Below are 917787 nucleotides of genomic sequence, written 5' to 3'. Positions count from 1 at the left end.
GCGGGCCGGATTGGACCTGCCGGAAAGCGCGCGGACTATAGCGACGGGCGACTCGAAAGCAACGGCGGGTGATGCATCCGCAGGGCAATCGCTTCGAAGCCGCTCGGGCGGCTTCGCGGCGCGAGGAGCGCCGCGCGGAGCGGGCTTTTCGGGGCGTGAGCCCCGGACAGCATCGAGCGGAGCGACAGCCTGGGGCCGCGGAGGCGGCCGTCGGCGCTTGAGGCCGTAGTAAAACCAGGGCGAAGCCCTGGGATGCATCCGGGCCGCCGCCACCGCGGTTCCCCTTTCTTTCGACCTTCGCCTACAAGGCGCCACCTCAACGAGGGCGGCCGCCCTCCTCTGCAACCGGACCCGAGATCATGGCTTCAGAGCCGACGCCTGCCGACCCCATTCCGAATCTCCTGCCGCTTCTGGAGCGGATCGCCGCAGCCCTGGAGCGCGCCGCCCCGCCCACCGTCCCGAAGGTGGATACGAGCGCCGCCGACGCCTTCCTGTGGGGGCCCGAGCGGCGGCTGATCCCGGTGCCGCGGGTCAACCGCGTCGAGATCGGCCTCCTCACCGGCATCGACCGAGCCCGCGACACTCTGGTGGAGAACACCGAGCGCTTCGCCCGCGGCTTGCCGGCCAATAACGCCCTGCTCTGGGGTGCGCGCGGCATGGGCAAGTCCTCGCTGGTCAAGGCGGCCCATGCCGAGATCAACGCCCGCCGGCCGGAGGGCGCGCTGCCGATGAAGCTCGTGGAGATCCACCGCGAGGACATCGAGGCTTTGCCCGAGCTGATGAGCCTGCTCCGGAACGACCCGCACCCCTGGCTGGTGTTCTGCGACGATCTCTCGTTCGATGCCGATGACACCTCGTACAAGTCGCTCAAGACCGCGCTCGACGGCGGCATCGAGGGACGGCCGGGCAACGTGCTGTTCTACGCCACCTCGAACCGGCGCCACCTGCTCGCCCGCGAGATGGTCGAGAACGAGCGCTCCACCGCGATCAATCCCGGCGAGGCGGTGGAGGAGAAGGTCTCCCTCTCCGACCGCTTCGGCCTCTGGCTCGGCTTCCACAAATGCAGCCAGGACGAATATCTGGCGATGATCCGCGCCTATGTGGAGCGCTACGCGCTCGATGTAGAGCCGGACCGGGTGCGGGCCGAGGCGCTCGAATGGGCCACCACCCGCGGCTCACGCTCCGGGCGCACCGCGTTCCAGTTCATCCAGGATCTGGCCGGACGGTTGGGTCAGCGGCTCGACGGGTAGTCATTCCGCATATCCCCTCTCCCCGCACGCGGGGAGAGGGGCATGCCGGCCGCGCTGACGAGACCCAAAACGAAAAGGGCGGCTCCGTGAGGAGCCGCCCTTTGTCTGCGGGGATCGGAAACAATCAGCCGCCGAGATGGGGCATCGGATCGACCGGGGTCGCGCCCTTGCGCAGCTCGAAGTGGAGCTGGGGCGAGGTGACGTTGCCGGTGGCGCCCGACTTGGCGATGGTCTGGCCGCGCTTCACCTTCTCGCCGGGGCGCACGTCCAACTCGCCGTTATGGGCGTAGGCCGAGACGTAGCCGTTGTTGTGCCGCACCAGCACCAGCTTGCCGTAGCCCTTCACGTCGGAGCCGGCATAGGCCACGGTGCCGTCCTCGGCGGCCTTGACCGGCGTGCCCTCGGGCACGGCGATGTTGATGCCCTCGTTGCCGGACGAGCCGTAGGCATTGATGATGCGGCCCTTGGCCGGCCAGCGGAACGACTCGGCCGCGGCCTGCGGAGCGGCAGCCGGGATCGGGGCGGAGGCGTCGGCGCTGGCGACCTTCACGGGGGCAGCCGGTGCCGCTTCCTTCGCGGACGCCTTGGCGGCCTCCTTGCTCTCCTTGGCAGCGGCCTTCGCGGCCGTTTCCGCAGCGCGGGCCTCGGCGAGCTTCTTGGCGGCGTCCGCCTTGGCCAGCTTGGCGTCGGCTTCGGCCTTGCGGGCGGCTTCCGCCTTCGCGGCTTCCTTGGCCGCATCCTTCGGATCGACCTTCGGCTCGGCCTTGGCGACCTTCTCGGCGCCCTTCTGGCCCGGACGCGGATGCTTGGCCGCCTCCGCCGCCTTCTTCGCCTCAGCCGCCTTGGCGTCGGCGAGCTTCTTCGACTGCGCCGCCTTTTCCGCGGCCTTGGCTTCGGCCGCCTTGGCCTCGGCGACCTTGGCGGCGGCAACCTGCCGCTCGGCGTCGCGGCGGGCCTCGGCCGCCTTCGCGGCAGCGGCTTCGGCGGCGCGCTTCTCCGCGGCCTTCTCAGCCGCTTTTTCTGCCGCCTTGTCGACGGGCTTGCCGAACTGGAGCTTGGGCTGCGGCGCCGGGGCGGAGGCACGCGGCGTCATCGCGCGGCCCGCATCCGGGTTCAGGCCGGCCACGTTGCTCGCCATGCCGCCGGAGAACGGCTCGGCCGTCGCGACGCGGGTTACGGTCCGGGGCGCGGCCGGGGCGGCGCTGACCGCGCCGGGGCGCGGCGACAGGGCCGGGCCGGGAGCAGGCAGCGCCTGGGACTGGATGCGCGGCGTGCGGATCGCAGGCGCCGGCGCCATCTCGCCCTCGACGCCGTCGTTCGGCAGGCTGCCGGTGGCCGAGGGCTCACCCGTCAGCGACGCGAACGGGTTGGTGAAGGGATCGCCGAGACGCGAGGCGTCCGACGAACAAGCAGCGGTGCCACCGCCGATCATACCGATGAGGGCGAAGCGCGACAGCGTCCTCAAGCCCAGTATTTTCCCCCGAACCCGCATCGACGCACCCGCTTAAACACTGACGCAACGTGATGAGCTATTCAAACGGGATTCAGGTTAAGCAACCGTTCCCGAGATCGTCGCGGGGATCGGATTCACGCGGGTTCCGTAAAGGTTGAGGGAGTCTGGCAACGGGGCCGGCCGCGTGTTCGAGCGGGCGAGACTGCCCCTCGACGCGGATGCGCCGAACCGTTGTCGAGCCGCTACGGCGCCAGCGCACGCCCCGGCGTCAGGGGGCCGAGGCGCAGCGCCGCCCCTTCCGTCCGTGCGTAGGCGGCCGCGCTGTCGCGGGTCAGCGTCACGAGCCGGCTCCCCCGCCCGGTCCAATGACCGACCACCAGCCGGCCGCCGGATTTGAGCGCGGCGGGGAGGTGCGGCGGCAGCGCGGCGAGACTGCCGTTGACGAGGATGCGGTCGTAGCTTCCGCCCCGCACGACTTCGGGGGCGAGCCCGTCATTGGTCTCGACGGTGACGTCGGAAAGGTCGCGCCCCAGATGCGCCCGTGCCGCGCGGGCGAGCCCCTCGTAGCGCTCCAGGCTGCGCACATGGGCGGCCCCGAGCCGGACCAGCAGGGCGGTGACGTAGCCCGTGCCGGTGCCGACCTCCAGCACGCGCTGGCCGGGGGCGAGGTCGAGGGCGCCGAGCATCTGCGCGACGATGCTCGGCGCGGTCATGGTCTGACCGCAGGCGAGCGGCAGGGCGATGTCGCGCCGCGCATGGGGGCGCAGGGCCGGCGGCGCGAAGCGCTCGCGCGGGACCTGTTCCATCGCCCGCAGCACGGCGGTGTCGCGCACGCCCCGCTCGCGCAGGGCCAGCACGAAGGCGGCGTTGCCGGTCGCCTCCGCCAGCCCCGCGGACAGCCGTTCGGCCCGTTCGTCGGGCTCTCCGGCCTCAGGCGGCATGAGGGCCCGGACGGCCGCCCCCGCTCACGCCCGGAACGCCGCGGCGAAGCGGGTCAGTTCCGGCTCGTCGGTGAGGTCGAGCCGCAGCGGCGTCACCGAGATGCGGTTCTCAGCGATCGCCTTGAGATCGGTGCCGTTGCCGGGCTCGAACCGCGCCTTGGCGAAGGCGAGCCAGAAATAGGGGTTGCCGCGCCCGTCGTGGCGGGCATCGATTTGCAGGAGCGCTTGATTGCGCTGGCCCTGCGCCGAGACCGCCACGCCCTGCACGTCTTCCGGCTCGCAATCGGGGAAGTTGACGTTGACGAGGATGCCGGGCTCGATGCCGATCTCCAGGATCTTCTCGATCACCCGCGGCCCGTGCGTGGCGGCGCAGGCCCATTTCAGGTTGGCCCGCCCGCCCAAACCGTAGGCCTGGCTCAGCGCGATCGAGCGGATGCCGAGGATCGTGCCCTCCATCGCCCCGGCGATGGTGCCGGAATAGGTCACGTCCTCGGCCACGTTCTGGCCGCGGTTGACCCCCGAGAGCACGAGGTCGGGTTTGTGGTCCTTGAGGATGTGGGCCACCCCCATGATGATGCAGTCCGAGGGCGTGCCCTTCACCGCGAAGCGCTTTTCCCCGATCTGGCGCAGGCGCAGCGGATCGTTGAGCGAGAGCGAGTGCGAGACGCCCGATTGATCGGTCTCGGGCGCGACCACCCAGACATCGTCGCTGAGCGCGCGGGCGATGCCTTCCAGCGTCTCCAGGCCCGGCGCGTGGATGCCGTCGTCGTTGGTGACCAGGATGCGCATCAGTTCTTCGGTCCCTCGATCCGGGTGAGGCCGCCCATGTAGGGCTGGAGCGCCGACGGGATCGTGACGCTGCCGTCGGGGTTCTGGTAGTTCTCCATCACGGCGATCAGCGCGCGGCCGACCGCGACGCCCGAGCCGTTCAGGGTGTGGACGAAGCCGACCCCCCTGCCCTCCTTGGCCCGGTAGCGCGCATTCATCCGCCGCGCCTGGAACTCGCCGCAGACCGAGCAGGACGAAATCTCGCGGTATGTCTGCTGGCCCGGCACCCAGACCTCGATGTCGTAGGTTTTCTGGGAGGCAAAGCCCATGTCACCGGTACACAGCGTCATGACGCGATAGGTGAGATCGAGCTTCTGCAGCACGGCTTCCGCACAGGCGAGCATCCGCTCGTGCTCCTCGGCCGATTTTTCTGGAGCGGTGATCGAGACCAGCTCGACCTTGTTGAACTGGTGCTGGCGCAGCATGCCGCGGGTGTCGCGCCCCGCCGCCCCGGCCTCCGCGCGGAAGCAGGGGGTGAGCGCGGTAAAGCGCAAGGGCAGTTCGTCCTCCGCGAGGATGCTTTCGCGCACGAGGTTGGTGAGCGGGACTTCCGCCGTGGGGATCAGCCAGAAATTCTCGCCCGCCGCGAACTGATCATCGCGGAACTTCGGCAATTGCGCCGTGCCGAACATCGCTTCCTCACGCACGAGGACCGGCGGCACCACCTCGGTGTAGCCGTGCTCGCCGGTGTGCAGGTCGAGCATGAACTGGCCGAGCGCCCGCTCCAGCCGGGCGAGCTGGCCCTTCAGCACGACGAAGCGGGAGCCGGAGAGTTTCGCGGCCGCCTCGAAATCCATCAGCCCGGTGGCCTCGCCGAGCTCGAAATGCTGGCGCCCTTGCGTCAGGCGCTCACGAGAGGAATCGAAGCGGCGGTACTCGACATTGCCGTGCTCGTCGGCGCCGGGAGGCACGTCGTCCTTCGGACGGTTCGGGATCGCGGCGAGACGCTCGTCGAGAGCCTTGGCGGCCTCCCCCTGCGCGGCTTCGAGGCCCGGTGCCTCTTCCTTCAGCCGGGCGACCTCGGCCATCAGCTCGGTCGCACGGGCCTCGTCCTTGGCCTTCTTGGCGGCGCCGATCTCCTTGGACAGCGCGTTGCGCCGCTCCTGGGCCGCCTGCGCGGCCGAGACCGCACCCTTGCGCGCGTCGTCGAGGGCGATCAGCTCGGCGCTGAGGGGCGCGAGGCCACGCCGCTCCAGATCGCGGTCGAAGGCCTCCGGGTTCTCGCGGATGGCGCGGATGTCGTGCATTTCGGGGCTCTTGAGGTCTTGTGCGCGCGAGGGCCCCGCTTTGCCGCATCGCCCCCGGCATCACAAGTGCGGGTGCGTCGGCAGGCGCTCGGGCCGAAGGCTGGCCCTTCGCGCGGCGACCCCTGCCCGGAGCGTCGGACTTCCGATAAATTTGATCGGGAGAAACCGGCAAAAGCGCGTGCGCACCGTTCCGCTGGCTGCGCTTGTGGATCGCGGCGATCGGCACCATATCCCTGAAAGACCAGCACTTTTCCGCGCATTCGGCAGAAAGATGCCGCTCTTTGGCGTCAGCTTGGGCGTTTCTGAGAGCAATCTATGAGAAATATAAGTGTAGGGTCCGCTTGAATTGCGCCCAACGGATTGTCTATATCAAGGGCGTCGAACACGAGGGACCCGGTGAACGAGCGGCCCACCTCAGTTCGAGGTCGAGCCGGTCGAAAGACCGATCTTCGTATTCAAAACTTTACCAGGAGACACGCCATGAAGTGGTCTGCCCCCATCGTTGCCGAGATCTGCGTCGGCATGGAAGTCACCTCCTACGAGTCCGCCGAGATCGACACCTTCAACTAAGAAGGCGTCACCAGCCCCAGGCTGGTTCGGTTTCACCAATTTTGTCTATCAGGAGAAACGTCATGAAGTGGTCCGCTCCCGTCGTTGCCGAGATCTGTGTCGGCATGGAAGTCACCTCCTACGAGTCCGCTGAGATCGACACCTTCAACTAAGAAGGCGTCGCCGGACTCGATCCGGTGAGAACGGGGGCGCGGCCTGAGAGGGCGGCGCCCTTTTCGTTTGCTTCTGGCGCGGCGAAAAGCAGGAAGGCCGGAGGGTTCGCGATAGAACCCTCCGGCCTTCCTGCTTTCGATGTCCCGGCGCCTCGCTCAGAGACGGTAGCGGATCTGGTCGGTCCAGAAGCGCTCCAGGCGGGACAGCGCCTGGTTGAGGCGGCCGAAATCGTCCTCGGAGATGCCGCCGATCGGCTGGATCGTGCGGGCGTGCTTGTCGTAGAGGCCCTGGATCAGGTCGTGGATCTCGCGGCCCTTCGGCGTCAGGCTGATGCGCACCGAGCGCCGGTCGGTCTTGGAGCGGGCGTGGTGCAGGAAGCCGGCCTCGACGAGCTTCTTGACGTTGTAGGACACGTTCGAGCCGAGATAGTAGCCCTTCGAGCGCAGCTCGCTCGCGGTCAGTTCCTTGTCGCCGATGTTGTAGAGCAGCAGCGCCTGGACGCTGTTGACGTCCTCGCGGCCGCGCCGGTCGAACTCGTCCTTGATGACGTCGAGGAGGCGGCGGTGCAGCCGCTCCACGAGGTGCAGCGCCTCGAGGTAGGAGCCGGCGGCACCCTGAAGCTCCGGGGCGGCGTCGGTGGTCTTGAGGGCGGTGTTGGCGGCCTTCGTGCTCATCGTGGTGCCTTCCTGTCGGTTCGGTCCGGCTCTTGCTGGCCGGCATCGCTTATGAGGTGAACCTAAGCCGCACCGATGAAAGCCGATTTAAGCGACAGGATGAACTCGCGATTTACTTCTGTCGGTAAATGCAAAATGAAACGATGATGTTGACCTCTTGTTCAGCCTACATCGCGCGCCGCCAGCCAGGATAACACGAAGTAAACAGCGACAATGCTTGCCTGCACTGCGATCACCGGCACCGGCATCGGCAGGAGCTGCGGCGTCAGCAGCGCCAGCGTCAGGGCCGAGGTCGCGGCGAGCAGCCAGACCACGCCGCCCCAGGCGCTCGTCAGCCACAGGCCGACCGCGGCCACGAAGTCGATCACCGCGAAGTAGACGATCGCCGATTGCCGTCCCATCGGCAGTTCGGCGAACGGCGTCCGGCCGGGAATCAGGTCGAGGATCTCGCCCCAGGTCGCGAGTCCCTTGACCAGCCAGACCAGCGCGGTGATGCGCATGAACCAGACCAGCACCACGTCCCAGCGGGTCTGCGCCCGCGGCGCGGTGCCCTCGATGCGGTCGCCGGCTCCGGCGCTCGGGCGTCCGCGCCCGTCGAGGGTCGAGCCGACCTTGGCGAGCGCCCTCACGGTCGGGCCTCCGCGGCGTGCGCCGCTTCAGGCGGGCCCTGGCTGCCGTCGAAGAGCGGCTCGGGGCCGTCGAGCGGGCCGAAGGCGGCCTCGATCGCCCCGGCATCGACCGCATCCAGGGTCGCGGGCTGCCAGGCCGGCCGGTTGTCCTTGTCGATGATCACCGCCCGCACACCCTCGTAGAAATCGTGCCCGCGCATCACCCGCTCGCACAGCCGGTACTCGGCGAGCATCGCTTCGGCAAAGCTCAAGTCGGCCCCGCGGCGCATCTGCGCCAGGGCGATGGTCAGGCTGGTGGGCGAGCGGGTGCGGATCGTCGCCGCGGTCGCGCCGGCAAAAGCGGAGCCGTCCCGCGCTGCCGCGTCGAGCCGGGCGAGCACCTCCGTGACGGTGTCGGCGGAGAAGCAGGTGTCGATCAGCGTTCCCTCGGCGACGAGGGGGCCGGTCTCCGTCCCCGGCGCCTCGAGGCCGTCGAAGGCGCGGGCGATCGCCCCTCCCCCCGCCAGCCGCTCGATGATGGTCTCGAAATCGTCCGCCCGCGCCGCGTGGGTCGCAAGGCCGACGGCGAGCGCGTCGCCCGCACCGATCCGTGCGCCCGTCAGCGCGAGGTAGCGCCCGGTGTAGCCGGGCAGGCGCGGCAGGGCGTAGGTCGCGCCGACATCGGGGAAGAAGCCGATGCCGGTCTCGGGCATGGCGAAGCTGTAGTTCTCGGCCGCGACCCGCACGTCGCCGTGCAGCGAGATGCCGACGCCTCCGCCCATCACGATCCCTTCGATCAGGGCGATATAGGGCTTCGGGTAGGACTTCACGGCGGCGTCGAGCCAGTATTCCCCGCGCCAGAACGCCATCACGTCGGCATGGCGCCCGGCCTTGCCGAGGGCCTGGATCTGGCGGATGTCGCCACCCGCGCAGAAGGCGCGCCCGCCCGAGCCGCGCACCACGACCCGGCTGACCCGCGCATCCCCCGCCCAGGCCCGGAGCTGCCGGTGCATCGTCTCCACCATCGGCAGGGTGAGGGCATTGAGCGCCTTCGGCCGTGTCAGGGTGATCAGCCCGGCCTCGCCGCGGGTCTCGAACACGATCTCGGGCTCGGCCGACGGCTCTCGCACGTCCCGTTGCGCGACCCCTTGCTGCAAGGCCTGTTGCCCACCCGACATTCCGCGCTCCACCGCCGCGCTCTCCTTCGCCGCATCGTCACCCGAGCGGATGCCCGCCGTTTCGAAGCCGGGCTCTATGCCCGGAGGCTTTGCGCCCGGGGGCATTGCGCGGCCCTCTTAGACGAACTCCCGGGTGGGGCGTCAACGCGGAGCGTGCGACGGCGCCGGACCGCAGCGACCGCCTCACGAGGCTCCTCGGGAAACGCGCCCTTCGCCAGGATCTGCACGCGCGGGAGCTTCTCTCGCGGCACCGTTCGGGCGCGCTCCGTCGTCCGGCAGGTGGCCTCGGGACGGAGCCGGTCGCATTCGGCGGCCTGCGGCAACGGCACCTTTCGAGCCCGAATTCGGATGTGCTAGGGCACGGCCCGAAACGGTGGAAACCGGCCTGTCCGAGTGGACGATGCAACGGCAAGAGGCTTGGGCATCGTCGGTGGCCGCGCGTTCAGGGGCGCTTTCCTCACCCCTTCGTCTTGGGGCAACCTCCGGCCGCGGGAGGGTTGCCGGGGGATGCGAATCCGGAATGCCCGCCCCGAGCCATCGCCGCCAGGCTTGCGGTCGGGCCTGGCTTTGACGTCTTTGTCGTGATGCGCTCCGCCGCACCGAACCGGTCTCCCCTTCGGTTCGAGAGCGTCTTGGAGCAACCGGAGTCCTGAGGCTCATGTCTGACGCCACCCCGCGCCCGCTCGCCATCGAGACCGCGCGCGAAGCCGCCCCCGGTGCAGGGCCGCTGAGCCTGACCCAGCGCCCGCGCCGCAACCGCAAGGCGGATTGGTCGCGCCGCCTCGTGCGCGAGCATACCCTTACCGTCGATGACCTGATCTGGCCGCTCTTCGTGATCGAGGGCGAGAAGCGCCGCGAGCCGATCGCCTCCATGCCCGGCGTCGAGCGCCTGAGCGTGGACGAGATCGTGCGCGAGGCCGAGCGCGCCGCGCGGCTCGGCATCCCGGCGATCTCGTTCTTCCCCTACACCGAGCCGTCCCTGCGCGATCCGACTGGGTCCGAGGCGCTGAACCGCGAAAACCTCGTCTGCCGGGCGGTGCGGGCGGTGAAGCGGGCGGTCCCCGAGATCGGCGTGATGACCGATGTCGCGCTCGACCCCTATACCAGCCACGGCCATGACGGCTTGATCGAGGCCGGCGCCATCCTCAACGACGAGACCGTCGCGGTGCTGGTCGAGCAGAGCCTGATCCAGGCCGAGGCCGGCACCGACATCATCGCCCCCTCCGACATGATGGACGGGCGCGTCGGCGCGATCCGTACCGGTCTCGACCGGGCCGGCTTTCGCGATGTTCAGATCATGGCCTACGCCGCGAAATACGCCAGCGCGTTCTACGGGCCGTTCCGCGACGCCATCGGCACCAGCGCGGCGCTGGTCGGCGACAAGCGCACCTACCAGATGGATCCCGGCAACGCGGCCGAGGCCCTGCGCGAGGTGGCTCTCGACCTCGCCGAGGGCGCCGACTCGGTGATGGTCAAGCCCGGCCTGCCCTATCTCGACATCATCACCCGCGTGAAGACGGAGTTCGGCGTGCCGACCTTCGCCTATCAGGTGTCGGGCGAGTACGCGATGATCGAGGCCGCCGCCCGCAACGGCTGGCTCGACGGCGACCGCGCCATGACGGAGAGCCTGCTCGCCTTCAAGCGCGCGGGCGCCGACGGGGTGCTGACCTACTACGCCCCCCGCGTCGCCGAGCGCCTGCGCGCGGGCGCCTGACGGGCCGACCCCAGGCGCGACGATTTCGGGCGCGACGACCTTGGTCCGCATCGAGCGGGCGGCGCTGGCGGGCGCCGTCATCCTCTGGCTCGCGGCCGGATTCGGCTGCGACACGGCGCTCGACGCGCGCCGGGCGACGCTCTGCCGCCGGGCGGTGCCGGCGCTCGCCCCGCCCGGCGCCGAAATCGACCTGTTGCGGGTGGGATCGGGCGCGAGCCGCGGCAGCGTGCGGGTCGATTATCGCCTCGTGGGCGGCACCAGCGCGATCCCGAGGGCCGAGTCGACCCGGCCCCGCTTCCTCGTCTGCCATTTCGATGCCGGCGACGACCTCAGCGCGGTGACGACCGAGCAGGGGCCGGTGAACGGCGCCTCGCTCTACCTGCTCAGGCGCTACTACCTGACGACGCCCGAGGCCGAGGCCGCCGATCCGGGGGCCCGGTGAGGGCGAGGCCGGACATCGAGGCGTCGCTGGGCCTCGCAGCTCGGCTCTTGGCAGCGCCCCGCCGTCTCCCCACTTGTTCGAACGTGCACGCAACGGTCGAGGAAGCGGCGGCCATGACGGATTTTCAGCCCGGTTATCACCCCGGCTACACCAACCCGACGGGCATGCCGGGCCAGGGTGGGTTCCCCGTGCCGTATGTGCGGGCGAGCCTCGGCGGGCGCACGGTCGCCTACCTGCTCGATCTCGCCTTCATCTTCGTGTTCACGGCCGTGCTCGCCACGGCGATCGCGATCCTCGGCGTGCTGACCTTCGGCTTCGCCTGGATGCTGTTCCCGATCCTCGGCGTCAGCGGCATCCTCTACAGCGCGATCACGGTGGGCGGTCCCAAGCAGAGCACGCTCGGGATGCGCATGCTCGGCCTGCGCGTGGTAGCGCCCGAGAGCGGGCGTCCGGTGGATTTCCTGACCGCGGGCATCCACGCGCTGCTGTTCTACGTGGCGATCTCGACCTTCCTGCTCTGGTGCATCGACGTGGTGTTCGGCCTCGTCCGCTCCGACCGGCGTCTCGGCCACGACCTCCTGCTCGGTCTGGCCGTCGTGCGCGACTGATCCCCCGTTCGAGTGAGGGGATGGCGGCGGAAAGCCGCCCTCATGACCCATCAATCCGGTTGAGCCCCGCGGCGATCCCGTTACATTGGCTGCGGGGCCAGCGTTCGATGCCGTGGCCCCGAGGGCGAGCCTACCCAGCGTGACGAGCCATCCGCGCGACACACCGCAGTTCTACCTGACGGCGCCCTCCCCGTGCCCCTACTTGCCGGGCCAGGAGGAGCGGAAGGTGTTCACCCATCTCGTCGGGCGGCGGGCCCGGGACCTCAACGAGATCCTGACCCAGGGCGGCTTCCGCCGTTCGCAGACCATCGCCTACCGCCCGGCCTGCGAGACCTGCCGCGCCTGCGTCTCGGTGCGGGTGGTGGTGGAGGATTTCGCCATCACCGGGAGCCAGCGGCGCATCCTCCAGCGCAATGCCGAACTCATCGGCACGCCGGAGCCCAACCGTCCGGCCTCCGAGCAATACGCCCTGTTCCGCCGCTATCTCGATGCCCGACACGGCGATGGCGGCATGGTCGACATGACGGTGCTCGACTACGCGATGATGATCGAGGACAGCCACGTCGACACACATCTCGTGGTCTACCGCGAGCGCGGCCCCGACAGCGCGATCCACGGCCGCGGCGTCGGCGCACCTGTCGCCGTGTGCCTCACCGACGTTCTCTCCGACGGCCTGTCGATGGTCTACTCGTTCTACGATCCCGACGAGGCGAGCCGCAGCCTCGGCACCTACATGATCCTCGACCATATCCGCCGGGCTCGGGCCCTCGGCCTGCCGTATCTGTATCTCGGCTACTGGGTCGATGGCTCCCGCAAGATGGACTACAAGGCCAAGTTCAAGCCGCAGGAGCGGCTGATGCCTCAGGGCTGGGTGCGGGTGGAGTAGCGCTCCGACACTCCAGGATTGGCATGCGCACGGCGTTTCCGGGCCCTGAATTGTCTTGAATGGTAACTTTTAAGGTACTATTCTGTATGGAGATTCAGGAGTTTCTGGACGGGAGCGGCCGCAGTCCCTTCGCCTCTTGGTTCGACGACCTTGATCCCCAGGCGGCGGCCAAGGTGACCGTTGCGCTGGCGCGCATGGAAGCGGGCAACCTGTCGAATGTGAAGTCGGTCGGCGATGGTGTGCAGGAGTATCGGATTGCCTGGGGGCCCGGTTACCGACTGTATTTCGGGCGCGATGGGGATCTGCTGATCATCCTGCTCTGCGGCGGCACCAAGCGCCGGCAACAGGACGACATCGCCGAGGCACGGGCCCATTGGGCGGACTACAGGCGCCGGAAAAAGGAGACGGGCTGATGGCCCTGACGCGCAGCTTCAAGGACACCGTGAAGGCGAGGGCCGAGCGCGACCCGGCATTCCGTGACGCCCTGCTCACCGAGGCGGTGGACCAACTCCTCGCGGGCGACATCGAGACCGGCAAGGCCGTTCTGCGCGATTACATCAACGCGACGATCGGATTCGAGCGTCTGTCGCAAGAGACCGGCACGTCGTCGAAGAGCCTCATGCGGATGCTCGGTCCGACCGGCAATCCAACAGCGACCAACTTGTTCGGTGTCCTTCGGACGGTGCAAAAGGCCTCGGGCGTGCAGCTCACCGTCGCTATCGGCCGCTGAGCAAGGCCAGCTGGCCGCCAGCCGGCTGCCTGGCTCACTCCTTCGTCCACTTCACGACCTTTGCCGGATTTCCCGCCACGACGGCGTAGGGCGCCACGTCGCGGGTCACCACCGCACCCGCGCCGATCACCGCCCCGTCGCCGACGGTGATGCCGGGCAACACGATCGCGCCGCCGCCGATCCACACGTCGTCGCCGATGGTGATGGGCCGGGCCGATTCCCAGAACGCGGCCCGCGCGGCGCGGTCGAGGGGGTGCTCGGCGGTGTAGAGCTGCACCATCGGGGCGATCTGCGCGCGGTGGCCGATGGTGATCGGGGCGCAGTCGAGGAAGACGCAGTTGAAGTTGCAGAAGAAGTCGTCGCCGACCGTGATGTTGCCGCCGTAATCGCAGGCGAAGCCGGGGCAGATCGTCGGGTTGCGTCCCGCCGATCCGAGAAGCTCGCGGATCACCGCCTCGCGGCCGGCCGCATCCTCGGGCTCCATGGCGTTGAGCCGCAGGAGCCGCCGCTTGGCGGCGTTGCGAAGCGCGATCAGTTCCGGATCGTCGCCGCGATAGGGCTTTCCGGCGAGCATCAGCTCGCGCGCGGTCTCGGCCATATCCGCCTTCCCAAATTCCAAAAAATCAGCCGCGGCTGGCGCGGAAGGTGTCGCAGGACTTGGTCTGGCCGCTCTTGTAGCCGGTCATGAACCAGCGCATCCGCTGCTCGGAGGAGCCGTGGGTGAAGGAATCCGGCACGGCGTAGCCTTGCGACTTTTCCTGCAGCTTGTCGTCGCCGATGGCGCTGGCGGCGTTGAGCGCCTCCTTGATGTCGTTCTGGTCGAGGGCGTTCCAGCGGTCGTTCGAGTTCTTGGCCCAGACGCCGGCGAGACAGTCGGCCATCAGCTCGACGCGCACGGAGAGCTGGTTCGCTTCCGTCTTGCTGCTCGCGTTCTGCTGGCGGCTCTGCACCTTGCCGAGGATGCCGAGCACGTCCTGCACGTGGTGGCCGACCTCGTGGGCGATGACGTAGGCGTAGGCGAAATCGCCCTTCACGCCGAACTTGGTCTGCATCTCCTTGAAGAAGCCGAGGTCGATATAGACCTTCTTGTCGAGCGGGCAGTAGAATGGCCCCATCGCGGCCTGAGCCATGCCGCAGCCCGAACGGGTGCCGCCCTGGTAGAGCACCATCGTCGTCGGCTTGTATGGCCGCCCGGTCTGGTTCGGCAGGATCTCGTTCCACACATCCTCGGTGTTGCCGAGGATCTTCGAGGCGAACTGGCCGGCGCGATCGGTCGGCGCCTCGCCGCGCCGGGCCTGCGTCTCGGGATCGACCCGCTGCTCGCGCTGCTGCCCGCCGCCGGTCATCTGCTGCGCACCGCCGAGCAGGATCGCCGGGTTGATGCCGGTGACCCAGGAGATCAGCAGCACGACGACGATCGTGCCGATGCCGAGGCCGCCCATGCCGCCGCCGGGGAAGCCGCCCCCGCCGCCGCCCTCGCCGCGCCGGTCTTCGACGTTCTCAGAGGCGCGAAAATCGTCCCAGCGCATAAAGTCTCCCGCCGCCCCGCGTCTCGCCCGGCCTCATCGGGATTCCGGACCTGATTTCTAGAATGGCGAGGCGGAGGATACGGTTCCGCTTGAGCCGCCCCCCGCCTACTTGCCCGCGGCGCTCCCGTCGAGGGCGCTCTTCAGCATCCGGAAGTCGCGCCAGGCGAGGCGCTTCTGCACCGGCTGGCGCAGCAGGTAGGCCGGATGGAGGGTGGCGAGCGCCCGGATCTCGCGGCCGTCGCCAAGGCGATACGGGTAGAAGCGTCCGCGCGCCTTGAGGATGCCGTCCTTGGTGCCGGTCAGCGTCTGCGTCGCGGGCGCGCCGAGGCAGACGAGGATGTCGGGGTTGGCGAGTTCGATCTGGCGCTCGACGAAGGGGCGGCAGATCGAGATCTCCTGCGGGGTCGGGTTGCGGTTGCCCGGCGGGCGCCAGGGCACGACGTTGGAGATGTAGGCGCTGGTCCGGTCGAGGCCGATCGCCGCCATCATCCGGTCGAGAAGCTGGCCGGAGCGTCCCATGAACGGCTTGCCGATCCGGTCCTCGTCGGCCCCCGGCGCCTCGCCGACGAACATCACCAGCGCTTGTGGATTGCCGTCGGCGAAGACGAGGTTCTTGGCGGTGAAGCGCAGCCCGCAGCCCTCGAAGCCGCGCAGCAGCTCTTCCAGTTCGTCGAGGGTCTTCATCTGCGCGGCCCGTGCCCGCGCATCGTCCGCCGCCTCGCCGGGCTTGGCGCCGGCCGCGTTGCCATAGGTGCGGGGGGGCTCGCGCGCGGGCGCGTCGCGGCTCGGCAGCTCACGCCGGAACGCCAGGGGCGGCTCTTCCGCGGAGGGAGCGTCACGCTGCGCCGGCTCGCTGCGCGGTTCGAGGGCCTCACGGCGTGGTGGGAGGGGCTCACGGCGTGGTTCAAGGGGCTCGCGGCGTGGCTCAAGGGGCTCGCGGCGCGTGGCCGGCTCGGCCTGCGAGGCGGCGTCAGCTCGAACGGACTCGGCCTCCGCGAAGCGGTCGTGGGGCTGCTCGTCGAGGGCCGCGTCGACGCCTGCCGCGACATGGAAGTCGAGGAAGGAGATCAGGTCGCCTCTGGCGTCGGTATCCGTGTGGTTTGCCGTCATCGTTTCCATGTGGCGTGGGAGCGCCCTGTGGACAACGCCCGGATGCGTCCTGCGGATCGTCGCACACGCGCCCTCCGCATGCCCCTGGCATCCCCCTGCGCCTGCCTGCCGCTACCCGAACGGCCTTGCCTTCTTACCTTGGAATCGCTTGAGAGACATCTTGACAATGAATCGAGCCGGAGCGGCGCCCGATGCCCGAACGGCCGCAGGAGGAATGAGGATGGCGCTGCCCGAACGCGAAGGCATGGATTTCGACGTGGTGATCGTCGGCGCGGGACCCGCCGGCCTCGCCGCCGCGATCCGCCTCAAGCAGCTCTCCGCGGAGAAGGGTGAGGAACTCTCGGTCGTCGTCGTCGAGAAGGGCGGCGAGGTCGGCGCGCACATCCTCTCCGGCGCCGTGGTCGATCCGCTCGGCCTCGACACCCTGCTGCCCGAATGGCGCGACGATCCCGACCGGCCGCTCAAGACGGCGGTGGAGCGCGACGAGTTCCTGTTCCTCACGAAGAACAGCGGCGTCACCATGCCGAACGTGTTCTTCCCCAAGCTGCTGTCGAACCACGGCAATTTCGTCGGTTCGCTCTCGAACACCGTGAAGTGGCTCGGCGCCAAGGCGGAAGGTCTCGGCGTCGAGATCTATCCCGGCTTCCCGGCTTCCGAAGTGCTTTACGACGAGCGCGGCATCGTCACCGGCATCGCCACGGGGGATCTCGGCATCTCCCGCACCGGTGAAGCGCGCGACGACTTCACCCGCGGTATGGAGCTGCGGGCCAAGTACACGGTGTTCGGCGAGGGCGCGCGCGGCTCGCTCACCAAGACGCTGATCGAGCGGTTCGGGCTCAACCGCAACAGCGACCACCAGAAATACGGTCTGGGCGTCAAGGAGCTGTGGCAGCTCGCGCCGAACAAGTTCGAGCCGGGATTGGTGCAGCACACGATGGGCTGGCCGCTGCCGAACAAGGCGGGCGGCGGCTCGTGGCTCTACCATTTCGACGATCATCTGCTCTCGGTCGGCTTCGTGACGCACCTGAACTACGAGAACCCGACCCTGTCGCCGTTCGAGGAGTTCCAGCGCTTCAAGACCCACCCGATGATCGCCGAGACCTTCGAGGGGGCCAAGCGCATCGGCTACGGCGCCCGCGCGATCATGGAGGGCGGCTGGCAATCGGTGCCGAAGCTCGTCTTCCCCGGCGGCTGCCTCGTCGGCGATTCCGCCGGCTTCGTGAACGTGCCGCGCATCAAGGGCTCGCACAACGCGATCCTGTCCGGCATCCAGGCGGCGGACGCGATCTTCGACGCGCTCGTCGCCGGCCGCCAGGGCGATGAGCTGACCGCCTACGAGGAGGGCTGGCGCGACAGCCCGATCGGACGAGACCTCAAGCCGGTGCGCAACGTCAAGCCGCTCTGGTCGAAGTACGGCACGCTCGTCGGCGTGGGGCTCGGCGGGCTCGACATGTGGATGAACACGATCGCCAACGCCTCGCTGTTCGGGACGCTAGGCCACGGCAAGCCGGATCACGCCTGCCTCAAGCCCCTCTCCGAGGTGACGCCGATCACCTACCCGAAGCCGGACGGCAAGCTCACCTTCGACCGGCTCTCCTCGGTGTATCTCTCGAACACCAACCACGAGGAGGATCAGCCGCTCCACCTCAAGGTCAAGGATATGGAGCTGCAGAAGCGGTCCGAGCACGACGTCTACGGCGGCCCGTCGAGCCGCTACTGCCCGGCCGGCGTCTACGAGTGGGTGGAGGACAAGGCCGCCAGCGATGGCGTGCGCTTCCAGATCAACGCGCAGAACTGCGTCCACTGCAAGACGTGCGATATCAAGGACCCGAACCAGAACATCAACTGGGTCACCCCGGAGGGTCCGGGCGGGCCGAACTACACGAACCTGTAATCCGGGGGGCCAGGGCAGAGCCCCGGTGAAGGGAAGGCGGAGCCCTGCCCCGCCGCCCCGCCAAAGGGATAATCCCTTTGGGATCCCGAACCGCTAAAGCTCCCGCCAGGCCGGCAGGTCCAGGCATGGCAGCCGGGTGGCCGCGTGGACGCCGATGGCGATTGCCCGCGCCAGCGTCTCGGCGGCCGCCGCGCCGAGGCGGGCGAGGTCGGCCACCTCATCGCCGAGCGGCACCGCGCCGGTGGCGACCGCGAACACCACGTCGCCGTCGAGCGGCGTGTGCGCCGGGTGGATCGCCCGGGCGAGCCCGTCCTGTGCGGCGATGGCGAGCCGCTTGGCCTGCGCCTTGGTGAGCGCCGCGTCGGTGGCGACGACCGCCAGCGTGGTGTTGGCGCCGGGCATCGGCTCGCGCGGCCACGAGAGGGCGTCGTCGGGCACAAGCGGTGGCAGGCCGAGGCCGCCGAACTCGCCGTCGCGCTCGAACGGTGCGGCCCAGAAATGCGGCCCCTGCCCCATCGTCACCCGGCCGAAGGCGTTGACCGCCACCAGCGCGCCGACCTGCGCGGACAGGCCCGGCACCGCGCTCGAAGCCGAGCCGAGGCCGCCCTTGAGGTTGGCGGTGCGGGCCCCGAGCCCCGCTCCGACCGAGCCGAGGGCGAAGGCGCTGTCCTGCGCGGCGAGCGCCGCCGCGTAGCCGAGCTCGCGATAGGGCGAGAAGCGGCCCCACGCCTTGCCGCCGCCGTTGAGGAGGTCGAACAGGATGGCGCCCGGCACGATCGGCACGCGCACGTCGCCGACCGCGAAGCCGCGCCCCGCCTCCCTGAGATGGGCGACCACGCCGGCGGCGGCGTCGAGCCCGAAGGCCGAGCCGCCCGCCAGCACGAGGGCGTCGACCGCCTGCACCGTAGCGGCGGGATCGAGCAGGTCGGTCTCGCGGGTGCCGGGGCCGCCGCCGCGCACGTCCACCGCGCAGACGAAGGGTTGCTCGAAGACGAGCGCGGTGACGCCGCTCGCGATTCTTTCGTCTTCCGCGTGGCCGACGCGGATTCCCGAGATGTCGGTGATGCGGTTGAGCCGGATCATCGCCCCTCTCCTGCCGGTCCCGTCGTCAACGCGGCGCGGCGCCTGCGTTCATGGCGGATCGCATCGTAGGCGTAGAGCATCAGCGCCAGCCAGATCAGCCCGAACAGCACGAGGCGGTCCGGCGTCAGGGTCTCGCCGTAGACCAGCGTGCTGAGCCCCATCAGGCAGGAGGGCGCGATGTACTGCATCAGCCCGAGGGTCGCCAGCGTCAGCCGGGTCGCCGCGGCGGCGAACCAGATCAGCGGCAGGGCCGTGGTCACGCCCGTGAGCGCCAGCAGCGCCCAGGTGCGGGCGTCGTCGGGCACCGGGGGCGCGACGAAGGCGAGATAGGCCAGAGCCGCGGGCAGGAGCAAAAAAGTCTCGGCGCAGAAGCCGACGGTGCCATCGACGGCGACGAGTTTGCGCACCAGCCCGTAGAGCGCGAAGGTGACCGCGAGCCCGAGCGACAGCAGCGGCAGGCGCCCCGCCATCGCCACCGCGATCACCACGCCGAGCACGACGATGGCCACCGCTGCCACCTGGACCGGGCGCAGGCGCTCGCCGAGGACGAGGGCGCCGAGTGCCACCGAAACCAGCGGGTTGATGAAGTAGCCCAGGCTCGCATCGAGCATGTGCCCGCTCGACACCGCCACGAGGTAGAGCATCCAGTTGATCGCGATCAGACCCGCCGAGACGACGAGCAGGCCATGGCGCGCCCGCAGCGGGAACGGGTTGGCGAGCCGCTTGCGCAGCAGCGCGATCAGGCCGACCACCAGCAGCGCCGACCATGCGATGCGCTGCGCCAGGATCGTGCCCGGCGGGATACCGTCGAGGAGCCGGAAATGCACCGGGACGACGAGGCCCCAGCTCAGATAGGCGGCGAGCGCGTAGATCAGGCCCAAGATTGCACGAGCGGCGGCGTGGCGGGGCGCCGCTTGTAGCCCGGACTGGGCGCGCGGTCAGCGCTTGCGGGCGGGGGCTGCGGGCGTCTCGCCGCGCATCAGGGCGTTGAGGCGCTCCGTGTCGAAGCCGGTGAGCATGCGCTCCTTCTTCGTCTCGGCCGCCGGCCCCTGCGTCACCGTGCCGGTCGTGACGGGATCGGGCAGGATCGGGGCGGCCCGCGCGATCGTCGGGGCCGGCACGGCGGCGACCGCCTGATGCATGAGCCGGTCCGCACTCACGAGAACGACCGAGAGCGTGCCGAGCCCGGTGATGGTGCCGAAGGTGATGACGCGCAGGATGCTCACGATGGGGAACTCGATACGCAGGGTACGCGGGACCGTGAACGGCGGCCCCGGAAACAGGATGCGCGCGGTGTCGTTAATGAACCGGACGGCCGGGCCCGCTGCGGACCGGCCCTATTCAGGACATCCGGAACAGGATCTGGCCATGAACGAGCAGGCGACGGCGAGCGACAGCCCCTTCATCCAGGGGCGCAACGCGCGGCTCTACGGCAAGAGCATCGATGAATGCCCCTATGCGGAGGGCTCCGAGGATCGCGCGGCCTGGATCCAGGCCTACGAGGAAGCGGCGGCCGACGATCCGGCAGCGTGAGGACCACCCGAGGCGAACCGAGACCGCCTTGACGCGTCCGGTCCCGGGAGGCTGAAAGGGCTTCAACGCGAAGCCCCTCTCATCCTCCCGAGGCCGATGTCCAACTCTCCCCCCCGCGACCGTGGTCGCTTCGGTTCTGACACCCGTCTCGTGCTCGCCGGGCGCGACCCGGCGGCCCAGCACGGCTTCGTCAACACGCCGATCTACCGCGGTTCGACTGTCCTCTATCCGACCTACGACGACATCAAGCATCGGCGCGGGCGCTACAATTATGGCACCTCCGGCACGCCGACGATGGACGCCCTGTGCGAGGCGTGGAGCGAGATCGCCGGGGCAGCGGGCACGGTGCTGGCGCCGTCCGGCCTCTCGGCCCTGACGCTGGCGCTGATGACCTGCGTCAGCGCGGGCGACCACCTCCTCGTTACCGATTCCGCCTACCGCCCGACCCGCATCTTCTGCGACGGCGTGCTGAAGCGCTACGGCGTCGAGGTCGAGTACTACGATCCGCTGATCGGCGCCGGCATTGCCGGGCTGATGCGCGACAACACGCGGGCGGTGCTGGTGGAGGCACCAGGCTCGCAGACCTTCGAGATGCAGGACGTGCCGGCCATCGCCGAGGCGATGCATGCCCGCGGCGGCGCGGTGGTGATGGACAACACCTGGGCGACGCCGCTGCTGTTCCCGCCGCACGAGCGCGGCGTCGATCTCGCGGTGGAGGCCGGTACCAAGTATCTCAGCGGTGGCTCCGACCTGCTGCTCGGCCTCGTCTCGGCCAACGCCGCGTACTACCCGGCGCTCAAGCGCACCTACGAGCACTTCGCCAATTGCCCCGGCCCCGAGGACATCTTTTTGGGACTGCGCGGCCTGCGCACCATGGGTCTGCGCCTGCGCGAGCACGGCGCCCGCGGCCTGGCCATGGCCGAGTGGTTCCAGGCCCGCCCGGAGGTGCTGCGGGTGCTGCATCCGGGCCTGCCGGACGATCCCGGCCACGCGATCTGGAAGCGCGACTTCTCCGGCGCCTCGGGCCTGTTCGGGGTGATCCTCAAGCCGGTCTCGGAGGAGGCGCTGGCCGCCTTCCTCGACGGGCTCGAACTGTTCGGGATGGGCTTTTCCTGGGGCGGCTTCGAGAGCCTCGTCATCCCCTTCGACCCGACCGTCTACCGCACCGCCACCCGCTGGCCGCCGGACGGCTCGGCGCTCCGCTTCCATATCGGTCTGGAGGACCCGGAAGATCTGAAGGCGGATCTGGAGGCCGGGTTCGCGCGGATGGCGGCTGTGGGCTGAGGGCGAAACTTGATTGGCTTGGCTGCCTGAAGGACTGGTGACGGTGGGGAGCGGACGCTGGCATCGTGTCTGAAAGCGGCCTTTCCGCTTCCGGTCCATGTTAGCTTTGCCGACAGTGCCCGAGCTGTCCGAAAGCGGCCATTTGTTAGCCCTCGGCCACTTCGGCTCGGGCGGGAAGCGGTTCGCTGTCCGTGCGATGAACGTCTGAAAGGCGGGCAGGCCAGGCGATCCAAGTGTTCGACCGGCAGCTCATAATTCAAAAGCTCTGAACAGAACTGTATGAACAATAATCAATCCCAGGAACAGATCCGGATTGGTGCATGGCCGGCGAAGCGATGCCGTGATAGTCAGTGCTGCCGCCCACACGGCGAGACGTTCGAGCAGAAGGGGCGAAGCCATGACGCTTGTTACCCGGCGCAACCTCGTTACTGGCGCTGCCCTCGCGGTGCCACTGATCGCCAATTCGTCGCTGGTGTCGGCGCAAGTCTCCGAGGCACTGCTAGGAAGCGCATCCGATGCAGAGCGGATCGCCATGGACGCCTATATTTACGGCTACTCGCTGATCACCACGGAGGTGACTCGGGTGCAGATGTCGAACGTGCCTGCGCTCAGCGGCCTGCACGGACCTATGGGGCAGTTCATCAACGTCAAACGCTATCCGCCGGCCGACTACCGCGGCGTATCGGCGCCCAATGCGGACACCCTCTATTCGGCTGCCTGGCTCGATCTCGGCGCTGAGCCGACGGTGTTCTCCCATCCCGATATGGGTGACCGCTATTTCCTATTCCCGATGTACAGCCTTTGGATGCCAGTGGTGGAATGCCCGGGCGCGCGCACGACAGGGGGCCGGGCAGCTAGCTTTCTGATCACTGGCCCTGGTTGGTCGGGCCAGGTGCCGTCGGGTATGAGGGAAATCAAGTCACCGACGCGCTACCTGCTCATCCTCGGTCGTACCTATGCCAACGGTACCGACGCTGACTTTGCAGCGGTCAATGCCCTGCAGGAACAGTACAAACTCGTCCCGCTCTCCTCCTTCGGAAAACCCTTCACCTTCCACGCACCGCCGGTCGACCCGAACCCCGGCTTCAGCATGACCGACAAGCCGCAATCGGTGATCCTCAGCATGTCGGCTGAGGACTACTTCAACCGGCTGGCGCGTCTGATGGGGACGGTGGCCCCGCCCGCGCCAGAGGATGGGCCAATGCTTGCCCGCATGGCACGCATTGGCATCGCTCCCGGTCAGCCCTTCGATGCTGCAAAGCTCAACCCTGCCGTGCGCGAGGCCCTGCGCGACCTTCCGCAGCGGGCGCTGGCCGTGATCGGAGCGGGACGTTCCAGCCTTGGCAACGAGGTGAATGGCTGGACCGTGACGAAGGGCCTCGGCCGCTACGGCACCGATTACATGAAGCGCGGCGTAGTCGCCGCCTTCGGCTGGCCCGCCAATCTTGAGGAGGACGCAGTTTACCCTAATACGACAGTAGACAGTGAGGGCCGCGTGCTGAACGGCGCGAACAAGTACACGCTCACTTTCGCCGCCGGGCAGACGCCACCCGTCAACGGCTTCTGGTCCATCACCATGTACGAGGTCGACCAAGGCTGGTGGTTTGTACCCAATCGCCTCAACAAGTTCACAGTCAGCCTGCGCGATGACCTGAAGCGCAACACCGACGGCTCAATCACGCTCCATTTTCAGAATGAGTCGCCCGGCCCAGAACGGGAGAGCAACTGGCTACCGGCACCGAAGGGAGATTTTATACCCATGCTAAGAATGTACTGGCCAAAGGCCGGAAACCCGTCGCTGCTGGACGGCAGCTGGGCGCCGCCTTGGGTGCAGCGCGTCATTTGAGGAGAGGGAGCGGGCGGGAAGGCAACGTCCGCTTCGAGGACTTGCTGCTTGAAAGCGCACCGGCGCAGAACCACCCAACTCAGTCGTAGAGTTCTGTCCCATCGATAGCCTGGAAGCAGACGTTTCCAGGGTCAGCAACGGGCCGAAAGCGGCCCCCGCGGGAGCAATCTGACGGGGTTGGGACCCTAAGGTGCCACCCACGTCCCCATCCAGCCCTCGCCCTCCCGGCAAAAAACCGCCCGCCGGTGCCCGCGCCGGTCGAGGTAGAGCAGGTCCAGGCGCTCGGCCGTGAACACCACCGCGCAAAAATTCTCGCGGCCGATGCGCGCGTCCGGGTCCTCGTCGGGCATGGTGTAGGCGTCGCCCGCGGCGAGTGCGGTGCCGGGGGCGGGTTCGACCCCGTAGCAGACCCGGCTCATCGTCAGCGCGGCGGCCCAGGCGGCGTCGGCGAGCGCGTCGTCAAGGTGCAGGCGTACCCGCCCCTCGACGCGGAGCTGGAGCTTGGCTCGGCCGTCGTAGACGTGGAGGGCGGCCAGCCCGTTCTCGGCGATCTCCCGCGCCTTGTCCGAGCGCCGGTCGCAGTGGAAGCGTAAGGCGCCCGCCCCGGCTTCTGCCGCGCGCAGGACCACGGTGCGCAGCCGCGGACGGCCGGCGGCATCGACCGTCGCGAGAGACGGCGTGTGGAACGGGCTGTGCCGGTGTCCCACGCCGTCGGCGAGGCGGCGCCAGCCCTCGGCGCGGAAGCCATCGAGGTCGTCGTAGAAGGAGGGCAGCGCGTCCACGAAAGGCTTTCCTTAGGCGTCATGCCAGGTTGCAGGAAGCCTGATCGGGCGGCTCTTGCCTGCCCCGGATGCTGACGCGGCCGGTGCGCCCGCGCAAGGTGCTTGCAACCGCGCATGCGTCCTCAAAGCCGTCGGAGCGAACCGAAACGAGCAACGGGTCGATCGAACTTCTCGGCCGGCTGCCTTGGCATCGCCACCGGTTCGCGCCATGGCATGGGTCCGGGAGGTTCTCGTTTCAGCTTCCTGCACCCAGCGATGGCACGGCTGGCTGGTTCCCGCGTTGAACGCTGTCGAACATACGGTCCCGCTTTTCCCTTGCCCTATTCCTTGCCCCTGCCCGCCCGCTCGAGACCTCTCCCTTTGTCCGTCCTCCGATCCCTTCCGCGTTCCGGCGGACGGCATCCGTCGTGCCGGGGGCGCACCGCGTGAGCGACAGGCCCTTCTTCCTCGACGGCGGCGGCGAGGCCGGCGCGCTGATCCGCGGGATCGATTGGGCGGTGACGCCGCTCGGGAGCCCGGAGGCGTGGCCGGCGGCGCTCAAGACTCTGGTCGGCGTGATGCTCGGCTCGCAACAGCCCATGCTGATCGTCTGGGGCGAGGCGCATGTCACCCTCTACAACGACGGCTACGCACCGATGTGCGGCGCCCGCCACCCGCGCGCGCTGGGACAGTCGTTCGACGAGGTCTGGCACGACATCTGGGACCAGGTGGGGCCGATCCTGTCGCGGGCCTATGCGGGCGAGGGCACGCATATGGATGACATCGCCCTCACGATGCATCGCAACGGCTACCCGGAGGAGACCCACTTCGCCTTCGGTTATACGCCGGTGCGGATCGAGGACGGCACGGTGGCGGGCATGTTCTGCGCCTGCTCGGAGACCACCGCCTCGGTGCGGGCCGGCCGGCAGATGCATGCCGAGCGCGAGCGCTTCGCGCGGCTGTTCGAGCAATCGCCGAGCTTCGTCGCGGTGCTCGACGGGCCCGACCACGCCTTCGCCTTCGCCAACGCCGCCTATCGCCAACTCATCGCCCACCGCGACGTTCTCGGTCGGCCCGTGCGGGAAGCTCTGCCGGAGGTCGAGGGCCAGGGCTTCTTCGAGCTGCTCGACGAGGTGTTCTCCACCGGCCGCACCCATACGGCGCACGGCGCACCGGTGACGATCCTGCGCGTGCCCGGCGGCATGCCGGAGCGGCGCTTCCTCGATTTCGTCTACCAGCCCATGCGGGACGCGGCCGGGACGATCACCGGCGTGTTCGTCGACGGTTCGGACGTGACCGAGCGGATCACCGGCAACGCGGCTTTGGCCGAGAGCGAAGCGCGCTTCCGCACCATGGCGGACGACGCGCCGGTGATGATGTGGGTGACCGGCCCGGACGGCGCCTGCCAGTATCTCAACCGGCGCTGGTACGACTTCACCGGCCAGAACGAGGCGCAGGCCCTCGGCCTCGGTTGGCTCGAGGCGGTGCATCCGGACGATCGCGGCTGGTCGGGCGAGACCTTCCTGCGGGCGAATGCCCGGCACGAGGGCTTCAGCCTCGAATACCGCCTGCGCCGCCGCGACGGCGTCTACCGGTGGGCGATCGACACCGCGAGCCCGCGCTTTGCCGCCGACGGGAGCTTCCTCGGCTATATCGGCTCGGTGGTCGATATCGAGGAGCGCCGCGCCGCCGAGCTCGCGCTCGCCGAGAGTGAGGAGCGCCTGCGGCTCGCCGTCGAGAGCGGCGAGATCGGCCTGTGGGATTTCGATCCGCGGGCCGGCACCCTGTTCTGGCCGCCGCGGATTAAGGCGATGTTCGGGCTGGCGCCCGACGCGGACGTGACCCTCGACGACTTCGCCGACGGCCTCCACCCGGACGACCGGGCGCGGGTCACCGCCGCCTTCGCCGCCGCGCTCGATCCCGTGGCCCGGGCCTTCTACGACGAGGAGTTCCGCGCGATCGGCCGCGCCGACGGCATGGTCCGTTGGGTCGCGGCCAAGGGGCGCGGCGTGTTCGATGCGGAGGGCCGCTGCCTGCGCGGCGTCGGCAGCGCCATCGACATCACCGCGCGGAAGGCGACCGAGGAGCGTCTCGTCGAGGCCACCCGCCGCCTCGACGCGGTGCTCGACAACGCGACGCAGGCGATCTTCATGATGGATGAGCGCCAGCACTGCGCCTACATGAACCGCGCTGCCGAGCGGCTGACCGGCTACAGCCTCGACGAGACGCACGGCAAGGCGCTGCACGACGTCGTCCACCATACCCGGCCGGACGGCAGCCCCTACCCGCTCCACGAATGCCCGATCGATCAGGCCTTCCCCGAGAACAACCAGGAGCAGGGCCAGGAGATCTTCGTCCACCGCGACGGCTCGTTCTACCCCGTCGCCTTCACCGCGAGCCCGATCCGCGACGAGGCCGGCATGCCGATCGGCACGGTGATCGAGGCGCGCAACATCGAGGGCGAGCTGCGTGCCAAGGCGCAGTTGGAGGCGTTCAACGCGAGCCTGGAGCAGCAGGTCTTGGCCCGCACCGCCGAGCTGATGCGAACCGAGGAGGCCCTGCGCCAGAGCCAGAAGATGGAGGCGGTGGGCCAGCTCACCGGCGGCCTCGCCCATGACTTCAACAACCTGCTCACCGGCATCACCGGCTCGCTCGAACTGCTCCAGACCCGCCTCGCGCAGGGGCGGATCACCGAGATCGACCGCTACGTCAACGCCGCGCAGGGCGCCGCCAAGCGCGCGGCGGCGCTGACCCACCGCCTGCTCGCCTTCTCGCGGCGCCAGACCCTGGACCCGAAGCCCACCGACGTGAACCGGCTGGTGATGGGCATGGAGGATCTGCTCCGCCGCACCATCGGCCCGTCGATCACCCTCGAAGTGGTGGCCGCGGGCGGGCTGTGGTCGGTGCTGGTCGATCCGAGCCAGCTCGAGAACGCGCTGCTGAACCTCTGCATCAACGCCCGCGACGCGATGCCGGATGGCGGGCGCATCACCATTGAGACCGCCAACAAGTGGCTCGACGACCGCGGCGCCAAGGAGCGCGACCTCGATCCCGGCCAGTACCTCTCGCTCTGCGTGACCGATTCCGGCACCGGCATGAGCCCAGACGTCATCGCCAAGGCGTTCGACCCGTTCTTCACGACGAAGCCGATCGGCCAGGGCACGGGCCTCGGCCTGTCGATGATCTACGGCTTCGTGCGCCAGTCGGGCGGGCAGGTGCGGATCTACTCGGAGGTCGGCCAGGGCACGACGATGTGCCTTTACCTGCCGCGCCATTACGGGGCGGCGGAAGAGCCGGAGGCGGCCCCGGATCTGGCCGCCGCGCCCCGCGCCGAGCAGGGCGAAACGGTCCTGATCGTCGATGACGAGCCGACGGTGCGGATGCTGGTCACGGAGGTGCTGGAGGATCTCGGCTACACCGCGATCGAGGCCGCCGACGGCCCGGCCGGCCTCAAGGTGCTGCAATCGGACGTGCGCCTCGACCTACTGGTCACCGATGTCGGGCTTCCCGGCGGCATGAACGGGCGCCAGGTCGCCGATGCGGGCCGCGTCCTGCGGCCGGACCTGAAGGTGCTGTTCATCACCGGCTATGCCGAGAACGCGGCGGTGGGCAACGGCCACCTCGAGCCCGGCATGCAGGTCATCACCAAGCCCTTCGTGATGGAAGTGCTGGCCGCGCGCATCAAGGAGATGATCAACTCGCGGTGAGGGGGGAGCCCGTCCCCCCAATCGGTCGCGACGTCAGAACCGCGCCGGATCGAGCTCGAAGGTCGGCGGCAGCGCCTCGAACCACTCGCTGTAATAGGGGTCGCGCGGGATTGCCTCCGCCCAGCGCGCGCGGAAGCGGGCCTGCTCGTCCGCCGCGACGGTGCGGGCCCGGTTGCGGCTCTCGTAATGGTAGAGCTCGACCTCCGCGCAGTAGACGCTGCGCAGGCCCCGCTCCCACAGCCGCAGGCAGAGATCGACGTCGTTGTAGTTGACAGCGAATCCCTCGTCGAACCCCTGGATCGCCTCGAACTCGGCCCGCCGCACCATCACGCAGGCCCCCGTCACCGCGAGGTAGTTGCGGTTGCCCGCGGTCGAGAAGAAGTGGCCGGGGTCTTCCCGCGGGTAGGAGCGGCGGGGATGGTCGGGCGTCGCGTCGATCACCGTGACGCCGACATGCTGCAACTCGCCGGTGTCGAACAGGAGCTTGGGGCCGACCGCCCCGACGCCAGGGATCTGCAGAAGCGCCAGCATTGCCTCGATCCAGTCGGGGCTGATGATCTCGATGTCGTCGTTGAGGAAGACCAGCACTTCGCCCGTGGCGGCACGGGCCCCCAGATTCATCTTGGCGGCGACATTGAAGACCGGCTGGTCCCAGGTGACGGAGCGGGCATCGTAGCGCTCCAGCGCGTCTTTCGTCGTCGGCCGCAGGTCGCCGTTATCGACCGCCACGATCTCGATCGCCTCGTAGGTGGTCCGCTCGCGGATGCTGGCGAGGCAGGCGGCCAGGAGATCGACGGTGCGGCCGCGGACCTCGCTGTCGCGCCCGGCGGTGGGGATCACGATCGAGACCAGGGGCCGCTCCTTGAGCGGTCGGCGCAGGTGGAAGCTGCCGGCAAAGGCGGTGGGGCGCACGCTCGCGAGCCCGCCGGTGCGCCGCGCCCGGTCTTCGAGCGCCCGGACCGCGGCGGCGACCACGTAGCCCTTGTTGTCCATGGCCAGGGCGGTCGAGCCGGGGATCGCCCGCCAGTGGTAGAGCACCTCGGGCACGTGGTGCACGCAGGCTGCGTGCTCAGTGTAGCGCAGGACGAAATCGTAATCCTGCGCGCCCTCGCATTCCGCCCGGAAGGCGCCGATGCGGGCGACGATATCCATCCGGTAGAGCGCCAGATGGGCCGTGTACATGCAGGCCTCCAGCGTCTCGGGCGACCAATCCGGCTTGAAGAACGGCTCGTAGCGCTCGCCGCCCACCGTGATCTTGTCCTCGTCCGAGTAGAGGAAATCGATCTGCGGATCCGCGTTCAGCGCGGCGATGAAGGCATAGAACGCGTGCGGCGGGATCGCGTCGTCGTGGTCGATCAGGGTGAGCCAGTCGCCGGTGGCCAAGGCGAGCGCGTCGTTGCTCGCCGCGACGATGCCGCCGTTCTTCGATCGCCGATGCAGCCGCACCCGCGGCTCCTCCGCCACCAGCGCGTCCAGCATCGGCGCGATATGGGGCGCGCTCGACGCGTCGTCGCAGAGGCACAGCTCCCAATCGGGATAGGCCTGCGCCCGGATGCTCGCGATCGCCGCCTCCAGATAGGGTTTGGGCGTGTTGTAGACCGGCATGACGATGGAGATGCGCGGCCGCACCCGGAAGCCCGCGATCGCCGCCCGCATCGCCTCCGGGCTCGGCAGGGCCGTGCGCTCGATCGTCTCGATCCAGGCGGCGTAGGAGGCCGCCGCCGGGCGCGGCCGGGCGCTGTCCCAGAATGCCTGCCACAGGGCGGCGGGCGGGCGGCTGACGGCGAGGCGCGCGAGGCGCCCGAGCAGGGCCCCGCCCCCCCTCTCCTCTTCCGGCAGCCGCGCCAGCAACCGGCGGGCGACGGCGAGCGTCGCGGCGGGGCCGTGCAGCGGTTCGAGGGTCGCCCGCGAGAGCCGGAACCGCCCGCTTGCGGCGAGCGGATCGAGCCGCAGGCCCCGCACCCGGCGCGGCAGGAGGACGAGGTCGTCGATGCCCCCGTCCTCCCGTAATTCGAGCCGGACCGCCTCGTCCTCGCGAAAGCCCGAGCCGTCATCGACGTAGAGGAGCGGCACCGGCTTCGTGTGGCCCAGCCCTTCGAGGTCGGCGCGGATGCGCACCCAGCCCCCCGCGAGCCGGAACGGAAACAGCCGTCCGCCGCGGGGATGGGTCAGCCGGAATTGCGGATCGGAGCCGGTGGAGCGCCAGACGCCCTCCCCCTCCGGCTCGATCTGTCCCTTCGGTTCGATGCGGCACGCGATCATGGGGCAACGCGTTAGAGTGCATTCCGACGCAGTGGCAACCGGCTCGCCGCAAGAATACGCGTCGAAACAAAGATCGAGAGCCACCGGCCCGATGCAGTCAGGGTGGTGGCTTCAGCGCGGCGCGCAGTGAACCGCGAGCCAGATCGTCGGATTCTGCGTGCGTTCGACGCGATGCCGGCGATGCGCCGGGATCAGCAGGTGATCGCCCGCCGACAACAGACGCGGCGCGGGCTCGTCGGCGAAGCGGAGTTCGGCGCTGCCCTGAAGCACCGCGACCCACTCGTCCTCGTCCTGATCGTACCAGAAGCCCGGCGGGCTCGCTTGGCCCGTCGAGACGATGCGCTCGACCCGCAGGCCGGGACGCGTGAGCAGGGTCTCGAAGCGTTCTTCATCCGCATGCGCCGGCAAGCCGGCGAACAGGTTGGGACAGGGGATCATGTCGATGTCGCTCTCCCGGCCGACGAGGCGCCGCCGGACCCGGTCGGACACCGCGCGGCGTTCTTGCGCGTTGAAGCAGGGAAGGCCGCGCGTCCCGCGCCGCCGCAGCTTGCGACGGATCGATGCCCGAGACCAAACCCGCCCCGCTCCCCCCGGCCACCGAGGATGCCGGCCTGCCGACACCGCCGAGCCCCGGCCGCCTGCCGCCGCCGAACCTGCCGCCCTCGCCCTCCACGGATGACGGCGCGTCCGATGCCGGGACGGACGGCGCCGACACGGAGTGAGACGGTGCCGGATCGCGCCGAGGCTCGAACCCGGATGGTCGAGACGCAACTGGTCGCCCGCGGCATCCATGACGCGGCCGTCCTCGATGCGATGCGGGCCGTGCCGCGGGAGGCCTTCGTGCCGGACGCTCTGGCGGGGGAGGCCTACGACGACGGGCCGCTGCCGATCGGGGCGGGGCAGACGATCTCCCAGCCCTACATCGTCGCCCTGATGATCGAGGCGCTGTCCCTGCGGCCCGGCGACCGGGTGCTGGAGGTCGGCGCCGGCTGCGGCTACGCGGCGGCGGTGCTGGCGCGGATGGGCGCGCAGGTCTTCGCAATCGAGCGCCACGCGGCGTTGGGCGAGCCCGCCCGCGCGCGCCTCGCCGCACTCGGGCTCACGGTGTCGTTGCGCATCGGCGACGGCCATGCGGGCTGGCCGGAGGCCGCGCCCTTCGACGCGGTCCTCGTCTCTGCGGCGAGCTCCACGATCCCCGAGGCGTTGAAGGCCCAGCTCAAGCCTCGTGGCCGCCTCGTCATCCCGGTCGGCCCGCCCGGCGGGCAGACGCTGCTGCGGCTGACCCGGCGCGGGCGGGACCGGTTCGAGAGCTGCGATTTCGGCCCGGTCTCCTTCGTACCGCTGCTGCGGGGCGTGGGAACGGCGGACCCCGTGTGACGCGCGGCCTCTCCCGCCATGTTTGCACTGCGCGGAGGCGAGCGGGGTTTCCCTTCGAACCCGCGCATCGCGCGCCGATCGAAAACTGCGAAAAAATTCGAAGAAAGGGGAACCGGGGTCAGTTGGCCGCGTTACGCGCGTGCGAGGCCCAAATTGGGCTCGCTTATGGGGCGCCGGATGCAGGTGTCCGGCGGCCCTCGTCATCACGTTGCTCCAAGGAGGATGTGGTCATGAGGACCTTCGACTTTTCTCCCCTCTACCGGTCCACCGTCGGCTTCGACCGGTTGTTCTCCCTGCTCGACCAAGCCGAGACCTCGGCCGCGTGGCCGCCCTACGATATCGAGAAGGTGTCCGAGGATGCCTACCGCATCACCATGGCGGTCGCGGGCTTCGCGCAGGACGAGATCGAACTCACCCAGCACGACACCACGCTCCTCGTCACGGGCCAGAAGAAGGCCCAGGAGGGCGAGCGCCAGTATCTGCACCGGGGCATCGCCGGCCGCACGTTCCGCCAGAGCTTCAACCTGGCTCAGCATGTGCGGGTCACGGGGGCCAGCCTGGATAACGGCCTGCTCACGGTGGAACTGAAGCGTGAGGTGCCGGAGGCGTTCAAGCCGCGCCGGATCGCCATCTGCGGCACAGGGGCCGCGATCGGGCAGGACAACGGGTCGGCGGAGAAGACGCCGGCCCAGAAGGCGCCGGCTCAGGTCGAGGACCTGTCCAAGGCCGCCTGACCCTCGGCGCACACCACACACGAGCCAGCATCCCCGGAGGCTGCGCGCCTTCGGGGACCGCTTCCTTTTCGCACGAAAACCCCGTGCTTTCAGGGAGATGACCCGTGACGACGATGGACACGCATTCCGCCCATTCCGGCCCGATGAACCCGGCCGGCACCCCGGCCGCCTCGTTCGAGGCATGGCAGGCGCTCGTCGCCCCCGGCGACGTGTTCCGCCATCCGCGCGAGGTGCTGGCCCACCCGCTCCTGTCGCGTGCGGACAAGCGCGCGATCCTGGCTGCCTGGGCGTCCGATGCCTGCGCCCTCGAGAATGCGCCCGCTTTGCGCTGCCTTGCCGGCTGCAGGGCCGAGCCGGTGCCGGTCGATACCGTCCTCGCTGCGCTCGGCACGCTCGACCGGGGGCCTCCTTCGGCGAGCACGGCCTCTTCCGGTAGTCCGGCCTGGCCCTGGCGCCCGCGGCGCGCATCGAACCGGCACCGGTTTTTTCGCCCCGGTCGCCGGGACGATGACGACGATCCGCCGCCCTGCCCGGCGGCGGTGATGCCGCGCCCGCGCACACCCCCGAGCGCGGCGGCCCTGGCGGTCGCCATCCCGGCCTGACCGCGGGGCGACGTCCTGCCGGCTTCAAGCCCGAGCCCGGCGTCTTCCTGAGGAGGACGCCGTCACCGCCGCCCGAACAGCCGCTCGATATCGGCGAGTCCGAGGCTCACGAAGGTCGGGCGGCCGTGGTTGCACGAGCCGGAGAGCGGCGTCGCCTCCATCTCGCGCAGCAGGGCGTTCATCTCCTCGGGCTTGAGGCGGCGGCCGGCGCGGATCGAGCCGTGGCAGCTCATCCGCGAGAGGATCGCGTCGAGGCGCCGGCTCACCGGATCGGGATCGCCCGCGCCGGCCGGGCCACCCTCCTCGACGCCGCTGGCCGCCAGCGCGTCGAGCACGTCGAGCACGAGGCCCTTCACCGAGCCGCCCGCCAGCGCCGACGGCACCGAGCGCACCAGCACGGCGCCGGGGCCGAACGCCTCCAGGGTGAGGCCCAGCCGCTCCAGCTCGGGCGCGGCCTCGACGAGGCGGTCGGCCTCCTCGGGCGCCATCTCGACCACGTCGGGGATCAGGAGCCCCTGGGCGAGCACGCCGCCGCCGGCCCGCTCGCGCTTCAGCCGCTCGTAGACGAGCCGTTCGTGGGCGGCGTGCTGATCGACCAGCACGATGCCGTCGCGGGTCTGGGCGACGATGTAGGTCTCGTGGATCTGCGCGCGGGCGGCACCCAGCGGGTGGGTCTCGGGATGGGTCTCGGCCTCCGAGCCCGCCTCCGGATCGGGCCGCAGGTCGGCGCCGGGCGGGGCGAGGTCGGCGGAGAACAAAGCCTGCGGCGTCTCGGCAAAGCCTGGATGGTCCTCGGTGAAGGCCGGGCGCGGCGCCGGGCGGTAGCCTGCGGGCGCGGCCACCGAGGGGCCGGAGAACAGGCGGCTCGCCGGGCGGGGGTTCAGGGCGCTGGCAGTGGAGGCACCCGAATGCACGGCGAACCGGCCCACCCCCGCCGCCATCGGCGGGGCGCCCCCCACGCCGGCGCCGGCCCGCAGCGCGTCGAGGGCGGCCTGGGTGCCGGTGCTGGAAGACCGGGCGCCAGCCCGGCGCAAAGCCTCGTGGATCGCGCTGACGATCAGCGCCCGCACCAGACCCGGCTCGCGGAAACGCAGCTCGGTCTTGGCCGGATGCACGTTCACATCGACGAGGGCGGGATCGCAGGTGAGATGGAGCGCGAGCACCGGGTGGCGGTCGGAGCTCATGGTGTCGGCATAAGCCCCGCGCACGGCCCCGAGCAGGAGCCGGTCGCGCACCGGGCGCCCGTTGACGACGAAGTGGATGTGGCTCGCCGCCCCGCGGTGGAAGGTCGGCAGGCCGACATGGCCGGCAAGCGCGAAGCCCTCGCGCGCCATGTCGACGGGCACGGCATTGCCGGGGAAGTCGGGGCCGAGCACGGCCCCGAGCCGGCGCAGCAGGGCCGCCGGGCCCGGCTCGTTCTCGGCGGGAAACACGGTCGGGCTGCCGCTCTCGGTCCGCAGGGTGAAGCGGATCTGCGGTTGCGCCACCGCGAGCCGGCGCAGGATTTCGGAGACGGCGGCCGTCTCGGCCCGGTCGGTCTTCAGGAATTTCAGCCGGGCCGGGGTCGCGGCGAACAGCTCGGTGACCTCGATGCGGGTGCCGCGCGAGGCGGGCGCCGGGCGCACCGGCCCCTTGACGCCGGAGTCGAGGGTGAGGCTCACCCCCTCGCCGTCCGCGGTGCGCGAGGTGATCGTGAGCCGCGAGACCGCGCCGATCGAGGGCAGCGCCTCGCCGCGAAAGCCGAGCGAGCCGATCCGGGTCAGGTCGCCATCGGGCAGCTTCGAGGTCGCGTGGCGCTCGACCGCGAGCGCGAGGTCGTCGGGCCCCATGCCGATGCCGTCGTCGATGACGCGGATCAGGCGGCGCCCGCCGCCCTCGATCGCCACCTCGATGCTGCGCGCGCCGGCATCGATCGCGTTCTCGACCAGTTCCTTGACCGCCGAGGCCGGCCGCTCGACCACCTCGCCCGCGGCGATGCGATCGACCAGGATCGGGTCGAGGCGGCGCACATGCGCGGGCGGCGGGTCGCGAAGGTCGGGGGCGGCGGACATGGCCCGCGAAATATAGGCGGCCTGCCGCTCGCCCGATAGGCGCGCGGGCCCGGTATCCTCACCCCCTGTTCACCCCCGCGGCAGCATTCGGTCGCTGATGATACGGCGCTGGATCTCGCTGGTGCCCTCGAAGATCGTGGTGAGGCGCGCATCGCGCCAATAGCGCTCGACCCGCCGCTCGGTGGTGTAGCCGTTGCCGCCGTGGAGCTGCATCGCTTGGTTCGTCACCCGCACCGCCATCTCGGTGGCCAGCAGCTTTACCTGAGCCGATTCGCTCTCGGCGGGCAGGCCCTCGTCGAGGAGGTGGGCGACCTGTTGCCAGTAGGCGCGGGCCTGGGCCACCTCGGCGGCCATGTCGGCCAGCGCGAAGCGCAGGGCCTGGAACTGGCCGATCGGCTGGCCGAACTGCTCGCGCTCCTGAAGGTAGGCGGTGCAATCCTCCACCGCGGCGCGGGCCACGCCGACCGCACGGGCGGCGGTGTGGACGCGAGCGATGTTGAGGCCGCGCTGCACCGAGGCGAAGCCGCCGGAATCGGCATCCGCCCCCTCGTCGCCGTAGAGGCCGGTGAGCCGGTCGCGCTCGGGCACCCGCACGCCGTCGAGCTTGAGTTCGAAGGTGAGGAAGCCGTGATAGCCGATCTTGTCGATGACGGTGCCGGTCATGCCCTTCGGGAAGGTGCCGGGCTCCTTGACCACGAGGAAGGGCTCGAGGCCGGCCGAGCGCGGCTCGCCGGGCTCGGGGTCGCGCACGCGGGCCAGCACCTCGATGAAGTCGGCGCCTTGAGCGAAGCCGGCCCAGCGCTTGGTGCCGGTGAGCACCCATTCGTCGCCCTCGCGCACCGCGCGGGTCTGCACGCCGGCCAGATCCGAGCCGGCGGTGGGTTCGGAGAGTGCAATCGAGCCGATCCACTGCCCCTTGGCGGATTTGGCCAGCAGCGCCCGGCGGCTTTCGTCGTCGAGCGTCTGGGTGCCGAGGCCCTGGCCGCGGGCCAGGATCGAGCCGGTGGAGAGCCACGCCCGGGCGAGTTCTTCCGAGATCAGGCAGTACTCGAACACGCCGAGCCCCATCCCGCCATACTCGGCGGGGATGGTGATGCCGAACCAGCCTTTCTGCGCCATCGCGTCGATGAGCGAGCGGGGCATCTCGCCCTTCAGCGGGTCGAGTTCGTCGGCGAGCGGCAGGATCACGTCGCGGGCAAACGCCCGGGCCTCCTCCTGGAGCGCGGCGCGCCGGTCGGTGCGCCAGGGCGAGAGCAGCTCCGGCGGGCGCGGGGCCTTGAAGTCTGGCTTGGCCATGGTTCCTCCGCGTCTTTTTTGCCGTTGTTCGTCCGAGCCGAACGCTCAAGCTGGCAAAACGTTCGCGCGGGCCCCGCGGAAGGCCTGTGCGGGGCCGCCGCTCTTGCGCTGAAGCTCGCCCACCCCCAGAACGCCGCTCATGCTGCGCGTCAACGATCTCACCTACCGCATCGGCGAGCGGGTCATCCTCGATTCGGCGACCTTCGCGATTCCCGACCGGGCGCGGGTCGGGCTCGTGGGCCGCAACGGGGCGGGCAAGACCACCCTGTTCCGGGCGATCCTCGGCGAGTTGCCGACCGATGCCGGCGCGGTCTCGCTGCCCAAGGGCATGCGCATCGGCGCAGTGGCGCAGGAAGCGCCCGCCGGCCCCGAGACCCTGCACGAGGTCGTGCTCGCCGCCGACACCGAGCGCTCTCGGCTGATGCAGGAGGCGGAGCACGCCGACGGGTTGCGCCGGGCCGAGATCGAGACGCGGCTCGTGGATATCGGCGCCCATTCGGCCCCGGCCCGCGCCGCGGCGATCCTGCACGGCCTCGGTTTTGATGCGGCGGCGCAGGGCCGTCCCTGCTCGGACTTCTCCGGCGGTTGGCGGATGCGGGTGGCGCTCGCTGGCGGTGCTGTTCTCCGAGCCCGACCTGCTGCTTCTCGACGAGCCGACCAACTACCTCGATATCGAGGGCACGCTCTGGCTCTACGACTATCTCGAGAAATACCCCCGCACGGCCATCATCATCAGCCACGACCGGGAATTGCTCGACACATCCGTCGATCACATCCTGCATCTCGATCGGGGCAAGCTTACGATCTACCGCGGCGGCTATACCAGCTTTGCCCGCCAGCTCTCCGAGAAGCGGGTGCTTCAGGCGAAGGCGAAGGCCAAGCAGGAGGTCGAGCGGGCGCATCTGCAGAGCTTCATCGACCGCTTCAAGGCCAAGGCGACCAAGGCGCGCCAGGCCCAGTCGCGGATGAAGCGGCTCGCCAAGATGGAGCCCATCGCCGCACTCTTGGAAGACGACGTGCCGGTGATCCACCTGCCGAGCCCGGAAAAGCCGCTCTCGCCGCCGATCGTGGCGATGGAGCGCGTCCAGGCCGGCTACGGCGAGCGCATCGTGCTCTCGGGGCTCAACCTGTCACTGGCCCCCGACGACCGGGTGGCGCTCTTGGGCGCCAACGGCAACGGCAAGTCCACCTTCTGCAAGCTGATCGGCGGGCGGCTGCCCCCGCTCGCGGGCGAGATGCGGCGCTCCTCGAAGATGGAGGTCGCCTATTTCGCGCAGCACCAGCTCGACGAGCTGCGCCCGTCCGAGAGCGCGGTGGCGCATGTGCGCGACCGAATGCCCGACGCGCCCGAGGCCAAGGTGCGCTCGGCCGCCGCGCGGCTGGGCTTCCCGGCCTCGAAAGCCGACACGCCGGTGGAAAAACTCTCCGGCGGCGAGAAGGCACGGCTGCTGATGGGGCTCGCCGCCTTTGACGGGCCGCACCTGCTGATCCTCGACGAGCCGACCAACCACCTCGATATCGAGAGCCGGCAGGCTCTGGTGGAGGCGATCAACGACTACGAGGGGGCGGTGATCCTCGTCTCCCACGACCGCTTCCTGATCGAGGCCTGCGCCGACCGGCTCTGGATCGTCGGCGACGGCTCGGTGAAGTCCTTCGACGGCGACATGGACGATTACCGCCGTCTCGTTCTCGCCGGCCCGGAGCGGGTGGACACGTCCGGCGAGGGCACCGGGGGGCAGAAGGCCGAGGCGCGCCGCTCAGCGGTGGAGCGCCGCGCGGCTCTGGCGCCTCTGCGTAAGCGCCTCGACGGCATCGAGGCGCGCATGGCCAAGCTCTCGGCGGCGATCGAGAAGATCGACGCGGCTTTGGCCGACGGCACCGCCTTCCTCAAGGACGCGGCCAAGGCCGGCGACATCGCCCGCATGCGCGCGGAAGCCGCCGAGGCCCTGGCCAAGGCCGAGGAGGAGTGGCTGGAGGTGAGCGGCGAGATCGAGGCGGCGGCCTGAGGCCAGGCCGCGAACCTGTCCCAAGCCCGCCAGTTCGAGCGCGGCTTATGGGCAGGGCCATCGCTCCTCATGCTGAGATGCCGAGCGATCGCTCGGCCTCGAAGCCCCCCGGAACGGTCGATCCCCAGCGCGGCTCGATCGGGGAAGCGTCGCGGTGTACTTCGAGGCTGCTCGCGCAGCATGAGGAGCATCCAGAATGCCGGAACAAGCGGGGCAAACTGTCTCCCAGACGGGCTCGCGCGGCGCCTTGCGAACCGGCATCCGGTCCCTTCGCTCGGCTGCAAGCTTAACGGGAGGCCGCCGCGGCGTGAGCCGGGGGGGCCGGTGATCGGGGCAACGCCGGCCCCCGCCCCGCGTTGTCCGACGCGAGAGCGGAACGGAGAAATCATGCGCGGCACGAGCCATCCCGTGACACGAAAGAGCGGAAAGGCCCTCGCGCTGCTGCCGCTGGCGGCGGCCGGCGCCTGGATCGCCTGGAGCCATCTCGGGCTGAACCGGGCCGGCCCCCTGCCTCCGGCCCTGCCGGGGCGGCGCAGCACCCTGCGCACGCGGGCGGGCCGGGTGAACCTCTACGCCGCGGATGCGCAGGGCGGGCGGCCGCTGCTCCTGATCCACTCGGTCAACGCGGCGGCCAACGCCTACGAGGTCAAGCCGCTCTACGAGCATTACCGGGGCCACCGCCCGGTCTACGCGCTGGAACTGCCGGGCTTCGGCCACTCCGAGCGGGCCGACCGGATCTACACGCCCCGGCTGATGACCGACGCGATCCTCGATGCCGCTTCCGAGATCGCCGGCCGCCACGGCGGCGTGGCGCTCGACGCGACCGCGCTCTCGCTGCCGTGCGCCTATCTCGCCCGCGCCGCTTTGGAGCGGCCGGACCTGTTTTCGACGCTCGGCCTCATCAGCCCGACCGGCTTCGATGCCCGCCTTTCCGGGTACGGACCGGCGGACACCAACCGCGGCAAGCCGCTGGCCCGAGGGCTCGCCGCCTTCCCGCTCTGGGGCCGCCCGCTCTTCGACGCGCTGGTGAGCCGGCCCAGCATGCGCTTCTTCCTGGAAAAGACCTGGGGCAGCCGCGACATCGACGAGGGCCTGCTCGCCTACGACCAGCTCTCGGCCCACCAGCCGGGCGCCGAGCACGCGCCGTTCTCGTTCCTCTCCGGCTACCTGTTCCCCGACGACACCACGCGGGTCTACGAGGCTTTGCGCCTGCCGGTCTTCATGGTGCACGGGGCGCGGGGCGACTTCGTCGATTACCGCTATGTCGGCGAGGTGGCGGGCCGCCCGAACTGGACGATCCTGCGGCTGCCGACCGGTGCCTTCCCGCATTTCGAGAACCGGGCGGCGGTGACGAACGCCTACGACGCGTTCCTCGCCGCCCACCCTCAGCAGGGTCATACCAAATCCGGTTGATCCCTTCGGGATGGCGGATTTGGACGCCGCTCAGGCGCCGCGCGGGCTTGCTGATACGGTCTTCGCTTTGATCAAGCGAAACCGTATCAGCCCACGGCTTCGATCCGGTAGCGCAGCCAGACGGTGCCGTCGTCGAACGGCGCGCAGGCGGTGCGGGTGAGGCGGCGGCGCGAGCCCATGGAATCACCCTCCCCACCCTCGAAGTCGAACAGGGCCGGCGTGCCGAGCACGCCGTCGACGGCGGGCGCGAGCAGCAGGCTGAGTTCGTCCACGAGCCCGGCCTTCAGCATCGAGCCGTTGATGCGCCCGCCGCCCTCGACCAGCAGGCGCTCGATGCCGAACAGGCGCTTGAGCTTGGCGAGCGCCAGGGCGAAATCGACCTCGCGCTCGCCGGCGATGATGTAGGATTGGCCGCCGGCCTTCAGGCGGCGCAGGCGGTCGTCCGAGGCCTGTCCCGTCGTCAGCACGATGACGTGATCGCCCTCGATGTCGTTGCGTGCGCCCCAATCCATCGCGCCGCGGGCATCGAGCGCCACCGCGTAGCCGGACGCATCGGTGCGAGCGACGTGATCCTCGCGGGAGACAGGCTCCTCGGGCGGAACGGAGGCGAGCGGCTTGGCGCTGTCGGCATAGCCCTGCATCGTGATGCGCCCGCACATCCAGGCGTCTCCCTGCAGCTGCTTGTGGACCTCCTCGTAGTGCGAATCCGCGTCGATGGTGGTCCAGCGCCGGACCTTGATGCGCCCATCGACCGAGGTGGTCATGTGGCACAGGACGTAGGGGCGCTCCGCTAGATCGGCCATGGCGTCAGGGTTCCTGCTCTCGATTGTGGAGGCGGAACTAGACCGGCCGCCTGACTGGGCCAGGGTGCGCTGCCGCGGCGACGCGCCGCCGCCTTGGCCGCGGGCGCCCGCGCCGGATAGGCTGGTGCCGACGGATCGGGAGGCGAGGATGGCGACCTACACCGCGGATGTCCGCTGGGCGCTGGCGGCGGGCGAGGACTTTTCCGCCGGGCGCTACAGCCGCGGCCACACCGTGCGCTTCGACGGTGGCGTCGAACTCGCGGGCTCGGCCTCGCCGCACGTCGTTGGCAAGTGGGCGGTGGCGGCGGCGGTCGATCCCGAGGAGATGCTGGTGGCGGCCCTCTCGACCTGCCACATGCTGAGCTTCCTCCACGTCGCGAGGCTCGCCGGATTCGTCGCGCAGGCCTACCGTGATCACGCTGAGGGCAGCATGGAGGAAATCGCGCCCGGCCGGCAGGCGGTGACGCGGGTGGTGCTGCATCCGCGCATCGAGTGGGCCGGCGAAGCCCCGGATGCGGAGCGGCTCGCCGCGCTCCACCATGAGGCGCACGAGACCTGCTTCATCGCCAATTCCGTGCGGACCGAGGTGACGGTCGCCTGAAGGCGCGCTTGGCGAAACCGGCCCCGCCGGTGCATGTCCTCGACAACGCGATCCTTCGAGGACATCCGGATGACCGACCTGACGCTCGCCGCCGCCCAGACCCTTGTGGCGACCGCCCTGAAGACCGCCCGCGAACGGAATCTCAAGCCGCTGGCGGTGGTCGTCTACGACGCCCGCGGCGCCCTCAAATGTCTTGCGGCCGAGGACGGCACCTCGCTGCGCCGCGCGGAAGTGGCCCGCGGCAAGGCCAACGGCGCGCTGGCGCTCGGCCTGGGCTCCCGGGCGATCGCCAAGCGGGCCGAGGAGCAGCCGCATTTCGTGGCCGCGGTGAGCCACCTCGTCGGCCCGGACGCTCTGGTGCCGGTGCCCGGCGGCGTGCTGATCCGCGATGCCGACGGCCGCCTGCTCGGCGCGGTCGGCGTCTCCGGCGACACCTCCGACAATGACGAGATCTGCGCGCTCGCCGGCATCGAGGCGGCGGGGCTGAAGGGGGAAACGGGGGCTTGAGCGCCTGACGGCCGTGGTTGAAGGCGCGCACCGCTTGTCCCCTCTCCCCGACCGAAGTCGGGCTTGCCCGACTTCGGCGACCGCTGATCGGATCCCGGGCAAGCCCGGGATCAGGCGGGGAGAGGCCCGCAGGCACCTTGACGTGCCTGCGGGAAGCGTAGGCGCAGCCGGAGCGAAGGTGAGGGGGTGTTTCCGGATTAGGCTCCTTCGGCACCGTCCCCTCACCCTCAGCTGCCGCCTCGTCGCGCCGACGACCCAAGTCGGGCCTGCCCGACTTGGGCAACGTGAATCAGAACTCGGGAACACCCGAGTTCTGTGGTCGTCGCGACCCTCTCCCCGCAAGCGGGGCGAGGGGATGGGGCGGAAGCCCTTTCGCTTGTCTGGAGGCCTTCGGCGCCGCGCTCATCGCCGGAGCGTCGGGTGAGCCTATGAGCCTCCCCCGCCGCACCCTCCTCCAGACCGGCGCGGCGCTTGCTGCCGGGCTCGCCCTCCCCGCTCCCGCGCGGGCGGCCTCCCCCGTCTATCGCCGCGGCAACGACGCCGACCCGGAGACGCTCGATCCGCACAAAACCTCGACGGTGGCCGAGGCGCATCTCCTGCGCGACCTGTTCGAGGGACTGCTGACCTACGACAACCGCGGCACGATCATCCCTGGCATGGCCGAGCGTTGGACCGTCTCCGACGACCGCCTGACCTACCGCTTCATCCTGCGGCCCGACGGGCGCTGGTCGAACGGTGATGCCGTGACGGCGGACGATTTCCTGTTCTCCCTGCGCCGCATCCTCGATCCGAAGACGGCGGCGAAATACGCCGAGGTGCTGTTCCCGATCCGGGGAGCGGCCGCCGTCAATGCGGGCGAGCAGCCGCCGGAGACGCTGGGGGTGACGGCCCCCGATCCCCGCACCCTGGAGATCGGGCTCGCCGAGCCGGTGCCCTACCTGCTCGAACTCCTGACCCACCAGACCTCGCTGCCGGTCCACCGCCCCTCGCTGGAGCGCTGGGGCGACGCCTTCGCGCGGCCCGGCAACCTCGTCTCGAACGGCCCCTACGCCCTAGTCGATTGGGTGCCGAACGACCGCATCACCCTGACGAAAAACCCGCATTACCGCGACGCCGCCGCGATCCCGATCGAGCGGGTCGACGTCATCCCGACCCCCGACCTCGCCGCGGCGGTGCGGCGCTATGCGGCCGGCGAGATCGACTCCCTCTCCGACCTGCCCGCCGATCAGATCGCCTCGCTGAAACAGCGCTTCGGCCCCCAGGTGCAGCTCGGGCCGGGGCTCGGCCTGCTCGCCATCGCCTTCAACCTGCGAAAGAAACCCTTCGACGACGCGCGGGTGCGCCGCGCCTTGTCGCTGGCCATCGACCGGGAATTTCTGGCCGAGATCGTGTGGGGGCAGACCATGGCCCCGGCCTATTCGTTCTGCCCGCCGGGCCTCGACAACGCCCTGCCGCCCCCGCTCCTGCCGGGGCGCGAGGATGGGCCGATCGATCGCGAGGAGGAGGCGTTGCGGCTGCTGGCGCAAGCCGGCTACGGGCCGGGCAACCCGCTCACGGTCGAGTATCGCTTCAACGTCACCGACAACAACCGCAACACCGCGATCGCGCTCGCGGATGCGTGGCGCGGCATCGGCGTCGTGACCCGCTTCGTCTCCACCGACGCCAAGACCCACTTCGCCTATCTCCGCGACGGCGGCCCCTTCGACCTCGCCCGGATGTCCTGGGTCGCCGACTATTCCGACCCGCAGAACTTCCTGTTTCTGCTCCGCACCGGCAATGACGGCTTCAATGCCGGGCGCTGGTCGAACGCGCGCTTTGACGAACTGCTGACGCGGGCGGCGCAGGAGCGCGACGTGCCGGCCCGCGCCCGCATGCTGTTCGACGCCGAAACCATCGTGCTCGACGAACTGCCCTGGGTGCCGCTGCTGCATTACCGCTCGAAGGCGCTCGTCTCGCCGCGGCTGCACGGGATGCACCCGAACATCCGCAACGTCGCCCCCACCCGCTATCTCCGGCTCGATCCATGATCCCGCTGATCCTGCGCCGGATCGCCCAGAGCCTGCCGACCCTGTTCCTGGTGGTGGCGGGCAGCTTCTTCCTGATCCGGTTGGCGCCGGGCGGCCCGTTCGATCTGGAGCGGCCGCTGCCGCCGGCGGCGATGGAGAACCTGCGCCGGGTCTACGGCCTCGACCAGCCGCTGATCGTGCAGTTCGGGCGCTATCTCCTGAGCCTCCTGCGAGGCGATCTCGGCCCCTCCTTCACCTTTCGCGATCTCACCGTCACCGACCTGTTCGCCCGCGGCCTGCCCGTCTCCGTGACGCTCGGTGGCCTCGCGCTTGTCCTGGCGCTGGGCCTCGGCCTCGCGCTTGGGAGCCTCGCCGCCTTCAACCGCAATGGGGCCGCCGACCGGCTGGTCGGGCTCGCCGCCTCGCTCGGGCTTGCGGTGCCGAATTTCGTCACGGCCCCCCTGCTCCAGATCGTGTTCGGCCTCGGCCTCGCTTGGCTCCCCGTCGGCGGATGGGCGGACGGCGCGCCGCAAAACCTGGTCCTGCCGGTGCTCACCCTCGCCTTGCCCCACGCGGCCGGCATCGCCCGGCTCACCCGCGCCTCGCTCGGCGAGGTGCTGATCCAGCCGCATATCCGCACGCAGCGCGCCATGGGGCTGTCGCGCGCCCGCATCGCCCGGCACGCGCTGCGCGGAGCGCTGCTTCCGGTCGTGGCCACACTGGGGCCGCTGGCGGCGGGGCTGATGACCGGCTCTGTGGTGGTCGAGACCATCTTCGGCCTGCCCGGCATCGGCCGCTACTTCGTCGAGGGGGCGCTCAACCGCGACTACACCCTGGTGATGGGCACGGTGATTCTGGTGGCGGTGATGGTGATCGTCTTCAACCTGATCGCCGACCTTATCGCCGCCGCCCTCGACCCGCGCGTGAGGCTGTCGGCATGAGCCTGGCGCTCGCTCGCCGCCTCGCCCGCGACCGCCCGGCGCTTGTGGCCCTTGCGAGCCTCGTGCTGATCGCCCTGGCCTGCTTCGTCGGCCCGCAACTCACCGGGCACCCGCCCGAGCGGATCTATCCGGATTTCGTCCGGGTCGCGCCGAGCCTTGCCGCCCACCCGCTTCCCGACGCGGTGCGGCCGGCCCTCACGCGCCTCGCCTTCCGGATGCGGCTGACGCTGGAAGACGTAGCGCAGGACGGCGACGGGGTTCGCATGACGCTGACGGCGCCAAAACCCATCGACGCGCGCTCCCTCCGCCTGCTGCCCCGCTCCGGCCTGTTCGGCGAGGCTCGGGTGCTGGAGCGGTCCGCGGATGGACGCCGGCTCGTGGTCGAGGCGCCGCTCCGACGGCTGACTTTCCTCCTCGGCACCGATGCGCTCGGGCGCGATCTCCTCAGCCGCTGCCTCGCGGCAGGGCAGGTCTCCCTGCTGATCGGGCTGACCGCGGCGCTCGCCGCGCTCCTCATCGGCGTCGCCTACGGCGCGGTCTCCGGCATGGCCGGGGGTACGGTCGATGCGCTGATGATGCGCCTCCTCGACATCCTCTACGCCCTGCCCTTCGTCTTCTTCGTCATCATGCTGCTGGTGTTCTTCCGTGCCGGCCTGTGGCTGGTGCTGGTGGCGGTGGCCGCGGTCGAGTGGCTCGACATGGCCCGCATCGTCCGCACCCAGACCCTGAGCCTGAAGGACCGCGACTTCGTCCGCGCGGCCTCGGCGCTCGGGGCGGGCACGGGTAGGATTCTCGTCCGCCACATCGTGCCGAATACGCTCGGATCGATCATCGCGGCGGCGACCCTGCTGGTGCCGCGGGTGATCCTCCTGGAAAGCTTCCTGTCGTTCCTCGGTCTCGGCGTGCAGGAGCCCGACACCTCCTGGGGCGTGCTGATCGCAGAAGGCGCCCGCGCGCTCGAATCCGCGCCGTGGATGCTGGCCGCGCCCGCTTGCTTCCTCGTGGTCACCCTGGTGGCCCTGAACCGGCTCGGCGACGGCCTCGGCGAAGCGCTCGACCCGCGGCTGTCCGCCGCCGAGGCTCGCTGAACCCGCCTCAGCGAGCCTCGGCCGGCAGATAGCCCTGGTAGACGATGCGCACCGTGCGCCGCTCGCCGGGCATCTCCGAGACGGGAATAGCCTTCGATCCGCGCAAGGTAGGGGCGGGCTCGATCGGGCCGGGCTCTGCCGCAGCCGGAGCGGGCGGCGCCTTGGGGCGCAGCGCCCAGCGCTCGGCTCCGCCGGCGCTCGCCAGCGTGGAGACCGCGAGGACGGCCCCCATGGAGGCCAGCCCGGCGGCCAGCGGCGGAAGCAAGGATTTGACGGAAAGCTGCGCGAAAAAATTCATAGCGGGTGGCCCGGCGAACGGGGACATTCCGCAACCTGAAGCGTTTCCGAACGCCAATATGCCCTGCCCTCGGTCCGCCGCCGGGTAGGACTTGCGAACAATTTTGCCGAGTCAGGGTAAACGGAGGGTCCATGACGAGCCGAGCGGAAGGTCAGGCCGGGGCCGCGGCGCCTGAGCGCGTCGCCACCGGCACGATCGTCGACACCGACATCGCCGCCCGGCTCGACCGCCTGCCCTTCGGCCGCTTCCACACCCTCGTCATCGTCGCGCTCGGCATCACCTGGGTGCTCGACGGGCTCGAAGTGACCTTGGCCGGTGCCCTCGTCGGCGCGCTGCGCAAGGCGCCGATGTCCTTCACCGAGTTCGATGTCGGCTTGGCGGCCAGCTCCTACCTCGTCGGCGCGGTCGTCGGCGCCGTCGGCTTCGGCTGGCTGACCGACCGGATCGGGCGCAAGAAGCTGTTCTTCATCACGCTGTTTCTCTACCTCATCGCCACCGCGGCCACGGGCCTGTCGTGGAATATCTGGAGCTTCTGCCTGTTCCGCTTCCTCACGGGAGCCGGGATCGGCGGCGAGTACACCGCGATCAACTCGACCATCCAAGAGCTGATCCCGGCCCGGGTGCGCGGCTGGACCGACCTCGTCATCAACGGCTCGTTCTGGATCGGCGCCGCGCTCGGCTCGTTCCTGTCGATCGCGCTCCTGCGCCCCGAATGGATCGATCCGTCCTATGGCTGGCGCATCGCCTTCTTCGTCGGCGGCGGCATCGGCCTCGTCATCCTGCTCCTGCGCACCTGGATCCCCGAGAGCCCGCGCTGGCTCGTCACCCATGGCTACGCCGCGGAGGCGGACCGGGTGGTGACGGGTATCGAGAAGCGCTTCACGGATGACGGCATCACCCTGCCCCCGCCCGACCCGTCGCGCCGCCTCAAGCTCAAGGTCCGCAGCCACACCCCGCTCGCGGAGGTCGCCAATGCCCTGTTCGTGACGAACCGGCGCCAGACCATGGTCGGCCTCGCGCTGATGATTGCCCAGGCCTTCTTCTACAACGCGCTGTTCTTCACCTACGCGCTGGTGCTGGAGCGCTTCTACAACGTGCCCGGCGGCGATGTCGGCTGGTATCTCCTGCCCTTCGCGCTCGGCTCCTTCCTCGGCCCGCTGCTGCTCGGCCGGCTGTTCGACACCGTGGGCCGGCGCCCGATGATCGCCTTCACCTACGGCATCTCGGCGGTGCTGCTCGTCGTGGTCGGCCTCGTCTTCCGCGCCGACATGCTCGGCCCCTGGGGTCAGACCGCAGCCTGGATGGCCGTGTTCTTCTTCGCCTCCGCCGCGGCGAGCTCCGCCTACCTCACGGTGGCCGAGACCTTCCCGCTGGAGATTCGCGCGCTCGCGATCGCCGCCTTCTACGCCCTCGGCACCGGAATCGGCGGCGTCTCGGGGCCGCTCCTGTTCGGTGCGCTGGTGGAGACGGGCTCGCGCGACCTCGTGCTGGTCGGCTACTTCATCGGTGCGGCCCTGATGGCGGTGGCCGCCATCGTCGGCTGGATCTGGGGCACGGCGGCCGAGGGCAAGTCGCTGGAGGACGTGTCGAAGCCGCTGGCCGCGGCGTAAGGGATGTTACTGGTCAATCCCGCTCACTGCGCATCCCCTCGCCCCGCTCGCGGGGAGAGGGCTTTACCGACCTCGTCGTCGGTCAAGCGAGGCGGCAGCCGAAGGTGAGGGGGCGGTGCCGGAAGGTGCTCCTTCTGAGCCGCCCCCTCACCGTCGCTCCGGCTTCGCCTCCGCTTCCTGTCCGCACGACAAGGTGCAGACAGGCCTCTCCCCGCGTGCGGGGAGAGGGGGGAGCGCGGCGGGCTACGAGCCGATCGACCCCTTGAGGCTCAGGTCGGCCCGGAGCGTGGTGTCAAACCCTTCCGACGCAGCCAGATCGCCGAGGCCACCGCCAGGGCGTCGAGCGGGAGGGTCACCGCGCCCTGGCGCTTGCCCCACAGTTCCAGCCCGCCGAAGCCGACGCGGCGGATCTCCAGCCACGCACCGAACGGGAACACCGTCTGGTTGCCCTCGCCGGGGCCGAAGCACTCCTCGAAGGCCAGCGGATCGACCATGATCGCGTCGTACTTGGCGAGGTGGCTGGCGATCGCGACCTTCGAGCGGAATGGGCCGCGGTCGCGGCGGAACGAGGCGAAGCAGGGCTCGAACTCGGTGAGCGTCACCCAGAGCTTGCCGCCGATGCGCAGGTAGGGTGGGTTCGGACCCTCAACGCCAAAGTTCTCCGGGCCCCAGCCCGCTTCGCTCATCAGGGATTCGGCGAGCGTCACCGGCTCGGCCGTTGGGGCCGCGGGTGGCCGCTCGTCCAGGACCCCCGAGGGGTCGGCGGGCAGGCCGGTTTCAGTCAGTCCGGCTTCGACCAAGCCGCCAGGGTTCGAGCTGCTCGGGTGAGAGCCGCTCTCGGTCACGCCACCGTGGATCATGCCACGTCCTCGCGCCTGCCGCCGCTCCGTAGGAGCGACCGGCACGCATTATCCCGCATCTGGTGCGGGCGAGCGAGAAATTTTTTTCACAAACAGCACTGCGCGCGTGACGCAGGCGCCCGACCGACGAGCGAATCGATCACGCCTCGTCGTCGTCCTCGTCGATGCGGCTCATGCCCTTGAGCTTGGCGAAGACCGCATCGGCGTTGAGATCTTCTTCCTCTTCCTCGCGCTCCGCGGCGGCCGGGGCGGTCGAGACCTCGGTCGGCAGGAGCTTGGCGCCGCCATCGGTCGGCAGCACGGCGGGACGGTCCTTGGCGGCGCGCTGCACCTCGAAATCGAGGTCGATCTGCGAGCACAGGCCGAGCGTCACCGGGTCCATCGGCTGGAGCGAGGCCGAGTTCCAGTGGGTCCGCTCGCGGATCTGCTGGATCGTCGCCTTGGTGGTGCCCACCAGCCGGATGACCTGCGCGTCCTTCAGCTCCGGGTGGTTGCGGATCAGCCAGAGGATCGCATTCGGCCGGTCCTGACGGCGCGACAGCGGGGTGTAGCGCGGGCCCTTGGTGGTGCGCTTGACCTCGGGCAGCTTCACCTTCGAGACCGCGACCTTGAGCCGGTAATGGGGCGCCTTCTGCGCCTTCTCGATCTCGTCGCGGGTGAGCTGGCCGGTGGTGATCGGGTCGAGGCCCTTGATGCCGGCGGCGACTTCACCGTCGGCGATGCCCTTCACCTCGAGCGGGTGCAGCTTGCAGAAATCGGCGATCTGCTCGAAGGCGAGCGAGGTGTTCTCGACGAGCCACACGGCGGTCGCCTTGGGCATCAGCGGACCTTGGGACATCGGACAAAGCTCCAGACGGTCAGAGTGCGCGGCAGGGAAACGGGCGGGATGCCGGAATGGCTTCCCCGCGGCCTCCGGCCCTGTCAGGCCCGAAGGATCCCATGTCGCGATGAATGAGGGGATCGCCTCTTATACAGGCGGGACCGGTCGTTGCGCAATTGCGTTGAGCGCCCTCGCGCGACGGCGCGTCAGGTCTCTGCGATGCGAACGGCGCCGCGCCGGGCGAGCGTTTCAGGACGGCGTTCCTGGCACAGCCTCGAGCTGGGCGCTCACCCTGCTGCTTGGATCGTCCCCTTGGCGCCCTTCCAGGACCGGGCGCAACGGCGCGACCTCGGCGGCGACATGGTCCATGAAGGCGCGCACCCGCGCCGCGTGGCGCAGGTCCGGGTGGGTCAGGAGCCAGAGCGAACCGGCCAGCTCCGGCTCCGGCCCTGAAAGGCGTCTCAGCGATGCGAGCCGGTCGCCGCGGTAGCAGGGCAGCGGCCCGATGCCGACGCCCTCCACGATCGCCTCGCACAGCCCCTGCACGCTGTTGAGGCGCAGCGCGATCCGCCCCGGCCCGGCGCGGGCGGCGACGAAGCGCGCGAAGAGGCCGCCGGCCACCGCCTCGCTCGGGCTGACCCAGTCGGCGTCGCCGCCATCTGTCTCGCCGTCCGCATCCTCGCGCGCAGGCCCGTAGACCGCCCAGGCGATGGTGCCGAGCCGGCGCCCGACGAGGTTCGGCGGTGGGTCGTGGGTGGCCCGCAACGCCACGTCCGCATCGCGGCGGGACAGGTTCAGCGCCTCTTCGGAGGTGACGAGTTCGATCTGGACTTGTCGGTAGCGCGCCCGGAATCGGCCGAGGATCGGCATCAGGAAATCGGTGACCAGTGTCGCCGCGGCGGTGACGCGCAGAAGCCCCGAGGGCGTCTGCGCCCGGTCGGCGACCTCCCGGTCGAAGCGGGCGACCTCCTCCTCCATCCGCGCGGCCGCCGCGGCCATCGCCTCACCCGCCGGCGTCGGCACGTAGCCCGAGCGGTGACGCTCGAACAGGCGCGCCCCGAGTTCCGCCTCGACTGCTGCGAGGCGGCGGAAGGCGGTGGAAGGGTTGATGCCGAGATGCGCCGCGGCCGGAGCCAACGCGCCCCGGTCGGCGATGGCCTGCACGAGGCGGAATTCGTCCCAGGCCATCGGCACCGCGCCCTCCCCCGTCTCTCGCTTGCAGATCTGCAAGAATGATCTTGCACGTCAGGGCATTTCTGCAAACAGCGCGAACCTTCATAGGAGTCGCGCATTCGACGCTCGGGCCGATACGAGCGCGTCGCCTCCGCCCGAGGGCGGAAAGCCCATTCCGGGGCGATGCGCCGGGCCCGCGAACAGGAGAGACGACGATGGCGAAGGTTCTGGTGCTCTACTACTCGTCGTGGGGCCATGTGGAGCAGATGGCCAAGGCCGTGGCCGAGGGCGCCCGCGAGACCGGGGCCGAGGTCGCGCTCAAGCGCGTGCCGGAACTGGTGCCGGACGAGGTCGCCAAGCAGTTCCACTACAAGCTCGACCAGGAGGCGCCGATCGCCACCGTCGAGGAACTGGCCGATTACGACGCGATCATCTTCGGCACGCCGACCCGCTACGGCAACATGGCGTCGCAGATGAAGCAGTTCATCGACCAGACCGGCGGCCTGTGGGCCAAGGGCGCCCTGGTCGGCAAGGTCGGCTCGGCCTTCACCTCGACCGCCTCGCAGCACGGCGGCCAGGAGACCACGCTGACGAGCTTCCACACGGTGCTGTTCCACCACGGCATGGTGGTGGTGGGCCTGCCCTACAGCTTCGCGGGGCAGAACGGCGTCGAGCAAGTGAAGGGCAATTCCCCCTACGGCGCCACCACGATCGCCGACGGCGACGGCTCGCGCCAGCCCTCCGAGGTCGAACTCGACGGTGCCCGCTTCCAGGGCCGCCACGTGGCCGGGATCGCGGCCAAGCTCGCGGGCTGAGGCGCGGATTTCTCCTCTCCCCGCTTGCGGGGAGAGGGGATGAACGGGACTGCTCGTGAGCCCTACTGCGCCGCCGCGACGTCCTTCTGCCCGATGGCCGCGAGTACGATCCCCTCGGTGAGGATCTGCGGCAGCACCTGCGCCTCGCCCTGGCCGCGATAGACGAGGTAGAGCGGCACGCCGCTGCGGCCGTGGCGCTCCAACAGGCGGGTGATCTCCGGGTTCTGGTTGGTCCAGTCGCCCTTCAGGTACACCACTTGGCCCCCCCGGAACGCTGCCTGCACGCCCTCGCGGGCCAGCACCGTGCGCTCGTTGACCTGGCAGGTGATGCACCACGCCGCCGTCATGTCCACGAACACCGTGCGACCCTCCGCCCTCAGCGCGTCGAGACGGGCCTGCGTGAAGGCCTCCTCGCCCTGTGCCAAAGCGGTGCGCGCCGTGGCTCGGTCGCCATCGAGGACGGCGACGAGGCCGAGCGCCGCCGCGAGCGCCGCGACGGCCGCCACCCGGCCAAAGCCGGTGCCGAGCCGGCCCGCCCCGCGCGCCCGTTCCCAGGCCCAGGCGGCGAGCGCCACGAGGACGAGGCCGGTGAGCCCCGCGAGCAGCCCGTTGGGTCCGACCTGCTGCGCCAGCACCCAGACGAGCCACGCCACCGTGGCGTAGACGGGAAAGGCGAGCGCCCCCTTCAACACGTCCATCCAGGCGCCGGGCCGCGGCAGCAGGCGCAGCGCCTGCGGGACCAGCGTCAGGCCAAGGAACGGCAGGGCGAGCCCGAGGCCGAGGCTCGCGAACACGGTGAGCGCGGCGAGCGGCGACTGCGTCAGCGCGAAGCCCACCGCCGCGCCCATGAACGGCGCGGTGCAGGGCGTCGCGACCAGCGTCGCCAGCACGCCGGTGAAGAACGAGCCCTGGTAGCCCGCCCGCCGGGTCAGCCCGTCGCCGAGCCCGACGATGCCGCCGCCGAGATGCACCGCGCCCGACAGGCTCAGGCCCATGGCGAACAGCCCGTAGGCCAGCAGCGCCACCACCACTGGCGACTGGAGTTGGAAGCCCCAGCCGATCCCGGCGCCGCCCGCCTTCAGCGCGATCAGCAGCCCGGCCAACCCGAGGAAGCTCGCGAGCACGCCCGCCGTGTAGGCGAGCCCGTGCAGCCGCACGCGGGTGGCGGATTCGCCCGCCTGCCGCACGAGGCTCAGCACCTTGATCGAAAGGACCGGGAAGACGCAGGGCATCAGGTTGAGCAGGAGGCCGCCGACGAGCGCCAGGCCCGCGGCGCTCCACAGGGTCAGGCTCTCCTCTTCCGCCGGGGCGGGCGGCGTCTCGGGCGCGGCGGGAACGGTCGCGGCCGCCGTCGGCGCGGGGGCGGGTTCCGGGCCCAGCGCGTAGGCCTTGCGCGTGCCGTCCTCGGTGAGGGCGAGCACGCCGGCGAGCGCTTCGGGCGGCTGCCCCGCATCGCCCGGCGTCAGGGTGAGGCGCAGGCCGGCGGCATCGACGGCGAGATCCTGCGGCGCGGCGTTGTCGAGCGCGCCCTCGGCATAGGGGAAGAAGGCGGCTCCGGTCACACCCGCGAGGCCCGGCCGGTCGAGATGCAGCACGAGCCGGTCGCCCACGCGGGTCGTGCGGACGGAGCCGGGCGCGGCTTCGGCAAGGGCTTCAGGAAGGGCGGCACGGGCGCGGGCGAACAGGGCCGCCTGCCCCGAATCCGGCTCCGCGGAGGCCGCCACGGGCAAGTCGAGGCTCAGCTCCGCCGAGCCCGGAATGCAGATCTCCTGGCAGACGAGGTAGGAGAGCGTGCCGGAGAGCCGCACCGTCTCGCCGGCTCGGGCGCTCTCGGGCACGGCGAGCGGCACGAGCAGGGTGACGGCGCCCTCGTAGCCGAAATTCATCAGGGTCTGGACCGGAATGCGCTCCGGGACCGGCCATTGCACCGGGCCGACCGTGAAGCCCTCGGGCAGACGCCACGCCATCTCCGGCGGCAGCCCGGAATCGCCAGGATTGCGCCAGTAGACGTGCCAGCCCGGCTTCATCGCCATGTGCAGGCCGAGCGTCACCGAGCGGCCGGGCACCAGCGCCTCGCTCTCGGCGACAAGGCGCGCGCGCACGAGATCCTTGGCCTTCACCGCCGTCATCGCCCCCTGCGCGCCGGCAAGGCCCGGAGCGGCAAGCGTCAGGAGGAGGGCGAGGAGGAGACGAAGCATCGATCTGTTTTCCGAGCGGCCCGGTGCCCCTCCCCGCAAGGACGTCCGGCCCCGGGCAAGCCCGCGACCGCGAAGGGGAGAGGCCGGTTGGGCCGGAGCGGGCCGGCTGGCATCAGCGCGGCTTTATAGCAGATCGTCTCCGCCCCGTGAGCCGCGCGAGCCCGCGGCCTCGAACCGCGCCCGCGTCCCCCTTACCCCGCAGCCCGCTCCTTCTTCAGCCGGTAGAGCGCGTCGAGCGCCTCGCGCGGCGTCAGCGCATCGGGATCGATGCGGTCGATCAACTGGCCGAGCCGGTCGTCCGGCTCGGGTTTCACCGGCTCCGGCGGCGGGGGCGGTGCGGCGGCGAGGCTGGCGAAGAGCGGCAGGTCGTCGATCTTGCGGCGGGCGGGGCGCTCGCGCTCGGAGCTTTCCAGACCTTTCAGGATCGCCCCGGCCCGCGCCACCACGCTCGGCGGCAGACCGGCGAGGCGGGCGACCTGGAGGCCGTAGGAGCGCTCGGCCACGCCCGGCACCACCTCGTGCAGGAACACCACGTCGCCGCGGTCCTCGGCCACCTTCAGCGTCGCGTTGTCGAGGCGCGGCAGGCGTTGGCTCAGCGCCGTCAGCTCGTGGAAATGGGTCGCGAACAAAGCCCGGCAGCCGTTCTTCTCGTGCAGGTGCTCCAGGCAGGCCCAGGCGATAGAGAGGCCGTCGAAGGTCGCGGTGCCGCGGCCGATCTCGTCGAGCACCACGAGCGACCGGCGCGTCGCCTGATTGAGGATCGCGGCGGTCTCGACCATCTCGACCATGAAGGTCGAGTGGCCGCGCGCGAGGTCGTCGGCCGCACCGACGCGGGAGAACAGGCGATCGACCACGCCGAGCCGGGCGGCGGCCGCCGGCACGAAGGCGCCCATCTGCGCCAGCACGGCGATCAGCGCGTTTTGGCGCAGGAAGGTCGATTTGCCGCCCATGTTCGGGCCGGTGACAAGGCGGATGCGCCCGGCCTCGTCGCCCGACAGGTCGCAGGCATTGGCGATGAACGCCTCGCCAGCCTTGGTCAGCGCTGCCTCCACCACGGGATGGCGCCCGCCCTCAATCGCGAAGGCGAGGCTGTCGTCGATGAGCGGCCGGGTCCAGGCGAGTTCGACCGCGAGTTCGGCGTGGCTCGCTGCCACGTCGAGGCCCGACAGCGCCTCGGCGATGTCGGCGATCGCCTCCGCCCCCTCGCTCACCCGCGCGCTCAAGGCATCGAACACCGCGGATTCCAGCGCCAGCACCCGGTCGGAGGCGCCCGCGATCTTCGATTCCAGCTCGCCGAGTTCGACGCTGGTGAAGCGCATCGCATCGACCATCGTCTGGCGATGCACGAAATCCTGCATCAGGCCCTTGAGGCAGGCCTCGCCCACCGCCTGCGGCACCTCGATGTAGTAGCCGAGCACGTTGTTGTGCTTAATCCGGAGCGTCCGGCAGCCGCTGGCCTCGGCATAGCGCGCCTGGAGCGCGGCGATGACCTTTCGCGAGTCCTGGCCGAGCAGCCGGGCCTCGTCGATCTCGGCGTGGTAGCCCGCGCGCACGAAATTGCCGTCGCGGCGGTTGAGCGGCAGGTCGTCGGCGAGCGCCCGAGCCAGTTCCTCGGCCAGCGCCCGGTCGGCTTTTTCGAGGCGGCGGGCGAGGCGGGTCAGCCCGTCCGGCAAATTTTCTTCCGCGCGAAGCTGCTCAGCGATCGTCGCAGCGGCGTTGAGCCCGTCGCGCAGGGCGGCGAGGTCGCGCGGGCCGGCCCGATTCAGGCCGATGCGGGACAGTGCGCGGGCGATGTCGGGGGCGGCGTGCAGCGCGTCGCGCAGATGCGCCCGCAGCGCGCCGTCATCGGCCAGGAACGCGACGGCGTCGTGCCGCCGTCCGATCTTGGTCAGGTCCGTCAGGGGCCCGGCCAGGTGCTCGGCGAGCAGCCGGGCGCCGCCGGCCGAGACCGTGCGGTCGATGGCGTCGAGCAGGCTGCCCTTGCGCTCGCCCGAGAGGGTGCGGGTGAGTTCGAGGTTGGCGCGGGTGGCCGCGTCGATGGCAAGCGTCGCTCCCGTCGCCTCCCGGCTCGGCGCCGAGAGCGGCACGCGGGTGCCGAGTTGGGTGCGCTCAAGATAGAGCAAAGCCGCCCCGGCCGCGGCGATCTCCGCCCGGCTGAAATTCCCGAACCCGTCGAGGGTCTTGACGCCGAACTGCTCGCGGATGCGCCGCTCGGCCGAAGCGGGTTCCAACTCGCCCTGGGCGAGCGGCACCACCGCCGCCTTGGTCTCGCGCCACAGCTTGACCAGGGCCGGATCGGCGTGGATGACCTCCGAGAGCACGATCTCCCGCGGCTCGTGCCGGGCGATCGCGGCGGCAAGTTCCGAGCTCTCCACCTCGCTCAGCGAGAATCGGCCGGTCGAGATGTCGAGGGCGGCAAGCCCGTAGGCCTCGCTCGTGTCGGAGACCTTGCGCCGGCCGATGGCGAGCAGCAGGTTGGCCCGCGTCGGGTCGAGCAGGCGGTCCTCGGTCAGCGTGCCCGGCGTGACGAGGCGGATCACCTCGCGCCGCACCACCGATTTGGGGCCCCGCTTCTTGGCTTCCGCGGCGTCCTCGGTCTGCTGGCAGACGGCGACGCGGTGGCCCAGCGCGATCAGCCGGTGCAGATAGTCGTCCGCCCGCTCCAGGGGCACGCCGCACATCGGGATGTCGGCGCCGCCGTGCTTGCCGCGCTTGGTCAGGACGATCCCGAGCGCGCGCGAGGCGATCTCCGCATCCTCGAAGAACAGCTCGTAGAAGTCCCCCATCCGGTAGAACAGCAGGCAGTCCGGATTGGCGGCCTTGATCTCGATGTACTGCGCCATCATCGGCGTGGCGCCGGGGATGTCGAGGGGCGAGGAAATCACCGTATCCGCCGCCTGGGCACGCCGTTCGAGGGGTTGAGAACGCTGGGGTCTGGACATGAAGCCGAGGCTAGCAGCCCCGCTTGCGCCGGGCACCGCCGGGCCACCGTGAAGTCCGTGGACAAGTGGGCGCTCTCCCCAGCCGTCGCAAGCGACGGTGGTGCGGGAGTCGGCGGGCGAATGAAAAGGGCCCGTCCGGCATCGCGCCGGACGGGCCCCTTCCCAAGTCGCGTCAAGGCAAGTCGCGTCGAGGCCGAAGCGCTCAGTAGCGCGGGCCGCCCGTGGTGGTGCCGAGCTGCTGCTGGTAGCCGGGCCGCTCCGGGTTGCGGGCGTTCGGGTCGCCGTGATGGTGGGTGTTCAGGCGGCGGCGATGGCGCTCGGCCTTGGTCGAGTGGTGGTGGCCGAGCACGCTGTGGTGGGGGCGGTGCCAGTGGTCATGGTGCTGGTCGCGCACGGTCTCGGCCGGCTGGCCGGCGATCAGGCCGGGGGCCGGCAAGGCAGGGGCGGCGGAGGCCGACACCACTCCCAGACCGAGGCTGCCGAGCAGCGCGCCGGCTGCGAGTGTCAGGGCTATGCGCATCGTCGTCTCTCCGTTGCGTGCATGGACCGCACGCTGAGCCCACAAGTCGCATCTTGGCCGCTCGTTCCGAAGGAATCCCAAGATATGTTAACAAATTTTCGTGGGCGCCGCGGAAGGCGATGAGCGGTGCGGGGTGGCAGCGATGGTTGCGCCCCGGCCCGAACCGCGGCACCTCGCGGACCATGTCCTCCCCTGTCGCCGCACTCCCGATCGAGGCCGCCCTTCCCGCCCTGCGCGCGGCCCTGTCCGGGCGATCCTCCGCCGTGCTCGTGGCCCCGCCCGGCGCCGGCAAGACCACGCGGGTGCCGCTGGCCCTGCTCGACGAAACTTGGCTCGGCGCCCAAAAAATCATCCTGCTGGAGCCCCGGCGGCTCGCCGCGCGCGGTGCGGCCGAGCGCATGGCCGCCACCCTCGGCGAGCGGGTCGGCGACACGGTGGGTCTGCGCGTGCGGCTCGGCTCCAAGATCTCGGCCCGCACCCGGATCGAGGTCGTCACCGAGGGCGTGTTCACCCGGATGATCCTCGACGATCCGGAACTGACCGGCATCGGCGCGGTGCTGTTCGACGAGTTCCACGAGCGCTCCCTCGATGCCGATCTCGGGCTGGCCTTCGCCCTCGATGCGCAGGGCGCGCTGCGGGAGGATCTGCGCATCCTCGTCATGTCGGCCACCCTCGACGGCGCCCGCGTGGCGGGGCTTCTCGGCGACGCGCCCGTGGTGGAATCGGAAGGACGCGCCTACCCGGTCGAGACGCGCCATCTCGACCGCGACCCGAACCAGCGCATCGAGGACGCGATGGCCGCCGCGATCCTGCGGGCGCTGCGGGCCGATCCCGGCTCGGTGCTCGCCTTCCTGCCGGGGCAGGCAGAGATCCGGCGCACCGCCGAGCGGCTGGAGGGGCGGCTGCCGGACGACACCGACCTCGCGCCCCTCTATGGCGCCCTCACCCAGGGCGAGCAGGATCGGGCGGTGGCCCCTGCACCCCCGGGGCGGCGCAAGGTGGTGCTGGCGACCTCGATTGCCGAGACCTCGCTGACGATCCAGGGCGTGCGCATCGTCGTCGATTCGGGGCTCGCCCGCGTGCCGCTCTACGAGCCCGGCAACGGCATGACCCGGCTCGTCACCGCGCGGGCCTCGCGCGCCTCGGTCGATCAGCGCCGGGGCCGCGCCGGCCGCACCGAGCCGGGTGTCTGCTGGCGGCTCTGGCCCGAGGCGGCGACCGCGGCGCTCGAACCCTTCGCCCGACCCGAGATCCTCTCGGCGGATCTGGCCGGGCTGACCCTCGACTGCGCCGCCTGGGGCGTCACCGACCCCACCGCCCTGTCCTTCCTCGATCCGCCGCCCGCGCCGGCCCTGGCCGAGGCGCGGGCGATGCTGGCCGATCTCGGCGCCCTCGATTCCGACGGACGGCTCACGGAGACCGGCAACACCCTGCGCAGCCTGCCGCTGCCGCCCCGGCTCGCCCGAATGGTCGCCCGCGCCGCCGAATCCGGTCAGGCCCGCATGGCGGCCGATCTCGCCGCCGTGCTGGTCGAGCGCGGCCTCGGCGGCGACGCCGTGGATCTCGCCGAGCGCCTCGACCGCTTCCGCCGCGACCGCGGCGGCCGGGCCGCCGACATGCGCCGCCTCGCCGAAGGCTGGGCGCGGCAGGCGGCCAAAGCGGCGGATGCCGTCGAGCCCGATCCCCTGATGGCCGAGCCCGGCGCCCTGCTGGCGCTGGCCTATCCCGACCGGGTGGCGCGGGCGCGGGGCCGGGAGGGCGCCTTCCTGATGGCGAACGGCCGCGCCGGCCTCGTCGATCCGGTGAGCCCGCTCGCCCGTGAGCCCTTCATCGTCGTGGCCGACCTCACGGGCGCGGCGGCCTCCGCGCGGATCCTGTCCGCCGTGGCCATCGCGTCCGAGGCCATCGACGCCTTGTTCGCTGACCGGATCGGCACGGTGCGCAGCGTCAGCTTCGATAAGGAGGCGCGGGCCCTGCGCGCCCGCGAGGGCCGCCGCCTCGGTGCCGTGACGCTCGACGAGCGCACCCTCCCCGTCCCGGCTGACCTGGAAGCGGCGCGGGTGCTGGCCCGCGGCATCGCCGGGCTCGGCCTCGACCGCCTGCCCTGGACGCCCGCCCTGGCGCAGTGGCGCACCCGTGTCCGTTTCCTTCACGGAGCCCAGGGAGGGGCGGAGGGCGGCGAATGGCCCGACCTCTCCGACGAGGCTCTGGCGGCGAGTGTGGAGGAATGGCTGGCCCCGGCCATCGTCGGGCGGACCTCGCTCGCAGCGATCACCGCCGACGATCTCGGCCAGGCCCTGCAGGTTCTGCTGCCCTGGACGCTGCGCGCCCGCCTCGAGACCGAGGCGCCGAGCCATGTCGAGGTACCGACGGGCTCGCGCATCCCGGTCGATTACGAATCGGGCCCCGAACCGGTGCTCGCGGTGCGGGTGCAGGAGCTGTTCGGCCTCGACCGGCATCCCGCGCTCGGCGGGGGGCGGGTGCCGCTGGTGCTCCACCTGCTCTCGCCGGCCCACCGCCCGATCCAGATCACCCGCGACCTGCCGGGCTTCTGGCGCGGCTCCTGGAGCGCGGTCCGCTCCGAGATGCGGGGCCGCTATCCTCGCCACCCCTGGCCGCAAGACCCGCTCAGCGAGGTCCCGACCCGGCGGGTGAAGCCGAAGGGGACGTGAGGGCGGACGCAACGGGCGATGTGACGGGCAGCGTGACGGGTGCTTGGGGCATCAGCCAGATCAGGAGCCGGTGGGTCGGCCAGGAGATCAGGAGCGGGATGGCGATGACGAGACCCGTGAACCATGCCCAGGCCGGCAGGAATGTCTGCGCGACGGTGTCGCTCATGCCCCAGACATAGTTGATGTTGACCGGCGTCATCCCCGGATCGGGCCGCGGCGGCGGCATCAGGAAGAAGCAGACGAACAGGAGGATGACCGCCAGCGCCGACCACGCGCCCCAGGCACGCCGGTCGTAGCCGAGCCGCCAGACGAGGAACACCAGCAGGAACGGCAGCCAGCCGTGGAACAGCGACAGGCCGCGCAGGAACGGCGAGGTCTCCGCGTTGAACATGTAGGCGGTCATGCCGGTGAGCGGAGTGCCCGCGGCCTGCGCCAGGAAATCGACGGCCCAGAGCAGTTGCGGCGCGAGGATGCCGGCGGCGCAGATCGAGACGAGAAGCGCGCTCTCCGCCCAGATGCCGACGAGGGTCAGGATTAGGGCGATGTCGCAGAAGTACAGGAAGTTCGTCGGCCCGTAATGGGTGAGATAGACCGGGAGCAGCACCGCCATGAAGGCCGAATAGGCGAGCTTGAGGCTCAAGGGGATGCGCGACGGGGCAGGGCCGCGGCCTCGCCCGATCATGCTGGTGTCCGTCGCCGCCGCGCTGCCGGCAGGACCTCCGGAAAGACCCATTGTCGCCCCCTGTCGTTTCCGGCTTGACCGTGGACGAGATTCGCTCCCGAGAGCGTGAGGGAACGCACGCGACCTGTCGCGTTCGGCGCGATCGCCGGATCGGGCGGTATGCGGTGCTATTCTGAAGAGCCGTGAGGGAGAACGATTCGATGCGATCAGGGGCCGCTTCCGTCTTCTTCCCCCTGTTCGGGCTCGTGCTCACGCTCGGCGCGGCCCCTGCGCAGACGCTGCCGGAGGCCGGCGGAGCCCGGCCGTTGGTGATCCCCCAGGTCGAGGGCGAGCGCGAGGGGAAGGTTCTGGGCCGGGCGCTCGCCTGCGGCGCGGAGCGCGAGCGGGTCGATCGTGTGTTGAGAGCCGGCCGCGAGCGCATGATGGCGGCGGTCGGCCGGGCGCTCACGGAGGAGCGCTACGCCCTGGCGCTCGACGACGCGATGCGCCTGGAGACGAGCCTGCCGGCACCCTCTCCGAGTGCGTGCGAGAAGGTGCTGGCCGGGCTCGAGCGCCTGGAGAAGGCGCCGTAAACTCCCCAAAGATCAGGCGAAGCGGCCGCCCTTCTGGATCACCTCGATCTTGTAGCCGTCCGGGTCGGTGGCGAAGAAGAAGGTCGCGAGCGCGGTGTCGCCGTGCTTGAGGGTTTTGACCGGTGTGGCCGGAAGCCCCTCGCGCTCGAAGCGGGCGTGCTCGGCCTCGGCATCCTCCACCACGAAGGCGAGGTGACCGTAGCCGTCGCCGAGATTGTACGGCTCGGCGCGGTCCTTGTTGACCGTCAGTTCAAGTTCGAACGGCGAGGACGGGTCGCGCAGGTAGAGCAGCGTGAAGTCCGGAAAGTCGAACCGGTCGGCCGGCTCCAAGCCGAAGGCGCGGGCATAGTAGTCGCGCGAGCGCGCCTCGTCGCGGACGCGGATCATGGTGTGGACAGGCTTGGCCATCGGCCCTCTCTCCCCGGTACGGATGTTGTGTGGATGAGCGCCCATCTGGCGCAGTCCGGCCGGGCGGAAAGGGTTTTTGCCGTTTACCCTTCGTCAACCTTACCGGGTGCTTGCTGCCGGCAATGATGCGCACCGCGTCCCTCACCGCCGTCGATCCCGAAGCCCCGCTGCCGCCGGGCGACGCCACCCTGCGCGCGGCGATGCGGGGCTGGCGCGAGGCGCTGGCGCGGGAGCGGCGCATGGCCGCCAACACGGTCGAGGCCTACGAGCGCGACCTGCGCCAGTTTCTGATTCATCGCGCCGCTCGCTCCGGCACACCCACCATCGCCGGGCTGATCGCCCTGAAACCCCGCGACCTGCGCGCCTTCATGGCCGCGCGCCGGGCCGAGGGGATCGGCGGGCGCTCCCTGATGCGGATGCTGGCGGGTTTGCGCTCCTTCGCCCGCTTCCTCGAACGGGAGGGGCACGGCAGCGTCGCGGCGCTCGGCGCGGTCCGTTCGCCCAAGGTCGAGCGCCGCCTGCCGCGCCCGCTTCCCATCTCCGCCGCGCTGGCGATGACCGCGCCCGAGACCCGCCCCGACGACGACCGCGCCCCGTGGGTGCTCGCCCGCGACGCGGCGGTGATCGCCCTCCTCTACGGCTCGGGCCTGCGCATCTCGGAGGCGCTGGGGCTCACTGCCCGCGACGCGCCGATGCCGGGCATCGACGAGGTGCGGGTGACGGGCAAGGGCGGCAAGGTTCGCGCCGTGCCGGTGCTGCCGGCGGTCGCCGAGGCGGTGGCCGCCTACCTGTCGCTGTGCCCGCACCCCCTCGATCCGGAGGGGCCGCTCTTCGTCGGCGTGAAGGGCGGGCCGCTCTCGCCGCGGGTGGTCCAGTACGCGGTTTCCGCGCTCCGCGGCGCGCTCGGCCTGCCCGAGAGCGCGACCCCGCACGCCCTGCGACACTCCTTCGCAACCCATCTGCTCGCCCGCCGGGGCGAACTGCGGGCGATCCAGGAATTGCTCGGCCACGCCTCGCTCTCGACCACGCAGATCTACACCAAGGTCGATGCCGCCCGCCTGATGAGCGCCTTCGAGGACGCCCATCCCCGCGCCCGGCGGCTGCCGCCCTCGGAACCGCCGTCACCGCGTTCCGAAACCGTTGATGCAGAGCAAGGCACGAGCGCCCGATCCGGCTATGCTGTCCGGCAGGACAGGCCGGTGGAGCGTAGAAATGCGTGAGTTTGCTCCGTTCACCTTGGTCTTGCCGCGATTGAGTGGCGGATTGTCATCAACCAAGCGGTCGCAAGCCGCCGTTTCAGCAGCCCCAAGGAGTGTCCGATGCGCGTGAGCGGAATCTGTCTCGCGATCCTGCCGGTCCTCGCCGTCCTGGCCGTCACGGCCACGGTGAAGACGCTCCTCCTCCCCGTCACCGCCGTGCGCCTGCTCGCCCGCGGCCGCGCCGCACGGGCCTGACCGGGCTCGGACGACCCCTTCAGGGGAAGCGCTCGACCGGCCCGCACGGCCCCTCGAGCGCTGTCCCCCGAAAGTAATCCCTCAAGCCCAGCGCCAGCCGCCGGGTTCGATGACGAGAATGCTGCCCTGGCGGATGCCAAGCCGCGGGGCGGCGTAGATGTCGAGATGGCCGGCGACGACCAGCAGCGCCCGGGCGACGCCGCCATGGGCGACCATCACGGTCGGGCGCCGTAGCTCGGCCACCACTTCCTCCACCCGCGCCTCGACCATCGCGTAGCTCTCCGCCCCCTCCCCGCGCGGCTGGTAGCCCCAGCGGTCGCGGTCGCGCGCGGCGGCGCCTGCGGGATCGCGCCGCCGGATCTCGGCCCAGGTCCGGCCCTCCCAGGCGCCGAAGCCGATCTCCCGCAGCCGCATATCGGCCCGGTAGCCCCCCGCGGGCAGGCCGATGCCGGTGCGCAGGATCTCCATCGTCCGACGGGTGCGGGTGAGCGGGCTCGCGACGTAGTCGGCGGTGGGCAGTTCCGCTCCGGCGATCCGGCGCAGGCGCGCCGCCGCCTCCGCCGCGTGGGCGAGCCCGTTGGCGTTGAGATCGGTATCGCGGTGGCCCTGAAGGCGCCCCTCCGCATTCCAGTCGGTCTGGCCGTGGCGCACGAACCAGATCGTCGGCACTCCGCTCATGCGGCGGCTCCGACGCGACCGGCGCATCCCCTTAAAGACCTTGGCCCTTGAAGACCCCGACGCGCCGGATCGGGAACGGCGAAGGCGGCGCATCTGTTGGGGCTCCAAGCTTATCCCTTCCTTGCGGGTCCGCGATGGCGGCCTCGCAATCGGTTCGTGAGCAGGTAATCTTCGGCATGGCGCGCAAGAACGGCAAGGACGGCAAGAGCGCCGGGAGTGAAAAAAGCCTCGAGAGCGACAAAACGACGGAAGCACAACCGCAGGCCGCGTGGCCCGACCATCCGCCTTCCTTCGCCGGCTGGGCCCGCGCGGCGATCGCGGGCACGGGCACCGCGCCGAGTCTGTCCCCGCACCTCCACCCGGTCCTGCCGCCGGCCGCGCCCGGCATCGTCACGGTCGAACCCGGCCAGAGCGTCAACCTCGCCGCGATCGATCCCGACGCCACCGGCGGTCTCGAGAAGGCGGCAGCCAAGGCCGAACTCGACGCGCAGCGCGTGCGCATCCGGGCGCTGCAGGAGAAGCTCTACGCCGAGCATCGCCGCTCCCTGCTCGTAGTGTTCCAGGCGATCGATACCGGCGGCAAGGACGGGACCATCCGCAACGTGCTGGAGGGGGTGAACCCGCAGGGCTGCCGGGTCTGGTCGTTCAAGGTGCCGAGCACGGAGGAACTCGATCAGGATTTCCTCTGGCGCTACCACGTGCGCACGCCCGGCCGCGGCCTGATCGGCGTGTTCAATCGCAGCCATTACGAGGACGTGCTCGTGGTGCGGGTGAAGGGCCTTGTGCCGGAGGAGACCTGGCGCGAGCGCTACGGGATCATCAACGATTTCGAGCGGCTGCTGACGCTCTCGGGCACGGTGATCCTCAAGTTCTTCCTGCACATCTCCAAGGACGAGCAGAAGGAGCGCCTGGAGGCCCGCCTCGCCGATCCGGAGAAGCACTGGAAGTTCGACCCGGCCGACCTCGTGGAGCGCAAGAGCTGGGACGCCTACCAGACCGCCTTCAACGACGCGCTCGCCCGCTGCTCGACGCCCTACGCCCCCTGGCACGTGGTGCCGGCCAACCGCAAATGGGCCCGCAACGTCATGGTCGCGCGCACCATCGCCGACACGCTGGAAGCGATGGACCCGCGCTTCCCCGAGCCGCGCAAGGGGCTGGACGGGATCAAGGTGCCGGATTGATTTTTGTGTCCGGGCCGAGACCGTGAGCCAACAGGTCGGGGAGGGAAAAAGCTATCCCGCACGTCGCGGCAAGCCAGCGAAGCTGCCGCACCATTTCAGCCGGGTCGGGGGCGGCACGGGGCATCCGATCGATGCGGCAGGCCATCCGTTCGAGGGAGAACAACCCAGCCCGGACTCCGGACAGGATCCAGCTCTGGTCCTTCTCCCTCCACGCGACGACTTTGGCCAACGCTACGTCCTCGACGTCAGGGACGATCGCGGTCACGCCGGGGCATCCGCTGCCTTGGTAGTGCTGGGCGCGGTCCGCCCAATCGGTCGGCATCACCGATGTGCCGGGCGAGACCCCGTCGGCATAATATCCGTATTGGTTATGGAAAGCGGAGCCCTGGCCGATGTTTGCATCGATCATATCCGACAGCGCTTCGATGTCGCTTGCGTCGGGCACGTAAACGTCCGCCTCCCGCGTCATCAGCATGTCGCCGGGAATGTTCCTGCATCGCACGACGATCACCGAGGAACCGACCAGAACGAAGGTGTTGTGGCCTGTCACCCCCGACGCCGCGCGCAGGATGTGATCGAGCCTATCCCTCCGCATCATGCGCGGCGGTCCGGACTCGCCGCAGACCGGATATGAAGTCCGGTCATCTCGACCATGTCGACCCGGTCCTGCGGGGCAATGACCGTAAAGACGGGCTGCGTATCCCGGAGCAGGTCACCTCTCGGTGAGTCCTCCAGCATCTGGCTCACGATCTGTCTGATGTCCTGGTCCAGAATGGCGGTCCAGAGGGTGTAGGCGTGCGCCTGCGCCGGATCAGGCCGGACCAGACGCTCCAGATAGGATCGGCCGTTGGCCACGAGCCCGGGATCGTCGATCAGGCGCGCCGCGATCCGTCGCGTCAGCTCGTAGGACCGGCGCTTGTTACGATCGTGGAAATCCGCCTTGCGCGGAAGCGATCCGACGAAGCGCTCTCCTTCCGTCATACGGCATCTCCGACAATCGGCAGCGGTTCGCCCCGAATGCTAACCTCTTCCTGCCAGTTGAAAAAGGCGGGTAAAGGGGAGCAACGGCCGGAAGCTGTGTTTCCCTCCCCGAATCGCTCTCCGAACGGTCTAGATTGGCTTCGCTTCAGCGCGGGAGGGCACCGATGCCGGCGGTTCGCGAGATCGAGGCGGCCGGGTACCGGTCGCTGAAGACCATTCGCTTTCCGGTCGGGCCTCTCTCGGTCTTCGTTGGCGGCAACGGCACCGGCAAGACCAACCTCTACCGCGCCCTCGGCCTGCTTCAGACGGCCGCCTCAGGGCGGCTGACGCGGGCGCTCGCCGCCGAGGGCGGGATGGAATCCGTGCTCTGGGCCGGCTCCCGCCCGCAAGGGCGAGCCGGCGCGGGTGCGATTGTCCGCCGAATTGGCCGACGAGACCACCGACCACGCCTACACCTACGCGGTCGAGGTCGGTATCCCGCCGCCGATCAGTAGCGCGGCCTTCGCCCTGGAGCCGCAGGTGAAGCGCGAGCGGCTCACCGTGCAGGCCGGCGCGCGGCCGGTGACGGTGCTCGACCGCGACGGGCCGGCGGGCTTCGTGCGGGATGAAGAGGGGCGCAAGCGCGCCTTCGGCACCAACCTGCTGCCGACCGAGACGGCGCTCGCCGCGCTTCAGGACGCGGTGCGCTTTCCCGAATTGCAGATCGTTCGGCAAGCCATGGAAGCATGGCGCTTCTACCACGACGTGCGCACCGATGCGGGCTCGCCCCTGTGCCGCCCCTGCCTCGCGGTGACGACGCCGACTTTGGCCTCCGACGGCGCCGACCTCGCCGCCGTCTTCGCGACTTTGGCCCATATCCGCGGCGACACCGTCGACCTCGACACAGCGTTCGCCGACGCCTTTCCCGGCGCTCGCCTCGTGGTGCCGCAGCCGGATCGGGAGGCGCGGTTCGGCGTGATCTTCGCCGAGTACCCGAAACGGATCTTCGAGCCGTCCGAACTCTCCGACGGCACGCTGCGCTACCTCGCGCTCGCGGGCGCGCTGCTCGCCTACCGGCTGCCGCCGTTCCTCGCGCTCAACGAGCCCGAAACCAGCCTGCACCCGGATCTGATGGATCCGCTGGCGCGGATGATCGTGCAGGCCTCGAAGCGCACGCAGGTCTGGCTGGTGACGCATTCCGAGCGCCTCGCGGCGGCGGTCACCGAGGCCTGCGGCGTGCGTCCGCGCCTCGTGCTCAAGCGCGACGGGGCGACCTGGATCGACGGTTTGCGGCTCGCCGGCAATTTTTCGCAGGACGAGGAGGACGCGTGAGATGCGGGTCGTACTTCAGGCCGTGCTGACCGGGCGCGTTGCGCCGCTGGGGGAGAAGGGCGCGGTGAGCGCCATCGCCAAGACCCCCGTACAGGGGCCGGTCGCGGTGGGGACGCTCGGTCTCGCGGGCGACGAGCAGGCCGACCGGCGCGTCCGTGGCGGCCCGGAAAAGGCCGTGCACCACTATGCCCTCGACCATGCCGCCGCGTGGCGCGGCGATCTGCCCGGCCTGCCCGATCTGTTGGAGCGGCCCGGTGCCTTCGGCGAGAATTTCTCGACCTACGGCCTTACCGAGCACGACGTCTGCGTCGGCGACCTGTGGCGGGTCGGGAGCGCCCTGCTTCAGGTCTCGCAGGCGCGCCAGCCCTGCTTCAAGCTGAACCTGCGCTTTGGCGTGCCGGACATGGCCCGGCGGGTGCAGGCGAGCGGGCGCACCGGCTGGTACTATCGGGTGATCGAGACAGGCGTCGTCGCGGCCGGCGACGGGCTCGAACGCGTCAAGCGCCCGCATCCGGACTGGCCGCTGTCGCGGCTCCTGCACCACTTTTACGTGGATCGCCTCGACGCGGCGGCCTTGCGGGCGATTGCCGGCCTCGCGCCCCTCACCGAATCCTGGCGGGCGCTCGCCGCCCGCCGGCTCGCGAGCGGCGCCGTGGAGGATTGGCGCCGACGGCTCGGGGAAGAGGGATGAACCCTATTCCCGCTCGCGGGTGATGTCCGGTGCGTCGGGGTTCTTCATGCCGACGACGTGGTAGCCGGCATCGACGTGGAGGATCTCGCCGGTCATGCCGCGGGACATGTCGGAGAACAGGTAGGCCGCCGTCTCGCCGACCTCCTCGATGGTCACGGTCCGGCGCATCGGCGCGTTGTATTCGTTCCACTTGAGGATGTAGCGGAAGTCGCCGATGCCGGAGGCCGCCAGCGTCTTGATCGGCCCGGCCGAGATCGCGTTGACGCGGATCTGCTTCGGCCCGAGATCGGCGGCGAGGTAGCGCACGGAGGCTTCCAGCGCGGCCTTGGCGACACCCATCACGTTGTAGTGGGGCATCCACTTCTCGGCGCCGTAATAGGTCAGGGTCAGCATCGACCCGCCGTTACGCATGATCTTTTCCGCGCGCTGCGCTACCGCCGTGAACGAGTAGCACGAGATCAGCAGCGATTTGGTGAAGTTCGCCTCCGAGGTCTCGAGATAGCGCCCCGTCAGCTCGTCCTTGTCGGAGAAGGCGATGCAGTGGACGACGAAATCGATCCCGTCCGGGAACACCTCGGCGGTCGCGGCGAAGGCGGAATCGATCGAGGCGGGATCGGTGACGTCGCAATGGCCGACGACATGCGCGTTCAACTCGCGCGCCAACGGCTCGACGCGCTTCTTCAGCGCCTCGCCCTGGTAGGTGAACGCCAATTCCGCCCCGTGCGCGGCAGCGCTACGGGCGATACCCCAGGCGATCGAGCGGTTGTTGGCCACTCCCAACACCAGCCCGCGCTTGCCCGCGAGCAGCCCGCCCGGCTTCTGTTCCGACATGCGTCACCTTCGCTTCGGCCGCGCGGGCGCCTCTCGAGGGACGGCCCTGCGCCGGGGGCTTCCTTAGCCGAGGGTTGCCGGAGGGGGAAGCCTCAAGGCGCGCGGGATCACCTCAGGGCGATCCCGGTATCCTCGTTCGGGTTCTCGGGGACCCTCCGCCAACAGTGCGAACCCTTAGGATTCGCTCCGCTCGACGCCTCGGCAGAAGCCGAGGCCTGCCCTCCGGCACAGCGTCCTTTACGCCGTCCCGGCCTTGGCCTCGCGGCGGCGGCGGGCATACTCGGTCAGGGCCACGTCGTCGCTGGCCGGCAGGACGATGGCGGTGGTCGCGAACAGGTCACCGCGGCTGCCGTCCTTCTTCGGCAGGCCCTTTCCGCGCAGGCGGAAAGTGCGGCCGGAACTCGTCATCGTCGGCACCTTCATCTCGACCGCGCCGGTCAGGGTCGGCACGCGCAAGGCACCGCCGAGCACCGCGTCCTCCAGCGGCAGATCGACGGTGGCGCGCAGGTCCGCGCCGTCCACCTTGAACACCGGGTGGGGCTGGATGCGGATCGTCAGCAGCGCGTCGCCGGGCTCGCCGCGGGGACCGCCCGCGCCGCCGAGGCCCCGCAGGCGGATGGTCTGGCCATCGACGACGCCCTTGGGGATCATCACGTCGACATCGCGCCCGCCGGGCAGGCCGATGCGCATCTTGTCCTCGCCCGCGACCTGTTCGAGGGTCACGCTGAGTTCGGCCGCGACATCTTCGCCGCGGATCGGGCCCCCGCGCCCACCCGGCCCGGCGCCGCCCGCGCGGAACGCCTCACCGAAGATGTGGCTGATGAAGTCCTCTCCGACGCCGCCCGGCCCGGCCCCGCCAGCTCCGCCGCGTCGCTGCGTGAAGCCTTCGAAGTCGAAGCCGCCGCCACCGCCGCCGCGTCCGCCGCCGAACCCGGAAAAGCCCTCGAAGCCGGTCGCGCGCGGCTTGCCTTCGGCGTCGATCTCGCCGCGGTCGAACTGCGCGCGCTTCTCCTTGTCGCCGAGGATCTCGTAGGCGGTGTTCGCCTCCGAGAAGCGCTCGGCGGCCTTCGGCTCTTTGTTGCTGTCGGGGTGGTACGCCTTGGCGAGCTTGCGGAAGGCCTTCTTAATTTCGGCCTCGCTCGCGCCCTTGGGGACACCCAGAACGTCGTAGGGGTTTCGCATCGGCATTCTTTTGAGGGGGTCGCAACCGAATAGGGATACGGCCTCTGCCGCACGGGTTCAACGTGGGAAGGGCGTTGCGGCTCTGCAACAGCCGATGAGGCCCCGTTCACCGATCCGCGATCACTTTATCGTCCGGTCGTCCGCGAAAGCCTCAGGAACGGGCCTGGGGGTTGGAGGCGCGCAGCCGCTTCAGCTCCCATTCGCCGCCGGACGGCTTGCAGCCGGTGCCGCGCACGAAGCGGTTGTTGGCGCCGCCCACCACCGTCGCGAGAAAGTCGCGGCAGATCTCGTCGCCAGCGACATAGGGCAGGCCGGTCGGGTTGATGGTGCCGCGCATCGCGGTTTCCGGGTTGTCCCACTTCACCGGGCGCCCATTGCCCTGCGGATCGAGGGCGACGGAGAGCGCGGCGTGGGCTCGGCGCCAATCCTCGCCGTCGAGGTCGCGCCCAAAGCTCGCGGGCCGCTTCGGAATGCTGCCGGTGACGAGCGGCTCGGGCGCGGCCGGCGCCTCCTCCGCCTTGAAGGACAGGATCGGCCCGCTGCACCCGCCGCAGGAGAGGGCGGCGAGGCCGAGGGTCAGCAGACCCGCGATCCGGGCTGCGAGGCCGCGTCGTGGCGCGTGTCCACGCGTCGAACCGGCCCTCCCTTCGGCGGAGAGCACGCTGACGAGGCCTTTACACGGACGCAGACGCATTACACCTGAACTCGAGACAGACGGGGGTCCGACGGCGTTGCTGCCCAACGTCGGTGCCCCCGACCCGGCTGCCACAGGGAAGAAAATGGCCATCGATCGGTTAAGAGAGGGTGATGCGGACGCGCCTTCGGTCCATCCGGAGGACTTCACCTTGTCGTGCGACCCCTGGGCGCTGTTCGCCGCGTGGATGGCGGAGGCGGAGGCCTCCGAGCCCGTCGACGCCAACGCGATGGCGCTCGCCACCGCCGATCCGGACGGCCTGCCCGACGTGCGGGTGGTGCTGCTGAAGGGGTTCGATCCGCGCGGGCTCGTCTTCTACACCAACGCCGAGTCGGCCAAGGGCGGGCAGCTTCTCGCCAACCCGCAGGCGGCGACAGTGCTGTACTGGAAGTCTCTCGGCCGGCAGATCCGCAGCCGCGGGCCCGTCTCCCCCGTGACGCGCGAGGAGGCCGACGCCTATTTCGCGAGCCGCCACCGCGACAGCCGCATCGGCGCCATCGCCAGCCAGCAATCGCGTCCGCTCACCGACCGCCCGACCCTGATGGCCGAGGTCGCCGCCCTGTCGGAGAAATACGAGAACGGCCCGGTGCCGCGTCCCGAGCACTGGCTCGGCTTCCGCATCGCTCCGGTGCAGTTGGAGTTTTGGCAGAACGGCGCCTACCGCCTGCACGACCGGGTGCGCTTCACCCGCGACGGCGACGGCTGGACCCGCGCGCGGCTCTATCCCTGATTCTGATGCCCTGATCTCGATGCCCGGATTGCGGAGGATCGGGGTCGCTCAGGGCATCACCGAGCGGATCGCCGCGACCAGGCACTCCTCCGTGTAGGGCTTGCGGATGAACAGGCCGTCGGTCGGTATGTCGCCGGGCGAGGGCCGCACCTTGCCGGAGGTGATGACGATGCCGATGCGCGGCCAGCGCCGGTCGATGCAGGCGGCGAGCTTGATGCCGTCGATGCCCAGCGGCATGTCGATGTCGGTCACGACGACGCACACCGTCCCGCCCGCCTCCTGCTCTTGGTCGAGCATACGGATCGCCTCGTTGCCGTTGGTGGCCTCGCGCACGGTGAAACCGGCTTCGACGATCAACTCGACCGCGGCACACCGGATCACGGCATCGTCCTCCACGACAAGGACGGTCGGCCTCGCGTCCGCCCCGCTCACGGCTGTCGCATCCCTCGTCCGATCATGCGTCTGATCCCCCGGCACGATCCCTCGAATCCGCGACCCCTCCCCGGGGTTGCATGAAGGCCGGCGCGGAACAAGCGCGCGAGACGAGCGGGGCCGTATGGCACCGGCCCTTCCGGAGGCGCGGGACCGCGTCTCCGGCACCTTTCGCAATGCAGCGCGGCCCTGGATTTCCGGCGGGGCGCGGCTTATCCCTTGGCGAAGACCCAGCTTGGCCCGCTCACCCGCGGTGCGCGGGGCGGGCAGCGAGGAACCGGCTTTGGCCTCATCCAACGATCGTCGACGGGTGCTGCTGCTCACCGGCGCCAGCCGGGGCATCGGGCACGCCACCGTCAAACGCTTCTCCGCCGCGGGCTGGCGGGTCATCACCTGTTCGCGCCACCCCTTCCCCGAGAACTGTCCCTGGGAGATGGGTCCCGAGGACCACCTTCAGGTCGATCTCTCCAACGCGGCGGACACGGTGCGCGGGGTGCGCGAGGTCGCCGAGCGGCTCGCCGCCGAGGGCGGCCTGCTGCACGCGCTCGTCAACAATGCCGGCATCTCGCCGAAGGGCCCGGAGGGCGAGCGGCTCGGCGCGCTCACCACGGAATACGAGGACTGGGCCCGCGTCTTCCAGGTCAATTTCTTCGCGCCGATCCTGCTGGCGCGAGGGCTGTGCGACGAACTGACCCGTGCGCGCGGGTCGATCGTCAACGTCACCTCGATCGCCGGCTCGCGGGTTCACCCCTTCGCGGGCGCCGCCTATGGCACCTCGAAGGCGGCGCTCGCCGGCCTCACCCGCGAGATGGCCGCGGATTTCGGGCCACTCGGCGTGCGCGTCAACGCGATCTCGCCGGGCGAGATCGACACCTCGATCCTCTCGCCCGGCACCGATAAGCTGGTGGAGCAGATTCCGCAGCGCCGGCTCGGCACCCCGGACGAGGTCGCCAAGGCGATCTACTTCCTCTGCATCGAGGCGTCGTCCTACGTGAACGGTGCCGAGCTTCACATCAACGGCGGCCAGCATGTCTGACCGCCGGGCGGTTCTCGCCGCCCTGCTGTCGCTGACCGCCCTCCCGGCCCTCGCGGCGGAGGATGGGAGCCGGGTCGAACCGGTCGCGCTGCCGTTTGCCGTCAAGGCGATGCGCGGCCCCGGCAGCGACGTGGCCCTCTCCGTGGCGACCTCCGGATTGCTGCCGGTCGCCCGCGCGCCCGCGGGCGCCAGCGCCGACCCGAAGGCCACGGGCAACACCGCTCCGCCATCCGTGGTCGTGGTTTGGGGCGAGGGCGGCGGCGCCGTTCTCAGCCTCGACGGCGACCGCTTGCGCACCACGCTGATCGGCGCCGAGGCGATCGAAGGGTTTGCCGCCGCCGAGACGCCGCGCGGGGCCGTGCCGGGCTCGCGCCGTGCCCTCGACGGGCCGCTCAGCGCCTATTTCACCGGCCCGACCCGCGCGCTCGGCGGCGCGCCGGGCCAGGGGACCGTGCTGACCGTGCGTGAGCGCCAGCCGGTCGGCGTTACCGCCGAGCCGAAGGCCGTGCCGGTGACGACTCAGACCCTGGCCCCGGGGGACGGCCGGGTCTTTGCCGGCCGCACGCCCCACATCACCCGTCTCGATGGCCGCCCGGTGGTGGCCGCCGTGACCGCGCAGGGGCCGGCCGTCTCCGGCCTTGCCGTCGCGGCGAAGGGCACGGACGGCGTCTGGACGCTCCGGGCGCAGACGCCGCCGCAGGCCGGCAAGGGTCCGGAAGGCGCGCCGCTGGCGCTCGCCGCTGTTGCCGACTTCACCGGCACCGGCACTGGCCAGCCGCAGATCGCCGCGATCCGCGCGCCCGACGGCGAGGGCGTGCTCCAGCTCTGGCGCATCGCCGACGGGACCTTGAACCTCGTGGGTGAAGCGCCGGGCTATGCCGGCCCGGCGGCGGGCGAGGCGGCGGATCTCGCCGCCCCCGTTCCCCGCGGCGGTGGCGCCCCGCCCGATCTCGCCCTGCCGGTGGCGGGCCGCGGCGCCGTCGCGGTGGTGTCGCTGAAGGGCGGCAGCCCCGTCGAGCGGGCACGCCTGCCCCTGCCCGCCCCGGCCGCCCACGGCGTCGCCGTACTCGACGCCGGCGGAACCGCCAAAACGATCCTCGTCGGCCTCGCCGACGGGCGCCTCGTCGCGGTCTCCGCGCCGTGAGCGATCCGGGACAGGAGGACGGACGGCTGTTTCCGGCGCGCCCGCTGATCGGCGTTTCGGTCGCGGTGATCCGGGACGGCCGCGTGCTGCTCGCCGCCCGCGCCAACGAGCCGATGCGCGGTGTCTGGACCCTGCCCGGCGGCCTCGTGGAGGCCGGCGAATCCCTCGCCGCGGGGGCGTTGCGCGAATTGCAGGAGGAGGTCGGGTCGCTCGCCGAAGTGGTCGGCCCGAGCCTGACGCCGACTGAGATCATCCTGCGGGACGAGGCCGGCCGCATCCGCCACCATTACGTGATCCATCCCCACGCCGCCCTGTGGCGCGCCATCGAGCCGGCACCCGGACCGGAAGCGCTCGCCGTGCGCTGGGCCAGCCTCGACGAGGTCGCGGGCCTGACCACCACGCCGGGGCTGATCGAGACCCTGCGCGAAGCATTCTCCCGCATCCGGTCGGCGGCAGACGGTTCGGCCAAAGGGTCGGCAGAAGGCTTGGCGGAAGGCTTGGCATGAGAACGGGACTTGCCCGCCTGATCCTGGCCACCCTGCTCGCCCTGACTCCGGCGGCGGAGGCGTTCGCGCAGCAGCGCTCCGGCACGGCCCGATCCGCGCCGAAGCCGCCGGAGAAGGAGAAGGAGCCGCCTCCCCCGGCGGAGCCGCCGCCCGCGCCCTACGACCGCGATCTGATGCGGCTCTCCGAGATCGTCGGGGCGCTCGCCTTCCTGCGCACGCTTTGCGCCGCGCCGGATGCCGCCGAATGGCCGGCGCGGATGAAGGCGATCCTCGACAGCGAGGGGATCACGCAGAGCCGCCGTGACCGCCTCGCCGGCGCCTATAATCGCGGTTTCCGCGGCTACAGCCTGACCTATCGGGTCTGCACCCCCGCTGCGAATGAGGCCGCCCGCCGTTTCGTCGCCGAGGGTGAGCGGCTTTCGCACGCCATCGCCGGGCGGTTCGGCGGTTAAGAAAGTATCCGGCCCGATCGCATCGGGCCGGCGTCTCCGGTGCCTCGTCAATCGTCCGAAAGCCGGTGGCCGCTTTTTGGGGCGATGCTCTAGCGCCCTGTTTTGACAGGCATTCTTCTGCCGGGCCGATTTCCGCTTCATCAGAATCCGCTCTGAATTCGGCCGTGCGATCGCGTTTGTGGCGGCTTCGCCACACTCCGGAGGCCTTGCGAAATTCCTTCGCAATTGCGCCTCCGCGTTAACCTCTTCGCAATTCCCTGCTTCCCGGCCCGTGAAGGCTGCCGTATCGTGACGATGTCTTGCCGGCACTGTTCCGGCCGAGAAACGAAGCCGCCCGCCATGATCCACGATGCCGACACCGCAACCTTCGATGCCGACGCGGAGAGCAAGCGCCTTGCGCTCGGCCTCGTGACGGAAGCATTCGCGGAGGGCTGCCTCGACGGGATCGACGGCGACTGCATGGCCCAGGCGGCCCTGTTCGCGGCGTTCCAGGAACTGGTCGCCACCTATGGCGAGGACGCCACCGCCCGCTATGCCGAGACCCTGCCCGAGCGTATCCGCGGCGGCGGGTTCACCACGACGCTTCAGCACTGATCGCTGGCCTGAGGCGGAGGCGTCAGCCGAATTCATTGAACCGCAACGGGAGCGGTCCCTGCGGATCGTGCCGGCGCTCCGGATCGCTTCGGCTTCGCCTCGCGGTGACGACGAGGCGGGCCTCGTACCGGCAAAGCTCCGTTCGATGTGTAGCGTCCCGAAGGCCTGAAACCGGCCTTCGGGACGTTTTCTTGTCGTCTACTTCAATTGATCCCGGCAGGGCTTGAGAGCCTCCAGAGCCTTGTCCGGCGCGGTGATGTCGAACGTGACGGCGTCCTCGCCGTCTCTCTCGACGCTGAGTTTCGACGTCGTTTTGACGAGCTTCAGGATATCCTCCGGATCGTCGGATCGGAGCAGGAGAGATCTGGGATCGAGAACGATCCAGTTCAGGCCGGAATACAGGTAAAATTCCCCCGTCCGGAGCGTGGCCTTGACCTCTTGCTCCTTGGTCCAGTTCCAGCCGGAAAATTTGAGTTCCAGGGTTGTGAGCTTCAGGTTCCTGTCGGGTATCGAGACGAAGGCGACGATCGTCGCGAATCTCTTGCCGTCGGCGCGCGGGGGCTTGTTCTCGTAGTGGATGGCGCAGGAGACGCCGTCCGGTGGGGCAAGCTGGACCGTCCACCCGTCCACGACGGTGGTTTGAGCCGAAGCGGGGGGCGCCGCCGGAGCCGGGTTCGGGGCGGCCGGGCCTGCGCCCGTGGCCTTGTCGGTGGCGGCCGGGGCAATCGTGAACGGCTGCGGCACGTCGAGCGTGCGCCCGCTCAGCTTATCGCGCAGGGTATAGACCAGCACGTAATTGCCCGGCGGGAAGCCGTCGAGGTCGAGGCTGAGGTTGAGGAAGAAGTTCGGCTCGCCCTCCGCGCGTTTCACGGTCACGTCACGGTCGATCATGTTCTTCTGGGTCGCGAGGGCCTTGCCCTCCGGCGTGCGGACCTCGAAATCGACGATCACGCCGAAGCCGATCTGATCGCTTCCGATCGACTGCGTGGCCTCGCCCACCGGCTCGATATAGGTCAGGAGCGGCTCGCCGGGCTTGAAGACGTTCGAGGGCCGGGCCTCGACATCGCCGAAATCGGCGGCCTTGCGGGCGACGTACAGCGCACGCCGGGTGGCGTAGGGCCTCAAGGGCGCGGGCTGGGCGGCCGCCACCGAGGGCGACAAGCCGGCCGCCGCGGGCTCGGACTTCGTCTCGACTTTCGGTTCCGGCTTCGTCTCGGGTTTGGCGGCCGTCTTGCCGCCTGACCAGAAGTTGCTGCTCCCGCCGGTCTCGGCCGGAACCCGGACGCTCTTCATGATGGTGTCCAGCGCCGCTTCGTTGGCTTGGCGCTGATCCTCGGATCCCCAGATCGTCATGAGAAGCGCGCGGTCCCGGCTCGCATCGAGGGTCACGAGATCGACGATCGTCTTCCCGTACTTGTCGGTGGTGCGGTAGCGCTGAACCCGGGCCGGCGTGCCGCCGAAGTCCATCGCCTGCTCGACCGGCTTGATCGAGAGATTGACCTTCTGCTTGCGCAGGAAGCTCACCTTGTCCTTGACGAGGCTGTCGCGGTCCGCCCGCGTTTCGAAGCCTACCTCGAACGAGACGTCGCCATCGGGTGAGGTCGAGACGACCTCGGTGTCGCGCACCTCGGTCTTCCAGTCGTCGGGGATCGTCAGGGTGACGGCCGGATTCTTCTCCGGCAGCACGATCTCCTTCGCCCAGGCCGTGCCCGCGCCCGTCAAGGCGAGGAGGCTCCCCAGCGCGACGCCCCGCATCGCCCATTCCGCATGGCTGTGCCATGACCGCATGGCAACGGTCGACACTTCACCTTTTCCGGACATCCGTCCCCGCAACCCTTGAAAGAAACGCAAGGCATCTTCGCGGCAGCCAGTCACGGATGACTTCGAAGTGATCTTCGTCTGCTCGGCGCGCCTCTTTCAACTATGGTGTCGGCGCGATCACCGGCACAATGACTGAGCGTCCCAAACGGTGCAGAGCAACCGTCCGTAGTGAACGGCTTACAGGCAGGAGGCTCGCGAAAAGCCTGCCGCCGGATAGGATATCCCGGCCCGGCGCTACCCCGTCGGCAACGCTTCCTCGAACACCACCGCCTCGCCGCGTGCGGGGTTGGCCAACTCGCCCTGCCACATCACCGGCGTGCCCCGCACCACCGTGCCCACCGGCCAGCCGGTGACGGTGAGCCCATCATAGGGCGTCCAGCCGCATTTCGAGGCGATCCATTCGTTGCGGATCGTCTCGCGGCGCTTGAGATCCACCACGGTCACGTCGGCATCGTAGCCCACGGCGAGCCGCCCCTTGCGGGCGATGCCGAACAGGCGCTTCGGGCCGGCGCTGGTCAGATCGACGAACCGGGCGAGCGAGAGCCGGCCGGCATTCACATGGTCGAGCATGATCGGCACCAGCGTCTGCACGCCGGTCATGCCGGAGGGCGAGTCCGGATAGGGCTTGGCCTTCTCTTCCAGCGTGTGCGGCGCGTGGTCGGAGCCGAGCACATCGACCACGCCCTGGCTCAGCCCGCGCCAGATGCCATCGCGATGGGCGGCGTCGCGCACCGGCGGGTTCATCTGCACCAGCGTCCCGAGCCGGGCATAGGATTCCGTCCCGTCGATCGTCAGATGGTGCGGCGTCACCTCGACGCTGGCGACATCCTTGGCCTCGGCCAGAATCGGCATCTCGTCCGCGGTCGAGATGTGCAGGATGTGGATGCGCGCACCCGTCTCCCGCGCGAGCGCGATCAGCCGCTGCGTGGCCTTCACCGCCACTTCCGGTGAGCGCCAGACCGGGTGCGAGGCGGCATCGCCCGGCACGCGAAGGCCCTTGCGCTCGCGCAGCATCGGCTCGTCTTCCGAGTGGAAGGCGGCGCGGCGACGGATCTGCTTCAGGATCTCGCGCACGCCGGCATCGTCCTCGACCAGCAGCGAGCCGGTGGAGGAGCCGATGAACACCTTAATCCCGGCAGCAGCAGGCAGCCGCTCCAACGCGGCGACCTCGCCGGCATTCTCATGGGTGCCGCCGACCCAGAAGGCGAAGTCGCAATGCATCCGGTGGTGGGCGCGGGCCACCTTGTCGGCGAGTGCTGCGGCGCTCGTGGTCTGCGGGTTGGTGTTGGGCATCTCGAACACCGCCGTGACGCCGCCCATCACCGCCGCGCGCGAGCCCGTTTCCAGGTCTTCCTTATGGTCGAGGCCGGGCTCGCGGAAATGCACCTGGCTGTCGATCACGCCGGGCAGGAGGTGCAGGCCGCGGCAATCGCGCCGCTCCTGCGTTGCCGCGGCCGAGAGGTCGCCGATGGCCGCCACCCGTCCGCCGCGGATGCCGAGATCGGCACGATGCTCGCCGTCGTGGTTCACCAGCGTGCCGCCGGACAGGACGAGGTCGAAAGGCGCTTCCATCGGGCTCTCCCGGTTCGCATGGTGCGATTGAGACGAGGATAGCGGCGGCTTATGTCAGGCGTCCCACACGTGCAACGCCGCCGTCCTTTCAAGGAGATGCCATGCCGATCGCCCTGCTGCCGGACCGCACCGTCGTTGCCGTCTCGGGTCCGGACGCGCTCCCCTTCCTGCAAGGCATCCTCACCTGCAACGTCGAGACGCTGCCCGAGGGCGAGGCGCGGCTCGGCGCGCTGCTGACGCCCCAGGGCAAGATCCAGTTCGATTTCCTGGTGTCCCGCTCGGACGATGGCTTCCGTCTCGACGTCGCCGCCGAGCGCGTCGCCGACCTCGTCAAGCGGCTCGGGCTCTACCGCCTGCGCGCCAAGGTAACGGTGGCCGCCGACCCGACGCTCGGCGTCGCCGCGGCCTGGGATGGGGCCGAGACCGCGGCCGAGACGGTGCGGGTGCGCGACGGACGTCTCCCCGCCCTCGGCGAGCGGCTGTATTTTGCCGAGGGCGCGTTCTCGGCCGATGCCACGGAAGACGCGTATCACGCCCACCGCATCGGCCTCGGCGTGCCGGAGGGCGGCCGCGATTTCGCCTTCGGCGACGCCTTCCCGCACGAGGCGCTGATGGACCAGCTCGGCGGCGTGGATTTCAAGAAGGGCTGCTATGTCGGGCAGGAAGTCGTCTCGCGGATGCAGCACCGTGGCACCGCCCGCACCCGCATCCTGCCCATCGTCTACCGCGACGGCCCGGCGCCGGCGCCCGGCACGGAGGTGATTGCGGGCGCGCGCAGCCTCGGCTTCACCGGCAGCGCGGCCGGTGACCGGGGGCTCGCCACGATCCGCCTCGACCGCCTCGGCGACGCGCTCGCCATCGGTGAGCCGGTGCGGGCGGGCGGCACGATCGCGGCTGTGGCCAAGCCCGATTTCGCCCGCTTCGCCTTCCCCACCGACACGGCCGTGGCCGGATGAGCGCGGATTCGAGCGGGCTGATCACCACCCATCCCGACGGCTGTCCGCGCTGCTGGTGGCCGGGGACCGATCCGATTTACGTCGCCTATCACGACACCGAGTGGGGCGTGCCGGAAACCAATTCCCGCGCGCTCTACGAAAAGCTGATCCTCGACGGGTTCCAGGCGGGCCTGTCGTGGATCACCATCCTGCGCCGCCGCGACGGCTTCCGCCGCGCTTTCGAGGGCTTCGAGCCGGAGCGGGTCGCCCGCTTCACGGACGACGATGTCGAGCGGCTGATGGGCGACACCGGCATCATTCGCAACCGCGCCAAGATCCGCGGCGCGATCAGCGGCGCGCGGGCGTGGCTCGCGATCGAGGAGGCCGGGCCGGGCTTCTCGCCCTTCCTCTGGGACTTTTGCGACGGCCGGCCGATCCAGACCAACGCGGCCACCCGCGCCGCGATCGCCACCGAAACCGATGTGTCACGAAAGATGGGCAAGGCCCTGAAAGCGAAGGGCTTCACCTTCTGCGGCCCCACCATCGTCCACGCCTTCATGCAGGCGGTCGGCATGGTCAACGACCATCTCACCGGCTGCCATCGTCACGCGCCCTGTGCCGCCCTCGGCGAGGGCCGCCGACCGTGAGCGTGGCCGCGAGCACTTCCAAAAAACCGGTGCGGGCGTGGCAGCGGATGCTGTCGGGTCGGCGGCTCGACCTGCTCGACCCCTCGCCGCTCGATGTCGAGATCACCGACATCGCCCACGGCCTCGCCCGCGTCGCCCGCTGGAACGGGCAGACGGCGGGCCCGCACGTCTTCTCCGTGGCGCAGCACTCGCTGCTGGTGGAGGCGATCGGCGGCGGCCTCGATCCGCGGATCGGCGGCCCGGAGCGGCTCGAATTGCTGCTCCACGACGCGCCGGAATACGTGATCGGCGACATCATCTCGCCGCTCAAGAACGCGATCGGCGATGCCTATCGCAGCGTCGAGCGGCGCCTGCTCGCGGCGATCCGCCAGCGCTTCGGGCTCGCCGCGCCCTCCCCGGCGCTCGCCCGTCTCGTCAAGCGCGCCGACCGCATCGCCGCCGCGATCGAGGCGACCCGGCTCGCCGGATTCTCAAGCGCGGAGGCCGACGGGATCTTCGGGCGCCCCCCGGTTCTGCCCGATCCTGTGAGCGCTGAAATCGAGCTGCTGGTCGCCGGATGGCCGACGGCAGAGGCAGAGGCGTGCTATCTCGCCCGCTTCGCGGCGCTTCAGCGCGGGGCGTGAGACCGAAAAAGAGAATGCCCGTCATCCACGTCTGCCCCCTCTCGCGCCTGCCGGAGACCGTTGCGGCAAGCGGCGCGAGCCATCTCGTCACGCTGGCGACGCTCGGCAGTGCGGTGGAACGTCCGGCCGCGATCCGTGCCGAGCACCATCTGCACGTCGGCTTCAGCGACATCGTCGCGCCGCTGGAGGGGCACCTGCCGCCGGGCGAGGCGCATGTGCGCGCCGTCCTCGATTTCGTGGCGGCGTGGCCCCGCGAAAAGCCGATGGTGATCCACTGCTATGCCGGTATCAGCCGGTCCACCGCAGCGGCCTATGTCGCGGCCTGCGCCCTGCAGCCGGATCGGGATGAGGCGGAACTCGCGCAAGAAGTGCGGCGGCTCGCGCCGAGCGCCACGCCAAATCGCCTGTTCGTCGAGATCGCCGACCGCCTGCTCGGACGCGAGGGGCGGATGAGCGCCGCCGTCAGCGGAATCGGCCGCGGCGCCGAGGCCTTCGAGGGCACGCCGTTCCACCTCACCTTGGCGTGACGGGCACGCCGCGCAGGGCGGAGATCGGTCGCACGCAATCGACCCGGGCTTGTGCGACCGCACGTCGCCCGTCATAACCCGCCCCAAAAGGAATCCGGGATGAACGATCTTACACCCGACGCATCTGCGGCGGCGGCGCCGGACGATCTTCCGTTCGAGCGGGCGCTGGAGCAGCTCGAGGAGATCGTGCGTCGGCTGGAGCGCGGTGACGTGCCCCTCGACGAATCGGTGGCGATCTACGAGCGCGGCGAGGCGCTCAAGCGTCACTGCGAGACCCTGCTGAAGCGGGCCGAGGCACGCATCCAGAAGATCGCCATCGGACCGGACGGTCGGGCTGCCGGCACCGCGCCGCTCGACGTCGAGTAGGTGACGCCGGTGCGATTTCAATCACGACAAAATTCATCGCGCGCAAAGGTTTGCGCGCTGTTCCTTACTTCGGGTATGAGGCTGGTCCGGTGGCACTAGCGGACACGACGATCCTTGAGGGTCTTGAGACGCCGGATCGTCTCCGGCTTCTGCCGGAGAGCGAGCTGCGGCGAGTCGCCGACGCCGTGCGCGCCGAGATGATCGACGCCGTGTCGATCACCGGCGGCCATCTCGGCTCGGGCCTGGGCGTGGTCGAACTGACGGTGGCGCTCCACCACGTCTTCGACACCCCCGACGACCGCATCGTCTGGGACGTCGGACACCAGTGCTACCCGCACAAGATCCTGACAGGCCGCCGCGACCGCATCCGCACGCTGCGCCAGGGCGGTGGTCTGTCCGGCTTCACCAAGCGTTCGGAGAGCGAGTACGACCCCTTCGGCGCGGCCCACTCCTCCACCTCGATCTCCGCCGCGCTCGGCATGGCCGTGGCGCGCGACCTCGAAGAGGCGGACGCCAAGGCCAAGGGCGGCCCGGCGCCGAAGCGCCGCAACATGATCGCGGTGATCGGCGACGGCTCGATGTCGGCGGGCATGGCCTACGAGGCCATGAACAATGCCGGCGCCCTGCACTCGCGCCTGATCGTCATCCTCAACGACAACGACATGTCGATCGCGCCCCCCGTCGGCGCGATGTCGGCCTACCTCGCGCGGCTCGCTTCCGGCGGCACCTATCGCTCACTGCGCGAGACCGCCAAGCAACTGGGCAAGCTGCTGCCGAAGGCGCTCTACCAGCGCGCGGCCGCTGCCGAAGAGTATGCCCGCTCGCTGATCGTCGGCGGCGGCACGATGTTCGAGGAGATGGGCTTCCACTATGTCGGCCCGGTCGATGGGCACAATCTCGACCACCTGCTGCCCGTTCTGAAGAACGTGCGCGACTCGGATCAGGGCCCGATCCTGCTCCACGTCGTCACGCAGAAGGGCAAGGGCTACGCACCGGCGGAAGCCAGCGCCGATCGCTACCACGGCGTGGTCAAGTTCGATGTGGTCTCGGGCGTGCAGGCCAAGGCCAAGGCGAACGCCCCGGCCTATACCCGCGTGTTCGGCGAGAGCCTGATCAAGGCGGCCGATGCCGACCCGAAGGTGGTGGCGATCACCGCGGCGATGCCCGGCGGCACCGGGATCGACCTGTTCGGCAAGGCGCATCCCGACCGGACCTTCGACGTCGGCATCGCCGAGCAGCACGCGGTGACCTTCGCCGGCGGTCTGGCCACCGAGGGCTACAAGCCGTTCGTGGCGATCTACTCGACCTTCCTGCAGCGGGCCTACGATCAGGTTGTGCACGATGTCGCGCTGCAGAACTTAGCCGTGCGGTTCTGCCTCGACCGGGCGGGTCTCGTCGGAGCGGACGGCGCCACGCATGCGGGCGCGTTCGATCTGGCCTATCTCTGCTGCCTGCCGAACATGACGGTGATGGCGGCGGCCGACGAGGCCGAGCTGGTGCACATGGTGGCGACCTGCCACGCGCACGATTCGGGTCCGATCGCGCTGCGCTACCCGCGCGGCGAGGGGGTCGGCATCGAGCTGCCGGAGACGGGCGTGCCGCTGGCGATCGGCCGCGGCCGCGTGGTGCGGCGTCCGGAAGGGGCGCGGGTGGCGCTGCTCTCGCTCGGCACGCGTCTGTCGGAGGCGCTGAAGGCGGCCGACGCGCTGGAGGCCGAGGGTGTTGCAGCTACCGTCGCCGATGCGCGCTTTGCCAAGCCGCTGGACGCCGAGCTGATCGTCGATCTGGCGATGAGCCACGAGGTTCTGGTGACGGTCGAGGAGGGCTCGGTCGGCGGCTTTGGGGCGATGGTGCTGCACCTGCTGGCCGAGCGCGGCGTGCTCGACACCGGCCGGGTCCGGGTCCGCACGCTGACGCTGCCGGACAGCTACCAGGACCACGACAAGCCGGAGAAGATGTACGCCGAGGCCGGGCTCGATGCCGAGGGCATCCTCAAGGTCGTCCGCGCCGCCCTGCCGGAGAAGGCGGCGCAGCGTGAAGGCAGCGTGGTGAGCCTGAAGCGGTAGCCTCCGCCAACGCCCTCCCCCGTAGGGGGAGGGCAAAAGGCGTGTTACTTGATGACCGCGCAGCCGATGCGCGCGCCCGCGCCGCCGATGGGCTGGCTGGTGTGGTCGTCCTCGTTGGCATGGATGATCAGCGCCGAGCCGTCGCCGTCGCGCAGGCCGCCCTCGCCGGTCAGCGGGGTCTCGCTCGACACTTCCGCGTTCACCGAGCCGTCGGCGTTGGCGTAGACGTTGGGCAGGTCGCCCTCGTCCGGGCCGTCGGGGTTGAGCAGGCCGTGCTTGCTCTGGTCGTGGTTCACGTGGGCCTTCGACTTCTCGAACTTCTCCGTGTCCGAGCAGTCGCCGACGGCGTGGAAATGGATGCCGTGCCAGCCCGGAGGCAGGCCGCCGGCCTGAATCGACAGCCGCATGACGAGGGAATTCGCCCCGTCGCGGATCATAATCTTGCCGATGCTGTCACCCTTGCCGTTGGTGATCGCGCTCTCGTAGGTCTGCGGCGCGCCGGCACTCTCCGTCTTGGCGGGGGCCGGCTCCTTCGGAGCCTCCTTGGCATCTTGCGCGAAGGCGGACCCGGCAAGGCCCGCGAGCAGGGCCGCGGCCAAAGGTATGGCGACCGGTATACGGCGGATGGCAGGCGTCGTGGCCCCTCGCATGATGGCACCTCTCATGAACTGACTCACTCCGTTGCTGCGGCCCGGCGGTTCCGCCCGGGATTCCGCCACCGCTTGAGGCGGTGCGCAATCCGGGCTACCCGGCAAAAGCGGATTTCGCATCGCCCTTTTCGGACGAGCCGGCACGCGCCGTCTCAGGCGATGCTGTAGGTAACGCGAAGCGGCGCGTTCCGACAGGGGACGGGCCGATCCGTCTCGATCACGTGAGCATCGTCCCGAAAGGCGGCCACCGGCTTTTGGAAAAGAACGATGCGACATCAAAATCCGAGATCCTCGTCCCGGATCGGATATGCGGGACGAGGTTCTCGGGCGCGGCGGAGCAATTTTCGGAAGGGAGACCGATGACGGGCGAGCGGCTCCGGGCCGATCGGTTCCTGGTCGAGCGCGGGCATTTCCGCAGCCGGGCGCAGGCGCGGGCGGCGATCGAGGCCGGCCTCGTCAGCGCCGACGGCCGCCTCGTCACGCGCCCCGCGGATCTGGTCGAGTCCAGCGCCCGGATCGAGGCCTCGGCCCCCCACCCCTACGTCTCCCGCGGCGGCCTCAAGCTCGCTGCGGCGCTCGATGCCTTCGGCCTCGACCCCGCGGGCCTCCCTTGCCTCGATGTCGGCGCCTCGACCGGCGGCTTCACCGACGTGCTGTTGCGGCGCGGCGCCGCCCATATCCACGCGGTCGATGTCGGCCGCGACCAGCTCGACGCCGCCCTGCGCGCCAACCCACGGGTGACCAGCCTGGAGGGCACCGATATCCGCGCCCTCTCTCCGGGGGCGATTCAGCCCGCGCCGCAGCTGGCCACCATCGATGTGAGCTTCATCGGCCTGCGGCTGGTTCTGCCGGCTGTGGCGGCGCAGCTCGCCGACGAGGCCGCCATCGCCGCGCTGATCAAGCCGCAATTCGAGGCCGGCCGCGAGCGGGTCGGGCGCGGCGGCATCGTGCGCGACGCCGAGGTTCATGCCGAGGTCTGCGAGGGCGTACGCGCCGTGCTCGTCGGCCTCGGATTCACTGTGTCGGGGCCGATCCCCTCCCCCATCGAGGGTGGTGACGGCAACCGCGAGTTCCTGGTCGCCGCGAGGCGTTCCTCTGATGATTGCCTCTGATGATTGATCCCATGTCCGACGTGATCGAAGAGACTCTGACCATCGCCCGGCTCGGCGCCCGCGGCGACGGCCTCACCGAGGGCGGGCTGGCGGTGCCCGGCGCCCTGCCCGGCGAGCGCGTGCGGGTGCAGCGCGGCGACCGCATCGGCACGCTGATCGCCGTAGAGGAGGCGTCGCCGGATCGGATCGCGCCGTTCTGCCCGTATTTCTCGGCCTGCGGCGGCTGCGCCGTGCAGCACCTCGCCCCCGCCCCTTACGCGGAGTGGAAGCGCGGCATCGTTGCCGGGGCGCTGGGGCAGGCGCGCATCGAGACCACGCTGATGCCCCTCCTCGACGCGCAGGGCGAGGGCCGGCGGCGGATCACCCTGCATGTGCGCGAGATCGAGGGCCGGGCGCGGGCCGGGCTGATGGCCGCGCGCAGCCACGCGCTGGTGCCGATCGACCATTGCCCGATCACCCGTGCCGAGCCTGCACCGGGCGCCGGCCGTCGCGGAGACGCTCGCCGCCCCGCTCGGGCACGGCCGCAAGCCGCTCGACATCGCCGCCACCGCCACCGTAACCGGCCTCGACATCGACATCCGCGGCCACGGGCAGGTGAGCGACGGCGTCCGCGGCGTCCTGACTCGGCTCGCCGGCGAACTCGACCTCGCCCGTTTGTCGATCCACGGCGACGTCGTGGTCGAGCGCCGCCCGCCCGCGGTCGGCGAGGGCCCGGCCCGGCGCGTGCCCTCGCCCGGCAGCTTCCTCCAGGCGACGCAGGCCGGCGAGGCGACCCTGACCGCGCTGGTGCTGGAGGCTATGGACGAGGGCAAGGCCAAGGTGCGGCGCGTCGGCGACCTGTTCTGCGGCAGCGGTCCCTTTGCCTTGACGCTCGCTGCGGGGGCCCGCGAGGTCCACGCCGCCGACGGCGAGGCCGCGGCGATCACCGCGCTGACCCGCGCCTACCGGGCCGGAGCCGGCTACGCCCGGATCACGGCGGAGGCACGCGACCTGTTCCGCCGCCCGCTGCTCGGGCCGGAACTCGACGCGCTCGATGCGGTGGTGTTCGACCCGCCGCGCGCCGGGGCCGAGGCGCAGGTGCGCCGGATCGCGGAATCGAAGGTGCCGCTCGTCGTCGGCGTCGCCTGCGATCCCGGCACCTTCGCCCGCGACGCGGCGACCCTGATTGCCGGCGGCTACCGGCTGGAGCGGGTTACGCCGGTCGATCAATTCGCATGGTCGGCCCATGTCGAGCTGGTCGGCGTGTTCCGCAAGCAGGTGAAGGTCACCGGCCGAACGCTGCGTCGCCCGCGCTGAAACCTAGTGGGGAAATCGGGGCGCTGCCCCGAGACCCCGCCAAAGGGGTGACCCCTTTGGGATCCCAGGATCTCAACGCAGACCGGCAGCCGCGAGGGCCTCGCGCAGGGGCTCGGGGTCGATCGTGAAATCCCGAAGATATTCGGGCGCGTCCGACGCAATCCGGGGGCCGAACACCGCCGCATAATCCTGGCCGCAGGCGGTGGCGATCTCGCCGTAGAACCGGTCCTCCCAGCCCTCCGGCACGAGGTGGATGACCGGCGTGCCGGGCCGGCAGAAGACCGTGTTGGTCATCCCCGCCCCGGCGATGCCGACCACGATCTCGGCGGCCGCGAACCGCACCACCTGCTGCCGCACGCTGGTGAGTTCGGGATCGAACGCCTCGAAGCCGAGGCCGCGCAGCAGGCCCAGCACGGCGTCGCGGTTGGCGAGCCCCCGGCCCCGCCCCGGATGCCGGTCCACGAACAGGCGCCGGCCTCGCCCTGTGAACATCCGTAGCGCGAACAGCCCGCGCGGCAGGCGCGTCCGCGCCCGCATCTGCCCGGTGAGATAGCGCAGCGCGTGCGGCGACTTGCCCGTGCTCGGCAGGCTGCACGGCGTGGCGTGATGCAGGCGCGCGAAGCGGTAGGTCTTGTCCCGGTCGAGGAAGCGGATCGAGACCCGATCGCGCAGCAGGAGCTGGATCGAGCGGCGCCGCGCCGCGTCGATATGCGGGAAGTAGGACACCAGCGCGACGGTGATCGGTACCCGCTGATGACGTTTACGCAGCAGCGCGAGCGCGTGCAGCCGGGGCAGGTCGTCGATCAGCCAATGGCCGTAATTGAACGAGCCCGCCGAGTTGAGGAGAAAGATGAGCCCCGCCTCGGCGATGGTCTCGTCCACGTGCAGGAAGCCGGGGCCGGGGCCGGGCACCACGTGCCGCTCCTGCGGCCGGTAGGTCTCGAACAGCACCTGCGGCCGGCCGTCCGCGACATGGAACAGGGCGTTGCCCGCAAGCCGGACGTCGCGGGTCTCGCAGAGCAGCGTCGGCGGCCCCGGCGGGCGCGGCGCCGCGAGCGCGGCCCCCTGCTTCTCGCGAAAGGCGGCGCTGCCGCCGAACAGGCGCGGCGGCTCGGGGTCATGCGCGGGGAAGCCGGGGAACACCGTGCCGACCACCTCGGTGAGCGGGCTTACCCGCTCGCGCAGCCGCTCGAGCAGGGCGGCATCGCCCGCGAACCCGCCGTCGCGGTAAAGGCGCCCGGCCTCGCAGGTGAGGACGAGGTTGTCCTCGATCAGCCGGGCATGCGCCGCGGCCTCATCCGCTTGCGTGTCGTTCAAGCCTGCTCCTCGCGGGTCCCGCCGTGAAGCTCGTCCATTCAAGGAATTCGCAACACCGCTCGGGCATCGTCATCGTCCCGGAAGCCGGAGGCCACGTTTCGGGACGATGCCCTAGATCCTTGTCTTCGCATCATCTTTTTCCGAAACCCGGAGGCCAGCTTTCGGGATGATGCTCTAGCATATCGCTACGGGCGAAGTCCGACCCATGTCTTCCGCTCCCGGCCGCATTTGCCTCGGAGCGGCCCGCGCCTGTAGAGCCACGGCCCGCCCGCGCGTTCGGCATCGGCGAAGACGGTTGAGGAAGGGCGGGACTTCGTGTCGGACACGGCCACCGATCACATTCATGTCGGCAAGGACGGCTGGCTGTTCGTCGTCGCCGGCAGCAACAACGTCATCGCGCAGTTCAACGAGTCGGGCTTCATGGCCCACCAGACCGAGCTGTGGCGCCAACGCATCGCCGGCCGTGCGGCGCGGGCGCGTGAACTCGGCATCGCCTACCACCACGTCGTCGTCCCGGAAAAGCTCAGCGTCTACGACGGCTTCCTCGACGGGATCGCGGTCGATCACCGTCTCTCCCCCGCCCGCCGGCTGATCCGCGGCCTGCCGCGGCGGCGGTGGTTCTCCCGGTTGAGGGGGCATCTCCGGGAATGGCCGGTCACGCGCATCCTGCGGCGGACCTGCATCGACCTCGTCGCGCCGATGCGGGCGGCCCGCGCGGGTGAAGACCTGTTCTACCGCACCGACAGCCACTGGACCTTCGCCGGCTGCCACCTCGCCTATCGCGAGATCTGCCGCGCGCTAGGGGCCACGCCCTGCCCGGACCTCGCCGAACGCGGATTCCGCGAGACCGAGATTTCCGGCGATCTCGGAGGCCGGTTCGATCCCCCGCGCACCGAACGGACGCGCATCCACGACCTGCAGCGCGATGCCGTGCGCCGCTACGCCAGCCCGATCGTCGAGGCGCGGGAGGCAGCCGGCCGCGCCGATACGCTCCATGTCGGCTCGCACGTGATCTACGCCAACGCCGCCGCCCGCGACCCGCGCCACCTCGTCCTGTTCGGTGATTCCTACTCGCACTTCGCGCCGCTGATGCTGACGATCATGCTCGCCGAGACCTTCGCCGAGGTGCACTTCGTCTGGAGCACGTCGGTCGATTGGTCCTACGTCGAGCAGGTCCGGCCCGACATCCTGCTCACCGAGATCGCCGAGCGGTTCATGTTCCGCGTACCCGACGACGCATTCAACCTTGACGACTATGCCGCCGAACGGTTCGGGGAAGAGGTCGGCGGGGAAAGCGGCGCGGCAGCCTGAGCGGAGAATGCGTCAGAATAGTTCGCCCTGCACGATCGCGGCCTTCGCCGGAGCCCTGCGGCTTGCGGGCGGGGCCATCGGTTCGGGTAGCCCGGCATCGTCGTTCCGCGCGTTGTTGACCCGCTCGCTCACCGGATCGAGCCGCAGCCATTCGTCCGGGCAGGGCCGGCAGAGGCGGGCCGCCTCGGGCGCGTCCACCGCCGCATCGAGCCACGCGCCGATCGATTCCGGAGCCAGGATCGCCGGCATCCGCTCGTGGATCGCGCTCAGGGTGCCGTTGGCCGAGCAGGTGATGATCGCCGCCGTATCGACTTCCGAGCCGTCCGCGCCCATCCACGGCTCCCACAGGCCGGCGAGCGCCATCGGCGCCCCGTCGGTGCGGCGCACCGCGAACGGCGTCTTCGTCGCGGCCTTGCCGGTCCCCTCGCGGCGCCATTCGTAGAAGCCGTCGGCCAGGAACACGCAGCGGCGGTGGCGCAGCGCCCCGCGGAAGGCCGGCTTCTCGGCCGCCGTCTCGATGCGGGCGTTGAACAGGGTCGGAAAGTCCGACGGATCCTTGAGCCAGGTCGGCCAGAGGCCCCAGCGCATCAGCCGGAAATGCCGCTCGCCGCTCTCGCTGATCACGACGGGCACCGGCTGGGTCGGCGCCACGTTGAAGCGGCCGGGGAAATTCGGCTGCTCGGAATAGCCGTAGAAGGCGCGGTAGACCTCCGGCAGCTGGCCGATGAAGAAGCGTCCGCACATGGGCGCGATATGGGCTCTCGGCGGGCGCCGGATCAAGCGCAGCGATTGCCCGAGTCACAGCGATGACGCAGATCCGAGCCTCTGCCGCATCCTGAGGTGCCCGCGCCAGCGGGCCTCGAAGGGGGCTCCAGGGATAACGGGGCTGGCTGGACGATCCTTCGAGGCTCTGCTGCGCTTCGCACCTCAGGATGAGGCCGAGGCGTGGACCGGCCCCGTTTTGTCGCGCCACGCATTCGCCGAACCGGTATCCACATCCGGGCCCAGGCGCTCTAACTTGGGGCCATGACCACCCCCGCGACGGCGAACGCTCCCGAGCCCGTCCTGCAGGTGCGCGCCGTGCCGGGCATGGCCCGGTTCGACGCCGCCGAATGGGACGCCTGCGCCACCTCCCCCGAGACCCTCGGGGCGGGCGACGAGACCTTCAACCCGTTCACCTGCCACGCCTTTCTCTCGGCGCTGGAGGAGGCGGGCTGCGTCTCCCGCCGCACCGGCTGGCTGCCGCTGCATGTCCGCGTCGAGCGCGAGGGCCGGCTGGTCGGTGCCGCACCCTGCTATCTGAAGTCCCACAGCCAGGGCGAATACGTGTTCGACCACGGCTGGGCCGACGCCTACGAGCGGGCCGGCGGCAGCTATTATCCCAAGCTCCAGGTCAGCGTGCCGTTCACGCCGGTCACGGGGCCGCGCTTCCTCATCGCGCCGGGGGAGGATCCCGACACCGCCGCCGCCGCCCTCGTCGCGGGCTTGCGCGCCCTGCGGGCCGAGACCGAGGCCTCCTCGATCCATGTCACCTTCGCCCGTGCGCGCGAGGCCGAGCAGGCGCAAGCCCTCGGGATGCTGCCCCGCATCGATCAGCAGTTCCACTGGGAGAACGAGGGTTATACCGGCTTCGACGATTTTCTCGGGGCGCTCGCCTCGCGCAAGCGCAAGGCGATCAAGCGCGAGCGGCGGGAGGCTCTGAGCCAGGGCATCACGGTCGAGCACAAGACCGGCGCCGACATCACGGAAGCCGATTGGGACGCCTTCTACGAGTTCTATCAGGACACCAGCGCCCGCAAATGGGGCCGGCCCTACCTCAACCGCACCTTCTTCTCGCTGATCGGCGCGCGGATGCCCGAGCGTATCCTGCTGGTGATCGCCAAGAACGCGGGCCGGCCGATCGCCGGCGCCATCAACTTCATCGGCGACACGGCGCTCTACGGCCGCAACTGGGGCTGCATCGAGGATCACCCCTTCCTGCATTTCGAGGTCTGCTACTATCAAGCCATCGACTTCGCGATTGCCCGCGGGCTGAAGCGGGTCGAGGCTGGTGCGCAGGGCGAGCACAAGCTCGCCCGCGGCTACCGCCCGGTGCCGATGCATTCGGCCCACGACATCGCCGACCCGGCGCTGGCCCGCGCCGTCGCCGACTATCTGAAGCGGGAGCGCAGCCACGTGAACGCGGCGATCGCCGAATACGCGGCGATGTCGCCCTTCCGCCGAACCTGCGAGGACGCCAGCGAATGAACACGATCGACCGCATCCGCAGCTACGCCGACGAGCTGACCGCCCTGCGGCGGGATCTCCACGCCCATCCCGAGATCGGCTTCGAGGAGGTCCGCACCTCCGGCATCGTCGCCGAGCATCTCGAAAAGTTCGGCATCGAGGTCCACCGGGGGCTGGGCAAGACCGGCGTGGTCGGCGTGCTGCAGGGCCGGCCGGGTGCGCGCCGGATCGGCCTGCGCGCCGACATGGATGCGCTGCCGATCACCGAGGAGACGAACCTCCCCTACCGCTCCACCGTGCCCGGAAAGATGCATGCCTGCGGGCATGACGGGCACACCACCATGCTGCTCGGCGCCGCCCGCTACCTCGCCGAGACCCGCGATTTCGACGGAACGGCCGTGTTCGTGTTCCAGCCGGCGGAGGAAGGTTTGGGCGGGGCCCGCGCGATGATCGCCGACGGCCTGTTCGAGAAATTCCCAGTCGACGAGATCTACGCGATCCACAACGCGCCGCACGGTCCCCACGGCGTGCTTCAGGTCCGACCCGGCCCAATCATGGCGGCGGCCGATTTCTTCGACATCCGCATCACCGGCCGCGGCGCGCACGCGGCGATGCCGCATCAGGGCATCGACCCGATCGTGATCGCGACGGGGCTGGTGCAGGCGATGCAGTCGATCGTCAGCCGCAACAGCAACCCGCTGAAATCCGCCGTGGTCTCGGTTACGCAGATCCATGCGGGCGCGGCCTACAACGTCATCCCCGAGGGCGCGCATCTCACCGGCACCGTGCGCACTTTCGATGCCGATCTGCGCAAGCTGATCGCCACTCGCATCCGCGAACTCGCGGCGGGCTTCGCCGCGGCCTACGGCGCCACCATCGAGGTGGATCTGCGCGACGTGTTCTCGGTGCTCGACAATCACCCCGAGCAGGCGGCGGCCGCCGCCGAGATCGCCGCCGAGCTGTTCGGCTCCGACAAGGTCGAGGCCAATACCGTGCCGCGCATGGGCAGCGAGGACTTCGCCGACATGGTCGCGGCGGTGCCCGGCGCCTATGCCTGGCTCGGCGCTACGCCGGGCCCGGGCCTGCACAATGCGAGCTTCGATTTCGACGACAGCCTGATCCCGCTCGGCGCGGCCTACCTGGCACGGATGGTGGAGCGGCGCACGGCGGCATAAGCCATCGGCATTCTTCCGACCCTCCCCCTCATCCTGAGGTGCTGGAGCGAAGCGGAAGCCTCGAAGGATCGTCCAGGTCCCGCGCGTTTCCTGGAGCATCCTTCGAGGCCGCTGCGCGGCACCTCAGGATGAGTGTGCGGGCCGGAGATCGGCAGCGAGCGAGCTCGAATAACGATTTGACCGCAAGGGACGGGATGCGCGCCCCATGCGGATCCGTCAGGATCAACGCATCCCTTCTCCCGGAGGAGCCGATGCTCGCCGAGCCCGAAATCGTCACGCCCGACGAGGCGCCCCTCACCGAGGCCGAGATGCGCGCCGCCGTCGCCGCGCGCGATGGCGGCTTCGACGGGCGCTTCGTCTATGCGGTGCGCTCCACAGGGGTCTATTGCCGGCCGAGCTGTCCCTCGCGGGCGGCGCGCCCCGAAAACCTCTCCTTCCATGCTGGATCGGCGGAGGCAGAGGCCGCGGGCTTCCGGCCCTGCCGCCGCTGCCGGCCCGACGAACCCGCTCTGTCCAAGCAGCAAGCCGAAAAAATCACCCGCGCCTGCCGGCTGATCGAGGCGGCAGAGACGCCGCCCTCCCTCGACACGCTCGCCCGCGCTGCGTCGTTGAGCCCGTTCCACTTCCACCGGATCTTCAAGGCGGTCACCGGCGTGACGCCGCGGGCCTACGCCCAAGCCCACCGCGCGGCCCGTGCCGCCGACAGCCTCGCCGAGGGCCGAACCGTGACCGAGAGCGTCTACGCCGCGGGTTACGGCGCGCCGAGCCGGTTCTATGCGGGCGGCGCGGAGCGGCTCGGCATGAGCCCGTCGGCCTACCGCAAGGGCGGCGCGGGCGAGCGGATCTGTTTCGCGACCGACGCCTGTGCGCTCGGGCTCGTGCTGGTGGCAGCGACCGTTCGAGGGGTCTGCGCGATCCTGCTCGGCGACGATGCCGATGCGCTCCGGCACGACCTGACGGCGCGTTTCCCCAAGGCGGCGATCGTGGCCGGCGACGCGGATTTCGCGGCAACGGTGGCCGAAGTCGTGCGCCTCGTCGCGGCGCCGGGGGGCACCTTCGACCTGCCCCTCGACATCGGCGGCACCGCCTTCCAGCAGCGGGTGTGGCAGGCGCTGCGCCGCATCCCGGTCGGCACCACCGCGACCTATGCCGAGATCGCCCGCGCCATCGGCGAGCCGGCGGCGGTGCGGGCGGTGGCCATGGCCTGCGGCGCCAACGCGCTGGCCGTCGCGATCCCCTGCCACCGGGTGGTGCGCTCCGACGGGGCGCTGTCGGGCTACCGCTGGGGCACGGAACGCAAGACGGCCCTGCTCGCCCACGAGGGGGTGAAGCGGTAAGCCCTCAGGCCGGAACGGCCGAGCCGGGCGGAGCCGCGTCGTGACCCGTGGGCGCGGGGCTGGGCGCATCGGTCGGTGCATGCCCGGCGGCATGCGCATTCCGCGACTGGATCTCGATGAAGACGCGGGTGACGTTGCGGCTCTTCGCCTTGATGCGCTGCTCCAGCCGCGCCACCGTCCGCTCGACCTCGCCCGCGGGCACCTCGTCGGCGAAGTCGAGGCTGAGATTCACGAGGATGTCCGAGGGGCCGAGATGCTGGGTCAGCACCGCGTTGACGTGCTGGACCGCGCTCTCCTCGCGCACCGCCGCCTGGATCGTGCGCACCACCGCCGGGTCGGCGGCCTCGCCGATCAGCAGGCCGTGGGTCTCGATCATCAGGAAGATCGACATGCCGATCAGAACGAGGCCGATGCCGATCGAGGCCCAGCCGTCGAGCGCCGGCTTGTCGAGGACATGCGCGAGCACCACGCCGCCGATGGCGATGACGAGGCCGATCAGCGCGGCGACGTCCTCCACGAGGATCGTGTAGAGCGCCGGGTCCTTGCTGCGCTGGATCGCGGTGATGGCGCTGCGCTCGCCCTTCTCCGCCCAGAACGCCTTCACGGCCACGAAGCAGGAATAGCCCTCCGCCAGGATCGCGAAGCCGAGGATCGAGACGTTCACCCAGAAGCCGGAAAGTTGAACGCCGAACAGGGTCGCGTCGGCGGAGGGTTCGGGGTGCTCGATCTTGTGGGCGCCCTCGTAGATCGCGAAGATGCCGCCGCCGAGGAAGATGAACAGGGCAACGATGAAGGCGTAGAAATACACCTCGCGCCCGTAGCCGAAGGGATGCTTGGCGTCCGCCGGCTTCTTCGCCCGCTTCAGACCGACCAGCAGCAGGAGCTGGTTGGCGGTGTCCACCAGCGAGTGCGCGCCTTCGGCCAGCATCGCGGTCGAGCCGGTGAGGAAGGCGCCGACGAACTTCGCCGCCGCGATGGCGAGGTTGGCGCCCGCCGCCGTGTAGATCGCACCCGTGCTTTCGGCCATGTCCCGCTCCTGAGCGGCGCGCGCCGCCGTCACGGGCTCGTCAACGCCGCCGGAGTGGTCAAGGTTGCTGCGATGGGGCAGCCCGTGCAACGTGCCGCCCGTTTCTGCGAGGAACCGTGCGATGACGCCCTACGATCCGGACAACATCTTCGGAAAGATCCTGCGCGGGGAGATCCCCGCGCATAAGGTCTACGAGGACGAGCACAGCCTCGCCTTCATGGATGTGATGCCCCAGGGCGAGGGCCATACCCTCGTCATCCCGAAGGCGCCCTCGCGCGGGCTGCTCGATGCCGAGCCGCAGACGCTCGCGGCCGTGATCGGCACGGTGCAGCGGGTCGGCCGTGCGGTGAAGGCGGCCTTCAAGGCCGACGGGCTGACGCTGTTCCAGTACAACGAGCCGGCCGGCGGGCAGACGGTGTTCCACCTGCACTTCCACCTCGTGCCGCGCCACGACGGTGTGCCGCTGAAGCGCCATGAGGGCGGCATGGCCGACCCTGCGGTGCTCGCCGAGCATGCCGCGCGCATCCGGGCGGCTTTGGACGAGGGCTGAGCCGGCTCCGCGACATCCGTTCGCTCCCCGCTCGGGGGCGCGGATGTCGCCTCCGCTCAGGCGTGCCGTGCTCCGTTCGTCGATCCCGCGCCCATGCCCGCTCCCGTGCCGGCACCCAGGCTGCTTCCCATGGACGCGATCACCGCGCGCAGGCCGGCATTCTCGGCCTCCAACTCGGCGATCCGGCGCAGCAGGACGGCCAGCGACGGATCCGTCGACGGTGCCGGGGACGGCTCGGGGGCAGCCTTCTGCACCTCCGCGAAGGCGACGCCGACCGCGTCGCCGCGGCGCCAGCGCAGATTCGACCGGAGGGTGAGCTCTTTCTGAGGGATGTAGAGGTCGAACGTTTCCGGCAGGGTGTTGGTCTCGCTCAACTCCAGCCGTGCGCCCATCTCCGAGAAATCGCGGACGAGGCAGTCCATGCTGGACGCACCCTTGTTGAAGTGGATCCGTCCCTTGAGAAAGGTTCGCTTGCGAGGCTCCTGGCGCTTCTCGCTGATCATGATCGGTCTCCGGCCCGCCTGACTGCACGCCTGTCTGGCATGCCGGCCGTTAAGGAATGCTCGACATGATGGCGCACCCGCTTACGGTCCGTCGGCCGCCCGCTCCGTCCCACCCTCGTCGAGGCACTGGAACAGGTAGAAGCCGTTGAAGCGCACGGCGGTCACCGCGGCGCGGTCGTCGAAGCCGGGGGGTGGGCTCGCGCTTTCATCGATTCGCCCGCCGAAGGTCCAGCGTCGGCCGCCGACGAAGCGCGGCACGGCACAGCTCTCCGGAACTGCGCAGAAAAGCGCTTCCCTGCCCCGGCGGCGGAACAGGTTGTAGCTTCGCATCGGATCTCCTCCGCATCGCCGCACCCTCGGAATCAAGGTAGCCCGACAATCGGTCCGGTTTGTGTCGGTCAGGGCCATCGCATGAAGGCGATCGCTCTGGTTTCCGGCTGGCCTCAATCGCCGGCGCCCGCCTCCGCGGGCTGCATCGGTTCCTCGGACGTCCGCTCCGCTCGATGCTGTCCGGGGCTCACGTCCCAAAAAGCACGCGCCGCGAAGCCGCTCACGCGGCTTCGCGCGATCGCCGGGTTTTGTTGGTATAGGCCGATCAGGCCGGGACGGCGTCGGCCTCTGCCCGGCAATCCGGCTCCTCGGTCGGCGTCTCGCGGTCGGCCGCGGCGAGGCGGACGGCGTGGTTGATCACCGCCATATGGGTGAAGCCCTGCGGTACGTTTCCGCGCTGCTCGCCCGTTTCCGCATCGATCTCCTCGGCGAACAGGCCGAGATCGTTGCCTCGCGCCAGCAGCCGCTCGAACAGGGCGGTGGCCTCATCGTTGCGGCCGGCCAGCGCCAGACAGCCGACCCGCCAGAAGGAGCAGGCGGTGAAGGTCGCCTCGTCGCCCTCCAACCCGTCGTCCATCCGGTAGCGGTAGATGAGGTCGCCCGCGCCGAGTTCCTCGCCGACCCGCTCCAGGGTTTTCGCGACGCGCGGATCGTGCGGATCAAATGCGCCGAACAGCACGGTGCGCAGCACCGCTGCGTCGAGATCGTCCGATTCGTAGGCCATGGTGTAGGCGCCGCGCGCCGCCTTCCAGCCCCGCGCATGATACTCCGCTCGGATCTCGGCCGCGGCCCGCTCCCACCCGGCGATCGTGTCCGGACTGGCGAGACGGTGTCTCGGGTCGGCGCGGGCGATCTGCACGGCGCGGTCGAGACCGACCCAGAGCATCGCCTTGGTGTGCACGCTTTGGCGCTTCTCCGTCCGCATCTCCCACAGGCCGTGGTCGGCCGCGTGGCGAGCCCGCAGGATGTGGTCGGTGAGATGGCCAAGCGCCTCGGGCAGGTGGTCGTTGACCTTCACCGGCGGGTCGTATTCCACCGCTTCGAGGTAGCCGTGGAGGGCCACCAGGAACTCGCCGTAGATGTCGTACTGCTCCTGATCCGCCGCCGCGTTGCCGATCCCCACCGGGCCGATACCGCGCCAGCCGCGCAGGTGGTCGAGGAATTCTTCCTCCGGCACCGCACCGTCGAGGGCGTACATCAGGTGGAGGTCGCGCCCTCGGCTCGTATCGGCCTCGCGCAGGAAGCGCAGGAACTCGGCGGCTTCGCGCTGGTAGCCGAGATTGACGAAGGCGGTGACGGTGAAGCTCGCATCCCGCATCCAGACGTAGCGGTAATCGTAGTTGCGGTTGCCCGGCACCGCCTCGGGCAGCCCCGCCGTCGCGGCGGCGACGATGCCGCCGGAAGGGCCGTGCGTCAGAAGCTTCAGGGTCAGCGCGCTGCGCAGGACCGTCTCGCGGTAGGGCCCCTCGTAGGTGCAGCGGCCCGACCATTCCTCCCAATAGGCCCGTGTATCGGCAAGCGAATCATCCACCGCGCCGGGTAGCCCTTCTCCGTCCACGCCGTGCTTTTCGCCGTGGGCGATCACGAGGTCGGCGCGTTCGCCCGCCCCAAGCGCGAAGGCGCCCTCGGCCTCCTCGTCACGGAGGGCGAGCGGCACGGCGCAGACGGCCCGGATGGTGTCCCCGCCGCCGCGGAAGCGGATACAGGTCTCGCCCTCCGTCGTCGCCTCGGTCGGGGCGCGGGCGTAGTCGAAGCTCGGGCGCAGCCGCCAGCGGCCGGAGACGCGGCCGGACCGGCAGGCGAGGCGTCGGATTACCTGAGCTTGCGCTTGGCCGTCCGGTCCCTCCTCCGGCACCGATTCGTGCCGGTGAAGCGGCATGAAGTCGGTGAGCACTGCCCGGCCGGTGGCGGTGACGAAGGTGGTCTCGAGGATGTTGGTGTCGGGCAGATACCGGCGGGTGATCTCGGTCAGGCCGTCGAGGACGAGGCGGCAGGCACCGCCCCGCTCGCTGTCGAGCAAGGCCAGAAACACGGCCGGCCCGTCATGCCGGGGCCAGCATAGCCAATCGAGGGAACCGTCTCGGGCGATCAGGGCCGTGGTGCAGGTATCGCCGATCACGGCGTAGTCGGCGATAGCTTTGTCGGTCACGGCCGTTCCCGGTTAAGTTGCGCCGCGCCAACGTCTCCCGGCTCACAAGGTTCGACCCTGCGACATCAGGCAACGCGAAGCGGCGCACCGCTCAGAACCGGGGCGCGCGGCTCCGCATGGACCGCCGCGAATGGCTCCTGGTCGGGCGGTAGGCCCGCCGCGTGCTGTAGCCCCGCCGCGTGCCGTAGCCGCCGGGTCGGCGGTAGTTGCCGTTGTTGACGCCGGCGCTGCGGTCGTTGCCGGTGGCGCTCGCCGACGGCGAGAGCCCGCTGCCCGCATTGCCGCTGCTGCCCTGCGCGGCCACGGGGCCGGCGGCGAGGGTGAGCGTTGCGGCTAGGATGAAGAGGCCGCGCCGAAGCGGAAGTTTCATGGTTCTCGACCCTTTTGGAAAATGCGGCCCCGGACGGGCTCCGTGAGGGAGCGAACCGTGACTTAGACGGCTTGTTCCCCGCCGATCCACGTGCCGAGCACCGCCCTGTCGGCGGAGAGCGCGACGAGATCGGCGGCAAAGCCGGGGGCGATCCGGCCGAGCCTGGCGTCGAGCCCGAGGAAGCGGGCCGGGGTCAGCGAGGCCATCGCCAGGGCCTCCGCGAGGGAGGCGCCGCCGCGCGTGCTCATGTGGCGGACGGCCTCCGCCATGGTGATCGCCGCGCCCGCCAGGGTGCCGTCCTCGCCGGTGAGCCGGTCGCCGGTCCGGACGATCCGGCGTCCGAACAGGGTGAAGGACGCGTCCGCGCGCGGGTGTCGCCGACCGGTGGCATGGCATCGCTCACCAGCATCAGCCGCTCGCTTCCCTTGAGGCGCAGGGCCAGCCGAAGCTGGTCGTCGCCGACATGGTATCCGTCGGCGATGATCCCGGCAAAAGTCCTGGCCTCCGAGAGGGCGACGCCGACCGCGCCGGTCTCGCGCGGGCCGATCTGCGACATGGCGTTGAACAGGTGGGTGAAGCCGGTAAGCCCTTCCGCCATCGCCGCCCGGATCGCGTCCCCGGTATCCGCCGTATGCCCGGCGCAGACGCGGGCGCCGCGGGCGACGAGGTCGGCCACCGCGCCGGCCGGCACCTGCTCGGGGGCCAGCGTCACCAGGGTGAGGCCGTGCTCGCCCAGGCTGGTCAGGAGTTCGGCGTCGCCGGGGCCGAATTCGGCGAGTCGGGATGGGTCGTGAATGCCGATCCGCTGCGGGCTCAGGAACGGCCCTTCGAGGTGGATGCCGAGGATGCCGGGGACGCCCGCCCGGATCGCCGCCGCGACGCCCGCGATGGCCGCCCGGATCGCGGGCCGCGTGTCGGTGATGAGGGTCGGCAGCAGGGCGGTGGTGCCGCCGCGCCGGTGCGCCGCCGCGATCCGGGCGATGCCGGCCACGCTGGAATCGTCGTTGAGGAGCACCCCTCCGCCGCCATTGACCTGACAATCGATGAAGCCCGGCGCCAGCACAGCGCCTGCCGGCAGCCGGACGAGGGGAACATCCTTTGGCGGCTCGGCGGTGACGTCGACGATGTGCCCGCCGCGCAGCACGACGGCGCGGTCGCCGAGCATCCGCTCGCCATCGAAGACGCGGTCCGCGCAGATCGCCTGATCAGAGTGGGTTCCCAAAGGGATCATCCCTTTAGCGGGGTCTCGGGGCAGCGCCCCGATATCGTCCCAGGGCTCTGCCACTGATCCGCGAAAGGGCTCGCCCTTTCGAAACCCGGACTCGTCATCACAGCGTCTCCGTCACCTTGGTGAGGCCGGCCGGCTTGTCCGGGTCGAGGCCGCGGCGGCGGGCCTCGGCCTCGATGGCGCGGTAGGCCGGCACCAGCATGGCGATGGGGTCGCAGGCCGGATGGCCGTCGCCGAGCCATGGCAGGGTGCCGAGGGGACCGCCGCAGGCATGGACCCGCATTCCTTCGCGGGTGAGGTCGCGCACGAGCGCATCCACGCCCTCGGCCAGCGGATCGGCCTGGCGCAGGGCCAGGACCGGCGTTGCGACTGAGACGGAGGCGCGGGGGCCGTGGCGCAACTCCGCCGCCGAGTAGCCGAGCGCGGGTAGGCGCAGGGTCTCCGCGAGCTTGAGGGCGATCTCGCGCAGGGGCCCGAGCCCGTGTCCGCGCCCGGTGACGAAGGCCGCCGGGGCGCCCGCGAGATCGGCACTCCAGGCCGACCAGTCGAGGGCGAGCGCCTGTCTCAGCCGCTCCGGAAGGGCGGCAAGGCCCCGTTCCAGCTCGCTGTCGCCGGCCCAGGCCGAAACCAGCGCCGCGCCCGCGATGGCTGAATTCGTCACCGTCTTGGTGGCGGCGACCGCATGCTCCGGCCCGGCGAGGATCGGCAGGACGAGGTCGCTTGCCCGCGCGGCCGGGGAGTCGGGATCGTTGACGAGGGCGAGCGTCAGGGCGCCGCCGGCCCGCGCCGCTTCCGTCGCCGCGACGAGATCGGGCGAGCGGCCCGATTGTGAGACCACGATGAAGAGCGCGCCCGCCACGTTCGGCGGACGGTCATAGCCCGTCACCACCGAGGGCGCGGCGGCCGAAACCGGCAGGCTGAGCCGCGTCTCGATCAGGTAGCGCAGATGCACGCCGGCATGGCCCGAACTGCCCCGTCCGCACACAACCACGAAGGGGAAGCTCCTGGCCCGCAGCGTCGCGCCGATCCGGGCTGCTTCGCCGGCTACCAGCAGAGAGGCGGCGTCGGGGATCTCGGCGATCTCCCGCGCCATGAAGGTCGTTGCGCTCATGATCGGCCCACCTCACGAAGCGCTCGGCGCAGGTTGCCGTCGTGGCGCAGGAGCAGGTCGTCGGCCCGCATGGCGCTCATTCCCCCCGCGAGCAGCACCGCACGCTTGATGTCGCCCTCGGCTCGCGTCAGGGCGTCGGCGGCAACGTCTGCCGGGCAGCCGGCGAGCTCGGAGACCATGGCGACGCCGCGGGCGCGCAGCTTCCGGTTGGTCGCGCGCATCGCCACCATCCGCCCGCGATAGACCCGGCCGAGCCGGATCATCACCAGGGTCGAGAACAGGTTGAGGATCACCTTCTGGGCCGTGCCCGCCTTCATGCGGGTGGAGCCCGCCAGCACCTCGGCCCCCGTGGCGGCGAGGATGCCATGGGCGGCCTCGCGCAGGATCGGCGCGTCGGGGTTGTTGCTGACGCCGACGGTGACGGCGCCACGGCTGCGGGCGGCCTTCAGCGCCTCGACGGTGAACGGCGTCGAGCCGCTGGCGGCCAGCCCCACCACCACGTCGCGCGGGCCAATCTCGGCGCTTGCGATCCAGGCCGCGCCGTCCGCGGCGGAATCCTCCGCATCCTCCACGGCGCGCAACAAGGCCCCCTCCCCGCCAGCGATGGCGAAACCGAGCTGCGACTCCGGCCAGTCGAAGGTCGGCGGCAGCTCCGCCCCGTCCTGCACGCCGATCCGCGCGGAGGTGCCGGCCCCGACATAGACTAGCCGTCCGCCCTCGCGCAGGCCCGGCTCGGCGGCCCGCGCCGCCGCATCGATCGCTGGCAGGGCCGGCCCCACCGCCGCCACTGCCGCGAGCTGGCCCTCCCAGAGCGCTTGGAGAATGTCGAGCCCGCCCCAGGCGTCGAGATCGACGTAGCGGGCGCTGGCGTCCTCGGTCCTCATACCTTGCGTGCCCTGCTCGTCCGCATCGCGTTTACCTGATTCCGTCTTCGGCACTGCATCACGCGCCTCGCCTGTTCGAAAGAGGTCATCTCCGGTGCGGTTCCGCCGGACGCGGAAAACGGCCGTCGGCGCGGATTGGCTGCATGCGATCCGACGCGATCAGGGATCGGTTGGCCCGTCCCGGCGTTCGGTTGGCGCGCGCCGCTCCGGCTTTTGGCAGGCGGCGCGCTGCAATCCGGCCGGGGGAGAGGGCGTGCAACAGGAGCAGATCGAGGCGCATGCCGAGGAACGATCGGAACTCGCGTCGGATGAGTCGGCATCGGCGGCGTCGCGGCGCTTGCGCCTGCTCACCTACAACGTCCGCCATTGCCGCGGCACCGACGGGCGGGTCGCGCCGGAGCGGGTTGCGCGGGTGATCGCCGCCCTGGCGCCCGACATCGTCGCGCTCCAAGAGGTCGATGTCGGGCGCCCGCGCACCGACGGTTTGGATCAGGCGGAGGAGATCGCCCGGCTGGTCGGAATGTTCTCGCATTTCCACCCGGCCCTGCACATCGAGGAGGAGCGCTACGGCGATGCCGTGCTCACCCACCTGCCGTCGCGGCTCAAGCGCGCCGGCCCCCTGCCCGGCCTGCTGCGGCGCCCCGGCCTGGAGCCAAGGGGGGCACTGTGGGTCGAGGTGACGGCGGGCGCCAGCAAGCTTCAGGTGATCACCACCCATTTCGGATTGCTCGGGGCGGAGCGCGTCGCCCAGGCCAAGGCGTTGCTCGGGCCCGACTGGCTCGGCGATCCAACCTGCCACGCGCCGACGGTGCTGCTCGGCGACTTCAACGCCACCGGCTGGTCGCGCGCCTACCGCCGGCTGAGCGGACGCCTCACCGATGCGCGGCGGCTCACGGGGGACCGGCGCTGGCGGCGCGGCGGCGCGACCTTCCCGAGCCGCTTCCCCCTGCTGCGCGTCGACCATGTCTTCGTCAGCGAACGGGTCGCCGTCGAGCGCATCGCGGTCGTGGACACGCCACTGGCGCGGAAGGCGTCCGACCATCTGCCAGTTCTGGCGGAGATCCGGATCGAGCCGGGTTGAGGGTCTTTCCGCGCGCGAGCATGGTCGTTCCGCGGGCCGGCCCGACGACCGGCCGTGGACGGGAGAGGATGCGCGCACGATGACGAAGATGACCGGACCCCTGACCGCTCTCGGTCTCGCCGCCCTGACCGCATTGTCCGCCGGGCCGGCGCGGGCCGAGCCGCCGCGGATCGCCGTGGTCGCGACCGGTGGCACCATCGCGATGAAGCTCGATCCCACGACCCACGCGCCGGTCCCGGCGCTCTCGGGCGAGGATCTCGTCGCGGCGGTGCCGAAGCTGAAGGACATCGCCACCATCGAGGTGACCGAGTTCAGCAACGTGCCGAGCGACTATATGGGCCCGGACCGCTGGCCGGCGTTGACCGCTAAGCTCGACGCGCTGCTCGCCGATCCCGGCATTCGCGGGGCGATCGTGCTGCACGGGACCGACACCCTCGATCAGACCGCCTACTTCCTCGACCTGACCCTCAAGAGCGACAAGCCGGTGGTGCTGGTGGGCGCCCAGCGCAACGCCTCCGACGCGGATGCCGACGGCCCGCGCAACCTCCTCAACGCCGCCCGCCAGATCCTGGCCGAGGGCGCGGTGGGCCAGGGCGTGACGGTGACGCTCAACCACCGCATCAACGCGGCGCGCGAGGTCCGCAAGACCCACACCAGCAACGTCGAGACCTTCAATTCGGGGGAGGCCGGCATCCTCGGATACGTGGACGAGGACCGTGTCGTGTTCAGCCGCCGCTCCCTGCGCCGCCAGACCCTGCCGCTGCCGGAGCGGATGCCGCGGGTCGATCTCGTGGCGATGTATGCCGGCGCCGACGGTTCGCAGGTCCGGCACGCGGCCGAGAGCGGGGCCGAGGCGATCGTGGTCGAGGCCTATGGCTGGGGCAACGTCAACGCCGAGATGCACGACGCGATCGCCGAAGTCATCGCCAAGGGTGTGCCGGTGATCGTGGCGACCAAGGTCCATGACGGCCGCGCCCTACCAGTCTACGGCTTCAAGGGCGGCGGCAACACCCTGCGCAAGGCCGGCGCGGTGTTTGCGGGCGACCTCACGCCGGACAAGGCCCGCATCCTCACCCTGATCGCCCTGCCCGCGGGCAAGGAGGCGCGGAAGGATCAGGCCGCTTTGCAGGCGGTGTTCGACAAGTAGCCGCGCGCCTTCTGCTCTATGGGACCGCCTCGACTTCGCGCGCATCCCCTCTCCCCGCGTACGGGGAGAGGGGGAGCCGGTTAAAATCCAACCGTCCAACCGTCACGGTAGGGGTCATGAGGCGCCCAGTGCCGCCTTCTCCGGTTGTGAGGCGGTGTCCTCCTCCAAGAAACCTGAGCCGCCAACCCGGCGCAGCGCCTTGCGGCGGCGCCAGGGACGCCACGCGTCGGCGGGGCTCACCGGGTCGCCGAGATGGAAAGCCTCGACGAGGCGGGCCACCGGGCCGCGGCGGGAGGGGACGAGGGGGCAGACCCGCGAGCACGGCATCAAGCGTGGATCGTCGAGCACCGCGCGCAGGGAGCCGCGCGCCGCGAAGGCTTGCCCGAACACGTCGGGCGGGCAGCCGCCGTGATGGGAGAGCAGCCGGACGAGCAGCCGCCGCAAAGCCGCGCGGGCCTCGGCGTCGTCGGCCGGCACCTCCACGGCGAGGTCGCACTCGGTGTCGTAACCGAGGGAGCGGTTGTTGAGGTTGGTCGAGCCGATCCGCAGCAGGCGCTCGTCGACGATCGCGACCTTGGCATGCACCAGGATCGGCCGGCCTTTCTCCGTGTGCGGCGCCACGATCCGCAGCCGGTCGAACCGGTCCGCGCGGCGCAAAGCCCGGATCAGGCCGCGGCGGGCGCTGTCCATGGTCAGGCGGTCGAAGCCGCTCGGGCTGCGCTCGGACAGCACGATCACGATCTCCGGCCCGTCGGGTTCGGCGAGGCGCTCGGCCAGCGCCTCCGCGACGACCGGCGAGGTGAGATACTGGTTCTCCAGATAGATGAAGCGCTCCGCCGCGCGGATCGAGGCGCGATAGAGCGCGGCGCTCTCCGTCACCGCCGGGCGCCCAGCCAGCGGCGGATCGGTGCGGGCGAGCCCCACCGTCACGTCGGTCAGGTGCGGCGCGAGGGTTTCGGGCCAAGGATCCAAGTCCGGGTCCCCGTCCGGATCGCCGTCGACAGACGGAAGGCTCTCGCCGGTGGCGCGGCGCCAGCGCTCGCGGGCCAGATCCGCCAGCGCCCGCGCGGCGTCACGATCGACCAGCATCATCACGTCGTGGCGCGGCGGGTAGTCCTCGCCGGAGGGCAGGCGGCGGCGGGGGTCGCGGTCGCGGTGGGCGGGGGTGTCCCAGCGGTTCACCTCGAAGTCGCTGCCGCCGCTGAACGCGATCGCATCGTCGATCACGAGGATCTTCTGGTGCTGGCAGGCGCCGAGGGGCAGCGTGCCGTCGATGCGGAAGTCGATGTCAGGGCCGAGGCTCTCCCGCACGCTGTCGGGGGTGTGGTCGTTGCCCGCCGAGATCGGCCAGGGCATGTCCCAGATCAGGATGCGGATGGCGAGTTCCGGCCGTGCGGCCTTCAGGCGGCGCAGCAGCTCCGCCAGGGTCTCGCCCGCATCGGGGGAATCCCCCGGCAGCAGGCGCGCGCGCGGATCGAAGCTCCAGCCGATCAGGGTGATGGAGGTGCGCGCCTTCAGCAGCGCCGCATGGGCGGCGGCGAAATAGGCCGCGCCGTCATGCAGCACCGCGATGCGCCCCGCCCGCTCCTGCCGCCAGCAGGTGAGCCCGGGCCGCAGCCAGCTCTCGGACGATCCTTGACCCACCCCGCGTTCCATCCTCATGCGCGCACCGAGCTGCTACGCCGCGACGGCGCGCTCATCCCCTGTTCGAGCGGAACGCTCATCGTGCCCCGGCCTTTCCCAGCTTGAGTTTGCCGGCTTCGAGTTTGGCCCGCACCCGGCGCCGGGTGAGTTCCACCGCCGCGACGGTGGCGAGGAGGCCGAGGCCGAGGGTGATCCAGTGGGTCGGCTCGTCACTGCCGGCATGGCGGCCGATGACACCGAGATAGACGCACACCACCGTGCCCGGCATCATGCCGATCACGGTGGAGACCAGATAGGCGGAGGTGCGGACATCCGTGACCCCGAAGACGTAGTTCTGGGCGTTGAACGGCACGAAGGGGCTGAGCCGCATCAGGGTCATGAGCCGCCAGCCACCGTCGCCGACCGCCTCCACGGTGGCGTTCAGCGCCGGCCGGCGCTCGATCAGTCCCCGCACCCGCTCGCGGAACAGGTGGCGGGCGGCCACGAAGGCGAGCCAGGAGCCGAGCGTCGCCGATAACAGCACCACCGGCATCACCGCCCAGCCGAAGGCGACGGCCCCGGCGATGGTGAGTGGGGTGCCCGGTACGACGAGAAGGGTCGCCAGGAAGAACAGCACGCCGAAGGCGAGGAGGCCGTAGGGACCGAGGCCGTTCGCCCAGTCCGAAAAGGCGCGCAGCCAGTCCTCGACGGGCAGGAGGTACCATGCTCCGACCGCCAGCGCGGCGGCGCCGGCCGTGGCTGCCCAGGTCTGGGCCGAGCGGCTGGGTTTATCCATTCGGTGGCTCGAAAGGGGGAACGGTGCGCCTGTCGCACGCGTCCCCAAACCGTTGGCCGGCGTAACTGTTCCGCCAAGCTCGGCCGTTATCGCGCGGTTCGATGGGCGCCTACGCGGCGCGGCGTCGGTCCCAACCGCTTTGCCGTCACCAGTCGCGGTCGAGCCGCACCGCGATCCGGCTCGGGCGCGCGCCCGCGAGCGTCCGTTCGAGGGAGGTGAGCGCTTGGCGGGCCTTGTTCAGGCGGGGGCTCCGCCAGCGGCGCTCGTAGCCTCGCGGCGCGATCACCGCCTCGCCGAGGCGGTCGCCCGCGAAGACGAGACGGTCCACCGCCCGCCGGATCGTCGGCGTCTCCTGGGTCAACACGCAGAGGTCGGAGAGATAGTTGCGCAGGGCGTGCAACTCGTTGCGGCCCCCGCCCTCCCCTGCCAGCGCGACGAGCGTCCGCTCCATGGCAACGATGAGATCCGCCAGCGGCTCGGGTACGCCACGGGAGACTCCGTCGCCATCCCGGCGATCACGTCCGTCCCGTTCAGGCCCGTGCAGGGCGACTCCCATCCTGGCTCCCAGCTTCATCCGGCGCGGCAGGGGCTGCCGCGAATCGCGATGGTGATTGGTGTACGAAGGGTTAACAACCTCAACTGTTAAATCGATACAGGTCCAGGAAAAAAATGTGAAAAATAGTTTCAACGGTTCCGGGCGCGTCGCCCCACCCGGCGTCATGGCCGGATGCCCCGCGTCATCGCCCCGTCAGACCGACAAAGGGCGGTCCGTCAGCGACGCGGCATCCTGCGAGACCCTCTAAGAGCGTAGATGAGGGCCGCGGCGGTCATCAGCGCGAGGGCGTACCAGGTCAGCGCGTAGACGAGATGGTTGTTGTGGAAAGCCACCACCGTGAGGCCGCCGACCGGTAGGCCGCCGGGATTGGGCGCGGCGTCGGCATCCACGAAATAGGGCGCGACCTCATTCGGCGTGCCGTCGATCCCGCGGGCGGCGGCGATGGCCGCGACGTCGCGGGAGTACCAGCGGTCGGCCGCCGGATCGTTGTGACGCAGGAAGGCGCCGCCGGGCTCGGTCAGGCGCAGCAGGCCCGTGACCGTCACCTCCCCGTCCGGCTCACCCGCAGCACGGGCCGTGCGCTCGCGGGCCTCCGTCGGCACGAAGCCGCGGTTGACGAGGACGGTGAAACCGCGGTCGGTCACGAGCGGCACCAGCACCCAGAAACCGGAGCCGCGGGCGGTCACCGCCTGGACCAGCGTGGCACGATCGTAGGCGAAGCGGCCGGTGAGTTGGACCCGCCGGTACTCGGCGGAGGCGGCCGTGAGACCGGCCCAGTCCTCCGGGCCCGGTGCGGGCGCGGGCTCGGCGCGGATGCGGGCCTCGACCCGGTCGATCAGGTCGAGCTTCCAGACCCGGCGCTCGACTTGCCACGTGCCGAGGCCGAGGAAGACGCCCGTCACCACAAGGCCCGCCAGGATCACCGCGAGCCGGACGAGCAATGGGCGCCGCCGACCCGTTGCCGGGGCGGCGGGCGCCGGAGCGTCGGGTTTGCGGGATGCGTCAGGGAGCGTGACGCATCTCCTCGGGCGAGATCGGCATCATGTTGGTGTTGAGGTGGTGCATGACCCAGATCGACCCGCACAGGGTGATGACCACGAGGGTGATCGTGAAGATCAGCGCCATGAAGGTCCAGCCGCCCTCCGACTTCGTGTTCATGTGCAGGAAGTAGATCATGTGGACCACGATCTGCACCGCGCCCAGACCGAGGATGACGACGCCGGTGATGAGCTTGTCGCCCAGCACGTCGCCCATCACCAGCCAGAACGGGATCGCCGTCAGGATGACGGAGAGCACGAAGCCCGTGACGTAGTCTTTGAAGGAGCCGTGGCCGTGGGCATCCTGCCCATGGCCGTGATCGTCGGCGTGCGCTGCCCCGCTCATTGCAGGACTCCCATCAGGTACACGAAGGTGAAGACGCCGATCCAGATGACGTCGAGGAAGTGCCAGAACATCGACAGGCACATCAGCCGGCGCTTGTTCTCCACAACGAGGCCCTTGAGCCGCGTCTGGATCATCAGCGTGACGAGCCAGATCAGGCCGAAGGTGACGTGCAGGCCGTGGGTTCCGACCAGGGTGAAGAACGCGGACAGGAAGCCGCTGCGCTGGGGCGTGGCGCCTTCGTGGATCAGGTGAGCGAACTCGTAGAGTTCGAGCCCGACGAAGGCCGCGCCGAACAGGCCGGTGATCGCAAGCCAGAGCTGGGTTTTGGCGAGGTCGTCCTTCTCCATCGCCAGCATGGCGAAGCCGTAGGTGATGGAGGAGAACAGCAGCATCGACGTGTTCACCGCCACGATCGGCAGGTCGAACAGGTCCTTGGGCGAGGGCCCGGCCGCGTAGCTGCGGCCGAGCACGGCGTAGGTGGCGAACAGGACTGCGAAGATGAGGCAGTCGCTCATCAGGTAGATCCAGAAGCCGAGCATCGTGCCCCCTTCCGGGTGATGCTCGCCCTCGAGATCGAGGAAGTCCGGCACGTCGGCGCCGGACATCCGGTCGCCGACGAGGGTGTGGGTCGCGTGCGTTGCCATGATGCTGCTCAGACCCGCGCCGCGAGCGCTTCGGTCCGCTGCTGCTCGGTCCGGCGGACCGTCTCAGCGGGGATGTAGAAGTCGCGGTTGTAGTTGAAGGTATGGGCGATCGTGATCGCCAGCATCGCCACAAAGGTGAGCGCTGCCAGCCACCAGATGTACCAGATCATCGCGAACGAGAAGACGATGCTGACCACGCCCAGGATCACGCCGGTGGCGGTGTTCTTGGGCATGTGGATCGGCTTGTAGCCCGAGAGCGGACGCTGGAAGCCGCGGGCCTTCATGTCCCACCACGCGTCGAGGCTGTGCACCACGGGCGTGAAGGCGAAGTTGTAGTCCGGCGGCGGCGAGGAGGTCGCCCATTCGAGGGTCCGGCCTTCCCACGGATCGCCGGTCACGTCGCGCAGCGCCTCGCGGTTTTTGATCGAGACCGCGAACTGGACGATCATGGCACCGATGCCCAGCGCGATCAGACCCGCGCCGATGGCGGCGATCACGAACCAGATCTGCAGCGACGGGTCGTCGAAGTGCTGGGCACGGCGGGTCACGCCCATGAGCCCCAGCACGTAGAGCGGCATGAAGGCGACGTAGAAGCCGATGGTCCAGAACCAGAAGCTGACCTTGCCCCAGAACTCGTCGAGCCGGAAGCCGAAGGCCTTCGGGAACCAGTAGTTCACGCCGGCGAACATGCCGAACAGCACGCCGCCGATGATCACGTTGTGGAAGTGCGCGATCAGGAACAGCGAGTTGTGCAGCACGAAGTCGGCCGGGGGCACGGCGAGCAGCACGCCGGTCATGCCACCGATGGTGAAGGTGACCATGAAGCTGACGGTCCACAGCATCGGCACATCGAAGCGGATGCGGCCGCGGTACATCGTGAACAGCCAGTTGAAGATCTTCGCGCCCGTCGGGATCGAGATGATCATCGTCGTCAGGCCGAAGAACGAGTTCACGCTCGCGCCCGAACCCATCGTGAAGAAGTGGTGCAGCCACACGAGGTAGGACAGGATCGTGATGACGACGGTCGCGTAGACCATCGAGGTATAGCCGAACAGGCGCTTGCCGCTGAAGGCCGAGGTGACCTCCGAGAACACGCCGAAGGCCGGCAGGATGAGGATGTAGACCTCCGGATGGCCCCAGATCCAGATGAGGTTGAAGTACATCATCGGGTTGCCGCCGAGGTCGTTCGTGAAGAAGTGCGTGCCGACGTAGCGGTCGAGGCTCAGCAGCGCGAGAACGGCGGCGAGGATCGGGAAGGCGGCCACGATGAGCACGTTCGTGCACAGCGAGGTCCAGGTGAAGATCGGCAGCTTCATCATCGACATGCCGGGCGCGCGCATCTTCACGATGGTCGCGACCAGGTTGATGCCGGACAGCGTCGTGCCGATGCCCGCGATCTGCAGGCCCCAGATGTAGTAGTCGACGCCGACCCCCGGGCTCATGTCCGCGCCCGAGAGCGGCGGGTAGGCGAGCCAGCCGGTGCGGGCGAACTCACCAACGAACAGCGAGATCATGATCGTGGCCGCGCCGGACACCGTCATCCAGAACGAGAAGTTGTTCAGGAACGGGAAGGCGACGTCGCGCGCGCCGATCTGCAGCGGCACGACGTAGTTCATCAGGCCGGTGACGAACGGCATCGCCACGAAGAAGATCATGATCACGCCGTGGGCGGTGAAGATCTGGTCGTAGTGGTGCGGCGGCAGGAAGCCCTCGTTGGAGCCGAACGCGATCGCCTGCTGCGAGCGCATCAGCAACGCGTCGGCAAAGCCGCGCAGCAGCATCACGAGCGCCAGGACGACGTACATGATGCCGATCTTCTTGTGGTCGACCGAGGTCAACCAGTCGCGCCAGAGCGGACCCCAGAAGCGGAAATAGGTAATGGCGGCGATCACCGCGATCCCGGCCACGGCGACGCCTGCGAAGGTCACTTGCAGGATCGGTTCGTGGAACGGGATGTCCTCCAGGGAGAGGCGCCCGAACAGCAGGTGCTGCAGGTCCGTGTTTGCGAACATGGGTTGAAACTCGTCCGTAAATCCTGAGGCGGCGACGGATCAGTTGTTGGTCTGGTCGGGAGCGGAGTGGCCTTGGCCGCTCCCCTCGTGGGTCTTATCGCCGTCGGGCGACTCGCTCTTGGGCGCGCGGTGCGAGGCCGGGGTCGTCGCCCCCGGGGCTTCGTCGCCGCGCTGCACATGGCGGTTGTCGTACTGGAGCCGCTCGGCGTTCTCTTGGCTTTCCTTGCCGGCGCCGCCCTTGGCGTCGATGGTCATCATCTCGTGCATGCACATCTTGCCGGGCACGGCGCACATGCCGAGGATCTTGCCGAAGAGGCCGTCGGCAAACGAGGCGTAGTAGGTGACGGGAACGCGCTCGCTCGGGCGCTCGAGTTCGAGATAGGCATCACGGCTCAATTCCGAACCCTGCTGCTTCACTTTGGCAATCCACTGGTCGAAGCCGTCGCCGTCGAGCCCGTGGAACTTGAACGTCATGCGCGAGAAGCCGGTGCCGCTGTAGTGCGACGACAGCCCGTCATAGGCGCCCGGCTTGTTGATCACGGCGTGGAGCTGCGTCTGCATGCCGGGCATCGCGTAGATCATGCCGGCGAGCGCGGGGATGTAGAAGGCGTTCATCACCGAGGAGGCGGTGATCTTGAAGGTGATCGGACGGTTCACCGGCGCGGCCAGCTCGTTGACCGTCGCGACGTTGTATTCGGGGTAGAAGAACAGCCACTTCCAATCGAGGGCGACGACCTCCACCTCCAGCGGCTTCACCTCCGCCGCGACCGGCTTTCCCGGCTCGATGCGCGAGAGCGGCCGGAACGGGTCGAGGGTATGGGTGCTGATCCAGGTCAGCGCGCCGAGCGCGATGATGATCATCAGCGGCGCGGTCCAGATCACCACTTCGAGCCCGGTCGAATGGTCCCAATCGGGGTCGTGGCGGGCCGCCGTGTTCGATGCGCGGTAGCGCCACGCGAACAGCAGGGTCAGCACGATCACCGGGATGATGATGAGCAGCATCAGCCCCGTCGAGGCGAGGACGAGGTTGCGCTGCTGCATGGCGATGTCGCCGGAGGGCTGCATCACCACGAGGTTGCAGCCGGCGAGCAGGCCGAACAGCGGCAGGAGGACGAGACCCCGCAGGATCCGGCCCGCGGAGCCGGCCCCGGCACGGGCTCTCATTGAACGGTCGGCGGTCATGGCCACGAATCTTCGTTCCATCGCAAGGGCCGCGCGGGTGACTTCCCGCGTGGCGGCGGTTCGTTTCTCTCCGGAGAGGCCGAGCCGACGGTGTCGGCTCGGCCTCTCCGGGACCTTGTTGTGACGCACTTTCTGGCGCCGAACCGGCATCCAGGGTTCGGCGGAAAGCGCTCCCGGTCCCGCGGCGAGATGAGTCTCCGCCCGCGGGGCCAAACTTACATCTGGCGCATCTCGGACCGGTCGAGGGAGAGCGCGAGCAGCGTCGCCAGCGCGCCCGACAGCAGGTACACGCCGACCATCGCGAGCCCGTACTCGGTGGAGAGGTACAGCACCACGAGGGGAGCGAAGCCCGCGCCGAACAGCCAGGCGAGGTCGGAGGTGAGCGCCGCGCCGGTGTAGCGGTAGCGCCCGCCCAGCCGCGAGGTCACGGCACCGGCGGTCTGACCGTAGGACAGGCCGAGCAGCATGAAGCCGATATTGACGTAGATCGTCTGGCCGATGGCGTTCTCGCCGAAGATCAGCGGCGCCAGGATGCTGCCGCAGGCGAACACGGCGATCAGCCCGGCGCTGATGAGCAGCACGTTGCGCCGCCCGATCTGGTCGGCGATCAGGCCCGAGGCGGCGATCGCGCCGGCGCAAACCATGGCGCCGGAGAACTGTACCATCAGGAAGTCGCCGGCGGAGCGCTCGCTCGACAGGGCGAGCCACGCGATCGGGAAGATCGTGACGAGGTGGAACAAGGCAAAGCTCGCCAGCGGCACGAAGGCGCCGATCCACACGTCGAGGGCGTGGTGGCGGGCGAGATCGACGACGCTGACGGGCTCGAGCCGACCCTTGTCGAGAAGCCGGGTGAATTCGGGGGTGGCCACGAGCCGGAGCCGCGCGAACAGGGCCACGACGTTGATGGTGAAGGCGCAGAAGAACGGGAAGCGCCAGCCCCAGTCGGTGAAATCCTCAGGGGTCAGGTTGACGGAGAAGAACGCGAACAGCGCGCTCGCCACCATGAAGCCGAACGGCGCGCCGAGCTGCGGGATCATCGCGTACCAGCCACGGCGCTCCCGCGGCGCGTTGAGGGCGAGCAGCGAGGCCATGCCGTCCCAGGCGCCGCCGAGCGCGAAGCCCTGCGCGACCCGCAGCACCGCGAGCAGCTCGATGGCGACGACGCCGATCGAGTTGTAGCTCGGCAGGAAGCTGATCGCCGCGGTCGAGCCGCCGAGCAGGAACAGGGCGAGGGTGAGCTTCACCCCGCGTCCGTGCCGCTTGTGGACCCACATGAAGAAGACCGACCCGAGCGGGCGGGCGATGAAGGCCAGCGCGAAGATGGCGAACGAGTAGAGCGTGCCCGTGAGGGGGGCGGCGAAGGGGAAGAACACCTTCGGGAACACCAGCACCGAGGCGATGCCGAACACGAAGAAGTCGAAATATTCCGACGCCCGCCCGATCACCACGCCGAGCGCGATGTCGTTGGGGCTGACGTCGTGGTGGCTCATGGCCACTTGCGCGTCGCGCTCGAGCGGGTGGGAATTGGCCGTGGCGTGGTCGGTGGTCATCGCGGGCAGCCGGCTCGCCTGAAGGTGATCGGAGCCGCCGCCTTGGCGCGGCGTTCGGGACGTGCCTAGCGGATGGCTTGACATCCGCAAAGGGGTTTTGGCGACGCGTGTTGCCGCACAGGACGGCTATGCAGCGAAAGCAGAGGTCATGCGCTCAAGCGCAAAAATCTCAGCTCGAAACGCGTGAGATGCATAATACAACTGGTTTCATCTGTGCGTGATCGTCTCGAATCCGCCGGCTGCCGCGGGATGCCACTGGCACCGGCGCGAGGATCGCCCGCGCCGGCCCAGCCTCAACGGCCGGGCGCTGCCGCGTCGCGCGAGGGCGGCCTGATCCTGTACCAGCCGACATAGAGGGCGGGCAGGAACAGCAGCGTCAGGGCGGTCGCGGCCAGGATGCCGCCGATCATCGCGTAGGCCATCGGGCCCCAGAACACCTCGCGGGCGATCGGGACCAGGCCGAGGCTCGCCGCCGCCGCCGTGAGCAGGATCGGCCGCATGCGGTGGCGGGTGGCCTCGACCACCGCGTCCCAGGGCGCCATCCCCTCGGCCTCGCATTCCTCGATCTGGCTGACCAGGATGACGGCGTTGCGCACGATGATACCGATCAACGCCAGAATGCCGAGGATGGCGACGAAGCCCATCGGCTTGTCGAACAGCAACAGCGCCGGGACCACACCGATCAAGCCGAGCGGCGCGACGGAAAAGACCAGGAAGAGCTTCTGGAAGCTCTGGAGCTGGATCATCAGGAACACCGCCATGGCCAGCAGCATCACCGGCACGACGGCGGCGATCGGGCCCTGGCCCTTGGCCGCCTCCTCGACCGCGCCGCCGACCGCCAGCGTGTAGCCCTCCGGCAGCGCCTTCATGTAGGCGTCGATGGCCGGCTGGAGCGCGGCGACGACGGTGGGGGGCTGGGTCGCGTCGTTGATGGTGGCGCGCACGGTGAGCGTCGGCACCCGGTCGCGGCGCCAGACGATCGGCTGCTCCAGGTCGTAATCGATCTTGGCGAAGGCCAGGATCGGCACGACCGAGCCGTTGGAGAGCGCGACCTGAAGGCTCTGGAGCGTGTCGAGCGAGGTGCGCTCCACGGTGCGCGCCCGGCCGACCACGTTCACGAGGTAGATCGAATCGCGCACCTGCGTGATCGCTTGGCCGCCGACGACGGCGTTGAGGATGCCGGCGATGTCCTGGCTGGTCACGCCGAGTTGGCGCGCCTTGTCCTGCAGGATCTCGACGCGCAGCACCTTGCCGGGCTCGTTCCAGTCGAAGGTCGGCACGGCGAGCCGCTTGTCGGTCGCGACCACGTCGGCGAGCTTCAGCCCGAGCCGGCGCACCTCCTGCACGTCGGGGCCGGAGAGCCGGTACTGGATCGGGCGCCCCACCGGCGGGCCGAGGCTGAGCGGCTGCACCAGGACGTCGGTGCCGACGAAATCGTGCCGGCCGAATTTCTGCAGCCGCTCCATGACTGCGTCGCGCACCTCCAGCGACTTCGTGACGATCACGATCTGCCCGAAGAAGGCGTTGGCGAGCTGCTGGTCCAGCGGCAGGTAGAAGCGCACCGCGCCCTGGCCGACATAGGAGCTCCAGCGCTCGATGTCGGGATCGGCCTTCAGCCGGGCCTCGAAGCGGTCCATCTGCGCCCGCGTCTCGGCGATGGTGGCGTTCTGCGGCAGGGTCAGGTCGACGAGAAGCTCGGAGCGGTCGGAGGACGGGAAGAACTGCTGCTGCACGTGGCCCATCCCGACCACCGCCAGCCCCATCAGGGCGACGCAGGCGATCACGGTGATCCAGCGCAGCCGCATCGCGACCCGAAGGACCGCCATGAAGATGCGGGTGAACAGCCCCTGCCGCTCGGCATGGTGCTTCATGGTCTTGGGCAGGATGGTCACGCCGAGCAGCGGCGCGAACAGCACCGCGACCACCCAGGAGACCAGCAGCGAGGCGGCGATCACCACGAACAGCGAGTAGGTGTACTCGCCCGCCGAGGAGCCGTTGAAGCCGATCGGCAGGAAGCCCGCCACCGTCACCAGCGTGCCGGTGAGCATCGGAAAGGCGGTGGAGGTGTAGGCGAAGGTCGCCGCCTTCTTCAGGTTGTCGCCGAGTTCGAGACGGGCCACCATCATCTCGACGGTGATCATCGCGTCGTCCACGAGCAGGCCGAGCGCGATGATGAGGGCGCCCAGCGAGATGCGCTGGAGCGTGACGCCCATGATCTGCATGACGACGAAGACGATGGCGAGCACGAGCGGGATCGAGATCGCGACCACGAGCCCGGCGCGCAGGCCCAGGCTGACGAAGCTCACGACCAGCACGATGACGACCGCCTCGACCAGCGCCTTGGTGAAGCCGCCGACCGCCTCCTCGACGATCTTGGGCTGGTCGGAGACGAGGTGGATGCCGACGCCGATGGGCAGCTTGCCCTCGACGTGGTGCATGCGCTCCTTCAGATCCTCGCCGAACTTGAGCAGGTTGGCGTTGGGGCGCATGGCGATGGCCAGCCCGATCGCCGGCTTGCCGTCGACGCGGAACAGGGCGGCCGGCGGGTCCTCGTAGCCGCGGGAGATCTCGGCCACGTCCGCGAGGCGGAAGAAGCGGTCGTTGAAGCGCAGGTTGACGTTGCGCAGCGATGCCTCGGAGGAGAACTGGCCGCTCACCCGCAGGCTCACCCGCTCCGGCCCCGCCTGGACCACGCCGGAGGCGGCCACCGCGTTCTGCGATTGCAGCGCCTTGATCAAGGCCTGGAGATCAATGCCGTAGCCCGCGAGCTTGCGGGTCGAGAAGTCGAGATAGATCGTCTCGCCCTGCACGCCCATGAGCAGGGTCTTGCCGATATTGGGCACCTTGAGGATCTCGGTGCGCACGCCCTCGACGTAGTCGCGCAGCTGCCGGTGGGTCAGGCCGTCGGCGGTGAAGGCGTAGACGTTGCCGTAGACGTCGCCGAACTCGTCGTTGAACGACGGGCCCTGCACGCCCTGCGGGAAGGTGTGCTGGATGTCGCCCAAGCGCTTGCGCACCTGATAGAAGGCGGGCTGGATCTCCTCCTTCCTCGTCGTGTCGCGGAACTGCACGAACACCGTCGCCTGCCCCGGCGTGGTGTAGCTGCGCACGTAATCCAGCGCGTTGATCTGCTGGAGCTCCTTCTCGATCCGGTCGGTGACCTGATCGAGCGTGTCCTTGATCGTGGCGCCGGGCCAGCTCGCCTGGACCACCATGGTCTTGATGGCGAAGGGCGGGTCCTCCTCCCGGCCGAGGCGCGAATAGGCCATCACGCCCGCCACGAGGCAGACGAGCATCAGGAACCAGACCAGCGAACGGTGGCCGAGCGCCCAATCGGAAAGGTTGAAGTCCTTCACGCGCGGAAACCTTTGCAGAATGTCTTGCCGGGCCGAATCCGTTGCCGGGTTCCGGCTCAGTTCCGGTCGTCGGCCAGTCGGACGGTCTGGCCGTCGCGCAGGGAATGGGCGCCCGCGACCACGACCCGCTCGCCGGGTTTCAGCCCCGTGCGCACGGCGATGCGCCCGTTTCCGTCCGGCCCGTCCCCGTCGAGGGTCACGTCGCGCCGCTCGACGTGCCGGTCGCCCGGCTCATCGCCCTGCACGGCCTCTTGCACGCCCCCTTGCCCGTCCGCCTTATCGTCTTCGCGCTTGTCGGCCGCCGGCACGATCCAGACCGAGCGGCGGCCATCGGCGTCGAGGAGCGCGGTGGCCGGCAGGACGAAGCGGCGCTCGATGCGGCGCTCCAGCGCGACGGTGATGGTGGCGCCGAGCCGGAAGGCGGGGCCGGGCTCTTCCAGGGTCAGGCGGACCCGGCGGGTGCGGGTGCCGGCTTCGGCGAAGGGAGCGACCTCGCGCACCCGGCCGCGGGCGGTGATCTCCGGCGCGCTCTGGAGCACCACGGTGAACAGCCCGTCCTTGGGCATGGCGCCGGCCGGCGTCTCGGGGATGTCGACCACGGCCTCGCGAGTCTCGGGCCGGGCCAGCGTCACGATCCCCTGCCCCGGGCTCACGACCTGCCCGATCTCGGCGAGCCGCTGGGTGACGACGCCGTCGAAATCGGCGCGCAGCTCGGTGTAGCCGATCTGGTCGCGGGCCTTTTGCAGGCTGGCACCGGCCTGGGCGAGGCGGGCCTGGGCGGTGTCGCGCCGGGCCACCGCTGCGTCGAGCTGGGCCTGGGTGACGTTGCCGCCCTCCATCAGGCGCCGCGTGCGCGCCTCGGTGGCCGTCGCGTTCTCGGCCTGGGCCCTGGCGTCGGACAGCTCCGCCTCGGCGCGGCTGAGGTCGAACCGCGAGACGATCGGGTCGAGGGCCGCGAGGCGCTGGCCCTTCTTCACGACGTCGCCGACGGTGACGTCGCGGGCCACCACCCGTCCGCCGATCTGGAAGCCGAGCTGCGACTGGTAGCGCGGCTCGACCGTGCCGGCGAAGGGGCCGAAGATCACGCTGTCGGTGGGCTGTGCCAGGGTGGTCAGAACCGGCCGCACGGGCGGCGGAGCGGGCGCCTCCTGCGACGGCTGACAGGCGGTGAGCGGAGCGGCCCCGGCAACCACGGCGCAGACAAGGAGCGCGTGCCTCATCGTCCGCCCTCCCCCGCCGCGGATTTCGTCGGTTCCGGCGCGGCGTTCTGTGCCGCCAGCGCGACGTGCTGGCCGGGGCGGAGGAACTGGATGCCGGCGACCACGACCGTTTCTCCGGACCTGACGCCGCCCTTCAGGACGATGTTGTCGAAGCCGTAGCGGTCGATCTCGACGCCGCGGATCGAGACCGTGCCCGCGGCGGAATCGTAGATCCACACCGCCGGCCGGTTGTCGAAGCGGTAGAGCGCCGACCAGGGCAGCACCACGGCCTCGCGCGAGGCGAAGCGGCCCCGGCCGATCACCACGGCGCCGAGCGACATCGCGGGCGGGGTCGCTTCCAGCCCGACCTTGACGCGGACCGTGCCACTCGCCGCGTCCACGGTCGGCGAGATTTCGCGCACGTGACCCGTCGCCGCCGCCGCGGGATCGGACTGGAGCGTGACGTGGATCGTCTTGTCGCCGGGCGGGTGGGCCGTCAGCGCCTCGTAGACGTTGAACACCGCGTCGCGCGGGCCGTCCTGGGCCAGCACCATCACGGCTTGGCCCGCCTGCACCACCTGCCCGACCTCGAAGGTGCGACTCAGGACGATGCCGGATACGCCCGCGCGCAGCTCGGTATAGGAGAGCTGTTCCTCGGCGGTGCCGAGCGCTGCCTTGGCCGAATCGACCGCGGCTTGGGAGGTGCGCAGCTGCTGCTCGGCGTTGTCGTAGGACGGGCGCGTGGTGTAGCCGCCGTTGATGAGCTGCTTCTGGCGCTCGAAAGTCACCTTGGCCTGGGTCAGCTGCGCCTCCGCCGAGACCAGGGCGGCGCGGGCGTTGTCGAGATTCGCCCGCTGCGTCAGCGGCTCCAGCACCGCGAGCACCTGATCGGCGGTGACGTGATCGCCGACCTCGACACGGCGTTCGGCGACCTTGCCGTTGGTACGGAAGGCGACGTTGGTCTGGGCCTGGGCCTGGATGTCGCCGGTGAGCACCACATCCGAGGTGACGGGGCCCTCCGTCGCCGTCACGACCCGCACCAGCGCGACGGACGGGTCTTCCGCCTCCGGGAGGGCGGAGGTCGCGGGCGCATCCGCCGGGAAGGCCGCCGTCACGAGGAGGGCCGACAGGGCCGCCGTGAAGGCGGTAGCGGTGAGGACGGGACGGAGCCGTGGGGACATCGGCCGAGTTTCCGGACGGCGGGGACGGGGCATACGGCCGATTCGTGAGAGGACGGCTTTCGCGGCGCAGGCTTATCGCCTATCTTACCGACCGTCCAGACGGTTTTTAAGCGAACTGGCTTGGGGGACGCCCCTGGTTTCTCCCGAAACATCAGCGACAACAGTGATTTAGTGTGGCACGCTGGATGGCGCGTGCAGGGGCGGGGATCGGGGGCGATCATGTCGCAGAAGACGCGCAGCCGGCGCGACGACCGTGCCGAAGTGATTCTCGACGCGGCGGGCGCGGTCCTGCGCCGGGGCGGCGCGCGCGCGCTGACCATCGACGCCGTGGCGACGGAGGCAGGCCTGAGCAAGGGCGGCGTGCTGCACCATTACGCCTCGAAGGATGCTCTGATCCTCGCCCTCGTCGGCCGCAAGCTGGAGGAGCTGCGCACCGGCATCGCCGCCTGCGAGGCTGAGCGGGGTCCGGGCGCGACGGGGCTCGCGCTCGGCATGATCGAGCATCTGCGCCGCAGCTATTGCGACGAGGACGAGTTCAGCCGCGCCCTTCTGCTCGCCTCTGCCGAGAATCCGGATGCCCTCGCCGGCTACCGGGTGTTCGTGGCCGAGCGGCTCGCCCGGTTCGAGGCTGCGGAGGGGCCGGCCGGTGTCGGGGCCGCCCTGTTCTTCTCGCTGCTCGGCGTCGTGATGGGCCGCACCCTCGGCTTCCACGATCTGAGCGCCGCGCAGATCGAACCGCTTCTGGGCGCGCTGGAACGCGCGGCGCAGGAACTGGGCTGAGCAGGCTCGGTGAGAAGGGGCCGGGCTTGTCGCGGGCCGTTCGGCTGCCGAGGCGGTGCAGCGCTTGCGATGAAACGGGCAGCTTTGGCCGGTCGGCCCTGCTACGAGAAGAAGCTCTGACAATATGCAAGAGAGCGCCCGCCCCGGTCATGCGGAGCGGTAGAATCTCGACGATCAATGATCCGTCGGGTGCCTTCCGTCGATGGCCGGATGTCGGTTGTCCGCGTCGTGCCGCATGAAACGCACGAGGTGATCGGGTGCGCCGCTCATGGGATGGTTTCAACTCCTACGCAAACGAAACGCCGGTTCTCGATCAGACTCACATCAGTGATGGTGGCCGCTCCGACGACAAGCGCCTGTTCTCGGTCTCGAGCCAGCCTTGCCCGAGTGCGAAGCGGACGATGCTGGCGCGGGACCGAAGGCCGAGCTTCTTGCAGCCGCGGATCTTGTAGGTATCGACCGAGGCCGCCGAGATCGACATGGCGAGACTGACCTCTTTCATCGTCATGCCCAGCGCGATGAGCCGGAGCACCTCGCGCTCCCGTGCGGTGAGGCCGCCCTCCTGGCCGGGATGCGGAGCGGGCGGGCCGGCTTCCGTACGGTCGGGCGGCGCTGGCGGCGCGCGCATTTCGGCATCGACGTACTGGCCGCCCAAGACGACCGCTTCGATGGCCTCCAGCAGGCTGGTGCCGGCGGAACGCTTCAGGACATAGCCCTGGGCCCCCGCGGTCAGCGCCTCGTCGACGAAGGCGAGGTCTTCGTTGACCGTCAGGAAGACGATGTGCACCGCGGAGCCCACTTCCCGGAGCGCACGCGCCACCGCAAGGCCGCTCATGCCGGTCATGGTGATATCCATGATGACGACGTCGGGCTTGGTCCTGAGGACCAGATCCAGGGCGTGCCGGCCGTCGCTTGCCTCTCCGACGACCTCGATGCCGGCTGTCTCGCCGAGCAGGCCGCGGACCCCGCTTCTGAAGATTGGGTGATCGTCGATCAGGGCGACCCTGACCCGTTCTTTCGCCATTCGCATCTCATCCCCCTGTCAGCGGCAATCGCGCCAGAATCGTCGTCCCGCCGCCGGGAGGCGATTCGATCATGAGCGTTCCTCCGAGCAGGGTCAGCCGCTCGCGCATGCCCGCGAGTCCGAAGCCGCCGCCCGCCCGCCGCGCCTCGGGCGCCTGCTCGCAGGCAAGCCCGGGCCCGTCGTCCTCGATCGCCAGGGTGACGCCCGTGCTGGCGTATTGCAGGGTCACGGAGACGTGGCGCGCCCCCGGCGCGTGCTTGACGACGTTGGTGAGGGCTTCCTGCACCAGCCGAAAGATCGTCACCTCGATCTCCGGCGTGAGGCGGACCGTGGTTCCCGAAAGCTGGAAGTCGATGGGGATCGCGCTTTGGTCGGACCATTCGCGCACGAGGCCGCCCAGGGCGAGGATGAGACCGAGTTCGGTCAGGGTGACCGGGCGCAGCTCGCGAACGACCTGCCGCAGGCTGGCCGAGATCGCATCGACCTGCTTCAGCATCGCCTCGACTTGCGTCGGCGAGGGCGCGCGCCGCAGGCGGTCGAGCTGAAGCTTCAGCCATGCGAGCTGCTGGCCGGCCTCGTCGTGGAGTTCCCGGGCCAGACGCTCCCGCTCGGCTTGATGCGCCCGGTAGAGTGTGGGCGAGGACCGCGTCCCGGTCGCGTTCGGCGCGCAGACGGGCCTGCGCGCTGCTGCGCAAATCGGCCAGCAGGAGGTCACGCTCGCGCAGCAGCGCCTGCTGGCTGCGCTGATGGCGCTCGCGCGCGGCGAGTTCGCGCCGCAGCATCGCCGCCTCGGTCGCCTGAAGATTGAACCGCATCTCCGGCGTCGGCAGGAGCCGCAGGAGAACCAGGGGGTCGATCCCCTCCCGGTTCAGGCGGAAGCCGTGGCAGCGGTAACGGCGTATCCCGCTTCCCCGCTTGATCGCGATCACGCCGGGAAGCGGCGTCCGCGTCGCCCTGGCCCGGGCCAGAAACACCGTCGAGATTTTGCCTGTGAGCGCGTGCTTGTCGGCCGGCGAGGTCTCGCTGTTGCGGGAGGTATGACCGCTCAGATGGGTCCGGGAGGGATCCTCCCGTGTCAGCAGCAGGCGGGCGGGATCGTTGGCGTAGGCGATGCTGCCCGAGCGGGCGACGACTAAGGACAGGGGCATCGACCGCATCGAGGACGCGCGCCGCGTCCGCGGTCAGCGGGCCTGAGCCGGCCGCCGTCGCCACGCTCTGATCCATCGACGAGGCCCCCCCGGACACGTCACCGCCTCCGTGCGGCCACGCGTGTTGTTCCGTGGAGCCGGCGAGGGCGCGATAAGCGTGTCGAGAACGTTCGGCATCGACGCTCGTACATCAGCCGCGTGATCGAGCCGCCATCACCCGCCACGATTACTGACATCGACGGAGTCCCCCCACTACCCACCGTTGCCATGGTGGCATGATCCATCCGGGTTATGATCGAAACACCGGATTAGTTCTACCCAGGCGACCGTAAGGTTGTACGATATGACTCTGCTGCGGCGCGGTATATAACAAAAGTGTTTTGCCGATACCTCATTGTTGATAGCCCGAAAGGCGTATTCAGTTCATAATTGATAGCGCGTCGCGGATTTTCTGGAATGAGCTCCTGATCGAATCGACGATTCTAAATAATATTTGCCAATATCGGGTAGTCTCTTGAGAGAAACTTGCCGATTGCGGTTCGCATGTTAAGCATTGGGCCGGGCAGAGCTCTTCTGCGAGGCAGGAAAGTCTGTCAATTTGTCTATAATTCGGGATTTCGTTTTAATTTGACGTTGTCCTGAGTGCGGTTCGATCGAAAGCTGTGATTTTCAGAGAATAAAAACAGATCGGCGCGCTCGAAGTGAATTTATAGCCGATATATTCATTTTACTCGCGATGATCGGCAATCTAAGGAGTTAACGCTCAGTTATGTTGCGGATCATCATCGCAGATGACCAAAGAAATTTCCGCATCGTCTTGCGGCGAACTCTGGAATTGAATCTGAGTGGAATCATCGTCGTCGATGTTTCGAATTCATCAGAATTGATTAACAGCCTTCGGTCACCGCTGAAGACGGACCTCGTGATCGTCGGATCGCGCCTCCTTCCGGCCGGGGATCCGACCTATCTCGGAGCCCTGAAGCGCGCGGCCGGCACCGCACGCCTCCTGCTCGTCGTCCCCCATGCCTCGGCCGACCTGTTCCAGGATGCCCTGAGCCTCGGCTTTCACGGATTGATCGTTCGGCGCCAGCGCCACGAGGAAATGCTCGAGGCGGTCCGAACCACGCTCGACGGCCGGCTCTACGCACCCACCACCATCCTGGCCGTGAAGCCGCCGGATGCCGGGGCGGGGCTGCGGCAACCGGAGCGCAGCGTGCGAACGTTCGGGTTGACCCTGCGCCAACGTGAAGTTCTGGCGCTGATCGGCAAGGGGTTATCCAATCGAGAGATCGCGATCGCACTGAGTATCGCCGAGGCGACCGTGAAAATTCACGTTTCAGCCGTGATCCGAATGCTCGGCGTCAGAAATCGAACCGAGGCTGCGCTGCTCGCGCCGACCATTCTCAAGGGAAAAGCCTAGTACGAACTGGATACGCCTTGTTGAGATGTCCAAGTTTTTTCTGACATGACAGGACACCTCCCATTCGGTCTAGTTAATTTGTGCCTAACCATTCTGCGACGCACAATATGTGCGTTTGAACGGCCTGAACAGAATCTGGCGGTCAGAGTGATCCGGCGCGGGAGGTTTTCAGGAGATCAGGGGAGTAGCTCCGATGGAACACATCGATACGCTCATCGTCAGTGACAACCGCATGGTCCGGGAAAGCCTGATCGCGCTTCTTTCCGGCACCCGCTTCATGGTGCGGCAGGTCGCGGCCAGCCCGGCGCTTCACCTGTCCGACCTCAAGGCGGCGCATTTGGCGCTCGTCGTCATCGATGAGGAGGCCGCGGGGATCGTCGGGCAGGTCGCCGAGGCGCTGCCCGAGGTCAAGATCGTAGCGCTCGCGCTGCGCGATACCGAAGGGCTGATGCTGCGCAGCCTTCAACTCGGCGCTTCGGCCTATCTGACCGAGGACGTCTCTCCGGCCGACCTGCTCAAGACCCTCGAGGTGGTGATCGCCGATTGCGCGGTGCTGCCGGTGAGCTTCCTCGGGCGTTTGTGCCTGGCCTTCGATCCGGTGCGCGCACCCGGCCCGGTCGCCGCCCTGACCGGGCTGCAGCGGGCGGACGGCACCTCGCTCTCCAGCCTGTCGAGCCGCGAGGTCAACATCCTCGAAGGGCTGGCCTTGGGGGAGTCCAACAAGGTCATCGCCCGCAACCTCGATATCGCGGAGGCGACCGTCAAGGTTCACGTCAAGGCGATCCTGCGCAAGGTCCGGGTGAAGAATCGGACGCAGGCGGCGGTCTGGGCGATGAACAAGGGCATCGTCACCAACGGCTGCGCCCCCGCCGAGCGGTTCGGCGGCCTCGTAGCGCCCCTCCCCCTCGTCGCCGGCCGTGACAGCTTCTCCAGCGCGCTCGCGGCTGTGGCCTGACGATCGTGCGGCGCCGTGAGGGCCCGGCGCCGCCCCTGCCCGAATGCGCGTGGTCCCGCACGCGATCGCAAGCCGAAAGACGAGGAAGCCGGCCATGAAGGTGTCCGTGGTCACCCCGACGCTGAATGGCGTCGAATACTTACGCGAATGCATCGAATCCTCGCGGGCCAGCGCCCGCAACGGCATCGAGGTCGAGCATGTGATCGTCGATGCGGGCAGCACCGACGGTACCGTCGAACTGGCGCAAAGCCTCGGCGCCACCGTGCTCCAGGGCAAGGATCGTGGCATCTTCGACGCGATCAACAAGGGCTCCTTCGCCGCATCGGGCGAATTGCTCGGCTTCCTCGGCGCCGACGACGTGCTGCTCGAAGGCGGCCTGGAGGCCGTGGTCGAGGCCTACAAGGGCAGCCATCGGCGCTGGGTCGTCGGTGGCATCCGCTGGATCGACGGGCGCGGCCGGGGCCTAGGCGGGTTGGCCGCCCCGCCCAACTGGATGACGCCGCGCATGCTCGTGTGCCTCGGCTGGAACCCGGTCATGCACATGGCGACCTACATCGCGCGGGACTTTTACGCCGAGCTCGGCGGGTTCAACTACGCGTTCAGGGATTGCGGCGACTACGAGATGTTCTGCCGTGCCCTGGCGCAGGAGCCCTATGCCCGCGTCGCTAGACCGGTCGCCTGCTTCCGCCGCACCGGGCAGAACAACAGCGCCAACCTCGCCCACAAGGCCCGGGCGCTGGGCGAAGTCGCCCAGGTGAAGGGGGTGCACGGGCCGTCCTCCCGCGCGGAAGAGCTGTTCTGGCGTTACGCGCTGAAGGGGTACTTCAACGCCCGCAATCCGGACTGGCTCGTCAGCAAGCAACTCGATCTCGGCCGCAGCCGGCTGAAGCTTCAGCCCCACGCCCACTTCTGATGTCCGAGGCGAAGCCCTCGCGATCCCGTCGCTATGACGGAGGGCGCCGGCTCGGACATCGCGCCGGCGTCATGAGGCGGAAGCCGCTCCGTTCGAGCGGATCCGGTGGCACGGTCCCGGCGCGGGGCGGGCGCCGCTATGCCGACCCCGAAACCGCCAGGGAGTCGCCATGGAGACGCTGATCGACCGCGCCCGCCACGTGGCGTCGGATGGCCTCCCGGGCCCTCCGCGGATTCTCGAATTCGGGCTGATGCCGCTCGTGACGGCCGCCTTCCCCGAGCGCACGACCTTCCTCGACACGCGGCTGCGCTGGGCCGACGTGCGGACCCGCGCGCCGCGTTCCGGCAGCTTGCCGCTGCGGCTGCTGAAGCTGGCGCGGCGGGTGGCCGGGATCGGCCGGGCCTGCCTCGCCCAGGACTACGACATCGTCGTCGCCCGGTGTGTCGGTCCGGTCAACAGCGCCGGGCACGCCTACCCCGTCCATGCGGCCCTGAGCCTGATCGGGCTCGCCTTCCGCGGCCTCGTCCTGTTCGCCGCCCGCGGCCCCCGCGTCCGGCTCGCGGTCCTCGACGTGACCGACCATCTCACGATCCACCCGCGCGACCGCGCCTTCCTCCGGCGGTGCGACCTGTTCTTCAAGCGCGAGTTGGCCGCCAATCCGTGGAACACCCTCGAAACGGTGCTGCCCCGCGGCGCCTGCGCCGGCCACGCCCGCCAGGATCCCGCCTGCCTGGCGCTCCGAGCCAAGCTGCGCCCCTTCGCCCTCGGGATCGAGGCGACGGCGCTGAAAACCCCGATCCCGGCCTCCGCGCGCAGCTACGATCTCTTCTACGCCGGCTCGGCGCAGGGCATCGCCTTCCGCGAGACCGTCAGCGGCGTCCTGCCGCGATTGGCGGCCCGCGGCTGGCGCATCCACGCGCCGACGCATCGCCTGAGCCCGGAAGCCTTCGCCGAGGCAATCACCCGGAGCCGGTTCTGCCTGTCGCCGGGCGGCGTCGGCTGGGATTGCTACCGGCACTACGAGGTCGCGTCGCTGGGCAGCGTGCCGATTTTCGATACCCGCCCGCTGACCGGCATCGAACCCTTCCTGCACGGCCGCGAGGGGTTCTATCTTGACCCGCAGGAGGATCTGGAACGCGCCCTCGACCAGCTGCTGCGTACGGACGACGCGGGCGTCGACCGGATGACGTCGGCCGCTCAGGCTCTGGTCGAACGGGTCTACACCTTCGACGCGCTAGCCCGCTACGTGATCGCCGAGACGCTGGCGCTGGGCCCGTCCCCTCGAACGGCGTCGCCGCCGAGCGAGGCGCTCGTCGCGGCGAAGGCCGGTCACCGGCAGCCCTCCCTGAACTGAACGGGTGGCTTCCAAGCGCGCGGACACCGCCACCCACCCCGCCCGAGACCCGGCAGCCTCCAGCACCGTGGCCGCTGAGCCTCACCCTCACGATCACGCGTGCATCCATGTTGACGCGACGCCCGTCACAGCCTATCTGACGCCAGCACCGAGCGCGGGATGGCGACCAACGCGATCCTACCTGCTTCCGGCCTCTCTCGACGGGGCCGGTGACGGCTCCGGTGGGGGATAGTTTAACGGTAGAACCGCGGACTCTGACTCCGCTAGTCCTGGTTCGAATCCAGGTCCCCCAGCCATCTAGCGACCTAAGTCACTGCAGGCGCTGACGATTTTGCTGAACCGCCCTGCGGTCTGAGCATTTTGCTACACACCGCTGCTACACAGACCGTCCGCGGGGACGGCGGGAGCGCGGTTTGGGTTTCGTCGCCAACGTCGTCCAGCGCGGACGCACCTTCCACTTCCGACGCCGCATCCCGGCCGACCTTCGGCAGCGTCTCGGCCGCCACGAACTCGTGCGCAGCCTCGGAATGGGCGATATCCGCGCTGCCAAGCTCAGGGCCTGTCGGCTATACGTGGCGGCGGAAGAGCTGTTCTCGACCCTGCGCGCTACGCCGATGCTGACCGACGACCAGATCGCCCGCCTCGTCCGCGACTTCTACGATACGATGCTGACCGACGAGAACGCCGGCCGGCTTACCCGTGGGCCGTTGTCCGAGGGCGTACGGGAGGCCCGAGTCACACAGTACGCGACGATGGCCGCCAAGGGCCGCGAGGCGCTGGCCGGCAACCGCCTCGACGAGGCGGCCTTCGTCGCCGAGATGATGCTGAAGCGTCAGGGGATCGCCATCCGGGACCTTGCGCCTACGGAGGCGGCTAAAGCCAAGCAGGCGATGCTGCGCGCCGGCATCGACCTCTCTGAAGCGCTGAAGGCCCGCTACGAGGGCGACTTTAACTACGAGCCGCGCGACAAGCTTCTGAAGGCTACGCTTGCCGAGCCACAGCCGAAGCAGTGGCCGACGCCGGCAGAGGCCCCGACAGCAGAGACGGCACCATCAGCCACCCCGGCGCCGCCGACTGCCGAGAGGGACGAAGCCGTCCCCGGTGCGGAGCCCACGTTCGTCGAGCGTGGGACCGCCTTCCGCGCCCAGCAAGTCGAAACGAAGCGCTGGGACAATCAGACCGCGGCGCAGGCCAGCGCCACCCACCGCCTGTTCGCCGACGTGTGCGGCGACAAACCCCTCGGCGTCTATACGCGCAAGGATGCCGGGCGCTTCCGCGAGCGCGTCGAACGCCTGCCCGGCGACTATGGCAAGCACCCGCGCCACCGCGGCCTGGGCGTCGAGGCAATTTGATCGGCCCCCACGCGGTGGTCCAAGTTCTAAGTTAGTGCAGGGTCGGCCTTTGCTCCACGGGTCGCTTGGCCGGCGGAGCCGACCGAGTGAGCGCAGCCGGCCAAGCGGTGAAGGCCGGCACGAACACCTCCGGGGCCGGTGGTCGGTAGCCGAGCGAGGCGTGCGGGCGCACGCTGTTGTAGTGTAGACGCCAACTCTCGATCACGATCTGCGCCTCCTTGAGCGTGTAGAAGATCTCACCGTTCAAAAGCTCGTCCCGTAGTCGTGCGTTGAAGCTCTCGACGTAACCGTTCTCCCATGGCGAGCCGGGTGCGATGTAGGCTGTTCTGGCGCCGACACCGGTGATCCAGGCCTGCACGGACTTGGCGATGAACTCCGGACCGTTGTCCGAGCGGATATGGCTGGGCACGCCGCGCAGGATGAACAGGTCGGACAGCACGTCGATCACGTCCGCCGCCTTCAGCTTGCGTGCGACGCGGATCGCCAGGCACTCCCGCGTGAACTCATCGACCACGTTCAGCATCCGGAACTTGCGGCCCTCGTGCGTGCGGGCTTCGACAAAGTCGTAGGACCAGACGTGATCGCGACGCTCCGCCCGCAATCGCAGGCAGGAACCATCCCCGTCCCAGATGCGGCCGCGCTTGGGCTGCCGAGACGGGACCTTCAGCCCCTCGCGCCGCCAGATCCGTTCGACCCGCTTGTCGTTGACGAACCAGCCCGCCGCCTTCAGCAATGCACCGATCTTCCGGTAGCCGTAGCGCCCGTACTGGCGAGCCAGTTCCACGAGGTCGGCTGTCAGCGCGGCCTCATCCTCTCTTCCCCGCGGCACCTTGCGCTGCGTCGAGCGATGCTGCCCGAGCGCCCGACAGGCGCGGCGCTCGGAGACGTCTAGGACGTTCATGACATGCGCGATGCAGGCGCGTCGGCGCGCGGGGCTGGTCAGTTTCCCCGAGCGGCCTCCTGCAGGATCAGCTTGTCGAGGGTGAGATCCGCAATCGCCTTGCGCAGCCGCTGGTTCTCAACCTCCAGGTCCTTCATCCGTCGAACCTGATCGCTCTTCAGGCCGCCGTACTCCTTGCGCCAGCGGTAGTAGGTCACTTCCGTCACGCCGATGGCCCGGATCGCCTCCGCCACGCTCTGGCCCTGCGAGACCAGAACATCCACCTGCCGCAGCTTGGCGACCACGTCTTCCGGCTTGTGCCGCTTCGTTCCCATCTGTCCGTCCTCATCTGGCTCAAAAGCCATACCTCAGGGCGGACCACTTCAGTGGGGGCGGATCAGGTCCGAGCTATCGCGCGCTCCTTGACGAGTTCGAGCGCGTCCTCTCCGTCGTCGGAGTCGGCCCGCTGACGGTGGCTGCTGTACGCGGCGCCAGTCCGCCGCAGGACTTCGACTTCTGCGTGGTCTGTCTCAATCATCTCCTGGACGGCGACGTCCCGGCTGCCGTGGCCTGCCGCAGAGACTGGCCGGCTGAGCCGGCCGCTCAGGCGGAGGCGATGCAGGCCTTCCTGCTCGAGCTCAGTTTCACTGAGGTGCGCGGCGGCCTTGAGGACAGCGCGTTGGCAATCCTGCCGCCGGAAGATCGCCGGGCTCTCGTTGCGCGGCTGGCCGCGTGGCACGCGCGCAGCGGCACGGGCGTGCCGCTATCGACCTTCGTCGAGGACTGCGCACGCCTCCTGGGAGAGTTATGATGACCACGGGAACGGACTTCGAACTCCGCCTCGCAGCCTTCGCTGACCTCGTACAGGGGATGCGGCCGCCGGGTATGAGTGTGGACGAACTTGCTCCACCCGTTGGCGCTTCAGTTCGGCCGCGTCTTCGACTCCAAGTGCAGGCCGCGTCGCTTCCGATCGCCATCCACGCTGCGCCCAACACTACGTCGCAGACAGTACCAAGTCAGTACCTTAACCAATCACAAGCGCGGGCGATCTGCACATCGGCGAGTTTCGTCGGGCAAGCTTACGGACAATGCTTTAACCTGTTCCTCATCTTCCGTCACCTCGGAGACGATCACGTCGCTGGGGCAGATGCGGTCAACGACTTCCATCGCCGGGCTCGTCAGCGCCTGTCCTACCGCGGGCAGGTAGTCTTCCCCTTCATCTACGTCCATGAAGTTGAGCGCGACGGCCGGCTCTCGACGCGCCTTGCCTGTCAGGTCGAGTTCGAGCGGGACGAGAAGTTTCTACCATGGATCGGGACGGGCTTCGCAACGTCGCGCGCCGGTCGGCGGGCGACTGTTGGGGAAGTTAGATACCACGAAGGCCACGCGCGCGCCGGACGCGTCGCGTTCCATCACCGCTGCGTCCGCGAGCTGCTGCGCGGTGTCGATCCGACCCTCGTCACTCGGGACGAAAAGGGCCGCCACGCGCGCCTGATCGACTGCCTCGGCGTGCGGCTCGACGAGCGACGGCCCTTGGGCTCGCTCACCTGCGCGCAGCGATTCGGAACCGCGGACGCGCTAGGTCGAAAGAGCCAGGCAGCGGCCGATGACGCCCTCCCGCTCCTGAACGCCTTCGACGACGGCGCGTGGCCCTGGTTCGGCCGTGGGTGGGAGCTCGCCGAGTACGATGCCCGCCTCGCCGAGATGAATGCGCTGGCCGAGGAGCGCCGCCTTGTCGACGTGCGCTGGCCGGTGAGCACGAACACGCTCGTCAAAGCTGAGCGCGCCACCGCTCTCGCCGCTTTCGAGGCGCGTCGCACGCGCTCGCCTGAATACCGGAAACGGTCCTGGGATTGCTGGCGGCAAGCTGGCAGCTGATCCTGAAGGATCTTCTCTGCGTACACCCGTCGCCCGTCGGTATGGCCGACTTCACGTTAGGAGCATCGAAGCTTCATGCCCCACAGCGTTTTCACGCCCGCCTCCCCGACTCGTCCGATCGAGCCTGAAGCGGCTCGCCCACCGCCCCATGACGCCGATACCTGCGCTGTGAAAGGGGACGAGCCGATAACTATGGCGGAAATTCCGACCCCAATGCCGAATGTGGCAGCGCCCGAGACCACCGCTGCTACGGCTGAGACGACGCCCAATGGATCGCCCCCTGCACCCCCCGGGGGCTCTGGGACCGAACTGCCCTCCATTCCGGAGGCCGAAGGGGGCTTCCGCTTCGTGATCAATCGGGCGCGGTTCAAGTACTTCGACCGCCGGCTGTCGGCACGTGGCGCCAAGTACGCCGACGAACCCGTACGCCTGTCGATCACGCCGGAGGCGTTGCTCTGCGACCTGAGCTCGGCGACGATCCCCGACACCACGTCAGTGCCCTACGCCGAGAGTGGTGCTCCGACCGCGGCGGTATCCTGCGAGGCTCCGGCCAACCTCCTGCGTCACGTCGCAAAGCCCAACAAGAAGGAATCTGGACCGAAGGGCAAATGGTACTTCGAAGGTAGCCTCGTGTTCATCGTTAACATTGAGGAGAAAGTCATCTGCCTGCTTGACGAGCAAAGCATCCTTCGCTTCTCGATAGTTGGCCGGACGCCGGTCCGAGCGGCATTCCCAGAACGGACCGGAACGCCGACGCAGTGCGAGTCAATGGCCCTCCGTAGAGCCCTTCTCGCTGTCAAGCCGGCCGCGTCGCGCGACGACGTGCGCGAGCTCAGCCTGTGTCAGATCAAAATCGAGAACGCGCAGGCGATAGCCGCCAAGCAGCAGCTGTTCGCGCAGTACTGCCATCCGGCCCTTGCCGGCCTGCAGTTCCAAATCGCGGAGAGGGACATTAACGCAGTCGCGAACCTGCTGACTTTGACTGACGCTACCGTGACCGTGTGGGCCGACGACGATGGCGTGCTCGTCGAAGACCAGCGTACACGCTTCGGTTTCCGTCCGCTTCCCGAGCCGATGCCGCACATCCAACGGATCGCGGCGGTGCAACCGACGTACCCCTTCGAGTGTGACCGGGATGAGTTCTACAAGGCGCTCACGCTTGCGAGCCTCGTCGTCTCCGGGGCGGGAACACGCGTCCTGCAGATCGGCTTCCCGTTCGTCGTGCAGGATCGTCACGTGTGCCTGCAGGCGATCACCGAATGGCGACCCAACACATACAAGTGCACCTGCATTCCCATCCGTATGGCTACGGATCGAGAGGTGACACTGCTGCAAGAGATTACCCCCTTCCGGATGACGGGCGAACAGGTCGGAGACTGGGGGGCGGGTTCATTGACTCGGGCGGACACATCGATCCTGCCTAGCGGACCGGCTGAGGACGAAGGTGCCGAGCCTTCGGTAGGAGAGGAGTTGCCGTTGCTCGAGCTCGGTCATTACCTCCACGCCGATGTTCTCAATATCGTGAAGGCTATGTCAGCACCCGTCCTGTCATGTGGTTTCATCCCGGGGCGTGCACTTTTCATCACCGGTAAGACCGACGAGGTCGACGCGATGTACGCGTTCGCGCCCGAGGCCCAGAACCAAGCTCACGGTCTCACACCCCGCAGACGCCGGTAGCCGGGAAAGCCAGCACACACGCATGGGGCGGGATAGCAGGTCCCCGCCCCATGCGTGTGCGCTGAAGCGTGCATTAAAGACAGGCTTGGGATTAATCTGCACGCCGATCCTTCCCCTTATGCACGCAGGATGTCGGCACTCTCAAGTCCGATGCTCGCTATCTAACTGGAATGACAGAGGTTTTTTCCCAAGCTTCCCGGAAATGCCAAAAGCAAGCTAGTTTTCCTCACTTTGTGCCGCCGGGGCTCGGACACAGCTTCTGATGCGAGGACAGAACTCACAGTGTTCTCCGGCGCCCTCCGCGTAACGGAGCAGGTGGAGCCTCGTCCTCAGCTGGCGCGACGAATAGTTCGCCAAGCGGTACGGCCAGCGCCTCGGCGACCTTGTCGAGCAGATCGACCGTCGGATTCTCCGCCTGCCGCTCCAGCCCACCGAGATACGCCCGATCCACGCCCGCGTCTGCCGCCAGCCGCTCTTGGCTCAAGCCCTGCGCCACACGCACCCGGCGCAGGTTCCACGCTACCAATGCCCGACCCTTCATGGGCGAGGATCAGCGTTCAACAGGGGCTATCTAACCACTGGCTATAGCCACACGGTAAGGCTAAGCTCAGCCCGCGGCAGGAAGACCGCACGGGGCACAGGGTCACGATGCGGGTGCGCATCCACCGCGGCACGCGCGAGATCGGCGGCACCTGCGTCGAGCTGGAGCACGATGGGGCCCGGCTGCTGCTCGACCTCGGCCTGCCGCTGGACGGGTCCCCCGACGATACGAGCCGCCACCCGGCGATCGACGGATTGACCGGCGGCGGCGATCTCCTCGCGCTCGTTCTCAGCCACGGCCACCGCGACCACGTAGGACTGAGCCACCTCGCCGGGCCGGACCTACCCGTGGCGATGGGCGCCGCGACCCTGCGTAGCCTCCGGGCCGCCGCCGCCTTCGTCCCGGACAGCTATGTCCCGACAAACACCGTCACCTTCACCGACGGGCAGGCGCTCCGCTTCGGCCCGTTCACCGTCATGCCGATCCTCGTCGACCACTCGGCCTACGACGCCTACGCCCTGCTGGTGGAGGCTGGTCGGCAACGACTGCTGTATTCAGGGGATCTCCGCGCGCACGGCCGCAAGGGTGCACTGTTCGAGCACCTCGTGCGCGACCCGCCGCGCGGGATCGACACCCTGCTGCTGGAGGGATCGAGTCTCGGCCGCCTCGACGACGACCACACCTTTCCGACCGAGACGGACATCGAGAACCGCTTCGTCAGCCTGTTCGCCGACACCGAAGGCACGGCGCTGGTGGCGGCATCGGTTCAGAACATCGACCGCGTCGTCTCCCTCTACCGCGCATGCAAGCGCACAGGCCGCACACTGGTGCTCGACCTCTACGCCGCCGAGGTGCTGGCCGCGACGGGCAAGCCGCGCATACCGCAATCCGACTGGCCGGGCATCAGTGTCTTTGTCCCCCAGCACCAGCGCGTGCGGATCAAGCGCACCGGCCGCTTCGACCTGATCGAGCGGCACGGAGCCAACCGCATCTACGCCGAACAACTCGCGGCGATCGCGCCCCGCGCCGCCCTGCTGTTCCGCCACTCGCTGCTGCCCGACCTCGACCGAGCCGACTATCTGGCCGGCGCACGGTCCATCTGGTCGCAGCGGACAGGCTACCTCGGCCAGCCCCGAGGCCAGGCGCTCGTCACCGATCTGGCTACCCGCGCCGTTCCGCTCAGCCACGCCCACACCTCGGGCCACGCCAGCATCCCGGACCTGAAGCGCCTGGCGGAGGCGATCGCGCCGAGGCAGCTCGTTCCGGTCCACACCTTCGAACCTGAGCGCTTCCCGGCGCTGTTCGGCGCATGCGTCACGATCAGAGAGGACGGACAATGGTGGGAGACGGCGGCATGAGTAGCGTGGAGAACGCCCCTGGAAGCGGTACGGCTGCCGTTCCGTATCGAAGCCTGGGCGAGCCCTTCCTCGCCGCCCTCGAGGCTCTGGCGGACGCGCCGAACGGAGCGTGGTGGGCCGATGTGCTCGCCGACCCAGACCTGCTGCTGGCGGTCCGGAACCGGTCGCTCAACGTCTACTACCGCGGCGCCTCACTCTTCCGGATCACCCCAGCGAGCGAGGGCGTCGGGGCTGAGACGCACGTGAAGTACCTTGTGCGCCAGCGCCAGGCCATGACCCGCCTCGCCGCGGATGGCGGCTTCGGTCTCGATCCAGCTGCAGCGGTCTGGACCCGTTATGAAGGACCGGCGACGCTGGCAGAAATGAAGCGGGCCGCAACGCCGCTCGCCGGTCTGGAGAAGACGGGTGTGCACGCACTGGTGCAGGCCAGTCCGAACGTCGTCGACGTTGAGGTCTCACTCACCGGGGCACCCCTCGACACCGCGGCCGAGCCTGATGGAGCGCAGGCTGAGGTGGATGCTGCGTTCCAGTCCCCTGACGTGAACACGGTACCTTCCTCGACGAAGCAGGATCGGCTCGACGTGGCGAGCTTGGAGGAGCAGGACGTGACCGATGAGGCATGGCTCGTCTTCCATGAGGCCAAGCTCGCGACAAACCCCTGCGCTGCGCTCAAGATCTACCCCAGCCATCGTCGGACAGGTCGAACGCTACCGTGCCACGCTGAAGCACGAGGCCGACCGCCTCGCTACGAGTTACCCCGCCCTGTGCCGCGACCTCGTCCGCCTCGACACCCTGCGCCGCACGGTGCGGCTGGCCCGCGGTCTCGACGCAGCTGCACTGCTGCAGCGCGATCCGCTCGTGGCTGAGGTGGCCTCCGGCGCACGCCAGCTGCGAGTCGACCCCGAACCGCGCCTTGTCTTGTTCGGCTTCGACGCGGACCAGAGGGACGGCGCGGTCGGGACGATCACCGAGAGCCTGAGAAGCCAGCACAACCTGCGGGTCTACGCGGTCGGCCGGCCGGGCAAAGGTACAGCTGCCTTCCGCCGCCCGAAGGATCTGACATCCAGCCCGGTCTGATCAGGGTGCGACCGCCGGCCGCAGCGGGAATCTGCAGCCGGCGGTAAATTCGCGGGGTGGGGAACGGGAATACCTATCCTCGGCTCCGCCGGAGCTTCCGCGAGACCATTCGTCATGTTCCTCTCGGCCCGTCCGCTCAGCTCGACCCGCTGCCCGCCGCACCTTCATTCGTAGCTTCACGCCGACTGCTACCGCGCAGCAACTCGGCCTGTCGTTCTCGTTCGCATCCACCAGCGGCCGCGACGCTTCTCGATCGCCGTTGGGTCCGCCATGCGGGCCCACGCCCCTTCGATCCGCTCCGCCTGTCGATGCCGGTGGACGACTCGGGAAACGTGACCATGCACATTTTATCCGCCGGCATTGCCACCACCTTCTTCGTGTCGGCACTTAGCTGCCTATCGACGTTGGCCGCCGCCAAACCCGCCAAACCCGCCAAACCCGCCAAACCCGCCAAACCGACCTTGCCGCTCGCACCCTACGACGGCTTCTGGGCGCCAAACCTGGAGCAGTGTCGCGGACTCGATCCGCGCCTTCACCAGCGCATTCGTTTCGACGCGGAGGAGAACTCCGTCTACGACGGGCGCGCGCTCGACATCGGCTGCATAGTGGAGAAGGCAAAGGTCTATCCGACCGGTGTGAACCTCGACCTGATCTGCGAGATCGGCCAGGAGTCGCCCTTCAACTTCCGCACGGACATTTCGATACTCAGGACCGGTCCACGTAAGATCACGATCACGAACAGCTTCGTCGACCGTAAGCCAGAGACGCTGGACCTCGTCCGTTGCGGCGAGAGCGACCTACCGAAGCCTGATGCCGCTAGTCCCGTCGCACCCGTGCCCAGCCCGCACTACGTGTTGCCGCCGCTGCGTGAGGGTGAGTTCTACGCCGGCCAAGCCTACCCCGCGGACTACGCCGAGCGCCGCACGGAGCTGCTGGGCGCGAAGGCCACGCCGCTGCCGCGCACCCCGGCGGACACGTGCACCCAGCCGTTCTGCAAGCGCTACCCGGAAATCCGTGCCTGCTACGCCGACTACTGCGTCGGCCGCTGGGAGCGCGCGGACGGTGCGACGGTCGACTACGTCGTCAGGCCGGACGACCTCACCGTGCTGCAGACGGTCTGCCGCGACACCTGCGGCGCGGACGAGATCCGCCCACAAGCCCGCTGACGATACACCCTCTAGAGGGGCGACGCCATGCAACCCGAAACCGAGTACGGATCGGCGCATCGTGACGGCCAGACAGTGACCGAGCCATACGTCGGCATCTTCTGGGGCGTGCCCGACGGCGGGCGCACGGTACTGGTCACGGACCGCACGACCTTGGCGCAGGCGGAACCTTACGGCGACTGCCTTACCCACCCGCGCGGGCACCACGAGGTCTGGGAGGTATGGCGCCACCTCGGGGCGACGGCTCTGCGCCGCCGCGGCCTGCCGCCAGCCATCGCGAGTCACGAATACGAGGCGTTCCCACGCGGGCGGGTGGTCTACATGCGCGGGCCGGCGCTGTTCACCCTCTACGCCGACCGGCGCCTGCAGCGGCCGGAGACGGTCGCCGAACTCGTCAGGCTGTTCGGCCTGACCGGGCAGACACACACGGTGCGCTCGGACGCGCACTACCGCACGCTCGCCTGACCCGGAGGACACGCAGCATGGGCGGCAGCTCGGCCGACATCGAGGCGCTGCTGGTCGACGTCACCGACCCGGACAACCCAACGCCGGGGATGCTGCCGGCGATCTTTCGTGACATCGTCGGACGGCTCGACGCGGCCGGACTCCCCTACGCCGTGGTCGGCCGCATCGCCCTGACCCTGCACGAGCAAGCCCGCTTCGTCGGCGACATCGAGATCGTCGCCGACCTCGACCCAGACAGGTGCGAGCACGCCGCGAAGCTTGTGCAGGCGACGCGGGCTCGGTTCGTGACGCACATGGACCCGCAGCTGTGCCTACGGCCTGTCACCCTGACGCTGCGCCCCTGCATCGGCGCAACCGAGGCGGGGCTGCTGGCCGAGGCGATCACCCGTCCGTGGTTCGGCGTTCCGGCGCGGCTGGCGAGCGCGGAGCACCTGCTCTGGCTGTGGTGCCACACCGAGGCGATCGACCACTCCGCGAACGCCAGCGCGCTGATCACAGGCGGCACGGTTGACCTCCACCGGGTGCAATGGCTGCTGCGCGAGACTGATGATGCCGGGGAGAGTGACCAGCGACGGCTGCGTCTGACGATCGGTGACGCGGTCCTGTCGACGACGTCCTCGCTCAGCCGGTTCATGGCGGAGCGGCGCGCCCGGCTCGACCCGAACCACGTACCGGTCTGGCGCTTGCAACCGAAGGCGACTGGGGACAGCGACGCCCCCTGAGGAGAGGGCCGTCCGACATGCCACAGCCCCGCATCCCTGCGAAGGGCGACTCGGTCAACGCCTGCGTCTCGGCTATCATGACCACTACATTACGCTGAAAATCACCCAAGCCGGTGGCAGACGAGGTAGCCCTGCAGGACCGCTCCCACCGCCTGCGACGCCCCCGCCAGTGGGCGCCGGCGCACTCTCGGCAGGGTAGATAAGGACCGCTTGGCTCCGGCACCCATACCACTGTGCCCATACGGCCCGACGCGCCTGAGCTCGACCGAAGACTGACCCCGACACCAACCACCCGACCCGGACCATCGCCGGTTTTCCGCCGATCTCGACCCCGCTAAGTATTTGGAACTTGGCACTTCGCGACGGCCCAGTTCTGCCGACACGCGGCATCGATAGTAGCCAACGACCTCCAGCTCGGCCCGACGGGTCGATGCCCCAGAGACCCGCTTAACCCCACATCCGCCCCACCTCCGTAGCCGAGCCAACGAGCGCAGCTCATCCGATCGCCGCTTCCTTCCGCCATGGTGCCGGGCCGCGCACGCCACGCCCGGATCGTCACCATCCTGGTGTCCATCAGTCCAGAGGAGAACGAGAGCGAGACGGAAGGGTGGTATCGCGAGGTCGGGTTTGGCCCGTGCGAGGCTGGAGGTCTGCTGTTTGCCTCGCTGTCGGCGGCCGAGATCTGGGTTCGGGAGCGTGTGCTCGAACATGCAACTTTGTCTCCCAACTCATCTGATCCAGCTGGGCCGACAGATCTCCAAGAACTGTCGTCTTGCGAGGCGGAGCCAGGCTCATCCCGTTCCTTCCGGCTTTTGATTGTGGAGGAGGATGGGGTTCTGGCCCTGGAGCTTCAGAGCTGTCTGCAAAGCCTTGGGCATGTGGTGGTGGGCATGGCGGCCACGGCACCGGCTGCAGTCGAAGCTGCGGAGACGCATCGACCCGATCTCGTTTTGGTGGATGTACGGCTGGCCAACGGCACCAATGGGATCGACGCAGCCTCAGAGATCCAGAAGCGCCTCGGCATCCTATCAATTTTCATGACCGCATCTGCCGATGTACAGACGCGGGCGCAGGTCGCGCAGATCCGATCACTCGAGCTTCTATCAAAGCCGGTCACGCTTAATGCCATCGCAGCCGCGCTCAATCGAGCCGCCAAGGGCATACCGGTGGGTGTTCAGCCATCTATGTGCAGGCCTTGTCCGTTGCTGACAAGACTCTCTGACAGTCTGGTCACCCACTTGAATGTTGCCACCGGGCCGTCACCATGCAAAGGCCGAAAATCAATATTGACTGGCAGACGGCATTCAGTGAAATGATTCACATTGGGTTTTGATCCGGAGTGATCATGCCACTAGGCAAACCCCTGCTCGATGCTCTCGACGGCATGGGCTATGGCGGGCTTCTGCTCGATGCGGCTGGTTGTGTGATTCGGATTAACACGACGGCATCAAGGCTGCTGGCGGATACGACATCGTCGAGCCTGCACGGTGACGATCGAGCCTGGAGCTCCGAGGCCGCCGACGCCCTGCTTCGCTCGGGAGCCGCTGCGGGACTCAAGGGGGATCAGGATGGCTGGGTGGCCATCCAGTGGAATGGAACGGGACCAGGCCGCCCGCTGATCCTGCGCACCATGCAGATTGGCAAGGGCGGGACGGCTGGCGTCGACAAGGCGGTGATCCTGATCGACCTTGGTGTGATGCCGCGCCCATCAGCAGACGTTCTACGGAAACTTTTCAGCCTCACGCCATCCGAGGCTCGACTGGCGATCGAGATGGCCTGCGGTAAGAGCGCGGAGGAGATCGCAGCCGCCGCGCAGGTGACCGTGAGCACCGTGCGCAAGCAGCTTGCCACTGTGTTCTCAAAGACCAACACGCATCGACAAGCCGAGCTCGTCGCTCTGCTTACCCGTCTGGCGATCCTCCCCTGACGTGAGCGAAGTTCACTGGTGGAAGGCGTCGCTCGGGCGGGCGACGCTGTCTCGGTGGAGCCCTTCCGCCCGGCCTCGGACCCAAAATCTGACAACCAAGTTAGCTGCCGTCCCTTGGAATATGACTGCAACCGTGTGGTTCCGCAGGGTGCCAACCTCGGGCATCAGTCCTACGGCCTGTGAGCTCTTGAGCCAGTCGAGAGCGGCGGCGAGGGCAAGAACGCCTATAAAACTTGATGCGGTTTTCTCATAGCGTGTTGCGATAGCACGCCATTCTTTCAAACGAGCCCAGAGCCGTTCGACCTGGTTGCGGTTGTTGTAGATCCAGGCGGGGCAGGCGACCGGGGCCTCGTTGCGCTTTGGAGGAATCGCGGGCCGTGCGCCCCGGTTCCAGATCTGCCCGCGGAAGGCGTGGCTGGCATAGCCCTGATCAGCCACCACCCACTTTGGCACGCCGGTGACGCATTCTATCAGCGGGATGGCATGGGGCAGTTGATGCGCCTGGCTGGGAGCCAGGATGAAGGCGACCGCTCGTCCGAGCCCGTCGGCGATCACGCAGGCCTTTGTGCCGAAGCCATCACGCGAGCGGCCCAGCGCCTCACGCTTGTCCCGCTCAGCTTGTGTGCCCCCTTTCGGCGGGCTCCCGCAGCTTTCTGATGCGCGCGGATGTTAGTGCCGTCGACGAAGGTCATCCTGAGTTGCACGCCATCCCGCTGCGCAAGCTGCAACAGTTGCTCCCAGACACCCAGACGCGCCCAGCGGATGAAGGTCTGAGCCACCCGCGGCCACGGACCGAGGTCAGAGGGGATAGCGCGCCACTTGGCTTGTTCTGATGCCGCCAGAGGATGGCCGAGATCGTGCGTCGCAGATCCTGCGGCGGGGTCTTACCCCTCGGCCGACACGCATCGATCAGTGGCTCCAGCTTTCTCCATTCCACGTCGTCCAGCATCACTCCTCCCAGTCAGGAGGAGCAAAACGCCCGCAAACGGAACACGTTCAAGCCCGAACAGGCCCTGGTCGGGATTAGGCAACTACGCCGTCAGTGTCGGTGGTGAGGGTAGGCTCATCCAGTACATCGGCGTTCGCAGCAGGTCGCCGCTGGGCTGCTGCCAGGTATGGGACTCGCCGTAGTAGAGGCCGACCTGAAGCAGGTCCCAGTCCGTATGGAAGACGAGCACGGCTGTGCCGTCCCGGGGAGCCGTCTCGATCGGCTGCCATTCGCAGCGTGGAGGCATGGCTTGATCCACAGCCTAAATGCGTGGCCTGCACGCAGCAGGCTTGAGCCTAAGCTCGCACCACGTCGCTGGATTAGGCAACCCTCAAACGATGTACGTGCGGTTCATAAGATCAGGGCGCCGGCATCCTAGCTCGGCCCAAGTTACCGGCGACCCGCAGCTGGGCGCGAGAGAGCATCGACGGCAGCCTCTGGCACATGCTCCCTAGCTTGTGCGCACGGGTGGCGCAGAAACTTACGAAAACGTTAAAAATATCAGGCCGCATACATCATTTGAGGAATAGCGGCGAATCTACGGGCGATGCTAGGGATATGAGCCTCAGACCATGCCTGCCTCTGCAGCAACTCAGCAGAGACTCGATCTGAGTATTTAGCAAGTTACGACTGTATTATCTAAAGACGGTGCCACTTTACACAAGTGGGCGACCCTTGGCGACTTTTTGTTCAACATAATGCTCAAGGCATGGCTTTGAGCGCGCGGCTCACTATGGCCTGCATCGCCGGAAAGAGGCAACAGACATGCGCTCATCGGTTGCCCAAACCCCGTCCAACTCTGGCTTCGTGGCTGCCGTAAGCGGCTGCCGGGGTGCGTTCTTGGGCCTGCTGCTGTTCAGCGCTCTCATCAATCTGCTCTACCTCACCGGCTCGTTCTACATGCTCCAGGTCTACGACCGGGTCATCCCGAGCCGGAGCGTGCCCACCCTCGTCGCCCTCTCCCTCTTGGCGGCTGTGCTGTTTGCTGGCCAAGCCGCGCTCGACTTCTTTCGCAGCCGCATCCTGACGCGCATGGCGCGGTCGCTGGATGAACGCCTAAGCCCGCGCGTCTTCGCCCTTGTGGCGCAGCTGCCCTTGAATCCGAAAGGCAAGTCACTGGGCCTGCAGCCTCTGCGCGATCTCGACCAGGTCAGAAACTTTCTAGCTGGCAGCGGGCCCTTCGGCTTCTTCGACCTGCCCTGGATGCCGTTCTACCTGGCGATCTGCTTCCTGTTTCATCCACTGATCGGCATCGCCGCCCTGGTCGGGGCTCTGGTCCTCGTGATCCTTACGATTTGCACCGAGGTGTTCACGCGCCGACCCATCCAGGCGGCCTCCCAGCACGGGGCGGTCCGCAACAACCTTGCTGAGGCCAGCCGCCGCAATGCGGAAGTCATTGCTGCGATGGGAATGACCGGACGCCTGGGCACAAGCTGGGGTGAGATCAACCAGAAGCACCTTGATGCGCACGAGCGCACCAGCGACGTCGCGGGCGGGCTTGGCGGCCTGTCCAAGGTCGCGCGCATGGCCGTCCAATCGGGCGTGCTTGGGATCGGCGCCTACTTGGTCATACAGGGCGAGGCCAGTGCCGGCGTCATCATCGCGGGCTCGATCCTCTCCGCCCGCGCCTTGGCTCCCGTCGAGCAGGTGATTGCGCACTGGAAGGGGTTTGCCGGCGCCCGTCAAAGCTGGGCCCGGTTGCGAGCGCTGTTTGTAGCCCTCCCGGAGCAAGCGCAGACTCTGCCCCTTCGCAAGCCAGCCGCGACCTTCTCGGTCGAGGAAGTCAGCTTGGTACCCCCGGGTGCTCAGAGCTTCGTCGTCAACGGGGTGTCGTTTTCTCTCAAGACAGGCAGTGCGCTCGGCATCGTCGGTCCGAGTGCGTCCGGCAAGTCCTCGCTGGCGCGGGCGCTCGTCGGTGTGTGGCAACCGGCGCGGGGCAGCGTGCGGCTCGACGGGGCGACGCTCGACCAGTGGTCGCCGGACACACTCGGCCTGCACATCGGCTACCTGCCCCAGGACATCGAGCTGTTCGAGGGCACGATCAGGCAGAACATCGCGCGCTTCGAGGTCGAGCCCGACCCCGAGGCGATCATTGGAGCTGCCGAGCAGGCTGGCGTGCACGACCTGATCGTGCGGCTGCCGCAAGGGTATGACACACGCATCGGTGAGGGCGGCATAGCTCTCTCAGGCGGCCAACGGCAGCGCATCGCCCTGGCCCGCGCCCTCTACGGCAATCCCTTCCTGGTGGTGCTCGACGAGCCCAATTCGAACCTCGATGGCGAGGGCGAGCAGGCCCTGACCCAGGCCATCGCCAACGTGCGGGCCCGGGGCGGCATTGCCATCGTGATCGCGCATCGGCCGAGCGCGCTCGCCGCCGTGGATCTCGTCCTTGTGATGGCAAACGGCGAAGCCAAGGCCTTCGGGCCGAGGGACGAGATCATGCGGATTAAACCGGCGCCGCGGCCTGTCGCGGTCAGCCAGCCCACCTTTGCCAAAGCGGGGACTGCGTGATGCCAACCTCTCTGCATCGAAGGACCCGCCGCTCGATGCGTCAGGCGCTGATCGGCGGCACCGCAGTCACAGGCCTGCTGACCTTCGGGATCGGCGGCTGGGCTGCCACGACCGAACTGGCCGGTGCGGTCATCGCGCCCGGTTCTCTAGTCGTCGAGACGAACGTGAAGAAGGTGCAGCACCCGACCGGCGGCGTCGTCAGCGAGTTGCGCGTGCGCGACGGCACCGAGGTCCGAGCCGGCGACATCCTGGTGCGTCTCGACGAGACGATCACCCGCGCCAACCTGGTGGTGATCACCAAGAGCCAAGACGAACTCACGGCACGGCAAGCGCGGCTCAAGGCGGAGCAGGACGGGCAGGATGAGGTCAGGTTTCCCGAGGCGCTGACCGGACGCGGGACGGATCCGGCCGTCGTCGGTCTCGTGGGCGATGAGACACGGCTTTTCACGATCCGGCACACGGCTCGTCAGGGCCAGAAGGCGCAGCTGAAGGAGCGTGTGGGCCAGCTTCGGGAGCAGATCCAGGGCATGACCGACCAAGTTACGGCCAAGCAGCGCGAGATCAGCCTCATAGGTGACGAGCTCAAAGGCGTGCGCGAGCTCTGGCATAAGAACCTGATCCCGCTCGCCCGAGTGACAGCGCTGGAGCGGGATGGAGCCCGGCTCGAGGGCGAGCGTGGGTCGTTGGTCTCGTCCATCGCGCAGGCCAAGGGCAAGATGACCGAAACCGATCTACAGATCCTGCAGATCGATCAGGACCTGCGCTCGGAGGTCGGCAAGGAGTTGGCCGAGATCCGCGGTAAGCTCGCGGAGTTGGTCGAGAAGCGGGTGGCCGCCGAGGACGGGCTCAAGCGCGTCGACATCCGTGCACCCCAGGACGGCATGGTGCATCAGCTCGCCGTTCATACGGTAGGCGGCGTCGTCACGCCGGGTGAGCCGATCATGATGATCGTACCGCGGGCCGATGCGCTGATGGTCGAGGCTCGGATCGGGCCTCAGGATATCGATCAGGTCCGGATCAGCCACAAGGCGGTGCTGCGCTTCTCAGCCTTCAACCAGCGCACCACCCCGGAGCTCTCGGGCGAGGTCAGCCGGGTCTCAGCGGACATCACCCAGGACCCTAAGACAGGCGTGAGCTTCTACACGATACGGATCAAGCCGGCAGTCAGTGAGCTGGAGCGCCTCAAAGATCTGAAGCTAGTGGCCGGTATGCCCGTCGAGAGCTTCATTCAGACGGGTGAGCGCAGGGTCATTTCGTACCTGACCAAGCCGCTCGCTGATCAGATCACGAAGGCGTGGCGGGAGAGATAGCACTCAAGTGCCATCACGACCTGCCGCTACCTAGATAAACAAGCAACAGCCGCGGCGGCGGCAATCCGCTCAAAATTACAGGAGGAAGCTATGGCTACGATCAATGGCGACGGCAAGAAAACCAATCTAAATGGCACGAAGTCTGACGACGTTATTAAAGGCTCGGCTATAGGCGAGGATATCCGTGGAGCTGGAGGTAATGACCTAATCACTGGAGCGGGAGGCAATGACACCATCGATGGCGGAGACGGTGTCGATACCGCAGTCTACAGCAATTCGGTCGATCAATATTCCATTACTGTCGGTACTTTTAACGCTGCACCCGCCTTTCAGATTGCCGGCGGCTCTGACGGTTCGGATTACGTCGGCAACGTCGAGTACCTTAAATTTGGCACAACCACCTACAGCGCCAATGGCCCGGTAGCTCGCTCCGATAGCGGTGCTGGTACGGAGAACCAGACAATAACGATCAACGCGCTCGCCAACGATCAATCGTTGCGGTCGGGTATGAACCTCAGCATCCAGAAGTTGACTGGTGGCAACGCTGCGCTTGGCGACGTAGTTGCGCAGATTGCTGTGCCGGAAAGTTCGGCAACCGTCAGAGTTGTTATGGGAGCGAACGGCACCGTGGTAGTTGACCCGGGCACTGCATATGATTTCCTTGCAGCCGGGCAGACCTACACATCACAGTTCAGATACACCGTTGGGAACGGCACGGGAAATTTAGCTACTGCAAACGTGACGCTTACGATCACCGGCATCAACGACGCTCCTGTCGTCACTGGTCCTCTGACGGGCACGGCGACCGAAGACGGCGCGGCCGTATCGCTAAATGCGCTTGCCAACGCCTCGGATGTCGACATTGGCACGACGCTGTCGGTAGTGAACGTTCCGGCGTCCCTGCCGACCGGCGTCACCTACAACCCGGCCACGCGCAACTTCACGCTGGACCCGGCTAACACCGCCTACCAGAGCCTTGCGGCAGGTGCCACACAGACAGTCAGCGTCAACTACGGTGTCTCAGACGGCACCATGACCACCGCCGCATCGGCGTCGTGGATCGTGCAAGGTGCCAACGATGCGCCTATTCTGTCCAACCCGCTGCCCAACTTTTTCGAAGCTATCGAAGGAACCGGAACCAAGACGTTTGACCTAAAACCATTTTTTCTTGATCCTGATGGCGATTCACTGACTTTCGCACCAGCAGAATTTGGCGGCCTCGGATTTTTCCAGTTGAGCGCAGACGGAATACTCTCTGTCAAAACTGATGATCAATTTTTCGACACTCTTAATCCATCGGATAGTGGTGGAGGGAGTGTAAATGGTCTTTCCATGATTGTGACCGACTCGCACGGCGCTCAATCAACGCAGAGCTTGGCTGTCGTTGTGCGCGGTGCAAATGACAGTCCTGTCGTTTCTGGTCCTGTGACGGGCACGGCGACCGAAGATGGCGCGGCGGTGACGCTCAATGCGCTCTCCAAGGCCTCGGACGTGGATACCGGCACGACCCTGTCAGTCGTGAACCTCCCGAACGCCCTACCAGCGGGCGTGACGTACGACGCGGCAAGTCACAGCTTCACACTGGACCCATCCAACGCCGCCTACCAGAGCCTGGCGGCTGGCGTCACGCAGACGGTGAGCGTGAGCTACGGCGTGTCGGATGGTGTCGCTACCACCGACGCATCTGCGTCGTGGGAAATCATCGGCGCGAATGAAGCGCCGCCGACTTTAGGCGTGAGTCCCTCGGGGGGGTGGACGGAAGGACAGGTTCTTCCGTTTGACATCGTTCTATCTTCTGCGTCGTCTGCTCCAGTAACATTTGGTTATCGGACAGTCCCAGGTAGCGCCGAGGCCGATGTCGACTATCACAGCATGAGTGGTAGCTTTACTATTCAGCCTGGTGAGGGCGGAACCCAGATACTCGTACAAACTATTGATGATAATATCGTCGAGGGATGGGAAGAGCTTCATCTAGAGATCTTTGATCCGACAGATGGTGTCACACTTTCAGTTGCCTCAGCGAGGGGTGTGATTCAGGATAACGACACGTACGAGCCTATGTTTTATAGCGCTGATGTCCAAGGAAATATTAGGGATACCGATAGAGACGGGTCTGCTGATTTTCTTTATTCAGATGAATCTGTCAACCCATATGAAGGAACAGGTTTATCGTTTGATTATGAGATACAGGGTGGATTAGAATTTGGTATTGCAACACATCCAGCCAACGTAACCAAAGCGGTACTACATTTTGATCCATATGACGGCTATCTAAATCTCGCAAAAAATGTGAATTACTCTATTTATGCTGGAAATGGAGAAGTAGGCCTGTCAGACTGGAACGCAGGAATCCTCGCGGGCTCCCAAGTGATGACCTTTGAGAATAGCTTGTTGTCTGATTATACTGTCGAGCTGGACGCCAATTTGATAAATGAAGTCCTATCAAGCAGCGAATGGCTTGGTATTAATATCAGCATTGATCCGACTACTCCCGGCGGGGGCATAGCATTTACGCCGCAGTCAGCTAAGCTTGAGTTGTTATATGCATGATTACCTAGGAACTCATTAATAATGTTTATATATCGTAGATAATACCTGATTGCAGCGAAGGCCGGCAGGATGCCGGCCTTCGCATTGGGACCTATTTCACAGTATCAGATGTTTGACTCCAGGGTTGCGGTTGCGTGCGAGCGATACCAGCAGGCGCTGAGGACGGTGCCGCCGCTGCGTCACCGGCCGCTGGCCGAAGGTGAATGATGCCGCGATCCCAAAGCAGGCGCTGCACGCCGCGGATGGAGTAGCCGTGCACGGCACGTGCAGCAGCACCCTGATTACGATCATCAGCTCGACGTCCTTGGGCCGGTAGCGGCGTTGCCCACGCATCGTCCGCAGCGACCGCACCTCGGCAATACGGGCTTCCCAGAAGCTAAGAACGTGCTGAGGAACGTCGAGCACCGCCGCAAACTCGCCTATCGTGCGGAATGCCTTCTCGCCCCTTCGTCATGCTCGCGCTTTGGATTCAAGGAAGCGCAATGCCGCCTTGGCGGCGGCAACGTTGAAGGGTCGACCGTCGCCAGTCGCGGAGCGTAAAATCTCAACCCTGATGTTGACGCTGGCCATCGCCCGGCCGGCCTCGATATCGGCAGTATGGAATTCGGTGAGCATCGCAGATGGAATTCCAAGCGCTGCTGCGATTTCCTGGTCCCGAGCGCCGCATGCCGCCAGTCCCCGACGATCCGGGTCTCACTTTTGACGCACGGCAGCGAGTGCACCCCGGCTGTCGGACCCGCTATCTTAGCGAAAACATCAGTCAGACCAGGGACGAGGCGCACGTAGCCGGCAGGGTGGCGGCGGTGCACTACCTGCGCCTACCACCCCTACGCCAACACCGCCGGCATGCCTGCCGTACCGCCGCCGATGTGGATGACGACGGCTGCGACCGACCCCTGGCGGACCGGCGACCACGCCGAAGCATCCACCCGTCCACACCCATGCGCACCGGTGGCCTGGTAGGAAGCCACATCGCGTCAACCCCTTCGTCGTTCATCACGCTGGTCCCTCCGGGAATCCCGGTCCAGTCGCACCCCCGCGGCCGTGACCCAGGACTAGCCCGATGGACACCACCGCCCCTCTGCCGCCCGCCGCCGACGACCCCACCCTCTTCGCGGACGCCGCCCGCGCCATCCTCGACCCCTCCGGCCTCGGCCCGATCGACCGCGTACCCCTCATCTCCGAAGCTGCCCGCCGCCGACATCGCGTCTTCGTCCCCGCCGATCACCGCTTCAAGGCCGCCGCCCGCTTCATGCAGGCGCTCTGGCGCGAGGACCGCGGCCTGGCGATCGGCACGCACATCGATCGCCGCGAACCGCACCGCCCCCGCCGCCTCGGTTCGCGCATCTCGACCGCCGCCGGCGCCCTCGGCAGCAACTTCCTTCATACGGACATCGTCCCGGTGGTCACCCGCGCCTTGGCTTACCGGGAGCCCGGCGCGGCCTACGACGTCGACCGCCTCAGGACCAACCTGCTGTCCTCGCAGCCACTGGCCTTCAACCTGTTCGGCCCGCTCGCCCGCGACCTCGCACTCGCCACCCGCTTCGTCGCCGAGCTGATGCCTGGGACACTGACCTTAGTCACCGACATCCTGTTTGAGCACTCACCGGGCCGCTGCGACCCGCGCTACACCGCCGACCGCACCGCCTACGATGTCGTGCTACGCGGTCGGGACGCGACCGGTGCCCGTGCCATCCTCTGCATCGAGATCAAGTATAGTGAGGCCGGTCACGAACCCGCACCGCCGCCCCACCCGCGATACACGGAGATCGCCCGCACCACCCCCGGACTGTTCGTGTCCCCGGACGACCCAACGCTCACAGGCCCCGCCTGCCAACAGCTTTACCGCCAGCACTGCCTTGCGAGCGCCATGCTCACGGCCGGTCTCGCGGACAAGGCTACGCTGGCCTTCATCGCACCGCCTTCCGACCCGGTCGCAGCGCGAGCGCACGAGCCGATACACCGAGCGACCCATCACGCACACCGTCTGAGCACGCCTCGACGGTTCGACCGAGGCTGGCAAACGACCGGATGCCAGCTTCGGGACGGCGTACCCTCCGGCAAGCCTACCCGAAAGGGAAGCGTGGCCATCGAATGCTTCGTCACCCCGAACCTGTAGCGTCCGCGCCCGAGCTCCGGGACGACGGATGTGTGCTTCCACCTAAACAGCACAACAACTTAGAACGCTGCGAGGGGCGGCCGCAAAATCACCCGACCCCGTGTGCTCACGCGAACAGCCCCTGAATATATCCGGCGAGCAGGCAGAGAACAGACGGCGAGAACGTACAAGAATTTCGTCGGAGATCTGCCCTACGTCAACCGAAGCGCCGGAACCCAGGGGTAAAGCTGTGACAGACACACCACCACCATTGCCGCCGTACGAAGAAGACGGGTACCAGACCGCGCAGCCCGCCATCACCTTCACGATCGAGCGGATCGTGGTCGCCCGCAGGAACGAGATCTACCGAGCCTGGACCGACCCGGAGCTGTTCAAGCGCTGGATCGTGCCCCCCGACCAAGAACTGGTCTCCTTTTCCACCGAGACCGAGCGGGAATATCTCTGGGAAACGAAGGCCCACGCGGACGTTGAGCCCGTCGAGTTCGTCTTCGAGGGCCAGACGTACTTCCCGTACCGTCTCCTCGAGGCTTGGTGTTTCGTCTCCACGGTGCCGGGCATGCTGAACGAGCACCCGCTCCACATACTCCTGACCCTGGAGAAGCACGAGTTCGAGGGTGGAACGACCTCCACCGGCTACAAGCTCGAACTGCGTTACCACCACGCGACGCTGTGGCGGTACACGAGCCGGGTCGACCTGCACACCTTCTGGCTCGAGGCCACGGAGCGCCTCACACGACTTGTCGAGCAGAGTAGCATCCTGCGCGAGACAGCGGCCTGACAGCAGCGGCTCTACAATAGAGCATTCAGGCGCCCCGGGGATGGTGATCGTCTCCGGGGTGCTCGGTGCACGCAGTAGTCGATCCCGCGCAGATCGGCAATGTTCGCAGCTTCAATATTCGGTCCTGAGCGAATAACTCAACGATTAGGGATGACTCCCGTCGACGAACGGCGGCGTACCAAGACCCTGCGTTAGATGCGACTTACCAGCTCGCATTTTTCCCACTGCTCAGGACGCGCACTTCGACGCTTTCGACCCTTGAACGCGGCAGGGCCCACCCGCATGGGCGCATCGCCGAAATTGCCCGCTTCAGCCTCCTGTCAAGTGTTTGAAACTTGGCACGTCTGACCGCGAGAGTCCTGCCGACATACCGCCTCACATGAATCCCGCGAGCTACAGCTCGCCTCCGCCAGTTCGGCATCTTTAGCGGAGCGGCCTCGTCGCTTAGCCCAGGCTGTTTGGGCGACGGCGGGGGGCGCCGGCCAGCCTGCTGTGATGTCGCTAGCGAGTGCAGTGCCAACGGCGGGTGGTGCACGTCGCGGTCGAGGCGGTCGAGGAGCTCACACCGTAGCTGTGGCGAGTCCGCAAGCTCGATCTCGGGCGGCTGCCGACGGGCTGGGCGAGAAGGTGCGGCGCTGGAGCGGCCCCGACCTGAGCGAGCGATCATTCGACCGCACCGGAGCGGTTCGGGCTTCGTGTCCGCCGGGACCAAAGCCCCAAAATATCTTCATCCCCGACCCGAAAAATCGACACGGCCGTGCCCTCGGGTGCGGACGGTGCCACCCCCGCCGTCCGGGTGCGGACGCGCGAGCTTTGCTAAGCTCTCGCTGACGCAGCATCGATGGCCCATTCCGTTCGCCGACCCATGTCCAAACGGCCATAGACAAGCTAGGCCGAAATATCGTTCAAGTTCCCCAACGGAGGAAAAAATGGCGGGAACGGCATCGGCTGTGCAGGACGATAGCTCCGGGTCAGTCTTTCAGTCGGATCTGCCTGTAGACGCCAAGGTCGAGCGCGCGCGCGCCGAACTCCTCGACCTCTCTGCGCGCAACCGCCTGCTCAATATTCCGCGCTCCGCCAAGAGCGTGAAATCCCTCGAGATTGTCGACGAGAAGGCGTCCGAGGTGTTCAGGATGCTCTTGCGCGAGGGCAAGACCTTCACCTTTCTGCCCGGCCGCGTCAGCCGAGCGAAAGCTGGGCACGAAGTTCCCGAAACCGTAGAGCCCGAAGCCGCAGATGCAGAAGCCGAGCCGGAGGAGATCAATGCGCTCCCCCAGCCTGAGGCCGACTCGCTCAACGATCGTGGAGTTTACAGCCGCCACGCCGACACCAAACTCCAGACCCGCCTTACCTCAGAAGGGCTGCAGAAGCGCCTGCTCGACCTCTACGTCGATGCGCGTACGCTCGAGGAGGAGCAGGGCGTTAATGTCCTATACCTCGCGCTCGGCACGCTGAAGTGGATCGACCCCAACAACGCAGCCAACGTCCGGTACGCGCCGCTGACCCTGCTGCCGGTCAGGCTCGAGCGCGGGTCGGCCGCCGAGCGCTTCCGCTTGCGCTGGCGCGGCGAAGAGCAAGCCCCGAACCTCTCGCTCGAAGCCTATCTCGAGCGCGTTCATACGATCCGCCTGCCCGGGATGGAGCTTGGCGAGGAGTTCGACCCAACGGCCTACGCCGCCGACGTGGCGCAGGCCGTCGCTTTGAAGCCTGGCTGGGAAGTCCTGCCCGACGACATCGTGCTCGGGTTCTTCTCCTTCGCGAAGTTCCTGATGTACCGCGACCTCGACCCGGCTAACTGGCCGGCGGGTGCCCGCTTCACGGACCGAGCGACGATCCGCGCGCTGCTGTCCGACGGTTTCCCGCCGGCCGACGACCTCATCGGTGAAGACGCCGCGATCGACCCGCATATCGGGCCGGCCGAGCAACTCCACATCGTCGATTGCGACAGTTCGCAGTCGGTGGCGGTGCACGAGGTGCGGCGCGGTCGCGACCTCGTCATCCAGGGGCCGCCCGGCACCGGCAAGTCTCAGACGATCGCCAACATCATCGCGGCCGCGATCGCCGACGGGCGCAGCGTGCTGTTCGTGGCCGAGAAGATGGCCGCGCTTGAGGTGGTCAAGCGGCGCCTCGACCGTGCGGGGGTGGGCGATGCCTGCCTTGAGCTGCACTCCAACAAGGCTAACAAACGCGCGCTGCTCGACGAGCTGCGCCGCACCTGGGAGCTCGGCGCGCCCCGATCCGGCACCGAGGCGAGTCTCATCGCCCGGCTAACCGAGGCGCGCGACGCGCTGAACGCCCATCCAGCGCGGCTCCATCAGCAGCACGCCCCCTCAGGCCTCACGCCGTACCAAGTTATCGGACACCTCACGCGGCTGCGCCAGGATGGCGAGCGCCCGACGGACCTCGAGCTGCCCGCAGCGCCATCCTGGAACGCGGACGGGGTGCGGCAGCGCGACGATCTGCTGACCGAGCTTGCCCAGCGCGTCGCCGACATCGGCCGGCCAGACGATCACCCCTGGCGCGGTGTGGGGCTTGAGACGATCCTGCCGACCGATGTCGAGCGGCTGAAGCTCCGCCTTGCCGACCTGCAGGTGGCCCTGGGGGCGGTGCAGGCCGAGGCCGAAGCCGTTGGGGATTCACTTGGCCGACCGGGGCTCGCGTCCCTCGGCGACCTCGAACTCGCCGCCGTGCTGGCCGAGCGCTTCGCCGGAGCGCCGACGATTCTTGGCGACGCAGCCCTCGGCTGCGAGGCGTGGGCCTCGCACCGGCCTGAGATCGCCGCGCTGCTCGAGCGTGGCAGCGCCTACGCCGCGCTCGTCGCCGAACTGTCCGGAGCAGTGCGGGCGGAGGCCTATGCGATCGACGTCGCGGGCCTGCGCACCGGGCTCGAGACACTACCGAGAACCTTCCCGGCCGAGGGATTCGCTCGCGCGGCCGCGCTCGAGACGCAGGTCCCGCGTGTGCTGGCCGCTGCACGCGATCTGAGGGGGCGTCTTGGGTCGGCGGCTTCGGTCGAAACCCTGAGTGACGTCGAGCGCCTCGTGACCACCGCGCGGCGTGTCGCGGACGCCCCAGACGCGAGCCCCGAGGCCTTCGCCGCAACTGTGTGGGAGCGCGGGGTCGATCAGGCGGGAGACCTCGCTGAAGCGGCGGCCCGGCTGGCCCAGGCCAGAGCAGCGACCGCGGGCGTCCTGACGGAGGCTGCCTGGACGACGGAGCTCGCGTCGGCGCGTCAAGTCCTGGCAGCGAAGGGCACGAGTTTCACCCGGTTCTTGTCAGGTGAGTGGCGCGCGGCCAACCGCCTCGTAAGGACGGTGCTCGCGGCGCCTGCCACCCCGCTGCCCGCAGTACTCGCCGTCCTCGACGCACTTCAGGCTGGCAAAGCGGCGATCGCTTTCCTGCAAGCCGAGGATGCCTTCGGGCGGGCGGCCTTCGGCACCGACTGGCGGGCTGAGCGCTCCCGGGCTGAGCCACTCCAGGCCCTCGTTGCCTGGATGCGTAGCCTGCGCGGCCTGGGCGCTGAACCGCGCCTGATCGCGAGCCGTCTACCCGATCGCGCCGATCTCGAGGCGCGGGCCTCTGCCCTCGCGCGGCTGTGCGAGGTGCTCGGTCCGATCGCGTCCGTCCACTGGGCGGATCTCGGCGACGCGAATGAAGCAGCTTTCCCCAGCGTAGTGAACGTCAATCAAGTGCCGCTCGCGCGCCTGGCCGATCGTGCGGGGGCCATCGCCTCCCTCGACGCGGGCTGTCGCGCCGTGATGATCGAGACGGACACGCCCGTACCCCAGCGCCTCGCCGTGCTGGTGCGCCTGACCGCCGCACAGGAGGCCGGCGACGCGCTCGAAGCAGCCGACGCACTCGGCCGCACCGCATTCGGTCTGGCTTGGCGCGGCTCTGCCTCCGACTGGCCAGCCCTCATATCCGCTGCAGAATGGATCACGGACAACGCCGATATTCGCGTGCAGTCCGCACGCGTCTCAGACCGGGTGGCGCTGGCCAAGCGAGCGGAGGCAGCCGCGGCTGAGGCCAGACGCTTGACCACTGACCTCGACGCGCTCTTCGCGGATCTGAGGCTCGAGGTCGTTGCTCGGTTCACCCACCCGGGTGCAGTTACGATCCCAACAGAGACCTTACGCTCCGCTGTTGCGCGCTGGGGCACGGAGATCGAGGGGCTCTCGAAGTGGGTAGCCTACCGCGAACGTGCCAACTGGGCCCGGGATCTTGGACTCGGAGAGTTGGTCGACCGGCTGGCGGATGGGCGTCTCGCACCGAACACCGCCCGGCCCGCTTTTGAGATGGCGTACTTCGAGGCGCTGTTTCGTGCACTCACCAAAGCCGACCCCGCGCTCGCCCGCTTCGACGGTGAACTGCATGGACGGCTGGCCACGCAGTTTGCCGACCTCGACCGGCAGCGCATCGCCCTGGCGAGCGTCGAGGTCGCCCGCGCTCACCACCGGCGTATCCCGAAGGTCGCGGGCGGCCTCGGGCCGCTCGGCGTGCTTAGGGCCGAGATGGCGCGCAAGCGCGGCCACATGCCGATCCGCCAACTCATGCAGCGCGCCGCCCCGGCGATCCAGGCACTCAAGCCCGTCCTGATGATGAGCCCACTCTCGGTGGCGCAGTTCCTGCCGCCAGGGGTGATCGAGTTCGACCTCCTCGTGATGGACGAGGCGAGTCAGATCCAGCCGGTCGACGCGCTGGGCGCCATCGCGCGCGCGCGCCAGGTCGTGGTGGTCGGTGACGAGAAGCAGCTGCCGCCCACCCGCTTCTTCGCCAAAATGACCGGCGGGACAAACGACGAGGACGACGATGGCACCGCGCAGGTTGCCGACGTCGAGAGCGTGCTCGGCCTGTTCACCGCGCGCGGCCTGCCGCAGCGTATGCTGCGCTGGCACTATCGCAGTCGGCACCAGTCCTTGATCGCCGTCTCGAATAGCCAGTTCTACGAGAACAAGCTGTTCATCGTGCCGAGCCCCTACACGGGCGAGGCCGGGATGGGCCTGCGCTTCCACGCGGTGGCCGGCGGGGTGTTCGACAGCGGCAACACCGGCACCAACCCGGTCGAGGCGAAAGCTGTGGCCGAGGCCGTGCTTCGGCACGCGCTGACCCACCCGAACCTCAGTCTGGGCGTCGTGGCGTTCTCGGTTAAGCAGCGCCGCGCCATCCAAGACGAGGTCGAGCGTCTGCGCCGGCTCAACCCCGAGACGGAGCCCTTTTTCCAGGACCATCCGAGCGAGCCGTTCTTCGTCAAAAACCTCGAGAACGTGCAGGGCGATGAGCGCGACGTCGTGATGATTTCGGTAGGCTACGGGCGCAACGCGCAAGGATACATGGCGATGCGCTTTGGGCCCTTGAGCGCGGAGGGGGGCGAGCGGCGCCTCAACGTTCTGATCAGCCGGGCCAAGCGCCGCTGCGAGGTCTACGCCTCGATCACCGACGAGGACATCGACCTCGAGCGCGCCAAGGGCAAGGGTGTGCTGGCCTTCAAGCTGTTCCTGCACTTCGCCCGCACAGGGCGGCTCGGCATCGCGCAGACTACAGGGCGCGACCACGACAGCGTGTTTGAGGCACAGGTCGCGCGCGCACTGCAGGCCCGCGGCTATCACGTCCACCCGCAGGTCGGTCTGGCGGGCTTCTTCGTCGACCTTGCCATCGCCGATCCCGAGCGGGCCGGCCGCTACCTGATCGGCATCGAGTGCGATGGGGCGGCCTACCACGCCTCCCGATCGGCGCGCGACCGCGACCGGCTGCGCCAGGCCGTGCTCGAAGACCACGGCTGGATCATCCACCGGATCTGGAGCACCGACTGGTTCCAGCGCCCCGAAGAACAGCTCGAGCGGACAGTCGCGGCGATCGAGGCAGCCAAGGTCGAACTCGACGCGCGGTTAGAGTTCGGCGGGGCCCGTGCGCGAGCCGTTCCGGTCGAGGTCGTGACGATCGAGCGGGCTGACGTCGTCGAGGTCGGCCTGAGCGAGCGCTCGGACGACCAGCCGAGCCGCCTCTACGTCGAGCTGGTGCCCAACGCCCCGCGCGGCCAGCCCGAACTGCACGAGACGCCCACAGGACTGCTCGCCGGCCTCGTCGAGCAGGTCGTGGCAGTCGAGGGACCGGTGCACATCGATGAGGTGACCGCTCGCGTGCGTCAGGCCTGGGGCCTGCAGCGCAGCGGTCCGCGCATCCAGGCAGCGGTCGAGCGCGGTGCCGAGGCGGCTCGCGCGCGTGGGGGGATCGAGCGGGACGGTTCGTTCCTCACACTGCCGGGTCAGACCGTGACCGTGCGCGACCGAAGCCTGGCCGGTTCGGGTACGCTGCGGCGGCCGGAGATGCTACCGCCGACCGAGCTGCGTGCAGCGATCCAGGAAGTCGTGACAGGGAGTTTCGGGGCGAGCGCCGAGGAAATCGTCCCGGCGGTCGCACGGATGCTGGGGTTCAAAGCGACGAGCGCTCAGCTGCGCGACGTCATCGGAGCGCAGATCGAAGGGCTGACGCAGGACTGCACGCTGACTGCGCAAAGATCGCTGCTGACAATGGCGAGCTTGTCGCCAGCGCCACAGGCGGTGTGAGCGCCGATGGCGGTCGGTAATAGGGAAGAGCTTGGAGTGGCGCGCGCCGCTGCACCCCCCTGGCTCCGGCAAGCTCCCCGCCGCCCGTAGCCGGCGTGGCGGCAGCCGACACGCTCGCTGACATAGCAATTCGCGCCGTCGAGCTACTACTTCGCCGTGCGGTCGCTGGCGTGATCACGCAGACGACCTCGCGGCTGGACGGGCTGGCATGTCGACGTCCACGACGCCAAGGGGCGCCGGGCGCTGCTGCGGGCGCTCACTGACGTGCGGGCGTGAGGGAGCTAGCAACGTGGCCATGAGGACGCGCTTCGTGGATCTACTTTCGCCGCCGTGAAGCAACGGCCGCTCGCCCAACAGATGGCTTAGGTCCTGCGGGCTGTGCAGTACCCCCGACCTGCCATAGGCAAGCCACGACCAGCTAGGAGCAGAGCTCCAACACGGGGCTCTCACAACACTCTAGCTTACTGCACCAAAGGGAAGGCGCCGGTGGCGTCTGAAATGCGCCACGAGCCGACATTGGGTTGGCAGGTGCTGAACCGCCGCTCTCGACCCTTCTCGGACTTTCCAAAGGTCTGCATACCGGCAGTCAAATTATCTATGAATGACCGAGCTTAGCCGTTAATCGGAGGGGTAATTTATTACCAAAGCCAAGCCTTCAGGGGTCGAATGCCAGTTCAAAGATATTTTAACCAGCCATTTGCGATCGCTTAGTCGAACGTACAACATCTGACAATTTCGTTCGCTGGTCTGTTCTGCGGCCCTTCCGGCCACTCTCTTCCAAATTCTTGCCATCGGCCATCGCGCCGGGACGTCTAAGGCCGATGGACTTGGCGAGCTCAGAGCGCCGGGCGGCGTAAGCGGCGGCCACCATCGGGTAGTCGTTGGGCAAACCGTAGCGCTGGCAGTAGCTGTAGGGGTCAAGCCCGTGGGCCGAGAGGTGGCGCTTGAGCGTCTTGTAGGGCTTGCCGTCGATGAATGAGATCAGCGCGTCCGGCGTGATCGACTTGCGTACCTGCCCCACCACCGCGGTCGAGACCGCCGTGCCGACGAGCGCAAGGGTCGCCACCGGCCAAGCCCGCTCTCGCAGGGCGTGAAGGTTGAGGTTGAGCGCGCCGGCGAACAGCAGGAAGGCCAGCATGCCGTTCCCGAGGCGACGTCCGCCAGCACCTGCTTCTCCAGGGACAGGTCAGCCACAAGCCGCCGCAGCCGCGCGTTCTCGCGCTCAAGATCCTTCATCTTCCTGGCTTGATCGACCTGCAGGCCGCCGTACTCCTTGCGCCAGCGGTGATAACTCTGCTCGGAGATCTCCGCCTCCTTGCATGCGGGCGCCAAACTCTTGCCCTGGGCGGTCTGCACCTCGATCTGGCGCAGCTTCAGCACGACCTGCTCCGCGCTCGTTTTCTGATCTCGCCGCATGTCCGGCTTCTTTGGTCCTGGCTGATCCTCTCAATCAGCCCGGTCCAAAACCAGCCGGTCAGGTCAGGCGCCAACCATTGCGTCGGTCTGCTGATCGAAATCAGAGTCGCTCTTCCACTCGGAGCCGCGATGCCATGCTAGGAAGAGAGCCGCACAAAATCCGGAAACGCTGCCAACGAGCGGTCCAGCCATAAGAGCCAGAAGCAGGCTGGTAGAGGCCGTGAAGGACATCGCTAGAAGGCCAGCCGGCATCGCCGCAAAAATGATCAGGAACATCGACGACCTCGAGGCCGCTGCGCCTCGGCTGTGCGGCTTGCGTAAGAGTGACGGCAAGAGGAGTTAAGCGTTGGTTATCGCGGAGCTGATAATGCTTAGCGCGCAGCTTGCTTTGCCCTAGATCCCCACCCTTTGGCATGTCTGAGCCTAACTCGGGCCAGTTCCCCACGCTCCGGACCACTCTGACGGGCGAGACGATCGACGCCATGCTGCTGTCCGGTCATCCCTGACGCAGGATCTGGAAAGGGAGGTTCTGCATGGCGCGCTTCATCGTGTTCGAAAGAGCCACAGGTCGCGTCTATGGTGACACGGCTCGGTTCGGCGCGGCAGGTGATGTGGTTCCACCTGCGGACGCATTTTATTTGATCGATCGACATGCTGGCCGTCCCACACGCAGCTTTGGCTACGTCGATGCCGGCAGAGATCAATTCATAAGTGCATGCTTCAATGGATCACTATGATGCTGGAGCACAGGTGGACATGGGCTGAGATCCAGAGTTCGCGCCCACACGAGCACGCGGCGCCGTTCGAGGCGAGCAACTGTTGTTCGATGAAGCATCCGACTAGTCGAGGCAGGAAATTTCCCTGCCAAATCTGTGGTCAGGTTATGGCTGAACTGCCATATTGCACCGCACCATAGTGCCGTCACATTCCAAGGTATTTTGCTGCTCGACCAGTAATCACGAGAGAGCGGAAATGATCTTGGGTGTTCGCCTTGCTGTCCTTGGCCTCGCTGCTGTGAGCTACTTCACGAGCTCTAGTGCCGAAGCCGCGCCGAAGGCGGCGGGGCAGTCCGGTGCCGCCTCTTGGTACGGTCCGGGCTTTCACGGGCGGCTCACCGCCAACGGCGAGCGCTTCAACACACATGCGCTGACGGCTGCCCACCGGACGCTCCCCTTCGGAGCACAGGTTCGGGTGACCAATAAAACCAACGGGCGCTCTGTGGTGGTGCGGATCAACGACCGCGGCCCGTTTGTGGGCGGACGAGTGATTGATTTGTCCAAAGCCTCAGCGCGCGCCATTGGCGTTTCGGGAGTTGCAAAGGTCAGCCTCACGCGAGTGTGAGTGTCTTACTGCTAGCCGCAGCCAATCCCCTTTGTCCCGGCATGAAGAGCGCTTGTTAGGAACCCCTGCTGGCAGGCTGTTGTTTGGCGCCTTGTAGTTCGCCTCATCTCGGGCCGCTCAGGAGGTGTCATGGTGCTGATCGGCCCCCACGCGGTGGTCCAAGTTCTAAGTTAGTGCAGGGTCGGCCTTTGCTCCACGGGTCGCTTGGCCGGCGGAGCCGACCGAGTGAGCGCAGCCGGCCAAGCGGTGAAGGCCGGCACGAACACCTCCGGGGCCGGTGGTCGGTAGCCGAGCGAGGCGTGCGGGCGCACGCTGTTGTAGTGTAGACGCCAACTCTCGATCACGATCTGCGCCTCCTTGAGCGTGTAGAAGATCTCACCGTTCAAAAGCTCGTCCCGTAGTCGTGCGTTGAAGCTCTCGACGTAACCGTTCTCCCATGGCGAGCCGGGTGCGATGTAGGCTGTTCTGGCGCCGACACCGGTGATCCAGGCCTGCACGGACTTGGCGATGAACTCCGGACCGTTGTCCGAGCGGATATGGCTGGGCACGCCGCGCAGGATGAACAGGTCGGACAGCACGTCGATCACGTCCGCCGCCTTCAGCTTGCGTGCGACGCGGATCGCCAGGCACTCCCGCGTGAACTCATCGACCACGTTCAGCATCCGGAACTTGCGGCCCTCGTGCGTGCGGGCTTCGACAAAGTCGTAGGACCAGACGTGATCGCGACGCTCCGCCCGCAATCGCAGGCAGGAACCATCCCCGTCCCAGATGCGGCCGCGCTTGGGCTGCCGAGACGGGACCTTCAGCCCCTCGCGCCGCCAGATCCGTTCGACCCGCTTGTCGTTGACGAACCAGCCCGCCGCCTTCAGCAATGCACCGATCTTCCGGTAGCCGTAGCGCCCGTACTGGCGAGCCAGTTCCACGAGGTCGGCTGTCAGCGCGGCCTCATCCTCTCTTCCCCGCGGCACCTTGCGCTGCGTCGAGCGATGCTGCCCGAGCGCCCGACAGGCGCGGCGCTCGGAGACGTCTAGGACGTTCATGACATGCGCGATGCAGGCGCGTCGGCGCGCGGGGCTGGTCAGTTTCCCCGAGCGGCCTCCTGCAGGATCAGCTTGTCGAGGGTGAGATCCGCAATCGCCTTGCGCAGCCGCTGGTTCTCAACCTCCAGGTCCTTCATCCGTCGAACCTGATCGCTCTTCAGGCCGCCGTACTCCTTGCGCCAGCGGTAGTAGGTCACTTCCGTCACGCCGATGGCCCGGATCGCCTCCGCCACGCTCTGGCCCTGCGAGACCAGAACATCCACCTGCCGCAGCTTGGCGACCACGTCTTCCGGCTTGTGCCGCTTCGTTCCCATCTGTCCGTCCTCATCTGGCTCAAAAGCCATACCTCAGGGCGGACCACTTCAGTGGGGGCGGATCAGTGCCCCACGTACGCACTGCCCGACCCGTAGTGGTTGCAATGATCGCAGGTAGTATTGTGGTCAGTTCCGCCGCACACGTGCGGGCTGCGGAGGAAGGCGGCCTCGGCGGTCTGTTCCAGCAGCTCTTTTCACCTCAGCCTACACCAACTCCGCAGCCGATTACTCCCTCGGCTGACCAGTCGACCTCATCTGAGCAGGCGAACAGTGCCACCGGCTTTGGTAGGCGCACCTACGATCGGCGCGACGGCCGCCAATCAGCGCGCCGCCAGCAGCTAAAGGAGGCGCATGCGCAGGTGAAGCCAAAGGTACGCTACGCATCCTTACCCAAGCTCGCGAAAGTGGCCGCGCCTTCGGACAAAGAGCAGCGCCCCACTGCTGCCCTGGACCTACGGAAGTATGCGGGCAATCCCGATGCCGCGTTCATGCATGATAGCACGCTACGCAAGGGCGACATCGTCATCACTACTTCTGGCCCTAAGGTGTTCAAGGGCAAGACAGGCGAGCGGCACGCAGCAGCCGAGTTCGAGCCGGCGAGCCGCTCGTCCGCTGTTGATCGAAAGACGCGTAAGCTCCTGGCTGCGATGGTAGCCCCATACGGTGCGCTTCCCGCCTATGCGGCGGATAAGCTTCTGGCAAAGCAGCGGCGCCTGTCAGATCCTTCTTCAGCCTCTGTCGGGCAGCAGGTTCAAACCGCTAACTTGCGGGTCGTGTACCCGTCAGGTCTGCAGGGGGCAGCAGTGAGGGTCAGCTTGCAGGGGGACTGATCCAAGCGGGTTTCTCGCAGACCACTGCATAGGAGACCGCCTGCACGATCAGACTAGCCCGCGGCCAAGAGGATCAAGGCGACCGCGGCCAAGCCGATGCTCGATGTTCCGATTGCCCACCCCCGCAGCCTCCGGCGGTGGCCCTTCCCAGCCGACACGTCAGAAGACTGAAGCTTGCGGCTGTTGTCATTCGCGCCTTGGGATCGTGCGGGAGGAAGCAGGCATGCGAAGGCGGGATGGGAGTGGCCGGCCCGGCCGCGATCCGTCCCGAATGTGCGAGCTGTACACATGCGCCTGCTCCCCCATACGCAACCAGGATAGCGTGCTGTCGGCGCGGTCACGATGGAGAGTGTGGACGGCCGGATGACACAGCGTTCGCGGTGTTCCAAGAAGCGGTCATCGCCCCAGGCAGACGGAACGGTCGCCTACCGGCCTCATGCATTTCGCTGCGCGTGAAGATCCCTGGGCCGACGAGGCGAGAGGCAGTGGGGGTAGAACCCTCCCGCCCCGCCGGTATTCCCCGGCGCTTAGGCCGAGGCCGACGCGGTATCTGGAGCGCCGCCACGAACGGTGAAGCTTGCCTTCTAAGATACCTGCACGACGTGTTAGCCTGCAGCTCGACCAATCGCCTGCTGTCCAGTCTCAATCCGGCGTCAAGATTGAACCAGAAGTTATTGATGACGGCGTGCCAAATGGCACGTCGTTCCAGAAAGTTCAGGCTTAACTCAGCGCTACGCAACAAGTCACGGCCAGCCGCCATTCGACGGAGACCGCGCAAGCCTTATAGGGTTGTGCCATGAACACTCGTATTAATTCTGCCGTCGCTGCTTTTGTTTTGGGCATTAGCGCGATCTATTCGACTGCCTTTGCTCAGAGCATTTCGACGGTTCGAGGTGAGAAGCCGTCGAGCTTCTTCACCGATCGCCCGGCTCCGAACGCTTATGACGACCTTACAACCGGCTCAATCAGCACGGGTTGGAACCGCAGCGTCGATCGCTCAGCCAAAGAGGGCAACGCGGAACTCAACGACCGCTATGTGCCCAACTACGGCATGACCTCTGGTGGTCCGAGGCGATAACAGGGGCACGACACGCCCCGCCAGCCCGTGAGCAGATCGGGCGGCGGGGCCTCTTGAAAGCATCGATGCGACTTCTGAAAGTTGCATCCTAGCGTTCATGTAGCGGCTCAAGAGGTCTTTTCGGACTCGCCTGGCCGTATCTGACTCATCCCATTGAGTAGAGCAGCGAGCACCGCCTGCCGTGACGTCCCAGTCTTAGCGAAGACCGCCTTCAGCTGGCTACGAACGGTACCTTCGGTCACGCCGGCCTGAACCGCTGCCTCGGGGACGCCCAGTCCTCGGGCGATGTCGCGGGCGACCCGTGCCTCGGCTGGAGTCAGGTCGAACAGTCCCTGGACGAGCCGAGAGCTCGGCAAGCGCTCTGTGTCGGCCGTTGTGATGACGACGAGGCAGGCCGTACGCGCGAAGATGTCCCGTGCGGAACCGCTGACCGGCACGAGATGGAGGATCGCTGGCCCACGCCCTGGCTCGGCAGAGATTGGGATTGAGGCACCTGAAGCTGTGTCCGGCGCCGAGCGGGTGCGTGCCAGATACGCTTGCACCTGTGCCTGCGCCGTCTGATGAGTCACGATGAGCCCATTGGGGCCATCCTGTACCAGCGCTGGCATTAGAGCTTGGAAGCCGGCATTGCATGCAATCAGGGTACCCCTAAGCGACACCGCAGCTGCAGCGAGGCCGAGAGCTTCAAGGTCGCCGACAGTGGCCTCATAGCGGCTCCGGGTGTAGCGTGCGGCCAGCAGGGCGGCACGGGCCAGATGAGGCCGGTAGAGGTCAAGGTGCTCGGCCTGCTCTCGTAGGAAGGCGCCCTGCGCGTGGCGTCGCTCGATATTGACGACGAGGGTGTCGCCGTTCGGCACGGCAATGGCCGTACCAAGATGCCAGCCGCCTCCGATCCGGCGCATGTACTCGTACATCAGCTCGGCATCGAGTTCGTCATAAGTGAACAGGTCGAGGTCGGTCAAAAAGCCAGCGTGCTCGCGGCGGACACCGCGCTCGACAAGCGGGTTCTTCGCCATCCACCCAGCGGCCAGGAACTGCGCAAAGAAATCGATTGTCTGCGGGGACGCAATCCAGCGTATCGCTTCGGAGGTGGCGGTGAACAGCATCCCACCCCACGCATCAGTCCTTTCAGATAATCGGTCCAGCAGCGTCGGCCATAGCTCTGGAATATGAGCCGCCTCGTAGATGGTATCGATTAGGGACTCGTCGGGGCTGGACATGTACGACAGCTTGAGCGGAAAAGATGCATAGTCCTGTCTCCGAAGGCATGCCGCGACAAGCTGCGCGGACAACGTAGCCCCTTATTCCACTAACCGGATGCAAGCACGTAACAGGGGCTTTTGCGACCCGAGGGCTCAGGCTGATGATTGATTGTTAACCATACCGCTCCCATTTCAGGGACATGCCGATCGCGATCCTTTCGCTCGATCGGACGCGGCCACGATGCCGGGATGGGGGTGACGCCGGATGTACGCGCACCTTCGTTCTGGCTCCCGTGACCGTTCTCTTTCCAGCTCTCAAAGCTCTTTATGTGCAGGTAGGTGGGGTCGAACTCGGCTACCTCGTAGAGACGCTGCCAGTTTTGGATCTCCAATTGACGACGCTCGAAGTTGATAAGGTTGGCGTCGCCTATCTGCTTCAGTACCAGGCTGATATTTACCGTCGTCAGGCCCATCGCATCGGTCAGATCCGTCTGCCGCAACGGCATCGGGCAGCGATAATCGGCAGCATCCGCATCGACACGGTCGTGGGTGAAGGGACCTCGATCAAGGTCTACCTGCCGCGGGACGCGAGCGAGGCCGTGACAGCGCCCGACCGGCCCGACGCCGCCGATTGCGCCACGCGGCACCCGCCCGGCAGCACGCCCGTTCTGCTCGTGGTCGACGATGATGCGGAGGTCCGCGAGGTCACCGCGACGCGTCTCGTCGAAGCCGACTACGAAGTTCGGGAGGCCGGGTCAGGCCTCCAGGCGCTGGCCGCCCTCGAAGCGGATCCTTGCGTCGACCTAATCGTCATCGACTTCGCGATCACACGCCGAAAGTCGCGGCCTTCACCAGAACCAGGGCGTCGTTCGACTCCTCGGGCAGCATCACCACCATCGAGACCGACCGCTGAGGTCGGTCGCGATCGTGTTCCGAGGTGTGGAATGGAGACGCGTGCTGTGTGCAGGAGCCGAACATCAACCACTCGTGATCGCCCGTGTACGGCTCCGTTAATAGCCACGACGGTCGAACCGTGATTCGGTTTGTCATGACCGAATCCCCCACGGTCGGCGAACTGTTCAGGGTCAACGCCGTCACAGACGATCAGGTGAGCGCGGCGGTCGAGGTCTATCTTACGGATCTGTACGCGGGCACCTTTCAAATTGCTGACGGCTATGTTGTCAACCTCGATGCGGCGGTCGCCGAACATCCCTGGGCCAGTCTCGTCGTCGCTAACGAGGAGTCGAGCCCCAGTCTGAAGCGCAGCATCGTCCGCATGGCGATCCTACTCGCCCGGGCGCAGAAGGCTTGAGCGCACCCGACTACACGGTCGAAGAGATCGCTGCCGGCCAGTTCGCGGTGAAGGTCGGCAATGAGCTGGCCGGCTATGTGTCGGAAGACGGCGAGCACCCTGGCATCTGGGTCAACGAAGATCCGAACGGTCGTCTCATGAGTCGGTCGGCCACGCGCGAGCAGGGCGCCGAGTTCCTTGCCGCATGGTTCGCAGCCGTTGACGAGGGTCGGAAATGAGCACGCCCCAGCCCACCGAACGATCCGCCGCCGAGATGCGCGACCTGCTTCGGATCGCGTAGGACCTCGGCCTCGACGAAGCCACACAGCCTTGTGACTCGCGTTTGGCAGCGGCTTCGGCACCTAAGCAGCATGAGAATTCTTGCGGAATATTTTCGAGCACAGGCTGAGCTCTGCCGCGAGATGGCAGACGCGCTGTCCCGTCAGGACCACTCAGTCATATCGAAGCTCCGCGACATGGCTGCCGAGTTCGACCACAACGCCGGTGCGCTCGAGCGGTGGCTTGCAAAAGAGGCCCTAGCCGAACCCCTTCAAGCCGGTCCTCCTAACCTGCACTGATACACGGTCGCGCATAGGAGGCACGTTCTGCCGCCGGAACGTAGGCTGCGGCGGCCGCTATTTAATTTTTAACCTATGATTTATTATCTGAATATATAACTTAGGGTTGCCGGTGGTGATTAGGCCGGAGGCAAGCTGCCCCGCCGCTTCCCAACGCAGAGCGTGAACCCATGGACGACCCAAGTGCATCGCCGAAGCAGGCAACCAAGGAGGACGTTATCGTCGGCCTGCGCATCCAGACCTTGCGAAAGTCCAGGGGCCTCTCATAAACGGCGCTCGGATTCGCCATCGGCGTGTCGTTCCAGCAGATGCAGAAATATGAGAACGGCATCTTCTCATTGGAATCGGCAGCACTTCGTGGCTAAGGCATCAGCGTAGCGTTCAGCATTGCCGTCTGCGGAACAAGCCGCAGGTTCTCGGTTTCCTCACTGATCAAGCGAGGATGCATGCACGACGACAGCGCTCAAGATGTCAGCCCCGCCCGCAACCGCCGGGGCTGGTTAGCTCCTGCCCTGATCGGCTCGGCAGCTGCCCTTGGGATAACGGTGCTCTACTCGGCCGCGAAGGCGCGTGAGGCGGAGGTTCGCTACCCGCCCATCGGCCGCTTCATAACAGTGAACGGTGTGCGCCTGCACTACATCGAGCGTGGGGAAGGCGAACCCTTGGTCCTCATCCACGGCAACGGCACTATGGCCGAGGACTTCCTTGTCAGCGGCATTGTTGACGAGCTCGCCGAGCGTTACCGCGTGATCATCATCGACCGGCCCGGCTACGGCTACAGCGAGCGTCCGCGGGCGCTCTGGACGCCACGCGCTCATGCCAGGCTCTACCAAGCAGCTCTGAACCGTCTTGGCGTGTCACAGGCGGTGGTGCTCGGACACTCGTGGGGCAGCTTGGTCGCGGTGGCCCTTGCGCTCCAGGCTCCGCAGCTCGTGCGGAGCCTCGTGCTGGCCTCCGGCTACTACTACCCAACGCTGCGCGCCGACGTCTTCCTGTTTTCGCCACCGGCAATCCCAGTGGTCGGAGATGTGATGCGCTATACCGTGTCACCAGTGATCTCGCGCCTGATCCTGCCGAGCCTGTTCAAGGCCATGTTTGCGCCGGCCGAGGTACCAGAGCGCTTCGACAAGCTGTTCCCGAAAGCGCTCATGCTCCGGCCTTCACAGCTGCGTGCGGCTGCCGAAGACGCCGCCCTGATGACGCCGGTCGCCGTCGAGCTTCAGCAGCACTACCGCGAGCTGAGATTGCCGGTGGTGATCATCACGGGTGCGGACGATCAGATAGCGGATGTTGGCCGCCAATCTGAGCGGCTGCACAGTGAGGTGGCGAACAGCGAGTTCGTCGCTGTTCCGGGCATGGGTCACATGATCCACCACCTCTCGCCCGAACAGGTGATCAGAGCCATCGATCGAGCGGCAGAGAGGTCACCGGCTAAAACCCCTTGAGGAGCTTCCATCTTAAAGCGCCGTCGCTTGATCGATTTGTAGCCCGATGGCAGCGACCTCCTCAGGCGCGAGGACATCACCGGTCGCTTCCGCCACACAGTCTGCAGCGACACTATGGTGCTGTAATCCGTTACGGCAGCTTCATCGGATGTCTGCTTTCCACCCATTGCAGCTGTTGCGACTGGCCAATTTAACTGTTTGTTCCAGGCCGGATAACGGACATTAACGGTAGCTGTTGATGCTCGCGTGCCAGGATCGGAGTGTTGCGCAGCTGGGTGTTGCTAACGCGCTGCGTGTCACTCAAGCGAGCACGACCAAGCCCGAACCGCTCGAACACCTGCACCATAGCCGAGCACGCAGATAAGCTTGGCATAGTCGGTCATGCGAAGGTCCCCGACAGCACCGCCAAAAGCAACTCGACGGCTATATTCCGTCCGCGCGGCAGACATGGCTGGTCCATGGTTGTGCGAGCGGGGCTGACGCTTGCCCCTTGCCGGTGAGCTCAGGCGTGTTTTCGGTCTTTGGCGATGAACGGAATCGTGCCGTGTGTGTGCTGGGTGAACTGCGTGATGGGCGACGGGCGGCCCACCAGGTAGCCCTGGGCGGCCTGGCACTGCTCGGCGACCAGGAAGCCAAGTTCCGCCTCCGTCTCGACGCCTTCCGCCAGCACCGGCAGACCAAGGCCGCGCCCGAGACCGAGCACCGAACGCACGATGGCCGCCGTCTGTTCGTTGCTGTCGACAGAGCGCACAAACGAGCCGTCGATCTTGATCTTATCGAATGGGAACGAGCGCAAGTTCGACAGGGACGAGTAGCCCGTGCCGAAGTCGTCCATGGCGATGCGCAGGCCGAGCGCCTTCAACTGGCGCAGGGTCAGGAGCGCTCGGTTCGGGTCGCTGATCAGCGCAGTCTCGGTTACCTCGACCTCCAGCCGGTGGGGCGCCAGCCCGGTCCTGAGCAGCACCTCGTGCACGAGGCCTACGAAGTGGGTGCTGTGGATCTGCACCGCCGAGACGTTGACAGCGATGGTGAGGGGCTGCGGCCAGGTTGCGGCCTCGCGGCAGGCCTCGCGGAGTACCCACTCGCCGATCTGCAGGATGACGTCGCTCTCCTCGGCGATGGGGATGAACACCGCCGGCGAGATGTAGCCGCGCTCCGGGGGCTTCCAGCGCAGCAGCGCCTCGAAGCCGATGACGGCGCCGGTGCCGACATCGGTCTGCGGCTGATAGACAAGGTGCATCTCTCCCCGCGCCACGGCGTGGCGCAGGTCATGCTCCAACACGCGGCGCTCGCGCACCTCGATGCCCATCCTGGCCTCGAAGAAGCGGTAGGTGCCGCGCCCCTCCGACTTGGCGCGGTAGAGGGCGGTGTCGGCGTAGCTTAGGAGCGCAGCCTGCTCCAGGGCATCGTCAGGATACAGGGCGACGCCGATGCTGGTGGCGATCTGCGGTCCGCCCGTGTCAGCCCTACCGGAGCGCAGCGCCTCCAGGATGCGCTCGGCGAGCCGGCCGGCCTCCGACGGGCCACCGCACGGCATCAGCACGGCGAACTCATCGCCGCCGAGGCGGGCCATCATCTGAGTATCGTCGAGTTCGCCCGTAACGATGCGGGCGACGCTCTCCAGCATGGCGTCGCCTGCGGCGTGGCCGAACAGGTCGTTGACCTCCTTGAAGCGGTCGAGGTCCAGGCAGAGCACCGCGAGCTTGCGCTCGCCCGCATCGGCGGCACGCATCTCCTGGTCGAGTCGCTTGCCGAAGCTCGCGCGGTTGGCCAATCCGGTGAGCGCGTCATGGTGAGCCAGGAACTGGATCTGGCTCTCGGCCTGGCGCCGGGCTCGCAGGTCGCGCACGGCGACGGCGTAGTGGGGCCGCCCTTCATATTCGACGGGCTGCATGATGACCTCGACCGGCACCATCCCACCGTCGGCTAGCCTAAGCTCCGCCTCGACAGGTCGCTCAAGCTGGCTCGCCAGGGCGAGGCGAGCGGCGTCTCCCGGCAGGTACGCCGAAAGGGTCGTGCCCGCGAGAGCGTTCTGGGGCATGCCGATGAGCTTGGCGAAGCTGCGGTTCGCGCTGACGACGGTGTCCCCAGTGCAGACGATGAGACCCTCGACGGCGGCGTTGGCGAGGCTGCGCAGGCGGTCACTCTCCAGCTTAGCATGCCGTCGGTCACGCACGGCAAGCGCCATGGCTGCACCGGCGAGCAGCAGGATGGCGAAGCTCGCCAGTGCGACCGCGACCGCGAGCCATGCGTTCGGGACCGCGGCCTCGGAGACGGTGAACGTCGGGTCCGGCGTGATGGTGACGGCGCCCATGGCGGTGAAGTGATGGCTGCAGATGGCGAGCAGCAGCAGGAACGCGGCAGGCATTTGGCGGGACAGGCCCCGCGCGCCGACCTGCGCCGCCAGCGCGGCGCCCCCGAGGAGACCGCCGAGTGCGAGCGAGACGGCGACGGTAGCCGGATCCCATGCCTTGTGGCCGGCGACCTCGTAAGCTGCCATGCCGGTGTAGTGCATCGCCGCGATGCCGAACCCTAGGATGGCGCCCCCGGCCCAGGCCGCCCCGCGACCGCCGACCAGTACTGCGAGCGAGAGGCCGGAGCCGACCAGCGCGATGGCGATGATGAGGGAGAGGCCGGTGAGCGCGACCTCGTAGCCGCTTGGTACGCCCGGCGCGAATGCCAGCATGGCAATGAAGTGGGTCGCCCAGATGCCCGAGCCGCCGGCTGCTGCTGCCACGGCGAGCCACCCGGCTTGCGTCCAAGCCCTCGCTCGGCGCGCGTGGCTGACGAGGCACACCGTCGTCAGGGCGGACAGGGTGCAGATGCCGGCTGCCAAGGCAACGAGCTGGAAGTCATGAGCTTCGACGAGGCAACCAACGACGGTAAGCATGGGCGAGCCCCGGGGACGTTCGAATCCCCAGGGTAAGCCACAGCCGTGTAGAACAATGTTAATGGCGGGCAACCGGTTTGCGGATTCACACCAAGGCGCTGGGCGAGTCGGGCGACGAGAGCAACCTCAAGCAGGCGGTCACTGAGATCTACAAGGCCGACAAGTACGCCAGTCAGCTCGCCAAAAGCCTGCAACAGGCGGCGGTCTGACGGAGGCTAAGCCGTAGTGCCAACTTCTGCAGCAAGATGGGGGCTGGCTCCTGGCAGCCGCTGGGGCAGTGCCTCAAGCCTTGCCCTTCTCGAAGAGGCACTTGATTCAGGCGAGGAGCGCGGTCTGCAGAACTGCACGAGGTTGAGGTGTTAACATGCCCTTTGCCCTGGTGTAGGGCCGCGGACGGTTGATCACCTCGTCGAGCCGGGACCACAGCGTCTTGGGTGAAAACGGCTTGGCAATAACTTCGTTGACGCCAAGCCGCATTGCGCGCTCGACCCGATCTTTGCGTGGCTGCGCCATCATCAGGATCATGGGCGTGCTCGGAGCCGGCGACGTGCCCACGTCTCGGACAAGTCGGATCACCTCCTCGCCCGTCAGGATGCCGAGATCCCAGTCCAGGATGATGAGGTCCGGTCGGCCCTCCACGAGGACGCTCAGGCCTTCCGCACCATCCGGCGCTTCCTGCACGCGCCGGATACCTGTCCTCATGAGCATATCTCGCACGATGCGGCGGATGTAGAGGCTCTCGTCGATGACAAGAGCTGAAATGTCGGGGAAGACAGGGCTAGCAATCATTGCGTCTGCCTCCGGCCGTACAAGCTGCGTCAGCTGGCGAGCCGTTGACCCTGCCGCTTGGCCTGCTCGAAGGCCTGCAGATCGAGCGCGAGAGCCACGACCTGCGCGCTTTTCAAGGTCGCAGGGTTCATCTCGCTACCGATGCCGTGCTGCAGATAGACTTCCTGCATCTCGGGGGTGCGCATCGCTCCACCCATCGTCCAATTGGGGAACAGGCGGCCCTCGACGTCTCGCACGCTCATGATGGTTGCAGTGGAGTGTCGGGCATCACGGGCGATGCGATTGTAGGTCTCTGTGACCTTGCTCCGGTCGCCTTCCAGGATCTGCACGAACCAAGTCTTGTCGAAGATCAGGAAGCCGGTGATGCCGTTATGGCTGTTGTTGCGCTGAGATGCTGAGACGATCTCGCGGAGGTTCGTCAGCATGGCACGGTCGCCACCGGGCACCGTGTTGCGGCTGTAGTAGACGAGCTGATGGATCACGGGGAGCACACCTTGCTTTGCATATGTTGGGTTGTGATCGACAGCCGGAAGGGCGAGCCAACGTGGCAGGTGTTCACACCCGTTCGTCACATCGACAGAGTGGGCCAGTGGGAGCTAAGACTTTCTGAATTTGAACGTGACAATGCATGAGCACGGTCATGTCAGGCAGGGGAAATGGTTAAGGAAATCTGATTAACATGTCTTGGCACGGAAGGGCCGAATCATGACTGTTGCGGAGCTTGTCAGGTTGTTTGCGGAGCCGCTGGACGTAGCGGTTGTGCTGACGGACTGCGACCTGGAGCGACCGGGACCGACGATCGTGTATGCCAACCCGGCCTTTGCGCGCATGAGCGGCTATGCGACCGCCGAGGTGCTGGGCAGCTCTCCGCGCGTTCTCCAAGGCCCCGGCACCAACCAGCAGGCCACGAAGCTCGTCGCCCGCACCCTACGCGGCGAGGGGCGTTTTCACGGTGTGCTGGAGAACTACCGCAAGGATGGTGAGGCGTACCTGTGCGAGATCGACGTGCGCCCGATCTGCGGAGCTGATGGTCGGCCAGTTGCCTTTATCGCCTTCGAACGCGAGGTCGTGCGTCGGCGTGGGCGCCCTTCGCAGGGTGCAGCAGGCCGCTACCGACCGGTCACAGAGGCTGGTTTTCCCATGCTGACGCGAGATGATGAGCCCGTTCTATTTGCCTGAGCATTCAACTGCGCAGCATGCGTGCTTTGGTTGTGTCTGTTTCCAGACAACATAGGTATAAGCCCGAAGCATGGTTCGTGCCCAACATCTGCGGCAACAAACGGCAAGCCCTAAGCTGCAACAGCCAACTGCACGTTAGGGAGCATGGCGAGGGCAGGCTTGGCCAAGTAGTAGCCTTGGAACGGCCGGATACCGGCGGCCCTTAGCGCCGTCAGCTCGGTCTCACTCTCCACACCCTCCGCCAGAACTGTAATGCCGAGCTCACGCGCCATCGTTGTCACGCAGGCGATGATGATCTGCCGGGTCGGCGAGGTCGCAATGCCGCGGATTAGCTCCATGTCGAGTTTGATCAGGTCGGGCTGGAAGTTCGCCAGCAAGTTGAGCCCCGCATGGCCGGCACCGAAGTCGTCGAGCGCCGTCAGGAAGCCCTGCTTGCGGTATTCGGTGATGATCCGCTGGAGATGCGGGACATCGACCATGCGCTCGTTTTCGGTGAACTCGAACATGATCTGATCGTGCGCGAAGCCAACGCGTTGCGCGGCCTGGAGGGTCGCACGGATGCAAGCGGCTGGCTCGTAGACAGCGTTGGGCATGAAGTTGATGGACAGCCGGGTCTCGGCATCCTGGAACAGCTGACCGGCAAGCTCGATGGCCTTCACACGGCAGGCTTGGTCGAATTTGTAACGGTTTGCCTCGTTCACTTGCCCGAGGACCCAGCCTGCTCCCTGTCCCTCCGTGCCCCGCACCAGGGCCTCATAGCCCCAGATCCGGTTCTGGCCGAGATCAACGATGGGCTGAAAGGCCATGGTGAAGTCGAACGGCAGCAGCGCGCCGTCCCGGCAGCCTTGGCATTGGGCGCGCGTCATCGTCGTTCCTCCACAGGTGATGTAAGGCTACGAACGACATATGAAGCTGCCGTAAATGCACCTTACCTAAAGGTGCTGTTCATCAGCGGCTGCGTAGAGAAGCGCGGTGCTCGCCCAACCAGCATTTCTTGCCGTGCATGGGGGCGCTGATCAAGCCACTCGCCATAGAAGAGTAGATGCCTCGGCATGCTCATTTATGGAGCCCAGCGGAGAGCTGTCGAGGCACCCTGGCGTATCATACCGTCCAGTCAGCGGACGTCCGCATCCAACGGCAATGCAGTCTGCTGCGGTCGTTTGGCTGAATGCCGGCTTCCCACCCCATCCGGACCTTCGGCAGCAGCGCCTCGAGTGTCCGCAAGGGGTCATTCGGCACCCTGGGGGCGACCATCCTACTGGCACGCCGCGGCCATTTCGACCGCGGCGCCCGGTTCAGATCTCGGTCTGCTCTGAGAGGATCAGGGCGTCGTCAACCTCAATGCCGAGGTAGCGAACCGTACTCTCCAGCTTCGTGTGGCCAAGAAGCAGTTGGCAGGCTCGGATATTGCCGGTGCGCTTATAGACCAGCGCGACTTTCGTGCGGCGCAGGCTGTGCGTACCGAACGCCGAAGGGTCCAGGCCGATCAGGGCGACCCAGCGGTCTACCAGTCGACTGTAATGCCGCGTCGTCAGATGCTCTCCAAGTCGGCTGCGGCTCGGGAACAGCCAGTCGCCGGCTTTCAACCTGCGCGCAGTCAGCCAGGCTTTGAGAGCCTCGCGCGTCGGTTCGGTGATCTCGAACGGGACCGGCCTGCCGGTCTTGCGCTGGCAGACAGTTGCTCGGAGACGCACAGCGTCACCCAGATGAATGTCGCTCACGCGCAGGTGGACGAGATCACACCCGCGCAGCTTGCTGTCGACGGCGAGGTTGAAGAGGGGCGAGGTCTCGCGTGCGATTGGCCAGCTGTAGGCGCGTGCGCAGGGCCCAGATGTGTTTCGGCTTCAGCGGCGGTTTAGGTCCGACGATACGGCCGCGGTTCCAGGGAACACGTATGCTGGTGGGAACAGTGACAACTTCGGGCATGACAGGCTCCTGGGTTGAGGAGCTCGTTATGAGGAACCCGATGCTGCCGCTGAGCCCAATGTCGAATGACGGCTCTCTGCGACACAAGCCGACATTGGCGCCGGCGGGCCTGGATCGCTGCTCCCGACCCATAGAAGACGCTTGACACAGAATTTTAGCATCGAGGGCTCATGTATGAGCGGAGTCCAATGCTCAGCATAGCGGTGATCCAGAGTGCGAAATGCAGTGGACGAGCCTCAGAGCGATCTACGTCGTAGTCGGAGACGCCTGCCTCCGCTTGGTAGGCCTACAAGACAGAGACAAGCGAAAAACAGAGCATGTTCGTTTCTTGCTGGCCATGGCCCTCATGTGGCTGGTTGGAGCGGGGCATTTTGCCCAGAAGACATTCCGCGAATTTGAAGACGTGACGGTGCTGCGCACTGGGCAGCGTGTCGACGCGCGCGTGACACGCGTGGAACTGCTGTCGAAAGGTGCCGTCACGGCAACCCTCACCTACGATAGCTCCGGCGCGGGAGGTCCACCCAACTGCTCGCAGTATGTGTCGATGGGTTATCGACCTTCGTGGTTGTCCGACGGGAAGCAGATCACCGTCAGCATCCGCCCTGGTTCGTGCACTCGCCCTGTGATCTGGACGTCCGAGAAATGGCCTTGGATCTTCGCCGGCATCTCGCTCTTCATATTGGCCTGCAGTTTCGTCATGGGAATGGCGTGGATCCGATGCGTCCGGGACGGTTCCAAGTGACCTGACCAGGCGCTCCCGTGACCCTGCCAAACACGTCCGCTTCCCACCCCATCCGGACCTTCGACGGCGGCACCTCGAATGTCGGCAAGGCGTCAGGAGTTCTCACGCCCTTTGTTCAGCTGTGCGCCACGAGCCGACATTGAGTTCGCAGGTGCTGAACCGCCGCTCTCGACCCTCAGCGGTCCTTCGGTTTTAAGCTTGGCTGCGGCCGTGGTGGCCCATACCTGACGGAAGTCGAAGCAGGAGATTGCGCGGTGCCGGAGCAACCCACCATTCCCGTCGCCGTGCGAGCAGACCAAGCTGCGCCGAGAACAAGGCCGTCCAATTATCCTGAGCCGTTTGCTTCGATGATGTCTGGCCGCATCAAGCGGCCACTTAGCGATCTATTCGGGTTGCGGAGCTTCGGCGTGAACCGAAGACCGAAAGGCGGCCGTGAGCGCCTACAAGAAGCGAGAGGTCGAAGGCGGCATCTACGCCGTCCGCTGCGTGGCGTCTGGCGAGGTCTGGGCCGGTAGTTCCCCCGATCTGTCCAAGATTCAGAACCGCCTCTGGTTCACGCTCCGGCAGGGCACGAACACGCATCCTTCGCTCCAGAGCACGTGGAATGTGCATGGAGAGGAGGCGTTCAGCTTCGAAATAATCGAGCGATTGGATGCTGAAGAGATCGGATACGTCCGCGACCGGGTCATGAGGGAGCGTCTTATCCATTGGGCGGAGCACCTCCGGGCCGTTCGCATATGAGCCCGGAATCCAAGTCTACCCGCTTGGCGGCCAACGGCATCACCCTGGCCTATGACAGCTTCGGCGACGAGGCGGCTGAGACGATCCTTCTGATCGCTGGGCTCGGTACGCAGATGATCCGCTGGACCAGCCCCTTCTGCCGCGAGTTGGAGACGCGCGGCTATCGTGTCGTGCGGTTCGACAACCGGGACACAGGATGCTCGACCCACTTCACCCAACAAGGCGCGATGGACTTTGCGGCCTTGGCCGCGGCGCTCGCCGAAGGACGGCGGCCGGAACTCGCCTACACGCTCAACGACATGGTCTCGGATGCGCTCGGCTTGCTCGATGCCTTATCCATCCGTCGAGCCCACATCGTTGGTCGCTCGATGGGCGGCATGATCGCCCAGATCATGGCGAGCGAACACCCGTCTCGTGTGCTCTCGCTCACCTCAATCATGTCGGCCACGGGAAATCCGGGCATGCCATCGGCCAAGCCTGACGCTATGACGTTAATGATGCGTCCGGCCCCCGATCCCGTCTTGGACAAGGCGGGCTTCCTCGATCACGGCGTGGCCTTCGCACGGTGTATTGCGGGCACTGCTCATCCGTTCAACGAAGAGGCTTGCCGCGCTCTCCTCTGGGAGGAAGTTCGGCGAGGCCGTGCGCCGGGCGGGTTCGGACGCCAACTCGCAGCGGTTGGGATGGCTGGTGACCGCCGGTCACGGCTCGCCGCAATAAAGGCGCCGACCCTCGTTGTTCACGGGACAGACGATCCTCTCTTTCCGCCTGCCTGCGGAGAGGACACTGCGGCCTCTATCCAGGGTGCGGAGATGATGTTGATCGCCGGGATGGGCCATGATCTGCCGCCATCCTTGTATCGGGTCATTGCCGATGCAATCGAGCGAACCGCTCGGCGTTCAGCCGTTTCGGCATCAGGAGAATAGAAGGGCACCGTTCCAAGAGTTCGAATGACAGCTTTCCACCCTTTGCGGTCCCTCGAAAAGTCCGCTCACCGGCGGTCTAGTAGCGGACATGTAGGACTGGGTTTGGTGGATTTCTGCCAATCCGCGCTTGAGCGTCAGACTTCGAAAGCCGACGCTCGACGTTCGGCCGGCTCCAACCGAAGGCGGTACCGTTGGTTCGGGTATGGTCCGCCACAGATGCGCATGGTCCTGCAACCGCCCGTGAGCCGTCGGTAGCCTGCAGCTCTGGGCGGACGAGACCTTTTGCAAGGATCGGGACTTATGTGCCGATGACCGATCCAGCCGACCTTTCAATTCCCTATGCCCTCGTCGTCGACGACGGCTTCATCCGCATGGATGCGATGGACATCCTGCAGGAGGCGGAGTTCCGCACCTTCGAGGCCAGCGACGGCGACAAGGCCATAGCGCTGCTGGACCGTGAGCACGCCCTCATCGTCCTGGTGTTCACCGACGTCCAGATACCCTGCTTCTGCGATGGCTTCGCCGTGGCCCGCGAGACCGCGCGGCGATGGCCTTACATCGCCATCGTCGTAGCCTCAGGCCAAGCGCATCCGGGACCCGGCGACATGCCCGGAGGGGCTCGCTTCATCGGCAAGCCGTTCACCGCCGAAATGGTGCACGACCATCTTAAGGAGATCCTGCCAGACGGGCGTAAGCCGGCCCGCTTCGCGACACGGCTTGACCGGCCAGTCGCCGCAGCCTGCCGTATACATTTGATGGCGTTCCGCATTATTTGAGGTCGAAGGTCGAGTGTCGACCGAAATCATCGGGACGACGCAGGGCGCATGGAGGCGAGCACGGAAGACCAGAGGCCGCCGGTCGACCTGTCATCCTGCGACCGCGAGCCGATCCACATTCTCGGCGCGGTGCAGCCGTTCGGCTTCCTCCTTGGCGTATCGCCGGACTGGATCGTGGTGCGCGCCAGCGCCAACGCCCCGGAGTGGCTCGGACGGCCGGCCGAAGACCTGCTCGGGCTTCCGCTCGACATCCTAGTCGATCAGGAGGCCATCCACCTGTTACGCGGCCACCTGCAGACCCTGCGCGGTCCCGACGCCGTGGACAGGGTCTTCGGCGTCCGCCTCGTGCCAGACAAGCCCGTCTTCGACATCGCCCTGCACGTGTCCGGCGGCGCCATCGTCGTGGAGGCCGAGCCGAGCGCACCCGAGCACCTCAGCGCCGGCAACCTCGTGCGCAACATGGTCTCCCGCCTGCAGCATACGGTGGAGTTCGAGCCGCTCTGCCGAGAGGCCGCCCGGCAGATGCGCGCGCTCACGGGCTTCGACCGAGTCATGGTCTACCGCTTCGCGCCGGACGGATCGGGCGAGGTCATCGCCGAGGCCGTGCGCTCGGGACTCGATCGCTACCTCGGCCTGCACTACCCGGCCTCCGACATCCCCAAGCAGGCTCGCGCCCTCTACGAACGGAACTGGCTGCGCATCATCGCCGACATCGATGCCCCGGCCATCCCGGTGCTCCCGGCGCGTGACCCTATGGGCGAGCCCCTCGACCTGTCGCTCTCGACCCTGCGCACGGTGTCGCCGATCCACCTCGAATACCTGCGTAACATGGGCGTCGCTGCCTCCCTGTCGGTCTCCATCCTGCGCGGGGGCCGCCTCTGGGGCCTGTTCGCCTGCCACCACACGGAGCCGCGGCACATCTCCCTGGAGCGCCGGACCGCCGCCGAGCTATTCGGGCAGATGTTCTCCTGGATCCTGGAGAGCCGCGAGCGGGAGGTCCTCGCCGCTCAGGAGGCGCTCGCCCGCGAAACCCACAACCGCCTGATGAGCGCCATGGCCGCGGGCGGCACCAGTTTAGATGGGCTGGCCGACTTCGCCGAAGAGTTGTCGGGCATCGTCGCCTGCGACGGGCTGGGCCTATGGGTCAACGGCGTGATCACGCTGCAAGGCAGGACACCGACGCAGGAGGAGTTTACCGGCCTCGTGCGCTTCCTCAACCGCACGGCGGCGAGCAGGGTCTACGCCACGGATGAGATCGGACGTTTCCACGAGCTTGGCCGCGACTTCACCGAGCGGGCGGCCGGGATGCTGGCCGTGCCCGTGTCACGCACGCCGCGAGACTTCTTGGTGTTCTTCCGCAAGGAGGTGGCGCGGACCGTGACCTGGGCGGGCAATCCGGAAAAGCCCGCGAGCCTCGGCCCGAACGGCGTCCGTCTGACCCCGCGCAAGAGCTTCGAGGCGTGGCGCGAGGTCGTGCACGGCCGGTCGCTCCCCTGGTCGGAGGCGGAAGCCCGCACCGCGGAAGCGCTGAGGGTCACGCTCCTTGAGGTGATCCTCCGGCTCAGCGATACGGCTGAGCGCGAGCGCAAGGAGGCGCAGCAGCGGCAGGAGCTCCTGATTGCCGAGTTAAACCACCGGGTCCGCAATATCCTCAATCTGATCCGGGGCGTGGTCACCCAGAGCCGGGCCAGCGCCGGCGATGGGGAGGACTTCACTGCCGTTGTAGGCGACCGCATCCAGGCGCTCGCTCGGGCCCACGACCAGGTCACCTCGGTCAACTGGGGGCCGGGCTCGCTCACCGAGCTCCTCACCGTCGAGGCCTCGGCCTACCTCGGCGCCAAAGCCGAGCGCGTTGTCCTCGACGGCGTCGACGTACTGCTCGAACCGCAAGCCTTTACGACCATGGCGCTCGTCGTACACGAGTTGGTGACGAACTCGGCTAAGTACGGCGCACTCAGCGACAGCGGCGGCCGGATCGACGTGCGTTGGGAGCGGGACGGCTTCGATAGCCTCATCGTGCACTGGACCGAAACGGGCGGCCCCGCCGTTAAAGCTCCGACCCGGCGCGGGTTCGGCTCGACCATCATCGAGCGCTCCGTGCCCTATGAGCTGAAGGGCGAGGCCGAGGTGCGTTACGCGCTGACCGGCCTGACCGCGCGGTTCTCGATCCCGGCCGCCTTCGTTCGCGCCGCCCCGCCCCGGGCGTTGCAGGTCGTCCAGCCTGAAGCAATCCCGTCCCTTTCGTTCGGCGGGACCGTGCTGGTAGTCGAGGATAACATGATCATCGCCCTGGAAGCCGAGGAGGCGCTCACCGCGCTGGGGGCCGAGTCGGTTGACATGGCGGCCTCAGTCCGGGAGGCGCTCCGGGTGATCGACGCGTCGCCGCCGGACCGGGCGCTCCTCGACGTGAACCTCGGGTCAGAGACGAGCGTCGCCGTTGCCCGGCGCTTGGCGGAACTCGGTATCCCGTTCGCGTTCGCAACCGGCTACGGTGAGAGCTTCCAGGTACCGACCGATCTTGGCGACGTGCCGGTGATCAAGAAGCCCTACGGGGCGGACAGCTTGCGGCAAGCCTTTGGCCGCCCCCGAACCCACTGAATCCGCCATCGAGCAGGCGGAAGCCGCAGCTGATGCCAAGGCTCGCGCGGCGGCGCTCCGGGCTGTCGAGGCGCCGAGCGGTACAAATTCGCTGCTTCGGCGCGGCGCTACGGTACACGACAGCCCTTGGCGGCGAGCGCCTTCATGATGCGCACGACCGCGTGGGAACAACTCTTTGGGTCAGAGGCAGAACGTCTGCTCGCGGACCCAGCGTCAAAGCCCGCTTCCCACCCCATCCGGACCTTCGACGTCACCACCCCGAATGTCCGCAAGGGGTCAGGAGTTCGCCCCCGCCTTGTTCGGCTTCGCGCCACGTCCGGACCTTCTACCACAGTCGCTGAAATGGCCGCTCTTCTGTCGCAAGCGGTCTCTGGACGCATTGGTTGAGCTGGGAGGCTACGAGATCTTCAGACCGAGAATTCGGCGTCGTTCGGACAAAGGCGGCCCGGGACGAGGGACTCCGCATCCTGGGCCGCCTTGCCAAGGTCGAGAACCAACGCGGCCGCTTCCGGGCCGAAGAGTTCTGGGACCGTGTCATGCAGGAGATAGCCGAACTCATCGCAGAGCGTGGCCCCCTCACGCCCGACGAGATTTTTCCCGAGCTCCGCACCTCGACCGTTCGCGGGGCCGCCCTTCACCAGGAGCCGCTCACTGCCGGTGCCCTCAGGAAGAAGATGGACGTCCGGGTGACCCACCGACGCTACTTCGAGGCCCCCGTCGAAGGACGCTATGCCCGGCGCAATGCCTGAGAACCCTGGATCGCTGGGCGTGCTCGCCGTATGGTGGTTCGACGTGCCGGTGATGCTCCGCCTCGTGCCCGACCAGCCGCCGATGGTCGTCCTGACCGCGTTCGCCACGCTCCCGCTGGGTACGGCCGAATTCCGCATACCTCCGGGAAACTCGACAGCTACCTCCTCGGCGAAAGCCGGATGAGACGACCATCGAAATCGTCCGTCACCACCCAAAGTGCTCCATCCGGAGCCTGCTTCACGTCGCGGACTCGCTGGTCGTTACCGCGAAGCAAGCGTTCCTCACCGGTGACCTTCCCATCTTCCAAGACGAGCCGTGCGAGGTGACGTCCACCGAGCGCGGCGACGAAGAGATTGCCCTTCCACTCCGGGACGAGGTCCGCCGTGTAGAATGCGATGCCGGCCGGCGCGATGGCGGGATCCCAGTAGTAGGCCGGTTGTTCGGTGCCGGGGAACTGGGAGCGGCCGCCCCCGAGCAAGCCTCCGTCGTAGCGCTTGCCGTAGGCGACCAGCGGCCAGCCGTAGTTATGTCCGGGCTCGACCCGGTCGATCTCGTCCCCGCCCTGCGGACCGTGGTCACTAATCCAGAGGCCGCCGGTCTTCGGGTCGAGCGCTAGTCCCTCGGGATCGCGATGCCCGATGGACCAGACCCGGGGCTCGGCACCGCTGACGTTGACGTAGGGATTGTCGGCCGGGATAGAGCCGTCGCGGTTGATGCGCAGGATCTTGCCCATGGGCGAGGCTGGCAGCTGGGCGGCGATCCGCGTCTCGTCGGTGATCCACTCGGATGTTCCGACGTAGAGCTTGCCGTCGTGGCCGATGACCATGCCGCCTGCGTAGTGGTTGATGCCGCTGAAGGGCGGCAGCGTGAGGAGCTGCTCGACGTACCCGATGGTCCTGTCGTCGGCCGACAGGCGTCCGCGGACGACCATCAGCGCATGCCCGTTGGGTCGGTACCCGACGAAGGACAGGTAGATGAGCCGGTTGGAGGCGAAATCGGGGTCGACCAGCACCGCGAGCAGGCCGCAATCGCCGGCATGCATGACCGGGGGAACGCCGGATATCGGCCCGGAGACCTCGCCTTGCCGGGATACGACCCGCAGGGCGCCGGACTTCTCCGTCACGAGCATGCGCCCGTCCGGCATGAAGGCGAGCGACCACGGATAGGATAGCCCGCGCGCAACTACCTCTTCCTCGATGGGCGTCTTGGTCCGCACGGCTACGGCGCGTGTCTGTCCGGCAAAGGCCGGCTGCTGTGTGGGGTTCACCGGCGGTCGTCGTTCGAGCACCTGTCCCTCGGAAGGTTGTTCCCTAGGGGCCGGCTGGCGCTGCACCGGAGCGCTTGGGGGCAGGCCGGGAAAGAGCGCCATGTCGTTCGGCTGCACGAACGGGTCGCGCGTCGCCTTCTCGACCAGGATGGCTGGATCGACCGGCGGCCGTTCGGCGTACGGGCGGTGCGGGCGTCCCGGCTCGGGTTCCTGGGCACGAGCCTGCAAGAATGCGGTGCCGGCCAGCAGGGTTGCGGCGAGAAGCAGCGTCGATTTCATCGATGGGTCTCTGTCGGATCTACGTGAACGCCAGCACGGCGGCGGCGAATGCCTCGGCGTTCTCCTCGGGCACCCAGTGGTTCGCCCCGCTCGATGGTCGCGAAGGTCACGTCCTCCGCCACCTCCCGCATCATCGCCTCGGTGAAGGGTGCGAACGCGCTGGCCGAACCGGCCAACGCCAGCACCGGCATGGTCAGCTTCCCGTCCCGCTTCAGGTCGGCGCGGTTACGCTCGGCATCGAGGGGAAAGGCGCGGTAGAGTTCGAAGCCCGCCCGCATCGCGCCGGGACGCGAGAAGGCGCGCACGTAGCGTGAAACCGCGTCGAGACCGATGGCTTCGGTGTCGAAGGCAAGGTCCTGGTAGAAGCGCTCCAGGTAAAGCTGCTCCCGCCCGGCGGTGAGGAGTTCGGGCACGTCCGGGGCGCGATGGAATTGGAAGTGCCAAAGCCTGTCCGTGTCCCCCAGGGCAGTCCGGTAAGCCTCGGTGCCGGGTAAGGGGGCCTCCATCACGACGAGCCGCTCGGTCCGGTCGGGGAAGCGACGGGCGAAGGCGTAGGCGACCATCATGCCGATGTCGTGCCCGACCACCATTACCGGTCCGGTCAGACCGAGATGGTCGTAGAGGAGCGCGTGCAGATCCCCCGCCATGGTGTGCTTGTCGTAGCCGGCCGGCGACTTCGAAGACCCGCCGGCGCCGCGATAGTCCGGGACCACGACGCGCAGGCCCGCCGCGACGAGAAGGGGGACCACCCGGCGCCACGCATAGGCCGTCTCCGGGTAGCCGTGGACGAGCAGCACGGTGCGCTCGCCCCTCCCGGCGACGCCGTGATGGATGCGGATGCCGGGCTCGACCTCGGCCGAGCCCCATTCGATGGTTGTGTCGCCCCAGTTCTCGCGCATGGTTCTCTCCTGATCCGGGGGGGGGGCGCCGGCGCCGACCCGTGGTCGCGCGCCGGTCGCGACGTTCACCAGGCCTGCTTGGTAGGATGGACGACGACGTCGTTCACGGTCACGTTCGCGGGCTGGTCGAGGGCATAGGCTACCGCGTCCGCGACGGCCTCGGGGGGGATGGCGTCCCTGTTCAGCTCAGTCGCTGCCTTGCGCCCCTCGGCGTCCGAGACCTTGTCGGTCCAGCCCGTGTCGATCACGCCGGGGCTCACCATCGACGCCTGGATGCCGTTCGCGACGCCGACCTCCTTGCGCAGGCTCTCGGTGATGGCCCGGACGAAGAACTTGGTCGCGCTGTACACGCCTGCGCCCTCGCCGACGTTGATGCCCGCGACAGAGCTCATGTTCAGGATGCGCCCGGACCTGCGTTCGAGCATCGACGGAAGTACCGCTGCGATGGCGTGGAGGTAGCCGCGCAGGTTGGTGTCGATCATCCGGTCCCAGTCGTCGACCGCCGCGTCCTTCCAGGCGGAGAACAGCATCAGACCGGCGTTGTTCACCAGGATGTCGACCGGGCCGTAGGTCTTCTCGGCGAAAGCGGCGAGCGCCTTGGCGTCAGCCCGGTCGGTGACGTCTGTGACCCTGTACGCCGCCGTTCCCCCAGCCTCCGTGATCTCGGAGACCAGGGCGCGCAGCTTGTCCTCGTTGCGGGCGGCCAGAACGACCTTGGCGCCCGAGGCCGCGAGCCGCTTTGCGGTGGCGGCGCCGATCCCGGAAGAGGCACCGGTGACGACCGTCACCGCGTCCTTGAGGTTGCTCATGGTGCTTCCCCTCAGCCCTTTAGCTTCGTCTTCGCAGCGTGGCGCGCGGCCTTAACCGGTTCGGGCGTGACGCGGTTGTCGACGACCGTCTGCTTGGTCTCCTCGTCGCCACCGACGACGTGGTCGACGTCGTTCATCAGGGCCTCGAAGCCCTGCCGGGCGACCTCGGTCTTGTCGTTCTTCTTGCCCTGGTCGATGGCGCTGGAGGCCATGCCCGCGTTCTTGTGGAACTGGCTGTCGGTGGCGCCAGGCAGCAAGGCCGTCACGGTCACCCCGGTTTCCCGGAGCTCCTCGCGCAGGCTCTCGGCGAACATGAAGCCGAAAGCCTTCGACGGGCCATAGACGGTCTCATAGGGGGTCGGCATCGTCGCCGAGACCGATGAGGTGATCAGGATGCGGCCGCGCCCGTTCGGCACCATATGCTGCACGACGCGCTTGGCGAGGTGCACGGTGCCTGTGATGTTGATCGCGATCAGCCGGAACTCGTCCTCCAGCGTGTTGTCGACGAAGGCGCCGCCCTGGCCGATGCCGACGTTGAGCGCCGCGGCCTCGACCGGCCGGCCCAGGTCGGTCACAAAGGTCCAGAAGCCCTCGACGCCTTCGTAGGTCGCGGCGTCGGCCTTGTGCGGGTAGGCCTCGGCACCGAGCTCGCGCAGGGCGTCGGCCGCAGCGTGCACCTTGTCGCTGGAGCCGGAGATGGCGACGTCGAAGCCGTTCCGGGCAAACTGCTTGGCAAGCTCGAAGCCGATGCCGGACGAGCCGCCGGTGACGAGCGCGAGGGGACGTTGGGTGGTCATGGTCTCAATCCTTGATCTACAGGGTGATGCGGGCATGGGGCATCGTTCGCGGGAGGAGACCTCCCGTGTGGTTCGGCGCCCGGTGCGCCGCTCGGTGTCGATGCGGTGACGAAGACTTAACGAAGTCGAAGGCCGTTGGCTGCCTTTGATACGTTCATCTGAATTGCACGCTGAGTTGAGTGGGGCTCATCTCAGGTCGCACGTTGGATCAGGCCGGCACGTAGGCGACGCGGTACCGGAGCGCGACGGCGCCCGCCGTGCGGACCTCGGTGGAGACGAGGCTCAGCCGGACGCGGTCGGCCAGTCCGTCCTCGCCTGCCTCGAACAGGGTCTGGCTGCCCGAATGCCCGCCGATGGCCGGGAACAGCACCAGGCTGATCTCGTCCACCAGCCCCGCCTTCAGGAACGCGGCGTTGGTCCGGGCGCCGCCCTCCAGGATCAGCCTGCGGACACCGAACTCCGAAGCCAGCACCTCAAGCGTTCGCACGAGGTCGATCTTCGTACCGTCCGACACGACGTAGGAGATGCCGTCGGCGGCGAGCTCGGCGAGGTGCGCGTCGGGGACGTCCCTGCCTAGGACCATGACGAGCGGCGCCCCGTAGGTCTCCGGCCCGGTCCAGTGCAGCTTTCCGTGCTGGTCGATCAGCACCGCGTATTCCTCGGCCCCCGCCCGCGCGACGTGAACCGGACGCTCCACCGGGGGCACCGGCTCCGGCGGGTGCGGGCGTCCCTCTGCGAACTCCTCGCCCACGGCCCGGCCGGCGATCCAGGCGTCGCCCTCCAGCGCCTCGTGCATGCGGTCGTATTCCGCGACCAACGCCTCCGACGAACGCCCCGTCGACGGGCTCCAACGGTCGACGAGCAACTCCCCGTCGAGGGGACCCATCATGTGGCAGATGACGTACGGCCTCATGCGACGGTCTCCTTTGCGGCGAAGGCGTCGAAGCGCCCCTTCCAGTCAGGGTGCCAGCGCGAGAGCGCCGGCCGGTTCTCGGTGATGTCCCGGGCACCCCAGAGGATGCGGGCGGCGTCGAGCTCGGGCGTGACGGCGTTGTCCGGGCACAGGATGTAGAAGTCCCCACGCCGGAAGCGGCCCTCGAAGTGGGCGAGCAACTCCTCGGCCGTCCATGCCTCGTCGGGCATGGTTGTGCCGGCGGGCTTCTGGGCAGCGTTCATCGGCGTCCAGGTGTACCCGGGGACGAGCAGATGGGCCGTCACCTTTTCGCCGGCCGCGGCGCGCAGCTCGTGCGCCAACTGTTCGGTCAGCACCTTCACGCCGGCCTTGGCGACCGAGTAGGCCGCGTTGCCAGGCGGGGTGGTGATGCCCTCCTTGGAGCCGAGGTTGACGACCGCCGCGCGGCCGACCTGGGCCAGCATGCGCGGCACGAAGATCGATTGCGCCGTGACGATGGAGAGCAGGTTCACCTCAAGCTGGCGACGCCAGGCGGACGGATCGGTCCAGGGCCCGGCGCCGGCGATGACGCCGGCGTTGTTCATTAGGACCGCGACCTCGCCGAAGCCGTCGTAGGCCGATGCGCACAGCGCGTTCAGGTCGTCGGCGGACGTGACGTCGCCGACCGTGGTCCGCACGTCCGCCCCCCGGCCCAGATCGCCTGCAAGGTCCTGGAGCGCGTCCTCGTTCCGGTCGAGGAGACAGAGCCTGATGCCGAGCGCGGAGAAGTGCCGAGCGGCAGCGGCGCCGATCCCGAGCGCCGCGCCGGTGATGACCGCGACGCGGCCCGGTGCGAGAAGATCGTCGTTCATCTTCATCGCCCCCTCACTTCAAGCCCGAGCCGGGCTCCGCCCCGCCGGAATGGGCCGCGGCCTTGGCGGTGTCGGGCAAGATGTTGTTGAGCACCCGGCCGATGAACTTCGAGCCGGGCTTGCCGGCGACCACGCGGTCCTTGCCCGCCTTCATCGCCTCGTAGCCCTCCTGGGCGACCTTGGTCGGGGCGGCCTTCTCGCCCAGGCCGAGCTTGGTCGTGTCCATGCCGGCGCGGTGCCAGAACGGGGTGTCGACCTCACCCGGCAGCAGCAGCGTGAAGCTGACGCCGCTGTCCTTCACCTCCTCCTTCACCGCTTCGACGAAGCTGATCAGGAATGCCTTCGTGCCGCCGTAGACGGCCTCGTAGGGGGTCGGCATCGTGCCGGAGATCGAGGCCGTGTAGAGCAGCCGGCCGGCGCCGCGCTCCACCATGGCCGGGAGCAGCCGCTTGGTCAGGTGGACCTGCGAGACGATGTTGAGCTGGATCATCTTGAGCTCGGCCGCGAGGTCGGTTCCGCCGACGAAGTAGCCGCCGACGTCGACGCCGGCGTTGAGCGCCGCAGCCGCAAGCGGTCGGTCCGTGTCTGCGACAGCCCGGGCGAGGGCCTCGACGCCGTCGTACTCGGTGAGGTCAGCCTTCACGACGATGGCCTCGGCGCCGGTTGCGCGAACGGCGTCGGCGGTGCGCTCCAGGCCGTTGTTCTGACCGCTCGCTGTGATGAGGACGTCGTGGCCGTCGGCCGCGAACAGGCGGGCGAGCTCGTAGCCGATGCCGCTGGACGCTCCGGTGACGAGTGCAAGGGGGCGATGGTGATCGGTCATGGCGGGTTTCTCCGGGTTAGGGGCAGCCAAGCGCGTCGGCGGCCTCGATGAGGCTCTCGACTTCGACATCCCACCGCTCGGCGGGGGCGAGGTCGGTGGATTGATTGGGGCCATGCTCGTGCGGTCGACGAACGAACACGGTGCGCAGGCCGCAGGCCCGGGCGGCCTTGAGGTCATCGTTGTGGGCGGCGACCATGCCGACGCGTTCCGGCGGCAGGCCGACCGCCTCGGCCGAGAGCAGGTAGGTCTGTGGCGTCGGCTTGTAGGATCGGGCGATCTCGGCCCCGACGATGACGTCCCAGGGCAGGCTGCCGAAGCGCGCGAGCCGCATCATCCCGGAGAGGTGACCGTTCGAGAGGGGGCCGATGGCAAACCGCCGCTTGAGCCGGGTGAGTCCCTCGACGCTGTCGGGCCAGGGATCGAGGCGTTCCCAGGCCCCGTTGAGCTCCGCCAAGTCCTCCGCCGCGATCCGGGCGACGTCGACCCCATGCCGGGTTCAGGACCGTCCGCAGGTTCTCGCCGTTGAGGATGTCGAGGCGGACCCAGGGGCGGCGGCCAGAGCGGACCTCCTCCATCGCAGGCTGGTAGAGGGACCGCCACTCGTCGGCGAAGGCGAGCGGATCGACGCCGATGCCATGGCGTTCAAGGAAGGGCGCGGCCGAACGGGCGATGCCCGAGCGCCAATCGACCACCGTGCCGAAGGTGTCGAAGCCGAGGAATCCCAGGTGATCTAAACCGGTCATGCCCTTAGACCTCGTCGGTCCAATGGTGAACGGGCCTGAAGCCCAGGACACGCTTGGCCTTCTCGTTCGAGAGGACGACCTCGTTGCCGGTGAAGGCCTTCCGCCGTTCCGCGTTCGGGAAGTGGCGGTCGAGGAGATCTGCCGTCGGCGTGCGCATCACCGTTTCGTCGTTGGTGATGAGGAACTCGTCCTTGCCGCGGGCCTCGTACCGGATCGCGCACTCGATGGCCTGAGCGGCGTCCCGGTTGTCGATGTAGGTCCACATGTTCCAGACGCGCCGGGTCGGGTCGTCCTGCCAGCCCTCAAACCGGGCGTATTCCTGCGGGTCCATGACGTTGGAAAGCCGCAGGCAGGTGATCCGCATCTCCGGGTCGTTGAGGCAGAATTGCCGGGCCATCTCCTCGCCCAGCACCTTGGTCAGCGCGTAAACGTTGTAGCCGCGCATCGGGTAGTCCTCGTCCACCGGGACGTAGGGGGCGTCGGTCTTGTCGAACGGGACGCCGATGCCGACCTCGCTGGCCGCCCACACCACGTCCTTGATGCCGAGCCGGCGGGCCGCCTCGAAGACGTTGTAGGTCGCCATCATGTTGAGCCGGAACTCGTCGCTGTCCGGCAGCATGCGCGGGTGCGGGATGCTTGCGAGGTGCACGACGACATCGAACGCCTTCGGTTCGGCCCGGGCGTAGGTGTCCTCGCCGGCCGACGACAGCGCGTCGAGCGCCTGGCCGAAGTCGGTCAGGTCCGCGACCATCGCCAAATCGTTCGCATCGGAGGGGGCGTCGCGGTCGATGACGAAGACGTCGTAGCCCTTGTCCTTCAAGTACGGGACCAGGGTCTTGCCGACCTTTCCGTGTCCTCCGGACACGGCGATGCGTTTGCTGCCTTCAGCCATGTATTAACCTCGATTGTCGGTGGATGCCGGCGTTCGGCGCTGTGGACATCTAACCCGGTCTACGTGCGCTGGTGCCATCCTAGAATTCACCGTAGCGTTCAGGTGAACTCAACACCGACTATGGAGCCGCAATCGTGGCTGGACTGACCCGGGGCGACCTGGGCGACCTCAACCTGTTCCGCGTGATCGCCCGGGTCGGCGGCTTTAGGCGCGCCGCCCTCGAACTCGACGTCTCGCCGTCGGCGTTGAGCCACGCCCTGCGAGGACTGGAGACCAGGCTCGGCGTGCGGCTGTTCAACCGGACCAACCGAGCAGTCACCTTGACTGAGGCAGGTGCCGATCTGCTGGCGCGTCTGGAGGCCGGGTTTGGCGCCATCGAGGAAGGTCTGGAGGCCTTGAACCGCTACCGGGGAAAGCCGGCCGGCCGGCTCCGGCTCAACGTGCTGACCGATGCGGCCCGACTGGTACTGGGCCCGGCCCTGTCGGGCTTCCTGGCCGAGTATCCCGAGGTGAAGCTGGAGGTCGTGGTCCAGGACGACTTCGTCGACATCGTCGGGGAGGGGTTCGACGCGGGCATCCGCTTCGGTGGGCGCGTCCCCGAGGAGATGATCGCGGTGCCTATCGGCGGCGACATCCGGTGGGTCATGGTGGCCTCGCCGGGCTACCTCGAAGGTGCCCCACCCCTCGAACACCCCTCCGACCTCGCGGCCCACCGCTGCATCGGCCTCAGGATGGGCACCGGCGCGATCTATCACTGGGAGGTGGAGCGGGGGGCGGAGCATCACGTGGTCGATGTGGCGTGGTCCGTCGTGCTGAGCGAGACGGCGCTCGCGCTGGCGATGGCCGAGACGGACGGCGGGATCGCCTACTGCCAGGAGGGCTTGGTCTCACGGCAACTGGTGGCTGGTACCCTGCGGGAGGTCCTGCCTGATTGGGCCTCGCCCGGCCCGGGCTTCCATGTTTACTACTCAAGCCGCAGGCAGGTCCCTGAAGCCCTCAGGGCGCTGATCGCGTACCTGCGTGAACGCGCTACAGCACAGCCGACAAAGTTCAGCACTGCAACTTGAATGAGGCCGCCACCCTACGATGACGGCCTCAACTCACTTCAAGTTAATTCCAGCGGAACTTTGATGCTTAAAGCGGTAATTTGAGCAAGAGATCAATACTTGATTGGATTGGTTGTGTCACAACCATCGTCATGTCCGCTCCGAAACTTAAAACGGACCTTCAAAATGGTTCTGTCGAATGCCTGCAAAGGGTCAGCAGTTCGCCACCAGCTTGTTCGGCTTCGCGCCATTTGCTGACATCCAACGGGTGCGGCTCGAACAGCCGCTCTCGTCCCCATCCGGACCTTCGACGTCACCACCTCGAATGTCCGCAAGGGGTCAGCAGTTCGCCACCAGCTTGTTCGGCTTCGCGCCATTTGCTGACATCCAACGGGTGCGGCTCGAACAGCCGCTCTCGTCCCCATCCGGACCTTCGACGTCACCACCTCGAATGTCCGCAAGGGGTCAGGTGTTTGCATTCGTGGTAAGTATTTGCCGGATCGAATGCGCCGAACACGACGACTAAATCGATCCTCCGCCTGCACAACGTAGAGCAGAGCTTCTTCCTGCATTAGGGAAAGAGCCACGCTCCCTATGAGCCCCGAGCCTCCACCGCTAGCCATGCGGGATGGGGACCGCCGGGTCGCACGCCGAAGGGCATCGGCCGCAAGCGGCTCCGCGTATGCGGGACCGCAGGATGGAGGGAACGGGTCGCCCCAGACCTCCACGACGACCTAAACGCACCGCGGATCGAGCGAGCGGGTCCGTCGGCGCTGGCCGTCCAAGCTGACGGGAAGCGGTGCGTAAAGGCCGACAGCACAGCCCCGGCCTGCCTGTTACAAGGTTGCACTTCGATCCGCCGGTCGACCGATGGCGTGGCTCCAAGATCCACCTGCCTGGTTCGGTACGAGGCTTTGCCAGCGCCCGGCAAAGCCTTGCCTCCAGCAAGCCGGTCTCCCTCAAACGTTCACCAAGATCCAGAACAGGCAGAGAGGAGAGCACCGCTCCTCAGCCAGCAGCAGGCGGGGCCGCAGTGGCACACCCTGCCGCCTCGCCCCATCAGTGACCTGCGAAGTTGTGTTCTAGAACCGATCGCTCCGGTGAACATCGCTCGCCGCTCCGGGAAACACCGACCGAGCCGCTGACGCAACGGCCACCCGGAGCCTCGTTCTTCATGTCTGCCCACGACCTACACGCTCGCGTCGCCACCGCCATCCTCGCACAGCTTGAGGCCGCGGACCCTGCTTCGTGGACGCCGCCCTGGCACGGCGCCGACCCGCTGCCGCGCAACGCTCGCACCAGTCGGCGTTACCGCGGCATCAACGTACTGGCGCTGTGGTGCGCGGCGCAGACCAATGGCTACGCCGACGCGCGCTGGGCGACCTACCTGCAGTGGTCCGCGCTCGGGGCGCAGGTGCGTAAAGCCGAGCGCGGCACACTGGTGCTGTTCTACAAGGACTTGCCGCGCAGCGACCGCTCCGAGACCGGCGAAGCCGACCCAGCTAACGGGGCTCCCTTCGTCGCTCGCGCCGCGCACGTCTTCAATGCCGCCCAGGTAGATACCGCCCTCTCCACCGCCGGCGCCTGCACCGACCCATCTCTACCGGCTCCACTGCCGGCCTTCGATACCTTCGTTGTGAGCACCGGCGCGGTGATCCGCGAGGGCGGCACCCGCGCCTGCTACGTCCCGGCCACCGATATGATCCACCTGCCGCCCCGCGCCGCCTTCCGCACGCCCACGGGCTACGCCGGCACGCTTGCCCACGAACTCGTTCACTGGACCGGTGCCCCGCACCGCCTCGCCCGCGACCTCAGCAGCCGATTCGGCGCCCGCGCCTACGCCGCCGAGGAGCTGGTTGCCGAACTCGGCGCCGCTTTTGTATTGGCCGACCTCGGGCTCGCGCGCACGCCGCACCCCGACCACGCCGCCTACTGCGCATCCTGGGCGCCGCTGCTGCGCGCCGATCCACGCGCACTCAGCCACGCGGCCGCGCAAAGCTCGCGGGCGGCGGACTATCTCACCGCGTCGCAGCCTGCAGCTCTCAATCAGCCTTCATTCGAGTCGTCCGTCTCTGCCGCAGCGCCGACGGATGCCAGGTCGGCCGACGTAGGGGCGGACGTTGTTCCGCGCCAGGCCACCACATGAGCGCGTTCGTCCCACCCCCCTCGCGCCGTGTGCTGACCACACTGCTTGGCGAAGTCGCCTGGAGCGCCGAGATCGAACCGGGCAATGAGACCACCCCTGTCGAACGCGCCCTGCGTGATCTTCTCGATGCGCTCGCCGCGCACGAAGCCGCGCTCGTCGAGCTCGATCGGCTGGAGGACGCAGTCGTCGCGGCCCACGGTTACCCCCGCGTACCACTGCCGGCGGACCTTGCCAGTCCTGGGCTCGCCTACGCGGCCGACCCCAGGACTATCGAACGCCGTCTCGGTCAAGGTTTGCAAGCTCGCCGCCTGAAAGCCGAACTTCGGCGACGCCAAGCTGTCGTGCGGGAGGCCGCGGCGGCGGCCGGCCTCCCGGCGGCGCGGGCCCGCGAAGCTGTCACCGCTCGCGTTCTTGGGGCCGCGGGCGTCGCGCTGATCATCGCGCCGTGCCAGACCCTGCGGGATCTCCAGCTCAAGCTCGCTGTGGTGATCGCGGCAGGCGAGGCAGGACCGGACGACGCAACCGCGTTCCCGTGGTGGTGCCTCCGCGTGCTCGCCGTTGATATGAGCCCCTCGTCGTGCTGGCTGGAACCGCGAGCGTGAGCGCGAGAGGCAGTGCGAGGACACCGACGGCGAGCGGCATGCGAGCGCACTGGAGAAGGTATGTCAGCGCGCTGCAGCGCGGAGGCGGCGCAACCGATCCCGCTTGTCGCCGCCCCACTCGACTGCTACACATCCTTTGGCGATAGCAAAGCCAAGTGCCTGTATTGTCTAAACTTTTCGTGTGGCGGCTTGACGGGTCCGTATCCAGGTCCCCCAGCCATCGGTTTTCGCCCGCCCGGTCCGTGACCTGGCGGGTTTTTTGTTTCTGGCGTCTCATCCGCGGGCCTGCTCGTCCTGCCGCGCGCTTCGTGTTTCGAGGGTGCACGATGCCCGGCATGGATGATCCGCATGACCGGCGCGGAGCGTGGTTCCGAGGCGGTTCGGTGTCGGTCCTGATCCAGAGCCCGCAAGGCAGCAGGGCAAGGCGGCAGGAGTTATGTGCTGTTTGAGGCAGCGCGCGCCGCGGACATCGGCGATCACCGCGCGCCCGGCATGCAGGATCAACCGCATGGTCGGATCGCAGCGCGCGAGATGAGGTCGCATGGACGTCACGATCTTCAGCACCAAGGCCTACGACCGGCGGTTCCTGGACGGGGCCAACGCGGCGGCGGGCGAACCGCACCGGCTGCGCTATCTCGAAGCCCGGTTGACGCATGAGAGCGCGCCGCTGACGCAGGGAGCGCAGGCCGTGTGCGCTTTCGTCAACGACGTGCTCGACCGGCCCGTTCTGGATGTGCTGGCCGCCTCCGGCACGCGGATGGTGGCCCTGCGCAGCGCCGGCTTCAACAATGTCGATCTTCCCGCCGCCGCGGAACTCGGCATCGCGGTCGGCCGCGTCCCGGCCTACTCGCCGGACGCGGTCGCCGAGCATACGGTGGCCCTGATCCTCGCGCTCAATCGCAAGACCCACCGGGCCTATGCCCGCGTCCGCGAGGGAAATTTCGCACTCGAAGGGCTGCTGGGGTTCGACCTTAAGGGACGCACCGTCGGCATCGTCGGAACCGGCAAGATCGGTCGCGCAGTCGCGCGCATCCTCGCCGGCTTCGGCTGCCGCGTGCTGGCTTATGATCCCGTGCCCTCGGCCGAAATCGCCGGCTTCGGCGCGGAGGCGGTGGGCCTCGACCGGCTTCTGGCCGAGGCGGACATCGTCTCCCTGCACTGCCCGCTGACGCCCGACACGCATCACATGATCGACGGTGCCGCGCTGGCGCGGATGAAGCGCGGCGTGATGCTGATCAATACGGGGCGCGGGGCGCTCGTCGATACCGCGGCGCTGATCGAGGGTTTGAAATCAGGGGTGATCGGCGATCTCGGCCTCGACGTCTACGAGGAGGAAGGCGGCCTCTTCTTCGAGGATCTGTCGAACCAGATCATCCGGGACGACGTCTTCTCGCGCCTGCTGACCTTCCCGAACGTGATCGTGACGGGACATCAGGCCTTCTTCACGGCCGAGGCGCTGGCGGCGATTGCCGCGACCACCATCGAGAACCTGTCCTGCTTCGAGAAGCAGGGTGTTCCGCGGCATCCCGTATCGGTTGAGCGCCTCGCCTGATCGCGACCGGTGATTTCGATCACCGATGTCAGCCAGGGCTCTGCCCAGGACCCGCGAAAGGACTTGTCCTTTCGAAACCCGGACTCTCAGCTGCGCCGAGATGCGCGACCAAGTGCTCGGCGAGTTGGCGGGCGTGCGGGGGAAGCGCTGCGAAGCTGCGGGCACAGAGCCTGAGCTGGCGCACGGTCCAGGGCTCGTCGATCGGAATCGCGCGGATCGCCAGCGTCTCAGCCGCGCGCTGCGCCGCCGCCTCGGGGACGATCGCCACGCCGACGCCCCGCTCGACCATGCGGCAGACCGCATCGAGCCCGTTCAGGCGCACCCGCAGCTTGAACGGGCGGCCGGCGCGGGCGGCGTGGGTCGCGAGATGCGCCTGCAGCGCCCGGCCGTGGCTGAGGCCGACCAGGGGCTCGTCCAGCACCTCCCGGAACGCGACGCCGCTCCGCTGCGCCAGGGCATGGCCCGCCGGCACGGCGAGCACGATCCGGTCGAGAAGGAGCGGCCGGGTTTCGAGCGCACCGAGATCGGTCGTGTCGGCGACGATGCCGAGATCGGCAAGCCCGCCCGCCAGGGCATCGACGGTCTCGCGGCTGGTGCGCTCTTCGAGATCGATGTCGACGCTCGGATGGGACGCAAGGAAGCCGGACAGCGCATCGGGCAGGAAGGCGGCGACCGCCGCGGTGATCGACAGGAGCCTCACATGACCGCGCAGGCCCCTCGCGTACTGGCCGAGTTCGCCGCGCATCTGTTCGAGCTGGCCGAGCACGAGCCGGGCGTGATGCACCACGGCGAGGCCCGCCGGCGTCGGGCGCACCCCGCGGGCATGGCGCTCCAGCAGCGGCACGCCGCCATCCGCCTCCATGCCGCGGATGCGCTCGCTCGCCGAGGCGAGCGCCAGCCCGGCCCGCTCGGCGCCACGGGTGATGCTCTCTGCCTCGACGACATGGAGGAACAGGCGCAGGTCGGTCAGATCGAAGCGCATGGAGCATCGTCGCGAAAGGTGGCCGTCAGCTGTTCGGAAGAAGACGATGCAGGGACGAAAAGCCAGGGCCTCGTCGGCAAGGCCGCATCCCGCGGCATGGCCTTCGGCTCAGCCGAAGGCTGACACGGGCCACTTCCGCATTGTCGCACGCCGTCGCGCTGCGAAACTCAAGCTATGCCACGCGACGCACAAACAACGATCCGCTCGGGCGACGCCCGGCTCGAAACGGCGGCCCTTCTGCTCGCGGGGTTCACCGCGCTGATTGCCATCGCCCGCTCCGACGCCGGTCCGCGCGCCTGCACCGGCGCGCCGCCGGTCGCGGTCGCCCGGCCCGTGCCCGCCGCCGCGCCGCTCGCCACGAAGGAGGCCGAGGCGGAAGCCGCGCGGCAGGCGATCCTGCGCGACATGCGGCTCCACGACTGACCCTGACCGACCCCTACTGACCCTTTGCCCCCTCCCCCGATCAGAACTGCTCATGACGTTTTCCATGGACCCCCTTCCCCTCGCCGTGGCGGCGTCGGCCTTCCTCCTTGCGGGCTTCGTCAAGGGTATGGTCGGGCTCGGCCTGCCGCCCGTCGCCATGGGCCTGCTCAGTCTCGTCATGGCGCCGGTCCAGGCCGCGGCCCTGCTCGTGGTGCCCGCCTTCGTCACCAATGTCTGGCAGCTCGCCGCGGGCCCGCGCTTCGGCACGCTGCTGCGCCGGCTCTGGCCGATGCTGGCGGCGAGCGTCGTCGGCACCCTGGTTGCGGCGGGGATCCTTCATGGGAATTACGGCGCGGAGGCCACGGTCTTCCTCGGCCTCGCTTTGATCGCCTACGCCGTGATCGGCCTTGCCGCCCTGCGGCTCCATGTTCCACCGGGCATGGAACGCTGGCTCGGGCCGCTCATCGGCGCGGCGACGGGGCTGGTGACGGCGGCCACCGCCGTGTCCTCGTTCCCCTCCGCGCCCTATCTCGGGGCGCTGGGCCTGACCAAGGACGACCTGATCCAGGCGCTGGGGCTCTCCTTCACCGTCTCCACCGTCGCGCTCGCCATCGCCCTGACCAGTGGCGGCGCCCTCTCGCTCAGCGTCGCGGGCACCTCCCTCATCGCGCTCGTGCCGGCCCTGCTCGGCATGGCGCTCGGCGGCTGGGTGCGGGGGCGCGTCAGCGAGCGCGTGTTCCGCCGCTGCTTCTTCGTCGGCCTGTTGGGCCTCGGGCTCCATCTCGTCCTGCGGCCGCTGTTCTGAAGCGTCGTCCCGAACGGTGGTGGCCGGCTTTCGGGAAAAGACGAGGCGGAAAGCTCAGCGCGCCGCGCCCTACGGCTCGACCTTCCGTAGCACGAGGGGCACGCCGATCTCGGGGTCGCGGCGCCAGCGCCCCTCCCCGATCGCCACGAGGCTCACCGCGTGGCCGCGACGCGCCTTCAGCGTCAGATGGCCGTTGGCGAAGCGCCAGCTCACCGGATCGAACACCGTGATCCCACTGTCGCGGCAATCCGCCAGCACCCGCACGGGGGCGGTGTCCTTCCCGGCTTCGGGGGGCAGCGCAAATTCGAGGCGGCAGACATCCTTCTGCTCGGCGCGGTCGAGGGCGTAGAGGCCCGGAGCCGGGCCCTCCGCCGGCTTCTCCGGCACGACGGCCGAGGCGGGGGCGTCGCTCTCCACCGCATTCGCCGCGGGCGTGACGGTGGCCGCACCGGGGGCGGCGGGCGGCAGCATCGCCGCGATCTGCAGCGGCACGAGGTTGTAGCGCTCGCCGTTCTCGGCGGAGGCCCCGAGGCTCATCCCGTCCGGGTTCTTGGCGAAGGCCAGCACCGGCCGCAGGTTCCGGTCCACGAGGCGCAGGCCCTCCCCCGTGAACAGCCAGCCGCCGATCCCGGCCATGAGCGGCAGGGCCCGGCGGCAGCCGGCGGGAAAGCGCGCCGCGCGCCCGCTCGGGCCGGTCTCCATGGCGAGGGTCAGCACGCAGCGCCGCCGTCCGCCCTCCAGGGACAGATCCCAGGTGCCCGCCGCGCCTGCCAGGGTCTCGGGCAGAGTCGCGAGCCCGGCCGGCGCGCCGCCTCCGCCCTCGGCCGGCATGACCGCGGGCGCGGGCTCCGCAGCGGGTGGGCTCTCCTGCGCCCGGGCCGCGCTCGGCGGCAGGGCCACCAGGGCGGCGGCCAACGCTCCGGCCAAAGCGCCTGCCCAAGCGCGTGACCATGCCATGCGCGTCATCGTCGGGCCCCTCATCGCTGGCCCGTCCAGGGCGTTTCCGGCACCGGCGTCACCGGCCCCTTGCCGTCGAACCACGAAAACAGATTGTCGGTGAGCAACCGGCCCATCGCCGCACGGGTGTGGTGCGAGCCCGAGCCGACATGCGGCAGCAGCACGGTTCGATCGAGATCAATCAGCGCCTGCGGCACCTGCGGCTCGTTCGCGAACACGTCGAGCCCCGCCCCGAGGATCGTCCCCGCTTGCAACGCGGCGATCAGCGCCGCCTCGTCGATGACGCTGCCGCGGGCGATGTTGACGACGATGCCGTCAGGCCCGAGCGCCGCAAGCACCCCGGCATCCACGATCCCGTTCGTGCCCGGTCCGCCGGGTGCGGCCACGATCAGCGTATCGACCGCCTGCGCCAGCCCGAGCAGGCTGTCGTGGTAGGTGTAGGCGACGTCGGCCTGCGGCGTGCGCCCGTGATAGGCGATTGTCACGCCGAACCCCTCGAGCCGCTGGGCGATCGCCCGCCCGATCCGGCCGAGCCCGAGGATGCCGACCCGCCGCTCCCGCAGGCTCGTGGTGAGCGGGAAGCTGCCCTCCCGCCAGCGCCCGGCGCGCAGGTAGCGGTCGGCCTGCGGGATCTGGCGGAGGGTGGCGAGCAGGAGGCCCAGCGCGAGGTCGGCCACCTCGTCGGAGAGCACGTCCGGCGTGTGGGTGACGACGATGCCGCGGCGATGCGCCTCGCCCGCATCGATCGTGTCGTAGCCGACGCCGAAGCTCGCCACGATTTCGAGCTGCGGCAGCCGGTCGAACAGCCTCGCATCGATCGGGCACATCGCGCCGACCGCGAGCCCGCGGATGCGCGGTCCCACGGCGTCGAGGAACGCCTCGCGGTTGGGCGCCTCCTCCAGGCGGTGCAGGCGGAAGCGCTCGGCGAGCCGCCCGGCCACGTCGGGGCGGGTCTGCCGGATCAGGAGGATGTCGGGCGTCTCGGCTGGTGGCACCGGCTCACGGCCTCCCAGAGGTCGGCAAGGAAGAGGTCAACAAAGGATAGGCCGGGAGTATCGCTGCGCCGCGCGCCGGTCCAGCCGGTGGGGCGAGCGGGCTGCAAAAGTGTCATGCGCGCCGCATGTGCGCGGCCGCCCTTCCGAAATCGCCCGAGGAGCATTACACAAGAGGTCTTCCGGATACTCCCCACGATCCGGCCGCATGGTTTCCCGCGGCCCGGTCGAGGCGTTTTCCGCGATGGAGCCTTCAACCCGTCAGAATAGCTGCATCATGACCGCGCCGCGCACCCTCTACGACAAGATCTGGGACGACCACGTCGTCGATGTCGAGCCGGATGGCTCCGCCCTCCTCTACATCGACCGCCACCTGGTGCACGAGGTGACGAGCCCCCAGGCGTTCGAGGGGCTTCGCGTGGCCGGCCGTACGGTGCGCGCGCCGCACAAGACGCTGGCCGTCGTCGATCACAACGTCCAGACCTCGGACCGCTCCAAGGGCATCGAGGATCCCGAGAGCCGCACCCAGCTCGAAGCGCTCGCCGAGAACGTGCGCGACTTCGGCATCGAGTTCTACGATGCCCTCGACCAGCGTCAGGGCATCGTCCACATTATCGGGCCGGAGCAGGGCTTCACCCTGCCGGGTCAGACGATCGTGTGCGGCGATTCCCACACCTCGACCCACGGCGCCTTCGGCGCGCTGGCCCACGGCATCGGCACGTCGGAGGTCGAGCACGTGCTCGCCACGCAGACGCTGATCCAGCGCAAGGCCAAGAACATGCGGGTGACGGTCGACGGCACCCTGCCGCGGGGCGTCAGCGCCAAGGACATCGTGCTCGCCATCATTGGCGAGATCGGCACCGCCGGCGGCACCGGCCACGTCATCGAGTATGCCGGCGAGGCAATCCGCGCCCTCTCGATGGAGGGCCGGATGACGATCTGCAACATGTCGATCGAGGGCGGTGCCCGCGCCGGCATGGTCGCGCCTGACGAGACCACCTACGCCTACGTCAACGGCCGCCCGAAGGCGCCGAAGGGCGCGGCGTTCGACGCGGCCCGCCGCTACTGGGAGAGCCTGGCCACGGACGAGGGCGCGCATTTCGACCGCGAGATCCGTCTCGACGCCGCCAACCTCCCCCCGCTGGTCTCCTGGGGCACGAGCCCTGAGGACATCGTCTCGATCCTCGGCACGGTGCCCGACCCGGCCCAGATCGCGGACGAGAACAAGCGCCAGTCCAAGGAGAAGGCGCTGGCTTATATGGGCCTGACGCCGGGCACGCGGATGACCGACGTCACCCTCGACCGGGTGTTCATCGGCTCCTGCACCAATGGCCGCATCGAGGACCTGCGGATCGTCGCCAAGATGGTCGAGGGCCGCAAGGTGCATGACAGCGTCTCGGCGATGGTGGTGCCGGGCTCCGGCCTCGTGAAGGCGCAGGCGGAAGCCGAGGGGATCGACCGCATCCTGAAGGATGCCGGCTTCGACTGGCGCGAGCCTGGCTGCTCGATGTGCCTCGGCATGAACCCGGACAAGCTGCGGCCGGGCGAGCGCTGCGCCTCGACCTCCAACCGCAACTTCGAGGGCCGCCAGGGCCCGCGCGGCCGCACCCACCTCGTCTCCCCGGCGATGGCGGCGGCGGCGGCGGTGGCCGGCCGCTTCGTCGACATCCGCGAGTGGCGCGGCTGAGCGTTGCTCCGGCGCGGCAGGTTTGTGTTGCCTCCGCGCCGCGAGAAAAGCCCGCTTCGGGATTTTTGACCGGCGGCGGCGAAACAGCGATTGACGCCTTCGCCGCCGCCCCCTAAACGAACCCCATCGCCGACCGGCAACGGTCCGGCGCCCAGGTGGCGGAATTGGTAGACGCGCTGGTTTCAGGTACCAGTCTTGCAAGAGGTGAAGGTTCGAGTCCTTTCCTGGGCACCATCAGCTGGCTAAGCCGCTGAGCCGCAAAAGCAATCAGTCAAAACAGAGACTAAGGACTGCCCGGGTGATACAAACGGGTGGTACGCATGTCGTTGATGACGACGCGTCCCTGGAAGCATCCCAAAACCGGCATCTACTATCTGCGGCGGGCCGTGCCAGCCGACCTTCTCGCGTGCATCGGCAAGCGCGAAGAGAAGATCAGTCTTGGCCGAAGGATCCGGTTCGCGCCAAGAGCCTCCATGCCCGTGCCCTCCTTGAGCTGGACGAGCGGTGGACGAACCTCCGCGCAGGCCCAAAGCTGCTGAACGAGCGCGAGGCACACGAGATGGCCGCCCCGCTCTACGCATGGTGGATCGACTAGTATCGTGATGAGCCGAGTCAGCAGGCCTTCTGGCGAATTGATCTCGGCGAGCCGCTCTGGCCGCGCCGCCCGCCTGGCTGGTCGCTTCAACCGAACCTGAATGCCACGCTCATCAACGAGGCGGCAGATCCAGCGGTCGGTGCTCGGCGAGACATGGAGGAGTGGTGCACCGACCAAGCTGATGCCCTGCTGAAGCACCGCGGCATTGTTGTCGATAAGTCGGACCGTCGGAAACTCGCCTGACTCTCGCGGCGGTGATGTAGCGGGCAAGTCTCGCCCGCAAGGCCGCGGCGCAGGGCAAATCCCTCGACGTCGGCCAACACCCTACTGCGCCTCACACCTTTCCGTCGTCGGCGATGGTTGCTCAGCCCTACGGCACAGCGCCGACCATGTTACCGCCGGAAAAGCTCAGTGCCCTGGTCGAGGCTTGGTGGCTCAAGGCCGAACGGACCAACAAGTCGGTTTCGACCCACGCGGCGTACGCTCACGCCTTCCGCTTATTGATCGCCTTTCTCGGGACCCGGGAAGGCGCTGAGCGAGACACGCGCGACCTCCCGTAAGGCGCCCCGATCGGCTCCGGACGACGCGAGGACGCCCATGCCGGAGGCAACCGTCGAGAGAAACCGCGCCAGTGCCGCGGGATCGGCGGTCTCGGCAAGGTCGCCGTCCCGCTGAGCCTGAACGAAACGCTCGCGCAGTTCCGTCTCGGACAGCGCGCGCCGAGATGCCAACTCGAACGGGATGTTTTCCGAGCCTTCGCCGCAGGCGAGCCCGCCCTGGACCAGCAGGCAGCCGGGCGGGTTGGCCGGATCGGTATGGCTCTCCACGATGCTGAACAGGAAGCGCTCGGCCACGTCGCGCGCGGTGGGGCCCGCAAGCACGTAGCGCATGTGCTCGGACCGGCGCTGGGCATAGCGGTCGAGGGCCGCCTTGAGCAGACCCTCCTTGCTGCCAAAGGCCGCGTAGAGGCTCGGCGGCTTGATACCCATCGCCTTGGTCAGCATCGCGAGGCTCGCGCCGTCGTAGCCATGGCGCCAGAACACCTCCATCGCATCATCAAGGGCCTTGTCCGTGTCGAACGACCGGGGCCGCCCCATCACCATTGTCCGCAAGCTCCAACTTTTGTATCGAGTGGTAGATAAGTCTCTTGACGCGCCGCGTCCATGCCGACATGTGTATCACACGATACAGATGTCGGAGCCGGCCGTGCACCCCCATCGCGACACGTCCCTAGGCCATTTTCTCTTCCGGCGCAGCGCCGGGGTCGGCCTCGCTCTCGCCTTGCTGGCGGGTGCTTCCTATCAGTTCGTCTCGGCACCGCTCTTCAAGGGGGATGCGGCGGTCGCTGCAACGCCGCAAGCCGAGCAGGCCGCACCGGCTTCAGTCGCCACCGTCGAGCCGCGGGACGTCGTCCTCTGGGACGCGTTTTCGGGCCGGCTCGAAGCCGTCGACCGAATCGACGTGCGGGCCCGCGTCGGCGGCGCGATCCAGTCCACGCACTTCGTGGAAGGCGAGCTTGTCGAGGCCGGCGATCTCCTCGTGACCATCGATCCGGCGCCCTACGCGGCGGAGGTCCAGCGTCTGGAGGCCCAGGTGGCCGGCGCCGAGGCGCGCGTCGCCCTGACGTCGAGCGATCTAGAGCGCGGGCGCAGACTCTCCGACCAGCAGATCGTCACGGCGCGCGACCTCGACGTGCGCGCCAACGCCTTCAAGGAAGCGAAGGCGAGCCTCGACGCGGCGAAGGCGGCGCTGGAGGCGGCGCGCCTGAACCTGAGCTATACCCAGGTGCGGGCCGCGGTGGGCGGACGCGTCGGACGCCGGGAGATCACGCCGGGCAACCTCGTGGCGACGGGAGCGGGGGCCGCGGTGCTCACCACCCTCGTCTCGGTCGATCCGGTCTACGCGAGCTTTGACGCGGACGAGACCGTTGTTGTGAAGGCCCTGGCCTCGATCGCCGGCCCCGCGGGCGGGCGCGGCAGGCTCGACCGCATCCCCGTCGAGATGGTGACGGCGGATGGGGTTCGCGCCCGCGGGCATCTGCAGTTCATCGATAACAAGGTCGATGCCCGCAGCGGCACGGTTCGGGTGCGCGCCACCTTCGCCAACGGCGACGGCCACCTCATTCCCGGTCAGTTCGCGCGGATGCGGCTCGGTCAGGCCACGCCCGAGCGCTTGCTCCTCGTCGATGAACGGGCCGTCGGCACCGATCAGGACAAGAAGTTCGTGCTCGTGGTCGGAGCAGACGACCGCGCCGAGTTCCGCGCCGTCACCCTCGGCCGGGCGGTCGAGGGCCTGCGCGTCGTGACCGCGGGCCTCTCCGGCGGCGAGCGCATCGTCGTCAACGGATTGCAGCGCATCCGCCCCGGTACGCTCCTGCGCCCTGAGCCGGTGGCGATGGGCGTGCGTGCGCCCGGTGCCGCCGGAGCGCGCGAGCTCGCCAGCGCCGAGGCCCCGTAGCTTCCAGCCCCTTCGACCATTCCCGACCCGACGCGCGACCGCCCTCTCGGCGGCCGCCTGACGCCTTGCGCCTGATGCCCGGCCCCGGAGGGCGAACATGAACCTGTCCAAGTTCTTCATCGACCGCCCGATCTTCGCGGGCGTGCTCTCGGTGCTCATCTTCATCGGCGGCCTCATCTCGCTCTTCGCGATGCCGATCTCCGAGTATCCGGACGTTGTGCCGCCCTCGGTGGTGGTGCGGGCGACCTTCCCGGGCGCCAACCCCAAGGTCATCGTCGAGACGGTGGCGACACCGATCGAGGAGCAGATCAACGGTGTCGAGGGCATGCTCTACATGTCGAGCCAAGCGACGACGGACGGCGTCATGACCCTGACCGTCACATTCCGTCTCGGCACCGATCCGGACAAGGCGCAGCAGCTCGTTCAGAATCGTGTCTCGCAGGCCGAACCGCGCCTGCCGGCCATCGTGCGCCAGCTCGGCATCGTCACGGTGAAGTCCTCGCCCGACCTGACCATGGTCGTCCACCTCGTCTCGCCCAACGGGCGCTACGACATGACCTATCTGCGCAACTATGCCGTGCTGAACATCAAGGACCGCCTCGCCCGTATCGACGGCGTGGGACAGGTGCAGCTGTTCGGCTCCGGCGACTACGCGATGCGGATCTGGCTCGATCCTCAGAAGGTGGCCGAGCACGGCCTGTCGGCGGGCGACGTGGTGCGGGAGATTCAGGCGCAGAACGTGGAGGCGGCAGCGGGCGTCATTGGCGCTTCACCGGCCGTTCCCGGCCTCGACCTGCAGCTCTCGCTCAACGCGGAAGGGCGCCTCACCAGCGAGGAGCAGTTCGGTGACATCGTCGTGAAGACCGGGGAGAACGGCGAGATCACGCGGCTTCGCGACATCGCCCGGATCGAACTCGGCGCCTCGGACTATGCGCTCCGCTCGCTCCTCGACAACAAGTCGGCGGTGGCGATTCCGATCTCTCAGTCGCCGGGATCGAATGCGATCCAGATCTCGGACGAGGTCCGCCGGACCATGACCGAGATCAAGAAGAATATGCCGGAAGGCGTCGACTACCAGATCGTCTACGATCCGACGCAGTTCGTGCGCGCCTCGATCGAGGCCGTCATTCACACGCTGCTGGAGGCGATCGCCCTCGTCGTTCTCGTGGTGATCCTGTTCCTGCAGACGTGGCGGGCCTCGATCATCCCGCTCTTGGCGGTGCCGGTCTCCATCATCGGCACCTTCGCGGTGATGCATGCCTTCGGCTTCTCGATCAACGCGCTGAGCCTGTTCGGCCTCGTGCTCGCCATCGGCATCGTCGTCGACGACGCCATCGTCGTGGTGGAGAATGTCGAGCGCAACATCGAGGCGGGGCTGTCGCCGCGGGACGCCAGCTACCAAGCGATGCGCGAGGTCTCGGGGCCGATCATCGCCATCGCGCTGGTGCTCGTCGCGGTGTTCGTGCCGCTCGCCTTCATCAGCGGCCTGACGGGCCAGTTCTACAAGCAGTTCGCCCTGACCATCGCGATCTCGACCGTCATCTCGGCAATCAACTCGCTGACCCTGTCGCCAGCCCTCTCGGCGCTCCTACTCCGAGACCATCACGCCCCGAAGGACCGGCTGACCCGCGCGCTCGACACCCTGCTCGGCTGGTTCTTCCGCCGGTTCAACCGCGCCTTCGGGCAGGCCTCCGACGGCTACGGACGCGGCGTCGCCTCCGTCGTGTCGCGAAAAGGCGCGATGATGGTCCTCTACCTCGTGCTCGTCGGCGTGACCGTGGTGCTGTTCCGCCAGATCCCCGGCGGTTTCGTGCCGGGTCAGGACAAGCAGTACCTCGTCGGCTTCGCGCAGCTGCCCGACGGCGCCACCCTCGACCGGACCGAGGAGGTGATCCGCACGATGAGCGAGATCGCCTTGAAGGAGCCGGGCGTCGAGAGTGCCGTCGCCTTCCCAGGGCTCTCGATCAACGGCTTCACCAACAGCTCGAACTCGGGAATCGTATTCTCGACGCTCAAGCCCTTCGCGGAGCGCAAGGATCCCGCGCTGAGCGGGGCCGCCATCGCGCAGTCCTTGAATAAGAAGTTCGCCGCGATCCCGGAAGCTTTCATCGCGATGTTCCCGCCCCCGCCCGTCAATGGCTTGGGCACCATCGGCGGCTTCAAGCTGCAGATCGAGGACCGCGCCGGCCTCGGCTATGAGGCGCTGAACGAAGCGACCAAGGCGTTCATGGCGAAAGCCGCACAGGCGCCCGAACTCACCGGCCTGTTCTCCAGCTTTCAGATGAACGTGCCGCAACTCTTCGCCGATATCGACCGGACCAAGGCGCGCCAGCTCCGTATCCCGGTCACCGACGTGTTCGACACGCTGCAGATCTATCTGGGTTCCTTCTACGTCAACGACTTCAACCGGTTCGGCCGCACCTACTCGGTGCGCGTCCAGGCCGACGCGCCGTTCCGCGCTCGTCAGGACGATGTCGGGCTGCTGAAGGTCCGCGCCGGATCGGGCGAGATGGTGCCGCTCTCGGCCTTGCTGCGTGTCCGCCAGACCGCGGGACCGGAGCGGGCCATGCGCTACAACGGCTTTCTCTCCGCCGATATCAACGCGGGGGCCGCCCCCGGCTTTTCGTCGGGCCAAGCGCAAGCGGCGGCGGCGCGCATCGCCGCCGAGACGCTGCCGCGCGGCTTCGCCTTCGAATGGACCGACCTCACCTACCAGGAATTCATCGCCGGCAATTCCGGGATCTGGGTCTTCCCGCTGGCGCTGCTGCTCGTCTTCCTCGTGCTGGCGGCGCAGTACGAGAGCCTCGCCCTGCCGCTCGCCATCCTGCTGATCGTGCCGATGGGATTGCTCGCGGCCATGTTCGGGGTCTGGCTATCGGCGGGCGACAACAACGTCTTCACGCAGATCGGACTGATCGTCCTGGTCGGACTCTCGGCCAAGAACGCGATCCTGATCGTGGAATTCGCCCGCGAGCTTGAGTTCGCCGGCCGCAGCCCGATCCAAGCGGCGATCGAGGCGAGCCGCCTGCGCCTGCGCCCGATCCTGATGACCTCGATGGCCTTCATCATGGGCGTCCTGCCGCTCGTGATGGCGACCGGGGCCGGAGCGGAGATGCGCAGCGCCATGGGCGTCGCCGTGTTCTCCGGCATGATCGGCGTGACCGCTTTCGGCCTGTTCCTGACGCCGGTCTTCTACGTCCTGCTGCGCAGCCTCTCCGGCAACGCGCGGCTCAAGCAGCACGCTGCAAGCGGGCCGATGACCGGCCAAGACGGCATCGGGCACGCTGCGTAGCGGCTTCGACCTCCTCGTTCGAGCGATCGAGCTCGGCGGTCGACGCCGCTGTGAATGGCCCTTCGAGGGCGTCGCCCGAGTAGGCTGTATGGCGCCAGTGACTACGAAGCCGGAGGTCGACTTTCCAAAGCTAGAGCTGTTGCCGACCGCTGTGAGTCGGTTGGGGTTCCCTGACGAGGCGAGATCTGATTCCCTTTGGTCCTCTCGACAGGAGGATCGATGGGGTCACCGTTGTCATCGGATCTGCGCGAGCGCGTCGTGAAGGCCGTGTCCGAGGGCGCCTCGCGCCGTCAGGCCGCCGAGCGGTTCGGGGTCAGTCCCGCCAGTGCTATCCGCTGGCAGGAGAGCTTCGAGCGGGAAGGCCGGGTGGCGGCCAAGCCGCAGGGTGGCGACCGACGCTCGCAGCACCTCGAAGCGCAAGCCGAACTGATCCTCAAACTGCGCTTGGATCGACCGATGCTCACCCTATCGGAGGTGCGCGCCCTGCTGGCCGAACGCGGGATCGCCACCAGCGAGAGCGGCCTGTCGCGCTTCTTCCAGCGCCACGCCGTCACGCACAAAAAAACACGCTTCACGCCGCCGAGCAGCAGCGACCGGACGTGAAAGCCGAGCGCGAGGACTGGTTCGGGGCTCAGGACGAACTCGACCCGGACAGGCTCGTCTTCCTCGATGAGACGGCGACCACCACCAACATGGTCCGCCGCTACGGCTGGGCCGTGCGCGGTCAGCGCTGCCGTGTCGCTGTCCCGCACGGCCATTGGAAGACCACCACCGTCACCGCGGCCCTGCGCACCAGCGGGGTGGCGGCCACGGTCCTGTTCGACGGAGCCACCAACGGCCAGCGCTTCCGGGCCTACGTCACCGACACCCTGGTGCCCGTGCTGAAGCGGGGTGACACGGTGATCATGGACAACCTCGCCGCTCACAAGGTGGCCGGCGTGCGCGAAGCCATCCAGGCGGCGGGCGCCAAGTTGCTCTATCTTCCGCCCTACTCGCCGGACCTCAACCCGATCGAACAGATCTTCGCCAAGCTCAAAGCCGACCTGCGCAAAGCCGCCGCGCGGACGCTTCCCGATCTGAAAGCGGCAATCCGATCCGCCCTCGACAGCCTTACACCAAAGGCCTGCCGCAACTGCCTGACAGCGGCAGGATACGACGCATACGATCCAACCTGATCGGCAACAGCTCTAGTCCAAGGATCTCTACTGGCGCACCGTCGAACTATTGGCGTGCGAACTCCTGACCCTCGTGGACATTCAAGACGCTGCCGCCGAAGGCTCGGATGGGCCGGAAACCGGACCTTAGCCTTTCGCCTGGAACTAGACGTTCCGCTTTCGACCGGATTGGGTCGAAGCAGGCGACGCGCCCACTTCCTGAAAGCGGACACCAGCGATAAGATATTCCGCGGTGACGTCCGCAGGCTGCGAAAACGGTTCGGCGAACTTCCGTGGTCCCTCCGACAAAAATGCAAAACGCCTCTAGACGACCGGTCTAATTCGATCTATCTCATCGTCATGGCACGCCTCGCTGCACAGACCGACACCCGACAGGAAATCCTCGATTCAGCCTACGGCCTGGTCGGCGCGAAGGGTTTCTCTGGCGTCGGGCTCAGCGAGATCCTAACCTCGGCTGGTGTACCAAAGGGGTCATTCTACCACTACTTCGGCTCCAAGGAGGCTTTCGGCGAGGCCCTCTTGGCGGACTACTTCGAGAGCTATCTCGCAGATCTCGACACGACACTCGCCGAGCCTGGGCTGAGCCATGCCGAGCGCCTGATGAACTACTGGCGCAAATGGCAGGCCACGCAAGGGAGCATCGACGACCAGCGCAAATGCCTTGCGGTGAAGCTTGCGGCGGAAGTCTCGGATTTATCCGAGCCTATGCGGCTCGCCCTTAAGAGCGGCACCGCCGCGATCATAGAACGGCTGGCGCGATCCATCGCGGCGGGCGTGGCGGAGGACTCGCTCACGGTCGAGAGCGAGCCACATACGACTGCCGAGAATCTGTATCACGTCTGGCTCGGTGCGAGCTTAATGGCCAAGATCGTCCGGACCGACGCCCCATTCGAGGCTGCCATTGGGACAACCCGGCGCATTCTCGGCCTCACGGCACACTGATCCACCGCGGTCCAACGTTGCCAAAAACCCAACTTATCACGGACAGCTTCAAGACGACCGGTCTACTGTCAACGGGAGCCGAGTTTCCAGAGTCGGCGCGAGCGTGGCCCAGGCGAACGGCTCGAAAATCAAGACTGTCCTCTCACCCAAGCGAAAAACCCGGAGAGCAATGATGAAGATCCTGATGGTGCTGACCTCGCACGACCGACTCGGCGACACCGGCCGGAAGACCGGCTTCTGGCTCGAGGAACTCGCGGCCCCCTATTACGTGTTCAAGGATGCAGGTGCGGAGGTGGTTCTGGTGTCACCGGAGGGTGGCCGCCCGCCGCTCGATCCGAAGAGTGCCGAGCCGAGCTTCCAGACTGACACGACGCGCCGCTTCGAAGCCGACGCTGCGGCTATGGCGGTGCTGGCCGAGACGGGCCGGCTCGATGCCGTCGGGCACGAGGGCTTCGACGCCGTCTTCTATCCCGGCGGGCACGGCCCCCTCTGGGACCTCGCCGAGGACCGGGCTTCGATCAGGCTGATCGAGACGACGCTCGGCGCCGGCAAGCCCCTTGCCCTGGTTTGTCACGCCCCCGGCGTCCTCCGCCATGCCAAGGCTCCGAACGGGAAGCCCCTTGTCGAAGGCCGGAAGGTCACCGGCTTCACCAACACCGAGGAGGAGGCCGTGGGCCTGACCGAGGTGGTTCCCTTCCTGGTCGAGGATGAGCTGAAGCGAAACGGAGGCCTCTACGCCAAGGGTGCCGATTGGGAGCCCTTCGTCGTGACGGACGGCCTGCTCATCACCGGCCAGAACCCGGCCTCCTCCGGTCCCGCCGCCGAGCGTCTCGTCGCCCACCTCGCGAACCGCTGAGGACGCAGGCGCCCCCCGGGATCGGGCCGACGTGCCAGAAGCGGCGGGGCGCCCGCGGCCAGATGCCGGTCATTGGCACACGCCTATGGGTGGCCTTCAGTGAGACGATGCCAGTCTGTGCGGCCGGACCGCGCACAGAGATGGCGAGGTCGGTGCCGAGGCCCAGCGGCGACATGCCCGCCGCGATGCCCGCCGCGATGCCCGCCGCGATGGCCGCCGACTCACCGCCGCTCGATCCGCCCGGCGTGCGGGTAAGGTGCGACCGTGCCCCTCAACGTGACCGGCCTTCCCGGCCTGTCGATGCGCTTCGGGACGAGCCGCGAGGGTCTGCCGATCAACGTGCAGCTGGTGGGCAGCTGGCAGGCGGAGGCCGCGATCCTTCACGCGGCCTCGGTGCTGGAGGGTGTGAGCCCGGTCCGCGGCCTGCACGCGAGCCTCTGATAGGAGAGAGCCTGCCGGGGAGCGCCACCCGTGCCCGGCCATGAGCGGACGTCGAACCGCTGAAACGCAGGAAACCACCCATCCAAGACGCTGAGGCGAGCGCTGCGTGTTGGCCGGTTCTGGCCGATCGGAGACGGTCCGCCTGCATTGAGCGCAGCAGGAAATCGGACGCGCGCCTCATCGGTCTCAGAACGGCAGGAGCCGCCGAAAGCGGGCGATGTTCACGAGCGACACGAGGGACGAAGCGACGTAGGTGAGGGCCGCAGCGCGCAGTACGGTGCGGGCGCCAAGCATATCGTCAGCCTCGAGGAAGCGACCTGTTTCCAGGATAGGCAGAGCCCGGCGAAAGCTCGCGTCGAGCTCGACGGGCAGCGTTAAGAGGTGGAACACGAGGCGAGCACCGAGGAGCGCGATGCCGACACCCACCTGCAGGGCTAGCAGGACAGGCGACTTGAGGATGGCGAGCATCAAGGGCGCGGTGATCGTCACCACGGCCGCGGCGAACTCGAAGCCCTGCACGACCGGGGCGAACCTCACCCGCGCCGCGAGCAGCCGGTCCCCCGCCGCGTGCTGGAGTGCGTGGGAGACCTCGTGCGCCGCGACCGCGACCGCCGTGATCGAGCGGCCGTCATGGTTCTGCGGCGACAAGCGCACGACGTTCGCGACCGGGTCAAAGTGGTCGGCCGGCGCAATCTCGACGGGAACGTGCTCGAGTCGTGCTTGGTCGAGCAGATGGCGTGCGAGCTCTCCCCCGGTCCCGGGTAAGTCCGGCCGCTCGGTGGCGTGTTGCTGCATCGCCCGGCGCACCCACCACTGAGGGCCGAATACGAGGCAGAACAGGAGGGCGGCTCCGAGCGCTACGAGGACCGGCATGCCGGGTATGTAGGCGCGTGGCCCGAGTCGGTGAAGCAGGCCAGGACCGGCACCCATGGATACGCCGCCTTGGCGATCTCCGCGATGCGCTTGGCCATCGCGGGATCGTCGAGACAGATCCGGATCGCCCAAGCCGTCGCAGCGCCGGCTGAAACGGCAGGAGCGCGGGCCCGGTCGTCGGTAGATCGAGCCCCCTGGTCGCACGCGGCACGGGAGGCGTGATCTACGTCCGAACGTGCTCCCACACCTTGGAGATGACGACCGAACCCTCGCCGACCGAGGCTGCGACACGCTTGACGGAGTTGGCTCGCACGTCGCCGACCGCGAAGATTCCCGGATGCGACGTCGCATAGGGTGAACGCGCGCCGATCGCATCCCCGGTCAGGACGAAGCCGTGGCCATCGAGTTCGACGAGCCCCGAGAGCCAGCCGGTGTTGGGGGCAGCGCCCACCATGACGAAGACGGCACAGGTCGAGATCGTGCGCATCGTGCCGTCGGCGACGTTGCGGATCGTCACCGCATCGAGGTGATCGTCGCCGTGAAGGGCGGTGACTTCGGCCCCGTACTCGATCGTGATCCCCGGGTCGGCCTCCAGCCGGCTCGACAGGTAGCTCGACATGGACGTCGCAAGCGATTGCCCGCGCACGAGAAGGCGAACGTGTCGGGCTGAGCGGCTGAGATACATCGCCGCCTGGCCGGCTGAGTTGCCGCCGCCGATGATGATCGTCTCGGCATTCCTGCAGTAGCGTGCCTCGATCTCCGTCGCAGCGTAGTAGATGCCTGCACCCTCGAACGCCTCGAGGCGTTCGATCGGCAATCTTCGGTACTGGACGCCGGTCGCGACAACGACGGCCTGTCCCCGAACGCGCCGGCCGTTGTCGAACGTTGCACAGAACGATCCGTCCTCAAGCCGTTCCAGCTTCGCCACGCGCCGCGGCATTGCGAACCGCGTGCCGAACTTCATCGCCTGAACCTCGCCGCGCCAGACGAGGTCGGCGCCCGAGATCCCGGTCGGGAAGCCCATATAGTTCTCGATCCGGCTCGATGTGCCGGCCTGACCGCCGATCGCCACATCCTCGATGACCAGTGCGCGAAGCCCCTCCGCGCCCGCATAGACGCCCGCTGCTACCCCGGCCGGTCCGCCGCCCACGATAAGGACGTCGAAGGCCTCGTCGTCGACGAGGTTGTAGTCGAGGCCGAGCAGCCGCGCGACCTTGGCGGGTGTCGGCTCGGTCACGACGATATCCCGTCCGAAGATCACAGCCGGCCGTTCGGACGAGATCGAGCAACTCCTGGCGACGCTCGCCGCCTCCGGGCTGCCCAGCGGATAAGACCTGTAAGGAAGGCGGTTCCGGCTCGCGAACTCGGCAATCCGCCGGACGCTCCGGTCGTCGTCCTCGCCCAGGAGCACCAGGGTGCCGTCCTGCGAGTCGAGCTGCCGCCGCCGCCGTGCGGCCAGGACCGTGATGATGATGTCCGACATCTCCGGGACTTCGGACATCAGTCGCAGCATCTCCGGGCGCGGCACCTCGGTGACGATGGTATCCGCACTCGCCCGCATGGGCATCGACCAGACCCCGCCGTTCAGGAACGAGATCTCGCCCATGAACTGGGTCGGTCCGAGGGTAGACGGCAGATGGCGCTCATTTGTGAAAGGGTTGACCACCTCGATCTCGCCGGCCTCGACATAGACGAAGCGGTCGGCTGGATCACCGGCATGGACGAGAAAGGTACCGGCCGGGTAGTGCTTCTCGGCTCCGATCGCCCGAAGCGCGGCGACATGCGATTCGGCCAAGGGGATGCGCTGCATCTCGCGCAGATCACGGCCGATCGTTTCCATGGGTCGCCCCCTCGCAGGTCATCCGTTTCGGCGCAGCATCAGTGGCTGAGCTTCGGTAGGCAAGTCCTGCGCGCGAGCGTATGCAGGGTCGAAGCTGCAGGTCTGGGGTGGCGCTCCTAGAACGTGCAACCCGGCCTGAGCCGACCTCTGCTTCGGTGATGCCCGCGACTGTTGCCGAATGACCGAGACGGGCGCAAAGCCAAAGGTCCAATTCTGAATCGAAGGCCAAGGTCCGGGTGTGGTGCACAGCGGAACCATAGGCGTGCGAACTCCTGACCCCTTTCAGACCTTCAAGCCTACCGGCCGAGACGTCCGCTCGGTAGGAAAAAGCGGACCTTTGAGCGGCGGTCACGACATCAGCATATCGTGGTTCATTACGCCCCTGCCGTTCCAAGCAGATGGCTCACCTGTGCAATCTCTTCTCGCTCGGCAGTGTCGGCTCATCCCTCGGTGGATAGCCGAACATCGCCTTGTAAGCACGGCTGAACGCTGCTTCGGACTCATAGCCGACCCGTAGTGCGACCTCGCCGACACGTGCCTCGCGGGCGACGAGCATGTTCCGGGCGAGCGTGAGCCGCCACTCGTTCTGGTAGCGCAGTGGTGAGCGCCCGACGAGCGCGGCGAAACGTTCGCAGAAGCTCGACCGGGACATGCCGGCCGCGTCGGCCAGGGTGTCGACGCTCCAGCGCTGCAATGGTCGCTCGTGTATGACCTTCAACGCTCGGGCGATGCGGGCGTCGGACAACCCTCCCAGCCATCCGGTGGTGTGCCCGCGCTGCACCCAGGTCCGCAAGGTGCGGATGACGATGACGTCGATGATCCGTGAGATCATCAGGGCCGCGCCGGGCTCGTCGTCAGTCACCTCGACCATCAGGAAGGGTACGATGCCGTCAAGCCACCCGGCTCCTTCGGCGCGCCGGATGTGGATGCGCCCGGGCAGGGCCGAGATCATGCCGCGAAGGCTGTGGGGATCGAACGAGAACCGGCAGACGATCACCGATGCGTGCGAGGCGGACGCCACCAGCCTGGACCCTCCGAGCCCGCGGGGTAGAAGCACGAGATCGCCCGTGTCGATCACGACGCGCTCCCCGCCATCGTCCTCGACGTCGAGCGAGCCGTCGGCGACCACCAGAACATGGGCGGCTTCGGCTTCCAGGTCCAAGACCTTCGACCACGCGACTTCGTGTGATCGGACATGGTCCCCGGTGAGCCGGATCTGCGCCAGTACGTGCGAGAGCAGGTCGCCGGAGACGCCCGGTCCGGCGTCCGGAAGAACGGTCAAGTTTTCCAGTGATCCGGTCATGGGTGCCATCAGCGTCCGATTGTAAACGTACCTTCCGAAGCGACGCGTATCTCTCTGAAAAGACGCCGCTTTCACGAAGCCCGGCGTTTCGGTCGCCGAAGCTGCCGCGTGATCGCCCGTCGTCCCGATCCTCCGCTGCGCCGCGCACCCGAAGGGAACGTCAATGACGACCGTCCAACAACCCGGCCGTGACACTTCCGGCTGGCTGAGCTCCTATTACTTCCTCCGTGCCGGAGTGTCCGTCGGTTGGGTTGCGGCCGCCTTCACCATCGGAAAGGCTATGCCGCCGGCCGCGGCGGCGCTCCTGGTCGCCTATCCCGCCTGGGACGCCGTTGCCAACGTTATCGACGCGCGGCGCAGTGGCGGCTTGGCCGCCAATCCCAGCCAGGTCCTCAACGCGGCTGCTAGCACCGTCGTCGCCCTCGCGGTCGCCGTCGCGCTGGGGTGGAGCCAGCACGCGGTGCTGGCGGTGTTCGGGGTCTGGGCTATCCTCTCCGGCCTGCTGCAGCTTGCGACCGGCGTGCGGCGCTGGAATGCAGGTGCTCAGTGGGCGATGGCGCTGAGCGGAGCCCAGTCGGCCCTCGCGGGCGCCCACTTCATCTTCAAGGCGAATGGTGCCTCGACACCCGGGATCACGGACATCGCTCCCTACGCCGCGTTCGGTGCCTTCTACTTCCTGGTTTCGGCCCTGTGGTTGACCGTGGCGCAGGCCCGGAAGGGAGCGACGGAACGGACCGCATGACTCTGCGCGGTGCCGGTGGAACACTCGAACCCCCCGTCGTTGGCCGCCGGCGGCCTCCCACGACCCCGTCGTCGGCGCTGGAAGTGCCCGATCAGCGATTCGGTCCCACGCGCCGCGCGACCAGTTTGGAATCGGCGAGATACCCGGCCCGGATTGCGCAATCGAAACCCTCCGCGACGAGGTCGACGAAGTGGTCGCCGTAGGTCGCGTGGACGCGTTGCGGTACGACGCCCGCCGTTCGCCCGCGTGACGGCTCTCACGAAAGCAGGGCGCGCCGGAAGGCAGGACGTTTCGCCCGAAGCGCGGCCAACGCCTCGTCGGCGGCGCGCACCCCACTATCGTGGGCTCCATGGGCGGTGGTGAAGTCGAACGGGTGCGTCGCCTCGCCGGCGAAGAACAGCCGATCCTCGAACGGCTGGGCCAGCCGCGCCCTCGCGTACGACTGCCCCGGCAGGGCGCAGCTATAGGCGCCGCCGATGAACGCCATACGGCTCCACGACGTGGCCGCGAGCGGGCGAAGGGCCGATGCCACGTCGCTGCCGAACAGGGCGACCAATTCGCTGGACACATGGGCGAAGCCGGCGGCTGGGCCCTCCTCCTCCACAATGCGGGCCCCCTCGCCGCCGAGGAACGCCTCGATGACCGGCCAGCCGTTAGGCCGGATCGAGTACGCGGCCGATCTCACGTCGCGCAGGTTGCCGTAGGCGTGCGAATCCGGCTCGAAAGCGGTATCGCGCCCGATCCCTAGGAAGACCTTCTCGTTGCGCCCGAGCGGCAGGGCTGCGGCCGCTTCGCGCCAGGCTTCGGTCCCGGAGGGTAGGCGGATTGCGTCGCCGGCCAGGACTGCGGTCGAGACTGTGAGGATGGCGATCCCGGCGCGGACAGTGCCGGCCCGCGTTGTAACAGCGACGCCGTCCGCCTTCAGGTCGATCCGCTCAGCAGGGGTCGCTAGGCGCAGCGCCACCGCGGACGGTAGACTGGCGGCAACGAGCGTGCCGTATCCGAGTGGCACGCTCCAGTTCTGACCGGTCGAGGCCGTGTCGTAGGCCATGTAGTCGGCGGCGGATATTCGCTCGGGCGCTACTCCGCTCATGAAGCCGGCGATGGCTCGCACGTAGGCGTTCCACTGACCCTCGGGCTCAAGGGCATCGCTCGCGTGATCGCTGCCCTGCGAGACGTGAGGAAGCCGCTCGTTCCAGTCCCGGAACGCCCTTTGCGCCGCCTCCTGCTCGTCCTGGACGATGCCGGGATGCGCTTTGGCCCATGGCGGCTCGCTTCGGTCGACCGAGAAGCCGGACGCTTCGGCAATGGCGACCCAGGCGTTGCGGTCACCCGAATGGAGCCACTCGCAACCGAGGTCGAGCGGATACCCACCAAGATCCTGCGTGAATGCGCGCCCCCCGAGCCGCGAGGACGCCTCAAGCACCAGCACAGTCAGCCCGTGTGCTGCCAGCCGTCGCGCGGCGCCGATGCCGGCGGCGCCTCCCCCTACGATGATGACGTCGAACGCACTTTCCATGAGAGGGAGGTGAGGTCGGGCATCGGGCGGGACAAGCGTCGTGGCCTTCTCGTCTGAGCACCGGCCGCGATGGCCGCAAGCGCGGCTGTCTCCCGCGTCAACGTTGGCCGTTACGTGACAAGCGGCCATTCCGTTGCCTTGGAACGAAGGTCCCGAAATGGCGCTTTTCGGACGAAGGAACCGCAACTTGAGGGCCGACAGCTGTGGCGAACCGGCGTGAGATCGGGGCGGCTGCGCTGGCCGCTGCTGCCCTCCTGGCGGCTCGACCGTCACAGGCGCTTGATGCTCCCAGGCCATCCGTGAGGGTGCCGCCAGTTCGCATCGCCATGCTGCTCTATCCCGGTATGACGGCCCTCGATGTGGTGGGCCCACAAGGGCTGCTGGCGGGACTTGCACCCGACACCCTCCACCTCGTCGCTCGGTCCGTCGGACCTGTCTTAAGCGACACCGGCCTCAGCCTCGTTGCCACGACGAGCTTTGCCGACTGTCCCACCGAACTGGATGTGCTCTTCGTGCCGGGAGGCGATGGCACAGCCGCTCAAATGCGCGACGCTGCCACGCTGGCCTTTCTGCGGGATCGGGCCAGCCGGGCGCGCTGGGTAACGAGTGTCTGTACCGGATCGCTGATCCTCGGAGCAGCCGGGCTCTTGAAGGGTTATCGCGCGACCTCACACTGGTGTGCTCGCGATACTGTTCTTCCACTCCTCGGGGCGATCCCGGTTGACGATCGGGTCGTCTTCGACGGCAACCGGGTGACCGCCGCCGGCGTCTCGGCTGGGCTCGACTTCGCCCTGGCACTCGCCGCCCGCCTGCGCGGCGAGGATTATGCACGAACGGCACAACTCGTCGCCGTATATGCGCCCAAACCGCCGTTCGAGGCAGGAAGTCCGGCCGCGGCCGGGCCGATCATCACCCAAAGGGCGCAAGCGATCCTCGACGCGCTCGTGACTGAAGCGCGAAAGGCCGCTGCCCCGCTTCAACCGCCAGAACCCGGGCCCGGTGATGCGCCTCCGACTGCTTCCCGCGAGGACTGATCGGTGCTGTTTGCCGCACTCAGCCGCTGCAGCTTCAGATAGACATTGGCGAATGACCAGCGACCCTACCGGCGAATGAATTCTGCGTCGACGGTGGTACAAATGTTGCCGAGGCGCGCAGCATAAGCTTGTGCTTTTGCTAGTTTTTGTTGGGAAATCGGGCAATCATCTCCCAGGCATCAATTGATCTCTGACCCATCGAAATCCCTAGTCTTCTAAGTTTCGATCCCGTACCTTGCTGAAGGGTACGGGATTTTTTCTTGCCTGAAGGGTTCGCTTCGCCCTGGCAGATCGCGCTGTGCCGGCTTCGATAGGCCTACGGAAATCACGCCTTCGAGCGGCCTCGAAAACGAAAGTGGGTGGCGGGAGTTCTCTCCCCCGCCACCCACTTTCTGATGCCGGCGAGGGTGCCGACGTGACCGCTATCGGTCTTCTCAGTCCTTGAGGTCGGCCGGGACCTTACCGCCGTTCTCTTCGAGCTTCTTGATGACCTGCTTGTGCAGCCAGATGTTCATCGAGGCCGAATCGTTCTTGTCGCCGGTGTAGTGCAGCTCGTCGGCGAGCTGCTGGCGGGCGTGCAGGCTCGAATCGAGGTCGAGCAGCTTCATCAGGTCGACGATCGAGCTGCGCCAGTTCAGCTTCTGCGAGTTCTTCGCGGCGAGGTCGTTGAGCACGGCCTCGACATCGACCTGTCCGCCCGACGACGTTCCGCCGCTGGTGGGCGTGGAGGCCGGGGCGCTGCCGCCGCCGGAGGACGGCTGGGCCTGCGTCTCGGAGGGCTTGGCGGACGACTCGCTGGCCTTCGCCTCCGACGAGCCGAACGGGTTGAGGATCTTGCTGACGATGCTGCCGAGGAGGCTCATGGCGTAGGGTGTCCTGTCGTCTGTCCCGCGGCGTGGATGCCGCTTTCGGCTGGGTAAACGGCAGGAGGAACGGGGCCGTTCCGTCGCAGGCCGGCAAAGCTTCGTCGCCCGGCGTGCTGCTACCGCGCGACGCTGGTGTGGAAGCGCGATTGGAAGATCGCGCCCGCTGTGCCATGGGGGACGCCATCCGGCACCCCTGGAACCCGTTTCGATGCGCAATCTGTTCAAGGCCTTCGGCCTGATCGCGGGGCTTCTCGCCCTTCCCGTGCCCTTCGCGGTCCCGCTCGCCGCCCAGACCGTGCCCGTGCGCATCGGCGTCATTCCGGTGATCGGCGCAGCACCCGTCTTCGTGGCCAACGGCGAGGGATGGCTCAAGGAAGCCGGGCTGACGCCGGCCTTCACCACCTTCGAATCCGGCCCCAACATGATCCAGGCGCTGGCGTCCGGCACCATCGACGTCTACGTCGCCGGCATCGCGCCGCTCGCCGTCGCCCGCACCAAGGGCATCGACGTGCGGGTCGTGGCCGCCACCGCCATCGAGGAGATGGTGTTCGTGGCAGCCCCCAAGCTCGCCCCCTACTTCGCGTCCGCCCCGAGCAAGGCCGAGGCCTTCAAGCAGTTCAAGGCCAAGGAGGGCCGCCCCGCCCGGCTCGCCACGCAGCCTCCGGGCTCGGTGCCGAACACCACCCTCCAGCACTGGCTGTGGCAGGTGGTGAAGGCCGACAAGGCCGATGTCGAGATCGTCGCCATGGGCATCGACGCGACCCAGCAGGCGCTGCTGGCCGGCGCCGTCGACGGCGCCTCGATCCGCGAGCCGGCGCTCACCATCGTCCAGGGCCGCAACCCGAAGATCGCGCTGATCGCCACCGGCGGGGAGATGTTCCCCGATCAGCCGGGCACCGTGGTGGCCGTCTACGGCAAGTTCGCCGACGCCAACCCGAAGGCAGTGGAGGGCCTCGTCTCGGCGCTGGTCAAAGCGACTGACCTCTTAAAGACCGATCCGGCGCGCGCCGCCCCGCCGGTCGAGGCGGCACTCGGCAAGGGCATCACCGACGTCGCCACGATCCAGAAGGCGCTCTCCTCGCCGGCTGCGAAGTTCGTCGCCGATCCGCGCACGATCATCGAGGCGACAAAGAAGATGCAGGCCTATCAGGTCTCGATCGGCACCCTCGACAAGGAGGCGCCGACCGACGGCCTGTTCGACGCCAAGCCGTTCGACGCGGTCAAGAAGCCCTGATTTCCACGATTCCGACGCCATGACCTCGTTCCGCTCGGCCGCCCTGGCGGTCGTCGGGCTTGCCGCCTTCCTCGCCCTGTGGGAGGCCGCACCCCGGCTCGACCTCATCAACCCGGCCTTCCTGCCGCCGCCCTCTTCCATCCCGGCGGCCTTCGCCCGGGAGATCGCCAACGGCGCCTGGCTGACCGCGGTCGTCGAGAGCCTGAGCCACTACGTGGTCGGGCTCGGCGCGGGCGCGCTCGCGGGCGTCGCCCTCGGGCTGGCCACGGGCATGTTCGCTTGGTTCGACAGCCTGACCGCGGGGATCGTGCGGCTGCTGCGCCCCATTCCCGGCCTTGCCTGGGTGCCCTTCGCCATCATCTGGTTCGGCGTCCAGCCCTCGGCCGCCGTGTTCATCATCGCCATCGGCGTGTTCTGGATCGTGTTCTTTGCCACCCAAGGCGCCGTGCGCCACGTCGATCGCGACCTGATCGAGGTGGCCCAGGCCTTCGGTTTCCGCGGACCCCTTGCGCGGCTCACCAAGATCCTCCTGCCCGCCGCCACGCCGGGCATCCTCGTCGGCCTGCGCACGGCGCTGGGACAGGCCTGGATGGCCGTGGTCGCCGCCGAGATCTTCGGCGTGCCCGGCATCGGCGCGCGGATGATGCAGGCCTCCTCGCTCCTCTCCACCGACATCGTCGTGGTCTACATGCTCACCATGGCCGGGCTGTACGGCCTGTTCGATACCGGCTTCGTCGCCCTGCAGGGCTGGCTGCTGCGGTGGCGCGCATGAGTGGTCCCATCATCGACATCCGGGGCTTGAGCCTCGCCTACGAGCGCAACGGGCGGCGCACCGAGATCCTGTCCGCCCTCGATCTCGCGGTGCCGCGGGGGCAGTTCCTCGTCATCGTCGGCGAATCGGGCGTCGGCAAATCGACGCTCCTGCGCGTGCTGATCGATCTGGCCAAACCCAGCGGAGGCACGGTCCATCTCGGCACCGATCCCCAGAAAACCCGCACCCCGATGGCGCTGGTGTTCCAGGACGCGCGGCTGCTCCCCTGGCGGCGGTTGATCGACAACGTCGCCTTCGGCCTGGAGCGGCACGGCCTGTCGAAGCCCGAGCGCCGCGAGCGGGCGGCGGCGATGCTCAAGCTCGTCGGGCTGTCCGATTTCGCCGGCCGTTGGCCGCACCAGCTCTCCGGCGGCCAGCGCCAGCGCGTCGCCATCGCCCGCGCCCTCGCGGTCGAGCCCGAGGTGCTGCTGATGGACGAGCCGTTCTCGGCGCTCGACAGCTTCACCCGCGAGGGCCTTCAAGACGAGATCCAGCGCATCAAGGCGCAGACGGGCAAGACGGTGCTGTTCGTGACCCACGACATCGACGAGGCGGTGTACCTCGCCGACCGGGTCATGGTGCTGGCGGGCAGCCCCGGCCGGATCGCGGCGGATGTCACCCTCGCACCGCCCCGCCCGCGCCAGCGCCGGGACGCGGCCCTGGTCGAGGCGGCGCGCCACCTGCGGGCGGAACTATCGCGGCGCTCGGCGGAACTGTGAGGGATCCGTCAAGCTTGCCATCTTGACGGTTCTCTGCCTGCGTTGGAACCATCGGCGCTAGGGTGGCGCGTAGGCTGGTACGTTTGGGGCCGGGCGCCTGGGGGATTGCAAGATGGGGTTTTTTCAGGACGCCCTTATCCGTTTCAACCGGGTGGTGATGTCCTACGCCGGCGATTCCGTTTTCATGCAGGCGGCGGTCTCCGCCGCGGCCAACGTGATCGTCGCCGACGGCGACACCGATGACGAGGAGATCGAGGCGGCTCTCGTCAGTATGCGGGCCAACCCGATCCTTCAGAAATCCTACGACACGCTCACCCTGGAACAGGCGCTGTTCGAAGCGCTCGCCCGCGCGGAGCTGCGCGCCGGGCGCTTGGAGAACAGCCAGCACGTCGCGGCCATCGCTGACCGTCCGCTGGAGCAGCGCCAACACGTCTTCCTGATCGCGGCGGACGTGGCCGACAAGGGCGGCATCACCGAGAGCGAGCACGCCGTGCTCGACGAACTGGCCCGGGCGCTCGACGTGGACAAGGCGGCGCTGCTCGTCTGAGTCGCTGCGCGGGAGCGCCCCGCTCTCAACATCGTCCCGAAAGGTGGTCACCGGCTTTCGGAAAAGACGATGCTCGGACCAACCCCTTCTCTCGGACGGCACTGAGCCTATACTTCACGGCTCGGACAGGAGCGCGGCCATGTACAAAGTAACCGGCACGGATCCCGCCGGCCGCACGCTGGCCTTCGCCTGCGGCACGGACGAGCAGGCTCTCGAGAAGACCTGGGAGCTGGCCGGACGCGGCTTTCGCAACATCTCCGTCGCCGACCCGAAGGGACGCGAGATGAGCGCCATCGCCTTCGAGCGTTCGCTTGATTTCGACTACGACTGAGCTGGTTCTAAGGGCCGATCGAGCTTCAGCACCCAGAGCATTATCCGACCTGATTGCATCAGGCCGGCGTCTTTAGGTCTTTGTTTTGACGCGCTTTCTTTCGCCGAACCGGCGTCCACTTCGTCGGAAAGCGCTCTGGCGCTTCTATCCGACGGCTTGCTCAACCCACTCCCGCATCCCGAAGTGTCGCCCTCGATAAGAGGGCTCCAGGGATCGCGCGACGTCCGGAGCCCTCCTTCGAGGCCGCTCCGCGGCACCTCGGGATAAGGGAAAGAGTGGGATGGCGGGGTCGGGAGACGCCGCTTACGCCGCCCGCTTCTGGTAATCCTTCACATCCGTGAACCGGATCTTCTCCCAGCGCTCCTCCTCGTAGCGGAGTGAGAAGGCGGTGGTGGCCATGAAGACCGGCGCACCGTCGAGGTCGCTCGCCATGGCCGAGCCGTGGGCGTTCACGAACCGATCGATCTCGACCTCCGATTCGGCCTCGATCCAGCGGCAGACCGAGAACCGCGTCGTCTCGTAGTCGATCGGCAGGCCGTATTCCGCCTGGAGCCGCTCCTTCAGCACGTCGAGCTGCAGCGCGCCGACCACGCCGACGATGGCGGGCGAGCCGTCCTGCGGGATGAACACCTGCACGACGCCCTCCTCGCCCATCTGCTGGAGCGCTTCCCGCAGCTTCTTGGCCTTCATCGCGTCGGTGAGCTTGATCCGCCGCATGATCTCGGGGGCGAAGCTCGGCACACCGCGGAAGACGATCTCCTCGCCCTCGGTCAGGGTGTCGCCGATGCGAAGTGTCCCGTGGTTGGGGATGCCGACCACATCGCCGGCATAGGCCTCGTCGGCGATGGCTCGGTCTTGGGCGAAGAAGAATTGCGGCGCCGAGAGCGACATCGGCTTGCCCGTGCGCACCAGCTTGGCCTTCATCCCGCGCCGGAGCTGGCCCGAACAGACCCGCATGAAGGCGATGCGGTCGCGGTGGTTCGGATCCATGTTCGCCTGGATCTTGAACACGAAGCCAGTCATCTTCGGCTCGGACGGCTGCACGGCGCGCTTGTCCGCCTCCTGGCCGCGCGGGGGCGGCGCGAAGCGGGCGAGCCCGTCGATGAGGTCGCGCACGCCGAAATTGCGCAAGGCCGAACCGAAAAAGACCGGGGTCAGGTGCCCCTCGCGAAAAGCTTCGAGATCGAAGGTCTTGAGGCCGCCTTCGGCGAGCTCCACCTCCTCGCGCCACGCATCGGCCGCGCCGTTTTCCGTCAGCAGCGTGTCGAAGAGCGGGTCGCCGAAGCCCGAGACCGGGATCGTGCCGGCATCGTCCGCCGCGTCGAGCCGGCGCACGCGGTTGCCGCCGAGTTCGTAGGTGCCGGCGAAGTTGCGCCCGAGCCCGATCGGCCAGGTCACGGGCGCCACGTCGAGGGCGAGCGTCTTCTCGATCTCGTCGAGCGTCTCGAACGGGTCGCGCGCCTCGCGGTCGAGCTTGTTCACGAAGGTGACGATCGGGATGTCGCGCAGCCGGCACACCTCGAACAGCTTTCGCGTTCTGGCCTCGATGCCCTTGGCGGCGTCGATGACCATCACGGCCGAGTCGACCGCCGTCAGGGTGCGGTAGGTGTCCTCCGAGAAGTCCTCGTGGCCCGGCGTGTCGAGCAGGTTGAAGACGCAGTCGCCGTACTCGAAGGTCATCACCGAGGTGACGACCGAGATGCCGCGCTCCTTCTCGATGCCCATCCAGTCGGACCGGGTGGAGACGCGGTTGCGCTTGGCCTTGACCTCGCCCGCGAGCTGGATCGCGCCGCCGAACAGCAGCAGCTTTTCCGTGAGCGTGGTCTTGCCCGCATCCGGGTGCGAGATGATGGCGAAGGTGCGCCGCCGCGCGACCGGATCGGTCTTCGCGTCAGCGGATTTGGCGTCTGTTTGCATCAGCATGGCGGGCACCGGCCGCCGCGGGGCGGTCGGCCGCTCGTCTCGAAGGGGGACCGGGCGGTGTTCCGCTCTCTACGCGTTCCGCGCCGCCTACGCAAAGCCGCCTTCCCTACCCCCGCCCGACGAAGGGCATGTTCGTCGCCATCACGGTCATGAACAGCACGTTGGCCGAGAGTGGCAGCCCGGCCATGTAGACGACGGCCTCGGCGACATGCGTCGCCTCCATGTAGGGCTCGGGCCGGATCGAGCCGTCGGCCTGCCGCGCGCCCTGCCCGAAGCTTTGCGTCATCTCGGTCTCGGCATTGCCGACATCGATCTGCCCGCAGGCGATGTCGAAGGGGCGCCCGTCCAGCGCGGTGGCGCGGGTGAGGCCGGTGATGGCGTGTTTGGTGGCGCTGTAGGGCGCCGACATCGGCCGTGGCGCGTAGGCCGCGATCGAGCCGTTGTTGATGATGCGCCCTCCCCTGGGGTCCTGCTTGCGCATCATCCCGAAGGCGGCGCGGGTGCAGAGGAAGGTGCCCGTGAGGTTGACGTTGACGCTGGCGAGCCAATCCTCGACCGCGATCTCGTCCACCGTCGCGGCGGGGGTGAAGATCCCGGCATTGTTGAACAGCAGGTCGAGCCGCCCGAAGCGCTCGCCCGCCGCGGCGAACAGGGCCTCGACGGCGCGCGGATCGGACACGTCGGTGGGCACGCACAAAGAAGGGCCCGGCAGTTCTGCCGCGACCCGCTCCAGCGCCTCGCCCCGCCGCCCGGCGAGCACCAGCTGCCACCCGGCCTGCGCCAATCCCAGCGCCACCGCCCGCCCGATGCCGGAGCCCGCCCCGGTCACGACCGCCACCCGATCCCTCATCGCCATTCCTCTGCCGTCCCGCTCCTACCATCCGGCCCCAGAATAAGTAGTCGCATCGAACCGGTGCAGAGGCGCCGTGCACGCTCGGCCAATCGCGGGGGCCCAAGCGATCCCGTCACAAACGCGCGTCGGTGCGAGGCGGAGGCATCCAACCCAGTTGCCAGTCCCGCCGGGCCCGTCTAGAGATCCGGCGGCTTGAAGCCGATGGGGCGTCGCCAAGTGGTAAGGCAGCGGTTTTTGGTACCGCCATTCCCAGGTTCGAATCCTGGCGCCCCAGCCAATTACTCCAAGCGGATCAACGCCTAAGCGACCCCGACATATCGGACAGACTGGAACAAACGGTGTCGGGCCGCCGCACAAGAGTCGGCACAGTCGATGACCAGGCGGTGGCTGTCCGATCTGAGACCTTCGCGGTAGGCTGTCGCATGGCTGATTCCTCCCCCACCGTCGGCGAACTCTTCACCGCCGAAACACTTGACGTCAGAGAACCGATACGCGGTCGAGATGACCTGCAAGACGTATTCAACCGCATGCTTCTCTTCGCGGAAGATGCGGCAGGGACCGCGCTCGCGTTGCGAGCTGCCGGTCTCGATGTGTCACACAAGGACGGCGACCTAGGGCAAGCCCTGACGCAGGCTGACCTCGAAATCAGCAGCATGCTGCGTGAGCGTTTCGGTATGCGTGTCGTCGAGGAAGAGACCGCAGATGACCTGGGTCGACCGGCGGCGGAACGGATGTTGTCCGAGGCGTCTTGGACGTTCGTAGCCGATCCGATTGATGGAACTATGCCTTACGCAGGCGGTCTCAACGGTTGGGGCACTATGATTGCGGCTTGCCGCAACGGACGGCCAGAGATGAGCGTCCTTATCCTGCCTTCGTGGAGCGAGGCTCGGGACAGGCCGAGAACCCTCGCCCCTCCAGCCGAACAGCGAGGCGTCCTCATAGCGGCCTGTGAGGGCATGGCATATTGGGCGCCGACTCTCGGCGGGCGCAGGGCCGAAGGGCTGCGGCAGTTGCCCCCTTCAACAGCACCGACCTACCATGTCGGGTGGCTCTGTAATGCTTCCAAGCGCTACACTTTAGATTTCGAGCAAGGCTTTTTTCCTTGGTGTGAGAGCGGAGCCATTGCCGACGCGGCACTGCTCGCAACCGGTCGACTCGACGCCACGGTCCACAACCACAAGCTCTGGGATCTTGCCCCAGCCCTCCCGATATTCGAGGCGCTCGGCTTCTCTCTGTATCGATGGCCGGATCTCGCCCCCGCGCCAGTTGCGATTATCGACCTCTTTGACAACAACTTCTCGGCGCAGAACAGCCTGTGGCTCGTCTGCCGCGGAAAGGAAGCTGCGGCTAAGTTTGCGAATGCCATCTTGCTCCCGGGGGCGCAGAGGGCGTGATGGCGACTCGGCGGTAAGCCTGGAGCCACCCGGCGTCCCGGTGTCGTCGGCCCCGTCATCGGGTAGCAGCATGAACAGCAACGAGCCCGAACAATCCACCGCCGAGATGTGCAGCCTGCTCCGGTTCGCGCAGGGACTCGGCCTGGACGAGGAGACCGTGCGGGAGATGGCGCGCCCTGCGAGGAACACCCGCAGGGCGCAACAGTAAGGCTCAAGACCCGGTGGGGTCACGTTGTCATCAGGCGAAGGCACCGTCTCCGAAGGTCGAGCGTCCCTCAACGGCGCCGTTTTCGAGGTAATGCTGCAGGGGATTGATGCCGGCTGCCGCGACATCCCCGTAGGCCGCCAGATATTGCTTCGTGTCGAATTGAGCCGAGGGATCGCGTCCTTCCTTCCAGCCGAAAGTGAGGTAGTGTTCAAGGGGATTGACGCCGGCTGCAGCGACATCGGTGTAGGTCGCCAGGTAGCCCTTTGTGTCGAAGTATGCGTTCGGATCCCGGCCTTCCTTCCAGCCATGATCGGCGAAGTGCTGCTCGGCGTCGATGCCATTCCTGTATACGTCATTGTACCGACTAAGGTAGAACAGGTCATCGACTATTGCATTGCCGTCACCCTGGACAATCGACCTATCGATAAACTCAAACACCTCCGTATTTTTGACGGTATCAACTGTGCTCTGACCGGAAATAGAAGACAATGTTCCGGAGGACTCGACGCTGACTTCGGCAAAGCTGAAGGCGAAGACTGCTGTGTCAGCACCCAGTGCTCCGTCGAGGATGTTGACACCCGTGCCACCCGACATCCGGTCGTCACCGTAATCACCGAAGACGGTGTCGTTGCCCGCGCCGCCGATGAGGATGTCATTTCCGAGATCGCCGTCGACGAGATCGTCGCCGTCGCCGCCTAGAACGGTATCCGCATCGTCGCCGCCGGCGAGGAAATCATTTCCTTCGTCACCGACCAAGAAATCGACGCCCGCCTCTCCCACCAGGAAATCGTTGCCCGGCCCGCCGTAGAGAGCGTCGTCACCGGGGTTGCCAGCAGCGTAGTCGTCGCCGTCCTGTCCATAGATAGTGTCGTTACCGGCCTCTCCGATGATCTGGTCGAAGCCGCCTTGGCCGAAGATCGTATCGTTTCCAGCTCCCCCAGCGATATAGTCGAGGTCGTTACCGCCCGTGATCGTATCGTTGCCGTCCTGGCCGTCGATCCGGTTAAAGCCGCCCGGATCGATAATGACATCGTTCCCTAGCAGCCCAAGAATGACATCGTCCTCGGGCGTGCCGTTAAGAACATCGTCTCCGAGCGTTCCTAAGATAATCGCCACTGTGCCTCTCCTACTTTGACGACTGTCGAACAGCCGTTCAGGCATCCGGCGCACATACTGCAATGTTCCCATGTAAGAGAGATTTTCTGCAATCGGCTATGCAATTTATAATAATTGATAGAGTACTATCACTAAATTCCTCATTACTTAAGATTATGCTCCTCAAGCGTTGATTCAAGCAACCTTCACTGTTCGGTGTTCATAGCCTCGTGCATCACGCCGCCTGGTCACAGCCATCGACGATGGAACAAATGGGGAATCTGGTACGAGACAGTGATGCGATCCACCGCCAAACTTCGCGGTCTACTCGGCTTTGCTGGTGGCCTCGGCCTGGACGAGGCGATCGTACGGGAGATCCACGAGACCGTCGGGCAAGAGGCCGCAGCGGCCGGCGCGAGCGATGACGACCGCATGGCTGAGGTGCGGAAGCGAATGCTCGCGGCGCGTGGGGCTGAAACGAAGAGGCGTGCGCCGGCAGAAATGCCCCAAGGGTTAGCGACCCGTACGGGTGGGGGCCGACGCGCCCGGTGAAGCTGGCGCCGACTGCGGCGGAGGAACCGCGATGGTCCACTGGTCGGGCAACCGGCTGGTCCGGGCGTTGTTCAAGGCCGGTCCGAAACTGCACCAAGCCGCTCAACTCGGCGCCGCTCCGCGGAACGGAAGCTCGCCCGTCCGCCATCAGGCGCCGATGTAGGGCCGCGTGCGTTCGATCGCCGGCCCGATTTCCGGCCGGGTGGCGCCAGCAAAAAGCCCCGCGCCAGCGAGCTGGGCGGGGCTGATGAGCTATGCCCGCAGGGCTCAGCCGAAGTGTCCATCGTTGAAGGCAAGGCGGCCCTCAAGAGCGCCGTTCTGTAGGTAGTGCAGCATGGGATCGACACCGACGGCATTCACGTCCGCGTTGGCAGCCAGATAGCCCTTCGTGTCGAAGTCCGCTGCCGCATCGCGACCCTCCTTCCAGCCGTAGTCGTGGAAGTGGTCCAGAGGGTTGATCCCAGCGGCCGCGACATCCTTGTAGGCGTCGAGATAGCCCTTGGTGTCGAAGATCGCGTTCGGATCGCGACCTTCCTTCCAGCCAAACTCGTCGAAGTGCTGATAAGCGAAGTTGAAGGTGTCGCCACCGGCTGCGAGCGCGGCCTTCGCCACGTCAGCGTTGGCCAGCAGGTAGTACTGCGCGTCGAAGCCTTCGTGCTTGGCCAGATCGCTCGCATTGCCGACAGCAGCGTAGGCTTTGCGCCCCTCCGCTTGCCCGTTGTCAAGGAAGTGCAGCAGCGGATCCATGCCGGCCGCTTTCACATCCGCGTTCCGCGCTAGGTACAGCTCGTTGTCGAAAGCTGCTGAGGGGTCACGACCTTCCTTCCAACCGAACTGATCGAAGTGCTCCAGCGGGTTAATGCCTGCTTTGGCAACATCGGGGTTAGCCGCCAAATACGACGTCGTGGAGAAAAACGCATTTGGGTCACGGCCTTCGTGCCAACCGAACTGAGAGTAGTGCGCATCGGCGCTCGATCCGGAGGCATACACATCAAGATTCGAATGGGCGTAATATAAGTTGTCTATCAACCCGCCATTTAAATCGATAGACCCATCATCAAAAATTAGACGCTCTATGTTAACTAAATCAAGAGCTCCAATGTCTGTATTCAGGCTTGCAAAGCCCTTTCCAGAACCCGACAAATTAAAACTAGAAAGGTTGGCTTGAATAATTACTGTATCGTTGCCCGCGCCGCCATTGATTGTTTGCCCAGTAAGCGATGCAATGATTGTATCATTGCCTTGACCCGCGACAACATGAGCGGGAGCTCCATTCATAATTAGAACTGAGCCATTGCTATAAGATGCGCTAGTCCCATATCCTCCTGCATCGATGAATGTACTATCTATTATTTGACTAGCGTCAAGGGTGTCAATATTTGCCGACTGCACGAAATGCGATAGGCCATCGTTTGGAAAATATAAATATGTTACTATATCGCTATTATCTATAATATCGGGGTTTCCAATATAAAACCCGTAGTTTCCATCTCTATCAACATTGTCTAAATAGTAACTGTCTCCTGTTTTTATGGTTGCGATTGTTCCTCCGCTTGCGCTAATAGTTACTTCGCTGTAATCGCTATATTCAAAACCATCATACGTGAAGCTTAGATTAGTTCCATTTTCATCCCCTGCGGCAGTAAAGGAGAAGGAGCCAAATGGCGCCACACTTATTGTGTCCCCTATAGAATATCCGTATGATATTAGGTCTATGTTATATTGGGGCTGGGTCGGGTCGACGCGGACAAATTGTAATGACATGGCCATTCCCTCCTAGAATGATCAATTTTTATTATTCGATTCCAGGGGATTTTGTGAATAATTTCCGAGGTGCCGATGGAATATTTTGGCGTAGCTCCTCGAAGCTAGCTGCATAGCTCTGATGGTTAGCGACGGCTCGGTTGCTTGCCGATCATCTCAAGGTGCATCCGATCGCGTTGCAAAACACCGCGATCGTGATCTCGCCTTGAGTGCCTGTTTGAGGTCTTGATTTCAGGCGGGATTGTTGATGGTGTTGGCGGCCATGAGGCTGGCGACGCAAGCAGGGCGTCCCGTTGCGACGTCGAGGCGCTCCGCGCGTTCACGGTGTAGGCCACCCCAGTGGCTGAGCTAGCCAAAGACGCCGGCATGCCCCATCGGGTCGCGCTGGCCGCGTGGGAGACGTACGAGCGCCCGGCCTACGCCGAGACGGAGGGCCCGGAGGAATTCGGAAGGGATCTGGGCCTGGACGCGATGAAGCCGTGGGAGATCTACCAGGCCGTCTGCCGGGAGATCGAGCCGTCCGAGTCGAACCGGGATGAACGCTTGGCCGAGGTGCGACGGCGGATGGTTGCGCTGGCCGAAAGTGAGCCGGAGCGGACACTCTGCGCGATGCGCAAGCGGATGCTGGCGGCGACTACCCTAGGTAAAAACCACTGAAAATTGCTATGTCGAACGGGGACAAGATGTTTGAGCAAATGCTTTCAGCTGAGGCGTGGAAGTCTGTCGAAACAGGCAGCAAGTGGTTCGGAATTGCTTTTGGTTTCGCTTCTGCGTTTGCGACTTATGTGAATTATCAAGCAGGGCTCAATGCTAAAATTAGATCGGAAGAACCTCGGGGCATACCTTCAGCGAGCACAAATCTACACAGCGTGCAATCCGCAATGCAGCCGCTTTCGGCTTTGGTTGTTTCTCACGGCAGCGCCGAGGCAGACGATTACGCGCAGAAGTTATCTGCGGAGATGCCTTCCGGCAGTCAGGTAGCGCACATGCATTGGGAGAGCCTGCACGGCCTGCCGGCTAAAAGAGCGGATGTTCTATACGAAGCGAACGGTCTGGATCCGGCACCGTTGTTGGAATGGTTTAAATCAAGAGGCATCGAAGCCGCTGAAACAGATTTTGTCTTTATGCCGTGGTCAACCCGGATCAAAAATAAGGATAAGTTTTTTATACTGGTTGGGCCTAAAAAATAGGCTCTGTTGTCTTCTATTACCGATAAACGTAATCTTGTTGCTTTGGCGCTTAATGACAGAAAGAGAGCCCCGCCGCGGCTGAGCCGGGCGGGGCTGGGTAGGCGCTGCGATGTCGGGCGGTGTCATGGACGGTCTCGCTCGTGATGCGCCCGGTTCTCGATCGCCTGCTCTCGCTCGATCAGGCCTAGAAGTTCGGTCTGCCGCTTCGACTCCTCCCGAATGATGCGGACGCATTCGGAGATCCGCCCCGTGTCCTCCGTCTGCCGGCGGGCGAGGTCTCGCAGTTCGCGCATCAGATCGACCGCCTCGCGCGGCCCCTGCATGAAGGGCGGGGGCACGTCGGCGATGCCGGCCGGCGCGGGCGGCGGCAGGTGGTCACGGTCACCCCGCGCCCGGGTGACCATCCAGCCGATCAGCATCATGGTGCAGCCGCCGACGAAGACTTGAAGAAACTGCTGGGTCGCGATTACGTCCTTGAGGAAGGTCAGCCAATCCATCAGCCCCTGACCTCTTCGAGTGCTGCCAGAGCCTTACCGATCCGGCTCTTGCGCGACACGCCGTCCAACACGGCGATGTAGACAGAAATCGCCTCGAACCCGGCCAGCGTGCCGAACACCGGGATGACGAAGCTCGGAGCGTGCGCCACGGTGAAGGCGTCGTAGACCAAGGCCATGGCGAATTGACCCATGATCAGGCAGCCGATGCCGGCACCGACTGCTCGCGCGTAGGCGCCCTTCGGCCCGACGCGGACGTTGTTGATGTAGCCGTTCAGGAACAGCGCCATGACGCGCACGCTGCCGGCGCAGCCGAAGATCAGCGCCATGTTGGCCTCGCTGAACCCCATCTCAGCGATCGGCTTCAGCGCGTTCCGCTCCATCGTGTCGCCCGGCATGGCAAGGGTGAAGGCGATCAGCACCATCATCGTCGCCATGCACCATTCGAACAGGCGATAGGTGCTGTAGGGACCGGCGGAATGCATGGGCAGGAGCGGCCGGCGCGCTCCCCCGTTCGAGCCGGGCATGCGCCCCTCCTGCCTATCGCCGGGTCATCTCGTCCATCTGCCGCAGCTCGGCGGCGTCCACCGGCTGGACCTTGCCGCTGCCTGAAGCATGGGCCAGCGACGCGGAGGCTTTGATGACACCCACACCCGGGAGCTTCGCGGCCTGCGCGACGATGCCGGCCGGGCGGCGGATCCAAATGCCGTAGACCGCGGCCGCGATAGCAGCGACACCGCCGACCACGGCCGTCACAAGCGTGGCGTCGCTCGCGAAATCGACCTGCTCCTGAGTGAGCCAGCCGCGGGCGACGGCGAAGCCGCCGAAGAAGACAATGGCGAGGCGCAGCGCGCTCGCGATCTGAGCTGCGTTCATGGTGTCTCTCGATGTCAAGAGGATGCGCGGCGGGCCCGGCCGGCTCGGGATCACGAATTGGTCAAGCAAGGTCGAGGCGGCTTGAGCGCTGGCGGTCAGTCGCGCATGAGGCGACGCCGCTGGCTCTGCCCGATCAGTCCTGGGTCAGCGGCCGGCGGGCCGGCTCGTACCCCCCTCGCGGCCGGCTCGCTGAACTATGCCTCGCTCACACCCGAGCGCGCCCCGGCGATCGTCGTCGGCAGCGTGTGAGGCGCCGGCAGCGGCACGTCGGCCGGCCAGCGATAGGCGACGATCTCCGAGCGCTTGAACGCTGCCACGTTGACCGCGTCGCTCTGGTTGCCGCCGAGCAGGAACACCTGCGTAGCATTCGCGCCGACCACGAGACCGGTGTGCCCCTGCCAGGTTGAGTTGCCCCGCTTCTTCGTGGCGATGGCGCCGAGCGCGGGTGCCGGCAGTCCGACGCCCCAGGACTCGAACGACCGAGCTGCGAGGCTGCGGGAGCCGCGGTGGCCGGCGCGCTCCAGCACGGCATTCACGAAGGCCGCGCACCAGGCGGTGCTGTCGGTCTTGATGCCGGGGAAGGCCGGTACGCCTGCCCGGCCTCGGCGCGGGCGGCGATCATGGCGGCGGGAGTGGCAGGGCGAACCCGCACGCGGACGCCCGGCAGCAGGTCGAGCCATGACAATTCATCCGCCGGAACTGGCAGTCTGAGCATGCGAAGATCCTTGGTTAATGGCTTGATCGAACGGGGCTCGGCGTGCTGACTGCCGCGATGCCCTACGTGATGCTCTGGCTCTTCATGACGACCACCGGCGGCCTGACCTCCGGCAGCGTCGATTTTCCCACCAAGGAGGCCTGCGAGGCAGCTCGTAAGGAATTTGGCGGAATGCTAGTCAATCTCGCCGAAAGTACTGACCGGCCGCCGGGCCTGATGTTTGCCAACCCGCCGGAGATCCGCTGCATCCAGCGGACCACCGGTAAGCCCTGAGGGGAGATACGTTGGCACGCTATGCCGGCACCGGCTCCGTGCTATCATAGTTTCATGCAGGCACTCGCAACCCACTCGCGCCCCAGGCGCCGCGGCCCACCGCCAACCGGCAAGGGCACACAGGTCGTCGTGCGAATGCAGCCTGACCTCCTGTCCGCGCTGGATGCCTTCGTCACGGGAGACGGGGAAGGCTGCTCGCGACCCGAGGCCGTCCGTCACATCCTCTCCGACTGGCTCACCGGCCACGGCTATCTCCCGCATCGGGATGATCCTGAGGGGGCGAACTGATGAGTCGTGAAGACGACAAGGTCGATGAGCGCAGCAATGTTCAGTCAGAATTCGCATCTGATTTCAGTGTGGATCAGTTTAAGGAGGCGCTTGCGGCGGTAGGCGTCTCTTCAAGTTGCAATCTTTGTAGTGTCGATAATTGGTTTTACTACACCATAAATAATGCCGATGTTATATTGCGATGGTCATACGAATATTTGTCTGAAGATGGCGGCAGCGCAAGAGGATTAAGTTACTATACTAGGGCGTGCCTGAATTGTGGTAATATGCAAAGGTTTGCTAGAGTTAGCATTCAGGGACAGTATCGCAAGTTACAAAATCGGAAAAACTCCGATGGCTAGTCAATTTGAAAAAAGTGCCGACGAACAGTTGGCCGAAGTTCTGACTCATCAACGTTTCTCACCAAGGCCAGAGCACATGTCGCGTGAAGGCGGTGGGGGCGGTGGAGGCGGCTCGATGGAAGACGTGATCAGGCGCGTATCAGCCCTTGAGAAGGGCCTCGAAAAGCTTGACGGCAAGATCGACAAGCTCACCGAGCTTGTGAATGCCTTTGGGCTCAAAACGTCAGAGCGCCTAGGTGGCATTGAAAGCCGTTTGACGGGCATTGAGAAGACGCTCGATAGTAAGGCCTCCTCCGCTGATGTGAAGCTCGTCGAGGGCAAGGTATCCAGTATCCCCACCACGTGGCAGGTCGTGGGCCTTATGGGTGCGCTTGTAGTGGGCACGCTCGGAGGTGTCGCCGGCCTCGCCTTCGCGCTCGCTCGTTACCTTAAGCCGTAACCCGCTCCGCCTCAGTACGTCGTCACGTTGTTGCGCAGGGTAGCGATGACGGTCTTGCCGGACACGCTGTCCTTGGCCGCCTGCCAGTTGAAGGTGGCCTGCACGCCGTTCGGTCCCGTCACCGGGGTCTTCGCGCGCGGCAGGTAGACGGCGGGCACCTCGAACACGAGCGAGCGGCCGGCGTCGGTGACCCAGCCGAAGGTGAGCGCTACGGGATCGCCGGCGGTTGCCTGGTCGAGCAGGGTGGTGTCGCGGAAGCGGGTCGTGATGGAGCCGGACATCATCACCATGCCGGGGTCCGCATCCTCGATCCGACCGTCGCCGCGGATCGTCTCCACCTTCTCCAACTGGTTCGAGTAGGTGAAATCAGCCGAGGTGACGGAGGCGAGCGCCACGCCGCCACGGGTGATCGCACCCTGGAACGGGGAGAACCGCTCGATCGAAGCCTCGGCCGGCGTGCCGGCGGCGGAGGCGGTGAGCTTGTTTTCGCCCTGCGCGATCAGCCCGAGGGTCGCGGTGAGCAGGCCGGAGCGCTGCATCTGCACACGCATCGTGTTGCCGCGGACGCCGAAGTTCTGGCCGTAGCTCGGCACCTCCGGCAGGCCGATCTCGACGGTGCAGGACGGCAGGCTGATCGCGCCGGAGGAGAATACGTGTTCCTGCGCGCCGCCGACGGTCGTGGTGGTGGGCTGGCCCATGAACAGCTTCAGCCAGTTGCCGAAGTTGCGCAGGTCGATCGGCACGACCACGTCGCCGTCGTTGTTGATGACGTCGCGGGAGGGCGGCAAGGCCTCGCGGCCGTAGCCGAGCAGGTCGGACGGGATGAGACCCTGCTCCTCGCCGAGGTTCGACGAGACGAAGGGCAGCTTCCGGTATCCAGTGCTCGGCGGGGTGCCGTAGGTGGTCTCGAACGAAGCCGCCATGATGGCGTTCGCGCCGCGGGCTCTAGCCATGGGTCTCTCTCCTGGCGGGATGGTTCAGTTCAGGGGGTCGGTCGTGCCGTAGACGGCGACGATGGCGACGACGGCGAGGCGGGAGACGGGCGCACCTTCGGCGGTCAGCGGCTCGGTGCCGCGGGCCACGTCGGCGATGAACTGCGCCTCGATGCTGTCGAGGAGCGAGCGGATCTCGGCCGCGCCTTCCTCGCTCTGCGGATCGGGGCGCTTGTTCGGCGCACTCGACGAGACGATCTCGATCGACAGCGTGCCGGAGGCGTCCGGTTCGACCTGCTTCGGCACCGCAGCCACCACGCCGATAGACCCGACGATGCCGGTCTTCTCGACCGCGAGTTCACCCGCGGCCGAGGCGAGCCAGTAGGCGGCGGAGGCGCAGGTGCCGGAGACGTGCGCCAGGACGCGCTTGCGGCCACGCATGGCGTAGATCTGGTCGGCGAGCGCGTTGATGCCGGTCGGCGAGCCGCCGGGCGAATCCACCATCAGCAGAACCGCGCCGACCTCGTCGCTGTCGCGGGCGAGCAGGAGATCGCGCGAGAGCATCGCCGCCGAGGTGCCGGTGCCGGACATCTCGGTCATCAGGTTGGCCCGCGGGAAGATCGGGCCGACCACCGGGATGATCGCCACGCCCTCGCGGGTGAGCATGGCGTAGCGGGCGCCCTCCATGCGCTGTGCAGTCGGGCCCGCCGCGGCGGCGAGGTCGAGGCGGAACCAGTCCTCGCCCTCGGCGGAGCGGCGATCGGCGCGGCCGTCGCGGTCGAGCGCGGCGAGTGAGGCCATGAAGTGCAGATAGTCGGGACGGATCGCCCACGGCTCGGCCGTCAGGGCGCGTAGGGCGCTCGTCATTGCGGCTCCTTCGGGGGGGTGGACCGGGGCGGATCGTCGGGCTGTGCGGCGGCGGCCGGCGCCTTCTCGGCCTTGCGCCCGTCCGAGGTGTAGGAGAGCTTCATCTCGTCGGCCCGAGCGTTGTCGGCGGCGTTCTCGGCATCGACCTGCTCGACGTCGTAGCCGGCGCGAGCGACGACGCGGGTGCGCGTCGAGAAGCCCGCCTGGACCTCCTTCATCTTGCCTTCGACGTCCTGCACCGGGTGGATGTAGGACCACGCCTGCGGCACCCACTCGACCGCGTAGGCCTGCTGCCGGGTCATGCCGGCCGGCAACTTCAGCGCGCCGGAGAGCAGGGCGAGGTCGATCCAGCGGCGCCAGATCGGCCGGCAGAACTGGAACACGACGAGGTGATGCTGCCAACGCTCGACGGAACGGCGGAAGTCGTTGAGCGCCGCGCGGAGCGTGCGGTCGTCCATCTGGCTGTAGTCGCCGCTCAGCACCTCGTAGAGGAGCCCCACCGCAGCGGCGACGCTGCGCTTGGCTTCACGCACGAAGGGCTCGAAGTTCGCCCCGACGTCGGTGGGCTCGCACATCTCGACGTCTTCGCCGTCGGCGAGCACCTGCACCGTGCCTGGCTCCATCTCGACGACGGCCACGCCATCGTCGGTGGCGGGGTCGGAGCCCAGCGGCCCGCCGCCGGGCTCGCCGTCGTCCTCCGCGTCAAGGGTGCGCTTGATGAAGGCGACGAGGCGGGCGGCGTTCTTCTTCCGCACCAACTCGGCGTCGAAATACTGGTCGAGGTCGTAGAGGGTGCGCAGCGCCCGCGCGAGCCAGGGTTCGCCGCGGTCCTGGCCGGGGCGGCGGGCCCGGTAGAGGTGGCAGATGTCACCGGCCGGAACGAGCGTTTCGTCGATCCCGCCCGTGGCCATGAAGGCGTCACCGGGGTGCTCGCGGCGCAGGTAGTACCCGGTCCGCGCGCCGATCGCGTTGAACTGGATGCCTTGGCGGATGCGATTGGTCGCGTCCGTCTTCATGTGGTCGCAGTGATCGCCTTCCAGCACCTGCAATTGCAGCGGCACGGTGAGGCCGTCGGACAGGAGGCGGGTGCGCAGCCGGGTGAAGCTCTCGCCGCCCTCGACCATGCCGGTCACCGCGATGGCCTGCAGTCCGTAGAAGTCGTGCGCTCCGACCGAATCCGCCTCGTCGGTCCAGGCAAGGAACAGGCTCTGCAGGGCGGCGCGGAACGCGGCATCCTCTTTCCGGACCCGCTTCGCCTGTTCCTCGCCCATGCCCTCGACGGAGCGCGCCGCGATCGAACGTGGGACGATGCCGGTGCCGATGATGTTGTCGACGAGCTTGTCGACGGCCGCGCCGGCGAAAGCGTTCTTCCGGCTGAGATCCCGCGACTTCCGGCGCAGTTCGTCGAGCGCATAGGTGATCGCCGCGTTCGGCCCCCAAGATCCGACGCGCCAGGACTTCGAGCGCCGGCCGGTGCCGCCGGCCACCTCGTAAGGCGTGGGCACTGCGGCACCGACGCCCCCGGTGAGATCAAGCGCCATCGGCTCGACGACCTCGCCCGTGCCCTTCACCCGCAGCCGGGTCTGGAACGCTCCGGCCACCGATCAGAACCCGCTGGTGCTGATCAGGGATATGCGGCTCGTGCGCCGCCTCCGCGTGCCGGACAGCTTCGCGGCCTGGGCGTCGATCTCGCGGACGAGTTTCGCGCGCGCCCTCTCCATCTCGGCATAGCTCCGGTAGGTCGTGCGCCCGCCGTTATCGGCCTGCTCGATTGTCAAGGCACCGCTCGCCATGACACGGTCGAGGTTCGCGAGCTGCACGCGCAGCTTCGCGAGATCCTGAGAGGTCGTTTCGGTCATCACCACCTCGCCGGCCCTTTGCGGGCCACGCTGCGCCGCGTGCTGCGCTTCATGTTCCGGTCGGCCAGCGAGCCGGCGACCACGGCCGGGGCCGTCACCTCGCGAACGGGAGCAACCGACTCCCGCCGGATGCCCAAAGCGTCTTCCAGGCTGCGCCACTGCGTTTCGCGCCAGCGGTCCCAGCCGCGCATCGCCGGCGAGCCCGCGGGCATAGTTCGCGCAGTCCAGCCACTCGTTGCGGCGTCCGCCGATCGGCACCCATTCGCGCCGGGTCTTTCCCCGACTGAGGCTCACCACCAGTTCCTCGGCGGTGAGCTGCTGCACGCCGTCCTCGGGCACGTCCCGCGGCAGGTGGACGAAGCCGGCCGGGAACGCCGCGCCGGCAGCGGGGCGCTGCAAGCCGAGGCAGTTCATCAGCTCCTGCTTGGCGAGCGAGACGCCGACCTTGACCGTCTTCAGCCCGCGCCGGAGCTTCTTGCCCCTCTGGTTCGCGTCCTTGTTGCCGACGCCGAGGTAGATATTCGAGTAGCTGTCCTGGCCGTCGATCGCGTGGACGTTGCCGCGGCCGGCCTGTTGCCGGACGAAAGTGTAGACCACGTCGGTGAAGGCGCTCGAATCGATGCCCCAGTCCCGCACTGCAATCTCGGCGCCGCCCTGGTGCTCCCAGGTCTCGTCGAACATCGCCGCGAGTTCGGCCCAGACCGCCGGCCGGATGGTGTCGCCGGTAAGCACCCGGTGCTCGACGAGCCAGCGCTCCCGGTTGCGCCCGAAACCCCAGATCGAGACCTCGAGGCGGTCCTTCTGCACGTCGACCCCGGCGAACAGGATCAGCGCGCCGTGCGAGACCGTGCCGGTGTAGTAGTCGTCGCGCCGGGCGTAGACGTCCTTCCACTCCGGTGCGTCCACGCCCTCTTTCCACGTCCGGGCGAGCTGCGTGTTGAAGAAGGTCCGCAACGCTTCCGGCCCCCGTCGCAGCGCCCGCGCGAACTTCGCGACCGTCTCCTTGATGGTCTGCTTCGGCGCGTAGAGCTTGGACGCTTGCCCGCCCGCGTGCTCGTTCGAGACCGCCATCGTGCCGCAGGTTCGGCACAGCGCCCGCCGCACCCCGTGCGCCAGCGGTGCCCACTGCTCCGGAACCTGCTTCTCGCCGCAGCACGTGAACGGCTTGGTCTGGCGCCACTCGATCTTGCGCAGCGCCGCGAGCCGCTGTGCCGGGCTCCATGGCTTGTCGCAGGTGACGCACTCGTAGCGGGCGCTCGCGGCCAGGATCTTGCCGTCGTCGTCCTTGTCGAACTTGACCTGCTCCCACTCCATTGCCTGCCATGCCGAGCAGTGCGGGCAGGAGACGAAGGGCTTGCGCTGGTCGCTCTCCTCGTAGCTTGCCTCGATCGCGGAGCGGCCGGCGACGGTGGGCGAGCACGCGAGCACGGTCAGGCTGTTGGCCTTGAACTCGGCCTGCCGCTCCTCGGCCAGATCGATCGGCGGGCCCTCGCCGCCGGCCGAGAGCGGGTACTTGTCGATCTCGTCGCAGACCAAGAGCCGGATCGGCCGCATGGCGAGGTTGGTCGGGCTGTTGGCGCCCACGAGCGTGATGTGGCCCCCGGGAAACTGTTTGTGCGTCAGGGTCGCGCCGGCATCCCGCGACTTGGCCTCACCGAACAGTTCGAGGAGCTTCCTCGAATCCCGGATCATCGGCGCCAGCCGATCCTTCGAGAAGGTCTCGGCCGCGTCGTCCTTCGGCAGCACCGCCAGGATCGGGCATGGGTCTAGATGAATGAACCGCCCGAGGATGTTCTCGATCACGGTCGTCTTCAGGAGCTGCGTGCAGGCCATCAGCGTCATCTTGCTGACGCCCGGCTCCGTCGCCCACAGCATGGGCCCGCGCGCCACCTCGACCTTTGCGGTGATGAACTTGCCGCCGTTCGAGCTTTCCTTGCTCAGCTTCCGGAAGTTCTCGGCCCAATCCACCACGTTAAGGTTCGGCGGCGGGGTAAGGCCCTTGCGCCACGAACGCCTAAGGCTGGCTGTGTCGAGACAGGTCGAGGTCGGAAGGCTCGCCGAGTTCGGTGAGGAAGGTGTTGACATAGGCGGCTAAGACCTGGGTCAGCTCGCGGGCGTCGGCCTTGCCGGTGGTCGGATCAATCCGGATCTCCTCGGCCATCTCGATCGACACGCGCGCCGGCCACGCGATCAGTGCGTCACGGATGGCGCGGGCTTCCTCGAAGAACGCGGCCTCGGCGGCGGGGCGGTCAACGAGCAAGCCCTGCTTGACCGCATGATCGAGCTTCCGCAGCAGGCCGAGGTAGTTCTCCTTGCGCTGGAGCGCGAGGTTCGGCGGGAGGTTCGGATCGTCCCAATCGATCTCGACCGGATCGGACCCGGCCTCGTCGTTCACTGGTTGCGGCGCCGGAGCGGCGGGCCGCGGCGGCGGGGCTGGGCGGGCCGGCTTCCCAACCGGCTCATTGTCCTGCGGGACGGCCCGCACCGGCCGGTGCGCGGTGCCGCCGCGATAGGTCGCCGGGCGCTGGTCGAGGTTCCACTCGGTGGCATCGACGTCGACCTTGCCGTCGTCGGTCAACGAGAGGAGGCCTTGCCCCTTCCACTTCGTGACGATCGCCTTCGACACGCCGCGGTGCCGGGCGAACTCGGCTTGGCTCATCACGGTCGGCAAGCGTTCACCCCTGCGTTCACCGTTCACCGTTCACGGGTTTTCAGACCCTGGCGCTAGAAACTGTCGGGGCCCCGACCACCCGTATAGGTTTGGGGGTGCCAGGGTCCCCCGGCGATCCTCGCTCGACGACCGTGTCGTCCCAGCCTGGGTTCGCCCTATCTCCTCGGCGTGCCAGAGACGGCCGATGAGGAGCGTTGCATGGGTAATGAGCAGATCGACATTGGCGCCCGCCTTCAAGAAATCGACGACAAGGTGGACGGCCTCATTGCCTACATCGCGCTTGTCGCGGGCAAGCTGGAGGTGGACCACGATACGGAGGGCTTCCGGAACTTCATCAGGGATCTGTGCAGGCCCGAGCCTCACCGCAATGGATCCGGCCCGGCGCGAGGCTTCGCCGCCGCACAGGCCTTTCACAAGGTTGAGGAAGCTCGCCAAAAGGCCGTCCAAGCTGGGCTGATCAAGGAAGACTAAAAAAAGCCCCGCAGCGGGCTATCCGCTCGGGGCACATCTTTCCAATCGTGAGAAGCGGCAGGGCCTACGGCGGCCTCACGTCCGATCTCGCGCCCAGCCCGTCCATATTGTTCTGCAACTGGCGCAGACGGGACAATAGAGCTGGCCTATCGAAAGTCAACGCTGCGATAGGCGTCATGCCGCCGTGTGCACACGCCTATCGCAGTTGGAAAGCTTAGGCGACTTCGCTCGCTTTTTCGCTCTGAAGCCATCCATTCTCGCGCAACGCCTCAAGCGCGAGCCCGATGTCGCGCTCCGACATGATCTCTCTCTTCCGCGCGTTCCAAGCGTGGACGCCTGCAACAACCGCTGGAAGGTCGGACGGTCTAGGCTCTTCGGTTGCCACCCAGTGGACGGTCGCCAGGAGTTCCATCGCATAGGGCGTTTGGAAGCCCTCAATGAGCCTCGCGACTCGCTCAACCCGCTCGCGCGTTTGAGCCTCCGTTTGATCAAGATGCTCGTTTGCGGCGGACAACGCGTTAGGAAGTACACGGATTTCCGATGGACCGTCTTGGTCCCCCACGCCCGTAATGTACGCTCCGTCCATCCTAGTGAGAACGTGCCTCAGCGTGTCAGAATATGGGCCGTAGGTGTGCCTGACAAATGACAGGCCGAGTGGCTCGCCTGCCCGCTCAAGGAAGTAGGCAAGTTTCTGCACTTCAATCCGTGACATTGGATAGGACAGATCGCGGTAAGCGGACAGAACCGAGACCATTGCCGCCCTGCTGGGAGTCATCCGCAACGGAGATGCTTCTGGGGCTAAGTTGCGGACGATAGGCGCCTCGCCGGGTGCGAACAGCCGAACATCCAGGTCCCGAATGTGGCCCAAGGCATCTTCGATGAGAGGCCGGACATCATCCCAATCAAGGCCACCGTTGCCGCAGCCCAGAGGAGGGACAGCAATCGACTTTATCTCGAGAGCCTCAATCTGCTGCACAAGGTCCTTCAGACCTTCAGCGATAAAGCTGATCTCAGACTTGCCGCGCCAGTGCCGTTTTGTCGGAAAGTTGATGATGTACTGCGGCTTCAGCAAGCCGCCGGCGTCATAGATGAACATGCGACCTGGCACGACATCGCCAGCCTTGCACGCGGCTTCATAGGCACGAAAATTCGCTGGCCACTTCCTTTTGAACTGCAGGGCAATCCCTTTGCCCATCACGCCAACACAGTTCACCGTGTTGACTATTGCATCGACCTTCTGACTGAGAAGGTCGCCATCAGTGATAGTAATCGACACGACCCCCTCCTCTAGAAATACCACAACGGCTGCGCCCGAACATTAACATGCCAGCCAGCATCACGCACTAGTTTCTGCACTGCTGCGGCGGCCGGCTGTGTTCTTACGACAACTTCATCGACAAGATTCAGCGGAAACGCTGTATGAATTAGAAACTCCGCCTGTCTCGTTTCCATGCGAGAGACATATCTCTGGTTTGCGTGAACATTGTTCCAATATTTACAGTAGCCATCAAGTGTGGGTCTCTCGAAGAATAGCTCCCAATCTATTTCGCCAAGATGCGCCAAGTCGTCGAAACACCTAGCATTGAATACTGCTGCATTGATGTCATAGAACACAAACGGCAATTTCGCATCGATCACCTTACGCAGACTTGCCCGAAGGTGCACAATGTCGTCCTGGCGGTAGCTGCAACCTTCGACTCTCCCGCCATCGATGGCTCTGAGCATCGGTGAGCGAGGCGCGAAGTAGAAGGGCACATAATCGTGCAGCACCCCACCCTTGCCGGCTGTTACGGCTTTGTTAGCGCGACGACCCTGCACGCTCTGGTAGGCGATATTCGCGTATCCGAGCCCCTGTCCGGTCATGACGTTCTTCGCCAGAAGGTGCCTCTGCGCAGCCAAGCCGGCCAAATTCGGTATGGCTGTGATGTGAAAGATTGAGAGGTTGTCCGGCGACACAGTTGAGCCTCCAACCTGGCGCCTTAGATCGCAGGGGGCCACTTCAACCCCACCTCACCGCGCCTCACAGCCAAGCTCGACAAGTTCTCTCTCGGGAACTCTACGATATGATTAACGAAGCGTTAGGAACAAAGCAAGAACTAAGCGGCCCATAGCGCATCTCATAGGCGTGGTAAGTTACTGGCCTGTAACACGTTCAGGCGTCAGAAGGACGATATGGCGTTCATGCCACTCTTTGCACATCCTCGATGGGCAGGCGGTAGTCGAAGGGCGCGCCCATCACCTCCAGGGAGATGATCCCGACTGCGCCACCGTCCGACGTGCCGACGAACTTGCCGACGAAGCCGTTGAATAGGCCTGAGCCGGCCCGCACTTCTTCCCCTGCCTGCATGCCCGCGAGCGGCGTGAGGTTCGTGCGGCCTGCCAGTTCGTCCTCACCCCACTGCCGAAGCCAGCGCAGGCCGGCCGAGTTCATGGCGAGCGGGCCGCGGTTGGCCGAACCGAGGATGCCGGACAGGCCGTGCGTGTTGCGGCCGTCGATGTCCCGCTCCCTCAGGGCCGCTAGCGTCTCGTCACAGAGGCCACCGAGCACACCAAGGAACAGGTAGGACCGCATGGCCGGGCGCTGCTGCTCCCGCCGCGGCACCCGCAGGTTCGAGCGCACTGAACGCCGCCACAGGTACTCGCAGGGCACATAGGGGATGAACGGGGTCTCGTCCGCTCTGACGCCGCGAAGCATGGCGCGTCGGATGCTGGCGGCAGCCGACAATTCCCGGCTCGGCGCCGTGGTGCAGATGTACCAGCGGACGGCCGCCGCATAGAGGTTCGGAGTCTTATTCCGACGCTCGGCCGGGATAGGCTCATCCTTGGCAATGACGGCGTTGTGCTGCGGCGTCGCTTTGGCGTCGAAGTGGCGGCCATTTCGGCTTGCAGGCATGGCGGCTGTTCCTCGGTACGCTACGGGAGGGGGTTGGCGGATGCGGGCCATGGCGGCGGCACGTTCCAGGCTCGCATCACCTTGGCAACCGGCTGATTGGTCTCGGCGGCGTGGCGCTTGGCCTCGTATCGGAGGTCGCTCGCCCGGCGCTTCTCCGCCTTCACCTCGGGCGGGTGCTTGGCGCGCCACCGCTCCCGTCGAGCACGGGCGCTGGCCCGGTGCTTCAGCGGGTTCATGGTGCTCTCCCAGGTGTAGAAGCGACGCCCGCAGCCCTCGCATTGGCGTCGGCGCCGGATCACGCCCGGGTCGCTCTCCACCGGTCGGCTGTCGAAAACGCGGGTGTCGCCGTCGCAGCGAGCGCAGATCATGCCGACGTCTCCGGCGCAGGTGCGCCCTCACGCTCGCGGGCCTCACGCCGCTTCCGACGCTCATCCAGATCGGCCATAGCCGCGCGGCGCTCGGCGCTTTCCGCGCCCGCTGGCTCGACGACCGGGCCGTCCGCTGTCTTCGCGATCAGCTCCGTTAGCTTCTCGCTGTTCGCGGCCATTTGGGCGTCGGTGATGCGCTCCTCGGGCTTGGCGTCGAGTACGCGCTGCAGGCGCGCGGCCTGCCCGCGGGCCACCAGCACCAGTCGCTCGGCGATCACTCGCAGGCGCGCGGGCTTCGGGGCAAAGTCGTGCACCTCGGGCGGGAGCCCGGTCTCGCCGCGACGCCAGCGCCGGATCGACGCCCGGATCGCCCAGGCGGGCAGATCCTCGAGGCCGTCGAGGTACGCCTCGGCCTTGATGCTGACGGTTCGGTCGTCCAGCCGGGTCGGCGCGTATTCCTGGATCAGGTCGCCCAGCGCGGCGATCGTCTCTCCCACCGGCCCGGCCTCAGTGGCGGCCTGCAGGTCGGCGATGCGCCGAGCTATCGCCGTCCGCTGCGGTCCAGTCGGCATCCTCGATGCCGGGATCGTCGCGACGCGCGCCGTGATCTGCCTCGTGACCGGATCCACCTCCGTTCGCCCGGCCCCCAGGTCCGAGACCGCGGCGAGCTGCGACGCGAGCCAATCCGGTAGCAACAGCATCGAAGCTGGATCCGCCATATCGATTGCCGGCAGCGCCGCGGCCGAACGTGTCGTGAGATCCTGAGCCATTGCGCTTGGCCTCCCGGGCGATGATCGCCTCGACGTAGGGGATGGGGTTGGCGGTCTCGGCGGCCTCGGTCGTGTCGATGGCGGCCATCACGACCACGGCGCTGTCGCCGGCATCGCGGAGCCACTTGCCGAGCAGGGTCCGGCACCGAGGCTCAGCGCAGCCGGTCATCCGGCGGATGGCGCCGAGGCCGCGGTCGAACAGGTCTTTTCGAGGGTCGATGATCTCGGCCGACCGAGGCTCGCCGCTCGGCGAGGCCGATCCGTCAGGATCGGAATGGGAGGGATTAAGGGAGGGGGTTGGGGTCTGGGGAAGGGGGAGACCATCAAGGGAGGGGCTGTCCCCATGTGTCCCCGGTTGTCCCCGGTCGTCCCCCTGTGTCCCCGGGACATTGGGGGACGCATCGACCTTTACAGCCCTCTGCCGGCGCTTCTTCTCCGCAGCCTTCGCGCGGCGCGCCTCATCGGCCTTCGCGACCCGTGCCTGATCGGCGACGAGTTCAGCCTTGACCACGGTCGCGATCTGCTCGGCTGAGAAGCCGGCCGCGACCATGGCGTCTATCGTTGCGGGATCGAGGGGCACGGCGCGCCTACTCTGCAGGTCGGGAGGAAGCAGCGGCGCCGTGCGCCTGCCGCAGTTGCTCAGCGTTGTCCCTGACCCACTCCAGGGTGCGGACAGCGGCCTCCAGGGGCACCAGCTTTGAGCGGCACGCACCGGTCTCGACGCTGCGGTGCTTCTCAGGCGCGAGCTGCCACGCCTCAACGGCCGAGCGGATGCTGAGCAGGCAGCACAGCACCTCGTCGATCTGTTGCTGAATGGTGGGGCGCTCGTCGCTCATGACCGCGCATCCAGGGTGCGCGACAGCAGGCGTGCGGCGTGCCGCGTATCCTGTATGCGAGCGAGGATCTGACAGACCTGAGGCTCCGTGAGCCCGGTGTCCTCGGCAATGGCTAGGGTGTCCATGCCCGCCGCCCAACGCTCGGCGATCGCCTGGCGATTGCGGATGGTGTCCGGCCACGTATCGGTGCAGCGCGCCTTCATGGCCGGATCTCCGCGAGCACGGTGCGGACGTGGCCCTCGTCGAGGCCGAGCGAGACGGCGATGTGCGCGCAGCTCTGGCCTTCGCGGGTTCGCACCTCGATCTCGGCGCGGTCCTGCTCTTCGACGGAGGGCATGGTGAGGACCATGCGAACCTCGGTGGCGGAGCGGTCGACCTCGACGGTCTTGCGGCGCACGTAGCGCTGGCCGTCGTCAGCGAGCACGCCCGCTGCGACCGCCGCGTCCAGGCACGGCTTCACCCGGTTGTCGATGTCGCCGGAAAAGGGCGGCAGGTAGATCGTGACATCGCAGGGGCCGGCCATCCGGCCGGGGCGCTGCACGTCGATCAGGAGCGCGGCCTGCTGGCGCCATGCTCGATATTTCGTGGTCTTCACGCGACCGCGGCCGACGACGTTGGCGAACAGGCTGTTCGTGCTCGGCGGCAGCGGAAACCGGATCTCAACCGAGGCCACGATCCGGCGATGAGCGTAGACCGGGCGATCCTCGGGTTTGAGGCGCGCGCCCAGCTTTGCGGATGAGAGGGAGGGCGCGCGCATGTCGGCTACGCCATGCCGAGGGCGACGAGGTAGGTTTCGAGGATCGCCTCCTCTTCCTGGCGCTCGTCGTGATCCTTCTTCCGCAGGCGGATGATCGCCCGCAGCACGGTCACGTCGAAGCCGTTGGCCTTCGCCTCCGCGTAGACATCCTTGATGTCGCCCGCGATGCCAGCCTTCTCCTCCTCAAGACGCTCGATGCGCTCGATGATGGATTTCAGTTGATCGGCGGCGACAGATGACGGGTCACCTTGCCCGACGGCTGCGGGTGTGCTCATAGACAGTCCTCTCCAGAAAGAGACAGCAGCCGCTCGGGGCCTGCCCTGATCGACAATCAGCAGATCCGAGCGGCTTGCTTGTGTGCTCAGCGCACCTCGTTGAGCGCGTCAGTCACTGCGCGCCCTGATCCACCACCGGAGCCACCAGGGCAGCGGCTTGCCGACCTCTCGTAGCTCGCGAGCCTTCCGCCACATCCAGGCGCGCATTCGAGCCCTGATCCATTGCATCGTCTCCCCCTCCGAGCGCGAAGAACGCGGCCCGATCTTCGTCCGCCTGGGCGTCCCAGCGGTCACAGTTGGCTTGGTAGGTCGCGCGGATGCGCAGGAAGGTGTCGGCGTCGAGCCGGACCGGCTGGTTGCCGACAAACTTGCGCACCCACGACGCGGTGGTGCCGATCGTGCGGCCGACGGCCTCGTAGGCCAGCATCCGCGAGCCCGTGCGGCGCTCGGCATGGCGCACCAGGGCATCGACCAGCGGATTGGCGAGGTTAGCAGCGGTCTGCATTGTCCGTTTCCGGGCAAAAATTGTCCGCATCTGAGCACTCCGACATGCTGAATTGCATCTCGGAGGCGCGAGGCGCTGGACGAAGACTTGAGGCGGAGGACGCAACACTACGGATCGACGCGCGACCGCCGCGGGCTTGGCGGCAGGGGCGGACGAGCGAGGAAGAAAAGGCCGGAGCCCGAAGGCTCCGGCAGTGCTGGGGAGGAATGACCAAGAAAGGTCCGCCCCTCAGCGGGGCCACGGATGCGCCGAAGCGCGAAACGGAGAGCGAGATGAACGAGCACACGCAGGAGACCGACGGCGCCGCGACCATCCTGGCGATGCACGCCATGGTGACGTGGCTGGTGCGACGCGAGGTCGAGCGGGGCGAGGACGCGGGCGCGTCGCTGTCCCGGCACATGATCGAGGCGATGCTCGGCGTGGTGCAGGTAGACCCGGCGCTTGCCGAAGCAGCGCACGAAGCGCGCGACGTCGTCGCCCGCGTCATCGACACCCGGCCGATGCTGGCGGTGCTGAACTGAGGTGCGCCCGATCCAGACGCAGAAAGGTGAGACAGGATCGGGCGCGATCCGGCAGCCGCGGGGAAGTGCGGCTGCAGGAAAGGGGTGCGAGCACGGTCGAGCGTAATCGAGGGGGCAAGAGCCGCCCGACCGTGCTGCCCTACATCGGGAGTTGCGAGACAACCGATGGAGCGGGAATTGTCAGATTTCTCCGAGGAGAAAGACGAGCTTCGAGCACGGCTCGACGGGCTCGAGATCCTGATCGTCGGCCTATACGGCGTCCTCGCGAAACACGCGGCGATTGATCCAGACGCGCTCATCGACGAACTCGCCGAGGGAGAGCATCTGATGCGCCAGAGGAACCTTCACTCTGAGGTTCTGCGGCTTCTTCGCGAGACACGGGAGCACGTGAGCAAGCAGGCTTACGGGCGTCCCGACGTGCAATGACGCGCTCAGCGACAACGGCGATTGAACCGCGCGGTTTGTCGAGCGCGCTCATGCTGCGCTCCGAGGTACTGCAGTGACGGCCGGCAGGAAATCTACAGCCGTCACGGCGCCATCGGTGATGCGCTGGATGGCGGCAGCAACCTCGATCGAGGGCATCGCGTCGCCGTTCTTCACTCGCGTGATGAAAGACGGATCACGGCCGACCTGGCCTGCAAGCCAAGTCGCCGTACGCTCATTTTGTCGGAGCCAATCTGCGAGCCTCATGCCCAAAAGATGCATGTCATACACAATGCATGTCAAGCATATTTATGCATGTAGACCCGTGGCGTTGGGACGTATGGCGGCGAAACTGCCGTATGCCTCCCGTGCCTAAGCCCAAACGAACGCGCCGACCGAACTTCCTGCGTCAGTGGCGCAAATTCCGCGGCCTCACCCTTGCGACCGTCGGCGACGAGGTCGGCATGGATGGCACCAACCTGGGGCGAATTGAGAAAGGCGAGGTGCCTTACTCGCAGGATCTCTTGGAGGCGCTAGCTGATCTCTATGGCTGCGAAATCTCCGATTTGCTGATCCGCGACCCGAGCGACACTCAGGGCATCTGGTCCATATGGGAGCAGGCTCAGCCGGCTCAGCGAGATCAAATCGTACGGGTGGCAAAGGCCCTCGTTGCCGATGCCCCGGCCGTCGACATTACGCCGCGTGATCCTCAATCCCCAGCGCGATCGCCGCGAACTGCGGCAAAGAGCCGGACACGGAAAGCAGGCTGATCCTCCCGGTCTCGCCCGTCTTCATGTCTCCAATCCAGCTGTAAGCCACAACACCCACCCGTCTATCTGCGAGATCGAGCAGTCGTTGCCTCGCCTCATCTGGGCAGTGAAAGCGTAGAGGCTCTTCGGCCACCAAGTCGCCCGCCTCGTCTCTTTGATAAGCTTGCACCATAAAACGCGTAAGCGTGGGCAACGGCGCCTCCCGCAGCGACGACCCGCCGCCTCAACAATGAGAACGTAAGGGGAACAGTTCCAGGCCAGCAACCGCATTTGCTTGGCAAGCCCTGACGGCTGTGGATCTGTGTGGAAAACTGTCGTGCGGCAAAATATGCACGCCATGCATTTTTAGCGTTGACGACGGTTTGTGCATGTGATGCATTATGCCCATCGCCACCCCGCGATGGAGCCGCCGCCGATGTCCAACAAGCCACCCTTGAACTGGGGCCGTGAGAAAGACCGGATGCGCGGCCAGCGCGCGGCGACATCGGAGGTCCGCGAGGAGCGCCTGCGCACGATGGCCGGGCTGCGCGGCACGGCGGCGGTTGCCCTTTCCGCTTGGCGCGGCCGTTCAGCCCAGCGCTACGTCGTCGGCATCCACGATGTCGGTTCGGCCGATGCCCTTGAGGCTGCTCCCGCCGTCGTGATCGCCGTGCGCCGCGACGAGGCCGGCCTCGCTTCTCCCATCGACGTTGCCAGCATCGAGACTGCCGCCGACGCGGTGGCCTGGGTTCGTCTGGCCCAGGCGTCGGGCGCCTCTGAGCTTCACATCCATCGCCTTGCTGAGGCCGCCTCCGAGCGCGCCGCCGTGGTCGCCGATCTCGCGCCAGCGCTGCCGCTGGACGACTGCGCCGCCTGAGCCTGCCGCGCTTCGGCGCGCCCCTTCGCCTTCCCTGCAACACCAGCCCGACGAGGCCCGCCCATGTGCGCACCTGTCAGCCGCGATGATGATCTCGAACAGACCGTCAGCGCCTTCGACCTCGCCGAGGTGCGGAAGGATCTTGTCCGCGCGCTTGAGGCTCACGAAGCGCTCACGGTCCGCGCCGGCATCGATGGCGAGACGAGCGCCCAGCTTAGGGCCGCCGGCATCCACAATCCGAACGCCGTGCGCGCGGCCCTGATGAATGCTTGGTACGCCTACATGGCGACGAGCCGAAACGCGTTCGAGCGGACATCCGGCACCTACGCCAGCGAGTGGGATCTCGCCGCAGCGCAGGATGCATGCCTCGATCGCAACAACCGGGGCACCCTCCGGACCGCGATGCGCCGGGTCGATGCGGTGGAAGCTGCTGAGCGCTCGCTGATCGATCGAGCCCACACGATTGGCGCCGAACTCTCCCGCCTCGACGCCGCCCATCCCTACGGCAAGAGCGCAGCGCCCGCGGCGCACGCCTCTCACGAGGCCGGCTTCGTCTCTCCCGCCGCTGCCTGAACCATGCTTGCCCTGGCCCAGGATCTCCTCGTGGCCGGGATTGCACTGGCCGCCTACGCCTTCGGGGCTTGGCTCGCCTTCGGCCGATACCAGCGCCTGACCCTGCCTTTCGTGCGGCCAGCGCCTCTCCCCAAACCTTCCAACGACAACGAGGCCTGCCGTGTTCGAGCCGCTTCCGGCCGCTGAGCCGTCCGTGGACATCACCCCCGTGTCGATCGCCGCCGGTCTGGGCGTGATCGCCGTTCTATGCGCCGTCGCCGCCGTGGCCTGCGCCCGTGCCTATGGGTGGCTGTGATGAGCCAGACCGATCTCATCACGATCCCGGCGCAGCAGGACGCGCTGCAGGTCTTCACGACGGAGGGCGGCATTGATCCGCTCATCGACCGCATCCGGCGCGAGGTCGACAAATTCACGGCCGACGTCTCGACGGCCAAGGGGCGTGCTGAGGTGAAGGCCTTCGCCTTCAGCATCACCAAGGCCAAGACGTCGCTGGAAGCCGTCGGCAAGGCACTCGCGGCCGAGCAGAAGCTGATCCCCGGCAAGATCGACGCTTGCCGCCGCCGCACATGGTCGATTTTGGAGGCGATGGCCGACGAGGTGCGCAAGCCCCTCACCGAATACGAGGAGGCCGAGAAGGCGCGGATCGCCCGGCATCGCGAGGAGATCGCCCGGATCGACGGATTGCCGGCGACCGCCCGCACCGTGGTGGAGATCGATGCGGCCATCGCGGATCTCGAAGCCTTCGTCATCGGCGTCGACCTTGATGGATTCGCGGCCGAGTACGCCATCGCCAAGGACACCGCGCTCCGTGATTTGCGGAGCAAGCGCGCAGCCCGCGTGCAGGCCGACGCTGAGGAAGCCGAGCGCATCCGCCTTCAGCGAGAGGCTGCCGAGCGCGCCGCCCATGAGCGGGAGGAGCTGATCCGTACCGAGGCCATCGCCGCCGAGCGTGCCCGCGCTGAGCGTGAAGCCGCCGAGAAGCGGGATCGGGTCGAGCGCGCCGCCGCGGCCGAACGCCGGCGCATTGAGGAGGAAGTCGCCCGCGCCGAAGCTGCGGCCCAGGCCGAGCGGGATGCTGCCGCCCGCCGCGAGCAGCAACTGCGCCTCGATGCCGAGGCCGCCGAGCGCCGTGCCGCCGAGACCGAACTGCGTCTGAAGCGTGAGGCGGAGGACCGGGCCCGACAGGAGGCCGAGGAAGCCGCCCGGCGCGAGGCCGACACCCGCCGCCGCAACCGGATCCAGCGTGAAGCCGTGGCCGCCTTGGTGGCCGGCGGCATCACCGAGGACGTCGCCAAGCTCGCCGTGACGATGATCGCCCGCAAGGCGGTCCCGCACGTCGCGATCTCGTACTGAGGAGGGCCGCCGTGACCGCATCCCTCAAGCATCTCCCGCTGCCGGCCGCGTTCGGCGAGCGCCCTGACGGCACGACGTGGATCACATGCGGGCGGGGCGACGACGCTGTCGCCTACATGTTCGAGGGCCCGACGAACCGCGACGCGGCCGCCGACCTCGTGCGGGCGCTCAACGCCTTCCCGGCCATGGGCAAAGCCCTGCTCGCCGTCCGCGACGCCTGCCGCGATCCCGACACCGACACGGCCATGCCGAGCGCCGTTGGCGAACTCGTTGTGGCTGCCCTTGCTGCGATGGGGGAGCGGTCGTGAGGCGCGAGTTCTCGAAGAAGACCCAACGTCAAGCGCTCAAGCGTGCCGACGGCAAGTGCGAGGGCGCCGGCTGCGGCTGCACCCTGACCGTCGGCAAGTTCCAGTACGACCACATCATCCCAGATCGGATGGGCGGCGAGCCTATCCTGTCGAATTGCCAGGTGCTCTGCGACCCCTGCCACAAGGCCAAGACGGCGGTGGATCTCGGCGACCTCGCCAAGGCGCAGCGCCGCGAGGACGCGCACCAGGGGATCCGTACGGCCCCGCATCGGCCGATCCGCAGCGCGCCGATGCCGAAGCGCCCGCCCCAGCGCCGGGCCTCTAGCCCCTCGACCAAGCCCTCGCTTCCTCCCCGCCAACTCTACGTGGAGCGCTGACCCGTGCCCGTCTCCCGTCCCGAAACACCGACCCACGCGGGCGCCATGATCCGCCACTACCGCCAGAAGAAGGGTCTGCACCTCGCCGATGTGGCGAAGGCAATGAGCGTGTCGACCGCGACGGTCTCCCGCTGGGAGCGGGGCCGCGAGCCCATGCCCTTCGAGCGACGTGAGGAAGTCGCCGAAGCGCTCGGCATCGATCCGGCACGCTTGGGCGACCCGGCGCCCGTCGAACTCACCAGCGAAGATCGCCGCGTCCTCGATGGCTACCACAGCCTGCCTCCGAGCGAGCGCGCCGCGATCCGCGATCTGCTGGGCCTGCGCCGGGCCGCCGGGAGGGGCGCGTCATGCTGAACCCCGCCGATCTCGCCGATTGGGACAAGCTCTCCGCCGGGCTGCTGGCACTCTCCGCGCGCCGCGCGCTGGCCTCCCGCCAAGGCGAGCGGATGCTGCAGCAGCAGTTCGCCCCCGTCGGAGTGGACGAGCACCGCATCGCCCCGCACGACTTTCCGGCTGTCGAGGAAGACCTCGGCGAGATGGACCGGGAGTCGGCGCTCCTCGCCCAGACCGCGCACGCCCTGGCGTTGGTCCGGAGGCTCGCCCGCGACGAGCAGAGCGGCCGTCCGGCGCCGGTCGCGGCCGATGCAGAGCCGCGCAGCCCGTCGGCACGCAGCCTCCTTGCTCGCGCCATCACCGCCCTCACCGGCGCGCCCGCCAAAGGTTCTGCAGCATGACCCCCGCCATCACCCCCGAGCTTCGGGAGAGGGCGGGGAGCTTGAACCCGCAGCATGATCTCTTCCTCGCCGAACACGCACTGACGCCGGCTGAACGTCGGCGCCTCAAGGGCGGCCCGCAGGCCAAGGGCTACGCGGCACAGCCCGGCACTGGCCCGGCGGGCGAGACCTGCGGCTCCTGCGACCACCTCGTCCGGAGGAGTCTCGCCAAGGTCTACCGGAAGTGCGGCCTGATGCGCGCGCACTGGACCGGCGGCAAGGGCACCGACGTGCTCGCGACCGCGCCGGCCTGCCGGAACTGGGCCTCCTCTCTCCCGAGCGAGAGCTTGGATGGGGGGCGGCGATGAGCGGGCTCGTCGACGTGCCGAAGGGGAGAGCGCTAGCGCTTCTTCAGGGCTTCGACCTGGGCCGCAAGGCGCGCCTTCTTGAAACGGGTCGCCGCTGCATCGGCGTGGTCCCGCCCTGTCTTCATCCCGAGTATTTCCCGGAAATCCAAGTCTGCTGCGCTGTAGGAGCGCGCGCCCTTCGACCGAAGGGCGGAGTTCGTTGGCGACGCCATACTGTTCTCCCGATGGCCCGCCACACAAGCGGCCCTCACCCAACTATCTCGGGCGGCGGCCGAGCTTTTCTAGTCAGGCTTGCAGGATCGGCCCTCGTTCATCTCACGGCATTCCCACTCGGATGGATGCCGCCCTCATCGCCCAGGCTGAACAGGAGGGCGACCGTCATGGCTGACGCAACCAAGAGCCTCGCCGCCGAGATCGGGGCGGTGATCAACCTTTCCTCACTCGAGGCCGGTGATCGCCCGCACCTCGAAGCCCTCAGGGCCGAACGTGTTGGGAATGGTCGAGAGCCAGTCGACGGCCAGAATGCCGGCCATGAGCATCGCCACTCCGATCAGCACCGGGGTCAGCCGCTCAGCGTGAGCGCGCAGACTGTGGATCGCCATGCAGCCGAGCACGAAGCCGGCAGCTTGGTAGAGGCCGAGAGCGGGGTGGGCCATGGCACCGATCTCCGGACACATCGCGGGCGCGCACCCTACCGCGCGAGACACGCTTCGGTGAAGTCGTTCGCCGCCCCGCCCCCATCCACCAGCACCACCGCACGAGGAAGGGACCATGCCGGCTGAACTCGGAACGGCGGCCGATCTCGTCGCGGAGTTCGGCTTTACGGAGCGGCACTGGATCCGCATGGCGGCGGCCGGCCGTGTTCCTGGCGCTCGACAGCCGTTCGGACCCCGGTCATCGTGGGTTTTCGATATGCGTGCCGTGCGTCAGTGGTGGGATTCGGTGACGAGGGCAGTGCCGGAATGGCCGGGATCTATCTCCGTGGCAAAACGTGGTGGGGCCGGGTCCAGAAGGACGGCCAAGATCTCCGCCAGTCCCTCGAGACGCGATCTGAAAGCGTCGCGCGCAGCCGTCTTAAGGTCTGGCTCGACGAGCTAGAGGCACTGGCCTGGGGCGGGAAGCCCCGGCTCACGGTCAACGCGGTTATGGACGAGTTCCAGAAGGAGCACGGCCCTACCCTGCGCCCCAGCACGCTCCGGCGTTACGGCGTGTCGATCGACCACCTCGATGCATTCTTCGGCGACAAGCTGCTGCTCGCTCTGCGCCCGGCCGACCTGAAGGACTTCGAGTCCCACCGCCGGACCGCGGGCGCGTCGGCGCCGACCGTGCGGCGTGATTTGGCCTGCCTCTCAACGGTGTTCGGCTTCGCGATCGAGAAGGAATGGGCCGACCTTAACCCGGTGATTCCCTTCCTCCGGCAGCGGGCCAAGCGCGGGCTGCGCGAGAGCCCTCCCCGCACGCGCTATCTGACCCGGGCGGAGGAGGCGCGGCTGCTCGAAGGCGCCCTCCCCTACGTCGCCGACGCGGTCCTGTTCGCGATCTACACGGGACTGCGGCAGGAGGAGCAGTTCTCGTTGACATGGGAGCAGGTCGATCTCGCGCGCAAGCACGTCATGATCTCGGCCGAGACGGCGAAGGGCAAGCGCGAGCGGACGGTGATCCTGCTGCCCCCTGCCCTTGCGGTGCTGAAGCGGCTGCCGCGGCACCTCAAGAGCCCGTTCGTCTTCCACCACGGCGCGGCGACAACAACCCGCGGCGCCCGGCGCGTGACGGTCGCGCCGGTCCCGAGGAAGGACAACGACGGCGAGCGCTTCAACCACCTCGACCGTGGGCTCCGGAACGCGGCGAAACGGGCGAAGGTGCCGCTGCTGCGCTGGCACGATCTGAGGCGCACCCACGGTTGCCGCCTGCTGCAGGAGGAGAAGTGGACGCTGGAGATGGTGCGCGATCAGCTCGGGCACCGCAGCGTGGTCCAGACCGAGCGCTCCTACGCGTTCCTTGAAGTCGAGGACCGCAGGACGGCCGCACACGGGCCCGGCACAAATCTCGGCACAGCCCCCGCGCAGGAGATCGACAACGCGACGGGTGAGCCGATCACAGCACAAAAGCCGGCACAGGGGCGGCGGACTGATCTGGAAAAGATAAAGAAATCAATCGCGTAACACATGGGGCGGTTGGCTTTTGGTACCGCCATTCCCAGGTTCGAATCCTGGCGCCCCAGCCAAGCCTCTACAAAGTCGTTCAATGGTAACGACTTATATGCCGGACATCTCTTCCCGCACTCAGGCGTGACCGTCAGCACTCTGCCATGGCCGGACAAGGTGCGTCCTCTAGAAAAGGCGCGCTGGTTGTTCGGTCCCGGCATGGAGTGTGTCGGATTGAGCCTGATCCGGTTGGGCTGTTTTGCCCAGCTCGGGCAGACGAATTCGTAGAGCGTCCGGCCGCGCAGGGACTTGAGCCGGCGCCCGTATCTGTAGGCCTCCACGAACATCGCCGGTGATGGCGCACGCCCCGTGGCTGGCCTCGGGGTGCATGCGCTATCCTGCGCCCGTGAATCAGACCATCTCGGGTTCAGATCGAGCGACGGTGCGACGGCCGAACCCGATGCTGGCGTTCCGCGGAGGCGACCAGAGCCGCAGCAAGGCCGGCGGCCACCAGATCCTCGGCAAGCCCCCGCGCGAGGCCGAAGGGTGCGCCCGTGCCGGGGCCCCGCGCCGCGCGACCGAGCAGCGTGCCGGCGACGGCGCCCGCGACGCCAGCCAGCGCCCCGGCCTCGGGCGAGGCGTGGCGCCCGGCGAACATCCAGCCGCCGACTGCGCCGATCGCGAGCCGGACCGCGAACGAGGGAGGAATGCGCCGGTCGGGCGCGAACGGCATCTTGTCCCCGGCCATCTCGGCAAACGCCGCCGTGGTGGCGACAGTCCGCGCAACGGGGCCGGCGGGGATCGCTGCGCTCCGGGTCCGCCCGTGTGCGGCGGCCCAACTCAGCGCGGCGCAGGCCGACATGGTGCGCAACCCGGCCAAGAGCCCGATCCCGGCCGAGAGCCCATAGTCCTGCATCGCGCCTGCCCTCCGTCGGATGGAATGCCCATACCGAACGGGCAAGACGGCAGCGCCGGCCGGTGTTCCAACGGACATCACCGGACCTGCGCGGGCGCGCGCGGCCTTGTCGGAAATGTTGCGAAAGGCCGCAGGTGGCGTCGGGAGCCCTCGGTTCGGGCGAGCGTTGACCGGGGCCATCATGAATCGCGGTGGTCGAGCCCCCCGGCTCCCAGCCGCGAGCGCGCCGGCCGCTGCGTTCGCCCCGTTCGCCTGCGGCCGGCGCGTCCCCTCATCGCGGGCGCAGCTCATCTCGACCCACTGCGGGATCGGTCCGAGAATTGTGGCGCGGCCGGCATCAATTCTTGGGATTGAACGGGTGCTTCACGCGGCCCGGCATGGTGCGGTTCGCGAAGGGCGAATGCTTCTGCTTCATCGCGCCCGTTCCGTACGAAACGTTCGACGCGATCTGCCCGCGCATCAGAAGCTTCGACGACGACCCCGCGCTGAAGGTCGCCTACGAGGAATGGCGCAGTCGCCGCACGACCTCCCAGGCGCGCATCGCAGCGGGCGAACCGGACGCGGTCCGTGCGAGGCGGCAACGCGACCACATCGCCGAGTGCGATCCGGCTGACCGCGACGGACCGACATTCCACCGCACCAAGCGGAGCTTGCCCAAGCCCGTCCGTTAGGCGCTGGGCGGGGCCGATGTCGCTCCATGGAACATCGCAGCTTTCGTCGCGCCGCCGCGCCTGAAAACGGGTCCTCGCGCCGCCGCCGCGTTCGCCGCGCACATGCCCGGAACATGAGCATCGAGCGCGCGTTCTCTGCGCACTTCCTGAATAATCGCTCGCCAACAAGGCAACTCGATGCGCGACGTCAACAAGTCGAACGGCACGGCTATGCTTGCGACGTGGAAGCGTAGCGGTAGAACCGCCCCTGCGATGAGCAACGCTGGACTGGCAAAGTCGGCACCCATCACCACGACAAGTCACGCCCCCCACGGTCAGCAAGTCTCGCCGGCCAACCGGGTTTCTCGCACAAGCGATTTCGAGGGCTTCGGATCCTTCTCGAGCTGAGTGGCCGGATACGGGATCTCCGGGTTCGGCTGGTCCCTCCAAGAGGCCCACGGCGGGGCCGCCGACACCTGAAAGGTGCGATGCGGGAATCGCGATGGCGCTGAAGCGCTTCTTGCGGCTCACCCTGCTGTTTCGCCTGTGAGATCGGGCTCTCCCGGCAGACGGGGCGGTGCGATGGTCGCCGCGACGCTCGAATAACCCGTGCCGCCGATCAACAGGCCTTTAAGGGCGACGTGACCATCGCCAGCGTCCCCGAAGCCGACGGCATGCATGAAAAAAGGCCGGCTTGGCGCCGGCCCTTTTTATTTCGTCCGATTGAGTTGGGCGCATGAGTGAGACTCATGCGCCCAACTCCGAAAAAAATCAGTCGTTGATGGCGGCGACGACGCCGGCACCGACGGTGCGACCACCCTCGCGGATGGCGAAGCGCAGCTTCTCTTCCATGGCCACCGGCACGATCAGCACCACGTCCATGGTCACGTTGTCGCCCGGCATCACCATCTCGGTGCCCTCGGGCAGCGTGCACACGCCGGTCACGTCCGTCGTGCGGAAGTAGAACTGCGGGCGGTAGTTGGTGAAGAACGGCGTGTGGCGGCCGCCCTCTTCCTTCGTCAGGATGTAGGCCTCGGCCTTGAACTTCGAGTGCGGCTTGACCGAACCTGGCTTGCACACGACCTGGCCGCGCTCCACGTCCTCGCGCTTCGTGCCGCGCAGCAGCACGCCGACGTTGTCGCCCGCCTGGCCCTGGTCGAGCAGCTTGCGGAACATCTCGACGCCAGTCACCGTCGTCGTCGTCGTCGGGCGGATGCCGACGATCTCAACCGACTCACCGACCTTGACGATGCCGCGCTCGACGCGACCCGTCACCACCGTGCCGCGGCCCGAGATCGAGAACACGTCCTCGATCGGCATCAGGAACGGCATGTCGATCGGACGCTCCGGCTGCGGGATGTACTCGTCCACGGTCGCCATCAGCGCCAGAACGGCTTCCTTGCCGATCTTGGGCTCCTTGTCCTCGAGCGCCATCAGGGCCGAGCCCTTGGTGATCGGGATGTCGTCGCCGGGGAAGTCGTACTTGGAGAGGAGCTCGCGCACCTCCAGCTCGACCAGCTCCAGGAGCTCCTCGTCATCGACCATGTCGACCTTGTTGAGGAACACCACCAGCGCCGGCACGCCGACCTGACGGGCGAGCAGGATGTGCTCGCGGGTCTGCGGCATCGGGCCGTCGGCGGCGGACACGACCAGGATCGCGCCGTCCATCTGGGCGGCACCGGTGATCATGTTCTTCACGTAGTCGGCGTGGCCGGGGCAGTCGACGTGCGCGTAGTGGCGGTTGGTCGTCTCGTACTCGACGTGGGCGGTCGAGATCGTGATGCCGCGCGCCTTCTCTTCCGGCGCCTTGTCGATCTGGTCGTAGGCCGTGAAGGTCGCCCCGCCCGACTCCGCCAGAACCTTCGTGATCGCCGCCGTCAGCGACGTCTTGCCGTGATCCACGTGCCCGATCGTGCCGATGTTGCAGTGCGGCTTGGTACGGGAGAACTTTTCCTTGGCCATCGTGCAATCCTACCGCGGGACCGGCCATAAACCGGGCGTAAAGGCGCGGACCGATTAGAGGCTTGTGCGACGATGATCAAGCGGCAGGTTTGCCGGCAGGGCGGATCGCGCCGAATGAGGGGTCAGGACGCCGCCTCGCCGACCGGCTCGTAGAGCCGCTGCGCCTCCGGGGCGCCGCCGCGGCGCTCGCCGAGATCGAGCACCCGCACCAGCATCGTGCCGTGGGGGGCGGCGACGGTGAGCACGTCGCCGCAATGAATGGCCTTGGCCGGCGCGTCGGCACGGGTGCCGTTCACGCGGACATGCCCGTCGCTCACCAGCCGGGCCGCCATCGAGCGGGTCCGCGCGAAGCGCGCGAACCACAGCCATTTGTCGAGGCGCTGGCGCCCCGCGCTCATCCGGCGATCACGATTGCCGGAGCCGTCACGGCGCCCGCTCTCCGGAAAGCCGGCAACCGCTTGTCGCGCGGACGCGTCAGCGCTTGCCCCCGTCCGACTCGAGCTTCGCCTTCAGCGCGGCGAGCGCCGCGAAGGGCGAATCGGGATCGGGCTGGCGCTCGCGGCGCGGCGGGCGCTGCTCGGGGTTGGGGCGGCGGTTCTCGTCGCGGCGGTCGGGGCGGTTGCGGCCGCCCTGATGCTCGCGGCGAGGGCCGCCCTCGCCCTGGCCATCCCGGCGGCTGTCGCCCCTGCCGTCGGCACGGGCCGGACGTCCGCCTTCCGGACGGTCCTCGCGGGGACGGCGCGGGCCGTCGTTACGCCGACCATCCTGGCGGCCGTCCTGTCTGCCCTCTTGCCTTCCGTCCTGGCGCCCCTCCGGCCGTCCCTGGCCGCGGCCGGGCCGCGGACCGGTGTGACGCTGCGGACGGTGCAGATGCCAGACCTCGACGCTCTCGGGCGCAGCCGGCTCAGCGGCGGCGGTATCCGCCTCCGTGGAGGGCTCATCGGCCGGAATCGCCGAATCGGCTGCGTCCACCGCCTCGACCTCTCCGGTCGCCGCAGCCGCCTGCGCGGCGTCGGCGGTCTCGGCCGGCATCGGCGCGGCGGCTTCGGGAGCGGCGTCCGCCGTCTCGGCCTCGTCCGGTGCCGTTTCCTCGATCGGGGCAACGGCTTCGACCGGTGCGGCGGCCGCCTCTTCCGCGGCAGGCTCGGCTTCGGCGGCGACCGTCTCGGCTTCGCTCCCGGCCTCGGACGTCGCCTCGGAAGCCGTCGTCTCGTCGCTCGGCTCGGCCGTGGTACCGACGTCGGTCGCGTCCTGCGACGGGGCCTGAGCCGTCTCCTCGGCTGACGTCTGTTCGCCCGATGTCGCCTCGGTCGCCGTCGCCTCGTCGGCTGTCGCCTCGTTGGCTGTCTCTTCGCCCGCCGTCTCCTGCGGTGCGGCCTCGGCGGTGCGCGCGGCGGGGACGGTCGGTGCCGCCGCGACCAGGGGCACCGTGATGGCCGGGCCCGGACGGTTCTGCGCGACGTAGCCCAGCGACTTCAGGATCGAGGCGAAATCCTCGCCCGAGCAGCCGACGAGCGAGGTCATGTTCACGGTGGCCACGAAGCCGTCGCCGTCCGCAGTGCCGGCCGGCGGCTCGCCCGGGGTCGTGCCGGGGCGGTAGGCGATGGCCGGGCGGATCAGGTCGGCGAGCCGCTCCAGGATATCGACACGCACCGCCCGCTCGCCACAGACCCGGAAGCCGGCGGCGCGGTAGAGGCCCTTGGCGATGTTCTGATCGACCTTGATCGAGGTGCGGCCGGAACTGGCCAGATGCGCGATCTCGTCGAGGCCGGGCTGGTCGAGGCCGCCGTTTTTCAGCGCCCAGAGCTGGGCGGCGAGCGTGCGCGGGGCGGGCTTCAGCAACGCGGGCAGGAAGATATGGTAGGCGCCGAAGCGCACGCCGTGACGGCGCAGATTCGCGCGCCCGTCCTGATCGAGGGTGCGCATCTCATGCGCCACCTTGGCCCGCTCCAGCACGCCGAGCGCCTCGACCACCTGGTAGCCGATGCCGCGGGCGAGTCCGGTGAGGTCGGCCGCCGTCTCGATCTCCATCAGCGGGCCGAGCAGGCGCACGACGTGGGCGCGCAGCCATGCGGCCAACCGCGTCTCGACCTTCTCGCGCGCGGCGCCGGACAGGCTGTCGTCGGCGATGAGGCGGATGCCGGGCTCGAACAGCTTGTCGCCCGGCGTCAGCTTGGCGACGGGATCGCCGGTCCAGCGGATGATGCCGTCATGCGAGAGCACCAGCGAGGCATCGGCGGCCGAGGCGAAGCGGTCGGCCCGCGCCTCGATCTCGCCGGCCAGCGCCTTGTCGGCGGCAGAGCGCAGGGTCTTGGCTTCGTGTCCCTCGGCTTGCGGGTCGGGCACGAATTGGAAGCCGTGAAGACGGCCCACATGTTGACCCTCGACGGTGACGTCACCGCCGGAGGTGATTTCGGCTTCCAGCATCGTCTTCTCTCTCAAGCGCCGCATCAGGACGCTGGTGCGCCTATCGACGAAGCGGCTCGCGAGGCGCTCGTGCAGGGCGTCGGACAATCTGTCCTCTACCCGACGCGTCTCGCCCTGCCAATGCAGAGGATCGAGCAACCAGTCAGGCCTGTTTGCCACGAAGGTCCAGGTCCGCCCTTGCGCGATACGCTGGGACAGGGCGTCGATGTCGCCGTCGGTGCGGTCGATCATCGCCACGTGGCGGGCGAACCAGTCGTTGGGGATGCGTCCCGCCATGCCGCGCATCAGGAAGCGGTAGAGCTGGGCCACGAGGTCGGCATGGGTCTGCGGGTGGACCTTGCGATAGTCCGGCACGCCGCAGGTGTCCCAGAGGCGGCGCACCGCCGCGGGGCCCTTGGCCATGTCGCGGATGTCGTCCTCGCGCATCAGGATCTCAAGCGCCTGCTGGTCCTCGCCCATCGGCGCACGGGTGAGGCCCTGCTCATGCGGATGCTCGTCGAGGCTCGCCTGCAGCCGTTCCAGCGAGGCGAATTCGAGGTCCGGGTTGCGCCATTGCAGCATGCGCACGGGTTCGAAGTCGTGCGTCTCCAGCGCCTCGACCATCTCCGGCTCGAAGGGCGGGCAGCGCCCGGTCGAACCGAACGTGCCGTCGGCGATATGGCGCCCGGCGCGTCCGGCGATCTGGCCCATCTCGGCCGGGGACAGCTTGCGGAAGCGGGTGCCGTCGTATTTCCAGTTCGCGGCGAAGGCGACGTGATCGACGTCGAGGTTGAGCCCCATGCCGACCGCGTCGGTGGCGACGAGGTAATCGACGTCGCCCGATTGATAGAGTTCGACCTGGGCGTTGCGGGTGCGGGGCGAGAGCGCGCCGAGCACCACCGCCGCGCCGCCGCGCTGGCGCCGGATCAGCTCGGCGATGGCGTAGACCTCCTCGGCCGAGAAGGCGACGATCGCCGTGCGGTGCGGCAGCCGCGAGATCTTTTTTTCGCCCGCGAAGGTCAGGCTCGAGAGACGCGGGCGCGTCGTCGTCTGCACGCCGGGGATCAGCGCCTGCACCAGCGGCAGCATGGTCGAGGAGCCGATCAGCAGCGTCTCCTCGCGGCCCCGCCGGTAGAGCAGGCGATCGGTGAAGACGTGGCCGCGGTCCATGTCGGCGGCGAGCTGGATCTCGTCGATCGCGACGAAGGCGACGTCGAGATCGCGCGGCATCGCCTCGATGGTGCAGATCCAGTAGCGCGGCCGGTCCGGCTTGATCTTCTCCTCGCCGGTGATGAGGGCGACGTTCTCGGACCCGACCTTGGCGACCACGCGCAGGTAGACCTCGCGGGCCAGGAGCCTGAGGGGCAGGCCGATCATGCCGGTCGGATGCAGCAGCATCCGCTCGATGGCCATGTGCGTCTTGCCCGTGTTGGTCGGGCCGAGCACCGCCGTGACCCCGCGCGCGCGGGCCTCGCGGTGAAGGGTGCGGAGCGTCATGCGGGGGCGGCGATCCCTACGGCGCTGAGGGCCGTCGGCGGAGCGGAGGGCAGCCGGGCGCTGGGCCCTGCATCGGAAGTCGGCCGCTCGAGCGCTGTCCCAGATGCCTGATCCGGGACGGTGCTCGAGGCTCTTGCTTTTGCATCATCTTTTTTCCGAAAGCCGGCAACCACCTTTCGGGACGATGCTCTAGCGGTACGGGGCGACCCGCGGCGACCGTCCCTCATATGGGATGCCGGGGCCCTCCCCGCCAGCCGGGGCGCCGACGCTCGGATAGGCGTAGATGTCGATCCGGGGTTGCGGCTGCTGCGGCGTGAGGTCCGTGCAGAGGGTGTCGGGCATCGCCGTGAGCGGGCCGCGGCGCGGCGGGCGGTGCTCGATCACCTGGGCGCTGGAGAACGCGTCGGGGCCGCAATCCGGCCCGGTCGTGAGGGGGCCGTCGGCCTGAGCGGCGCCGGAAACAATGAGCGGTAGGACGAGGCAGACGCTCCGCAGAGCGTTCCTGCGGGTCGAAGCGTTTGCGAACCGACGCATGGTTGAGCCTCCTAACCGCATCGGAGCTTCTTCGATCTTCGCTCGGTCCCGCCCGACCCCCTCATTCTGAGGTGCCGACGCGTCGCGGCGGCCTCGAAGGATCTTTCCAGGGACCGCGCGGGACCTGGAGGATTCCTTCGAGGCCCGCTGACGCGGGCACCTCAGGATGAGGGCGCGTCGCGGATGACCGGGTCGAGCGGGATTGCGATTCGCAAAATCTACTGCTGAGACAGGCTCGCATCGGCGACGGCGCCCGGCTGGGCTTCGCCGCCGTTGGCGGTCGCGGTGCCGGTCCGCGTCCAGCGGGTCGCCTCGATGATGTTGGTGCCGAGCGTGGTGCGCACGGCGATCCGCAGCGGCACCAGCACCCGCGTTCCCTCGACGGGCGCGAGCCAGACCGACATGTCGCGGTTGTCTTCCATGAACTTCACCCCCGGCCGGTCGGGCCGGTGGCCGGCGATGGCGACGTAGCGGGCGTTGCAGACCAGCACCGGCCCGCTATAGCCGGGCTTTTCCACCTGCCGGGTCTCGCCGTAGCTCAGGACCACGTTGAAGCGGGTGGCGCCGTCGAAGACGGGCAGCGTGCGGTTGCAGTTCTCGGGATCGGTGAGGTCGGCGCGGGCGCGGGCCGGCATCATCAGCGCGCTCGCGGGATCGATCACGCCGCGCTTGGCCGCGGCGGTGACCGGCACCCGGTCGCCGGTATCGAGCAGCGGCGGGGTCACCTCGGCCTGGGTGACATTGCCGTTGGCCAGCGCCATGCGCACGGCGATGCCCGAACTGCTGGTGCGGGTGGCGATCGAGAAGGCGCTCGGTAGCGGCGCCGCGGCGATGCTGCCCGAGGAGCGGGCCGAGCCCTGGCCGCCGGTGACGGCGCCGACGAGACCCGTCAGAACCGCCGAGACATCCATGCGGTAGCGCGCGCCCTCGAAGGCGCCGGTGAGCTGGGCGTTGCCGATCGGGATACCGGCGAGGTTGACGCTGTAATCGACGGCGACGCCCGCGGGGGCCGCCTTGGCCCTGTGGGCCCGCGGCGCGGCCTGCGTCCCGGCCGGAAGGGCGAGCGCCCCGGCGAGGAGAAGGAGGTGGGCGCGAAGGATGGGCTTGGCGCGCATGGTCTGGACTCTGGGCGGCTCCACGCTCCCGCGCCGCTCGGGACGAGACGGCTGGGACAAGGAAGCTTAGCGCCTGCCATGGTTAACAGACCGTTCGGGCGATGCCAGGGGGCTTTCGGGCGACGATGCTCCCCGGGCGTGCCGACGCACGCTCTACGAGCGCCATGACACCTGCCTGAAAGCAACCGGCCTTTGTATAAAATTTAATGCAATCGTAATGCCTGTAGGCGAGCGTCTTATCATAGATCAGGCGCGGTGGGTTCGTATGAAGGGCGTCGTTTTTACGGAGTTCTTGGACTTCGTGTCCGGGGCGCTCGGTTCCGACGTCGCCGACGACATCATTGATGACGCGGACGTCCCGAACGGCGGGGCTTACACGGCGGTCGGGACCTATCCGTATACCGAGATGCAGGCCCTGGTGACCGCCCTGTCGCGCCGCACCGGCAAGCCCGTGCCCGACCTGCTGACGCTGTTCGGCCGCCATCTCTGCCGACGGTTTGCGGTGCGCTATCCCGAGTTCTTCACGGTCCAGACATCGCTGTTCGACTTCCTGGAAAGCGTCGACGCCTACATCCACCGCGAGGTCCACAAGCTGTACCCCGACGCCGAACTGCCGGTGTTCCGCCTCACCCGCTACGGCTCGGATGCGATCGATCTCGATTACGAGAGCTGCCGGCCCCTCGAAGCGCTGGCCGAGGGCATGATCCACGGCGCGGCCGATCACTTCCGCCAGCCCGTCGCCATCGCCAAGCTGAGGGTCGAGCACCCGGCCGGCCCCTTCGTGCGCTTCTCCATCAAGCACGCGGCCTGACGCCGTGATGCCGGAACCGGACGAAGGCCCGACGGTCACGGCAAGCCCGGAACGCGACGAGCGCATCCGGCGCCTGGAGCGGCGCGTCGCCCGCGAGCGCAGCGCCCGCGCCGAGGCCGAGTCCCTCCTCGAAGCCAAGTCCCGCGAACTCTACGCCCTCAACCAGCAACTCTCCCGCTTCGCCGCGGATCTGGAACTGCGGGTGGACGAACGCACGCGCGAACTGGCCCTGGCGCGCGAGCGCGCAGTGGCGCTGGCCCTGGCGCGCGAGCGCGCAGTGGCGCTGGCCGAGCGCGACCAACTCACCGGTTTGGCCAACCGCACCCGCTTCGCCCGCGTCCTCGGCGCCGCCGTCGGCCGGGCGGGCCGCGGGACGGGCAACGAACGCTTCGCCCTGCTCCTGCTCGACCTCGATCGTTTCAAGGAGATCAACGACAGCCTGGGCCATGAGGCCGGAGACGTGTTCCTCCAGCATGTCGCCCGCCGCCTGAGAGGGACCGTCGGCCAAGGGGCGGTGACGGCGCGCCTGGGTGGCGACGAATTCGCGGCCATCGTTCCGCTCGGCCCTCGCAGCGATCTCGCCCGTCTCGGCGAGGCCGTGGTGGCGGAGATCCGCCGACCGGTCGCCCATCGCGGGCGGATGCTGGAGGCCTCCGCCTCGCTCGGCATCGCCGTCTTCCCCGACGATGCCGCGACAGGCAGCGACCTTCAGCGCTTCGCCGACATCGCCCTCTACCGCTCGAAGGCGACCCGCGCCGCTTGGACCCGGTTCGACCCGCGCATGGGCCGGGAGATCGAGGAGCGGCAGGCCCTGGGGCCGATCTCGGCGCGGCAATCCGCTCCGGCGCGATCGAGCCATGGTTCCAGCCGATCGTCGACGGGGTCACCCGCCGTCCCGTCGGGGCCGAGGCGCTGGCGCGATGGGTTCATCCGCAGCTCGGCTTCCTCGCCCCGGCCGCCTTCCTCGGTCTCGCCGAAGAGCGCGGGCTGATGCGCGACCTGTTCGCAGGGATGATGCGCCGCGCCTGCCCGCCGGCGCGGGACTGGGTCCGGGCGGGGGCGATCCGCACCCTGTCGGTGAACCTCTCGCCGAGCCAGTTCAAGCTCGGCTCGGTCGCCGACGACGTCATCGCGCTTCTCGCCGAACTCGACTTCCCGCCCGAGGCGCTGACCGTCGAGATCACCGAGGAGGTGCTGCTGAACGATCTCGATCGCGCCCGGGTGCAGTTGGAGCGGCTCGCCGCCCACGGCGTGCGGATCGCGCTCGACGATTTCGGGGTCGGCTACTCCAACATCGGCTATCTCCGCCGACTGCCGATCCAGACGCTGAAGCTCGACCGGCTGCTCACCGTGGACGTGGCGCAGGAGCACGAGGCCCGCTGCATCCTCGGCGCGATCGTCCAGATCGCCCGCGCCCTCGACCTGCGATTGGTGGCGGAGGGGGTGGAAGATCCAGGCCAAGCCCTCTGGCTTAGCCATCTCGGCTGCCGCCACCTCCAGGGCTACCTGTTCGGCCGGCCGATGCCGGCGGAGGCCTTCGCCGGCTATCTCGGCTTTGACGGGGCGCGGCGCATCGCCTGAGGTGCTGCCGCGCCTTACTTCTGCGGTGTCCAGGCATGCCCGTGATAGACGAAGCGCTCGCTCTCGCTCGCCAGGGCCGCGAGGCCGCTGAAGGCGGGGTCCTTCACGGTGATGACGCTGGTGGGGATGATGCGCATCTGCTCGGCGAAGGGCGCCTTGCGCTCGAAGGCCTCGCGGAACGCGCCCTCCCGCAGGACGGAGACGATCCGTGGGGCGATGCCGCCGCCGATATAGACGCCGCCGGTGGCAAGGAAGGTCAGCGCCAGATCCCCGCATACCCGGCCGAGCAGCTTGCTGAACAGCGCGAGCGCGGCGTGTGCATGCGGATCCTCGCCCGAGAGGCCGCTGCTCGTGATCTCGGCCGGGTCGCACAGGGAGCCGTCGCCGCCCGCCCGCACCGCGCGGATCGCCGCGCAGATCCGGGCGAGACCGGGACCGGAGAGCAGCGTCTCCACCGTGACCCGTCCCTCGACGCGCTCGACCGCCGGCCAGATCTCGAACTCCTCCGCGTCGGTCGGCCCGAGATCGGTGTGGCCGGCCTCCGTCGAGACGATGGCGAGGCGGTCCTCGTAGGGGATCAGGGCGGCGGCGCCGAAGCCGGTGCCCGGCCCGAGCACGAGGCGCGGCCCGCTTGCGTCACCGCGACTTGGGCCGATCGGCGTGAGGTCGTCGGGCGCGATGCCGGCTGCGCCCGCGGCGACCGGCACGTAATCGTTGACGAGGGCGACCCGCGCGAGCCCGAAATCGCGGGCGATCGCGGCGGCGTCCACTAGCCAGTCCGCGTTGGTGAGCTGGACCGCCGGCGCATCGACCCGGCCCGCGATCGCCAGGATCGCCGAGCGCGGCGCGGGCCCGCCGCCCTGCGCCAGGGAGGCCCGGATCGCCGCGCTCGGATCGGGATGGCCGTGCGTCGCCTCGCGCGAGAGGAGACGGGGCGGCGCCCCCCGCGTTTCGATCAGGCCGAAGCGGGCGTTGGTCCCGCCGATATCGCCGATCAGCACCGGGAATTCGAACATCCGCCTCTGGCCTCTCGTGGTGCTTTGCCGCGACCTTAACAGAGGGTGCGTCGGCCGTTCGGCAAGCCGTGAACGAAGCGGTGAACGATGTCAGGCGGCGGGCAGCGTGTCCGGGTCGATCGGCGCGCCCTCGGCCCAGGCGCTGATCAGCGCGCGCACATCCGCGGGCGTGGCGATGCGGCGGCCGGCCACGGTCTCTCCGTCGCCGATGCGCACGCTAATGCCGCCATCCTCGTTGACGGAGGCGAAGGCGATCTCGTCGGTGCGGTCGTCGCCGAGGAAGATCGCGCGCCGGCCGGCATAGGGGGCGGCCTCCAGGAAGGCGCGGATCGCGTGGCCCTTGGTGGCGTCGGCCGGCACGATCTCGCCGACCGCCTTGCCGAGCTGAAGCCGGTAGGCGGAGCCGAGATCGGCCGCCACCGCCTTCACGATGGTCTCGGCCGCCTGCGCGTCACCCGGCGTGGCGAGTCGCCAATGCACGGCGACCGAGGCGCCCTTGTCCTCGATCAGCACGGATTCATAGCGGGCGGTCTCCGCGTGCAGCCGCTCGACGCCCGCGCGCAGGTCCGGATGATCCTCCGGCCGTCCGCCGCTCAAGGTGCCGTCCACTCGGCGCTCGACGCCGTGCAGCCCGGCCACGTCGAACCGGGCGGGGCTCAGGAAATCGTCGATCACCGCGACCGGCCGTCCGGTGACGATGGCGAGCGCGCCGCCGAGCCGTTCGCGCAACCGCTCAAGCGCGGGCACGAGGGTGGGATCGACCTGCACCGCGTCGGGGCGCGGGGCGATCTCGACCAGGGTGCCGTCGAAATCGAGGAACAGGGCGTAGTCTGCGGTCTCGCTCACGGCGTCGTCCTTCTCTCGAGCTGCCCATGCGCTAGCATGAGGGGCGGTTGCGACAAACCGCTGATGCGACACCAACGGAGGCGCCCGTGCGGCCCATCCCCGTCCGCCCCGGCCCGGGGCAGGAAAGCGTCTGGGACTATCCCCGCCCGCCCCGGCTGGAGCCGGTGCCGGAGCGGCTGACCGTCATCCTCGGCGGCCGGACCATCGCCACGACCACGGCCGGCTTCCGGGTGCTGGAGACGAGCCACCCGCCAACCTACTACGTCCCGCCCGAGGATATCGCGGAGGGGGTGCTCGGACCTCCGCGCCGGGCCGGAATCTGCGAGTGGAAAGGCAGGGCCGTGCTGTTCGACGTGACGGGCGGCGGAGAACGGGCACCGGGGGCGGCCTGGGCCTATCCCGACCCGCCGCCGGGCTTCCGGCCCATCGCCGGCTACGTCGCCTTCTATGCCGGGCCGATGGATGCCTGCCTCGTCGGCGACGTGCGAGCCGAGCCGCAGCCCGGCGGCTTCTATGGCGGCTGGATCACGCCGGGGCTCGTCGGCCCGTTCAAGGGCGGGCCCGGCACGATGGGCTGGTGACGGTTTTCGGGCTAGCGCCCAGGGCAATCGCTTGAAAGCGATCACCCTGATTTTTTCCTGGCCTCAGTCGCCGGCACCCGCCGCTGCGGATCAGTCTCGGTTCCTTGGGCTTCCGCTCCGCTCGACGCTTTCCGAGGCTCACGCCTCGAAAAGCTCGCTCCGCGCGGGGCTCTTGCGGCTTCGACCGATCGCCCAGGGGCTGGCGCCCCTCCGTGCGAGGCCGCTACACGGGCCTCGGACACGAACGCGAGGAGCCGCGCATGCAGGTTGAGACCGATCCCCGAGACGTCGGCCTCTGTCCCGACCGCCTCGAACGGATCGATGCCTGGATGCGGGGCTACGTCGAGAGCGGGCGGCTGGCCGGTCTCTCGGTGAGCGTGCTTCGGGGTGGCCAGACCGCCTTCTTCCGCGCCCACGGCCATGCCGACCTCGCGCGGGACAGGCCGTTCACTTCCGACACCATCACCCGCATCTACTCGATGACGAAGCCGCTGACCTCGCTCGCGGTGCTGATGCTCTACGAGGAGGGCCGCTTCCAGCTCGACGATCCGGTCTCACGCTTCCTGCCCGAATTCGCGGAGATGCGAGTAATGACCGGCGGAAACCGGGCCAAGCTCGAGACCGAGCCGGCGCTCCGCGCCATCACGATCCGCGACCTCCTCACGCATACCAGCGGGCTGACCTACGGCTTCATGGAGGCGACGCTCGTCGACGCGCTCTACCGCCAGAACGAGATCGACTTCCAGACCTCGACCCTGCCGCTCGGCGACCTCGTGGCCAAGCTCGCGGCGCAACCGCTGCTGGCCCAGCCGGGGGTGGAGTGGAACTACTCGGTCGCCACCGACGTGCTCGGCCATCTCGTGGCGGTGGTGTCGGGGATCGACTTCGCCGAGTTCATGTGTGCGCGCATCCTGCACCCGCTCGGCATGGACGACACCGACTTCTTCGTGCCGGAAGAGAAGCAGGCGCGCTTTGCGGCGAACTACTCCTTCGACCGCGCGGGCAAGCTGCGCCTCTACGACGACAGCGTCGGCAGCCGCTTCCTGGCGCCGCCGCCGCTGGCCTCGGGCGGGGGCGGGCTCGTCTCCACGGCCGTCGACTACCTGCGCTTCTGCCGGATGATCCTGAATCTCGGCGAACTCGACGGCGTGCGGCTTCTCGGGCGCAAGACCGTCGAGCTCATGTTGATGAACCACCTGCCCGGCGATCTCGCCGCGATGGGCCAGCCGCGCTTCGCCGAATCGTCCTATGCCGGCATCGGCTTCGGTCTCGGGGTTTCGGTGATGCTCGATCCGGCCCGTGCTCAGATCCTCGGTACGCCGGGGGAGGTGTCCTGGGGCGGGGTGGCGAGCACCTCGTTCTGGATCGATCCGGACGAGGACATGGCGGTGCTGCTGCTCACCCAGCTCGTCCCCTCCTCCGCCCTGCCCCTGCGCCGCGAATTGCGGGTGCTGACCTACGCCGCGATCGAGAGCTGAGGTTCTTCACCGTTCCGGACGGGTCTCGGGAACGGAAGCGCGGCCATTAACATATGTCGATGAGCCTTTTCTCGGCATCGGGGCGGATCGCGTTCGCTCCGATGCCGTGAGCCTGTCTGCATCCGCCGCGACCGGATCGTTCGAAGACACCAAGGGAAGCCCGAGCGGACATGAACGATCTCAACGACCGGAGACCTCTCGGTCGACGCGGCCCGAGGATGCAGGTCAACCCGCCGGTCTTCTTCACCTCGGCCGGGCTGACGCTCGCCTTCGCCGGTCTCAGCGCGCTGTTTCCCGCACAGGCCAAGTCGATCTTCGACAGCCTGCAAGCCACGATCGTGCACGAATTCGGCTGGTTCTACATCGCCGTCGTCGCCGGCTTTCTCGGCTTCGCGATCTTCCTGATGCTGAGCCGGTACGGCGACGTGAAGCTGGGGCCGGACGACAGCGAGCCCGACTACAGCTACCTGTCGTGGTTCGCGATGCTGTTCAGCGCCGGCATGGGCATCGGCCTGATCTTCTTCGGTGTGGCCGAGCCGCTTCAGCACTACGCCACGCCCCCCGTGGGCGAGGGCAAGACCATCGAGGCCGCGCAGCGGGCGATGGTGCTGACCTTCTTCCACTGGGGCGTGCATGCCTGGGCGATCTACATCGTCGTGGGGCTGGCGCTGGCCTATTTCGCGTTCCGTCGCGGGCTGCCGCTGACGGTGCGCTCGGCCCTCCATCCCCTCATCGGCGACCGGATCAACGGTCCGATCGGGCACGCGATCGACATTTTCGCGGTGCTCGGCGCGATCTTCGGCGTCGCGACCTCGCTCGGGCTCGGCGTGCTTCAGGTCAATGCCGGTTTCACCCACCTGTTCGGCGTTCCGAACAACACCTTCGTGCAGATCATCCTGATCGCCGCCATCACCGGCTGCGCCACGCTCTCGGTCGCCTCGGGGCTCGACAAGGGCGTGAAGGTCCTGTCCGAACTGAACATCATCCTGGCCGTTGTGCTGCTCGCCTTCGTGCTGATCACCGGCTCGACGGTGTTCCTGCTCCAGGCCTTCGTTCAGAATCTCGGCGCCTATCTCGGGGCGGTGGTCGAGCGCACGCTCCAGACCTACGCCTACAAGCCCAATGAATGGCTCGGCAGTTGGACGCTGTTCTACTGGGGCTGGTAGATCGCGTGGTCGCCCTTCGTCGGCATGTTCATCGCCCGGATCTCGCGCGGTCGCACCATCCGTGAATTCGTCACCGGCGTGCTGCTGGTGCCGGTGCTGTTCACCTTCTTCTGGATGACCGTGTTCGGCAACACCGCCATCGAGATGGACCGGGCCGGCGCGGTGCCGCTCGCGCAGATCGTCAAGGACAACATGCCGGTCGCCCTGTTCGAGATGCTCGGGCACCTGCCGTTCGGCATGATCGCCTCGGGACTGGCGACGCTGCTGGTGATCTTCTTCTTCGTTACCTCGGCGGATTCCGGAGCGCTGGTGATCGACATGATCACCTCGGGCGCGGCCGACAACCCGCCGCTCTGGCAGCGGGTGTTCTGGGCGGTCAGCAGCGGCGCCATCGCTGCCGTGCTACTCGTGGCGGGCGGGCTTGAGGCGCTCCAGACGGCCGCTATCGCCAGCGCCCTGCCCTTCTCCATCGTGATGATCTTCATCTGCTACGGCCTGCTCCGGGCCCTCCAATTGGAGGGGCGTGCCGGCGGCCTCGACCTGTCCTCGGCCGCCGCCGGGCCGTCGGGGGGCCTGTCCTGGCAAGACCGGCTGGCGGCGATCACCCACTCCTACCGCAGGGAAGACCTCAAGACCTTCCTCGACGAGACGGTCGCGCCCGCCCTCGAAGCGGTGGCCGGGCAGATGCGCGAGAGCGGCTTGTCGCCCGAGGTCGTGCGGTCGGCCGAGCGCATCGATCTGATCGTTCCCTACGGAGACCGCGGCGCCTTCCGCTACGGCATCCGCGTGCGCGGATTGCGGAATCCGAGCTTCGCCTGGGCCGAGAATCCGTCGAAGTCATCGGATGAGCGCCATTATCGCGCCCTCGTCCAGACCTCCGAGGGCGACCGCCCGCACGACGTCACCGGCTACGGCCGGGATCGGGTGATCGACGATCTCCTGAAGCGCTACGCCCAGTTCCGGGCGGTCCGGGGCGCTGCCTGAACTGATTGCGTCGGATAGGCCGAGGCCGGGTTGCCGGTCTCGGCCGGCATCGCTGCGAGGCGCTTCAAGCGCATCGGGAGCGCGGCGGCGTTCGCCGCGCCGGCTTCCGTCCGCAAACCCTGTCGCGCCGTCATCGCAGGCGGCGCTACAGACCTCGGCGATCGTCGCTGCGTGCTGCCGAAGTGATGGATACCCCATCGACGCACAGACACGGACCGCGTGCCCGAGACGGCAGCGGGAGGGCCTAAGCATCCCGCATCTTACGTCCGCGACGATCGCGGAAATACCGCTTTACGTTGTTCCGAACACCTCTAACCCGATGGCTTCGAAGAAAATTTTTCGCCAATTCAAAAAAAGTTTGAACTGCCGTTGATCGGATGATGCACTGCAACTGACTCTTTTTGATCGAAGATTTTTGTCAAACCACGAGACTGCTTGATTGAACTTTAGTGCCAGCCCTGTTTGGGTCCGGCCTTAGAACAAAACCAAGTTGGGCAGGAAACGATGGTCAGTCCCGAGCCTTGGAACGCGACCCGCGCGGCTGCAATCGTCGCTGGGCTGCAATCCCTGGAGGGCGCGACTCTCCCTATATTGCATGCTCTGCAGGAGGCGTTCGGCTACGTCGACGCGCAGGCGGTGCCGATGATCGCCGACGCGCTGAACCTGTCGCGCGCCGAAGTGCATGGCTGCCTGACCTTCTACCACGACTTCCGGCGCGAGCCGCCGGCCGGCCGCCACCATGTCAAGTTGTGCCGGGCCGAGGCCTGCCAGGCGATGGGCTCCGACCGGCTGCACGGCGAGATCCTCTCGCGGATGGGCTGCGATTGGCACGGCACCAGCGCCGACGGCGTGACCGTCGAGCCGGTCTACTGCCTCGGCCTCTGTGCCAACGCGCCTGCCGCCCTGGTCGATGACGAGCCGCTCGCTCGCCTCTCCGCCGAATCCCTCGACGCCGCCCTCAAGGAGGCCCGCGCGTGAGCATCACCGTCTACGTCCCGCAGGACGCCGTCGCCCTCGGGCTCGGCGCCAACCGCGTCGCCCGGGCGATCTTCGCCGGCGCGGAAGCTCGCGGTCTCGACGTGCGCATCGTCCGCACCGGCACCCGCGGCCTGCTCTGGCTCGAACCGATGGTCGAGGTCGCGACCCCTGAGGGCCGCATCGCCTACGGCCCGGTGACCCCGGCCGATGTCGAGGGCCTGCTCGATGCCGGGCTCACTGAAGGTGGGGAGCACGCGCTCCGCCTTGGCAAGCCGGAAGAAATTCCGTTCCTGGCCAAGCAGCACCGGCTCACCTTCCACCGCTGCGGCGTGGTCGATCCAGTCTCGGTCGAGGATTACCGGGCCCATGGTGGTTACCGCGGCCTGGAAGCCGCGCTGAAGCTCGACGCGGAGGGCATCGTCGCCCAGGTGCGCGATTCGGGGCTACGCGGTCGCGGCGGCGCCGGCTTCCCGGCGGGCATCAAGTGGAACACGGTGATGCTGGCCCAATCGGACCAGAAATACGTGGTCTGCAACGCCGACGAGGGCGATTCCGGCACCTTCGCCGACCGGATCATGATGGAGGGCGACCCCTTCAACCTGATCGAGGGCATGACCATCGCCGCCGTCGCGACCGGCGCCACCCGCGGCTACATCTACTGCCGCTCGGAGTACCCGCAGAGCTTCAAGACCCTGCGCGACGCCATCGCCAACGGTGTGCGGGCGGGCGTCCTCGGCGACAACATTCTGGGCAGCGGCAAGAGCTTCCACCTGGAAGTGCGGCTGGGCGCCGGTGCCTATATCTGCGGCGAGGAGACCTCGCTGCTGGAGAGCCTTGAGGGCAAGCGCGGCATCGTTCGGGCCAAGCCCCCGATCCCGGCGCTGAAGGGCTTTCTCGGCAAGCCGACACTGGTCAACAACGTCATGACCTTCACGGCCGTGCCGTACATCCTGGAGCACGGCGCCAAGTCTTACGCCGAGTACGGCATGGGCCGCTCGCTCGGTACCCTGCCGATCCAGCTCGCCGGAAACATCCGGCAGGGCGGCCTGATCGAGTACGCCTTCGGCATCACCATCCGTCAGGTGATCGAGGATTTCGGCGGCGGCACGGCCTCGGGCCGTCCGGTCCGCGCGGTGCAGGTCGGCGGTCCGCTCGGGGCCTACTTCCCCGACGATCTGCTCGACACGCCCCTCGATTACGAGGCGATGGCGGCCAAGAAGGGCCTCGTCGGCCATGGCGGCATCGTCGTGTTCGACGACACCGTGGACATGGCCAAGCAGGCTCGCTTCGCCTTCGAGTTCTGCGCTACCGAATCCTGCGGCAAGTGCACCCCGTGCCGCGTCGGCGCCACCCGCGGCGTCGAGACCATGGACAAGGTCATCTCCGGCATCCGCCCGGAGGCCAATCTCAAGCTCGTCGAAGATCTCTGCGAGATCATGACCGACGGCTCGCTCTGCGCCATGGGCGGCCTGACGCCCATGCCCGTGATGAGCGCGATCACCAACTTCCCCGAGGATTTTCGGCGCGCGGGCGATCTGCCTGTCGCGGCCGAGTGAGGAGGCCGTCGCATGACCCTCATCAAGGAAATCGACTACGGCACGCCGATCCGGCTCAATGAGCAGACGGTGACGCTGACCATCGACGGCGAGAGCGTGACGGTGCCCGCGGGCACCTCGGTCATGGCCGCCGCGATGCATATGGGCACCAAGATCCCGAAGCTCTGCGCCACGGATTCGCTCGAGCCGTTCGGCTCCTGCCGGATGTGCCTCGTGGAGATCGACGGACGCCGCGGCACGCCCGCCTCGTGCACCACCCCGGCCGAGAACGGCATGGTCGTGCACACGCAGACCGACAAGCTGCATCGGCTCCGCAAGGGTGTGATGGAGCTCTACATCTCCGACCATCCGCTCGACTGCCTGACCTGCGCCGCCAACGGCGATTGCGAGCTGCAAGATACTGCAGGTCAGGTTGGCCTGCGCGAGGTTCGCTACGGCTATGACGGCGACAACCACGTCAAGCTGGCCTCCGACCGCTACCTGCCCAAGGACGAGTCGAACCCCTACTTCACCTACGACCCGTCGAAGTGCATCGTCTGCAACCGCTGCGTCCGCGCCTGTGAGGAGACGCAGGGCACCTTCGCGCTGACCATCGAGGGCCGCGGCTTCGACAGCCGCGTGGCGGCGGGCCCGACCAACTTTATGCAGTCCGAATGCGTGTCCTGCGGCGCCTGCGTCCAGGCCTGCCCGACCGCGACGCTGCAGGAGAAAACGATTCACCAATACGGCCAGCCGGACCATTCCGAGGTCACGACCTGCGCCTATTGCGGCGTCGGCTGCGCCTTCAAGGCCGAGATGCAGGGCGACAAGGTCGTCCGCATGGTGCCCTACAAGGGCGGCAAGGCCAACGAGGGCCATAGCTGCGTCAAGGGCCGCTTCGCCTACGGCTACGCCACCCACAAGGACCGCATCACCAAGCCGATGATCCGCGAGAAGATCACGGATCCGTGGCGCGAGGTGTCGTGGGAGGAGGCGATCAATCACGCCGCCTCCGAGTTCAAGCGCATCCAGGCGACCTACGGCCGCGACTCGGTCGGCGGCATCACCTCGTCGCGCTGCACCAACGAGGAAGCCTACCTCGTCCAGAAGCTGGTGCGGGCCGCCTTCGGCAACAACAACGTCGATACCTGCGCCCGCGTCTGCCACTCGCCGACCGGCTACGGCCTGATGTCGACGCTCGGCACCTCCGCCGGCACGCAGGACTTCAAGTCGGTCGAGGAATCCGACGTGATCCTCGTCATCGGCGCCAACCCGACCGACGGCCACCCGGTCTTCGGCTCGCGGATGAAGAAGCGGCTGCGTGAGGGCGCCCGCCTCATCGTCGCCGACCCGCGCAAGATCGACCTCGTGAAGTCGCCCCACATCCGGGCCGACCATCACCTGCCGCTCAAGCCCGGCTCCAACGTCGCCTTCATCAACGCGTTCGCCCACGTCATCGTCACGGAAGGGCTGATCGCCGAGGACTACGTCCGCGAGCGCTGCGATCTGGCCGAGTTCGAGTCCTGGGCCCGCTTCATCGCCGAGGAGCGCAACTCGCCGGAAGCCGCGCAGGCCATCACCGGCGTCGATCCGCAGGAGATCCGCGCGGCGGCCCGGCTCTACGCCACCGGCGGCAAGGCGGCGATCTACTACGGGCTCGGCGTGACCGAGCACAGCCAGGGCTCGACCATGGTGATGGGCATGGCCAACATCGCCATGGCCACCGGCAATATCGGCATGGTGGGTGCGGGCGTGAACCCGCTGCGCGGCCAGAACAACGTGCAGGGCTCCTGCGACATGGGCTCGTTCCCGCACGAGCTGCCGGGCTACCGCCACGTCTCGGACGACGCCACCCGCGAGAGCTTCGAGGCGATCTGGGGGGCCAAGCTCGACAACGCGCCGGGTCTGCGCATCACCAACATGCTGGACGAGGCCGTCGGCGGCAGCTTCAAGGGCATGTACATCCAGGGCGAGGACATCGCGCAGTCCGACCCCGACACCCATCACGTGACCTCCGGCCTCAAGGCCATGGAGTGCATCGTGATCCAGGACCTGTTCCTGAACGAGACCGCCAAATACGCCCACGTCTTCCTGCCGGGCGCCTCCTTCCTGGAGAAGGACGGCACCTTCACCAACGCCGAGCGCCGCATCTCCCGCGTGCGCAAGGTGATGGCACCGATGGGCGGCTACGGCGACTGGGAGGGCACGGTGCTGCTCGCCAACGCCCTGGGCTACAAGATGGAGTACACGCAACCGTCCGAGATCATGGACGAGATCGCGGCGCTCACCCCGAGCTTCGCCGGCGTCTCCTACGACAAGCTGGAGGAGCTGGGCTCGATCCAGTGGCCGTGCAACGAGAAGGCGCCGCTCGGCACGCCGATGATGCACGTCGACCGGTTCGTGCGCGGCAAGGGCCGCTTCATGATCACGGAATACGTGCCCACCGACGAGCGGACCACGGGCAAGTTCCCGCTGATCCTCACCACGGGCCGCATCCTCTCGCAGTACAATGTCGGCGCGCAGACGCGGCGGACCGAGAACTCCCGCTGGCACGAGGAAGACGTGCTGGAGATCCACCCCTTCGACGCGGAGATGCGCGGCATCGTCGATGGCGACCTCGTCGCCCTGGAGAGCCGCTCGGGCGACATCGCGCTGAAGGCCAAGGTGACCGAGCGGATGCAGCCGGGGATCGTCTACACGACGTTCCACCACGCCAAGACCGGCGCCAACGTCATCACCACCGACTATTCGGACTGGGCGACCAACTGCCCCGAATACAAGGTGACGGCGGTGCAGGTGCGGCGCACGAACCGGCCCTCGGACTGGCAGGCGAAGTTCTACGAGGAGGACTTCTCACTGACGCGCATCGCCGAAGCGGCGGAGTAGTCTTCCAGCGGGGCGGGCTTGCGCCCGCCCCCAGACGTCCGATCCTGTCCCTCAAGATGAGGGAGCGGGGGGCGCGCTTTCCAATCAGACACAGCCGAGTGCGGGCATGAGCGCAACGACCATCAACGACCGACTGGTGCGGATGGCCAACCAGATCGCCCTGTTCTTCCGGTCCTACCCGGAGGAGGAGGCGGTCTCGGGCATCCACAAGCACATCGTGGCGTTCTGGACGCCGAAGATGCGCCGCGACCTCGAAGGCTACGCCGAGGAGGCCGGCGAGCGGCTCGACGCGCTCGTTCACCGGGCGCTTCACGAGGACCCGGCGGTCGAGAGCCCGGTGCGTCCGGCCACCCACAATCCGCAGCTCGTGGGCGAGGGTGCCAGCGACGCGGGGTAAAGGCCGGCGGCCTGCGCTTGAGAAGCCGGCCGCAATCGGCCTACCACGGCGGGAGCCCGCCCTCTCAGCGGGCGCCGGGGCGGTGCATCCGTGATCGACAAGCTCGAATTCCTCCTGGCGCTCGCCCGCGAACAGCATTTCGGGCGTGCGGCGGAGACCTGCGGCGTGACCCAGCAGACCCTCTCGGCGGGGGTGAAGAGCCTGGAGGACCGTTTCGGCGTGCGCCTGGTTCAGCGCGGCTCACGCTTCCAGGGATTCACGCCCGAGGGGGACCGGGTGCTGGCCTGGGGCCGCCGCATCGTCGGCGACGCCCGCGCCATGCAGGACGACGTGGCGGCGCTGCGCAAGGGGCTGACGGGGCACCTGCGGATCGCTGCGGTGCCGACGGCACTGCCGATGGTGGCCGCGCTGACCACGCCCTACCGGGCCCGCTACCCGAACGTGCGCTTCAGCGTCCTGTCCACGACCTCGGAAGAGATCTTCTCACTGATCGACAACCTCGAGGCGGATGCGGGGCTGACCTATCTCGACAACGAGCCGCTCGGGCGCGTGATCGCCGTGCCGCTCTACACCGAGCACTACCAGCTCCTGACCGCGGCCGGCGGCCCCTACGACGACCGGGCCAGCGTCACCTGGGCGGAGCTGGCGAAGATCCCGCTCTGCCTGCTGACCCCCAACATGCAGAACCGCCGCATCATCGATCAGCAGATACGGGCCGCGGGCGGCGAGGCGGCGCCGACGCTCGAATCCAATTCCATGGTCGTGCTGATGACCCATGTGCGCACCCTGCAATGGGCGAGCGTGATGCCGGCCATCCTCGCCGACGCGCTGGGTCCGACCGAGGGCCTGCGGGCGATCCCGATCGTGGAGCCGGACCTGCGCCATGCCATCGGCCTCGTCGCCCCGCGCCGCGACCCGGCGACACCGATGGTGACCGCTCTCGTCAACGTCGCCCGCGCCGTAGCCCGGACCCTGGACGGCGAGGATCAGGTCTCGCCCGTGCCGCACGGATCCGGACCAATTTGAGATATTGAGATCCCAAAGGGATCATCCCTTTGGCGGGGCGCGGGGCAGCGCCCCGCTTCAACGTCTGGCAGCTCAGGCGCCAGGGCGCTGGATCACGGCGCAGAGGGTGAGCGAACCCTGCTCCTTGCGCATGAAGGCGCAGGTGACGCGGGCGCTGTCCACCTCGACCGTGCTGTGGCGCTTGTCCTGCGCGCTCGCGCGGGCCTGCCGGGTGGCGTCCCGCAGCCGATCCGGTGCGATTCCCGTAATGGCATGGCCCGCCTCTACGAACAGCGTGTCGTAGGCCTCGGGCGGGGTCTCGCCCTTGTACTGTGCGCCGACGGAGGACGCGTTGGCGCCCGCGCATGAGAGCGTCAGCGATGTCTGCGGCCCGGCCTCGAACCGGGCGAAGTCGGCGCTCCGCTCGGCGACCGTCGCGCTCGTGGCCCGTTGCACCCGATCGATCAGATCGGTGCAGGAATCCTCCGCCATGGCGGGGGAGGCGGCGAGGGCGAGGAGGAGAGCGAGGGTGCTGCGCATGCATCCGATGTAGGGCAAACCGGCAAATCCCGTCGCCGGTCCGGACTGAGGCGTAGCGCCGCTGCGCTCACGGTTGCCAGGGCTCGGCGGGTTGCGCCTCCGCTTCCTCTGCGCCCTGCGTATCAAGCTGGGCCTGGATCGCGCGCAAAGCCTCCTGCACGCCCTGCCCAGAGGCCGACGAGAGCACCAGCGGCTTGCCGCCCGCCGCCCGCTTCAGCCGGGCGAGCTGCTGCTTGAGGGTGTCGGCATCGAGCGCGTCCGCCTTTGAGAGGGCGACGATCTCGGGCTTGTCGGACAAGCCCTCGCCGTAGGCCTCCAACTCGCGCCGCACCAGCTTGTAGGCCTTGCCGGCATGCTCGCTCGTGCCCTCCACGAGGTGGAGCAGAACCCGGCAGCGCTCGACATGGGCGAGGAAGCGGTCGCCGAGGCCGACGCCCTCATGCGCGCCCTCGATCAGGCCGGGGATGTCGGCGAGCACGAACTCGCGCTCGTCCGAGCGCACCACGCCGAGGCCCGGATGGAGGGTGGTGAAGGGATAGTCGGCAATCTTCGGCTTGGCGGCGGTGACGGTCGCCAGGAAGGTCGATTTGCCCGCATTCGGCAGGCCGACGAGGCCGGCATCGGCGATGAGCTTGAGGCGCAGGATCAGCCACATCTCCTGGCCTTCCAGGCCGGGATTGGCGTGGCGCGGCGCCCGGTTCGTGGAGGTGGTGAAGTAGGCGTTGCCGAAGCCGCCATTGCCGCCCTTGGCGAGCCGCACCCGCTGGCCGACCTCGGTCATGTCGGCGATCAGCGTCTCGCCATCCTCGGCGAAGACCTGCGTGCCCGCCGGCACCTGAAGCACCGCGTCGTCGCCCTTGGCGCCGTGGCAGTTCGAGCCCATGCCGTGCTCGCCCTTCTTCGCCTTGAAGTGCTGCCGGTAGCGGTAGTCGATCAGGGTGTTGAGGCCCTGCACGCACTCGATCCAAACATCGCCGCCCCGTCCGCCGTCGCCGCCGTTCGGCCCGCCGAACTCGATGAACTTTTCCCGTCGGAACGAGACGCAGCCGGGACCGCCGTCGCCGGAGCGGACGTAGACCTTGGCTTCATCGAGGAATTTCACGGTGCTTCGCCTTGGCTTCTGGACCGGGAGGGCCGGTCAGCTTTCTGTGCGACGGCACTGGCCGTCGAGATTGAGGTACTGGATGCTGCGCAGGCCCGCCTCGAACCATCCGCCGGCATCCGGCTGGCGGCCGTTGGCGCCGCCGTCGCCGTAGAGGTTGATCTGGATCGCGCCGTCGGGCGAGCGCAGGGTCGGCGCCTCGCCGTCGCGAGCATAGGTCCAGGTCGGCCGTTCGTCGAACAGGGTCTGCGACCCGTCCGCCTCCCGCTGGAACAGTTGCCCGTATGCGCTCCCGCCACCCGCAGGGCTGGCGAAGTAGAACCCGACCTTCGGGGTGCGGCCGGCGAAATTGTAGAACTCGCAGTAGAGCCGGGTTTCGCCCCGAGGTCTCGGGGCCGCCGCCGCGGCTTCGATCGGCGGCGGCGGCACCTCGCGGGTGATCGCGAAGATCAGGCTGCCGAGGGCGATCGCGGTGAGGCCGGCCGCGAGGCCGGCGACCATCCGTGTCCTCATGCCAGGCGGCCTCCCACGGCCGTCCCGCGCCGGTCGAGCCACTCGGCCCGATCGAGCCGGAAGTTGTGGCTCGGCACGGCACCGCCCCGCGCCTCGAAGACCGGTGCGGATTCGCCGGTCAGGCGGAACCCGCACTTCTCCAGCACGCGGCGCGAGCCAGGATTGCCGATCATCGCCGACGAGGCGAGCGCTCGCTCTCCGGCATAGGCGAAGGTGGCGTCCACCAGCGCCTCGGCCGCCTCGGTCATCAGCCCCTCGCCCCAGAACGGGCGCCCGAGCCAGTAGCCGAGATGCGGCTCGGACGCGTCGGGCCGGTTCTCGACCGAGACGACGCCGATCAGGTTCGCGGGCGCCGCCCGCCGGCACAGGGCCATGATCAGCCCCTCCCCGGCCGTATTCATCGCCCGCGCCTGGATCACGAAGCTTTCGGCCTCCGGCAGCGGAAGCGGGCTCGAAATCCGCGCGGTCATCTCGGCCACGGCCGGATCGCCGGCGAATCGCGAGACGGCCTCGGCGTCGCGGGCCATGGGCCAGCGCAGCCAGAGCCGGCGCGTCTCGATGCGGAAAACGTCGTCGCGGGTGAGATCGGGGAACATCGTGAGCCGGTCATGCGAGGGCGCGCGAAGGCGCCGTCCGGGACGACGAAGGGGGAGGATGGTGCCCCATCCTCCCCCGTGTTCCGATCCGCTTGAAGCTTCGCGTAAAGCCTTCAGCGATCGTCCGCCGGTTCGGTGTGGGACACCGGCGGGACGCTCGCTTCGTCGTCAGCGACAAGCGTCCGCCGTTACTCCGCGGCCTGGGCCAGCGGCACTACGGTTACGAAATCGCGGCCGCGCCGGGTCTCGAACTGCACCTTGCCCGGGACGAGGGCGAACAGGGTGTGGTCCTTGCCCATGCCGACGTTCGTGCCGGGGTGCCACTTCGTGCCGCGCTGGCGCACGATGATGTTGCCCGGAATCACGGCCTCGGAGCCGAACTTCTTGACGCCGAGGCGCCGGCCGGCGGAGTCGCGGCCGTTGCGGGACGAGCCGCCTGCTTTTTTGTGTGCCATGGGATTGCTCCGGAATTCTGCTGGATCTGCGTTCGGACGGGCGGCTGATTACTCAGCGGCGGCCGGGGCGGACTCGGCGGCCGGCTCGGCCTTCCGGGTCTTGCGCGGCTCGGCCTTCGAGGTCTTGCCGCCGGCGCTGATCTCGGTGATGCGCACGACCGTGAAGTCCTGACGGTGACCGCGGCGGCGGCGCGAGTTCTGGCGACGGCGCTTCTTGAAGGCGATGACCTTCCGCGTGCGGCCGTGCTGGACGATCTCGCCGGTGACGCCGATGCCCGACAGGAGCGGGGTGCCGACCTGGGTGGCATCGCCGTCCGTGAACAGCAGCACGTCGCCGAAGGTGACGGCGGCGCCGGCCTCACCCTCGAGGGTGGCCACGGTGATGACGTCGTTGGCGGCAACGCGATATTGCTTGCCGCCTGTCTTGATGACTGCGAACATCGTTGTCTCTCGTGTTCTGTGCCGGCCTCCGGCGCCGTGAGGACCTGGGCCGTCTTCTTGTTCAGGTCATCCGCGCAGATCAGGCTGAGCCGTGAGCGCACGAACGCGAAACGCGCGGACTTCGTCGAGGAAGCCGCGCGGTGCCGGCCGGATAGTCGGGAGCGGGGCTTCTGTCAAGGCGAGACGAAGACCCGCCTACCGCTTCGTCAGCCCACCCAGCACATTCCGCAGGATCGCGTCGCCCACCTCCGTGCCGACCTTGCGCGCCATGGAGCGGGCAGCGTTGCCGATGACCTGCTCGGCCAGACTCGGCGGCGGGCGGCGGGTGCGGCCGGTTCCTTTGCCCGCCCCTTTGCCTTTCGGCGCCTCTTCGCCACTGCCGAAGAGCCCGCCGAGCCAGCCGCCCAGCATGCCCGACAATCCGCCCTCGCTCTGGCCCGCGGCCTCCGCCGGGGCAGAATCGAGGTGCTTGCGCTGGGCCAGCATCTCGTAGGCGCTCTCGTTGTCGACCGCCTCGTCGTACTTTCCGCGCAGGGGGCTCTGCCCGATGATCGCGGCGCGCTCGGCCGGCGTCAGCGGTCCTACCCGTCCCTGGGGCGGGGCGATCAGCGCCCGCTCCACGATCGAGGGCGTGCCCTTCGCCTCCAGAAAACTCACCAACGCCTCGCCGACGGCGAGTTCGGTGATCGCCTTGCCGACATCGAAGCCGGGGTTCTGGCGGAAGGTCTCGGCGGCGGCGCGCACGGCGCGCTGGTCGCGGGGGGTGAAGGCGCGCAGCGCGTGCTGCACCCGGTTGCCGAGCTGGCCGAGCACCGTCTCCGGCACGTCGAGCGGGTTCTGCGTCACGAAGTAGACGCCGACGCCCTTCGAGCGGATCAGGCGCACCACCTGCTCGACCGCGTCGAGAAGGGCCTTCGGCGCGTCGTTGAACAGCAGGTGCGCCTCGTCGAAGAAGAACACGAGCTTGGGCTTGTCGAGGTCGCCGACCTCGGGAAGCTGCTCGAACAGCTCGGAGAGCATCCACAGCAGGAACGAGGCGTAGAGGCGCGGCCGCTGCATCAGCTTGTCGGCGGCCAGGATGTTGACGAAGCCCCTGCCCTCCCGGTCGGTCCGCATGAAGTCTTCGAGGTTGAGCGCCGGCTCGCCGAGGAATTGGTCGGCGCCCTGGTTCTCCAGCACGAGCAGCGCCCGCTGGATCGCGCCGATCGAGGCGCCCGAGACGTTGCCGTAGGTGGCCGACAGCTCCTTGGCGTTCTCCGACAGGAAGGTGAGGAGCGCGCGCAGATCCTTCAGGTCGATCAGCGGCCACTGGTTCTCGTCGGCGACGCGGAAGGCGATGTTGAGCACGCCCTCTTGGATGTCGTTGAGTTCGAGCAGGCGGGCGAGAAGCAGCGGGCCCATCTCGGTGACGGTGCAGCGGATCGGGTGGCCCTGCTCGCCGAACACGTCCCAGAACATCGTCGGGAAGCGGTCGGGCTCATAAGCGATCCCGAGTTCTTCCGCCCGCTTGACGAAATGCGGCTTGGCCTCGCCCTCGGCGGCGAGCCCCGAGAGGTCGCCCTTGATGTCGGCGGCGAAGACCGGGACGCCCGCGTTGGAAAAGCCCTCCGCCAGCACCTGCAGCGTCACGGTCTTGCCGGTGCCGGTGGCGCCCGCCACGAGGCCGTGGCGGTTGGCCAGCCGCAGGCTCAGTACCTCGGGCTTCGGTCGCGGCCCCGTGCTCCGGCCGACCAGAATCGTCCCCTCGCCCGCTGTCATGCCGTCCTCGTCCGATCCGTCGCCGTTGTGCAGGTGTCGTGACGGACAGGGTATGGCGCCCCGCGTGCCCGATCCAGGGCCGGGACATCGGCAACCCTTGATTTCGCCGTCGCCGCATCGGACAGACACGCATCTGCTAAGGAGGAAGCGTTTCATGGAAGAATTGATTGCCCGTGTGACCAACCGGACCGGGCTCGACGCGGGGACCGCCAAGACCGCGATCGGACACATCCTCGCCTTCCTGCAGAAGGAAGGGCCGGCCACCGAGGTGAGCCAGTTGATGGCCGCGCTTCCGGGCTCCGAGACGGCGATCGCCGAGGCCAATGCCAACGAGGGCGGCGGCGGGCTGATGGGCATGCTCGGCGGCATGATGGGCGGCGGCGTGATGGCGCTCGGCCAGAAGCTGATCTCGGCCGGCGTGCCGATGAACCAGATGCAGCCGCTCGGCCAGGAACTCTTCGCCTACGGTCGCGAGAAGGCCGGTGAGGACGTCATGGGTCCGATCGTCGGCTCGATCCCGGGCCTGAACCAGTTCGTCTGAGACGGCAGGGTTGTCCCTTAAACCCCTGTGATCGTTAGCCGGTTTTCATTCGCCGGCTATTACGAGCGCTTCGCGCGGAGCCTGGCAAAGGCTTCGCGCAAGTCTCTGTCAAGGCACGAAGATCTCCGTCATAAAAGCGTGCGGCCTTCGTGATGTTGTCGCCGCGCAAGAGGACGCATCGCGCGGCCTCCCGCGACGGGATCGTGTCGATCATGCTGCCGAATTTTTCCCCGCGCGAGGCCACGGCCGCGTGGAAGGCCGGCTGGGAGACCAAGGTTCAGGCGCCCTTCGCCCGCTTCCGCCAGACCTTCGAGGGCGGCGACCTCGCCCTGCCCGGCGGTGCGCCGATCCTGCTGAAGAACCGGGCCAAGCGCCCGCTGCTCGAACCGGGGCTCGACCCCAGCCTCGGCCGGATCGGGGCGCTCGAAGTGCGGCTCGCCACCACCAAGTCCGAGATCCGCCGGGCGCAGCGACTGCGCTACCGCGTGTTCTACGAGGAGATGTCGGCAGTGCCGACCGGCATGGCCGCGCTCAAGCGCCGCGATGTCGATGCCTACGACGCGATCTGCGACCACCTCCTCGTCATCGACCACGCGGCGACCGACGCGAAGCCCTTCCGCAAGGCCCGGCCGAAGGTGGTCGGCACCTACCGGCTGTTGCGCCAGGACCGGGCGGAGGCGCATTTCGGCTTCTACTCCTCTGGCGAGTACGACCTCGCGCCGCTGCTGGAGCGCCATCCGGGCAAGCGCTTCCTCGAACTCGGCCGCTCCTGCGTGCTGAAGCCCTACCGCACCAAGCGCACCGTCGAACTCTTGTGGCACGGCATCTGGGCCTATGTGCAGCACCACCGCATCGACGCGATGCTGGGCTGCGCCAGCCTAGAGGGCACCGATCCGGAGCGTCTGGCGCTGCCCTTGAGCTTCCTCCACCACCATGCCCGCGCCCCCGAGGCGTGGCGAGCCCGCGCCCTGCCGGAGCGCTACGTCGCAATGGACCGGCTGGCGAAGGAGGCGGTCGATCCGAAGGCGGCGCTGATGGCGCTGCCGCCGCTGGTGAAGGGCTATCTCCGGGTCGGGGCGACCTTCGGCGACGGCGCGGTGGTGGACCGCCAGTTCGGCACCACCGACGTGCTCGTGGTGCTGCCGGTCTCAGGCATCGCCGCGCGCTACATCGGCCATTTCGGCGCGGGTGCGGATCGGCACGCCGCCTGACCGCGCCGGGTTGCGGGGTAGGGTGAAGCCGGTTCAGGCCGAGCGCCCCTCAACCCTCGCGCGTCGTTTGAAGGTCATGCCCGCCGTCTCCGCTCGTCCCTCCGATCGCGACCGCCTCGGCGCGATGACGGCCGCGATCACCTGCGTGGCGGTGGTGGGCACGGGGCTCGGCCTGTCGATCCCGCTCTTGTCGCTGGAAATGGAGCGGATGGGCGCATCGAGCGTCGTCATCGGCCTCAACACGGCGGTGGCGGGGTTCGCGGCGATTCTCACGGTGCCGTTCGTGCCGCGGCTCGCCGCGCGGGTTGGCGTGGTGCGCCTGCTGATCCTGGCGATCGTGCTCGGCGGGCTGTGCCTCTCGGCCTTCAAGCTGTTCCCGAACCTCGTCCTGTGGTTTCCCCTGCGCTTCGTCTTCTCCACGACGATGGGCGTGCTGTTCGTCCTCTCCGAGTACTGGATCAACGACGCGGCGCCGCCCGAGCGGCGCGGGCTGGTGATGGGGATCTACGCGACGATCCTGGCCATCGGCTTCGCCATCGGGCCGACCCTGCTGACGCTGCTCGGCACCGACGGATTCGCGCCGTATCTCGCCGGCTCGGCCCTGTTCTTCCTCGGTCTCACCCCGCTGGTGCTGGCCCGCAACCTCTCGCCCGATCTCGGGCACGACGAGGGGGCTGGCATTCTGGCCTACCTGCGCCTCGCGCCGCTCGCGGTGCTGGCCGCCGCCCTCTACGGGGCGGTGGAGGCGGGCGCCTTTGCCATCCTGCCCCTCTACGGCCTGCGCATCGGCCTCGACGCGACGATCTCCGCCGCCCTGGTCAGCGCGGTGGCGCTCGGCAACGTGCTGTTCCAGATCCCCGTCGGCCTCCTCGCCGACCGGGTGGATCGGCGCCTCGTCCTCCTCGGCGCGAGCCTCGCCGGGGCGCTCGGGGCGGCCCTGATCCCGGCGGCCTCCGCCTCGCTGCCGCTGCTCTCCGCGCTGCTCTTCGTCTGGGGCGGGATCGTCGGCACGCTCTACACGGTGGGGCTCGCCCATCTCGGAGCCACCTTGCGCGGTCCGGATCTGGCTGGCGCCAACGCCGCCTTCGTCATGCTCTACAATGCCGGGCTGATGCTCGGACCCCCGCTCATCGGCGGCGGCATGGACCTCCAGCCGCCCCAGGGCTTCGCCGTCGCCCTCAGCCTGCTCTTCGCGCTCTACGCCGTGCCGGTGGTGCGGAGTCTCGTTCGCGGACGCGCGGGCTGACGATCGGTTGCGACGGGGTACGGAACGCCGCCGCCGCGGTGCTCGTTATCTCGTCGAAGCTGCACCGTTGCCCGTCCTCGCGACGTGAAGGAACCCGACCCATGAGCCTCATCGGACGCCTCGTCACCAAGCTCCTCGGCACCGACGACCGCGTCGTCGCCCGCGACGACCGCAACGCCGGATCGAGCTCCCCGATCGGCCGTCTCGTCACCAAGCTCCTGCGCAAGTAGAGCGCTTTCCGACGAAGTGGACGCCGGTTCGGCGAAAGAAAGCGCGTTGAAACAAAGACCTAGAGACGCCGGCCTCATGCAATGGGGTCGGATACGGCTCTAGGTCGCGCTACGGGGCGCGAGCCAAGGGCCGGCGGCTCGAAAGGGCCGCGCGGCCCTTTTTCATGCCGGTTTCTGGCCGGTTGCCGGGATCGCCGCACGGGATTGCAACCCTGGGGACCGGCCTGTGGGGTGGCCAATGCGGGGTGGGGCCATTATGCCCCTGGCGCTTCCCGGTCTCGAATCCTCACAGGTAAAGGCTCGGGTTCCTGCCCCGGTTCACGTCACCGGGCCGCGCGACCCGATCTGCGATCATGTCCTCATTGTACGAAGGTGCCCCGGCCGCCCCATCCCCGGCGGTCGACGTCGAAGCGAGCCGCGGCTTGCCGACCTACATCGTCGGCCAGGATGGGCAGGGCCATTGGGTCGCTCTGGAAAGCCAAGGCTTCGGCGGCGGCTATTTCCGCAGCCGCGAGGCGGCGTTCCAGTACGCGGTCGGCGAGACCGGACGCCGTGCGGGCGCGGTGCGCCTCAGCGCCGAGCCGCTGCGCATCGCCCTGTGACGCTGGCGGCAGGCGGCGTTCAGCGCGCCGCCACCGCCTCCCGCACCACGTTCTTGACCAGCGGCGCCGCCGGCACGCTCGGCTGCCAGAACTGACCCGTGCGCCCGGCCTCGTAGCCGAACTGGTAGAGGCTGCGCATGTAGGCGGTGTCGAAGCCGCGCGCCGTCGTGGTCTGCGGCGCGCGCTCGTCGATATAGGTCAGGTTGAAGCCCATCCCGTTGCGGCGGGCGAACACGTCGGTGGCCACCAGCGTCGCCCGCGAGCGGGCGCGGCTCGCGGTGGTGAAGGACTTCTCGACGATCGACAGGGTGTTGTTCTTGGTCACCTCGAATTCCGGTTCGAGGCGGCCGTTGATGACCACGTAGATGTCGGCCTTGCCCGCGCTGCGGAAGCGCCCGTCGCGCACCAGGAAGGATTGCGGGAGGGTGAAGACCGGCGTCACCACCGAGCCATCCACGTGCATTTCCTGGAAAGCGCGGCCCTCCGCCTGCACATCGAGAAGCTGGGGCGGGAACACCGCCGGGATGCTCGCCGAGGCGGTGAGCACGTCGGTGAACAAGGACACCGCGTTGGGCGCGCCGCTCGCGGCGATGGCGCCCATGTTCCAGATCACGGCGCGCTGGGTGTCGAGATTCGTCGTCACCACGAGCAGGCGGCGGCCCTTGGCGTGCTCCTCCGCGACGGCCTGCAGCAGCTCGGGCGTGACGTAGCGGGCGATCAGGTTGCGCAGCCGCCCGTCGCCGAACAGGCCGGAGCCGAACAGCACGTTGGCGATGCTCGGGCTCTGCACCAGCGAGTCGGCGATGCCGCTGGTGTAGATATCGGTGAGGTAGGGATCGTAGGCCGGTCCGAGGAAGGCGAAGGGCGCGATCAGGGCGCCGGTCGAGACGCCGGAGACGATGGTGAATTCCGGCCGCTTGCCCGAGGCGGTCCAGCCGTTGAGCACGCCTGCGCCGTAGGCGCCGTCACCCCCGCCGCCCGAGAGCGCGAGATAGGTGAAGGCCTGACGCTTCTTCTGCGGGCCGGCGGCCATCGCCACGAAATCGGCGGCGCCGGCATCGGCATAGGCCCGCACGCCGACCATCCCCGGCACGGTCGCGGCTTCCGCCTCGCTCTGCGTGTAGTTCGTCCGCGGCAAGGAAGAGCAGGCCGCCGCCTGCCCGGCAACCGCCGCGGCAAGGAGAAGGCGCGACCAGCGGAAACCTTTTGGCATCGACATGACCCGAACAAGCCCGATGGAACAGGGCAAGCTTACACGAAACGAGCTTGGCCGTATTGCGTTCCCGCACACGCGTGTTGCGCTCAAACGCCAGCTGATGCCGTGTTGCCACAACGTGAGCGAGCGTAGTCGCGCAGGTTCGCCTCTCCAGGTCCCCTGTTGCACGGGTTCGCTTGCGCCGGACTGTCGCGGCGGGCCGGCTTGGTCTGCCGCAGGGCGGCGTGCCTCAGAGCCGCATTCGACCCCATTGCATCAGTCCGGCCTCTCTCGATCCTTTGCTTTGACGCGCTTTCTTTCGCCGAACCGGCGTCCATTGCGTCGGAAAGCGCTCTAAACTCTCGAATTTGTCATATGTTCGCGCCGTGCCAGCACGTTAGGATCCCACCAATGTCCGGAGCCGAGCACGAGACCCCAACCGCCTCCTGCGCCCGCGTTGCGGGCGGGCGGCGCCCATGCTGAGCGGGTCGGCGATCCTGAGGGTTCTCCTCCTGATCCTGGCGGCGGCGGGCTTGGCCTGGATCATCCAGTCGGTCTGGCTGCACAGCCCGGATTCGGAGGCCGCTGCGCCGGCCGCGGCGACGGTGACACCCGGCCGGCCGTCGGGCGCTGCCTCCGCGCTGCCGCCGCCCGTGCCGGTGCGCGTGGTGAAGCCGGCCGAGCCGTCACCGGAGCCGCCCCGACCGGTCGCCGAGGCGCCGCCTGCGGCCCTACCCGCGTCGCCGCCGGCCGATCCCGCGCCGTCACCCGCCCCCGTCGCGCGGACAGCGCCGCCGGAATCCGATCCGGTGGCCGAGGCGGAGGAGAACGCCCCACCGGCCGCAGTCTCCTTGATCGACCTCAACACCGCCTCGCTCGCCGAGCTGAACAGCCTGAAGGGCGGCGGTGCCATCGGCCGGACGATCGTCCAGCACCGTCCCTACGCCTCCGTCGATCAGCTTCTCAGCAAACGCGTCCTCAACCGCGCCACCTACCAGCGCATCAAGGATCAGGTCTCGGTGCGGTGACCGGGTTGATCGGGTTGCCGTGAGGTCGCCGCCGAAGGGCGCACGCGGTTCGTGAAAAAACCGCCGACCGAGAGACAACCAAGCGACAAGTGCGCTTTGAAGAAACCGGCGGATCGCTTTTCCGACCACCCGACCCTGCATCCAACCCTGGCACAGCGCGCGCCGAGGCCCTAAACAGGGCAGACGATCCCGAAAAAAGGCCGAGGCGGCTCCATGCAAACGACATCCGGCGCACCGATCCTCCGCCAGGATCTGGGCGTCGAGGAGACGGCGGAATCCGACAACATCGTCCGTTGGGATGGTGAGCGGCTCTACGTCGAGCAGGATATCTACCACAACGGCCAGCTCGTGCACCGCAAGTACCGGCGCACCATCACCGAGCCGGTCGCCCGCGCTCTGCAAACGATCCTCAAGCGCTCGCAGCAATGAGGGCGGCGGCGCTGGGCCTGCTCGCGGTGCTGGCCGCCGCGCTGTCCATGCCCCTCGCCGTCTCACCCGCGGCGGCGCAGGTGCGGGTGACCTTCGTCGCACCCGAGCGCTACACCGATGCCCAGAACCGCTTCGGTTCGGGCCTGTCGCCGCGGGTCGTGCTGGCCGAGATGCGCCGCCTGTTCGAGACACTCGGCAATCAAGTTCTGGCGCCGGGCCAGACCCTGGACATCGCGGTGCTCGACATCGACCTCGCCGGGCTCGATCAGCCGAGCTTCGGCGCGGCCCAGGGCGTGCGGGTGGTGACCGACATCACCCCGCCCCGTTTCCGCCTGCGCTACGCCCTGAAGGAGCGCGGCCGCACGCTGCTGGCGGCGGAGGAAGTCGTCAGCGACATCAACTTCCTGCTCCGCGCCAACCGCCTCTCGTCCGGGCAGACCTTCTTCTACGAGCGCGAGGTGCTGCGGGACTGGTTCCAGGCGCGCTTCGTGCAGCGCCGCCCGCCGCCGGGCTGATCCCGGTTTCGTCACACGCCCGACGCCCGAGCCTGTCATCCCCGCGCCATAGGGATGCGGGGGAACGCCGGGAGACATGCGGATCGTCCTCGTCGCCAACGCCGCGTCGGGCGCCTTCGCCGAGGGCCTGACGCCGGATGCGCTTCGCGCGCGGCTGAGGACGTCGGGCCTCGACCTTCTCCCTGAGCCGGACGACAGCCTGCCCCTGCCCGATCGCCTGCGGGCGGCCCTGCGCATGGAGGGCGTCACGGCCGTGGCGGTGGCGGGCGGGGACGGCACGCTCAACTGCGCGGCCGGAATGCTGGCGGGCAGCGGCGTGGCGCTCGGCATCCTGCCCCTCGGCACGATGAACCTGCTGGCCAAGGATCTCGGCATCCCGCTCGACCTCGACGGGGCCATCGCGGTGCTTGCGGTGGGGCAGACCCGCGCCGTCGATGTCGGCCGCGTCAACGAACACGTCTTCCTCATCAACTCGGTGCTCGGCATGCCCGCCCGCATGGTCCGCCACCGCGAGGCCTTTCGCGGGCGGCGTCTCGGCATCCCGGCGCTGCTACGGCTCTCGGCAGCGGTGCTGCGCCATCTCGGACCCTATCCGCGCCTCTCGGCGGTGCTCTCGGCCGGCGGGCGGCGGACACGGTTGCGCGTGCGCCTGCTCGCGGTGGTCAACAACGATTACGCGGAGGGGCCGGGAAAGATTCTGGAACGGAGCCAGGTCGATGGCGGTGAGTTGACGCTTTACATCGCCCGCCGGCTTTCGCCGTGGCGCCTCGCCCGGTTGGCGCTCGGGTTCGGGCTCGGTCGCTGGCGCGATGAGCCGGGCCTGGAGCGCCGTGCCGCGGCCCGCTTCGTCGTCTCCGCCCGGAGGCGCGCGTTACGGGTGATGAATGATGGAGAGGTTCGCTTGATCGCCCCGCCCCTGCGCTACCGCCTGATGCCCCGTGCCCTCACCGTGATCGTGCCGGAGCCGGTCCGGTGAGACGGGTCGCCCACATTTCCGACCTGCATTTCGGACGCACCGATCCGGCGGTGGTCGAGGCGCTCGTGGCCGAGCTGAACCGCGATCCGCCGGATCTGATCGTGGCATCCGGCGACTTCACCATGCGGGCGCGGCGCAAGGAATACGTCGCGGCGCGCGCCTTCCTCGACCGGCTGACCGCGCCCTGGATCGCGGTCCCGGGCAACCACGACATCGCCTATTTCAAGCTCCTGACCCGCTTCTTCCATCCGTTCGGTCGCTACCGCCGCTTCATCGCGAAGGACACCGAACCGACCTTTCTCGACGACGAGATCGCGGTGGTCTGCCTCAACACGGTGCGGACCTGGGCGCCGGAGACGGATTGGTCTCAAGGGAAGATCACCCGGGCGCAGATCGCCCGCACCGAGGAGCGGCTGGCGGCGCTGCCGGATCACGTCTTCCGGATCGTGGTCGGCCACCATCCGTTCATGCCGCCGCCCTGGGACGCGGAGGCCCGCCTCGTCGGGCGCGCCGACGAGGCGCTCGACGCCTTCCGCCGCCACAATGTCGGGCTGACGCTCGCCGGCCATCTCCACCGCCACTATTCCCGCTTCGCCGAGGCGCCGGAGACCGGCACCGAACCCGACTTGGTGAGCGTGGATCGGGGCATGGCGCGGGCGGGCGGTGCGCGGCTGCTCGCCGTGCAGGCGGGCTCGGCCACTTCGACGCGGCTGCGCGGCAACGAGCCCAACGCCTACAACCGCATCGTCATCGAGGACGGGCGGGCCACCGTCACCGTGCGGGTCTGGACCGGGTCGGCCTTCGAGGACGTGCGGGAGGACGGATCCGTGCCTGCCCCGGCGCAGGCGGGCGAAGCGGAGCCGGCCGGGCGCTGACCGCCCGGCCTCCCCGCCCCCAGGGTTTAGGACAAAGCCGTCTGCCGCGTGCGCTTGCCCGCAAGGCTGACGGCGAAGGCCACGGCGAGGTTGAGGGCGAGTGCCACCACGCCGATGTTGAGATCCTGCACCGGCCCCGGCAGGCCGGGGAAGAGCTTGGCCAGCGTGTAGCCGCCGACCACCGTGATCGCCACCGCGGCCACTCCCGCTAGGATGCCGGCCATCGCCCCCGCCCGCGTGAGCGGGTTGTGGGTCCACAGGCTGAAGAAGAAGGCCGGGAAGAGCTGCGTGACGACCGCGTAGCCGATTAGCAGGAGCTGCACGATGGTCTCACCGCCGTAGAGGGTGAAGCCGACGCAGGCGATCGCCAGCAGCGGCGCGATCCCCTTGGCGAGCTTACCGGTGGTGGCGTCGGTCGCGTTGCGCGCCAGCGGCCGGTAGAGGTTCTGCGCGATGAGCGTCGAACCCGCGATCAGGATCATCGAGCCCGGCACCAGGGCGGTCAGCACGCCGGTGGCGCCGATGACGCCGACGAACCACGGTGGGAAGGTCTCGAGCGCGATCCTGAACAGCGAGAGATCGACGTCCGGCCCGGTCAGCCCCGGCACCTGCAGCACGGCCGCGAACCCGGCGAAGAACACGAACAGCAGCATGAGCTGGTAGAGCGGCAGGAACACCGCGTTGCGCCGGAACGTGCGCGCATCGCTCGCGGTGTAGATCGAGGCGAAGATGTGCGGGAACATCCAGCCGCCGAGTGCCGTGAGCAGCGTGGTCGAGGCGAACCACGTCGCGCTCTGGCCCCGGTCCGGCAGCGCCAGGAAGCCGGGCTTGGCCGTATCGATGGCCTCGAACATCGGGCCGATGCCGCCGTAGTAGTGATACGGCAGATAGACGCCTAAGAAGATCACCACGAACAGGATCATGAAATCCTTGAGCACGGCGGTCCAGGCCGAGCCGCGCACGCCGGAGACCATCACGTAGACGGTCAGCACCGCCGCGCCGATCCAGATCGCCAGGGTCTGCGAGATCGCGCCGTAGGAGGCGGTGGCGACGATAATGCCGAGCCCCTTGAGCTGGAGCACCATGTAGGGGACGAGCGCCACGATCCCGACCAGCGCCACGAGGATGCCGAGGCTGCGGCTGTCGTAGCGCGCGGCGAAATAATCGGGCTGCGAGAATAGGTTGCGCTCCTTGGCGAAGCGCCAGGCCGGCGGCAGGATCCAGTAGGAGATGACGTAGATCAGCGTCAGGTAGCACAGGATGTAGTAGGTCGGCCCGCCCTTGCCGTAGGCCCAGCCCGAGCCGCCGAGGAAGGTGAAGGTGGTGTAGATCTCGCCTGCCATCAGCAGGAAGACGAGCAGCGTGCCGAAGCCGCGCTTGCCCACGCTCCACTGCTCCATGTCCATGTCGTGGCCCGACCGCGCCCGCAGGCCCAGGCCGAGCGCCACCACGACGGCGAGCGCGATGATCGCAAGGGCGGCGTTCATGGCCCCTCCTCCGGTTCCCGGTTGGCGGGATCGGTGAGGTAGATCAGCCCCATGATCGCCGAAGTTGCCACGGTGCAGCCGACGAGCCACGCCAGCAGCAGCGGCATGCCGAGCACCATGGGCTCGACCCGGTTGAGGAAGAACGGCCCGGCCAGCATCCCCAGGGCGGGCAAGGCCGCAAGCCATCGAAGCTGCTTCATCGCCGGGCCCTCCCCGGTGATGGCTTGCGGAAATGTCGTCTCGCTCGGGTCATGCGCTCCCCATCCTTGGCCTCGGGAGCATGAGGCAGAATTCGCACCAGCGCGAGAGCTGCCGCGAGGGTCGGCGCCGACTTTCCCCCTTAAGCGGCCCGCAGACCGCCGCTTAAGCGGCCTCCTCCTGGCGGCGGTCCAGCAGAGCCGGCAGGGCGCGCAGGTTTAGCGGCTTGGGCAGGAAGCCGTCGAAGCCGGCCGCGGAGGCCGCGTCGACATCCTCGCGGCCGGTATTGGCGGTGAGCGCCACGAGGTGGAGCGAGGTCGCGCCGGTCTCGGCCTCGCGGGCGCGGATGCGGCGGGCGGTCTCCAGGCCGTCGAGGCCGGGCATGCGGATGTCGATCAGCGCAAGGTCGAACGGCCCCTGCCCTTCCGCCGCCGCCAGAGCCTCGAGCCCGTCGCGGGCGTGGATCACCTGTGCGCCGAGCCGCTCCAGCGCCTTGGTGGCGAGCAGCGCGTTGATCGGGTTGTCCTCCGCCAGCAGCACCCTGCGGCCCCGCGCGGCGGTCTGGTTTGATCCAGTCTTGCCCGGTGTAGTCTTGACCGGAGCGGGCTGGCGCGGGCCGGGTTGGCTCGTGCCAGTCTTGGCTGTCGCGTCGGCCGGGCTGCGGGTCGGGGCGGGCCGCGGCTCCAGCAGGCGGTCGAACAGCGAGCGGGCGCGCACCGGCTTGATCAGGTAGCTGTCGAACCCGGCCGCGTTCGGGGCGCCGAATTCCCGCCGGTCGAAGGGCGAGAGCAGGATCAGGCTGCAGCGCACGCCGCTCCGGGCGGCCTCGGCCGCGAGCCGCCGCACGGCGGCGTCGCCGAGGCTGCGGTCGGCGATGAGCGCGTCGAAGGCCACGCCCGATAGCGCATCGAGGCCGGCTTCCGCGCTGTTCACGACCACCGCCGCCGCCCCGGAGCGGCTGAGCCGCCGGGCCAGGAACGGCGCCTGATACGGCGAGGCCGCCACGATCAGCACCTTTCGCGGCGCGAGGCTCGGTGTCTCGGAGCTCGGTGTCTCGGGGCTCATGGCGCCCTCCGCCGCCGGCAGCGGCAGCATGACCCGGAAGGTCGATCCACGTCCCACCGTCGAGCGCGCCTCGATCGTGCCGTTCATGCGCTCCACGAGGCGGCGGGTGATGGCCAGACCGAGGCCGGTGCCCTCGTGGCTCGCGCTGTCGTCGCCCTGCTCGAACTCTTCGAACAGGATCGGGATGCGCTCCTCGGGGATGCCCGGCCCGGTATCCTCGACCGTGAGGACGAACCCCTCCCCCTGCCCCTCCCCCGACCGGGCGAGGCTGACGCCGACACCGCCGGTCTGCGTGAACTTGATGGCGTTGCCGGCCAGATTCAGGAGGATCTGCCGCACCCGGTCGGCATCGCCCACGCGCAGGGCGGCAAGGTCGTCGGCGATGTCGAGGGCGATTTCCAGGCCCTTGTCTTGCGCACGCGGCGCCAGCAGCTCGACCACGCCCTCGACCAGGCCGGCGACGTCGAACGGCTCGGCGGCCAGATCGAGGCGGCCGGCCTCGATCCTGGAGAAATCGAGGATGCCGTCCACGAGGCCGAGCAACGCCTTGCCGCTGGTGCGGAACGCCTCGACATAGGTGCGCTGTTCGGGATCGAGCCGGGTGTCGAGCAGCAGGTCGGCCATGCCGAGAATACCGTTCAGCGGCGTGCGCAATTCGTGGCTGACGGTGGCGAGGAAGCGGGATTTGGCGACGTTGGCCGCCTCCGCCCGGCTCTTCGCCTCGTCGAGGACACGCGCCGCCTCGACGCGCGCGGTGACGTCCTGGCCGGCCCGCAGCCAGTTCGGACCGTCAACGCTGCCGGAGACCGGCATCTCGATGAAGGAGAACCAGCGCGGCAGGCCGTCCACCGGCACCAGACGCTCCTCGACCACCCGCACGCCGTCGGCGCGCTGCTCGCTCGCGCCGCGCTCGATCACCTGCGGGCTCAGCGTCGAGCCGATCAGGTCCAGCGGCTTCATGCCGAGCAGCGCGGCAAACCCCGCGCTGGCGAAGGTGATCCGCCCCTGCCCGTCCCGTTGAACCACGGCCTCGGTCGTGGCCTCGACCAGCACCCGGTAGCGCTCCTCGCTCTCGGCGATCTGCCAGAGCCGGTCCTGGAGCGCCTCCGTCATGTCGGATTCCGGCACGACGGGCTCGCGGCGGCGGAGCGACACCAGGATCAGCGCCAGCATCGCGGCCGCGATGCTCAGGCCCATCACGCTCACCGCAAGGGTCATCGGTTCCACGTCGGTCCCCCAAGTCCGGCCGAGGCCGGAAGCCGGCTCGTCAGGGGAGCGACAGTGCCAGCCGCGCGTGAAGCGGCGCTTGAGAAAGAAGCTTAAGGGGGGATGAGCGGGACCGGTGATTTTTCGGCGATCCAGTGCCGCAGGGATTCCCCCTCACCCCGCGTACGGGGAGAGGGAATGCTCGGAACCCGGCTCACACCTCCGGAAAACGCCTCAGCAGCGCGTCGCCGTTGAGCCGGAGGGCGGCGCCGACTTCGGCCAGGGCCGCGTGCTCCTCGCGGCCGATGCCCTCGTGGTCGGCCACATCGGCGGCGATGAGAAAGACGTTGCGGCGCTGCTCCTCCGGTCGCTCGGCGATCGCGCCGATCCGCACGAGGTTCTCCGCGCGGCCGGCCCGGGTGCGGGCGCGGCCGAGCCCCTCGTAAAGCGCGTGTTCGAGCATCAGGCTGTCGTAGCCCTTCTCGATGATCGGGTTCGCCCGGATGCCGGCGAGCGCCGTCTCGAATTCCTCGGTCATCAGCTCGCCGTCGGCGACCGCGACGTTGGCGCAGGCCGAGACCGCCGCCTGCATCAGCGTCTCGTCGCCGGCATAGGCCTTGAGGGTGGTGCGGAAGCGCTCGACCGCGTCGTGAAGAAGGCCCATGGCGTGAACGAAACCCTGCCCGATAAACCCTGTCTCAGAGCCCCGACAACGGGGATGCCGGTCAAACGATCCGCGCGCTGTCCCGCACCCGCGCCTCGGCGGCCTCGATCGCCTCCGGCGTGCCGACATGCAGCCACTGTCCGTCGAGGCGCAGGCCCTGGAGCCGGTTGCGTTTGATCGCCCGGTCGAACAGCAGGGTCAGGGAGAACGACCCCTCCGGCGTGTCGGCGAACAGCTCCGGCTTCAGGATCGCCACGCCGGCATAGATGAAGGGCGCGACCTCGCGCTCGCCGCGCCAGCTCAGCCGGCCGTCGGAGTCCATGTAGAAGTCGCCCGCCCCATCGTAGCCGAGGCTCGTCGCGGTCGGGGCGACGAGGAGCAGGATGTCCGTCGTGTCGGGATCCCAGGCTTCGATCAGCCGGCCGAGATTGGGCCGCGGCCCCTCCAGCCAGAACGAATCCGAGTTGAACACCACGAAGGGCTCACCGTTGAAGTGGTCGAGCGCCTTCTTCACGCCGCCGCCGGTCTCCAACAGCGCGTCCCGCTCGTCGGAAACGACGATGGCCGGCGCGCCGGTGCGGTGGGAGAGATGGCCCTCCATCAGGTCGGCGAGCCAGTGGACGTTGACCACCGCCGTCTCGATGCCGCCCGCCGCCGCCCGGTCCAGGGCGTGGTCGATCAGCGCCTTGCCGGCGACCTCGACGAGGGGCTTGGGCACCGTCGCGGTAATCGGGCGCATGCGCTTGCCCAGGCCCGCCGCGAGCACGAAGGCGCGGGTGACGTTTTTGGGGGTGGGTTCAGCGCTCATGCCGCCTCGGCCGGTCCGTTTGAAAAGAAGCGTTCAGGACGCGGCGGGATCGGCGTCCGGCCGCGGGGCGACGAGGCTCGGCAGGTGAGTCTCGTGCCACGCCCGCACCGAGGCCAGCGCCGGGTGGGCGAGGTTGCGCGCGAGATAGCCCTCGATCCGCGGCAGATGGGCGAGGTAGCCCGGCTTGCCGTCGCGCTTGTCGAGCCGGGCGAAGATGCCGAGGATCTTGGTGGCGCGCTGGGCCGCCAGCACCGCGTAGGCGCGGGCGAAGGCTTGCATGTCGAAGCCGATATCCCGGCCGCGGCGCTCCCGGATGTAGAGGCCGAGCAGGCGCAACTCGAAATCGGCGCTGGCATCGACCCGCGCGTCCTGGAGCAGCGAGGCGACGTCGTAGGCCGGATGACCCATCACCGCGTCCTGGAAGTCGATGACCCCGACCCGCTCCAACCCGGTCCGCTCGGGGAGCCAGATCAGGTTGGGCGAGTGGTAGTCGCGCAGGGTCCAGGTGGCCGGCTCGGCGATCAGGTCTTTCAGCGCATCGGTCCACAGCTCGCGGAAGGTGCTGCGCGCCTCCGGTGACAGAGTCGTGCCGCGGATCGCGGGGGCGTACCACTCGGGCAGCAGCTCCGCTTCGAACAGCAGGGCTTCGAGGTCGTAGGGCGGGATGACGTGGTCGATCCCCTCGCTCACCGGCACGGCGCTGGGCAGATCGGTGGCGTGGAGCTTGGCCAGCAGCCGGACGGCTTCCGCGTAGCGCTCGGGGCGCGGCGTGCCGTTCTCGGTCACCGGTTCGGCGCCGAGATCCTCCAGAATCAGCAGGCCGGCCTCGAGGTTCTCGCCCAGGATCTTCGGCGCGGAGAAGCCGATCGCGCGCAGCGCCCGGTCCATGCCGACGAAGGCGTGGACGCTCTCGGCGAGTTTGACCACGGCGCTGTAGGGCTTCCCGTCCTTCACCGGCGGCCCGTCTGGGCGGGGCGGCGAGATCATCAGCACGGCGGTCTCACCACTCGGCTTCACCAGCCGCTCGTAGGCGCGCGACGAGGCATCGCCCTGCATCAGCACCCGGTCGGCCTCGTCCCATCCGCTGCGGGCGAGCAGAGCCCGGACGGCGCGGGCGCGTGCCACCCGCTCGCGCATCTCGGGCGTGCCGTCGATCCGCACGAGGCGGGCCTCCTCGCCGAACTCGGCCCGCAGGGACAGCTCGACGGTCAGCGTCGGGTTGTCGCGCGCGCCCAGGCGCTCGGGCCACTCGACCAGGGTGATCGCGGTCTCGGAGAGTTCGTCGAAGCCGAGTTCCACCAACTCGTCCGGGCCGCGCAGGCGGTAGAGGTCGGCGTGGATCACCGCGCCGCCGGAGCGGGTCTCGTAGGGCTGGATCAGGGTGAAGGTCGGGCTCGGCACTTCGAGCCGCGGATCGCCGGCCAACTCGCGGATCATCGCGCGGGCGAGCGTGGTCTTGCCCGCGCCGAGCCCGCCGGACAGGGCGACGAGGTCGCCGGGCCGGAGGATGCCGGCGAGGAAGGCGGCCATGTCCTCGGTTGCGCCCTCCTCGGGCAGCAACACCTCCCAGGCCGCGCGACGCGGCGCCGCTGGTGTTTGGACCTCGCCCTGCGACGGGCCGGGCTGCGGGCTTCCCGCCATGCCGTCCGGATCCTCGCTCACCGCCCCAATCCTCCGCAACACCGCGAACGGCCACCCCGATCAGGGTGAAGCCTCCGCCCTTCTAGAGCCGTATCCGACCGGATTGCATCAGGCCGGCGTCTCTAGCCCCTTGTTTCGACGCGCCTTCTTTCGACGAACCGGTGGTCACGTCGTGGGAAGGCGCTCTAGCAGGAGATGTTTAACCATTTTCGCCGGCTCCGGTGAGCCCTGCCCCCTCGGCGGCGGCCAACCTGATCCCGATCCCGTGAGCGCCCGGTCCTACTCGGCGGCCTCGGCGAGCCCGCCATTGCCCGGCGGCGGCTCGACCGGGAACAGGCAGGTGACGCGGGTACCCGTGCCGGGTGCCGAGTGGATCTCGACCCGTCCGCCGTGCAGCTCGACGAAGGAGCGCACGATCGAGAGGCCCAGCCCGACACCGCGATGCTTGGTGCCCAAGGTGTTGCTCTCGAACCGGTCGAACACCCGGTCGATGACCTCGGGCGCGATGCCGCGGCCGCGATCGGTCACCGTCAGCCGCAGTTCGCGCCCCTCGCGCCGCGCCTCGACGCGGACCTGCTGGCCGGGCGCGGAGAAGCCGACCGCGTTGGAGAGCAGGTTGAACAGGATCTGACGCACCCGCTTGCCGTCGGCGAACACGCTGCCGACACCCTCCGGCACGTCGAGGTCGAGGCCGATATCGGATTCCGCCAGCCGGTCCTCGATGCCGCGGACCGCGGCTTCCACGGTGGCGCGCACGTCGATCGTCTCGCGCTGGAGTTCGAGCGAGCCGGCATCGATCGAGGCGAGGTCGAGGATGTCGTTGATGATGACGAGCAGCGCGGCCGACGAGCGCATGATGTGCTCGGAATATTCGCGCTGGCGCTCGTTCAGGGCGCCGACGGTCTCGTCGCCGAGAAGCTGAGTGAAGCCGATGATGTTGGTCAGCGGCGAGCGCAGCTCGTAGGAGACGTGGTGGACGAAGGTGTCGCGCAATTGCGAGGCGCGCTCCAGCGCGTCGTTCTTCTCGGTCAGCGCCCGCTCCACGTTGGCGCTCGCGGTGACGTCGATGAAGGTCAGCAGCGTCGCGCCGAGCGGCAGCGGCTGCGAGGAGCAATCGAGCACCGTGCCGTCGTTGATGTCGAGGCGGCAGCCATGGCCGCTGCGGGTCTCGGACAGGCCGGTGACCGACTGGCGGATGCCGGCCCAGGGGCTCTGGTCCGGGGTCAGCGCCCGGCAGGCGGCGATCACCGCATCGACATGCGGCTTGCCCGCCAGCGTCGCCGGGTCGAGGCGCCAGGTCGCGGCGAAGGCCCGGTTGGCCACCGTGAGGCGCCCGTCGGCGCCGAACACCGCCACCGGCTCCTTGAGGGCTTCCAGGGTCTCGGCCTGCTCCTTCATCAGCGCGTCGTAGCGCGATGCGAGCTTCATGCTCTCCGAGACGTCGTGGTAGAGATAGGTCAGGCCGCCCTGCGGGTTGGGGTCGGCGACGACGCGCAGCGTCCGCCCGTCGGGCAGGTACCAGGGCGTGTCGGTGGGCTCGACCGCGCGGTAGGCGGCCAGGACATCGGTCTTCCACGAACGGAAATCGGCCTGCTCGGGCAGCTTGCGCGCGGCGCGCAGGCGGTCGAGGATCTCGCCGTCGAGCGGGCGGCCTTCGAGGAAGGCCGGGTCGAGATCCCACAGGCGCTGGTAGGCGGCGTTGTGGAAGATCAGGCGCTGGCGCGCGTCGAACATCGCCACCGCGGTCGGCAATTGGTCGAGGGTGCGGACGTTGGCATCCATTTGGCGCTGCAGGTCTGCCCGCACGCTCTCCAGCTCCGAGACATCGACGGCGATGCCGACCCGGCCGGCTTCCAGCGTGCTCTCGCTGACATCGAGGGTCCGGCGCGCACCCGCCACCACCGCCGAGAGGCGCAGGGCCTGGGCGGGGAGGCCCGGCCGGCGCGCCTGCCGGACGATCTGTTCGCGGGCGCTCCGGTCGAGCAGTTCGAGCCCGTGGCTGAGGGCGGCCTCGCGGCTCGGGGCCTCCACGGCGGCAGCGTAGGCCGCGTTGACGAAGGCGAGCGCCCCGTCCGGGCTCCGGTGCCAGATCGGCTGCGGCAGCGCGTCGAGCAGGCCCGCCAGCGCGGACAGGCCGCGCTTGGCCTCCTCCAGCGTGTGACGCAGCTCGATCAGCTCGCGGCGCTCGTCGGTGGTCTCGCGCAGGCGCAGCAGCGCCCGCCCGCCGACCGCCTGGCCCTGTGCCTCGATGTAGCGCCCGGCGAGACTGCGCAGGTTCATCCGGAAGCCGGTGCCGCGCTCGCGCAGCGTCGCGACGGCGGAGTCGAGCAGCTGCGCGTCCTGCGGCGCGAGCCACGTGCCGAAGGCGAGCAGATGCCGGGAGCCGCCCTGAAGCCCGCGCGAATCCTGGCCGCGGAGATCCTGATTGCGAAGATCCTGGGCAAAGCCCGCATCGCCGACGATCGACGGCTCGCCGCGCCCGGCCCAGGCGACAAGAACCTGACGTTCGGAGTGGAGCAGCATCTCCGCCCGGTCGTGTGCGCCGCGCAGATGGGCGAGTTCGTCTTGAAGCGCACGCTCCTTGCGCGTCCAGCCGACGCGCTCGCGCAGGTAGACCAGCGACAGGATGGTCGCGAACAGGATCAGGCCAAGGACGACGGCGAGGCCGGCAACGTTGTGCGTCTGCATCGCTCCCAGCATCGGCCTCGCTTCGATGGACGGAGCGCCCTCGGCGAGTGCCGCGACCGGTGCCGCGACGACGAGGACGCCGACGCGCGACAGGGCGCGCGCCGCCCGTTCCAGACCCATGTCCCGCCCCCACCCCAAACCCGGCACACTCCGCAGGCCGTCGGGCCCACGCCTGGAAAGCTCCCGGACCGCACCGGGCAAACACCCGCTGCCGCGACCGGCTTGCCGCCGCCGCGCGGGCACCTGCTTCCGAAGATTCGCGCCACTGTAACGCGGGGTCGATTCCGCCTGGAAGCGCCATTATGGCCCGGAACCCTTCGGCCCTGCATTCCGCCGCCACACAGCACCCAAAAGCCACACCACCGAAATCGGGACTTGACGAATTTCGAAGACTTTCAGGGCGCCGGGCCACGGCCGGAATCTGACTTCGCGCGGCCGCGGCGACCGCCAAAACAGGTTCGCGGCGACACCTGTCGCCCGCCGCCCCAGTGGCGGATGTCGCTCAAACGCAAAGAAGCCCGGCCATGGGCCGGGCTTCCTCGCGAATCTTGACCTGAGCGGCACCGGGCCTCCGACGTCCTGCGCGGAAGCCGAAGGTCCGAAGGCCGATTAGTAGCGGTAATGCTCGGGCTTGAACGGGCCCGTCTGCGACACGCCGATATAGGCGGCCTGATCGGGGCGGAGCTTGGAGAGCTTCACGCCGATCTTCTCGAGGTGGAGCGCCGCGACCTTCTCATCGAGGGCCTTGGGCAGGGTGTAGACCTGACGCTCGTACTTGCCGGGGTTGGTCCAGAGCTCGATCTGGGCGAGCGTCTGGTTGGTGAAGGAGGCCGACATCACGAAGGACGGGTGGCCCGTCGCGTTGCCGAGGTTCACCAGGCGGCCCTCCGAGAGGAGGATGATGCGGTGGCCGTCGGCGAACTCGATCTCGTCGACCTGCGGCTTGATGTTCTGCCACTTGAGGTTCTTCAGGCCGGCGACCTGAATCTCGTTGTCGAAGTGGCCGATGTTGCAGACGATCGCACGGTCCTTCATGGCCCGCATGTGCTCGATCGTGATGATGTCCTTGTTGCCCGTGGCGGTCACGAAGATGTCGGCGCGGGGCGCCGCGTCTTCCATCGTGACGACCTCGTAGCCTTCCATCGCCGCCTGCAGGGCGCAGATCGGATCGATCTCGGAGACGAGCACGCGGCAGCCGGCGTTGCGGAGCGACGCGGCCGAGCCCTTGCCCACGTCGCCGAAGCCCGCGACCATCGCGACCTTGCCGGCCATCATGACGTCGGTGCCGCGGCGGATGCCGTCGACCAACGACTCCTTGCAGCCGTAGAGGTTGTCGAACTTCGACTTGGTGACCGAGTCGTTCACGTTGATCGCCGGGAAGAGCAGCTTGCCCTCCTTGGCGAGGTTGTAGAGGCGGTGCACGCCCGTGGTGGTCTCCTCGGAGACGCCCTTGATCGAGTCGGCCAGACCGGCGAACCAGCCCTTCGGCTTCTCGGCGAGCTTCTTCTTCAGGAGCGCGAAGAAGACCTCCTCCTCCTCGGATTCCGGCTTGTCGAGGAAGGCGGTGTCGCCGTTCTCGGCGCGCAGGCCGAGGTGGACGAACATGGTGGCGTCGCCGCCGTCGTCGAGGATCATGTTCGGCATTCCGCCGTCATGCCAGTCGAACAGCTTCGAGGTGTAGTCCCAGTACTCGGTCAGGGTCTCGCCCTTCACGGCGAAGACCGGGATGCCGGCGGCGGCGATCGCGGCGGCGGCGTGGTCCTGGGTCGAGTAGATGTTGCACGACACCCAGCGGATGTCGGCGCCGAGCGCCTTCAGGGTCTCGATCAGCACCGCCGTCTGGATCGTCATGTGCAGCGAGCCGGCGATCTTGGCGCCCTTGAGCGGCTGCGACGCACCGTACTCGGCGCGGGTCGACATCAGGCCGGGCATCTCGGTCTCGGCGATCGAGATTTCCTTGCGGCCGTAATCGGCCAGCCCGATGTCCTTGACGATGTAATCGTTGGCAACTGCCATCTCGGTATCCCTTTTCAGTCGTGGCCGGCGCGAAACGGCCAATCGTTCCGGCGCATCGGCCGGTTCACCCGGCCGGGTCGGCCATCCCTGTAGCAGGGCTCTCGCTAGGGAGCAATCAAGACATAAAGATGTCTTTATGCGTTTAATTCCAGGCTAGAGCGCGGGTGCCAGCGCGGCCTTTGCGGCGCTCGCGCTGAAACCCGGTCGCGTCGAGCTGGATCGGGCATGAGTGTCTGTTGCCAGCCGGAGCTTCCTCGTTGGGACAGGGTTGGTTCCGGCAGGGAAAATGCCTGCGCGCTCGCGATATTTAGTGTGCTGCCAGATTGCCTGAGTGCCTTCACTCAAGCCGTGGCAGACCGAAAGAGCCGTTCAAAGACAATCAGATGTCGATCAGTTGCGCTCTCGCGATATGATTTTGCTGGATTGTCTGCATATTTGATTCGTAAAAAAAGCAATTTTGTCGCACTTTTAGTTTCATATCGAGGATTTGCCTTTTAATTTCTCAATAAAACGTCTATATTAATACATATTTTTATAATATAAGATGCTAAAAAAATAGTCATTGTGATAATGGCGAATTTGTCAAAAGCGTCGATCTCGAGAGCGATCACGCGGCGAACTGTGTCAAATACGGGCAATGCTACGATTAGCAAAATTACAGAAGTTCGTGGGTCATTGTATTTTTTCAGTACATTACGAAATTTGCTGATTTTGGACGGCGAAGTGCCTTCTGTGGCGCCAATTTTATCGGCCTGTTCTTTCGACCTGATGCTAAAAAGAATTAAAAGAAGTGCTATGCTTGATGCAATAAAGTATGCGTCCGGGATAAATCTACTTAAAATAAACAAAAATATAGCAATAAGAGCACTCAAATCTGAGGTAAAACTGAGTAGTATTTTTCGTCTGCAATTAATCATGAGGCTCGCGTGTCCCTGCCTGAGTTCGTTGGCGGTGTGCTAAATTGCTACCTAAATAAGCCGTAGGGAAATTTCGTAAACTACCGGTTGAAGATTGATTGATAATCCTGCCTAAGACGGCCAGGGCTCTAAGGTGCATCCCGGTATGTCTTAGTATGCTTCAAGTTGACCGAACTCGAATTTAGGCCGGCTCGTCCCGCAACTGCCGCCGGATGATCTTGCCGCTGGTCGTCATTGGCAGGGTGTCGCGAAACGCGAGCGCGCGCGGCACCTCGTGGGCGGAGAGCCGGGCCTTGGCGAAGGCGAGGATTTCGGCGGCCAGCGCGTCGGAGGGCGAGAAGCCCGCGCGCAGGGTGACGAAGGCCTTCACGGTCTCGGTGCGCAGCGGATCGGGCACGCCGACCGCAGCGGCGAGGGCCACCGCCGGATGGGCGCAGAGGCAGGCTTCGATCTCGGCCGGGCCGATTCGGTACGCGGCGGAGGTGATGAGATCGTCCTCGCGGCCGACAAAGCAGATGTAGCCGTCGGCGTCGCGCCGCGCCTGGTCGCCAGTCATCCACCAGCCGTCGCGAAATTTCTTGGCGGTCGCCTCGGGCTGGCGCCAGTAGCCGAGGAACAGCACCGGATCGGGGGCGCGCACGGCGATCTCGCCGGTCTCGTCCGCGTCCGCCTCGGTCCCGTCCTCGCGCAGGACCGCGACGCGGTGGCCGGGCACCGGCTTGCCCGTCGCGCCGGCCCGCGCCACGCCGATCCGAGCGCTGGAGGCGAGAACGAGGTTGCACTCGGTCTGGCCATAGGCCTCGCCGATGGTGAGGCCGAGGGCGTCCCGCGCCCAATCGAAGGTTTCGGCCCCGAGCGCCTCGCCGGCGGAGGCGATGTTGCGCAGGGCCGAGAGGTCGAATCTTTGGCGCGGATCGGCCACCCCGCGCAGCATGCGCAAAGCCGTCGGCGGCAGGAAGGCGTGGGTGACGCCGAGATCCGCCATCAGCCGGAACGCCGCCTCCGGCTCGAACCGGCCCGAGGCCTTCGCGACCACCGGCATGCCGAGCCGGAGGGACGGCACCAGCACGTTGAGCAGGCCCCCGGCCCAGGCCCAGTCGGAGGGCGTCCACATCAGCCCGGTTCCCTCGGGCGGGAAGCCGTGCATCACGCTCCAGCCCGGCAGGTGGCCGAGCAGGACCCGGTGGCCGTGCAGCGCCCCCTTGGCCAGGCCGGTCGTGCCGGAGGTGTAGATCATCAGGGCCGGATCGTCCGGCCCGGTCGCCCGCGTTGCGAACCCGTCCGGGGCGTTCTCCAGAGCCGCGAAGAAATCCTCCGCGGCCTCTCCTGCCCCATCGACCGAGAGGATCGTGACGAGATCCGGCAGGTCGGCGCGCAGCCGCCCCAGCTTGGCCAGCCCGGGCGCGTCGGTGACGACGGCGCAGGCGCCGGAATCGGCGAGGCGATGGCGCAGGGCCGCCTCACTGAACAAGCCGGCGAGCGGAAGTGCGATCGCCCCGAGCCGGTAGGCGGCAAAATGGGTCACCACCACCGCCACCGATTGCGGCAGCAGCACCGCCACCCGGTCGCCCGGCCCGACGCCGCGCGCGGCCAGCGCCGCCGCGAGCCGCAGCGAATCGGAGCGCAGGCGGCCGTAGCTCACCGGCTCGGGCCGGTCGTCGGGGCCGAGCACGAGGAGCGCGGTGCGGTCGGGCTCGCTCAGCGCCCAGCGGTCGCAGACATCGGCCGCGATGTTGTAGCGCTCCGGGATCTCCCAGCGGAAATCCCTGACGAGCGACGCGTAGCGATCGGCCCGCTCCGGCACGGCAGTTTCCTCGAACTTGCGGCGGCGCTCGGCCGGTGCCGCCTCTTCCTCCCGGGCGCGCTGCATCCGAGCGCGTCCGGGTGTCTCTCATCGGTCCCCGTGCAAGCCGGGACAATCCGCGTTCTGCACGCGGTCGCGCGCGCTCAGTCCTGGCGCTGCGGGAAGCCGCCGCGGAAGGCGAAATCGGTGATCGGGCGGCGGCCGTTCGGGCGCTCCTTGGCCCTCTGCTCCTCGCTCAGCTCCGCCCAGGGCGTGGCGCGTCCGATCCCGTAGGCCGCCTCGACCCGGTGATGCTCGGGGACGTTCAGCGCGGCGGGCGCCCGCTCCCGGTCGAAGCCGCCCATGCCGTGGACGTGCCAGCCCTGACGGTTGGCCTGGAGCGCGAAGGCGAGCGAGGCGGCGCCCGCATCGAGCGAGTGGCTGGCGGACGGCTTGAGTTCGTCGCCGACCTTCATCCGCTCGCTGGAGACGAGGAAGACGAGGGCGCCGGTGCCCTCGGCCCATTTCTGGTTGCCGGGCACGAGGAGGTCGAAGAACGTCTGCCATTCGGGGGTGCCACGCAGCGCGTAGAGGAAGCGCCAGGGCTGCGAATTGTAGGATGAGGGCGACCAGCGTGCCGCCTCGAACATCCGCAGCAACTCGGCCTCCGGCACCGCCTCCCCGGTGAAGACGCGCGGCGACCAGCGCTCGGCGAAGATCGGCTCGATGGCGTGGTCGGGCTCGCGGGTGGCGGGGCGGGTGGTCTCGTCGGTCACCGGGGGCGGTCTCCAGGCTGGCAGGGCTTTGGTGCGGCGCACGGTATGGCACCGCACAAGAGCGGGCTAGAGCGCATTCCGACGAAGTGGGAACCGGTTCGTCGAAAGAATGCGCCTCACAACAACGACCGAGAGACGCCGGCTTGATGCAATGGGGTCGGATACGGCTCTCGGGGGCGGCATTGCCGCGCTTGTCATGGCGCGCGAAAACAAGGTGGACCACATCGGCCGTGAACGACATCGGCGCGACGAGGATGCTCATGGGCGAAGCCGGCACGAACCCTCTCCTGCTGCGCGAGGACCGCGACGGCGTCGCCACCCTGACGCTCAACCGGCCGGGCGCCCGCAACGCGCTTTCCTTTGCCCTGCTCGAAGCGCTGCGCGCGACCTTCGCCGACCTTGCGGGGGACGACACGGTGCGGGCCGTGGTGCTGGCGGCGGAGGGCCCCGCCTTCTGCGCCGGCCACGACCTCAAGGAGATGACTGGTTACCGCAGCGACCCGGACCGTGGCGCGAAACGGTTCGAGACGCTGTTCGCGCTGTGCTCAGACGTGATGATGGCGATTCCTGCCCTGCCCCAGCCGGTGACCGCGGCGGTGGAGGGCGTCGCGACCGCGGCCGGTTGCCAGCTCGTCGCCTCCTGCGATCTGGCCATGGCGGGGGCGCAAGCGCGCTTCGCCACGCCGGGCGTGCAGATCGGCCTGTTCTGCTCGACGCCGATGGTGGCGCTCTCGCGCAACCTCTCGCGCAAGGCGGCGATGCGGATGCTGCTGACCGCCGACATGGCGGATGCGGCGGAGGCCCGGCGCCTCGGCCTTGTCAACGACGTGGTGGAGGCGGGCGGCGCTCTGGCCGCCGCGCAGGCGCTCGCCGCAGGGATCGCCGCGCGCAGCCCTGACACGGTGCGGGTCGGCAAGCGGGCCTTCTACGAGCAACTGGAAATGCCGCTGACGCAAGCCTACGCCCATGCCGGCCGGGTGATGACGGAGAACATGCTGGCGCGAGCGGCGGAAGACGGCATCGAGGCTTTCCTCGACCGCAAGAGTCACGGGTAGAATTACGGGAAGGACCTCGGCAAGGCGCAGTGAGGGGCGAACCGATCCGCGCTCCGCGCATTGCCTCCCCGCCGCCCTGAAGCCGTCACGTGACCCGGGCAAACGGACTGCCATGCTCCTCAGACGTCCCCCTCCGATCACCGCCGAGCCCGGTCCGAACACGAAAAAAATCGTGAGCTGGAACCTGCTGCGCCGCACCGGCGCGGCGGTGGATTGCCTCGTGGCGCTGATCGAGCAGGAGCGGCCGGACTTCCTGCTGATGCAGGAGGCGACGAAGGAGATCGCAGCGCTGACCAAGCGCGTCGGCGGGGTCTATGCCTGGGCGCAATTGCCCGGCCGCATCCACGGTCCGGCGATGTGGAGCCCGACGCCGTGGCCCAACCCGCCCGAGATCGTCACCCTGCCGCCGGGGGTGCTGATCGACCGGGTCTGCCAAGTGCTCGATACCGGTGAGTTCGGCGTCGCCAACGTGCATCTCTCGCACGGCCAGGTGCTGAACCGGCGTCAGTTGCGGCGGATCGAGAGCCACCTGCCGCCGCGCGCGGCGGTGCTCGGCGACTACAACATCGTCGGCCCGGCCCTGCTGCCGGGTTTTCGCGATGTCGGCCCCCGGCGGCCGACCCATGCCATGGTCGATGTGCTGCCGCTGCGGCTCGACCGCTGCCTCGTGCGCGGGCTTGTCTGCCATGAGCGCATGGTCCTGCCCCGCGGCCTCTCCGACCATCACCCGATCGTGGTGCACCTCTCGCCCGCGCCGGAGGGGGGCCCCTCGGTCGGCCGGCTCAGAGGTATGGCAGAAGCAGTCGGACGGCTGCGTCGCGCAGGCGCACGGGGAGCGAGCGGGCGTCGAGGTCGGCCAGGCGCAAAGGGGTCTGAAACTTCGTCGCAATGAAGGCTTCGAGCGCCCGGGCCAGCGCCACGTCGTAGACCTCCACGTTGAGCTCGAAGTTCAGGCGGAAGCTGCGCGAATCCCAGTTCGCGCTGCCGATGAAGCACCATTGCCCATCGACGGTCATCGCCTTCGAGTGATCGAAGGGTGGCTCGTCGATCCAGACCCGCACGCCGCTCTTCAGGAGCGGATCGATATGGCCGTGGGTCGCCCAATCGACGAAGCGGTGGTCGCTCTTGCGGGGGATGGCGATATCGACTGCGATCCCCCGCGCCGCCGCGAGGCTCAGCGCGTTCAGCACGAGTTCGTTGGGCAGGAAATAAGGGGTCGTCAGCCGGATCGACTCCTTCGCGCAGGCGATCGCCTGGAGCACCACGGTCGCGATCTTCTCGATGTCGGCGTCCGGGCCGGAGGTGACGACGCGGGCGGTGACCGTGCCAACCGGCGCCAGCCGCGGCAGCCACGCCTCGCCCTCCAGCTCCTCGTCGCTGACGAACAGCCAATCGGCGATGAAGGCCTGGGTCAGGTGCTCGACCACCGGGCCCTCGATCCGGAAATGCGTGTCGCGGATCGGAAAGTCCGGCTTCTCCGAGACCCGGTTGCCGTCGGCGATGTTGACCCCGCCGGTGAAGGCGACCCTCCCGTCGACGATCAGCAGCTTCTTGTGCGTGCGCAGGTTCAGGAACGGCATCCGCCAGGGCAGCACGGAGTGCATGAACAGGCCGGCCGGCACCCCGAGCCGGCGTAGATGCCGCCACGCGGCCGGGAAGAAATAGCCGCTGCCGATGCCGTCGAGGATCACGCGCACCTCGGCGCCGCGATCCTGCGCCGCCTTCAACGCCGCGCAGAACGCCCGGCCGGTGGCGTCGTCGCGAAAGATGTAACTCGACAGGGCGACGCTGCGGCGGGCCTCGCCGATCGCCGCCAGCATCGCCGGATAGGCCTCGTCGCCGTTGCGGAGGAGCTCGAACCGGTTGCCCGCCACCGTCGGCAGGCCGGTCACCGCCTGCACCGCCAAGTCGAGGGCGTGGTAGGCCTCGGGCACGTGAGCGGAGGGCTGCGGCGTCTCGTCGATGGTCTGCGAGGGGCGCCGCTTCAGCCGGCGGGCGCGCCGCTCCACCCGGTTGATGCCGAAGGTGAGGTAGAGCAGCGTGCCGAAGACCGGCGCCAGCCACGCCAGCCCGATCCAGCCGATCGCCGCGCCCACCACCCGCTTGCGCAGCAGCACGTGGACGCTGACGCCGAATGTGAGCACCAGGCCGATGGCCGCGACGATCTCGGTGCGGAGCGAGGCCGTCGTGCCGAGCCATCGAGTGAGGACTTCTTCCACCGGTCCGCCTGCTGCGCTGCCCTGTCCGGGAACGGCGGAGGAGATAAGCCAAGCCTGGTGTGACGAACAGGCAGCCCTCCACAAATCGCCGTTGCATGCTAGAACAAAGGTCGAACGGCGGGCGGAGCGGCCGGGGCCGGCCCCTGCCTCTTTTCGAAAGCCTTCACCATCTTGCCCTCAAGTGGTCGGTCACGACCGCAGAGCGTCAGGTTCAAACCGTCGAGCATGTCCGCCAGCGCCGCCCCCCGCGTCTTCACGATTCCCCCCGGTGCGCCGTTCCTGCCGACGCTGGCGGACGCGCTCGTGTCGGGCCGCCTCGTCGGCGCGGTCGGCGGCGATCCCTTCGCGCTCGCCTCGGTGACGCTCTACCTGCCGACGCAGCGCGCGGTGCGCGCGCTCTCGACCGTGCTGGCGCAACGCCTCGGCGGAGCGGCCCTGCTGCCGCGGATGATCCCGCTAGGCGAGGCCGACGAGGCGGAGCTCGACCTCTCGTCCAACACGCTGCTGGAGACGCCGGAGGACCTGCTCTACCCCTCGATCCCCGCGCTGGAGCGCCGGCTGATCCTGGCCCGGCTCGTCCAGAAATGGGCGGAGACGGTGGACCGCGAACTCCTGCCCATCGACGACGAGGTGCCCTTCCTCGTTCCGTCCTCCCCTGCCGACGCGGTGGCGCTCGCCGCCGACCTCGAAGGGCTGATGGATGCGCTCACCGTCGAGGGCCTGCCCTGGAGCGAGATCGCCGCGGCGGTGGAGGCCGAGCATTCGCGCTATTTCCGCCTCACCCTCGATTTCCTGAAGATCGCCGCCGAGCACTGGCCCGACATCCTCGCCGCCCGTTCGCTCGCCGACCCCACCGCCCGCGCCCGCCGCCTCGTGCTCGCGGAGGCCGACCGGCTGTTCCGCGAGCGGCCGGGCGATCCGGTGATCGTGGCCGGCTCCACCGGCTCGGTGCCGGCCACCGCTCGGCTAATCGCGGCAGTGGCCCGCCTGCCCCGCGGCGCGGTGGTGCTGCCGGGGCTCGACCTGCACCTCGACGCGGAGGGCTGGGAGGCGATCGACGGCGCCGGCGGCAAGCACGACGAGATCGCCCACGGCCATCCGCAGGCGATCCTTCGGGCGCTGACCGGACCGAGGGGCTTTGCCGTCGAGCGCCGGGATGTCGAGACGCTGGGGGATCTCTCACCCGAGGCAGTGGCGCGGGAAAAGCTGCTGTCGCAGGCCCTGCGCCCGGCCGAGACCACCGATGCCTGGGCCGGCCTCGACGCGGCCGAGCGGATGACCCTCGCGCGGGAGGGGATGGCGGGCCTCGCCGTGGTCGAGGCGGCGGACGAGCGCGAGGAGGCGCTGGTCGCCGCGCTCGCCCTGCGCGAGACGCTGGAGACGCCCGGCGCGACCGCGGCCCTCGTCACGCCCGACCGCGGACTGGCGCTACGCGTCTCGGCCGAACTCGCCCGCTGGGGCATCGCGGCCGAAGATTCGGCGGGCTTGAGCCTGGCGCGCTCGCAGGCCGGGCGCTTCGCCCGGCTCGTCGCCGAACTCGCCGCCGAGGTGGCGCCGGCCCGCGTCATCGCGCTTCTCGCCCACCCCTTCGTGCGGCTGGGGCTCACCCGCCGCGAGGTCGTGCGCGCGGCCGCGGCCCTCGAGATCGGCGGCCTGCGCGGCCCCGCCCCGATCCCGAAGAACAGCTTCGACGGAATGCGCGCCGCGGTGGCGCTGCAACGGAACGCCACCGAGCGGGTGCCGCGCGCCAAGAAGCGCCTAAAGCCGGTCGATTGGGATCTCGCCGAAGACATCCTGGACCGGCTGGAGATCGCGCTCGATGCGTTCCGCACCGACCTGCAGCCCGAGATCGGCAACCTCGTGGCGCTCGCCGCCGGGCACCGCGAGGCCTGCGAGCGGATGATGGGCGGGGCCGAAGAGGGTGACGCGGACGAGACCGACGATCCCTCCCTCGACACGCTCGACGGCCTGTTCGACGACCTCGAATCCGCTGAGCAGGAAGAGCTGCCGGGCCGGTTCTCCGACTACGCCGCCTTCTTCACCGCGCTTGCCCGCGACCGCACTGTCGCCTGCGCGCAGCGGAGCGCGCATCCGCGCCTGCGCATCCTCGGGCCGCTCGAAGCGCGCCTGCTCTCCGTCGATCGCATCGTGCTGGGCGGGCTCGACGAGACGGTCTGGCCGGTGCGCCAGACCACCGACGCCTTCCTCAACCGGCCGATGCGCGGAGATGTGGGCCTGAGCCCGCCCGAGCGGCGGATCGGACAGGCGGCCCACGACTTCGTGCAGGGGCTCGGCACCCATGACGCCGTGGTCACCCGCGCGGCCAAGCGCGAGGGCTCGCCGACGGTGCCGTCGCGCTTCCTCCAGCGCCTGCGTGCCTTCGGCGGTGATGCGGTCTGGGCCGACGCCATCGCCCGCGGCCAGCGCCTGCGCGGGCTCGCCGCGCGGCTCGATCGTGGCCAGGAGGCGCCGCCGCCGCGCCTCAAGCGCCCCGCGCCCAAGCCCGACCCGGCTCTGTTCCCGGAGCGCCTCAGCGTCACCGAGATCGAGACGCTGGTGCGCGATCCCTACTCGATCTACGCCCGGCATATCCTGGGCTTGGAGGCGCTGGAGCCGATCGCCGTGGTGCCGGGCGCGGCTGAGCGCGGCAGCCTGATCCACAAGGTCCTCGGCGATTTCTCCCAAGCTCATCCCGGCGCGCTGCCGGCGGACGCGGAAACCCTGCTCTACGCGATCGCCTTCGATGCCTTCGGTCCGCTGCAGGACCAGTACCCGGAACTCTATGCCGAGTGGTTTCCCCGCTACGAGCGCATGGCGGTCGCTTTCCTCGAATGGGAAGCGAGCCAGCGCCAGGGCTTGCACACGATCCACGCCGAGCGCTCGGGCAAGGTGACGATCCCCTTGGGCGAGCGAACCTTCACGCTCTCGGCCCGTGCCGACCGGATCGAGGCCCGCGCCGACGGCAGCTACTGCATCGTCGATTTCAAGACCGGCACGCCGCCGAGCAACCGCACCGTCTTTGCCGGTTTCTCGCCCCAGCTCACCCTGGAGGCGGCGATGCTGATGCACGGCGCCTTCGAGGGGCTGAAGGCCGCCTCCCCGCCGGACCTCCTCTACGTCTACGCCTCGGGTGGGCGCGAGCCGTTCCGGCCGATCCCGGTCAAGCCGCCGCCCGGCGATGCGCGGGCGGTGGAGGCCGTCGTCGAGGAGCATTGGCAGCGCCTGCGCGGATTGATCGCCCGCTACATGACCGGCGAGGCCGCCTACCTCTCGCGCCCCTATCCGCAATACGAGCGCGCTTACAACGAGTACGATCACCTCGCCCGCGTCCTCGAATGGTCGCTGGCCGGGCAAGGAGAAGCCGCGTGAACGCCCCGCTGACCGGCTTCACCGTCGATGACCTGACCAAGGCGGCCCAGCGCCGGGCCGCCGACCCGCGCCTCTCGGCCTGGGTCTCGGCCAATGCCGGCGCGGGCAAGACCAAGGTGCTCACCGACCGGGTGTTGCGCCTGCTCCTCGATGGGGCGCCGCCCGGCCGCATCCTCTGCCTCACCTTCACCAAGGCGGCGGCTGCCAACATGTCGATCCGCGTGTTCCAGCGCCTCGGCCGCTGGGTGACGCTGGACGATGCGGCGCTGACCGCCGAACTCACCGAACTCACCGGCGAGCGACCCGCCCGCGACACCCTGCGGCTGGCCCGCCGCCTGTTCGCCCGCGCCGTCGAGACGCCGGGCGGCCTCAAGATCGAGACGCTGCACGCTTTGTGCGAGCGGCTGCTGCACATGTTCCCGTTCGAGGCCAACGTGCCGGCCCGCTTCGTCGTGCTCGACGACAACCAGTCGCGCGAGGCGTTCGAGATCGAAACCGACAACGTGCTCGCCGACGCGATCCTCGGCGGCAACCAAGCGCTCTCCGATGCGCTCGCCGTGGTCGGCGCGGAGGCCTCTGGCGACACCCTGCGCGACGCGATCCGCTCGGCCATGCGGACGCGGGCCCTGTTCTCCGACCACCGCGCCCTGGAGCCGGCGCTCGCCCGCCTGCCGCGCGCCCTGGCGTTGCCGGACGGCGCCAGCATCGAGACCATCGAGGCGGAGATCCTAGAGGGCAGTAGCCTCGGTGACTGGCGCGAGATCGCGGGCCGGCTGCGCACCGGCAAGGCGACGGACGAGAAACTCGCCGACGGGCTCATGGAGGCGCATGCCGCCCTCGGCGCGGGCAAGGCGCTGGCGCCCTACCGCTCGGTCTTCTTCACCGACAAGGACGAGCCGCGGGCGGCCAAATCCTTCGGCACCAAGGCGGTGCCGGAGGACGTCAAGCAGGCGCTGCTCGATGAGCAGGCCCGGCTGATCCCGCTCTTCGACGCGCTACGGGCCGCCCGCGCGCTCGCCCGGACGCTGGGATTGTTTCGGCTCGCCGCCGAGATCCACCGCCGGGTCGAGGCGCAGAAGACGCGTCTCGGCGCCCTCGATTTCGACGACCTGATTCACAAGACCCTCGACCTGCTCTCGCGGGTCGGCGCCTCCTGGGTCCTGTACAAGCTCGACCGCGGCGTCGATCACGTCCTCGTTGACGAGGCGCAGGACACCAACCCGCAGCAATGGGAGATCCTGCGCACGCTCACCGCCGAGTTCGCGGCGGGCGAAGGCGCGCGCGGCCTCACCCGCACCCGCTTCGCCGTGGGCGATCCGAAGCAGTCGATCTACAGCTTCCAGGGCGCCGACCCGCGGGAATTCGAGCTGACCCGCCGCGCCTGGGGCCGGGCGGCGGAGGGCGCCGGGCACGATTTCGCCGATGTCAGCCTGCGGCTCTCGTTCCGCACCGCGAGCCATGTGCTCGCCGCGGTCGATGCCGTGTTCGGCGTGCCGGATCATTTCGCCGGCCTCTCCTTCGATGCGGGCGCGCCGGGCACCGTCCACGCCTCCGCCCGCGCCGGCGTGCCCGGCGCGGTCGAACTGTGGGGGATCGAGGAGCCCGCCGAAGCCGAGGAGCCCGATGCCTGGGCCGCCCCGGTCGATGCGCCCGAGCCCAACGCGCCGGCCATCGTCGTCGCCCGCCGTATCGCCCGGGCGGTGAAGACCTGGACGACGAAGGGCGATGCCTGCGGCCGGATCTGGCGGCCCGGCGACGTGCTGATCCTCGTGCGCAAGCGCTCGGCCGCGTTCGAGGAGGTGATCCGGGCGATGAAGGGGCTCGGCGTGCCGGTGGCGGGCCAGGACCGGCTGGAGGTCGCGGGCCACATCGCCGTGCTCGATCTCGTCGCGGTCGGCCGCGCCGGCCTGCTGCCCGCCGATGACCTGACGCTCGCCACCGCCCTCAAAACCCCGCTCGTCGGCCTCACCGACGACGACCTCACCCGCATCTGCGCCCGCCGCCCCTTCGCCGAGACGCTGGAAGACGCACTGACCCGCCACGCGGAGGCCGGCGACGGGGCGGCGATCCGCGGCCTTACGGCCCTGCGGCTCTGGATCCAGCTCGCGGCGGAGAACGGCCCGTTCGGCTTCTACGCCGCCCTGCTCGGCCCCCATGGCGGGCGCAGCCGGCTGGTGGCACGGCTCGGCGGCGAGGCGGGCGATGCCATCGACGTGTTCCTGGCCCAGGCTGCCGACGCCGAGAACGGGGGCGACGCTCCCTGCCTCGACGCCTTCCTCGCCGATTACATCGTCCGGCCCGGCCGCGGCCGAAGCGGCCTCTCGGTCAAGCGCGATCTGGAATCGGGCCGCAACGAGGTGCGGGTGATGACGGTTCACGGCGCCAAGGGCCTGGAGGCGCCGGTCGTCGTCGTCATCGACGGCTGCGAGCCGCTCGGCCGCAATGACCCGCCGCTGCTCGGCCTCGACTCCTCCGCCGACGGGCCGCTGCCGCCGGTCTGGACCGGCGGGCGCACGCAGGATTGCGCGGCGACGCTGGCCGCCCGCTCCGCCCTCCAGGCGCGGGCGCGGGAAGAGCATAACCGCCTGCTCTACGTCGCCATGACCCGGGCCGCCGACCACCTCGTCATCGCGCCCTATCGCGGCGCGACCCGGGAGACGCCGGCCTCGTGGTGCGAGATGGTCCGCATCGGCCTGGAGCGGGGGTTGGGGGACGGCGAAGCGGTCGAGACCGAGCACGGGCCGATCACGATCTGGCGCGACGGTTCGGCCGCCTCGCTCGCCGCCGCCGCGGCGGACACGGCCCCGCCGGAACCCGAGACGGTGCCGGACTGGCTGTTCTCGGCTGCCGCGCCGGAGGCTGAGGCCGCGCCGCCGCTGAGCCCCTCGGGCGCGCTCGGCGCGGCGGACGGGCAGCGCCAGCCCCGTCGGCGCCTCGGTGATGCCGAGGCCCGCCGCCGCGGCGCCCTGGTCCACTCGCTTCTCGAACACCTGCCGCGGATCGAGCCGGCCCGGCGGGCCGAAGCCGCCGAGCGCTTCGCCCGTGCCCGCGCGCCCACTCTGGAGGAGGCCAAGCGCAAGGATCTCGTCCGCGCGGTTCTGCGGCTGATCGAGGCGCCGGATCTCGCGCCGCTGTTCTCGGACCAGGCCCGGGCCGAGGTGGCGCTCTCGGGCCGGATCCTCGTCGAGGGGATCGAGCGCGACGTCACCGGCCGGATCGACCGGCTCGTCGTCGAGGACGGCCGGGTGCTCCTCTGCGACTTCAAGACCGGCCGCCCGCCCGCGGACGACGCGCCGCTGCCGGAGCGCGAGGCGGCTCAGGTTAGCCTCTACGCGCGGCTCGCCGCCGCGATCTGGCCCGAACACGCGATCGTGGCGCTGCTGGTCTGGACCTCGGGGCCGGTGGTGCGGCGGGTGGAGGGGGCTCTGCTCGGACAATGAGCGTTGCCCGATGATCGAGCACCATGAGCGGTACATTCCCTCTCCCCGCACAGCGGGGAGAGGGGGGAGCCTCGGCGAGACCCGTTCCGTCTGCCTCAGCTGCCCTTCTTCGGCGTCAGCTTGACGATCTGGCCGTCATCCTCGGTCACCGCGTAGACGGCGCCGTCGGGGCCGACCCGCACGTCGCGGACGCGGTGTTCCAGCGGGATGCGCTCCTCGGTGACGACCTTGTCGCCGTCGAGCTTGAGCGCAACGATCCCGGTGCTGACGAGGCCGCCGATAAGGAACTGGTTCTTCCAGGCCGGGAACGCGTCCTTGTCGTAGAGCGCCATGCCCGAGGGGCCGATCACCGGATCCCAGTAATAGACCGGCTGCACCGTGCCGCCGGCCTGGGTCTGGCCATCGCCGATCTTCTCGCCGGAATACTCGATGCCGTAGGTGACCACCGGCCAGCCGTAGTTGAGGCCGGGGCGCGGGCGGTTCAGCTCGTCGCCGCCGCGCGGCCCGTGCTCCACGGTCCAGAGACGGCCCTGGTTGTCCAGGGCGGCGGCCTGGACGTTGCGGTGGCCGTAGGACCAGATCTCGGGCTTGGCCTTCTCGCCGCCGGTGAAGGGGTTGTCCTTCGGGGCGTTGCCGTCGGTGTCGATGCGGAAGACCTTGCCGAGCCCGCTCGTCAGATCCTGCGCCTGCCCGCGGGTCTGCTTGTCGGAGCGCTCGCCCACGGTGACGAACAGCTTGCCGTCCGGCGCGAAGACGAGGCGCGAGCCGAAATGCTTGTCGCCGTCATAGGTCGGCATCTGGCGGAAGATGACCTTGACGTCGTCGAGCTTGGCCTTGCCATCGCTCTCGACTAGTTTGGCCTTGGCGACCGTGGTGCCGTTGCCCTTGTCGCGCGGCTCGCTGTAGCTGAAGTAGATCGTGCGATCCGCGGCGAAGCTCGGGCTCAGCGCGACGTCGAGAAGACCGCCCTGCCCCTTCGAATCGACCTTCGGCACGCCCGCCACCGGCTGGCCCACCGTGCCGTCCTTAGCGATCAGGCGGATCTTGCCGGCCTTCTCGGTCACGATCATGCGGCCGTCGGGCAGGAACTCCATCGCCCAGGGGCTTTCCAGGCCCTTGGCCACGACGGCGGTCTCGAACTCGGTCTTCTGCGCGGGCTCCGGCGCACGAGTCTGGTTGGGCAGAAGCGGCTTGTACTCGGTGTTCGGCGCTTCCTTCTCGGCGATCGATGTGCCGGCACTCGGCGCGGCCGGCGCCTGGAAGGACTCACCCTCGATGCGGGGCGAGCGCGACTCCTGTCCGGCCGGTTGCTGAGCGAAGGCTGGGGCATCGAGGCCGAGGGCCGCAACGGTGGCGAGCAAGAGGGAAAGGGTGCGCGTCACGTCGATTGATCCTTGTGCGGGTCGCCGATCTTGCTCGCCAAATGGGGCGCAGGTGGCCCACGGCGAGGGTTGGGCCGCGCGAGGAGACGGACTCGCCATGTGGTTCGTCGGGGGCAAGGTGCTGGACAAGGCCGCCGGCAAGCCGCTTGTGGGGGGATTGCGGGGACGAAGGCAGGCTTATCCATGTGGGTTCGGCGTGCCAGACCCGCGGCCGGGGCGGGATGCCTTGACCGGGCGGTCGGGCGTCGCCAATTCTCGCCTCACCGTGAGGCGCCGAACCCGCTCTCGGTGCCCTCTGCGCAGGGGCCCTCCATGCACCCGCGTGGGACCCGCGTGTCGAAAGGACCTACGATGGCGACCGTGAAAGTGACCGATGCGAGCTTCGAGCAGGACGTTCTGCAGTCCGCCGAGCCCGTCGTAGTGGATTTTTGGGCGGAGTGGTGCGGCCCCTGCCGGCAGATCGGCCCGGCGCTGGAAGAGATCTCCGCCGATCTCCAGGGCAAGGTGAAGATCGTCAAGGTCAATGTCGATGAGAACCCCGGCATCGCCTCGACCTACGGCATCCGCTCGATTCCGACCCTGATGATCTTCAAGGACGGCAAGCTCGCCAGCCAGAAGGTCGGCGCCGCCCCCAAGGGCGATCTCTCCCGCTGGATCCAGGCGAGCGCCTGACCCGACCCGAATTCGGGCCGAACGACCCGAGACAGCCCGGCCGCGAGGCCGGGCTTTTTTCATGCCTTCTTCGCTCGCGACAGGCCCCAAAACGCAAGAAGCCCGGCCTTGCGGCCGGGCTCCCTGGTTTCGAGACCCTGTTATTGAAGGTTCGGCTTAGTAGCTGCCGAACTTGTAGTTCAGGCCGGCGCGGACGACGGCGAACTCGGTGTCGTTGCGGCGCGAGGGGCCGGAAACGACGATCACGCCCGGGCTGGTCGTGCCGATGACGGCGCCGGCATTGTTCACCGCGAAGGCGCCGTTGAGGGCACCGCCGCCGCGATCGAGGTTCACGTACAGACCTTCGACCTTCAGCGTGACGGCCGAAGAGCGGAAGAAGTTCAGGAACGAGTCGGTCGGGAGAGCGTACTCGACACCACCGCCAGCAGCGTAGCCGGTGCGGAAGTCGTCGGAGGAGCTGTTCGGCAGGCCGAACTGACGGCCGCCGCCGGCGCCGTAGGCGAAGCCGCCGGTGCCGTAGAACAGGACGCGGTCGAAGGCGTAGCCGAGGCGACCACGGACGGTGCCGAAGAAGTCGAGGCTGGACAGGCCGTTCGGGTTGAACACCTGCTGAGCGGCGACGCCCGGGAAGGCCGGGTTGCTGTTCGCGACCGCGAACTGGTTCCGGTCACGGCCGAAATCGACGTACTGAGCGTCGGCCTCGATACCGATCACGACACCGGAGCCCGGGGTGAACTGGTAGTTGTAGCCGATCTGACCACCGCCGACGAAGCCGTCGCTGCGGCTGTTGCCGCCGAAGGCGATGACGGCGGTCTGGCCGGGACGCACGAGGCCGGTCAGGCTGTTCACGCCGACGACCGGAGCCGCACCGTTGTCATCGACGCCGAAGCCGTAGCCAGCGTTGAAACCGGCGTAGAAACCGGTCCAGGTGAACACCGGGATGGGCGTGAAGACCGGCGGCGGAGCAGCGCGGCGCGGCAGGTCGGCGGCGGAGGCCGCCGCGGTCAGCGCCGTGAAGGCGGCGAGAGAGGTGAGAAGCTTTTTCACTTGTTGATCCCCAGCAGAAACCCGATCGCCCACAAGCTAGACCATTTCCCTGGCCTGAGATGTAGCGAACAGGCCACACCCGGAGGGCCACAATCGACCCGCCGAGCGGTTACATCCGGTGCGCTGGAGGGCCGAAACCAGTTTTGCGTAAATCAGGCGATCAGGATGGGCCGATCGACGGGACGGCGCGCAGACGCCATCGCGTCGGTTGGATGATTCGACAGGTCACGGGCCGGACGACGGAAGGTCGATGAAGGTCTTTTGCCGCCCGGCGTGACGCGCGAATCGCTTCCGGCTCGTGCGGTTTGCCCAGCGATGGCCTTGCGGCGCGATTCTCTGCCCCTCGCGCCGCGCCCGTCGCATGTCCGCTTCGATCCGGCGGATGCGGTCAGACCGGGATCGTGCCGTTGGCTTCGAGCACGGCGCCCGCGAGATAAAGCGAACCGCAGATGAGGACCCGCGGCGGGCGCTCGAAGACCGTGTCCGACAGGGCCGCCAACGCCGCCTCGACGCTCGGAGCGACCTCGGCCGAGAGACCGACCTCACGGGCGATTTCCGCCACTTCCTCGGCGGGCCGCGCGGCCATCTGGCCGGTGATCGGCACCGCTACCAGCGAGCGGGCAAGGCCGACGAAGTTCTTCAGGAAGCCTTCGGCATCCTTGGTGCCGAGCAGCCCGACGATCAGGACCAGCGGCACGTCGCTGCGCTCGCCGAGATCGGCCATGGCGGCAGCGAGGATGCGCCCGCCATCGGCGTTGTGGCCGCCGTCGAGCCACAGCTCGGCGTCCTTGGGCATCCGCTCGGCGAGCGCCCCGCGCACGAGGCGCTGGAGCCGGCCCGGCCAATCGACGTTGCGCAGGCCGGCTTCGAGGGCGACCGTGCCGATGTCGCCGAAGCCCGCCGCGCGCAGGGCCGCGATGGCGGTGCCGGCATTGGTGAGCTGGTGGCGCCCGGCGAGGCGGGGGCGCGGCAGATCGAACAGGTCGATCTCGTCCTGGTAGACGAAGCGCCCGCTCTCCTCGTGCACGGAGAAATCCTGGTTGCCGATCCGCACCGGCACCGCGCCGATCCGCTCGGCCTGGCGGCAGAGGACGGCATCGGCCCCGGCATAATCCTGGGCGGCGATCACCGCCGGGCAGCCGCGCTTGAAGATGCCGGCCTTCTCCATCGCCACCGCCTCGACGGTGTCGCCGAGATATTCGGCATGGTCGCGCCCGATCGGGGTGACCACGGCGCAGGCCGGGTGGTCGATGACGTTGGTGGCATCGACCCGGCCGCCGAGGCCCACTTCCAGCAGCAGCACGTCGGCGGGGCATTCGGAAAACAGCAGCAGGGCGGCCGCAGTGGTGATCTCGAACACGGTGATCGGATCGCCCTTGTTGGCCGCCTCGCAGCGGGCGAAGGCGTCGGCGAGCCGGTCTTCGGCGACGTAGTGACCACCGCCGATGCCGCCGAGGCGGATGCGCTCATGGAAGCGCACGAGGTGGGGCGAGGTGTAGACGTGGGCGGCCAGGCCCCCTGCCTCCAGGATTGCCCGCATGAAGGCGATGGTCGAGCCCTTGCCGTTGGTGCCGGCGACGTGAATCACCGGCGGCAGCCGCCGCTCGGGATGATTCAAGGCCGCCAGCAGGCGCTGGATGCGCCCGAGCGACAGGTCGATCGTGCGCGGATGCAGGGCGAGGAAGCGCGCCATCAACGCGTCGGAGGATTCCATCTCGCGCGGAGACCTTCTGTCGCGGATTGAGTTCAGGCCGCGTTCGGCAGGGGTTCGGGGGTGGTCGGCTCGGGGGCGGTGCCGGGCTCGGGCGTCCGACGCACGTCCATCAGCAAGCCGCAGAGCCGGCTGATCGTTTCCTTGAGCTGATGCCGGTGGACGACCTGATCGACCATGCCGTGCTCGCGCAGATACTCCGCCCGCTGGAAGCCGTCGGGCAGCTTCTCGCGGATGGTTTGCTCGATGACGCGGGGGCCGGCAAAGCAGATCAGCGCGCCGGGCTCGGCCAGATGCACGTCGCCGAGCATGGCGTAGGAGGCGGTGACGCCGCCGGTGGTCGGGTTGGTCAGCACCACGATATAGGGCAGCCGCGCGGCCCGGAGCCGGCGCACGGCGACCGTGGTGCGGGGCATCTGCATAAGCGAGAGGATCCCCTCCTGCATCCGCGCGCCGCCGGAGGCCGCGAACAGCACGTAGGGGGTGCGCTTCTCGAGCGCGGTCTCGGCGCCGCGGACGAAGGCCTCGCCGCCGGCCATGCCGAGGGAGCCGGCCATGAAGCCGAATTCCTGAGCCGCGATCGTCATCGGCAGGCTGCCGACGCGACCGAAGCCGATCTTGAACGCGTCGGGCATCCCGGTCTTGGCCCGCGCCTCCTTGAGACGGTCGACGTAGCGCTTCTCGTCGCGGAACTTGAGCGGGTCGGCCGGCACCTCGGGCAGCGGCACGTCGATCCAGGTGCCCTCGTCGAACATCATCTTGAGACGCGCCGTGGCCGACATCTTGAGATGGTGTTCGGAGCCGGGAATGACCCAGTGGTTCTGCTCGACTTCCTTATGGAAGACCATCTGGCCCGTGTCGGGGCACTTGACCCAGAGGTTCTCCGGCGTCTCGCGCTTGAACAGCGTCTTGATCCGGGGCCGTACGACCTCCGAGATCCAGTTCATCGGCTCGACCATGGCGTCAGACTCCCTGTCCCAGCGCGTTCACTTGCCGCGTTCCCATGCCACATCGATATCGGATCGCCGCCGCCTCGATCCCAGGGGATCTCCCTGCTGAGCGGCTGCGGTCAGGACCCGGCCGGCGCCTTGGCGGCGCTGCGGACCCCCTGCGCCAGTTCGCGCACCAGGGAGGTGACCGCCTCCACCGTGCCGCTCCCGGCCCGGTCGCCGGGCTCGAGGCTGCGGGCCAGGGCATCGACGAGGGCCGAGCCCACCACCACGCCGTCGGCGCCGCGGGCGATCTCAGCCGCGTGCGCGCCGGTCTTCACGCCGAAGCCGACGACGACGGGCAGGTTCGTATGCGCCGTGATCCGGCTGACCGCCTGCGACACCCGGCCGAAATCGGGGGTCGCCGTGCCGGTCACGCCGGTGATCGACACGTAGTAGACGAAGCCCGCGGTGTTCGCGAGAACCGCCGGCAGGCGGGCCTCGTCCGTGGTCGGGGTCGCGAGGCGGATGAAGGCGAGCCCCTTTTCGAGCGCCGGGAGGCAGAGCTCCTCGTCCTCCTCCGGCGGCAGATCGACGACGATCAGACCGTCGATGCCGGCCGCCTGCGCATCCTCCAGGAAGTGGGGCACGCCGTAGGTATGGATCGGGTTGTAGTAGCCCATCAGAACCACGGGCGTCTGGTCGTCGCCCTCGCGGAAGCGGCGGACGAGCGCGAGGGTGCCGCGCAGATCCTGGCCCGCCTTCAGCGCCCGCAGACCCGCCGCCTGGATCGCCGGCCCGTCGGCCATGGGATCGGTGAAGGGCAGGCCGAACTCGACGATGTCGGCCCCCGCCTTCGGCAGAGCTTCGAGCACCTTGAGCGAGGTCTCCGGATCGGGATCGCCCGCCATCACATAGGTGACGAGGGCGGCACGTCCTTCCGCGCGGCAGCGGGCGAAGGCGGCATCGATGCGGGCGGTCATGGTTCTCGCTCCCGGCGGTAGGTCCGGCCTTGAGGCCCGGGGCACGGTTCCCCCGGAACCGGGCCGCCGCGCAGGGCCCGACTTCCCCGGCCAATTCCTCGGCCGGTTTCCCGGCCAAGTGGGGGCGCCTACACCATCCGCTCGCGTCCGTGAAGCGCGAGCGCGCTCGCCTTACGCCGTCGAGCCCGGCGCAGGACCAATGACACCGTCCAGCCAGTCGCGCAGCAGCAGGTGGGCGATGGCGGTGGCCGGCGGCACGGTCAGGCCCTCCGGGTGGTTGCCGGCGATCATCCGCGCCACGTCCGGGCGCGAGAACCAGCGCGCATCCTCCAGCTCGTCGGGATCGGTGCGGATGTCCTCCGAGACGGCCTCGGCCACGCAGCCGATCATCAGCGAGGCCGGGAACGGCCAGGGCTGCGAGGCGTGATAGGCGACGGCGCCGACCGCGACGCCGGTCTCCTCCCGGGTCTCGCGGCGCACGGCGTTCTCGACCGTCTCGCCGGGCTCGATGAAGCCGGCCAGGCAGGAATACATCCCCGGCTTGAAATGCGGGCCACGCCCCAGCAGGCAGGTCTCGCCCCGCCGCACGAGCATGATCGCCACGGGATCGGTGCGTGGGAAATGGTGCAGCCCGCAAGCCTCGCATTCCCGGCGGAAGCCGCCTGCGGCGATGGTGGTTGGGCTGCCGCAATTGGCGCAGAAGCGGTGCCGGGCATGCCAGGCCAACACCGATTTGGCGGTGGCGATGAGTCCCTGCTCCTCGCGGGCCACCGCGCCCTCGGTCGCGAGCGCCCGCAGGTCGAGGGCGCGGTGGCCGGGCTCGGGGAAGAGGAGGGCCGCCTCCCCCGGGACGGCGCCGGCGAAGACCGGCCGCCCCTCGACCCGTCCGAGGTAGATTTCGACGGCGCGTTCGCCGGCCCGGCCGGCCTCGTTCGGCGTAAGCAGGGCCGTGCCGGTCTCCGCCGGGGCGGCGCGCAGGATCACTGTCTCGCCCGCCATCAGCACGAGGCGGGCATCCGCTCCGGCATCCGTCAGGGCGGGGGCCGGGCCGAATTCGGCGGAGTGCCGTACGAGGCGGCTCGCGGCATAGGCGAGCGCATCCCGGCCGGGCGTGGTGGGCGAGCCTGTCATCCGGGGCGCCTCACGCGGCCATGAACAGGGCGGCGGCCCGTTCGAGCAGGGCGGCGCGGGCATGCGGCGGATAGGGCTTGCGCTCGCCGACGCCCCAGACCGGCCCCGGCCAGGCCGGATCCGAGCGGAACCGGGCCACGACGTGGATGTGAAGCTGCGCCACCACGTTGCCGAGGCTGGCGACGTTGACCTTGTCCGGCTGGGCGAGCGCCTGCATGACCCTGACCGCGATCCGCGTTTCCTCGAAGGCGAGGCTCGCATCCTCCGGCGTGAGGTCGGTGAGTTCGCTCAAGCCCGGCCGCCGCGGCACCAGAATCAGCCACGGGAAGCGTGCATCGTCCATCAGCAGGACGGAGCAGAGGGCGAGATCGCCCACGGCATGGGTGTCGGCGACGAGCCGCGGATCGAGGGGGAAGGCGTCGGTCATGCCGGGAATCTAGCGCGCTGGCCCGAAAAGTGGGGCCCGGTTTCCGCGATCGGCTCGGCCGCGCGAAGGTCGGTCACGCCGTGTCAAATTTCGGTTAACCATATTCTGGCACGCAGGGGGCGGTGATCGGGAGTCGGCGGGCGGCGGGCCGCGCCGGGATCGCCGTGGATGACGCGATGACGGGCGGCGCGCAAGGAAGCGGTGAGCGAGGCCGGGACGCGGTGGTCGCCATCGTGGCGGCGCGGACCCCGGCTCCCCTCGTCCTCGCTTTGCGCGGGCAGCCCTGCAGCGCCCGCATCCTCGCGATCTCGGGCCATGTCATCGACGACCTGATCGCCGAAGCCCCTGAGGTGATCGTGCTGGAGGCCGAGCCCGAGCGCTTCGACGCCCCGGCCCTGATCCGCGCCCTGCGGGAGCAGGAGAGCCTCGTCCGTACGCCGGTCCTGCTCGTGGCCGGCGGCGATGCCCGCACCTTGCGCCGGATCGGCCGCGAGGCCGGCGCCACCGACACGCTGCCCAAGCCCTTCGACGCCCTGGAATTTCAGGACCGGGTCGGCGTCCTGATCGAACTCGCCCTGGCGCGCCGGGAGAGCGACGATCGGGCGCGCGCCATGCGGCGCGACGCGGCGCGGGCGGTGGCCGACGCCTCGGCGCGCGAGCGCGAACTGATCCGCCGCCTGATGCTGGCCGCCGAGTTCCGCGACGACCGGGCCGGCGACCATCTCACCCGCGTGGCCGGCTGCGTCATCGCGGTGGCCGAGGGACTCGGCCTGTCGTCGGCGGAGGCCGACGACGTGGCTCTGGCCTCGACCATGCACGACATCGGCAAGATCGCGGTCCCCGACCACATCCTGATGAAGGCCGGCCCCCTCACCCCCGACGAGTGGGAGGAGATGCGCCAGCACGCCCTGCGCGGCTACCACATGCTGCATGACAGCCCCTCGCGCCTGCTCCAGATCGCCGCCGAGATCGCGCTGACCCACCATGAGCGCTGGGACGGCAGCGGCTATCCTCGCGGTCTGAAGGGCGAGGAGATTCCCCGCTCCGGCCGGATCGTCGCGGTGGCCGACGTGTTCGACGCGCTGATCTCCGTGCGCAGCTACAAGCCCGCCTGGTCCCTGGAACGGGCGCGCGCCCATGTCGAGGCGGAGGCGGGCCGGCATTTCGATCCGGACTGCGTCACTGCCTTCCTCTCGCGCTGGGACGACATCGTCGCCCTGGTGGAGGAGCGGGCGGCGTAGGACGCGCTCGGCCGATCCGCCGTCGTTGTGCGCGGCGATGCCGTCGAGAAGCGCCCGCCCCTGGAGCGACCGGGACTGGTATCGGCGACGACCGGCTCCGGTGCAGGCACAGGGCGGGATATCGTTGCGAACCGTCAACGAGAGGCGATCCTCTCGAAAAGGCCGAGGCATCGCTGCAGGTTCGCCCGCGTAATCCGCACCGTGCAACGCCGCTGCGCAGTGCAGGTAGTGGTCTCCGCGCCCGGTTGGCGTTAGAAACGGCATCCGAATTCCGATCCGGCCGTCTGCCGGTTCGCGTGTACCGGTGCGAATGCGCCGGTTCTTAAGGCGCATCTCCCTTGCCATTTCCGTCTCTGCCCTCCCCCCTGGCGCGGGCGCTCACCGAGCGCAACTATGCCGAGCCGACACCCGTTCAACAGGCGGTGCTCGATGCCGTCCCAGAGCGCGACCTGCTCGTTTCGGCTCAGACCGGATCGGGCAAAACCGTTGCCTTCGGTCTCGCCATCGCCGGTACGCTGCTCGGCGAAGACGAGGCGCTGCCGCCGCCCGGCGCGCCGCTGGCGCTCGTCATCGCTCCGACCCGTGAGCTGGCACTCCAGGTGCAGCGGGAGCTGACCTGGCTCTACGCGCAGACCGGCGCGCGCATCGTCCCTTGCGTCGGCGGCATGGATCCGCGCCGCGAGGCCCGCGCGCTGGAGGCCGGTGTCCACATCGTCGTCGGCACGCCGGGGCGCCTGCGCGACCACATGGAGCGCGGCCGGCTCGTCACCGAAGGTCTTCGCGCCGTCATCCTCGACGAGGCCGACGAAATGCTCGACATGGGCTTTCGCGAGGATCTCGAATTCATCCTGGCATCGACCCCGAAGGACCGGCGCACCCTGCTGTTCTCGGCGACCCTGCCGAAGGCCATCGTCGCGCTCGCCGAGAGCTACCAGCGCGACGCCCTGCGTCTCGCGGTCGCCGGCGAGACCCGCGGCCATGCCGACATCGTCTACCGCGCGGTGCGGGTGATGCCGCGCGAGGTCGAGCACGCCGTCGTCAACATTCTGCGCTACGTCGATGCGCCGGTGGCGATCGTGTTCTGCAACACCCGTGACCGCGTGCGCCATCTTCAGGCCTCGCTGACCGAGCGCGGCTTCTCCGCCGTGGCGCTCTCGGGCGAACTCGGCCAGGGCGAGCGCAACGCCGCGCTCCAGGCCCTGCGCGACGGCCGTGCCCGCGTCTGCGTCGCCACCGACGTCGCCGCCCGCGGCATCGACCTGCCGGGGCTCGACCTCGTCATCCACGCCGACCTTCCGCACGATGCCGAGGTGATGCAGCACCGCTCCGGCCGCACCGGCCGCGCCGGCCGCAAGGGGACGAGCGTCGTGCTCGTGCCGCCGGCCAAGCGGCGGCGGGCCGAGCAGATGTTCGCCATCGCCAAGGTCAGTCCCGATTGGAGCGGCCCGCCGAACGCGGACGAAATCCGCATCCTCGACCGCGAGCGGATGATGTCCGATCCGCTGCTCGCCGAGCCCGAGACGGAAGAGGACCGCGAGTGGGAGCGGGAATGGGCCGAGGCGCTGATGGAGCGCTGCCCGCCCGAGCGTCTCGCCGCGGCCTTCGCCCGGCTCTACCGCTCGCGCATCCCCGTGCCGGAGGAGGTGAGCGATCCGGCCTACGAGACCAGCCGGCGTCCGGATTCCCGCAGCGGTGTGCCGGTCGGCGCGTCGCGGGTCGGTGACGACGAGCCGGCGGCGTGGTTCCGGCTCAATCTCGGCCGCCGCGACCGGGCCGAGCCGCGCCGCCTTCTGCCGATGCTGACCCGCCGTGGGCAGATCGGCCGCGGCGATATCGGCTCCATCCGGATCTTCGACAACGAGACGACCTTCGAGGTCCGCGCCAGCGCGGCGGATGACTTCGCCGCCTCCTTCGCCCGGCGTGGGCCCGCCGATGTCCGCGTCGAGCGGATGCAGGGGGATGGACCGGCCGCCGCCAAGGCACCGAAGAGCCCCCGCGCCCAGCGCCATCGCCGCGAGGCGACCAAAACCGGCCGGGGCGGCTGAGCCGCCTCGCGACGGTGCCGGGGCAAAGAAAGCCGCCCCGGCGACGGTTTCGGGTGTGCAAACGTTAGGGCGGCGTCCGGCTCGTTCGAGCCGGGCCTTACTCGCCGCCGGACTTGCTGCCGAGCAGGCCGCTCACGGCGGCATCCCAGCCGTCGCGGATCTGACGGCCGCCGGGAATCTTGACGCCGAGCAGTTCCGGCTCTTCCGCCGCGTCCTGTGCCGGTCGCGCGGCGGGTGCTTGCGCCGAGGCGGTCTGCGTCGGCCCCGCTTCTGTGGCGCGGTTGCGGACGACGGGCGCGGGCTTCCGGCTGGGATCGGCCTTGGCGATTTCAACCTTGGCGGTTTCAGCCTTGGCTGTGTCAGTTTTGGCCGTCTCGGTCTTGGTTCTGGCCTCGACCTTGGCTTCGGTTTTGGCGATCTCGGGTTTCGTCTTCGCGGGCAGCGACACGAAACGCGCCGGCTGCTCCGTCTTCGCCTGCACCATCTCGCTCCGGCTCGGAGGCAGCGGCACCGTGACTTTGGCGGGGGCGAGCGCGGCCGCCGTGCGGGCCGCGGCCGGAACCGTGGGTGCCGGCTCGATCGGCAGGTTCGCCCGGGCCGGCGGCGCGATCTCCGGCGCTGCAGCCGCCACCGGCGCGGGCGGCGGCGATGCGGCCGGTGCGACGGGTTCCGCGGCCGGCAGGCTGGCCCGGCGCGCTTCCGGCAACCCGTTGGAGGCCGGTGCCAACGCCGGAACGCCGTCCTTCAGGTCGGGCCATTGCGAGGCGACGGGTGCGATCCGCGCCGGCCGGCTCCTGGGATCGGCGAGATCGGAGAAGAACGCGAAAGCCCCCACGGCGAAGACAAGGAGGGCAGCGCTCCCGCCCGCGGCGCCGAGGATGACGGGCAGCCGGCGACGGGCCGGAGCCCTGCTCTCGGCCGGCCGGGTTTGAGATGGGTGAATCGTCACCGACATGCGGTCGGCCTCTTGCACGTTGTAGCCCTGCAACAAGACGGCCTCGGCAATGCGGCGGCAAGATGTCCGGCATCGCCTGTTGAGAATTCAGGCGCCGTCCACCCACACGAATCTGGCGGAAACTCCAGGGCGGCCGGACATGATCGGGACAGGCGCGCCCCGGACAAGTCTCGCCGCGATGAGTTCTCGCGATCGACCTTAGCCGAGCCGGTTTAACGGAGCGTGTAACCGAATCGATGCGGTGCGCGGCCGGCCGTCCGGCGATCATAAGAAAAACATCAGTGTGCCGCGCGACCCTGCGGCGCGGCCCCGGCATGGACAATCATCCGGCGATCGGCCACGGTACCGCCGTGCCGAAAGAGTAGAAATCTGAGCCTTTTAACTGATGGCGGTTTGCCGAATGGTCCCGGATCCGGCCTGCTCGTGTCGGCGTATGGCGGACTGATCGACCGCGAGGGCCCGTGCCGATTCCCGCCGCGACGCAAACTTCCCCGACGCCCCTGATGGCGCAAAGCGTGGCCGATCCCAACCTCGACAAGGCGCAGGATCGGGCCGACGGCACAGGGCTGCCGTTCTGGGCCGGCTGGCCGACGCGCACGCGGCTCATCCTGGTCGTGCTCGCCATCGACATCGTCGCCGCCCTCGCCTCCTGCGGCGTGATCGTGCTGACCGCGCGCAGCGCCGTGCAGGTCGAGACCGCGGCCGGTCTCGCTACCGTCGAGCCCTTGGTCGCCGACACCATCCGCTCCCTGCGCAGCCCGAGCCCCGAGAGCGTGCTCCACACCCTCGACCTGCGCTTTCAGGCCCTGCGCCACGTCCGCGTGACCATCCTCGATGCCGAGGGCAAGCGTGTCGGCTTCGGTCCCTCCGAGCAGGCGCGCGAGCAGCGGACGGCGCCGCGCTGGTTCGTCCGGCTGATCGCCCCCGAGCCGCGCCAGCACGATCTGCCCATCGTCGTGAAGGGCGAGCGGATCGGCACCGCCGCGATCACGACCCAGCCCCTGGACGAGATCGAGGAAGTCTGGGGCTATGCCCGCTCGTTGGCGCTCGCCAGCCTGATCCTGAACCTCGCGGTGCTGGCTGCCCTCACCCTGGCGCTTGGGCGCATCCTGCGGCCGCTCGGGCGCCTCGCGGACGGGCTGAACCGGCTGGAGCGGCACGACTACACCGCCCATCTTGACCCGCCCGCCTCCCGCGAACTCGCGGTGATCGCCGAGCGCTTCAACCGCGTGGCCGGGGCGCTCTCCGACGCGCGGGCCGCCAACGGCCGCCTCAACCGCCAACTGCTGACGGCCCAGGACGACGAGCGCGCCCGCATCGCCCTCGAACTCCACGACGAGTTCGGCCCGTGCCTGTTCGCACTGGAAGCGAATGCGGCCTCCGTCGCCCGGCTCGCCGCCAGCCCCGGCGAGATCGACCGCGGCCGGCTGGCGTCGCGGGCCGGCGACATCGGCAGCATCGTCGGCCAGGTTCAGGTCCTCAACCGCGACCTTCTCAACCGCCTGCGCCCGCACGGGCTCGGCGAGGTGCCGCTGACCGATTGCCTCAACCTGCTGCTCCGCGACTTCCGACGCCGCCATCCCGAGACCGCCTTCGATGGCGCGTTCGAGGGCTTGGCCCGCGGCTACGGCGACATCGTCGATCTCACCGTGTTCCGCTGCATCCAGGAGAGCAGCACCAACGCCGTGCGCCACGGCGCCGCTCGCCACGTCCGGGCCCGCGCGACCGAGGAGACCGACGCCGCCGGCCTGACGGTCCTGCAGGTCAGCGTCGAGGATGACGGCACCGGCATCACGCCCGGCCACCGTGTCGGCCTCGGCCTGTCGGGGATGCGCGAGCGGGTCGAGGCGCTGGGCGGTCATTTCAGTCTCGACACGGCGTCTCTTGACAACAAAGCCTCCGGAACCGTTGTCCGGATCACCCTCCCGATCGATCCCGAGCGCGACGGCAGCGAGGTTCCGCCTCCGCCCGCCGCGCCGCAACCCAAGTGATGCGTGTACGATGAACGCGCCGGTCAGCAGCCCCATGATGAGAGCAGCGTCGAGCAAGGGTGCCGCCACCCCCGTCCTGGTCATCGACGATCACCCGATCGTCCTCCAGGGCTGTCGCCGCGTGCTGGAGGATGCCGGAATCGAGACCGTGGTCGAGGCGACCGGCGTCGTCTCCGGTTACCGCGCCTTCCACCGCCTGCGCCCGCCGGTGGTGATCTGCGATCTCACCTTCCAGGGCAGCGGGCTCGCCGGCCTCGCCCTGATCCGGCGCATGCGCGCCATCGAGCCCGAGACCCGTGTGCTCGTGTTCTCGATGCACAACGATCCCGTCATCGTCTCGCGGGCGCTGGAGGCCGGGGCGCTCGGCTACGTGCTCAAGGATCACGCTTCGAACGAGCTGTTCCAGGCGTTCGAGCGGGTGCGCGCGGGCGAGGTCTATCTCGACCGGCGGCTCGCCACTGAGGTCGCGATGCTGCGCGCCGACCCCCGCCGCACCCCGGAGACGCAGCTCACGCCGCGCGAGCAGCAGATCTTGGCCCGCCTCGCCCAGGGCAAGTCCTACGGCGCCATCGCCGCCGACCTCTCGGTCAGCTACAAGACCGTCACCAATGCCTGCTCGCAGATGCGCCAGAAGCTCAGGGTGCGCACGCTGGCCGAACTGATCCACGTCGCGGTGACCCAGGCCCAGCGGCAGGGTTGATCCTTTTCACAAGACGGAGCGCTGTCCTTGGCCGAAGACCTCTCTGCCGGGCGCTTCTCGCAGGAAGCCTGGGCCCGCAATCTCGCGGCCTATGAGGCGATCCGCACGATGCCGTTCAACGCGGAACTGGCGGACGGCACTTTGAGCCGCGAGCGCTTCCGCCGCTACATCGTGCAGGACGCGCATTACCTCATCGGCTTCGGCCGGGCGCTGGCGCTCGCCGCTGCCAAGGCGCCGCATCCCGACTGGATCGTGCAGTTCGCCCGTGGCGCCGAGACCGCCATCGTGGTCGAGCGCGCGCTGCATGGCGGCTTCTTCCAAGAATACGGCACCGATGCCGGCACATTCGCCGCAACGCCCCTCTCGCCGGCCTGCGACCACTATGTCGCGTGGCTGATCGCGACGGCCTATGCCGAGCCCTACGAAGTCGTGCTCGGCGCGCTTCTGCCCTGTTTCTGGATCTATGCCGAGGTCGGCCGCGACATCTTTGCCCGCGCCAAGCCCGACAATCCCTACCGCGCCTGGATCGACACCTATGCCGGCGAGGAGTTCGGCGAGGCGGTGGCCGCGATGATCGCCGCGACCGACGAGGCGGCCGCCGACGCCTCCCCGGCCCTGCGCGCCCGGATGCACGCGGCCTACACCCACGCGACCCGCCTCGAATTCGGCTTCTGGGACAGCGCCTACCGGGATCTCACCTGGGCGCTGTGAGCTAGGACCCCGGCGCGGCCGCTTCGCGTGACAGCTTGGCCGGGTCCTTGCACTGCAATGTCGCCTGAGGCCGTTGCGCCCGCGTCGGTTTCACGATTCATCTGTGTGAGAATTCGGCCGCTCCGTCAGAGGAGTTCGGCCGGTACGAGGGGGTTGGGGCAGATATGGCGTCAGGCTTGGCGAGTGACCTTTTCCGGATCAAGACGCTCGAACGGCTCAACGCCGACGCCGAATCCGGCGAGAACAAGCTGGAACGCCATCTCGGCCCCTGGAGCCTGATCGGCCTCGGCATCGGCGCGGTGATCGGGGCGGGCCTGTTCTCGCTCACCGGCATCGCCGCGGCGGAGCATGCCGGCCCGGCGGTGACGCTCTCCTTCGCCATCGCCGCGATCGGCTGCGCCCTTGCGGGCATGTGCTACAGCGAGCTCGCCGGCATGATCCCGGTGGCGGGCTCGGCCTACACCTACACCTACGCCACAATGGGCGAGTTCATCGCCTGGATCATCGGCTGGGATCTCGTGCTCGAATACGCGGTCGGGGCGGCCACCGTTTCGGTGAGCTGGTCGCGCTACGTCGCCCGCTTCATGCGCGACACCTTGGGCATCAACCTGCCGGGCTCGCTCGTGCACTCGCCCTTCGAGACCTATCAACTCGCCGACGGCACGCTGGCGCACGGCATCGTCAACGTGCCGGCGATCCTGATCGTGGTGGCGGCCCTCGACCCTGCTGATGATCGGCATCCGCGAATCCGCCCGCGTCAACGGCGCGGTGGTGCTGCTCAAGCTCGCGGTGGTGGCGATCGTGATCGGGGTCGGCCTGTTCTACGTGAAGGCGCAGAACTACGACCCCTTCCTGCCGGCTAACACCGGCACCTTCGGCGAGTATGGCTGGAGCGGCGTGATGCGCGCGGCCGGCGTGGTGTTCTTCGCCTATGTCGGTTTCGACGCGGTCTCGACCGCGGCGCAGGAGGCCAAGAACCCCCAGCGCAACATGATGATCGGCATCCTCGGCTCGCTGGCGATCTGCACGGTGCTCTACATCGCGTTTGCGGGCGTGCTGACCGGCCTCGTCCACTACGAAGCCATGCGCGGCGATGCCGCCCCGGTGAATACCGCGATCGCCGCGACGCCCTTTCCGTGGCTGAAGAGCCTCGTCACCTTCGGCGTGATCTGCGGCTTCTCGACCGTGATCCTCGTGCTGCTGCTCGGCCAGAGCCGGGTGTTCTACTCCATGTCGAAGGACCGGCTGCTGCCGGGCTTCTTCTCGGCGATCCATCCGAAGTGGAAGACGCCCTACCGTTCGAACCTGTTCTTCATGGTGTTCACGAGCGCGCTCGGCGGCTTCCTGCCGATCTCGCAACTCGGCCACATGACGAGCATCGGCACGCTGCTCGCCTTCATCCTCGTCTGCGCCGGCGTCGTCATCCTGCGCCGTACCCAGCCCGACGCGCCGCGCGCCTACCGCACCCCGCTGGTGCCGTTCGTGCCGATCCTCGGCGCGCTGTTCTGCCTCGGTATGATGGTCTCGCTCGATGGCGATACGTGGCTGCGCCTCATCATCTGGCTGGCGATCGGCCTCGTGATCTACTTCGCCTGGAGCCGCAAGCACAGCCGCATCGGCCGCGAGGAAGGGGCGAACGCGACCTCGGCTCTGTAAGGGTATCGAATGCGGTCGCTCTCCCGCCTGGGAGAGGGGCCGCGCCTGCCGGGTAATGGATGCTTCCTTCGGCATGGTGACCCGTCCCCGGAGGTGACAGGGCCGGCGCCGAGATCGGGGGCTGTCGGGCCGCCTCAGGCCCGGCGTGCCAGAGCCACCACCGGCGGTTCGGCGAGGCCGACGAGCGGCCGGCCTACCTCGATCGACTGCCGCTCGCGGGCGATGAAAGCGGTGGGCATCTCGGCCTGCATCTCGGCCTCGACCGAGCGTAACTGTACGTCCGAATGGCAGGGATGCAGGTGGATGATGGCGAGCGCCTTGGCGCCCGCGCCCTTGGCCAGTTCCACGCCCTTCTGCCAGGTCGAGTGGCCCCAGCCCTTGCAGCAGGGATACTCGCCCTCCGTGAACATGCCGTCATAGACGAGGAGGTCGGCCCCCTCGACGAAGCGGCACAGGTCCGGATCGGGCCAGTTCACGCCGTGCTCGATGTCGCTGATGATGCAGAGCCGCTTGCCACCATGGTCGAAGCGGTAGCCGGTCGATCCCTGCGGGTGGTCGAGCAGAATGGTATCGACCCGGATGCCGTCGGCGAAGGTGAGCGGCTCGCCTGCCCGGAAGCCGTGATGCGCGAAGGAACAGGGCAGCACGTCGAGCGTGACGGGAAAGAGCGGCGGCGAGAACAGCCGGCCGAGGGCGTCCTCGGCGCTGGCCCCGTCGAGATTGCCGCAATAGGTGTGGATCGTGCGGGCGCCGTCCAGAACCGCCGGTTTGAAGAACGGCAGACCCGCCGTGTGATCGAGATGCAGGTGGCTGAACAGCAGGTCGATATCCTGCGGCAGGCTCTCGCAGCAGTTGCGCCCGAAGGCGCCGAGGCCCGAGCCGGCATCGATCACGAACAGACGTTCCCCGCAGCGGATCTCCAAGCACGGCGTATTGCCGCCGAACTCGGCGTTCTCCGGGCCACTGACCGGCGTAGAGCCGCGGACGCCCCAGAAACGCAGGACGAGGGAATCGTCCTTGGCTGGATATGGCAGGGTCATGGATCGGTACCAATGCTCGGCCTCGGGCCGGGCTTTCTCTGGTGGTAGTGGTGCCGCCGCACGCATCCGCGCTATGGATCCGCGGCTGTTCTTCGGCCCCTCTTCAGGCTCCGAGTGTACAGTGCGGAGATGGGGGGCCGCCATTCGGGTTTGTGTGCGTGCTCGCACACGCCGTTTTGAGCGGCTCCAAGTCAGCGCTGGGCCAGTTTCTCAATCGGGGGTTGCGAGGGGGCGAGGTCGGGCGGTGACAGCGTACGCTCGATCGCCGCGCGGGCGAAGCTCGGCCACGTCTGCGCATAGCGCGTGACCGGTGCCGTGATGCGGGCGGTCGCGGCGGCGTAGGGCGGCACGAAACCTGCGGTCCGCACGGTCAGCGACGGGCTGGCCGTGCCGATCCAGACCGCCCATACGGCGTCCGGTACGGGCGGCGGTGGCGGCGCCCTGCGGCGGGCGGGGATCAGCACGACCTCCTGGCCGGCATAGGCCAGCGCCTCCGGCCGGCTGATATCGCCCACCGGATGACCCTGAAGGATCCGCGCTGCCCAGAAGGCGTGCTGGCCGCCATCGGAATAGGTCGTGCGCACGGCCGCCGCGCCCTCCTCCACCAGGGCGGCGACGCGGTCGGTCTCGTCCTTGTGCAGGGCGCTGAAGGCCGCTTCCTTGGCCGGATCGCGCGAGGGCGCGAAGGTGTAGCGGCCGCCCGCGACGCTCACGGCCGGCTCCTCGCCGGTCGCCTCGAAGCGGTCCGATCCCTCCTTCAACTGGCGCCAGAAGGCGATGTTCGGGTCGGTCCGGTGCCGGGCCATATTCGCGGCCGTCATCCGGAACGGGAAGGACTGGAACTGAAACGCGCCCTGCCCGCCGGCGAACGCCTCGCGGGCAATCGCGAACAGTTCGCCCGCCACCGCATCCGTCATGGCAAAGCAGCCCATCGACGAGCAGACGCCGTGCACCATCACCGCCGAGCCGGTGGAGCCGTGTGCCCGGTCGTAGGCGTTGGGGTAGCCGACGTCGAAGGAGAGGTAGTAGCGCGAGTTCGGGTTCATCTGGCTTTTCGCCACCGTATAGAACCCCTCCGGCGTCTGCCGGTCGCCGCTCTTGGTCTTCGGCCCGAGCTGCCCCGACCAGCGGCAGATCGGATAAGTCTTGATCGGCACGTAGCGCCCGCTGGCGTTGCGCTTCCAGACCTCGATCTCGGATTCCTTCTTGTAGGCCCGCAGCACGATCGGCGAGGCGGCGTTGGTGCCGCGTGCAGCCATCAGCGCCAGGGTCGTGGCCGGGATCGGCGCATTCGCCTTGTCGGCCTGCGCGAGCGTGTTCGACGCCGTGAGGATCGCCAACCCGACCAGCCCCGGAATCAAGATTCTGAGGAAGGATCTCACAGAGCCTCGAGAGCGGTTCGGGGGAAGCATGCACCGTCTCGATCGAGGCCGACCGGCGGTGCCCGCGGGCGACGGAACCGGATCGTGCACAAGCTTTGGGGCGGTTTTGCGGGAAAGGGAAGCGCTCAGACGGTCACCGCCTCGGTTTCCTGCGGATCGCCGGTCACCACCGTGTTGCGCTCCACCCGCAGCACCGCGTCGAACGGCGCCTGCCGGTTGAGGGTGTCCTCATCGGGCAGGCAGACGATCAGCGCCGCCCCGGCGCGCAGCGCCCGCAGGCGCTCGATCCGGGCGGTGATCTCGTCGGGCTTGCGGTCGTCGAGGGAGAGGCCGACCACGAGGATGTCCGGGCGGCGCACGAGGCAGCGCACGAACTCGATCGCCACCCGCTCGCGCGGGCCGATGGCGCCCTCCCCCAGGATCGCGCGCTGGCCTTGGCCCGCCACCGCGACGCCCGCCTCGATTCGCGCCGCGAGGCCGAGCCGGTAGACGGTGGGCTCCAGCCCCTGCTCGGCGAGCACCCGGCGCACCAGAGCGCGCACCCGCCCCTCGGCGCCCGCCTCACCTTGGGTGATGCGCCCGAACAGCAGGTTCTCCTCCAGGCTCGCGGCGGCGGTGAGCCGGGAGGGATCGTAGAACTCGACCTTCTCGCGGTAGCGCGGCGGCAGCATCGCCGCGAAGGAGTGGCGGGCGGCGACCAGACGCTGTTCCAGCGCCTCGTCGATCAGGCCGAAGCGGTGGCGGGTCTCGCTGTAGCGCAAAGCGAGCCCGATCAGCCGCTCGCGGTCGCGGTGCCCGGCCGGGCCGCGCCGAAAACCGCGGGCCTCGGGCTGGCGCGCGACCAGATCCTCGAAATAGCCCCGCTCGGCCGCCGGAAACAGCGAGAAGGTCTCGAATAGCGGGTGGTCGTCGGGCAGGTCGGCAAAGATCTCGACGGTGGAGCGTGCCACTTGCAGGCCGACATCGACCAGGGTTCGCGTGAGATCCTCCGCCTCCAGCACCGCGCGCAGGTAGGGGTGGGCCGCGAGCCGCGCTTGCGAGAAGGCCGGGCTCACCGCCTCGCCGAACAGGATGTTCTCGCCGATATCGGCCTGATGGTTGTAGCGCGCCGGGTCGAACGGCTCGACGAGCCGGGCCATGCCCTCGCTCGCCAGCGCCTCGCGTACAGCCCAGCGGGCGGCAACGACCGCCGCGGCGGTGGCGGGATCGTCCTCGGGATCGACGGAGGCCTCAAGGCCCCGCTCGTAGACGAAGGCATCGAGCCCGGTGAGCTTGAGGATGGCGATGCGCTCGGCCAGCCCCGAGGCCTCGCGGTCGCCGCTGCGGGCGCCGTAGAGCAGGTTCTGGCGCAGCGTCCCCTCGATCAGGATCGCCTCCGAGCCGGCCAGCGCGATCCGCCGGGCGCGCTCGGCGGAGTCGAAGGCGCGCAGGTCGGTGCCGCCATAGGTGACGGCGCCGGCGGTTGGCTCGATCTGTCCGGCGAGCAGGGCGGCGAGCGCCCGCGATCCGCTGCCGCGATGACCCACGATCGCCACATGCGCCGGCATCGGCAGGGCGAGATCGACGCCCGTCAGCCGCTCGCCGCTGCCGGGATCGTAGGCGCCGACGCCCTTCGCGACGAGGGCGCCCGCCGCCGGGAACGGGACCGCCTTGCGCGATCGGTTCCCTGGCAGGCGGGGGCTCAGGGCGTCGAGCGTCTCGGCGATGGTGCGGAACAGCGGGGCGGCCGCCCGATACTGGCTCCACAGGCGCAGGCTGATCGCGACGAGGGTTGCCGCCAGAGCGAAGGCGCCGGCCGCGGCGACCAGCGCTCCGGGCAGGACGTTGTCGGCCTCCGTGGCGGCCTCGCCCTGCCACAGGGCGGTGGCCACGAGGAGGGCGGGCAGGATCACGACAAGCGCGAGCGCCGGGGCCCGCGCATAGGCGAGCCGGGCCTCGGCCCGCACCAGCGCGCTGCGCGCCGCCCGTGCGCGTAGCCCCAGGCGGCGTCGCTCGAACGCCGCCGCCCCGTGGGCGCGCACCGCAGGCATCCGCCGGATCAGGTCGCGCAGGCCCGCCTCCGTCGCGGCGGTGTCGGCGAGGCGCAGGCTGCGCCGGGCGGCGGTGCGGCTGGCGAGCAGGACCCGCGCCAGCCCGACGGCGGCGAGCAACAGCGCGATCACCGGCACGAGGCGCGGGGCGGCGAGTTCCGCCATGACGAGGGCCAGCAGGATCGCGGCGAGCGTCAGGCCGGGCACGACGATGCCGACCGCCGCGAGCGGGCCCATCCGCGCCAGGGCTTGGCCGACGAGGCCGGGCAGCGCGCGGAGATCCTCGCGGGCACCGGGCGGCGAAGCGAGGATCGCCTCGGTGGCCCGCGCCCGCAGCCGCGCCGTGGCCCGGGCCTGGACGGAAAAGCAGAGATACGCGACCGCAGCCCCGAGGGCGGCCAGCAGCAGGGCTGCGGCGGCGAGCGAGGTCAGCGCGATCAGCGGCAGTTCCGTCGGCGGCAGGCTCCAGCCCGGGAACAGGATCGGCGCTTCGTGTCCGTGATGGCCCGGCAGCGGCAGGGCGATCCGCAGGAAGGGCAGGAAGTCCGGGCTGCTGCGGGTCAGCACCGCGATGAGGTCGCGCAGGCACAGCAGCACGAACAGCGCCAGCGGTCCGCCGAGGCCCACCGCCAGCGCGAGCGCCGCCGCGTGCCGACGCGGCGACGAGGCCCAGGCGAACAGGACGGGATCACGCTCCATCGGCATTCCGGGCGCCCGGCCAAGCCGTGGCCGACGAATTCGCGGCGGTGGGGTGCGGCATCGGAGAACGGTTTCGGCGCTGTGAAGGACGATCCGGCGGGCCGGCGCGTGAGGAGGCCGTCACGGATCGTCCTCTTCGCCAGATCGTCCTCTTCGCATGGAAATGCCGCCGCGCAAGCCCGCGCAGCCGGCGCGTCGCATTGCATTCCCGCCGCGGCATTGCTCTTTGGTGCGGGAGAGCACATGGCGGTCAGCCTGCGTTCGAGTCCGCGGGCGGGGGACCTGCCTTTCCCGCATTTCCCAGCCATCCCGTTCGGCAGCGCCCTTTCCCACCCTCCCTTCGGACGAGACCGGATGGCCGTGCGAGACACACCATCGCCCGCCTTTGTCCTTCAGGATCGAAGCCGCGCGCAGCCCGCGGCCGACCGTTGAGCCGATGACCGAACGCGCGTTTCCACCTGCCGCCGAGACTGTTCCCCTCTACGGCGCGCCGGTGATCGGGCCCGACGAGACGGTCGCCTCGATCGCCGCCGCGCTCGCGGGGAGCGTGCTCGCGCCGGCTGGCCGCCTTTGGTGGCTCGCCGTTGCCGGAACGCTCGTCCCGATCCTCGTCTGGACCGGCCTGCGCTCGGCTGCGCCCGCCGTATTCGGTCCGGCCGCTGCCGCGTGGTGGATCGGGCTCGCCGCGGGGTGCCTGCTGATCTCGGGGCTACTGCTGCTCGCGGGCGTGGCGTGGCGCTGCGGGATCGGCCGCCTGACACAGACCGCTGCCCTGCTCTGCGCGGGGCTCGCCGCGCTCTACCCGGTGCCGGTCCATCCGGTGAGCCTCGGGGCGTTGCTCCTCGCGAGCCTCGGCCTGTGGGCGGCGGCGCTCCTGCCGGATCTGGCGGTGTTGCGCGACGCCGCGGGGCCGGATCGCCGACGCGCCCGTCTCTACCGAATGCTTTCCGCCGGCTGGTGCGGCTCGGCGCTGCAATGGCTCGCCTGGGAGCGGGCCTGCCGGGGGTTCGGCCTGCTCGGCATTCTCGCGGCGGTGGCGGTGCTGATCGACCTCGCGCTGGCGGCCGCCCTTCGCACCGACCGGCACGACACCCTGCTTCCCGTCGCGCTGCTGGTCGAGGCGGTGCTCTCAGGCGCCGGGCTGATCGCGGCGCTCGCCATGATCCTGCGCCGAAGCCGCGGGCTCGACGGCCTCATCACCGGCCGCCACCTCGACATCCTGGGGCGGCTGCTGCTCGCCTTCGGCCTGGCCGCCCTCTATTGCCACGTCACCGAGATCGTCACCGCCCTTCTCTACGGCGACGCGGCCGAGCGGGCGCGCCTGACGCGCCGGCTCCTCGGCGACGAGGCGCCCGCCTTCTGGATACTCATGCTCGCCGGGCTTCTCCCCACGCAATTGTTCTGGATCCCCGCCATCCGCCGCAGCGCCCTCGCGCTCGGCCTGATCGGCGCCCTTGTCGCCATCGGCCTCGGCGCGGATCACGTGCTCGCCACGCGGATCGGGGCGACGGGGGCGGCCCTCGCGGATCTCCTCACCGCGGGGATCGCGACCCTCGGTTCCGCCGGGCTGTTCGTCCTCGGCCTGTTGCTTCTCTTCCGCCTCGTGCCGCCGGTCGGAATTGCCGAGACACGCCAACTCGCCCTCGCCCAGAACGCGCACGCCGCGCCGCGGGTGCCAGAGACCGCGCCGGACGCCCGGCCGGGCCCGTTCGCCGTCCAGACCCTTGCCCAACCGCCTGGCCAGCCCCCTGGCCTCATCGCGATCTTCGCCTCGGAGGCCGGGCTGGCCGAGGCAGCGCGTGGGCTCTCGGGGCCGCGTGCGCCGCGCCTCGACGCCTTCGGCCCGGTGCTGATGCCGGAGGCCGCCGCTGCCCTGCACCGGGAGGAGCGGAGCCTGAACCGCCTCGCGCTGTTCGGTGCCTTTCTCGGATTTGCAGCCTTCCTCGCCGTCCGCATCGCGGGCCTTGCCGGGGACATGCCGGACGGGCCGGCGAGCGTGGCGGCGCTCCTCGCCCGGCCGCTCTCTTGGCCCGATTCCTGGCCCAATTCCTGGTCGACCGCTTGGCCAACGCCTTGGCCGGCCGCGTGGCCGTTATCCTGGGCCCTGGCGGCGGTGCCGGCTCTCTCCGCGGCGGCGGCGGGCGGCGTGCTCGGCCTTGCGGTCGCGCTCCTGTCTGTTGTGAGGGCCGGGCGGGCCGGCCGCCTCCCTCCCTCTGCCCTCGCCGGACATTTCGTCCTGACGATCGAGCCCTCCGGCGCGCCGTTTATTCCGGCGGCCCTCGCCCGGCGCCTCAACGCCCTGCCGACGGATGCGGGACGTCCCCTCGCCCTGTACGGCCTCGCCGCCGGGGAGCCGCAGCGGTGAGCGCGGAGGAGAAGGGCGCCGCCGCCCGCAAGGCGACGGGGGCGAAATCCGCCGGCGCCTATTTCCGCGATCCGGCCCGCCGCCCGGCGGCGGCCTTCGCGGCCGGACTGGCCTGCCTGCTGCTGGCGTTCCACCATGCCGGGCTGCCCCGGCTCGCGCCGTCCTATCTCGCTGCCTGGACCTGCCTCCTGGCGCTGCCGGCGGGTGCTTTGCCCGTCGTCATCATGATCGAGCGGGCTGATGCGTGGCGCCCGCAGCCCGAGACCGCATTGCTGGAGACCCTGCGCGGCCTGCTCGTGCTGATGCCGGTGGCCGCGATCCTCGCTCTGCCGATCCCGATGGCTGCCTTCCTGCTCTACCCGGCGCCGGAAAGCGCCGGGCCGGATGGCCCGCTCGCCCTGCTCGGAGCCGCACCGCCGCTGCTCGCCGCCCGCCTCGCCCTCTACTTCGCGCTCTGGACCGGGCTCGCCCTGCTCTTCGCCCGCCGCGGCGGCGAGCCCTGGGCTAAGGCAGGCCGGATCGACGACGGGCGCGCCGTGCTCGGCCTCGGCCTCCACACCGTGGTCGGCACGCTGGCTGCGGACGACCTCGTCATGTCGGTCGGAACCGATCCCGGCCTGCGCTTCCATGCCAGCGCTTTCGGCCTGCTGGTGCTAGCGGCGTGGTCGAGTCTGGCGCTCGCCGCCGCGATCCTCGTCGCGCCGCCCGATGCCGGGCCCGCCCGGCGCCGCCACGATCGCCTCACGCCGCTCGCCGTGCTGCTGCTCGTCTGGGCCGGCCTGCACGTCGTGCAGTTCCTGATGCTCGGCGCCGCCGCCGATCCGGGGGCCGCCGCGTGGTATCGGCTCCGCGCGGGCTTTTCCGGTCGCGCCCTGGCGCTGTCCGCGGGCGCCGTCGTGGGGCTTGCCGCCATCCTGACCCTGCGTCCCGGCGAGAACCGCACGCGGCTGGTGGCGGCGCTCGCCGTCGCGGTCCATCTCGCCGAACTGTTCTGGTTCGTCACGCCCGCCTTCCGCGGCCACTTCCGCGTCGGCTTCACCGACCTGTTGGCGCTCGCCGGGATGATCGGGCTCGCCCTGGGACTGGCGCCCGCGGTCCGCCGCCTGATTCCGGGTCTCGCTGTCACCCCCGTCTGGCCGGGCCGCGAGCGCGCGCGCGGGCGACCGGGCGCGGCGGCGGGGGACATGCACCGCAAATCGGTTGTTCCGCCCCCCGAAGCTTCCTAGTTTCCCCTCCCCGCCTCTCTCGATCCTACCGCGCGCGACGCAGAAGACCCCGGCCACCATGTGCGAACTGCTCGGAATGAGCGCGAATGTGCCGACCGATATCCGCTTCTCCTTCGCGGCTTTGGCCCGGCGCGGCGGCGAGACCGGCCCGCATGCCGACGGCTGGGGCATCACCTTCTACGAGGGGCGCGGCTGTCGCTCCTTCCACGATCCCGAGCCCAGCGCCCGCTCCGAACTCGCCAAGCTGCTGCGCCGCTATCCGATCAAGAGCCGCATCGTCGTCGCGCATGTCCGCAAGGCCAATCGCGGGCGCGTCAGCCTGGAGAACACCCACCCCTTCTCCCGCGAGCTGTGGGGCCGGCGCTGGACCTTCGCCCATAACGGCCAGCTCAAGGGCGTGAAGCGGCTGCCGCTCGGCCGGTTCGAGCCGGTCGGCACCACTGACAGCGAACACGCCTTCTGCTGGATGCTGTCGCAGCTCCAGGAGCGCTTCCCCAAGCCGCCCCGCGCCGCGACCCTGGAGGCGGCGATTGCGGGTTACGCCCTCATCCTTTCGGAGCGCGGCGTGTTCAACATGCTGCTCTCCGACAGTCGCGTGCTCTACGCCCATTGCGGCAAGCGGCTCTGCTACCTCACCCGCCGGGCGCCGTTCGGCACGGCGACGCTGATCGACGAGGATTGGCGGGTCGATTTTGCTCAGGAGACCACCGAGACCGATATTGTCACCATGATCGCCACGCGGGCGCTGACCCGGGACGAGACCTGGACCGAGCTGGAGCGCGGCGACACTCTCGTTCTCACCGACGGAGTGGTCCGAGTGCGCAAGGGCGCAACGCGGCGGCGCGCGCGTCCGATGCCGGAGATCCACGGCGCAGCCTGAGGGCGATCGATCGGGAAAGGCGGAGGGGCCTGCCGATTTGCCGCATTCAAGCGACAGGATCGGCGAATCATCTCACTCTTCGGGCGACAGACTACCGTCTGGTGTGCAAGCGTGGCAGTATTTCGCGTGGCGCGGGTGTGCGTGATCGGGCTGATGCGCTACAACTATGTTAAGGGCCGTACCGGGGCCTGCCCCGTGTGCGGCACTGCGCCGGCATTGCCGAAAAGTCCCGATCGCGAAGAGCCCGATGCGTAACGATACCGAAGCGACCCTGGATCGTCCCGCGATGACAGACGGCCGTCCCAAACTTTCCGACTCGATCCGCAGCCATCTCGGCGATCATCTGCGCAGCGTGTACGACACGCTCGGCGCGGGCGAGGACACACCGTCCCGCTTCTCCGAGCTGATCGGCAAGCTCGAAGCGGCCCTCAAGGCGCAGGGCGAGCGGATCGATCCTGAATTCCGCAACGGCCTGCTCTCCGCGGTGCCGTCCTTGCGCGCCTTCGCCCTATCGCTGACCTCGAATCCGGCGCGCTCCGACGACCTCGTTCAGGACACCCTGCTCAAGGGTTGGCAGCACCGCGCCCGCTTCCAGCCGGGCACGAACCTCAACGCGTGGCTCTTCACGATCCTGCGCAACATCTTCTACTCGGATCACCGCAAGCGCGTGCGCGAGGTCGAGGATCAGGACGGCTCCTACGCCGCCCGCCTCGCCACCGCGCCGCATCAGGGCGACCGGCTCGATGTCGAGGATCTGCAGACGGCGCTCGCCAAGCTGCCGCCGGACCAGCGCGAGGCCCTCGTGCTGGTGGGCGCCGAGGGCGTCTCCTACGAGGAGGCCGCGACCATCATGGGCTGCAAGGTCGGCACGGTGAAGAGCCGCGTCAGCCGCGCCCGCGGCCGTCTCGCCGAACTCCTCGGGTATGACGAGGAGGACCTGTCCTCCGACCGTCTCATCCAGTCGGCGATGCCCGACGCCTGATTGTTGGCTCGAAGGACGCCGGAACCGTCTCGCCATCGAAACGGTGGCGACGGATGCGGTAAAGGCCGAGCGGTTTGCCCGATGATGGGTAGCCGGGTCCGACTTACGGGACTTGGTGAAACGGCCCGCTTTCCGGTGTCGAACCCGTATCTGCTTCCGTGCAGCGGGTTCCGGTCACGACCGTGGTCGGGATCTCGAATCTCGCAGCGTCGATTGCTGAAAGCCGTCGGACTTCGGGCCGGACGATGCTCTGAATGACGCTTCGGAGGCAGCCCGATCGTATCCGTGGGGCCGACCTCCCGACTCTTGATCATGTCGGGGTCGTTGCGCGAACGCGAACCTCTGGCCGGCCTTGGCGGGGAATTGGAAACCACGCGGGCGTCCCGTCGCGAAAATCCGACGTTGGACGAAGCCCGCCGAGCTGAATGCGACCACCTCGCGGGGCCTGTCTCTGGGGGAACCCGTCTTCGCGAGATGACGCAAGCTGTGTCGGATGCGGCGCCTTGTGAGTGTGTCTGCGGTGAGCGGAGGGCTACACAGGCCGTCAGCGAATAGAGCGCGCGAGCAGCGAAGCGCTGCCGCTGCGTCTGCAAGCCTTCCTGCGACGCATCGAGAGCGGTCGGCCGGCCCGGCGGCTTTGCGATCGGCCCGGGCTTCGACTGCGCCGACCCTATCGACTCGCCGTATCGGAGCCGGCCAGCGGAGTCCGATGACTCCGCCAACGCGGCATCGATCCTTAGGCGGCCTTGCGGCGCCCGCCGGTCTTGCGGCCTTCGCCGGCAGCGGCCTTGCGGCGCGGCTCGGGGGCAGCTTCCGCCACCACCTCATCGACCGGCTCCGCGGCCTTCGCCGAGGATTTGCGGCGCTGCTGGCCGAGGCCGAGATCCTTGGCGAGCGCCGAGCGCGCGGCCGAATAGTTGGACGAGACCGTCGGATAGTCGGCCGGCAGGCCGTAGCGGCGGCGGTAGCCGTCGATGTCGAGGCCGTGCGTGGTCAGGTGCCGCTTGAGCGTCTTGTAAGGCTTGCCGTCGATGAAGGAGATCAAGGCATCCGGCGTGATCGACTTCTTGATCTGGGCCGGTGTCGCCCGCTCGACTTCTTCTTCCTTGGGCGCCTGCGGTGCCGACAGGGCGACCAGGGCCGCATGAACCTGAACAATCAAGCCCGCGAGTTCAGGCGACGGCAGAGAGTTGTTGGAGACATAAGCCGAGACGAGATCGGCTGCGAGTTCGATACGGTCGTGTTGCGTGACCTGATTGGTTTCCGACATTGTACGTGATCCTATTTGCCCCTCGTTCTTGTGAGCTAAAAGGATCTGAAAAAGATTCAAGTCCTGTTCTAGCCATTTTCCTGGAAAACGACTGCAAAATCGAGAAAAAACCACGATCTGGCTGCTATTGCGAACGATCAGTCGGGATCAGACACCAGGTTGCGGTCGCTCCAGGTGGTGCACACAAGCTGAGGTTCGATCAAGCGCACGATGAAGGGCGCTTGATTCGTCCGTTCAACAAACTGTGAGAGGTCAGTCCGAGCTGAGCGCCGGTCTCGGCAGGTCGAACCGGCCGGCTTTCATGGATCACGGCAGGTCCGGGATGGTTCGCCCCGCCATGACGGCGCAACTGTATCGGTCGGAGCCTGCCGTTAGAGGCCCGGCAGCATGGCCTCATCGTCGTCGCGCTGGCTGGCGGGACGGCGTTGCCCGCTCGGCGGCGGCAGAGTGCAGCGATAGACCACCGCGTCGGGCGGTCCGAGCGTGGCGTTGAGCGGAACCGTGACGGTATCGCCGGAGAAGCGCCAGTGTCGGGTGCCGCGATCCCAGTAGAGCCACACGGTGGTTTCGTGGCCCTTCACGTCGAACACGGCGGCCTTCTTCGAGAGCGCCCGGAGCGTTCGCGGCTCGTAGAGGCCCTTGCGGCGATAGGCGGCGCGGGACTCGGCGTCCTGGCGATCGACGAAGGTGTTCTGAACGATCTGCAGGGTCGCTCCGGGCTTGCGGAGGAATTTCTTGAAATCGCTCAGGGATCGCAAGACCACGGGCATGGTGTCCTTCCAGTCGTCAAGTCACGGACGCATCCTGCATTGTGCGACGGCACCTTAGTTCCGCCGAGATGACAGTTATCCCTCACGCACAAAGGTGGCGTCGGGCGATATCCACGGGAAAACGGCGCTGTCCACAGGAGTCGAAGACTCTCAAGCTCGGCTGTTCGACGCCTGCGGCTCGGCCCGAGCCCGCCATCGGCTTGACCTGCGAGCCGGGCTCGGGCGTTTAGGCCTCATGCTGCTCCAATTCTTCACGGGCCTGCGCGAGGCCTGCGTGCCGGTGTCCCTGCGCGAATACCTCACGCTGCTCCAGGCGATGGAGAGCGACCTCGCGGACAAGCGCGTGGAGGAATTCTACTTCCTCGCCCGCACCGTGCTGGTGAAGGACGAGTCGAACCTCGACCGGTTCGACCGGGTGTTCGCATCCGTCTTCAAGGGGCTGGAAACGCTGGGCGAGGCGGTCGAACCCGCCGCCATCCCCGAGGAATGGCTGCGCAAGCTCGCCGAGAAGTATCTGACCGACGAAGAGAAGGCCGAGTTGAAGGCGCTCGGTTGGGACAAGCTGTTCGAGACGCTGAAACAGCGCCTCGCCGAACAGAAGGAGCGTCATCAGGGCGGGTCGAAATGGATCGGAACCGGGGGCACCTCGCCCTTCGGCGCCTACGGCTACAATCCGGAGGGAATCCGCATCGGCCAGGACGGCAACCGCAACTTCCGTGCGGTCAAGGTCTGGGACCGGCGCGAGTTCAAGGATCTCGACGATTCACGCGAACTCGGCACCCGCTCCATGCGGGTGGCGCTCCGCCGCCTGCGCCGCTTCGCCCGCACGGGGGCGGCCGACGAACTCGACCTCGACGGTACCATCCGCGAGAGCGCCCGCAAGGGCTTCATCGATGTGCGGCTGCGCCCGGAGCGGCGCAACGCCGTGAAGGTGCTGCTCTTCCTCGATGTCGGCGGTTCGATGGATTGGCATGTGGAGCTGGCCGAGGAGCTGTTCTCGGCGGCGCGCTCGGAGTTCAAGCACTTCGCGCATTTCTACTTCCACAACTGCCCCTACGAGGCGGTGTGGACGGAAAACCATCGCCGCCACGACGAGCGTATCCCGCTCCTCGACGTAATCCGCACCTATCCCTCCGACTACCGCGTGGTGTTCGTGGGCGACGCCTCCATGAGCCCGTACGAGATCGCCCATCCCGGCGGGTCGGTTGAGCACTGGAACGAGGAGGCGGGCGAGGTCTGGCTCGGCCGCGTACTCGATCATTTCCCGAAGGCGGTCTGGCTCAACCCGATTCCGGCCGAGCACTGGGGCCACACCCACTCGATCGGCATGGTCCGCCGGATCTTCGCGGACCGGATGTTCCCGCTCACGCTCGAAGGGTTGGACGGGGCGATGCGGGCGCTGCTGCGCTAGAGCGCTTTCCGACGACAGGGTCGTGACGAGGACGGCCAGCGGTGGGAGCCCGTAGAGGCTGCCGACCAAGACAGGCTCCGGTTGGAACCGTGCCTCGGTCTGCTCGGCGCCGCAGGGCGAGAGTCCGAGCAACAGCGTATCCTGTACCGGGCGGCGTTCATCAGCAGGACGAGCGCGGCGAGTCGGCCCGGAGCGAGGCAGGCCCTGCGCGGCGTCGCCTCAGCCCTGGCGGGCCGGGGTCGTCACGATGAGGCCGTCGAGTTCAGCCGTCACGCGGATCTGGCAGCACAGGCGCGAGGTCGCGCGCACGTCCGAGGCGAAATCGAGCATGTCCTGCTCCATCGGCTCGGCCGGCCCGACCTTGTCGGCCCATTCCCCGTCCACGTAGACATGGCAGGTGGCGCAGGCGCAGGCTCCGCCGCACTCGGCATCGATCCCCGGAACGTTGTTGCGGATCGCCGTCTCCATGACGGTCGAGCCAACCTCGCCGTCGATCGTGCGGGCCGTGCCGGCGTGATCGACGAAGGTGATCTTGGGCATACCTTGCTCCGGGACGTGTCGGCGTCCGCCTGCGATCCTTCAGGGGGGCGGCGTGGCGCCTGCTTGCGGGCGGCCGAGTGAGAAAGCAAGCGCCAAGCCGGCGCTTTTCCGTCGCGCCGCCGATGCGGATGCCGCGTGCCCGTTCGCCGAGAGGTCGGGCCGGCACGGCGGCGGTCTTACGTCGCGGGCATGAAGCGAGCCTGACAGGCGGCCGCTCACATCTCCAGGCCGAGGGCGGCGAGCGCCGCCAACGTCTCGGCGACGGCGCTCCGCAACGCTTCGAGATCGGCCTCACCGACGGTGCGAAACCCGGTTTCGACGGCCGTGCTCGCCTCGGCCACCTGCATCGCTCCGACGCCGAGCGCCGCACCCTTGAGCGTATGGGCGAGATCGGCCCGTTCCTCCGCCGGACGGCTCGCCTCCGCCATCGCGGGCAGGAGCCGGCGGCACTGATCCTCGAACAGGCTCAAAACCTCCCGGGCGAGGTCGGCATCGCCGAAGGTCTGCGCATCGAGGTGGGCGTGATCCAGCAGAGGGGCGAGCTTGTTCTCGAGGTCCACGTCCGTCCTTATCGTCTGCTTGATCATCGTTGTTCGGAATGAAACGGCCGCTCCATCCGCCCGGTTCTGGGTCAAAGCGCTCGCCGCGGCGACCTGCCTGTGGGTGGCGCCGGCTATCCACAGCGCAGGGCAGTCGGGGGCGTACCCGTTTAAGGCTGCAAGCGTCAGAACTTGGGACGAATGCCGGATCACGGGACCCGGCTTGGTAACCATTCCGTTAAGGTTTCTTGGGTGTGCCGGGCCGATCGGGTATCGGGGGCATCATCCGAGGGACTAAGATCCCGTGAGACGTCGGGTAAATCCGTCTCCATTGCGGAGGGCGCGAGCTCTGCAATGGACGGCGATGCGTACGAGGGTTGCATGGCCACCGAGAAGAAGCTGAAGGATCCGGCAGAGGCGGCCCTCTCCGCGATCGAGCAGGCTTTGAATCTGGACATTCCGGCACCGGGCGACACCGCCCGCGTCGAGCCGCGGCTGCCCGATGTCGGCGACAGCGATCCGCTGGCCGATCCGTTCTCCGAGGCCGGGGGGCGCCGCACCCCGACCCTCGACATCGATCCCGCCGCCTCCGATCTGCCGCTGCCCGAGCGGGGGCGCTCGCGCCGCGAGGGCGGGCTTCTGCCGCCCGACCGCTCGCTGGTCGCCAACGACGACCGCCAGAACATCGGCATCCTTCAGCAGACGCTCCGGGTGCGGCCCTCGCGCAAGCCGTACCTCGTCGCAGCCATCGCCTCGTTCCTGTGGCTCAACGGCCTCGTGGCGCTCGCCTGGAACCAGTCCGGCGGCGATCTGAAGACGTTCATCACCGGGCTCACCGCGCTTCAGGCGGCGGTGGTGGCCACCGCCATCGCCGGGCCGATCGTGCTGTTCCTCATCACGGCGATGCTGGCAGTGCGCGCCCACGAGATGCGCCTCGTCGCCCGCGCCGTCGGCGAGGTGGCGATCCGGCTGGCCGAGCCCGAGAGCTTCTCGACCGACGCGGTACTGACCATGTCGCAGACCGTGCGCCGCGAAGTCGCCGCCGTCGGCGACGGCGTGGAGCGGGCGCTGGCCCGCGCCGGCGAACTCGAGACCCTGGTGCGCGGCGAGATCTCGACCCTGGAGCGCGCCTATTCCGACAACGAAATTCGCATCCGCAGCCTCGTCGATGAGCTGATCGCCCAGCGCGAGTCCATCGTCGGCAGCGCCGACCGGGTGCGCGGCGCGATCGCCGGCTCGCACGAGAACCTGTCGAGCGAGCTGGAGGGCGCGGCCGAGCGTATCGTGGCCGCCATCAACGGCGCGGGCGAGCGCGTGACCGGGGCGCTCGATGCCCGCGGCACCGCGATCACCGAGGCGCTCGGCGAGGTCGGCGAACGGGTGGTCGGCAACGTCTCGACCCGCGGCGACGACCTCGTCCGCCAGCTCACCGCCACCAGCGAAGGCGTGCGCGGCGGCCTGGAAGAGATCGGCACCACCCTCACCAGCGCGCTGCAGCAGCGCGCCGACGAGGTGACGCAGGCGTTCGAGCGCACCGGCGGGGCGCTCACCCGCACGCTCGCCGACAACGCGGGCGCCGTCGCCCAATCCCTGTCCGAGACCGGCACCGGGCTGATCGAAGCGCTCGATCGCCAGGGCGGCGCCGTGCGCGAGACCTTCGAGCGCTCGACGAAGGGCCTGGAAGAGGCCTTCCTGTCGCGCGGGACCGAGCTGACCGAGCGTTTCGCCCAGACCGGCGGCGCGATCACCGCCCGCTTTGCCGAGACCGGCGAGAGCTTGAGCCGCAACTTCGCCGCCACCGGCGCGGCGATCTCCGAGGACATCGCCGTTCGCGGCGCCTCGCTGCGCACCGAGATCGAGGCCGCCGGCACCGGCGTCTCCGAACTGATCGAGGGCCGCGGGCGCGATGCGCAGGCCGCCCTGGCGCTTGCCGCCGGCAGCGTCGCCGACGACTTCTCCACCCGCATCGACCGGGTCCGCGACGCGTTCCTGGCGTCCGCCACCCGCGCGGCCGAGACCATGGACGGTCGCGGTCTCGAACTCGCCGCCCGCATCGAGGCGGCGGCGTCCCGCGTCGATGATGTCATCGCCGTCCAGGGCGGGGCGCTCGCCTCGAACCTCGACACGGCGGGCGAACGGGTCGTCGGTCTGATGACCGAGCGGGCGGCCCAGGCTGCCGCCACCGTCGAGCAGGCTCTGGCCGGGCTCGGCGCCTCCTTCGCCGCGAACGCGAACGGCACCGCCGAGAGCTTGGGCGAGACCGTGGCCCGTCTGGGCCAGGATCTCGATGCCCGCACCGGCGCCGCCCAGGACGGCATCCGCCGCAACGCGGAGACCGCGACCGCGTCCGTCGGCGCGAGCGTCGAGGCGCTGGAGCGCCGTCTGCGCGAGGCCGCCGAGGCCATGAGTGGCCTGCTCGCCGAGCGCGCCGTGGAATCGACCGCGCGGATGCTGCACGTCGCCGAGGAAACCTCGGGGGCCGCGCAGGCGCAAAGCGCCGCCGTCACCACCCGCTTCGCCGAAGCCGCCGAGGCGCTGCGCCGCGCGGCCGACGAGGCCGCCGCCGCCGTCGAGAGCCGTTCGGACGAGGTGGTGGGCCGCTTCCAGGCCGCCGCCGACCGCGTCGGGGGCGAGCTGGGCAGCCGCAGCGAGAGCGCGTCGCAGGCCCTTCACGCCGCGATCCAGCGAATGGCCGACGAGCTGTCGGCCCGCAGCGCCGAGGCGACCGGCGCCCTGGCCCTCGCCGCCGCCCATGCCGGTGGCGAGATCGACAACCGCACCAACCAGTCGATGCACGCGCTTCAGGATCTCTTGCGGCAGGTGGCCGACGAGATCTCCGTGCGCGGCTCGGAGGCCAGCGTCGCCCTGTCGCTGGCGGCGGCTCAGGCCGGCGGCGAGATCGGCAGCCGTGCCGACCAGTCGGCGCAGGGCCTGCGCGACCTGCTGCGGCAGGTGCAGAACGAGATCGACGGCCGCAGCGCCGAGGTGACGGACGCGCTGGCGCGGACCGCCGAGCGGGTCGGCGGCGAAGTCGGTGCGCGCACCGAGGAATCGCTGCGGAGCCTGCGTGAGACGCTGGGCCGGATCGGCGAGGAGCTGTCCGCCCGCGGCGCCGAGACCAGTGCGGCCCTGGCCCGCGCGGCCGAGCAGGCCGGCGGCGAGGTCAACAGCCGCACCGAGGCGTCGCTGCACAGCCTGCGCGACGCCCTGGCCCAGATCGGCGACGAGCTGTCGGCCCGCAGCGCCGAGGCCACCGCTGCCCTCGCCCGTGCGGCCGAACAGGCCGGCGGCGAGGTCGGCGGCCGCACCGAGAGCGCCCTGGAGGCCCTGCGCGAGACGCTGCGCCGGCTCGGCGACGAGGTTGCCGCCCGCGGCGAGGCCACGACGCAGGCGCTGTCGCGCACCGCAGAGGACGTCGGCACCGAGCTGGAGACCCGTCTGGGAACCCTGGAGGACAGCTTCGGCCGCCACGGCCGCGGCGCCGCCGCGCTCATCGCCAGCCAGTCCGACGAGGCCCAGGCCCGCCTCAAAGGCGCCAGCCGCGAGGTCGTGCTCGCCATTGCCGGCCACGTGTCGCAGGTCGGCGACACCCTGCACCGGAGCCACGCCGCCTTCGTCGAGACCGCCGACAGCCGCACCCGCGCGGTGGAGGAGGCTCTGGGCAACCGGCTCGCCGCCCTTCAGGAAACCATCGCCCGCGGCGACATCCTCGCCGACCGGATCGCCGGCAACGCGCAGACACTCGGCGACACCCTGGATTCGCGCCTCACCGAGATCGACCGGATCATCGCCGTGCAGGGCAATGCGCTCGCCGACTCCCTGGCCGAGCGTGCCCGCCTCGCCAGCGAGACCGTCGAGGCCCGCATCGGCGAGATGGAATCCCTCTCGGCCCGTCGCGCCGCCGAGATCGGCGAGAGCTTCGCGGCCCTCGTCGGCCATGTCGACACGCGGCTGGGTGCCCGCGCCAACGCCCTCAACGAGGCGCTGGTCCTGCGCAGCTCCGAGATCGCCCGCACGCTGGATGAGGGCAACCGTATCCTCACTGACGCCCTCGACCGGCGCATCGAAGGCTCCGCGCAGGACATCGCCGACCGCGGACGCTCCGTGGGCGACGTTCTCGCCGCCCGCGCAGCCGAGATCGCCGAGCGGCTCGAGCGCACGACCCAGGATCTCGCCCGCCGCCTCGACGAGGGCGCCGAGCGCCTCGATACCGGCGTGGTCGCGCGCCTCGATGCCCTCAGCGGCACGCTGGAGGAGCGCACCCGCCACCTCGACGAATCCTTCGGCATCCAGGCGCTCGAAGCGGTGCGCCTGATCGAGAGCCGCACCCGCACCATCGACGGCGAGCTGACCGGCCGCATCCGCGACCTCGTCGCCCTGCTGGAGCGTCGCAGCGGCCTCGCCGTCGAGGCGCTGGGCGGCCATGTCGAGGCCATCGCTCGCCTGTTCGACGAGCGCGCCGAGAGCCTCAACCACCTGTTCGACGAGCGCGGCGGCGCGCTCGCCGCCGACCTCGACCAGCGCGGCCGCGTGGCCGTCGAAGGGCTTGAGGGACGCCTCTCCGACATCACTCAGGCCCTGGAACAGGGCGGCGCTTCGCTCGGCGCCCTGCTCGACCGCCGCGGCACCGCCTTGCTCGCGACCCTGCGCGACCTCATGGGACAGGTCGACGGCCTGCTCGGCGAGGGCACCGGCCGCCTCGGCCACGCCTTCGAGACCCAGGCGAGCGAGATCCGCACCCTGCTCGACAGCCGCGCGGACGATCTGCGCGGCCTGATGGAAGGCAGTGCCGGCCGCGTGCGCGGCGAACTCGAAGCCGGCCTCGGCAGCTTCGAGACCGTGCTGGACGAGCGCCTGCGCACGGTGCGCGACCTGCTCGACGCTCGCAGCGCCGAGATCCGCGACACCTTCGATCACCGCACCGATGATCTGCGCGGCCTGCTGGAGGACGTCTCCGGCCGGGTCGGCGGCGCGTTCGAGGCGAGCCTCGGCAGCCTCGATACGACGCTGGAAGAGCGCATCCGCATGGTGCGCGAGCTGCTCGATTCCCGCAGCACCGAGATCCGCAACACCCTCGACAGCCGTACCGGCGAGCTGCGCGGCCTCGTGGACGGCAGCGCCGGCCATGTCCGCGGCGAGTTCGAGACCGGGCTCGGCGCCCTGCGCGCCGCCCTGGAGGAGCCGGCCCGCACGGTGCAGGACCTGCTCGACAGCCGCGCGGGCGAGATCCGCACCATGCTCGATGCCCGCAGCGACGATCTGCGCACGACCCTGGAGGAGCGGGCCCGCACGGTTCAGGACATCCTCGACCACCGCACGGCCGAGATCCGCGGGCTGCTCGACGGCCATGCCGGCCGCCTCGACGAGGGCTTCCAGGGCCGCATCGTGCCGCTCCAGGCGGCGCTGACCGAGGGCGCGCGCCTGTTCGTCGAGACGCTGGAAGGCGGCATCGGCCGCGCGGCCGGCGAGGTCGATGCCCGCACGCGGGGACTCGCCCACCTGTTCGACGAGCGCCTCGGCGTTCTCGGCGACATCGTGGACGGGCGCGGCCAGCAGGTTGCGCAGACCGTCGAGAGGCGGTCGCAGGAGCTGCGCGCTCTGTTCGACGAGATCCACGCCACCCTCGGCGCCCTGGTCGATGAGCGCTCGACGGCGCTGACCGGACGCCTCGAGACCCAGACCCAGGCGCTGGCGACGGTGTTCGACGAGCGGATGCGGAGTCTCGACGGGCTCGTCGAGAGCCGCGGCGGTGAGTTCGCGCGGCTCGTGGAGAACCAGGCGGCCACCCTGTCGCAGACCGTCGAGGCCCGCAGCGAGGACTTCACCGCCCGCATCGACGCCCGCCTGCGCGCCTTCGCCACCGTGGTGGCGAACCGCGCCAACGCGCTGGCCGACGCCTTCGACGAGCGCCAGGACGCCTACACGGCGCAGATCGACGGGGGCACGGCCCGCATGGTCGCGACGCTCGATGAGCGCGCACGCCAGCACGCGGCCCAGTTCGAGACGGTCGAGGAGCGCCAGAAGGCCGTCGCCGCCTTGATCGAAGAGGGGACGGCCCGGATCGCGGCGACGCTGGACGAGCGCGCCCGGCAGCAGACCGCGTTCGCCGAGGCCTTCGACGGCCAGCGGGAATCGTATGCCAGCGTGATCGAGCAGGGCACCGCCCGGATGATCGCCGCGCTCGAGGAGCGGGCGCGCCGCCACGCCGCGCAGGCGGAGACGGTGGAGGAGCGTCAGCGGGCCGTCACGGCGCTGATCGAGGAGGGCACCGCCCGCATGGTTGCGGCTCTCGACGAGCGGGCCCAGCGGCAGGCCGCCTTCGCCGAGACTCTCGATGGGCAGCGGGATGCCTATGCGAGCGTGATCGAGGAGGGCACCGCCCGGATGGTTGCGGCTCTCGACGAGCGGGCCCAGCGGCAGGCCGCGCTCACCGAGGCCTTCGACGGGCAGCGGGACGCCTATGCCTCCCTGATCGAGCAGGGCACCGCCCGCATGGTCGCCGCACTGGAAGAGCGGGCCCGCCGCCACGCGGTGCTGGCCGAGGCGTTCGACCGCCAGAAGGAGGCCTACGCGGCGCTCATCGACGGCGGCACCGCCCGGATGGTCGCGGCCCTGGACGAGCGTGCCGAGCGGCAGGCCGCCCTGGCGGAGACCTTCGACGAGCGCCAGAACGCCTACGCGGCGCTCGTGGACGACGGCATCGCCCAGATGGGCCGGATGCTGGAGGAGCGCGCCCGCCGTCACGCGGCCGAGGTCCAGGCCCGCGCCGACGCGCTGGCCGAGACGATGGATCAGCGCAACGGCGCGCTGGCCCGCATGATCGACGGACCGGCGGCGGCCCTGGCCGACGCCCTGGCCGAGCGGGAGCAGGCCCTCGACCGGCTCATCGCCGACAAGGGTGCACCGCTGGTCGAGGCCCTGCGTGAACGCACCGACGCCATCGTCGTCCGCACCGTCGAGTCGGCCAAGGCCCTGCGCGTCGCGCTGGACGAGGGCGCGGCGGCCTCCGCCGACACCGTCGCCCAGGCGCATGAGCGGGTCCGCCGCGACGTCGCCGGCTTCCTCACCCGGATCGAGAATGCCAATGACGGGTTGAAGGACCTCGTCGGCGGCGCCTCGGAGAACCTCGGTGCTATCGAGCAAGGGCTCGCGGCCCGCGTCGAGCAGATCCAGTCGGCCCTCGACCGGGTCGCCGTCGACACGGCGCAGGCCTCCGACCGGGTCTCGAGCCAGGTCGTGGCGCTGCGCGAAGCCTCGCAGGGAGCAATCGCCCAGGCGTCGAGCCTCGCCGCGACCCTGGATGCCCGCGGCAAGGCGCTGGTTGAGCGCACCGGCACCCATGTCGGCGCGCTCGAAGCGGCCGCCGGCAATCTGGAAGCGGTGGAAGGCCGTCTCGCCGAGAGCCTGTCGAGCCGGCAGGCCGTGGTCGAGGCGGTGCTGTCCCGCCTCGAAGAGCGCAGCCAGGCCATCGAGGCCCAGACCGGCCGCTTCGGCAGCGTGATCGAGGAGACGCTGCGTGCGGCCGAGGCCCGCGCCCGCGAACTCAGCGAGAGCGTCGCCCGCGTGGCCCGCGAGGCCGGGACCGCCGTGGCGGGCGACTTCGAGCGCCTGCGCAGCGGCGCGGATGCCGAGAGCGCCCGCACGGCGGAAGCGGTGCGCAGCGCCATCGAGGAGGCCTCCGCCAAGATGATGCAGAGCTTCGCCGCCGCCTCCGGCCAGTTCGGCGACTCGGTCACGCGGATGAATGCGATGGCCGCCGAGATCCGCCGCGAACTCGACGCCACCCGCGCCGACCTGCAGCGCGGCGTTCTCGACCTGCCCCGCGAGACGCAGGATGCCACGAGCGAGATGCGTCGCGTCGTGGCCGAACAGATCGACGCGCTGAACGAGCTGTCCGCGCTGGTGGCCCGCTCGAACCGCTCGGTCGATGTCGCCCAGCCGGCGGCGCAGGCCCGCGGGGCCGAGCAGCGCCGCACGGCCGAGGCCGGCCGCACCGTGTCGGCGGCCGCGCCCGCTCCGGTCTCCGCGCCGGCGCCGGTCCGCAATGTGGCCCCGGCGGCGGGCCGGCCTCAGCCCGCATCGGCCCCCGTGCGTCCGGCGAACCCGGCCGCTGTCCCCGGCCCGGTCCAGGGGCGGCCCGGTACCCGCGATAACCGCGGCTGGCTGTCCGATCTCCTGACCCGCGCGTCGCTCGACGATGACGGCACCGAGGCGGTCCCCGCCCCGGCTCCGGCCGCCGCGCCCGAGGCGAAGGGTCCGGTGGAGCGGATCTCGCTCGACGCGATCTCGACCGACATCGCCCGGATGGTCGATCATCAGGCCTCGGTCGAGTTCTGGCAGCGCTACCGCCAGGGCGACACCAACCTGTTCGACGGCCGCCTCTACACGGTCCAGGGGCGCCAGACCTTCGAGCAGATCCAGCGCCGCTACCGGGCGGATGCCGAGTTCCGCCGCACGGTCGATCGCTATGTCGGAGAGTTCGAGCGGCTGCTCAGCGAGGTGACGAAGAACGACCGCGACACCAAGCGCGCGGACGCCTACCTCACCTCGGAGACGGGCAAGGTCTACACCATGCTTGCGCATGCCAGCGGCCGGTTCGACGAAGCCTGAGACCGACGATCGGAGGAGGCGGGTTCGGTGTCACCGGGCCCGCCTCAAGTGCCGATCGACCAGGCTGCCCCATGAAAAAGGCCCCCGTCGCTGGCGAGCTGCGGGGGCCTTTTTCGTACGATGTCGCTGCCCCGGGGGAGCGGCGGGCGCCGGATCATTCCATCACGGCGGCCTTCATGATCACGACCATGGTCGCGCGGCCGGGCGCGTCGCCGAGGCAGCGGATGCTGTGGGGGCGGTCGCAGCGGTAGCGCAGGGTCTCGCCGGCATTGGCCCGCTGCACCTCGCCGGCCACATCCACCTCGAAGCTGCCCTCCAGCACCGACAGCGACTCGACCGAGCCGCGCTGGTGCGCGTCGGATTCGAGCACCCCGCCGGCATCGGCGGTCACATCGTACCATTGCAGCCACTCGACGGTCTTGATCCAGCCGATGATGGCCAGCCGCACCTTGCCGTCGTCGGAGACGAGCCGTGGGGTGTCGGCGCGCGAGAAGCGCTCGATGAAGGGTTCTTCGTCGGAGGTGGCGAGAACCCGCTCGATCGACACGTCGAGCGCCTGGCTCAACCGCCAGATCGTCGCCAGCGTCGGATTGGTCTCGTTGCGCTCGATCTGGCTGATGATCGACTTCGCCACGCCCGATTGCTCAGCGAGTTCGGAGAGGGAGAGGTTGTAGGCCTTGCGCAGACGCTGGATCGTCTTGCCGAGCTGACCCGAAAGCACCTGGGCGCCGCTGACGAGATCCTTCGGCCGTCCACGTTCGAGGCTTGCCGCTATGTCCTGCATCACGTCGGTCCGCTGAAAGTGCCCGACAAAATCTTCGCGCGCCGGAAACACCCTCGCGGGCGGATCGGATCACGAAATCGTGTGCGGGACACCGAAAGGCGTTCCGTTATCCGAACGAGCGTTTGGTCTGTCAAACGCAAAAGGCGGAAAGGGGCTGATTTCGCCTAGCCCAGCGCCTATCGCCAGAGCGCGAAAAAGTGGTGGAGCGGGCCGTGGCCATGGCCGACCGGCACCGTGTCCGCTGCGCGGATCGCCGCCGTGACGTAGGTCTTGGCGCCCCCCACCGCCTCGGCGAGGCCCTGGCCGCGGGCGAGCCCCGCCGCCACCGCTGCCGAGAGGGTGCAGCCGGTGCCGTGGCTGTTGCGGGTCTCGATGCGCGGGGCCGCGAACCGGCGCAGGGTCCCGTCCGCGGCGATCAGGTGATCGGCGCTCTCGCTGCCCTCGCCGTGGCCACCCTTGATCAGCACCGCCCGCGCGCCCCGCGCCAGCAACCGCCGCCCCTGCGCCACCGCCTCGTTCTCGTGTCCCGCTTCCCCCTCGTCGAGCAGGGTCGCGGCTTCGGGCAGGTTGGGGGTGATGATGGTGGCGAGCGGCATCAACTCAGTGCGCAGAATCTCGACGGCTTCCTGTGAGATCAGCCGGTCGCCGCTGGTGGCTACCATCACCGGGTCGAGCACCACCGGGATGCCGGGTGCGTGCCGCCGTAGACCCTCGGCCACCGCCCGGATGGTCTCGGGCCGCGAGAGCATGCCGATCTTCACCGCCCCGACCGCGAGGTCGGAGAACACCGACTCGATCTGCGCGGTCACGAAATCGGCGGGCACGTCGTGGATCGCCTGCACCCCGCGGGTGTTCTGGGCCGTAAGCGCCGTGATGACGCTGGCGCCGTAGACGCGCAGGGCCGCGAAGGTCTTGAGGTCGGCCTGGATGCCGGCGCCCCCGCTCGAATCCGAGCCGGCGATGGTCAGGGCGATGGCGGTCATGGGCGTCTTCCCTTGTCTATTTTTTTGATGGTCCGCTTCTTCCGGCCTTAACGCGTGCCCGTGCTCCCGCGCTGGCCCAGCGCCTCATCGACCCGTGCAAGCAGATCCCGCGCCTTGGCCTCGGTCGCACCGCCCTTGAACAGGGCGCCGATCAGCGCCACCCCGTCGGCACCGGCTCGGATGACGGAGGCGGTGTTGCTGGCGTCGATCCCGGCGATCGCGCCGAGCGGCAGGGACTGGCCGCGGGCGAGCCGGGCACGGAACACGATCCGCTGCAACCCGTCGAGCCCGACCGGCGGGTCGGGGTTGTCCTTGCTGGTGGTGGCGAACACGCCGCCGATGCAGGCGTAGTCGATGGGAAGCCGGTAGAGTTCGTCGGCCTGGGCGCCGGTCTTCACCGTGAGCCCGATGATGGCGCGCGGGCCGAGCAGGCGGCGCGCGTCCTCCGGGTGGAGATCCGACTGGCCGAGATGCACGCCCTCGACGCCGGCAGCCAGCGCGAGATCGACCCGGTCGTTGACGAGGAGCGGCGCGCGGCCGGCGAGGGCCGCATGAATCGTCCGGATCCGTGCGAGGGCCGCGCGGGCGTCGGTCAGATCCTTGTCGCGGTACTGGAGCAGGGTGGCGCCACCGGCCACCGCCTCCGCCGCTAGGGTGGCAAGCGCGGTGGCATCGCCCCCCAGCACGCCGACATCGAGGATGCCGTAGAGGCGCAGGTCCACGGCGACGCCCGCCGACGGCCGGGACAAACCGAGCCCTGTTCCGCTGCCCATACCCGCTCCCTTCGATGAATTCGCCTTTCGATCTAGCAGGATCGGTCTGCCGCGGCGACTGAGGCCAGCAAAGAACCAGGGTGATCGCGTTCGGGCGATTGCCCTGGATGAGGCCGGAGGCTCCGTTGACGGTGCCGGGGCCAATCCGGCAAGACCGGAATGCGGGCCGGAACCGCTTCCACCGCCGAGGGGATGCCCACGAAGAGGGGCTGAAGGCCGACGAACGCATGAGCACGGCCGAACTGGGAGTGACCGCCGCCGCGGCGGACAAGGGGACGCGCGCCGCCAGCGCTTCGTCGGTGGGACTCGTTGCCGTCATCGTCGCGGCGACGGACGGCGAGCCGCGCGCGCTCACCGTGCAGGTCGAGGGACAAGCCGAGGGTCGCGAGAGCGCCCTGCCCGCCGGGCCGTTGGTGCCCGAGCACGCCACCCTGGAGCGGGGCCTTCGCGCCTGGGTCGAGCAGCAGACGCATCAGCGCCTCGGTTATGTCGAGCAGCTCTACACTTTCGGCGACCGCGACCGGGAGGGCGGCCAGCACGACGTGCACCTGCTCTCGGTGGCCTACCTCGCCCTGGTGCGCGAGCTGCGCCCGGCGGGCCTTGCGGAAGCCGCATGGCGCAACTGGTACCGCTACCTGCCGTGGGAGGATTTCCGCGAGGGCCGGCCTCCGGCGCTCGCCGAGATCGAGCCGCGCCTGATGGCCTGGGTCGCCGCCGCCTCCGACCCAAAGCTCCGGCGCATGCGCGAGGACCGGGTCGGTCTCAGCTTCGGGATCGGCGGCGCCTGGAACGAGGAGCGGGTTCTGGAGCGCTACGAATTGCTGTTCGAGGCCGGGTTGATCCCGGAGGCCAACGGCCAGAACGGCGCCGCGGTGCCCGACGACCTCGCAATCACCGGCCAGCCGATGGCCCATGACCATCGCCGTGTGCTCGCCACGGCGATCGGCCGCCTGCGCGGCAAGATCAAGTATCGCCCGGTGGTGTTCGAGTTGATGCCGCCGGCCTTCACCCTGCTTCAGCTTCAACGCACGGTCGAGGCGCTCTCGGGCATCCGGCTGCACAAGCAGAACTTCCGCCGCCTCGTGGCACAACAGGGCCTCGTCGAGGAGACCGAGACGCTCACCAGCGGCAATGCCGGGCGCCCGGCCCGGCTGGTGCGCTTCCGCCGGGAAGTTCTGCTGGAGCGCCCCGCCCCCGGCGTTCGGCTCACCCCGACGCGTCGTACGGTGTGACGCTCACGACACCGGACCCCCTCCTCCCGGAATGAAGGCCGGAATTCATCGGGGGGGCGGATGGGCTATCCCTGGAAGATGCGACCGAACTGTTCGGGGCAGCCGGCAACGAGGGTCGGTGCCAGAGGCAGGTCGGCCCGGGTGCACAGGCTGAATCCGTAATAGGACGTCAGCATCTCGATCTCCGGAACGCAGACCCAGAGACGAATCATCGACCCGTCCTCGACCACGCTGATGAGAAGCATTTGCCGCGTACGATCGAAGGAGACGGCCTGTTCGCGAAACAGGAGTTCGACCGAACGGATCTTATCGGTCGTGATCCGTGTGTATGCCCAAATCATCGGCAAATGCCCTCCAATTGAGCGTTTGCCGGCGCGGCAGCGGTCGATCAATCGATATGGACGCAGGGCAGTCGCCAATGCTGCCTGCGGATTAAGCGCTTAGCGAGATCGTTCGACGGCCCTGAGGTCTCTTCAGACCAGTTCAAGGCCGGCTCTGGACGTGCAGGCGCGGCGCTGACGGAGCCGAACGCCAACGCGCGTCCCCTCTGAGATCGGCACGCCGTCGGGGCGCTCGGCGCAATCGAACGGAACGCGGGCCCGGCACCGCCGAGCCCGCATTGACCAAGGGGATCTGCGCTCAAGCGAAGCTGCGCTTGGGCTCAAGCGTCCTTCTTGCGGCGCGGAGCGCGGCGCTTCTTCTCCGCAGCGGGTTCCGGCTCGGCGGCCACCGGCTCGGGCGCCGCTTCGACTTCCGCTTCCGGCTCGGCGATCCGGCGGCGCTGCTGACCCAGGCCCAGCGCACGCGCCAGTTCGGAGCGCTGCTCCGAGTAGCTCGCCGAGGTCATGGGGTAATCGTTGGGGAGGCCCCATTTCGCCCGATACTGTTCCGGCGAGAGGCCGCGCAGGGTGAGATGGCGGCGCAGCGTCTTGTAGGGCTTGCCGTCCTCGAAGCTGACCAGAAAGTCGTGGCTGATCGACTTGCGGATTTCCTGCGGCGTCGCCTTGGGCGGCCCGGTTTCGGCGGTGGGACGGCCGCTCAAGCTGACCGAGCGAATCGCCTCATGCACTTCCCCGAGAAGCTTCGGCAACTCGGCGCTCTGTACGTGATTGTTGCTGACATAAGCAGACACGACATCGGCCGTGAGGGTAACGAGGCGGGCTGTCTCCGCGTCCTGTTCACTGGTGTCCATGGCGCAATCTTCTATGAGGGGGCTTTAGCTGGAATACGGTAAGCTCAGGACCGTGCTAGAGCAAGACATCGCGTATAAATTCGAGCGCAGTCAGGTCGAAGAGAACTGAGCGTAGCGTGTGTTTCTATCCAAATCGAATGGAAAAAACGCCGATCGCGGCCTTCGGAAAAAAAGGATTAGGCCCACCTTAAGGGTGACGCTGACGATCTCAACGAAATATTTCAAATGATAGAAAGCTCTTGAACACACGTCGGAAAATGTCGACGTTTCAAAGAGTTGTGATCCCAGATGGTTGCCGGATTTCCCCGTCGGCATGCCAGAGTTGCCGGCTTGGCGTGAGCGCGCCGGTCGCGGAGCGGAAGACACGCCTTGGTTGCGACGTCCTGCCGCAGAATTACGTATTTTCTGTGGATTGCCGGGTGTTGGATCGGTCCGCCTCGAAATATCCGGCGCGCGAGAGCGTCTTGCGGCAGTTCTCGACCGACGCGGCGCCGCCTTCACTGTCCAGTCCCGGAGGGCCGATTGTCAAAAGACGGATGACAGCCGAAGGCCCGCCCAGTCGATTGACGGATGATGGGCGCTCGATTCGGTGGGCACGTGGCTCTACGCCCACCTGACAATATTTGTGAGCTGAAGTGTCTGGCTCATCGCGGATGACGGGCGCGAGACCCTGCCGATCCATTTGGAGAGCGGCTGTCTTCTCATGTGCGGCACGGACGCGTTGCTCGTTCCGGCCAAGCTCTTACGCGATGAACCACGCGGGTGATGGGTGTTGTTATGGCTCCGAGGGGCGGCAGCCGGCTTTCGCGGGGCGTTCGTCGGCCATTCGGTCGGGGATCGCTCTGCACGCACCGTCCCGGCACGCGCGGATGGGGCGTGCCGGGTTTTCAGTGAGCAGATGTCGAGAGCGTATCCGGGCCGAAGCGGTTCTGTCGTCAGTCGAGCCCGAGCATGAGCCCGAGATTCTGCACGGCAGCGCCCGATGCGCCCTTGCCGAGGTTGTCGAGGCGGCCGACCAGCACGGCTTGGCCGTGGCTGTCGGAACCGAACACCCGCAATTCGAGCCGGTCGGTGTCGTTGAGGGCCTCCGGTTCGAGGCGTTCGCGGTGGGCGCCCTCCTCCGCACCGCGCACGACGGTCACCAGCGGCGTGCCCGCGTACCAATCGGCCAGCGCATCCTCGAGATCGCCCGGCTTCGGGCTGCCGGGCAGGGCGCCGAGATGCAGCGGGATACTGACCAGCATGCCCTGCCGGAAGTTGCCGACGGAGGGAATGAAGATCGGCCGCCGGGTGAGCCGGCTATAGGCTTCGATTTCCGGCAGGTGCTTGTGACCGAAGCCGAGCCCGTAGAGCTGGAACGGGGCGCCCTCCCCGCGCTCGTAGCTCTCGATCATGCTGCGGCCGCCGCCGCTATAGCCGCTCACCGCATTGATGCTGACGGGATGATCCGACGGGATCAGGCCGCGCTCCACCAGCGGGCGCAGCAGCGCGATCGCCCCGGTCGGGTAGCAGCCGGGATTGGCGACCCGGCGCGCGGCGCGGATCACCCCGGCCTGATCCGGCGTCATCTCGGCAAATCCGTAGGCCCAGCCCGGCGCGATACGGTGCGCGGTGCTGGCATCGAGCAGCTTCGGGCCGCCTCCAGGCAGGCTGTCGGCGAGCGCCGCAGTCTCGCGGGAGGCGTCGTCGGGCAGGCAGAGCACGGCGAGGTCGACCTCTTCGAGGATCGCCCGCTTCACCCCCGCATCCTTGCGACTCTCCAGCGGAATACTGACGAGGCGCACCCGGCCCTCGCGCTCCAGGCGCTCGCGGATGCCGAGGCCGGTGGTGCCGACCTCTCCGTCGATGAACACCTTCGGGGCGCTGAGGCCGTCGGACATCGCAGATTCCTTAAGCTCGGCCCCGATCCGGGCCGGTCTGACACAGGGTGTACCGAGCCTTCCCGGTCGCGTCGGGCACGCTCGATCAGATGCGTCTTCGGTGGCGCGGAGGTGGAAGCTTCGTCTTCCCCTGTCAACGCCCCTCGGTCGCCGCGCGCAGCCGCGCCCATCCTCCCGTGGATGGGAACGGTGCGGCCGGAACTCACGATGACGCCTCCTGTTGACAGCCAAATGTCGCTCAGGAGGCGAAACCGATGTCAGGCACGGCGAAGAAGACCGATCCAAAGCTTTGGGAGAAGGTGAAAGAGGAGATCACCGAATCCTCCAAGGGCGGCAAGCCCGGCCAATGGTCCGCCCGCAAGGCGCAGATGGCCACCAGCGAATACAAGAAGGAGGGCGGTGGTTACGCCGGCAAGAAGTCCGACGACAACCACCTGAAGCAATGGACCGATGAGGAGTGGGACACCAAGTCGGGCAAGGAAAGCGGCAAGACCGGCGAGCGCTACCTGCCCAAGAAGGCGCGGGAGAAACTGTCCGATAAGGAATACAGCCGCTCGACCGCCAAGAAACGCGCCGATTCCGCCAAGGGCAAGCAGCACTCGAAGCAGCCCGCGGATGTGGCGGAGAAGGCGGCCTCCGCCCGCAAGACCGGCGGCAAGGCCGGCAAGACCTCGGACAAGGGCGGTACCGCCGGCGCGACGAAGTCCGAACTGATGCAGCGGGCGCGCAAGCAGGACATTCCCGGCCGCTCGAAGATGACCAAGGGCGAGTTGGAGCGCGCCCTGACCCCTTGATCGTCTTGGAACGGTGATGGGCGCGGGAGGGGCGAGATCCTCCCCGCCTGTCCTCAGGAGCGCTTCTCGGCGCCGACCACGACGAAGCCCTGACGCTCGAAGAGCGGGCGCGCCGCGGGGCTTCGCAGGAAGCCGAGCAAAGACGCGGCGCGATCCGCGCAGACCGAATCCTTGGTCAGCGCGGCCGGGTAGACGATCGGCGGGTGGCTGTCGGCGGGGAAGGTCGCCACGACCTCGACGCCCGGATCGCTCGCCGCATCCGTCGCGTAGACGATGCCGAGGGGGGCTTCGCCGCGGGAGACGAGCAGCAAGGCCGCGCGCACGTTCTCTGTCTGCGCGAGCTGGCCCTTCACCCGGTCCCAGGCGCCGAGCCTTTCGAGGGCGGCCCTGCCGTACTTGCCCGCGGGCACCGCCTCGACATTGCCTAGGGCGAGCCGTCCACCGGCCAGCGGGGCGGAAAGATCGGTGCCGGGCTCGAGCGTGACCCGCAGGCCCGACCCCTTGGCCGCCACGAGGACGATGGCGTTGCGCAGGAGGTTGACGCGGCTGTCCGCGCGGATCGTGCCGTTCGTCTCGGCATAGTCCATCCAGGCAAGGTCGGCGGAGATGAAGAGGTCGGCCGGCGCGCCGGCCTCGATCTGCTTGGCCAGCGCATTGGAGCCGGCATAGGAGATCCGGGTCGTGCCGCCGGTCTCCTTCGTCCAGGCGGCGGCGGCTTCGTCCAGCGCGTTCTTGAGGCTGGCGGCGGCAAACACCACGACAGGTTCCTCCGCAGCGCGTGCGACGAGGGGTGCGGCAGTGAGTGCGAGCAGCAGGCCGGCCAGCACGGCGCGGCGGGTCCGGACGGGACGAGACGGTATCATGACGGCTCCCAAGGTCGTGCCGGGCCGCCATCGATGCGGCGGGCCCGGCGCCGGCTCGGTCGAGCCGTCACGGTGCCGGACGAGCGCCCGGCACGCACACCATCCGCGTTTAACGCGTCGCGAATACCCCTGTCATTGGCCGGGGATCGCGGAGGTCCCCCTCTCAGGATTCAGTCGTCGGACGGGCCCGCCGCCGAGGGTTCGGGCTCGTCGGCGGTGAAGCCCTCGAGCCAATCCAGGCTCTCCTGCGAGCCCGCCTCGTAGGGGTTAGCGGAATCGGGCCTGCCCATCGCCTTGGCGGCTTTGCCCTCTTCGAAGATCTTGCTCGATACCACGGCCATCGACCGATCCTTTCTCGATGTGGGCCCGGACGGGTCCGGGCCGGGAGATGCGGGACAGCAAGTGGTCGGGCCCGGCCGGAGTTCCCCTCGCCTCAGGCGGTGGGCTCGGTCCCCTGTGCCGGCTTGGTCTCGGCGCGATGGAGCCGGCTCAGCAGCACGAGCAGCGAGCCCGGCAGCGGGGAGTCGAGCGTGTCCGATGCGAGGATGTCGGCGTTCGTGGCGCGGCGACGGTCGGGGCGCGGCTCGCGCCTGACGACGACGGGGGAGCGAAAGCGGACGGATCTGGGTGTCATGACGCGATGAGAACTCGACAAGCGCCTGATGAACGAGACGGAAAGACGCCTCGCGCAACGCCCGGCCACCGGGCATGGCCCCGCCGGCCATCGGGGCCGACAAGGCGCATGCGCGAGACGCTTTGGACGGTGAGAACGCCGCCTCGCCGATCCGGTTCCGGCGCTTTCGGCTAAGAATTAAACATCATGCCTGTGGATTAAGCATCTTTTGTCTTGCTTGTGCTGTTGTGGGTACGTGCTCCCGCTCGATTGCTCATGAACAGCGCGTCGAAGGGGTCGTGAAGCCCGTGGCCCTTGGCGCGCGCGAATGGTAGAGGGCGCCCCATGCTCGAAGGTCTGCCGCCGCACCGACCCACGCACGTCCTGCGCCTGATCACGGACGAGCCCTCCGCTCGCGCCATGACCGAACTGCTGGGCGAGATGTTCGACCCCATGGAGACGGCGGTGGCCGCCTTCGAGGTCGAAGAGACCGGCGCTTGGCGGTTGGAAGCCTATTTTTCCGAGGAGCCCGACGCGGAGATGATCCGCGACCTGATCCGCCCGATGGTCGGCGAGCAGGCCGACGCGGCGGTTTTCGAGACCATCGACCAGCAGGATTGGGTACGCGCCTCGCTCGAGGGGCTGAAGCCGGTGCGGGCGGGCCGCTTCCTCGTCCATGGCGGCCATGACCGTCATCAGGTGCGGGGGAACGACCTCGCCATCGAGATCGAGGCGGCGCTTGCCTTCGGCACCGGCCATCACGGCACCACGCTCGGCTGCCTGCGGGCGTTGGTGGACGAACTGAAGCGGCGGCGGCCGGCCCATGTCCTCGATGTCGGCACCGGCACCGGCATCCTGGGCTTTGCCGCCGCCAAGGTGCTGCGCACGCCCGTGGTGGCCGGCGACCTCGATCCGGAAGCGGTGACGACCGCCCGCGGCAATGCCCGCCTCAACGGCCTCGGGCCGTTCATGCGCTTCTACCATGCGCCGGGCGTGCGCCACGCCCTGGCGAACCGTCCGCGCGGCTTCGACGTGGTGTTCGCCAACATCCTGGCCCGCCCCCTCAAGCGGCTCGCGCCCTCGCTGACCGCCGTGGTTGCCGATGACGGCGTGCTGATCCTCTCCGGCCTGATCGAGCGCGACGTGCCGGGCGTGCTCTCGACCTACCGCCACCGCGGCTTCCATCTCGCCCGCTCCGGCGTGATCGAGGGCTGGGCGACGCTGGTGCTGCGCCGCGGCGGGGCGGCCGCGCGTGCGCGCTAAGGCAGGTGCGGCCATTGCTCGAAGCCGCATGAGCGGCTTGCCGGCGCGAAGAGCGCCGCGCGGAGCGAGAGCCCAAGGAACCGAGACTGCCCGCGGAGGCGGTCGCCGGCGATTGAGGCCGGCAAAGAACCAGGGCGATCGCTTTCGAGGATGGCCCTGGAGGGTGTCGCGCGGGCATCCGACGCGGTAGGTTTCCGCCATGACGACGCCCCTGCCCCGCTTCCAGACCTTCGACGATCCCAGCCACGCCAAGGGGCCTGAGCGGATCGAAGCCCTGCGCGCGGCGCTCCGCGAGATCCGCGCCGATGGGTTCGTTGTACCCCGGGCCGACGAGCATCAGTCGGAATACGTGCCGGCCAACGCCGAGCGGCTCGCTTGGCTCACCGGCTTCACCGGGTCGGCCGGTCTCGCGGTGATCCTGGCCGACGAGGCGGCCCTGTTCGTCGATGGCCGCTACACCCTCCAGGCGCCGGAGCAGGTCGATACCGGGATCATCACCGTCGTGCCCCTTGCCGAGACGACGCCGGAGGCTTGGCTCGGTGCCCACCTGAAGCCCGGCCAAACCCTCGCCTACGATCCCTGGCTTCATACGCCCGACGGCGTGGCCCGCCTGGAGCGCGCCGCCATCAAGGCGGGGGCATCCCTGCGCGCCGTGACCGACAATCTCGTGGACGCGGTCTGGGCCGGGCGGCCCCGGCCGCCGGCGGGCCGTGTCGCCGCCCATCCCGATGATCTTGCGGGCGAGACGCGCAGCGAGAAGCTCGGTCGCATCCACGCCGCGCTGGCGGAAGGCGGGATCGACACCCTGGTGATCTCCGATCCCCACAACCTCGCCTGGACCTTCAACCTGCGTGGGTCCGACATCGCGCACACGCCCCTGGCGCTCGGCTACGCGCTGGTGCCCCGCGAGGGGCAGCCCGCGCTCTACCTCACCTCGCCGCAGATCGACGCCGACCTGCGCGCCGCCCTCGAACCGCTGGCCGACCTTCGCCCGCGCAGCGCCTTCGACGCGGATCTCACCGGCCTGTGCACCGGCGCCGCCCGCGTCCGGATCGATGCGGCGACGGCGGCGGCGGCCCTCAAGGATCGCATTGAGGCCGCCGGCGGCGTCGCGGATGTCGGCGCCGATCCGGTCACCGCGATGAAGGCGGTCAAGAACCCGGCCGAGATGGCCGGCACCCGCGCCGCCCACCACCGCGACGGCCTTGCCGTGACGCGCTTCCTCGCCTGGCTCGACCGGACCGCGTCCGAGGGGGTGAGCGAGATCGCCGCCGTCGAGGCACTGGAGGATTTCCGCAAGGAGGGCGGCCTGCTGCGCGATGTCTCCTTCCCGACCATTTCCGGTTCGGGCCCGAACGGTGCCATCGTCCATTACCGCGTCACCCGCGCCACCGACCGCACGGCGCAGCCCGGCGAACTCTTCCTGATCGATTCCGGCGCGCAATACGCCGACGGCACCACCGACATCACCCGCACCGTCGCCATCGGCACGCCCACGGACGCGATGCGCGATCGCTTCACCCGCGTGCTGAAGGGCCACATCGCCATCGCCCGCGCGGTCTTTCCCGAGGGGACGACGGGCGCGCAGATCGATGCCTTCGCCCGGATGAGCCTGTGGGAGGCCGGGCTCGATTACGACCACGGCACTGGCCACGGCGTCGGTGCCTTCCTCTCGGTCCACGAGGGTCCGCAGCGCATCGCCAAGACCGGTACGGTGGCGTTGAAGCCCGGCATGATCCTCTCGAACGAGCCGGGCTATTACCGGAGCCGTGCCTACGGCATCCGCATCGAGAACCTGATCCTCGTCGAGGCGCGGACGATCCCCGGCGGCGACCGGACGATGCTCGGCTTCGAGACCCTGACGCTGGCCCCGATCGACCGGCGGCTGATCGATCCGGCCGTGCTCGGTGCGCACGACGCGGCCTGGCTCGATGCCTACCACGCGCGAGTGCGTGAGGCCCTGTCGCCGGATCTCGACGGGCCGACGCGGGACTGGCTGGAGGCAGCGACGCGGCCGCTCGGGGCCGTCTAGCCCGGCGTTTTCCGGGTTCGATCGATGAAGGTCGTCTACGGTACGCACGCCCTCGACACGCTCGCTGAGCGTGCGATCGAACGGGCATGGGTGGAGCGCACCCTGTTGTCGCCGGAGAGCGTCGAGCCGGATCCCATCCATCCGGACCGGATGCGGGCTTTTCGGGCGCTGCCCGAACGCGACGGGCGCGTCCTGCGTGTGGTATACGTCCCGATCCCCGGTGGCGCACGCGTCGTGACGATGTTCCTCGATCGCGGCAGGAGGAGGAAAGCGTGAAGAGCCGCTACGATGCCGAGACCGATGCGCTCTATGTCCGCTTCACCGAGACCCCCATCGTCGAGAGCGAGGAGGTACGGCCTGGTATCGTCCTCGACTTCGATGCTGAGGGCCGGATCGTCGCGCTCGAAATCCTGGATGCGACCGACCATCTGGCGCGTGGTGCCGACCTCGCTGCCCTGACGGCCGCTTAAGAGACAACTCCCGACGATGGCCCGGCATCCCGCAATCCTGTTCGTGTGCCTGGGCAACATCTGCCGTTCGCCGCTGGCCGAGGCTGCCTTCCGGCAGGAGGCCGAACGGATCGGGCTCGACGTCACGGTCGATTCCGCCGGCACCGGCGACTGGCACGTTGGCGAACCGCCGGACCCGCGCGCGATCGCGGTGGCGCGGGCGAACGGCGTCGAGATCGCGGGCTATCGCGGACGTCAGGTCGCGCCGGCCGATTTCGAGCGCTTCGATCACGTCGTTGCCCTGGATCTCGCCAACCTCGCGCGGCTGCGGGCCCTGCGGCCGGAGGGGGCGCGGGCCGCGCTGAGCCTGCTCCTCGATAACGTGCCGGGCCGGGCGGGCGAGCCCGTGGCCGACCCCTATTACGGCGCGCAGGAGGGCTTCGACACGACCTGGGCCGATGTGACCGCAGGCGCCCGAGCCCTCGCCCGCCGGATCGCGGAAGCGGAATGAGTGACCTCGCCCGGCACGCGGCGGACCTGCTCGGCGTCCCCCTTGCCGAGGCTCGGCCGATGGCGGGCGGCGACCTGTCCCAATGCGTCCGCCTGAGGCTCGGCGATGGGCGCGAGGCCGTGGCGAAGACCGGGCCGGCGCCGCGGGAAGAGGCCCGGATGCTCGCAGCCATCGCCGCGACCGGCGCCCCGGCGCCCGCCGTGCTGGCCGTGGACGAGACGGTGCTCGTCCTCGAATGCCTACCCGATACCGGTTCGGGGCCGGGCACCGACGCCGATCTTGGCCGGGTGGTGGCCCGCCTGCACGCCGCCGAGGGCGAGCGCTACGGCTGGCATGCCGATTACGCGTTCGGCCCCGTCGCCATCGAGAATGCCTGGGACGACGATTGGCCGGCCTTCTGGGGCAGGCGCCGCCTGCTCTGCCATGCCGGGCACCTTCCTATCCCGCTCGTCCGGCGGATCGAGCGGCTAGCGGACGACCTTGGCAATCGCCTTCCGAAGCGGCCCCGCCCGGCCCTGCTCCACGGCGACCTTTGGAGCGGTAACGTGCTCTATGGAGGCGACCGGGTGTCGGGGCTGATCGATCCGGCCTGCTATCACGGCCATGCCGAGGTCGATCTGGCGATGCTGAGCCTGTTCGGCCGCCCCGGTCCCGGCTTCCGCACGGCCTACGGAGCCCCCGAGCCCGGCGCGGCGGAGCGCGCGCCGATCTACAAGCTCTGGCCGGCCCTGGTGCATTGGCGCCTGTTCGGCGACGGCTACCGGAGCATGGTCGAAGGTTTTTTGGGGGCGGCCGGGGTCTGACGCATCTTTCGCCCGGCGGCTGCTGACGGCGCATGGCCAAGCCTCCACTGCCGAAAGATCGCTCCTGCCCTCAACGCATCATCGCGCGCGGCACGGCCGTAATCAGGCGCCATGCCGTTCCGTCGTCCTCTCGCTGCCAAACGCTGCGGAGCTGCGGGTTGCGGTCATCAGGCGACATCAGCGGCCCCTCGATCACCATGCGCTCAAGGGCACCCTGTGTCGCCGGCACCAGGGTTCCCGGATTCAGGATGAAGTGGCCGAGCAGCGCATCGGCCATGATGCCGGGGCGATCGGGGTCGAACCCGAAACTGAGGAAGAAGCGTGCCTTGGGGCCGCCTTTCGGGTGATCCACGTTCAGAAGGTATTTGACGATCTTGTCGCTCGGCACCCGCAGCGGGCCGTACCCGCCGAATGCGCTTAAGGAACGGGTCGTCCAGCAAAGGCCACGTTGCTCGCCCCGACCGTCGCGAGGGCCCCCATGGGCTCGGGAAACTCGACCTCGTAGGCATCGCCGCCGCGCCAGACCGCGACCACGGTGCCTTCGGTCCCGGCCGGGATGGTATCTCCGTCCATCGTCACCACGTCGGTCAAGACGCGGACATCATCGAGCTCCCGGAGCGCGGCCCCGGGGCAATCTTCAGACCACTGATAAACAACCTCAACGGACATGAGCGGAAGATTGGGACGCCTGCGAGCATCCGTCAACGGAGACGGGTCGTATGCGTCCCGGTCGAGCCCGACGAAGCCCGCCCCTACTCCGCCGGAGCCGGCATCGCCGATAGGCGCGGCTCGAAGCGACCGCCCTCCGTCGGCTTCATCTCGACGCGGCGGTCGTGGTGCTTGTGCAGGGTCGAACGGTGGCCGATCGAGACGATGGTCGTGCCGGGCATCGTCGCGCGCAGCGTCCGGTAGATCGCGGCCTCGGTTTCCTCGTCGAGGGCGGCGGTCGATTCGTCGAGGAACAGCCAGTCGGGCTTGGCCAGGATCGCCCGTGCGATGGCGAGGCGCTGCTGCTCGCCGCCCGACAGGCGGCGGTCCCAGGAATCGACCTCGTCGAGCTTGTCCGCGAGTTGGGGAAGCTGAGCGGCCTTGAGTGCGTCGCGCATCTCTTCGTCGGAGAAGCGGTCGATCGGGTTCGGATAGGCCACCGCGCCGCGTAAGGAGCCGAGCGGGAGATAGGGCCGCTGCGGCAGAACCAGCGCCGACTGTCCGGCCGGCACGTCGACCCGGCCCTTGCCGAACGGCCAGATCCCGGCGATCGCCCGGAACAGGGTCGACTTGCCCGAGCCCGAGGGGCCGGTGACCAGGGTCGCTCCGCCCTTCGGCAGTTCGAGCGCGCCCGCATGCACGATCTCGCGGCCATCGGGCAGCGCCAGCGTCAGGTCGCGGGCGGTCACGCCGCCGGCGGTTTCGTTGCCGTTGGCGAGGCCGTAGCCGGCGCCGGCCAGAGCCTCAGCCTGGGTCATCGCCCGCTTGAACGAGCCGAGACGGATGGTGTTCGCCTTGTAGGCGGCGAGGATGGTGTAGGAATTGATGAAGAAGTTCAGCGAGTTCTGGACGTTGCTGAACGCGTTCGAGGTCTGCTGCAGGGCGCCGAGGGTGATCTTCTTGGCAAAGAAGGACGGCGCGGCGATGACGAGCGGGAAGATCGCGCTCATCTGGCGGTAGCTGAAGGTGAAGGCGATCAACTTGATGCGCCGGAAGATGATGCCGACGTAGTTGTCGACGATGGCGTGGAACAGGGTGGCGAGGCGGGACGCCTCGGCCCGCTCGCCGCGCAGCAGGGCGATCTGCTCGGAATAGATCCGATTGCGCGCCAGAGCGAAGCGGAAATCCGCCTCGACCTGTTCCTGCCGGTAGTCGAGGCCGATGAGCGGCTTGCCGATGAGGTGCGTGAGCCAGGTGCCGACCACGGCGTAGGCGATCACCAGCCACACGAGGAAGCCCGGGATCACGGCGTCGGTGAACGGCAGCACGAAGTCGCGCGAGAGCGTCCACAGGATGACGATGAAGGAAACGAGCTGCGCCGCCTGCGAGAGCAGCCGGGTCGAGAGCGTCGTGGTCTGGGCGATGAAGTTGTTGACGTCCGACTGGATGCGCTGGTCCGGGTTGTCGGCGTGCTCGTCCACGAAGGGGATGCGGTAATGCGTGCCCTCCCCGAGCCAGCGCTCGTAGAGATTGTGGGTGAGCCAGGTGCGCCAGCGGAGCTGCAATCCGGCATCGACGTAGATGTCGAACATGCCGATCACGACATTGAGGATCGCCAGCGGCACGAAGATCCAGCCGAGCTGATACCAGAAGCTCGGCGCGTCGAACTCCTGCAGCGCGTTGTACATGTCGCGGTAGAAGAAGTTGAACCGCAGCGTCAGCGCCACGTCCGCGAAGCTGACGAAGATCGAGAGTGCCACGAGGTTGCGGCCGATCTGGCCCTCGGTGCGGCCGAACCGGCGGAACATGCCGATCTCCCGGCTCGGGGCGTCGTGGCTGGCAAAGTACGGGTCGGCAATCAGGGTGATGTCGCGGATCGGCTTCCAGTGCGAGACGGCGAGCACGATGGCGGCGAACACCACGGAGCCGGTCGCGGCGAAATCCGGTGGCAGCAGCGCCGCGACGACGCCCGGCAGGGCGCCCATCGCCGCCAGGGTCTTGGCGCCCGCCAGCAGCAGGTAGCCGACGCCGTAGACCGAGATGAAAATCTTCAGGTAGGCCGAGAGGCTGTTCGAGGCGATGAGGATGCCTGCCATCGCGAAGCCCGCGAGCGAGACGTAGAGCGGTGGGCTCGGAATCCCCGGCATGGCCAGCAGCAGGAGGGCGGCGAGCGCCGTCAGCACGGCCTGGATGCCGAGCCTGCTCTTCAATGCGGCCACGCGGGTCGTTCCTTCTCGCTGCACCGGCCCTGGCCATCCTTGGATCGGATGGCGCGCCGACGGACGGGTTCAATCGCCGAATGCGGCGGCCCTGGCTATCCGTCGTGGCGAGAACGTGGCGCGCGGCCGCGCCTGTCACGTGAAATTTCGGTCATGTCGAGGAATGGGCTGCCGCCGGCCAGCGCCGGACGCCGCCGGGTGCGACACCGTAGACAAGTTTTCCGACGACTTTTGAGACGTTTGCCGGGACTGCGCCCCGCACCTCTCGGCCCTCAGTTCGCGTCCCAGTTCCAATCGCCGTAATCCGGCTCGCGGCAGCGGTAGCCGATCGGGCATTGCGGGTTGTCGCGGGTCGGGACGAAGCGCAACTCGGCGATTTCTGTGAGTTCGCAGAAGCTGCGGTCGCGCACGAAGCGCTCGGGCGGGCGCCCGCCGAAGCTGAGCGTCGCCGCGCCTTCCGCCTTCACCAGCGCCATCGCCTCCACGCAGGTCGGGCGCGCCGTCTGCGTGCGCGGCTGGGCCATGGCGGGAGCGAGGGCAAAGGGCGACGAGAGCAGAGGCGCCAGTGCCGAGCCGAGAACGGCGAGGGTGACAGGTTTCATTACACGGGTACGGTCGACGGCCGTCGCGGCCGCCAAGCTTGACCATGGCAGGTTCCGCTTGCTGCGGGAAGGGGTTGCCGTGCCTCTGCCGCATTCCCGGCGTCTATCGCGGAATGTGGGCCTCCATGGCCTTGAGTCGTTTTAGGAAAAGCGCCCTGTGTTGCGGGCGGCCTGGGTCGAAGACGCGGCCGGCCGCATGGCGCCGTTTTCTGAAACATCGTCTCGGACGCGAGAATGCTGATATCGGGAGCACAGGCCGAAGAGGCGGTGAGAGGGGCGGCGGAAGAGCCGATGACGGCTGACGGCGCGCAGGAGGCTGGCGGGACCGGTGATGGGGCACGGGAGGTGACGTCCGCGGTTCTATCGCGGCGTCTCGCGATCCCGGTGATCCTGGCCGCGGGCTGGGGCGCCCTGTTCGCTTACACCCTGATCGTGCTCACCGATGACGGGTCCGTGGCGGCGCCCGCCGGTCAGACCCGATTCGCGCCGACCGACAGCATCGACGTCCCGGAGGTGCGGTTGCCCGAGCCGGAGCGGCCGGCGACGCCCGCCGCCAACCCGCCGCGGGTGCTCACGGTCGCCGCGCCCGCACCGCCGCTGGAGACGGTGGTGCCCGTCGCCGAGCCGCGGCCCGCCGCGCCGCTGGTGGAGCGCGCCGCCTTCGTCGGCATCTGGGGGCCGACGCCGGTGGCTTGCGGCCAGCGCCAGCGCCGCCGCGGTTTCCTGCCCGCCACGATCACCGAGGATGGCGCAAAGGCCGGGCGCACCACCTGCCGCTTCCGCAACAACCGCCGCGAGGGCAGCGCCTGGACCATGGCCGCTGATTGCAGCGAGCGCGGCCGCCGCTGGACCTCACAGGTCCGCCTCCTCGTCGAGCATGACCGGCTCACCTGGACGAGCGGCAAGGGCCAGGCGAACTACATCCGCTGCAGTCGGAAATCCGACTGATACGATCCCCGCTTTATGAAAGCGGGGATCGTATCAGCAAGCCCGCGCGGCGCCTGAGCGAAGCCCAAATCCGCCATCCCGAAGGGATCAACTGGATTTGGTATGAGGCGTAACTACGCCGCCCTGTGCTCGACGAAGCGCAGCCCCAGCGCGCGAGGCCGGAACACGACCCGCTCCGGCAAGAACCGCCAGAAGCGCTCGGCGCCGTCGATCCGTTCGTCCTCGTTCGGATCGAGCACGATTTCGGTGCGTCCGCTCATCTGCAGCAGAGCGCCGGTCGCAAAATCCGGAAAGACCAGCCCAGCGCGCGGATTCGCCAGCAGATTGCCCAGCGTGTTGAAGAAGCGGTTGCCGGAATAGTCGGGCACCGTGAGGCCGCCATCGGCGCCGACCCGCACGAAGCCGGGCCGCCCTCCCCGGTGCGAGACATCGGCCTGCCGCCGGCCCCCCGCATCCTCGACGAAGCTCGCCACGAAGAAGGTGTCGGCCGCCGCGACGAGCCTCCGCGCCGCCGGATCGAGCCCGTCCGACAGGACGGGGCGGGGCCGGGCCGCCGACTCTCCGACGCGGGGGCCTTCATGCCGGCTATGGATGTATTGCGGGCAATTCCCGAAACTCTGTTCGACGTGGATCGCGAAGCCCTCCGGCCCCGCGCGCTCGACGGTTCCGTTCAGGCGGTTGCGGCGGCGCGTGGCCAGTTCGATGCCGAGCAGGGCCACGCCGTTGCCGTCCTCCAGCCCCGCCTCGGCGGGATCGTTCGGCTCGCGGCGCCCGTCCACCCGGAGCCGAAACGGGTCCGGCGCGTGCAGGAACCCCGGTTCGCCCTCCCGCAAGGTCGCCCAGGGGCGGCCCTCCCCATCCACGCTTCCGAGGACGGCGAAGGGCAGGAGCGGAAAGAATGCCCGGTGCTGCTCGGTCAGGTGATCGCGGATCACCCGCGGGCCGAGTTCGGCCATCCGGCCGGCCATGCCGACACTCTCTTGGATCGCCACCTCGCCCCGGTGCCAGGGGGAGGCTGCGGCGTGCTCGTTCATGCGGAGGCTCCCGTCGCGTTCAGGCCGACCGGCGAGGCCGGGAGTGACACGAAGCCGGGCAGCGCCTCGATGCGAGCGAGCCAGGCGCGGACGTTTTCGTAAGCCGCGAGATCGACGTTCCCCTCGGGCGCGGCGGCGATGTAGCTGTAGAGCGCCACGTCGGCGATGGTCGGACGGTCGGCGGCGAGCCAGTCGCGGGACGACAGCTCCGCATCGATCAGCGCCAGAATCCTGTGGGCGCGCGCGATCACCTCCCCCGCATCGAAGCTGGCGCCGAACAGCGTGACGAGGCGGGCGGCGCAGGGGCCGAAGGCGATCGGCCCGGCCGCGACGGAGAGCCAACGCTGCACCCGCGCGGCTCCGGCCGCATCCTCGGGCAGCCAGTCGCTGCGCCCGAGCTTCTTCGCGAGGTAGACGAGGATGGCGTTGGAATCCGGCACGATCGTCCCGTCATCGTCGAGGACGGGAACCTGCCCGAACGGGTTGATCGCGAGAAAATCCGGCGAGCGGTTCTGCCCCCCGGCGAAATCGACCTCGACGGTTTCATAGGGCTGGCCGACCAGCGACAGGAACAGGCGTGCCCGGTGGGCATGGCCCGAGAGCGTCAGGCTGTAGAGCTTCACGGCGTCGTCTCCTCCCGGCCGCGGGATCGGCCGTGGGGTGGATCACACTCCTTCTCCGCCGCGAGGTGAACCGGCATTGTCGGCAAGCGACTGTTGCGTGCGGCGGAATAATCGCCACTCTGCCCCAGACAGGGAGGGGCCGCGATGGACCGGCTGCAAGGGATGCGGGTGTTCGTGCGGGTTGCCGAGAGCGGCGGCTTTGCCGGGGCGGCCCGTGCGCTGTCCATGAGCCCGGCCGCCGTCACGCGCGCCGTGGCGGCCCTCGAAGCGATGATCGGGGCGCGGCTGTTCATCCGCACCACGCGCTCGGTGAAGCTCACCGAAGCGGGCGGGCGCTATCTGGAGGATTGCCGCCGGATCCTCGCCGAGATCGCGGAAGCGGAGGCCACCGCCGCAGGCTCGACCGCGACGCCGACCGGTGTCCTGACGCTGACGGCTCCGGTGCAGTTCGGGCGGCTCTACGTGCTGCCGGTGGTGACCGACTATCTCGCGCGCCACCCGGCGGTGGCGGTCCGCGCGCTGTTCCTCGACCGGATCGTCAACCTGATCGAGGAGGGCATCGATGTCGGCGTGCGGATCGGGCATCTGGCCGATTCCGGGCTCACGGCGACCCGCGTCGGCAGCGTGCGCCGGGTCGTCTGCGCCGCACCGAGCTATCTGGAGCGGCACGGCGTGCCCGAAACACCACGCGACCTGCGCGATCACGCGGTGATCGGCGCGTCAAACCCCGGTGCCCTGCCGGAATGGCGGTTCGGACCCGAGGGGCGCAGCACGGTGGGCGTCCATGCTCGGCTCGTCTGCAACACGGTCGATGCGTCGCTGGCGGCGGCCCTCGACGGTTGGGGGATCGCGCGTCTGCTGTCCTATCAGGTCGCGCCGGCGGTGGCGGAAGGGCGCCTGCGCATCCTGCTCAGCGAGGACGAGGAGGCGCCGGTTCCGATCCACGTCGTCAGTCCCGAGGGACGGCGGGCGCCGGCCAAAACCCGCGCCTTCGTCGATCTCGCCGCGGCGCGGCTGCGCGCCGATCCGCGGGTCAACCCGGCGGCCTGAGGTGGTGGGAGGGGAAACCCCCTCCCCCTCAGTACACGTCGGCCTGATAGCGCCCGCTCTTCTTCAGGGCGGCGAGGTAGGCCACGGCCTCGTCGGGGTTCTTGCCGCCGAACTGGGCGGCGACGTCGATGATCGCCCGCTCCACGTCCTTGGCCATGCGCTTGGCATCGCCGCAAACGTAGAAATGAGCGCCGCCCTCCAGCCATTTCCACAGCTCGGCGCCGTTCTCGCGCATGCGGTCCTGCACGTAGGTCTTTTCCGTGCCGTCGCGCGACCAAGCGAGCGAGAGGCGGGTCAGCACCTTGTCTTCCTTGAGGCCGTTCAACTCGTCCTTGTAGAAGAAGTCGGTCGCCTGCCGCTGGTGGCCGTAGAACAGCCAGTTGCGGCCGGGGGCCTTCGTGGCCGCGCGCTCACGCAGGAAGGAGCGGAACGGGGCGACGCCGGTGCCGGGGCCGCACATGATGACGTCCTTGGCCGCATCCGCCGGCAGGCCGAAGCCGTGCGCCTTCTGCAGATAGATCCTGACCTTCGTCTGCTCCGGGAGACGCTCGCCCAGATGCGTGGAGGCGACGCCGAGGCGCAGGCGCGAGCGATGGTTGTAGCGCACCGCATCGACGGTGAGCGAAACCCGGCCCTCATCCATCTTCGGCGAGGAGGAGATCGAGTAGAGCCGCGGCTGCAACTCGTCGAGCGCCTCGAGGAACACCTCGGCATCGGGGCGCGCACCGGGGAATTTGTGGAGCGCGCCGAGCACGTCGAGATGCTGCGCATCGCCGTCCGGATCCTCGCCGGCTGCGAGCGCCTGCGCCTTCTTCCGGGCGGCACCCGAGGTCAGGAGCGAGAGGAGCTGGTAGAGGTTGTCCGGTGCGGCACCCAGGGAATACTCGGTCAGCAGCCGGTCGCGCAGGGTCTTGCCCGCGATCATCCGCTCGGGCCGCGTGCCGAGTTCGGCGATCACCGCATCGACCAGGGCCGGGGCGTTGGCGGGGAACAGGCCGAGGGAATCGCCCGCCTCGTAGGTGATCGGCGTGTCCCGCAGGTCGATCTCGATGTGCCAGGTCTCCTTCTCGCCGCCCGGCGCGTTGAGGCGCGTGCGGGAGAGGAAGGTCGCCTCCACCGGGTTCTCGCGGCAATAGCCGAGCGGCCCGAGTTCCGGCTCCTTCTTCGGAGCGTCGCCCGCCTCCGCCTTCGGAGCGGCCGTGCCCCCCGCGGCGCCGAACTCCTCGTCGAGCTTCTTGAGCATCCGAAGCGTTTCTTTGCCGCCGGGCTGGCAAAGGTTCAGCCGCTCCTCGCTCTTGAGGAAGATCGCGTTGGCATAGTCGGCGCAGTTATAGCCGCACTGTCCGCAATCCTGCTGGGCCATGGCGGCCATCAGCTTCTGCGGCTCGGAGCGGTCCTTGGCGATCGCCATGCGGTCGTTGATCGGCATCGACGGGTCGTGCCAGGGCGCGTCGTCGTTGTCGGCCAGCTTCGGACCCGTGGACGGCGCCTCGCCGGGGGCGAGCGCGGTGGCGCCTTCCACGGCGGGGCCCAGCAGCGCGGCGAAGTAGCCGGACAGCCAGGAGCGCTGGTCGGCGTTGAAGGGGGCGCTCTCGGGGATGAGAACGAGCGGGGGCGCGACGTGCTGGGTCATGCGGCGGCCTTGAGGGCAGGTTGTTCTTCGGCGGCGTCGCGCAGGGCTTCGGGGCCGGTGCGCGCGGTGAAGGCCTGGAAGCTCTCCTCCGGGCCCTGGCGGCGGGCGAGATAGGCGTTGAGCAGGGCCTCGACGCGCGAGGGCGCGTCCTCGGCCTTCACCGCCTTCCAGATCTCGGTGCCGATCTTCGGGTTCTCGGCGAATCCGCCGCCGACCACGACATCGTAGCCCTCGACGGTGTCGCCCTCCTCCGAGACGACGACCTTGGCGCCGATCAGGCCGATATCGCCGATGTAGTGCTGGGCGCAGGAATGGTGGCAGCCGGTGAGGTGTACGTTCACCGGCACGTCGAGGTTCGGCACGGTCCGCTCGACATGGTCGGCGATGATCATCGCGTGGCCCTTGGTGTCGGAGGCGGCGAACTTGCAGCCGCGCGAGCCGGTGCAGGCGACGAGGCCCGAGCGGATGCCGGCGGCCTTCACGGTGAGCCCGAGCGCGAGCACCCGTTCCTCGACCTCGGCCACCTTCGCGTCCGGCACGCCGGAGAAGATGAAGTTCTGCCAGACCGTCATGCGGATCTGACCGTCGCCGCATTCCGCGGCGATCTTTGCCAGCCCGCGCATCTGGTCGGTGGTCATCTTGCCGACGGGGAGCACCACGCCGACCCAGTTCAGGCCGGGCTGGGCCTGGGCATGGACGCCGACATGGCTGTAGCGGTCGGTCGGCCGTCGCGGGGCGACATGGGCGGCGTCGACCCGGTCGAGCTTGCGCCCGAGCTTCTCCTCGACGGCGGCGATGTACTTGTCGAAGCCCCAGGCGTCGAGAACGTACTTCATCCGGGCCTTGTTGCGGTTGGTCCGGTCGCCGTTCTCGATGAAGACCCGGATGATCGCGTCGGCCACAAGGTTGCAGTCCTCGGGCCTGAGGACGATCCCGGTGTCGCGGGCCAGGTCCTTGTGGCCCGAGATGCCGCCGAGCACGAGGCGCATCCAGACGCCCGGCGCGACCGGGGCGCCCTCCAGCACCTGGATCGCCTGGAAGCCGATGTCGTTCGTCTCTTCGAGCGCCGGCATCACGCCGCCGCCGTCGAAGGAGACGTTGAACTTGCGCGGCAGACCGTAGAGCGAGCGGTCGTTCAGGATCCAGTTGTGCCAGGACTTGGTGAGCGGCCGGGTGTCCAGCAGTTCCTGCGCGTCGATGCCGGCTGCGGGCGAGCCGGTGACATTGCGGATGTTGTCGGCGCCCGCGCCCTGCGCAGTCAGGCCGAGATCGATCAGCCCGTCGAGGAAGGGCTGGGCGTGCTCGGGCGCGATCTCGCGCACCTGCAGGCCCGCGCGGGTGGTGACGTGGCTGTAGGCGCCGCCATGGGCGTCGGCGAGGTCGGCGAGGCCGGCGAACTGCCAGTGGTTCAGGATGCCGTTCGGAACCCGGATCCGGCACATGTAGGAGGTCTGGGTCGGCGCGACCCAGAACATGCCATGGTAGCGCCAGCGGAAATTGTCCTCGGGCTTCGGAGCCTTGCCCGTGGCGGCCTCCGCCTTCAGCCGGTTATGGCCGTCGAACGGGTTCTCGGCGCGCTTCCACTTCTCCTGGTCGCAGAGCTTGCCGCCCTCCTTCACGGTGCGGATCTGCGCCTTGATGTGGATCGCGTCCGGGCCCGTGGGCTCGGCCGGCGCGCTCGCTGGGGCTTGGCCCGCGGCGAGGCCGCCGGTCATGCGGGCCGCGGCGATGCCGGAGGCGAAGCCCTCCAGGTAGCGCTTCTGCTCGGCGTTGAATTCGTCTGCCATCGCTGCCTCACTCACGCTGCGAGGGTTTTCGGGGCCGGGCCGAACATCAAGTCGTCCCGGTCGTCAGGGGAGAGCGGCGCGCCGGAGCGGATCAGCTCCTTGCAGCGCGCCTGCTCCGCGATATCGCCGACGAAGACCGCCCCCGCGAGGCGGCCGTCGGCGATGATCAGCTTGCGGTAGAGGCCGGCGGCGGCATCGTGCATCACGACCGCCTCGGCACCCTCGGGCGTATCGACCAATCCGGCCGAGAAGACCGGCAGGCCCGACACCTTGAGGCTGGTGGCAAGGGATGTGCCGGGATAGGTCGCCGCCTCGCCGAGAAGCGCCCGCGACAGCACCTCGGCCTGCTCGTAGGCGGGCTCGACGAGGCCGTAAACGACGCCCCTGTGCTCGGCGCATTCGCCGAGCGCATGGATCGCCGGATCGGAGGTGGTCATCCGGTCGTCCACCGTGATGCCGCGCCCGCAGGCGAGCCCGCAGGACTGCGCCAGGGCGGTCGAGGCGCGGATGCCGACCGACATCACCACGAGGTCGGCCGGGATCACGCTGCCGTCCTTCATCCGCAGGCGCTCGACGCGTCCGTCGCCCTCGATCGCGGCGGTATCGGCGGACAGCATTACCTTGACGCCGCGCGCTTCCATCGCCGTGCGCACGAGGCGGGCGGCCGCGTGGTCGAGCTGGCGCTCCATCACCCGGTCCATGACGTGGATCAGGGTGGTATCGACTCCGAGCCGGGCGAGCCCGACCGCGGCCTCCAGGCCCAGAAGCCCGCCGCCGATCACCACCGCCTTGGCATGCTCGACGGCGGCTTTCCGGATCGCCGCCACATCGGCGAAATCGCGGAAGGTGAGGACGCCGGGCAGGTCGATGCCGGGCAGCGGCAGCCGGATCGGCAGCGAGCCCACCGCCAGCACCAGCTTGTCGTAGGGCAGCACATGGGCGGAGCCGACGAGCGCGATGCGGTTCGCCCGGTCGATCTCCGTCACCGGTGCGCCGGTGACGAGACGGATGCCGTGCTCCTCGTACCAAGAGAGCGGACGGAAGCCGCAGGCCGCCTCGTCCACCTCGCCGCCGAGAAGCGAGGAGAGCAGCACCCGGTTGTAGGCCGCCACCGGCTCGGCGCCGACCACCGTCACGTCGTAGCGGCCCGGCGCGCGCTCCGTCAGCCGCTCGAGGAAGCGTAGTGAGGCCATGCCGTTGCCGACAACGACGAGTCTGTCCTTCACGCTCATGAACCCGTGATCCCCCTTCACGAACTCAGGCAGCGAGAGCAGGCTTGGCGTGGCGGGCGTAGAGGAATTCCAGCACCGCGGCGCGGGCGTGGACGTAGGTGGCATCCTCCACGAGGTCGAGCCGGCGGCGGGGCCGCGCCAGCGGCACGGGCAGGATCTCGCCGATGGTGGCCGACGGCCCGTTCGTCATCATCACGATGCGGTCGGAAAGCAGCACCGCCTCGTCCACATCGTGGGTGATCATGATGACGGTGTTCTTCAGCCGCTGCTGGATCTCCATGGTCTGGTCCTGAAGGTGGGCGCGGGTCAGCGCGTCGAGCGCGCCGAACGGCTCGTCCATGAGCAGCACGGTCGGCTCCATGGCGAGCGCGCGGGCGATGCCGACGCGTTGTTTCATGCCGCCCGAAATCTCGTTCGGGCGCTTGTCGGCGGCGTGCACCATGTTCACGAGCGCGAGGTTGTGCTCGATCCACTGCGTCCGCTCGGCGCGGGTCTTCTTGCCCTTCGAGACCTTGTCGACGGCGAGCGCCACGTTCTCGCGCACGGTGAGCCAGGGCAGCAGCGAGTGGTTCTGGAACACCACCGCGCGATCGGGGCCGGGGGCGTTCACCTCGCGCCCGTCCAGCAGCACGCCGCCGGTCGAGGCCTTGAGCAGGCCGGCGACGATGTTGAGCACCGTCGACTTGCCGCAGCCGGAATGCCCGATGATCGAGACGAACTCGCCCTTGGCGATGTCGAGGTTCACGTCGCGTAGCACTTCCGATGCCTTGCCGCCGCGATGAAACGTGATGCCGACCTGGGAGAGGGAGAGATGAGCCATGTTCTTAATCCCTCACGCTGCGCTGGTGCCGCGGGTCACGAGCACGCCGAGCCCGGCGACCATCCGGTCGAGGACGAAGCCGATGAGCCCGACATAGACGAGGGCGACGATGATCTCGGAGATGTGCGACGAGTTCCACGCATCCCAGATGAAGAAGCCGATCCCGACGCCGCCGATCAGCATTTCGGCCGCGACGATGGCGAGCCAGGACAGGCCGACGCCGATGCGAAGACCGGTGAAGATGTAGGGGGCCGCCGAGGGCAGCATGATCTTCACGAAGAACTCGATCGGGTTCAGCCGGATGACCGCGGCGACGTTGCGGTAGTCTTGCGGAATGTTGCGGATGCCGACCGCGGTGTTGATGATGATCGGCCAGATCGAGGTGATGAAGATCACGAAGATCGCGCTCGGTTGACCGTCGCGGAAGGCGGCCAGCGAGAGCGGGAGCCACGCCAGCGGCGGGATTGTACGCAGGATCTGGAAGATCGGGTCGAGCCCGCGCATCGCCCAGTCGGACTGGCCGACCAGCGTGCCGAGCATCACGCCCGCCACCACCGCCAGCGAGAAGCCCAGCGCCACGCGCTTCAGGCTCGCGGCGATATGCCAGAACAGGCCCTTGTCGGTGCCGCCGTTGTCGTAGAACGGATCGATGATGATGTCCCAGGCTTCCGTCACCACCCGCGAGGGCGGCGGCAGGCCGGCGGTGGGGGAGGAGCACAGCACCTCCCACAGGAGCAGGAAGCCCGCCAGAACGACGAGCGGCGGCAGGACGCGGGCGGCGACGCCGCGCAGGCCGGCCAGGGTGATGAAGGGCGTGCGGGCCTTGGCGGCGCGCTCGCGGGTTGCGGTGAGCGTTGCTCCGGTAGCCATCACGCGACCTTCTTGATGCCGAGGCTGTTGAGGTAGGCGGCGGGGTTTTCCGGATCGAAGACCTTGCCGTCGAACAGCGTCTCGACGCCGCGCGAGGTGGAGGTCGGGATCGCCGCGACGCCGAGCGCCTTGGCGGCCTCGCGCCAGAGATCCTCACGGTTGACCTTGGCGATCAGCGCCTTGGTGTCGGTCTGGGCGTCGAACTTGCCCCAGCGGATGTCCTCGGTGAGGAACCAGAGGTCGTGCGACTGGTACGGGTACGAGGCGTTGTCGCCCCAGAACTTCATGATGTGCGGGCTGTTCTCGACGACCCGGCCGGTGCCGTAGTCGAACTTGCCCTTCATGCGATCGACGACGTCGGCGACCGGCACATTGATCCACTGGCGCTTGGCCACGATCGCCGCCATCTCGTCGCGGTTCTCGGGCTTATCGCACCATTGCTGGGCCTCCATCACCGCCATCAGCAGCGCCTTGGCGGCGTTGGGGTATTTGTCGACCCAGGCCGCGCGCATAGCGAAGGCCTTCTCCGGGTGGTCCTTCCAGAGTTCGCCCGTGGTGATGGCGGTGTAGCCGATGCCCTGGTGGATGAGCTGCTCGTTCCACGGCTCGCAGACGCAGAAGCAGTCCATCGTGCCGACCTTCATGTTCGCCACCATCTGGGGCGGCGGCACGACGATGGTCTCGATGTCCTTGTCGGGGTCGATGCCGCCGGCGGCGAGCCAGTAGCGGATCCAGAGGTCGTGGGTGCCGCCGGGGAAGGTCATGGCCGCCTTCACCGCCTTGCCCGACGCCTTCTTGGCTTCCAGCGCGGCTTTGAACGGCTTGGTGTCGAGCCCGATCTTGTGGTCGATATGCTCCTTGGCGATCGAGATGCACTGACCGTTCAGGTTGAGCCGGGCCATGATGTACATCGGCACCGGCACGTTGTTCTGGGTCACCCGGCCGGCGGAGATCAGGTAGGGCATCGGGGTGAGGATGTGAGCGCCGTCGATGCCGTTGCCCTCGGAGCCGAGCACGAGGTTGTCGCGGGTGGTGCCCCAACTCGCCTGCTTCAGCACCTCGGTCTCGGGCAGGCCGTACTTGGCGAAGATGCCCTTCTCCTTGGCGACAAAGAGCGGCGCCGCATCGGTGAGCGCGATGAAGCCGAGCTTGGCGCCCTTCACCTCCGGCCCCGCGCCCTGCGCGAAGGCACCGGCCGGCAAGGCGGCACGAGCCGCACCCGCGAGGGCGAGGGCAGCCGCCGCCCCCTTGAGGACGCCGCGGCGGGTCGTGTTGCCGTGATCGATGCTCATCCGCTCTTCGCTCCGGTGCGCTGTCTGCACATGGAAAAGGCCGCCGTCCGGGATCGCCTGCGCGATCGACCTTCGTCGCGTGCGGGCAGTCCGGATCAGCGGCCTTGCTGACGTTTGGGGCGCGTCGTCGTTGACGAGCCCGTGCGAACATCTCTGCAGGAGCCGTGCCAATTGCGTGGAAGAGCGTGCCGCCCCTCTCGGAGCGTCGGCATCACGGGTTTGCTGCGCTGCCCGTGCTCAGCGGCGCCAGGATTTCATGCGGTGCACAAAAAATGGGCTGATGCTGCTGCGCGATGCAGCCCGGGCCGGTCCCAGGCCGCTGAAAAACGCTCAGCCGCCGATGGCCGCGGCGAAGATTTCGGGCCGGTAGAGCGCCGCTGCCCGGTCCGCCGCGTCGTCGCCGGACCCCACCTGCCCGCAGGCGGCCATCTGCGCCACCAGCCACCGGGCATGCTCCGGGTTCGGCCGGTGGGTCGCCGCGTCGAGGCGCAGATAGGCCGGGTTCGCCCGCTCGGTTCCGTCCCGATCCACGATCAGCGCGCCACTGAGCGTGCGCGCGAGAAGCGCGGCATCCGCGTCGAGTTCTGCCCGTTCGGCGAGCAGACGGCTCAGGGCCTCGTGGTTCTCGGGGGCGGCGCACCAAAGTCCGGCGCGGTGAACGGCCCTGACCAAGGGTGCCGTGAAGTCGGCCCCCTCCGCGGGCAGCGCCAGCACCTTCTCCGGGCAGTCGGGCGCGATCTCGCAGCCGAGTGCCGCGATCCGGCCGAGGCCGGCGGCGACCGCGACGCTGTTCCAGGGGGCGCCGACGCAGAAGCCGTCGATCCGCCCGCGCCGGAGCGCATCCACCGTCTCCGGCGGCGGCACCACGACCAGCCGCACCGTCGCGTCGAGGTCGAGCCCGCTCAGGCCGGCGAACAGGCGGAGCTGGTAGGAATGGCTGGAGAAGGGATGCACGGTGCCGATGACGAGCGGACGCCCCTCCCCGGCCCGCGCGCGGGCGACCGCCGAGAAAGCCGCGGCCACGTCACCGAGCCCGTCGCTCTCCGGGTCCATCGCCGCCCAGAGCGCGTTCGAGACGGTCACGGCGTTGCCGTTGAGGCCGAGCGCCATCGGCACGCTCAGACGGGCCTGCGGCCCCGAGAGCCCGAGCGCGCTGGCGATGGCGAGCGGCCCGAGCATGTGCGCGGCGTCGAGATGGCCGAGCGCCAGCCGGTCGCGCAGGGTCGCCCAGGAGGGCTCGCGCGCGAGCTCGATCTCGAGCCCCTCTGCGCGGGCGAAGCCCAGTTCCGCCGCCGCGATCACGGGGGCGGCGTCGGTAAGGGGGACGTATCCGAGTCTGATCCTCATCCGAGTAGATCCGCCGCGGTGACGATGGCGCGGGCGATGTCGACGATCTTGCGTTTCTCGTTCATCGCCTGCCGCCGCAGGAGCTTGTAGGCCTCGTCCTCGCTCATGCCCTTGCGCGTCATTAGGATGCCCTTGGCGCGCTCGATCAGTTTGCGGTCGGCAAGTTCCGAGCGGGCCTCGTCGAGTTCGCGCTGGAGCCGGGCGAAGGCATTGAAGCGCAGGATCGCGATGTCGAGGATCGGCCGGATCCGTTCTGAGCGCAGCCCGTCCACCACATAGGCCGAGATGCCCGCATCGACCGCCGCCTGCATCATGGTCTGGTCCGAGCGGTCCACGAACATCGCCACCGGCCGCTCGGCCTGCCGGGACAGGCCCGACATCTGCTCCAGCACGTCCCGGCTCGGGCTCTCCAGATGGACCACGATCACGTCGGGCTTCAGGCTCGCCACCCGCGCCTGGAGGTCCGGCCCGTCCGCAAGCACGACGACGTTGCCGACGCCGGAGGCGCGAAGACCCTCCTCCAGGATCGCTGCGCGGGCGCGGCTCGGATCGATCACGGCGACGGTGAGGCTGGTCTCGGTCATCGAGGGCCGGAGTGGTTCGATCCGTTCGAGGAAGGCATAGGCGAGGAAGGCACGGGGTAAAGAAGGCGGTCCGTCTACATGGAGGCACGTGCGGAAGCACCTGCCTCGTGAGGGGCGGACGCATCGCAGGCAAGCCGTATGCCCGCCCGGTCCATAACGACAGTTACAAACCGACATCGGCCGGCCCCGCTTCTGCCGCAAACCGGGGCGCACACTCAAGCCGCTCGCGAATCTATCAGGAGGGGCCGGTTCATGCGCGTCGTCGATCCGCTGCGAAAGCCGGACGTGTCCGCGACCCCTCGCGCCGTGCTTCCTCCCCTGCTGCCGACCCTCGGCCTCGCCGTGGCCGCCGCCCTGCTGTCGCTCGTCTGCCGCGAGCCGGCCAAGGGGCCGACGTTGCCGCCGGTCGAATCGGCGCGGCCCGTGCCGGCCATGGCTGCGGCGCCCGGCTTCACGGTGTTCGATCCGGGCAAGGCCCTGCTCGCTGATGTCGAGGCGGGGCCGGCCAGCGAGGCCTTCGCCCGCCTCGTGCCCCTCGTCGCCGCAAACGAGGCCGCGCCGCCTCAGGCCCGCCCCCCGCGCCTCGCCACCCGAACCGAGCGCCGCCGCGCCACCGCGAGCCGGATGGCGACGACGCAGCCCGCGAGCCCGGCGAAAGCCGCATCCGAGCCGGTTATTCCTGCGCCGGCCGCTATGGCGCGTGTGGAGGACGAGAGTGATCGCGTCCTGCCCGCAGGCGCCCTCCCCTTCGCCGCCGTCGACGCGGTCTGGGATGCGGCCCGTACGGCCGGCTCCGGCGCGGCGACCAAGGTCACGACCAGCGTCACGAACCTGAGCGGCTCGGTCGTCAGCCTCGTCTCGGATCTGCGCTGAGACGGAGCGCGCTGCGCCGCCAAGCGCACGGTCTTCACAATCGTTAGCCCCGAAACCTTGCGAAGCGCGGCCGCTGCGCCACTTCGCGCGGAGCAGAACCGCGATCACGTCCACCGCGTCGCCGACGCGGCGGCTTTTTCGCGCGTGATGCTCTGCGAGTAAGGCCGAAGCCCGCGTTTCCCCCGCGTCGTTCGGCTCAGGGTACGGCGACGGAGACCGGGATGGCGGGACGGATCGAGGATTACGCCCTGATCGGCGACGGGCGCACCGCGGCCCTGGTCGGCCGCGACGGCAGCATCGACTGGCTGTGCATGCCGCGCTTCGATGCCTCGGCCCTGTTCGCGAGCCTTCTCGGAACGGAGGAGCACGGCTTCTGGAAGCTCGCTCCGGCGGCGGAGGGGGCGCAGCATTCCTGGCGCTACCGCGGCGGTTCGCTGGTGCTGGAGACCACGCACAAGACCCATGAGGGCGAGGTCCGCGTCACCGATTTCATGCCCGTCGGCGACGGCAGCCACGTCATCCGCCTCGTCGAGGGCGTACGGGGCCGGATGGCGATGCGGATGGAACTGGCCGTGCGCTTCGATTACGGCTCGGCGGTGCCCTGGGTCTCACGCAGCGAACTCGGGGATCTGCGCGCCATCTCCGGCCCGCACAAGGTGGTCCTGCGCACCAACGCGCCGATGCGCGGCTCCGCCCACCAGACCACGGTCTCGGAATTCACGGTCTACAAGGGCGACGCAGTCCGCTTCGTGCTGAGCTACGGCGCCTCGCACGAGGACGATCCTGCACCGATCGAGCCGCGCCGCTGGCTCGACGACACCAACCGCTTCTGGCGCGAATGGTCGAGCCGCTGCACGCTCCAGACACCTTGGGACGCCATCCTGCGCCGCTCGCTGCTGACGCTGAAGGCGCTGATCTATCAACCGACCGGCGGGATCGTCGCCGCGCCCACCACGTCGCTGCCGGAAGAACTCGGCGGGGTGCGCAACTGGGACTACCGCTTCTGCTGGCTGCGCGACTCCACCTTCACGCTGCTGGCGCTGATGGACTCAGGCTACATTGAGGAGGCCCGCGCGTGGCGCGACTGGCTGACCCGGGCGGTGGCCGGCAACCCGGAGCAGGCGCACATCCTCTACGGCATCGCCGGCGAGCGGCTGCTGCCGGAGATCGAACTCGACTGGCTGCCCGGCTACGAGGGTTCGCGGCCCGTGCGCGTCGGCAACGCGGCGATCGCGCAGTTCCAGCTCGACGTCTACGGGGAGCTGTTCGACGCCCTGTTCCAGGCCCGTGCCCGCGGCATGGGGCAGAACAAGGACGGCCTGCGCGTCGGCCAAGCGATCATCAAGCACCTTGAGACGGCGTGGCGCCAGCCCGATGAGGGCATCTGGGAGGTGCGCGGCGGGCGGCGCCACTTCGTCCATTCCAAGGTGATGGCCTGGGTGGCCTTCGACCGGGCGATCCGCAGCATCGAGCTGATGGGCGACGACGATCCGCACACCGTCGAAGCGCCACTCGCGCACTGGCGGGCGATCCGCGACGAGATACACGCCGAGGTCTGCGCCAAGGGGTTCGACCCGGAGCTGAACAGCTTCGTCCAATCCTACGGAAGCAAGGCGCTCGATGCGAGCCTCTTGCTGATCGCGCATATGGGCTTCCTGCCCCAGGACGATCCCCGCGTCGTCGGCACGGTGGCGGCGGTCGAATCGCATCTGATGCGCGAGGGGTTCATCCTGCGCTACGAAACCGAAGGCCAGACCACCGACGGCCTGCCCGGCAACGAGGGTGCCTTCCTGCCCTGCAGCTTCTGGTACGCCGACAATCTGATCGGCCTCGGCCGCTGCGACGAGGCCCGCGAGCTGATCGAGCGCCTGATCGGTGTCTGCACCGACCTCGGATTGGTCTCCGAAGAGTACGACGTGCACGCGAAACGGCTGGTGGGGAACTTCCCTCAGGCGTTCACGCATGTTGCGCTCGTCAACACGATCCTCAATTACAGCCGCGCGACCGGTCCTGCGAAGGAACGGGGCAGCGGCGCGGACGTATCCGAGTCGAGGGTAGGCGAATCCATCGCGGCGCAGTAGTCGCACTCCGTCAGACGGCGGGCGATGGAAGCGAGAAAGACGGTAACTCCATGAGCGGTGCAGACACGAGCCCGAAGGCGGCCCTGAGCCAGGGCGACAAGCTCGCGATCGACACGATCCGGACGCTCGCGATCGACGCGGTGCAGAAGGCCAATTCCGGACATGCCGGCGCGCCGATGGCGCTGGCGCCCGTCGCCTACACCCTGTGGAACCGGTATCTGCGCTACGATCCGGCCCATCCGCACTGGCCGAACCGCGACCGCTTCGTGCTCTCGGCCGGCCACGCCTCGATGCTGCTCTACGGGCTGCTGCACTTGGCCCGCGTGGCCGAGAAGGACGGCGGCAATTCCCCCGCCATCTCGCTGGACGACATCAAGAAATTCCGGCAGCTCGACAGCCGCACGCCGGGCCACCCGGAATATCACTTCACCACCGGCGTCGAGACCACCACCGGGCCGCTGGGCCAGGGCGTGGCGAACTCCGTCGGCATGGCGATGGGCGGCCGCTTCAAGGGCGAGCGCCTGAATCGGCCCGACCTGCCGCTGTTCGACTACAACGTCTACGCCATCTGCTCGGACGGCGACCTGATGGAGGGCGTCAGCCAGGAGGCCGCCTCGATCGCCGGGCACCTGCGCCTGTCGAACCTCTGCTGGATCTACGACAACAACACTATCACCATCGAGGGCCACACCGAACTCGCCTTCTCGGAAGAGGTCGCCGCCCGCTTCCTCGCCTATGGCTGGCAGGTGCTGCGGGTGGCCGATGCCAACGACACCCACGCCATCGCCTCGGCGCTCGAGACCTTCCTGCAATCGAGCGACCGCCCGACCCTGATCATCGTCAACTCGATCATCGGCTACGGCGCGCCGACCAAGCAGAACACGTCGAAGGCCCATTCCGACGCGCTCGGCCCCGACGAGGTGAAGGGCGCCAAGCGCGCCTATGGCTGGCCGGAGGAGTCCGAGTTCCTCGTGCCCGACGGCGTCTACGACACCTTCGCCGACGGCATCGGCAAGCGCGGTGCTGCGCTCTACAGTCAGTGGCAGGGCTTCTTCGAGGCCGCCAAGGCGGCGGATGCGGAGCATGCTGAAGAACTGTCAGCCTTCCTCGAAGGCCGCCTGCCGGAGGGCTGGGACCGCGACATCCCGGTCTTCGAGGCCGACGCCAAGGGGCTCGCGACGCGCGAATCCTCGGGCAAGGTGCTCAACGCCATCGCCCAGCACGTGCCGTTCCTGCTCGGCGGCTCGGCCGATCTGGCGCCGTCCAACAAGTCGAACCTCACCTTCGAGGGCGCGGGCTCGCTGACCCCGTTCGAGCCGGGCGGGCGCAACATCCATTTCGGCGTGCGCGAGCACGCCATGGGCTCGATCGTGAACGGGCTCGGGCTCGTGGGTCTGCGCGCCTACGGCGCGACCTTCCTCGTCTTCGCCGACTACATGCGCCCGCCGATCCGGCTCGCCTCGCTGATGGAGCTGCCGGTCTTCCATATCTTCACCCACGACTCGATCGGCGTGGGCGAGGACGGGCCGACCCACCAGCCGGTGGAGCAGATCCTCTCGCTGCGCTGCATCCCCGGCCTCCTGACTCTGCGCCCGGCCGACGCCAACGAGGTGGCCGAGGCCTACCGGGTGATCTTCTCGCTGAAAGATCAGCCGGCGGTGCTGGCCCTGTCGCGCCAGCCGCTGCCGACCTTCGACCGCTCGAAATACGCCCCCGCCTCGGGCACCGCGAAGGGTGCCTACGTGCTCGCCGATAGCGAGGGCACGCCGGACGTGATCCTGATCGGCACGGGCTCCGAGGTGCAGCTCTGCGTCGGCGCCTACGAGACCCTGAAGGGCGAGGGCGTGAAGGCGCGCGTCGTCTCGATGCCGTCCTGGGAGCTGTTCGAGCGCCAGGACGAGGCCTACCGCAACAGCGTCCTGCCGCCGGAGGTTCTGGCGCGCGTGGCGGTGGAGCAGGGCAGCGTGATCGGCTGGGACCGCTACGCCGGCTCCTCGGGCTCGATCGTCGGCATGCATACCTTCGGCGCCTCGGCCCCGATCAAGGACCTGCTCGGCAAGTTCGGCTTCACCGCCGAGAAGGTCATCGAGGCGGCCCGCGCGCAGGCGGCCAAGCACAAGAAGTAAGGGCGCAGACGTTGAGCCCTCTCTCCTTAAGCGGGAGAGGGTGGCCCGCGAAGCGGGTCGGGTGAGGGGAGCGCCGGCTCTAGAAAGATTGGAGCCGGCCCCTCTCCCGCCCTGCATCCGCAGGGCACCCTCCCCCGCAGAGGGGGAGGGTTAAGGCGCCCGCGACCGCCCTATCTACTGGGCACGGGGACGCACAAGAATTACGCGAGGACGCTAGAGATGAACGCGCTGAACGCCCTCTTCGCCGAGCACGAGCAGGCGGTCTGGCTCGATTTCGTGGCCCGCGGCTTCATCGCCAAGGGCGAACTCCAAGCGCTGGTGGAGAAGGACGACCTGCGCGGCGTCACCTCCAACCCGGCCATTTTCGAGAAGGCGATCGGCCACTCGGCCGAGTACGACGACAGCCTCAAGGCCGTGCTGAGCCAGGGCGATGCCCGCGTCATCGATCTCTACGAGGGGCTCGCCATCGCCGACATCCAGGCGGCGGCCGACGTCCTGCGCCGGGTCTACGACACCAGCGACGGCGCCGACGGCTATGTCAGTCTCGAAGTCTCCCCCTATCTCGCCCTCGACACCGAGGAGACCCTGAACGAGGCCCTCCGCCTGCACGCGGCGGTCGGGCGCGACAACCTCATGGTCAAGGTGCCGGCCACCCCCGCCGGCCTGCCGGCGATCCGCCAGCTCACGGCGGAGGGCATCTCGGTCAACATCACGCTGCTGTTCTCGCAGAGCGTCTACGAGGAGGTCGCCAACGCCTTCATCGACGGGCTGACCGAGTTCGGCGCCAAGGGTGGTGACGTCTCGAAGGTCGCGAGCGTGGCGAGCTTCTTCATCAGCCGCATCGACAGCCTCGTCGACAAGAAGCTGGATGAGGTCGGCGGCTACGAGGATCTCAAGGGCAAGGTGGCGATCGCCAACGCCAAGCTCGCCTACCAGCGCTACAAGCGCATCTTCGCCGGGCCGAAATGGGCGGCGCTGGAGGCCAAGGGGGCGAAGGCGCAGCGTCTGCTCTGGGCCTCCACGGGCACCAAGAACAAGGCCTATTCCGACGTGCTCTACGTCGAGGAGCTGATCGGCAAGAACACCGTCAACACCATGCCGCCCGCCACCATGGACGCGTTCCGCGACCACGGCCGGGTGCGCGCGACGCTGGAGGAGAATATCGGCGAGGCCGAGACCGTGATGGCACGGTTGGCCGAGGCCGGCATCGACATCGAGGCGGTGGCGCGCCAGCTCGTCGAGGAGGGCGTGCAGCTCTTTGTCGATGCCGCCGACGCCCTGCTCGGCGCAGTCGCAGGTAAGCGGGCGGCGCTGCTCGACCACAGGCTCGACGCGCAGACCTTCAAGTTCGACGAGCCGCTTCAGGCGGCGACCGACAAGGCGGTCGAGTCCTGGCGCGCGAGCGGCGCGATCCGCCGGCTCTGGGCGCACGACGCCACGGTCTGGACCGGCCGTGACGAGGGCAAGTGGCTCGGCTGGCTTCGCATCGTCGAGGACGAGCTGGAGCGGGTCGATCTCTACGAGAGCTTTGCCGAAGAGGTCCGTGCCGAGGGCTTCACCGACGCGGTGGTGCTCGGCATGGGCGGCTCCAGCCTCGGCCCGGAGGTGATCTCCGCCACCTACGGCCATCGCGAGGGCTTCCCGAAGCTGCGCATCCTCGACTCGACCGACCCGGACGAAGTCCGCGCCGTCGAGGCCGCGGTGAACCTCGAGACGACCCTCTTCATCGTCGCCTCGAAGTCCGGCTCGACGCTCGAGCCCAACGTGTTCCGCGACTACTTCCTCGGCCGGATGAAGGACGTCGTCGGCGCCGACAAGGCGGGCCGGCATTTCGTCGCCGTGACCGATCCCGGCTCCGCGATGGAGAAGGCCGCCAGGGACGATGGCTTCCGCAAGATTTTCCTGGGCGTGCCGCAGATCGGCGGGCGCTACTCCGTGCTCTCGGCCTTCGGCCTCGTTCCCGCGGCGGCGGCCGGTGTCGAGATCCGGGAATTCCTCGACAGCGCCCGGATGATGGTCCGCTCCTGCGGGCCGGCGGTGCCGCCCGCCGTGAATCCCGGTGTGCGCCTCGGCGCGGCGATGGGTGTCGCGGCCAAGGATTTCGGGCGTGACAAGATCACGATCATCGCCTCACCCGGCATCGGCACCTTCGGCACCTGGGCCGAGCAGCTCATCGCCGAGTCGACCGGCAAGGAAGGCGTCGGCATCATCCCCGTCGAGGGCGAGCCCGTCGGCGTACCGGCCGTCTACGGCGAGGACCGCCTGTTCGTGTATCTGCGGCTGACCAGCCAGGCCGATGCGCGCCAGGACGAGGCGGTGAAGATCCTGGAGAGCGAGGCGCAGCCGGTGGTGCGCATCGATCTCGACAAGGTGGGAACAGCTCCCGCAGGAATTCTTCCGCTTCGAGATCGCGACCGCCGTGGCCGGGGCGGTGCTCGGCATCAACCCGTTCGACCAGCCCGATGTCGAGGCGAGCAAGATCGAGACGAAGAAGCTGTTCGCCAGCGCCGAGGAGACCGGCGCCCTGCCGGCCGAGACGCCGATCTTCGAGGACGAGACGGTCGCGCTCTACGCCGATGCGGCCAACGCCGAGGCCCTGCGCTCCGGCGAGGGCGTCGAGGCGATCGTGGCCGCGCATCTGGCGCGGGTGAAGCCGTGCGACTACGTCGCCGTGCTCGCCTATGTGGAGCGCAACGAGGCGCATCACGCGGCGTTGCAGGAAGCCCGGCTGACGGTGCGCGACGCGCGTCAGGTCGCGACTTGCCTGGAATTCGGCCCGCGCTTCCTCCACTCGACCGGGCAGGCTTACAAGGGCGGTCCCGCTTCCGGCGTGTTCCTCCAGATCACTGCCGACCCCTCGGCCGATCTGCCGATCCCCGGGCGCAAGCTCGGGTTCAAGACGGTGATCGCGGCGCAGGCGCGGGGCGATTTCGCCGTGCTGTCCGAGCGCAAGCGCCGGGCGCTGAGAATCCACGTCAAGGGCGGTGATGTCTCCGGCGGCGTGAAGCGCGTCGCCGCGGCGATCAAGGCAGCGGTCGCCGGATAAGGCTTCCCCTCTCCCCGCGCGCGGGGAGAGGCCCGCAAGCACCCTGTCGTGCCTGCATGAAGCGGAGGCTTAGGCGAAGCGAAGGTGAGGGGGCGGTTCAGGACGAGGCATATCCGTCCGTGCCCCCTCGCCTTCGGCTGCGGCCTCGCCGCGCCGACGACTCAAGTCGGGCCTGCCCGACTTGGGCATCTTGGATCAAAGCTCGGAAATACCCGAGTTCTGAGGTCGCCGAAGCCCTCTCCCCGCGTGCGGGGCGAGGGGCTCGCATCGATTGCCGTCTTGATCTGTCTTCGAAAAAGATCAGTGCGTCAGCGGGCCGGGGATCGCAGCTTCCGCCTTCAGCAGCAGGCGCTCCTCGTGGCGCTTCATGAACAGCCAGAGCGCCAGTCCGCCGAAGACCACGAAGGCCAGCAGCGCGAGGCCGACGGGGCCGACGATGTGCTCGATCGAGCGGCCGCAGGCATAGGCGCCGAAGCCCATGATGCCGGCCCAGGCGACGCCACCGAGGCCGTTGAACAGCATGAAGCGGCGCGCATCGAGCCGGTTCACGCCCGCCAGCACCGCCGCGTAGGCGCGCAGCATCGCGGTGAAGCGGCCGAAGAACACGATCTTCCCGCCATGCTCCCGGAACAGGTATTGCCCGAGCTTCAGCCGGCCGTGGTCGAGGGCGATGAGGTGGCCGTAGCGCAGCAGCAGCGGCATGCCCCAGCGGCGCCCGACCCAGTAGCCGACATTGTCGCCGAGGATTGCGGCTGCGGCCGCGGCGGCGACGATGAGGACCACGTTGAGGCTGCCGGTGCTGCCGGCATAGACGGCCGACGAGATCAGGATGGTCTCGCCCGGCATCGGCACCCCCGCGCTCTCCAGCGCGACGACGACGAAGACGGCGAGGTAGCCGTAATGGGCGATGAGGTCGGCGATCGGAAGTCCCTGAAGGAAGGACATGAAAGAGGGCGTCTCCGCGGATCGTTGCGCGGTGCAGTCTGGCCAGGAACGTGGCCGCAGGAGGGCGGCCCTTCTCCCTCCCCTTCAGCCCGCCGGGTCCGCCTCCGCCGAGGGCTCGACCGAGGCGAGCGTGAGGACGGCGCCCTCCCCGCCCGTGCCGGTCTGGCAAAGGGCGGCGAAGTCGTCGTCCGGCAACGGCAGCAGTCGTGCGAGCCCCTCCGACACGCCGAACAGGACGGGATCCGTCGAAAGGCCGAAGCCGGGCGGGAGGAGGCGTGTGCTGTCGATCATGACGGGCTCGGACCGCCGAAGGGCGGAAGTGGTGATAAGCCCTTCGGCGGCGCCCGGTTGCATGGCACGACCGATTGTCGTGACATGCGGCACATCGGCCTTGCGTGGTTCTTCCCGTCCGCGGCCTAGCCTCAGCTCGCCTTGAGGAACTTCTCGACGCTCGCGCCCAAGCCGGCGGAATGCGTCGCGAGATCCTCGGCGATGGTGCGGACCGAGTCGACATGGCTGCCGGTGGCGTCCGCCGCCGAGGACACGCCGACGATGTTGCCGGACATCTCGTGCGTCGAGGCCGCCTGCTCCTCGACCGCGCTCGCCATGGCAAGGGTGAGCCCCGAGAGGTCGGTCACCGCCGCGGTGATCGTGCCGATGGCCTCGACCGCCTCGCCGGTGGCGCTCTGGATCGCGGCGATCTGTCCGGAGATTTCGCCGGTCGCCTTCGCCGTCTGCTCGGCCAGCGCCTTCACTTCGGCGGCGACCACGGCGAAGCCGCGGCCGGCCGCGCCCGCGCGGGCCGCTTCGATGGTGGCGTTGAGGGCGAGCAGGTTGGTCTGATCGGCGATCGAGCGGATCATCGCCACCACCGCGTCGACCTTGCGCGCGTTCTCGGCGAGCTGGCGCACCGTCAGATCGGTCGTCTCGGCCTGGGCCGCGATCCGCTGGGCGCGCTCGGACACGCTGCCGACCTGCCCCGAAATCTCCTGGATCGACGCCGTCATCTGCGCCGAGCCCGCCGCCACCGAGGCCGCGCGCTGCCGGGCGTCCTCGGCCGAGCGCGACAGTTCCTCCGCCGAGGACCCCATCCGCTCCACCGCCGACCGCACCGCCTCGACCACCCGCGAGACGTCCGCCGACATCTGAACCTGCGCCGTAATCACCGACCACGTCACCATCGGGCCGACATACTCGCCCTCAGGCCCGTGGATCGCCGAGACGCGCAGATCGAGGGTCTCGGGGCCGACCCGGATCTTGGCCCGGTGCGGCAGGCGGCTGCTGTCGGCCAGCATCGTCCGCTGATGCTGCGGGTGCTTGTGGAAGACGTCGAAGGAGCGGCCCATCATCTCCGAGACCTTGATCGGCAGATGCTCCTCGATGGTGGAGAGCGTCGTCACCGAGGTCTTGTTCAGATAGTTGATCTTGAACTCGTCCTTCGGGTCCACCGTCATGACGGCGACGGGCATGCCGTCGATCATCGTCAGCAGCCGGCTCGTCTCGTTCTTCTTGGCGGTGATGTCGGTGGCGAACTTCATCACCCGCTCCGGCTTGCCGTCCGCCCCGAGCACCGGGTTGTAGGTGGCTTCTAGCCAGATCTTGCGTCCGGACTTGCCGAGACGGGGGAATTCGCCCGAGGCGTACTTGCCGCCGCGCAGCGTCTCCCAGAAGGCGCGATAATCGGCGCTCTCGGCATAGGCGGGCTCGACGAAGATGCGGTGATGCCGGCCCTTGATCTCGTCGAGCTCGTAGCCGATCGCGTCGAGAAAGTTCCGGTTCGCGTCGAGAACCGTCCCATCCATCGCGAACTCAATGGTCGCGAGCGATCGATCGAGTGCATCGAGCTTCGCTTGGGCGTCACTTTGCTTGGGCTTACGGAACATCACAGAACCCCCGTGACGCAATCTTTCTCCGGCAGCCACGTCGCCAGAGCGATGTCGTCATTGATCGAGGGCGGATCTCGGCGATTTCGCTCGATGTCTTTCATCCGCCCCTTATGACGAATGTTCATTTTCTGAGTAAATTATGGATTAAAATCCGTGGTGTAGAACGTTGCAATCGTCTGTAGGCTGCAATCTTGTTTCGACATGCGTCGCACAGACCGCAACTACGCTAGTAACATATGATATAAACGCGCCATTGCGCTGGCGATCTCTTCTTGCGCGTCCGCGTCGGGCTCGGAGATCGGTCGGCTTCGCTGCCCCTTCGCTGATAGCGGGAAGGGAGCGGCCGTCAGACCGCTCGCCCTCCCTCCCCTACGAACGTGATGGGACGCGTGTCTTCCGTCCGGTTCGCAGGGGAGCGATGTCGTGAGCGGCGCTCAGGTGCTGCGGCGGAGATGGTCCAGCGGCACCGGCGCGGCGTGGGGCCGGCTGCCGAGCATCGCATCGATCAGCGCCACGACCTCGGCCCGGCCGACATTGGCGGCGGGCTCGAACGGGGTCCAGGTCTGGGTGAAATCGAGGCGTTCGAACACGTCGCGATAGCGGCGCAGCTCGTTCACCGTGAGCGGCACGCCGCGCACGAAGGCCTTATGGGCCGAGATCGTCAGCGCCTTGCGGAAGTCGTTCGGGTCGAGCTCGAACTTGAGCGCGTCGCCGCAGAAACAGATCTTGCGCTTGCGGTCGAACAGCACGGCGTGGCCGTCGAAATGGCCGGCGGTGCGGTGCAGTTCCAAGCCGGGAAGGGGTTCGAGGAAGTCGTCGTAGGGCCAGGAGACCTGAAGCGCGGCGCTCCAGGTGAAGTCGGCCGCTGGCAGACACAGTTCCGGGTCGAAGCGGTCCTGAAGCTGCACCAGCGCCCCGTAGGAATGCGGGTGCGAGGCCGAGAGCACCTGCATCCCGCCAAGCCGCTCGATCTGGTCGAGCGCCGCCTCGCTGAAGACGGGGCAGGCCTCGAAGCCCATATTCCCGTCCTCGGTCCGGATCAGGTAGGCGCTCGGGCCGATGCCGGAAACCGGATCGTTCCAGAAGCGCCAGATTCCGGGCTCCAGCTCTTCCCAGTGGCAGGGAAAGGCGTCTTGCGCCTCGCGCGTGGTGCGGAAGCGCCAGCCGTCCTGCGGCACGACGTGGCGGGCGTCGAGACACATCGGGCAATGCGGCGGCGCCTCGAAGTGGCGCTGCCAGAACCCGCAATTGTCGCAAGTGTAGGCGGGCAGCTTCAGGGCGCCGGCGAAGGGCAGGTAACCGGGCACGGGCAAGTCCTCATGGGTGCCCGCGGGCGGGCCGGAGATCGGACGGTCCTATCCGTCCGCTGCGGGTGAAGAAAGGCCCAGGGCCGTATCCGACCTGACTGCATCAGGCCGGCGCTCTAGGTCTTTAGTTTTGACGTGCATTCTCTCGACGAACCGGTGACCCCTTCGTGGGAATGCGCTTTCGCTCAGAGCCGTTCGAGCAGACGCAGCGGCCGGCGCAGAGCGCGCGCCGCCAGGGCGGTGCCGAGCAGGGCGGCGCCCAAGGCACCGAGCACGAGGGCATCGCGCTCCCGGCTGGTCCAGAACTCGGAGCGGGTCGTCTTGGCCCGCTCGCTCATGGCGCCATCGATGCGCGCCCGGCCCGGCGCCGGTGCGTCGAGGTTGCCGCGCCGATCCGGGACCGCCTCGTCCTCCACCATGTCCTCCCAACTCTGCGCCGCCTTGCGGTCGGCGTAGGACGGCAGGAGGGCCTGGGCCGCCGCCATCAGCACCGAGGTCCGTCCGACCCAGACCTCGCGGGTCGGCCGCTCGGCCGCGTGGTGGATCGCCTCGGCGCACAAGCGCGGATCGAAGACGGGATCGGGGGCGCGCTGCCCGTGGCCGGTCCGGGTGCGGGTCCAGCCGAATTGCGGTGTGTTGACCGCCGGCAGGTAGACCACGCTGAGCGCGATCTTGCTGTTCTCGTGGATCAGTTCGGCGCGCAGCGAGTCGGTAAAGCCGCTGATCGCGAACTTCGCCGCGCAATAGGGCGCCTGGAGCGGAGCCGCGCGGATCGCCAGCCCGGAAGAGACCTGGACGATCACGCCGCGGTCGCGCGGCTTCATGCGGCGCAGGGCCGCCAGCGTGCCGTGGACGGTGCCGAGATAGGTCGCCCCGGTGACGGTGCGGTACTCCTCCGGGGTGACCTGGTCGGCCGGGCTGACGATCGTCGTCATGGCGTTGTTGATCCAGGCCCGGATCGGCCCGAGTTCCCGCTCGATCCGGTCGGCTGCCGCCTCGATCGCCGCGGCGTCGGCCACATCGGCCGGGATCGCCAGCACGCGCCCACCCTCGCGGGCGAGCAGCGCCTCGGCCTCGGCGAGACGCTCGGCACCGCGTGCCAGGATCGCCACCGACCAGCCGCGTTGCGCGAAAAGCTGGGCCGTGGCGAGGCCGATCCCGGCGCTTCCGCCCGTCACCACGGCAATCCGCGCAGCACCCCTTCGTCCCTGCCCTGCCAAACCGCATCCTCCTGCGCTCAACCTGCCCGTCAATGCGCGCTGTGCGGGCGGAGTTGCGGCGCGGGCGCCGCTGCGACGATGCGAGCCTGGATCGTTGGATGTGAGAAGGCCCGCCGATCCGGAGATGGGCGGGCCTTCACGATGTTCAGCGCTTGTGCGGGGAGGCTCAGCCGTGGGCCGGGGCTCCGTGCGGCGCGCCATGCCCGTCGCCGCCATGCGTGTCCTTGCCGCGCTTCCTTCCGATCCAGATCACCGCCTTGCGGATCACCACGTAGAAGACCGGCGTGAGGAACAGACCGAAGAAGGTCGCGCCGATCATCCCGAAGAACACCGCCGTGCCGAGCGCCTGGCGCATCTCGGCGCCGGGGCCCGTGGCGATCACCAGCGGAAGCACGCCGAGGATGAAGGCGAAGGCCGTCATCAGAATCGGGCGCAGGCGCAGGCGGCAGGCCTGGACCGCGGCATCCACCGGGCCCTTGTTCTCGCTGTTCTCGATGTCGTGGGCGAATTCCACGATCAGGATCGCGTTCTTGGCGGCCAGACCGATGAGCACGATCAGTCCGATCTGGGTCAGGATGTTGTTGTCCTGCCCTCGCAACTGCACCCCGAACAGGGCGGCGAGCACGCCTGTCGGCACCACCAGCAGGATCGCTAGCGGCAGCGCCCAGGATTCGTACTGCGCCGCGAGCACGAGGAAGACGAGGAGCACGCCCAGTGCGAAGACGTAGATCGCCGTGTCGCCCGCCGCCTTCTGCTGGAAGGCGATCTCGGTCCAGTCGTAGGAATAGCCCTCGGGCAGGGCCCGCTTGGCGATCTCCTCCATGGTGTCGAGCGCCTGGCCGGTCGAGACGCCGGGCTGCGCCACGCCCTGCAGCGGCACCGAGTAGTACAGGTTGAACCGCTGCACGATCTGCGGGCCGGCGATGTCGCGGATGGAGGCGAGCGTGCCCATCGGCACCAGCGCACCGGTCGAGGAGCGCACCTTGAGCTGCTCGATGTCGCGGCGCGACATGCGGTAGACCGCGTCACCCTGCACGCGCACCTGATAGATGCGGCCCAAGGTGTTGAAGTCGTTGACGTAAGCGCCGCCCAAAGCCGTCTGCACGGTCGAGAAGACGTTGGCGAGCGGCACGTTGAGCATGCGCGCGATGGTGCGGTCGATGTCGAGGTAGAGCTGCGGCGTGTCGTTGCCGAAGGTCGTGAAGACCCGCGTCACATCCTTGCTCTGGTTGGCCTGCCCGATCACCTCGCCGGCGGCCGCGAGCAGCGGGCCGATCTCGGAGGATTGGCGGCTCTCGATCTGCATCTTGAAGCCGCCGCCCTGGCCGAGGCCGCGCACCGGCGGCGGCGGGATGACGATGATGCGCGCCTCTTGGATGCCCGCCGTCGCCTTCAGCACGTCGCCGGTGATGACGGCCGCGCTCCGGCCCTGTGCGGCCCGTTCCTTGGCGCCCTTGAGGGTGAGGAACATCACCGCCGCGTTGGTGGTGTTGGTGAAGGTCGCGCCGTCGAAGCCCGCGATGATGACGGTGTTGGTGATGCCGTCGACACCGCGGGCGATCTTGGCGGCCCGGTTCACCGCATCGGTGGTGCGGTCGAGCGAGGAGCCCGCGGGCAACTGCACGACGCCGATGAGGTAGCCCTGATCCTGGTCCGGGATGAAGCCCGTGGGCGTCGTCCGGGCGAGGTGTAGCGTGCCCGCGATCACACCGGCATAGAGGATCAGCATGGCGATCACGCCGATGGCCGTTCCCGTCAGGAAGCGGATCGAGTGGGCGTAGCCGTTCGACAGCGCGTCGAAGCCGCGGTTGAACAGGTGCGCCAGCCAGTTGAGGAAGCGGGTGAGGAAGAATTTCGGCGGCTTGTGCTCGTGGTGCGGCTTCAGCAGCAGTTTGCAGAGCGCCGGCGACAGGGTGAGCGAGTTGAAGGCCGAGATGATGGTCGAGGCCGCGATGGTGAGCGCGAACTGCTTGTAGAACTGGCCCGAGATGCCGGGGATGAAGGCGGTCGGGATGAACACCGCCGCGAGCACGAGGGCGATGGCGATGACCGCCCCGCCCACCTCGTCCATGGTCTTGTGCGCCGCCTCGCCGGCCGAGAGCCCCTCGGCCATGTTGCGCTCGACGTTCTCCACCACGACGATCGCGTCATCGACCACGATGCCGATGGCGAGCACAAGACCGAACAGGGTGAGGTTGTTGAGCGAGAAGCCCAGCGCCGACATCACCGCGAAGGTGCCGACCAGCGACACGGGAATCGCGATCACCGGGATCAGCGCCGTGCGCCAGCTCTGGAGGAAGACGAGCACCACGATGACGACGAGGAGGACCGCCTCGAACAGGGTCTTGTAGACCTCGTGGATCGATTCCTCGATGAACTCCGTCGGGTTGTAGGCGATGCGGTACTCGACGTCCGGCGGGAAGTTCTTCTTCAACTGCTCCATCGTCGCCTTGACCGATTCCGCGGCCTCGAGCGCGTTGGTGCCCGGCCGCTGGAAGGCGCCGATGCCGACCGCGGGGGTGTCGTTGAGGAAGGAGTTCGTCGTGTAGTCCTTCTGGCCCATCTCGACGCGGGCGATGTCGCGCACGCGCACGAGGCGCCCGTCATTCGCCTTGACGATGACGTCGGCGAACTGCTCCGGCGACTGGAAGCGCCCTTGCGACTGCACCACGAGCTGGAAGGCGGCGCCCGGCGCGGCGGGCGGGCCGTTGAGCTGGCCGGCCGCGACCTGCACGTTCTGCTCCTGCAGCGCGCTCGTCACGTCGGTGGTGGTCAGGCCGTAGGCGGCCATCTTCTGCGGATCGATCCAGACCCGCTCGGCATACTCGTTGCCGCCGAAGATCGAGATGTCGCCGACGCCGTCGAGGCGCAGCAGCTCGTCGCGGATGTTGAGGTAGATGTAATTGGCCAGATAGTTCTGGTCGTAGGTGCGCTTGGGCGAGAGCAGGTGCACGACCAGCATCAGGTCGGGCGAGGCCTTGCGCACGGTGACGCCGAGGTTGCGCACGTCCGGCGGCAGGCGCGGCTGCGCCACCGAAAGACGGTTCTGCACGAGCACGTTGGCGATATCGAGGTTGGTGCCGACCTTGAAGGTCACCGTCAGCAGCATCGCGCCGTCGTTGGTCGACAACGACGTCATGTAGAGCATGTTGTCGACGCCGTTGATCTCCTGCTCCAGCGGCGTCGCGATCGTGGCAGCCACCGTCTCGGCGTTGGCGCCGGGGAAGCTAGCGCGCACGGTCACGGTCGGCGGCACGATCTCGGGATATTGCGAGACCGGCAGCTTCTCGTAGGCGACGAAGCCGACGATCAGGAAGATGATCGACGTGACCGAGGCGAAGATCGGCCGGTCAACGAAGAAATGGGCGAAACGCATCGTTCAAACCTCTCGCCGGCCGGTGCGCGCTGGCGCGACCCGTGCGGCTTGCCGTCTGCGTCCAGGCCGGCATCCCCGGTCGGTCCGGGAGCGTCGGCGCTCGAAAATCTCTACTGTCCGCGTCCCGCCTCGCCCCCGCGACGGTGCCGCATCAGGGCGACGTCACTTCTTCGACGGCGGCAGCTCGACCGTCTCGGGCTTCACCTGCGCGCCCGGGCGGACCTTGGCGACGCCGTTGACCACCACGAGTTCGTCGCCCTTCAGGCCGTCGCGGACCACGCGGTAGCCGTCGACGATCGGCCCGAGCTTCACGGTCCTGGCCGAGACCTTGTCGCCATCGCCGAGCACGTAGACGATGCGCTTGTCCTGGTTGGCCGAGACCGCCTCGTCGGGGATCAGGATGCCCTGGAACGGCTTGGTCGCGGGCATCGCGACGATGCCGAACAGGCCCGGCTTGATGAAGTTGTCCGGGTTCTCGACGGTGGCGCGCAGGAGCATCGTGCCGGTCTGGTTGTCGACCCGGTTGTCGACGAAGTCGAGCGTGCCCTTGCGGCTCGGCTTCTCCTCGCCGGACAGGGCGATCTGCACCGGGGCGCCCTTGCCGCGCTGCATCTGGCCCATGCCGATGCCGAGCGAGCCCTGGTATTTCAGGAACGAGCGCTCATCTACGGTGAAGCCGAAATAGACCGGATCGAGCGAGACGATCCGGGCCAGGATCGTCTGGTCGGTGCTGACGATGTTGCCCTCGGTGACGAGACGCTGGCTGATCCGCCCGTTGATCGGCGATTTCACTTCCGTGAAGTCGTAGTTGAGCTGCGCGTTGCGAAGCGCCGCTTCCGCGCTGTCCACGTCGGCCTGGGCGGTCTGCGAGGCCTGGCGGCGCTGGTCGGTGACCTGCTCGGAAATGTTGCCGCCGCGCGACAGCACCTGCGCACGCTCCAGATCCGTCTGGGTGAAGGAGAGCCGCGCCTTGGCCGAGGTGAGCGCGGCCTGGGCCTGCTCCAAAGCCGCCTTGTAGGGGCGGCGGTCGATGATGAAGAGCACTTCGCCCTTCTTCACGTTCGCGCCGTCCTGGAACATGATCTTGTCGAGGTAGCCGGTCACGCGGGCGCGGACCTCGACGAATTCGATCGGGTCGAACCGGCCGGTGTACTGGTCCTGCTCGACGATCTCCCGCACCACCGGCTTGGCGACGGTCACGCCGGGCGGCGGCGCGCCCGGCATCTGCGCGTCGGCCGGCCCGGCACCCAGCAGCGCGGAGGCGATCAGCGGTGTGGCGAGAAGAAGAGGCCTGAGGCTACGCATCATTCGGTTCCCTGCATGGCGCGGCCTAGTCCCCGCAACCTCGAGTGGGGCGTGCGCTCCCGCACATGACGGTCCGTCACGCAAGGAACGGTTCGACGCTTTGCAACGCAGGCGTGCCGAATCTAGGATTCAACCGGTTCTCCGGCGGCGTACCAATCCTTGAAGGCCCCCGCGTAGTGTTCGCTCACATCGAGGCCGGATTGCTGCGCCGCCGCGATCGCATGGACCGAGCGCACGCCCGAGGCGCAGGAGAAGACCGGCCGGCGCCCGTCCGCCGCGATCAGCGCCTTCAAGGCTTCAGGGTCAAAGCTCGAGAGCGGATGCGAGATCGAGCCGGGAATGCGCCCACGGGCGAATTCATGATCCTCACGCACATCGATGAGCAGCAGCGAGCCGTCCGCCAAGCCCTGCTTGACCGTCTCGCGGTCGAGGTCGACCACCTTCATCGCAACCGATCTTTCCAAGGGGAGGGAGCCGCCGCGGAAGGGGGCGGGTCACATCGAGCGGGGATTTCTTAAGTCTTCTCGCCCGTGCGGCGCAACAGCGGCGGGCAGTCCGGCGAGTGCGGCATCGACCCGCTCGAAATGCGCGGTCCAGCTCGGCGGTTCGTAGGCCGCGAGCCGCCCCGCCAGCTCCGTCCGTAACCGGGAGCCCGGTTCGCTCAAGGCCCGCACCGCCGCCGTCCAGCCCGGTCCGTCGAGAGGGTCGAGGAAATGGGCGAAACCGCCGCCGATCTCCCGGTGGACGGGGATGTCGGAGGCGACGACCGGAAGGCCGCTGGCGGCGGCCTCGACCACCGGCAGGCCGTAGCCTTCGATGAAGGAGGGCATCAGCAGGGCGGTGGCGCCGCGCATCAACCGCGCGAGGCCGTGGGTGGACAGGCCGACCACCTCGCTCACATGCGGGCGGATGGCCTCGCAGCGGTCGAGCATGTCGGCGACGTTCTCGATCTCCCAGCCGCGCCGGCCGATCAGGACAAGCCGCGGGATCGCCGCACCGGTCTCGGCGCCGTTGCGCTCGGCGAGATCGCGCCAGAGGTTGAGCAGCAGCAGGTGGTTCTTGCGCGGCTCGATGGTGCCGCAAACGAGGAAGGTCGGCCGCGCGAGCGCCGGCAGGCCCGCCTCGTCCGCCCCGCTTGAGAAGACGGGCTCGACGCCGAGGGGGACCACGGTCACCGGCTTCGGGCCCAGGCCCCGCTGCCACGCGTAATTCGTGAAGCGGGCGCCGACATCGCCCGAATTGACGAGCACATGCGCGGCGTGGCGCGCCACGGTCTCCATCCGGATCGCGTGGCGCTCGGCCTCGCCCGGACGGCCGTATTCGGGGTGGGAGATCGGAATCAGGTCGTGGACGAAAAAGACCGGCCGCACGTCGCGCCGCGTGTAGAGCCAGTCGAAGCGTTCGGGCCGGTCGAGCCGCAGGTGCGAGGTGTGCAGATAGATCGTTCCCTCGGGAAGGCGCTCGATCCCGCCCGAGCGCAGCACCCGCAAACCGGTTTCGGCCTGAAGGCGACGTCGATCGAGCCCGCCCTCCGCCCGGCGCCGCGCTGCCTTCGGCAGCGGGTGGGCGTCGCCGGCAAGCGAGGCCGCGAGCGCCTGAAACACCGGATCGGCCTCGGCGACCACGTCCTCGACCCAGCCCGCGGCGACCGCCTCGACGATGCCGCGCGCGGTCGCGCGGTCGAGGACGCGCGGGCCGTACGCCGTCGAGACGAGCCCGAAGCGCGTGCCCTCCGCGCCCTGGGACAGGATGTGCCGGGCATAGGCGAGATCGACCCGGTCGATGCCGGTGGGGCTGGCATGACGGAGCCGGGTGATGAGACGGGTCAGGTCGATGGCGAGACAGGCTTGCATGGCCGGCTGCATAGACCGGATTCCGTGATCCTGGCGACCGTCACCGGGTCATCGCTGCAGGCCTTTCGCCACGGGTCTTTGGCCGCAGGCCTTGCGCCGCGGATTTAATGCTGTTGCCGATCCAGCTCGCTGCTGCGGCTCGCGATCTCCCGGGCGATCTCGAGCAGGAGGACATCGACGAGCTGGCGCAGCCGGGGCTTGCCGCTCGCATCGATCGCACGGCGTGCCGCGATGATGAGTTCGGCAGCCTCGTCGATGGCATCGGCCGCAGCGGCGTGTTCCAGCTCCCGCAGGGTCCGTGCCTGCACGCCGGGATCGGCGGTGTCGATCAGCGTCCCCTCCCCGCGCACGGGTTGCTGCCGCGCGTCCCGGTGAATCCGGCCGCGGCACAGAAGCCGGCGCTTGGGTCCGGAGAGTGACGGAACCCAGAGATCGACCGCGACGTCGTCCTCCTGCTCGGCGGCGTGGCGGACGTCGCCGAGGAAGCGGGCGGCCACCGACGCATCGAGGCCTGCGGTCGCCCGCTCGCTGCGCAGGGGGTGTCCGGCAAGGCCGGCATCCCCCGCCATCAACTCGGCGGCTCCCTCGTCGAGGATGAAGCATCCGGTCGCCGGATCCCACTCCCAGGTTCCGACGATTCCAGGCGTCGTCATGGTTCCGGCGAGCCCCGGAGCCGTTGCGTACCGGGCGTCACTGCGTCTGCGTTTCAAGGTACTACTCCCCGCGCACAAAGCGTCAGGCTTGTGATGGCTGCGTCCTGCCAGGGCGGCCGGATCGCGGTGCCGATGTCCGGCGACGGATGCGGCGCACCCGTCGCCGCGTCCGTCAGGAGGCGAGCCGGGCGAAGCTGACCCGCGGCGGGGCCAGCACCGAGCGGATGTCGCCGCGCTTGTTCTGGAGCTGGCGCAGCGAGCGGCCGTCGAAGGCCGCCTCGACCGCGACGATCTCCTCGCCCTCGATTTCGTGGGGCAGGCCGAGGGGCATCGCGCGCAGGTGCAGTTGCAGGAGGCGCAGGATCCAGCTGGTCGGCATTTCGGAGATGAAGCTGGTGATCCCCCGCGGCAGCCCCCACTCGACGATGGCCGTCATCAGGGCCAGGGCCGTCGGGTTGAGCCGCCGGCCCGAGGTCCGGGCGCATTCCGCGACGCAGATCCGGCCCCATTCGACGATATGCGCGCCCGACGGCGCCGCCCCTTCGCAAAGCTGCGGCAACACCATCGGCAGCAGGTAGGGCCGGGTCGTCGGCAACAGGCGCGAGTAACCGATGACGGACTCGGTTTCGTCGAGGGCGAGGAGATGGATGGCGTGCTCGTCGTCGAACTCGTCGATCTCGCGCCGGTCCGGGCGGGCGAGGTTGGACCAGCCCAGTTCTTCGACGAAGACACGGTGTCTCAGGCGGAAGGCCTGATCGAGCGCACCGGCATAGTCCTGCATGTTTTCAGCGGTGACGACATGGATCATCGGAACACCTCTTCAGAAACCTGAAGTGTTCGTCCCAAATCCAGGCGGGCCGCGGCACTACGAGAACCCGTAGGGTTTCGTTCGGTCGGCCTTTTGCCGTTCGGAAATCAAGCCGGTCCGCGAGCGCTGATTCCGCTACTCTCGCAAATCGCGCGGCCCACGTCTCTATCTTGGATTGAATGTGTAAAACAATACAGAAGTTGTCGACAGCCGGCGGAGGGGCAGCTCACATTACCGTGGTCATGAGCGTTGCGGCGCGATCCTCCACCGCGTCCGCGCGGCTCCGAGCGCCGGCGGACGACGTCGCCCGGTGCAGCGATCCGGATATCGCACCGGGCGCGATGCGCCGGACATGCAATCTTGCATTGCCTGTTTCGAAAGCACGCCGCGCTCGGTGCTTCCGTCGCGCCGCGGCTCACCCTTCCGGCGGCTCTTCGACCTGAGTCGGGCGGTCGATGGCGGCGCGGTCTGGTCCGCTCAGATGATCAGGCCGCGCCTGAACCCTTCGGCCACCGCTTGCGTACGGGACACGCAGCCGAGTTTCACCCGGGCTGAGCGCAGGTGGAAATCGACGCCGTGCCGCGAGATGCCCATCAGCTCACCGATTTCCCAATCGGTCTTGCCCTCGGCGACCCATTGCAGGCTCTCGCGCTCGCGTGGGGTCAGTCCCATCCGGCGTTCGCTGGGGCCGTTGTCGATCAGCAGCGTCTGCCCGACCACGTAGGAGGCGAGCAGGGTGAGCATCCCGCGCTGTCCTGGGCTGATATCGAGCTGCGGACCCGCGAAGGTGAGGCCGCCGCGCTCCTCCTCCAGCGTGGCGAGCGGCACCGTAAAGCCGTCGCCGAGGCCGAACTCGCCGGCCTCGTTCATCACCTGCCGCGAGCGGGGATCGAGCACGCCCGCCGGTTCGATCTCCGACCAGCGGAAGCCGGTCGTGCTGGACAGGGTCGCCTGCACGACCGGGTCCGTATACATATAGCCTTTCGAAAAGTAGAGCCGGTTCCACTCGTCGGAAGTATTATCTAAAATAAGATAATTCTTCTGTGTTCGCGCGGGCAGGCGTTTCAGAGGAATCATCGCCGAAATGACGTATTCGATGCCCAGCGTGTTGAGCCGCGGCATGATGGCCCGCAGGATATCCTCACGCGAATGCGCTCGATCGAGCGACTTCAGAATTTCCAACGTCAGGTCAAGTGATTTTCTAGACATGGCCCGGCAAAATCATCGCACTCTCATCACGATAAGTCGTTGCTACGCCTTTGAGAAGGGCGCTCGTAAATTTCGTTGAAGTTGCTTCGCTGTTGCCCGCGCGGAATCAAGGACAAAGGGAGCCGGCGCGCGCCCTGTCTGCCGTCCTGCGCGACGCCGTACGGCCGAGCAATGCGCTGAATCAAATTTCGAGGGCCAGCGCGTGCTCGTGCACAGGTCTCATCCGCAGGGCGCGGGACCGCGCCGCGCGGTTCGGCGATCGCGGAAGGGCTTGCGCTGTCCGAAGCGGACCGCTATGAGCCGCGGGCCGTAAGGGCGTCGGAGTGTAGCGCAGCCCGGTAGCGCACCTGTCTGGGGGACAGGGGGTCGTCGGTTCAAGTCCGGCCACTCCGACCATTCATTGCCGAGACCGCATTCCCGCCGGGGAACGATGCCGTCTCGCACTTTCCCTCTCTGCCACCGTGATGCTCGTGACCGCCTTCAAGCCGTTGATATAGCGATGACGCTGATCCACGGCTGATGCGGGAAGCCCACGGCGCTTGAGCGACGCCGACATCCGCCATCCCGAAGGGATCAATCGGATGTCGTGTGAGAGCCGTCCGTCGGCGGCCGGGGATCGGATTTGCGAAGCTTTATGATGGTCTCCCGCAGCCAGCGCTGACTGGGAATGGCGTCGTTGGACGTGTGCCAGATCATCGAGATGGAGACGTCCGGCAGCGCGATCGGGGCCGGGCTGACGGTCAGGCCCATGCTATCGGCGAAGAAGCGCGCGAGCCGGGCATGCATCGTGGCGATGACGGGGGCCTGCCGCACCACGAAGGGCATCACCGAGAACCGCGGCGAGGTCAGCGCGATGACGCGCTTGCGGCCGATCTTGGCGAGCGCGTCGTCCACCACGCCGTGGGCGCTCTCGACCAAGCTCGTGAGCAGGTGCGGGAGCCGCACGTAGTCGTCGAGCGAGATCGGCGCCGTCACCCCGACCAACTCGGCGTTGAAGATGCAGAGGTAGCTTTCCTTGTTGAGGATGCGTCGCTTGTGGTGCGTCTGGCCCTGCTCGAAGACGCCGATGCCGAGATCGACCCGCCCCGTATCGAGATCGTCGAGGATGCGGTGCCGATCGACCGTGTGCAGCAGGAGCTTCACCCCCGGTGCCACCGCCTGCAGATGCGCGATGAGGGTCGGCATCAGGAGCACCTCGGTCGAGTCCGGGATGCCGAGGGTGAAAGTGAGGTCGGCCGTGGCCGGATCGAAGGCGTCCGGCGGCGTCGTGATCTCCTGAATCTGGGACAGTGCCGCCTGCACCGGCCCGATAAGCGCCAGCGCGCGCGGCGTCGGCCGCATGCCGTCGGGCCCGCGCGTCAGCAGCTCATCGGAGAAGGCGGTGCGCAGCCGCGCCAAGGCATGGCTCATTGCAGACTGGCTGATTCCGATCCGTCCGGCCGCCCGGGTCACGCTCCGCTCCGTCAGCAGCGCGTCGAGGGCGACGAGCAGGTTGAGATCGAGCCGGGAAAGATGCACGTGATCGATGCGCATTATGAAATCGATCCATTTGATTCATGGGCCATGACCCAGCACATACAGTCTCACGAAGCGACGGGGAGCCCGCCGCACGAAAAGAGGCTGATCTCGATGTCCAAGACCTTTCTCTCGCTCACCACCGCCGCGTTGGCCTTCACTGCGCTTGCCACGGTGCCCGCCCGCGCCGCGGAAATCGGCGGCGCCCACAACGTCAAGACGGTCGGCGCGCTGACCCTGGAAACTCAGGGTGTGGCCACCAGCGATCTCTCGGTCCACCGCCAGGGCGGCTTCGCCCTCCCCGGTTCGGTCCAGTGGATCGACACCCCCGCCGATCAGGTGAGGACCCGGCAGGCCGCCTTCTGAGCCGGCGTCGTGAGACGGATAGACGGAACAGATGACCCTCCGGCGCCAGATGGCGCCGGAGACGTTTTAAAAGGGTACGGGACGGGCCCGCGGGCCAAGGCCGCGTCAGAATAGGAAGCGGCATCTCACATCCGTCCGACGGTCACAGCGCGCCTTCCGCGGGCTTGAACCGGGCGAAGCGCAGGGCCAGCATCGGCAGCACGGCGAGGTTGAGCAAAGTCGAGGTCGCAAGGCCACCGAGGATGACCAGGGCCATCGGGCCCTCGATCTCCCGGCCGGGTTCACCCGCACCGAGCGCCAGCGGCAGCAGGCCGAGGCCGGTGACGAGGGACGTCATCAGGATCGGCACGAGACGGTCGGCGGCGCCCTCGATGGCGGCCGCGAGGTTCCAGGGCCGCCCTTCCACCAGCACCAGATGCTCGTAATGCGCGACCATCATGATGGTGTTGCGCAGCGAGATGCCGAACAGGGTCACGAAGCCGACGATCGAGCCCAGCGAGATCACCGCGCCGCTCAAGGCCACCGCCAGCACGCCGCCGACGAAGGCGAAGGGCAGATTGACGAGGACGAGGGCGAGATTGGTCAACGAGCCCGTCACGACGAGGAGCAGGAGCACGATCCCGAGACCGGCGAGACCTGCGTAGAGCGCGAGTTCGCGCCGCGCCTTGGCCTGCGTCTCGGCGGCACCCCCGAATCCGATATCGATGCCCGAGGGCTGCGCGACCTCGCGGGCGATCTTCCGTTTCGCGGCCTCGGTGAAGGAGGCGACGTCGCGCCCCTCCACGTTCGCGGTCACGATCCGCACCCGCTGCGCGCCGATATGGCCGACGGCGTAGCGGCCGGCGGTCTCGTAGATGTCGGCGACCTGGGCGAGCCGGATGTAGCTGCCGCTCGGCGTGCGCAGCGGCAGGTTGCCGAGCGTCGAGAGGCGCGTGCGCACGATCGGTTCGAGCACGACGACGACGTTGAACACGGCGTTGCCCTCGTAGGCTTGGCCGACGATGTCGCCCTGATAGGCCGTGCGCACGATCTCCAGGACTTCGATCGCGTCGAGGCCCCAGTGGCGCAGGTCGGTCGGGCGCAGGCTCACGTTCACCTGCGGCAGGCCCGGCGGCGACTTGAGCTGGACGTCGGCCGCGCCGCGCACCTCGGCGAGTTCGCGCGCCACGTCGCGGGCGGTGGCCTCGATCCGGTCGAGATTCGTGCCGGTGACGCTGATCACGACCGGCGCGGTGAACCCTGAGACGACCTCCTCGATGCGCTCGGTCAGGAAAGTCTTGAGCGAGAAGTTCGCGCCGGGCGTCGCCGCCATCAGCGCGCGGATGCCGGCCTCCGCCCGCTCCTGCCCCTCCCCGTCGAGGCCCGGTTCGAGATCGATATGGATCTCGCTGTCATGCGTGCCGCCGAGATCGTAGCCCGCTTCGGCGCGCCCGACTTGCTGGGCCACCGCGCGCACGCCGGGCACCGCCTTTAGCCCCGCCGTAAGGCGCTCGCCGAGCCGCAGCGTCTCTTGAAGGGAGGTGCCGGGGGCCGAGGCCATGTGCAGGATGAGATGCCCCTCCTTCAGGTCCGGCAGGAACACGCCGCCGAAGAACGGCACCGGCAGGGCTGCTACGAGCGTCAGGGCGAGGCTGGTCCCGAAGACGAGACGCGGGTGACGGTTGAGCCGCGCGAGCCCACGGACATAGATGCCCCGCACGCGGCGGCTCACCGGCGGCTCGCGGCTCGGAAGGTTGGTGCGCCCGGCGAGCAGCAGGCGGGCCAGCGCGGGCGTGACCGTCAGCGCCACGGCGAGCGAGGTCAGCACGGCGAGGATGTAGGCCAGCGCCAGCGGGCCGAACAGTCGGCCGGGCACGCCGGTCAGCGCCAGCACCGGCAGGAATACGAGCAGCACCGCGAAGGTGGCGTAGGCGACCGAGACGCGCACTTCCAGGATCGCGTCGAGCACCACCCGCGCGCCGGGTATGGGCGCGACGGCGCGGCGGTTCTCGCGCAGGCGGCGCATGACGTTCTCGACGCCGATCACCGCGTCATCGACCACTTCGCCGATGGCGATGGCGAGGCCGCCCAGCGTCATGGTGTTGAGACTCTGCCCGAACAGGCCGAGCATCAGCACCGCGCCGATCAGGGAGAGCGGGATCGCCGTGGCGCTGATCAGCGCCGTGCGCCAATCGGCCAGGAAGACGAACAGCACGACGACGACGAGGATGCCGCCGAGTGCCAGCGCCTGGACCACGTTGTCGGTGGCTTGCGTGACGAAGCTCGCCGGACGGAACAGGTCGGTGCGCAGGGTGGTGCCGTCGCGCTCCAACCCGGGGCGCATCTCGGCGAGCGCCGCCTCGACGCCGGCCGTCACGTCGAGGGTGTTGGCGCCGTATTGCGCGCCGACCATCAGCAGCACGCCCGGTTTGCCATCGACGAGGGCCGCGCTGATCGCCGGCTCCGGCGCCACCGCCACGTCGGCGACGTCGCCGAGCACCACGCTCGCCCCGCCCTCGTTGATGAGCACGGTGCGCGCCACCGCCTCCGGGGTCAGGGATTGCCCCTCGGTCTGCAGGGTGATGCGCTGGTTGACGGTATCGACGAAGCCCGCCCCGCGCACGCCCGTCGCCTTGCGGCCGGCCGAGAGCACGTCGTTCAGGCCGATGCGGAAGCGCACCAGATCCTGCGGCCGGACCTGGATACGGATCGAGCGGAGATCGCCGCCATAGACCAGCACCTCGCCGACGCCGGGGGCGGCGAGCAGGCGCAGGCGCAGGCGCCAATCCGCCACCGTGCGCAGGTCCATCAGCGACTGCGTCGGGGAGGTCAGGCCGATGAGGAGGACCGAACTCGTCGAGGAGGTCAGCGCCGTCATAGTGGGGGGCAGCACGCCCTGCGGCAACCGCGCGGTGATGGAGGCCAGACGCTCGTTCACGAGCTGGCGCGCCCGGTAGATGTCGCTGCCGGAGGCGAAGGTGGCGGTGATGACCGAGAGGCCCTGGATCGAGTTCGAGCGCATCGTCGCCAGTCCTGGCAGGCCGCTGATCGCGACCTCCAGCGTCTGCGTCACCAGGGTCTCGACCTGCTCGGGGTTGAGGCCGGGCGCCTCGGTCTGCACCGTCACCGTGGGCGGAGCGAATTCCGGGAAGACGTCGTATTTGGCCGAACCCAAGGAGACGATGCCGTAGACGGCGAGCGCCAGGACCAGCGCCAGGACGATGCCGGGCCGGCGCACCGCGAAGGCGACCAAGGCGGCCTGAGGGCCCAAGGCCACGGGCGCAGGGGAGAGGCCCGGCGGATCGTCGCGCGCCGGTCCGCGTGCGGGCCGTTGGTCGAGCATGCTCAATCGTCGTCCGCATCCGAGGACTGGATCTGCCCCTTCAGCTCCTCGGAGAGCACCGCCTGCGGCCCGGTCACGACGATCTCCGCCTCGGGGCCGAGATCGTCCACGACGTAGGCGTCGGCCGAGATCGGCGCGTCGGCCCGGAGGGGATGGCGCGCAAAGGCGTCGTCGCCGACGCTCCGGTAGATCCAGGCGCCGCCCTGCCAGTGCACCACGGCGCTTTCCGGCACGGCGATGCCCGTCGTCTCGCGCTCCGAGGTCAGGAAGGCGAGCGTGCTCATGCCCGGCAGGAGCCCACTGTTGCCGGCCACGGTGTAGAAGTAGCTGACGCCCTGGATGCGCTGGTCGGTCCGGGTCGCGGGCGAGACGTAGCGCAAGGCGACGCGCTCGCTCTGCGGTGGCACCTCGGCATGGGCCGTGCCGGGCGGCGCCCTCAGGGTCTCGCCGGGCGGCAGCGTCACCTGCACCAGGAAGTCGGTGCGCTCGATCAGACGGGTGATGGCGGGCGAGCGCTCGATGATGGCCCGCCCGATCACCGTGCCCCATTCCTGCTGCGCGGTGGCCGCGAGCGTCCGGACCTGCGACTGCGCCGCGGCGAGCGCCGCCTCGTCGGTGCGGAAGGTGCCCTCGGCCGTCTCCAGCTGCACCTGTGTCGCGTACTGGCCGAGGCTGCGCGCCCGGGAGTAGGCGGCGCGCGAGACTTCCGCCTTGGCTTCGGCGGTCTGCAACTGCGCCCTGGCGCTGGCGTAGCTGTTGGTGAGTTCCGTGACCCGCGCGAGATCGAGGACCGAGCCGAAGGCCTGGACCTCGATGCGGTGGGGCATCCGCTTATGGCGCGCCGTCGCGACGCCGATCCGCGCCTGCTCCGCATCAGTCAGCCGTACGACGGCCTGACCGCCTTCCACCGCGACCCGCGAGGGCGGGGGGCTCGGTGCAGTCGGCGGCTGATGCGCCGCGGGCGTCGTCACCCCGGAAAATCGATCATGCAGGTCCGAGAGGATGGGGCCGGCCTTCACGCGCAGGCCGATGCCGGCTTCTGTCAGCGTGAGCGCACCGAGCGCACCCGCGCCGAGCGCCAGCCCCACGGGCAGGACGACCCGCCGCATCACCACGCCTCCACAGCCCTCGCGTTCTCTGCGCGATTTGCCACTTTTGCCCGGTTTGTTCAGCGTGGTCTACCGGGTTCTTGTGGCTTGGTCCGCTTGGAACGGGACAGCGCCGTGGCATCGGCTAAAGGCGCGCCCTGCCGGCGCGTCGAACGGTTCTGCGCGCCCGATGTCACCCGCCGGTACTGGACAGGCGGGCGCAATCCGCCGATGACAGCTGACCTGTCCAAGAGAGTCGTTGAGAGCCGTGCGCGCGGTAAAGAAGTTCCTGAAGAAGCCGAGTCTGTCGGCCCTGACAACGCGGCGAGCGCCGTCCTCGATCGTTCGCACCCCGCTGCCGGGCTTCGATCCGATCTATTACCTGTACTGGTATCCGGACGTCCGCGTGTTTCCGCAGGGGCCGCTGGTCCACTACATCCATTACGGTTGGCGCGAGGGCCGTGACCCGAGCGCCGGGTTCAGCGGCGAGGGCTACCTGAAGGCCAATCCGGACGTGCGCGAGAGCGGCTGCAATCCGCTCGTGCATTTCGTCGAGTGCGGCCTCGCCGAGGGCCGGAAGGGCTGGCAGAAGAATCCGGACGCGCCGCCGCCGAAGCCGCATCCGATGGGTTACCAGTCGGGCAAGCTCCTGCCGCCGCCGACCCGCCCTGCCGGCAGCTGAGGCCCACACCGGAGCCGGTCTGCGAACGCGGTCCTGTTGACGAGAGGGGCCGGCTGTGGCTGTAGGCCCCATTGCGTCCCGTTTTGTTGAGAATCCGTCATGTCCGAAGGCGATACGCTGGCCAAGGCCCTGGCCGATGTCCGGCAGCGGATGACCGATCTCCAAGCTGAGTACGACCGTGTCTCCGGGGAGCTGACCAAGCTCCGGGCCGCGGAGAAGTCCCTCGCTTCCATCGTAGAAGGTGGCCCCTTGGAGGCGGTCTCGAGCGGACGCGGCGCGGTCGCACCGGCGTTTCCGGGCGAGGCGCGTTCGACGCGCGGCGGCGGACGGGGCAGCCGCGGACCGCGGGCCAACTCGGCCAAGGGGCGGCTGAAGGCTCTCCTGGAGGAGGCCGGGCCGCAGGGCCTGTCGCATGCCGAGATCGCGCGGCGCCTGCCCGATGTCGCGCCCAACACGCTCAACACCTATCTCAGCGTCATGGCCAATAGCGGTGAGGCGGTGCGCCGCGGCGACTTCTACGCGGCCGGAACCCCCCGCCCCGCCTCCGACGAGACGCGGGCGGACGAGGCGGACGGGCACGAGCCGGATGACGGGGACGAGGAACCCGACGCCGCGGAGTGAGGCGCGGGCCCGCTACTCGGGCAGCGCGAACACCACGAGCGCGTCGCCCGTGCCGAAGCCCGACCCCTTGGTGAAGGAGGCGCCGCCCGCGGCGACCGCCACGTATTGGCGGCCCTCGACGGTGTAGGTGACCGGCGGTCCGCCGATCCCCGCCCCGCACTGGAAGCGCCAGAGGATCTCGCCGGTCTTCGCGTCGTGCGCGTCGAGATGCCCGTCCTCCTCGCCCGAGAAGACGAGGCCGCCCGCGGTGGCCAGGGTGCCGCCGGACAGCCGGCTGCCCGCCTTGCGTGACCACGCCACCGCCCCGCCCTGCGCGAGATCGACCGCGGTCAGCGTCGAGAAGGTCGGCTCGCCCTTCGCCTCCCCCGTCTCGGTGTAGCGGATCTCGCCGCGTCCGCCCGCGGCCGGCGCGGTCTTCACCGTGTAGGTCGCCGCGCCGTGCCGCACCTGGGCGAAGGCGAGGCCGCTGCCCGCATCGTAGGCCACCGGATGCCAGGACACCGCTCCGAGGGGGCCGGGGCTGACCACCGTGCCCTCCGGGCTCGGGGGCACGAACAGGTTCTTGTGGGTGATGAGCGGAGCGGATTTGGCGATGAGCCGCCCGTCGGTGCGGTCGTGGACATAGATCCAGCCGAGCTTGCTCGCCTGCGCCACCGCCTTCACCGGGCCCTTCTCGGTCGGGTAGTCGAGGAGGAAAGGCGGGCTCGCCACGTCGTAGCCCCACTGCTCGTGCGGCACCTGCTGGAAGTGCCAGCGCAAGCTGCCGGTCTTCACATCGAGCGCCACGAGGCTCATCGTGTAGAGGTTGTCGCCGGGGCGCGTCAGGCCGAAATTCTGCGGCGCCGGATTGCCGGTGCCGAGATAGATCAGACCGAGCTCGGCATCGTAGGCCGGCGTCATCCAGAGCGAGCCGCCGCCGACCTTCCAGGCTTCCCGGTGCTCAGGGGCTGCGGCCTTCTCCGCGGCGATGTCGCGGTGGAGCGGGAGGCCGTCCGCGGTCTTCTCGACGAAGCCGCCCTCCCAGCCATCGGCCTTGGTGACGTACCAGCGCCAGCGCTCCTCACCGGTCTTCGCGTCGTAGGCGGCGAGCCAGCCGCGCCGGCCGTAGCCGCCTTCGATCCCGACCACCGCGCCGCCTTCGAGCCCGCCCTTTTCGTCCTCGACATGGAGGCCGTAGCCCGCCCCGGTCACGCCGACGATGACGAGGCCGTCGGCCACCAGCGGCGGCATCTTGAAGCCGAGGCGGCTCGAACCCTGGACCGGCTTGTCGCCCAGGCTCGCCGCGAGCGCCGAGGCGGTCTCGGACTCGCCCTCCTCCGGCCGCACCGCCTCGCGGTCCCAGACCAGCCGGCCGGTCTTCGCATCGAGGGCGATGACGCGCCCGTCCATGGTCGCCTCGAAGACGAGGCCGCCCGCGACCGCCACGCCCCGGTTCGAGGGCGGGCCGAAGATCTTCTCCGTGCGCGCCTTGTGGGTGTAGGTCCACAGCGTCTTGCCGGATTTCGCCTCCAGCGCCGCGACGTGGTTGCCCGTGGTCGAGACGTACATCACGCCCTCGATCACCACCGGCTCGGCCTGGAAGGTGCCGGTGATGCCGGTCTGGAAGATCCAGGCCGGGCGCAGGCGGCCGACATTGCCGCGGTCGATCTGCGCCAGCGGCGAATGATGGGTGTTGCTGGCATCGCGCCCGAAGGCCGGCCAGTCGCCGGACGGTCGGACGGTTTCCTGCGCGGAGGCCGGCGCCGTTGGCAGAAGGTTCGCCGCAACGAACAGCAGGGCGGCGAGGCGGGCACGTCCCGGATTCGGATGCGTGCTCCGGCGCTCGGCAAGCGTCTTCGTGCGGCGTGTCACTCTGCTTCTCCCGTGTTTCGCTTCCTGGTTACGGTGGGGCGGCGATCCTGTCGAACGGCGAAAGCGCTTTGGCCGCACGACTTTCTCGGACCCAACATCCGTTTGCGTGGTTCTTCCATCAGATAGCGACCGCCGGCCTGCTCGACGGGCACCCGAACGGCGGTCCAATCACTCGATACGTGAGGACTTGATGCGAACTCTAATCCTGGCCGCGACGCTTGCGGCCTTCGCCGGCCCGGCCTTCGCCCAGACCACGGCACCCACGGCGCCTCAATCCGGTGCCCCCGTGTCGGGTGGCCAGAACAACACGGGCGCCGATACGAACGTCACCATCCCGCGCGGCAGCACAGGGGCGGACACGGTGCAGACCAATTCGGCGGCCGGCGGCAATGCTAACCAGCCCTCGCGTGCGGTGCCCCAGGGCAGCGGCGGCGGCGGAAGCGGCAGCGCCGGGGGCAACTGATCCTCGAAGCGCGAGCCGGGGCCGGCTCCCTTACCGGTCCCGGATTACCCGCGCGGCGCCATCCGCAGCTCGAACTGGGCGCCCTTGCCCGGCCTCAGAGTCAGTGTGCCGTCGAGTTGTCGGGACAGATTGCCGACGACGCGCATCCCGAGGCTCGCGCGGGTTTTCAGCGGGTCGAAGCCCGGCGGCAGACCGATGCCGTCGTCGCAGACCGAGACCGTAAGCCCGCCATCCTCGCGCATGACGGCTTCCACGCGAATCTCGCCGTGTCCGTCGGGATAGGCGTATTTGATCGCGTTGGTGACGAGTTCGTTCACGAACAGGCCGAGCGGAATCGCGAGATCGGCCGGCATGGTCACGGCTGCGGCGCGACAGACCAAAGCATGAGCGCCCGCGGTCTCCGTGAGCTTCTCGCATAAGGCTTCGAGGAAGCCGGCCACATCGATGCGCGTGAGATCCGGCTGACGCCAGAGCTGGTCGTGGACCTGCGCCACCGCCTCGACGCGGGCGCGCGCGTCGGCGAGAGCGCTTTTCACATCCTCGTTGTCGGTGCCGCGCGCCTGGAGCGCGAGAAGCCCCGCGACCACGGCGAGGCTGTTCTTGACTCGGTGGCTCATCTCGCGGCTCAGCAGGTCCTGCCGCTCCAGGGCGACCTTGAGCTGCGCCTCCGAGCGCTGACGCTCGATCGCGCTGCCGAGCAGGTTGGCAAAGCCCTGCATGAAGGCGATGTCGGCGGGGCCGAACATGCCCTCGCGGGTGTCGTCCACCTCCAGGACGCCGTAATGCCCCTCGCGGTTGGTGATGAGCACGTTCACCGCCCGGCGGATGCCGTGGCTCGCCATCAGTTCCGGCGTGCGGAAGCGGGTCTCGTTCTCCAGATGGTTGGAGATAACGGGGCGGCCGGTCTTCAGGGCGTAGCCCGCGGGCGAGGCGAGGTCGGCGCCGACGACGGCGCGCCCGATACAATCCGGCTCCCAGCCAATGCCGGCGCAGACGAGGAGCATGTCCTGCGTCGGCTGATATTCGAGTGCCTTGCAGAACTGCGCGTTCATGCCCTCGGCGCAGAGTTCTGTCGCCCGCTGCAGCAGCGGCAGCAGTTCGGTTGCGCGCAGGGCCTCGACGCCGAAATCGGACAGGATCGCCTGCTGGCGCAACCGGAGGTCCAGAACCTCCGGTGAGATCTCGGTCATGCGGTCGTCTCTGGGTTCCCGAAATGGGGGCTCACGCGCGAACAATGCGCGGTTGCAGACGACGGTGTCGGCAATGTGAGAAGGTTGGGTGCGCGGAGGAAAAGGGAAGGACACGTGGGGGCGGAAAGGCGCGATTGGTCAGCGCCCTTCCTCCGTAAACCCGGTCGAACCTTCAGAACGCGACGCGTTTCAGTTCAAGCTCAGGGCTTGGCGTTGAGGAGCTTTTCCGCGCGGGCGATGGCGGCCTCGCAAGCCGCAGCGTCGCCCTTGCCGTCGGCCGTGCGGGCCTCTTCCAGGGCGACCCGAGCCTGCTGGGCCTGATCGCCGCCCTTTCCGGCTTCCGCCGACTTTTCCGGGGGCGCCTCGCGCGTGTCGGTCTGCCCGCCAGTGCCGGTCTGCCCTTCGCCCTCACGGTGAGCTGCGATTGTCTTGCTGCCGGTCGAGGCGGCGATCGAATCCGAGGCCTCGGACTTCGCCCGGCCGTCGAGTTTGGCGATCTTGTCGGAGCAGGGCGAGGCGAGCACCGGGCCGGCCAGCAGGATTCCGGCCAGCGACAAGCCGAGGGTGAGGCGGGCGGTGGATGTCATGAAGCGTGGGTCCTCGTGCAACACAGATGCCTGTGAAAGTCGCGGAGGGGTCCGAGAGTTGCCGGCACGGCCGATCCTCGTCCACTCGACCTTCGGACGGCGCCCTCCCCCGGCGAAGGGGAAGGGCGTCGGCCGGCGACCTCAGGTGCTGAGCTGGTCGCGCAGCGGCAGCTCGCGCACGCGGCGTCCGGTGGCGGCGAAGACCGCGTTGGCGATGGCCGGCGCGACCGGGGGAACACCCGGCTCGCCGACGCCGCCGAGCGGGCTGTCGTAGTTGTTGGACGGCACGAGATGGACCCGCACCACCTTCGGGGCGGCGTCGATGCGTAGAACCTCGTAGCCGTCGTAGTTCGACTGCTCGGCCCGGCCGTTCTTGAAGGTGATCTTCGAGGTGAGCGCGAGGCCCATCCCCATGACCACTGCGCCCTCCATCTGCGAGCGGACGCGCTCCGGGTTCACCTGCGGCCCGCAATCGACGGCGATGTCGATAGCGTGGACCTTCACCTGGCCCTTGTCATCGACCTCCACCTCCGCCGCGACCGCAGTGTAGGTCACGAAGCTGTAGTGGCCGGCGATGCCGAGGCCCCGGCCCTTCTCCAGCTTGCGGCCCCACTTGGCGCCGTCGGCCACCGTCTCGATGACGCGGCGCAGGCGGCCGGTATCGACGGGGTAGCGCTTCGGATCCTCGCCGTAGTTCCAGACGTCGCCGATCTCGGTCGGGTCGATCTTCCGGGCGGGGCCGATCAACTCCAGCAGGTAGTCCTTCGGGTCGCGGCCCGCGGCATGCGCGAGTTCGGCCACGAAGGACTGGATCGCGAAGGCGTGCGGGATGTTGGAGACCGAGCGGAACCAACCGATCCGGGTATGGGCGGAGGCTTCCGGGTTCTCGAACCGCAGGTTCTTCAGGGCGAGCGGGTTGTTGACGAGGCCCATGCCGAGCTCGAACGGCAGCTCGTGCTTCGGGTCGGGCGCGAAGATCGAGCCGATCGTCGGCGCCACCGAGCGGTGAAGCCACGCCACCGGCATGCCTTTCTCGTCGACGCCCGCCTCGATCCGCTCGACCGAGATGGTGTGGTAGTAGCTGTGCTGGATGTCGTCCTCGCGGGTCCAGACCAGCTTGACCGGCTGGCCGTCCATGGCCTGCGAGCAGAGGGCGGCCTCGACCACGTAGTCGGGCTTCGACTTGCGGCCGAACCCGCCGCCGAGCAGCGTCACGTTCACCCGCACCTTGTCGGCGGGCAGGTTGAGGCGCTTCACCACCCGGTCATGGGCAGCCTGCGGCCCTTGGGTGCAGGCCCAAATCTCGCAGGCGCCGTCCTTGATGCGGGCGACCGCGGCCGGCGGCTCCATTGGTGCCTGGGCGAGGTGGGGCACGAAGTACTCCGCCTCGAACTTCGCCTTGGCGGTCTTCATCGCGCCATCGACGTCGCCCGCGACTCGCACGACCTTGCCCGGCGCGCGGGCGGCCTTCTCCAGCTCCTTGCGGAAGGCGGTGGTGTCGTAGGACGCGTTCGGGCCGTCATCCCAGGTGATCTTCAGGGCCTCGCGGCCCTTCATCGCCGCCCAGGTGTTCTTGGCGATCACCGCGATGCCGCCGAGCGGCATGAACTCGGACGGGATCTCGCCGCCCTCGATCTTGATGATCTTGACGACGCCCGGGACCTTCTTGGCCTCGGTGTCGTCGAACGAGACGACCTTGCCGCCGTAGACGGCCGGACGCGCGACGAGGGCGTAGAGCATGCCGTCGAGCTTCACGTCGAGGGCGTAGATCGCCTTGCCGGTGGTGATGTCGTGGTTGTCGATGAGGCCGATCTTGCCCTTGCCGATGTAGCGGAAGGCTTCCGGCTTCTTGAGCTGAACGCTCTCGCGGGCCGGCACCGGCAGGGCGGCGGCCGCCTCGGCGACGTCGCCGTAGCCGAGCGTACGGCCGGACTTGGCGTGGGTCAGGACGTGGTTTTCGGCCTTCACTTCACCCGCGGGCACGCCCCATTGCTTGGCGGCGGCCTGGATCAGCATCAGCCGCGCGGCCGCACCCGCATGGCGGAAATGCTGGAAGAAGTGGCGGAGCGAGCGCGAGCCGTCGGTGTCCTGGTTGCCGAAATGAGTCTCCTCACCCCAGGCCTGGACCACCTTCACCTTCGACCAATCGGCCTCCAGTTCGTCGGCGACGGTGAAGGCGATCGAGGTGCGAACGCCCTGACCCATCTCGGAGCGGTGATTGGTGACGGTGACGGTGCCGTCCTTGGCAATCGTGACGAAGACCTTCGGATCGTCGCGCCAGCCGTTCGGCATGCCGTCGGCACCGAACTTCTTCGCCTTCTGCTCCTCGGTCTGGCCCTCGTCGGCCTTGGCACGGTCCGAGAGCGAGAGGGCGAGAACCAGGGCGCCCATGCCGCCGAGGATGCCGCGGCGGCTGACATTGTCGATCCGGACCGGGCCGGCGGCGTTCTGCGAGGCGGCGAGTTCGGCCATCAGCTTGGCTTCGTGAATCACAGGCGATCTCCCTTGGTGGCGGGCGCCTGACCGGCAGCCTGATGGATCGCGGCGCGGATGCGCGGATAGGTGCCGCAGCGGCAGATGTTGCCGCTCATGTTCTCGTCGATCTGCTGATCGGTCGGCTTCGGGCTGTCCTTGAGGAGGGACGCCGCCTGCATGATCTGGCCGGTCTGGCAGTAGCCGCACTGGGCGACGTTGAGGTCGCGCCACGCCACCTGAACCGGGTGGTTGCCGTCGGGCGAGAGCCCCTCGATCGTCGTGATCTCCTGGCCTTCCGCCGCGGAGACGGGAGTGATGCAGGCCCGCGCGGCGGTGCCGCCGAGATGGACCGTGCAGGCGCCGCACTGGGCGATCCCGCAGCCGAACTTGGTGCCGGTGAGGCCGAGTTCGTCGCGCAGGTACCAGAGCAACGGCATCTCGGGATCGCCGTCGAAGCTGCGTTCGGCTCCGTTGACCGTGAGTTTTATCATCGCTGTCATCTGCCGTTTCAGGATGGAGGGCGCGCGAGCGGAAGGAATGCCCGCCCGGCGGCCAGATCGATCTGCCGTCCCCAGGGATGCCGTACCGGGACCAGCCCGAAGCCCGACAGGCGGGTGGGGCGGTGCCGTGGCGACCGGTTTCACGGGCAAAGCCGTCCGGCTCTTGGTGTGCCTGCCGTCGGCCACAGCGTTTTCGCTGCGCCACAACGATGCGGAGGCCGCAGGACGGCCTCAACTGCATTTCTTATCTGGAATTAATCAGAACTGGGATGCTCTGGCAATCGCGCGACTCGGTTGTGTCCGTCACATCGGGGTCGCGGGGCGGGTATCTGCCGGGGTCCGGGCGATCGCCCGAAACCGTCTGTGCGGTCGCGCACACGGGCTCTGTAGCAAATGCTGGTTCGGTCGGCCCGATACTCAGCGACGCTCGTGGTCGGCTCTCAAGGCTGCGGGCAAGGCCGTGTACCACGCGGCATAGGGCGTGTTGGCGATCATGCGCCGGTTGAGGTCGGGTGCGCCGTCCGTCCACCAGACCGGACCGCGCTCGCCGAGCCCGTGCTTGGCCGCATCCACGGCCGCGCGGGCGCGCACGAGTGCCGCCTCGTCGGCGGAACGCTTGGCGGCGCGCACGGCGCGGCGGGCATCCATCAGGTCGCGGACCAAGCGGTCGCGCTGCGTCGGTTCGAGATCGGGCCGATGGCGCCGCCACAGCCGGCCATGCACGACGATGTAGCGCCCATCCGGCGTTTCCAGCACCCGCATCGCCGCTCCTTCGCCCTGATTGGTGGCGTGCATTCTCAAGCGCATTCCGACGAAGTGGTCACGGTTCGTCGAAGGAATGCGCGTCAAACAAGGACTGTGAGTCGTATCGGCCCAGATGCAGGCTGGCCAAATACGACTCTTAAGACACCCTGTTGCCGATCCCGACGTGTGCGACCGCGACGGTCCCGCGGAGGTATCATGCAAGGGATCGAGACGGGGACGCTTAGCCTCGGGTGAAGGTTCCGGGGCGGCGGCCTCAGGCGAAGTCGCCGATCTTGTCGGCAACGATGTCGGGCGCGGTCACCGAGGCATGGCCTGCCTGCCAGAGACGGTGATCGTCCGAACCCGACGCATGCGGGTTGCTCTCCGCCTCCTCGCGCCGCTCGCCAGCCCGGCGGCCATCGCGATAGGCGGGCTCCTTGGTCTCGTCCCAGTCGATGCCGATGCCGATACCGTCCATGGTGCCCCCTCCTCTCGCGGCCCGCAGCCCTCGCGCCGGCAAAATGTATTGCTGCCCGCGCTGATGGCGAGGGGCATGCCGGAACAACCGCGCCGCGCTGCCGGCCAAGCGCGGTTTGCGTTCGGACATGGTTCACTTAAGCCGCGCTTGGTGTCTCTCACAGAACGCCCGGCGCGCCGTCATCCCCGATGAGGTAACGGTCGGTGACCGAGAGTTTCGTGAGACACGCTGAAGGCTGCCTCCCGCCGGAGACGGGACGGGGTGGCGCGCGTTTCATCCGTGAATCCGCATGGCCGGCCCGGCCGGCAGGATCACCCAACACCGAGTACGGCCCCGAGGACGCCCGATGAGTCGCCTGGACGAACTGAAGAACGACCCCGCCTTCCGCCAAGCCGTCCTCGCGGTGCGCGGCGCGGCCAGCACCCTGAGCGGGCGGGCGATGACCCACGAAGAGGCCGAGCTGCTGGTGAGCTTCGCGCTCGCCACCTACGCCAATGCCGGCGGCCTCGCCGAGCCGAGCCTGAGCCGGCTCGCGCGCTTCGCCGGCAAGGTCGAGCCCCATGAGAGCTTCGAGAGCATGATGAAGCACTGAGGCCGGCTCGAGCGCATTCCGACGAAGTGGTCGCCGGTTCGTCGAAAGAATGCGCGTCGCAACAAAGATCCAGAGCCGTATCCGGCCTGACGCAATCAGGTCGGATACGGCTCTAGCGGGCAACGAGCCCCCTTGCTTTTTTGTCCTTGCCTCTCGCCCTCAGCCGAACGCGCCGACCTCGTGCTGGATGATCCCCGAGATCTCCCGCACCCGCTCGAACATCCGGCGGATCGGGCCGAACAGCGTGTTGTGCTCGGTCTCGTAGGTGCCGACGTCGCGCGGGCCCGGCGGCTCGCCGAAATTCAGGCCGAGCGTCGGGTCGGGCGTCACGGGGTAGATCTCGTCGAGCAGCTTCAGGCAGCCGTCGATGTCGAGGCGCAGGAAGCGTTCCAGCAGCGCTTCGCGGGTCAGCCCGGCCTGCGGGCGGAAGCTCGGGATGTGGGCGGCTAGGAACCAGATCCGGTGGATCAGCGCGAGGCGGATCGCGTGGAGCAGGGCGAGCCGGGTCGACATGGTCGCGAGATCCGGCGCCGCCGCCTGGAGCGAGAGCCCGTCGCAGGTCAGCCGTCCGAACAGGCGGCGTAGGTCGGGCGAGAGGTTCAACCGCTCCAGCGCGGCGGCGATGGTGACGAGCTCGTCGCGCCGGGCGTCGCGCCGGGTGCGGCGGGCGCGCTCCAGCCACATCGCCGGATCGAGCGTGTCGATATAGGCGCGCATCACGTCGAGGTCGCCGACGCTGGCGGCGTGCTGCACGAGGCGGAAGGCGCGGGAAAAGCGCACCGAGTTCGTCCGCATATGGCGGAACAGCTCCGGCGCCCGGTGGGCGGCCCGGCCGACGCCGTGCAGCGAGTTCGCGAGATAGCCGAGCTGCTGCAAGATCGCGTTATTGGGGATCGCCCGCATCTGCCGCGGATGAGTGATCGCCGCGGGCCCGCCGCCATCCGATTGGCGTGCGACGGGGCGCGAGCCGGTGCGGTCGATCAGGCTCGGGCCGAAGGTGCCGAGAAGTGCCGCGTAGCCGCGATCATCGACCAGGGTTTCCATGTCCTGGCGGACGACGCGGAAGAACTCGGCGGCAAAATCCGCCTCCTCGTAGATCGGGTCCGTGGTGGGGGCCGCGGCCCGGTCGTTGAGCGCGTAATCGGCGAAGGCGTCGTCTTCGGTCAGCGCGTCGGCGAAGACGTGCTCGGCGATGCGCGCCACCGAGGCGCCCGCCAGTTCGGGCGAACCGAACATCAGGTAGCCGTCCGAGCCCTGGAAGCTCGATTCGAGCCGCTCGCGGATGCCCGCCTTCGCGTTGCGATGGCGCGCATCCTCCGGCGCGAGATAGGCGAGGCGGTCGCGGAGGCTCGTCGGGTGGGCGCCCCGGCCGATCGATTCGCCGTGGGTATCGAAGATGACGAGTTCGATGTCCGACAGGCCGTTCTGCGTCATCAGCTCGGTGATGCGCAGGCGCAGACGCTCGATCCAGAAGGTGGCTGCCAACTGGCCGACATAGCGCCCGGAATCCGAGTAGCCGAACTGGACCGAGAGCCGGCCGAGCCGCTTGAGGTGGGCCCGCCAATGCGGGTTGCGCAGGGCGTCGTCGAGCACGCGGATGCCCTGTTCGAGCGCGCTCGCGGTCTCGAACAGCGGCGTGATCTCGAGCTTGTCCGAGATGCCGTAATGGCGCGCGAGCCAGAGCGCCGCGAGCAGGGTGTAGCCGGTCTCGGTCTCGGCGATGAGGAAGCGCACCGGGTGGGTACCGTCGACATGCTTGAGGATTTGGGTGATCGTCATCATCAGTCGCGCGGCCGAAGCGCGCTCGGCGGCGAGCGCCCCGAAATCGACAGGCACGGGGCGCACGTCGTTAAGCAGCGTGTTGATCGCCGAGAGGTGCGAGCGCCTCTGCGCCGCGTCGGTCGGCTCGCCCTCCAGATCGATGACCCGGCGCACCGCGTTGTGGATCTGGCTGGCGTTGAGCCGGAAATGCGGCAGGGCGTTCGAGAGGCCGTGGGCGGCAATGCCGGAGCGCAGCACGGCGATGGTGCGGCGGTCCGCATCGGTCTCGGCGGCACCGATCGCGGCGGCCAGCCCGGCCAGGATCGGCCCGGCATCGGTCTGCGCACGCTCGCGCTCGATGATGAGGGCCAGCGCGAAGCGGTGGACCGCCTCCAGGGAGGGCTTGGTGCCGAGCAGCGGCGCGCCCGCGAGCTGACGCTCGACGGCATCCCGCGCGCCCGCGGTCAGCTCGCGCACCACGCGGGTGGCGGGGATGTTGGGCAGGTCGCGCATCAGCCGGTCGAACTGCATGCGCTTGGAGATCAGCCGGTAGCGCATCGTGTCCCACCAGCCGATATCGGTGCGACCGTCGGTGTCGCAGCCGACCCAGCTCGCGATGGCCAGCGGCTTGGGCACCAACTCGGTCCAGCGATCCGGCCAGCGGGCGCGGGCGGCGTCGAGGATCGCGCCGTTGAAGGCGTCGATCGCCGCGCGGCCGTGGTTGGCGGCGACGCAGGCCTGCTCGAACTCGTCGTCGAGGCTGATCTGCGGATCGGGCCGGGTCGAGCGGGCGGCGGCCTCGCCGATGATCGGCGCGCGCCGGTCGGCGTCGGCGAGCGAGGCGGCCCGCGCGATCAACGCGGCCACGGCCCGCGGCATGCCGAAGGTCGGATGCGCCGTGAACACCGCCGCAAAAGCGGTGCGGCCGACGCGCTCGCGGAACGTCTCGAAATCGCCCGAGCCCCGCGCCACCGCCGCCACGAGCCGGTTCGCGACCTCGACCGCGGGCGCCGCTTCCCCCGTGGCGGCGTCGGCGTCGAGGCCGACATAGGCGCGCAGTCGCTCGGCCCGGTCTGTCAGCGCCCGCCGCCGCAGGGTGGCGAGCAGGGCGTCGAGATCCGGTTCGCCGATCTCGTCCCGGTCGAGTTGGCGGGTGATGGCCAGCGTCACGGCGAGAACGGGGTTGCGGAACGGGTCCTCGCTCGCCTGCTCGCGGGTGCGGGCGACGAGGTCGAGAAGTTCGGCTTCCAAATCGCGATCTGCGGGCCGTGCGGGCGCGGCCGTCGGGTGCCCGGATGCGTGCGTCGAGAGCTGCGGCGGGCCGGAGCGGGGGTCTTCGAGGGGCATCGAGCGTTCCTGGACGTGAGCGGCCGGTGACCGTCGGACGGCGGCGATTACGCGGTTCTCACCCTTCGGCCCGAGACGCAAGGACCGTTCCGGCAAGGGGGGTAGACCGGGTTGTGGAGGGGCGAGATGTCGGTGGGATTGCGCGGCTTCGATCGCGAAACGGGTCTCCAACCCTCGCCCTCTCCCCGCGCGCTGGCTCGGCAAGGCCGAAGCCTGCTGCGCGTGCAACGGCGCGCGAACCGGTCTAAGGTCGGGCCGATCATGGAAACCTTGGTGATCCTTGCCGCGGCGGCGGCGACCCTGCTCGCCTGCGTCTTCGTGGTAACGCTCTCCAAGGGGCCGCGCCGGCCGCCCCTGCGCCTTCCCCGCGAGGAGGAATGGGACGACGATGCGGACGCCGTCGTGAAGGCGCTGACCCCGTCCCAGCCCAGCCCGATCGACCGCGGGGCGCAAGTGCTCGACGCCCGATTACTCGATGCCCAAGTGATCGATGGCGATATCATTGACGGTCACGTCATCGACGGCGAAACGGTCGATCCGCCCAAGGGCGGAGAGCCCCGAAAGTTCCAAGCGGAAGAACTCGATAGCCGGATGCTCGATCAACTTCTCGACCAGCAGAACCAAGTGCTGAAGCAGGCGCTCGAGCCGGACGCGCTGCGGCCGTCCGAGACGAAGGACCGGGCGGCCCGATGAGGCGGGTCGGCCTGCTCGCCGCCGTCGCGGCGGCCTGGATGGCACTCGTTCCCGGCCTGGTTTCCCCGGTCGTGGCACAGGACGAAGCGGCCCCGGCCCCCGCCCCCGCCGAGGCGGTGCCGGAGGCACCCAAGCGCAAGATACGGCCCAAGCCCCGCCCGAAGCCGCAGGCCAAACCCGCGCCGGCCGAGACCGCGCCCGCGAAGGCCGCCGACACGCCGCCCGCCGAGCCGGCCGCGAGCCCGATTCCCTCCGCCGTCCCCTCGCCCACGGGGATGAACTTTGCCGCGCCGTCGGTCGCCTGCGATCCGGGCCAGGCGGTCCGCTACCAGGGTGACAAGAATCTTGAGCTGTGGGTGACCCGCAGCGGCCGCATCACCATCGACAACCCCCTGCGTCCGCTGACGCCCGACGTGACCCGCGTGCTGCAGGTCGTGGTCGCCGGCAAGGTCGCCACCGCCTACGGGCCGGACCTGCTGTCCCTGCGCCGGGGCGCGTCGCCGGCTACGCTGGAGGGGACCATCGGCGGCCGGATCCAGTGGGATGCCTCCATCGTGGCCCTCCCCGACAGCCTGCCGATCAACGCGGAGACGGGCAAGCCCCTGGCCGAGCTGCGCTTCCTCGAATGCGGCACCGCGCCCTCGGGCAAGCTCCTGCCGCCGCCGAAGGCCCGCCGCATGGCGCCGACCCCCGAAGCTGTCGCAGCGGAGGCGGAGAAGGCCGAAAAGGCTGCCAAGGCTGCCGCGCAGGCGGCCGCGAAAGCCGCGAGCGTGGGCCGGGCGGTGCAGCCCCCGGCCGGCGGCGCCCCGCAAAATCTCACGCCGCCGCGGATGCCGGGCTCGGCCTTGCCGCAGGGGGCGATTCCCTGAACGGAGCCGTGATCCTCGTGGTGGGCGGGGCCGGCGCCTTCGGGTCGCGGCTCGTGGCCGGGCTCGCCACGACCACCGATCTCCGGGTGATCGTTGCCGGCCGCGATGTCGCCAAGGCGGAGGCCGTTGCCCGCACCGTGCCGGACGGACGCGGGCGGGCGGTACGCCTCGATGCGACGGAGGTCAGTGCGGGTGAGTTGCTGGCACTCGGCGCGACAATCGTGGTGGACGCGGCAGGGCCGTTCCAGGGCGGGGCGCCGGTGCTCGCCCGCGCGGCGATTGAAGCCGGCCTGCCCTATCTCGACCTTGCCGACGGCCGCGACTTCGTGGCGGCCTTCCCCGCCCTCGACGCGGCGGCGCGGGCCAACGGCGTCGTTGCGCTGACCGGTGCCAGCTCGACCCCGGCCCTGTCGAATGCGGCGCTCGATGCGCTCACTACGGGCTGGCGCACGATCGAGACGGTGCGGGTCGCCATCGTGCCGGGCAACCGGGCGCCGCGCGGCCTCTCGGTGATGCAGGCGATCCTCTCCTATGCCGGGCAGCCGGTGCGGGCGCTGCGGGCCGGCATGTGGCAGAACCGGCCCGGCTGGGGCCTGCTCAGCCGGATCGCGGTGCCGGGCCTCGGCCGGCGCTTCGCCAGCCTGTGCGAGACGCCCGACCTCGACATCCTTCCCGCCCGCTTCCCCACGCTGCGCACGGCCCTGTTCCGCGCCGGGCTCGAACTGCCCCTGCTGCATCTGGGCCTGAGCCTCGCGAGCCTGCCGGCGCGCTGGCGGCTGCTGCCCTCGCTCGTGCCCCTCGCCCGCCCCTTCCTGGCGATCGCCGGCTGGCTCGACCGGTTCGGCAGCGACCGCGGCGGCATGAGCGTCGAGGCGCTGGGAACGGACGCGACCGGGCGGCCGGTCCGCGCGGTGTGGAGCCTCGTCGCGGAAGCCGGCGACGGGCCCTATGTCCCGACTCTGCCCGCGCTCGCCGCGATCCGCCGGCTCACCGATCCGTCCGCCGCGCCGATTCCGCCAGGCGCCCGCCCCTGCGTCGGCGTTCTGCCGCTCGAAGCGATCGAGGCGGAGATGGCGCGCCTCGCCATCCGCACCCGCCGCGACATCGATCACCCCGTGCCGCTGTTCGCGCGGGTGCTCGGTGACGGCTTCGCGCGGATGCCCGAGGCGTTGCGCGTCGTGCACGGTGCGGTGGGTGATGGCGCCTTTCGCGGCCGGGCCGCGGTGATGCGCGGGCGCGGCCCCCTGATCGCGCTCGTCGCCGGGCTGTTCCAGTTGCCGCCCGCCCTGGAGGATGGGCCGATCCGCGTGACGATGGAGCCCGACCTCGACGCCGGCGCGGAACGCTGGACGCGCCATTTTCCGGATCGCCGCTTCTCCAGCCGGATGCGGCGCATCGGCCCCGACGGGAGCGGGCGGGTGCGCGAGCATTTCGGCCCGTTCGCGATGGATCTCGCTGTGAGGGCCCATGCCGACGGGCTCGACATGGCGGTGACGGGCTGGCGGTTCGGCCCGCTGCCCCTGCCGCGGTTCTTGCGGCCGACGACGCAGGCGAGCGAGCGAGTCGATGCGCAGGGCCGCTTCCGCTTCGACGTGGCCCTGTTCCTGCCGGTCCTGGGGCTGCTGGTGCATTATCGCGGTTGGCTGGTCCGCTGCGACGAGAGGGAAGAAGAAACGCCATGAGCGACACGCTGACGGCCGCGCAGGTAATCGACGCCCTTGGGTTGAAGCCCCACCCGGAGGGTGGGCATTACCGCGAGACGTTTCGCGACCCCCGCACGGTCGAGGGGCGCTCGGTCGGCACCGCGATCTACTATCTGCTCGGCCTCGGCGAGACCTCGGCCTGGCACCGGGTGGATGCGGCCGAGATCTGGCACTGGCATGCCGGCGCGCCGATGGTGATCACGATGAGCCCCAACGGCCACGACGCCTCCGCCCACCATCTCGGGCCCGACCTGCTGCGCGGCCAGCGTCCGCAACTCGTGGTGCCCGCAGGCCATTGGCAGACGGCGACCAGCCTCGGCGCCTGGACGCTCGTTGGCTGCACGGTCTCGCCGGGCTTCGAGTTCTCCGGTTTCGAGATGGCGCCCGAGGATTGGCGCCCGACCCCGCGGAGTTGACGGGCAACCGGAGGTCAGCCCGGCGCGCTGTTCTACCTTGAGTTGATGACATCATGACGCAGCACGGAAGGCGCGAGTCGGGCGTTTCCGGTTAAGGCCGCGACGCCTTCGACCCTTTGCCAGGAGACCTCCGTTTGCGCATTCCCTCTCACTCCCGCCGCCTGTTCCTGGCCGGAGGAGCCGCCGGCCTCGGCGCCGCCATCGCTGGCAGCCGCGCCGCCGCGCAGGGCGGCGGGAGCGGCATCCCGACCGGGCCGGTCGGGCGGCCCGAGCCGAAGCTGGAGGCGGAGCCGCCCCTGCCGCTCGATCGCCAAGTCGGCTGGGCGGTGGTCGGCCTCGGGGATTACGCGCAGGGCTATGTCCTGCCCGCCCTCGCCCGTGCACGCCGCTCGCGGGCGGTCGCCCTCGTCTCGGGCAGCACTGAGAAGGCGAAGGGCGTGGCCGCGCGCTACGGCGTGAAGGAGAGTGCGCTCTACGGCTACGACACCATGGACCGGCTCGCCGAGAATGACGCGGTCGGTGTCGTCTACATCGTCACGGCCAATTCCACCCATGCCGAGCTGACGGTGAAGGCGTTCGAGGCGGGCAAGCACGTCTTCTGCGAAAAGCCGATGGCGAATTCGCCGGCCGAGTGCCAGCGGATGATCGATGCCGCCAAGGCCGCCGGCCGCAAGCTGATGATCGCCTACCGGGCGCATTGGGAGCCGCACAACCTCCGCGCCAAGGAGATGCTCGACGCGGGCGAACTGGGACAGGTCTGGTTCGCGACGTCCGACCACCACCGGCCCCTCGACCCCGCGCTTCCCCGCGACCAATGGCGGATGAAACGGTCGGTGGCTGGCGGCGGCTCGCTGGTCGATATCGGAATCTACAGTCTCAACGGGCTGCAATGGTTCTTCGGCGAGAGCCCGAACGCCGTCGCGGCGTCGATGCAGGCGCCGCCCGACGATCCCCGCTTCGCGGAGGTAGAGAACGTGTTCACCGCCGAACTCGCCTTCCCGTCGGGCCGGCGGGCGACGATTTCCTCGGGCTACATGGCCAACAAGAAGCGGATCGATCTTTGGGGCGACCGGCTCGTCGCCACCCTCGATCCAGCCACCGCCTACCAGGACAACCGCCTCGTCGTCTCAAACGCGAAGCGGGCAGAGGAAATCCTGACGAAGGAGACGAGTGCTGCCCAGTTCACCGGCGAGATCGACCATTTCTCGCAAGCCGTGACGGAAGGCACGGAGATCAGCACGCCCGGCGAGATGGGCCTGCGCGACGTGCGCCTGATCGAGGCGCTGTACCGGGCCGCCCGCGAGCGCCGTTGGCTCGATCTCAACCCGGACATGACCGTGCGCGGCGCCTGATCGTCTCTCACGAAACGCCCGCTGCGCCGCCGTACCCGGACGGGACGCGATCGTTGATCGGGCGTTTTTCGAGGCTTTCCGACACCCAGTGGAGCCGAACGATGCCGTTTCTCATCGCTGCCGCGGCCGCCATCGCGGGTATCCTCAACACGGTGCAGTCGGGCGCCAATGCCTCTCTGAACAAGGCGCTCGATCAGCCGATCCTCGCGGCCCTCGTCGTCACCGCGGCCAATGTCGCCGTCTATCTCGCGGCCGCGCCCTTCATCGGGATCGGCTGGCCGGGGAGCCAGCGAATCGCGAGCGTGCCGTGGTGGGCGTGGCTCGGTGGAGCGATGGGCGCGACCTACGTGCTCGCGACGATCTTCATCGCCGAGCGGCTGGGTGCGGCCGTGTTCACCGGCATCACGGTGACGGCCGCCATCGTCACCTCGGTTCTGCTCGACCATTTCGGCTGGGTCGGGTTCGCCCAGCACACCGCCGACCCCTGGCGCATCCTCGGCTGCGCGCTGATGATCGGCGGCCTCGTTCTCGTCTGCCTGCGCTGACGCGGCGGCCCTTCGCCGCCAGGAAGCACCTTGCCGGATCGCGTGACGCCGAGATCGGCCAGAAGCCGCTCGTCCAGATCGGACAGGTCGTCCGCGATCGGCTCATCCCGCCCGTCGCGCGAGGCCGTCGGCCGGCATCGGTGCCATCCGGCCACGAGACTGGCGATCCCCCGCTGCAGGGTCCGTGCAATCTGTCCGATCATGTCTGCCTCCGCTGTTGCGACGGACAGGATGAGGCGTGGCTCGTGATGAATCGAACGAATTGATTTTACGGAAACGATGAGGGACGCTCATCGCAGAGGCTGAGCCGTGGCAGCAGGACCATCGTCGCCGTGAATGCGCTCAATCCGTCGAACCTCGATCTCGATCTCATCCGCACCTTCGTGACGATCTGCGAGGCCGGCACCTTCGCCCGCGCGGCCGAGCGGGTCGGGCGCACGCCCTCGGCGATCAGCCTTCAGGTCAAGCGCCTGGAGGAGCGTCTGGGCCGGGCGCTGTTCCTGCGGCAGCCGCGCGCCGTCGTGCCGACGGCGGACGGCGAGGCGCTGCTTGGCCTCGGCCGGCGCCTGCTCGCCCTGAACGACGAGGTGGTGACCTTCTTCGATGCGCCGCCGATGGAGGGGCGGGTGCGGTTCGGCGCGCCCCACGATTCCGGCCTGTTCGCCCTGCCGGCGATGTTGCGCCGGTTTGCCGCCACCCATCCGCAGGTCGAGGTCGATGTCCGGCTGGATGCGAGCCGCCTTCTGGTGGAGGCCATCGCCGAAGGCGTGCTCGATCTCGTGCTCTTTGCCGGCCATCTCCCGTCGGACCGCGCGGCGCAGGTGGTCCATTCGGAGGATCTGGTCTGGGTCGGTCTGCGCGGCGGCCTCGCCGAGGCGCGCCGGCCCCTGCCGCTCGCGCTCTGCCAGAGCGGCTGCACGTGGCGGGCGGCGGCGCTCGACGCCCTCGATCAGGCGGGCATCGCCTACCGGGTCGCCTATACGAGCGAGCATTGCCAGGGACAGATCGCGGCGGTGGAGGCGGACCTCGCGGTGGCGCCGCTTCCGTTGAGCGTTGCGCGACCGCCCTTCCAGCGGATCTCGGCCCTGCCGCCGCTCGGCAGCTACGACGTGCTGATGCGCCTGCGCGACGGTGCCGGGCCGGCGGCGCGGGCGCTCGCAGGCCATGTGGCGGACAGTTTTCGCGATCTTCCCGGCCTCGGCAGCCGGCTCTTCGCCTGAACGCCTCAGAGCGTCACGAGAATTTTTCCGAACACCTTGCGCGATTCCAGGCGCTCCAGGCCGCTGGCGAAATCGGCGAGCGGCAGCACCGTGTCGATGACCGGGGTCAGGCCGGCGGCCATCTTGTCGAGGCTCTGGCTCATATTGGCGATGCGGCAGCCGAACGAGCCGGTGATGCGGTATTGCTGCTGGAACAACTGCATCAGGTTCATCTGCACCGAGACGCCCGAGGTCGAGCCGCAGGTGACGAGCCGCCCGCCGCGCTTCAGGCAAAGCAGCGAGCCGTTCCACGTCTCGGCGCCGACATGCTCGAACACCACGTCCACGCCCTTGCGCTTGGTCAGCCGCCGCACCTCGCCCTCGAAGCGCTCCTCGCGGTAATTGACGACGTGGTCGGCGCCGAGCGCCTTCGCCTTCTCGCCCTTCGCGTCGTCGCCGACCGTCGTGTAGACAGTGCAGCCGATCGCCTTGGCCATCTTGATCGCCGCCGTGCCGATGCCCGAGCCGCCGGCATGGACGAGGATCGACTCGCCCGGCTCTAGCCGCGCGTTGTCGAACAGCATGTGCTGCACGGTGCCGAAGGCGATGCCGGCGCAGGCGGCCTGGACGTAATCGACGCCCCCCGGCACCCGCACCACGAGGCGGGCCGGCAGGTTCACCCGCTCGCGGGCGAAGCCGTCGAGATGGAAGCCCATCACGCCAGAGACGTCCTCGCAGAGGTTGTCGCGCCCCTCCTGGCAGGCGCGGCATCGGCCGCAGGTCAGCGCGCCGTAGGGCACGACCGCATCGCCGACGGAGAGCCCCTCGACGCCCTCGCCGACCGCCGCGATCTCACCCGCCGCCTCCGCGCCGACGGTCAGCGGCAGCTTGCGCTTGGCGAAGGCCATGCCGCGAAAGCCCCACACGTCGATGAAGTTGAGGCCGACCGCCCGGACCCGGATCTGCACTTCGCCCGGTCCCGGCGCGGGCGGCGGCTCGACCTCGGTGAGGCGCAGATCTCGGTCGCCGAAGAGCTGGAGGGCTTGCATCAGGATCGAACTCGTCTGGCGTTGAGGAGGGACTGGCGCGGCGTACGAACCGGACCCGGCCGGGGTCGCCCGACGCCGTACCGCGAAACAGCGGGCGCCGGGAGCCCCCTCCGGCCGCAGCGCATCGACGATGCGCCGACCGGTTCGAAGGACGGCTCTTCTCGATTCCGCGAGACACCGTTGCGCGATTGACGCGGGGCGCCAGGTGACTTTTGGATCAGAGCATGTCTTTCACATGAGGATGTGTCGAGTAGGCAGCGACTGGCCAACCGGTGCGGGAATGTCCGCGCGTATTCGTGCCTACGATTGGGCACGGACACCTCTTGGCGCCATTGCTGATTGGCCGCAGAGTTTGAGGACGATGGTCGAGTTGATGCTCGGCTCTCCTTTGCCGGCCGCGATCGCCTGGGGTCCTGAACTTACGGTAATCTATAACGACGGTTTCAGCGCGATCGACAACTTCAGCGATCCGCCGCCCCTTGGCCGCCCGTTCACGAAAGTCTGGCCAAAGCCGGAAAGCGACGGAATCGTCGACTCGATACGACAGGGGCAGGCCCGTCAGATCATTGATCGCTACTGGGATCTTCCCGCGCGGCCGGAGCGACCCTTCGGCTGGTTCACGTCCCAGTGGACGCCCTTGCGGGACGAAGCGGGAGGCTTCGCCGGGTTCTATCTCGCCGCCTTCGAGACGACCGATCGCGTCCTCGTCGAGCGGGCTTTGCTCGAGCGCGAGGAGCAGCAGGCCTTCGTGCTCGGCCTCAGCGACGCGCTCCGCCCCCTGGCCGATCCGCTCGAAGTCCAGGCCGTGGCCTGCCGCTTGCTCGGCGAGCACCTTCAGGCGGACTACACGTACTACCTCAACCTGTACGAGGCGGAGGGTTTCGCGATCATCGCACAGGATTTCGCGCGCGCGGGTCTCCCCTCGCGGGCCGGGAAATATCCCCTCAGCCTCGTCGGTTGGGCGATGCCCCATCAGGGCCAGGGCCAGCCGATCGCGATCACGGACGTGCAGACATCCCCCCTGGTCCCGGACGACTGCCGGGAGAGGGTGCTGGCTGACCGTGTCGTGAGCCTGCTCGGCATTCCGCTGGCGAAGCAGGGCCGCCTCGTCGGCGCACTTGCGCTCTCCATGACGACGCCGCGGGAATGGACCCCTGCGGAGATCGCGCTGGCCACCGAGATCGGCGAGCGCACCTGGGCGGCGATGGAGCGGGCCCGCGCGGAGAAGACGGCGTGCGAGGCCGACATTCGCCTGCGCACCCTGGCCGATGCCGCGCCCGTCCTGATCTGGGACGCGGATTCGAGCGGCACGATCCTCGTCAACGACCACTATCTCGACTTCTTCGGTGTCGGCTTCGAGGCCGTGGCGGGGTATGGCTGGCAGAAGTTCCTGCATCCCGAGGATGCCGAGCGACACCTTTCTCTCTTCCAAGAGGCGTTTGCGCAGCGCCATTGCTTCACCGACGAGGCCCGGCTCCGCCGCGCCGACGGGCAGTACCGCTGGCTCAGCACGTCCGGCCGGCCACTGGAGGACGGGCGCTTCGTCGGCGTCTCGATCGACGTCACCGAGCGGCGCCTCGCCGAGCAGCGCGTCAGGCGCAACAACGCCGTCCTCCAAGCGATCAACCTCGTCTTCAGCGAGACGCTCGGCGCCTCCTCGGAGGAGGAATTGGCGCGCATCTCCCTCGAAGTCGCCGAAGAGCTGACCGGCAGCGCCATCGGCTTCATCGGTGAGATCAATGAGACCACCGGGCGCCTCGACGGCCTGTTCTTCAGCGACCGGAGCCGGGCCCGCTATGCCGCGCACGCATCGGAGGGGGATGACGGCTTCCCGATGGGCAAGTCGGCGCTGGGGCTTGCGATTCACGGCATCTACGGGCGGGTGTTGCAGGATGGCGCGGGCGTCATCGTCAACGATCCCGCCTCCCACCCCGACCGCGTCGGCACGCCGGCCGGCCACCTGCCGCTGACGGCCTTCCTCGGCGTGCCGCTAAAGCAGGGTGACCGGACGCGGGGTCTGATCGGGCTCGGCAACCGCCCGGGCGGCTACCGGCCGGAGGACCTTGAGGCGGCGGAGGCGCTGGCGCCCGCGATCTGGCACGCCCTGCGCAGCAAGCGGGCGGAGCTGCGCCTGCGCGAGAGCGAGGAGCGTTTCCGGCAATTCGCCGAGGCTTCCTCCGACGTCCTCTGGATCCGCGATGCGGAGACGTTCGAGATGGAGTTCGTCAGCCCGGCGCTGCGGACGGTCTACGGCATCGAACCCAACGTGCTCGGCCCCGAGATCCGGAGGTGGGCCGGCCACATGCTGCCGGAGGATCGCGAGAACGCCCTGCAAAACCTGCAGCGGGCGGCGACCGGCCAATCGCTGCTGAACGAGTTCCGCATCAAGCGGCCGAGCGACGGCGCCTTCCGCTGGATTCGTAGCACGCTGTTTCCCCTGCGCGACGAGCAGGGCCGGGTGCGGCGCATCGGCGGTTTGTCCTCCGACATGACCGAGGCCAAGCTGCTGATCGGGCATCAGGCCGTGCTGCTCGCCGAATTGCAGCACAGGGTGCGCAACATCATGGCGGTGACCCGCTCGATCGTCGCCCGCACGGGCGAGCGGGCGGAGACCGTGTCCGATTACGCGTCCCTGGTGGGAGGGCGCCTCCTGACGCTGGCCCGCGTCCAGGCCCTGCTGACCCGCTCTCCCAATGCCGGCGTGCCAGTCGCTACCATCGTCCGCGACGAGATCGACGCCCAGGACCTGCGCGCGGACCAGTACGATCTGTCGGGACCCAAAATCGAACTCTCGCCCAAGGCGGCGGAGATCCTGACGCTCGCCGTTCACGAACTGGCGACCAATGCCCTGAAATATGGAGCCTTGTCGGTGCCGGATGGGCGCGTGCGGGTGAATTGGTCCTCGTTCGAGAAGAGAGGCGAGCCCTGGCTCGGCTTCGATTGGGCGGAGGATGGCGTGCCGGAAGCGAAGATCGCGGACGAGAGTGAGGCGAATCGTCGCACCGGCGCGCGCCGTGGTTTCGGCCGCGAACTGATCGAGGGGCGCCTGCCTTACGAACTCGGGGGGCGCGGTCGCCTGGAGATCGGTCCGGAGGGGGCGCGGTGCCGCCTCGAATTTCCGCTCCGTGACGGCGCCAGCATTCTTGAAACCGATGCCCCGCAACGAGCGACCGTGTTCGGAGGAGCGCTCGACATGACCGGCGAACCAGATTTGAGCGGCTATCGCATCCTCGTGGTGGAGGACGAATACTATCTCGCCACCGATACGGCACGCGCGCTCCAGGGAGCGGGCGCGGAGGTAGTCGGCCCCTGCCCCAGCGAGGAGGCGGCGCGCGAGGCACTCGACGAAGGGGCGCTGGCAGCGGCGCTGGTGGATATCAATCTCGGATCAGGGCCGTCCTTCACCCTGGCGGCCCTGCTTCGGGAGCGCGGCGTGCCGTTCGTGTTCATTACCGGTTACGACGAGGGTGTGATTCCGCCGGATTTCGCCGATGTGGAGCGCCTCCAGAAGCCGGTCGAGCTGAAACGCGTCGTCAATTTCCTCGCCGACACGCTGCAGGCGGCGCAGTGAGACCGTCACTCCTCGCAGTTCGGGGACGTCGCGTCGGTCTTCGTGGTCCGGGACGTCGGCGCGGGGCTCAATCCGGCGTCAGGTAGCGCCGCCGCGCCCAGCCGAGAGTGCGGTCGAACTTCACCCGGCACCATGTCAGCCCGCTCGGCGTCTCGTTGGTGCAGCCGAAGCCAAGCACCCGGCGCCCGACCGGGATCTGTCCGAGGGCCGGCGCCCCCGCATCCGGCGTTTCGCGGATCGTCAGGCTGTCGTCCCGCGGCAGGCCCTCGACCCGGAAAGTCTCGGCGCCCCAGGCTGAACCGCCGCCTGCGAGCAGCAGGGCAAAGGCGAGGCGGGGCAGGGAGCGCGACATCGCGGGCCGGTTCAGGTGCGGTGGATGCCCATCATCGCGGTCAACCCGCCATCGACGGGCAGCACGGCGCCGGTGATGTAGGCCCCGCCCTCCCCGATCAGGAAGGCGGCCATCGCCGCGACCTCTTCCGGCTTGGCGAAACGTCCGAGCGGGATCTGGCGCTCGATCCCCTCGCGGTGGCTGGCATAGGCCGCCAGCATCTCGGTATCGATGAAGCCGGGCGCGATCACGTTGACGGTGACGCCGCGCTTGGCCGACTCGATCGCCAGCGTGCGGCAATAGGCGATCAGGGCGCCCTTGGTCGCCGCGTAGGCCGCGTTGCCGGCATTGGCCTGAAGCGCGGCCACCGAACCGATGGCGACGATGCGGCCGGCGCGCGCCCGGATCATCCCACGCACCAGCGCCTTGGCGATCCGGGTCATCGACCAGAAGTTCACCTGCATCGCCGCCTCGGCCCGCTCACGGTCGAGCATGGCCGCCAGCGCGTCCGCCGACTGGCCGGCATTGTGGACGTAGCCGTAGAAGCCCTGGCCCTCGGCCCACTCGCAGAACGCTTCCACCGCGTCGCGGTCCGACAGGTCGAGGGCGCGGGCGGTGACGCTGCCTTCGCCATGCGTTGGCACGAGTTCGTCGGCGAGCGCCTGCGCCCGCTCCGGCGAGGATCGATAAGTGAAGGTGACGGCGTGGCCGGCTGCCGCCAGGGCGCGGACGGTGGCCGCACCGAGACCGGAGGCGCCGCCGACGACGAGGACGGATTTTCTTTCGTCGCTCATGTCCGCACTCATGCCGGCTCGTCTCCCAGGACGAGGCAGGTGTTCTGCCCGCCGAAGCCAAAGGAATTCGAGAGGATCCGCGAGACGCGGGTGTCGCGGGCGGTCCCGACCACGTCGAGGACGAGCGCCGGATCAGGCACCGCGTAGTTGATGGTCGGCGGGATGCGCCCCTTCTGGATCGTCAGCAGCGAGACCACCGCCTCGATCGCGCCGGCCGCGGTCAGCGTGTGGCCGATCATCGACTTGTTGGAGGAGATCGGCAGGCGGGCCACGCGCTCGCCGAACACCGCCGAGCAACCGAGCGCCTCCATCTTGTCGTTCTCCGGCGTCGAGGTGCCGTGGGCGTTGACGTGATCGATGGCCTCGGGCGTGACGCCGGCGTCGTCGAGGGCCGCGCGCATCGCCGCGATCACCGGCGCGCCATCGGGGCTGGAGCGGGTCCGGTGGAAGCCGTCGCCCTTCTCGCCGCAGCCAAGCACGTAGCCGAGGATTTTTGCCCCGCGCGCTCGCGCCGATTCGGCACTCTCCAACACCAGGGCGGCGGCGCCCTCGCCCATGACGAAGCCGTCGCGGTTCTTCGAGAACGGCTTCGAGGCGCCCTCCGGCGGATCGTTCTGCGTCGAGAGCGCCGAGAGCAGCGAGAAGCGGATCAGCGATTCCGGGTTCACCGAGCCGTCGGTGCCGATGCAGAGCGCGGCGTCCATCTCGCCCCGGCGGATCGCCTCGACGCCGAGCTGGATTGCGGTGGCGCCCGACGAGCAGGCGGTCGAGAGCGAAATCGGCGAACCGCGGGTGCCGAAGCGGTCGGCGAGCCGGTCGGCCACTGTGCCGAAGATGAACAGGTCGTGCCACGCGTCAAAACGGCGGGACGCGGCGGCGCGCTGGAGGCCGGCATAGGTCACGGCGTCGGGCTCGCCCGCGGCCTCCGCCAGAGCCTGCCGCTGCGGCCATTCCATCTCGACCGGCGGCACCGCCACGAACAGCCCGCCCGGAAAGCCGGCACCGATGCCGGATTGCGTCACCGCTTCCTCGGCTGCCACCATGGCGAAGCGCTCGGACAGGAGCGGGGCCACCAGCGGGTCGGTGTCGAGAAAATCGACGGTGCCGGCGATGCGGGTGCGCAGGCCCTCGGTGGGGAAGCGGCTGATGGCGCGGATGCCGGAGCGTCCGGTCGTCAGCGCGTCCCAGTTCTCGGTGGCGCCGCGGCCGAGCGAGGTGACGATGCCGAGGCCCGTCACCGCGACGAGCGGGCGTCCCAGGGCATCGTGGGTGGAGGAGGAGCGCGGTTCTGGCATCGGGGCCTCAGACCATGGTTTCGGCCGGCACGCATCCGGACCGCCGCGGCGGCGGTCTCCGAAGCGGCGGGCACTCGTTCTCGCATCGCCATCGTCCCGAAAGCCGGCAGCCCTCGGGATGATGCGCTAGATCCTCACGACGCGGATCACGCCCTCGCCGCGGCGGTGGCCGACCGAGGTGACCGCGACCTCCGCAGCCGATCCTGCCGCGCAGAGTGCGGCGGCCAAGGCCGCCCCGAACGGGGCCGCGACCTCCATCGGATGGCCGATCATATCGCCCGTGGCGCGGATGCGCGCGCCCGGCAACGCCGCGTCGAGTCCGGCGATCTCTTCCGCTGCAAGGTCGGCGAGGCCGGTGGCGCCCGAGAGCACCACGTCCGGCCGCTCGATCCCGGCCTCGCCGATGAGGCGGGTCAGGCTCGCGGATACGCTGCCCGGCGCGCGGGCGACCCGGTCGTTGGCAACCGGCATGAGCCGGGCCAGAGCCCTGGCGCCACGGGCGGCGGCATGTTCGGCCGCTTCCAGCACAAGGAAGGCGGCGGCGCTGCCGAGCACGAAGCCGCTCGTGCCCTCGGCCCCCCGCTCGAAGACCGGCCGGTAGGCGGTCTTGAGAAGGTAGCCGCCCATCTCGTGGACGACCATCACGTCCGGCCGCTCGGCGTTGTAGGAGCCGCCCACCATCATGGTGTCGACCTGGCCCGAGGCGATGCGGGCATGACCGATGCGCAGGGCATCGACGCCGCTCGACTCCTCGCCCATGAAGGTGCGCGAGGCGCCGGTGACGCCGTGAACGATGCTGATATTGCCCGCGAGCAGGTTCGAGAGCTGGGCCAGGAACAGGGTCGGCCGCAGGTCGTTGAGGAGCCGCTCGTTGAGGAAGGCGCCGGGATCGTTGGTGCCGCGCAGGCCGGTGAGGATCGCGCCGTCGACCGCGTAGTCGCGTTCGCCACCGCCCGCCGCCACCACGAGCGGCAGCGCCGACTTGAAGCCCGCATCCTCCTTCACCCTGGCCGAATCGAGCGCGAGGCCGGCGGCGTAGACGCCGAGCCGCTGCCATGCCTCCATCTGCCGCTGGTCCGATTTCTTCGGGATCTGCGCGTCGAGGCTCACCGGTGCCACCGGATGGACCGGATAGGGCGCGAACGTCTCCGCATCCGTGCGCGGCGGCGCCTGCGAGGCGAAGGCGTTCAGGTGCGTCTCGATCCCCTCGCCCGCGCAGGAGACGAGGCCGATCCCGGTGACGACGACGGCGCGGGCCTGCGGACGGCTCACGGCTGGGCTCCATCCAGAAGGCCGATCTTCCGGGCGCGTTCGCGCATCGGCGCGTCGAGGCCCGCGGGAAACGGCATGGTGCGGAACCGCAGCTCCGCGTCGCACAACGCCTTGCCCTCGTGGCGGATGGCGGCCTTCGTTACCGCATAGCCCGAGCCGTCGTGCTCCAGGCTCGCCGTGATTTCGAGGGCAGCCCCCGGACCGACGAAGGAGCGGAAGCGCGCCTTGTCCACGGCCATGAGGAACGGCATCTGCGCGAAGTCGAGATGGGCCAGCACGAGGTAGCCAGAGGCCTGCGCCATGGTCTCGGTGAGCAGGACGCCCGGCACCAGCGGGTGGCCGGGGAAATGTCCCTCGAAGACCGGGCTCGCCTCGGGCACGAGCGCCCGCGCCTCGATGCGGCCGGCGGCGCGGTCGAGCCGCACCACGGAGTCGATCATCTCGAAATATTCGAGCCGCATCGCGCGTGAATCCCTGAAGCCCGACGGATCAGGCCTTGGCGGCCTTCTCGGCGACCAGAGCGTCGATGCGTGCGCAGAGGTTCTTCAGCACGAAATATTGCTCAGCCGGAACCTTGCCCTCGTTGACTTCCTGGGTCCAGCGCTCCAGCGGCAGCTTGATGCCGAAGGCCTTGTCGACCGCGAAGGCGATGTCGAGGAAGGCGAGCGAATCGATGCCGAGATCGTCGATGGCGTGGCTCTCGGGCGTGATCTTGTCACGCGGGATATCCGCCGTCTCGGCAATGATGTCCGCGACGCGGTCGAAGGTGGCGGTCTCGTTCGACATTAGGACTGGCCGCTTTCTTGATTCTTCATGTCCGGCGTCGCCAACCCCTCGCACGGCACGCCCCCAAGACGCCCGAGCCGGTCTGCGGCCCCGCTTCGCCGCCGGTTCCCGATGGCGCTTATGAAAAGATCGCGACCCCTTACACGAAGCGATGGAGCACGGGCAACCTCGGGCGTTGCGGCCGGCCCGCCTCCTGCCTTGGCTCTCAGCCGGCCGAGCGGCTGAGGTCGAGCGCCGGCGCGCGGGTGTCCGCACCCTGCCGCGGACGCTCGCGACCGGTGCGGCGGCCCTCCGCCGGCGCCGTCCGCTTGCGCTCCGCCGTGCGCGGACGCACCAATTCGCCGAGCGCCACGAACTGGTCGTTGTGCCGCTGCCCCGCATCCTGGATGCCGAACCCGAGGGCGAAGGAGCGGGCGAGATCCGTATCGGCCGCCACACCGTAGCGATCGAGGGCGGCCAGGAAGACCCGCCGGAAGCCCAGCGGCGCACACCACGCCTTTTCCGCGAGCTGCATCGGCCAGGTCCACAGCCCGTCGCCTCGGCGGCTGGCGATCTCCTCACGGGCAATGAAATAGCCGCTTGCCGGGTGTTCGAGGCCTTCCTCGAGGATGCGCCAGTCGCGGTCCGGGGACGGCTGCCGCGCCGCAGGCGCCGGCCGGTCGAGCCCGTCGTCGTCGAAGCCGATCTCGATCATGGAAGCCTCCTGCCTTGCGCGCTGCGCCGGGGCAGCGAATCAGTCCGGAACGTTCCATGAACAGTGCGTCCGGGCGGCGAACAGGTCAAGCCTTTGTTCGTAGTTCGTTCCAATTCTCGCTGGACTCTTTGCCGGCTTGCGTGCGCGTCGGACAAGACGAGAAAACCAGTCTCGGTGAGCGCAGAAAAGAAGCCGCCTGGCATCGTGAACCTGGGCTCGGACGCCTGCCTCGACCAGCTTGGCAGCGACGAGTTCGTTCTGCTCGTGATAGACCGAAGCCCGGCCGAGGCGTGCTGGCTCGCCGACGAAATCCGCCACGCGGGCCCGTGTGAACGACCTCCCGGCCTGGACCATCAGCCTCGGCGTCCGTGCGGTCGAGCCGGGCGAGACGGATGTTTCCGCCTCCATTGAGCGGCCCGACCGCTCCCTCTATCGCGCCAAGGCCTGGGGCGTGACCGCGCCGCGGCCTGAAGCCGCCTCTGGATTGCCGCTGTGCCCGCCATAGGTCGCTCGCGCCGACACAGCGGCGGAACGGAGTGAGGCGGCGATGGGCGGTACGGATCGGACGGAACCTGAGCTCGCCCGCAGCCAGAGGGTGCTGCGCGCCCTCCTCGTCGCGGCGCTGCTGGCGCTCGGCCTCTACATCCTGTCCGGCTTTCTGAGGGCGCTGGTGTGGGCGGTGGTGCTCGCCATCGCCCTCTGGCCGCTCTTCGTCCGCGCGCACCGCCGCTTCCCGCCGGGGCGGCACAACATCCTGTGGCCGGCCGTCTTCACCGGCCTCGTGGCTCTGGTTCTGCTGCTGCCCATCGCCGTGCTGGCGGTCGAGGCGGGCCGTGAGGCGCACGACCTCCTGGCCTATGCCCGCGAGGCCGAGCGCAACGGCATTCCGGTGCCGGATTTCGTCGCCCGCCTGCCCTATGGGGCTGCTGCCGTCACCGAGTGGTGGAACGCCCACCTCGCCCATGCGGGGCTGGCGCATGAGTTGAGCGAGCGGCTCAACACGACCTCGAACCGCGACCTCACGCGCAGCCTCGGGGCGGGGTTGGTGCACCGGGTGGTGCTGTTCGGGTTCTGCCTGCTGGCGCTGTTCTTCCTGTTTCGCGAGGGCGATACGGTGATCGCGCAGACGCTCCGGGCGAGCCATCGCCTGTTCGGGCCGCGCGGCGAGCGGGTGGCGCGCCAGATGGTGGCCTCCGTCCACGGCACGGTGGACGGGCTCGTTCTCGTCGGGATCGGCGAGGGGTTCCTGCTCGGTATCGTCTACGCCTTTGCCGGCGTGCCGCACCCAGTGCTGTTCGGGGCGCTCACCGCTGTGGCGGCGATGATCCCCTTCGGCGCGCCGCTGGCCTTCGGCCTCGCCGCCGTGCTGCTGCTGGCGGGCGGGGCGGTCGTCCCCGCCGCGATCGTGGTGGCGGCGGGCTTCGTCGTCACCTTCGTCGCCGACCATTTCGTGCGCCCGGCGCTGATCGGCGGCACCACCCGCCTGCCCTTCTTGTGGGTGCTGCTCGGCATCCTCGGCGGCGTCGAGACCTTCGGCCTGCTCGGGCTGTTCGTCGGCCCGGCGGTGATGGCCGCGCTGATCCTGCTGTGGCGCGAATTTACGGAACGGTCCGAGGAGCCCGCGTGATCCCTCAATGCTTCAGCGGCCGCCCGAGCTTCTTCGCCAGAATCCGCTGCGGGCTCTTCTCGGGGTCGGCCTGGTCGGCGACCGCGATGTAGGCGGTCTGCTCCAGCATGTAGCGCCCGCCCATGGCGCCGTGCATCACGAGGTCCGAGAAGGTCACCCAGGTTTCGCCGGGCTGGAAGCGCACATCCGCCTGGGGCGCGTTCGCCTGATAGTCCAGGTCGCGCTTCAGGGCGTCGTGGAGGTGCAGCATCAGGTGGTCGTATTCCGAGCGCTTGGCCTTGGTGATCTTGAGCGCGGCCAGCACGCTCGCCGAGAGGCCGGAATAGCCCGGGAGCTTCGGCAGGAATTTCTCGGCCATCGAGCCGAAATCCTCGCCGACCCGCCACAGCCGCGGCTGCCCCTCGGCGTTGATGTTGCGGAAGATGCGCAGGATGCGCCGCTCGCCGATCGGGTTGGAGGGGAAGGCATCGACATGCATGCGCGTGTCGTCGCGCCGCCAGCTCAGCTTGCGCTTGTCGACGTCGAACGGCCGGTAGGAGGTGCCCGCGAGCGAGACCTTTTCGCGGTAGGCGGGGAGATAGGTCTCGATCAGGTTTTCCGCGAAGCGGCGATAGCGCACCAGGAGGTCGCGCAGGCGCGCCTGCTCCTCCGCGCTGCCGGCCCCGCCTCGCAGTTCGGCGGTCTCGTTGCGGATCGCGACATTCTTGGCCTTGCCGTCGGCGAAGGGGCGCTCGACGAAACGCTGCTCGAAGGCGTCGAAGGGGAAGTCGAGATCGCGAAAGACGAGGACCGAGCCGCTTTCCAGCGCCTCGACAAGGCCGGGCGCGCCCGGCACCGCCTCGGCGCGGGAGACGGGAAGGACGGGGCTGATCATGGCTGGCATTTCCCGCACGATTGGATGGTGCGCGGTGTAACCGACCGGCTCACGCTCTGCCAACATGCCGGCCCGCTGCGGCATCGGGTCGGACCTGACGTTTTGCGGTGGACGAGAGCGTCCGTCCGCTTGCCCCGCTGCACATGCGCGCGTCTCCTGATCCGCAACCTGGGGCATGGGCGGAGCGTTCTCTCAGAGAGAACGTCCGTTCCCGGACGAGGAGCCGGCCATGGCGACGCTGAAGGAATTCGAGGAGGCTCTGCGCGAGCACGGCATGCATATGGCGCTCGCCCTGCTGGAGCGCCTGCGCGAGCGTGACCGCCAGACCCGCACCATCCGCCCGGCCCGGCGCCTCACCGGCCAGAAGATGACGCCCGATCTCGCCCGCGCGATCCTGGAACTGCACGCCTCCACCGGCATGACGCAGCAGGAGATCGCCTTCAAGGTCGGGGTGAACCAGGGCCGGGTTAACGAGGTGATCAAGCGCGGCAAGTGGCTCGACGACGATCCCCACGCCCCCGAGGCGGTGGCGCGCGACAAGGCGAAGGCACGGATGCGCGCCGACCCCAAACCGCGTCCGAAGCCCTCGGTTCGCAAGGAGACGCCGCGCGCGGCGAAGCGGCCGGCCGCGCCCCAGGGGCAGTTCGCGTTCGGGGACATGTAGCGCCATGACCGGCACGGGCGCGGCGCTCTGCCGGGTGGTGCGGCCCGGCAAGGCCTTCATCGGCAAGCAGGGATTGTCCTACGCGCCCGGCATCTCGGCGGAAACGGCGGGTGCGACGGGCCTTCACCTGCAAATGGTGACGATCCCGCCCGGAGCGCGGGCCAAGGCCCATAAGCACGAGGGCCACGAGACCGCGATCTACGCGTTGGCCGGCACCTCCTGCACGTGGTGGGGCGAGCGGCTGGAGCACCACACCGAGCTGCGGCCCGGCGAGTACTTCTACATTCCGGCCGGCGTGCCGCACCTGCCCTACAATCCGAGCTCGACCGAACCGTGCACGGCGCTCATCGCCCGCACTGATCCGAACGAGCAGGAAAGCGTGGTGCTGCTGCCGGAGCTCGACGGGATACATCCGTGACGGGCACGGTTGAGGAATCGGATTTCCTCTCGCCGGACCCCCTTCATGCGATGCGCCCTGGTTTGCGTAGCCCTGCTCGCCGGCATTGGGCCTGCCCTGGCGCAGCGCCCCTCCACCACGAATCTCACCTGCGCCCAGGCCCGCGCCGTGGTCACGCGGCAGGGTGCGGCGGTGCTCGGCACCGGCGGACCGACCTTCGACCGGTTCGTGCGCGACCGCTCGTTCTGCGAGGCGACCGAGATCGGTCGGCGTGCCTTCGTGCCGACCCGCGACAATCCGGGCTGCTTCGTCGGGTACACCTGCTACGAGCCCGGTCCCGGCGACCGGTTCGGGGATTTCTGACCCAGAGATGTGAAAACGCCCCGGCCTCGACGGCCGGGGCGCTCCCCCGCGGGGTCAGCCTTGCGGCTGAGCGATTAGGCGGCCTGCTGGACCGAGCCCTCGATCACCGGCTGGCTCGACGGCCGGCTAGCGATCTCGATGCGGCGCGGCTTCTTCGCCTCCGGGACCTCACGGACGAGATCGACATGGAGGAGGCCGTTCTCGAGTACGGCGCCGGTCACCTGAACGTGGTCGGCAAGTTGGAAGCGGCGCTCGAAGGCGCGGGCGGCGATGCCTTGGTAGAGCACCTCGGCGGACTTGCCCTCGGCAGGCTTGCGCTCACCCTTGATGGTGAGGGCGTTCTCCTTCACCTCAATCGACAGGTCGGCCTCGGTAAAGCCGGCGACCGCGACGGTGACGCGGTAGACGTTCTCACCGGTGCGCTCGATGTTGTAGGGCGGATAGGTCGGAGCAGCCTCGGTGCTCACGAAACCGTCGAGAGCCGAGAACAGGCGGTCGAAACCGACGGTGGAACGGTACAGGGGGGCAAGATCGAACTGACGCATCACATATCCTCCAGAAGAAGCAACATGCTCGATGTATTCGGGTCCGCCCGTGGGCCGGACCGTCGCGCCGCCGTCTCGGCCGGCGCATCGATGATATTGGTGGGCTCCAAAAACCGTGCAAGGGTCTGTTTGCGGGGATTTTCGCGTGAGCTTGAGCAAAAATTTTTCCGAGGCGCGCCCATCGTGCTGACCCTGCGTCCCACCCCCGGTAATCCGGTGCCGCCCGGCTTCCGCCTCGTGCCGGTCGAGACCGCCGACGGCGTCTCCTTGCGGGCCGCGACGTGGCAGCCGACGACGCGCGGCGTGAAGGGAACGGTCTGCCTGCTTCAGGGCCGGGCCGAGTTCATCGAGAAGTATTTCGAGACGATCAGCGACCTGCGTGCCCGCGGCTTCTGCGTGGTCGCCTTCGACTGGCGCGGCCAGGGCGATTCCGGCCGTCAGGTCCGCGACGCCCACAAGGGGCATGTCCGTCACTTCGATGATTACCGTATCGACCTGAAGGCGATCAGCGAGACCGTGCTCGTGCCGATGATGCCTGAGCCGCATTTCGGGCTCGCCCATTCCATGGGCGGGGCGGTGGCGCTGACACTCGCGGCGGAGGGCCGGCTGCCGTTCCGGCGGCTCGTCACCGTCGCCCCGATGCTGGCGATCCGCATGGTGCGCTGGCCGGCGGGTGCCTCGCTGCTGGCGCGGGGCCTGCAGCGGCTCGGGCTCGGGCGCTGCTACATCCCCTTCGGCACGGCCGTCTCGATCGCCACGAAGCCGTTCGCCGGCAATCGCCTCTCGACCGATCCGGTGCGCTACGCCCGCAACGCCGAGGCCGCCCGCGCGGTCGGGGCCGGTGCGGTCGGCGATCCGACCATCGCTTGGCTCGCCGCCGCCTTCCGGGCGATGCGGCGGCTGGCGGACCCGGCGCTGATCCGGCGGATCCGCACGCCCTGCCTGATCGTCGCGGCGGGCGCCGACCCGGTCTGCAGCACGCCGGCGGTCGAGCGCTTCGCCGCCCGGCTCAAGACCGGGCACCTGATCGTGCTGCCCGGCGCCCGCCACGAGATCCTGACCGAGTGCGACGCGGTCCGCGCCGATTTCTGGGCGGCCTTCGACGCGTTCATCCCCGGCCATCTCGTCCATTCGGCCGCCGGCGAAGCCGCTTCTCACGCCACCATCGCCGGCTAAAGCGGATTGGACTTCGCGGGCGTCGTCCGCCTGCGACGTTGGCGGCCGGCCACGTCCGACGGCGTGGTCGCAACCTGCGCGAATGCGGGCAGGTTTGCACTTCGCTGGCGTTAAACGTGTTTTCCCGGAGCACCGCGCGGGCTTGTGGATCGGTTTCCGCTTCGATCCAGCGGAAACTGGGTCGACCGGGCCGCCGGTTGCGCCGCCAGCGCGTAAAGACCTCGTCATCCGGTTTGCCGGGACCCGATCCGGTCACGTCGGATTCGCAGGTCTGAAGCGTTCTCGATCGGAATCTGCCGCCCGCCCTCTCGGCGCGTTCGATGTCCGGACTGCGTCGGCCCTGAACTCCATAGTAATGCCCGACGGCTGATTCGATTTCGGATTTTCTGTTTCGCTCCTCGCATATCCCAGTTCCGCGGCCTGTCGAAGCGAAACCTGTTCCATATTGCCGCCAAACTATCAGTTTCTTCGAATATAAATTTGTGGTCTACGTGATTTCTCGTGTGATGATAGGCGGTTAATTCAGTTAAAATACGAATTTGTAGGTCAATCGCTTAGGAGCATCTTCATACTAGATTGCGATTCATCCAGCCTCTTGTTGGTCAACCTCAGAGCCGGCCTGTCACAAGCCGACTTAGAGTTGCCCGACGGCGGCGGAACAGCGAAGCGATCCGGCAGCAGCGCGGATGGCTCGGAGGATGAAAATATGGCGAAAATCTCGGTCACCTGGGCCAATGAATACTCGATGGGATTGGCCGGGTGGCAGGCTGGCCTGATCCTCGCCACGGCACAGGCGGCTGCCGACGCTTGGGGCAAGTACATCCAAGTCGAGAGCACGTTCGATATCGCGATCGGGATCGGCAATGTCGGCGGCGCCCTCGCCAACGGCGGCCCTCAATGGACCTGGAACGGGAGATGGTGGGAAAACACCCCCATCCTGAAGGCCCGCGAGGGGTATGACCCGAACGGCGGCGTGCAGGACGCCAACCTCACGCTCGGCGAGCATACGTTCCGCGATTGGTTCTACGATCCGACAGGTGTTGCGGCCGCGCCCGGCAACAGGTTCGACGCCTTCACCATTTTCCAGCACGAGATCGGCCACGGGCTGGGCTTCCTCGAATTCCCTGCCACGGTCGGAGCCAACGGGCTGCTCCTCTTCAATGGTGAGAACACGCGGACGGTTCTCGGCGGCCCGGTCGTGCTCGATGGGGCCCGGGCGCATGTGTGGGGATCCGAGGATCTCATGGACCCCTATCTCGGCTGGGGCCAGCGGTCCTACATCTCGGACCTCGACCTGGCGATGCTTCAGGACAAGGGGATGCCGATCTCGACCGAGCGGGCCGACAAGATGTGGCTCGGCAACCGGGCCGACACCTTCTTCGCCTATGGCGGTGACGACTGGATCGACGGCGGCTGGGGCGACGACAAACTCTTCGGCGGCGTGGGCAACGACACGCTCATCGGCGGGGACGGGAACGACGCGCTGGACGGTGGCGCGGGCGACGACACGCTCATCGGCGGGAACGGGGGCGACACGCTGGACGGGGGCGAGGGCATCGACAGGGCCGTGTTGACGGGCCGGAGCCAGGACTACGTCGCGCTCTACGGCGCCGCCGGCTCACTCGCCATCAAGCATCTCGGCTCCGGCAGCATCGACACGCTGAGCTCGATCGAGACGCTGAGCTTCGACGACACCGTGCTCGGCATGTCGGGCCTCCTCGCCCATCTGCAGCAGCGCTTCGGGCCCGTACAGGCCGGCAAGGCGCCCTACGAGATGGCCCTGAACGCCGCCGCGGACGACACCTACCGCCCCGACATCCCCGAGATCGACGGCGCGTTAAGCGTCACCGCGCGGGTGCGGTTCGACGACCTCGCCGGCGGCCATTTCCAGCGCGTCTTCGATACCGGCAACGGTCCGGACAGCGACAACATCTGGCTCGGTCAGGTCGGCAACGGACGGGACATGGCCTTCGAGATCCTCGACGGCGCGATCAAGCATAGCATCACCGCCAGGGACGGCATCACCCAGGGCGTCGAGGCACGCTGGACCGCCGGTGTCGACGAGCGCGGATGGATGTCGTTGTACAAGGACGGCGTGCTCGTCGCCGAGGGTCCGGGGGTGGTGCCCCGCGACCTGACGCGCGCGAAGGATCTCGTGGGCCAATCCAACTGGGCGCAGGACGCTGCGCTGAAGGGCGGCATCTACGACCTGACCTTCAAGGACGACCTGCCCGACATCCACGGCGCCTTCACCGCCAGTGCGACGGTCCGGTTCGATGATCTCGATGCCGGTGCGTGGCAGCGCGGCTACGACATCGGCAACGGTGCCGGCGCCGAGAACGTCTTTCTCGGCCAGATCGGCACCTCCAGCGACATGCAGTTCATGATCCTGAACGGCACCAACTCCGCCAACATCGTGGCCAAGGGCGCGATCGTCGAAGGCCAGGAAGCCACCTGGACGACCAGCGTCAACGAGACCGGTTGGATGCGCCTGTTCAAGGACGGCGTGCTCCTGGCCGAGGGACAGGGCATCGTCCCGAAGGACGTCGCGCGGACCAACGAGTTCGTCGGCAAGTCCAACTGGACGTGGGACAAGCCGCTCGTCGGCGAGGTGAGCGACCTGACCATCACGCCGTTCAAGGGCATCCCGGAGATCGACGGCGCCTTCAAGATGTTCGCCGAAGTCCGCTTCGACGATCTCGCCCACGGAAACTATCAGCGCGTGTTCGATACCGGTAACGGGCGGGACAGCAACAACATCTGGCTCGGTCAGGTCGGCAACGGTGACGACATGGCCTTCGAGATCCTCACGGGCGCCACGAAGCACCGGATCACGGCGGCGGACACGATCGTCGAGGGTGAGATGGCGAAATGGCAGGCCAGCGTGGACGAGGCCGGCTACATGCGCCTGATCAAGAACGACAAGCTCGTGGCCGAGGGGCAGGGCGCGGTTCCGCTGGATGTGCTGCGCACCAGCGATCTGGTCGGCCAGTCCAACTGGTCGTGGGATACCGCGCTGGCCGGACAGGTGAAGGATCTGATCTTCGCCTGAACCGGTCGCCCATCGCCGGGGCGGACCCACGTCCCCGGCGATCGGCGGGCATGACAAGGATCATCGCGAGACCCAATGCGAGCCGCCCTGTTCGCCGTCGCGATCGGGGCGGTTCGTCCGCGTCGTGCGATGATAACGCGGCGTCCTTCCCTCTGGGGCGGGGCCCTACGGGTTGAGCACCTTCAGCGCGGCGTCGTGCAGCCGGCGGTCTCCGGCGGCCACGATCCGGCCGCCGCCGGTGGCCGGGCCGCCGTCCCAACTCGTGACGACGCCGCCCGCGCCCTCGACGATGGGGATCAGCGCGACGATGTCGTAGGGCTTCAGCCCCGCTTCGACCACGAGGTCGATCTGGCCGGCGGCGAGCATGCAATAGGCGTAGCAGTCGGTGCCGTAGCGGGACATCTTCACCTGCCCCTCGATCGTCCGGAAGCGCTCGGCCTCCTCCCCTTCCGCGAACAGGCGCGGGTCGGTGGTGGCGAGGATGGCGTTGCCGATCGCCTCGTTGCGGCGGGTGTGGAGGGGGCGTTCGCCCTTCGCGGAGCGTACGCTCGCGGTCTTGCCGTCGCCCAGGAAGCGCTCGCCGAGATAGGGCTGGTGCATCAGGCCGCGCACCGCCGCGCCGTGATGGGTCAGCCCGATCAGCGTGCCCCAGGTCGGCAGGCCGCTGATGAAGGCGCGGGTGCCGTCGATCGGGTCGAGCACCCAGACGCATTCCGCATCCGCCCGCTCCGAGCCGAACTCCTCGCCGAGGATGCCGTGGTTCGGCAGCCGGTCGTTGATCATCCGCCGCATCACCGCTTCCGCCGCCCGGTCCGCCTCGGTGACCGGGTCGAAGGCGTGGCCCGTCCCGTGGGACTTGTCGTCCAGGCCGAAATGCGCCCGGAAGAACGGCAGGATCGCCGCTCCGGACTGGGTGGCGAGGTCTTCCATGAACTGGGCGAGATCGACGACGCTCATCGAGGGGCAGCCTCCCATTGACGGGCTGAGACGAAGCCGCCCTCGAGCCGTCTCGTCAAGCCGGCTCGGGCAGGGCCTGCCGCGGGGGCGTGGCCGCATCGTTCCGCTCGGACCGGTCCGGGCCGCCCTCGTTGCGGGCGAGGGCGAGGATCGTCTCGATCAGGTCGCGCAGGGAGGTGACGTGGTCGTCCGCGCCGATCTTGGCCCGCACCGCGTCGTCGGCGAGCATCGGCTCGTCGAGGCGCCACAGCCCGGCGACGATCGGCACGGTGTCGATCTTCTGGCGCAGCCGCGAGACGAGGCGGCGCAGATGGGTCGGCTCGCCGGACAGCGCCAGCGAGATCACGCAGACCGCTTGAGCCGGACCCGGCTGCCACTCGGCGATGCGCACCCGGGCGACCTCGGCGAAGGGCACTTGCCGGGTGCCGAAGCCGCGCTTGCGCAGGAGCTGGTCGGCGATGGCGGTCGCCGCCCCGTCGAGGAAGCCGCGGCCGGAGACGAGAAGCACCGCACCGTCGGCCTGCCACGCGGCGGGCAACTCGTCGGGGTCAGGGATCGGCTCGTTCTTGCAAGCGCTCTCCCCGTCGCCAGCGGCGCCTGCCCCGTCGAAGAGGCGGGTGGGTTTGGAGGCCGGATCGGGCACGGCATCCTCGCGATCCTCCAGATCCTCCACCAAAGCCGTGATCGAGGCGCGGATCTCGTCCTTCTGGCTCGGCGTCAGCACGCCGCGGGCGGCGTCGCGGGAGGCGAGTTCGAGACCCTTCAGCACGACGTCGTCGTAATAGGCCGAGAGCGAGCATTCGCGCAGGATCAGGTCGGCATGTTCCTGCGCCTCCTCCGGGTCGTCGGCGAGCATGCGCTGGTAGAAGTTCTCGATCGGCGTCAGCGCCGGGCGGTTACTGAACAGCACGTCCAGGAATTCGAGCCGATCGACGTGGCGCCCGAGCACGACGAGGCAGACGGTGAGCGGGGTCGAGAGCAGGAGGCCCACCGGTCCCCATAGCCAGGTCCAGAACAGGGCCGAGACCAGCACCGAGAACGGCGAGACGCCCGTCGAGTGACCGTAGACCAGGGGCTCGATGATCTGCCCGACGATGGGCTCGACGAGGGCGAAGAGCAGGAAGGTCGACAGCACCATGCTCCAGCCCGGATCGACCGCCGCCGCAAGCGCGATCGGCAGGACCGCCGAGAGGAAGGCTCCGATATAGGGCACGAAGCGCATGACGAGGGCGAAGATGCCCCACAGCACGGGGCTCGGCACGCCGATGATCCAGAGCCCGACGCCGATGACGACGCCGAAGGCAGAGTTGAGGGCGAGCTGGCCCAGGAAGTAGCGCGAGAGCCGCCGGGCCGCGTCGTCCATCGCCACGGTCGTGCGGTGGAGGTCGCTCGAACCGGCGAGCCGGATCAGGCGGTCGCGCAGATCCTCCCGCTGCATCAGGATGAACAGGAGGACGACGAAGACGATGCCGGCGGTGGCGAGCGGCTGCGCCACCGGCGCGAGCACGGTGGTGGCGAGCTCGAGCGGGCCCGGGCGGCGCTCCTCCACCTGGACCAGCAGCGGCTTCGGCGGCTCCGGCTCGGCCTTGCGGTTACTGTCGCGGGCGGCCTGCTGCTTGGCCTTCTCGGCCGATTCCTTGCTCTCCTCGCCGCTCTGGTGGATCGCCCGGTTGATGTTGGCGATGTAGTCCATCGTTTGGCCGAGCGTGCCGGCCCGCAGCCCCTCGATCTTGCGCTCGACGGTGCGCTGGTAGCGCGGCACGTCCTGCGCGAGTTCGGCGACCTGCACGCCGATGACGGTGGTCACCGCAGCGATGATCCCGGCGGCGAGCAGCACCGAGACCAGCACCGCGAAGGCCCGCCCCAGCTTCAGCCGGCGCAGGAAGTTCACCAGCGGGCCGAGCACGAAGGACAGCAGCACCGCGATCGCGATGGGGATCAGCACCTCGCGCGCGAAGAAGAGGCCCGCCACGATGATGGCAAACACGACGAGGGAGGAGGCGAGCGGACCTTTCGGCGTCTCGGCCGCGGAAACACGCGCCGGGCGCGGCGGCACGATGAAGCCCTCACCGGTGGATATACGCTTCATGTCAGGCCGGGCTTCCTCTCACGCCACGCTTCATCCGAAGGCCCGACGGATCGCGTCGCGATGCGGGCCTCGGTCTCGCTCACAAGGGTCCGCGCGCGCTCCGCACGACGAGCCGCGGTCTATCCGGGCGATCGTCGTCACGGGCCAGCGCACGGGCCAGCGCCCGGAGGCACCTGAGCTCAAGAAACCGTGAGCGGGCTGAATTCGATCCCTGAAACGTCGCCGTAACGGATTCGTCCCTCAGGACGTCGCAGAGGGTTCGGCGAAGGGGCGTAGGCTAAAGCCCGCCCGCTCAAGCTCGGTCCGGACCGCGCGTGCCATGGCGAGTGCCTCCGGGTTGTCGCCGTGGACGCAGACCGTGTCGATCGCGACCGGAACGCGCCGCCCGCCGAGTGTGAACACGGCGCCCTCCCCGACCATGCGGGCGACGCGCGCGGCGGCCTCGCCCGCGTCGTGGATCACTGCACCGGGCGAGGCGCGGGGGGCGAGCGTGCCGTCCTCGGCATAGGCGCGGTCGGCGTAGATTTCCCGCACGAGGCGCAGGCCGAAGCGCTCGCCGGCCCGCTCGGCGGGAAGCCCCGGCATCACGACCAGGGCGAGATCGGGATCGACACCGGCCACGGCACGGGCCAGCGCTTCGGCGATCGCCGCATCCTCGTTCGAGATGTTGGCGAGCGCCCCGTGCGCCTTGACGTGGGTGACGCGGGCACCGGCCAGAGCGGCGCAGGCCTGGAGCGCGCCGATCTGATAGGCGATGTCGCGCTCGATTCTTGTGGGACTCTCCTGGATCCGGTTTCGGCCGAAGCCGCGCAGATCGTGGAAGCCGGGATGGGCGCCGATCGCCACGCCCCGCGCCTTCGCCGCTAGCACCGTCTCGACCATGATGTCGGGGTCGCCCGCATGGAAGCCGCAGGCGACGTTGGCCGAGGTGACGATGTCGAGGAGCGCGGCGTCGTCGCCCATGCGCCAGGGCCCGAAACCCTCGCCGAGATCGGCGTTGAGATCGATGCGGGCGACGCTCATGCTTCTGCTCTCACACCGCCACCGCCATCGCGGCCTGCTCCTCGACCCCGAACACCCGCTTGTAGCGCTCCACCTCCGCCGCCGGCCCCTGTGCCTTGCTCGGATTGTCGGAGATCTTCACCGTCGGGCGGCCCTCGGCCTCCGTCACCTTGCAGACGACCGAGATCGGATCGAGCCGCCCCTCCGGCACGAGGCCGCGAAAATCGTTGGTCAGCCGCGTGCCCCAACCGTAGCCGATGCGCATGCGGCCATGGAAATGGGCGTGGATCGCCTCGATGTCGTCGACGTCGAGTCCGTCGGAGAAGATCGCCAGCTTTTCGCGCGGGTCGCAGCCTCGCGACTCCCAGAAGGCGAGCGCCTCCTCGCCGCCCGCGATCGGCTCCTTCGAATCGATGCGGATACCGGTCCAGGCGGTGAGCCAGTCCGGCGCCTTGGCGAGAAAGCCGGTGGTGCCGTAGGTATCGGGCAAGGCCACCAGCAGGTTGCCGGCATAGTCCTGCTGCCAGTCGGCGAGCACCGCGTAGGGCGCGGCCGCCAGCGCCTCATCGTCGTCACCGGCCAGCGCGGCGTAGACCATCGGCAGTTCGTGGGCGTTGGTGCCCACCGCCTCGACCTCGCGGCGCATGGCGATCAGGCAGTTCGAGGTGCCGAGGAAGGCCCGCTCGCCGAGGCCCTCGCTCATCGCCTGCACGCACCAATCCTGCCACAGGAAGCCGTGGCGGCGGCGCGTGCCGAAATCGGCGATGGAGAGGTCGGGCAGGCGCTTCAGGCGCTCGATCTTCTCCCAGACGCGGGTCATGGCGCGGGCGTAGAGCACCTGCAGCTCGAACTTGCCGAGGCCCCGCAGCACCGCGCGGGAGCGCATTTCGTTGAGGATTGCGAGAGCCGGCACCTCCCACATCGTGGTCTCGACCCAGGGGCCGTGGAAGGTCAGCGCCACCTGTCCGTCGCGCACCTCCAGCTCGTATTCCGGCAGGCGAAACGCTTCGAGCCAGGCCATGAACTCGGAGGAGAGGATCTGACGCTTGCCGTAGAAAGTGTTGCCGCGAAGCCAGGTCGATTCGCCCCGGCTCAGGCGGATCGTGCGGGCGTGGTCGAGCTGCGCCCGCAATTCCGCGAGGTCGATCTCGTCGGCGACCCGCACGCTCCGGGTGCGGTTCTGGATTCCGAAGCTGACGCGCAGATCGCGGTGACGGCGGAAGATCATCTGCGCCATCAAGAGCTTGTAGAAATCCGTATCGAGCAGCGAGCGCACGATCGGGTCGATGCGGAAGTTGTGGTCGTAGACCCGCTTCGCGAGGTCGATCATGGGCCGTCCGTGTTCGGGGAGTGTCGCCCGAGCTTGGGGCGGAACGCCCCGGCGATCAACGCCGGTGGGCGCGGGGCGTCATGACAAAAAAGGCGCCCCCACCGGAGGCAGGGACGCCGAACGTGACCGGGACGGGCGCGAGCCCGTTCCCAAAAAAATCAGGCGAGGTTGACCTTCTTGGTCTCGGTCTTCGGGCTCTCGCCGGTGAGCGAAGCCTTCACGTAGCCGTAGAGGTGGACCATCGTGGAGGACGGGCTGTCCCAGTACTCGCCCTGCTCGGGATGGATGCGGATCAGGCCGACCTCGGGGTCGTTCTTGCCGTTGGGGAACCAGGTCTTGAGGCTCTCCTGCCACTTCTCGTCGATCAGCTTCTGGTCGCGGATCACCTCGGCCTTGCCGGCGATCGAGACGTAGGTCTGGCTCGACGGATCGGAGTAGGAGAGGTTCACCTGATTGTCGCGGCCGATCTCGGCGGTCTTCGGGCTGTGCAGCTTGGTGAAGAACCAAACGTCGCCGTTCTCGTCGATCTCGTTGTTCCACATCGGGCGGCTGTTGAGCGTCCCGTCCTGGTCGGCGGTGGTCAGCATTGCGACCTTGACGTCCTTGACCAGCTCGAAGAGCTTCTTCGCGCCCTCGTGGTCGCGATGGTTGCCCTGGTGCATGAGATCCGTACTCCGTCTGTCGTCAATGGCGTGAGCCGGGCAGGCTGAAGACCCTTGTCGATGGTCCGCTGCCCGGCGATTGCCTCGACAACGAGCGAGGTCGATCTTGGTTCAGGGGTCGGTCGAAGCTTTGCCGGAGAGTGAAGGGGATGAGGGGTGCGCTGCTGGCCATGCTGCTCGCCGCCGCCGCTTTGCCGGCCTCCGCGGAGGTGCGCTTCGGCTCCGGCGTGCGCATCGGCGGCCACGACTTCTCGAATCGGCGCTCCCGCAGCGTCCATATCGAGCGGGTGAAGCGGCTGCGCGGCCCCGTCGGCTGCCGGCACCTGCGCCACGGCGTCTACCGGCGCGGCGACGGTTCGGTCGTGCGCGGGCCCCGATGGAAGAATGCAACCTGATCGCCATTCCGCCGGGAGGGCGGCGCTGAGAACACGGCTTGAAGGCTGGCGTTTGGCGCAAGGGTGGTTAGATGGTCGGGAGCGGGATGGCCCGCCCCGGCGCCCGATGGAGCTTGAGTTTTGGCGATCACGCGCGACGACGTGCTGAAGGCGCTCTCGACTGTCACGGTCGATCGCGGCGGCACCACCCTGCCCGATTCCGGCCGCCTCTCGCAGGTGGTGATCGACCCGGGCAACCGGGTGATGTTCTCGATCCGGATCGATCCGAGCGAGGCCGAGCGGTTCGAGCCGGTGCGGCGCGAGGCGGAAGGCCGCGTGCTGGCCCTGTCCGGCGTGTCGAGCGTACTCGCGAGCCTGACCTCGGAGCGGGCGCCCAACCCGCCGGCTCCCGGCGCTGCCCCGCGTCAGCCGGCCGGCGGCCCCGGCGCCCCGCCGCGCCAGGGCAACGCGCTGCCGGGCGTGCGCCACATAGTGGCGGTCGCCTCCGGCAAGGGCGGCGTCGGCAAATCGACCACCGCCTGCAACCTCGCCCTGGCTCTGAGCGCGCAGGGCCTCAAGGTCGGCCTGCTCGATGCCGACATCTACGGTCCCTCCGTGCCCAAGCTTTTGGGCTTGTCCGGCAAGCCGCGGGTGATCGAGGGCAAGACCCTGGAGCCGCTCCAGGCCTATGGCCTGAAGGCCATGTCGATCGGCCTGCTGATCGAGCCGGAATCGGCGATGATCTGGCGCGGGCCGATGGTGCAGTCGGCCATCACCCAGATGCTGCGCGACGTGGCCTGGGGCGAACTCGACGTGCTCATCGTGGACATGCCCCCCGGCACGGGCGACGCGCAGCTCACCATGGCCCAGGCCACGCCCCTGTCGGGCGCCGTCATCGTCTCGACGCCGCAGGATTTGGCGCTGATCGATGCGCGCCGCGGCGTGACGATGTTCCGCAAGGTCTCGGTGCCGATCCTCGGCGTGATCGAGAACATGGCGACCTTCATCTGCCCGAATTGCGGGGCGGCCTCCGCGATCTTCGGCCATGGCGGCGCCCGCCACGAGGCCGAGCGCCTGGAGGTGCCCTTCCTCGGCGAGATCCCGCTCACCATGGCGATCCGCGAGACCTCGGATGCCGGCCGCCCCGTGGTCGCCACCGATCCGGACGGGCCGCAGGCCAAGATCTACCGCGAGATCGCCGGGAAACTCTGGGCCAATCTCAGCGGCGCGCCTGCCGGCCGCGCGGCGCCGAAAATCGTCATCGAGTGAGTCCCGCTCCGGTCTCCGGGTCGGGTATCGGGCCGGGTGTTTTGGGCCTGATCCTGGCCGGCGGCCTGGCGCGGCGGATGGGCGGGGGCGACAAGCCTCTGCGCATGCTTGCCGGCCGCACCCTCTTGGAGCGGGTCGCCGAGCGGCTCGGCCCGCAATGCGCCGGCGGGCTCGCGCTCAGCGCTAACGGCGATCCGGTCCGCTTCCGCTCGGCATTTTCCGGACCCGTTTCTGCCCGACACCGTGCCAGACCATCCGGGGCCGCTCGCCGGCATCCTCGCCGGACTGGAAGCCGCCGGTGAAGCGGGCCTCACCCACATCGTCAGCGTGCCGGGCGACGCGCCCTTCCTGCCGGAGGACTTCGTCGCGCGGCTCGTCGCGATCGCGGCGGCGGAGGGCCAGCCGATCGCGCTCGCGGCCTCGGGCGAGCGGCGCCACTTCACCAGCGCGCTCTGGCCGGTGGCCCTGCGTGAGGATTTGCGGGGCTGGCTCGCTTCGGGCGAGCGGCGCGTCGGCGGCTTCATCGAGCGGCACGGGGCGGCGGTGGCGTCCTGGCCGGTCGAGCCCGTCGATCCCTTTCTCAACCTCAACGCGCCGGAAGATCTCGCCGCCGCCGAGGCGCTTCTGGCGCGGGTTCCCTGACGAGCCGGCAATGCACCGCCGACAGGCTCGCAGATGTTGTGCAAGCCCCTCGGAATTCATATTTAAGTAACTGAGACGACGGCCTTTGGCAGGCAGCGGGTCATCCTACTTCTCCCCCCTCATCCTGAGGTGCTGAAGCGAAGCGGAAGCCTCGAAGGATCCTCCAGAAGACGCGCGGGATCGGGAGGATCCTTCGAGGCCGCTTCGCGGCACCTCAGGATGAGGGGAGCGGTCGGGATTGGCGGCCCTTTGACTTGTCCTTGCTAGTCTTCGTCCGTTGGCGTTCCGCCATGGGCGACCGAACGAGAACCCGAGAGAGCGACGTTGGCAGACGACAACGACCAACCCGGCGCCGGCACGCCCCCGCCCGCGACCGACATCAAGCCCGTCTCCATCACCGACGAGATGCGCCGGTCCTACCTCGATTACGCCATGAGCGTGATCGTGAGCCGCGCGTTGCCCGATGCGCGCGACGGCCTCAAGCCGGTGCACCGGCGCATCCTGTTCGCGGCGCATGAGAGCGGGCACCTGCCCGAGCGCCGCTACGTCAAATCGGCCCGCATCGTCGGCGACGTGATCGGTAAGTACCATCCGCACGGCGACCAATCGATCTACGACGCCTTGGTCCGCATGGCCCAGGACTTCTCGATGCGCCTGATGCTCATCGACGGGCAGGGCAATTTCGGCTCGGTCGACGGCGATCCGGCCGCGGCCATGCGCTACACCGAATCGCGCCTGGCTAAGCCCGCCAGCGCGCTCCTCTCGGACATCGACAAGAACACCGTCGATTTCCAGGCGAACTACGACGGGGAGCACGAGGAGCCGACCGTCCTGCCGGCCCGCTTCCCGAACCTGCTGGTCAACGGCGCGGGCGGCATCGCGGTGGGCATGGCCACCAACATTCCGCCGCACAATCTCGGCGAGCTGATCGACGCCTGCATCGCCCTCATCGACGATCCGAGCCTGACCATCGAGGCGCTCAACGAGATCGTGCCCGGTCCCGACTTCCCGACCGGCGGCCTGATCCTCGGCCGCGCCGGCACCCGGCAGGCCTACGCCACGGGCCGCGGCTCGATCATCATGCGGGCGAAAGTCCCATATCGAGGAGCTGCGCAAGGAGCGCGAGGCGCTGATCTTCACCGAGATCCCGTATCAGGTGAACAAGGCGACGCTGGTCGAGAAGATCGCCGAGCTGGTCAAGGAGAAGCGCGTCGAGGGCATCTCGGACCTGCGCGATGAATCCGACCGCGACGGCATGCGCATCGTCGTCGAGATCAAGCGCGACGCCATGGCCGAGGTCGTGCTGAACCAGCTCTACCGCTACACGCCGCTGCAATCCTCGTTCGGCTGCAACATGGTGGCGCTGAACGGCGGCCGCCCCGAGCTGATGAACCTGAAGGACCTGCTGCTGGCCTTCAACGACTTCCGCGAGGAGGTCGTCTCCCGGCGCACCAAGTTCCTGCTCAACAAGGCGCGCGAGCGGGCCCACGTCTTGTGCGGTCTGGCCATCGCGGTCGCCAATATCGACGAGGTGATCCGCCTGATCCGCACCTCGCCGGACCCGAACACCGCCCGCGAGGCGTTGATGGCCCGCGACTGGCCGGCCCACGACATCGCCCCGCTGATCGCGCTGGTGGACGATCCGCGCTACCGCGTGGCCGAGGACGGCACCTACCGGCTCTCGGAGATCCAGGCCCGCGCGATCCTCGACCTGCGCCTGCAGCGCCTCACCGCTCTCGGCCGTGACGAGGTCGGCGACGAGTTGAAGAAGCTCGCCGACGAGATCGCCGACTATCTCGATATCCTGCGCTCGCGCGTCCGTATTCAGGCGATCGTGAAGACGGAACTGGCCGAGGTGCGCGCCCTCTTCGCCACCCCGCGCAAGACCGAGATCATCGATTCCGATTTCAGCGTCGAGGACGAGGATCTGATCGCCCGCGAGGACATGGTCGTGACCGTGTCCCATGCCGGCTACGTCAAGCGTGTGCCGCTCTCGACCTACCGGGCCCAGCGCCGCGGCGGCAAGGGCCGCTCCGGCATGGCGACCCGCGACGAGGATTTCGTCACCCGGCTGTTCGTGGCCAGCACCCACACGCCGGTGCTGTTCTTCTCCGACCAGGGCCAGGCCTACAAGGAGAAGGTCTGGCGCCTGCCGATGGCCGCGCCGAACGCCCGGGGCAAGGCGCTCGTCAACATCCTGCACCTTCAGAACGAGGGCGAGCGTATCTCGACCATCATGCCGTTGCCCGAGGACGAGACGTCCTGGGACACACTCGACGTGATGTTCGCCACCGCCTCCGGCAATGTCCGCCGCAACAAGCTGTCGGACTTCACCACGGTGAACCGCAACGGCAAGATCGCGATGAAGCTCGATCCGGGCGACCACATCGTCCATGTCGAGATCTGCCGGCCCGAGCAGAACGTTCTGCTCACCACCGCGCTCGGCCAGTGCATCCGCTTCCCCGTGGAGGATGTGCGCGTCTTCAAGGGGCGCGACTCGACCGGCGTGCGCGGGATCAACCTCGCCCAGGACGACAAAGTCATCTCGATGGCGATCCTCAACGCCTTCGACGCATCTCCCGAGGAGCGGGCCGGCTATCTCAAGATGCGCCGGGCGGTGATCGGCGACGCGGGCGAGGCGGAGGCCGAGCCGGCCGAGGCAGAGGAGGCTTCGGAAGCCTCGGCGATCTCGCTGGAGCGCTACAACGAGATGGGGGCCGCGGAGCAGTTCGTGCTGACCCTGTCCGATCGCGGCTTCGGCAAGCGCTCGTCGTCTTACGAGTACCGGACCTCGGGTCGCGGCGGCAAAGGCATCACGGCGATGCGGGTCAATGCCCGCAACGGCAACCTCGTCGCCTCCTTCCCCGTGGAGGCTTCGGACCAGATCATGCTGGTCACCAATGCCGGCCAGCTCATCCGCGTGCCGGTGGACGACATCCGCATCGTCGGCCGCGCCTCGCAGGGCGTGACGGTGTTCAACACCGACAAGGCCGAGCGTGTCGTCTCGGTGGAGCACATCGAGGGCGAGGACGAGAACGGCGAAGAGGCCGTCTGATCGAAGGGGCTGCGGAGGGGCGAAACGGGCCCCTTCCGCAGCTCGGCCAAAGGCGCGATCAAAGTTTTGTGATCGAGGATTATTTTTTGGAATTACAGTATTAAGCGGAAGTAATGGCGTTATATCGCTGCCATAACATTGGTGTTGCCGTTATATCATAGTTTCCATGCCCGACCGTCGGTAGAGAAAGTGCGGCTTTCCTCACACCTTCGGTTCGAGCCTTGCGCAATTCCCTGATCCTCTCCGGCCTCGCGGGTATTCTCCTCTCCGGCACTGCGCTGGCCGCCGACCTGCCGCGCCGCGCCGAGGCGCCGGTCTTCACGCCGATCCCCGTTTTCGCCTGGACGGGGGCCTATTTCGGTCCCAACGGCGGTTACGCCTACACCGAGAGCGACACGCTTCGGACCACCGGCATCGGTGCGCTCCAGGCCAACGTGACCAACGACCTGCGCCGCGCGAATGTCGCCCTGCCGAAGGACGGGTTCAGCTTCGGTGGTCAGGCCGGCTACAACTTCCAGCTCACGCCGGGCACCGGCTTCGTCTTCGGCTTCGAGACCGACGCGCAGTACCTCGATCTGGCGCGCAGCCGCACCGAGACGATCTTCCGCCCCGCCATCAACCCGAACGTCCTGCGCAACGTCTACGCCGCCGACCTCGACTTCCTCGGCACCGTGCGCGGCCGTGTCGGCTACGCCTTCGACCGCGTCCTGGTCTATGGCACCGGCGGCTTCGCCTACGGCACCACCACGCTGGCCGCGGTCTTCCGCACGGGAACGCCGGTGACCTATGCCGGCGCCCGCTCCGGGCTCGAGACCGGCTACGCCTATGGCGGCGGTATCGAGTACGCGATCCCGGCCAATTCCTTCCTGGATCTCACGGGGTCCCTGCAGATGACGGTCAAGGCCGAGTACCTGCGCTACGACCTCGGCAGCCGCACGGTGCTGATCCGCAGCACGGGCGGTCCCGGCGTCGGCTATAACATCGAATCCCGCACCGAGGGCGCTCTGGCCCGCGTCGGCCTGAACTTCGGGTTCGGCACGTACTGAGGGCCGGGGGAGGCCGGCGGAGCGTTCCATTTCCGCCGGGGCCTTCGATCCCGACCCCATCGCGTTCGCGCGGGCGCCCTCCGGGGCGCCCGTTTCTGTTGGCGGCGGTTCCGTTTGCGGGGAAAATGCTCTAGGCCCGTTCCCGTGACGACCCGTACAGCGCTCTACGCCGGTTCCTTCGATCCGGTCACCAATGGCCATCTCGACGTGGTGCGACAGGCCTGCCGCCTCGTGCCGCGGCTGGTGCTGGCCATCGGCGTGCATCCGGGCAAGGCGCCGCTGTTCACGGCCGAGGAGCGCGCCGCCCTGCTGCGCGAGACCTGCGAACCGCTCGCCGCGGCCGAGGGCGCGAGCCTCGACGTTGTCACCTTCGACGACCTCGCCGTCACGGCCGCCCGGCGCTGCGGGGCGCGCCTGTTCATCCGGGGGCTGCGCGACGGCACCGACCTCGATTACGAGATGCAGCTCGCCGGCATGAACGGCGCGATGGCACCTGAGGTCCAGACCGTGTTCCTGCCCGCCTCCACCGGCGTGCGCCCGATCACCGCGACCCTGGTGCGCCAGATCGCGGCCATGGGCGGCGACGTCTCCCCCTTCGTGCCGTCGGTCGTCGCCGCGCGGCTTGCCGCCCGCTTCGCCAAATCCTGATTTCCACCCGATCCTGATCCCCACCACGGAGCTTTAGACCGCATGAATCGCCGTCACGCCGTCCTCGGACTCGCCCTCTCCGCCATGCTCTTCGCCGCCCCGGCGCGGGCCGGCGAGAACACCGTGCTTCTCGAGACCAAGGACGGGCGGGTCACGATCGAGCTGCGCCCGGAGATCGCGCCCAAGCACGTCAAGCAGCTCAAGACGCTGATCGGCCAGGGCTTCTACGACGGCCTGAAGTTCCACCGCGTCATCGACGGCTTCATGGCCCAGACCGGCGATCCCAAGGGCAACGGCACCGGCGGCTCCACCCTGCCCAACATTCCCGCCGAGTTCTCCTCAGCGCCGTTCAAGCGCGGCACGGTCGGCATGGCCCGCTCGGGCAGCCCGAACTCGGCCAACTCGCAGTTCTTCATCTGCCTCGGCGACGCGGACTTCCTGAACAACAACTACACCGTCGTCGGCGTCGTCACCTCGGGCATGGACGTGGTCGACAAGATCAAGAAGGGCTCCAAGGCCGATAACGGCTCCGTGCAGAACCCCGACAAGATCGTGAAGATGACGCTCGCCGGAGGCGGCCAATAGCGGCCCGCCGGCCATCGCGCCGCGGGGTCTGCATCCTCGCGGCCTGCCTCGTCCCGATCATGGCGGGCGGGGCCGATGCGTTCGACGGCATTGAACCCTGGCGCACCCTGCCCCAAACCTTGCGGGGTACGCAGCATGTGCCGCTGCCCGCCGGTGACACGGCGGCGGCCCCGGCCGATACCCTGAAGGCGCTCTACCCGGCGCTCGCCGCCTGCTGGAAGGCGCCCGAAGGCCTCAGCCGGTTCGAGCGCGTGGAGATCACGGCGCGTCTCTCCCTGCGCCGGGACGGCTCGGTGATCGGCACGCCGCAGATCACCTTCGCCAAGACGCCGTTTGCGAACACGCCGGGCGATACGAGGGCCCGGGACATCCTGATTCGGGCGACGCGCGACGCGATCGCCCGCTGCACGCCGGTCCGGGTCACCCCGGCTCTCGGCGGAGCCATCGCGGGGCGCCCCCTGGCGCTGCGCTTCATCTACGACGGACCCAGAGGACAGGGAATTTAACTCATGGCAGAGACGAACGAGACCATCGTCCTGGAGACCACCAAGGGCCGCGTCGTCATCGCGCTGCGCGCCGACCTCGCCCCCAACCACGTCGAGCGGATCAAGACGCTGACGACCCAGGGCTTCTACGACGGCGTGCCGTTCCACCGCGTCATCGACGGCTTCATGGCCCAGACCGGCGACCCGACCGGCACCGGCTCGGGCGGCTCGGAGCTGCCCGACCTCAACGCCGAGTTCAACGCCGAGCCGCATGTGCGCGGCACCTGCTCGATGGCGCGCACCAACTTCCCGCACTCGGCGAACTCGCAGTTCTTCATCTGCTTTTCCGACGCGCGCTTCCTCGACCGCCAGTACACGGTGTGGGGCAAGGTGATCGAGGGCATGGAAGTGGTCGACACGATCAAGCGCGGCGAGCCCGTGCGCGATCCGGACCGGATCGTGAAGGCGACCGTCGCGGCGGCGTAAGTCTGTTTTTCCCCTCTCCTCGCCTGCGGGGAGAGGGGGCATCTGATTTTTCGATGAACCGGTCGCGGCTCAGCCTTCCGGCGGCTCCCTGAGCCCCGCGGCCTCTTCGAGCCAGGTCAGGATTTCCGGGGCCCGCCAGGGCTTGGGCATGAAGGTCGCGGTGACGCGCAGGTCGCTCGGCTGGTCGCCCGCGTCGCCCGAGGTCAGCAGCAGGCGGATACGCGGCCACGTCACGCCGATGATCCGCGCGAGTTCGAAGCCGCCGATCGTGCCCGGCGTGCGCACGTCCGAGAACACGACGTCGATCGCGTCGCCCCGCTGGTGCAGGATGTCGAGCGCACGCTCGGCCGTCTCGGCCTCGATGACCTCGAAGCCCTTCTCCTCCAGCAGCTCGGCCGCGAGGTAGCGCTCGTCGGGTTCATCCTCGACGACGAGAATGACGGGCCGGCGGCCTGTGGGTCGTGCGTCACTCATGACTGGTCACTCATGACCCTGATTAATCTAGAGGGCTCGCGGGAAAAACGCAGATTGCGCATCCCATACGATAACCTCCGGCAAAGTCCCCGGCAGACAATACGATAGAACGGTGGGGGCAAACGTCTGTCGTTCATGGGCAACAGCGCCTGGATTTGTTGCGCTCAAGTCGGGTCGGCATGCGCTTTTGCGTGAGATAAGCCGTCGCACCCGCTTTGCGTGCAGGGCTTGATGCGTCGCCGCCTCCCCTGGTTCAGGGTCAAGGGTGCGGTTGGAATAAAATCCGCATTTTCAACAGGGATGGCAACGCGAGAGCGGTTGACGGGTTACGGCTCAGGTGCGTTCACTGTTTGTTCTGATCGACACCCTCCCGAGCCCCTGAACCCGCGCCCATGCCCCCTCCCCGATCCCCCGACGTGCCGACGCTGGATGCGCTTCGCCGCCTGACGGACCGCGCCGGGGCCGGCAGCGAACCGGCGGATTCGCGCGCCCTGCCCTTCGGGGTGACGGGGCTCGACGCGGCCCTGCCCGGTGGCGGGCTGGCCCTCGGGGCGCTCCACCAGATCCATGAGGGCGGCCCGCGCGGGCGCTACGCCGCTACCGCCGTGCTGTTTGCCGGCGGCATCCTCGCCCGGCTCGACGGGCCGGTGCTGTGGTGCCTGCACAGCCGCGATCTGTTCGCCCCCGCGCTCGCCCGGGTCGGGCTGCATCCCGACCGGGTGGTCTATTGCGAGACGTGGCGGGATGCCGAGGTGCTGCCCGCCATGGAGGAGGGCCTGCGCCATCGGGGACTGGCCGGCGTCGTCGGCGAACTCACCCGCATGACGCTCACCCCCTCCCGCCGGCTCCAGCTCGCGGCGGAGGGCTCGGGCGTCACCGCGCTCGTCGTCCACCGCCTCTGCGCGGGGGAGGCCGTCGAGCCGGAGCCCAGCGCCGCGCGAACCCGCTGGCGGGTGGCGCCCGCCCCTTCGGAAGGAACGAACCGTCGAATGGGCCGGCCGCGCTGGCGGCTCGACTTGCAGCGCTGCCGCGGTGGGGCGCCGGGGGCTTGGATCGTGGAGGCTTGCGATGCGCAGGGTCGTCTCGCTGTACCTGCCGTCCTGGCCGACCGACCGGCTGCGCCGGAGCGGGTCCAGCACCGCGCCGCCGGATGAGCCGCTTGCCACCGTGGCGCAGGACGGTGCCCGGCGCCTTCTGGCCGGCGTGGACGCCGCCGCCCGCCGCCTCGGCCTGCGGCCGGGCATGAGCGCGGCCCATGCCGGGGCGCTGGTGCCGGGCCTGCACCTCGTCCCGGCCGATCCCGAGGCGGATGCGGCGGCCCTGGCGCGGCTCGGCCTGTGGTGCCATCGCTACGCGCCGATCGTCGCCCTCGACCCGCCCGACGGGCTGGTGATCGACATCACTGGCGCCGCCCATCTCCATGGCGGCGAGGCGCCCCTGCTCGCCGATCTCTCCGCCCGCCTGGAGCGGACGGGCATCACGGCGCGGCTCGCGCTTGCCGACACGCCGGGCTGCGCTTGGGGGATGGCCCGCTTCGGCGAGGGGGGCATCGTGCCGCCGGGCGGGGCAACCCAGGTGCTGGCCCCCCTGCCGGTGGCGGCTTTGCGGCTCGGCGCCGAGGCCGCGCGGGCGCTTCAGGATGTCGGCCTCGCCCGCATCGGCCAACTCAGCGACAAGCCGCGGGCGGCCTTGCGGCTGCGCTTCGGTGCCGAGATCCTGTTCCGGCTCGACCGGGCGCTCGGGCACGCGCCGGAGCCGCTGACGGCGCTCGCCGCACCCGAGACCCCGCGCGTGGCCCTGCGCTTCGCCGAGCCGGTCGGCGCCCGCGAGAGCCTGGAACGGGTCGTTGCCGACCTCTGCGCCCGGCTCGTGCCGGAACTGGAGCGGCGCGGCCTCGGGGCGCGCCGGCTCGACCTCGTCTTCGTCCGCGTCGATCGCCTCGATCAGGCAATCCGAATCGGCACGGCGGGGCCGAGCCGCGACGCCACCCACCTCGCCCGGTTGCTCACTGAGCGCCTCTCTCTGATCGATCCCGGCTTCGGCATCGAGGAAGCGGTGCTCTCCGCCTCGCGGGTCGAGCCCCTGGCCGAGCGCCAGAATTCCCATCTCGCCGCCGGCCCGCAGGCGCCGGATCTCGCCGCCCTGGTCGATACCTTGCTGGTGCGCCTCGGCGCCGCCCGCGTCTACCGGCTGGCACCCGTGGAGAGCGACCTGCCCGAGCGGGCGGTGCGCCGCGTGTCGGCGCTGGCCGCCCCCCTCGGCGCGCTCTGGCCCACGGACCTGCCGCGCCCGGCCCGCCTTCTGGCGCCGCCGGAGCCGGTCATGGCGATGGCCGAGATCCCCGATGCGCCGCCGCTGTTCTTCGTCTGGCGCAACACCCGCCACCTGATCGCACGCGCCGACGGGCCGGAGCGGATCCTCGGCGAATGGTGGGTGGCGGACGCGGAAGCCGAACTCACCCGCGACTATTACCGGGTGGAGACGGAGGCGGGCGAGCGCTTCTGGCTGTTCCGCGACGGCCCGATGCAGGCGAACGGCCGCTGGTGGCTGCACGGGCTCGGCGAGGCGTGACACTGACCCGCGATGATTCATTGCGGGTCGCCCCCGCGACTGCGGGGCGGCGGGCGTCCGCCGGACGCATCGCGTCCGACCTTGGTCGGAAGCGATGCAACTCACCATGAGCACGCCGGAGCTTCAGGTCACGACGCATTTCTCCTTCCTGCGCGGCGCCTCGAGCCCGGAGGAGCTGTTTTCCGCAGCGAGCTTGCTCGGCATCCCGGCGCTTGGCGTCACCGATCACGGCTCGCTGGCCGGAATGGTCCGCGCGCATCAGGCGGCGAAGGTCACGGGCGTGCGCCTCGTCGTCGGCTGCCGGCTCGACCTCGACGATCTGTCTTCACCGCTCCTCGTCTACCCCACCGACCGCGCCGCTTACGGCCGGCTCTGCCGGTTGCTCAGTCTGGGCAAGGCCAGGGGTGGCAAGGGCCGTTGCCGCCTGACATGGCGCGATCTCGAAGAGTGGCAGGAGGGGTTTTTTGCAATTTTGCTCGCCGAGCATCCGGGACCGGCGCTTCCGAACGACCTCGCCCGCTTCAAGGGCTTGTTCGGCGCCCGCGCGTCCTGCGCGCTGACCCGCCGCTTCCGCCCCGACGACGCCGACCGGCTCGATGCTTTGGCCGCCGCCGCCCGCGCCGCGCGGGTGCCCACCGTCGCCACCGGCGACATCCTCTACCATGTCGCGGGCCGGCGCCGCCTGCAGGACGTGGTGACCTGCATCCGGCTCGGGCTCACCATCGACCGGGCCGGGTTTGCCAAGGAGCGCCACGCCGACCGCTTCCTCAAACCCCCGGCCGAGACCGCGCGCCTGTTCGCGCGCTTCCCCGAGGCGCTGGCGCGGGCGGGCGAGATCGCGGCGGCCTGCCGCTTCTCGCTGGACGACCTCGCCTACACCTACCCGACGGAAAGCCGCGAGGACGGGCTCTCGCCGCAGGAACGCCTGGACGTCCTGACCTGGGCCGGCGCGGCACGGCGCTATCCAGCCGGCGTGCCGGAGGCGGTGACGCGCCAGTTGCGCCACGAACTCGACCTGATCGGGCGGCTGGCCTACGCCCCCTACTTCCTCACGGTCGAGTCGATCGTCGCCTTCGCCAATCGCGAAAAGATCCTGTGCCAGGGGCGCGGCTCGGCGGCCAATTCCGCAGTCTGCTTCTGTCTCGGCATCACCTCGATCGATCCGACGCGGCAGAACCTGCTGTTCGAGCGCTTCGTCTCGGAGGCGCGCCGCGAGCCGCCCGACATCGACGTCGATTTCGAGCACGAGCGCCGCGAGGAGGTGATCCAGTGGATCTTTCAGACCTACGGCCGCCACCGCTCCGCGCTCACTGCCATCGTCAGCCGCTTCCGCTCGCGGGGCGCCCTGCGCGAGGTCGGCAAGGTGATGGGCCTGCCCGAGGACGTGACCGGCGCCCTCAACCGCATGACCTGGTCCTGGAGCAGCGAGGGCGTCGGCGAGCGCGAACTGCGCGAACTCAACCTCAACCCCGACGACCGGCGCCTGCGCCTGACGCTGGCGATCGCCCGCGAGCTGATCGGCACGCCGCGCCACCTCTCCCAGCATCCCGGCGGCTTCGTCCTGACCCTCGACCGGCTCGACGAACTGGTGCCGGTCGAGCCCGCGGCGATGGCCGACCGTCAGGTCATCGAGTGGGACAAGGACGACATCGACGCCCTCAAGTTCATGAAGGTCGATGTGCTCGGGCTCGGCATGCTCGGCTGCCTGCGCCGCGCCTTCGACCTGCTGGCCGAGGTCAAGAACGACCCGCACGACCTCGCCTCGATCCCCTCAAAGGATGAGCCGACCTTCGCGATGATCCGGCGCGCCGACACCCTCGGCGTCTTCCAGATCGAGAGCCGCGCGCAGATGGCGATGCTGCCGCGGATGAAGCCGAAAGAGTTCTACGACCTCGTCATCGAGGTGGCGATCGTGCGCCCCGGGCCGATTCAGGGCGACATGGTCCACCCCTATCTGCGCCGCCGCGAAGGCCTCGAAGAGGTGACCTACCCGACGCCCGAATTGAAGGCGGTGCTGGAGAAGACGCTCGGCGTGCCGCTGTTCCAGGAGCAGGCGATGCAGGTGGCGATGGTCGGCGCCGGCTTCTCGGCGACGGAGGCCGATGAACTGCGCCGCTCCATGGCGACCTTCAAGTTCACGGGCGGCGTCCACCGCTTCCAGAACCGCCTCGTCGAGGGCATGGTCGCCAACGGCTACGCCCGCGATTTTGCCGAGCGCACCTTCAAGCAGCTCGAGGGCTTCGGCTCCTACGGCTTCCCCGAGAGCCACGCCGCCTCCTTCGCGCTCCTGGCCTATGCCTCCTCGTGGATGAAGTGCCACCATCCGGATGTGTTCTGCGCCGCGCTGCTGAACGCGCAGCCGATGGGCTTCTACGCCCCCGCCCAGATCGTGCGCGACGCCCGCGCCCACGGCGTCGAGATCCGCCCGCTCGACGTAAATTTCTCGCAGTGGGACTGCACCCTGGAGACGCTCGGTGCGGGCCGGAAACTGTTCGCGGTGCGCCTGGGGCTACGCCTCGCGAGCGGCTTGGCCGAACGGGACGGGCATCGTCTCGTGGCGGCACGCGGCGGGCGCCCCTTCGCCTCCCTGCCCGAACTGGCGGACCGGGCCGGCATCCCGGCAGCCAGCCTGACCTGCCTCGTGCGGGCCGATGCGTTCCGCTCGCTCGGCCTCAACCGGCGCGAGGCCGCCTGGGCGGTCAAGGCCCTGCGGCCCGATCCCCTCCCCCTCTTCGCCGCCCTGTCCGGACCGATACAGGCCGAGCCGGCGCAGACGGCGGAGCCCGCCGTATCGCTGCCGGTGATGAGCGCGGGCGGAGAGGTCGTCGCCGATTACTGCGCCAACGGCCTCAGCCTACGCGCCCACCCCCTCGCCTTCCTGCGCGAGACCCTTACCACTCTGGGGGCCCGGCCCTGCGCGGCGCTGGAGCGGGCGGGCAACGGGGCGCCGATCGTCGTCGCCGGGATCGTGCTGATGCGCCAGCGGCCGGGCTCGGCCAAGGGCACGATGTTCATGACCCTGGAGGATGAGACCGGCATCGCCAACCTGATCGTCCGGCCCGAGCTGTTCGACCGGCAGCGCCGGGTCGTGCTCGGTGCCCGGCTGATGGCCTGCCGCGGACGGGTGCAGCGGGTCGGCGACGTGATCCACCTCGTGGCCGTGGAGCTGTTCGACCGCTCCGGCCTGCTGCGGCGGATCGGCGAGGAGACGATCGCCCTGCGCACCGGTCGCGGCGACGAGACCGGCCAGAGCGTCCGGCCCGATCCGCGTGAGGCCGCGCTGCCGGTGCGGGCACGGAATTTCCGGTAGCGCGATACCCGGTCGGCCTGACCCCCGCGAGGAGCCACGATCGAGGCCGAGCGGGCGTTGACGCGCAATCCGTATCACTCTGTAGATGGCTCTGCGGTGCGGGCCGTCTGTGACCGAACCGCACTCAATCCGCATCGCCCGGAGCCCGTCTCGACGTGTCTGCTGAACCGATCAAGGGACCGGCCTCATACTTTCCCTCCATCGAGAAGACGTACGGGCGTCCCATCGGCGAGTGGCAGGAGATCGTGCGGAAGAGGCTTCCGGCCAAGCACATGGACTTGGTCGCGATGCTGAAGGCCGACCACGGAATGGGTCACGGACACGCCAACGCGATCGTGGCCCACGTCCTCGCGGCGGAACGGAAGTGACCCCTCTTCGGTCGCTGTTCGCCCTCAACACGCCTGCGCGCATTCAGGCCGGCTGGCCGTTCATCCGAGGCGCCGCCCCTCGCCAACCGCGAGGGCTTACCGGTCGCTGATCGAACAGGATGGCCGGCCGCCGGGTTAGTCCGAGCGCGAGGGGGGCCACGATGATCCTGCGAACGGGCGCGGTCTGGCTCGGTCCACCGCGAAGAAAAAAGGTCCGTTCCGTCGATGCAGACAGTCTCCCAACCGCGCGACACCGCCATCGTGTTCGGCGGCGGCAACGCGCTCGGTGCCTATCACGCGGGCGCCTTCGAGGTTCTGCAGGCCCGCGGCATCCGGCCGGACCGATTGGTGGGCGCCTCCATGGGGGCCGTCACCGGTGCGATCATCGCCGGCAACGCGCCGGAGGATCGGATCGAGCGGCTTCACCGGTTCTGGAACGAGGCGACCCTGCATACCGGCCTCTCCGGAACCGATTTCCTGAAGCCGCGGCAGTACTACAATGCCCTCCACTCGCTCCTGACGCTGGCCTGGGGGCGGCCCAGCATCTTCACGCACCGCTATCCCGGCCTGTGGTCGGCCCTGCCCTGGGTGCCCAACGACGTTGCCCTCTTCGACCACAGGCCCCTACGCGCCACGCTTGAGCGGCTCGTCGACTTTGAGCGCCTGAACCGGGCCGAGATCCGGCTCACCATCGCCTGCATCGACGTGGCGACCGGCGAGGAGGTGTTCTTCGACAACACCCGCCAGACGATCCAGCCCGAGCACATCCTGGCCAGCGCCGCCCTGCTGCCGGCGTTCCCGCCGGTCGAGATCGACGGGCGGATGCTGTGCGATGCCGGCTACACCAACAACCTCCCCCTCGATCCGCTGTTCGAGCCCGAGCCGACCCGCGACCTGCTCTGCATCGCCCTCGACCTGTTCTCGCTGCGGGCCGATCGGCCCCGCTCGCTCGACGCGGTGCTGGAACGGGCCAACGATCTCATCTTCGCCAGCGCCGCCCGGCGCGCGGTGACGGGACTGGCGCGCAGCTACGCCCTGCGCGAGCGGCTCGACCCGGACGGCCCCGCCGCGACGCTCTTGCACATCGTCCATCAGGCCGGCGCGGACCAGCTCGCGTCGAAGAGCTTCGACTTCTCGCCCTCCTCGATCCGCGACCGCTGGGAGGCGGGTGCCCGCGACATGCGGCGGGGGCTCGAACGCCTGGCCGAACTGCCGACTTCCGGCGGGCGCTTCCACTACGAGTGCCCGTGAGGGGCGGGTGCCGACAAGCCATTGCCCCGAACGGTAAAAGCTGGTTCTCGAAATGATCCTTCAGGCTTGCAACGCGTCGGCTTAGCCGTGCGCCGGGCCGCTGCCGACCTCTTGCGGATCACCCGTCATCCCCCCGTTCCGCGCGTTTGCAGGCGGCCTGGAGTTCAGTCATCGCCCTCGTCGGGGATCTTCATCAGGTTGCCGCAGGCCTTGCAGTGCACGGCGTCGGGCTCGTGGCGTTGCAGCCCGCAGGCGTCGCAAGGGAAGCGCACTTTGTAGGGACGGAACACCACCTGAGCGAGACGAAAGAACAGCGTCACGCCGCAGATCATCACGAAGACCGAGAGCAGCCGCCCGGTGGGCCCTGGTAAGGTGATATCGCCGTAGCCCGTGGTCGTCAGCGATGTCACCGTGAAGTACAGCGCATCGATCGGCGTCTGGATGGCCGGGTTGGTGTTGTGCTGCGTCGCGTAGACAATGCCCGTCATCGTGAAGACGAATACCACCAAGTTGGTAGCGGCCAGAATGACATCTTCGTTGCGGCGGAACAGCTTGCTGTCCTTCCGCAGTCGCTCCAGCAGATGATAGGTGCGCAGCAGGCGCAACGTGCGCAGAACGCGCAGGAACCCGATGCCTTCGACCACCACCGGGGCGAGGAACGAGGCGATCGCGATCACGTCGGTCCAGGTGCTCAGGTGCAGGAACTCGCGCGCGGGGGCGCGGCTGATGCTGAGGCGGGCGGCAAAATCGAGCAGCACGCATACGCCCAGCACCAGGTCGCAGGCGATGATCCAGGGCATCAGCGGCAGGAACGAGGTGACCATGACGAAGGCGATCGTTGCCACGTCGAACACGAGCAGGGCGTAGCGGAAGCGGTGCGCCCGTCTGGTCTCGCCCTCGTACAGATCGTGTATCGTTGCGGTCAGAGTTGCCATGGATCGCCGGCCTGAAGGGAGCTGAGCCTATGAGCTCTGTGTCGGCAGGTATCCGGCCACGAAGCCTTTTGCGTCGCCTGTGGGCCGGGACAACCGCAGCGGGGTGATCGCCGCGAGCAGCAGCACGCCCGAGGCAGCCAGAACCCGTTCCGACAGGCGGGTTCCCATGGCGCCTGAACGGCGCTTGGGCAACCGACGACGCATGGTGATCCCAACCGTGTTGCCAGAGACATCATCGAGCGGGGAGATGCGGCGGCGAAGTCGGATCGTCAGGCCTGGCTTGCGGCAAAGGTGTCGCCGTCAACCCCTGTCTTGCCGCCTGGATGCGATGGAACTGGGCCTCAAGGCAGCGTGAAACGCTGGTGGGGTATGCTCCACATGCAGTTTAATATAATGACAATCTGACGTAATCCCTGCATTATATCGCCTGATTTCAGATCGGGCCCCCTACAACTCAGGCGAGCGAATATGCAAAGCCTCTCCTATTCCACCCTTGTGCAGGCATGATCATGGATGTCAGCCGCCTCGCGGCCGCCGTTACGGATGCTTATGCCGCGCAAGCTAAGCCGCCGCTTACGCAGGAATTGATCGCCCAGGTTCGAGATGTCCTGGTGAAGGCTTTCGAAGCCGAAGGCGGCGGATCGTCGGGTGCCGATCGTCTGGAACGACTGAACGCCGCGCTCGACGCGTTCGAGACGGAACTCGACGCCGTCGTCGGTCCCCGTATCGCTTCGCTGGACGAGGCATCGGGAGCGGTCACCATGCGGACGCGCTCCGAGGCGGGACAACCGCTGCGCGCCTTTGGCGGCCAGTAACCGCCCCACTCCCCGGCACTTTTCCGTCCCTCCGTCCCCATTAGTTGGAACACAGGTCGCGTCATGAGTGAGGCAAGTGGGACTGTCCGGAGCTTCGCGCATCCGGGCCGTGGCCGTAACGTCGCCCGCGCCGTGCCGAAGGGGCGTCAGGTCGATCCCCACGCCAAGGTCGAGATCGAGGAACTGCTCGGCACCCGTTCGCGCCAGCGCGACCTGCTGATCGAGCACCTGCACCTGATCCAAGACACCTACGGCCAGATCAGCGCCGATCATCTCGCGGCGCTGGCCGACGAGATGAGCCTCGCCTTCGCCGAGGTGTTCGAGACTGCGACCTTCTACGCGCATTTCGATGTGGTGAAGGAGGGTGAGGCCGACATCCCGCGCCTGACGATCCGGGTCTGCGACAGCATCACCTGCGCCATGTTCGGCGCCGACGAGCTGCTGGAGACGCTGCAGCGCGAGCTGGCCTCGGATGCGGTCCGCGTCGTGCGCGCGCCCTGTGTCGGCCTGTGCGACCACGCCCCGGCGGTCGAGGTCGGGCACAACTTCCTGCACCGGGCCGACCTCGCCTCCGTGCGCGCGGCGGTTGAGGCCGAGGACACCCACGCCCACATCCCCACTTACGTCGATTACGACGCCTACCGGGCCGGTGGCGGCTACGCGACCCTGGAGCGCCTGCGCAGCGGCGAACTGCCGGTCGATGACGTGCTGAAGGTGCTCGACGACGGCGGCCTGCGCGGCCTCGGCGGCGCCGGCTTCCCCACGGGCCGCAAGTGGCGCTCCGTGCGCGGCGAGCCCGGACCCCGGCTGATGGCGGTCAACGGCGACGAGGGCGAGCCCGGGACCTTCAAGGACCAGCTCTACCTCAACACCGACCCGCACCGCTTCCTTGAGGGCATGCTGATCGGCGCCCACGTCGTCGAGGCCGCCGACGTCTACATCTACCTGCGCGACGAGTACCCGATCTCCCGCGAGATCCTGGCCCGCGAGATTGCGAAGCTCCCCGAGGGCGGCACTCGCATCCACCTGCGCCGGGGCGCGGGCGCCTATATCTGCGGCGAGGAATCCTCGCTGATCGAGTCGCTGGAGGGCAAGCGCGGCCTGCCGCGGCACAAGCCGCCCTTCCCGTTCCAGGTCGGCCTGTTCAACCGGCCGACGCTGATCAACAACATCGAGACGCTGTTCTGGGTGCGCGACCTGATCGAGCGCGGCGCCGAATGGTGGAAGAGCCACGGGCGCAACGGCCGCGTCGGCTTGCGCTCCTACTCGGTTTCGGGCCGGGTCAAGGAGCCGGGCGTCAAGCTCGCGCCCGCCGGCCTGACCATCCAGGAACTCATCGACGAGTATTGCGGCGGCATCTCTGACGGCCACAGCTTCGCGGCCTACCTGCCGGGCGGGGCCTCTGGCGGCATCCTGCCGGCCTCGATGAACGACATCCCGCTCGATTTCGGCACGCTGGAAAAATACGGCTGCTTCATCGGCTCGGCCGCGGTCGTGATCCTGTCCGATCAGGACGATGTGCGCGGTGCCGCGTTGAACCTGATGAAGTTCTTCGAGGACGAGTCCTGCGGCCAGTGCACGCCCTGCCGCTCGGGCACGCAGAAGGCCCGCATGCTGATGGAGAACGGCGTGTGGGACACCGATCTCCTCGGCGAGCTGGCGCAGTGCATGCGCGACGCCTCAATCTGCGGTCTCGGTCAGGCGGCCTCGAACCCCGTCAGCACCGTGATCAAGTATTTCCCCGATCTCTTCCCGGAGCCGCGGGCCGTGGCGGCCGAGTGACGCCCAGCCCGACGATGTCTCCTCACACGATGCCAGAGCCTGGAGCGGACGCATGAGCAACGGCCCCGAACCGCACGGCAACAAGATCGAACAGCCCGAGATCCGCGCCGACGAACGTCAGGATGCCGGCGGGCCGGCAAATGGCGCGCCATCGACGTCCGGCGGCGCCTACTCGCAGGGCGCCAAGTCGGGTGGCCAGGCCGCGCCCGACCCTTCGGGCACCTACGGCATCAAGGACGCCCCGGTCGCGCCTGCGACCATCGCCTTCGAGTTCGACGGCCAACAGGTCGAGGCCCAGCCCGGCGAGACGATCTGGGCGGTCGCCAAGCGCCTCGGCACGCATATCCCGCATCTCTGCCACAAGCCCGATCCCGGTTACCGCCCGGACGGCAATTGCCGCGCCTGCATGGTCGAGATCGAGGGCGAGCGCGTGCTCGCCGCCTCGTGCAAGCGCACGCCCGCGATCGGCATGAAGGTGAAATCGGCCACCGAGCGCGCCACCAAGGCCCGCGCCATGGTGCTCGAACTGCTCGTGGCCGATCAGCCCGAGCGCGCGACCTCGCATGACCCGTCGTCGCATTTCTGGGTGCAGGCCGACGTTCTCGACGTGACCGAGAGCCGCTTCCCGGCGGCCGAGCGCTGGACCAGCGACGTCAGCCATCCGGCGATGAGCGTCAACCTCGACGCCTGCATCCAGTGCAATCTCTGTGTGCGCGCCTGCCGCGAGGTTCAGGTCAACGACGTGATCGGCATGGCCTACCGCGCCGCGGGCTCCAAGGTTGTGTTCGACTTCGACGATCCGATGGGTGGCTCCACCTGCGTCGCCTGCGGCGAGTGCGTCCAGGCCTGCCCCACCGGCGCGCTGATGCCGGCCGCCTATCTCGACGCCAACCAGACCCGGACGGTCTATCCCGACCGCGAGGTGAAGTCGCTCTGCCCCTATTGCGGCGTCGGCTGCCAAGTCTCCTACAAGGTCAAGGACGAGCGCATCGTCTACGCCGAGGGCGTGAACGGACCGGCCAACCAGAACCGGCTCTGCGTGAAGGGCCGCTTCGGCTTCGACTACGTCCACCACCCCCACCGCCTGACGGTGCCGCTCATCCGCTTGGAGAACGTGCCCAAGGACGCCAACGATCAGGTCGATCCGGCCAACCCCTGGACGCATTTCCGCGAGGCGACCTGGGACGAGGCGCTCGACCGCGCGGCGGGCGGCCTGAAGGCGATCCGTGACACCAACGGGCGCAAGGCGCTGGCGGGCTTCGGCTCGGCCAAGGGTTCGAATGAGGAGGCCTACCTCTTCCAGAAGCTCGTCCGCCTCGGCTTCGGCACCAACAACGTCGATCACTGCACGCGCTTGTGCCACGCCTCGTCGGTGGCCGCGCTGATGGAGGGCCTGAATTCCGGCGCCGTCACCGCTCCCTTCTCGGCAGCGCTCGACGCCGAGGTCATCGTCGTCATCGGCGCCAACCCGACCGTGAACCATCCGGTCGCGGCGACCTTCCTCAAGAACGCGGTGAAGCAGCGCGGCGCCAAGCTGATCATCATGGACCCGCGGCGCCAGACGCTGTCGCGCCACGCCTATCGGCACCTCGCCTTCCGCCCCGGCTCGGACGTGGCGATGCTCAACGCGATGCTCAACGTGATCGTCACGGAGGGCCTCTACGACGAGCAGTACATCGCCGGCTACACCGAGAACTTCGAGGCTCTGCGCGAGAAGATCGTCGACTTCACGCCGGAGAAGATGGCCTCGGTCTGCGGCATCGACGCCGAGACCCTGCGCGAGGTCGCCCGGCTCTACGCCCGGGCCAAGTCATCGCTCATCTTCTGGGGCATGGGCGTCAGCCAGCACGTCCACGGCACCGACAACTCGCGCTGCCTGATCGCGCTCGCCCTCATCACCGGCCAGATCGGCCGGCCCGGTACCGGCCTGCACCCGTTGCGCGGCCAGAACAACGTCCAGGGCGCGTCCGATGCCGGCCTGATCCCGATGGTCTACCCGGACTATCAGTCGGTCGAGAAGGACGCGGTGCGCGAGCTGTTCGAGGAGTTCTGGGGCCAGTCCCTCGATCCTCAGAAGGGCCTCACCGTGGTCGAGATCATGCGCGCGATCCACGCGGGCGAGATCCGGGGCATGTTCGTCGAGGGCGAGAACCCGGCGATGTCCGACCCCGACCTCAACCACGCCCGCCACGCGCTGGCGATGCTCGACCACCTCGTGGTGCAGGACCTGTTCCTGACCGAGACGGCCTTCCACGCCGACGTGGTGCTGCCGGCCTCGGCCTTTGCCGAGAAGGCCGGTACCTTCACCAACACCGACCGGCGCGTGCAGATCGCCCAGCCCGTCGTCGCGCCTCCGGGCGATGCGCGCCAGGATTGGTGGATCATCCAGGAACTGGCCCGACGCCTCGACCTCGACTGGAACTACGGCGGCCCGGCCGACATCTTCGCCGAAATGGCGCAGGTGATGCCGTCCTTGAACAACATCACCTGGGAGCGGCTGGAGCGCGAGGGGGCGGTGACCTATCCGGTCGATGCCCCGGACCAGCCTGGCAACGAGATCATCTTCTATGCCGGCTTCCCGACCGAGAGCGGGCGCGCCAAGATCGTGCCCGCGGCGATCGTGCCGCCGGACGAGGTGCCGGATGAAGAGTTCCCGATGGTGCTCTCGACCGGCCGCGTGCTCGAACATTGGCACACGGGCTCGATGACCCGGCGCGCGGGCGTGCTCGACGCGCTGGAGCCGGAGGCGGTGGCCTTCATGGCACCAAAGGAGCTCTACCGGCTCGGTCTCCGGCCGGGCGGGTCGATGCGGTTGGAAACACGGCGCGGCGCCGTCGTGTTGAAGGTGCGCTCCGACCGGGACGTGCCGATCGGCATGATCTTCATGCCCTTCTGCTACGCGGAAGCCGCCGCCAACCTTCTGACCAACCCCGCCCTCGACCCCCTCGGAAAGATACCCGAGTTCAAATTCTGCGCAGCCCGCGTCGTCCCGGCGGAGGCTGCGCCGATGGCCGCCGAGTAAAGCGTGTGACGGGCGGCGCGTTCAGGCGCGCCGCCCGGTCTGCCGTGCTTCCCGCACGCCGACGAAGAATCAGGCCGCGCGATCGATCGCGTGCAAACCCGGTCGCTTGAGCCCGTCGAGCTGGATTGCCCAAAGGCGGGCATTCCAGCGGCCCACATTGTGTCGAAGGCCGACCGTCCGGCCTCGGCCGTCGCGTGAAACCGTCTCCCCGCTTCGAACCGTGCTTCGCACCGTCGAAGTCGGGTGCGTTTCGCCCCGATCCCCGGCGGTGTTCAGGTCTGCGCCGACTTGGCCGGCCTGAGCGAGCGCCGCCACCGGCCCGGCATCGGCCATGCCGAGGCCGGGCGCGATTGCCGCCGCGCGGCCAGCACGAGGTAGATGAGGGAGGCGAGGTGCCCCGCCCCCACCGCCGCCGCGGCGCCGCTGACGCCGCCGGCCTGCATCAGCGGGACCACCACGGCGAGCGACACGAGCATGCTCACGCAGAGCGAGGCGAACAGCACCCGGGTGTTCTGCTTGGCGCGGAAGTAGTTCGCGGTGAGGTCGCGGGCCAGCACGACCACGACGCTGACCGAGAGGATGTGCAGGCAGTTGGCATAGGCCGCATATTCCGCCCCGAAGATCAGGCGCAGCCACATCGCGCCCGGAATGGCGAGGACCGCGAGGATCGCGATGATCGGCACCCCGAGCTTGATGCCCGTGCGCATGAGGTAGCGGCGCAGGGCCGCCTCCCCGCCCTCGGAATGCGCGCGCGCGGCGGCCACCGGCAGGACGTTCTCCGTGGCGGCGAGCAGCAGCAGCACGGTCCCGACGAGGTACTGCGCCGCCCGCAGGCCGCCGAGTTCCTCGAGGCCCAGCGTCGCGCCTGCCACGAGCCAGATGAGCTGTTCCTGGACGAAGGTGACGAAGACGATCGGCAGGAGCCAGCGGGCGAGCGGGATGTGGCGCCGAAAGACTGCGCCGGTCTGCACGCAGCCGGGCCGGCGCAGGATCGGCCGGCCGAACGCAACGATGAAGGGCAGGCAGGTCGCGAACGAGGTCGCGGCGAGCAGCCAGACGAAGCCGTTGCTGCCGATGACGTCGTGCTCAAGCCAGATCAGCAGGGCGATGAAGGGGAAGCTCGCGGCGCGGGCGAAATCCATGAGCAGGGCCTGCACGCCCCGACCTTTCGCAAACAGGAGGCGGCGCAGGGTGAACTGGAGGTTCTGCGCCAGCATCAGGGCGCAGGCCGCCAGAAGCGTCTCGCCCGACATCCCGCCGATGAGGAGGGCGATCACCACGAAGACCGCGCCGGGCACGCAGAGCAGGAAGGCGCCCGTAAGGATGGTCGCGGCATAGGCCGTCGAGACGCCGCTGCGGGCACCGACCAGCGTCATCATCGGCGCGGTGATGAGGGCGTTGTGCAGGGCCTGCGCGAAGGTGAGCACGATCAGGATCATCGCGAAATGCCCGAACTCGGCGATGCCGAGCAGGCGGGCGGCGACGATGCCGCTGAGGAAGCCGAAGCCGCTGACGACGCCCTGGTCGGCCAGGGCTGCGAGCGCGGCCGGCGGGCGCCGGACGAGGCCGGCGGCGCGCCGGAGCAGGCCTGCCGGCGGGACGGGCGCGGTGTGGGCTTCGGGCATCGCGGATGTCCTGCTCAGCGCGTGGCCAGGATGGCCGTCGCGGCGCGGCGCATCGCCCGGCTCCGGCTGAACAGCCAGAGCGGGTTGGACGCCACGACGTTGCGGCTGGCGCCGCGCTTGAATTCGGTGACGCCCGGATTGCCGGCAGGGTCGATGCCGCCGAGATCGAGCACTGAGGCCCCCTCGCGCTTGGCCCGCTCGATCAGGCGCCAGAGGGCGAGGCGGCCGGCTCCGGTCGCCTTGGCCCGCTCGTTCGAGGCGACGTAGAAGTCCGTCCAGCGGTTCGCCGTCCGGTGGATGATCCGCACCAGAACGGGTTCGTCCCGCTCGCGCATTTCGAGGAACAGCAGATTCGGGTCGTTCGCGGCCAGATCGCGGAAGGCCGCCGTGTCGAGGCTGTTGCGGAAGCCCTTGCGCCGCTTCAGGGCATCGTAGAGGCGGCCGAAGGTCTCGAAGGCCGCCAGCCGCTCGGCCGGACCGGTCGGGAATGTGGTCGTGAGATCCGGGTTTCGCTCGGCGGTCTTGAGAACGTCGCGCCAGCGGCCCTCCATGGCGGAGCGGATCTGGTCCATTTCCTCGGTCAGATCCAGTTCCAGCGTGTGCGTCCGGGCGGTGACGACCGGCGCGAAGCCGTGGCCGAGCAGGGCCAGCACCGCTGCCGGCGTCTGGAACTGCTGGTAGTTCACGCCGAGCAGATCGAGGCGGCCGAGTTCGAGATGCCTGAGAAAGGCGCGGAACACCGCCTCCGCCCGCTTCTCGCCCAGCCGTGTCAGGACCGGGCAGCCCTGCGCCAGGACGACGTGGCCGAGCCAGCGGCGGCGGCGCTGAACCTGGGCGTAGGCGAGCGCCTGCCCGTCACCCGCGCGGATGGCGAGCCGCCGCACGTCCCAGCCGATGCAGCTTTTGTACTCGCCCCAGCGGCGCGACGCGTAGAGATTGGCGCCCGGCTGCTGCCAGACCGCCGCGTCCCAATCGGGATCGTCCGTGACGTCGACGACCGTCAGTTGCCCCACCTTCGAACATCCTCTCCGTGCCGGCCGTTCCGGCGCGGGACAGGCCATGGCCTGCCTAACGCTGATGAGCAAGGGACGAGCCACCGCGCCGTCATCAATATTGAAACCAATATGTCAGATTAACCACGGTCGCTCGGGATGATTTGTGCAGAAGCCATCGGCTTATCTCTGTGATAGATGCAGGCATCGGAGGGTGAGACGCGGATGAAGCACTGGGTCAAAACGACGTTGCGCCGCGCGCCGGCCCTGCGCGCGCTCGCCCTGCGCGGGAGCGCCCTGTTCAAGTCGTTGGCCTGCGCCGAGCCCGGTCTCTACACCCTGTGCTACCATCAGGTGCCCGAAGCCCAGCAGGATCGTTTCGCCGCGCAACTGCGCCATCTCGGCCGGTACGGCGATTTCATCGATGCCGACGGGGCCGCCGAGCGCCTCGCCGCGGGCTGGCCGGCCCGCGACCGCGCCTTCCTCGTCACCCTCGACGACGGCTATGCCGACACCTTCGAGGTGGCGCGTCCGGTTCTGCGGGCCCTGGGCATTCCGGGCATCGTCTTCCTCATCAGCGACTGGATCGACGCGCCGCCGAGCACGCCGCCCGGCCTCGACCGGGCGACGTCCCTGTCCCCGAGCGGGCGCCTCTATATGGGACGGGCCGAGATCGCGGCCTGGTGCGCCGACGGTCTCGACATCGGATCCCACACCGCCACCCACCAGCGCCTGAGCCGGCTCGACCGCACGCGGGTCGCCGACGAGATCACCCGCTCCCGGCACGACCTTGCTGCCCTCACCGGCCGGGAGATCCGCCATTTCGCCTGCCCCTGGGGCGTCGCCGGCCACGATTTCGATCCGGAGCATGACCCGGCGCTGGCCCTGGAGAGCGGCTACCGGACCTTCTTCACCACGCGGCGCGGCCGGGCGTTGAGCGAAGCGGACCTGCCGGCGATGCCCCGCCACGTGGTCGAACCGCATTGGCCGGTCTCCGATTTCGAGGCGCTGATGGGCGGCCGCCGGACGGGGGGGCGGGCGCGGGGAGCGGCTTGAGACGATTTCCGGTCTCGACACATGTTGACCGCGTCGTCCCGAAAGCCGGTGGTCACCTTTCGGGACGATGCTCTATCCCTGCCGATCGGCGCCGGGCCGGTTCGGGTCCGCGGCGCCTGACCTGAGGTCGCCCATCCATGGCAACCAGTGCGATGCGCCCGATCGTCGTCGTGACCGGGGCGCTCGCGCCCTACACGCATGTTCTCTACGAGCATCTGGCGGAACGGCTCTCCGGCCGAGACGGCCGGGCCCTGCACGTCCTGTCCTGCACGCCGCGCGAGAGCGCGCGGCAATGGGTGATGCCGCCGCCGCGCCTCTACCGGCATGCGGTGCTGCCGGGCCTGCGCTGGCACCGCTCCTCGATCCGCAACCTCTACGTCAACCCGGCGGTGGTGCCGCGGCTCGCCGCCCTCCATCCGGCGGCGGTGGTGCTCAACGACTTCTCGCCGACCATGCTGTTGGCCGCCGGCGCCGCGCGCCTGCGGCGCATCCCCACCCTGATCCGCACCGACGGGGTGCCCGAGACCGATCCCGGCGAGCGCTCGGCCCCGCATCGCTGGCTGCGCCGTGCCATCGTCGCGGGGGCCTCCGCCGGGATCGGACCGAGCGAGGGCAGTGGCGCCGTGCTGGCTCGCTACGGCTTGCCGGCTCGAAACTTCGTCCTGAGCCCGCTCTTTCCGGCCTGGACGCCGCCCGCCCCGCCCCCGCCCGACACCGAACGGCCCTACGACCTCCTGTTCTGCGGCATGCTGAACGAGGAGGTGAAGGGCGCACGCTTCTTCACCGAGGTGGTGCTCGGCTGCTGTTCCCGCGGCCGGCGCCTGTCGGTCCGGGTCGCGGGGGACGGCCCATTGCGGGGGGAGATGGAGGCGCGCTTCGCGCAGGCGGGAATCTCCGCACGCTTCGATGGCTTCCTGGGCCAGGAGGCGCTGCCCGCGGTCTACGCCTCGGCCCGACTCTTCCTGTTTCCGAGCCGCGGCGACGTGTGGGGAATCGTCGTGCAGGAGGCGCTCCAGAGCGGGACGCCGGTGCTCGCCTCACCCCATTCCGGCGCGGCCCGTGGTCTCCTCGAGACCTATGGCTGTGGCGAGGTGCGGCCGATGACGGTGGCGGATTGGGTCGATGCGACCCTGCGGCTCCTCGACGATGAGGGCCGCCGCCGGGACCTGCGCCGTGCGGCAGAGGGCGCGCTCCCGCATTTCACGGTTGAGGCGGCCGTCGCGGGATATCTCGATGCCCTCGAGCCCCTTCTGGCGGAGCGCACCTGACCGTGCCCTCCGGCCCGGATCACGCAATGCGAAGTTGTATCCAGACTTGTTCGCGGCGCAGGACGGAAGGGGGGCGCTCTGCAGCCGCTCCGAGCGAAGGCTACATTCAACGACGGAAGCGAAAATAATCGATCTATCCGGCTGGCTCAGGGTCAAGCCTTGGTCGATAGTCCGAAAAGGCTAGGACTAACCTCTATCGAACTGCCGAGCGTCTCGCAGCGAAGCGATTAACATTCTATAGCAAATCGAGAATACATCGGCCCTATTAGTGATATTTTTACAACATCTTAATGGAAGACAAACTCGGCAATATCGTCCTTAAAAATTTGACTTGCTTCGGCTGTTTATTTCGAACGATTGTGATTTTGCGGATCATTCATCGCCCGCTTGTGTCCGCCTGGCATCCATGTCTCGCTGGAAGCGTTTCATAATGGACATAATCAAGAAAATGCGCTGGGAGCGTCCACTTGATCTTGATCACGCTGAGTCTCAAGAGATGACTGTCGCTTCTCACGATGCTCCGAAGCAGGCCGATAGCCTGACGAGTATTCTGCGTCTCGTCCAATCGGATGCCGATGCGAACGACTCCGTGGTGGTGGCGTCGCCCTCCTCCTCTCAGGATTGGGCGAACCTGATCGACCGCGTGCGGGCCGCCGCCCAGCGGACGCGTGAAGTCGAGGCGCAGGCTCAGGAGCAGGAGCAGCGCGTGCACGAACTGCTGGAACGCGTTCGTGACGACGTGAAGCTCGCCAGCGAGCGGGTCCGGGCCGCGGAGACCAAGGCGGCCAACGTGCAGGCTCAGGCCGAGCAGCGCATCCGCGCGGCGGAAGAGCGGGCCGAGGCTGCCGAGGAGCGTGCGCGGATCGCCGAGGATTGGCTGAAGCAGGTGCACGAGGCCATCGTCAGCGAGTTCTCGACCCTCACCGAGGTGCCGTCCAAGGCCGCGTGAAGCGTCCGCGGTCGTGATCCCGATCGGCGATGAATTGGATCGTCGCCGATTGCCCCCGCAACGGCCGGACCCTCAGGGAGAGCCGGTCGCGGGTCGGCCTCAGTGCCGCTTGGTCAAGCGGTCAGCGCCGCGCGTCCGTGAACGGCGAGGCCGGTAACCCATCCCGCCGCATCTTCGACGGGTCGAGGCGAAGCGTGATGCCGCGCTCGGCGGTGAAGCGGGCCAGCGCCTCGAGGTCGCCCGGATTCGGGGCCGGGCCGTCGAGGCGGGTGTTGAACAGGATGATCTGCCGGCCCGCCTCCGCCTTGTCGGTGAGCGCGAGGTCGTCGCTGCCGATACTCACGTTGTCGACGATCTGGTTGTTGCGCGCCACGCCCGGCTCGTCGGTCAGCGCCTCCGCAAGCTTCGGATAGCGCATCCGCCAGGGCGCGGAGTCGAGCGGCATCGCGGCGAAGGCGGCCCGGAACTCCGAATCCGCTTCGTTCAGCGATGGCTTCATCCACGTCAGACCCCGCGCATCAAGGGCGACCATCGGGCTCGACGCGACGAAGACGTTGCGGGTGATCGTGTTGTCGTTGCCGCCGCCGATGAAGACCGGTTGCTGCACATCGACGAACAGGTTGCGGCGGATGGTGAAGCCGCTCGCCATGTCGTCGAGATAGACGCCCTTCACCTCCATTCCCGGCCCGGTGCGGATGTCGTGGACATAGTTGTCCTCGATGACCGAGCCGCGGGCGGTGAAGTCGCGTCCAGCATAGATCGCGCCGGTATCGCTCAGGCCGTGGATCAGGCGGGCGACCTCATTGCCGCGAAAGACGTGATCGTTGCCGCGCAGGTAGATGGCGTAGCCGATCGCGTCGGTGATGAGGTTTCCGCTCGCCTCCGCGCCGACGCCGTCGAGTTCGATCGCGGAACTCTGGGTCTGGCTCAGCCGCGAGAAGCGGGTGAAGCGGGTGTCGCGCACGAACAGCCCGCCCCGCCGGAGCGTGGCGCGGTCGCCGCCGACCAGCCGGACAGCGCTCGCGCCGATATCGTGGACCGTGCTGCCGGAGACGCCGCCCCCGGTCACCCCCTCGAACACCGCCGCCCGGCCTGCCGCCCAGGCCATTTCGCTCGCGCGGATCTCGATATCCTCGCCCCCCCGCACGACGATCAGGTCGCCGCGCGCGCGCTCCAGCCGAAGCCGCTCGATGCGCAGATGCCGCGCGCCATCGGCCCGGATCAGCGTCTCGGCGAGGCTGACTTCGAGGTCGGCCGCGCCGGGAGACGGCCAGGCCAGCAGCAGGCCGCTCTCGCCGTCGCGCCACCATTCGCCGGGTTCATCGAGGGCACCGAGCGCATGGACCAGCCGCATCCGGGCGCCGTCGCGGATGCCCTCGTAGGGCGGTAGGTCCAGTTCGAGCCGGCGGCGGCGCTGATCGACCTGTGCCACGTGAAGCGTTTCCAGCAGCCAGTCCCAGCGCCAGAAGCCTTCCACCCACAGGTCGCGCTCCAGGGACAGATCGGGCAGGCCCGACGCGTCCTTGAGGGTGAAGGCTAGGCCTCCCGCTTCGGCCGCGGCGACCGTCGTCCAGCCGGGGTTCGGCCCAGGGTTCGGCCACTGCGCCGGGCGCAACGCACCGCCCGCATCGAAGATCTCGGTGACGCGCGGGTGCGTCTCGCGTAGGCGCCGCGGCGCGCGGTAGGCGAGCTCCCCGCGCAAAGCCTCGGGCAATTGGTAGGCGCGCACCGCGCCGCGGGCCGAGGCGGGCAACCGGGCGCGCAGGCGCGGCGGCAGCGATGCGGGCGCCAGGGGCACGCTGCCGACGAGCCGGCTCGATCCGTCGGCGGCCCCGCGCAGGATCAGGGGCGCCTCGGCCGTGCCGGCATGGTCGGGGCCGATCCGGACGGGCGCCGAGATCCGATGCGTTCCGGGTTCCAGCTCGACGACGATCGCCCGCCCCGCCCCCTGGCGGCGCAGTGCGGCGACGCGCGCCAGCGCTAGTGGCAGATCCTTGAAGCGGTCGTCGCGACGGGGGGCTCTGTCTCCGGTGGGCGCAACCCGCAGGATCAGCGGCGCTTTCGCCTCGCCGGCCCGAACCGCCGCAATGAAGCCGAAGAGCGGCGATCCGATGAGGACGGCGGCGAGGAACGCCGCCGCGCTCCGCAGCGGGCCGAGGCTCACCCCTCGGCCTCGGCGTCGGTCATGACGAGCTGCACCCGCGGGTCGCGGCCGAGAGCGTCGAGCGCCCGCCGCAGCCGGGCGGTGCCGCTGCGGGCGGCGCTGGCCGTCAGCAGCAGGGCCGGGAAGCGCTGGTCCTGGGCAAGTCGCTCGGCAGCGATGTCGGTGCCGATCAGGCCGATATCGACGAAGACCGTGTCGAAGGCAGAAGCCGCCGTCAGGATCGCCCCGGTATAGGCCGCGGTGCCGAGGCGCAGGGCCGCGTCGTCGAAGGGCAGGATCTTGACCCCGGTCGGCCCCTCGACCAGCGCGTCGCTGAGCCCCGAATGCGTCCGCAGCACCTCGGCGGCGCCGCGCTTGGCCTGACTCCGCAGATCGCGCGAGATCATCGCTTCCGGGTCGGCATCGACGAGCAGCACCCGCTGGCCGTCGAGCGCGGCCGAGGCAGCGAGGCTGCGCGCCAGCTCCGACTTGCCGCTCCGGTCGTCCGCCGAGGTGACGAGGACCACCGTCGGCCGCGTGGCGCCGAAGTCGCGCTGCAGACGGCTGCCGAGACGGGCCACGGCCACGTCGTAGGCGGTGTCGGCGCGCAGGGATTCGCTGCCCGCCTTGCTTCGCGTCCGGGTCGGCACCTTGGCCGGCAGGGCGGCGACCACGGGGAGCCCCGCGAGCTGCTGAAACCGGCGGCGCGAACCGATCCGCCCCGCGGCCGGCACGGCGAGGAGGGCGAGCGCGGTGCCGAGGCCGAGCCCGGCCGCCAGCGCCGCGGCGAAGATGGCCGGGATCGGCGGCCCGAGCCGGCGCTCCGGCAGCGAGGCGGGCGAGATGACGCGCGAGGTCGAGGTGTCGAGGCGCTGCTGCTCCTGAAGCTCGCGGGCGCGGACGAGGAAGGCCTCGTAGACCGCGCGGCTCGCTTCGACCTGCCGCTCCAGTTCGCGCAGGCGCACGAAGCTCTTGTCAACGGACAGAGCCTCCTTCTTGCGGCTCTCCAGCGTGGCGGCGAGCGAGGCCTCGTTGGACAAGGCCGACCGGTAGTCGTTGCGGGTGGCCGCGGCGATGCGGCGAATTTCGGCATTGATGTCGTTGCGCAGGGTCTGCACCTGCAGCTCGCCGGTGCGCAGGGTGGGGTGACGGGGGCCGAGGTTGGACAGGGTGTCGGCCCGAGCCGCCTCGATCTGGGCGAGCTGGGCGCGCAACTGCGCGACCGTCGTGGACTGGACGATCTCGGTCACCGAGTTGAGGTCGGCCCGACCGTTGGCGACCGCCTCGATCTGGGCGAGCCGCCCGCGCAGCTCGCCGGCCCGGGCACGCGCCGCGCCGAGCTGCTGGTTGAGCTGGGTCAGCGCCTGCTCGCTGACGAGCTGGCCGCGGGTGCCGACGAGGTTGTTGGCGGCACGGAACTTCTGCGCCTTGTCCTCGGCCTGCCGGAGGTCGTCCTGCAACTCGCCGAGCCGGCTCGACACCGCCTCGCCGGCCTTGCGGGTGACCTGCGCCTGCGCCTGCGAGACGGTGGTGAGGTAGGTTTCGGCGATGGCCTGGGCGAGCTCAGCGGACTTCCGACGTTCCTCGCTGGAGACGGCGAGCTCGACCACGAAGCTGCGCTCCAGGCGGCGCGCAGTCGTGCGATCGCGCAGCGTGCGCAGGGCGGTGAGCGTGTCGTCGGCAGGGCCGCCGGCGGTGACGATCAGCGCGGAGAGGCGGCTCTTGAGCGCCTCGAGCGGCGACGCGGGACGAACGAAGTCCGGGTCCTGATCGAGCTTGAACCGAGTCACGACCTGCCGCAGCACTTCGTCGGAGATGAGGACCCGGATCTGGCTGTCGACGAGGAACAGGCTCGCATCGCTCGCCTGATCCGAGGGCGTCACGCCGTCCTTGACCACTTGGATGCCGCGCGGGTCGATCAGGATCTGCGTCACGGCGGCGTAGAGCGGCGGCACCAGCGCGAGCCACGCCACGGCCGCCACCAAGAGGAGCACAGCCGGGGCCAGCACGAGCGCCCAGCGCGCGCGCAGGGCCCGTCCGATCTCACGCGGGTCGAGGAACCAGGGTTCAGGCGTCACGTCCGGCTTGCCGGGCTCGGCGCCGACGAAGAACCGCGAAGGCATCCGCTCGATCATCGTCATCGCGAAACTCTCGAACAATACGCGCCTGCGGGCCTCGTGAGCCCGCAGCAACCGATCCGGTCCGCCATTCCCGTCCCCGAGTGGGTCGTCCGGGGACGATCCTTCCCGTTTCGGGACAGCGGCCGCGGGCCGAAGGTAGTTTGGGTCTCACACTTCAAGATGTGCGCCAGGATGCGCATCACGCGGACGCCGCAACCGGGAGACCGAAGGCGGTGGACGCCGGAACGGGGGTGGCTGCGCCCACCGGCGCGCGACGCAGGGCGCCGATGCGGGCATAGGCCAGCAGACCCACGAAGGTGAGGACGTTGATGTTCCAGTCCTGAAAGATGCCCGGCGTCGTCATGCCGTTAAGGATCAGGAAGAACACGCAGGTGGCGACGAGGCGGCGTCCGGGACGGTCGAGCTTCATCCCCCAGCGCAGGGCGGTCCCCAGCACCATCGCGCAGAGGCCGAGCCCGATCAGGCCGGTGCCGGCCCAGGCGCTGAGCACCATGTTGTGCGAGCTGGAGATGAACACGGCGTCGCGTGCCAGCGTCTCCGCCAAAGCCGTGGTGGGAATGAGGAGCTGGATGAAGCGGTCTCCCGCGGCGTAGCCGGCGCCGACGAAGCGGTCCTTGGTCGCCTCGATGAAGACCGGCCAGAAGGTGCCGCGCCCGGTGGCGTCGGCCAGCTCTTCCGGGGGCTTCTGCAGCACGACCGAGACCACGTCGAGCAGGGCGGGGAAGGCCGACAGCCCGACCATCAGCGCCACGAACACGATCAGGTAGACGGTGAAGGCCGTGTAGCCGAGGAGGCGCAGCCGGCGGTGGCGCGACGCCACCATCAGGCCGGGGGCTGCCGCGATGAGCGAGGCGGTGCTCGCGGCCGAGCCCGCGATGACGAAGCCGACGAAGGCAAGCAGGAGATGGGCGCGCCGGTGCGGGATGCGGTCGTCGAAGATGACGAGGAAGGCGTGCGCGGCGCAGAGATAAGGCATCAGGTTGTGCTTGGCCGACGAGAACACGACCCCATGCGCGAAATTGTCGAGGATGATCGGCGTCGTCGCGACCAGCCACGCGACGGTGAACAGCGCGAAGAGGTTGGCCAGCCGCCGCTCGATATCGCTGCGGTCGAAGATCAGGATCGAGGTGAGCGTGAAGATCGCCAGCTCCACGGTCCGATAGACGGTGTAGCTCGGCACGATCGACCACGCGGTGCTGAGGCCGTTCACGAGGATCATCAGCGTGAACGGCAGGTACGGCATCGAGAACGCCACCAGCAGAACGCGCCGGTCCACCGCGATCCGGGCGATGAGATAGAGCCCGGTCAGCCCGGTCATGACGATGAGGGCGAGGTTGGAGGCCGTCAGCCCCTGCTCCAGCACCGCGTTGCCGTCATCCCGCGGGACGTTGAAGACCAGCGGCAGCAGCGCGAAGATCGTCGTCAGGGCGAACGGGACCGCTAGCGGACCGTTCAGCGGCCCCATCCGGGTCTCGAGTCGGTGGCGCGCCAGCGGGTAGAGCAGCACGAACCAGACCGCCACCGCGACGACCAAGAGGAAGTTCAGCATTCCGGCACTTCCATGGAACGTCGTCTCTGGTCTGGTCCGGGTGTCGGGAAAGCCGAACTCGTGCCCCGCCGATCCCATCCGGGCCAACACTCCGTGGAGTCTTGGTTTATGGCGTCTTTCAGGCTGTGAGGCGTGCGCGCGACTTCGTGACCACTCGGAACGGCGCCGGATCGATCTCGAAGCGGCTCGATCGGACCGTCGGCTTACGCTGAGCGCTAGAAGCTGCTGCTCCATGCGGATCGCCGCGTAGAGGCGCGCGACGACATCGACCGGAAACCGCATCGATCCATGTTTCGACGGGTTCCCCGGCCCGGAACGGCGCCGCTTCGGCGGATAAGCGCCCTTAGGCACCGAACAGGACGACCTCGGTATAGGTGAGGTCTCCGGTGGCCGGCGGGTTCGGGCCACGGGCGTATTTCGGGGCGCGGCCCTCGAAGAAGTGTCCGGCAAAGCCGGGCAGCTTGCCCACGGCATCGAGCACGAACCAGGGCATGGCGTGGTGCAGTATGAGATGCCGGCCGATCGCGCCGAGGAAGGCGGACAGGTCGAGCGCGGTCGAGCGGTAGACGAGTTGGAGGCAGGGCAGGCGCGGCCACCGGGTTTCCCCCGGCCGCAGCTTGATGGCGCGCCGCTGGAACAGGACGGCCCACGCCTTCTCCCCATCCGAACAGACGAGGCCGATGCAGCCATAGGCGAGGTGGTCGGCCACCAGCCGGGCCTCCGGCTCCGGCAGCAGGCGCAGGGTCTCCGGCGTGGCCACGCGGACGCGGCGCCCCCGGCCGAGGCCGGCGAGCAGCGGCATGACGAGCATCTGACCCGAGCAGACCGGCTTGAAGCCGCGCGCCTTGTGCATCTGCCACGTCTGCGGAGCCGGCGAGACATTGGTGTAGGTCACCCGCCGGTCGCGCATGGCGAAGCCGTCGAGCAGGGTACCCAGAGCGCGGAATTCCGGCAGAACGTACCAGCTCGAGAGGTTGCAGCGCAGATGCGTGCCGGCCTCGTCCGTCACCATGCGGTAGAGTGCGAGCAGGACGCCGACGATGGCCCCGTCCCGTTCCAGCACATAGCCGTAGCGCGGCACGTCGTCGGGCAGCGGCTGGGTGCGGTGCCGGTCGAGCCCGGTCCGCCAATAGGCTTCGGAGCGATCGGGGAAGCCGACTTGTAGCAGCCGCACCACGGAGGCGAGGTCATCCTCCTCGATGGTGCGGCAGCGGACCTTGACCCGCGCGCTGCGGACGCCCTCCCCCACGGGTGGGACGTCTTCCACGGTCTCGCTCACCCCATTCATCGGCGGCCCCCTCCGGCTCGTCGCGCTGTCCGGTACCCATTTCGTCCAACGGCTCCGCGCGATCGAACCGTGAGCAAGGCGCGCTCTCGTCCCGCTCGGAGACGCGCTCGAAACAGAGCGAAATCAATGCCAGCCGGACGATGCCGTTTCGGGACTGCCGGTCTTGTTGATTGGATTGGTATAGGCGTCGATTTTCCGCCCAATCCATCCAAAATATATCGATTTCGCGCAAATTGTTGTCGAGTGAAGTCTCGGTTCAAGGTCGCTGGCCGGCTTCAGGCGGTGCTGCCGGCATCGATGGTCAGAACGGTGCCGGTGACGTTGCGGGCGCGGTCCGACATCAGGTAGGCGACGGCGTCGGCCACGTCCTGCGGCTCGGCCAGCCGCTTGAGGGCGCTGCGGTTGGCCACGCGCCCGCGCTCCGCCTCGTCCATCTCGCCGGTCATCGCCGTCTCGATGAAGCCGGGCGCCACCGCGTTCACCGTCACCCCGAGCCGGCCGACCTCGCGGGCGAGCGACTTGGTGAAACCGATCATCGAGGCCTTGGTCGCGGCGTAGACCGAGAGCGCGTTGTAGCCGGTGAAAGCGATGATCGAGCTGACATTGACGATCCGGCCGGCGCCGGCCGTCATCATCCCGCGGGCGAGGTACTTGGTCAGCACCATCGGCGCGAGGGTGTTGAGGTGGACGAGTTCGGCGATCTTCGAAGCCGGCATCGTCGTCAGCAGGCCGGGCGTGCCGAGCGCGGCGTTGTTGACGAGGCCGTAGACCGGCCCGTGCTCGGCCCGGATTCTCTGGGCGAGAGCCTGGAGCGCATCGATCTCGCCGAGATCGGCGGGCATGAAGGCGATCCGGCCCGGGCCGGCGGCTTCCTGCGCGGCCTCCAGCGCCTCGCTCGGGCGCCGGGCGAGCGCCACCACGCGAAACCCGTCGGCGGCGAGCGTTTCGGCCATGGCGAGACCGAGCCCGCGGCTCGCGCCCGTGACGACGACGAGGCGTCCGGTCTTGAGATCGTCGCTCACGCGCCCCTCCGCACCAGCTTGCCGCCCGACGTGATCGGCAGCGCATCCACGAATTTCACGCTCGCCGGCACCTTGTGTCCGGCCAGGCGCGGGCGGCAGTGGGCGATGATCGCCTTCTTCAGCGCCGCCTGATCCGCTCCTGCGTCGGCGCGCAACACCACCTCCGCCTCGACCACGGCGCCGAGGATCGGGTTGGGCCGGGCGCGCACGCGGGACATCGAGACGCCGGGGAAGGCGTTGATGAAGGTCTCGACCTCCTCCGGCTGCACCTTGGCGCCGCCGACATTGATCACGCCGCTGCGCCGGCCGAGGAAGTGGTAGCGCTCGCCCCGTCGCTCCACGAGGTCGCCGGTGTCGATGAACCCGTCTCCGGCGATCAGCGCCTCGGGCGCCGCGCCGAGGTAGCGCCGCCCGGTGCGGCCAGAGCGCACGAACAGGCTGTCCTCGCGCACGGTGATCTCGATCCCGGCGCGGGTGCCGATCAGCGCGGCCGGGAAACCCTCCTGCCCGTCCTCGACGGTGAAGCCGACCCCGCCCTCGGTCGAGGCGTAGGCGTGGGCGACGCGCGCCTCAGGGAAGGCGTCGCGCAGGGCGTCGAGGATGTTCTGGTCGGCGATCTCGCCCGAGAGCCGCACATAGCGGGGGCTCAGCCGGTCGAGCGCCGCGCTCATCAGAGCGAGGCGCCAGTGCGAGGGCGTGCCGAGGATGTGGGTGATGCCCGCCGCGCCGACGCGGACGAGATAGTCGCGCACCGGCTCGCCCGCGTCGGAGAGCACGAGCGAGGACGGCCCGAGCATCGCCCGCAGGAACACTTGGAGGCCGCCGTAGCGGCGGATGTCGTAGAAGGTGCTCCACACCGTGCCGGGCTCCGGCGCCGCAGCCGTGTTGATGCCGCCGGCGAGGCCTTCGAGGGTATGGGCGACGAGCTTCGGCGCGCCGGTGGTGCCGGAGGTGGCCAGTGCCCAGTCCGTCTCCCGCGATGTCTCGGAGCCCGCCCGGAACGCGTCGGCCGCGTCGATCCGGGGCAGGCCCGGCAGCGCGTCGGGGGGCAGCCCCTCGGCATCGGTGACGCAGATCTCGGCCTCGGAATCCGATGCGATCCGGGCGATGTGCTCCGGCGCGAGCTTCGGGGGGACGAGGGCGAGCCGGGCCGCGAGGCCGTCGAGCGCGATCATGGCGCGGGCCGCCGCCATCTGCCCGCCGACCGCGAGCAGCACGCGGCGGCCGGCAAGCGCCGCGGTCGCGGCGGCGTCGCGCTCGCCGGAAACGATCCCGGCGAGATCTTTTTTGCTGCGGTGGTCGGACAGGAACAGGCCCTCGAGTCCGCCCGCCGCCAGAAGTCTCTCGCGCAGGATCATCGGGGTCAGGCCGCCTGCCGGGCCGCGGCGCGGTCGTAGAGGGCGACGAGGTCGCCGACCGTCACCGGCAGGTCGGAGGCATCCATTTCGCCGAACGGGTCGGCGCCGGTGAGATCCTCCATCCGCGCGACGAGGAGCGCGAAGCAGAGCGAGTCGAACTCGGTGTCGAGCATCACGAGCTCGTCGGTGATCGGCGGCATCGCCTTTTCCTGCTCGGCGGCGATGGCGGCAATCTCGGCGAAGACGGTCTCACGCAGGGACATAATGGTTCTCCTCAAGGCTGGGTTGGGAAAAGGGGGGGTAGGAGGCGCCGCGGAGGCAGGCGCCGAAGTCGCGGGCGATCTCGGACAGGATCGGCCGGCCGCGCGGCACCAGCCGCCCGAGGCCGTAGAAGAAGTGGATCATGCCGGCGTGAACGGTGTGGGCGGTCTCGACGCCCGCCCGCTCCAGACGCTCGGCATAGGCCGCCCCCTCGTCGCGGACAGGATCGTATTCCGCCGTGTGGATGCGGGCCGGGGGCAGGCCGGTCAGATCGGCCTCGCGCAGGGGCGAGAGGCGGGGCGACGGGCCAGCGGCCTCGGGGCCGCAGGCCGCAAGGTCGCGCCGGATCGTCGCCTCGTCGAGGAAGTATCCTTGAGCGAAATCGCGGCGCGAGGGGTGGCTGCCGTGCACGTCGAGCACGGGGCAGATCAGGAGCTGCGCCCGGATCGGGCCGCCGCGCCGCTCCTGGCAGACCCGTGCGGCGAGCCCGGCCCCGGCGGAATCGCCCCCGATCCCGAGCCGGGCCGGATCGATCCCGAGCGTGTCCGCCTGCGCGGCGACCCCGTCCATCGCCGCCAGCGCGTCGTCGAGGGCGGCCGGGAACGGGTGTTCGGGCGCGAGCCGGTAATCGACCGAGACGATGCGCAGGGCGCCGGCCTCGGCCAGCACCCGGCAGAGTCCGTCATGGGTGTCGAGGCCGCCGGTCACGAGGCCGCCGCCGTGCAGGTAGACGAGGCCGGGGCCCCGCTCTTGGCCCTCGGGCGCGTAGAGCCGCGCGGAGAGCGGCCCGGCCGGACCCGGCAGGACGAGGTCACGGGTCGCGACGCCCTCGGCGCTTAGCCCGGCGAGGCGCGCGAGCCCGCGCATCCCCTCCCGGCGGGCGTCGAGGGTGATGCCGTCCGAGCTTCCGAGCGCCATCATGTCGAGGAAGCGGCTGACATGCGGATCGAGCGGCATCGAACGGCGCCCTGACGTCAGAGCTTCAGCGCCGCGCGGACCGGGGCCGGCCACGCGTCGATGTGCTCGCCGTGGGTGGCGAACAGAGCCACCGCGAGGCGGTCCATGCCAAAGGCGACGCAGCCGGTATGGGCGGGCTCGCCATCCTCTAGGTTCAGGCCCCAGGTCGTGCCGAAATGCTCGCGGTGATAGTTGAAGCTCATGCAGGCGGTGCCGGCGGCCGCCCCCCGGAGCGGGATCAGCAGCTCGAACTTCAGCGCCTGTTCGAGCTGGCTGAAGGCCATGATCTGGCCGAGCCGGCCGAAGAACGGGTCGCTCGCGGTCTCGACCGTGTAGGGCAGCCCGAGTTCGTCGGCCATCGCGGTGGCGGTGGCGATCCAGCTCTCGCGGAAGGCGACGATCTGCTCCGGCGTGCCGATGCGGACGTATTCGCGCATGCGGAAGGATTGCAGCCGGTCGAGATGGCGCGAGGGCTCACGACGGAAGCAGTCGCACGCGACGTCGAAGCGGTAGCCGGTGGCCGGCACCGCGCCGCGGGCGGCGGCGATCGGATAGACCGGGTAGCAGGCGGCCGGGGTCAGCACGAGGTCGGCGGTCTCGAGGTCCGCGGTCCAGTCGCCGCCCTCCAGATGCTTGTCGGCCGAGGCGCGGATCTCCGTCTCGGTGCCTTCCAGGCAGGAGACGCAGCCGAGGAGGTTCGGAAAGCTCTTGAGGTAGCCGTGCCGCTCCAGATGCGCCCGGCTCATCACCGGCGGGAAGCGGAACACTTCCGTCTCGGCCTCGCGCCGCGTCGAGATGAAAGCGGCCAGCGCCTCGACCACCGACTCGTAGGCGCCGGTGCGGGCGTAGACGCCCTGCGCGTTCATCGGCTTGAACATCGCATCGAACAGGGCGTCGAGCGGGTCGGTCGCGGGCGGCGAGGCCGGCGCGTTCATCACGGACATGTTCATGGCGGGCAGTCCTTCGGCAAAGGGGACAGTGGTGCCTTTGCTCCGCCTGTCGGGCGCGAAGAGCGCCCCGCGGAGCGGGCCTCGGCCGAGCCGAGGCGTCGAGCGTAGCGAGAGCCAAGGTCGCCGAGGCGACCGCCGGCGTTCGAGGCGGGAACGAACCTCGCCGAGCGCCTTCAGGCGCTGAGCGAGGCGGCGACGGGCGACATCAGCGTCGCGGTGGCGAGGTTGGCCAGGATCCGGTCGTTGTGGATCATGATCGGCGCCGAGAGGATGTCGCGCAGCGCCCGGCCGATGCTGAACGCCCCGTCCTGGCGGTAGCCGGCCAGCCCATTGGCGCGCAGCGCGCTCGACACGGTGGCGACGGCGAGTTCGGAGACTTCGACCTTGAGCATCGTCAGCGCGGTCTGCACGTCGAGGCCGGCCAGAGCCGCCGGGTCGCCCTCAGCTCCCTCGAAGGTGTCGAGCGCCTGCGTGACGAGGGCGCGGGCCTGCTTCAGGCTGGAGACCGCGCGGGCATAGTGCAGCGCGCCGGGCGGGGCGACGCCGCCCGCGCCGCGCATCGCCGTGCGGGTGAAGGCCTGGGCGCGATCGACCGCGGAGGCGGCGATGCCGGTCCAGGCGCTCGACCAGAGGATGTGCGAGACCGGCGTCATGGTCCAGTTGTGGATGTCGCTGTAGCGGGCGGCGAGCACCTGCTCGGGGCGGCCGCGGGCGACGAGGCGGAAGCCGCTGCTGCAGGTGCCGCGCATGCCGAGCGTTTCCCAGCCGCTCAGGCGCTCCAGGGTGTAGTCCTCACGCAGGAAGACGCAGAGCACTTGGTCGGAAGGGCCAGCCTCGGCCGAGCGGCGGGCGACGGTGACGACGCCGTCGGCCTGCGCGCCGTAGGAGATCACGGTCGCGGCCCGCTCCAGGGTGAGCGCATCGCCGTCGGCCTCGATCGCCGCGGAGGAGGAGCGGACATTGCCGCCGCCCTGGCCCTCGGTCGTCGAGGACGCCATCAGGAGCTGTTCGCCGGCGATGCGGCGCAGGAGGCCGTCCTGCCAGGGCTCGCCGCGGCCATGCCGGATCAGGCAGGCCACCTTGGTCTGGTGCATGGCGAAGATCATCGCCGATGAAGCGCAGGCGCGGCCCAGCACGTAGCAGATTTCGGCCAGCATCCGGACCGAGGCGCCCTCCCCGCCGAGTTCGATCGGCACGGCCGCACCGAGCAGGCGCTGTGAGCGGAAGGCGGCGATGGCTTCCTCGGGGAAGCGCCCGTCGCGGTCCACCGCGTCCGCATGGGTGGCGGCGATCGCGGCGGCGGCCGCCGCGCGGGTCAGAAGGTCGGCGGCATCACCGACGTAACCGTCAGGCCGGGTCGTGGGCTGCATCGTCATGGCTGGGCTCCGTTGGACTGAAGCCGGCCGGGCCGGCGGCACGTCAGGGATGTTCGTGAGGGGCGGCGTCCGGGCTGGTCAGGCGTTCGGGCCGCGGACGCTCTCGACCATCCGGGCGATGGTCTCGATCGAGTAGAAGTTCTTCGGCGTCAGGCTCGCCGGCGGGATCATGATGTCGAACTCCGCCTCGACCGCGACCATCAGGTTGACGAGATCGAGCGACGAGAGCCCGACATCGACCAGGGCGTCCGCTTGATCGAATTTCGGCTTGATCGCGTGGCGCGCGGCGATCGCGTAGGCGAGGCCCATGGTGCGATCCGCGACGCTGGCTGCCACCGCTTGCGACATTGTCCTTTTTCCCTTTGGTCTGTGCCGACTGGATTGGTCTGTGACCGCTTCGATTTCAATACAGCCTGAGTTTTATCAATACTCTTGCTGATTGTGCCGAAAAAGCATTTATCGATGCTAAGTGTGATGCTGGTTAATCTGTCTTGTTGTCAGCGGCATTGTGAATGCGACCGATGCTGCGTGCCGCCTCATCCGGTGAGATTCCGATGAAGCGCCCGCCGCTATAGGCCAGGGAGGGCCGCTCGATCCGGTTCAGACGCACCGCGCGCACCGCGCCGAGAAGGATGGCGTGACTGTGCCGCTCGATGACTTCTTCCAGCGCGCAATCAACGATGGCCTGCGCCTCGGTGAGGCCGGAGGCGCCCGATTCCATGATCGTCCAATCCGCGTCGCGATAGCGGGCGGCGCCCCGCAACCCGCCGATGCCGGCGAAGCGCTCGGCGGTCGCCTGCTGCCCGGCCTCGAGGATGCTGACGCAGAAATGCCGCCGCCGGGCGATGACCGGCCAGGTCGAGGAGGCGCGGTTGACGCAGACCAGCATGGTCGGCGGATCGACGGAGAGGGAGACCGCCGAGGTCGCGGTGAGCCCGACTCGGTCCTCGCCGGTTCCGGCGGTGATCACGACGACCCCGCCGACGAGGCGGCGCATCGCCTGCTTGAGGAGCCCCCCGTCGATGGCGGGCTCCGGCGCCAGCGCGGCGGCGGCCATCACGCCCCCCATCTGCCGAACGAGCCGGCCGAGCTGCCCGGTGTCGATGATCTCCGGTGCGCAAGCATGGTTCGCAATCCGTTCGTCGATCTGAAATGGGACCTTGTGAAACCTGCCCGTTCCGCACCGGTCGAAACCGGACGTTATCGGTTCATCTCTATGTCGTTGCCTGTCCTTGCGGCTCGTCTGTGCAAGTCCAGGGCCCGGCTGGACGGGCCGGAAACTGTTCAGTTCCGGTACGAACCGCAGGATGTGCCGAGGGATGGTCCCGAACCGGGACGCGTCCTGCCGTCTAGCGAGATCGAAGCGATGTCCCAGAGCCCTGACGCCGCCCTCCCCGCCCGAAGCCGCGGGCGGAACGCCGCCCAGGCGCTCGTGGATCAGCTCGCGGCCAACGGCGTCACCCACGTCTTCGCGGTACCGGGCGAGAGCTACCTCCCGGTGCTCGATGCGCTCTACGAATCGGGCATCGCCCTCACCGTCTGCCGCCAGGAGGGCGGCGCGGCGATGATGGCGGAAGCCCACGGCAAGGCGACGGGGCAGCCCGGCATCTGCTTCGTCACCCGCGGTCCCGGCGCCACCAACGCCTCGGCCGGCATTCACATCGCCCAGCAGGATTCCACGCCGATGATCCTGTTCGTCGGCCAGATCGAGCGGGGTCTGCGCGACCGCGAGGCGTGGCAGGAGGTCGATTACCGCGCCGCCTTCGGGCCGATCGCGAAATGGGCCACCGAGATCGAGACCGGCGCGCGGATGCCGGAATACGTCTCGCGGGCCTTCCACACCGCCACCGGCGGCCGGCCGGGTCCAGTGGTGGTGGCGCTGCCGAAGGACATGCTGAAGGACGCCGCGGAAGGGCCGCTGGCCCCGCCCTTCCACGCCGTCGAGGCCGCGCCCGGCGCGGAGGATCTCGCGTCCCTCGCCGCCCTGCTGGCGGAGGCGAAAAACCCCCTCTTGGTGCTCGGCGGCAGCCGCTGGACCGAGCAGGCCTATGCCGATATCCGCCGCTTCACTGAGGCCTTCGATCTGCCGGTGGCCACGAGCTACCGCCGCCTGCCGCTGTTCGACCCGCTGCATCCGAACTACGCGGGCGATCTCGGGCTTGCCGCCAACCCGAAGCTGGTGGCGCGGGCCAAGGCCGCCGACCTGATGATCGTGCTCGGCGGCCGCCTCGGCGAGGTCGCGAGCCAGACCTATTCGCTCCTCGACATCCCGGCCCCCCGCACCCGCCTCGTCCACATCCATCCCGGAGCGGAGGAACTCGGCCGGGTCTACGTTCCGCATCTCGGCATCACCGCCGCGCCCGCCCGGATGGCGGCGGCTCTGGCGCGGCTCAAGGCGCCGGCCTCCGTCCCGTGGGCGGCTGAGACCCGTGCGGCCCATGACGCGTATCTGGCGTGGTCGCAGACCCCGACGCCGCAGCCCGGCCCGGTCAATCTCGGGCAGGTGATGGTGCATCTGCGCGAGGCGCTGCCGGAGGACGCGATCCTGTGCAATGGCGCGGGCAACTACGCCGCCTGGATCCACCGCTTCTACCGCTTCCGCCGCCTTGCCACCCACATGGCGCCGACCTCCGGCTCGATGGGCTACGGCGTGCCGGCGGCTGTGGCGATGAAGCGGATCTTTCCCGACCGCACCGTGATCGCGATCAACGGTGACGGCGACTTCCTGATGAACGGCCAGGAATTCGCGACCGCCGTGCAGTATGGCCTGAACATCGTCTGCATCGTCGCCGACAATGCGAGCTACGGCACGATCCGCATGCATCAGGAGCGCGATTTTCCGGGCCGTGTCCTCGCCACCGACCTCGTGAACCCGGACTTTGCCGCCTATGCCCGCGCCTTCGGCGGCGTCGGCTTCACCGTGGAGCGGACCGAGGATTTTCCGGCGGCATTGGACGAGGCCCTGGCGGCGCAGCGCCCGGCGATCATCCACGTGAAGTTCTCGGTCGATGCGATCACGCCGGGCCTGAGCCTCACGGCGATCCGCGAGCAGGCGCTGGCGGGCGATTGAAACATCGAAGCCACCCCAAGACCGTTCGGGCGAAGCGTGCGAGAGACAAGCATGGCCGTTCGGCCCCGGCCGCGAACCAAAATTCGTTTCGTCGCGTTCCTAGCGGCTGATGAGGAGACCACCCGATATGAAGGCGATTTATGCAGTGGCGGCCGTAGGCCTGGGCTTGATGGGATCCATCGCCTCAGTTTCGGCCCAGCCCTACGGCAGCCGTGACTATGGCTACGAAGAACGCGGCCGTGGCTATGGTGGCCGCGATTACGACGACGAGGACCGTGGCCGTGGCTATGGTGGTCGTGGCTATGGCCGTCGTGATTACGGCTTCGATGAGCGCGAGTATCTGCGCTGCAATCCGGACGTGCTTCGTGCTGTCCGACGGGGCCAGATGGAATCCGGAGCTGCGCACTACCAGACCTTCGGTCGCCGTGAGCGCCGCCGTCTGAGCTGCTAACCGAGATGAGTCTGTGGCGGCTGCAAAGCTTGAACTTTGTGCCGCTACGACAGCCGCCCGTGCGCGAAATCCCAGTAAAGCTGGCGTGCGAGGCGAAACACCGGCCCTGGCTCGAAGCGTATGTCATCGAGCCCGGTGACTGGGGCGACCTTGGCGAAGTTGCCGGCGGTGAAGACCTCGTCGGCGCTCAGGAAGTCCTCGTAGCGCAGCGTCTTCTCCACCACCGTGACACCGGCCCCGCGCAACAGCGCGAGGACGCGGGCGCGGGTGATGCCGGCGAGGAACGTCCCGTTCGGGACCGGGGTGTAGACCACCCCGTCTTGCGCGAAGAACGCATTGGCGTTGGCGAATTCGGCGACGTTGCCGAGCCCGTCGAGCATCAGGCAGTTGCCGAAGCCGCGCGACAAAGCCTCAGTGAGCGCCCGCGCCCCGTTGGGGTAGAGGCAGCCGGCCTTGGCATCGACGGGGGCGACCTCGATCGACGGACGGCGGAAGGGCGAGAGCGTCGCCTTGACGCCCGACGGCAGCGGCATCGGCGCGGTGTAGAGCGACAGGCACCAGTTGGTGGAGGTGGGATCGAAGCGCACGCCCCCGGCAAACCCGCTCTCGGCCCAGTACATCGGCCGGATGTAGAGTTCGGCATCGGGCGCAAAGCGCGTCAGCCCCTCGGCGACGAGCCGGGCCCACTCCTCGACCGCGACCTTCGGCGTGAGACCGAGGGCGGTGGCCGAGCGGTTGACCCGGGCGAGGTGCAGGTCGAGGTCGGGCGTGACGCCCTCGAAGGCGCGGGCGCCATCGAACACCGTCGAGCCGAGCCACGCACCGTGGGTGCGCGGCCCCATGATCCGGACGTTACCGGGGTGCCACGCGCCCTCGAAGAAGGTCCAGGTGTCGGGGAGCGAGGTGTCGTGATCGGGAGTCGTCATCGCGGCCGAGCCTCCGGGATGTGCTGAACCGGCCATCGCTCGAAGAGCGATGGCACCGCCAGCCGGGCGCGAAGAGCGCCCCGTGGAGCGGGTTCGGGAGGACGAACCGTCCTTCCGAATACAGAGCGGAACGAAAGCCAAGGCCGCGGAGGCGACCGCCGGCGTCTGAGGCTCAGCCTCGATGCATTCAGGCGGCTTCGAGCGCGCTGCCGGCGCCGGAGCGGCGGCTCAGCATCCGCTTGGCCTTGCCGGCCGCGCGCAGGGCGAGCGCCACGACCTTCGGCTGCGTCTTCCGGCAGAAGGCGACCTTCCGCACGTAGCTCTCGACATGCCAATGGCAGACCGCGCCGCGGGGAATGAACAACACATCGCCGGCCCGGAAGGTCTTGGGCGGGGAGAGGCCGTCGCTGATCGTGGCCGAGCCCTCGATGAAGTGGATCGTCTCGTCGATGTCGTAGTGCCACTCGAACCGGCCGGCGGTGCAGTCCCAGACCAGGGTCCAGGCCATGCCGTCGGCGCTGCGCGAGAGCATGGTGTTGCGGGCCACGGGCCGTCCCTCGTGGATCCAGCTCGGCTCGATCGGGGCGGCGCGCAGCTCGCCCGAGGTCACGGACGGAATCATCGCTGTGGTCGACACGGCATCCTCGCTGTAGCGCTCTCCGCCGAAACGGGCGCCGGTTCGGCGCACGAGAACGCGTTGATGACAAAGGGAGCGGGCGTTCGGGACCATTCCGGAAGCGCCGAGCTTATCGGAAATCACGGCTCCGATCGCATGACAAGTCGATTGTGCGGTTATGACTAACGCGACGGCCGGCGAAGACTGTCGAATTTCAACCGATCTTCCGCCGTATCAAGACTAGAGCCGATTTGGCACGCCTGCCCCGTTTCGAGACATGGGCCGGGCAACAGAGATTGGGCCGGAAAGACGGTGCCGTGCGGCCGGAGCCGACGTCTGCCGGGCGATTTTCCCATCATCGAAGTCATCGATCAAGACTTGTCGAAGTTTCGCGTTCAGCAAGTCTCGCAAGCTGTCATCCCGTTCCGGTACGGCAAAGTCTGGTCCAGGCCTTGCGCTCAAGGCCTCAACTCCGCGGTTTCGGGACAGCTTCAAGACATGCGCAGCGAAACGATCGCCCTTCATGCCGGCTTCGACCACGATCCGGCCACGCACGCGGTCGCTGTGCCGATCTATCAGAGCGTCGCCTACGCCTTCGACAGCGCCGACCACGGCGCCGCCCTGTTCAACCTGGAGGAAGAGGGTTTTCGCTACAGCCGGATCGCTAACCCGACGGTCGCCGTGCTGGAGCGGCGCGTGGCGGAACTGGAGGGAGGCCATTCGGCGCTCGCCGTCGCCTCGGGACAGGCCGCGCTCCACTACGCCATCGCCACCCTGGCGGATCACGGCGGCAACATCGTTGCGGTGCCCCAGCTCTACGGCACGACGCATACGCTGCTGGCTCACGTCCTGCCGCGCCAGGGCATCACCTGCCGCTTCGCCGCGAGCGATCGGGCCGAGGATATCGCGGCGCTGATCGATGGCGACACCCGCGCCGTCTACTGCGAATCGATCGGCAACCCGGCCGGCAATATCTGCGATATCGAGGCCCTGGCGGCGGTCGCCCACGCCCACGGCGTGCCGCTCGTGGTCGACAACACCGTGCCGACCCCGATCCTGATGCGGCCGATCGATTACGGGGCCGACATCGTCATCGCCTCGCTCACCAAGTTCATGGGCGGCCACGGCACCACGCTCGGCGGCATCATCGTCGATTCCGGGCGCTTCGACTGGACGGCGCAGGCTGAGCGCTTCCCGATGTTCACGCGGCCGGACGTCTCCTATCACGGCCTCGTCTACGCCGACCATTTCGGCCCCGGCGCCTTCGCCGCGCGGGCGCGCAGCGTCTACCAGCGCACCACCGGCGCCGTATTGCCGGCGATGTCGGCCTTCCTGCTGCTTCAGGGCATCGAGACGGTCGCGCTGCGGGTCGAGCGCCATGTCGCGAACGCGCGCAAGGTCGCCGAGCACCTGCGGGCGCACCCCCAGATCGCCTGGGTGAACTATGCCGGGTTCGAAGACAGCCCGAACCACCCAATGGCGCGCAAGTACCTGAAGGGCGAAGGCTCCTCGCTCCTGACCTTCGGCGTTGCGGGCGGCTTCGAGGGCGGCAAGACGTTCTACGACGCGCTGAAGCTGGTGAAGCGCCTCGTCAATATCGGCGACGCCAAATCGCTCGCCTGCCATCCGGCCTCGACCACGCACCGGCAGATGACCCGCGACGAGCAGCGGGTGGCGGGCGTGCTGCCGGAGACGATCCGGCTCAGCGTCGGCATCGAGCATATCGACGACATCCTCGAAGACCTCGAACAGGCGCTCGCCGCCGTGGCCCCCGCCGCACTCGCGGCCTGAACCCTTCCCCATCGTTTGCGGAGGAGACCCGCCATGCTGGACTACGGCACCCCGATCCAACCCGTGAGCCTGCCCGCGGCGGAGCTGGATCTCGGCGCAGTCGGCGGCGTCGCGTGGCCCGAGCCGGCGCAGCCAAAGCTTCGCGTCGGCCTCCTCAACAACATGCCCGACAGCGCCCTGGTGCAGACTGAGCGCCAGTTCCGGCGCCTGATCGGCCCAGGCGTCGAGCTGCGCCTGTTCAGCCTCGATACGGTCCCGCGCGGCCCCCTCGCCCGCGCCCATCTCGATCGCTTCTACGAGGCGCGAGGCGCGTTGGCCCAAGATGCGCTGGCAGGAGCCGGGCTCGATGCCCTCGTCGTCACCGGCGCCGAGCCGAAGGCCGAGCGTCTTGCCGACGAGCCGTTCTTCCCGGCGCTCGCGGCGGTGGTGGATTGGGTGGATGCGAGCGGCGTCCCGACCTTGTTCTCGTGTCTGGCCGCGCACGCGGCCGTGCTGCACCTCGATGGTATCGAGCGCCGGCCGCTGCCGACCAAGCATTCCGGCATCTATGCTTGCACGGCGGTCGCCCACCATCCGTTGCTCGCGGGGATGCCGGCGAGCGTGCCGGTGCCGCATTCGCGCTGGAACGACCTGCCGGAACAGGCGCTGACCGCCCGCGGCTACCGCGTCCTGCGGCGCTCCGAACAGGTCGGGGTCGATCTATTCGTCCGCGAGCGCGGTGCCTCGATGGTCTTCCTCCAGGGCCATCCGGAATATGACGGCGATACGCTCGCCCGCGAGTACCGCCGGGACATCGGCCGCTTCCTCGATGGCGAGCGGGACACCCCGCCCGCGCTGCCCGAGAATTACTACGTCGACGAGGCCGTCCTGCGTCTCGACGCCTTCGCCGCGGTGGCACGGGCCTATCGCTCGCCCGCCCTGCACGCCGACTTCCCGACGATGGCCGAGACCCTGCCCCGTCCGGCCGCTTGGCAGGAGGCCGCCGCCGGGCTGTTCCGCAACTGGCTCGCGCTGGTCTCGGACCGCGTCGCGCTCGCCGCGTGAGAGCGCCCGCGATGGACCAGACTTTCGCCGCAGCCTCCCCCGATCCGCTCGAGGGACGCCCGGAACCGGACAGCGCGGCCCCGCCGCCCCGGCCCTCCTCCACCGCCGGCTGGCTCGAAGCCCTGGCCCGCACGGCGCGGATCGACGCGAGCCCGGAGCGCATCTTCCCCCTCGTGCTGGATGCGGTCGCCGCCGAGCGCCCCCATGCGCCGGCCCTGATCGGCCGGGACGAGACCTTGAGCCATCGGGAACTCGCCGCCCGCCGCAACCGCTACGCCCGCTGGGCGCTGGCGCGCGGGCTCGCCAAGGGCGACACCGTCGCCCTCTTGATGCGGAGCTGCCCGGATTATCTCGCGGTCTGGCTCGGGCTCACCCGCGTCGGCGTCTGCGTGGCTCTGCTCAACACCCACCTGCGCGGCGCCGGCCTCGCCCATTGCCTTACGGTCGCCGCCCCCCGCCTCGTCATCGCCGCCAGCGACCTCGCCGAGGTGCTGGAGGGAGCCCTGCCCCATCTCGCCGAGCCGCCGGAGATCGTGTGGCAGGGGCCGGACGCGCGTGATTCGCTCGCCGCGGCGTCGGCGGAGTTTCGCGAGGCTCCGCTCGGGTCCGACGAGGCGCCACCCGTCACGCTGCGCGATCCGGCGCTGCTGATCTACACCTCCGGCACCACCGGCCTGCCCAAGGCCGCGCGGGTGAGCCACCACCGGGTGATGATGTGGACCCATTGGTTCGCCGGCCTGATCGACCCGACGCCCGACGACCGCATGTACGATTGCCTGCCGCTCTATCACAGCGTCGGCGGCGTGGTGGCCCCGGGCTCGGTGCTGCTCGGCGGCGGCTCGGTGGTGATCCGCGAGAAGTTCTCCGCCAGCCGGTTCTGGGCCGATGTGGCCGAGAGCGGGGCGACCCTATTCCAGTATATCGGCGAGCTGTGCCGCTATCTCACGCTCGCTGCGCCCGACCCCGCCGAGGGTCGGCACCGCCTGCGGCTCTGCACCGGCAACGGCATGCGCGCGGACGTCTGGGAGGCGTTCCAGGCGCGCTTCGCGATCCCCCGCATCCTCGAATTCTACGCCGCGACCGAGGGCACGCTCTCGCTCTACAATGTCGAGGGCCGCGTCGGAGCGGTGGGGCGCGTGCCCTCGTACATGGCCCGGCGCTCGCCGGCCCTGATTGTGCGCCACGACGTCACCACGGGCCTGCCGGCGCGCGACGCGCGGGGGCGCTGCATCCCGGCCGAGTTCGGCGAGTCTGGCGAATTGCTCGGCCGGCTCTCGGAGCGGGCGGAATACACATTCGAGGGTTATACCAGCGCCGCCGAGAGCGCGCGCAAGGTGCTGCGCGACGTGATCGAACCCGGTGATGCCTGGATGCGCACTGGCGACCTGATGCGCCGAGATGCGCAGGGCTTCTTCACGTTCGTCGATCGGATCGGCGACACGTTCCGCTGGAAGGGGGAGAACGTCGCCACCACCGAGGTCGCTGAGGCGCTCCACCGCGTCGCGGGCGTGTGCGAGGCCAACGTCTACGGCGTGTCCGTGCCGGGGGCGGAGGGCCGGGCCGGCATGGCGGCGCTCGCGGTCGGGCCGGATTTCGACCTCGCGCAGCTGCACGCCGAGATGAAAACCCGGCTTCCGGCCTATGCCCGGCCGCTGTTCCTGCGCCTGAGCGACGAACTCGGCCACACCGAGACCTTCAAGCAGAAGAAGGTCGCGCTGGCCGAGGACGGCTTCGACCCCGCCCGGACCGACGACCCGCTCTACATCGACCGCGACGGCGCCTACCGCCGGATCGACCAAGCGCTCTACGCGCAGATCGCCGGGGGCGGGCTTCGGCTTTGATGCGGGGAATCCAAAGGGATCATCCCTTTGGCGGGGCGCCGGGGCAGCGCCCCGGCTTCCCTCAACCAGGGCTCCGCCCTGGACCCGCGAAAGGGATGATCCCTTTCGAAACCCGATCCTCAAGCCGGCTGAAGGCTGCCGAGTGTACCTGACGGGGCACGCAGAACGCGCCGTAGCAAGCCGGCGAGGACGAGGCACACCAGCACTTCGCTCGTGATCGCCACGCCGAGCAGGCCCTCAATGCCGAACCCGCGCACCGCCGGGTAAACCAGGGCGAGGTTGAGGGCCGCCGCCGCGGCCGTCGCGGCGAAGACTGCACCCGTCCGCTCCAGGGCGCGAAACGCGCAGATCTGCGCGAAGGACACGAGCGAGACCGGAAACAGCAGCGAGTACCACGCCACCACCCAGGCATAGGCCGCCATGTCCGGCCCGAACGCCGCCGCGAGCAGGCTCTTGCCGGTGAGCGCCAGCAGCGCCGTGAAGCTCAGGCCCCCGGCAAAGCCGATGGCGGCGGTGATGCCGATGACCGGCCGCAGACCGTGGAGGCCGCCCTGCGCCAGGGCCCGGCCGGCGATCGGCGGGACGATGTTCTCGAGGGCGTCGCGGATCAGGTTGAGGACCCCGAGAATGCTCTGCGCCGCGCGCAGCACGCCGATCAGCGTCACGCCGAGCAGGGCTCCGGCGACGAGCAGGCCGCCATAGCCGCTCAGCCACTGCATCAATCCCGTGAGCACCAGCCAGCGGCCGGAATGCCATTGCCGCCGGCTCGCTGTGCCGAACTCGCCCGCCCGCCACGCCAGCGCACCCCGGAACGGGATCGCGCAGAGGCAGGACAGGGCGGCCGAGGCCGCGACGACCTCCAGGGCGCGGGTCGGCGAGAGCATCCCTGCCCGGCTGAGCAGGATCAGGCCCGCGAGCTTGATCCCCTGGTTGAGCGCATCGATTCCCAGAACGACCGGCGGCCGCCCGCGGGCGAACAGGTAGCGGCGGCAAAAGTCCTGGGCGAGGTGGGCGGCGCAGGCCACGCCCGCCGCGAGCCCCAGCGCCCGGTCGCCGAAAGCCAAGGCGAGCCCGATCGCGACAGCCCCGCCGGCGAGCGTCAGGAAGGCGGCTTCGTGGACGAGGACGATGGCGTAATAGGCGGGCCGCGCCTCGTCTCCCAGGCCTGGCCCGATGCTGATCATCGGGCAGACGACGAGGCCGAGCTGCAGGCTGACAGTGAGCAGCACCGCGATCCAGGCGGTTGAGAACAAGCCGAAAGCCTCAAGGCCGAGCGCGTGCGCCAGCACGATGGTGGTGGCGAAGTTGCAGGCGCTCACCAGCGCCTGATCGGCCACCGACAGCGCCGGGCCGGCCGCCCCCCGCGCGAGAACCCGTCTCCCAGGAACCCTTCGCCCGAGAACAGCGCGGCGGGCGCCGGCCAGGGCACGGAGGTCGCGCGGGAGGGCAGGCATGCTGTGTCCGAGTGAGGGCGAGGCGATGGAAATGCCTGCCGGAAGGAGGCCTGAGCGACCCTAGACGAGGTGGGCGCACGCACCACGCGGACATCGGGAGAGGCGGCGACGATTCCTCGATCGTTCGGGGTACGTCGGAAGTACGGGCCGGCGCGCTCCCGATGCGCCGCCGGCCTCGATTGTCAGGAGGTGCGCCGCCCGCAAGACTTCTCCCCGATCTGAACCGGTGGCGATTGTCGATGGGCGGGTGTTGATGGCAGCGACGACGACCGTCCCGGCCCTGTCGCGGGAAAGCCGCCTTGCGGAGTTGTTCCTGGCGGCGCTCGGCATCGCGTTTGCCGGGTACATGATCTTCGGCAAGAGCTTCGCCTATCTCGGCCTGCCGCCGCTCTATGCCGGCGAATTGCTGTTCCTGCTGGGGCTGCTCGCCGCGCTGCGGGCGCGATCGGGCATCAACCTCGTGGCTGGGCTCGCCACCGCACCCGCACTCTGTCTGGCCGCGCTGATGGGCTGGGTGCTGCTGCGGACGCTCACCGGCCTGCGCGAATACCGGGTCGATGCCCTGCGCGACGGCGCGGTCGCGCTCTATGGCGGCTACGCCTTCGTCATGATCGCCCTCCTGCTCGACGATCCGCGCCGGCTCGGGACCCTGCTGCGGATGTTCCGCTGGCTCGCGCGCATCGCGATCCCGATGGCGATCATCGCCTTCATCCTCGGCGACGTGCCGTTCTTCGCGGCGCGGGCGGGCGAACTCTCTGCCCATCTGACCGGTGCCTGCGTTCTGGCGCTGGTCGGCCTCGTCCGGGTCGGGCCGGGCTGGGTCGCCTTCGTCGGCCTCGGCGCGGTGCTCGCCGCCGCGCAGAACCGCGGCTCGATGCTGGCGATCGCGGTGCCGGTCTGCCTCGCCCTTCTGGCGGTCGGGCAATGGAAGCGGATGGCCGCGACGCTGATCCTCGGCGCCGGCCTTCTGGGCGCCGCCGCCGCCCTCGATGTCGAGGTGGAACTGCCCAACAGCGACCGGCCGGTCAGCGCGGCGGCGGTGGTGAACAACATCGTCAGCATCGTCGCCCCGAGCAGCGGCGGCAACCTCGACGACACCAAGCAGTGGCGGCTGCGCTGGTGGAACACCATCGTCGGCTACACCGTGAACGGGCCTTATTTCTGGACCGGCAAGGGCTTCGGGCCGAATCTGGCCGAAACCGACGGCTACGTGGTCGGGCTGGAGAATGGCGGGCCGACCCTGCGCAGTCCGCACAGCATCCACATGACCTACCTCGCCCGCAGCGGCGTGCCCGGCCTCGCCCTGTGGCTCCTCACCTGCGCCGTATGGATGGCGGCCATGCTCGCCGCCTTCTGGCGAGCGCGCCGGATGGGCGAGCGGAAATGGGAGAGCTTCTTCCTGTTCATCGCCTGCTACGTCGCCTCGATCGTCATCGATGCGAGCTTCGACGTCGCCCTGGAAGGGCCGATGCTGGCGATTCCGTTCTGGACGCTGATCGGCATCGGTATCGGTGCCGCGATGATCTTCCGGGCGCAGGCTGCCGCCCTCCCGCTCGACACGCCGTTCCGGCCCGGACGAGTGCGGGGCATGTCCCTGGGCGCACTCGCCGGTCTCGCGCTGCTCGCGCCCTGGCCCGCTGCGCCCGCCCGTGCCGAAGAGAGCCGTCGCACGGTCAGCGACCCGTCCGGCCCCTGCCTCGTGCTGCGCGACGTCTCCGACCGGACGATCGAGAACCTCGACCTCGGGCCGTGCGGCGGCGAGGGGGTGCGGATCGAGCGTTCGCGCAACGTGACGATCCGCAATCTCACGATCCGCGACACTGGGGATGTCGGCATCTATGTCGAGGGGAGCGACGGCGTCACGATCGAGGAGAACCGGATCGACAACACCCTCTCGGGCATCCGCGCGCTCTCCTCCACCGGGGTCGAGGTCCGCTGCAACAGCGTGCGCAACGTCCGGGGTCCGATCCCCGCCGGCCAGTTCGTGCAGTTCGACAAGGTGAAGGGGCCCGGCAACGGCATCTCCTGCAACATCGGCGAGAACGAGCCCGGCCGCGGCGTGCCGGAGGACGCGATCAGCCTGTTCCAATCGCGTGGCGAGCCGGGCCGGCCGATCCTGGTCAGCCGCAACCGCCTCGTCGGCGGCGGTCCGAGCCAATCCGGCGGAGGGATCATGCTCGGCGATGGCGGCGGCGCCTATCTGGAAGCCCGCGACAACCTGCTGATCGATCCGGGCCAGTACGGGATCGCGGTGGCCAGCGGAAGCCACATGACCATCGCCGACAACGTGGTGATCGCCCGGCCGCAGCTCTTCACCAATGTCGGCATCTCGGTCTGGAACCAGTACGCCGAGCCCTGCCACACCGTGACGGTGAGCGGGAACAGCGTCGATTGGCGCGCCCGCACCGGCCGGCCCAACCCGTGGTGGGATGCCAAGAACTGCGCCGGCACGCTCTGGTCCCTCAACCGGACGCTTACCCTCGATCCGCAGCGCGAGATCGCGGCTCAAGTCCCCTGCGCCTGCCGGACGGCCGGACGTACCGCCCAATCCCCCGCCCTACCCAAGACCCCGAAGGAAGCCGCGCGATGAGCGACCCGGTGCAAGGCCGCGTGCAAGACTCCTTGCAAGACCCCGTCGATGCCGAGCGCCCCGACATCGTGGTGCTGGCCCTGGCGCGCAATTGTGCGGCCACCCTCCCCGCCTTCCTGCGCTTCCTGTCCTCCCTGAGGGACGCGGGGCTCGATTGCCGCGCCCTCGTCGGCGAAAACGATTCCCGCGACGGCACCGGGGCGCTGCTCTATGCGGCGCAGGCGCGGGGCGAGCTCAGCCATGTCCCCACCGCCTTCATGTCCGACATCCGCGGCCGGCTGGCGCGGATGGCCCGGGGCCGCGAACATCTCAAGCGCGTGCTCGACGGTCAGGGGCCGGCGCCCGCCTATGTCTGTGTCGCCGACATCGACAACGTCATGGCGCGCCCGCCCGAAGCGGGGGCGGTTCTCGCGGCGCTGGCCAAGCTGGAGCGGCCGGGCCTGTTCGCCGTCTCGGCGGCGTCGCAGCCGCACTATTACGATCTGCTCGCCTACGAGGACGAGGCGGTGAGCTACGAGTACCTTCTCGACGACATCGCCCGACACCGCCGCGGCGCGCTCGGCTATTACCGCTTCTTCTCCGACACGATCTACCCGGCGCAAAGCGCTCTGACGCGGGAGCGCGAGACCACCTGCCTCTCGGCCTTCAACGGGCTGACGCTCTACCGCGGCGCGGATTACCGGCTCGGCTCCTATCTCGACGACGATTACGCGCGCTGCGAGCATCTCACTCTCAACCGCCGCATCGCCGCCGCCACGGGCCGGCGGATGCTGGTCGATCCGGGCCTCGTCCTGCGCACCCCCGGCGATCACGCCCAGCGCGGGTTTCTCTCGTTCTACGCGAGCCGGGTGCGGAAGATGGCGGTGGCGCGCCTGCGGGGGTGAGGCCGTCCGGGCTTGTGCCGAGACATATCGGCGTGATGGCCCTCCACCGCATTCCGGTATCCGGAGGCTGAGGACCAGCGTTTTGGATCGAGTTGCAATCCTTTCCCGTCGTGGGGAGTGGCCGTCAGGGTCTAACCGGGAAGCTGACGTCCCGCCTGCAAATCAAGACAGATGTCTGTCGGACGATCGCTGACCGCTGCACCGAATTGTCGGTTGTATGTTCAGCGCGATCGCTCGTTGAAGTCGGCCGGTCTCCCGCTCGCACTCGCAGCCTATCGCGCGCTGAGCAGTCGCTACCTGGATTCCAGGCAGTCGATACCGGTCAAATGAAGCAGATAAATTGCCATTTCATCCTGCATACTTTGCCTAACTTCCTTTTTTCGTACGTTTTTCCCAGGAAATATGTTGCAGATGCAGCACAGCGACATCCGAACGTTGGAAGTCGATAAGTTTCCAGACGCACTATAGGATTGGAGGGATTGCTGGCGATGAGCGTTCCCGTCATGCTTCTTATGAAGGCGAAGGGTTGATCACATCCGCGGCATCGCCTGATAAATAATCAACAAGAATGAGTCGCGGTTTTCCGACTTTTAAATTGGCTTAGTTCAAGCAAAGTCGGAAATTTGGATTCTTCTACAAAGGGGAGAGGACGCAATGGCGCTGCCGATCAATTTTAATAATACGGTCTATGCTCCTGGATTTCTTGGAACCGATGACGGCGGGGCATCTGGTAATTTCCAAGTCGATGCTGCCTCCACCTACTCTGTCAGCGTCATGGGGACGGTCAACGGACCGGGTAGCACGGTCAGCTTGACTTACGGGGCCGACGCGCCAGCCGCATTTGCCGGAAAATCGGTGCAGCTCACTGCAACCCAATTCGACAACTCGAATATGATATTGTTTACCAGCAATGCCATTCCTCCCGGAGAGACGGACCAGGGGAATTATCGATACATTCTGTCGAATACTCAGTTGTACGGATCAAATCCTCCGGCCGGGACAACTCGGACGCGCTTTACAGCGGACACCAATAATGCCCTCGGTGATTACGCAGTAGCGGCGACGGGCGGCACCGGAGCCACCGGCGGCACCGGCGGCACCGGAGCCACGGGCGGCACGGGAGCAACGGGCGGCACGGGAGCAACGGGCGGCACGGGAGCAACGGGCGGCACGGGCGGCACGGGCGGCACGGGAGCAACGGGCGGCACGGGAGCAACGGGCGGCACGGGAGCAACGGGCGGCACGGGAGCCACGGGCGGAACCGGAGCGACCGGTGGCACAGGAGCCACGGGCAGCACCGGAGCGACCGGTGGCACAGGAGCCACCGGCGGCACCGGGGCCACCGGCGGTACCGGTCCCGTCATCTGCTTCACGCCCGGCACCCGCATCGCGACGCCGGATGGCGAGCGCGCGATCGAGCACCTGCAGCCCGGCGATGTCGTGAGCCTCGCCGACGGCGCCGTCGCCACCGTACGCTGGATCGGCCGTCGCTTCCTCGATCTGCGGACGCATCCGCAGCCCACCACCGCTCACCCCGTGCGGATCGCCGCCGGCGCCTTCGGTCAGGGCCTGCCAGTGCGGGACCTCATCGTCTCGCCCGGCCACGGCCTCTACTGCGACGGCGTTCTCATCCCCGCGATCTGCCTCGTCAACGACCGCACGATCACACGGGTTGAGGTCACGTCGGTCGAATACCTGCACGTCGAGTTGGAGCGGCATGCGCTCCTACTGGCCGAGGGGCTGCCGACGGAAAGCTATCTCGACGTGGACAACCGCGGCTTCTTCGAGAACGGCGGAGCGCCGCTGATCCTGCACCCGACCTTCGCGGCGATGGCGCATGAGGGGGGCTGTGCGCCCTACGTGATTGCCGGGGCCAAGCTGCGAACGGTGCGGGCGCAACTGGAGCGTCAGGCCGACATCTGGGAGGCGCAGCGGCAGCCGGGTACCGGCTGGCGGGCACGTCTCGGCCTCAGCCGCCGCACCGCGTGACGATCGCTTCGGCGCTGAGACCTTTCTCAGCGCCGAACGCCCCGCGATGCGGAGGCGGTTCTGGCCCCGGCCCCGATGAACCCTGCTCCGAAATCGGTCGGGGCGCAGCGGCCTGACCTGCGGACCGATCGGCCGGCCGGGCCGGTTTCCTCGCCGCGCAGAAGCCCGTGCGGACTCAGCCGAGACAGATGTGATGGCCAATCGGCTTCGTCGATGGAGGGCGGCTGCCCGTTCCTGGTCCGTTCAGGCCCGGTTGCTCAGGCAGCGGCGCCTGATCGCCGGCTCCGGGCTGTTCGACGAGTCGCTCTACCTGTTCGAAGCCCCCGACGTGATGCGTGAGGAGGCGGAGCCGATCGAGCATTTCTGCCGTTTCGGCTGGCGCGAGGGCCGGCGGCCGAACCTCTACTTCGATCCGCTCTGGTATCGCGACCGGTATCTTGAGGGAGCCGACCGGAACCCGCTCGTGCATTACCTCACGATCGGCGAGAGCGCCGGTTGCCGCCCGGTCTGCTATTTCGACCCGCACTGGTACGCGCGAACCTACCGGCTGCCGAGCCGGGCCAACGCGCTGGCCCACTACCTCGCCCACCGGCGCAGTCAGCGTTTCGCGCCCAACCCGGACTTCGATCTCGCCTTCTATCTCGACCGCTATGGTGTCGAGATCGGCCCGAACCGCGATCCCTTCGCGCATCACCTGCGCTTCGGGGCCGCCCGAGATATCGACCCGTCGCCGCATTTCGACGCGGGGCATTACCGCAAATCGACGATGACCGATCTGACACCCGAGACGCGCACGCCGTGGGCTGCGGCCGATCTACGCGTGCCCCTCGTTCATTATCTGGACACGCAGTATCGCCGTTCCTAAGCCCATCAGCGAAGCAGTATCCTCAAATGCTGTTTGCAGACTGAATAATTCAGCCAGGTATCTGCTTTGTGCCAGACTGCTTGTGTGTATGGCGAATATTTTTCTGTCGAATTTTGCCAATGTATATCGTGCTGATGCTGGATCGAATGCTTGAGATGCGACGCTGCGCGCATCTCGGTTTGGGAAAGACAGGCAGCGTGCATTCGATATCGTGAGGGCGCCGTGCTCCGGCGGCTGTACTCTCTTCGACGTATGAGGCCTCTTCCCGTGACGCCGACTGGCCAGACCGTCTGCCTGTGCATGATCGTCAAGAACGAGGCGCACGTCATCCAGCGCTGCCTCGCCTCAGTCCGGCCGATCATCGATCGCTGGGTCATCGTCGATACTGGCTCAACGGACGGGACGCAGGCGATCATCGGCGATGCACTGCGCGATCTGCCCGGCACCCTGCACCAGCGGCCCTGGCAGGATTTCGCGCACAACCGCAGCGAGGCCCTCGCCCTTGCGCGCGCGCACGGGACATTCACGCTGATCATCGACGCCGACGACACGCTCCGCATTCCGCCCGGCTTCGTTTTGCCGGATCTAGAGGCCGATGCCTACATCCTTGATATCGCGGATGACGGGATCGTCTACCAGCGCACGCAAATCGTCCGCTCCGCGCTGCCCTGGCGCTACCGAGGTGTGCTGCACGAGTTCCTGACCTGCGGAGACGTGGCCTCCACCGCCGGCGCGCTGCCGGTGACGATGGTGCGCAACCACGACGGCGCCCGCCGCCGCGACCCGCAGACCTACCACCGGGACGCGCAGGTCCTCGAAAGCGCGCTCGCGACCGAGACGGACCCTTTCCTCGTGGCGCGCTACACCTTCTATCTCGCGCAGAGCTACCGCGATTGCGGCCAGCCCGCCAAGGCGCTCGAGGCCTATCTGCGCCGGGCCGAGCTCGGCTTCTGGATCGAGGAGGTCTATGTCAGTCTGCTCCAGGCCGGACGGATGATGGAGCGGCTGGGCCGCGATCTCGACCTCATCCTCGCGACCTATGCCCGGGCCAGCGCGGCCGTGCCCGGACGGGCCGAGGCCGCCCACGCCGCCAGCCGCCTCTGCCGCCTTCTGTGCCGCTATGCGCAGGGTCGAGCCGTGGCCGAGCCGTCGCTCGGTCTGCCGGCTCCGGCGGACGCCCTGTTCGTCGAAACCTGGATCTACGCCTACGGCCTCTACGACGAGTTCGCGGTCAACGCCTACTGGTGCGACAGCAACCTTGAATGCCTCGATGCGTGCCTGCGTGCCCTTGAGAGCGGACAGGTGCCGGATGCGGAGCGTCCGCGCTTCCTGGCTAACATGCGCTTCGCCCTCGACAGGCTACGCCAGTCCCCCTGACGCCGGTCTCTTGCGAGAGCAGGCCGTGGGAAGGATCGAGCCGCACGGCCAGCCTCCACCTGTCGCATGCGCCGATTAGACCTGACGCAAGGGGCACAGCTCTGGCTCCGATCTCGCCGTCGCGGATCGTGTGAGGGTCGGGAGTCGAAGTGCAGCGACGGGTCGAGGTCTCGGGCCATCCTGAAGCGTGATCGGACGTCACGAAAGCGTATTGAGAGAACTCGAAGAGGGCATTTTGAGCCCTTTACCTGAGCCGAGCCTCCTCTCCTCCCGAGCCTCGAAGCTGACGGTGACGATCGGGCCAAGCTCGGTCGTCCAAGGTGGCTCAGACTACTGGCAAGCCGACGTTCCGGGGGCTTCGGTAGAACGGGAAAACAGGCCGCGACGACCTCCGCCACGGGCCGGCGGATGCTGGTCGATCCGGGCCTCGTCCTGCGCACCCCCGGCGATCACGCCCAGCGCGGGTTTCTCTCGTTCTACGCGAGCCGGGTGAGGAAGATGGCGGTGGCGCGGCTGCGGGGGTGACGGGCGCCGCCGGTGGCGGCTCGGCAAGAGGCGCTTCCGGCCAAGCCCCCTTACCTTCGGCTGCCGCCTCGCCACGCTTCCCGGCGCAGGGAGAGCGGAAGCAACGGTTCCCGAAAGCGATCAACCGGAAACCGTATCACGCGCGTGAGGCCGTCACTTCCTGAACGGCACGCCTTTCGTGGTGAAGCGCTGCCCGCCACCCGCGGAGCGTACGGGGCGCGGCTGGCCCCGCCCCTTGCCCACGCCTAAGCCCGTTCCCGGCGGCTGCGAGAACGGCACGAGCTGGTCCGGCCTCGGCCCGATGAGATCCGCGCGGCCCATCTCGCGCAGCGCCTCGCGAAGCAGGGGCCAGTTCTCGGGGTCGTGGTAGCGCAGGAACGCCTTGTGCAGCCGCCGCTGCCGCAGGCCCTTGATCGCATCGACGGGCTCGCTGCCGCCGCGGCGCACGCCCTGCAGCGGGTTGATCTCGGTGTGATACATGGTCGTGGCCGTCGCCATGGGCGAGGGCAGGAAGGTCTGGACCTGATCGGCGCGGTAGTCGTTCTTCTTGAGCCAGAGCGCGAGGTTCAGCATGTCCTCGTCGGTCGTGCCCGGATGCGCCGCGATGAAATACGGGATCAGGTAATATTTCTTGCCGGCCTTCTTGGCGGCGGCGTCGAACATCTCCTTGAAGCGGTCGTAGGTGCCGATGCCCGGCTTCATCATCAGGTCGAGGGGGCCGCGCTCGGTGTGCTCGGGCGCGATCTTGAGACGGCCGCCGACATGGTGGGTCACGAGCTCCTCGACGTATTCGGGGCTTCGGACCGCGAGGTCATAGCGCACGCCGGAGGCGACCATCACCTTCTTGACGCCCTTCACCTCGCGGACCTTGCGGTAGAGCCGGATCAGGTCGTCGTGCGAGGTGTTCAGGTTGGGGCAGATGTCCGGGAAGACGCAGGACGGCAGCCGGCACGCCGCCTCGATCTTCGGGTCCTTGCAGGCCATCCGGTACATGTTCGCGGTCGGCCCGCCGACATCCGAGATCACCCCGGTGAAGCCCGGCGTCTTGTCGCGGATCCGCTCGATCTCGCGCAGGATCGAGCCCTCAGAGCGGTTCTGGATGACGCGGCCCTCGTGCTCGGTGATGGAGCAGAAGGTGCAGCCGCCGAAGCAGCCGCGCATGATCGTCACCGAGAACTTGATCATGTCCCAGGCGGGGATCTTCGCGTCGCCGTAGGACGGGTGGGGCGCACGCGCGTAGGGCAGGTCGTAGACCGCATCCATCTCGTCGCTGGTCAGCGGGATCGGCGGCGGGTTCAGCCACAGGTCGCGGTCGCCGTGGCGCTGGACGAGCGGGCGCGCGTTGCCGGGATTGGCCTCGCGGTGCAGCACGCGCGAGGCGCGGGCATAGGCCTCCTTGTCGTCCTTGACCTCGTCGTAGGCGGGGAGCCGGATCACGGTGTCGCCGGGCCGACGGGCGGCGGCCTCGTCCGTCGAGTCGAGATCGTCGGCGGGCAGCTCGGTGTAATGCTCGGGCACGCGGCGGAACAGGGCCACACCCCGGACCGACTCGAGTTCGTGCGGCGCTTCGCCGGCCGCGAGGCGGTTCGCCACCTCGACCACGGCGCGCTCGGCATTGCCGTAGAGGAGCAGATCGGCTTTCGCATCCGCCAGAATCGAGCGGCGCACCTTGTCGGACCAGTAATCGTAGTGGGCGATCCGGCGCAGCGACGCCTCGATGCCACCGAGCACGATCGGCACGTCCTTGTAGGCCTCGCGGCAGCGCTGCGTGTAGACGATGGTGCAGCGATCCGGCCGCCGGCCGCCTTCCCCGCCGGCCGTGTAGGCGTCGTCATGGCGTAAGCGACGGTCCGCCGTGTAGCGGTTCACCATCGAATCGAGGTTGCCGCCGGTGACGCCGAAGAACAGGCGCGGCTTGCCCAGGGCCTTGAACGGCTCCGCCGACTGCCAGTCGGGCTGCGCGATGATGCCGACCCGGAACCCCTGCGCTTCGAGCAGCCGGCCGATGATCGCCATGCCGAAGCTGGGATGATCCACGTAGGCGTCACCGGTCACCAGGACGATGTCGCAGGCGTCCCACCCGAGCGCCGTCATCTCGGCGCGGCTCATCGGCAGGAACGGCGCAGCCGTTCCGGGGGGCGGTTTGCAAGCCAAGGGGGCCACGGGAGCCAAGGGGGCTACGGGAGCCAAGGATCGCTCAGTTGAAGCTCGGAGTTCCATGGGGCTATCCATAGGCCGCCAAGGCCGCGAGCTCAACGAAGAGCAAGCGGGCCATCCGTCGCCCCTCGATCCTGAACCCGCTGCGATGAGCGGGCCCGGCGCCGGCCCTCACGCCAAAAACATCACGGCTCGGGCGGGGCCTTCGGGTTCTTCTCGGTGCGGTCGCGGTGGGCGGCGGCGCGGGCGAGCAGCAGCATCGTCACCGGCGTGGTGACGGTGATGAACAGGCCGATCAGCACGTCGCGCAGGACGATGTGGCCCTCGATCAGCGACAGCAGCAGCATCGAGCCGGCCAGGATCAGGAAGGCGCCGAGCGTGGCCCCGAGCGTCGGGGCGTGGACGCGCTCGTAGAAGGTCTTCAGGCGGATGAGCCCGAGCGCGCCGGTCAGCGAGAAGCCGGCGCCGCCGAGCGCCAGCGCCACGACGATCCAGGCCGCCCAGGCGGGCAGGTCGGCGCCGGTCACTGGATCACCTCGCCCTGCATCAGGAACTTGGCGAGCGCCACGGTGGCGGTGAAGCCGATCATGCCGAGGATCAGCGCGCCCTCGAAATAGAGGCCGCTGCCGGTGCGCATGCCGTGGACGACGATCGCCAGCATGCCGTTGAGGTAGAGCGTGTCGAGGCCGAGGATGCGGTCCTGGGCGCGGGGGCCGCGCAGCATCCGCCACGCCGCCAACGCCATCGCCAGCACCAGCATGCCTTGGGCGAGGCCGAGGCCCCAATCGAGGATGGTGGCGGCGCTCACGCGAAGATCTCCATCAGGGGGCGCTCGTAGCGGTCCTTGACGCGGCGGACCCAGCTCTCGCTGTCGGTGTCGTCGAGAAGGTGCATCAGCAGGCGCCCGGTATGGGAATCGTACTGGACCCAGAGGGTGCCGGGCGTGGCGGTCAGGATAATCGACAGCACCGACAGGCCGAACGGCGTCGTCATGTCGAGGGGGACCGAGACGAAGCCGGTGCGCCGCTCGCCGCGATGCAGGCCGAGGATGATCTTGGCCACGTCGATGTTGGAGCGCAGCATGTCGTAGAGGACGGTGAACAGCAGCCGCACGGCGAGACCGGGGCGGCGGACCCGCACCGGTCTGGGGCGCAGCGCCCGCATCACCGCCGGCACGGTCAGCCCGACGAGGAATGCGAGCAGGACGTTGCCGGGCGTCGGCGGCGCGTTCAGCAGCAGCCACATCAGGACGAGGCCGGCGGAGAGGAAGGGGTGGGGCAGAAGCGCGTTCATGGCCTTGCTCCCGCTGCACCCTCGCCCGCGCCGCCGCTGCCTGCGCCGCTCTTGCCTGCGCTGCTCTTACCCGCTTCACCTTTGCCGGAATCGAGGACAGCGCGGACGTAGTCCTGCGGCTGCGACAGCCAGCGCACGGTAGCCTCGCTGTAGGCGAGCGCCGGCCCGCCCCATAGCGCGAGCGCGATACAGGCCGCGAGCAGGACGCTGAGGCTTGCGAGTTCCGGCGTCCGCATCGTCGGCGGCGGGTCGTCATGGGGCACCCACAGGCTGAAGATGCCGAGCCGTACCAGGGGAATCAGGGTGCCGAGGCTGGAGAGCGTGAGCGCGGCGATCAGCCACCAGGCCGAGGCAGTCATGGTGGTGGAGGCCAGCCCCGAGAACATGGCCAGCTTGCCGACGAAGCCCGAGAGCGGCGGGATGCCGGCGAGCATCAGCGTGCAGAGCAGGAAGCCGCTGCTGAGGATCGCCACGGCCGCGGGGATCGCCCGGCCGACCTCGACGGCGTCGGCATCGTCGAAGGGATCGCGGTACTCGTCGGCAAAGACGGGTTGCGCCGCGTCCGCCGGGTCGCGGGCGCGCTGTAGGATCTCGGCCAGGAGGAACAGGGCGCCGGCCGCGCAGGTCGAGCCGACGAGGTAGTAGAGCGCGCCGGAGAGCGCCCCCGCGCTGCCGGTGCCGAGTGCCGCGAGCACCGTGCCCGACGAGATCATCACCGCGTAGCCCGCCGCCCGCGTCAGATGGCGCGCGGCCAGGATGCCGAAGGTGCCGAAGGCGATGGTCGCGAGGCCGGTGACGAGGATCCAGCTCTGGCCGAACCCTGCCGAGCTGCCGTCCCCGAACAGGAGCAGGCTGAGGCGGATCACGACGTAGACGCCGACCTTGCTCAGGATCGCCAGGATCGCCGCCGCGGGGGCGGTGGCGGCGGAATAGGTGGTCGGCAGCCAGAAGCCGAGGGGCCAGGCGCTGCACTTGATGAGGAAGGCGATGCCGAGCACGGCGCAGCCGACCTCGAACAGGGCGGCCTCGGCGGGCGGGCTCGCGAGCCGCCGGGCGAGGTCGGCCATGTTGAGCGTGCCCATCGTGCCGTAGATCAGACTGACGCCGATGAGGAAGAACAGCGAGGCGACGAGGTTGACGGCGATGTAGCCGAGGCCCGCCCGGATGCGGGTTTCGCCCGAGCCGTGCAGGACGAGGCCGTAGGAGGCAGCCAGCATCACCTCGAAGAACACGAACAGGTTGAACACGTCACCGGTGAGGAAGGCGCCGTTCACCCCCATCAGCAGCAGCAGGAACAGGCCGTGGAAGCGCGGGCCGGCCCGGCCCCAGCGCGCGAAGGAGAAGACGAGGGCGGCAAGCCCCAGCACGCCGGCCAGGGTCAGCATCACCGCCGAGAGCCGGTCGGCCACCAGCACGATGCCGTAGGGCGCGGCCCAGTTGCCGAGGCGATAGACCTCCGGCGCCTCGGCCGCACGGCCGACGAGAGCGAGGGCGATGCCGAGCAGCACCAGCACCGTGGTGAGACTGATCGCCGACTTCAGGCGGTGGCGCCGCTCGTCCATCAGGAACATGACACCGGCCGCGGCGATCGGCAGCACGATCGGTAGGACGACGAGATGATCGGACCACAGGACCGCGCCGGGGCCGCTCAGGAGGGGCGCGTTCATGGATGCGGGTTCTCCGGCGTGGGTTCGGCGTGATGCGGCTCCCGGCCGTCGACGTGATCGCTGCCGGTGATGCCGCGGGCCGCGAGCAGCACCACGAGGAAGAGGGCGGTGAGCGCGAAGCTGATCACCAGGGCGGTGAGCACCAGCGCCTGCGGCACCGGATCATCGACCGAGACGGTCTCGGGCCCGGCCCCGAGCACCGGCGGCGCGCCGACGGTGAGCCGGCCCATGGCGAAGATGAACAGGTTGACGGCGTAGCTCAGCAGCGAGAGCCCGAGCGCCACCTGGAAGGTGCGCGGGCGCAGCATCAGCCACACGCCGGAGGCGGCGAAGACGCCGATTCCGGCCGACAGCACGATCTCCATTACGCCGTCTCCTCGCCGGCCTGTTCGGCATCCAGTTCGGCTTCCGCCTCCGCGCTGCGGGTGCGGCGCAGGGATTGGTGCGCGAGCGCCACCAGCATCAGCGCGCTCGCGCCCACCACCAGCACCATGATCCCGAGATCGAACACCAGGGCGCTCGCCGCCGGGACCTTGCCGAGCAGCGGCAGCTCCCAATAGGCGAAGTAGGCGGTGAGGAAGGGCCGCCCGAACGCCCACGAGGCCGCCCCGGCGCCCACCGCGATGAGCAGGCCGAGACCGATCCACGAGATCGGCTGGATGCGCAGGCGCTCCTCCACCCACCGCGCGCCGCAGGCCATGTATTGCAGGATGAAGGCGATGGTGAGCGCGATGCCCGCCGCGAAGCCGCCGCCGGGCAGGTCGTGGCCGCGCAGGAACAGGTGCAGCGACAGCAGCACGATGAACGGGAACAGCCACGTCATCACCACCCGCGGCACCATCAGGGCGTCGGCGGTGGTGTCGCCGGGTTTGCGGCCCTTGCGGGCGCGGTCGTAGGCGTCGTGGTGGTGCTGTTGCTTGGGGCGCTCCAGGCTGTCCGGCGCCGGGCGGAAGCGGCGCAGCAGCGCGAACACCGTAAGGCCGACCACGCCGAGCACCGAGATCTCGCCCAGCGTGTCGAAGGCGCGGAAATCGACCAGCAGCACGTTGACGACGTTGCGCCCGCCCGCCTGCGGATAGGCCTCTTCGATGAACCAGCGCGCGATGCCGTCGCCGGCCGGGCGGGTCATCACGGCGTAGGCGAGGCCGGCGAGCCCCAGCCCGGCAAAGCTGGCGATGCAGAGATCGACGAGGCGGCGGCGGCGGGCCCGCGCCTTCTCGGCGGCGGGCGCGGGAATCGCCCGGTCACGCTTGGGCAACCAGCGCAGGCCCAGCAGCAGCATGACGGTGGTGACGATCTCGACGAGGATCTGCGTCACTGCCAGATCCGGCGCCGAGAGCCAGAGGAAGGTCAGGCTGCTGACGAGGCCGGCCCCGCCGACGAAGATCGTGGCCGAGAGGCGATGATACTTCGCCCGTTCCGCCGCGCCGATCGCGCAGGCGCCGCCGACGAGCCACATCAACGCGAAGGCGGGATCGAACGGCGTGAGCCGGCCAAGCGCGAAGAGGTCGAGCCCGCGGGCGACGCCGGTCGCCAGCGCGGCGAGCAGGGCGGCGAGGAACAGGATGCGTAGTTGCGGCTGGAGCCGCTCGGCGCCGAAGGCCCGTTCCAGCAGGCGGGCGCCCTTCGTCAGCCCGGTCATCACGCGCTCGAACACCCAGCCGCCGTCGAGGCGGTCCATCAGCCAGGGGCCGCCGCGGGGGTTGGTGTTGATGCGCTTTCCGAACAGGACGTAGAGCAGCACGCCGCCGACGAGGGCGATCATGCTGAGTGCCAGCGGTGCGTTGAAGCCGTGCCAGATCGCGAGGCTGTAGGTCGGGGTCTCCGCGCCGAACACCGCGCTCACCGCCCGTTCCAGGGCCGGGCCAATGGTGAGGTTCGGGACGAGGCCGATGGCGATGCAGGCGAGCACCAGCATCTCGATCGGGATGCGCATCCACCGCACCGGCTCGTGCGGCGTCTTCGGCAGGTCGTGCGGGGGCGGGCCGAAGAAGGTCTGGCGGATGAAGCGCAGCGAGTAGAGCATGGTGAAGGCGCTGGCCAGCGTCGCCAGCACCGGCAGGGCGATGTGGATCGGGTGGTCGCCCATGTTGTCGACCGCCTCGGAGAGGAACATCTCCTTCGAGAGGAAGCCGTTGAGCAACGGCACGCCGGCCATCGCCGCCGCGGCGACCATGGCGAGCGTGCCGGTATAGGGCATCGCCCGCCACAGGCCGGAGAGGCGGCGCATGTCGCGCGTGCCGGTCTCGTGGTCGATGATGCCGACCGCCATGAACAGCGAGGCCTTGAAGGTCGCGTGGTTTACCGTGTGGAAGATCGCGGCGACCACGGCGAGCGGCGAGTTCAGGCCGAGCAGCAGCGTGATCAGCCCGAGATGGCTGATGGTCGAGTAGGCGAGCAGACCCTTCAGGTCGTGCTGGAAGATCGCGCTCCACGAGCCGATCAGCAGCGTCGCCATGCCGGCGCTGCCGACGATCCAGTACCACGCGTCGGTGCCCGCGAGCACCGGCCACAGGCGGATCATCAGGAAGATGCCGGCCTTCACCATGGTGGCCGAGTGCAGGTAGGCGCTGATCGGCGTCGGTGCCGCCATCGCCCGCGGCAGCCAGATGTGGAACGGGAACTGCGCCGACTTGGTGAGCGCACCCGCCAGAACCAGAACAAGGGCCGGCAGGTAGAGCGGGCTGTTGCGGATCGTGTCGCCCGAGGCCAGCACGGTGGCCAGATCGTAGCTGCCGACGATGCGTCCGATCAGCACCGTTCCGACCAAGAGGCACAGACCGCCCGCCGCGGTGATGGTCAGCGACATCCGCGCGCCGTCACGGGCCGCGGCGTTGTCGTACCAGTAGCCGATCAGCAGGAACGAGACGATGCTCGTCAATTCCCAGAACAGGACGAGCTGGATCAGGTTGCCGGAAAGAACGATGCCGAGCATCGCGCCGACGAAGGCGAGGAAATAGGAGAACAGCCGCGGTACCGGGTCGGCGGCGGCCATGTAGTAGCGTGCGTAGAGCACCACCAGCGCGCCGATGGCGAGCACCAGCACCGCGAACAGCCACGCGAGCCCGTCGAGCCGCAGGACGAGGTTGACGCCGAGGCTCGGCAGCCACTCGACCGCGTGGACGACGGTGCCGCCCTCGGCCAGTTGCGGCGTGAGCGCGAGGATGCAGCCGAGGCTGGCCAGGGTCACGAACCCGGCGAGCACGGCCGCGGCGGTGCGCGCATGGCTCGGCAGGGCGCCCGTGAGCACGGATCCCGCGAAGGGGAGGATCGCAGCGGCGGCGAGAAAAGCGTTGGACGACATCAACCCTGGCGAGATGCAGGCTCGAGAGCGGCCTGAAGGACGAAAGGGGACCGCGCGTGAGAGTGATACGGTTTCCGCTCGATTCGAAGCGGGAAGCGTATCGCCCAGCCTGCGCAGCGCTCGAGCGAAGCCCCAATCCGCTATCCCTATGGGATCGACAGGATTCGGGTTGAGACCACTCGCCCTGGTGGGCGTGGCACTCGCTGATGCACTTAAGGCATGTCCGGCGGTTCGACCGCAAGGGACTGGCGAGGAAAAGGCGAAATCGGCCCGGTGCTTGCGCGGCGTGAGAATCCACACCTTGCCCCCGAACGCACCTCGATGCGGAGGTGACGCCGTCGGGCAACCGCGGCGCCATCCTCAAGGTCTCTCACAAAACGCGCTGCTTTGACCGACCCGAGGCCGTCCGGCGGCCGAGCGTTTGCTGAGCCCTCCTCAGAGCGGGAAGGCCGACAGCGCCTGTTCGAGCGCGCGCCGTGCCATCTGCCGCGCGGCGGCCTCCGTCTGCGTTTCGGATTCTATGGCGGGCACCCGGACCGTCGCCGAGACCTCGACGATGTCGCGTCCCGCATCCGGCCGGCCGAACAGAACCCGCACCACCACCTGCCGCCGGCCGTCGATCACGTCCTGCGTTTCCTGGGTCATCCGAACCGGCATCCGCGTCTCCCTCCAAGCCGGCGGCGCCCGATGCGCCCCACCGTCTCCGGCAGGACGAACGAAGCGCGGCGCGAAGCGTTGCTTGGGCGGCGCCGGGGCGGGCTGAGGCTATGGGCCGCGCGGGCACAGTGGGATTGAAACGGCGCGGCGGGTGAACAGATCGCGATCCGCTGCCCCGGCCGACGCGACAAGGATCAAATGCTCCGCCCGCCGGACTCCGTCCGTTGACAGTCGAACGTCCCGAAATCTTCGCGCGACGAACTCTGAGTGTCCGCTGACGGGCCGTTGATCCCGTTTTGATACGGTTTTCCGCAGGCACAGGCTTTGCTGAACTGGTCACAGTTCAATCCCGACGGTTTCGGCCGTCCCGGAGTGGAGCGGTGGCGGGCGAGCGCTTGCGCCGTGCCGGATTCCCAATCGGGTCAGAGATTCCGACGATCGATCACAGACGGGACCAAGTTATGGACGCCAGAAAAGCTCCCAACGTCGTCATCATCGGTCTCGGTTATGTCGGCCTGACCCTGTCCGTCGCCCTGGCCCGCCGCGGTGTCCAGGTCTACGGCATCGAGAAGCGGGCCGACGTCGTCGAGAAGACCAATGCCGGCGTGCCGCATTTCGCCGAGGTGGGGCTTCAGGCCGCCCTCGCCGACGTCGTGAAGAAGGGCCGCTTCGTCGCGAGCACCACGACGCACGATGTGCCGCGGGCCGAGTACTACATCATCACGGTCGGCACCCCGCTCTATCCCGGCTCGCACGAGCCGCGTCTCGACATGATTGAAGAGGCGACCCGCGAGGTGGCCGAGCACTTCACCGAGGGTGCCACGGTGATCCTGCGCTCGACCGTGCGGATCGGCACGACGACGGGCGTGGTCAAGCCGATCCTCGACCGCACCGGCACGCTCTATCACCTCGCGATGTGCCCCGAGCGGACGCTCGAAGGCGACGCGATGCGCGAACTCATCAACCTGCCGCAGATCGTTGGCGGTGAGACGCCGGACGCCTCCGATGCGGCCGCCGCCCTGTTCAGCCGCCTGACCCACACCATCGTCCGGGTCGCGAGCCCGGAGACGGCGGAGATGATCAAGCTCGTGGACAACACCTCGCGCGACGTCCATTTCGCCTTCGCCAACGAGGTGGCGCGGGCCTGCGATGCGCTCGGCATCAACGCCAACGACGTCATCCGCTACGGCAAACTCGGTTACACCCGCACCAATGTCGCCGCGCCGGGCCTCGTCGGCGGCCCCTGCCTGGAGAAGGATCCGCACATCCTGCTCTCCTCGGTCTCGGGCCAGGGCGTGAACCTCGAGATCACCGCGGCCTCCCGCCTCGTCAACGAGCGCCAGCCGGCGGAGACGGTGGGCAGCCTCGTCGAGCGGCTGCGGGCCCGCCGCGCCGGACCGTTCAAGGCGGTGGTCGCCGGCCTCGCCTTCAAGGGCCGCCCGGAGACCGACGACCTGCGCGGGTCGATGTCGCTCCACGTCATCCGCGAGATGATGGCGACCGAGCAATTCTCCGAGATCCGGGTCTATGACGGCGTGGTGCCGATGGAGCACATCCGGGCGATCTCGTCGGGGCTGACGCCCTACGACAGCCTCGCCGCCGCCTGCGAGGGCGCCAACGTGCTTGTGATCGCCAACAACCATCCGGAATATTCGAAGATCGATCTTGAAACGATCATCGGTACGATGTCGGACGACGCCTTCGTCTACGATTACTGGAACAACCTCAGCGAAATGCCGGCGGAGGTTCTGGAAAATCGCTACGTCACCGTGGGCAACCTCGTGGGTAAGTTTCAATGAGCAGACTGGCTGTCACCGGGGCGGGCGGATTCATCGGCGCCCACCTCACCCGCGCGCTCCTGGCCGAGGGACACGAGGTCGTCGCGATCGACAACTACATCCGCGGACAGGCCTCGCGGCTCGCCAGCGCACAGGGCGCGATCGAGCGCGTGACGCTCGATGTGCGTGATAAGGATGCGCTGGTCGAGGCGCTCCGAGGCGTCGAGTGCGTGTTTCATCTGGCCGCCGTCAACGGCACGGAGAACTTCTACACGCAGCCACAGCTCGTGCTCGATGTCGGCGTGCGCGGCGCGCTTGCCGTCTCCGAAGCCTGTATCGAGGCCGGTGTGCCCGATCTCGTCGTCGCCTCCTCGGCGGAGGTCTACCAGACCCCGCGCGTGGTGCCGACGGACGAGACCATCGAGATGGTCATCCCCGACTCGCTCAACCCGCGCTATTCCTATGGCGGGTCGAAGCTGATCTCGGAGCTGATCGCCTTCAACTATTGCCGCGACAAGTTGCGCAAGGTCCAAGTCTTCCGCCCGCACAACATCTACGGGCCGGATATGGGCTGGAAGCACGTCGTGCCGCAGCTCATCGAGAAGATCGTCGCGGCCGGTGACGGCGGATCGATCACGCTCCAGGGCGACGGCAGCGAGACCCGCGCCTTCTGCTACGTCAGCGACGTCATCGACGGCATCGTCCGGATGTGGCGCGACGGCGAGAGCATGAACGTCTACCATATCGGCTCGATGGAGGAGGTTGCGATCCGCGATCTCGCCCGGATCACCGCGGAGGCGCTCGGCACCCGCGTCGATCTGATTGCCGGACCGGCCGCCGCCGGGGCGACGCCGCGCCGCTGCCCCGACATCGGCAAGATACAGGCGATCGGCTACGCGCCTTCCGTCTCCCTGGTCCAGGGCATCGAGCGCACGGTCGCGTGGTACCGCGAGAACCCGGCGCCGACCGATTCCAACCCGCTTCTGTAGGGGCCGACCGATGCACAGCTTGGCGGGCAAGACCGTCTTCGTCGCCGGACATCGCGGCCTCGTCGGCAGCGCTCTGGTGCGGCGTTTGAAGGGTGAGGATTGCGAGATCCTCACCGCGACGCGGGCGGAACTCGACCTGTGCGATCAGGCCGCCGTGCGCGCCTGGATGCGGGACCGGCGGCCGGACGCGGTGTTCCTGGCTGCGGCCAAGGTCGGCGGGATTTTGGCCAACGCGACCTACCCGGCCGACTTCCTCTACGAGAACCTGATGATCGAGGCGAACGTCATCGAGGCGGCGTTCCGCGCGGATGTCGGCAAGCTGCTGTTCCTCGGCTCGAGCTGCATCTATCCGAAATTCGCCGAACAGCCGATCGTCGAAGCGAGCCTGCTCACCGGCTCGCTGGAACCGACCAACGAATGGTACGCGATCGCCAAGATCGCCGGGATCAAGCTGGCCCAAGCCTATCGCCAGCAGCACGGCCGCGACTTCATCTCGGCCATGCCAACCAATCTCTACGGGCCGGACGATAATTTCGACCTCAATTCCAGCCACGTCCTGCCGGCCCTGATCCGCAAGGCGCACGAGGCCAAGCGCTCCGGCGCGAGGGAGATGGTGATCTGGGGCACCGGTTCGCCGCGTCGTGAGTTCCTGCACGTCGATGACTGCGCCGACGCCTGCGTGCACCTGATGAAGACCTATTCGGAGGCCGAGCACGTCAATGTCGGCTCGGGCGAGGACATCCCGATCTACGACCTAACCCGCCTCGTCTGCGAGGTCGTCGGGTTCGAGGGCGAGATCGTGCGTGATCCGAGCAAGCCCGACGGCACCCCGCGCAAGCTGATGTCGGCGGACAAGCTGCGTGGCCTCGGCTGGGCGCCGAAGGTGCCGCTGCGGGACGGCATCGCCGCGACCTATGCGTGGTTCCAGGAGCATGTCGCCCATGGCTGAGATCGAGGGAAGCCTGCCCATGGATGCCGTGGCCATTCCGGCCTCCGGGCCCTACGCGCTCCGGATCAACCGGAACGACCCCTACCTCGTCCAGGCGGACGGGCCGGCGGCGCACCGCCTTCCGGCGACCCGCATCCTCGGCGTGCCGGTGAGCGTCATCGACATGCCGTTCGCCGTGCGCACCATCATCGGCTGGGCGCGGGCGCGGCGCACCAGCATGATCTGCGTGCGCGACGTGCACGGCATCATGTGCGCCCAGGATCAGCCCGATCTGAGGGCCGCGCACGAGCGGGCCAGCATGATCACCCCGGACGGCGCGCCGCTCACGATCATCAGCCGGTTCTTCCGCGCGCACGGCACCGGCCGCGTACCGGGCCCCTCGCTGATGGAGGAGATGTTCGCGGCCACGCAGAACACCGGGATCCGCCACTATCTCTACGGCGGCAAGGAGGGCGTGGCCGAGCAGGTCGCGGCCAATTTCGCCCGCAAATATCCCGGTACCGAGGTCTGCGGCCTCGCTTGCCCGCCCTTCGGCACCGTCGCGCCCGATCTCGACGCGCGGCTCACCGATGCGATCAAGGCGGCCGAGCCGCACATCGTCTGGGTCGGCATGTCGACGCCCAAGCAGGATATCTGGATGAACGATCACCTCGATCGTTTGCCGGGCATGGTGCTGATCGGTGTCGGCGCCGCCTTCGATTTCCATTCCGGGGCGGTGAAGCGTGCGCCGAAACTCATGCAGGTGCTCGCCCTCGAATGGCTGCACCGGCTCCTGAGCGAGCCCCGGCGGCTGTGGCGGCGCTATCTCGTCATGGCGCCTGTCTTCCTGTGGAAGATCGCGCGCCAGCCCGAGCCGCGCCGGACGTAAGGAGCCCTCTGTTGCGCGTCCTCATCGTCCACAACCACTACCAGATCCGGGGCGGCGAGGACGCGGTGGTGGAGCATGAGGCCGCGGCCCTGGCCGCGGCCGGCTGCACGGTCGAGACCCTGGCCTTCCACAACGACGAGATCCGCACGCCGCTGGATCGCCTGCGCACGGCCTTCGAGGCGCCGCATGCGCCCCGCGGCATCGCCCGCGTCGTCGCGGCAGTGGAGCGCTTCCGGCCGGACGTGGTCCACGCCCACAACACCTTTCCGCTGGTCTCGCCCGCCATGCATGGGGTGGTGCGGGCGCTCGGCCCGGTGACCGTGCAGACGCTGCACAATTTCCGCCTCGCCTGCGCAGGCGCCATGCTGATGCGCGACGGCGCGCCCTGCGAGACCTGCCTCACCGGCTCCTCCTACGCGGCGGTGCGCCACGGTTGCTACCGCGGCTCGCGGCTCGGCACGTTTGCCGTAGCGCGGATGATCGACCGACACCGCCGCACCGGCACCTGGACGCGGGACGTCGATGCCTTCGTCGCGCTGACCGAGTTCGCCCGCGGCCGCTTCATCGCGGCGGGATTGCCGGCGCAGCGCATCTTCGTGAAGCCCAACGGCCTGCCCGATCCGGGGCCGCCGAGTGAGGGCCCGCGCGAGGGCATCCTGTTCGCCGGCCGCCTCAGCCCCGAGAAGGGCGTCGAGATCCTGAAGGGAGCCGGCGCGCTCCTTACCGCACCGGTCGATGTCGCGGGCGAAGGGCCGCTGCGGGAGATGCTGGAGGGGGCGCCGGGGCTCAACCTGCTCGGCGCCCTGCCCCGCGCGGAGATGCGGGCGCGGATGGGCCGGGCACTCGCCCTCGTCGTGCCCTCGCTCTGGTACGAGGGGCTGCCGATGGTCGTGGCCGAGGCCTATGCGGCGGGCACGCCGGTCATCGCCTCTCGGATCGGTGCGCTCGCCGGTCTCGTCGAGGACGGCGTGACGGGCCTGCTGGTGACGCCGGGCGACCCGGCCGACCTCGCGCAGGCCATCGAGCGGTTGCGCGCCCGGCCGGAGGAAGCCCGGCGGATGGGTGTGGCCGCCCGTGCCGCGTACCTGCGCGACTGGACCGAGACGGCGACGACCGCCACGCTGCTGACGGTCTACCGGACCGCGCTCGCTGCACGGATGCGGGACGGGCGCGCCATCGCCTGAGGACGCGCGGCTTATCGGGGTACGAGCAAGTCCGCAGATGGGGCCCGACCTCATCCCTGATCCGGTCGATCCTTTCGGCATGACGGATCTGGGTTTCGCCCGAGCGGCGTGCCGGCTGAGCCTGACGCTTTCCGCTTGGATCGAACGGCCACCGTATCGCGTCGCTAATCCAGCGGCCGGTAGCGCAACCTCTGCTTTTCGAGTTCGGACACCACCTGCTCGGGTTCGAGGCCCTCGTCGTAGGGAGCGTTCTTGAGTTCGTGCAGAAGGAAGAGCATCGCGAGAAATCCGACGCCGATCGCTCCACAGATCACCAACGACAGGCCCGTCATCGCTCCCCCACGCACCGCCCGCTGCATATTAACCTAAATTACTCTCGGCCGAAAATGGATTGCAAGCCGATCTAGGCTCGCCCGCTGCGTGTGCGGCGAAGTGCGGCAGATCGGATCACCGGCACGCCATCAGGCTGATCTTGGCGGCCATCACCCGACAGCCGGCGGGAGAGAACGCGCCCTCGTGGCCGAAGCCCGGAACGCTGACGCGTTTCGCAGTTCTCGGCATAGGCCTGCCAGCCGAGCATCGGGTCGAGCGCGGGGCCGACCGGAACACTCTCGCTGCGGACGATCAGCACCGGCCCGGGATGGGGGCGCGGCTCGTAGGCCAGGGCGAGCGCGTCGAGTTCGTCGGTCACTTGCCAGAACGCGTCCTCCGGGCTCAGGGTGGCGAGCCCGACCCGGTTCAGGGCGCGCCGCAACCCGCGCCAGGCGCGATGCGAGCGGAACCAGAGATGGGCCCGCGAGCCGAGGTAGCCGATGCCGTCGCGGCGGACGTGGCGGATGAGCGCGGCGAGCCGGCCGCGCCGGTAGGCCGCCATCGCTCGCATGCGCGCGAGCGGCTTGAAGCGCCTGATATAGCCGGGCTCCCAGCAATCGATCAGGACGACGAGGGCGACGTCCCGGCCGCCCTGCGCGAACTGCCGGGCGATCTCGAAGGCGAGGACGCCCGAGCGGCAGAACCCGACGAGGCGGATCGGCCCCTGCGGCTGCGCGGCATCGATCGCCTCGCGATAGGCGCCGGCCAGCCGCTCCAGGGTTTCCTCGTGGGGCGGAACCCGGCCTTCCAGTTGCAGCGTCGCGAAGGGATGGTCCGCCCCCAGGGCCTCGGACAGGGGCCGGTAGAGTTCCTGATCCGCCGCGGCGTGGTGGATCGCGGTGAAGCCCGGCCGCGCCTGCGCCGTCGGCTCCTGAAGCGCGCGGTGCCGCACGCCCGCCGCCGCCTCGCCGCTGAGGAAGGCGCAGAGCCGCGCGACCGTACCCGCCTCGAAGAACGACCAGAGCGGAACGGTTCGGCCCGTCGCCGCCTCGATCCGCGCGACGACGCGGGCGGCCAGCAGCGAGTGCCCGCCCGCCGCGAAGAAATCCTCGTCGTCGGACAGGTCGGGGCGGCCGAGCATCTCCCGCCAGATCGTGCGTATCGTCGGCAGAAGGTCGCCCGCCGCCTCGCCCGCCGAGGGAGGCGCCGTCTCAGGGGCAGGTGCCGCATCCGGCGTCACCCGCGCGGCCGTCTCCTCCGCCTCCGGCTGTCCCGCTTCCCGGGATGCCTGTTCAAGCGCGCCCGCGATCCCTCCCCCGCCCCTTCCCAGGGGGGCCGGATCGGGCAGCCGTGCCCCGACCGCCGCGCGCGCGGCCTGCTCGAAATCCGCGAGCAGGCCGGCGACGGTCTCCGCCGCGTAGAGGCCGGCATCGTACTCGCAGATCAGGCGCCAGCCAGCCTCGCCCAGCGCGAGTTCGAGATCGAGGTCGAAGAAGCTACCGGTGGCGGCGTAGTCGAGATCGACGAGGCGGATCGGGGCCGGCTCCCCGACTGACGACCCGCCGGACGGCGTCGCCTGGGGCGTCGGCCGCATCCGGACGTTGACCGAGACCAGCGGCGGCCGCAGCCCGTCGCGGCAGGGCGCCAGCGCCTGCACCACCCGGACGAAGGGGGCGAGCGCGTGATCGCAAGCGTCGAGGATCGTCCGGCGCGTCGCCGCCAGCCGCTCGGCGAAGCTCTGCTCCGCTTCGACATGGGTCCGAAGCACCAGCGTGTTCACGAAGGTGCCGACGACCCCTTCCAGCTCGATCTCGTCGCGCCCCAGCACCTGCGTGCCGATGGCGATGTCGCCGCGCCCGGTGCGCGCGCTCAGGAGCCCGAACAGGATCGTGCAGGCGAGGACGAAGGGGGTCGCGCCCTGCGCCCGCGCGTAGGCTTCCATGCGCGCGCCGAGATCGGCGGAAAGCGGGCGGGTCTCGGCGGCGAAGCGGCGCTCCCGGCCGGGGCGGCGGGGATGGTCCGGCGGCAGCTCGAACGGGATGAGATCGCGCAACGAGCGCGCCCAGAAGGCGAGGTCGCGTTCCGCCGCCTCGGCGAGGGCCGGGGAGATCTCCCATTCCGCGAAGTCGGCATAGTGCAGGGCCGCAGGCGCCAGAGCCGGTACCTGTCCCCGGATCAGGGCGCCGTAGATCGCGACGAACTCGCGGGCCAGAACCACCATCGACCAGCCGTCGCAGATGCTGTGATGGGCGGTGACGAGCAGCAGGGAATCGCCGCGCCCGAGCCGCAGCAGCGTCACCCGCACGAGCGGCGCGCGGGCCAGATCGAACGGCTTTCCGGCCTCCGACTCGGCGATCGCGCGCGCTTCGCCGAGGCGGTCGCCGGGCAGACCGGAGAGGTCGATTTCGGAGAAGGCCAGCGGCACCGTTCCGGCGATCCGCTGCACCGGCCGCCCGCCCTCCCCGACGATCGACGTGCGCAAAGCTTCGTGCCGGTCGAGCAGGAGGCGGAAGGCGCGGGTGAGGATCTCGGCATCGAGCCGCCCGGCAATGCGCCAGCGGGCGGCGACGTGCAGGCTTGGATCGCCGGGTCTCAACTGGTCGAGCAGCCAGAACCGCGTCTGGCTGTGGGAGCAGCGGGCCGTGAAGGCGTCGCCGCCGTGAACCTCGCCGGTCATGGCCGGCGATTCCTGGGTGAAATGCCGCATCCCGCCCGCCCTCACGCCTGACCGACCGCGGCGCGGTCGGCGTCGGCGGGCCTCGGGCGCCGGATCGACGGGATCGGCGCGCGCGCGGCGGCCGGTGTTTCGCGCCCCTCCCCGAGGCGTCCGTGCAGCAGGGCCGCGACCCGGGCGATGGTGCGTTCCTGAAACAGGTCGCCGGCCCCGAGCGGCAGGTTCTCACGCCGCGCCCGCGCGACGATGCGGAACACGCTGAGCGAATCTGCACCCAACGCGATCAGGTCGTCGTCCGGCTCCACACTGGCGAGCCCCAGCACCTCCCGCCAGATCGCCGCGAGGGTGGTCTCGAGGCCGTCGTCGGATGTCGGGACCGGAGCGGGCTTGAGGGGAAGCTTAATCGCGGCGGCCGGCTCGGCGGGGCCGGTGGGCCGGGCCTCGGGAGCGGGCAGCGCCCGGCGATCGACCTTTCCGCTCGCCGTCAGCGGCAGGGCCGGCAGTCGGACCCATTCCGAGGGGATCATGTAATCCGGGAGTTCGCGGGCGAGCGCGGCGCGCAGATTGCGCAGGGTGGGCGCTGCCTCGCCCTCGGGGCGCACGAAGTAGCAGACGAGGCGATCCTCGCCCGCCGCCTCGGGGCGCAGCACCACGACGGCGTGCAGCCCGGTCTGGCGCAGCAGCACCGCCTCGATCTCAGCGGGCTCGATCCGGTAGCCGCGCAGCTTGATCTGGTGGTCGGCCCGTCCCAGGATCTCGACGCGTCCGTCCGGCCGGTAGCGCGCCCGGTCGCCGGTCCGGTAGAGCCGCCCCCCGGCGCATTCCGGCAGCGCACTCGCGATGAAGCTGCGCTGCGTCAGGTCCGGCCGTCCGAGATAGCCGCGGGCGAGCCCGATCCCGCCGATCAGCAATTCACCCGTGACCCCGACCGGCACCGGCTCGTCCTGCGCGTCGAGGATGAACAGGCTGGTGTTGTCGATCGGCCGCCCGACCGTGACCGTCTCCTCCCCCGGATCGATCCGCGCGGCCGAGGACCAGATCGTCGTCTCCGTCGGCCCGTAGAGGTTCCAGAGTTCGCCCCCACCCTCGGTGAGGCGCCGGGCCAGATCGAGCGGGAGCGCTTCGCCGCCGCACAGCATCTTGAAGCCGGGACGGGAGCGGAAACCCGCCTCCAGCAGGAGCCGCCACGTCATCGGCGTCGCCTGGAGCATGGTGGCCTCGTCCCGTTCCAGGCGGGCGAGGAGGGCGTGGCCGTCGCGCGCTTCCTCGGCCGAGGCGAGCACGATCTGGGCGCCGCGGATCAGCGGCAGCAGCAATTCGAGCCCGGCGATGTCGAAGGTGATCGTCGTCACCGCCAGCAGCCGGTCGTCGCGTGCGATCCCAGGTGCCCGCGCCATCGAGAACAGCAGGTTCGAAAGGCCGCGATGCAGCACCTCGACGCCCTTCGGCGCGCCGGTCGTACTCGACGTGTAGATCAGGTAGGCGGCCCGCTCCGCCGGCACGCGCGGGAAGCGGGTCGGCGCCGGTCCGTCGAGGCGATCGACCTCGATGACCCGGGGGCCCTCCGGCAGGAGCGCGCGGTCGGCCGCGAGCGTGAGCATCGCGCCGATTCCGGCATCGGCGACGATTCCCGCGCGGCGGGCAGGCGGCATCGCCGGGTCGAGCGGGACGTAAGGGATGCCGGCGCGCAAAGCGCCGAGCATCGCCGCGACGAGGCCGGGCGAGCGGCGCATGAGCAGGCCGACGCGGGCCCCCTCGGGCAGAGCGCTTCCCTGCAAGGCCGCGGCGACGCGATCGGCCCAGCGGTCGAGTGCGCCGTAGGAGACGGTCTCTTCGCCGAAACGGATCGCGATCCGGTCCGGGTCGCGCCGGGCGTGGAGCCTGAAGGCGCGCATCGCCCCGACCTTGAGCGGATGGGCTGTCTCGGTCGCGTTCCAGTCCACCAGCATGGTCTGCCGCTCGGCCGCATCGAGCAGCGGAACGCGCCCGACCGGCTGCGCGGGATCGCGGGCGAGATGTCCGAGCAGGGTGAGGTAGTGCCCGATCCAGCGCTCGATCGTGGCCGGATCGAACAGGGCGCGGTTGTAGGTGGCCTCAACGGTCAGCCCGTCGGACGTTTCGGTGAGACTGACGGTGAGTTCGAACGTCGAGAAGCGCTTCGGCGCGGGTGCAAGGGTGCCGCGCAGGCCCGCCCCGAAATCGATGGCGTCGGCGAAACGCTGGAGGTTGAACTGCACCTGCGCCAGCGGCGGGCGCGCTGGATCGTGCGGCCGGTCGAGGTGGCGCAGCAGCCGCCCCAGGGTGCAATCGGCGTGAGCGGCGGCCTCAGCCAGGGCCGCGCCGGTGCGGGCGAGGTGGGCAGCGAAGGGTTCGTCCGGGTCGAACCGGGCCCGCAGCGGCAGGAAATCGGCGTGGTGCCCGACGAGGCCCGGCTCGCCGCGGCGCGGCTGGCCCGCCATCGGCACGCCGACGACGAGGTCGTCCTGCCCCGAGAGCCGCGCGAGGAGCACTTGAAAGGCCGCGAGCAGCGTGGCGTTCAGCGTCTGCCCCTGGCGGGTCGCGAGCGCTTTCAGCGCGGCGACGAGCGCCGGCGGCAGAGTGGCGCTTCGGGTGTCGCCGGCAAAGCCGCGCAGCTTCGGCCGCGGATGATCGGCCGGCAGGTCGAGCGGCTCGGGCAAGCTCGCATAGAGCCTGGCCCAGTAATCCAGCGACCGGCTCGCCTCCGCCGGAGCACAGCCCGTGGTCTGCGGGGCCGGCGCCAGCTCCTCCGGCGCGGCGCGGTAGGTGCTCGCGATCGCATCGGCCAGGACCGCGAAGGACCAGCCGTCGCAGGCGATGTGGTGGGCCGAGAGGACGAGGACGTGACGCCGCTCGCCGAGGCGAACGAGGTCGGCCCGCGCCACCGGGCCGGCGACGGGATCGAACGAGAGGCCCGCTTGCGTGTGAAGATGTGCCGCCAGAGCGGCCTCCGGATCGGAGCCGCCCGCGAGATTGATCCACCGCACCGGCACGAGGCCCGCGGGATCGATCCGCACGGTCTCGCCGCTCGGCGAGAACCGGCTGCGCAGGGCGTCGTGGCGGCCGAGCACCGCTCTCACGACGGAGAGAAGCCGCTCGGCGTCGAGCGGGCCGTCGAGCCGCAGGGTGACGATCTCGGTCATCGCAGCATTGGCGTCGGCGCCGAACTGCGCGGCGAGCCAGATCTCGGCCTCCCCGTCGGTCAGCGGCCGCTCTGCCCCGCGATCCGCCATCGGCAGAGCCGGCGATGAGTGCGGCTCGGGCCGGCTCACCCGCGCGGCTGTGAAGGTCAGCGCGAGCGTGCGAAGCTGCTCTTCCACCACCCGGCACACGGCATCGAGCTGATGCCGGAAGACCTCCTGCAGTTCCTCCGGCGTCGGCGTGGCGAGGGGGACGACCGGCCGCCCCTCCCCGCCCGAACCGGGCGCGGCGTAACGGGCCGGGATCGACTGGAAAACAGCCTCGCCGTCGATGCAGGACATCCCGATCCTCGTCTGGCCGTGCGGCTCATCGGCGAAGGCCGGGCATCCCGCACCGCGGACGCCAGCCGCGCCGCCGGGTTGGAGCCGGGCGCTCTCGGCGATCGGGCGTCCGATGAGGCACACCTGCCTTCGCGTGACGAGCAGGAGGGTCATCGCGTCGCCGGGAGTGTGAGGACCGGTGTCTTGACCGGTTTTCCGCAAGTCCCCGAGAGACGTTATCACGACCATACCAGCGGGACGGCGGCGATCATCTGCCTCCTTGGGAGTAGTGCTTCTCCACTCTGCGCGCTTCCTTGCGCGGGCCGGTCGGTGCTCTGCGAGGCGTAGTCCTAGAGTGCGGAATTCGACCGTGCTTCCGACGAGGCGGTTCCGGAGAGGCGCGCCTCCAGACGCTCGATCGCCGCGCTCACCAGCGCCTTCGAGGCGTGCAGCGTACCGAGTTCGACCGAGGACATCGCCAGCAGCACCGGCAGGAGGTTGTCGCTCGGCCGGCCGTCGTCGCGGAACAGGCGCAGATCGTCGTCGGGCTTGAGGCCGACGCTGCCGGCGATCCGCGCGGCGTAGTTGCGGATGCGCGTCTCGTCATTGGCGCAGACAGGGGCCGGGAGGCTGAGATCGAGCAGGCTGCCCTTCGGCAGCGAGGCGGCGATCGAGGGCAGTGCTGCCGCCTCCGCCGCGAGCCGGTCGGGCGCCAGCAGGGCGGCGGGATTGGCCGCGCCGGAGGCGACGAGAGTGCGGGCCGGGTTGACCGCCGGCGGAGCCTTTGCCGCGATCTTCGGTGCCTCGGTCAGGCCCGTCGCGATGTCGGCGGCCGGCCTCGGCACGGAGACGGCCGATCCTGCCACGGCACGGGGCGCCCGTCCGGGATGCCCGGCGAGCCGCGCGCGGGCCGACCAGGGTTGCACCCGCAGCCCCGCGGCGGCGCTCGGCGCGGCCCGCGCGACCCCGCCCCGCCCATGCCGCGCGAGGAAGCGGGCGCGCAACGTTCCGCCGATGCCCCGCGGTGCGGTCGTCGTCGACACGGCGGGCCCGGCGGCCTGTCGTGCCGGCGGCCTCGGCTTTCCACCGACGGGCGCGGCCGCCACGGGGCGGGCCACGCCGCACTCGGCGGGCGCCCAGCGGCGCACGATGGCGAGTGCCGAGCGGCGTCCGTAATCACGCTGGTACCGGCGCAGGAGCTGCACCGCCGCATCCGCCCCGTCGGCGGCGGTGGCGAAGCCGGTATGGCCCTCCGCGTCGCCGCCGAGCTCGCCGCTCCAGCGCGCCTGCTTGATGCACCAGTAATTGTTGAGCCGCACACAGCGGGCGACGAAGCCGGGCTCCGTCGCCGCGTGCCGGACGACGAAGGCGAGCGAGCCCGGCGCGAGGTTCTCGCCCGCCTGCTCCCGCCAGTTCGAGACGGCCCGCGCCACGAGGCTAAAGCTCGGCGCAGGCGCCGGGGCCGCCTCGGCCGCGCGGGGGAGAGGCGGCAGGCGCGCCCGCGCCGTGTCGAGCGCGGGCTCGATCCGCGGCAGCAGCATCGTCACGGCGAGGAGCGTTTCGAGGAGCACGCCGGTCATTCCCTACGCGGTGTCAGCTCGGCTGTTCTCGTTGAGGAACGGCGCAAGAGGGCGAAGGGTTCGGTGCCCGAGCATCATCGAGGCAAGGTGGTTGCTGGCTTTCGGGATGATGCGCTCGCTGGTTGAACCCCTCAATCGTCGTCCATGTCCGCCGCGAGCTGGCGCGGGCGCACGAACCGCAGGAGACGCCCGCCGCCCGCGGCGATGTCCTCCCAGCCCTCCGCGTCGAACGCGAACACGGCGAGCGCCGCGGTCGGAAACTTTTCGCGCAGTTCCTTCTGCAAGTCCTTCGGACCTTCCCCGACGAGTCGCAGGGCGAGATCGCCGAGGCCGGGATTGTGGCCGATGACGAGCAGGGTCGCCGCGTCGGCCGGGGCGGAGCGGATCGCGTCGAGAATGCGCGCGGCCGGCGCCTCGTAGATCGAGGGCACCGTCTCCATCGGCGTCTCGGGAAGCTCGGCCCGCAAAGCCGCCCAGGTCTCCTGCGTGCGCCGGGCCGGGCGAGACCATGACATGGTCCGGCGTCAGCCCCTCGCGGGCGATGTAGGCGCCCATCAGCGGTGCGGCCTCCCGCCCGCGCCCATTGAGCGGGCGGTCGATATCGGCCACGCCCTGCGGGTAGGCGGATTTGGCGTGGCGCAGGAGGAGCAGGCGGCGCATCATTGGAACCCGACCACGGCGTGCGGAACGTAAGGGGCTTCGAGCCGGGCGATCTCGTCCGGCATCAATTCGAGGTCGAGGGCCGCCGCCGCGTCGTCGAGGTGCCCCGGCTTCGAGGCGCCGATGATCGGGGCGGCCACGCCCCGCTTCTGGATCACCCAGGCGAGCGCCACCTGCGCCCGGGGCACGCCGCGGTCGCGCGCCACGTCGGCCACCGCCTCGACCACCTGCCGGTCGGCCTCGACCGTGGCGTCATAGAGGTTCTTGCCCACGAGATCGCTCTCCTGCCGGGCGCTGCCCGCGTCGAAGTCGCGGGTGAGCCGGCCGCGGGCGAGCGGGCTCCAGGGCAGGAGCGGGATGCCCTGGTCGGCGCAGAGCGGGATCATCTCCCGCTCCTCCTCGCGGTGCAGCAGGTTGAGGTGGTTCTGCATCGTCGCGAACCGCGTCCAGCCGTTCAGGTCCGAGGTGTAGAGCGCCTTGGCGAACTGCCACGCGAACATCGACGAGGCACCGATGTAGCGGGCCTTGCCCGCCTTCACGACGTCGTGCAGCGCCTCCAGCGTCACCTCGATCGGCGTCGCGTAGTCCCAGCGATGGATCTGGTAGAGATCGACGTAATCGGTGCCGAGCCGCTTGAGCGAGGCGTCGATCGCGGAAAAGATCGCCTTGCGCGAGAGGCCGCCGGCATTGGGCTGGTTCTTCTGCGGGTAGTAGACTTTGGTGGCCAGTACGATGCTGTCGCGGTCGGCGTAGTCCTTGAGAGCGCGGCCGACGATCTCCTCGGAGGTGCCGTCCGAATAGTAGTTTGCGGTGTCGAAGAAGTTGATCCCGAGATCGAGCGCCCGCTTGATCAGCGGCCGGCTCTCCTCCTCCCGCAGGGTCCACGGATGCGGTCCCCGCTCCGGCACGCCGTAGGTCATGCAGCCGAGGCAGAGGGGCGAGATGTCGAGGCCGGTGCGGCCGAGTTTTTTTGTCTGCATGGGATCGGTCACGCGGAGGCGGGTCGGAGCCGCTTAACTGGGGCGCCGCAGCGGTCCGTCACCCGCCCCGCCCCTCGCGGCGCATCATGAAGGCGAGCTTCTCGAACAGGCTCACGTCCTGCTCGTTCTTCAGGAGCGCGCCGTGTAGCGGCGGAATCAGCTTGCGGCCGTCGCGCTCGCGCAGGGTCTCCGGCTGGACGTCCTCGGAGACGAGGAGCTTGAGCCAGTCGAGCAATTCGGAGGTCGAAGGCTTCTTCTTGAGGCCCGGCACCTCGCGGGTTTCCAGGAACACCCGCAGCGCCTCTTCGACGAGGCGGTGCTTGATGCCGGGATAGTGCACCTCGACGATGGCCTTCAGCGGTCTCGGCATCGGGGAACTTGATGTAGTGGAAGAAGCAGCGGCGCAGGAAAGCGTCCGGCAGCTCCTTCTCGTTGTTCGAGGTGATGATGACGATGGGGCGGATGTCGGCGCGGATCGTCTCGCCGGTCTCGTAGACGTGGAACTCCATCCGATCGAGTTCGGTCAGCAGGTCGTTGGGGAACTCGATATCGGCCTTGTCGATCTCGTCGATGAGCAGCACCGGCCGCTGCGGCGCGGTGAACGCCTCCCACAGCTTGCCGCGGCGGATGTAGTTGGCGATGTCCGACACCCGCGGGTCGCCGAGCTGCGAGTCGCGCAGCCGCGAGACGGCGTCGTACTCGTAGAGACCCTGCTGCGCCTTGGTCGTGGACTTGATGTTCCAGGTCAGCAGCGGCGCGCCGAGGCCCCGGGCGATTTCTTCCGCCAGCACCGTCTTGCCGGTGCCGGGCTCGCCCTTCACCAGGAGCGGGCGCTCCAGCACGATCGCCGCGTTGACCGCCGTGGTGAGATCGGGCGGCGCGACGTAGGACTCGGTTCCGGTGAAGCGCATGGAGCCTCGCGTCGGGAGGGGGATCGAAGCGGACTAACCCGAGGCGAGGCGGGTCGGCAACCGCTCACGCGGCGGTCGACGCCCGGGGCGTTCCCTCACAACGTCTTCCCGTCGTGCCACACGCAGTTCGAGGCCAGAATCCCCAGATTCACGTCCGACTTCTGTGGCTGGGGCAGGGTCTTGCCGTCCATGGCGAGGTCGATCTTGATCTCGACCTGCCCCTTCGTCTCGTTCGAGCGACGGGAGAAGTAGCAATATTGCTGGAACGGCCGCTCTTCGTTGGCCTTGAAGTTCCAACCCGTCACGATCTGCCCGTCGAGATAGGGCACCTGCTTGAACACGGTGAAGGTCGTGTTCACCGGCGCCTGCGAGGCCGGGGCGGCGTCCGTGCCGAGCTGCGCCTTGGTCGGCGTCGGCACCGCGTTGGCCTTCTGCGCCGGCAGACCTTCGAGCTTCAGGGTGTTGTCGGTGAGGGTGACCTCGCCCTTGGTCTTCAGCGTCACGTCGGAGAGTGCGGCCTGCATCGCGCTGGCGATCTTCTCCGCCGCCGAATCGAACTGGTTCATATACGCGTAGCCGTAGCAGGCCGCGCCGATGCCGATCCCGGCCAGCGCCGAGAAGGCCCCGGCGCCGATCGCCCGCAGCAGGAAGGCGCGGGCGAAGTGCATCCGCGCCTCCGCCCGCAGGCGGCCGTTGACGTGTTGCGCGAGCACGATGTTCTCGTGCGTGCCGTCGGTGTGGATACTCATGGCCGGGCACTCGCCTCAGGAGCGCTCTCCGCCGAAGGGGCCGCCGGTTCGGCGCGGGAGAGCGCGTTTGAACAAGGATTTCGCAAGGAATTCGAGCCGCTCCCGATCGGGGGCGGCTCGAAGGATTTACGCGGTGGCACCGGTGGTGGCGTTGCCGGAGGTGTTGGCGGGCGGCGGGGGCGGCGGCACCACGGGCGCCGTGCGCCGCTCCAGCGGGATCACCGAGGCCTCCCGCGTCATCGGTCTCGGCTGGGCCAACGCCATCTCCTGGCGCACGCCCTCGGCGATCGAGGCGAGCAGGTAGGGCGTCGCCTCCGGATTTACCGCGGCGCCGAGGTCGTCCTCGTCCATGAAGGTCTTGCGCACCGAGACCGCCGAGAGAGCCAGAATCGTCGAGGCGAAGGCGGCGCAGAGTGCCGGCACGAACACGAAGATGCGCAGGAAGGCGTGGACCTGCGCGTCGTTCACGTCGATCGGATCGACGCCATAGACCATGGCGGTGAAGGAGTGGAGCTGCGAGCGGTTGACCGAATTGCGGTAGGCCTGCTCGGCATCGGCCACCTTGCGGTCGGCCGCGCCGCGGTCGAGGGCGGCGCGGGCCTTGCGGGCCTCCTCCAGCTCCTTGACGATGGCGCCCCGGTCACTGCCCGCCTTGGCGACCGCGGCGTTGAGGGTCGCGGTACGCGGGTCGGTGACGCATTTGAGGTTCGAGTAGCGCATGCCGCGGCTGTTGGTGCCGTAGACGCGCTCGCAGCGCTGCGCCGGAAGCCCGGCGAGCTGCGAGGCGTTCTCAGCCGAGCGCCGTTCGATCTGCTCCAGTTCGTTGGTGTATTGCTCGACCCGGGCATTGGCGGCGGCGATGCGCGTGTCGATGCTGTTGCGATCGGCCTGCGCGTCCTTGAGGGCGGTCTTGGCCTTGGCCGCGTCCATCAGGCGGGGATGGAACATCATCTCGCCGAGCTGCGACACCGACTTGGTGGTGACGCCCGCGGCGAAGATGATGCCGACGATGGCGAGCGCCTTCACGAACCACGAGCGCTGGGTGCGTGCCAGGATGCCAAGCGGCACGCGGCACAGCTCCACCGCGGCGTAGACCAGCGGCGCCAGCAGCATGAAGTAGAACGCCCGGTCGTCACCGTCGCTGTAGGTGCCCGCGAACAGCCACGCCCCCCAGAGCGAGGCGCCGATCACCATGAACTCGACGAGATAGGCGATGGCGACGTAGCCCCACTTGATACGGTAGCCGCGCTCGATGTCGCGTTGGTGCTTCCAGCGCTGCTGGTCGAGCATCCATTCGCGCCGCTCGCGCTGCACGTCCCGGCTCGGAGGCGTGTCGGACAAGAATTTCATGGGCCAGAACTTCATGGGCCTTAGATCGCTACGGGCCTCCGGCTGAGCGGCGGACCTGCCATCCCCTAACATCGCGTTACCCGAGCGTAAGGGCGTATTGTGCCGAAGTTGTGCCGGCCCGATCGATGAGCGGTGGATGGCGGCCCGCCGCGATCCCCGCGGGTGAAGCGGGCGCGAAAACGGCCGATCGCCCCGGAAAACGGTTGCTCCGCCACCGGCTCGCCGCCCATGATGCCGCCGGTCCCTCCCGCGGCATCGAAGATGCAAGGAGCCGGGCCGCCCTCTCCTCCCCTCCAGGCGTCAGCATATCAGCCCGATGACCGACCCCGTGCAGGCCGGAACCCAGATCGCCGCGGAAGCCGGCGCGCATGCGGGCGGCTACCGGGAGGCGATCCTGTTCCTCGTCACGGCCGGCATCGTCGTACCGCTGTTCCACCGCCTGCGAATCAGCCCGGTACTCGGCTTCATCGGCGCGGGCGCGCTGCTCGGGCCGTTCGGCCTCGGGCGCTTCGCCGACGCGCATCCCTGGCTCGCGCCCTTCACCATCGGCAACCGCGCGGAGATCGCGCATCTGGCCGAGTTCGGCGTCATCTTCCTGATGTTCATGATCGGGATCGAGCTGTCCTGGGAGCGCCTGCGGGTGTTGCGCCGGCTCGTCTTCGGCCTCGGGGCGATTCAAGTGGCGGCCTCCGCCACCGTGATCGCCGTGATCCTCATCGTTCTGGATCAGCCGGTGGCCGGGGCGGTGCTGGTGGGGCTGGCGCTCGCCCTCTCCTCGACCGCCGTGGTGCTGCCGGTGCTCGCCGAGCAGAAGCGGCTCGGCACACCGGCCGGACGCACCAGTTTCGCGATCCTGCTGTTTCAGGATCTGGCGGTCGCTCCGATCCTGTTCGCCATCGCCGTGCTCGGCCGCAAGGATGGCGGCGACCTCGGGGCCGCGCTCGCCCTGGCGCTCGGACAGGCGGCGATCGCCCTCGCCGTGATCGTCGTGGCCGGCCGGGTCGCGCTGCGCCCGCTCTTCCATCTCGTCGCGCGCACCCGCTCGCCGGAACTGTTCATGGCGGCCTGCCTGCTCGTCATCGTGGCGACCGCGCTGGTCGCGGCGGGCAGCGGCCTGTCGATGACGCTCGGCGCCTTCGTCGCCGGCCTGCTGCTCGCCGAGACCGAGTACCGCCGCGCCATCGAGGCGACCATCGATCCGTTCAAGGGGCTGCTGCTCGGGGTGTTCTTCGTCTCGGTCGGCATGAACCTCGATCCGGCCCAGCTCATCTCGGCGCCGGGCGCGATCCTCGGCCTGTCGGTCGGGCTCCTCGTCATCAAGGGCGCCGTGGTGCTCGTCGGTGCCCGCATCATGAAGCTCTCCCGTTCGGTCGCCCTGGAGGCCGCTCTGCTGATCGGCCCCGGCGGCGAGTTCGCCTTCGTGCTGATCGGCGGCGCGATGGCGACCGGGCTCGTGCCGGAGCCGGTGGGCGGCGCCGCCCTCATCGTCACCACCGTCACCATGATCGCGATTCCCGGCCTCGCGGCGCTCGGCCGCCGCATCGGCGGCCGCGCCTCGAAGCAGCAGGTCGGTCCGGCACAGGCCGAGCCGGTGCCGGAGCCGGAGCAGAACCGGGTGATCATCGCGGGCTATGGCCGGGTCGGGCGGCTCGTCGGCGAGATGCTCAAGCGCCACGCAATTTCTCACATCGCTGTCGATTCGGACCCCGCCCGCGTCGCCGAACAGCGCCGGCTCGGCAGCCCGGTCTATTTCGGTGATTCCGCCAACACGGAGATGCTGCGCCGCTGCGACATCGCCACGGCCCGCGCGCTGGTGGTGACCCTCGACAATCCGCGTGCCGTCGAAGCGGTGGTGCAGGCTGCCCGCGCTGAGCGGCCGGACCTCACCATCGTCGCCCGCGCCCGCGACGCGCGCCACGCTACGCAGCTCTACGAGATGGGCGTCGACGACGCGGTGCCCGAGACGATCGAGGCCTCGCTCCAGCTCTCGGAGGCCGTGCTGGTCGATGTCGGCGTGCCGATGGGCCACGTCATCGCCTCGATCCACGAGCGCCGCGACGAGTTCCGCACCATGCTCAAGCGCCGGGAAGCGGAGGCGCGGCCGGTCTTCCGCGCCCGCCGCACGGTCGGCAAGGGGCGTGAGACGCCGTCCGAGGCCAAGGCCGCCGAACCGGCCCCGAGCCCGCGACCGGTCGGCAAGAGCGCCTGAGCGGAAGAGCGCCTGAACGGGCTCCGGCCCGCCCTCAGGCGTCCGGCAGCGCGGCGACCAGGGTCCGAAAACGGTCGCCACGGACCTCGAAGTTCGGGAACTGGTCGTAGGAGGCGCAGGCCGGCGACAGCAGCACGACGGGCGCCTCGGTGCCGGATGCGCGGGCGGCCCGCGCCGCCGCCTCGGTCGCGGTCTCCAGCGTGCCGCAGCGGGTGAAGGCGACGTGTCCTTCCAGCGTCGCTGCGAAGGCCTCGCTCGATGCGCCGATCAGGTAGGCATGGGCGACGCGGTCGAACAGCGGCGCCAACGGTTCGATGCCGCCCTCCTTCGCCTTGCCGCCGACGATCCAGTGGATGTCGCGGAAGGCCAGCAGCGCCTTCTCGGTCGAATCGGCGTTGGTCGCCTTGGAATCGTTGACGAACAGCGTCGGGCCGATCCGGCGCAGCGGCTCCATCCGGTGAGCGAGGCCGGGAAAGCTCTTGAGCCCCGCCGCGATTTCCGCCCCGCTGAGACCGAGCCGGATCGCGGCGGCAACTGCCGCGGCCGCGTTCTGGAGGTTGTGGTCGCCGAGCAGCGCCTGGATGCCGGAAACCTCCGCGATCACGGTGCCGTCAGGCCCGCGCACCGTACCATTGGCGCCGAAATAGTCGCCCGCCGCGTCGCCGTGCCCCTCGATATGGAGGCGGATGCGCTCGCCCGTGCGACGCTCGGCGATCGCTGCGCAATAGGGGTCGTCGACGCCGATCACCGCGAGGTCCGCGCCCGCCACAAGCCGCTCCTTGATCGCGGCGTAGTTCTCCATGGTGCCGTGACGGTCGAGATGATCCGGCGTCAGGTTGAGCAGGATGCCGACGCCGGGCTTGAGCGAGGGCGTCAGGTCGATCTGGAACGAGGACAGTTCGACCACGTGGACGCGGTTGGTCGCCGGCGGCTCCAGCGACAGGATCGCGGTGCCGATATTGCCGCCCATCTGCACGTCGCGGCCCGCATGGCGCAGCAGGTGCGCGGTGAGCGCCGTGGTGGTGGATTTCCCGTTGGTGCCGGTGATGGCCACGAACGGTGCGTCGGGTGCCAGGGCCGCGCGCTCGCGGCAGAAAATCTCGATGTCGCCGATGACCGGGATGCCGGCCTGCCGCGCCAGTCCCACGGTCCAGTGCGGCTCGGGATGCGTCAGCGGCACGCCGGGCGCCAGCACCAGGGCTGAGAAGCCCGACCAGTCAGCCTCGTTGAGATCGGTGACGGTGATGCCCTGCTCGCGGGCGCGGTCGCGGCTGCCCGCGTTGTCATCCCAGGCCAGCACGTCGGCGCCGCCGGCCAGCAGCGAGCGGACGGTGACGAGCCCGGACCCGCCGAGGCCGAACAGGGCGAGTTTCTGGCCGGCGAAGGTGGTGGCTGGCGTCATGGTTTTTATGTCTCTCGTCCCGGCTCAGCGCAGCTTCAGCGTGGCGAGCCCGACCAGCGCCAGGATGACGGCGATGATCCAGAAGCGGATCACGACCTGCGGCTCCTTCCAGCCCTTCTGCTCGAAGTGGTGGTGGATCGGCGCCATGCGGAAGACGCGCTTGCCCGTGAGCTTGAACGAGACGACCTGGATGATCACCGACATGATCTCCAAGACGAACAGGCCGCCGACGATGGCGAGCACGATCTCGTGCTTGGCCGCCACGGCGATGGAGCCGAGCAGGCCGCCGAGCGCGAGCGAGCCGGTATCGCCCATGAAGATCTGCGCGGGCGGCGCGTTGAACCACAGGAAGCCGAGCCCCGCCCCGATCACCGCGCCGCAGACCACGGCGAGTTCGCCGGTGTCGCGCACGTAGTTCACCTGCAGGTAGCCGGCATAGATCACATTGCCGACGAGGTAGGCGATGATGCCGAAGGTGGCGCAGGCGATCATGACGGGGACGATGGCGAGCCCGTCGAGGCCGTCGGTGATGTTGACCGCGTTGCCCGCCCCCACGATCACGAAGGCGGCGAACGGCACCCAGAACCAGCCGAGATTCAGCAGCGTGTCCTTGAGGACGGGGAAGGCGAGCTGGTTCTGCAGTCCGGCGGGCGAGTAGAGCGAGATCATCAGGCAGGCCGCGCCCGCGATCGCGAATTCCAGCAGCAGGCGGAAGCGCCCCGAGAAGCCCTTGTGCGACTGCTTCGTCACCTTGAGGTAGTCGTCGTAGAAGCCGATCGCACCGAAGCCGAGGGTCACCGCGAGCGTCACCCAGACATAGTGGTTGTGCGGGTTGGTCCAGAGCAGGATCGAGACCACGGCGCCGGCCAGGATCATCAGGCCGCCCATGGTCGGCGTGCCGCGCTTGGTCAGGTGGCTGGCCGGGCCGTCCTCGCGGATCGGCTGGCCCTTGCCCTGGCGCAGGCGCAGCAGCGAGATGATCCAGGGCCCGAACCAGAACACGAAGAAGCCCGCCGTGAACAGCGCGCCGCCGGTGCGGAAGGTGATGTAACGGAATACGTTGAGGGGCGTGAGCGTGCCGCTCAGTTCCGACAGCAGATAGAGCATGCGTTCGTCCGCCCGCGGCAGGTTCTTTGTCGACACGCCCGGCACGGCGTTGCGCGCGGCCGGATGGAGCGGCCGGGCGCGAGGGCCTGGCCGATGGAGTGAAGCTTAGCGAACCGCGTTCAGCGAGGCTTCGCGCGGGTCCGGCGCGACCGCGTAGCGGGCTTTCACCGCTTCGACAATGCGGACCATGCGCATGGAGTTGGAGCCCTTCACCATCACGGCATCGCCCGGCCGCAGGGTCGCGAGGACGGCGTCGGTGACGCCCTCGGCGGTCGGCGCAGCCGTCCCCCGCACCGTCATCGGCAGCGCCTCGAACAGGTGCGCCATCAGCGGGCCGACGGCGAAGACGAGGTCGATGCCGTTCGCGGCGACCGCATCCGCCAACTCGCGATGCAGCGCTTCGCCCGCCGCGCCGAGCTCCTTCATGTCGCCGAGCACAGCGATGCGCCGGCCCTTGGCGCCGGTGTCGATGCCGGCGAGCGTCGCCAGCGCCGCGCGGATCGAGGCGGGGTTGGCGTTGTAGCTCTCGTCGACGAGGAAGGCCTCGCCGTCTCCGATCCGAAGCGCCGTGCGCTCGCCGCGTCCGACCGGCGGCTTGAGGCTCGCCAGCGACAGGGCGGCGCGGGCGAGATCGGCGCCGAGCGCGTGAATGCAGGCGAGCACGCCGAGCGAGTTCATCGCGACGTGCCGGCCCGGCGTGCCGAGCTGGTAGGTCACGGGAACGCCCATCACGGTGGCATCGACCACCGAGACGTCGGGGCGGGTCAGGATGCGGTGGGCGCACACATCCGCCGCCTCGTGCTCGCCGAAGGTGATGACGCGCCCTGCCCGCGAGGCGTGCGCGTGGGCGAGCAGGCGCTCGTAGTTCGGGTTGTCGCGGTTGATCACCGCAACGCCGCCGGGCTTGAGCCCGGAAAAAATCTCGCCCTTTGCGTCGGCGATGGCCGAGAGCGAGCGGAAATGCTCGATATGCACCGGCTCGACCGTGGTGATCAGCGCCACGTCCGGCCGCACCATCGCGGTCAGCGGCAGGATCTCGGCGCCGTGGTTCATGCCGATCTCGAACACGCCGAAGCGGGCGGCCTCCGGCATCCGTGTCAGCGTCAGCGGCACGCCCCAATGGTTGTTGTAGGAGGCGACCGAGGCGTGCGTGGCGCCTTGCGCCGAGAGCACGTGGCGCAGGGCTTCCTTGGTACCGGTCTTGCCGACGGAGCCGGTCACCGCGACGATCGCCGCCCCGGTGCGGGCGCGCGCGGCCAGACCGAGACGACGCATCGCGTCCAGAACCGGATCGTCGCCCTCACCCGGCACGGCCAGCACGGGGCCGACACCCTCGAATTCCTTCGCACGCGCTTCCGCGACCACCGCCGCGCCGGCGCCCTTCTCCAGAGCAGCGCGCACGAAGTCGTGCCCGTCCCGCGCCTCGCCGCGGATGGCGAAGAACAGGTCGCCGGGTTCCAGGCTGCGGGTGTCGATCGAGGCGCCGGTGACGGCGCGCGGCGCGCCGATCAGGCGCCCACCGGTGGCCGCTTCCAGGGCGGCAGGGGTCCAGAGGGGAGCGTCGTTCATCCGTTCAACTCCGCGATCGCGGCGCGCAGGGTGTCGTGATCCGAGAACGGGAGCACGCGTGGCCCGACGATCTGGCCGGTTTCATGTCCTTTGCCGGCCACGACCAGCACATCGCCGGCCTGCAGATCCCGCACGCCCGCGCGGATCGCCTCGGCCCGGTCGCCGATCTCTTCCGCGCCCGGCGCCGCCGCGAGGATCGCGGCGCGAATGGCGGCGGGCTCCTCGTTGCGAGGGTTGTCGTCGGTGACGATGACCCGGTCGGCGAGGCGTTCGGCGATCGCGCCCATGATCGGCCGCTTGCCGGCGTCGCGATTGCCGCCGCAGCCGAACACGACGACGAGGCGCCCGCTGGCGAAGGGGCGGAGCGCGCTCAAGACATGCTCCAGGGCTTCCGGCTTGTGGGCGTAATCGACGAGGCACAAGCCCCCGTTCGCTTCGCCGATCCGCTCCATGCGGCCCGGCACGCCGGTGAGCCCTTCGAGCGCGGCGAAGACGCCGGCCGGATCGGCCTGACCTGCGGGCGTCGCCAGGGCGAGGCCCGCCGCGACCAGGGCGTTCTCGACCTGAAAGCCACCGACCAGCGGCAGGCGCACGCGATAGTCCTTGCCTGCGTGGGAGAGCGTCAGGCTCTGCGCAAAGCCCTCCGTTCCGGCCTCGACGAGGCGGATGAAGTCGCCGCCGCGCCCCGTGGTGCGGACGGCGTGGCCGGCGGCGTCGGCGACGCCGATGACGCGCTCGGCATAGGCGCCGTCCGCGTTGACGATGGCCGGGCGGCCCTTCGGCAGCAGCGTCGTGAACAGGCGGAGCTTGGCATCGAGATAGTCCTCGATGGTGGGGTGATAATCGAGGTGGTCGCGGCCGAGATTGGTGAAGGCGGCGGCCGTCAGTTCCACCCCGTCGAGGCGGCGCTGCTCGATGCCATGCGAGGAGGCCTCCATGGCCAGATCGGTAATGCCCTCGTCCGCCAGCCGCGCCAGGGTCTCGTGCAGCGTGACGGGGTCGGGCGTCGTCAGCGAGCCGTATTGCGCGCCCCGGTTGGTGACGATGCCGACGGTGCCGAGACTCGCCGAGTCCCGGCCGAGGCGTGACAGGATCTGCCGCACGAAGTCGGCGACCGAGCTTTTGCCGCTGGTGCCAGTGACGGCGACCACCGTCTCCGGCTGGCGACCGGAGAGGCGCGCGGCGGCGAGCGCCAGCGCCCGGCGGGCATCCGCGACCTCGATCCAGGCCGTCGCCTCGGGTAGGTCGTCCGGGCGTGTTCCCTCACCGGCCACGGCGACCGCGCCGGCCGCTGCGGCGGCGGCGGCAAAGCGGCGGCCGTCGGCGGCGGTGCCGGGTACGGCCACGAACACGCCGCCGGGCACGACCTTACGGCTGTCGGCGGTGAGGCCCGCGACGGGGCGGCCGGCGATGGCCGCGTCCGCCTCCGGGAACAGGGCGCCGAGAGTCCGGTCGTCAGGCGTCGGCTGGCTCATCGGCAAAACAATCCTCGGAAGCGTCCGTGCGGGTCAGGCCGACGGGGTACAGGCTGCCGTCACTGCCCGTCCACCATGGTCGCATGGTAGGCGCCGAGCTTCACCATCAGCGGGAACGGCTTCACCGGCGGATCGAAGCGCGGTGCCAGCCCGAGGATCGGCGCGGCCCGCTCGATGATCTTGCCCGTCACCGTGCCGGAATTGTAGGCGGCCGTGGCGTAGCCGCCGGTCTCGGGCAGGCCCTGCGGCTCGTCCATGATCGTCAGGAACAGGTATTTCGGCTTGTCCATGGGAGCGGCCGCCATGAAGGTCGTGAACAGGCGGTTCTTGGCGTAGCGCCCGTTGATGACCTTCTCGGCCGTGCCGGTCTTGCCGCCGACGTAGTAGAGCGGGATCGACGCCTTCTTGGCCGAGCCCTCGACCGCGTTGAGGCGCATGATGAAGCGCATCGCCTCGCTGGCCTCCGGCTTCATCACGTGGCTGGCCTTGCCCCGTGCGGTCGGCTCGTCGGTCTTCAGGAAGGTCGGCGTCATCAGATCGCCGCCGTTGATGATCGCCGCCACCGCCGCCGCCGCCTGGATCGGCGCCACCGCGATGCCGTGGCCGAAGGCGATGGTGATGGTGTTGATCTCGGCCCAGCGCGGCGGAAGGATTGGCGAGGCCGATTCCGGCAACTCGGTCCGCATCCGGTCGAGCAGGCCCATCTTCTTGAGGAAGGCGCGGTGGCCTGGCACGCCGACGCCGAGCGCCATCTTGGCCGAGCCGATGTTGGAGGAGTGGGTGAACACCTCCGGCATCGTCAGCACGCGCCCGGTGGCGTGGTAGTCGTGGATCTTCTGCCGGCCCCAGTGCAGCACGCCGCCGCGGGTGTCGAAGGTGGAGTTGACGTTGTACTTGCCGGAATCGAGCGCCATGGCGAGCGTCATCGCCTTGAAGGTCGAGCCCATCTCGTAGACGCCGACATTCATCCGGTTGATGCGGTCGTCCGAGAGCGCGTCCTTCGGCTCGTTGGGGTCGAAATCCGGATAGGAGGCGAGCGCGACGACCTCGCCGGTGGTCACGTCGAGGATCATCGAGGCGCCGGCCTTGGCCTTGAACTTCTCCACGCCCTTCACGAGCTCGTCGCGCAGGGCGAACTGGGCGCGCAGATCGAGGGAGAGCTGGATCGGCGAGAGGTCGGTCTGCTTGGCAACGAGGCCGAATTCGTTGAGCGCCTTGTTGCCGCGGTTGTCGATGTACTTCTCGATGCCCGCGATGCCGATATTGTCGAGGTTCGTCGCGCCGATGACGTGCGCGGCCGCGACCCCGTTCGGGTAGACGCGCTTGTGGTCGGGCAGGAAGCCGACGCCGGGGATGCCGAGGCGGTGAACCTCGAGCTGCTGCTTCGGCGTGATCTCGCGCTTGATCCAGACGAAGCCCTTCTTCGAGGACAGCTTGGCGCGCAGCTCTGCCGCGTTCAGCTCGGGCAGCACCGCGGTCAGGAGCTCGACCGCCTCGTCGGTGTCGAAGGTGCGCACCATCCGCTTCGGTTCGGCGAAGACCGAGACGGTGCGGATGTCGGTGGCCAGGATCTCGCCGTTGCGGTCGATGATGTCCGGGCGGATCGCGGTGGTGGCGGCGGCCGCAACACGGTGCTCGTCGCTGTTGCTCGCAGGCGTCGCCGCCATCACGATCAGCCGCACGCTGATGGTGACGAACACCGCTGTGAAGGCGAGGCCGACCAGCGCCACGCGGGCATGCGAGCGCTCGATCGCGAGACGGAACATGATCCGGGTAAGCCGGGTCAGCGCCGAGACCGGCGGCTCGCTCCGCACCACCCGGTCCGCGCCCGGCTCCGGCACGACGGCATCCGCCGCGAGCGCGTCCGGCTGCGCGTGCTGCAGGCCCGGTGACGGACCTTCCTGCGACGGATCTTCCTGGGAAGGATCGTGGGACACGGGGACGCTACCTCGAAACCGCGGGCGGGCGGGTGGAAACGGTGCGGGTGGTGACGGAGCCGGTGGTGCGCGGCTCGTCGCGGGCGCTTCCCGGCTTGTCCGTCGGAGTCACGGTCGGGGTCGCCGTGGAAGCGAGCAGGCGGCCGATCTCGTCGCCGCGGTCGGGCCGGTTCGGCAGATCGGAGAGCCGGGCGAGATGCCCGTTGCCGATCGGCTCAAGGGTGAGATGCCGCTCGACGGCCGCCTGGAGCCGGTCCGGGCGGGTCAGGAGCTGCCACTCGGCGCGCAGTACGGCGATGGCCTGCCGCTCCTTGTGCAGGCCGGTCTTCAGCTTGGAGACCTGACCCGCCTGATAGAGCGTGTCGTACTTGATCGAGTAGGCGTAGACCGCCGAGCAGATCAGCCCGACGATCGCCAGTACGTTGAGAAGCCGGATCACCGCCGTGGCCCCCGTCCCTGTGGAGCCGGCAGGCTCGCCAGCGTTTCGATGGCGCTCAGCGGCGGCGGCGCGGGCGCGTCCGTCCGCTCGCCGGCGCGCAGCTTGGCCGAACGCGAACGCGGGTTCACGTCCGTCTCCGCCTCGGAGGGCAGCACCGGACCCTTGGTCACCAGCTTGAAGCTCTTGGGTGCCGGCCGCTCCACGCCGGGGACGCGTGCCGGGAGGCCTGCGCTGCCCGGCCGCTGCGGGCCGAGAAGAACTGCTTGACGATGCGGTCTTCCAGCGAATGGAACGTCACCACCGCGAGCCGGCCGCCGGGCTTGAGTACCCGCTCGGCGGCGTGCAGGCCGCGCACCAATTCACCGAGTTCGTCATTCACCGCGATCCGCAGACCCTGGAAGCTACGGGTCGCCGGATGGATCGGGCTGCCGGGCTCGGGCCGCACCACGCCGGCCACGAGGTCGGCGAGCTGCGCCGTGGTCTCGATCGGGGCGCGGCGCCGCGCCTCGACGATGGCGCGCGCCACCGCCCGCGAGCGGCGCTCCTCGCCGAAATGGTAGAGGATGTCGGCGAGCGTGGTTTCCTCCTCGCCGTTCACGAGGTCGGCCGCCGAGGGCCCCTCCCCGCCCATGCGCATGTCGAGCGGCCCGTCCTGCCGGAACGAGAAGCCGCGCTGCGCCTCGTCGATCTGCATCGAGGACACGCCGATATCGAGCACGACCCAATCGGCCTGCGCCTCGTCCTGATCGGCGATGAGCGTGTCGAGATCGCCGAAGCGGCCTTGGACCAGCCGCAGGCGGCCCCCGGAGGCATTCACGAGATCCGCTCCGCCCCGGATCGCGGTGGGATCGCGATCGATGGCGATCACGCGCACCTCCGGCCCGGCCTCGAGCAGCGCGCGGGTGTAGCCGCCCGCTCCGAAGGTGCCGTCCACGGCCAGGCCCGGCCGGTCGAGGGAGAGCGCGGCGAGAACCTCGGCGAGCAGGACGGGAACGTGGCGAGCCTGCGCGCCCTTCGGCAGCTCGGCTCTAGCCGTGCGCGGCGCCCGGCTCATCGGCATTGCCCCACGGTGCTCTCGCGGAATCCGTAGAGAGCTCGGGCGCCACCCGGCGGGGGATGCATCATGGGAGCCTGCTGAATGGACGGACCGCAGGGCGGCCCGAGAAGTGGCGACGCCGATCCGCGAGCGGCTCCGGCCATGCGCGCGCAGTCCCGCCGAGGCAACCTGGGCGAGTGTTGGCCGATCCAGAACAGGGCGTCAACGGGATGGCGCGGGGTAACATGGGCCCTCGAAACGCGTCAACGAGCTTGACCATGCAGGCAGCTCTGATCTGACCGCATCAAGGTTAACCGAGCGTCAATGACCGGGATGTTTTCTTGAGGCTTACCAAGCGACGCGACGGCAACTCTCGCCGCTGGCGCCGGATGCGCTGTGGCGGAATTCGCGAAACTCGGGAAGCACTTGCCCCGACGGGCGCGGGACCGCACGCGTCGGCCGGATCGGGTGGATCAGCCGGCCTGTAAGCCGGGTTCTGTAGGGCCCGTGAGATGAACTCACGGACGTGGCAGCCATTCCTCTGGGACGTCCGTTACCGGTCGCCTCGAGCAACCAACCCGGGCGACGAGCCTGGAGAGAGGGCCTGCCCCCTCCTCGCGGAGAAGGCGTGTCGCCCCTATTCGGTTTTGCTCCCGGTGGGGTTTGCCGTGCCGTCCGCGTTGCCGCGTCCGCGGTGCGCTCTTACCGCACCCTTTCACCCTGACCTTGCGAAGGACGAGCCTTGCAAGGCGGTCTGCTCTCTGTGGCACTGTCCCTGGGGTCGCCCCCGCCGGAGGTTATCCGGCACCGCCTCTCCATGGAGCCCGGACTTTCCTCCCCGTCTGACGACGGAGCGGCTGCCCGGCCGGCTGATCCGGGGCACGGATTGCGCCGCGGGGGGCGCGGGGTCAAGGCTCGGGGGAAACTTTACGCCTCCGCCAACATCGCCAGCCAATCGTCCTCCGAGACCACCTTCACCCCGTGCTTCTCGGCGTCCTTGAGCTTCGAGCCGGCACCGGGGCCGGCGACCACGAGGTCGGTCTTGGCCGAGACCGAGCCGGAGACCTTGGCGCCCAGGCGCTCGGCGGTGGCCTTGGCCTCGCTTCGGGTCATCTTTTCGAGGGAGCCGGTGAACACCACCGTCTTGCCGGCAAACGCCGCCGCCGAGGTCGTGGTGGCCAGCGGCTCGGTTCCCACCTCTTCGAGCAGCGCCCGCACTGCCGCGTCGTTGTGCGGCTCAGAGAAGAACTGGATCAGTGAATCCGTCGCCACAGGGCCGATCTCGCCGTCGTCGGCGAACAGACGGTAGGCGTCGCCGGGCCGCTGCGAGGCGGCCCGCTCCAGCGCCGCGTCGACCTTTTCCTCGCTGCCGTAATGGGCCAGCACCGCCTCGCGCTGCGACGGCGTGAGCCGTCCGCGCAGGCGGGCGCCGAGGCTCAGATCCTGCATCGCCTCGCCGGGCAGCGGATCGAGGGTCTCGAACAGGCGGTCGCGGGTGCCGGGCCCGATCCGCGGCAGTGCCGAGAGTTCGAGCCAGTCCTGGCCTGCCTGCTCCCGCGTCGCCGCTTCGAGGGCCGCCATCAGGGCGGGCATGTCGGGGAAGCGCTTGGCCAGCGCCTTGGCCGTCGATTCGCCGATCTGCGGGATGCCGAGGGCGAACAGGAAGCGGTTGAGCGGGATTGTTCGGCGGGCGTCGAGCGAGGCGAGCAGGTTCTTGATCGCCTTGTCCTCCTCCTCGCCCTTCTTCTTGGTCGGCTTCTTCGGCGCCGGCTCGCCCTCGGCACGGCGCTGGGCGGACAGCGCTTCGCGCCGGGCGACGATGGCCGCCTTCAGAGGCTCGAACTCCAGACGGAACAGATCGGCGGGCTGCTTCACGAGGCCGGCCTCGAACAGCACCTCGATATAGGTCTGGCCGAAGCCTTCGAGGTCGAAGCCGTTGCGCGAGACGAAGTGCTTGAGCCGCTCCACCCCCTGCGCCGGGCAGATCAGCCCGCCGGTGCAACGGCGGATCGCATCGAGTTTTTTCGTACGCGGGTTCAACTCCCGCACGGCCCGGCTGCCGCAGGCCGGGCAGGTGTCGGGGAAGACGTAGGGCACCGCATCGGCCGGGCGCTTCTCGATCACCACATCCCGCACCTTTGGGATGACGTCGCCCGCGCGCACCACGATCACGGTGTCGCCGACGCGGATGTCGCGACCCTCGCGGATCGGCTCGCCGTCGGCGCCGACGCCCTGGACGTAACCCTCGTTGTGCAGCGTCGCGTTCGAGACCACGACGCCGCCGACGGTGACAGGCTTGAGGCGCGCCAGTGGGTTGAGCGAGCCGGTTCGGCCGACATTGATGTCGATGGCGAGAAGTTCGGTGATCGCCTCCTGCGCCGCGAACTTGTGCGCCAGCGCCCAGCGCGGCGCGCGGCTGACGAAGCCGAGCCGCCGCTGGAAGCCGAGGTCGTCGACCTTGTAGACGACGCCGTCGATGTCGTAGCCGAGACCCGCCCGCTCCGCCTCGATGGTGCGGTAATGCGCAATCATCTCTTCGGCCGAGCGGCACAGCTTGGTCCGCGGGTTCACCGGCAGGCCCCAGCCGCGGAACCGCTCCAGCACCGCCGATTGCGTGTCGGTGAAGGGCTCGGAGACCTCGCCCCAGGCATAGGCGAAGAAGCGCAAAGGGCGCGACGCGGTGATCGCGGGATCGAGCTGGCGCAGCGAACCGGCCGCGGCGTTGCGCGGATTGGCGAAGAGTGGCTTGCCCGCCGCCTCCTGGCGCGCGTTGATGGCCGCGAAATCCTCGTGCGACAGGTAGACCTCGCCGCGCACCTCCAGCACCTCGGGGATGCCCTCGCCGGAGAGCCTTTCCGGAATGTCGTCCACCGTCAGCGCGTTGGCGGTGACGTTCTCGCCGACCTCCCCGTCGCCCCGCGTCGCCGCGGTGACGAGCCGGCCCGTCTCGTAACGCAGCGACAGCGACAGCCCGTCGATCTTCGGCTCGGCGGTGAAGGCGACCGCCTCCTCGGCCGGCAGGTTCAGGAAGCGGCGCACGCGGGCGACGAACTCGTCCACGTCTTCGTCGGCGAAGGCGTTGCCGAGCGAGAGCATCGGCACCGCGTGCCGGACCTTGGCGAACTTTTCCGAAGGCTTGGCGCCGACGCCCGCGCTCGCCTCGGTGGTGCCGGTCAGCGCGGGAAAGCGCGCTTCGATCGCCTCCAGCTCCTGGCGCAGGGCGTCGTATTCGGCGTCCGTGAGTTCGGGCGCGTCCTCATTGTAGTAGAGCTGGTTCGCCCGCTCGATCGCCCTCGATAGCTCGGCATGGTGTGCCTGGGCGGCATCCTCGCTGAAGTCTTCGACGGCGGCGGAAAGGGGCGTGCTCGGCATGGGCCGCCTTTATCGCATCTCGCACGCCGGTGCGATAACGCTCGCGGTTTCCAAGACCCCATTCCCGCCACAACTCGACCGTCACAACCCTGGAAACGACGGCTCGGGGACGGATCATGGCAGGACGCATCATCACGGCACTGGCGCTAGCCGGCCTCGCGGGCCCGGCGCTGGCCGCCCCCTGCACCCCGCCGACGCCGCCGCCGGCGGAGGCGCGGCCGGAAAAGCCCAAGCTCCCGGAAAAACCCGCCTGTCTCGACAAGAAGGACGGCTGCCCCGGCTGGGAGGCCTACAGCTACAATGACGCGATCAAGGCCTACAACGCCCAGGCCCAGGCTTTCCAATCGATCGCAGGCGCTTACGTCCAGAAGCTCAACGCCTACGTCAAGGCGAGTTCGGACTACGCGCAATGCGAGGTGAAGGCGTTGCAGCAGTAGACGCGCCTTCGCGGGCACGGACAATGCTGATAGGCTTACGCCTATGAGCGTGCAGCCCAAGGCCGGGCCGACAGCCCGCATGAATGTCGATGAGTTCCTGGCCTGGGCCGAAGGGCAGCCGGGACGTTACGAACTCGTCGATGGCGAGGTTTTTGCCATGTCGCCGGAGCGTATCCGGCACGCTGAAACCAAGCTCGCCACTTACCAAGCACTTGGAGCGGCGATCCGCGCCGCCAGTCTTCCCTGCCGTGTTCTTCCTGACGGCGTCGCCGTTCGGATCGATGCATCCGCGAGCTTCGAGCCTGACGCCCTCGTCTATTGCGGAGAGCGCCTCGATCCGAACGCGACGTCGGTCGCTGAACCGGTTGTCATCGTCGAAGTCCTCTCGCCGAGCACGCGGCACGTCGACACTGGCACAAAGCTCCTTGGCTACTTCCGCCTTCCGAGCCTGCAGCACTACCTCATCCTCGACACCGAGCGGCGCACGGTGATCCATCACCGCCGCAGCACGGGCGACCTGATCGAGACGCGCATCGCCGCCTCGGGTGATCTCTCGCTCGATCCGCCCGGCCTCACGCTCGCCGTAGCGAGCCTGTTCGCGGAGCCTTGAGGCGGCCTTTGCTTGACGCTTGCCGAGCGGGGTGCGACAGGCCCGGCCCATCTGTCACGCGAGACCGGACGGCCCGATGTCCCAATCCCTCGACCTCCTCGTCCTCGGCAACGCCATCGTCGATCTCATCGCCCATGCCGAGGAGGATTTCCTCGTCAAGCAGGGCGTCACGAAGGGCGCGATGCAGCTCGTCGACGAGCCGCGGGCCGAGAACCTCTTCGAGGTGATGGGTCCGGCGACCGTCGTCTCCGGCGGCTCGGGCGCCAACACCGCCGTCGGGGCAGCCTTGCTCGGCGCCAAGACCGGCTTCGTCGGGAAGGTGCACGAGGACGAACTCGGTCGGCTGTTCAGCCATGACCTGAAGGCCACGGGCGTGCGCTTCGACGTGCCGCCGGCGACCGAAGGGCCGACCACCGCCCGCTGCTTCATCCTGGTGACGCCCGACGGCGAGCGCACCATGAACACCTATCTCGGCGCCTGCCAGGGCCTCTCCCCGGACGACGTGGACGAGGCGACCGTGCGCTCGGCCCGCGTCACCTATCTCGAAGGCTATCTGTGGGATCCGCCGGCCGCCAAGGACGCGTTCCGCAAGGCGGTGAAGGTCGCCCATTCGGCCGGTAACGCCGTGGCGCTGACCCTGTCGGACGCGTTCTGCGTCGGCCGCTACCGTGAGGAATTCCTCGAGCTGATCCGCAACGGCAGCATCGATATCCTGTTCGCCAATATCGGCGAGTTGCAGAGCCTCTACCAGACCGACGATCCGGACGCCGCTGTCGCGGCCCTGCGCGAGGAGCGCGGCGGGCAGGGCACGCACCTGCTCGGCCTCGTCACCCGCTCGTCCCAGGGCGCGCTGGTGGTGCGCGGCGGCGAGGTGCGGGCGGTGGACGCCTTCCCGGTGCGCGAGGTGATCGACACCACCGGGGCCGGCGACCTGTTCGCGGCGGGCTTCCTGGCGGGCTACACCCGCGGCATCGATTACGTGTCGTCGGCTCGTCTCGGCGCGCTCGCGGCGGCCGAGGTCATCGAGCATATCGGCGCCCGGCCGCAGCGCGATCTGCTGGCTCTGGCACGCGAGCACAAGCTCATCTGAGGCTTTCGCCCACGGGATCCGGCGCCCACAGGGGCGCCGGAGAAGTTCGCGATCAGCGCGAGCCGATCAGCTCGACGTCGAAGATCAGCGTGGCGTTCGGCGGGATCACGCCGCCGGCGCCGCGGGCGCCGTAGCCGAGATCCGGCGGGATCGTCAGGATGCGGCGGCCGCCGGCCTTCATCGTCGCGACGCCCTCGTCCCAGCCGCGGATCACCTGGCCCGCGCCGATGGTGAACGAGAAGGGCTGGCCGCGATCACGCGACGAATCGAACTTCTTGCCCCGCTTGCCGCCGCCCTCATCGAGCCAGCCGGTATAGTGGACGGTGACCTGCTGGCCGGACTTCGGCTCGGGGCCGGTGCCGACCACTTCATCGGTGTAGCTGAGGCCCGAGGGCAGCGTGACGGGCTGGGCGGCGGAAGCGGCACTGGTCATGGCGAGGGCGATGGCTCCGGCTAGGGGAAGGATCGAGCGCATGAATCTCGTCTCGGCGCGTCGTCGCTGACGACGGGGCGCGCGGGTTAGCACGCGCCCGGCCACAAGGCTAATAACGGGCCCGGATGGCACCGCGCTCCATCGCCGGGCAGGCGCCGGCCTGCGGGCCGACCACCAGATCGCCCTGGCGCGGATTGTTGAGGGCGAGCGGCCCGGTATCCTTGCGGCCGATAAAGCCCGCCGCCGAGCTGCTCCTCGAAGAAGCCGTCGCCGAAGCGGATGTAGCAGCGGTCGATGATCGCCACCGTGTCGTAGCTCGCCCGGTAGGCGGCCTGCTCCGGCAGGGCGCCCGGGCCGCAGGTCAACGCCACGTCGATGCGGCCGGAGTGATGGTACTGGATCGTCTGCGAGCGGTGCGGCCGCACCGCCACCCAGGGGCCGCCGTCGCGGCTGACGAGGGCGACGTAGCCGGATTTGTTGATGATGCGGCGGGCGCAGGACGCCTCCGCCGGGGCGATGCTCGCTGCCGTCACGGCGAGGGCCGCCGCCAGTCCCAGTGCCGTGCTCAACCCGCGCATCGATCCCTCCGCTCCACAGGGCCGAAAGGGAGACATTCCGACGGCCACGCTTTCGCCGACAACCGGGAGCCGGCCCGCGCGTTCCATCGCGCCCGTCGAACACCCCCGCTGTTTCGCTCATGCTCAGCAAATCGCATTCAAAATCGGTTGCCTCACCGGTAATCGAGTCCCTAAAATCAATTCAAAATGCGCGTGATCGCTGATCCCTCATGCGGCCCCAGCGCCGCATGAGAGGGGTCGCCGGCCCTCGAAGGGAGGATGGATGTGATGGGCTCTTCGCCAGCTTTCGATTCGCGTCGTGCGTGTGCCTCGCCGGTCGGCACGGCTGAGGCGGCTCGATGACGGAAGCCGCGAAGTCCGGCCCGCTGGCCGGCGTGAAGGTCATCGAACTCGCCCACATCATGGCCGGACCGGTCTGTGGGCTGATGCTCGGCGACATGGGCGCTGAGGTCATCAAGGTCGAGAAGATCGAGGGTGGCGACGACACCCGCCGCTCGGTTCCGCCTGCGATCGAGGGCGAGAGCGCCGCCTATATGATGATGAACCGCGGCAAGCGCGGGATCGCCCTCGACCTCAAGAGCGCGGACGGCAAGGCGGTGCTGCGGCGCCTGCTCGCCGACGCCGACGTGCTGATCGAGAACTACCGCGCCGGCACGATGGAGCGGCTCGGCCTCGGCTACGATGTCCTCGCCCAAGAGTTTCCGGGGCTGGTCTATTGCTCGCTCTCGGGCTTCGGCCGTTCGGGGCCCTATGCCGAACGCGCGGGTTTCGACCTCGTGGCGCAGGGCATGAGCGGGCTGATGAGCATCACCGGCGAGGGGCCGGGCCGGCCGCCGATGAAGTGCGGCCCGCCGGTGACCGACATCACCGCCGGCATCCTGGCGGCGATGGGCGTGCTGGCCGCTCATGTCCATAAGCTGAAGACCGGTGAGGGTCAGGTCGTCGATACCTCGCTGTTCGAGGCCGGCATCACCCTCACCTATTGGCAGTCGGCCATCGCCATGGCGACTGGCGTCGCGCCGGGGCCGATGGGCTCGGCCCATCCGCTGAACGCGCCCTACGAGGCGTTCGAGACGGCAGACGGCTGGATCACCATCGGCGCGGCCAACCAGACCAACTGGCTGCGCCTGCTCGCGGTGCTCGGCGCCGAGGATCTCGCCGCCGACGTGCGCTTCTCGGCCAACCGCGACCGCATGGCGAACCGCGCGGCTTTGGCCCAGGCGCTGGCCCCGCATTTCCGCACCGCGCCCTCCGCCGATTGGCTCGCGCGGCTGGAAGCCGGCGGCGTGCCGGCCGGACCCGTGCTCGACGTGCTCGCGATGCAGGCCGATCCTCAGACGCGCGCCCGCGAGATGGTGGTCGAGGTCGAGCACGCCCGCGCCGGGCGGATGAGCACGCTCGGCCTGCCGGTCAAATTCTCAGCCACGCCGGGGCGGGTGCACGGACCCGCGCCGCTGCTCGGCGAACACAGCCGCGCCATCCTGGCCCAAGCCGGCTATGACGGGGCGGCGATCGACGATCTGATCGCCCGGGGCGTCGTGCGCGAGACGACGGCTTGAGACGCTTGACGAGGAACCGCTCCATGAACGCTGACGCCGAGACCGCTTCGACCGACGAACTGCTCTTCGCGGTGGATGCGGCGGGCATCGCCCGCATCACCCTCAACCGGCCGAAGGCGCGCAACGCGCTGACCTTCGCGATGTATCGCGGGCTGGTGGAGCTGTGCGAGCGGATCGAGGCGGACCACGCGATCAAGGCGGTGATCATCACCGGCGCCGGGGACAAGGCGTTCGCGGCGGGCACCGACATCGCCCAGTTCCGCAGCTTCAGCAAACCGGAGGACGCGATCGGCTACGAGCGCTTCATGGACCGGGTGCTCGGCGGCCTGGAGCGCCTGCGGGTGCCGACCATCGCGGCGGTCGCTGGCGCCTGCACCGGCGGTGGCGCAGCGATCGCTGCGGCCTGCGACATGCGCATCGCCAGCCGCGACGCCCGCTTCGGCATCCCCATCGCCCGCACGCTCGGCAATTGCCTGTCGCAGAACACCCTGAGGCGGCTGGCGAACCTCATTGGGGCGCCGCGCGTGAAGGACATTCTGTTCACCGCTCGGCTCGTGGAGGCGCAGGAGGCGCTGGCGATCGGCCTCGTCAACGAGGTGGTCGAGGATGCCGCGGCCGTCGCGGCCCGAGCGGATGCGCTGGCCACCCTGCTCGCGAGCCACGCGCCTCTCACCCTCCAGGCCACCAAGGAAGGCCTGCGCCGCATCGGCGAGGAGGGCGCGGCGGAGGCCGCCGAGGGCGAGCGGCCCGGCGACGACCTGATCGTGATGACCTATATGAGCGAGGATTTCCGGGAGGGCATGGAAGCCTTCCTGGGCAAGCGCCCGCCGAGCTTCAAAGGGCGCTGAGCCTGCGGCGTCCGCTTCGTCGGAAAACGCTCTAACGGGGCGACACCTCAGTCCCCTCTTCGCCGTAGATCGCCGCGATCACCGGCTTCTTCGAGCGGATATGCCGGCGCATCAGCCCGGCGAGTTCCTCGCCCTGACGGGCGCGGAGCAGCGGAATCATGCGCTCGTGCTCCTCGACCGCCTGGGCCCACTGCGCCTCGGTCTGGTGGGCACTGTAGCGGGAGCGCTGAATCCGGCCGGTGAGACCCAGATACAGGCTGCGCAACTTGGTGTTGCGGCTCGCGAGCATGATCGCTTCGTGGATTTCGCGATTCAGGCGGAAGTAGCTCGTCTCGTCGCGCGCCTGCCACGCCGCCATCATCGCCTGATGCTTCGCCTCGATCTCCGCCAGTTCCTCGTCGGTGATCGTCCGGCAGGCGAGGTCGCAGGCGGTCGCTTCGAGCCCGGCGATGACCTCGATCATCTCCTCCAGCTCGTCGGGCGAGATGCTCGCGACCCGGGCGCCGCGATTGGGCAGCAGCTCGAGAAGGCCTTCGGTCGCCAGGATCTTGATCGCCTCGCGCAATGGCGTGCGCGAAATTCCGAACCGTTCGGTCAACTCGCTCTCGTTGACGCGCGCACGCGGCTCGAGTTCGCCTTCGTTGATCAATTCCCGCATCCGGTCCGCCACCTCGTCATGAAGGTAGCGACGGCTGATCCCGATACTGGGCTCAATTCTATTCATCGAGCTCTCAAAGAATTTTAAATGCGAGACTACGCGTCGCAATTTCTAGACTTGCGGCTACCGCCTGTCGAGATACGCGGCCGTTCCCAGCTTCGTGAGCCACACGGAAAGTTCCGAACCTGCGAAAGGCGACCATCGCGACGACCGCGGGACGGCTTGCGGGTGATTGAATTTTTCATGCATTCAGGAGCGCCGCGGGAGCCCCTTGCAGCGGAGCGTGGCGGCGGGACCGAGCGGACGGGGCCCGCAGGGAAGGATGCGCCATGATCGATCTGTTCAGCGACACCCAGACGCGCCCGACGCCGGGCATGCGCGAGGCCATGGCGCGGGCCGAGGTCGGCGACGAGCAGTCGAATTCCGATCCGACCACCAATGCGCTATGCGAGCGCGTGGCGGAGATGCTCGGTCAGGAGGCGGCCGTGTTCATGCCGTCGGGCACGATGTGCAACCTCGCCTCGATCCTCGTCCATTGCCGGCCCGGCGACGAGATCATCGTCGATGACCAGTCCCACATCTACAACACCGAGGCCCGCCGGCTCAGCCGCGATCGGCGGCGTCTCGGTGAAGGCGCTGCCGACGCGGGTCGGGCTGTTCACCCTGGCACAGGTCGAGGCGGCGATCCGGGTACCGCAGCGCACGGCGCCGCGCTCGCGGCTGGTCTCGATCGAGCAGACGACGAGCTTTTCCGGCGGGACGGTCTGGGACATCGGCGAGATGCGCCTGATCCGCGACTACGCCCAGGCGCGCGGCCTGAAGGCGCATATCGACGGGGCGCGCCTGCTCAACGCAGTGGTCGCCACCGGCCTCTCGGCGGCGGAATATGCGGCCGGCTTCGACAGTGTCTGGATCGATCTCAGCAAGGGTCTCGGTTGCCCGGTCGGCGCGGTCCTGTCCGGCACGCGGGATTTCATCGACCAAGCGTGGCAGTGGAAGTACCGGCTCGGCGGCGCGATGCGCCAGTCGGGCGTGCTGGCGGCAGCGGGGCTCTACGCCCTCGACCACCACATGACCCAGCTTGCCGAGGACAATACCAATGCCGGCCGGCTGCACCGGGCGATCGCCGACGTGCCGGGCCTGGCCTTCGACCCGACGGCAGGGCAGTCGAACATCCTGTGCTTCACGGTGGAGGCCTTGGGCATCACCGCCTCGGCCTTCGCGAGCGCCTGTCTCGAAGATGGGGTGCGGGTGCGGGCGATCGGAGCGCATCAGATCCGTGCGACTGCCAATCTCGACGTCGATCGCGCGGGCATCGACCGGGCGGCCGATGTGATCCGCGCGAAGGCCGCGGCGTTCATGCAACGAGTCTGATGGTCAGGGGCCGAGCGCCCCTCTTCCATCCCGGCACCTCAGGGTGAGGCTGTGGTCTGATAGCCCGTGCTGAAGATGCCGCCGGCTGGGCGGCACTCACCGAGGAGCGCCGCCCGAAAACGCGAAAAAACTACTTCTTGTTGTCGAGGTCCTGAGCCATCTTCAGGTGCTCGTCGAGATGCGGCTTCGTCTTGATGGCGAAGGCCTTGAGCGCCGCGTTGTCGCCGCTCTCGGCGTAGCGCTTGTAGAGGTCGGTGGCGTTCTTGTGCGCCGTCACCTGATCGTCGTGATACTGCTTCGTGAAGTCGTTGCCGCTCAGGCTCTTGAGCTTGTCGAGCTTGCTCTGGTGGGCCGAATCCAGGGCGGTCGGAAGGTTGAGCTTCATGTCGCCGGTCTGAACGACGGATTTCAGCTCGTCCGAGGTCTTCTTGTGGTCCTCGATCATTTTCTTGGCGAAGGCTTTGGTCTTCTCGTCGGCCTTCTCCAAGGCGAGCTTGCTCGTCTGATCCTCGAACATGTCGCTGATGACGGCTTGCGTGACGAAGTCCTGAGCCGTGGGAGCGACGCCCATCAGCGAGTTCACACCGGTCTTCTCGCCGACCGATTGGGCATGGGCCGGCATCCCCGCCGCGCCCAGCAGGAGCAGGCAGGCGGCGGCAGTGAGTGTCGTTCTCATGGAAGTCTCCTAGGACAGAATCGGACCTGTCGGAGCAACCGGAGCGCGGCGTTCGATGTTCCTGGCGGAGCCGGAGGCGCGCCGTCACGCCTCGCAATTCGCGGTCTCGCGGGCGAGCCAGTCGATGACACCGGACAGCGCCTTGCGCTCGCTGCCGCCCGCGGCGAGCGAGGCCTCGTAGGCCCGGATCTGCCCGTCCGCGCTGGAACCGCATTCGGTGATGGTGAGGGCATGTGCAATCTGTGCGTTGCAGCCCAACGCCGCGGCATCCTCCGCCACGAGGTCGAGCAGGCGCTCGACGAGGCGGCGCACCGGCACCGCCTCCTCCGCCGCCTCATCGATCAGGGCGGCGTGAACGCCGTCGCGCTGCGCCCGCCACAGGTTCTCCATGACGAAGCCGCGCGAGGCGCCCGTCGGCCGGGCGTTCAGCTCCGGCCGTCGCACGCAGAGCCGCACGAGGCATCGGTAGAGAGCGGCGATGGCCAACGTATCCTTGAGCCGGGTGCAACTGTCCGCGACGCGCAATTCGAGGGTCGGGTAACGGATCGACGGGCGGATGTGCCACCAGAAATAGGTCGCGTCCTCGACGGCACCCGCCCGCGTCATCACCCGCACGTAGCGCTCGAAGTCGTCGGCACCGTCGAACAGTTCCGGCAGGCCGGTGCGGGGCAACTCGGCATAGGCCCGCAGGCGGTAGCCGGCGAGCCCGGTGCGGTGGCGCTCGTAGAAGGGCGAGGAGGTGGAGAGCGCGAGCAGCACCGGCAGAAACGGCATCAGCCGGTTGATCAGGTCGATGCGCTGGTCCGGCTCGGGCACCTCAACATGGACGTGCAGGCCGCTGACGATGGAGCGCCGGCCCACCATCTGCAGCGTCTCGATCATCTTGCGGTAGCGGACCTTGGCGGTCTCGCGCTGGTCGGTCCAGATCGCGGTCGGGTGGGTGCCGGCGGCGAAGACCTTCAGGCCGTGCTCGCGGCCGATGCCGCACAGGCCGGTGCGGAGCTTGGCCAGGGCTTCATGGGTCTCGTCGAAGCTCGCCGAGGGCTTGGAGCAGATCTCGGCCTGGCTCTCCAGCATCTCGCGCTCGACGCCCTCCAGCCGGCTCCGCGCCGCCTTGTGGAAGGCCGAGACCGACTCGCTGGGCGCCGCCCGGGTGCGGCTGTTGGCCAGGAACAGCTCTTCCTCGATCCCGAACCGGTACGCGTGTGCCATCGCTCGTCCCACCTTCCGGGTCCGACCCGGTCCGGATGGAAGCAAGCACGGGCCCAATTGGTTCGTGCGTTAACGAACGATACGATCGAGGCGGTTGTTCACGAAGAAATACAGCTCCTTTGCGCCGGGCTCGGTGTAGAGCACCTGCACCTCGCGGCCGGAACGGCCCTCGCCGACCAGGACGTCGGTGGGCGGGCGGCCCTTGAGCCGCACGAGATCGCATTCGCCGATCCCGGTTTGGATGGCGGCGGCCGTTCCCGGGGCCGGGCCGGTGCAGGCGCCGTTGCCGTCGAGCACGGGGCCGAGCGCGACGGCCGGCGCCGTCGGGATCGCGGGGAGCACCGCGCTCGGTGGAGGCGGCGGCGGGATCGGTTCGCGGCGCTCGGCGGTGTTGCAGCCCGCCAGCAACAGGGCGGGCAGAAGTCCCAGAAGCAGTCTCAAGGCGTCGGTCTCTTCTCCGGCATGGTCGCGCCCGACGCGCCACCGCCCTTCGCGCTCCCGTTGGAGCGGGTCTCCAGCGCTCGGGCGAACAGGTCGGCGGCGTCGTCGTGGAAGGCGTTGCGCGAATCCGGCCGCGTGTAGAACATGTGGCCGCCGGGATAAACCGAGAGCTTGAGGCGGTCGGGCGAGCCGTAGACCGGCATCTGGTCCAGCAGCATCTTCGAGGTGAAGTAGGGCGTCACGAGGTCGGTGAAGCCGTGGGCGACGAGCACCCGCATCCGCCCGTCGAGCGCCAGCGCGTCCTTCAGGGCCCCCATCGCTTCCGGCGCCGAGCGACCCGAGCCCCAGGTCCAGCCGCGGTTGACCGCGCCGTTGAGCAACTCGTAGCGCATGTTCTCGACGCGCCAGTTGAGGCGGCCCTGATAGAGCTGCACCATGGCGGTGGTGAGCGGCGCCTGCAGCGCGTCGAGCACCGGATCCTCGAAGCCCGATTGCGGCGCGGTCGGGTCCGGGTCCCAGCCGGTCACGCCGGTGTCGTAGGCCGAGGCGACGCGGCCGGCATCCCGCCCGATCTCGCGCTGATAGCTGTGGGCGGTGAGTCGCCCGGCCTGGCGCCGCACGGTCTCCGGATCAAGGCCGGTCAGCGTCGAGACCTTCTCGGCGAGCCGCGCCACCGCCTCCCGGTCGGACGGGCCTTTCAGGAGATCGGTGAGATAGGCGCCGGACGCGTAGGCCTCAGCCTCCTTCATGAGTTCGCGGCTCGGCGTCGTGCCCGCGCGCTCCAGCGCCGCGGCGGCAAACGACGGGAGTTTGGTCACGAAACCCCACGGCGTGGTGCGGGGCGGCTGCAGCCACGCGAAGTCGAGCACGGGAGAGAGCAGCACGAGGCCGGACAGGCCGACACCGACATCCTGCTGCAGCTTCTGCGCGATCAGCGGCCCGCGGAAGCCGCCATAGCTCTCACCGACGAAGAATTTTGGCGAGGCGAGGCGGTCGTTCTGGCGGAGATAGCGGGCGATGGCCGCGGCGAGCACCGAGGCATCCGCATCGACGCTCCAGTACTTCTTGCCGTCGCCGTCCGCCGCGCGGCTGTAGCCGGTGCCGACGGGATCGATGAAGACGAGATCGGTGAAATCGAGCCAAGTCGCCGGGTTCGGCTGAAGCGCGATCGTCTGCGACGGGCTGATCGAGGGGCCGTCGGTCGGCAGGCGCCAGGGGCCGATCGCACCGATATTGAGATAGGCCGAGGCCGCGCCCGGTCCGCCATTGACGCCGAAGGTGATCGGCCGGGCGGCGGCCTCCTCCGGCTTGCCCGCCTTGGTGTAGGCGATGAAGGCGATCTCGGACTGAAGCTTGCCCTCCTCGTCCACGAGGGCGAGGCTGCCGGCGGTGGCGGTGAAGGCCAGCGCACGGCCGTTCGGCCCGTCGATGCTGTGCTCGGTGGTCGCGTCCGGCGGCAGGCGGCGTCCTTCCGGTGCCTTGCGCGGCTGGCCCTGCGCCGTTCCCCTCCCCTGCGCTTGGCCGGGACCGTCACCCTGCGCCGGGCCGTGCTGGGCGAGCACCGGCCCCAATCCCACGGAGAGGGAGAGGAGGCCGGCCAGGCAGAGCCGGGCCGTTCCGGTACGGGGGGAGAGGGAGAAGGCTTGCGTCATCGGTCTCTCGCGATCCTCGGGCGATTGGTCGTGCGTGTTGTCGCGCCTTCCCATCGGACGACGCATTGATCTCACGCCTTCTTGGTCCAGCGCCCGCCCTCGTCCTGCTGCCAGTAGGCGATGGCATGGCCGGCGGCCTTGGCGCCGCGCCATTGCTCGCGGGCGTGCAGCAGCGCATCGGTGTCGGTGCCGTCGAAAAGGATGCAGATCCGCTGGTAGCTCTCCGCATCCTCCGGCAGTTCCGCGCCCTCCACGAGGAAGCGGATCGAGGCGCCGTTGGGGTTGGTCTCGCGCAGGGTCAGCACCACGGGCTGGCTCGCCGCGTCCGTGTCGCGGTCCGTGCCGTGGGGCAGGAAGCTCTCGTCGGTATAGGTCCAGAGGCCGTCGTCGAGCGCCTGAAGCCGCTCCTCGCTCACCGCCTGGATGGCCGCCTGCCAGCCGCGCTCCAGCGACTTCTCGACGAGGCTGGGCAGCACCTTTTCGAGGGGCTGACGCTGGAGATGGTAGAACAGGATCTCGGTCACGGCATCGCACCATATAGGGTCTGCTGCCCCGAAGGCAGTGCGGACGTGGCGTCGCGGCCGCCGGACCCACGGATTGCGCGTCGGCTGAGGACATTCGCGCTGAACCATGCCGGCGGCGGCGGGTTCGCTTTCCACACCCGATATCAGGGAAGGAAAGAACCATGCCGACCAAGATGATCGCCAAGCCGATCGCGCTTGCCGCCGCGCTGACCCTCGCCGTTTCCGGGGCGGCCTTCGCCCAGTCGAGCACCGGCAAGGGCGGCACCGGGGGCACCACGGACAGTGCCAGCCCGGTGCGGAACAACACCGGCAACAGCATGCGGCCGACGAACGGCAACCCCGCGGGCGCAACCACCGGCTCGACCGGCACCATGGCCCCCGGCGCCACGACCGGCAACGCACCGGGCGGCACCATGGGCGGTGGCGCGGGCAGCGCCGGCGGCGGCAACAGCGCCGCGGGCCGCTAACGCGAGTTCGGGCTCACGCGAGTCGGAGCGCAAGCGAGGGGGCCGGAGCCGATCCGGCCCCTTTTTCGTGACCGGCGTCAGCTCGGTTCGATCAGGTGCGGCACGAACAGCGCGCCGTCGCCGGTGATCGGGCCGTCGGATTCGCGGATACACAGTCCGGCCGGCGCATCCCCGACGATCCAGGCGCCCAGGAGCGGGCGGCGGCCGTCGAAGCAGGGCAGCTCCGCCACACCCTGGCGGATGAAGCCGTCCGCGCCGTAGGGCCCATCCGCTCCGGCGACGCGAGCGCCATCGGAAAAGATTTCGACATTGGCGCCCTCCCGCGAGAGCAGCGGCTTGCGCACATAGGCGTTGCCCAGAGTCGCGTTGGCGGGATCGGCCTCGAAGAAGGCCGGCAGCAGGTTCGGGTGGCCGGGCTCGCACGCCCAGAGATGGGCGAGCAGGCCCTTGTTGGAGAGCACCATCTTCCAGGGCGGCTCGAGGAACCGCGTCGGCGAGGCCGCGACCGCCGAACCGAACGCGTCCTGGAACGCCCATTCCCAGGGGTAGAGCTTGAACAGGGCGGCGAAGGGCTGCTCGTCCGGCCCGCAGAAGGCGCCGTCCGCCCGCAGGCCGACCTGGGCGAGGTCGAGCAGGATCGTCGCGCAGCCGGCCTGGACCGCGCAATCCTGAAGGTAGCCGGCGGTGCCGAGGTCTTCCGGGCCGCTCGTATCGGCGGCAAAGGCGATGAGGCCGGGCGGCGCGATCTCGGCGAGACGCGCAATCAGCCGTTCGTGGAGTGCGTTGAACTGGTCGCTGCCCGCGGGAAGGCGCCCCTCCTTCAGCCCTTGTTCGAGCCAGAGCCACTGGAACACGGCGGTCTCATAGAGGGCGGTCGGGGTGTCGGCGTTGTATTCGAGGAGCTTGGCCGGACCCATGCCGCCGTAGGAGAAATCGAGGCGTCCGTAGAGGCTCGGATCGCGCCGGTGCCAACTCGCCCGCACCGTGTCCCAGACCGGCTCGGGAATCGCGAGCGAGGTGAGGATGCGCTCGTCTGCCACCGCCTCGGCCGCGAAGTCGTGGCAGAGCGCGTGCAGCTAGGCGCTCGGTCCTTCGATGTCGTCTTCGATCTCGGCCAGCGTGAAGGCGTAGGCGTGGCTCTCGTCCCAATAGGGTTCGCCGTCGATGGTGTGGAAGGCAAAGCCCGCGTCCCGCGCGATCTCCCGCCAGCCGGGCCGCTCTCCGCAGGCGAAGCGGCGCATCAGGTGCCGCCGAAGGACGAGAAGCTCTTGCCGCTGCTGCCGAAGCCGCCGAACTGTGTCGCTTTCGCAGCGGCGGGCTTGAGCGTCGCCGAGGAGGCGTGGCCTCCACCTCCGCTGGAGACCTTGCCGCCCGACCCGGTGCAGTAATTGCCGTGATGACCGCCGTGACCCTGGCGGTGCTCGTAAACGGGTTCGGGTGTCACCCAATCGGAGGCGCGGCGACCGAGCAGGAAGCCCGCCATGCGGGAGACGGATTGCGGCGGCGTATTCGGATCCGGCAGGCAATGCGACGACCCGTGATGCCCCTCGCACTCCGCCGCTGAATCATAGTGTGGCGCGGTCGACGGATAGGCCGCACGGGCGGTGGCATAGTCGCTGCGGCACTCTTCAGCCGGGCGAATGCCGTCGGCGGCGCAGGCGGCCGCGTCGACGTAGACGAGGACGTCTTTCGACGGCGCAGTCCGCTCGAGAGAGCCGAGGCCGAGGGCTGCGAGACCCGCGCTCGCGACCAGCACCGTGGAGACGGTCTGTGAGCGCTTGCTCGTGCCCCTGTCGGGCGGTGTGACGGCCGGAGCAGGCTCGTCCGGCCTGCGTCGGCCGAACCCGTGCCCGGTCTCGCAGTCGTCCGCCACGGCGTCAGTAGCTCATGCAGGCGGCGTTCACGAGGCCGCCTGCCAGGGAGGCGGCTCCGAGCAGGACAGCGGGCGCCGTTTGGCCCTCGTCGATCCGCCGCGACAGGTTCGGCAGCAGCGGTCGCATCAGCCAGTAGATCGCGACCTGCACCACGAGGGCGACAAGCCCCCAAACGATGCAGTCGAGCAGCGAGTCGGCGTAGCGCACCGCAGCCGAGAGCGGGATGGAGTAGCCGAGAAGGCTACCTCCGAGAGCGAGCGCGGCGGCGAGGTTGCCCTCGCGCACCAGAGCGATTTCCCGGTGCGCCGTCGCGGTGAGTTAGGTCACGAGGTAGAGGGCGGTGAGCCCGAGGGAGACGGCGAAGTAGGCGAGAAAGGCCGGAAGGCCCGAGATCGTCGTCAACCGTGCTTTCCCCTACGTCACACCAGCCGGCTCTGGTCGATCGCGGCGGCAATGAACCCCTTGAACAGCGGGTGCGGCTCGAACGGGCGCGACTTCAACTCCGGGTGGAATTGCACGCCGATGAACCACGGGTGGCCCTCGTGTTCAACCGTCTCGGGCAGCAGCCCGTCCGGCGAGGTGCCGGAGAAGCGCAGACCCTTGGCCTCCAGGCAGGCGCGATAGGCCATGTTGACCTCGTAGCGGTGCCGGTGGCGCTCCGAGATCTCGGTGCCGCCGTACATCTGCGCGATCTTGGTGTCCGCACCGAGCGTCGCCTTGTAGGCGCCGAGCCGCATGGTGCCGCCGAGATCGCTCTCGGCCGCGCGCCGCTCCAACTCGTTGCCGCGCATCCACTCGGTCAGGAGGCCGACCACGGGCTCCGCGGTCGCGCCGAACTCAGTAGAGTTGGCGCCTTCGATCCCGGCGAGCGAACGCGCGGCCTCGATCACCGCCATCTGCATGCCGAAGCAGATGCCGAAATAGGGGATGTTGCGCTCGCGGGCGTAGCGGGCCGCGCGGATCTTGCCCTCGGCGCCGCGCTGGCCGAAGCCGCCGGGCACGAGGATGCCGTGCAGCCCTTCGAGGAAGGGCGCCGGGTCCTCGCGCTCGAACACCTCCGCCTCGATCCATTCAAGGTTGACGCGCACGTTGTTGGCGATACCACCGTGGGTCAGCGCCTCGGTGAGCGACTTGTAGGCGTCCTTCAGGCCCGTATACTTGCCGACGATGGCGATGGTGACCTCGCCCTCGGGGTTGCGCACCCGCTCGAGGATGTTCTGCCAGCGGTCGAGCTTCGGCTCGGTCTCGGGCTCCATCTGGAAATGCGCCAGGATCTCCCGGTCGAGTCCCGCCTCGCGGTAGGAGAGCGGCACAGCGTAGATCGTGTCGACGTCGCGCGCCTCGATGACGGCGCTTTCCCGCACGTTGCAGAACAGGCCGAGCTTGCGCCGCTCGTCCTGCGGGATCGGACGGTCGCAGCGGCAGAGCAGGATGTCGGGCTGGATGCCGATGGAGCGCAGCTCCTTCACGGAGTGCTGCGTCGGCTTGGTCTTCAACTCGCCGGCGGACGGGATGTAGGGCAGCAGCGTGAGGTGCAGGTAGCAGACGCTGCCGCGCGGGCGCTCCTGGCCGATCTGGCGGATCGCCTCGAAGAACGGCAGGCCCTCGATGTCGCCGACCGTGCCGCCGATCTCGACCAGAACGAAATCGTAATCGTCATTGCCGTCGAGCACGAACGCCTTGATGGCGTTGGTGACGTGCGGGATCACCTGGATCGTGGCGCCGAGATAGTCGCCGCGCCGCTCCTTGGTGATGATGTCGAGGTAGATCCGCCCCGTGGTCACGTTGTCGGCGCGCGAGGCCGGCAGGCCGGTGAAGCGCTCGTAATGGCCCAGATCCAGGTCGGTCTCGGCGCCGTCGTCGGTGACGAACACCTCGCCGTGCTGCGTCGGGCTCATCGTGCCCGGATCGACGTTGAGATAGGGGTCGAGCTTGCGCAGGCGCACGCGGTATCCGCGCGCTTGGAGCAAAGCCGCGAGGGCGGCGGAGGCGAGGCCCTTGCCCAGGGAGGAAACCACGCCGCCGGTGATGAAAACGTACCGCGTCATGGGCTTTGGTCCATAAAGGGGCTCAAGCGATTCGCCAAACCGCAACGGTTACCGCACCCCGCCGGCCACGCGGGAGGCGGCACGGGGCGATGCCCCTCATGCCGTTGAGGAATTTGTCTTCCACGTCCCCGCGGCCGATGCGCCGGCCGCAAGGCTCTTATCCGCAGATGGTGCGGCTGCGTCGCATCGCGCTCAGCGCGATTGCGGCGCGTCCGACGTCGCCGGTGCGGCCGGCGGGGTGTTCGGAGCGGGCGCCGGGGTTGCCGGCTTGGCCGGTGCGTCGGTGGGAACCGAGGCGGGCTGGCCGCCCTGGCTCGGGCTGCCGCTGCGCAGCGTGTCGAGCAGGTTGTCCGCGTTTACCGGCTTGTCGGTCTGCTGCGTCTGGCCCTGCGGCGTTCCGGCCTCGTCGAGGATCGAGCGAGGCGCGGCGGTGCGGTGGGCCAAGATCGCCAGCGCGATGCTGGTGGTGAAGAACAGGGCGGCGAGGATCGCGGTCGCGCGAGTCAGCGCGTTCGCCTGGCCGCGGCCGGTCATGAAGCCGGAGACGCCGCCCCCGCCGCCACCGCCGAGCCCGAGCCCGCCCTCCGAGCGCTGCAGCAGCACCACGGCGATGAGCGCCAGCACGATGATGAGGTGGACGACGATGAGGACGGTCTGCATTGCGATTCCGGTGCCCACTCGCGCGGACGCTGTCGGTGTGCCGGACTAAAGGTCGCGCGCAAAAGCAGCGCGCCCGCGTATCCGCTGCACGAAGTGGGGGCTCCTACACCGTTTGCCCACCCGCGCCAACCGGCCTTTACGCAAGCGGACGGGACAAACGCCTCGCGCGCGGCGAACGCGCGGTCAACACGAAGGTTGAGCCGAGGCATCGGGAAATGCTGCTCGCCCGCATGGAGACGGTGCCTGGGAAAAACGCCGCAGGAGCATGGTCATAGGGCCATGGCCCGTGCGAGGAGTCGAAAATGAGCGATTTTCAGCACGAAGCCGGGCGGTTCGCCGCCTTCATCGACCGCGCCGACCGCGAGGAGATGGAGGCTGTCCAGGGCGACCTCCTGCGGATCGCGCTTGAGCGCCCCGACCCGGCGGGGCGGGTGCAGGCGATGGATGCGTTGCAGGCCGCACTCTCGGACCGGATCCGGCCGGACGCGATGAGCCCGTTGCAGCAGGCCTTCTACGTCGCGGTGCTCTCAATGATCGAGCGCACCAAGGAGGCGGTGGCGAAGGCGCCGGCCCGGGCAGACTAACCGCGGACCTAGCGCGTTCCATGCGGCAGGCCCTCCTCGTCGTCGATGTCCAGGCGAGCTTCCGCGTGCCGGAGACGATCGTCGCGGGCATCACCGCGCTGAGCCGGACGCTGCACACGGTTGCGACCGTCGAGCGGCACGACGAGGCGGTGACGCCGTTCAGGGCGCAGCTCGGCTGGGCGCCGCCGATGGACGAGGAGTCGCTGGTCCCTGCCGACCGGGTTTTCGTCAAGCACGGCTACCTGCCGCCGCCCGCGCTGATCGATCACTTCAAGGCGCTCGACATCGAACGTGTCCTCGTCTGCGGCGTGCAGGCGGAGACCTGCTGCCTTGCCGCAGGCTTCATGCTGTTCGATGCCGGGCTGCGCCCGACCCTGCTGCCATGGCTCAGTGTCGGGTCGTCCCTCGACCGTTCGGCCTCACTGGGGGCCAAGCTCTGGCGGCATCATTTCGGCAGCGTTTTGGACGGCCCCGAGGCGCTGTAGCGGGCGGGCTGGCAGGTCAGCGGCTCAGCGGATGTCGGTGCAGCGCGCCGTCGCAAGAGCCGACCATGCCGGTTCGAAATCCGGCTCGGCGCCATCGTCTCGCTGCACCGATGCTTCGAGACGGATGACACGCCTCCACGCTGGACCTCGGCGATGAGCGTCGTCTCCTCGCCGCCCGATCCCTCGGTTTCGCGTGTCATCCCGTAGCGGGCGATCGTCGCACCGAACGGTCGGCGCTCCGTCAGGGCGGTCGCGTGTCTGCCGTGTCCGGGTGTCAGCCTGATCTCGAACACGCTGCGCCGGCCCTCCTGCCCGATTGGGCGCAGGACGATGTCCGCGCCGCGTGGCCGGCCCGAAAAACCCTTGGGGATATCAACGGTCAGCCGACACCCGCCCGGCGCCGTGATCGCCGCGCCCTGCGCTGCCGTGGCTGCCAGGAGAACGGGGATCGTTCCAGCCGCTGGCAGAAGCAGCCGGGCGCCGAGCAGCCCCGGCCCGATGATGCCGGCGGCGCGGCTCGGCCGGGACAGGTTCACCCCTCGTAGGCGCGGCAGATCCCCAAAAAGTCCTCCGCCACGAGGCTGGCGCCACCGACCAGCGCGCCGTCGACGTTCTCCACCGCCATCAATTCCCGGGCGTTCGAGGGCTTCACCGAGCCGCCGTAGAGGATGCGGATCTTGTGCGCCTCCTCGCCGACGAGCTTGTCGAGCATCTCGCGCAAGGAGGCGTGGACCTCGGCGATCTCCGTCGCCGTCGGCGTGCGGCCCGAGCCGATCGCCCAGACCGGCTCGTAGGCGATCACCGTGTCGGCGCCGGTGGCACCCTTCGGCAGGCCGATGGCGAGCTGCGCGCGCACGATGTCGAGCGCCCGGCCCTGCTGGCGCTCCTCCATCGTCTCGCCGACACAGATGATGCCGCGCAGGCCGGCGCGGCGGGCGCCCAGCGCCTTGGCATGGACGCCGTCATCGGTCTCGTAATGGTAGGCGCGCCGTTCGGAATGGCCGACGATGACGTAGGTGGCGCCGAGATCGGCGAACATCTCCGCCGAGATCGAACCGGTGAAGGCACCGCTCGGCCGGGCGTGCAGGTTCTGGCCGCCCGATGGCGACGACGGAGCCGTAGACCGCCGCCACGCAGGAGGAGATCAGCGTCGCGGGCGGGCAGATCAACACGTCGATCTTGTCCGCGAGCGCCGGCGAGAGCCCGTCACGGATTGCCTCGACGGTCGGGACCGAGGAGAGCAGACCGTTCATCTTCCAGTTGCCGGCAACCAGCGGACGGCGTCCCTCGCTTGCCATGGCGTCCCGGTTCTCCGTGTCTCGTTCGAGGACTTACAACGTCTAGGGCGGACCTAGCAGAGCAAGCTTAGGCGCGCAAACCACCTTTGCGATCGTCCCGCCCCTGTCCCGCCCCCTTCCCGGCACCCGGACGACATGCCCTTTGCGCCGCCGCCCCGATCGTCTATCGCGGGGCTCGAATTTGTTCCCCGCCCGTGCGGGCAGGGACCCTTGAGATTTAGGCCCGGGCGTCCGATGCTCCAGTCCATTCGCAGTGCCAGCCAGCATTGGCTCGGCAAGGTCGTGCTGTCGGTGATCTTCACCTTCCTGATCGCGGGCGTCGCGATCTTCGGCGTGGAGGAGTTCTTCCGCGGCGGGTCGAGCACGGCCGTCGCCACCGTCGGCAAGACGCCGATCTCGGCCGAGGAGGTCCGCACCGCCTATCAGAACCAGCTCCAGCGCTATCAGGCGCAGCTCAAGCGGACGCTGACGCCGGACCAGGCGCGGGCGATGGGCCTGGAACGGCAGGTGCTGGCGCAGCTCATCACCGAGGCGGCGCTCGACCAGAAGACCACGGATCTCGGCCTCGCGGTCTCCGACGCGACGGTGCTGCGGGCGATCCAGGACGAGCCGAGCTTCAAGAACGCCAATGGCAATTTCGACCGGGCGCTGTTCTTCCAGACGCTCCAGCGGGCGGGCCTGAACGAGGCGATGTTCGTGCGCGAGCAGCGCTCGGTCATCGCCCGCCTGCAGCTGGCCGACGCGATCGTCGCCGAGATGCCGGTGCCCCAGGCGATCCGCGTGGCGGTGCATCGCTACTCGACCGAGCGCCGCGACGCCGCCGTGCTGACGCTGGCGCCCTCCGCTGCGGGCGAGATCCCCGCCCCGACCGACGAGGCGCTCAACGCCTACTACGAGAACAACAAGGCCTCGTTCCGCGCCCCCGAATACCGCAGCCTCAACCTGCTGGTGCTCGACCCCGCCGCGCTGGCGAAGCCTGAGGAGGTGTCCGACGACGAGGCGCGCAAGGTCTACGAGGCCAATCCCGGCCGGTTCGGCAAGGCGGAGCGGCGCACGATCCAGCAGATCAGCTTCCCCGACGAGGTGGCTGCTGCGGAGGCACGGGCCAAGATCGAGAGCGGCGAGACGCCGTTCGAGACGGTGGCCGCCGACCGCGGCCTTGACCCGAAGCAGCTCGATCTCGGCACGATGACGAAGGCCGAGCTGTTCGATCCGGCGGTGGGCAACGCCGCCTTCGCCCTCGAACAGGGCAAGGTGAGCGAGCCGGTGAAGGGCCGCTTCGGCACCGTGCTCCTGCGCGTCACGGCCATCGAGCCGGGCACGGTCAAGCCGTTCGACGAGGTCAAGGACGAGATCCGCAAGGAGATCGCCCTGAAGCGCGTGCGCGACGGCGGCTTCGACAAGGTGCAGGACGCCATCGAGGATGCCCGCGCCTCCGCCAAGCCGCTGGCCGAGATCGCCAAGGACCAGGGCCTGACGCTGGTGAGCATTCCGGCGGTGGATGCGCAGGGCAACGACCCGTCGGGCCAGCCGGTCGCCGGCATTCCGGACAAGGAGACCACGCTGCCGGCCGCCTTCCGCGCCGATGTCGGCAACGACACCGAGGTGCTGCGCACCAAGGCCGGGGGCGCGATCTGGTACGACGTCGTCAAGATCGACCCTTCGCACGAGAAGCCCCTGGCAGAAGTCCGTGACGAGGTGGTGAAGGGTTGGACCGCAGCCGAGATCGAGAAGCGCCTCGTCGCCAAGTCGAAGGAGCTGACCGAGCGCCTCGACGAGGGCGAGGCCATCGAGACCGTGGCGGCAGGAGGCGGGCGTGCCGCTGAAGACGATCACCGAGATCGGCCGCAACCAAGCGAAAGACGACCTCTCGACCGAGATCGTCGAGCGCATCTTTACCACCCCGGTCGGTAAGGCGGCCTCGGCGCCCGCCGGCGAGGGGCGCGCGGTGTTCAAGGTTACGGCCGCCACGATGCCGGCTTTCGTGCCGGGCACGCCGAGCGACGGGCAACTCGTGACCTCGTTGCGCACGGCGCTCGCCGACGACGTGCTCGGCGAGTTCATCGCCGAGGTGCAGAAGAGCGCCGGCGTCAATGTGAACCAGACCGCCCTGCGGCGGGCGTTCGGCGGCGAGTACTGAGGTCCCCCTATGACCGAGCCTGCGCACGAGGCCGTAGCGCGCGCCTATGAGGCCGGACGGGCAAGCCTGCTCGGCCTCACCCTGGTGGCCGATCTGGAGACGCCGGTTGCGGCCTTCCTCAAGCTGAAGGCGGTTCATGCCGGCCCCGGCTTCCTGCTCGAATCGGTCGAGGGCGGCGCGGTGCGCGGGCGCTACTCGATGATCGGGCTCGACCCCGACCTGATCTGGCGCTGCCGCGACGGGCGCACCGAGATCGCCCGCGACGCAGGCCTCGCGGACTTCGTGGCCGACGAGCGGGCGCCGCTCGCCTCGCTGCGCGCCCTCATCGCCGAAAGCGCGGTGGGCGACGATGCCGAAAGCGCGGCGCTGCCGCCGATGGCCGCCGGCCTGTTCGGCTATCTCGGCTACGACATGGTCCGCGCCATGGAGCGGCTGCCGGAGCCGAACCCCGATCCGCTCGGCGTGCCCGACGCGATCCTGATGCGTCCGCGGGTGATGGTGGTGTTCGACGCGGTGGCCGACGCGCTCACCGTCGTCACCCCCGTGCGCCCAACCGACGGCGTGAGCGCCCGCGCCGCGCTGGAAGCCGCGCAGGCCCGGCTCGACCGAGTGGCGGAGGCCCTCGAAGGCCCTTTGCCGGTCGAGGCGCGCCTCGACGTCTCGAGCCTTCCCCTGCCCTCCCCGGTCTCGAACACCGAGCCGGACGCGTTCCTCGGCATGGTGGCCAAGGCCAAGGAGTACATCGTCGCGGGCGACATCTTCCAGGTGGTGCTGTCGCAGCGCTTCGAGGCGCCCTTCACCCTGCCGGCCCTTGCGCTCTACCGCTCCTTGCGCCGCACCAACCCGGCGCCGTTCCTGTGCTACCTCGATTTCGAGGCGTTTCAGATCGTCTGCTCAAGCCCCGAGATCCTCGTTCGGGTGCGCGAGGGCAAGGTGACGATCCGCCCGATCGCCGGCACGCGCCGCCGCGGCGCCACACCGGCCGAGGACCGGGCGCTCGCCGACGAACTCCTGGCCGACCCGAAGGAGCGCTCCGAGCACCTGATGCTGCTGGATCTCGGCCGCAACGACGTCGGCCGCGTCTCGAAGATCGGCAGCGTCACCGTCACCGACTCGTTCTTCCTCGAATACTATTCCCAGGTCATGCACATCGTCTCGAACGTCGAGGGCGACCTCGACCCGAGCCACGACGCGCTCTCGGCGCTGGCCGCCGGCTTTCCCGCCGGCACCGTCTCCGGAGCGCCGAAGGTGCGGGCGATGGAGATCATCGACGAGCTGGAGCGCGAGAAGCGGGGCCCCTATGGCGGCTGCATCGGCTATTTCGGTGCGCGCGGCGAAATGGACACCTGCATTGTCCTGCGCACGGCCATCGTGAAGGACGGCCGCATGCATGTGCAGGCGGGTGCGGGCATCGTCTACGATTCCGATCCGCACTCCGAGCAGCAGGAATGCGTGAACAAGGCCAAGGCCCTGTTCCGCGCAGCAGAGGATGCGGTGCAGTTCGCGAGCCGGGCCAAGCGCGGGCAGTAGGCGCTGCGGCGAAACCGGGTGTGAGCCCCCGCGCCGCGGCGGGGGCCGCGCCTCGGCAGCCTCAGGCCGCCTTCACGTCCGCGAGGAAGCTCGCGACCGTGCGGCCGAGCCCTTCGGAGTCGCGGGCGACCTGGCGGGCCGCATCGAGAACCTGCGTCGCTGCCGACCCGGTCTCGCCCGCGCCTTGCCGCATGCCGGCAACGCTGCCGGTGACGTGTTCGGTGCCGCGCGCCGCCTCCTGAATGTTTCGGGCGATCTCGCGGGTCGCGGCCTCCTGCTCCTCCATGGCCGCGGCAATGCTGGAAGAGACCTGCTCCAGGCCGGCGATCTGCCCGCCGATGGCGCGGATCGCGGCGACAGCCGCCTTCGTCGCGTTTTGAATCGCGCCGATCTGGGCAGAGACCTCCTCCGTCGCCTCGCCGGTTCGCGCGGCAAGCTCCTTCACCTCCGTAGCGACGACTGCGAAGCCGCGGCCGGCCTCTCCGGCGCGGGCTGCCTCGATCGTGGCGTTGAGCGCCAGCAGGTTCGTCTGACCCGCGATCCCCGAGATCATGGCCACCACCGCGCCGACGCGCTCGGCCGTCTCGCCCAGGGCGTGGATCGTCGCGTCGGTCTCCGCGACGCGACCGACCGCTGCCTCGATCAGGGTGATGGACTGGGCGACCTGGGCGGTGATCTCCGCAATCGAGGCCGACAATTCCTCCGTGGAGGCGGCGACGGTCTGAACGTTGGCCGCGGTCTGCGTCGCGGTCGAGGACGCCGCCATCGCCTGCGTGGTCGTCTGGTCGGCGATCCCGCTCATCGAGCGGGCGGTCATCTCCATGTCGGCGGCGGCCGTGTTGAGGCCGCTGGTCATCCGAGTGGCGTCGATCTCGAAGGCACGGGTGACCGCGTCGAGCCGCTCGGCGCGCACCATCTTGGCCCTGGTCTCACGGGTCTGTTCAGCCTCGAGCCGTTGCCGGGCCAGAGCACTGTCCTTGAACACCGCAAGCGCCCGGTTGAGGGCACCGACTTCGTCGCGCCGCGCCACGTCATCCACCGGCGTGGCGAGGTCGCCGGCCGCGAGCCGCTCGGTCGCCTGAACCGCCCGGCGGATCGGGCGCGCGATCCCAAAGACGGTGATCAGGCCCGCCAGCGACGCCAGCACTCCGACACCGACGACGGCGACGACGATGAGGCGCGTCATGGTCGCGCGCCCTTTCTCCTTCACCGACCGGATCGTGGTCTCGGTGCTGGCCGCATTGACACTCAGGTGGGACGAGAGGCGCTCCTCGAGGCGTCGGCGTGCGGCCCGCCCCTCGCTGATGGAGATGGCGATCGCCCCCTTCTGATCGCCCTGCAGGGCGCGCTCGATGCTTTTGTCGACCACGCTGAGATAGGTGTTCACCACGCTGCGGGTCTCCGCATAACGCTTGTGCAACTCACTCGTCTCGGCCGCCGCGAGGATGTTGTCGATCTGTCGGAAGATCTCCGCGCGGCTTGCGTCGAACAGCGCCTTCGACGTCTTCATCTCGGCGAGGTCGGTCTCGATGATGATGTTCTTCTCGTGAATCGTCGCTTCCTTGACCGCGCGATCGAAGTCGCTGACCGCGATGCGGCGGCGAACGGTGTAGTCCGTAAGGTGCGCCACCCGTTCCAGCGTCCCCTCGATGCCGGATTTGGCCGTGAGCACGAGGCCGACGCTCAGACAGATCAGGAGGCCGATCGGGATCGCAAGCTTCAGGGGCAACTTCAGATCATTGAGTTTGCGCATCATCGGTTTCCGAGCACAGCTTGAAGTAATTTGTCATTCAAACAAATGATAAGACGAGGGTTTTAATAGGCGGTTTCACGCCCGCGGTTTTTCAATGTCCGGTTGAGCTGGGGCTCTTGCCCCGCCCTGGGGCAACGACCGGCTGCGGCCACGGTCATGCCCACAGCCGCGTCGGTTCCACCGAGCGTGTGTCGGGGATGTGGTGCGCCCCAGGCACCCGTTGACCCCGGCCCGATCAACCGTCACATCGACGAGGAAACTCCGCAAAGCCGGCGGCCATGTCCAACGTCCTCGTCATCGACAACTACGATTCCTTCACTTGGAATCTCGTCCACCTGATCGGCCCGCTCTGCGGGCGGATCGACGTGGTGCGCAACGACCAGATCGATGTCGCGGGCATCCGCGCGCGGGCGCCGGATGCGCTCGTGCTCTCGCCGGGGCCCTGCACCCCGAACGAGGCCGGCATCTGCCTCGACGTGGTGCGGGAGCTGGGCTCCGAAATTCCGATCTTCGGCGTGTGTCTCGGGCTCCAGACCATCGGGCAGGCCTATGGCGGCGACGTGGTGCGTGCGCCCTCCCCCATGCACGGCAAGGTCTCCACCATCCGCCACGAGGCGAAGGGTGTGTTCCGCGGCATCAACGAGGGCTTTGCCGCCACGCGCTACCACTCGCTGGTGGTGGACCGCGCGAGCTGCCCGCAGGATCTGGCGGTCACCGCGGAGGCCGACGGGCTCATCATGGGGCTCCAGCACCGCGAACTGCCGGTGCACGGCGTGCAGTTCCACCCCGAGAGCATCCTCTCGAACCACGGCACGCAGATCCTGCGTAACTTCCTCGACATCGCCGCCGCTTGGCGGAAGGACGCCGCGCCGCGCGCGTGACAAGCCCGGCCGCGGCGTGCATTGACGGCTCCATACCCCCTCCCCCTCCTGACCATGGGTGGAGGGCCCGAACAGAGCCACGACCCCGATGGACGCCTTCAAAACTCATCTCGCGATCGTCGCGTCCGGCGCCCCGCTGAGCCGCGAGCAGGCCCGCGCCGCCTTCGACGACCTGCTCTCGGGCGAGGTCACGCCGATCCAGGCCGGCGCCTTCCTCACCGCCCTCTCGGTGCGTGGCGAGAGCGAGGACGAGATCGTCGGCGCGGTCTCGGCGATGCGCGCGCGGATGCTGCCGGTTGCGGCACCCGAGGGCGCCATCGACATCGTCGGCACCGGGGGCGACCATTCGGGCAGCTACAACGTCTCGACGCTGGCCGCGATCCTCACCGCCGCCTGCGGCGTGCCCGTGGCCAAGCATGGCAACCGCGCCGCGACCTCACGCTCCGGCGCCGCCGACGTGCTGGCCGCGCTCGGCGTGAAGATCGGGCTCCCGCCCGAGGCCCTGGCGCGCTGCCTTTCGGAGGCGGGGCTCTGCTTCATGTTCGCGCAGACGCATCACGGCGCCATGCGCCATGTCGCGCCGGTGCGCACCGAACTGCCGTTCCGCACCATCTTCAACATGCTCGGGCCCCTCTCGAACCCGGCCGGTGTCACCGCGCAGGTGTTCGGCGTCTCGCGCCCGGCCTGGGCCGAGCCGCTGACTCGGGTGCTGGCCACGCTCGGCAGCCGCCGTGTCTGGACCGTGCACGGCTCCGACGGGCTCGACGAGATCACCACCACCGGCCCGACCGCGGTGGTCGCGCTGGAGGACGGCGCGTTCCGGCATTTCACCCTCGATCCGCGCGAGGTCGGCCTGCCGCTCGCGACCCTGGACGACCTGCGTGGGGGCGACCCCGAGCACAACGCCGCCGCTTTGGGCGCCGTGCTGGAGGGCGCCCGCAACGCGTACCGCGATATCGCCGTGTTGAACGCAGGCGCCGGCCTCGTCGTGGCGGGCGGGCGGCCGGGTCGCTCGCCGAGGGCGTCGCGCGGGCGCAAGAGGCGATCGATTCCGGCGCGGCGCGGGGCACGCTCGCGCGCCTCGTCGCCGTTTCCAATGCGTGATAGACGGCTTTGAGCGGTTCTAAGGAATAACCGATGGACGACATCGTGGCCGACGTGACCGTCGGGCCTGCTACCTCGACCCCGGAGCGGGCGAGTGTGCTGGCCCGGATCGAGGCCTATAAGCGCCGCGAGATCGCCGAGGCGAAGCTGCGCCTGCCGCTGGCCAAGCTGGAAAAGCAGGTCGCCAAGGCCGACCCGCCCCGCGGCTTCGCCGACGCCATTGCCCGGCATATCGGAGAAGGCCGTCCGGCCCTGATCGCCGAGATCAAAAAGGCCTCGCCCTCCAAGGGGCTGATCCGCGCCGATTTCGACCCGAAGACGCTGGCCAAGGCCTACGCCCGGGGCGGCGCCACCTGCCTTTCGGTGCTGACCGACACGCCCTCCTTCCAGGGCGCACCGGACTTCCTGATCGAGGCGCGCGCGGCCTGCGACCTGCCGGTCCTGCGAAAAGACTTCATGTTCGAGCCGTATCAGGTCTACGAGGCCCGCGCCTGGGGCGCCGACTGCATCCTCGTCATCATGGCCTGCCTCGACGATGCGGAGGCCGCCGCCATCACCGAGACCGCCCACGATCTCGGCATGGACGTGCTGGTCGAGGTCCACGACGCGCAGGAGCTGGAGCGGGCCCTGCCCCTCGGCACGCGGCTGGTCGGTGTCAACAACCGCAACCTCAAGACCTTCGAGGTCTCGTTCGAAACCGCGATCACGTTTAAGCCCGGCATCCCCGCCGACCGGATCGCGGTGGCCGAGAGCGGCATCGGCGGACATGCCGACGTGCTGCGGCTGAAGCAGCACGGGCTCAACACCGTCCTCGTCGGCGAGAGCCTGATGCGGCAGGACGACGTGACCGCGGCGACGCGGGCCCTACTGTTTGGGGAGAAGGGCCGGTGAGCGGCGGCCACCCTCACCCATATCGACCGGACCGGCGCGGCCAACATGGTCGATGTCTCGGACAAGGCCGCGACGTCGCGCACCGCCGTGGCCGAGGGCGTGGTGGTGATGCAGCCCGAGACCCTGGCTCTGATCCGCGAGGGCGACGCCAAGAAGGGCGACGTCATCGGCACCGCCCGGCTCGCCGGCATCATGGCTGCCAAGCGCACGCACGAGCTGATCCCGCTCTGCCACCCGCTGCTGATCACCAAGGTGCGGCTGACCTGCGAGCCCGACGATTCCCTTCCCGGCCTGCGCCTGACCGCGGAGGTGAAGGTGCAGGGCCAGACCGGCGTCGAGATGGAGGCGTTGACCGCCGTCTCGGTGGCCTGCCTGACGGTCTACGATATGGTCAAGGCCGCCGACCGCGGCATGCGCATCGAGGGCATCCGCCTCCTGTCGAAGGAGGGCGGCAAGTCCGGCGCGTGGAACGCCGGCTCATGAGCCTGCTCCCGGTCGCCGAAGCGCTTGCAAAGATCCTCGCCGCCATCCCCGGCCCGGTCGCGGTGGAAGAAATCCCCATCGCGCAGGGCGCCGGCCGCACCCTGGCCGCCGACCTCACGGCCCGGCGGACCCAGCCGCCCTTCCCGGCTTCCGCCATGGACGGCTACGCCGTCCGCGCCGCCGACGTGGCGACGGTGCCGGCGCGCCTGCGCCTGATCGGCACCAGCGCGGCCGGTCACGGATTTTCCGGGACATTGGCCGCGGGCGAGGCGGTCCGCATCTTCACCGGCGCACCGGTGCCCGAAGGCGCCGATGCAATCCTGATCCAGGAGAACGCCGAGGCCGAGGGCGAGATCGTCACCGCCCGCGAGCCGGCGGCGGCGGGTCGCTTCCTGCGCCGCGCCGGCCTCGATTTCCGCGAGGGCGAGACGCTGGTGCGGGCCGGCGAGACCCTCGACGCGCGCCGCCTCGCGCTCGCGGCCAGCGCCGGCCACGCCGTGTTGCCCGTGCGGCGTAAGCCCCGGGTCGCCGTCCTCGCGACCGGTGACGAGCTGGTGCGGCCGGGCGAGCCGGCGGCGTGGGACCAGATCGTCGCCTCGAACGGCCTCGCCCTCGGCGCGCTGAGCCTGGAGGCCGGCGCGGAGGTCATCGATCTCGGCATCGTCACCGACGATCTCGGCGCCCTGCGCGAGGCGGTCGGCCGCGCACGAGCGGCCGAGGCCGACCTGCTCGTCACGCTCGGCGGCGCCTCGGTCGGCGATCACGACCTCGTCCAGGCGGCGCTCGGGGCCGAAGGGCTGGAACTCGGCTTCTGGCGGGTGGCGCTCCGCCCCGGCAAGCCGCTGATGCACGGGCGGCTCGGACCCATGGCGGTGATCGGCCTGCCGGGCAATCCCGTCTCCTCCATCGTCTGCGGCCTGCTCTTCGTGGTGCCGGCGATCCGCGCGCTCCTCGGCGACCCGCGCGCGGGCGAGGACCGCAGCGAGCCAGCGCTTCTCGGTCGCGACATGCCGGAGAACGACGCACGCCAGGACTATCTGCGCGCCCGCCTCGACACGGCGCCGGACCGGCTGCCGGTCGTCCATCCCGAGTCGCGCCAGGATTCTTCGATGCTCTTGGTGCTCGGCACCAGCGAGGCCCTGCTGATCCGCTCAGCCCATGCGGGCCCCGCCAAAGCGGGCGACCCGTGCCGCATCATCCGGCTGGATCGGCGCATCGTCTGAGCTGAGAGTTCCAATCGTAGAAATTGCACTTGGTATGCAAGGTTGTTGGCGACTGCGCCGTTGACGCAGGTCGGCGAACCGTTCATATGGCGTGATGGCCGGCGCCCTCCATACCGTCATCGAGACCGAGATTTATCTTCGGTCGGCGGAGCGCCTGATGACAGAGGCGGAGCGGACAGCAGTCGTGGACGTCCTTGCCGCTGACCCATTCGCCGGCGATGTGATCCCCGGTACGGGCGGACTGCGTAAGGTTCGCGTGCCTCTCACCGGGCGTGGCAAGCGCGGGGGAGTACGGGTGATCACGTGTTTTGTGAGTGCACGCGGCGTGTACCTGCTTCTGGCCTACGCGAAGAACGATCAAGCCAATCCGACACCGGCACAGGCGCAAGCGCTGGCGCGGTTGGTCGATACGCTGTTTTGAGGATGAAGCCATGGATGAGGCGACGTTCCAGGAACTGACCCGCAGCCTAGAGCAGGCGGCTGTGCATGCGCGCGGCGAGACCGTCGCTGGAATGCAGGTGCACGTCCCCCATGACATCGACGTGGCTGCGGTGCGAAGAGCCTCGGCTCTCTCACAGGACGCATTCGCCCGCCGCATCGGCGTGGCCGTCGGGACGTTACGGAACTGGGAACAGCGGCGGCGACGGCCCGAGGGGCCGGCCCGCGTGCTCCTCGCTCTTCTGGAAAAGAACCCGCGCCTCGTGGAGGAGACGCTCGGCGGTTGAGCTCTGGCGGGGCCGGCAACCGTACCGTTCCCGCCTCGCAGGTGCCCCAACGGCGCAAAAGTCTTGCATCCGCCTGATTTTCTGCCGAAGAGGGCGGCCTTCACCGGCAAAAAGCACGGGACCGTGCGGCGGACGCCGCCGGGAAAGCATGGGCGGGGAGCGTTGGGACCGATGAGTGAGACGCGGGAGCTGGGTTCGGCCGATATCCAGAAGGTGCTGGAACTGCTGCCCCACCGCTATCCCTTCCTGATGATCGACCGCATCATCGAGATTGACCGGGACGAGAGCTGCATCGGCATCAAGAACGTCACGGCGAACGAGCCGCAATTCACCGGGCACTTCCCCGGCCTGCCGGTCTTCCCCGGCGTGCTGCTGATCGAGGGAATGGCGCAGACCGCGGGCGCGATCTGCTGCCGCCACATCATGAATGACGACTTGAAGACCAAGCAGGTCTTCTTCATGACCATCGACAAGTGCAAGTTCCGCAAGCCCGTCGTGCCCGGCGACCAAGTGCGCTTCCACATGACGAAGATGAACCAGCGCAAGACCATGTGGTGGTTCCGCGGCGAGGCCCGCGTCGACGGCGCGCTCGTGGCCCAGGCCGAGATCGGTGCCATGCTGGTGACGGAGTGAACGTAGTGCGGGACGGGATCCATCCGAGCAGCGTCGTCGAGGACGGCGCCCGGCTCGGGGACGGCGTGCGGATCGGTCCGTTCTGCCATATCGGGCCCGACGTCGTGCTGGGGGACGGCTGCGAACTCGTCAGCCACGTCGTGGTGGCCGGCCGGACGACGGTGGGCGCGCGCACCCGAATCTATCCCTTCGCCTCGATCGGCCATCCGCCGCAGGATCTGAAGTTCCGCGGCGAGCCCTCGACGCTCACAGTCGGCTCCGACTGCCTGATCCGCGAAGGCGTGACCATGAATCCCGGCACCTCCGGCGGCGGACTGGAGACGGTGGTCGGCAACGGCTGCGCGTTCCTGGCCAACAGCCATGTCGGCCATGATTGCCGCGTCGGCGACCACGTCATCTTCTCCAACAACGTCATGCTCGCCGGCCATTGCACGGTCGGCAACTATGCCATCCTCGGCGGCGGTGCGGCGGTGATCCAGTTCGCCCGCGTCGGCGATCACGCCTTCGTCGGCGGCCTCTCGGGGCTGGAGAACGACTGCATCCCCTACGGCATGGTGCTCGGCAACCGCGCCTACCTCTCCGGGCTCAACATCATCGGCCTGCAACGCCGCGGTTTTTCGCGCGAGGACATCCATGCCCTGCGCCGGGCCTATCGGCTGCTCTTCGCCCAGGAGGGCACGCTGATGGAGCGCGTCGAGGACGTGGCCGCCGAGTTCGACACCCATCCGGCGATCCACGAAATCCTCGCCTTCATCCGCGCGGGCGGCAAGCGCTCGATCTGCACGCCCCGCCCCGTCTCCGCGGCGGCCTGAGGCGGCCCGCCGTGATCGATCCCGCCCGGCCCCTCGCCCTGGTGGCCGGCGCGGGCCACCTGCCGGAACTCGTTGCGGCCTCACTCGATCGGGCGCGGCGGCCGTTCCGCGTGCTGGCCGTGCGCGGCTTCACCGAGCGGGCGATGCGGCGGCGCGCGGATGCGGTGGTCGATCTCCTCGATATCCCCGGCACCCTGCGCATCCTGAAGGAGTGGGCCCCCGCCGCCGTGGTGCCGGCCGGCGGCGTCACCCGCCCGAGCCCGGCCGCCCTGCTCAACGCGGCGCATGCGGTGCGCAACCGCGATATCCTGAAGAGCCTGGCCGGCGGTGACGACCGGCTGCTGCGGGCCGTGCTCTCGCTGCTCGAAGAGAACGGCCACCGGGTGCTCGGCGTGCACGAGGTCGCGCCCGACCTGCTCGGCCGCCTTGGCCGGCTCGGCCGGGCGGACCCGGATTCCGACGCGACCCTCTCGATCGCCACGGGCCGTGCCATGCTCGGCGCCCTGAGCCCGTTCGATGTCGGACAGGCCGCCGTAGTGGCGGGCGAGCGCGTCATCGCCGTCGAGGGACCCGAGGGCACGGACCGCATGCTCGCCCGCGCCCGTGCGCTCAACCGCAAGCCGTTCGGCCGCGGCACGCCCGCAAAGGGGACCGTGCTCGTCAAGCTGCCGAAGCTCGGCCAGGATCTGCGGATCGATCTGCCGGCCATCGGCCCGCGCACCGTGCGCCGCGCGGCGGAGGCCGGCTGTGCCGGTATCGCCATCGGCGCCGGCCATACCCTGGTGATCGATCGCGAGGCGACGGTGGCGGCCGCGGATGCGGCGGGCCTGTTCCTGATCGGCGTGGAGGTCGCCCCGTGACGCATCGGCGGATCTGGCTCGTGGCGGGCGAGGATTCCGGCGACCAGCTCGGCGCCAAGTTGATCCGGGCCCTGCGGGCACTCTCGCCCGAGCCCCTGACGCTCGGCGGCGTCGGCGGCGAGGCGATGGAGGCGGAAGGCTTCCGCTCGCTCTTCCCGATCGATGACGTCGCGGTGATGGGCTACCTGCCCGTCCTGGCCCGCGCCCGTACCCTGCTGCGGCGCATCCGCGAGACGGTCGACGACGTCGTGGCGGGCCGGCCCGACGTGCTCGTGATTATCGACAGCCCCGGTTTCACCCACGCCGTCGCGACCCGCGTGCGCAAGCGCCTGCCGGATCTGCCGATCGTCGATTACGTCTCGCCGAGCGTGTGGGCGTGGCGGCCCTGGCGGGCCAAGGGCATGGTGCCCTTCATCGACCACGTGCTCGCCCTCCTCCCCTTCGAACCGGACGCGCATCGCCACCTCGGCGGGCCGCCCTGCTCGTATGTCGGCCACCCGCTGATCGAGCGTCTGGCCGAGCTGCGCCCCTCCCCCGACGAGGCCGCGATCCGCGAGGGACGCCCCCCGGTCCTCGCCGTGCTGCCGGGTTCGCGCCGCTCGGAGATCGAGCGGCTGATGCCGGTCTTCGGGCAAGCGACCGCCGACCTCGCCCGACGGGTCGGCCCCTTCGAGATCGAGCTGCCGGCGGTGAGCCGTCACCGCGCCCTGATCGAACGACTCGCCGCCGCGTGGGAGCGGCATCCGCGGATCGTCCACGGGGAGGCCGACAAGTACGCGACCTTCCGCCGGGCGCGGGCCGCGCTCGCGGCCTCCGGCACCGTGACGCTCGAACTCGCGCTCGCCGGCGTGCCGATGGTGGTGGCCTACAAGGTGTCACGGGTCGAGGAAGTAATCGCCCGACGGCTCATCCAAGTGCCGACGATCGTGCTGCCGAACCTGATCCTGTCCGAGAACGCCATGCCGGAATTCGTGCAGGCCGATTGCACGCCGGAGCGGCTCGCCGAAACGCTGGCGCCGCTTCTCGCGGGCGGCCCCGCCCGCCGGACGCAAGTCGACGCGCTGGCCCGCATCGACGGCCGGATGCGGCTGCCCGGCGACGAGGAACCGAGCCGGGCGGCGGCCCGGATCGTCTTGGAGGCACGGCGGGCGGCATGAGCGAGGAAATAACGCCGACGATCGCGATCTACGTCGATGCCGACGCCTGCCCGGTGAAGGACGAGGTGTACCGCGTCGCCGGGCGCTACGGCCTGCACGTTTTCGTCGTCTCGAACAGCTTCCTGAACCTGCCGCGCGAGCCCTGGATCGAGCGGGTCGTCGTCGGAGACAAGTTCGATGCGGCCGACGACTGGATCGCGGAGCGGGCGAGCCGTGGCGCCGTCGTGATCACGGCGGACGTGCCGCTCGCGAGCCGATGCGTGAAGGCCGGCGCGGTCGCGCTGGCGCCGAACGGAAAGGCCTTCACGGAATCCTCGGTCGGTCTCGCGCTCGCGACCCGCAACCTGATGCAGGATCTGCGGGAGGCCGGCGCGATCACCGGCGGTCCGAGGCCGTTCTCGCCGAAGGACCGCTCGGCCTTTCTCGGTGCTCTGGATCGCGTGGTCATGCGCCTGAAGCGCGATCTGAAGCTCTGACATCGTGCGCCTCCGGACCACGCGGTCCGGAGGCAACTTCAGCTCAGCTCCGCTGACCAATCGGCGTGTAGTCGCGGCGGTCCGGGCCGATATAGAGCTGGCGCGGGCGGCCGATCTTCTGGGACGGGTCCTCGATCATCTCGGCCCACTGCGCGATCCAGCCGACGGTGCGGGCGAGCGCGAACAGCACCGTGAACATCGAGGTCGGGAAGCCGAGCGCCTTGAGGGTGATGCCCGAGTAGAAGTCGATGTTCGGGTAGAGCTTCTTCTCGATGAAGTACTCGTCCTCGAGGGCGATCTTCTCGAGTTGGACGGCGACCTCCAAGAGGTCGTCCTTGATCCCGAGTTCGTTCAGAACCTCGTGGGTCGTCTTCTGCATGATGCGCGCACGCGGATCGTAGTTCTTGTAGACCCGGTGGCCGAAGCCCATCAGGCGGAAGGGATCGTTCTTGTCCTTCGCCTTGGCGACGTATTTCTGCACGTTCTCGGGATGCCCGATTTCCATGAGCATCTTGAGCGCCGCCTCGTTGGCGCCGCCATGGGCCGGGCCCCACAGACAGGCGATGCCGGCCGCGATGCAGGCGAACGGGTTGGCGCCCGAGGAGCCGGCCAGACGCACGGTCGAGGTCGAGGCGTTCTGCTCGTGGTCGGCGTGCAGGATGAAGATCTTGTCCAGCGCGCGGGCGTAGATCGGGTTGACGACGTATTCTTCGCATGGAACCGCGAAGCACATCCGCAGGAAGTTCGACGTGTAGTCGAGGTCGTTCTTCGGATACACGAAGGGCTGGCCGATCGTGTACTTGTAGGCCATCGCCGCCAGCGTCGGCATCTTCGCGATCATACGCAGCGAGGCGATCATCCGCTGCGACTCGTCCGAGATATCGGTCGAGTCATGATAGAAGGCCGAGAGCGCGCCGACGCAGGCCACCATCACCGCCATCGGGTGGGCGTCGCGGCGGAAACCCTGGAAGAAGCGGTTCATCTGGTCGTGCACCATGGTGTGGCGCGTGACCCGGTAGTCGAAATCCGCCTTCTGGGCCGAGCTGGGCAGCTCGCCGAACAGCATCAGGTAGGCGGTCTCGAGGAAGTCGCCGTTCTCGGCGAGCTGCTCGATCGGGTAGCCGCGATAGAGCAGCACGCCCTCGTCGCCGTCGATGTAAGTAATCTTCGACTCGCAGGAGGCGGTCGAGGTGAAGCCCGGATCGAAGGTGAACTTGCCGGTCTGGGCGTAGAGCTTGCCGATATCGACCACGTCGGGGCCGATCGTTCCAGTCTTGATGGGCAATTCGACGTTTTTGTCGCCCACGATGATGGTGCTGGCGGAAGCGCTCATGGGATCGCGGACCCTCTCTTGCGACGGGAACAGCACTGGACCGGAAGGCAACGCCTCCCGCCCCGTTGTGGCGCCGCAGCAGAGCACTGCGCCCGCTCACTGAAGCACCGGGTTAGCGGATCGGTCGGCGCCCAGCAACGGTGGGCTGCTCCCGGCCTCTTCGCATATGCGAAAAACAGGCTGGATCTGTCACTCGGCGAACGGGATGAAATCGGATTCGGCCCGTTCGCTCATCCAGTTCTCGACGATTTCGAACGCTCTGCAAGAACGCAGATGACGCTGAAACACGCGTCCAGGCAAGACTTTCCCGCCCTCGCCCCGACGATGGGCCGCCGTCGCAAGGTCGGGCTGTCATTCGCGCTGGATTGTCATTCGAGGCGCCGCGAAGCCCATCAGCGTGCCGAGACGGCACGCGGTGCACCAGCTGAACCGATGCACCCGGATGTTCTCTGCGGGGATCCGTCGCGTGGCCGTCTCAGGCCGGCAGGCGATCCCGGAGGCGGGCAAGCGCCTCGTCGCGGCCGAGCACGGCAAGGACGTCGAAGACCGGCGGCGAGGTAGCACGCCCCGTGAGCGCCGCCCGGAGGGGCTGGGCGACCTGGCCGAGCTTGACCCCCTGACTGTCGGCGAATTGGCGCACCGCAGCCTCCGTCGTCGCCGCGTTCCATTCCGGGAGGGCTTCGAGCGCCGGCAGGAGCGCGCGCAGCCGCTCGGGCGCATCCCCTGCGAGCAGGGCCTCGGCCTTGGCGTCGAGGGCGAGCGGACGCGCGGCGTAGAGGTAGTAGGCGCTGTCGAGGAGTTCGACGAGCGTCTTGGCGCGCTCCTTCAGGCCGGGCATCGCCGATACGAGCTTCTCGCGCAGATCCGGCGTCAGCGCGGTCGGCAAGCCGCGCTCGGGGCCGCGGGCCGGCAGGATCGCGTCAATGGCATCCACCAGCACGGAATCGGCGCTGCCGCGGATGTAGAGCCCGTTGAGGCTTTCCAGCTTCGTGAAGTCGAACCGCGCCGCCGAACGGCCGATCGCCTTCAGGTCGAAGGCGGCGATCATCTCCTCGGTGGAGAACACTTCCTGATCGCCGTGGCTCCAGCCGAGCCGCACGAGGTAGTTGCGCAGGGCTGCCGGGAGGTAGCCGCGGTCGCGGTACTCCTCGACGCCGAGCGCGCCGTGGCGCTTCGACAGCTTGGCGCCGTCCGCCCCGTGGATGAGCGGGATATGCGCCATCGCCGGCACGTCCCAGCCGAGCGCCCGGTAGATCTGGCTCTGGCGCGCGGCGTTGGTGAGGTGGTCGTCGCCGCGGATCACCTGCGTGACGCCCATGTCGTGGTCGTCCACCACGACGGCGAGCATGTAGGTCGGCGTGCCGTCGGAGCGCAGCAGCACGAGGTCGTCGAGATCGCGGTTGGCCCAGGTGACGCGGCCTTGCACGGCGTCCTCGACCACCGTCTCGCCCTCGCTCGGCGCGCGCAGGCGGATCACCGGCTTCACGCCCGCGGGTGCCTCGGACGGGTCGCGGTCGCGCCAGCGGCCGTCGTAGCGCGGGGCGCGGCCCTCGGCGCGGGCGGTCTCGCGCATCTGCGTCAGCTCTTCCGCACTGGCGTAGCAGTGATAGGCGTTGCCCGAGGCAAGCAGGCTCTCGGCGACCTCGCGGTGCCGCTCGGCGCGGGCGAACTGGTAGATCACCTCCCCGTCCCAATCGAGGCCGAGCCAGCGCATCCCGTCGAGGATCGCGTCGATCGCCGCTTGCGTCGAGCGCTCCCGGTCGGTGTCCTCGATGCGCAGCAGCATACGCCCGCCGAAGCGGCGGGCGTAGAGCCAATTGAACAGAGCCGTGCGGGCTCCCCCGATATGCAGGAAGCCCGTGGGTGAAGGCGCAAAGCGCGTGACGACCGGTGACGACATCGGCGGCTGGGAGGCTTCTTCAAAAAGTGCGGGATGGCGCGCGTGCGGCTGCGGCCGGTCTCGGCGGGCGTGTAGCACGAGCGAGCCGATGCGTTAAGAATTCGTCATGGTTGCCCATCGCGCGGGCATCGCAGGTCTCGGAGCGCGGCGGGGCATAGGCAGGGCACATGGCAGGCGGCGGCGGCAGGGCGATGCGCGGGGCCGTTCCGGCCCTCCTCGCCGGTCGCCTCCCCACCCCCGCACAGCTCTGGCAGGCCGCGCGCGACGGTTTGCGCGGCAGCGTTGCCCGCGAGGCCGAGCAGCGGCGGTTGTTCCCCTGGCTCGCCGTCGCTTTCGGGGCCGGCATTCTCATCTTCTTCACGGGGACCGATGGAGAGCCTTCCCTCGCCGCGCCGCTGATCGCGGCGGGGCTCTGCCTTTCGGTGACGCCGCTGCTGCGGGCGCGCCCGGTGGCGCTCGCGCTGATGCTCGGCCTCGCCGCCGTCTTCCTCAGCTTCGCGGCGGGCGTCTGGCGGGTCGCCTCCGTCGCGGGGCCGGTGCTGACCCGCGTCACCATCGCCCCGCTCGTCGGCCTCGTCGAAGGGCTCGTCGAGCGCGAGGGTGGCGCGCGGCTGATCGTGCGCGTCGAGCGGTTCGGCGATCTCGATGCGGAAAGTCGCCCGCGCCGGGTGCGGGTCTCCTACCGCGCCGCGCAGGCCGTGCGGCCGGGTGACGCCATCCGTGCCACCGCCCGCCTCTTGCCGCCGCCGGAGGCGGTGCGGCCGGGCGGCTACGACTTTGCGCGCGACGCTTACTTTCGCGGGATCGGCGCCGTGGGCTCGCTGGTCGGCAAGGTCGAGGTCGGGCCGCCGGCCGAGCCGCTGGCCCTGTCGCTGCGGTTGACCGCCGCCATCGACGCGGCGCGCAATGCCTTCACCCGCCGCATCACCGACGCGATCGGCGGACAGGCCGGCGCGGTGGCGGCGGCCCTCGTCACCGGCAAGCGTGGACTGATCTCCAACGAAACCAACGACGTGCTGCGCGCGGCGGGGATTTATCACGTCGTCTGTAAGTGAAGGTTGACCGGCACGAGCCTTGGGTCCAGGGTTTCGGCCATGCCTGCGGTCAAAGCCTACTCCTACATCCGGTTGTCGTCGGAGAAGCAGCTCCAGGGCGACGGCGAGACCCGCCAGGTCGAGCTGCGGGACCGGTTCATCGCAAAGCACGGCCTTGAGCTGGACGACACCCTGCGTGACCTCGGCGTCTCCGCCTTCGATCGCTCGAACATCGAGAAGGGCGCACTCGGTAGGTTTCTCCGAAAAGTGAAGGCGGGGGAGATCGCTAAAGGCTCTTACCTCCTCGTCGAGAACCTCGACCGTCTCTCACGCGACCACGTTATGAACGCCTTTCGGGTGTTCCTCGAAATTCTGGCTGCCGAAATCGTGATCGTGACCCTCGGAGACGACCGGATCTACAGCGAGGAGAGCATCAAAAATAACTGGACCGAGATCATCGTCTCCCTGGCGGTGATGTCGCGGGCCCATGAGGAGAGCGTGCGGAAGGTTCAGACCCTGCGGGGGGTATGGGTCCGCAAGCGGGCTGACCGTAGCCGGAAGCTGACGCGCAAATGCCCGACTTGGCTCACGGTATCGGAGGACGGCACCGATTGGATCGTCGATTGGCGTCGCGTCGGCCTCATCGAGCGCATGCTTCGCGAACTCGCCGCCGGCATCGGTCGGGACAAGATCGCCCGGCGCCTCAACGCCGAAGGGTGCAAGCCTTGGGGCCATGGCCGCGAGTGGCATGGTGGGACGGTGACCAAGTTCACCGACAACGAGGCCCTCATCGGACGTTTCCAGCCCTGCACCGTCGAGCGCAAGGTCGTCGATGGCGTCAAGATCGAGCGCCGCATCCCGGTGGGCGACCCCATCGAGGACTATTACCCCCAGGTGATCCCGGACGAGCTTTGGAAAGCCGCCCGCCAAGCCTCTGACAAGGTGGCGCGGCCGGGCAAGGGCAACGTCGGCGGCCGCCGAGGGACCGTCCTCTCGAACCTTTTCGGTGGCCTTGCCGTGTGTGACGCCTGCGGAAGCCCGATGAATTATCGCGACAGGGGCCCACGGAGCACGCCGTGCCTGCGATGCTCAGGCAACCGAAACGGGACTTGCGGCAACGAGAGCAGGCCGCGCTACCAGCCCCTGGAGCGGGCCGTTCTGTCATGGGCGATTCTCGCGGACGAACCTCCGCCGGAGCTGGGCAACCCGCTGAATGAGGCGCTGGCCGCCGCCGAGCGGGTTCGTGATCAGGCCGCCTCCGTTGTCGAGCGGCTTGTCGTCGCGATCGAGCAAGGGGCGCCGCTGGACGGAAGGCTCATTCAGCGGCAGGCCGAGCTCGCGCAGGCGGAGGAGGCCGTGGTGGCTGCACGGCGTGTCGCCAGGGCCGCGGTGCCGACGTCCTCGCCGGAAGAGCGCCGCGGCATTTTTGCCGCCGTCGATGCGGCCCGCGACCTGCCCGAGAAGGAGCGGTTCGCCGCCCGGGCCGCAGCTGCGCAGGAACTGCGTGACCTTATCAAGGAAATCCGTTGTCACGCCGATGGCAGCGTGACGGTCTGGACCGGGGACTGGGGCTTCCGCATCAACATGAACGGCGACGAGGCCTGGATCGACGGTGGCGTCGAGAATTTGTCCGGAGGAACCGTGGCGCTGCGCTGGGAGACCCGGGAGGGTGTGGTAGCACAGCCGTTCCTGCCACTGTGTGCGTCGACATGAGGCGGAGAATTCCCGAGACCGTCCTTCCCAACGCTCAGCGTAACGCCCGAACGCCTTCGGATCCGTCAGCCACACCACCCACTGCCGGGGACCCTTGTGCCAGGCGTTCTCGAAACCGAAACTGACGCCATGGCACGCATGCCCACACATCGATGGCCCCCGGACTGGTTCGATGGCGACGCCGTGGTCTCGTTCGATCCGTCGGTGTCGGCACGAATGGGCAACTGGTGGTACGATACCATTTTCGAGCCGTTCAAGATCACCCCGCTAGAATTCGGGCATCGGCTGGTTGCCCATCTCGACCGGGATGACCGCGTCGAGTTCCTAAGCTTCGATCGTCGCTACCGCCGCGTCTCCGTAAGCCTCACGGGAATGATGGGCAACACGAACGTCTATCTGGCAGGTCATACGCTCACGCTGGCCACCACGATGAAGCAGGCTGAAGTCGACCTTGTCTGGGTCGAGGATGATTATCAAGGCCAAGGACTCGGCGCCACGATCCTTGCCAACCTTGTGGACTTGGCCAAGGACGTCGGCGCAAGCAAGGTCGTCCTGAAGGCAGGGTTGGATGCAGGGCCTTACGTCTGGTTGAAGTTCGGCATCTTCCCCACCGACGAGGAGTGGGAAAAGGTCAAGAAGCCGATCCGGGAAAAGCTCGAAGGCCTGGGTAGGATGGTCACGGACGATGCCCGCGAGCGTGTCGAAGCCGCCTTGGCATCGTCGAAAGGCCGGGCCATAGCGATCATAGCCGCCGAGCCGGACCTGGTGATGAGCAGGCCGGCATCCGAAGCACCCTCTCGCGACGTTCCGCTCGGGTGGGCGTTGCTGGCCGACAGCCGGATTCGATGGTATGGCGAGCTTGATTTTGAGGATGGGCCGGCCATGTCCATATTCGAGGACTACGTTGGTCCGAGGCGTTTAAGGGGACCGGAATGAGAAGGGTCGAATATCTCCGGCATCTGCGGGCGTCCGTACGGTCGAAGGAAGCATCTAAGGTCGTCCCCCGGGATCGGACGCAGGGTCTTTTGCTTCGGCTCACCCCTGCGACCGAGAGCGCACTCGCCGCGATCATGAGGGACATCGGGCTTACCGAAGAGCAGGTGATCAAGCGCTTTGGTCACCAGCCGGCTGACATGCCGGTTCGCAGCGACACATCGCGCACGCCCCAGTTCGGATAGAACTTCGGACGGCGTCGGCTTAGGGCGGGTCAATCCCTGTAAGGACGTCTCTGCTCCCTCAATGCTGCGAGTCCAGCGCGGGAACCCGCGGCCACCGCTGCGAAGCCGTTGCCCAAGAGCGGAAAAGCCAAGCCGATTGGCGAAAGCCGCGCGGCAAAACTCATGCGCGAGCGGCCCTTGCCGAAGGGCGGCGGGCGACACTGAGGCCACCGACGTCGCTAGATCGACGAACCGCTCGCCGAGGGGCGTTCACGGAACGGCCGCGCGTGGCGTCCCAAGTGTACGAGCGTCTCATGGCTCGCCGCTGGGTTGCACGTCGAGCCGCGCCTGATAGCCTCTTGCGGACGCGCTCTACCGAGATTGATGATGCCGCGAAAGAGCAAGAGAAATCGTAACAGGCATCCGGCCGGAACTTCCATGTCGGACATCAAGAGGATGTTGTCCGGAACGAAGGAGCTGCATGTACTGCGGACCGGAGACACTCAATACGTTGTGACCGACAACCTGCTGAGGAACCTGGTGTCGCGTGACATCCTGCCGGTCACCAAAACGTTCGACGAACATTTCGCGGCGAAGCTGACTCAGATCGACGCGTTGTTCAGCGAAACCGCCTTTCTCTTTCTACTGGCACAAAAGGCCGATGAGCGGATCGACGGTAAGTACAGTACGGTCTTCATCGGATTGCTCCAGAATGCGTTGAACACGTTCGGTAGCTCGGTCATCCTTTTAAGGAGCGGCTTGCCGGGCCAAAGCATGGTGTTGTTGCGGCAGGTTGTCGAGATCTGCAGCACCATCATCCACATCGCCGGCGACCCTAAGGCCAAGGCGATCGATGATTTCATCGCCGGCAACTACAATTCGACCACCTCCATTGGTCAGGCCAAGAAGGCCGTCCCGATCATCGGGCTCTTTTGGGGGTTCCTGAGCAACTCGTTCGTGCACATCAACCACGCGCACAGCATGATCCAGCCTATCCGTCCGTACAAGCAGGACAATGCGGAGGTCGAGGCCATCATCAAGTGTCTCCGGATGACGGTGTGGATCTGCTATCTCACCGCTGAGATCGCGTTCCCGATGTTGAGGGAACACAACAGGTATTGGCAGAGGCGGGTTATCGACGGGAGACACGCCGTCGAGTACGCTCCGAGCCCAGAGGAGCGCGAATGGGCCGCGGCCTTCTTGAATCTGGAAGAGGTCGGCCCAGACGATCTTGAGGGCTTTGACGGACAATTTCGTTCCAATCGCCTCGTCGAAGCGGCGGATGGATCCGGTCGACAAGCGGGCTGAAGTCCGATCGCCGCTGTCCACGATCCCCTTGCGGACGTTCGGAGTAGGTCATACTGCAGCGGAAGTTTTGCCAATCATTAGGCAAGCCCCGACCCCTTGGATCCGCTCTTGAGGCTGACGGCCGTCAGCGCCGATCAGACCATTCCTGCCTTGCCGGATGGCTTCAACGGCGCTGGAGGCGAGGGCTTTGAACCCTTCACGATCCGCAGCGTTGTGCTGCCCTACGTCACGGAGCAACGGAATGAGCGAGACGGTCCATCACTACTACACCTTCCTGACCGACGCCGGCCCTTTGGCGATATTGCCCATCGGAGCACCGGGATGGCGCCTCCTTCTGGCCAAGGACGATCTCGGGACCTACGACACCCTGGAGAATGCGTTCATCGCTGCCGTCACCGGCGAGACCAGGATCGGCCATGGGATTGCCGACTGGAATGCGCTGGGTATACCCGGCGACATCGATAGCTGGCAGAAGAAGGTCTTCATGAAGGTCGCGCGCCTGCGTCCTGCCTGAGGCCGCAATAACCATTTATACCCTTCTGCGCACCTACCAATTTATACCACCTATCCAATTCAAGGCTTCTGGATCCCGTCGAACCCGTACTTGCGTGCGTGTAGGTCGAAGGCTTCTAAACCGCCTTCCATTATGCGTGTCACCTCCCGGCGTACATCCGGCGTTTCGATCGCCCCATCGATCGCCACACGCACGCGGACCGTGCCTTCCGGCTCCCGGTCCTCTGCGACCGTCGATGCCATCGTGACGACCTTGTCGGCGTCACCATTTACGACGAGGTTGGCGTTGTGGGTCGCGAAAATGATCTGCCGGGCCGACTTCGATGCGCGGATCCCCTCGACGATTCGCATGATGACGCGGTTGTCGAGGTCGTCCTCTGGCTGGTCGACGATGAGCGTTCCCGCCTCTTGCCGCAACAGGAGCTCAAGCAGAGCCGACGCCTGCTGGCCGGGTGATGCCCGGGGGAAGGCGATGCGTTGCCACCCACTAACATAGGTCAGGGCGATCGAATCTCTCGGCACCGCAGAGAGCATGACCTCGACGGTTTGGTCTGTCAGGCGGGCATACAGTCGCCCGGCCTGGTTGTCGGTGATGCCGGAGCCCCCGAACACAAGGCCGTTCAGCGTAGCGATCGCGTCGGGACCCGGCTCTTGAGGGCTGCCGGCCATGATCTTGGCCCGGTACGCAGCAAGTACCATATCGCACAGGTTCGCCCATCCCCGTCCCCCTTCCCGGCACGTATCGGCGACCCAGTCAGAACAGCTACGATCCGACTGACGGATCATCGACCCTTCCATCCAGGCGCAGAGAGACTGCACGCACTCGATGGGCTTCCGATCACGGGAGACACGGGCGAGCAGCGTCCCGCCAGACTTGACGGCGACCTCCTCGGACGCACGCGCGAGGAGGGTGCGCCGCCCCTCGATCAGGCCATCCAGGCGCGCCCTGGCATCCTGCAGCCCCACCGGGGCGGCCAAGCTCACATTGTACCGTTCCTGGCACCGCGAGACTTGAACCTCGTCCTCGGCCGCTTGCTTGGCCAGGGCCTCGGCTTCCTTGATGAGCGCTCCGTGCGCCGCCTGCCGCTCCTTCGCAGCCGCATAGTCGACCTTGAAGCCCTGGTGCAGCGTTTCGAAAGCGTCTCGTCCAGCGGCGTGGGCACCCGTGAGTTCGCCGAGCTCACGCAGGACCTCGTCGAGACGGCCGACGACCGAGGCGCGGACGGCGCCTATACGGGCATCGAGCTCAGCGATGGGAGGAAAGGCCATTGCCTCAGCGTGGCGTTCGCGGTCGAGCCTGAGGACGGTCTCCAGGCTAGCCTGGACCCGTTCGGCGTCGTCGACGATGCGCCGCTCCACGTCGTCGAGATAGTTACGGGCGCGGGCGTAGCGCGGCGCCTCGCGGATGATCTCCAGGTCGGCCGGCCGGACACCGCCCTCGGCCATCCGATCCCGAACCGCGTCCAGCCTTCGGCGCACGTCCGCGGCCTGCCCGCGCGCCCTCTGAAGCTCAAGCTCGGCCTGCCAGTGCGCGGCAAGGTCTTGCAGCGCGGAGGTCACCTCGCGCTTGACCGCGGCGATCTCTCTATCGAGGCGTCGGCGCTCCTCGATGACCTCCGCGGCGGCGATGCCAGTGATGTTCTCGGCCGCCGCGGCCGGGTCGACCATCGTAGTCGAGAGCTCCTTCTGGTGGAACGCCCGCGCCGGGAAGCGGCGCTGCGCATCCGCGACGGTGATGTCCTCCTCGCCAGCCGGGGTCGTTATGGTGATCGTCGCCGGCGCGTCGCCGGTCCGCATCCAGCGTTCGCGCAGGCCCCCGCGGTCAAGGTCCACGGCGACCCAGCCGCCGACGAGCGTTTCCTCGACGAGGTTTCGTTCCCGCTCACGGGCCTTGCGGCCGGTGAGCTCCTCCTGACCGATGTCGATGTCGGACTTGCCGAGGCCGAAGCGCAGGAACTCCAGCACGGCACTTTTGCCCGATCCCCGGCCACCGATTAGCGCCGTGAAGCCCTCATTGATAAGGATCTCCAAGGGGGCGGGACCGGTGATGCGGGACTGGATCGCGATCTTAACGACGCGGTTAGCAGGCAGCTGTGGCGGCACGTGCGCTATGCGCGCCTCGTCCGCCAGGAATGCCTGGCGCAGGGCCTCCAACGTGGGTTCGCCAAGGCGGGCCCAACAATTGTGCGCGCCCAGCCGCTCCCAGGACGCGTTCCGGTTATCGCCCGTCGCGAGGACGGCGCGCCGACGCCGCCCCCACTCGTCGATCTTGCCCTGCGCCTTTTCGAGCGTAACGCGATCGAGATCGGCATGGGGGCATTCGATGTAGACGCCGTCGCATGGGAGCGCGGCGAAGCGCGGGCCGAAGCCGTCGGCGTTGAGGGATTTGTGCGCCCCCTCGTTGGAGAAGTGTGGCACCAGCATCATGCGTGTAGCGAGCGTGGCGTCCGCGGTCGCGACGGCGAAAAGGGCTTCGACGGTAAGGCCGCAGTGCCTAATTTGGTCGGTCTTGGGCGACTCGGCCGGCGTCTCGGTCACGGCGTCGAGCCGCGCCAGCAGCCTGCTCCAGTCCGCTTGCTCCGTCCCAGGCTCAAAGATCGCCAGACACTGGACGTTATCGCTGCACGTAATCTCGATACCGGGAAACACGATGAGCCCGGGGTCAGGCCCGAGCCGCGCGGCGGCCGCGATGACGTAGGGCAGGAACGCGACGTCGTGATGATCGGTGACAGCCACGGCCCCGAGGCCCCGGCGGACCGCCTCCGCGACGAAGGCGTCCGCCCACGCGTGCCGTCCAGCTTCGAGCTCGGGTGTGCCCCCGGCCAATCCCGGGGAGCCGATCCATCCGCGGTCCCTCGGCGTGTGACACTGGAAGTCGAGCTTGACCCACACCGCGCCGGGGTGGTGGCCGAGGGGTGCTGGCATGGTGCGAACGACGAAGCTTGACCGGTCGTCGGGAATACCGGACGCTCATTGCCGGCACAACCTCGAATTTCGGCCCGGCCCAGGCCGGGACGTCGCTCCCTGTCACCCTTCGGGCGACGACCTTTCCAAGGTTCGGTAGATTGTCGGGCGGGAGACAGAGAACAGTTCGGCCAGGTCGCCGACCGAGTGGTCGCCGGCATCGTGCATCCGGCGCACCTCCCGCTGCTGTTTGGGTGACAGCTTGGGCTGCTTGCCCCGCAGCTTGCCCTTGGAACGGGCGATCGCCATGCCCTCCTTCGTCCGCAGCCTGATGAGGTCGCTCTCAAACTCGGCGAATGTCGCCAGGATGTTGAAGAACATGCGGCCCATCGGGTCCGCCGGGTCGTAGACGCTCTTCCCGAGGGCGAGGCGGACGCCGCGACCGACGAGACCGTCGGCAATCGACCGTGCGTCCGGGACGGACCGAGCGAGTCGGTCGAGCTTCGGCACGACCAGCGTGTCGCCGGCGCGGGCGGCCGCCAGGGCCTGGTCGAGGCCCGGCCGGGCGCGATTGGTCCCGCTCAGTCCATGGTCGGTGTAGATGCGCTCAGGCGCGACGCCGAGCGCCACCAGTGCCGCGCGCTGGGCCGCAAGGTCCTGTTTGTCGGTTGAGCAGCGGGCGTAGCCGATCAGAATCGTCGTCATAGCCACGAGTGTACGTTTGAGGCCCCCTCATCGAAAGGATCAGCGTACGGGTCTTATGAGACGGCGGCTCCCTGGGCGGGCCGGGACCGCGGAAGCCCGGGAGGTGTGTCCGCTGAGCGATCCCCATACGGACGCTTTGGGGTTTGCAAGGTTCGGTTGATTTCAAGACGGCCTTTCAGATCCGGCACCAAGAGATCGCAGCGGTTGCCGCCATCGACCGGTGCAGAAAGACCGCGTCGAGGGCGGCCGATCGAAACTCGGAAATCCTGGCGACGCCAAATTGATCGGACTGAGCGTCGAGGGCGCTGCGTCGGTCGCTTCCCTGAGTGATAGTGGACGCACGGGATTATCGCTTGAGCTTGGCGATGGCGGCCAGGGCTTCCATGAGTGCCGCCTCTACCTGACCCAGCTTGGCGATGGCCAAGTGGTCCTGCCTGTCGACGGACACCAGGAACGCGTCCAGCATCTCCGGACAGTGCCGGACCAGTTCGCGGAAGTGGTCACCCTTGGGTGCGCATGAACCGGCGAACCAGTTCTTCACGGTCCGCTCGCGAGCGCCGGTCCATCGCGCCACAAGCTTCACCGCCGAGGGTCGGCCACCCACCGAGCGCCGCAATACCGCCGAGACCATGGCCGCGAAGGTGTCCGCATGACCGGACGGGGCGCCTCCGTCCGAACCGCTGTGCAAAGAGTTGCCCTTCTTCGGAAAAGACATTCCAGCCTCCGCGCGCTCTTGTTGCATCCAGGTGATGGCCCCTGAGCGGGGCCGAGCCTGAACCCCTGCGGGCGTGCCGGAATGGATCGAGAGGAAATGGCAGGGGACGCAGGGGCCCGGGCACCAACCCAAGCGGTCGCCTATGTCCGGATGTCGACCGATCCCCAGCAATTTTCCATCGAGAACCAGCTCGCCGAGATCCGAAGGTACGCCGACCTTCGCGGCTTTGAGGTCGTCAGAGTCTACGAGGATGCCGGGCGCAGCGGGCTTACGCTGGGCGGACGCGAGGGGCTCACGCGCCTAATGGCGGACGTCGCGTCGGGATCGGCCGACTTCCAGGCGATCCTCGCCTACGACATCAGCCGCTGGGGCAGGTTCCAGGACGCGGACGAGAGCGCTCACTACGAGTTTCTGTGCTCGCGCGCCGGCATCCAAGTTCACTACTGCGCCGAGCAGTTCGACAACGACGGCACGACGAGCTCGGTCCTTCTGAAGGCGGTCAAGCGCGTCATGGCGCGGGAACACAGCCGCGAGCTGTCGGTGAAGGTGTTCGCGGGCCAGTGCCGCCTCGTCGAGAAGGGGTTCCGCCAGGGGGGCATGGCGGGTTTCGGATTGCGCCGGCTGCTGGTGGACGAGGCGGGCAACCCAAAGGGCGAACTCGGTATCGGCCAGCGCAAGAGCTTCCAGACCGACCGCGTGATCCTCGTGCCCGGCCCCGACGAGGAGGTTGGGATGGTTCGACGGATGTATCGCATGTTCGTCGAGGACGGCTGCAGCGAGACTGAGATCGCCGCGATGCTCAACCGCGAGGGCATCTGGACCGACCTCGGCCATCCCTGGACGCGGGGCACCGTCCACCAAGTCCTGACCAACGAGAAGTACGTCGGCAACAATGTCTTCAACCGGCGTTCCTTCAAGCTGAAGCAGCGCCGCGTCGTGAACGGGCCGGGGATGTGGGTGCGGGCAAGGCATGCCTTCCAGCCGCTGGTTGACGAGATCCTATTCGAGCGGGCGCGGGCCATCGTCGAGGCACGAAGCCGCCGCTACGACGACGCCCAACTACTCGACCTGCTGAGAGGCCTCCTGCAGGCCCAGGGTGCGCTCTCCGGCCTGGCCATCGACGAGCGCGGCGAGATGCCGTCGAGCAGCGTGTATCGGCGGAGATTCGGCAGCCTGCTGCGGGCCTACGCGCTCGTCGGGTACGAGCCGGAGCACGACTATCGCTACATCGAGGTCAACCGGGCACTCCGCCGGATGCATCCGGGGGTCGTCGGCACGGTGATGGCGGGCGTCCGTCTTGCCGGCGGTTCCGTAGAGCGGGATCCCGTCACCGACCTCCTCACCATCAACGACGAGTTCACGGCCTCGGTCGTGATCGCGCGGTGTCGCGAAACGCCGGCCGGCTCCCTCCGCTGGCGCATTCGCCTCGACGCCGTGCTGGCACCTGACATCACGGTCGCGATCCGCATGGACGCCGGAAACAGGGCCGTGCTCGACTACTACCTCCTGCCCGGCTTGGACATGACCGGCCCCCGGCTTCGCCTCGCAGAACGCAACAGCCTCTCACTCGACGCCTACCGTTTTGAGACCCTGGATACGTTCTTCGCGCTTTCCGCCCGAGCGCCCTTCGAGGAGGCAGCATGACGATCCCCGAGAACCGACGCGTCCGAATGATCCCGGTCGACCGGATCACCGTCCTGAACCCGCGGGTCCGCGACCGCCGAAAGTTCGAGGAGATCGTGGAGAGCATCTCTTTGGTCGGTTTGAAGCGCCCTGTGACCGTGACCGCGCTTCCCGATCAGGATGGCCTGCCGGCCTACGGCCTCGTCTGCGGCCAAGGACGGCTCGAAGCCTGTATGCGGTTGGGTCAGACGGACGTCGCTGCCATCGTAATCGAGGCCGACGAGCGCGATTGCCTCGTGATGAGCATCGTCGAGAACTGCGCCCGTCGCCACCACCGGCCGGTCGATCTCCTGCACGACATCACCGGCCTGAAGGAGCGCGGCTACAACGAGGGTCAGATCGCGAAGAAGATCGGGTGCACCCAGCAGTGGGTGAACATGATCGTCGGACTGATCGATCGTGGCGAGGAGCGACTGCTCGCGGCGGTCGAGACGGGAATCCTTCCCGTCAGCGTCGCCGTGGAGATCTCCCGGACCGACGACGAGGGCGAGCAGGCCTTGCTCGCGCAGGCCTACTCGGAGCGCAAGCTCTCGGGGGGCAAGCTGGCCAAGGCACGCCGTCTTCTCGAAGCACGACGTCGGAGCGGACGCGGTCTATCCAAGAGCGCCTACGGACGAAAGGAGGGGGGAAAGCGCCCGATGTCCACCGAGGCCCTGATGCGGATGTACCATCAGGAGGCGGACAAGAAGCGGCTCTTGGTTAAGAAGGCCGAGGTCACGCAAACGCGCCTCCTGTTCACGGTCGAGGCGTTGCGGGTCCTGAGATCGGACGAGAACTTCGTCAACCTGCTTCGCGCCGAAGGGCTCGCGACCATGCCGCTCGATCTCCATCAACGCCTGTCAGCGAGGCCCTCATGAGCAAGCTCGTTCCAGCCCGCCCCTTCTCCCTGGCATTCGAACCGGAACTTGTCACCGTTGGCATCGCCTCACTAATACCGGTGAAGGCGCTGCGGCCCACGGTGAAGGTCAGCCAGAAATATACCCAGATCGCGGCGTCCATCCGCGAGATCGGGCTTGTCGAGCCCCCGGTCGTCGCCCGCGACCCAAGGATGCCGGGCGTCTTTCTGATCCTCGACGGACACATGCGGGTCGCTGTCCTAAAGGACCTTGGGCGGATGGAGGTTGAATGCCTCGTCTCGACGGACGACGAGGCGTTCACCTACAACCGGCGCATCAACCGCCTGTCCGCCGTGCAGGAGAGGGCGATGATCGTGCGCGCCATGGAGCGCGGCGTATCGGGCGAGAAGATCGCAGCGGCCCTATGCATCAAAATTGAAAGCGTCCGACGGAGGGTGCGCATGCTGGACGGCATCTGCGACGAGGCCGTGTCGTTGTTGCGGGATAAGCAGTGTCCCATCGCCGTCTTCGAGACCATGCAGAAGATGAGGCCCATCCGACAGATCGAGACCGCCGAGCTCATGGTCGGCGCGAACAACTACACGGTGAACTATGTCAACGCGATCCTGGCCATGACCCCGCAAACGGGCCTGGTCGAAGGCGGAGCGCGAAAGAAGGTCAAGGGCGTCACGCCCGAGACGCTGGCTCGGATGGACCGAGAGCTCGCCAAGCTGCAGGAATCGGTCACGTCGATCCAAGAGACCTACGGGCGCGACACCTTGGAACTGACGGTCGTGCGCGGCTACCTGTCGAAGCTGCTCGGCAACGGTCGGGTCGTGCGCTACCTCGTCCAGAACCGGCCGGAGTTCCTCGACGAGTTCCAAGCGATCACCGAAACCAAGTCGCCACTGGTCGTGGAGGCGGCTGCCTGAACCTGCCGGTCGGGCTTCAGGGCAAGGCGATGCGATACGTCTTGCGGCCGGTCGGACAGCAGTGACTGTCGCCGCGTCGCGGTACGGCGACCGCGAAGGTCGCGGTCCGATTGCCGAACGTGGCCTTGCCCGTGAGAGGGTTTCGGACCTCCGTAAGGGTTCGGACATGCCGCCAGGCTGTCTCGCCCAGCCGGAAGATTGCGGCCGTAGTCGCGGTAGCATTGCCTGTTGGATCCGGCAGGTAGGTCACGAAGGCGAGCGCCGTCGATGCGTCCGGCGAGCGCCGGAATTCGATATGCGTGTCGTCGTCAACCGCGCAGCGGCGGCCGTTGCCGTCCGGATCGACGCAGACGATGGATCGGTCCGTGCCGAACCAGATCCGAACAGCCTCGGAAAGCTCCAGGCGCGGAGGCGGCTTCTGCCTGGAAGAGGAGGAGGGCGGCGCCAGCGAAACGGATTCCATGTCTTGTTAAGTGAAGTATCAATCCGGCCTCTTGCGACGGTGCGGCGCATGCCATGACCCGCCTCATTGCTCAGCGATCACGAACGTGCCGTTCGGCGCCCTGACGAAACGAAGACGGTCCTTGCTCGCCGGCTCGCCATCCATGCCGGCCTCGAACTGGCATTGATGGCCACCGCTCTCGTCAAGAGGGTGGCAGGCGAGCTTCTTGAAGGAGGTCAGGACCCGTTGAGGCTTCAAAACGACTCCTCGGGGGCCGGCCATGAGTAGGGCGGTCCCGGCATACTTGCTGTAGGCGCGCTCTGCGTGATCGGCGAACGCCCGACGCATCTCCGCCTCGGACGGCTCGTCGCTGCAGGCGCCGAGAGCCAGGCCGAGCGTGGCCAGGAGGGGAAACATCGATCTGGGAAGCATGGAGAAAGCCCGGAAACGTCGGCGAACGGAACGCGAAGGCGGGCGGCGGATCGTGGCCGCCCGCAGCGGAGGCGATCAGCGCAGGAGCTGGAGGATGCCCTGGTTGGCCTGGTTGGCGAGCGAGAGCGCCGAGATGCCGAGCGACTGCCGGGTCGAAAGCGCCTGCGAGTTGGCCGCCTCCTCGTTCATGTCGGCGTTGGTCAGGTTCGCCGCCCCCGTTTCGAGCACGTTGACGAGGTTCTTCGTGAAGTCCTGGCGGGTCTGAACCACCGAGAGGTTCGAGCCGAGGGTTGAGGACAGCGAGTTCAGGGACGTCAGCGCATTGGTCAGCGCGCTGGAGGCCTTCGTCAGGTCGGCGTTGTTCTGAACGCCGAAATCCGCGCCCGGCTGCGTCGTCGCGCTGTCGACGAGGCTGCCGATGCCGAGGCCGGAGGCAGTGAGGGCGTCGCCCTGCACGTCGAGCTTGGACTGCCCACCGCCGGTCTTCTCGTTGAAGACGACCGTGAGCTTGTCGCCGGCCAGCAGGTTGGTGCCGTTGAAGCCGGCGTCCTGGGCGGCCTGGTTGATCTGCGTGCGCAGGTTCTTGAACTGGTCGACCAGGGCGGAACGCTGCGCCGAGGTCCCGCCACCGGTCACCCCGCTCGTCGTCGCCGTGCCGAACAACAAGGCTGTATCGGTCGAGGAGGCCGCAAACGTGCCCGCGGTGGTCGCGCCGAGGCTAACGGTGAGCGCGTCCGAGCCGCTGCCGGTGACGCTGAGAAGCCCGTTTGAATCGACCGAGGCGTTCGCGATGCCGGATTTGTTGATGGCGTTGACGACGTCGCCGAGGGTGTCGGTCGCGCCGACCGTGTAGGTGTAGACGGCGTTGCCCGCCTTGAGCTGCACCTGGTTGGCGGCGCTGGCGCTGAGCCCGAGATTGCCGCTGGCGGAACCCGTCGCGGGTCCGGCGGTGCCGAGCACGGTCTTGGCCATGGCGACGTCGCGCTGGCTCTTGCCCGTGGTGCTGGCCTCGCCGGCGGTGCCCAGCGCCACCGTGCCGGAGACCTTAGGCAGGTTGGTCGCCGCGTTCGACTGCGCCTGGCTGACCACCGACTGGAGCTGTTTCACCAGCGAGGTGACGGTGTCGATGCCCTTGGCGGCGGCCTGGATGGTCTGGATGCCGTTGGAGATGCCGTCGAGCAGGCCGGACAGGGCGGTGGAGCGGTTCGAGAGGTTCTGGGCGGTGAAGAAGTTCACCGGGTTGTCGAGGGCGGAGTTCACCTTCTTGCCGGTGGCGAGGCGGCCCTGGTTCGTGGCGGCCAGGCCGGCGGTGTCCTGCAGCGACAGCAGGTTCTGCCGCGTCGCGGCGGACAGCGTAATGGCGGATGACATCTCGGGATCCTTCTCCGCTCGACGAGGGGCGTCGAACAGTGAGCAATCCTCGGATCAGCAAGTTTATCACCTCAAAACATTTCCGGATGAACCAATCCGAACTTGTCTACCAGCGTCCTGATTATGTCTAATTCCGTCCCGACCTATATTAAGCGAAATTTGAGGCGGGACTTGCTGGATAATGACTTGCTTTTGTCGGCGCTTTGACGCCTGTGTCGCTTCGTCCATCACGACGTTCGACGCATGCAGCCAGAAGTCATAGACCCGCACATCCCGCTTCTGGGAGACGAGAAGCTACGCCGGGAGGCGTGGGTCGAGACGGTCGCCCCGATCTGGGTTTCGACCCCCGATCGCGACCGGCCGCTTCCCGATGAAGTGCACTTCCGTGCCTGGAGGGTCGGCGGCATCCATCTGTACGGACTGCATGCGTCGGCGCAGACCGTGGAGCGGACGGGTCCGCAGATCGCCTCCCATGCGGTCGATCACGTCTACTTCCAGCACCACCTGAACGGGCGCGCCATGATCGACGCTTCGTCGGGCGAGACGCCGATCGACGGCGGGGACATCCTCCTCGTCGACATGGCGCAGCCGGCCTTCGGCCGAGCGTTCACCGGCGTCGATGCGATCAGCCTAGTTATCCCGCGGCGGGCCTTCGACGCTCGGGTGGGCGAGGTCGGCGACCTCCACAGGAGCGTCCTCTCGCGACGCGATCGGCCGCTCGTGCGCCTGCTCTCGGACCACATCCGGAACGTCCGGCATTGCCTCGACGGCACGGACGAGGAGCAACGGAACCTTCTCTCGGTGGCGACGGTCGCCCTGTGCAACGCTGCCCTGACCCCGGTATCCGACAGCGGCTACAACCGTCCGGCGGTGGCGGCGATCGAGATCCGGCAGTTCATCGAGGCGAACCTCGATCGGACCGACCTCGGCGTCGAGCTGCTCTGCGCCCGCTTCGGGCTGTCGCGCACGCCGATCTACGCGCTGTTCGAGCCGGAAGGCGGCGTGATGACCTACATCCGCAATCGTCGTCTGGCCCGGGCGATGCGCATCCTCTCCGGCGTGGAAGGCGGCGACGCCCGCCGGATATCGAGCGTGGCCTACGCTTGCGGCTACGAGAACCTGAAGAGCTTCAGCAAGGCATTCCATGCGCGCTACGGCGTGAATCCTCGGGATGTCGACGCATCGTTTCGGGTCGGGTCCCGCTGGGAAACCGGGACGGCGCTGCTGTCCTGGATCAAGGAGCTCTGAGGTGTCGTCGGTCAGCCTGCCGGGACGCTACCTCGACGAAGCCGGTGTGGAGCGCGATTGCATACTCCGCGGCGACACACCCGACGTGCTAGAGATCATTGGCGACCGCGCCCTTGTCCCGGGCGAGCGGATCGTCTGCCGGATCCCCGGGCTCGGTCTTCTCAGGGGGCGCACAGCGGAACGGGGGGACGGGGCATTCCGCCTGGATCTGGAGGCGGGTCCCGACCAGAGGGACCGCCTTGCCGCGCGTCTCGCATGGCACGCCGCCCAGGGGGAGGGAGCACCGGACCGGCGAGAGGCTGTCCGGGTCGTGCCGATCCGAACCGAGGTGGTCGTGATCTGGGACGGCGCCGAAGCCCTCGGTCGATTGCGCGACGTCTCCATCAACGGGGCCTCGGTCGATCTGACGCCACGTCCTGAAATTAGGACATCGGCTACGATCGGCCGGCGCCGAAGTCAGGTCATCCGCCATACCGAGGGCGGTATCGGCGTCCGATTCATCCTCCCGCTGAGCCCTCAGGACGTCACCGAGAACATCGTTCTTTGAGCCGCCTCGGTTGCTCGGTAAGGTCGTCCATCAATTCCCTGAAGGGTCTCAAATGGGTGGGGAGCAGGCATTTAGCCCGGCGCTCAGAACGGACTGCATCGCCACCAAAAGCGGATGTTCGTCGGATGGTGTTACGGAACGCCGTTGCCCCATGACTGCTCATTGCAAGCCGTCAGATGACTTTCGACTGTCCTAGCTGATCAAGCACGATCTCGTTACGGTGATACGGTCCCGTTGCCGAGCTCCCGCTCGGTGAGAGCGGGCTGGGCCCTCTGACTGCATCAGGAGCCCACCCAATGTTCCGGTCAGCAACTGTGGCGTTGATCGTTCTGACTACTTCAGTTGCTCTGAGCGGCGAGCTTCCGCGGTACAACGTTGAAGCGATGTGCCGCGCGGCCCCGGCTCTGGAAGGCGGTGCCCGAAACACTGACCAGAACTGCGTGAGGGACGAGACGCAGGCTCGCACGCAACTTGAGCAGCAGTGGGCCGGCTTCGACGCACGACGCCGCGAGACGTGCGTCGAAGAAGCAAACATCGGCGGGCCACCAAGCTACGTCGCCTTGCTGACCTGCATGCAGATGTAAGCAGGCGCACGGGAGGATGGACGAGCCAAAGGGAGAAGGCCGTGTCATTCGGACGGGATCATGATGAGACGCTTCCGACGAAGCCCGAACATCGCCCGGCCATGCGATGGATACCCGGCGGAACGTTCCGCATGGGATCGGATCAACATTATCTCGAGGAGGCTCCGGTCCATCGCGTGGAGGTGGATGGGTTCTGGATCGACGAGGCCCCTGTCACGAACCGTCAGTTCAAGAGGTTCGTTCATGCCACCGGCCATCGCACTTGCGCCGAGATCCCGCCGGATCCCGACGATTACCCCGGCGCGCTGCCGCACATGCTCTACGCTGGCTCACTCGTGTTCGTGCCCCCGCGCGGGCCCGTCGACCTCCGCCTCTGGAGCCGTTGGTGGGCGTTCCTGAAAGGGGCAGACTGGCGACATCCCCACGGCCCGAACAGCTCGATCAAGGGTCTCGACGACCACCCGGTCGTGCACGTCACGTTCAAGGATGCCGAGGCCTATGCTGCCTGGGCCGGCAAGGGCCTCCCGACCGAGGCCGAGTGGGAGTTCGCGGCACGCGGCGGCCTCGATGGTGCAGAGTTCGCCTGGGGGGACGAACTCGCGCCCGGCGGTCGCCTCATGGCGAATATCTGGCAGGGCGACTTCCCGCACCTGAATACCTCCACTGGAGCCTTCAGACGAACGACCCCGATCGGCTACTTCCCGCCGAACGGCTACGGCCTCATCGACATGATTGGGAACGTCTGGGAGTGGACGACCGACTGGTTCGCGCAACAGCACCGGGCCGACGCCCCAAAGGCCTGCTGTCTGCCCCAGAACCCGCGCGGCGGGCGCGAGGAGGACAGCTTCGATCTCTGCACTCCGCACAGCAGGATCCCGCGCAAGGTGGTGAAGGGCGGCTCGCATCTCTGCGCGCCGAACTATTGCCGCCGCTACCGCCCCGCCGCCCGCCAGCCGCAACCGATTGATACGTCCATGAGCCACCTGGGCTTCCGAACCATCGCCAGAGAGAGGAGCCGACATTGAGCAACAACAGCGCGTATGAGGAGCACGAGGCGAACCCTCAAACGGAAAGCGCTGTCAGCCGGCGCAGTCTACTCCTCACAGGTACATCGGCCCTTGCGACAGCCGCCTTGGTGTCGGCTGCCCGGACCACGCCCGCACAGGCGCAGCAGCAACCGACGCCGGCCGGGCAGAAGCCGAACATCGTCGTCATCATGGGCGACGACATCGGCATCTGGAACATCGGCGCCTATCACCGCGGCATGATGGCGGGACGCACGCCCAACCTCGACCAGATCGCTGCCGAGGGCATGCTGTTCACTGACTACTACGCCGAGGCGAGCTGCACGGCGGGGCGCGCCGCCTTCATCACCGGCGAGCTGCCCATTCGAACCGGCATGACGACGGTCGGCCAAGCCGGCGCCCCAACCGGCCTGCCGGCGGAGGCCGTGACCATCGCTACTGCGCTGAAGGGCATGGGCTATGCCACGGGCCAGTTCGGCAAGAACCACCTGGGCGACAAGAACGAGTTCCTGCCGACGGTGCACGGCTTCGACGAGTTCTTCGGCTACCTCTACCACCTCGACGCGATGGAGGACCCGGCCCATCCAGGCTATCCGCAGGAGCTGCTGAACAAGGTTGGCCCGCGCAACATGGTCCATTCGTGGTCAACCAGCGTCGACGATCCCACCGAAGACCCCCGCTGGGGCAGGGTTGGCAAGCAGCGGATCGAGGATGCCGGCACGCTCTACCCTAAGCGGATGGAGACCGTGGACGATGAAATCCGCGACTTGACGCTCGGGTTCATCGACAAAGCCAAGGCGGACGGCAAGCCGTTCTTCGTCTGGCTCAACCCAACCCGCATGCACGTCACCACCCACCTGTCGCCGAAGTATCAGGCGATGCGCGACTCCAAGAATGGCTGGAGCATCCAGGAAGCCGGCATGGCGCAGATCGACGACGTCGTCGGCGCGGTGATGAGGAAGCTGACGGACCTCGGCGTGGATGACAACACCATGGTGGTCTTCACCACCGACAACGGCACCGAGGTCTTCACTTGGCCGGACGGCGGGCAGACACCGTTCGCGCAGTCGAAGGGCACGGTCATGGAGGGCGGCTTCCGCGCGCCAGCGATGATCCGCTGGCCCGGCAAGGTACCGGCTGGCAAGGTCGAGAACGGCGTCATCTCCGGGCTCGACTGGTTCCCGACTCTGGTCGCGGCAGCGGGCGACCCAGACATCGCCGAAGAGCTGAAGAGGGGCAAGAAGATCGGCGGCGAGACCTACAAGGTACACTTGGACGGCTACAACCAGATGGACATGATCACCGGCAAGGGGCCGTCGAAGCGCAACGAGGTCTGGTATTTCGGTGAGAGCGAGCTGGGGGCCGTGCGGATTGGCGACTACAAGTACCGCTTCATCGACCAGCCCAACGGATGGCTGGGTGACAAGACTAAACCCGACGTGCCTTACATCACCAACCTGCGGCTTGACCCCTTCGAGCGCACGGGCTGGCCCGATAACGGGACCAAGGCCGGGGCGCAGAACTACATGAGTTGGTTCCTGTACGAGTTCTGGCGCTTCGTGTTCGTACAGCAGGAGGTGGAAAAGCTGGCCATAACCGCGATCGAGTTCCCACCGATGCAGAAGGGCGCGAGCTTCAACCTCGATGCGGTGAAGGCGAAGATCCAAGCGGCCAGGGGGGCGATAGCGAAATAAGTGGTGAAAGCCTAGCGGGTGCCTCAGGCGGCAGTAGTCCAATAGGGCTTGCCATTGTGGACCTTTTCGGCCGATCCCCCGGCCCATTCCAGATAAATGGCCGTGCATGCTGGAACGCCAAGCCTCATTGTTGTCGCTGACGGGGTCCCTCAGAGGTCCGCTATGTCTCCGTCGGCGGCCCTTCACTGATGACACATCGAATGGCTTCTCAGGGTCGTTTTGAGACCTACCGGAGGGGAATGCCCCAAATATCGGTCATCCCCCACAGCCTCCAGGCACGCTCCTTCTCGTAGGCATTCCGCTCCTCGATCCGAGCGGCCGCCGCTCGGGCGCGTGCGGTCGCCGATAGGTTGGCTATCGTCGCCGCATCCATTCCCGAGAGGTTTCGGCGCAGCATCAGGGCCCGGCCGGGGGGAAGCCCGCGCAGGCGTTCGAGCGCAGCGACCGCACCGCCTGCGTCACGTCGGCGACCGCCTCCGTCAGATCCGCCAGAACTTCGATCAGATCCTCGAATCCCGAACCGTCCGACTCCGTCTCCCGAGGAGCCAGCGCCGCTACGAGCGCGTGCAGGATCCTGTCCTGCGCGTCGAACCTGCGTGCGATTTCCATTCCATCCATCGACCATTCCTTCCAGTTCCAGACCGCCGAGCCGGGCATGCACGGCCGCCGCGAGGACCCGCTTTCCTTCGAACCGCCGGGCCGCCGCGCCGATCACGCGGGTAGCGAGATGCGCGGTCCCACTCGCATCGACGATGACCAGCCCCTTCAGTCCGTGCCGCAGGTCGAGCCCATGGGCGCGCAGGGCGCCGACGAAACCGGAGCCGTCGCGGCTCCCGTTCCACGCAGCGAGGGCCGCACGACGCACGGTATCGAGGGGGACTCCGGTCCGCTCCTGCAACCGGCGCTCCCATGGAGTGAGGCGCGCGATCGGACACGGAGCCTTCGGGCTCCCGGATCGCGCGAGCCAGTCGGCGACATCCGCACGCCCCTCCGCTCGCAGGCGGCGTTCGATCGACCGGGCATGCTTCGAGGCGACCGGGCGCATGCCGAACTCGAACTCGACGATGCGGCCGACCTTCTCGCGGCGGGCGAAGTCCCAGGCCAGGTCGACGACGCCCCCCGACGGGCGCACGAGGCTGTAGACGCGGTGCTCGTGCCTTCGGCCGTGCTTGACGTGCACGGCCCCGCAATAGGGCTGCTCCGCCATTCCGAACTCGGCCTCGAACAGCGCCCACCACCGCGCCCGGGCCCCGGCCTCATTGGCGATTCCCGGGTCCGGGTCGACGTGGACATGGTAGACGGGGCGGCCGGTTCGACCGCCGAGCGACATGGCCACGAGCTCGCGCACCTGCGCGACCAGGTCTGTGCTTCCGAGTCCCCGTGCCGGGACGACCTCGACTTCCTCGTTGTCGGCTTTCAGGAGATGAAGGGCGAGTGCATCGCCGATCCCGCGCCCGCGCACGGCGCCGGAGATCATCGTCCGGCATGCCGCATCAGGATCGGGATGAGCAGGCCCCGTGCCCTGTCGAGGCCGGCTCGGGCGGCGGGGCTGTCCTTCAAGCTGATCGCAGCGTTCACCGACGCAAGTTCGCGGACCGCCGTCGAAATCGCCACGACCTCCTCGCTCGGAAGGGTACCCGGCCGGCGGCTACGAGCATCGACGGGGGACTGCAGGGCAACCCGTTCCATCAGGAGGCGGCGGACCCAGGCCCCCGAGGTGAGGCCGTCACGGCTCGCGGCGGCGGCGACGGCGTCCCCGAGCTCACGGCTCATCCGTGTGACGAAGCGCAGATCGAGCGTCGGCCTGCCGGATCGAGAGGAAGAACCGGGATCGGCGTTCTTTGCTGCGGTGGTTGGATCGACGGCGTCATCGGACTTGGTGTTCATGGGGGCACTCTCGAATGGAGTCATTTCGCTTTCGCGGGGAACGGGACGTGGGCGACAGCTTCCTCAGGAACGGGAAGGGAGCCGGATCCATCGTCGGCGCGGCGGCGCCTGCGCTCGACGCGCTCCAGCGCGGACCTGCGTCGTTCTTCGATGACGGCGCGTATCGCATCGGGGACGGCCAAAGGGTCCGGGATGCGGGTCCGATGCAGCCGAGCCCGCTCGACCTCGGCGTCGAGCCGCTTCAGGGCACGTTCCCAGGTATCGACGTCGCACAGCATCTCGTGGCCGACGATTGCACGCTCGACCCGCTCGTCGATGTCGGGTCGGGCGCGCCAGGGACGCTGTCCGGTCAGCCGCCTCGCGTAGGCCCATGCCCAAATCTCGGGACCCATCGCCTCGAAGAGTCGAGCCAAGTCGGCATCGCGCGCGGTGGTTAGCGTGCCTGCATCCAAACGGCGGGCGTACTCACGGGTGGCCGTCGCCAGGGACAGCAGGCGTGGCGGGTGTCGGATAGCCGGGGCTACCTTCGCGGACGCTGCGATGGGAACCACCGGAGGATCGCCGCCCCGTTGCGGCATCCGCCATCGTGAAGGGATGACAATCAGTAAAATTTTATGGATTGCTTTGCGCATGCCAAACTTGCCAGCTCGCACGAAGATGGAGATGGCTGCAATTGAAGCACGTCACGTCATTCGATGCGCGATTGCATGACAAATACAGATTAATACGGTTTCACGGTTGGTCGCACTTGCAACCTGTGGGCGCACACGTGAGCGTATATGCCGTTCGATAACAATTTTCGTCGAAGTTGGGCGACACAACCAGCGACAGTCAAGGAACGAATCAGTCGGTTGTGGTCCCCTCTGCGCGCCCCCGGAATTATTCTGCTATCTCACTGATTCGGCGAGTTTTCCTGTGTTTTTCCCAGGCATAGGAATGCCAAGGGATTACAACCATGGCTGGATGGTTTTCTGCCGACGCTCAATCGGTTCGACCACAGGGCCACGAATTTGGCTCGACCACGACCATGCGGGAATACTTGAGGCTCCACCAAGGAGCTCTGCGCGATGTTCGCCGTCATCGGCCGCTGGTTCGGCCTGAAGAAGAAACCGTCCCCTCGGCGGATGTCCGCCCTCGGAGTTCGAGACCCCGTGCCACTGCAGCCGTTGCCGTATCGGCACCCGCCGCCGAAGGGACCCCGTCGCCCGTCCCTGGAACAGGCGCATGACACGATCGGAAGCTCTGGTGCGGGAGGAAGAGTTGCGCCAGCCATGGCGGGCATGCCCGCCAGCTCGTTCTCCCTGCGGGAGAGCCGACCAGGTGCTCCGCCCCGTGGACCCGGTGAAGCGGCCGACGCAGCGTCGGCCACCGATACGGCCCTTCCGTCCTCGCCATCCGTGATCGCCAACCCTTGCGCGGGGACGATCGCGGACGCCCCAAGTCCGCCGGACCCGCTTGCCGCAGAGGCTCGAAAGCATTCCAAGCCAAGATCTCGCAAGCCTTCCAGGGCGAAGAGCAAGGATAGATTAGCCGATCCTTTGGCGTAAGCCACTGTCGTATAAAGGCTTTTTGCCTTGATGGCGGATGGCTTCCGTGGCAATGGAGGGTTTGTGATGAGTGAGCGCGCCACGGGCGGACGCAACCCTGGACCGCATGGCTGCGGAACGGATCGTTCCATCCCGATCAGCGAGGATCTCATCGGGGAGGACGAGGCGCTGCGGCGCTTCGGCCACCTCCTTGAGGACAAGGAACTGCGGCGCGCCCGCCAAGCTGGGCGCATCGGGTTCCTCCGCCGCAAGCGGCGGATCTTCTACCGGCTCAGCGAGCTGGAGCCTTTCCTTGACGCCCTGTTGAACGAGGAGTTCGTCTGGTGCCGAAGACCCGCGGAACAGATCTCGTCGAAGGCGTCCTCTACCGGGACGGCGAGGTCTGCATCGCGCCCCTCCCGGGCGGCAGCACTCTCTACGCTTGGTGGTACGACCCGTCCTACGGAGGCGGGGACCGCCGCCGTGGCTCGCTTGGAACGCGTGATCTCAAGGTCGCCGTCGAACGACTGACCGCGTTCCGCGGCTCGGGTTTCGACATTGAGTTCCTTAAGGGACTGCGTCGCGGCGGCATCGTGCAACCCGGCCACGAGCGCGACCCCCTCCTCGCCGATCTGATGGCCGATTTCCTGAAGAGCCCGGAGCACACCGGATCCTGGATTAGCGCCGCGCGCATGGTGCACCCGACCATCAAGCGGCTGTGCTCCGGGACGCGCATCTCGCTCCTGACGCCAAAGGTGCAGCAGGCGATCATCCGCGACGTCTACGCCCGGGGCTATGCGGCGGCGACCGTCATCCACGTCATGCAGTACATCGCCCGGGTCGTGAACTGGGGGGCGGGCGGCGATGACGACGCACAGATTCGATGTCTGTCGCGCCCGAAGATCATCAGCTCCCCCTACAGGGTCTGCAAGGTTCTGGACGTCCCCGAGCCGGAGAAGCGGAACTGGCACCCCGACCCGGACGGGATGGCCCGGGTGCTCGCCTTGCTTGCCGACGACGAGCCGATGCGGCGATGGTCCCTGACGGTGCTGACCTTCGCCTCCCGGGTGGAAGCCGCCTTGGAGGCCGGCGGGGCGCAGCTCCACGGCGAGCTGTTCCACCTGAATCCGCGCGGCCGCCGGCAGCAGGACTCGAAGTGGCGGCCGACGCTGCCCGTCGCCTGGTCGTCGCTGGGCGAATTCAGGAGCTGGGGATCTGGCCGGTGGGTCGAGGGCCTGACGGTCCAGTCGCTCGGCAAGCGCCTCCGTGCGGTCGGACAGCAACTCGGGATGCCGCAGCTCTGCCCCTCCTGCTTTCGCGACTACGCCTCCTCGGCCCTGCGCCACGCCGACATCGATTTCCCGGTCCGTCCCGTCGACAAGGAACACCGCGAGAAGTGGATGGGCCACCGAAAGTTCGCGGACATCAGCGACGGCTACGGAAGGTTCAGGCCCGACTTCCTGATCAATCCGCGGGTCGCCACGGAGGCGTTCCTGCGTGACCTCGACCGCCGCTCCGGGGGCGCGCTTTTCCGACAAGGTTCCGACAAGAGGCCCCTCCTGCAGCTTTATCCACCCCGAGCGGAGGAGCGCGCGGAGATCGCCTATTGGCGAGCGCAGGCAAGGGGTTACGGGTCCGTCGCGCCGGTTTCCGACAACGACGACGACCCCGACCCGGGCAGTTCGGGGATTCAGAGTGACCTGCCCGGGGCGACCCGTGGCACGTGGGTCGTCCTTGGGGCGAGGCAGGTTTCGGAAGGGGAAACAGGGCCTATCGCGGGACCTTTCCGACAAATCACCGGCAAGGTCGACGCCGTCGATTGCAGCCCGGACGCGGGGACGTTTCAGGACACGTTGGACCTTCTCGCCGAGTACGGCATCCGCCTGTACGAGCGGGAGGTATCCGGCAATCGGGAGCTGTTCCTGGCGGCCCCGGCGGACGTGCTCGTACCCGTCAGCACGGTCCCCGACCTGCTCCGGTTGGCGCGGCCGCGGCTCCGCTGGCCGAAGCGTCTACCCGGAAACCCGAAGATCGGTCGGCGAAAGCGGTTGCGGCCCCAAACGGTGGAGGAGGCAGCCACCCCGCCGGCCAACCTTCCTCATAGGGTCTCGATCTCCGGGCTCCACATGGTGCTCGCGGCGGGCGTCGTGTTCTGGCTGGTGCGGGCCGGGCTTGCCCTGGTGCCGGTGCTGGCCCTCGCCTGGCCCATCAAGAAGATCGCGGCGGGGACGGCGATGCTGGGCGTGACCGCCTATTGCGCCTTCTCCGGCTGGGACGTCGCGGCCGAGCGCGCGCTGATCATGACGCTGGTGATGCTCGGCGCGATTCTCGTCGATCGCCCGGCGCTCAGCCTCCGCAACCTCGCCCTCGCGGCGATCCTGGCGCTCGCCCGCGAGCCGGAGGCGTTGCTGGGACCGAGTTTCCAGATGTCGTTCGGCGCGGTTGCCGGCCTCATCGCCTGTGCGCCGCTCATCGACGGGCGGGTTTTCCGAACCGACAGTTCGTCCCGGATCCTGCGCGCCGCCTCCTGGGTGGCGAAGGCGGTGGTCGGAACGCTGGCCACGACGCTGGTGGCGCAACTCGCCACCGCGCCGTTCGCGACCTACCACTTCCAGACCGTGCAGCCCTTCGGCCTCGTCGGCAACGCGCTGACGCTGCCGCTCGTGTCGCTCGCGGTGATGCCCGCGGCGGTACTCGGAATGCTGGCTTACCCGTTTGCCCTCGACCGTCCGGTCTGGTGGCTGATGGGGCTTGCGGTGCGCGGCATGCTCGACATCTCCGCCTGGATCGCCGGGTTCGGGCAGGCCAACGTCGTGCTGCCCGCGTTCGGAACGGGCGCCCTGATGCTGCTCGCCGCTGCCCTGCTGCTGGCGACACTTCCCGTGTCGCGGCTGCGTCTCCTCGCCCTGGTACCGGCGGGCCTCGGTGTTGCCCTCGCTGCGAGTCCGATCCGCTACGACATCTATATCGAGCGGGACGGGGCCGGCGCCGCGGTTCGCGGCAAGGACGGGCGCCTCGTGGTGCTCGGGCGCCCGCCCGGCTTCGTGCTCGAACAATGGTTGAAGGCCGATGGCGACGCGCGCCGTCCGGAGGCCGCCACCGCCGCTGCAGGACCGCGCTGCGACCGGATCGGCTGCACCCTCACGGCGGTGGACGGGCGTGCCGTCGCTCTCGTCATGAACAAGCGCGCTTTCGCGGAGGATTGCGCGCGGGCCGACATCCTCATTACCCGACTGCGTGCCCCGCCGGGCTGCGCCGCGCCGCTGATCGCCGACCGGACGTTCCTGGCGGTGCGGGGCGCGACGGCGATCCGCCTCGGAACGGCAGGGCCTGAAATCGTCACCGCCCGCGGGGCCGGTCAGCCGAAGCCCTGGCAGCCCCGGCCTGCCAGCGCGGCGACACCGGCAACCGAGGCGGGCCCCCAACCTCCCAACGATCCAAGTGCGGCGGATCCATCAGACCCGCCGCCCTCCGAAAACCCTCAATAACGGCGCACGAGGCTAACGAGCTTGCCCTGGATGCGCACCCGATCGGGCCCGAGCACGCGGGTCTCGTAGGCCGGGTTGGCGGCTTCCAGCGCGATCGACGAGCCGCGGCGGCGCAGGCGCTTGAGGGTCGCCTCCTCGTCGTCGATCAGCGCGACGATGATGTCGCCATTGTTGGCGGTCTCCTGTTTGTGGATCACCACGAGGTCGCCATCGAGAATGCCGGCCTCGATCATCGAATCGCCGCGCACTTCCAGCGCGTAATGCTCTCCGCCCGACAGGAAGTCGGGGGACATCGAAATCGAATGGCTCTGGCTCTCGATCGCCGAGATCGGCACACCGGCAGCGATCCGGCCCATCACCGGCACCATCACCGATTGGCCCTTGCCGTCATGGGCCTGAAGCATCGGGGGCTTCGGCGCGGCGGGCTTGGACGAAAGGCCGCCCTCGACCACGCTCGGCGTGAAGCGGCGCGGCTCGGACGATGCGGGCTTGGCCGCCGGCATGTCGGGCATGCGCAGAATTTCGATCGCCCGCGCCCGGTTCGGCAGACGGCGGAGAAACCCGCGCTCTTCCAGCGCCATGATCAGGCGGTGGATGCCGGATTTGGATTTCAGGTCGAGCGCGTCCTTCATCTCGTCGAAGGACGGCGGCACACCGCCTCTCCTGCATCCTCTGCTGGATGAACTGGAGCAGTTCGAGTTGCTTGCGGGTCAGCATGCGGCACCTGCTATCGACCGCGGGCCGGGGGCGCCGCAGAATCGTTGAAAACAAAGCACGAACAGCCTAGACGTTCCTCTCCTGTTCCGCAAGCATCCCTCCGGAAGCGACAGAGGCGGCGGAGCTTTCGCCCCGCCGCCTCTTATGTCGTGCCGTGCCTCGGGATCAGGCCGGGATCACGTCCACGATCTCGTAGGTGTCGGGGTCGATGATGACGATGTCGTCCCCGACGAGAATGAACTGCAGGCCGCGATAGGCCGGCACCACCGAGAGGATCGCCGGAGGCAGCGGGTGCAGCGATACCGAGCGCGGAATCGCCGTGCCGACGCGGACGGCGAAGTTGACGTTCGTGACGGCGCGAACGCTGGAACGGGAGATCGACTGACGGAACTCGGTGCGCTGCGTCGAGCTCAAGTTCCTCGAGGCGCCCCGTGCCTCGGTGGTCGTGCCGCGACCACCGCGCTCACCGCGTTCACCCGCCGCATCTCGGCCGCCGCGCTCGCCCGGCCCGTCACGGCCATCCCGTCCACCGCGCTCGCCTGCGCCGCTGCGGTTGGGCTGCCCGGACTCGCGGTTGCCGCGCTCGCTCGGCTGCTCGGCGCGGGCCGGGCCGCCCTCGCGCCCGCCACGGGCGCCCGGCTCTCCCGCCTCGCCGCCGCGTGCCGCGCCACCGGGCGCCCCGCCGCTCTCGCCGCCGCGGGCAGCGCCGCCGACATCGGCACCGCCACGGGCACCGCCAACGCCGCCGGCCTCGCCCGCGCCACCCCGTGCTCCGCCGGCCGCACCGCCGCCCACGCCGCCAGCGCCTCCGCCAGCACCGCCTGCGCCCATCCCGGCACCTCCAGCGCCAGCACCCCCAGCGCCGGCACCTCCAGCGCCGGGGCCCCCGCCGCCGCCGCCAGCACCGCCGCCGCCGCCTTGAGCGAGTGCGGTCGCCGCGCCCAACATCAGGATCGCGGCCGTCGCCGTACTGCGAAAGAGTTTCGTCATGTTCCGTCCCTGTCTTTTCTCAGCGACCGACCTGGTGCCGAAGCTAGGGACGCAACGGCAGCCCTCGGAAAACCGTTCCCGGCGGATGCCATGCGGTTGTTTGTTCAAAGCAATCGCGGCGATGCACGAACGGATACGGTGGCGGCTGCCCGCAATCCGAAACGTAACCGTTGATGTGCTTGGCAAAACTCGGACGGCGGTATCACTCTTGAGCCGGCGCGCTTGCTAGGCTGGGCTCGCTCCTTCGCGGTCGAAAGGCCGTGATACGGTGGCCGGTATGATATGCCGGCTGCCGTCCCGGAGCGCGGCGCCGATGGGCTCGGTGAGTCCAAGGCTCCGAGCGTGGGAGCGCAACGTTCTCCAACATCTGTCATGGAATGGCCGCCGACCGCGTCGGCGCGGGGCCGGTGTCGGTGAGATACCGGCCTCTGATAAGGGCTCACGGCCGCTCGCGGGCCGGACAATCAGGGGAAACGCATGCTGGACACCAGCGCTGCCGCGCCGCCGCTCGACGAGGCCGCCGACCGCCGCCGCCGCATCATGGCCATCGTCGGTTCCTCATCGGGCAATCTCGTCGAGTGGTACGACTTCTACTGCTACGCCTTCTTCGCTCTCTACTTCGCCCCCGTCTTCTTCCCGGAGGGTGACGACACGGGCCAGCTCCTGAAGTCGGCCGCGGTCTTCGCGGTGGGCTTCTTCATGCGGCCGATCGGCGGCTGGCTGTTCGGGCGCATCGCCGACCGTCTCGGGCGCAAGACCTCGCTGATGATCTCGGTGCTGATGATGTGCGGCGGCTCGCTCGCCATCGCCCTGCTGCCGACCTACGCGACCGTCGGCCATCTCGCGCCGGTTCTTCTCGTGATCGCGCGCATGGTGCAGGGCCTCTCGGTCGGCGGCGAGTACGGCACCAGCGCGACCTACATGAGCGAGGTCGCGACCAAGGGGCAGCGCGGGTTCTTCGCCTCGTTCCAGTACGTCACGCTGATCGGCGGCCAGTTGCTCGCCTCGCTGGTGCTCGTCGTGCTCCAGAGCGTGCTGACGGCCGAGCAACTCACGGCCTGGGGCTGGCGCATTCCCTTCGTGATCGGTGCGCTGGCGGCGGTGGTCGCCCTGTTCCTGCGTCGCTCACTCTCCGAGACGATGAGGGCGGAGAACAAGGATTCGAAGGAAGCCGGAACCCTCTCCGGTCTGCTCAAGCACTGGCGGGCCTTCGCCGTGGTGCTGGCCTATACGGCCGGTGGGTCGCTGTCGTTCTACACGCTCACCACCTACATGCCGAAATACCTGTTCAACACCGCCCATATAGACAAGGTGACTGCGTCGCAGATCACGACGGTGGCGCTGTTCGCCTACATGGCGATCCAGCCCTTCTTCGGCTGGCTCTCCGACCGGATCGGCCGGAAGACGAACATGCTGCTGTTCAGCGGCCTCGGTATGGTGATGATCGTGCCGTTGATGACGGCCATCGGCACCACCACCGATCCCGTCCTGTCCTTCGGCCTCATCATGACCGGGCTCGTGGTGATCAGCTTCTACACCGGCATCAGCGGCATCGTGAAAGCGGAGCTGTTCCCGACCCAGGTGCGGGCGCTGGGCGTCGGTTTGTCCTACGCGGTGGCCAACTCACTGTTCGGCGGCACGGCGGAGGCGGTCGCGCTCTGGCTCAAGCATGTCGGCGCGGAGACCAGCTTCTTCTGGTACGTCGCCGTGATGCTGGCGATCTCGTTCATTGCTTCGCTGGTTATGCCGAACCCGAAGCGACACGGCTATCTCGACGGGGACGGCACCGTGGAGGAGGCGCTGGGACGCAAGACGAGCCCGGTTCTGGCCTGATCGGCGCGCGTGTCGTTCTGGACATCGATCCAGAGCGACACGCTCGCCTTGTGTTGGTGCATCGTCTCTTTCCGAAACGCCGAGAGCCACCGCTCGGGGCCGTGCCTTGAGCTCAGCCCAAGGCGCAGGATTGCCCGCGCCTCGGCCGGCGTCGCCGGCCGAGCGCCGTGCTCGGCACAGATCCGGGCGGCCAGACGGACAAGGTCGGCATTGCCGTCGGCGAGCCGCTCCTTGGAGAGACGCACGTTGTCCTCCAGGCCCGTGCGCACGCCCTGCGCCCCCCGCGACACGGCCCAGCCCATCACCGGGCTCTGGAAGCGGCCGATGCCGAAGGCGCCCCAGGTCGCGCCCGGCAGCAGGCGCCGGGTCTCCGCCAGCAGGATGTCGAGCAGGTGCGGGTCGGGCGGCAGCGCGTTGCGGATGCCCATGACGAACTGCAGATGGGGCTCGGCGCCGATCACGCCCTCGTCCACGAGACGGCGCGCGTTATGGATGTGAGTGAGGTCGAACAGTTCGATCTCCGGGCGTACGCCCTCTTCCCGCATCCGCCGGCCGAGCGCCGTGAACGAGGCCGCCGGGTTCTCGTAGACGCCCTCGCCGAAATTGACCGAGCCGGTGGTCAGCGAGGCCATGTCCGGGCGATGGATCAGGCAGGCGCCCCGCTCCACCGGATCGGGGCCCGACCCGCTCGTCGAGAACTGCACGATCATGTCCGGGCAATGCCGGCGGATGCCCTCCTGCACCCGCCCGAAGCGCTCGGGATCGAGCGACGGACTCTCGTCGTCTTCCCGGACGTGGATGTGGGCAAGCGCCGCGCCGGCCTCGTAGGCGGCGTGGGCCGATTCGATCTGTTCGGCGGGCGTGATCGGCACGGTCGGGTTGTCGGCCTTGCGGGCGACCGAGCCGGTGATCGCGACGGTGACGACGACGGGTCTCATCGCGGCCGGCCCCTCAGCCCAGCGCCTGTTCGACCGCGCGGCCGCAGGCCTGCGTGTCGGCGGTGCCGCCGAGATCGCGCGTGCGCAAGGTCCGCTCCGAAAGCACTCGCTCGATGCCGGCGACGATCTCGGCGGCAGCCTCCCGCTCGCCGAGATGCTCCAGCATCATCGCCCCCGACCAGATCTGGCCGATGGGGTTGGCGATCCCCTGTCCGGCGATGTCGGGGGCCGAGCCGTGCACCGGTTCGAACACGGATGGGTAACGCCGCTCCGGATTGATGTTGCCCGAGGGCGCGATGCCGATGGTGCCGGTGCAGGCGGGCCCAAGATCGGAGAGGATGTCGCCAAAGAGGTTCGAGGCCACCACCACGTCGAACCGGTCCGGGTTCAGCACGAAATGCGCGGTCAGGATGTCGATGTGGTACTGGTCCCAGCGGATCTCAGGGTAGCCCTCGGCCACGGCCCGCACCCGCTCGTCCCAGAACGGCATGGTGATCGAGATGCCGTTCGATTTAGTCGCCGAGGTCAGGTGACGCTTGGGCCGGCTCTGCGCCAATTCGAAGGCGAACTTCAGCACGCGATCGACGCCGTGGCGGGTGAACACCGATTCCTGAACCGCGAACTCGCGCTCGGTGCCGGCGAACATCCGCCCGCCCGCGTTGGAATACTCACCTTCGGTGTTCTCGCGGACGACCCAGAAGTCGATGTCGCCGGGCTTGCGGCCGGCCAGCGGTGAGGGCACGCCCGGCATCAGGCGCACCGGGCGCAGGTTGACGTATTGGTCGAACTCGCGCCGAAACTGGATCAGCGAGCCCCAGAGCGAGATGTGGTCGGGCACGCGCTCGGGCATGCCGACGGCGCCGAAGAAGATCGCATCGTGGGAGCCGATCTGCGCCTTCCAGTCCTCGGGCATCATCCGCCCGTGCGCCTCGTAGTAGTCGCAGCTCGCGAAATCGAACCAGTCCTGCACGATCTCGAAGCCGTGGCGGGCGGCCGCCCGCTCCAGAACCCGAACGCCCTCCGGCATGACTTCCTTGCCGATGCCGTCGCCGGGGATCACCGCGATCCGGTAGCTGCGCTTCGTCCCGCCCATGGTGGTCGCCTTCGTGTCCGCCCCCGGCGTCTCACTTGCGCCAGCGTCTCGCGGCGTCAATGGCGGGAGAAGACAAGCGGGGTCTCCGCTGACGGGCGAGGGGCGCTCGGATTGCGACGTTGGGGTTCGCGGCCGGGGCTCAGTTGATCGAGCCGGTCGTCTCGCCGGGGCATGTCTCCTGAGCGCGGGCGCGCAGGACGCGCTTCAGGCGCAACGGCTGCGCGCCGTCGGCACCGTTCAGCGTACCGACCAGCGCGTCGGATCCGGCCGTGCCGCGGAAGCTGACGAGACCGGCGCTCGTCTCGACATGGAAGGCGACATCCTTCGTGCTGTCGTCGATCGACACCGCGGTCTCGATCGGGGCGGGCAGGCCCGCCCCCTCGTAGACGAGGTTGTCGCCCTTGGGCCAGCGCTTGAGCGTGATACGCCGGCCGGCCTGTGCGCCGTCCGCCGGCATCGTGCAGAGGTCGGCGTAGACGTAGGTGCCGGAGACCCAGCTCGTGCGCGCCTCCGCCGGCAGGGCGGCGAGACCGGCGATCGTCAACCCAGCGACCAGGCCACCGAGGAGACCGGAGCGTGCGCGGTGGCCGGCTGACGACATGTCGATCCTTCCTGTCCGGCACCATGTCGGCGCCCGGAACGGAAAGGCTCAGGCCCTGCTCGGTTCCGTGGCCACCTCGGTGCAAGGTGCGCGCCAGCACCTGTCGGATATCACGCGCCGGCGCCCTGCCATGCCTCGTGTCCCGCCCGGGCGAGGACGGCGAAATCCTCTTCGCTCAGGGTGAGGGTTGCGCCCGCGGCATTCTCGGCAAGGTGGCCGGGATCGCCGGTGCCGGGGATCGGCAGCATCACCGGCGAGCGCTTCAACAGCCATGCGAGGGCGACCGCGCTACCGCTCGCGCCGAGACGCCCGGCGATAGACTCCAGTGCCGAACCGGGGCCAGCCAGCGACCCCTTGTCGAGGGGCGCCCACGGGATGAAGCCGATGCCGTGCCGCTCGCAATGCGCCAGCACCGCCTCGCTGGTGCGATCGACGAGGTTGTAGCGGTTCTGCACGCTCGCCACGGGGAAGAACTTCTGGGCGGTCTCGATGTCCTCGACCGAGACCTCGGACAGGCCGACATGGCGGATCAACCCCTCCTCCCGCATCCGGGCGATCGCCTCGAACTGCACCTCGCGGGGGCAATCCGGGCCGATCCGATGGAGCTGCCACAGGTCGATCCGCTCGAGACCGAGCCGCCGCAGGCTCATCAGGACGCATTGGCGCAGGTAATCGGGATTGCCGACAGGCTGCCAGATATCGGGCCCGTGCCGCGTCAGGCCGCCCTTGGTGGCGATGACGCGGCCCTCGTAGGGGTAAAGCGTCTCGCGGATCAGATCCTCGCTGACGAAGGGGCCGTAGCTGTCGGCGGTGTCGATCAGGTCGATCCCGAGGCCGGGTACCGCCCGCAGGGTCGCCTTCGCCTTGTCCCGGTCGGGCGGATCGCCCCAGATGCCGGGCCCGGTGATGCGCATGGCGCCGAACCCGAGCCGGTGAACGGTGAGGTCCCCGCCGATCGCGAAGGTGCCCGATGCTTCGACGCTCGCCATGCCCGTGTTCCTCTCGCAGCCTTCCCGCTGACGGGAGAACCCGAAAGGCTGCTGCCGGGTCCGTTGCCGGCGTGGGGCGCTTCAGAACTCGCGGATCAGCCGCAGAGCCGCGACGAGCCCGGCGTCACGGTTCGTGCGGAACTCGACACCGAGGCCGGCCTGGAAGCTCGTCAGTTCCGAGAGCCGGCGGTGGATCTGGGGAATGACGAGGGCGCGGGTGCGGTCATCCCCGGCGATGTCCTGCCTCAGGTTGACTTCGAGCCCCAGCACCGTCTCCGGATCGAAATCGTAGAAGACGGAATGGTTGAGGAGCAGCGCGGTCGGGCCGAGCCGGCGCAGACCGACCTGCCGCAGCCCGGCCATGCTCAGCATGCTCCAGTGCGCGTCGAAACGGTATCCGGAGATGTAGAGCAGGGAATTGCGGACCGTCGCGCTACCGCCCCCGATCTGGCCGAGATACTGCCAGCCGTGGATCCAGCGCCCGCCCACCCCCGTGCCGAAGGTGCCCTGGAGGGCGAACTTGACCTGCGTCAGGCGCCCGTCCTCGAAGGGAAGCTCCAGCTCGAACGACTGGCCGTCGGCGTAGGCGTATTCGAGTTCGGGGGCCCAGTCCGTCGGTCCCCGGTCCAGCGGCCGGACCGCCAGGACGTTGACCTCGCGCTCGCCGGCCCGTGCCCCGAGCGGACGCAGCAGGTCGAACACCATCGGTTCGGGGATGCGCGGGTTCTCCGCCGCAAGCGGATCGGCACGGGCGATGGCCGGTAGGGCGGCGCAGGCGGTCAGGGCCAGCGCGACGCCGCGGATCATCGCCCCCCTCCGGCCGAGCCCCGACGCCGCTCGGCCCGCCACGAGGGCGAGCCGAGCGAAAAAGCCGTGACGGGAGCGGGCGGCACCGGTCTCAGGGTCCGTGCGTCTCATTTGGCAACGTGCGGCTCCGTGGCGGAGCCGGCCGTTGGTAGACGCTGACGGGTGGACCGCTAATCCGTCCGCTCAGCGGGGCCGTCAGGCGGCCCGGATTGCGGCGAGGAAGTCCTCGACCTCGCGCCGCACGTTTTCGGACTGGGTCGAGAGCTCGGACGAGGCCATCATCACCTGCTGCGCGGCCGAGCCGGTCTCGCTCGACAGCGCCTGTACCTGCGCGACGCTCATCGATACGTCCTGGGTGCCGCGGGCTGCCTCGGAGGCGTTGCGGGCAATCTCATTGGTCGCGGCGGTCTGCTGCACGACGGTTGCCGCGATCGAGGCGGTGATGTCGTTAACCGAGACGATGGTCCGGCCAATCTGCTGGATCGCACCGAGTGCCTGGGTCGAGGCGGTCTGGATCGCGCTGACCTGATCGGAGATCGCCTCCGTGGTGCGGGCGGTTTGCGCCGCGAGTTCCTTGACCTCGGTGGCGACGACGGCAAAACCGCGGCCCGCCTCGCCGGCCCGCGACGCCTCGATGGTGGCGTTGAGGGCGAGCAGGTTCGTCTGGCTCGCGAGCCCGGAGATCATCGTCACCGCCTCGCCGATCTTCTCGGCCGCGCGGCTGAGATGGCTCATCGAGTCGGTGGTCGTCCGGGCCTCGTGGCTGGCATGACCCGCCACGTCGTTGGATTGCTGGACGCGCCGCTCGATCTCGCTGAGCGAGGCGACCATCTCCTCGGCCGCTGCGGCGACCGTCTGCACGTTGACGGTGGCTTCCTCGGCCGCGGCGCTGGAGGCGACCGCCTGCCCGTTGGTGTTGTCGGCGACCTGCGTCATCGATCGGGCGGTGCTGTCCAGTTCGGTCGCCGCCGAGGTCACGATGGCGATGGAGGCGGCGATCTTTTCCTCGAAACCGCGCACCAGCCCATCGACACGATCGGCCCGGCGCTGGCGAGCGGATTGTTGGGCCACCCGCTCCGCTTCGAGTTCGATGCGGGCCACGGCGTTCTGCCGGAACACCTCGACCGCCTCGGCCATCCGGCCCATCTCGTCCACCGCGTCCCGAGACGGCACCTCGATGGCCGTCTCGCCCGCGGCGAGGCGGCTCATCGCGGCGGTCATCCCCGAAATCGGGCGGATCAGGCTGCGGGCGATCAGGAAGGCCAGGGCGGCACCCGTGGCCAGGATCAGGCCGAGCAGGATGAGCTGGACAGTCTTCGCCCGCGTCATCAGGGCGTTGCTCTGCTCGACCCCGTCCTGAAGCGCCGCCTCGAGCTTGCTGCGCACCGACAGGCCCGTCGCGTTGATACCGTCCACCCTCGGCTTCAGCGTCTCCTCAAAGAACGCTTCGCTTTCGACGATGGCCTGGGAGGCGGCGACGATGCTCTTGTTGAGCCGGTTCAGGGTCTCGCCGACGAGCTTTGCCGTCTCCTGGTCGGCGGCGGTGAGATCGAGAGCCTTCAGTTTCGCCAGGGCCGCCTCGGCTTTGCCGAAGGCGTTGGCCGAGAGGGCACGGCCCTTCGGATCCTTGGTGGCGAGGAAGCGCCAGTTCATGATGCGGAACAGAAGCAGCGTGCGCTCGACCTCCACGGCCTGAGCGATCACCGCATCCTGGCCCGTGGCCCGCAACTGGGCGACGAGGACGCCGGAGGCCTTGGTCAGGTCGTCGCCGTTGGCGTAGACGCCGGCCCGGTTCTCGCGGATCTGCGCGCCGAGTTCGACCAGCTTCGGCAGCGCCTTGCCGAGATCGGTGGACTGATCCCGAAGCCGCTCATAGGCCGCGCGCCGCTCCGCGCTCGGTGTGCTCTCGATGAGCTTCTCGGAGCCCTGCCGGATCGAGTCCAACGACGCGAACATTCCGGTCGTGTAGTCGGGCGCCTGGGTCAGCCTGTACTGGGCAGCCTGACCGATCAACCGGTCGGACAGACCATTGATGGTGTAGAGGGTCCGGGCTGCGGATTCGAGCTGAGCCCGCGCACGGAACATCTCGTCGAGACTGTCGAGCTGCGTGTAGGAGAACGCTCCCATACCGCAGGACAAGGCGACCAATGCTGAAAATCCGCCGTAGAGACGCGTGCGAATACCGGTTTCCATCAGACTGCCGTCGAGCGAACAAATGTTGTCTCGTTGTGCCGAATGACGCCTTTCCGGGATCTTAACTTACGATGGTCGAAGCCTCAAAAATCGGCAGTTGTGTATAAAAACCAGAGAGTTGACCTGAGGATGTTCAAGTAACCTGAGAGAGCGTTCCGGCGGATCGTGCAGCCTCTTTCGAATTCGAACGACGCTTGTAGCAAAACCGGGTGCGGCGGACCGCGCCGTTGCGGCCCCTTGGCGAGGCGCCGTCTGCGGGTCGCAGAGCGTCGAGACCGAACGAAAAAACGCCCGCTCTAGGAGCGGGCGCGAAGTCGGGATGAGATGCAGGGCGGTCGGCGGGGCCGGAGGCGGCCCCGCCGGGATGTCCGAGGGGATCAGCCCTCCTTCTTGCCGAGGACCACGGCGACGAAGCGGGTCTGGCCCTTGGCGCTCTTCACCCGCATCAGCACCGCCTTGCGGCCGCTCGACTCGGCAGCGCGGATCTGCGCCTGCACCTCAGAGGGCTTCGAGACGCTGGTGCCGGCGACATCCAGGATCACGTCGCCCTGGGCGATGCCCTTGGCTGCGGCCGGACCGTCGGGATCGACATCCATCACCGCCACGCCCTCGTCGCCGAGGCCGACATCGTTCGCCGGGGCCAGGCTGAGGCCGAGGCGCGCCTGGCCACCGGACGTGCTGTCACTGCGGCTCGCGACCTTGGCGTCGGTCGGCTGCGTGCCGAGTTCGACCGTCGCGACGTCGCTCTTGCCGCCCCGCAGATAGGCGAGCTTCACCTCGGTGCCGGGCTTGAGGCCGGCGATGCGGCGCGAGAGGTCGCGGGCATCGTTGACCGGGGCGCCGTTGACCGATTCGATCACGTCACCCGACTTCAGGCCGGCCTTGGCCGCCGGCGTGCCGTTCTCGGCGTGATCGACCAGCGCGCCCTTGGCCTTGTCGAGGCCGAGCCCGTCGGCGATGTCTTTCGTCACCGGCTGGACCTGCACGCCGAGATAGCCGCGCACCACCTTGCCGTCGGTGCGGAGCTGATCGACCACCGTCTGCACGGTCTCGGCGGGGATCGCGAAGGCGAGGCCGACCGAGCCGCCGGACGGCGAGGCGATCGCCGTGTTCACGCCCACGACCTCGCCGTTGACGTTGAAGGTCGGGCCGCCTGAATTACCCTTGTTGATCGGCGCGTCGATCTGAAGGAAGTCGTCGTAGGGGCCGGCGCCGATGTCGCGACCGCGGGCCGAGACGATGCCCGCCGTGACCGTACCGCCGAGGCCGAACGGGTTGCCGATGGCGACGACCCAGTCGCCAACGCGCGGGGCGCTCTTGCCGAACTGGACGTAGGGATAGCTGCCGCTCTCGGTGATCTTCAGGAGGGCGATGTCGGTCTTCGGATCCTTGCCGATCACCTTGGCGTCGAGGGTGCGATTGTCGTCGAGCGTGACCTGCACGGTCTTGGCCTTGTCGACGACGTGGTTGTTGGTCACCACGTAGCCGTCCGCCGAGATGATGAAGCCCGAGCCGACCGCGCCGCGCTCGCCACGCTGCGGCATGCCGCGCCCGCCCTGACCACCCGGACCGCCCTGGCCGAAGCGCTTGAAGAACTCGCGCAGTTGCGGCGGCACCTGCTGCAGGTTGGGACCACCCGCGCTGTCGTCGTCATCGTCGGCGCTGTTGTCGAGCTTCACCTTCACGGCGACGACGCCCGGCTTCACCTTGTCGACGACGTTAGCAAACGAGCCCGGCGGGTGCTCGGGCGCTTCGATTGGGGTCTTCGGCAGGGCCTGGGCATAGGCCTGGGTCATGGGCTCGGTCAGGCCGAACCCGGCCGCGCCGCCCGCGACGAGGGCGGCTGCGGCGACGGAGGCGAAGGCGCGGCGGCGGACAGTCATGGTCATGGAGGTCTCCGACGGGAAATGGGCCGGTCGGCTGCCCTTCCGTTGAACGTCGGGGCGGCGATCCGTGAGGAGACTCCTAGAGGCCCGAGCCTGACCGCCGGATGGCGCGAAGATTACGGTTTGGACAGGTCCGGCTCCGCCTCTTCAGGCGCCGAGGCCGTCAGGCCCGAGCGCCAGCGCAGGTCGGCAAGGAGGCCCGACGGATGCGTGTCGAGCACCGGCGTGATCGGCAAACCCGCCGCATGGAGGAGCCCCGCCGCCCAGTGGTTGCAGACGTTGCTGTACGAGAAACGCCCGTGCGCCTCGTAGAACAGGCTCGGGCCGTAGAGCCCCGGGCCGAGAGCGGCCGGCTGGCCATCGGTGAGCCGGAAGCTCGCCTCCAACCGTGCGAGGAGCCGGGCCAAGCCTTTGCGCGAGAGTGGGACCGGGACGATGTCGGCCTGCGGGAAGCTTGCGCGGGCGGGGCGTGCGAGGCCGACGACCTGGATCACGCCGTCGCTTCCACCGGGTGTGAACAGCGCCGAGAGGGCCAGCCGCCAGTCGAAGGCGGCGAGCGTCGGCGTCGCCCGGTAGAAGCGCGCCTCGCCCCAGCCGAACTCCAAGGCGTCATAGGCGCGAAAGCGCGTGGCGAGATTGCGAAGGGCGGTGCCCGCTCCCTCCCCCATCAGGCTGTCGCGCGGCAGGACGAGACCGGAATGCCAGCCGTGGCTGACGAGGAGCACGGTCTGCGTATCCGGCTCGGCCGGCGGGTAGAGGCTCGGGTCGCCGGGCCGGGCTGTCCACAGTGTGAGCGCGAGGAGCGCGGCGGCTAGCCCGGCCAAAGCCAGTCCAGCAAAGGCCAGACCGAGCCGCCGCAGTGGTCTCATGCCTCGCTGAGCCGGACCAAAGCTTCCTCGATCTTGATGAGCCGAGCCGCCTCCGCGTCGCGGCGCTCGCGCTGCTCGTCCACCACCTCTTCCGGCGCGCGGGCGAGGAAGTCGGCATTGCCGAGCTTGCCGTCGATCTTGCCGATCTCGGCCCGCGCCTTGCCCGCCTCCTTCTTCAGCCGCGCGACTTCGGCCGCGAGATCGACGATGCCCTCGAGCGGAAGTGCGGCCACGCTGCCCCGCACGAGGAGCTGGACGGCGTTCTTCGGCGCGGCGTCGGCGAAACCGATCTCGGAGAGGCGGGCGAGGCGGGTCAGCGTCTCGCTCCAACGCTCGACCCGAGCATGGACGCCCGCATCGGCGCCCACCAGCACCAGCGGCACCTGGGCGCCGGCGGGCACATTGGTCTCGGAGCGGGCCGAGCGGACCTCGGAGATCAGATCGACCAGCCAGCCGATCTCGTCCTCGGCCTGCTTGTTCGTATAGGCCGAGAGCTCGGGCCAGGATTCGAGCGCGAGCAGGCCGCGCGGTGTCGGCAGCACCTGCCCCTTGATCGCCCACAGCTCCTCCGTGAGGAAGGGCATGAACGGGTGCAGCAGCTTGGCGATCTGGTCGATCAGGAAGGCAACCGTCGCCTGCGTCTCGGCGCGCGCCGCCGGGTCGACGCCCTCGCCCTGAAGGACGGGCTTGGCCAGTTCGAGATACCAGTCGCAGAACACGTTCCAGACGAAGCGGTAGGCCGCGGCCGCCGCATCGTTGAAGCGGTAGACCGTGATGCCCTGCGCCACTTCCGCGACCGCCTTGGCGGCCTCAGTGAGCGCCCAGGCGTTGAGCGTCTCGCGCACGGCCTCGGGCCGGAAATCGGCCTTCAGTTCGCAGCCGTTCATCTCGGCAAAGCGCGCCGCGTTCCAGAGCTTGGTCGCGAAGTTGCGGTAGCCCTCGACCCGCTGGGGGCCGAGCTTGATGTCGCGGCCGGGGGCGGCGAGTGCGGCAAGCGTGAAGCGCAGCGCGTCGGCGCCGAAACGGTCGATCAGATCGACCGGATCGACCACGTTGCCCTTCGACTTCGACATCTTCGCACCCTTCTCGTCGCGGACGAGGGTGTGCAGGTAGACGGTCTCGAACGGCGCCTGATCGGTGAGGTGCAGGCCCATCATCATCATCCGGGCGACCCAGAAGAAGATGATGTCCTTGCCCGTGACCAGGGTGTTGGTGGGGTAGAAACGGGCCAGTTCCGGCGTCTTGTCCGGCCAGCCGAGCGTCGAGAACGGCCAGAGCGCGGAGGAGAACCACGTGTCGAGCACGTCGGGATCGCGGGTCAGCGCGACCTCACGGCCGTGCTTGGCTTTCGCCTGCGCGACCGCGTCCGCCTCGCTCTCGGCGACGAAGATGCCGCCCTCGGCATCGTACCAGACCGGGATCTGGTGGCCCCACCAGAGCTGGCGCGAGACGCACCACGGCTCGATGTTCTCCAGCCACTGGAAGAAGATCTTTTCGTAGTTGTCCGGGACGAAGCGGGTCTGCCCGTCGCGCACTGCCTGGAGGGCGCGCTCGGCCAGCGGCTTGACGTTCACGTACCACTGGTCGGTCAGGTAAGGCTCGATCACCACGCCCGAACGGTCGCCATGCGGCACCGCGTGGGTGTTGGGCTCGACCAGACGCAGCAGGCCGCGCTCCTCCATCAGGGCGACGACCGCTTTCCGCGCCTCGAACCGGTCGAGGCCGTCGAGCGCCAGCGCGGCGTCCTCCGGCTCGGCGCCGTCGAGGAAATCGGCGTTGCCGGCGATCTGGATGCGCGCCTCGGCATCGAGGACGTTGATCGGGCGGCAACCGTTACGGCGTCCGACCTCGAAGTCGTTGAAGTCGTGGGCCGGGGTGATCTTGACCGCGCCGGTCCCCTTCTCCGGATCGGAATAGGCGTCGGCGACGATCGGGATCAGCCGGTTGACCAGCGGAAGGCGCACGCGCTGTCCGACAAGGTCGCGGTAGCGCTCGTCATCCGGATGGACGGCGACGGCCGTATCGCCGAGCATCGTCTCGGGGCGCGTCGTCGCCACGGTGATGATCGCGCCCGTCGGCGTGCCGGCCTCGTCCACGACGGGGTAGTCGAAGTGCCAGAGATGGCCCTTTACCTCGATCTGTTGGACTTCGAGGTCCGAAATCGCGGTCTGGAACTTCGGGTCCCAGTTCACGAGACGCTTGTCGCGGTAGATCAGCCCCTGCGCGTGCAGATCGACGAAGGTCTTGAGCACGGCGCGGCTCAGGCCCTCATCCATGGTGAAGCGCTCCCGGGACCAGTCGCAGGAGGCACCGAGCCGCTTGAGCTGGCCGATGATCGTGCCGCCGGATTCCTCCTTCCAGGCCCAGACCCGGCGCAGGAATTCCTCGCGTCCCAACTCGCGGCGGCCCGGCTGCTGCGTCTCCATCAGCTTGCGCTCGACCACCATCTGCGTGGCGATGCCGGCGTGGTCCGTGCCCGGCTGCCACAGCACGTCCTTGCCCCGCATCCGCTCGAAGCGGACGAGGATGTCCTGGATCGTGTTGTTGAGCGCGTGGCCCATATGCAGCGAGCCCGTCACGTTCGGCGGCGGGATCACGATGCTGAAGGGCTCGGCGCCGGCCCGCTCGGGGCGGCCGGCGCGGAAGGCCTGGCCCTCTTCCCAGGCCGCGGAGACGCGCGCCTCGACGGCGGCGGGGTCGAAGGTCTTGTCCATCATGGGCGGGGCGGGCTTTTCGAGGCGGCGGTTCTAAAAGATGTCGCCGCCGCTATCGGCCCGCCGCGGGGCCGTCGTCAACCGTCGGGCCGTCGGTGCCGCGGGCAATCGCTTGAAGCGATCACCCTGGTTTTCTTCTAGCCTCAAGCGCCAGCGGCCGCCTCCGCGGCCTCAGGCTGCCGCTCCGCTCGATGCTTTCCGGGGCTCATGCCCCGAAAAGCCCGCTCCGCGCGGCGCTCTTCGCGCCGCGAAGCCGCCCAAGCGGCTTCGATCGACGGCTCTGCAGGTGCCGCGGTGCAATCACCCCGTGATCGAGGGACGAACGGCTCACCGCCCGCGGGCGACCCGCTCGATCTCGATGCGCACCAGCCGCTCGACCATGTGCGGAAGGTTCTCGTCGAGCCAGCTCTTCAGCATCGGCCGCAGCATGTCCTTGACGAGATCCTCGAGCGTGCGGGCGTTCTGCGACAGCACCGTGTGGGCGAGGAGTTGGAAGTTCTGACCGACGCTCTCTCCGGTGCTGGACGAGACGAGCCGCTCCGTCACCTCTTCCTCGACCGCCGTGCGGACCCGATCGGTCACTCTCGGGGCGGGAGGCGGCTCGGGGGCAAAATCGAAGGGGTCCGGCTTGGCCGCCGCCGGGGGCTCGAAGTCGGGCTCCGGTTCCGGGTCGAAATCCGGCATGCGGAAATCGATTTCGGGGATGTCGAAGGCAACCGGCTCGGGCTTGCGCACCGGCTCTGCCACTTCGGCGAGATCGAGCACGTCGTCGTCCGGCGGCAGCGCGGGAGCCGGCGCGGGCGGCGCCTCGGCCTCGACGGTCTTGGGAGCTTGGTCGTCGGCAATGATGCGGCGGATCGAAGCCAGGATCTCCTCCATGGAGGGCTCCTGCGTCTTGTCCTGAACCTTAGGGCTCGCTGCGCTCATCGGGACGATACTCGGTGACGATTGACAAGACGATGACTTGGTTAACGAACTATTGCATCGCCTTGCCCGGCATCAACCACGGTCCGCCGCCGGCCAACAGGAAAACGTCGTCCGCGGCGAGGCCGTCAGCGCCCGTCGGGGGTGCGCAGGCCGAACCAGAGATCGCGCACCTGATCGAGATGTTCGCGGGCGCTGTACGGGGTGACCGGCAGGCTGGTGAAGCGGACGGTGAGCCGGCCGACGGCCTGGACGACATCGTAGGAGTTCACCACGCGGTCGCGCTGGGCGCGGATCAGGGCGACGCGCGCGGAGAGCAGTTCCTGCTGCGCGTTCAGCACGTCGAGGGTGGTGCGCTGGCCGACGCGAGCCTCCTCACGCACGCCGTTCAGCGCCACCTCGTTGGCCTGAACCTGCGCCTGCGAGGCGATCACCTGTGCCTTTGAGGCTTCGAGATTTCCCCAGGTCCGCACGATCGAGGCGCGGATGGTGTCGCGGTCCTGGTCGGCGACGAGGCGGGCGCGCCCGACATTCTCCTTGGCCTGCCGGATCGCGGCGTATTCGGCGCCACCCTGATAGAGCGGAATGTTGACCCGTCCGACGATCGAGGCGGTGACGCCGTTGTCGCCGGGGAACTGCTGATCGTACCGCTGCTGCACCGCCCCGGTGATCTGCGCCTGCGGATAGAGCGCGCCTTCGTTCACCTTCACCTGCAGCTCCGCCACGTCCACGGCGTGCAGCGAAGCGAGGATCTGCGGATGCTCCTTCAGGCCGATGAGAATCGCCTGATCGAGCGAGGCCGGCACGTAGCGGTCGAGCGGGCGCCCGGGAGCGAGCTGGCGCGGTTCGACGCCGACGATCTGCCGGAAGATACCGATCGAGGCACGCAGGGCCGCCTCAGCCGCGCTCACCTGGGAGCGCGCGCCGGCGAGGCGTGCTTCGGCCTGGGCGACGTCGGTGCGGGTCACCTCGCCGACATTGAAGCGGTCGCGAGTCTGACGAAGCTGCTCTTCGAGCACTTCGACGTTGTTGCGCTGAAGCTCCAACGTCGCCGTGTCGCTCAGGACGTTCATGTAAGCCTGAGCGGCGTTGAACAGCGTGTTCATCTCGGTCTGGCGCAAGCCTTCCCGCGTGCTGAGCACGGTCGATTCGGCCGCGCGCACCCGGTTGTCGGTCTGAAAGCCGTCGAAGACGTTCTGGTTGATGGTCAGGCCGGCGCCGCCCGGGCGGGTCGTGAGATTGATCGGCCCGCTGGCGCCGACGCCGCCGATCTTACCCTGGAATTGCTGGATGCCGATGTCGGCCGAAAGCGCGGCGTTCGGTCGGTAGCCGGCCTGGAAGCGATTCACATCCTCGTCGGTCGCGCGCAGGTTCGCCCGCGCCGCGTTCAGCGCCGGGTTGGCCTGATAGGCGCGGGACAACGCGCTCTCGAGGGTCTCGGCAGCCGCCGGACTTGCGACAGCCAGTGCCGAGACGACGGCGCCAGCCAGCCGAAGCGCGGACCGCGCCGCAGGGTTCCGTTCTTTCACGTCGATCAGCCCTTGCGGTTTCTCGATATGCCGTCCCGCCGCACTGCCGTGTCCGCTCCGGTGCGTCGCCCCAGCAAATGCCCCGGAGGACATCTGCAGGACGACCCGCACCATGAGGGTCGCGACAGGGATGCCGCATGCACACCCATGCGATGGAATGGCTAGCCCGCCTCGTGCCCGAGAGTAGCCGAGCTTGCGCTACCGACGACAGGGCTTACCGCACCGCGTCGTCGGATTGCCGGCGGGTGCCTCAAAAAAGCGACACCCCAGCGGACTAATCCCTCATGGCCGTGTGCCGGCGCGCACGCGTACTTTCGTGCAGTTTTCGGCGGTCACCGTACCCGGCGCGGCAGTCAGCCTGAGATGGAATGGATTGGGTGCATCGGCCGGGCGCGACGCGCACGGATTGCGTGGGTTCCAGGGGCCTGACGACGGCCCCGGCGTAGCCTCGGTGCCACTCACAAAGCGTTCGCTGTGCCGCCGTGTCCGGAGGGAAGACGAGCAGCGGCCGGGAACGCTAGAGCGCTTCCCAACTCCGTGGTCACTGGTTCGGTGAAAGAAAAGCGCGTCGAAACAAAAACCGAGAGACGCCAACCGGATGCAATCAGGTCGGATACGGCACTATGGGCGCGCTTAGAACGCGAAGCCGGGTTCGGTCGCGAAGCTCTTCAGGGCCGGCAGCGAGGCATCGAAAAGCGGGCGGGCCCCGAAGGCATCGCCCGCCCGCACGAACAGGGTCGCCTTGGCGTTGCGGTGCGGACCGAGCACGCAGACCAAGCGCCCGTCGTCGCGCAATTGATCGAGCAGGGCCTGCGGCCGGATCTCGACCCGCCCCTCGACGAGGATGGCGTCGAAAGGCCCACCCTTGGCCGGAGCGGTCAAGGCGCCCTGGACGAGGTCGACGGTGTCGCCAAGGCGCTCGCGGGCGGCGCCGATGAGATCCGGGTCGGATTCCAGGGCGACGACCTCGGCGCCGAGCTGCCGGAGCATGGCCGCGCCGTAGCCGTAGCCGGTGCCGACATCGAGGGCGCGGGTGCCCGGACGAATCTTGAGCGCCTGAATCAGGCGCGCCAGCAGCATCGGGGCGGGCATCGCGCGAATCCCGTCCTCGCCCGTATCGAAGGTCAGCGTCTGGTCGATATAGGCGAAATCCTCGCGGCCCGGCGGGACGAAGCGCTCGCGGGGTACGGTGTCGAAGGCATCGAGCACCGCGACGTCGTTCACATCGAAGGTCCGGAGCTGACAATCGACCATGAGGCGCCGCGCCTGAGCATAATCGAGCATGAGCCGTCCATCCCTCGCCGCCGCGCCAGACCGTTTCCCCGCCCGCCCGTCGAGCGGCGCCGGCCCGAGCGGGTCGGGTTGTCGTGGATCGTTCCCGGAATTGCAAGGCTCGCACGAGCGCCTTGCATGGCCAGGAACGAGCAGATTGTCAGGGGTATCGGAAAGTTTGGAGGCCTCGCCCGGAATCGAACCGGGGTGCAAGGATTTGCAGTCCTCTGCGTAACCACTCCGCCACGAGGCCTCGTCGCGAATGCGCGACACTCCGGGCCGAGCGGCCGGTCCGGAGCGAGGCGTCTCTAGCAGAGGCTTGACCCGCTCGGCAACGGTCTTGTCGCTCGATCGACACAAACGCCGCCGCCGCACCGCGACCCGGTGGAAAAAGTGCGTCGTCGGCTCAGAAGGCGCAAAAAGCGGCGATAGGACCCTTGCGTCCGAAACCGGCGGAGGCTAATGACCCGCCACCGCCGCTGAGGCGGCCCGGTGATCCCCGATAGCTCAGTTGGTAGAGCAAGCGACTGTTAATCGCTTTGTCGCAGGTTCGAGTCCTGCTCGGGGAGCCAAATCTTTCAATCACATAGCTGGTCTACGGCAGAGTCGTGTTGCCGCCGTTGTTCCTCGGCCGTTTCTAGCCGTCGAGCTTCGCTTTTCACCGCGCCGTTCGTAGCTCGGCCGCGCGGTCCGACGAAACCATCGATCCGCGGTTTTAGAGCATCGTTGTCGATATCTGCGTGGGCGTCGCGGTGCGCATCACGTTGTCCGGCACCGCCCTGGCCTCGCAAGCCTCACTCACTACCCCTGCCCTGCTGTCCATGTTCCAGATGCTGTCCGGGCAGCCTGAGGCACGCGCGAGTTCGCGGAACGTGCGGCCGAAGTGCGAGCGCCGCCACGGAAGGCCGGAGCCTTCGTCTATGACCAGGGACCAGCGCCGGGCAGCGGCATGTCGGCGAGCCGTTCGGGGTCGTGGTTGAGATCGTGCTCGGTGACCTCATTGCCGTTCGATTCCGACGTCGACCAGACCACCATGGATCCGCGATCCTCGAACACCAGGGCCGGCGGTCGCCCGCGCGCGTGCATCCGAGTCGGGATGTGTCCCAGCCCATGATCAGCAAGCCAAGCCGTCTTGTCCTTCACCTCGTCGGATTGGCCGGACCAAATCTCAACCTCGGCGCCGGTCTTGTGGAGCGCCAGCAGCGTGCGAACGATCGGGTGCAGGGCTCGTCCCGGTTGCAAGCCGCGTAAGATCCGCGCCAGTCCTTCTCCTTGCCGGGACGATTCAGGAACTGCGCCTGGTGCTCGGTGGGGGCCAAGGACCCGTCCAAGTCGAACACGACGAACAGGGTCATTCTCTCCTGCGTGAGGCTCTGATCGAGTGCGGCGATCGCTGGTCGCGCTCTCTCGTGGGCAAGACGTGCGGTCGCGAGCGCTCGACGGGTTCGAACGAGTCGGTGGGCCAGTTCGATAAAGGCGTAGCAGAGAATGCCGAGTATGTTTTGAAATCTGGTCGGACCAAGTTATGTGAATTATTTGTTGGTTATTTTATTGAATACTTGTTCGGACAACTACTTGCTCTGAGTTTGTATCTAGCTAATTTATTTGATGTGCGTCATCGCACGGACGGATCTGTGTTGATTTTATAGATTGATACATCCTGAAATCATATTTAACGGCGCCTGCGGCCTTCCATAACTCTTCGTGACCCGCGTTGACGACGGTTGTGCCTCGCAGAAATGCGTCGCCAGCCGTGGAATTATGGATCTCAAAAAAGCAACAGAGACACTGATCGTTTTCGCCGATTTGGACCTTCTCGTTGAACGGGTGCTTGCGCTGGTGCGGGCGCATAATGCGCTGAGGCAGGACGGTTTTCACCTGATATCCGATGACGATTTGGTCGAGATCTATCGATTGCTCACCGAGCTTCATGAGGTGGCGATCGATGGCGTTGATCCAGACTTGGTCGCGCCGACCATTCTTCAGTTGCGCCTGAAACTCAGCGTCTTAGAAGTGACGATCAGTGCGCATCTCAACGCGCCAAGCCCCCAATATTTGCATTGAGGTCAAGCTGAGGCAGATCGGATAACCGCCTTTGGCTTACGAATTTCGGTTGGGAGCCGAGGGGCGCCCTCCGGTACGCGGTCTGTGAAGTTATTCACCAACACAGGGTGCATGCGTCCGTAGCCCCATCAAGCGCGGCCGGCGGGGGTCGAGGTGTCAGATTCGCGATGTGGTGATACGTTTGACCGCCATGCTGCGAGGGATGCGCATTGGGCGCGGTTCTCCACGACAGCGTCACGACGACTAAGGCGGTCCGTCGCGCATTACAGCGACGTCAAGCGAGCGTGAGAGCGGCGGCTAAGCGCGACGGCGTCATATCCCGCGATCATGCAGAAGTGGCACGATCGGGAGACGACGGCTGATGCCATGCGGCCGAAGGAGCCCCGCTCGACCGTGCTGACGCCGGAGGGGAGGCGGTCAACGTCGCTGTATCCAGCGGCACACGGTGCTGCCGCTGGGTGACGGCCTCTACGGCCTGCAGCCCACCATCCCGGACCTGATCCGTCCGTCGCTGAGCGGCCGCCTGAGCTGCCTGCCGGAGATGGATAGCGGCAAGCCGGAGAAGAAGCGCTTCTCCGAGTACGTCATCGGCTACCTGCGCGTCGACATTGCCGAGGTCAGGACAGAGGAAGGCAAGCTCTAGCTCTTCGTCGCCATCGATCGAAACTCGAAGAAGGCCTTTGCAGAGCGAGAGGCAAAAGCCAATCGCTACACTGCATCGGACTTCTTACATGCGCTGGTGCGTTCGCCCCGTACAAGATCTACGCGGCGAGCCTAGGCGACGAAGTTCGATATGCTCGCGCCGCACTGCAAGCCGCAGGTGGACGAGCCGCCGGTCGCGCATTGCTACCCTCAGCTGCCAGTCGTGCCAGCGCCTTCAAGACGAAGTGTGTGGCTTGGAGACTGGTGATCCTGCGCAGAGGGGCCGCCGGCGTCAGCTCCGCCAGACAGCCCCCTCTGACAAGACTCAGCGAGCGGACGCTGCTGTGGCATCGGCCACGATCTTGCGGCTGGCGGGCGCAGCAACCGTGATGTGAGGCGTGGTCGTAAGCTCGGACGCCGGACGGACCGAAGCAGTGGCGCGAGCCTGTTCGCGGAACAGCGGAGGGGTCAGATGAATGCTCTCATCAGCCATGGCGGAGTTCGCCACAGCGACAGACGCGAGAGCGACGAGGGAAAGAAGCTGCATCGTACGCATGGATCATCTCCGGTGTGGTCAGCCTGTCACGGCGACCGATGGAGGATTGAACCATGGAATTTGTGCAGTGCGATAATCGCTGTGTGCATCGCGCCATAATGCGCGGTCAGGTGTTTCTTCTCGATATTATGCAGAACCTCTAGGCATGTTGCGTCGCTTCTGGTCGGCGAGCCATGCACTCAGCGGATATCAAGAAAATCTTGAAATGCCCGAAAAGATTTGTTCTGACGCGTTATATTTCGCTTAGGCGCCTCCACGACCGTTTGAGTGCATAGGCCTGCGCAAAAAGTATTTCCGCTACGCAATGAAACCAACCCTCGCTCGGCCAGGCATCGCAATTTAAAACCTGGATACTGATAGGTTGCTGTGGTTGCTTGGCCTGGGCAGATCGCGGATATGCCGATCGTGCACCCGTGAGTGGATCGACCTATTTGGCCGACCATGCTGGGAAAGCTCGCCCAATGACGAAAACCCGGAGCCCAAGGAGGATCGCGGGACTGCCAGTCGGCGCGCCGGGCGTGTCCCGATAGCCGCTCACGTTGCCGAACAGGATCTTTTGCGGATCGGTGCCGATCGCCTTGTGCCCGCCTGTGATCATCACCCCCACCAATCCAGACGCGACGTCCCGTGCTCGGGATGGACGCCGAAGATCTGCGGCGTGGTCCGGCCTAAGCGCACGGCCTCGGCGCCGAAGCGCCCGATGAAGTCGGTGCAGGCCTTGTAGATGTTCGCGCAGGCCGTGGGGCCGAGATACCGGCAGGGCGGTGAAGTCGGTTGGAGTGCGCCGAAGGCTCTGCGCCCTTGATCCGCTTCGGGGCGGGCACCAGTTCGTGACGGGGCATCGGTGCTGCCCACCGACATAGAAACCGTCGGCTCCCTCAGCCTCGCCGGTCGGGGGCAAAAAGAGCTGCACAAGCCCTGGACGCGCAGAGGACGGTACGCGCCGACGCCGAACGTTTCAGGGGCTCCATTCACCAACAGAGAGTGGCGTCACTCCTCTCGTCGAATGCGAAGCCGATCGACCGTAAGCTCGCCGATCTCTAAGCGGCCGATCCGGGCTCGCCCGATCGACAGCCGCCCGATCGACAGCCGCCCGATCGCGAAAGCTCCTACGGCAAGCGCACCAACGGCCAACGCTCCAACGGCGAGTGCCCCGACGGCGCCCCGCCTGACCGCGGCCTCTCGGATCGCTACGGACGTCAGCGGATCGGTAGGTAGCTTGCGGATCATCGTGGCAGACCTTTCGCTCGAAGGAGGTCCCGGCAGAGTGCGAGGCATTGGAGTTCCGCCTTGCCGCCAGCCTATCTCGGCGATCGCGCGCAAGCGAGACTGGATATCACCGCAGGGTGAATCTCGCCTCAGCGAATCATCCTCTCCGTGTTGTCGTCTCTCAAAAAAGTCAGCCACTCCACCCCGACTGTTCATCGCTTTGTCGCAGGTTCAAGGCCGGCTGGGGGAGCCAAACTCTTCCAAGCTCTCGGAAGCCTGCGGTTTCCGCACTTTACGGTGCGCTGGAATGACCGCGAGAGCGACGGCTGCGCAGGGCCGATCGTGTGATCCGCCCGACCAGCTTTGCTAAGTTGCCCCCGCATCGCGCGTGCGCTCGCTTGAAGAGCGTTCTGCGCATCGGCCTTGCGCCGCCTCTACTATAAGACCGAGAGCCGCCCAGTTTTCCGAGGCGGCTCCCTTTCACGATGTGCTCGGCCGTTGATCGCGACGCGAGTCGTCATCGACGACCGCTCTCACGTGACCACTGCCTCAGCGCTTCTCGTCAACGACGGGCGCGAGAATGCGCGGGGTCTGCTGGTGCTGGACCACCCGCCATTCCTCGTGCGACAGCCTGCGGTAGGTCGAGGTGCAATGGGCCTCGTAGGTCTCTTCGCCCCGTGAGGCTTTCACGGAGTAGGCGATGACGATCAGGCCTTCCTGGGGACGCGCGATCCGGCCATCGTCGAATTCGACGGCAGACCAACGGGGTGTGTTCGCGACGGCTTCGACCGCTTGAGCGCCGCCGAAGACGTAGGGCGGCTGCGGCAAGGCCATCAGGCACTCGTCATCGACGAGTTCGCGGTAATGATCCGGGTCACCGGTCCAAAGGCTCTTTTCGAACGACCAAACACGATCATCGTCCACGGGGTCCTCCTCAGGCTTTCGAAGTGCCGGGACAAGACCTGCGCGCGGTGATCGTTCCTGGAGTGCACCCGCCTGATGGTCGCGTGCGTCCCCTGCCGGCGTCGGATCGGTAAAAACTATCATCCTAACCAAGAAGCCGGTGAGCTTCGCGTCGGCCTGTTCCGCCAGCGCCCTCAGGCGCTGGCGACCTCGAACTCCATGCCGCGTCCCGGACCTTGGTCGGCATAATCCACGAGCGTCAGCCCGCGCTCGATCAGCGTCTCTTCGAGGATGTCGCGGTGCTTGCGCACCATCTGCCCGATCGCCAGCGGCGTCAGGCGCGGGCTGGAGCGACGCAGAGCATCCACGCCGACATGGGCCGGCATGCCCTCGTTCTCGGCGATCCGTGCGAGCGCCAAACCCAGGTCGCGCGCCTTCGTCTCCGCGGCCGATTTCGGCTTGAAAGCCATGTGATGCCTCTTCTCTCGATACTTTCGTCAGGCGGCCTGCAGCGTCTCGGCGAAGTCTTCCGGCACCTCGCCGAACCGGCCGAGAATCGTCGCGCTTTCCAACTCCCCCGTTTCGTCGTCAGCCACGATCTGGATCGCGGCGGTGCCTGGCAGCCGTGTGGCCATCGCCTCGGCCCGCTTCAGTGCACCGTTCACCGTCGGCGACACCTGCTGGTCGCCGGGGCACAGACGTTTGCGCTTCAGAATGAAGGTCTGCACGAGGTAGGTCGTCCGCATCGTCACCGTCGGTTCTCCCGCACCAGGACCGAGCCGGCCGCCATTCACGCGTCGGGCAGGCCGACGCGGTCACGGAAGCCCGAGCCGGAAATCGGCCGCCCGCTTGTTCTATTTTCGTTCTAGCACGAAAGATGGCGCTGCGTGAGCCTGTTTTGCAGCGCCGACACGCTTGGCGGGCGGCTGTTTGCAGCGTTCGCGATCAGCCGCCACCGATGCCGGCGATCACTTTGCCAGTGCCGTTGCAGTCCGGGCAAGCTTTGGCTTCGATCTGGCCGCTTCCGCTACAGCGGGGACACAGGTTCTCACCCGTTCCGGGTGTACCGGGCGGTGCTTCATCGCCGGGTTTCGCGGGTTCCGATTGCGTCATAATTACGCTCCCTCATCTGAGGTCAGGGAGAACCCGCGCCGTTTTAGCCATGTTCCCGGCGCCGACGTTTACGACGAGTGGCCCGCATCGACGTCACGCAGGATGGCAGGCACCTCGTCGATGATCTCGCGTGCCAGGAAGCCGACTGGTCCGACGCGCTCGGCGAGTCGTCGCCCGGCTTGCCCGTGCAGATAGACCCCCCATGCCGCCGCTGTCGTCGCCTCCGTGCCGCGTGCGAGCAGCCCCGCGACGATGCCCGCCAAGACATCACCGGAGCCGGAGGTCGCCAGCCCGACGCCGCCGCCGCTGTAGAGCCACGGCTCACCCGAGGGGGGCACGATCCAGCTCTGCGCGCCCTTCATGATCACGACGCATCCGAGCTTTTCGGAAGCCCGCTGAGCTGCCGCCAGAGGATTGGCTTCGACCTCGCTTCTGTCGATGTCCAGGAGCCGAGCCATCTCGCCGGCATGCGGCGTGATCACCGCGCGGCCACCGCAGGATCGAACCGCGCCGGCCTGCGCGCCAAGGCCGGCAATGACGCCGGCATCGAGCACGAGCGCCGATGAGGCTCCGGCCGGAAGAAGCGAGTGGACCAGCGCGTCGGCCGTGGCCCCGGCGCTCAGCCCCGGGCCGATCAGGATCGCGTTGCAGCGCTCCGCCAAGGCCGGCAGGCGCGCCGCGGCCGAGGCCGGGTCGATTCCGCCCTCCTCCGTTTCGACGAAGCCGATGACCCGTGCCTCGGGCACCGCGAGAGCCATCGCCGACGCGGCGCTCTCCACGGTCGCGATTCGGAGGCGACCGGCCCCGGCCCGGAGCGTGGCGACGCCTGCCAGAAAGGCGGCGCCCGGAACTTCGATGGATCCACCAACCACGAGGATCGTGCCGCGCTGCTCCTTGCTGCCCTCCTCGGGGATCGGCAGGGGCAACTCCCGAAGGCGGTCGAGTGTGAGGTGGTTTACCTTCATCGGGCGGCTGCGTGTGCGTCCGGATCGGTCCAACGTCGCGGCGTCATCCTTCGCAGGTCCTAGGATGGTGCCGGACGGTAAAGCGTCGGACGCGGCGTCCGTATCCCTGCAGCGTGCGAGCAACCTCGTTCGATTTGGCCGCTTCGAACGTGTCACTGGCTCCAATTGGCGATTGGATACAAAATCGCGGCCTCGGGTTCCCCGATGGACAGATCATCGGGAACCACCATGAAAAACCTTCTCATTCTCGCAAGCGCGGCCGGCCTCATGGCTGCGAGCCTCGTCCCGCTGACGGCGACATCGGCCGATGCCCGCTCCCGTCAAAAGAGCCGTGGGATCGTCACGAGCGACGGCAGCGTGACCGGCGGACGCGGCCGGGGCCAAACGATCTCCCGTGGCGCCACGGGAGCCAGCACCATCAGCCGCAATTCCGCGGCGGGCGGCAATGCCAATCAGCCCGAGCGTGCGGTCCCGCAGGGGAGCGGTGGCGGTGGAAGCGGCGGTGCCGGCGCGCAGTGACGCCGACTCGGCGTCGGTGAACGGCGCGGGCGGCGATCACGACGACAATCGATGCGAAGAAAGTGTGTGATCGATGGCACTCCGTTCCGAGACCCCGCCCCCTCCGGCCGACCATGTTCCGGACGCACCCGCTCCGTCGGAGCGTCCGACCAGCGCGCAACTGAAGGCCGAAATCGATTCCGGCCGCACCGGCGATAAGATCCCCGCTCACGATCCCGGCTTGTCGCCGCTCGGGACCGATGACGAAGCGGCCGGGACGCCCGCGGATGCGTCCCGCGTCACGCTGGCACGCGAAGAGGAGACCCGACCGCGCCGCCAGAGGGCCAGCCGAATGCAGACCGGGCACGGTGCCAACCGTTGGGTCATGCCGGCCTATTACGGGGCCATCGTGGTGGCGGCGCTGGCGGTCGGGCTCGTCGTGTGGCTGTTGCGCTGACCTGACGGATCGCTGCGATCGGGCGATCCCGGCCATTGCCCCGGCGGCGTGATCCGGCCGGCCCGCTACGGACGCCCTGCCGGCGCGTGTCGATGCACGATTGTTCCAACTTTACGCGATGGTGCAACGGCATCTTATCGGGCGCCTGCCACGCTTCGATGCTCACGCGGGGACATCGATGTCCAATCATGCAGGATTTCCGGTCGACGCCCCTCCGACGCCCGGTGAACCTGGGTTGATCGCGGTCGATGAGCACACCTCGATCGGGTGCTGGGTCCACGACATCTCGGCGCAGGACGTCGAGATCGTCGTTCCCGACGCCTCCCTCGTCCCGGACGTGTTCCTGCTGACATCGTCGGCCCAGGAATCCATCAAGGTGTGCCGCACCCTGTGGCGAACCGACGAGATGATCGGCGCACGGCATCTTTAGGGCGTCGTCCTGACGGTCGTCGCCAGCTTTCGACACAGCGGTATGGTAACGGCGACTTGGCCGCATCGCTTCGGAAAGCGCGTCAATCCGTGCGCAACGAACCGCGCAGGCCGTTGCCGGGTTGATCGAGCCGGAGGTGCCTCATGGCCGAGACCAAACAGACGGACAAAGTCGAAGCCCCGGATCGACCGCGCCTGACGCCTCAGGGGCATAGCAGCGGAACTGCTTCCGGGGAGGACAGCACCGATCCCCAAGGCGGCGCGAAGCAGGGTCAAAGCGACAAGGCCGAAGGCGAGCGGCGCGAGCCGTAAGCGCTGGCGCGATGGTCGCCTGAAACGCGGTGATCCGCGTGTTGCCTTGAGGTCAACGCGTGACGGGCCGGCTTCTCAGGAGAAGACCGACCCGCCTGTCGCCTGCGTACCGCATTGGGGGGCTGGCAGCCCAACGACAGTGATTCAAACGGACCTAGTGCAGCGGATCATCCCGAGTCGTGAAGATCGGGAAAACTTCGGTGCAGCCGCCAAATCGTTGTCACAGCGGTCTTTTTTCCGCGAAATCGCCGCGCCGCGGGAGAATTTTCTCCCTATCATGTGCGCTAGCGCACGAAATTTGCTCTCCATGACGTGAGCTGCGGAAGAAGGCGTTTCCCTCAAACGGCACGGAGTCGCTCGGATAGTCCGGCTTCACAACGATGCGTTCGACCGGAGCGTGGGCAACTTTTGTCCCGCCACGGTTCACCTCCGGCACCTTGAATCATTGCCGACAAATTTCCGACCGCGTCGTCAACGGTAAGTTCTTATTAACCATCTCGATGCAATCCTCGTGACCATCGCTCCCCCTTGCCGGTTGCGACACAGTTCCTTCAGATTCGGCCTGGTCGATTCATGGTACATCTCGCGACGGACTGCCCCAGCGGATTGATCGTCGAAGCCGCCATGCCCGCTCTAAATGGCGAGAGTCGCGATCGGATCGGACAGGGCCTGCGTGAGGCCTATGTCGAGCGCTGCGACGCGCAGCCGATCACCGACGCGCAAGTCGAACTGCTGCTGCAACTCCGGCAGAAAGAGCGCGATCGCCGCCGCAGCGCCTGAGGATCGGGTCTCCCCGTCTCAAGAGGCCATGGCGTGACGATTACTGCCAGCGCCGGGCCTTCGGCTGCTGGCGCCGGACCTCGGCGGCCCGGATCATGGTCAGCACCCGATCGAGATCCTTGAGCAGAGACGACTCGGTCGCGCGTGCCGAGGCGATCTCCTGGTCATCGCTGCCGAAGCGTTGACGCTGTTGCTGCAGCGTCAGCTCGTCCTCGAGGGCCGCCCGCTCCGCATGGAGCGCGAGGTAGGCCGCGTCCTGAGGATCGGCCGGATCGAGGAGGGGCTCTTCCTCGCGGGGTGAATGTGGCTCCGTCACGATGACGGTCTCCTCGGACGTTTCAAGCGCAGGCCCGGTTCCACTCAGGATCTCAAGGGCGAGATCTCGTGAAGATCACGCTCGTGGAACGACTGAGCGTCCCTCACGAAACTTCCGGGCGCTGACCATCGTTGCATCGGCCGCGATGGTGCGGCGGACATATTGTCAGAGAAACTGACCCGCGCACCTATTCCGGTAACGCTCCCGGGGGAGGAGTGGTCCCGTCGCGATCCCATCCTCAGTGAAATTTCGTCTTCCCCCAGGGCTTTCCGGGAGCTTTCCAGGGGCTGTCATGTCACCGTCATGTCGCCGTCATAGAGGCGGCGCGTCGGTGCACTAGATGGCAGCAGCGTCGCAGCGAGACCGGTTTCAAATCAGGACCGGCCCCGACAATGCGCCCGACACCCTACGGAGATGCTCGTGAAACCCTTCACTTACGCTCTGGCCGTCGGCCTCGCGGCCGCCCAGCTCGCGACCTCAGCCCTGGCCGCCGACATCACCGGCGCCGGTGCCACCTTCCCCTTCCCCGTCTATTCGAAATGGGCCGAGGCCTACCGCAAGGATACCGGCACGGGCCTGAACTACCAGTCGATCGGCTCGGGCGGTGGCATCAAGCAGATCCAGGCCAAGACCGTCGATTTCGGCGCCACCGACGCGCCGCTGAAGCCCGCCCAGCTCGAGAAGGACGGCCTCGTCCAGTTCCCGACCGTCATGGGCGGCGTCGTCCCGGTGATCAACGTCCCGGGCATCGAGGCCGGCAAGGTCAAGCTGACCGGTGAACTCCTGGCCGACATCTATGCCGGCAAGATCCTGAAGTGGTCCGATCCGAAGATCGTCAAGCTCAACGACGGCGTGAAGCTGCCCGACGCGAACATCACCCCGGTCTACCGCTCGGACGCCTCCGGCACGACCAACATCTTCACCACCTATCTCTCCTCGGTCTCCGAGCCGTGGAAGAAGGAATTCGGTGCGGCCACCACGGTGAGCTGGCCGGTCGGCCAGGGCGGCAAGGGCAACGAGGGCGTGACCGCCACCGTCAAGCAGGTTCCGAACTCGATCGGCTACGTCGAGTCGGCCTATGCCAAGCAGAACAAGCTCGCCTACACGCTGATCCAGAACAAGGCCGGCAAGTACCCGCAGCCCGACGACAAGGCGTTCCAGGCCGCCGCCGCCAGCGCCGACTGGAAGTCGACCCCGGGCTTCGGCATCACGCTGACCAACCAGGCCGGCGAGGAAGCGTGGCCGATCACCGCCGCCACCTTCATCCTGGTCCACAAGGAGGCCGCGGACGCCGCCAAGGCCGGCGACGTGCTGAAGTTCTTCGACTGGGCCTACAAGAACGGCGACAAGCTCGCGACCGAACTCGATTACGTGCCGCTGCCGGACAACGTCGTCGGCCTGATCCACGAGGAGTGGAAGGGCATCAAGGGCAAGGACGGCAAACCCGTCTTCGGTATGTAAGCAACCGTCTCAGGCCCTCTCCCGCACCCGGGAGGGGGTCTTTCTCCGAGTGTCCGGCTCGCCTCACGGGCCACGGCGCGCTAAACGCCCTCCATTCGAAGAGCCCTTCCGCGGATGACCGCCTTGACCCAGTCCATCGCCCTGGCCAGCGAGAGCGGCGTGCCCCGCACCGCCCCGAGCAAGACCGCCGACCGCCTGTTCAAGGGCGCGGCCTACGGATCGGCTCTGCTCGTGCTGCTGGTGCTCGCGGGCATCCTCGGATCGATCATCTACGGGGCGATGCCCGCGTTCAGGGAGTTCGGCTTCGGCTTCCTTACCTCCAGCGCCTGGAACATCGGCACCGAGCAGTTCGGCGCGCTGCCCGCCGTGATCGGCACCGTCGCCGCCGCCCTGCTGGCGCTCGTCATCGGCGTGCCGGTTTCGCTCGGCATCGCGATCTACCTGACGCAGCTCTGCCCCGGCTGGGCGCGCAAGCCCGTCGCCATGACCATCGAGCTGCTCGCATCGGTGCCGAGCATCATCTACGGCATGTGGGGCCTGTTCGTGTTCGCGCCGCTGTTCGCCCGCTTCGTGCAGGTGCCGGTCTCGAACCTCGTCGAAGGGCTCCCGATCGTCGGCACGATCCTCTACGCGCGCATCCCCTCCGGCGTCGGCGTGCTCACTGCCGGCATCATCCTCGCGATCATGATCGTGCCGTTCGTCGCCTCGATCACCCGCGACATGCTCGACCAGATCCCGACCGTGCTGCGCGAGAGCGCCTACGGCATCGGCTGCACGACCTGGGAGGTCGTGCGCCACGTCCTCGTGCCGCAGGCCTCGGTCTCGATCATCGGCGCGATCATGCTCGGCCTCGGCCGCGCGCTCGGCGAGACCATGGCGGTCACCTTCGTGATCGGTAACGCCAACCGCCTCTCCGCCTCGATCTTCGATCCGGGTTCGACCATCGCCTCGCGCATCGCCAACGAGTTCAACGAGGCCGACGGGCTCCAGCTCTCCTCGCTGATGGCGCTCGGCTGCCTGCTCTTCATCATCACCTTCGTCGTGCTGATCATCGCGCGCCTGCTGGTGCGGCGCACCAAGGTCGCCTGAACCGAAACGTCCGCAACGCCGCCAGCCTCGGAAAACGACGCGCCATGGATGCCAGCACTCCCCTCGCAACGGCCGAACGCCCCCGGAGGGCGAGCCGTGTGCGCTCCGGCCGCCGGATCGCCGACCGCGTCCTGATCCTGGCGAGCACCTTCGCCACGCTGCTCGGCATCGTCGTGCTCGGCTCGATCCTGCTGATGCTGATCGTCGAGGGCGTGAAGGGCTTCACCCCCGCCCTGCTCACGGAGCCGACGCCGGGGCCGGGCTCCGTGGGCGGCGGCATCGCCAACGCCATCCTCGGCAGCCTCGTGATGACGTTCATCGGCATCGTCATCGCCACGCCGATCGGGCTGATGGCCGGCACCTTCCTCGCGGAATACGGCCGCACCTCGAAGATCGCGGACATCATCCGCTTCCTCAACGACGTGCTGCTCTCGGCCCCCTCGATCCTGATCGGCCTTTTCGTCTACACGCTGATGGTGCGGCCGATGGGGACCTATTCCGGCTGGGCCGGCGCGGTGGCGCTGGCCATCATCGCCACCCCCGTGATCGTGCGCACCACCGAGGACATGCTGCGTCTCGTGCCGAGCCAGATGCGCGAGGCCGGCGCCGCGCTCGGCGCGCCCCGCTCCCTCGTCATCCGCGCGATCACCTGGCGGGCGGCGAGTGCGGGTGTCGTCACCGGCATCATCCTGGCGCTCGCCCGCATCGCCGGCGAGACCGCGCCGCTGCTGTTCACGGCGCTCAACAACAACAGCTGGTTCAACGCGAACCTTCTCGGCGGCGTGCCCAACCTGCCGGTGATGATCTACCAGTTCGCGCTGTCGCCCTATCCGAACTGGCAGAGCCTGGCCTGGGCGGGCGCCCTTCTCATCACCGTCACCATCCTGGCCCTGTCGGTGGTGGCCCGCCTTGTGATCAAGGACCAGCGGGCGCGCTGAGGCCGCCCCCCGGACAGACCTCCTACCTGCGAGACAATCCGATGAGCGCCTCCCCCGCGATCCGCAGCCAGTTCGAAGGTCGAAGCCCGGCCGACGTCAAGGCTCCGGTGCGCATCGCCTGCAAGGATCTCAACTTCTACTATGGCAGCTTCCATGGCCTGAAGGACATCAACCTCGATTTCCGCGACCGGCAGGTGACCGCGCTGATCGGGCCTTCGGGCTGCGGGAAGTCGACACTGCTGCGCACCTTCAACCGCATCTACAGCCTCTATCCGGAGCAGCGCGCGGAAGGCGAGATCCTGCTCGATGGGCAGAACGTTCTGGACCCGAAGATCGACCTGAACGAACTGCGCTCGCGCGTCGGCATGGTGTTCCAGAAGCCGACGCCCTTCCCGATGTCGATCTACGACAATGTCGCCTTCGGCCTGCGCCTCTACGAGAAGCTTCCGAAAGCCGAGCTCGACGTGCGCGTGGAGGAATCCCTGCGCAAGGCCGCGTTGTGGGACGAGGTGAAGGACAAGCTCAAGCAGTCCGGCACCGGCCTCTCCGGCGGCCAGCAGCAGCGCCTGTGCATCGCCCGCACCGTGGCACAGCGCCCCGAGGTCATCCTGTTCGACGAGCCGACCTCGGCCCTCGACCCGATCTCCACCGGACGCATCGAGGAGCTGATCGAGCAGTTGCGGACCGAGTTCACGATCGTCATCGTGACGCACAACATGCAGCAGGCCGCCCGCATCTCGCAGTTCACGGCGTTCATGTATCTCGGTGAGCTGATCGAGTTCGACGCGACCACGAAGATTTTCATGAACCCGGCCAAACGGCAGACCCAGGACTACATCACCGGCCGCTTCGGCTGAGATCGGCCGCGACTGCACGACAGTCGCAGCCCCCTTGCGCCCTCGTTGAGACGCGCCCTCTTCCGCCGGACCCATGTCCATCGCAGCTTGAGAGCGCCCTCGTCCGACCGCCTGATCGGGAAATTCGCGACATGGCCGACCATATCGTCTCCTCCTACGACACCGACCTCGAGAACCTGCGCCGCTCCATCGCCGAGATGGGCGGCGTGGCCGAGAAGATGATGACGGATGCCACCGACGCGCTGGTGCGCCGGGATACCACCCTCGCTCAGGCGGTGATCGTCGCCGACAAGCGCCTCGACCTGCTGCAGCGGGAGATCGAGGAGCGTTCGGTTCTCCTCATCGCACGCCGTCAGCCGCTGGCCATCGACCTGCGCGAGACGATCTCCGGCATCCGCGTCTCGGGCGACCTGGAACGGATCGGCGATCTCGCCAAGAACATCGCCAAGCGCGTCGTGGCGATCAGCGATCAGGCCCAGCCGCAGAAGATCGTGCTCGGCGTCCAGCACATGAGCGACCTCGTGCAGGAACAGCTCAAGGACGTGCTCGATGCCTATGCGAGCCGCGACGTGACCGCCGCCCGCGAGGTGTGGGAGCGGGACAGCGCCATCGACGCGCTCTACAATTCACTGTTCCGGGAACTCCTGACTTACATGATGGAGGATCCGCGCAACATCTCGTTCTGTACGCACCTGCTGTTCTGCGCCAAGAACGTCGAGCGGATCGGCGATCACACCACCAACGTCGCCGAAACCATCGAATACCTCGTCACCGGCGAGACGCCGACGGCCGAGCGGCCCAAGAACGACGCTTCGAACTACGCGACGATTACGCCGAGCACCTGACACCGAAGGTTTTCGGCGCGCGCGGCGATCAAGAGACGTCTCCGGCTCCTCTCTCGAGGGCCGGGCGTGACGGATGGAAAGACGGGCGATGACGAGTGCGCACATCCTGATCGTCGAGGACGAGGAATCGCTGACGACCCTGCTGCGCTACAATCTCGAAGCGGAGGGTTTCCAAGTCGATGTCGCGGTTCGCGGCGACGAGGCCGACCTTCGCCTGCACGAGACCACGCCCGACCTCGTACTCCTCGACTGGATGGTGCCGGGGCTCTCGGGGATCGAGCTGTGCCGGCGCATCCGTGCCCGCCGTGAGACCGAACGCCTGCCGGTCATCATGCTGACCGCCCGGGGCGAAGAGACCGACCGTGTGCGCGGCCTCTCGACCGGCGCCGATGACTACGTCGTCAAGCCGTTCTCCGTGCCGGAGCTGCTCGCCCGGGTCCGTGCGCTCCTGCGCCGCGCCAAGCCCACCCACGTCTCCGACATGCTCGTGGCGGGCGATATCGAGCTCGACCGCGTCAGCCACCGCATCCGCCGGCAGGGCCGCGAGATCCATCTCGGGCCGACCGAATTCAAGCTGCTCGAATACCTGATGCAGAGCCCCGGCCGGGTCTTCTCGCGGGAGCAGTTGCTCGACGGCGTGTGGGGCCACGACGTCTACATCGATGAGCGCACGGTCGATGTTCATGTCGGCCGCCTGCGCAAGGCGATCAACCGCCCGCGCCAGAGCGACCCGATCCGCACCGTGCGCGGCTCCGGCTACTCGTTCGACGAGATGTTCGCCGGAGCGGAGTGATACGGTCTCCGCCTGATCGAAGGGGGAACTGTCTCGCTCAGCCCGCGCGGCGCTTGAGCCAAGTCCAAATCCGCAATCCGAACGGATCGACCGGATTTGGCTCGAAGGAATCAATGGGATTTGGTCTAGGGGGCGGTCCTGCGGGTCGGGCAAAGCCCGTCCCCACTCGGTGCACGTCGGCAATCGCCCGTCGTCGCGGGCGTGCCCAGCTGTCTTCTCTTGGAGCCTTTAGCGGAAACCGGCGACGCGGCGGTCGCGCTTGCGCTCGGCGGCCGGCTGATAGGCGATCTGCGCGTGCTGGGTGCAGTACGGAAGGCCCGTGATCGCGCGGCCGCCGCAGAAGCGGAAGTCCGGCGAGGTCGGGTCGCCCATCGGCCAGCGGCACATCGATTCGCGCAGATCCATGATGGTGACCCGCTCGGAAACCGCGAGGGCCACCGGCTCCGGGGCAGGCTTCTGCGGCAGCGGGAAGTCCGGTGCGGGTCTGTGCGCGACGATCGCGGGCGGCTCCGGCAGCGTCGGCTCCTCGACGACCACGACCTCCATCTCGACCTCGGCGGCCAAGCCCTCCCGGCGACGTCCCTGCGACGCCGCACCCATCGACTTGACGCGGCCGGAGAGCCCGAGGCGATGCACCTTGCCGATGACGGCATTGCGCGAGACGCCACCGATCTGCAGGGCGATCTGGCTGGCGCTCAGGCCGTCGTCCCACAGGCGACGAAGCAGCTCGACGCGCTCATCCGTCCAGCTCGGGACCGCTTCCGTCATTGTCCCCTCCACGTCGAAACATCCTTGAACGTGAGACCGGCCGGCAGCGCGGCTGGCGCGCATGGCGACAGCAGGCATGGCCAGGGCCCGAGATCCGGCCCTGCACATGTCGGTTAACAGACGCCAAAGATGCCGTTGGCGACGCTGTGGAGACTACAGGACAGCTCGGCCGCGGAGCAAGGGTCCGCGCGTCTCACGGTCCGGTTTCCCCCGGCAATCGGACCCGTCGGACGGTGAGACGGATCGGTTTCCGCAGCGGAGCAAGCGAATCCTCCGCCATCCGTTAACGCGTTGCGTAAACTTGATCTTTTCCGAGCGTCCGGATCGGGTGAGGGTCGGCTGGCCGGGGTGCCGGGCGGCTGCTGGTATCGCCGAGATGTCCGCGGTCGCGTCGGGAGCGCGATCGAAAAAGATTGTCCGGACGGACGGGATGACTATGTGACGGACGTCGTCCGCCGGCCTGCCGCCTGTGGACAACCCACTTCAAGCGGACTTTGGGAGATCGCATGCGACTGCGCCTCGCGCCGGCCCTTTTCCTCCTTGCCGCGATGCCGGGAAGCGCGATGGCCGCGGGGCCGGCCGCACCGGTTCCGAACGAGGCCGCGATCCGGCTGGCCAACCACCGCGCGGTCTACGATCTGTCGCTGGCGCGCTCCGAAGGGACGCGGGCGGTCGAGGGCGTGCGCGGGCGCATCGTCATCGATTTCTCGGGCGACGCCTGCCGCGGCTACACCATGCAGACGCGTCAGGTGACGATGCTCAATTCCGGCGAGTCCGGCGACCGCACCTCGGATCTGCGCAGCACCACCTTCGAGAACGGCGACGGCAAGAGCTTCCGCTTCCGCACCACGACCGTTCTCAACAACGCGCCCTCTCCGGCCGTCGACGGGACAGCGGAGGCGGCCGACGCGCTCAAGGTGAAGCTCAAGGAGCCCAAGCGCGACCAGTTTCAGGCCGAGGGCGCGGTCCTGTTTCCGATCCACCACATGATCCGCCTGATCGAGGCGGCCAAGACGGGTGAGACGACAGTCTCGGCCAAGGTGTTCGACGGCTCGGATGACGGGCGCAAGGTCTACGACACGCTGGCCATCATCGGCCGCCCGAACGCTGCGCCCGCCGCCGACACCGAGCGCGACAAGCCGCTGCGCGAGGGCGACCACGGCGGCATGCGCCGGTGGCCGGTGACGCTGAGCTACTTCACCGCCGGAGCGGGTGAGCGCACGCCGATCTACACCCTCACCTTCGACCTCTACGAGGACGGCGTCAGCGGGCGGCTGCACCTCGATTACGGTGATTTCGCCATCGACGGGAATCTGACGCGGCTCGACCTCGCCAAAGCCGACCCGAAGGCCGATCCCACCTGCAAGAAGTAGTCGCCGCGCGTCAGGTGCGCCGCCGCTCCGGCTCGCCGGTGAAGACGAGCCCGCGCTGAATCGCGGCGCTGCCGAACTTTTCCCGCAGCCGGTCGAGCGCCGCCTCGCGGCGGGCGACGCGCTCGATACCCTGATCGGCGAGATCGCCGCGGTCGGCATGGATCGCGCCGCAGAGATCGCCGCCGCCGATGCCGATCAGCCGGAAGGCCGTGCCGTCGCAGGCCGCCCGCAGCATCGGCTCGCCCTCGCGGAAGAGCCGGTCGGCGAGTTGGGTGGGTTTCAGGCCGCCGCGGGTGCGGGTCCGCAGCCGGAAGCGGGCATCCTTCAGCTTCAGCGTGACGCTGCCGGCGGCGAGTTCCGCCCGCTTAAGCCGTGCCGACACCTTTTCGCAGAGCTGCCACAGGATCGGCCGCAGATCCTCGAACCGGGTGAGATCGGCCGAGAAGGTCGTCTCGGACGAGACGCTCTTGGCCTCCCGGGTCGGGCGCACCGGCCGCCGGTCCCGGCCGGCGGCGAGATCGATGAGACGCAGCGCATCGCGCCCGAGGGATGCCTGGAGACGCGTCGGATCGACCCGCGCAATGTCGCCGACGCGGTGGATGTTGAGGGAGGCGAGGCGGTTTCGTGCACTTTCGCCGATACCGGGCAGGATGCCGACCGGCTTGTCGGCGAGGAAGGTCGCGGCGTCCGCGCCCGCGATGATCGAGAAGCCGCGCGGCTTGTCGAGGTCCGAGGCGATCTTGGCCAGGAACTTGTTGTCCGACAGTCCCACCGACACCGTGATGCCGACCTCCGCCTCGACCCGTGCGGCGAAGCGGGCGAGCGTGAGCGCCGGGCTCGTCCCGTGCAGGCGCTCGGTGCCGGAGAGGTCGAGGAACGCCTCGTCGATGGAGACCGGCTCAACCAAAGGCGTCAACGCCAGCATCATCGCCCGCACCTCGCGCCCGACGCGGGCGTATTTCTCCATATCCGGCCGCAGCACGGTGGCGTCGGGGCAGCGCTTCAACGCCTCGAACATCGGCATCGCCGAGCGCACCCCGGAGATCCGGGCGAGATAGCACGCGGTGGAGACGACGCCGCGCTTGCCCCCGCCGATGATGAGCGGCTTGTCGCGCAAGGCCGGGTCGTCGCGCTTCTCGATCGCTGCGTAGAAGGCGTCGCAATCGACGTGGGCGATGCTCAAGGCGTCGCGGGCCGCGTGCGAGAGCAGGCGCGGCGAGCCGCATCCGCGGCAGCGCAGAGCGCCCTCGGCTTGCATCGTCAGGCAATCGCGGCAGAAGGGTCTCACGTCGAAAACCTCGCCCGGCCTTTGCCGGGCTGATGCGGGCGAGACAGGTTGTACGAATGTCCGGAGCCGCCGACCAGGGTTCTCCTGCGCGCCATCCCACGTCGAATCCCGATGCCGCTCCCCTGCGCATCCTTGTCCTCGGCGGGACCACCGAGGCCAGCGCGCTCGTCGCCCTTCTGGCGCGCGAGCCGGATGTCGCGGTGACGCTGTCGATGGCCGGTCGCACCGCCGCGCCGCGGCCCGAGCCGGTGCCGACCCGCATCGGCGGGTTCGGCGGTGCGGAGGGGCTGGCGCGGTGGCTTTCGGAGAACGGCATCGAGGCGGTGATCGACGCGACCCACCCCTTCGCCGCGCGGATTTCGGCCAATGCGGCGGAGGCCAGCAGGGCTGTGGCGGTGCCGCTGCTCGCGGTGCGCCGCCCGGCCTGGGAGCGCGAGCCCGGCGACGACTGGATCGCGGCGGCGAACGTGCCGGCCTGCCTCGACGCGCTCGGCGCCGCACCGAGAACGGTGTTCCTCACCATCGGCCGACAGGAACTGGCTGCCTTCGCCCGCGCGCCGCAGCACGCTTACGTCGTGCGCACGATCGAGCCGGTCGGCGATGCGTTACCGGTGCCCAACCTCGTCACCGTCAGCGCCCGCGGCCCCTTCACGCTCGCGGACGAGATCCGCTTCATGCGCGAGGCGCGAATCGAGGTGCTGGTGACGAAGAATTCCGGCGGCGCGGCGACCTATCCGAAGATCGAGGCCGCACGTCGGCTCGGGCTTCCCGTGGTGATCGTCGACCGCCCTGCCCTGCCGGATGTGCCCGCCATTCCCGATGCCGCGGGCGCGCTTTCCTGGCTGATGGCACGGCGCAGCGAGCGCAGAGCGCCGTAAATCGGCTCGACGCCGCCCGGCCCCGATGCCATGGCAGCGTGATGCCCGCGCCTCGACCAAAGAACCGCCGATGACCCGCGCCCTGATGATCCAGGGGACCGGGTCCGATGTCGGCAAGTCGCTGCTGGTGGCCGGCCTCGCCCGTGCCTTCACCCGGCGTGGCCTGACGGTGCGTCCGTTCAAGCCGCAGAACATGTCGAACAACGCCGCCGTCACCGCCGATGGTGGGGAGATCGGCCGGGCCCAGGCGCTCCAGGCCCGCGCCGCGCGGGTCGCGCCCTCGGTTCACATGAACCCGGTGCTCCTGAAGCCGCAGAGCGAAGTCGGCGCACAGGTGGTGGTGCAGGGGCGGATGATCGGCACGGCGCGGGCGCGGGAGTACCAGGCCTGGAAGCCGCGCCTGATGGCCTCCGTGCTCGACAGCTTCGAGCGGCTGCGCGGCGAGGCGGACATCGTGCTCGTGGAGGGCGCGGGCTCGCCGGCCGAGGTGAACCTGCGGCAGGGCGACATCGCCAATATGGGCTTTGCCCGGGCGACGGGAACGCCGGTGGTGCTCGTCGGCGACATCGACCGGGGCGGCGTCATCGCCAGCCTCGTCGGCACGCAGGCGGTGCTGGAGCCCGACGATGCGGCGATGATCCGCGGCTTCATCGTCAACCGCTTTCGCGGCGACCCGACGCTGTTTGCCGACGGCATGACTCTGATCGCCGCGCGCACCGGCTGGTCGCCGTTCGGCCTCGTGCCGTTCTTTCCCGATGCCGTCCGCCTGCCGCCGGAGGACGCGGTGGCGCTCGATGCCCCGCAAGCGCGCCGTGACGGCGCCGTGCCGCTGATCGCGGTGCTGCGCTTTCCGCACATCGCCAATTTCGACGACCTCGACCCGCTGCGGCAGGAGCCCGGCGTCGCGGTGACCTTCGTGCCGCCCGGTGAGGCCGTCCCGGCGGAAGCCGATCTCATCATCCTGCCGGGTTCGAAGACCACGATCGACGACCTCGAATGTCTGCGCGCGGAAGGATGGGACATCGATATCCGCGCCCATCTGCGCCGCGGCCGTCGCGTGCTCGGGCTGTGCGGCGGCTACCAGATGCTCGGGCGCTCCATCGCCGATCCGCAGGGGATCGAAGGCGCGCCGCGTGACCGGCCGGGTCTCGGCCTCCTCGACGTCGCGACGGTGATGACGGGCGAGAAGCGCCTCGTCGCCACCACCGGCACGACGCTTGGCGATGGCGCGCCGTTCTCCGGCTACGAGATGCATATCGGCGACACGACCGGGCCGGACACCGCCCGACCGCTGCTGCGCTTCGCCGACGGCCGGGCCGACGGGGCCGTCTCCGGCGACGGGCTCGTGACCGGCACCTATGTCCACGGCCTGTTCGCCGACGATCGCCAACGCGCGGCCTGGCTCGCCCGGCTCGGCGCTGCGCCGGGCCTCACCCACTACGAGGCCGGCATCGAAGAGGTGCTCGACCGCTTTGCCGACCATCTCGAAGCGCATCTCGACTGCGACGGGCTGCTGCGCCTGCGCTGAGGGACGCTCGAGCATCATTCCGAAAGGCGATTGCCGGCTTTCGGAAAAAGATGATGCAAAGACAAGAACCTTAGCGGCCGAAGGTGAGCCAAAGGCCGGTCCCGGCCGCGACCAGCGTGAATTGCAGCGCGCAGGCCGTCCGGTAGAGCTTCAGCGCGCGCACGATGTCGTCGGGGTTGGCCTCGGCCCGCCCGTCGCCCATCCAGGCATCCTCGACGCGGGTGTCGCCGTAGATGCGCGGGCCCGCGAGCCGTAAGCCAAGCGCGCCGGCCATGGCCGCCTCGGGCCAGCCGGCATTGGGCGAGCGGTGGCGGCCCGCGTCGCGGCGGATCGCCCGCCATGCGCCCGCCGCAGAGACATCCCGGCTCAGGGCCGCTGCCGCGATCAGCAGGAGGGCGGTGAGCCGCGAGGCCGGCAGGTTCACGAGATCGTCGAGACGGGCCGCGGCCCAGCCGAACGCTTCGTAGCGGGGAGTCCGGTGGCCGATCATGCTGTCGGCGGTGTTGATCGCCTTGTAGAGCGCGCCGCCGGTGAGCCCGCCCGCGCCGATCCAGAAGGCCGGCGCGACGATGCCGTCGGAAAAGTTTTCGGCGAGGCTCTCGATCGCGGCTCGGCACACGGCCGCCTCGTCGAGGCTCTCGGGGTTTCGGCCGACGATCATCGAGACGGCAGTGCGACCCCCGGCCAGCCCCTCCGTCCGCAGGGCGGCGGAGACGCGCCGGACATGGACGAACAGGCTGCGCTGCGCCGGCAGGCTGGCGGCGAGAATCGCGAGGACCACCAGCCCGAACCCGTGACCCGTGAGCGCGGCGAGTGCCGTCAGCCCCAGGGTGACGGCGGCCACCGTGGCGAGCAGCCCGGTGAGCGCCAGGATGCCGCCGAGCCGGCGCGCTCGCGGCGTGCCCCGGTTGAGCCCGCGTTCGAGCGCCGCGATCAGTCGGCCGATCCAGGTGACAGGATGGCCGAGCGCCCTGTAGAGGCGGTCCGGATAACCCGCCATGGCCTCGATCAGCAGGGCGAGGGCCAGGATGCCGAGGGTGTCGGGCGGATGGGTCAGGGCGATCCAGGACATCGTTGGTGGGGTCGGTGCGGGGCGGGATGGGCGGACGCGAGGTGCTGACGGACGATTCGCGCGACGGGATCGCGCATGGCGGCGATCTCGACGCGGCCCGCCGGCTGTTTCCGGGCGCGCCCGAGCCGTGGCTCGACCTTTCGACCGGTATCAACCCGGTGCCCTATCCGCTGCCGCCCCTCATAGCCAGTGCCCTTTACCGCCTGCCCTCCCCCGCCGACCTTGCCCGGCTCAAATCCGCGGCGGCGGAGGCCTACGGCGCGCCGGGGCCGGACCATATCGTCGCCGCGCCCGGCACGCAGATCCTGATCGAAACCCTGCCGCGGCTGATGCCGCCGTCCCGCGTCGCGGTGCTCGGCCCGACCTATGCCGAGCACGCCGCTGCCTGGACCCGCTCCGGCCATACCGTGCGGATGGTGACCGATCCGCGCGAGGCGGAGGGCGCCGAAATCGTGGTGGCGGTCAGCCCCAACAATCCCGACGGGCGCGTGTTCTCGGCCGAGGCGCTGGCACGCGTCGCCGGGCGAGGCCTCGTCGTGCTCGATCAGGCCTTCGCCGACCTTGAACCCGTGGAGGCGGCACGGCCGGGGCCCGGCCTCGTGATCCTGCGCTCGTTCGGCAAGACCTACGGGCTCGCGGGCCTCCGACTCGGCTTCGCGCTTGCTGAGCCGGCATTGGCGCGACGTCTCGAATCCGCCCTCGGACCCTGGGCGGTCTCGGGCCCCGCCATCGCCGCAGGCTGCGCGGCGCTGCCGGATGCCGCGTGGCGCCGTGAGGCCGCCGCCGCCCGGGCGAAGGATGCGGGCCGCCTCGACCGGATGATCGGGCGGGCCGGCGGGCGAGTCATCGGCGGGACGGCCCTGTTCCGCACGGCGGATTTCGCGGACGGGCCCGGCCTGTTCCGGGCACTCGGCGAGGCCGGGATTTACGTGCGGCGCTTTGTCGAGACGCCGGAGCGGCTGCGCTTCGGCCTGCCCCCGGACAAGGCGGCGTGGTGCCGCGTCTCGCGGGTGCTCAAGTAGGCTGGGTTCTACCGCCGAGCCAGGACACGGCCAGCGCGGCAAGCGCAAAGGCGCCGCCGACGGCGCAGACGCCGGGCCAGCCCGCGAGGAGGAAGGCGCGCGAGCCGAGGAAGGCGCCGGCCGCCCCGCCGATGAAGACGGCGGTGAACAGCACGGTGTTGATGCGCCCGCGGGCGCCCGGCGCGAGGGCGTAGGCGCGGGTCTGGTTGGCGATCAGCGCGCCGTTGATGCCAATGTCGAGGAGCAGCACGCCTGCCGCGATGGCGAGGAGCGACACCTCACCGGCCAGTGCCAGCACCGCGAAGGCCGCCGCGACCAGGACGCTGCCGACGATCACCACCGGCCGGGCGCCGCGCCGGTCGCTGTAGCGGCCGGAATAGGGAGCGATCAGCGCGCCCGCCACGCCGATGACGCCGAACAGGCCCGCGCCCGCCGCGGTGAGGTCGAAGGGCGGCGCTTCGACGAGGAGGGCCAGCGTCGCCCAGAACGCGTTGAAGCTGGCAAACAGCAGGGCCTGCGACAGGCTGGCGTTGCGCAAGATCGGCTGGCTGCGCACGAGATGCAGCAGCGAGATCATCAGCGCGCGATAGCGCAGGCGCTGCTTCGGTGCGCTGCGCGGCAGCGTGCGCCACGCGACCCCCGCCATGGCGACGGCGAGGCCGGCCGCGGCGAAGAACACCGCGCGCCAGCCGAACTGCGCGCCGACGAAGCCGCTCGCGGTGCGGGCGAGCAGGATGCCGGAGAGGAGGCCGGTCATCACGCCGCCGACGATTCGTCCCCGGCTTGCATCGGGCGCAAGCTCGGCGGCGAAGGGCACCGCCTGCTGCGCGGCGCAGGCGAGCACGCCGATGACGAGGCTCGCCGCCGCGAGCACGGCGAGATTCGGGCTGAGCGCGGCGACGACCAGTGCGACGGCCAGCCCCAGCAACTGCCACACGATGAGGTCGCGCCGCGGCAGGGCATCGCCCAGGGGCACGAGGAACAGGATGCCCAGACCGTAGCCGACGAGGCTGGCCGTGGGCACGAGCAGGGCCGCCCGCTCGCCGAACTCGGCGACGAGGACCGCGAGCAGAGGCTGATTGTAGTAGATGTTGGCGACGGCCCCGCCCGCGATCAGGGTGAGCCCGATGCGCGTCGTCGGAGAAAGGACGCGGTCGCCCCCTGCATCACGGCTCATCGCTGCGCCGCCCGCATCTCGCAGGGTTGGGACGGAGGGGCATTGAGGGGTGGGGAAAACGGCATGGACCGCCCCATACGGCAGGCCGCTGCCGGACCGCCAGCCCCGGTGACACGGTGAGGTGCAGCCTTCGCGCGGCAGAATGTCTGATTTTGCCCGGACGGCCCGACGAAACGCGCGGTCAAAGACCGTGTCCTCGCCAAGGGCGAATGGGGAGCGCACGTCGCACCGGCGACACCCGGACGCGCGGTGGTAGCATCCCCCAAAAGAGCGCCTATATGATCAATTGTAAGAAAAACGCACAGCCTTCGCAGCAGCTTGGCCGGGTAACCATTTACAGATGGGCGCGTGATGGCGCACATTTTCTCCAGGTGGCCGGCCGCCGCTTCAAGATGAGGAGTCGTGTATGTCGAATTACCGCGTCCACTTCGCGAAGCAGATCCTCGGGGTGCCCTTCACGGTCGGCTTCGTCGAGATTTCGCGCGCCCGCGATCCGGAGCGCGCCCTGAAGGCCGCGGAGATCCGCTTTGCCCGCTCACGCGGTGTGAATGATTGGCGCGAACGCGCCGACACGGTGGATCTCGCGCCGCATGCGGAGGCCGAGTTCTGAGGGCCGCCAACGGCTCGGCCTCGGCCGACCATCGCCTGCTGCGACAGGGTGATTCGCGCAGCGGAATGGTGTTGCCGGAGGCGCCCAATGGGGCTCCCGCATACCTCCCATATCTGGCGCCGAGGCGGCGTAGGCTTTAGGTTCCGGTAACGGCCGAGCCTTGTCTGCGTCGGCTCGGCGGATCCAAGGGCTTGTTCGGTCATGGCGGCGATCTCGTTCCTCGGCGATCTCATCCAGACCATCAGTGACCGGGGCCGGGACCTCATCGGCTTGGCCCGCTCCGATCTGGCGCGGACGGCGAGCGCGGCCGACCTCGCCCGGTTCTGCGAAGACCTGATCTCCCGGCGCGGCGAAGCCTCCGGTGTCGCGCTCGCGCGCTTGATCCTCGATCGCTACGCCGCCTTTCCCCTTGAGGACCGGCTCGCCTTCCTCGAACTCATTGCCACTGAATTCGGTGCCGACCATGACGCGGTCGATGCCGCGATCGCCGCTTACCGTGCCGATCCGACGCGGGCCCGTCTCGGCCTGTTGCACGTGGCGGCCGAGCCGCGCTCGCAGGAACTGATTCGGCGGCTCAACCTCGCCCGCGGCGGCACCCTGGCGCTGGTGCGGATGCGCGAGGATCTGTTCACGCTGCGCAAGCGCCTGAAGGATCGGGAAGCCGCCCCGGAGACGATCGACGCGGCGGTGAGCCTCGACAGCGATTTCGAGCACCTGTTCGCCTCTTGGTTCAACCGGGGCTTCCTCGTTTTGCGCCCGATCGACTGGTCGACGCCGGCCGACATCCTCGAAAAGATCATCCGCTATGAGGCGGTCCACGAGATCGCCGATTGGGACGAGTTGCGCCGCCGCATCCAGCCGACGGACCGGCGCTGTTTCGCCTTCTTCCACCCGGCTCTGCTCGACGAGCCGCTGATCTTCGTCGAGGTGGCGCTCACCAACGCCATCGCTCCGGCGATCCAGCCGATCCTCGCCGACGGGCGCGAACCGGTGCCCGCGCGCAGCGCCACGACCGCGATCTTCTACTCGATCTCGAACTGTCAGAAGGGCTTGGCCGGCGTTACCTTCGGCAACTTCCTCATCAAGCAGGTGGTCGAGGATCTCGCCCGCGAGATTCCTTCGCTGAAGACCTTCGTCACCCTCTCGCCGGTGCCCGGCTTCCGCACCTGGCTCGACCGCGAGCGTGGCGCCGATGCGCCGCAGGGCCTGACGCGCGAGGATGTGGAGGCGTTGCGCCTGCTCGATACCGAGGATTGGCGCAGCGACAAGACGAAGTGCGAAGCGGTGCGACGCGCCATGCTGCCTGCGGCGGCGGCCTATTTCCTGCGCGCCAAGAACGAGAAGGGCCGCCCGCTCGATCCGGTGGCCCGCTTCCATCTCGGCAACGGCGCCCGGCTGGAGCGGATGAACTTCCTCGGCGACACCTCGAAGAAGGGTCTGAAGCAGTCCTATGGGCTGATGGTGAACTACCTCTACGATCTCTCGGCGATCGAGAAGAATCACGAGACCTACGTCAATCTCGGTACCGTCGCGACCTCCTCGACGGTCAGCCGCGAACTGCGCTCCAACCTCCCGCCGCCGCGGGCGGTGGTGCTGGCCGAGGCGGGCTGATCCGCGTCTTCAGCGGGACGGCGGACGCCGCTTTTTCGCGGCCGCGCGGGACCGAATCCCTCCTCGCACGTTCTCCTGTCCGACGCCCGCCCGAAACTCTCAAGGTGGCGGGCCTAACAAAAACAGGAGTTCCGCCATGGTGGATTCGGATCGCATCGTCGGCACCGCAAAGGATCTCGGCGGCCGGGCGCAGGGCGTGGTGGGCGATGCGCTCGGCTCGGACCGGGATTCGCTGGAGGGCCGCTACCGGGAAGCCGAGGGCCGCGCGCAGCGCATCTACGGGCAGGCCAAGGACACCGTGCGCGATATCGCCGACGATGTCGGCGGCTATGCGGAGGATGCCTATGACCGCGTCAGCCGCAACGGCGGCACGTATCTGCGCGACGGGCGCGAGCGGGTCGAGACGCAGGTCGGGGAGAACCCGTTCCTCGCTCTCATGATTGCCGGCGCTGTCGGCTACGGCCTCGCCCTGCTGCTGCATTCGCGCCGCTGAACGAAGCCATCGGAGCGCGACGCTCGATCATCGTCTTGGGTACGTGATCCAGGACGATGATCGAAGCTCTTGCTTATGCATCATCTTATTTCCGAAAGCCGGCAACTACCTTTCGGAACGATGCCCTAGCGCCGCGCTCCGCCCATCGCCGGTGCTACTGCGCCGTCCAGCCGCCATCCATGGCGATGTTAGCGCCGGTGATCTGGCTGGCGCTGTCCGTGCACAGGAACAGGGCGAGCGCCGCCACCTGATCGATCGTCACGAATTCCTTGGTCGGCTGCGCCTTGAGCAGCACCTCCTCGATCACCTGCTCCTTGGTGAGGCCGCGCGCCTTCATCGTGTCCGGGATCTGGCTCTCCACCAGCGGCGTCCAGACATAGCCCGGTGAGATGCAGTTCACGGTGATACCGTGGGTGGCGAGTTCGAGCGCCGCCGTCTTCGTGAGGCCGACGACGCCGTGCTTGGCCGCGACGTAGGCCGACTTGTAGGGCGAGGCGACCATCGAGTGCGCCGAGGCCGTGTTGATGACCCGGCCCCAGCCCTTCGCCTTCATGTGCGGCACGGCCGCACGCAGGGTGTGAAAGGCCGAGCAGAGATTGAGCGCGATGATCTGGTCCCACTTCTCGACCGGAAAGTCCTCGATCGGCGAGACGTACTGGATGCCCGCATTGTTCACGAGGATGTCGATGCTGCCGAACGTCTCGACCGAGAGTGCGATCAGCCCGCCGATCTCGTCCGGCTTGGTGAGGTCGGCGGGCGAATAGACCGCCTTGACCCCGAACTCGCTCTCGATGCCGCTGCGGGTCCGCTCGATGTCTTCGGGGTTGCCGAATCCGTTGAGGACCACGTTCGCGCCGTCCTTGGCGAAGCTCTTGGCGATGGCGAGGCCGATGCCGCTCGTCGAGCCGGTGACCACGGCAGCTTTCCCTTGCAGGCTCATGATTTCCCTCCGGTTCGCGGGCCGCGCGGACCCTCTCGCCCCACGACTTGCCCCAATGGTTCGGCGAAGTCGATCTTGCTGCGCCGCACGCGCTGACGCTAAGCGGCGGTTGACACCCATGCCCGCTTCCCCGAACACCTCGCGCCGGTCGCAGGGCGCCGGGCGGGTGCACGGCTGCCGAGCAAGAAGTTGGACCGACGATCGATGGCGGTGATGCGCTCCTATCTCGACTTCGAGAAGCCCGTGGCGGAACTCGAGGCGAAGCTCGAGGAACTCAAGGCCCTGGGCCAGCGCGACGGCGCCGTCTCGATCAGCGAGGAGGTCGGGCGCCTGGAGGGCAAGGCGGCCCAGGCGCTCGCCGAGATCTATGCCGCCCTCACCCCCTGGCAGAAGACGCAGGTCGCGCGCCATCCGCAGCGGCCGCACTTCGTCGATTACTGCGCCGGGCTGATCGACGAGTTCACGCCGCTGGCCGGCGACCGTACCTTCGGCGAGGACGAGGCGATCATCGGCGGCTTCGGGCGCTTTCGCGGCCGCCCGGTCTGCGTCCTCGGCCAGGAGAAGGGCGCGACCACCGAGGCGCGGCTGCGGCACAATTTCGGGATGGCCCGGCCGGAGGGCTACCGCAAGGCCGTGCGCCTGATGGAGACCGCCGACCGCTTCGGCCTGCCGGTCCTCGCCTTCGTCGACACCGCCGGCGCCTTCCCCGGCATCGAGGCCGAGGAGCGCGGCCAGGCCGAGGCGATCGCCCGCTCCACGGAAGCCTGTCTCGCGCTCGGCGTACCGAACGTCGCCGTCGTCATCGGCGAAGGCGGCTCGGGCGGGGCCATCGCCATCGCCACCGCCAACACGGTGATGATGCTGGAACACGCCATCTACAGCGTGATCTCCCCGGAGGGCGCCGCCTCGATCCTGTGGCGCGACCAGGGCCGGGCGCACGACGCCGCCACCGCCATGAAGATCACCGCGCAGGATCTGCTGCGCCTCGGCATCATCGATTCCATCGTGCCCGAAGCCACCGGCGGCGCGCACCGCGACCGTCAGGCGGCGCTCAACGCGACCGGTGACGCCATCGCCCGCGCGCTGGCCGAGTTCGAAGGCTTGAGCCCGGACGAGGTCCGAGACCGGCGCGCGCAGAAGTTTCTCGAGATCGGCCGCAAGCTGTGAAACGGGGGCTCGGCGCGGGCCTGCTGAACGGCCTGCGCCGCCTCGGCCGGCGCGACCTCCGTGAGCCCGGCGCCGTCAACCACATCTCGCTCGGCAGCCACTGCCATACCGCGCAGATCCTGAAGGGGCTCGACCTGCGCACATGGTCGGCACCCTTCGACTGGATCTTCTCGTCGCCGGGAATGGTCCGCGATTGCCTCGCCGACGACTTTTCCGATCTGCTCGACCGGCGCCACTACGAGAGCACGCCCCTGCATGAGCGGCAGGCGCCGAACGAGACGCGTTGCCGCCATCTCCTCTACCGGGATCGGCACGCGATTCCGTTCGTGTTCAACCACCACGACCCGGCGGCCAGCGACGAGGATTACCGTTTCCTGCAAGCCGGCGTGCGGCGGCTGCGTGCGGCCCTGGACCGGCCCGGTGCCCGCAACCGCTTCTACCTGATGACCGCCCTCCCCACCGAGGCGGCGACGGTTCGGGCGATCCGCGATGCGCTGACGGCGCGGGGTGCGGACAATCACCTCCTGATGCTTCAGCTGCACCAGGGGGAGAGCCGGACGGTGAGCGTGCTCGCGCAGGAGCCGCAACTCGATTGGCTCCGGATCGAGGTTCGTTCGCCATCGGTTGGTGTTCGCTTCGCCGATTCCGCGCCGATGACGCCTTCGTGAAGGCTGTTCTGCGGGAGCGCAGCCCATTTCCTGCGGAACCGTGATGGATTTGCAACGGCTGTCCACAATGTGGATCGCCGTCTTGCGGTAAGCTCTGGGTAAGCTTAGCGAGCCTATAGGGTTCGGGGAGTGACGTCCGCAAAAGGGCAGGAATTGCCCTGCGGGCGAGGACACGTAAGGACGGGTTCCCCATGGCTGTGCGTCCGTTTGTGGCGGCTGCTGCCGTCGCTCTGGCGATGACCCTCGGTGCCTGCCAGGACAGCGCCATGCTCGGCGGCGCTTCGACCCGCAGCCTGACGCCGATTCCCCCGCAGACCCTTGCGCTCATGCAGACCAAGGGCATGAGCCAATCCGACCCGATCCTGATCCGCGCCTTCAAGAAGGAAGCGGAGATGGAGGTGTGGAAGCGCGGCGCCAACGGCCAGTACGCGCTGCTGAAGACCTTCCCGATCTGTCGCTGGTCGGGCCAGCTCGGCCCCAAGCTGAAGCAGGGCGACCGGCAGGCGCCGGAAGGGTTCTACGCGATCACGCCGGGTCAGATGAACCCGAATTCGAGCTACTACCTCTCCTTCGATGTCGGCTACCCCAACGCCATCGACCGGGCCAAGGGCGGCACCGGCAACTACATCATGGTGCACGGCACCTGCTCGTCGTCGGGCTGTTTCGCGATGACCGACGCCTCGATGTCGGAGATCTACGCCATCGCCCGCGAGGCCTTCAACGGCGGCCAGCGCGCGTTCCAGTTCCAGTCCTACCCGTTCCGGATGACGGCCTCGAACATCGCCAAGTTCCGCAACGACCCCAACGCGCCGTTCTGGAAGAACCTCAAGGAAGGCTCGGACTATTTCGAGACCCTCAAGGAGGAGCCGCGGGTCGCGGCCTGCGGCACCAAATACGTGTTCGGCGGTGCCGACGTGGCGGCGGGCAACTGCACGCCGCGGGTCGATCCGCTGGTCGCCGAGAAGCGCGACCGCGACAGCCACGAGGTTGCCGAGCTGATCGCCAAGGGCACGCCTGCGACCCGCGTCGTCTATGACGACGGCGGCCAGAACCCGGTCTTCCGCCCGCAGAAGCCGGAGGGGCCGACCTTCGCAGCCCTGATCGAGAACGAGAAGGAAAAGGAGAAGGAGCTCGCCTATACGGCCAAGGAATACGGCCGCTATCACCTCGGTGACGTCAGCCGGCCGGAGAGCCTCGCGCTCGGGCCGAACGAGTTCGAGGTCGATGCCAAGGGCAAGCCCGTCTTGATCGCCGCCGCCCCCGCCGACGCGCCCGGCCCGACTAAGGCCGCCGCTGCCCGTAAGGAGCAGGTGAAGCCGACGACGGTGGTCGCCGTGCAGGAGCCGGCCAAGGCGGCTGACAGCAAGGCGGGTCACGCCAAGCCCGGCTCAGCCAAGCCCGCCCGTGTCACCGTCGCCGACGCGGATGGCGACGTGAGCGCCTTCAGCAAGGTCCTGGGCAAGAAGCCCGGCAAGGACGAGAAGGCCGCCGAGGGCCACAAGCCCGAGACCCACAAGTCCGAGGCTCCCAAGGCGAAGCCGCAGGCCGCGGTCACGACCACCGGTTCCCTCCGGAACTGATCGCCCCCGACGGATCGTCGGCGTCGGTAAGCATGATCGTATCATGACGCTCCCGCTCGGGTGATTGCTGGAGCGGGGCGCTAACCCCATCGACAAAGCGGCGGGCATCCTGTACAGCCCCGCCCAACTCACAACAGGATGCCGAAATCCTGACGCCCGGACTTTACCGGACGGGCGCTAACGGCCGGAGCTTTTTCAATGAACATCATCGAGCAGCTTGAGCGGGAAGAAGTTGCCCGCCTCGCCAAGACCATTCCGGATTTCGAGCCGGGCGACACGGTCATCGTCAACGTTCGCGTCAAGGAAGGCGAGCGTACCCGCGTCCAGGCCTATGAGGGCGTCTGCATCGCCCGCAACGGCGGCGGCCTCAACGAGAGCTTCACCGTCCGCAAGATCTCCTACGGCGAGGGCGTGGAGCGCGTCTTCCCCGTGCACTCCCCGATGATCGACTCGATCAAGGTGGTCCGCCGCGGTAAGGTCCGTCGCGCCAAGCTCTACTACCTGCGCGACCGCCGCGGTAAGTCGGCCCGTATCGTCGAGCGTTCGGACCGCTCCGATAAGGCCAAGGCCCAGAAGGCCGCCGCCGCGACTGCCGCGGAGTAATCCTTATCCAAGAGTGGTCCTACGGGGCCGCTCCTGCCGATGCGCCCGTCCCGAGATGATCGGGGCGGGTTTTTTGTTTCGCATTTCCATGCACAGAGAGGACTGGCACGGGCAGCCGGTGCGGAGTCCTTCCCAGGTCGATGTCCGATCCGGAGCCGAGCACGGACGCCTGTCGATCGCCGTTTCCGGACGACGCGACGGAGTGCGGCGTGCGCGCTTTTCTCAGGTGGATCGGTGGGCATTACCCCATCCGCGAGGTCTTCTTGTTCGGAAACCGAGCCCGAGGAACGCATCAGGCTGACAGCGACGCCGATCACGCCGTTGTACTGGACGGCGATTACGCTGAACGTAGCCGTATCCCGGGCGAGATGGCCGAGATCGCCTTCGATATTCTGATGGAAAAACTGGTCTGCTCGTTCAGGCCGTGCCGCTGTGGGAGAGCGAATGGCGCCACCCCGAGCGCTTTCCCAACCCCACTCTAATCGCGAGCATCCGGCGCGACGGTGTTCGCCTGTGACGGGCGCGATCGCCCTCGCCTTCATCGGCAATGCCGAGCGAGCGCTGGCGGTGGCTCGGCTCCTTTTGCCGGCGATACCGAAGGCGGTTGCAGCCGCCTTCAGGATGTTCGCATCCGCGCCGATGATATGGCCGGAGCACCCTCGGCCGAGGAAGCCGACTGACCTCTCGCTCAGGCCGAGGGGGTCGTTGCGACGATGCGAGCACGGTTTTTCCCGGATTGACGCGGGCTCGTACGCGTAGCCGAAGCCGACGATCCGGCGCGCCGGGTCGCCGTTACCCCCGCCGCAGCGCCTCCAGCACCTTGCCGCCCGGCCGCCCGGTGGCGGGCATGCCGAGTTGGCGCTCGATCTCCTTGATCGCTTCGCGGGTCTTGGAGCCGACCTTGCCGTCCGGCTCGCCGACATCGTAGCCGCGGGCGGTCAGGCGGGTCTGGAGGTCGCGGCGCTCGGCACGCGAGAGCGGTGGATCGTCGGTCGGCCAGTCGGCCTGGACGCCGGGGCGGCCCCGCAGGCGGTCCGAGAGGACGGCGATGGCCAGCCCGTAGGATTCGGCGGCGTTGTAGGAATAGATCGCGTCGAAGTTCTTTGTCACGAGGAAGGCCGGGCCATTGATGCCCGCGGGCGCGATGATGCCGGCAGGCCCCTCTCCCGTCAGCGCCTTGCCATCGACCCGGGTGACGCCGAGCGAGGCCCAGTGGCCGACGGCATGCTTGTTCTTGCGGCCCGCGGCGGCGACGTTGAAGCCGCGCGGCAGCCGCACCTCGTAGCCCCAGGGCTGGCCGTTCGACCACTTGGCGACGCGCAGGAAGTTGGCGGTGGAGGCGACCGCGTCGGCCACCGAATCGACCACGTCGCGCCGCCCGTCGCCGTCGCCGTCCACGGCGAGACGCTGGTAGGTGGTGGGCATGAACTGCGTCTGGCCGAAGGCGCCGGCCCAGGAGCCGGTCAGCCGCGAGGCTTCGATGTCGCCGCGCTCGATGATCTTCAGCGTCGCGATCAGTTCGGTGCGGAAGAAGTCGCGACGGCGGTTGCTCGAGCAGGCGAGCGTGGCGAGGGACTGCACCAGCGGCATCTTGCCGAGGTTCTTGCCGAAATTGGACTCGACGCCCCACACCGCGGCGATGGTGTGACGATCGACGCCGTAGCGCGCCTCTGCGTTCGCCAAAGCCTGGGCATGCTGGCGCATGGCCGCGCGCCCGTCCTCGACCCGCTCTTCGTCGACCAGAGCCGACATGTAGTCCCAGATCGGCGTCTTGAATTCCGGCTGCGCCTGGGACAGCTCGATCACCTTGTCGTCGTAGGCGATGTTGGCCGTCGCGGCGCGGAAGGTCTGGGCCGAGACGCCGGCCCCGGCGGCCTGCGCCTGGATGCCGGCAAGGCAGGATTGGAAATCGGCTCGCGCAGGGCCGGCGAGAAGGCCGCTGGCAAGGGCAAGCCCGATCAGGCTGGCGCGGGTGGCTGGCGTCGGCATGGGTCGGCGCTCCGTCAGGGTTCGGGGATTCTCTCGCGCGATTCAGGCGATACGAGGGTTAACGAAAGGTGAGGACCGGGATGCGGCGGAGTCGTGCCATGGGGCGCGGCATTGACCGTGTCGGCGTTCTCGTCTAGGCACCCGCTGGTGTACGGGGCTCCGGTTTGGGGCCCCGTCGCATTTCATGCGCACCCGTGGGCGGTAACAGCCGCCCTGTCGCCCTCGCCGCTTCGGCGAAGAGGGAGAGGAGGGCGCGTTCCTCAAAATTTTGTTCCAGAGGAACAGCGATGTCAAAACGCGTCCAGGCGAAGCACAAGCTCGATCGCCGCATGGGCCAGAACATCTGGGGCCGCCCGAAGAGCCCCGTGAACCGCCGCGAATACGGCCCCGGCCAGCACGGCCAGCGCCGCAAGGGCAAGATGAGCGACTTCGGCACGCAGCTGCGCGCCAAGCAGAAGCTCAAGGGCTACTACGGCAACATCACCGAGAAGCAGTTCCGCCGTTACTACGCCGAGGCGATCCGCCTGCGTGGTGACTCCGGCGAGAACCTGATCGGTCTGCTCGAGCGCCGCCTCGACGCCGTGGTGTACCGTTCGAAGTTCGTGGCGACCCCGTTCGCGGCGCGCCAGTTCGTCAACCACGGGCACATCAAGGTCAACGGCCGCCGGGTCAACATCCCGAGCTACCAGGTCAAGGCCGGCGACGTGATCGAGGTGAAGGAAGCCTCCCGCCAGCTCGAGATCGTGGTCGTGGCTTCGCAGCTCGCCGAGCGCGACGTGCCGGACTACATCGAGGTCGATCATCACAAGATGACCGCCCGCGTCACCCGGATCCCGGGCCTCACTGAGGTGCCCTACCCGGTGCAGATGGAACCGAACCTCGTCATCGAGTTCTACTCGCGCTAATTTTTCGAGATCGTCTCGGAATCTGGAAGGGCCGCCCCTCGGGGCGGCCCTTTCTCGTTTCGGCCTATCGTGGACTCCCGCTCGCCAGCAGGCGGGTCAGTTCAGCCGCCGGCCGCTCCCGCGAGAGGCCGACCGCCTGCCCGGACCAGAGCGGCGAGAAGTCGCCCGAGCCCGCCGCCTCCGCGGCCATACGCAGGGGCTGGAGCGCCACCGCCGCGCCGGGAAAGGCCGGAGCGAGCGGGCTGACGGGTCCGAGCTCGCGCACGGCGCGGGTGAGCAGGCCGCGGGCCGGGCGCCCGGTCAGCACGTTGGTGAGTGCCGTGTCCTCGTCGCGGGCCGCCGCCAGTGCCGCACGATAGGGCGCGGAAATGCCGGCCTCCGGGCAGCGCAGATAGGCGGTGCCGACCTGCACGGCGCTGGCACCCAGCGCGAAGGCGGCCGCGACGCCGCGGGGATCACCGATGCCGCCCGCCGCGATTACCGGCACATCCACGGCGTCGGCGATCTGCGGCACGAGGGCGATGGAGCCGACCTGCGAGGCGGCCGCGTCGGTGAGGAACATACCGCGGTGACCGCCGGCCTCTGCGCCTTGCGCGATCACCGCATCGACGCCGCGCTCCGCGAGCCAGCGCGCCTCGCGCACCGTGGTGGCCGAGGACCAGATCAGGCAGCCGGCGTCCCGCACCCGCCGCAGCAGCGGATCCGCCGGCAGGCCGAAATGAAAGCTGACGACTGCCGGGCGCAGCTCTTCCACCACCTCGGCCATCGCGGCGTCGAAGGGCGCGCGGTTGGCCATCGCCACCGGCGCCGTCGGGTCGAGCCCGAACGCCGCGTAGTAGGGCGCGAGGGCGGCCCGCCACGCGGCCTCGCGCGCCGGGTCGGGTGCGGGCGGCTCGTGGCAGAAGAAGTTCAGGTTGAACGGCGCCTCCGTCACGACCCTGATCGCGGCTACCTCGGCACGGATCTGATCGGGCGTGAGCGCGGCACAGGCAAGCGAGCCGAGGCCGCCCGCCCCGCTAACGGCAGCGGCGAGCGGCGCCTTCGGGCCGACCATGGGAGCCTGGATGATCGGATGCACGAGCCCGATCCGCCGGACGAAATCCGTCTCACCTGTCACGGCTGTCTCCTCACTCGCCCCAATACGGGTGACGGGACGAGGCCGGACGGTGCCAGATCCCGGTCAGCGGAGGGATCGTCGCCGAGGCGGAGCGTTACGCCCCCGGCGACGCCGGATGCTCCGCCGTCGCGGCGGCAGTCGTGCGCGCCGCCTCCTGCTTCAGGCGCTTGCGGTATTGCGCGGCGCCGAAGGGAAGGCCCGCGAGATAGGCCAGGCTCACCGCCGCCATCGCCTCGAACGGGAAGCTGATCACGAGGCCGAAGCCGACCACGACCACGAGGAAGATCGGCACCACGAGGTCGCGCGGCACGCGCTTGCCCCAGGTCTTGCCCGAGAAGGTCGGCACGGTGGAGACGACGAGGAGCGCGATGGCGAGCACGTAGACGAGGATCACCGGCCGGCCCCAGGCACTGAAATCGAGGCCGAGGAAGTGCAGGTAGAGCGGCAGCATGCCGGTGATGGCGCCGGCTGGCGCCGGCATGCCGACAAAGTAGTCCTTCTTCCATTCGGGGCGGTTGGGATCGTCGAGCATCGCGTTGAAGCGCGCGAGCCGCAGGCACATGGCGATGGCGAAGACCAGGGCGACGATCCAGCCGACGGATTTGAGGTTGTGCAGGGTGAAGCTGTAGAGGATCAGCGCCGGGGCACAGCCGAAATTGACGAAGTCGGAGAGCGAGTCGAGTTCGGCGCCGAAGCGCGACGTGCCCTTGAGCAGGCGCGCCACGCGCCCGTCGATCCCGTCGAGAACGGCGGCGACGATCACCGCGATCACCGCCGGCTCGAACCGGCCTTCGAAGGCCAGCCGGATCGCGGTCAGCCCGAGGCAGAGCGCGAGCAGGGTGATCATGTTCGGCGCGATCATCCGGAACGGCACCGGCCGGAACCGGCGCGGCCGATCGTTCGGGTCCGGCGCGAAGGGCGGGAACAGATCGTCCATGTCGTCGCTCGACTCGTCTCTCGACGTGTCTTTCGGCTCGTCGCTTCTCGGCATGTCGCTCTTCTGCAAAGAGATCAGATGCGGCGGAAGGCCCGCTCCGAGCCGCCACCGAGGTCGGCCAGTACGGTCTCGCCGGCCACCGCCTTCTGGCCGAGGCCGACGAGCACGCGGGTGCCGAGCGGCAGGTAGACATCGACCCGCGAGCCGAATCGGATGAGGCCGAAGCGCTCGCCGACTTGGCGGGACTCGCCGGCCGAGACGAAGCCGACGATGCGCCGGGCCACGAGGCCGGCGATCTGCACCACGCCGATGCGCACCGGCTGGCCGCGATGCGTCGTCTCCATGACGAGGCCGTTGCGCTCGTTGTCCTCGCTCGCCTTGTCGAGCTCGGCGTTGAGGAACAGGCCCGGCGTGTAGTGGATCTGCCCGATCTTGCCGGAGACCGGCACGCGGTTCACGTGGCAGTCGAACACATTCATGAACACCGAGATCCGCAGCATCGGCTCGTGCGAGAGGTCGAGTTCGGCCGGCGGCAGCACGGTCGAGATCAGGTTCACGCGCCCGTCCGCGGGGGAGACGATGAGGCCGTCGCCGACCGGCACCACCCGCTCGGGATCGCGGAAGAAGTAGCAGACCCAGAGCGTCAGGATCAGGAAGATCCAGCCGAAGAACTGCGAGAAGTAGCCGAGCACCACGGTGAGCACGATGCCGATCAGGATGAAGGGGTAGCCCTCCTTGTGGATCGGCACGAGCGTCCGGCGGATCGTCTCGATGAGGTCGGTCATGGGCTCCCGTTGGACTCCGGCGGGGCGAATCTTCCCCGCCGGATGGCAGGGGGGCGCGGTTCCGTCAACCGCGGGTTAGTGCACGGCTTCCGGCTCCGAGCGCCGTGCCTCTTCCAGCAGCAGGCGCTCGTCCTCGGCCCGCTTGAGCGCCTCGCGGGCGGCATCCGCCTCGCGCTGGCGGTTCCAGAGCGCGGCGTAGACGCCCCCGCGGGCGAGCAATTCGGCGTGATTGCCGCGCTCGACCACGCGGCCCTGGTCGAGCACGAGGATCTCGTCGGCGTTGATGACCGTCGAGAGGCGGTGCGCGATGACCAACGTGGTGCGGCCCTGGCTGACCCGGTCGAGGGCCGTTTGAATGTCGCGCTCGGTGAATGAGTCGAGCGCCGAGGTGGCCTCGTCGAGCACGAGGATCGGCGGCCCCTTCAGAATGGTGCGGGCGATCGCCACGCGCTGCTTCTCGCCGCCGGAGAGCTTGAGCCCGCGCTCGCCCACCGGCGTGTCGTAGCCCTCCGGCAGGCTCTCGATGAAGCGGTCGATCTGCGCGAGGCGGGCGGCCTCCCGCACCTCGGCCTCTGTCGCGTCCCAGCGGCCGTAGCGGATGTTGTAGCCGATCGTGTCGTTGAACAGCACCGTGTCCTGCGGGACCATGCCGATCGCCGCACGCAGCGAATCCTGGCGGACGGCGGTGATGTCCTGGCCGTCGATGGTGATGCGGCCGGCCCCCGGCTCGTAGAAGCGGAAGAGGAGGCGCGACAGGGTGGATTTGCCCGCCCCCGAGGGGCCGACGATGGCCACGGTCTTCCCGGCCGGCACCTCGAACGAGACTCCGCGCAGGATCGGCCGCTCCGGGATGTAGGCAAAGCGCACGTCCTCGAAGCGCACCGTCCCGGCCTCGACCTTGAGCGGGGACGCGCCAGCGCGGTCGGCGATCTCCGGGTTGCGGTGGAGGATCAGGAACATGTCGTCGATGTCGATCAGCGCCTGTTTGATCTCGCGGTAGATCATGCCCATGAAGTTCAGGGGCATCGAGAGCTGAATCAGCATCGTGTTGACGAGCACGAAGCCGCCGATGGTGGTGTTACCAGCCATGATGTCGCGGGCGGCCAGGAGCATCACCGCCGTCATGCCGACGGTGAAGATCACGGCCTGGCCGGCATTGAGCACGGCGAGCGAGACGTAGGTCTGCGTCGAGGCTTTCTCATAGCGTTCCATCGACGCGTCGTAGCGGGCGGTCTCGCGCCGTTCGGCACCGAAATACTTCACCGTCTCGAAGTTGAGCAGCGAATCGACCGCCTTGGAGTTGGCCTCGGTGTCCGAGTTGTTCATCCGGCGGCGGATGCCGATGCGCCAGTCGGTCGCCTTCCAGGTAAAGCCGAGATAGCTGGCGATCATCGCCGCCACGACCACCGAGTAGAGCCAATCGAACTCGTAGGCGAGGATGCCGAGCACGAGGACCAACTCGACGATGGTCGGCACCAGCGTCAGCACCATCAGGCGCGACAATTCCTCGATGCCGGAGCGGCCGCGTTCCAGCACGCGGGTGAGGCCGCCGGTCTTGCGCTCGAGGTGGAAGCGCAGGGACAGGCGATGCATGTGCTCGAAGGTCTGGAGCGCGAGCTTGCGCACGGCGTGCATCGCGACCTTGGCGAACAGCCCGTCGCGAACCTGCGTCAGCCCGGCCATGGCAATCCGCGACAGGCCGTAGAGCGCGATCAGCAGGAAGGGCGCCGAGAGGAGCCCGGCCGGCACCGCAGCGGCGGCGGCCTCCCCGGCGCCGTCCTTGGAGCCGATGGCCGCGACCAGCGCGTCGGTGGCCCATTTGAAGGTGAAGGGCATCACCATCGTCGCGGCCTTGGCGACGAACAGGAGGCCGAAGGCGAGGAAGACCCGGCGCTGAAGATCGACGCGGCCGTTTGGCCAGAGATAGGGCCAGAGCCGGCGATAGGTCGTCAGGAGGCCAGGGCGTTCGAGGGGCGCAGACGCGCCCTCCCCCGCCGGCACGGGTGCATTTGCCATGATGAGGTTCGAAGAGATCTTTCGGCGCCAGGCGGCCGTCGCGAGGCGCATATAGGCGCTCGCACCGGATCGCACATCCTCTTCGCGCCTCGGGCCTCCGCCCGTTCCGTCAGGTCCGGCGGTCCGGGCCGCTTTTGGTGGACGGCACGCTCGGCTTGGATTCGTTGTTCGGCAGCACGAACATCTGGCCGGGATAGATCCGGTTCGGGTCGCGGATCTGCTCTTGGTTGGCGTCGTAGATCACGGTGTAGCGGTTGCCGCGGCCATAGGTGCGCCGGCTGATCTGCCACAGGCTGTCGCCGCGCGTGATCCGGGCGGTGGCGACCTCCGGCACGAACACGGCCCCCCCCTCGACGCCATCCGGACGGCGCGGAGAGAGCGCGGCGGCTCTGTTATCCGCACCCGGCGCCGGTGCCGCTGCGGCCAGCGACCCGGTGCCGGACGCAGCCGGACGCTCCGGTTCGGTCCCTGCCGCGCCGCTGGCCCTGGCTGGGGGCGCCGCGGGGCTCGGTACGGCCCCCACCTCGCCGGATTTGAGCTTCGCCGCAGCCGGTGCCGTCGCGGAAGGCTTGCCCGTCGCAGCCGGTGCTGTCGTCTCGGCCGGGCTGTTGTCGGCGTAGCGCGTCGGCGGCACGCTGTCGGGATAGGCGAAGGCGACTTCGGCGCGGGCCTTCACCTTGCTGCCCCCCGAATCGACGGAATCGACGCGGATGCGGTAGGCGCCCGGCTTCACCCCGCGCCCGATCGTGAACGCCACCCGCCCGTCGGCTCCGGATTGTCCCGAGGCGACCATGGTGTCGTTGAGGTAGAGGCGCAGGCTGCTCCACGCCGTCGTCTGGCCGGTGACGTGCAGGCGTCCGCCCTCCTGCGCATCCACGCTGACGATGCGAAGGGCGCCCGCCCCGGATGCCGCCTTGCCGGCTCCCCGCGATCCCTCGGCGACTTTCGGCTCGGGCCCAGCCCGTCCGGGCGTTTCGGCGGCAACCGTGGCCGGCGGCTTGCCGGAGGCGTCCGGCGCGCCGGGTTGGGACAGAACCCGCGTCGGCGCGTCCGGGGCCGTCAGGGCGATCAGCGGCTTGGTGTTGCGCGCCTCGGCGACCACGACGGTCACGCTCTCGCGCCCCGGCAGCGGCTTTCCATCGGCGCCGGTGGCGCGCAAGGCGATTTCGCTCGAGCCCGGCGGCAGGTCCGGCGGCGTCAGGGCGAACTGCCCGGCGGCGTCGGCCTGAGCGCTGGCGAAGGGTTTTCCGTCGCGCAGCAGCTCGATGCGGCTGTTCGGTGCCGCCCGCCCGGCGATCACGCTCGCTCCGTCGGGTTCGACGCGCACGATGTCGAAGGTCGGCGTGCCGTCATCCACGCGCGGCTTCGCATCGGCCGCGCTCGGTTCTCCCGGCCCGATCCCCTCTTGCGAGAGGGCTCCGAGGGCGGCATGAGGGGAGTCCGTCGAGGGCGCCTTACCCGCGCGGTCGCCGGTCTGCGTCCCGGCCGAAGGCTTGTCCGGCGTGGCCGGTGTTTCGGCAGAAGGATTGACCGCTGCGTTGCGCTTGAGAAGCTCTCCGGTCCCGAACAACGCGACCACCATGGCGAAGCCGCCGAGCAGGCCCGCAATCGCGAGGACGATGCTTCGCCGTACCTCAGCCGTCATGGCCGCCTACTCCCGTACGCCACGGGCCGCCGCGGGCGCGCACGATCTGCCGCCGCGTGTCGAAAACCCGTCTAAATCCGGTGACATATTAACGAACATGAGAAGAACACCAAAGCTCGAACACGGCCGCGCGGTCGTTTCCTCGGCAAACTCAGCAATCTGTCGCTCGGATAAAGGCCCGGCCGTGTCCCGCCGTCGCGGTCGGGGAGGCCTGTGATGGTGCCGCTCACTTCCGTCTGCGTCTATTGCGGTTCCGGCTTCGGCGGTGATCCGGCCTTCGCCGACGCCGCCCAACGGCTCGGCACGGCGCTGGCCCGTCAGAGGATCAAGCTCGTCTATGGCGGCGGCAATGTCGGCCTGATGGGCACTGTCGCGAGTGCGACGCTCGAGGCGGGCGGCTACGTCACCGGCATCATCCCGGACTTCCTGAAGTCGCGCGAGCGCATGCTCGATGCGGTGCAGGAGACGATCGTCGTCTCCGACATGCACACCCGCAAGCGGCTGATGTTCGACCGCGCCGACGCCTTCGTCGCCCTGCCCGGCGGCATCGGCACGCTGGAGGAACTGGTCGAGCAGCTCACCTGGGCCCAGCTCGGCCAGCACCGCAAGCCGATCCTGCTGCTCTCGGTAAACGGCTTCTGGGACCCGCTGATCACCCTGATCGACCACATGCGCGCCCACGGCTTCATCCGCGAGGGGCTCGACCTGAACTACCTCGTCGGCGAGGATCCCGACCTTGTCGTGGAGACGCTGCGTGAGGTTCTGGGTCGGGTCGAGCCGGCGCCGCTGGCGGATGAACTGATCGAGAAGCGCTTCTGATGGCCGCCACGATCGAGCCCGGACAGACCATCGCCGGCGAGCACCAGGGCGAGTATTACGGGACGGTGCTGGCCCGCCTCTCGCGCAATGCCGCCGTCCAGCGCTACCTGGAAATCGGCGTTGCCTTCGGCGACATCTTCTCGGGCATCGCCTGCCGTCACGGCGTCGCCGTCGATCCGGAGTTCCAGCTCAAGACCAACGTCGCGGCCAACAAGGTCAGGGTCTCGCTGTTCCAGACGATGAGCGACGTGTTTTTCGCGAACCTGAACCTGCGCCGCCATGTCGGCGGCCGGATCGATCTCGCCTTCCTCGACGGCATGCACCTGTTCGAGTTCCTGCTGCGGGATTTCTTCAACACGGAAGCGATCTGCCGGCGGGATTCGATCATCGTGATGCACGACTGCCTGCCGGTGGCCGCGCCGATGGCCGACCGCGACCCGATGCAGGCCGGCATCCGCGGGCGCGGCACCCCGTTCGAGAATTGGTGGACCGGTGACGTCTGGAAGATCGTGCCGATCCTGAAGCGCTACCGGCCGGATCTCGACGTGATGCTCGTGGACGCCGCGCCCACGGGTCTCGTGATCGTCACCGGCCTCGATCCATCCTCGCGCACGCTCAAGACGAACTACGACGCGATCCTCGAGGAGTTCTCGCGGCTGCCCAACACGGCCGCCGAGATCGCGCAGGTCTATGCCGAGTACCCGATCGTGCCGACAACCGAGGCTTTGCGCCGCCTCGGTGGGCGCTCCTACGCCCATCGTGGCGGCTGGTTGCAGCGGCTGAAGGGCTGATACGCTTCAGCCGCTGCGCGCCTCGGCCAGCCATTCCCTAAGGTTCGGGCAGCCCTTCAGCCCGCCACCGTCCAGGTGGTGGTGCCGTCCTTGTTGTCCTTCACGCTCACGCCCAGGGCAGTGAGCGCGTCGCGCACCCGGTCGGAGGCCGCCCAGTCCTTCGCGACGCGGGCCGCCTTGCGCTCCGCGATCAGAGCCTCGACCCGCGCCACGTCGATCCCAGCCGCGCCGACCCGCTCCGCTTCGCGCTGCGCCTGCGTGACGGCCAGGAAACCCATCAGTCCCGCGCCGGCCTTAAGCGCGGAGGGGCTGGTGCCGGCAAGGCGATGCAATTCTCCGAGGGCCGCGGGCGTGTTCAGGTCGTCGCAGAGCGCCTCGACCACGCCTTCGGGCACCTCCGCGTCGGGCGCCGCTTCGCCGGCCGCCTCGTACCAGCGGTCCAGCATCCGGCTCGATTCCTCCAGGCCCCGCAGGGTCCAGTCGATCGGCTGCCGGTAGTGGGTCTTGAGCATGTTGAGGCGCACGACCTCGCCCGGCCAATCGTCCAGCACTTGGCGGATGGTGATGAAGTTGCCGAGCGACTTCGACATCTTCTCCCCCTCGACCTGCAGGAAGCCGTTGTGGAGCCAGACATGGGCCATCACGTCGGTGCCGAAGCAGCAGCGCGACTGGGCCACCTCGTTTTCGTGGTGGGGGAAGATCAGGTCGAGGCCGCCGGCATGAATGTCGAAGGTTTCGCCCAGATGCTTCCACGACATCGCCGAGCACTCGATGTGCCAGCCGGGCCGGCCGGGCAGGTCGATCCCGCAGGGTGAGGGCCAGGACGGTTCGCCCGCCTTCGAGGGCTTCCACAGCACGAAATCAAGCGGCGAGCGCTTGTAGGGCGCGACCTCGACCCGGGCGCCCGATTCCATCTCGTCGAGCGGGCGCTTCGAGAGCGCGCCGTAATCGGGCATGGAGGGGACGTCGAACAGAACGTGCCCTTCCGCCACGTAGGCGTGGCCGGCGGCGACCAGCCCCTCGATCAGCCGGTGCATCTCGGCGATGTGGTCGGTTGCCCGCGGCTCGATAAAGCGCGCCGGCTCACCCGCGCGGTTCACATCGTCGGCCATCAGCACGCCGAGGTCGCGGATGTCCCGGTGGAACTGTGCCAGCGTACCGTCGGTCAGTTCGCGGATGGTGATGCCGCGTTCGAGCGCGCGGGCGTTGATCTTGTCGTCCACGTCCGTGACGTTGCGGGCATAGGTGACGTGCGCCGGCCCGTAGAGGTGGCGCAGCAGCCGGAACAACAGGTCGGAAGACGATGATCGGCCGCGCGTTGCCGATATGCGCCGCGTCGTAGACCGTCGGCCCGCAGGCATACATCCGCACATTCGTCGGATCGATTGGCACGAAGGCCGCCTTCTCGCGGGTCAGCGTGTTGTAGAGGCGCAACATCGGCGTCATCGACTGCGTTCCTGCCGGGCTTGCCCGGCCTCCCCTGCGGCCTGTGCCGCCCTCGTCGTTTGTCGTTGCGGCCCAGCATCTTCCGCCGGCCGTCCCACGGCGCCGAACGGCACCGCTGCCACAGTGTCGCCGGAGCCGCCGGCCGCCGCTGTTGCGCTGCCGCGACGGTCGCCGCGCCAGGGTTGGGCTACCGCAAAACGGTGATGAATTCGAGCGGGGCGGCGGATGCGCGCTCCCTCAACCGACCGAAGGCGGACCGGCAAGGATTTGTTTACCGCGCCGTCCGAACACTCCGCACTCGAACGAACCCGTTCACAAGGTTTTCACCATGCGCCGCACGGTCGCCGCCCTCTTCGTCCTCGCCACCGCCGCCCTCCCGGCCATCGCCGGTAGTGAGCCTGCGCCTGCGCCCAAGCATGTCGAGAAGACGTTCCTGATTCCGGCTGAAGACGGCTACGGCGTCGGCGAGTGCCTCAGCGGCGGCCCGAGCGAGTGCGGACAGGTCGTCGCCAACGCGTGGTGCGAGTCGCAGGGCTTTGCCAGCGCCGCCAATTACGGCGTCGCCGCTCAGGACGAGTATACCGGCGCCATCGGCGACGCCGCTCCGGTGAAGAGCGCGCCGCGCCCGCTGCGCATCACCTGCCAGGATTGATTCGGCGGACGCGCTACTTCACGAAATCCGCGCATTTCGGCGGCGGCTCGGTCCCCCACGGCGCGAGCGGCACGGCGGAGGTGGAGTTCTTGGGCGAGCCCTGAACCACCTTGTCCGAATAGACCATGTAGATCAGCGTGTTGCGCTTGACGTCACAGCCACGCACGATCTGCATCGATTTGAAGATCAGCGAGCGGCGCTCGCTGAACACCACCTCGCCCTGTTTCACCTTGTCCTTGAACTGGACCGGGCCGACCTGCCGGCAGGCGAGCGAGATGTCCGAGACATCCTCGGCAAGACCGAACGTCCCCTTGATGCCGCCCTTCTCGGGTTGGGTGTACCAGCAGGCGATGCCGGCCACGGCCGGATCGTCGATGCCGTAGACCACGAGCTTATCGTTGGGTGTCAGCGGGCGCCAGACCGTCGACTTGTCGAAGATCCGGTCGGGCTCCTGGGCCCGGGCCGGGGCGGACGCGGCGAGACAAGAGACGACGAGGGCGGCGACGCCCGCGACGAGGCCGGTCGCGACCGAGGGGCCGCTCCCATTGGTGCCCGTGAGCCACATCATCGACGCAATCCCCTCAAAGCTAAGCCGCAGAGACGTGGTGTCTCTGTCCCGAAAGGGCGAGGGGCTTTAACACATGTCGGTGATCGCTTGTGCCGCTTCGTGCGGCCCGGCATCCTCACGCGTCCTTCCCCGCGACCTCCTGCTCGAGAATCCCAGCATCCGCACCATGCCGATGATCGGACCGCAGTTTCGCCGCGTAATCGGCGCCGCGCTCGCCGCGCTTGTCCTCGCTGGAGCGTGGCCGGCTGCGGCTGCGCCGGATGTCTGGGCATGCCAGCGCTACCGCACGGAACTCGCCAACCTCAACGCCAGCGCCTCGACCGCGTCGGCGCTCCAGAGCGAGGTCGCGCGTCTCGAGTCTTACTATCGCAGCCTCAACTGCGAGGGCGGCAAGTTCCTGTTCTTCGATACGCGGCCGCCGCAATGCGGCGCCGTCGAAGCGCGGATCCGTTCACTCAACGCCACCTATGGCGGTGGGGATGGCGAGGTCGTCGCCGCCCGCCGTCGGCAACTCGTCTCCGCCGTGTCGAACGCCTGCACCGGCCTGATCCCCGGCGAGGGACAAGAGGGCGTTTCAGGCGGCCAAACCGCCCGGGGCGGCCCGAAGGTCATTTGCGTAAAGACGTGTGACGGGTCCTATTTCCCGATGGGCAACTTGCCGGACGGGCGCGGCGGGGCCGATGAGATGTGCCAGGCGCTCTGCCCCGGCACGGAAGCGGTCGCCTACTCGATGCCGCATGGCGACGACGCCCTGAAATACGCCGCCACACTCAAGGGCAGCCGCGCCTACACGGCGCTGCCGACCGCCTTCAAGTTCCGCAAGAGCTTCACCGCCGACTGCTCCTGCAAGCAGGAGGGCCAGACCTGGGCCCAGTCGCTCGTGAAGGCCGAGAGCATGCTGGTGCGGCACAAGGGCGACATCTTCGTCACCCCGATGACGGCCGAGAAGCTCTCCCGCGCGCCCAAGGTGCGCCTGACCCTGGTCGGTCGAGCCGACCGGACCGCGGCGGGCCTTGCGGCCGACGCTGCCAGCCGCGATGGCGCCGTAGCCCCGGCCGCGAAGGACGCCGCCGAACAGGCCGAACAGACGGGCTCGACCGGCGAGAGCCGCGGCGCCATTCGCGTCATCGTGCCGAGCCTGCTTCCGCCCCCGGCCCTGACACCCATCCCCTGAGACCCACGCCGTCTGGCGCAAAGCCCGGTTTCGTCGTTTGATGAGCCGCAGACGAAGCAGCTGCCTCGACCGGTCGCCGTCGGATCTCGACGTAGAGCGATCGGGAACCAATCCGGTCAGCCCGTGTTCGGAACCGCCGATTGTGTTTTACGAGGCCGACTTCATGCGGATGACCCGCTCGCTGCTCCTTGCCGGCACCATGCTGCCCGCGCTCGTCCTGTCCGATCTGTCCGCAGCGCGGTCTCTCAGTGACGGCGGGCGGATCGAACTGGCCCAGCGCGAGGATGCCGGCGAGGGACCGCGCGGAGGTGGACGCGGACCGGGTGGTCCCGGCGGACTTGGCGGTGCCGGCCCGGCGGAGCGTGGCGGCGTCGAGCGCGGCGGCCCGCCGGCAAGGGAGAGGCCGGAAAGATCCGAGCGTCCGGAGCGGCCCGAGCCGCGCCAAGCGCCTGCCGCCCGTGAGCGGCCGGAGCCCGCCGAGCGGCTGGGTCGTCCCGAACGTCCGGCGGCGCAAGAGCGGCAAGAGCGGCCCGAGCGCCAGGAGCGTCCTGATCGCCAGGAACGTCAGGAGCGTCCTGATCGTCAGGAGCGTCCGGACCGGCCCGAACGTGCGGCACCGCCCCAGCGGCCCGATCGCTCCGAAGAGCGGCCGGCCGCGCCTGCGTCCCGCGAGCGCGCGCCGGACCGCGATGCACCCGCGCGGCGAGAAGCGCCCGAGCGCGAGGCGCCGGCCCGGCGCGAGACCCCGGAGCGGCCCGACCGTGATGGCCAGGACCGTCCGGGTCGTCCCGCCGGCCGAGAGGCCGATCGCCCCGACAGCGCCCCGAACCAGCGCCGGGCTCCGAACGCGCCGACGCCGCCCAATGCGGAACGCCCGGAGCAGCCGACGCCGCCCACGGCCACGAATCCGGCTCAGCCGAACACCCCGCCGAACCAGCGGCCCGGTGTTCCTGGCCGTCCGGCGACGCCGAATGTGCAGCAGCCCACCCGACCGGACCAGCCGGCCGCACCCTCCGCGACGCAGCCCGACGGCACGCGGGAGGCGCCCGGCGGTCGTACGCCGCCGAATCAGCAGCCGGGCGTTCCCGGCCGTCCGGTGGCGCCGAACCAGCAACCCGGTGTTCCCGGCCGTCCGGTTCAACCGCCCGATGCTGCGGCCCCGACCCAGCCCGGTGCCGTCCCGCTCGGCCAGCCGGCGCCGGCTCCCGGCACACAGCCGGATTCGCGCAGCCTCGATGATCGTCGTGACGGCGACCGACGCGATGACCGGCGCGGCGACCCTAATGACCGCCGTGACGGTGATCGCCGCGACGAAAACCGCCTCGATGACCGCCGTGGCGAGCGTCGCGACCGCTTCAACGTGCCCGGCACTCCGGCCTATGTGCCCGGCGGCTTCCGCGACGACGACTATCGCGGCCGCGACTACGACACGATCCGCCGCGACCGCCGCGAGTACGATGTCGATGGCCGGACCTATTACCGGGAGCCCGGCCGCATCATCGTGCGCGACCGCGACACCACCTTCATCCGCCACGACGAGAACGAGCGCTTCCGCACCATCTATGGCGACCGCGGCTATCGCAGCGAGCGGCGCGGCGGCGAGATCTACAGCTACGTCGACAGCCCGGCGGGCGGCCAGATCATCACTGTCGTGGACGATGACGGGCGGCTCCTGCGCCGCTCCCGTCGCTACCGCGACGGCCGCGAGGTGGTGATCATCAACAACGCCTATGGCGGCGCACCCCGGCCGATCTACGAGGACGTGGTGGAGCTGCCGCCCCCGGACATCCGCATCCCCCGCGACCGCTACGTGGTGGATTACGAGCAGGCGGACGAGCGCGCCGTCTACGAGGCGCTCTCGGCCCCGCCGGTGCAGAAGCTCGATCGGCGCTACACGCTCGATCAGGTGCGTTACAGCCCGCAGCTCCGTGCGCGGATGCCGTCGGTGGACATCAACACGATCACCTTCGACACCGGCTCCTTCACCGTCACGCCCGATCAGGCCAAGCGCCTCTCGACCATCGCCGAGGCGATCAACCGGACGATCAAGGACAATCCGCAGGAGGTGTTCCTGATCGAGGGCTACACCGATGCGGTCGGCTCGGACATCGACAACCTCTCGCTCTCCGACCGCCGGGCGCAGTCGGTCGCCTCGGTGCTGACGCAGAACTTCCAGGTGCCGCCGGAGAACCTCACCACGCAGGGCTACGGCGAACAGTACCTGAAGGTGAACACGCAGGAGGCCAGCCGCGAGAACCGCCGCGTCACCGTCCGCCGCATCACTCCGCTGCTCCAGCAGCAGGCGGAGGGGCAACAACCCGCTGCACCGCGTTAATCGAAGATCTTGAGCATCGTCCCGAAAGGTGGTCGCCGGCTTTCGGACAAGACGATGCAAGAACCGGAATCAAGAGCCTCGTCCCGGATACCCGATCTGGGACGAGGCTCTTGACCCTCCCCCACCTGCGGCGCAGGTGGGGGAGGGTTAAGCGTGAGCAACACGGGACGGCGATGGCGGACGACAGCGACCGGTTCATCGAGGCCGGGACGCCGACCTTTCGCCGGGCGACGCTCGCCCTGTTCGCGGCGGGGTTCTCCACCTTCGCAGTGCTCTACGGCGTCCAGCCGCTGCTGCCGATCTTTCACGACACCTTCGCGGTCTCCCCGGCCGAGAGCAGCCTCGCCTTGTCGCTGCCCTGTGCCACGCTCGCGATCGCGCTGCTGATCGTCAGCCCGCTCTCCGAGGTGTGGGGGCGCAAGCGGGTCATGGCAGTCTCGCTGTTCGCCTCGGCCCTGCTCACCATCGGCGCCGTCCTGATGCCGAGCTGGCACGGATTCTTGGTGCTACGGGCGCTCACCGGCATCGCCGCGAGCGGCCTGCCCGCCGTCGCCATGGCCTATCTCAGCGAGGAGATGCACGGCCGCGCCATCGGCCTGTCGATGGGGCTGCTCATCGGCGGCAACGCGCTCGGCGGCATGGTCGGGCGGCTGCTGGCGGGGGTGATCGCCGATCACGCCTCCTGGCGCTGGGGCCTCGGCATCATCGGCGTGCTGGCGCTGTTCGCGGCTCTGGCCTTCCAGTTCGCCCTGCCGCCCTCGCGGCACTTTCTCGCCCACCGGATGCGCTGGCGCGAGGTGCCGGGCACCTTCACCCACCATTTCCGAGACGCGGGCCTGCCCTGGCTGTTCTTCGAGCCGTTCCTGCTGATGGGCGGCTTCGTCTGCGTCTACAACTACATAGGCTTCCGCCTGCTCGATCCGCCGTTCTCGTTGAGCCAGACGGTGATCGGCCTGATCTTCATCGTCTACCTCGCGGGCACGGCGAGTTCGGCCATCACCGGCCACATCGCTGGGGTGCTGGGGCGGCGCAAGGTGCTGTGGCTGGCGATCCTGCTCGGGATCGGCGGCATCGCCCTGACGCTGGCGGACAACCTCGTCCTCATCATCGGTGGCATCATTGTCGTCACGGTCAGCTTCTTCGGCGCGCATTCGGTGGCGTCGAGCTGGGTCGGGCGCCGGGCCTTGACCGACCGGGCACAGGCCTCCGCAATCTATCTCTGCATGTACTATCTCGGCTCGTCCCTGCTCGGCACGGCGGGCGGCTGGTTCTTCCTGCATTACGGCTGGCCCGGCGTCGCGGGCTTCTTCGGCAGCCTCTACGTGGCGGCTTTGCTCATCGCGCTGCGCCTGACGCGGCTCGCGCCACTCCCGCCCACGGGCGGCTGACACGGCGCGACGTTGAGACGATCATACGACCCGATTGAGTTTCGCGTCATGCGCTCGTTATCCTGTTGGCGGAGAGGGAGAGCGCGACATGACCAGCGTCAGCACCTGCCTATGGTTCGACAAGGACGCGGAGGCGGCCGTCCGCCTCTACGTCTCGCTCGTGCCTAATTCGCGGATCGATCACATCCAGCGCGCACCCGGTCCCTGGCCCGGCGGCGAGACCGGCGAGCCGATTCTGATCGTCTTCACTCTGGGCGGGCAGAGCTTCCAGGCGCTGAACGGCGGCATGTCCGTCGATTACGGAACCGCCGCCTCCATCTCGGTCTCGTGCCGGGATCAGGCCGAGGTCGACCGCCTATGGTCGGCGCTCGCCGCGGAAGGCGGCGCGGAGATCGCCTGCGGCTGGCTGCGCGACCGCTGGGGCGTGCCGTGGCAGATCGTGCCGGAGAGGCTGCCGCGCCTCCTCGCCGATCGCGATCCGAACGTGGCCGCCCGCGTCTTCACCGCCATGCAGGGCATGGTGAAGCTCGACGTCGCGGCTCTCGAACGCGCCGCGGCTGGAGGAGAGCCGACGCCATGAGCCAACCGCTGAGCCACGACGCCCACACCGCGCATCAATTCGGCTCCCGCGCCGCCGATTACGTCGCGAGCGCCGTCCATGCCGCGGGCGAGGATCTCGCCGCTTTGGCCCGCTTTGCCGCCCTCCCCCATGCGGCCGTGCTCGATCTCGGCTGCGGCGGCGGCCACGTCACCTACGCGGTGGCGCCGCAGGTCCGTTCCGTCACCGCTCTCGACCTGTCGCAGGCCATGCTCGACGCGGTGGCGGCGGAAGCGCAGCGGCGCGGCTTGGCGAACGTCGCCACGCGGCAGGCCAGCGTCGAGGCGCTGCCCTTCGCCGATGCGAGCTTCGATGGCGTGGTGTCGCGCTACAGCGCCCACCATTGGGGCGACGTACCCGCGGCCCTGAGAGAGGCGCACCGCGTGCTGGCGTCCGGGGGGCGCTTCGGCCTCGTCGATGTCGTCCATCCCGGGCCGCCCCTGCTCGATACCCATCTTCAGGCCTGGGAGCTGCTGCGCGACCCCTCGCATGTCCGCGATTACGGCGAGGCGGAGTGGCGCCGGATGCTGGCGGAAGCCGGCTTCGTGCCCGGCGCCGTCCGGCGCTGGCGCGTGCGCATGGAGTTCTCGTCGTGGGTCGCCCGGATGGGCACGCCGGAGGCGAGCGTCGCCGCCATCCGCGCGCTTCAGACCGGCGCGCCGGAACCGGTGCGATCCCACTTCGGCCTGGAGGACGACGGCAGCTTTACCCTCGATGTCATGATGATCGAGGCCGAACCCGATGGGGTTTCGGATTAGGCGGTTTCGCCCGCGAGCCGCCGCACGGCACGCTCGCGCCCGATCAGCGGCAGCAGTGCCGCGAGGTCCGGCCCGTGGTCGAGGCCGGTGAGCGCGAGGCGCAGCGGCATGAACAGGGCGCGGCCCTTGGCGCCGGTCTCGGCCTTCACCGCGTCGGTCCAGGCCTTCCAAGTACCGGGGCCGAACGGCGCCTCCGGCAGCAGGTCGGCGGCCCTCGCGATGAAGTCGGGCTCGGCGATCACGGGCGTCACCGGCCCGTTCACCACCTGCCACCATGCGGCGGCGTCCGAGACGCGCCCGAGATTGGCCCGCACCGCCAGCCAGAACGGCTCGGCCGCCTCCGCTGGGACACCGAGGGCGGCGAGGCGTTCGCGCACCGCATCGAGCGGCATCTCGTGGACGAGGCGCGCGTTCATCCCGTCGAGTTCGGCCGGGTCGAACCGGGCCGGGGCGCGGGACAGGTGGGCGAGGTCGACGAGACCCGCCAGTTCGTCGAGCGAGGCGATCGGGCGCACGGCCTCGGCCGAGCCGGTCAGTACCGCCAGTGAGCGCACGGCGGCGGGCTCGTAGCCGGCTTCGCGCAGCGAGCGCAGCGAGAGGTGGCCGAGGCGCTTCGACAGCCCCTCCCCGTCCGCGGTCGTCAGCAGGTTGTGGTGGCCGAAGGCGGGGACGGCGGCGTCGAGCGCTTCGAAGAGCTGCACCTGCACGCCGGTATTCGTGACGTGATCCTCGCCGCGGATCACGTGGGTCACGCCCACCTCCGCATCGTCCACCACCGAAGGCAGCGTGTAGAGGTAGCTCCCGTCGGCACGCACCAGCACGGGGTCGGAGAGCGAGGCGCAATCGACGTGGCTCTCGCCCCGCACGAGGTCGTTCCAGGCAACGACGCGGTGGTCGAGCTTGAATCGCCAATGCGGCTGCCGGCCCTCGGCCTCGAACGCGGCGCGCTCGGCCTCGGTCAGCGAGAGCGCCGCCCGGTCGTAGATCGGCGGCAGACCGCGGCCGAGCTGGCGCTTGCGGCGGCGATCCAGCTCCTCCGGTGTCTCGTAGCAGGGATAGAGCCGCCCGGCCGCCTTCAGCCGCTCGGCGGCCGCGTCGTAGAGGGCGGTGCGATCGCTCTGGCGAAAGAACAGGTCCGGCTCGATCCCGAGCCAGCCCAGATCCTCGGCCGCGGCGGTGGCGAACTCTTCGGTCGAGCGCTCGCGGTCGGTATCGTCGAGGCGCAGCAGGAAGCGGCCGCCCTCGCGGCGCGCGAACAGCGCGTTCAGCAGCGCCGGCCGGGCATTGCCGATATGCAGGAAGCCGGTCGGCGAGGGAGCGAAGCGGACGAGGGGGGAAGCGGCCATGAAGCCGCTCTACCGAATTTTCGCAGGCGCCGCACCGTCCACGGGCAGTCGCGGCGTCAGTTCTTCGGCTGCGCGCCGGGCTCGGTCCGGCCGGGACGTCCAAAGATCCAGTCGCGCGCCGCCTTGACCCAGGACGGCTGGCCCTCTCGGCCGTCGCCGACCACCACCGTCGCGGTCATGCCCGCCACCAGGGTCACCTCCGGCGGCACGTGGTCGATGCGGATGCGCACGGGCACCCGCTGGGCGAGCCGCACCCAGGTATAGACCGGATCGACGTTCGGCAGGCCTTGCGTGCTCGTTGCGGCATTGGCGGTCGAGATGCCGAGCGTCAGGCTCTCCACCGTGCCCTTCAGCGAGGCGCCGTAGCCCATCAGCGCCATCTCGGCGGGGGCGCCGACGCGGATATGCGCCATCTTGGTCTCTTCGAAATAGCCGTCGACCCAGAAGGAATCGGTGTCGATCACCCGCGCGTTGGCGGTGCCGGTCTGCGCGTAGTCGCCGACCCGCAGCAGCAGGTTGGTGACGCGCCCCATTCACGGTCGAGCGCACCTGCGTACGTTCGAGGTTCTTCTTCGCCTGCGAAAGCTGCGACCGGGCGGTCTCCAGCGCCGCCTCGGCGATCTTGGCGGTGCCCGCGAATTGCTGCTTCTCCTCGACCGAGGTCGAAACCGTCGAAAGCGCGGCGCGCCGGGCCGATTGCGCCTCCTTTACCGAGAGGTCGGCCTCGCGGTTCTTGATCGCGGCCTCGGCCGAGACCACCGCCTCCTGATAGTCGAACGGGTCGATGACGTAGAGAACGTCGCCCTTTTTCACCTCCTGGTTGTCGGTGACTCGCAGCTCGACGATGGTGCCGGCGACCTGCGGGGCGATGTTGACCACTTGCACGCGGACCCGCCCGTCGCGTGTCCAGGGCGCCGTCACGTAGAACTGCCAGACGATGGTGGCGGCCACTGCCGCGAAGGCGAGGACGAGGCCGGTCGCGGCCAGCCGCAGCAAGCGGCCCCCTCGCCCACGCCGTCCGATCGGAATCGCCTTGGCCGGGCCTTGCGCCTTGGGCGGCTCGTCGGAATGCGTCGCGTCGGCCGGGATGTGATCCTGTTGCCGGCTTTCGGCCGGCCCTTCGTCGTCGCGTTTCACAGGAGCACCACCACGAGCGCGAGAAGGCAGACGTAGATCCCCGCTTCCGCCAGAGGCGGGTTGGCGACGAAGCGCCCGAAGCGGATCCAGCGGAACACGACCCGGAGGGCCACCAGCAGCGCGAAGGCGATCAGCGCGTAGGCGATGAAGGGCGAGACCAGAATTCCGCCGATGGCGAGGTCGTGCTGCATGGGAGACGTCAGGAGTTGGGAAGGGAGAGGCGCCGGAAGAAGCGCCCATGCCGCTGGATAACGCGCGAGGCGGTCGCGAGGTCTGTCGCGGCACGCGCGAGCTGCATGCGCACGGTGCGGTCCTGCACGCGCGCCTCGCCGATCAGTGCGCGCGCCGCCCGGTCGAGATCATCCGAGCCTGCAGCGGCCAGCGCCTCGCGCGCCCGACCGATCAGCGGGGCGAGGCCGCGGACCTCGCTCAACGGACGCAGTTGCGCGTGGGCCCGCGCGGCGGCGGCCTCCAACTGCGCCACGGCGAAGGCGTGGTGCAGGCTCGCCCGGCGCACCGCGCCGCTGCCGGAATTCCAGGCCGAGAACTGGAACAGTCGGTCGGCATTGAGGCTGGTGCGCGTGGTGGCGTCGCCGCCCTCCCCCGCCAGCGCTTCGGCGAGGTCCCTACGGGCCTCTTCGAGGGCGAAGGCACGGTGCTGCGAGGCCGAGATCGGCAGGACGAGGCGGATCGTCAGGAACAGGATCACCGCCGCGAAGACGACCAGCAGTGCGTTCACGAGGAAGGTCTGCGGATCGTAGGATTGCGGGTTCTCCGGCGCCAGCAGCACCGGCGTGAACACGAGGGTGATGAACCCGATGGTGAAGCTCGGCGGGTGGAGCGACACGAGGCAGCCGAAGAAGACCGGCGGGGCCATGGCGATGGCGAGCAGGGGAAAGCCCTGGTTGCCGTTGAGCACCACGAACAGGATGAACCCGGCGCAGAGGGCGGCGAGCGGCATCCCGATCAGGACGCCTTGCGCGAACTTGCGCGGATCGGGCGTGACCGAAGACAGCGAGCAGGTCGCCGCGACCTGAACCAGGGCGAAGGAGGATTGCGGCAGCCCGAGCAGGATGAACAGGCCGGCGGCGAGGCCGAACGCGATCATCACGCGCAACGCCGCCCGCAGGGCGACCTGAAAGTCGCGATGGGTCGGCAGGGCGATGTGGCGTAGGGGCTCGTGGCCGTCCGACAGGGCGCGGACCCCGTCCTCGGCGAAGGTCGCGGCGTTGACGACGTCCAGGGCGCGCTGGAGCGCCACGATCTCGTCGAGGGTGGCGCCGGCATCGCACATCCCTGCATCCACGAGGTCGCGCAGGCGCGCGCCGTCGCGGGCAAGCGCTTCGGTGGATGATCCGTCCCCCTCCGAGACCGCGCGCAGGGCGAGCGCCTGCGCTTCCCGCACCCGCGGGCCGGGTTCGGGGATGCGGCTCATCGCGGCCGTGAGCGCCCGGCTCGCCGCAGCCAGGACGTAGAGCGCAGCGAGGGCGCTGCGGGCGCCCGCGGCGCGATGCACGCCGTCGTCGAGTTCGCCCGCGATAGCGCTGGCATCGCCCCGCATCGGCGCGATCTGCTGGATCAGCGCGGCGGTGCGCTCGGGGCCGGGATCGCCCTGTGTCAGGCTCTCGCGGGCAAAGGCCTTGGCCGCTGCATGGGCCGCGGCGAGGCGCGGCAGCAGGGCTTTCCAGGTGCTCGGCGAGGCGAGCGCATCGTTGATGAAGGTGATTGCGACGATGCCGACGGCCATCGCCGCGACGCGGCCGATGGCGGCATCGAACACCGTCTGCGGCGCATCGATATGCGCAACCGCGATGATCGCCACGGTGTAGCCGGAGAGCATCGCCCCGTAGGCGCGGGTATCCTGCAGGAATTGCGCGACGAAGACGCAGAGGCCGAGCCAGCAGGCAAAGCTGACGAGCAGGAGCACCCGGTCCTGCCCGAACAGGGCGATCAGCACGATGCCGACGATGCCGCCGACGACCGTGCCGAGGAACCGGTAGCCGGCCTTCGACAGGGCTTGGCCGCGCTTGGGCTGGGCGAGGATGGCGACGCAGACCGCGGCCGACGAGGCGCTGTCGAGCTGGAGCCAGAACGCGGCGTAGAGCGCCAGCATCATGGCGAGCCAGATCCGGATGGCGAAGGCCCAGGCGGCGGGTTGGGGCACCCAACGGTCGAGGGTGTCGATCAGGCGCTCGCCGAAGCCGGCGCCGCCGGTCTGCTGCGCCGCCCCGCTCACCGCACCGTCTCGAGGCCGGGCGCTAACTCTTGCCGCTGGTCCCGGGCCTGGCGCGCGACCCGCATCTGCCACAGGCACAGCAGCGGCGTGACGACGAGTTCGAGACTGAGCGCCGCCAGCATGGTCAGCGACGGCACGCCGGTCAACGAAAGCCCGAGTAGTCGCGCCAGCCCGCCGAGCACCACGACGAGGGTGAGGAAGCGGAACAGCCGCGACTTGTCCTCGATGCCGGGCACGCAGGTGAAGAACAGGATGCCGATGCCGGTCAGCAGGCCCGACAGGTAGCGGAAATGGCTATCGGCCGAGACGTTGACCGGCGTGCCGCCGCCGATGCCGTCGATGCCGAACAGGACGCCGTAGAGTCCCGCCAGAACGGGGACGATGGCGACGACCGCCACCGTGCGCTGCAGGAAGCGGCGTTCACGCTCCATATCGGTAAGGCTTTCGTCTTCGCTTTCATGCGCTCCCGCGCAGAGCTGGAATCCGCTTCGGCTCGGGAGCCCGTCGAAACAGGTCGGCGGGGCAACACGCTCGCCGCCGTTCGGTTCACCCGGTGCCGGTTCGATCGTCGGTCAAGGCGATCCTCGGCCGCGTCAGGCCTTCTGTTCCTTCAGGCGCTTGACGCACTTGCTGTAATATTGCGGCCATTTCGGCCCCTGGGCCGTCTTCTCGGTGGCGGACAGGGCGCGCCACTCGGCGCCGCACTTCTTCTGCCGCTCGCGCGCGGCGGATTGGGCCACGCTCGGCTCCTTCGCCGTCTGCTCCTTGGCCGTCTCCTTGGCCGTCTCCTTGGCGCTCGGCGCGTTCCAGGCTTCCTTGGCCGTTGCGGCCTGGGCGAGGAGGAGCGGCGCGGCCAGCAGGGCGGCGGCGAGGAGACGAGTGAACATCGGGCGACTCCGGTGGGTTGGATTCGGCGGCTTGGCCGTCCACGCCGCATCACAGCCGCATCGGGGGCCAAAGAGCAAGCGCTCTCCACAACTTGCGCACGATCGCCCTGGTGATGCTTGGGCCTCAATCGCCGGCGCCCACCTCCGCGGGCTCAAGCTTCCGCTCCGCTCGACGGGCTTCCAGAACTGAAGTTCTGGAAGTCCCCGCTGCGCGCGGCGCTCTTCGCGCCGCAAAGCTGCCATGCGGCTTCGAGCAGCGGCCCTGCCTGGAGCTTGGCCTTCGGCTTGAGCCGTCGGGCCGTTCCGCGCTACCTCGTGAAGTGAGGATGGGCGCGGGCCCGCTTTTCCGGGATGCCAGCATGGCGGTCACGACGGCGCAGCCGATCGAACTCTACACCTGGAGCACGCCGAACGGGTGGAAGATCCCGATCATGCTCGAAGAGTGCGGTCTGCCCTACCGGGTCGTGCCGGTGAATATCGGCAAGGGCGAGCAGATGGCGCCCGACTTTCTCAGCATCTCTCCCAACAACAAGATCCCGGCGATCGTCGATCCGGATGGGCCGGGCGGCACGCCGATCTCGGTGTTCGAGTCAGGCGCGATCCTGCAATATCTCGGGCGCAAGACCGGCTGCCTCTATCCGAGCGACGAGCGCGCTCGCACCGCGGTGGACGAGTGGCTGTTCTGGCAGGTCGGCGGCCTCGGGCCCATGCTGGGGCAGGCCCACCATTTCCGCATCTACGCGCAAGAGAAGATCCCCTACGCCATCGATCGGTTCACGGAGGAAGCCAAACGCCTCTACGGCGTCCTCGACCGGCGGCTTGCCGACCACGAATATCTCGCCGACGCGTACTCGATCGCTGATATCGCCGCGCTGACCTGGGCGAAGTTCCACGGCAAGCAAGGCATCGCGATTGAGGATCTGCCGAACGTCCGCCGCTGGCTCGATGCGCTGCTCGCCCGGCCGGCGGTCCAGCGCGGCCTCACCGCGATCTGACGCGGGGGCATCCGGCCGGTCCGAGACCGGACGTCCAAGAGGAGTTTGTCCGCGGGCCGGCCCACCTGCCGGGGAGCTTCAGGCCGGCCCGCGGGCCCGCCCTGGCGCCGGATTAGAGGCGAGGACAGGCTCCCCAATCTCGCCGACGATTGATGCTGCTTTGTGTCCGCCGGCGGCCGCGCTCCGCCGTGATGGGGGCGTCTGCCGTCGCGTGCGGTGTCCTCGTCGGTGCGCTGAGGTGTCTTCCCCGCGGGGACGTGCAGCGTCGGGAGCCGCCCTCGGAGGGGTGCTGCCAGCGCTCGCGTCGTATCCGGCGCTGATGTCCCGCCCGATGCGGACAGCCCTTTCGCATCGCCGGTCGTAAGCCGTTGCCGACGAACGATTTTACTCATCAAGCATTCGTCAGCACGAAAATCTGAAGGCTTGGCGGCAAATTCCCGCTTGACGGTCTGCCAATACGGACGCAGTCTACATTCGTGCTTCGCGATCGCAAGCACATCGGCCAGTAACCGCGTGGTCTTTGCGTGGTTTGTTGGTGAAAGCTGGAGGAGACAGGGATGACTCCACCGCAGCATGAAGCCGCAACGATAGTCTGAGAACCCGTTCGGTCTCGGACTGAGTGGCCCGCCACGAACACCGGACGGAAGCGGATCCTTAGGGGCGCAGAAGCGGCCGACACGGCACGACTTCGAACACGCATCAGCCCCACCTGCGGACCGCTTCCGCCGCGGTTTTTATGATCAGTGCGAAGGTTTTCACCGTGCCAGCCGCCGAGGCTCGCGCGGATTTCAGCGCGGGCCGTGCTGTTGAAGCGAAGCCGTTCGGCTCGCAACGACGGTGGGGGTTGGCCGCTCCGTCATTGCGAGATTTCGGCGGCGCTCCGTGCGCTTTCGGCCGGCTTACTTGCCCGACAACAGCGGCGACCAGGTCGGGTCCGAGGCGAAGGACGGGGTGGGTACCGGCTGCTCCACCTTGCCGGTGATGTCGACCATGTAGAGCTTGCCGCCGCCCTGGCCGCCGGGATCGCGGAAGAACATCACGTACTGGCCGTTCGGCGCGAAGGTCGGGCTCTCGTTGTGGAAGCCCTCGGTCAGCACCCGCTCGCCCGAACCGTCGGGCTTCATCACGCAGATGGCAAAGCCCCCCTTGCGCTGCCGGGTGAAGGCGATGAGGTCGCCGCGGGGCGACCAAGCCGGCTGCGAGGCCGAGCCTTCGCCGAAGGAGAGCCGGCGCGGGTTCGAGCCGTCGGCGCCCATCACGTAGATCTGCTGCGAGCCGCCGCGGTCGGACTCGAACACGATCTGGCTGCCGTCCGGCGCGTAGCTCGGTGAGGTGTCGATCGCCAGTCCCTGCGTGACCGGCGTCTGCGCCTTCGAGGCGATATCGACGGTGACGATGTCGGCGTTGCCGCCCTGCTGCACGCTCATCACGAGGCGGCGCCCGTCCGGCGAGAAGCGCGGGCTCGCGCTCATCGAGGCGAAGTTGCCGACCGTCTGACGCTTGCCGGTCTCCAGATCGATCATCTGGACCTTGGGCTGCTGGCCCGGCGCCTGGGTCATGAAGGCGATGTCCTGCCCCGCCGGCGAGTAGCGCGGCGCCACCACCGAGACGTCGCCGCCCCCGGTCAGCGCGCGGACATTGGCGCCGTCCTGATCCATCACCATCAGGCGCTTGCGGCGGTTCTCCTTCGGGCCGGACTCATCGACAAAAGCGACGCGGCTGTCGAACCACGGTCCGAGGCCGGTGACCTTGGTGTAGACCGCGTCCGACACGAGATGCCCGGTGCGGCGCGCATTGGCGACGTCGGTGCCGTATTGCTGACCCGTGATCTGCTGGCCCGAGGCCACGTCCCATAGGCGGAAGGCGACGGTGAGCCGGCCCGAGGCGTCGCGCCCGACCCGGCCGGTCACCAGCGCCTGGACGCCCGCGCCCTTCCACGCCTCGAAGTTCGGCGCCGCATCGAAGCTCGGGTTCTCGGGGAAGCGCCCCTTCTCCAGCGGCGTGAAGTAGCCGGAGCGGCGCAGATTGTTCGTGATCACGCTGGCGACCAGCGTGCCGAGGCTGGCGTCACCGGCGAAGTCGGCGACGGCGATCGGCATCGGCTGGAAGGCGCCGCTGCCGATGCGGAGCTGCAGCTGCGCCCGCGCCGGTGTCGCGGCAGGCAGCGCCAGGGCGAGGACGCCGAGCGCGGCCGTGAGCGCCGGCAGGAGGGTGCGCCGGGTGAAGGCTGTTCCAGGCATGGGACAAGTCCAGGTCGTTCGGGGAATGCGAGACAGAAAGGCCGATGACGCGGTGGATCGGCGGGTCGAGCCGGCGGATCACACGGGCGAGAACTCGAACTCGGCGTTGATGGCCTTCCAGTCGTTGTAATACGGCGCGTACTGGGCCGGAATCTTAAAGGGTGCGCAGCGCCGCACTGCCCGCAGCGCTGCCTGGGCGATCGACTGATCGACCGAGTTGTTGCCCGCGCGCATGACCCGCGGCTCGGTGGTGAGCGATCCGTCCGGGTTGAGGCGGATGTCGAGCATCGGCAGCACCACGCCCTGCGTCGCGCCGGGCGGCGCCGAGTAGCAGCGCTCAATCTGCTGCTGCAGCATCCCGACGAGGGCGCCGCGCAACGACGGCGACAGGCGCTGGGCGGTGCCGGAGGCCGTGCCGAGCGAGGCCGTGCGCTGCACTTCGCGGCCGGTCGAGCCGGTCGATTGCGAGGCGGCGCGGGTTTGCGTCTCGCGGCTGTCGCCCGGGCTGGTCCTGTTGGCGAGTTCCGCCTGCTGGCGCGCCTTGGCCTCGGCATCGGCCTTCGCCCTTGCGTCGGCCATCGCCTTGGCCTTGGCTTTCGCGGCGGCTTCGGCTTTTGCCTTCGCATCGGCGTCCGCCTTGGCTTTGGCTTCGGCGACCTGCTTGCGGTGCTCGGCCTCCGCCTCGGCTTTTGCAGCCGCTTCGGCCTTGGCTTTCGCTTCGGCTTCCGCCTCGGCCCTAGCTTCCGCTTTCGCCTTGGCTTCCGCCTCGGCCTTGGCCTCCGCTTTTGCCTTGGCGTCGGCCTTCGCCTTGGCCTCGGCGCGGGCCTTGGCCTTCGCCTCGGCGGCCTTGGCCGCGGCTTCGGCCTCCGCCTGTTCGTGCTCGACCAGCTTCTGCAATTCCTCGCGCTTCTCGGCCTCCGCCTTTGCGGCGGCCGCCTTCGCCTCGGCCGCCTTGGCAGCCTCCGCCTTCGCCGCTTCGGCTTTCGCGGCGGCATCCGCCTTCGCTTTGACCTCGGCCTTGGCCTTCGCCTCGGCGGCTTTGGCTGCGGCCGCCTTCTCGGCTTCAGCTTTTGCGGCTTCCGCCTTGGCCGCGGCGGCCTCCGCCTCTTCCTTCACCGGATCGGCGGTGTCGGCCCGCAGCGGCATCGCATCGACGGCGGCGAGCCGGGTGTCGGCGGTGCGGGTGGGCGCGGCCGGGGCGTCGGTCTTGGCGTTCTCGGGCTCGCGCTGCTCCTGCTTTTCCGCCACGCGATCAGCGCGGTTCGGCTTGTTCTCGGGCTTTTCCGCGTTGAGCTCGCCACGGGTCAATTCAGAGAATTGCTGCTCGGTCAGCACCTCGACCGGCACGCCTTCCTCCCCTTCCGGCAGGACCGGCGCGGCGACGACGAACAGGGCGGCGCCCAGCACGACGGCATGGACCGCAGCCGAGATCCAGACGCCGGGTTCGCGGTTTCGAAAAGACTCGGTGAGGGAAGTGGGCCAGCGCAGAGCCACGGTGCCTTGCTCCGCTAATTCGCTTCCGGCTCGGTGACGAGGGCGACCTTCTTGAAGCCGCCGCCGGTCACGATCGCCATCACCTGGGCCACGCGCCCGTAATCGACGCGCTTGTCGCCGCGCACGAACACCCGCTCCTCGGTGCCGGTCTTGGAGGTCTGCATGAGCTGGGGCACGATATCGTCGTCCTTCAGCTCGACCTCACCGAGATAGACCTCGCCCGTGCGGCGGATCGAGATCGTGATCGGCTTGACGTCGGAATTGAGCGGGCTCGCCTTCGATTGCGGCAGGTCGAGGGGTACGCCGACCGTCATCATCGGGGCCGCGACCATGAAGACGATCAGCAGCACCAGCACGACGTCGATGAACGGCGTCATGTTGATTTCGTTGATGGCGCCGTGTCCGCGCCGTCCGCGGCGGCGGCGCTTGCCGCCGCCCTGTGCCGCGCCGTGCGTCATGCCCATCGATTTAGCTCCCGCTCTCGATCTGCTTCAGGCGCTCAGGCGGCGACCGAGAGGCGCTCGTCGATCTGCCGCGACAGGATCGCCGAGAACTCGTCGGCGAAGCCTTCGAGCCGCGATTGCGACTTCGCCACAGTGGCTTGAAGCTTGTTGTAGGCGAGCACCGCGGGAATCGCCGCGAACAGGCCGATGGCGGTGGCGAACAGGGCCTCGGCAATGCCGGGCGCCACGACGGCGAGCGAGGTATTCTTCGAGGCCGCGATCGAGGTGAAGGCGGTCATGATGCCCCAGACCGTGCCGAACAGGCCGATATAGGGGCCGGCCGAGCCGATCGAGGCGAGGAACAGGAGGCGGGAATCGAGCCGTTCGACCTCGCGCTGGATCGTGACGTCGAGCACCTTGTCGATGCGCTGCGACAGCGAGTGGATCTGCCGGCCCGAACCTTCGAAGGAGCGCTTCCACTCCCGCATGGCGGCGACGAACAGCGCGCCGAGGCCGGTGGGCTGGCGGTCGTTGAAGGAGCGGTACAGCTCCTCCAGCGAGCGGCCGGACCAGAACGCCTCCTCGAAGGCGTCCATCTCGGCTTCCGTGCGGCGGAACAGCAGCGTCTTGTCGACAATGATCGACCAGCACCAGATCGAGGCGCCGAGCAGGCCCACCATCACGAGCTTCACGACGAAGTGGGCCTGCCAGAACAGGCCGAACAGGCTCATGTCTGCGACGGGCGCGGCCTGCATGGCATCGGCTGGAGTCATCGAACGATCCTCGCGTCGTCAGGGCCGCGCCGAGGCGCACCGGACTGCCGACTGATCCATTGAGCGATAGGGTTTGAGATCACTCGGGAATCTGTCGAAAGTAAGGGTCGGGGTCAGTCAGGCTCCACCCGTTCCGCGGTGCCATGCGAGCCGTCCCATGCCTGATTCTAAGCCTGTGGCATGGTTAAGAAATCGTTGTCGCAGCCGCGCTGCGCCGGCTTCGAGAAACGCTCGGTGAAGACTGTCGAAGCCGGTGAGCGCATCTGAGATCGGCAAAAAACCTGAAATAGACCTGCGCGGCATTTTTTTACTTGGCCGCCTTATGGCAACGAATGTTTACTTTTGTTGTGTCCTTCATCGTTCTTAAACCAACATATGTAAGGCTATGTCTCGTCGAAACGGGCCGCTTCGGCCCCCAAGCGAGCAGGTGTTTTTTCCCATGATTCTCCGGCGACGGGCATCCCAAGCGGCCGCGCTACAGCCGCGGGAGCATGCAAACACACTTGCCGTTGATTACGCGGCCGTTCTGAACGCGCTCCCGGTCAACGTTCTCGTCCTCCATCCGACGGAGGCGACCATCACCTTCGCGAACCAACGCAGCATCGAAACACTTCGCAGTCTGCGCGAGCATCTGCCGGCCTCCGTCAATCCGGATGCGATGGTGGGCCTCACCATGGACGTGTTCCATAAGAACCCGGCGCACCAGCGGAGCATCGTCGCCGATCCGGCGCGCCTACCCTGGCGCACCAAGATCCGGCTCGGACCGAAGACGCTCGACCTTCACGTCTCCCCGGTCCGCGACACGGCCGGCCGCTACATTGCTGCCGTGTTGTCCTGGGCCGACGTGACGCCGTTCACCGAATCCATCGCCAGCTTCGACGCCGCCGTCCGAACCGCTCTCGGTGAGGCCACCGCGGCCACGGGCGCGATGCGCGGGGCGGCCGAGCGGGTCCTCTCGGCAACCGATGCGACCTCCCGCGCGGCGGACAGCGCCGCCACCGGCGCGACCGACACGACGGTGAACGTCCAATCCGTCGCCGCCGCCGTCGAGGAACTGACCGCCTCGAACGGCGAGATCACCCGGCAGGTCAACCGTTCCAGCGCGGCGACTGGACAGGCGGTGAATGAGGCAGGCGCGGCCATGGAGAGCGTCAAGGCGCTTTCCGAAACGTCGCAACGCATCGGCGAGGTCGTCGGGCTCATCAGCTCGATCGCCAGCCAGACCAACCTGCTCGCGCTCAACGCCACCATCGAGGCGGCCCGGGCCGGCGAGGCCGGACGGGGCTTCGCCGTGGTCGCAACCGAGGTCAAGGTGCTCGCCGGCCAGACCGCGCGGGCCACCGGCGAGATCGCTCAGCATATCGGGCTGATCCAGGCGGCGACCGCCCAGACGGTTGCGGCCATTGAGCGGATTTCCGGGGTGATCCGCGGCCTCGACGACGGCGCCACCACCATCGCCGCCGCGGTCGAGGAGCAGTCGGCTACGGCCGGCGAGATCAGCCGGAGCGCCCGCGAGGCGGCCGATCGCACCGGGCTCGTCGGGGGCAGCATCGCCCAGGTCGCCACCACGGCCGAGACCTCGGCCGGCTCGGCCCGCTCGGTCCTTTCCGCGACGACGATCCTGGACCAGCAGATGGACCAGGTGACGCGGGCGGTTCAGGAATTCCTGGTCGAGGTCAGGCGGATCTGAGACCGGCCGGCGTCAGGGCGCGGCGCAGTCCTTCGGGCAGGCGGATCGCGCGTCCGTCCCTGACGCAGGCGACCACGACGTCGGCACGCACCAGCACCTCGTCCCCGCGGCGCACCTCCTGGGCGAGGTGCATCGAGGCGCCGCGCAACTCGCTCGACCGGGTGTGAACCTCGATCCAATCGTCCATGCGGGCGGGCTTGAGGAAGTCGAGGGTCATCTTCCGCACGACGAAGACGAGCCCTGTGCCCTCCGCGTGCATCTCGGACTGGTCGCCCGCGAGCGTGCGCAGGAGTTCGGTGCGGCCCCGCTCCATGAAGCGCAGGTAGCTCGCGTGATAGACGAAGCCCGAGAAATCGGTGTCCTCGTAGTAGATGCGCAGCGGAAGGCGGTGCGCATCGGCGCCTGTGGTCGGATCCATGGACGTCCGGGTTCGTGGGGATCCCGTCATTTAGCGGGTCTCGTCATGGGTGGCGAGAGGTCGGGCGGCGCCCTTTCCGGCGGGCCGGCTCGGCATCGGCAACGCTGCCTCGAACGGCAAGGGCCGCCCCTTTCGAGGGCGGCCCTGCACGGCAGTCGGGTTCGGGTCGATCAGCCGCCGATGCGGTTCGCGAGGGTGGCCGAGTGGGCGTGCTCGTCGGCGATGTAGGGCAGCGCCTCGTTGGCGAAGGTGCGGCCGGCGGCGCTGTCGCCGTTGCGGGCATAGGTGCCGTAGAGCGCGAGCGTGCGGGCATCCGAGCGTGCCTGACCGCTGACATAGGCCCGGTCGAAGTCGCGAGCCGAGCGTGCCGAACGCAGGCGCTCGAGGCGCTGCTGGCCGTTCGGGCCGAGGGCGACGCGACGGCCGGGCTCGCCCGGGCTGTTGTCGATCAGGCCGACGCCGCCGAGCACGCCGCCGACGATGCCGGTGCCGATGTTCGCGGCCAGCGTCACTGGGGCCAGCACCACGCCGATCGGGTTGTCGAGGCGGGTGGGGATACCCTGCTGGTCGGAGACGACGCGCCCGCTGGCGGTCAGCGATGTGCCCTCGGGCAGCAACGCGCGGGTGGTGGCCTGACGCTCGACCAGAATCCGGTTGGCGTAGTTGCGCACATGCGGATTGCGGGAGCGCTCCAGGGCGATCCGGCTGGCTTCGATGCTGGTGGCATCCGAGCGCAGGGCCTCGGCGCGGAAGTCGCGGGTATCGGTTCCGGCGCGCCCGATCGGTGCGTCGCCGCCGATGCGCAGCGGCAGGGCGTCCTGAGCCAGGGCGGGTGTGGCGAGGGCAGCGACGGACAGGCCGAGGGCGGCCAGGACGGTCGTCTTCATGGCGGAGGGTTCCTTGAAGGTCGTGCTGGAATCGTTCGTTGGGCCGGCGCTCCCGAAGAGCGTGGTCGGGCCCTCAACTTGTGCGATGCACGCCTGTTCCGCATACCGCCGGTCACGCCATCGAGAACCACGGATGCGCCGGATTGCCGCTGGAAGGGTCGACAGATCTTAACTAAATCGTTTTGTAACAATGGTTTGCTGTCGATTGGCGTCGTGCTGACGGCCGCTGATACAGTCTAAAATGATTAAAATCCGCCGACGCTTTCGTCGATTATGACGCAGATGATATGTGCTCGATGCATGCCTCAGCGCTCCGCGTTCTGGTCTCCAAGCTCGACCACGACGATCTCCGGCGGCACGCCGAAGCGCACCGGCGCGATGCTCGTGCCGAGCCCGATCAGCACCGTCCGTCGCGTGACGGAAACGGGGCTTCGGCCCTCACGCATCCGGGTCGTCGCTGCCGCCGAACAGGCCGAACTGCGAGCCGGGATCGCGCCGCGGTTCGGCAAAGCCCATGTGCCGGAAGGCGTGCGGCGTCAGCACCCGCCCGCGCGGGGTGCGCTGCACGAAGCCTTTCTGGATCAGGTAGGGCTCGATGATGTCCTCGATCGCGTCGCGCGGCTCGGAGAGGGCCGCAGCGATGGTCTCGATCCCGACCGGGCCCCCGCCGAACGAGGCGGCGATCAGGGTGAGATACTTGCGGTCCATCACGTCGAGGCCGACGGGATCGACGTCGAGCATCTGCAGCGCCCGGTCAGCGATGGCGCGGCTCACCGTCGTCGCGTCCTCGACGATGGCGAAGTCGCGCACCCGGCGCAGCAGGCGCCCGGCGATGCGCGGGGTGCCGCGGGCCCGCTTGGCGATCTCGTTGGCGCCCTCCTCCGACATGCCGAGGCCGAGCACCCGCGCGCCGCGGCGGACGATGAGTTCCAGTTCGTCGATCTCGTAGAATTCGAGGCGGATCGGGATGCCGAAGCGGTCGCGCAGCGGCGTGGTGAGCAGACCCGCGCGGGTGGTGGCGCCGACGAGGGTAAATTTCGGCAGCTCGATCTTCACCGAGCGGGCGGCCGGGCCTTCGCCGATGATGAGGTCGAGCTGGTAATCCTCCATCGCGGGATAGAGGATCTCTTCCACCGCTGGGTTGAGGCGGTGGATCTCGTCGATGAACAGGACGTCGCGCTCCTCCAGATTGGTGAGCTGCGCCGCCAGATCGCCGGCCTTGGCGATCACCGGGCCGGAGGTCGAGCGGAAATTGACGCCGAGTTCACGGGCGACGATCTGCGCCAGCGTGGTCTTGCCGAGGCCCGGCGGTCCGACGAACAGGACGTGATCGAGGGCCTGGCCGGTCTTCTTGGCCGCCTCGATGAAGATCTGCATGTTGGCGCGCGCCGCCCGCTGCCCGATGAACTCGGAGAGGCTCAAGGGGCGGATCGACTGGTCGGCGTCGTCCGGCCGGCGCTCGGGGCTCAGCAGGGTCTTGCCGGGCTTGGAGGTCTTGTCTTCGCTCACGGGGGTCTCGCGGGGCGTCGGCCGAATGGCTCTCGCAAAACGCCCGCTGCGCTGTCGCCCCGAGGGGAAACGGCCGGCGGCGGGGCGTCTCGTGAGGGATTCCAACCTCGCGTTTTGCACATCCTGCACGCCCGCACCACCGCGGCAGAACAGTCCGCTCCAGGGCAATCGCTCGAACGCGATCACCCTGGTTTCTGGCTGGCCTCAGTCGCCGGCGCCCGCCTCCGCGGGCTTAGGCTTCGCTCCGCTCGGAGCTTTCCGGGGCTGACGCCCCGAAAACCCCGCTCCGCGCGGCGCTCTTCGCGCCGTGAAGCCGCTCACGCGGCTTCGAGCGATGGCCCTGCGGTCCGCTCCCGAGCGGCTCGCGTGCTTCGGCACACGCCGTGGGCGAGGCGGTGAGCGAGTTGGTAACCAACCCCGCCGATGATCGGGCCGTGCACCCGATGAGATCCGCGATGCCGAATGCTATCCCCGCCCTGCGCAGGCACCGCCGCGCCCGGCTCATCGGCGGCACCGGAGCCGCCCTTGCCCTGTTGCTAGCCGGCCCGCTCCGGGCCGAGTCCGTCCCCGATCCGCAGCCCGATTCGCGGATCAACCTGCGGATCGAGCCGAAGGCCGAGGCCGCGCCGGAGCCGAAACGCGAGCTGAGGGCCGATCCTAAACCGGAGCCCAAGGTCGATTCGAAGCTCGATCCGAAGCCCGACTCGAAGTCCGCGCCGAAACTGGAGCGCCCGACCGCCGACACGGTCGCGGTTCCGGCCGACGCGCCCCCGGCCAAGAAGGTGTCGCGGGAATTGCCGCCGGTCGTCTATGCCCGCGTGTCCGAGGATCCGCTGCCGAGCTACACCGCGCAGACCTTCGTCGATACAATGCGCGCCGCCGAGCGCTACCAGGTCTACGCCGAGGCCGGCGGCTGGAAGACGCTGCCCGCCGACTTCGCCCCGAAGCCCGGCGACAGCCACGCCGCCATCCCCTCGCTGCGCCATCACCTCACCCTGACCGGCGACCTTCCCGCCGATGCGCCGCCCTCCGACCGTTTCGATCCGCCGCTGGTGGCGGCCGTGAAGTCGTTCCAGGCCCGCCACGGCCTGCCGGATGCCGGCATCTTCGGCCGGCTGACGCTGAACGCCCTCAACGTGCCGGCCGACGTGCGGCAGCGGCAATTGCGCGCCTCGGCGCAGCGGCTGATGGGGTCGAGCTTCGGCTTCGGAGAGCGCTACGTGACCGTGAACATCCCCTCTGCCACGGTGGAGGCGGTGGAGAACGGTGCGGTGACCCGCCGCTACGTCGCCGTGGTCGGCTCGCCCGACAAGCAGACGCCCGCGGTCGAGACCCGCATCACCGATGTGAACCTCAATCCGACCTGGACCGTGCCCGTCTCGGTGATCAAGAACGAGATCATCCCGACGATGCGGAAGAATCCGGGCTATCTCGCCAAGAACCGCATCCGCATCCTCGGCCCCGGCGGCGTCGAGGTCGATCCGAATGCGATCGACTGGAACACGCAGAAGGCCACCAACTACACGCTGCGCCAGGATTCCGGCCTCGACAACTCGCTGGGCCAAGTGCGCATCGACATGCCGAACCGCCACGCGATCTACATGCACGACACCCCGTCGAAGTCGCTGTTCGCCGGTTCGGTGCGCTTCCACTCGCATGGGTGCGTGCGCGTCGGTCAGGTGAAGGAGTTCGCCGCTTGGCTGCTTCAGGGCACCGAGGGACCGAACGGGCCGGGCTCCGCTTGGGGCCCGATCGAGATCGAGACCGCCATCGCGGTCGGCGAACGGCGCGACGTGAAGCTCGTGAAGCCGACGCCGGTCGCCTTCGTCTACATGACCGGCTACGCGACCTCCGACGGCCGGGTGCATTTCCGCGACGACATCTACGGCCTCGACACGCCACCCGCGCCGGCCGCGGCGACGCCGCCCGCCCCCGACGTGACGACCACCGGTGCCATCACGCCCCGCGCGGCGCCGGCACCCCGCCCGGCCGCACCGGGCGTCGCGCCGCGTCCCCTGCCGCCCACGGCGCAGGCTGCACCCGCCAAGCCCGCGCCGGCCAAGCCGGCACCGGTCGGAGTCGCGCCCGTTCCGGCGCCCGCAACCGCCCTGCCGGCTCCGCCGAAGCCGCAGGCCCGGAAAGCCGCGCCACCCGCCCGTGGGCCGGAGAGCGAGCCGGTCCCGATGCCGCCCGGCCTCGTCGGCGGGCGAGGCTGAGGCGCCCCGGCGGCGTCGCGTCCCATCCAAAGCAGCGCTGCCATGCGGAGCGGAACAAAGCTTCCCGCTTCCTCATTCTGCCGATCGAGTACCGGCGCGGTTGTCGCCCGTCTGAATTCGACTGCAGAGTGTTAAGGATACCCCCATGGCGAAAGCGAAGCTGCGCGTCCCCAGTGACCGGCTCAACACCCCGACCGATCTCGACCCGAACGACGTCAAGAAGATCTCCGAGGGCTTGACCGTTCTCCTGTCGGATCTCTTCGCGCTCTATATCAAGACCAAGAATTTCCACTGGCATGTCAGTGGGCCGAATTTCCGCGACTATCACCTGCTGCTCGATGAGCAGTCCGAGCAGATCTTCGCCATCATCGACGCCGTGGGTGAGCGCGCCCGCAAGATCGGTGGCACGACCCTTCGCTCCCTCGGACAGGCCGAGCAGCTCAAGCGCGTTCCCGACAACAACGCGGATTATGTGAGCCCGCTGGAGATGCTCAAGGAGCTGCGCGACGACAACAAGGCGCTGACCGCCAACATGCGCGAGCTGCACAGCGTCACCGACGAAGCCAACGACGTCTCGACCACGAGCCTCCTCGAGGAGTGGATCGACCAGTCCGAGGAGCGCACGTGGTTCCTCTACGAGTCGACCCGCGAGGCGACCGACAGCGGCCACTGAGCCTTTTCTCGCTACCGAGGGACCGCCGATCCGAGAGGGTCGGCAGTTTTTCTTTGTCTATGGAGCCGCACGCGCCACGCGACGGCTATCCCCCGACGGTCAGCGTCGCCTTCACGAGGCTCGGGTCGTCCGGAACCGCTTTCTCCACGAAGCCGAGGTGGCGGCAGACGGCTCGCATCGGCCGGTTCTCGGCCAGCACGCTGCCCTCGACCACGGCGATGCCCTCGGCCCTGGCCCAGTCGATCATCATCCGCATGAGGGCGGCGCCGAGGCCCGTGCCCTTGATGTCGGAGCGCACGAGGATCGCGAACTCGCCCGTGTCGTGGTTGGCGTTGGCGTGCAGGCGGACGGCGCCGAGCATGCGCCGGTCCTCCTCCGCCGCGTCGTCGAGGGCGACGAAGGCGATGGCACGGGAGTAGTCGAGCTGGGTCAGCCGGGCGAGGAAGGCATGGCTGAAGTCCCGCACCGGGGCGAAGAAGCGCAGGCGCACGTCCTCGGGGTCCACCTGCGCGAAGAAGGCGCGGAACATGTCCTCGTCGTCAGGCCGGACCGGCCGGACATGCACGCACCGCTCTCCGACCTCGAGCCGCCGCTCCCAATCCGACGGATAGGGCCGGATTGCGAAGCGCGGGTGCCAGTTGCCACGGCGGCGCTCCGGTGGGCTCGGCTCCGGCGCGATGCGCACCCGCGCGTCGAGGGCGACCGCGCCGTCGGCGTCCGCCAGCAGAGGGTTGATGTCGAGTTCGCGCACCGCCGGCAGGTCCGCGGCGAGTTGGGCGAGTTTCACCAGCAGCAGGGCGATGGCGGGCAGATCCGCCGCCGGCACGTCGCGATAGGCTTCGAGACGGCGGGCCACGCGGGTGCGGCCGATCAATTCGCTCGCCAAGGCAAGATCGAGCGGCGGCAGCGCTAGGGCCCGGTCGTCGATGACTTCGACCGCCGTGCCGCCGCGCCCGAACACGACCACGGGCCCGAAGACCGGATCTTCGGCGAGGCCCGCGATCAGCTCCCGCCCCTGCGGCCGGCGCAGCATCGGCTGCACGGCAAAGCCCGCCACCCGCGCGTCGGGGCGGAGTTCCCGGACGCGGGCGATCATGGCGTGGGCCGCCTCGCGCACGTCGGCTTCCGAGGTGAGGCCGAGGCGCACCCCGCCGACCTCGGATTTGTGCACCACGTCCGGTGAGACGAGCTTGAGCACCACCGTGCCGCCGCCCGCGATCAGCGGCCACGCCGCCGCCGCAGCTCCGTCGGGATCGGGCGCCAAGGTGACGGGCACCGAGACGATCCGGTAGGCGGTCAACAGCTCGGTCACCGCGTAGGGGTCGAGCCAGGTGCGCCCTTCAGCCAGCGCCTCGTCCACGATGCGGCGCGCGGCGGCGACGTCCGGCGTGAACTCGCGCGGCAAGGCGTCCGGCGTGCGCATCAGGTCGTTCTGCGCCTCGCGGTAGCGCACGAGGTGCAGGAACCCCTCCACCGCGTCGGCATCGGTGGCAAAGAGCGGGATCTTGGCGTCGGCATAGATCGCGCGGATCGCCTCGTCCTCGCCGATCGACACCGCGAAGACCGGCTTGCGGCGCCCCGCCGAACGCGCCTTGGCGACGGCGCCGGCCACGGTCTCGGCGACCTCACGGCTGCCCGCCCGCGCGGTCGGCACATGGATCGAGACGATCGCGTCGCTGTCGCGTCCGGCGAGCAGCGGTTCCAGAGCACCGACGTAATCGCCCGGTACTGCATCGATGCCGAGATCGAGCGGGTTGGCCTGCCGGCCGTGCCGCACAGGGGCCAGGCAGTCCTGCGTTGCCGGTGCGGGCTCCGCCAGCGTGCCGCCAAGGTCGGCCAGCCGGTCGGCGGCGAGCGCGCCGATGCCGCGCCCGTTGGAGACGATCATCAGCCGGTTGCCGGGGAAGGGCCGCTGGCGCCCCAGGGTCTCGACGGCGGAGAACATGGCATCGAGCCCGTCCACCGCGAGCAAGCCTGCCCGGCGGAAGGCGGCCTCGTAGACGGCGCCGGGCCGGGCGAGCGCGCCGGTATGCGTCTCGGGCCGGCGGCCGGGCGCGTCGTGGCGCCCGGTGCGCAGCACCACGACCGGTTTGGCGCGGGCCGCCGCCCGGGCTGCGGTGAGGAATTTCCGCGCATCCGTGATGTGGTGCAGGGACAGGATGATCGCGCGGGTGTGGAAATCCTCGGCGAAGTGGTCGAGGCAGTCGGCGATGTCGATGTCGGCCGAGCGGCCCAGCGTCATCACCGCGGAGAAGCCGACCCCGTGCCGCCATCCCCATTCGGCGATGGCCGAGGCGACGGTGCCGGATTGCGAGATGAGGGCGAGATCGCCGGGCTTCGGCGGACGCGCGAGCAGGCTCGCGTTGAGGCCGCGCGCCGGGACGCTCAGGCCGACGCTGTCGGGCCCGATCAGCCGTAATCCGTGCCGCCGTGCTGCCGCGTGGGCGGCGCCGGCCGGGGCCGCCTCTCCGACGCCGAGATGGGCGGACAGGATCACCGCCGCGGCGGCGCCGATCTGCCCCGCCTCCTCGACGATGCCCGGCACCGCCGCCGGGGGCGTGGCGATCATCACGAGGTCGGGCGCCTGGGGGATGTCGGCAAGGCGCGGGCTGCACGCCAATCCATCGACGCTGGTCTCGCGCGGATGGACCGGAACGATGTCGCCGGTGAATCCGCCTGCGCGCAGGCCGTCGATGATCGCCCGGCCGACAGAGCCGGGTCGGTCACCCGCTCCGACCACGGCGATGCGGCGCGGGGCGAGCAGAGCCTCGAATCGATAGGTGCTCATGGGCCGCCTATATCATTTCAAGGCTCGAGGCCGAGCGTCAAACCGCCGTCTGATGGAGCAGATCGACCACAATCGGCGCGACGGAGCCGCATATGAAGCGCGTAGAGCGAGTACACCTCTGTCCAATACGCGTGTTCGGCGAGCGTTCCTGCCGCCTCAGGTGGCGGGCTTCATCAGCCGCCAACCCTGGTCCGGCTCCCCCTGGCCCGGTTTCACCCGGCCGCTCCTGCGGATAGTGTCACGGATCGGTTCCGGCGATTGCCGGTGCAATCGCGCCCGACAAAGCCCGTTCCCTGCGCGTGCCCCCGCATCGCAGGATCGATCCGCCCTCAGAGGAGTAGCCCGTGCCGACTTTCGCGACCCGTCAAGCGATGGTCGAGGCGATGCGCCGGATGCTCGATCTCGGCCTCAGCCAGGGAACCTCGGGCAACCTCTCCGTCCGAACCGGAAGCGGCTTCCTCGTGACGCCCTCCGGGATCCCGGCGGAGCAGCTCAGCCCCGATGACCTCGTCCCCATGGATTTCGACGGGCATTGGGACCATCCGCTGGCCCCCTCCTCCGAGTGGCGCTTCCATCGGGACATCCTGGCGGCCCGGCCCGAGATCGGCGCCGTCGTCCACGCCCATCCCCCCTACGCGACCGGTTTCGCGATCTGCGGGCGGGAGATCCCGGCGGTGCATTACATGATCGCGATGGCCGGCGGTCCGACCATCCGTTGCGCCCCCTACGCGCCCTACGGCACGCAGCGCCTCTCGGATTTCGCCCTCGACGCCCTCGAAGGCCGCAGCGCCTGCCTGCTTGCCAACCACGGCATGATCGCTACGGGGCCGAACCTGTCGAAGGCGATGTGGCTCGCCGTCGAGGTCGAAGCCCTGTGCCGCCAATATGCGATCGCCTTGCAGGTCGGCGCCCCGGTGGTGCTGTCCGATGCCGAAGTCGCCGAGACGGTCGAGCGATTCAAGTCCTATGGCCCTCGTGAGAAATCTGGGCATTGAGTTTTCGCATACAGCGATTTCGATTGGCCTCGATCCAGAATGGTTTGAATTTTGTTTGATGATGTGGTTTTAGTTATAATTCTGGTATAAAAATAGCCTTTGCTGATACGTAAAGACTTCTGGTAGGAGATAGAAATACTGAGATTACTATCGAGTATCGTGGAAATATATTTTTGTTCAGATTTTCAGGTCACTTCTGCATTCATGTTATCAGATATATATTTCAAATAGTGGTGTTTTGAACGGTTTTGAGCTTGGCTTCTTGCCATCTCCGCTGAATCTGGCGCGGCGCTCCCGCGCAGCAACCTCCCACCGGTCTGCGTAATGATCCTGTCTTGCATTTCGGAATTATACCGTATGTCGGGGTTTTCATGGAGTTCGTAATACGACTTTTATCGCAATAGCCGTGTCAAACGGGCGAAAGTTCAATTGATTTTTGGAAGACGCTCAAATTCCATCTTGCAGCCGGACCCATCAAAGGTTAAGTCCTGGGTCATTCAGCGCAGTCGCACCGTGCTCGGCAATGATGGCGTCTTCGTTATGGCGCTCGTTGCAGTTCGTCGTTTGCAGATATCGGAAGGGATATTGAGGATGTCGCTTGAGGATGGCTCCGCTGGCGATCACGTGGCCTTGGTTGTCGATATCGTGTCGGCCTATGTCGGGAATAACTCCCTGGCGGTCGGGGAACTGCCCGGGCTGATCACGTCGGTTCATGGTGCGCTGGCACACTTATCGAATAAGCCGAGTGAACCTGAAGAACCGGCCCCGACGCCGGCTGTCTCGATCCGGCGTTCGATCCAGCAGGATTTCCTCATTTGCCTCGAAGACGGCAAAAAGTTCAAATCGCTCAAGCGGCATCTGCGGACGCGCTACAATCTCTCGCCCGACGAGTACCGCGCGCGCTGGAACCTGCCGGACGACTATCCCATGGTCGCACCGAGCTACGCCGCGATCCGCTCGGAACTGGCCCGGACCATGGGCCTTGGCCAGCAGCGCCGGAAGTGGCCCTCCAAGACGGCGCCGGAGACAATCGCCGAACCGGCCGCCGAACCCGCTAATGAGACCAGCGCCTCGGTGCCGCGTCGCCGTGGCCGGGCCCGCTCCGCGGACGCGGTCTGAGCGCATCGCGGACCGACAGTATAGAAGGCCGGGCCGCCAGCGATCGCCCGGCCTCCGAGCCGTGGGTTTGCGCCGGAGCTGCTTATCCACACGCGATGCGGCTGCGCTCCGCCAGCGAGGGCAGGATCAAGCCTCGGCGTTAGAAGTCGGGCAACCGCTCGGCGGGAACAGTTCCTGTGTAGTCCGGGCATCGTCCCGGTCTCTGCGGGAGACATGATGTCCGGCCGGTCGACCATCGCCACGCGCCTGTTCTGGACCGTCGTCCTCGGGGGTGGTGCTGCCATCCGTTATGGAGCACCGGCTCTCGCGGTCACGGGAGCGATCTGCCTCGCGATCCTCCTTCATCGCCTCGATCGGCCGCGCCGCTTCCGCGCGCTCGTGCGTCGCATCGCCCGGCGCCACGCCGCGACGCTCGCCCTGCGACGGCGGCAGGAGCGCTTCCTCGACGCCTACGGCAACACGATCGAGGATGGCTGGCTGCGCGAGCGCGAGTATTTCGTCGAGCGCACCGTCCTGCCGCTGGTCGAGGAGCGCGGCTTTTCCGAATACGCCGAGCTGCGCTTCGATGAGATGGTGGAAATCGTCGAGCGGGTGGCCTGCGCGCACGAACTGCCCGACGAAATGGAGACGCCGGAAGACGGGATCGCCTACGAGCGATACTGCGCCGAACTTCTGGGCGAGGCGGGCTGGGATGCCCGGCCCACGGGGGCGAGCGGCGACCAGGGATGCGACGTGATCGCCGAGAAGGCGGGCCTGCGCCTGATCGTACAGTGCAAGCGCTACGGTCGCCCGGTCGGCAACGCGGCGGTGCAGGAGGTTGCGGCCGCCACCCTGCACTGGTCGGGCGACATGGCGGCGGTGGTCTCGAATGCCGGCTTCACGCCCGCTGCCCGCAAGCTCGCCGGCACCACCGGCGTCCTGCTCCTCCACCACGACGATCTCGCGACACTGGCGCCGACCCGCCGGCCCGGCCGCCGTGCGCTGGCGGCCGGGCGCTGAGCCTACTCCGCTGGCACGGGCCGGCTGACGGGCCGGGCGGGCAGCGCGACAGACTTGCGCCGAACCGACAGGCGCGCCGCGCGCTTGCGCCACCAGATCACCACGCCGGTGACCGACAGCATCGCGACGACGAGCCCCATGAACGAGATCAGGATGCGGCCGGGCAAGCCGAGGATGCGGCCCGAATGCACCGGGAACTGCGCCTGCACGAAGATGTCGGCGGCGGTGCCGACCCAGGGTTGGCGGTCGCCGATCACCCGGCCGTCCCCACCGTCGAAATAAATCGCCGCCGGGCCGACGCCCGCGGCGCCGTGGTCGTCGCCGGGCTCGAAGAAGCGGGCGGTGTAGAAGCCCTGCATCGGCGCGTAGGCGAGCGCGCCGACCGGCTCCTTCCAGCCCCGGCGCTGCCCCTCCGCCTGTGCCGCTTCCAGGATGCGGGCATAATCCACCCCCGGCTCGATCGGCTTGAGCGGCGAGACGAAGGGGCGGGTGTTCGAAGGGTCGGGCGTCACCTGCGAGACGCTCGACATCAGCGGCAGGAACACTTCGCGGTAGAGGTTGAGCGAGAACGCCGTGAAGGCGAGCACGAACAGCAGCGCGAAGGTCCAGAGGCTGAAGGCACGGTGCAGATCGAAGGTGACGCGGTAGGGGCTGCCCGCGGTCTTCACCTTCCAGGCGGGCTTCCAGCGCGACCACCAACCCCGGCCGAGCTGCCGCTCGACCGCCGCCGGGCGCTCCGGGTTGGCGGGTTTGCGCACCGGCAGCGTCAGGTAGAAGCCGACGAAGGAATCGAGCATCCAGACGACGGCGACGATCCCGAGCAGCCAGATGCCCCAGCGCTCCTCGCCCCACATCTCCGGCAGGTGCAGGGAGTAGTGCAGCTTGTACAGGAACGAGATCAGCGTCTCGCGGGTGATCGGCCAGACCTGACCCCATTCCCGCCGGCCGAGTTCGGCCCCGGTGACGGGATCGAGGAAGACCTGATTGTAGCCGAGCTTGTGCAGGCCGCCGGTCGCGGCATCGACTCGCGGCATCACGAACAGGGACAGCGACTCGCCGGCCTCAGCTGCGAGCGGGAGATAGGCGACGCGGGCGCGCGGATCTCGGGCCTCGAACTGCCGCGCGAGGTCGAGGGCGGGGATCGCCGCACCGCGGCTCTCGACCGTGTGCAGATGCGGGTTCAGCCAATCGTCGAGTTCGTGGTCCCAGGAGATCACCGCACCAGTGAGCCCCGCCACGAGCAGGAAGGCCGCGATCGTCAGACCGGCCCAGCGGTGGAGAAGGACGAAAACGGAGCGCGCCATCAACCCTCGAGCCTCTTTCCGCGACGGAGCAGCCGACGTCGGAGAAGGAAAGGCGATCCGGCCCTCGGACGAAGGAGCCCCGGTCCGGTCAGTGCCTTGTGCGGGCCCTCATGCCTGCGCGTTGAGGGCGAACCCGTCGATAACGGTTGCCACCTCGTTGCGCCACCCCTTGGGCGCCCCTCGAATCGTGCGTGACACGATCACGCGTGAAGATCCGGTAAAGGCCGGCCGGGCGTGCTTCGGCTGGTTTAACAACCCTTAAACCCGCCGCATTTACTGTCTCTGACGCAAGGGGGCGACCCGCCGTGCCGCAGGGCCAGCCGGCGCGTCCGAGGGGATCGATCCGGCGGAATACCGACGCGCGGATCCCGAGCAGGGGAGCACGGTCGCGGGAGGCAAGATCCTTCGAGGACAAGACTCCTTCGAGGATCGGCAGCCCCGGACGCATGGAACGCATGGCGCAGTCTCGCGGACGCAAACCACGCAGCGAACCCACCTTCGACATCCCGGAGGGGAGCGAGCCGGGCCGCCTCGACGTGCGCCTGTCGCGCAACGACCGGTCGGCGGGTGGGCAGCGGGCTTCGGCCGGCCGCCCCGCCTCTGCGCCGAAAGCGCGTGCGCGCAAGGCCTCCGGCGGCGGCAGCGGCCGGCGCCCGCCGCGGCGGCGCTCCTGGCTCGGCCGTCTGGTCTATGCCGGTGTCGTCCTCGGCATCTGGGTGGCGATCGGGCTGGCCGGCCTCATCGCCTACCACGCCTCGCAATTGCCGCCGATCGACCAGCTCGCGGTTCCGAAGCGCCCGCCCAACATCGCGATTCTCGCCAGCGACGGCAGCCTGCTCGCCAACCGCGGCGAGACCGGCGGCCGCGTCGTCTCGATCAAGGAATTGCCGCCCTACCTTCCGCGCGCCTTCGTCGCGATCGAGGACCGGCGGTTCTACGACCATTTCGGCATCGATCCCGTGGGCATCGCCCGCGCGATCACCCAGAACCTGACCCGGCGCGGGGTGGCGCAGGGCGGCTCGACGCTGACCCAGCAGCTCGCCAAGAACCTATTCCTCACCCCGGAGCGGTCGGCATCGCGAAAAATCCAGGAGGCGATCCTGGCGCTGTGGCTAGAGCACATATACTCGAAGGACGAGATCCTCGAACTCTACCTCAACCGGGTCTATTTCGGTGCCGGCGCCTACGGCGTCGAAGCCGCGGCGCAGCGCTATTTCGGCAAGCCCGCCAAGAACGTGACCCTGGCGGAGGCCGCCATGCTCGGCGGCCTCGTGCAGGCGCCCTCGCGGCTTGCGCCGAACCGCAACCTGAAGGCGGCGCAGGCCCGCGCGGCCCAGGTGCTCGCGGCGATGGAGGAGCTGGGCTTTGCCAAGAGCGCCGACGCGAAGGTCGCGCTGGCCCAGCCGGCCCGGCCCGCCTCGACTCGCGGCGGCGGCTCGCCGAACTACGTCGCCGACCTCGTGATGGACGTGCTCGACGACTTCCTGCCGAAGTTCGACGAGGACATCGTCGTCGCCACCACCGTCGATGCGAGCATGCAGACGGCCGGCGAGAAGGCGCTCACCGACGAACTCAACGCCAAGGGTGGCCGCTACAACGTCGGCCAGGGCGCGCTCGTCTCGATGCGGCCGGACGGGGCGATCCGCGCCCTCGTTGGCGGGCGCGACTACGCGCAGAGCCAGTTCAACCGCGCCACCACCGCCAAGCGCCAGCCGGGCTCGGCCTTCAAGCCCTTCGTCTACCTCGCCGCGGTCGAGCGCGGCCTGACCCCCGACACGATGCGCGAGGACGCGCCCGTGCGGATCGGCAACTGGGCCCCGGAGAACTACTCGCACAATTATCGCGGCCCGGTTTCCCTGCGTGAGGCGCTGGCGCTCTCGCTCAACACGGTGGCGGTGAAACTCGGCCAGGAGGTCGGCCCGAAGGCGGTGGTGCAGACCGCCCAGCGGCTCGGCATCTCGTCCTCGCTCCAGGCCAACGGCTCGATCGCGCTCGGCACCTCGGAGGTGACGCCGCTCGAACTGGTGGGCGCCTACTGCGCCTTCGCCAATGGCGGCACCGGCGTGATTCCCTACGTCATCGCCAGCATCAAGAGCGCCACCGGCAAGGTGCTCTACAAGCGCGGCGAGGGCGGGCTCGGCCGCGTCATCGACCCCAACGCCGTCGGCATGATGAACGCCATGATGCATGACGTCTTCACCATGGGCACGGCGAAGAAGGCCGAGATCCCCGGTTGGGAACTGGCCGGCAAGACCGGCACCAGCCAGGAGTTCCGCGACGCGTGGTTCGTCGGCTACTCCGCGACGCTGGTGACCGGGGTCTGGCTCGGCAACGACGACGGCGAGCCGACCAAGCGCGCCTCGGGCGGCAGCCTACCGGTGGAGATCTGGAAGGCTTACATGACCACGGCGCTCAAGGGCGAGAAGCCGGTGGGCCTGCCGGGCATGAACCGCTGGCGGGCGCCGCGGCCCGAGGCGCAGCCTGAGCGGGATTCCGGCCCAGGCGGCCTGATCGGCGCGCTGCTCGGCGAGCCGGAGCAGACGGCCTCCGCCCTCCCCCCGCGCTCGGTTCCGCGGGGGCGCGGTCCGAGCCGGGACGATCGCAACTTCCTCGAGAAGCTGTTCGGGGTCGGCGAGTAGCCGCTGCCTGATTCACCCGATGGGAGCGGGTAATCCCTCCCGTCGGGCGGCGGCTGACGAAAAATCGGGCGCGGCCTGACCTGAGCATGCGGCCGTGCGCCACATTCGCGCCACGTTGCAGGCATGACCCTCCGACAGTCGGGAGAGGACCGCGGCCTTCGCCCGCACCTCCTGATTGCCGACGGAAGGAGCCTCCGTGTCGACCCGCCTGCCCGACCGTTGCCCGCATGGCCCTGTGGCCTCCGCGAACGGGCCGGGCGCATCCTTCTCCGCCGGCCGCCGGAGCCCGATCTGATGCTGCCGCACCATCGCTGGTTCTGGCTTCTCATCCTGCTTGCCGCGGGCGGCGCCGGGCTGCTCTACAACGTCATTTTCGCCGGTGGTGCGAGCCCGGCGGCCGGCTTTACCTACGGCCTGTGTGTCGGTGTCTCGGCGCTGGCCTTCGACCGGGGCGTGCTGCTGGCGGGCGTCCAGTCGCGCATCCGTCGTCTGCCCGCCGGGCTCTACGTCGTCGCGGCGGAACTCTCCTACGTGGCGATGATCGTCGTCGGCAACGCGCTCGGCGGCTTCGTCGTCTGGCTGCTCGGCCTGACTGGCGACAGCCTGGAGGAGGCCGTGCGCACCACGCCGCGGGTGCTCGCCTACGCGCTGGCCGTCTCGGCCCTGCTCGTCTTCGTGATCCGCATGCGTGACCTGATCGGCGGCGAGGTCTTCATCAACTTCCTCGTCGGGCGCTATCATCGCCCGGTGGAGGAGGAGCGCATCTTCCTGTTCCTCGACGTGGTCGGATCGACCGCCTTCGCCGAGACCCACGGCGACCTGCGGGCGCAGGAATATCTCAGCGCCGTCTTCGCGACCCTCGCCGAGCCGGTGCGCCGGTTCTACGGCTCGACCGACGACTATATCGGTGACCTCGCCATGATCACTTGGCCGATGGAGCGCGGCCTGAAGGATGCGCGCTGCGTCGAATGCCTGTTTGCGGTGCGCGAGCGGATTGAGGCGGAGGCGGAGGGCTGGGAAGCGCGCTTCGGCACCGTGCCACGTCTGCGGGCGGGCCTGCATGGCGGCCCGGTGGTGACGGCCGAAGTCGGGGTCGACCGGCACAAGATCGCCTATTTCGGCGACGCCGTGAACGTCGTCGCCCGCGTCGAGGCTTTGTGCCGCCCGCTCGGCGTCGATACCTTGATCTCCGAGGATCTGCTGAAGCGGCTGCCGCGGCTGCCCGAGGGCGTCGTGGTGAAACCGCTCGGCACCCACGCCCTGCGCGGGCGCGGGCAGCCCCTCGCCGTCGCGACCCTCGAACGCAACGGAACCGCCGCATTGGCCGAGGCTACGGCGCCGCGGATCGCCGCCGCGCCGTAGGACGGGCGAACCCGCCGGTCAGCCGACCCGCAGCAGCAGCAGGATCGACGCGATCGTCATGACCGCGAACGTCGCGAGAATGCCGCCGCCCCGGCAGGCGAACTGGCGCGGCGAGTTCGTGGGGGCGAACATCCCGATCGGATGCAGGATGCGCGCGATCACCAGCACGATCAGCAGGCCCTGAACCCAGCCATGCGAGCCGCCGCCCGCCTCGTAGAGCGCGATCAGCAGCAGGGTCAGCGGCACGTATTCCTGGAAGTTGCCGTGCGAGCGGATGCGCCGCTGGAGCGCGTCCTGCCCGCCATCGCCGAACAGGACGTTGCCGGTGACCCGGCCGCCGATCACCCATCCGGTCAGTCCGGCATAGATCAGGCCCAGAATCGCGGCGTAGAAGGCCGTGGTGGTCGGAAAAATCACGGGAAAAACCTCGGATCGGAGGACGACTCGCCATGGGGCGGATGTCGTTGGCGCTTCGCAAGATAGGATTATCAGCGTCGTGTTCCGCCCATACGGGCGATCACGAAGGCGTATGCCCGGCTCGGCGGTCGCCGACGGGCCCTGCACGCTACTCGGCGCTGCGGGCGATGGGATGACATTAAGCATTCTACCGAAAGGTGTCGTCGGCCTTCTGCGAGAGGTGATGCTCTAGGGTAGCGCTTGGCGACTCGGCCGGTCCGCGGAGCATGGCCGAGCGAGAGGGCCGTTCAGGAGGGTGTCGGTGGGGCGGCAAGCTGATCGCGGTGGCGAACATGAAGGGCGGGGTCGGCAAGACCACCACTGTGGTCATGCTCGCCGAGGCGCTGGCCGCCGACGGAGCGCGGGTGCTCGTGGTCGATCTCGATCCGCAGGCGAGCGTGTCGGTCTGCCTCGCGGGGGATACGTTGCTCGGCGAGATGATCGTCCGCGGGCGCACGCTGGAGGCCTATCTCGCCCTCAAGCTCATCACCCGTCACAAGCCCGATCTCTCCGCCCGCATCCAGCCTGGCGTGAGCCTGACCACCCACAAGAATGCGCCGCTCGCGCTCTCGCTGCTGCCGTCCGGCCCGCATCTGCGGCTCGTGGAGCGGGAGATCCTCTACGAGCTGACCGAGCGGAAATTCTCGATGCACGCCATCGACGAGAAGCTGTGGAAGGTCTTTCACGACGACTTCGTGCCGCTGGCGCGGCATTACGACTACGTCTTCTTTGACTGCGCGCCGGGTATCTCGCCGATCACCGAGGTGGCGGTGCGCGCCGCCGACCTCGTTCTCGTCACCTCGATCCCCGACTTTCTCTCGACCTACGGGCTCAACGCCTTCGTCGAGACGATCTGGCGGCGCTCCAGCCGGCAGGCGAGCCATATTGCGCCGAAGAGCGCACCCTACGTCCTCGTCACCCGCTTTCAGGCCCAGGTCCGCCAGCATCAGCGAACCCTGGCCCGGCTCCAGGCGGAGGCGCGGGCCGAGGATGCCGGCTTCCATTTGCTCGAAACCCGCATTCCTCAGGCGGCGGCGCTCGCCGACGCGCTGGTCCCGGCCGACGGGGCGCCCCCGACCTTCTCCGCCAAGTACGGCGCCCATGTCCCCAACGTGCTGATCCCGCTGGTCGCGGAAGTGAAGGGAATCCTCCATGGCCCTTGATGTCGATGGCTATGCCGTGTTGCAGGCGATGGCCTCCGCGCCGGAAGCGTTTCCCGACATCCGCACCGAGATTCCCAAAGCCGCCCGTGCCCTCGTCGTGAAGCAGCTCAAGGCCCGGGCCTTGCGCGTGGCGTCGCTGCGTCTGATCCGCGAGGTGCTGGGCAGCGAGAGCTTCGCCCTGATCGCCGACGGGATGTCCGAGGCCGAGGTGAAGGGAGTGGTGACTCGCCTCGACCCGCACCACCCCTCGCTGAAGACCGCGACGCCGGGCTGGCACCGCCACCGCTTCAGCGCTCTGGCGGCCGGCGACGCGCCGTTCCGCAAGGGCGAGACCCGCGCCGAAGACAGTCCGGCGAAGCTACGTGCAGGTGAGGCGCCGCCGGAGCGCGCCCTTGCCAGCCGTCCCTTCTCCGCGGTGTGGGACGGCAAGGACCACGACGCGCCGGCCGCGAAGGACAGCCGGGAGAAGAAAGACAAGGAGAAGGATCGGAAGGGCAAGAAGAAGAAGGGCTGAAGCCCTTCCGCTCAAAACGGCTGCCTATATTTCCGGAAACAGCACCGCGTACCGCGCTTCGACGGCGGCGAGCCGGCCCTGCCCTTCCAGGACCGCGACCCGGTGCTGCCGCGTGACGTCGAGCAGCCCGTCGGCCATCTCGGCCTCACCGCAGAGCCGGGCGCGCGCGGAGATCTGAGAAAGCTGATCGGCCATCAGGCTATCGATCCGTATTCCCTCGACCAGCGCCTGCATCAGACTCAGCATCGTCTCGCGGGCATGGACATCAGGGGGCGATGGGGCGGGTATACGGTCCGTCACGGTACTCGCAAAGGTCAGGCCGACAACACGCCGACGCTGCCCGAGGCTCGGCGCCTCCGGCCACTGCATAGGATAAACCCTGCGCGCTTTTCACGGGGAAGCGTCCGCGCACGTCCCTCATCGTCGGCGACCCGCGGCGCCACCGACGAAAAAGGGGCCGCCTTTCGGCGACCCCCCTTCCGTTCTTCGACCGGGTGCGTGGACTTAGAAGTCCATGCCGCCCATGCCGCCGCCGCCCGGCATCGCCGGAGCGCCGCTGTCCTTCTTCGGCGCGTCGGCGACCATGGCTTCCGTGGTCACCAGCAGGCCGGCGACCGAGGCCGCGTCCTGAAGGGCGGTGCGCACGACCTTGGCCGGGTCGACGATGCCGGCCTGGATCATGTCGACATACTCTTCGGTCTGGGCGTTGAAGCCGAAGGTCTCGCCGCCGTTGTCGGTGATCTTGCCGACGACGATGGAGCCCTCGACACCCGCGTTGCTGGCGATCTGACGGATCGGGGCTTCGAGCGCCTTGAGGACGATCTTGATGCCGGCCTGGACGTCCGGGATGTCGGACTTCAGCTCGGCGACCGCCTTCTTGGCCAGGAGCAGCGCGACGCCGCCGCCGGGGACGATGCCCTCTTCCACCGCAGCGCGGGTGGCGTTGAGCGCGTCGTCCACGCGATCCTTCTTCTCCTTGACCTCGACCTCGGTCGCGCCGCCGACGCGGATCACCGCGACGCCGCCCGCGAGCTTGGCCAGACGCTCCTGGAGCTTCTCACGATCGTAGTCCGAGGTGGTCTCCTCGATCTGCGCCTTGATCTGACCGACGCGGGCCTCGATGTCGGCCTTCTCGCCGAGACCGTCGATGATCGTGGTGGTCTCCTTCTCGATGCGGACGCGCTTGGCGCGGCCGAGCATCGGCAGGGCGACGTTCTCGAGCTTGATGCCGAGATCCTCGGAGATGGTCTGGCCCTTGGTGAGGATCGCGATGTCCTCGAGCATCGCCTTGCGGCGATCACCGAAGCCCGGAGCCTTCACGGCCGCGACCTTGAGGCCGCCGCGCAGCTTGTTCACGACGAGCGTGGCGAGCGCCTCACCCTCAATGTCCTCGGCGATGATGACGAGCGGCTTGCCGGTCTGCACCACGGCCTCGAGCACCGGCAGCATCGGCTGCAGCGAGGAGAGCTTCTTCTCGTGGATGAGGATGTAGGGATCCTCGAGCTCGGCGACCATCTTCTCGGCGTTGGTCACGAAGTACGGCGAGAGGTAGCCGCGGTCGAACTGCATGCCCTCGACGACGTCGAGCTCGGTCTCGGCGGTCTTGGCCTCCTCGACGGTGATGACGCCCTCGTTGCCCACCTTCTGCATGGCGTGGGCGATCATCTCGCCGATCTCCTTGTCGCCATTGGCGGAGATCGTGCCGACCTGGGCGACCTCTTCGGAGGAGGCGACCTTCTTGGCGCGGGCGGTGATGTCCTTCACCGCGGCGGCCGTGGCGAGGTCGATGCCGCGCTTCAGGTCCATCGGGTTGATGCCGGCGGCAACGTACTTGGCGCCTTCGCGGACGATCGCCTGGGCCAGCACGGTCGCGGTGGTGGTGCCGTCACCGGCGATGTCGTTGGTCTTCGAGGCCACTTCGCGCACCATCTGTGCGCCCATGTTCTCGAAGCGGTCGGCGAGCTCGATCTCCTTGGCGACGGTGACGCCGTCCTTGGTGATGCGCGGGGCGCCGAAGCTCTTCTCGATCACGACGTTGCGGCCCTTGGGGCCGAGCGTCACCTTGACGGCATCCGCGAGGATGTCGACGCCGCGCAGCATCTTGTCGCGAGCATCGGCGGAGAAACGTACGTCTTTCGCTGCCATGTGAGTTTACCTCGAATGATGGAAGGGGCCCTGAAGCCGGCCGAGGGCAAAAGCCCTGGCGGCCTCGAAGGGCGGTGGAGGGGTTGCGCGCCTTAGAGGGCGACGACGCCCATGATGTCGGATTCCTTCATGATGAGGAGATCCTGGCCGTCGATCTTGACCTCGGTGCCGGACCACTTGCCGAACAGCACGCGGTCACCGACCTTCACGTCGAGGGCGTTGACGCGGCCCTGCTCGTCGCGAGCGCCGGGGCCGACGGCGACGATCTCGCCCTCTTGCGGCTTCTCCTTGGCGGTATCCGGGATGATGATGCCGCCTTTCGTCTTCTCTTCGCTCTCGATGCGACGGACGACGACGCGGTCGTGCAGCGGACGGAACTTCATGAGCTGCCCTCTTGCTTCGGAATGGCGGTTGGTCTTCATGCGGCCGGGACGACCGCGCTCCACCTGATTGTTAGCACTCCAAGCAAGTGAGTGCTAACGACGCTGGCGAGATAGGCGCGTGGCGTTTTTGAGTCAAGGCGCAGCTTCTTCCCGGCTGCGGCGGTTTCACGCGAATTTCTCGCGCGCCTGGGACGGACGGGGACACATTCTCCCGATGATGAGCCTTCATGGGGCCAACGGCGCGGTCGAGCACGGCGGCGCGGGAGGCGGCGCGAGCCTGCCCGATCACGCGGTCTGGATCGATCTGAACGATCCGACCGCCGAGGAGGCCGCGCAGGTCGAGCGGAAGACGGGCATCCGCGTGCCTTCGCGCGCGGCGCTGAGCGAGGTCGAGTCGTCGAGCCGCCTGCGCCGCAACCGCGACGGCCTCTCCCTCTCGACGCCGATGGTGACCTTCGACCGCTCCGATTTCAGCCTGAAGCCGCTGGGCTTCCTGCTCAACGCGGACCACCTCGTCACCGTGCGCTTCCACGACATGCGCGCCATCGCGGCGGTCCGGAAGCGTGTGGACGAGCGCGACGGCGACGGCAGCACCAGCACGGGCATGTTCCTGCTCGTGGTCGAGGAACTGGTCGACAACCTCGCCGACCTGCTGGAGGAGATGTCGGGCGATCTCGATGCGCTCTCCACCCGCATCTTCGATTTCGATTCCGGCGCCCGGCCGGGTGCACGCAAGGGTGACACGACCGCACCAAAGCGGCGCGACCTTGCCCTGCGCCGCCTGCTCCGCTCGGTCGGGCGCCACGGCAAGTCGCTGTCGAAGGTCCGCGCCAGCCTGCTCGGGCTCGGGCGCATCATCGCCTTCGCCAAGAGCGAGTGCGGGCAGACCCTCAAGGAGGGCGACGCGCCGCGCTTCGACACGCTGGCGCAGGACATCGCCTCGCTGGACGAGTTCGAGACGCGGCTTTCCGAGACCGTCCAGTTCCTGCTCGACGCGACGCTCGGGCTCATCAATATCGAGCAGAACAACGCCTTCCGGGTTCTCACCGTCGTGTCCGTGGTCGGCGTGCCGCCGACCCTGGTGGCCTCGCTCTACGGCATGAACTTCAAGCACATGCCCGAACTCGACTGGGCCTACGGCTACCCCTACGGCCTCGCCCTGATCGCGATCTCGGCGATCGTGCCGCTGCTCTATTTCAAGGCGAAGGGCTGGCTATAACGGGCGTCGAGAAGCGCCGCCGTCTGGAGCGCGCCCTGCGGCTCAATGGCTGAGGCCGGGGAACAGGTTGCGCAGGCTCGTCACGATCATCTCCATCGCAACCGCGGCCAAGATCATGCCCATCAGGCGGCGCGTGATCGCGGTGGCCGTGGCGGACAGACGGTGGCCGAGCCAGGGGGCCGAGAGCAGCGCGACCGTCAGAAGCGTGAGAAAGGCGCCGACACCGAGCGCGAGTTCCGGCCATTTGGCCTGCGCCTTGGCGGTTTGGCCGAACACGATGAGCGTCGCGATCGTCCCCGGACCGACGAGCAGGGGGATGGTCAGCGGGTAGATGGCGACGCTGTCCGCATCGATCTGGTCTTCCTTCTCCTTGGGGCTGCGGCCATGCGTCTGGCTCGACGAGCCCTGAAGCATGGAGAGCGCGATCGTCAGGACGATGAGCCCGCCCGCCAGACGGAAGTCGTCGACGCTGAGTCCGAAGGCATCCAGGACGGCCTGCCCGGCCACGATCGAGACGAGGCAACCGATCGTGGTCCCGACAGCGGCCTTGACCGCAACGTGCCGCCGTACGGCGTCGGACGCGCCATCGGTCAGGGAGAGGAACACCGGCACATTCGCGATCGGGTTCATGATGGCGAACAAAGCGGCGAAGACCTTCGTGACGAAGGACAGATCGACAGACATCGCGAATCCCGGTTTCGAGCCTCGGACCCATAGCACGGCTCCGGCTTCGACCCGGCGCCGGGCCCGCAGGCAGCGAAGGGCGGTCATGCCGGCGTCTCACAATTCAGGCTTTGTTGGCGGCTAGCTGCGAGTCTCGTCCTCAGGCTCCAGGCTGAGCGAGCAGCGCACCCCGTCCCATGGCCGTCATCGCCGCCTTCGTCCTCAATGCCGGGCTGAACTTCATCCTCGGCATCGCCATCGCCCGAATGCTGGGGCCGGCCGATTTCGGCCGGTTCGCCCTGGCGACGGCCGGCGCGGTCGTGCTCAACACGATCCTGTTCGAGTGGCTGCGGCTCTCGGCGACGCGGTTCTATTCGGCGCGGGTGCGCGAGGCGGAGCCGTGGATCCGCCAGGGTCTCGACCGGGCTTACTGGGTCATCGCGCTGGCGCTGTTTGCCACGGCCGCCCTCTGCGCCGGGCTCGGGATCGCGGTCAATCCGACCCCCGAGGGGCGTCTGGTCATGACCGCCGGCACCATGGTCGCGGCGATCGGGATCGGGCTGTTCGATTATCACGCGGCGCTCGCCCGCGCCCGCTTCATCGGCAGCGCCTATCTCCGGCTCGTGGTGTGGAAGAACGTCCTGGCCTTCGTGCTGATGGCCGGCACGGCATGGCTGTTTCCGCAGCCGGTCTGGGTGCTGATCGCAGGGGGCTTGAGCCAGTTCCTGGCGGTGCTGCCGATGCGCAAGATTCTGGGCGACGGGCTCTTGGGGCACGCAACCGCCCTGCCCCATGGCCGAGCCCGTGAGACTCTGCGGCTGTTCGCGGCCTACGGCCTGCCCTTGATCGCGGCCAACGCCGTCTATCAGATCATGCCCTTCCTTAACCGCGCCGCCATCGCCGGCACCGCCGGCTTTGCCGAGGCCGGCTATTTCGCGCTCGCCGCCGATCTCGGTTCGCGGGCCTTCTCGACGCTCGGGGCCGCACTCGACCTGCTGCTGTTTCAGATCGCCGTACAGGCCGAGGAGCATCACGGCCGCGAGGCCGCCGAGACCCAGGTCGCGCGCAACATCGCCATCGTGGTGGCGCTGCTTCTGCCCTGCGCCGCCGGCTATTGGGCCGTGACGCCGGCCCTCCAGGCGCTGATCGTGCCGGAGGAGTTTCGCGGACCGTTCGCGGACTACACCGACCTGCTGATCCCGGGCCTGTTCTGCCTCTCGATCATGAACTTCGCCCTCAATCCCATCTTCCAGATCCGACGCCGGACGAGCCCGGTGGTCGCCGCCGCGCTCATCGGGCTGACCGTCAACGCCGTCGGCCTCGTCCTGCTGCCGCGGATGATGGGACCGCAGGGCGTTGCCGTCGCGCAGACCCTCGGCCTCGTCGCGGCGGTCGCCGTGCTCGGCCTGCGGGCGCTGACGGGGATCGAGCGCCTGCGCCTGCCGGGCCGCGACCTCGCCCTCACCGCCGCCGCCTGCCTTGCCATGGTTCTGGCCGTGCTGCCGTTCCGCGGCCTGGAGCCGGCACTCGCCCTGCCCGCCTGCATCGCGGCCGGAATGCTCGTCTACGGGGCCCTCGTCTGGTTCCTCGACATCGCCGGCCTGCGCAGCGCCGTGCGCCAGCGTTTCCCGAAGCGGCTGCCGGCCGCCGCGCGGTAGGCGCGGGCTTGGCCCAAGGTCGGCTTGGCCCAAAGTTGGCTGGGCGCAGTCTCGGCTTGCCACCTCCGGCCAAACGGGGTTTGAGTCCGGAAGCTTCTCGAAGCTCCAGAAAAATCCCACGGGACGGAAACGATGACCTCATACGCGCCGGCGAGCGAGCAGGAGGCGGCTGCCATCGTGACGCAGGCCGCCGGCCGGTCGGAACCGCTGCGTCTCGTCGGCGGCGGCACCAAGGCGGCGCTCGGCCGCCCGCCACAGGATGAGGCGACGCTCGCCGCGACGGGGCTCACCGGCATCACCCTCTACGAGCCGGCCGAGATGGTGGTCGCCGCGCGGGCCGGCACGCCGCTCGCCGAAGTTGAGGCGCTGCTGGCCGGCCGCGGGCAGATGCTGCCGTTCGAGCCGATGGATCACCGCCCGCTCCTCGGCTCCACCGGCGAGCCGACCTTCGGCGCGGTGGCAGCGGCCAACAATTCCGGCCCCCGCCGCATCAATGCGGGCGCGGCCCGCGACAGCCTGATCGGCGTGCGCTTCGTCAACGGACGCGGCCAGCCGATCAAGTCCGGCGGGCGGGTGATGAAGAACGTCACCGGCCTCGACCTCGTGAAGCTGATGGCCGGCTCCTGGGGCACGCTCGGCCTGCTGACGGAGGTCACCTTCAAGGTGCTGCCGGTGCAGGAGCAGGTCGCGACCCTCGTGCTGCCGGGTCTTTCCGACGCTGCCGCGGTCGAGGCGCTCGCCACCGCCCTCGGCTCGCCGTTCGAGCTGACCGGCGCCGCCCACTGGCCTGCCGGTATTGGTGGGTCGGAGCCGCGCACGCTGATGCGCGTCGAAGGCTTCGCCAAGTCGGTCGATTACCGCCTCGGCGAACTGCGCCGCCTGCTGCGCCGCTACGGCGCGGCGCAGGTCGTCGAGGGTGAGGAGAGCACCGCGCTCTGGCGCGCCGTGCGCGACGCGACCCCGCTGGCCGAGCCGCGCGAGACCGCGATCTGGCGCATCTCCACCGCTCCGACCCGCGGGCCCGCGGTCACCGCGGCGGTCGCGGCCGAGCGCGCCGCGCGCTGGTTCTACGATTGGGGCGGCGGCCTGATCTGGCTCGCCACCGATGCGTCCGACGATGCCGGCGCCGCGGTGATCCGCGCCGCGGTGAAAGCCGCCGGCAGCGGGCACGCGACCCTGGTGCGTGCGCCCGAGACCCTGCGCGCCGCCGTCCCCGTTTTCGAGCCGCTGCCCGAGCCGCTGATGCGCATCAGCGCCGGTATCAAGGCCGCGCACGATCCGGCCGGGATCTTCAACCCCGGCCGGATGTACGCAGGCGTTTGACCCTCGGTTCGCCTCAGAACACGAACCGCAGGCCGGCATAGAGCAGCCCGGCCAGGGTGATCGCCGCCGGCAGGGTCAGCAGCCACGCGGCGGCGAGGTTGCGCACGGTGGCCCATTGCAGGCCCGAGCCGTTGGCGGCCATGGTGCCGGCAACGCCGCTCGACAGGATGTGGGTGGTCGAGACCGGCAGGCCGTAGGCCTCCGCGAGGCCGATCGTGCCCGCGGCCGTGATCTCGGCCGACGCCCCTTGCGCGTAGGTCAGGTGCTTCTTGCCGATGCGGCTGCCGACCGTGACGACGATGCGCTTCCAGCCCACCATCGTGCCGAGGCCGAGCGCCAGGGCGACCGAGACCTTCACCCAGGTCGGAATGTAGCGGGTGCCGTCGTTCAGGCTCGTCTCGTAGGCCTTCAGCGCCTCGGCCTCCTCGCCGACGAAGAGCCCCTCGTGCTTCTTCAGGCTGTGGATCGCGTCCGAGGCGAGGTACATGTCGTTGCGCAGGTTCGGCGTCGCCTCCGCCGGAACGTGGCGGATCGCGCCGTACTCCTTCACCTTCGTGGCGATGTCGTCCGAGAGGGCGGCCAGGGCCGCATAGGTCTCCGGCCGGTCGAGGTCCTTCTTCCCCAGCGCCTCGGTGATCTGCACGCGCCCCTCGGCCGGGCTCGGCATCGGGGCTTGGTCCGCCCGGTTCTGGAACACCGTCCGGGCGCGCTCCGAGACTTGAACGAAATGCGGCGTTGCCGATTCCGACATGGTCCGGTTGAGCGCGTAGGCGGTGGGCGCGGCGCCGATCAGAATCAGCATGATCAGGCCCATGCCCTTCTGCCCGTCATTGCCACCATGGGCGAAGGAGACGCCGCCGCAGGTGAGGATCAGCAGGGCGCGGATCCAGAGCGGGGGCGGCGTGTCACCCTCCGGCTCTTGGTAGAGGGTGCGGTTGCGGATCACGAACCGCATCGTCAGCAGCAGCAGGGCCGCCATGACGAAGCCGACGAGGGGGCTGAACAGCAAGGCCCGCAGCACGCTCCACGCCTGATTCCACTGGACGCCGGAGGTGCCCGAGCCTTCGGCGGCAAGGAGCTGGTTGGCAAGGCCCACGCCGAGAACCGATCCGATCAGCGCGTGCGAGGACGAGTTCGGCAGGCCGAGCGCCCATGTCCCCAGGTTCCAGATGATCGCGGCGATGAGCAGCGCGAAGATCATCGCGTAACCGGCAGACGAACCGGACTTCAGCACCAGTTCCACGGGCAGCAGGGTGACGACGCTGTAGGCGACGGCACCGGTCGAGACGAGGACGCCGAGAAAGTTGAAGACGCCGGAATAGACCACGGCGACGACCGGAGGCAGGCTGTGGGTGTAGATCACCGTCGCGACGGCGTTGGCGGTGTCGTGGAAGCCGTTCACGAACTCGAAGCCGAGGGCGATGAGCAGCGCGAGGCCGAGCAGCGCGAAGGCACCGATCGCCAGCGGCGGCTGGCCGGCGGCCTGCATATCCGTGATCAGGTTGAAAAGCGCGTAGCCGAGCCCTCCCATCAGGACGAGCAGGAAGAGGCCGATTCCAGCCGGATGCATCCAGCCATCGAGATTCGGGCCCCGTGGCGAGCGGGCTTCGGTCGGTGCCGAACCCCCGTCCTGCAGGCTGAGCGCGTCTAACATTGAACCTCGAAGGAATCGACTGCGGACTTCGCTGATGCCGGGCGCGGGGCCGTACGGTCTCGGACCCTGCTGCGGCCGGTTGCGCAGCGGCGTCCACCCATCGACCGACCCAACGCCAGGCTTACAAATGCTGCTCAGTGGAGAGGTTCAGTGAAGTTTCGATGACATGAGGGAAAAGCAGATTTGGTCCGCATCTCCTGCTGTCATCCACGTCTCTGCACTTTATCGGCCGGGTCTGGACCGTTGACAGGCGCTGCACATGGCGACTTTCCCGGTCGCCTCAAGCCATGGGACGCCGGGGTTCGGATCGTCGTAGAAGGACGCTCATGCTGACGCTCGCGCTCTCGCTCGCCCTCCTCGTCGTGGTGATCCTCATCATCGTCCGGCGGCGCCACCTCACCCTTCTCATGGGGCTGGGCAGCCTGATTGCGGCCCTGCTCGCCATGCTCTGGCTTCAGGATCTCGGGCTCCTGCCCGGCTCGCAGGGACCGTTGACTCACACCCGGCCTCTGACGCTGGATGACAGCCATCGATGACGGCGCTGCGGAGGGCGGCCAGGGAACTCTCCCGCCCTTCGCGCGTCTGCCGCGATGAACCGGCCTCCGCTCCGAGGTCCGTCGGATTGGAGACCTCCCTTGCGCAACCTTCTCCTGCTTCTGATCGTGCTCGCAGGCGGCTTCGTGCTGACGGCCATGTATGTCGCGCCGAACCAGCCCGAATTGCGGGGCTGGTACCAGACCAATGCCTGCCCGCATCTCGACCGGATCAGCCCGAAGATCTGCGAGCCGATCCGGGCCGCCCGAGGCACGAGCGCGATCTGAGGCCCCGCTTGCGCCGGGTCTTCGACTGGTTCTTCCGCGACCGGCGCAGCGGTGCCGTCGTGATCGGCCAATGGCCGAACCTACCGCTCTGGATCTTCGCCGCGGCCTCGGCCCTGGAATGGCTGCTCGAGGCGGCGATGCCCGGCCTGCCGGCTCCGGTCTTCGCGGGCCTTCGCATCGTCGCACTCCTGAGCCTCACCGTCTGGGCGCTCGACGAGATCGTCCGCGGGGTCAATCCGTGGCGCCGCTGCCTCGGGGCCATCGTGCTGATCGGGATCGTCGTCAGTGCCAGCGGACTGGTCCGCCTGTGAGCGACCCGTTCGACCTCCTCGTCATCGGCGGTGGCATCAATGGCGCCGGGATCGCCCGTGATGCCGCCGGCCGGGGCTTGCGTGTCCTGCTCTGCGAGCGGGGCGATCTAGCCGAACACACCTCGTCGGCCTCGACCAAACTGATCCATGGCGGCCTGCGCTACCTCGAACAGTACGAGTTCCGGCTCGTGCGCGAGGCGCTGGCCGAGCGTGAACGGCTGATGCGGTTGGCACCCCACATCGTCTGGCCCCTGCGCTTCGTCCTGCCGTACGATGCAGGGCTACGGCCGGCCTGGATGCTGCGGCTCGGGCTGTTCCTCTACGATCATCTAACGCGCCTCAAGACGCTGCCGGGTTCGACATCGCTACGCCTCGATCGTGATGCCGCCGGCGTGCCGCTTCAGAAGCGGCTGACGCGGGGCTTCGCCTATTCCGATTGCTGGGTCGAGGACAGCCGCCTCGTCGTGCTGAACGCGCTCGATGCCGCCGAGCGCGGTGCGCAGATCCGCACCCGGACCGCCGTCGAATCCGCCCGTCGCGACGAAGGCGCCTGGACCGTCACCCTCTACGATTCCGACAGGCGGCGGCGGGAGAGCGTGCGGGCACGGGTCGTCGTCAACGCCGCCGGACCGTGGGTCGGCGAAACCCTGCTGCGAACGCTCTCCGTCGAAGCCCGGCCGAAGGTGCGCCTCGTCAAGGGGAGCCACATCGTCGTTCGGCGACTCTATGAGGGCGATCAGGCCTACATCCTGCAGCAGCCCGACCGGCGCATCGTCTTCGCCATTCCCTACGAGCGCGACTTCACCCTGATCGGCACCACGGATGTGGCGCATGAGGGCGGCCCTGGCCCGGTCGTCATCTCAGCCCAGGAGACACGCTATCTCTGCGCCTGCATCAACCGCTCGTTCGAGCGGCAGATCGGCCCGGACGACGTGGTCTGGAGCTTTTCGGGGCTCAGACCCCTCTACGATGACGACGCGGCGGCGAACGCCTCGGCGGTCACCCGCGATTACGTACTCGAACTCGACACCGACGGTCCTCCGGTCCTCTCCGTGTTCGGGGGCAAGATCACGACCTATCGCCGGCTCGCCGAGCACGCCCTCGACCGGCTGGGGCCGCACCTGCCCGGCCTGAAGCCGCCCTGGACCGGAACCGCCCCCCTGCCCGGCGGCGACATCGCCGGCGCGGATTTCGAGCGGTTCCTGGCGAGGCTCGTGGCCGAGCGTCCCTTCCTCCCGGCGGCGACCGCCCGCCGGCTCGCCCGCGCCTACGGCACCCGCCTGGAGCATCTGCTCGGCGACGCGCGGGCGCTGTCCGATCTCGGCGAGACCTTCGGCGGCGATCTCAGCGCGCGCGAGGTCGATTACCTCGTGCGGCACGAATGGGCACGCACGCCCGACGACATCCTGTGGCGGGCGCTCGAAGCTCGGGCTCAGGAGCGGCCGGGCGGATGTCGCCCGGCTCGGGCGTGCCCTCGCCAACCCATCGGCCGATCCCGGCGCTCAGCGGCCGTAGACGTCCTCGACCCGGATGATGTCGTCCTCGCCGGTATAGGAGCCGACCTGCACCTCGATCAGTTCGAGCGGGATCTTCCCGGGATTGGTCAACCGGTGCATCGAGCCGATCGGCAGGTAGACCGCCTCGTTCTCGTGCACGAGCACGATCGAATCGTTCAACGTCACCTCGGCCGTGCCCTTCACCACCACCCAGTGTTCGGCCCGGTGGAAATGCTTCTGCAGCGAGAGCCGCCCGCCCGGCGTGACCATGATCCGCTTCACCTGGAAGCGCTCACCGATATCGATGCGCTGATACCAGCCCCAGGGACGATACATCCGGCGGTGGGCATCCGCCTCCGGATGCGCCTTCTCGCGCAGCACGGTCACGAGATCCTTGACCTTGCCCGATTTTGCCTTGGAGGCGACCAGCACCGCGTCGGGGGTCGCGACCACCACGACGTCGTCGAGTCCGACCACCGTGGTGAGCCCGTCGCCCTCGCTATGGACGAGGCTGCCCGTGGTCTCCACCAGTTCGACGCGGCCGCGCACGGCGTTGCCCTGGGCGTCGCGCTCCAGCACCTGCCACACCGCGTCCCAGGTGCCGACATCCGACCACGCGAACGAGACCGCGAGCACCCCGGCCCGCGTCGTACGCTCCATCACCGCGTAATCGATCGAGGTTTTCGGCGCTCGCGCGAAGGATTCGGCCTGAAGCCGGACGAAGTCGAGATCGGTCGCGGCGTTCGCGAGCGCGCCGCGGGCGGCTTCCAGCACCTCCGGTGCGTGCGCTTCCAGCTCGGCGATCATCACGTCGGCGCGGAACAGGAAGTAGCCCGAGTTCCACAGGGCGCCCTCCCCGATCAGGCGCTCGGCACCGGCCGCGTCCGGCTTCTCGACGAAGCGCTCGACCCGGTGCAGGCCCGGCGCGTCGGGGAGTGCACCGCCGGTGCGGATATAGCCGTACTCGGTCGCCGGCCGGGTCGGGGTGATGCCCAGCGTCATGATCTGGCCGAGTCGGGCGCCCAAGGCCGCCTCCTGCGCGGCGCTGGCAAAAGCGGTGGCGTCCTCGATCACATGGTCGGCGGCCATCACCAGCACCACCGTCTCCGGCCCGCGCCGCGCGCCGTGAAGTGCGGCCACCGCGACGGCGGCCGCGGAGTCGCGTCGCTCGGGTTCGAGCAGGATGTCGGCAGCGATGCCCGCCTGCGCGAGCTGCTCGGCGACGATGAAGCGGGACTCAGCCGAGGCGATGACCGTCGGCCTCGCGAACACGGCCTCGTCGGCGACGCGGCGGACGGTGGCTTGGAAGGTCGAGGTCGCCGGATCGACCAGCGGCGTGAACTGCTTCGGCATGCTCTCGCGCGAAGCCGGCCACAGCCGCGTGCCCGAGCCGCCGCACAGGATCACGGGCAGGATCTTTTCGTGGTCTGCCTCGGCCATTGCCCAGTCCGTCGCGTATCGAGAGGCGCCAGCCGGTTGGGCACGGATGCGGGAGCGGCGGGCGCGAAAAATGACCCTGCCGTCTTAGCCGATCCCAAGAGGCGGCACCACGCGAGGCATGGTGCCGCCTGGAATCCCGGTAAATTCAAATGAAAGGCGGGGGTATCACCCCCGCCGAGACTGGAAAAGCGAACTACTCGGCCGCCTGCCGCTCGCCGTAGCCCAGGCGCGTGTTGAGTTCGCCCAGAAGCTTTACGGCCGCTTCCGCGATCACGGTGCCCGGCGGGAAGATCGCCGAGGCGCCCGCCGCGTAGAGGGCGTCGTAGTCGCCCGGCGGGATCACGCCGCCGACCACGATCATCACGTCGTCGCGGCCCTCCTGCCGTAGCGCGGCCTTGAGTTCCGGCACCAGCGTCAGGTGGCCCGCCGCCAGCGAAGAAACGCCGACGATGTGCACGTCGTTCTCCACCGCTTGGCGTGCCGCCTCGTCGGGCGTGGCGAAGAGCGGGCCGATATCGACGTCGAAGCCGAGATCGGCAAACGCCGAGGCGATCACCTTCTGGCCGCGGTCGTGCCCGTCCTGGCCCATCTTGGCGACCAGGATGCGCGGGCGGCGCCCGTCATTCTCCTCGAAGGCCTCGACGAGGCCGCGGACCTTCTCCACCACCGGCGACATGCCGCCCACCTCCCGCTTGTAGACGCCCGAGATCGAGCGAATCTCGGCGCGGTGACGGCCCCACGCCTTCTCCAGCGCCTCCGAAATCTCGCCGACCGTGGCCTTGGCCCGCGCCGCGTTCACCGCCAGTTCGAGCAGGTTGCCCTCGCCATCCGCGGCCTTCGTCAGGGCGGCCAGAGCCGCATCGACGTCGGCCTGGTTGCGCTCGGCGCGCAGGCGCTTGAGCTTGTCGATCTGCTTGGCGCGCACGTCGGCGTTGTCAACGCGCAGCAGGTCGATCTTCATCTCGTCGTCGGGCTTGTACTTGTTGATGCCGACGATGGTCTGGCGCCCGGAATCGATCCGCGCCTGGGCGCGGGCGGCGGCCTCCTCGATGCGCAGCTTCGGGATGCCGGCCTCGATGGCCTTGGCCATGCCGCCGAGCGCCTCGACCTCGCGGATATGCTCCCAGGCGCGCGCGGCGATGTCCCGGGTCAGCCGCTCGACATAGTAGGAGCCGCCCCACGGATCGATGATCCGCGTGGTGCCGCTCTCCTGCTGCAGGAAGAGCTGGGTGTTACGGGCGATGCGCGCCGAGAAGTCGGTCGGCAGCGCCAAAGCCTCGTCGAGTGCGTTGGTGTGGAGCGACTGGGTGCCGCCCTGCGTCGCCGCCATCGCCTCGATGCAGGTTCGCGTGACGTTGTTGAACACGTCCTGCGCCGTCAGCGACCAGCCGCTCGTCTGCGAGTGGGTCCGCAGCGGCAGCGACTTGTCGCTCTTCGGCTCGAACTCCTTGACGAGCTTGGCCCAGATCAGGCGCGCGGCCCGCATCTTGGCGATCTCCATGAAGAAGTTCATCCCGATCGCCCAGAAGAACGACAGGCGAGGCGCGAACTGGTCGATGGTGAGGCCCGCCGCGAGGCCGGCCTTGATGTACTCGACGCCGTCAGCGAGCGTGTAGGCGAGCTCCAGATCCTGCGTCGCCCCGGCCTCCTGCATGTGGTAGCCGGAGATCGAGATCGAGTTGAACTTCGGCATGTTCTTCGAGGTGTAGCCGAAGATGTCCGAGATGATCCGCATCGATCCCTTGGGGGGATAGATGTAGGTGTTGCGGACCATGAACTCCTTGAGGATGTCGTTCTGGATCGTGCCGGCGAGCTTCTCGGGCGGCACGCCCTGCTCCTCGGCCGCGACGATGTAGAGCGCGAGCACCGGCAGCACCGCGCCGTTCATCGTCATCGACACCGTCATCTCGTCGAGCGGAATGCCGGAGAACAGCGTGCGCATGTCGTAGATCGAGTCGATCGCGACACCCGCCATGCCGACATCGCCGGAGACGCGCGGGTGGTCCGAATCGTAGCCGCGGTGGGTCGCGAGATCGAAAGCGACCGAGAGGCCCTTCTGGCCCGCCGCGAGGTTGCGCCGGTAGAAGGCATTCGAATCCTCGGCCGTCGAGAAGCCGGCATATTGCCGGATCGTCCAGGGCTGGGCCACGTACATCGCCGGATAGGGACCGCGCAGGTAGGGCGGCAGGCCGGGGAACGAGTCGATGCCCTCACAGCCCTCGCGGTCCTCGGGTCCGTAGAAGCCCTTCACCGGAATGCCCTCGGGCGTCATCCACGGCTCCCCGGCCGGCGGGGGCGGCGCCTTGAAGCCGTCGGCCGCGTAGGCGACGGAGGCGAAATCGGGGATGCGGGAGCTCATCGTGCGTCTGTTCCTGGCGTCAGTCTCGGCATCGGCGGAGACGATGAATTTTTTTGAGCATTATAGGCAAGCCACCAAACGCGGCTACTGTCCATAAGGCCGGACTCAGCGGCCGCGCTTGCGCTGGCTGCCTGCCAGGTGACGGCGCCCGCGCGCATCCCAGCGCACGCTCGGCGCCGGCCCAGCCGGCGCGGCGAGCCACGCCCGGCGCTGGGCGATGAGAGCCTTGAGCCGTTCGGCCCGCTTCTCCTTGCCTGCGCAGTCGCAGGTGCAACCGACGTCGAAACCGTGGGGGCCGCCTTCGCCGGAAAACAGGCTGACCACCGCCAACACGATCCCGACGACGCCGATCACGCCGATCACGCCGATCACCAGCGCCGGCCACGCGAAGCCGAGGCCGACGAGGACGGCGATGGCGGCCTTTCCGGCCAGCGTTCCGACCACCTTCACTTTCAGGAGAGCGCCAAAGGTTGCCGCAGCGCCTGCCGATCCGCGCAGCGCCCTTAGGCTCCGCCTGCGGAAACGCTTGCGCGCAACGAGCGCTTCGAGCCGGCGCAATTCGCGCTCCGTCCGCCGCCGGGCGTGAGCCCGATCCTCCACCGCGTTCGCCCGCACGCCCCCTCCCCGCTGTGCTTGCCGCGCCGAATGTGCGGCGAGGCGAGCGTGACCGTCAAACCGCCGCTTTCCGCGGCTCGGGTCGTGCGGAGCGCGGGGCAAAAGGTTGGACGGAATGGCGACAGGGCGGGGGACGCCGAGTGCGGCGCGGAACTGGCCGTTCCTGGCGGGCTTCGTTGCGGCCGAGCGTCGGCTCGGCGCGCGTGCCCAGGCCGCCGGCCGGCTGCCGGCCTTCGCCTACGAATTTCTGAGGTTCGGAGTGAAGCAGGGCTGGGCCTGCCTGTTCGGCGGCCTCATCTGCGCGCTGCTCATCGGCACACACCTGTTCTACCCGGCCGACGCGCCGCTCTCGCGCTACGATTTTCTGACGCTCGCCGCGATCCTGATCCAGGTCGGGCTGCTGGCTTTGGGCATGGAGACCTGGGACGAGGCCAAGGTCATCGCGCTCTACCACGTCGTCGGGACGGCGATGGAGATCTTCAAGACCGGCGTCGGCTCGTGGATCTACCCGGAGGCGAGCCTGCTGCGGATCATGGGCGTGCCGCTGTTCACCGGCTTCATGTATGCCAGCATCGGCTCCTACATCGCCCGCGTCTGGCGCCTGTTCGACTTCCGCTTCACCCGGCATCCGCCGCTGATGTTCACGCTCCCGCTGGCGGGGGCGATCTACCTCAACTTCTTCAGCCACCATTACGTGGCCGACATGCGGGCGATGCTGGTCATCGCGACCGGCGTGCTGTTCGGAGGCACAGTCGTGCACTTCAAGGTCTGGCACGTGTACCGGCAGATGCCGCTGCTGCTCGGCTTCGTCCTCGTTGCCGGGTTCATCTGGCTGGCCGAGAACATCGGCACGGCGAGCCGGGTCTGGCTCTACCCGAACCAGGCGGCCGGCTGGTCGCCGGTCTCGGCGGCCAAGCTCGGCTCGTGGTTCCTGCTGATGATCGTGTCCTACGTACTCGTCACGCTGGTGAGCCGGCCCGAGCCATGCCCCGAGGCGGCACCCGCGCAGCCTGCCGATCCCGGCGCTGAGGCCACGATCAGTTGACGTAGGTGCGGATCCAGTTCGGGGAGAGGATTTCGCCCTCCTCGGTGATGATCCAGGGCTGCTTCGAGGGGTCGCCGAGGGCGCCCTTGGCGGCAAGCAGCGCCTCGCGCAGTGTGTCGTAGCGCTCCGGCTGGGCCAGGGGAGACGAGGCCGGCAGGGTGCGCCAGATCGTCAGGTCGGCAGGACGTTCGAGAGCTTCGGTTTCCATCTCATGCGCTTCCTGTTCGAACCGGGCCCGTTCGCGAACGGATCGCGGCGACGACTGACGTCGCTGGGCCGGTATGTACAAAGTTCTAGGGCGATCGAAGCATCTCTGGGGCGGCTTTGCGATCAATTCGAGTGCTCGATAGCCGTTCGATCACCGTTTCGTCGCAGTTCCTCGTCTGAACCTTGCCTTGGTTTCGCCAAGAATTGGTCCGGACCCACCCACCGATGCCTTTTCATCTGTAGGACGACACTGCGTATGAAACAGTATGCAATTGGTTACTCTTCGTAGGGGCATCCCTCGGTGCGGTGCCGCACCCAGCTTCCCTGTGCAGGAAAGCGGGGATTTGTTGACTGGACGCCACACCGGACACAGCTAAGTCTCAATTGCCGGACGCGCGCGCTTTGCGGCGCGACGGACCTGACTCTCGGGAGTTTGGTGGAGAGAACCTGAACGTAGCCCGTACCGCCGACGCGGCGCGGGTCGCGCGGTTCATGGCTGAGCAGGGCTGAGGTTGTCGGTGCCGGATCGCTTCGTGCGCGTCGCCTTGGGCGTGACGCTGGGCCTGCTGATCGCTTTCGTGGCGCAGCCCTACATCCTCGCCTTCCTCTACTCGGCGAACGCGCCCCGCTCGGTCGCGGCGCGCGGCGATCTCTCGGCGGCGGAGAAGACCACCGTCGATCTGTTCGCCAGCGCCTCGCCCTCTGTCGTCCACGTCTTCGCCCAGGCGGCGGCGCAAGGGCGCGCGCTGATGGAGCCGGACGACGAGTTCGGCCAGGGAGAACAGCAGCAGGGCTCCGGCACGCAGACCGGCACCGGCTTCGTCTGGGACGCGGCGGGCCACGTCGTCACCAACAACCACGTCGTCGAGGCCGCGACGAAGGGTGGCGGCTCGATCTCCGTGCGGCTCGCCTCCGGCGAAGTGATCGGCGCGCGGGTCGTCGGCACGGCGCCGAGCTACGATCTCGCCGTGCTCCAGCTCGGCCGCGTGGCCAAGATGCCCCCTCCCCTGGCTGTAGGGACCTCGGCCGACCTCAAGGTCGGGCAGTCGGCCTTCGCCATCGGCAACCCGTTCGGCCTCGATCACACCCTGACCACCGGGGTCATCAGCGCACTTCAGCGGCGGCTGCCGACGCAGGAGGGCCGGGAGCTGTCGGGCGTCATCCAGACCGATGCGGCGATCAATCCAGGCAATTCCGGCGGGCCCTTGCTCGATTCCGCGGGGCGCCTGATCGGCGTCAACACCGCGATCTTCTCGCCCTCCGGCGCCAGCGCCGGCATCGGCTTCGCGGTGCCGGTCGATGTCGTGAACCGAGTGGTGCCGGACCTCATCAAGAACGGGCGTGTGCGCAATCCCGGCATCGGCATCATCGCCGGCCAGGAGGCGACCGCCGCCCGGCTCGGCATCGACGGCGTCGTGGTGCTGCGGGTTCTGCCCGGTTCGCCGGCGGCGCAGGCCGGTTTGCGTGGCGTCGATCCCCGCACCGGCACGATCGGCGACGTCATCGTCGGCGCCAACGGCCGCCCGGTTCACCGCCTGTCGGACCTGACCGCCGCGGTCGAGGAAGCGGGGCTCGACCGCCCGGTGAGCCTACTGGTGGAGCGCGACGGCCGGGTGCGGACGGTGCGGGTGAATACCGCCGACGTGGCGCAGACGCGGTTGTAATCCCGCTCCCCGTGGGCGTGCACCGGATGAGCGCTTTACGCGCGCACCGAACCGGCCGATGACCGCGGGATGCTCATCGCCCTCGGCCTTCTGGCGCTCATCGGATTCTGGTGGCTCGGCCGCCGCAACGGGCGCCTGCCCTTCGGCCTGACGCCGCGCCTGCTCGCCGGCTACGTCCTGCTGGCGACGGCCTTCGTGCTGTCGCTGCGCGGCAGCTTCCTCCCGGCCCTTCTGCTCGGCGCAGGAGGCGTCTGGCTCTCGGAGGGCGAGGCGGGCGTGATCCGGCGGGTCCGCGCATGGCGCGGATACCGGGAGCCCCGCCAAGTGCGGACGGCCGCCCTCGAATTCGACCTCGGCACCGACGGGGAGCCGATGGACGGGACCGTGCTCGTCGGGCCCTTCGCCGGCCGCCGCCTCTCGGCGGTGCCGTCGGAGGCGCTCATCGAGCTTGCCGCCCTGCTGAGCGCCAACGATCCCGAGGGCGCCCGCGGGCTAGAGGCGTATCTCGACCGCCGGCATCCCGGCTGGCGTATAGACGCTGATGTCGACGGAGACCCGCGGACGGGCGGACCGACGAAGCCAGGGTCGATGACGGAGCAGGAGGCCTATCAGGTCCTGGGGCTTGAGCGCGGGGCGTCCCTGGAGGACGTCCGCGCGGCTCATCGGACGCTGATGAAGCGGCTGCATCCCGACCAGGGCGGCAGCGTCGAGGGAGCGGCGCGCGTGAACGCGGCGCGTGACAGACTGGTGAACCGACATCGCTAGAACTCCACGCGCGTTGTCAGGGTCGATATGTCGAAGGTCGTCGGAAACCGCTTGAAGCGGCTCTTGTCATCGGGCGGTCGCCGGCCGAACGCGCCGGCAGCCGCACCGAGGATGGCTGTTGGAGGCGATCAGCTCCGGGTCGCGAAGCAGTTGAAGCCGTTCTTCTTCAGCGCGGCGCAGGCATCCTGCGCGGTGCTCTGTTCGGCAAATCCCGAGAAGCGGGCGCGGAACAGCGTGGTGCCGCCATGTGTCACGCGCACCGTGTAGGGCGCGGCCTTGGACAGCATGCCGGTGCGGCTGCGGGCGTCGGCGAGGATCGACTTGGCCTTGTCCTCGTCGTCCATGGCGCCGAGCTGGATCACCCAGGGGCTCGGCGTGACGGGCTTGGCGCTGTCACCGCGGGCATCCTTCGGCGGGCCCTCGGCGCGGGAGGCGACGCCCTCGACGGCGGGCAAGCGTGCGGTCGATTTGCCGGCCGTGCCGGGGAAAGGCGCTTGACCCGCCGAGCCGGCATAGGCCTGGGCAGCGCCCGGCAGCGCCTGGAGGGTGGTGCGGCGCGATCCCGGCGTGGTGGTGGCCGGCCGGATGTCGAGCGGAGCGTTGCTTGTGGAGCTCGTCGTCTCGATGTCTTCGTCGTCCGCCGAGGCGAGGACCGTCCGGGTGCGGGAATCGGCTTCGGCGACGACTGCCGGGCGACCGCGCTCGGCCACCTCGACCACGGGCGCGGTCTGACGGCTGCCGGCGAAGGCGCGGGGCAGATTGGCGCGGACGAGGTCGGCCATGATCCGGTCGCGGCTCGCGCCCGATTTGCCGCCGAGCACGATCGCGACGATCTGCCGGTCGCCGAGCTTGGCTGCGGTCATCAGGTTGAAGCCGGAATCGCGGGTGTAGCCAGTCTTGATGCCGTCCACGCCCTCGACATTGCCGAGCAGCCGGTTGTGGTTGCCGATGGTCCGGCCGCGGAAGGCGAAGGAGCGGGTCTGGAAGTAGCGGTAGTAGCGCGGGAAGCGATCCTGGATCGCACGGGCCAGCAAGGTGAGGTCGTGGGCGGTGGTGATCTGATCGGGGTCGGGAAGGCCCGACGCGTTGGCGTAGTGGGTGCGGCTCATGCCGAGCGCCTTGGCCTTGCGCGTCATCATCTCGGCGAAGCGCGGCTCGGAGCCGGCGATGTTCTCGCCGATGGCGCAGGCCACGTCGTTGGCCGACTTGGTAACGAGCGCCTTGATCGCCTCCTCCACCGTGACGGTCGAGCCGGGGCGCAACCCCAGCTTCGACGGCGCCTGGGCGGCGGCGTTGGCCGAGATCGAGAGCGGCGAATCGAGGTCGTAGCGACCCTTCTCCAGCTGCTCGAACAGCATGTAGAGGGTCATCACCTTGGTGATCGAGGCCGGGTGGCGCAGCGCGTCCTCGTTGACCGCGTGCAGCGTGCGGCCCGACTTCACGTCCACGACCATGGCGGCGTAGGGCGGGTTGTACCCGCTCACCGCCTTGCGGGCGTGGCCTCGGCGTTTTGCCTCGGCCGGGTCGGCCACTGCGACGAGAAAACTCGTCGCCAGGAGCAGCACGGCGACAGCGCGGGACCCCGTGGTGGGCCGGCCTTCTACGCGACGCATCTCGAAACCTTCGCCTCGACAGTCGGACGTTCAAGCCCGGCTGGCACCCTTCACGAACGCCGCCATCGGGTCCGCAATCTCTGTCGAAGACGGTAGGATGAACGCGGTTACGCGGCCGTTAATGCCGGCCGATGCGGGTGCGAGATCGTCCTTTCGCCACAGGGGTTAAGCCGATCTTGACGAGACCCCCTCGGGAAGGCCGGCGTCGCCCGCGTCGGGTCCGCCATGCGGCGTTTCGTCATCGGATCCAAAGACGGCCGCGCCGCATTTCGCGCGTGGGCGCAGGGCTGGCCGCGCGTTCAATCAGTACGGACAGTTTCGCGCACCTCACTGGCGCAGGCGCCGATCGGCCTATAGATTGCCTGTTGAGCGCCGCGCCCCTCACCGGGACGCTGGCGCCGAAGGCTGCCAGACCAAGGTCGCTTCGATTCAGATGTCTTCCAAGCTGATTCAGGACAACGTGCAGGAGGCGGGTCGGGGACGAGTTCCGGTGCGTGCGGCCTCAACACCGCGCAGCCCCGGCGACGACGACCGTTCGGGCACCGCGATCATCACCCGCACCAAGCCGCGGGCGAAGCGACCGAGCCTGTACCGCGTGCTGCTGCTCAACGACGATTACACGCCGATGGAATTCGTCGTGCATGTCGTGGAGCGGTTCTTCAACAAGAGCCACGACGACGCCTACCAGATCATGATGCACGTCCACCACAATGGTGTGGGGGAGTGCGGCGTGTTCACCTACGAGGTCGCGGAAACGAAAGTGACGCAGGTGATGGATTTCGCCCGCAAGCACCAACATCCGCTTCAGTGCGTTATGGAAAAGAAATAGGCATCCAGCGAAGGCCAGAGCATTGCCCAGCTTCTCACGTAGCCTCGAGCAAGCCCTCCACCGCGCCCTGGCCTTGGCCGGAGAGCGCCGCCACGAATACGCGACCCTCGAACATCTCCTGCTCGCTCTCGTCGATGATCAGGATGCTGCCGCGGTGATGCGGGCCTGTAACGTCGAGACCGACGTACTGCGCCGCAATCTCGTCGAATACGTCGACACCGAACTCTCGAATCTGACGGGCGACGGGCGCCAGGACGCCAAGCCGACCGCCGGCTTCCAGCGTGTGATCCAGCGTGCGGTGATTCACGTCCAGTCCTCGGGCCGCGAGGAGGTGACAGGGGCCAACGTGCTCGTCGCGATCTTCGCCGAGCGCGAGAGCCACGCCGCCTACTTCCTGCAAGAGCAGGACATGACCCGCTACGACGCGGTGAACTACATCAGCCACGGCATCGCCAAGCGGCCCGGCGCGTCCGAGGCCAAGCCTGTGCGCGGCGCCGAGGAGGAGGCCGCGTCCGAGCGTCCGGGCGGCGAGGAGACCGAGGCGCGGCCCAAGAAGAAGGGCGATGCGCTCGACGCCTACTGCGTCAACCTCAACAAGAAGGCCCGTGACGGCAAGATCGACCCGCTGATCGGCCGCCATTCCGAGGTCGAGCGCACGATTCAGGTGCTCTGCCGCCGCCAGAAGAACAATCCGCTGCTGGTCGGCGATCCCGGCGTCGGCAAGACGGCGATCGCGGAAGGTCTCGCGCGCAAGATCATCCAGCACGAGGTGCCGGAAGTTCTGGCCGACGCGACGGTGTTCTCCCTCGACATGGGCACGCTGCTGGCCGGCACCCGCTACCGCGGCGACTTCGAGGAGCGCCTCAAGCAGGTGATGAAGGAGATCGAGGCGCATCCCAACGCCATCATGTTCATCGACGAGATCCACACCGTGATCGGTGCGGGTGCGACCTCGGGCGGCGCGATGGATGCCTCGAACCTCTTGAAGCCCGCTCTGGCCTCGGGTGCCCTGCGCTGCATCGGCTCGACCACCTACAAGGAGTACCGCCAGTACTTCGAGAAGGATCGCGCCCTGGTGCGCCGCTTCCAGAAGATCGACGTCAACGAGCCGTCGATCCCGGACACGATCGAGATCCTCAAGGGGCTGAAGCCGTATTTCGAGGAGTTCCACAAGCTCAAATACACCACCGAGGCCGTGAAGGCGGCGGTGGAGCTGTCGGCGCGCTACATCAACGACCGCAAGCTGCCCGACAAGGCGATCGACGTGATCGACGAGACCGGCGCCTCGCAGATGCTGGTGCCGGAGGCGCGCCGCAAGCGCACCATCGGCGTCAAGGAGATCGAGACCACCATCGCCACGATGGCGCGCATCCCGCCGAAAACCGTGTCGAAGGACGACGCTGTGGTTCTCAAGAACCTCACTGAGAACCTGAAGCGGGTCGTCTATGGCCAGACCAACGCCATCGAGGCGCTGACCTCGGCGATCAAGCTCGCCCGTGCGGGCCTGCGCGATCCCGACAAGCCGATCGGCTCCTACCTGTTCGCCGGCCCGACCGGCGTGGGCAAGACCGAAGCGGCCAAGCAACTCGCGGCCTCGCTCGGCGTCGAGATGCTGCGGTTCGACATGTCGGAATACATGGAGCGCCACACGGTCTCGCGGCTGATCGGTGCCCCGCCCGGCTATGTCGGCTTCGATCAGGGCGGACTGCTCACCGACGGGATCGACCAGCACCCGCACTGCGTGCTCCTGCTCGACGAGATCGAGAAGGCGCATCCGGACCTGTTCAACATCCTGTTGCAGGTGATGGATCACGGCAAGCTGACCGACCACAACGGCAAGCAGGTCGATTTCCGCAACGTCATCATCATCATGACGTCGAATGCGGGTGCCTCCGATCTGGCGAAGTCGGCCTACGGCTTCACGCAGTCGAAGCGCACGGGCGACGACGTCGAGGCGATCAACCGGCTGTTCGCGCCGGAATTCCGCAACCGTCTCGACGCGATCATCTCGTTCGGCCACCTGCCGAAGGAGGTCGTGGCCAAGGTCGTCGACAAGTTCGTGCTCCAGCTCGAAGCGCAGCTCGCCGACCGCAACGTCACGATCGAGCTGTCGGACGAGGCCCGCGAATGGCTCGTGGAGAACGGCTACGACGACGCGATGGGCGCCCGCCCCATGGCCCGTCTGATCCAGTCCACGATCAAGACGCCGCTCGCCGACGAGGTGCTGTTCGGCCGTCTCAAGGACGGCGGGGCCGTCAAGGTGGTGCTGAAGAAGCCGGAGGCCGAGGACGGCAAGGGCAAGGCGGAACTCGGTTTCGAGTTCCCCGCCGGACCGGTCACCCCGAAGCCGGAGACGGACGTCGCCAACGCGGCCAAGCGCAAGCGCTCGAAGCCGCGCTCGGCGCCGCGCAAGAAGGCGGCCAAGCGTGACGGCGGCCCGTCCGGCGGCGGATCCTCCGGTGGCGGCTCCGTCCGCACCGTGCCGAAGGTGCCGCTGAAAGTCTGACAGTGCGTGGCCGCTCATTCGCAAGAGTGAGTGGCCTTCGAGGCCGGCGCGGGTTGCGTTCCTGCGCCGGCTCCCGGATATGGGCGGCGCCGCGCTCTGCCAGAGGGGCCGGTATCGGCCAGCAATGGGGGTAGCATGACGAGCGACGCGCAGGAGGAGCCCCTCACGCCTGTCGCGCCACAGCCGGCTCCGGCTCGGCCGAAGCCGTTGACGTCCCGCGAGAGACGCCGTCGCCGCCGCAAGTCGCGTCATCGCGGCGAGGAGATTCTCGGCTGGATCCTGGTGCCGGTGATCCTGTTCGGCCTGTTCTGGGGCGTGAACGCGGTCCTCGAGGCGATGGGCACCAGCCCCGGCGTGGTGTGGGATCAGCTCATGCAGGTGAAGGCCGCGCTCGAGAAGAAGATGTAGGGCGCGGGCGCCCTGCTCTACTCCGCCGCCGCCTTGCTCAGCCCGATCCGCAGCCAGATCGTGCTCAGCGCATCTACCAGATGGTCGATGTCGGCGTTGGAATGCAGCGGCGAGGGCGTGATGCGTAGGCGCTCCGTCCCGCGCGGCACGGTCGGGTAATTGATCGGCTGCACGTAGATGCCGAACTCGTCGAGCAGGGTATCGCTGATCGCCTTGCACAACACGGGATCGCAAACCATCACCGGCACGATGTGGCTGCGGTTGGCCAAAGTCGGGATGCCCGCCGCATCCAGCGCGTGCCGGACCCGCGCCACCCGCTCCTGATGCCGCGCCCGCTCGACACGGCTCGCCTTGAGGTGGCGGATGCTCGCCGCCGCGCCGGCCGCGACCGCCGGCGGCAGTGAGGTCGTGAAGATGAAGCCCGAGGCGAAGCTGCGCACGAAGTCGCAGAGCTGCGTCGAGCCGGTGATGTAGCCGCCATGGACGGCGAACGCTTTGCCGAGCGTTCCCTCGATCACGTCGAGCCGGTGGGCGAGCCCCATCCGCTCCGAGATGCCGCCGCCCCGCGCACCGTAGAGGCCGACCGCGTGCACCTCGTCGAGATAGGTGAGCGCCCCGTGCGCCTCGGCCACATCGCAGATCTCGTCGATCGGGGCGATGTCGCCATCCATTGAATAGACCGACTCGAAGGCGACGAGCTTGGCCCGGCCCGGCTCGATCAGCCCGAGCTTGCGGTCCAGATCCTCCGGATCGTTGTGGCGGAAGATCTGGCGTTCGGCCCGGCTCGAACGGATGCCCTCGATCATCGAGGCGTGGTTGCCCTCGTCGGAGAAGACGACGCAGCCCGGCAGCTTCGAGGCGAGCGTGCCGAGCGCCGCCCAATTCGAGACGTAGCCGGAGGAGAAGATCAGCGCCGCTTCCTTTCCGTGGAGGTCGGCGAGTTCCTGCTCCAAGAGCACGTGATAATGGTTGGTGCCGGAGATGTTGCGGGTGCCGCCCGCGCCGGCTCCACATCGGTCGATCGCCTCGTGCATCGCTTGCAGCACCGATGGATGCTGGCCCATGCCGAGGTAGTCGTTGGAGCACCAGACGGTGACCTCGCGCGCGCCGTCGGGGCTGTGATGCGTCGCGTAGGGAAACCGCCCCGCCTGCCGTTCCAGATCGGTGAAGACGCGGTAGCGCCCTTCCCGGTGGAGGCCGGTGATCGCATTGCCGAAGAACGCTTCGTAATCCATGCCGTCCTCCCCGAAGAAGATGATGCCGGTGGGCGGATCTTGCGTCCGCCTGACCTCATTCGCGGTGCACTGCCCGGGTTTCAGGCATCTCGGCCGCTCTGGGTGCGGCGCGGCCCGGAAGGCTCCAGTTCCACAGCGCCGCCGAGGGCAGCGGCAGCATCAGGAACCAATGCTCCAGGGTGGCGAGCGCGGCGAGCGTCGCGAGCAGGGCAAAGCCCGTCACCGTTTGCGGCGCGGCGGCATCCCCGAGCGCGCCGCGGGCAAGCAGGACCGTCGCGGCGGTGCCCAGCGTCACCGAGAGCGGAAACAGTGGGTTCATCGGCCGCCGGCTGAGGTAGCAGGCGAGATAGCCGAGATGCGGCGGCAGGAACTCGGCGTGGAGGTTGCGCACGCCGAGGAACAGGTTGAGCCGCGCCGAGGCGTTCATCAGCGTGAGCAGGGCGTAAGTCCAGAGCGCGACCCGGTTCCCCTCCCCCCAGGTGAGGCAGAGGATGGCGAGCCCGCCGATCACGATCGCGAATTCGTGCCACAGGCTGGTGGCGAGCGCCGCGAAGAAGCGGTCGAACCCGCGCAGGTTCGGCGCGCAGGCAGCGGGCTTCGGACCGGAGATGAAGCCCATATAGTAGCTCATCTCCTGCCAGCCCCAGACGATCACCGCGGCGGTGAAGCCGAGATAGGCGCCCGTCTCCGTGTCGTCGTCCGCGACCGCGCGGATGGTCCAGAGCGCGCCGGCCAGGACGGCGCTCGCCGCGACCATGCTGCGGGCGTGCGTCCGCCGCGGCAGGTGCTGGAGCACCAGCACCAGCCCGGTGGCCGACCACCACAGCAGGACGGCGTAGAGCGCCGGAACGGCGTAGACGCCCATGCTACCAGACCGGATCGAGGCGGATGTCGGCCGGCATCGCGTTCTGCTTGACCGGCAAGAGGTAGAGCCGCGCGAAGGTCGCCGCCGCGACCAGGGTCTGGGCGCTGTGCTTGAGCTTGCCCGACAGGCCGCCTTCCGCCTTGGCGGCGGCGATCTTGTCGGCGCAGACCAGCAGCCGGTCGAGCCCTGCCTTGAAGCGCGGATCGTCGAGATCGAGGGTGATCGGGAAGGTCTGTTTCGAGATCTCGGAGGTGATCCGGAAGACCTTGAAGTCGTAGTCGGTCGGATCGACCCCGAGCGCCTTGTGGAAGGCTGGGCGGCAATGGTCGCGGACATACATCGTCGCGAACACCGCCAGCAGGAAGAAGCGGATCCAGTAGCGGTTGACCCCCGTCGTCAGCTTCGGGTTGGCCCGCATGAGCAGCGCGAACGCCTCGCCGTGGCGGAACTCGTCGTTGCACCACTTCTCGAACCACTTGAAGATCGGGTGGATGCGCCGCTCAGGATGCCGCTCCAACTCGCGATAGATCGTGATGTAGCGGGCGTAGCCGATCTTCTCCGAAAGGTAGGTCGCGTAGAAGATGAACTTCGGCTTGAAGAACGTGTACTTCTTCGCCTTCGTCAGGAAGCCGAGATCGACGCCGACGCCGAAATCCTTCAGCGTGTCGTTGATGAAGCCGGCATGGCGGGCCTCGTCGCGGCTCATGAAGCCGAACAGCTCCTTGATGTCCTTGTTCTTGGCGCGCTTGCGCATCTCCGCGTAGAGCACGCAGCCCGAGAACTCGGCGGTGATCGAGGAGACGAGGAAGTCGAGGAACTCCTTGCGCAGCTCCGGGTCCATCTCGGCGAGGTCGCAGTCGAACTCCTCGTTGCGCACGAAGTGGCGCTTGTTCGGGTCCGAGCGCAGCTCCTCGATCAGGATGTCCCATTCGCGGCGCACGGGCTCGACATCGGTGCGGTCGAGCTCGTCGAAATCGGTGGTGTAGAAGCGCGGGCTCAGAAACGTCGTCTGCTGCGCGCTCTTGGTCGAGTCGTTGAGCGGCTGGCGCGGGAACGGGACTCCCGTCGCCGGTTGGGGCTGGACGTTGGCGTTCACAGCTTCCTCCGTTCGGAAAAGCTCACCTCGTAGAGCTCGGTCAGCTCGAGATGGGCGATCAGCTTGGTCCAGGCCCGCTCCAGCCGGCCTGCGCGGGTGACGGTGGCGGTGCGGCGTACGGTGAGGCGCTCGCCGTAGGGCACCTCGGTCGGCGCGTCGTGGACCTGAACCTCGTCCCCGGGCTCGATCTCGAACCCGCCGTCGAGCGTCACATGCGCGTGCAGGCTCTCCGGCGTCTGCTCGATCTCGACGGTGCAGGGCACTTCGACGACCGTCTTGCCGATCCAGGCCATGTCCGCCCCCCTTTTGTCCGCTGCGGCCATCACCGCAGCTCCGTGCCGGGCAACAGGCGGGCGAAGGCCTTCGCGTTCGAAGGGCCGAAGGCCAGCAGCGGCACGTTCCGCCCGGTGGCGCCATCCTCCAACGACAACGTGCCGTTGTCGAATCGCGTGAGGGTGAACGGAGGCTCGCGGCTCAGGCCTTCCCTCTGCCGAGCCTGGGCGAGCCCGCGCAGCGTGCCGCGGATGAAGCCGTCCTGTCCCGGCTCGATCCGGGCGACCAGTTTCCCGTCGCTGGCCTCGCGCAGGTCGATGGCGCCGTCCGGCTGGTCCTCGGCGTGGAAGGCGAGTGTCTGAACCGGGTGAGCCGCCGGTGTTTGCGGCTCCGTCTCCTGGCCGCGGCCGAGGGCGACGGCGACAATCGCCACCGAGAGCAGGGCCGCGACGGCCAGAAGCGCCGGCCGCTGGGATTGTGGCTTCTGCGGCGGACGGCGGAAGTTCAGCTCGATGGGCATCGGTCTCACTCTCCGCTATCGGGCCCCGGCGGTCGCGAGGCGGCCGGGGGCAGCGCTTGCACGCCCGGTCGCGGCGGGTTCCACGGCGCGCGCCGGACCTTTGGCAACACTTTCGGCGATCCCCTCGGCCGAACCTTCGGTCTGCGCCGCGAGCGCGGGGGCGAGCAGGGCCACCACGCTCCGGGCCTCAGGCACCGAGCGCAGCATCGGCTCCGGCCGGCTCAGCCGCCAGGGCCGGGCATGCGGCCAGAGATGCAGGTAGGCGACCCGCTCGCCCGGCGGCAGGCGCAGGGGGATGTCGCCGGTGCCGTCGGAAAACAGCCGCAGGTCGGCCGACTCGATCCGGGTGAGCGGCAGGTTGAGGGTGATCGGCAGGGCGATGCCGACATGCAGCACCATGCGCCGGTCGGTGAGCGTGTAGACCGTGGTGCGGTGGACGAGCCAGGCGAGGAGGCTCAGCAGCCCGAGCGCCGCGAGGCCGATCAGCAGGGTCGGGCCCGCGACGGCGAGCGCCCGCGCCGGCCCCCCGCTCGCGGCGGCGCCGATCGCCAGTACCGCGGCGGTGCCGGCGAACCACACCATGACGAGCCGGGCGTGGAGGGCGCGCAGCAACACGCCGGACAGGCTCGGGGCGCCGCGCCACAGGATGCGCTCGCCCGGCGGCAACGGGCCGGGCAGCCCCCGCAGCGTCCCTTCGGGCAGGAAGTCGGAGTCGCTCATCGAATCGCCCCTCAGAGAATGGGTTCTTGGCGGGCGGGCGAGGCGTAGAGGGTGCCGGCGCCGAAATACGCCATGATCCGCTCCTCCTCCCGCAGGGTGACGGAATCGGGATCCTTGATGCCGGGGATGTCGGCGAACTGCTCGGCCAGCAGCGCCTCGGTCTTCACCGTGCGGGAGAAGCGGCCGGTGGTGCAGAAGGTCACCGGCATCAGCACCCGGCGCCCGCCCGCACCGAGTTCGACTTCGTAGTAGCGCACGAAGGATTCGCCGCGATCGAGCCAGAGATCGACGACGGTGCCGGCGACCTGCCGGTCGGCGCCGAAGACCGCCATGCCGATAGGGTTCGGTCCGTCCTCGTGGACGACGAACGCGTCGGCGACGCGCAGGGGGACGATCCGGTACTCGTTGTCCCAGGTCCGGTCGTGCTCGTCATGGCGCGGAACCCAGGAGCCGGGGCCGACGCCGGCCTGCAGCGACGTGTCGGTGCGGAAGTAGGGGGCGCCGGGAAAGACCTCGCGGCGGGCGCTCGGCACATGGGTATCGTAGGCGATGTTCGTCTGCGGCGCGTACATCGTGTGGCCGCTCGACAGGTGGAAGGCCTTCGGCGTCGGAATCAGAATCGGGTCCGGGCTCTTCAGCCGGCCGGCCGCCTCGTTCTCCAGCGGATAGCCCTCGCGGCGATCTTCCCGGCGCAGGTAGAAGACGAGGCCTGCGAAGAAGATCCAGAACGCGTAGAGCGTGACCTGCGCCACATCGATGTAACCGGTGATCTCGCCTCTGGGCATGGCAGGCCTCCCGATCAGGTGGGACGGTTGACGAGGGGGTCGAACGGACCGGAATGCCGCTCGTCCGGACGGATGGAACCGGCGGCGTCCGGGCGCACGAGCGGGCCGAGCGCGACCAGCGTGGCGAACAGCAGGGCAATCTCGACGTGGTAGACGATCAGGTAGCCGATGGCCGGCTCGTTCATGCCCTCGCCGAGCGCCCCCGATTGCGCCACGGCGGCGCCGAGATCGCGCAGGATGCCGCTGGCGGCGATGGCGAGCCCGGCGGCGGTGGCCTGCGCCGCGCCCCAGGCGCCCAGCGCAAGGCCGGTATCGTCCGGCCCGGCCTTGGCCATGGAGGCGGTGAGCGTGCCGTGGGCGAACAAGCCGCCGCCGATGCCAATCAGCGTGACGCCCGCTGCGAATAGCCGGGCCGAGGCGAGGGGTGCAGCGAAGATCACCGCCGAGAAGGCGGCGATGCCGATCACCGCGCCCGTCGCCGCCACACGGTAGGGGTCGCCGCCGCGGTTGAGCCAGCGCGCCGCCGCGATCAGCCCCAGCCCGCCGCCGGCGGCAAGCATCGCGGTGAGCGCCGTGGTCTGCGCCACCGTCAGGCCGAGGATCTGGCCGCCATAGGGTTCGAGCAGGATGTCCTGCATCGAGAACGCCGCGGTGCCGAGCGCGATCGCCGCGAGCCGCCGCCGTGCGGTGCCCTCCCCGGCATAGCCGCGCCAGGATTGGGAAAAGCTCGGGCGCGGCGCCGCCCGGTCGGTGCGGTGCGGATCGCGCGGCTCCTGCTTCCACAGGGCGACGCCGTTGAGCACGATCGTGACCAGCGCCGCGCCCTGGATCACCTGGATCAAGCGGACCGCCGAGAAATTCGCCAGCGCCAGCCCGAACAGCACGGCGCTGCCCATCATGCCCGCGAGCAGCATGGCACAAAGGAGCGCCACCACCTTCGGGCGGGCATGCGCAGGGGCGAGGTCGGTGGCCAGCGCCAGCCCGACGGTCTGCGTGGTGTGGAGCCCCGCGCCGACGAGCAGGAAGGCGAGCGCGGCCGCGACGTGGCCGACCCAGAGCGGACCGGTGGTGTCGCCCGAGAGGATCAGCAGGGCGAACGGCATGATCGCCAGCCCGCCGAATTGCAGCAGCGTGCCGAACCAGATGTAAGGCACCCGCCGCCAGCCGAGTACGGAGCGGTGCGTGTCCGAGCGGAAGCCGACCAGCGCCCGCAAGGGGGCGAACAGGAGCGGCAGCGACAGCATCACCGCCACGATCCAGGCCGGCACCGACAGCTCGACGATCATCACCCGGTTGAGCGTGCCGATCAGCAGCACGGCAGCCATGCCGACCGTGACCTGGAACAGCGCGAGCCGCATCAGGCGCCCGAGCGGCAGCTCCTTCGTCGCCGCATCGGCGAACGGAAGGATCGCCGGGCCGAGGCGGAGCAGCGCCTGGGTGATGGCGAGGCCGGATTTCATCGAGCGGCCCCGGTCTCGTTCGCGGGCGACGCCGTCTTGCGCAGCTCGATCGCGTTCGAGAGGTAGAACCCGCTGTTCACCCGCTGCGTTCGCGCGACGGCGAAACGCGCCAGCTCCCGCTCCCCGGCGATGCGCCGCCGCAGGCCGCTCTCCGTGATCGGCACGATGGCCGGCGCCCGGTCGGCCTTCGGGAACAGCTTGCCGGCCGCATGCATCAGGGTCAGCAGCGCCGTGCGCGGGGCGACGGTGAAGAGCAGGCTGCCATCGGTGCGCAGCGACAGTTCGGCCAGCGCGCGGACGATGTCCGGCGCCTGATAATGGATCAGCGAATCCATCGCGACGACATGGTCGAAGCGGCCGAGCCAGGGATCGAGCATGTCGCCGACCCGGAACTCGACCGAGCCGGGGCCGTCGATGACGGGAAGCCGCTCGCGGGCGAGCCCGATCAGCGTCGGCGAGACATCGATCGCTACCACCGCCGCACCCCGGCGTGCGGCCTCGACCGCGAGTGCCCCGGTGCCGCAGCCGGCATCGAGCAGGCGCAGGCCGGTCAGATCCGCGGGGAGCCAACCGAGCAGGTTCGCGCGCATGGCGTCGCGCCCGGCCCGCACCGTGGCGCGGATCTTCGAGACCGGCGTGTCGGAGGTGAGGCGCGACCACGCCTCGACCGCTGTGCGGTCGAAGTAGGTCTCCAACTGGGAGCGGCGGGTGAGGTAGGGCGTGCTCATCAATCGAATCCGAGGAATTCGAACAGGTCGCGGTCCTTCATCGGCACCGCCTCGCAGGGGTCCGCGCCGGCCCACAGCGTCTCGGCGAGCTGCATGTACTCGTCGGTGACGGCCTTCAGCTCCGGCGTCGGCTCCATCTCGAACAGCGTCGACTTCTTCAGGCGCGAGCGCCGCACCACGTCGAGGTCCGGGAAATGCGCAAGGCGGCGCAGGCCCACCGCCGCGTTGAAGCGGTCGATCTCGTCGGTCTTGGCGGAGCGGTTGGCGATGACGCCGCCGAGCCGGACGCCGTAGTTCTTCGACTTGGTGTGGATGGCCGCGACGATGCGGTTCATCGCGAAGATCGAGTCGAAGTCGTTGGCGGTGACGATCAGCGCCCGGTCGGCGTGCTGGAGCGGCGAGGCGAAGCCACCGCAGACCACGTCGCCCAGCACGTCGAACACGACGACGTCGGTATCCTCCAGAAGGTGATGCTCCTTGAGGAGCTTCACCGTCTGCCCGACGACGTAGCCGCCGCAGCCGGTGCCGGCGGGCGGTCCACCGGCCTCGACGCATTTCACGCCGTTATAGCCCTCGACCACGAAATCCTCGGCCCGCAGCTCCTCGGAGTGGAAGTTCACAGCCTCCAAGGCGTCGATGACGGTCGGCGCAAGGCGCTTGGTCAGCGTGAAGGTCGAGTCGTGCTTCGGATCGCAGCCGATCTGGAGGACGCGCTTGCCCAGCTTCGAGAAGGCGACCGAGAGGTTCGAGGAGGTGGTCGACTTGCCGATGCCGCCCTTGCCGTAGACGGCGAAGACCTTGGCGGTCTCGATCCGGTCGTTCGGGTCGAGCCCGACCTGAAGGCTGCCCTCCTCGCGGCGGACGGAGACCGGATTTCGGATGGCGATGTTCATGCCGCGACTCCTGCGGTGATGCCGGGTGTCACGCCCTCCAGCCGGTCCTCCAGTTCCTCCTCGGCACGGTCGAGCGCGTCGCGCATCGCCGGGTCGGGAGTCCAGAAGCCGCGGCGGTGAGCCTCGATCAGGCGGCTCGCGACCTTGGCGCAGGCCGTGGGGTTGAGGGTCGCCATCCGGTCGCGCATGGCGTCGTCGAGGACGAAGGTCTCGGTGATGCGCTCGTAGATCCAGGGCTGCACTGCGCCCGCGGTAGCGGACCAGCCGACGGTGTTGGTCAGCGTCGCCTCGATCTGGCGCACGCCCTCGTAGCCGTGGCCGAGCAGGCCCTCGTACCATTTCGGGTTGAGCATGCGGGTGCGGGTTTCCAGCGCCACCTGCTCGTCGAGGGAGCGCACGCGCCCCTCCCCGCGGGTCTGATCGCTGATGTAGATCGGCACCGCCTCGCCGCGGGCGCGGGCCACCGCCCGGCCCATGCCGCCGAGCCCGTCGAAGTAGTGGTCGACGCTCGTGACGCCGAGTTCGACCGAATCGAGGTTCTGGTAGGCGAGATCGACCCGCGACAGCACCGCCTTCATCAAGTCGCGCTGCGGCGCGGGGCGACCGGTGCGGCCGTAGGCGAAGCTCTTCCGGCGCGAAAAGGTCTCGCAGAGTTCATCCTCGTCGTCCCAGCGGCCGGACTCAACGAGGTGGTTGACGTTGGCGCCGTAGGCCCCCTCCGCATTGGAGAAGACCCGCAGGGCCGCCGTCTCGAAATCGCAGCCCTGCTCGGCCTGGATTGCCAGGGCATGCTTGCGCACGAAGTTCCGTTCGATCGGCTCCTCGGCGCTGGCAGCGAGAAAGCTCGCTTCCGCAAGCAGCTTGGTCTGCAGGGGCAGAAGATCGCGAAAAATGCCGGAGAGCGTGACCACCGCGTCGATGCGCGGGCGGCCGAGTTGTTCGAGCGGGATCAGCTCGGCTCCGGCGAGGCGGCCGTAGCCGTCGAAGCGGGGCGCCGCGCCGATCAGCGCCAGCGCCTGGGCGATGGGACCGCCCTCGCTCTTCAGGTTGTCGGTGCCCCACAGGACGAGCGCGACGCTCTCCGGCAGGGCCCGGCCTTCCTCGAGGTAACGCTCCAGCACCCGCGCCACTTGGCGGGTGCCGTCGGCCAGCGCGAAGGCCGTGGGCAGGCGGTAGGGGTCGAAGCCGTGCAGGTTGCGCCCCGTGGGCAGGATACCGGGATTGCGCAGCAGGTCACCGCCCGCGACCGGGGCCACGAAGCGCCCGTCGAGGGCCCGCATCAGCGCCGGCAGCTCGCTGTCGCGGGCAAGGTCGGCATCGATCCGGGCGAGGTCGGCGAAGGCGGCCCGATGGGTCTCGTCGGCGGACAGACCCGCGGCGGCCAGCGCCTCGCTGAGGGACGCACCCTCGATCAGGAGCTCGATCCCGGCACGGGTCGGCTTCAGCCCGTGCGAGGCCTCCGCCAGGGCGAGCAGCAGATCGACACGTTCCTCGCAGACCATCCCCTGGCCGATTACGTGCAGGCCGTGCGGGATCAGCGTCTGCTCGAGTTCGAACAAAGCGGCGGCGAGTGCGGTGACGTGCGGGGCGGGGTTGCCCTCCCAGGCGGGCTCGGCCGGGACTAGATCGACGGCCGCGCCCTGCGCCTGGATGACCACGGCGAGCGCCGTCCGCTCAACCGTCGCTTCCGGTTCCAGACCGCGCCAGCGCTCGACCGAGGCCTTGAGGTCGCTCAAGCCGCGGTAGAGCCCGGCGGCGGCGAGGCTCGGCGTGAGGTAGCTCACGAGCGTCGCGGCGGAGCGGCGCTTGGCCAGTGTGCCCTCGGACGGGTTGTTGGCGGCGTAGAGGTAGATGTTGGGCAGCGCACCGATCAGCCGCTCGGGCCAGCAGGCTTCCGACAAACCGGCCTGCTTGCCGGGCATGAACTCGAGTGCGCCGTGGGTGCCGAAATGCAGCACCGCGTCGGCGGAAAAGTCCTCGCGCAGCCAGCGGTAGAAGGCGCTGAAGGCGTGGGTCGGCGCGAAGCCCTGCTTGAACAGCAGCCGCATCGGATCGCCCTCGTAGCCGAAGGCGGGCTGCACCCCAACGAAGACGTTGCCGAACTGTGCGCCGAGCACGAGGATGTCGGCCCCGTTGCTCTGATGGCGGCCCGGCGCCGGGCCCCATTGCGCCTCGATCTCGGGCAGGTAGGTTTCGCGGCGGACGTGATCCTCGGCCGAAACGCGGGCGTGGACGTTGGCCGGCGTGCCGTAGCGGGTGGCGTTGCCGCCGAGAATCGTCTCACGCAACGCATCGACGCTGTCGGGCACCGCGACGTCGTAGCCTTCGGCCTTGAGGCCGCGCAGGGTGTTCAGCAGCGAGGCGTAGACCGAGAGGAAGGCGGCCGTGCCGGTGGCGCCGGCATTGGGCGGGAAGTTGAACAGGATGACGGCCAGGCGCCGCTCGCGCTTCGGCCGTCGCCGCAGGGACACGAGCCGATCGATCCGGGCGGCGAGCCGCTCGGCGCGCTCGGGATGCACGCGCATGTCGCGGGCGTTGCCGGGGCCGGAGGCTGAGGAACGGCCGCCGAACACCATCGGTGCGGTGGCGCCGTCGAGTTCGGGGATCGCGACCATCATGGTCGCCTCGACCGGCGACAGGCCGCGGCTGCCCGCCTCCCATTGCTCGATCGTTTGGAATTCCAGCGCGTGGGCGGCGAGATAAGGCACGTCGAGCCGCGCCAGCGTCGCCTCGGCCGCCGCCGCGTCGTTGTAGGCCGGGCCGCCGACCAGCGAGAACCCGGTGAGCGAGACCAGCGCGTCGATCGCCGGCCGGCCGTTCACCGTGAAATAGGCGTCCACCGCGGGGCGGTTGTCGAGGCCGGCGGCAAAAGCCGGCACCACGCAGAGGCCCTTGGCCTCCAGGGCGGCGATGACCCCGTCGTAATGCGCCGTGTTGCCGGCCAGAACGTAGGAGCGCATCAGCAGCAGGCCGACGCGGCCCCGAGCGCCCGGCACGGTCGGCAGCGCGGACAGGCTCTCGCCGACGCGGTCGGCCATGCGCGGATGGTAGAGGCCGGTCTCGGGATAATGCTGGGGCGCGGGCGCGGCGGCGATCTCCCGCCACACGGCGCGGGGGCCGGCGGCGTAGCGCTGCACGAGGAAGCGCACGAGGCTCGCCACGTTCTCGTCCGAGCCCGCGAGCCAATATTGCAGGGTGAGGAAGTAGGCGCGCACGTCCTGCGCCGAGCCGGGGATGAAGCGCAGGATTTTCGGCAGCTTGCGCACCAGGGCCATCTGCCGTGCGGCGTTGCCCTCCGCGCCCGGCTTGCCGCGTAGCCGCTTCAGGAAGTCGAGGGCCGAGCGCTTGGTCCCGCTCATGTCGAAGCGGTTGAGCTTGGTCGTCCGCACAATCTCGGAGGCCGAGAGGCAGCCGATCATCGCGTCGCAGTTCGCGCGGCGTGCCTGGATCGCAGGCAGGATCGCGCGGACGTGCTCGTCGAGGAACAGCATCGCCGAGAGGACGATGTCGGCGCGTGCGATCTCCGCCTCGCAGGCCCGGAGCGCGGCCTTGTCGGTCTCCCACTCCGCGGCGGCGTGAAAGCTCAGGGCGAGCCCCGGCATCTCCGCCGCGAGCCGTAGGCGCGCCCGTTCCACCGCGCTCGCCAAGTGATTGTCGAGCGTGACGATGGCGACGCGGATGGTTGGCCTATCGGCCGAAATGCGCCTTGGCATCGTAAAGGGTCTCGAGGGTGATAAGCGGGAGCTGCCGCTCTCGGGCGAATCGCTCGGTGTTGGCGCGGGCCTTCCCGCGCACGAAGAACGGGATCTTCTTCAGCTCCTTCTCGGCATCGGGCGCCCACGGCGCGGTGCGGACCGCGTCGGCGCCCTGGATCTGGATGGGGGGTGGAACGGGCGCCGACGCGAGGGGGGGAGTCTTCGGCGCCCGTTCCACGGCGTCCGCCGTCCCGCTCGGCCCGCGGCCGAGATGAGACGGGGCGGCGCCATCGTGGAATTCGGGATCTTCGCGGAACATCCCGAGGAGATGTTCCTCCAGCCCCATCATCAGGGGGTGCACGAGGGTGTCGAACAGGACGTTGGCGCCCTCGAACCCCATCTGCGGCGAGTGGCGGGCGGGAAAGTCCTGGACGTGGATCGGCGCCGAGATCACCGCGCAGGGGATGCCGAGCCGCTTGGCGATGTGGCGCTCCATCTGCGTGCCGAGCACGAGTTCGGGGGCCGCCGCCTGGATCGCCGCCTCGACGTCGAGGTAGTCGTCGGTGATCGTCGCTTCGATCCCGTGGAGGGCGGCTTCCGCCCGGACCTCGCGGGCGAATTCGCGGGTGTAGGTGCCGAGCCCGACGAGCTTGAAGCCGAGTTCATGCGCGGCGACGCGAGCAAGGGCGAGCGCGTGGGTGGCGTCTCCGAACACGAAGACGCGTTTGCCCGTGAGATAGGTCGAATCGACCGACCGGCTGTACCAGGGCAGGCGCGAGGGCGCGTCGGCAAGCACGGGGGCGGGATCGACGCCGGCCAGGGCCGCCACCGCTTCCACGAAGCGCGTCGTCGCGCCGACGCCGATCGGCACCACATCGACGAAGGGCTGCTGGAACGTCTTCTCGAGGTACTGCGCGGCGCTGCGCGCCACCTCGGGATAGAGCACGACGTTGAAGTCGGCCTCGCCGAGCCGGGCGAGATCGGCAGGCGTCGCACCGAGCGGCGCAACCACGTTCACCGCGATCCCGAGGCCGTCGAGGAGACGCCGGACCTCGATCAGGTCGTCGCGGTGGCGGAAGCCGAGCGCGGTGGGGCCGAGGATGTTGCAGGCGGGTCGCCGACCCTCGCGGGGCGAACGCTCGGCTGGCCCTGACAGGGCACGGACCAGCCGGTAGAAGGTCTCGGAGGCGCCCCAGTTCTCCTTCTTCTGATAGGCCGGCAGCTCCAGCGGGATCACCGGGATCGGCAGAGCGAGCGCCTTGGCCAGCCCGCCCGGATCATCCTGGATCAGCTCCGCGGTGCAGGAGGCGCCGACGATCATCGCCTGGGGCCGGAAGCGCGCGTAGGCGGCGGCGACCGCATCCTTGAAGATCGCTGCGGTGTCGCGGCCGAGATCCTGGGCCTGAAAGGTCGTGTAGGTGACCGGCGGGCGCTTGGCGCGCCGCTCGATCATCGTGAAGAGAAGGTCGGCATAGGTGTCGCCCTGGGGGGCGTGCAGCACGTAGTGCAGCCCTTCCATCGCGGTGGCGACCCGCATGGCGCCGATATGCGGCGGTCCCTCATAGGTCCAGACGGTGAGCTGCATCGCTGCTACACCTCCAGCCGGGCGCGCCGCGCGAGCGGGCGCGCAAACAATTCGGCGAGGTCGCCCGCCTGCTCGTAGCCCTGGATCGGCGTGAACAGCAGCTCGATCGACCACTTCGTCGTCAGCCCCTCCGCTTCCAGCGGGTTGGCGAGGCCGAGGCCGCACACGGTCAGATCGGGCCGGGCCGCGCGGCAGCGGTCGAGCCCGTCGTCGAGGCTCTGGCCCTCCACCACGGCGGTGCCGCCGGGGAGCCATTCGAGTTCGGCGGCGAGGTGGCCGCGATGCAGATAGGGTGTGCCGACCTCGATCAGCTCGGCGCCCATTTCCCGCGATAGGAAGCGGGCGAGCGGCACTTCGAGCTGCGAATCGGGGAAGAAGAACACCCGCTTGCCGGCAAGCTTTTCGGCATACGCGGCCAGAGCCTGACGGGAACGGCGCAGGCCCGGTGCCGTCACCGCCTCGAAGCGGGCGGCATCGACGCCGAAGGCTTCGGCCGCCGTGCGGAGCCACTCGGTCGTGCCTTCCGCACCCAGCGGAAACGGGGCGGCGATGCGCTGGCCTCCGCGCTCTTCCAAGGCGCGCGCGGTGTCGGCGAGGAAGGGCTGGGCCAGGAGAAAGCGCGTGCCGCGTCCGACCGCGGGCATCTGGCCGGCGCGCCGCGCCGGCAGGAAGCGGGCGGCGATCCCGAGATCGGAGAACAGCCGGGCGAACTGGTCCTCGACCACGTCGGCGAGCGCGCCGACGACGAGGAGTTCATCCGTCGCCGCCGCCTCGGGCAGTTCCGGCACGAGCGAGGCGAGGCAGGCATCCTCGCCCTGCGTGAAAGTCGTCTCGATGCCGGAGCCCGAATAGTTCAGCACTCGCACGTCCGGAGCGAGCCGCCGCGACAGCCGCTGGGCTGCCCGCGACAGGTCGAGCTTGATCACCTCCGAGGGGCAGGAGCCGACGAGGAACAGCAGCCGGATGTCGGGACGCCGCTCGATCAGCCGCGTAACCACCCGGTCGAGTTCCTCGTTCACGTCGGCGAGGCCGGCGAGATCGCGCTCGTCGATGATGGCGGTGGCAAAGCGCGGCTCGGCGAAGATCATCACGCCCGCTGCCGACTGGATCAGGTGGGCGCAGGTGCGGGAGCCGACGACGAGGAAGAACGCGTCCTGAATCTTGCGGTGGAGCCAGACGATTCCGGTGAGGCCGCAGAACACCGCCCGCTGGCCGTGCTCGGCGCGGACGGTGACGCCGCACTCGCTGGCGGGAAGGGGCGCGTGCGCGTTCACCGGGCCGCCTCCCCGGCGAGGGTGAGGGAGGCCGGCGCTTCGAGCCGCGCCGCCCGCAGCTTCAGCAGGAACTGGCCGGCATTAATGAGGTAGGCGGCGTAGGCGGCGAGCGCGAGGACCAGCAACCCTTCCGTATCGAGCCAGCCGAGGCCGAGGGCGGCGAGATAGGCCGTGTGCAGCGCCAGCACGAGCATGCTGAACACGTCCTCCCAGTAGAAGGCCGGCGCGAACAGGTAGCGGCCGAACACGACCTTCTCCCAGATCGAGCCCGTGACCATGATCGCGTAGAGAACGAGGGTCTTGGCGACGACGGAGGCGTTGGCCGCCGCGGCCCCCTCACCCGTGGTGAGGGTGCGCAGGACGAGACCGAGACTCACCGCGAAGACGAGAAACTGCAGCGGAGCCAGAACCCCCTGCACCAGCGTCCAGCGCGACGCGTCGCGCCGCTGACGCTGAGCGCTCGTGTAGAGCGGTTGTTGCCGGCCCTGGTGCTGACGCATGGCGTCCGCCCTCGCTCGCCCTTCGGCCCCGTCTTCGGAGGCCTCGACGCCCTGAACCTAGGCCTGGCCGCCCAAAAGTGTCAACTCAAGTTGACGGTCATTGAGGATTACATTTCCCTCAGGGTTGGCGGAGCCAGGGATTGCCAATCGTGAGCGGAAGCGTATCGTTGGGATACACGCGTCCGTTGCCCTGGTGCCGATCAGCGCATTAAATTGCACGCTGCATCCACCGAGCCGCATCCTCAGGGAGACGCCCATGGGCGACTGGAGGCATTTCGGCGAGCGTCTCGAGTTTCCTGCTGTGTCACCGGAATGCGGTGTCGTGGCCGAGCCGCTTGTCCCCTCGGCGTTCGAGCAGCAGCCCGACGGACACGGGATGCGACGACAGTTGGCCAGCGTGGTCGAGGCGGAGATTCTGCCCCGGCTGATGCTGGCTCACCGTGATCGGGCGGCGCCGCGGCCCCCTTCCGTTGGGCACCGGCCGACACCGGACGAAGTCCAGCGCCTCAGCGACCTGCTGCTCGCCCGCACCGACACCGATCTCGCGCCCCATCTCCTGCGCATCCTCGACGAGGGGCTGACCCTCGAAGGGATGCTGGTCGATCTGCTGGCGCCGGTGGCGCGGCATCTCGGGTGGCTCTGGGAGGAGGATGCCTGCGATTTCGTCGACGTAACCGTGGCCCTCGGGCGCCTCCAGGCCGCGACGCGCGACCTGTGCGCGCGGCTCGAAAACGATGGGGTCGATCCCGCGGGGCGCAGCATCCTCCTGCTACCCGGTCCGGGCGAGACGCATGTTTTCTGTCTATCGCTGGTCGCGACCATCTTTCGCGAATCAGGGTGGGACGTGACCACCACCGGCGCGCAGTCGAACCTCGACGCGCTGGACCTCGTCCGCATGGAATGGTTCGACATCCTCGGGCTGACGCTGTCCTGCGACGTGTTCCTGCCCGCCCTCACGGATCGAATCCGTGCCCTGCGCGCCGCTTCGTGCAACACGCGGATCAAAGTCTTGGTCGGCGGCCCCTATTTCGCCCGGAATCCTGATCACGTCCGCCTTGTTGGCGCGGATGGCACAGCGGAAGATGGGCGTCTTGCACCGCTCATTGCGGAAAGCTTGCTTGAAATGCGGACGCGAGCCTGTTGATAAGGGCGCTTTCAGCGCCATCACAAAGTGTTGACCTTGAGCAGCTTGGCGAGCCCTTCTCCCCGGCGCCCCACCCCGGCGCTGCAACAGGCAGCCGGTCTCCTCGATGGAGAGGCGGCCGGGCTGCTGATTGCTGCCACCTCCGATCTCTCCCTGGTGGTCGATCATCACGGTATCATCCGCGATACCATGGCCGGCCGGGCCGATCTTGAGGGACAGGGCATCGAATCCTGGCTCGGGAGGCCCTGGATCGACACGGTCACCGTCGAGAGCCGTCCGAAGATCGATGCGCTGTTGCGCGATGCGGCACCCGGCACGATGACCCGCTGGCGGCAGGTCAACCATCCCTCTCCCACCGGCACGGACCTGCCGATTCGCTACGCCACGCTCCGTCCGCAGAAGGATGGGCCGATCATCGTGGTCGGGCAGGATCTGCGGACGATCGCCGCGCTTCAACGCCGTCTGGCGGAGACGCAGCAGGCGCTGGAGCGGGATTACGACCGCCTCCGCACCGCCGAGACCCGCTACAAGCTGCTGTTTCAGCTCTCCGGTGAGCCGGTTCTCGTGGTCGATGCCGGCACACGGCGGGTGACGGAGATCAACCCGGCGGCGATGCGGCTGCTCGGCCGGCCGCAGAAACGCGTGATCGGCCAGGATGCGGCCGACCTGTTCGACGCGGGCAGCCTGCGGGACTTGCAGAGCTTGTTTGCCGGCCTGCGCGTCACCGGTCAGGCGACGGATCTCGTGGCGCCGCTGGCCGGCAACCGGGGCGAAGTCCGGGTCTCCGCCTCCCTGTTCCGTGGCGAGGGCACGACCTCGGTGCTGTTGCGCCTCGCCACACTGGTTCCGGCGGCGCCGGAGCGCGTCGAGTTCGGACATGGCGCGCTCGACATCATCCAGCGAATGCCGGAGGGCTTCGTCGTCACCGACGCCGCGCGCCGTATCCTCACCGCCAATACCGCCTTCCTCGATCTCACCCAGCACGCCACCGAGGAGCAGGTCCGCGGCCGGACCCTCGACACTTGGCTCGGCCGTGGGGAAACGGACGCGCTCGCGCTGTTCGCGATGCTGCGCGATCACGGCTCGGTGCGCCACTTCTCGACGGCGATGCGCGGTCAGTACGGCTCGATGGAGGAGGTGGAGGTTGCCGCCGTCTCCACCTCTCACGCCGATCAGCCCTGTTTCGGCTTCACCGTCCGTGCGACCCCGCGGCGGGCGGCCCCGGTTCATGCCGGCGGCGGGCACGACCTGCCGCGCTCGGTCGAGCAGATGACCGAACTCGTGGGGCGCGTCTCCATGAAGGCCCTGGTGCGCGAGACGACCGACCTCATCGAGAAGCTGTGCATCGAGGCGGCCTTGCGAATCACGCGCGACAACCGCGCTTCGGCGGCGGAAATGCTCGGCCTAAGCCGTCAGGGTCTCTACGCGAAGATGCGCCGCTACGGCATCGGCGACCTCGACGGCAACGACCCTGAGTTGACCTCTTAGGCCCTTTTCCGGCGATCGGCGCTATAATGCAATGATCAAAAACAGGTGAGATTGCACCCTAATTTAAGGCCGCGTGTAAAGCTTGATTGACACATGCGGCCGGGCGCCAGTAGCTTTCGAGCATGGCAACGCCCGCGCCGAGCGCCATCGTCGAGCTTCTCAAGCCCATCACGTGGTTCGCACCGATGTGGGCGTTTGGCTGCGGGGTCGTCTCCTCCGGTCAGACGCCTTCCGGGCAGTGGCTGGTCATCGCCGCGGGCGTGCTGCTCGCCGGGCCGCTGGTCTGCGCCACGAGCCAGGCCGCCAACGACTGGTTCGATCGCCATGTCGATGCCATCAACGAGCCTGACCGGCCGATCCCCTCGGGACGCATTCCCGGTCGGTGGGGCCTTTATCTCGCCGCGGGCTGGACGGTCCTGTCGCTGGCCGTCGCCGCGATGCTCGGACCCTGGATCCTCGGCGCGGCCCTGTTCGGCCTCGTGCTTGCCTGGATCTACTCGGCGCCTCCATTTCGGCTGAAGCAGAACGGCTGGTGGGGCAATTCGGCGGTGGCGCTCTGCTACGAAGGGCTGCCCTGGTTCACCGGCGCCGCGGTGATGGCCGCCTCGATGCCCGACCGGCGGGTGCTTCTCGTCGCCCTGCTCTACTCGGTCGGCGCGCACGGCATCATGACTCTCAACGACTTCAAGTCGGTGGAGGGGGACCGGGCCATGGGCCTGCGCTCGCTGCCGGTGCAGCTCGGCTCCGATCGCGCGGCGCGCTTCGCCTGCCTCGTCATGGCCCTGCCGCAGATGGTGGTGGTCGCGCTCCTCCTCCATTGGGAGCGTCCCTGGCATGCCGCGCTGATCGGCGCCCTGCTCGTGGGGCAGCTCGTCCTGATGACGCATTTTCTGAAGGCGCCCCGCGCCCGCGCCGCTTGGTATAACGGCACCGGCACGACGCTCTACGTCTTCGGCATGCTGGCCTCGGCTTTTGCCCTGCGTCCGCTCGTGCAAGGGCTGGCGCCATGACCCACATGCCCGCCGCCATCGCTCGACCCTTCCCTCGATCGTTCTCTTGGCTCCAGATCGTCCGGCTAGGCCTCGTCCAGACCGCGCTCGGGGCGGTCGTGGTTCTCATGACATCGACCATCAACCGGGTGATGGTGGTGGAACTGGCGCTGCCCGCGATCGTGCCCGGCGTCCTCGTCGCCCTGCACTACGCCACGCAGGTGCTGCGGCCGCGCTGGGGCTACGGCTCCGATGTCGGGGGGCGGCGGACGCCGTGGATCGTCGGCGGCATGGCCGCGCTCTGCCTGGGCGGTTTCGGCGCGGCGGCCGCAACCGCGCTCGCGGCGAGCCATCTCGCCGCCGGCCTCGCACTCGCCGTCCTGTCCTTCCTGCTCGTCGGCATGGGCGCGGGCGCCGCGGGCACCTCGCTTCTCGTCCTGCTCGCGACCGGGGTGGAAGCCGGGCGCCGGGGCGCGGCGGCGACCATCGTCTGGGTTATGATGATCGCCGGCTTTGCCGTCACCGCGCCGCTGGCCGGCCACTTCCTCGATCCGTTCTCGGGTGCGCGGCTCGTCGCCGTGTCGGGGACCGTCTCCCTCATTGCCTTCGCCGTGGCTGTGCTGGCGGTGGCCGGCATCGAACCGCGCCGCCCCGAAGCCGCCGCCGGCCGGGCTGAGACGAAGCCGCCGTTCCGCGCGGTGCTGGCGCAGGTGCTGGCCGAGCCCGCGGCCCGGCGCTTCACCCTGTTCATCTTCGTCTCGATGCTCGCCTACAGCGCGCAGGAGCTGATTCTCGAGCCCTATGCCGGTCTCGTCTTCGCGATGACGCCGGGAGCGACGACCAAGCTCGCCGGGCTTCAGCACGGCGGCGTGCTCGCCGGGATGCTGTTCGTGGCTGGCGTCACCGTGTTCATCGGCGCGCCGGTGCTGGGTTCGCTGAAGCTCTGGACGGCGATCGGCTGCGGGCTTTCGGCGCTGGCGCTCGGGACGATCGCTGCCGGCGGACCGATCGGGCCCGATTTCCCCTTGCGCGCGGCGGTGGCGGGCCTCGGCTTCGGCAACGGCGTCTACGCCGTGGCGGCGATCGGCTCGATGATGGCGCTGGCCGGGCGCGGCGGCGAGGCCGAGCGCGGCACCCGCATGGGCGTCTGGGGCGCGGCCCAGGGCGTCGCCTTCGGTGCCGGCGGCTTCCTCGGCACGCTCGCGGTCGATCTCGCCCGCCTCGTCTCCTCCGAACCCGTCTACGCCTACGCGGCGGTGTTCGCAGCGGAAGGCATCCTGTTCCTCGTCGCGCTGCTCATCAGCCTGCGCGTCGAGCACGTCACCGTCGGCCGGCGGCACAACCCGCTGACCGAGACGGCCTCCTTCCAGCTCAATTCCGGCTTCGAGGCGCGGTAACGCCATGACAGACCACGACGCTTCCGAAATCTTCGACGTCGTGGTGGTGGGGGGCGGCCCCGCGGGGGCGATCGCAGCCGCCGATCTCGCCGCTTCCGGGCGGCGGGTGCTGCTCCTCGACAAGGCCGGGCGGATCAAGCCCTGCGGCGGCGCGATCCCGCCGCGGCTGATCCGCGACTTCGCGATTCCCGACGCGCTCCTCGTCGCCCGTATCCGGTGTGCCCGGATGGTGGCGCCGAGCGCCCGCTCGGTCGACATGCCGGTCGGCGACGGCTTCGTCGGCATGGTCGATCGCGAGCATTTCGATCCGTATCTGCGCGAGCGGGCAGCGCTCGCCGGGGCGGACCTGCGCGACGGCCTGTTCGAACGCATCACCCGCGAAAGCGCGGTCCTCGCCACGGTGCATTACCGCTCCGGCAAAGGCGGCGAGGAGCACCGGGTGCAGGCCCGCCTCGTCATCGGCGCCGACGGTGCGACCTCCACGGTCGGACGCGCCGAGATTCCGGGGCATGCCCGGATGCGACAGGTCTTCGCCTATCACGAGATCGTCCGGCGCCCCGCGGAGACCGGGCACGACGGCGCGCGCTGCGACGTCTACTACCAGGGCCGCCTCTCGCCGGATTTCTACGCCTGGATCTTTCCGCATGGCGAGACCGTCAGCGTCGGCACCGGCAGCGCCCGCAAGGGCTTCTCCCTGCGCTCCGCGATCCGCGATCTGCGCGCCGATACCGGCCTCGATGCCTGCGAGACGATCCGCCGGGAGGGCGCGCCGCTTCCGCTCAAGCCGTTGCGGCGCTGGGACAACGGACGCGACGTGCTGCTCGCGGGCGACGCGGCGGGCGTCGTCGCGCCGGCTTCCGGCGAGGGCATCTACTACGCGATGCTCGGCGGTCGCCTTGCCGCGGAGGCGGCGGGCGCCTTCCTCGCCACCGGCGATGCCCGCGCTCTCGCCCAGGGGCGGAAGCGGTTCATGCGGCTGCACGGACGCGTCTTCTGGATCCTCGGGATGATGCAGTGGGTCTGGTATCGCAGCGACACCCTGCGGGAGCGCTTCGTCTCGATCTGCAAGGACAAGGACGTCCAGCAGCTCACCTGGGACGCCTACATGAACAAGGAACTGGTGCGCGCGAAACCCGCCGCGCATGCACGGATCTTCTTCAAGGATCTCGCGCACCTGTTCCGCTGGGTCTCGCCGTGAGCGGCCTCTTGGCCGGCGGCTGGGGACCGCCCGTCATCGCCGCCCTCGTGGCGCTCGCCGTCGCTGTGGCGGGCGGGGTCGCGACCCGGACGGACGCCTGGTATCGCCGCCTGCGCGTTCCCCGGATGGAAGCCGCCGGACTGGGCTTTCGGGCCGATCTGGACCGTGATCTTCGTCCTCACCACCGCCTCCGCGATCATCGCCTGGAACGCCGATCCAGACCCGGCCGCGCGGGGCCGGCTCGTCGCGGTCCTCGCCGTCAACGGCGTGCTCAACATCGCCTGGAGCGTGATCTTCTTCCGGCTGCGTCGGCCCGATTGGGCCTTCGCCGAGGTGCTGCTGCTGTGGTTCTCCATCCTCGCCGTGATGGTCACCGTTGGGCAGGTCTCGACGCCCGCAGCCCTGCTCAACCTTCCCTATCTCTCCTGGGTCAGCACTGCTGCCTGCCTGAACCTCACCATCGTCCGGCTCAATCCGCGCTTCGGGCCGCGCTTCGGGAGCGCGTGATCCGTGGACGGGTTCTTCGCCCCGTTCTTCGCCTCCGGGCGGATCGTCGATGCCATCCTCGTGCTGGTGGTCCTCGAGGCGCTGGTGCTGCTCGGTATGCGCGCCCGCTGGGGGCGCGGCCCGGCACCGGGGGCACTGCTGAGCAACCTCGCCTCCGGTGCGGCGCTGATGCTGGCCCTGCGGGCGGCGCTCACCGGCACGGCGTGGCTCGGCATCGCGGTTTGGCTGGCCGCGGCGCTCGCCGCGCATCTCGCCGAGATGGTGATCCGCTTTCGTCGTGACGGAGCGGTAGCGTCGCCGGACTGTGACAAGCTGGTCCGGAACAACCAGAAGTGGCGAACGTTCGGTGCGCGTCCGCCGATGACTTAGAACGATACTTTATCGAGGCCTTCGACATCTGGAGATCGGGTTCATGACACGCTTCAATGCCCTGGGCTCCGGTTGGCTCGCCGTCGCCGCCCTCCTCTCTGTCGGCACGGCTCACGCGCAGGAGGCGGATGCAGACCTGATCAAGCGCGGCGAATATCTGGCAACGGCGGGCGATTGCACCGCCTGCCACACCAAGACCGGCGGCAAGTACATGGCCGGCAACTTCAAGCTCGATACGCCGATCGGGGCGATCAAGACCCCCAACCTCACGCCGGACGACGAGACCGGCATCGGCAAGTGGAGCTACGAGACGTTCGAAAAGGCGTTCCGTCACGGCATCGGCGACGAGGGTGAGTATCTCTACCCGGCCTTCCCCTTCTCTTGGTACACCAAGGTTTCGGACGACGATACGAAAGCGATCTTCGCTTACCTCAAGTCTCTCACGCCGGTGAAGGAGAAGCGGGAGGACAACGAGATCCCCTTCCCGTTCAACGTCCGCACCGCCCTGATTACGTGGCGCACCGCCTTCTTCACCGAAGGACGTTTCGAGCCCGATCCGAAGGCCAGCGCGGAGGTGAACCGCGGTGGGTACTTGGTCGAAGGCCTCGGCCATTGCGGCATGTGCCACAACGAGCGCAAGCTCGTCGGCAATTCGAGCCTGGCCGGCCGGTTCGGCGGCGGCGTCATCGACGGCTGGTACGCGCCCAACATCACCCCGGACGGGCATCAGGGCATCGGCGCCTGGAGCGACGAGGAGGTCGTCAGCTACCTCAAGACCGGCACGGCCCCCGGCAACCGGCCGGGCGTGGCCGCCGGCCCGATGCGCCAGACCATCGAGGAATCGCTCTCCAAGATGACCGACGCCGACCTGAAGGCGATGGTCGCGTATCTCCGCACAATACCCGCCAAACAGACCTACAGGGAAAAGGATCTCCAGGCCTTCAACCAACCGGGCGCGCCGGGCGCCGACACCTACCTCACCTATTGCTCCTCCTGTCACCGACCGGACGGCAAGGGCGTTGAGGGCGCGATTCCGGCACTGGCCGGCAACACCTCGATCCAGTCCGGCGGCCCCGAGACCATCATCAACGTGATCGTCGGCGGTCTCGCCGCCCAGAGCGGCTACGCACCGATGCCGGCCATCGGCCAGGAGATGACCGACCAGCAGATCAAGGACGTCACCGACTACATCCGCAAATCCTGGGGCAACAAGGCTCCGGTCGTGTCGGAATCCGGTCTCGTCGCGACCGCGCGGGGGAAGATCAAGACGATGATGGCCGGCAACGCGCCCTGCTCGACCATCGAGAACGAAGGGCTCAAGGCCAGCATCGAGGAGGCCACCGGCGGCGATGCGCTGAAGGGGCTGAAGCCGAACGATTTCGTTCCGGTCCTCGCCCGCGTCGCACCGAAGGTGAAGGCCGCCGCGCCCGAGGCCGGCGACGACGCCGTGGTCAACGGGCTGCTCTCGGCCTTCTGCAAGGCGAATCGCAGCGACCAGGATGCGGAGCCCCTGCCCTGGCCGGCGACCATCGGCTCGTTCGGCAACATCGCCTACAGCCAGGTCAAGAACCCGGAGAAGCGGGCGGAAGCGAGCCCCGGCCAGCCGCCGGCCTCGGGGTCGACACCGCCTAAGCCTTGATTCCGGTTTTTACGCCCTACCATTGGCAGGTGCGGTCACCGTTCCGTAACGCGCGGGCGGTGAACCGCGAGGGATCGCACGACGGATCCTGATCGAGCATCGTCCCGAAAGGTGGTTGCCGGCTTTCGGAAGAAGATGATGCAAAAGCAAAAGCCTCGATGGGAGTGCGAGCCTATGCAACTCGGCATGATCGGCCTCGGCCGGATGGGCGGCAACATCGTCCGCCGCCTCCTGCGCGACGGCCACACGGCCGTGGTCTACGACCGCGATCCGAAAGCGGTCGAAGCCTTGGCTGCCGAGGGTGCGACACCCGCCTCCAGCCTGGAGGATCTCGCCGCCAAGCTCGAAGCGCCGCGTACCGCCTGGGTGATGCTGCCGGCCGGCCATATCACCGAGGAGACGGTGACCGCGCTCGGCGGTCTCCTGAGTGCCGACGACTGCATCATCGACGGCGGCAACTCGTTCTATCAGGACGACGTCCGCCGGGCTCGTGACCTCGACGCCAAGGGGATCCACTACATCGATGTCGGCACGTCCGGCGGCGTGTGGGGCCTGGAGCGCGGCTACTGCATGATGATCGGCGGCCACAAGGAGGCTGTGGATCGGCTCGATCCGATCTTCCGCACGCTGGCGCCGGGCCTCGGCGAGATCCCGCGCACGCCCGGCCGCGAGGCGCGCGATCCGCGCGCCGAGCAGGGCTACATCCATGCCGGCCCGAGCGGCGCCGGGCACTTCGTGAAGATGATTCACAACGGCATCGAGTACGGCCTGATGCAGGCCTATGCCGAGGGCTTCGACATCCTTCGTCACGCCAACGCCCCCGATATTCCCGAGGCGCGCCGGTTCGATCTCAATCTCGGCGACATCGCCGAGGTCTGGCGGCGGGGCAGCGTGGTCTCCTCCTGGCTCCTCGATCTGACGGCTGCCGCCCTGGCGGGCGACGAGCGTCTCGAAGGCTTCTCCGGTTACGTCGAGGATTCCGGCGAGGGCCGCTGGACCATCAATGCGGCGATCGAGGAGGCCGTGCCGGCCACCGTCCTCTCCAGCGCGCTCTACCGCCGCTTCCGGTCCCGCGAGGATGAGAGCTACGCCGACAAGCTGCTCTCGGCGATGCGCCAGGGCTTCGGCGGCCATAAGGAGCCGCCGCGCCGGGGGCCTGCCCCATGATTTCGCTCCCCCCGAACACCCAGCTGATGGCGGATGCCGAGGCGACGGCCCGTGCGGCGGCCGATCATCTGCTGGCGATGGCCGAGAGCGCGGAGGGCGAACGCATCGCGATCTGCCTCTCCGGCGGCTCGACCCCGAAGCGGCTCTACAAGCTGTTGGCCTCCCCGGGCTTTGTCGAGCGGGTGCCGTGGGCGCGCATCCACTGGTTCTTCGGCGATGACCGGGTGGTGCCGTGGGACGATGCGTTGAGCAACGTCCGCATGGTCCGGGAGGCGTTCGGCCATGCCGCGCCGGTGCCGGCGACGCATCTGTACTTCATCCCCTCCGATCACGGAGCCGAGGCCGGCGCCCGCGCCTACGAGAAGACTTTGCGCGACTTCTACGGGGCCGCACAGCTCGATCCCGAACGACCGTTGTTCGACCTCGTGCTGCTCGGCCTCGGCAGCGATGGCCATACGGCCTCGCTGTTTCCGGGAAAGCCGGCTCTTTCCGAACGCACGGCCTGGGTCGCGCCGGTTCCGGAAGCGGGATTGGAGCCGTTCGTGCCGCGCATCACCCTGACCTTTCCGACTCTGGCCTCCTCGCGCTCGGTGCTCTTCCTCGTCAACGGTGCGAGCAAGCGCGAGCCGCTGCAACGGCTCGCCGACGGCGAAGATCTGCCGGCGCGGCATGTCGAGAGTGCCGGTCGCGTGACGTGGTATGTCGATCGCGACGCGGCCGCAGCCTGACCGACTGCCGATCGGCCGCGATACGCCCCTGCGGCCGGCGCTTACGCCTCATTTCCGACGTCAGTCTTACCCGTGTATGAACGGCCGATCCTCGTTCAACCGGAGTACTCCGATGGTAGGAGCCGAAGACGCCGCCATGCGGGATTCCTGGCCGCAGCTCCGTCAGCCGCACCCCGTTCTGCGGCGTAGCCGTATCCTGCCGGGGCCGCTGAAGTCGCTCGAACGGCGCAGCCGCAGGCCGGTCTGGGGCATGAGTCTCGGCGTGGTCGGCCTTTCGCTCGTCGCGACCTGGGCGATCGCATCGCAGATCCATTCGAGCCCCGCCGACGCGCCTCACATCACCGCTGTGCCGGTCGCCGAGTCGCTTTCGGACGCCGCGCAGCCTGCCCGCATCGTCGGCGGCGCACTGGCACGGCAAGTCGCACCGGCGCCCGAGCTGCCGGTTGCGGCCGAGACGCCGTCCTCGGCGTCGCCCGCAGTCGAGGCTTCCGAGGAACGGCCGCCGGCTGCCTCTCTGGCGGCTCCACCGGCTCCGGCTCCGAAGCCCGTGGCTGCGCTTCCGGCCGAACTCGGCACCCTGCCGGTTCTGGAACTCGACGAGACGACGTTCGACGCGATGCAGGCTCCGGCTCCGGAGAACCGCCCCCGCGCCGTCACGCGGATTCCCGCAAGGCCTTAAATCCTGAGCCTGAAACAATGACGCCCCCGATCGCGACGCGAGCGGGGGCGAATTTGTGTGTGGTGTCCGGCGCTTCGACCGCGCCGGATCTTTCGTTTGGGTCTGGCTCGCCTCAGGCGGCCAGCGGCATGTCGTCCTCGGCCTCGGCCGCCATGAACTGAGCCCGGGCGAGCGTGGCGAAGCGCTGGTTGAGGGCCACCAGCTCGTCGAAATTGCCGGCCTCAACGATCTTGCCGTTCTCGAACACGAGGATGCGGTCGGCGTTGCGGATCGTGGCAAGGCGGTGGGCGATCACGAAGGTGGTCCGCCCCTCCATCACCGTCTCCAACGCCTGTTGCAGCTTGCGCTCGGTCGCCGCGTCGAGGGCGCTGGTCGCCTCGTCGAGGATCAGCATCGGCGGGTTCTTCAGCAGCGCCCGCGCGATCGAGAGGCGCTGGCGCTCGCCACCGGACAGCGACCGGCCGCGCTCGCCGATGATCGTGTCGAGCCCATCGGGCTGGCGCGCCATGAACTCGCTGGCCTGAGCCCGATCGAGGGCGTCGAGCATCTCGGCATCGGTCGCGTCGGGGCGGCCGACCTGGAGGTTCTCGCGGATCGAGCGGTTGAACAGCATCGGCTCTTGGAAGACGACGCCGATGTTGTGACGCAGGCTCGACAGGCCGATGTCGCGGATGTCGATGCCGTCGATGCGGATGGCGCCGGCATCCGGATCGAAGGTCCGGTGCAGCAGGCCCAGCGTAGTGGACTTGCCCGAACCCGTGGTGCCGACGAGCGCCACCGTCTCGCCGGGGCGGGCCGCGAAGGACACGCCGTCGAGCGCGCTGCGGCGGCCGTCATAGGAGAAGGCAACCTCGTCGAAGGTCACCTCGCCCTCGAACCGGGCGACATGCTTGGCATGAGGGCGGTCGCGGACGGTCGGCACGGTGTCGAACACCTCGAAGAACTCGCGCATCTTCGGAGCCTGCATGAACACGCCGTTCACGAAGGTCACGACGTGGTCGAGCTTGGTCACGAGCATGGTGGCGAGGCTCATGAAGGCGACGATCTCGCCGACCGTGGCCGCACCCTTCTGGTGCAGGGCGATGCCGGTGATGAAGATCGCGGTCATGGTCAGCGTGCCGGAGGCGCGGGTGGCGACGTTCGCCAGCGCCCACCACGACAGGACCGGGATCTGCACGCGGAGCAGGTCTTGGATGATGGTGCGCATCGCCTCCTTCTCGGCGCGCGCACGGGTGAAGGACTGGATCACCGCGACGTTGCCGAGCGCATCGGAGGCGTGGGCGGCCAGACCCGACTGGAACTCCTCGACCTCGCCCTGAAGCGTCTCGGTCCGGCGCAGGACGTAGCTGGCGAGCGCCGTGAAGGCGAGAACCAGCACGACCAGGATCGCGCCGAGCCGCCAGTTCACGAACAGCGTCAGCGGCAGGAGCACGCCGACGGAGAGCAGCGCGGAGAAGTGCTCGCGGAAGAAGTTGAGCCAGACCCAGGCCATGGCATTCGTGCCTTCCAGCATCGCCTTCAGCACGCGGCCGGAATGGTTGGACGAATGGAAGGCGATCGGAAGTTCGAGCACGTGCTCGAAGAAGTTCGCCATGGTGGAAAGCCGGTTACGGTGGGCGAGCCGGTCGGAATGCAGGGCGATCGCGACGCCCGCTCCGATTGTGAACAGGCCGAACACGACCCATGCGATGATCCAGGGCGCCAGCGCGGTGGCGGGCGCGTCCTTGGAGAGATGGGTCAGGCCGTCGATGATGCGGCCCATGATCAGCGGCTCGGCAAAGGCTGCCACCGCGAGCGCGACATTGGCCGCGATCAAGCCGGCGGCCAGCCGCTTTTCCGCTCCCAGCAGGCCGAGCACCCGCGCATAGAGGCGAATCATCGACATCGTGCTTTCGCTCCCCGCCCCGTCCGGCCACAAGCCGTGGGGATCTCAACGTTGGAACCGGAACGTCCCGGCGCCGCCCCACCGAGAGCCTGCGGTTCTCCGCGCAGGGCCACTCGGTCAATCGGCACGGGGACTTATGGCTCCCCGCCCCTGAACGGCACATGACGGGGAACGGTCGCTTCCTCCAAGCCCCTTTACCGTTCCTTCAGCCTGTTTTTTTAGAAGTTGGGGACGGCCTGCACGATTGGCCGGGCTTCGGACATCGGCGTCATGGATCTCGCAACCGGTATCGGGCTTGTCGGCGGGGTCGGCGTGGTGTTCACGCTGATCATGATCGACGGCGGCAACTTCGCGGCCTACTTCGACAAACACGCCGTGATCGTCATCTTCGGCGGCGCGATCGCCGCGACGATGATCCGCTTTCCCTTCTCGACCATGCTGCACGGCCTGCCGATGGGCCTGCGCTACGCCTTCACCATGCGCTCGGTGAAGCCGCATGAGCTGATCGAAGAGATCACCAAGATCGCCGACGTCGTGCGCAAGTCCGGCCCGATCGCCCTGGAAAACATGGAGATTTCCGATCCGTTCCTGGCCCAGGGCGCGCGCTACATCGCCGACGGCTACGATCGCGACTTCATTCGCGACACGATGGAGCGCGACCGCGACAACTTCCTGATGCATCTCGACGAGGGCTCGAAGATCTACCGCGCCTTCGGCGACTGCGCCCCGGCCTGGGGCATGATCGGCACCATCCTCGGCATGGTGACGATGTTTGCCAACATGTCCGATCCCTCGAAGCTCGGCCCCGCCATGGCGACCGCGCTGCTCGCGACGCTCTACGGCGCGCTGATCGCCAACATGATCACCCTGCCGATCGCCGACAAGCTGCACGTCAAGCTCGAGGAGGAGGACGTCTCGCGCTCCCTCATCATCGATGGCATCCTGCTGATCCGCGATCAGAAGAGTCCCTCGCTGGTGCGCGAGATGCTCATCGCCTACCTGCCGGCCAACCACCGCGAAGAACTCGCTGCGGAAGCGGCGTAACGGGGGTTTGAGCGGTGGCCAAGAAGAAGCGCGGCGGCGCCCATGGCGGTCACGGCTGGTTCGTGACCTTCGCCGACTTGATGGCGCTCCTGATGAGCTTCTTCGTCATGATCGCCGCCTACTCGACGCAGGACCAGAAGAAGCTCCAGGTCGTCGCCGGCTCGATGCGCGACGCCTTCGGCGTGAACAAGGAATCGAAGTTCGCCGGCATCCTGGAGAGCGAAGGAATTCCGACCGCGGACAAGTTCAAGCACCTGCGCGACGTGCCGCCCGAGCGCGCCACCGATCGCACAACGCCGCCGCAGATCGATAGCGGCCTCGACGACGGCATCCCCGACCGCGGCTATCCCGACGCCTTCGGCCAGGCCGCAGCCTCCCTGCGGCAGGCGATGCAGGACATGCCGGAAGTGGCGGAATTGTCGAAGAACGTCATCATCGCGCCGAACCGGAAGGGGCTCGACGTCTCCATCGTCGATCAGGACGGCCGCTCGATGTTCCCCGAAGGATCGAGCCGCCCCAACGACCGCACCCGCCGGCTGCTCGAACGACTGGCGCCGACGCTGATGAAGCTGCCGAACCGCATCGCCGTGACCGGCTTCACCGCGACCACCCGTCCCGGCACCCGCGACACCGCCCCGCCCTGGGAACTCTCGGCCAACCGCGCCCTGAGCGTGCGCGATGTCCTGGCCGGTGCCGGCCTGCCGGACGACCGCTTCGCCTCGGTGACGGGCAAGGCGGACACCGAACCGATGTTTCCCGACAACCCCTATCTCGCGGCCAACCGCAGGGTCACGGTCACGCTTCTCGCCGAGCCGCCGCCGACGCCGAACGGCAAAGCCGTACCCTGAGGGCGTCTGCGCCGAACGCGGCTACTTGGCGACCAGCAGCGCCCAGTAGACCTTGTATTTGGAGCCCGGCGCGTAGGCGGTGGCGATGCCCATCCGCGTCGCCTCCGGGGACAGCATGACGGCCCGGTGCGGAGGGCTGTCACGCCAGCCCGAGAACGCTTCCGCGAGCGTGTGATAGCCCGCCGAGAGGTTGGCATCCGCCCCGCCATAGCCGAGCCGGGTCACGGCGGCACGCACCGTCTGGCTCTTGCTCGGCCGGTCCGAGGCGGCCATGGCGGCGGCCTCGGTCTCGGCGAGCCGCTGCAATTCGGGATCGATGACGAGCGGGGCGGCGCCGTTGTTGTGGCGATAGGCCGAGATCATGTCCCGGGCCGCTGCCGTATCCACCGCGGTGCTGCCGGTGGTGAGCGGCAGGTACATGCTCGGCAGCCCGGTCGTGTCGGGCGTCATCTTCCCCGCACAACCCTGAAGCAGGGCGACGAGAGCGAGGACCGCAGGCGCGGCAAGGAAGGTCTGACGTCCGAGCACGACAACGGCTTTCCGGTGAACAGGGGAATGAGGTGGCCCCTGCGCCCGGTAAACTCAAGTGTATCGGTGCCGCCGGCCCCGATATCCTCAGGGCCGGCTGCGTTTTTCCGTGGGACGCTCGTGCCTATCCGTGGCGCCGACGGTTCACATCCTGCGATTCGTTCGCCGGGCTGCGGGGAGCAGTTTCCTCCGGCGCCGAACTCTTCCTGGCATCGTCCGCTCCGGATGCCGCGGGCGCGATCACCTGCGTGGTCGAGTTGCCGACCGCGTGAGCGATCTGTCCGAGCGCATCGCGGACCGGTTCCAGGCCCTGGACGGTGATGAAGCTCGAAGCCGGGCCCATCGGCGGGATGAATTCGGCATCGGCCAGAGTCTTGAACACCGAGAAATTGAGGTCGCTCTGCACCTTCTGGCCGAGGTTGACGTCGACCACCATGGCGACCAGCTCGAACTCGAGGAAGGGATCGCCGATCTTCTTGAACACCACCCGCGGCGGCGGCTCCTTGAGCACGTCCGGATGCGCCTTGGCGCAGGCGACCATCATCTCGGCGGCCTGGACCGGATCCTTGCTGCGCAGGACGCTGACGGAGAGGATGACCCGGCCGGTGCGGTCGCCGCGCACGCGGTTCTTCACGATGCCCGAGATCAGATTCGAGTTCGGCACGATCACGGCCGAGCGGTCGAAGGTCTGGATTTCGGTGGAGCGCACCGAGATCCGCTTCACGATGCCCTCGCTGTCGCCGATCAGCACCTGATCGCCGACCCGGATCGGACGCTCCCAGAGCAGCAGCAGGCCCGAGACGAAGTTGTTGACGATCGACTGAAGACCGAAACCGATACCGACCGAGAGCGCACCGGCGACGATGGTGAGCTTCTCGAGGCTGAGGCCCAGATACGAGAAGGACAGCGCCAGGGCGACCAGGAAGCCGACATAGCCCGCGACCGTCGAGATCGAGTTGCGCAGGCCGGCATCGAGGTCGGTCGCCGGAAGGTAGGTGTTCTCCAGCCAGCGCTGCACGCCGCGGGTGATGAACACGCCGACCCCGAGGATGCCGATGCCATAGGCGATGGAAGACAGCGAGATCGTAACGTCGCCGACCTTGAAGCCGAAGAAGGCCGTGCGGATCGAGGAGAACACGTCCGTCGAATCGAGCCCCCAGGGCGCGAGCGTCAGGAGCGCCGCGACGGCGATCAGCACGACGCGGCCGAAACCCGTCACCAGCACCGCGATCTGGTTGAGCGAGCGCTTGCGCAGCCCGGTATTGGCCTGGAGCGTGGTGGCGAGGCGGGTCTCCTCGCACAGCGAGCCGCCGATCAGCACATCGACGCTCATGATGAGGAGCCAGAGCAGGACGAGGACGCTCGCGCTCCAGATCAACTGATCGACGAGGAAGGCGGAGAGGGCGACGTATCCCACGAAGGGCGCCACCGCGATCACCGCGACCGCGACCCAGCCGAGCAACCGCAGCGGCCCGCCGATATTGGCCGAGGTATCGGTGCCGACATAGGGGCCGAAGCACTCTTCCTCCTTCTCCGCGGTGTCGGCGAAGCGATGGAGGCCGATGGCGAGCAGCAGCGCGGCCGTGACGGCCCCGATGCCGCGGGTGGCGATGGAGATCGGCAGCGCGGCGTAGATCGCCGAGTTCAGCGCCTCGGTCGATTTCGACACCGTGATGACCACGGCGATGCTGACGGCGAGCGCGTTGATCCGCCATGCCGCGGCGTCCGAGACCGGCGCCGGACGCCAAGCCGGCTTGTTGACAGCGAGCAGCGCGTCGGCGGTCGCCTCGACGAAGGCGATGAAGGCGATGCCGCCGAGAATGATGCTGGCGACCGGCAGGAACCGGGCGGGCAGCAACTCGGTGACGTCCAGGGCGTAATAGACCGCGTAGCTGCCCGCCAGCGCCGGCAGCGTGCCGAGAAGCAGCACGCGCCACGCACCCAGAAGCTTGGCACGCTTCGACGGCGTGGTGACGTTGATGTCCCGGCGGCCGAGCGCCGGAGCGATGTTGCGGCGTCCGAAATACAGGGCGAAGGACAGGCCGAAGGCGAGGCCGAGAACCAGCAGGTTCCACAGGGTGCCGTTGCGGCGGAACAGGGAGACGGTGTCGTCGACGCCGCTGCGCAGCGAGCTGAGGTCCCGCGGAATGTCGGCGGCGACCCGCATCCACAGGTCGGGGCTGAGCAGCGAGGAGCTGCGCTCGAACAGGCCGCGGGTGAAGGCGGCGCGACGGCGATTCGAGATCTGATCGACGATCTGGTCGCTCTGCACCAGCAGCGATTTGGCCAGCCGCTGGGTACCGTCGATGTCATTGACCGCCTGCTCGCGCTCGGCCCGCTCACGGGCGACCTCCTCGCCCTCCTCGCCCTCCTTCGGCTTCGGGCCGATTTGCGTCAGCCGCTCGCGCGCGGCTTCCAGCCGCGGCCCGAGCAGCTCGATCACCGATCGCAGCCGGTCGGCGAGTGGGTCGAGCCCGTCGCGGGCGCGGGTCAGGTCGCCTGCCCCGACATTCTGTCCGGAAATCGCCTTTTCCCGCGATTCGAGATCCGCCTTGATGGCGTCGAGCCGGTCGCGGAGCGTTTGCAGCGCCTCCGAGACGGGCACCTTGGGCGCGGCCGGCTTGGCAGCCGGCGCGGCCTGCCCGTCCGTTGCAGGCGGTTGACCGTTCGCCGGTGGCGCCGCCGTCTGGTGCTTCGGGGTCGGTGCCGACTGAGCAGCCGGCGCCGGGGTGCTAGGCGGACTCCCCTGCCCCACGGCCGCATTTGGCAGCAGAGCCGCCGCGGTCAGTGCCGCGATCAGGGCCTTGCTGCGCATCATGTGGCGGACACGGGTGAGAAGGGAGTGTCGTAGCATCGTCGTCCTTCGCGGGGGAACGGGATCGCGTCGGGTGATCGGCGCCAGGGCAGCCTGGCCGGCCGGTTCGCGGATGGTGTCGCGCGCGACCACAGCCGTCTGCGCCGCGCTCGAGGGGCTCGGTATCCCGCACAGCCCTTGAGCTAGGGGCACGGCGTGACTTGCCGAGAGGCGCGCCGCCAAACTTTTTGCAACGCACAACGGCGCGTCGGCCCGGCCTGTCTGCCCGGGTAATGGGGCAAAAGCGTGCGGAACGGAGCGATCGACGCCAATTCAAAGGAAAATCATTGGCCGCGACGTCACGGACGGTCGGTTCGCCTTCACAAGCTTGTCACGCTGATATTACACTAAGCCGCGATGGACTTGGCCATATCCTCACGCAGCGAGGAGGCGGCGCTGATCGTCCGCCCCGCCACGCTTCGGTTCGAACCGGCAGGATTCGCCGGTCGGGGAAGCTGTTGGCGTCAAGATCCCTCCCAACCTTTCGATTCCCGCCAACCCGCCCGAGCGCGACGCGCTGAGGCCATGGGTTCGGTGCGAGCGCGCGCGACAGCCTGCGGACTCGCGGCCGTGCCGGGGCGTCATGCCCTCCGGCACGGTTCCGAGGCGCCCTGTAGGCTCCGACTGTCGCGGGTACGGCATGGCCCTTCGGACCTTCGGCGTCCGAGGCCGAGGCGCCCGAGGGGCGCCGTCACGAGCAGTGAGTGGCGTCGATGATCGATCTGCAAACCCTGGTGCTCAACGCGGATTACAGGCCGCTTTCCTACAACCCACTCTCGTTGTGGTCCTGGAAGGACGCATTCACGGCGTTGTTCCTCGATCGCGTCACTTTGGTCGCGAACTACGATGTCGAGGCGCACAGTCCCAGCCGGTCCCTCAAGGTGCCGAGCGTGGTCGCCCTCAAGAGCTACGTCGCGCTGGCCCGCAGCCCGGCCTTCACCCGCTACAACATCTACCTGCGCGACACCTTCTCCTGCCAGTATTGCGGCCTGCGTCTCCCTTCGGGCGGGCTGACCTTCGATCACGTCGTGCCCCGCTCACGCGGCGGCCTCTCCACCTGGGAGAACGTCGTGGCCGCCTGCTCACCCTGCAATCTGCGCAAGGCCAATCGCACGCCGCACGAGGCCGAGATGCCCCTGCTCAACGAGCCGCACCGGCCGACGCGGCACGAGCTGCACCGCCGCCAACCGGAATTCGACCACCGCCAGTATCACCACACTTGGCTCGACTACCTCTACTGGGACAGTGAGCTCGACAGCTGACCGCGCGTCAACGCAACGGCTGCGGTGGCTCGTTGAACATCGGCTGGTTGGTCGGCCGCGGCACGTAGGCGCGGACGGCGAACCGCTCGACCGGCGGCGACGCGCGGAAGCGCGGGCGCGGATCGCGATAGGGCATTTCCGGGGGGAGTGCCGTGACGGCGGGGCGTGTCCTGAGATGCCGGCTGCCACTCTCGGCTTGAGCGTGCGCGGCAGACAAGCCGGCGAGCATCGCGGCCGTGAGTAAAAGCAGATGGCGCATGGCGGCTCTCCGGTCTCGGTCGCGCGTCAGAACTTGATGGCGGCGCCGCCACGCACGGTGTTCAACTCGGCCTTATGACCCTGGAAGTCGTTGAATAGGACGTATTGATACTCGCCGCGGAGCAGGAAGTTCGGCGTGATGGCGTATTCGAGGCCACCACCGACAGCGATGCCGGCTACGGTAACCTTCTTCGTGGTTCCGTGAACTGTACCGGGCGCCGGGATGCTGTCAGGCGGGCTGTTTTGGTTGAAAGCTGAGTATCCGTAATTGTTGATGTAGGATCTCGTGGTTCCCGTCTGATTGCTGGCGTAGGTCGCACTATTGTAAGCGTAGTTTTGGACCGTGACCGTGTCATTTACCGTCGCGCGGCCAACGGCCAAGCCACCTGTGACGAACGGAAGGAAGTTGCCGAAGGCGTAGCCAAGTCGTCCCCTGATTGTCCCGTAATCTTGGATCTTGGTGCTGGCCTGACCGGTTAGATCGACGGTGGTAAGGTAATTGTCCTTCGTGATCGAATGGCGGGCAATTTGGTCAAAAGCGGTTCCACCGCGACCAAAGTACGTATAATCTGCTTCGATGCCTGCGACGACATCTTCGAACTGATAGTTAATGCCGGCGAAAACGCCATAGCTGGCACCGCCGGAATGGGTAGCGCGTGCCGCGAGATAATGAGATGCGCCCATCTCGATCTCCGCGACGGTATTCCGGAGTGCGTTCGCAACGATCGGCTGGAAGGCGTTGCCGAAGCCGAGGGCGGCCGACGAATAGCCGCCATGCCCGCCGACATAGAACCCGCTCCAGTCGATGATCGGAGCCAGTGCCGGGTAATCATCGTCGTAGCCGCGCAACACGCCGTAATCGAGATCGGCAGCGAGAGCGGGTGAAACCAGAACGGTCGTCAGTAGAGCCAGGGTCGCGATACGCATCGTCGTCGTCCTCACGCACCGGGCCGTTGCTGCGCCGGGCTGACCCGTTCGTACTAGTTCAGTAACCTTAATTTTTCGTGCCGGACCAACATTGGATGGCGTCCCGAGATCGTGGGATCATGCCCTCACCTATCATTTTCGGCGCAATACTCAGGCGTTCTGTGCGTCGTCCAAAACGAGAACGGCGCCCGGGGGCAAGCCCGGACGCCGTGCGTTCCTGAGGAACGATCGTGATCGACTCAGTTGCCGAAGTTCCGAACGGGAGAGGCGAGCAGGCCGTCGGCGAAGCGGTAGCGAAGGCCGACCCGGAACTCGCTGGCCGTCAGATCCTTCACACGGGTGAGGCCGCCGAACTCGTCCAGTCCACTGCGGATCCGGCCGAGATCGATGTAGCGGTAGGCCGCGTCCACGCTGAAGCCGGCGCCGATGTCGTAAGACAGACCGGCCGTCAGGGCCCAGGCGAAGGTCATGACCGAGTGATTGGCGCGGAAGGCGGCGTTGCGCGGTCCCGTGCCCGCGGACCCGTCGCAGCCGTCGATCAGGCAGGTGGTCTGGGTGTAGTTGCGGCTCATGCGCTTGTCGGCGAAGCCGACGCCCGCGCCGACGTAAGGCGTGAAGCCGTACCACGTTCCGATATCGGCGTAGACGTTGACGAGGCCGGTCAGCACATCGACCTTGCCGGCTTCGAGATTGTAGCCGGTCTCGAACACCGAGCGCGAGGAGTAGCCGCGGAAGGACGAGGCGGCGCGCTGGTCGATGGTAGCATCGACGCGCAGCCACGGATTGATCTGGTAGCCGACGCCACCGCCGTAACCGGTCTCGGAACTCAGGCGCAATCCGACGAGCGGCGGCATGCCGGGATCATTCGGATCGAGAATGGCGTCGTCGCGCGGGTGGTCGTACCAGCTCTGCGTGAAGTCGCCGCGCAGATACCAGCCGCTGCCGATGGTCACCGGCTCGACTTGCACGGGCGGCGGCGGGGGCGGCGGAAGCAGATCCGCCGCGGCGGCAGGAGACGCGAAGGAGCCGGTCAGAACCCCAAGGAGGGTGCCGGTCGCGAGCGTGGCCGCCAGCGCCAGACGATGCGATGCGATCATGGGAAGCCTCATCTGAGGCAGCAGGAGATGCCCGCGCCTCGATTGACCGGCAGATTTACCGATAAAGGTTATGATCGGCTTAACCTTAACCGGCAGGGATCCAGAGATTTAGCCGCTTGAAAACAAAGACGGCGCGGAGAGTGTCCGCGCCGTCACAATACAATCGAAGGTTCGGGAAGATCAGTACTTGCGTACCAGCGGAGGCGGCGGCGCGTAATCGACCGCGGCAACAGCGACCGGAGCGCCGAACAGGTAGCGCAGACCGACCTTGACGTCGTGGGCTTCCAGTTCCTTCACGCGATAGACGGTCTTCGGGCAGTCCGGAGCGCAGGTCACGACGCCGGTGGTGGCCTCGCCCATGTTGAGGTAGCGGTAGGCCGCCTCGAACCTGATGTTCTGCGTCACGGCGTAGCCGAGACCGGCATGAAGCGCCCAGGCAAAGTTCGTCCGCTCGTTGTGGCGGCCGATGCCGTAGCCCCCCTCATACGCGCCGAAGCCCTTGTCGGTCACGCCGCCGAAGCTGTGGTGGGCCACACCGACGCCGGCGCCGACGAACGGCGTTACGCCGTACCACGTGCCGAGATCGACATAGCCGTTGGCAAGGCCGACGATGGAATCGAACTTCCCGCTCGTGACGTTGTAGCCGCCGGTATCGCCGAAGGTCTTGTCCTCGGCCACAAACGTCCACTTGCTGCGGAAGCGGTACTCACCGGTCGCATCGACGCGCAGCCACGGATTGATCTGATAGCCGACGCCGCCGCCGATGAAGTACTGGTTGGAGACCTTGTCCTGCACGACGGCGTAGTCGTACGGCTTGGGCGGATGCGAGACGTCCTCGGCAATGCTCTTGCGCAGGTCGAGCGATCCGTAGCCGCCATCGACGCGAAGATACCACCCGCCCGCGAACACTTCCGACTCGGGCAGCGGCTCGGGCATGGGCGGCGGAGGCAGCAGGTCGGCGGCTTGTGCGAGGCAGGGCACCCCGACGCTCGCAAGGAGCGTGAGGGAGCGCGCCAATGCGAGAATTTTGGTGCGGCGGCGCATTACGATTTCCTTGACCCATCGAGCGCGCCGAAAATTGAAGGCCGGCCCGAGATGCGAATGCAAGGATGATCGAGGAAGGTTAAGTCGGCCTTAACGTAAAAAGTTAGCCTTGCCGATCTGTTGCCGTAATTGGCAAAGCTGCCGGAAAATCAGTACCATCACTGCTTGTGCTTTCCGCCGGTGATGCCCCGGCGGCGGATCGGTCCCGCCCTTCGCGTCGCCGATCCGATACCCGGTCTGGAGCCGTTTTACGACCCCATTGCATCAGGCCGGCGTCTTCAGGCCGCCGCGCGGGTGACGGCGTCCACGACTTCGTCCACGACCTCGGCGACGAGATCACGGTCGTCCCCCTCGGCCATCACCCGGATCACGGGCTCGGTGCCTGAGGGGCGGATCACCAGGCGGCCCGATTGGCCGAGCCGGTCCTTGGCATGGGCGATGGCGGTGACGACCGAATCCGCGCGCAGGGGCTCACCGGAACGGAAGCGGACGTTCTTGAGGATCTGCGGCAGCGGCTCGAAGCAGTGGCACACCTCGCTCACGGGCAGGTTGCGGCGCTTGACGACGCTGAGGAGCTGAAGCGCGGCCACCAGCCCGTCGCCCGTGGTCGCGTAATCCGACATGATGATGTGACCGGACTGTTCTCCGCCGAGATTGTAGCCGTGTTGGCGCATATGTTCGAGCACGTAGCGATCGCCGACGGCGGTGCGGGCGAGCGTGAGACCGATGCTGTTGATGTAGCGTTCGAGGCCGAGATTCGACATGATCGTCGCGACCAGTCCCGGCTGGGTCAGGCGCTCGTCTTCCTGCCACGAGCGGGCCACGGCCGCCATGAGCTGGTCGCCATCGACCTTCTGGCCCTTCTCATCGACGATCAGCACACGGTCGGCGTCGCCATCGAGGGCGATCCCGACATCGGCCCGCAGTTCCCGCACCTTCTGCACGAGGGTCTCGGGCGCGGTCGAGCCGACATCGTGGTTGATGTTGAACCCGTCCGGCTCGACGCCGATGGAAATCACTTCGGCGCCCAGTTCCCAAAGGGTTTCCGGCGCGACGCGGTAGGCTGCGCCGTTGGCGCAGTCGACGACGACCCGCAGACCGTCCAGGGTGACGTGGCGCGGCAGGGTGCGCTTGGCAAACTCGATGTAGCGGGCATGCACGCTCTCGATCCGCTTGGCGCGACCGAGGTCGCGCGAAGCGGAGAGGCGGTTGCGCATGTCGCCGTCGATCAGGCTTTCGATCTCGAGTTCGAGGTCGTCGTTGAGCTTGAAGCCATCGGGGCCCGAACAGCTTAATGCCGTTATCCTCGTACGGGTTGTGTGACGCCGAGATCATCACGCCGATATCGGCGCGCATCGATCGGGTCAGCATGGCGACGGCGGGGGTCGGCATCGGCCCGAGCAGCAGCACGTCCATGCCGACGGAGGTGAAGCCGGCGACGAGCGCGGTCTCGATCATGTATCCCGAGAGCCGAGTATCCTTGCCGATCACGACGCGGTGGCGGTGGTCGCCACGTTGGAAGATCACGCCCGCGGCCTGCCCGACCTTGAGAGCAAGTTCCGGCGTGATGACGACGTTGGCCCGTCCACGGATGCCGTCGGTTCCGAAGTGTTTGCGCAACGTCGCTTCTCCGCGCTCGGCGTGGTTCGCACCGACTAGATTATCAGAATGGCACCCGGCCGGCAGAACGGATCTCGGGTATCGTGAATCGGTTGCTCCGGGATAAAGGCGTTCGAAATGGGGCGGCCCAGCCGGATTGGCGAGCAGGGGGTGCTTCGTCTTTTTCCCCGAGGGCCGGAGTCTGCTCTATCGAAGAAGTTGCGGCAGGCCGGAGAGAAGCAGGGCGATGCCTGAGACGGTCAGGAGGCCGAGAACGAGCCGGCGAAACCCGGTCTCGCTCAAGCCGATATAGGCACGTGTGCCGACGATGGTCGGGATCAGCATGGCCGGCAGGACCACGAGGATCATCGGCAACATGCTTCGTGTGACGATCCCGGACGCGACGTAGATGGTCAGCGTGACGGCGAGCATGGACAGATTGAAGTTCTGGATGACGGCGCGCTGCACGTCACGCTCGTAGCCGCGGAGCGTGCACCAGAGCGTCGGCAGCGTGCCCGTGAACCCGCCGAGACCCCCAAGGATGCCGCCGCCGAGGCCGACGGCAGCGTCGGCGAGACGGCCGCCGACGGTGATGCGTGGCATGTCCTTCGACAGGAGCATCGCGGGGCACCAGAGCACGAGGATGGCTCCGAGGATCGTCTTGAACCAGTGCATGTCGAGCTGCGGCAGCAGGAGCGTCCCGAGCGGGACACCGGCAAGGCCGCCGAGCACGAACGGCGCCAGCAGGCGGAGATCGAAGCCCCGGCGCATCGTGACCGCAGCGATGATCTGCCCCGTGAGCGCACCGGTCACCGCGAGTGCGGCCGCAAGCTGTGGGTCGATCACCCAGGCCCAGACCGACATGGCGACGAGGCCGAACGCGAAGCCCGACAGCCCCTGGACGAAGCCGGCGATGGCCGCGCCGAAGGCGACGATGAGATAGACCGAACTCGACATGCGCCGGGTTTTTCACCCTTGTCTTAAGGCACGGCCTGTCGGTGCGGTGGCGTGCCCGATGGCCACGAAAAAGGGGCGCCTCACGGCGCCCCTTTTCCAACCTTGATCGGCCGTTCAGCCCTGCGGCTGCGGGCTCGGCTCCAACCCGCCGTCGCTGCCGCGCGGGCGACCACGGCCCGTCGATGGCACCGGCGAACCGCGGGCGGGGGTCGGCGGAACGTCGCCCGAGTCGCGCACCGGCGGCTCGCCCTGGAGCAGCTTACGGATTTCGTCGCCGGACAGGGTCTCGTATTCGAGCAGGCCCTGCGCCAGCGCCTCGAGATCATCCTTGCGCTCCCCGAGGATGCGGCGCGCCTCCTCCAGGCCAGCCTCGACGAGACGGCGCACCTCGGCGTCAATCTTCTGGGCGGTTGCCTCAGACACCGTCTGCTGACGGCCCATCGACATGCCGAGGAAGACCTCGTCGTTGTTGTCGCCGTAGGCCACGGTGCCGAGTTCCGGCGAGAAGCCCCAGCGGGTGACCATCATCTTGGCCAGCCGCGTCGCCTGCTCGATGTCGGACTGGGCGCCCGAGGTGACCTTGTCCTTGCCGAAGATCATCTCCTCGGCGATGCGGCCGCCCATCATGATCGCCAGCCGCGAGGTCATCTGCTCGAACGACATCGACAGCTTGTCGCGCTCGGGCAACTGCATGACCATGCCGAGCGCCCGGCCACGGGGGATGATCGTCGCCTTGTGGACCGGGTCGGTCGCCGGCACGTTCAACGCGACGATGGCGTGGCCGCCCTCGTGGTAGGCGGTGAGGCGCTTCTCGTCCTCGGTCATGACCAGGGTGCGCCGCTCGGCGCCCATCATCACCTTGTCCTTGGCGTCCTCGAACTCGTGCATCGTGACGATGCGCTTGCCGCGGCGTGCCGCCAGCAGCGCCGACTCGTTGACGAGGTTCATCAGATCCGCGCCCGAGAAGCCGGGGGTGCCGCGGGCGATGGTCTTGAGGTCGACATCCGGCGCCAGCGGCACCTTGCGGACGTGAACGCGCAGGATGCGCTCGCGGCCGGTGACGTCCGGGTTCGGCACCATGATCTGGCGGTCGAAGCGGCCGGGACGCAGCAGGGCCGGATCGAGCACGTCGGGGCGGTTGGTCGCCGCGATGATGATGACGCCCTCGTTGGCCTCGAACCCGTCCATCTCCACGAGGAGCTGGTTGAGGGTCTGCTCGCGCTCGTCGTTACCGCCGCCGAGGCCGGCGCCGCGGTGACGGCCGACCGCGTCGATCTCGTCGATGAAGATGATGCAGGGCGCGTTCTTCTTCGCCTGCTCAAACATGTCACGCACGCGAGACGCGCCGACGCCGACGAACATCTCGACGAAGTCCGAACCGGAGATCGTGAAGAAGGGCACGTTGGCTTCACCTGCGACCGCGCGGGCGATCAGGGTCTTACCGGTGCCGGGCGGGCCGACGAGCAGAACGCCGCGCGGAATGCGGCCGCCGAGGCGCTGGAACTTCTGGGGATCGCGCAGGAACTCGACGATCTCCTGAAGGTCCTCCTTGGCCTCCTCGACGCCGGCCACGTCATCGAACGAGACGCGCCCATGCGCTTCGTTGAGGAGCTTGGCCTTCGACTTGCCGAAGCCCATGGCGCGTCCGGCGCCGGACTGCATCTGGCGCGAGAGGAAGATCCAGGCGCCGATGAACACGAGGATCGGCAGCCAGCTCACGAGAAGCTGGATGAACCAGGGCGTGTTGTCGGAAGGCGGACGTGCCGTGATCTGCACGCCCTTGCCCTGGAGCTTCGAGACCAGGCCCGGGTCGTTCGGCGCGTAGCTCGAGAAGTTGCCGCCGCCTACATAGGTGCCGCTCACGTCCTGGCCGGAAATCGTGACGGACTGAATCTTGCCGGCGTCGGCATCGTTCAGGAGCTGGCTGTAGGCGATCTCGCTGCCGCCGCCACGGTGACCCGGGTTCTGGAACAGGGTCACGAGGGCGAGCACCAGCAGGAAGATGACGACCCACAGGGCGAAATTGCGGAAATTCGGGTTCATCGATCGGTCCTGGGAGGCGTGCGAGCGTCGTCCCGCAATGTCGCGGCATACCCCACGCACTCGAGGCCAATGTAGGCGGCGCCCCACCGGTTGCCAAGTAAATCGGCTGCCCCTGCGTCGAGGGCGACCGCGTAACGTTAGCGGCGGCGGTCCGGCGCCTTGCGCGGCGGCGCCGCGACAAGGCGGATCGTCCCCTCTCCGTCCGCCTCGATCAGGACGCCGCGGAGGGTGCGGCGCAACGCCCTCCCCTCGCCCAGAGCCGGCAGCAGCGCATCGAGAACGAGCGCTTCGAGGCGTTCCAGGCGCTTCGGAACGGGGGCTTCGTGCGCCGGCGCGACCGTGTCGAGAGCCGCGTCGAAGACGCGCAAGACGATGGCGCATGGTTCACGACGCAGGCGTTGCCCGTCGAGACGCAGCCTTGCCGCGTCTGTGCTTGCCTCGTCCGTGCGCGTGATCTCCGCCAGGACGGCCTCGGCCCGCTGCCTCAGCGCCGCGTCGTCCCGCCCGGCGCGAACGGCAAGGCGGGCCAGCCTCGCCGCGTTCAGGCCTTCCTCCGCCAGGAGCGGCAGAAGGCGGCGCAACCGGGCTCGGGTGAAGCGCTCATCCGTGTTGGAGGGATCGCGCAGGAACGGGAGTCGGTGCATCTCGCAATAGGCCACGAGGTCGGCTTTCGAGAGGCTCAAGAAGGGCCGCACTAGCCGGATGCCCGGTGCCAGCGGACGCTCGTCCCGCATCCCGGCGAGCCCGGAGGGCCCGCTTCCGGCGATGAGCCGCATCAGCACGGTCTCGGCCTGATCGTCCAGCGTGTGCGCGGTGAGAATGAGGCCCGCGCCGATCCGTGCGGCATGGTCGGTCAGGAGCCTGTAGCGGGCGCCGCGCGCCGACGCCTGGATCCGGCTGCCATATCGCGGCGCGTCCCAAGTCAGAATCGTGTGGACAAGGCCGAGTTCGGCGGCAAGGCGTCCAACCCCGAGCGCCTCATCGGCCGAACCCGGTCGGAGGGCGTGATCCACCGTCGCGACGTGGAACCGGTCCCGCCGCGCTCGGGCGGCCGCGTGCATCAGCGCCGTGGAATCGGGTCCGCCTGAGACTGCGAGCAGGGCCGGGCTAGCGGGTTCTTCGAGGAATGGTGCGAGGGCGCGGGCGAGCCGGTCGTCGAGGGACGCGGGCGCTGCGCTCAAGCGGCGCAGCGGGCGCGCTTCTGCTCGCGCTCGACGCCCTGGCGCACGGTGGCGCCGGCACTCGGAAACTTGCGCTCGACCTCGGCCAGCGTGGCGCAGGCCTGGGCCTTGGCGCCGAGCGCATGCAGGGAGGTGCCGAGCTTCAGCATCGCCTCGGGGGCGACGGGCGAATTCGCGTAGTCGGTCGAGACCTTCAGGAACTGCTCGGCGGCTTCGCGCGAGCGGCTGCGCTGGAGGTAGCTCTCACCGAGCCAGTAGGTCGCCTTCGGCACCAGCCGGTCGCGCGGATGCGATTGGATGAACTGACGCAGGCTCATCTCGGCCTGCTCGTACTGGCGCTCGCGAATGAGAGCGTAAGCGGCCTCGAAATCGGCCTGCGCGTCGCCGCTGCCGGTGGCGGCGATGCTGGCGCTCCCGACGGGGGCTTCGACCGGTGCAATCGACCCGGTGCGCGAGGGCGGCGGCGAGAGATCCACCGGACCGCCGAAGCCGGGCGGCGGCAGATCGCCGTCCTCGGACGCATCGGCATCCGCCTCCACCACCGTCGGGGGAACGGAGCGGCGCAGGGATGTCTCGGCCTCGGCGATGGCGCCGGTCGGCAAGGGCAGCGAGGGCTGCGTCGTCCCGAGTGGCTTCGGGGCGCCCGGCGCATTCGGGTTCTGCTCGGGATCGAAGGCATCGCTGCGCTTGCCGGGCCGGCCCTCACCGGGATTGGTGCCATAGGGGGCAGCCGACGGCGGCGCTGCTGCGGGCGCCGGTGCCTTGCGGGTCGGTGCGGCGGCGCTCCCCTTCCCTTCCTGGAAGCGGAACTCGACATCCTCCTGGAACTTCCGAAGCTGGTCCTTGAGCTGCCGGTTCTCGTACTGGAGCGTCTCGATCTGTCCCGAGAGCTGCCGGGACACGTTCTCGAGGCGGTTGAGACGCACCACGAGTTCCGACGCATCCTGCGCCCGCGCGCCGCAGAGCACTGCTGGCGCAATCGCGAAACCGAGTCCGAGAGTCAGGAGGAGGCGGCGGAACATGGCGGCTGGCACCGATCGGTCTTCTGGTTCGCGGCCGACGTCGTGTCCTCCCCGAACCCTCCGCTGCGCCGTCGCGGCCGGAGCGGCGACGGTCGACGACCGGAGGTTCGATGAGGCACGCTTACCCGATAGCAGATGGCCCGGTCGGCCGCAAAACCGGGCCCGCACCCATCTCAGGAGCCGGCGCCGCCGTCCAGAACGCTGACGGAGCGGCGGTTCTGCGACCAGCAGGAGATGTCGTTGCAGACCGCCACCGGGCGCTCCTTGCCGTAGGAGACCGTCCGCATCCGCGAGGCCGAGATGCCGCGGGAGGCGAGGTAATCCTGCACGGTCTGTGCGCGGCGCGCGCCGAGGGAGTAATTGTATTCCCGCGTGCCGCGCTCGTCGGCATGGCCCTCGATGAGGAAGCTGTAGCGCGGGTAGCGCTGGAGCCACGAGGCCTGCTTGTCGAGGGTGGCGGTCGCGGTCGGGGTGAGATCGGTCGAGTCGGATTCAAAGAACACCCGGTCGCCGATATTCACCACGAAATCCTGGGCGCTGCCGGGGCGGGCCGCGCCTCCGGGGCCGCCGGCACCGAAGCCGGACGCGTCGGCAAGATCGCTGTCCTTGCTGCAGGCGCCGAGGCCGAGTGCGGCGCAAAGTACCAGCGCCAGGGAAAGCCCACGGAAACGCGCGGGTGTCGACATCGTCTCTCTCCTCACGGCCGAGCCGTGCCGGTTGTCCTGCCGGCGCCCGCTCCGATCGTCTGGCGATCGGGGCCGGCTCCGAGTCTCGGTTTGAAGGCGCTCCCGATGACCGGACGCGGATCCGTGTCGGCCCTGAGCGTTTCGTCCCGAACGGTGTAGCCGCGGATGGTTAAGTGTCTCTCACGCAAGCACCCGCACCGCTGTCTGTTCGCGAGACGGGCCGGATGGCGGGCCGCGCTGCCGCGACCGTACCGACCGGCGACCGATCCAAGCTCGACCGCAGCGACGTCAGTGTTCTGTCCAAGATTGCGGCGCGCCGTGGGCGGGAGAAGAAACGGCGCCGCTTTGCCCTGAGATGTTGCGGTGCGGCAACACGCGCCGCGTTACACGCCGCGCAACGTCGCGATCGCGTTCCGGGCCTGGCGGGCGGCGTGAACCGCGGCGCCCAGCGGCGCCGCGATTTCCGCCCCGCTTAGACAGGCCTGCTCCAGGGCGGCACAGGCGCCCGACAGACGGTGGAAGGAGAGCGCACCGCTCGACGAGACAAGGATGTGGGCGTCGCTGGCAAGGCGCGCCGCTTCGCCGGCGGGCGGATCGAGGCGGATTGCGATCTCGTGGTCCAGGACTCCGAGAAGCTCCATCAGGCGGGGGCGGCCGAACAGATCCGCCAACTCCGCCAGCGCGTCGGCATCGAAGGCTGGCGCCTGGACGGGACGCTGCGCGTCAGGCTCATTCATTCCATTGCTCAGCTTTGCGAAAACTTGCTATGCGGCGTTCAAGTTAATGATGCATTAACTGTTCCGCCATGTGATGGGCGCGCCGCAAACTGGACAAGGGCCATGCCTTCCGCCCCGACCGTGCTCATCGTCGAGGACAATTACCTGCTACTCGAGATGCTAACGCGGCTGTGCGAGCGCGAGGGCATGCGTGTGCTTGCCGCGTCGAGCGGCGAGGCGGCGCTGACGACGTTGCGGGACGGGGGCGAGGCCATCGATTGGCTGCTCACCGACATTCTCCTCCCCGGTCTGATCGACGGCTGGGCCGTGGCCGCCGCCTATCGCGAGCGTCATCCGAGGCGGCCGGTCGTCTACGCCTCGACCGCGGCGCAGATCGAGAGCCGCACGGTTCCCGGGAGCATCTACATCCGTAAGCCGTTCCAGGCCCGGGAGATCGTGGAACTGGCGAGCGTGATGGCTGCCTCGCACGGCCTCGGAGACGGCCGCCGTATCGCCGGCTGAGTGGGGTTCGACAAGCTCACTGCTTCGCCGTTGTGCCAAGAACGGAAGCGGGGCGTCCTCAGGCCGCCGGCCGACACCGGCCCGCTACGAAGGGGTCTACGCTGCACCGAAGAGCGCGCAGATCTCCGGATCCTTCTCCCAGGCCTCGACCCGCGCATTGGTGAGATCCTCCGATCGCTGCCGCGCGTAGAGGGCAAAGCTCTCGGCCACGAAATCCGGCAGATCGAGCAGGCGCGGCGCGGCGCGGCGGCCGTCGCCCTTGAACAGGGTCGAGCCCGGCACGCCGTAGCGCTCGGCGATTCCCGGCAGGACCGGCCAGACCGGCTCGGAGGTCAGCGCATCGGGGGCGTAGGTCTCGACCGGGATGTTGAGCGGGTCGTAGCCGGTCTCGCGGGCGAGGCGCCGGGCGATGTCGCCCAAAACGTGCAGGTGCGGGTGGTTGATGACGTGCATGAACACGCCGCCGCGGGTCCACAGCGCGAATTCCCGGTCCAGGCCGAACCCGACGTCGCGGGCGGTGCGCAGCAGGTAGTCCGCGCTCGCCTGCCACAGGTCGAAATAGCCGAGCCGCTCGAAGACGGCACCGGTATAGAGCCGGAGGGTCGCCTCGACGCTCAAGCCCTGGCGGAAGCCGTGGAGCGCGATCGCCGAGTGATACGGCCCGATCGGCGAGGCGACGAGACGGGACAGCCTCAGGCTCGCTTCGTCGCCGACATGGATAAGATCGGGATGGAAGCCGGAAAACAGGATCGTCGGGAACAGCCGCAGCCCCGGCACGCGTTCCGCGAGCCCGTGGACGTTGCCGCCCGCGACGAAGCCCGTGGGAAAGAAATGCGAGAAGACGTGGTCGGCGTCTTTAAGATGGCCTGCCAGCCGATCGAGATGCCCGAACCGTCGGCCGAGCCCGGCGACGAGAAGCGTTTCGACGGCGGCTCCGGGCAGCAACAGCCGCAGGGTCTGCGCGACGCCGGCCGCCTGGCAATTGCCGATCACCACGATCCGCGGGCGGCCAGCCGGCCGCCGCCACGGTCTCGCCCAGGATCGCGGGGAGAACGGCTGCGCCGCGAAGGCCCGGACGGTCGGGGCGAGCGGTTTGAAAAGGGCGGGGAGCGGGGCCAAGCGGCGCGCGGCCTCTCGCGGGCATGCGTGCAGGATCGGATCAGGCGATGAACCCTTACCGCGATCTACCGGCCGAGCGCTTCTGGCGCAAGGCGGTGGCGGGCGTGCCGCCCTTCGCCCTCGATCCGGGTCCGCGCGAGACCTTTCGCATCGCCCGCACCGATCGCGTCGCGACCGCCGGCTCCTGCTTCGCGCAGCGCGTCTCGCAGGCGCTGGCCCGCGGCGGATTCCGATACCACGTCACGGAAACCGCGCCCGATGGGTTGAGCGAGGCCGAGGCGACCGCGCGTCAGTTCGGCACCTTCTCGGCGCGTTACGGCAATCTCTACGGCCCGCGCCAGTTCGTGCAGCTCTTCGACCGGGCCTTCGGTGCCTTCGATCCGCAGCTCAAGGCGTGGCAGCGCGAGGATGGACGCCTCGTCGATCCGTTCCGCCCGACCATCGAACCCGATGGCTTCGCCGACGAGGCCGCAGTGATCGAAGCCCGCGAAACCCATCTCGGCCGGGTGCGCGACCTTTTCGAGAGCCTCGACGTGCTGGTCGTGACGCTCGGCCTCACCGAGGGCTGGCGTTGCCGCGCCGACGGGGCAGCGCTCTCCCTCGCGCCGGGGGTCGCGGGTGGGCAATTCGATCCGCAGGAGGTCGCCTTCGTCAATGCGGGCACGGCCGAGGTGATCGCCGACGTCAACGGGTTCCTCGATCGGCTCTGGAGCGTGAATGCGGCGGCACGGGTCATCGTCACCGTCTCGCCGGTGCCGCTGATCGCGACCTATCGCGATCAGCACGTGCTCGTCGCCAACGCGCACTCGAAGGCGGTGCTGCGAGCCGCCGCCGGGGAGGTCTGCGAACGCAACGATCCGCGCCTCGTCTACTTCCCGTCCTACGAGATCATCACGAGCCACACCAATGGCGGGCGCTACTATGAGGAAGACCAGCGCGGCATCGCCGAGGCCGGCGTCGCCCACGTGATGCGCGCCTTCATGGCGAGCTTCGCCCCCGGCTCGGCCGAGAAACCGGAGCCGCAGCCCTCCCACGACAGCGAAGCGGAATTCGCCGGCACCGCGGGCGTCATCTGCGACGAGGAGGCGATCGAGCACAGCCTCGCCTGATCGGCGTTCCGCTCGATCCGAGCGGGAAGCGAGCGCTCAGCCCGCGCGATGCGAGGAGGCAACCCGTCGTGCAGGCCCGACGGGATCCCGCCCAGGCCCAGATCCCCGATCCCAAGGGGATCAAGCGGATTTGGAATCGAACGAGACTACTTGAGGTGGGCGAAGTAGACGTCGCCCGCCGCCCGCTTCAGCTCGGCCCCGGCATCGCGGCCGATCGCGTCCGCGTCCGCGGCCAGTCCCTCGCGATGGACCGCCCAGTGGCGGCTGCCATCCGGCAGGAACAGCAATCCGTCGAGGCTGATGCGATCCCCGCTCACCTGCGCGAGCGCCGCGATGGGGGTGCGGCAGGAGCCGTCGAGTTCGGCAAGCAGCCCGCGCTCCGCGTCGAGCGCCGTCGTCGTGGTGGCGCAGGCAACCGGCGCCAGCAGCGCCCGGATCGCGTCGTCGCCGGCCCGGCACTCGATGCCGAGTGCGCCCTGCGCCACGGCCGGGAGCATTTCTTCCACCGACAGCACACTGCGGGCGACATCGGCCATCCCGAGGCGCTGCAGGCCGGCGAGCGCCAGCAGCGTGGCGTCGCACTCCCCCGCCTCCAGCTTGCGCATCCGGGTGTTGGCATTGCCGCGCAGGGGCACGATGGTGAGATCGGGCCGGTGCATCAGCACCTGCGCGCCCCGCCTGAGCGAGGAGGTGCCGACCCGTGCACCGGGGGGCAGGTCGGCCAAGCCGTTGGCCCCATTCGCGCTGAGGAAGGCGTCGCGCGGATCATCGCGTTCGAGGATGCAGGCGATGGCGAGCCCGTCGGGCAGCCACGTCTCCACGTCCTTCATCGAGTGAACGGCGACATCGATCTCGTCGGCAAACAGCGCCTGTTCGAGTTCCTTGGTGAACAGGCCCTTGCCGCCGATCTCGGAGAGGGGCCGATCAAGCACGCGGTCGGCCACGGTCGATACGACGACGATCTCCGTCTCCAATCCCGGATTGGCCGCGACGATCCGATCGCGGACCATGCCGGTCTGGGCCAGCGCCATCGGGCTGCCGCGGGTTCCGATTCTCAAGGCGCGCGAAAGGCTCATCCCCGCGCTTTAGCCGAGACGATGCCGCCCGTCACGCGCTGGCACGCCTGTGGGGCCGCACGGGATGAGCGATCCCGGCGGCACTTTGTCGGAAAACTTTTCGGAAGGGGCTGGACAGGCCGTCCGCCCGTTGCTAATCCGCCGCCACCGAACGGGATTGGTGGCCCGGCGGTCCAGCCTCTCCCCCGAGGCTTAGGGCGCATAGCTCAGTTGGTAGAGCAGCTGACTCTTAATCAGCGGGTCCTAGGTTCGAACCCTAGTGCGCCCACCAAACTCCCCCAGACACTCGACCAATCGAATGCTTACTAGGCCGGTGCCGGTGTAAGCGACGGCAAGATTGGTGAGCCGTTTTTCTCCTCCGACATTTTCCTGCGTTTGAGCCTGGAATCATCGATTCCGGTCCTGGCATAAATCTCTGCGGTGACATGCTACGGCGCGTCGCGCTGCACACCGTCTATTTTCCGGTGACAAGCGTGTCGTCTTACGCCCTGCCCGATGGTCTGGAATGCACAGGCAGCATCTGGAGGCTGTGCCCGCGCAGTCTTTGAAGTAGAACGATCCCAATCGGACCTTCGAGAACTAAAATAATATTTCGAAAATGTATTTAAATCTGAAATAAAACGCAATTTATCAGTAAAATGTGCCGAGAAATTGCTGATCGCACTCTACCAGGCGCCACGCCGAATGTCGCCTGTACTCGTTGACGGATAGCCGTCGAGGTAATCAGCATCCTGATCAAAGGCCGAGGGCCAAGCCATCGCTGCGGGGATCGTGGGCGCCGACGAAGCGGCCGTCATCCTCGATGCGGATTGCGCCGGGATGGCCGGCCAGGGGGCTTTGGGCGGGGATGGGGCTGATCTCGTGCCCTCGCGCCTTCAGCTCTTCGAACACGGCCTGACCCGCATCGAGTTCGAGCTTTAGGCTGTCGCGGCTGTCCGAGAAGGTCTTGCCCAGAAGGAACCGAGGGCGTGCGAGGGCGGTGAGCGGATCCGTCTCGTAATCGATCAGGCGCGTCAGCACCGCCGACAGGGTCTGTGGTTGCCCATCCGCGCCCTGCGTGCCGTACAACAAGTTCGGACGGCCGTTCTTGAAGTACATGCCGGGATTGAGCGTGTGGAACGGACGCTTTCCGGGGCGCAGCACGTTGATGCTGTTGGCGTCCACGCTGAAGGACGCACCGCGATTGTGCCAGAGGATGCCGGTATCGCCTGCGACGACGCCGCTGCCCCAATCGAAATAGACCGTCTGCAGCAGGCTGACACAATTGCCGTCCCGGTCGGCCGCTCCGATGAAGACGGTATCCCCCGTCTTGAAGACATGGGGCCAGGGCGCAGCCTTGCTCGGATCGATGCTCCGGGCCTGCGCGTCGAGGTGCGGGGCCGATAGCAGCCGCTCGACGGGCACATCCACAAAATCGGGATCGGCGATGAAGCTGTTGCGGTCGATGAAGGCCAGCTTCACCGCTTCGACGAGGAGGTGGTAGTAATCGGCGCTGCCCTCGGGAAGGGAAGCCACGTCGAAGCGGTCGAGAACACCCATGATCTCAAGGGTGGTGAGGCCCTGTGTCGGCGGGCGCAGGCTGATGAGCTCCCCGCCCCGGTAGGGCACGCGCAGCGCGCTCTCGTTGCGCGCCCGGCAGCGGGCAAGGTCGTCCGCCGTCAGGGGCGAGCCTGCCTGCTCCAGCCCACGCGCAATCCGCTCGGCCAACTCGCCCTCGTAGAAGTCGCGGCCACCATTCTCCGCGAGCGTCGTCAGCGTGCGGGCGAGGTCGGGCTGCCGAAACATCTCCCCGGCCTCCGGGATGCGGCCTTCGGTGGTGAAAACGCGCACGATATCGGGCCAGTTGCCGATCTCCTTGGCGCGGAAGTTCGCCCAGAAGCGCTGCGACGGCGTCAGGGGAAAGCCCTCTGCCGCGTAGGTGATTGCGCGCTGGAACAGCCCCTTCCAGGATTGCCGTCCACCCCAGGCCCGCTGGCTGTAGGTGAAGGCTTGCTCCCAGGTATCGACCGCGGCCGCGGCGGTGATCGCCGATCCCGGTCCACGCAGCGGGATCGGCTGGCCGTCCTGCGGCAGCTTCGCCGCCGCCTGCCCGATGCCGGACAGGGTGAAGCTGGCGCCGTTGCGGTCGCTGACGATCATGAACGCGTCACCGCCCAGGCCGCAGAAATGCGGGTAGGTCACGCAGAGGGTGGCATTGATGGCGATCGCCGCCTCGATGGCGTTGCCGCCCCCTCGCAGCACCTCCCGCCCGGCTTCGCTGGCGAGTTCGTGCGGGCTCGTCACCATGCCCTGGCGGGACTCGGCGAGGGCGCCGCGGGGGGCGCTTGCTTCGGCGAAGAGACGGCTCGGCATGGTCGTCGCCCCCAGGGCAGCCGCAGAGGTCAGGAGAAGCGCACGCCGAGAGGCAGCCGACGCGGAATGGTGAGGGCTTTCGCTATGATCCATGACCGGGTCTCCAGGGCGTCCGCTTGGGCCGATCGAGAGACCGCCTGGGGATGCCTGAGGCCGGCCGCACGGCGCCGCTACTTCACCAACTCGGCAGCGTGTGCCGCGATCGCGCCGGCCGTGGTGAGCCAGACAGCGTCGCGATGCCCGGCGATCCGTTCGAGCGCCTGCCGCAGGGGGCGTAAGCGGTGCGGCTGGCCGACGATGTAGGGATGCAAGGCGATGCCCATGACCAGCGGCGCGCGGCGCGACTGCTCCAGCATCTCCTCGAAGGCGTCGGTGATCGCCTCAGCGAAGGCGCGTCCCGTGTCCTTGCGGGCGACGATCGCGGGGATGTCGTTGAGTTCCTGCGGGTAGGGCACCGAGAGGATGCGCCCGCCGTTCCGCGTTGCGAACCATGTCGGCTGGTCGTCATGGCACCAATCGAGCAGGTAGCGGTAGCCCGCCTCGGCCAGCAGGTCCGGCGTGACCCGCGACTGTGAGATCCAGGGGCCAAGCCAGCCCGCGGGCGCCCTACCCTCCTCCCGCGTCAGCACAGCGGTCGCCTCGGCGATGAGGGCGCGCTCCTCGGATTCCGAAAGGGTGCCCTGCCGCTCGGCATTGCTGCGGCCATGCCCGACGATCTCGTCGCCGCGGGCGCGGAAGGCTTCGATCAAGCCCGGACAGTCCCGGTAGATCCGGCTGTTGACGAGGATGCTCGCCGGCATCCGCAGGTCGTCGAGCATGTCGCGGATGCGCCACGCACCGACCCGGTTGCCCCAATCGCGCCATGCATAGTTCAGCACGTCCGGCTGCGGCCCGCCCGGCGCCAGCTCGGCGCCGAGGCCGCTGCCGAACTCGAAGGTTTCGAGGTTGAGGGCGATGTAGACCGCGAGGCGCTTGCCCTCCGGCCAGTCGTAGATTGGGCGGTCCGGCAGGGCGGAATAGGCGTAGCGGCCATGGCCGGCAGGGGGCGGCGCCGATTTCGTCACGGGGATGGTCTCGATCCTGTTGTTGTGGAGCGCGTGCACCGTCACGCCGCCCCGAGATAGGCAGCTTCAAGGGCCTCGTCCGCCTTGAGCTCCGCTGCCGTGCCCTCCGCGGCGACGCGCCCCTGCTCCAGGACGTAGCCGCGGTCGGCCACGGTCAGCGCCAGCGCGGCCATCTGATCGACGATGAGGATCGTCGTGCCCTGGTCGCGCAGCTCGGCCACGGTCGCGTAGAGGCTGTTGATGATCGCCGGGGCGAGCCCGAGGGAGGGCTCGTCGAGCAGGAGGATGCGCGGATGCGCCATCATCCCGCGGGCGATCGCCAGCATCTGCTGCTCCCCGCCCGAGAGCAGGCCGGCGCGGCTGCCCGCCCGTTCGCGCAGGCGCGGGAAGCGGTCGAGCAAGGCCTCGACCTCGGCCGGATCGACCCGGCCGCCGCGGCTCCAGGCGCCGAGGCGGATGTTCTCGACGACGGTGAGTTCGGGAAAGACCTGGCGCCCTTCCGGTACCAAAGCGAGGCCGAGCCGGGCGATCTTGTGCGCCGGCAGCGCCGCGACGGGCGTGTCCGCCAGCACCACCGAGCCCTCGACTGGGCGTAGCAGGCCCGCGAGCGAGCGCATCACCGTCGATTTGCCGGCCCCATTCGAGCCCAGCAAAGCCACGGTCTCGCCCGGCCGCACCGCGAGGGCGATGCCGTCGAGGACGGGCGCGGCACCGTAGCCCGCGCGCAGGCCGTGGGCGGAGAGGACCGCGTCGGCTGGACCGCTCCAGGGCGCGGACCGCGGCCGGGCCGGGGTTTCGGCGGCGCCGAGATAGGCTCGCAGCACGGCGGAGTCGCGGCGCACCTCGGCGGGGGTGCCGCGGGCGATGGGCCGGCCGGCATCCATGACGAGGATGCGGTCGGACACGCCCATCACCAGCGGCATGTCGTGCTCGACGAGGATCACCGCGATGCCGCAGGCCGCGATCCGGCGCAGCAGCACGCCGAGGCGGTCAGTCTCGGCCCTGGCGAGGCCGGCTGCCGGCTCGTCGAGGAGCAGCACTTTCGGGGACCCCGCCAGCGCGCGAGCGATCTCCACCAGCCGCCGGTCGACATGGGGCAGTTCGGAGGCCGGACGGTCGAGGGCGCCGGCATAGCCGACGAAGGCGAGCAGGGCCGCCGCATCCTGCCGGTCCCGCGCTTGCGCCCGGCGCAGTAGGCGTCCGGGAGCACGGGCGAGGATGACGTTCTCGATGACGCTGAGCGAGCCGAACAGCCGGGTCGTCTGGTAGGTGCGGGCGATGCCGGCGCGGGCGATGGCGTGGGCTGGCCTCCCGGCGAGTTCGCGCTCACCGAGGCGGATCGTGCCGGCGCTCGGGCGGTAGAATCCCGAGATCATGTTGAGGACGGTGGTCTTTCCGGCGCCGTTCGGGCCGATCACGCTGGTAATGGCACCGGGGCGCGCCTCGAAGCCGACGCCGTCCGCCGCCCGGATGCCGCCGAAGGCGATGCCGAGCCCCTCGACGGCGAGTGGCGCGCCCCCGGTCCGGTGCAGGAAATCCGGTGCCTCGACTCCCGGCTCCGAGCGCGTTCCGCCACCCCGCGGTAGAAGCCGGGCGAGGCTGCCGACGATGCCCGCCGGCACGAGCCAGAGCACCACCAGGGTGGTGAGGCCGAAGAACAGCAGCCGGTACTCGGCCAGCCCTGCCAGCGCCTCGGGCAGGAGCACCGTCACCAGCGCGCCGAACAGGGGCCCGAGCACGGTGCCGGCTCCGCCGACCACGACCGCGAGGACGAACAGGATCGACTGCGTGAAGGGGAACGAACTCGGCGCGATGAACAGCATCAGCGGCGGCAGTACCGCGCCCGCGAGCCCGGTCAGCGCCGCGGAGATCGCGAAGGCGGCGGTCTTCACCCGCACCGGATCGAAGCCGAGCGAGGCGGCGGCGACATCGGCGTCGCGCACCGCGCGCAAAGCTTGGCCGAGACGGGCATGGCGCAGCCGGTGGAAGCCGTAGAGGCTGAGGCCCGCGCCGATCACCGCGAGCCATGCGAGGTCGCGTTCGCCGAGAGGGAGGCCGAACAGGGTCGGGCCGGTCGCGACCACGAGGCCGTTCTGCCCGCCGGTGAGTTCCCCGCCCTCGATCAGCGCGTGCTCGACGAGGAAGCCGAAGGCGATCGTCACCATCGCGAGGTAGGGCCCACGCACCCGCATCGCCGGCACGGCGAGCGCCGCGCCGACGAGGGCGGAGAGCCCGGCCGCGGCCGGAAGCGCCAGCCAGAAGCTCACGCCCTTGAGCGTCAGGATCGCGCTCGCATAGGCGCCGAGCGCGTAGAACCCGGCATGGCCGAACGAGATCAGGCCGGCGAGCCCGAGCAGGACGTTGAGCCCGGTTCCGGCCACCACCGTGAGGGCCACCAAGGCGATGACAAAGTGGCTGTAGCCGCTCGTCGCGGCGACGAGTGCGAGGCCCGCGAGCGTCAGGGCCAGGATGGCGAGCGGCATCGCGGCCGGCGCCCGGAGAAGCGAGCGCATGGTCAGACCTTGTTGACGGCGGCGCGGCCGAGCAAGCCGTTCGGGCGGAGCGCGAGCGCGAGGATGATGACCGAGAAGACGACGATCTGGGTCGCGCCGGAGCCCAGCGTGGCGGTGACGCCGGCCTCAACGAGGCCGTAGAGAAGGCCCGCCAGCACCACGCCGGTGGCCGAGCCGATGCCGCCGAGAATCGCCACGGCGAAGGCCTTGATCCCGAACAGGGCGCCCATCTCGGCCGAGACGGAGAAGAGCGGCGCGATGAGCAGGCCCGCCGCGCCCGCGAGCACGGCCGAGAGCGCAAAGGCGCAGGCCACGGTGCGGGCGACGTCGATGCCCATCAGCCGCGCGGCTTCGGAATTCTGCGCCACTGCCAGCAGCACCCGGCCGAGTTCCGTGCCGCGGAACACGGCGCGGATCGCCACGGCCGCCGCAACGCCGACCACCGGGATCAAGAGCTGGAGCGGGTAGACACCCGCGCCCAGAACCTGCACGGGCGCCGCGACCAGCGCCGAGGGCAGGCTGCGCGGTTCCTTGCCGAAGGTGAAGAGCAGGACGTTGTCGAGGATGATGCCGCCGGCCACCGTCGCCAGGAGCCACGCATCGGAGCCGCGCACCACGAAGGGGCGCACCAGCAGCCGCTCGACGGCGAGACCGAGCCCTGCGCAGCCGGCCAGAGACGCGGCGATAGCCAGCGGCATCGGCCAACCGAGCTGAACCGCAAAGGTGTAGCCCAGCACCGCCCCGAGGGTGACGGCGCTGCCTTGCGCGAAGTTCACCGTGCCGGAGACCGCGAAGGTGATGTGAAAGCCGAGCGCCACCAGCCCATACATGCTGCCGAGGCCGAGCCCGCTGACGAGGGTGCTGGTCAGCATGGACGCCTCCCTGCGCGCGGGCTTCTGAAACCGCTCACTTGGTCACCGCGACGATCTCGCCGTTCTTGAAGCTTGCGAAGATGTAGTCGTCCGGCTTCAAGGCGTCGTGCTGGCCCGGTGCGAACGGAGCCTCGTAGGTCTTGATCAGCCCCGAATAGGGCGCGACCTTGTAGAAGCCGTCGCGCACCTTCGGCCCCTCGGTGGCGCCCGCCGCCTGGATCGCCAGGGCGATCAGGTGCGTGGCGTCGTAGGCGTTGGCGATGCCGACGGCGGGCGTGACGTCGGCCATGGACTTGATCGCCGGGTACTTCTCCTTGAGCGCGTCGAGCACCGCCTTCGCCTTCGGGCTGTCGTTGCCCGCGAAGGTGAAGGTCTGGACGAAGTGCACCCGCGCTGCACCCGGCCCTGCGAGTTCGTCGAAGCGCCCGCCCGCCGGTCCCCAATGGGAGATCACCGGCACGGTCCAGCCCATCCGATCGAGGGACTTCACCACCTGGGCCGAGGGGCCGACATTGCCGACGAGGAACAGCGCGTCGGCCCCGGCCTCCCGGAGGCGGGAAAGCTGCGGGACCATGTCGATGTCGTTGGCTTCGTATTTCTCGATGCCGGCGCTGGGGAGACCCGCGGACTTCAGCGCCGCAACCAGCCCCTGCTGGTTCGACTCGCCCCAGGCGTTGTTGACGAGGATCGCACCGGGCTTCTTCGCCCCGTAGGTCTTCACCGCGTAGGCGACGAGGGCCTCGTCCACGAGCGCATCGACCGCCGAGACCCGGAAGACGTAGTTGTCGGCGGCGCCGTTGCGGGTGATGCCGGTGCCGGCCGCCCAAGGCCCGACGAAGGGCACCTTCATCTGGTTGGCGATCGGCACGATCGCCATCGAGACCGGTGTGTCGAGACCGCCGATCAGCGCGACCACGCCGGCCCGCTGGATCAGCTCTCGGGCGGCGAGCACGCCCTTGGACGGGTTGGCCTCGTCGTCGCGGGCGACGAGTTCGAGCGGGCGGCCGAGGACTCCGCCGTTGCGGTTGATCTCTTCGATCGCCAGCCCGATCCCGCGGGAGATCGCCTCGCCCGATTTCGCCGACTGGCCGCTCAGCGCGGTGACGAGACCGATCTTCACCGGCTCTGCGGCCCAGACGGCACCGATGCTCGTGACCCCCGCCAAAAGGGCGCCGAGGACGAAACGCCGTGCGAGGGAGCGGGCGGGCTTGAGGCGTTGAGGCATGGCGATCCGGCTCCGTATGCGGTCGACCAAGGACCGCAACGGGCGTGCCAGATGAAACGTGCTTGTTTCTTCTCGCATTTTCCCGCCCGGAGCCCGCCGCCCGCCAATTGTGCACAAAGTCGTGGCAAAGTGCATACACTTTCTGCATGCACGCGTGCCCCGGCGGCAGCATGTTCAGGGCACCACGGCCGAGACCAAGGAGATTGCGGTATGGATGCGAAGGCAACGGAGAGCGCGCGTGATGCGGCGGCGGTAACGGCTTATCTGGAAGCGTCGATGGTGCCCGATCCCGAGACCGCGGCGGGCTACATGGCGCCCGGCATCGCGATCGTCTTCACCGGCGGCCGCGTGTTCCACCATCCGCGCGAGGTGACGGCGTTCAACGCCGGGCGATACGCCTGGGTGAAGAAGCGGATGGAGCGGCTCGACGTGGTGCCGGGCGAGGGCTTCACCACGGTCTACAGCCTCGGCACCCTCTATGGCGCGTGGCCGGACGGCACCGCGTTCGAGGGCAACCGCTACGTCGACCGCTTCACCGTGCGGGACGGTCTGATCGTCTCAATGGAGGTCTGGAACGACAGCGCCGAGCGCCTGCTCGAACGGCAGGGCGGATCGGCCTGACCCGTCAGCCGTCGATGTAGGGCGCGAGCAGGCGGATGAGGTCGCGCTCGCGCCTGGGCTCCTTCAGGATGCGCGCCCGCTCCGCCACCGCGTCGAGATGGTGATCCATCAGGGTGGTTGCGCGCCCGGCATCGCCCGCGACGAGCGCCGCCACGATCTCCCGGTGCTCGCTCACCGCGCAGTCCGATGAGTGCGGCCGGCTGTAGAGCGACAGGATCAGGGCACAGCGATAGCCCAGTTCGGCGACGTAGCGGCGCAGAACCGGACTCCCGGTCATCTCGGCGAGCAGCAGGTGAAACTCGGTGGCGAGCCGGATCGAGGCCGCCTCCGGCCCACCGCTCGCCTGCTCCTCGCCCGCGATATGGGCCTCCAGCACGGTCTGCTGCTCGGCGCTCAGACGGCCGGCGAGGCGCTGGACCACGAGGCGCTCGAGGCTGATGCGCACGTCGAAGGTATCGCGCGCCTCCTCCCAGCTCGGGCTCGCGACCACGGCGATGCGGTTTCGGCGCAGTTCGACCAAGCCTTCGCCCGCGAGTTGGCCGAGCGCCTGCCGCGCGATGGTCCGGCTGACGCTGAACCGCTCGCCGAGCGCGTCCTCCGGCAAACCGGTCTCCCGGGGTCAGCGCCCGCTCCACGATCGCCCGCCGCAAAGATCGGCAGATCGTTCCGACACGGTCGGTCGGGGCGTTCGTCTCACCCTGTCTCATCGCGGACGCGCATCAACCTTTTGACAGAGGGCAAACGTTCTCGACCGCGCGTGTCCGCTTCGAGCCGCCTGAACGCCGGTTCGCAGCAGATGCACAAATGGCGCCGGAGCGCCTCGGGCCCGTTTGCCCAGCTCGATGAACGGGCGCAACGGGTGGATGAGACGGCCCTTGCGGTCGCCCCCTACCCCTCATGGGCCGCGTCAGTGCGGTGAACGCGAAGGTCAGCACCTGCGGGTGCCGCCCAATCGAACTGCGGGTGGAGAGCGCCGTGCGTTCACGGCTTCCGCATCGAATAGACCAGAGCAAGCGGCCGGAAGAGATTATATTTATCCGGTTAGTTCGGAATGAAAATTTGATCAGTGTGCGGCAATATAATATTAGAAATGCAGATCGATACAAGGCGCGCCCAATACAGTCGCGATGCGCTATGCTTTTCCGCCACGTGCGTAGGGTCGGGGCGTAAAATCATGGGGGCCGTCGGGGCGGGTCGGCAATGGCTCCTCTCGATGCTTTTCTCCGGTTGCCATCGCTTGAGCGCGTTGCAGCTCGGCTGTCCTTTCATCGATGGCGTCGCGGCAGGACGGGAGGCCGTGCGCGTCGACCGTCGTGCCAAGCATCAAGTGGTCCTGGTCGATCGACATCCGCCACCGACGGTCCGATCCGTCCCGTGCGGTCATGGCCGCCACGCACCGGTCGAGGAAATCGAGGCGCCTACCATCGTCCGTGGAAGCCGCTTCGAGGGCCGCGCAGATCAGGTCGGTCTCTTCACGGGTGAGCCAGACCGTCGACGTTCCGAAGCCCTGGCGCTCGGCCTCGGCCATCTCTTTCGAGAGGCGGTCTGCCAGCGCCTTGCGCGATAACCCGGGAACAGAAGCGGTCATGGGCGGCCTTCCATGCATCCGTTTCGCCTTTTCTCCCCCCGGCAGACAAGATCGGCATTCCGGCCCCGTCACAATCCGATGGATGTGCGTACCGCGCCCGCTCGTCCTTGTTCGTAAACGCGATCGGCTCGCCCAGGGTGGTGGATTTCGGACAATCCGCCGGCCTTCTATTTTTGAATCTTCTTCCCCACACGCAGGGGCGTCCTATCGTGATTGAGCCTGTTTGGGCGGCTTGGAACGGGCCCACGTCTCTCCGTGAGTTTGGCTTGCCCCTGCCCTTCGGTGAAGTGTCTGCAACGGAAACCGGCCGGGCGCAGCCCTCGACCCATCGTTGCTGAAGACGATCGCGAAAGGGTCGATCCGGCCGCCAGGCGCCATACAGGGCGGAGCAGGGTCGAAGGCGTGATCATCGCGACGTTCGCCGCGGGCACGATACACGCACTGTTCAATGGCCTGCGCTCTTGGCATTCGCCGCGCGCCATTCATGGCGACCGGGTATGATCGCCGCCGAGGGCGCCGACGACCCGAGCGTCCAGAACGGCACGCCCGCCTCGCGAAGCGCAAAAATTTTTCGATCCGGCGGTCGCTATCGTGCCGAGTTACGGCAACGAAATATACATCCGTGATCGTATTCGCGCGTCCTACCACAGCCGAGGGGTGAGATTGGTGGGCCGACAACGATGAAGATGCCGACCCACCAGCCGCCGGCCTGACAGTATCGGCGCAGCCAAACAATTCAAATGATACTTTCGCCTGTTGTCAAGCTTCGCCGCCGGGCGCTGACTATTTCGTGATCTTGGACTGATTGCATCTGTCCGGCGGCGCCGCGGTCGTGGTTGCTGCGCGACGCGTAGACCTTCGCGCGCCCTCTGGGTGTACCCGAAGCCAATTCTTCAAATGCGACCAGTCACGTATACGCCCTCGCAACCGCAGCTTCGTAGAACGCAGCCATGGGTTCACTTGCCGCCGAGCTCCGACTTCTGGGTGTGGCCGCCGCTCTCGGCGGCTTGCTGGTGATGATGTTGGCTGGTGCGCCGAACATCGCTTCGGTGGGCTGGGGCCTCGTCGGTCTCGTTTTCTTCGGAGCGACCCGGCTCGTCCCGTACCGTAAGCCGGCGCCAGTGATTGCTAAGAAAGCGGTCGACGTGGAGCCAGCGCACCCGACGGACACGACGCACGGGAGCGAAGCCAGCCTTCCCGTTGCTACGGTGCCGGGCGATGTCCATGCCGCACTCCACCGCAAAGTTCGCCTGATACGCCCAACAAGCCCGATGCTGGCCTCCTCGGTCCTGCCCCGCTCGCGGGTTGCGCGGTCGCCGTCGACGACGTGATCGCGCAGGCTGGATCGGCGTCGGGCCGGGGATCGGGGCAGCATTCCGTCTGCGCGCGAGGCGAGCGGGACGGCTCAGACTTTCCCGAGGGCGATCGTCCCGTCATCCATGAACGAGAAGACGATCCCGTGCGTCCGCAAGGCCCTCATCGCGGCCTGCAACGCGCGCCGGGAGGCACTCACGTCCTCGTCCTCGAGCCGGCGGACGGTCGAGAACGAGAGTCCGGCCGCTTCGGCGAGTTGCTGCATCGACCAGTCGAGCAGAGCGCGACCCGCCCGCAAATGGATGCCGCGGACAAGCTGCTCCAGGCTCTCGCGCATGACAGCGGGCACGGCCCCGTCGAGATGGAGCGGTGCGATGTAGTTGACCCAACCCTCGTCGGCGCCGCTCGCGTTCCGCATCGGCACCATCACCATGCGATAGGGTACGATCTCGCCGCTTGCCAGAATGAGACGCGGACGCGTGTGGACGACCTGCCGCGTGAGGTAGAGTTCTCGACCGTGGTCGCGCCAACGCGCACGTTCCTCCTTTAGGACGGGCAGCGTCGGCTCCTCGAGCAGGGCCTGTCTCGGCAACCCGACCAGCTCCAGCCACTCGGGGGAAAAGTCGGTGTAGGGGTAGACGGCGGTGACGGAGGTGAACGCCCTGGTCTGCTCGAAGAGGGCTCTCTTGCGCCGACGGTCCGCGGCCTGCGCGCGCGCCAGCATCTCACGGTCGCTCACATCGATCAGCACACCCATGGCCTGAAGCGGGCGCCCGTCCGCCGCCATGACCACCTCGCCGCGGCTCATCACCGTGCGCAGCGTTCCATCAGGGCGAATGATCCGGAAGGTCTGCTGGATCATGTGGCCGGTCTGAAGCAACTCCGACGTCGAGGTGATGCTGTCCCGGTCCTCCGGATGGACGAGGGCGAAGAGCAGGCCGTACTCCGCCCGGGCTGACGTCGGTTCGAGGCCGAGAATGCGAAACAGACCCGGCGACCAGACGTGCCGATCGGTGGCGAAGGTCCACGACCACGTTCCGGTCAGGCCGAAGCCTTCGACCATGCGAAGGATTTCGTGGGGCACGATCGGGGACACGGCCGCGGGCATATCCCAGTTTCTCTAACGAGCGAATGCGTTCTTGCGACCAGATTGTGCGCTGGCGCTCCGCTTGTGACCTCGATAGCAGAGGAGCGCTGAGAGCGAACCCAACATATATTGACGCATTTGCAATTCAGCTTTTCCTTCCGCGAGAAGGCGTCAAAGGACTCGCTCCCAGATGCGGCGCGATAACGATCGCCGCATTCTCATCCACCAACCGGTGGCCTGGATACGGGCCATTCTGCTGAGAGGCGGCTGAGGGAAAGCTTGCCGGCCCTGATCCGGCAACGCGCCGACGTCCGTTTTTTCGGTTCGGTCATCGGCGGCAGGCAGCGCCGCCTGTCCGCCACCCTTTGGGGCTCGACGCCTATCCGGCGGATCGCCGCGCGGCATCCGTCGGTATCATTGTTGATTTGGTGCCGGTCGAGCGTCCCCCTTGGGGCTGCGGGCCGGTCCAGCATCTGCGCTCGCGCCCGTATCCCGCGCGATGTCCCGGCCGAGGCGGAGAACCGCGAGCCCAGCCACAACCAGCACGGCGGCCACTGCCGCCAACGCGTCGTCGAAGCGTCCGGTCGCATCGCGGATCCAGCCCATGAGGGCGGGTCCGGCAAATCCGCCGAGGCTTCCGAGCGCGTTGATCAGGGCGATGCCGCCCGCGGCCGCGCTGCCCGTGAGGAGGCGGGTCGGCAAGGTCCAGAAGGTGGGCAGAGCCGCGAAAACGCCGAGCGCCGCCGCACTGAGCGCGGCGATGGTCAGGAGCGGTGTGCCGGCCCGGCTCGCGGCGAAGAGGGCGAGGCCGGCGGCCACGGTCGGGATCGCGACATGGCGGGTGCGCTCACCCGTGCGGTCGGAATGGCGCGTCCAGACCAGCATGCCCGCAGCCGAGACGATGTAGGGCACGGCGGTCACGAACCCCGTTGCCGTCGTCGTGAAGCCGAAGCCGCTCACGATCTGCGGCAACCACAGGCCGACGGCGTAAAGTCCGGTGCTGAGCCCGAAATAGACCAGCCCGAGCCCGAGCACCCGCGGGTCGAGCAGGGCTGCACCCAGATGCGCCGTCCGGTTCGGGCTGAGCCGGCGATCCTCCGCCATCCGCGCCACGAGGCTCGCCCGTTCCTCAGCGGTCAGCCACGAGGCGCGTTCCGGCCGGTCGGTCAGCACGAACAGGGTCGCGATGCCGAGAAGCAGGCTGGGTGCGGCTTCCAGCAGATAGAGCCACTGCCAGCCCGCGAGCCCGAGCCAGCCTTCGGTGAGGCTCATGACGAGGCCCGAGAGCGGCGCACCGATCGCCGCCGAGAGCGGCACCGCCATCATGAAGGTGCCGACGATGCCAGCGCGCTGTCGGGCGGGAAACCAGTAGGTGAGATAGAGGATGATGCCGGGGAAGAAGCCGGCTTCGGCGAGCCCGAGCCCGATGCGCACGAGGTAGAACGACCATTCGCCGACGACGAGTGCGGTCGAGGCCGAAACCAGCGACCACGTCACCATGATCCGCGCGATCCAGAGCCGCGCCCCGACCCGTTCGAGGATCAGGTTGCTCGGCACCTCGAACGCGACGTAACCGAGAAAGAACAGCCCCGCGCCGAACCCGTAGGCCGTCGCCGACAGGCCGAGATCCCGGTTCATGGTGAGTGCGGCGAAGCCGACATTCACCCGGTCGAGATAGGCGAAGAAGTAGCACAGCATCAGGAACGGCAGCAGCCGCCGCGCCACCTTGCTCGTGAGCGCATCCGCCATGCCGTCACCCCGTCCGATCGCCTTGCCGCATGCCGTGCTCGGGGATCTCGTAACGGACTTGCCGAGGGCCGGATAGAAGCGGCTTCAGGCCCCGCGACGGCTGTGACCGCAGGGCGGGGCAGGAATGGGAAAATAGAACTATGTTGTCCCAAACGTGAAGCGAAGCCGTTGGCGATGTCAGGCCCTCTGACTGGCATATCGGAACCGCCGCAGCGCCGTCGGGATTCCCTGTGACGGGGCGTGCTCAGGCATGGGCCCGAGACCATTACAGGAGGACGCCATGGGTCTGTTCACGAAGGACATCAAATCGCTGGACGACCTCTTCGTGCACACGTTGCAGGACGTCTATTACGCCGAGAACCAGATCACCAAAGCTTTGCCGACGATGATCGGGAAGGCGACGAACGCGCAGCTTCGCCAGGGCTTCGAGACGCATCTGCGCGAGACGGAAGGGCAGATCAAACGCCTTGAACAGGTGTTCGAGATGCACGGCCACAAGCCGAAGGCGGTCAACTGCCCTGCCATCGACGGGATCATCAAGGAAGCCAACGAAACCGCCGGCGAGGTCGCCGATAAGGAAGTGCTGGATGCCGCCCTGCTCGCAGCGGCGCAGGCGGTCGAGCATTACGAGATCGCCCGCTACGGCACCCTCGTCGCCTGGGCCAAACGGCTCGGCCGCGACGATTGCGCGGCGGTGCTCCAGCAGACGCTCGACGAGGAAAAGGCGACTGACCAGAAGCTCACGGCTCTGGCTGAGAGCCGGGTGAACCAGAAGGCGGCCTGACCCCCGACGAGAGGACCGCCGCAGTTCCGTCACCGGTCGGCTCTGATCGAATCGGCAATCCGGCGATCCTTTGATGCCGGACGTCGCAGTCCTCGCGCCTTCCGGCGCGAGGGCCTTGCGCGCAGGCCAACCGTTCCCTTTGCTCTGTCCGCGTCTCACATCGAGCCGCCTTCACACCGGTATCGCCGATGACCGCCCTCTTTCCGTTCGACAACAGCTACGCGCGCTTGCCCAGCCACTTCTTCGGCCGGGTCGCGCCGACGGCGGTCGAGGCGCCCCGGCTGATCCGGCTGAATCGGGCGCTCGCCGTGGATCTCGGCCTCGATCCCGATCGGCTCGAAAGCCCGGAGGGCGTCGAAGTGCTGGCCGGACGGCGGGTTCCGGAGGGCGCGGAGCCGCTGGCGGCAGCCTATGCCGGGCATCAGTTCGGGCAGTTCGTGCCGCAACTCGGCGACGGGCGTGCGATCCTGCTGGGCGAGGTCGTCGGTCGCGACGGGCGCCGCGATGTCCAACTCAAAGGTTCTGGCCCGACCCCGTTTTCCCGCCGGGGCGACGGGCGCGCCGCCCTCGGGCCGGTGCTGCGCGAGTATCTCGTCAGCGAGGCGATGCACGCCCTGGGCATTCCGACCACCCGCGCGCTGGCCGCCGTGACCACCGGCGAGCGGGTGATCCGCGAGACGGTGCTGCCGGGCGCAGTGCTGACCCGGGTGGCTTCGAGCCATATCCGAGTCGGGTCGTTCCAGTTCTTTGCCGCCCGCGGCGACGTCGAAGGTCTGCGCGCGCTCGCCGACCATGCCATCGCGCGCCACGATCCCGAGGCGGCGCGGGCCGACAATCCCTACCGCGCCCTGCTCGACGGTGTGATCCGCCGTCAGGCCGAACTGGTCGCGCGTTGGCTCACCGTCGGCTTCATCCACGGCGTGATGAACACCGACAACATGTCGATTGCCGGCGAGACCATCGATTACGGTCCTTGCGCTTTTCTCGACACCTACGACCCGGCGACCGCCTTCAGCTCCATCGACCGCAATGGGCGCTACGCGTACGGCAACCAACCGCGCATCGCCCTCTGGAACCTCACCCGACTCGCGGAGGCGCTGCTGCCTCTTCTCTCGGAGGACGAGACGCAGGCCGTTGCCGAGGCCGAGGCGGCGCTGACCGGCTTCGCCGGTCAGTTCGAGGCGGCCTATCACGGCGGATTGAACCGCAAGCTCGGTCTCGCCACGACGCGCGACGGCGATCCCGCGCTTGCGGGCGACCTGCTGAAAACCATGGCCGAGAACGAGGCTGATTTCACCCTTACCTTCCGGCGCCTGGGCGAGGCTGTGCCGGGACCCGATGGCGAATCGGATCCGGCCGCTGTCGAAGCCGTGCGGAGCCTGTTCATCGATCCGACCGCATTCGATCGCTGGGCCGCAGGCTGGCGCAGGCGGCTCAAGGACGAGGCCGGCGATGCCGCCGCCCGGCGGCAGATCATGAGGGCCGCCAATCCCGCATTCATCCCACGCAACCACCGCGTCGAGGAGATGATCACGGCCGCGGTCGAACGGCAGGATTTCGCACCGTTCGAGACGCTATTGACGGTCCTTGCGCGCCCCTACGACGACCAGCCGGATTTCGCGCGATATGCCGAGCCTCCGGAAGGCGGCGGGCGCGGATATCGCACCTTCTGCGGAACCTGAGAAAGAATTTTTTTCAATTTAGTATGTGGATCGCAAGCAGTATCAAATACATTTGCCGTGTCGGCATCGTTGAATGATTTTGAAAAATACAATCGCGGTGAATTTCTCGATGATGGTGCGCCTCTAATCACCCTCCTCGATCTATCATCGTCTGCGATGTGGTCGAGGGGCTCATCATAGCGCAAACCGTCCGCTCACCTCAGACGGTTCGACTGTCGCTCGCTGGCCGGGATGCGCTGCTCGGCCTCCGAACCGTCGCGGCAATCGGAGGGTCTTCGCGCCGAGGTGACGCACTGCCCAGGGGCGATGCAGGCGGCCTGACACAGTGGAGCGGCGGGACGCGTATCGAATACAAGCTTTGTCGCCGCAAATACGGGATATGCGGATTGACGGGAGGGTGCGCATCGCTTACTCCGCGCCCCTCACCTGCAGGATGTCACGTGCAGGGCGCTCGCCGAAACTCGGCGGGTCAGCGGCGAACGGATCGACGATGCGCACGGTTCTTATCGTAGTGGAAGCGCCACAGACGGGGCGGGCTTGATCTCAAGCCTGACAGGCCCGGTCGGTGGCGCATGCAGGGTCCCTCGGGGCCCTTTTTTATTGCGCGAAATCCAGCGGGCCGGCATGCGGATCGGAAGACGAAGAACGGATTGATGGAGGAATCGATGAGCGGCGAGGTCATGACCGGGGCCCAGATGGTCATCCGGGCGTTCCAGGATCAGGGCGTGGATACCCTGTTCGGCTATCCGGGCGGCGCGGTGCTGCCGATCTACGACGCGCTCTTCAACGAGACCAAGATCCAGCACGTGCTGGTGCGCCATGAGCAGGGTGCGGTCCACGCGGCCGAGGGCTATGCCCGTTCGTCGGGCAAGGTCGGCGTCGTCCTCGTCACGTCCGGCCCCGGTGCCACCAACATCGTCACCGGCCTCACCGACGCGATGCTGGACTCGATCCCGCTCGTTGCAGTGACGGGTCAGGTTCCGACGCACCTGATCGGCTCCGACGCGTTCCAGGAATGCGACACGGTCGGCATCACCCGCCACTGCACGAAGCACAATTACCTCGTCAAATCGATCGAGGACCTGCCGCGCATCCTGCACGAGGCGTTCTACGTCGCGAGCCATGGGCGCCCCGGCCCGGTCGTCATCGACCTGCCGAAGGACATCCAGTTCGCTTCCGGCGTCTACTCCCGCCCGGCTCAAGACGGCCACAAGACCTACAACCCGCCGGTGAAGGGCGATTCCGACAAGATCCGCGCAGCGGTCGAGCTGATGGCGAGCGCGCGCCGTCCGGTCTTCTACACCGGCGGCGGCGTCATCAATTCGGGCCCGGAAGCCTCGCGGCTGCTGCGCGAGCTGGTCGCCGAGACCGGCTTCCCGGTCACGTCCACGCTGATGGGCCTCGGTGCCTTCCCGGCCTCCGATGACAAGTTCCTCGGAATGCTGGGCATGCACGGCACCTACGAGGCCAACCTAGCGATGCATGACTGCGACGTGATGATCAACATCGGCGCGCGCTTCGATGACCGCATCACCGGCCGCCTCGACGCCTTCGCGCCGTTCTCGAAGAAGATCCACGTCGATGTCGACGCCTCCTCGATCAACAAGGTCGTGAAGGTCGATGTAGGCATCCTCGGCGATTGCGCCGCGGTGCTGGAGGAGATGCTCGCCCAGTGGCGCGCGCTGCCGAAGCAGCCCGACAAGGATCGGATGGAGGACTGGTTCAACAAGATCAGCCGCTGGAAGTCGCGCGACTGCCTCGCCTACTGGCCGTCGGGCACGATCATCAAGCCGCAATACGCGGTGCAGCGGCTCTACGAGGCGTGCAAGGACCGCAAGACCTTCGTCACGACCGAGGTCGGCCAGCACCAGATGTGGGCGGCGCAGTACTTCAAGTTCGATGAGCCGAACCGCTGGATGACCTCGGGCGGCCTCGGCACGATGGGCTACGGCCTGCCGGCGGCGATCGGCACCCAGCTCGCCAACCCGGACGGCCTCGTCATCGACATCGCGGGCGAAGCCTCGATCCTGATGAACATGCAGGAGATGTCGACGGCGGTGCAGTACCGGCTGCCGGTCAAGATCTTCATCCTGAACAACGAGTATATGGGCATGGTGCGCCAGTGGCAGGAGCTGCTGCACGGCTCGCGCTACTCGCAGAGCTACTCGGAGAGCCTGCCGGACTTCGTGAAGCTCGCCGAGGCCTACGGCGCCAAGGGTATCCGTTGCGAGAAGCCCGGTGAGCTCGACGCGGCGATCCAGGAGATGCTCGACTATGACGGTCCGGTCATCTTCGACTGCATCGTCGACAAGAAGGAAAACTGCTTCCCGATGATCCCGTCGGGCAAGGCGCACAACGAGATGCTGCTGTCCGACTATCTCGGTGAGACCGGGGTGGAGATCGGCGACGTCATCTCGGCCGAGGGCAAGATGCTGGTCTGATCGGACCCGCAGCGCGCGAACGCCCGGACCGCCATGCCCAGCGTCGCCCGTTTCGATCGGTCAGGGCCTCCGTCCGCGGAGGCGCCTGACCCATCGGCCCGCTGCCGCGCGGGTTCGCTTCGGCCAACCCGCGGGCGGTGGCAGGGCGTCGTGTCGGCGCGGGTCCAGCTGGGGCACCGTGGCGGCGCGCTCCGCGGCGGTGAGGTCGCTGCGCTTGCGCAGCAGCACGAAGAACTCGGTCTCGTACGGACGGGTCGGCTCCAGGGCCGCGCATTCGTACGGGAGCAGGTCGAGGGCGAGGAGTTCGGTGAGGGCGCGGGCGAAGCTGTACGGCGTGAACACCGTGCAGTGGACGTCGATGTGCACGCCGCTTGCGATGGCGGTCGCGGTGGCATCGAGAGCCGCCGGCGGACCGCCGACGATCGGCCTGTCCGGAGCCGGCGTGCCGCGCCACGTGGCGCGCACGTCGATCTCGCTGGCCCTGGCGAAATGTTCGTAGACGGCCTCGGGCGGTGGCGTGCGCAGCCGCAGCAGATGGGCGGCGACGAGCGCGCCGACGCTGCTCGGCGTGCGGAAATGGTCGAAGGTGAAGCGCTTGTCCGGCACCATGAGGCAGAACACGCCGCCCTCGTTCAGGGCGTCGCCGCATTCCCGCAGCCAACCGATGCAGTCGGGAACGTGCTCGACGACGTGCGAGGCGACGATGTAATCGACCGGACCGCGCGAGCCGAGCGCCCGCGGCAGCCCGCCTTCGCCGAGCACGACATCGACGGGAACGATCCCCTCGATGCCGGCGGGGCCGAGGGTCGGGTGGTCGCGGTACTGGTGGCGCAGCCCCTCGGTCGAGAGGTGATCGGCATAGAGGACGTTGCCGTCGCTCTTGAGGAGGATCGGGCGTGTGAGGGGCCCAAGCTCGACGCCGGTTCGGCCCTGCGGCCGGACGAGATTCAAAACACGCTGACGCCGATCCATGGCGCGGCCGGTATCATGCCATCGGCAGGCGGGTCCAGCACTCGCGTGCCGACCTGAGGTGGCGCAGGTGAGATCGTAAGAAGATCAAGTTGAGGGACGCGACGAAATGAATGCGATGAACACCCACTACCCCGAGCCCACGCGGATCGAGAGCGTCAACCGCCATACCCTCGCGGTGGTCGTCGACAACGAGCCCGGTGCGCTGGCCCGCATCGCCGGCCTGTTCTCCGGCCGCGGCTACAACATCGAGAGCCTGACGGTCTCTGAGACGGAAGAGGCACGCCACCTCTCGCGCATCACCATCGTCACCACCGGCACCAACGCCGTGATCGACCAGATCAAGGCGCAGCTCGACCGCCTCGTCCCGGTGCACCGCGTCGTCGATCTGACGCTTCAGGGGCAGGCGCTGGAGCGCGAGCTGTGCCTCGTGAAGGTGGCCGGCACCGGCGAGCACCGGAGTGAGGCCCTACGCCTCGCCTCCGCCTTCGGCGCCCGCACCCTCGACGCCACGCTGAACTCCTTCGTGTTCGAGCTGACCGGCTCGACGGAGGAGATCGACCGCTTCATCCGCCTGCTCAGCGTGATCGGCCTCGTGGAGATCTCCCGCACCGGCATCGCCGCGATGGGGCGCGGCGCGGAGCCGCTGTAACTGGGCATTCCCGCGGACGGCGCTATTCTTCGGGAGGCGTCGTCCGCAGCGATAAGAAGCCCATGACCGCCCGCACCCTCTACTACGCCCCCGGCGCCTGCTCGCTCGCCTCCCACATCGTGCTGGAGGAGATCGGCGCACCCTACGAGACCATTCGCCTCGACCTCGCCAAGGGCGACCAGCGGGCGCCGGAATATCTCGCGATCAACGAGCGCGGACGCGTACCGGCCCTCTACGAGGAGGGCTGGGTGCTCACCGAGAACGCCGCGATCCTGCGCCACCTCGCCCGCTCCCATCCGGAGGCAGGCTTGCTACCGGAGGATCTGCGCGGGCAGGCGGTGGCCGACGAGTGGATGGCGTGGCTCTCGACCGGGCATCACATCGCCTACGCCCATGTCCGCCGGCCCGAGCGCTACAGCGCCGACGAGGCCGCCTTCCCGGAAATCCGGGCGAAGGGGGCCGACACGTTCGGCGATCTCTGCACCATGACCGAGGTACGTCTCTCCAACGGCGGCTGGGCGCTCGGCGAGCGCTACAGCGTCGTCGATGCCTATCTCCTGGTGTTCTGGGTCTGGGCCCGCGGCCCGACGATCGGCTTCGATATGCCTGCGCTCTTTCCGGCCTGGACAGCGCATGCCCGCCGGATGGCCGAGCGCCCTGCGGTGCGCGCCGTCTCCGCCCGCGAGGGACTGGCGCTGCCGGCCTGAGGTTTCGGCACGCGGTCCGACGGTGATCCCTTCGTTGGCCGGCTGCCGACGGGGGCATCGCACGTGGCGCGGGAATCGCTTGGCTACGACACCCGAAGCGACCTCACCGTGTGGAATCGAACAAAGGTGAGGGTTTCGCGGGCGGCATGGAACGCGCCGGGCGCGACTCGGTTCTGTCGCTCAGGTTCAATGACCGAGGACGAGACGAGGGCGGCTGGCGGCGATGTGCGGGATCTGCGGAGAGATCAACTTCGGCGGGACAGCCGATCCGAACGCCGTGCGGGCGATGATGGAGGTTCTGCGCCCCCGCGGTCCCGATGCCGGCGGGCTTCATGGCCAGGGCGGCGTCCTGTTCGGCCACTGCCGTCTGAAGATCATCGACCTGTCGGAAGCCGGCCAGCAGCCGATGGTCGATGCCGAGCTCGGGCTTTCGGTCGTCTTCAACGGCTGCATCTACAACTACAAGGACCTGCGCGAGGAGCTCGTCGGCAAGGGCTACCGCTTCTTCTCGACCAGCGACACCGAGGTCGTGCTCAAGGCGTTCCACGCCTGGGGCCGGGATTGCGTGAAGCGCTTCCTCGGCATGTTCGTCTTCGCCGTCCACGAACGCGACTCAGGCCGGGTCACGCTCGCCCGCGACCGGCTCGGCATCAAGCCGCTCTACTACGCCGAGACCGGCAAGCGCTTCCGCTTCGCTTCCTCGCTGCCGGCCCTGCTCGCGGCGGGCGATGTCGACACAACGATCGATAAGGTGGCGCTCCACCACTACATGAGCTGGCACGCGGGCGTGCCGGCGCCGCTGACGATCCTCAAGGGCGTGCGGAAGGTCCACCCGGCCACGACGCTGACGTTCGAGCCCGATGGCTCGCGCCGCGAAGAGACCTACTGGTCGCTTGTGGTCGGTCCGCGCGAGGAGGACCGCCACAGGACTGAGGCGGATTGGCGCGCAGCGGTGCTCGACTCGCTCACCACGGCGGTCGCGCGCCGTCAGATCGCCGACGTGCCGACCGGCGTGCTGCTGTCGGGCGGTCTCGATTCCTCGGTGATCGTCGCCCTGCTGGCGAAGAGCGGTCAAAGCGGCCTCAAGACCTTTTCGGTCGGCTTCGACGCGGTGAACGGCGTCGAGGGCGACGAGTTCAAGTACTCCGACATCATCGCCGAGCGGTTCGAGACCGACCACGCCAAGCTCATCGTGGACGGCTCGCGCACGCTGGAGGCCCTGCCGGCGGCGATCCATGCCATGGCCGAGCCGCAGATGAGCCACGACGCGGTGGCCTTCCTTCTGCTTTCGCAGGAAGTCGCCAAGCACGTGAAGGTGATCCAGAGCGGTCAGGGCGCCGACGAGGTGTTCGGCGGCTACCATTGGTATCCGAAGCTGATGGGATCGACCGACCCAACGACGGATTACGCGAACGCCTATTTCGACCGCGACCACGCGGAGATGCGCGAGGCGCTCACACCCGACTTCGTAGACAAGGATTACAGCCGCGACTTCATCGCCCGCTTCTTTGCCGACTCGCAGAGCGCGAGCGCCATCGACAAGACCCTCGACCTCGATCAGCGGATCATGCTCGTGGACGATCCGGTCAAGCGGGTCGACAACATGACCATGGCCTGGGGGCTTGAGGCGCGCGTCCCCTTCCTCGATCACGAACTGGTCGAACTCGCCGCTCGCATTCCCGCCGAACTGAAGGTGCGCGACGGCGGCAAGTACATCCTCAAGGAGGCCGCCCGCGCCGTGGTCCCGGCTGAGGTGATCGACCGGCCGAAGGGCTACTTTCCGGTCCCGGCCCTGAAGCACATCCGCGGGCCGTTCATGGAGTTCGTGCGCGACGTTCTCGACCGACCGGCGGCCCGCGAGCGCGGTATCTTCAACCGGGCTTACGTCGATCGCCTGCTCGCCGATCCCGACGGGACGCTGACGCCGAAGGGCAATTCCAAGCTCTGGCAGGTCGCGCTGCTCGAAGCGTGGCTGCAATCGCACGGCATCTGATCCGCCGCTCCTGCGTTGCACGCATGAACCGCCGCGCCGACATTCGCCGGCGCGGGCGGCATCACTCACAGTGACGTTGATCCACCACGATCTTGGATTCTCCACGATCTTGGCCGATGCGCACTGCGCTGGAACGCTGCGGGAGACCCCAAACGATGTGTCGCTGGATCGCCTATCGAGGCCGCACGATCCCGCTCGAGCATTACGTGACCGAGCCGGCGCATTCGCTGGTCTCGCAGAGCATCAAGGCGCTCGAATCGACTGCGAGCACCAACGGCGACGGCTTCGGCCTCGGCTGGTACGGTGACCATCCCGAACCCGGCCGCTTCCGCGAGGTGCAGCCGGCATGGTCCGACGAGAACCTGCGCTACATCTGCCGCCACCTGCATTCGCACCTGTTCTTCGCCCATGTGCGGGCGGCGACCGGCACGCCGATCACCCGGCCGAACTGCCACCCCTTCGCCTGCGGGCCGTGGCTGTTCATGCATAACGGGTATATCGGCGACTGGGCGCGGCTGCGCCGGCCGATCGAGGCGCTGATTCCCGACGAACTTTATCCCTCGCGCAACGGTACGACCGATTCCGAGGCGCTGTTCCTGGCGATCCTCGGCCAGGGTTTGATGGCCTCGGAGGTGAAGCGCGACCCGATCACCGCCACGACGCGGGCGCTCGCTGCGGTGACGGAACTGGTGGGCGGCATCGAGGGCGGGCACCCGTTCCGCTTCACCGCGGCGCTTGCCGATGGACGCGACCTCTACGCCTTCCGCTACGCGGCCAACGATGCGGCCAACAGCATGTATTACCGCCAATCGGCGGATGGCGTCGTGGTGGTTTCGGAGCCCTTGGACAAGGAGCACGCGACCTGGACCCCGGTGCCGGACAACAGCGTCGTGATCGCCCGTAAGGACGCGCTGGTCGAGGTCGTATCGCTGAAGGAGTTCGGCCTCGCCCGGACGTCCCGCCTGCCGCAACTGCAGATGCAGATGAGCGCGTGACCAGGTACGGCGCCGAGCCGCGCTCGGCGCCTTCGATCCTGAGGGGCTATAACCGACCTGATTGCATCAGGTCGGCGCCCCTCGGTCGTTGTATTGACGCATCTTCTTTGACGAAGCGGTGGCCGCTTCGTCGGGTTGCGCTTTAGGCCATCCAGGTCGAGCCGCTGACGGCGGACAGCGTCATGCTGTCGGAGCCGACATCGGCGGCGCTGTAGCCGAGGATCTGCGCGAGTTGCTCCCGGGCACGCCAGACCCGGCTCTTCACCGTGCCGATGCGGCAGTTCATGACGGTCGCCGCCTCCTCGTAGCTGAGGTTCTCGATCGCCACGAGGATCAACGCCTGCCGCATCGGCAGGGGAAGCTTGGCGAGCGCGGTCTGCGCATCCATCAGATCGACATGGCCCGATTGCTCGGGTGCCGCTGCGAGGCGCTCGGCGTAATCGCCGTCGCTGTCGGCGACCTCGCGCACCTCCTTGCGGTGGCGCGAGTAGAAGGCGTTGCGCATGATCGTGAACAGCCACGCGCCGAGATTGGTGCCGACGGTGAAACGCGCGCGGCTGCGCCATGCCCGTAGGAACGTATCCTGTACGAGGTCATCGGCGGCCGACGGGTTCTTCGTCAGCGACATGGCGAAGTTGTAGAGGGCGCGGCGTCATCTCGATGATGGCGGACCGGAACGATTCCTCGTCCTTCCCTTCCTGGGCGACGAGGACGGTCTCCAGCCTGGCCAGCAAGGCGTCGAAGCGACCGGCTTCGACACCCGGATTCCCCGGCATCTGCGCATAGGCATCGGCGAGAAGCGCTCCGAGGCGTTGCTGGACAGCAGCAGGGAGCGTCGGCACCTCGTCATCGGGGTGCAAGGCGAGGTCGTCGAGGGTCGTCTTTGGCATCAGGTCCTGTGGCTGGTCACGGACGCGCGCGTGGGTTCGTGCCCCAACGCCGGACTTGTCTCGCGATTTGCCGTCCCCTGCGCCAACATAGATTATCAGGGCTCGAAAGAGCGTATCGGCGTACAGACGAATAGGCAGGCGGTCCAAATCCAACGGCGCTCGCGGTCGAACCCGTGTGAAAGCCAGCCTCACGTTCTTTTTTTCCAGTCGCGTCGAACGAACGGCGGCGATCACGGTTGAAACTGCGCAGTTTCGCGACCGTGTCGTGAGGGGGATCGTGCATCGTAATGGGTCGGCCACTTCGGGTAATCGTGATTTCCGCGGCCGCCATCGGCACCGTTCTCGTCGCCGGCTCTCTCGCCCGCTTCAGCTACGCGCCGATGCCGGAGGCGGACGACCTTCTCAATCCCGAACGCTCTCCGATCGAGACCGCTTTCGACGTCCTCGGCCGCCGCATCGCACGGGACGAGGCCGAGCGGCTGAAAGCCACACCGGAGGGACGCAACGCCCTGTCGCCGGAGAGCGGCGCCGTGGCGATCGACGACGCGCTGGTGAAGCGGGGCCGCGAAGCGTTCTACCGCGAGACGTTCGGCAACGAAGTGTTTCTCTCCGACGTGATGGGCATGCTCGACGGGGGGCTGACGCCCTTTGAGGTGGCGCGCGCCATTCTCATGCTCGGCGGCGCCGGCACCACCAACCTGAAGGTCCGCATGGCCCGCGACGTCACCGTGGGCGATCGGGTCTGGAAGACGGGCGAACTCGTCTCGACGGGCCTCGACGTGCCGCGCGGCTCCCCATTCATCCTCGGCATCCGTACCTTCTACGACCGCGGACATTTGCGTATGGGCATCACCTGCGCGCTGTGTCACACGGCGGTCGATCCGCAATCGGGCAAGGTGGTGGAGGGCGCGCCCAACACCGATCTCAATGCCGGTCTGCTGATGGCGCTCGCCAGCAACGCGACCGCCTACTTCATGCATGGCAGCGCCGACCCGTCCGCCCATCCGGGTGATCCGGCCCGCAGCGTCACCACCGAGGACGGTGCGAAGACCGCCCTCCCCGATCCCGCCCGGTTCGAGGCCGCGGCCAAGGTGGAGGTCGCGAGCTGGCCCGCTGGCAGCTTCGATTCCTCCGCCGATCGCGAAACCAACCCGACCTCGATCCCGTCGAGTTTCTCGGCCTACGGCGAGCCCTATAGCTGGAGCGGGCGTGCTGGGATCGGACCATTCAAAGGGCTGTCGGCGCTGAACAACAACGTCCACGCGGCCAATTCCGACACCACCCAGCAGACGAAAGCCGCCAAGACGCTGTTCGGGCTCGATCCGCAGGTCTATCTCGGCACGGTTCTGCAGGGCGCGGCGGTGGCGGCCCTGCGCTACGATCCTGCCTCGGGTAAGCGCCCGACGGATGTGCTGGGGGCGGCCGACCCGACGCCGGGGGCGCCGGGCCTCAACAGCTACGCCGTGCTGCCGTCGTTCCCCGCCACCAATTACATGACCGATAACGGCCTGCTGGCCTCGGTCTCCGGGGAGCCGGCCAACTACGCCAACAACGCGATGTCGGCTTTCCAGAACCTGTTGCGCGCGCCCGAGCCTTCCCTCGATGCCGAGCGGGTGAAGAAAGGGCGGGCGGTGTTCGAGCGCGCCGGCTGCGCCGGTTGCCATTCCGGGCCGGCGCTCACCAACCATCGGGTCATCCCCGTGGGGGAGATCGGCACGCAGCCGAGCCGTGCGCACTCGACCGTCCGGATGGAAGCGCGCCTCGCCCCGCCGACGATCTTTGCCACCGACACGCCCTTCCCGCTTCCGCCCGATCCCAAACTCGTGCCGATCCCCCTGGAGGGCGACGCGCTCAAGCAGGTGCAGCTCGCCTGGGCCCATGCCGGCACCGGGGGCGGCTACAAGGTGCCGAACCTCGTCGGTCTGGCCTGGAGCGCACCTTATCTCCACGATTCCGGCGTCGCGGTCGGTGCCGACGCCGACGCGCAGCTCGGCGTTCCAGGCACGCTCGATGCGGGCATCCCGCCCGATCCGGCCAACAGCTTGCGGGCGCTGGTCGATCGCAACCTCCGCGCAAAGGTCGTCGCGGCGAACAAGGCCTCAGCGAAGGCGCGCACCGCGCGCGTCACGGGCGAGGGGCACGCCTACTGGGCCGATACTGAGGCCGGAGTTTCAGGCGAGGAGCAGGCGGATCTCGTCGCCTATCTTCTGTCGGTCAACCGGTTGACCGAACCTGTGCCGGTGCCATGACCGCGACCCTCCCTCGGTCGAGGCCGCCGCTGCGACGCATCGCCCGGATTGCGTTTCGCGGTGATCCGACGCGGCTGCGGCTGGTTAACCTCGATCGATCCGGAAACCGTGGCTCTCCCACGGCGTGAGCCACCCCAGCGAATGAGCCCGAACCATGAGCGTTTTGGACGTGCTCCCGCTCCTGGCCTTCCTGGCACCGATGCCGCCGATCCGGCCGGAGCCGCCATCGCCTCCGCGGATGCCGGATTGGTTTCCCGCCTTCATCATGGGCATGACCGTGTTCATCATGGTCGCGCCGATGGTCGCCATCTGGGGCTTTCATCGCTCCGAGCGTTCGTTCCGCTCGACCTGCGAGGCGGCGGGCGGACAGGTCGTACACGCCTCGCCGGCCGACGACGCGGTTCGCTGCCGCCGGTTCTGAACAGCCGGGTTTCGCTGAAGCCGGACTCTTCGTTTCGGATCGCGAGACCCCACAAAAAAGCCCGCGCCGGCCGAGCCGGGCGGGTCGAAGTCTCGGAGAAACAGGCAGGAGACCTGTTGAGCGGGTAACCGGCTTCGTCGGGCGCGGTTCATCCATTGAATCGAGAAAGTGCCCTGCAACCTTGCGCTTCAGGCGCCGCTTCCAGGGCCATCACTCCGAGTCAGGCTTGGAACGACAAGACGGCGCGGGTTCCGCTTGAGCCGGGAACGTAGGTCAGCACCGAGCGCAGGTTGGAAGCCATGGCCCGGATGATGCGCGAGCCGAGGCCGGTGCCCTTGGCCTCCCCCTCCCCTGTCCAGCCGATCCCGTCATCTTCGACGGCGAGCGAGGGCGTGTCGGGGCTCTCGCGCATCACCTGGACGCGGATCTCGCCCTGGGTCTCGGCGGGATAGGCATACTTGTAGGCGTTGGTGACGAGTTCGGTGACGACGACGCCGAGCGAGACCGCCTTGTCGGTGGCCAGCCGGATCGGCTCCGCGTGCAGGCGGATGGCATGGTCGCGCCCCGACGCCTTCATCGCGAGCTGCAACTCCTCGACGAGCCCGGTCAGGTAGGCATCGAGCTCCACGGCCTCGACATCCTCCGACGTGTAGAGCCGGCGGTGGATGCCGGCGATGGCCGAGATGCGGGCCTGCATCTCTTCCAGCGCGTCCTTGGCCGCCGGGTCCGTCACCGCGTTGGTCTGCATCCGGGCGAGCGCTGCGACCAGGGTGAGGGAGTTCGCGACGCGGTGGTTCACCTCGCGCAGCAGCAGCTCGGCCCGGTCGCGCGCCTCGCGGACGGCGGCTTCCGCCCGCTCCTTGTCGCGCCGCAGCGCCTCCTGACGCAGGGCGGTATCGACCGCCTCGCCGAGCAATTCGCGGAACTGGCCCTGCACGTCCTTCCAGACGTAATCGACCGCGCCCGCTTTGAGGGCCGCGACCGCCACACGGCTATCCTCGGAGCCGGTCACGTAGATCACCGGCGGCGCGTCCGGCAGGGCCCGGAGCAGCGGCAGCAATTCGAGCCCGGTCCGGTCCGGCATGTGATGGTCGAGGGCAATGAGGTCGATCTCGCCCACCTGCGCCCGCGCCAGCCCGTCCGTGCCGCTCGCTGCCAGCTCGACATGGTGCCCCCGTGCCTGGAGCGAGCGCTGCACGAGGCGCCCGAGCCCAGGGTCGTCGTCGATGTAGAGGATGCGGCAGGAGGCGGCGGGGGCGTCGCTCATGAGTTCTCGGGAACCTGAATGACCGAGAAGAACAGCCCGAGCTGACGGATGGCGTTGGAGAAGCCCTCGTAGTTCACGGGTTTGGTGATGTAGACGTTCGCCCCGAGATCGTAGCAACGCTGGATCTCGCGGCTGTCGTCGGTGGTCGTGAGAACGACGACCGGCGAACGCTTGGTGTGCGGATTGGCCTTGATCCGCTCCAGGATGTCGATGCCGGTCATGTCGGGCAGGTTGAGATCGAGCAGGATCAGGAGGTGGCGCCGCCCGCTCACCTCGCCGGTGCCGTCGGCTCCAAACAGGAATTCGAGGGCCGAGGTCCCGTCGCGAAACGGCAGAATCTCGTTGTTGACCCCCGCGCGCCGGATGTTGCGCTCGATCAGCCGGGCATGACCCTCGTCATCCTCGATCATCACGATGCTGACGGTATGAAAAGGGGGCTGCATCGCTACTCCGCGGCCAGGGTCATCGTATCGGGAGGATCGAGTGTCGCGGCCCCGCCTCGGCCTGTAACCGGCTCGCGCGGCAGCGTCACGATAAAGGTTGTGCCGACACCGGGTTGTGACGAAACCTCGATCCGGCCGCCGAGCGCGCGCACCAATGCTTTCACGCTGGCGAGCCCGATCCCCTCCCCCGGTTGATCCTGCGTGCCGGACCGCCGGAACAGCTCGAAGATGCGGCCATGATCCTGCGGTGCGATACCTCGCCCGGTATCGGAGACGTCAAAACGGATCCGGTTGCCGGGTGCAGGCTGGGCCGTGACCTCGATCGTTCCGTGACGGGCCGGATCGAGATATTTGAGAGCGTTGTCGATCAGGTTGCCGAAGACCTGCTCCACGGCGAGCCGGTCGGCCACGATCGAGGGAAGATCGTCGGCCACCGTCACTGTCACACCCTTGCGCCCGGCCTGATGACGCTGCGCGTCGGCGATGCCGCGGATCACGGATGACATCGCGAGCGGCTCCGGGCTGAACCGGCGCCGCCCCTCCCGCGAGAGCTTCAGGATGGCGGCGATCAACCGCTCCATCTTGACGATCGCCGCCTGGATGAAGCTCAGCGCCTCGGTGATGTCCTCATCGATCCGCGCGCCCTGCGGATGGTCGCGCAGGACTGTGCGCAATTCCTGGCGCACCGCCTCCAACTCGCTCGTGAAACCCATGACGTTGACGAGCGGCGCGCGCAGGTCGTGGCTGACGATGTAGGCGTAGCGCTGGATCTCCTCGTTCGACTCCCGCAATTCGGCTTCGGCCTCGCGCTGCTCGGTGATGTCGGTATGGACGCCGACCCATTCGCGGATGGCGCCGTGCGGGTCGAGCACGGGGATCGCGCGGATCGAGAAATGTCGCCACAGGCCGTCCCGGGCGCGCACCCGATGCTCGTGCAGGAAGGTGCTGCGGGCGGCGACGGTCGCATTCCAGGCCTCGACGCTCGCTTGCCGGTCCTCCGGATGCACGGCGTCGGCCCAGCCGAAGCCCTCGTACTCGGCGCGGGTTTGCCCCGTGAGGGCGGTCCAGCCGGGTTGTTCGCCCGTCATCCGCCCCTCCGGGTCGTTGGTCCACAGCACGCCGCGCACGGCCTGTACGGCGGCCCGGAAACGCTCCTCGCTCGCCCGTAACTCACCCTGGATCCGCTGCTGATCGAAAGCGGAGGCGAGCATCGCGAGGAATAGGATCACGAAGGTGACCCCGGCGACGTAGAGGGCGAGATTCTGCTGATCCACGCTCGTCGCGGCGAGATGGGCGGAATGGGCGCCGGCTTCCTCGGCGGTGATCGTCGCGGCCGCCATGCCGGTATAGTGCATCCCGGCCACGGCCACGCCCATGATCAGGGCGGCCGCGAAGCGCTGCCAGACGCTCGTCGGCCGAAAGGTCAGCCACAGGGCGATGGTCGCCGCGGTGATGGCGATCCCGACCGAGAGCGCGACGACCGGCACGCTGTAAGCGAGATGGCCGGGCATCCGCATCGCGGCCATCCCGGTATAGTGCATCGCCGCCACGCCGATCCCCATCACGGGGCCGGCGACGAGGACGTCCCAGCGGCCGGCCCGTCGACGGCCGACCCAGGCCAGGGCCGCGCCGGTCGTCCCGACCGCGATGAGCAGGGACAGCAGGGTGTGGCCGAGATCGTAGGCGGCGGGCAGGCCCATCTCGAAGGCCAGCATCCCGACGAAGTGCATCGACCAGATGCCGCCCCCCATCGCCAGGGCGGCACCCAGAAGCCAAGCCCAGCCCAGTCCGGCTGCGGCGGCCCGCACGCGGCCGCCGAGATCGAGCGCCGTGTAGGAGGCGAGCACGGCGATGGCGAGGGACAGCGCCACGAGAGCCGGATTGTAGCCGGTGGAAACCATCGTCGTGCCGAATCTCGTAGGCTGTCGATACGTTCTTGCGCCACGAGCGCCGTCGGGTCGGCTCTACGAACCGCGACGACGCGAGCCGGGCGCGGCACGGCTGCCCGAGATCCACTTCAGTTATCGTGCCGGCGCGTCTGACGCTATCGCGGCCCGCCACTGAGATCATGTCCCGCCCGGTACCGTAAAAAGTGATGCGAGCGTTTTAGATCGGAAAAAGCCTGCAACCCGCTTGCTTCGGTAACTACCTTAGGTAGGAAACAGATGCGGCCATGCGCGGAATGTCGCACGGATGGCGAACTAGTCAGGCTGAGTACCAGAACCAAATGCGGCAGAAGCGATCGGATTGCCTCATGACCTCGCCGCTCGTGGCCTCATCCGGTCGAGCGCCACTCGACGAGGATGGGACCGTCGCGTCTCAAGCCCTCGGGCCTGTCTTTTCGGAGACGGTCCAGAGCGCGCGGATGGAGCAGCCGTTGCGTGATCCCTTGGCACGCAAGCTTGCGACCTATGTGGATCTGACTCCTGGCGATTTGCTGGACCTGGAAGAATGGGCCGCAAACGGCCGCCGCTTCGCCGCGCAGACGCCACTCTTGCACCAGTCCGACGTCCCGGAGAGCGCCATCCTGGTGCTCGATGGCTTTGCCTGCCGCTACAAGTTCCTGACGAACGGGCGCCGGCAGATCACGGCCTACCTTCTACCGGGGGACCTGTTCGAACTCGATCTCGATTTCCGCCTGCCGCTGGACTGCGCGGTCGGAACGCTGACCGCCTGCCAACTCGCTTTCATTCCACGTGCCGACTACGAAGATCTCATCGGGCGACGTCCGCGGATCGCCCGCGCCCTGCAGATGGTTCGGCTCACCGAGGCGGCGACCCTGCGCGAATGGATCACCAATCTCGGCTCCCGGTCCGGCCCCGAGCGGCTGGCGCACTTCCTCTGCGAGATGCTGCTGCGCCTGCGGACGGCCGGTCTCGCCCCCGGTAATCAGTACAGCTTCCCCATCACGCAGGCCGATCTCGCCGACACACTCGGCATGTCGTGCGTTCACATCAATCGCGTCCTGCAGAAGCTGCGTCGCGATGGCCTGATCGAGCTCTCCGGCCGCAGGCTCACGATCTTGAAGCCCGAGGGGCTCAGGCTGCTGGCCGAATACGATGCGTCTTATCTGGAGCCGGCCGCGGTCCCGCTGCGGCCCTCCGCCATCGACAAACTCACCGCCTGACGACGTTCGGCGCCGAAGCGGCGTCTCTCCCTCGCCTCGCCCCTCATTGACTGTCGGTGGGCTGTACCCCGGCCCTGGCCGCCGTCAGCACCGCCTCCGGCAGGGTGCGCGCCCCGAGCGCTTCCATCACGCGGGCTCGGTGGATCTCCACGGTGCGCGGACTGAGGCCGAGTGCCCGGCCGATCGACTTGTTCGTGCCGCCTGCCAGCAGCCCCTCCAGAACTTCCCGTTCTCGGGGCGAAAGGGCCGCGATGCGAAGCTTGGCGTCGTCATGTGCGTGGCTGCGCTCGGTGTCGGTGCGCAGTTCGGCCAACGCGGTCGAGACGGCGGTAAGCAGCACTGCCGGCTCGCACGGCTTTTCAAGGTAATCGACGGCGCCGGCCTTCATGGCGCGCACACCGAAGCCGACATCGCCCTGGCTGCGCCCGATCACGAGCACCGGCAGCGCGAGCCGGCCGGCCCTGAGCGCTTTCGCCACCGTGAGGCTCTCCGGTCCGGCGGTCTCGATGTCGAGAATGACACAACCCGGCTGCAGGGCGCTTGCGACCTCCGCCAGCGCTGCGGCCTTCGCGAAGACCTGCACCTCGTAGCCAGCGCGTTGCAGCAGCCCGAGCAGCGCTCGTCGCGCGGGCGCATCCTCATCCACGAGGTAGATCCGTGCGCCGGTGTGACCCACGACATCTTCGGCGATGCCGCCCAGTTGGCGAACGCGGCCATCCTCCCTGGCGATCGGGAAGACTGTCTCGCGGATCCGCCTCACAGCGCCGTCCGACGGGCGCAGGATGCGGTACTCTTGGACGACGGCCTCACCATCCCAGACCCGTTCGAGCGTGCGCTCAACGCTGTCGCGGTCGTCCGAATGGATCGTTTCAAGCCAGCTTTCGAGGGAGGGCAGCCGCTCCGGCGCGACGCCCCAGACACGCTGGAGGGCATGATTGAGGTAAGTCAGTCGGCGGCTCTCCAAGTCGGCGAGCCACAAGACGTTGGTCGAATGTTCGGCAAACCGCCGGAAGCGCTGGTCGCTCGCGCGCCGGATTTCTGCCACCTCGCGCTCTTCCTCGACGAAGAGGAGTACGGCCGGCTCCTTTCCATTTTGGGTGCGTGCGTTGTCGGTCGTCCCCGGGAGAGGCACCCCGCTGATCCGTGTCCACCGCCCGGTTCCGTTATCCCCGCGGTGATGGAAGCGCGTGCCCGGGACGCGATCGCCACGCAAGGCCCGTGCAAACGGATGATCGCGCGGATCGAGGACGGTGCCGTCCCCCGCATAGCCGGTCCAATGCGGGGCCGCATCGGAATCGGCACCGGGCACGCGGCCCTGTGACAGAAGAGGCTGCAGAAGGGCATTTGCGACGAGGGCCTGACCGTCGGACCCGAACAGCCCAGCGCCGACCGGCAGGTGATCGATCAGCGCCCTCAACGGCTCGTTCCGCTCCCACGATGCGAACCCCGCCTCCTCAGGCCGAGGGCGGGCGACGGAGGGCTGCCGCTGCGCGTCGAGGAGAAGCCCGATGAGTTCGGAAAATTGCTGGAACAGGCCCGTGATCTCCGGGCGATCCAGCGCGGCGGGCTCCTTTCCGATGGCGCAAAGTGTTCCGAAGATCTCCCCTTCCGGCATCGTAATCGGAAAGGAGATGTAGCTGCGAAAGCCGAGAGATCCGGAACTCGAAGGTCCAAGCACCGCCGTATCCGGGCCAACATCGTCGATGACGACCGGCCGTCGATGCCGCCGCACTTCCCGGCAGGGCATCGCGTCCGCGCCAAGCACGGTGTCTGCCTGAAGGCCGAAACCGGCGTCATCCCTGACCCGGCAAGCCAGCCACGTCTCGTCCGTCACCTGCGCCACAGCCGCAAAGCCTAGACCCGTGGAGCGACAGACGATCTCGAGCATGGTCGGGATCGCCGCGATCCGCTTCGCTGCAGCGACATCAGGCGATCGGTCGGATTTGGTGTCCGGACCCGTCCCGGAGGAGTTCATTGGGTGAACTCCCGCCCCGATCCCCTTACGGCATGCGACTTCGAACCAGGCATGCGTAAATAGAGGCAGCTGATGGATATCTCGGGCCTTATCCAAATAGGCCCGGCACGAAGTGAATCAGTAAGCTCATAGTGTCGCCGATAAATGACTAATACGTCTCTGATGATAATCATGTCGCATTTTCATTCTGCTAAACATTTTGAATAACAATCATCTTTAAGTGTTTGTGGACAAATCGCCGGCACGGCTTAAACATTGTCGGAATTGCGTTGTTTTTAGCGCCGGAGACTGCATCCGTGAGAAGGGTCGTTGCAGTCCAAGTCCAGCCTGCTTGGACGAAAACGCGTCACTCGAGAAATCGTGCCAACTTATCCCACGAGGAAACGGGTATAATGCGAATCGGGTCGATCGACGGGTCAGCGCACGTAGGAAGAGCTCGGGATGGGGTTGGGTTGGACGACGCGCGTGTCGGATGCCGTAGGAATCGCCTTGGATCGAGGCTCGGCCCACACGGAATGAGAGTTTGCCCCGGCGCGAAGGGAGGCAGGGATTTCTGCCCGCCGGGAGGGGCGTAACATTGCCTCGACAATCCTGGATGCGCAGTTAGGTCGAGGTGGGAAGCAGCCGGTATCAACCCGAAAGATGCATTACGAGAAGCTGGTCAATGAGAGCGGTGAGTGCATCACGCGCGGGACTTTCTTGTTCGCGTCGCAGAAAGACCGAAACTCTTTCCTCCGTCGTGTTCTGACCAGCATCTTCTCCGATCCGGTGGATGACCGGTTTGCCCTGTATGTCGAGCATCAACAACCAGTGATTGACGTCTGCGTCTGCATTGAGGGGCTGAAACTCTTTCGAAACCTCGAACGCAGCTACTGGAACGCCAAGCGCATCCGCGAGTTCTCGCAGGCGCATCGAATCTGTCATGGAAGTCAGCTGATTACAGCGCGGGAGAGAATCTGTGCTCATGCCCTACGACTTCCCCTCGCTGCCAGAACGACCAGTATGGAGCTTGACGGAAGTTTTTCCTTTAGTCGTCTACATATTTTAAGCGTCGCTTGGGTGTCACAGTATGCCGTATGATACAAAGCGATACTGGCTTGGATTTCTGCCGGATGCCTTGATTGCGTCTCAGGTTGGCATTTGGGAAACGGATTTCGCAAACGATCGCACCGTTGCTGACTCCATCACCGCTGCGTTGTTCGGTCTCGATCCAGTGCAGGCCGCAATAGGATTGCCTCTGGCGGCTTACACGAAAGCGATTCTTCCTGCCGACCAGGACGAGTTTTTTACCAACATCGATCGCGTCTGTGAGCAGGGCGGATTGTTCGTTGTTGAGTATCGCGTGCGCTCCGTCGAACGTGGCATTCGTTGGGTCTTGGCTCGGGGGCACTACAAGCGCAATACTCAAACAGGAAAAGTCCTCGGACGAGGCATTGTCGTTGATATTACCGAAGGTAAACTGAACGGGCAGGCGGAAGATCGCGCACTCTTCGTCCGACCAAACCGGAACGAACCGCCGCTCGATCAGATCGCGACCTATGCCCTTCAAGCACGCCGTGCAGTTGATGACGTTGCAGGGCATGATGGGCCAGCTCTGCGGTCGGCCATCGACGGTCTACTTTGGGCCGTCGGGCGTGCCCTTGCCAAACGGAGTCGTTTCTAAATATTTATTGAATTTTCGCGGTCATCTTCTGATCGAAGCGTTGGATCGTCTCCTCACCGAGCCGGCTTCGAAGGCCGGGCAATCGAAGGCTTCCGCTGCAACGCGTGACGATTCATTACCTCCTCAGAAAGGTTCCTTTCGACGAGATCAGTCGCCGCTTGCTCGCCGAGTTCGTCGCCATTCGGAACGGGCCCGGCGCGACCGATGCCACGATCCGGCAACGCCGCGCAGTTCTGGCTCCGTGTTCACGATCGCGATCCGCTCAGAACGGGCGGACACATCGCCGGTCATCGCGTCCAATAAGCGTCCGTGACGCTGAGCCGCCCTCGTACACGCGTCCTGCGCGGGAGGATGTGACCTGACTGGTCTTATGGAGCGCGCTGATTGAGGGGCAATTTGCCGACCGCTGGCCAGACGAAGTCAGCGCAGCGGTCGTACACGCTGGTCAGACGAAATCGACGCGGCGGTCAGGCTCCATGCCCTGCATTTGCTCGGCGCTCAAGCTTTTCTCGGCACCTGTCGTGAATTTTTCGATCCTGAGCCGTCCGGGCCCGCCGCGCATGCCACCATCAGGATCACCACCATGATCTAAGTGCGTCTGCTCGCGGCGCTGGCGCTTGCCTGGATTACATCTCCCGCTCTTGCCATTGAGGTCGCTGTCGTCGGCGATAAGGCCGTCATCCTGCCCTGGGGCGACTGGCTCGTCGCGCCGGCCGTGTCGCTGTGCGATCCAGTCCTGACGATCCTCCTGCCGATAAGCGCGGCCTCGATCACCTGGGCCGCCCGCAACGTCTACCCCTGGGCGGCCCTATTCCTGTCGCAGCGTCGGGTCGAGATGAGGCTTGAGCGGGCTGTCAGCTACCGCCGCAAAGCAGTGAACGGTGCGGCTAGAGGAAAGACCCTCTCGGTCAACGTCGCGGTGCCGGTCATCGCGAAGGGCACGCAGTACGTCATCGACACCGCGCCGCCCGCGGTCATCAAGGCGGCCGGCGGTGCTGATGACATCGCGGCCCGGATCTTCCGCAGGCTCGACCTCGACGACCGCGCCGGCGAGGCAACCGAGCTCGTCCCGGCTCAGGAGCAGGTCGGCGCGGGCACGGTGGATGCCCACGAGCTGCGTCGCACGGACAAGATGACCCCGGCGATCAGCAGGAGGCGCGCATGCCCGGCTCGAACGGACGAGCGCGCCGACCGCTCGTCCGTCGGCTCGATCGCCAGCGCCCGACGTGGCTCGTGGGCGCGATCGCCTCCTGTTATGCCCGCTTCGGACGCGCCGGCGTCGTGCCGGCGCGGGCGAGTCTCGCGCCGCAGCGGCGGCCTTGGACGACGTTCGAAAAGCGCACGCCGCGCTACACGAATCAGGTGGGTGAATAGCCGGTCGCGCACGGCTGACCGTATCGTCTTTCAGCCTCGCCAGCGGCGACGAAGCTTCGGTGTTTGCTGCTCGCGCGCTACGAACCGGCCCGCAATCAAATGTTGCGGAAAATATCTTGCTGATGGGCGTGTAATCTCAATATTGGCGACCATCAGAGATCAGTCCTGCGATGCGAATATCATCCTTCTAACATTTGTCGATTCGCCATTATTGTATTGACTCGACCAAAAAGTAAGGATTTTTCTATGCACGACGCCTTCGCTCTCCAGTGAACGGCGCGTCAGCCTGCCGGGAGGCATGCATGAGGAAAGCATTCACGTTCGCAGCAGCATTCGCTCTGGCCGCCGCAGCTTTCACGATCACAATGCTCACGGCGCCGCCAGTGACCGAAGCGCGGCCCGTCTCTTCCATCGACACTTATAGCCTGACAGTAAATGCAGCGCCCCAAGAGGACGCCGCATTCGACGCGAACTGAAAACTCGTCGCGTTTGATAGCGAGATCGCTATTCGACCGATCCTGCTTGGCGCGCCCGGAGCCGGAAGGCCGCCGGACGTGTCTCGCAACTTCGACTCTAGTGTCCGGCCGCTCGCGTCGCGAACTCCCAAGCCGAGACGCCGACACGTGCGCCGGGCGTGTTTCGGTATCCGCTCACATGGCCGAGCAGGATCCCGTTCGGCGCGATGCCGATCGCCTTGTTCCCGCCAGTTATCTTCATCTCACACCGGCCGACACGAAACGTGCCGTGCCCGGAATGGACTCCGAAGATCTGTGGCACCGCCCGGCGCCTAAGGCGTTCGATGACGTCGGTGCAGGCCTCGTGGGTGTTCGCTCAGGCAGTGTGCCGAGATATCGCCATGGCGAGGAGTTGGGGCGCAGGGCGCCGACGGCTTTGCGCAACTCGGCGGCTTGGGGCGGAAGCGCGCTCGGCGCGAGTTCGGTAAAGAGCATCCGGGTCGCCGGCTGATCGTGGGGCCGACCGCATAGGGACGCCGGATTGCCTCCGGCTCACCGGTCCGTCAAGTTTATGCCACGGTGCGGTTCTCAAGCCCGCAGACTACCCGTGGAAGGGACAGCTCTAGCGCGGCTGCTACTGCTTCTCCATCGAGCCCACGAACCGTTCTCGAGCCGCTTCCAGCCTATCCTGCTGTTGAGTTGCGCCGAGCGTGAGCATTGACCCGGAAGGATGCGTGTGCCGTGTCAGCTCCAGCATTCTTTCGACAGCCTCTGCAATCTCGACCAGCAATCGATCCCGGTTCCACTCGTGCTCTCGCTCGGCTTCAGTCATCGTTGGCTCCCGAAGATACTGGCTTGGGCGCTGAGCCCTCCTCAACGTGGAGCGGGACAAAAGCGTTCTACGCGCTGTGAAAGTGGCAAAATCTTCTCCCGACGTGTCTACCAGCCATCGCGCGAGAACGAGGCTTAGCCGATGCTCTCTTCGCGGATCGATAGCGAGAAGTCAGGGCCGGGCTCGAAGGTGTATCGCCGGACCCTGGCGTTAGGGTCGGTCACGCCTTCTGGCCCGTGCGCGTAGGGTCGCCCCGCGCGTCAGGCTTGGACTGCTCTTGGGACTGGCTATGACCGAACTCGCTCAGCCGTGCTCAGCGACGGCCGCGGCGAGGTCGAGACCATAGCCGTCGGCGTTCGGGTGAGTGATGGTGCCAGAATCGGCGTGGTGCGCGTCGACTGCCGCGTTCACCTGATCGTCGGCGACGGCCTTGGCCTTGAAGAGTTCGCCGGCGGTGGGGATTCGGCGTGTCGCAAGCCCGTGCACGGGTTCGGTGCTGGGTGCTCAGGTTCCTGAGAACCTCAGAGCACTCCACAAAACGACAGCGATGTCATTGAGAAGAATGGTGCTGCGAGAGAGGATTGAATTCTAGAGATCGCCAAATTTCCCAATGAAATCAATGGTTAATCTGGGAATAAATTCCTCCTTTGTAGCATTGGAATGGGTGTGAATTGTAGCGGCCAGGGCATGGGTCGCGGGCATGAAGAAGGCCCCGGACGTCTGGCTCCGGGGCCTGGGGCGGAGTGATTCGGTCCGACCGCGCGAGAACTGGGTCAGCGCCCCGGCGTCCATGCCGGCGCCAACGATCCAGTCACGAGGATTGGTCAAGCTCGGCGAGCAACGCGTCCATCTCGGCCCATTCGTCCGTGTCGGGCTCTCGGATCGGTCGCGCCGTCCACCATAGAACCCGATTTTCCAGTCCGTGATGGTCGATGACGCTGAGACCAAAGTCGGGATGGAAAGCGACCGTCCGGTCCTCCGGCCCTTCGACGCGGCGGGAGACAATAGACAGCTTCCCCCAAAGATCGGCGTGCCGATCGCCAACCTCAAACGCTCTCATGTGCATGGTGATCCCCAATGCCGGCCCGGTTCGCATCGTGTGACTTCTTTTCCGTCGACAGTTGAATGGTCGATGGGTCTCGGATCGTCAACAAAATTGTGGATTTATAGTTCAGTCAGCAGTGACTGAACTTGTCTGCGTTAGCTTGTTGACGATAGTGCCTATGCGGCAGCGACATAGTGACAAGCTCGGCCTTGGACGCTACGGGCGGCGCATGAAGAAGCTCGCGCCTGTCCTCCTATCGTTCTTCCTCCCCGGTGCAGCGCTCGCCCAGCCCGCGCCCATCTTCGCGATCCCCATCACTGGGCAGCTTACAAATGGCGCCGCTGCGGCTGGGCAGGCGACGGGCTACAACACGGGCGTCGGGGAGTTCTGGGTCGCCTTCCCCGGCTCGATCCGTTGTTCCGGAACGTGGTCGGTCCGCGACCCGAACCCGACGATCATCATCCCCGTGACCTGCGGGCCGCGGGTTCACGGGGAAGCCATCGTCACGCGGCAGGCTGGCTTCATGACCGGATCGGCCATCGTCGCCCTCAGCAACGGGAAGCGTGGGCAGTTCGTGTTCGGCGATCTCACGTATGAGCAGGCCTTCGGACAGGGGCGGGTCCGGACCCGCTGACAGCCTGAGAACGCAGCCGGGCGGTCCCCTGGACCGGGCCGTGGACGCCATCCGGAACGGCCCGTCCAGTGCAAGCAGCGGCGAGGCGGTGAACGCAAGCCCGGTGTAGATCTCGGCCTGGATCTCGACCCGCGCCGGTCTCGCCGGAGTAGCAGCATCCGATCCGGATGCCGGCTCCGGAATCCCTGCGGGCTCGCGGGTCGGCTCGGGCAGCGCCGGGGCAGTCTCGGGCGTCCCAAGCGTCGCCGCCCGCTGACGGGCCTCCTGCACGATCTCGCGGGCCTTCTGATGAAGCACCTGGGCCTCTGCCCGGATGCCGTTCGTCATCGTGAGCACCGGACCGTCGAAGCTGAGACGCCACGGGGAGCCGGCGCGGTCGCAGGCGAAACGGTCGCGGATGCCGGGCAGCGCGAGCCAGGAGCGCTTGGTGCAGTAGCTCGCCCAGCCCGCGTTCGGGTCGAGCTTGAGCTTGACCTGGGACTTGAGGGCGTTGCCGTCCCACGGCCCCATCGCGTGCCGGAGGACCTTCCGGAGCAGCGCGAGGCGGCGCCGGCTCGGGTTTTCGAGGCTCAGTGCTCCGTGCAGATGCAGCCGGCGCTTCCGGGTCCCGTCCCTGTCGGTTGCCTCCTCCTCGATGGTCTCGAACAACTCGACAGTGCCGAAGGCAGCGCCAAGAGCTTCTGCGACCCGCTTGCGGAGCCAGGGCAGCGGCGGCTTGCCGTTCGCATAGGTCCGGTCGCTGATCTCTTGCGAGGTCCAGGCGGTGAAGGCGACGACGGGACCACGGGCCCGGAGAGCTTCAAGGGCGAAGTGGGCCTTGGTCTCGTCGGTAGCACTGGCCCAAGGGCGCGGGGCCTTCGTAATGAAGGAGGGTAGAGGGTCTGTAGGTGTAGAGCTCCTTCCCATACCTACTATAGACGACACGCCCGCCTGCACCGGGGCGATGCCCTCGCTGATGCCCGTAAGTGCCTTGTAGTCGTTGAGGAAAGCGCGGTCGCCCAGCAGGCTGACCCGACCAGATGCGCTCCGCTTTTTTTTAACACCGGGGCCTGCGTCGTTGTCGTTGCCGGCCTCGCTGGGGATCGGGCTGACCGCGACGACGCGCGGAGCGTCGCCCGCGTCGATCCGAGCGGCGATCGGGCGGTTTCGGGCCTTCGGTGCGGTTCCGGTCGCCGGATCGAGCACAGACACGGGTTCGGGCGCAGCCGGGGAGCCGTCGAGGTTGGTGACGACGGGCACGGGAGGAACGTGGTTGAAGTCGATCGGGAGGTCAGCAAGCTCCCGGTCGAGGTAGTCAGCTACGTCGTCGTTGGCCCGGGCCGGGACTGGGACATGGGCGTGCGACGAGAGCACCCGAGCAGCAGCGCTCTGGTGCGTCGCGGCTTGCGCCGGGAGCGGAGAAATCTTATGTAAGACGAGCATGTTACGTGGTTCAAGCCGTTTGCCCTGGCCGGGGCAGGCGGCTCATCCTTTTCAGGCTGCGATCTGCTCCGGCTCGTAGTCGTCCCTGCACACCCCGATCACGCGGATCGACGTGAGCTGGCGCGGGTCCAGGCAGGCTTCGATGTCTTCCGCCGTGCCCTGAATGATCGCAGTGGCAGGAACCTCGGTCGCAAGCAGGACGTGATGCCCGACGTGCTCCCCTGCCCCGGACGTGGCGAGCCAGAGAGCGTCAGCGAACTCGCGGTCCGGGGTCCACCAGCAACCGATACGGCCCGCGTTGTAGTCCCGCAGAGACTGCGCCCGGTAGTGGACCGGAGGCAGTGAGCCAGACGGGGCCGGGAGAAGGATCGCGAGCCCGTCCGCGAGCAAGTGATCCTCGCCCAGCAGGTCGAGCGTCAGGGTCCGCTTCATTCCAAGGTTGTCCACGGCGCTGTTCTGCCAAGCGCCCTGGAATGCTGACCGGATCGTGTCGGGGACGGTTCCGAGGGGCACCAGTGCCCGCAGGGCGTCCGCCCATCCTCCCGACCATGTAAGCTGGGCGGCAGCGCCAAGGAAGGCGTCCGCGTCACCCGTAGTCGCACCGGCTACCAGACGCTTGAGAACGTCAGCGCGGTGGAGTTCTTCGAGAGCGAGGCGAAGGGCGTTCACGACTGAGCCTCCTGGCCGGTCGCGTTGTTCGACGCGGCGATGCCCATGATCGCGCGGATGGGAAGGCTAAGGCTGGCAGCGTGCTTGCGAAGCAGACGGGCGAAATCGGTCGCGATGCCGAAAGAGGTCGCGGTGCGGAACGTCGGCTTCTTCGTTCGGGCGTCTACAAGGGCAAGAATCACGGCCCGCGCATGCCGCCCAACAACAACCTGAACGTCGCCGCCGAGGTCCAGCCCGAAACCCTTGCCAACCTTGAAGTCCTTACCGAGCGCGGTTTCGTTGCCGGCAGCGGCGTCTACCAGCGTCGCGAGACGCCCGGCCTGATCCCGGTTGAGCAGCGGAAGGTCTTCGCCGCGAAGCGACACGGCCATCAGGTCGTCGTCAACGATGCTGATCTCACAGAAGCCGGGCAGGTCGTCTTCGATCTCCCTGGCCTCGATAGCGCTGCGGATCGCGCGTTCAACGATCTCGACGGCGCTGACGCCGCGCCGATCTGCAAGGGCGCGAAGCTGGGTGAGGCGTTCGGCGGGGAGCCCCAGCATACTCTGGGGCGGCTTCACGAGAGGAACGGTCATGGTCGCGTTGGTGTCCATTGGTCACGGAAGCCAAAATTATATATTTGGCGACCGGGGCCTTCAAGATGTTCGACGTGACTTTCTCAAGGAACTTAACGAGAACGCTAGAGCGCGTTTAAGATTTCGTGGCTGAAAATCAGCCGTGGGCACATACTGGATACCCTACGGCAAAGTCGAATTTTTCTAGGACTTCGTCTTCCTACCCCACCCCTCCCATGCTGATCTGACAAGTGGCAGCCAGTGTAATGCCTCAGTGGGAATCGCCGTTCTCGCACACGATCTCATCTTCGGGTGCCTCGACCGCTTCGTCTTCTCCCTCGATTGAATCATTGTCGAACTCATCCTCATCGCTCTGGCGCTGACGGATGGAAGCGACTTCGATGTCAGAGAGATTCTTGATGACAAGCACGGGAACCTCATCGGTGTTCATGTCTTCATCGGTGATGCCGAGAGCGCTGCGCTTGAGCGTGTGAATCCTTTCGAGGGCAGCAGCAGCATTGGTCAGCATCTTGACGGATGCTGCGGCAGCGTAGACCTGATCCGGATCAGCGGCAGCAGCGTCCAGGCGCTCCACGATCATGCGTTCGATCTTGGTCGCGTAGCTGTAGGTCGTCTCGCGGATCGTCAGCGCTCTTTCGGTGAGCGTGCCGACATCGCTCTCCTGCTGCTCCTTCACCCTGACAGCGACCTTGGCAGCAAGCGTTTTCGCGGCTGACCCCTTCTCCAGCCCGAGCTTCGCGAAGTGGGCCTGTAGAGCGCGCTCGGTCGCACCGAAGCGATGGGCAAGCTCGGGGAGCGACGCCGAGCCGGAAGTCCACGCGGCCTCGGCCTCGGCCCACTGGTCCTCGCTGAGGCGGACGTAGCGGCGCTTCGCTGACAGGGCGGTCACGGTCATGCTCTCCTTCTCACGCGGCCCAGCGGGCAAGCGCGGCCTCGGACTCGGCGGGGTTCTCCTGAATGCGGTAGATGCTCTGCCGGCTCAGGCCGGTTTCCTTCGCGATGGCCGAGACGCTGGCGCCCTGAGCGAGCAGATCGCGGACGGCCTCAAGCTGCTCGCGCGAGTAGCTGGGCTTCCGGCCCCGGTAGGCTGCCTCGCGGTCCTTGGCGTGCGCGATGCCGGCTTTCTGTGCCTCCCTTGTCGCCTCGGCCTGGGCCTGAGCGGTCGCGGCCATGAACGCGATCAGGGCATCCCGGACGGCGGCCTGCATCGGGTCCGCAGTCGCTCCGTCGAATACCAAGCCGTTGATGACCGTCTTGATCGTGACGCCCCGGCGCATGAACTCGCGGATCGTGTCGGTCACGTCGGCATAGTTGCGGCCCAGACGGTCCACCCAGCGGACCACGAGCGTGTCGCCGCGCCGGAGCATGTCGAACAATCGCTTGCCCTGCGGGCGCTCGGCCAGAACGGTCGTGACACCTGACACGCCTACGTCTGCTACAACTTCGTCCACCTTGAACCCGGCTCCCTGGGCCTGCTTGAGCTGATGCTCGCTGGTTTGCTCGGTGGTGGAGACGCGGATGTAGAGAACGGTCTGCATCGGGGCTGGCTGTGTCCGCTGTGTTGATGTCCGTATATAAGCGTGTCCGAATGGTCGGGTCAACCCTTACGGACACAGTTTCGGACGGCCTCCCGGCTGTCCGCTGCGGTATACCCTTACAGACAGATCTACTGATTCCCTGTGTGCGTTAGGCTCTCAGAGGGCTCGGACAGCCACACTCGCCCAGCGCTTCCTTAGCTTCTAGGTTGTTCCATGCACTAAGGCGCACGTTCAGCGAAACTTTGCCCCGCGACGGTGGAAGGACATTGGCAGGACTTTCAGTTATTGTTCGGACCGCACATGTGGGAGCGAGAGGGCAGCTGAGGTAGCAATGGCGCGAAGCGACCTCCTTATTGCCCTGGTCCGCGCCGGCGCTGCTGGTGATCGCGACACCTTGCGCGTTACGGCTGAGGCGCTAGCGGCCGACGAGCGCGCCAAGAACCACAACATCGTCGCCGACCGCATTCAGCGTGCGCTCGCAGCTGTTCCGATTACCCCTCCAGCGCTGACAGCAAGCGCGCACCAGCTTGCGACTGCCAGCGGCCGCGAGGCCATTCTCGAAATTGCCCCGCGCCTCTCGCTCGACGACCTTCTCCTGCCGCTCCCGGCACGCGAGAGCGGCCGCCAGCTCATTGAGGAGCATCGGCGCGCCGACGTGCTGCGCGCAAGTGGCTACGAGCCGCGTCACCGCGTTCTGCTGTCTGGGCCGCCGGGCAACGGCAAAACCTCCTTCGCCGAAGCAGTGGCAGAAGGTCTCGGCCTTCCTTTTTTCGTGGTGCGATATGATGCGCTAATTGGAAGCTATCTTGGCGAGACCAATACGCGATTACGCAAGCTGTTCGATTACGTCCGCACAACGCCGAGTGTGCTGTTCTTCGACGAGTTCGACGCGATCGGCAAGGAGCGGGGTGATACCCACGAAACCGGCGAGATCAAACGCGTCGTCTCCTTCCTGCTCATGCAACTCGACCAGCTCCCGAGTTACGTGATCGTTGTCGCCGCTACCAATCACGGCGAACTGCTTGATCGCGCCGTCTGGCGCCGCTTCCAGATGCGACTTGCCATGCCCGCGCCCGCGCGCAGCGACATCACCGTGTTCCTCGATCGGATCATATCAAGCTGGCCTCATCGACCACGCCTCTCCTTGTCAAAGATTGCTGTCAAGCTCGGTCGGGTCAGCTATGCAGAGGCGCTGGATTTCTGCCAGAACGTCCGACGGCGAGAGATACTGAGCTTGGGGGAGGTATCAGTCGATGGGGCCTTACAGTCGGAGCTTGATCTCTGGACCTCGCGCGTAACGCCTGAAGCCATAAATGCCGAGCGATCCGACCAAGCCTCTTCTGAGGCTGACCCCTCGAACTGATCAACCGCGTCCCACCGGCCGTCCGCGCCCGGTTCCGCAACCTGATCCGTTTCCGCGCCCCCGACAGACCGCCGCCTTCGGACCGAAGTTCACCCGGCTCGCGGAAGTCCTCGGTCGAGGTGGCGACGCGCTTGCGCTCCGCGCTGACGCCACTGGCCTCGCGCCGGAGCGCCTGCTGGTCTTCGAATTGCGCGGCAGCGTCAGCGCGTTTGCCGGCGCGATCGCACAAATCAACGGCCTTGAATTGGTCGACGAGGAGGAAATGGAGCCCGATGCGGAGGACGATCACCCAGCTGCCTATCTGCTCGTCCCCGACATAGCTGCGCTGCGTGACCTTGAATCGCTGTGGCGGCGCTGGCAGCGCGGTCAACTCGTGCGCGGCGAGACGCCGTGGGCGAATGTATTCGGATTGCTGCGAGACCTGCGCCCTTGGGGACCAGCCGACCGCGTGCAGTCCGGTGATGCCGGCATCCTCGCCGCTGAAATTGATGGCCGCGCCGATGATGAACTCGTGCGCTTGGAAGTCGAGCTTGTCTTCCGCGCCAATGAAGCAATGGCTGCCGAGGCCGAAGCCGACGTCCGCGCAGCAATCCGGGAGCGAGGCGGCCAAGTTCGGTCTGACGCACGCATCGTCGATATCGCCTATCACGCACTACTCGCCGACATCCCCGTGGCGACGGTCCGTGAGATCATTGAGCGGAATCTAGGTGGCATCGCCGGTTTAGAGTCGATTATGCACATCCGCCCGCAGAGCGCGGCAACGACGGTGGACATCGGCGATAGGCTCGAAGCCGATGGTGACTTAGCCGAATCGCGTCCGCTCGGTGAGCCGATTCTCGCGCTGCTTGACGGTGTCCCGGTCGCAGCGCACCGCCTACTCGCTGCCCATATCGACCTAAATGATCTGTTTGATCTGGAGCGCGACGCGCTCGTCGCCTCGCGTGCGCACGGCACTGCGATGGCCTCACTCATCGTCCATGGCGACCGCAATCGTGCTGAAGCCGCGTTGCCCCGCCAGATCCACGTAGTCCCTGTGATGGGCAGCGGCGATGCCTTTCCCACCGACCGGCTCGTCATCGACCTCATATTCCTGGCAGTGACGCGGCTGCGTGAACAACGTCCCAACATCCTCATCGTCAACCTGTCGCTCGGCAACAGCCGCCGGCCCTTCCATGGCCAGCTTTCGCCCTGGGCCCGGCTGCTCGACCGGCTCGCCTATCGACTCGGCCTGCTGTTCATAGTCAGCGCGGGCAACCAGACCGAGACCTTCGGCATCAGCGCTTACCCAACCAGCATCGCTTATGAAGGCGCCTCCGGCGCGCACCGCGCTACTTCTATGATTACCGCCCTCACCGCCGTGATGGCCGACCGGCGCTTGTTCTCGCCAGCCGAAACTGTCAACGGCGTGACTGTCGGTTCCTGCAACACTGATGCAGTGCCGCTTGCCGAACGCGCGCTGGCCCGCGCGTTCATCGATCCCTATCCGGATCACGCCGCCGCCAATCCATCAAGCGCGCTTGGTCCTGGCTTCGCGCGCTCGGTCAAGCCTGACATTCTCATGCCGGGCGCCCGTGAACATATGCAAGTCGTGCGCAATCACGCAAATATCGAGGTGCGACCGAGCAGAGCGTCTCGCGGCGCTGGCCTCAAGGTTGCTGCGCCACCGCGCGATGGGCGCGAAAATCTCGACGGCTACACTAACGGCACCAGCGCGGCGGCTGCGCTTGCTTCACGCACCTGCCACCGCATCCACGACGCGCTTGAAACGGCTTATGGCGAAGATTTTTTGCGCCTTCCGCATATAAGCCGCGCTGTGCTGATGAAGGCGCTCCTTGTTCATCCGGCTCGATGGCCCGAGGACATTGCCGCGCTCATCCGCAGCACTGTCGGCCCACATGGACGTGGGCAAGCGCCTCGACAAAAGGATAACATCCGTCGCTTCCTCGGCTTTGGCTGCGTTGACGGCGACGACGCCGTCGCCTGCGCGGCGGATCGTGCCACCTTTTTTGCGACTGGCACGCTGATGCGCGACCGCACGGTCACCGTCGATGTGCCGATACCACTCGCAATCGGCGGCAAGGCGCGTCCGCACATGTTATCTGCGACGCTCGCATGGTTCACGCCGGTCGCGCCTGGGCGTAAGAGCTATCGCAACTGCCGGCTGAAACTCATTGAGCCCAGTGAGCTCGCGGCGCTTGCCGTCAGCAGTCACCGCTTGCAGCCCGATCACAACCAAACCAATCGCGGCACCATCTATTCGCGCTGCTGGAGCGGCGACGCGGCGCCTGCGGTCGGTGCCAATATGACTGTCCCGCTCATCGTCCAACGCGATCCCGATCAGGGCACTCCCATCGACGAGCCGGTGGCCTTCGGCCTCGCCGTGACTTTGGCCATGGCGGGCGAGGTCGCCATCTACGACGAGGTTCAGGCGCGGGTCAGGCCGCGCGCCGGAGTCGTTGCTGGGGCATGATCGTAGAACTCTTATGCTCAAATTTTGATTCGCGCGAGAGTTGCCTTTTTTGCGCAGCTCATAGTGATGTGGGGGAGTCTACCCGCTGCACTTAGTTACGCATCACATTGCCACGGCATCTGCTCATTGAAGGTGCTTCGTCCTGGCGAGGGACGCGGACTAGCGTCACCTTCTCGATGAACTCGACGCGTCGAGCGCGAATGGCCGGCAATCCTCCTACGGGCATCCCGAGGTCCAGCCACTCGATAAGCCCGTCGCCGTCGAACCCATCCGGGATGCCGGTCATGGCGAATGCGTGCTTCAGGTCGTCCACCTTGTGGTTCCGGTGGAGTGGGAGGGCAGCGACAAGCTGAACGTCTTCGAGCAGCCGGGGATCGACCAGATACTCGCCGTCGATCTCGCCGATGATCGCAGCGTGAGGGTCGAAGGCGACGACGACCGCTCCGGCCTCACTGCCCAGACGGCTTGGCATCCTGGCGAACATCTCCGCGTAGACCGGGCACGGCGCCCACCAGACGCCGTGACTGCCAGCCTGATGGTCCGCGAGGCGCTGTCCGCGATACAGCGCGAACGGCCACTGGCGAGGCTCGGACGTCGGCATCAGGAGCTTCAAGCCGTCAGCCAGAAGGTGGGGACGGTCGCAGAGGTCGCGTTCCAGATGCCAGTCGGGAGGCGGCGCCTGCGCTCCGGTATCCAAACGCGCGTAGCTCTCGGCCTTCATGCGGCGCCAGCACTCGCGAAAGACAGGTCGAATGCGCGGGTGGACCGCACCGACGCTGACCAGCTTCTCGAACGCCTCGCGGAACGCTCCGGCCCATTTGAGGGCCGCGAGCGCCGCGCTGAACCTCGCTTCGTCGCCACTGATGGCGCCCGTGAGGAAGTCCATCACGATCGACTGACGCTTGAATGATTCGTCTACGCTCGCGTTCACGTCGGTCTCGCACTTGGTCTCATGCGAGCATTATAGCGGCCCCGACCGCTCATTTCGTGGACGGAACGCGGGCAATGAAGAAGCGACAGTGACCGCGAGCGTCTGGTATCTCGGTCGATCTCCGACGATCTGCACAATTGCTCGACGCGGCCGTCGAGCACGCATTCGAGCACATTCACTCAACGCTATAGGTGGGCATCCTGCGGATCGCCGCATCGCGGGTCTTGAGCGTGACGTCGCCATAGTTGTCGCCAGCAGTCCGCCCCGCATGCCCTTGCAGGGCGTCGAGCACGCGGTCGCTAATCTCCGCCTCGCGTCCAACCGTCTTGAAGCGGTGTCGCCACCCGTGGGACGGGCTTACGGCCTTGTCGATCAGCCCGAGGGACCGGACCCATGTGCTGACGCGCGCGGCGACGATCTTGGACGGATGCTGGGCATCCTCCTTCCGATGCTTGGCCGCATCATAGAAGAGCGGCCCGTCTCCTGCGGCTTTCACGAAGTCGAGGAACCCCAACTCGACAAGCTGGGAATGCACAGGGACGTCGCGATATTGTCCGGACTTCACGGGGCCTGCATCTGGCGTGATGCGAATGTAGATGATGCCCTTATCGGTGATGACGTCCTGCACCCGAATCGCACCCATCTCTGCGACGCGGGCGCCGGTCAGTGCGCAGAGCCAGGGAAGCCAGCGCTTCGCTGCGGTCACGTAGCTGCTCTCACGGGTCGCCGGTGAGTGCGCGGCGGGTGGCTGGTAGGCGAGCGCTGTCTTGAGGACCGCGACGGCCTCAGCATCGTTGAGCCCTCGCTCTCGGACGCTGACCTTCTTCTCCACGTCGATGCGCACGCGCGCGGCCGGGTTCTCCGGGATCTTCTCATTGTCAGCGGCCCAACCCAGCACCGCGCGGAGTGAGGCAAGATGCACGTCCCGAACCGTTTTCGCTGCCAGTCCCTCCTTCTCAAGCAGATGGTCCCGCCAACCCATTATGTCGCTCTTTGTAAGGTGCCGGGCGTCGTCGTGTCCTAGATGGCGCACGAGCGCCTTAAAGACCGGCTTCCAGCGGCGCTCGGCCTCAGCTCCCTTCCCCTGCGATTGCTTCGTCCGGAGGTAGCCGTCGAGTAGGTCGAGGAGCGGAAGCGCTGGTCCACGCGGACGGATCGGAACGACCTGTCCGGTATTAGGCGGCTCGGCCAGGATCGGCAGCTTGGGCGATGCGGGCTCGCTGCCGTCATCGCGCTCGATCGTTGCTCTGAGGGCTTCAAGCTGAACCTGCGCCAGGAGCCGTCCCAGCTTCCGCCACTCCTCGGTGCCGAATTCAACGGCCGTGCTGCCGCGCGCCTCGAACTTTTCGATCGCCCACCCGACGACGGCCTGTAGTTCGTGGTCGTCTTTGCTGTGGCCACTTGCGATGCGTCGGAGTTCTCGGACCTGCTGTTGTCGGTAGCTCAATGATGGGGCCTTGAAGCCCGACCGACTGCCCGCGTTTGGCTGAGTTCGTTCGTCCCATTCGCGGGCGGCGCGTTCCTGATAGAGCGTTAGCGGCGATTTGAGTGAGCCCACGTTCGCCGGCTCATCCTCGGCGGGGACTTCCACCTCGGCAGGGAGCCCGTCGACGCGGACTTTCCACTCAACTGGCCACTCGGGCATGTGCTGCCCGCCCTCACGTAGGCGCCGGTCGAGGTCGAGTTCCTCGGCGTAGTGCGTATGAGCGATCTGGGCGAGCGTCAGCGGCCGGGGACGGCTCCGGGCAGGCGGCAACGCTGAGAGTTCGAGCTTGGCACGGGCGTCGGCTAGCGTCTGATGGAAGACGGCTACGACGCCGTGAATGTCACGTTCGGCGATTCGCTGGTTCGGCCCGAGTGGCGCTAGCAGTTCCCGCTTACCGACGATCTGCCGGAGTTCGGCAGGCACAGCCATGCGAGCCCAAAAGCCGTCGCCACGTCGAAGGAGATACCGAACCCGCTTCGCCATTCGATCCTCTGTGAGCCGCACGCGTTGGAGCGCGCTTTGTAGCGTCACGTTGGACGAAAGCGCTTACAGCGCAACGACTTTTAACAGGATCAAGGGGGTAAATGGTGCTGCGAGAGAGGATTGAACTCTCGACCTCCTCATTACCAATGAGGTGCTCTACCACTGAGCTACCGCAGCGCGGTGCCGGGGGGCGGTGCCGCCGCCGGACTGGAGGGGCATTAGCCGATCGAATTTCGCTTGGCAACGCTCTTCCGTCGCACAAAATGCGTGAGCGGCAAGATCGAGCGGTGGCGTGACGATTTGTTGACGGACCATGGGGGTGTCGTTATAGAGCAGCCACCACGTCCGGCCGCAGCATTGCGCCCGGTCTTTTCGCCTTTGCTTATCATCAGGCTGCGCTGACCGACACCGGATGCTCCGGGCCGAGTTCTTGCCGCCACGACCAGACGAGGATGCCCCATGGCCAACACCGTGTCGGCCAAGAAGATGACCCGCAAGATCGCCAAGCGTACGGCGATCAACCGCTCGCGCCGTTCGCGGATGCGTACCTTCGTCCGTAAGGTCGAGGAGGCGATTGCGTCCGGCGATCAGGGCCAGGCCCTCACCGCCCTCCGCGCCGCCGAGCCGGAGATCATGCGCGCTGCCCAGAACGGCATCGTTCATAAGAACAATGCTTCGCGGAAGGTTTCCCGCCTAGCCGCCCGCGTGAAGGCCATCGCTGCCTGATCGGACTGCGACGGCTCCCGGCCTTCCGAATGGAAGGCTTTAGGGAGCCCCGCTCGATATGATGCTGCATTCAGCCCGGCCGCTCAGGCCGGGCTTTTTTGTGCCCGCGGGCCGCGCGAATCGTCGTGCACGGCCATAGCCGGTCATGGCTGCGCGGTGGAATTCCCCCTCCCCGCAAGGTTCTGGCGCCATCCGTGCTCAGAAGCCCCCGATTGCCCATCGTCTCCACGCTAGGGATGGCCGCGCAGCGAAGGGGCGGTGAGAAACGCTCAGCCAAGCGGGCCTCGCCGTGCTCCGGATCAGGCACCAAGCCGAGGTTCGATCGGTCGCGGTTGTGCACCGACCGGTGATGCTTCTCCACAGTTCGCGCCGGGTTATCCCGAATCCACGCTTGCACCTGCCTGTTCAGGGCGCCGTGAAGGTTTCGTTAACCATGCGGAAAGTGCTTTCCATTGCGTGGTGCCACACCGGCCGTGTAGCTTAACAAAACGTTGCCGGTCGAGCGGCTCGACAAGTTCAGCACCGGCACCCCCAGAGTCGTCCCCAAGTTGCGGGCAGGCCTTCGACTCTTCGGTCCCGGCCTGACGACTCTGTGGGCGCGAAGATGTTTTCCCCGATCGTCCCGCTGTTAGGAGAACGATAGAGGATTGTTGATACACAGCCATCTTTAGCGATGGGCCGCGACGCCGCTCTTGACAGCGTCGCGGCCACTCTCGGCGCCGCCCCGATCGGGCGGCGCCTCCTCTCGTGTGGCGTATGCGTACGCGTCCCCTCCGGTCCGCCGGCTGAGGATGCGAGGAGACACGGTGATGCACCTCGACGGCAGCATGTCGGACGGCGATGGCGGAAACGGCAGAGGAAGCGTCGATCTTCCCGCCGCCTGGACGCGGGTGAAGCGGCGGCTGCGGGCGGAGCTTGGCGAGGACGTCTTCGCAAGCTGGTTCGCCCGCCTCGAACTGGAGACTGTGGACGGGGGGGTCGCCCGCCTCACCGTTCCGACCCGGTTTCTCAAGAGCTGGATCGAATCGCATTACATCGACCGGGTGCTGACGACCTTCCGCGCCGAGGCCGATGGCGTCAGCCGTATCGAGGTCGGCGTGCGCGGCCCCTCCGGCCCGGCCCGGCCGACTGCCGGCGTGCCGGCGAAGCCGAACGCGACGAGCGGGCCGCTGAACCGTCTCCACGCGATCGCGACGCCTGCCGCCCTCCAGGGGCCCGGCCCAATGATCGAGACCGAGATCGCCTCGCCCCGCGGCGATTCGGCCTCGGTCGATCTCAACGGCGCGCCGCTCGATGCGCGGCTCTCCTTCGCGAACTTCGTGGTGGGCCGCTCCAACGCGCTGGCCCATGCCGCCGCCGAGCGAATCGCCCGCAGCGACAGCGACGGCGCGCTCTACAACCCGCTCTACGTCCATGCCGGCGTGGGCCTCGGCAAGACGCACCTGCTTCATGCGGCCGGCCACGCCGCCCGCGAGGCCGGCCGCCGGGTGATCTATCTCACCGCCGACCGCTTCATGTACGGCTTCGTCAACGCCCTGAAGACGCAGAACGCGCTGGCCTTCAAGGAGCGCCTGCGGGCGATTGACCTGCTCATCCTCGACGACGTGCAGTTCATCCAGGGCAAGTCGATCCAGACCGAGTTCGGCCACACCCTCAACGCGCTGATCGATTCGGGGCGTCAGGTGGTGGTCGCCTCCGACCGGCCGCCGACGGAGCTGGAAGCGCTCGACGAGCGCGTGCGCTCGCGCCTCGCCGGTGGTCTCGTCGTCGAGATCGGCGGGCTCGACGAGGGGCTTCGTGCCTCGATCCTCTCCGCCCGGCTCGATGCCGTGCGCCAGAGCCACCCAAATTTCGAGGTCTCGCCGGCCGTGTCGGCCTATGTCGCCCGGGCGATCACGGCCAATGGCCGCGACCTCGAAGGGGCGGTGAACCGGCTCCTGGCCCACGCGACCCTGACCGGCGCGCCGGTCACGGTGGAGACCGCCGAGACCGCGATCCGCGACCTCGTGAAGAACCGCGAGCCCAAGCGGGTGAAGATCGAGGACATCCAGAAGCTGGTGGCCTCGCGCTACAACGTCTCGCGTTCCGACATCCTGTCGGAGCGCCGCACCGCCGCCGTGGTGAAACCGCGCCAGATCGCGATGTATCTGTCGAAGGTGTTGACCCTGCGCTCCCTGCCCGAGATCGGCCGTCGCTTCGGCGGGCGCGACCACACCACCGTGCTGCACGCGGTGCGCAAGATCGAGAAGCAGATCGGTGAGGATGCGGTGCTCGGCGATGAGGTCGAGCTGCTGAAACGCATGCTCCAAGACTGAGAGACTGCCCTGGGCGGGACCGGGTGCGTCCCGGTCTCGCCTTGAGGAAGTTTTATCTCGGCCGGGGATCCTGCCCGGTCCGGGCTGCCCTCCCGAGCCGTGCGCCGTCGCGGGGCGGGACAGTGCGAAGGCCGCCCTTGCCTTCGTGGGGGCGCTTCGCCAAGCTGCCGGCCCCGTTCCGCTTCGGAGTGCCTCGCGAAACGTCCGGTCGTCGACCGTTTCTCCGGTCGCGATGGTCGAACGGGCGTTGGGTGGGCGATATCCTTATCCGGCCTGATCGACCGCGGGCGGGCCGATTGTTCAAGAGACGACGGGTTTTCCGATGAGAGTCACAGTCGAGCGCGCGGCCCTCCTGAAATCGCTCGGCCACGTGCACCGGGTGGTGGAGCGGCGCAACACGATTCCGATCCTCTCCAACGTCCTGCTGCGCACCGGCGAGAACGGCCTCCAGCTGAAGGCGACCGACCTCGATATCGAGGTGACCGAGACCGTGGCCGCCGACGTGCTCGATGCCGGCGCCACCACGGTGCCGGCCCACGTCATCTACGATATCGTTCGCAAGCTGCCCGAGGGCGCGCAGGTCTCGCTGGAGACCTCCGGTGAGACGGGCCAGATGACGATCCGTTCCGGCCGCTCGCGCTTCGCGCTCGGCGCCCTGCCGGAGGGCGATTTCCCTGATCTCGCCGCGGGCGAGCTGCCGCATTCGTTCGCCATTCCGGCGGCCGAGCTGAAGCAGCTCATTGAGAAGACGCAGTTCGCGATCTCCACCGAGGAGACGCGCTACTACCTCAACGGCATCTACTTCCATACCCTCGAGGTCGAGGGTGCCCTGAAGCTGCGCGCGGTGGCGACCGACGGGCACCGGCTCGCACGCGTCGAGACCGATGCGCCCGAGGGCAGCCGCGGCATGCCGGGCATCATCGTGCCGCGCAAAGCCGTCGCCGAGATCCAGAAGCTCGTCGACGATGGCGGTGACAGCGTGCAGGTCGAGCTGTCCCCGGCCAAGATCCGCCTGACGTTTGCAGGCGGCGTGATCCTGATCTCGAAGCTGATCGACGGCACCTTCCCCGACTATCAGCGGGTGATTCCCACCGGCAACGACAAGCGCCTGACGGTCGAGCGCGACGCCTTCGCCAAGGCGGTGGACCGCGTTTCGACCATTTCCTCCGAGCGCGGCCGCGCCGTGAAGCTCGCGGTGAGCGAGGGACGCCTCGCCTTGTCCGTGACCAACCCGGATGCCGGCTCGGCGACCGAGGAGCTCGATGTCGATTACGAGGCCTCCGCCCTCGATATCGGCTTCAATGCCCGCTACCTGCTCGACATCACCGCGCAGCTCCAGGGCGATACCGCCCTGTTCAAGCTTGCCGATCCGGGCTCGCCGACGCTGATCCAGGACCGCGACGGCGCCCCGGCGCTTTATGTGTTGATGCCGATGCGCGTGTGAGTCCGCTTCCGGCCGCGGCCGGATCGGATATATCGCTCACATGGACATACTGCCGGGAGGCCCCCGCCTCACCCGCCTGATCGCCCGCGACTTCCGCAACCACGTCGATCTCGATCTTGCCACCACCCGCCGCTTCGTGGCGCTGGTCGGCGAGAACGGGGCGGGCAAGACGAACATCCTCGAAGCGGTCTCGCTGTTCTGCCCCGGTCGCGGCCTGCGCCGGGCCGATCTCGCGACCATGGCGCGGGTCGGCGGACCGGGCGGATTCGCCGTGTCGGCGACGCTCGAAGCGTCGGAGGCCGAGCACCGGTTCGGGTCCGGCTACGAGCCGCCGGGCTATGACGGGCGCGGCACGCGGGTCTGCCGGATCGACGGCGCGAACGCCCCCTCCCCCGTCGCCTTCTCCGAATTCCTGCGGATCGTCTGGCTGACGCCGGACTTCGACGGGCTGTTCCGCGGCGCGGCCGGTGACCGGCGCCGCTTCCTCGACCGGCTCGTGCTCGCCGTCGATGCCGGCCACGGTGCCCGCGTCTCGGCGATGGAGCGGGCCCTGCGCTCGCGCAACCGCCTGCTCGACGAGCGGCCGGATGACGGCCGCTGGCTCGATGCGGTCGAGCGCGAGGTGGCCGAACTCGGCGTCGCCGTGGCGCTCGCCCGGCGCGAGACGGTGGAGCGCCTCGATCGGCTCATCGCCGAGACAAGGGACGATGCGGCGCCCTTCCCCTGGGCCTCGCTTCGGCTGGAGGGCGACCTCGACGATCTCGTCGCGGTCTGGCCGGCTTTGGAGGCGGAGGATCGCTTTCGCCGGGCGCTGATGCAGGGCCGCCACCGCGACCGCGCCGCCGGCCGCACCCTGATCGGCCCGCAGACCACCGATCTCGTCGTGCGCCACGGCCCCAAGGACGTGCCCGCCGCCACGGCTTCGACCGGCGAACAGAAGGCCCTGCTGATCGGCCTCGTGCTCGCCCATGCCCGCCTGGTGCGCGCGATGAGCGGGCTTGCGCCGCTCATCCTCCTCGACGAGGTCGCCGCGCATCTCGATCCGCGCCGCCGCGGCGGGCTGTTCGATGCGCTCGAAGCCTTGGAGGGGCAGGTCTGGATGACGGGCGCCGACCCGGCCCTCTTCGCCGAACTGGAAGGCCGGGCCGATATGGTCAACATTGCAGACGGGCGCATCGTCGCGTCGGACGTCGGTTGAAACGCCAATGCCGCTGTCGAGCCTCGCGCTCTTTGCTGCCGTCTACGCGGTTGCGGTTGCCTCACCGGGGCCGGGTGTCTTCGCCCTCGTCGCCCGCGTGCTGGCGCGTGGAACCCGCGGCGTTCCCGCCTTCATCGCGGGTTTCCTCGTCGGCGACTTGCTTTGGTTCTCGATCGCAGCGACCGGCTTCGCCCTGCTCGCTCAGAGCTTTGCCGCCCTCTTCATCGGCATCCGCTACCTCGGCGCAGCCTATCTCGCCTACCTCGCGTGGCGTGCGTGGACTGCACCGGTCGAGCCCGTCTCGGGTGAGCCCGTGCGCGGCGAGAGCGGGCCGCGGCTCTTCCTCGGTGGCTTGGCGTTGACGCTCGGCAACCCGAAGGTCGTCTTGTTCTTCCTCGCGCTGCTGCCGACCGTGATCGATCTGGAGCATCTGACGCTGCTCGGAATGATCGAGATCGCCGCGACCATCGTGGCCGTCCTCTGCTCTACGCTCACCGCCTACGCGGTTGCCGCAATCCGGGTTCGACGTCTCTTCGTCTCGGTCGGCGCACGGCGGGCAATCAATCGCGGCGCCGGCACGGTGATGGCGGGGGCAGCCATCGCTGTCGCGGTGCGGTGAAGCTCACCCCGGTTCGGAGGTCAGGCCGAATTGACCCTCCTGCCCTGACCCGGTTGCCTCAGTCCTGTCGTGTCCCGGCGGAGGCGATACGTCGTCCGCGAGCGACGCTTCACGGAGGCGCAGTTCGTTGGCGAGCGCCACACGCATGGCTTCGATCTTGCCAACCCGCAACCGAGCCGCCAACTGCTCGGCGACCCGGTCGGTCTCGTCGTCGATTGTCAGGGGCATGGTCTCAGGTCTCGGCTGCAGCCGTCGCGTTGCCGTTGTAGGCTCGGCATCGACCTGAACCGACACGCTCCGCCTCGCGGTCCTGTCCAGAATCCAGCCATCGAGACACCATGTCCAGACGCCTCGACGAGGCCCGCGCCGCGCTGAAAAAAACCTTCGGCTACGACGATTTCCGTCCCGGCCAGGACGAGGTGATCGGCGCCGTGCTCGACGGTACGGACGTGTTCGCCGTGATGCCGACGGGCTCGGGCAAGTCGATGACCTATCAGTTGCCGGCCCTGGTCGATGCCGGGCTCACCGTCGTGGTCTCGCCGCTGATCGCGCTGATGCACGATCAGGTGCAGCAGATGCACGCCTTCGGCATCGAGGCGGCGACCCTCAACTCGACGATCGCGGAGGCGGCGTCGCGGGAGACGTGGCGCAAGATCCGCTCCGGCGAGCTGCGCCTGCTGTTCGTCTCGCCGGAACGTCTGCTGATGGACGGCTGCATGGAGGCCCTGCGCGGGGCCGGCGTGCGGCGGCTCGCGGTGGACGAGGCGCACTGCGTCTCGCAATGGGGCCATGACTTCCGCCCCGAATACCGCGAGATCGCCCGCGCCCGCGAGGCGCTCGGCAACGTGCAGACCCTGGCGCTCACCGCCACCGCCGATGCTGCGACCCGCGCCGAGATCGCCGAGCGGCTGTTCCCGGCGGGACGCCCCCCGAGAACCTTCGTCCACTCCTTCGACCGGCCCAATATCCGGCTGACCTTCCAGCCCAAGGACAACCCGACCCGCCAGTTGGAGCGCTTCCTGCGCGACCGCCGCGCGGAGAGCGGCATCATCTACTGCTCCTCGCGCAAGCGGGTGGAGCAGCTCGCCGACACGCTCAAGGGGGACGGCTTCAACGCCCTGCCCTACCATGCCGGGCTCGACCAGGGCACGCGGGCGAGGAACCAGGACACCTTCCTGCAGGAGGACGGCGTGGTGATGACCGCCACGATCGCCTTCGGCATGGGCATCAACAAGCCGGATGTGCGCTACGTCTGTCACTCCGACATGCCGACCAACATCGAGGGCTACTATCAGGAGATCGGCCGCGCCGGCCGCGACGGGCTGCCCTCGGATACCCTGACCCTCTATGGCCTCGACGACATGGCTTTGCGCCGCCGCCAGATCGACGAGAAGGACATCTCGGAGGAGCGCCGCCGGGTCGAGCGGCGCAAGCTCGAGGCGATGATCGCCCTGTGCGAGGGCGCTGCCTGCCGCCGCCAGTCGCTGCTCGGCTATTTCGGCGAGGCGAGCGAGCGCTGCGGGCGCTGCGATCTCTGCCGCGGCGGCATCTCCCTCATCGACGGGACGGTGGCGGCCCAGAAGCTGCTCTCCGCCATCGTCCGCACCGGGCAGCGCTTCGGTGCCGCCTATGTCTGCGACGTGGTGCATGGCAAGGAGAGCGAATCCATCCGCCGTAACGGCCATGCCGCGCTCAAAACCTTCGGCGTCGGCAATGACAAGCCCGTGGCGGCGTGGCGTGCCCTGCTGCGCCAGCTCTTCGCGGCCGGAGCGGTGGCCGAGAACACTGACGGCTATGGCGGCCTCGTGATGACCGAGAAGGGCGAGGCGATCCTGTTCGGCCGCGAAACGATCGAGGTCAGGCCCGATCCGGAGCCGAAGAAGGCCGAGCCGAGGAGCCGCCGTGCCACGCCGCGCGACGACGAGGCGAATGCGCTGAGCGAGGCGGACGAGGCGCTGTTCCAGCACCTGCGGGGCCTTCGCGCCACCATCGCGCGGGCGGAAGGCATCGCCGCCTTCATGGTGTTTCCCGACCGTACCTTGATCGAGATGGCGCGCGCGAAACCCGTCGATCTCTGGGCGCTCCGAACCGTCCATGGCGTCGGTGAGCGCAAGCGCGAGGCCTATGGCGAGCGCTTCACCGACACGATCCGTGAATTCCTGGCCGACGCGAAGCGGGCCGGCTGACCGAGGGCAGCGCGCGTTCGCGCGTTGCCCCCTTAGTTGCCCCCCATGCGAGCAGGGATCAATCGTAGGTGAAGCCCTTGTCCTTCATGTAGACGTTGGACACGCCCTTGCACCAATCGAGCTTGAAATCGTCCGAGCCGTAGTCACGCCACTTCACGCGGAACGGCACGACGCAGTCGCCATCGTTGCTGTTCCAGTCCAGCGACGCCGACTGTCCGGGATTGATCGATCCGCCAATCCAATTCCGGCTCCAGCGTCCATTCTGATACGTATAGAACCCGGTAATGGAATAGCCTTCCGCACGGTTGTGCAATTTGAAGGCATAGTCGCTCGCCACCGCCACAGAGGGAATGGCAACAAATCCGACTAAAGCGGCGGAGAAAATAGACTTAATCATTTTAGATCCAGCTTTTAGACTCGATCCAATGATAAAGTCATATCTGTATCCATCCGTAAATTGATGAAACGACCGCGGATTGACGAAACGTCCCAAAATTTGATTGGGCTCGGCGCAACGGCCTTATGCCTTCACTGAATTCCGTCGGGGCGAACCGCATTGCGGTATCGCGACCTCCCGCCGCAGGCCCCGCGGTTTGCATCGGAAAAAGTTATCCACATATTATCCACAAAGAGAACATATAGCGAACATCCGCCGTCGCAGAGAGCGGCGCGCTCCCGCTCACGGGCCCTGTCCACAGTCTGGGGACGCACCATGAGAACAGCCGACAAGCAGATCGCCGACATCCTCGTGCGCTTTGGCGAGCCCTTCGCGGGCAACGTCTGGCGCGTGCAGGGCACCGCCGTGATCTACCACAAGACCCTGGAGCGGATCGCCGCTCACACGAAGATCCGCTTCGATCCGCCGACCCTGCTGCGCAGCGAGCGCGACGAGGCGGTGATCCTCGTCACCGGTCACATGCCTGGCGAGAAGGCCGGCGAGGAGCGGGTCGAGTGGTCGATCGGCGAGGCGCTGGTCAACGTGAACTATCGCGTCTCCGGCCGGCAGGCGGCCTATGTCTACGCCATGGCCGAGAAGCGGGCGAAGGACCGGGTGATCCTCAAGCTGATCGAGCTGCACGGCCTCGTCTATTCCGAGGAAGAGGCGGACGAGTTCCGCCAGAACCAGCCGATGGCGATCCGCGCGGTGGACGAGGATTTCGACGCGCCACCGGCCTTCGACGAGGTGACGGAGCAGGAGGCCGACCTCAAGCGCCTGATCGACGAGGCGGAATCGATCAACGCGGTGACCGACCTGATGCTCGACGAGCGCACGCAGGGCATCCTCAACGCCATGCCGCACGGCACCCGCGAGGAGGTGCGCGACTACGCCAAGGCCCGCCTCCGGGCGCTCGGCTGGCCGCCGGCCAAGAAGGGCGGACGCGGCAGCCGCGCTGCGTAAGGGGATTCCGAAGGGCAAGCCCTTCGGCGAGGGGGCGGCGTATCCCAGGGCTCTGCCCTGGACCCGCGAAAGGACTTGTCCTTTCGAAACCATGACGGATCGAGCGCATGAATACGCCCCTCCGCTCCTCGGCCGTCGATGGTGCCGCGTCCCTCGACATGCTCGCCGGCTCGGTCGAGCGGGTGACGTTCCACAGCGCCGAGACCGGCTTCTGCGTCCTCAAGGTCCATGCCCGCGGACGGCGCGACCTCGTGCCGGTGGTGGGCCATGCGCCCGCCATCGCCGCCGGCGAGTGGCTGACGGCTTCCGGGCGATGGGTCACGGACCGTGAGCACGGCCTCCAGTTCCGCGCCGACACGCTCCAAGTGACGCCGCCCACGGGGATCGAGGGCATCGAGCGCTACCTCGCATCCGGGCAGATGCGCGGCATCGGCCCGATGATGGCCAAGCGCATCATCGCCCGCTTCGGGGAGGCGGTGTTCGAGATCATCGAAGCCGAGCCCGCCCGCCTCACCGAGGTCGAGGGCATCGGCCGCAAGCGCGCCGCGCGCATCGTCAAGGGCTGGGCCGAGCAGAAGGCCGTGCGGGAGATCATGATCTTCCTGCACGCCCACGGCGTCGGCACCGCTCGGGCGACCCGGATCTTCCGCACCTATGGCGGGGATTCCCTGAAGATCATGGCGGAGGATCCCTATCGGCTCGCCCGCGACATCCGCGGCATCGGCTTCCGCACGGCGGACGCCATCGCCCTGCGCCTCGGCCTCGCCCGCGACGCGCCGCAGCGGCTTGCTGCCGGTGTCTCCTACGCACTCCAGACGGCGATGGATGAGGGCCATTGCGGGCTTCCCGTCGAGCGGCTGGTGCGCCTCGCCGCCGAGCTTCTCGACGTCGCGTCCGATCTCGTCCGGCTCGCCGCGGCGCTCGTCCTGCGCGAGGGCCGGGAGGTCGTCGCGGATACGCTGGGCGGCGAGCCCTGCCTGTTCCTCAAGGGCCTGCACGGCGCCGAGCGCGTCATCGCGATGCGGCTGGCCGAGCGCGCCGCCGGCCCGCCACCCTGGGCCGCGATCGACTTCGCTCTGGCGAGGCCCTGGGTCGAGGCGAAGACTGGAAAGACTCTGTCCGCCTCGCAGGCCGAGGCGGTCGGGCTGGTGCTCCGCTCGAAGCTCTGCGTTCTCACCGGCGGCCCCGGTGTCGGCAAGACCAGCACCCTCGACGCGATCCTGCGCATCCTCACCGCCAAGGGCGTACGGGTGCTGCTCGCCGCCCCCACCGGCCGCGCCGCCAAGCGCATGGCCGAGCAGACCGGGCTGGAAGCACGCACGCTCCATCGCCTGCTGGAGATCGACCCGCGCAATGGCGGCTTTCAGCGCAACGAGGACAATCCGCTCGATTGCGATCTCCTCGTCATCGACGAGACCTCGATGGTCGACGTGCCGCTGATGCATGCCCTCCTCAAGGCGGTGCCGGAGCGAGCGGGCCTGATCCTCGTCGGTGATGTCGACCAGCTTCCCTCGGTCGGACCCGGACAGGTGCTGGCCGACGTGATTGCCTCCGGGACGGTGCCGGTGGCGCGTCTCACCGAGATTTTTCGTCAGGCAGCGCAGAGCCGGATCGTCGTCAACGCCCACAGCATCAACACCGGGCGGCTGCCAGCCGCGCCCGCCAAGGGCGAAGACAGCGACTTTTACCTCGTCGAGATCGAGGACGCGGACGAGGGCGTGGAGACGCTGATCGAACTCGTCACCCGCCGCATCCCCCGCCGCTTCGGCCTCGATCCCACCCGCGACATCCAAGTGTTGACGCCGATGATCCGCGGCTCGCTCGGCAGCCGCAATCTCAACAACGCCCTTCAGCGCGTGTTGAATCCGTCGCCCTCGGCGGAGGTCGAGCGCTTCGGCTGGCGCTTTGCGCCCGGCGACCGGGTGATGGAGACCCGCAACGACTACGACCGCGACGTGTTCAACGGCGACCTCGGTACGATCAGTGCCATCGATGCGGAGGACGAAGCGCTCGTGGTCGATTTCGACGGTCGCGCGGTGATCTACCCCTTCAACGAACTCGACACCCTGGTGCCGGCCTTCGCCACGACGATCCACAAGGCGCAGGGCTCGGAATATCCGGCCGTGGTGATCCCGGTGGTGACGCAGCATCGCACGATGCTCGCGCGCAACCTGCTCTATACCGGCGTCACCCGCGGGCGCCGCCTCGTCGTGCTGATCGGCCAGCGCCGGGCCCTTGCGATGGCGGTCCGCGAAGGGACCTCGCGGCGGCGTTGGACCAAGCTGCGGGAGTGGCTGGACGCCGCCTGAGGCCGGGCTGTCGGTGTTTTGCCCTCGCCCCGGCCCCGCCGCATCGTGTAGGCAGCGCATGAGGGGGCGCGTCGTCCGCACGCCCCGCTTTCAGTCGAGACAAACGGCGGTCCGCCATTCCTGAATCCGAAGACGCGCATCCGGTGCGGCAGGTGTTCTACCTGCCCGGTTTCGATCCCCGCGAACCCGAGACCTATTGGGGTCTGTTCCGCCGCGAGAGCCGCATCACGGCCGAACGGCGCGGTATGGCGATCGCGGTCGGCGACCCCGTCCGGTCCGCCGATGGCATCAGCCTCGATTGGGACGTGGAGAGCGAGGTCGAGGGGGAAGCAACGCGGGTGCGCTACAGCCTCCTGCGCTGGGACGATATCGTCCGCGACCGGTTTCCCCGCTCCAACCTGCGCCGGCTCGCGAGCCTGCCGGGTCTGTGGTGGCGGCTCTGGCGCTCCGGCTACCTGCGGAAGTTCCAGCGCGAGGCGCGCCGCTTCTATCGGGTCATCGTCAGCGTCCACCAGTTCTATCTGGTCTTTGTTCTCGCGAGCCTCGCCCTCGCCGTTGCGGCGGTGACGCTGACACCGCTCGCCGCGCTGCCGACGCTCGCCGGCATCGCCCTCGTCCCGCTGCTCGCCTACGCGATCCTGGCTTTGGTGACTCATCTGACCCGGGGCAAGCCGCTCTACGTCACGCATCTCGTCGATGACACCGCCTTCACCCACGACCACGCCTCTGGGCGCGAAACGGCGATGCGCGAGCGCCTTGGGCCCTGGGCGGAACGCATCCGCGCGGCGGAGGGGCGAGCCTCCGAGATCGTGGTGATCGGCCATTCCTCGTCGAGCTTCCTCGCCTTCGAGTGCCTCGACCGCATCCTGAAGGCCGATCCCGAATTCGGCCGGCGCGGCACGCCGGTGACGCTCGTGACCATCGGCAGCGTCATTCCCTGGCTCACCCTCGACCCGCTGGCCGAGGAGGCGCGGGGCTCCCTCGGCCGGATCGGCGGCGATGCGGCGATCGGCTGGCTCGACATCCGAGCGAGCTGGGACTGGCTCTCGATTCACTTGCGCGACCCGGTCAGCGCCTCGGGCCTGCCGGCCCCGCCCCCCGGCCGCTTTGCGGTGATGCGCGTCGAGATCGAGGATCTGATCGAGCCGGCACTCGTGGCGCGGCGGCGCTGGAACCTGTTTCGCATGCATTTCCAGCTTCTGATGTCGAGCCGGGAGCGGAAGGCCTTCGACTACGTCGCCTTCGTCGCCGGGCCGGAGCCCGTCCACGCGGCGGTGGAACGGTGCCGGACGCAGCGGCCTGTGACGGCCAGCGCCGAATTTACGTAGGGAAAAGGCGTAGACGGCTTGTGCGCAATCCGACCATGGCTGTGTGCGCCCTTTGCAGCCGGTCCTGATCCGCTCTAGAGCGATGCGCGAAGTCATTTTCGTCGCAGCAAGCCCGTTCGGCTTGCCATCGACCGGTTCCGGTTGAGGGATCGGATCGATCTGCGGCAACGGTTTGGGACAGGGCCTTCGGATGTTTCGCAACGATGTTCCGATCACACCCGAGTTGGTGCGCCAGCACGGCCTGACACCCGACGAGTACGAGCGCTTCCGCGCCCTCGTCGGCCGTGAGCCGACGCTGACCGAACTCGGCATCGTCTCGGCGATGTGGAACGAGCACTGCTCGTACAAGTCCTCGCGCAAGCACCTGCGCGGCTTGCCGACCTCCGGTCCGCACGTGATCCAGGGGCCGGGCGAGAATGCCGGCGTGATCGATATCGGCGACGGCCTCGCCTGCGTCTTCAAGATGGAGAGCCACAACCACCCGAGCTTCATCGAGCCCTACCAGGGCGCGGCGACCGGCGTCGGCGGCATCCTGCGCGACGTGTTCACCATGGGCGCGCGGCCGATCGCGGCGCTCAACGCGCTCCGCTTCGGCTCGCCGGATCATCCGCGCACCCGCCACCTCGTCTCGGGTGTCGTCGCGGGCGTGGGCGGCTACGGCAATTCCTTCGGCGTGCCGACGGTGGGCGGCCTCGTCGGCTTCCATCGGCGCTACGACGGCAACATCCTCGTCAACGCCATGGCGGTAGGCCTCGCCCGCACCGACGCGATCTTCTACGCCGCCGCTACGGGCGTCGGAAACCCGATCGTCTATCTCGGCTCGAAGACCGGCCGCGACGGCATCCACGGCGCCACCATGGCCTCGGCCGAGTTCGACGAGTCGAGCGAGTCGAAGCGGCCGACCGTGCAGGTCGGCGACCCCTTCGCCGAGAAACTCCTGCTCGAAGCCTGCCTGGAACTGATGGCGTCCGGCGCCGTCATCGCGATTCAGGACATGGGCGCGGCCGGCCTCACCTGCTCGGCGGTCGAGATGGGCGCCAAGGGTGATCTCGGTGTGGAGCTGCATCTCGAAAAGGTGCCGACCCGCGAAGAGGGCATGACCCCCTACGAGATGATGCTCTCGGAGAGCCAGGAGCGGATGCTCATGGTGCTCAAGCCCGGCATGGAAGCCGAGGCGCAGGCCATCTTCGTGAAATGGGGCCTCGATTTCGCGGTCATCGGCCACACCACCGATACGCTGCGCTTCGTCATCAAGCACAACGGCGAGACCGTCGCCGACCTGCCGATCAAGGAACTCGGCGACGAGGCGCCGCTCTACGACCGCCCACACATTGCCAACACGCATCAGCCGGTGATCGCTGCGGCAAGCGTCGAGGCGAGCGTGCCGAACGCGGAGGCGCTCAAGCGTCTGGTCGGCTCGCCCGAACTCGCCTCGAAGCGCTGGGTCTACGAGCAGTACGACCACTTCATTCTCGGCAACACCGTGCAGAAGCCCGGCGGCGACGCCGCCATCGTCCGGGTCGAGGACGGACCGAAGGGTCTGGCGATCTCCACCGATGTGACGCCGCGCTACTGCGAAGCCGATCCGGTCGAGGGCGGACGCCAAGCGGTTGCGGAAGCGTGGCGCAACATCACGGCCGTCGGCGCGCGCCCGCTCGCGATCACCGACAACCTCAACTTCGGAAACCCGGAGAAGCCCGAGGTGATGGGCCAGCTCGTCGGCTGCCTGAAGGGCATCGGCGAAGCCTGTCTCGCCCTCGACTTCCCCGTCGTGTCCGGCAACGTCTCGCTCTACAACGAGACCAACGGCGTCGGCATCCTTCCGACCCCGACCATCGGCGGCGTCGGCGTCATCGATGATGTCGAGTGCCATGCCACGGTCGCGCTCAAGCGCGAGGGCGATGTGCTGGTGCTGATCGGGCGCACCGAGGGCTGGCTCGGCCAGTCGCTTTACCTCTCCGAGATCGCCGGCCGCGAAGAGGGCGCACCGCCGCCGGTCGATCTGGCGATCGAGCGCCGCAACGGCGACTTCGTGCGCAGCCTCATCGTCTCCGGCATCGCAGACACGGTGCACGACCTCTCCGACGGCGGCCTCGCCGTGGCTTTGGCCGAGATGGCGATGGCTGGCGGCCTTGGCGCGGCCCTGCCGGCGGCGCCGGAGGGCGTGCCGGTTCATGCCTACCTGTTCGGCGAGGATCAGGGCCGCTACCTGATCGCGGTTCCCGCGGAGGCGGCGGCTGACCTTCTCTACAGCGCCTCGGCGCAGGGCATCGACGCATCGACCGTTGGCATCGTCACGGGCGACAGCTTGGTGCTGCCGGGCGAAGAGACCATATCCGTGGCCGAGCTGAAGGCCGCGCATGAGGGCTGGTTCCCCGCCTACATGGCGAGCCAGCCGGCCGCACCTGCGGCGTAACGAGACGAAAGCGAGCGGAGAGCCCCCATGCCGATGGATGCGCGCGAGATCGAGTCGATGATCCGCGAGGCGCTGCCCGACGCGCACGTCGAGATCAAGGATCTGGCGGGCGACGGCGACCACTACGCGGCGACCGTCATCTCCGCCGCCTTCAAGGGCAAGACCCGCGTCGCCCAGCACCAGATGGTCTACGGCGCGCTCCAGGGACGGATGGGGGGCGTGCTCCACGCTCTTGCGCTGACCACGGGTGTCCCGCAGGATTGAGCCGACCTTGAAATTAGACGGTCAGGTCTGATCTGACACCCGACCGAGACGAAGCGACAACGAGGACCGTGCGATGACCGACGTCAACTCCACCATCAAGAACGAGATCGATTCGCAGGACGTGGTCGTGTTCATGAAGGGCACGCCGCAATTCCCGATGTGCGGCTTCTCGGGTCAGGTCGTTCAGATCCTCAACTACCTCGGCGTCCCGTTCAAGGGCGTGAACGTCCTCGACGACATGGCGGTGCGCGAGGGCATCAAGGCCTTCTCGAACTGGCCGACGATCCCGCAGATCTACGTGAAGGGCGAATTCGTCGGCGGCTGCGATATCGCCCGCGAGATGTTCCAGTCGGGTGAGCTGCAGCAGTTCCTCTCCGAGAAGGGCGTGCCGGTGAAGAGCGCCGCCTAAGCGGCGGCACTTTCGCGAAACTCTTTCGCGATCACGAGGCTTGATCCCCGGCGGGTTTGCCGGGAGATCAGCATGCACGACGTCATCATCGTGGGCGGCGGCCCGGCCGGGCTCAACGCCGCCCTGATCCTCGGCCGGGCCCGTCGCAAGGTTCTGCTCTGCGATGCGAGCCAGCCCCGCAACGCCGCGACGCCCCTCACCTGGGGGCTGTTTACCCGAGACGGCACCCCGCCCTTCGATCTGCGCGCAAAGGGCCGGGCCGACCTCGACCGGTACGAGACAGTCGAGTGCCGCGACGTCGCGGTGACGGAAGCCGCACGTGACGCCGACGGCTTCACCATCATCCAGGCCGACGGCACCGTTGAGCGGGCACGCCGTCTGATCCTGGCGACCGGTCTGGCGCAGGACATCCCCGAGATCGAGGGCTTCGGGACCTATTGGGGCACGGGCGTGCATTCCTGCCCCTATTGCGATGGCTTCGAGGTTCGCGACCGCCCGCTCGTCGTCTACGGCCGCGGGCATGGCGGCTGCGGGCTGGCGCTGGAACTGACCGGCTGGAGCCAGGACGTCACCCTCTGCACGAGCGGTCACGACGGCGATCTGTCCGACAAGGACCGTGATCGCCTCGCCCGCAACGGCGTGCGGGTGATCGAGGCGGAGATCGAACGGTTGGAAGGGGACGGATCGCGGCCGACCTGCCTCCGCTTCCGCGACGGCAGCCAGACCGCCTGCACGGCGCTCTTCCTGATGCCGTTCGCCTGCAGCCCCTCCCCGCTCATCACCCAACTCGGCTGCGAACTCGACGAGACCCGCAGCGTGGTTCCGACCCGCGAATACGAGAAGACCAACGTGCCCGGTCTCTACGTGGCGGGTGACGCGTCGCGCCGCGTGCAATTCGCCGTCGTGGCCGCCGCGGAGGGCGCGATGGCCGCCTTCGCCATCAATGCCGAGTTCGTCGCGGAAGCGACCCGGTAGAACCGCAGGTTTCGAGCTGGCCCCATCCGATGAGGGAAAAAGCGCCGGCGGGGCGCGTTGATCGAGGCGGGGTTTGAAGATCCCGCCCTTCAGCGTGCCGGAGCCTCGATGACCCCACCCGTCCATCCCCACACGCCGCGCGTTGCGGTCGCCTGCGGCTGCACCCTCGGTGAGGAGGTCGTCTGGGATGCCCGCGACGGGTCGTTGCTATGGGTCGATATCGAGAACCCGGCGATCTGGCGGCATTGGCCGGCGACCGGCGAGACCGTGCGGCTCCCGCTCGACGAGAAGATCGGCTTCGCCGTTCTGACGCCCGATCCGGACCGCGTCGTCGCGGGGTTCAAGTCCGGTGTCGCCGCCCTGCAGCTCTCGGACGGATCACGGACGCCGCTCGTTCGTCCGGACGACTACCCCGCGGGCAATCGGCTCAACAGCGGCAATGCCGGGCCGGATGGCTGGCTCTATTTCGGCAGCATGGACGATGCGGAGGAGGCGGAGACCGGCGGCTTCCACCGCTGGGACGGAGCACGGGTCGAGACGTTCGGCAGCCGTGCCGCCGTGACCAACGGTCCGGTCGTCAGCCCGGACGGACGGCGCGTCTACACGATCGATACGGCGAACGGCATCGTGCAGGTTCACGCTCTCGAGGACGGGTGGATCGGCGAAGCGCGGCCGCTGATCCGTTTCGAAGAGGGCTGGGGCAAGCCGGACGGCCTGACGCTCGATGCTGAGGATCACCTGTGGATCTGCCATTACGGCGCGGGCCGCATCACCCGTTTCGACCCCAACGGCCACGTCGCGTACGTCGTCCCGATGCCGACACCGCTCGTCACGAAATGCGCGTTCGGCGGTGACGACCTCTCGACGCTCTACGTCACGACCTGTCTTCGCGGCCGCGATCCGACGCTCGAGCCGATGGCGGGGCACCTCTACAAAGTCGAAACGGGCTTTCGTGGCTTCCCGGCTAATCTTTTGGCGCTGCCGCAAACCTGAGTTGTACGACTATTGTCAGTCTGGTGTGCGGCTTCGCACCGCCGTAAGGTCTGCTGCGGCGCAAATATGAAGACGCAGTGAAGATTGAAGAACTGGCGGAACTTATCCCCGTTTTGTTGGTTCTTCACGCACGGTCGAGCTTTTGCTCGTAAGCCGCATGCCCTCACCGAGGGTTGGAACAGGTCATGCCAGTCTTCGATGGGAAGTATTTGACCGAGCATGGCGAAAGCGAAGCGCTTCTCGCCATGATTCTCCGCCCGACGCCGAAGGCTCGGGAGGAGGCGCTTGAGCGCGGTCGGATGCGCCTTGAGCGGGCGACCATGCTGGCCGAGTTGGCACCCGCCGTGCCGGGCACGACGCTCGCTGCCGTCAAGCGCGCCGATATCCTACCGGTGGACTGACAGACCGATCACACTGCCGAATCGGCGCTACCACGCCTGAGGCGTGATGATGCCCTGACGGGTGACCACGACCCACTGTCGACCCCGGCGTTCGATCGCCTCGACCCGGCCGATACCGGGCACCGCATCGCCCCGCCCGACTTCGACGAGCCGGCGGCGACGATCCTCGAGCACCGCGACGCCGTCATAGACGTCGCGCAGCGCCCAGCCTTCGAGGGTGTCGGATTTCGGCTTGTCCGGCAGACTTCCGGTCTGTGTCGGCTCCGCCGCGCGCGCCTCGGGCTTCGCCTCGGATTTTACGGGAGCGGCGGCGGCAACCGGTTGCAGCTTCTTCTCCCACTGCGCCATCGCGCTCGTCATGCGCTCAGTCTGATCATGCTCGACGCGGGCCACCGTCTCGGACAGGCTCGACAGTCGCTTATCCAGCGTTTGCTCGGTACGGCTGAGCCGATCCGTCAGGGTGTGGCCGAGCGCTTTGGTGTCACCGCGGGCTGCTTCGCTCGCGTCACGCAGGGCGGTCACCGTACGGGCGAGCCGGTCGATCTCCTGTGCGAATCGGGCCGCTTCCGAGCGCCCGGCCGACAATTCGGCCTGGACCTGCGCAAGCGCCGCGCCGGATCGCTCTTGAGGGGCTGCCACCAAGCCGAGGCACACGCCACCAACCAAGGCGGCCACGCTCGCTGCGGCAAGCCGACCGTTGGCTCCGAGGTGGAACGCCTTCCGCGTCGGCGCGGCTGCGGGCGGCATCGCCTTTGCCGCGGCTTTCGGGCCACCGGCGACGGCCTGCTTCAGCATCTCGACCGGCGAGGGCTGCGCGATCGGCTGACCGGTTGCACCTTTGCGCGGTTCGATCGTCTCCGGCATGGCATAGGCTTTCCAACGACGCGGTCGGCAGACCTCGACCGGTGATCCATAAGGACGCTGGCCCAAAACGATCGGCGTCGTCGAAACTTCACCGCCCGCCCGGCATGCTTCCCCGAGAAGCGCACCGCTGGACACGAGACGGGGCGGAAACAATCGCCCGAACCACATCCAGTCGGCTATTCAAGAATTCCGTTAAGGATGTTTGTTTACCGAAAGGTTACCGGCGCGGATGCGCTCATGCCTTGGAGCACGACGCATTCCTGCATTTCCGACCTCGTTCGACTGTCGAAAACTTGAGGGCGCTGGCGGGCCCGTCCTGCTTGGCGCTGACAGGTCCGGTGATCGGTCCGGGCGACGAACCCGGAACCGTCAGGCCCTTTCGCCACCGAGCACGAGGCGGAGCGACCGGGCGAGTTCGTCGCGCCGGTAGGGCTTGTTGAGCACCGGAAGCTCGCCCTGGCCGATCACCTGCCCCTCATCGAGATTCGCTACATAGCCCGAGGTCAGCAGGATCTTAATGTCCGGGCGCACCCGCCGCGCCTCGACGGCGAGTTGCGAGCCGTTCATGCCGCCGGGCATGACGACGTCCGAAAACAGGATGTCGATCCGCTCGACGCCGTGCAGATGCTCCAGCGCCTCGGCCGCGTTGCGGGTGACGATGACTCGATAGCGCAGCTCCTCCAGGCTCTCGACGGCCATGCCGAGCACCTGTTCGTCGTCCTCGACCAGCAGCACCGTCTCGCCCTCTCCGGCCCGGCGCAGCGGGATGGCGCCGACCGGTCCGGGTCCGATCTCTTCGCCGGCCGGGTCGGTCGAGCGCGGAAAGTACAGGCTGACCGTCGTGCCTTTGCCGACTTCCGATTCGATCTGCGCGAACCCCTTGGCGCTGCGGGTGAAGCCGTAGACCTGGCTGAGCCCGAGGCCAGTGCCCTTGCCGACCTCCTTTGTGGTGAAGAACGGCTCGAAGACGCGCTGGAGCTTGTCGGGCGGGATACCGCTGCCGGTATCCGTGACCGAGATGACGACGTAAGGGCCCGGCGGAACGCCCCGGTCCGCGACCGCCGCCGTGCCGAGCCGGACGTTGCGGCTCGTGACCGCGATGCGCGCGTGGCCCCCCCTGCCCTCCAGAGCGTCGCGCGCATTCACGATCAGGTTCAGCACGGCCGACTCAAACTGGGCCGGATCAATGCGGATCGGGTCCAGGGCCGGGTCGAGATCGAAGGCCAGCTCGACGGCACCGGTCGCCGCGCGCTCGGCGAGCGGCCGGAAGTCCAGCAGAAGCCGGTTCGGGTTGAGCGTCTGCGGCCGCAGCATCTGGCGGCGCGAGAAGGCGAGGAGGTGCTGCGTGAGCTGCTCGCCGCGGCGCGCCGCACCCATGGCCGCTTCGGCCAATCGCTTTACGCGGTCGGGTTGGTCGGGGCGGCGCAACATCATGTCGAGGCCGCCGACGATGACGGTGAGCAGGTTGTTGAAATCGTGCGCCACACCGCCCGTGAGCTGGCCGATCGCCTCCATCTTCTGGGCTTGGCGCAGCGCCTCCTCCGTGACGTGCTGATCCGTGCGGTCCATCAGGATGCCGGCGATCCGCTCCGGCCTATCGGCCTCGCCGGATTTGACCCGTCCCCGCATCGCGATCCAGCGCACCGCTCCGTCCGCGCGCCGGATGCGGCATTCGAGATCGAGCCGGCCCGTCTTGGGGACGCTCGCGAACGCCTCCTCGGCCGTCTCGCGGTCTTCGTCGACGACATGGGCCAGGAACGTCTCACGGTCCCAGGACTGTCCTGTGCCCGCGTAGCCGAAGACGGCATTGAAGCGGGGCGAGCGGCGATGGGTTCCGGCGACGTAGTCGATGTCCCACGAACTCATGCCGGCCGCATCGAGGGCGAAGGCGAGGGTCTCGTGGGCGGTCTCGACCTCCCGCGTCCGCTCGGCGACACGCCGCTCCAACTCCTCGTTCGCCAGCCGGAGTTGCTCCTGCGCACGCTCCCGCTCCAGCAGGTGCTGCCGGGCTTGGTACTGGCGGCGGCGTGCACGCAGGGACGAGACGACCGCGCTGGTCAGCGTCTCGGCGTTGATCGGGCGTTCCAGCAGAACCACGTTGCCGAGCCGCCGCAGCAATTCCGCCGCGCTCTGGGTGCGACGGCCGGCTTGGCGCGTCGCCAGCACGATGAAGGGGAAGTCCGACCAGGGCTGTTGCGCATCGAGCCAAGCGAACACGTCCGCCGTGTCGCCGTCGGCCAGAGCTTCCTCGGTCACAAGAGCGGTTCCGGCCCCCTCGCGCAGCCCCGTCAACCACGCCGCGACGTTCGCGCAGACTGTGGCGTGAATGCCCGAGCGGTCCAGCACCCCCTCGATCACCGCGGCATCGCGCCCGCGTGGTGTCAGGATCAGGACGCGCTCCTCGGTGGATGACATCAAGCGCCGTCCCCGGTCTCACGCGGCCCCTTCAGCATCTCGACCCGCCCGCGATAGGCCGGCAGGCCGGTGAGCACGCCCTCGAAATCGCTCAACGCCTCGCCGACCCGAAGCCCGTCGGTCGAGAGCCTCAACTCACGGATCGTCCGCTCGTGCGGATTGACGCGGCTCTTTACCACCGACAGCGCCGTGCGGATCTCGCCGCTCGCTTCGAAGAACCGGAACAGCAGGATGCAGTCGCTGAGGTAGCTCAGGTCGATGTCGGTCCGAACCTCGCCGATCACACCGTGCTGCCCGAGCACGAGGAGCGTGGTGACGCCCTTCTGGTTCAGATAGCTCAGGAGTTCGTGCATCTGCAGGATGAGGTGCTCTTCACCTGGCATCGCGTGCAGGTAGGCGTTCAAGCTATCGACGGCGACGAAGGTGGAGCCGCGCTCCTCGACGGCCTGTCGGACGATCGAAGCGAACTCTCCCGGCGAGAGCTCCGCCGGGTCGATCTGCATGATGGTCAGCCGCTCGGTTCCCAGATGCGGCCGCAGGTCCATGCCGAGCAGGGTGGCCCGGGCGATCATCGTCGCGAGCCCTTCGTCGAACAGGTAGTAGGTCGCCGTCTCGCCCCGTTCGAGCGCGGCCAGCATGCAGCGCAATCCGGTCGTGGTCTTGCCCACGCCGGAGGGGCCGAGCAGGAGCGTGTTGGTGCCGGGCACGAGGCCGCCGCCCAGCAGCAGGTCGAGTTCGTCCGAGCCCGTCGATTGCGCCGTCGGATCGAAGGTCGCGCGATGCTCGGCCGCAATGAGTCTTGGGAAGACCTGGACGCCGCCGGTCTCCAGCACGAAGTCGTGGTAGCCGCCCCGGAACTTGATGCCGCGCATCTTCACGATCCGCAGGCGTCGGCGCTCGGAGCCGAATTCCCGCGGATTCTGGTCGAGGGAGATCACTCCGTGCGCGATACTGTGGAGCTGAAGGTCGCCCGCCTCCGAGGTGCGGTCATCGAGCATCAGCACGGTGCAGGCGCGCTTGGCGAAGAACTGCTTCAGCGCGAGGATCTGGCGCCGGTAGCGCAGCGGGTTCTGGGCCAGCAGGCGCAGTTCCGAGAGACTGTCGAATACCACGCGTTCGGGCTTGAGACTCTCGACCCGCGCCATGACCTCCCTGACCGTCTCGCCGAGCTCGATCTCGGACGGGTGCAGGATCGATTGCTCGCTGTCGGGGTCGAGCCCCATCTCGTTGACGAGCTCGTAGAGTTCGATGCCGTCGAGCGACCAGCCATGGCTTAGGGCCGCAGCGCGCAGCTCGTCCGCCGTTTCCGACAGCGTCACGTAGAGGCTGCGGCCCTTCCGGGCCGCGCCTTCGAGCAGGAATTGCAGTGCGAGTGTCGTCTTTCCGGTGCCGGGCGTCCCTTCCAGAAGATAGAGCCGATCCGGCGTCAGGCCGCCGCAGAGAACCTCGTCCAAGCCCGATATGCCGGTCGAGATCCTGGTCTCGGAACCGGATCGGGTGCTTGTCGTGCTCATCGCCTCGTTCATCGGCTCGGACGCCGCTCCTGTACTGTTATGGCCCATCTCGCATGGGCGCCCACCGAGCGCCCCACAAACCTGCGTCAGCGCCGGGGATAACGCACGGGCGGCGCGTTCCGATCACTTCCTTAGCGTGTCGGGCGCTACTCTTCCAACGACCCCTGTCGCAGCCATTCAAACCCGTTTGCCCGTCGGCGTCTCCCTCTCGAATGCTATCGAAATTGCTTTTCCAGAGCTTCGACCGGTTCGTCCATGCTCGGCTCGGCGTGCTGGCACGTTTTAGGTGCGACGGTAATCCACAGCGGAGACGATGAGCCGCGCTCCGCTCGCCGCCGTGAGCGCGTTGACGCTGAAAGCGGGCGCTGAGCGCCGAACGATCGAATGAAGGTGATTGATGCTCGTGAACGGAGCCTATGGTCCTGAGGAACGTGCTTTGGTGCTGGAGCGGCAACGCACCCTCAAAATGGCCCAATCGGCCCACGCGTATGTCCGGGGCAATACCCTGAAGTTCTACGAGTGGCTCGAGGGTCTCACCCGCGGCACCCTGCCGGAGGGACCGCCGGTCTGGATCTGCGGTGATTGTCATCTCGGAAATCTCGGGCCCCTGGCCGATGCCGACGGCCGCGTCGACATCCAGATTCGCGATCTCGACCAGACCGTCATCGGCAACCCGACGCATGACCTCGTGCGCCTCGGGCTGTCGCTCGCCAGCGCCGCGCGCGGCTCCGACCTCCCCGGTGTGGTGACGGCGCGAATGCTGGAACAGATGCTTCTGGGCTACGCCGCGGGGCTGGGACAGAACGAGACGAACCGGGAGCCCTCCGAACCGGACGCGGTGCGCTCGGTCCGCCGCCGGGCCCTCGGGCGTCACTGGAAGCACCTCGCGCGGGAGCGCCTGAAGGGCGTGGAGCCGGCGATTCCGCTGGGGCGCAAGTTCTGGAAGCTCGACACGGAGGAGCGGAAGGCCCTCGATGGGGTCTTTCAGGAAGACGCGGTGCGCCACCTCGTGCTGGCCCTGAACGGGCGCAGCGACGAGGCCGAGATCCGCCTGATCGACGCGGCCTACTGGATGAAGGGATGCAGCTCGCTCGGCTTCCTGCGCTACGCCGCGCTCGTCGGCATTACCGAGCCCGGAAACAAGCGCCGGCTCGCGCTGGTGGACTTGAAGGAAGCGGTCGAGCCGGCCGCGCCGACCGCTCCCGGTGTGGCGATGCCCTCCGAGCCGGCGGAGCGGGTGGTGGCCGGCGCGCGGGCCCTGTCGCCGAATCTGGGCGAACGCATGCTGCCGGTTCGGCTACTGGGCAAGTCGGCCGTGATGCGCGAACTGGCGCCGCAGGATCTGAAGCTCGACGTCGATCAGTTCGGACGCGAGGAGGCGGTCCGCGCGGCGCATTACCTCGCCCACGTCGTCGGAAAGGCGCATGGCCGGCAGATGGACGCCGAGACGCGCGCGGCCTGGCGGACCGAGATTACGCGCGGCAGCGACGCGGACGAGGGGGCGCCCTCCTGGCTCTGGTCCAGCGTGGTCGAACTCGCCGGGCGGCACGAGGTCGGATACCTCCAGCATTGCCGCCGCTACGCCGGCCAGGAGGCGGCCTGACGCCGGGACGGATCGTCCCGGCGCCCGATCTCAGGGTCGGCGCCGGGCGCTCTTTCCTCCCAGCACCAGGGCCGCCGTCGCCGCCAGGCCTGCAGCGAGCCCGGCTGTCGCGAGCGGGTGCAGGGTCGCACGGGTATAGGCGCTGCTGCGCATCACGTAGATCGGCGGATCGCCCCGTTCACGGCCGGCCCCCTGCGGCGCGTGCAGCGCCCCCTTCGGGTTCCTCGGCGGTTCGGTCCGCTTCTGCTGGGCGATGATGGCCGATGCGAGCTCATCGTAGGCCCCCGGCGCGAACTCCTTGCCCATGACGAAGAGCTTGCCGCCGCCGCCCACGAAGATGTCCCGCTGCGGATGGACCGCGGCGTGCAGGATCGCGTTGGCGACTTCCTTCGGCGGATAGATCGGCGGCGGCAGCGTCGGCTCGCGATCCATGTAGTTGCGGGCCCGGTTCGGCAGCGGCGTGTCGATGGAGGCGGGCTTCACCAGCGTCACGGAGACCGGCGCGCCCTCGGCGATCAGCTCCATGCGGAGCGTGTCGGTGAAGCCCTTCACCGCGTGTTTCGACGTGGCGTAGAGGCCCTGGAACGGGAAGGCGAGGTCGGAGGCGATGCTGCCGACATTGACGATGGCGCCGCCCCGGCCGCGCAGATGCTCGGCGGCGATCAGCGAGCCGTACACCGTCCCCCAGAGGTTGGTCTGGATCAGCCGCTCGTGGTCCTCGAGGGCGATCTTGCGAAGCGGCCCGTAGACGGTGAGGCCGGCCACGTTGACCCAGGTGTCGAAGCCACCGAACGTGGCGACGGCATGGTCGGCGATGGCCTGGACATCCTCCCGCCGGCCGACATCGGCGACGACGTAAGTGGCGCGTGTCCCGAACTCGGCGGCGATGTCCGCCAGCACATCCTCGCTGCGGGCGGCGAGTACGACGCGGGCACCGCGCCGTGCGGACATGCGCGCCGTCGCGAGCCCGATGCCGCTGGACGCGCCGGTGATCACGATGACCTGTTCGTTCAGCGGCTTGTGACCCATTCCAAATGTCTCCCATCCTGCCGCGTCGATGCGGCGGCGATGGGGGTACGCGCGACGGGACGAACTGTTTCGGCCCGCGCGCAAACCGCGCAGGCGTAAGGCGTGGGAAAACGTCCCGGCGCTCAGTCGCTCGCGTGGTCGGCCACGTAGCGGCCGAGGGCGCTCGCCGCATTGAGCATGTGGGCGCGCATCCGCCGCGCCGCGGCGTCGCCGTCGCCCTCGGCGATCGCCTGGAGGATTTCGCCGTGCTCGGCGCGGGAGCGCAGGATGCGCTCGCCCTGGCGCAGTTGCGTCCGGCGGAAAGCCGACAGGCGCGAGCGGATCGCGAGCGCCTGCTCGGCCATGAAGCCGTTATGGGTCCCGCGGTACAGGGCCTCGTGGAAGGCGCGGTTGAGGGCGTCGTAGGTGTCGTAATCCTGTGCCGCCACCGGCTCGGCCGATTGCTCGTGCAGGTCCATCAGCGCGCTGAGTTCGAGCGGCGTCATCCGGTAGGTGGCGAGCCGCACGCATAGCGCCTCGAACTCGGCCGTCGTCTCGAACATCTCCATGATCCGCTCCGGCGTCATGCGGGTGACGACGACGCCGCGCCGGGGACGCATCTCGACCAGACCGCTGGAGGCGAGCTGGCGCAGGGCTTCGCGGACGGGGGTGCGTGAGGCGCCGAAGCGGTCGGCGAGATCCTGCTCGTCCAGCGCGATGCCCGCCGCGAGGACACCGGAGGCGATCTCGTCCGTCAGGGCATTGCGGATCTGGTCGGAGAGGAGGCCGCGTCCCTCGGCCATGCCGTCCATTGCGTCGCCCTCCCCCATCCGCATCACCCCGCCAAAGCCCGCACGATCAGGAACAGCAGCGACGGGCCGACGAGGCAGCCGATGCCGGTGTGGAAGGTCGCGTTCAATGCGCCATAGGGCACGAGCTTCGGATCGGCGGCGGCGAGCCCGCCGGCGACACCGCTGACCGTCCCCATCCGCCCGCCATAGGCCATCGCCGAGCGCGGGTTGTCGAGGCCGATCAGCCGGGCGACGAGGGGTGTCCCCATTATCACCCTCACCGCCTTGGTGACCCCCGTGGTGATCGAGAGCGCCATCACGGTCGAGTCGGCGCCGCGGAGGCCCGCCTCGATCACGTCCACCTTGAAGGCGGTGGCAACGATGGCGAAGTCCCGCAGCATCGCCCCGCCCATCAGGATCGGGCCCCCCCGCGGAACCGCCGACGGCTCGACTGGCTTCGACCCCCGTATCCGGCCTCTCGCGCGCCTACGGCATGCAGCGATCACCCGGCGATTCCTTCCTGTATTCAGGGCTTTGTTTTTGTTGCCCTACCGTATGCAATTTATTGACAATGGCGCAAGCCAGAATACAAAGAACCGCATTGCGGCGGCTCTCAATATACGGCGACGGTCGGTGCACCGGCCGGCGTATGCGCAGCCAAGCCATCACAGGGAGCGGACCGGATGAGCGGTTGGGGTCGAGAACGGGCGGCCCGCGATGCGCGGATCGAGGCGGGTCGGGCCCATGCCGCGGGCAAGGTCGTGACGGCGGCCGACGTGGTCGCTCTCCTGGAGGCGATCCTTCAGCCCGGCGACCGGGTCTGCCTGGAGGGCGACAACCAGAAGCAGGCGGATTGCCTCGCGCGGGGCTTGAGCCAGTGCGACCCCGCCCGCGTGCACGATCTGCACATGGTCCAGTCCGGCATCGTGCTGCCCGAGCATCTCGACATCTTCGAGCAGGGGATCGCGAAGCGCCTCGACTATTCCTATTCGGGGCCGCAGGGCGCGCGCATCGCCCGCATGCTCTATGGCGGTCAGATCGAGCTCGGGGCGGTGCACACCTATCTCGAGCTGTTCGCCCGTTACTTCGTCGATCTGACCCCGAACGTGGCGCTGATCGCCGGCGTCTCGGCCGATCGGGACGGCAACCTCTATACCGGGCCGAACACCGAGGACACGCCGACCGTGGTGGAGGCGACCGCCTTCAAGAACGGCGTGGTGGTGGCGCAGGTCAACGAGATCGTCGATCGCGTACCCCGCGTCGACATCCCCGGCGACCGGATCGACTTCGTGGTCGAGGCCGACAGGCCGTTCTACGTCGAGCCGCTCTTCACCCGTGATCCGGCGGCGATGACGGAAACGCAGATCCTGATGGCCATGATGGCGATCAAGGGGATCTACGCCGAGTACGGCATCCGCCGGCTCAATCACGGCATCGGCTTCGGCACGGCGGCGATCGAATTGCTGCTGCCGACCTATGCCGAGCGCCTCGGCCTGAAGGGTCAGATCGCCACCCACTGGGCGCTCAACCCGCATCCGACCCTGATTCCGGCGATCGAATCGGGCTGGGTGACACAGATTCATTGCTTCGGCTCCGAAGTCGGCATGGACCGCTACATCCGCGAGCGCTCCGACATCTTCTTCACCGGCGCCGACGGTTCGCTGCGCTCGAACCGGGCCTTCTGCCAGACGGCCGGACTCTACGCCTGCGACCTCTTCATCGGCTCGACCCTGCAGATCGACCTGGCCGGTCATTCCTCGACGGTGACGCAGAACCGCGTGGCGGGCTTTGGCGGCGCGCCGAACATGGGCTCGGACCCGCACGGGCGGCGCCACCCCTCCGACACCTGGATGAAGGCGGGGCGCGAGGCGCAGGTCACCGGCGACCCGGCCCTGATGCGCGGGCGCAAGCTTGTGGTGCAGATCGTCGAAACCTTCGGCGAGGGGCTGGTGCCGGCCTTCGTCGAGCAACTCGACGCGCTCGAACTGGCGCGTAAGATCGGCTTGGAGCTGGCTCCGGTGATGGTCTACGCCGACGACGTCACCCACATCGTCACCGAGGAAGGCATCGCCAACCTCCTGCTGTGCCGCACCGCCGACGAGCGCGAGCAGGCGATCCGCGGGGTGGCCGGCTACACCGAGATCGGCCGCGGGCGTGACCGGGCCATGGTCGAGCGTCTGCGCCAGCGTGGCATCGTGCGCCGCCCGGAGGATCTCGGCATCGAACCCCTCGACGCCGACCGCTCCCTGCTCGCGGCGCGGTCGATCAAGGATCTCGTGCACTGGTCCGGCGGGCTCTACGAGCCGCCGGCGAAGTTCCGGAACTGGTGAGGCCGCGATGGAAAAGCTGAGCTTCCGACACACGACGCAGCGGGCCCTGGCCGGCGGGAAGGCCCAGGCCATCACCGGCGTCGTCGCCTCCGGCAACCTCGAAGTGCTGCTGGAGCGCGCGCTTGCCCCGACTGAGTGCACCGTCGAGATCGAGACGCCGATTCGCGGCTACGGCGAGGTCTGGGCGGCGGTGGTCGCCGACTTCGTTGCCCGCAGTCAGCCCGGCGGCCTGCGCATCACGATCAATGACGGCGGCGCGCGCCCCGACACCGTGTCTCTGCGCCTGCTCCAGGGCGCCCGGCTGATGGAGGTCTGACGATGAGCGAACGGATCATCGACCCGGCCGCCAAAGGCTGGGCGACGAGCTGGTACGAGGCGAGCGCCCGCGCACGGCTCGACGGCCTTCTGGATGCGGGCAGTTTTCGTGAGGTCATCGGCCCCGAGCAGCGCCGGATGAGCCCTCACCTGCCGCTGTTCGACCTGCCGCGGGCCTTCGATGACGGCATGATCGTCGGCTCGGGCCGCCTCGACGGCAAGCCCGTCCTCGTCGCCGCGCAGGAGGGTCGCTTCATGGGCGGTGCCTTCGGCGAAGTGCACGGGGCCAAGCTGGTCGGCCTGCTGCGCGCCGCCCTAGCGTCGAAGCCGGACGCCGTGCTGATCCTGTTCGATACGGGCGGCGTGCGCCTGCAGGAGGCCAATGCCGGCGAGACCGCCATCGCCGAGGTGATGCGCGCGATCGTGCAACTGCGCGCGGCCGGGGTGCCGGTGATCGGGCTGATCGGCGGCCGGGCCGGGGCCTATGGCGGCGGCGGCCTGATCGCGGGCACCTGCTCGCGGCTCATCGTCTCCGAGGGCGGGCGCATCTCGGTCTCGGGGCCGGAGGTGATCGAGACCAACAAGGGGGCGGAGGAATTCGATTCCCGCGACCGTGCCCTCGTCTGGCGCACCATGGGCGGCAAGCACCGCCGCCTCACCGGCGGCGCCGATGCCTATGCCGACGACACCGTCGCGGCCTTCCGCCAAGCGGCCCTGGACCAGATCGGGCGGGCCCCGGCCTTCGACCTCGCCACGCTGGAGGCGGAGCAGGCACGGTTGGAGCAGCGCCTCACGCGCTTCGGCGATTGCCGCGACGGGACCGAGATCTGGGCGCGGCTCGGGGTGAACGATCCTGAGGCGGTGCCGGCCCTGACCACGGCCGCATTCGACGCCCTGCTCGCCAGCCTGGGAGAGACGACCCATGACGCTCGCTGAGATCCTCGCCTCGCTGTTTCCCGAGGGTCATTCCGTGACCGTCGCGGACGGGCTCGTGAACGGCGAAGGCCCGTTCCGCGGCGGCCGGCTCGCGGTGATCGGCATCGACGGCGACACGGCGCTCGGCGTCGACGGCGCCTGCCGGCTCGCGGGCCACGTCCTCGACGTGGTGCGCCGGGGCGGCGCCACCCCGATCCTTGTGGCGATCGATTCCGACAGCCAGCGCATGAGCCGGCGCGACGAGCTGCTCGGCCTCAATGAGTACCTCGCGCACCTCGCCAAGACGCTGCTGCTCGCCGACGCGCAGGGCCACCCCACCGTCGGCCTGATCTACGGCCACTCGGCGGCCGGCGCCTTCATCGCCACGGCGCTCGCCACCCGCGTCCTTGTCGGCCTGCCGGGGGCGAACCCGAGCGTGATGGACCTGCCCTCCGTCGCCCGCGTCACCAAGCTGCCCCTCGACCGGCTGGAGGCGATGGCGAAGGACACGCCCGTCTTCGCGCCGGGCCTCGACAACATGGTGCGTACCGGCGCGGTGCAGGCCGTGCTCGATCCGGACCGGCCGCTCGCCGAGCAGATCGCCGCCGTAATCGACGCGCTGCCGGCGGACGATACCCGCGACCGCGCCGGGCGCGAGCGCGGCGGACGACCGGTGGCCGAGGCGATCGCCGCGCAGGTGGTGCGGGAGGCCGCTCTTGGCTGAGGCGCACCGGCGCCATGACCTCCTCGACGTCGAGCCAGAGGCCTGGGCCGCTGCCGTGGCCAGGCGGCTGGATCTTGCAGGGGTGCCGCACATCGCGGCGTGGATGGATGACGGCCGGCCGGTCATTCTGCGCCGCTCGCATCCGGGAGAGGATGCGGGCCTCGTGCCGGTCGGCCTGCCCCTGCCGCCCCGCGACGGCAAGCGCCGCATCGGCCTCGCCCTCCCGCCGGACGCGGTTCGCCCGCGCGCGCCCGTCCTCCTGTCCGAGGCGCGCGCTGCATGCCCGCCCTCCTGGGCGGCGACGATTGAGGCGCTGATCGCCCTCGGCGAGCGCCATGGCGCCGCGCCGCGTCCCTTCGGAAGCCTGCTCTGGCAGAGCCTGACCGGCCTCCCCTACCTGTCCGAGCGCTCGGATCTCGATCTGCTCTGGCCGGTTCCCGGCGCGGTTCCGCCTCGGCTCATGGAGGGCATCGCGGCGATCGAGGCGTGGGCGCCGATGCGCCTCGATGTTGAGATCCTGTTGCCCGACGGGGGCGGGGTGAACTGGCGCGAACTGCACAGCACCGGCCCGGGCGGAACGGTGCTGGTCAAGCACCGCGACCGCCTCGCCCTCCGCGAGGCCGCCGCCCTTCTCGCGGGAGATCCCGAATGAGCCCGCTCGCTGCGCTTCGAGCGCTTTCCCCCAGGGATGATCGGTGCCCGGCGGCAGACGCGATCGCGCGGTCCGCGGCGACGGCGTTGCGGCTCGAACTCGAAACCTACCCGAAGCCGGGCCTCGTCAGCCATGTCGATCGCGGCAGCCATGCCGACATGGATGCGGACACCTTCCGGGCGAGCACAGCAGCGATCACGCCTTTCTTCCGGGCCCTCGCACTCGCCGGGGCGGCGGGCGCGCCGATGCCGGCTCTGCGCCGCATCGGCCTTGAGGCCGAGGCGGCGATGCGGGCAGCGACCGGCGGCGTGAACACCCATCGCGGCGCCATCTTCGGACTCGGCTTGCTCTGTGCCGCGGCCGGCGCCCTGAAGCGGCCGGGGGCCGGAGCGCTCGGCGCCCTCGTCCGCGACCGCTACGGTTCGGCGATCCTCGACGGACCGGTGCTGCTCCATGCGCCCGGCGCGCGGGCACGCCGCCAGCACGGCGTCGGCGGCGCGCCGGCCGAGGCCGCCGCCGGCTTTCCGAGCCTTTACCGGGTCGCCCTGCCGGCCCTGCGACGCGGCCGGCAGTGTCATCCCGGCGATGCGGAGGCCGCGCGGGTCGAAGCCTGCCTCGCCCTGATCGCGCATGTAGAGGATACGAACCTGCTGCATCGCGGCGGGACGGAGGGCTTTGCCTTCGCGCGTGGCGAGGCTGCGCGGTTCATCGCCGACGGCGGTGTGGCGCAGCCCCGGTGGCGCGCGCGCGCCGAGGTGCTGCATCGCGCCTTCGTCACCCGTAACCTCAGCCCCGGCGGCGCCGCCGACCTGCTCACGATGGCGCTGTTCGTGGAGAGCGTCGAGGCGTCCACGTGACGCTCGCGGTGCTCCTCTCCGGCCAGGGCGGCCAGCATCCGGGGATGTTCGACCTCACCGCGGAATGGCCCGCGGCCGCGCCGGTTTTCGCGGCGGCCGAATGCGTTCTCGGACAAGACCCGCGGGCCTTCGTCCGCACGCCGGGGGCGGATCTGCATGGCAACCGCACCGGGCAGATCCTCTGCTGCGTCGCCGCGCTGGCGGGCTGGACCCTCGTGCAGGCGGCGCAGCCCGCCCGCACGATCGTTGCCGGCTACAGCATCGGCGATCTTGCCGCCTGGGGCTGCGCCGGCCGCTTCGACGCCGAGACGATCCTGCGCCTTGCCGCCGCGCGCGCCGAGGCCATGGATGCAGCCGCCCGGTGACGGCGCCGGCCTCGCCGGCATTCGCGGGTTGCCGGTCGCGGCGATCGAGACCCTGGCGGCGGCGCAGGGCAGCGAACTCGCCATCCGCAACGCCAGCGACAGCGCCGTCATCGGCGGCCCGAGCCCGGCGCTCGAAACACTCTGTGTCGCGGCGCTGGCGGCCGGTGCACTGCGCGCCGTGGTTCTGCCGGTCCGCACCCCCTCGCATACCCCGCTGCTGCGCGAGGCGAGCCAGCGCTTCGAGGCGGCTCTCGCGGGAATGCAACCAATGCGGCCCCAACCGGGCGCTCCCCGGCTCATCAGTGGACTCGACGGCGCACCCGTCTTCGACGTTCACGCAGGGTTGTCGAAGCTCGCGCGCCAGATCTCGCACACCATCGACTGGGCCGCCTGCCTGGAAGCCTGTCGGGAATACGGCTGCGACACCGTGCTGGAACTCGGCCCCGGCCATGCCCTCGCGACCATGGCCCGCAACGCGATCCCCGAGGCGCGGGTCCATGCCCTCGACGAATTCCGTTCGGCCTCCGGCGTCACCGAATGGATCGGGGGACGATGAGCGCGGTGCGATCCGCGGGCGCGTTCCGGCTTCCGCCAGCGTAATCCTTCACCGGTCGCGGGATCTGAAACGATCGGTCTGGCGGCTTTGAAGCGCGAGATTGTCCAAAGCTTGGGCGGGCCGAACTCCTCTGCGGATCAGTCGATCATCCGGCGCAGCACGCCGTCCGGCCCGATCGGCATGGCGGCCATCGGCAGGGGCGCCGGCACCGGGCGGATCGGCATCATCGCCCGGAATTGCTGGCGGAAATCCTCGGCGATGCGGTCGGCCTCGACGGTGCCGCGGATCACCTTCGGCCGGATGAACACGATCAGCTCCGTGCGCACGCGCCCGTCGATGCGGTTGCGGAAGGCGGGTCCGACGATCGGCAAATCGCCCAGGAGGGGCACGCTCTCGTTGGTGATCTGCGCCTTCTCCTGCACCATGCCGCCGATGGCGAGGCTGTGGCCGTCATTCACCGCCACGCTGGTCGCAACCCGGCGCTGACGGATGGTCGGCGAGTTGATCTCCGAGGTCGTGGTCTTCACGACGTCGCTGACCTCTTGATTGATGTCGAGCACCACGAGGCCGTTCTTGTTCACCCGCGGCGTCACCGACAGGATCACGCCGGTATCCTTCATCTCGATCTGATTGAGGATCGGCGCACCCGCCGCGAACGCGCTCTGGCCGCTTTGGCGCACGATTGGCACCTGATCGCCGACCTGGAGCTTGGCGGTTCGGTTGTCGAGCACGGTGATGTTGGGCGAGGAGATGACGTTGACCCGCGTCACGCCCTGCAGGGCGTTGAGCACGACGTTGAAGTCGGAGGCGTTGAGCAGGTAGTTGAAGCCCGGCACGCCCCGCGCGGCGGCCTTGATCAGCGCGTCCGTGCCGCTCGTGCCCTGGGCGACGCTGCGGTTGGTGTCCGCCTGGGCCAGGTTAAAGCGCGAACCGCTGTTCTTGAGGAACCACTGCACGCCGAACTGAAGCTCGTTGTTGAGCGTCACTTCGGCGATCACGGTCTCGAGCAGAACCTGCGTCGGCATCGCGTCGAGCCGGCCGAGGATGCGCAGGATCTTGTCGTACTGGTTGCGGGTGGCCGAGATCACGAGGCTGTTGTTGGCCTCGTCGGCGACGACGCCGATGGCGTCGCGGCGGGCGCCGTAGGCCCCGCCATAATACCCCCCCGCCATGCCCGTCTCCGCACCGTAGCCGCCACCGTAGGCAGTCGGCGCGGCGCCGTACGCGGCGGGCAGGCCCCCGGTCCCGTCCATGCCGGCGCCGCCCATGGGGGACATGCCCCCCGCGGATCCCGTGCCGGGCATGGACCCGGTGCTTCCGTAGGCGCCCGTGCCTCCGGCACCGCCCGTCGCAGCGTCAGTTCCGTAGCCAGCGCCGTAAGGTGCACCTGGGCCGGACAGCCCGGCCGAGCCGCTGGAGCTGCCATATCCCGAGCCGCCGGGGCCGCCATATCCGGCTGCGAGTCCGCCCGGCATCGCGCCCGCGCCCTGGGCGAAGCTGCCGCCGAGGCCGGCCTGCGCGGCGCCGGAGCCCGACGAGACGTTCACGGGGGCGCCGGTTTCCGCCGCGACCACACCCTGGAGCACCGCCGCGAGTTCCCGGGCCGAGCGATTCTGGATGCGGTAGACGAAGAGCTGGCGCTCGCGCTCGGCCGCGAGCACCTCCATCTGCTCCAGCATCACGCGGGCGCGGTCGAGATAGACGGCGCGCGAGCTCACCACGAGGATGGCGCTCAGCGCCTCGTTGGGAATGAAGCGGATCACGTCCCCGGTGCCGGCGGCCTCGCCCCCGAACATCTGCGTCATGTCGCGGGCGAGCGTGACGGGGCTGGCGCTGCGCACCGGCAGCATCGCCGTGGACATGCCGCGCATCCAATCGACGTCGAACATTTCGATGGTCTGGCGGAGGGCGCGGATCTGGGTCGCGTCGCCGTTGAGGATCAGGAGATTGCGCGCCCGGTCGGCCCGAAGCACCACGTCGCGGGGTGCGACCGACGTCAGGATCGCCTGCATCTCGACCGCTGAGACCCAGCGCAGGGGCACGGCGACGGCGCCGGCTTCCGCGGCCGGGCCGCGCACCGCGCGCACGGCATTCGGGTCGGTGGCCGCGGGTCCGATCTGGGCGATGCGTCCGCGACGGCGCAGCACGAGACCGCGGCTCGCCAGCGCCGCCTCGAACATCTGCAGCAGCGCCTCGCGGGTGACCGCACCGCCGGTCTGGAGCGTGACGGTGCCGGTGGCCTGCGGATCGAGGGTGTAGCCCAGGCCCAGCGTGTCGGCGAGCACCGCCTTGGCGGCATTCGGCAGCGGGGCCTCGACGAGGTTGAGGCTGACGAGGCCGCCCGGGAGCCTCTGCGCCGCGGGTGCCTCCCCGGCGATGAACCGGTCGTTCCCGCGGAGGATGAATCCGCCCGAGGGCCGCGGGCCGTAGCCGGGCGCTGACAACGGCTCGGCGGCAAAGGCTGCGCCGGGTGGGCCGAGAGCCAGCCCGAACGTCAGCGCGAGGACATGTGCACGAATCGCCATGCCTCCGCTCGACCTCGATGCCGCTGGTTGCTGGTGGGGGTGACGCTAGCTACTTATGGTTAACGAGCGATTGATATTTGATAAGTTTGGCTCAGAGCCGGATCAGCGCGGCGGCGAGCGGCCCGCAGGCGGGATGGGCTAGGCCGCCCACCAGATCCGGCCCGTCCGGCTGCCAGGACAGGACCGGTGTGCCGGTGCCGCTCGCGGAGATGATCGCGCTGCGCAGGGCGCGGCCCCGTCCGTCCGAGACAGCGGCGCGGATCTCGACATATTGTCCGGAGGACAGGGCCGCGTGCGGGCGCAGCCGGTCGCCGGCGACGCCCTCCGCCAGGGCGCGAACCGGCGCGAGGCCGGGGTCGAGGCCGCCGACCCGGTCGGCGAGGCGGTCGAGGCCGCCGCGCAGATCGAGGTAGGCCGCGAGCGGTTCGACCGCGCGCGCGCCGCCGCGTCGCGTCCGCCGCTGCCGATCCCGCTTGCCGGTTCAAGCGGAGAGGAACTGCTCGCGATCTTCCGCCAGCGCCTCGAGAGCCTAGCCGGCGCACGGGCGGCGGTGGTCGAGCGCGCCGACCTCGAAGCCGATCCTGACCGCCCCACCCTGCCGCGCCTTCGCGCCTCGGTCCGGGGCACGGCGGAGGGACTGCAGGGGCTGCTGCACGCGCTCGAGACGGAGTCACCGCTCGTCGCTGTCGAGGAGGCCGAACTCGGCATCGAGCGCGCGGCGGATCGCGAGACCGGCCGGCCAACGGTGATGCGGGCGAGCCTGATCGCCCGCGGCGTCCTGATCCCGCCGCCGGTGCCGGGAGCGACGCCGTGATGGGCGTCCGGCGTGCCCTCCGCGCGACCCGCCGCCTGCCGCGTGCGGTCTTCGGGCTCGCCTGTGCCGCGGCGTTGGCTGCTTTCGCTTGGCCGATCGGGGTAGAGCCGGCGCCGGAGGCCCCCGCACGGCCTTTCGACTCGCAACCCGGCGCCGCTTCAAGCGGCGCGGCGTTGCGCCGGCCCCTGTTCGATCCCGGCCGACGCGACTGGACCGCGCGAGGAAGCCGGGCCGCGATCCTCGAAGGCGAGCCGCGCCGCCCGGTGCTGACGGTGCGCGGAATCGTCGTCGATGGCGGCAGAGCCCGTGTGCTGATCGACGACGGCAGCGGCGACGAGAGCTGGCTCGGCCCTGGCGAGGGACGCGACAACTGGCACATCACCGCCATCGCCCCCGACAGCGTCACACTCGACCAGAACGGCCGCTCGTTCACCGCTGCGTTCATGGGCCAGCCGGTCACGCTGCGACCGCTCCCGCTCGAGCCGGCGCTTCGGAACTGAGGCGAGGTTCAGGAGAGCGGGAGACGGCGCGATCCTCATCGGCTCAAGCATCTGAGTTCCGAAGGGCAGCCCATAGAAACAAAAAGCCCCGGACGGTTGTCCAGGGCTCGGCGTCTCATCGTTCTATTTGAAGGTGATTTGGTAGCGAGGGAGGGATTTGAACCCCCGACACAAGGATTATGATTCCTCTGCTCTAACCAGCTGAGCTACCCCGCCACTGTCACGGACGGCGCTGACGCGGCGTCCGATGGGCGGGATATAGGGAGAAGCGCGCGAGGGTGTCAACGGTCTGTTGCGGCCCCCGCGCAGGTTCTCCCCCTCAGAGCGTCTGACCGAAGATCTGCGCCACCTGCGGGATGTCCTTGTCGCCGCGGCCGGAGAGGTTCAGCACCATCAAGTGGTCCGCCGGCTTGGTCGGCGCGAGCTCCATCACCTTCGACAGCGCGTGCGCGGGCTCCAGAGCCGGGATGATGCCTTCCAGCATCGAGCAGAGCTTGAACGCCTCCAGCGTCTCCGCATCGGTCGCCGACAGGTAGGTGACCCGGCCCATCTCGTGCAGCCATGCGTGTTCGGGGCCGATGCCGGGATAATCGAGGCCCGCCGAGATCGAGTGGGCGTCGGCGATCTGGCCGTCCTCGTTCATCAGCAGGTAGGTCCGGTTGCCGTGCAGCACGCCCGGGCGGCCGCCGGTGAGCGAGGCGGCGTGGAGGCCGCTCTGCACGCCGTGCCCGGCCGCCTCGACGCCGTAAATCTCGACGTCGCGGTCATCGAGGAAGGGGTGGAACAGACCCATGGCGTTCGAGCCGCCGCCGATGCAGGCGATGAGCGAGTCCGGCAGGCGGCCCTCCATCTCCAGCATCTGCTGCTTCGTCTCGATGCCGATCACCGATTGGAAGTCGCGCACCATCGCCGGATAGGGATGGGGTCCGGCCACGGTGCCGATGCAGTAGAAGGTGTCGGAGACGTTGGTGACCCAGTCACGCAGGGCCTCGTTCATCGCGTCCTTGAGCGTGCGCGTGCCGGATTGCACCGGGATCACCTCGGCGCCGAGCATCTTCATGCGGAACACGTTCGGGGCCTGCCGCTCGACATCGACGGCACCCATATAGACCACGCATTTCAGGCCGAAACGGGCGCAGAGCGTCGCCGTCGCGACGCCGTGCTGGCCCGCGCCGGTCTCGGCGATGATCCGCGGCTTGCCCATGCGGCGGGCGAGCAGGATCTGGCCGAGGACGTTGTTCACCTTGTGCGAGCCGGTGTGATTCAGCTCCTCGCGCTTGAAGAAGATCTTCGCCCCCTGCCCCGCCGGAGTCTGGGCGCGCAGGTGCTCGGTCAGGCGCTCGGCATAGTAGAGCGGGCTCGGCCGGCCGATGTAGTGGGTGCCGTAGGATTCCATATCCGCCTTGAACGACGGGTCGGCCTTGGCGTCGGCATAGGCCTTCTCGAGATCGAGAATCAGCGGCATCAGCGTCTCGGCCACGAAGCGGCCGCCGAAGATGCCGAAGCGACCGCGCTCATCCGGCCCGGTGCGGAAGGAATTGGGAGCGGGGTTCAGCGTCACGGGGACGGTCCTTCGCGAAAATCTGATCGTTGCCTCGCGTGCTAGACCCATGCGCGGGTCGCCGCAATGCGGCACAGCCGGACAAACGCGCTGAAGCAACCGCTGGGCAACGCCCGCGATGCTCAGGCTCTGCGGCGGGCGGCGGCGACGAAGGCCGCGATTCTGTCCGGATCTTTCTCGCCCGGCCGGATCTCGACACCCGACGAGACATCGACGGCGACGAGCCCCGTGCGCGCGAGCGCCGTGCCGACATTCCCGCTATCGAGGCCGCCCGACAGCATCGTGCCCGCTGGTAGCTCGGCCCCGTTCAGGATGTCCCAGTCGAAGCGGCGTCCGTTCCCGCCTGGCAGATCGGCGCCGGGGGGAGGCTTGGCGTCGAGCAGAAGCCGGTCCGCGACGACGGCATAGGCCGGGAGCGTGCGAAGATCGGCGACCGCGGCAATGCCGACGGCCTTCATGACCGGCCGGCCGGTCCGCGCACGGATGTCGGCGACGCGCTGTGGCGTCTCCTGGCCGTGAAGCTGGATCAGGTCGGGATCGAACGCCTCGATCGCAGCGGCGAGCAGCGCGTCGTCCGGATCGACCAGCAGCACCACGCGCTGCGCCCTCCCCCGCGCCCGCTGCGCGAGGCCTCGGCCCTGTTCCAGGGTGAGGTGGCGCGGGCTCTTGGGGAAATGGACGAAGCCGACGAGGTCGGCGCCTGCGTCGAGGGCCGCGTCGAGCGTCGGCTCGGTGCTGAGGCCGCAGATCTTGACGCAGATGTCTGCCATGGACGGGACGAAGCCCTCAGCGCGCCGCTGCCGGGGCCGGCAGGGCGGTGTAGGAGCCGGCGCCAGCGTAACCCGGCTCGACGCCCGGCGTGCCGAAGGTCTTCAACTCGGCCGCCTCCTTGGCGAGACGGTCGGCCTCACGGCGATGATAGCGCGCGCGCTGGCGGGTCCGGCTCTGCCCGAGCCAGCTTCCGATACCGCCGACGAGAATGCCGAGCGCCACCGAGCCGAACACCACGGCGTAGAGCGGCAGGAAGAGGCTGAACACGGGCTCAGGCGAGAACGGATCGAAGGAGAGGGTCACGGCCTCGCGATTGGCGACGGCCAGCAGGACCACCACCACCGCGATCGGCAGCAGGATCAGCGCCTTCAGAAATCGAATCATGCAAGAGGTCTCCGACGGACGGCATGGGCCTTCGGGGGGCTCACCGGTGCCGCTAAGGGCTTTCGAGCGAGGGGCTTTTCGAGGCTCAGACCGCAGAACTAGAGCGTTTCACGCCGAAGGGGATGCCGGTTCGGCGCAAGCGGCGTCGAAATGGGCGCGGCGAAGCGAGATGTCGAGACTGCGCCTCGTGTCACACCCGTAACGACGCTTCGGCGCGGATGCGATCAGGCGCTCGGCTGCTCGTCGCCGATACCGGCGCGGTTGAGGCGCAGGCGCATCTCCTTGCCGGTCTTGAAGACGGGGATCGCCTTCTCCGACACAGCCACGGATTCGCCCGTGCGCGGATTGCGCCCGCGGCGAGCCTCGCGGCGCTTGACCGAGAAGGCGCCGAAGCCGCGCAGCTCCACACGGTCGCCCTGCGCCAGGGCGTCGGCGATCGTGTCGAGGATCGCGTTCACCAGGGTCTCGACGTCGCGCTGGTAGAGATGGGGGTTCTGCTCAGCAATCTTGAGCACGAGTTCCGACTTGATCATGCGGCTCTCTTCCGGATGCGGGGCTGGCGCGGCGCGAGACCTCAGGGGGCCGGCCGCCAGACGGCCAGGAGCCCGCCGCTGAGCCCGGCGGCTTCGTCCTCGACGGCACGGAGACGGCTGGCAAGCCCTTCAAGGCCGAGAAGATCGGCGCCGAGCCCCAGAGTCGACCAGAGCTTGAACCCGCCGTCGGCCTTCGGCTTCCAGTCCTTCACCGGAAGCTTCTCGGGGACCTTCTTCTCCTTCTCCAGCCATGCCACCGCCTGGCGCTCGCCGCCGAGCTCATCGACGAGCTTGAGGGGCAGGCTCTGGCGACCGCTGAACACGCGGCCATCGGCGACGGCGGCAATCTGGCTCTCATCCATGCCGCGGCGCTCCGCCACCAGGCCCTTGAACCAGCCGTAGGTGTCGAGGACGATCGACGACAGGGCCGCGCGGGCCTCCGGCGAAGTCGGGCTGAAGCCCGAGGGCTCCGCCTTGAGCGGCGAGGACTTAACGGACTCGACCTTCACGCCGACCTTGTCGAGCAGGCCGGACACGTCCGGGTACTGGAAGAGCACGCCGATCGAGCCGACGAGCGCGGTTTCGCGGGCGACGATGTGATCGGCGGCGATCGCGGTGATGTAGGCGCCCGAGGCGGCCGTGCCATCGACGAAGGCGACCATCGGCTTCTTCGCGGCCAGCGCGCGCAGGTTGCGGTAGAGCTCCTCCGAGCCGGTCGTCGTGCCGCCCGGTGACGAGATCGAGATCACCACACCCTTGACCGCGTTCGACTCGCCGACCCGCTCGATCAGTTTGCGGGTCGAGTCGCTGCCGGCGATGAAGCCGCCGATCGAGATCCGGGCGATCTGATTCTCGGTGGCCGGAAACAGCCGGCCCTCGCCGACCCGCGCGCGGTAGCCCAAGGCACCGACGGCGACGATGGCCGCACCGATGCCGAGCATCCGCCATAGCGTGAGCTTGCGGCGCAGACGGCGGCGGTCGATGAGAAACTCGGCGTCTGCAGCCATCCGACGATGTACTCCTCTCCAAGCGGCGCGGTGCAGCCGTCGTTTCTTTGGGACCGTTCACGCCATGCCCTGCCGGAGCACGGCCCTGTCCGATCCGGATGCCGGCCAAACCCTTGATGGACTTGGGTTCGGTTGCTGCGACCAAGTCCGCGCACGTGTTTAGCGCCGCCCGAGGCGCGCGGGCAAGAGCCCGTTCCAGTCACGCCGGTACAACCCGGAGCGGTCGTCGTCGGACGCCATGTCCGCGGGAGGCAACCCGTTCAGCGTCGAGCGTAGATTTCTTCGACGTAGCCGTCACGCATCCAGAACAGATGCCGGCCCAGCCTGCGGTAGCCACCGTCTCGCGCAACCAGATCGGCGACGACGGCCTGCCGGAATGCGTCGGTGTTCGGTGCCGCCGCCTCTTGGTTGATCGAGAAGAACAGCGGGGCGATGGCGCGGATCCGCGCGATATACATGGCGGCCGTCTCCGGCGGCATCTCCGGCAGCGAGTCCTGATTGATCGCCAGATCGTAGCGCTCGTTCCGCTCGATCTCCCACCACGGCCGGACCCGGATCGCGGCGTCCGGCTCGCCGGCCAGGGACACGTCGAGGCCCGCTTTCAGCAGGAACCAGCCCTGGAGCACGTTGGTGAAGGGCAGATCGAGGATCGTATAGTGCCGGCCGGGATGGCGCAGGAACCAAGCCAGTCCGCCGAAACCGCCGCCGATCTCGACCACCCGGTCGAAGCGGCCGAGTTGTCCCACCCGCCAAGCGGCGTAGGCGTGGGTCAAGGCGTGCTCGGGCAGGATGTTGGCGCCGTATCGCACGCCGAACGGGGCGCCGACCTCGGGGAAAAGCCAGGGGGAAGCCGAGCTCGGCCTCGAGACGCGGGGGCGCGACATGGTGGGCAAGGGGACCGGGGAGCGCGGCCGCGTAATCGCCCTGCTCGGGTGAGCGGATCGGGGCGAGGCCGACCGCCTCCGAGAGCCGCAGCAGCCGGTCGCACCAGCTTGCGGCGAACGGCGTGGGCGCGTGGCGGGCCAGCGTCGCCATCGTGCGCCCCATGGCAATGCCGTGCGCGAGATGCGACTGGAACAGGTTGTTCAGCAGGCCAGCGAGCGCGCCGGCATCCCCGCCTTGCAGGGCACGGTGGAAATCGGGAAAGCCCTGGCTCCGGGCCGCCCACATGCCCTCGCTGTCGGCCTGGACCGTTGCGCGTCCGGCACCGGATTGCCAGGCGGCGATGAGGCGTCGCGCGATGGCGTCATCCTCAGGGCCGGGTCGGGGCGCGGCGAAGGCGATGGCCGGCAGTTCGGGCCAGGCGCGGTAGGGATATCGGTAGGTCCACTCTCCGGCGATTCCGCCGCCGAGCTCGGCCGTCGCCGATGGGACCTGGATCGGGCGCCCCTCGCGGCGACCGAAGACGCGGTAATGCTCTTCCGCCGAGGCGACGAGACCGGCTTCGACCGCCATCGCCACATCGGCGTTGAGGTCGAGATAGCGCTCGGAATCGAAATGGGACGGGAGCGGGTCGGAACGGCGTCCGGGGCGCTGGCCCCTCAACCATCTCAGGCTGGCGCCTAAGCTCGAGAGGCGGTTTGCCATCGCGCTCGCTTCGGGACGATTCGAAAACGGGACCGGAAAAAGTTCGGGGCCGGCAGAGCCGGCCCCGAGGCATTGTCGGAAGGCAGCGAGGCTTACTCCTCGTCGCCACCCTTCTTCTTGTTGAAGGCGGCACCGAGGATGTCGCCGAGCGAAGCGCCCGAATCGGCGGAGCCGAACTGGGCCATCGCCTCCTTCTCCTCGGCGACTTCCAGCGCCTTGATCGAGACCTGCACGCGGCGGGCCTTGCGATCGAACTGGATGACGCGCGCGTCGAACTTCTCGCCGGCGGCGAAACGCTCGGGACGCTGGTCGCCACGGTCACGGGCGAGTTCGGCGCGGCGGATGAAGGTCTGCATGTCGGTGTCGACGAGCTTCACCTCCAGGCCGGAATCCTTCACCTCGACGACTTCGCAGGTGACGATCTGGCCCTTCTTGACCTCGCCGGCTTCGGCGAAGGGATCGCCGCCGAGCTGCTTCACGCCGAGCGAGATGCGCTCCTTCTCGACATCGACGTCGAGAACCTGGGCACGCACCATGTCGCCCTTCTTGAACTCCTCGATGACCTGCTCGCCGGGACGGTTCCAGTCGAGATCCGACAGGTGAACCATGCCGTCGACATCGCCTTCGAGGCCGATGAACAGGCCGAACTCGGTCTTGTTCTTGACCTCGCCCTCGACCTCGGAACCGACCGGGTGCTTTTCAGCGAAGGCATCCCACGGGTTCTGAAGGGTCTGCTTGAGGCCGAGCGAGATACGACGCTTGACCGAATCGACCTCCAGGATCTGCACCTCGACCTCCTGAGAGGTGGAGACGATCTTGCCCGGATGGACGTTCTTCTTGGTCCAGCTCATCTCGGAGACGTGGATCAGGCCCTCGATCCCCGGCTCCAGCTCCACGAAGGCGCCGTAGTCGGTGATGTTGGTCACGCGGCCCTTGAGCTTGGCTTCCTCGGGGTAACGGGCGGCGATGCCCTCCCACGGATCGGCCAGGAGTTGCTTGATGCCGAGCGAGATGCGGTGCGTCTCGTGGTTGATCTTGATGATCTTGACCTTGACCGTCTGGCCGATGGTCACGACCTCGGACGGGTGGTTCACGCGGCGCCACGCCATGTCGGTGACGTGCAGCAGGCCGTCGATCCCGCCGAGATCGACGAAGGCGCCGTACTCGGTGATGTTCTTGACGACGCCGTCGATGACCTGACCTTCCTCAAGGTTGGCCACCAGCTCCGAGCGCTGCTCGGCGCGGCTCTCTTCGAGCACGGTGCGGCGCGACACGACGATGTTGCCGCGGCGGCGATCCATCTTGAGGATCTGGAACGGCTGGGGCGTGCCGAGCAGCGGGGTCACGTCGCGGACCGGGCGGATATCGACCTGGGAGCGCGGCAGGAACGCCACGGCGCCGTCGAGATCGACGGTGTAGCCGCCCTTGACCTGGTTGAAGATCGTGCCGGTGACGCGCTCGTTGGCCTCGAAGGCCTTCTCGAGCTTGACCCACGACTCCTCGCGGCGCGCCTTGTCGCGCGAGATGACGGCCTCGCCCAGCGCGTTCTCGATGCGGTCGACGTAAACCTCAACCTCGTCGCCAACCTTGAGCTCGCCCTCGCGGCCCGGGCCGGTGAATTCCTTGAGGGGGACGCGCCCCTCGGTCTTGGCACCGATATCGATGACGGCGACATCTTTCTCGATGCCGACGACGGTGCCCTTGACGACCGAACCTTCGGTGATCTCATGCTGGAGGAAGGATTCCTCGAGCAGGGCCGCGAAATCCTCGCGGGCCGAAGAGCTTACGTTCAGACCAGCTGACATTCTTTCTCCTGAATGGCCCCGTTTCGTGAGGCCTGCGTCGGCGGCTCGTGTTGCAAAGGACCCCCGTCACCGCCGCCCGCCGGATGGACGATCCGGCCGGGCTCGCCTCCTTTCGGAGGGCCGACGCATATTGAAAGCGATGGCCGAGGGCTCGATCCCCCCGGCGATGCGTCCGCCGGGCGAGAAAGCCTGGATCCTGACGGTATCGATGAGGAAATCGGTGCGAGCGATACCGGATCCGCGTGCGCGACGCAACGTCTTGCAACGTCTTGGAATGCCGGAGACTCGGACGCGAACGCCGCCGCGAGAGTTGAGTTCGGGCGGATACGATTCGTCCGGGATCTTGTTGCGACCAGACCGGAGCGTATCGGTCTTCAGACGATGCCCGGCGCCATCCGGCGCCGGGATCAGGTGTCAGGCCGCCGTCCCGGCCGAACGCGTCAGGGCGTAGAGGGTGATCGCCGCGGCGTTCGAGACATTGAGGCTGCGGATGGCGCCGGTTGCGTCGATGCGCACCAGCAGGTCGCAGCATTCGGTGGTGCGCTGGCGCAGGCCCTTGCCCTCGGCCCCCAGCACGAGCACCGCCGGTCGGCGCGGGCCGACCGCCTCGAGGGTCGTTCCGGCATCCGAATCGAGACCGATCCGGGTGAAACCGCGCTCGCCGAGCGTGATCAGCGCCTCGGCCAGGTTTCGGACGATCACCAGCGGGACGTGCTCCAGGCCGCCGGACGCGGATTTCGCCAGCACGCCCGTGGCATTCGGCGAGTGGCGCGCGGTGGTGACGATGGCAGTGACGCCGAACGCGGCCGCCGTTCGGACGATGGCGCCGACATTGTGCGGATCGGTGATCTGATCCAGCGCGAGCAGCAGTGCGTCGTCCGGCATCGCGTCGAGTGCGGGTGCGGCCAGCGGCTCGGCCTCCGCGTAGAGACCCTGATGCACCGCGTCCGGGCCGAGCAGCCGGTCGATCGCGCTCGGGCGGACCATCTCCGGTTCGATCGGCAGTTCGATGCCGGCCTCTTTCAGGCGCGCCAGCGCATTCTCGGTGGCGAGCAGCCGATGAAAGTGGCGGCCCGCATTGGCCAAGGCCTGCGAGACGGGGTGCCAGCCATAGAGCACGACGTGGTCCCTCCCCTCACGCGCCGCCGGTCCCGAAGGTTGGGGTCGCGGGCGGGGCCGGAAGCCGTACGGCTTGGCCGGGCGGTCGCGCGGCGGGGTCATGGGCGGGTCTTTCAGGGCAGGAAAGGGACGCGACGTATCGGATGTCCGAGAAGCCGATGGGACCGCCCCACGTCAAGTCGCGGAATCATGCGGCAAAGCCGTTGCCGTCGGCGGCGAACCCGACTATAGACCGGTCGCCGTCAGACAGCGCCCTTCGTCTATCGGTTAGGACGTCAGCCTTTCACGCTGAAAAGGCGGGTTCGATTCCCGCAGGGCGCGCCATTCCCCTCTGGCCGAAAAGAACATTCAATCGCGATGCCTTAGGGCTCATGGTTTTTGGCCGTGAACGTCAAAAGTGCGGCGATATGAACTGCAGCTTGGCACCGCCGGGTTAGCGACTTTCCGTTCCCTGCCGCGGCATCACAAAGCGCACGAGGCTTCGACCCTCCTATGGGGTTGCCTCTCCATCGTGACGCTCGCCACGCGCCACCTCCGTCATGCGCCCATCAAACAGTGGACGTTGGTGACGGGCTGTTCGCCGTAAGCCTTCGGCCCTGGGATGCCCCAGCGCATCATGGTCCGCTCGCGGCCCTCCTTGCCGGCCAAAACCATGGGGGCAATCTGGTCGGGGAAGATACTAGTCATGGATGGGAGGTTGCCGACGACAGACTGTGCCTTGCTCGGCTTGGCCAGTCGCCGGCAGCTCCAATCTAGTAATCGCGCTCGCTGCTGCGGCTCATGCGTCTCGCGACGTAATCCCCGGAATAGGAATGCTGGCCGAACACCAACCAGCCGAGCCCGAAGCCGATAGCCCCCGCGACGAGGAAGCCCGTCATCGTGGTTGAATCCACATTGCCGACTGCTCGGCTTCCCTGACGGTAGTACCGCGAGCCGTACTCCGAGGCGCTGTCCCAGGCGTCAGAAGCTTTATCCGTCGCATCGCGCAACGCCTGTCGCGCCTGATCCGCTGCCCCGCCACCACTCGATGAGCCGCCTCGGCCGGATGCTGGCCCGCCATCGGATCTGCCAAGCGGGTCGTGTGAGCGAATGTCTGCCATAGCGGTAGCTCCCTCCTGCTCGTGAGGCCGATGGTGAGCCGCATGTTCGGGCATCACGCCATCGGCTTGCATCAACGGAAACCCGCCTGCACCCCAGAGGTATCCGGCTGAGGTAGCCATGCGGCCAACGCGGTGCGTCGCCAGCACTGGTGCGGCGCTCATGGAGATGTGGGAAGCCCGCTGCGGGCGCGCTGAGCAAGCCGAGTGGCCAACCGGGCGAGCCGGTAGCTGCCCGTGCGGTTCGGACAATGAGGACGGGCCACGCGCACGACGACATAGGGATAGGCCGCCAGGCAGGGGACGTCAGGCCGGATGGGCGGGGGCACGACGTGGCTACTGAACGGGGGCGTGAAGAGCCAAGAGCGGCATTTTTGGAAACGATACGTTTCCTCAGTTTCCATTTTCGTTCTCTCTCGCTCATTCCATAGTGCTTTCGACGACACGCCGTCACAGGATGGCGGGCGACGCGGCGACCGACACGCTTCTCGAGCCGTGCCGTGCCGTCGGTCTCGGCCGAACAGGGAGAAGGGCGATGAGCTGGCACAGTGCGGATGATCCGATCCCGGGCGACGATTTCAGTTGCGACGCGATCCAGACCCTGATCGTGCCGCGCTCGCGCGATCTCGGCTCGTTTGCCGTGCGCCGCGCCCTCCCCTCGACTGAGTGCCGGATGGTCGGCCCGTTCATCTTCTTCGACCAGATGGGACCGTCCGAGTTCCTGCTCGGTCAGGGTATGGACGTGCGTCCGCACCCGCATATCGGCCTTTCGACCGTCACCTACCTGTTCGACGGCGAGATCATGCATCGCGACAGTCTCGGCACCGAGCTGCCGATCCGGCCGGGCGAACTGAATTGGATGACGGCCGGACGCGGCATCACCCATTCGGAGCGCACCGCCCCGACCCTTCGCCAGACCGGCTCCCGCCTGTTCGGAATTCAGAGCTGGGTCGCCCTGTCGGCTCGGGAGGAGGAAAGCGCGCCGGCCTTCGAGCACTACGATGCCTCGGCGCTTCCGGTCCTCACCGGCGAGGGCAAGACCGTTCGCCTGATCGCGGGCGAAGCCTTCGGCGCGCGCTCGCCGGTGCGGACATCGAGCCCGATGGTTTATGCCGATGTGGTGCTGGAAGCCGGCGCCGTCCTGCCGCTGGACCCGACCTACGACGAGCGGGCGATCTATACGGTTGCGGGCGCCATCGAGATTGCCGGCGACGGTTTCGGTCCCGGCCCAGCTCTTGGTGTTCCGGCCCGGCGACCGCATCAGCGTGCGCGCCACGGAGGCCGCGCGGTTCATGGTTCTAGGCGGCGAGCCGATGGACGGCCCGCGGCACCTCTGGTGGAACTTCGTCTCCTCGCGGCCGGAGCGGATCGCCCAGGCCAAGGAGGATTGGCGCCAGGGCCGCTTCGACACGGTGCCGAACGATGCCGAGTTCATCCCGCTGCCCGAGGATCCCCCGCCCGTCCGCTATCCGTGATCGAAGGCGCGCAGCTCACCGAGGGCTGCGCGCCCCCTGCCCGCACGCTCCGCCCCGCGCCCGACCGGCGCTTTCCAACACGTCCAGAGGTCCGACCACGCCATGGCGATCGAAGCATCCGGGGCCGCGAACGAACTCGTTCAGGTCGTCTCCCTTCTCGCCGCGGGCGTCGTCGCCGTTCCGTTGTTCAAGCGGCTCGGGCTCGGCTCGGTCCTCGGCTACCTCGTGGCGGGGTTGGCCATCGGGCCGTTCGGCGTCGGCCTCTTCACCGATGCCCACGCCATCCTTCACGTCGCCGAACTCGGCGTCGTGATGTTCCTCTTCATCATCGGATTGGAGATGGAGCCGTCGCGGCTCTGGGGCATGCGCCGCGAAATCTTCGGTCTCGGTCTCGCCCAGGTCGGCGCCTGCATCGCCGCCCTCACGCTGGTCGGCGTCGCCATGGGGTTTCCGGTCGTCGTGGCCTTCGTGGCCGGCACCGGCTTCGTGCTCACTTCGACCGCCATCGTCATGCAGCTTCTCGAAGAACGCGGCTCGCTCTCGACGCCGAAAGGCCAGCGGATCGTTGCCATCCTGCTGCTCGAAGATCTCGCCATCGTGCCGCTTCTGGCCGCCGTCGCGCTGCTCGCGCCCGGTGGCGCCGAAACGAGTGGGACCGAGCGCGCCATCGCCGTCGCCATCGCCCTGGTTTCCATCGCCGCGCTCGTGGCCGCGGGCCGCTGGCTGCTCAACCCGCTGTTCCGCCTGCTCGCCGCGGCGAAGGCGCGAGAGGTCATGACTGCGGCGGCGCTTCTGGTCGTGCTCGGCTCGGCGCTGGCGATGCAGCTCGGCGGCCTCTCCATGGCGATGGGGGCTTTCCTCGCCGGCGTGCTGCTCTCGGAATCGAGCTTCCGCCACCAGCTGGAAGCCGATGTCGAACCGTTCCGCGGCATCCTGCTCGGCCTGTTCTTCCTCGGCGTCGGGATGTCCCTCGATCTCGCAGTGATCGCCGCGAACTGGGGCCTGATCCTCATGAGCGTGGCCGCCTACATGGCGGTGAAGAGTCTCGTCATCTACGGGGTCGCCCGCGCCCTGCGGACCAAACATGCCGAGGCGCTGGAGCGGACGGCCCTGATGGCGCAGGGCGGCGAATTCGCCTTCGTGCTCTATGTGGCGGCGGCGAGTGCGGGGATCATCGACGGCACGACCAACGCGATCCTGACGGCCACCATCATCCTGTCGATGGCGATCACGCCGCTGACCGTCATCGCCTTCGATCGCCTCGGGCCGAAGGCCACCGCGTCTACGGACGGGGTTGAGGCGCCGGAGGATCTCGTCGGCAGCGCCTTGATCATCGGGTTCGGCCGCTTCGGGCAGATCGTCAGCCAGCCGCTGATCTCGCGCGGGTGCTCGGTCTCGATCATCGACACCAACGCCGACAACATCCGCCTCGCCGAGGGGTTCGGCTTCAAGGTCTATTACGGCGATGGGGCCCGGCTCGACATCCTGCGCGCGGCCGGCGCCGCGACGGCGCGAGCGATCCTGATCTGCATCGACGACCGCGCCATGGCCAAGCGCATCGCCGAGCTGGCAAAGGCGGAGTTTCCGCTGGTTCCAGT

The 917787-nt window shown here is 68.5% G+C and carries 794 protein-coding genes, 10 tRNA genes, 1 other RNA gene and 47 pseudogenes (1 of these 852 running past the window's edge); 410 read left to right on the top strand and 442 right to left on the bottom strand.

The window, feature by feature from the left end; genetic code table 11:
- The first annotated feature begins 359 nt into the window (after window positions 1-359).
- Entirely contained in the window at window positions 360-1250 is an 891-nt protein-coding gene (locus M2437_RS11625; RefSeq protein ID WP_003601294.1) for an ATP-binding protein, read from the top strand.
- Window positions 1251-1374: 124 nt separating this feature from the next.
- Here the strand turns inward: M2437_RS11625 and M2437_RS11620 are convergent, their stop codons facing one another.
- From M2437_RS11620 to serS, 4 genes are all read right to left on the bottom strand, one after another.
- Window positions 1375-2742 (bottom strand): murein hydrolase activator EnvC family protein, encoded by a 1368-nt coding sequence (locus tag M2437_RS11620; RefSeq protein ID WP_253387489.1) that lies wholly within the window; start codon window positions 2740-2742, stop codon window positions 1375-1377.
- A gap of 203 nt (window positions 2743-2945) precedes the next feature.
- On the bottom strand, window positions 2946-3644 hold the full coding sequence (locus M2437_RS11615; RefSeq protein WP_253387488.1) for a protein-L-isoaspartate O-methyltransferase family protein: 699 nt from the start codon (window positions 3642-3644) through the stop codon (window positions 2946-2948).
- Window positions 3645-3668: 24 nt separating this feature from the next.
- The gene (surE, locus tag M2437_RS11610; RefSeq protein WP_015824332.1) at window positions 3669-4433 is read right to left on the bottom strand and encodes a 5'/3'-nucleotidase SurE; all 765 of its coding nucleotides are present in this window, start codon (window positions 4431-4433) and stop codon (window positions 3669-3671) included.
- On the bottom strand, window positions 4433-5719 hold the full coding sequence (gene serS, locus M2437_RS11605) for a serine--tRNA ligase (protein ID WP_003605706.1): 1287 nt from the start codon (window positions 5717-5719) through the stop codon (window positions 4433-4435). Before serS ends, surE begins: the two co-directional genes overlap by 1 nt.
- A 480-nt stretch (window positions 5720-6199) precedes the next feature.
- Here serS and pqqA (M2437_RS11600) point away from each other — a divergent pair, with 480 nt between their 5' ends.
- Together pqqA (M2437_RS11600) and pqqA (M2437_RS11595) are read left to right on the top strand one after the other, a co-directional pair.
- The gene (gene pqqA / locus M2437_RS11600) at window positions 6200-6289 is read left to right on the top strand and encodes a pyrroloquinoline quinone precursor peptide PqqA (protein WP_015824334.1); all 90 of its coding nucleotides are present in this window, start codon (window positions 6200-6202) and stop codon (window positions 6287-6289) included.
- A gap of 62 nt (window positions 6290-6351) precedes the next feature.
- Window positions 6352-6441, top strand: a complete 90-nt coding sequence (gene pqqA, locus M2437_RS11595) for a pyrroloquinoline quinone precursor peptide PqqA (protein WP_015857429.1) — start codon at window positions 6352-6354, stop codon at window positions 6439-6441.
- A gap of 156 nt (window positions 6442-6597) precedes the next feature.
- On the opposite strand, the gene ldtR is transcribed toward pqqA (M2437_RS11595), so the two are convergent.
- The 3 genes from ldtR to M2437_RS11580 form a co-directional block, all read right to left on the bottom strand.
- A complete protein-coding gene (gene ldtR, locus M2437_RS11590) occupies window positions 6598-7116 on the bottom strand; it encodes a transcriptional regulator LdtR (protein WP_003605707.1) in 519 nt (172 codons plus the stop codon).
- A gap of 161 nt (window positions 7117-7277) precedes the next feature.
- Window positions 7278-7745, bottom strand: a complete 468-nt coding sequence (locus M2437_RS11585; protein WP_003605709.1) for a DUF6163 family protein — start codon at window positions 7743-7745, stop codon at window positions 7278-7280.
- On the bottom strand, window positions 7742-8902 hold the full coding sequence (locus M2437_RS11580) for an enoyl-CoA hydratase/isomerase family protein (RefSeq protein ID WP_253389618.1): 1161 nt from the start codon (window positions 8900-8902) through the stop codon (window positions 7742-7744). The genes M2437_RS11585 and M2437_RS11580 overlap by 4 nt, the downstream gene beginning before the upstream one ends.
- Before the next feature lie 658 nt (window positions 8903-9560).
- Between M2437_RS11580 and hemB the strand changes: the two genes are divergently transcribed.
- From hemB to M2437_RS11550, 6 genes are all read left to right on the top strand, one after another.
- Window positions 9561-10616 (top strand): porphobilinogen synthase, encoded by a 1056-nt coding sequence (gene hemB, locus M2437_RS11575; protein ID WP_101475500.1) that lies wholly within the window; start codon window positions 9561-9563, stop codon window positions 10614-10616.
- A gap of 40 nt (window positions 10617-10656) precedes the next feature.
- Window positions 10657-11058 (top strand): hypothetical protein, encoded by a 402-nt coding sequence (locus M2437_RS11570; protein ID WP_253387487.1) that lies wholly within the window; start codon window positions 10657-10659, stop codon window positions 11056-11058.
- 113 nt (window positions 11059-11171) lie between these two features.
- Window positions 11172-11666 (top strand): RDD family protein, encoded by a 495-nt coding sequence (locus M2437_RS11565; protein ID WP_012255354.1) that lies wholly within the window; start codon window positions 11172-11174, stop codon window positions 11664-11666.
- Between the two features lie 139 nt (window positions 11667-11805).
- Window positions 11806-12552, top strand: a complete 747-nt coding sequence (locus tag M2437_RS11560; RefSeq protein ID WP_253387486.1) for an arginyltransferase — start codon at window positions 11806-11808, stop codon at window positions 12550-12552.
- Window positions 12553-12638: 86 nt separating this feature from the next.
- Window positions 12639-12965: a type II toxin-antitoxin system RelE/ParE family toxin gene (locus tag M2437_RS11555; protein WP_003606574.1), complete on the top strand. Its 327-nt coding sequence runs from the start codon at window positions 12639-12641 to the stop codon at window positions 12963-12965.
- Window positions 12965-13282 carry a helix-turn-helix domain-containing transcriptional regulator gene (locus M2437_RS11550; protein WP_012255357.1) on the top strand — a complete coding sequence of 106 codons (318 nt, stop codon included), beginning with the start codon at window positions 12965-12967 and terminating at the stop codon, window positions 13280-13282. Before M2437_RS11555 ends, M2437_RS11550 begins: the two co-directional genes overlap by 1 nt.
- 34 nt (window positions 13283-13316) lie before the next feature.
- On the opposite strand, the gene M2437_RS11545 is transcribed toward M2437_RS11550, so the two are convergent.
- From M2437_RS11545 to M2437_RS11535, 3 genes are all read right to left on the bottom strand, one after another.
- The gene (locus tag M2437_RS11545) at window positions 13317-13880 is read right to left on the bottom strand and encodes a sugar O-acetyltransferase (RefSeq protein WP_012255358.1); all 564 of its coding nucleotides are present in this window, start codon (window positions 13878-13880) and stop codon (window positions 13317-13319) included.
- Between the two features lie 25 nt (window positions 13881-13905).
- Window positions 13906-14811, bottom strand: a complete 906-nt coding sequence (gene ypfJ / locus M2437_RS11540; RefSeq protein ID WP_003606570.1) for a KPN_02809 family neutral zinc metallopeptidase — start codon at window positions 14809-14811, stop codon at window positions 13906-13908.
- 105 nt (window positions 14812-14916) lie between these two features.
- A complete protein-coding gene (locus M2437_RS11535; RefSeq protein WP_253387485.1) occupies window positions 14917-15930 on the bottom strand; it encodes a uracil-DNA glycosylase in 1014 nt (337 codons plus the stop codon).
- Between the two features lie 211 nt (window positions 15931-16141).
- Between M2437_RS11535 and M2437_RS11530 the strand changes: the two genes are divergently transcribed.
- A complete protein-coding gene (locus tag M2437_RS11530; RefSeq protein ID WP_253387484.1) occupies window positions 16142-17815 on the top strand; it encodes an electron transfer flavoprotein-ubiquinone oxidoreductase in 1674 nt (557 codons plus the stop codon).
- A 93-nt stretch (window positions 17816-17908) separates the two neighbouring features.
- On the opposite strand, the gene M2437_RS11525 is transcribed toward M2437_RS11530, so the two are convergent.
- From M2437_RS11525 to M2437_RS11515, 3 genes are read right to left on the bottom strand one after another with little or no spacing between them, the layout of a single operon-like run.
- Window positions 17909-18898, bottom strand: coding sequence for a P1 family peptidase (locus tag M2437_RS11525; protein WP_253387483.1), 990 nt, complete (start codon window positions 18896-18898; stop codon window positions 17909-17911).
- The gene (gene rarD, locus M2437_RS11520; RefSeq protein WP_253387482.1) at window positions 18895-19779 is read right to left on the bottom strand and encodes an EamA family transporter RarD; all 885 of its coding nucleotides are present in this window, start codon (window positions 19777-19779) and stop codon (window positions 18895-18897) included. Before rarD ends, M2437_RS11525 begins: the two co-directional genes overlap by 4 nt.
- A gap of 57 nt (window positions 19780-19836) precedes the next feature.
- Window positions 19837-20124: a hypothetical protein gene (locus M2437_RS11515; protein WP_003606728.1), complete on the bottom strand. Its 288-nt coding sequence runs from the start codon at window positions 20122-20124 to the stop codon at window positions 19837-19839.
- Between the two features lie 142 nt (window positions 20125-20266).
- Here M2437_RS11515 and M2437_RS11510 point away from each other — a divergent pair, with 142 nt between their 5' ends.
- The 3 genes from M2437_RS11510 (at window position 20267) to M2437_RS11500 (ending at window position 23561) form a co-directional block, all read left to right on the top strand.
- On the top strand, window positions 20267-20431 hold the full coding sequence (locus M2437_RS11510; RefSeq protein WP_015824345.1) for a ribosome modulation factor: 165 nt from the start codon (window positions 20267-20269) through the stop codon (window positions 20429-20431).
- Between the two features lie 96 nt (window positions 20432-20527).
- Window positions 20528-21715, top strand: coding sequence for a cystathionine beta-lyase (gene metC / locus M2437_RS11505; protein ID WP_253387481.1), 1188 nt, complete (start codon window positions 20528-20530; stop codon window positions 21713-21715).
- A gap of 397 nt (window positions 21716-22112) precedes the next feature.
- Window positions 22113-23561 (top strand): DUF1254 domain-containing protein, encoded by a 1449-nt coding sequence (locus tag M2437_RS11500; RefSeq protein ID WP_253387480.1) that lies wholly within the window; start codon window positions 22113-22115, stop codon window positions 23559-23561.
- A 185-nt stretch (window positions 23562-23746) separates the two neighbouring features.
- On the opposite strand, the gene M2437_RS11495 is transcribed toward M2437_RS11500, so the two are convergent.
- Entirely contained in the window at window positions 23747-24343 is a 597-nt protein-coding gene (locus M2437_RS11495; protein ID WP_253387479.1) for a pyridoxamine 5'-phosphate oxidase family protein, read from the bottom strand.
- Between the two features lie 425 nt (window positions 24344-24768).
- Between M2437_RS11495 and M2437_RS11490 the strand changes: the two genes are divergently transcribed.
- Window positions 24769-28029: a PAS domain S-box protein gene (locus M2437_RS11490; protein ID WP_253387478.1), complete on the top strand. Its 3261-nt coding sequence runs from the start codon at window positions 24769-24771 to the stop codon at window positions 28027-28029.
- A gap of 33 nt (window positions 28030-28062) precedes the next feature.
- Here M2437_RS11490 and M2437_RS11485 read toward each other — a convergent pair whose 3' ends face one another.
- Both M2437_RS11485 and M2437_RS11480 read right to left on the bottom strand, forming a co-directional pair.
- Entirely contained in the window at window positions 28063-30291 is a 2229-nt protein-coding gene (locus tag M2437_RS11485) for a glycosyltransferase family 2 protein (RefSeq protein ID WP_253387477.1), read from the bottom strand.
- A gap of 111 nt (window positions 30292-30402) precedes the next feature.
- Complete coding sequence (locus M2437_RS11480; protein WP_080515582.1) at window positions 30403-30780, bottom strand: cupin domain-containing protein; 378 nt, start codon at window positions 30778-30780, stop codon at window positions 30403-30405.
- Between the two features lie 71 nt (window positions 30781-30851).
- On the opposite strand from M2437_RS11480, the gene M2437_RS11475 reads away from it, so the two are divergent.
- The 4 genes from M2437_RS11475 (at window position 30852) to M2437_RS11460 (ending at window position 33004) form a co-directional block, all read left to right on the top strand.
- Window positions 30852-31013 carry a hypothetical protein gene (locus M2437_RS11475; protein ID WP_193763136.1) on the top strand — a complete coding sequence of 54 codons (162 nt, stop codon included), beginning with the start codon at window positions 30852-30854 and terminating at the stop codon, window positions 31011-31013.
- A complete protein-coding gene (locus tag M2437_RS11470) occupies window positions 30982-31668 on the top strand; it encodes a protein-L-isoaspartate(D-aspartate) O-methyltransferase (protein WP_277570290.1) in 687 nt (228 codons plus the stop codon). Before M2437_RS11475 ends, M2437_RS11470 begins: the two co-directional genes overlap by 32 nt.
- A gap of 230 nt (window positions 31669-31898) precedes the next feature.
- Window positions 31899-32402, top strand: coding sequence for an Hsp20 family protein (locus M2437_RS11465; protein ID WP_253387476.1), 504 nt, complete (start codon window positions 31899-31901; stop codon window positions 32400-32402).
- Between the two features lie 104 nt (window positions 32403-32506).
- Entirely contained in the window at window positions 32507-33004 is a 498-nt protein-coding gene (locus M2437_RS11460; protein ID WP_253387475.1) for a hypothetical protein, read from the top strand.
- Between the two features lie 62 nt (window positions 33005-33066).
- On the opposite strand, the gene mutL is transcribed toward M2437_RS11460, so the two are convergent.
- Window positions 33067-35055: a DNA mismatch repair endonuclease MutL gene (gene mutL / locus M2437_RS11455; RefSeq protein ID WP_253387474.1), complete on the bottom strand. Its 1989-nt coding sequence runs from the start codon at window positions 35053-35055 to the stop codon at window positions 33067-33069.
- 69 nt (window positions 35056-35124) lie between these two features.
- Window positions 35125-36351, bottom strand: a complete 1227-nt coding sequence (locus M2437_RS11450) for an acyl-CoA dehydrogenase family protein (protein ID WP_253387473.1) — start codon at window positions 36349-36351, stop codon at window positions 35125-35127.
- Between the two features lie 139 nt (window positions 36352-36490).
- Between M2437_RS11450 and M2437_RS11445 the strand changes: the two are divergent.
- Both M2437_RS11445 and M2437_RS11440 read left to right on the top strand, forming a co-directional pair.
- Window positions 36491-38357 (top strand): annotated as a pseudogene (locus M2437_RS11445) (ABC-F family ATP-binding cassette domain-containing protein).
- 387 nt (window positions 38358-38744) lie between these two features.
- Window positions 38745-39770: an alpha/beta hydrolase gene (locus M2437_RS11440; protein WP_253387472.1), complete on the top strand. Its 1026-nt coding sequence runs from the start codon at window positions 38745-38747 to the stop codon at window positions 39768-39770.
- A gap of 86 nt (window positions 39771-39856) precedes the next feature.
- Here the strand turns inward: M2437_RS11440 and M2437_RS11435 are convergent, their stop codons facing one another.
- Entirely contained in the window at window positions 39857-40573 is a 717-nt protein-coding gene (locus M2437_RS11435) for a dihydrofolate reductase family protein (protein ID WP_253387471.1), read from the bottom strand.
- Window positions 40574-40721: 148 nt separating this feature from the next.
- Here M2437_RS11435 and M2437_RS11430 point away from each other — a divergent pair, with 148 nt between their 5' ends.
- From M2437_RS11430 to M2437_RS11410, 5 genes are all read left to right on the top strand, one after another.
- Window positions 40722-41174: an OsmC family protein gene (locus tag M2437_RS11430; RefSeq protein WP_015952419.1), complete on the top strand. Its 453-nt coding sequence runs from the start codon at window positions 40722-40724 to the stop codon at window positions 41172-41174.
- Between the two features lie 69 nt (window positions 41175-41243).
- A complete protein-coding gene (locus M2437_RS11425; protein WP_015952420.1) occupies window positions 41244-41681 on the top strand; it encodes a GlcG/HbpS family heme-binding protein in 438 nt (145 codons plus the stop codon).
- Between the two features lie 428 nt (window positions 41682-42109).
- Window positions 42110-43708: a peptide ABC transporter substrate-binding protein gene (locus M2437_RS11420; RefSeq protein WP_253387470.1), complete on the top strand. Its 1599-nt coding sequence runs from the start codon at window positions 42110-42112 to the stop codon at window positions 43706-43708.
- Complete coding sequence (locus tag M2437_RS11415; protein ID WP_253387469.1) at window positions 43705-44628, top strand: ABC transporter permease; 924 nt, start codon at window positions 43705-43707, stop codon at window positions 44626-44628. The genes M2437_RS11420 and M2437_RS11415 overlap by 4 nt, the downstream gene beginning before the upstream one ends.
- Window positions 44625-45716, top strand: a complete 1092-nt coding sequence (locus tag M2437_RS11410) for an ABC transporter permease (RefSeq protein ID WP_253387468.1) — start codon at window positions 44625-44627, stop codon at window positions 45714-45716. The genes M2437_RS11415 and M2437_RS11410 overlap by 4 nt, the downstream gene beginning before the upstream one ends.
- Before the next feature lie 7 nt (window positions 45717-45723).
- Here M2437_RS11410 and M2437_RS11405 read toward each other — a convergent pair whose 3' ends face one another.
- On the bottom strand, window positions 45724-45981 hold the full coding sequence (locus tag M2437_RS11405) for a hypothetical protein (RefSeq protein ID WP_499006729.1): 258 nt from the start codon (window positions 45979-45981) through the stop codon (window positions 45724-45726).
- A 164-nt stretch (window positions 45982-46145) separates the two neighbouring features.
- On the opposite strand from M2437_RS11405, the gene M2437_RS11400 reads away from it, so the two are divergent.
- Window positions 46146-47624, top strand: coding sequence for an MFS transporter (locus M2437_RS11400; protein ID WP_015824364.1), 1479 nt, complete (start codon window positions 46146-46148; stop codon window positions 47622-47624).
- 269 nt (window positions 47625-47893) lie between these two features.
- On the opposite strand, the gene M2437_RS11395 is transcribed toward M2437_RS11400, so the two are convergent.
- From M2437_RS11395 to M2437_RS11385, 3 genes are all read right to left on the bottom strand, one after another.
- The gene (locus M2437_RS11395) at window positions 47894-48484 is read right to left on the bottom strand and encodes a hypothetical protein (RefSeq protein ID WP_253387467.1); all 591 of its coding nucleotides are present in this window, start codon (window positions 48482-48484) and stop codon (window positions 47894-47896) included.
- A gap of 139 nt (window positions 48485-48623) precedes the next feature.
- The gene (locus tag M2437_RS11390) at window positions 48624-49322 is read right to left on the bottom strand and encodes a DUF1013 domain-containing protein (protein ID WP_012255389.1); all 699 of its coding nucleotides are present in this window, start codon (window positions 49320-49322) and stop codon (window positions 48624-48626) included.
- A 231-nt stretch (window positions 49323-49553) separates the two neighbouring features.
- A complete protein-coding gene (locus tag M2437_RS11385; RefSeq protein WP_253389616.1) occupies window positions 49554-50492 on the bottom strand; it encodes a LysR family transcriptional regulator in 939 nt (312 codons plus the stop codon).
- A 200-nt stretch (window positions 50493-50692) separates the two neighbouring features.
- Here M2437_RS11385 and wrbA point away from each other — a divergent pair, with 200 nt between their 5' ends.
- Window positions 50693-51292: an NAD(P)H:quinone oxidoreductase gene (gene wrbA, locus M2437_RS11380; protein ID WP_003607417.1), complete on the top strand. Its 600-nt coding sequence runs from the start codon at window positions 50693-50695 to the stop codon at window positions 51290-51292.
- 62 nt (window positions 51293-51354) lie between these two features.
- Here the strand turns inward: wrbA and M2437_RS11375 are convergent, their stop codons facing one another.
- The 3 genes from M2437_RS11375 to M2437_RS11365 form a co-directional block, all read right to left on the bottom strand.
- On the bottom strand, window positions 51355-53490 hold the full coding sequence (locus tag M2437_RS11375; protein ID WP_253387466.1) for a protein-disulfide reductase DsbD family protein: 2136 nt from the start codon (window positions 53488-53490) through the stop codon (window positions 51355-51357).
- A gap of 191 nt (window positions 53491-53681) precedes the next feature.
- Complete coding sequence (mutS, locus tag M2437_RS11370; RefSeq protein WP_253387465.1) at window positions 53682-56432, bottom strand: DNA mismatch repair protein MutS; 2751 nt, start codon at window positions 56430-56432, stop codon at window positions 53682-53684.
- 202 nt (window positions 56433-56634) lie between these two features.
- A complete protein-coding gene (locus tag M2437_RS11365; protein ID WP_253387464.1) occupies window positions 56635-56952 on the bottom strand; it encodes a hypothetical protein in 318 nt (105 codons plus the stop codon).
- Between the two features lie 182 nt (window positions 56953-57134).
- Between M2437_RS11365 and hrpB the strand changes: the two genes are divergently transcribed.
- Window positions 57135-59624: an ATP-dependent helicase HrpB gene (gene hrpB, locus M2437_RS11360; RefSeq protein WP_253387463.1), complete on the top strand. Its 2490-nt coding sequence runs from the start codon at window positions 57135-57137 to the stop codon at window positions 59622-59624.
- On the opposite strand, the gene M2437_RS11355 is transcribed toward hrpB, so the two are convergent.
- Window positions 59581-60306 carry a hypothetical protein gene (locus M2437_RS11355; RefSeq protein ID WP_253387462.1) on the bottom strand — a complete coding sequence of 242 codons (726 nt, stop codon included), beginning with the start codon at window positions 60304-60306 and terminating at the stop codon, window positions 59581-59583. The two genes, hrpB and M2437_RS11355, sit on opposite strands and share 44 nt — an antisense overlap.
- 200 nt (window positions 60307-60506) lie before the next feature.
- On the opposite strand from M2437_RS11355, the gene M2437_RS11350 reads away from it, so the two are divergent.
- Window positions 60507-60878: a hypothetical protein gene (locus tag M2437_RS11350; RefSeq protein ID WP_253387461.1), complete on the top strand. Its 372-nt coding sequence runs from the start codon at window positions 60507-60509 to the stop codon at window positions 60876-60878.
- 12 nt (window positions 60879-60890) lie between these two features.
- Here the strand turns inward: M2437_RS11350 and M2437_RS11345 are convergent, their stop codons facing one another.
- A complete protein-coding gene (locus M2437_RS11345) occupies window positions 60891-61286 on the bottom strand; it encodes a VOC family protein (RefSeq protein ID WP_056463798.1) in 396 nt (131 codons plus the stop codon).
- A 122-nt stretch (window positions 61287-61408) separates the two neighbouring features.
- Between M2437_RS11345 and M2437_RS11340 the strand changes: the two genes are divergently transcribed.
- Together M2437_RS11340 and M2437_RS11335 are read left to right on the top strand one after the other, a co-directional pair.
- The gene (locus M2437_RS11340; RefSeq protein WP_253387460.1) at window positions 61409-62506 is read left to right on the top strand and encodes a tyrosine recombinase XerC; all 1098 of its coding nucleotides are present in this window, start codon (window positions 61409-61411) and stop codon (window positions 62504-62506) included.
- Window positions 62507-62605: 99 nt separating this feature from the next.
- A complete protein-coding gene (locus M2437_RS11335) occupies window positions 62606-62740 on the top strand; it encodes a hypothetical protein (protein WP_003606816.1) in 135 nt (44 codons plus the stop codon).
- 81 nt (window positions 62741-62821) lie between these two features.
- Here M2437_RS11335 and M2437_RS11330 read toward each other — a convergent pair whose 3' ends face one another.
- Window positions 62822-63418, bottom strand: a complete 597-nt coding sequence (locus M2437_RS11330; RefSeq protein WP_015857450.1) for a histidine phosphatase family protein — start codon at window positions 63416-63418, stop codon at window positions 62822-62824.
- 176 nt (window positions 63419-63594) lie between these two features.
- On the opposite strand from M2437_RS11330, the gene M2437_RS11325 reads away from it, so the two are divergent.
- Complete coding sequence (locus M2437_RS11325) at window positions 63595-64599, top strand: polyphosphate kinase 2 family protein (protein WP_253387459.1); 1005 nt, start codon at window positions 63595-63597, stop codon at window positions 64597-64599.
- Here the strand turns inward: M2437_RS11325 and M2437_RS11320 are convergent.
- Together M2437_RS11320 and M2437_RS11315 are read right to left on the bottom strand one after the other, a co-directional pair.
- A complete protein-coding gene (locus tag M2437_RS11320; RefSeq protein ID WP_253387458.1) occupies window positions 64583-65197 on the bottom strand; it encodes a DUF6036 family nucleotidyltransferase in 615 nt (204 codons plus the stop codon). The genes M2437_RS11325 and M2437_RS11320 overlap by 17 nt on opposite strands.
- A complete protein-coding gene (locus tag M2437_RS11315; RefSeq protein WP_253387457.1) occupies window positions 65194-65580 on the bottom strand; it encodes a hypothetical protein in 387 nt (128 codons plus the stop codon). The genes M2437_RS11320 and M2437_RS11315 overlap by 4 nt, the downstream gene beginning before the upstream one ends.
- Window positions 65581-65744: 164 nt before the next feature.
- Here M2437_RS11315 and M2437_RS11310 point away from each other — a divergent pair.
- Window positions 65745-66891: pseudogene (locus M2437_RS11310) on the top strand (AAA family ATPase).
- 1 nt (window position 66892) lies between these two features.
- Entirely contained in the window at window positions 66893-67582 is a 690-nt protein-coding gene (locus M2437_RS11305) for an MOSC domain-containing protein (protein ID WP_253387455.1), read from the top strand.
- Window positions 67583-67585: 3 nt separating this feature from the next.
- Here M2437_RS11305 and fabI read toward each other — a convergent pair whose 3' ends face one another.
- From fabI to M2437_RS11290, 3 genes are all read right to left on the bottom strand, one after another.
- The gene (gene fabI, locus M2437_RS11300; protein ID WP_003605474.1) at window positions 67586-68413 is read right to left on the bottom strand and encodes an enoyl-ACP reductase FabI; all 828 of its coding nucleotides are present in this window, start codon (window positions 68411-68413) and stop codon (window positions 67586-67588) included.
- Between the two features lie 237 nt (window positions 68414-68650).
- The gene (locus M2437_RS11295; protein ID WP_253387454.1) at window positions 68651-69595 is read right to left on the bottom strand and encodes a DnaJ C-terminal domain-containing protein; all 945 of its coding nucleotides are present in this window, start codon (window positions 69593-69595) and stop codon (window positions 68651-68653) included.
- Window positions 69596-69746: 151 nt separating this feature from the next.
- Window positions 69747-70289 carry an RT0821/Lpp0805 family surface protein gene (locus tag M2437_RS11290; RefSeq protein WP_253387453.1) on the bottom strand — a complete coding sequence of 181 codons (543 nt, stop codon included), beginning with the start codon at window positions 70287-70289 and terminating at the stop codon, window positions 69747-69749.
- Window positions 70290-70374: 85 nt separating this feature from the next.
- Here M2437_RS11290 and pdxH point away from each other — a divergent pair, with 85 nt between their 5' ends.
- On the top strand, window positions 70375-71019 hold the full coding sequence (gene pdxH / locus M2437_RS11285; RefSeq protein WP_012255403.1) for a pyridoxamine 5'-phosphate oxidase: 645 nt from the start codon (window positions 70375-70377) through the stop codon (window positions 71017-71019).
- Between the two features lie 48 nt (window positions 71020-71067).
- Here the strand turns inward: pdxH and M2437_RS11280 are convergent, their stop codons facing one another.
- Window positions 71068-71451, bottom strand: a complete 384-nt coding sequence (locus M2437_RS11280) for a response regulator (RefSeq protein WP_003605467.1) — start codon at window positions 71449-71451, stop codon at window positions 71068-71070.
- Window positions 71452-71764: 313 nt separating this feature from the next.
- On the opposite strand from M2437_RS11280, the gene M2437_RS11275 reads away from it, so the two are divergent.
- The 5 genes from M2437_RS11275 (at window position 71765) to M2437_RS11255 (ending at window position 75183) form a co-directional block, all read left to right on the top strand.
- The gene (locus tag M2437_RS11275; protein WP_041358820.1) at window positions 71765-72487 is read left to right on the top strand and encodes an SDR family NAD(P)-dependent oxidoreductase; all 723 of its coding nucleotides are present in this window, start codon (window positions 71765-71767) and stop codon (window positions 72485-72487) included.
- On the top strand, window positions 72480-73631 hold the full coding sequence (locus tag M2437_RS11270) for a hypothetical protein (protein WP_253387452.1): 1152 nt from the start codon (window positions 72480-72482) through the stop codon (window positions 73629-73631). Before M2437_RS11275 ends, M2437_RS11270 begins: the two co-directional genes overlap by 8 nt.
- Window positions 73628-74137, top strand: coding sequence for an NUDIX hydrolase (locus M2437_RS11265; RefSeq protein ID WP_253387451.1), 510 nt, complete (start codon window positions 73628-73630; stop codon window positions 74135-74137). The genes M2437_RS11270 and M2437_RS11265 overlap by 4 nt, the downstream gene beginning before the upstream one ends.
- The gene (locus M2437_RS11260; protein WP_253387450.1) at window positions 74134-74589 is read left to right on the top strand and encodes a TIGR02301 family protein; all 456 of its coding nucleotides are present in this window, start codon (window positions 74134-74136) and stop codon (window positions 74587-74589) included. Before M2437_RS11265 ends, M2437_RS11260 begins: the two co-directional genes overlap by 4 nt.
- 339 nt (window positions 74590-74928) lie before the next feature.
- Window positions 74929-75183 (top strand): hypothetical protein, encoded by a 255-nt coding sequence (locus tag M2437_RS11255; RefSeq protein ID WP_003604705.1) that lies wholly within the window; start codon window positions 74929-74931, stop codon window positions 75181-75183.
- 198 nt (window positions 75184-75381) lie between these two features.
- On the opposite strand, the gene M2437_RS11250 is transcribed toward M2437_RS11255, so the two are convergent.
- The gene (locus M2437_RS11250) at window positions 75382-76938 is read right to left on the bottom strand and encodes a hypothetical protein (protein WP_309247851.1); all 1557 of its coding nucleotides are present in this window, start codon (window positions 76936-76938) and stop codon (window positions 75382-75384) included.
- Between the two features lie 300 nt (window positions 76939-77238).
- Window positions 77239-78576, bottom strand: a complete 1338-nt coding sequence (locus tag M2437_RS11245; protein ID WP_253387448.1) for a dihydroorotase — start codon at window positions 78574-78576, stop codon at window positions 77239-77241.
- Between the two features lie 101 nt (window positions 78577-78677).
- Between M2437_RS11245 and ygfZ the strand changes: the two genes are divergently transcribed.
- From ygfZ to dxs, 6 genes are all read left to right on the top strand, one after another.
- Window positions 78678-79532, top strand: coding sequence for a CAF17-like 4Fe-4S cluster assembly/insertion protein YgfZ (gene ygfZ / locus M2437_RS11240; RefSeq protein ID WP_253387447.1), 855 nt, complete (start codon window positions 78678-78680; stop codon window positions 79530-79532).
- Window positions 79529-80158, top strand: coding sequence for a DNA-3-methyladenine glycosylase I (locus tag M2437_RS11235; RefSeq protein ID WP_253387446.1), 630 nt, complete (start codon window positions 79529-79531; stop codon window positions 80156-80158). The genes ygfZ and M2437_RS11235 overlap by 4 nt, the downstream gene beginning before the upstream one ends.
- On the top strand, window positions 80155-80781 hold the full coding sequence (locus M2437_RS11230; RefSeq protein WP_253387445.1) for an HD domain-containing protein: 627 nt from the start codon (window positions 80155-80157) through the stop codon (window positions 80779-80781). Before M2437_RS11235 ends, M2437_RS11230 begins: the two co-directional genes overlap by 4 nt.
- 14 nt (window positions 80782-80795) lie before the next feature.
- A complete protein-coding gene (locus tag M2437_RS11225) occupies window positions 80796-81308 on the top strand; it encodes a tyrosine phosphatase family protein (protein ID WP_253387444.1) in 513 nt (170 codons plus the stop codon).
- Window positions 81309-81407: 99 nt separating this feature from the next.
- Window positions 81408-81674, top strand: a complete 267-nt coding sequence (locus M2437_RS11220; RefSeq protein ID WP_003604717.1) for an exodeoxyribonuclease VII small subunit — start codon at window positions 81408-81410, stop codon at window positions 81672-81674.
- Window positions 81675-81763: 89 nt separating this feature from the next.
- Entirely contained in the window at window positions 81764-83740 is a 1977-nt protein-coding gene (dxs, locus tag M2437_RS11215; RefSeq protein ID WP_015952451.1) for a 1-deoxy-D-xylulose-5-phosphate synthase, read from the top strand.
- A 44-nt stretch (window positions 83741-83784) separates the two neighbouring features.
- Here dxs and M2437_RS11210 read toward each other — a convergent pair whose 3' ends face one another.
- Window positions 83785-84390 carry a superoxide dismutase family protein gene (locus tag M2437_RS11210; protein ID WP_015952452.1) on the bottom strand — a complete coding sequence of 202 codons (606 nt, stop codon included), beginning with the start codon at window positions 84388-84390 and terminating at the stop codon, window positions 83785-83787.
- A gap of 359 nt (window positions 84391-84749) precedes the next feature.
- Here M2437_RS11210 and M2437_RS11205 point away from each other — a divergent pair, with 359 nt between their 5' ends.
- Together M2437_RS11205 and M2437_RS11200 are read left to right on the top strand one after the other, a co-directional pair.
- Window positions 84750-85502: a TlyA family RNA methyltransferase gene (locus M2437_RS11205; protein ID WP_015952453.1), complete on the top strand. Its 753-nt coding sequence runs from the start codon at window positions 84750-84752 to the stop codon at window positions 85500-85502.
- Window positions 85502-86798: pseudogene (locus M2437_RS11200) on the top strand (class I SAM-dependent RNA methyltransferase). Before M2437_RS11205 ends, M2437_RS11200 begins: the two are co-directional and overlap by 1 nt.
- Before the next feature lie 72 nt (window positions 86799-86870).
- Here the strand turns inward: M2437_RS11200 and M2437_RS11195 are convergent.
- The gene (locus M2437_RS11195; RefSeq protein ID WP_253387442.1) at window positions 86871-88115 is read right to left on the bottom strand and encodes a glycosyltransferase family 61 protein; all 1245 of its coding nucleotides are present in this window, start codon (window positions 88113-88115) and stop codon (window positions 86871-86873) included.
- 315 nt (window positions 88116-88430) lie between these two features.
- Between M2437_RS11195 and M2437_RS11190 the strand changes: the two genes are divergently transcribed.
- On the top strand, window positions 88431-89426 hold the full coding sequence (locus M2437_RS11190) for an alginate O-acetyltransferase AlgX-related protein (protein ID WP_253387441.1): 996 nt from the start codon (window positions 88431-88433) through the stop codon (window positions 89424-89426).
- A 12-nt stretch (window positions 89427-89438) separates the two neighbouring features.
- On the opposite strand, the gene M2437_RS11185 is transcribed toward M2437_RS11190, so the two are convergent.
- Window positions 89439-90170, bottom strand: a complete 732-nt coding sequence (locus M2437_RS11185) for an SOS response-associated peptidase (RefSeq protein ID WP_253387440.1) — start codon at window positions 90168-90170, stop codon at window positions 89439-89441.
- A 282-nt stretch (window positions 90171-90452) separates the two neighbouring features.
- On the opposite strand from M2437_RS11185, the gene M2437_RS11180 reads away from it, so the two are divergent.
- The 3 genes from M2437_RS11180 (at window position 90453) to ada (ending at window position 94164) form a co-directional block, all read left to right on the top strand.
- Entirely contained in the window at window positions 90453-91673 is a 1221-nt protein-coding gene (locus tag M2437_RS11180; RefSeq protein ID WP_253387439.1) for a GNAT family N-acetyltransferase, read from the top strand.
- The gene (locus M2437_RS11175; RefSeq protein WP_253387438.1) at window positions 91670-92827 is read left to right on the top strand and encodes a M20 aminoacylase family protein; all 1158 of its coding nucleotides are present in this window, start codon (window positions 91670-91672) and stop codon (window positions 92825-92827) included. The genes M2437_RS11180 and M2437_RS11175 overlap by 4 nt, the downstream gene beginning before the upstream one ends.
- Window positions 92828-93078: 251 nt before the next feature.
- Window positions 93079-94164 (top strand): bifunctional DNA-binding transcriptional regulator/O6-methylguanine-DNA methyltransferase Ada, encoded by a 1086-nt coding sequence (gene ada / locus M2437_RS11170; RefSeq protein WP_253387437.1) that lies wholly within the window; start codon window positions 93079-93081, stop codon window positions 94162-94164.
- Window positions 94165-94168: 4 nt separating this feature from the next.
- Here ada and M2437_RS11165 read toward each other — a convergent pair whose 3' ends face one another.
- Window positions 94169-95191, bottom strand: a complete 1023-nt coding sequence (locus M2437_RS11165) for a cation diffusion facilitator family transporter (protein WP_253387436.1) — start codon at window positions 95189-95191, stop codon at window positions 94169-94171.
- A gap of 121 nt (window positions 95192-95312) precedes the next feature.
- On the opposite strand from M2437_RS11165, the gene M2437_RS11160 reads away from it, so the two are divergent.
- A complete protein-coding gene (locus tag M2437_RS11160) occupies window positions 95313-95741 on the top strand; it encodes an HIT family protein (protein ID WP_015952462.1) in 429 nt (142 codons plus the stop codon).
- Between the two features lie 56 nt (window positions 95742-95797).
- Here the strand turns inward: M2437_RS11160 and M2437_RS11155 are convergent, their stop codons facing one another.
- The 7 genes and pseudogenes from M2437_RS11155 to M2437_RS11125 all read right to left on the bottom strand — a co-directional run bounded on the left by M2437_RS11155 (window position 95798) and on the right by M2437_RS11125 (window position 102316).
- A complete protein-coding gene (locus M2437_RS11155) occupies window positions 95798-96244 on the bottom strand; it encodes a PilZ domain-containing protein (RefSeq protein ID WP_253387435.1) in 447 nt (148 codons plus the stop codon).
- Between the two features lie 81 nt (window positions 96245-96325).
- Window positions 96326-96574 carry a hypothetical protein gene (locus M2437_RS11150; protein ID WP_003605255.1) on the bottom strand — a complete coding sequence of 83 codons (249 nt, stop codon included), beginning with the start codon at window positions 96572-96574 and terminating at the stop codon, window positions 96326-96328.
- Window positions 96575-96839: 265 nt separating this feature from the next.
- Window positions 96840-98723 (bottom strand): glycoside hydrolase family 15 protein, encoded by a 1884-nt coding sequence (locus M2437_RS11145; protein WP_253387434.1) that lies wholly within the window; start codon window positions 98721-98723, stop codon window positions 96840-96842.
- Between the two features lie 91 nt (window positions 98724-98814).
- Window positions 98815-99093, bottom strand: coding sequence for a hypothetical protein (locus M2437_RS11140; RefSeq protein WP_003605253.1), 279 nt, complete (start codon window positions 99091-99093; stop codon window positions 98815-98817).
- A gap of 62 nt (window positions 99094-99155) precedes the next feature.
- Window positions 99156-100324, bottom strand: a pseudogene (nagA, locus tag M2437_RS11135) (N-acetylglucosamine-6-phosphate deacetylase).
- Window positions 100325-100421: 97 nt separating this feature from the next.
- A complete protein-coding gene (locus M2437_RS11130) occupies window positions 100422-101432 on the bottom strand; it encodes an SIS domain-containing protein (protein ID WP_253387432.1) in 1011 nt (336 codons plus the stop codon).
- On the bottom strand, window positions 101429-102316 hold the full coding sequence (locus tag M2437_RS11125; RefSeq protein ID WP_253387431.1) for an N-acetylmuramic acid 6-phosphate etherase: 888 nt from the start codon (window positions 102314-102316) through the stop codon (window positions 101429-101431). Before M2437_RS11125 ends, M2437_RS11130 begins: the two co-directional genes overlap by 4 nt.
- Window positions 102317-102569: 253 nt before the next feature.
- On the opposite strand from M2437_RS11125, the gene M2437_RS11120 reads away from it, so the two are divergent.
- Window positions 102570-103397 (top strand): endonuclease/exonuclease/phosphatase family protein, encoded by an 828-nt coding sequence (locus M2437_RS11120; RefSeq protein ID WP_253387430.1) that lies wholly within the window; start codon window positions 102570-102572, stop codon window positions 103395-103397.
- Window positions 103398-103476: 79 nt separating this feature from the next.
- Window positions 103477-104544, top strand: a complete 1068-nt coding sequence (locus M2437_RS11115) for an asparaginase (RefSeq protein WP_253387429.1) — start codon at window positions 103477-103479, stop codon at window positions 104542-104544.
- A gap of 114 nt (window positions 104545-104658) precedes the next feature.
- Here M2437_RS11115 and M2437_RS11110 read toward each other — a convergent pair whose 3' ends face one another.
- From M2437_RS11110 to M2437_RS11055, 12 genes are all read right to left on the bottom strand, one after another.
- A complete protein-coding gene (locus M2437_RS11110; protein ID WP_309247828.1) occupies window positions 104659-106206 on the bottom strand; it encodes a phospholipase D-like domain-containing protein in 1548 nt (515 codons plus the stop codon).
- Between the two features lie 58 nt (window positions 106207-106264).
- Complete coding sequence (locus M2437_RS11105) at window positions 106265-106963, bottom strand: TVP38/TMEM64 family protein (protein WP_253387427.1); 699 nt, start codon at window positions 106961-106963, stop codon at window positions 106265-106267.
- A gap of 145 nt (window positions 106964-107108) precedes the next feature.
- Window positions 107109-107519, bottom strand: a complete 411-nt coding sequence (locus M2437_RS11100; protein ID WP_012255437.1) for a hypothetical protein — start codon at window positions 107517-107519, stop codon at window positions 107109-107111.
- Between the two features lie 215 nt (window positions 107520-107734).
- Complete coding sequence (locus M2437_RS11095) at window positions 107735-108460, bottom strand: SURF1 family protein (protein WP_253387426.1); 726 nt, start codon at window positions 108458-108460, stop codon at window positions 107735-107737.
- A 61-nt stretch (window positions 108461-108521) separates the two neighbouring features.
- The gene (cyoD, locus tag M2437_RS11090) at window positions 108522-108902 is read right to left on the bottom strand and encodes a cytochrome o ubiquinol oxidase subunit IV (protein ID WP_003600111.1); all 381 of its coding nucleotides are present in this window, start codon (window positions 108900-108902) and stop codon (window positions 108522-108524) included.
- On the bottom strand, window positions 108899-109507 hold the full coding sequence (gene cyoC / locus M2437_RS11085) for a cytochrome o ubiquinol oxidase subunit III (protein WP_373691184.1): 609 nt from the start codon (window positions 109505-109507) through the stop codon (window positions 108899-108901). The genes cyoD and cyoC overlap by 4 nt, the downstream gene beginning before the upstream one ends.
- A 47-nt stretch (window positions 109508-109554) precedes the next feature.
- Window positions 109555-111558 (bottom strand): cytochrome o ubiquinol oxidase subunit I, encoded by a 2004-nt coding sequence (gene cyoB / locus M2437_RS11080; protein WP_003600114.1) that lies wholly within the window; start codon window positions 111556-111558, stop codon window positions 109555-109557.
- 39 nt (window positions 111559-111597) lie between these two features.
- A complete protein-coding gene (gene cyoA / locus M2437_RS11075; protein WP_253387425.1) occupies window positions 111598-112722 on the bottom strand; it encodes a ubiquinol oxidase subunit II in 1125 nt (374 codons plus the stop codon).
- A gap of 233 nt (window positions 112723-112955) precedes the next feature.
- Window positions 112956-114290 (bottom strand): MFS transporter, encoded by a 1335-nt coding sequence (locus M2437_RS11070; RefSeq protein WP_003600117.1) that lies wholly within the window; start codon window positions 114288-114290, stop codon window positions 112956-112958.
- Between the two features lie 293 nt (window positions 114291-114583).
- On the bottom strand, window positions 114584-117646 hold the full coding sequence (locus M2437_RS11065; protein ID WP_309247827.1) for an efflux RND transporter permease subunit: 3063 nt from the start codon (window positions 117644-117646) through the stop codon (window positions 114584-114586).
- Window positions 117647-117702: 56 nt separating this feature from the next.
- Window positions 117703-118866, bottom strand: a complete 1164-nt coding sequence (locus M2437_RS11060) for an efflux RND transporter periplasmic adaptor subunit (protein WP_253387424.1) — start codon at window positions 118864-118866, stop codon at window positions 117703-117705.
- The gene (locus M2437_RS11055; RefSeq protein WP_056116303.1) at window positions 118863-120026 is read right to left on the bottom strand and encodes an efflux RND transporter periplasmic adaptor subunit; all 1164 of its coding nucleotides are present in this window, start codon (window positions 120024-120026) and stop codon (window positions 118863-118865) included. The genes M2437_RS11060 and M2437_RS11055 overlap by 4 nt, the downstream gene beginning before the upstream one ends.
- 219 nt (window positions 120027-120245) lie before the next feature.
- On the opposite strand from M2437_RS11055, the gene M2437_RS11050 reads away from it, so the two are divergent.
- Complete coding sequence (locus M2437_RS11050) at window positions 120246-120806, top strand: TetR/AcrR family transcriptional regulator (RefSeq protein ID WP_253387423.1); 561 nt, start codon at window positions 120246-120248, stop codon at window positions 120804-120806.
- Window positions 120807-121125: 319 nt separating this feature from the next.
- Here M2437_RS11050 and M2437_RS11045 read toward each other — a convergent pair whose 3' ends face one another.
- Together M2437_RS11045 and M2437_RS11040 are read right to left on the bottom strand one after the other, a co-directional pair.
- Window positions 121126-121830 carry a response regulator gene (locus M2437_RS11045; protein ID WP_015824421.1) on the bottom strand — a complete coding sequence of 235 codons (705 nt, stop codon included), beginning with the start codon at window positions 121828-121830 and terminating at the stop codon, window positions 121126-121128.
- A 7-nt stretch (window positions 121831-121837) separates the two neighbouring features.
- Window positions 121838-123054: pseudogene (locus M2437_RS11040) on the bottom strand (sensor histidine kinase).
- Between the two features lie 693 nt (window positions 123055-123747).
- On the opposite strand from M2437_RS11040, the gene M2437_RS11035 reads away from it, so the two are divergent.
- The 6 genes from M2437_RS11035 to M2437_RS11010 all read left to right on the top strand — a co-directional run bounded on the left by M2437_RS11035 (window position 123748) and on the right by M2437_RS11010 (window position 128972).
- On the top strand, window positions 123748-124398 hold the full coding sequence (locus tag M2437_RS11035; RefSeq protein ID WP_003600124.1) for a response regulator transcription factor: 651 nt from the start codon (window positions 123748-123750) through the stop codon (window positions 124396-124398).
- 193 nt (window positions 124399-124591) lie between these two features.
- Window positions 124592-125353 (top strand): LuxR C-terminal-related transcriptional regulator, encoded by a 762-nt coding sequence (locus tag M2437_RS11030; RefSeq protein WP_003600126.1) that lies wholly within the window; start codon window positions 124592-124594, stop codon window positions 125351-125353.
- A 94-nt stretch (window positions 125354-125447) separates the two neighbouring features.
- Window positions 125448-126266 carry a glycosyltransferase family 2 protein gene (locus M2437_RS11025; protein WP_012255446.1) on the top strand — a complete coding sequence of 273 codons (819 nt, stop codon included), beginning with the start codon at window positions 125448-125450 and terminating at the stop codon, window positions 126264-126266.
- A gap of 169 nt (window positions 126267-126435) precedes the next feature.
- Window positions 126436-127620, top strand: coding sequence for a CgeB family protein (locus M2437_RS11020; RefSeq protein ID WP_012255447.1), 1185 nt, complete (start codon window positions 126436-126438; stop codon window positions 127618-127620).
- A gap of 222 nt (window positions 127621-127842) precedes the next feature.
- Window positions 127843-127916 (top strand) — tRNA-Gln (locus tag M2437_RS11015).
- A 117-nt stretch (window positions 127917-128033) separates the two neighbouring features.
- Window positions 128034-128972 (top strand): DUF6538 domain-containing protein, encoded by a 939-nt coding sequence (locus M2437_RS11010; protein WP_253387422.1) that lies wholly within the window; start codon window positions 128034-128036, stop codon window positions 128970-128972.
- 31 nt (window positions 128973-129003) lie between these two features.
- On the opposite strand, the gene M2437_RS11005 is transcribed toward M2437_RS11010, so the two are convergent.
- A protein-coding gene (locus M2437_RS11005; RefSeq protein WP_209688052.1) for an IS3-like element ISMex5 family transposase occupies window positions 129004-130187 on the bottom strand; the annotation gives its coding sequence in 2 pieces (ribosomal slippage) (window positions 129004-129923 and window positions 129923-130187; 1185 coding nt in all).
- Between the two features lie 281 nt (window positions 130188-130468).
- Between M2437_RS11005 and M2437_RS11000 the strand changes: the two genes are divergently transcribed.
- From M2437_RS11000 to M2437_RS10990, 3 genes are all read left to right on the top strand, one after another.
- Window positions 130469-130663, top strand: coding sequence for a hypothetical protein (locus M2437_RS11000; protein ID WP_277570287.1), 195 nt, complete (start codon window positions 130469-130471; stop codon window positions 130661-130663).
- Window positions 130663-131730, top strand: coding sequence for a hypothetical protein (locus M2437_RS10995; RefSeq protein WP_253387420.1), 1068 nt, complete (start codon window positions 130663-130665; stop codon window positions 131728-131730). The genes M2437_RS11000 and M2437_RS10995 overlap by 1 nt, the downstream gene beginning before the upstream one ends.
- A gap of 348 nt (window positions 131731-132078) precedes the next feature.
- The gene (locus M2437_RS10990; RefSeq protein WP_277570286.1) at window positions 132079-133407 is read left to right on the top strand and encodes a hypothetical protein; all 1329 of its coding nucleotides are present in this window, start codon (window positions 132079-132081) and stop codon (window positions 133405-133407) included.
- Window positions 133408-133684: 277 nt separating this feature from the next.
- Here M2437_RS10990 and M2437_RS10985 read toward each other — a convergent pair whose 3' ends face one another.
- The gene (locus M2437_RS10985; protein ID WP_253387418.1) at window positions 133685-133948 is read right to left on the bottom strand and encodes a helix-turn-helix domain-containing protein; all 264 of its coding nucleotides are present in this window, start codon (window positions 133946-133948) and stop codon (window positions 133685-133687) included.
- Between the two features lie 107 nt (window positions 133949-134055).
- On the opposite strand from M2437_RS10985, the gene M2437_RS10980 reads away from it, so the two are divergent.
- The 7 genes from M2437_RS10980 (at window position 134056) to M2437_RS10950 (ending at window position 140663) form a co-directional block, all read left to right on the top strand.
- Window positions 134056-135306 (top strand): MBL fold metallo-hydrolase, encoded by a 1251-nt coding sequence (locus M2437_RS10980; RefSeq protein ID WP_253387417.1) that lies wholly within the window; start codon window positions 134056-134058, stop codon window positions 135304-135306.
- Between the two features lie 633 nt (window positions 135307-135939).
- Window positions 135940-136383: a hypothetical protein gene (locus M2437_RS10975; protein ID WP_499006710.1), complete on the top strand. Its 444-nt coding sequence runs from the start codon at window positions 135940-135942 to the stop codon at window positions 136381-136383.
- A 308-nt stretch (window positions 136384-136691) separates the two neighbouring features.
- Window positions 136692-137549 carry a hypothetical protein gene (locus tag M2437_RS10970; protein ID WP_253387415.1) on the top strand — a complete coding sequence of 286 codons (858 nt, stop codon included), beginning with the start codon at window positions 136692-136694 and terminating at the stop codon, window positions 137547-137549.
- Between the two features lie 27 nt (window positions 137550-137576).
- Complete coding sequence (locus M2437_RS10965) at window positions 137577-138014, top strand: hypothetical protein (RefSeq protein WP_253387414.1); 438 nt, start codon at window positions 137577-137579, stop codon at window positions 138012-138014.
- A 17-nt stretch (window positions 138015-138031) separates the two neighbouring features.
- Complete coding sequence (locus tag M2437_RS10960; RefSeq protein ID WP_253387413.1) at window positions 138032-138736, top strand: hypothetical protein; 705 nt, start codon at window positions 138032-138034, stop codon at window positions 138734-138736.
- A gap of 521 nt (window positions 138737-139257) precedes the next feature.
- Window positions 139258-140052 (top strand): response regulator, encoded by a 795-nt coding sequence (locus M2437_RS10955; protein ID WP_253387412.1) that lies wholly within the window; start codon window positions 139258-139260, stop codon window positions 140050-140052.
- Between the two features lie 29 nt (window positions 140053-140081).
- Window positions 140082-140663 carry a helix-turn-helix transcriptional regulator gene (locus M2437_RS10950; protein ID WP_056114938.1) on the top strand — a complete coding sequence of 194 codons (582 nt, stop codon included), beginning with the start codon at window positions 140082-140084 and terminating at the stop codon, window positions 140661-140663.
- 186 nt (window positions 140664-140849) lie between these two features.
- Here M2437_RS10950 and M2437_RS10945 read toward each other — a convergent pair.
- Together M2437_RS10945 and M2437_RS10940 are read right to left on the bottom strand one after the other, a co-directional pair.
- Window positions 140850-141612, bottom strand: a pseudogene (locus M2437_RS10945) (IS5 family transposase); the annotation flags it as partial.
- Between the two features lie 82 nt (window positions 141613-141694).
- Window positions 141695-141898 carry a hypothetical protein gene (locus M2437_RS10940; RefSeq protein ID WP_056114935.1) on the bottom strand — a complete coding sequence of 68 codons (204 nt, stop codon included), beginning with the start codon at window positions 141896-141898 and terminating at the stop codon, window positions 141695-141697.
- A 518-nt stretch (window positions 141899-142416) separates the two neighbouring features.
- On the opposite strand from M2437_RS10940, the gene M2437_RS10935 reads away from it, so the two are divergent.
- From M2437_RS10935 to M2437_RS10925, 3 genes are all read left to right on the top strand, one after another.
- Window positions 142417-144162, top strand: coding sequence for a type I secretion system permease/ATPase (locus tag M2437_RS10935; RefSeq protein ID WP_253387411.1), 1746 nt, complete (start codon window positions 142417-142419; stop codon window positions 144160-144162).
- A 35-nt stretch (window positions 144163-144197) separates the two neighbouring features.
- Window positions 144198-145472, top strand: a complete 1275-nt coding sequence (locus M2437_RS10930) for an HlyD family type I secretion periplasmic adaptor subunit (RefSeq protein WP_253387410.1) — start codon at window positions 144198-144200, stop codon at window positions 145470-145472.
- A 90-nt stretch (window positions 145473-145562) separates the two neighbouring features.
- Window positions 145563-148022 carry a VCBS domain-containing protein gene (locus M2437_RS10925; RefSeq protein WP_253387409.1) on the top strand — a complete coding sequence of 820 codons (2460 nt, stop codon included), beginning with the start codon at window positions 145563-145565 and terminating at the stop codon, window positions 148020-148022.
- Window positions 148023-148118: 96 nt separating this feature from the next.
- Here M2437_RS10925 and M2437_RS10920 read toward each other — a convergent pair whose 3' ends face one another.
- Window positions 148119-148445, bottom strand: a complete 327-nt coding sequence (locus tag M2437_RS10920; RefSeq protein ID WP_499007168.1) for a MerR family transcriptional regulator — start codon at window positions 148443-148445, stop codon at window positions 148119-148121.
- A gap of 27 nt (window positions 148446-148472) precedes the next feature.
- A complete protein-coding gene (locus M2437_RS10915) occupies window positions 148473-148637 on the bottom strand; it encodes a hypothetical protein (protein WP_253387408.1) in 165 nt (54 codons plus the stop codon).
- 448 nt (window positions 148638-149085) lie between these two features.
- Between M2437_RS10915 and M2437_RS10910 the strand changes: the two genes are divergently transcribed.
- The 3 genes from M2437_RS10910 (at window position 149086) to M2437_RS10900 (ending at window position 157482) form a co-directional block, all read left to right on the top strand.
- Entirely contained in the window at window positions 149086-150141 is a 1056-nt protein-coding gene (locus M2437_RS10910) for a PGN_0703 family putative restriction endonuclease (RefSeq protein ID WP_253387407.1), read from the top strand.
- A gap of 250 nt (window positions 150142-150391) precedes the next feature.
- The gene (locus tag M2437_RS10905; protein WP_253387406.1) at window positions 150392-150919 is read left to right on the top strand and encodes an SRPBCC family protein; all 528 of its coding nucleotides are present in this window, start codon (window positions 150392-150394) and stop codon (window positions 150917-150919) included.
- 929 nt (window positions 150920-151848) lie between these two features.
- Window positions 151849-157482, top strand: coding sequence for a DUF3320 domain-containing protein (locus tag M2437_RS10900; protein WP_253387405.1), 5634 nt, complete (start codon window positions 151849-151851; stop codon window positions 157480-157482).
- A gap of 685 nt (window positions 157483-158167) precedes the next feature.
- Here the strand turns inward: M2437_RS10900 and M2437_RS10895 are convergent.
- The 3 genes and pseudogenes from M2437_RS10895 to M2437_RS10885 form a co-directional block, all read right to left on the bottom strand.
- Complete coding sequence (locus M2437_RS10895; RefSeq protein WP_253387404.1) at window positions 158168-158620, bottom strand: Ros/MucR family transcriptional regulator; 453 nt, start codon at window positions 158618-158620, stop codon at window positions 158168-158170.
- Window positions 158611-158898 (bottom strand): annotated as a pseudogene (locus M2437_RS10890) (transposase); the annotation flags it as partial. The gene M2437_RS10895 and the pseudogene M2437_RS10890, both read right to left, overlap by 10 nt.
- 63 nt (window positions 158899-158961) lie before the next feature.
- Window positions 158962-159174, bottom strand: coding sequence for a hypothetical protein (locus tag M2437_RS10885; RefSeq protein ID WP_253387403.1), 213 nt, complete (start codon window positions 159172-159174; stop codon window positions 158962-158964).
- 257 nt (window positions 159175-159431) lie between these two features.
- On the opposite strand from M2437_RS10885, the gene M2437_RS10880 reads away from it, so the two are divergent.
- Both M2437_RS10880 and M2437_RS10875 read left to right on the top strand, forming a co-directional pair.
- Window positions 159432-159635, top strand: coding sequence for a hypothetical protein (locus tag M2437_RS10880; protein WP_129545747.1), 204 nt, complete (start codon window positions 159432-159434; stop codon window positions 159633-159635).
- A gap of 235 nt (window positions 159636-159870) precedes the next feature.
- The gene (locus M2437_RS10875) at window positions 159871-160239 is read left to right on the top strand and encodes a septal ring lytic transglycosylase RlpA family protein (RefSeq protein WP_253387402.1); all 369 of its coding nucleotides are present in this window, start codon (window positions 159871-159873) and stop codon (window positions 160237-160239) included.
- Between the two features lie 170 nt (window positions 160240-160409).
- Here M2437_RS10875 and M2437_RS10870 read toward each other — a convergent pair.
- Window positions 160410-161593, bottom strand: a protein-coding gene (locus tag M2437_RS10870) for an IS3-like element ISMex5 family transposase (RefSeq protein WP_209688052.1) whose coding sequence is annotated in 2 segments (ribosomal slippage) — window positions 160410-161329 and window positions 161329-161593 — 1185 coding nt in all. Because the reading frame shifts where the segments join, the coding sequence is not laid out codon by codon here.
- Between the two features lie 104 nt (window positions 161594-161697).
- Between M2437_RS10870 and M2437_RS10865 the strand changes: the two genes are divergently transcribed.
- Both M2437_RS10865 and M2437_RS10860 read left to right on the top strand, forming a co-directional pair.
- Entirely contained in the window at window positions 161698-162423 is a 726-nt protein-coding gene (locus M2437_RS10865) for a hypothetical protein (protein ID WP_253387401.1), read from the top strand.
- Between the two features lie 796 nt (window positions 162424-163219).
- Window positions 163220-163501 (top strand): hypothetical protein, encoded by a 282-nt coding sequence (locus tag M2437_RS10860; protein WP_253387400.1) that lies wholly within the window; start codon window positions 163220-163222, stop codon window positions 163499-163501.
- A 107-nt stretch (window positions 163502-163608) separates the two neighbouring features.
- Here M2437_RS10860 and M2437_RS10855 read toward each other — a convergent pair whose 3' ends face one another.
- The 3 genes from M2437_RS10855 to M2437_RS10845 form a co-directional block, all read right to left on the bottom strand.
- Entirely contained in the window at window positions 163609-164721 is a 1113-nt protein-coding gene (locus M2437_RS10855) for a helix-turn-helix transcriptional regulator (RefSeq protein WP_253387399.1), read from the bottom strand.
- Between the two features lie 89 nt (window positions 164722-164810).
- Window positions 164811-165350, bottom strand: a complete 540-nt coding sequence (locus tag M2437_RS10850) for a helix-turn-helix domain-containing protein (protein ID WP_253387398.1) — start codon at window positions 165348-165350, stop codon at window positions 164811-164813.
- Window positions 165351-165528: 178 nt separating this feature from the next.
- Complete coding sequence (locus M2437_RS10845) at window positions 165529-165681, bottom strand: hypothetical protein (protein WP_499006707.1); 153 nt, start codon at window positions 165679-165681, stop codon at window positions 165529-165531.
- Between the two features lie 70 nt (window positions 165682-165751).
- On the opposite strand from M2437_RS10845, the gene M2437_RS10840 reads away from it, so the two are divergent.
- The 4 genes and pseudogenes from M2437_RS10840 (at window position 165752) to M2437_RS10825 (ending at window position 168017) form a co-directional block, all read left to right on the top strand.
- Window positions 165752-166015 carry a hypothetical protein gene (locus M2437_RS10840; protein WP_253387397.1) on the top strand — a complete coding sequence of 88 codons (264 nt, stop codon included), beginning with the start codon at window positions 165752-165754 and terminating at the stop codon, window positions 166013-166015.
- Complete coding sequence (locus tag M2437_RS10835) at window positions 166012-166233, top strand: hypothetical protein (protein ID WP_253387396.1); 222 nt, start codon at window positions 166012-166014, stop codon at window positions 166231-166233. The genes M2437_RS10840 and M2437_RS10835 overlap by 4 nt, the downstream gene beginning before the upstream one ends.
- 509 nt (window positions 166234-166742) lie before the next feature.
- A pseudogene (locus tag M2437_RS10830) lies at window positions 166743-166904 on the top strand (helix-turn-helix domain-containing protein); the annotation flags it as partial.
- Between the two features lie 114 nt (window positions 166905-167018).
- Window positions 167019-168017 carry an alpha/beta fold hydrolase gene (locus M2437_RS10825; protein ID WP_253387395.1) on the top strand — a complete coding sequence of 333 codons (999 nt, stop codon included), beginning with the start codon at window positions 167019-167021 and terminating at the stop codon, window positions 168015-168017.
- Window positions 168018-168519: 502 nt separating this feature from the next.
- On the opposite strand, the gene M2437_RS10820 is transcribed toward M2437_RS10825, so the two are convergent.
- The gene (locus tag M2437_RS10820) at window positions 168520-170907 is read right to left on the bottom strand and encodes an EAL domain-containing protein (RefSeq protein ID WP_253387394.1); all 2388 of its coding nucleotides are present in this window, start codon (window positions 170905-170907) and stop codon (window positions 168520-168522) included.
- 77 nt (window positions 170908-170984) lie between these two features.
- Between M2437_RS10820 and M2437_RS10815 the strand changes: the two genes are divergently transcribed.
- The gene (locus M2437_RS10815) at window positions 170985-171116 is read left to right on the top strand and encodes a hypothetical protein (RefSeq protein ID WP_277570283.1); all 132 of its coding nucleotides are present in this window, start codon (window positions 170985-170987) and stop codon (window positions 171114-171116) included.
- Between the two features lie 106 nt (window positions 171117-171222).
- Here the strand turns inward: M2437_RS10815 and M2437_RS10810 are convergent, their stop codons facing one another.
- Together M2437_RS10810 and M2437_RS10805 are read right to left on the bottom strand one after the other, a co-directional pair.
- Window positions 171223-171696 carry a response regulator gene (locus M2437_RS10810; protein ID WP_147019022.1) on the bottom strand — a complete coding sequence of 158 codons (474 nt, stop codon included), beginning with the start codon at window positions 171694-171696 and terminating at the stop codon, window positions 171223-171225.
- Between the two features lie 29 nt (window positions 171697-171725).
- A complete protein-coding gene (locus M2437_RS10805) occupies window positions 171726-172178 on the bottom strand; it encodes a BLUF domain-containing protein (protein ID WP_147019023.1) in 453 nt (150 codons plus the stop codon).
- A 223-nt stretch (window positions 172179-172401) separates the two neighbouring features.
- Here M2437_RS10805 and M2437_RS10800 point away from each other — a divergent pair, with 223 nt between their 5' ends.
- Window positions 172402-172875, top strand: coding sequence for a PAS domain-containing protein (locus tag M2437_RS10800; protein WP_253387393.1), 474 nt, complete (start codon window positions 172402-172404; stop codon window positions 172873-172875).
- Between the two features lie 110 nt (window positions 172876-172985).
- Here the strand turns inward: M2437_RS10800 and M2437_RS10795 are convergent, their stop codons facing one another.
- Window positions 172986-173741 carry an EAL domain-containing protein gene (locus tag M2437_RS10795; protein ID WP_253387392.1) on the bottom strand — a complete coding sequence of 252 codons (756 nt, stop codon included), beginning with the start codon at window positions 173739-173741 and terminating at the stop codon, window positions 172986-172988.
- A gap of 429 nt (window positions 173742-174170) precedes the next feature.
- A pseudogene (locus M2437_RS10790) lies at window positions 174171-174801 on the bottom strand (tyrosine-type recombinase/integrase).
- Window positions 174802-175129: 328 nt separating this feature from the next.
- Between M2437_RS10790 and M2437_RS10785 the strand changes: the two are divergent.
- The 5 genes from M2437_RS10785 (at window position 175130) to M2437_RS10765 (ending at window position 180584) form a co-directional block, all read left to right on the top strand.
- The gene (locus M2437_RS10785; protein WP_253387391.1) at window positions 175130-175543 is read left to right on the top strand and encodes a hypothetical protein; all 414 of its coding nucleotides are present in this window, start codon (window positions 175130-175132) and stop codon (window positions 175541-175543) included.
- A gap of 432 nt (window positions 175544-175975) precedes the next feature.
- Window positions 175976-176284, top strand: a complete 309-nt coding sequence (locus M2437_RS10780; protein WP_253387390.1) for a GIY-YIG nuclease family protein — start codon at window positions 175976-175978, stop codon at window positions 176282-176284.
- 23 nt (window positions 176285-176307) lie between these two features.
- On the top strand, window positions 176308-177210 hold the full coding sequence (locus tag M2437_RS10775; RefSeq protein ID WP_253387389.1) for an alpha/beta fold hydrolase: 903 nt from the start codon (window positions 176308-176310) through the stop codon (window positions 177208-177210).
- Window positions 177211-177518: 308 nt separating this feature from the next.
- A complete protein-coding gene (locus M2437_RS10770) occupies window positions 177519-177986 on the top strand; it encodes a response regulator (protein ID WP_253387388.1) in 468 nt (155 codons plus the stop codon).
- A 48-nt stretch (window positions 177987-178034) separates the two neighbouring features.
- On the top strand, window positions 178035-180584 hold the full coding sequence (locus M2437_RS10765; protein WP_253387387.1) for an HWE histidine kinase domain-containing protein: 2550 nt from the start codon (window positions 178035-178037) through the stop codon (window positions 180582-180584).
- Window positions 180585-180991: 407 nt separating this feature from the next.
- Here the strand turns inward: M2437_RS10765 and M2437_RS10760 are convergent, their stop codons facing one another.
- From M2437_RS10760 to M2437_RS10720, 9 genes are all read right to left on the bottom strand, one after another.
- Window positions 180992-181441, bottom strand: a complete 450-nt coding sequence (locus tag M2437_RS10760; protein WP_253387386.1) for a hypothetical protein — start codon at window positions 181439-181441, stop codon at window positions 180992-180994.
- 50 nt (window positions 181442-181491) lie between these two features.
- The gene (locus M2437_RS10755; RefSeq protein WP_253387385.1) at window positions 181492-182880 is read right to left on the bottom strand and encodes a PQQ-dependent sugar dehydrogenase; all 1389 of its coding nucleotides are present in this window, start codon (window positions 182878-182880) and stop codon (window positions 181492-181494) included.
- Complete coding sequence (locus tag M2437_RS10750; RefSeq protein ID WP_499006702.1) at window positions 182877-183779, bottom strand: alpha/beta fold hydrolase; 903 nt, start codon at window positions 183777-183779, stop codon at window positions 182877-182879. Before M2437_RS10750 ends, M2437_RS10755 begins: the two co-directional genes overlap by 4 nt.
- Before the next feature lie 65 nt (window positions 183780-183844).
- Entirely contained in the window at window positions 183845-184588 is a 744-nt protein-coding gene (locus M2437_RS10745; protein ID WP_253387383.1) for an SDR family oxidoreductase, read from the bottom strand.
- Between the two features lie 11 nt (window positions 184589-184599).
- Complete coding sequence (locus M2437_RS10740) at window positions 184600-185385, bottom strand: SDR family NAD(P)-dependent oxidoreductase (RefSeq protein ID WP_253387382.1); 786 nt, start codon at window positions 185383-185385, stop codon at window positions 184600-184602.
- Window positions 185386-185593: 208 nt separating this feature from the next.
- On the bottom strand, window positions 185594-186298 hold the full coding sequence (locus M2437_RS10735) for a dihydrofolate reductase family protein (protein WP_253387381.1): 705 nt from the start codon (window positions 186296-186298) through the stop codon (window positions 185594-185596).
- Window positions 186295-187149, bottom strand: coding sequence for an SDR family NAD(P)-dependent oxidoreductase (locus M2437_RS10730; RefSeq protein ID WP_253387380.1), 855 nt, complete (start codon window positions 187147-187149; stop codon window positions 186295-186297). The genes M2437_RS10735 and M2437_RS10730 overlap by 4 nt, the downstream gene beginning before the upstream one ends.
- A gap of 13 nt (window positions 187150-187162) precedes the next feature.
- On the bottom strand, window positions 187163-187972 hold the full coding sequence (locus M2437_RS10725) for an SDR family NAD(P)-dependent oxidoreductase (RefSeq protein ID WP_253387379.1): 810 nt from the start codon (window positions 187970-187972) through the stop codon (window positions 187163-187165).
- A gap of 16 nt (window positions 187973-187988) precedes the next feature.
- Window positions 187989-188426 (bottom strand): HAD-IA family hydrolase, encoded by a 438-nt coding sequence (locus tag M2437_RS10720; protein WP_499006699.1) that lies wholly within the window; start codon window positions 188424-188426, stop codon window positions 187989-187991.
- Between M2437_RS10720 and M2437_RS10715 the strand changes: the two genes are divergently transcribed.
- The gene (locus tag M2437_RS10715; RefSeq protein ID WP_499006698.1) at window positions 188413-188706 is read left to right on the top strand and encodes a hypothetical protein; all 294 of its coding nucleotides are present in this window, start codon (window positions 188413-188415) and stop codon (window positions 188704-188706) included. The two genes, M2437_RS10720 and M2437_RS10715, sit on opposite strands and share 14 nt — an antisense overlap.
- A gap of 13 nt (window positions 188707-188719) precedes the next feature.
- Here M2437_RS10715 and M2437_RS10710 read toward each other — a convergent pair whose 3' ends face one another.
- Complete coding sequence (locus M2437_RS10710; RefSeq protein WP_253387377.1) at window positions 188720-189607, bottom strand: NAD-dependent epimerase/dehydratase family protein; 888 nt, start codon at window positions 189605-189607, stop codon at window positions 188720-188722.
- Between the two features lie 134 nt (window positions 189608-189741).
- Between M2437_RS10710 and M2437_RS10705 the strand changes: the two genes are divergently transcribed.
- From M2437_RS10705 to M2437_RS10690, 4 genes are all read left to right on the top strand, one after another.
- Entirely contained in the window at window positions 189742-190674 is a 933-nt protein-coding gene (locus tag M2437_RS10705; protein WP_253387376.1) for a LysR family transcriptional regulator, read from the top strand.
- 1153 nt (window positions 190675-191827) lie between these two features.
- Window positions 191828-192799 carry an ArdC family protein gene (locus M2437_RS10700; protein ID WP_253387375.1) on the top strand — a complete coding sequence of 324 codons (972 nt, stop codon included), beginning with the start codon at window positions 191828-191830 and terminating at the stop codon, window positions 192797-192799.
- A gap of 29 nt (window positions 192800-192828) precedes the next feature.
- Window positions 192829-193401: a hypothetical protein gene (locus tag M2437_RS10695; protein WP_499006696.1), complete on the top strand. Its 573-nt coding sequence runs from the start codon at window positions 192829-192831 to the stop codon at window positions 193399-193401.
- Between the two features lie 541 nt (window positions 193402-193942).
- On the top strand, window positions 193943-194953 hold the full coding sequence (locus tag M2437_RS10690; protein WP_253387373.1) for a 2-hydroxyacid dehydrogenase: 1011 nt from the start codon (window positions 193943-193945) through the stop codon (window positions 194951-194953).
- A gap of 28 nt (window positions 194954-194981) precedes the next feature.
- Here M2437_RS10690 and M2437_RS10685 read toward each other — a convergent pair whose 3' ends face one another.
- A complete protein-coding gene (locus M2437_RS10685; RefSeq protein ID WP_147019698.1) occupies window positions 194982-195935 on the bottom strand; it encodes a LysR family transcriptional regulator in 954 nt (317 codons plus the stop codon).
- Window positions 195936-196109: 174 nt separating this feature from the next.
- On the opposite strand from M2437_RS10685, the gene M2437_RS10680 reads away from it, so the two are divergent.
- Window positions 196110-196358, top strand: a complete 249-nt coding sequence (locus M2437_RS10680; protein WP_253387372.1) for a hypothetical protein — start codon at window positions 196110-196112, stop codon at window positions 196356-196358.
- Between the two features lie 52 nt (window positions 196359-196410).
- On the top strand, window positions 196411-197163 hold the full coding sequence (locus tag M2437_RS10675; RefSeq protein ID WP_253387371.1) for a sulfite exporter TauE/SafE family protein: 753 nt from the start codon (window positions 196411-196413) through the stop codon (window positions 197161-197163).
- A 69-nt stretch (window positions 197164-197232) separates the two neighbouring features.
- Here the strand turns inward: M2437_RS10675 and M2437_RS10670 are convergent, their stop codons facing one another.
- Window positions 197233-198129, bottom strand: a complete 897-nt coding sequence (locus M2437_RS10670) for an AprI/Inh family metalloprotease inhibitor (RefSeq protein ID WP_253387370.1) — start codon at window positions 198127-198129, stop codon at window positions 197233-197235.
- Window positions 198130-198140: 11 nt separating this feature from the next.
- Window positions 198141-199115: a 2-hydroxyacid dehydrogenase gene (locus M2437_RS10665; protein WP_056458436.1), complete on the bottom strand. Its 975-nt coding sequence runs from the start codon at window positions 199113-199115 to the stop codon at window positions 198141-198143.
- Window positions 199116-199389: 274 nt separating this feature from the next.
- Here M2437_RS10665 and leuC point away from each other — a divergent pair, with 274 nt between their 5' ends.
- The 3 genes from leuC (at window position 199390) to M2437_RS10650 (ending at window position 201338) form a co-directional block, all read left to right on the top strand.
- Window positions 199390-200799 carry a 3-isopropylmalate dehydratase large subunit gene (gene leuC, locus M2437_RS10660; protein ID WP_015824467.1) on the top strand — a complete coding sequence of 470 codons (1410 nt, stop codon included), beginning with the start codon at window positions 199390-199392 and terminating at the stop codon, window positions 200797-200799.
- Window positions 200800-200948: 149 nt separating this feature from the next.
- Window positions 200949-201033: transfer RNA gene (locus M2437_RS10655), tRNA-Leu, on the top strand.
- An 86-nt stretch (window positions 201034-201119) separates the two neighbouring features.
- On the top strand, window positions 201120-201338 hold the full coding sequence (locus M2437_RS10650; RefSeq protein ID WP_309247826.1) for a DUF6538 domain-containing protein: 219 nt from the start codon (window positions 201120-201122) through the stop codon (window positions 201336-201338).
- A gap of 553 nt (window positions 201339-201891) precedes the next feature.
- Here the strand turns inward: M2437_RS10650 and M2437_RS10645 are convergent.
- The gene (locus M2437_RS10645) at window positions 201892-202497 is read right to left on the bottom strand and encodes a TetR/AcrR family transcriptional regulator (protein ID WP_012255456.1); all 606 of its coding nucleotides are present in this window, start codon (window positions 202495-202497) and stop codon (window positions 201892-201894) included.
- 88 nt (window positions 202498-202585) lie between these two features.
- Here M2437_RS10645 and M2437_RS10640 point away from each other — a divergent pair, with 88 nt between their 5' ends.
- From M2437_RS10640 to M2437_RS10620, 5 genes are all read left to right on the top strand, one after another.
- Window positions 202586-203851, top strand: coding sequence for an efflux RND transporter periplasmic adaptor subunit (locus tag M2437_RS10640; RefSeq protein ID WP_253387369.1), 1266 nt, complete (start codon window positions 202586-202588; stop codon window positions 203849-203851).
- A gap of 97 nt (window positions 203852-203948) precedes the next feature.
- A complete protein-coding gene (locus tag M2437_RS10635) occupies window positions 203949-207143 on the top strand; it encodes an efflux RND transporter permease subunit (protein ID WP_253387368.1) in 3195 nt (1064 codons plus the stop codon).
- A 219-nt stretch (window positions 207144-207362) separates the two neighbouring features.
- A protein-coding gene (locus M2437_RS10630) for an IS630 family transposase (RefSeq protein WP_253387367.1) occupies window positions 207363-208318 on the top strand; the annotation gives its coding sequence in 2 pieces (ribosomal slippage) (window positions 207363-207699 and window positions 207699-208318; 957 coding nt in all).
- A 339-nt stretch (window positions 208319-208657) separates the two neighbouring features.
- Entirely contained in the window at window positions 208658-209260 is a 603-nt protein-coding gene (locus tag M2437_RS10625; RefSeq protein ID WP_253387366.1) for a TetR/AcrR family transcriptional regulator, read from the top strand.
- Window positions 209261-209432: 172 nt separating this feature from the next.
- Window positions 209433-210116, top strand: a complete 684-nt coding sequence (locus M2437_RS10620; protein WP_253387365.1) for a type 1 glutamine amidotransferase domain-containing protein — start codon at window positions 209433-209435, stop codon at window positions 210114-210116.
- Between the two features lie 19 nt (window positions 210117-210135).
- Here M2437_RS10620 and M2437_RS10615 read toward each other — a convergent pair.
- A pseudogene (locus M2437_RS10615) lies at window positions 210136-210372 on the bottom strand (amidase family protein); the annotation flags it as partial.
- Window positions 210373-210380: 8 nt separating this feature from the next.
- Here M2437_RS10615 and M2437_RS10610 point away from each other — a divergent pair.
- Window positions 210381-210557 (top strand): amidase family protein, encoded by a 177-nt coding sequence (locus M2437_RS10610; RefSeq protein ID WP_253387364.1) that lies wholly within the window; start codon window positions 210381-210383, stop codon window positions 210555-210557.
- Window positions 210558-210743: 186 nt separating this feature from the next.
- On the opposite strand, the gene M2437_RS10605 is transcribed toward M2437_RS10610, so the two are convergent.
- From M2437_RS10605 to M2437_RS10595, 3 genes are all read right to left on the bottom strand, one after another.
- A complete protein-coding gene (locus M2437_RS10605; protein WP_253387363.1) occupies window positions 210744-211430 on the bottom strand; it encodes a zinc metallopeptidase in 687 nt (228 codons plus the stop codon).
- A 223-nt stretch (window positions 211431-211653) separates the two neighbouring features.
- Window positions 211654-213270 (bottom strand): FAD-dependent oxidoreductase, encoded by a 1617-nt coding sequence (locus M2437_RS10600; RefSeq protein WP_253387362.1) that lies wholly within the window; start codon window positions 213268-213270, stop codon window positions 211654-211656.
- A gap of 403 nt (window positions 213271-213673) precedes the next feature.
- Entirely contained in the window at window positions 213674-214573 is a 900-nt protein-coding gene (locus M2437_RS10595; RefSeq protein WP_253389614.1) for an AraC family transcriptional regulator, read from the bottom strand.
- A gap of 163 nt (window positions 214574-214736) precedes the next feature.
- Between M2437_RS10595 and M2437_RS10590 the strand changes: the two genes are divergently transcribed.
- Window positions 214737-215315: a DUF308 domain-containing protein gene (locus M2437_RS10590; RefSeq protein ID WP_253387361.1), complete on the top strand. Its 579-nt coding sequence runs from the start codon at window positions 214737-214739 to the stop codon at window positions 215313-215315.
- A gap of 100 nt (window positions 215316-215415) precedes the next feature.
- Here M2437_RS10590 and M2437_RS10585 read toward each other — a convergent pair.
- Together M2437_RS10585 and M2437_RS10580 are read right to left on the bottom strand one after the other, a co-directional pair.
- Window positions 215416-215529, bottom strand: a pseudogene (locus M2437_RS10585) (LysR family transcriptional regulator); the annotation flags it as partial.
- Window positions 215530-215571: 42 nt separating this feature from the next.
- Window positions 215572-216834, bottom strand: coding sequence for a flavin monoamine oxidase family protein (locus tag M2437_RS10580; protein WP_253387360.1), 1263 nt, complete (start codon window positions 216832-216834; stop codon window positions 215572-215574).
- 326 nt (window positions 216835-217160) lie between these two features.
- Between M2437_RS10580 and M2437_RS10575 the strand changes: the two genes are divergently transcribed.
- A complete protein-coding gene (locus tag M2437_RS10575) occupies window positions 217161-217868 on the top strand; it encodes a DJ-1/PfpI family protein (protein ID WP_253387359.1) in 708 nt (235 codons plus the stop codon).
- 434 nt (window positions 217869-218302) lie between these two features.
- On the opposite strand, the gene M2437_RS10570 is transcribed toward M2437_RS10575, so the two are convergent.
- Window positions 218303-218731, bottom strand: coding sequence for a DUF3597 domain-containing protein (locus tag M2437_RS10570; protein WP_003596240.1), 429 nt, complete (start codon window positions 218729-218731; stop codon window positions 218303-218305).
- Between the two features lie 211 nt (window positions 218732-218942).
- Here M2437_RS10570 and M2437_RS10565 point away from each other — a divergent pair, with 211 nt between their 5' ends.
- The 5 genes from M2437_RS10565 to M2437_RS10545 all read left to right on the top strand — a co-directional run bounded on the left by M2437_RS10565 (window position 218943) and on the right by M2437_RS10545 (window position 222376).
- Entirely contained in the window at window positions 218943-219968 is a 1026-nt protein-coding gene (locus M2437_RS10565; protein ID WP_253387358.1) for an ABC transporter substrate-binding protein, read from the top strand.
- 19 nt (window positions 219969-219987) lie between these two features.
- Window positions 219988-220740: an ABC transporter permease gene (locus M2437_RS10560; protein WP_015824483.1), complete on the top strand. Its 753-nt coding sequence runs from the start codon at window positions 219988-219990 to the stop codon at window positions 220738-220740.
- A complete protein-coding gene (locus tag M2437_RS10555; protein ID WP_253387357.1) occupies window positions 220737-221498 on the top strand; it encodes an ABC transporter ATP-binding protein in 762 nt (253 codons plus the stop codon). Before M2437_RS10560 ends, M2437_RS10555 begins: the two co-directional genes overlap by 4 nt.
- Before the next feature lie 112 nt (window positions 221499-221610).
- Complete coding sequence (locus M2437_RS10550) at window positions 221611-222045, top strand: tellurite resistance TerB family protein (protein ID WP_056114717.1); 435 nt, start codon at window positions 221611-221613, stop codon at window positions 222043-222045.
- A gap of 139 nt (window positions 222046-222184) precedes the next feature.
- The gene (locus M2437_RS10545; RefSeq protein WP_012255472.1) at window positions 222185-222376 is read left to right on the top strand and encodes a hypothetical protein; all 192 of its coding nucleotides are present in this window, start codon (window positions 222185-222187) and stop codon (window positions 222374-222376) included.
- Between the two features lie 303 nt (window positions 222377-222679).
- Here M2437_RS10545 and M2437_RS10540 read toward each other — a convergent pair whose 3' ends face one another.
- Window positions 222680-224299 carry a peptide chain release factor 3 gene (locus M2437_RS10540; protein WP_003596251.1) on the bottom strand — a complete coding sequence of 540 codons (1620 nt, stop codon included), beginning with the start codon at window positions 224297-224299 and terminating at the stop codon, window positions 222680-222682.
- A 106-nt stretch (window positions 224300-224405) separates the two neighbouring features.
- Window positions 224406-225155 (bottom strand): SDR family oxidoreductase, encoded by a 750-nt coding sequence (locus tag M2437_RS10535; RefSeq protein WP_253387356.1) that lies wholly within the window; start codon window positions 225153-225155, stop codon window positions 224406-224408.
- Between the two features lie 199 nt (window positions 225156-225354).
- Here M2437_RS10535 and M2437_RS10530 point away from each other — a divergent pair.
- The 3 genes from M2437_RS10530 to M2437_RS10520 all read left to right on the top strand — a co-directional run bounded on the left by M2437_RS10530 (window position 225355) and on the right by M2437_RS10520 (window position 226754).
- Window positions 225355-225429 (top strand) — tRNA-Gln (locus M2437_RS10530).
- Window positions 225430-225574: 145 nt separating this feature from the next.
- Entirely contained in the window at window positions 225575-226546 is a 972-nt protein-coding gene (locus M2437_RS10525; RefSeq protein WP_253387355.1) for an inositol monophosphatase family protein, read from the top strand.
- Window positions 226547-226616: 70 nt separating this feature from the next.
- A complete protein-coding gene (locus M2437_RS10520; RefSeq protein ID WP_253387354.1) occupies window positions 226617-226754 on the top strand; it encodes a hypothetical protein in 138 nt (45 codons plus the stop codon).
- Window positions 226755-226784: 30 nt separating this feature from the next.
- On the opposite strand, the gene M2437_RS10515 is transcribed toward M2437_RS10520, so the two are convergent.
- A complete protein-coding gene (locus M2437_RS10515) occupies window positions 226785-227870 on the bottom strand; it encodes a calcium-binding protein (RefSeq protein WP_253389613.1) in 1086 nt (361 codons plus the stop codon).
- A 798-nt stretch (window positions 227871-228668) separates the two neighbouring features.
- Complete coding sequence (locus M2437_RS10510) at window positions 228669-230072, bottom strand: hypothetical protein (RefSeq protein ID WP_253387353.1); 1404 nt, start codon at window positions 230070-230072, stop codon at window positions 228669-228671.
- A 432-nt stretch (window positions 230073-230504) separates the two neighbouring features.
- Here M2437_RS10510 and M2437_RS10505 point away from each other — a divergent pair, with 432 nt between their 5' ends.
- Together M2437_RS10505 and M2437_RS10500 are read left to right on the top strand one after the other, a co-directional pair.
- Window positions 230505-230822, top strand: a complete 318-nt coding sequence (locus M2437_RS10505) for a hypothetical protein (protein WP_277570277.1) — start codon at window positions 230505-230507, stop codon at window positions 230820-230822.
- Between the two features lie 8 nt (window positions 230823-230830).
- A complete protein-coding gene (locus M2437_RS10500) occupies window positions 230831-231355 on the top strand; it encodes a hypothetical protein (protein WP_253387351.1) in 525 nt (174 codons plus the stop codon).
- Between the two features lie 122 nt (window positions 231356-231477).
- Here the strand turns inward: M2437_RS10500 and M2437_RS10495 are convergent, their stop codons facing one another.
- From M2437_RS10495 to M2437_RS10480, 4 genes are all read right to left on the bottom strand, one after another.
- Window positions 231478-231852, bottom strand: coding sequence for a hypothetical protein (locus M2437_RS10495; RefSeq protein ID WP_253387350.1), 375 nt, complete (start codon window positions 231850-231852; stop codon window positions 231478-231480).
- Window positions 231852-232376: a hypothetical protein gene (locus M2437_RS10490; RefSeq protein ID WP_253387349.1), complete on the bottom strand. Its 525-nt coding sequence runs from the start codon at window positions 232374-232376 to the stop codon at window positions 231852-231854. Before M2437_RS10490 ends, M2437_RS10495 begins: the two co-directional genes overlap by 1 nt.
- 13 nt (window positions 232377-232389) lie before the next feature.
- The gene (locus M2437_RS10485) at window positions 232390-232725 is read right to left on the bottom strand and encodes a Pam3-gp28 family putative phage holin (RefSeq protein WP_253387348.1); all 336 of its coding nucleotides are present in this window, start codon (window positions 232723-232725) and stop codon (window positions 232390-232392) included.
- Between the two features lie 194 nt (window positions 232726-232919).
- Window positions 232920-233405: a TIGR02594 family protein gene (locus M2437_RS10480; RefSeq protein WP_253387347.1), complete on the bottom strand. Its 486-nt coding sequence runs from the start codon at window positions 233403-233405 to the stop codon at window positions 232920-232922.
- A gap of 77 nt (window positions 233406-233482) precedes the next feature.
- Here M2437_RS10480 and M2437_RS10475 point away from each other — a divergent pair, with 77 nt between their 5' ends.
- From M2437_RS10475 to M2437_RS10460, 4 genes are all read left to right on the top strand, one after another.
- Window positions 233483-233713: a hypothetical protein gene (locus tag M2437_RS10475; RefSeq protein WP_253387346.1), complete on the top strand. Its 231-nt coding sequence runs from the start codon at window positions 233483-233485 to the stop codon at window positions 233711-233713.
- A 135-nt stretch (window positions 233714-233848) separates the two neighbouring features.
- A complete protein-coding gene (locus M2437_RS10470; RefSeq protein ID WP_277570275.1) occupies window positions 233849-234001 on the top strand; it encodes a hypothetical protein in 153 nt (50 codons plus the stop codon).
- Window positions 234001-234342 carry a hypothetical protein gene (locus M2437_RS10465; RefSeq protein ID WP_253387345.1) on the top strand — a complete coding sequence of 114 codons (342 nt, stop codon included), beginning with the start codon at window positions 234001-234003 and terminating at the stop codon, window positions 234340-234342. Before M2437_RS10470 ends, M2437_RS10465 begins: the two co-directional genes overlap by 1 nt.
- Entirely contained in the window at window positions 234335-234781 is a 447-nt protein-coding gene (locus M2437_RS10460) for a hypothetical protein (RefSeq protein ID WP_499006690.1), read from the top strand. Before M2437_RS10465 ends, M2437_RS10460 begins: the two co-directional genes overlap by 8 nt.
- 11 nt (window positions 234782-234792) lie before the next feature.
- Here M2437_RS10460 and M2437_RS10455 read toward each other — a convergent pair whose 3' ends face one another.
- The 5 genes from M2437_RS10455 to M2437_RS10435 all read right to left on the bottom strand — a co-directional run bounded on the left by M2437_RS10455 (window position 234793) and on the right by M2437_RS10435 (window position 241101).
- Window positions 234793-235734: a phage tail tube protein gene (locus M2437_RS10455; RefSeq protein WP_253387343.1), complete on the bottom strand. Its 942-nt coding sequence runs from the start codon at window positions 235732-235734 to the stop codon at window positions 234793-234795.
- A gap of 24 nt (window positions 235735-235758) precedes the next feature.
- Complete coding sequence (locus M2437_RS10450) at window positions 235759-236580, bottom strand: S49 family peptidase (protein ID WP_253387342.1); 822 nt, start codon at window positions 236578-236580, stop codon at window positions 235759-235761.
- Entirely contained in the window at window positions 236577-238121 is a 1545-nt protein-coding gene (locus M2437_RS10445; RefSeq protein ID WP_253389612.1) for a phage portal protein, read from the bottom strand. The genes M2437_RS10450 and M2437_RS10445 overlap by 4 nt, the downstream gene beginning before the upstream one ends.
- Before the next feature lie 63 nt (window positions 238122-238184).
- Entirely contained in the window at window positions 238185-240410 is a 2226-nt protein-coding gene (locus tag M2437_RS10440; RefSeq protein WP_253387341.1) for a phage head-tail joining protein, read from the bottom strand.
- Window positions 240411-240453: 43 nt separating this feature from the next.
- Entirely contained in the window at window positions 240454-241101 is a 648-nt protein-coding gene (locus tag M2437_RS10435; protein ID WP_499007166.1) for a hypothetical protein, read from the bottom strand.
- A gap of 207 nt (window positions 241102-241308) precedes the next feature.
- Here M2437_RS10435 and M2437_RS10430 point away from each other — a divergent pair, with 207 nt between their 5' ends.
- Window positions 241309-241581, top strand: a complete 273-nt coding sequence (locus tag M2437_RS10430) for a hypothetical protein (protein ID WP_253387339.1) — start codon at window positions 241309-241311, stop codon at window positions 241579-241581.
- A gap of 214 nt (window positions 241582-241795) precedes the next feature.
- Here the strand turns inward: M2437_RS10430 and darG are convergent, their stop codons facing one another.
- The 10 genes from darG to M2437_RS10380 all read right to left on the bottom strand — a co-directional run bounded on the left by darG (window position 241796) and on the right by M2437_RS10380 (window position 247985).
- Window positions 241796-242857 (bottom strand): type II toxin-antitoxin system antitoxin DNA ADP-ribosyl glycohydrolase DarG, encoded by a 1062-nt coding sequence (darG, locus tag M2437_RS10425; protein WP_253387338.1) that lies wholly within the window; start codon window positions 242855-242857, stop codon window positions 241796-241798.
- Window positions 242858-242868: 11 nt separating this feature from the next.
- Window positions 242869-243537, bottom strand: a complete 669-nt coding sequence (gene darT / locus M2437_RS10420; RefSeq protein WP_253387337.1) for a type II toxin-antitoxin system toxin DNA ADP-ribosyl transferase DarT — start codon at window positions 243535-243537, stop codon at window positions 242869-242871.
- 223 nt (window positions 243538-243760) lie between these two features.
- On the bottom strand, window positions 243761-244474 hold the full coding sequence (locus M2437_RS10415) for a hypothetical protein (RefSeq protein ID WP_253387336.1): 714 nt from the start codon (window positions 244472-244474) through the stop codon (window positions 243761-243763).
- A gap of 20 nt (window positions 244475-244494) precedes the next feature.
- On the bottom strand, window positions 244495-244842 hold the full coding sequence (locus tag M2437_RS10410) for an NrdR family transcriptional regulator (RefSeq protein WP_373691110.1): 348 nt from the start codon (window positions 244840-244842) through the stop codon (window positions 244495-244497).
- Window positions 244839-245612 (bottom strand): hypothetical protein, encoded by a 774-nt coding sequence (locus tag M2437_RS10405; protein ID WP_253387335.1) that lies wholly within the window; start codon window positions 245610-245612, stop codon window positions 244839-244841. Before M2437_RS10405 ends, M2437_RS10410 begins: the two co-directional genes overlap by 4 nt.
- A gap of 587 nt (window positions 245613-246199) precedes the next feature.
- Window positions 246200-246448: a hypothetical protein gene (locus M2437_RS10400; RefSeq protein ID WP_253387334.1), complete on the bottom strand. Its 249-nt coding sequence runs from the start codon at window positions 246446-246448 to the stop codon at window positions 246200-246202.
- The gene (locus M2437_RS10395) at window positions 246445-246651 is read right to left on the bottom strand and encodes a helix-turn-helix domain-containing protein (RefSeq protein ID WP_253387333.1); all 207 of its coding nucleotides are present in this window, start codon (window positions 246649-246651) and stop codon (window positions 246445-246447) included. The genes M2437_RS10400 and M2437_RS10395 overlap by 4 nt, the downstream gene beginning before the upstream one ends.
- The gene (locus M2437_RS10390) at window positions 246648-247205 is read right to left on the bottom strand and encodes a RusA family crossover junction endodeoxyribonuclease (protein WP_253387332.1); all 558 of its coding nucleotides are present in this window, start codon (window positions 247203-247205) and stop codon (window positions 246648-246650) included. Before M2437_RS10390 ends, M2437_RS10395 begins: the two co-directional genes overlap by 4 nt.
- Window positions 247206-247210: 5 nt before the next feature.
- Window positions 247211-247480 carry a DUF2312 domain-containing protein gene (locus tag M2437_RS10385; protein WP_253387331.1) on the bottom strand — a complete coding sequence of 90 codons (270 nt, stop codon included), beginning with the start codon at window positions 247478-247480 and terminating at the stop codon, window positions 247211-247213.
- A gap of 112 nt (window positions 247481-247592) precedes the next feature.
- Window positions 247593-247985: a hypothetical protein gene (locus M2437_RS10380; RefSeq protein ID WP_253387330.1), complete on the bottom strand. Its 393-nt coding sequence runs from the start codon at window positions 247983-247985 to the stop codon at window positions 247593-247595.
- A gap of 272 nt (window positions 247986-248257) precedes the next feature.
- Between M2437_RS10380 and M2437_RS10375 the strand changes: the two genes are divergently transcribed.
- From M2437_RS10375 to M2437_RS10320, 12 genes are all read left to right on the top strand, one after another.
- Window positions 248258-248506, top strand: a complete 249-nt coding sequence (locus tag M2437_RS10375) for a hypothetical protein (protein WP_253387329.1) — start codon at window positions 248258-248260, stop codon at window positions 248504-248506.
- Between the two features lie 177 nt (window positions 248507-248683).
- Entirely contained in the window at window positions 248684-248932 is a 249-nt protein-coding gene (locus M2437_RS10370) for a hypothetical protein (protein WP_499006687.1), read from the top strand.
- A 365-nt stretch (window positions 248933-249297) separates the two neighbouring features.
- Entirely contained in the window at window positions 249298-249699 is a 402-nt protein-coding gene (locus M2437_RS10365; protein ID WP_277570271.1) for a helix-turn-helix domain-containing protein, read from the top strand.
- A 514-nt stretch (window positions 249700-250213) separates the two neighbouring features.
- On the top strand, window positions 250214-250555 hold the full coding sequence (locus M2437_RS10360) for a hypothetical protein (protein ID WP_373691183.1): 342 nt from the start codon (window positions 250214-250216) through the stop codon (window positions 250553-250555).
- A gap of 63 nt (window positions 250556-250618) precedes the next feature.
- Window positions 250619-251128, top strand: a complete 510-nt coding sequence (locus M2437_RS10355) for a hypothetical protein (RefSeq protein WP_253387325.1) — start codon at window positions 250619-250621, stop codon at window positions 251126-251128.
- Window positions 251129-251131: 3 nt separating this feature from the next.
- Window positions 251132-251314 carry a hypothetical protein gene (locus tag M2437_RS10350; protein WP_253387324.1) on the top strand — a complete coding sequence of 61 codons (183 nt, stop codon included), beginning with the start codon at window positions 251132-251134 and terminating at the stop codon, window positions 251312-251314.
- 108 nt (window positions 251315-251422) lie between these two features.
- Window positions 251423-252481: a hypothetical protein gene (locus M2437_RS10345; RefSeq protein ID WP_253387323.1), complete on the top strand. Its 1059-nt coding sequence runs from the start codon at window positions 251423-251425 to the stop codon at window positions 252479-252481.
- An 11-nt stretch (window positions 252482-252492) separates the two neighbouring features.
- Complete coding sequence (locus tag M2437_RS10340) at window positions 252493-252789, top strand: hypothetical protein (protein ID WP_253387322.1); 297 nt, start codon at window positions 252493-252495, stop codon at window positions 252787-252789.
- A complete protein-coding gene (locus M2437_RS10335) occupies window positions 252786-253166 on the top strand; it encodes an HNH endonuclease (RefSeq protein WP_373691109.1) in 381 nt (126 codons plus the stop codon). The genes M2437_RS10340 and M2437_RS10335 overlap by 4 nt, the downstream gene beginning before the upstream one ends.
- Window positions 253167-253169: 3 nt before the next feature.
- The gene (locus M2437_RS10330) at window positions 253170-253520 is read left to right on the top strand and encodes a helix-turn-helix domain-containing protein (protein ID WP_253387321.1); all 351 of its coding nucleotides are present in this window, start codon (window positions 253170-253172) and stop codon (window positions 253518-253520) included.
- On the top strand, window positions 253514-253900 hold the full coding sequence (locus tag M2437_RS10325; RefSeq protein WP_253387320.1) for a hypothetical protein: 387 nt from the start codon (window positions 253514-253516) through the stop codon (window positions 253898-253900). The genes M2437_RS10330 and M2437_RS10325 overlap by 7 nt, the downstream gene beginning before the upstream one ends.
- A gap of 41 nt (window positions 253901-253941) precedes the next feature.
- Entirely contained in the window at window positions 253942-254247 is a 306-nt protein-coding gene (locus M2437_RS10320; protein WP_253387319.1) for a hypothetical protein, read from the top strand.
- Between the two features lie 437 nt (window positions 254248-254684).
- Here M2437_RS10320 and M2437_RS10315 read toward each other — a convergent pair whose 3' ends face one another.
- Window positions 254685-254903 (bottom strand): hypothetical protein, encoded by a 219-nt coding sequence (locus M2437_RS10315; RefSeq protein ID WP_253387318.1) that lies wholly within the window; start codon window positions 254901-254903, stop codon window positions 254685-254687.
- Between the two features lie 306 nt (window positions 254904-255209).
- Between M2437_RS10315 and M2437_RS10310 the strand changes: the two genes are divergently transcribed.
- The gene (locus tag M2437_RS10310; protein ID WP_253387317.1) at window positions 255210-256409 is read left to right on the top strand and encodes a tyrosine-type recombinase/integrase; all 1200 of its coding nucleotides are present in this window, start codon (window positions 255210-255212) and stop codon (window positions 256407-256409) included.
- Window positions 256410-256818: 409 nt separating this feature from the next.
- Here M2437_RS10310 and M2437_RS10305 read toward each other — a convergent pair whose 3' ends face one another.
- On the bottom strand, window positions 256819-257307 hold the full coding sequence (locus M2437_RS10305) for a hypothetical protein (protein WP_253387316.1): 489 nt from the start codon (window positions 257305-257307) through the stop codon (window positions 256819-256821).
- Window positions 257308-257687: 380 nt separating this feature from the next.
- Here M2437_RS10305 and M2437_RS10300 point away from each other — a divergent pair, with 380 nt between their 5' ends.
- Window positions 257688-257978, top strand: coding sequence for a DUF6065 family protein (locus M2437_RS10300; RefSeq protein WP_253387315.1), 291 nt, complete (start codon window positions 257688-257690; stop codon window positions 257976-257978).
- Between the two features lie 750 nt (window positions 257979-258728).
- Here the strand turns inward: M2437_RS10300 and tuf are convergent.
- The 5 genes from tuf to M2437_RS10275 form a co-directional block, all read right to left on the bottom strand.
- Complete coding sequence (gene tuf / locus M2437_RS10295) at window positions 258729-259919, bottom strand: elongation factor Tu (RefSeq protein WP_012255488.1); 1191 nt, start codon at window positions 259917-259919, stop codon at window positions 258729-258731.
- Window positions 259920-260041: 122 nt separating this feature from the next.
- Window positions 260042-260317, bottom strand: coding sequence for an RNA-binding S4 domain-containing protein (locus M2437_RS10290; protein WP_056117512.1), 276 nt, complete (start codon window positions 260315-260317; stop codon window positions 260042-260044).
- Between the two features lie 76 nt (window positions 260318-260393).
- A complete protein-coding gene (locus M2437_RS10285; RefSeq protein ID WP_253387314.1) occupies window positions 260394-263822 on the bottom strand; it encodes a helicase-related protein in 3429 nt (1142 codons plus the stop codon).
- 189 nt (window positions 263823-264011) lie between these two features.
- Window positions 264012-264356, bottom strand: coding sequence for a hypothetical protein (locus tag M2437_RS10280; protein ID WP_253387313.1), 345 nt, complete (start codon window positions 264354-264356; stop codon window positions 264012-264014).
- A gap of 218 nt (window positions 264357-264574) precedes the next feature.
- On the bottom strand, window positions 264575-265471 hold the full coding sequence (locus M2437_RS10275; protein WP_042509030.1) for a DUF3108 domain-containing protein: 897 nt from the start codon (window positions 265469-265471) through the stop codon (window positions 264575-264577).
- A gap of 265 nt (window positions 265472-265736) precedes the next feature.
- Here M2437_RS10275 and M2437_RS10270 point away from each other — a divergent pair, with 265 nt between their 5' ends.
- The 3 genes and pseudogenes from M2437_RS10270 to M2437_RS10260 all read left to right on the top strand — a co-directional run bounded on the left by M2437_RS10270 (window position 265737) and on the right by M2437_RS10260 (window position 267863).
- Window positions 265737-266282 carry a heme NO-binding domain-containing protein gene (locus M2437_RS10270; RefSeq protein WP_056117503.1) on the top strand — a complete coding sequence of 182 codons (546 nt, stop codon included), beginning with the start codon at window positions 265737-265739 and terminating at the stop codon, window positions 266280-266282.
- A 7-nt stretch (window positions 266283-266289) separates the two neighbouring features.
- Window positions 266290-266973: pseudogene (locus tag M2437_RS10265) on the top strand (diguanylate cyclase domain-containing protein); the annotation flags it as partial.
- Between the two features lie 68 nt (window positions 266974-267041).
- Window positions 267042-267863, top strand: coding sequence for an EAL domain-containing protein (locus tag M2437_RS10260; protein WP_277570269.1), 822 nt, complete (start codon window positions 267042-267044; stop codon window positions 267861-267863).
- 14 nt (window positions 267864-267877) lie between these two features.
- Here M2437_RS10260 and M2437_RS10255 read toward each other — a convergent pair whose 3' ends face one another.
- Both M2437_RS10255 and otsB read right to left on the bottom strand, forming a co-directional pair.
- The gene (locus M2437_RS10255) at window positions 267878-268879 is read right to left on the bottom strand and encodes a glucokinase (RefSeq protein ID WP_015952601.1); all 1002 of its coding nucleotides are present in this window, start codon (window positions 268877-268879) and stop codon (window positions 267878-267880) included.
- Window positions 268880-268969: 90 nt separating this feature from the next.
- A complete protein-coding gene (gene otsB / locus M2437_RS10250) occupies window positions 268970-269725 on the bottom strand; it encodes a trehalose-phosphatase (RefSeq protein WP_076641945.1) in 756 nt (251 codons plus the stop codon).
- 86 nt (window positions 269726-269811) lie between these two features.
- On the opposite strand from otsB, the gene M2437_RS10245 reads away from it, so the two are divergent.
- From M2437_RS10245 to M2437_RS10210, 8 genes and pseudogenes are all read left to right on the top strand, one after another.
- The gene (locus tag M2437_RS10245; protein ID WP_253387311.1) at window positions 269812-270306 is read left to right on the top strand and encodes a DUF427 domain-containing protein; all 495 of its coding nucleotides are present in this window, start codon (window positions 269812-269814) and stop codon (window positions 270304-270306) included.
- Window positions 270307-270566: 260 nt separating this feature from the next.
- Window positions 270567-271784, top strand: a complete 1218-nt coding sequence (locus M2437_RS10240) for a serine hydrolase domain-containing protein (protein ID WP_253387310.1) — start codon at window positions 270567-270569, stop codon at window positions 271782-271784.
- A gap of 170 nt (window positions 271785-271954) precedes the next feature.
- Window positions 271955-273934, top strand: a pseudogene (locus M2437_RS10235) (BCCT family transporter).
- A gap of 504 nt (window positions 273935-274438) precedes the next feature.
- A complete protein-coding gene (locus tag M2437_RS10230) occupies window positions 274439-274912 on the top strand; it encodes a formate dehydrogenase subunit gamma (RefSeq protein WP_003604593.1) in 474 nt (157 codons plus the stop codon).
- Entirely contained in the window at window positions 274909-276468 is a 1560-nt protein-coding gene (locus tag M2437_RS10225) for a formate dehydrogenase beta subunit (protein ID WP_253387309.1), read from the top strand. The genes M2437_RS10230 and M2437_RS10225 overlap by 4 nt, the downstream gene beginning before the upstream one ends.
- A 12-nt stretch (window positions 276469-276480) precedes the next feature.
- Complete coding sequence (fdhF, locus tag M2437_RS10220; protein ID WP_253387308.1) at window positions 276481-279333, top strand: formate dehydrogenase subunit alpha; 2853 nt, start codon at window positions 276481-276483, stop codon at window positions 279331-279333.
- A gap of 106 nt (window positions 279334-279439) precedes the next feature.
- Window positions 279440-279730 (top strand): formate dehydrogenase subunit delta, encoded by a 291-nt coding sequence (locus tag M2437_RS10215; RefSeq protein ID WP_253387307.1) that lies wholly within the window; start codon window positions 279440-279442, stop codon window positions 279728-279730.
- 90 nt (window positions 279731-279820) lie between these two features.
- Window positions 279821-280756 (top strand): LysR family transcriptional regulator, encoded by a 936-nt coding sequence (locus tag M2437_RS10210; RefSeq protein ID WP_015952608.1) that lies wholly within the window; start codon window positions 279821-279823, stop codon window positions 280754-280756.
- A 72-nt stretch (window positions 280757-280828) separates the two neighbouring features.
- On the opposite strand, the gene M2437_RS10205 is transcribed toward M2437_RS10210, so the two are convergent.
- The 7 genes and pseudogenes from M2437_RS10205 to M2437_RS10175 all read right to left on the bottom strand — a co-directional run bounded on the left by M2437_RS10205 (window position 280829) and on the right by M2437_RS10175 (window position 286140).
- The gene (locus M2437_RS10205; protein WP_253387306.1) at window positions 280829-281275 is read right to left on the bottom strand and encodes a hypothetical protein; all 447 of its coding nucleotides are present in this window, start codon (window positions 281273-281275) and stop codon (window positions 280829-280831) included.
- Between the two features lie 67 nt (window positions 281276-281342).
- Entirely contained in the window at window positions 281343-282377 is a 1035-nt protein-coding gene (gene obgE / locus M2437_RS10200; RefSeq protein WP_253387305.1) for a GTPase ObgE, read from the bottom strand.
- Window positions 282378-282413: 36 nt separating this feature from the next.
- Window positions 282414-282890 carry a hypothetical protein gene (locus tag M2437_RS10195; RefSeq protein WP_253387304.1) on the bottom strand — a complete coding sequence of 159 codons (477 nt, stop codon included), beginning with the start codon at window positions 282888-282890 and terminating at the stop codon, window positions 282414-282416.
- Entirely contained in the window at window positions 282887-283486 is a 600-nt protein-coding gene (locus M2437_RS10190) for a GNAT family N-acetyltransferase (protein WP_253387303.1), read from the bottom strand. Before M2437_RS10190 ends, M2437_RS10195 begins: the two co-directional genes overlap by 4 nt.
- A gap of 188 nt (window positions 283487-283674) precedes the next feature.
- Window positions 283675-283941: a 50S ribosomal protein L27 gene (gene rpmA / locus M2437_RS10185; RefSeq protein WP_003603089.1), complete on the bottom strand. Its 267-nt coding sequence runs from the start codon at window positions 283939-283941 to the stop codon at window positions 283675-283677.
- Window positions 283942-284073: 132 nt separating this feature from the next.
- Window positions 284074-284382 (bottom strand): annotated as a pseudogene (gene rplU / locus M2437_RS10180) (50S ribosomal protein L21); the annotation flags it as partial.
- 195 nt (window positions 284383-284577) lie between these two features.
- On the bottom strand, window positions 284578-286140 hold the full coding sequence (locus M2437_RS10175) for a helicase HerA-like domain-containing protein (protein ID WP_253387302.1): 1563 nt from the start codon (window positions 286138-286140) through the stop codon (window positions 284578-284580).
- 154 nt (window positions 286141-286294) lie between these two features.
- Between M2437_RS10175 and M2437_RS10170 the strand changes: the two genes are divergently transcribed.
- The 5 genes from M2437_RS10170 (at window position 286295) to M2437_RS10150 (ending at window position 289970) form a co-directional block, all read left to right on the top strand.
- Window positions 286295-286681, top strand: coding sequence for a DUF2267 domain-containing protein (locus M2437_RS10170; protein WP_253387301.1), 387 nt, complete (start codon window positions 286295-286297; stop codon window positions 286679-286681).
- Window positions 286682-286893: 212 nt separating this feature from the next.
- Entirely contained in the window at window positions 286894-287892 is a 999-nt protein-coding gene (gene olsB / locus M2437_RS10165) for a l-ornithine N(alpha)-acyltransferase (RefSeq protein WP_253387300.1), read from the top strand.
- Window positions 287893-287968: 76 nt separating this feature from the next.
- Window positions 287969-289138, top strand: coding sequence for an MFS transporter (locus tag M2437_RS10160; RefSeq protein WP_056461656.1), 1170 nt, complete (start codon window positions 287969-287971; stop codon window positions 289136-289138).
- Between the two features lie 101 nt (window positions 289139-289239).
- Window positions 289240-289368, top strand: coding sequence for a hypothetical protein (locus M2437_RS10155; RefSeq protein WP_003603100.1), 129 nt, complete (start codon window positions 289240-289242; stop codon window positions 289366-289368).
- A gap of 353 nt (window positions 289369-289721) precedes the next feature.
- Window positions 289722-289970: a hypothetical protein gene (locus tag M2437_RS10150; protein WP_253387299.1), complete on the top strand. Its 249-nt coding sequence runs from the start codon at window positions 289722-289724 to the stop codon at window positions 289968-289970.
- A 19-nt stretch (window positions 289971-289989) separates the two neighbouring features.
- On the opposite strand, the gene M2437_RS10145 is transcribed toward M2437_RS10150, so the two are convergent.
- Window positions 289990-291183 (bottom strand): patatin-like phospholipase family protein, encoded by a 1194-nt coding sequence (locus M2437_RS10145; RefSeq protein WP_012255511.1) that lies wholly within the window; start codon window positions 291181-291183, stop codon window positions 289990-289992.
- Between the two features lie 458 nt (window positions 291184-291641).
- On the opposite strand from M2437_RS10145, the gene M2437_RS10140 reads away from it, so the two are divergent.
- From M2437_RS10140 to M2437_RS10120, 5 genes are all read left to right on the top strand, one after another.
- A complete protein-coding gene (locus tag M2437_RS10140) occupies window positions 291642-292193 on the top strand; it encodes a ComEA family DNA-binding protein (protein WP_253387298.1) in 552 nt (183 codons plus the stop codon).
- Window positions 292194-292406: 213 nt separating this feature from the next.
- A complete protein-coding gene (locus tag M2437_RS10135; RefSeq protein ID WP_003606358.1) occupies window positions 292407-292622 on the top strand; it encodes a hypothetical protein in 216 nt (71 codons plus the stop codon).
- Window positions 292619-293137, top strand: a complete 519-nt coding sequence (locus M2437_RS10130) for a DUF3016 domain-containing protein (protein WP_015824513.1) — start codon at window positions 292619-292621, stop codon at window positions 293135-293137. Before M2437_RS10135 ends, M2437_RS10130 begins: the two co-directional genes overlap by 4 nt.
- A 76-nt stretch (window positions 293138-293213) precedes the next feature.
- Window positions 293214-294113, top strand: coding sequence for a diacylglycerol/lipid kinase family protein (locus tag M2437_RS10125; RefSeq protein ID WP_253387297.1), 900 nt, complete (start codon window positions 293214-293216; stop codon window positions 294111-294113).
- Complete coding sequence (locus M2437_RS10120) at window positions 294110-294988, top strand: metallophosphoesterase family protein (RefSeq protein WP_012255515.1); 879 nt, start codon at window positions 294110-294112, stop codon at window positions 294986-294988. Before M2437_RS10125 ends, M2437_RS10120 begins: the two co-directional genes overlap by 4 nt.
- 26 nt (window positions 294989-295014) lie before the next feature.
- Here the strand turns inward: M2437_RS10120 and M2437_RS10115 are convergent, their stop codons facing one another.
- The 10 genes from M2437_RS10115 to M2437_RS10070 form a co-directional block, all read right to left on the bottom strand.
- Complete coding sequence (locus M2437_RS10115) at window positions 295015-296475, bottom strand: sodium:solute symporter family protein (protein ID WP_056461109.1); 1461 nt, start codon at window positions 296473-296475, stop codon at window positions 295015-295017.
- The gene (locus M2437_RS10110; protein ID WP_003606352.1) at window positions 296472-296675 is read right to left on the bottom strand and encodes a DUF3311 domain-containing protein; all 204 of its coding nucleotides are present in this window, start codon (window positions 296673-296675) and stop codon (window positions 296472-296474) included. Before M2437_RS10110 ends, M2437_RS10115 begins: the two co-directional genes overlap by 4 nt.
- Before the next feature lie 163 nt (window positions 296676-296838).
- The gene (locus tag M2437_RS10105) at window positions 296839-298956 is read right to left on the bottom strand and encodes an ATP-binding protein (protein WP_253387296.1); all 2118 of its coding nucleotides are present in this window, start codon (window positions 298954-298956) and stop codon (window positions 296839-296841) included.
- A 202-nt stretch (window positions 298957-299158) separates the two neighbouring features.
- A complete protein-coding gene (locus tag M2437_RS10100; protein ID WP_003606025.1) occupies window positions 299159-299608 on the bottom strand; it encodes a tellurite resistance TerB family protein in 450 nt (149 codons plus the stop codon).
- 61 nt (window positions 299609-299669) lie between these two features.
- The gene (locus tag M2437_RS10095; RefSeq protein WP_003606024.1) at window positions 299670-300416 is read right to left on the bottom strand and encodes a nucleotidyltransferase family protein; all 747 of its coding nucleotides are present in this window, start codon (window positions 300414-300416) and stop codon (window positions 299670-299672) included.
- A 33-nt stretch (window positions 300417-300449) separates the two neighbouring features.
- Window positions 300450-302078, bottom strand: coding sequence for a tRNA (adenosine(37)-N6)-threonylcarbamoyltransferase complex ATPase subunit type 1 TsaE (tsaE, locus tag M2437_RS10090; RefSeq protein WP_253387295.1), 1629 nt, complete (start codon window positions 302076-302078; stop codon window positions 300450-300452).
- Between the two features lie 258 nt (window positions 302079-302336).
- A complete protein-coding gene (locus M2437_RS10085; protein WP_056117435.1) occupies window positions 302337-304865 on the bottom strand; it encodes a sensor histidine kinase in 2529 nt (842 codons plus the stop codon).
- Window positions 304866-305354: 489 nt separating this feature from the next.
- A complete protein-coding gene (gene ahcY / locus M2437_RS10080; protein ID WP_003606448.1) occupies window positions 305355-306761 on the bottom strand; it encodes an adenosylhomocysteinase in 1407 nt (468 codons plus the stop codon).
- Window positions 306762-307859: 1098 nt separating this feature from the next.
- A complete protein-coding gene (locus tag M2437_RS10075) occupies window positions 307860-309482 on the bottom strand; it encodes an AMP-binding protein (RefSeq protein ID WP_373691182.1) in 1623 nt (540 codons plus the stop codon).
- Window positions 309483-309625: 143 nt separating this feature from the next.
- Window positions 309626-310237, bottom strand: a complete 612-nt coding sequence (locus M2437_RS10070) for a nitroreductase family protein (RefSeq protein ID WP_253387293.1) — start codon at window positions 310235-310237, stop codon at window positions 309626-309628.
- Between the two features lie 260 nt (window positions 310238-310497).
- Between M2437_RS10070 and M2437_RS10065 the strand changes: the two genes are divergently transcribed.
- Both M2437_RS10065 and M2437_RS10060 read left to right on the top strand, forming a co-directional pair.
- Window positions 310498-311292, top strand: a complete 795-nt coding sequence (locus M2437_RS10065) for an enoyl-CoA hydratase (RefSeq protein WP_253387292.1) — start codon at window positions 310498-310500, stop codon at window positions 311290-311292.
- 112 nt (window positions 311293-311404) lie between these two features.
- Window positions 311405-312184, top strand: a complete 780-nt coding sequence (locus M2437_RS10060) for an endonuclease/exonuclease/phosphatase family protein (protein WP_253387291.1) — start codon at window positions 311405-311407, stop codon at window positions 312182-312184.
- On the opposite strand, the gene M2437_RS10055 is transcribed toward M2437_RS10060, so the two are convergent.
- Window positions 312075-313511, bottom strand: coding sequence for a phospholipase D-like domain-containing protein (locus M2437_RS10055; protein ID WP_015824525.1), 1437 nt, complete (start codon window positions 313509-313511; stop codon window positions 312075-312077). The genes M2437_RS10060 and M2437_RS10055 overlap by 110 nt on opposite strands.
- A 225-nt stretch (window positions 313512-313736) precedes the next feature.
- On the opposite strand from M2437_RS10055, the gene addB reads away from it, so the two are divergent.
- The gene (addB, locus tag M2437_RS10050) at window positions 313737-316880 is read left to right on the top strand and encodes a double-strand break repair protein AddB (protein ID WP_253387290.1); all 3144 of its coding nucleotides are present in this window, start codon (window positions 313737-313739) and stop codon (window positions 316878-316880) included.
- Window positions 316877-320320, top strand: coding sequence for a double-strand break repair helicase AddA (gene addA, locus M2437_RS10045; RefSeq protein WP_253387289.1), 3444 nt, complete (start codon window positions 316877-316879; stop codon window positions 320318-320320). The genes addB and addA overlap by 4 nt, the downstream gene beginning before the upstream one ends.
- Window positions 320321-320415: 95 nt before the next feature.
- Here the strand turns inward: addA and M2437_RS10040 are convergent, their stop codons facing one another.
- A complete protein-coding gene (locus M2437_RS10040) occupies window positions 320416-321702 on the bottom strand; it encodes a PQQ-dependent sugar dehydrogenase (RefSeq protein ID WP_003603561.1) in 1287 nt (428 codons plus the stop codon).
- Window positions 321703-322053: 351 nt separating this feature from the next.
- Between M2437_RS10040 and trxA the strand changes: the two genes are divergently transcribed.
- On the top strand, window positions 322054-322374 hold the full coding sequence (gene trxA / locus M2437_RS10035; protein WP_003603560.1) for a thioredoxin: 321 nt from the start codon (window positions 322054-322056) through the stop codon (window positions 322372-322374).
- A 156-nt stretch (window positions 322375-322530) separates the two neighbouring features.
- Here trxA and M2437_RS10030 read toward each other — a convergent pair whose 3' ends face one another.
- The 6 genes from M2437_RS10030 to M2437_RS10005 all read right to left on the bottom strand — a co-directional run bounded on the left by M2437_RS10030 (window position 322531) and on the right by M2437_RS10005 (window position 328602).
- A complete protein-coding gene (locus M2437_RS10030; protein ID WP_003603559.1) occupies window positions 322531-323421 on the bottom strand; it encodes an outer membrane protein in 891 nt (296 codons plus the stop codon).
- Between the two features lie 388 nt (window positions 323422-323809).
- The gene (locus M2437_RS10025) at window positions 323810-325135 is read right to left on the bottom strand and encodes a bifunctional folylpolyglutamate synthase/dihydrofolate synthase (RefSeq protein WP_056117419.1); all 1326 of its coding nucleotides are present in this window, start codon (window positions 325133-325135) and stop codon (window positions 323810-323812) included.
- A 32-nt stretch (window positions 325136-325167) separates the two neighbouring features.
- The gene (gene accD, locus M2437_RS10020) at window positions 325168-326091 is read right to left on the bottom strand and encodes an acetyl-CoA carboxylase, carboxyltransferase subunit beta (protein ID WP_003603557.1); all 924 of its coding nucleotides are present in this window, start codon (window positions 326089-326091) and stop codon (window positions 325168-325170) included.
- Window positions 326092-326201: 110 nt separating this feature from the next.
- Entirely contained in the window at window positions 326202-327044 is an 843-nt protein-coding gene (trpA, locus tag M2437_RS10015; RefSeq protein ID WP_253387288.1) for a tryptophan synthase subunit alpha, read from the bottom strand.
- A 171-nt stretch (window positions 327045-327215) separates the two neighbouring features.
- Window positions 327216-328175, bottom strand: a complete 960-nt coding sequence (gene nudC / locus M2437_RS10010) for an NAD(+) diphosphatase (protein WP_253387287.1) — start codon at window positions 328173-328175, stop codon at window positions 327216-327218.
- Window positions 328176-328185: 10 nt separating this feature from the next.
- The gene (locus M2437_RS10005; RefSeq protein ID WP_253387286.1) at window positions 328186-328602 is read right to left on the bottom strand and encodes an HIT domain-containing protein; all 417 of its coding nucleotides are present in this window, start codon (window positions 328600-328602) and stop codon (window positions 328186-328188) included.
- Window positions 328603-328778: 176 nt separating this feature from the next.
- On the opposite strand from M2437_RS10005, the gene M2437_RS10000 reads away from it, so the two are divergent.
- Both M2437_RS10000 and M2437_RS09995 read left to right on the top strand, forming a co-directional pair.
- Window positions 328779-329843 (top strand): HD-GYP domain-containing protein, encoded by a 1065-nt coding sequence (locus M2437_RS10000; RefSeq protein WP_253389611.1) that lies wholly within the window; start codon window positions 328779-328781, stop codon window positions 329841-329843.
- 338 nt (window positions 329844-330181) lie between these two features.
- Window positions 330182-331888, top strand: a complete 1707-nt coding sequence (locus tag M2437_RS09995; RefSeq protein WP_253387285.1) for a DEAD/DEAH box helicase — start codon at window positions 330182-330184, stop codon at window positions 331886-331888.
- A 97-nt stretch (window positions 331889-331985) separates the two neighbouring features.
- Here the strand turns inward: M2437_RS09995 and M2437_RS09990 are convergent, their stop codons facing one another.
- On the bottom strand, window positions 331986-332843 hold the full coding sequence (locus M2437_RS09990) for a hypothetical protein (protein ID WP_253389610.1): 858 nt from the start codon (window positions 332841-332843) through the stop codon (window positions 331986-331988).
- 503 nt (window positions 332844-333346) lie between these two features.
- Between M2437_RS09990 and M2437_RS09985 the strand changes: the two genes are divergently transcribed.
- The 4 genes and pseudogenes from M2437_RS09985 (at window position 333347) to M2437_RS09970 (ending at window position 337901) form a co-directional block, all read left to right on the top strand.
- The gene (locus tag M2437_RS09985) at window positions 333347-334834 is read left to right on the top strand and encodes an ATP-binding protein (protein ID WP_253387284.1); all 1488 of its coding nucleotides are present in this window, start codon (window positions 333347-333349) and stop codon (window positions 334832-334834) included.
- 10 nt (window positions 334835-334844) lie between these two features.
- Window positions 334845-335534, top strand: coding sequence for a response regulator transcription factor (locus M2437_RS09980; RefSeq protein WP_003605215.1), 690 nt, complete (start codon window positions 334845-334847; stop codon window positions 335532-335534).
- 27 nt (window positions 335535-335561) lie between these two features.
- Complete coding sequence (locus M2437_RS09975) at window positions 335562-336245, top strand: TenA family protein (protein WP_253387283.1); 684 nt, start codon at window positions 335562-335564, stop codon at window positions 336243-336245.
- Window positions 336246-336409: 164 nt separating this feature from the next.
- Window positions 336410-337901, top strand: a pseudogene (locus M2437_RS09970) (amino acid permease).
- A 134-nt stretch (window positions 337902-338035) separates the two neighbouring features.
- On the opposite strand, the gene M2437_RS09965 reads toward M2437_RS09970, so the two are convergent.
- The 3 genes from M2437_RS09965 to M2437_RS09955 all read right to left on the bottom strand — a co-directional run bounded on the left by M2437_RS09965 (window position 338036) and on the right by M2437_RS09955 (window position 343052).
- Window positions 338036-338941, bottom strand: coding sequence for an MBL fold metallo-hydrolase (locus tag M2437_RS09965; protein WP_015824538.1), 906 nt, complete (start codon window positions 338939-338941; stop codon window positions 338036-338038).
- Between the two features lie 191 nt (window positions 338942-339132).
- Window positions 339133-340353 (bottom strand): L,D-transpeptidase family protein, encoded by a 1221-nt coding sequence (locus M2437_RS09960; protein WP_301292897.1) that lies wholly within the window; start codon window positions 340351-340353, stop codon window positions 339133-339135.
- A gap of 95 nt (window positions 340354-340448) precedes the next feature.
- Complete coding sequence (locus M2437_RS09955) at window positions 340449-343052, bottom strand: ATP-binding cassette domain-containing protein (RefSeq protein ID WP_253387281.1); 2604 nt, start codon at window positions 343050-343052, stop codon at window positions 340449-340451.
- 436 nt (window positions 343053-343488) lie between these two features.
- On the opposite strand from M2437_RS09955, the gene M2437_RS09950 reads away from it, so the two are divergent.
- The 4 genes from M2437_RS09950 (at window position 343489) to M2437_RS09935 (ending at window position 348505) form a co-directional block, all read left to right on the top strand.
- Window positions 343489-345417 carry a DUF3341 domain-containing protein gene (locus tag M2437_RS09950; RefSeq protein WP_253387280.1) on the top strand — a complete coding sequence of 643 codons (1929 nt, stop codon included), beginning with the start codon at window positions 343489-343491 and terminating at the stop codon, window positions 345415-345417.
- A complete protein-coding gene (locus M2437_RS09945) occupies window positions 345414-346643 on the top strand; it encodes a hypothetical protein (protein WP_253387279.1) in 1230 nt (409 codons plus the stop codon). The genes M2437_RS09950 and M2437_RS09945 overlap by 4 nt, the downstream gene beginning before the upstream one ends.
- A 58-nt stretch (window positions 346644-346701) precedes the next feature.
- Complete coding sequence (locus M2437_RS09940; protein ID WP_003604686.1) at window positions 346702-347523, top strand: class II glutamine amidotransferase; 822 nt, start codon at window positions 346702-346704, stop codon at window positions 347521-347523.
- A gap of 247 nt (window positions 347524-347770) precedes the next feature.
- Window positions 347771-348505: a sigma-70 family RNA polymerase sigma factor gene (locus M2437_RS09935; protein ID WP_003604688.1), complete on the top strand. Its 735-nt coding sequence runs from the start codon at window positions 347771-347773 to the stop codon at window positions 348503-348505.
- 736 nt (window positions 348506-349241) lie between these two features.
- Here M2437_RS09935 and M2437_RS09930 read toward each other — a convergent pair.
- Both M2437_RS09930 and M2437_RS09925 read right to left on the bottom strand, forming a co-directional pair.
- Window positions 349242-349775: a Ros/MucR family transcriptional regulator gene (locus M2437_RS09930; RefSeq protein WP_056117380.1), complete on the bottom strand. Its 534-nt coding sequence runs from the start codon at window positions 349773-349775 to the stop codon at window positions 349242-349244.
- Window positions 349776-350146: 371 nt separating this feature from the next.
- On the bottom strand, window positions 350147-350545 hold the full coding sequence (locus tag M2437_RS09925) for a hypothetical protein (RefSeq protein WP_015824545.1): 399 nt from the start codon (window positions 350543-350545) through the stop codon (window positions 350147-350149).
- 235 nt (window positions 350546-350780) lie between these two features.
- Between M2437_RS09925 and M2437_RS09920 the strand changes: the two genes are divergently transcribed.
- Window positions 350781-351956 carry a vWA domain-containing protein gene (locus tag M2437_RS09920; protein ID WP_253387278.1) on the top strand — a complete coding sequence of 392 codons (1176 nt, stop codon included), beginning with the start codon at window positions 350781-350783 and terminating at the stop codon, window positions 351954-351956.
- 219 nt (window positions 351957-352175) lie between these two features.
- Here the strand turns inward: M2437_RS09920 and M2437_RS09915 are convergent, their stop codons facing one another.
- Together M2437_RS09915 and M2437_RS09910 are read right to left on the bottom strand one after the other, a co-directional pair.
- On the bottom strand, window positions 352176-352496 hold the full coding sequence (locus M2437_RS09915) for a 2Fe-2S iron-sulfur cluster-binding protein (RefSeq protein ID WP_056117371.1): 321 nt from the start codon (window positions 352494-352496) through the stop codon (window positions 352176-352178).
- Between the two features lie 215 nt (window positions 352497-352711).
- On the bottom strand, window positions 352712-353056 hold the full coding sequence (locus M2437_RS09910) for an Hpt domain-containing protein (protein WP_015824547.1): 345 nt from the start codon (window positions 353054-353056) through the stop codon (window positions 352712-352714).
- 360 nt (window positions 353057-353416) lie between these two features.
- On the opposite strand from M2437_RS09910, the gene M2437_RS09905 reads away from it, so the two are divergent.
- Window positions 353417-361645: an apolipoprotein A-IV repeat region-like domain-containing protein gene (locus tag M2437_RS09905; protein WP_253387277.1), complete on the top strand. Its 8229-nt coding sequence runs from the start codon at window positions 353417-353419 to the stop codon at window positions 361643-361645.
- 154 nt (window positions 361646-361799) lie between these two features.
- Here the strand turns inward: M2437_RS09905 and M2437_RS09900 are convergent, their stop codons facing one another.
- The 3 genes from M2437_RS09900 to thiE form a co-directional block, all read right to left on the bottom strand.
- Complete coding sequence (locus M2437_RS09900; RefSeq protein WP_003601851.1) at window positions 361800-362429, bottom strand: helix-turn-helix domain-containing protein; 630 nt, start codon at window positions 362427-362429, stop codon at window positions 361800-361802.
- A 176-nt stretch (window positions 362430-362605) separates the two neighbouring features.
- Window positions 362606-363412 carry a bifunctional hydroxymethylpyrimidine kinase/phosphomethylpyrimidine kinase gene (gene thiD, locus M2437_RS09895; protein ID WP_253387276.1) on the bottom strand — a complete coding sequence of 269 codons (807 nt, stop codon included), beginning with the start codon at window positions 363410-363412 and terminating at the stop codon, window positions 362606-362608.
- A 47-nt stretch (window positions 363413-363459) separates the two neighbouring features.
- On the bottom strand, window positions 363460-364185 hold the full coding sequence (thiE, locus tag M2437_RS09890) for a thiamine phosphate synthase (RefSeq protein WP_253387275.1): 726 nt from the start codon (window positions 364183-364185) through the stop codon (window positions 363460-363462).
- Between the two features lie 125 nt (window positions 364186-364310).
- On the opposite strand from thiE, the gene M2437_RS09885 reads away from it, so the two are divergent.
- Complete coding sequence (locus M2437_RS09885; protein WP_003601845.1) at window positions 364311-365417, top strand: NUDIX hydrolase; 1107 nt, start codon at window positions 364311-364313, stop codon at window positions 365415-365417.
- A gap of 65 nt (window positions 365418-365482) precedes the next feature.
- Here the strand turns inward: M2437_RS09885 and M2437_RS09880 are convergent, their stop codons facing one another.
- The 3 genes from M2437_RS09880 to argC all read right to left on the bottom strand — a co-directional run bounded on the left by M2437_RS09880 (window position 365483) and on the right by argC (window position 368489).
- Window positions 365483-365758 carry a hypothetical protein gene (locus M2437_RS09880; protein WP_253387274.1) on the bottom strand — a complete coding sequence of 92 codons (276 nt, stop codon included), beginning with the start codon at window positions 365756-365758 and terminating at the stop codon, window positions 365483-365485.
- Between the two features lie 320 nt (window positions 365759-366078).
- Window positions 366079-366609: a Ros/MucR family transcriptional regulator gene (locus M2437_RS09875; protein WP_012255555.1), complete on the bottom strand. Its 531-nt coding sequence runs from the start codon at window positions 366607-366609 to the stop codon at window positions 366079-366081.
- 935 nt (window positions 366610-367544) lie between these two features.
- Window positions 367545-368489 carry an N-acetyl-gamma-glutamyl-phosphate reductase gene (gene argC, locus M2437_RS09870; RefSeq protein ID WP_253387273.1) on the bottom strand — a complete coding sequence of 315 codons (945 nt, stop codon included), beginning with the start codon at window positions 368487-368489 and terminating at the stop codon, window positions 367545-367547.
- 254 nt (window positions 368490-368743) lie between these two features.
- On the opposite strand from argC, the gene M2437_RS09865 reads away from it, so the two are divergent.
- Window positions 368744-369283 (top strand): hypothetical protein, encoded by a 540-nt coding sequence (locus M2437_RS09865; RefSeq protein WP_056461188.1) that lies wholly within the window; start codon window positions 368744-368746, stop codon window positions 369281-369283.
- 53 nt (window positions 369284-369336) lie between these two features.
- On the opposite strand, the gene modA is transcribed toward M2437_RS09865, so the two are convergent.
- The 3 genes from modA to M2437_RS09850 form a co-directional block, all read right to left on the bottom strand.
- Entirely contained in the window at window positions 369337-370146 is an 810-nt protein-coding gene (modA, locus tag M2437_RS09860) for a molybdate ABC transporter substrate-binding protein (RefSeq protein ID WP_253387272.1), read from the bottom strand.
- Between the two features lie 170 nt (window positions 370147-370316).
- On the bottom strand, window positions 370317-370487 hold the full coding sequence (locus tag M2437_RS09855) for a hypothetical protein (RefSeq protein WP_012255559.1): 171 nt from the start codon (window positions 370485-370487) through the stop codon (window positions 370317-370319).
- A gap of 92 nt (window positions 370488-370579) precedes the next feature.
- Window positions 370580-370780, bottom strand: coding sequence for a hypothetical protein (locus M2437_RS09850; RefSeq protein ID WP_003601830.1), 201 nt, complete (start codon window positions 370778-370780; stop codon window positions 370580-370582).
- Between the two features lie 324 nt (window positions 370781-371104).
- Here M2437_RS09850 and M2437_RS09845 point away from each other — a divergent pair, with 324 nt between their 5' ends.
- The 6 genes from M2437_RS09845 (at window position 371105) to M2437_RS09820 (ending at window position 375817) form a co-directional block, all read left to right on the top strand.
- Window positions 371105-372022, top strand: coding sequence for a 50S ribosomal protein L11 methyltransferase (locus tag M2437_RS09845; RefSeq protein WP_076641903.1), 918 nt, complete (start codon window positions 371105-371107; stop codon window positions 372020-372022).
- A 199-nt stretch (window positions 372023-372221) separates the two neighbouring features.
- Complete coding sequence (locus M2437_RS09840) at window positions 372222-374054, top strand: aminopeptidase P family protein (RefSeq protein ID WP_253387271.1); 1833 nt, start codon at window positions 372222-372224, stop codon at window positions 374052-374054.
- A gap of 24 nt (window positions 374055-374078) precedes the next feature.
- Window positions 374079-374330, top strand: a complete 252-nt coding sequence (locus tag M2437_RS09835) for a DUF4258 domain-containing protein (RefSeq protein ID WP_253387270.1) — start codon at window positions 374079-374081, stop codon at window positions 374328-374330.
- The gene (locus tag M2437_RS09830) at window positions 374327-374524 is read left to right on the top strand and encodes a DUF2283 domain-containing protein (RefSeq protein WP_147016331.1); all 198 of its coding nucleotides are present in this window, start codon (window positions 374327-374329) and stop codon (window positions 374522-374524) included. The genes M2437_RS09835 and M2437_RS09830 overlap by 4 nt, the downstream gene beginning before the upstream one ends.
- Before the next feature lie 16 nt (window positions 374525-374540).
- Window positions 374541-375014 (top strand): low molecular weight protein-tyrosine-phosphatase, encoded by a 474-nt coding sequence (locus M2437_RS09825; protein ID WP_253387269.1) that lies wholly within the window; start codon window positions 374541-374543, stop codon window positions 375012-375014.
- Window positions 375011-375817 carry a fructosamine kinase family protein gene (locus M2437_RS09820; RefSeq protein WP_253387268.1) on the top strand — a complete coding sequence of 269 codons (807 nt, stop codon included), beginning with the start codon at window positions 375011-375013 and terminating at the stop codon, window positions 375815-375817. Before M2437_RS09825 ends, M2437_RS09820 begins: the two co-directional genes overlap by 4 nt.
- 70 nt (window positions 375818-375887) lie before the next feature.
- Here M2437_RS09820 and M2437_RS09815 read toward each other — a convergent pair whose 3' ends face one another.
- The 4 genes from M2437_RS09815 to M2437_RS09800 all read right to left on the bottom strand — a co-directional run bounded on the left by M2437_RS09815 (window position 375888) and on the right by M2437_RS09800 (window position 379286).
- On the bottom strand, window positions 375888-376205 hold the full coding sequence (locus M2437_RS09815; RefSeq protein ID WP_253387267.1) for a DUF6883 domain-containing protein: 318 nt from the start codon (window positions 376203-376205) through the stop codon (window positions 375888-375890).
- Window positions 376206-376234: 29 nt separating this feature from the next.
- Entirely contained in the window at window positions 376235-376390 is a 156-nt protein-coding gene (locus M2437_RS09810; protein WP_253387266.1) for a DUF4926 domain-containing protein, read from the bottom strand.
- Window positions 376391-376569: 179 nt separating this feature from the next.
- Window positions 376570-378684 carry an ABC transporter ATP-binding protein/permease gene (locus M2437_RS09805; RefSeq protein WP_015952664.1) on the bottom strand — a complete coding sequence of 705 codons (2115 nt, stop codon included), beginning with the start codon at window positions 378682-378684 and terminating at the stop codon, window positions 376570-376572.
- Between the two features lie 272 nt (window positions 378685-378956).
- Window positions 378957-379286, bottom strand: a complete 330-nt coding sequence (locus M2437_RS09800; RefSeq protein ID WP_015824561.1) for a hypothetical protein — start codon at window positions 379284-379286, stop codon at window positions 378957-378959.
- Window positions 379287-379577: 291 nt separating this feature from the next.
- Here M2437_RS09800 and M2437_RS09795 point away from each other — a divergent pair, with 291 nt between their 5' ends.
- The gene (locus M2437_RS09795; protein ID WP_253387265.1) at window positions 379578-380234 is read left to right on the top strand and encodes a hypothetical protein; all 657 of its coding nucleotides are present in this window, start codon (window positions 379578-379580) and stop codon (window positions 380232-380234) included.
- 113 nt (window positions 380235-380347) lie between these two features.
- On the opposite strand, the gene M2437_RS09790 is transcribed toward M2437_RS09795, so the two are convergent.
- Both M2437_RS09790 and M2437_RS09785 read right to left on the bottom strand, forming a co-directional pair.
- Complete coding sequence (locus M2437_RS09790) at window positions 380348-381268, bottom strand: pyridoxamine 5'-phosphate oxidase family protein (RefSeq protein WP_253387264.1); 921 nt, start codon at window positions 381266-381268, stop codon at window positions 380348-380350.
- On the bottom strand, window positions 381265-381891 hold the full coding sequence (locus M2437_RS09785) for a glutathione S-transferase family protein (protein ID WP_253387263.1): 627 nt from the start codon (window positions 381889-381891) through the stop codon (window positions 381265-381267). The genes M2437_RS09790 and M2437_RS09785 overlap by 4 nt, the downstream gene beginning before the upstream one ends.
- Before the next feature lie 144 nt (window positions 381892-382035).
- On the opposite strand from M2437_RS09785, the gene M2437_RS09780 reads away from it, so the two are divergent.
- On the top strand, window positions 382036-382941 hold the full coding sequence (locus M2437_RS09780; RefSeq protein ID WP_253387262.1) for a LysR family transcriptional regulator: 906 nt from the start codon (window positions 382036-382038) through the stop codon (window positions 382939-382941).
- Window positions 382942-382969: 28 nt separating this feature from the next.
- Here the strand turns inward: M2437_RS09780 and M2437_RS09775 are convergent, their stop codons facing one another.
- The 8 genes from M2437_RS09775 to M2437_RS09740 form a co-directional block, all read right to left on the bottom strand.
- Window positions 382970-384574: a sulfite reductase subunit alpha gene (locus tag M2437_RS09775; protein WP_015824566.1), complete on the bottom strand. Its 1605-nt coding sequence runs from the start codon at window positions 384572-384574 to the stop codon at window positions 382970-382972.
- On the bottom strand, window positions 384571-386361 hold the full coding sequence (locus tag M2437_RS09770) for a NirA family protein (protein WP_253387261.1): 1791 nt from the start codon (window positions 386359-386361) through the stop codon (window positions 384571-384573). Before M2437_RS09770 ends, M2437_RS09775 begins: the two co-directional genes overlap by 4 nt.
- An 11-nt stretch (window positions 386362-386372) precedes the next feature.
- The gene (locus M2437_RS09765; protein ID WP_003603350.1) at window positions 386373-387593 is read right to left on the bottom strand and encodes an NAD(P)/FAD-dependent oxidoreductase; all 1221 of its coding nucleotides are present in this window, start codon (window positions 387591-387593) and stop codon (window positions 386373-386375) included.
- Window positions 387594-387618: 25 nt separating this feature from the next.
- The gene (locus M2437_RS09760; protein ID WP_003603352.1) at window positions 387619-388413 is read right to left on the bottom strand and encodes an ABC transporter ATP-binding protein; all 795 of its coding nucleotides are present in this window, start codon (window positions 388411-388413) and stop codon (window positions 387619-387621) included.
- Between the two features lie 12 nt (window positions 388414-388425).
- A complete protein-coding gene (gene ntrB / locus M2437_RS09755; RefSeq protein ID WP_003603353.1) occupies window positions 388426-389283 on the bottom strand; it encodes a nitrate ABC transporter permease in 858 nt (285 codons plus the stop codon).
- The gene (locus M2437_RS09750; protein ID WP_003603354.1) at window positions 389283-390575 is read right to left on the bottom strand and encodes a CmpA/NrtA family ABC transporter substrate-binding protein; all 1293 of its coding nucleotides are present in this window, start codon (window positions 390573-390575) and stop codon (window positions 389283-389285) included. Before M2437_RS09750 ends, ntrB begins: the two co-directional genes overlap by 1 nt.
- Window positions 390576-390905: 330 nt before the next feature.
- A complete protein-coding gene (locus M2437_RS09745) occupies window positions 390906-391922 on the bottom strand; it encodes a CmpA/NrtA family ABC transporter substrate-binding protein (RefSeq protein ID WP_253387260.1) in 1017 nt (338 codons plus the stop codon).
- The gene (locus M2437_RS09740) at window positions 391919-392506 is read right to left on the bottom strand and encodes an ANTAR domain-containing response regulator (RefSeq protein WP_003603356.1); all 588 of its coding nucleotides are present in this window, start codon (window positions 392504-392506) and stop codon (window positions 391919-391921) included. The genes M2437_RS09745 and M2437_RS09740 overlap by 4 nt, the downstream gene beginning before the upstream one ends.
- A gap of 252 nt (window positions 392507-392758) precedes the next feature.
- Here M2437_RS09740 and M2437_RS09735 point away from each other — a divergent pair, with 252 nt between their 5' ends.
- The 4 genes and pseudogenes from M2437_RS09735 to M2437_RS09720 all read left to right on the top strand — a co-directional run bounded on the left by M2437_RS09735 (window position 392759) and on the right by M2437_RS09720 (window position 400632).
- Window positions 392759-393379 carry a hypothetical protein gene (locus M2437_RS09735; protein WP_253387259.1) on the top strand — a complete coding sequence of 207 codons (621 nt, stop codon included), beginning with the start codon at window positions 392759-392761 and terminating at the stop codon, window positions 393377-393379.
- A 221-nt stretch (window positions 393380-393600) separates the two neighbouring features.
- Window positions 393601-395460, top strand: coding sequence for a glycoside hydrolase family 15 protein (locus M2437_RS09730; RefSeq protein WP_253387258.1), 1860 nt, complete (start codon window positions 393601-393603; stop codon window positions 395458-395460).
- 50 nt (window positions 395461-395510) lie between these two features.
- Window positions 395511-397586 carry a transketolase gene (gene tkt / locus M2437_RS09725; protein WP_253387257.1) on the top strand — a complete coding sequence of 692 codons (2076 nt, stop codon included), beginning with the start codon at window positions 395511-395513 and terminating at the stop codon, window positions 397584-397586.
- Between the two features lie 219 nt (window positions 397587-397805).
- Window positions 397806-400632 (top strand): annotated as a pseudogene (locus tag M2437_RS09720) (bifunctional transaldolase/phosoglucose isomerase).
- Window positions 400633-400932: 300 nt separating this feature from the next.
- Here M2437_RS09720 and M2437_RS09715 read toward each other — a convergent pair.
- From M2437_RS09715 to M2437_RS09660, 12 genes are all read right to left on the bottom strand, one after another.
- Window positions 400933-401577, bottom strand: coding sequence for a DedA family protein (locus tag M2437_RS09715; protein ID WP_003600157.1), 645 nt, complete (start codon window positions 401575-401577; stop codon window positions 400933-400935).
- 84 nt (window positions 401578-401661) lie between these two features.
- The gene (locus M2437_RS09710; RefSeq protein WP_041929122.1) at window positions 401662-401868 is read right to left on the bottom strand and encodes a hypothetical protein; all 207 of its coding nucleotides are present in this window, start codon (window positions 401866-401868) and stop codon (window positions 401662-401664) included.
- 131 nt (window positions 401869-401999) lie between these two features.
- Entirely contained in the window at window positions 402000-403460 is a 1461-nt protein-coding gene (locus M2437_RS09705; RefSeq protein WP_056154993.1) for a methyl-accepting chemotaxis protein, read from the bottom strand.
- Window positions 403461-403897: 437 nt separating this feature from the next.
- Window positions 403898-404770: an MBL fold metallo-hydrolase gene (locus M2437_RS09700; protein ID WP_253387255.1), complete on the bottom strand. Its 873-nt coding sequence runs from the start codon at window positions 404768-404770 to the stop codon at window positions 403898-403900.
- Between the two features lie 185 nt (window positions 404771-404955).
- Window positions 404956-405990 (bottom strand): SDR family oxidoreductase, encoded by a 1035-nt coding sequence (locus M2437_RS09695; RefSeq protein ID WP_253387254.1) that lies wholly within the window; start codon window positions 405988-405990, stop codon window positions 404956-404958.
- A gap of 166 nt (window positions 405991-406156) precedes the next feature.
- Window positions 406157-409366: an efflux RND transporter permease subunit gene (locus tag M2437_RS09690; RefSeq protein WP_003600165.1), complete on the bottom strand. Its 3210-nt coding sequence runs from the start codon at window positions 409364-409366 to the stop codon at window positions 406157-406159.
- Window positions 409367-409528: 162 nt separating this feature from the next.
- Entirely contained in the window at window positions 409529-410674 is a 1146-nt protein-coding gene (locus M2437_RS09685) for an efflux RND transporter periplasmic adaptor subunit (RefSeq protein WP_253387253.1), read from the bottom strand.
- A gap of 119 nt (window positions 410675-410793) precedes the next feature.
- Window positions 410794-411117: a rhodanese-like domain-containing protein gene (locus M2437_RS09680; RefSeq protein ID WP_182567843.1), complete on the bottom strand. Its 324-nt coding sequence runs from the start codon at window positions 411115-411117 to the stop codon at window positions 410794-410796.
- Between the two features lie 48 nt (window positions 411118-411165).
- A complete protein-coding gene (locus M2437_RS09675) occupies window positions 411166-412536 on the bottom strand; it encodes a glycosyltransferase family 4 protein (protein WP_253387252.1) in 1371 nt (456 codons plus the stop codon).
- Between the two features lie 92 nt (window positions 412537-412628).
- Window positions 412629-413093, bottom strand: a complete 465-nt coding sequence (locus tag M2437_RS09670) for a hypothetical protein (protein ID WP_244413859.1) — start codon at window positions 413091-413093, stop codon at window positions 412629-412631.
- A gap of 256 nt (window positions 413094-413349) precedes the next feature.
- A complete protein-coding gene (locus tag M2437_RS09665) occupies window positions 413350-413985 on the bottom strand; it encodes an acyl-homoserine-lactone synthase (protein WP_012255589.1) in 636 nt (211 codons plus the stop codon).
- A gap of 477 nt (window positions 413986-414462) precedes the next feature.
- Window positions 414463-415194, bottom strand: a complete 732-nt coding sequence (locus tag M2437_RS09660) for a helix-turn-helix transcriptional regulator (protein WP_309247824.1) — start codon at window positions 415192-415194, stop codon at window positions 414463-414465.
- 319 nt (window positions 415195-415513) lie between these two features.
- Here M2437_RS09660 and M2437_RS09655 point away from each other — a divergent pair.
- Window positions 415514-415590: transfer RNA gene (locus M2437_RS09655), tRNA-Pro, on the top strand.
- Window positions 415591-415767: 177 nt separating this feature from the next.
- Here M2437_RS09655 and M2437_RS09650 read toward each other — a convergent pair.
- Window positions 415768-416727 carry a LysR family transcriptional regulator gene (locus M2437_RS09650; protein ID WP_076641885.1) on the bottom strand — a complete coding sequence of 320 codons (960 nt, stop codon included), beginning with the start codon at window positions 416725-416727 and terminating at the stop codon, window positions 415768-415770.
- A gap of 96 nt (window positions 416728-416823) precedes the next feature.
- Between M2437_RS09650 and M2437_RS09645 the strand changes: the two genes are divergently transcribed.
- Entirely contained in the window at window positions 416824-417075 is a 252-nt protein-coding gene (locus M2437_RS09645) for a hypothetical protein (protein WP_003601638.1), read from the top strand.
- A gap of 142 nt (window positions 417076-417217) precedes the next feature.
- Here M2437_RS09645 and M2437_RS09640 read toward each other — a convergent pair whose 3' ends face one another.
- Window positions 417218-420397 (bottom strand): efflux RND transporter permease subunit, encoded by a 3180-nt coding sequence (locus tag M2437_RS09640; RefSeq protein WP_076641884.1) that lies wholly within the window; start codon window positions 420395-420397, stop codon window positions 417218-417220.
- A 2-nt stretch (window positions 420398-420399) separates the two neighbouring features.
- Window positions 420400-421506 (bottom strand): efflux RND transporter periplasmic adaptor subunit, encoded by a 1107-nt coding sequence (locus M2437_RS09635; RefSeq protein WP_076641883.1) that lies wholly within the window; start codon window positions 421504-421506, stop codon window positions 420400-420402.
- A 247-nt stretch (window positions 421507-421753) separates the two neighbouring features.
- Between M2437_RS09635 and M2437_RS09630 the strand changes: the two genes are divergently transcribed.
- On the top strand, window positions 421754-422167 hold the full coding sequence (locus M2437_RS09630; protein WP_253389609.1) for a hypothetical protein: 414 nt from the start codon (window positions 421754-421756) through the stop codon (window positions 422165-422167).
- A 99-nt stretch (window positions 422168-422266) separates the two neighbouring features.
- Window positions 422267-422788, top strand: coding sequence for a hypothetical protein (locus tag M2437_RS09625; protein ID WP_076641882.1), 522 nt, complete (start codon window positions 422267-422269; stop codon window positions 422786-422788).
- Between the two features lie 12 nt (window positions 422789-422800).
- Here M2437_RS09625 and M2437_RS09620 read toward each other — a convergent pair whose 3' ends face one another.
- The gene (locus M2437_RS09620; protein ID WP_253387250.1) at window positions 422801-424639 is read right to left on the bottom strand and encodes a pyrroloquinoline quinone-dependent dehydrogenase; all 1839 of its coding nucleotides are present in this window, start codon (window positions 424637-424639) and stop codon (window positions 422801-422803) included.
- 190 nt (window positions 424640-424829) lie between these two features.
- Here M2437_RS09620 and M2437_RS09615 point away from each other — a divergent pair, with 190 nt between their 5' ends.
- Complete coding sequence (locus M2437_RS09615) at window positions 424830-425102, top strand: hypothetical protein (RefSeq protein WP_003601632.1); 273 nt, start codon at window positions 424830-424832, stop codon at window positions 425100-425102.
- Window positions 425103-425146: 44 nt separating this feature from the next.
- Here the strand turns inward: M2437_RS09615 and M2437_RS09610 are convergent, their stop codons facing one another.
- The 6 genes from M2437_RS09610 to M2437_RS09585 all read right to left on the bottom strand — a co-directional run bounded on the left by M2437_RS09610 (window position 425147) and on the right by M2437_RS09585 (window position 431076).
- Window positions 425147-426292: a sensor histidine kinase gene (locus tag M2437_RS09610; RefSeq protein ID WP_003601631.1), complete on the bottom strand. Its 1146-nt coding sequence runs from the start codon at window positions 426290-426292 to the stop codon at window positions 425147-425149.
- A gap of 200 nt (window positions 426293-426492) precedes the next feature.
- Window positions 426493-426879 (bottom strand): hypothetical protein, encoded by a 387-nt coding sequence (locus M2437_RS09605; RefSeq protein ID WP_003601630.1) that lies wholly within the window; start codon window positions 426877-426879, stop codon window positions 426493-426495.
- A gap of 141 nt (window positions 426880-427020) precedes the next feature.
- Entirely contained in the window at window positions 427021-429372 is a 2352-nt protein-coding gene (locus M2437_RS09600) for a xanthine dehydrogenase family protein molybdopterin-binding subunit (RefSeq protein WP_253387249.1), read from the bottom strand.
- Window positions 429369-429845, bottom strand: coding sequence for a (2Fe-2S)-binding protein (locus M2437_RS09595; protein ID WP_003601627.1), 477 nt, complete (start codon window positions 429843-429845; stop codon window positions 429369-429371). The genes M2437_RS09600 and M2437_RS09595 overlap by 4 nt, the downstream gene beginning before the upstream one ends.
- 426 nt (window positions 429846-430271) lie before the next feature.
- Window positions 430272-430616: a hypothetical protein gene (locus M2437_RS09590; RefSeq protein ID WP_253389608.1), complete on the bottom strand. Its 345-nt coding sequence runs from the start codon at window positions 430614-430616 to the stop codon at window positions 430272-430274.
- Between the two features lie 256 nt (window positions 430617-430872).
- Entirely contained in the window at window positions 430873-431076 is a 204-nt protein-coding gene (locus tag M2437_RS09585) for a hypothetical protein (protein ID WP_056154944.1), read from the bottom strand.
- Between the two features lie 346 nt (window positions 431077-431422).
- Between M2437_RS09585 and M2437_RS09580 the strand changes: the two genes are divergently transcribed.
- Window positions 431423-431668 (top strand): hypothetical protein, encoded by a 246-nt coding sequence (locus tag M2437_RS09580; protein ID WP_003601620.1) that lies wholly within the window; start codon window positions 431423-431425, stop codon window positions 431666-431668.
- A 159-nt stretch (window positions 431669-431827) separates the two neighbouring features.
- Here M2437_RS09580 and M2437_RS09575 read toward each other — a convergent pair whose 3' ends face one another.
- Window positions 431828-434776 (bottom strand): phosphoenolpyruvate carboxylase, encoded by a 2949-nt coding sequence (locus M2437_RS09575; protein ID WP_253387248.1) that lies wholly within the window; start codon window positions 434774-434776, stop codon window positions 431828-431830.
- Window positions 434777-435037: 261 nt separating this feature from the next.
- Here M2437_RS09575 and M2437_RS09570 point away from each other — a divergent pair, with 261 nt between their 5' ends.
- The 7 genes from M2437_RS09570 to M2437_RS09540 all read left to right on the top strand — a co-directional run bounded on the left by M2437_RS09570 (window position 435038) and on the right by M2437_RS09540 (window position 441574).
- Window positions 435038-435469: a hypothetical protein gene (locus M2437_RS09570; protein ID WP_056117268.1), complete on the top strand. Its 432-nt coding sequence runs from the start codon at window positions 435038-435040 to the stop codon at window positions 435467-435469.
- Entirely contained in the window at window positions 435466-436338 is an 873-nt protein-coding gene (locus tag M2437_RS09565; RefSeq protein ID WP_253387247.1) for a hypothetical protein, read from the top strand. The genes M2437_RS09570 and M2437_RS09565 overlap by 4 nt, the downstream gene beginning before the upstream one ends.
- A gap of 8 nt (window positions 436339-436346) precedes the next feature.
- Window positions 436347-438020 (top strand): saccharopine dehydrogenase family protein, encoded by a 1674-nt coding sequence (locus M2437_RS09560; protein ID WP_253387246.1) that lies wholly within the window; start codon window positions 436347-436349, stop codon window positions 438018-438020.
- Window positions 438017-438457, top strand: coding sequence for a cupin domain-containing protein (locus M2437_RS09555; protein WP_015952697.1), 441 nt, complete (start codon window positions 438017-438019; stop codon window positions 438455-438457). Before M2437_RS09560 ends, M2437_RS09555 begins: the two co-directional genes overlap by 4 nt.
- A 134-nt stretch (window positions 438458-438591) precedes the next feature.
- Window positions 438592-439809 (top strand): Gfo/Idh/MocA family protein, encoded by a 1218-nt coding sequence (locus M2437_RS09550; protein WP_253387245.1) that lies wholly within the window; start codon window positions 438592-438594, stop codon window positions 439807-439809.
- A gap of 101 nt (window positions 439810-439910) precedes the next feature.
- On the top strand, window positions 439911-440354 hold the full coding sequence (locus M2437_RS09545; protein ID WP_253387244.1) for a DMT family transporter: 444 nt from the start codon (window positions 439911-439913) through the stop codon (window positions 440352-440354).
- A gap of 332 nt (window positions 440355-440686) precedes the next feature.
- The gene (locus M2437_RS09540) at window positions 440687-441574 is read left to right on the top strand and encodes a LysR family transcriptional regulator (RefSeq protein WP_253387243.1); all 888 of its coding nucleotides are present in this window, start codon (window positions 440687-440689) and stop codon (window positions 441572-441574) included.
- Between the two features lie 5 nt (window positions 441575-441579).
- On the opposite strand, the gene M2437_RS09535 is transcribed toward M2437_RS09540, so the two are convergent.
- Window positions 441580-442602, bottom strand: a complete 1023-nt coding sequence (locus M2437_RS09535) for a zinc-binding dehydrogenase (protein ID WP_253387242.1) — start codon at window positions 442600-442602, stop codon at window positions 441580-441582.
- Between the two features lie 361 nt (window positions 442603-442963).
- On the opposite strand from M2437_RS09535, the gene M2437_RS09530 reads away from it, so the two are divergent.
- Window positions 442964-446173, top strand: coding sequence for a GAF domain-containing protein (locus tag M2437_RS09530; protein WP_309247823.1), 3210 nt, complete (start codon window positions 442964-442966; stop codon window positions 446171-446173).
- A gap of 67 nt (window positions 446174-446240) precedes the next feature.
- On the opposite strand, the gene M2437_RS09525 is transcribed toward M2437_RS09530, so the two are convergent.
- The 8 genes from M2437_RS09525 to M2437_RS09490 form a co-directional block, all read right to left on the bottom strand.
- The gene (locus M2437_RS09525; protein ID WP_012255615.1) at window positions 446241-446525 is read right to left on the bottom strand and encodes an SH3 domain-containing protein; all 285 of its coding nucleotides are present in this window, start codon (window positions 446523-446525) and stop codon (window positions 446241-446243) included.
- Window positions 446526-446536: 11 nt separating this feature from the next.
- Entirely contained in the window at window positions 446537-447310 is a 774-nt protein-coding gene (locus M2437_RS09520; RefSeq protein ID WP_253387240.1) for an SDR family NAD(P)-dependent oxidoreductase, read from the bottom strand.
- The gene (locus tag M2437_RS09515) at window positions 447307-448593 is read right to left on the bottom strand and encodes a beta-ketoacyl-ACP synthase (RefSeq protein WP_012255617.1); all 1287 of its coding nucleotides are present in this window, start codon (window positions 448591-448593) and stop codon (window positions 447307-447309) included. Before M2437_RS09515 ends, M2437_RS09520 begins: the two co-directional genes overlap by 4 nt.
- Before the next feature lie 126 nt (window positions 448594-448719).
- Window positions 448720-449865 (bottom strand): beta-ketoacyl-ACP synthase, encoded by a 1146-nt coding sequence (locus M2437_RS09510; protein ID WP_253387239.1) that lies wholly within the window; start codon window positions 449863-449865, stop codon window positions 448720-448722.
- The gene (locus tag M2437_RS09505; protein WP_060771811.1) at window positions 449862-450326 is read right to left on the bottom strand and encodes a 3-hydroxyacyl-ACP dehydratase FabZ family protein; all 465 of its coding nucleotides are present in this window, start codon (window positions 450324-450326) and stop codon (window positions 449862-449864) included. Before M2437_RS09505 ends, M2437_RS09510 begins: the two co-directional genes overlap by 4 nt.
- Before the next feature lie 28 nt (window positions 450327-450354).
- On the bottom strand, window positions 450355-450651 hold the full coding sequence (locus M2437_RS09500; protein WP_003601886.1) for an acyl carrier protein: 297 nt from the start codon (window positions 450649-450651) through the stop codon (window positions 450355-450357).
- 205 nt (window positions 450652-450856) lie between these two features.
- On the bottom strand, window positions 450857-451345 hold the full coding sequence (locus tag M2437_RS09495) for a hypothetical protein (protein WP_253387238.1): 489 nt from the start codon (window positions 451343-451345) through the stop codon (window positions 450857-450859).
- 39 nt (window positions 451346-451384) lie between these two features.
- On the bottom strand, window positions 451385-451663 hold the full coding sequence (locus M2437_RS09490) for a hypothetical protein (protein ID WP_277570265.1): 279 nt from the start codon (window positions 451661-451663) through the stop codon (window positions 451385-451387).
- Window positions 451664-451673: 10 nt separating this feature from the next.
- On the opposite strand from M2437_RS09490, the gene M2437_RS09485 reads away from it, so the two are divergent.
- Both M2437_RS09485 and M2437_RS09480 read left to right on the top strand, forming a co-directional pair.
- Complete coding sequence (locus tag M2437_RS09485) at window positions 451674-451850, top strand: hypothetical protein (RefSeq protein ID WP_253387237.1); 177 nt, start codon at window positions 451674-451676, stop codon at window positions 451848-451850.
- Between the two features lie 42 nt (window positions 451851-451892).
- Entirely contained in the window at window positions 451893-452972 is a 1080-nt protein-coding gene (locus tag M2437_RS09480) for an AI-2E family transporter (RefSeq protein ID WP_253387236.1), read from the top strand.
- Window positions 452973-452976: 4 nt separating this feature from the next.
- Here M2437_RS09480 and kdoO read toward each other — a convergent pair whose 3' ends face one another.
- The gene (gene kdoO / locus M2437_RS09475) at window positions 452977-453846 is read right to left on the bottom strand and encodes a Kdo hydroxylase KdoO (protein ID WP_147016369.1); all 870 of its coding nucleotides are present in this window, start codon (window positions 453844-453846) and stop codon (window positions 452977-452979) included.
- 229 nt (window positions 453847-454075) lie between these two features.
- Between kdoO and M2437_RS09470 the strand changes: the two genes are divergently transcribed.
- Genes M2437_RS09470 through M2437_RS09460 form a run of 3 tightly spaced genes read left to right on the top strand, consistent with a single transcriptional unit; the run spans window position 454076 to window position 455270 of the window.
- Complete coding sequence (locus tag M2437_RS09470; RefSeq protein WP_003601881.1) at window positions 454076-454510, top strand: DNA-directed RNA polymerase sigma-70 factor; 435 nt, start codon at window positions 454076-454078, stop codon at window positions 454508-454510.
- A 4-nt stretch (window positions 454511-454514) separates the two neighbouring features.
- On the top strand, window positions 454515-454928 hold the full coding sequence (locus tag M2437_RS09465; protein WP_253387235.1) for a cupin domain-containing protein: 414 nt from the start codon (window positions 454515-454517) through the stop codon (window positions 454926-454928).
- A 45-nt stretch (window positions 454929-454973) separates the two neighbouring features.
- Entirely contained in the window at window positions 454974-455270 is a 297-nt protein-coding gene (locus M2437_RS09460; protein WP_056154898.1) for a hypothetical protein, read from the top strand.
- Between the two features lie 74 nt (window positions 455271-455344).
- On the opposite strand, the gene M2437_RS09455 is transcribed toward M2437_RS09460, so the two are convergent.
- A complete protein-coding gene (locus tag M2437_RS09455) occupies window positions 455345-455815 on the bottom strand; it encodes an Hsp20 family protein (protein WP_003601878.1) in 471 nt (156 codons plus the stop codon).
- A gap of 183 nt (window positions 455816-455998) precedes the next feature.
- Between M2437_RS09455 and M2437_RS09450 the strand changes: the two genes are divergently transcribed.
- Window positions 455999-456991 (top strand): alpha/beta fold hydrolase, encoded by a 993-nt coding sequence (locus M2437_RS09450; RefSeq protein WP_253387234.1) that lies wholly within the window; start codon window positions 455999-456001, stop codon window positions 456989-456991.
- A gap of 706 nt (window positions 456992-457697) precedes the next feature.
- On the top strand, window positions 457698-460043 hold the full coding sequence (locus M2437_RS09445) for a hemolysin (protein ID WP_253387233.1): 2346 nt from the start codon (window positions 457698-457700) through the stop codon (window positions 460041-460043).
- A gap of 165 nt (window positions 460044-460208) precedes the next feature.
- Here the strand turns inward: M2437_RS09445 and hisN are convergent, their stop codons facing one another.
- The 5 genes from hisN to M2437_RS09420 all read right to left on the bottom strand — a co-directional run bounded on the left by hisN (window position 460209) and on the right by M2437_RS09420 (window position 466083).
- Complete coding sequence (hisN, locus tag M2437_RS09440; protein WP_253387232.1) at window positions 460209-461000, bottom strand: histidinol-phosphatase; 792 nt, start codon at window positions 460998-461000, stop codon at window positions 460209-460211.
- 55 nt (window positions 461001-461055) lie between these two features.
- Complete coding sequence (locus M2437_RS09435) at window positions 461056-463089, bottom strand: AI-2E family transporter (RefSeq protein ID WP_253387231.1); 2034 nt, start codon at window positions 463087-463089, stop codon at window positions 461056-461058.
- A gap of 240 nt (window positions 463090-463329) precedes the next feature.
- Window positions 463330-464112 (bottom strand): LamB/YcsF family protein, encoded by a 783-nt coding sequence (locus M2437_RS09430; RefSeq protein WP_253387230.1) that lies wholly within the window; start codon window positions 464110-464112, stop codon window positions 463330-463332.
- A gap of 10 nt (window positions 464113-464122) precedes the next feature.
- The gene (locus tag M2437_RS09425) at window positions 464123-465421 is read right to left on the bottom strand and encodes a nicotinate phosphoribosyltransferase (protein ID WP_253387229.1); all 1299 of its coding nucleotides are present in this window, start codon (window positions 465419-465421) and stop codon (window positions 464123-464125) included.
- A gap of 158 nt (window positions 465422-465579) precedes the next feature.
- Window positions 465580-466083: a pyridoxamine 5'-phosphate oxidase family protein gene (locus M2437_RS09420; protein WP_003604409.1), complete on the bottom strand. Its 504-nt coding sequence runs from the start codon at window positions 466081-466083 to the stop codon at window positions 465580-465582.
- Between the two features lie 149 nt (window positions 466084-466232).
- On the opposite strand from M2437_RS09420, the pseudogene M2437_RS09415 reads away from it, so the two are divergent.
- From M2437_RS09415 to M2437_RS09375, 9 genes and pseudogenes are all read left to right on the top strand, one after another.
- Window positions 466233-466507, top strand: a pseudogene (locus M2437_RS09415) (hypothetical protein).
- A 91-nt stretch (window positions 466508-466598) separates the two neighbouring features.
- Complete coding sequence (locus M2437_RS09410; RefSeq protein ID WP_056461349.1) at window positions 466599-467726, top strand: Mrp/NBP35 family ATP-binding protein; 1128 nt, start codon at window positions 466599-466601, stop codon at window positions 467724-467726.
- A 41-nt stretch (window positions 467727-467767) separates the two neighbouring features.
- A pseudogene (mobA, locus tag M2437_RS09405) lies at window positions 467768-468368 on the top strand (molybdenum cofactor guanylyltransferase MobA).
- A 324-nt stretch (window positions 468369-468692) separates the two neighbouring features.
- A pseudogene (gene gyrA, locus M2437_RS09400) lies at window positions 468693-471423 on the top strand (DNA gyrase subunit A).
- A 221-nt stretch (window positions 471424-471644) separates the two neighbouring features.
- Window positions 471645-472469 (top strand): outer membrane protein, encoded by an 825-nt coding sequence (locus M2437_RS09395; RefSeq protein ID WP_003604673.1) that lies wholly within the window; start codon window positions 471645-471647, stop codon window positions 472467-472469.
- Between the two features lie 144 nt (window positions 472470-472613).
- Window positions 472614-473117 (top strand): pantetheine-phosphate adenylyltransferase, encoded by a 504-nt coding sequence (gene coaD / locus M2437_RS09390; protein ID WP_003604674.1) that lies wholly within the window; start codon window positions 472614-472616, stop codon window positions 473115-473117.
- A gap of 42 nt (window positions 473118-473159) precedes the next feature.
- Entirely contained in the window at window positions 473160-473702 is a 543-nt protein-coding gene (locus M2437_RS09385; protein WP_082290829.1) for a peptidylprolyl isomerase, read from the top strand.
- A gap of 59 nt (window positions 473703-473761) precedes the next feature.
- Complete coding sequence (locus M2437_RS09380; RefSeq protein ID WP_253387227.1) at window positions 473762-474208, top strand: UCP034077 family protein; 447 nt, start codon at window positions 473762-473764, stop codon at window positions 474206-474208.
- Between the two features lie 3 nt (window positions 474209-474211).
- Window positions 474212-474673: a peptidylprolyl isomerase gene (locus M2437_RS09375; protein ID WP_012255637.1), complete on the top strand. Its 462-nt coding sequence runs from the start codon at window positions 474212-474214 to the stop codon at window positions 474671-474673.
- Window positions 474674-474742: 69 nt separating this feature from the next.
- Here the strand turns inward: M2437_RS09375 and M2437_RS09370 are convergent, their stop codons facing one another.
- Window positions 474743-475147 (bottom strand): response regulator, encoded by a 405-nt coding sequence (locus M2437_RS09370; protein ID WP_253387226.1) that lies wholly within the window; start codon window positions 475145-475147, stop codon window positions 474743-474745.
- Between the two features lie 392 nt (window positions 475148-475539).
- Between M2437_RS09370 and M2437_RS09365 the strand changes: the two genes are divergently transcribed.
- From M2437_RS09365 to M2437_RS09345, 5 genes are all read left to right on the top strand, one after another.
- Window positions 475540-476301: an ImuA family protein gene (locus M2437_RS09365; protein ID WP_076641856.1), complete on the top strand. Its 762-nt coding sequence runs from the start codon at window positions 475540-475542 to the stop codon at window positions 476299-476301.
- Window positions 476216-477718: a DUF6504 family protein gene (locus M2437_RS09360; protein WP_253387225.1), complete on the top strand. Its 1503-nt coding sequence runs from the start codon at window positions 476216-476218 to the stop codon at window positions 477716-477718. The genes M2437_RS09365 and M2437_RS09360 overlap by 86 nt, the downstream gene beginning before the upstream one ends.
- A 94-nt stretch (window positions 477719-477812) precedes the next feature.
- On the top strand, window positions 477813-481028 hold the full coding sequence (locus M2437_RS09355; protein WP_253387224.1) for an error-prone DNA polymerase: 3216 nt from the start codon (window positions 477813-477815) through the stop codon (window positions 481026-481028).
- A gap of 155 nt (window positions 481029-481183) precedes the next feature.
- Complete coding sequence (locus M2437_RS09350) at window positions 481184-481396, top strand: DUF4287 domain-containing protein (RefSeq protein WP_003603305.1); 213 nt, start codon at window positions 481184-481186, stop codon at window positions 481394-481396.
- A 225-nt stretch (window positions 481397-481621) separates the two neighbouring features.
- Window positions 481622-482647 (top strand): patatin-like phospholipase family protein, encoded by a 1026-nt coding sequence (locus M2437_RS09345; RefSeq protein ID WP_253387223.1) that lies wholly within the window; start codon window positions 481622-481624, stop codon window positions 482645-482647.
- A 164-nt stretch (window positions 482648-482811) separates the two neighbouring features.
- Here M2437_RS09345 and M2437_RS09340 read toward each other — a convergent pair whose 3' ends face one another.
- Entirely contained in the window at window positions 482812-483582 is a 771-nt protein-coding gene (locus M2437_RS09340; protein ID WP_015824636.1) for a potassium channel family protein, read from the bottom strand.
- A 27-nt stretch (window positions 483583-483609) separates the two neighbouring features.
- Entirely contained in the window at window positions 483610-483750 is a 141-nt protein-coding gene (locus M2437_RS09335; RefSeq protein ID WP_277570263.1) for a hypothetical protein, read from the bottom strand.
- 335 nt (window positions 483751-484085) lie between these two features.
- Between M2437_RS09335 and M2437_RS09330 the strand changes: the two genes are divergently transcribed.
- The 3 genes from M2437_RS09330 (at window position 484086) to fdhF (M2437_RS09320) (ending at window position 489201) form a co-directional block, all read left to right on the top strand.
- Window positions 484086-484397, top strand: coding sequence for a hypothetical protein (locus M2437_RS09330; protein WP_015824638.1), 312 nt, complete (start codon window positions 484086-484088; stop codon window positions 484395-484397).
- Window positions 484398-484460: 63 nt separating this feature from the next.
- Window positions 484461-486179, top strand: a complete 1719-nt coding sequence (locus M2437_RS09325) for an NAD(P)H-dependent oxidoreductase subunit E (RefSeq protein WP_147016382.1) — start codon at window positions 484461-484463, stop codon at window positions 486177-486179.
- A gap of 52 nt (window positions 486180-486231) precedes the next feature.
- Window positions 486232-489201: a formate dehydrogenase subunit alpha gene (gene fdhF, locus M2437_RS09320; RefSeq protein ID WP_253387222.1), complete on the top strand. Its 2970-nt coding sequence runs from the start codon at window positions 486232-486234 to the stop codon at window positions 489199-489201.
- Between the two features lie 272 nt (window positions 489202-489473).
- On the opposite strand, the gene M2437_RS09315 is transcribed toward fdhF (M2437_RS09320), so the two are convergent.
- Window positions 489474-490826, bottom strand: coding sequence for an MATE family efflux transporter (locus M2437_RS09315; RefSeq protein ID WP_253387221.1), 1353 nt, complete (start codon window positions 490824-490826; stop codon window positions 489474-489476).
- A gap of 14 nt (window positions 490827-490840) precedes the next feature.
- Entirely contained in the window at window positions 490841-491839 is a 999-nt protein-coding gene (locus M2437_RS09310) for a lipid II:glycine glycyltransferase FemX (RefSeq protein ID WP_253387220.1), read from the bottom strand.
- A 204-nt stretch (window positions 491840-492043) separates the two neighbouring features.
- On the opposite strand from M2437_RS09310, the gene M2437_RS09305 reads away from it, so the two are divergent.
- From M2437_RS09305 to M2437_RS09295, 3 genes are all read left to right on the top strand, one after another.
- Window positions 492044-492874: a polysaccharide deacetylase family protein gene (locus tag M2437_RS09305; protein ID WP_253387219.1), complete on the top strand. Its 831-nt coding sequence runs from the start codon at window positions 492044-492046 to the stop codon at window positions 492872-492874.
- Between the two features lie 137 nt (window positions 492875-493011).
- Entirely contained in the window at window positions 493012-494142 is a 1131-nt protein-coding gene (locus tag M2437_RS09300; RefSeq protein WP_253387218.1) for a glycosyltransferase family 4 protein, read from the top strand.
- A 496-nt stretch (window positions 494143-494638) separates the two neighbouring features.
- Window positions 494639-495091 carry a hypothetical protein gene (locus tag M2437_RS09295; protein ID WP_253387217.1) on the top strand — a complete coding sequence of 151 codons (453 nt, stop codon included), beginning with the start codon at window positions 494639-494641 and terminating at the stop codon, window positions 495089-495091.
- A gap of 121 nt (window positions 495092-495212) precedes the next feature.
- On the opposite strand, the gene M2437_RS09290 is transcribed toward M2437_RS09295, so the two are convergent.
- From M2437_RS09290 to M2437_RS09235, 12 genes are all read right to left on the bottom strand, one after another.
- A complete protein-coding gene (locus tag M2437_RS09290; RefSeq protein ID WP_253387216.1) occupies window positions 495213-497255 on the bottom strand; it encodes a right-handed parallel beta-helix repeat-containing protein in 2043 nt (680 codons plus the stop codon).
- Window positions 497252-499375 carry a GumC family protein gene (locus tag M2437_RS09285; protein ID WP_253387215.1) on the bottom strand — a complete coding sequence of 708 codons (2124 nt, stop codon included), beginning with the start codon at window positions 499373-499375 and terminating at the stop codon, window positions 497252-497254. Before M2437_RS09285 ends, M2437_RS09290 begins: the two co-directional genes overlap by 4 nt.
- Window positions 499376-499553: 178 nt before the next feature.
- Complete coding sequence (locus M2437_RS09280; RefSeq protein WP_253387214.1) at window positions 499554-500924, bottom strand: O-antigen ligase family protein; 1371 nt, start codon at window positions 500922-500924, stop codon at window positions 499554-499556.
- A 343-nt stretch (window positions 500925-501267) separates the two neighbouring features.
- Window positions 501268-502212, bottom strand: coding sequence for a GNAT family N-acetyltransferase (locus M2437_RS09275; protein WP_253387213.1), 945 nt, complete (start codon window positions 502210-502212; stop codon window positions 501268-501270).
- A 275-nt stretch (window positions 502213-502487) separates the two neighbouring features.
- Window positions 502488-503234 (bottom strand): SDR family NAD(P)-dependent oxidoreductase, encoded by a 747-nt coding sequence (locus tag M2437_RS09270; RefSeq protein WP_253387212.1) that lies wholly within the window; start codon window positions 503232-503234, stop codon window positions 502488-502490.
- Window positions 503231-504592: a class I adenylate-forming enzyme family protein gene (locus tag M2437_RS09265; RefSeq protein WP_253387211.1), complete on the bottom strand. Its 1362-nt coding sequence runs from the start codon at window positions 504590-504592 to the stop codon at window positions 503231-503233. Before M2437_RS09265 ends, M2437_RS09270 begins: the two co-directional genes overlap by 4 nt.
- A 5-nt stretch (window positions 504593-504597) precedes the next feature.
- Window positions 504598-504855: an acyl carrier protein gene (locus M2437_RS09260; RefSeq protein WP_253387210.1), complete on the bottom strand. Its 258-nt coding sequence runs from the start codon at window positions 504853-504855 to the stop codon at window positions 504598-504600.
- A complete protein-coding gene (locus M2437_RS09255; protein ID WP_253387209.1) occupies window positions 504842-505810 on the bottom strand; it encodes an alpha/beta hydrolase in 969 nt (322 codons plus the stop codon). Before M2437_RS09255 ends, M2437_RS09260 begins: the two co-directional genes overlap by 14 nt.
- Window positions 505811-505827: 17 nt before the next feature.
- On the bottom strand, window positions 505828-506760 hold the full coding sequence (locus M2437_RS09250; protein WP_253387208.1) for an amino acid--[acyl-carrier-protein] ligase: 933 nt from the start codon (window positions 506758-506760) through the stop codon (window positions 505828-505830).
- A 173-nt stretch (window positions 506761-506933) separates the two neighbouring features.
- Window positions 506934-508136 (bottom strand): acyl-CoA dehydrogenase family protein, encoded by a 1203-nt coding sequence (locus M2437_RS09245; protein ID WP_253387207.1) that lies wholly within the window; start codon window positions 508134-508136, stop codon window positions 506934-506936.
- 78 nt (window positions 508137-508214) lie between these two features.
- A complete protein-coding gene (locus tag M2437_RS09240) occupies window positions 508215-508484 on the bottom strand; it encodes a phosphopantetheine-binding protein (protein ID WP_003604907.1) in 270 nt (89 codons plus the stop codon).
- A 133-nt stretch (window positions 508485-508617) separates the two neighbouring features.
- On the bottom strand, window positions 508618-509193 hold the full coding sequence (locus M2437_RS09235) for a flavin reductase family protein (protein WP_253387206.1): 576 nt from the start codon (window positions 509191-509193) through the stop codon (window positions 508618-508620).
- A gap of 309 nt (window positions 509194-509502) precedes the next feature.
- Here M2437_RS09235 and M2437_RS09230 point away from each other — a divergent pair, with 309 nt between their 5' ends.
- Both M2437_RS09230 and M2437_RS09225 read left to right on the top strand, forming a co-directional pair.
- Complete coding sequence (locus M2437_RS09230; protein ID WP_253387205.1) at window positions 509503-511206, top strand: thiamine pyrophosphate-binding protein; 1704 nt, start codon at window positions 509503-509505, stop codon at window positions 511204-511206.
- A 127-nt stretch (window positions 511207-511333) separates the two neighbouring features.
- Window positions 511334-511657 carry a hypothetical protein gene (locus M2437_RS09225; protein WP_003604914.1) on the top strand — a complete coding sequence of 108 codons (324 nt, stop codon included), beginning with the start codon at window positions 511334-511336 and terminating at the stop codon, window positions 511655-511657.
- A 44-nt stretch (window positions 511658-511701) separates the two neighbouring features.
- On the opposite strand, the gene M2437_RS09220 is transcribed toward M2437_RS09225, so the two are convergent.
- Together M2437_RS09220 and M2437_RS09215 are read right to left on the bottom strand one after the other, a co-directional pair.
- Window positions 511702-512583: a branched-chain amino acid aminotransferase gene (locus tag M2437_RS09220; RefSeq protein ID WP_253387204.1), complete on the bottom strand. Its 882-nt coding sequence runs from the start codon at window positions 512581-512583 to the stop codon at window positions 511702-511704.
- Between the two features lie 187 nt (window positions 512584-512770).
- Window positions 512771-513205 (bottom strand): cupin domain-containing protein, encoded by a 435-nt coding sequence (locus M2437_RS09215; protein ID WP_056505522.1) that lies wholly within the window; start codon window positions 513203-513205, stop codon window positions 512771-512773.
- 492 nt (window positions 513206-513697) lie between these two features.
- On the opposite strand from M2437_RS09215, the gene M2437_RS09210 reads away from it, so the two are divergent.
- From M2437_RS09210 to M2437_RS09200, 3 genes are read left to right on the top strand one after another with little or no spacing between them, the layout of a single operon-like run.
- A complete protein-coding gene (locus M2437_RS09210; protein ID WP_253387203.1) occupies window positions 513698-514990 on the top strand; it encodes an O-acetylhomoserine aminocarboxypropyltransferase/cysteine synthase family protein in 1293 nt (430 codons plus the stop codon).
- Between the two features lie 33 nt (window positions 514991-515023).
- Window positions 515024-516034, top strand: coding sequence for a homoserine O-succinyltransferase MetA (metA, locus tag M2437_RS09205; RefSeq protein WP_253387202.1), 1011 nt, complete (start codon window positions 515024-515026; stop codon window positions 516032-516034).
- An 11-nt stretch (window positions 516035-516045) separates the two neighbouring features.
- Window positions 516046-517875 (top strand): long-chain-acyl-CoA synthetase, encoded by a 1830-nt coding sequence (locus M2437_RS09200; protein WP_253387201.1) that lies wholly within the window; start codon window positions 516046-516048, stop codon window positions 517873-517875.
- A 119-nt stretch (window positions 517876-517994) separates the two neighbouring features.
- Here the strand turns inward: M2437_RS09200 and M2437_RS09195 are convergent, their stop codons facing one another.
- Window positions 517995-519329: a lipopolysaccharide biosynthesis protein gene (locus M2437_RS09195; protein WP_253387200.1), complete on the bottom strand. Its 1335-nt coding sequence runs from the start codon at window positions 519327-519329 to the stop codon at window positions 517995-517997.
- A gap of 253 nt (window positions 519330-519582) precedes the next feature.
- Here M2437_RS09195 and M2437_RS09190 point away from each other — a divergent pair, with 253 nt between their 5' ends.
- From M2437_RS09190 to M2437_RS09170, 5 genes are all read left to right on the top strand, one after another.
- Window positions 519583-521919: a right-handed parallel beta-helix repeat-containing protein gene (locus tag M2437_RS09190; RefSeq protein WP_253387199.1), complete on the top strand. Its 2337-nt coding sequence runs from the start codon at window positions 519583-519585 to the stop codon at window positions 521917-521919.
- The gene (locus M2437_RS09185) at window positions 521916-522803 is read left to right on the top strand and encodes a glycosyltransferase family 2 protein (protein WP_253387198.1); all 888 of its coding nucleotides are present in this window, start codon (window positions 521916-521918) and stop codon (window positions 522801-522803) included. The genes M2437_RS09190 and M2437_RS09185 overlap by 4 nt, the downstream gene beginning before the upstream one ends.
- Window positions 522804-523457: 654 nt before the next feature.
- Complete coding sequence (locus M2437_RS09180) at window positions 523458-524792, top strand: Hint domain-containing protein (protein WP_277570260.1); 1335 nt, start codon at window positions 523458-523460, stop codon at window positions 524790-524792.
- 253 nt (window positions 524793-525045) lie between these two features.
- On the top strand, window positions 525046-525657 hold the full coding sequence (locus M2437_RS09175; protein ID WP_253387196.1) for a hypothetical protein: 612 nt from the start codon (window positions 525046-525048) through the stop codon (window positions 525655-525657).
- Window positions 525658-525909: 252 nt separating this feature from the next.
- A complete protein-coding gene (locus M2437_RS09170; protein ID WP_277570259.1) occupies window positions 525910-527034 on the top strand; it encodes a glycosyltransferase family 2 protein in 1125 nt (374 codons plus the stop codon).
- A 678-nt stretch (window positions 527035-527712) separates the two neighbouring features.
- On the opposite strand, the gene M2437_RS09165 is transcribed toward M2437_RS09170, so the two are convergent.
- From M2437_RS09165 to M2437_RS09130, 8 genes are all read right to left on the bottom strand, one after another.
- Window positions 527713-529779, bottom strand: coding sequence for a YgiQ family radical SAM protein (locus M2437_RS09165; RefSeq protein ID WP_253387194.1), 2067 nt, complete (start codon window positions 529777-529779; stop codon window positions 527713-527715).
- A gap of 122 nt (window positions 529780-529901) precedes the next feature.
- A complete protein-coding gene (gene mnhG, locus M2437_RS09160; protein ID WP_253387193.1) occupies window positions 529902-530243 on the bottom strand; it encodes a monovalent cation/H(+) antiporter subunit G in 342 nt (113 codons plus the stop codon).
- Window positions 530240-530524 carry a K+/H+ antiporter subunit F gene (locus M2437_RS09155; RefSeq protein WP_012255673.1) on the bottom strand — a complete coding sequence of 95 codons (285 nt, stop codon included), beginning with the start codon at window positions 530522-530524 and terminating at the stop codon, window positions 530240-530242. Before M2437_RS09155 ends, mnhG begins: the two co-directional genes overlap by 4 nt.
- Window positions 530521-531009, bottom strand: a complete 489-nt coding sequence (locus M2437_RS09150; RefSeq protein ID WP_253387192.1) for a Na+/H+ antiporter subunit E — start codon at window positions 531007-531009, stop codon at window positions 530521-530523. Before M2437_RS09150 ends, M2437_RS09155 begins: the two co-directional genes overlap by 4 nt.
- The gene (locus M2437_RS09145; protein ID WP_253387191.1) at window positions 531006-532676 is read right to left on the bottom strand and encodes a monovalent cation/H+ antiporter subunit D; all 1671 of its coding nucleotides are present in this window, start codon (window positions 532674-532676) and stop codon (window positions 531006-531008) included. The genes M2437_RS09150 and M2437_RS09145 overlap by 4 nt, the downstream gene beginning before the upstream one ends.
- Window positions 532673-533041 carry a Na+/H+ antiporter subunit C gene (locus M2437_RS09140; RefSeq protein WP_003600887.1) on the bottom strand — a complete coding sequence of 123 codons (369 nt, stop codon included), beginning with the start codon at window positions 533039-533041 and terminating at the stop codon, window positions 532673-532675. The genes M2437_RS09145 and M2437_RS09140 overlap by 4 nt, the downstream gene beginning before the upstream one ends.
- Complete coding sequence (locus tag M2437_RS09135) at window positions 533041-535980, bottom strand: monovalent cation/H+ antiporter subunit A (RefSeq protein ID WP_253387190.1); 2940 nt, start codon at window positions 535978-535980, stop codon at window positions 533041-533043. Before M2437_RS09135 ends, M2437_RS09140 begins: the two co-directional genes overlap by 1 nt.
- A 435-nt stretch (window positions 535981-536415) precedes the next feature.
- Window positions 536416-536637, bottom strand: a complete 222-nt coding sequence (locus M2437_RS09130) for a hypothetical protein (RefSeq protein WP_003600889.1) — start codon at window positions 536635-536637, stop codon at window positions 536416-536418.
- 461 nt (window positions 536638-537098) lie between these two features.
- Between M2437_RS09130 and M2437_RS09125 the strand changes: the two genes are divergently transcribed.
- The 5 genes from M2437_RS09125 to M2437_RS09105 are packed head-to-tail and all read left to right on the top strand — an operon-like array spanning window position 537099 to window position 542405.
- Window positions 537099-538436, top strand: a complete 1338-nt coding sequence (locus tag M2437_RS09125) for a nucleotide sugar dehydrogenase (protein WP_253387189.1) — start codon at window positions 537099-537101, stop codon at window positions 538434-538436.
- A complete protein-coding gene (locus M2437_RS09120) occupies window positions 538433-539404 on the top strand; it encodes an NAD-dependent epimerase/dehydratase family protein (protein WP_253387188.1) in 972 nt (323 codons plus the stop codon). Before M2437_RS09125 ends, M2437_RS09120 begins: the two co-directional genes overlap by 4 nt.
- 10 nt (window positions 539405-539414) lie before the next feature.
- Window positions 539415-540353, top strand: coding sequence for a GDP-L-fucose synthase (gene fcl / locus M2437_RS09115; RefSeq protein ID WP_253387187.1), 939 nt, complete (start codon window positions 539415-539417; stop codon window positions 540351-540353).
- Window positions 540346-541221 (top strand): WecB/TagA/CpsF family glycosyltransferase, encoded by an 876-nt coding sequence (locus tag M2437_RS09110; protein ID WP_253387186.1) that lies wholly within the window; start codon window positions 540346-540348, stop codon window positions 541219-541221. The genes fcl and M2437_RS09110 overlap by 8 nt, the downstream gene beginning before the upstream one ends.
- 11 nt (window positions 541222-541232) lie before the next feature.
- Window positions 541233-542405, top strand: a complete 1173-nt coding sequence (locus tag M2437_RS09105; RefSeq protein ID WP_253387185.1) for a glycosyltransferase — start codon at window positions 541233-541235, stop codon at window positions 542403-542405.
- Between the two features lie 164 nt (window positions 542406-542569).
- Here M2437_RS09105 and M2437_RS09100 read toward each other — a convergent pair whose 3' ends face one another.
- The 9 genes and pseudogenes from M2437_RS09100 to M2437_RS09060 all read right to left on the bottom strand — a co-directional run bounded on the left by M2437_RS09100 (window position 542570) and on the right by M2437_RS09060 (window position 555115).
- Window positions 542570-542737 carry a hypothetical protein gene (locus tag M2437_RS09100; protein ID WP_499006648.1) on the bottom strand — a complete coding sequence of 56 codons (168 nt, stop codon included), beginning with the start codon at window positions 542735-542737 and terminating at the stop codon, window positions 542570-542572.
- A gap of 71 nt (window positions 542738-542808) precedes the next feature.
- Window positions 542809-545394 carry a condensation domain-containing protein gene (locus tag M2437_RS09095; protein ID WP_499006646.1) on the bottom strand — a complete coding sequence of 862 codons (2586 nt, stop codon included), beginning with the start codon at window positions 545392-545394 and terminating at the stop codon, window positions 542809-542811.
- Between the two features lie 41 nt (window positions 545395-545435).
- On the bottom strand, window positions 545436-549044 hold the full coding sequence (locus M2437_RS09090; protein ID WP_499006645.1) for a non-ribosomal peptide synthetase: 3609 nt from the start codon (window positions 549042-549044) through the stop codon (window positions 545436-545438).
- Window positions 549045-549220: 176 nt separating this feature from the next.
- A complete protein-coding gene (locus M2437_RS09085; RefSeq protein ID WP_253387182.1) occupies window positions 549221-550441 on the bottom strand; it encodes a hypothetical protein in 1221 nt (406 codons plus the stop codon).
- 140 nt (window positions 550442-550581) lie between these two features.
- Window positions 550582-551113: pseudogene (locus tag M2437_RS09080) on the bottom strand (SixA phosphatase family protein).
- Entirely contained in the window at window positions 551110-552090 is a 981-nt protein-coding gene (locus M2437_RS09075; RefSeq protein ID WP_012255687.1) for an aldo/keto reductase, read from the bottom strand. Before M2437_RS09075 ends, M2437_RS09080 begins: the two are co-directional and overlap by 4 nt.
- A 58-nt stretch (window positions 552091-552148) precedes the next feature.
- Window positions 552149-553001 (bottom strand): annotated as a pseudogene (locus M2437_RS09070) (AAA family ATPase).
- Window positions 553002-553096: 95 nt separating this feature from the next.
- Window positions 553097-553750, bottom strand: a complete 654-nt coding sequence (locus M2437_RS09065; protein ID WP_012255691.1) for a hypothetical protein — start codon at window positions 553748-553750, stop codon at window positions 553097-553099.
- A gap of 126 nt (window positions 553751-553876) precedes the next feature.
- The gene (locus M2437_RS09060) at window positions 553877-555115 is read right to left on the bottom strand and encodes a hypothetical protein (RefSeq protein WP_003603663.1); all 1239 of its coding nucleotides are present in this window, start codon (window positions 555113-555115) and stop codon (window positions 553877-553879) included.
- Between the two features lie 301 nt (window positions 555116-555416).
- Between M2437_RS09060 and M2437_RS09055 the strand changes: the two genes are divergently transcribed.
- On the top strand, window positions 555417-557309 hold the full coding sequence (locus tag M2437_RS09055) for a cation:proton antiporter domain-containing protein (protein ID WP_003603661.1): 1893 nt from the start codon (window positions 555417-555419) through the stop codon (window positions 557307-557309).
- A gap of 34 nt (window positions 557310-557343) precedes the next feature.
- Here M2437_RS09055 and murD read toward each other — a convergent pair whose 3' ends face one another.
- The 9 genes and pseudogenes from murD to ligA form a co-directional block, all read right to left on the bottom strand.
- Entirely contained in the window at window positions 557344-558711 is a 1368-nt protein-coding gene (murD, locus tag M2437_RS09050) for a UDP-N-acetylmuramoyl-L-alanine--D-glutamate ligase (protein ID WP_253387181.1), read from the bottom strand.
- Window positions 558712-558735: 24 nt separating this feature from the next.
- Window positions 558736-559818, bottom strand: a complete 1083-nt coding sequence (gene mraY, locus M2437_RS09045; protein ID WP_003603658.1) for a phospho-N-acetylmuramoyl-pentapeptide-transferase — start codon at window positions 559816-559818, stop codon at window positions 558736-558738.
- A gap of 105 nt (window positions 559819-559923) precedes the next feature.
- Window positions 559924-561387, bottom strand: coding sequence for a UDP-N-acetylmuramoylalanyl-D-glutamyl-2,6-diaminopimelate--D-alanyl-D-alanine ligase (locus M2437_RS09040; RefSeq protein WP_253387180.1), 1464 nt, complete (start codon window positions 561385-561387; stop codon window positions 559924-559926).
- Window positions 561384-562862 carry a UDP-N-acetylmuramoyl-L-alanyl-D-glutamate--2,6-diaminopimelate ligase gene (locus M2437_RS09035; protein ID WP_253387179.1) on the bottom strand — a complete coding sequence of 493 codons (1479 nt, stop codon included), beginning with the start codon at window positions 562860-562862 and terminating at the stop codon, window positions 561384-561386. The genes M2437_RS09040 and M2437_RS09035 overlap by 4 nt, the downstream gene beginning before the upstream one ends.
- A 59-nt stretch (window positions 562863-562921) precedes the next feature.
- Complete coding sequence (locus M2437_RS09030; RefSeq protein WP_253387178.1) at window positions 562922-564799, bottom strand: peptidoglycan D,D-transpeptidase FtsI family protein; 1878 nt, start codon at window positions 564797-564799, stop codon at window positions 562922-562924.
- Window positions 564800-564806: 7 nt separating this feature from the next.
- Window positions 564807-565238, bottom strand: a complete 432-nt coding sequence (ftsL, locus tag M2437_RS09025) for a cell division protein FtsL (protein WP_003602234.1) — start codon at window positions 565236-565238, stop codon at window positions 564807-564809.
- Window positions 565235-566292, bottom strand: a pseudogene (gene rsmH / locus M2437_RS09020) (16S rRNA (cytosine(1402)-N(4))-methyltransferase RsmH). The gene ftsL and the pseudogene rsmH overlap by 4 nt, the downstream one beginning before the upstream one ends.
- Window positions 566293-566743: 451 nt before the next feature.
- An RNA gene (gene rnpB, locus M2437_RS09015) (RNase P RNA component class A) lies at window positions 566744-567147 on the bottom strand.
- Between the two features lie 54 nt (window positions 567148-567201).
- Window positions 567202-569646 carry an NAD-dependent DNA ligase LigA gene (gene ligA, locus M2437_RS09010; protein ID WP_253387177.1) on the bottom strand — a complete coding sequence of 815 codons (2445 nt, stop codon included), beginning with the start codon at window positions 569644-569646 and terminating at the stop codon, window positions 567202-567204.
- Window positions 569647-569762: 116 nt separating this feature from the next.
- Here ligA and M2437_RS09005 point away from each other — a divergent pair, with 116 nt between their 5' ends.
- From M2437_RS09005 to M2437_RS08995, 3 genes are all read left to right on the top strand, one after another.
- Window positions 569763-570083: a hypothetical protein gene (locus M2437_RS09005; RefSeq protein ID WP_012255701.1), complete on the top strand. Its 321-nt coding sequence runs from the start codon at window positions 569763-569765 to the stop codon at window positions 570081-570083.
- Window positions 570084-570126: 43 nt separating this feature from the next.
- Window positions 570127-570693: a Uma2 family endonuclease gene (locus M2437_RS09000; RefSeq protein ID WP_012255702.1), complete on the top strand. Its 567-nt coding sequence runs from the start codon at window positions 570127-570129 to the stop codon at window positions 570691-570693.
- 76 nt (window positions 570694-570769) lie between these two features.
- Window positions 570770-571783, top strand: a complete 1014-nt coding sequence (locus tag M2437_RS08995) for an adenosine kinase (protein WP_003602243.1) — start codon at window positions 570770-570772, stop codon at window positions 571781-571783.
- A gap of 52 nt (window positions 571784-571835) precedes the next feature.
- On the opposite strand, the gene M2437_RS08990 is transcribed toward M2437_RS08995, so the two are convergent.
- Both M2437_RS08990 and M2437_RS08985 read right to left on the bottom strand, forming a co-directional pair.
- Window positions 571836-572258 (bottom strand): FKBP-type peptidyl-prolyl cis-trans isomerase, encoded by a 423-nt coding sequence (locus tag M2437_RS08990; protein WP_003602245.1) that lies wholly within the window; start codon window positions 572256-572258, stop codon window positions 571836-571838.
- 44 nt (window positions 572259-572302) lie between these two features.
- Entirely contained in the window at window positions 572303-572794 is a 492-nt protein-coding gene (locus M2437_RS08985) for a hypothetical protein (RefSeq protein ID WP_499006644.1), read from the bottom strand.
- 338 nt (window positions 572795-573132) lie between these two features.
- On the opposite strand from M2437_RS08985, the gene M2437_RS08980 reads away from it, so the two are divergent.
- Window positions 573133-574353, top strand: a complete 1221-nt coding sequence (locus M2437_RS08980) for a CaiB/BaiF CoA transferase family protein (RefSeq protein ID WP_253387176.1) — start codon at window positions 573133-573135, stop codon at window positions 574351-574353.
- 23 nt (window positions 574354-574376) lie between these two features.
- Window positions 574377-575201: an enoyl-CoA hydratase/isomerase family protein gene (locus M2437_RS08975; protein ID WP_056505615.1), complete on the top strand. Its 825-nt coding sequence runs from the start codon at window positions 574377-574379 to the stop codon at window positions 575199-575201.
- A gap of 31 nt (window positions 575202-575232) precedes the next feature.
- On the opposite strand, the gene M2437_RS08970 is transcribed toward M2437_RS08975, so the two are convergent.
- Window positions 575233-575925, bottom strand: a complete 693-nt coding sequence (locus M2437_RS08970; RefSeq protein WP_253387175.1) for a GntR family transcriptional regulator — start codon at window positions 575923-575925, stop codon at window positions 575233-575235.
- 263 nt (window positions 575926-576188) lie between these two features.
- Between M2437_RS08970 and M2437_RS08965 the strand changes: the two are divergent.
- A pseudogene (locus M2437_RS08965) lies at window positions 576189-577233 on the top strand (threonine aldolase family protein).
- A gap of 130 nt (window positions 577234-577363) precedes the next feature.
- On the opposite strand, the gene M2437_RS08960 reads toward M2437_RS08965, so the two are convergent.
- From M2437_RS08960 to M2437_RS08940, 5 genes are all read right to left on the bottom strand, one after another.
- Window positions 577364-577909: a DUF4142 domain-containing protein gene (locus M2437_RS08960; RefSeq protein WP_003602263.1), complete on the bottom strand. Its 546-nt coding sequence runs from the start codon at window positions 577907-577909 to the stop codon at window positions 577364-577366.
- Window positions 577910-577993: 84 nt separating this feature from the next.
- Window positions 577994-579121 carry a carboxylate-amine ligase gene (locus M2437_RS08955; RefSeq protein ID WP_012255707.1) on the bottom strand — a complete coding sequence of 376 codons (1128 nt, stop codon included), beginning with the start codon at window positions 579119-579121 and terminating at the stop codon, window positions 577994-577996.
- Window positions 579122-579190: 69 nt separating this feature from the next.
- Window positions 579191-579562: a hypothetical protein gene (locus tag M2437_RS08950; RefSeq protein ID WP_253387174.1), complete on the bottom strand. Its 372-nt coding sequence runs from the start codon at window positions 579560-579562 to the stop codon at window positions 579191-579193.
- Window positions 579559-581214: a S10 family peptidase gene (locus M2437_RS08945; protein WP_373691098.1), complete on the bottom strand. Its 1656-nt coding sequence runs from the start codon at window positions 581212-581214 to the stop codon at window positions 579559-579561. The genes M2437_RS08950 and M2437_RS08945 overlap by 4 nt, the downstream gene beginning before the upstream one ends.
- A 71-nt stretch (window positions 581215-581285) precedes the next feature.
- Window positions 581286-581738 carry a DNA polymerase III subunit chi gene (locus M2437_RS08940; protein ID WP_012255710.1) on the bottom strand — a complete coding sequence of 151 codons (453 nt, stop codon included), beginning with the start codon at window positions 581736-581738 and terminating at the stop codon, window positions 581286-581288.
- Between the two features lie 161 nt (window positions 581739-581899).
- Between M2437_RS08940 and M2437_RS08935 the strand changes: the two genes are divergently transcribed.
- Complete coding sequence (locus M2437_RS08935) at window positions 581900-582205, top strand: hypothetical protein (protein ID WP_253387172.1); 306 nt, start codon at window positions 581900-581902, stop codon at window positions 582203-582205.
- 77 nt (window positions 582206-582282) lie between these two features.
- Here M2437_RS08935 and M2437_RS08930 read toward each other — a convergent pair.
- The 5 genes and pseudogenes from M2437_RS08930 to secG form a co-directional block, all read right to left on the bottom strand.
- Window positions 582283-583446 (bottom strand): annotated as a pseudogene (locus tag M2437_RS08930) (glutathionylspermidine synthase family protein).
- Complete coding sequence (locus M2437_RS08925) at window positions 583446-584078, bottom strand: DUF1190 domain-containing protein (RefSeq protein WP_253387171.1); 633 nt, start codon at window positions 584076-584078, stop codon at window positions 583446-583448. Before M2437_RS08925 ends, M2437_RS08930 begins: the two are co-directional and overlap by 1 nt.
- A 4-nt stretch (window positions 584079-584082) precedes the next feature.
- A pseudogene (locus M2437_RS08920) lies at window positions 584083-584481 on the bottom strand (DUF350 domain-containing protein).
- Between the two features lie 17 nt (window positions 584482-584498).
- Window positions 584499-586127 (bottom strand): CTP synthase, encoded by a 1629-nt coding sequence (gene pyrG / locus M2437_RS08915; RefSeq protein WP_015824703.1) that lies wholly within the window; start codon window positions 586125-586127, stop codon window positions 584499-584501.
- 192 nt (window positions 586128-586319) lie between these two features.
- The gene (gene secG, locus M2437_RS08910) at window positions 586320-586787 is read right to left on the bottom strand and encodes a preprotein translocase subunit SecG (RefSeq protein ID WP_253387169.1); all 468 of its coding nucleotides are present in this window, start codon (window positions 586785-586787) and stop codon (window positions 586320-586322) included.
- A 302-nt stretch (window positions 586788-587089) separates the two neighbouring features.
- On the opposite strand from secG, the gene M2437_RS08905 reads away from it, so the two are divergent.
- Together M2437_RS08905 and M2437_RS08900 are read left to right on the top strand one after the other, a co-directional pair.
- A complete protein-coding gene (locus M2437_RS08905; RefSeq protein ID WP_012255717.1) occupies window positions 587090-587371 on the top strand; it encodes a hypothetical protein in 282 nt (93 codons plus the stop codon).
- A gap of 20 nt (window positions 587372-587391) precedes the next feature.
- Window positions 587392-587856, top strand: a complete 465-nt coding sequence (locus tag M2437_RS08900) for a cysteine hydrolase family protein (RefSeq protein ID WP_015952787.1) — start codon at window positions 587392-587394, stop codon at window positions 587854-587856.
- Here the strand turns inward: M2437_RS08900 and M2437_RS08895 are convergent.
- Both M2437_RS08895 and tpiA read right to left on the bottom strand, forming a co-directional pair.
- On the bottom strand, window positions 587817-588392 hold the full coding sequence (locus M2437_RS08895; protein WP_253387168.1) for a Tsi3 family protein: 576 nt from the start codon (window positions 588390-588392) through the stop codon (window positions 587817-587819). The genes M2437_RS08900 and M2437_RS08895 overlap by 40 nt on opposite strands.
- Window positions 588389-589154: pseudogene (tpiA, locus tag M2437_RS08890) on the bottom strand (triose-phosphate isomerase). Before tpiA ends, M2437_RS08895 begins: the two are co-directional and overlap by 4 nt.
- 234 nt (window positions 589155-589388) lie before the next feature.
- Between tpiA and M2437_RS08885 the strand changes: the two are divergent.
- Both M2437_RS08885 and trpE read left to right on the top strand, forming a co-directional pair.
- A pseudogene (locus M2437_RS08885) lies at window positions 589389-591294 on the top strand (peptidylprolyl isomerase).
- Between the two features lie 9 nt (window positions 591295-591303).
- Window positions 591304-592824, top strand: a complete 1521-nt coding sequence (gene trpE / locus M2437_RS08880) for an anthranilate synthase component I (RefSeq protein ID WP_147016441.1) — start codon at window positions 591304-591306, stop codon at window positions 592822-592824.
- A 61-nt stretch (window positions 592825-592885) separates the two neighbouring features.
- Here the strand turns inward: trpE and M2437_RS08875 are convergent, their stop codons facing one another.
- Window positions 592886-594580 (bottom strand): methyl-accepting chemotaxis protein, encoded by a 1695-nt coding sequence (locus M2437_RS08875; RefSeq protein WP_373691097.1) that lies wholly within the window; start codon window positions 594578-594580, stop codon window positions 592886-592888.
- Window positions 594581-594855: 275 nt separating this feature from the next.
- Here M2437_RS08875 and M2437_RS08870 point away from each other — a divergent pair, with 275 nt between their 5' ends.
- The 12 genes and pseudogenes from M2437_RS08870 (at window position 594856) to M2437_RS08815 (ending at window position 603822) form a co-directional block, all read left to right on the top strand.
- Window positions 594856-595458, top strand: a complete 603-nt coding sequence (locus M2437_RS08870) for an anthranilate synthase component II (RefSeq protein ID WP_003602152.1) — start codon at window positions 594856-594858, stop codon at window positions 595456-595458.
- Window positions 595459-595546: 88 nt separating this feature from the next.
- Window positions 595547-596562 (top strand): annotated as a pseudogene (gene trpD / locus M2437_RS08865) (anthranilate phosphoribosyltransferase).
- Window positions 596563-596595: 33 nt separating this feature from the next.
- The gene (gene trpC, locus M2437_RS08860; RefSeq protein WP_253387165.1) at window positions 596596-597453 is read left to right on the top strand and encodes an indole-3-glycerol phosphate synthase TrpC; all 858 of its coding nucleotides are present in this window, start codon (window positions 596596-596598) and stop codon (window positions 597451-597453) included.
- Window positions 597454-597459: 6 nt separating this feature from the next.
- Window positions 597460-597936: pseudogene (gene moaC, locus M2437_RS08855) on the top strand (cyclic pyranopterin monophosphate synthase MoaC); the annotation flags it as partial.
- Window positions 597933-599159 (top strand): molybdopterin molybdotransferase MoeA, encoded by a 1227-nt coding sequence (locus M2437_RS08850; protein WP_253387164.1) that lies wholly within the window; start codon window positions 597933-597935, stop codon window positions 599157-599159. The pseudogene moaC and the gene M2437_RS08850, both read left to right, overlap by 4 nt.
- Window positions 599160-599253: 94 nt before the next feature.
- Window positions 599254-599580, top strand: coding sequence for a type II toxin-antitoxin system RelE/ParE family toxin (locus M2437_RS08845; protein ID WP_253387163.1), 327 nt, complete (start codon window positions 599254-599256; stop codon window positions 599578-599580).
- 10 nt (window positions 599581-599590) lie between these two features.
- A complete protein-coding gene (locus M2437_RS08840; RefSeq protein WP_253387162.1) occupies window positions 599591-599884 on the top strand; it encodes a helix-turn-helix domain-containing protein in 294 nt (97 codons plus the stop codon).
- Window positions 599885-600055: 171 nt separating this feature from the next.
- Entirely contained in the window at window positions 600056-600517 is a 462-nt protein-coding gene (gene fabZ / locus M2437_RS08835) for a 3-hydroxyacyl-ACP dehydratase FabZ (protein ID WP_003603892.1), read from the top strand.
- Between the two features lie 5 nt (window positions 600518-600522).
- Entirely contained in the window at window positions 600523-601329 is an 807-nt protein-coding gene (lpxA, locus tag M2437_RS08830) for an acyl-ACP--UDP-N-acetylglucosamine O-acyltransferase (RefSeq protein WP_253387161.1), read from the top strand.
- A gap of 11 nt (window positions 601330-601340) precedes the next feature.
- Window positions 601341-602189, top strand: a complete 849-nt coding sequence (locus tag M2437_RS08825; protein WP_253387160.1) for an LpxI family protein — start codon at window positions 601341-601343, stop codon at window positions 602187-602189.
- Window positions 602186-603346, top strand: coding sequence for a lipid-A-disaccharide synthase (lpxB, locus tag M2437_RS08820; protein WP_253387159.1), 1161 nt, complete (start codon window positions 602186-602188; stop codon window positions 603344-603346). Before M2437_RS08825 ends, lpxB begins: the two co-directional genes overlap by 4 nt.
- Window positions 603343-603822 carry a YaiI/YqxD family protein gene (locus tag M2437_RS08815; protein ID WP_015952799.1) on the top strand — a complete coding sequence of 160 codons (480 nt, stop codon included), beginning with the start codon at window positions 603343-603345 and terminating at the stop codon, window positions 603820-603822. Before lpxB ends, M2437_RS08815 begins: the two co-directional genes overlap by 4 nt.
- Before the next feature lie 43 nt (window positions 603823-603865).
- Here the strand turns inward: M2437_RS08815 and gltA are convergent, their stop codons facing one another.
- Window positions 603866-605155 carry a citrate synthase gene (gene gltA / locus M2437_RS08810; protein WP_003603897.1) on the bottom strand — a complete coding sequence of 430 codons (1290 nt, stop codon included), beginning with the start codon at window positions 605153-605155 and terminating at the stop codon, window positions 603866-603868.
- A gap of 475 nt (window positions 605156-605630) precedes the next feature.
- On the bottom strand, window positions 605631-607055 hold the full coding sequence (gltX, locus tag M2437_RS08805; protein ID WP_253387158.1) for a glutamate--tRNA ligase: 1425 nt from the start codon (window positions 607053-607055) through the stop codon (window positions 605631-605633).
- Between the two features lie 167 nt (window positions 607056-607222).
- Between gltX (M2437_RS08805) and M2437_RS08800 the strand changes: the two are divergent.
- From M2437_RS08800 to M2437_RS08780, 5 genes and pseudogenes are all read left to right on the top strand, one after another.
- A pseudogene (locus M2437_RS08800) lies at window positions 607223-608101 on the top strand (DUF4131 domain-containing protein); the annotation flags it as partial.
- Between the two features lie 12 nt (window positions 608102-608113).
- Window positions 608114-609802 carry a recombinase family protein gene (locus M2437_RS08795; protein ID WP_277570255.1) on the top strand — a complete coding sequence of 563 codons (1689 nt, stop codon included), beginning with the start codon at window positions 608114-608116 and terminating at the stop codon, window positions 609800-609802.
- A gap of 129 nt (window positions 609803-609931) precedes the next feature.
- A complete protein-coding gene (locus M2437_RS08790; protein WP_253387156.1) occupies window positions 609932-610738 on the top strand; it encodes a GNAT family N-acetyltransferase in 807 nt (268 codons plus the stop codon).
- Window positions 610739-611397: 659 nt separating this feature from the next.
- A complete protein-coding gene (locus tag M2437_RS08785; RefSeq protein WP_253387155.1) occupies window positions 611398-612267 on the top strand; it encodes a DUF5677 domain-containing protein in 870 nt (289 codons plus the stop codon).
- A gap of 241 nt (window positions 612268-612508) precedes the next feature.
- Entirely contained in the window at window positions 612509-612781 is a 273-nt protein-coding gene (locus tag M2437_RS08780) for a hypothetical protein (protein WP_253387154.1), read from the top strand.
- A 59-nt stretch (window positions 612782-612840) separates the two neighbouring features.
- On the opposite strand, the gene M2437_RS08775 is transcribed toward M2437_RS08780, so the two are convergent.
- The 3 genes from M2437_RS08775 to M2437_RS08765 all read right to left on the bottom strand — a co-directional run bounded on the left by M2437_RS08775 (window position 612841) and on the right by M2437_RS08765 (window position 617104).
- Window positions 612841-615705 carry a TrlF family AAA-like ATPase gene (locus M2437_RS08775; RefSeq protein WP_373691096.1) on the bottom strand — a complete coding sequence of 955 codons (2865 nt, stop codon included), beginning with the start codon at window positions 615703-615705 and terminating at the stop codon, window positions 612841-612843.
- Between the two features lie 102 nt (window positions 615706-615807).
- Window positions 615808-616389 carry a recombinase family protein gene (locus tag M2437_RS08770; protein WP_253387152.1) on the bottom strand — a complete coding sequence of 194 codons (582 nt, stop codon included), beginning with the start codon at window positions 616387-616389 and terminating at the stop codon, window positions 615808-615810.
- Window positions 616390-616735: 346 nt separating this feature from the next.
- Entirely contained in the window at window positions 616736-617104 is a 369-nt protein-coding gene (locus M2437_RS08765) for a hypothetical protein (protein ID WP_253387151.1), read from the bottom strand.
- Window positions 617105-617200: 96 nt separating this feature from the next.
- Between M2437_RS08765 and M2437_RS08760 the strand changes: the two genes are divergently transcribed.
- Genes M2437_RS08760 through M2437_RS08750 form a run of 3 tightly spaced genes read left to right on the top strand, consistent with a single transcriptional unit; the run spans window position 617201 to window position 620555 of the window.
- Entirely contained in the window at window positions 617201-618748 is a 1548-nt protein-coding gene (locus M2437_RS08760) for a recombinase family protein (protein ID WP_253387150.1), read from the top strand.
- Window positions 618745-619644 carry a plasmid partitioning protein RepB C-terminal domain-containing protein gene (locus tag M2437_RS08755; RefSeq protein WP_253387149.1) on the top strand — a complete coding sequence of 300 codons (900 nt, stop codon included), beginning with the start codon at window positions 618745-618747 and terminating at the stop codon, window positions 619642-619644. The genes M2437_RS08760 and M2437_RS08755 overlap by 4 nt, the downstream gene beginning before the upstream one ends.
- Entirely contained in the window at window positions 619641-620555 is a 915-nt protein-coding gene (locus M2437_RS08750; protein ID WP_253387148.1) for a plasmid partitioning protein RepB C-terminal domain-containing protein, read from the top strand. The genes M2437_RS08755 and M2437_RS08750 overlap by 4 nt, the downstream gene beginning before the upstream one ends.
- A gap of 16 nt (window positions 620556-620571) precedes the next feature.
- On the opposite strand, the gene M2437_RS08745 is transcribed toward M2437_RS08750, so the two are convergent.
- The 3 genes from M2437_RS08745 to M2437_RS08735 form a co-directional block, all read right to left on the bottom strand.
- On the bottom strand, window positions 620572-621018 hold the full coding sequence (locus M2437_RS08745) for a hypothetical protein (RefSeq protein WP_499006636.1): 447 nt from the start codon (window positions 621016-621018) through the stop codon (window positions 620572-620574).
- A gap of 63 nt (window positions 621019-621081) precedes the next feature.
- Window positions 621082-621414 carry a hypothetical protein gene (locus M2437_RS08740; protein ID WP_253387146.1) on the bottom strand — a complete coding sequence of 111 codons (333 nt, stop codon included), beginning with the start codon at window positions 621412-621414 and terminating at the stop codon, window positions 621082-621084.
- 90 nt (window positions 621415-621504) lie between these two features.
- Window positions 621505-622800, bottom strand: coding sequence for a flagellin N-terminal helical domain-containing protein (locus M2437_RS08735; protein ID WP_253387145.1), 1296 nt, complete (start codon window positions 622798-622800; stop codon window positions 621505-621507).
- Window positions 622801-623043: 243 nt separating this feature from the next.
- Here M2437_RS08735 and M2437_RS08730 point away from each other — a divergent pair, with 243 nt between their 5' ends.
- The 5 genes from M2437_RS08730 to M2437_RS08710 all read left to right on the top strand — a co-directional run bounded on the left by M2437_RS08730 (window position 623044) and on the right by M2437_RS08710 (window position 627898).
- Window positions 623044-624048, top strand: a complete 1005-nt coding sequence (locus M2437_RS08730) for a helix-turn-helix domain-containing protein (RefSeq protein WP_060768733.1) — start codon at window positions 623044-623046, stop codon at window positions 624046-624048.
- A 1-nt stretch (window position 624049) separates the two neighbouring features.
- Window positions 624050-624595 (top strand): PilZ domain-containing protein, encoded by a 546-nt coding sequence (locus M2437_RS08725; protein ID WP_253387144.1) that lies wholly within the window; start codon window positions 624050-624052, stop codon window positions 624593-624595.
- Window positions 624596-624891: 296 nt separating this feature from the next.
- Window positions 624892-625179, top strand: coding sequence for a hypothetical protein (locus M2437_RS08720; RefSeq protein ID WP_253387143.1), 288 nt, complete (start codon window positions 624892-624894; stop codon window positions 625177-625179).
- Window positions 625180-625280: 101 nt separating this feature from the next.
- On the top strand, window positions 625281-626204 hold the full coding sequence (locus M2437_RS08715) for a formylglycine-generating enzyme family protein (protein WP_253389606.1): 924 nt from the start codon (window positions 625281-625283) through the stop codon (window positions 626202-626204).
- Complete coding sequence (locus M2437_RS08710; protein WP_253387142.1) at window positions 626201-627898, top strand: arylsulfatase; 1698 nt, start codon at window positions 626201-626203, stop codon at window positions 627896-627898. Before M2437_RS08715 ends, M2437_RS08710 begins: the two co-directional genes overlap by 4 nt.
- Window positions 627899-628124: 226 nt before the next feature.
- Here the strand turns inward: M2437_RS08710 and M2437_RS08705 are convergent, their stop codons facing one another.
- From M2437_RS08705 to M2437_RS08695, 3 genes are read right to left on the bottom strand one after another with little or no spacing between them, the layout of a single operon-like run.
- Window positions 628125-629375 carry a relaxase/mobilization nuclease domain-containing protein gene (locus M2437_RS08705; protein ID WP_253387141.1) on the bottom strand — a complete coding sequence of 417 codons (1251 nt, stop codon included), beginning with the start codon at window positions 629373-629375 and terminating at the stop codon, window positions 628125-628127.
- Entirely contained in the window at window positions 629372-629785 is a 414-nt protein-coding gene (locus M2437_RS08700; protein ID WP_253387140.1) for a hypothetical protein, read from the bottom strand. Before M2437_RS08700 ends, M2437_RS08705 begins: the two co-directional genes overlap by 4 nt.
- Window positions 629786-629805: 20 nt before the next feature.
- Window positions 629806-630417 (bottom strand): hypothetical protein, encoded by a 612-nt coding sequence (locus tag M2437_RS08695; protein WP_253387139.1) that lies wholly within the window; start codon window positions 630415-630417, stop codon window positions 629806-629808.
- A 2981-nt stretch (window positions 630418-633398) separates the two neighbouring features.
- Between M2437_RS08695 and M2437_RS08690 the strand changes: the two are divergent.
- Window positions 633399-634799, top strand: a pseudogene (locus tag M2437_RS08690) (ComEC/Rec2 family competence protein); the annotation flags it as partial.
- Here M2437_RS08690 and lexA read toward each other — a convergent pair.
- Both lexA and M2437_RS08680 read right to left on the bottom strand, forming a co-directional pair.
- Window positions 634793-635516, bottom strand: a pseudogene (gene lexA, locus M2437_RS08685) (transcriptional repressor LexA). The pseudogenes M2437_RS08690 and lexA overlap by 7 nt on opposite strands.
- Window positions 635517-635681: 165 nt before the next feature.
- The gene (locus M2437_RS08680; protein WP_253387137.1) at window positions 635682-636506 is read right to left on the bottom strand and encodes a DUF1236 domain-containing protein; all 825 of its coding nucleotides are present in this window, start codon (window positions 636504-636506) and stop codon (window positions 635682-635684) included.
- A 477-nt stretch (window positions 636507-636983) separates the two neighbouring features.
- Between M2437_RS08680 and M2437_RS08675 the strand changes: the two genes are divergently transcribed.
- Entirely contained in the window at window positions 636984-638339 is a 1356-nt protein-coding gene (locus tag M2437_RS08675) for an MFS family transporter (protein WP_253387136.1), read from the top strand.
- A 116-nt stretch (window positions 638340-638455) separates the two neighbouring features.
- Here the strand turns inward: M2437_RS08675 and M2437_RS08670 are convergent.
- The 13 genes and pseudogenes from M2437_RS08670 to M2437_RS08610 form a co-directional block, all read right to left on the bottom strand.
- A pseudogene (locus M2437_RS08670) lies at window positions 638456-639277 on the bottom strand (3-oxoadipate:acetyl-CoA acetyltransferase); the annotation flags it as partial.
- Between the two features lie 13 nt (window positions 639278-639290).
- Window positions 639291-640370 (bottom strand): tartrate dehydrogenase, encoded by a 1080-nt coding sequence (locus M2437_RS08665; protein WP_253387134.1) that lies wholly within the window; start codon window positions 640368-640370, stop codon window positions 639291-639293.
- 139 nt (window positions 640371-640509) lie between these two features.
- Window positions 640510-640971, bottom strand: coding sequence for a hypothetical protein (locus M2437_RS08660; RefSeq protein WP_076641789.1), 462 nt, complete (start codon window positions 640969-640971; stop codon window positions 640510-640512).
- Window positions 640972-641081: 110 nt separating this feature from the next.
- Window positions 641082-641960 (bottom strand): aldo/keto reductase, encoded by an 879-nt coding sequence (locus M2437_RS08655; protein ID WP_253387133.1) that lies wholly within the window; start codon window positions 641958-641960, stop codon window positions 641082-641084.
- A gap of 81 nt (window positions 641961-642041) precedes the next feature.
- The gene (locus tag M2437_RS08650) at window positions 642042-642878 is read right to left on the bottom strand and encodes a hypothetical protein (RefSeq protein WP_253387132.1); all 837 of its coding nucleotides are present in this window, start codon (window positions 642876-642878) and stop codon (window positions 642042-642044) included.
- A gap of 84 nt (window positions 642879-642962) precedes the next feature.
- A complete protein-coding gene (locus tag M2437_RS08645) occupies window positions 642963-644894 on the bottom strand; it encodes a methyl-accepting chemotaxis protein (protein ID WP_253389605.1) in 1932 nt (643 codons plus the stop codon).
- A gap of 443 nt (window positions 644895-645337) precedes the next feature.
- A complete protein-coding gene (locus M2437_RS08640; RefSeq protein ID WP_253387131.1) occupies window positions 645338-646849 on the bottom strand; it encodes a Do family serine endopeptidase in 1512 nt (503 codons plus the stop codon).
- Between the two features lie 113 nt (window positions 646850-646962).
- A complete protein-coding gene (locus M2437_RS08635) occupies window positions 646963-647715 on the bottom strand; it encodes a DUF2459 domain-containing protein (protein ID WP_253387130.1) in 753 nt (250 codons plus the stop codon).
- Window positions 647712-650432 (bottom strand): valine--tRNA ligase, encoded by a 2721-nt coding sequence (locus M2437_RS08630; RefSeq protein ID WP_253387129.1) that lies wholly within the window; start codon window positions 650430-650432, stop codon window positions 647712-647714. The genes M2437_RS08635 and M2437_RS08630 overlap by 4 nt, the downstream gene beginning before the upstream one ends.
- A gap of 324 nt (window positions 650433-650756) precedes the next feature.
- Window positions 650757-651356, bottom strand: coding sequence for a PopZ family protein (locus M2437_RS08625; protein WP_253387128.1), 600 nt, complete (start codon window positions 651354-651356; stop codon window positions 650757-650759).
- A gap of 125 nt (window positions 651357-651481) precedes the next feature.
- The gene (locus tag M2437_RS08620; RefSeq protein WP_301293025.1) at window positions 651482-652975 is read right to left on the bottom strand and encodes a TolC family outer membrane protein; all 1494 of its coding nucleotides are present in this window, start codon (window positions 652973-652975) and stop codon (window positions 651482-651484) included.
- A gap of 540 nt (window positions 652976-653515) precedes the next feature.
- Window positions 653516-654166, bottom strand: a complete 651-nt coding sequence (locus M2437_RS08615) for a protein-L-isoaspartate O-methyltransferase family protein (RefSeq protein WP_253387126.1) — start codon at window positions 654164-654166, stop codon at window positions 653516-653518.
- A gap of 167 nt (window positions 654167-654333) precedes the next feature.
- Window positions 654334-654407 (bottom strand) — tRNA-Cys (locus M2437_RS08610).
- Window positions 654408-654650: 243 nt separating this feature from the next.
- Between M2437_RS08610 and M2437_RS08605 the strand changes: the two genes are divergently transcribed.
- Window positions 654651-654726, top strand: a tRNA-Asn gene (locus M2437_RS08605).
- A 346-nt stretch (window positions 654727-655072) separates the two neighbouring features.
- Here M2437_RS08605 and M2437_RS08600 read toward each other — a convergent pair.
- Window positions 655073-655396, bottom strand: a complete 324-nt coding sequence (locus tag M2437_RS08600; RefSeq protein WP_253387125.1) for a hypothetical protein — start codon at window positions 655394-655396, stop codon at window positions 655073-655075.
- Window positions 655397-655858: 462 nt separating this feature from the next.
- Here M2437_RS08600 and M2437_RS08595 point away from each other — a divergent pair, with 462 nt between their 5' ends.
- Window positions 655859-656218 carry a hypothetical protein gene (locus tag M2437_RS08595; protein WP_253387124.1) on the top strand — a complete coding sequence of 120 codons (360 nt, stop codon included), beginning with the start codon at window positions 655859-655861 and terminating at the stop codon, window positions 656216-656218.
- Between the two features lie 209 nt (window positions 656219-656427).
- A pseudogene (locus M2437_RS08590) lies at window positions 656428-656960 on the top strand (transposase family protein); the annotation flags it as partial.
- A gap of 225 nt (window positions 656961-657185) precedes the next feature.
- Here M2437_RS08590 and M2437_RS08585 read toward each other — a convergent pair.
- The 6 genes and pseudogenes from M2437_RS08585 to M2437_RS08560 all read right to left on the bottom strand — a co-directional run bounded on the left by M2437_RS08585 (window position 657186) and on the right by M2437_RS08560 (window position 661606).
- Complete coding sequence (locus M2437_RS08585; RefSeq protein WP_015952815.1) at window positions 657186-657416, bottom strand: hypothetical protein; 231 nt, start codon at window positions 657414-657416, stop codon at window positions 657186-657188.
- A gap of 427 nt (window positions 657417-657843) precedes the next feature.
- A pseudogene (locus tag M2437_RS08580) lies at window positions 657844-658277 on the bottom strand (hypothetical protein).
- A gap of 897 nt (window positions 658278-659174) precedes the next feature.
- Window positions 659175-659549 (bottom strand): DUF4440 domain-containing protein, encoded by a 375-nt coding sequence (locus tag M2437_RS08575; RefSeq protein ID WP_253387122.1) that lies wholly within the window; start codon window positions 659547-659549, stop codon window positions 659175-659177.
- 173 nt (window positions 659550-659722) lie between these two features.
- Window positions 659723-659998 carry a hypothetical protein gene (locus M2437_RS08570; RefSeq protein WP_003600805.1) on the bottom strand — a complete coding sequence of 92 codons (276 nt, stop codon included), beginning with the start codon at window positions 659996-659998 and terminating at the stop codon, window positions 659723-659725.
- 27 nt (window positions 659999-660025) lie between these two features.
- Window positions 660026-660280 carry a hypothetical protein gene (locus tag M2437_RS08565; protein WP_003600804.1) on the bottom strand — a complete coding sequence of 85 codons (255 nt, stop codon included), beginning with the start codon at window positions 660278-660280 and terminating at the stop codon, window positions 660026-660028.
- 429 nt (window positions 660281-660709) lie between these two features.
- A complete protein-coding gene (locus M2437_RS08560) occupies window positions 660710-661606 on the bottom strand; it encodes an NAD(P)H-hydrate dehydratase (RefSeq protein ID WP_253387121.1) in 897 nt (298 codons plus the stop codon).
- Between the two features lie 228 nt (window positions 661607-661834).
- On the opposite strand from M2437_RS08560, the gene M2437_RS08555 reads away from it, so the two are divergent.
- From M2437_RS08555 to M2437_RS08535, 5 genes are all read left to right on the top strand, one after another.
- A complete protein-coding gene (locus M2437_RS08555) occupies window positions 661835-662125 on the top strand; it encodes a hypothetical protein (RefSeq protein WP_041358306.1) in 291 nt (96 codons plus the stop codon).
- A gap of 73 nt (window positions 662126-662198) precedes the next feature.
- The gene (locus M2437_RS08550) at window positions 662199-662561 is read left to right on the top strand and encodes a hypothetical protein (protein ID WP_253387120.1); all 363 of its coding nucleotides are present in this window, start codon (window positions 662199-662201) and stop codon (window positions 662559-662561) included.
- Between the two features lie 118 nt (window positions 662562-662679).
- Window positions 662680-662991 carry a PilZ domain-containing protein gene (locus M2437_RS08545; protein ID WP_277570251.1) on the top strand — a complete coding sequence of 104 codons (312 nt, stop codon included), beginning with the start codon at window positions 662680-662682 and terminating at the stop codon, window positions 662989-662991.
- A gap of 143 nt (window positions 662992-663134) precedes the next feature.
- Window positions 663135-663302 carry a hypothetical protein gene (locus M2437_RS08540; protein ID WP_165301602.1) on the top strand — a complete coding sequence of 56 codons (168 nt, stop codon included), beginning with the start codon at window positions 663135-663137 and terminating at the stop codon, window positions 663300-663302.
- Between the two features lie 573 nt (window positions 663303-663875).
- Window positions 663876-664082, top strand: a complete 207-nt coding sequence (locus tag M2437_RS08535; RefSeq protein WP_003600796.1) for a hypothetical protein — start codon at window positions 663876-663878, stop codon at window positions 664080-664082.
- Between the two features lie 40 nt (window positions 664083-664122).
- Here the strand turns inward: M2437_RS08535 and M2437_RS08530 are convergent, their stop codons facing one another.
- The gene (locus tag M2437_RS08530) at window positions 664123-664398 is read right to left on the bottom strand and encodes a hypothetical protein (RefSeq protein ID WP_012255762.1); all 276 of its coding nucleotides are present in this window, start codon (window positions 664396-664398) and stop codon (window positions 664123-664125) included.
- Window positions 664399-664818: 420 nt separating this feature from the next.
- Between M2437_RS08530 and pstS the strand changes: the two genes are divergently transcribed.
- From pstS to phoB, 6 genes are all read left to right on the top strand, one after another.
- Window positions 664819-665859, top strand: coding sequence for a phosphate ABC transporter substrate-binding protein PstS (gene pstS / locus M2437_RS08525; RefSeq protein WP_012255763.1), 1041 nt, complete (start codon window positions 664819-664821; stop codon window positions 665857-665859).
- A gap of 114 nt (window positions 665860-665973) precedes the next feature.
- Entirely contained in the window at window positions 665974-666948 is a 975-nt protein-coding gene (gene pstC, locus M2437_RS08520; protein WP_003600792.1) for a phosphate ABC transporter permease subunit PstC, read from the top strand.
- Window positions 666949-666992: 44 nt separating this feature from the next.
- On the top strand, window positions 666993-667886 hold the full coding sequence (gene pstA, locus M2437_RS08515) for a phosphate ABC transporter permease PstA (protein ID WP_015824741.1): 894 nt from the start codon (window positions 666993-666995) through the stop codon (window positions 667884-667886).
- Window positions 667887-667927: 41 nt separating this feature from the next.
- Complete coding sequence (gene pstB, locus M2437_RS08510) at window positions 667928-668743, top strand: phosphate ABC transporter ATP-binding protein PstB (RefSeq protein WP_003600786.1); 816 nt, start codon at window positions 667928-667930, stop codon at window positions 668741-668743.
- A gap of 131 nt (window positions 668744-668874) precedes the next feature.
- Window positions 668875-669588, top strand: a complete 714-nt coding sequence (gene phoU, locus M2437_RS08505) for a phosphate signaling complex protein PhoU (RefSeq protein WP_003600785.1) — start codon at window positions 668875-668877, stop codon at window positions 669586-669588.
- A gap of 88 nt (window positions 669589-669676) precedes the next feature.
- Complete coding sequence (phoB, locus tag M2437_RS08500; RefSeq protein WP_003600784.1) at window positions 669677-670381, top strand: phosphate regulon transcriptional regulator PhoB; 705 nt, start codon at window positions 669677-669679, stop codon at window positions 670379-670381.
- 228 nt (window positions 670382-670609) lie between these two features.
- On the opposite strand, the gene M2437_RS08495 is transcribed toward phoB, so the two are convergent.
- The gene (locus M2437_RS08495) at window positions 670610-671149 is read right to left on the bottom strand and encodes a GcrA family cell cycle regulator (RefSeq protein WP_012255766.1); all 540 of its coding nucleotides are present in this window, start codon (window positions 671147-671149) and stop codon (window positions 670610-670612) included.
- Window positions 671150-671655: 506 nt separating this feature from the next.
- On the opposite strand from M2437_RS08495, the gene M2437_RS08490 reads away from it, so the two are divergent.
- Window positions 671656-672522: a cell envelope integrity EipB family protein gene (locus M2437_RS08490; RefSeq protein ID WP_253387119.1), complete on the top strand. Its 867-nt coding sequence runs from the start codon at window positions 671656-671658 to the stop codon at window positions 672520-672522.
- 10 nt (window positions 672523-672532) lie between these two features.
- On the opposite strand, the gene M2437_RS08485 is transcribed toward M2437_RS08490, so the two are convergent.
- Window positions 672533-673810 (bottom strand): DNA polymerase IV, encoded by a 1278-nt coding sequence (locus tag M2437_RS08485; protein ID WP_277570250.1) that lies wholly within the window; start codon window positions 673808-673810, stop codon window positions 672533-672535.
- Window positions 673811-673866: 56 nt separating this feature from the next.
- On the opposite strand from M2437_RS08485, the gene M2437_RS08480 reads away from it, so the two are divergent.
- Together M2437_RS08480 and M2437_RS08475 are read left to right on the top strand one after the other, a co-directional pair.
- Complete coding sequence (locus M2437_RS08480; RefSeq protein WP_253387118.1) at window positions 673867-674688, top strand: cobalt-precorrin-6A reductase; 822 nt, start codon at window positions 673867-673869, stop codon at window positions 674686-674688.
- 70 nt (window positions 674689-674758) lie between these two features.
- Window positions 674759-676216, top strand: coding sequence for a cobyric acid synthase (locus M2437_RS08475; RefSeq protein ID WP_253387117.1), 1458 nt, complete (start codon window positions 674759-674761; stop codon window positions 676214-676216).
- Window positions 676217-676286: 70 nt separating this feature from the next.
- On the opposite strand, the gene cbiB is transcribed toward M2437_RS08475, so the two are convergent.
- Window positions 676287-677288, bottom strand: coding sequence for an adenosylcobinamide-phosphate synthase CbiB (gene cbiB, locus M2437_RS08470; RefSeq protein ID WP_253387116.1), 1002 nt, complete (start codon window positions 677286-677288; stop codon window positions 676287-676289).
- 26 nt (window positions 677289-677314) lie between these two features.
- Between cbiB and cobD the strand changes: the two genes are divergently transcribed.
- Window positions 677315-678310 (top strand): threonine-phosphate decarboxylase CobD, encoded by a 996-nt coding sequence (cobD, locus tag M2437_RS08465; RefSeq protein WP_253389603.1) that lies wholly within the window; start codon window positions 677315-677317, stop codon window positions 678308-678310.
- On the opposite strand, the gene M2437_RS08460 is transcribed toward cobD, so the two are convergent.
- Window positions 678303-679487, bottom strand: a complete 1185-nt coding sequence (locus M2437_RS08460; RefSeq protein ID WP_253387115.1) for an MFS transporter — start codon at window positions 679485-679487, stop codon at window positions 678303-678305. The two genes, cobD and M2437_RS08460, sit on opposite strands and share 8 nt — an antisense overlap.
- Before the next feature lie 406 nt (window positions 679488-679893).
- Between M2437_RS08460 and M2437_RS08455 the strand changes: the two genes are divergently transcribed.
- The 3 genes from M2437_RS08455 (at window position 679894) to M2437_RS08445 (ending at window position 682201) form a co-directional block, all read left to right on the top strand.
- Entirely contained in the window at window positions 679894-680097 is a 204-nt protein-coding gene (locus M2437_RS08455; RefSeq protein WP_003603680.1) for a hypothetical protein, read from the top strand.
- 201 nt (window positions 680098-680298) lie between these two features.
- Window positions 680299-681708: a malonyl-CoA decarboxylase gene (locus M2437_RS08450; RefSeq protein WP_253387114.1), complete on the top strand. Its 1410-nt coding sequence runs from the start codon at window positions 680299-680301 to the stop codon at window positions 681706-681708.
- Between the two features lie 136 nt (window positions 681709-681844).
- On the top strand, window positions 681845-682201 hold the full coding sequence (locus M2437_RS08445; RefSeq protein ID WP_003603685.1) for a CsbD family protein: 357 nt from the start codon (window positions 681845-681847) through the stop codon (window positions 682199-682201).
- A gap of 154 nt (window positions 682202-682355) precedes the next feature.
- Here the strand turns inward: M2437_RS08445 and M2437_RS08440 are convergent, their stop codons facing one another.
- Window positions 682356-683141 carry a 3-hydroxybutyrate dehydrogenase gene (locus M2437_RS08440; protein WP_012255776.1) on the bottom strand — a complete coding sequence of 262 codons (786 nt, stop codon included), beginning with the start codon at window positions 683139-683141 and terminating at the stop codon, window positions 682356-682358.
- A 213-nt stretch (window positions 683142-683354) separates the two neighbouring features.
- On the opposite strand from M2437_RS08440, the gene M2437_RS08435 reads away from it, so the two are divergent.
- From M2437_RS08435 to M2437_RS08415, 5 genes and pseudogenes are all read left to right on the top strand, one after another.
- Window positions 683355-684308 carry an acetyl-CoA carboxylase carboxyltransferase subunit alpha gene (locus M2437_RS08435; RefSeq protein ID WP_173390190.1) on the top strand — a complete coding sequence of 318 codons (954 nt, stop codon included), beginning with the start codon at window positions 683355-683357 and terminating at the stop codon, window positions 684306-684308.
- Window positions 684305-685020, top strand: a pseudogene (locus tag M2437_RS08430) (DUF1796 family putative cysteine peptidase). The gene M2437_RS08435 and the pseudogene M2437_RS08430 overlap by 4 nt, the downstream one beginning before the upstream one ends.
- Before the next feature lie 147 nt (window positions 685021-685167).
- On the top strand, window positions 685168-686556 hold the full coding sequence (locus M2437_RS08425; RefSeq protein ID WP_253387112.1) for a L,D-transpeptidase family protein: 1389 nt from the start codon (window positions 685168-685170) through the stop codon (window positions 686554-686556).
- 198 nt (window positions 686557-686754) lie between these two features.
- Window positions 686755-687159 carry a 50S ribosomal protein L19 gene (gene rplS / locus M2437_RS08420; protein WP_003603692.1) on the top strand — a complete coding sequence of 135 codons (405 nt, stop codon included), beginning with the start codon at window positions 686755-686757 and terminating at the stop codon, window positions 687157-687159.
- 140 nt (window positions 687160-687299) lie between these two features.
- On the top strand, window positions 687300-687641 hold the full coding sequence (locus tag M2437_RS08415) for a nucleotidyltransferase domain-containing protein (protein WP_253387111.1): 342 nt from the start codon (window positions 687300-687302) through the stop codon (window positions 687639-687641).
- A gap of 310 nt (window positions 687642-687951) precedes the next feature.
- Here M2437_RS08415 and M2437_RS08410 read toward each other — a convergent pair whose 3' ends face one another.
- Complete coding sequence (locus tag M2437_RS08410; RefSeq protein WP_015952837.1) at window positions 687952-689148, bottom strand: lytic murein transglycosylase; 1197 nt, start codon at window positions 689146-689148, stop codon at window positions 687952-687954.
- Window positions 689149-689435: 287 nt separating this feature from the next.
- On the opposite strand from M2437_RS08410, the gene rpsD reads away from it, so the two are divergent.
- On the top strand, window positions 689436-690053 hold the full coding sequence (gene rpsD / locus M2437_RS08405; RefSeq protein WP_003603696.1) for a 30S ribosomal protein S4: 618 nt from the start codon (window positions 689436-689438) through the stop codon (window positions 690051-690053).
- Between the two features lie 64 nt (window positions 690054-690117).
- Here rpsD and M2437_RS08400 read toward each other — a convergent pair whose 3' ends face one another.
- The 5 genes from M2437_RS08400 to M2437_RS08380 form a co-directional block, all read right to left on the bottom strand.
- Window positions 690118-691170, bottom strand: a complete 1053-nt coding sequence (locus M2437_RS08400; protein WP_253387110.1) for an NAD(P)H-dependent flavin oxidoreductase — start codon at window positions 691168-691170, stop codon at window positions 690118-690120.
- Window positions 691171-691264: 94 nt separating this feature from the next.
- On the bottom strand, window positions 691265-692107 hold the full coding sequence (locus M2437_RS08395) for a CDP-alcohol phosphatidyltransferase family protein (protein ID WP_003606209.1): 843 nt from the start codon (window positions 692105-692107) through the stop codon (window positions 691265-691267).
- Between the two features lie 74 nt (window positions 692108-692181).
- Window positions 692182-692892, bottom strand: coding sequence for a phosphatidylserine decarboxylase (locus M2437_RS08390; RefSeq protein ID WP_003606210.1), 711 nt, complete (start codon window positions 692890-692892; stop codon window positions 692182-692184).
- 75 nt (window positions 692893-692967) lie between these two features.
- A complete protein-coding gene (locus M2437_RS08385; RefSeq protein ID WP_253387109.1) occupies window positions 692968-694908 on the bottom strand; it encodes an ABCB family ABC transporter ATP-binding protein/permease in 1941 nt (646 codons plus the stop codon).
- 109 nt (window positions 694909-695017) lie between these two features.
- A complete protein-coding gene (locus tag M2437_RS08380) occupies window positions 695018-696553 on the bottom strand; it encodes a LysM peptidoglycan-binding domain-containing protein (protein ID WP_253387108.1) in 1536 nt (511 codons plus the stop codon).
- Window positions 696554-696769: 216 nt separating this feature from the next.
- Here M2437_RS08380 and M2437_RS08375 point away from each other — a divergent pair, with 216 nt between their 5' ends.
- Both M2437_RS08375 and M2437_RS08370 read left to right on the top strand, forming a co-directional pair.
- Window positions 696770-697372 (top strand): LOG family protein, encoded by a 603-nt coding sequence (locus tag M2437_RS08375; protein ID WP_012255786.1) that lies wholly within the window; start codon window positions 696770-696772, stop codon window positions 697370-697372.
- Window positions 697372-698163 (top strand): class I SAM-dependent methyltransferase, encoded by a 792-nt coding sequence (locus tag M2437_RS08370; protein WP_003605959.1) that lies wholly within the window; start codon window positions 697372-697374, stop codon window positions 698161-698163. The genes M2437_RS08375 and M2437_RS08370 overlap by 1 nt, the downstream gene beginning before the upstream one ends.
- A gap of 56 nt (window positions 698164-698219) precedes the next feature.
- Here the strand turns inward: M2437_RS08370 and cysS are convergent.
- Window positions 698220-699609: pseudogene (gene cysS, locus M2437_RS08365) on the bottom strand (cysteine--tRNA ligase).
- A gap of 328 nt (window positions 699610-699937) precedes the next feature.
- On the opposite strand from cysS, the gene M2437_RS08360 reads away from it, so the two are divergent.
- Window positions 699938-700261, top strand: a complete 324-nt coding sequence (locus M2437_RS08360) for a hypothetical protein (protein ID WP_003605962.1) — start codon at window positions 699938-699940, stop codon at window positions 700259-700261.
- A gap of 13 nt (window positions 700262-700274) precedes the next feature.
- Here M2437_RS08360 and M2437_RS08355 read toward each other — a convergent pair whose 3' ends face one another.
- Complete coding sequence (locus M2437_RS08355; RefSeq protein WP_253387106.1) at window positions 700275-700829, bottom strand: CreA family protein; 555 nt, start codon at window positions 700827-700829, stop codon at window positions 700275-700277.
- 73 nt (window positions 700830-700902) lie between these two features.
- Between M2437_RS08355 and M2437_RS08350 the strand changes: the two genes are divergently transcribed.
- The 5 genes from M2437_RS08350 to M2437_RS08330 all read left to right on the top strand — a co-directional run bounded on the left by M2437_RS08350 (window position 700903) and on the right by M2437_RS08330 (window position 707082).
- Complete coding sequence (locus tag M2437_RS08350; RefSeq protein WP_253387105.1) at window positions 700903-702003, top strand: DUF2865 domain-containing protein; 1101 nt, start codon at window positions 700903-700905, stop codon at window positions 702001-702003.
- Window positions 702004-702166: 163 nt separating this feature from the next.
- Complete coding sequence (locus M2437_RS08345) at window positions 702167-704338, top strand: OmpA family protein (RefSeq protein ID WP_253387104.1); 2172 nt, start codon at window positions 702167-702169, stop codon at window positions 704336-704338.
- Window positions 704339-704511: 173 nt separating this feature from the next.
- On the top strand, window positions 704512-705726 hold the full coding sequence (locus M2437_RS08340; RefSeq protein WP_253387103.1) for an MFS transporter: 1215 nt from the start codon (window positions 704512-704514) through the stop codon (window positions 705724-705726).
- Between the two features lie 88 nt (window positions 705727-705814).
- Window positions 705815-706306, top strand: coding sequence for a VOC family protein (locus M2437_RS08335; protein ID WP_253387102.1), 492 nt, complete (start codon window positions 705815-705817; stop codon window positions 706304-706306).
- On the top strand, window positions 706303-707082 hold the full coding sequence (locus M2437_RS08330; protein WP_253387101.1) for a class I SAM-dependent methyltransferase: 780 nt from the start codon (window positions 706303-706305) through the stop codon (window positions 707080-707082). The genes M2437_RS08335 and M2437_RS08330 overlap by 4 nt, the downstream gene beginning before the upstream one ends.
- On the opposite strand, the gene gltX (M2437_RS08325) is transcribed toward M2437_RS08330, so the two are convergent.
- From gltX (M2437_RS08325) to M2437_RS08300, 6 genes and pseudogenes are all read right to left on the bottom strand, one after another.
- Window positions 707079-708428, bottom strand: a complete 1350-nt coding sequence (gene gltX / locus M2437_RS08325; RefSeq protein WP_253387100.1) for a glutamate--tRNA ligase — start codon at window positions 708426-708428, stop codon at window positions 707079-707081. The two genes, M2437_RS08330 and gltX (M2437_RS08325), sit on opposite strands and share 4 nt — an antisense overlap.
- A 56-nt stretch (window positions 708429-708484) precedes the next feature.
- Window positions 708485-709565 (bottom strand): annotated as a pseudogene (locus M2437_RS08320) (efflux RND transporter periplasmic adaptor subunit).
- Window positions 709562-709756, bottom strand: coding sequence for a DUF1656 domain-containing protein (locus M2437_RS08315; protein WP_012255798.1), 195 nt, complete (start codon window positions 709754-709756; stop codon window positions 709562-709564). Before M2437_RS08315 ends, M2437_RS08320 begins: the two are co-directional and overlap by 4 nt.
- 8 nt (window positions 709757-709764) lie before the next feature.
- On the bottom strand, window positions 709765-711801 hold the full coding sequence (locus M2437_RS08310; RefSeq protein ID WP_253387098.1) for an FUSC family protein: 2037 nt from the start codon (window positions 711799-711801) through the stop codon (window positions 709765-709767).
- On the bottom strand, window positions 711798-712232 hold the full coding sequence (locus M2437_RS08305; RefSeq protein WP_253387097.1) for a DUF4345 domain-containing protein: 435 nt from the start codon (window positions 712230-712232) through the stop codon (window positions 711798-711800). The genes M2437_RS08310 and M2437_RS08305 overlap by 4 nt, the downstream gene beginning before the upstream one ends.
- Window positions 712233-712394: 162 nt before the next feature.
- Window positions 712395-712688 carry a hypothetical protein gene (locus M2437_RS08300; RefSeq protein WP_253387096.1) on the bottom strand — a complete coding sequence of 98 codons (294 nt, stop codon included), beginning with the start codon at window positions 712686-712688 and terminating at the stop codon, window positions 712395-712397.
- Window positions 712689-713047: 359 nt separating this feature from the next.
- Between M2437_RS08300 and M2437_RS08295 the strand changes: the two genes are divergently transcribed.
- A complete protein-coding gene (locus tag M2437_RS08295) occupies window positions 713048-713683 on the top strand; it encodes a glutathione S-transferase N-terminal domain-containing protein (RefSeq protein WP_012255801.1) in 636 nt (211 codons plus the stop codon).
- Window positions 713684-714582: 899 nt separating this feature from the next.
- On the opposite strand, the gene tolB is transcribed toward M2437_RS08295, so the two are convergent.
- The 4 genes from tolB to tolQ all read right to left on the bottom strand — a co-directional run bounded on the left by tolB (window position 714583) and on the right by tolQ (window position 718633).
- Window positions 714583-715923, bottom strand: coding sequence for a Tol-Pal system beta propeller repeat protein TolB (gene tolB, locus M2437_RS08290; protein WP_003602805.1), 1341 nt, complete (start codon window positions 715921-715923; stop codon window positions 714583-714585).
- 78 nt (window positions 715924-716001) lie between these two features.
- On the bottom strand, window positions 716002-717417 hold the full coding sequence (gene tolA / locus M2437_RS08285) for a cell envelope integrity protein TolA (protein ID WP_253387095.1): 1416 nt from the start codon (window positions 717415-717417) through the stop codon (window positions 716002-716004).
- A gap of 14 nt (window positions 717418-717431) precedes the next feature.
- On the bottom strand, window positions 717432-717881 hold the full coding sequence (locus M2437_RS08280; RefSeq protein WP_003602809.1) for an ExbD/TolR family protein: 450 nt from the start codon (window positions 717879-717881) through the stop codon (window positions 717432-717434).
- Between the two features lie 35 nt (window positions 717882-717916).
- On the bottom strand, window positions 717917-718633 hold the full coding sequence (gene tolQ / locus M2437_RS08275) for a protein TolQ (protein WP_003602810.1): 717 nt from the start codon (window positions 718631-718633) through the stop codon (window positions 717917-717919).
- Window positions 718634-719291: 658 nt separating this feature from the next.
- Between tolQ and M2437_RS08270 the strand changes: the two genes are divergently transcribed.
- Window positions 719292-720323 carry a methyl-accepting chemotaxis protein gene (locus M2437_RS08270; protein ID WP_253387094.1) on the top strand — a complete coding sequence of 344 codons (1032 nt, stop codon included), beginning with the start codon at window positions 719292-719294 and terminating at the stop codon, window positions 720321-720323.
- Here M2437_RS08270 and ybgC read toward each other — a convergent pair.
- The 4 genes from ybgC to ruvB form a co-directional block, all read right to left on the bottom strand.
- Window positions 720310-720741, bottom strand: coding sequence for a tol-pal system-associated acyl-CoA thioesterase (gene ybgC / locus M2437_RS08265; RefSeq protein WP_041358313.1), 432 nt, complete (start codon window positions 720739-720741; stop codon window positions 720310-720312). The genes M2437_RS08270 and ybgC overlap by 14 nt on opposite strands.
- A 170-nt stretch (window positions 720742-720911) precedes the next feature.
- Entirely contained in the window at window positions 720912-721628 is a 717-nt protein-coding gene (locus M2437_RS08260; protein WP_056464146.1) for a DUF4142 domain-containing protein, read from the bottom strand.
- A gap of 305 nt (window positions 721629-721933) precedes the next feature.
- Window positions 721934-722074 (bottom strand): hypothetical protein, encoded by a 141-nt coding sequence (locus M2437_RS08255; RefSeq protein WP_253389698.1) that lies wholly within the window; start codon window positions 722072-722074, stop codon window positions 721934-721936.
- Window positions 722067-723137, bottom strand: coding sequence for a Holliday junction branch migration DNA helicase RuvB (gene ruvB / locus M2437_RS08250; protein WP_012255808.1), 1071 nt, complete (start codon window positions 723135-723137; stop codon window positions 722067-722069). The genes M2437_RS08255 and ruvB overlap by 8 nt, the downstream gene beginning before the upstream one ends.
- 455 nt (window positions 723138-723592) lie before the next feature.
- Between ruvB and M2437_RS08245 the strand changes: the two genes are divergently transcribed.
- Window positions 723593-725353, top strand: coding sequence for a L,D-transpeptidase family protein (locus tag M2437_RS08245; protein WP_253387093.1), 1761 nt, complete (start codon window positions 723593-723595; stop codon window positions 725351-725353).
- A gap of 145 nt (window positions 725354-725498) precedes the next feature.
- A complete protein-coding gene (locus M2437_RS08240; RefSeq protein ID WP_003607126.1) occupies window positions 725499-726026 on the top strand; it encodes a Dps family protein in 528 nt (175 codons plus the stop codon).
- An 85-nt stretch (window positions 726027-726111) separates the two neighbouring features.
- Here the strand turns inward: M2437_RS08240 and M2437_RS08235 are convergent, their stop codons facing one another.
- Window positions 726112-728814: a bifunctional acetate--CoA ligase family protein/GNAT family N-acetyltransferase gene (locus M2437_RS08235; protein WP_056116987.1), complete on the bottom strand. Its 2703-nt coding sequence runs from the start codon at window positions 728812-728814 to the stop codon at window positions 726112-726114.
- A 344-nt stretch (window positions 728815-729158) separates the two neighbouring features.
- Here M2437_RS08235 and M2437_RS08230 point away from each other — a divergent pair, with 344 nt between their 5' ends.
- From M2437_RS08230 to M2437_RS08220, 3 genes are all read left to right on the top strand, one after another.
- A complete protein-coding gene (locus tag M2437_RS08230) occupies window positions 729159-729809 on the top strand; it encodes a class II aldolase/adducin family protein (protein WP_003606369.1) in 651 nt (216 codons plus the stop codon).
- A 591-nt stretch (window positions 729810-730400) separates the two neighbouring features.
- Window positions 730401-730928, top strand: coding sequence for a Ros/MucR family transcriptional regulator (locus tag M2437_RS08225; RefSeq protein WP_253387092.1), 528 nt, complete (start codon window positions 730401-730403; stop codon window positions 730926-730928).
- Between the two features lie 216 nt (window positions 730929-731144).
- Window positions 731145-731927, top strand: a complete 783-nt coding sequence (locus M2437_RS08220) for a restriction endonuclease (protein WP_253387091.1) — start codon at window positions 731145-731147, stop codon at window positions 731925-731927.
- 2 nt (window positions 731928-731929) lie between these two features.
- On the opposite strand, the gene M2437_RS08215 is transcribed toward M2437_RS08220, so the two are convergent.
- A complete protein-coding gene (locus M2437_RS08215; RefSeq protein WP_253387090.1) occupies window positions 731930-733231 on the bottom strand; it encodes a PepSY-associated TM helix domain-containing protein in 1302 nt (433 codons plus the stop codon).
- Between the two features lie 455 nt (window positions 733232-733686).
- On the opposite strand from M2437_RS08215, the gene M2437_RS08210 reads away from it, so the two are divergent.
- A complete protein-coding gene (locus M2437_RS08210; protein WP_253387089.1) occupies window positions 733687-735870 on the top strand; it encodes a transglycosylase domain-containing protein in 2184 nt (727 codons plus the stop codon).
- Between the two features lie 294 nt (window positions 735871-736164).
- Window positions 736165-737232: an adenylate/guanylate cyclase domain-containing protein gene (locus M2437_RS08205; protein WP_056506043.1), complete on the top strand. Its 1068-nt coding sequence runs from the start codon at window positions 736165-736167 to the stop codon at window positions 737230-737232.
- 18 nt (window positions 737233-737250) lie between these two features.
- Here M2437_RS08205 and M2437_RS08200 read toward each other — a convergent pair whose 3' ends face one another.
- Window positions 737251-737649 carry an MAPEG family protein gene (locus tag M2437_RS08200; RefSeq protein ID WP_015952865.1) on the bottom strand — a complete coding sequence of 133 codons (399 nt, stop codon included), beginning with the start codon at window positions 737647-737649 and terminating at the stop codon, window positions 737251-737253.
- Between the two features lie 266 nt (window positions 737650-737915).
- Between M2437_RS08200 and M2437_RS08195 the strand changes: the two genes are divergently transcribed.
- Both M2437_RS08195 and M2437_RS08190 read left to right on the top strand, forming a co-directional pair.
- The gene (locus M2437_RS08195) at window positions 737916-738851 is read left to right on the top strand and encodes a ParA family protein (protein WP_499006621.1); all 936 of its coding nucleotides are present in this window, start codon (window positions 737916-737918) and stop codon (window positions 738849-738851) included.
- Window positions 738841-739365 (top strand): hypothetical protein, encoded by a 525-nt coding sequence (locus M2437_RS08190; RefSeq protein ID WP_253387087.1) that lies wholly within the window; start codon window positions 738841-738843, stop codon window positions 739363-739365. Before M2437_RS08195 ends, M2437_RS08190 begins: the two co-directional genes overlap by 11 nt.
- 24 nt (window positions 739366-739389) lie before the next feature.
- Here M2437_RS08190 and M2437_RS08185 read toward each other — a convergent pair whose 3' ends face one another.
- From M2437_RS08185 to groES, 3 genes are all read right to left on the bottom strand, one after another.
- Window positions 739390-739599, bottom strand: a complete 210-nt coding sequence (locus tag M2437_RS08185; RefSeq protein ID WP_253387086.1) for a hypothetical protein — start codon at window positions 739597-739599, stop codon at window positions 739390-739392.
- 270 nt (window positions 739600-739869) lie between these two features.
- Complete coding sequence (gene groL, locus M2437_RS08180) at window positions 739870-741510, bottom strand: chaperonin GroEL (protein WP_003603799.1); 1641 nt, start codon at window positions 741508-741510, stop codon at window positions 739870-739872.
- Between the two features lie 92 nt (window positions 741511-741602).
- Window positions 741603-741893 (bottom strand): co-chaperone GroES, encoded by a 291-nt coding sequence (gene groES, locus M2437_RS08175; protein ID WP_003603800.1) that lies wholly within the window; start codon window positions 741891-741893, stop codon window positions 741603-741605.
- Window positions 741894-742107: 214 nt separating this feature from the next.
- Between groES and M2437_RS08170 the strand changes: the two genes are divergently transcribed.
- The gene (locus tag M2437_RS08170) at window positions 742108-743112 is read left to right on the top strand and encodes a magnesium transporter CorA family protein (RefSeq protein ID WP_003603801.1); all 1005 of its coding nucleotides are present in this window, start codon (window positions 742108-742110) and stop codon (window positions 743110-743112) included.
- 42 nt (window positions 743113-743154) lie between these two features.
- On the opposite strand, the gene M2437_RS08165 is transcribed toward M2437_RS08170, so the two are convergent.
- Entirely contained in the window at window positions 743155-743796 is a 642-nt protein-coding gene (locus tag M2437_RS08165; RefSeq protein WP_056464130.1) for a MarC family protein, read from the bottom strand.
- Between the two features lie 176 nt (window positions 743797-743972).
- On the opposite strand from M2437_RS08165, the gene M2437_RS08160 reads away from it, so the two are divergent.
- Window positions 743973-745433, top strand: a complete 1461-nt coding sequence (locus M2437_RS08160; RefSeq protein ID WP_253387085.1) for a lipopolysaccharide biosynthesis protein — start codon at window positions 743973-743975, stop codon at window positions 745431-745433.
- Between the two features lie 132 nt (window positions 745434-745565).
- Window positions 745566-746756, top strand: a complete 1191-nt coding sequence (gene glcE / locus M2437_RS08155; RefSeq protein WP_253387084.1) for a glycolate oxidase subunit GlcE — start codon at window positions 745566-745568, stop codon at window positions 746754-746756.
- Between the two features lie 13 nt (window positions 746757-746769).
- Here the strand turns inward: glcE and M2437_RS08150 are convergent, their stop codons facing one another.
- Window positions 746770-748410 (bottom strand): inorganic phosphate transporter, encoded by a 1641-nt coding sequence (locus M2437_RS08150; RefSeq protein ID WP_253387083.1) that lies wholly within the window; start codon window positions 748408-748410, stop codon window positions 746770-746772.
- A gap of 326 nt (window positions 748411-748736) precedes the next feature.
- Here M2437_RS08150 and M2437_RS08145 point away from each other — a divergent pair, with 326 nt between their 5' ends.
- The 4 genes and pseudogenes from M2437_RS08145 to glpD all read left to right on the top strand — a co-directional run bounded on the left by M2437_RS08145 (window position 748737) and on the right by glpD (window position 751057).
- On the top strand, window positions 748737-748946 hold the full coding sequence (locus M2437_RS08145) for a hypothetical protein (RefSeq protein ID WP_003600907.1): 210 nt from the start codon (window positions 748737-748739) through the stop codon (window positions 748944-748946).
- A gap of 99 nt (window positions 748947-749045) precedes the next feature.
- Window positions 749046-749231, top strand: coding sequence for a hypothetical protein (locus M2437_RS08140; protein ID WP_012255824.1), 186 nt, complete (start codon window positions 749046-749048; stop codon window positions 749229-749231).
- A gap of 8 nt (window positions 749232-749239) precedes the next feature.
- On the top strand, window positions 749240-749542 hold the full coding sequence (locus M2437_RS08135; RefSeq protein WP_253387082.1) for a hypothetical protein: 303 nt from the start codon (window positions 749240-749242) through the stop codon (window positions 749540-749542).
- A pseudogene (glpD, locus tag M2437_RS08130) lies at window positions 749539-751057 on the top strand (glycerol-3-phosphate dehydrogenase). Before M2437_RS08135 ends, glpD begins: the two are co-directional and overlap by 4 nt.
- On the opposite strand, the gene M2437_RS08125 reads toward glpD, so the two are convergent.
- The 3 genes from M2437_RS08125 to M2437_RS08115 form a co-directional block, all read right to left on the bottom strand.
- Window positions 751045-752478, bottom strand: coding sequence for a mannose-1-phosphate guanylyltransferase/mannose-6-phosphate isomerase (locus M2437_RS08125; protein WP_253387080.1), 1434 nt, complete (start codon window positions 752476-752478; stop codon window positions 751045-751047). The pseudogene glpD and the gene M2437_RS08125 overlap by 13 nt on opposite strands.
- A 193-nt stretch (window positions 752479-752671) precedes the next feature.
- The gene (gene scpA / locus M2437_RS08120; protein WP_253387079.1) at window positions 752672-754837 is read right to left on the bottom strand and encodes a methylmalonyl-CoA mutase; all 2166 of its coding nucleotides are present in this window, start codon (window positions 754835-754837) and stop codon (window positions 752672-752674) included.
- 105 nt (window positions 754838-754942) lie between these two features.
- On the bottom strand, window positions 754943-755452 hold the full coding sequence (locus M2437_RS08115) for a hypothetical protein (protein WP_253387078.1): 510 nt from the start codon (window positions 755450-755452) through the stop codon (window positions 754943-754945).
- A gap of 115 nt (window positions 755453-755567) precedes the next feature.
- On the opposite strand from M2437_RS08115, the gene M2437_RS08110 reads away from it, so the two are divergent.
- The gene (locus M2437_RS08110) at window positions 755568-756497 is read left to right on the top strand and encodes a DUF817 domain-containing protein (protein ID WP_253387077.1); all 930 of its coding nucleotides are present in this window, start codon (window positions 755568-755570) and stop codon (window positions 756495-756497) included.
- Here the strand turns inward: M2437_RS08110 and M2437_RS08105 are convergent.
- Entirely contained in the window at window positions 756490-756705 is a 216-nt protein-coding gene (locus tag M2437_RS08105; protein ID WP_003600916.1) for a hypothetical protein, read from the bottom strand. The two genes, M2437_RS08110 and M2437_RS08105, sit on opposite strands and share 8 nt — an antisense overlap.
- Before the next feature lie 517 nt (window positions 756706-757222).
- Here M2437_RS08105 and M2437_RS08100 point away from each other — a divergent pair.
- On the top strand, window positions 757223-758368 hold the full coding sequence (locus M2437_RS08100; RefSeq protein ID WP_003600917.1) for a S1C family serine protease: 1146 nt from the start codon (window positions 757223-757225) through the stop codon (window positions 758366-758368).
- 69 nt (window positions 758369-758437) lie between these two features.
- Window positions 758438-759133 (top strand): J domain-containing protein, encoded by a 696-nt coding sequence (locus M2437_RS08095; RefSeq protein WP_253387076.1) that lies wholly within the window; start codon window positions 758438-758440, stop codon window positions 759131-759133.
- A gap of 128 nt (window positions 759134-759261) precedes the next feature.
- Here M2437_RS08095 and M2437_RS08090 read toward each other — a convergent pair whose 3' ends face one another.
- Window positions 759262-760746: a D-alanyl-D-alanine carboxypeptidase gene (locus tag M2437_RS08090; protein WP_003600921.1), complete on the bottom strand. Its 1485-nt coding sequence runs from the start codon at window positions 760744-760746 to the stop codon at window positions 759262-759264.
- 433 nt (window positions 760747-761179) lie between these two features.
- Between M2437_RS08090 and clpS the strand changes: the two genes are divergently transcribed.
- The 3 genes from clpS to M2437_RS08075 all read left to right on the top strand — a co-directional run bounded on the left by clpS (window position 761180) and on the right by M2437_RS08075 (window position 764489).
- Window positions 761180-761575 (top strand): ATP-dependent Clp protease adapter ClpS, encoded by a 396-nt coding sequence (clpS, locus tag M2437_RS08085; RefSeq protein WP_003600922.1) that lies wholly within the window; start codon window positions 761180-761182, stop codon window positions 761573-761575.
- 22 nt (window positions 761576-761597) lie between these two features.
- Entirely contained in the window at window positions 761598-764081 is a 2484-nt protein-coding gene (gene clpA / locus M2437_RS08080) for an ATP-dependent Clp protease ATP-binding subunit ClpA (RefSeq protein ID WP_012255834.1), read from the top strand.
- A 135-nt stretch (window positions 764082-764216) separates the two neighbouring features.
- The gene (locus M2437_RS08075) at window positions 764217-764489 is read left to right on the top strand and encodes a hypothetical protein (protein WP_015824806.1); all 273 of its coding nucleotides are present in this window, start codon (window positions 764217-764219) and stop codon (window positions 764487-764489) included.
- A 17-nt stretch (window positions 764490-764506) separates the two neighbouring features.
- Here M2437_RS08075 and hemA read toward each other — a convergent pair whose 3' ends face one another.
- Genes hemA through bchF form a run of 14 tightly spaced genes read right to left on the bottom strand, consistent with a single transcriptional unit; the run spans window position 764507 to window position 780118 of the window.
- Window positions 764507-765724, bottom strand: a complete 1218-nt coding sequence (hemA, locus tag M2437_RS08070) for a 5-aminolevulinate synthase (RefSeq protein WP_253387075.1) — start codon at window positions 765722-765724, stop codon at window positions 764507-764509.
- Between the two features lie 55 nt (window positions 765725-765779).
- Window positions 765780-766589: a putative photosynthetic complex assembly protein PuhE gene (gene puhE, locus M2437_RS08065; protein WP_253387074.1), complete on the bottom strand. Its 810-nt coding sequence runs from the start codon at window positions 766587-766589 to the stop codon at window positions 765780-765782.
- A 1-nt stretch (window position 766590) separates the two neighbouring features.
- Window positions 766591-767685, bottom strand: a complete 1095-nt coding sequence (gene acsF, locus M2437_RS08060) for a magnesium-protoporphyrin IX monomethyl ester (oxidative) cyclase (protein WP_253387073.1) — start codon at window positions 767683-767685, stop codon at window positions 766591-766593.
- Window positions 767682-767978: an O2-dependent cyclase accessory protein gene (locus tag M2437_RS08055; RefSeq protein ID WP_003600930.1), complete on the bottom strand. Its 297-nt coding sequence runs from the start codon at window positions 767976-767978 to the stop codon at window positions 767682-767684. Before M2437_RS08055 ends, acsF begins: the two co-directional genes overlap by 4 nt.
- A 29-nt stretch (window positions 767979-768007) precedes the next feature.
- Window positions 768008-768478 carry a photosynthetic complex assembly protein PuhC gene (gene puhC / locus M2437_RS08050; RefSeq protein ID WP_253387071.1) on the bottom strand — a complete coding sequence of 157 codons (471 nt, stop codon included), beginning with the start codon at window positions 768476-768478 and terminating at the stop codon, window positions 768008-768010.
- Between the two features lie 15 nt (window positions 768479-768493).
- A complete protein-coding gene (gene puhB, locus M2437_RS08045) occupies window positions 768494-769198 on the bottom strand; it encodes a photosynthetic complex putative assembly protein PuhB (RefSeq protein WP_056464104.1) in 705 nt (234 codons plus the stop codon).
- An 11-nt stretch (window positions 769199-769209) separates the two neighbouring features.
- Entirely contained in the window at window positions 769210-769983 is a 774-nt protein-coding gene (gene puhA, locus M2437_RS08040) for a photosynthetic reaction center subunit H (RefSeq protein ID WP_003607116.1), read from the bottom strand.
- A gap of 14 nt (window positions 769984-769997) precedes the next feature.
- Window positions 769998-771443, bottom strand: coding sequence for a BCD family MFS transporter (locus tag M2437_RS08035; protein WP_253387070.1), 1446 nt, complete (start codon window positions 771441-771443; stop codon window positions 769998-770000).
- Entirely contained in the window at window positions 771440-772171 is a 732-nt protein-coding gene (bchM, locus tag M2437_RS08030) for a magnesium protoporphyrin IX methyltransferase (RefSeq protein WP_253387069.1), read from the bottom strand. The genes M2437_RS08035 and bchM overlap by 4 nt, the downstream gene beginning before the upstream one ends.
- Window positions 772171-773064, bottom strand: coding sequence for a ferredoxin:protochlorophyllide reductase (ATP-dependent) iron-sulfur ATP-binding protein (gene bchL / locus M2437_RS08025; RefSeq protein WP_253387068.1), 894 nt, complete (start codon window positions 773062-773064; stop codon window positions 772171-772173). The genes bchM and bchL overlap by 1 nt, the downstream gene beginning before the upstream one ends.
- Entirely contained in the window at window positions 773061-776777 is a 3717-nt protein-coding gene (locus tag M2437_RS08020; protein WP_253387067.1) for a magnesium chelatase subunit H, read from the bottom strand. The genes bchL and M2437_RS08020 overlap by 4 nt, the downstream gene beginning before the upstream one ends.
- Window positions 776752-778344 (bottom strand): ferredoxin:protochlorophyllide reductase (ATP-dependent) subunit B, encoded by a 1593-nt coding sequence (gene bchB, locus M2437_RS08015; RefSeq protein WP_253387066.1) that lies wholly within the window; start codon window positions 778342-778344, stop codon window positions 776752-776754. The genes M2437_RS08020 and bchB overlap by 26 nt, the downstream gene beginning before the upstream one ends.
- A 5-nt stretch (window positions 778345-778349) precedes the next feature.
- On the bottom strand, window positions 778350-779618 hold the full coding sequence (locus tag M2437_RS08010; protein WP_253387065.1) for a ferredoxin:protochlorophyllide reductase (ATP-dependent) subunit N: 1269 nt from the start codon (window positions 779616-779618) through the stop codon (window positions 778350-778352).
- A complete protein-coding gene (gene bchF / locus M2437_RS08005; protein ID WP_253387064.1) occupies window positions 779615-780118 on the bottom strand; it encodes a 2-vinyl bacteriochlorophyllide hydratase in 504 nt (167 codons plus the stop codon). The genes M2437_RS08010 and bchF overlap by 4 nt, the downstream gene beginning before the upstream one ends.
- A 256-nt stretch (window positions 780119-780374) precedes the next feature.
- Between bchF and M2437_RS08000 the strand changes: the two genes are divergently transcribed.
- The 11 genes and pseudogenes from M2437_RS08000 (at window position 780375) to M2437_RS07950 (ending at window position 791423) form a co-directional block, all read left to right on the top strand.
- Window positions 780375-781262 carry a cobalamin B12-binding domain-containing protein gene (locus M2437_RS08000; RefSeq protein WP_253389602.1) on the top strand — a complete coding sequence of 296 codons (888 nt, stop codon included), beginning with the start codon at window positions 780375-780377 and terminating at the stop codon, window positions 781260-781262.
- Between the two features lie 27 nt (window positions 781263-781289).
- The gene (gene ppsR / locus M2437_RS07995) at window positions 781290-782750 is read left to right on the top strand and encodes a transcriptional regulator PpsR (protein ID WP_253387063.1); all 1461 of its coding nucleotides are present in this window, start codon (window positions 781290-781292) and stop codon (window positions 782748-782750) included.
- Between the two features lie 122 nt (window positions 782751-782872).
- Window positions 782873-783760 (top strand): chlorophyll synthase ChlG, encoded by an 888-nt coding sequence (gene chlG, locus M2437_RS07990; protein ID WP_056506139.1) that lies wholly within the window; start codon window positions 782873-782875, stop codon window positions 783758-783760.
- Window positions 783757-785136, top strand: coding sequence for a BCD family MFS transporter (locus M2437_RS07985; protein WP_253387062.1), 1380 nt, complete (start codon window positions 783757-783759; stop codon window positions 785134-785136). The genes chlG and M2437_RS07985 overlap by 4 nt, the downstream gene beginning before the upstream one ends.
- A gap of 4 nt (window positions 785137-785140) precedes the next feature.
- Window positions 785141-786334: a geranylgeranyl diphosphate reductase gene (locus M2437_RS07980; protein ID WP_253387061.1), complete on the top strand. Its 1194-nt coding sequence runs from the start codon at window positions 785141-785143 to the stop codon at window positions 786332-786334.
- Window positions 786331-786841: pseudogene (locus M2437_RS07975) on the top strand (TspO/MBR family protein). Before M2437_RS07980 ends, M2437_RS07975 begins: the two are co-directional and overlap by 4 nt.
- A gap of 3 nt (window positions 786842-786844) precedes the next feature.
- On the top strand, window positions 786845-787210 hold the full coding sequence (locus M2437_RS07970; protein ID WP_253387059.1) for a hypothetical protein: 366 nt from the start codon (window positions 786845-786847) through the stop codon (window positions 787208-787210).
- A 43-nt stretch (window positions 787211-787253) separates the two neighbouring features.
- Complete coding sequence (locus M2437_RS07965) at window positions 787254-788849, top strand: c-type cytochrome (protein ID WP_253387058.1); 1596 nt, start codon at window positions 787254-787256, stop codon at window positions 788847-788849.
- Between the two features lie 174 nt (window positions 788850-789023).
- On the top strand, window positions 789024-790016 hold the full coding sequence (gnd, locus tag M2437_RS07960; protein ID WP_015824827.1) for a phosphogluconate dehydrogenase (NAD(+)-dependent, decarboxylating): 993 nt from the start codon (window positions 789024-789026) through the stop codon (window positions 790014-790016).
- Window positions 790013-790744, top strand: coding sequence for a 6-phosphogluconolactonase (gene pgl / locus M2437_RS07955; protein WP_253387057.1), 732 nt, complete (start codon window positions 790013-790015; stop codon window positions 790742-790744). The genes gnd and pgl overlap by 4 nt, the downstream gene beginning before the upstream one ends.
- 112 nt (window positions 790745-790856) lie before the next feature.
- The gene (locus tag M2437_RS07950) at window positions 790857-791423 is read left to right on the top strand and encodes a hypothetical protein (protein ID WP_253387056.1); all 567 of its coding nucleotides are present in this window, start codon (window positions 790857-790859) and stop codon (window positions 791421-791423) included.
- A 112-nt stretch (window positions 791424-791535) separates the two neighbouring features.
- Here the strand turns inward: M2437_RS07950 and M2437_RS07945 are convergent, their stop codons facing one another.
- On the bottom strand, window positions 791536-793308 hold the full coding sequence (locus tag M2437_RS07945; RefSeq protein ID WP_015824830.1) for a glucan ABC transporter ATP-binding protein/ permease: 1773 nt from the start codon (window positions 793306-793308) through the stop codon (window positions 791536-791538).
- A gap of 270 nt (window positions 793309-793578) precedes the next feature.
- Here M2437_RS07945 and M2437_RS07940 point away from each other — a divergent pair, with 270 nt between their 5' ends.
- Together M2437_RS07940 and M2437_RS07935 are read left to right on the top strand one after the other, a co-directional pair.
- Window positions 793579-794352 carry a motility protein A gene (locus M2437_RS07940; RefSeq protein WP_003603019.1) on the top strand — a complete coding sequence of 258 codons (774 nt, stop codon included), beginning with the start codon at window positions 793579-793581 and terminating at the stop codon, window positions 794350-794352.
- 14 nt (window positions 794353-794366) lie between these two features.
- Window positions 794367-795200 (top strand): OmpA/MotB family protein, encoded by an 834-nt coding sequence (locus M2437_RS07935; RefSeq protein ID WP_003603020.1) that lies wholly within the window; start codon window positions 794367-794369, stop codon window positions 795198-795200.
- 21 nt (window positions 795201-795221) lie between these two features.
- On the opposite strand, the gene M2437_RS07930 is transcribed toward M2437_RS07935, so the two are convergent.
- Entirely contained in the window at window positions 795222-795728 is a 507-nt protein-coding gene (locus tag M2437_RS07930; protein ID WP_253387055.1) for a CAP domain-containing protein, read from the bottom strand.
- Window positions 795729-795852: 124 nt separating this feature from the next.
- Window positions 795853-798582, bottom strand: a complete 2730-nt coding sequence (locus M2437_RS07925) for a DUF3772 domain-containing protein (RefSeq protein ID WP_253387054.1) — start codon at window positions 798580-798582, stop codon at window positions 795853-795855.
- Window positions 798583-799295: 713 nt separating this feature from the next.
- Between M2437_RS07925 and M2437_RS07920 the strand changes: the two genes are divergently transcribed.
- The gene (locus M2437_RS07920) at window positions 799296-799844 is read left to right on the top strand and encodes an HNH endonuclease (RefSeq protein WP_003601528.1); all 549 of its coding nucleotides are present in this window, start codon (window positions 799296-799298) and stop codon (window positions 799842-799844) included.
- 7 nt (window positions 799845-799851) lie between these two features.
- On the opposite strand, the gene M2437_RS07915 is transcribed toward M2437_RS07920, so the two are convergent.
- The 5 genes and pseudogenes from M2437_RS07915 to glmM form a co-directional block, all read right to left on the bottom strand.
- Window positions 799852-800103 (bottom strand): hypothetical protein, encoded by a 252-nt coding sequence (locus M2437_RS07915; RefSeq protein ID WP_253387053.1) that lies wholly within the window; start codon window positions 800101-800103, stop codon window positions 799852-799854.
- A 26-nt stretch (window positions 800104-800129) separates the two neighbouring features.
- Window positions 800130-801029, bottom strand: a complete 900-nt coding sequence (locus M2437_RS07910; protein ID WP_253387052.1) for an outer membrane protein — start codon at window positions 801027-801029, stop codon at window positions 800130-800132.
- 239 nt (window positions 801030-801268) lie between these two features.
- Window positions 801269-802126, bottom strand: a complete 858-nt coding sequence (locus M2437_RS07905; protein WP_003601522.1) for an outer membrane protein — start codon at window positions 802124-802126, stop codon at window positions 801269-801271.
- Window positions 802127-802306: 180 nt separating this feature from the next.
- Window positions 802307-803170 (bottom strand): outer membrane protein, encoded by an 864-nt coding sequence (locus tag M2437_RS07900; protein WP_253387051.1) that lies wholly within the window; start codon window positions 803168-803170, stop codon window positions 802307-802309.
- 278 nt (window positions 803171-803448) lie between these two features.
- Window positions 803449-804739 (bottom strand): annotated as a pseudogene (gene glmM / locus M2437_RS07895) (phosphoglucosamine mutase).
- On the opposite strand from glmM, the gene M2437_RS07890 reads away from it, so the two are divergent.
- On the top strand, window positions 804668-804829 hold the full coding sequence (locus M2437_RS07890; RefSeq protein ID WP_499007195.1) for a hypothetical protein: 162 nt from the start codon (window positions 804668-804670) through the stop codon (window positions 804827-804829). The pseudogene glmM and the gene M2437_RS07890 sit on opposite strands and share 72 nt — an antisense overlap.
- 147 nt (window positions 804830-804976) lie before the next feature.
- Here the strand turns inward: M2437_RS07890 and M2437_RS07885 are convergent, their stop codons facing one another.
- The 6 genes from M2437_RS07885 to M2437_RS07860 form a co-directional block, all read right to left on the bottom strand.
- Window positions 804977-805726, bottom strand: a complete 750-nt coding sequence (locus tag M2437_RS07885) for a sulfite exporter TauE/SafE family protein (protein ID WP_253387050.1) — start codon at window positions 805724-805726, stop codon at window positions 804977-804979.
- 114 nt (window positions 805727-805840) lie between these two features.
- Window positions 805841-807769 carry an ATP-dependent zinc metalloprotease FtsH gene (gene ftsH, locus M2437_RS07880; RefSeq protein ID WP_003601516.1) on the bottom strand — a complete coding sequence of 643 codons (1929 nt, stop codon included), beginning with the start codon at window positions 807767-807769 and terminating at the stop codon, window positions 805841-805843.
- Between the two features lie 137 nt (window positions 807770-807906).
- Window positions 807907-808950 carry a tRNA lysidine(34) synthetase TilS gene (gene tilS, locus M2437_RS07875; RefSeq protein WP_253387049.1) on the bottom strand — a complete coding sequence of 348 codons (1044 nt, stop codon included), beginning with the start codon at window positions 808948-808950 and terminating at the stop codon, window positions 807907-807909.
- Entirely contained in the window at window positions 808947-809972 is a 1026-nt protein-coding gene (gene ybgF / locus M2437_RS07870; protein WP_253387048.1) for a tol-pal system protein YbgF, read from the bottom strand. The genes tilS and ybgF overlap by 4 nt, the downstream gene beginning before the upstream one ends.
- 173 nt (window positions 809973-810145) lie before the next feature.
- The gene (gene pal / locus M2437_RS07865) at window positions 810146-810658 is read right to left on the bottom strand and encodes a peptidoglycan-associated lipoprotein Pal (RefSeq protein ID WP_182568296.1); all 513 of its coding nucleotides are present in this window, start codon (window positions 810656-810658) and stop codon (window positions 810146-810148) included.
- 383 nt (window positions 810659-811041) lie between these two features.
- Window positions 811042-811395 carry a hypothetical protein gene (locus tag M2437_RS07860; protein ID WP_253387047.1) on the bottom strand — a complete coding sequence of 118 codons (354 nt, stop codon included), beginning with the start codon at window positions 811393-811395 and terminating at the stop codon, window positions 811042-811044.
- Window positions 811396-811497: 102 nt separating this feature from the next.
- Between M2437_RS07860 and M2437_RS07855 the strand changes: the two genes are divergently transcribed.
- Window positions 811498-811896 carry a response regulator gene (locus M2437_RS07855; protein ID WP_238507837.1) on the top strand — a complete coding sequence of 133 codons (399 nt, stop codon included), beginning with the start codon at window positions 811498-811500 and terminating at the stop codon, window positions 811894-811896.
- A 96-nt stretch (window positions 811897-811992) separates the two neighbouring features.
- Here M2437_RS07855 and M2437_RS07850 read toward each other — a convergent pair whose 3' ends face one another.
- A complete protein-coding gene (locus M2437_RS07850; protein WP_253387046.1) occupies window positions 811993-813015 on the bottom strand; it encodes a WcbI family polysaccharide biosynthesis putative acetyltransferase in 1023 nt (340 codons plus the stop codon).
- Between the two features lie 47 nt (window positions 813016-813062).
- Between M2437_RS07850 and M2437_RS07845 the strand changes: the two genes are divergently transcribed.
- Entirely contained in the window at window positions 813063-814124 is a 1062-nt protein-coding gene (locus M2437_RS07845) for a GSCFA domain-containing protein (protein ID WP_253387045.1), read from the top strand.
- A gap of 146 nt (window positions 814125-814270) precedes the next feature.
- Here the strand turns inward: M2437_RS07845 and hemC are convergent, their stop codons facing one another.
- On the bottom strand, window positions 814271-815200 hold the full coding sequence (gene hemC, locus M2437_RS07840; RefSeq protein ID WP_253387044.1) for a hydroxymethylbilane synthase: 930 nt from the start codon (window positions 815198-815200) through the stop codon (window positions 814271-814273).
- Between the two features lie 195 nt (window positions 815201-815395).
- On the opposite strand from hemC, the gene M2437_RS07835 reads away from it, so the two are divergent.
- Window positions 815396-815471, top strand: a tRNA-Lys gene (locus M2437_RS07835).
- A gap of 464 nt (window positions 815472-815935) precedes the next feature.
- Here M2437_RS07835 and M2437_RS07830 read toward each other — a convergent pair.
- From M2437_RS07830 to M2437_RS07810, 5 genes are all read right to left on the bottom strand, one after another.
- Window positions 815936-817552, bottom strand: a complete 1617-nt coding sequence (locus tag M2437_RS07830) for a gamma-glutamyltransferase family protein (RefSeq protein WP_253387043.1) — start codon at window positions 817550-817552, stop codon at window positions 815936-815938.
- A 170-nt stretch (window positions 817553-817722) separates the two neighbouring features.
- Window positions 817723-818661, bottom strand: coding sequence for a polysaccharide deacetylase family protein (locus M2437_RS07825; protein ID WP_253387042.1), 939 nt, complete (start codon window positions 818659-818661; stop codon window positions 817723-817725).
- Window positions 818658-821129 (bottom strand): branched-chain amino acid ABC transporter ATP-binding protein/permease, encoded by a 2472-nt coding sequence (locus M2437_RS07820; protein ID WP_253387041.1) that lies wholly within the window; start codon window positions 821127-821129, stop codon window positions 818658-818660. Before M2437_RS07820 ends, M2437_RS07825 begins: the two co-directional genes overlap by 4 nt.
- Before the next feature lie 2 nt (window positions 821130-821131).
- Window positions 821132-822001, bottom strand: a complete 870-nt coding sequence (locus M2437_RS07815) for a branched-chain amino acid ABC transporter permease (protein WP_012255879.1) — start codon at window positions 821999-822001, stop codon at window positions 821132-821134.
- A gap of 34 nt (window positions 822002-822035) precedes the next feature.
- Entirely contained in the window at window positions 822036-823226 is a 1191-nt protein-coding gene (locus M2437_RS07810) for an ABC transporter substrate-binding protein (protein ID WP_253387040.1), read from the bottom strand.
- Window positions 823227-823436: 210 nt separating this feature from the next.
- Between M2437_RS07810 and M2437_RS07805 the strand changes: the two genes are divergently transcribed.
- The gene (locus M2437_RS07805; protein WP_012255881.1) at window positions 823437-823847 is read left to right on the top strand and encodes a nuclear transport factor 2 family protein; all 411 of its coding nucleotides are present in this window, start codon (window positions 823437-823439) and stop codon (window positions 823845-823847) included.
- A gap of 4 nt (window positions 823848-823851) precedes the next feature.
- On the opposite strand, the pseudogene M2437_RS07800 reads toward M2437_RS07805, so the two are convergent.
- A pseudogene (locus tag M2437_RS07800) lies at window positions 823852-824554 on the bottom strand (GntR family transcriptional regulator).
- A 425-nt stretch (window positions 824555-824979) separates the two neighbouring features.
- On the bottom strand, window positions 824980-825435 hold the full coding sequence (locus M2437_RS07795) for a hypothetical protein (protein WP_056464036.1): 456 nt from the start codon (window positions 825433-825435) through the stop codon (window positions 824980-824982).
- 950 nt (window positions 825436-826385) lie between these two features.
- Between M2437_RS07795 and M2437_RS07790 the strand changes: the two genes are divergently transcribed.
- The gene (locus M2437_RS07790) at window positions 826386-826766 is read left to right on the top strand and encodes a hypothetical protein (RefSeq protein WP_253387038.1); all 381 of its coding nucleotides are present in this window, start codon (window positions 826386-826388) and stop codon (window positions 826764-826766) included.
- Between the two features lie 74 nt (window positions 826767-826840).
- On the opposite strand, the gene M2437_RS07785 is transcribed toward M2437_RS07790, so the two are convergent.
- A complete protein-coding gene (locus M2437_RS07785) occupies window positions 826841-827812 on the bottom strand; it encodes a PAS domain-containing protein (protein WP_253387037.1) in 972 nt (323 codons plus the stop codon).
- A gap of 438 nt (window positions 827813-828250) precedes the next feature.
- Window positions 828251-829585: an MFS transporter gene (locus tag M2437_RS07780; protein WP_253387036.1), complete on the bottom strand. Its 1335-nt coding sequence runs from the start codon at window positions 829583-829585 to the stop codon at window positions 828251-828253.
- Window positions 829586-829865: 280 nt separating this feature from the next.
- Between M2437_RS07780 and M2437_RS07775 the strand changes: the two genes are divergently transcribed.
- From M2437_RS07775 to M2437_RS07765, 3 genes are all read left to right on the top strand, one after another.
- Entirely contained in the window at window positions 829866-830369 is a 504-nt protein-coding gene (locus M2437_RS07775) for a YciE/YciF ferroxidase family protein (protein WP_003598253.1), read from the top strand.
- Between the two features lie 188 nt (window positions 830370-830557).
- Window positions 830558-832051 carry a protein adenylyltransferase SelO gene (locus M2437_RS07770; protein ID WP_253387035.1) on the top strand — a complete coding sequence of 498 codons (1494 nt, stop codon included), beginning with the start codon at window positions 830558-830560 and terminating at the stop codon, window positions 832049-832051.
- A gap of 665 nt (window positions 832052-832716) precedes the next feature.
- On the top strand, window positions 832717-834492 hold the full coding sequence (locus M2437_RS07765; protein ID WP_012255891.1) for an acetolactate synthase 3 large subunit: 1776 nt from the start codon (window positions 832717-832719) through the stop codon (window positions 834490-834492).
- A 60-nt stretch (window positions 834493-834552) separates the two neighbouring features.
- On the opposite strand, the gene M2437_RS07760 is transcribed toward M2437_RS07765, so the two are convergent.
- Entirely contained in the window at window positions 834553-835464 is a 912-nt protein-coding gene (locus M2437_RS07760; protein WP_253387034.1) for a methyltransferase domain-containing protein, read from the bottom strand.
- A 106-nt stretch (window positions 835465-835570) separates the two neighbouring features.
- Here M2437_RS07760 and ilvN point away from each other — a divergent pair, with 106 nt between their 5' ends.
- The 4 genes from ilvN (at window position 835571) to M2437_RS07740 (ending at window position 839808) form a co-directional block, all read left to right on the top strand.
- A complete protein-coding gene (gene ilvN / locus M2437_RS07755) occupies window positions 835571-836113 on the top strand; it encodes an acetolactate synthase small subunit (RefSeq protein WP_003598264.1) in 543 nt (180 codons plus the stop codon).
- A 62-nt stretch (window positions 836114-836175) separates the two neighbouring features.
- Entirely contained in the window at window positions 836176-836820 is a 645-nt protein-coding gene (locus M2437_RS07750; protein ID WP_253387033.1) for a glutathione S-transferase family protein, read from the top strand.
- A 223-nt stretch (window positions 836821-837043) separates the two neighbouring features.
- Window positions 837044-838813: an N-acetylglutaminylglutamine amidotransferase gene (locus M2437_RS07745; RefSeq protein WP_253387032.1), complete on the top strand. Its 1770-nt coding sequence runs from the start codon at window positions 837044-837046 to the stop codon at window positions 838811-838813.
- Window positions 838814-838968: 155 nt separating this feature from the next.
- Window positions 838969-839808: a class II glutamine amidotransferase gene (locus M2437_RS07740; protein WP_012255895.1), complete on the top strand. Its 840-nt coding sequence runs from the start codon at window positions 838969-838971 to the stop codon at window positions 839806-839808.
- Window positions 839809-839950: 142 nt separating this feature from the next.
- Here M2437_RS07740 and M2437_RS07735 read toward each other — a convergent pair.
- Window positions 839951-840698 (bottom strand): annotated as a pseudogene (locus M2437_RS07735) (sigma-70 family RNA polymerase sigma factor).
- Window positions 840699-840985: 287 nt separating this feature from the next.
- Here M2437_RS07735 and M2437_RS07730 point away from each other — a divergent pair.
- A complete protein-coding gene (locus tag M2437_RS07730; protein WP_301292891.1) occupies window positions 840986-842947 on the top strand; it encodes a cytochrome C oxidase Cbb3 in 1962 nt (653 codons plus the stop codon).
- Between the two features lie 154 nt (window positions 842948-843101).
- Window positions 843102-843368, top strand: a complete 267-nt coding sequence (locus M2437_RS07725; RefSeq protein WP_003598276.1) for a hypothetical protein — start codon at window positions 843102-843104, stop codon at window positions 843366-843368.
- A gap of 220 nt (window positions 843369-843588) precedes the next feature.
- Here M2437_RS07725 and M2437_RS07720 read toward each other — a convergent pair whose 3' ends face one another.
- From M2437_RS07720 to M2437_RS07710, 3 genes are read right to left on the bottom strand one after another with little or no spacing between them, the layout of a single operon-like run.
- Window positions 843589-844635 (bottom strand): response regulator, encoded by a 1047-nt coding sequence (locus tag M2437_RS07720; protein WP_253387030.1) that lies wholly within the window; start codon window positions 844633-844635, stop codon window positions 843589-843591.
- Window positions 844632-845078 carry a response regulator gene (locus M2437_RS07715; RefSeq protein WP_015952952.1) on the bottom strand — a complete coding sequence of 149 codons (447 nt, stop codon included), beginning with the start codon at window positions 845076-845078 and terminating at the stop codon, window positions 844632-844634. The genes M2437_RS07720 and M2437_RS07715 overlap by 4 nt, the downstream gene beginning before the upstream one ends.
- Window positions 845079-845080: 2 nt before the next feature.
- Entirely contained in the window at window positions 845081-846979 is a 1899-nt protein-coding gene (locus M2437_RS07710; RefSeq protein WP_253387029.1) for an MHYT domain-containing protein, read from the bottom strand.
- Window positions 846980-847332: 353 nt separating this feature from the next.
- Here M2437_RS07710 and M2437_RS07705 point away from each other — a divergent pair, with 353 nt between their 5' ends.
- Complete coding sequence (locus M2437_RS07705) at window positions 847333-848205, top strand: Crp/Fnr family transcriptional regulator (RefSeq protein WP_277570246.1); 873 nt, start codon at window positions 847333-847335, stop codon at window positions 848203-848205.
- A gap of 43 nt (window positions 848206-848248) precedes the next feature.
- On the opposite strand, the gene M2437_RS07700 is transcribed toward M2437_RS07705, so the two are convergent.
- Together M2437_RS07700 and M2437_RS07695 are read right to left on the bottom strand one after the other, a co-directional pair.
- Complete coding sequence (locus tag M2437_RS07700) at window positions 848249-850180, bottom strand: LuxR C-terminal-related transcriptional regulator (RefSeq protein ID WP_309247820.1); 1932 nt, start codon at window positions 850178-850180, stop codon at window positions 848249-848251.
- Between the two features lie 630 nt (window positions 850181-850810).
- Window positions 850811-851146, bottom strand: a complete 336-nt coding sequence (locus M2437_RS07695; protein WP_253387026.1) for a hypothetical protein — start codon at window positions 851144-851146, stop codon at window positions 850811-850813.
- A 103-nt stretch (window positions 851147-851249) separates the two neighbouring features.
- On the opposite strand from M2437_RS07695, the gene M2437_RS07690 reads away from it, so the two are divergent.
- The 3 genes from M2437_RS07690 to M2437_RS07680 all read left to right on the top strand — a co-directional run bounded on the left by M2437_RS07690 (window position 851250) and on the right by M2437_RS07680 (window position 853693).
- On the top strand, window positions 851250-851843 hold the full coding sequence (locus M2437_RS07690; protein ID WP_076641606.1) for a PAS domain-containing protein: 594 nt from the start codon (window positions 851250-851252) through the stop codon (window positions 851841-851843).
- Window positions 851844-852435: 592 nt separating this feature from the next.
- On the top strand, window positions 852436-853437 hold the full coding sequence (locus tag M2437_RS07685; RefSeq protein WP_253387025.1) for a hypothetical protein: 1002 nt from the start codon (window positions 852436-852438) through the stop codon (window positions 853435-853437).
- An 82-nt stretch (window positions 853438-853519) separates the two neighbouring features.
- Window positions 853520-853693 (top strand): hypothetical protein, encoded by a 174-nt coding sequence (locus M2437_RS07680; protein ID WP_015952957.1) that lies wholly within the window; start codon window positions 853520-853522, stop codon window positions 853691-853693.
- A gap of 613 nt (window positions 853694-854306) precedes the next feature.
- Here the strand turns inward: M2437_RS07680 and M2437_RS07675 are convergent.
- The 8 genes and pseudogenes from M2437_RS07675 to M2437_RS07640 all read right to left on the bottom strand — a co-directional run bounded on the left by M2437_RS07675 (window position 854307) and on the right by M2437_RS07640 (window position 860387).
- Window positions 854307-854504, bottom strand: coding sequence for a hypothetical protein (locus tag M2437_RS07675; RefSeq protein ID WP_012255907.1), 198 nt, complete (start codon window positions 854502-854504; stop codon window positions 854307-854309).
- 210 nt (window positions 854505-854714) lie between these two features.
- Window positions 854715-854990, bottom strand: a pseudogene (locus M2437_RS07670) (hypothetical protein).
- Between the two features lie 325 nt (window positions 854991-855315).
- Window positions 855316-855600, bottom strand: a complete 285-nt coding sequence (locus M2437_RS07665) for a hypothetical protein (protein ID WP_253387024.1) — start codon at window positions 855598-855600, stop codon at window positions 855316-855318.
- 202 nt (window positions 855601-855802) lie between these two features.
- Complete coding sequence (locus M2437_RS07660; RefSeq protein ID WP_253387023.1) at window positions 855803-857422, bottom strand: hypothetical protein; 1620 nt, start codon at window positions 857420-857422, stop codon at window positions 855803-855805.
- Window positions 857423-857656: 234 nt separating this feature from the next.
- Window positions 857657-858274 carry a hypothetical protein gene (locus M2437_RS07655; protein ID WP_253387022.1) on the bottom strand — a complete coding sequence of 206 codons (618 nt, stop codon included), beginning with the start codon at window positions 858272-858274 and terminating at the stop codon, window positions 857657-857659.
- Window positions 858271-858849, bottom strand: a complete 579-nt coding sequence (locus tag M2437_RS07650) for a hypothetical protein (protein ID WP_253387021.1) — start codon at window positions 858847-858849, stop codon at window positions 858271-858273. Before M2437_RS07650 ends, M2437_RS07655 begins: the two co-directional genes overlap by 4 nt.
- Before the next feature lie 250 nt (window positions 858850-859099).
- A complete protein-coding gene (locus tag M2437_RS07645) occupies window positions 859100-859744 on the bottom strand; it encodes a hypothetical protein (protein WP_253387020.1) in 645 nt (214 codons plus the stop codon).
- Between the two features lie 10 nt (window positions 859745-859754).
- Window positions 859755-860387 carry a recombinase family protein gene (locus tag M2437_RS07640; RefSeq protein ID WP_253387019.1) on the bottom strand — a complete coding sequence of 211 codons (633 nt, stop codon included), beginning with the start codon at window positions 860385-860387 and terminating at the stop codon, window positions 859755-859757.
- A gap of 331 nt (window positions 860388-860718) precedes the next feature.
- On the opposite strand from M2437_RS07640, the gene M2437_RS07635 reads away from it, so the two are divergent.
- Both M2437_RS07635 and M2437_RS07630 read left to right on the top strand, forming a co-directional pair.
- Complete coding sequence (locus tag M2437_RS07635) at window positions 860719-861750, top strand: AAA family ATPase (RefSeq protein WP_253387018.1); 1032 nt, start codon at window positions 860719-860721, stop codon at window positions 861748-861750.
- On the top strand, window positions 861701-864220 hold the full coding sequence (locus tag M2437_RS07630; protein ID WP_253387017.1) for a S8 family peptidase: 2520 nt from the start codon (window positions 861701-861703) through the stop codon (window positions 864218-864220). The genes M2437_RS07635 and M2437_RS07630 overlap by 50 nt, the downstream gene beginning before the upstream one ends.
- Before the next feature lie 91 nt (window positions 864221-864311).
- Here the strand turns inward: M2437_RS07630 and M2437_RS07625 are convergent, their stop codons facing one another.
- From M2437_RS07625 to M2437_RS07615, 3 genes are all read right to left on the bottom strand, one after another.
- Complete coding sequence (locus M2437_RS07625; RefSeq protein ID WP_253387016.1) at window positions 864312-865151, bottom strand: hypothetical protein; 840 nt, start codon at window positions 865149-865151, stop codon at window positions 864312-864314.
- A gap of 175 nt (window positions 865152-865326) precedes the next feature.
- Entirely contained in the window at window positions 865327-867066 is a 1740-nt protein-coding gene (locus M2437_RS07620; protein WP_253387015.1) for a tyrosine-type recombinase/integrase, read from the bottom strand.
- 156 nt (window positions 867067-867222) lie between these two features.
- Window positions 867223-867297 (bottom strand) — tRNA-Thr (locus M2437_RS07615).
- A 282-nt stretch (window positions 867298-867579) separates the two neighbouring features.
- Here M2437_RS07615 and rpsT point away from each other — a divergent pair.
- From rpsT to M2437_RS07590, 5 genes are all read left to right on the top strand, one after another.
- Window positions 867580-867846, top strand: a complete 267-nt coding sequence (gene rpsT, locus M2437_RS07610) for a 30S ribosomal protein S20 (RefSeq protein WP_003598297.1) — start codon at window positions 867580-867582, stop codon at window positions 867844-867846.
- A gap of 809 nt (window positions 867847-868655) precedes the next feature.
- Window positions 868656-870161: a chromosomal replication initiator protein DnaA gene (gene dnaA / locus M2437_RS07605; RefSeq protein ID WP_003598298.1), complete on the top strand. Its 1506-nt coding sequence runs from the start codon at window positions 868656-868658 to the stop codon at window positions 870159-870161.
- 322 nt (window positions 870162-870483) lie between these two features.
- Window positions 870484-871605, top strand: a complete 1122-nt coding sequence (dnaN, locus tag M2437_RS07600; RefSeq protein ID WP_253387014.1) for a DNA polymerase III subunit beta — start codon at window positions 870484-870486, stop codon at window positions 871603-871605.
- A 40-nt stretch (window positions 871606-871645) separates the two neighbouring features.
- On the top strand, window positions 871646-872803 hold the full coding sequence (recF, locus tag M2437_RS07595; RefSeq protein WP_012751942.1) for a DNA replication/repair protein RecF: 1158 nt from the start codon (window positions 871646-871648) through the stop codon (window positions 872801-872803).
- 7 nt (window positions 872804-872810) lie between these two features.
- Entirely contained in the window at window positions 872811-873422 is a 612-nt protein-coding gene (locus M2437_RS07590; protein WP_253387013.1) for a LysE family translocator, read from the top strand.
- Window positions 873423-873425: 3 nt separating this feature from the next.
- Here the strand turns inward: M2437_RS07590 and M2437_RS07585 are convergent, their stop codons facing one another.
- Window positions 873426-873650 carry a type II toxin-antitoxin system VapB family antitoxin gene (locus tag M2437_RS07585; protein WP_012605194.1) on the bottom strand — a complete coding sequence of 75 codons (225 nt, stop codon included), beginning with the start codon at window positions 873648-873650 and terminating at the stop codon, window positions 873426-873428.
- A gap of 110 nt (window positions 873651-873760) precedes the next feature.
- Here M2437_RS07585 and recQ point away from each other — a divergent pair, with 110 nt between their 5' ends.
- On the top strand, window positions 873761-875608 hold the full coding sequence (recQ, locus tag M2437_RS07580; RefSeq protein ID WP_253387012.1) for a DNA helicase RecQ: 1848 nt from the start codon (window positions 873761-873763) through the stop codon (window positions 875606-875608).
- A gap of 58 nt (window positions 875609-875666) precedes the next feature.
- On the opposite strand, the gene M2437_RS07575 is transcribed toward recQ, so the two are convergent.
- A complete protein-coding gene (locus M2437_RS07575) occupies window positions 875667-876005 on the bottom strand; it encodes a hypothetical protein (RefSeq protein ID WP_253387011.1) in 339 nt (112 codons plus the stop codon).
- Between the two features lie 315 nt (window positions 876006-876320).
- On the opposite strand from M2437_RS07575, the gene M2437_RS07570 reads away from it, so the two are divergent.
- From M2437_RS07570 to M2437_RS07530, 9 genes are all read left to right on the top strand, one after another.
- Entirely contained in the window at window positions 876321-877007 is a 687-nt protein-coding gene (locus M2437_RS07570; protein WP_003598308.1) for a hypothetical protein, read from the top strand.
- Between the two features lie 107 nt (window positions 877008-877114).
- Window positions 877115-879316 (top strand): SF1B family DNA helicase RecD2, encoded by a 2202-nt coding sequence (gene recD2, locus M2437_RS07565; protein WP_253387010.1) that lies wholly within the window; start codon window positions 877115-877117, stop codon window positions 879314-879316.
- A gap of 143 nt (window positions 879317-879459) precedes the next feature.
- Complete coding sequence (locus M2437_RS07560; RefSeq protein ID WP_253387009.1) at window positions 879460-880644, top strand: hydrolase; 1185 nt, start codon at window positions 879460-879462, stop codon at window positions 880642-880644.
- A 190-nt stretch (window positions 880645-880834) separates the two neighbouring features.
- Entirely contained in the window at window positions 880835-883060 is a 2226-nt protein-coding gene (gene purL, locus M2437_RS07555; protein WP_253387008.1) for a phosphoribosylformylglycinamidine synthase subunit PurL, read from the top strand.
- Window positions 883061-883087: 27 nt separating this feature from the next.
- Complete coding sequence (locus M2437_RS07550; protein ID WP_003601036.1) at window positions 883088-883324, top strand: BolA family protein; 237 nt, start codon at window positions 883088-883090, stop codon at window positions 883322-883324.
- A gap of 73 nt (window positions 883325-883397) precedes the next feature.
- On the top strand, window positions 883398-883733 hold the full coding sequence (grxD, locus tag M2437_RS07545; protein ID WP_003601035.1) for a Grx4 family monothiol glutaredoxin: 336 nt from the start codon (window positions 883398-883400) through the stop codon (window positions 883731-883733).
- Between the two features lie 72 nt (window positions 883734-883805).
- A complete protein-coding gene (locus M2437_RS07540) occupies window positions 883806-884708 on the top strand; it encodes an NAD(P)/FAD-dependent oxidoreductase (RefSeq protein WP_253387007.1) in 903 nt (300 codons plus the stop codon).
- A 108-nt stretch (window positions 884709-884816) separates the two neighbouring features.
- Window positions 884817-885701 carry an SMP-30/gluconolactonase/LRE family protein gene (locus M2437_RS07535; protein ID WP_253387006.1) on the top strand — a complete coding sequence of 295 codons (885 nt, stop codon included), beginning with the start codon at window positions 884817-884819 and terminating at the stop codon, window positions 885699-885701.
- A gap of 245 nt (window positions 885702-885946) precedes the next feature.
- Complete coding sequence (locus M2437_RS07530) at window positions 885947-886102, top strand: hypothetical protein (RefSeq protein WP_277570242.1); 156 nt, start codon at window positions 885947-885949, stop codon at window positions 886100-886102.
- Between the two features lie 27 nt (window positions 886103-886129).
- Here M2437_RS07530 and M2437_RS07525 read toward each other — a convergent pair whose 3' ends face one another.
- The 3 genes from M2437_RS07525 to M2437_RS07515 form a co-directional block, all read right to left on the bottom strand.
- On the bottom strand, window positions 886130-886966 hold the full coding sequence (locus tag M2437_RS07525; protein ID WP_253387005.1) for a BRO1 domain-containing protein: 837 nt from the start codon (window positions 886964-886966) through the stop codon (window positions 886130-886132).
- A 369-nt stretch (window positions 886967-887335) separates the two neighbouring features.
- Window positions 887336-889381 carry a PAS domain-containing hybrid sensor histidine kinase/response regulator family protein gene (locus M2437_RS07520; protein WP_253387004.1) on the bottom strand — a complete coding sequence of 682 codons (2046 nt, stop codon included), beginning with the start codon at window positions 889379-889381 and terminating at the stop codon, window positions 887336-887338.
- On the bottom strand, window positions 889381-890907 hold the full coding sequence (locus M2437_RS07515) for an ATPase domain-containing protein (protein ID WP_253387003.1): 1527 nt from the start codon (window positions 890905-890907) through the stop codon (window positions 889381-889383). The genes M2437_RS07520 and M2437_RS07515 overlap by 1 nt, the downstream gene beginning before the upstream one ends.
- A gap of 385 nt (window positions 890908-891292) precedes the next feature.
- Here M2437_RS07515 and M2437_RS07510 point away from each other — a divergent pair, with 385 nt between their 5' ends.
- Window positions 891293-892498, top strand: a complete 1206-nt coding sequence (locus M2437_RS07510) for a DUF2252 family protein (RefSeq protein ID WP_253387002.1) — start codon at window positions 891293-891295, stop codon at window positions 892496-892498.
- Window positions 892499-892528: 30 nt separating this feature from the next.
- Here the strand turns inward: M2437_RS07510 and M2437_RS07505 are convergent, their stop codons facing one another.
- From M2437_RS07505 to M2437_RS07495, 3 genes and pseudogenes are all read right to left on the bottom strand, one after another.
- On the bottom strand, window positions 892529-893527 hold the full coding sequence (locus M2437_RS07505) for an SDR family oxidoreductase (protein ID WP_253387001.1): 999 nt from the start codon (window positions 893525-893527) through the stop codon (window positions 892529-892531).
- 122 nt (window positions 893528-893649) lie between these two features.
- Window positions 893650-894336, bottom strand: a complete 687-nt coding sequence (locus M2437_RS07500; RefSeq protein ID WP_253387000.1) for a GntR family transcriptional regulator — start codon at window positions 894334-894336, stop codon at window positions 893650-893652.
- Between the two features lie 5 nt (window positions 894337-894341).
- A pseudogene (locus M2437_RS07495) lies at window positions 894342-894713 on the bottom strand (malonate transporter subunit MadM); the annotation flags it as partial.
- Window positions 894714-894980: 267 nt separating this feature from the next.
- Here M2437_RS07495 and mdcA point away from each other — a divergent pair.
- The 7 genes and pseudogenes from mdcA to M2437_RS07460 all read left to right on the top strand — a co-directional run bounded on the left by mdcA (window position 894981) and on the right by M2437_RS07460 (window position 901011).
- Window positions 894981-896627 (top strand): malonate decarboxylase subunit alpha, encoded by a 1647-nt coding sequence (mdcA, locus tag M2437_RS07490; protein ID WP_253386999.1) that lies wholly within the window; start codon window positions 894981-894983, stop codon window positions 896625-896627.
- A gap of 7 nt (window positions 896628-896634) precedes the next feature.
- A complete protein-coding gene (gene mdcC / locus M2437_RS07485) occupies window positions 896635-896943 on the top strand; it encodes a malonate decarboxylase acyl carrier protein (protein ID WP_253386998.1) in 309 nt (102 codons plus the stop codon).
- 2 nt (window positions 896944-896945) lie between these two features.
- A complete protein-coding gene (locus tag M2437_RS07480) occupies window positions 896946-897878 on the top strand; it encodes a biotin-independent malonate decarboxylase subunit beta (RefSeq protein ID WP_253386997.1) in 933 nt (310 codons plus the stop codon).
- A complete protein-coding gene (gene mdcE / locus M2437_RS07475; RefSeq protein WP_253386996.1) occupies window positions 897865-898581 on the top strand; it encodes a biotin-independent malonate decarboxylase subunit gamma in 717 nt (238 codons plus the stop codon). The genes M2437_RS07480 and mdcE overlap by 14 nt, the downstream gene beginning before the upstream one ends.
- Window positions 898574-899233, top strand: a complete 660-nt coding sequence (gene mdcG, locus M2437_RS07470) for a malonate decarboxylase holo-[acyl-carrier-protein] synthase (protein WP_253386995.1) — start codon at window positions 898574-898576, stop codon at window positions 899231-899233. The genes mdcE and mdcG overlap by 8 nt, the downstream gene beginning before the upstream one ends.
- Entirely contained in the window at window positions 899230-900090 is an 861-nt protein-coding gene (mdcB, locus tag M2437_RS07465) for a triphosphoribosyl-dephospho-CoA synthase MdcB (protein ID WP_253386994.1), read from the top strand. Before mdcG ends, mdcB begins: the two co-directional genes overlap by 4 nt.
- Window positions 900087-901011, top strand: a pseudogene (locus tag M2437_RS07460) (acyltransferase domain-containing protein). Before mdcB ends, M2437_RS07460 begins: the two are co-directional and overlap by 4 nt.
- 137 nt (window positions 901012-901148) lie before the next feature.
- Here the strand turns inward: M2437_RS07460 and gspD are convergent.
- Complete coding sequence (gene gspD, locus M2437_RS07455) at window positions 901149-903536, bottom strand: type II secretion system secretin GspD (protein ID WP_253386992.1); 2388 nt, start codon at window positions 903534-903536, stop codon at window positions 901149-901151.
- Between the two features lie 292 nt (window positions 903537-903828).
- Between gspD and M2437_RS07450 the strand changes: the two genes are divergently transcribed.
- Window positions 903829-904350, top strand: coding sequence for a GspMb/PilO family protein (locus tag M2437_RS07450; protein WP_277570239.1), 522 nt, complete (start codon window positions 903829-903831; stop codon window positions 904348-904350).
- On the top strand, window positions 904350-904850 hold the full coding sequence (locus M2437_RS07445) for a hypothetical protein (RefSeq protein WP_253386990.1): 501 nt from the start codon (window positions 904350-904352) through the stop codon (window positions 904848-904850). Before M2437_RS07450 ends, M2437_RS07445 begins: the two co-directional genes overlap by 1 nt.
- Window positions 904851-904989: 139 nt before the next feature.
- Here the strand turns inward: M2437_RS07445 and M2437_RS07440 are convergent.
- The 7 genes from M2437_RS07440 to M2437_RS07410 all read right to left on the bottom strand — a co-directional run bounded on the left by M2437_RS07440 (window position 904990) and on the right by M2437_RS07410 (window position 909990).
- Window positions 904990-905066, bottom strand: a tRNA-Met gene (locus M2437_RS07440).
- Window positions 905067-905169: 103 nt separating this feature from the next.
- Entirely contained in the window at window positions 905170-906411 is a 1242-nt protein-coding gene (trpB, locus tag M2437_RS07435; RefSeq protein ID WP_253386989.1) for a tryptophan synthase subunit beta, read from the bottom strand.
- Window positions 906412-906533: 122 nt separating this feature from the next.
- The gene (locus M2437_RS07430) at window positions 906534-907181 is read right to left on the bottom strand and encodes a phosphoribosylanthranilate isomerase (RefSeq protein WP_253386988.1); all 648 of its coding nucleotides are present in this window, start codon (window positions 907179-907181) and stop codon (window positions 906534-906536) included.
- Window positions 907182-907197: 16 nt separating this feature from the next.
- Window positions 907198-907566 (bottom strand): LapA family protein, encoded by a 369-nt coding sequence (locus M2437_RS07425; RefSeq protein WP_253386987.1) that lies wholly within the window; start codon window positions 907564-907566, stop codon window positions 907198-907200.
- A gap of 224 nt (window positions 907567-907790) precedes the next feature.
- The gene (gene ihfB, locus M2437_RS07420) at window positions 907791-908099 is read right to left on the bottom strand and encodes an integration host factor subunit beta (protein ID WP_003600667.1); all 309 of its coding nucleotides are present in this window, start codon (window positions 908097-908099) and stop codon (window positions 907791-907793) included.
- A gap of 41 nt (window positions 908100-908140) precedes the next feature.
- Window positions 908141-909106: a signal peptide peptidase SppA gene (gene sppA, locus M2437_RS07415; protein ID WP_003600669.1), complete on the bottom strand. Its 966-nt coding sequence runs from the start codon at window positions 909104-909106 to the stop codon at window positions 908141-908143.
- A 260-nt stretch (window positions 909107-909366) separates the two neighbouring features.
- Window positions 909367-909990, bottom strand: a complete 624-nt coding sequence (locus M2437_RS07410; RefSeq protein ID WP_499006594.1) for a putative sugar O-methyltransferase — start codon at window positions 909988-909990, stop codon at window positions 909367-909369.
- Window positions 909991-910120: 130 nt separating this feature from the next.
- On the opposite strand from M2437_RS07410, the gene M2437_RS07405 reads away from it, so the two are divergent.
- A complete protein-coding gene (locus M2437_RS07405) occupies window positions 910121-910672 on the top strand; it encodes a hypothetical protein (protein WP_499006592.1) in 552 nt (183 codons plus the stop codon).
- A 113-nt stretch (window positions 910673-910785) separates the two neighbouring features.
- Here the strand turns inward: M2437_RS07405 and rpsA are convergent, their stop codons facing one another.
- Window positions 910786-912498, bottom strand: a complete 1713-nt coding sequence (gene rpsA, locus M2437_RS07400; RefSeq protein WP_003600675.1) for a 30S ribosomal protein S1 — start codon at window positions 912496-912498, stop codon at window positions 910786-910788.
- 414 nt (window positions 912499-912912) lie between these two features.
- Window positions 912913-913719: a 23S rRNA (guanosine(2251)-2'-O)-methyltransferase RlmB gene (gene rlmB, locus M2437_RS07395; RefSeq protein ID WP_253386985.1), complete on the bottom strand. Its 807-nt coding sequence runs from the start codon at window positions 913717-913719 to the stop codon at window positions 912913-912915.
- A 147-nt stretch (window positions 913720-913866) separates the two neighbouring features.
- On the opposite strand from rlmB, the gene M2437_RS07390 reads away from it, so the two are divergent.
- A tRNA-Glu gene (locus M2437_RS07390) sits at window positions 913867-913941 on the top strand.
- A 213-nt stretch (window positions 913942-914154) separates the two neighbouring features.
- On the opposite strand, the gene M2437_RS07385 is transcribed toward M2437_RS07390, so the two are convergent.
- Complete coding sequence (locus tag M2437_RS07385; protein WP_499006590.1) at window positions 914155-914304, bottom strand: hypothetical protein; 150 nt, start codon at window positions 914302-914304, stop codon at window positions 914155-914157.
- Window positions 914305-914369: 65 nt separating this feature from the next.
- Window positions 914370-914510, bottom strand: coding sequence for a hypothetical protein (locus M2437_RS07380; protein ID WP_238506209.1), 141 nt, complete (start codon window positions 914508-914510; stop codon window positions 914370-914372).
- Window positions 914511-915249: 739 nt separating this feature from the next.
- Between M2437_RS07380 and M2437_RS07375 the strand changes: the two are divergent.
- Both M2437_RS07375 and M2437_RS07370 read left to right on the top strand, forming a co-directional pair.
- Window positions 915250-916189: pseudogene (locus M2437_RS07375) on the top strand (pirin family protein).
- Between the two features lie 102 nt (window positions 916190-916291).
- Window positions 916292-917787: the 5' portion of a monovalent cation:proton antiporter-2 (CPA2) family protein gene (locus M2437_RS07370; protein WP_253386983.1), read on the top strand. The gene runs 271 nt beyond the window's last position; the window shows 1496 of its 1767 coding nt (coding positions 1-1496); it begins with the start codon at window positions 916292-916294; its stop codon lies off the right edge, out of view.

It is taken from the genome of Methylorubrum pseudosasae (assembly GCF_029504475.1).
GTDB classification, from domain to species: domain Bacteria; phylum Pseudomonadota; class Alphaproteobacteria; order Rhizobiales; family Beijerinckiaceae; genus Methylobacterium; species Methylobacterium extorquens.
Note: the sequence above shows the minus strand (reverse complement) of the source record. Positions and strands in the feature narration are given on the sequence as shown.

Coding starts and splice junctions, on each gene's coding strand:
- M2437_RS10755 (WP_253387385.1), bottom strand. CDS start 182,880: ATGAAATCGACGCTGCTTCTCGCCGCAACCCTGCTGGCCGGCACCGCA.
- M2437_RS10600 (WP_253387362.1), bottom strand. CDS start 213,270: ATGGAAACGATCGGCCGTGATCTGCGCGAGATGCAGCGCATCCCCTTG.
- M2437_RS09295 (WP_253387217.1), top strand. CDS start 494,639: ATGACTGTCGCTTCTCACGATGCTCCGAAGCAGGCCGATAGCCTGACG.
- M2437_RS08720 (WP_253387143.1), top strand. CDS start 624,892: ATGTTCCGGTCAGCAACTGTGGCGTTGATCGTTCTGACTACTTCAGTT.
- M2437_RS07720 (WP_253387030.1), bottom strand. CDS start 844,635: ATGAGCGACGCCCCCGCCGCCTCCTGCCGCATCCTCTACATCGACGAC.
- M2437_RS08220 (WP_253387091.1), top strand. CDS start 731,145: ATGTCCGGCCGGTCGACCATCGCCACGCGCCTGTTCTGGACCGTCGTC.
- M2437_RS08380 (WP_253387108.1), bottom strand. CDS start 696,553: ATGACGGCTGAGGTACGGCGAAGCATCGTCCTCGCGATTGCGGGCCTG.
- M2437_RS09745 (WP_253387260.1), bottom strand. CDS start 391,922: ATGAGGATCAGACTCGGATACGTCCCCCTTACCGACGCCGCCCCCGTG.
- M2437_RS09855 (WP_012255559.1), bottom strand. CDS start 370,487: ATGGCCGTGGTATCGAGCAAGATCTTCGAAGAGGGCAAAGCCGCCAAG.
- M2437_RS08170 (WP_003603801.1), top strand. CDS start 742,108: ATGATGAGCCTTCATGGGGCCAACGGCGCGGTCGAGCACGGCGGCGCG.
- M2437_RS10580 (WP_253387360.1), bottom strand. CDS start 216,834: ATGGAAAGTGCGTTCGACGTCATCATCGTAGGGGGAGGCGCCGCCGGC.
- M2437_RS10725 (WP_253387379.1), bottom strand. CDS start 187,972: ATGACCGATCACCATCGCCCCCTTGCACTCGTCACCGGAGCGTCCAGC.
- M2437_RS09545 (WP_253387244.1), top strand. CDS start 439,911: ATGCCGTTTCTCATCGCTGCCGCGGCCGCCATCGCGGGTATCCTCAAC.
- M2437_RS10375 (WP_253387329.1), top strand. CDS start 248,258: ATGAACGAGCACACGCAGGAGACCGACGGCGCCGCGACCATCCTGGCG.
- M2437_RS07530 (WP_277570242.1), top strand. CDS start 885,947: ATGATTCTCCGCCCGACGCCGAAGGCTCGGGAGGAGGCGCTTGAGCGC.
- M2437_RS09985 (WP_253387284.1), top strand. CDS start 333,347: ATGGCGCAAAGCGTGGCCGATCCCAACCTCGACAAGGCGCAGGATCGG.
- M2437_RS10550 (WP_056114717.1), top strand. CDS start 221,611: ATGGGGTTTTTTCAGGACGCCCTTATCCGTTTCAACCGGGTGGTGATG.
- M2437_RS07765 (WP_012255891.1), top strand. CDS start 832,717: ATGAGCGGCGAGGTCATGACCGGGGCCCAGATGGTCATCCGGGCGTTC.
- M2437_RS11160 (WP_015952462.1), top strand. CDS start 95,313: ATGACGCCCTACGATCCGGACAACATCTTCGGAAAGATCCTGCGCGGG.
- M2437_RS10325 (WP_253387320.1), top strand. CDS start 253,514: ATGCTGAACCCCGCCGATCTCGCCGATTGGGACAAGCTCTCCGCCGGG.
- M2437_RS11535 (WP_253387485.1), bottom strand. CDS start 15,930: ATGGAAACGATGACGGCAAACCACACGGATACCGACGCCAGAGGCGAC.
- M2437_RS09100 (WP_499006648.1), bottom strand. CDS start 542,737: ATGACGGGCCTGTCGTTGGTGATCTGTGGAGCGATCGGCGTCGGATTT.
- M2437_RS07635 (WP_253387018.1), top strand. CDS start 860,719: ATGGCGCGAAGCGACCTCCTTATTGCCCTGGTCCGCGCCGGCGCTGCT.
- M2437_RS07620 (WP_253387015.1), bottom strand. CDS start 867,066: ATGGCTGTGCCTGCCGAACTCCGGCAGATCGTCGGTAAGCGGGAACTG.
- M2437_RS10390 (WP_253387332.1), bottom strand. CDS start 247,205: ATGCGCGCGCCCTCCCTCTCATCCGCAAAGCTGGGCGCGCGCCTCAAA.
- M2437_RS10700 (WP_253387375.1), top strand. CDS start 191,828: ATGTCTGCCCACGACCTACACGCTCGCGTCGCCACCGCCATCCTCGCA.
- M2437_RS10280 (WP_253387313.1), bottom strand. CDS start 264,356: ATGCGTCGGTTCGCAAACGCTTCGACCCGCAGGAACGCTCTGCGGAGC.
- M2437_RS10460 (WP_499006690.1), top strand. CDS start 234,335: ATGGCTAGTCAATTTGAAAAAAGTGCCGACGAACAGTTGGCCGAAGTT.
- M2437_RS09335 (WP_277570263.1), bottom strand. CDS start 483,750: ATGGGAACCCGCCTGTCGGAACGGGTTCTGGCTGCCTCGGGCGTGCTG.
- M2437_RS07950 (WP_253387056.1), top strand. CDS start 790,857: ATGGTAGGAGCCGAAGACGCCGCCATGCGGGATTCCTGGCCGCAGCTC.
- M2437_RS08850 (WP_253387164.1), top strand. CDS start 597,933: ATGAGCCTGCTCCCGGTCGCCGAAGCGCTTGCAAAGATCCTCGCCGCC.
- M2437_RS07680 (WP_015952957.1), top strand. CDS start 853,520: ATGAGGAAAGCATTCACGTTCGCAGCAGCATTCGCTCTGGCCGCCGCA.
- M2437_RS09235 (WP_253387206.1), bottom strand. CDS start 509,193: ATGGCCGCCGCCGCGCTGGCGCCGGAGCCCGCCATCGACGGGGGGCTC.
- M2437_RS09110 (WP_253387186.1), top strand. CDS start 540,346: ATGGCTGAGATCGAGGGAAGCCTGCCCATGGATGCCGTGGCCATTCCG.
- mdcE (WP_253386996.1), top strand. CDS start 897,865: ATGACGCTCGCTGAGATCCTCGCCTCGCTGTTTCCCGAGGGTCATTCC.
- M2437_RS10310 (WP_253387317.1), top strand. CDS start 255,210: ATGGCCGGGATCTATCTCCGTGGCAAAACGTGGTGGGGCCGGGTCCAG.
- M2437_RS09505 (WP_060771811.1), bottom strand. CDS start 450,326: ATGCGGCTCGAATATTTCGAGATGATCGACTCCGTGGTGCGGCTCGAC.
- M2437_RS08160 (WP_253387085.1), top strand. CDS start 743,973: ATGGCCGTCATCGCCGCCTTCGTCCTCAATGCCGGGCTGAACTTCATC.
- M2437_RS10735 (WP_253387381.1), bottom strand. CDS start 186,298: ATGAGGCCGTACGTCATCTGCCACATGATGGGTCCCCTCGACGGGGAG.
- trpA (WP_253387288.1), bottom strand. CDS start 327,044: ATGACCGCCCGCATCGATGCCGCCTTCGCCCGCTGCCGCGCGGAAGGA.
- M2437_RS10060 (WP_253387291.1), top strand. CDS start 311,405: ATGCTCCTCAGACGTCCCCCTCCGATCACCGCCGAGCCCGGTCCGAAC.
- M2437_RS07385 (WP_499006590.1), bottom strand. CDS start 914,304: ATGACTAGTATCTTCCCCGACCAGATTGCCCCCATGGTTTTGGCCGGC.
- M2437_RS11045 (WP_015824421.1), bottom strand. CDS start 121,830: ATGGCGAAAGAACGGGTCAGGGTCGCCCTGATCGACGATCACCCAATC.
- M2437_RS09325 (WP_147016382.1), top strand. CDS start 484,461: ATGAGTGAGGCAAGTGGGACTGTCCGGAGCTTCGCGCATCCGGGCCGT.
- M2437_RS11550 (WP_012255357.1), top strand. CDS start 12,965: ATGGCCCTGACGCGCAGCTTCAAGGACACCGTGAAGGCGAGGGCCGAG.
- puhA (WP_003607116.1), bottom strand. CDS start 769,983: ATGCCCAGAGGCGAGATCACCGGTTACATCGATGTGGCGCAGGTCACG.
- M2437_RS10195 (WP_253387304.1), bottom strand. CDS start 282,890: ATGAGGACACGGATGGTCGCCGGCCTCGCGGCCGGCCTCACCGCGATC.
- ihfB (WP_003600667.1), bottom strand. CDS start 908,099: ATGATCAAGTCGGAACTCGTGCTCAAGATTGCTGAGCAGAACCCCCAT.
- phoB (WP_003600784.1), top strand. CDS start 669,677: ATGACGAGTGCGCACATCCTGATCGTCGAGGACGAGGAATCGCTGACG.
- M2437_RS09675 (WP_253387252.1), bottom strand. CDS start 412,536: ATGCAGCCGGCCATGCAAGCCTGTCTCGCCATCGACCTGACCCGTCTC.
- M2437_RS10350 (WP_253387324.1), top strand. CDS start 251,132: ATGCTTGCCCTGGCCCAGGATCTCCTCGTGGCCGGGATTGCACTGGCC.
- M2437_RS08615 (WP_253387126.1), bottom strand. CDS start 654,166: ATGCTCGATTATGCTCAGGCGCGGCGCCTCATGGTCGATTGTCAGCTC.
- M2437_RS09135 (WP_253387190.1), bottom strand. CDS start 535,980: ATGTCGTCCAACGCTTTTCTCGCCGCCGCTGCGATCCTCCCCTTCGCG.
- M2437_RS08240 (WP_003607126.1), top strand. CDS start 725,499: ATGGCGAAAGCGAAGCTGCGCGTCCCCAGTGACCGGCTCAACACCCCG.
- M2437_RS09330 (WP_015824638.1), top strand. CDS start 484,086: ATGATCATGGATGTCAGCCGCCTCGCGGCCGCCGTTACGGATGCTTAT.
- M2437_RS07480 (WP_253386997.1), top strand. CDS start 896,946: ATGAGCGAACGGATCATCGACCCGGCCGCCAAAGGCTGGGCGACGAGC.
- hemC (WP_253387044.1), bottom strand. CDS start 815,200: ATGAGCCTTTCGCGCGCCTTGAGAATCGGAACCCGCGGCAGCCCGATG.
- M2437_RS09535 (WP_253387242.1), bottom strand. CDS start 442,602: ATGCAAGCCCTCCAGCTCTTCGGCGACCGAGATCTGCGCCTCACCGAG.
- trpE (WP_147016441.1), top strand. CDS start 591,304: ATGACCGAGCCTGCGCACGAGGCCGTAGCGCGCGCCTATGAGGCCGGA.
- M2437_RS10005 (WP_253387286.1), bottom strand. CDS start 328,602: ATGACCGACGCCTTCCCCCTCGATCCGCGGCTCGTCGCCGACACCCAT.
- M2437_RS08260 (WP_056464146.1), bottom strand. CDS start 721,628: ATGAAGACGACCGTCCTGGCCGCCCTCGGCCTGTCCGTCGCTGCCCTC.
- M2437_RS07925 (WP_253387054.1), bottom strand. CDS start 798,582: ATGCTACGACACTCCCTTCTCACCCGTGTCCGCCACATGATGCGCAGC.
- M2437_RS10400 (WP_253387334.1), bottom strand. CDS start 246,448: ATGAGCGACGAGCGCCCCACCATTCAGCAACAGATCGACGAGGTGCTG.
- M2437_RS11420 (WP_253387470.1), top strand. CDS start 42,110: ATGAGCCTCCCCCGCCGCACCCTCCTCCAGACCGGCGCGGCGCTTGCT.
- M2437_RS09670 (WP_244413859.1), bottom strand. CDS start 413,093: ATGGCGGGGGATGCCGGCCTTGCCGGACACCCCCTGCGCAGCGAGCGG.
- M2437_RS08355 (WP_253387106.1), bottom strand. CDS start 700,829: ATGATGTGGCTCACGGGCACCAATGGGAGCGGCCCCTCGGTCGCGACC.
- hemA (WP_253387075.1), bottom strand. CDS start 765,724: ATGGATTACGAAGCGTTCTTCGGCAATGCGATCACCGGCCTCCACCGG.
- M2437_RS09075 (WP_012255687.1), bottom strand. CDS start 552,090: ATGCAGACAAAAAAACTCGGCCGCACCGGCCTCGACATCTCGCCCCTC.
- M2437_RS09140 (WP_003600887.1), bottom strand. CDS start 533,041: ATGGAGATCGTGCTGTCGGCCGGAATCGGCGTCTTCGCCGCCTCCGGC.
- M2437_RS08460 (WP_253387115.1), bottom strand. CDS start 679,487: ATGAGCCGTGATGCAGGGGGCGACCGCGTCCTTTCTCCGACGACGCGC.
- M2437_RS10540 (WP_003596251.1), bottom strand. CDS start 224,299: ATGCTGATGCAAACAGACGCCAAATCCGCTGACGCGAAGACCGATCCG.
- M2437_RS07810 (WP_253387040.1), bottom strand. CDS start 823,226: ATGCCTCAACGCCTCAAGCCCGCCCGCTCCCTCGCACGGCGTTTCGTC.
- M2437_RS09570 (WP_056117268.1), top strand. CDS start 435,038: ATGGAAACCTTGGTGATCCTTGCCGCGGCGGCGGCGACCCTGCTCGCC.
- M2437_RS07760 (WP_253387034.1), bottom strand. CDS start 835,464: ATGGATCGGCGTCAGCGTGTTTTGAATCTCGTCCGGCCGCAGGGCCGA.
- M2437_RS09500 (WP_003601886.1), bottom strand. CDS start 450,651: ATGTCGAACGAGACCGCCACCTTCGACCGCGTCGCGGACATCATTGCC.
- M2437_RS08675 (WP_253387136.1), top strand. CDS start 636,984: ATGCTGGACACCAGCGCTGCCGCGCCGCCGCTCGACGAGGCCGCCGAC.
- M2437_RS10285 (WP_253387314.1), bottom strand. CDS start 263,822: ATGACGCTCCGCACCCTTCACCGCGAGGCCCGCGCGCGCGGGGTCACG.
- M2437_RS11180 (WP_253387439.1), top strand. CDS start 90,453: ATGACCACCCCCGCGACGGCGAACGCTCCCGAGCCCGTCCTGCAGGTG.
- M2437_RS11270 (WP_253387452.1), top strand. CDS start 72,480: ATGTCTGACCGCCGGGCGGTTCTCGCCGCCCTGCTGTCGCTGACCGCC.
- M2437_RS08370 (WP_003605959.1), top strand. CDS start 697,372: ATGGCCGCCACGATCGAGCCCGGACAGACCATCGCCGGCGAGCACCAG.
- M2437_RS11295 (WP_253387454.1), bottom strand. CDS start 69,595: ATGCGAAACCCCTACGACGTTCTGGGTGTCCCCAAGGGCGCGAGCGAG.
- M2437_RS07630 (WP_253387017.1), top strand. CDS start 861,701: ATGCCGAGCGATCCGACCAAGCCTCTTCTGAGGCTGACCCCTCGAACT.
- M2437_RS07900 (WP_253387051.1), bottom strand. CDS start 803,170: ATGCGCCGCCGCACCAAAATTCTCGCATTGGCGCGCTCCCTCACGCTC.
- M2437_RS11140 (WP_003605253.1), bottom strand. CDS start 99,093: ATGAAACTTCCGCTTCGGCGCGGCCTCTTCATCCTAGCCGCAACGCTC.
- glcE (WP_253387084.1), top strand. CDS start 745,566: ATGACCTCATACGCGCCGGCGAGCGAGCAGGAGGCGGCTGCCATCGTG.
- puhB (WP_056464104.1), bottom strand. CDS start 769,198: ATGAGCGACTCCGACTTCCTGCCCGAAGGGACGCTGCGGGGGCTGCCC.
- M2437_RS09790 (WP_253387264.1), bottom strand. CDS start 381,268: ATGAACGAGCACGCCGCAGCCTCCCCCTGGCACCGGGGCGAGGTGGCG.
- M2437_RS07535 (WP_253387006.1), top strand. CDS start 884,817: ATGACCCCACCCGTCCATCCCCACACGCCGCGCGTTGCGGTCGCCTGC.
- M2437_RS09385 (WP_082290829.1), top strand. CDS start 473,160: ATGAATCGCCGTCACGCCGTCCTCGGACTCGCCCTCTCCGCCATGCTC.
- M2437_RS10490 (WP_253387349.1), bottom strand. CDS start 232,376: ATGCCCGGCTCGAACGGGGGAGCGCGCCGGCCGCTCCTGCCCATGCAT.
- rpmA (WP_003603089.1), bottom strand. CDS start 283,941: ATGGCACACAAAAAAGCAGGCGGCTCGTCCCGCAACGGCCGCGACTCC.
- M2437_RS07585 (WP_012605194.1), bottom strand. CDS start 873,650: ATGCCCCTGACAATCGACGACGAGACCGACCGGGTCGCCGAGCAGTTG.
- cyoD (WP_003600111.1), bottom strand. CDS start 108,902: ATGAGCGGGGCAGCGCACGCCGACGATCACGGCCATGGGCAGGATGCC.
- M2437_RS10380 (WP_253387330.1), bottom strand. CDS start 247,985: ATGCAGACCGCTGCTAACCTCGCCAATCCGCTGGTCGATGCCCTGGTG.
- M2437_RS08870 (WP_003602152.1), top strand. CDS start 594,856: ATGTCCAACGTCCTCGTCATCGACAACTACGATTCCTTCACTTGGAAT.
- M2437_RS10415 (WP_253387336.1), bottom strand. CDS start 244,474: ATGCCTGCAAGCCGAAATGGCCGCCACTTCGACGCCAAAGCGACGCCG.
- M2437_RS09800 (WP_015824561.1), bottom strand. CDS start 379,286: ATGAAACCTGTCACCCTCGCCGTTCTCGGCTCGGCACTGGCGCCTCTG.
- M2437_RS09305 (WP_253387219.1), top strand. CDS start 492,044: ATGAAGCACTGGGTCAAAACGACGTTGCGCCGCGCGCCGGCCCTGCGC.
- M2437_RS11150 (WP_003605255.1), bottom strand. CDS start 96,574: ATGCGAAGCTACAACCTGTTCCGCCGCCGGGGCAGGGAAGCGCTTTTC.
- M2437_RS10845 (WP_499006707.1), bottom strand. CDS start 165,681: ATGTTCGGCTCCTGCACACAGCACGCGTCTCCATTCCACACCTCGGAA.
- M2437_RS10465 (WP_253387345.1), top strand. CDS start 234,001: ATGAGTCGTGAAGACGACAAGGTCGATGAGCGCAGCAATGTTCAGTCA.
- M2437_RS11125 (WP_253387431.1), bottom strand. CDS start 102,316: ATGAGGACCGAGGACGCCAGCGCCCGCTACGTCGATCTCGACGCCTGG.
- M2437_RS08270 (WP_253387094.1), top strand. CDS start 719,292: ATGGTGGGCCTCACCATGGACGTGTTCCATAAGAACCCGGCGCACCAG.
- M2437_RS08335 (WP_253387102.1), top strand. CDS start 705,815: ATGACCAGCGTCAGCACCTGCCTATGGTTCGACAAGGACGCGGAGGCG.
- M2437_RS10730 (WP_253387380.1), bottom strand. CDS start 187,149: ATGAACGACGATCTTCTCGCACCGGGCCGCGTCGCGGTCATCACCGGC.
- mutL (WP_253387474.1), bottom strand. CDS start 35,055: ATGTCCGCCGCCCCCGACCTTCGCGACCCGCCGCCCGCGCATGTGCGC.
- M2437_RS09300 (WP_253387218.1), top strand. CDS start 493,012: ATGGCAACCAGTGCGATGCGCCCGATCGTCGTCGTGACCGGGGCGCTC.
- pyrG (WP_015824703.1), bottom strand. CDS start 586,127: ATGACGCGGTACGTTTTCATCACCGGCGGCGTGGTTTCCTCCCTGGGC.
- M2437_RS08195 (WP_499006621.1), top strand. CDS start 737,916: ATGGCCGAGCGAGAGGGCCGTTCAGGAGGGTGTCGGTGGGGCGGCAAG.
- M2437_RS07645 (WP_253387020.1), bottom strand. CDS start 859,744: ATGACCGTGACCGCCCTGTCAGCGAAGCGCCGCTACGTCCGCCTCAGC.
- scpA (WP_253387079.1), bottom strand. CDS start 754,837: ATGAGCTCCCGCATCCCCGATTTCGCCTCCGTCGCCTACGCGGCCGAC.
- M2437_RS10315 (WP_253387318.1), bottom strand. CDS start 254,903: ATGGCCCACCCCGCTCTCGGCCTCTACCAAGCTGCCGGCTTCGTGCTC.
- M2437_RS11155 (WP_253387435.1), bottom strand. CDS start 96,244: ATGATCAGCGAGAAGCGCCAGGAGCCTCGCAAGCGAACCTTTCTCAAG.
- M2437_RS07510 (WP_253387002.1), top strand. CDS start 891,293: ATGCTCGTGAACGGAGCCTATGGTCCTGAGGAACGTGCTTTGGTGCTG.
- M2437_RS11400 (WP_015824364.1), top strand. CDS start 46,146: ATGACGAGCCGAGCGGAAGGTCAGGCCGGGGCCGCGGCGCCTGAGCGC.
- M2437_RS09495 (WP_253387238.1), bottom strand. CDS start 451,345: ATGATCGAGATCGGCTTCGACGACGACGGGCTCGACCGGCCGGCGCCT.
- M2437_RS09360 (WP_253387225.1), top strand. CDS start 476,216: ATGCGCAGGGTCGTCTCGCTGTACCTGCCGTCCTGGCCGACCGACCGG.
- M2437_RS07965 (WP_253387058.1), top strand. CDS start 787,254: ATGACACGCTTCAATGCCCTGGGCTCCGGTTGGCTCGCCGTCGCCGCC.
- M2437_RS09165 (WP_253387194.1), bottom strand. CDS start 529,779: ATGGAACTCCGAGCTTCAACTGAGCGATCCTTGGCTCCCGTAGCCCCC.
- M2437_RS07410 (WP_499006594.1), bottom strand. CDS start 909,990: ATGTCGCGCCCCCGCGTCTCGAGGCCGAGCTCGGCTTCCCCCTGGCTT.
- M2437_RS07520 (WP_253387004.1), bottom strand. CDS start 889,381: ATGTCATCCACCGAGGAGCGCGTCCTGATCCTGACACCACGCGGGCGC.
- pstA (WP_015824741.1), top strand. CDS start 666,993: ATGGATGCCAGCACTCCCCTCGCAACGGCCGAACGCCCCCGGAGGGCG.
- M2437_RS09280 (WP_253387214.1), bottom strand. CDS start 500,924: ATGCTGAACTTCCTCTTGGTCGTCGCGGTGGCGGTCTGGTTCGTGCTG.
- ahcY (WP_003606448.1), bottom strand. CDS start 306,761: ATGGCAGTTGCCAACGATTACATCGTCAAGGACATCGGGCTGGCCGAT.
- M2437_RS07730 (WP_301292891.1), top strand. CDS start 840,986: ATGGGTCGGCCACTTCGGGTAATCGTGATTTCCGCGGCCGCCATCGGC.
- M2437_RS08340 (WP_253387103.1), top strand. CDS start 704,512: ATGGCGGACGACAGCGACCGGTTCATCGAGGCCGGGACGCCGACCTTT.
- M2437_RS08585 (WP_015952815.1), bottom strand. CDS start 657,416: ATGCGTACGATGCAGCTTCTTTCCCTCGTCGCTCTCGCGTCTGTCGCT.
- M2437_RS09820 (WP_253387268.1), top strand. CDS start 375,011: ATGAGTGACCTCGCCCGGCACGCGGCGGACCTGCTCGGCGTCCCCCTT.
- M2437_RS11390 (WP_012255389.1), bottom strand. CDS start 49,322: ATGTCCCAAGGTCCGCTGATGCCCAAGGCGACCGCCGTGTGGCTCGTC.
- M2437_RS09735 (WP_253387259.1), top strand. CDS start 392,759: ATGCGCGTCGTCGATCCGCTGCGAAAGCCGGACGTGTCCGCGACCCCT.
- M2437_RS11210 (WP_015952452.1), bottom strand. CDS start 84,390: ATGCGAGGGGCCACGACGCCTGCCATCCGCCGTATACCGGTCGCCATA.
- M2437_RS10950 (WP_056114938.1), top strand. CDS start 140,082: ATGCCACTAGGCAAACCCCTGCTCGATGCTCTCGACGGCATGGGCTAT.
- M2437_RS08190 (WP_253387087.1), top strand. CDS start 738,841: ATGGCCCTTGATGTCGATGGCTATGCCGTGTTGCAGGCGATGGCCTCC.
- M2437_RS11290 (WP_253387453.1), bottom strand. CDS start 70,289: ATGCGTCTGCGTCCGTGTAAAGGCCTCGTCAGCGTGCTCTCCGCCGAA.
- M2437_RS08750 (WP_253387148.1), top strand. CDS start 619,641: ATGAGCAAGCTCGTTCCAGCCCGCCCCTTCTCCCTGGCATTCGAACCG.
- groES (WP_003603800.1), bottom strand. CDS start 741,893: ATGAAGTTCCGTCCGCTGCACGACCGCGTCGTCGTCCGTCGCATCGAG.
- M2437_RS10840 (WP_253387397.1), top strand. CDS start 165,752: ATGACCGAATCCCCCACGGTCGGCGAACTGTTCAGGGTCAACGCCGTC.
- M2437_RS07700 (WP_309247820.1), bottom strand. CDS start 850,180: ATGAACTCCTCCGGGACGGGTCCGGACACCAAATCCGACCGATCGCCT.
- M2437_RS10640 (WP_253387369.1), top strand. CDS start 202,586: ATGTCGGAGCCGGCCGTGCACCCCCATCGCGACACGTCCCTAGGCCAT.
- M2437_RS08550 (WP_253387120.1), top strand. CDS start 662,199: ATGGCACTCCGTTCCGAGACCCCGCCCCCTCCGGCCGACCATGTTCCG.
- M2437_RS08150 (WP_253387083.1), bottom strand. CDS start 748,410: ATGTTAGACGCGCTCAGCCTGCAGGACGGGGGTTCGGCACCGACCGAA.
- M2437_RS10535 (WP_253387356.1), bottom strand. CDS start 225,155: ATGGCGATGAGGGATCGGGTGGCGGTCGTGACCGGGGCGGGCTCCGGC.
- M2437_RS10160 (WP_056461656.1), top strand. CDS start 287,969: ATGCCCGCCGTCTCCGCTCGTCCCTCCGATCGCGACCGCCTCGGCGCG.
- rpsA (WP_003600675.1), bottom strand. CDS start 912,498: ATGTCAGCTGGTCTGAACGTAAGCTCTTCGGCCCGCGAGGATTTCGCG.
- M2437_RS10190 (WP_253387303.1), bottom strand. CDS start 283,486: ATGTTCCCCGATCTCACCCGCGACGACGTTTTCCGCATCGAGACGCGC.
- M2437_RS09245 (WP_253387207.1), bottom strand. CDS start 508,136: ATGACGATGCAGCCCACGACCCGGCCTGACGGTTACGTCGGTGATGCC.
- M2437_RS08570 (WP_003600805.1), bottom strand. CDS start 659,998: ATGGCTTTCAAGCCGAAATCGGCCGCGGAGACGAAGGCGCGCGACCTG.
- M2437_RS11070 (WP_003600117.1), bottom strand. CDS start 114,290: ATGACCACCGACCACGCCACGGCCAATTCCCACCCGCTCGAGCGCGAC.
- pqqA (WP_015824334.1), top strand. CDS start 6,200: ATGAAGTGGTCTGCCCCCATCGTTGCCGAGATCTGCGTCGGCATGGAA.
- M2437_RS09375 (WP_012255637.1), top strand. CDS start 474,212: ATGGCAGAGACGAACGAGACCATCGTCCTGGAGACCACCAAGGGCCGC.
- M2437_RS09650 (WP_076641885.1), bottom strand. CDS start 416,727: ATGCGCATCGATCACGTGCATCTTTCCCGGCTCGATCTCAACCTGCTC.
- argC (WP_253387273.1), bottom strand. CDS start 368,489: ATGTCCGACGGCCTCAGCGCCCCGAAGGTGTTCATCGACGGAGAGGTC.
- trpC (WP_253387165.1), top strand. CDS start 596,596: ATGGACGACATCGTGGCCGACGTGACCGTCGGGCCTGCTACCTCGACC.
- M2437_RS11440 (WP_253387472.1), top strand. CDS start 38,745: ATGCGCGGCACGAGCCATCCCGTGACACGAAAGAGCGGAAAGGCCCTC.
- M2437_RS09340 (WP_015824636.1), bottom strand. CDS start 483,582: ATGGCAACTCTGACCGCAACGATACACGATCTGTACGAGGGCGAGACC.
- M2437_RS09780 (WP_253387262.1), top strand. CDS start 382,036: ATGGACCGGCTGCAAGGGATGCGGGTGTTCGTGCGGGTTGCCGAGAGC.
- M2437_RS08955 (WP_012255707.1), bottom strand. CDS start 579,121: ATGGCACACGCGTACCGGTTCGGGATCGAGGAAGAGCTGTTCCTGGCC.
- M2437_RS07725 (WP_003598276.1), top strand. CDS start 843,102: ATGAGCGTTTTGGACGTGCTCCCGCTCCTGGCCTTCCTGGCACCGATG.
- M2437_RS09835 (WP_253387270.1), top strand. CDS start 374,079: ATGAAGGTCGTCTACGGTACGCACGCCCTCGACACGCTCGCTGAGCGT.
- M2437_RS08745 (WP_499006636.1), bottom strand. CDS start 621,018: ATGGAATCCGTTTCGCTGGCGCCGCCCTCCTCCTCTTCCAGGCAGAAG.
- M2437_RS10545 (WP_012255472.1), top strand. CDS start 222,185: ATGTACAAAGTAACCGGCACGGATCCCGCCGGCCGCACGCTGGCCTTC.
- M2437_RS07820 (WP_253387041.1), bottom strand. CDS start 821,129: ATGCGCTCGCTTCTCCGGGCGCCGGCCGCGATGCCGCTCGCCATCCTG.
- M2437_RS08845 (WP_253387163.1), top strand. CDS start 599,254: ATGGCCGGCGCCCTCCATACCGTCATCGAGACCGAGATTTATCTTCGG.
- M2437_RS07780 (WP_253387036.1), bottom strand. CDS start 829,585: ATGGCGGATGCGCTCACGAGCAAGGTGGCGCGGCGGCTGCTGCCGTTC.
- M2437_RS08495 (WP_012255766.1), bottom strand. CDS start 671,149: ATGACGGAAGCGGTCCCGAGCTGGACGGATGAGCGCGTCGAGCTGCTT.
- M2437_RS11565 (WP_012255354.1), top strand. CDS start 11,172: ATGACGGATTTTCAGCCCGGTTATCACCCCGGCTACACCAACCCGACG.
- modA (WP_253387272.1), bottom strand. CDS start 370,146: ATGATACCGTCTCGTCCCGTCCGGACCCGCCGCGCCGTGCTGGCCGGC.
- pqqA (WP_015857429.1), top strand. CDS start 6,352: ATGAAGTGGTCCGCTCCCGTCGTTGCCGAGATCTGTGTCGGCATGGAA.
- M2437_RS08330 (WP_253387101.1), top strand. CDS start 706,303: ATGAGCCAACCGCTGAGCCACGACGCCCACACCGCGCATCAATTCGGC.
- murD (WP_253387181.1), bottom strand. CDS start 558,711: ATGACGCCAGCCACCACCTTCGCCGGCCAGAAACTCGCCCTGTTCGGC.
- M2437_RS08900 (WP_015952787.1), top strand. CDS start 587,392: ATGCGGCAGGCCCTCCTCGTCGTCGATGTCCAGGCGAGCTTCCGCGTG.
- M2437_RS09195 (WP_253387200.1), bottom strand. CDS start 519,329: ATGCCTGCCCTCCCGCGCGACCTCCGTGCCCTGGCCGGCGCCCGCCGC.
- M2437_RS11425 (WP_015952420.1), top strand. CDS start 41,244: ATGACCGACCTGACGCTCGCCGCCGCCCAGACCCTTGTGGCGACCGCC.
- M2437_RS11100 (WP_012255437.1), bottom strand. CDS start 107,519: ATGGGAGTCGCCCTGCACGGGCCTGAACGGGACGGACGTGATCGCCGG.
- M2437_RS07940 (WP_003603019.1), top strand. CDS start 793,579: ATGGATCTCGCAACCGGTATCGGGCTTGTCGGCGGGGTCGGCGTGGTG.
- M2437_RS11060 (WP_253387424.1), bottom strand. CDS start 118,866: ATGAGGCACGCGCTCCTTGTCTGCGCCGTGGTTGCCGGGGCCGCTCCG.
- M2437_RS09595 (WP_003601627.1), bottom strand. CDS start 429,845: ATGATAAAACTCACGGTCAACGGAGCCGAACGCAGCTTCGACGGCGAT.
- puhC (WP_253387071.1), bottom strand. CDS start 768,478: ATGCCCATCGAGCTGAACTTCCGCCGTCCGCCGCAGAAGCCACAATCC.
- M2437_RS09090 (WP_499006645.1), bottom strand. CDS start 549,044: ATGACCCTCCTGCTCGTCACGCGAAGGCAGGTGTGCCTCATCGGACGC.
- M2437_RS07425 (WP_253386987.1), bottom strand. CDS start 907,566: ATGATTCGATTTCTGAAGGCGCTGATCCTGCTGCCGATCGCGGTGGTG.
- M2437_RS09365 (WP_076641856.1), top strand. CDS start 475,540: ATGCCCCCTCCCCGATCCCCCGACGTGCCGACGCTGGATGCGCTTCGC.
- M2437_RS08630 (WP_253387129.1), bottom strand. CDS start 650,432: ATGATGGACAAGACCTTCGACCCCGCCGCCGTCGAGGCGCGCGTCTCC.
- puhE (WP_253387074.1), bottom strand. CDS start 766,589: ATGGGCGTCTACGCCGTTCCGGCGCTCTACGCCGTCCTGCTGTGGTGG.
- rpsT (WP_003598297.1), top strand. CDS start 867,580: ATGGCCAACACCGTGTCGGCCAAGAAGATGACCCGCAAGATCGCCAAG.
- M2437_RS11325 (WP_253387459.1), top strand. CDS start 63,595: ATGGCGCGCAAGAACGGCAAGGACGGCAAGAGCGCCGGGAGTGAAAAA.
- cyoC (WP_373691184.1), bottom strand. CDS start 109,507: ATGTCCGGCGCCGACGTGCCGGACTTCCTCGATCTCGAGGGCGAGCAT.
- M2437_RS09480 (WP_253387236.1), top strand. CDS start 451,893: ATGGGCGGTACGGATCGGACGGAACCTGAGCTCGCCCGCAGCCAGAGG.
- M2437_RS08905 (WP_012255717.1), top strand. CDS start 587,090: ATGAGCGATTTTCAGCACGAAGCCGGGCGGTTCGCCGCCTTCATCGAC.
- M2437_RS08760 (WP_253387150.1), top strand. CDS start 617,201: ATGGCAGGGGACGCAGGGGCCCGGGCACCAACCCAAGCGGTCGCCTAT.
- sppA (WP_003600669.1), bottom strand. CDS start 909,106: ATGGCTGCAGACGCCGAGTTTCTCATCGACCGCCGCCGTCTGCGCCGC.
- M2437_RS11000 (WP_277570287.1), top strand. CDS start 130,469: ATGCAGGCCTTCCTGCTCGAGCTCAGTTTCACTGAGGTGCGCGGCGGC.
- M2437_RS09690 (WP_003600165.1), bottom strand. CDS start 409,366: ATGCGTTTCGCCCATTTCTTCGTTGACCGGCCGATCTTCGCCTCGGTC.
- M2437_RS10825 (WP_253387395.1), top strand. CDS start 167,019: ATGCACGACGACAGCGCTCAAGATGTCAGCCCCGCCCGCAACCGCCGG.
- M2437_RS10105 (WP_253387296.1), bottom strand. CDS start 298,956: ATGACCCTTGCGGTGAGCGTGATGGGCCTGAGCATCGCGGCCGCGATG.
- tolB (WP_003602805.1), bottom strand. CDS start 715,923: ATGCCTGGAACAGCCTTCACCCGGCGCACCCTCCTGCCGGCGCTCACG.
- M2437_RS07785 (WP_253387037.1), bottom strand. CDS start 827,812: ATGGTCGAAGGCTTCGGCCTGACCGGAACGTGGTCGTGGACCTTCGCC.
- M2437_RS09990 (WP_253389610.1), bottom strand. CDS start 332,843: ATGTCGGTGACGATTCACCCATCTCAAACCCGGCCGGCCGAGAGCAGG.
- pal (WP_182568296.1), bottom strand. CDS start 810,658: ATGTCGACACCCGCGCGTTTCCGTGGGCTTTCCCTGGCGCTGGTACTT.
- bchF (WP_253387064.1), bottom strand. CDS start 780,118: ATGCGTCAGCACCAGGGCCGGCAACAACCGCTCTACACGAGCGCTCAG.
- M2437_RS09980 (WP_003605215.1), top strand. CDS start 334,845: ATGAACGCGCCGGTCAGCAGCCCCATGATGAGAGCAGCGTCGAGCAAG.
- M2437_RS09610 (WP_003601631.1), bottom strand. CDS start 426,292: ATGACCGAGATCTCACCGGAGGTTCTGGACCTCCGGTTGCGCCAGCAG.
- M2437_RS11475 (WP_193763136.1), top strand. CDS start 30,852: ATGCCCGAGACCAAACCCGCCCCGCTCCCCCCGGCCACCGAGGATGCC.
- M2437_RS11365 (WP_253387464.1), bottom strand. CDS start 56,952: ATGCGCATAGCCCTGACACTCGCAGCCGGCGCGCTGCTCGGCAGCCTC.
- M2437_RS07550 (WP_003601036.1), top strand. CDS start 883,088: ATGCCGATGGATGCGCGCGAGATCGAGTCGATGATCCGCGAGGCGCTG.
- M2437_RS09705 (WP_056154993.1), bottom strand. CDS start 403,460: ATGTTCCGTAAGCCCAAGCAAAGTGACGCCCAAGCGAAGCTCGATGCA.
- M2437_RS09170 (WP_277570259.1), top strand. CDS start 525,910: ATGAGGCCTCTTCCCGTGACGCCGACTGGCCAGACCGTCTGCCTGTGC.
- M2437_RS10240 (WP_253387310.1), top strand. CDS start 270,567: ATGCAGGTTGAGACCGATCCCCGAGACGTCGGCCTCTGTCCCGACCGC.
- M2437_RS09865 (WP_056461188.1), top strand. CDS start 368,744: ATGTCAGGCACGGCGAAGAAGACCGATCCAAAGCTTTGGGAGAAGGTG.
- M2437_RS08635 (WP_253387130.1), bottom strand. CDS start 647,715: ATGAGACCACTGCGGCGGCTCGGTCTGGCCTTTGCTGGACTGGCTTTG.
- hisN (WP_253387232.1), bottom strand. CDS start 461,000: ATGAGCGTCGTCGATCTCGCCCAGTTCATGGAAGACCTCGCCACCCAG.
- M2437_RS10470 (WP_277570275.1), top strand. CDS start 233,849: ATGCAGCCTGACCTCCTGTCCGCGCTGGATGCCTTCGTCACGGGAGAC.
- M2437_RS08210 (WP_253387089.1), top strand. CDS start 733,687: ATGGCGCAGTCTCGCGGACGCAAACCACGCAGCGAACCCACCTTCGAC.
- M2437_RS08305 (WP_253387097.1), bottom strand. CDS start 712,232: ATGGAGCGTGAACGCCGCTTCCTGCAGCGCACGGTGGCGGTCGTCGCC.
- olsB (WP_253387300.1), top strand. CDS start 286,894: ATGCTGCCGAATTTTTCCCCGCGCGAGGCCACGGCCGCGTGGAAGGCC.
- M2437_RS10895 (WP_253387404.1), bottom strand. CDS start 158,620: ATGCTGGCCTTCCTGCTGTTCGCCGGCGCGCTCAACCTCAACCTTCAC.
- gltX (WP_253387100.1), bottom strand. CDS start 708,428: ATGGCCGCTTCCCCCCTCGTCCGCTTCGCTCCCTCGCCGACCGGCTTC.
- recD2 (WP_253387010.1), top strand. CDS start 877,115: ATGAATACGCCCCTCCGCTCCTCGGCCGTCGATGGTGCCGCGTCCCTC.
- M2437_RS08480 (WP_253387118.1), top strand. CDS start 673,867: ATGTCCGGAGCCGCCGACCAGGGTTCTCCTGCGCGCCATCCCACGTCG.
- M2437_RS09580 (WP_003601620.1), top strand. CDS start 431,423: ATGAGTCGCCTGGACGAACTGAAGAACGACCCCGCCTTCCGCCAAGCC.
- M2437_RS08775 (WP_373691096.1), bottom strand. CDS start 615,705: ATGCCAGCACCCCTCGGCCACCACCCCGGCGCGGTGTGGGTCAAGCTC.
- M2437_RS08540 (WP_165301602.1), top strand. CDS start 663,135: ATGGCCGAGACCAAACAGACGGACAAAGTCGAAGCCCCGGATCGACCG.
- M2437_RS10935 (WP_253387411.1), top strand. CDS start 142,417: ATGCGCTCATCGGTTGCCCAAACCCCGTCCAACTCTGGCTTCGTGGCT.
- gltA (WP_003603897.1), bottom strand. CDS start 605,155: ATGAGCGCTTCCGCCAGCACCATCATCGTGGGCGACAAAAACGTCGAA.
- M2437_RS10860 (WP_253387400.1), top strand. CDS start 163,220: ATGAACACTCGTATTAATTCTGCCGTCGCTGCTTTTGTTTTGGGCATT.
- M2437_RS08235 (WP_056116987.1), bottom strand. CDS start 728,814: ATGAGCACCTATCGATTCGAGGCTCTGCTCGCCCCGCGCCGCATCGCC.
- M2437_RS09465 (WP_253387235.1), top strand. CDS start 454,515: ATGACCGGCACGGGCGCGGCGCTCTGCCGGGTGGTGCGGCCCGGCAAG.
- hrpB (WP_253387463.1), top strand. CDS start 57,135: ATGTCCTCCCCTGTCGCCGCACTCCCGATCGAGGCCGCCCTTCCCGCC.
- M2437_RS09120 (WP_253387188.1), top strand. CDS start 538,433: ATGAGCAGACTGGCTGTCACCGGGGCGGGCGGATTCATCGGCGCCCAC.
- M2437_RS11450 (WP_253387473.1), bottom strand. CDS start 36,351: ATGGCCAAGCCAGACTTCAAGGCCCCGCGCCCGCCGGAGCTGCTCTCG.
- M2437_RS10275 (WP_042509030.1), bottom strand. CDS start 265,471: ATGCGCGCCAAGCCCATCCTTCGCGCCCACCTCCTTCTCCTCGCCGGG.
- M2437_RS10900 (WP_253387405.1), top strand. CDS start 151,849: ATGGCGGGAACGGCATCGGCTGTGCAGGACGATAGCTCCGGGTCAGTC.
- hemB (WP_101475500.1), top strand. CDS start 9,561: ATGTCTGACGCCACCCCGCGCCCGCTCGCCATCGAGACCGCGCGCGAA.
- M2437_RS08620 (WP_301293025.1), bottom strand. CDS start 652,975: ATGTCCTCCGGGGCATTTGCTGGGGCGACGCACCGGAGCGGACACGGC.
- M2437_RS08095 (WP_253387076.1), top strand. CDS start 758,438: ATGCTCATCGCCCTCGGCCTTCTGGCGCTCATCGGATTCTGGTGGCTC.
- M2437_RS09930 (WP_056117380.1), bottom strand. CDS start 349,775: ATGTCGGAAACCAATCAGGTCACGCAACACGACCGTATCGAACTCGCA.
- recF (WP_012751942.1), top strand. CDS start 871,646: ATGGACATACTGCCGGGAGGCCCCCGCCTCACCCGCCTGATCGCCCGC.
- M2437_RS08110 (WP_253387077.1), top strand. CDS start 755,568: ATGGCGACAGGGCGGGGGACGCCGAGTGCGGCGCGGAACTGGCCGTTC.
- M2437_RS08695 (WP_253387139.1), bottom strand. CDS start 630,417: ATGCGCAAAGCAATCCATAAAATTTTACTGATTGTCATCCCTTCACGA.
- bchM (WP_253387069.1), bottom strand. CDS start 772,171: ATGAGCACGCCCTACCTCACCCGCCGCTCCCAGTTGGAGACCTACTTC.
- M2437_RS08995 (WP_003602243.1), top strand. CDS start 570,770: ATGTCCCAATCCCTCGACCTCCTCGTCCTCGGCAACGCCATCGTCGAT.
- mdcC (WP_253386998.1), top strand. CDS start 896,635: ATGGAAAAGCTGAGCTTCCGACACACGACGCAGCGGGCCCTGGCCGGC.
- M2437_RS09260 (WP_253387210.1), bottom strand. CDS start 504,855: ATGTCCCTGCGTGAGACCGTCTTCGCCGAGATTGCCGCCATCGCCGCC.
- M2437_RS10445 (WP_253389612.1), bottom strand. CDS start 238,121: ATGGCGCTTGATCTCACCGGGGGCGTCGGTGCCGCAGTGCCCACGCCT.
- M2437_RS08785 (WP_253387155.1), top strand. CDS start 611,398: ATGTCGGACATCAAGAGGATGTTGTCCGGAACGAAGGAGCTGCATGTA.
- M2437_RS09525 (WP_012255615.1), bottom strand. CDS start 446,525: ATGTCGCGCTCCCTGCCCCGCCTCGCCTTTGCCCTGCTGCTCGCAGGC.
- M2437_RS08125 (WP_253387080.1), bottom strand. CDS start 752,478: ATGGCCGAGGCAGACCACGAAAAGATCCTGCCCGTGATCCTGTGCGGC.
- M2437_RS10795 (WP_253387392.1), bottom strand. CDS start 173,741: ATGACGCGCGCCCAATGCCAAGGCTGCCGGGACGGCGCGCTGCTGCCG.
- groL (WP_003603799.1), bottom strand. CDS start 741,510: ATGGCAGCGAAAGACGTACGTTTCTCCGCCGATGCTCGCGACAAGATG.
- M2437_RS07715 (WP_015952952.1), bottom strand. CDS start 845,078: ATGCAGCCCCCTTTTCATACCGTCAGCATCGTGATGATCGAGGATGAC.
- M2437_RS08395 (WP_003606209.1), bottom strand. CDS start 692,107: ATGGACGATCTGTTCCCGCCCTTCGCGCCGGACCCGAACGATCGGCCG.
- M2437_RS11345 (WP_056463798.1), bottom strand. CDS start 61,286: ATGGCCAAGCCTGTCCACACCATGATCCGCGTCCGCGACGAGGCGCGC.
- M2437_RS09555 (WP_015952697.1), top strand. CDS start 438,017: ATGAGCGACACGCTGACGGCCGCGCAGGTAATCGACGCCCTTGGGTTG.
- M2437_RS09665 (WP_012255589.1), bottom strand. CDS start 413,985: ATGATCCATGTCGTCACCGCTGAAAACATGCAGGACTATGCCGGTGCG.
- M2437_RS09000 (WP_012255702.1), top strand. CDS start 570,127: ATGAGCGTGCAGCCCAAGGCCGGGCCGACAGCCCGCATGAATGTCGAT.
- M2437_RS09420 (WP_003604409.1), bottom strand. CDS start 466,083: ATGCACCAGGGCAACCATCGCGACCACGAGGGCGCGAAGAAGCTCTTC.
- M2437_RS10405 (WP_253387335.1), bottom strand. CDS start 245,612: ATGGCTCAGGATCTCACGACACGTTCGGCCGCGGCGCTGCCGGCAATC.
- M2437_RS09935 (WP_003604688.1), top strand. CDS start 347,771: ATGCGTAACGATACCGAAGCGACCCTGGATCGTCCCGCGATGACAGAC.
- M2437_RS09625 (WP_076641882.1), top strand. CDS start 422,267: ATGTCCGAAGGCGATACGCTGGCCAAGGCCCTGGCCGATGTCCGGCAG.
- M2437_RS08840 (WP_253387162.1), top strand. CDS start 599,591: ATGGATGAGGCGACGTTCCAGGAACTGACCCGCAGCCTAGAGCAGGCG.
- M2437_RS10395 (WP_253387333.1), bottom strand. CDS start 246,651: ATGAAGGCGCGCTGCACCGATACGTGGCCGGACACCATCCGCAATCGC.
- M2437_RS10430 (WP_253387339.1), top strand. CDS start 241,309: ATGGGTAATGAGCAGATCGACATTGGCGCCCGCCTTCAAGAAATCGAC.
- M2437_RS10650 (WP_309247826.1), top strand. CDS start 201,120: ATGTCGTTGATGACGACGCGTCCCTGGAAGCATCCCAAAACCGGCATC.
- M2437_RS10675 (WP_253387371.1), top strand. CDS start 196,411: ATGACGTTTTCCATGGACCCCCTTCCCCTCGCCGTGGCGGCGTCGGCC.
- M2437_RS09845 (WP_076641903.1), top strand. CDS start 371,105: ATGCTCGAAGGTCTGCCGCCGCACCGACCCACGCACGTCCTGCGCCTG.
- M2437_RS08665 (WP_253387134.1), bottom strand. CDS start 640,370: ATGGGCGGGACGAAGCGCAGCTACCGGATCGCGGTGATCCCCGGCGAC.
- M2437_RS11020 (WP_012255447.1), top strand. CDS start 126,436: ATGGAGACGCTGATCGACCGCGCCCGCCACGTGGCGTCGGATGGCCTC.
- M2437_RS08625 (WP_253387128.1), bottom strand. CDS start 651,356: ATGAGCGCAGCGAGCCCTAAGGTTCAGGACAAGACGCAGGAGCCCTCC.
- M2437_RS10025 (WP_056117419.1), bottom strand. CDS start 325,135: ATGGAATCCTCCGACGCGTTGATGGCGCGCTTCCTCGCCCTGCATCCG.
- cyoA (WP_253387425.1), bottom strand. CDS start 112,722: ATGAGAGCCCGTGCCGGGGCCGGCTCCGCGGGCCGGATCCTGCGGGGT.
- M2437_RS08680 (WP_253387137.1), bottom strand. CDS start 636,506: ATGACGAAACTCTTTCGCAGTACGGCGACGGCCGCGATCCTGATGTTG.
- M2437_RS09875 (WP_012255555.1), bottom strand. CDS start 366,609: ATGGACACCAGTGAACAGGACGCGGAGACAGCCCGCCTCGTTACCCTC.
- M2437_RS07920 (WP_003601528.1), top strand. CDS start 799,296: ATGATCGATCTGCAAACCCTGGTGCTCAACGCGGATTACAGGCCGCTT.
- M2437_RS09915 (WP_056117371.1), bottom strand. CDS start 352,496: ATGCCCAAGATCACCTTCGTCGATCACGCCGGCACGGCCCGCACGATC.
- M2437_RS08245 (WP_253387093.1), top strand. CDS start 723,593: ATGCCGAATGCTATCCCCGCCCTGCGCAGGCACCGCCGCGCCCGGCTC.
- M2437_RS10810 (WP_147019022.1), bottom strand. CDS start 171,696: ATGATTGCTAGCCCTGTCTTCCCCGACATTTCAGCTCTTGTCATCGAC.
- M2437_RS11525 (WP_253387483.1), bottom strand. CDS start 18,898: ATGATCCGGCTCAACCGCATCACCGACATCTCGGGAATCCGCGTCGGC.
- M2437_RS11105 (WP_253387427.1), bottom strand. CDS start 106,963: ATGGATAAACCCAGCCGCTCGGCCCAGACCTGGGCAGCCACGGCCGGC.
- M2437_RS09380 (WP_253387227.1), top strand. CDS start 473,762: ATGGCGGGCGGGGCCGATGCGTTCGACGGCATTGAACCCTGGCGCACC.
- M2437_RS11500 (WP_253387480.1), top strand. CDS start 22,113: ATGACGCTTGTTACCCGGCGCAACCTCGTTACTGGCGCTGCCCTCGCG.
- M2437_RS07705 (WP_277570246.1), top strand. CDS start 847,333: ATGACCTCGCCGCTCGTGGCCTCATCCGGTCGAGCGCCACTCGACGAG.
- M2437_RS10110 (WP_003606352.1), bottom strand. CDS start 296,675: ATGAAGCAGCTTCGATGGCTTGCGGCCTTGCCCGCCCTGGGGATGCTG.
- M2437_RS08345 (WP_253387104.1), top strand. CDS start 702,167: ATGCGGATGACCCGCTCGCTGCTCCTTGCCGGCACCATGCTGCCCGCG.
- kdoO (WP_147016369.1), bottom strand. CDS start 453,846: ATGATCAGCCCCGTCCTTCCCGTCTCCCGCGCCGAGGCGGTGCCGGGC.
- M2437_RS10115 (WP_056461109.1), bottom strand. CDS start 296,475: ATGAACGCCGCCCTTGCGATCATCGCGCTCGCCGTCGTGGTGGCGCTC.
- M2437_RS11245 (WP_253387448.1), bottom strand. CDS start 78,576: ATGGAAGCGCCTTTCGACCTCGTCCTGTCCGGCGGCACGCTGGTGAAC.
- M2437_RS09715 (WP_003600157.1), bottom strand. CDS start 401,577: ATGTCCTTCCTTCAGGGACTTCCGATCGCCGACCTCATCGCCCATTAC.
- M2437_RS08455 (WP_003603680.1), top strand. CDS start 679,894: ATGTCGAATTACCGCGTCCACTTCGCGAAGCAGATCCTCGGGGTGCCC.
- M2437_RS07710 (WP_253387029.1), bottom strand. CDS start 846,979: ATGGTTTCCACCGGCTACAATCCGGCTCTCGTGGCGCTGTCCCTCGCC.
- M2437_RS10800 (WP_253387393.1), top strand. CDS start 172,402: ATGACTGTTGCGGAGCTTGTCAGGTTGTTTGCGGAGCCGCTGGACGTA.
- M2437_RS08215 (WP_253387090.1), bottom strand. CDS start 733,231: ATGGCGCGCTCCGTTTTCGTCCTTCTCCACCGCTGGGCCGGTCTGACG.
- M2437_RS08295 (WP_012255801.1), top strand. CDS start 713,048: ATGGCGGTCACGACGGCGCAGCCGATCGAACTCTACACCTGGAGCACG.
- M2437_RS10525 (WP_253387355.1), top strand. CDS start 225,575: ATGGCTGATTCCTCCCCCACCGTCGGCGAACTCTTCACCGCCGAAACA.
- M2437_RS11050 (WP_253387423.1), top strand. CDS start 120,246: ATGTCGCAGAAGACGCGCAGCCGGCGCGACGACCGTGCCGAAGTGATT.
- ada (WP_253387437.1), top strand. CDS start 93,079: ATGCTCGCCGAGCCCGAAATCGTCACGCCCGACGAGGCGCCCCTCACC.
- addB (WP_253387290.1), top strand. CDS start 313,737: ATGTCCGCCAGCGCCGCCCCCCGCGTCTTCACGATTCCCCCCGGTGCG.
- M2437_RS08640 (WP_253387131.1), bottom strand. CDS start 646,849: ATGACCATGACTGTCCGCCGCCGCGCCTTCGCCTCCGTCGCCGCAGCC.
- M2437_RS07885 (WP_253387050.1), bottom strand. CDS start 805,726: ATGTCGAGTTCGGTCTATCTCATCGTCGCCTTCGGCGCGGCCATCGCC.
- rlmB (WP_253386985.1), bottom strand. CDS start 913,719: ATGACCCCGCCGCGCGACCGCCCGGCCAAGCCGTACGGCTTCCGGCCC.
- M2437_RS11545 (WP_012255358.1), bottom strand. CDS start 13,880: ATGGCCGAGACCGCGCGCGAGCTGATGCTCGCCGGAAAGCCCTATCGC.
- M2437_RS09770 (WP_253387261.1), bottom strand. CDS start 386,361: ATGGCAGACGAATTCAACGCCGAGCAGAAGCGCTACCTGGAGGGCTTC.
- M2437_RS08255 (WP_253389698.1), bottom strand. CDS start 722,074: ATGCGTGAGGGCCGAAGCCCCGTTTCCGTCACGCGACGGACGGTGCTG.
- M2437_RS08985 (WP_499006644.1), bottom strand. CDS start 572,794: ATGCGCGGGTTGAGCACGGCACTGGGACTGGCGGCGGCCCTCGCCGTG.
- M2437_RS08790 (WP_253387156.1), top strand. CDS start 609,932: ATGGCACGCATGCCCACACATCGATGGCCCCCGGACTGGTTCGATGGC.
- M2437_RS07640 (WP_253387019.1), bottom strand. CDS start 860,387: ATGCAGACCGTTCTCTACATCCGCGTCTCCACCACCGAGCAAACCAGC.
- M2437_RS09760 (WP_003603352.1), bottom strand. CDS start 388,413: ATGGCTCATCTCTCCCTCTCCCAGGTCGGCATCACGTTTCATCGCGGC.
- accD (WP_003603557.1), bottom strand. CDS start 326,091: ATGGTCGAGCCGATGAACTGGATCTCGGAGGTCGTACGGCCCCGGATC.
- recQ (WP_253387012.1), top strand. CDS start 873,761: ATGTCCAGACGCCTCGACGAGGCCCGCGCCGCGCTGAAAAAAACCTTC.
- M2437_RS08435 (WP_173390190.1), top strand. CDS start 683,355: ATGCGCTCCTATCTCGACTTCGAGAAGCCCGTGGCGGAACTCGAGGCG.
- M2437_RS11340 (WP_253387460.1), top strand. CDS start 61,409: ATGATGCGCACCGCGTCCCTCACCGCCGTCGATCCCGAAGCCCCGCTG.
- M2437_RS08700 (WP_253387140.1), bottom strand. CDS start 629,785: ATGAACACCAAGTCCGATGACGCCGTCGATCCAACCACCGCAGCAAAG.
- M2437_RS07500 (WP_253387000.1), bottom strand. CDS start 894,336: ATGGGGGAGGGCGACGCAATGGACGGCATGGCCGAGGGACGCGGCCTC.
- M2437_RS10495 (WP_253387350.1), bottom strand. CDS start 231,852: ATGGATTGGCTGACCTTCCTCAAGGACGTAATCGCGACCCAGCAGTTT.
- M2437_RS11255 (WP_003604705.1), top strand. CDS start 74,929: ATGATCCACGATGCCGACACCGCAACCTTCGATGCCGACGCGGAGAGC.
- M2437_RS10710 (WP_253387377.1), bottom strand. CDS start 189,607: ATGGCTGAAGGCAGCAAACGCATCGCCGTGTCCGGAGGACACGGAAAG.
- M2437_RS09060 (WP_003603663.1), bottom strand. CDS start 555,115: ATGAAGTTCTGGCCCATGAAATTCTTGTCCGACACGCCTCCGAGCCGG.
- M2437_RS10360 (WP_373691183.1), top strand. CDS start 250,214: ATGGCCGGGCTGCGCGGCACGGCGGCGGTTGCCCTTTCCGCTTGGCGC.
- M2437_RS07505 (WP_253387001.1), bottom strand. CDS start 893,527: ATGGGTCACAAGCCGCTGAACGAACAGGTCATCGTGATCACCGGCGCG.
- M2437_RS09765 (WP_003603350.1), bottom strand. CDS start 387,593: ATGAGCGTGAAGGACAGACTCGTCGTTGTCGGCAACGGCATGGCCTCA.
- nudC (WP_253387287.1), bottom strand. CDS start 328,175: ATGACAGGCTCGCCCACCACGCCCGGCCGGGATGCGCTCGCCTATGCC.
- M2437_RS09055 (WP_003603661.1), top strand. CDS start 555,417: ATGACCGACCCCGTGCAGGCCGGAACCCAGATCGCCGCGGAAGCCGGC.
- M2437_RS09660 (WP_309247824.1), bottom strand. CDS start 415,194: ATGTCTAGAAAATCACTTGACCTGACGTTGGAAATTCTGAAGTCGCTC.
- dnaA (WP_003598298.1), top strand. CDS start 868,656: ATGCACCTCGACGGCAGCATGTCGGACGGCGATGGCGGAAACGGCAGA.
- M2437_RS10960 (WP_253387413.1), top strand. CDS start 138,032: ATGGGCGGCAGCTCGGCCGACATCGAGGCGCTGCTGGTCGACGTCACC.
- M2437_RS08975 (WP_056505615.1), top strand. CDS start 574,377: ATGAACGCTGACGCCGAGACCGCTTCGACCGACGAACTGCTCTTCGCG.
- M2437_RS08535 (WP_003600796.1), top strand. CDS start 663,876: ATGGTACATCTCGCGACGGACTGCCCCAGCGGATTGATCGTCGAAGCC.
- M2437_RS07525 (WP_253387005.1), bottom strand. CDS start 886,966: ATGCCGGAGACGATCGAACCGCGCAAAGGTGCAACCGGTCAGCCGATC.
- M2437_RS09215 (WP_056505522.1), bottom strand. CDS start 513,205: ATGATTCCGTCCGTGACCTCGGGCGAGCTGCGCGCCGCCCCGATCGAG.
- M2437_RS11185 (WP_253387440.1), bottom strand. CDS start 90,170: ATGTGCGGACGCTTCTTCATCGGCCAGCTGCCGGAGGTCTACCGCGCC.
- mraY (WP_003603658.1), bottom strand. CDS start 559,818: ATGCTCTATCTGCTGTCGGAACTGAGCGGCACGCTCACGCCCCTCAAC.
- fcl (WP_253387187.1), top strand. CDS start 539,415: ATGCACAGCTTGGCGGGCAAGACCGTCTTCGTCGCCGGACATCGCGGC.
- M2437_RS10605 (WP_253387363.1), bottom strand. CDS start 211,430: ATGCCGGTCCTCGTAGCGCTCGGAGCCGCCCTCCTGTTCTGCCTCGTA.
- M2437_RS09190 (WP_253387199.1), top strand. CDS start 519,583: ATGGCAGCGACGACGACCGTCCCGGCCCTGTCGCGGGAAAGCCGCCTT.
- tuf (WP_012255488.1), bottom strand. CDS start 259,919: ATGGCCAAGGAAAAGTTCTCCCGTACCAAGCCGCACTGCAACATCGGC.
- M2437_RS10980 (WP_253387417.1), top strand. CDS start 134,056: ATGCGGGTGCGCATCCACCGCGGCACGCGCGAGATCGGCGGCACCTGC.
- M2437_RS08415 (WP_253387111.1), top strand. CDS start 687,300: ATGTCCGATCCGGAGCCGAGCACGGACGCCTGTCGATCGCCGTTTCCG.
- M2437_RS10690 (WP_253387373.1), top strand. CDS start 193,943: ATGGACGTCACGATCTTCAGCACCAAGGCCTACGACCGGCGGTTCCTG.
- M2437_RS08660 (WP_076641789.1), bottom strand. CDS start 640,971: ATGTCGTCAGCCGGCCACCGCGCACGCTCCGGTCTCCTCGGTGGCCTG.
- pgl (WP_253387057.1), top strand. CDS start 790,013: ATGATTTCGCTCCCCCCGAACACCCAGCTGATGGCGGATGCCGAGGCG.
- M2437_RS08360 (WP_003605962.1), top strand. CDS start 699,938: ATGCGCCGCACGGTCGCCGCCCTCTTCGTCCTCGCCACCGCCGCCCTC.
- M2437_RS08755 (WP_253387149.1), top strand. CDS start 618,745: ATGACGATCCCCGAGAACCGACGCGTCCGAATGATCCCGGTCGACCGG.
- M2437_RS08375 (WP_012255786.1), top strand. CDS start 696,770: ATGGTGCCGCTCACTTCCGTCTGCGTCTATTGCGGTTCCGGCTTCGGC.
- M2437_RS07915 (WP_253387053.1), bottom strand. CDS start 800,103: ATGCGCCATCTGCTTTTACTCACGGCCGCGATGCTCGCCGGCTTGTCT.
- M2437_RS11250 (WP_309247851.1), bottom strand. CDS start 76,938: ATGCGGGGCGTCGCGCTGGGGAGCCTCCTCGCCTTGACGGGCGCGGGC.
- M2437_RS11555 (WP_003606574.1), top strand. CDS start 12,639: ATGGAGATTCAGGAGTTTCTGGACGGGAGCGGCCGCAGTCCCTTCGCC.
- M2437_RS10485 (WP_253387348.1), bottom strand. CDS start 232,725: ATGAACGCAGCTCAGATCGCGAGCGCGCTGCGCCTCGCCATTGTCTTC.
- M2437_RS10625 (WP_253387366.1), top strand. CDS start 208,658: ATGGCACGCCTCGCTGCACAGACCGACACCCGACAGGAAATCCTCGAT.
- M2437_RS09125 (WP_253387189.1), top strand. CDS start 537,099: ATGGACGCCAGAAAAGCTCCCAACGTCGTCATCATCGGTCTCGGTTAT.
- M2437_RS11165 (WP_253387436.1), bottom strand. CDS start 95,191: ATGGCCGAAAGCACGGGTGCGATCTACACGGCGGCGGGCGCCAACCTC.
- M2437_RS08145 (WP_003600907.1), top strand. CDS start 748,737: ATGCTGACGCTCGCGCTCTCGCTCGCCCTCCTCGTCGTGGTGATCCTC.
- M2437_RS11055 (WP_056116303.1), bottom strand. CDS start 120,026: ATGTCCCCACGGCTCCGTCCCGTCCTCACCGCTACCGCCTTCACGGCG.
- M2437_RS09710 (WP_041929122.1), bottom strand. CDS start 401,868: ATGATCGACAGCACACGCCTCCTCCCGCCCGGCTTCGGCCTTTCGACG.
- M2437_RS10575 (WP_253387359.1), top strand. CDS start 217,161: ATGCTGCTCTATCCCGGTATGACGGCCCTCGATGTGGTGGGCCCACAA.
- M2437_RS09530 (WP_309247823.1), top strand. CDS start 442,964: ATGGTCGAGTTGATGCTCGGCTCTCCTTTGCCGGCCGCGATCGCCTGG.
- M2437_RS08090 (WP_003600921.1), bottom strand. CDS start 760,746: ATGCGTCGCGTAGAAGGCCGGCCCACCACGGGGTCCCGCGCTGTCGCC.
- M2437_RS09775 (WP_015824566.1), bottom strand. CDS start 384,574: ATGACCCAGCACGTCGCGCCCCCGCTCGTTCTCATCCCCGAGAGCGCC.
- M2437_RS10555 (WP_253387357.1), top strand. CDS start 220,737: ATGAGTGGTCCCATCATCGACATCCGGGGCTTGAGCCTCGCCTACGAG.
- M2437_RS11485 (WP_253387477.1), bottom strand. CDS start 30,291: ATGATCGCGTGCCGCATCGAACCGAAGGGACAGATCGAGCCGGAGGGG.
- M2437_RS08935 (WP_253387172.1), top strand. CDS start 581,900: ATGCCGACCAAGATGATCGCCAAGCCGATCGCGCTTGCCGCCGCGCTG.
- M2437_RS09585 (WP_056154944.1), bottom strand. CDS start 431,076: ATGGACGGTATCGGCATCGGCATCGACTGGGACGAGACCAAGGAGCCC.
- M2437_RS10645 (WP_012255456.1), bottom strand. CDS start 202,497: ATGGTGATGGGGCGGCCCCGGTCGTTCGACACGGACAAGGCCCTTGAT.
- M2437_RS10450 (WP_253387342.1), bottom strand. CDS start 236,580: ATGACGAGCGCCCTACGCGCCCTGACGGCCGAGCCGTGGGCGATCCGT.
- M2437_RS10500 (WP_253387351.1), top strand. CDS start 230,831: ATGTCGAACGGGGACAAGATGTTTGAGCAAATGCTTTCAGCTGAGGCG.
- M2437_RS10590 (WP_253387361.1), top strand. CDS start 214,737: ATGACGACCGTCCAACAACCCGGCCGTGACACTTCCGGCTGGCTGAGC.
- M2437_RS10740 (WP_253387382.1), bottom strand. CDS start 185,385: ATGACCACCCAACGTCCCCTCGCGCTCGTCACCGGCGGCTCGTCCGGC.
- mutS (WP_253387465.1), bottom strand. CDS start 56,432: ATGTCCAGACCCCAGCGTTCTCAACCCCTCGAACGGCGTGCCCAGGCG.
- M2437_RS07855 (WP_238507837.1), top strand. CDS start 811,498: ATGCCTTCCGCCCCGACCGTGCTCATCGTCGAGGACAATTACCTGCTA.
- gspD (WP_253386992.1), bottom strand. CDS start 903,536: ATGGCGATTCGTGCACATGTCCTCGCGCTGACGTTCGGGCTGGCTCTC.
- M2437_RS10975 (WP_499006710.1), top strand. CDS start 135,940: ATGAGGCCAAGCTCGCGACAAACCCCTGCGCTGCGCTCAAGATCTACC.
- M2437_RS08815 (WP_015952799.1), top strand. CDS start 603,343: ATGAGCGAGGAAATAACGCCGACGATCGCGATCTACGTCGATGCCGAC.
- M2437_RS07905 (WP_003601522.1), bottom strand. CDS start 802,126: ATGATCGCATCGCATCGTCTGGCGCTGGCGGCCACGCTCGCGACCGGC.
- M2437_RS09035 (WP_253387179.1), bottom strand. CDS start 562,862: ATGAGCCAGCCGACGCCTGACGACCGGACTCTCGGCGCCCTGTTCCCG.
- pstC (WP_003600792.1), top strand. CDS start 665,974: ATGACCGCCTTGACCCAGTCCATCGCCCTGGCCAGCGAGAGCGGCGTG.
- M2437_RS11030 (WP_003600126.1), top strand. CDS start 124,592: ATGGAACACATCGATACGCTCATCGTCAGTGACAACCGCATGGTCCGG.
- M2437_RS08735 (WP_253387145.1), bottom strand. CDS start 622,800: ATGTCATCCGCCATTACGCTGTCCGCCGCGACGCGGCAGAACCTGCTG.
- M2437_RS08450 (WP_253387114.1), top strand. CDS start 680,299: ATGGCGGCGATCTCGTTCCTCGGCGATCTCATCCAGACCATCAGTGAC.
- M2437_RS08165 (WP_056464130.1), bottom strand. CDS start 743,796: ATGTCTGTCGATCTGTCCTTCGTCACGAAGGTCTTCGCCGCTTTGTTC.
- M2437_RS08740 (WP_253387146.1), bottom strand. CDS start 621,414: ATGTTTCCCCTCCTGGCCACGCTCGGCCTGGCTCTCGGCGCCTGCAGC.
- M2437_RS09250 (WP_253387208.1), bottom strand. CDS start 506,760: ATGAACATGTCCGTGATGAACGCGCCGGCCTCGCCGCCCGCGACCGAC.
- M2437_RS11510 (WP_015824345.1), top strand. CDS start 20,267: ATGAACGAGCAGGCGACGGCGAGCGACAGCCCCTTCATCCAGGGGCGC.
- M2437_RS07675 (WP_012255907.1), bottom strand. CDS start 854,504: ATGACTGAAGCCGAGCGAGAGCACGAGTGGAACCGGGATCGATTGCTG.
- M2437_RS10820 (WP_253387394.1), bottom strand. CDS start 170,907: ATGCTTACCGTCGTTGGTTGCCTCGTCGAAGCTCATGACTTCCAGCTC.
- M2437_RS07790 (WP_253387038.1), top strand. CDS start 826,386: ATGGGTTCACTTGCCGCCGAGCTCCGACTTCTGGGTGTGGCCGCCGCT.
- M2437_RS08705 (WP_253387141.1), bottom strand. CDS start 629,375: ATGATCTCCGGCGCCGTGCGCGGGCGCGGGATCGGCGATGCACTCGCC.
- M2437_RS10680 (WP_253387372.1), top strand. CDS start 196,110: ATGCCACGCGACGCACAAACAACGATCCGCTCGGGCGACGCCCGGCTC.
- M2437_RS07745 (WP_253387032.1), top strand. CDS start 837,044: ATGTGCGGGATCTGCGGAGAGATCAACTTCGGCGGGACAGCCGATCCG.
- gltX (WP_253387158.1), bottom strand. CDS start 607,055: ATGTCGTCACCGGTCGTCACGCGCTTTGCGCCTTCACCCACGGGCTTC.
- M2437_RS08315 (WP_012255798.1), bottom strand. CDS start 709,756: ATGCAGCACGACCTCGCCATCGGCGGAATTCTGGTCTCGCCCTTCATC.
- M2437_RS11615 (WP_253387488.1), bottom strand. CDS start 3,644: ATGCCGCCTGAGGCCGGAGAGCCCGACGAACGGGCCGAACGGCTGTCC.
- M2437_RS08000 (WP_253389602.1), top strand. CDS start 780,375: ATGGGCGACTGGAGGCATTTCGGCGAGCGTCTCGAGTTTCCTGCTGTG.
- tolQ (WP_003602810.1), bottom strand. CDS start 718,633: ATGACTCCAGCCGATGCCATGCAGGCCGCGCCCGTCGCAGACATGAGC.
- M2437_RS09180 (WP_277570260.1), top strand. CDS start 523,458: ATGGCGCTGCCGATCAATTTTAATAATACGGTCTATGCTCCTGGATTT.
- M2437_RS07980 (WP_253387061.1), top strand. CDS start 785,141: ATGACAGACCACGACGCTTCCGAAATCTTCGACGTCGTGGTGGTGGGG.
- M2437_RS07540 (WP_253387007.1), top strand. CDS start 883,806: ATGCACGACGTCATCATCGTGGGCGGCGGCCCGGCCGGGCTCAACGCC.
- M2437_RS10910 (WP_253387407.1), top strand. CDS start 149,086: ATGGACACCACCGCCCCTCTGCCGCCCGCCGCCGACGACCCCACCCTC.
- M2437_RS07775 (WP_003598253.1), top strand. CDS start 829,866: ATGGGTCTGTTCACGAAGGACATCAAATCGCTGGACGACCTCTTCGTG.
- M2437_RS11330 (WP_015857450.1), bottom strand. CDS start 63,418: ATGAGCGGAGTGCCGACGATCTGGTTCGTGCGCCACGGCCAGACCGAC.
- M2437_RS09445 (WP_253387233.1), top strand. CDS start 457,698: ATGGCGAAAATCTCGGTCACCTGGGCCAATGAATACTCGATGGGATTG.
- M2437_RS11385 (WP_253389616.1), bottom strand. CDS start 50,492: ATGGCCTGGGACGAATTCCGCCTCGTGCAGGCCATCGCCGACCGGGGC.
- M2437_RS11355 (WP_253387462.1), bottom strand. CDS start 60,306: ATGATCGGGCGAGGCCGCGGCCCTGCCCCGTCGCGCATCCCCTTGAGC.
- M2437_RS09905 (WP_253387277.1), top strand. CDS start 353,417: ATGGCCACCGAGAAGAAGCTGAAGGATCCGGCAGAGGCGGCCCTCTCC.
- thiD (WP_253387276.1), bottom strand. CDS start 363,412: ATGACCGCCATCGCCCTGACCATCGCCGGCTCGGATTCGAGCGGGGGC.
- M2437_RS09265 (WP_253387211.1), bottom strand. CDS start 504,592: ATGATCCTGCGCGAGAGACTTCTGGCGGCGGGCGGACTCGAGGGCCTG.
- M2437_RS09565 (WP_253387247.1), top strand. CDS start 435,466: ATGAGGCGGGTCGGCCTGCTCGCCGCCGTCGCGGCGGCCTGGATGGCA.
- M2437_RS09150 (WP_253387192.1), bottom strand. CDS start 531,009: ATGAACGCGCTTCTGCCCCACCCCTTCCTCTCCGCCGGCCTCGTCCTG.
- M2437_RS10560 (WP_015824483.1), top strand. CDS start 219,988: ATGACCTCGTTCCGCTCGGCCGCCCTGGCGGTCGTCGGGCTTGCCGCC.
- M2437_RS11130 (WP_253387432.1), bottom strand. CDS start 101,432: ATGAGCGCAACGACCTTCATGGCGCGGGAGATCGCCGAGATCCCCGAC.
- M2437_RS10155 (WP_003603100.1), top strand. CDS start 289,240: ATGAGCCTCATCGGACGCCTCGTCACCAAGCTCCTCGGCACCGACGAC.
- ilvN (WP_003598264.1), top strand. CDS start 835,571: ATGAATGCGATGAACACCCACTACCCCGAGCCCACGCGGATCGAGAGC.
- M2437_RS08970 (WP_253387175.1), bottom strand. CDS start 575,925: ATGAATAGAATTGAGCCCAGTATCGGGATCAGCCGTCGCTACCTTCAT.
- M2437_RS07570 (WP_003598308.1), top strand. CDS start 876,321: ATGAGAACAGCCGACAAGCAGATCGCCGACATCCTCGTGCGCTTTGGC.
- M2437_RS10255 (WP_015952601.1), bottom strand. CDS start 268,879: ATGTTCGAATTCCCGGTGCTGATCGGCGATATCGGCGGGACCAACGCC.
- M2437_RS10230 (WP_003604593.1), top strand. CDS start 274,439: ATGGTCAGTCCCGAGCCTTGGAACGCGACCCGCGCGGCTGCAATCGTC.
- M2437_RS11620 (WP_253387489.1), bottom strand. CDS start 2,742: ATGCGGGTTCGGGGGAAAATACTGGGCTTGAGGACGCTGTCGCGCTTC.
- M2437_RS08545 (WP_277570251.1), top strand. CDS start 662,680: ATGGTGCAACGGCATCTTATCGGGCGCCTGCCACGCTTCGATGCTCAC.
- M2437_RS07985 (WP_253387062.1), top strand. CDS start 783,757: ATGACCCACATGCCCGCCGCCATCGCTCGACCCTTCCCTCGATCGTTC.
- pdxH (WP_012255403.1), top strand. CDS start 70,375: ATGGCCATCGATCGGTTAAGAGAGGGTGATGCGGACGCGCCTTCGGTC.
- M2437_RS11315 (WP_253387457.1), bottom strand. CDS start 65,580: ATGACGGAAGGAGAGCGCTTCGTCGGATCGCTTCCGCGCAAGGCGGAT.
- bchB (WP_253387066.1), bottom strand. CDS start 778,344: ATGCAGCTCACCGTCTGGACCTATGAGGGACCGCCGCATATCGGCGCC.
- M2437_RS08645 (WP_253389605.1), bottom strand. CDS start 644,894: ATGGGAGCGTTCTCCTACACGCAGCTCGACAGTCTCGACGAGATGTTC.
- fabZ (WP_003603892.1), top strand. CDS start 600,056: ATGAGTGAGACGCGGGAGCTGGGTTCGGCCGATATCCAGAAGGTGCTG.
- M2437_RS08055 (WP_003600930.1), bottom strand. CDS start 767,978: ATGGCCTGGATCGGCAAGACGGTCGTCGAAGTGCCCTGCACCGTCGAG.
- M2437_RS10925 (WP_253387409.1), top strand. CDS start 145,563: ATGGCTACGATCAATGGCGACGGCAAGAAAACCAATCTAAATGGCACG.
- ldtR (WP_003605707.1), bottom strand. CDS start 7,116: ATGAGCACGAAGGCCGCCAACACCGCCCTCAAGACCACCGACGCCGCC.
- tkt (WP_253387257.1), top strand. CDS start 395,511: ATGAGCGGTGCAGACACGAGCCCGAAGGCGGCCCTGAGCCAGGGCGAC.
- M2437_RS07910 (WP_253387052.1), bottom strand. CDS start 801,029: ATGCGTATCGCGACCCTGGCTCTACTGACGACCGTTCTGGTTTCACCC.
- M2437_RS09750 (WP_003603354.1), bottom strand. CDS start 390,575: ATGAGCATCGATCACGGCAACACGACCCGCCGCGGCGTCCTCAAGGGG.
- M2437_RS08385 (WP_253387109.1), bottom strand. CDS start 694,908: ATGGCAAATGCACCCGTGCCGGCGGGGGAGGGCGCGTCTGCGCCCCTC.
- M2437_RS11220 (WP_003604717.1), top strand. CDS start 81,408: ATGAACGATCTTACACCCGACGCATCTGCGGCGGCGGCGCCGGACGAT.
- ygfZ (WP_253387447.1), top strand. CDS start 78,678: ATGCCGATCGCCCTGCTGCCGGACCGCACCGTCGTTGCCGTCTCGGGT.
- metC (WP_253387481.1), top strand. CDS start 20,528: ATGTCCAACTCTCCCCCCCGCGACCGTGGTCGCTTCGGTTCTGACACC.
- M2437_RS10995 (WP_253387420.1), top strand. CDS start 130,663: ATGACCACGGGAACGGACTTCGAACTCCGCCTCGCAGCCTTCGCTGAC.
- ntrB (WP_003603353.1), bottom strand. CDS start 389,283: ATGGCTACCGGAGCAACGCTCACCGCAACCCGCGAGCGCGCCGCCAAG.
- M2437_RS09255 (WP_253387209.1), bottom strand. CDS start 505,810: ATGCCGCTCGATCCGCATGTCAGCCGCTTCCTCGACATGATGGCGCTC.
- M2437_RS11260 (WP_253387450.1), top strand. CDS start 74,134: ATGAGAACGGGACTTGCCCGCCTGATCCTGGCCACCCTGCTCGCCCTG.
- M2437_RS10570 (WP_003596240.1), bottom strand. CDS start 218,731: ATGAGCCTCCTCGGCAGCATCGTCAGCAAGATCCTCAACCCGTTCGGC.
- M2437_RS10635 (WP_253387368.1), top strand. CDS start 203,949: ATGAACCTGTCCAAGTTCTTCATCGACCGCCCGATCTTCGCGGGCGTG.
- secG (WP_253387169.1), bottom strand. CDS start 586,787: ATGCAGACCGTCCTCATCGTCGTCCACCTCATCATCGTGCTGGCGCTC.
- M2437_RS08655 (WP_253387133.1), bottom strand. CDS start 641,960: ATGGCGAGCGTCGAAGCATCGGGCACCTTCGCGATCGGCGGGGACCTC.
- M2437_RS07650 (WP_253387021.1), bottom strand. CDS start 858,849: ATGACCGTTCCTCTCGTGAAGCCGCCCCAGAGTATGCTGGGGCTCCCC.
- M2437_RS09145 (WP_253387191.1), bottom strand. CDS start 532,676: ATGAACGCGCCCCTCCTGAGCGGCCCCGGCGCGGTCCTGTGGTCCGAT.
- M2437_RS08350 (WP_253387105.1), top strand. CDS start 700,903: ATGTCGGTGATCGCTTGTGCCGCTTCGTGCGGCCCGGCATCCTCACGC.
- M2437_RS09065 (WP_012255691.1), bottom strand. CDS start 553,750: ATGAGTATCCACACCGACGGCACGCACGAGAACATCGTGCTCGCGCAA.
- M2437_RS09370 (WP_253387226.1), bottom strand. CDS start 475,147: ATGAGTGACGCACGACCCACAGGCCGCCGGCCCGTCATTCTCGTCGTC.
- M2437_RS08475 (WP_253387117.1), top strand. CDS start 674,759: ATGACCCGCGCCCTGATGATCCAGGGGACCGGGTCCGATGTCGGCAAG.
- M2437_RS09840 (WP_253387271.1), top strand. CDS start 372,222: ATGACGACGCCCCTGCCCCGCTTCCAGACCTTCGACGATCCCAGCCAC.
- M2437_RS09825 (WP_253387269.1), top strand. CDS start 374,541: ATGGCCCGGCATCCCGCAATCCTGTTCGTGTGCCTGGGCAACATCTGC.
- M2437_RS11115 (WP_253387429.1), top strand. CDS start 103,477: ATGACGAAGATGACCGGACCCCTGACCGCTCTCGGTCTCGCCGCCCTG.
- M2437_RS09355 (WP_253387224.1), top strand. CDS start 477,813: ATGCAACTCACCATGAGCACGCCGGAGCTTCAGGTCACGACGCATTTC.
- cbiB (WP_253387116.1), bottom strand. CDS start 677,288: ATGTCCTGGATCGCCCTGACCCATCCGCCCGACACCCTCGGCATCCTG.
- M2437_RS11110 (WP_309247828.1), bottom strand. CDS start 106,206: ATGAGGATGGAACGCGGGGTGGGTCAAGGATCGTCCGAGAGCTGGCTG.
- M2437_RS08490 (WP_253387119.1), top strand. CDS start 671,656: ATGCGACTGCGCCTCGCGCCGGCCCTTTTCCTCCTTGCCGCGATGCCG.
- trxA (WP_003603560.1), top strand. CDS start 322,054: ATGGCGACCGTGAAAGTGACCGATGCGAGCTTCGAGCAGGACGTTCTG.
- M2437_RS10065 (WP_253387292.1), top strand. CDS start 310,498: ATGGGCGAAGCCGGCACGAACCCTCTCCTGCTGCGCGAGGACCGCGAC.
- M2437_RS10305 (WP_253387316.1), bottom strand. CDS start 257,307: ATGCAGGACTATGGGCTCTCGGCCGGGATCGGGCTCTTGGCCGGGTTG.
- ybgC (WP_041358313.1), bottom strand. CDS start 720,741: ATGGATCCGACCACAGGCGCCGATGCGCACCGCCTTCCGCTGCGCATC.
- M2437_RS10290 (WP_056117512.1), bottom strand. CDS start 260,317: ATGAGCGCGGGGCGCCAGCGCCTCGACAAATGGCTGTGGTTCGCGCGC.
- M2437_RS09240 (WP_003604907.1), bottom strand. CDS start 508,484: ATGTCGCAAGCGGTGGCAGCCAGCGTCGCGGATCGCACCATGGGCCTC.
- cobD (WP_253389603.1), top strand. CDS start 677,315: ATGGGCGGACGCGAGGTGCTGACGGACGATTCGCGCGACGGGATCGCG.
- M2437_RS09730 (WP_253387258.1), top strand. CDS start 393,601: ATGGCGGGACGGATCGAGGATTACGCCCTGATCGGCGACGGGCGCACC.
- M2437_RS10000 (WP_253389611.1), top strand. CDS start 328,779: ATGACGGGCGGCGCGCAAGGAAGCGGTGAGCGAGGCCGGGACGCGGTG.
- M2437_RS09040 (WP_253387180.1), bottom strand. CDS start 561,387: ATGAACGACGCTCCCCTCTGGACCCCTGCCGCCCTGGAAGCGGCCACC.
- M2437_RS07945 (WP_015824830.1), bottom strand. CDS start 793,308: ATGTCGATGATTCGCCTCTATGCGCGGGTGCTCGGCCTGCTGGGAGCG.
- M2437_RS09955 (WP_253387281.1), bottom strand. CDS start 343,052: ATGGAGCGTGATCCCGTCCTGTTCGCCTGGGCCTCGTCGCCGCGTCGG.
- M2437_RS10565 (WP_253387358.1), top strand. CDS start 218,943: ATGCGCAATCTGTTCAAGGCCTTCGGCCTGATCGCGGGGCTTCTCGCC.
- M2437_RS09810 (WP_253387266.1), bottom strand. CDS start 376,390: ATGGACGGAGATACCATCCCGGCCGGGACCGAAGGCACCGTGGTCGCG.
- M2437_RS09455 (WP_003601878.1), bottom strand. CDS start 455,815: ATGCGTCAGTTCGATCTTGCCCCCCTGTACCGTTCCACCGTCGGTTTC.
- M2437_RS08715 (WP_253389606.1), top strand. CDS start 625,281: ATGCGATGGATACCCGGCGGAACGTTCCGCATGGGATCGGATCAACAT.
- M2437_RS10095 (WP_003606024.1), bottom strand. CDS start 300,416: ATGAGCGCTGAACCCACCCCCAAAAACGTCACCCGCGCCTTCGTGCTC.
- M2437_RS10345 (WP_253387323.1), top strand. CDS start 251,423: ATGAGCCAGACCGATCTCATCACGATCCCGGCGCAGCAGGACGCGCTG.
- M2437_RS10270 (WP_056117503.1), top strand. CDS start 265,737: ATGAAGGGCGTCGTTTTTACGGAGTTCTTGGACTTCGTGTCCGGGGCG.
- M2437_RS08650 (WP_253387132.1), bottom strand. CDS start 642,878: ATGAGACGCACGGACCCTGAGACCGGTGCCGCCCGCTCCCGTCACGGC.
- M2437_RS07770 (WP_253387035.1), top strand. CDS start 830,558: ATGACCGCCCTCTTTCCGTTCGACAACAGCTACGCGCGCTTGCCCAGC.
- M2437_RS07690 (WP_076641606.1), top strand. CDS start 851,250: ATGCCGTATGATACAAAGCGATACTGGCTTGGATTTCTGCCGGATGCC.
- M2437_RS09430 (WP_253387230.1), bottom strand. CDS start 464,112: ATGAGCGTCGCCCGCATCGATCTCAACGCCGATCTCGGCGAGGGTTTC.
- M2437_RS09285 (WP_253387215.1), bottom strand. CDS start 499,375: ATGACGATGATCGAGCGGATGCCTTCGCGGTTCTTCGTCGGCGCCGAG.
- M2437_RS08555 (WP_041358306.1), top strand. CDS start 661,835: ATGAAAAACCTTCTCATTCTCGCAAGCGCGGCCGGCCTCATGGCTGCG.
- M2437_RS11435 (WP_253387471.1), bottom strand. CDS start 40,573: ATGGCCGATCTAGCGGAGCGCCCCTACGTCCTGTGCCACATGACCACC.
- M2437_RS08445 (WP_003603685.1), top strand. CDS start 681,845: ATGGTGGATTCGGATCGCATCGTCGGCACCGCAAAGGATCTCGGCGGC.
- M2437_RS08185 (WP_253387086.1), bottom strand. CDS start 739,599: ATGCAGGCGCTGGTCGAGGGAATACGGATCGATAGCCTGATGGCCGAT.
- M2437_RS09605 (WP_003601630.1), bottom strand. CDS start 426,879: ATGACATCCACCGCCCGCCTCACCCTCGGCTTGTCGCTGGCCGGAATC.
- ligA (WP_253387177.1), bottom strand. CDS start 569,646: ATGCCGAGCACGCCCCTTTCCGCCGCCGTCGAAGACTTCAGCGAGGAT.
- M2437_RS11235 (WP_253387446.1), top strand. CDS start 79,529: ATGAGCGCGGATTCGAGCGGGCTGATCACCACCCATCCCGACGGCTGT.
- M2437_RS08730 (WP_060768733.1), top strand. CDS start 623,044: ATGCAGCCAGAAGTCATAGACCCGCACATCCCGCTTCTGGGAGACGAG.
- M2437_RS09615 (WP_003601632.1), top strand. CDS start 424,830: ATGCGAACTCTAATCCTGGCCGCGACGCTTGCGGCCTTCGCCGGCCCG.
- M2437_RS07750 (WP_253387033.1), top strand. CDS start 836,176: ATGACCGCCCGCACCCTCTACTACGCCCCCGGCGCCTGCTCGCTCGCC.
- M2437_RS10670 (WP_253387370.1), bottom strand. CDS start 198,129: ATGACGCGCATGGCATGGTCACGCGCTTGGGCAGGCGCTTTGGCCGGA.
- M2437_RS09220 (WP_253387204.1), bottom strand. CDS start 512,583: ATGACGACTCCCGATCACGACACCTCGCTCCCCGACACCTGGACCTTC.
- M2437_RS07815 (WP_012255879.1), bottom strand. CDS start 822,001: ATGCTGACCAGCACCCTCGTCAGCGGGCTCGGCCTCGGCAGCATGTAT.
- gnd (WP_015824827.1), top strand. CDS start 789,024: ATGCAACTCGGCATGATCGGCCTCGGCCGGATGGGCGGCAACATCGTC.
- M2437_RS09185 (WP_253387198.1), top strand. CDS start 521,916: ATGAGCGACCCGGTGCAAGGCCGCGTGCAAGACTCCTTGCAAGACCCC.
- M2437_RS08225 (WP_253387092.1), top strand. CDS start 730,401: ATGTCGCTTGAGGATGGCTCCGCTGGCGATCACGTGGCCTTGGTTGTC.
- dnaN (WP_253387014.1), top strand. CDS start 870,484: ATGAGAGTCACAGTCGAGCGCGCGGCCCTCCTGAAATCGCTCGGCCAC.
- M2437_RS10685 (WP_147019698.1), bottom strand. CDS start 195,935: ATGCGCTTCGATCTGACCGACCTGCGCCTGTTCCTCCATGTCGTCGAG.
- M2437_RS09635 (WP_076641883.1), bottom strand. CDS start 421,506: ATGCGGCGGGTCGTCCTGCCCGTGGGGCTGGCGCTCGGCGCGGGTGCG.
- rpsD (WP_003603696.1), top strand. CDS start 689,436: ATGTCAAAACGCGTCCAGGCGAAGCACAAGCTCGATCGCCGCATGGGC.
- M2437_RS07805 (WP_012255881.1), top strand. CDS start 823,437: ATGGATGCGAAGGCAACGGAGAGCGCGCGTGATGCGGCGGCGGTAACG.
- M2437_RS10770 (WP_253387388.1), top strand. CDS start 177,519: ATGACCGATCCAGCCGACCTTTCAATTCCCTATGCCCTCGTCGTCGAC.
- M2437_RS11025 (WP_012255446.1), top strand. CDS start 125,448: ATGAAGGTGTCCGTGGTCACCCCGACGCTGAATGGCGTCGAATACTTA.
- M2437_RS09590 (WP_253389608.1), bottom strand. CDS start 430,616: ATGCGGGTGCTGGAAACGCCGGATGGGCGCTACATCGTCGTGCATGGC.
- M2437_RS09460 (WP_056154898.1), top strand. CDS start 454,974: ATGCGATGCGCCCTGGTTTGCGTAGCCCTGCTCGCCGGCATTGGGCCT.
- M2437_RS10875 (WP_253387402.1), top strand. CDS start 159,871: ATGATCTTGGGTGTTCGCCTTGCTGTCCTTGGCCTCGCTGCTGTGAGC.
- M2437_RS09275 (WP_253387213.1), bottom strand. CDS start 502,212: ATGAATGGGGTGAGCGAGACCGTGGAAGACGTCCCACCCGTGGGGGAG.
- M2437_RS08280 (WP_003602809.1), bottom strand. CDS start 717,881: ATGGGCATGACGCACGGCGCGGCACAGGGCGGCGGCAAGCGCCGCCGC.
- M2437_RS09645 (WP_003601638.1), top strand. CDS start 416,824: ATGTCCAAGACCTTTCTCTCGCTCACCACCGCCGCGTTGGCCTTCACT.
- M2437_RS08035 (WP_253387070.1), bottom strand. CDS start 771,443: ATGAAATCCGGCCTCGCCATCACCCAGGCGCTGCTCCGCCTCGGCCCG.
- M2437_RS09640 (WP_076641884.1), bottom strand. CDS start 420,397: ATGCTCGACCAACGGCCCGCACGCGGACCGGCGCGCGACGATCCGCCG.
- M2437_RS10520 (WP_253387354.1), top strand. CDS start 226,617: ATGAACAGCAACGAGCCCGAACAATCCACCGCCGAGATGTGCAGCCTG.
- M2437_RS11530 (WP_253387484.1), top strand. CDS start 16,142: ATGGCGCTGCCCGAACGCGAAGGCATGGATTTCGACGTGGTGATCGTC.
- M2437_RS07740 (WP_012255895.1), top strand. CDS start 838,969: ATGTGTCGCTGGATCGCCTATCGAGGCCGCACGATCCCGCTCGAGCAT.
- M2437_RS09900 (WP_003601851.1), bottom strand. CDS start 362,429: ATGCAGGACATAGCGGCAAGCCTCGAACGTGGACGGCCGAAGGATCTC.
- M2437_RS10885 (WP_253387403.1), bottom strand. CDS start 159,174: ATGTTCCTGATCATTTTTGCGGCGATGCCGGCTGGCCTTCTAGCGATG.
- M2437_RS07665 (WP_253387024.1), bottom strand. CDS start 855,600: ATGCGAACCGGGCCGGCATTGGGGATCACCATGCACATGAGAGCGTTT.
- metA (WP_253387202.1), top strand. CDS start 515,024: ATGCTGGACTACGGCACCCCGATCCAACCCGTGAGCCTGCCCGCGGCG.
- M2437_RS08205 (WP_056506043.1), top strand. CDS start 736,165: ATGCTGCCGCACCATCGCTGGTTCTGGCTTCTCATCCTGCTTGCCGCG.
- M2437_RS11430 (WP_015952419.1), top strand. CDS start 40,722: ATGGCGACCTACACCGCGGATGTCCGCTGGGCGCTGGCGGCGGGCGAG.
- M2437_RS11410 (WP_253387468.1), top strand. CDS start 44,625: ATGAGCCTGGCGCTCGCTCGCCGCCTCGCCCGCGACCGCCCGGCGCTT.
- M2437_RS11395 (WP_253387467.1), bottom strand. CDS start 48,484: ATGATCCACGGTGGCGTGACCGAGAGCGGCTCTCACCCGAGCAGCTCG.
- M2437_RS10130 (WP_015824513.1), top strand. CDS start 292,619: ATGAGGGCGGCGGCGCTGGGCCTGCTCGCGGTGCTGGCCGCCGCGCTG.
- M2437_RS07860 (WP_253387047.1), bottom strand. CDS start 811,395: ATGAATGAGCCTGACGCGCAGCGTCCCGTCCAGGCGCCAGCCTTCGAT.
- M2437_RS09740 (WP_003603356.1), bottom strand. CDS start 392,506: ATGACCGAGACCAGCCTCACCGTCGCCGTGATCGATCCGAGCCGCGCC.
- M2437_RS10915 (WP_253387408.1), bottom strand. CDS start 148,637: ATGCTCACCGAATTCCATACTGCCGATATCGAGGCCGGCCGGGCGATG.
- M2437_RS07515 (WP_253387003.1), bottom strand. CDS start 890,907: ATGAACGAGGCGATGAGCACGACAAGCACCCGATCCGGTTCCGAGACC.
- M2437_RS09425 (WP_253387229.1), bottom strand. CDS start 465,421: ATGATCGACCTCGCGAAGCGGGTCTACGACCACAACTTCCGCATCGAC.
- M2437_RS10985 (WP_253387418.1), bottom strand. CDS start 133,948: ATGAAGGGTCGGGCATTGGTAGCGTGGAACCTGCGCCGGGTGCGTGTG.
- M2437_RS09200 (WP_253387201.1), top strand. CDS start 516,046: ATGGACCAGACTTTCGCCGCAGCCTCCCCCGATCCGCTCGAGGGACGC.
- mdcA (WP_253386999.1), top strand. CDS start 894,981: ATGAGCGGTTGGGGTCGAGAACGGGCGGCCCGCGATGCGCGGATCGAG.
- M2437_RS11580 (WP_253389618.1), bottom strand. CDS start 8,902: ATGTCGGGTGGGCAACAGGCCTTGCAGCAAGGGGTCGCGCAACGGGAC.
- M2437_RS08105 (WP_003600916.1), bottom strand. CDS start 756,705: ATGGAAACCGAAGCTCTCGAACGTCCTGCCGACCTGACGATCTGGCGC.
- M2437_RS10620 (WP_253387365.1), top strand. CDS start 209,433: ATGAAGATCCTGATGGTGCTGACCTCGCACGACCGACTCGGCGACACC.
- M2437_RS08390 (WP_003606210.1), bottom strand. CDS start 692,892: ATGACCGACCTCATCGAGACGATCCGCCGGACGCTCGTGCCGATCCAC.
- fabI (WP_003605474.1), bottom strand. CDS start 68,413: ATGTCGGAACAGAAGCCGGGCGGGCTGCTCGCGGGCAAGCGCGGGCTG.
- M2437_RS09225 (WP_003604914.1), top strand. CDS start 511,334: ATGAAGGCGATTTATGCAGTGGCGGCCGTAGGCCTGGGCTTGATGGGA.
- M2437_RS10385 (WP_253387331.1), bottom strand. CDS start 247,480: ATGAGCACACCCGCAGCCGTCGGGCAAGGTGACCCGTCATCTGTCGCC.
- serS (WP_003605706.1), bottom strand. CDS start 5,719: ATGCACGACATCCGCGCCATCCGCGAGAACCCGGAGGCCTTCGACCGC.
- clpS (WP_003600922.1), top strand. CDS start 761,180: ATGTCTTCCAAGCTGATTCAGGACAACGTGCAGGAGGCGGGTCGGGGA.
- M2437_RS08770 (WP_253387152.1), bottom strand. CDS start 616,389: ATGACGACGATTCTGATCGGCTACGCCCGCTGCTCAACCGACAAACAG.
- wrbA (WP_003607417.1), top strand. CDS start 50,693: ATGGCGAAGGTTCTGGTGCTCTACTACTCGTCGTGGGGCCATGTGGAG.
- M2437_RS08560 (WP_253387121.1), bottom strand. CDS start 661,606: ATGAAGGTAAACCACCTCACACTCGACCGCCTTCGGGAGTTGCCCCTG.
- M2437_RS10085 (WP_056117435.1), bottom strand. CDS start 304,865: ATGGGTCTGGAACGGGCGGCGCGCGCCCTGTCGCGCGTCGGCGTCCTC.
- chlG (WP_056506139.1), top strand. CDS start 782,873: ATGGCAACGCCCGCGCCGAGCGCCATCGTCGAGCTTCTCAAGCCCATC.
- M2437_RS10765 (WP_253387387.1), top strand. CDS start 178,035: ATGGAGGCGAGCACGGAAGACCAGAGGCCGCCGGTCGACCTGTCATCC.
- M2437_RS08780 (WP_253387154.1), top strand. CDS start 612,509: ATGAGCGAGACGGTCCATCACTACTACACCTTCCTGACCGACGCCGGC.
- M2437_RS07445 (WP_253386990.1), top strand. CDS start 904,350: ATGGGCGTCCGGCGTGCCCTCCGCGCGACCCGCCGCCTGCCGCGTGCG.
- M2437_RS10135 (WP_003606358.1), top strand. CDS start 292,407: ATGCAAACGACATCCGGCGCACCGATCCTCCGCCAGGATCTGGGCGTC.
- M2437_RS10170 (WP_253387301.1), top strand. CDS start 286,295: ATGGAAGAATTGATTGCCCGTGTGACCAACCGGACCGGGCTCGACGCG.
- M2437_RS07845 (WP_253387045.1), top strand. CDS start 813,063: ATGAACCCTTACCGCGATCTACCGGCCGAGCGCTTCTGGCGCAAGGCG.
- M2437_RS10175 (WP_253387302.1), bottom strand. CDS start 286,140: ATGACAGCGGGCGAGGGGACGATTCTGGTCGGCCGGAGCACGGGGCCG.
- M2437_RS10355 (WP_253387325.1), top strand. CDS start 250,619: ATGTGCGCACCTGTCAGCCGCGATGATGATCTCGAACAGACCGTCAGC.
- M2437_RS07795 (WP_056464036.1), bottom strand. CDS start 825,435: ATGACCGCTTCTGTTCCCGGGTTATCGCGCAAGGCGCTGGCAGACCGC.
- M2437_RS08765 (WP_253387151.1), bottom strand. CDS start 617,104: ATGTCTTTTCCGAAGAAGGGCAACTCTTTGCACAGCGGTTCGGACGGA.
- cyoB (WP_003600114.1), bottom strand. CDS start 111,558: ATGTTCGCAAACACGGACCTGCAGCACCTGCTGTTCGGGCGCCTCTCC.
- phoU (WP_003600785.1), top strand. CDS start 668,875: ATGGCCGACCATATCGTCTCCTCCTACGACACCGACCTCGAGAACCTG.
- M2437_RS09435 (WP_253387231.1), bottom strand. CDS start 463,089: ATGAAGCGTATATCCACCGGTGAGGGCTTCATCGTGCCGCCGCGCCCG.
- M2437_RS08425 (WP_253387112.1), top strand. CDS start 685,168: ATGGCTGTGCGTCCGTTTGTGGCGGCTGCTGCCGTCGCTCTGGCGATG.
- leuC (WP_015824467.1), top strand. CDS start 199,390: ATGACCGCGCCGCGCACCCTCTACGACAAGATCTGGGACGACCACGTC.
- M2437_RS09520 (WP_253387240.1), bottom strand. CDS start 447,310: ATGAGTGCGGACATGAGCGACGAAAGAAAATCCGTCCTCGTCGTCGGC.
- rplS (WP_003603692.1), top strand. CDS start 686,755: ATGAACATCATCGAGCAGCTTGAGCGGGAAGAAGTTGCCCGCCTCGCC.
- M2437_RS11350 (WP_253387461.1), top strand. CDS start 60,507: ATGCGATCAGGGGCCGCTTCCGTCTTCTTCCCCCTGTTCGGGCTCGTG.
- M2437_RS09950 (WP_253387280.1), top strand. CDS start 343,489: ATGACCGAACGCGCGTTTCCACCTGCCGCCGAGACTGTTCCCCTCTAC.
- M2437_RS11175 (WP_253387438.1), top strand. CDS start 91,670: ATGAACACGATCGACCGCATCCGCAGCTACGCCGACGAGCTGACCGCC.
- M2437_RS09210 (WP_253387203.1), top strand. CDS start 513,698: ATGCGCAGCGAAACGATCGCCCTTCATGCCGGCTTCGACCACGATCCG.
- M2437_RS10930 (WP_253387410.1), top strand. CDS start 144,198: ATGCGTCAGGCGCTGATCGGCGGCACCGCAGTCACAGGCCTGCTGACC.
- M2437_RS09680 (WP_182567843.1), bottom strand. CDS start 411,117: ATGAAGGTGGTCGACCTCGACCGCGAGACGGTCAAGCAGGGCTTGGCG.
- M2437_RS08300 (WP_253387096.1), bottom strand. CDS start 712,688: ATGTTCACTCGTCTCCTCGCCGCCGCCCTGCTGGCCGCGCCGCTCCTC.
- M2437_RS10100 (WP_003606025.1), bottom strand. CDS start 299,608: ATGGGCCTTCTTCACGACGCGGTCGAGCGCTTCCGCACCACCCTCAAG.
- M2437_RS09850 (WP_003601830.1), bottom strand. CDS start 370,780: ATGACACCCAGATCCGTCCGCTTTCGCTCCCCCGTCGTCGTCAGGCGC.
- M2437_RS08980 (WP_253387176.1), top strand. CDS start 573,133: ATGACGGAAGCCGCGAAGTCCGGCCCGCTGGCCGGCGTGAAGGTCATC.
- grxD (WP_003601035.1), top strand. CDS start 883,398: ATGACCGACGTCAACTCCACCATCAAGAACGAGATCGATTCGCAGGAC.
- M2437_RS08020 (WP_253387067.1), bottom strand. CDS start 776,777: ATGCCAAGGCGCATTTCGGCCGATAGGCCAACCATCCGCGTCGCCATC.
- M2437_RS10745 (WP_253387383.1), bottom strand. CDS start 184,588: ATGAGCAACCTCAAGGACGCGGTGACGGTCGTCACCGGTGCCTCTTCC.
- M2437_RS11415 (WP_253387469.1), top strand. CDS start 43,705: ATGATCCCGCTGATCCTGCGCCGGATCGCCCAGAGCCTGCCGACCCTG.
- M2437_RS09315 (WP_253387221.1), bottom strand. CDS start 490,826: ATGCCCGAAGCCCACACCGCGCCCGTCCCGCCGGCAGGCCTGCTCCGG.
- M2437_RS10215 (WP_253387307.1), top strand. CDS start 279,440: ATGAGCGCAACGACCATCAACGACCGACTGGTGCGGATGGCCAACCAG.
- M2437_RS10880 (WP_129545747.1), top strand. CDS start 159,432: ATGGCGCGCTTCATCGTGTTCGAAAGAGCCACAGGTCGCGTCTATGGT.
- pstB (WP_003600786.1), top strand. CDS start 667,928: ATGAGCGCCTCCCCCGCGATCCGCAGCCAGTTCGAAGGTCGAAGCCCG.
- M2437_RS11305 (WP_253387455.1), top strand. CDS start 66,893: ATGCGGGTCGTACTTCAGGCCGTGCTGACCGGGCGCGTTGCGCCGCTG.
- M2437_RS08945 (WP_373691098.1), bottom strand. CDS start 581,214: ATGACGCAAGCCTTCTCCCTCTCCCCCCGTACCGGAACGGCCCGGCTC.
- M2437_RS10150 (WP_253387299.1), top strand. CDS start 289,722: ATGTCCTCATTGTACGAAGGTGCCCCGGCCGCCCCATCCCCGGCGGTC.
- M2437_RS10125 (WP_253387297.1), top strand. CDS start 293,214: ATGCGGATCGTCCTCGTCGCCAACGCCGCGTCGGGCGCCTTCGCCGAG.
- M2437_RS07575 (WP_253387011.1), bottom strand. CDS start 876,005: ATGATTAAGTCTATTTTCTCCGCCGCTTTAGTCGGATTTGTTGCCATT.
- M2437_RS09920 (WP_253387278.1), top strand. CDS start 350,781: ATGCTGCTCCAATTCTTCACGGGCCTGCGCGAGGCCTGCGTGCCGGTG.
- M2437_RS09515 (WP_012255617.1), bottom strand. CDS start 448,593: ATGCCAGAACCGCGCTCCTCCTCCACCCACGATGCCCTGGGACGCCCG.
- M2437_RS10410 (WP_373691110.1), bottom strand. CDS start 244,842: ATGATCTGCGCTCGCTGCGACGGCGACACCCGCGTTTTCGACAGCCGA.
- M2437_RS09880 (WP_253387274.1), bottom strand. CDS start 365,758: ATGATTTGGGCATACACACGGATCACGACCGATAAGATCCGTTCGGTC.
- M2437_RS09685 (WP_253387253.1), bottom strand. CDS start 410,674: ATGATGCGTAGCCTCAGGCCTCTTCTTCTCGCCACACCGCTGATCGCC.
- M2437_RS10205 (WP_253387306.1), bottom strand. CDS start 281,275: ATGCGCAGCACCCTCGCTCTCCTCCTCGCCCTCGCCGCCTCCCCCGCC.
- thiE (WP_253387275.1), bottom strand. CDS start 364,185: ATGGGCAGCGGAACAGGGCTCGGTTTGTCCCGGCCGTCGGCGGGCGTC.
- M2437_RS10750 (WP_499006702.1), bottom strand. CDS start 183,779: ATGCGCGAGAACTGGGGCGACACAACCATCGAATGGGGCTCGGCCGAG.
- M2437_RS07590 (WP_253387013.1), top strand. CDS start 872,811: ATGCCGCTGTCGAGCCTCGCGCTCTTTGCTGCCGTCTACGCGGTTGCG.
- M2437_RS10970 (WP_253387415.1), top strand. CDS start 136,692: ATGCCGGTGGACGACTCGGGAAACGTGACCATGCACATTTTATCCGCC.
- M2437_RS11205 (WP_015952453.1), top strand. CDS start 84,750: ATGACGGGCGAGCGGCTCCGGGCCGATCGGTTCCTGGTCGAGCGCGGG.
- M2437_RS10140 (WP_253387298.1), top strand. CDS start 291,642: ATGCTGAGCGGGTCGGCGATCCTGAGGGTTCTCCTCCTGATCCTGGCG.
- M2437_RS10940 (WP_056114935.1), bottom strand. CDS start 141,898: ATGCCTCCACGCTGCGAATGGCAGCCGATCGAGACGGCTCCCCGGGAC.
- M2437_RS10965 (WP_253387414.1), top strand. CDS start 137,577: ATGCAACCCGAAACCGAGTACGGATCGGCGCATCGTGACGGCCAGACA.
- ftsH (WP_003601516.1), bottom strand. CDS start 807,769: ATGAACCCGAATTTCCGCAATTTCGCCCTGTGGGTCGTCATCTTCCTG.
- M2437_RS09005 (WP_012255701.1), top strand. CDS start 569,763: ATGGCAGGACGCATCATCACGGCACTGGCGCTAGCCGGCCTCGCGGGC.
- M2437_RS10855 (WP_253387399.1), bottom strand. CDS start 164,721: ATGTCCAGCCCCGACGAGTCCCTAATCGATACCATCTACGAGGCGGCT.
- M2437_RS09940 (WP_003604686.1), top strand. CDS start 346,702: ATGTGCGAACTGCTCGGAATGAGCGCGAATGTGCCGACCGATATCCGC.
- M2437_RS07830 (WP_253387043.1), bottom strand. CDS start 817,552: ATGCCGAGCCGTCTCTTCGCCGAAGCAAGCGCCCCCCGCGGCGCCCTC.
- M2437_RS09575 (WP_253387248.1), bottom strand. CDS start 434,776: ATGCCCCTCGAAGACCCCCGCTCCGGCCCGCCGCAGCTCTCGACGCAC.
- ybgF (WP_253387048.1), bottom strand. CDS start 809,972: ATGTTCCGCCGCCTCCTCCTGACTCTCGGACTCGGTTTCGCGATTGCG.
- bchL (WP_253387068.1), bottom strand. CDS start 773,064: ATGAACATCGCCATCCGAAATCCGGTCTCCGTCCGCCGCGAGGAGGGC.
- M2437_RS09230 (WP_253387205.1), top strand. CDS start 509,503: ATGTCCCAGAGCCCTGACGCCGCCCTCCCCGCCCGAAGCCGCGGGCGG.
- M2437_RS09095 (WP_499006646.1), bottom strand. CDS start 545,394: ATGACCGGCGAGGTTCACGGCGGCGACGCCTTCACGGCCCGCTGCTCC.
- M2437_RS09925 (WP_015824545.1), bottom strand. CDS start 350,545: ATGCCCGTGGTCTTGCGATCCCTGAGCGATTTCAAGAAATTCCTCCGC.
- M2437_RS08990 (WP_003602245.1), bottom strand. CDS start 572,258: ATGCGCTCGATCCTTCCCCTAGCCGGAGCCATCGCCCTCGCCATGACC.
- fdhF (WP_253387308.1), top strand. CDS start 276,481: ATGACCCTCATCAAGGAAATCGACTACGGCACGCCGATCCGGCTCAAT.
- M2437_RS09130 (WP_003600889.1), bottom strand. CDS start 536,637: ATGCCGGTTCGGATGACCCAGGAAACGCAGGACGTGATCGACGGCCGG.
- M2437_RS08960 (WP_003602263.1), bottom strand. CDS start 577,909: ATGAGAACGACACTCACTGCCGCCGCCTGCCTGCTCCTGCTGGGCGCG.
- M2437_RS10480 (WP_253387347.1), bottom strand. CDS start 233,405: ATGGCTCGACCTGCTGCCGGGCGTCCGCGTGCGGGTTCGCCCTGCCAC.
- M2437_RS10865 (WP_253387401.1), top strand. CDS start 161,698: ATGATCGCAGGTAGTATTGTGGTCAGTTCCGCCGCACACGTGCGGGCT.
- mdcB (WP_253386994.1), top strand. CDS start 899,230: ATGAGCCCGCTCGCTGCGCTTCGAGCGCTTTCCCCCAGGGATGATCGG.
- M2437_RS08440 (WP_012255776.1), bottom strand. CDS start 683,141: ATGAGCCTGCAAGGGAAAGCTGCCGTGGTCACCGGCTCGACGAGCGGC.
- M2437_RS11375 (WP_253387466.1), bottom strand. CDS start 53,490: ATGCTTCGTCTCCTCCTCGCCCTCCTCCTGACGCTTGCCGCTCCGGGC.
- M2437_RS11035 (WP_003600124.1), top strand. CDS start 123,748: ATGTTGCGGATCATCATCGCAGATGACCAAAGAAATTTCCGCATCGTC.
- ypfJ (WP_003606570.1), bottom strand. CDS start 14,811: ATGCGCTGGGACGATTTTCGCGCCTCTGAGAACGTCGAAGACCGGCGC.
- M2437_RS08875 (WP_373691097.1), bottom strand. CDS start 594,580: ATGATGCGCAAACTCAATGATCTGAAGTTGCCCCTGAAGCTTGCGATC.
- M2437_RS11470 (WP_277570290.1), top strand. CDS start 30,982: ATGCCGGGACGGACGGCGCCGACACGGAGTGAGACGGTGCCGGATCGC.
- M2437_RS11465 (WP_253387476.1), top strand. CDS start 31,899: ATGAGGACCTTCGACTTTTCTCCCCTCTACCGGTCCACCGTCGGCTTC.
- M2437_RS11335 (WP_003606816.1), top strand. CDS start 62,606: ATGCGCGTGAGCGGAATCTGTCTCGCGATCCTGCCGGTCCTCGCCGTC.
- M2437_RS08075 (WP_015824806.1), top strand. CDS start 764,217: ATGACGAGCGACGCGCAGGAGGAGCCCCTCACGCCTGTCGCGCCACAG.
- M2437_RS11625 (WP_003601294.1), top strand. CDS start 360: ATGGCTTCAGAGCCGACGCCTGCCGACCCCATTCCGAATCTCCTGCCG.
- M2437_RS07430 (WP_253386988.1), bottom strand. CDS start 907,181: ATGGCAGACATCTGCGTCAAGATCTGCGGCCTCAGCACCGAGCCGACG.
- M2437_RS11320 (WP_253387458.1), bottom strand. CDS start 65,197: ATGATGCGGAGGGATAGGCTCGATCACATCCTGCGCGCGGCGTCGGGG.
- M2437_RS10455 (WP_253387343.1), bottom strand. CDS start 235,734: ATGGCTAGAGCCCGCGGCGCGAACGCCATCATGGCGGCTTCGTTCGAG.
- M2437_RS09470 (WP_003601881.1), top strand. CDS start 454,076: ATGGCGACGCTGAAGGAATTCGAGGAGGCTCTGCGCGAGCACGGCATG.
- M2437_RS08410 (WP_015952837.1), bottom strand. CDS start 689,148: ATGCCGACGCCAGCCACCCGCGCCAGCCTGATCGGGCTTGCCCTTGCC.
- M2437_RS09960 (WP_301292897.1), bottom strand. CDS start 340,353: ATGCTTCCCCCGAACCGCTCTCGAGGCTCTGTGAGATCCTTCCTCAGA.
- M2437_RS09345 (WP_253387223.1), top strand. CDS start 481,622: ATGCAGACAGTCTCCCAACCGCGCGACACCGCCATCGTGTTCGGCGGC.
- M2437_RS11225 (WP_253387444.1), top strand. CDS start 80,796: ATGCCCGTCATCCACGTCTGCCCCCTCTCGCGCCTGCCGGAGACCGTT.
- M2437_RS09965 (WP_015824538.1), bottom strand. CDS start 338,941: ATGACCCTGCCATATCCAGCCAAGGACGATTCCCTCGTCCTGCGTTTC.
- M2437_RS10595 (WP_253389614.1), bottom strand. CDS start 214,573: ATGACCGGATCACTGGAAAACTTGACCGTTCTTCCGGACGCCGGACCG.
- M2437_RS07695 (WP_253387026.1), bottom strand. CDS start 851,146: ATGAGCACAGATTCTCTCCCGCGCTGTAATCAGCTGACTTCCATGACA.
- M2437_RS10955 (WP_253387412.1), top strand. CDS start 139,258: ATGGTGCCGGGCCGCGCACGCCACGCCCGGATCGTCACCATCCTGGTG.
- fdhF (WP_253387222.1), top strand. CDS start 486,232: ATGAGCAACGGCCCCGAACCGCACGGCAACAAGATCGAACAGCCCGAG.
- purL (WP_253387008.1), top strand. CDS start 880,835: ATGTTTCGCAACGATGTTCCGATCACACCCGAGTTGGTGCGCCAGCAC.
- M2437_RS09795 (WP_253387265.1), top strand. CDS start 379,578: ATGACGGCTGACGGCGCGCAGGAGGCTGGCGGGACCGGTGATGGGGCA.
- M2437_RS10145 (WP_012255511.1), bottom strand. CDS start 291,183: ATGCCAAAAGGTTTCCGCTGGTCGCGCCTTCTCCTTGCCGCGGCGGTT.
- surE (WP_015824332.1), bottom strand. CDS start 4,433: ATGCGCATCCTGGTCACCAACGACGACGGCATCCACGCGCCGGGCCTG.